Raw genomic sequence first — 902,522 nt, 5'->3', positions numbered from 1 at the left:
CCGGAGCCGCCGCTCGATTGCGCTGTCCCGGCCGAGTTGGTCCCGGGCGCCGACGACGTGCTCCCGGCCGCCCCGCCACCGGCGCTTCCTCCCCCGCCGCCACCACCTCCCTGCCCGAATGCCGCTCCGGCGGAGGCGGTCGCCAGCACGGCGAGCAGCACCAGACCTGTCCTGCTCATCGACTGTCTCTTGGTGCATCTGTTGAGGTCGAGCATCATCGATCCTGCTGGTAACCCTGGTTGGTCGTGTTCTGCTTGATGTTGCCGTGGCGGCCCTGGGTATCGAAATTCTCGCGGCCCGGCTCCCGTTCTGTCGGCTCGACGGCCGGATCGGAACCAGGTCCCTTGTTGCTCCGCTGTTCTTCGGGAACTGGAGGCATCTTTGACATGTCTGCTCCTGTGTCGATGGTTCGCAATGTCGAAATAGAACAATGAGTTGTCGCAGGGGTCGTTCCTGCGCCGATCGCCGCAGCGCGAGACAGGGAACACCGCGCCACGTGCCGGGTTGATCAGAGGGTGCTGCCGCAGCCCATCCTGCGAGCTCGACAGGGAAACTCTCGACGGGGAAACACATGCCAAAGGCGACTGAACCTGAAACCGATCCGCGAGAGACACCGCTCGACGATCCGCGCCGGAAGACCGATATGCCGACGCACCGGCAGACGGATAAGCCTTGGCAAGGCAATCCCGAGAAGGAACAGATCGATCCGGAACGGCCGCCGCTGGATCTGGAGCGGTGGCAGAAATCGAAGACGCACTAGGCGGCGGTCGCCGGCCTAGCGTCAGACCCTGTCGAGATCATGAATGACGGGCCGCAGCGGCCTGCCGGAATCGAGCTCCAGCGTTGCCAGCGTAATCGGCAGCTTGAAGCGTCGCTTCCCTGCGCTGCCTGGATTCAGATAAAGCACGCCGTTGACGGTGTCGATCCGCGCGCGGTGGGAATGCCCTGAGACCACGACATCGATCCCGAGCTCGGCAGGATCGATCGTCAGCTCGTTGAGGTCGTGCAGGACGTGGAAGCTGCGGCCGCCGAGGCGCAGCGTTTGTGTTTCGGGAAAGCGTTCAGCCCACGTGCCCCGGTCGACATTTCCCCTGATCGCGGTGACGGGTGCGATGCGGCAAAGCCCGTCCATCACCGCCTGGGCGCCGATGTCGCCGGCGTGGATGATGTGCGAGACGCCGGCGAGGCAGCGCTCCGCCTCGGGCCTCAGCAGTCCATGCGTGTCGGCGATCACCCCAATCATGAACGTCATGTCAGATCACCGCTTCAGTGCACTACATCCAGCGGCATCCGGCCGATTTCCTCACCATCCTCGTTCGTGACGAGGATCGAGAGGTGGCGGCCCTTAAGCTCGGGACGCTCCTCGAGCAGGCGCCGCGCAATCTGTTCGGCGACATCCAGAGCCTTGATGTCGTCCGGCAAATCGGCACCTCCCTCGTCGGCTACGGTTTCAGAATCCACCAAATCAAAATGATAGCGCGGCAACGTCTGATCCTCGGGTGTTCCCGCAGGAACGCGCGGTCTCGGGGCTTCGTTCCGGCGTCGGAGCCATCTGCGGTCCGGCGGGCGGGCATCCCCGTCGGTCCTCGGCGCGAGATTGCCGCCGACTCACGCGCGGCGCCGCCGCGTCCTCGCGCGGGGTCTGTAACGCCCCGCCCTCGATGCCGCGAATGCCAGGCCGGCAGCGATCCCGAGCACCACGAGCCCCTTGCTGAGCACAGCGGCCGGCGGAACCTGCTTCCGCACCAGCCAGCCGCCGTCGACGGACGTGCCCTGCGGACCCGCTTCGAGCAAGGTGCCTTCGTTCCTTGCTGCTGGACGCGCGCGCGACAGCAGCCAGCGGAATGCGGCTCCGATGACATTCTCGGTGATCTCAGGGGCAATCGCATAGGCCAGTTGCCCGGCGCGCGCCGGCCACCCCACGGCCACCTCGTCACGCGGCGCGCGGACGAGGCTCAGGAGGGTCTGGGCTACATCTTCGGATTGATAAAGCAGCGGGCCAGGATCGAGCCTTCGTCCGGAAACGTTGGCGCCGTGGACGAAGCCCGGCGTATCGATAATGGACGGAAAGACGCCACAGACGTGAATGTCGGGATGAGCCCGGAGCTCCTGACGCAAGCTTGCGGTGAAGCCGCGCAGGCCGAACTTGCTGGCGGTGTAGGCTGCGGCAAAGGGCGTCGGCGCCCAGCCGCCGAGCGAGATGTTGTTGATCAGGACACCGCGGTTCTGGCGAAGGAAGATCGGAAGCACCGCGAACGCACCATGCATGGTGCCGAGCAGATTGACCTCGATGGTCCGGCGATGAAGCGCGATGTCTGCATCCTGATAGGCCCCGAACACGCCCGTGCCGACGTTGTTGATCCAGACGTCGATGCCGCCGAAGGCCTCATCCGCCTCACCGGCCAGACGCTGCACCGCCTCCGCGTCAGTGACGTCGGTCGGCACGGCCAGGGCCCGGCCTCCGAGCGCCTCACAATCCGCAGCAAGCCGCATCAAGACCTCGCCGCGGCGTGCGGCGAGGACCACGCTTGCGCCCTCGCGGGCAAAGGCCAGCGCCGCGGCGCGGCCGATTCCACTGGAGGCGCCGGTGATGACGACGCGCGTGCCGACCATCTGCCCGTGCTCGCGTCCCGAGACGTCCGCGGGAAGCAGCCAGCGCAGGGATCGCCGCAGGCGTGCCGTTCCCTGTGTTTCGAACCAGTCGCCATGCGCAAAGATCACCCGCTCCGGAGCCAGCTTCACGAGCCGCTCGCCCGCAGCCCGCGCCGAACGGCCGCCGAGGCGGAGCAGCAGCCGCAGATAGACCGGGGCCTTCCCGTCCGGCTTGGCAATGCCGAGCAGGCTCGCCGCGGCTGTATTCGAGGCGCTGAGGTGGTGGGGATCGAGGTTCTGCACGATATCCGTCAGAACCAGCGTCCGGCTCCGCCTGTCGAACAGCTCGACCTCCGAGAACATCGGAGCATTCACCGACACCGTTTCGAGGTCGGCGGCCCATTCCTCCGGCGTCGTGTCTCCAAGCTCGCGATCGACGCGGAGGCCGGCCGCCCGCACCTGCCTGCGCGCCGCAAGGCCGCGCGCAGCAAAGATCGCGGCCTGCGGCAGCTGCCTTTGCCATTCTGGCAGGAACATCCAGTGCGCAATATTCGGCGCCAGCAGGTATCTGATCGTGCCCAGCCGCTCCAGCTCTTCGCGCAAAGCCGGCGAATATCTCACCGGCGAATGCAGCACGAGGTCGCCGTTCGACAGGCGGATGACAGTCATCCGCACGGGCAGTTGCAGGCCGGCGGCGTTGATCGGCTTGTCGTTCACGATCCAGATATCGTCGGTCACCTGCGACAGGCTGGCAGTCGACACACCGGCGTCGGAACTTTGCATGAGCGTCTTTCCATTGCGAGGGCGTTGCACCAAAGCGCGTGGGCGGCGCTCGTTCCTCATCAATGTCTTGGAAAGAACGTCTGGAAATCACATCGCCGCGGTCGTTCGACCTCCTTCGAGCCGCACCCGTAGCGCGTTGCGGGCGTCGGCGATGACATCGACCCAATCGCCCGGCCGTGTTTGATGAAACAGCCGCAGGCTCGGGTACCAGAACGAACGCGCACCGGATTGGGGCCAGCGCCAGTCGCAATCGGCATGCAGCAAGACCCAGGCCTCGCATCCCAGCGCGCCCGCAAGGTGTGCCACCATGGTGTCGACACATACGACGAGATCGAGCTGCCGCAGGCGATGGCCGAGAGCGACGATATCAGACGTGCTGATGTCCCGTGCCCCGATCGTCGCGAGCTCTTCGGTGCTCGTCCCGCGCTGAAGCGAATGGAGCGTCACGCCGGATCCAGCGAGATTGCGCAGCAAGACGGCCGGAACCTCCCGCCGCTTGTCCCACTCACCGACTTTCCAGACCAGGCCGACGGCCAGACTTTGCAGCCGAAGCGGTTGTACGGCAACAGGAGGGAGCATCAGGTAGGGAACGCGCATCTCGACCTGATCACGGCGCGCTCTGATAGCGTGCGGCACCTCCATGATCTCGATGTCGACCTCGAAAGCGCTCTCGGGTGCACCATCATGCAGCGGGATGGCGCGATCGACGCCCGCTACGCCCTCGACCATCGGCAGCAGCTCGGGTTGACACCACAGGGTGACGCTGCGCGCAATCGCGCGAAGCGGCTTCATGAAGCGCAGGAACTGGATGGTGTCGCCGAGCCCGTGATAGCAGCGCACCAGCACGTGCTTATCTTTCAGGTCCTCGCCGCGCCAGATCCGCTGGAGATGGCGCGGGCCAGTGTGCTTGGGCGGATGCGCGATCTCCAGCAAATCTCGATCGTTGATCCGCCAGGCGCGCCCAAAATCGCCCGCCCTGATCGCTTCCGTCCAGCCGCCCGCCATCTCGCGCGGTCGCTAATGTCGCACGAACTTGTGGAATCGACTGAGCTTGCCGTCCTTGGTTCGATCCTGATGCAGGAACGCGATGCCGGCTTCATCGAACTTCTCGAAGAACGCATCCCAGCTGATGCGATCCAACGCTTCATCCGGCGGATCGAAATCAATACGCAGGATTCCGGCGTGGCCACCCTCCTCCGTCGCCTTCACGGTCGCCGGCTTCCCGCCGCGTTCTTCGGCCCATTTCTGGATGACGTTGTGATCGGTGGTCTCGTGGGCTTCGCTGTTCTGTGCCTTGGATGTCATGTCACACCTCGTTCACTAGGCGGGCGATGAACGCCGCACCGCATCGAACCATTGGCCGACAAACGCGGGCCGCAGTGATTGGTTCTTCGCGGCAGATACGAAACGGTCCGCGTGAGGCGAGCATCATCTTCTTCATCTTCATCATGAAAGTCGTTCGTTCCGAGCTGGCGGTACGGGACTTTATCCCATGTTAAGCGCGTCGCATTTTGTCGCGATGAATCGGCCCACGGCGTGCCGCTCGCATCTCCTTCCCAGGAACGAACATACCTTCCACACGTTCGCCGACGTACTTACACCGACTCTTGCACCGACGCCGCATGCTTCCGGAGGGCTTCATTCCATGCATTCTCGTCTCCAACACAGGCGCCGCGTGCGCGTCGGACTCGTCGGCGTCGGCAATTGCGCGAGCTCCTTCGTCCAGGGCCTCACCTACTACCGGAACGCCAAGTCGAACGAGCCGGTCCCGGGACTGATGAATGCAGACCTCGGCGGTTACCATATCAGCGATATCCAGATCGCTTCGGCGTTCGACGTCAACGCCAACAAGGTCGGCCGCGACGTCGCCGATGCGATCTTCGCCCCGCCCAACAACACGCACCGTTTCTCCGACGTCGCGCCGACAGGCGTGATCGTGCAGCGCGGACCGGTCCTGGACGGCATCGGGCATTATCTCACCGACGACGTTCCGATTGCGGAGGTGCCGGAGGCCGACGTGTCCGAAGTGCTGGCGATGTCCCGCACCGACGTTCTGGTCTCCTATCTTCCGGTCGGCTCGCAGCGCGCCAGCGAATGGTATGCGGCGCGCGCCATCGAGGCCGGCTGCGGCTACGTCAATTGCATTCCGGTCTTCATCGCCTCCAATCCGGAGTGGCAGCGCCGCTTCGAGGAGGCGGGCCTGCCGATCGTCGGCGACGACATCAAGAGCCAGGTCGGTGCCACCATCCTGCATCGCGTGCTCGCCAATCTGTTCCGCGAGCGCGGGGTGCGGCTCGACCGCACTTACCAGCTCAATGTCGGCGGCAACACCGATTTCAAGAACATGCTCGAACGGGAGCGGCTGGCGTCGAAGAAGATCTCCAAGACCCAGGCCGTGACCAGCCAGTTCGACGTCCCCATGGACCCCGACAACATCCATGTCGGACCGAGCGACCACGTGCCGTGGCTCACCGATCGAAAGCTCGCCTTCATCCGCCTGGAGGGAACGACGTTCGGCGGCGTTCCCCTGAGCGCCGAGGTCAAGCTCGAGGTCTGGGACTCCCCGAATTCGGCGGGCGTCGTGATCGACGCGGTGCGCTGTGCCAAGCTCGCCATGGACCGCGGCCAGGCCGGAGCGCTCACCGGACCTTCCAGCTATTTCATGAAATCGCCGCCGCAGCAGTTCACCGACGAGGAGGCCGGACGGCGGACGCGCGCCTTCATCGACGACAAGGCGTTTGCGTGATGGCTGGGATCATCCATCTCGTCCGGCACGGGCATCATGCCCTGCTCGGCCGCATCCTGTGCGGCCGGATGAAAGGCGTCGCGCTCGACGATCTCGGCTGTGAGGAAATGGCGCGCTGTGCCGGCACCATCGCGGCGCGGCCATCGCTCATTCAGTCCAGCCCGCAACGGCGCTGTATGCAGTCGGCATGCATCCTCGCGGCGCATTTCAGGCTGCCGGTCGAGATCGTTCCTGCCCTCGACGAACTCGATTATGGCGAATGGACCGGACGATCGTTCGACGAGCTGGCGCCGGATCCCCGATGGTCGCGCTGGAATGGGCGACGCGGCACGAGCCGCCCGCCCGGCGGCGAGAGCATGCGGTCGCTTCAGAATCGGATGGTCGCTCATCTGGAGCAGCTGCGTGGCGATCGCAATCTCGACGCCGTGGTCCTCGTCAGCCACGCCGAGCCGATCCGCGCCGCGCTGCTGCACTATTCGCGCATGCCGCTCGATCAGTTTCTTTCGATCGAAATCGATCCTGCCAGCATCAGCACGCTCCGCGCCGACAGAAGCGGCATGAAGATCACCGGGATCAACCAGCGGGTGCCGGCGTGAAGATCGTCATCTTCGGCCTGACAATCTCCTCGTCCTGGGGCAATGGTCACGCCACCTTGTGGCGCGGCCTCTGCAAGCATCTCGCGCGTTCGGGGCACGGCGTCGTCTTCTTCGAGCGCGACGTGCCCTATTATGCCGGTGCCCGGGACCTCTACGAACTGCCGGGCGGCACGCTGCGGCTGTTCGCGAACTGGGACGATGTGCGGCAGGCGGCAAGCGCCGAAATCCGTGATGCCGACGTCGCGATCGTGACCTCCTATTGCCCCGATGCGATCGCCGCGACCGAGCTGATCCTCGCTGAGGGTCGTGGTGTTCCCGTGTTCTACGACCTCGATACTCCGGTCACGCTGGCAAGGCTCATCGCCGGCGAGGCTGTCCCCTATATCGGCCCGCGCGGCCTGCGGGACTTCGCGCTGGTGCTCAGCTTTACCGGAGGGCCTCACGTTGCGGACGAATTCCGCAACAGGCTCGGCGCGCGCGACACTCGGCCGCTTTATGGGCATGTCGACACAGACATCCACCATCCGGTTACGCCGCAGCCGCATTATCGCGCCGATTTGTCCTATCTCGGCACCTACTCCGAAGACCGCCAGCGCACGCTCGAGGCGCTTTTCGTCGCGCCTGCGCGGGCGCGCCAGGATCTCCGCTTCCTGATCGGCGGCGCGCAGTACCCGGACGATTTCCCATGGTCGCCCAACATTTATTTCGTGCGGCACCTGCCGCCGTCCGAGCACGCGCCGTTCTTTGCCTCATCGCGGCTGACCCTCAACGTCACCCGCCGGGCCATGGCGGAGATGGGCTGGTGCCCGTCCGGCCGACTGTTCGAGGCCGCGGCCTGCGGTGCCCCGCTGCTGAGCGACGACTGGCCCGGAATAGCGGACTTCTTCGCGCCCGGAGAAGAGATCCTGATCGCACGCGACGAGCACGACGCGCTTGCCGCACTCGCGATGCCGGATGCCGAGCTCAGGCGCATGGCCCTGCGCGCCTATGAGCGCACCATGGACCAGCACACATCCGACAAGCGGGCGCGTGAACTGATCTCGATGCTCGAGCAGATTGCGTCGAGCCGGGTCAGCCGGCAACAAATCGAGGAGGCCTGATCATGTGGGGCATCGTTCCGGCCGCGGGCCGCGGCAGCCGTATTCAGCCGCTCGCCTTCTCGAAGGAATTGCTGCCGGTCGGCAGCCGGCGCGACGACGGTACCGATCGTCCCTGCGCCGTCTCCGAATATCTGCTGGAGCGCCTCATCCTCGGCGGCGCCGACAAGATCTGCTTCGTGATCTCGCCCGGCAAGTCCGACATCCTCGAATATTTCGGCGACCATTACGGCAGCGCCGAGCTCGCCTATGTGGTGCAGCCCGAAGCCTCCGGCCTGTGCGACGCGGTGTTCAGGGCAAGCACCGTCGTCGGGCGGCACGAAGACGTCATCGTCGGCTTGCCCGACACGGTGTGGTTTCCCAAGGCGGCCCTGCAATCCCTGCCCGAGGCAGACCTCTCGTTCCTGCTGTTCCCGGTCGAGCACCCCGAATTCTTCGATGCGGTGGTGCTGGACGGCGAGCAGGTGACGGAGATCCAGGTCAAGCAGCCGAATGCAGCCTCGCGCTGGATCTGGGGTGCTTTCAAGATGTCGGCCCACGGCTTCCGCCAGCTCCAGGCGCTGTGGCACGCACGCGAACGCCGTGACGAATATTTCGGGACGCTGGTCAATGCCTATCTTTCGGCCGGCGGCAACGGCATCGGGGTCAAGGCCGGCGAATCCTACGTCGATGTCGGCACCATCGACGGCTATCGCACGGCAATGGCCCTGCTCGCCGAGGGCGTCGAGGGCCGTTCCAAGTCGCGGACCCGCGCCTCATCGGACGGGGCCCGGCCGGTCTCAATGAATAACGGAGCGATTGCATGACCAGAGGCGCCCTCTCCCGCGAGGAAATCCGCCAGCGCGTCGATGCGCTGGGGCCATGGTTTCACAATCTCGACCTCAAGGGCGTGCCGACAGCGCCGTCGCACTTTCTCGGCGACTACCCCAATGTGAAGTGGCAGCGCTTCTCCGGCATCATTCCGGACCGGCTCGAAGGCAAGACCGTGCTCGATATCGGCTGCAATGCCGGCTTCTACGCCATGGAGATGAAGCGGCGCGGCGCCGAACGCGTGCTCGGCCTCGACACCGACGAAGAATATCTGGCCCAGGCCCGCTTCGCGGCCGAGGTGAACGGGCTCAGGATCGAATTCCGCAAGATGTCGGCCTATGATGTCGGGCAGCTGCGCGAAAAGTTCGACCTCGTGATCTTCATGGGCGTGCTCTATCATCTGCGACACCCGCTGCTGGCTCTGGACCTGATCCATGAGCACGTCGCCGGCGATCTCCTCCTGTTTCAGTCGATGCTGCGCGGCGACAGCCGGGTCGATGCGATCGAGAAGAATTACGACTTCTGGACTACCGATCAGTTCGATTCCTCCGGCTACCCGAAGCTGCACTTCATCGAGCACAAATATGCCGACGACCCCACCAATTGGTGGGTGCCCAATCGCGCCTGCGTCGAGGCCATGCTGCGCAGCGCCGGCTTTGCCATCGCGGCCCATCCGGAAGAGGAGGTCTATCTGTGCAAGCGCACGACTCGGCCGCAGGTCGACGGGCCGGTTTATCCGTCACGGGAGGCGAGCCGATGATCGAGGCGGCCAAGATCTGGAACGAGCCCAACAACAAGTCGCATTGGGACCTCCTGATCGACCCGGACTGGGCGATGTTTGCCAACCTGGCGCTCGCGGCCGGCAAGGCCATCCGCGGCGCGCATCCGACCTTGCCGCGCGTGCTCGGCGGCATTTCGCCGATCGACCCGTCCTTCATGCGCAGCATGCAGGCGCGTGGCGTGCTCGATCACGTCGACGCCGTCGCCGTGCACGGCTTTCCGCTCGACTGGAATTTATGGCAGATCGGAGAATGGCCGGCCAAGATCGAGGAGATCAAGGCTGTTACCTCGCTCCCGGTCTGGGTGACCGAGGTCGGCGTCTCCTCGTTCGGCGCCGAGGAGGTGCAAGCCTGGGGCCTGTCGCGCACCGCCGACCTTCTGATCGGCCGCGCGCCGCGCATCCACTGGTACAGCCTCTATGATCTCCCTTCGGCCTGGGAGGCGACCACGCGGCACAAGGAGGCCGAGGGGTCCTCCTATTACCGGCATTTCCACATGGGCCTGCTGCGCGAGGATGGAACGCCGAAAGCCGCAGCGGAGCTGTTCGGCCAATACGCCGCCGACATGGGCCTCTGCCAGTGGTTTCATTTCGAGGACCATCGTCTTGATAACGCCGTGCGCTGGATGCGCCGCTTCGGCGTGAGGCACTTGCGGACCGGCCTGTCATGGGCCGACAGCTTCCGTCCCAACGCGCTGGACTGGTTCGACCGCCAGATGGATGCACTGGCCGAGTTCGATGTCACCGTGACGTTCTGCTTCACGCCGGAACACCGCGGTCTCGAACCGCATCATACCAGCCCGCCGCTCGACGTGAACGAGTTCGCCGATTTCTGCGCGCAGATGGTCGAGCGCTACTGCACGAAGACCGGTCTCGCCTCCTCTAGTGGCATCTCCCCGCCGATCAGGGAGCCGACATGCGTGCCCTGATCCTGGTGATGGATTCCGTCGGAATCGGCGCCGCGCCCGACGCCGCCAATTACGGCGACGAAGGTGCCGACACCATCGGCCACATTGCGGATGCATGCATGGCCGGGCGTGCCAATAGTCCGCAGCGGGAGGGGCCGCTGTGCCTGCCAAATCTCGTGGTGCTCGGCCTCGGCGAGGCCTGCCGCCTTGCGACGGGGCGCGTCCCGCCCGGGCTCGACGGCCGGGTTCAGGGTGCGCGCCATGGATGCGCCAGCGAGATATCGAGGGGCAAGGACACGCCATCCGGCCATTGGGAGATCGCCGGCGTGCCTGTCGCGTTCGACTGGGGCTATTTTCCAAAGATCCAGCCCTGCTTCCCGCGCGATCTCGTAACAAAGCTGTGCGAACAAGCCGGACTGCCCGGCATCCTCGGCAACTGCCACGCCTCCGGCACCGACATCATCGCCGAATTCGGCGAGCGCCACATGCGCAGCGGCGAGCCGATCTGCTACACCTCGGCCGACAGCGTGTTCCAGATCGCGGCGCACGAGGAGACGTTCGGGCTTGAGCGGCTTTACGACGTTTGCACGATCGCGAGACGGCTGGTCGATCCCCTAAACATCGGCCGCGTCATCGCGCGTCCGTTCGTCGGAACGGACGCAGGCAATTTCAAGCGCAGCTCGCACCGGCGCGATTTCTCGGTTCCGCCGCCCGAGCGAACCATCCTCGACCTTGCAGAAACTGCCGGCCGCGACATCGTCACGATCGGCAAGATCGACGACATCTTCGCTCATCGCGGCACCGGGAGAAACCTGCGCGGCGACGGCAATGCAGCGCTGTTCGATGCCACGCTCGATGGGCTTGGAGGCCTTGCAGAAGGCGGGCTTTTGTTCGCCAACTTCATCGATTTCGACACGCTCTACGGCCACCGCCGCGACGTCGCCGGCTACGCAGCGGCGCTCGAAGCTTTCGACGCCCGCCTCCCCGAGCTGCTGAGCCGGCTGCGAAGCGACGATCTCCTCATCATCACCGCCGATCATGGCTGCGATCCGACCTGGAGCGGCACCGATCATACGCGCGAGCAGGTCCCGATCCTGGCGTGGACCGCGCAGTCAACGGCTCCGATCGGCCGACGCGCCGGCTTTGCCGATATCGGCGCGACGGTTGCAAGACATCTCGACCTGCCGGCGCCACTTCATGGCGCGCATTTCTAGCCGGGATTCTAGCTGGGATTCACTTGGGTTATTGATCCAGGTTAGAGAAATTTTCGTTTGTAGGTTTCGCAGGAACGAACATTCCTTGCACCGCTTCTAACTCCCAGACGTGACTGGCGCGCAGGTCGCCCGACCAAGCAAAGGCGCGCTTCAACTCTCATCATCGGCTGGTCCGAACGGATCGGTCCCATGCGGCACGGAGCGGTGAATGACGCGAGTATTGATTACCGGAGGCGCGGGATTCATCGGTTCGCATACGGCCGACGTGCTGCTTGCGGCTGGCTATGAGGTCCGCCTTCTCGACAATCTCTCTCCGCAGGTCCATGGCGGCAACCGTCAGCGGCCCGCTTATCTCGCGGACGATGCCGAGCTCGTGGTCGGCGACGTCACGGACAGCGTCGCCGTCGAACAGGCCTTGCGCGGCGCCGACATGGTCCTGCATCTCGCCTCCGCCGTCGGCGTCGGCCAGAGCATGTACGACATCGAGCCCTATGTCAGGACGAACGAGCTCGGCACCGCCGTGCTGCTGCAGGCGCTGGCGAAGCGACCGGTCGCACGGCTGGTGGTGGCGTCCTCGATGAGCATCTACGGCGAGGGCCTGTATCGTGATGCCGTCGGCAACGTCGTGGCTTGCGACGAACGACCGATCGGGCAGCTTCGCCAAGGAGAGTGGGAACTGCGGGATCATGCAGGCCATGCGCTCGATCCCGTGCCTACGCCTGAGACCAAGCAGCCGTCTTTGAGCTCGATCTACGCGCTGAACAAATATGCGCAGGAGCGGATGTGCCTGATCACGGGCAAGGCCTACGGCATTCCGACGGTCGGCTTGCGCTTCTTCAACGTGTTCGGTCCGCGGCAAGCGCTGTCGAATCCCTATACCGGGGTGCTGGCCATCTTCGCCGCGCGGCTGCTCAATGGCCGGCCGCCGCTCGTCTTCGAAGACGGCCTGCAGCGGCGCGACTTCGTCCACGTGCACGATGTCGCCCGCGCCTGCCGCATGGCGCTCGAATCCGACCACGCCCAGGACGTCTTCAACGTCGGCTCGGGCCAGAGCCGCACCATTCTGTCGGTAGCCGAGGATCTTGCCCAGGTGATGGGACGGTGCGAGATCGCTGCCGAGATCACACGGAAATACCGTGCTGGCGACATCCGGCACTGCTTCGCCGACATCGGCAAATCACGCGACCTGCTCGGCTTCGAGCCGCATGTCGCGTTCAAGGACGGGCTCGAAGAGCTCGCCGGGTACCTCGCCGACCAGATCGCCGACGATCAGGCGGAGCGGGCGACCCGTGAGCTGCTGCAACGAGGGTTGGTCGCGTGATGAGTGAACAAGACAACAGACCCGTCCTGGTCACCGGCGGCTGCGGCTTCATCGGCTGCAATCTCGCCGACCGTCTCGCCGAACGCGGCGACCGCGTGCTGGTGCTGGACAATCTCGCCCGCGCCGGCGTGCGCGAGAACGCGCAATGGCTGAAATCCCGGCATGGCGAGCGCGTCGCGATCACGGTGGCGGATATCCGCGACCCCATTTCGGTGATCGACGCCGTGCGCGAGGCACGCGCCGTGCTGCACCTCGCGGCCCAGGTCGCCGTCACCGACAGCGTCAGCGATCCCTCGGCCGATTTCGAGATCAACGCCCGTGGCACGCTGAACGTGCTCGAAGCCGTCCGCCTGCACAACGCCTCGGCCCCGGTGATCTTCGCCTCGACCAACAAGGTCTACGGGCGCCTGATCGAGGACAGCGAGATCGCGCTCACCGGCCGTCGCTACACGCCGGTCAACGATCTGCTCGCCGGCGGCATTTCGGAGAACGCCCCGCTCGATTTCTACAGCCCCTATGGTTGCTCCAAGGGCACCGCCGATCAATACGTCCACGATTATGCCCGGGTGTTCGGGCTGCAGACCGTGGTGATGCGCATGAGCTGCATCTACGGGCCGCGGCAGTTCGGCACCGAGGACCAGGGCTGGATCGCACACTTCCTGCTCAGCGCCATAAGCGGCAATCCGCTGACGATCTATGGCGACGGCAAGCAGGTCCGCGACGCGCTGCACGTGTCGGACGCGGTGAGCGCCTGGCTCGCGGCGCTCGACCACATCGCGCTGGCGCGCGGGCGCGTCTTCAATCTCGGCGGCGGTCCGGCGAATGCGATCAGCCTGCTCGAGTTGATCGACCGCATCACCGAGCTGACGGGCCGCAAGGTCAGCTATCGCTTTGCAGACTGGCGACCGGGCGATCAGCCCTGGTACGTGACCGACACGCGGGCGCTCGCCACCGCGCTCGGCTGGACGCCGCAAATGCCTCTCGCCGATGGCCTGCGCTCGCTCCACACCTGGCTCGACAGCCGCTTCGGATCACAGGACAGAAGCGAGGCTCTGGCATGACGCGGGTCGCCCTCATCAATCCGAACTGGGACTTTTCGGGCAGCATCTATTTCGGCTGCCGCTCGCCTCACCTGGCGCTCGAGCTCGGCATCTCCCAGCACTACCTAAAGGCGGCCGGCCACGACACGTTGCTGCTCGATGCGCATATGTTCGATCTCTCCCTCCGCGACATCGAGGCCGAGCTGCGCGCCTTTCGTCCCGGCCAGATCGTCTTCACCACCGCACCGACCTATCTGTTCTGGCGCTGCGCGCCGCCCGAGCTGCGCGTGCCGCAGCAACTCGCCATCGCGGTGCGGGATCTTGCGCCGACCCTGATCGCGGTCGGCCCGCATGGTTCGAGTACGCCGAAGACCGCCCTGAGGAAGCTTGGCGTCGATATCGTCGTGATGGGCGAGTGCGAGGCGTCCCTGCTGCGTCTCGCCAATGGCGAACGAGACTTCCCCGGCCTGTGCTTCGCCGACGGTGCTTCGCTCCGGGTCAATGGCGGACCCCAGGCGGTCGCGTTCAGCGATCAGCCCGCGCTCGACTGGCCGGAGGATATGATCCGGCGTCACCATCACCATCATCACCGCTTCGAGGCCGCGCCGACCGCACCGGGCGCCGAGGTGGAGGCCTCGCGCGGCTGCCCCTACAACTGCACGTTCTGCGCCAAGGAGAATTTCCGCAACGCCTATCGCAAGCGGCCGCCCGCCGTCATTCTCGACGAGATCGATCGTCTGCGCCGCCATGGCATCGAGTACGTCTACTTCATCGACGAGATCTTTCTTCCCAATCGCGAACTTTTGGAAGGCTTGACGACGCGCGGGCTGAAGTTCGGCGTGCAGACGCGGATCGACCTCTGGAAGCCCGACATGCTCGCCCTGCTCGGGCGCGCCGGCTGCGTCTCGATCGAAGCCGGCATCGAGAGCCTCACCGTGGAAGGGCGCGCGGCCCTCGCCAAGAATTGCAAGATGACGACGGATCAGCTCGCCGACCGGCTGGTCGAAGCTCGCCGCCACGTCCCCTTCGTGCAGGCCAATTTGATCGAGGTGCCCGAGGACGACGATCCCGTGGTGCAGCGCTGGCGCCGCAGCATGCAGGATGCCGGCGTCTGGGCCAACGATCCCGTGCCGCTCTACCCCTATCCCGGCTCTCCCGACTACCGCAAGCTCTGGGGCGAGCCCGACGATGTCGCCTGGGAGCGCGCACACCGGCACTATCTCGCGATGTTCGACCAGTTCAGCGACGTGCAGAACGGTCGCCCGGTGCCACTCGACAGCCTCGAACTCCAGGTGGCCTCATGAACCGTGGCGCCGACATCAGGATCATGATGACGACCGACACGGTTGGCGGCGTGTGGACCTATTCCTGCGCCCTCGCCACAAGTCTCGCTGCGTCCGGGGCCGACGTCACGCTGGTGACGCTGGGCCCGCGGGCGCGCGTCGATCAGCGTCAGATGCTGCACGAGACCAGCGTTCACCTGATCGAGACGGATCTCGCACTCGAATGGCAGGACCCGGAGGGCCAAAACGTTTCCGACGCAAGGCGCGTGCTTGCGAAGCTCGAAGCCAGATTGATGCCCGACGTTGTGCATCTCAACAGCTTTCGCGAGGCGACCTTTGCATGGCAGGCCCCGACCGTGCTGGTGGCGCATTCGTGCGTGAACTCCTGGGCCTTGGCCTGCCGCGATACGGCCTGGCTTGGCGAGCCCAGATGGCGCCGCTACAGCGAGCGGGTCGCCGCTGCGCTCGACGCGGCGCAGGCCTGGGTCTGTCCGAGCCGGGCCTTCCACGACGACATCACGGCGATCTACCAGCCGCAATCGCGCGGCGCGGTGATCTGGAACGGAATTTCGCCACGCGCCCCGTCTGGGCGAAAGCAGGACCTGATTTTCGCGGCAGGACGGCTGTGGGACCGAGCCAAGAACATCGAAGCGCTCGCCGCCGCCGCGCCTGGGCTGGATTGGCCGGTCGATGTGGCCGGTCCTATCGAAGCACGCCTGCCAGCGGGTATCACCTGGCTCGGAGAGCTGCCGCACGCGGCGCTGGAGACGCGCCTGCAGCATGCAGCGATCTTCGTCAGCCCCGCACTCTATGAACCGTTCGGTCTCTCGGTGCTGGAAGCCGCCGCCGCCGGCTGCGCGCTGGTCCTCTCTGACATCCCGACCTTCAGGGAATTGTGGCGCGGCGCCGCCTTGTTCGTCGATCCCGCCGACAGCGAGGCGCTGCACCGGGCTCTGGCAGATCTTTGCGCTGACGAGATGGGCCGCGCAAAGCTGCAGCGGGCCGCCTATGAGCAATCCCTGACCTATTCGCTGACGCGCATGACGAGCGCCTATCTCGGTCTCTACCAGGATCTGATCGCATCGCGCCGGACGAGCGCCGCGGCCAGCCAAATCGAGGTGCGCGCATGAAATGCGTCCTGTTCTATCATGCCTTCACCTCCTGCTGGAACAACGGCAACGCGCATTTCCTGCGTGGCTATGCGCGCGAGCTCCATGCGCTCGGGCACGAGGTGGTCGTGTTCGAGCCCATCGACGGCTGGAGCCGCCTGAACGCCATCCGCGAAGGAGGGAGTCATGCGATGGAGGACATTCCAGCCCTCTTCCCCGGCATCGACATCCGCCGCTACGACACCAGCCTCGATCTCGAGCGGGCGCTTGATGGCGCGGATCTCGTCATCGTGCATGAATGGAATTCGCCCGATCTCATCGCGCAGATCGGGCGCAGGCGGGTGCAAGGCGGGTCCTTCACCCTGCTCTTTCACGATACCCATCACCGTGCGGTCAGCGCGCCCGACGAGCTTGCGCAATTCGATCTCGACGGATTCGACGGCGTGCTCGCCTTCGGCGAGGTGCTTCGGCAGATCTATCTGAAGCTCGGCTGGGCAGACCGGGTCTTCACATGGCACGAGGCAGCGGACGTTGCGCTGTATCACCCGTTGCCCCAGGTCGAGCGGACCGACGATCTGGTCTGGATCGGCAATTGGGGCGACGGCGAGCGCAGCGCCGAGCTGAACGAGTTCCTGGTCGAGCCCGTGGCGGAGATGAAGCTCCGCGCCAGCGTCCATGGCGTGCGCTATTCGGATGATGCGCTCCGCACCATCAGGAGCGCAGGCATCCGCTATGGCGGCTGGCTGCCGGCGCACTGGGCCCCCGTCGCCTTCGCGGGCGCGCGCGCGACCATCCATGTGCCGCGCGGGCCTTACGTCGCCCTGCTTCCGGGCATCCCGACCATCCGCGTCTTCGAGGCGCTGGCCTGCGGCATTCCCCTGGTCTCGGCACCCTGGTCGGATGAGGAAGGCCTGTTCCCCGAGGGCGCTTATCTCAGCGTTGGCGATGGCCAACAGATGAAGCATGCGCTTCGGTCCGTCATCGACGATCCGGAATTCTCTGCCGCGATGGTGGAGACCGGCCTGAAGGTCATCAGGGATCGTCATACCTGCCGCCACCGCGCCGAGCAGCTCATCGACATCGTCACCGACCTCAGGGATTCCAGCCGTTCGGCACGGCCTCAGCACGACATCGGAGCCGTCGCATGAAGATCTGCTTCTTCGGATCCAGCCTCGTCTCGTCCTACTGGAACGGCGCCGCCACCTACTATCGCGGCATGCTGAAGGAGATCGCGGCGCTCGGCCACGAGGTCACCTTCTACGAGCCCGACGCGTTCGACCGCCAGTCGCATCGCGACATCGACGAGCCGGATTGGGCCAAAGTGGTCGTGTATCCCGCGACCGCGGACGGCTGGCGCCGCTCGCTCGACACAGCCGCACAATCGGCCGACATGCTGGTCAAGGCCAGCGGCGTCGGCGTCTTTGATCTCGAGCTGGAGAACGCCGTCGCCGCGCTGCCCTCACGGCTGACGCGGATCTATTGGGACGTCGATGCTCCCGCCACGCTCGAGGCGATGGAAAGCGATCCGCAGCATCATCTGCGCCGCGCGATCCCGTGCTACGATATGGTCCTGACCTATGGCGGCGGCGAGCCCGTCGTATCCGCGTATCGATCGGTGGGCGCGCGGGACTGCGTGCCGATCTACAACGCACTCGATCCCTCCACGCATTTTCCGTCACCGCCCAATCCGCGCTTTGCCTGCGATCTCAGCCTGCTGGCGAACCGCCTGCCCGACCGCGAGACGCGCGTCGAGCATTTCTTCCTCGACGTTGCACGCCATCTGCCCGAAAAGTCCTTCGTGCTCGGCGGCTCCGGCTGGGACGACAAGGACGCCTCCGCCAATCTGCGCAAGGTCGGCCATGTCGGCACCGCCGATCACAACGCGTTCTTCGGCTCCGCGCTCGCCACGCTCAACGTCAATCGCGACAGCATGGCGCGCTATGGCTTCTCACCGCCGACGCGGGTGTTCGAAGCGATCGGCGCCGGCGCCTGCCTGATCACCGACGAGTGGGCCGGCATCGATCATTTCCTCGAACCCGGCCGCGAGGTGCTGGTGGCCGCCGACGGAGCCGAGGTGGCCGAGCACCTCACCGCGCTCGATCCCGAGCGGGCCCGGTCTATCGCCCGCCGCGCCCGCGCACGCATCCTCAGCCAGCACACTTACCGGCAGCGCGCCCGCCAGTTCAACGATCTCTTCGTCGCCCACAGCTCCCGAATCGAGGCAGCAGAATGAACCTCTCCATCGTCGTCATCGGTCTTTCGGTCACTTCGTCCTGGGGCAACGGTCATGCCACGACCTACCGCGCCCTGATCGAAGCGCTGGCGCGACGAGGTCACCGCGTCACGTTCCTGGAGCGGGACGTGCCCTGGTATCGGGATCACCGCGACCTGACCAAGCCCTCTGCCTGGACTGTCGAATTGTACCATTCTTCGAAAGATGTTCCGCGCCAGTTCGGCAAGCTGATCCGCGATGCCGATCTGGTGATCATCGGCTCTTATGTTCCTGACGGGATCGCGCTCGCCGAATGGACCACGACGCACGCGAGGGGCATCACCGCGTTCTACGACATCGACACGCCAGTCACTCTGGCGCGGCTCGAGCAAGGCCTCGACTATCTCTCGGCGGCCATGATCCCGCGCTTCGATCTCTATCTGTCGTTCACCGGCGGACCGGTGCCCGGCCTGATCGAGCAGAGCTACGGCAGTCCGCTCGCGCGTGTGCTTTACTGCAGCGCAGACGCGGAGATCTACGCGCCGAAGCAGGCGCCGCCGAAATGGGCGCTCGGCTATCTCGGGACCTACAGCGAGGACCGGCAGCCCGTTCTCGAGGAGCTGCTGCTGGCACCGGCGCGCACGCTGCCGAGCGATCAATTCGTCGTCGCCGGCGCGCAATATCCGGACAATATCGCCTGGCCCGCCAACGTTACGCGGATCGAGCACCTCTCGCCGAAGCAGCACCCGGAGTTCTACGCGGCGCAGCGTTTCACGCTGAACGCCACCCGCGCCGACATGAAGGCGCTGGGCTTCTCCCCGAGCGTCCGGCTGTTCGAGGCCGCCGCCTGCGGCACGCCCGTGATCTCGGACCGCTGGCCGGGGATCGAGACGATCTTCGCGCCCTCGAAGGAAATCCTGCTGGCAGCCAGCCCGCGCGAGGTCGTCGAGATCCTGCGCGACATGCCGGAAGAGCAACGGCGCACGATCGCCCACAACGCGCGGCGGCGGGTTCTCGCCGATCACACGCCCGACCATCGCGCACGGCAACTGGAGACCTATTACGCCGAGGCAGCCGCGCGGCGCCGCCGCAAGACGGCGCCACTCCCTGTCGTTCGTCCCATGCAGGTCGCCCAACTTTGAAAGGCCACGTCATGACGCTCCAGACCCGCATCCACGCATCCCGCCGCTCGCCGACGGTCCTGGTCGCCGGCGGCGCCGGCTTCATCGGATCGCATCTCTGCGACGCGCTCCTGCAACGCGGCAGCATGGTGATCTGCCTGGACAATTTGTTCACGGGAACCACCGACAACATCCGGCCCCTGCTCAACCATCCGAACTTCCGCTTCATCGAGCATGACGTACGCGATTCCATCGAGATCGAGGGCGGGATCGACCGGATCTACAGCCTCGCCTGCCCGGCCTCGCCCCGCCATTATCAAGTCGATCCGGTCGGAACGATGAAGACTTGCGTGCTCGGCTCGATCAACCTGCTCGAACTGGCGCGGCAGAAGGGTTCCCGGATTCTTCAGGCCTCCACCAGCGAGGTCTACGGCGACCCGGAGGTGCATCCGCAGCCGGAATCCTATCTCGGCAACGTCAATCCCGTCGGGCCGCGGGCCTGTTACGACGAAGGCAAGCGGGCCGCGGAGACGCTGATGTTCGACTATCGGCGGATGCACGGGACGGAGATCAAGGTCGCGCGCATCTTCAACACCTACGGGCCGCGCATGCTCGAGAATGACGGCCGCGTCGTGTCCAACTTCATCGTGCAGGCGCTGCGTGGCGAGCCGATCACGATCTACGGCCAGGGCACGCAAACCCGCAGCTTCTGCTTCGTCGACGATCTTGTGCGGGGGCTTCAGCTCCTGATGGAGAGCCCCGCCTCGGTCACAGGTCCCTGCAATCTCGGCAATCCGCACGAGGTCACGATCGAGGCCATCGCCCGTGAGGTGCTGGCATGCACCGAATCTGCGTCCCCGCTGCGCTTCGAGCCCCTGCCAAAGGACGATCCGAAGCGGCGCAAGCCCGTGATCGACGCCGCCGAGAAGATCCTGGGATGGCGTCCGAAGGTGGCATTGAAGGACGGGCTTCAAGCGACCATTGCCTATTTCGCGCTCCGCCTCGCCGGGGAAACGCCAACGCTCGTGCCGGCCATCGCCGCGCGCAGGACGCGCCACCCAGCACGTGGCCGCCTGACGATGTCCGAGCAGCCGTGAAGGCCTTGGCGGATCGGCCGGTGTGCTCGCGCAATAGACCTAAAACGTTCCGGCCACAGTGACCCGAAACACCATCGGCTCGACCGGGTGCAGCACATAGTCCATCACGCCGTTCCCGCAGACCGCGGCCGGTGCGGCATTGGCGGCGCAGAGATTGTAGAGCGTATCGGTCTTCAACAGCGAGCCATAGGCATAGGTGATCTGGTTCGCCTTGCTGTTGAAGAGGTTGAGCACGTCGAGCTGGATTCGCCAGCCGTTCTCGCTGCGGTAGCCGAGCCGCGCGTTGACGATGCCGGTCGGGCGCGAGCGGAACGCATTGTCCTCGGTCAACGGGCTCGCGCCGATGTAGCGCCAGCGCGCGCTGCCGAACCACCCGGTCTTCTCGCCAAGTGTTATTCCGGCCGATGCCACCACCACCGGAGCATTGGGAATGTAGTTGCCGGGCGCATTGCCGGTCTGCGCCTCGGGATAGCCGGCAAGCGAGGCATAGACCGCGGCCTGCTCGCTGTCATAGCCCCGGAAGCGCGCATGCGTCATTGCGAGATCCGCGTCGATGTCGATCCAGGACCGTGGCCGGTAGTGGTTGGTCCACTCGAAGCCGTAGCGGCGGCTGGCGCGCGTTGCCGAGGTGTCGCCGGCATCGCCAGCGAACAGGATCTCGGAATCCTGGTCCAGGATGAAGAGGCTGAGAGAGCTGTCGAGGCCGGGAATGATCCTGCTGCGAACCCCGGCCTCCGCGCCTCTGGTGCGCACCAGGAGCGGCGACGGCGTGAGCCTTGTCGCGGGATCGGTGGGATCCTCCGTCGTGGTCGCACCGCGGGCATCGTTCGAGTGCATGCCGTAGCCGGCGCCGAGGAAGAATTCCGTATGATTGAACGGACCAAGCACCATCCTGAATTTCGGGCTGCCGAGCGCGGCATCGGCGCGACCGGAATTTGCGGCGTTGAACAGAGAGGTGACGTCGGCGGCGTAATAATCGCCCCGCCAGCCCAACGTCGTCCTGAGCCAGTCGGTCCAGCGCACCGTGTTCTCGGCATAGACCCCGACGCTGCCCTCGCCGACCTTGTCGCTGCGGATATTGCCGATGAAGCCGCGACGGAACGTATTGGTGAGCGCGAGGTCGATCGCATCATAACGCGATTGCAGACCGACGGTGGTCTGCATCGGCAGGCCGGCCAAGGAGCCGTCCAGCGTGCGCGAGACATTGGCGCCCGCCATCAAGCGGTCGTCGTGCTGGTGGAACTGGTCGCCGAGCACGGGATCGTCAAGGAAGTAAGTGAAATTATTGAAGAGGTCGAGTTGGCTCTTCACCAGATAGGCGTTGGCCTTCCATGAACCGATGTCGTCGGTCTGCGCGATGCGCCCGGACAGCGCAAAGCGGTTGGCATGACCACCGTCGCTCGGATCTTCCGAACCATAACGGCCGAGCAAGCCGCTGGTGATGGCGCGCTGCGGCACCTGGTCGGTCGAATTCCATTTGTTGACGTAGGCCATGCCGGTGATCGACATACCGTCGGTCGCGGTGCCCTGGCTGTAGCGTACGAGGCCGTTGAGCTTTCGCACGTTGTCCGGATTGTCCCACGGGCCGTCGTAGGTACCGATCTCGCCGGCCACCAGCAGCGAACCGTCGCCAACCTTCGCGGAATCCATGCCGAGCAGACGGCGGTAACCGAAGCTGCCGGCGCTCACCTGCGCCAGCCGCCTTGTGCTGTCGATCAGGCCGATGTGAACGCTTCCGACCGAGGCGAAGTCGCCTTCGTCGGCGAAGTAAGGTCCCTTGCGCACGTCCATTGCGGCGATGGTTTCCGGGATCAGCCAATTGAGATCGGCATAGCCCTGGCCATGCGCGTGGGTGCGCATGTTGACGGGGACGCCGTCGACGATGATCGCCAGATCGGTGCCGTGGTCGAGATTGTACCCGCGCAGGAAATACTGGTTGGCTTTGCCCTCGCCGGAATGCTGCGTCACGATCAGACCGGGCACGGCTTCGAGCGCCTCGCCCGGCCGTGTGAAAGGGCGCGCGTTGATCTCGTCGCCGGAGACAGTGATCTCGCTGGCCATGCCGGCTGCGGCCCTTGCACCCGAGCCGGCACTGCGCGGATCCGACGCCTGCGCCGTCGCGGAAGACACGAAGATCCGGCGGCCGGCCGCGGGCGATCTGGCGGCACGGCGCGATGCGGCCGTCATCTTGCGCCCGGGCGCGGCGCCACCACTGACCTCGACCGGCGGCAGTTCGCGTGAGGCGTCATTGCTCTGTGCAAAGGCGCGGCCGTCATCCGCGAGCAGCGCCAGGACCGAGAGTGCCGTCAAAGCGCCGCCGTGACGACCGTGCTCAGGCCGCCTCGGTCGCATCGGTGCATTCCAAAACTTTCGTGCCGGCGCGGCGAGGCTCGTTCCCGAACATGCGGCGATAGAGCACGACCGAGACGAGCCATGCGACCGCAAACAGCGCGATCACGACAAAGCCGACATTGGCAAGCGACTCGTTGAGGTCCTCGACCAGCACCCATGCGCCGCCGGAGAGACCGAGCCGCTCGCCGATCAGGCCGAGCGCTTCGATCCCGCCGATGAACAGTGCAACCGCGACGGAGGCGCCGGTGATCGTGAGATTGTACCAGAGCTTGCGCAAGGGATCGACGAAGGCCCAGCGATAGGCGCTCACCATCAGCGCGGAATCGGCAGCGTCGACCAGCGCCATGCCTGCAGCGAACAGCGCGGGGAAAACCAGCACATCGGCGAGCGAGGCGCCGCGCGCGGCTTCGCTGGCGGAGATGCTGAGCAGGCTGATCTCCGTTGCGGTGTCGAAGCCGAGGCCAAACAGGAAGCCGAGCGGGTACATGTGCCAGGGCTTCGTCACCAGGCGGAACATCGGGCCGAGCAGCCGGGCCAGAATACCGCGGCTGGCAAGCAGCGCATCGAGTTGCGCAGCATCGTGAACGCCCTGCTCCCGCGCCGCGCGAAACGTCCGCCACAGGCCGACGAAAATGACGAGGTTGATCGCGGCAACCGCAAGCAGGAACAGCGCCGAGACTGAGGTGCCGATGAGACCGCCGATCTCCTTGAGCAGGCTGTCGCCGCCGAGGCTCACGACGCCCAGTGCCAGCAGCATGGTCGCCACCACGACGACGGTGGAATGGCCGAGCGCGAAATAGAGGCCGACGCTGCGCGGCGTCTCGGCGCCTTGCATCAGCTTGCGCACGACGTTGTCGATCGCGGCAATGTGATCGGCATCGACGGCATGACGCAGGCCGAACACCCAGGCCAGCAAGGCCGTCGCCATCACCGTCGGCCGGTCGCCGAACAGCGTGAAGGCCCAGGCCCATGCGGCGATGTTGGCGGCGACGAGCCCGCCAAGCAGCGCCACCGTTCCGGGCTCGACCGCCCGCAAAGTCCGCATCGCTGCTCGTTCCATTCGCTCGCCCTTACAGTATGACGTTTATCAAAATTTCTCATACTGGCAAGAGCAAGAGCCGGACCAGTTTCGGTCTGCCCCCTGACGAGCCGACGGAATGCGAGCCAAATGGCGGGCCTGATGGAGGAATTCCGCGTCAGCGGGATCACCGCGCCGATGCGGGATGGGCGCTCGCATTGGCAAGCAGATATCCAGTTTGACGCCGAAGTTGACGGTCGTCAGGGGGAGCTCGACCCACGCAACTGGAACCCGTTGCTGTGAAACCGCTCACATCCGATTCGACGATCCCGATGTATTCATCGTGCCGGGTGGAGATGGCAGACGGAGACGCGCATGAAATTCCTCATGCTCTCGCTAATCGCAGCCATGCTTCTCGCCGGTGCGGCCAATAGCGTGTTCAGGCCGCATGCAGTACCTCACTTCGGTCAGCCCGGCATGGCGTCCATTCAAGACATGCAGACGGGCCAAGCCGACAAGCTTCCCGAGCAGGAGCTGCAGGACCGCTCCGTCTTGTTTGCGAATGAGCTGCGGTAGGCCGGCAGGCTCGCTTTATTCGGCCGCTGCGGTCGCAGGTTGCCGCTGCCCATCGTTCGGTCCCGTTCGCGCCATCTGCTCGTCGAGCCAGAGGCTGTGGTGCTCGCGCGCCCAGTTGACGTCGACTTCGCCCGAGCCCATGGCGGCGAACGCACCTTCCATGCCGATAGTGCCGATATAGATGTGCCCGATCATCGCCGCGACGAACAGGACCGCCACAATGGAGTGGACGATCTGGGCCATCTGCATGCTTTCGATACCCGTGCCGTAGAACGGGAACATCAGCGCATAGCCGCTCGCCGCGACGAGCCCACCACCGATCACGACGATCCAGTAGATCATCTTCTGGCCGCCATTGAAGCGATTGGCCGGTGGATGGTCATGCCCGATCAGGCCGCCACCCCGCTTGGCCCATTCGATATCCACCTTATTGGGGATATTGCCGCCGATCCACATCAGGAAGATCAGCACGACCCCCAGCGTGAACGGGAAGCTCAGATAATTGTGGGCGTATTTGGCCCATTGCGACCATTCGGAAAAGGCCTCGAAACCGATCAGCGGCAATAGCAGTTGCCGGCCAAAGGTGACGTTGAGGCCGGAGATCGCCAGGATGATGAAGCAGGTTGCCGTCATCCAGTGCACGAAACGTTCGAAACCGTTGAAGCGCACGATGGTGCGGCCCGAGTGGCCGCTTTCCAGCCGAACCATGCCGCGGGTGAGATAGAAGATCATGATCAGGGCGATCATGCCGATGATGGCAACGCCGCCGATCCAGGGCAGCGTCACCATGCGGAATTCCCGCCATTCCCGCCCCTGCGGCTGCTCGAGAACGCCGGACCGCTGATCCGGAATGCTGACACGCCCTTGAATCCGGTTCAGCTCCTGCAGAAGCTGCTGCTCCTTGACCGAGCTTGCAGTCGGATTGACCTGCTGAGCACTCGCAGGCGCCGCCATCGCCAAGAGAAGCAGCGTGCAAACGCCGAACGCCAGGCGAATGAACCTTCCAAATGACGCCATCACGTCCTCCCCGGTATTTGCGCGCCCTTCTGTTGCCACCTCAGGACTCGATCGCCTCGCGATAAGCGGTCTTCCAGCCCCATGCACCCGAGCCGTAGCCGCGCTTCATGACGCGCTCCTTGTAGATCTGTGCGATGATCTCGCCGTCGCCCGCAAGCAACGACTTGGTCGAGCACATCTCAGCGCACAGCGGCAGCTTGCCTTCGGCCAGCCGGTTCGCACCGTACTTCGCATATTCCTCCTTGCTGCCGTCGGCCTCAGGGCCGCCGGCGCAATAGGTGCACTTGTCCATCTTGCCCCGCGAGCCGAAGTTTCCGACCTTTGGATATTGCGGCGCGCCGAACGGACAGGCGTAGAAGCAATAGCCGCAGCCGATGCAGAGGTCCTTGGAGTGCAGCACCACGGCATCGGCCGTGGTGTAGAAGCAGTTCACCGGACAGACCGCCGCGCAGGGCGCGTCCGTGCAGTGCATGCAGGCCATCGAGATCGAGCGCTCGCCCGGCTTGCCGTCGTTGATGGTGACGACACGCCGCCGGTTGATGCCCCAGGGCACCTCGTGCTCGTTCTTGCAGGCGGTGACGCAGGCGTTGCACTCGATGCAGCGATCAGCGTCGCAGAGAAATTTCATCCGAGCCATGTGCGTGCTCCTCTCAGGCTGCGACGATCTGACAAAGCGTGACCTTCGGCTCCTGCATGCCGGTTGCAGGATCGTAGCCGTAGCTCGTGATCGTGTTGGCGCTCTCGCCCAGCACGATCGGATCGGTGCCGGCAGGATAGTTCTTGCGCAGGTCGTTACCGCCGAGCCAGCCGCCGAAATGGAACGGCATCCAGGCGACGCCCTTGCCGACGCGTTCGGTCACCATCGCCTTCATCTTGGCCCGCGAGTTGTTCTCAGCGCCGCTCACCCAGACCCAGCCGCCGTCCTTGATGCCGCGATCGGCGGCATCAGCCGGGCTGATCTCGATGAACATGTCCTGTTGCAATTCGGCGAGCCACGGATTGGTGCGGGTTTCCTCGCCGCCGCCTTCGTATTCGACGAGACGTCCGGAGGAGAGGATCAGCGGGAACTGCTTGGCGATCCCCTTCTCCACCGCCGCCTTCTGCACCGAGAAGCCGATGTTGGGCAGACGGAACTGCTTGGCATCGGGCAAGGTCGGATACTTCTCGACGAGGTCGACGCGCGGCGTGTAGATCGGCTCGCGGTGCACCGGGATTGGATCCGGCAGACCGAACGCATTCATGCGCGCCTTGCCGTTGCCGAAGGGCACGCAGCCATGCTTCAGCGCGACGCGCTGGATGCCGCCGGAGAGGTCGAGCGCCCAGGACACCGCATCCGGATTGGCCGGGTTGACCCGCTGGATCGTCGCCATCTCGGCCTCGGTGAGATCCTTGTCCCAACCGAGCTTCTTCAGGCTCGCCAGCGTGAACTCGGGATAGCCGTCCTCGATCTCCGAGCCCTTGGAGAAGGACTTGTCGGCGAGCAGGCTGACCTTGCGCGTCGTGCCGTCGGGCAGCTTCTCCTCGCGCTCGATGCCGAAGCGCGGACGGAATGCGCCGCCGCCGTCCATGACGTGCAGATTGTTGTTGTAGAGCAGCGGCGAGCCGGGATGCTTCACCTCGGGCGAGCCCCAGCACGGCCAAGGCAGGCCGTAATAATCGCCGCCGACTTCCGGATCGTCCTTGGGGGCGCGCATCGTCACCAGGTCGAACTTGTGCTGGTTCTTCATGTGCGCCTTGATGCGCTCCGGCGACTGGCCGCAATAACCGGTCGACCAGCTTCCACGGTTGATCTCGCGCAGCACGTCCTCGGGGACCGGAAGGTTGTTCTCGACCTTGATATTCTTGAACATCTTGTCGGCGAAGCCGAACTTCTTCGCCAGCAGATAGATGATCTCGAGGTCGTCCTTGGATTCGAAGATCGGCTTGACGATCTGCTCGCCCCATTGCATCGAGCGGTTGGAGGCGACGCGCGATCCCGCGCATTCGAACTGCGTCGCCACGGGCAGGATATAGACGCCGTCCTTGCGTCCGGCCTCGACCGCCAGAGACGCCCAGGTGGTCGGGTGCGGATCGGCGATCACCAGCAGCTCCAGCGCCTTCAGGCCCTTCAGCGATTCGGGAATGCGCGTGATGCTGTTGCTGGCGTGGCCTTGCACGAACACGGCCTTGACGTTGTCCTTCTGTGCGACGTCGGCCTTCGGCAACAGCGCCGCATCGAACCAGCGCGTCAGCGGGATGCCTGGCGTCTCCATCTGCTTCTTCTCGTCGAAGCGCGAGACGAGATAGTCGTAGTCGACCTCCCAGACCCGGGACCAGTGCTTCCAGGCGCCCTCCGCGAGGCCGTAATAGAACGGCAACGTCACGATATCGAGGCCGACGTCGGTCGCGCCCTGCACGTTGTCATGGCCGCGCAGGATGTTGGCGCCGGCCCCGGCCTTGCCGACGTTGCCCGTCATCAGCAGCGCGATGCAGCTCGCCCGCACGTTGGCGGTGCCGACCGTGTGCTGGGTCTGGCCCATGCACCAGATGATGGTCGCGGGCTTGACCGTCGCGAATGTCTTGGCGACGCGCTCGAGCTGCGCCGCGGGCACACCGGTGACGCGCTCGACCTCCTGCGGATTCCATTTCTCGACCTCCTTGCGCAGGTCGTCGAAGCCGTAGACGCGCTGGGCGATGAATTCCTTGTCCTCCCAGCCGTTCTTCAGGATGTGCCACATCATGCCGTAGAGCACGGGAATGTCGGTGCCGGGACGGATGCGGACATATTCGGTGGCATGTGCCGCGGTGCGGGTCAGGCGCGGATCGAAGACGATGAAATTCGCCTTGTTGAGCTCCTTGGATTCGAGCAGGTGCTGCATGCTGACCGGATGCGCTTCCGCCGCGTTGCTGCCGATGAACAGCATCGTCTTGGAGTTGCGCATGTCGTTGATGCTGTTCGTCATCGCGCCGTAGCCCCAGGTATTGGCGACGCCGGTGACGGTGGTGGAGTGGCAGATCCGCGCCTGGTGATCGGTGTTGTTGGTGCCCCAGAACGCGCCCAACTTGCGGAACAGGTAGGCTCCTTCGTTGGTCATCTTGGCCGAGCCGAGCCAATAGACCGAATCGCTGCCCGACTTCTCGCGAACCTGCAGCAGCTTGTCGCCGATCTCGTTCACCGCCGTGTCCCACGACACGCGCGTCCACTGCCCGTTCACCAGCTTCATCGGATAGCGCAGGCGGCGATCGCTGTGCACGAGCTCGCGCACCGAGGCGCCCTTGGCGCAATGCGAGCCACGGTTGATCGGCGAATCCCAGCTCGGTTCCTGCCCGATCCAGACTCCGTTGAGGACTTCCGCCGTCACCGTGCAGCCCACGGCACAATGCGTGCAGATGCTCTTCTTGACGGTGGCGCCGGCTGCGAGCGGGCCGGCGGCGGCCGCCTCCGCCTTTCGCACGTTGCCCACCGGCATGGCCCCGAGCGCGGCGAGCGCGCCGCCGGCCAAACCGGATTTGCGCAGGAATGTGCGGCGATCAAGTCCCCCGCCCTGCCCCGCAAGGGATTCGGCGACGGAACCGCGGCGATCGGAACGCTGGTGTGTTCGCTTGATAAGCACGGGCAGCCTCCCTCTCAGGCCGGATAACGATTGACGCGGTAGAACGTCTTCACGTGATCGGATTCCTTGTAGCGCGCCTTGCGCTTCTCATCGTTGGTTTCACTGTCGGCCTGGGCGGACCCGACCAACGGTGTTGCAAGCGCCGCGCCGGCACCGGCGGTACCCAAGCCGACCTTGCGCAGGAAATCGCGGCGTCCGACCTTTGATTTCGTCTCGTCACTCATCGCATCTCTCCCGGACCGAAGCGCCTCGGTCAGCTGGCGAATGTAAATGCTTCCGTCTCGATTTCGATGAAAGTGCGGCCGAGCGCGCCGACTGCGCGATAGAAACGGGCAGTCCCCGCGTTCTCGATGTCGGCGAACAACCGCCCCATCCATGGCGACACGTGCTTTTCGAAGAAGGCGCGCTGCGCCTCGTGTGAGGCATCGAAGCGGCCATCGGCAAGGCCCGACATGATCTCGCACAGGATGGCAGCGTGATCTTCGGGTTCGGAATCGTTGGCGATACGCTCGATGCCGAGCGTCATCAGGTCGCCGCGCAGGCGCGACAAAGGCCGTTCGTTGAGAAAGCCCGTGAGATAATAGGAAGCATAGGGCAGCAATTCACCGCGGCCGAGCCCGACAAACAAATCGAAATACTCCCGCTCGACTTTCGACGGGACGGCGCTCGAGGCCGCGTCGGCGAGCGCCGCATGCGCACGACCGAGCGGCGTCGCGTCTCCGCTGAGCGCGGCGAGCTGATCGAGCAGGCGCTTCGACGGAGGCGCAGACAGCAGCGCCGCGAGCAAGACGTATTCCCGCGCGCGCGCCGCATCGATGGGATCGACGAGCTCGGCGGAGCCGGCTTGCTCACCGTAAAGATCGGGCCGCAGATCGTTTCGGGAGACGCCGGTCGCCGTTTCGACTGCAACCACCCGTTGTGCGGGCACACGGGTCCAATTCGAGACGGAGGGCTGGCTGATGCCTATTTTGCGTGCAAGCTGAGCGATGCCGCCTGCGGCATCGATCGCTCGATCAAGTCCGTCATCGCGCACGTGGACCTCCCATCCCAGTCCCGTCTGCTTGATTATCGCTTTTGTTACAAAGCAGTAGGTAGCGTAATCCGGGTTCCAGCAACGGTCAATCGCCTGCCATAGCCTGTACCTATAGTCTTTGGTCGTGGTTCAGCGCGGCAGTGCACCACCATGCGTGCGGGACCTCACAGGCTCTGCAGAATCCGCAGGTCTTTCACCCACTGTCGGTTGCACTGCAGCAGGGATTGCCAGGTGCTGCGTCTCATCGGGCGGCTCGACGACATTGGAAACAAGTGCCACATCGGCTTGATGCGATTCCGCCGGAGAATCCGCCGTTTCGATCGACGCCTCGGCAAGAGACTGGGCCGCAGACTTGGCCGCCTCGCGCACGCCGCCGACAATGCGATCGACCAGTGCGGCCAGCTCCTCCGAGGAACAATCCAGCGGGCCAAATCCCGGCATCGCCGTCGGGTCGTTGAAGTCCCATGCATTCTCCGCGAGCCCGACGAAGTCGCGAATCGCGGGATCGGTCGCCCAAGCGCGGCGAAGAGCCGCAAGGCTCAACTCGCGAGGAATCCCCTTGCCGAGGAAGGCCGTGATGTCGGTGGCAGCATTGATCTCGTCGATCGACGGCAGGCTCGACAGATCGAACTCCGTCTCGTCCTCTTTGTCCTCGGACGGCGGCGTCGGCTGCGCCGGGGCAGGTTTCGCCGGCTCCGCTCGCGACTGCTGTTTGCGGCGGGACCAACGCGCAAGGAAGTCCTCCTCACTCATTCCTTTCCGCCTTCATGTTCGCGCCGCGCCAGCGCCTCCGGATCGGCACGGCGCCGCTTGCGTTTGACGAATTCGCGCTCGACATGGTGCTCGGCCACGAAGCTTTCAATCGCCTCGCGCAGCACTTCCGGCATCGGCACGGCCTCGACGAGATTGTCGGCGGCTTCGGTAAAGCCTTCGCCCTCGGCGGGGTCGGCGGTCACCGCGGTGACTGCATAGGGCCAGACGCCTTCCGCAGGCGACAACACGACCCAGATGCTCGGACCGCCGGAGGCGAGATTGTCGCGATAGCGCGCCGTCTCCGACGGATAGAGATCGATGGTCGCACTTCCGGCATAGAACAGGGTCGTGCCGTCCTGCTCGCGAAGCACGGTCCATGGCTCGGTCGACGGCTCGTCCGGCAGGACAGCAATTCCGCGCCAGATGAAATCGACCCAAGGCGAGTCGGCCTTGCGCCGCTCGACTACGACGCCGACGGCAATCGAGAGGGACGGCAATGCCGCGGGGCTCACGTCGCCATCTCCAGCCGCTTCACCGGCAACCCGGTCAGCAGATTCTGTGGCTTCATCCGCAGCTTCTGATCCGCCGTCATCGACAGGATCAGGTAGACCGGCTCATCCCCGACATCGTCGAGGGCACGGCTGGAATCCGCAAACGTCAGCCGGAACAGCGCCAGCACGCGATCGGCGTCGCGCTCGCCGAGCTCTTCGCCGTGCCACAGACGGTCGCCGAGCCTCGTGGCATCGGCATCGAGCCCGACATACCAGCTCAGCTTCGCCTCGTGCAGCGCCCGTAGCGGCTCGATCACGACATCGATGCCGAGCAGATGGGAGACCCAACGCGTCATCGCCTGCGCCAGCGCTACAGGTCCGCGGCCGTCGGCGGTCAGGTCGAGGGCCATGTCGAACTGGTCGCTGCGGTGCCAATAGGCCTCGGCATTCTCCTCGCCCAACACCTCGACCACCGCATCGGTGGTGGCGCCGAGCATCGACATCAGCGAGAGCACCGGGGTCGGGCTCCGGCCGCCGACGACCTCCTCGTCTCCCAGCAACAAAGCGTGCTCATGTGGGAGAACGCGCTGGATCCGGAAGAACAATTCGGCCGCGCGCAGCACGAACGGGTCATCACAGCCGTCGAGCGCGTTGCGCAGGATGACGTGCACGAGCTGGTTGACGAACAGCGGCGGCAGATCGTTCGCCCCTGATCGCACCCAGGCAAGATAGGCCGCTTCGAGCGTCGGATGCCGCAGCAGAAGATCGCGGAACGCCAGCACGAACTGCCAATTCTCCCTGGCATCAGCATCGGCAATCGCGGCGATCTCGCCGGCGCCGACGGCCTGGCGCGGGTCGGCGAGCAGATCGCGATGCAGCCGGCGTTCGACCGGGCACGCGTCGTCCGGCGGCATCAGCTCGGGACGGGCAAAATAGGCTTTGAGAAATTCGTCCGTGACACGCAGGCCGCCGCCCTCGTCGCGATCGAGCAGGTGGTGACCACAGGAGATCCAGAAATCGTTCATCGGACGGTCGGCTCCCGGCCAAGATCCGCAAGCCTGAGATCGCCGTCCGGCTCGACGTCGTCCTCCATCTCGATGAACGAGAACGCCTTGCCATGCCCCTGGCCTTCCCGAAGCTGCAGCCGGCGGAACGACTCGCGGACCTCCCCGTCGCTCGAGGTGCGGTGCACTGCAATAAGCGAGCTGATGGGATGGCTGCAGAGCGACTGGGCAAAAGCGACCTCCTCTTCGGCCGCCGTTTTCGCCGCCGCCATATCCGGCGCGCCGAAACGATCGACCAATTGCCTCGCCAGCAGATCGACCAGGCCGTGGTAATCGTCCGCGGTCGCCGGAACGATCTGCGCCAGCGTCGACCAGCCCCAGGATTGCACCCCGAGGAACCCACCGCGAAACGCCGCGCGGGCCTTGCCCTCGAGCTTCGCGCCATCGCAATCCCAGAAGCGGAAGGCGCCGGAAACGGCCCATTCGCCCGGCTCTGCCGCCACGTCGAACACGAAAGTGTCCGAGGGATCGAGCGCGATCGTGCGCAGGAGTTTCACAGGCGCGGTCCTCCGAGGGCCGGATCGAGCCAGGACGGCACCGCGAGCGCCCGGATCAGGTCGCTTCGTTCGATCGTCTCCGTCCCGATGCGGCGCGTCAGGAGGTCGCCGCAATCATCTATGCGCTGTATCGTCTGCCTTTCACGTGGCATCCGCGTGAGATAGTCGCGCGCGACGCTGTCGAAGCCATCGACCCGCCAGCCGTCCAGCGCCAGCATCAGATGCCGGGCGAAGCTTTCCGTGATCTGCGCCGCGCCCGCCTCGCCAAAGCCTTCCTGGTCAAGCGCCGAGGCCAGCGGGTGGACGCCTGGATCGTCATCATTCATGGCAACCGTCCGTATCATCGCGCCGAAGACCAGCCAGGGCGGCGGCGCGTCCTCGTCAGCTCCGGAACACCAACCCATCCGTCCGCCGCCGACCAGCCCCCCGTCGATCCTGACCGCATCCGGCCAGCCGATCGTGATCGGCTTGCTCGGCGGTGCATAGGCGCGAAGCGCGTCGGTGAGCGCGACCATGCCTGCGTAGAACGCACGCCGCGCGCTGCGCAACGGCTCGGCCGGCTCGAGCACCACGGCGAACTCGGCGAGGTCGAAGCGGCCGACATAGACGAGCGTTCCGGCGCCGCTCTCCGGTGCGATGCGGCATGCATGGGCAAAAGCGTCGCCGCTCTCGCGCAATCGCACCAATGTGAACGGCGGCGGCAGGTGGATCGGTTCCGCCGTGGAAACATGGCTCACTGGGATCGACGGCAGACCGTCCTCCGCTTTCCTTTTCTTCCCGATGGATAATGTCTATACGAGGCGAAGGGCCGGCGCGAGTCCGTCGTCGTCGTCCGAAGGGCGGAGGAGTTAACCTGGAGCAGCCGTCGAAGACCATCCTGATCTGCTCGTGCGAAGACACGATGCGCCTCGACGTGGCTGCAATCCGGCGCGCATGTCCGAACAGCGAGGTCAAGAGCTTCCGCCACCTCTGCGGGGCGGAGCTCGATCATTTCCGCAACATGGCCGCGACAGAAGGCGTGTTGACGGTCGCCTGCACGCAGCAGGCGGCGCAGTTTTCGGACGAGGCCGGCGAGCGGCCTGACGCGATCGGCTTCGTCAATATCCGCGAGACGGCTGGCTGGTCCCGCGACGGCGCGCACGCCGGCGCAAAAATGGCCGCCCTGCTCGCATCCGCCTCCATCCCCGCCCCGGACTATCCGCTCGTCACCTTGTCGAGCGAGGGCGTCATCCTGATCTACGGGCGCGATGAGGCCGCGATCGAGGCCGGCCGCCTGCTTGCCGATCACCTCGACGTCACCGTGATGCTGAAGCAGCTCGATGACACGGTGCCGCCGGTTGCCACGGTGTTCCCGATCGTGAAGGGCACGATCCGCTCCGCGAAGGGACATTTCGGCGCGTTCGAGCTGGTCATCGACGATTATGCGCGTCCCCGCCCCTCCTCGCGCGATCACTTCGTGCTCGACTCGCCGCGAAGCGGGGTCACCTCGCGCTGCGATATCGTGCTCGATCTTTCCGGCGGTCTGCCAATGTTTCCCGCCCACGACCTGCGCGACGGCTATCTCCGCGCCGACACGAAAGATCCCGCCGCGGTGCTGCGCGCGGTGCTGACCGCGCGCGATCTCGTCGGCAGCTTCGACAAGCCCAGATATGTCGAGGTTGCGCCGGCGCTTTGCGCCCATTCGCGCTCGAAGCGTACGGGCTGCCATCGCTGTCTCGATCTTTGCCCGACCGGGGCAATCACGCCCGTCGGCGATCATATCGCAATCGATCCGAATATCTGCGCGGGCTGCGGCCAATGCGCGGCGGCCTGCCCGACCAGCGCGGTCTCCTACGCGCTGCCGCCCGCCGATACGCAGCTCCATAAACTTCGCGCCATGCTGCTCGCCTATCGCGAGGCCGGCGGCGCGAATGCGGTGCTGCTCTTTCACGACAGCCCGCACGGCACGCCGTTGATCGACGCCCTCGCGCGGCATGGCGACGGCCTGCCGGCGAACGTGCTTCCCTTTGCCGTCAACGAGCTCACGCAGGTCGGGCTGGAGGCGATCGTCGGCGCCTTCGCCTATGGCGTCTCTGCCGTGCGCTTCCTGCTCCGTGGCAAGCCGCGCCACGACGTGACCGGATTGACGCAGACGATCGCGATGGCTGAGGCGATCCTCGGCGGCCTTGGATTTGCGGGCCGTCGCCTCGCTACGATCGAAACCGACGATCCCGACGCGCTCGGCGCGCATTTGACTGATATCGGCACGCTCGCCGCGGTCCCGACGCCGGCAACTTTCAAGACTGTCGGCAAGCGGCGCGACCTCTTGCGGTTCGCCCTCAGCGAGTTGCATCGGCTGGCGCCGCAGCCGGTGGACGTCATCGCGCTGCCGCAAGGTGCGCCGGTCGGCGCAATCAGCGTCGAGGCCGATGGCTGCACGCTGTGCCTATCCTGCGTCTCGGCCTGCCCGACCGGCGCGCTGCGCGACGATCCCGAGCGGCCGGTGCTGAAATTCATCGAGGATGCCTGCGTCCAGTGCGGCCTGTGCCAGAGCACCTGTCCGGAGAAGGTGATCAGCCTCAAGCCGCAGATCGATTTCCGCGCTGCGCGAGCGCCCGCCCTTGTCATTAAGGAAGAGGAGCCCGCGCTCTGCGTCCGCTGCGGCACGCCCTTCGGCGTCAAGAGCACGATCGACCGCATCGCCGCCAAGCTCGAAGGCCGGCACTGGATGTATCCGGCCGGCGACAAGCGAATCGAGGCGCTCAGGATGTGCGCGGACTGCCGCGTCGTGGTCATGAGCGAACAGCAATTCGATCCGTTCAAGGGCGTTCCGGAACGAACGCCGCCGCGAACGACGGATGATTACATCCGCGAACGCAACGGCAAGGACTAAAGCGGACGCCGTCGAATCGGCGCAAGGCAATCATCTCGACGTCGCGCGGGCCAGAAATTCGGTCAGCGCGCGCCGGTCCTCGGCCGAGCCGATGCGCTGCTCCGGCATCTTGGTGCCGGGGGTGTAGGCATTCGGCCCGATTTCGAACAATCGTGCGACGGTTTCCGGCGTCCAGACGATGTCCATCGTCTTCAGTGCATCAGAGAAGCGATATCCCGGCACCGAAGCGATCTTGCGGCCGTAGAGTCCCGCAAGTGTAGGACCCGCGCGCTGCACCTCCTTGTCCGAGAGCGTGTGGCAGGCAACACAGGCCCGAAACACATCGGCGCCGTGATCGCCGGCATAGGCCGCAAGCGGGTCGGCCGGTGTGCCGACCAGGCTTGAACCGATGGGATTGCCGGTGCGGGCATTCCAGCGCCTGATCCTGCCGTCCGCACCACCCGTCATCAGTGTCTCGCGATCGGCAAGGAAGGCGACCGCCCACACCGGCAGCCCGGGCCCAACCAGGGTGCGCAGCAGGTTGCGCGACTTGCGATCGATGATCGCCACCGTGCCGCCGATCCCGGCCGCAGCGACCAGCGCACCGTCCGCCGACATGGCCAAGGCCACCACCGGCGTCGGACTGGCCGCGACCTCGCCGCTGACCTTGCCGTCCGTTGTCAGCATGCGCAGCCTGCCATCGACCGCGCCCGTGACGATTTCACCATCCGGCGCGACAGCCACCGCGTTCAGCGGCGCCGGCAAAGTCACGATGTCAGGTTGGCCATCCGGCAAACGCCAGATGCGCAGCGCAAGATCGTAGCCGACACTGACGAGCCTGCCGTCCGGCAGGAAAGCGACCCCATTGACGTTCTGCGTATGTCCTTCGAGCACGCGGGATGTGCCGTCCGACAGCGACCAGAGCCGCACTGTCTGGTCCCATGACGCCGATGCGAGAAGCGTCCCATCGGACGACACAGCAAGCGCCGCGATCGGAGCGACATGTCCCTCCAGCACCCGGTCCGGCTCCGGCCGGCCCGCCGTCCACACCGCAATGCGCGCATCGGCGCCGGCCGTGATCATGCGGCCGTCTTTGAGAAAGGCGACGGCGTTGACCCCATCGGCATGATACCGCAGCACGTGCTCTGCTGTATCTGTCCTGAGCGACCAGCGGATGACGGCGGTGTCGAAGCTGCCGGAGAGAAGGCTGTCGTCATCGGGCGAAATGGCGAGAGCCCGTATCGGGCCGCCGTGTCCGACCATGTCGGCATGCACGGACGATGCGGCAAAGATGGTCCACAGCAATGCGGCCACCTTCGTGCACAGAGCCGATCTGTTCATTCCTGGCCGCCTGCTGACATTCACCCGCTCGAGATTGCCAGAAGAGGCAACGGAAATGAATATCCTGGAACGGTCTACTTGAAACAGTCTACTTGGCCGGTGCCGTCGTGGTCTTGGACGACCCCTCCGGCGCGGGCTGCATTCCGGGCGGACTCTGGCCCTGGGGGCTTTCGGGCGGCGCACCACCCGAGCCGGTATTGATCGGACCCGTCCAACCTTGCGGCTGGAGCTGGCCCTTGTCCTCGGGAGGCGTTTGCCCCGTCGGCGAGTTGGTTTGCGCCGGCTGGGCCAGGGCGCCCTCGACAATGCAAAGTGCTGCGAAGCACAGGATCGTTCTCGGTAATTTCACGCCAAGCCTCCGATGCGCTCACCAGGCCTGCAGAAAACTTGCAAGACCCGCATCCGTTCCGGATCGTGCAGCGCAGCAGCGCCGAGCTCCGGTCCCTTGGCTCGATGGGCGATGCGTCTTTCCGCCGATCCCGTGTTCAAAAGCCCATAGCGGGCGGATGGCTGATGCGATCGACGAGCTTGCTCGCCGCAGGCCCTGTCGTATAGATGGCGTGGTCCAATCGAGGGAGGCTGAGGATGAAGGCTTTTTTGCTTGGCTGCGTCGCGGCCGTGGTGATCGCGGTTGGTGGCATGGTGATCCTCGATCGCGTGCAGGAGCCCGCCGCGCACGCGTTTGCCACCACCGGGGTGCGTCTCTGAGAAGGCTCACTCGCGCTTGAGCCCGATCGGCCCGAGGATCGGAGCGGAGGGAACGAGCTCGACCTTGCGAACCATAGCTTTCCTGCAGCCGAGGATCGTAGATCATTGCCTGCGCCATGCAGACGATGGCGCCGCGCAAGGTGCGCTCCATGCGCCATTTCCGCCTCCGGCTTCAGAATTTGGTAACCATACGAGCATGGTTGAACGCATTGGCGCAAATCGCGCGGCGGCAGTGTCTGACCTGTAACGGCCTTGGTATAAGCGCAGCTACGGTTCGAACGACGTTCGCGGATGATCCGGTTTCCTTGTGCGCATGAATAAGCCCAGCAACACGTTCGACATCGCCATCGAGCCGTCGTTCGACTTTCTGTCTCCGGAATATGCAGAGCTGTTCGATCGTTCGGCTGCCACTGCCTTCCAGCATCCGGTCTGGTTGCATAGCCTCTACACCAGGCTCGCGCCGGAAACGGATGCAACGGCTCTGGTCGTCGTGGTGCGCTACCGCGACACCGGCGCCCTTGCCATGGTGCTGCCGCTGCTCCGGATCCGGCGCGGTCCGATACGGACCGTCGAGTTCGCCGACTTGCGCGTTTCCGACTATCTGGCACCGGTCTGCAGCCCGGACGTGTTCTCGCAATTGCTCCATGATGCGGCTGCATGCGCGCAGATTCGGCGCCTTGTCCGCCCCTTCGATCTGCTGCGAATGGCCAAGCTGCCTGACGGACGGCTTCCGATCGAGGACCTCCTCGCCACGTCCCGCCGTGTCTCGATGAACACCAATGCTTATGCCACGGTTCTGGTCGCGCCGTACGAGCAATGGCGGGCCAGTGCGATGGATCGCTCCTACCAGAAGGAGCTCGCCAAGAAATATCGCCAGCTGCAGAAGAAGGGCGCGCTGAGCTTCTCATGCTGCAGCGACAGCGCCGCCGTGCTCGAGACGATGGAGGTGATGAGGAAGTTTCGCGGCCCGCGCTTTCACGCACAAGGCGACGGAGACCTGCTGCAGCGGCCCGAATATTACGGCTTCTATTCCGACGTCGCCCTTCGGGGCCTCGGCTCCTTCGTTCGCCTCTATGCCATGAAGATGGACGGCGAAGTGATCGCCGCCGTGCTCGGATTGTGCCACCGCGACAGCTTCCTCGTCATCATGAGCGCCTTCGACATCGCCGGCTACAAGAGCCAGTCCATCGGCGCGCTGATGTTCGAACAAGTGGCGCGGGATTGTATCGAGCGCGGAGATCAGATGCTCGACTTCACCATCGGCGACGAGCCATACAAGAAATCGTTCGGCGCACAGGCTTCACCGATGTGGGAGATCACGCAGGTCGGCAGCGCCGTAGGCGCAATCGCCCTCTTCGCGCTGAAGCAGGCGCCCTGGCTCAAGCTGGCGGCCAAGCGGCTCTCCGATTTGAAGGTTCAGCCCGCCCACACCGCGAGGCCCACGCGCTGACCGGCGGGGGGTCGCAGAGATCAGGCGCGCAATACGCCGCGGACGCGGCCAAGCCAGCCCGGATGCATCTGATCGACGCGGTGTGCAAGACTGCGCCGCAGGAAGTGCAACCGTCGCCGCACGTCCCAGCCGATATCGTTGCGCGAGGTCAGCGCCTGGCGGAAGCGTGCCATCTTCAGCGATTGCTGATCCGCCGCGATCTTGTCGCGATCGGCATAGAATTGCGAGATCTTCTCCAGGCCCATGCCTGCAGTCATGAGCCATCGCGGCACATATTCGGTGCAGAGACGGTCGACGTCCACGAGCAGGCGGGCGACGCCCGTTCCGGCCGCAGGACAATTGGTCTGGAACGCATCGCCGATGAGCACGATTCCGGGCCGGAGATGCCCCTCGACGACGGTCAGATCCATCACCCAGTTCTGGACGCGATCGGTCACACGGAAATCGCCGAGGTAGCTCCGCAATCCCGGCAGCAGGCGCAAAACTGTCGCCTCCGGTTCGCGGCGCAACTCGCGCATAACAGGATCGGTCGGATCGCGGAACATGAAGAGATTGGCACGCATTCCGGCGTGGACGGGAAACAGGCTGAGATAGTCGATGCCATCGGCGGTGCGTTCGCCGTAACAGGTCAACGCCTCGAAATCGAACGGGGTCCCATCCTTGCGCGCGATCGTGAAACCGAACGACACCGAATGGCGCTCGGCAAGCACGCGCCGCCTGATGCCGAGCTTGTAGCCCAGGGCTCCCGCCATGCCGGTGGCCAGAACGACGAGGCGCGCCGTCACGCGCCGCCCGGAGGCGAGCTCGAGATGCTGGACATCGCCGCTGCTGCCAATCGCTGTGACCTCGTCGACGATCAGGTTGGAAGGATCCGGAAGCTGGCGACGCGCCATTGCGACGAGATCGGCATAGGCAAATCCGTAAGCCCTGCCGACGCTGACATCGACCACCTTGCCCTCACGGATGTTGAGCACTTGATCATATCGGCACGCGACATCTTCGAGCGCATCGAGAAAGCCGAGCTTACCGAACAGCTCCAGCTGATGGCCGCCGATCTTCTCGACCCGAAACTCATCCGGATGGACTGCCCGCTTGTCGATCAGAGCGACGCGACGCCCTGCCCGCGCCAGCACGGCCGCCGCAAGCGATCCCGCAAGACCGCCACCGACGATGGCGACGTCCGAGTCGATGGTTGCGGTCTCGTCCCCGTCGACCGGCTCGGTCACGGTTCTCGTCATGGCTCCGGCTCCCACGGTTAACAGCGTCTGCAGTGCAATTCTCTCGCCTGATGTCGCATCGCAGGGCCGGGTGCGAACATTTCCTGAGATTGAGGTTAATGACCGCAGGTGCCCAGTTCGCCGACTCGCCGCGGCACGCGTCTTGCTGTCCCGAAACCATTCTGCACGCGAGCCCCGGATCTCGCCTTCTCAGTCGTCGATGCGGCGTTATGCCGTCCGTCGCGCGAGTTGAAACTCGCAGATGTTGGACAATGGAGACAGCGATGTTCCAGAACGAAGCAACCCGTATCACCGCGATCGCCGAAATCCTCCAACTCGTCCATTAACACTCGCGATTGCTCGACATGCTAGGTTCTCGCCGGTATCGGAACATGTCTCGTCAGGGGAGCGCGGCTCCCTTAACCCTTCCATGATCGCATCCATTCTCCAGTTCATGCGGCGCGACGTCACGCGCGGCGTTGCCGGGACCATCCTGCTCAAGGTCGGCAGCGGCGTGCTCGCGTTCGCGTTGTTCTCGCTGGCTGCGCGGACGATGTCACCTGACGGCTTCGGCATCTTTGCGACCTGGCTGTCGGTCGCGCAGATCGCAGCCGTCGTGGGACTGGTCGGCCAGGAATCCCTGCTGGTGCGATTCCTGAACGAATATCAGGTCGGCGAAAGGCCGGACCTTACCAAAGGCGTGCTGCAATCGAGCTTGAAGATCGCCTCGGTCGCAATGCTGATCGTGATCGGCGGGATCGCGATCGTCGCGAGCATGAGAGGCGACTGGTGGCTGCTGATCCTTGCGGTGTCGGCCTACACGGCCGTCAATGCCGGATTGATGCTCGGCAGCCAGATCGCGCGCTCGCTGGTCAGCATTATCATGGGCGAAGGAAACCGCGAGTTCCTTTGGCGGGCCCTCGTCGTCGTGTTCCTGCTCGTCATGCTGCTCGCCCATCGCCAACTCGATCCGGCCGAGCTGTTCGCGGCGATGACGGTCGCCATGTCGGTTGGCCTTGTTGCGCAGATCGTATCCGTCGCGCGCGTGCTGCCGGATCTGCGCAGTACGCCGGCGCGCTCGGAGACGTCACGCTGGCGATCAAGTGCCCTGCACTTCTGGCTCGCATCGATCCTCGAAGTCGCCAACCAATATCTCGACGTCATTCTGGTCTACTGGATGCTGGATCCGACGACCGCGGGAATCTACTTTGCCGCCTCGCGCCTCGCCAACATTTTCGCCATGGTGTCCGCGGCGCTTTACACGTTCGGTGCGCGCCGGCTCCCGTCGCTCTATTTCAGCAAGAACCACGGGGAGTTCGAGCGGACCTCGCGCTTGATGGCGGAAGTGACTGCGCTCTGCGTCGTCGCCGGTCTCGCCACGATCTGGATCGGCGGCCCCTATCTCCTCAACCTGTTCGGACCTCATTTCGCCGAACAGCATTCGGTCCTGATCGTGCTCGCAATCGGAACCGCCATCCAGGCGGCGGGCGGCCCCGCTGCTGCGATCCTGCAACTGACCGGTCATGAACGAATCTATGTGCCGGTGGTCGCCGCCAACGTCGGGCTGCGGCTCGTCGGATTTCTCGTCCTGGTCCCCTTCCTCGGCGTGCTTGGCGCGGCGATTTCGACGACCGTGTCGCTCGCGCTCGCGACCATCGCCCTGAACGTCCTCTGCCGCCGGCGCAGCGGGGTGGATCCTTCCGTTCTCGTGCTCTTGCGCTTCCCTGCATCGAGGCGCGGCAACTATGCCGTTCGCAGCGCGGACTCGCGTGACTAGATGTCATCACGTGCCGCTGGGCTCAACGCACAGGACCGTTTGGTTAACGCGCCAGCCGGGAACCAGCTGAAATGCAGCGCCAACGACACCGTCGCCATGGCGCCGCATTAACTCCGTTTGTTGCTAGCCGGTGTCCGCGGGATGCCCGCATGATAGGTACGGAGTTAAGAAGGTGAAGATTTCGTTGCTTTAGCGGGTCGGGATCCGTGCTCCACTATCAGCCGAACAAGGACCTGGACGAGACGAGCGCGACGGCACCTGCGCGGAACGGCGGTGGGCGAAAACTCCACGTGCTTCTTGCGCAAACCCAGGCCGAGAACGCCGGTGCACAGGAGATCTCCCGGCTGCTCGGCGCCGGGCTGACCGCGCGCGGTTACCGGGTCACCAACCTGTTCTTCTTCCGCAAATCGGACTCCTTTGACGAGCCGCCCGAGACGCTCTATTGCGCGCCGAGCCGACCGGGCAATCCGCTGGCGCTGCTGCGGATGCTGTGGACGCTCGGCCGCCACATCAGGGCCACCAGGCCCGACGCCGTCCTGACCTTCCAGCATTTCGGCAACGTCATCGGCGCCGGCGTCACGCGCCTCGTCAGCCGTGCACCCGTCGTCGCCAATCAGGTTTCATCCGCGCTGGCGATGAGCTGGCCGGTCCGCACCGCCGACATCGCCATGGGCAGCCTCGGCTTCTTCGACTGCATCACGCTCAATTCGCAGGACATGGAGCGCGAATATTCGCGCTACCCCGCGGCCTACCGGTCGCGCATGGTGCATGTGCCGCACGGCTTCGACGACAAGGCCCTTACCCTGTCGAAGGAGGCGGCACGAGGTCAATTCAACCTGCCACCGGACCGCGTCCTGCTCGGTTGCGCGGCACGGCTGCATCCGCATAAGCGGCTCGATCTGGCGATCGGTCTGCTGCCGGATCAACCGTCCTGGCATCTTGCGCTGGCCGGCCAGGGAGCCGACGAGGCCCGGCTGAGGCAGCTCGCGAACGACTTGAACGTCGCGGACCGTCTGCATTTGCTGGGAGAGATTCCTCCTGGCCGGATGGCGGACTTCCTTGCTTGTCTCGACGTGTTCGTCTTTCCGACCCAGGCCGAGACCTTCGGTCTGGCCGCGGTCGAGGCCGCCAACGCCGGTGTTCCCTCCGTCGTGACCGATCTTCCCGTCCTGCGCGAGGTATTGTCCTACGAGGGCAGACCGACGGCGCTCTTCGTCGATGCCTCCGATCATGCGAAGCTCTCCGCGGCGGTCTCCAGGCTGGTAACCGACAAGCAATTACGTGACGAGCTGCGACAAAACGCCAAAGGCCTGCGGCTGCGCTATTCGGTAGATGCCATGGTCGAGGAATACGTCCGGATTCTCGACCGGGTCGTTTGACCTGATACGTCGGAACAGATTGGCTCGACATGATCATCGAGTTTCGCTGTGAACGTGACTATGCGCGGCGCTGGATGGACCGCAGGACGCTGTCGGTCGACGGCCGGGACATGTCGGTGCAAGTTGCATGGACGGCAACGGCGGAGCCGCGGCCGGCAGGTCTCGATGCGCTGTTCGAGCTCGAACGCATCGTGTTGCACAAGGGCAAGCACAGCGCCGCCGACAGGCTGACGATCAGCTCCGAACCAGCACGGGTCAGCATCGGCACCGGCGACGTAATCGTCGATTTCACGAATGCCCCGCGCGATCCGGCGAGCCCGGCCCGGCTGTATCTGCGGCCGCTGTTCAACGGCGTCGCAGGCGAAAATGCCGCGCTCGCCGCCATCCTCGCCGGCGACCTGCCCGTGATCGAGATCGTCAACGAGATCGACGGTTCGGTCCTCGACCGCGGCCATCCGTCCGGTGAGATTGCTGCGGGCCTCAGTGGTGCGCTCGAAACGATCATGGCGCGGACCCTGACCATGCTGGCGGCGATCCTGTCGGGAAGGCCGCGCATCGTGCCGCACCTGCCGCGCCCCGCTTCAACTGTCCCGCACCGCGGACCCGTTGGCTACGTGGCGCGCGGCCTTGCCGTATCGATCGCCAAGGAGATCTATCGCCTCTGCTGCTATGCCCCGCATTGGCATATCGGATGGCGCTTCAACGACGGCCCGGGCGTCTGGCAGACCGGAGACCTGTCAGGTCCAAGCTGGAACGTTCTGGGAGATCCTGGAAACCACTTCTACGCCGATCCGTTTCCCGTCACGTGGCAGGGACGGACCTTCGCCTTCTTCGAGGATCTCGATCACCGTGTCGGAAAAGGTATCATTTCCGCGATCGCGTTCAACGACGCGGGGCCGATCGGCGAGGTGATGCCGGTGCTGGAGGAGCCCTGTCACCTCTCCTATCCGTTCCTGATCGAGGACGATGGCGAGCTGTGGATGATCCCGGAGAGCTCGACCCGCGGGGACGTCGCCCTCTACAAATGCACTCGGTTTCCGGACAAATGGGAGCGATACGCAACGCTCCTTTCCGGCCTCGAGCTGGCCGACGTCACGATCACGCGCCACAACGGCCTGTATTATCTGTTTGGCGCCTGGCGCGACGGAACGGGTGGCTATTCGGATTCGCTGGCGATCTATTACGCCGATCGGCTCTTGGGGCCTTGGCTTCCCCACGCCAGCAATCCCGTCTTGATCGACCGCGCCAGCACGCGGCCGGCAGGAAACTTCGTCACGCTCGATGACAGACTGTGGCGACCGGTCCAGGATTGCACCGACGGATACGGCGCAGCGCTTGCCCTGGCGGAAGTGGTCGAGCTGTCGCCGACGGTATTCAAGCAGGTCGTCCGCCACACTCTGAAACCCGGACCGGCATGGCCGGGCAGGAAGCTGCACACCTTGAATCGCTGCGGGCGGCTCGAGCTGATCGACGGATCGCGCGTCCAGCCCAAGACCAATCTCTTTACGAGCGCAATTCCATCGGCCGTGTCACCTGCGCGAACCAATCCCTCCACCGCCGGCTAGCAGCCGCGCGTCTTCGCGCCCGAGTACGCGGCTAAGAACGTGTGCGATCGTTCCGGCCTGCGATGCGTTGCCGCGCCAAGCCACGATCTGGTCGGGACGTATCAGGGCGAGATCCGCCTCATAGAGATCGCGCAACGATCTGGGTAGCGTGACGAGCTTTACGTCGGCCCCGATCGCGCGAATGGTGTCAGCGAATGACGCATGGGCCGACATGACGTCCCCAAACTGAAGCAAGGTCCATTCGAATCCGAACTGGTCGTATAGCGACATGCCGTCCTCCAGCCACGCATGCGGTGGGCGGCCACCGGGAGAGGCGGTGGGAACGTAGACGTTGGCAGCATCCGGCGGCGGCTCGCTACCATCGGGGACGATGATTGGGGAGCCGTCGTAGCGTCCGCCGAAGGTGACGCCGGGGATGTTGAACTCGGCACGGGCGTGCTGATTGAGATAGGCACCCGCGATTCGCCGCGCCTTGTGGCCGGCCTCCGTGGCATCCTCGATCTCCGGCGCCGGCGCGAAGAGGCCAAGCGAATCGGCGAAGCGGCGCGCATGATCGGTGTTGCGGAGCGCCACCGGACGCCGCTCGACCTCGTAACTATTGAGCAGTGCCGCCGGGCTCACGCCCTTGACGACGCTTGCGAGCTTCCAGCCGAGATTGACCGCATCCTCGATGGCGGTGTTGTAGCCGAGCCCGCCGGTCGGCGTGAACAGATGCGCCGCGTCGCCGCCGAGGAAGACCCTGCCCCGCTGCATCCCGCTTGCCACCAATGCGTGACCGGCGGTCCAGGTCAGGAAGGACAGAACTTCGCAATCGATCGGCGCACCGCAGGCGCGCTGGAACGCGGCTTTGGCCTGGTTGATCGTGATCGCAGTTTCGTCCTCGCCCGGTCGCAACTGGGTGTGGAATGCAAACTCATCACGACCGTTCACCGAGGCCATGAAGGCGCGGCGGTCGCCGTTGAAGCAATTGTACATCCACGCTTTCGCGTGGGGAACGCGCGCGTAGAAATCGGGCGAGCGGAGATAGACCGCCAGCATGCGGCCGCCCATGAAGTCGCGCTGCGTCCCGCTCTCGCCGCCATAGACGATCCCGAGCGATTGCCGGACCATCGAGCGCGGCCCGTCGGCCCCGACCAGGAAGTCGGCGCGGACCCGAAAGCGGCTGCCATCGTCGAGACATTCGATATTGCCGGCGATACCGTCATCACTTTCCGTGTAGCCGATCAGCCGGTGACTGTAGTTGAGCTGGATTCCGGGCAGCCGTTCGGCGTGGCGGCGCAGCACCGCCTCGACATATTTCTGCGAGACCCGATGCGGCAGCTCCGCCGCGCTCCAGGAGCCTGACATGCCCTTGATCAGCTCACCCGCCCGCGACGCTGACGGCAGCGCGAACCGCGCCAGCTCGTATCCGGTATAGCGCGTGAAATATGCGACATCGGTCGGGTAGTCCGCGGGCAGACCTTCGCGCCTGATCTCGTCGGCAAAGCCCAGCCGCCGATAATGCTCCATCGAGCGCGCCTGCGTCGCATTGGCTTGCGGGTTGAAGGCCGTGCCCGGCTTTTCGTCGACCAGGATCGCGGACACGCCGCGGCGGCCGAGCTCGTTGGCCAGCATCAGCCCGCAAGGGCCCCCGCCAACGATGAGCGCCGCGGCCGTCAGACGAATTTCCAAGATGCTTCTCCCTACCAACACCAACCTGCATGGTAAGGACACCTGACTATTTCGTCAAGCTGCCTGACTAATCCGGGTCATCGAGCGTGTCGAATTCCGTGCCATACACCGCGAGCCCCTTCAGGATTGCATCCATCGTGGCCTTGCCGAGCTCGACGCGCATCTCCCGCTCGGCGATGTCGACGGCATCACGGAACGCATCGAGCCATTTGCGTCCGGCCGGCGTGAACACGACGATGCGCGCGCGCCGGTCGGTCGGATCGGCGATGCGATCGACGAGGCCGAGCGCGGCGCATTGGTCGACCAGCTCGCCCATCGCCTGCTTGCTCATGGAGGCGCGGCGGGCGAGCTCGGTGAGCCGCGTCCCCTCCACGTCCAGATTGCGCGTGAGGCTGACATGGGCGATGCGCGTCTCGTCGTGGCCCCGCTCGGTCATCAATTCGAGCACACGGCCTTCGAAGCGCCGCACCGCGTTATTGAGCAGGCGGCCGATATTGGCATGCCGCCACGCGGTGCCTGACGTCGTGGATTTCACCGGATCTGCTTTCCGAATCGACCGAACGAGATCGTGGAAAGCTAGCACAGGCATTGCTGCGTGCTACTGGTGAGCACGCGAGGTATCGGCGGCGGGCGGCGCGATCGAACCGCCACCCGCCATCTCTCGTGCTTCGAACGCCCCGATGCCTTACTGCGAGCGATCCGAGGTCCAGCCCTTGTACGCGGCAACGTTGTCCCTGGTCACCAGCTTGGACGGCAGCAGCTCGACGGTCGAAGCCGGCTTCTGGCCGTTGAGAATGCCGACGCCGACCTGCACGGCCCGCCGTGCCATGAAGAACGGGTCCTGCGACGCCGATGCCTGGATCTGCGGCGACTGCGGATCTTTCAGCGCGGCCTCGATATCGGGCGCGCCGTCGACGGCGGTGATGATCATGCCGGTTCGGTTCTGCTGGCGTGCCGCAAGGTCGGTGCCGATCGCCTGCGGATCGTTGATGGCGAATATGGCGTCGATCTTGGGGAAGCGGGTCAGATAGCCCTGCGCGACGGTGAGGCCGCCCTCGCGCGAGCCCTTGCCGTCCTGGTCGCTCGACAACACCTTGATGCCGGGATTCTTCGCGAACACGTTCTTGCAGCCGACCACACGGTCGATCACGGCGGAGACCTGCGGCCCGTTCTCGATGATGACGTCACCCTTGCCGCCCAATTTGTCGACGATGTACTGGCAGGAGATCTCGCCGGCCTGCACGTTGTTCGTGGTCACGGTGGCATCGGCGCCTTCGGCCGCGGTGTCGACAGCGACGACGACGATGCCTGCGGCTTGCGCCTTCTTGATGGCCGGCCCGATCGCCTTGGGATCGCCGGGATTGAGCAGGATCAGGTCGACGCCAGCGGCGATGAAATTGTCGATCTGGGTGACCTGCTTGCCGAGGTCGTATTCGAAGCCGACCGTCGTGATCTTCACGTTGGGATTGGTCTTCTTGGCCTCGAACTCGGCGCCCTTCGACAGCGCGACGAAGAACGGATTGCCCATCGATCCCAGCGAGACGCCGATCGACTTGAGCTCCTTGGCGAAGGATGGTGCGGTGGTGAGGGCAAGCGCCATGGCGGCGCCGGCGAGCATGATCGTCTTCAACATGGACTTCCTCCCTGGTCTGTCTTCGTCCCCGGCGCGGCAGACCAGTTGCCGCAACGGAATCTCGTCTCAAGCCATGCGCACGCCGTTGCGCGCCAGACCTTTCACGTTCTCGCGGAGCCTTGCAGCCGGTAGCGGTCCAGCGCCACGGCACCGATGATCACCAGGCCCTTGATCACATATTGCCAGATGTCGGAGACACCGATCAGGATGAGCCCGTTCGAGAGCACGGCGATGATGAGCGCACCGACCAGCGTGCCCCAGATCGAGCCGATGCCGCCGACGAACGAGGTACCGCCGAGGATCACCGCGGTGATTGCATCGAGCTCATAGGACTGGCCGAGCTGGAGTCCGTTGGCTGCGTAGAGCCGCGCCGCCTGCATGGCGCCGCCGAGCCCGGCGAAAAGTCCGGAGATGCCGTAGACGAAGATCAGGACGGCCCAGACCTTGATGCCGGCAAGCCGCGCTGCGCTCTCGTTTCCGCCCACGGCATAGATATGCACGCCGAGCACGGTCCGGCGCAGCACCAGCCAGGAGACGAGAATGACGAGCAAGGCGATTACTGAGAGCCATGGGATCGACGCGACTCCGGGAATGAGCGTCAACGAGCCGTTGCCGATGAAGGCATAGGGAATGGAGGGATTGAACACGGTGGTGTCGGCCCCGAGCAGCCGCGCCAGGCCGCGCACCGCGGTGAGCGAGCCGAGCGTGACGATGAAGGGCGGCAGGCGCAGCAGCGCAATCAGCGCGCCGTTGACGATGCCGAAGACGAGGCCGGTGAGCAGTGCGGCCGGCAGCCACAGCATTCCGAGCTCCGGCATCTTGGAGAGCGTCAAACCCGCCATCGCGGAGGCCGCCAGGATCGAGCCGACCGACAGGTCGATGCCGCCGGTGAGGATGACGAAGGTCATGCCGGCGGCGAGCACGGTGTTCACAGCGGCCTGCTGCAATACGATGCCGAGATTTTGTCCTGTGAAGAAGCGGCCTTCGGACAGCACGTTGAAGCCGATGCAGAGGATCAGCAGCACCGGCAACATGCCGAGCGCGCTGATCAGCATCCTCATCCGCTGGCGTCTTGTTTCCGCGGCAGCGCCATTGGTCGTCGTCGATGCCGGCTTTGCCTCCGCAGCACCATTGTCAGGCATCGAGATGCTCCATCCCCGTGGCAAGCCCCATGATGTCTTCCTGCGCCAGCGGCGAATTCGGACCGCGGCTGACCTCGCCGGCAATGTGCCCGGCACGCATCACGATGACGCGGTCGCAGATGCCGATGATCTCGGGCAGATCGGACGAGATGACGAGGATCGCGGTGCCGGCCTTGGCGAGATTGTCGATGATCGAATAGATTTCCGACTTGGCGCCGACATCGACGCCGCGCGTCGGCTCGTCGAGAATCAGGACCTTCGGCGCGATGGCGAGCAGCCGCGACAGCAGCACCTTCTGCTGGTTGCCCCCTGACAGGCCGCCGGCGGGAACGCCGGCATTGGCGGCGCGGATGCTGAGGCCTGCAAACGCGCGGTCGGCGCGCTCGCGTGCCTTGTCGCGGTCGAGAAACCAACCGAGCTTCGCGTCGCGGCCGAGCACGGCGAGGTTGATGTTGTCCAGGCACGACATGTCGAGAAACAGGCCGAGCGCCTTCCTGTCTTCGGTCAGATAGGCAATGCCGGCCTCGAGCGCCTCGCCCGGCGTGCGGATCTCGACCGGACGCCCCTCCAGCTCGAGCCGGCCGGAGGTTTTTGGCGACGCGCCGATGATGAGATGCGCAAGCTCGGTGCGACCGGCGCCGATCAGGCCGGCGAGGCCGACCACCTCACCCGCATGCACGGTGAGAGAGCAGCCCTTGACGCGCCCGCCATCGGCCATGTCGATCGCCGCGAGAACGGGATGCCCCCGCCCCGCCTCCGGATCATGGTCCTTCTTGTAGAACGAGGAGACGTCGCGACCGACCATCAAGCGCACGATGGTGTCGGCGCGGATCTCGGGCTTGTCGAGCGAGCCGACCAGGCGGCCGTCGCGCAGCACGGTGACGCGATCGCCGAGCGCATAGACCTCGTCCATGCGATGCGAGATGTAGATGATGGCAAGGCCCTCGGCGCGAAGCTGGCGGATCAACGCGAACAGCCGCTCACTTTCGGCGGCCGACAACGAGGTGGTCGGCTCGTCCATGATGAGGATTTTCGATCTGACGTGCAGCGCACGGGCGATCTCGACCAGCTGCCGCTGCCCCATGGACAGATGCGCCACCAGCGTCGAGGGCAGGAAGTCCGCGCCCAGGCGCTTCAGGATCGGGCCGACGCCCTCGCGCATTGTGCCGCGCGCCAGCAAGCCTGACCGCGATATCTCCCGTCCCAGATAGATGTTCTCGGCAACGCTGAGATTGGGAGCGAGCGACAGCTCCTGGTAGATGATGGAGATGCCCGCCGCGCGGCCGCCGAGCGGGCCTTCGATCCGCACCGCCCTGCCCTCGATGCGGATCTCGCCGCCCGGGTCGGGCCGGTAGGCGCCGGACAGGATCTTCATCAGCGTCGACTTGCCGGCGCCGTTCTCACCCATCAGGGCGTGAATTTCGCCGGGATAGACGGTGAGATCGACGGCCCGCAGCGCCTTGATGCCGAAGAAGGTCTTCGAGACCCCGCGCATCTCGAGGATCGGATCGTTCATCGTGCCTCCCGGCGCACAATGCGTTTCCCACCCGCGTCTCGTTTCTCGGCAACGCGGTTTGGTCATTAAACAAAAGCGGGTGACGCAGGGCAATACCGAAGGCGAATATACCGAAGTATGCAAACCAGATTGGGCCAGCTAGTGGCGCGGCCGATACAGGTCGCGCCAGGCGGGAAGCCGTTCAGCGTAGGCATCGACCAGTGCAGCGTCGGGCTCGAATGTTTCGATGCGCTGCGGCTGCATGCATACGTCACCGATTGCCTCACCCGTGACAGCAAGCCGCCCCAATCTCGCCGCACCGAACGCGGCGCCGGTTTCACCTCCGGCAAAGCGATGGATCGGAATGCTCAGCACGTTCGCCAGCACCGAGAGCCAGAAGGTAGAGCGTGAACCGCCGCCAATCACGTCGGCCTCCGCAATCCCGATGCCGGCATCCGCGAGCGCATCGCGGCAATCGGCTAGCGCGAAGGCAACGCCTTCGAGCACCGCCTGCACGATCGCCGCGCGATCGGTGCCATGGCTCAGGCCATCCAGCATGCCGCGCACAACGGGATCGTCGTGCGGCGTCCGCTCACCGGCGAGATAAGGCAGGAAGCTCACGGGCGACGGCGCCTGCGGTCGTGCTCCAAGCGGCGCCAGCAGCTCGGCCTCGGCGGCGCCGAACAGGCGCGCGAGCCAGGCAAGGCAGGAAGCGGCCGAGAGGATCGCGCCGGCCTGAATCCACATCCCTGGAATGGCGTGGCAGAACGTGTGCACGACACGGTCGGGATTGGCGGCGATCCGGTCGGTGGGGACCATGAGCGCACCCGAGGTTCCCAGCGACACGAAAGCGGCTCCCGGCCGGATTGCGCCGATGCCGATGGCGCCCGCGGGATTGTCGCCGGCCCCACCCGCGATCACCGGCTGCCTGATCATCCCCCAGCGCCGCGCGAGTTCGCTGCGCAGCGTGGTTGCGGGCGCGCATCCCTCGACCAGGCGCGGCATGTGCTCGCGCGACAAGCCGCTCGCTGCCAGCGCTGCGTCCGACCAGTCGCGGCGCGCGACGTCGAGCCACAGGGATCCCGAGGCATCCGAGACATCCTCGACGGCCTCGCCCGATAGCACCAGTCGCAGATAGGCCTTTGGCAGAAGAACGAGTTTCGTCGCCGCGAAGATCTCGGGCTCGTGCGTGGCGATCCAGAGCAGTTTTGGCGCGGTGAAGCCCGGCATCGCCTTGTTGCCCGTCACTTCGCGCAAGGCGGGCCAGCGTTGCTCCAGGATATGGCACTCGCTGGCCGATCGTCCGTCGTTCCAGAGAATGCAAGGCCGCAGCGGCCTCAAGCTTGCATCAAGCAGCGTGGCGCCATGCATCTGGCCGGACAGCCCGATGCCTGCGACCGCTGCCAACGCATCGGCATGCGACGCCTTGAGAGCATCCAGCGTGGCGAAGGTCGCACCGATCCACTGCGCCGGATCCTGCTCGGAATAGCCCGGTTGCGGCGAGACGGTCGCGAGCGACCGGCTCTCGCTTGCGATCACGCGCTGGGCATCATCGACGAGAACCGTCTTGACCGCCGACGTGCCGAGATCGATGCCGAGATACATGGCTGCTTCCCGCTCACTTCGCCGCGTCGATCCAGATCCCCGGCTCTGAATGCTCCCGGATGTAGCTGACGAGGAAGTCGGAGAACACCCTGATCTTGGCAGGCAGCCTGACGCGGTTCTGATAGGCGATGTTCATGGTGAGCAACGGCAGCTGCCAATCGCTCAGGACAGGCACCAGCCGCCCAGCCGCGATATCGCCCTGCACGATATAGAGCGGCTGGATCAGGATGCCGAGCCCCGCGCGCGCCGCACCACAGATGATCTGGCCGTCGTTGCTGTCGAGCGTCGGCGCGATCCGGATCGTCTGCGTCGTGCTGCCCTGGCTCAGCCGTAGCGAATAGGGATCATTGGCGAGATTGTAGATCAGCATGTTGTGCCGGGCGAGATCGGCGGGATGCTCGGGCCGGCCGTGCTTCTCCAGATAGGACGGAGCGGCCGCGAGCACGCGGTGCATTTGCCCGATGCGCCGGACGATGATGTTGGAATCCGGTTCGTGCTCGCGGGTACGGATCGCAACGTCAATGCCGGCTTCGATGAAGTCGAGGTAGCGGTTCGCGCTGATGATCTGCACGCTGAGATCAGGATAGAGCGCACGGAAGGCGGGCAGCATCGGCGCGAGGTAGATCATCGCAAAGGACAGCGAAGACGTGACGCGCAGCATGCCCTTCGGCGACAGCGCGCGATCGGAGACGGCGTCCTCGGCTTCGGCGAGCTCGTTCAGAAGCGTGCTGCACCGCTGCAGCAGTTCCTGTCCCGCTTCGGTCAGCCATTGCCGGCGCGTGTTGCGCTCGATCAGCCGGACCGCAAGCCGCTCCTCCAGCGCACTGAGATGGCGGCTCGCAGCGGCGTTCGACATCCGCAGGATTTCGGCGGCCTTGGAAAGGCTGCCGAGCTCAGCGGTTTTGGAGAACACCTCGAGTTGAAGCAGCCGGTCCATTTTTGCATAAAGAGGAAAAGAGACTTACAAATTTTGACCTTTATTTCCGTTTTCTGCAAGGCAAAATGGCGCCAACAAAGCACCATTGCAGGCGAGGAAATCAGGAAATGTCGGGCCCGATCAGGCACATCGTGATGTGGCGACTGCGCGGGGAGAGCCCTGAGGAGCGCTCGGCCGCCCGGCTCAAGGTCAAGACCCTGTTCGAGGGCCTCAAGGGCCGGATCGACGGCCTCACCCATATCGAAGTCGGCATGGACGTCAGCGCGGTCGATTATGCTTGCGACGTGGTGCTGTTCTCCGAATTCACCGACCCGGCGGCGCTCGCCGCCTATGCCAACCACCCGGAGCATCTGCGCGTGCGCGAGGCGCTGGGCGACTTGCGGATCGGGCGCTTCCAGGTCGATTATCCCATCAAAGAGACCGGCGCATGATCGGCTCGTTCACCTTCGAAAACCTGCCCTGCCGCGTCGTGTTCGGCAGCGGCACGCTTGCCTCAGCCAAGGCCGAGGTCGAGCGGCTCGGCGGCAAGCGTGCGCTGGTGCTGACGACGCCGCAGCAGGAGGCACAAGGCAAGAGCTTGGGAGCCGCGCTCGGCCCGCTCTATGCCGGCATCTTTTCCGGCGCCACCATGCACACGCCGGTCGAGGTCACGGACCGCGCGCTCGCGGCAATGAAGGCATGCGAGGCCGATTGCGTCGTCTCGCTCGGCGGCGGCTCGACCACCGGGCTAGGCAAGGCGCTGGCCCTGCGCACCGGCGTCAACCAGCTCTGCATCCCCACCACCTATGCCGGCTCGGAGATGACGCCGATCGTCGGCCAGACCGAGAACGGACTAAAGACGACGGTGCGCGATGCAGCCGTGCTGCCGGAGACGGTGATCTACGACGTCGACCTGACCCTGACGCTGCCGGCGAGCCTCGCCGCGACCTCGGGAATCAATGCGGTCGCCCATGCGGTCGAGGCGCTTTACGCGCGCGACGCCAACCCTGTCACCTCGCTGATGGCCGAAGAAGGCATCCGCGCGCTGGCGCGCGCCCTGCCCGCCATTGTCGCCAGGAGCGACGATCGGGAGGCCCGCATTGAGGCGCTCTATGGCGCCTGGCTGTGCGGTGTCTGCCTCGGCACTGTCGGCATGGCGCTGCATCACAAGCTCTGCCATACGCTCGGCGGCACTTTCGACCTGCCGCACGCCGAAACGCACACCATCGTGCTGCCGCATGCGCTGGCCTACAACGCGCCGGCCGTGCCCGACGCGATGGTGCGGATCGCGCGCGCGATCGGGGCAGCCGATGCAGCTCGGGGGCTTTTCGAACTTGCGAAGCGGCTGGGTGCGAAGGTCGCGCTACGCGATGTCGGCATGCCCGAGGGCGGGATCGACAAGGCGGCTGACCTCGCAGTCACGAATGCCTACTGGAATCCGCGCCCGCTCGAGCGTGGCGCCATTCGCGACTTGATCGCACGCGCCTGGGCCGGCGAACCACCCGGCGCCATCAAAGCGGCAGCTTGAAGCGATGCGGCGCACCCTGATCAGATCCGCCACCGTCATCAGCATGGATGACGCGATCGGCGATCTCTCGACCGGCGATGTGCTGGTCGAGGGCGGCCGGATCGCCGACGTGCGCCCGTCGATCGACGCTGCGGCCGACACGGAGGTCGTCGACGGCACGGGCCGCATCGTCATTCCCGGCCTGATCAACGCACATATGCACACTTGGCAGACCGGCTTGCGCGGCTTTGCCGCGAACTGGACGCTGCTGGAATATTTCCGCCGCATGCATGCGGGCCTCGCCACCGTGTTCCGGCCCGACGATATCTACATCGCAACCCTCGTCGGCGCGCTGAACCAGATCAATCACGGCGTCACCACGCTGGTCGATTGGTGCCACAACAACCCGACGCCGGATCATACCGACGCCGCCGTGCGCGGCCTGATCGAAAGCGGCGTCCGCGCCGCGTTCTTCCACGGCTCGCCGAAGCCCGAGCCGAAGCCGGGCGAGCCGCATTTCTCGGAAGTGCCGCATCCGCGCCGTGAGGTCGAGCGGCTGCTGGCCGGGCCCCTCGCCGACCGCGACGGCCTCGTCACGCTCGGGCTCGCCATCCTCGGTCCGCATTATTCGACGCTCGACGTCGCCATGCACGATTTCCGCCTGGCGCGGGAGCTGAAGCTGATCGCATCGATGCATCAGGGCGGCGGTCCGGCCAAGACGCCCGGCGGCTGGGAGAAGCTGCTCGAGGCCGGCCTCGTCGGCCCCGGCATTAACATCGTCCACGGCAACGATCTGCCGGATGATCTGCTCGATCGTCTCGTCGATCTCGGCGTATCGTTCTCGGTGACGCCCGAGAACGAGATGATCCAGGGCCATGGCTTTCCGATCACCGGCCGCCTTCTGAAGCGCGGCGTGCGGCCGACGGTCGGGATTGATCTCGAATCCGTGCTGGCCGGCGATCTCCTCTCCGTCGCGCGCGTTGCGCTCTCGATGCAGCGGGCGCTCGACAATGCGGAATCGCGCAAAGCAAGTGGCGCCATTCCGGCGACGACCACGATTCCCGTGCGCGAAGCGCTGCGCTGGATCACGACGGAAGGCGCCCGCATGCTCGGCCGCGAGCACCAGATCGGCTCGCTGACGCCGGGCAAGCTCGCCGACCTCGTCATCATCAACGCCTCCGACCTCAATCTCCATCCAGTGCATGATCCCGTCGCAACCGTCGTGATGCAGACGAGCCTCGCCAACATCGAGGCCGTCATGATCGGCGGTGCCTGGAAGAAGCAGAACGGGCGGCTATTGGTCGAGGGACTCGAGACGAAGAAGGAGCTGCTGGCGCAATCCGGCCGGCGGCTGGTGCAGGATATTGAACGACAGGGACGTGCCGCCTGAGGCGCCAATGGACAAGAACAATGACTGACGCTCTGAAAACAGTTGGTTTCATCGGGATCGGCAAGATGGGCCTGCCGATGTCGGTGCTCGTCGCCAAGGCGGGCTTTGCCGTTACCGCGTTCGACCAGAGCCCGGCGCGCATCGACGACGCACGCGCGCAGCGCATTGCGATTGCCGCCTCGCCGGCCGAGGCCGTGAGCGGCAAGGCCGCTGTGATCACGTCCCTGCCCGACGACGCCGCTTTGCGCGGCGCATTGCTCGGCTCCGCCGGCCTGATCGCCGCGATGGCACAAGGTGCCGTCTTGATCGAAACCAGCACCGTGAGTGTCGACGCCTCGGCTGAGGTTGCGGCCGCCGCGCAGGCGCGTGGCATTGCCTATTTGCGCGCGCCGGTCTCCGGCAATGCCAGCATCGTGCACACAGGCGCGCTGACCTGCTTCGTCTCGGGGCCGAAGGACGCCTTCGAGAGCGTCAAGCCGCTGTTCACCGCATTCACCCGCGCTCAGACCTATCTCGGCCCCGCCGAAGAAGCGCGCTACGCAAAACTCTCGGTCAACCTGATGATCGCGGTGTCGGCGGCGATGATGGCCGAGAGCCTGGCGCTGGCGCGCAAGGGCGGCATTGCCTGGCAGGACATTTTGAAGGTGCTCGACGACAGCGCGGTTGCCTCCCCCATGGTGAAGTACAAGACCGCGCCGCTGCGGACGCGCGATTTCGAGTCCACCTTTTCCTGCAGGCAGATGGCCAAGGATCTCGACCTGATCCTGGGCGCCGGCCATGCCGTCGGCGTGCCGCTGCAGCTCGCCGCGCAAGTGCGCGAGACCTATGGCGCGCTGGTCGCGCAGGGCGACGGCGACACGGACTTCATTGCGACCGTCAAGCATCTCGAACGGCTGTCCGGCCTCGGCGAACCAAAACTCTGATCGCGGAGATCCACATGCGTAACTTCAACGAGAACACGATCACGGACGCCGTGCTGGAGCGGATCGCGGGCGCGACCGATCCACGCATCAAGCAGGTGAGCGAGGCGCTGGTGCGGCATCTGCATGCCTTCGTCCGCGAGGTGCGGCCGACCCAGAAGGAGTGGGAGTACGGCATCGACTTCCTGACCCGCACCGGGCATATGTGCAACGACAAGCGCCAGGAGTTCATCCTGCTGTCGGACACGCTCGGCGTCTCCATGCTGGTCGATGCCATCAACCATCCTGTGCCCGAAGGCGCGACCGAGACCACGGTGCTCGGCCCGTTCTTCGTCCAGGCCGCGCCCGAGAAGGACAGCGGCGCTGACATCTCCGGGCCGATGGACGGCGATCCCATGCTGGTCACCGGCTCGGTCTCGACCGTGGACGGGAAGCCGCTCGCCGGTGCCATCGTGGACGTCTGGCACTCCGACGACGACGGCTATTACGACGTACAGCAGCTCGACAAGATCGGCGATCTCGCGATGCGCGCCCGCTTCCACACTAACGCCAACGGCCGCTTCCATTTCTGGTCGATCAAGCCGGCCGCCTACCCGATTCCGCATGATGGGCCGGTCGGCGAGATGCTCGAAGTGCAGGGACGCCATCCCTGGCGCCCGGCGCACGTGCACTTCATGATCTCAGCGCCAGGTTTCGAGCAGCTGGTGACGCACGTCTTCGTTGCCGGCGACCAATATCTCGACAGCGACGTGGTGTTCGGCGTCAAGGACAGCCTGATCCGCGACTTCGTCCGTCATCCCGCCGGCCGTGCGCCGGATGGTCGCATGGTGGAGCACGACTATTTTCATCTCAACTATGATTTCGGCCTGAAGCAGGTTGCGAGCAACGCAAGAGCCGCCTAAGCCGGACGGCAACGCAGCGGACCGGCAAGAGTCCGCGATCGGGGAGACAGGGAGCTGAGGATGGGACCGCGGGTCTCCACGGGCATTTTGGCCGAGCGCCTCACCGGCATGATCGGTCCGCGTGCGAGCGTCGCGCGCGGCGTGCTCGATCAGCACGGGCAGAGCGAGTCGCACTATCACAACCTGCCACCCGACATCGTGGTCTTTCCAGAGACCACGCAGGAGGTCGCCGAGATCGTCAAACTCTGCGCCGGCGCAGGCATGCCGATCGTCCCGTTCGGCGCCGGCACCTCGCTCGAAGGCAATGCGGCTGCGGTCGCCGGCGGCGTCTGCTTCGACTTCGCGCGCATGAACAAGGTTCTCGCAGTGCACGACAGCGACATGGACGTCGTGGTGCAGCCCGGCATTACGCGCAAGCAGCTCAATGCGGAGCTGCGCAATACCGGCCTGTTCTTCCCGATCGATCCCGGCGCCGACGCCTCGATCGGCGGCATGACCTCGACGCGCGCCTCCGGCACGATGGCGGTGCGCTATGGCACGATGAAGGACAACGTCATGGCACTCGAGGTGGTGCTGGCCGACGGGCGCATCATCCGCACCGCCCGCCGCGCGCGCAAATCGGCGGCCGGCTATGATTTGACGCGCATGTTCGTCGGCGCGGAAGGCACGCTCGGTGTCATCACGGAGATCACGCTGAAGGTGCACCCGGTGCCGCAGGCGATCTCGGCCGCGGTCTGCAGCTTCGACACCCTGCACGATGCCGTGGACACCGCGATCTCCATAATCCAGTCCGCGATCCCCGTAGCTCGAATCGAGCTGCTCGACGACGTCATGATGCGCGGCATCAACGCCTACGCCAAGCTCGGCTATCGCGAGGCCCCCACCCTGTTCTTCGAATTCCACGGCTCGGAGACTTCCGTCGCCGAGCAGGCCGAAGCCGCGCAGGCGATCGCCGCCGACCATGGCGGCCATGGCTTTGCCTGGGCGAAGGCGCAGGAAGACCGCAGCCGGCTCTGGCACGCCCGCGACAACACGCTCTACGCCGGCCTCGGCCTGCGGCCCGGCGCGCGCGCCGTCATCACCGACGTCTGCGTGCCGATCTCGCGTCTCGCCGAATGCCTGACCGAGACACGACGCGATGCGGATGCGCACGGCTTCACCGCGCCGATCGTTGGTCATGTCGGCGACGGCAATTTCCACATGCTGATCCTGATCGACCCGGCAAAACCGGAGGAGGCCGAAGCCGCCAAGGCGCTGCAGGCCCGCATGGTCGCGCGCGCCATCGCCATGGACGGCACCTGCACCGGCGAGCATGGCATCGGGCTCGGCAAGATCGACTATCTCACCGATGAGCTCGGCGAGGCCGTGGATCTGATGCGATCGATCAAGACGGCGCTCGATCCCGACGGCTTGATGAACCCCGGAAAGATCTTTGCTGGCGGAGCCAAAACATGAGCAACAAGCCATGAGCGACGCGCTCCCGATCGAGGTCACCTCGCCCACGCCGCTCCTGGAGCTGCGCGGCATCAGCAAGGAGTTTCCCGGCGTCAAGGCGCTGGACGACGTTTCCTTTGCCGTCTACCCCAGCGAAGTCCATATGCTGCTGGGCGAGAACGGCGCCGGCAAGTCGAGCCTGATGAAGGTGCTGTGCGGCGCCTACCGCGCTGACGCCGGCGAGTTCTATTACAACGGCGAACGGGTCGCGATCTCCACGACCGCCGATGCGCAGAAGCTCGGCATCGCCGTGATCTTCCAGGAATTCTCTCTCGTCCCCTATCTCGACATCGCCCAGAACATCTTCTTGGGACGCGAGCCGAAGGGCCGCATTCCCGGCACCATCGACCGCCGCAGGATATTGGCGGACGCCAAGCGCGTGCTCGACACGATCGGCTTCGACATCGATCCCGCCACCACCGTCGACAAGCTCGGCGTCGCGCAGCAGCAGATGGTCGAGATCGCCAAGGCGATCAGCCAGAACGCCCGCATCCTGGTCATGGACGAGCCGACCGCGGCGCTGTCCGACCGCGAGACCGAGCTGCTGTTTGCACTGATCGCGCGGCTGAAGGCCGACGGTGTCTCGATCGTCTATATCTCGCACCGCATGGCCGAGGTGTTTGCGCTCGGCGACCGCATCACCGTGCTGCGCGACGGCCGACGCATCGATGGCGTCCGGCCTGCCGACGTCACGCCGGACCAGCTGGTGCGCATGATGGTCGGCCGCAACGTCGACATGACCTATCCGCGGAATTTCGCCGATAAGCCGGGCGAGGTGCTGCTCGAGGTCAAGGGCCTCTCCGCGCCCACCGGCATCTCCGACATCAACATCGAGGTGCGCCGCGGCGAGATCGTCGGTCTATGCGGCCTGGTCGGCTCCGGCCGCAGCGAGGTTGCCCGCGCCATTTTCGGCGCCGATCCCGTGACGTCAGGCGAGATCATCTTCGACGGCAAGAGCATTTCCGGCGAGCCGGATCTCGCCGCCCGCCGCGGCATCGCGCTGATCCCGGAGAGCCGCAAGAGCGAAGGCCTCGCGCTGCTGCGATCCGTCAGCGACAATCTGGTGGTGTCGGCGCTGAAAAAGCTGTTCCCGAGGGGCCTATTCGACCAACGCTCGGCCCAGCGGACCGCCGACGGTCTGATCCGGCAGCTTCGCATCGCGACACCGAGCGCACGCCAGACCGTCGGACTGCTCTCGGGCGGCAACCAGCAGAAGGTCGTGATCGGCAAATGGCTGGCGGCCGGCTCGAAGCTCTTCATCTTCGACGAGCCGACGCGCGGCATCGACATCGGCGCCAAGTCGGAGATTTTCGCGCTGATCGACCGCCTCGTTGCGGAAGGCGCGGCGGCGCTGATGATCTCGTCCGAGCAGGTCGAGATCTGCCATGTCTGCGACCGCGCCTATGTGATGCGCGAGGGGCGCATCGCCGGACATTTGACACGCAACGAATTGACCGAGGAGAACATCGTGCGATTGGGGATGCATCATGCGTGAGGTCGCAGTCGCTTCGGAGCCCAATCCGCTGCAGCGCATTCCCGGCGTCGCCATGGTGCTGGTGCTGCTGATCGCGCTGTTCAGCGCGATCGCGCCCGGCTTCCTCTCGGTCGCCAACCTCTCCAACGTGCTGGTGCAGTCGACCATCCTGACCATGCTCGCGCTGCCGATGACGCTGATCATCATGACGGAGGGGCTGGACCTGTCGATGGGCGCGGTGCTGACGCTGACCTCGCTCTGCGTCGCGATCGTATCACTCGCGACCAAGTCGATGCTGCTGGGCCTCGGTGCCGGCCTTCTGGTCGGCACGGCCTTTGGTGTCGCCAACGGCTGGCTGGTCGCCATTCTCGGGATACCGCCCTTCGTCGCGACGCTCGGCACGCTCGGCATGGCGCAGGGCCTGTCGTTGATCGTGAGCGACGGCCAGAGCGTGGTCGGCATTCCCCACAGCGTGCGCGACATCTACTCGGCGACGCTGCTCGGCATTCCCGTGCCGATCGTGATGGCGCTGGTGACTTATGCGGCCTTTCACGGCCTGCTCTATCACACCCGCTTCGGCACCTACATCTTCGCGCTCGGTGGCAACCGCGAGGCACTGCGCTACGCCGGCCTCTCGCCCAACAGGCTGCTGATCGCGGTCTACGCGATCGGCGGCGCCATGGCCGGCATCGCCGGCCTGTTGATGACCGCACGCATGAACTCCGGCCATCCCACCGCCGGCCTCGGTCTCGAATTCGATGCCATCGCGGCCGTCGCCGTCGGCGGCACCTCGTTCGAGCGCGGCAATGGCTGGCTGCTCGGCACGCTGCTCGGGGTTCTCTCCGTCGGCGTGTTGCGCAACGGGCTGAACCTGATCTCGCTGCCCTCCTCGGTGCAGGTCGCCAGCGTCGGCGTGCTCGTCATTGTTGCCCTGTTCCTCGACGGCCTCAGGAGCCGCACATGACCGACATCACCAAGGGCGCCATCGCGCCGCCCCGCTCCTTCCTGTCGCAGGACGCGGTCCAGCTGTTCTATCGCCTGCTCGCGGCGTTCCTGATCTGCGCGGTGCTCGCCGTGCTCAGCGATTCCTTCCTGACCCTCGGCAACATCCTCAACGTGCTGAGGCAGGCGAGCCTGACCTTCTTCATCGCCTCCGGCCTGACGCTGGTGGTGCTCACGGCCGGCCTCGATCTCTCCGTCGGCGCCAATGTCGCGCTGTCCGCCTGCCTCGCCGGCACCGTGATCCACCAGACCGGCTCGCCGGCGCTCGGCATCCTCACCGGGCTAGCCTGCGGCGGCATCGTCGGCCTGATCAACGGCATCATGGTCACGGCGCTCCGCATTCCCTCCTTCATCGCCACCTACGGCATGCTCTGGGTGCTGAACGGCCTCACCTATTGGTACATGGCGGGCGAGACCCTGCACGGCTTCCCCGCCGGCTTCCGCCAGATCGGCAGCGGCTATCTGTTCGGCCTGCCCATTCCGGTCTATCTGCTCCTGGTGTTCCTCGGGATCGGGACGTTCTTCGCGCAACGCACGGTCTGGGGCCAGGAGATCTATGCGATCGGCGCCAATCCGGTCGCCGCAAGGCTCTCCGGCATCCCGGTCGCGCGGCGCCTGCTGCTGGTTTACGCGGTCTCAGGCACCATGGCGGGACTTGCCTCGATCATCTTTCTGTCGCGGCTCAATTCGGCCGAGGCCGACATCGGCGAGAGCCTGACGCTGCCGGCGATCGCGGCCGTTCTGATCGGGGGCACCTCGCTGTTCGGCGGCGTCGGCACCGTGTTCGGCACCTTCATCGGCGCGCTGATCCTGACCCTGGTGCTGAACGGCATGAACCTGCTCGCGGTCAGCGCCAATTGGCAGCCGCTCGTCACCGGCGTCATCGTCATTCTCGCGGTCTGGCTCGACATGAAGACCCGCCGCCGCGCGCAATGAGTTCCAGCAATCCAACAAGCAAAATGAGGGATGGAGGCAATATGAGAAAGACAATTGGCTATGTGGCGCTGCCGCTGCTGATGGCGACTGCGCTCACCACTGCGGCGCGTGCCGACGGCGAGACCATCGCCGTCTTCACCAAGAACCAGACCAATCCGTTCTTCCAGACGGTGCGGGTCGGCGCCGACAACATGGCGAAGGTGCTGAACGCGAAGACGCTGCAATACATCCCGACCAAGCCGGACTCGATTCCCGAGCAGCTCAGTCAGATCGAGGACGTCGTGGTGAAGAAGCCGAGCGCGATCGTGTTCACGCCGGTCGACTACAAGGCGATGGTGCCGGGCGTCGAGAAGATCAACGAAGCCAAGATCCCGGTCGTCAACATCACCGACCGTTCGGCCGGCGGCAAGTTCCTGTCCTTCGTCGGCGCCGACGATTACAGCCTTGGGCTGGAGACCGCGCGCTTCCTGCTGAAGACGCTCGGCGGCAAGGGCAACATCGTCATCATCGAAGGCGTCAAGGGCTCGCTAACCAATGTCGACCGCGTCCGCGGCTTCAACGACGCGCTGAAGGAAGCCCCCGGCGCCAAGCTTTTGGCTTCGCAGCCCGGCAATTATCAGCGGCTGCAGGCGCTCCAGGTCATGGAAAACCTGATGCAGTCGAATTCGCAGATCGACGGCGTGCTCGCCGCCAACGATGCCATGGCGGTCGGCGCGATCGAGGCGCTCGACGGTGCCAACCGCAAGGCGCAGGTGATCGGCATCAACGGCACCAAGGAGGCGATCGACGCGATCAAGTCCGGCAAGCTGCTGGCGAGCGGCGACTACAACGGCTTTGCGCAAGGCTGCCTCGGCACCATGATGGCGATCCGCTCCTTGCGGGGCCAGCCTGTCATCAGCGAGATCGTGCTGAAGCCGACGGTGATCACCAAGGACAATTACGGGCCGTTCGACGTGCCGCTGGAGCAGCGGACCTGCCCCACCTTCGAGGACGCCGGCAAGCTCAGCGCGAAGTAGGCCATCCCCCCACATCAAGACCGGACGGCCGCAGCCCGCGGCCGTCCCAAGAATGAAGCCAAGAAACGGAGACAGCATGCTGTTCGCCATTCACGCCCTCGACCGCACCGGCGCGTTGCCGACCCGGCTCGCCAATTACGATGCCCACAAGGCTTTCCTCAGCGACACCTCGCGCTTCGGCGTCAAGATCGTGATGTCCGGTCCGCTCGTCTCCGACGACGGCCAGACCATGATCGGCAGCCTGTTCCTGATCGAGGCCCCTAGCCGTAGCGAGGTCGAGGCCTTCAATCGCGCCGATCCGTTTGCCGCGGCCGGCATCTGGGACAAGGTGACGATCACCGGCTTCTCGCGCCGGCAGGGTTGAGGGTCCGCCACGACAAAGTGCGAAAACAACCCCATGCACAGTAGAACGGAGCTTGTTTTCGCTTACGAATTTCCGATGCACCGCGCGACCTCGCATCCGAGGCCAATGCCGACCCGGATCGGCGGTGGATTTTGACTCGCCGGGCAAAACAGGGGCATAATGTAATCATCACCCGATGTCAGTTGCGCCCGCCATCCAGGCACCTGCCCAGCGTCGGCGCGGTGTGCGACGCGGACTGGCGTCAGGTCCCTAACCGCTGACTGCCGGCGCAGCCTCTTCCAGGTGACACGCCACCCACTGCTCGGGTCCCGTCGCGCGCAGCGTCGGCTCCTCGGTCCGGCAACGATCGAACACGAACGGGCAACGGGTGTGAAAGCGGCATCCCTTCGGCGGATTGATCGGGCTCGGCACGTCGCCCTTGAGGATGATGGGATTGCGCTGGGCTCCGGGCTCCGGCAGCGGCACGGCCGAAAGCAGCGCCTTGGTGTAGGGATGCCTTGGCGCGGCAAAGATCTCGCGGCGCGGAGCCACCTCGACGATCTTGCCGAGATACATCACGGCGACGCGATGGGTCATGTGCTCGACGATGGCAAGATCGTGGCTGATGAAGAGCAGCGCGAGCCCGAACTCGCGCTGCAGATCCTGCAGTAGATTGACGATCTGCGCCTTGACCGAAACGTCCAGCGCGGAGACCGCCTCGTCGCAGACGATCAGCTCGGGCTCGGCAGCCAGCGCCCGCGCAATGCCAATGCGCTGACGCTGGCCGCCGGAGAATTCGTGCGGCCTGCGGTTCAGCGCCTCGCGCGGCAGGCGCACCGTGTCCATCAGTGATGTGACACGGACCTCGAGATCCTCTGCGGACTTGGCGAGGCCGAAATTGCGGATCGGCTCGGCGAGAATGTCGCGCACGCGCATGCGCGGATTGAGGCTGGAGAACGGATCCTGGAACACGACCTGCACGCGGCGGCGCATCTGGCGCATCGTGCCCGGTGCGGCGTCATCGATCCTCTGGCCATCGAGGATGACCTGGCCCGAGGTGATCTCGAACAGCCGCAGGATGGCGCGGCCGACCGTCGATTTTCCGCAGCCGGACTCGCCGACCAGGGACAGCGTCTCGCCGCGCGCGATCTCGAAGGAGACGCCGTCCACCGCGTAGACGAATTCGGTTTGCCGTCCGAAGAGGCCCTTGTTGATCGGAAAGTGCTTCTTGAGGTCGTTGACCTGGAGCAGCGGAACACTCATGCCGCGATCGCTCCCTTGGCGGCGTAATGGCACGCAGCGATGTGGCGGGGGCCCTTCTCTTCCAGCCCCGGCGCATACTGGCGGCACAGATCGGTCGCGAGCGCACAGCGCCCGGCAAAGACGCAGCCCGTGATCGGCTTGCGCAGATCAGGCACCTGTCCCGGGATTTCGGCAAGGCGGGTCGCGGTGCCCGCGAGCGAAGAGCCGAGCTTCGGCACCGCGCCTAACAGGCCCTGCGTATAGGGATGGCGCGGGGAACGGAACAGCTCGGCCACCGGCGCCTCCTCGACCTTGCGGCCGGCATACATCACCATGACACGCTCGGCGATCTCGGCGACGACGCCGAGATCGTGGGTGATCAGGATGATGGCGGCGCCGACCCGGCGCTTCAGGTCCAGCATCAGCTTGAGGATCTGCGCCTGGATCGTCACGTCGAGCGCGGTGGTCGGCTCGTCCGCAATGAGAAGCTTCGGATTGCAGGCCAGCGCCACCGCGATCATCACGCGCTGGCGCATGCCGCCGGACAGCTGGTGCGGATATTCGCCGACGCGCCGTTTCGGCTCGGGAATGCCGACCAGCGTCAGCATCTCCACCGCGTGCGCTTCCGCCGCCTGCTTGTCGAGGCCCTGATGGATCATCAAGGTCTCGCGGATCTGGCGGCCGACGGTGAGCACCGGGTTCAGGCTCGTCATCGGTTCCTGAAAGATCATCGAGATGTCGTTGCCGCGGATCGCGCGCATCTCGCGATCGGACAGTTTCAGCAGATTCCTGCCCGCGAAGCGGATGCTGCCTGCGATCCGGCCCGGCGGCTCCGGAATCAGCCGCATCAAGGACATCGACGTCACCGACTTGCCGCAACCGGACTCGCCGACGATGGCGAGCGTCTCACCCTCGTTGACATGGAAGGATACCCCGTCGACCGCGCGGTTGATGCCGCCGGGCGTGCGGAAATGGGTCTGGAGGTTCTCGACTTCGAGCAAAGCCATCGCAATCAGCCTCGATCCATCACAGACAACATCACAGGCTTTTGGCCATGCGCGGGTCGAGCGCATCGCGAAGGCCGTCGCCGAGCAGATTCACTGCGAGCACGGTGACGGACAGGAACGCCGCCGGGAAGAACACGATGTAGGGCTTCACCTGCCAAAGCGCGCGGCCCTCGGCCATGATGTTGCCCCAGGACGGGATGGTCGGCGGCGTGCCGGCGCCGATGAAGGACAGGATCGCCTCCGTGATCATGGCGCTGGCGCAGATGTAGGTCGCCTGGACCAGCATCGGCGCAACCGTGTTGGGCAGGATGTGGCGCAGGATGATCATCGGCGTGCGCGTGCCGCAGGCCACGGCCGCGTCCACATAGGGCTGCTCGCGCAAGGACAGCACGACGCTGCGGACGAGGCGCGAGACGCGCGGAATCTCGGCGATGGTGATCGCCAGGATGACGTTGCCGACGCTGCCGCGCGTCAGGGCCATGAGCGCGATCGCCAGCAGGATCGGCGGAATCGACATCAGCCCGTCCATGAACCGCATCAGGATGCCGTCGGCCCAGCGGATGAAGCCGGAGACCATGCCGATGGCAAGGCCGATCGCCGAGGCGCAGATCGCGACCGACAGGCCGACCGTGAGCGAGACGCGCGCGCCGAACAGCACGCGCGAATAGATGTCGCGGCCGAGCACGTCGGTGCCGAACCAGAAATCGGCCGACGGCGCGCGGGTGCGCTTGGCGGGCGCAAGCGCGGTCGGATCGACCGTGCCGAGGTACGGCGCAAAGACCGCGATCAGCACCAGCATCAGCAGCAGCGCGCCGCCGATCGCGACCGTCGGATGGCCGCGCAGGAGGCCGACGAAGCCGCGCCGTATCCTGACCGGCCGCAGGATCTCGGGCAGCTGCGGTGCAAGGACGAGGCCGGCCGGAAGCGAATGCGGATTAACGGTGGTGTCGGTCAATAGCGGATCCTCGGGTCAACGAGCGTGTAGACGACGTCGATCATCAGATTGACGAGGACGTAGACGAAGCTGAACAGCAGCACGATGCCCTGAATCACCGGATAGTCACGGCGCAGGATGGCATCGATGGTGAGGCGGCCGAGGCCGGGAATCGCGAACACGCTCTCGGTCACGACCGCGCCGCCGATCAGGAGCGCGATGCCGATCCCGATCACGGTGACGATCGGCACCGCCGCGTTCTTCAGCGCGTGAATGAACAGGATGCCGCCCTGCCCGAGGCCCTTAGCCTTGGCCGTGCGGATATAGTCCTGCTGCAGCACTTCGAGCATGGCTGCCCGCGTGATGCGGGCGACCAACGCGATATAGACGCAGCCGAGCGCGATCGCCGGCAGGATGAGATTCTCGAGCCACGGCCAGAAGCCGGAGCTGAGCGGCGTGTAGCCCTGCACCGGCAGCCATTCCAGCTCCAGCGCGAAGATGTAGGCGAGCATGTAGCCGACCACGAAGACCGGCAGCGAGAATCCGAACACGGCAAAGCCCATGATGACGCGATCGATCAGGCTGCCGGCCTTCCATGCCGCCACCACGCCGAGCGGCACCGCCACCACGATCGTCAGCAGCAGCGTGACGATCATCAGCGACAGCGTCGGTCCGAGACGCTGCCCGATCATCGCCGAGACCGGCAGGTTGGTGAAGATCGAGGTGCCGAGATCGCCGTGCAGGATGCGCCAGACCCAGCCTCCGAACTGGACCAGGAAGGGCCGGTCCAGCCCGAGGCTCTGGCGGATGCGCTCCACATCCTCCGGGCTTGCCTGATCGCCCGCGATCACCACGGCCGGATCGCCGGGCGCGATATAAAGCAGGCTGAACACGAACAGCGCGACGATCGCCATGACTGGCAAGGTCGCAACGATGCGACGGAGGATGTAGGAGAGCATCTGGCCTCAGCGCACGATCATGCGGACTTCGACACGCCCCAGAAGAACGGCAGCGGTCCCTTGGCAACGCCGGAGACGTTCTTGCGCCAGGCGGTGTAGCTCAGGAAGAAGCCCGTGGGCGCGTAAACCACGTCATCGAGCGCCGCCTTGTTGAGGCGGCCGATGGCAGCCTTCTCCTCGTCGACGTTCTTGGCCTCGAACCACGAGGCGACCTCCTTTTCGGTGGCCGCGCTGGTGGGCCAGCCGAACCAGGCCTTGTCGCCGTTGGCACGAATGGCGGTGTAGGGAGCCGGATTGACGCAATCCGCGCCGGCGTGCCAGGTGTGGAACATGTTCCAGCCGCCCTGTCCCGGAGGTGTCTTCTGCGCGCGGCGGGAGCCGACCGTGCCCCAATCGGTTGCGACGAAGTCGACATTCATGCCGAGCTTCTTGAGAAGATCGGCGGTGACGTCGCCCATCGCCTTGGTGATTGGCTGGTCCTGCGCGACGAGGCACGTCACCGGCTGGCCGGAATAGCCGCTCTCGGCGAGCAGCTTCTTGGCGGCGTCCAGATCGCGCTTGCCCTTCAGGATCTCGCCGCCCACTTCGGTGTAGAGCGGCGTATCCGGCGTGAAGAAGCCGGGCAGCGGCTTCCACAGCGAATTGTCGTCGCCGACGATCGCGCGCATGTAGTCTTCCTGGCTGAGCGCCATCAGCACCGCACGCCGCGCCTTGACGTCGTTGAACGGCGGATACAGGAAGTTCATGCGGAACGAGCCGATATTGCCGAGGGGATCGCCGATATCGACGCTGATATTCTTGTTCTTCTTCAGAACCGGAACGAGATCCGCGATCGGGTTCTCCCACCAGTCGATCTCACCGTTCTGCAACGCGGCCGCCGCGGTTGCCGGATCCGGCATGATCACCCACTCGACGCGGTCGACCATCACCTGCTTGCCGCCAGCAAGCCAGGACGCCTTCTCCTGCCGCGGTGAATAGTCGGCGAATTTCTCGAACACGGCTTTCGCACCGGGGACCCACTCGCTCTTGGCGAATTTCAGCGGACCTGAGCCGATATATTCGGAAATCTGCTTGAACGGATCGGTCTGCGCGATGCGCTCCGGCATGATGAAGCTGCAAGGCGAATTGTTCTTGCCGAGCGCGTAGAGCAATTTCGGGAAGGGCTGCTTCAGCACCCATTTGAAGGTGCGGTCGTCGACGGCCGTGAGCTCCTGCTGGAGCGCCTTGATCATCAGGCCCATCGGATCGCGCGCCGACCAGCGCGTCAGGCTTGCCACGACGTCCTTGCTGAGCACCGGCTCGCCATCGTGGAATTTGAGGCCGGGCCGCAGCTTGAACGTCCAGGTGGTGCCGTCGTCGGTCACTTCCTCGGACTCGACCATCTGCCGCTGCGGCCGGAACGAGGAATCGATGCCGTAGAGCGTGTCCCAGACCATCGCGGCGGCATTGCGCACGACATATTGCGTGCCCCAGATCGGGTCGAAATTGGCGAGATTGGCCTGGGGCACGAATCGCAGGGTGCGCGCCGCCGCACCCTGGGCGATCGCCGGAGCCGACAGGCCACCCGTCAACGCCAGACTGCCCGCGCCAGCCAGTCCCTTCAATACCGTCCTGCGATCCATGAAGTCCTCCCAGAGATGCCGTGATGCCAGCTATTCATTGGCAAAGGGCAAGTGAAACCGAACCCATTTGCAAGCAAATGGTATGCCACTAAATGCGGCTTCGCCAGCGGGATCTCGCCATTTGGCGGCCCAGGAATACGAGTTCGGGGTTCACAGAGCGGCCGCCAGCGTCGGCCCGGTCTCGATATGCGGGATCGCCTCGACCAGTTTGCGCGTGTAGTCGGTCTTTGGATTGTCAAACAGCGCCCGGCTCTCGCCCTGCTCCACGATGCCGCCGTTGCGCAGCACGATGGTGCGGTCGCACAGCATGCGCACGACGTTGAGATCGTGGCTGACGAACAGCAGCGCAATGTCGTTCTCGCGCCTGAGGCGATCGAGCAGTTGCAGCACAACCGCCTGCACCGAGACGTCGAGTGCGGCGGTCGGCTCGTCCAGCACCAGCAGCCGCGGCCGGCAGGCGATGGCGCGGGCAATGCCGACGCGGGCCTTCTGCCCGCCGGAGAGCTGATGCGGAAACCGCGGCAACAGATCGAGCGGCAGTCCGACCCGCTCGGCGCATTCTTCCACCCGTTTGCGCAAGCCTTCGCCCGCGCGCATGCCGTCGAGCCGCATCAAGGGATGGGCAATGCAATCGAACGCCGTAAAGCGCGGGTTGAGGCTCTCGTTGGGGTCCTGAAAGACCATCTGGATGTCTTTGCGCAACGGCGAGCGGTGGAAATCGCGCGCCGCCACGTGCCCGATCGACTGCCCGTCGAACACGATGTCGCCCTCGCTCGGATCGATCAGGCGGCAGATCATGCGCGAGGTCGTGCTCTTGCCCGAGCCGGACTCGCCGACTAGCCCGACACTCTCGCCGCCCGCCATCGTCATCGAGAAGTCGGCAACCGCAGCGGAGCCCTGATCGAAACGCTTGGCGAGCTTGCGCACTTCCAGGAGCGGCGGCGTGCCGTGCGCTCGCTCCTGCCTGGGTCTGGTGACGACGTTGGCGTAACGCTCTCTGTCCTCCTCCGTCACGAGATCTTCGATCCGTGACGTCGCCGTCGGCGACGCCGCAACCAGGCGCCTCGTATAGGCGTGCTGCGGGGCACTGAAGAGAATGCCGGGGCTCGCCTCCTCGACGATGCGGCCGCGCTCCATCACGGCGATGCGGCGGCAATAGCGCGCCGCAAGGCCGAGGTCGTGCGTGATCAGGATCGTGGCCATGCCTCGCGCGGCGGCAATGTCTGCCAGCAGATCCATCACCACCTTCTGCGTGGTGACGTCGAGGCCGGTGGTCGGCTCGTCCGCGATGAGCAGTGCAGGATTGCAGGAGATCGCGATCGCGATCATGACGCGCTGGCACATGCCGCCGGAGAGCTCGTGCGGATAGGCGTTCATCCGCGCCTCGGGATCGCGGATCTGAACGGCGCGCAGCAGGTCCAGCGCCTCGGCACGCGCGGCCTCTTTCGAGATACGCTTGTGGGTGAGGATCGCGTCCGCGATCTGCAGGCCGATCGCGCGGATCGGGTTGAGCGCCGCCCGCGGATTCTGGAAGATCATCGACATCGCCGCGCCCTGCAGCTGTCGCAGATCATCGCCGCGGAGCTTGGTGACGTCCTGCCCGCGGAACAGGATCTTGCCGCCGGTGACGCGGCCGGCTGCATCGAGCAGCCGCGTCGTCGCAAAGCCAGTGACCGACTTGCCCGAGCCGCTCTCGCCGACGAGGCCGAGCATCTCGCCGGCCTTGACGGTGAGCGTGACGCCGCGCACGGCCTCGACCATGCCCCGCCGCGTCGAGAACGCGACGTGGAGGTCGTCGATCCTGAGCAGGTCCTCGCTCATGTGCGCATCCGGGGATCGAGAATGTCCCGCATGCCGTCGCCGAGGAGGTTGAAGCACAGCACGGCCAGCATCAGTGCGAGGCCGGGAAAGGCCACCAGCCACCAGCGTCCGGTGGAGATGAAGCGCGCGCCTTCCGCGACCATGATGCCCCATTCCGGCGTCGGCGGCTTGACGCCGAGACCGATGAAGGACAGGCCGGCGGCATTGAGAATGGCCCAGCCGAGATTGAGCGAGATCTGCACCGCCATCGCCGGCAGGATGTTCGGCAGCAGGAAGCGCAGCACCACCGAGAAATGGCTCTCGCCGCAGGCGCGCGCAGCCTCGACCCAGCCGACATTGCGGCGGACGTTGACCTCGGCGCGCGCGAAGCGGATGTAGAACGGAAGATTGATGATCGCGGTCGCGATCACGATGTTCTCGATCCGGTTGCCGAGCGCGGCGACCATCGCCATCGCTAGCACGAACAGCGGAAACGCCATCATCACGTCGACGAAGCGGCCGACGGCGCGATCAAGCCGTCCGCCGGCATAGCCGCAGAACGCGCCGACCACGGCCCCGATCACGAAGGAGATTCCGACCGCGGAGACTGCGATGGCAAGGTCGAGCCGTGCGGCGATGATGAGACGGCTGAACACGTCGCGGCCGAGCTGGTCCGTGCCGGCAATGTGCGCCGCACTCGGCGGCAGCAGGGCCTCCGACACGTTCGAGGCCACGGGGTCGTAAGGCACGATCCACGGTCCGAAGATCGCGACCAAGACGAACAGCGTCACCCCGGCCGCGGCCACCGCCGTGAGCGGATTGCCGCGCAGGATCCAGACCGAATGGCGAAGTGTGGCGCTGGTCATTCGATCGACACCCTGGGATCGGCGATGCCGTAGCAGATGTCCACGACGAGATTGACCAGCACGAACAGGCTGGCCATCAGCAGCACGAAACCCTGCACCGGCGCATAGTCGGAGGACAGCAACGCGTCGAGCGCATAAGAGGCCACGCCCGGCCAGGAGAACACTTTCTCCACCAGCACGTTGGCGCCCAGCATGGTCGAGAACACGATGCCGGCGATGGTGATGACGGGCAGGATCGCATTGCGGAGCGCATAGGTGACGACCACCTTGCGCCAGGACAATCCGACCGAGCGCGCAGTGCGCACGAAATCGCTGCCGAGCGAGACCAGCATCGAGGCCCGCGTGATCCGCGCCAGCGGCGCGATCACGAACAGCGCCATGCTCACCGCCGGCAGGATCAACTGCCTGCAGGCCGCCCACCAGCCCTCGACGTCGCCGGCGAGCAGGAAATCGATCGAGAGGAAGCCGGTGCGCTGCGGCGGCAGCGAGGTGAAGACGTCGATCCGACCGGTCGGATCAGGGGCCAGCCCGAACAGATAATAGAAGACATAGATCAAGAGCAGGCCCGAGACGAAGGTCGGCACGCAGACGCCGAGTGCGCAGAACAGCCGCACGCCGTGATCGATGATTGATCCCGGCCGCAGCGCCGCCAGCACCCCCAGCGGCACGGCCGCGATGAGCGCGATCAACAGTGCGGCGAAGGTGAGCTCGAGCGAGGCCGGCAATCGCTCGCGCAGGTCCTTCAGCACCGGCTGTCCCGTCATCATCGAGCGGCCGAGATTGCCGTGGCCGATGTCGGAGAGATAGAACACGAGCTGCTCCGGCACGGATTTGTCGAGCCCCATCTGCTTGCGGATCTGCTCGATCTCCTCCTTGCCGGCATTGGGCCCCGAGGCGAAGAACACCGCGGGGTCGCCGGGCAGGACGCGCATCAACAGGAAGGTGAAGACCAGCACACCGAACAGTGCCGGCAGCGACGACAAGAGCCGCCTGCCCGCCCGCACCATCGTTGCACCAAGACCGGTCGTCACCATTCAGCGTCCCTGCTCGCCGCGGATGTCACTTGCGGCTGACATCGCGATAATCCACCTGGCGGTGGAACTCATAGGTGTAGCCTTCGATCGACGGCGCCATCACCGCGTCCTGATTGGGCTGCCACAGCATGATCTGCGGCATCAGGTCGACATGCATCGCGTTGAGCTTGCGGCCGGCTTCCTCGTACTTGGCCTTATCGGGCTCGAAGCGGGCCTCCTGCGCAATCGCGGCAAGGTCCGGATTGTTGATCGAAGAGTAATTCCAGCGCTGAGTGCCGGTGTAGAAGTTGCGGTAGAAATAGTCGGTCGACGGCAGCCAGGCGACGATGCCTTCGGTGAAGAACGGCAGCTTCTTCTCGTTGATCTGCGTCGACATCTGCGCGTCCGGCAGTTTCTGGATGTCGACCTTGATGCCGATCTTGCCAAGAGACTCCTTGACGAGGGCGGCCATCGGCTCGGCCGTCGAGGCCTGGCCGACATTGAAGCTGAAGGTGGTCGAGAAGCCTTCGGGCAGACCTGCAGCCTTGAGGTATTCCCTGGCCTTGTCGAGATCCATCTTCACCGGCTGTTGGAACGGATAGATGCCGTTCGCCGGCTTGCCGTCCGGCCAGGTCGCGCCGAACAGCGGCGCGCCGCGGCCGAACAGGGCCGCCTTGAACATGTCCTCATAGGGCAGCGCGGAAGCGATGGCGCGGCGGACATTGACGTTGTCGAAGGGCGGGATCTGGTTGTTCATCGAGACGTAGGTGACCGCATTGTATTGCGGCGTCGAGATTACCTTGAGCTTGCCCTTGGCCTCCAGCGACTGCACGTCGCTGGCCTGCAGGTCGAGCACGAGATCGGCATCGCCGCGCTCGACGAGGTTGGCGCGGGTCGCCGGCTCCGGCACCGATTGCACGATGACGCGCTTGAAGTACGCCGGCTTGCCGGGCGATCCCCGGTTCCAGGCCTCGTTGCGCTTGATGATCACCTGCTCGCCCGGCTTGAAGCTCTCGACCGCATAGGCGCCGCTGCCGGCGGTGTGCTCCTTCAGCCAGGCCGTGGCCCAGGGATCGTCAGCCGTCGCGTGCTCTTTCGCCACTTTCGAGCTGATGATCATCGGGTACACGGTGGCAAGATTAGGCAGCGCAAGCTTGTCGGGTTTGGGAAGCGTCACCTCGATGGTGAGGGGATCGATCACCTTGAACTGATCGGCCGACGTCAGCGAGCCCGTGAGCAACTGCGCCTTGCCGAGGATCGGCGCGGTGACGCAGCGGTCGAGCGACCACTTGACATCCTCGGCCGTAACAGGCGAGCCGTCCTGGAACTTTGCATCCTTGCGCAGGCGGAAGGTGATCTTCAGTCCGTCGGGACTGACGTCATAGGATTCGGCGAGCTCGCCGGTGATCGTGTCGAGGTCGAACACCCATTTGCCGTGGAGCTGCTTGCGGCCGAATGCCACCAGCCGGTCATAGGTGCTCATGCTCAACGCGAAGGATTCGCGGGTCGAGCCGGGGATGTTGGGATCGAGCGTGTTGACGGAGGCGCCGGTGACGTAGCGCAAGGTCTCTGCCCTGGTTTGCGCTTGCGACGGCGCAGTGGCGATGAGCAGCAGCGCAGTGGTGGCGAGAACTGAGGTCGCCAGTCTGAAAGACACAAAACGCATTGGTTTTTCCCTGAATTTCGAACGAGAACGCCAGCAAGGCAGGTTCAGAAGGAAGCAAGTTGCGCGCCAGTCCGATCGGACATTTCGGGGGACGCGAGGTCGTGACGGCGCATGGGTGATCACAGCGATTCCCCCATTTCTCGCGCCTGACGCGTCACCACCGCCTGCGGCACGTCATAGGCGCTGAGCGAATCCCAGTGCCGTTCGACATCGGCGCGAAACAGGCCGCGCGTCAGGCCGTGGACCAGCTTTGGAACGGCCGTCGTCATCGCATTGATCGACGATCCCGACGGACCGAAGCTCATGGTCGAGGCGATGGCGAACAGATGGATGTCGGCGATCCACGGCGTCATTCCCTGCTCGCGCTCGGTGAAGGCATAGTCGTCGGCGAGATAGGGAAAGCGGCCGAGCCGTTCGTTGCGTTCGTCTTCCGGCGGCTGGTAGCGGTCGGCCCAGGTCGCGATGTTGCCGGCACATTGGGCGAGCTCGCCGCGGCCGGCAAAGTCCATGTCGATGCCGGTGCCGCAGATGACGAAATCGGCGGTGATGGCGCCGCGCGGCGTCTGGAGTTCAACGCCGTTATCGGTCTTGCGCGCGGCTTCGACCGGCGCGGCCTCGTGCAGTGTGAAGTTGGCGTGACGCGCACAGCGGTCATAGGTCGGCTGCGGAAATCCTTCCCGCATCCCGAGGATCTTGCGCATGAAGCGCCAGCGCCAGGCATCGTCGAGATCGCTGAGATGACGCAGGAAGCCACGAAAGGTCAGCCAGCGATAGGGCTGGATCACCTGGATCTGCGCACGCCGGCACAGCAAGTGCACTTCAGCGGCACCGGCCTCCAGCGCAGTCGCCGCATTGTCGAAAGCGGAGGCGCCGGCACCGACCACGGCGACGCGCTTGCCGCGCAGGCTTTCGAAATCGATGTCGTCGGCGACGGTTGCAACAGAGCTCGCCGGCAGATGCACCAGCTGCTCCGGAATCATCCAACCGCCCATGCCCTCCTGCCCTGTCGCAAGCACGATCTTCCGCGCATAGAGCGTTTCGACCTCTCCTGCCCGTTTCACGCGCGCAGCGAGCAGGCCGTCAGCCGCCGGCGCGATCTCCTTGAGCTCGCAAGCGTTGCGCACCGGCAAGCCGACCGTGCGCCGCAGCCAGAGCAGATACTCCGCCCAATGCTCGCGCGCGATCAGGCCGAGCTCCTTCCAGCTCGCCTTGCCGAAGCGGGCCTCGTGCCAGGACTGGTAGGTCAGGCCGGGGATGTCGAGGTCGGGCCCGGTGTAGTCCTTCGGGCTGCGGAGCGTCGGCATCCGGGCGTAGGTGAGCCACGGGCCCTCCTTGCCCTCTTCGGCCTTGTCGATCAGCAGGATGTTGCTGACGCGCGAGCGCAGCAGGCCGAAGCCGATGGCGATGCCGGACTGGCCGGCGCCGACGATGAGAACATCCAGCGCCGGCTTGCCGTCTGGCCCCGCTTTCGGTTCGAGCCACGCCGCGCCGGGATGCGCGATCCGAGCGAGATCGGCGTGAATGTCGGCTTCGAGCTGGGTCAGCGTCTCACTCATGCGGCGAGCCAGCCTCCGTCGACCACCATCACGGTGCCGGTCGTGAACGACGAGGCATCGCTCGCGAGATGCAGTGCGGTTTGCGCGATCTCCTCAGGCACGCCGAAGCGCTTCATGGCGTGGCGGTTGCGCGAGGCCTCGCGCACTTGCTCGGAATTGGCGTGCCGGGCAAAGCTGCGGCGAAGCATCGGCGTGTCGATTGCGCCGGGCGCGATCGCGTTGACACGGATGCCATCCGTTGCGAAATCCACCGCCATGGTCCGCGTCAGGCTGATGATCGCGCCCTTGGCCGCGATATAGGCGCTGTTGCCCTTGCCGCCGGCAATGGCGAGCTGCGATGCCAGCGTGATGATCGAGCCGCTGTTCTGCCGCTGCATCTGCGGCACCGCAGCCCGCGCCCACAGCCAGGTGCCGCCGACATTGGCGCGGAACACCGCATCCCAGTCGTCCAGGCTCGTGGTCAGCACCGTGCCACCACAGGAGAAGCCAGCCGCGGTCATGAGGATATCGAGCCGACCATGCCGGGCCACGACGTCGCCGACGACGGTTTCGGCGAATGCGCCATCGCCGACGTCGCCGATATGCGTCGTCGCTTCGCCGATAAGGCTCAGCGTTTCCTCGAGGCCCGCGGCGTCACGATCGACCAAAGCAAGGCGCGCGCCCTCCTCCGCGAACAGTTTTGCGCTGGCGCGGCCGATGCCCGAGCCTGCGCCGGTGATGATGGCCGTGCGCCCCTGCAGCCGCATGTCAGATCCCCTCCCTGTGCTGCATCCACCAGGCGCTCATCGCGGCAGCGGAATCCGCACAGCCGAACCGCGCGCGCCAGCCGAATTCGTCGGCCATTCGCGTCACTGAGAGCGGCGCGCGATCGCCCCCATGAAGCTTGATGAAGGTCTTCTCGCCCGGCTCCGCCAGCCGACACTCCAGCCCGGGATGCAGGGCCGCAAAAGCCTCGCCCCATTGCAGCGCCGACCAGGCCGCGCCGCTGGAGATATTGTAGAGCCGATGGCGCGGCCGCTCGGCTTCGATCAGCACAGCCACGGCCTCGGCAGCGTCCAGCGCGTAGGTCCAATCCTTGATGCCTGGCGCCGGCAGCAGCGCCGGTTCGCCGCGAGCGAATGCAGCAAGGATCTGGAACTGGAGGCTGGGCGTATCGCGCACCGAACCTGGCCGCTCCCACGGACCAAATACGGCACTTAAGCGCACACTCAGAAAATCGCCGCCAAACAGCTCGGCATGCCGCGCCGCCGACCGCTCGGAAGTGAACTTGCTGATGGCGTAGAACGAGACGGGATCGCAGGGCGTTTCCTCGTCGAGGATCTGATGACGCTTACCCGCAGCGCCATAGGCTGAGGCCGACGAGAGATTGACAACGCGGCGAACACCATGGTGGATCGCGGCTTGCAGGATCGGGATCTGGGCCATGACGTTGATCTCGAGAACGCGCGCGGGCGATGCCCGTTCGAGGTCATCGCCGGCGGTGACCGCGGCACCCAGTACGATCGCATCGCAGCCCTTTGCAATCAGGGCGTCGATGGTGTCTGTGTCGCTAATATCGCCCTGCACGGCATTTATCCGCGCGCCGTAGTCAGCCAGAGATCTTTGTGCACTCGCCGGCAACGCCGCACGATCATGCAGCGTCACCTCGTGCCCGCGCGCGAGCAGCACCTCGGCGAGATTGAGGCCGACAAACCCGGTGCCGCCGAAGATGACGATCCTCATCGCGCGCGATCCACCGTCACAGCAGCTTTGCTCCGAAATTCCGTTCGGGATCCATGTCGGCGACGAGCCGGCCGGTCGGCCTGGCCGCCTCGCCGCCGCTGCGCGCGAGGAACTTTCCGCTGCCGGCGCTCGCGAGGCACTTGTCGCCCTCGATGATCACGCGGCCGCGCGAAAGCACCGACACCGGCCAACCCTTGAGCTTGCGACCCGCGAACGGCGTGTAGCCGGCAAGGTCGTGCATCATCTCGTCGACGATGGTGACCTCGCGGTTGGGATCCCAGATCGCGATATCGGCGTCGGCGCCGACGGCGATCGAGCCCTTGCGCGGATGCAGGTTGTAGATCTTTGCAGGCGCCGTTGCGGTCAGCTCGACGAATTTCTCCAGGCCCAGCCGACCCTTCGATACCATCGCGTCGAACAACAGCGGCAGCCGCAGCTCCAGGCCCGGCAGGCCGTTGGCGACCTGCTTGAAATTCGGATTGGGGCCGGCGCGCAGCTTGCCGGTCTCGTCATAGCGATACGGCGCGTGGTCCGACGAGATGGTCTGGAGATCGCCGAGCGAGAGCGCCTGCCACAGCGCCTCCTGGTCGGCATGCGAGCGCGGCGGCGGGCTGCACATCCATTTGGCGCCTTCCGCGCCGGGCTTGTCGAGATCAGCGGCGGTCAGGAACAGGTATTGCGGACAGGTCTCGGCAAAGACCTTGAGCCCCTGCCCGCGCGAGTCGCGGATTACCTTGGCGCCTTCGGCTGTCGAGACATGGAAGATCATGATCGGCTGGTCGATCAACGCCGCCATGCCGATCAGCCGGGTGAAGGCCTCGGCTTCCGACACGCGGGCGTGGCTGACGGCGTGGTATTTCGGCATGGTGTAGCCGCGCGACAGCAGCCGCTTCACCATCCAGGCGATGATGCCGTGGTTCTCGGCATGGGCGCATAACATCGCGCCGGACTGGCGCGCCGCGAGCAGGATGTCGAGCAGCGGCTCGTCATCGACCTTGAGGCGGTCATAGGTCATGAAGATCTTGATCGAGGCATGGCCCTGCTTCACCAGCGCGGGAATGTGTTCCTCGACCGTCTCCTTGGTCGCGTCCGCAATGATCATGTGAAAGGCGTAGTCGATCACCGCACCCTTCTTCGCCAGGGCGTGATAGTCCGCGACGACCTCAGGCAGCTTCATGCCGACATGTTGAGCCGCGAACGGAATCACCGTGGTGGTGCCGCCGAAAGCGGCAGAGACGGTCGCGCTCTCGAACGTGTCGGCGTTCATGATGCCGGCGGCCGACAGCTGCTCGATATGGGCGTGGCTGTCGACGCCGCCGGGCAGCACCAGCTTGCCGCGCGCGTCGATCTCGCGCTTTGCGGGCGGAAGCCCGCGGCCGATGGCCGCAATGGTCTCGCCGGAGATGGCGACGTCGGCCTCGAAGACGTCGGTCGTGGTGGCGACGCGGCCGCCGCGGATGATCATGTCGTAAGCGGGTTCAGTCATGAGGCACTCCGTGATAGGCTTGAGGCACGTTCGCTAGATCTCGCAGGAAGTCCATCATGTCCCGGCCACGCATTCTCGTCATCAACCCGAACTCCAACCACAAGGTCACGCAGGGGCTGGAGGACGCGTTGAAGCCGCTCGATTTCGAGGGCGGGCCGGAAGTGGTCTGCCAGACGCTGGCCGAGGGTCCGTTCGGCATTGAAAGCCAGGCGGACGCCGATAGCGTTGCGATCCCGCTGCGAAAGCTGGTCGAAAGCGACAACAGCTCGGCCGCCTTCGTCATCGCCTGCTACAGCGATCCCGGGCTGCAGGTTTGCCGCGAAGGCACCGACCGGCCCGTGTTCGGCATCGCCGAGTGCGGCGTGCTGACGGCGCTTTCCCGCGCGGAGACTTTTGGCGTCATCGCGATCGCCCAGCGCTCGATCCCGCGGCACATGCGCTATCTCAGGCAGATGGGCCTGACCGACCGCTTTTCCGGCGAGCGGCCGCTGAACATGAGCGTCGCCGAAACCGCCTCCGGCGAAGGCACGCTCGCCAAGATGATCGAGGTCGGCCGCGCGCTGCGCGACGAGGACGGCGCCCGTGCCATCGTGATGGGCTGCGCCGGCATGGCCCGCCACCGCCGTGCGCTGGAAGACGCGCTGCGGATTCCCGTCATCGACCCGACACAGGCGGCCGTCAGCATGGCGCTGGGTACGGTGCAGTTCTCGGCTCACTAGGCGTCCTTCAGCTCGTTGGTGTCCTGGCGCGCGAGCCATTGCGCATGGCTCTCGCGGACAAGGGCAAACGTATCCCGCTGCGTGGTGTAGAGATTGCCGAACATGCGGCCAATCGGCCGGTAAGCGTCGAGATCGACATACATGTTGGCGGTGTCGACTAGCCCCTCGCGGGCGTGAACCCGCAAGACCTCGCCGACCAGGAGCTCGCGATCGGGCGAGAAGGTCATCACGACATGGCGCCGGCATTCCAGCGCAAAGGGCGCCGCGGCGAGACGCGGCGCCTTCACGTCGACGGAGGGAAGCGTCGCCAGGCCCGTCGCGGCGACCTCGCTGTCTCCGGAGGGGAAATCGACCGCGCAGTCGTTCATCGCGACCGACAGCGCCTCGTCCACCATGTGCACCACGAACTCGCCGTCGCGATGGATGTTGCGGGTGGTGTCCTTCGGCGAGTGATCCGGCTTGTGCTGCAGGCCGAGCACGATCAGCGCGGGACTTTCGGAGAACACGTTGAAGAAGCTGAAGGGGGCGGCATTCACCGTGCCGTTCTCATCCAGCGTGGTCACCAGCGCGATCGGCCGCGGCACCACCACGCCGCACAGCAGCTTGTAGCGATCGCGCGGATCGAGCTCACGCAAGGAAATGCCTTTGTCGGCCATCGGCGTCACTTCTCCGGCGGCGGCACCGCGCCGGTCTGGCTGGTGATCAGACCGTAATGCTCGATGCGGCGATGCCGGGCGAAATCGAAGATGGTGGTCTTTCCGAAGGAGGTGGCATCGAGGTCACAGGCGTGGACCAGCACCTCGTCGTCCTCGCTCTTGGCTTCGGCGACGATCTCGCCATTGGGATCGACGATCAGGCTGCCGCCGAACAGGGGATGACCGTCCTCGACGCCGGCCTTGGCGACCGCGACCACCCAGGTCGCGTTCTGATAGGCGCCGGCCTGCACCGAGAGGCGGTTGTGGAACAGGCGCTTCTCGATGCCCTCCTCGCTCTTCTCGGCATTCACGGACGGCGTGTTGTAGCCGATCAGAACCATCTCGACGCCCTGCAGGCCCATGACGCGATAGGTCTCGGGCCAGCGGCGGTCGTTGCAGATCGCCATGCCGATGATGCCGCCAAGTTCGCGCCAGACCTTGAAGCCGAGATCGCCCGGCTCGAAGTAACGCTTCTCCAGGTGCTGATGCGAGCGCTTGCTGTCGTATTCCACATGGCCAGGCAGATGCACCTTGCGGTATTTGCCGACGATCCTGCCGGTTTTGTCGGTCAGGATCGCGGTGTTGAAGTGGTGGCCATCGGGCGTCAGCTCGGCATAGCCGAAATTCATCGCCATTCCGTGCTGCGCCGCGCGCTCGAACAGCGGCCTGGTCGCCGCGTTCGGCATTTCGCGCTCGAACCAGATGTCGAACTCGGCGCGGTCCTCGACGTACCAGCGCGGGAAGAACGTCGTCAGCGCCAGCTCGGGATAGACGATCAGGTCGGCACCCTTGCTCTTGGCTTCGTCCATCAGCGCGATCATGCGCTTGACCACCGCCTCGCGGCTGTCGGCTTTCTGAATCGGGCCCATCTGGGCGGCGGCGACATTGACGATGCGCATCAGCGAGTTCCTGGTGATGTCTGGGGGGAAGCGTCGGCTTGCAGGATCTTCCGCGGCGCCGAGCATAACGCGGCTCCGTGCCGATATTCCAGCCAAGCAGCTTTCATGCCGTCCGCCCCCATTCGGCATCCTGCAACAGCCGCCAGTTGATCTTGTTGCTGGCGGTGCGCGGCAGGGACTCGACGAAGACGACGGCGCGCGGCGCCTTGTAGCTCGCCATCGCGCTGCGCGCCCAGCCGACGATGTCGCCCTCCGACGTCGTCGCGCGCGCGGCGTCATCGAGCACCACTAGCGCCTTGACGGTCTCACCGCGATAGCCGTCCGGCGCGGAAACGATGCAGCATTCCCGGATGGCGCGGTTCTGGTACATCGCCGCCTCGACCTCGGCCGGCCACACCTTGAAGCCGCTGACATTGATCATGCGCTTGAGGCGGTCGACGGCGAAGAAATAGCCGTCGGCATCGCGATAGCCGAGATCGCCCGTGCGCAGGAACCGCTTGCCGTCGCGTTCGATGAAGGCTTCGGCATCCGCCTCCGGCCTGTTCCAGTAACCCTGCAGCACCTGCGGCCCGTGCACGATGATCTCGCCGACGACATTGTCGTCGAGCTCGATCAGGCTCTCGGGATCGATCACCCTGGCGTCGGTCTCGTGCACGGCGATGCCGAGGCACTGCCGCTTCGGCGCCGCCATCGGATTGAGGTGCGTCGGAGACATCGTCTCGGTCATGCCGTAGCCCTCGACGAAATCGAGCCCAAACCGCCCCTTCAGCCGTTCCGCGACGGCGGTCGGCATCGCCGCGCCGCCGCCGGTCAGCACCTTGAGCTTCGCAAAACATTTGTCGCGGAAGCTGGCGCTGGCGAGCACATCCACGATCATGGTCGGCGCAGCGTTCCAGAACGTGACGCCATAGGTCTCGAACAAATCCGGCAGCAGATCCTTGTCCCAACGCGCCATCAGCAGCAGCGTGGCGCCGGCGACGATGGCGGCATTCATTGAGCCCTGCATGCCCGCGACATGGAACAGCGGCATGAAGCCGGTCATCACGTCGCTGCCATTGAGCCCATACCAGCGCGCTTGCAACACGGCGGTGAACAGCGCGCTGCGATGGGTGTGCATGCACGCCTTCGGCTTACCCGTCGTGCCGGACGTGTAGGGCAGGATCATGAGATCGTCCGGCCCCGCCTCCATCGCACCCGGCTGCAGGCCCTGCACTATCGCGGGCGACCACGAATACCAGCCCGGCGATGACGGCGGCTCCAACGGTGCCTCGGTCACGCATGATGGCAGCGTGTAGGGCGTCGCTGGAACTTCGTCGCGGTACTGCGCGACAATCGCATGCGTAATCGCCTTCCCCACCAGCGGTGCAAACACATCGCTTAGCTCGCTGCCGATGATCGCAACCCTGGCGCCGCTATCCGCGGCGAGATACGCGATCTCGGCGGTCTTGTTCATGGGATTGACCGGCACGATCACGGCATCCGCCCGCATCGTAGCATAGTAAGCGATGACGTATTGCGGCGAATTCTGCAGCGCGATCATGACGCGGTCGCCGCGCTTCACTCCGCAAACGCCTTGCAGAAAGCCGGCCATGGCATCGACCCGGTCGCGCAGCTCGGCGTAGCTCAGGCTCGCCCCGTAGAACATTGTCGCCGGATGCGTTGGCCGTTCACCTGCAGCGCGCGCCAGCGCGTCGTAGAGCGTCCCCTCCGGCATCGCGAGATGCCAGGGCTCGTCCGCCGGCCAGGCCGGTGACCTCAGGGACTTTGTGTGATTCACCCGCGCTCCTCGTCGGCGATATCAAGACCGTGGTCGAGCGCGTCCAGAAGCTGGTTAGCCTCCCACTCGGAAATCACCAGTGGCGGCGCCAGGAAGAGCGAGGTCTGCTCGCCGCTGGTGCCGATCACGGCGCCGGCTTCCAGCGCGCGCTCCGCGACCCGCGAGGCGATCGGCACCTCGGTGGTGTCGGCGTGCCAGGCCCGCCAGTCCGGGCCGTGCAGCTCCACCGTCCAGTGCAGCCCCTGCCCAGCCACGCGCTGCACGCTCGGATGCTTTTGCGCGATTGCGAGGAGGCGGCGGGTGAACAGCTTCTCCAGACTTTGCACGTGGTCCAGAATCTTGTCCTCACTGACGACCTTCAGATAGGCGCTGACGGCCGCCATGCTGATCGGATGGCCACGCAGCGTGCCGTAGTTCTGCCAGCTCGTGCCCTTCAGCCGCTCGACGATGTCTTTGGACACCACGACAGCGGCCACGGCCGCCGCGCCGCCGCCGAGCGACTTTCCGAGCGTCACGATATCGGGCCGGCTCTGCGCGCCCTGGAACACGAACCAGCGCCCCGCGCGGCCCGCGCCGGTGACGACCTCGTCCGCGATCCAGTAAGAGCCGGCCTGCCGCGCGCAGCGCGCGACCTCGTCCTGATAGGCCCCGTCGTAATAGATGCCGCCTTGGGTGTAGTCGATGATCGTCGCGGCCGTATCCGAGAGCAGGCGCGGGGCGTCCGCGAGATATTCGGTGGGCGGGGTGTTGTTGGCCGGCGCGCCATAGATCGCCCCATCCGGCGCCGGCAGGATCCGCACCGGCGCCATGGGTGCCGGTAGTTTCGAGCCGCCGGCGTGCACCGCAAGGCCACCGTGCCATTGCGGCTGCACCGTCATGCTGCGCGACAGCCCAGTGATGCCGTGATAGGCGCGCTCGCGCGTTGCCAGCGCCGAGCGCTGCGTCAGCGCCTGGCAGAGCGACAGCGCCATGTCGTTGGCCTCGCTACCACTGATGCAGAAGCGCACCGCGCCGACCCAGTCCTCTTCGCCCTTGAAGGCGGTGGTCATCAGATCGTCGGCGGCCTGCTCGCGGCCAACCCAGGTCCACCCTTCATTGACGACGGGCGTATCGGCCGCGCGGCGGATCGCCTCCACCATTGCAGGATGGCGATGGCCGAGGCCGCCGCCGGTGTTGCTGCCGTCGATCAGCTTGCGGCCGTCCGCAAGGTGAAAGTAGACGCCCTCGCCGCCGACCACGGCCATCGGCGCAGCCTCGCCCGCATTCAGCCCGGTTCGCAACAATCTGCTCATCGCCACTGCCTCACTCCGCCGGAACGGCGCCGTAGCCACCGCCACCGCACATCTCGATCGTGACGAGATCGCCTTGCTGCAACACCAGGTTCGACTTGCCGTCGATGGGGACGTTGGCGCCCTGCCGGACCAGCGAGATGCGGCAGGCCTTGCCCGATTCGCCGCCCTGCATGCCCCACGGCGCCATCACCATGCGTTCGACGCAGGCGGTCAGGTGCATCGAGGGCGCCAGGATGCGGTAGGTGCGGACCGAGCCGTCACCGCCGCGATGCGCGCCCGCGCCGCCGGAATTCCGGCGGATGGCCTGCTGCTCGAGCCGGATCGCGTAGTTCGCCTCGATCACCTCGACCGGCGTGTTCGAGGTGTTGGACAGATGCACGCGGGTCGCGGACGTGCCGGCCCGATCGTGCCGCGCGCCTTCGCCACCGCCATGGACTTCATAGAGCATCTTCCACGACCCGTTCGGCCGCGGCTCGGCGAAGAACAGCACACCCGCGGTGGTTGCCCCGCCCGCGGACAGGCGCTCGGGAATGGTGTCCTGCATGGCACGGAAAATCGCATCGACGATGCGCATGGAGGTCTCGTGATTGCCGGCGGCAACGGAGGCGGTCCAGCCGGGCTCGAGGATCGAGCCCGGGCGCGTGATGATGGTCAGCGGCCGCAGCGCGCCGGCATTCTGCTGCATGTCGCGCCCACTCATGATGCGCGCGGCATAGGCGACAGCCGAGCGCGCCATGAAGGGAGTCGTGTTGCAGAAATTTGAGACGCGATCGCAGCTTCCGGAGAGATCGAAGGTCGCCTCATCCCCGCGAATGGTGATCTTCACATGGATGCGCGCCGGCGCGTTGTTTGCGCTGCCGTCGTCGAGATAATCCTCGCCCTCATAGATGCCATCCGGCAGATCGCGCAGCGCTTCCCGCATCTCGATTTCGGAGAGATCGTGCAGACGCGACTGCGCCGCCATGAAGACCGCCTTGCCATGCTCGCGGCAGAGCTCGACGATGCGCTTCTCGCCGGCCTTGGTCGCCGCGATCTGGGCAAGAAGGTCGCCCTCGCAGGATTCGGCATCGCGGACATTGGCCTTGAGCAGCTGCACGATCGGCGTGTTGAGGCCGGCTGCGGTTGCGATCAGTACCGGCGGAATCCGCATCGCCTCCTGGAACGTATCGACCGCCTTGGCGAAATAGCTGCCAGGCCAGGTGCCGCCGATGTCTGGCCAATGCGCGAGGCTGACTGCAAAGGCGACGATCTCGCCGTCGAAGAAGACGGGACGCACGACCTTGACGTCGTTGAGATGATTGCCGCCGAGCGCGCCGACATTGTAGATGACGACGTCGCCGTCGTTCAGGCCATCGCGCGGCATCACCTTCAAGAGTTCGGGGATGGTGTAGGCCATCGCGCCGAGATGAATCGGAATGTCGCGGCCCTGTCCGACCAGGCCGCCGTGGCCGTCGGTGATCGCCGACGAGAGGTCGCCGGCCTCGCGCAAGAGCGGCGAGCGCGCCGAGCGCGTCATGACGAGGCTCATCTCCTCGGCCGCGGCGGAGAGCCCGTGCCTGATGACCTCGACGACGAACGGATCGAGCTTCATGCCGCCCTCCGCGTCAGGAACAAATTGCCTGATGTATCGGGCTTTGCCTGCCAGCCCGGCGGCACCACCACTGTCGACCAGGCGTCTTCGATGATGGCGGGACCATTGATGGTCTCGGTGAGCGAGGCGCGGTCGACGATCTCGGTTGCGATATCGTGGAAGCCGTCGAACGAGCAGGTGCGCGTGCTCATAGACACTGCCCTCGCCGCAGTCGCCGGCCGGCTGACAATTGTCGTCGACGGGCGACGCGCCTGCACCCGCACCGATTCGATGACGCAGGGCTCGCCGGTCGCATAGCCGAACAGCTCATGATGCCGCGTCAGGAAGTCCTGCTTCAGCCTGGCGACGTCGAGCGGCAGCGTGAAGGATACCGGAATGGCGTCGTTCTGCGCCGCGTAGCGCATCAAGGCCACCGGCTCGACCTGGATCTCGGCCTTCGCAACATTGTTGGCGAGAAGCGGCGCCGAGGCATCGGCAATCAGGGCCTCGATCCGTTCCGAGACGCGCGCGAGATCGATGCCGTCAAGGGCGGCGCGAAGGGTCTGCTGCTGCAGGAAGCTGAAATCGGCGGTGAGGCAGCCCAGCGCCGAGAATGCGCTCGAGGCACTGGGCACGACCACCTCCGCAATGCCGTAGAGATCGGCAAGGCCCGCGGCATGCATCGGGCCGCCGCCGCCGAAGGCCAGCAGCGTGCAATCGCGCCCGTCGATCCCGCGCTCGACCGTGACGCGGCGGAGCGCGCGGGCCATGGTCGCGTTCGCGACCTTGATGATGCCGAGCGCCGTCTCCGTCAGGCTCAGCCCGAGCGCGCGGGCAATCGGCGCGATGACGCGCTTTGCGGCCGCGATGTCGATGCCGATGCGGTCGCCAAGCTTGGTCTCAGGATTGAGATAGCCGAGCACCGCATTGGCATCGGTGATGGTCGGCTCCGTGCCGCCGCGGCCATAGCAGGCCGGGCCCGGCTCGGAGCCGGCGCTCTCCGGCCCGACCGTCAGCCCGCCGGGACCGTTGCGCACGATCGATCCACCGCCGGCGCCGATCGAATGCACCGCGAGCATCGGCTGGCGCAGCGGCTTGTCGCCGAGCATGCGGCCGTCGGTCATCTCGGCCTGGCCGTCGACGATCAGGCACACATCCGTCGTGGTGCCGCCCATGTCGAAGGTCAGCATCCGCGCGCAGCCGAGCTGGCGCGCAATGCTGACCGACGCCGAGACGCCGGCCGCCGGGCCCGACATCGCCATCACCAGCGGACGCTGCTTCACCGCCGAAATCGGCACCATGGCGCCGGCGGAGTGAAACACCTGCAGGCCGGGCCCGATCGGCAGCCGCTGCTCCAGCTCGCTGAGATATTCCACCGCGATCGGCATCGCGGCCGCGTTGAACACGGTCGCCGAGGTTCGCTCATATTCGCGCGCCTCGGGATTGACCTCGTGTGAGAGCGAGACGTGAGCGACCACATCCTTGAGCCGCTCGCCCAGCATCTTTTCATGCACCGGATTGGCATAAGCGTGAAGGAGCGCGACTGCGACGCTCTGCACGCCGGTCCCCTTCAGCCACGCCACCAGGCGTTCGACCTCCGCTTCCTCGAGCGCCTTCAGCACCCGCCCCTCATGATCGAGGCGCTCGGCGAGCCCAAAGCAGCGTTCAGGCGGCACCAAAGGCGGTGATTTCGGCGGAATGTCGAGCCGGTAGAGGTCTCGGCGGCGATAGCGAGCGATCTCGAGCACGTCGGCAAAGCCTTCGGTCGCGACCAGCGCCACCTTCGGCAGCCGGTTCTCGACGATCGCGTTGGTCACGCGCGTGGTGCCGTGGACGAAGCGCTTCACCTCGCTCTTGCGCAGGCCGACCGCCTCGATCGCCTCCAGCATCGCTTGCACCGGTGCGTCGGGGCGCGACGGCACCTTCGCAATCCGCGCTTCCGCGGAATCGCGTCGGATCGCGATGATGTCGGTGAAGGTGCCACCGATATCGGTGCCGACCTCCCAATGATTGCCGGGATCGCTCATCTGCACAATCAGCTACGCGTGACGTTCATCATCATTCCCTGTCATGCCATCACGTGCGAGCGTGCGACAGAGCGATGGCCGCGGGATAGGGTCAGAGTTGTCGCAAACCAAAGCGCTAGCAAGCCACCGGCCTTGCGCGGCGCAGCATCGGCTGCACGTTTCCGTGCAGCGCTGCTCGCGCAGAGAGCAGAAGGCCGCGAAGTCAAAATGTGCAGCGCACCCTTGGATTCTCCGAGGCAAATAGAAGCGCCCGTTGCACTGCAATCGGATCGCACAAGGCCGTTTGTCTAATTTGCAGGCGATCGGTCGGCGGTGCGGGAGATAGCACTGACCAAGAGCTATGCACGCAGGTCGGCTCAGCCTCTCTTTATTGTACGGTCGGTAAGCGAGGACATCACCGGCCGCTGGTGGATAACCCGGCGCGCCGAACGGGTCGCGCCGGGTACGGAGATTTCGCGACTGGCTATGCGCTCGCCAGCCATGCCCGCAAGCGCCGCCAACCGATGACGATGCCGGTGATGGAGAACATCAGCCCGAGCGTACAGAGCCCGACAATGAGAGCGTCACGCAGCCGCGCATGAGCCAGCAGAATCGGGAAATCAAGCGTGTGCAGCGCACTGTAAAGCCAGCGATAGGCGCGGCGCGACGGGTCCAGCCTTTGCAGCAGCTTGCCATCGGCGGCATCGACATCGAACCAGAGATCGCCGCAGGTCGTCCGGTAGACAGGAGCCCCCGGAAGTGCGGATTGCGCCGGATAGCCGTCGTTGCCGGCGAGCAGGAACGGTGCGGCACAGCCGGTGCCAAGGCGCGCCGTCAGGTCGCCGATGTCCTGCCTATCCAGGTATGACGCCGGTCCATCGCGCGGCGCGTCCCCTGCCCTGATCAACGCCTGACGGCCGAGACCAACCCGGTCGCGCCGATAGACATGGCCGTTGAAGGCGAACCATTCGACCTCGCGGGCCAACGGCGATATTGGCTGCGGATCGAGCGACGACGCGTCTCGCCAATCCGGGGCGGCATCGACCACGCCGGCCTCTGTCGGAGTCAGTTGCCCGCGCGAGAACAGGCGGCCGTGATCCATCGACAGCCAGCCGCTGAAGATCCAGGTCAGCACAAACACGGTCGCGACGAGACCGATGATGTGATGCAGGGCGTGCCAGCCACGATAGGGCGACGAGAGCTGGCGTCCCCGTATCTTCACACGCACGATTCCGAGCACCGCACCAAGCAATGCCGCGATTAGGGCCAGCAGCGACAGCGTCCAGACCACGCCATCCCACAGCGCCCAGCTGCTGCGCAGAATTGTCGGATAGATCCAGTGCAGCACGCTGCCGGCCCAGTTCCACGCGCGCTCGCTGCGCGTCGTATCCAGGACGACTTCGCCGGTCAGCGACGAAACGTAGACCTCCGTTCCAGGGGCATCGCCGAGAGCGGCGCGAGACAAGGGGCGATGCCGATCAAAACCGTTCGGCACGCTCCACTGATCGTAGTCCGACTGCGCGACGATCGCGGCGCGCGGCGCGTCGAGCTCGCGCTGACGTGAATAAGCTTGCACGATGGTGAGCGCGACATCGGCTGATGTCACCGACGCGTCTCCTCCATCGGAGGCGCGAACCGCTCGCGAACCTGTGGAGCCCGAGACGACGTAGACCGGTCCATCGCTCCGCTGGATCAGCCGAACACGCGTGGCATCGGCAATCCCGCTCGCCGCAACGGCGTCCGCGACCGAGATCCTCGTCCCGTCGCGATCGACCGGCACAAGTCCGGCAAATCGCTCCGCTTCCGTCAGCGACGGAAACGGGACGAAGTGCATGACGATCCCGCTCGCGAACCACATCGCGAACAGCAGGCAGAACGCGATGCCGAGCCAGCGATGCGTGAGGACGATCGCGCCCATCATGCGCTCAGGGCCTCACCATTTGAACGCGGCCGAGATCTCGTAGGTGCGCGGCGCGCCCAGGAGGATCTGGTCCGGATAGAACGGATCGCCCCAGATCGCATAGCGCTTATCAGTGATGTTGCGGACGCGGAAGGTCAGGCGGGCCTGGTCGACCGCATTGAACGCCGTCTTGGGGATGTCGACGAAGGCGTAGACGTCGGCCACGGTGTAAGCCTTCATCGTCACGACGTTGGCGTCGGTGTTGTAGCGGTCGCCGACATGACGGCCGGTGATGCCAAGCTCCACCGGCCATGGTGTGAAGAAGCGATACGACGCGCCGGCATTGGCGACGATACGCGGCACGTTTGGCGGCGTGTTGCCGGAGAACGAGCCGCCGGCAAAATTGTAGTCGGCATAGCGCGCATCGACATAGGCGATGTTGCCCCACAGCCGCAGCGGCTCGATCGGGCGTATCGAGGCGGCAAGCTCGACGCCTTTCGACTCCTGACGTCCGGCGATGTTGAGTTGCATGCCGCCGGCGGCCGCATAGACGTTCTTGCGCAGGATGTCATAGGCCGAGAACGACCACTCCGCCCGATTGTCCCAGAACAGGTGCTTGACACCGGTCTCATAGGTGCGCGCGGTGGTCAGATCGAGCGGCTGGGTGGGCGAGAGCAGGAAGATGTTGTTGGCTGCGACGTCGGCGCCGGTGGCGTATTGGCTGAAGAAGGTGAGGCCGGGAACGGCCTCCCAGGTGTAGCCGATGCGGCCCGTCACCGGCGCCCAGTCTTTCCTGAATGGAAAGCCCGTCTTCACGATCCCGTTCTTGTCGGTCGAATTGCGGTCGAGCCCGATGTGCTCGACACGAAGACCGCCGATCAGCGCGAAGCTGCGCGTCAGCTTGAGCCTGTCCTCGAATGACAGCGCCTCGTTGTCGATGCGCGCGGTCTGCTGCTGTGTCGTGAGCAAGCCGTAGAAACCGCGGTTGGGGTCGACCAGCGAAACGGAATCGCCGGGAAAGTTTGCCGCACCGGGCCTGACGAAATCGAGATAGCTCGACGACAGCGTCGTCACGAGCCGATTGTCGAAGCCCGCAATATTTGTATCCCAGATCAGGTCTGTGATGTTGCCGACCAGCCGCTGGCTGTGGGCGACATAGAAACGCTCGCGATCGACCAGGTTCGTGGTGGAATTGAACGCCTCGATCTCGTTGTTGAACCAGGTTCGTTCCGCGCCATAGCCATAGGCCTGACTTTTCAACGTGAGGTCAGGCGCGAGCTTCAGCTCGAAGCCGCCACGCAGCCACACTTCCTGCGCCACGTTGCGGTTGTCGAGAACGTTGTAATTGGTGTTGAAGGTGCGGTCGTCGATGGTGACGGCACCGAGATTCGTTCCGTTGTAATTCGAGACGTAATTGCCGGAGACGATCCCCGTCGTCGCGTGCGAGCCGCTGAAGGCGACCGGCACCAGCGGCGCGCCCCAATAGGCCTTCGAGCGGTCTTCACGATATTCGACCGCACCCCAGATCCTGAGGCTGTCGGAAACACGGTAGTTGAGCTGGCCGGACGTGCCGAACGTCTTGACGTTGGTGTCATCGGCAAAGCCATTGAGGGCGGAACGGCTGATGTCGAAGCGATAGTCCAGGCCTTGCACATTGGTGCTGCCGCCGGAGCCGTAATGGGCACGGAACGAGTTCAGCGAGTCCCAGGAGAAATCGGCTTCGTTGCTGACAGCTCCGGTGTGCGGCTGCTTGGTGACGAAGTTGATCGCACCGCCCGCGGCGCCCTCGCCCGAAATCAGCGAGGCCGGGCCCTTGAGGAATTCCACAGCCTCCAGATTGGCGGTATCCACGATCCGCGAGGTCATGTTCTGCGGACCGATCTTGATGCCGTTGTAGAGCGTGTTGATCTGGCTGTTGGTGAAGCCGCGCATGGAGAAGGCCGAAGGTTCGGCCGGGTTGTCGCCGGAGGTGACGCCGACGGCGCCCTGCGCCACCTCGGACACGGTGCGATAGCCCTGCTCGCGCATGGTTTCGGCGGAGATCACCTCCACCGTTGCGGGCGTTTGCCGCACGGTCAGCCCGAGTCGCGAGGCGCTTTCGGCAACTGCATTGGTGTTGAGGGGCGTTTGCGCCGTCGCAGCCGGCACGACGGGCTTTGGCGCTGCGGGTGCAGCCGCCGGTCTGCGCGCTGCCGCGCGACGCGGGCCTTGCGCTGCTCCTGCCGGTTCGGCCGGCCTGCGCGCTTGGGCGGGCGACACCTCGACCGGTGGCAGGGACTCTCGGACCTGCTGCGCCAGAGCGGCAGGCAGATCAAGAACGGCAAAGGTCGTGAACGCGGCGGAAGCCAGCAGGACGCTACCCGGTGGTGCGATACGGATGGAAGACACGGCAAAAACCTCGGTATGACGTCAGTGGCACGTCACAGCGAACGAGGTCCCATCTCTGGCCTTGCGGCCGTCCGATGAAGCCGAATGTCTGTACTCCCCGACCGACATCTTCGCGTGTGACCACGGCTGACGGCAGGTCTCCTGGCTCGCGGGTCGATCACCGCTTCGTCGCCTTCCCGGGACCGAGGACCCAGTGGCTTGTGACGAAGGATTATCCGCTCACAGTTGCGGGGGCAGCCACGGCATTGGGGGCAAGACCCCGCACCGCATTCCCTTTTCATTCCCTCTCGGGAAAACCGTCGCGAGCATCTAGGATTACCATCAAGACAGAGTCAATGTGCCAGTTGCGGCGTTGTGGCCACATTGGCCAACTTCCTTGGAGATGAGCATGGAAGGCGAGACCTTCCTTTGGCTGATACGGCATGCGCCCGTCCGCGGCATCGCGGGGACGATCCATGCCGCCGATGCGGCGGCCGATCTCGGCGATCACACGGCGTTGGCGGCTCTGCGGACGCGCTTGCCGCCGGATGCCGCCGGCTATGCCAGTCCGTCGCGCCGCACGGTCGAGACGGCGCGTGCGCTGGGGCTCGAGCCGGAGCTGGTGAGCGAATTCCGCGAGCAGGATTTCGGCGACTGGACCGGCCACCGCCACGACGAGCTCGCCGCGACCGGTGGCGAGGCTTATGCGCAATTCTGGCGCGATCCCGCGCGCGGACGGCCGCCGAACGGCGAGAGCTTTGCGGATCAGGTCGCGCGCGTTCGGCAAGGCCTGTCGCAGATTGGCGCAGGCTCCGCAGCGCTGATCGTGCATTCCGGCACCATCCGCGCAGCGCTCTGCATCGCGCTCGATCTCACACCGGAAGCCGCGCTGCGTTTCGTGATCGATCCGCTGTCGCTGACCCGGATCGACCGCCTCGCGAGCGGCTGGCGCGTCGTGTCGGTCAACCAGAGCGTGGCTTGAGCCGCGTCAAGAAGACCGATCCGGCACATTGGCCTGCGCGAACGTCGCCATGCCGTTGTGGAGGCTGCATGCGAGGCGCACCAGCGGCAGCGCGATGGCGGCGCCCGATCCCTCGCCGAGCCTGAGATCGAGGCTGATCAGCGGCTGCACGTTCAGCGCGCGCAGCACCAGCCGATGTCCCTGCTCTGCCGATTGATGCGAGGGCAGCAGGAACGGCTGGCAGGAGGGATTGAGGCGCGTTGCCGCCAAGGCCGCCACCGACACGATGAAGCCGTCGATCAGCACGGGGATGCGGCGCTGCGCGGCCGCAATGATCGCGCCCGAGATCGCAGCGATCTCGAGACCGCCGACCGCGCACAGGATCTTTTCCGGCGAAGCGCCCGCGATGCCGTGTTGCGCGATCGCCGCGTCGATCACACGCGCCTTGTGCGCGCGGCCGGCTGCATCGACGCCGGTGCCGCTGCCCGCGATCTCCTCGGCGCTCACGCCGAGCAGGCTCGCGGCGATCGCCGCCGATGCCGTGGTGTTGCCGATGCCCATCTCGCCGAAGATCAGGAGATCGGGCTGGTCGTTCGCCGCGCGCGCGACCGCGCGCTGGCCGGCCTCGAAGGCGAACGCCAGCTCCGCGGGCGTGAGCGCAGCCTCGACGCTGAAATCGCGCGTGCCGCAGCGCGGCTTATCGGTGACGATTCCCGCGATCTGCGCCTCGGCCAGCGTGCCGGCGTCGACCACCTCGAGGCTCGAACCCAGCTCGCGCGCCAGCACCGAGATCGCGGCGCCACCGGCGGCAAAATTCGCCATCATCGCGATGGTGACGGCTTGCGGATAGGCCGACACGCCCTGCGCGACGATGCCGTGGTCGCCGGCGAAGATGATGATCGGCACCCGCGCGGCGCGCGGCTGCTCGGTGGCCTGCAAGCCCGCAAGCTCGATTGCGAGCTGCTCGAGCCGGCCGAGCGCACCGGTCGGCTTCGTCAGTTGCGCCTGCCGCGCAATGGCCGCCTCACGATGAACAGCGGAGACCTCTGGGCAGTTCTGGGTAACCCATTCGGGAAGCATGCTGCTCAACGCCTGCGTTTGATGATGTAGCTGTCCATGATCCAGCCGTGCCGCTCGCGTGCGTCCTGCCGCACGGCGGCAATGCGCGCGCCCAGTTCAGCCAGCGCGCCGGACATGATGATCTGATCGGGCATGCCGAGATAGGCACCCCACCAGATCTGCAGGCCTTCTGGATCCAGCGATTGGAACGCCGTGCCGCCATCGAGCATCACGACGACGGTGTCGACGCCCTGCGGCCAGCCGCCTTCGCGCAAGCGCCGCCCTGTCGTGACCAGGAACGGCTCGCCGATGTCGTTGAGCGGCAGCGCATGCGCCGCGCACAGCGCCTGGATCGAGGTGATCCCCGGCACGACCTCGATTGTCGGCAATGGATCGAGCCGCCGCGCAATGCGCAGCGAAGAATCATAGAGCGAAGGATCGCCCCAGATCAGCAGCGCGACCTTGCCCTCATCTTCGAGATGCCCAGCGATCGTCTGCGACCAAATCGCGGCCACCGCATCGTGCCAATCGTCGACGCCCTTGCGGTAGTCCGCCTCGGTCGCATCGCGCACGGGAAGATCGAATTCGGCGATGCGCGTCGTTTTGTTGGTGAGCACACCGGCGCAGATCGTTCGCCTGAGATCTGCGAGATCGGATTTCGCCGTTCCCTTGCGCGGGATCAGGATGAGATCGGCGGCGTTGATGGCGTCAACGGCGGCGCGCGTGAGCTGCGCAGAATCGCCGCAACCGATGCCGATCAGGGAGAGCGTTAGCATCGCGAGCGCGATGGGCGGCCACACCGGCGGCCCATCGCTGATCTCTTACGCCGCGTTGTGCAGGCGCGGGGTGACGAGGCCGGGCGCGGTGACGCCGCGCAGTGACTTCGCCAGCGCCAGCACCGCGAGATCGGCGAGCGGTTCGATCACGATCACCAGCGCATAAGCGGCAGCGAACGTCCCGACGCTGGCGAGATTGCTCATCGCAAAGCCGGAGCCATAGAGCGCCCAGAACGCCACCCATGCGATCACGCCGGCCTGGTAGGTCGTCGAAAGCGCCAGCGCCTGACCGTATTTCAAATCGACATAGGCGGTGTTGCGAGGGATGATCCGCGTGGCGATCGCCTGGATCGCGAACAGCGGCACCAGCAGCGTGGTGACGTTCATGCCGTATTGCGGCAGATCGACTGGCTCCAGCAGCATGCCCTGAAGCAGCAGGCCAAATGCAAGGCCGAAGGCGGCGGGCGCAGCACCAAAGAGCAGGAACAAGGTCGAGCCGAGGATGAAGTGCACCTCTGATACCCCAACCGGAAAGTGCGGCAGGATCTCGAAGAAGACGAAGACGAGAGCGGTGGTGGCCAGTGTCCGCGCCGCGAACGAGCCGGCGCCCTGCTCGCGCACGGTTTCGACCGCGAGCTTCAAGGCAACGCCGCCTGCCGCGATGCCGGTTGCGTAACTCAACACGAGCTTGGCGCCCGTCACGATCCCGGGTTCGATATGCATGGCTCAATTCCTTTCCGCCGTCACACCCGACGGCCTTGGCCTCAATACGTGCACGGCCGGTCTCCTGGCTCGCGGTTCACTGGGTTCTCCGGCCTTCCCGGACCTTGCGGTCCAGTGGCGGTTCGGAGGCCCTCACCGCTTACAGTCGCGGGGGCGGCTGGGGTTTTGGGCGCCGCAACTGGGTCCGCCCATCCCCATTCCCGATTATGCTCCGGCGCTTTGCGCCGCGTCGAGCACCATGCCGCTCTTGTGTGCCCCTTTCGTATCGCGGGCGTCAAGGGGCGAACCGCTGCCGGAGCCGTCATGCCGGATATTCTCCCGCCAGCGCGCCGAACAGGATGACGGCCGCAGTGGAAGCGGCGCCGCCGCGCCCAAGCTGCTCGGCGAGCTCGGCAATCGTGGTGCGGACCAGCCGTTCGTCGGGACGCCCGAGAGATTCGGCGAACAGCGCCGGAGTGCTGGGAGCGAGGCCGTGCGCGATCAATTTTGCGGCAAGCGCCGGAAAGGTGCGCCGGCCCATATAGACCACGGTCGTGGCCTCGGGGTCGGCCAGTGCCGCCCAATTCAGATTGGGCGGCAGCTCGCCCGTGACGTCAGCGCCGGTGATGAACTGCACCCGGCGGGAGGTATACCGGCGGGTCAGGGGAATGCCGGCCTGGGCGGCGGCGACACAGGCGGAGGTGACGCCGGGAACGATCTCGTAGCCGATGCCGGCCTCGCGCAGCGTCTCGATCTCCTCCTCCAGCCGGCCGAAAATGCCGGCATCGCCGGACTTGAGCCGCACCACGCGCGCACCGGTTGCGGCATAGTCGACCAGGAGACGGTTGACGTGGTGCTGCTTGGTCGAAGGACGCCCGGCCCGCTTTCCCACCGCGACGAGATTGGCGCCGGGCCGGGCGAGATCGAGGATCGCGCCGGAGGCAAGATCGTCATAAAGCACGACGTCGGCCTCGCGCAGCCGCGTGGCGCCCTTCACCGTGAGGAGCTCGGGATCGCCCGGACCGGCGGAAACGAAAGAGACAAAACCGCTCACCGGTCCTCCGCGATCAGATGGAAGAACGTGCCGGTGGCATGGCCACGGCGCGAGCCGGTTTCGGCAATGACCGCGCCGGTGGCGTCGTGCACGACCGCAAGCGGCGTATCGGGTTGGGCGAGGATGGTCGAATAGTGGAACTCGTGGCCGCGCAGGCGCGCGCCAGGCTGATGCCCCGGCATCGGCGCAGCCAGTTCAGCAAGACGATAGCCGAGATGCATGCGGCGCTTGGCAAAGCTGGTCTCGAGGCCAAGCAGCCCCGCCATCTCATGGCTGATACCGTCGGCGTCGGTGAGGCCTGTGCCCAGCACCATATAGCCTCCGCATTCGCCATGCACCGGCCGCGTCTCGGCGAAAGCGCGCAAGCCGCTGCGAAAGCGCGCATTGGCCGCGATCTTTCCCGCATGCAGCTCAGGATAGCCGCCCGGCAGCCAGCACACGTCGGCGCTCGCGTCGGGCGCTTCGTCGGCCAGCGGCGAGAACGGCGCGATCTCGGCGCCCGCGGCGCGCCAGGCTTCCAGCATATGCGGATAGACGAACGAGAACGCCGCATCGCGCGCCAGCGCGATGCGCTGGCCGGGCGGCCTCACGTTCAAGCCGTTCGCCGCAGCTTGCGGCGACCATTGGCCTGCCGAGTGGAGCACCGCATCGAGATCGACGTGCTCGGCGACAAAGCGCGCGGCCTCGTCGATCAGCTTGCCGATCTCGGCCTGCTCCTCGGCCTGCACGAGACCGAGATGCCGCTTCGGCAGGCTGATCTCGGCATGGCGCGGCAGCGCGCCGAACACTTTGATGCCGGCCTCGTTCAGCGCGCGCCGCACCAGATCCTCGTGGCGGGGGCTGGCGACGCGATTGAGCACGACGCCCGCAAGGCGCACGCCGGCGCGGTAATCGCGAAGGCCGGCGGCGATCGCTGCCGCAGTCTGCGCCTGGCCGGAGGGATCGATCACCAAAACCACCGGCCAACCCAGCATCTCCGCGATATCAGCGGTCGCTCCCGTGCCGGAGACACCGCGCGCAGCGACACCGTCGAACAGGCCCATCGATCCCTCGGCGAGCACGACATCTGCATCGCCGCCACGGCTGACGAGATGCGCGATGGTGCTGCGATCCATCGCCCAGCTGTCGACGTTGACCGAGGCGCGTTCCGTGGCCGCGGCGTGGAAGGCGGGATCGATATAGTCGGGGCCGCTCTTGAAGCACTGCACGTTCAAGCCGCGCTTGCGCCAGGCGCGGGCGAGCGCCAGCGTCAGCGTCGTCTTGCCGACGCCGGAGGCCGGCGCGGAGATGACAAGGCTCGCCGGCATCACGACGCCTCCGGAAAGCGCGGCTCGGCACCGACCGGCCGGTAGCGGCGGTCGTAGTCGGCGGCATAGAGGCGGCTCTCGTCAAAATCGGCAGCGCCAAGCGTCTTGCCGACCAGGATCAGCGCCGTGCGCTCCATCTCGCCACCCACGAACGCATCGAGCGTTGCGAGCGTCGCACGCACGATGCGCTGCTCCGGCCAGCTCGCGCGCCAGACGATCGCGACCGGGCAATCCGCGCCGTAATGCGGCGTCAGCTCGGCGACGACCTGGTCGAGCAGATGGATCGACAGGTGGATCGCGAGCACCGCGCCGGTCGCAGCGAACGCGGCGAGCTTCTCGCCCTCGGGCATCGCGCTGGCGCGCCCCGGCGTGCGCGTCAGCACGACCGTCTGAGCAAGACCGGGCAGCGTCAGCTCGGCCTCGAGCGCGGCCGCGGCAGCCGAGAACGAGGGAACGCCGGGTGTCACCGAGTAGGAAATCCCGAGCGCACGCAAACGGCGGAGCTGCTCGCCCATCGCCGACCAGATTGAGAGATCGCCGGAATGCAGCCGCGCGACATCCAGGCCTGCCGCATGCGCGGCTGCGATCTCGGCGATGATCTGGTCGAGCGACATTGGCGCGGTGTTGACGATACGTGCGCCGGGTGGGCAATGCGCCAGCACGCCCTCCGGCACCAGCGAGCCGGCATAGAGACAAACCGGACTGGCCGCGATCAGATCGCGGCCGCGCAACGTCAGCAGATCGGGTGCGCCCGGCCCTGCGCCGATGAAATGCACCGTCATGTGCCGTCTCCTTCGGCGATCGCCGCGGTCGCACTGCGATCCTGCGAGACGACCCGTGTTGCAATCAACCGCGCGCGCGGACCGGCGACCGCGAGCGCCGCAGCCTCGGCTACAGATCCGGTGCCAAATTTCTCCGCGACGAGCTTCGATTGCGTGGGCGTGTCGATGCCGGCCAGTGTCGCGGCCGGAACGGCCCTGATCGGCACGCCGCATTCACGTGCGAGCTGCTTCAGCGCCTCGATGTCGGCCCTGTCGCTGACGGTTGCCATCGCCGCAAGCCCTTCCGCACCGCCCGCAGCGAGCAGCGCTTCACGCAGCGAAGCCAGCGTCACATCGCGCTTGAAGCCGAGTCCGGCGACCTTCATCGCACCACACTCCACTGCACCACGGGGCGTGCTGCCTCCCACGACCGATAGCGGCCGAGCGGGGCGGCATGCGAAATTTCGGCCCGCATCAGTTCGCCGCCGTGACGCCGATGCAGCTCGCCGAGCAGAGCTTCCGTCTCCAGCGTCACAGCATGCGCCACGAGCCGCGCACCCGGCGAGAACCGCGGCCAGATCGCATCAAATAACACTTCGTCGAGACCACCGCCAATGAAGACGGCATCCGCCGCTTCCAACCCGGCAAGAGCTTCCGGTGCCCTGCCCGTGACGACTGTGATCCGATGTGCCAAACCGAAGGCGGCCGCATTCTTGCGGATGTTCGCGGCGCGATCCTCGCGCGCTTCGACTGCACTCGCCGTCCCACCACACAGCGCCCACTCCACGGAGATCGAGCCTGAACCTGCGCCGATATCCCACAACCGTTCGCCGGGCCGCGGCGCCAACGCCGAGAGCGCGAGCGCACGTACCGGCCGCTTGGTGATCTGGCCGTCATGCATGAAGAGGTCGTCCGATAATCCCGAACTGCGGGGCATCCCCTGTCCGCCCTTCGCCTCGACGGCGACGGTGACCAGGTTTCCGGCGAGATCACCGGCAAGACTATCGGCGCGATATTCTGTGACGCTTTCGCGCGGGCCACCGAGGGCGGCGAGCATCCAGAAGGCCGAGGCGCCCCACCCGCGCTCGCTCAACCACCTAGCCAGATCGCCAGCCGCTTTCCCATCGCGCACGAGACAGATGATGCGCGCCCCTCGCGCCAGATGCGGACCGAGACGCTCGAACGGTGCGGCGTGAAGCCCGAGGCAGACGGTGGATTCGAGTCGCCAGCCCAGCCGCGCGGCCGCAAGCGAGAAGGTCGAAGGTGCGGGATGCGCGATCCATTCGCCGCTATCGAGCTTCTCGGCGAGGCTTGCGCCAGCGCCATGCCAGAACGGATCGCCGGAGGCGAGCACCACCGTCGGCCTGCCGCGGCAGCTCAGCACGACATCCGCATCGAACGGCACCGGCCATGGACGACCGCGGCTGCCAATTTCGGCAAGCGCAAGATGGCGCTCGCCGCCGAACACGGTTTCGGCCTTGGCAAGCGCCTTTCGGCTTGCCTCCGACAGCCCGGCAAGGCCATCTTCGCCGATACCGATGATGGTCAGCCAGGGATCAGACATGATTCGCGCCCTCATTCTGGGCGGAACGGCCGATGCGAGCCTGCTCGCCGCGGAGATCGCGCGCGCCGGCATCGATGCCGTCTATTCCTATGGCGGCCGCACCCGCGCGCCCGCCGATCAGCCGCTGCCGACGCGCATCGGCGGGTTTGGCGGCGTGAGCGGGCTGGCCGACTACATCCGCCGCGAAGGCATCACGCATGTCATCGACGCGACGCATCCGTTCGCTGCCGAAATGAGCCGTCATGCGGTCGAGGCCTGCGCGGACACCAATGCGCCGCTGATCGCGCTGGAGCGCGCGCCCTGGACCAGGGTGTCCGGCGACAACTGGATCGAGGTCGCCGACGTCAACGCCGCCGTTGCGGCCCTGCCCGAGGTGCCGACAAACGTGTTCCTCGCCATCGGCCGCCAGCACATTGCGCCATTCGCGACGAAGCCGCAGCACGCCTACACGCTGCGCTTCGTCGACCCGCTCGACGCGCCCCTGCCCTTCGCGGCCGATGTGATCGTGTCGCGCGGACCGTTCACGCTTCATAGTGAGCTGGCGATGATGCACACGCGCGGCATCGCCTGGATCGTCGCCCGCAATTCCGGCGGCGACGGCGCGCGCGCCAAGATCGACGCGGCGCGCATGCTCGGCCTTCCCGTAATCATGATCTCGCGACCAGAGCTGCCCGAGCGCCAAAGGGTCGAGAGTGTCACTGACGTGATGCAATGGCTCGGTCATTCTGCGCGCCTCGGCGCATAGACCCAGCGGCCGATGCGGCGCGTCTGCGAATTGCCGACGATGACAAGCGTGCGCATGTCGGCCATCTCGGGCGTCGCCTGGTTCAGCGTCACGATCTCGATCTTTTCATCAGCCGCGCTGATCGCGCGCGCGAAGATCATGAGACGCTCGCCGCAGCTGGCCTCGCGAAGCAGCGCCAGCGCACGGCCGAATCCTTCCGGGCGGCTGGCCGAGCGCGGGTTGTACATCGCGATGGCAAAATCGGCTTCCGCCGCGAGGCGCAGGCGCTTCTCGATCACCGCCCACGGCTTGAGATTGTCGGAGAGGTTGATCGCACAGAAATCATGGCCGAGCGGCGCGCCGGCACGCGCGGCGGCCGCCAGCATCGCGGTGACGCCGGGCAGCACACGGATCGAAAGTTCACGAAATTCCGGCGCCTGCTCGAGCGTCTCGAACACGGCGGATGCCATCGCGAACACGCCGGGATCGCCGGAAGAGACGACGACGACCTGACCGCCTTCGGCGGCAAGCCGCAGGGCTTCGCTCGCGCGTTGCAGCTCTTCGCGATTGTCGGATGGATGCAGAGTGAGCCCAGGCCGCGGCGGCACGCGCGCGACATAGGGCGCATAGCCCAGAATGTCGGTCGCCGTCGCAAGCGCGGCGGAAACTTCCGGCGTCACCAGCGCGTCGCTGCCCGGCCCGAGGCCCGCGATGGTCAGTGTGCCTGTCATTCGGCGGCATCCAGATGCCGGCCCTTGCCGTGCACGAGCACGATCGCGAAATAGGGACAGTCGGCCGCATCGATCTCGGCGAGCCGCACCACGCGCTCGCCTGGCATGGTGCCACGCTCAACCAGCCAGGCATCGGCGAGCCGCCCGGCGGAGCTGAGCGCGCGGCGCACTTTTGCGAGATTGCGGCCGGTCTTCATGACGACCAGTGCATCGGAATCGCGCATGCGGCGTTCGAGCTCGGCCTCGGGCAGCGTGCCCATCAGCACCGTCGTCACGTCGTCGCCGAGCGCGATCGGCCGGCCGACGCCGTTCCAGCAGCCGACCATGCCGGGAATGCCGGCGATCACCTCGATCTCGACGCGGCCCTGCAGGCGCGTGTGCAGATGCATGAACGATCCGTAAAAGTAAGGATCGCCCTCGCAGAGCACGACGACGTCGACGGCGCGCGAAAGCCGCGCCAGGCGCTCGGCCCATTCGTCGTAGAAGCCGGCGAGCAGCTGGACGTATTCCGCGCTGTCGAAAGCAATCTCGGTCGTAACCGGATATTCCATTGGATATTCGGTAACGCCGCTCGCGAGCATGCCCTCGACGATGCGGCGCGCCTGACCGGGCCTGCCCTTCTTGCGAAAATAGGCGACGTGACTAGCGCCCCGCACCGTACGATCGGCACGCACGCTCATCAGATCAGGATCACCGGGGCCGAGACCGCAGCAGATGATGCGTCCCATGGCTATTCGCTCCGGCTTGCCAGCGCGTTCACGGCAGCAACCGTGATGGCGGAGCCGCCGAGGCGGCCTTCGACGGTGAGCGCCGGTGCCGGCGGATCGGCCATCAGCGCGGCCTTGGATTCGGCCGCGCCGACGAAGCCGACCGGACAGCCGATGATCGCAGCCGGCCGCGGGCAGTCGCGATCCTCCAGCATGTTGAGCAGATGAAACAGCGCGGTCGGTGCATTGCCGATCGCGATGATCGCGCCATCAAGATGCGGCCGCCACAGCTCCAGGGCCGCGGCCGAGCGCGTGTTGCGCATGGACTGCGCCAGCGCGGGCACGGCGGGATCGCCGAGCGTGCAGATCACGGCATTGGCCGCGGGCAGTCTTGCCCGCGTAATGCCTTCGGACACCATGCGCGCGTCGCACAGGATCGGCGCGCCCTTCTGCAAGGCCGCGCGCGCGGCAATCGCCATATCAGGGGTGAAACGGATATGCGCCTCGAGGCCGACCATGCCGGCGGCATGGATCATCCGCACCACCACCTGCTCCTCGTCCGACGTGAAGCGCGCGAGATCGGCCTCGGCCCGGATGGTGGCAAAGGATTGCCGGTAGATCACAGCGCCGTCGGTCTCGTAGGTGTGCGGCATCAGTTCCCTCCGACCAGGATGGAGGGATCGCTGACGATGTCGGCGCCGTTCAGCCCGCGCAGGACCGGCGCGTCGCGGGTCGAGCCGTCGCGGACGAGATCGAACCCGGCGCGCGTCGCAATCAGGGTAACCGCAGCCGCGCCGGAATGGGCGCAGCCCTTGCCGCAGCCGGAGACGTGGAGTCGCGCGTCGGCGGGGATGCGCGGCGCCAGCGCCGCGGCCAGCGCGCGCGTATCGGCATGGGCCTCGCGGCAGCGCGGCGCGCCGCTGCAGGCGATGACGCGCAGCGCCGGATCATGGGGCCTGGTGATGAGCCCCGCCGCGCTCGGCATCTCGCGCTTGCCCTCGCTCAGCACCATCCGCCAGGGCGTCATGCGCAGCGCATGGCCGCAAGCAGAGAATTGATGCAGCGTCGCGTGCAGCATCTGCCCGAACGCCACCCCGACCATTGCGCCTTGCGGATAGTGCCCGGGACGCACCGCGGCCATCACCGGCGCAGGCTCGGTCTCGCCGCGCAAGGATTGAGGCAACACGGCGCCGGATGCGATGTGGGCTGCCATGCGCGCTCGCCCGCCGTTTGCACCGCCGGAGATGATGAACCAGCTTGCGAGCGCCAGCGCCGCGCTCACGGCCTGTCCGCGTTCAACGGAACGACCGAGCTTGGCGCCGTCGGCCCGCACCAGGAGACCGCCCGAGCGGTCGCGCTCGATGCGGATGTCGGCGGAATCGCCGGCGAGAACACGCGACCGCCCGTCATCGATGGCGAAGCCGAACTTGGTGGGAAGCGCCAGGCCGGAATTGGCAAGCGCCTCCTCGAGCTCGGCGGCGAGCGACTGCGTTTCGTCGCCGCTGCCCCAGAACGGCGTCACCAGGATGTTGCGCCTGGCTTCGATGTCGGCGTCGGGATCGAGCAGCTGGAGCTGCGCAAGACCATCGAGCAGCGGCCGATGGCCGTCCTCCTGGACGCCCCTGATCTGCAGATTGGCCCGGCTCGTGACGTCGATCAGACCGTTGCCGAAGCGCTCGGCGAGTTCCGCAAGCCCGGAGATTTGTGGTGCTTCAAGGCGTCCCCCGAACGGACGCACGCGCACCACGAGCCCGTCGCCCGATTGCATCGGGCGCAGCGCGCCGGGACACCAACCCTTGACCGTGGTCGCGCTCATGAGGCCTCCCGCAGCGCTGCCGCAATCGAATTGCGACGTGTTCGCCAGAGCGAGGCCTCGTGCAGGCGCGTGAAGCAGGTTTCCATTGCGGCGAGTGCGGACGGATTTTCGCGCGCCATGAAGGCGCGGACGTCGTCGTTGCCGAGTGTCGCGTCGTAATAGAGGTCGAACAGATGCGGCGGCACGGCGCCGGCGAGATACGCAAAGGCGGCCATGTGCTCCAGCGTCGCGGTGATCTCGGCGGCGCCGCGGAAACCGTGGCGCATCATGCCGGCGATCCAGGCCGGATTGGCCGCGCGGGCACGAACGACGCGCGAGATCTCTTCCGTCAGCGTGCGCGCATGCGGCTCGCCGGGCCGCGTCGCATCGAGGTGATAGAGCGACGGCACGCCTGCCCCGAGGTGCGCGGCTGCCGCGGCGATGCCTGCCTCATGCGCGGCATAGTCGGCGGCGAGCAGCAGATCGGTTTCGGGCAAGTCCTGGACGTGGACAAAAGCGTCGGCGGACGCGAGACGCTGTTCGATACCTGCGCGATCCGGCTGCATCGCGCCATCGGCAGAGAACGCCCAGGACGATGCCGACAGCCACGCTTCGCCTGCGGCCTCGCGCGTCTCCGGCGTGAAGGCATCCGGGATCGCCGAGAGCCCGACGCCGTATTGTCCGGGCCGCGGCGCGAACACGCGGGACGCACGCTGGCGATAGGGATTCTCATCGCCCTCGTCCTCGCGCGCGGCGAGCGCCTCGGCGGCGGCTTCGAACAATTGCGCCAGCCCTGCGAAGACATCGCGGAACAGGCCGGATACGCGCAGCGTGACGTCGATGCGCGGACGGCCGAGCTCGGCCGGGGCGATGATGTCGTAACCGGTGACACGGCCGGAAGCGTGATCCCAGCGCGGCGCGAGGCCGGCCAGATGCAACGCCATCGCGAACTCTTCGCCTGCGGTGCGCATCGTCGCCGAGCCCCAGAGATCCACCACGAGGCCCTTCGGCCAGTCGCCGTGATTCTGCAGATGACGGCGCAACAGCTCTTCGGCGAGTTTTATCCCCTGCGCATGCGCCGACGGCGTCGGCACCGCACGCGGGTCGACGGCGAAGAGGTTGCGCCCTGTCGGCAGCACATCCTGACGCCCGCGATACGGGGAGCCCGACGGCCCGGGGGCAACGCGTTTTCCGGCGAGCACGGAACGCAATGCATCGCGCTCCGCTTCGCCGCAGGCACCGCGGCCGAACACGTGCAGGCCATCGCCGAACTGGCTCTCCTTGAGGTCGCAGACGAAGCGGTCGATCCGCGGGATGGCTTCGGCCGGTGCGGCCATTGCATCGAGGCCGAGATCGTCTTCGAGACCCGCCGCCCGCGCCTCGTCACGGATCGCCGCGATCAGCCGCTGGCGGCGCGCGGGATCGAGACCATCGGCGGTCGAATATTCGTCGAGCAGGCGTTCGAGCCGGCGCAGGCCCTCCGGCACCGCGGATGTCTCAAGCGGCGGCGGCAGATGGCCGATCGTGACCGCGCCGATGCGCCGCTTGGCCTGCGCGGCCTCGCCGGGATCGTTGACGATGAAGGGATAGATGACGGGCAGGTCGCCGATCAGCGCTTCCGGCCAGCACACTTGCGACAGCGCCACGGATTTTCCGGGCAGCCATTCCAGCGTGCCGTGCGCGCCCATATGCACGACGGCATCGCAGCCTTGCTGCCGGAGCCAGAGATAGAACGCGACATAGGCGTGGCGCGGCGTGCGGGCGAGATCGTGATAATCGGCATCGCGCGAGGCCGCATCGCCGCGCTCGGGCTGAACCGCGATGACCGACCGGCCGCACGCGATGGCGGCGAAGTGGAACGCACCATCGCGGCAGCTCGGGTCGTTTTCCACCGCGCCCCAGGCGCGCGCGAGATCGTCCTGCAAGGATTGCGGCAGGCGCGACAGCCCCGCTCGATAATCGGCGACGCCCCAAGTCAAACTCTGCTTCAACAGTGTCTCGCCGAGCGCATCAACCGGCGCAACGTCGAAGCCGACCTCAGCGACATCGGAAATCAAAGCCTCGACCGACGCCAATGCATCAAGACCAACGGCGTGCGCGATCTGATGCGGACGGCCCGGATAATTCGAGAGCACGATTGCCAACCGCTTCTCGCCGGCGGGCTTCTCCGCGAGGCGACGCCAAGCCGCGACGCGCATGGCAACGGCGTTGACGCGCTCTTCGTCGGGCCTGTGCGCTAGATGCGCGAATTGCAGATCGGGATCGCGCTGACCGGCCGATTTGAAACTCACCACGCCTGCGAACAGGCGGCCGTCGACCTCCGGCAGCACGACATGCATCGCGAGATCGCCGGGCGACAGGCCACGCAGTGATTCCGCCCAATCTTCGCGCCGCGCCGTCGAGAGCGCAACCTGGAACACCGGACAGAATGCGGCATGGAACGGCGTCGTGCCGTCATCGCCAAGGGCCGAGAACGCCGTCGCATTGACGATCGCCGCCGCAGGATGTTGCGCCAGATGCGCGCGCAGCCAGTCGGCAACGCCCGGCGCCTTCAGCGAGGTGACGAACACGCCGTAGGCGTCAAATCCCTTCTCGCGCAGCGCCGCAATCAAGGCGTCGACGGGCCCCGTATCGGCGGCGGTGAGATAGGAGCGATAGAACGTCACGAGTGCGCGCGGCTTGCCCTCGCCAACTGGCGCGGCAATGACACCGCGCGCGGGATCATAGAATCCCATCTCGGACACGGTCATCTCGCCGATGACCGGGCCGGCATAAAGGCCTGAGGCCAGCGCGAGCTGCGCGATCGCGGCTTGCGCGGCGACCGGGCCACCGGAGTCGCAGAGCACCTTGAGCCGCCGCAGCGTCGAGACCGGCAGGGTCGAGTACGCATCCAGCCGCGCGTCGTCGCGGCCGTCCGCCGGCAGCACGGCGAGCACGATGTTGCGCTCTTGCGCGAGTTGCTGGAGCGCCGCGAGCCCGTATGCCCAATAGGACTCCCCGCCGATCAGGCGCACCAATATGCCCCGCGCCTGCGACAGCGTCCGTTCGATATAGGTGTCGACCGACAGCGGATGACGCAGCTCCGCGAGATTGGCCAGCCGCAGCGACGGCAGGCTGCCCCGACCGCGGCGCCAGCCGGCCGCAAAGGCGGCAAGGTCGGAATCCGAATACGAGAGCACCACGAGATCGGCCGGGTCCTGGCCGATGTCTCTTGGCGTCGCGGTCTCCTCGAGACCGCGGCTCTCGCGGAAGACGACGTGCATCAGATGCCAGATCCTGAAAGACCAAGTCCTGCCTTGATGGCGGCCTCGTCGATATCGCCATGCTCGCCGATCACGACGAGCTTCGACTGTCTGAGACCCGCGCCCCATGGCTTGTCGAACTGATGGCGCACGCGCTCACCGACCGCCTGCAACAACAGGCGCATCGGCTTGCCCGCAACCGCGATGTAGCCCTTGGCCCGCAGCACGTTCTGCTCGCGCGCCAGTTTCTGGACGGAGGCGATCAGTGCCTCGATATCCGCCACCTCCGGAAGGTCGATCACGACCGAGGCAAAATCATCATGCTCATGCTCTTCCTCGCCGTCGTGATGCGAGGGCCGCGCGGCGAGATCATTCTCGGCGGCCGCACCGAGGCCGAGGATGACGCGCGCGTCGATCGCGCCATCGGTGACCGGCAGCATCGGCACGCGGCGCGGCATCTCGGCTGTGATCGCCGCCTTTGCGGCTTCGATTCCGGCTGCGCCCGCAAGGTCGGCCTTGGTCAGCAGCACGATGTCGGCGCAGGCGATCTGGTCCTCGAACACTTCTGACAGCGGCGTCTCGTGATCGAGATTGTCGTCCGCCGCGCGCTGCGCTTCCACCGCAGCCGGATCCGGCGCGAAGCGGCCGGCCGCGACGGCCTCGGCGTCGGCCAGCGCGATCACGCCGTCGACCGTGATGCGCGAGCGGATCTCCGGCCAGTCGAACGCCTTCAGCAGCGGCTTTGGCAGCGCCAGGCCCGAGGTCTCGATCAGGATGTGATCGGGCCGCACCGGGCGCGCCAAGAGTTGCTCCATGGTCGGAATGAAATCGTCGGCGACGGTGCAGCAGATGCAGCCATTGGCGAGCTCGACGATGTTCTCCTCCGGGCAGTTCGCATCGGCGCAGGACTTCAGGATCTCGCCGTCGACGCCTTCGCTGCCGAACTCGTTGACGAGCACGGCGAGCTTCTTGCCGCCGGCATTGCTGAGCAGATGCTGGATCAGCGTCGTCTTGCCGGAGCCCAGGAAACCCGTGACGACCGTAACCGGGACTTTTGCGAGCGAGTTCATTCAGCGGCCTCCGGCACGACGGTAACAGGGGGAATACGGGCAAGCGACTGCTTGCGGAAGATTTCGGGACGGCTGCGCCAGGGCACGATTCCGTCGGGCGCCGCCGCGTAGGCCGCAGCACCTGCGACCACGTCCTGCGCATTCGCATCGGAGAGGCGGCCATAGACATAGGACCAGCGGCCGGGCGCGCTGAGCGCGACCGAGCAGCCCTGGCTGCACGCCGACAGGCATTCGACGGGAACCACGCTGACGCCCTCGGGCACGCCGGCCTCGAGGATCGCGCCATGCAGGCGCTTGCCGGGCGTCGTCTCGCCCTCGCCGAGCGTCTGGCCGGCGCGGCAGGTGATGCAGACATGAAGTGTGACGGTCATCGCCTCTTCCAGATAACAGCGGGAGGCGATGAGGCGCACGGACCATTCTCCAGAAAGGCCCGCTCCCCGTCGCGGAACACCCCGTCCGCCGGTCCAAAACTCGTCGCGCTGGCAGGTCTCCCGGCTTGCGGAGCAGGGTTTTGGCCCTTCGATCCCCGCCTTCCCGATTCCAAAAGGAATCAGTGGCTTCGGGCATCTCTCCGGTCACGGTCGCGGGGGCGGCTGCAGTTTGGACCCAAATCTTTGCGGATTCGGACCCTATCGCATTCCCTCTTCGCCTGTCATAGGACAGGAACCAACGCCAGGCCACCATTTGCCGGTGGCCGCCACTTGTCAAGCCGAAGGACCGGGACCGATGACGCCTGAACCGGAAACCCACACGACCGAGGAAACCGACGCCCGCCACGCCGCCAAAATGGCGAAGAAGAAGGCCGCTCGCGACAAGATCATGGCGACCAAGAGCGGCGAAAAAGGCCTGATCATCGTCCACACCGGCGCGGGCAAGGGAAAATCCTCCTCGGCCTTCGGCATGATCGTCCGCTGCGTCGCGCATGGCTTTCCTTGTGCGGTGGTGCAATTCATCAAGGGCGCCTGGGATACCGGCGAACGGCGCCTACTCACCGGCCATTTCGGCGAACTCTGTCAGTTCCACGCGATGGGCGAAGGCTTCACCTGGGAGACCCAAGACCGCACCCGCGACATCGCTGCCGCGCGCGCCGGCTGGGAGAAAGCCAAGGAGCTGATCCTCGACGAGCGGCTGCGCATGGTCGTGCTCGACGAGATCAACATCGCGCTGCGCTACGACTATCTCGACATCGCCGAAGTCGTCGATTTCCTGACGACGCAAAAGCCTGCGATGACGCATGTCGTGCTCACCGGGCGCAACGCCAAGGACGAGCTGATCGAGATCGCCGATCTCGTCACCGAGATGACGCTCGTGAAGCATCCGTTCCGCTCCGGCATCAAGGCGCAGGCCGGCGTCGAGTTCTGAAGTCATCATGGCACGCGCGCTGATGATCCAGGGAGCCGGCTCGGACGTGGGCAAGTCGCTCATCGTCGCCGGCCTCGCGCGCGCCTTCGCGCGCCACGGTCTGCGGGTGCTGCCGTTCAAGCCGCAGAACATGTCGAACAATGCCGCGGTCACGGTCGACGGCGGCGAGATCGGCCGCGCCCAGGCGCTGCAGGCGCTCGCCGCCGGCGTCGAGCCGCACACCGACATGAACCCGGTGCTGCTCAAGCCCGAGACCGATGTCGGCGCGCAGGTCGTCGTGCACGGCAAGCGCATCGCGACGGCGCGTGCGCGCGACTACGCCGCGATGAAGCCGTCATTGATGGGCGCGGTGCTGGAGAGTTTCGAACGCTTGAAGGCGCGGGCCGATCTGGTGCTGGTCGAGGGCGCCGGGAGCCCGGCCGAGGTGAATTTGCGCAAGTCCGACATCGCCAATATGGGCTTTGCCCGCAAGGCGAATGTGCCGGTCGTGCTGGTCGGCGACATCGACCGTGGCGGTGTCATCGCCCAGCTGGTCGGCATCAAGACGGTGATCGACCCCGACGATGCCGCGATGATCTCTGGCTTTGTCATCAACAAGTTCCGCGGCGATCCCACGCTGTTCGACGACGGCTACAGGCTGATCGAGCAGAAAACGTCGTGGCGCGGCTTCGGCGTGCTGCCCTGGTTTCCGCGTGCCGGCGAGCTACCGGCCGAGGATGCGCTCGGCCTGCGCGATGCGCGCAAGCCGGGCCAATGCAAGATCGCCTGCCTCGCACTGTCGCGGATCGCCAATTTCGACGATCTCGATCCGCTCAAGCTCGAGCCGGGTGTCGATCTCGTGATGGTGCGTCCGGGCGAAGCCATTCCCGGCGATGCCAGGCTCGTGATCATCCCTGGCTCAAAATCCACCCGCGGCGACCTCGCCTTCCTGCGCGCGCAGGGCTGGGACGTCGACCTGTTCGCGCATTACCGCAGGGGCGGCCATGTGCTCGGCCTCTGCGGCGGCTATCAGATGCTGGGACGCAGCGTCACCGACCCCGAAGGCATCGAAGGACCTGCGGGCGACACGCCGGGCCTCGGGCTTCTCGATGTCGAGACGGTGATGAGCCCGCAAAAGACCCTCACGCGCGTTACGGCCGTGCATGCCGCGACGGATCAGCCGATCCAGGCCTACGAGATCCACATCGGCCGCACCGACGGCCCGGATCGCGCCCGCCCCTTCGCCAAGCTGGACGGCGAGGCGGAAGGCGCGATCTCGCGCGACGGCCGTGTGCAGGGCAGCTATCTGCACGGCCTGTTCACGTCAGATGATTTCCGCAAGGCCTACCTCGCCAAGCTCGACATTCCCGCGGGCGACGAGCCCTATCACGCCAGCGTCGAGAGCGCGCTCGAGGCGCTGGCCGATCACATGGAAAAGCATCTCGACGTCGAAGGCCTGCTCGCGCTAGCGCGCTAGGGCCTCGGCAAGGCGCGTCCATTCGGCTTCGCTGCCGGGGAGCCCGAGGCGCAGCCATGTCAGCTGTTGCGCGAACACGCGGGACCAGATGTGGCTGCGCGCGAGCCTCTCCTGCGCAGCCACCGCGTCAGCCGTTTCGTACAAGCGAAACAGCGGTGTGCCGCCGATGAGCCGCCAGCTTCGCGAATGCGCCATCGCATCGAGGCGAACACAGTCGCGCGCGAGCCGCGCCGACGTCGCCTCCGCCCAAGCCTGATCGCGCAAGGCACGACAGCCGATTTCGATCGCCGCGCCCGAAACAGGCCATGGACCCGACACGGCGGCAAGCTTGTCGATGTCGGCGGCATGACCGATGGCGAAGCCGAGCCGCAGGCCGGCCAAGCCATAAAACTTTCCGAACGACCGCAGGATCAACAGTCCCGGTCGATCCGCGTCGGGTGCAAGCGACGATTGCGGATCGGCATCGGAAAAGCTCTCGTCGACGACGAGACGGCCGACGCGGGGCAGCAGCGCGAGCAGATCCTGTGGCGCAGAACGCCGGCCATCGGGATTGTTGGGATTGACGACGATGGCGAGATCCGCGCCCGGCAGCGCGCCAAGCTCTCCGACTTCCTGCACCTCCCAGCCTGCGGCAGACAGCACGCCGGCATATTCATTGTAGGTCGGCGCGAGAATACGCGCGCGACCGGGCCGCGCAAGTTGGGGCAGCAATTGGATCGCAGCCTGCGCGCCGCCAAGCGCAACGATGGGCGCGCCGGTGCGGTACGCGTGCCCTGCGGCCCGATGCAGGGCCTCGATCTCGGCGCGTGATGGCAGCGCGCTCCACGCGCGCGCGCTCACCTCGCCCACGGGATACGGCAGCCGGTTGATCCCGGTCGACAGATCGATCCAGTCCTCCGCGCGTCCGCCAAAACGCTGCTGGGCCTGGTCCAGATTTCCACCGTGCTCGCGCATGCCCCGTTGTTTCACGCGAAAGCCAGGATCGCAAGCACGCCTGCGACCAGCAGCATGGCGCGCCGATAGACCGTCAGCGCCTCGACGATGTCGGCGGCGCGCGGATCGCGCGCGCCTTCGTTCAGCCAGGGCTCTTCGGTCGTGCTGCCGTGATAGATGCGGGGACCGCTGAGCCGCACACCGAGTCCGCCGGCCATGGCCGCTTCCGGCCAACCGGCATTGGGCGAGCGATGCCGGCGCGCATCGCGCGTCATGCAGGCCAATGATTCCGACCGCTGCGGTGCCAGCAGCACGAACAGGAATCCGGTCAGCCGCGCCGGGACGAAATTGGCGACGTCGTCGATGCGCGCTGCCGCCCAGCCGAAGGCTTCGTGGCGTTCGCTGCGATGGCCGATCATGGAGTCCAGCGTGTTGATCGCCTTGTAGCCGAGGATGCCGGGCAAGCCCAACAGTGCGCCCCAGAACACCGGCGCCACGATGCCGTCGGAGGCGTTTTCGGCAAGGCTCTCGATCGCCGCGCGCGCGATGCCGGCTTGATCGAGGCTTGCGGGATCGCGGCCGACGATGCGCGAGACCGCTTCGCGCGCGGCGGCGACGTCGCCGGCCAGCAAGGGCGTGGCCACGGCAGCGACATGATCGTGCAGCGAGCGCAGCGCGACCAATGGCCAGGCCAGGATGCCAATCAGCACGATCTGGATCCAGCCCGAAGGAAGCAGTGATTGCAGCGCCCAGCCGAGCGCCGCGGAGAGCGCGATCACCGCAAGCGCGCCGGCGACGCCCGCGGCTCGGCGCAACGCCGGCGGATCGGACGCGCGATTCAAGGCGGTGTCGATGCCGGCAATCAGCCCGCCCAGCCAGGTGACGGGATGCCCGATCCGCGCGAACAGCCACGCCGGCCAGCCCAGAAGGGCATCCACCGCCATCGCCACCAACATCGCGCCCGCAAAGTCCACATCCAGCTCCTGTCCCGCCCCTGTTGCGCAAGACGGCGGCCGAGCGCAAGCCCCTCGCTGCCTGATTTCGGCTTTGTCTTTGGCCGCGTTTGATGATTAGTGCTGCGGCAGGAGACCTTTATGGCCATCATCTTGATCACCGGCGGGGCGCGATCGGGCAAGAGCACCCGGGCGGAGGCGCGCGCGCGCAGCTTTGCCGGCCAGCCCGTCTACGTCGCGACGGCCGAGGCGCTCGACGGCGAAATGCAGGAACGCATCGCAAGACATCGCGCGCGGCGCGGAGCCGATTGGATCGAGCGCGAGGTGCCGCTCGATCTCGTGCCCGCGCTGCTCTCGACCGAAGGTGGCGGCGCGAGGCTGGTGGACTGCCTGACGCTGTGGCTCTCCAACCTGATGCATGCGGCGCGCGATTGGGAGCGAGAGGTGAGAGAGCTCGCCGACACGCTGCCCCGCCTCAACAGCCCCGTCGTGCTCGTCACCAACGAGGTCGGCCTCGGTATCGTGCCCGACAACGCGCTGGCGCGCAGCTTCCGCGATGCCGCCGGAATCATGAACCAGATCATTGCCGGTGTCGCCGACGAGGTCGAGTTCGTCGTCGCCGGCCTGCCGTTGAAGCTGAAATGATCCCGCGCGCCGAGCACCTCAAGGACATCCTCGCCGATCTCAAGATGGCGACATCGTTCGTGACGATCCTGCCGGTGGCATCCTCGAAGCCTGCGGGCGACGGCGCCGTTGCGCGGGCAATGTGGGCGCTGCCGGTCGCGGGACTGCTGGTCGGCCTCGCCGGCGCCCTCACTTACAAGATCGCCATTCGCTTCGGACTGACGCCGAGCCTTGCCGCCCTCCTCGTGCTAGCCACGACCGCCCTCATCACCGGCGCGCTGCACGAGGACGGACTTGCCGACACCGCGGACGGCCTCGGCGGCGGCCGCACGCGCGAGCGCAAGCTCGAGATCATGCGCGACAGCCGGATCGGGACCTATGGCGTCTGCGCCCTGATCCTATCGTTCGGCCTGCGCTGGAGCGCGCTTGCGACGATCGCAAATCCATGGGCCGTCATGCTCGCGCTGTGCGCGGCGCACGTTGCTGCCCGTGCCGGCCTGCCGGCCTTCATGTCGCTAGTCCCGTCGGCGCGGCCTGATGGCCTCTCTGCCGGCGCCGGGGCGCCGCCCGGGCGCAGCGTGGCCATCGCCTTCGCGCTTGGAACGCTTGCGCTTGCCCTGACGTTGGGGCCGGGCAAGGCGCTGGTCGGCCTGATCCTGCTGTCACTGGCCGGCCTGCTGCTGGCGCGGCTTGCCATCCGCCAAATCGGGGGGCAGACCGGCGACATCCTCGGCGCGTTCGAGCAGACGGGCGAGATCCTGATCCTGCTGGTGGCGGCGTCCTTCCAAATGGGGCGATGACCTCATGGTCGAGTTCGACGATAGCTTCCGCCAGCACTTACGCGAGCTGTTCGTGTGGCGCCGCGACGTGCGCCGCTTCCGCAGCGATCCGCTGCCGGAGGGGGCGATCGATCGCCTGATCGAGACCGCCTGCCTCTCGCCTTCGGTCGGCCTCAGCCAGCCCTGGCGCTTCGTGATCGTCAATGATGCTGCAACGCGCCGCGCCGTGGTCGAAGATTTCAGGACGTGCAATGCCGACGCGCTGAGCTGCTACTCCGGCGACCGCGCCGCCCGCTATGCCACCTTGAAACTGTCCGGCCTCGAGCAGGCGCCCGGCCATCTTGCCGTGTTCGCCGACAAGGGCAGCAACATCGGCCACGGCCTCGGCCGCGCGACCATGCCTGAAACGACGGAATATTCCGTGGTCGCCGCCATCACCGCGATGTGGCTCGCCGCCCGCGCCGAGGGCATCGGCCTCGGCTGGGTGTCGATACTGAACCCTGCGCGCATGCACGCTGTTCTCGACGTGCCTGACAGCTGGAAGTTCATCGCCTATCTCTGCATCGGCTATCCCGAGATCGAGTGCGACCGGCCCGAGCTGGAGCAGGCGAAATGGGAGCAACGGCGCAGCGCGGACGCGTTCACGCTGCGGCGCTAGGCCGCCGGGCACCAGATCGAAAGCCTGCGAACGAACATTCACATGCGCCTTTCGTCGATTGTGGGCACCCCGCTTTCGCGCTAAGCATCGAGCAAAGCAAGGCGATCGTGCAACGTAGTCCATGACGGGGCGATCTTTCGTTTCCTCGGCGGTCAATCGCCGCGGCTTCATTCGCCTCGCGACTGCATCGGTCGCGGGATGGATCGCGCTCGGCGCAACGCCGGATCGTATGCGGATCGTCGCCTCGCTCACCGCATTGCCGCTCGACGACGAGCTGACCAGACGCGGCATGATCGACAGCGCGAGCTCTCGCCTGGGCAACCTCGTCGCCGGCTTGCGGCAGCGCGGCTGGGTCGAAGGCGTCAACTTCCGCCTCGAGCTCCGTTCACCTTCGGCGCGCCGGACCGGCTGAAGATGGCCGTCCGGGAATTGCTCGACCTCAAGCCGGACGTGATCCTGACGGGGTCGACGATCGAGACCGCCGCCGTCCTTGCCGCCACCAAGACCATCCCGGTCGTGTTTGCGACCGCGAACGATCCGGTCGGCAACGGCTTTGTCGAAAGCCTCGCGCATCCCCGCGGCAACGCCACCGGCTTCACCAACAGCAGCGCCGAGATGGGCGGCAAATGGCTCCAGCTGATCCGCGAGGCCGTGCCCGACGTCGCGCGCGTCGGCATCCTGTTCAACCCAGCGACCACGCCGCGCGGCGGACGCTTCTTCCTCGAATCGATCGAGCAGGAGGCTGCCGCATCCGGCGTCTCCGTGATCCCCGCGCCCGTCAACGCGCCCGCGGAGATCGACGACGCCGTCAAGCGCTTTTCCGAACTGCCCAAGGCGGCGATGGTGGCGCTGGTCGACAGCTTCCTCGTGGTCAACCGCAAGGCGGTGGTCGCGGCCGCCGCCAAATACCGCGTGCCCACGATCTATCCGTTCCATTACTTCATCGATGCCGGCGGGCTGATGAGCTACGGCCCAACGCTCGACGTGCGCTCGGCCGATTACGTCGACCTGATCCTGCGCGGCACCAAGCCCGGCGACCTTCCAGTGCAATCGCCGCGCAAATACGAGCTGTTGATCAACCGCACGGTCGCCCGCTCGTTCGGCTTGACGATCCCGTTCACGCTGCTCGCGCGCGCCGACGAGATCCGCGAGTGAACGATCCCGGCGACCAGGAACCTTCGCGCACGCCTTCCGGCCGGCTGTTCAGGAAATATCTCTACTCGATCGTCGCCCTCGCCTTCGCCGCGCTCGCCATCAACACCAGCTTCGACGTCTGGTTCTCCTATCGCGAGCAGAAGCAGCTGCTGGCGGCGACCCAGCGCGAACAGGCCGCCTCCGCAGCGATTCAGATCGGCCAGTTCATCGGCCAGATCGAGAACCAGATCAGGTGGCTCGCGCGCCTGCCGCCGGAGCTGTCGACCCACGAGGACGAGCGGCTGAACGCCATCCGCCTCCTGCGCCTCTCGCCTGCGATCGCGGAGATCGCCCAGCTCAATTCGGAAGGCCGCGAGCAGCTGCGCGTATCGCGCCGGATCGCCGACAAGGTCGGCAGCAACGCCGATCTCTCCGCTTCAGCCGCCTTCCGCGGTGCCAATGACAGCCGGGCCTATTACGGTCCCGTCTATTTCTTCGGCGACACCGAGCCCTTCATGACGCTCGCCACGCGCGGCACCGGGCGCGCTCCCGATGTGATCGTCGCCGAGGTCAATCTGCGCTTCATCTGGGACCTCGTCACGGGAATCAGGGTCGGCAACACCGGCAAGGCCTATGTCGTCGACCGCATGGGCGTGTTGATCGCGCATCCCGATTTATGGCGGGCGCTCCAGCGCAGCGATCTCTCCGGCCATGCCGACGTCCGCGCCGCGCTCGACGGCATCGGGCCGCCTTCGGGCGGCCTCGTCAAGGAGGATCTCTCCGGCCAGCGCGTGCTGTCGACCTATGCGACCGTGCCCTCGCTCGGCTGGCTGGTGTTCGTCGAGCTGCCGCTTACCGAAGCCTACGCGCCGATCTATGCCTCGATCGGCCGCTCGACCTTCCTGCTCGTGATCCTGCTCGCGTGCGCGGTGCTGGTCTCGCTCATTCTCAGCCGGCGCATGACCGTGCCGATCCAGCTGCTGACCCAAGGAGCCAGGCGGATCGGCAGCGGCGACCTCAACTCGCGGCTCGCGATCAAGACCGGCGACGAGCTTGAGGCGCTCGGCGAGCAGTTCAACCGCATGGCGGCGCATTTGCGCGATTCCTACGCCACGCTCGAGCGCAAGGTGATCGAGCGCACCTCCGAGCTGGAGAAGGCCCGCGACCACGCGCTCGCCGAGCACGACGCCGCCGAGCGCGCGCGCCGCGCGGCGGTCGCGGCCAATGAGACCAAGTCGCGCTTCCTCGCCGTCGTCAGCCATGAGTTGCGCACGCCGCTCAACGGCGTCATGGGCGTGCTGCAACTCTTGGACGACGGCAGCCTCAGCGAGGCCCAGCGCCGCCATCTTGCCACCGCGGCGGCGTCGGGCGAAACGCTGATCGCGCTGGTCGATGCGGTGCTGGAATATGCGCGCCTCGAGGCCAGCACGGAAATGCTGGAGACGCGCGACTTCCGTCTCGACCAGCTCATCGAAGCCGCCGGCGACCTGATGCGTCCGCAAGCCCTCGACAAGGGCCTGAGCTTCGATCTCGCCTGCGATGACACGGTCGACACCGCCGCGCATGGCGATCCCGTCAGGCTCAACCGCATCCTGCTCAACCTGATCGGCAATGCGATCAAGTTCACCCCGAGCGGCGGCATCGGCGTGAGCGCGGCAACCGAGCGGCGCGGCGATCACCTCCTGCTGTGCATCATCGTGCGCGACACCGGCATCGGCATCGCGCCCGAGCTGCACGAGCGGATTTTCGAGGATTTCGTCCAGGCCGACGACAGTATCGCGCGCCGCTTCGGCGGCACCGGCCTCGGCCTTGCGATCGCGCGCCGCCTCACCCGCCTGATGCGCGGCGAGCTCAAGGTCGAGAGCGCGCCCGGCGCGGGCAGCACGTTCACGCTCGAAGTGCCGCTCGGGCTTGCCGGAAGCAGCGTGGCGCAAGGCGCGCTTGCGCCGCCGTCGCGGCAGCTCCGCGTGCTCCTGGTCGACGATGACCCCGTCAATTGCGAGGTCGGCGCAGCGATCCTGCACCGGCTCGGCCACCACACGACGATCGCCAGGAACGGCGCCGCAGCCGTCGAGCTCGCCCGCGATCAGGCCTTCGACGTCATCCTGATGGATCTGCACATGCCCGACATGGACGGCGTGGAGGCGGCCTTCCGGATCGGCGAGCTCGGACTTGCCAAGATGCCGCGCCTCATCGCCGTGACCGCCGACGTCTCCGGCCGCGCCCGCGATCGGCTTGCCGGCGCCGGCATCGCCAAGGTCGTCAGCAAGCCGATCCTGGTCAACGCGCTGCGCGAGGCGATCGAGGATGATCTGGTGGCCGAGCCGGCAGCCGCGCAACGCCCGGCGACCGAACTGATCGATCGGCCTTTCCTCGACGACCAGCGGGAGCTGCTGGGCGCCGCGCAAATCGACAAGCTCCACCATCTGCTCCAGCAGACAGGAGAACGATTGATCCACGACATCGCCGACGCCGTGGCGGCGGGCGATCACAAGCACCTCGCACGATCCGCGCATCAACTTGGCAGCGCCGCAAGTGCGCTCGGCCTCGTCCGCCTGTTCGAGCGCAGCCGCGACGTCGAGCTGGCGGCACCCGCGATGTCACCTGCCGAACTCGACAGTGCCGCACGCGAACTCGCCGAGATTCGACAGGCGTCGATGCAAGCGCTGAATGATCTGCTTGAACCTGCCGGACAGCAATCTGTCAGCTAGATTTGCGCAGGTCGGAGCTCCCAAGCGTTCTCTCCTGCGGCACCAGCGGCTGGCCAAGCGGAAAGATCAATCCCACGACTCCAGCCGGTTCTTCAGCAGGTCGCCCGGCCGGCGCTGTGTTTCCGGCCGGGCCAGCGCGCCCCCCAAGAGATCAACTACCTTCGTGCGGGACCTGTTAGCATTCGCTATCACGAGCCCGAAGTTTTAACGACCAGCTTTATGTTGAGCAGGTTGACACCCTTGAATGGGTTCGGCGCGCTTTCGATGGTTCCCGTACCCGTTGCATTCGCGTAGGCACCAGTGCCCGACAGAATCGTGTATTCGCCCGTCGATTTGCCGTCTTTGGCCGATCCGGTGTAGCGCGCCGTAATCGAGCCTTCCTCGAACGTGTAAGTGCTATAGCCGAAGAAGGGGCCAGACCCTTTGAGCTGGTCCGAACTATTGACGAACTCTTTCACGCCGATACGGCCATCGCTGAAGACGGCCACTCCGAAGAATTTCCCGGACACGACCGTCTGTCCTTCAACGTTTGCGGCCTCTATGACCTTGAGGTCGAGCGGCTTGGTGACGAGCTTGAACTCGAGCACCCGCTCACCGGCTACGGCGGTTGACGCCGCGACAGCCAATGCCACACCAGAAAGGAAAAAGGTGAGAGACTTCCGCATAGCTTCCTCCTGCGCTTGTTGAAACCAAGTCGAAAAGTGCGGGCGACTCATCGAGCCAGGCTCTTCGCGGTGGCACGGAAGAGAGCCCTCGGCAACGCCCGACAGCGGCTGAACTCTCTCTGTCCTGAGGCGAAGTCGGGACGCGAATATGAGTCCCAAGCCACGGGAAGAAAGTTCAAGTCTCCGTTGCGATATAATCTTATCCAGCCACTGCGCGGGACTCTCAGCAGAGGCACAATCATCATGGCCTCTGCTGGTTGCCGGACTTCATCTTATCATTCGCGCAAGAGTAATTCCGAGGAATCACTGTCAACAACGCTGACAATGGGAGAACCCATGCCACTCACAATTTCAGCGGCAGAGTCCCTAGACTGGCGCTGCGAGCCGTTGCCCCGGCAGATTCGTGGCTTCACGACCCAGCCTCCGCACGTCTGCGCCCGCCAACTTCCTCATCCTCCCGCCCGAACCGCTCGACCAGGAAGTCGATGAACAACCGCACCTTCACGGACAGGTGCCGCGTCGGCGGATAGACCGCATAGAGCGCCAGCGGCGGCGCGGAATAATCATCCAGCACTGTCCGCAACTCGCCTTTCCGCAACGCATCGGCCGCAATGAACTCCGGCAGCAGCGCCAGTCCCCTGCCCTTGATGGCGACATCGCGCAGCACCTCGGCATTGTTGACGCAGAGCGACCAGGCCGGCTGGATCCAGTGGTCGCCGTCGCGGCCGGTGAGCTTCCACTGATTACCCGTGAGCAGGAAGCCGTAGGTCAGCGAAGCATGCTCGCGCAGATCCTGCGGATGCTTCGGCGTGCCGTGCCGGGCGAGATAATCCGGCGACGCGCAGATCATGCGCGCCACCGGCATGATTCTGCGCGCGATCAGGCTCGACGATTCCAGCTCCGCGATCCGCAACGTCACGTCAAAGCCGTCCTGCACGGGATCGAGCAGATCGTCGCTGAGCACGATCTGGAGCTGCAGCTCCGGGAAGCGCGTCATGAAATCGGCGAGGACCGGCCCGAGCCGCATCGTGCCGAACGACATCGGCGCGTTGACGCGGAGCAGTCCCCGCGGCGCCGATTGCGCCTGCGTCACCGCCTGGTCCGCCGCTTCGATCTCCGAGAGGATCACGACCGCGCGCTCGAAATAGCGCTGGCCGTTCTCGGTCGGGCTGGCGTGCCTTGTGGTGCGGTTCAGAAGCTGGACCCCGAGGCTCTCCTCGAGGTCGGCGATGTATTTGCTGATCGCCGAGCGCGACAGCCGCAGCTGCCGGCCGGCCTCGGCAAAGCTGCCGCTTTCCACCACCTTCACGAAGGCCCGGAGGCTGCCGAGCTTATCCAAGGGATCGCCCCGTCGACTGTTTCCAAATCGTAGACATAGCCGTCATATTTGCATGGATTGTCTCCAATCCAAAGCGGAACGATATTTCCGGCCAGAGCAAGACCGCTCCCCGAATTTGGAGGACGACAATGTCTGGACTGCACCATGTCACCGCGATTGCTGGCGATCCCATCCGCAATTTCGGCTTCTACACGCGGGATCTTGGCCTGCGCTTCGTCAAGAAGACGGTCAATTTCGACGATCCCGGCACCTACCACTTCTATTATGGCGACGAGACCGGCCGCCCCGGCACCATCTTGACCTTCTTTCCGTGGGCCGGCGTCTCGGCCGGCCGCCGCGGCGTCGGCGAGACCCATCAGACCGCCTTCCGCGTTCCGCAGCGCTCGCTCGGCTACTGGACGCAGCGCTTCACCGAGAAGGGCATTCGGTACGAGGCGCTGGAGAAGCGCTTCGGCGAGTCCGTCCTGCCGTTCACCGATCCTGATGGCATGGCGCTCGCGCTGGTCGGCATTCCCGGTGCCGAAAACGAGCCGGGCTGGAGCAATGGCGACGTGCCGGCCGAGCATGCGATCCGCGGCTTCCACGGCGTGACCCTGCTGCTCGACAGCGCGGCGAAGACGGCGGCCATCCTCACCGACGTGTTCGGCTTCAAGGAGAGCGGGCGTGAGGGCTCGGTGATCCGCTTCAAGGCACCCGGCGATGCAGAGGGCAGCGTCGTCGACATCTACGAGGCCAAGGGCTTCTTGCGCGGGCACCAGGGCGGCGGTTCGGTGCACCACATCGCCTTCCGCGCGGCCGACGATGCCGAGCAGGGCCAGATGGCCGAGAGGCTCGTGAGCAATCACGGCCTGCACCCGACCGAGCAGCGCGACCGCAACTACTTCCGCTCGATCTACTTCCGCGAGCCTGGCGGCGTGCTGTTCGAGATCGCGACCGACATCCCCGGCTTCGCGGTCGACGAGCCCGTGGCGAGCCTCGGGCGCGAGCTGAAGCTGCCTGCTTTCCTCGAACCGCACCGTAAGCAGATCGAGGGCGTTCTGCCGAATCTGGAAGAGACCGCGTCATGACGGAGACTGCATTCATCCATCGTTTCGAGCCCGCAGGCGACGCGGGCTCTCCACCTCTGCTGCTGCTGCATGGCACCGGCGGCGACGAGAACGACCTGCTCGGCCTCGGCAAGATGATCTCGCCGGGCTCCGCCCTGCTTTCACCCCGCGGCCGCGTGCTCGAGCACGGCATGCCGCGCTTCTTCCGCCGTCTCGCCGAAGGCGTGTTCGACGAGGAGGACGTGCGCCGTCGCGCGCACGAGCTGGGCGAGTTCGTCACAGAGGCGCGGCAACGCTACGGCCTCGCCGCGCCGATCGCAGTCGGATTCTCCAACGGCGCCAACATCGCGGCCGCGCTGTTGCTGCTGCAGCCGGACGTGCTGGCCGGCGCGATCCTGCTGCGCGTGATGGTGCCGTTGTCGGATCCGCCCAAGGCTGCGCTCGGCGGCAAGCCGGTGCTGCTGCTCTCCGGGCAGGCTGATCCAATCGTGCCGGCGAGCAATTCGGCACGGCTCGCCGCACTGCTGTCGCAGGCAGGTGCGAGCGTCACCCACAAGGTGCTGCCGGCAGGCCATCAATTGTCGCAAGCTGACGTGACGCTCGCCCGCGACTGGATCAGCAAGGCGGACGCCAAGGCCGCATGATCGAGCAGCGGCGCATCGTTTGAACGATGCGCCGCTGCCATCACTCGAACCAGCCGCGCCGCTTGAACCAGATCAGCGGCAACAGGCCGCTGGCGATGATTGCGAGCCAGGCCAGCGGATAGCCGAAGCTCCAGTCCAATTCGGGCATGTGCTTGAAGTTCATGCCCCAGACGCCGACCATGATGGTTGGCGGCACGCCGACGACTGAGACGATCGTCAGGATCTTGAACAGCTCGTTCTGCTGGATGTTGATGAAGCCGAGCACGGCATCGAGCAGCAGCTGGATCTTGTCCGACAATCGCGTCTCGTAATCGCTGAGCGAGACGACGTCCTTGGACACGGCTTCCAGACGCTTCTTCGAGGATGCCGTGATCCACTCGCTGCCGACGTCGCCGGCAAACGCGGCAACGCGGCCCACCCCGAGCAGGACATCGCGCGCCTTGGCGAGCCGGTCGGCCAGCTCGCCGACAGTCTCCAGGGCCTCCCGCATCCTGCGGCTGGAGCGCACCGGGCGCTGGGTGCGCACCAGCCCGCCCCTAAAGACACCGCGCGAGAGCTGGTCGACCTTGCCGCCGAGATGCTCCAGGACATCGGCGCCGCGATCGATCATGGCCTCGAGCAGGCTGACGAACACGCACATGCCGTTCTCCAGGCTGTCATCGGAGCCGATGCGCTTGCCGATGTCGTCGAAGATCGGCAGCTCTGCAAAGCGCACCGTCACCAGCACATGCGGGCCGATGACGAAGCCCACCGGCGTGATCTCGGCCTCGTCGGCCTCGGTGACCCGGACCGCGGGCGAACTGAGATAGAGCGTGCCGTGGTCGAAGATCAGGCGGCTCGACGCCTCGATCTCGCTGAGCGAGTCTTCCGAGGGAATGCGGATGCCGAGCAGCCGCTCGACGAACTGCTTTTCCTCGTCGGTACCGTTTAGAAGATCGGCCCAGATGACCTCCGTGGGCATTTCCGCGCCGATGCCGTGCCAGTCGTCGGACGGCCATCTGTAAAGTCTAAGCAAGAACCGAACTCCGTGGCCGCATCATCATGCCGGATGGCGCCGCCGACTAACGCATGAGAGTTCCAGACGTTCAAGACCTCCAAGTGACAGCGGTATTCCAGGGGACATCGGAGATACCGACCGGAACACGGTCGAGCGAGGCACGTTGACGGACGCGCGGGTGATCCATGGATACGCGTAGTGCATCCCGACATGACGACATTCCTGGGTGTTAAGGCCTGCGACTTGACCGCCCCACTGCCGGCGGTTGACGCGATCCTGTTCGGCGCGTCGGATGCCACCCCGTACCTCGCAGGTCAGACCAGCCATGCCGCAAGAGCGCCCGACGTCATCCGTCGCGCGCTGCGTCACTATGAGAGCGATCTCACCCGCTGGGATTTCGATCAGGACGCCGAGCTGCTCGATCCGAGCAAAATGAGGGTCTTGGACGGTGGAAACGTCCCGACCGACCCAATGACGCCGGAGAGCAACCGTGATGCCATCAGAGCAGCCACGCAGGCCGTCCTTTCGGTCGGCGCCGTTCCGATCCTCCTGGGCGGTGATGATTCCGTCCCCATTCCTTTCTTCGAGGCGTTCCAGGACTGCAAGGGACTGACAGTCGTGCAGATCGACGCCCACCTTGATTGGCGGGATCAGCGAAACGGATCGGGCTATACCTTCTCCAGCACGATGCGGCGCGCCAGCGAATTGCCCTGGGTCAAGCGCATCGTGCAGGTCGGCTTGCGCGGCATCGGCGGCTCCGGTCGCGCCGAATTCGACGATGCAAAGGCGTGGGGCGCGAAGATCTTCACGGCAAGACATGTCCAGCATCACGGGATCGCAAGCGTGCTCGACGCGATCGAGGATGACGGCGAGTGCCTGATGACCATCGATTGCGACGGTCTCGATCCATCGGTCATCCCCGGCGTGCTCGTCCCACAGCCCGGCGGCCTGTCCTATTTCGACGTTGTCGATCTCATACGGGGTGTCGCGGCAAAGTCCAGAATAGTCGGCCTGGACATCGTCGAATTCGTTCCCGAGCGCGATGTGCAGAATCTTGGAGCGATTGCGATCGCGCGGATCATATGCAATGCGCTGGGTTGCATTGGGAGACGGAAGGTATAGTGGTTCACCCTTCCGAGCACAGTCGTCTCAGGTCCACCATCCGTCACCGGGATAGGAAACACGATCCGCGGAAGAGATTTCCATCCCGACGCCCGTTCGAAGACGGCTGGCGTAGAATGCGAGAGGCGTTCCCTCATTGTGCCGGCACCAGCGCACCTCGCCGATGAAGAGCGTGTGGTCGGCGATATCGATCGATTGGACCACCTCGCAGGCGAACTGCGCGATCGCCTGCGGGAGCACGAAAAATCCTTGGCGAGCGACGAGCGGCGGAGCGTCGCGCAACAAGGGCCTTCCGGCAAAGTGCGCGCAGATCGCGGCGTCTTCCGCATGCAGGACATTGACCGAATAGACGCCGGACCTGGCCACAGCCTGCCACGTCCGCCCGTGCATGAGAGAGACAAGCACCGTCGGCGGGTTTGCCGAAACGGTCGTGAAGCTGTTGGCGGTCATGCCGAGCGGCGCGCCATCCTCATCGACGGTCGCGACGACGGTAATGCCCGTCGCGAACCGCGATGCGGCTGCTCGAAAACCGGCCGGTTCGGCATGATGGCCCATTACGCGCCTTCGATCTTGAAATGGCAGAGTGTCGCCCCCTTGGGCGAATAGTTTGGCACGTCGGCTGCGACCTTCCGGCCGATCTCCGAACCGAGCGCCGCGTCCATCGCAGCCGCATCGGAGAAGAATGCCTGGAAGATGCAGAACGGCGCCTCCCCCGGTCCGAGTCGTTGGGGGAAAGCGTAATGATGACGCACCAGACCAGGGAGCGTCGCTGCCAGGGGGGCATGCTTGTCGACGTAGTAGGCCCTGAAGGCCGATGGATCGTCGGGCGTCGGGTAAAGAACGGTCAGGCAATGCATTGGTGTTCCTCTCAGACATGGTTCAGCATCCGCCCAGGAGCGGAACTGAGTCCGTACGGCGGTTCGTCGTCAGGCGGCGATCCTGCCGCTTCTATCGATCCAGGCGTGGATGCGTTTGTCGCTCGCCAGACGATCCCACTGGCGCTCCGGATAATTGAAGTTCTCGGTGAACTCGTCGCAAAGCTCCCGGTCCTGCGACATGGCGAAGATCAGCCGGCCCATGGCTTCCGATGGCGGCTGCAGCATCATGTTGGTCCAGCGGGCAGCGGCAAGCACGCGGTTCTCGCGCGCACGGTCGACGTCCTCGACGAAGCGCGCATCGAATGCCACCGCATCGGCGATCGCCTTGCCGAGCTCGAAGGCCGCATATGAGGCCATGTTGGCGCCCTGGCCCATCAAGGGATCGACGACGGAGTGAACGTCGCCCAAGGCAATGGCGAGCTTGTCGCCGTCGAAAGCTACCCAGGACTGCCGCACCGTCGGCACCACCGCGCCTTGCAGCAGGTCGAGCGGCTGGGCCAGCCCGAAGCGGTGCGTGTCGATCCGGTTGTAGGTGTGCGGATGATGCTTTTCCAGCTTGTCCAGAAGAGTCTGGCGGAATGCTGCCGGGTTGGCGTCATAGCTGAGCGAGACCAGGTCGGCCATGTCGCCGCCGGGAATGTTTTCCATCAACAGCGCCGTTTTCATGCCGCCGAAGCTCAGCGTGGGAATGACGATCATCTCGCCATGGCCGGGCGAGACGGACAGGGTGACGCCGCGCGGATCGTCGCCATCCGGGCTGCCGTGATCAACGCCGTCGTACAGGCCGACGCAAAGCAGGCGCTGCGGCCGAGTGTACGGAGAGAGTTCGGGCCGGTGAGCGAACATGCGCCCGAGGGCGCCTTTGCCGGTGGAGACGACGAGAAGGTCGAAGCGCGAGACCAGCGCGGGGATGTCGTCATCCTGAATGCTGGCATATTCGATCAGGCCGCCACGATCCTCGAAGTCCTTCATCAGTGCCGGCAGGTAGATCCGATAATCCACCGCGCGGCTTGGCCGCTGAAAAGCACCGCGGAACAGGAGCCCGCCGTTCGGGAAATTGAAGTAATGATCGTGGTGGTGATAGACTACTCCGGGATCGTCCCAGTGGTTCACGCCGAGCTCGTTCTCGCGCGCGATGGTGACGCTGTGATGCGCGACGGTGTTCATCAGCCGTGTCGCCGCATATTGCTCCGGCGCGCGATCCGTCAGCACGGTTGCCGTAATCCCCTGCTTCTGCAGGTAGAGCGCCAGATGCAGGCCGCCGATGCCGGCCCCGAGAATGCCGATCGATTTGCTCATTCGCGTTCCTCCCCTGAACGGAGGAAGGCTAGACCGGACCCGCCATGACCGTATATGGAATGGTCAGAATAATATAAATTCCGGCGAGGAATGAATGGACCGGATCGAGGCGCTGCAGACCTTCATCCGGGTGATGGAGGCAGGGAGTTTCACCCAGGCCGCCGACGACCTCGGTTTGGGGCAGCCCGCGATCAGCAAGCGCATCGCGCTGCTGGAAGCCGAGTTTCGCTGCCGGCTATTCGTGCGCACCACGCGCAAGCTGCGGCCGACGCCCGAAGCCGACCGCGTCTTGAAATACGCCAAGGACATCGTCGCGCTGCTCGAGAGCGCCGGCGCGCCGACGCAGAGCCGGGTCGGCACTCCGTCAGGGACGTTGCGGATGACGGTGCCGACGTCGTTCGGCCGCTTCTTCTTCCGTGAGATCTTCGCCGAATATACCCGCCGCTATCCTGATGTCCGGCTGGACGTCAGTTTTACGGAACAGTTCGTCGACCTCATCGAAACCGGGACCGAGCTTGCGATACGGATCGGCAGCCTCAATTCGAGTTCGTTGGTAGCGCGGCGGGTGGGCACCATTAAGCGGTTGCTGGTGGCGTCGCCCGCGCTGCTTGCGCGTCATCAGGTGCCCTCGCTGCCGGATCATCTGCGCCGCATGCCCTGCGTCACCTACTCACGCCTGTCGCAGAAGAATCAATGGACGTTCGAATCCGAAACCGGCCGTTACGTCGTGGACATCGCGCCGGCGATGACCTGCGACGATGCGGACGTGATGACGCTGGCTGCATTGGAGGGGATAGGCGTCGCCGTGCTGCCGAACTGGTGCACCGCCGAGCACATCGCGGCCGGCCGTCTCGTCCATGTGCTGCCCGACTTCGTCGTGCCGCCGCTGCCCATGCACATTGTCTATCCCGACCCGCAATGGATGTCACACCGGGCGCGACTGTTCCGCGATCTGATCATCGAGCGTGCGGACGTCTTTGCGCTCGCTGATCGCTTTCGAAACGCCGATCTCGCCCCTTCGGCAACCACGGAAACTGGCTCGTTCCGTTGAGTGTTCGGCGTCTGGAAAGGGGCCACAAGCAGCAGTCGAGGTACGCACGGCTCCGCCGCCGCTCTGAGAGCCAACATTGATGGCCTCAGCATTGTTCGGCTCAGGGCCAGAAGCGGACAAACGTCGCTTCCAATTGTTAGCCACAGAGTGGTGTTTCCTTAATTTCCTGTGTGACAAAATCCGAGGATCGCAGGGATATTGCTTTGAACGATGCGGCTTTCACTAACGACCCGCGCTGACAATCTCGCTAAGCGTCGTAGCAAGATTCCTGAATGGATCGCTGCTGCATCGTCCGGCGACGTGGACGCTCAGTTGGCCCTCGCGTGGGAGTATGCCCGAGGTGATGCCGTTGCGCCCGATCTCGTGACGGCATGGAACTGGTTTGATCGTGCCGCCTCATCTGGTCAGGAGAACGGCGTCTTACATCGAGCCCGCTTCCTTCAGCTTCGCGGTGTCCCGGAGGGGGTTCGAGAACTTCGCAAGCTCGCTGTCAAAGGTAATTGGAACGCACAGTTTTGGCTCGCGACGCACTATCAGTCCCGAGACGGGCGTTTGAACCAGTTGAGAGCCGCCGTGTGGTACGACCGATCCTACAAAAACGGCTTGCTCGGCGGCAAGCTCGCCAAGCTGGCGCAACTGAGAAGAACCGCGCATCAACCCTACAAGACTGTGTTTGCCGTCAGGCTCCTCATTGAAGCCTTTTCGTTTTTCTTGCAAATTTTTCGTCAAGAGCAGAAGATCGAACTCCACGAGGTGCTTCTGTATCGCTTAAAGAGCAGACCTCGTGAGAGCAGCTAATCGGCGGTTGAAGTCTGCATCGGGTCAAAAGCTTGCGCTAATCGCGAGGTTTCTTGACTATGAAATCAAATGTTGAAGTAGGACCCTGCTGCCTCTTCCAATCCGCAAGCCTCTCCTCTTGCTCGTGCAACTCACGATACAGCTCAGACATCCGGGCAAATATCGACCGGATAGTTTCATCATTCGCGGCCTTCGAAATCTGAGCACATCGCTCGGCCGTGTCGAGATTTTCGCTGATGAACGCTGTCTCTACGCTACCACTAGGCCCTTACCTTGGCCTTCCGGCCAGACGTCTCGGATGCCTCAACGCATGCTTGTACTCGGATCGGGAAATGAACGGCCAAGCATTGTAATCTCCAGCCGCAAGAAAGCCGGAGGCACGATCGTGAGAAATCGGATTGTGCCAACTCACCACATCGGGCGGGCGCGTCGCATCGGGTGGAGGCCGGGCAATGAAATCTTCCGCCAACGGTACTCAAAGTCGCCGTCGAGAAACAATATCCAGCGCAGCACTTCGCGTTTCCAGACCGGATCGAGGCTGTGACGTCCGACCAAGCGATGCTCCTTCATATCGCTGTAGAGGAGCCACGACATGTCTGTAATCGCCCAGATCGCTGGGTCCCCGTCGTTCACCGGCATAGTTCGTTCAAACTGATCGTTGGTAATCGAGTTGGCAATCAGGTGTCTAAGGTTTCGTGAAAGCTGGTCGCGTGCTGCGCGATCTATCATCCTGCTACTCATCCGATCCGGCCGGTGGATCATTCACCCGGCAAACCTTCCGTTGAGTTAGCAGCTTTGCTCGCAGTTTAGAGAAATCTAGCGAGGTCCGCTTCGGGTCAAAAGCCGCCGGTTTGCCCAGCAGTCGGGGCGCTTCCGGTTTACCCCGCTCGGGACAACTCGTCGCTACGCCCTAACGGAAGATGGGCCAACAGCGGAAGTCGCGCTCGTTCGATCAGCTCGTTGCGCAGATAAGTCCTTGGCTCAGACTTCATTTCGGCAGCCCGGGGCAATGTGCCGCACGCCGGTTGATGGAAACGCGGTTCGGGGATGAGAAAAAAGGAGCTTCCGATTTCGGCGCAGCGGAGTTGATACCGCACGGGATCACCACAGTGGTGCCCTGACCTTCCGCCGCCACTGTGGAGCCAAGTCGCTCGGGCGGGGGTCGCATGGTGGTCGGCACGAGACGGAAAGTTCCACTCCGGCGGCCTGCCTGTGACTGCGTCCGTATAGGCAAATCGCGGAGCGACGCTCCGACGTCGGCTTTCGGGGAGCACACGGGTCATGGATGAAATCCTGCGTTGGGTGGCGACAGTCGGCACGATCGGGGCCGGGCTGATCCTAGCTGCGCGGGCGCGGCCACTCGTTACCGGCTGGGCCTTCGTCGTACTGAGCGGTGCATCGGTGATCTGGATCGTCGTCGGCTATCTAACAGCGGAATATGCGCTGATGGTTCAAAACGTGGTGGTGACACTTATCAACGTGTTCGGCGTCTACCGATGGCTGATCTGGAAAGGAAATGTATGAAATCGATCTGCCTGCGCGCTCTGCCGTCCGCGCGCGCACAGGTCAAGCTTAGGCTCGGCGAGCTCTGTCCGGTCTTACGTCACGTCCATTGGGAGATTTGCGGGTTAGCGAACAGGTAAGATCGGCTCCCCTACCCCGGTAAGCCCAGTCCATCGGATATACAAATTGAGAACGGCAGTAAGTCCGATATGGATCATGAGCGCCAATTGTCGGCACGCAGGTTACTTCCGATTTCCCCGATGAGCCGACAACAGAACGCTGCCTGGACCTGCACCTCTGGGCCACATTCGGACATGTGCGTCGTTAGGCTGACGAAGGTCCTTCAATAATCTTCCAATACGAGTCCTTGCGGATCACTTCGTCCGCGCGAAAAGTGTAAAAGTCACATCCTCGGACCTCGATCTTTTTTCCTTCGCCGGTAGTGCCCGTTAGCGTCCATTTTGAAATGCCCGTGTTTGCCATCGTATCCACAAAATGCTCGGCGTCGCCGTAGTGAACATCCGGTAAGCCTTCAAAGCGCGTCGCGAGCCCGTCTCGTACGTTGCGCTTGCCCTCGAAGCGGGAGCCCCACGGCTTGCTTCCCCTCGGCATCTCCAAGACACAATCGTCAGCAAAGAACTCCATGATGGAATCCAAGTCGTGCGCGTTGAACGCTTCACACAGCGCCGTCAATTTCGATCGAATGTCCATCCTTCCCTCCATCGAGTTCCCGGAAGGGATACAATAACACAAGGGCACGCAGGTGAGTTGAAGGGCCGATTAGACGTCCGATCGATGTCGCCTTCGGGTCACAAAGCGCCCTCCGCAGGGCAGGACGGCACGTCCGCCATATCGGTGAGAACAGACAACGGATTTGTCAGCGCATGCCACCGGCACCAACCGGCGCACGCACAGTGCACTCTAAGGCGCCGGCAAGCCGGGCAGCGGCTTGCGCTTGGCGGAGGCCTGCTCATACGCGTAGGCCAGGCGTAGCAGCTTGTGCTCGCTCCAGGCGCGGCCTGCGAAGGTAATGCCGAACGGATAATCGGGCGTGTCCTTGCCGTCGTCTGTGCCCGAAACGAGCCCGCCCGGCACCATGACGCTGGGATAGCCCGCCCTGGCGGCGATTGCGGCGCCGTATGCGCCGGGGAACAGGACGGCGTCGAGCTTGTGTCGGCTCATATAGGCATCCATGCCGCGCGTCTTGGCCGAGAGCAGGTCCATGGCGCGCGCCGATTTGTACTCGCGCTCGCTGAGATCGCCCCTGGTCATCTCCGCGGCGAGAAAGTGGTCCTGGCCGAAACGCAGCGCCCTGCCCGCATTCGCCTCGTTGAAGGCGACGATGTCGGCCATGGTCTTGATGTCCGTATTGGTCGCCCAATCCTTCAGATACAGATTGAGGTCGTGCTTCATTTCGTAGAGGAAGACGACCGGCGGTCGGGTGATCGTGCCTTTGTGGGCGCTCAGCGGATTGCGGTTGAGCACGGCCATGGTCGTGCCCGGCCCGCCGATCCAGCCAAGCGTCGGCATGCTGGCACGCACGATGACGGCTCCGAGATCCTCCAGCACCTGGATCGCCTCAGTCATCAGCTTGGCCGACTTCGGTGGCAGCTTGCCGTAATAGCAGTCGTTCAGTGGGTCGGCATGGTCGCTCGGCACGCCGATGCGCGCCCCCTTCATCGCATCGCGGGTCAGACCGGCGGTGTAATCGGCCGGCCGCCGCTGCTTTTGCGTCGCTGGGTCGAGCGGGTCCTTGGCCGCCAGCACGTTGAGCAGCAGCGCTGCGTCGCGCACGGTCCGCGTCATCGGCCCTGCGGTGTCCTGGCTGTGCGCGATCGGCACGATACCGGCACGACTGATCAGCCCGACGGTCGGCTTCACGGTGACGAGGCCGTTCTGGCTGGCGGGAAACAGTAGCGAGCCCGAAGTCTCCGTGCCGATCGAGGCCGCACACAGACCGGCCGCCACCGCGACCGCCGGGCCCGCGCTTGAGCCCCCCGGGGACACGACGGGGATGCCGTGATCGTCGGCCAGCGCCGGCGCATAGGGGTTCTTGACCTGGCCGCCCAGCGACGAAAAGCCGTGGGACATGTCGATTGCGAGCATGTTGGAAAATTCGGTCAGGTTCGCCTTGCCGAGGATCACCGCGCCGGCCTCGCGCAGCAGCTTGACGAGCGTCGCATCGTCGCGTGCGCGTGCGCCTTCCAGCGCCAGCGAGCCCGCCGTGGTCGGCTGCGCGTCGCCGGTTGCGATGTTGTCCTTCACCAGGATCGGGATGCCGGCCAGCGGCCGCTCGGCCGACGGCTCGGCGCCGTCGAGCCTGCCCGCGATCGCGAGCGCGTCGGGATTGAGCGCGCGGACCGCGTTGAGCTTGGGCCCGTCGCGGTCGTAGGCTTCGATGCGCGCGAGATAGGCTTCGACCAGCGCCGTGGCCGTGACATGCCCACTGGCCAAGGCATGAGTGATATCGCTCATCGGCGCATGATCGAGCTTCAAGGAGATCGGCGCCTCGGCGCTGATGGCCGCCGCGGCAATGCCTGCATCGCGGCGGGATGATTTCTGCACTTCTGCCTCGCCCGACGGCGCATCTCCACCACGAGACGCGAGCATGCCATCATGCCAGTGTTTTGCCCGACGGGTCAACTTCTAGGCGAATCGCGTCGATCGTACAGGCGCGACGTGTAAACCATTGAAACGATTGACCCCCGCTACTGTGCATGGGGTTGTTTTCAGGTTTTTGTTTTGAGTTGTCCTCTCCAATGCGTGGAGAGGACACAGCAACGGACGTCGCCTACTCCCAATACCACGTGGAGAAGTCGTTCTCGTATTGCGGCACGTCCTTCCAGACGCCCTTCAGCTTCTTGGCTGTGATGGTGATGAGCTGCGGCTGGAACAGGTAGGCGGAGACCGCGTCGGTGGCGAGCATGCGCTGGGCGTCGCCGAGCAGCTTGGCGCGGCCGGCTTCGTCCGGCGTCGAGACGATCTGCTTATAGAGCGCGTTGAACTTCTCGTTGTTGTAACCGAGGTAGTAGTCCGGCTCGGTGATCTTGACGAGGTCGAACGGCTCGACATGGCTTACGATGGTGAGATCGAAATTGTGCGGACCATTGCCGGCGAACACCTGCGACAGCCACTGCGCCCATTCGACGTTCTCGATCTTGGCGATGATGCCGACCTTGGCGAGCTGGGCCGCGGCGATCTCGCCGCCCTGCCGCGCATAGGACGGCGGCGGCAGCTTGAGCGACAATTCGAGCGGCGTGGTGACGCCGGCCTCCGCGAGCAGCTTCTTGGCCTTCTCGGGGTCATAGGGGTTGATGCCGGTGGTGTCGACATAGCCGAGCGCGCCCGGCACGTAGAAGCTGCCGATCGGCGTGCCGAAGCCGTCGACGGCGCCGTCGATCATGGCCTTGCGGTCGATCGCGGCAAGGATGGCGCGGCGGACGCGGACGTCGTCCAGCGGCTTCTTGCGGTGGTTGATGGCGACGATGGTCTTGGCCCGGGAGCCGCCGACCAGCACCGTGAAGCGCGGATCCGCCTTGAACTGTGCCAAGGCGCGCGCCGCGGCGACGCGCGGGAATGCATCGACGTCACCCGACAGCAGCGCCGCCACCTGCGCCGCCGGATCCGAGATGAAGCGAATCGTCACCTTGGACAGCTTGATCGCGGAGGCGTTGCGGTAGTCGGCCCATTTGGTCAGCGTGAGCGAAGAGCCCTTAGCCCAGCCGCCAAGCTGGTACGGTCCGGTCCCGACCGGCTGCGTGACATTGGTGCCCGCGCTCTTCGGCTCGACGATCGAGCCGCCCGCCTGCCCGAGCAGGAACGGCAGGTTCGGCTCGGAATATTTCACGGTGATCACGACGGTGTCGGCGTCAGGCGTCTCGACCTTCTCGAAGGCCTGGTACAGGCTCTTGTCCTTGTTGGTGCTGGTCGGCGCCGCGTTGCGCTCGAACGAGAACTTCACCGCAGCGGAATCGAACGCTTCGCCATTGTGGAATTTGACGCCCTTGCGCAGCTTGAACGTATAGGTCTTCAGATCGGGCGAAGCGGTCCAGCTCTCGGCCAGCAGCGGCGAGACCGAGCCGTCCTCGTTGATCTTGGTCAGCGTCTCATAGATGTTGTAGAGCGTGACCTCGGCGATCGCGGCGGCGGCCGCATTGGTCGGGTCGAGCCCCGGCGGCTCCAGCGCCATCGCCATGACGACGCTGTCCTTCTTGCTCTGCGCCAGCACCGGCAAGGGCGCCGCGACGAGCGCAGCGGCAAAGGCGACGATCGATAGTTTCCTGAACATGCGCAAACTCCCCTGCCAATCCTGTTTCCAGCTTAACGCCAATCCTGCCCCGGACACTAACCTTCCATGGCCGCCTGCGGCAACGCCATCACAGCCTCGGCCTTGTGGCAGGCGGCAAGGTGCCCCTCGCCCACCTTGCGTAACGCAGGCGGAACCTCGCGGCAATGCTGGTCGGCAAGCGGGCAGCGCGATGCATAGGGGCATCCGGTCGTCACCGCCGAGTGCGAGGCGATCGCCTGGGCCCCGCGCCGGCGGCGGCCACCCCCGGCGCGAGCCCGCGGCACCGCCTCCAGCAGCGCCCGCGTATAGGGATGGGCGCAGCGCTCGAACAAATCCTCTGGCCGCCCCTGCTCGACGATGCGGCCGAGATACATCACCGCGACCTCGTCGCAGAGATAGTCGACCACGGCGAGGTCATGGCTGATCAGGATGTAGCTCAGGCCGAACTGCTCCTGGAGGTCCTGCATCAGGTTCAGCACCTGGGCCTGCACGGAGACGTCGAGCGCCGAGACCGGCTCGTCGGCAACGATCAGCTTCGGCTGGGTGATCAGCGCACGCGCAATCGCGATGCGCTGGCGCTGGCCGCCGGAGAATTCGTGCGGATATTTTTCCATGTCCGCATCGCGCAAGCCGACCTGGCGCAGCACCGCGGCGACGCGGTCGCGGAACGTGGTGCGGTCGGCACCTTCCAGCACGGTCAGCGGCTCGGCGACGATCCGCGCGATGGTCTGCCGCGGATCGAGCGAGCCGTAGGGATCCTGGAACACCATCTGGAAATCACGCCGGGCGCGGCGCAGCTCGTCGGCCGGCAAGCGGTTGAGATCGCGCCCGAGCAGCGCGACCTGTCCTGCGGTCGGCCGCTCCAGCGCCATCACGACGCGCGCGAAGGTGGACTTGCCGGAGCCGGACTCGCCGACGATGCCGAGGCTCTTGCCGGCTCGGACCTGCACACTGACGCCGTTGAGCGCGCGCACCTGCCCCGGCGGACGGAACAGGCTCTCGCGCGGGAGCGTGTAGCGCTGTTCGAGATCCCTGACGTCGAGAAGCGGCGCGGTGCTCATGCGGTCAGCGCTCCGACGCGTTCGGCCATCGACACGTCCGTTCTTATGCAGCGCGCAAAATGGCCGGGCCCGACGTCCACCATCGGCGGCAGCGCGACGCGGCATTGGTCGATCACCAGCGGGCAGCGATCGGAGAAGGTGCAGCCGGACGGCAGATCGGCGAGCTCCGGCACCGTGCCCGCGATCGTCTTCAGCCGCGTCCCCTTACGCGCGCCGAGCTTGGGCCGGGCACGGAACAGGCCCTGCGTGTAGGGATGGCCCATGCGACGGAACACCTCGTCGGTCGGGCCGCTCTCGACGACGGTGCCGCCATACATCACCATCATGCGCTGGACGTTCTCTGCAATGACGCCGAGATCGTGCGAGATCAGGATCATGGACATGCCGCGCTCCTCGACGAGATCGGCGATGAGGTCGAGGATCTGGCCCTGGATGGTGACGTCGAGCGCGGTGGTCGGCTCGTCCGCGATCAACAGGTCCGGCTCGCACGCGAGCGCCATCGCGATGGTGACGCGCTGGCGCTGGCCGCCGGAGAACTGATGCGGATAGGCATCGACACGACGCGCGGGGTCGGGCAGCCCGACGCGGTCGAGCAAGGCGATTGCTTCCCGACGAGCCTGCGCCGCCGAATAATTCTTGTGACGGCGCAGCGGCTCGGCGACCTGGGTGCCGATCGTGTGCATCGGATTGAGCGCTGTCATCGGCTCCTGGAAGATCATGCTGATGCGGTTGCCGCGCAGGCGGCAATAGTCGGAATCCGCAAGTCCGACGAGTTCGTCGCCGTCCAGCTTGACGCTGCCGGTCACGACGGCACTGTCCGGCAGCAACCCCATCAACGACAACGCCGTGACCGACTTGCCGCAGCCGGACTCGCCGACGAGCCCGAGCGTCTCGCCGCGCGTCAGCGCAAAGCTGACACCGCGCACGGCCTGCGCTGGCCCGCGGCTGGTGTTGAGGCGAACGCCGAGATTGTCGACCACGATTAGCGGCATGTTGGAGCACTCGGCCATCGTCATCGCTCCCGCGCCAGCCGGGGATCGAGCAGGTCGCGCAATCCGTCACCGAGCAGGTTGAGGCCGAGCACCGAGATTGCGATCGCAACGCCCGGATAGACCGCGAGCATCGGCGACTGGAACAGCAACGTCTGCGCATCGTTCAGCATCCGTCCCCAGGACGGCTGCGGCGGCTGCGTGCCGAGGCCGAGATAGGACAGCGCGGCCTCGGCGAGAATGGCGAGCGCGAACTGGATGGTGACCTGCACGATCAGGATCGACAGGATGTTCGGCAGCACATGCTCGATGGTGATGCGGAAGCGCCCCTTGCCTGCCGCCCGTGCCGCCAGCACGAATTCACGCGCCCAGATCGCATTGGCCGAGCCGCGCGTCAGCCGGGTCAAGGTCGGGATCTGGAAGATGCCGATCGCGACGATCGAGGTCACCATGCCTGGCCCCACCACGGCGGCGAGCATGATCGCGGACAGCACGGCCGGAAAGGCGAAGGTGAAATCGGAAAAGCGCATGATGATCTCCTCCGTCCAGCCGCGCCGGGCCGAGGCGATCAGGCCCAGCGTGACGCCGAAGGTGAGGCCAATGCTGACGGCGATGACACCGACCATGATGGTGGATCGGGCGCCCGCAAGCAGCAGCGAGACGATGTCGCGGCCGAAGGAATCGGTGCCGAGCCAATGCGCCGCCGAGGGCGGGCGGAGCTTTGCGGCGATGTCGATTTCGTAAGGCGACCACGGCGTCCATACCAGCGACAACAGTGCCGAAGCCAGCACCAGAAGGCTCAGCGTGCCACCGAGGACGAAGCTGCGGTGGCGCAGCGCGCGGCGCCAGAACGTGCGCGCCGGCAGCGGACGCGTTGCGACGGGCGCGTCGATGGTGATGGGCGCGCTCACAGGTCGTGCACCTTGATGCGGGGATCGATGAAGGCATAGAGCACATCGACCACGAAATTGACGATCACCACCATCGCGGCGAGCAACATCACGCAATTGCGCACCACGATCAGGTCGCGGTTGGCGATCGACTGGAAGATCAGGCGGCCGAGGCCCGGCAGGTAGAACACGTTCTCGATCACGATGGTGCCGGCGAGCAGATTGGCGAATTGCAGGCCCATCACGGTCATCACGGGGATCATGGCATTCCGCAGCACGTGGCTCCACAGCACCTCGCGCTTGCCGAGGCCCTTTGCGCGGGCGGTGCGGACGAAATCCTCGCGCAGCACTTCGAGCACGGCCGAACGCGTGACGCGCGCGAGGATCGCGGCCTGCACCACCGCGAGCGAGATCGCGGGCAACAGCAGCGACCTGATCCCCGGCCAGATGCCGTCCTCCCAGCCGGCAAAGCCACCGGCCGAAAGCCATTGCAGCCGCACCGAGAACAGCAGCACGAGGAGAATCGCGAACCAGAAATTCGGCAGCGCGATGCCCACTTGCGTCAACGACATCACGCCGACATCGCCGAGCTTGTTGTGGTTGGCGGCGGTGTAGATGCCGGCCGAGAGCGCAAGCGTCACCGTGATCGTCATGGCCATGATCGCGAGCGGAATGGTCAGCACCAGCCGCTCGGCGATCAGGCTGCCGACCGGGGTGCCGTAGACGTAGGAATTGCCGAGATCGCCGACGAGAAGGCCCTTGATCCACTGCAAATAGCGAACCGCCAGCGGCTGGTCGAGCCCGAGCTTGACGGTGAGCGCGCGCACCGCGTCGGGCGAAGCATCGGCGCCCATCAGCATCTGCGCTGCGTTGCCGGGCAGCGCGTCCAGCACCAGGAAGATGATCAGCGATGCGCCGACCAGCGTCGCCAGCAGAGTCAACAGACGTCGGAGGACAAAGACGCTCATGCGCGCTCGGCTTCAGGGCTCACCCAGGCCACGATCAACATGTCCGGACGCCTTAAGCAAGCTCTTTGCTGCATCTCCATCTCCTCAAGACGGCCAGCGGGACAGAAGGTCGCTTGACGCCTCGAACAGAGCGCTCACGCGCAGCAATTCCGCGTCGGCCCGGAAACGGCCGACCAGTTGGAGCCCGATCGGCAGCCCGTCGCGGGCAAAGCCCGAGGGAAGGCTGATCGCGGGGTGACCGGTCATGTTGAACGGCATTGTCCAGGGGAACCAATGCGGCCGGACGCTGTCGTAATGCCTGCCGTCGATCTCGATATTGCCGAACAGGTCCTGCTTGATCGGCAGCGCGGTGCGCGTCAGCGTCGGCATCGCCAGCAGGTGACCGCGCGCAAGCAGCGATTGCACGCGGCGGAACAACGCGGTGCGCGCGAACATCGCCTCCTGATAGTCGATGCCGCTGACTTCGCTGGCGAGCGCGAGCTGCTTGAGGAAGGCCTCGCTCAGTTCGTCCCGATGCTCGGCCGCAAGCTTGGCAAAGCGCGTGCGCCAGACGGTGTGGTTGATGGCGCGCCAGATCGGCTCGATGTCGAACCCCTCGCCGGAGAATTCCTCGAGCTCGGCCCCTAACCCGGCCAGCCGGTCGAGGCTCACCTTGAAATTGGCGGCGACTTCGGCCGATACCGGACGGCCCGGCGGCGTCAGGCAGTACAGGATCCTCAGCCCGCGCAAATCACCATGCGGGGCGGCGGTGCCGATGAAGTCGGGCACGGGCACGGCGATCGACCAGGGATCGATAGGATCTTCGCCCGCCATCGCCTGCATCATCAGCGCGGTGTCCGCGACGGTGCGGGTGGTCGGCGTGACATAGGTCTGGTTGCCGAACACGTCGAGCGCCTGGCTGTGCGGGATCACGCCGTTGCTCTGCTTCAGGCCCACCACGCCGTTGCAGGCGGCCGGAATTCGTGTCGAGCCGCCGCCGTCGGTCGCAATAGCGAGCGGCGCGATGCCGCTCGCCACAGCGACCGCCGCGCCGCCGCTGGAGCCGCCGGAGGATCGGCAGGCGTCCCACGCATTGCGGGTCCGACCGAACAAAGGTGAATCGGTGAGGCACTTGCTGCCGAACTCCGGCGTCGTGGTCTTGCCGATCAGGATCGCGCCTTCGCTGCGCAACCGCGCGACGGCGACGGCATCCTCGGCCGGCACATTATCCTTGTAGGGAACGGCGCCGAAGGTGGTCTTGACCCCCTTGGTATTGACGATGTCCTTGACGGTTGCGGGGATGCCGTGCAGCAGGCCGAGCGGTTCGCCCGCCATCACCTTGCGCTCGGCTTCGCGCGCCGCTGCGATCGCCTCGTCGCCGCACAACGTGACGAAGCAGTTCAATTCGGGCTGGAGGGCCTCGGCGCGGGCAAGCACAGCGCGGGTGAGCTCGACTGGCGAAATCCGCTTTGCCGCGACGAGACCGCGCAGCTCGGTCGCGGACAACAGACAGGGATCGCCGTTCATCGTCACATCACGCTCCGAAGCGGGCCGCCATTGGCCCGAAGACATTGACAGCGAGAATGACAGTTTTGTTAACTCGCCGTCCAATACGATTTTTATCGCCAACCCATACGCTCTCGGTATGCCAATGGATCTTCGCCGGCTCCGCTATTTTGTCGCCGTCGCCGAGGCGCGCAGCATCGGCAAGGCGGCCGAGCAGCTCCGGATGGCGCAGCCGCCCCTCTCGGTCCAGATCCGCAAGCTCGAGGCCGAGATCGGCGCGCCGCTGTTCCGCCGCGGCACCCGTGGCATGGATCTGACCGAGGCCGGCCAGGCATTGCTGGCGCGCGCCAGCGAAGCGCTGGCGTTGGCAGCCGACGGCGCCGAAGCCGCACGCGCGGTTGCTTCGGGACGGCGCGGCCGGCTGTCAGTCGGTTACATGTTCGTGCTGGCGAATGCGATGTTGCCGCGACTCATCCCCGAACTGCGCCGCGCAGTTCCCGGCGTCGATCTCAGCTTCGTTGAGCTGAGCGCCTCGACGCGCGAGGCCCGCGTGCTCGACCGCAGCGTCACAGTCGCGCTGTGTATGCCCGCAATCAATCATCCCGAGATACAGGTGGCAAAGATCGGTGCACAGCCTTTCATGCTGGCCATGCCGATCCGCTCGCCACTCGCCCGCTTGAGCTCGGTGCCGATGGCCCGGCTGCAGGGCCGCCCGCTGATCGCACTCCCGCATCCGGACCATGGGCCCGCCTCCTCCGCGGTCGTCCCTTTATTGCGTCGGCACCAGGTGGTGATGCCGATCGCCAGCCGGGTGGAGACGGTGCATTCGGCGATGAGCCTGGTCCTGGCCGGCGAAGGTCTCGCCATCCTGCCGGCCTGCGCACAGCTCGGCGCGCCACGCGGAGTCGTGTTCAGACCCCTGCGTGACGTCACTGACTCCCTCGACATCGCAGTCTGTTGGCGGCGGGACTCCCACAGTCCGTTGATCGGAACCTTCCTCAAATGTGCCGAGAAGGCCGTCGCGCGGATGTGACGTGGGCTACCAGTCCCAATTGATCTCGTGGCTCCAAGGCGGATCGGCGCCCGGACGGGTGCAGGTCAGGCCGGCACAATTGGCGGCGAAGGAAAGCGCACGGCGGAGCTCGTCCGCGCCGATGTCCTTCAATCTCGGCCGGGCGATGCGATCCTGCTTGTAAAGTGCCAACAGCAGCGCCGCCTGAAAGCTGTCGCCGGCGCCAATAGTGTCCGCCACCTCGACCTTCGGTGCTTGCACTTCGATCTGCCCTGCTTGCGCATGCCAGGCTATGGCACCGTTATTGCCGCGGGTGATGACGACGAGGCTCGCCCCCTGCCCCAGCAATGTGCTCGCGCGCTGCTGATACGGCTCCTCGCCGAAGAGATAGGCGAAATCGACGTCCGACATCTTGATGAGATCGGCGCTTCCGGCGAACTCGGCCATTCGGCCGAGATAGGTTGGCTTGTCCTTGACGAGGTTCGGTCGGCAGTTCGGATCGAAGGAGATCGTGGACGACGCCCGCGCGTCTGCGATCAGCACCTTGGTCTCGGCCGCACCCTGGTCGTTGACCAGCGTGGTCGAGCCGACATGGACGGCCTCGACAGTATCGAACGGAATGGACCCATGCCGGTAAGTCCAGTTCCGCGTCGCGGTCTCGGCATCGTAGAAGGCGTAGTGCGACTCGCCCGCGACAATGCGGACAAAGGCGAGCGTGGTCTGGTGGTCGCTGCGGGTGGCGAGATCGAGTGCAACCTTCGATGCGGAGGCATGATCGGCGATCATGCGCCCGAACAGGTCGGTCGAGATGCCGCCGACGAAACCAGTCGGCGCGCCCAGCCGCGCCATGCCGATCGCGACGTTGAGGCAGGAGCCGCCGACCGCGGGCATCACCGCTTCGCGCCCTTCGACGTTTCGCGTCGGCACGAAATCGATCAGCGCGTCGCCGCAGGCAATCAGCATGTCCTTCAACCTCTCGCGACGCTGCGCATCGCGGCACGGCTGCCGCGATCGAGCTCGCGCAGCAGCTTGTAGACCTCGCGCTTGCGGGCGTGAAACGCGGCCATATCAGGCGCGGTCGGCTCGCTCTTGCGCCCCAGCGCCGACATCTTGGCCATGGTCTCACCGATCGAGGCATAGGCGCCACCGGCGACCGCCCCTAACATCGCGGCGCCCAGCAGCACCGGCTCCTTCGTCTGCGGCAACGCGACCGTGAGACCGGTGGTATCCGCCATGATCTGCCGCACCAAAGGACTGCGGCTGGCACCGCCACCCATGACCATGATGCTGGAGCGGACCCCATGCGCGGCAAAAGCCTCGATGACCTCCGCAAGCCCGTAGGCAAGACCGCAGAGGCCGGCGACGAACAGCCGTTCCATCGCGGCAATGTCGGTGTCGAGATCAAGGCCCGCGATCACCGCGCGCGTGTCGGGATCGGCATAGGGCGAGCGGTTGCCAATGAATTCCGGCAGCACGTGGACGTCGCGCGCCAGCAGCGCGGCGCGGCTGGCACCGCCGGCGCGCGCGATGATGCGGCGCTCGAGGAAATCGATGAGATCGAGGCCTTCGCTGCGTGCCGCCGCGCTCGCCTCGCCATGGCCGGGATGCGACTTGAGGAGATGATCGATCGCAGCGCCCGCGGCGGACTGCCCGCCTTCATTGAGCCAGAACTCCGGCACCATGCCGGAATAATAGGGACCCCACACGCCCGGCACGAAGCACGGCTCCTTCGTCGTCGCCATGATGCAGGCCGACGTTCCCATGATGTAGGCGAGACGATCGCCGACATCGCTCGGGCCGCCTGCCCCGTCACGGCCGCCGATCGCACCGATGCCGCCGGCATGGGCGTCGATCAGGGAGGCGCCGACCGGGGTGCCGGGAGGAAGGCCGAGCTCGACTGCTGCTGCCGGCGTGAGCCCGACGCCGAGGCGCGTACCGGGCGCAACGATTTCGGTGCCGATGCGCGCGTATTTTTCGGCGACGAAGTCGGACAGGCCGATGCGCTTGAAGAACGGCGCGCTCCAGCCGCCGCCGTCATGGGCGAGATAGTTCCACTTGCAGGTGACGGTGCAGGTCGAGCGCTGCAGCGCGCCGGTCGCCCGCCAGGTCAGATAATCGGCCAGGTCGAAGAAGTGACCGGCGGCATCGAAACTCGCGCGCAGATGCCGCTTCAGCCAGAGCAGCTTCGGCATCTCCATCTCCGGCGAGATCGAGCCGCCGACATAACGCAGCACGGCATCCTCGGTCTCGTTGATCAGCCGCGCTTCGGCCGTGGCGCGATGGTCCATCCAGACGATGACGTTGCGTTGCGCCTCGCCGGAGGTGCTGACGGTGAGCGGCTCGCCTTGCGGATCGAGCACCACGAGGGAACAGGTGGCGTCGAAACCGATGCCGCCGATGCTGCCCGGCGCAATCGCTGCTTCCGCCATCGCCGCGCGCACCGATTTGGCGCAGGCCTGCCAGATGTCCTCCGACGACTGCTCGACGATGTCGCCGGCCTCGTGCCAGATCCTGATCGGATGCCGGGCCGTCGCGAGCAGCGTGCCGGCCTCGTCAAACACCCCTGCCCGCGTGCTCGTGGTCCCCACGTCGACGCCGATATACGCTCGCGGCATGGTCTCTCCCGGTCCGTCCGTTTTGACGGTGAGCCTACCAGCAAGTGTAGCCGCCATCCACCAGCACGATGCTGCCAGTCATCAGGCTCGCGGCCTCGGACGAGAGGAACAGCACGACGGAGGCGATCTCCTCGACCTGCCCCATGCGCGCCATCGGAGTTCCACCGATCCAGGCGTCATACATTTTCGGATTGCTCTTTACGAAGGCGTTGAGCGGCGTCTCGATATAGGTCGGCGCCACCGCGTTGACGCGGATGCCGCGCGCGCCCCATTCGGCGGCCAGCGACTTGGTCAGATGGTGCACGGCGGCCTTGGAGGCGTTGTAGAAGCACTGCTCCTGCGGCTTGTTGACGATGAAGCCGCTCATCGAGCCGACATTGACGATGGCGCCGCTTCCAGCCTTCAACATGTGCTTGCCGAACTCGCGGCAGCACCAGAAGGTGCCGTTGAGATTGACGTCGATGACGTTGAGCCAGTGCTCGTCGGTAACGGTCTCGGCCGGCGTCTCGCTCCGCGCGATGCCGGCATTGTTGACGAGGATGTCGACCTTGCCATGGCGGGCGACGAGATCATTTGCCACCTCCGCCACGCGTGTGGTGTTGGTGACGTCCATGATTGCGGTCTCGATGTCGTAGCCCTTCGCCCTCAGGCTGGCTTTGGCGCCGTCGGCGACCTTGCCGTCGCGGTCGCCGATGATGACCTTCGCGCCGGCCTCGGCCAGCGCCTCCGCGCAGGCGAGGCCGATGCCCTGGCCGCCGCCGGTGATGAACGCGGTCTTGCCGCTCAGCCTGAATTTTTCCAGATACATGGTCGTCTTTCCGTCTTCTTGCCGTTTCTTGTCAGCCCCGAAGAGCGTTGCCGCTCTCGTCGAAGCGGTGAATGCGTGCAGGGTCGGGCATCAGCGACACCCGGTCGCCGGCATGCAGGCTCAATTCGCCGATGTAGCGCGCCGTCAGCATGCCGAGCGCACCGGCGTCGACGTAGAGGAAGGTGTCACTGCCGAGATGCTCGGCCACCGCAATGGTGCCCTGCCAGCCGCCACCGCCGTCACGCTCGATCTTCAGATGCTCCGGCCGGACGCCGATCGTCGCTGCCCCCTTCTGCAAAGCGGGCTCGCCGGTGACGAAATTCATCTTGGGCGAGCCGATGAAGCCGGCGACGAAGAGATTGGCGGGTCGCTCGTAAAGTTCCAGCGGCGAGCCATATTGCTCGATCTTGCCGCCGTTGAGCACGACGATCTTGTCGGCCATGGTCATGGCCTCGACCTGGTCGTGGGTGACGTAGATCGCGGTGGTGCCGAGCTGCTTCTGAAGTCGCGTCACCTCGATGCGCATCTGCACGCGCAGCGCGGCGTCGAGGTTGGAGAGCGGCTCGTCGAACAGGAATGCCTTGGGCTCGCGGACGATGGCGCGGCCGATCGCGACGCGCTGGCGCTGGCCGCCGGAGAGCTCGCGCGGCTTGCGGTCGAGGTAGGGCGTGAGATTCAGCGTCGCGGCGGCCGCCTCGACCTTGCGGTTGATCTCGTCCTTCGGCAAGCCCGCCATCTTGAGGCCGAAGCCGATATTGCCGCGCACGCTCATATGCGGATAGAGCGCGTAGGACTGGAACACCATCGACAGCCCGCGCTTGGCAGGCGGCGTATCGACGACGTTCTTGCCGTCGATCAGGATCTTGCCGCCGCTGACGTCCTCGAGCCCCGCGATCAGCCGCAGCAGCGTGGTCTTGCCGCAGCCGGAGGGACCGACGAACACCACGAAGGAGCCATCGGCGATCTCGAGGTCGGCGCCCTTGATGATGTGCACGGGGCCGAAGGATTTCTGCACGCCCTGAAGTGTGATCTGACCCATGATCCGGCAGCCCCTATTTCACCGCGCCAAAGGTGAGCCCGCGCACGAGCTGCTTCTGGCTGAACCAACCCAGGACGAGAATGGGCGCGATCGCCAGCGTGGACGCCGCCGACAGTTTTGCCCAGAACAGCCCTTCGGGGCTCGAATAGGAGGCGATGAACGTGGTGAGCGGCGCAGCGCTCGAGGTGGACAGGTTCAGCGTCCAGAACGCCTCGTTCCAGGCCAGGATCAGATTGAGCAACAGCGTGGACGCCAGTCCCGGGATCGCCATCGGCGTCAGCACATAGACCAGCTCGCGGCCGATCGTGGCGCCGTCCATGCGCGCGGCCTCTAAGATGTCGCGCGGGATCTCCTTGAAATATGTGAAGAGCATCCAGATGACGATCGGCAGATTCCCGAGGCAGAGGATGAAGACGAGGCCGATGCGGGAATCGAGCAGCCCGAGGCTCTTGTAGATCAGGTAGATCGGCACCAACACGCCGACAGGCGGCATCATCTTGGTCGAGAGCATCCAGAGCAGGATGTCCTTGGTGCGCTTGGTCGGCGAGAACGCCATCGACCAGGCCGCCGGAATGGCGATCAGCAGCGCAATGAGCGTCGAGCCGCCGGCGATGATGATCGAGTTCATCGCGTGGTGCAGATAATCGCTGCGTTCCTGCACGGTGGCGTAGTTTTCCGTGGTCCAGTGGAAGAACAGGAAGGATGGCGGGATTGCGAAGGCCTCGAGCTCGGTCTTGAAGCTCGCCAGCCCCATCCACAGGATGGGAAAGAAGATCAGGAAGCCGAACAGCCAGGCCGCCGCCGTCGATATCATCACCCGCCGCGTCGTCGCCATCCGTGCCATGTCAGGCCTCCAGGTTGCGGCCGACGATGCGGACCAAGAAGAAGGCGACGATGTTGGCGATGACCACCGCGACGAGCCCGCCCGCCGAGGCGCTGCCGACGTCGAACTGGATCAGCGCCTGCGAATAGATCAGGAAGGCGATGTTGGTGGTTTGCAGGCCCGGCCCGCCGCCGGTGGTGACGAAGATCTCGGCGAACACCGTGAGCAGGAAGATGGTCTCGATCAGGATCACCACCGTGATGGGACGCGCGAGGTGCGGCAGCGTGATGTAGATGAAGGTCGAAACGGCGCTGGCGCCGTCCATCTCGGCGGCTTCCTTCTGCTCTTCGTCGAGCGATTGCAGCGCGGTGAGCAGGATCAGGGTCGCGAACGGCAGCCATTGCCAGGTCACGATCAAAATCACCGCAAACAGCGGCACGTCGTTGAACCAATCGATCGGCGTCAGGCCGAACAGCGAGGCGAGCCAGGCGAACAATCCCGACACCGGATGCATCAACAGGTTCTTCCAGACCAGCGCGCTCACCGTCGGCATCACGAAGAACGGGGCGATCACCATCAACCGCACGATATTGCGGCCGATCACGGGTTGGTCCATCAGCAGCGCCAGGGGAATGCCGAGCAGGATGGTCAGCGCCAGCACCGAGCCGACCAGCACCAGCGTGTTCTGAAGCGAGGCGAGGAAGGCAGGATCGGTGAGGAAGTAGCGGAAGTTTTCAAGGCCGACGAACGATTCCGAGCCGGGATCGAGCAGGCTGTAATGCAGCGTCGAGAAGTAGATCGTCAGCGCCAGCGGGACGATCATCCAGATGAACAGCAGTCCGACGGCCGGGGTCAGGAGCGACCGCGCAAGAAGCTGCGTCTGCCGGGTTGCCATTCTTGGCGCTCCGCTCGGAGGAAGAAGGGCGGCCATCCAGCAAGGATGGATGGCCGCAAGTTTGAGCTCAGGGAGAGCCCGGGTTCACTTGATGTAGCCGGCGCGCTTCATCTCGCGCTCGGTAGCGGACTGCGCAGCCGTGAGCGCCGCATCGACCGTCATCGATCCCGCAAGCGCCGCCGAGAACTGCTGGCCCACCTGCGTGCCGATGCCCTGGAATTCAGGGATGGCGGCGTATTGCACGCCGACGTAGGGAACGGGCTTCACCGTCGGCTTGTTGGGATCGGCGGCGTCGATCGAGGCCAGCGTCAGTTTCGCAAACGGCGCGACCTTCAGGTACTCATCGTTCTGGTAGAGCGAGGTACGCGTGCCCGGCGGCACGTTGGCCCAGCCCTCCTTCGAGGCCACCAGCTTGGTGTAGTCCTTGCTGGTGGCCCAGGCGATGAACTTCTCGGCGGCTTCCGTCTTCTTGGAGCCGGCAGGGATTGCGAGATTCCAGGCCCACAGCCAGTTGGCGTTCTTGCCGAGCCCGGTGTTGGGCGCGAGCGCGAAGCCGACCTTGTCGGCGACCTTAGACTCTTTAGGGTTGGTGACGAAGGACGCCGCGACCGTGGCGTCGATCCACATCGCGCATTTGCCGGCGTTGAACAGCGCCAGATTCTCGTTGAAGCCGTTGGAGCTGGCGCCGGGAGGCCCGGCTTCCTTCATCAGGTTGACGTAGGTCGTGAGTGTCGTCTTCCATTCCGGCGTGTTGAACTGCGGCTGCCACTTTTCGTCGAACCAGCGCGCGCCATAGGAATTGGCCATCGCCGAGAGGAACGCCATGTTCTCGCCCCAGCCTGCCTTGCCGCGCAGGCAGATGCCGTAGGTGCCGGCGCTCTTGTCGGTCAGCTTCTTGGCCGCATCGATCACGAAATCCCAGCTCGGCTTTTCCGGCATCTTCAGGCCGGCCTTCTCGAACAGATCGGTGCGGTACATCACCATCGAACTCTCGCCGTAGAACGGCGCGGCGTAGAGCTTGCCGTCGGCGGAGACCGCGTCCTTGATCTTGGGCAGGAGGTCGGCGACGTCGTAATCGGCGCCGAGGTTGGCGAGCGGTACCAGCCAGCCCTTCTTGGCCCAGATCGGCACCTCGTAGGTGCCGATGGTGAGGACATCGAACTGGCCACCCTTGGTGGCGATATCGGTGGTGACGCGCTGGCGCAGCACGTTCTCCTCCAGCGTCACCCATTTCACGGTGATGTCAGGGTTCTTCTTGGTGAACTCACCCGTCAGCCCCTGCATGCGGATCATGTCGCCATTGTTGACGGTGGCGATCGTCAGGGTCGTTTCGGCCATCGCCGGGACGGCCAGTAGCAGGCAAGACGCGCCGCAGACGGCGCCCAGGACATGTTTCACGGTGACCTCCCCTCAATTCGCGTTTTGGGCATATGCCCACGCGTTGGGCGTATGTTCAGCGCAAGGGCGGCACGTTGTCAAGCAGGCGCGTGGGCATTCCAGCAACTTGTGAGTGCTGCGGTGCGGGAAGGATGGGGAGGTTTTGCTTCACCCACGGCTGTCGTGCTCCGCGAACGCGGAGCATCCAGTGTGGTAGGCACGCGAAGCGTGAGCGCTTTACCGCTCCAGAATCGCTCTTGCCGTCGCCTCGTCCGTGATCAATCCGTTGATCAGCCCGCCGCTCAGCGCGGCTGCAATCGCCGCCACCTTGGCTGCGCCCACCGCCGCACCGATGGTCGTGGTCTTCGCCGGCACTTCCGGCGGAATGCTGGTGAGGCGCTTGTTGGTGCCGGCCTTGAGCAGGCGCCCCTTGGCGTCATAGGCCCAGCCGGTGATCTCGCCGATGGCGCCAAGCCGCATCATCTCGAACAATTCGTCGCGGGTGACGAAGCCGTCGACGTGCACCTGCGCCTTCTGATCCATCTGGCCGATGCCGACGAGGCGCAAGTCAGCCCTTGCCGCGACCGCCTTCACCTTCGCGATCGGCTCGATGCGCACCATCCTGTTGCGCTCGTCTTCCGACGACATCAGGAACGGCAGCGGCATCGGATAGTGCCGCGCGCCGGTGCGGTCGGCGAGCCGGCCGACGGTGTCGTAGAAGCTCGCCGAGCCGTCGGCGGAGATATTGCCGACCAGCGAGACGATCTGGTGATTGGGCCGCTCGATCGGCGTGACGCGCTCGACGGCGGCACGCACCGCCCGGCCCGTGCCGAGCGCGACGATCACGGGCGTCTCCGAACGCAGCGTGGAATCGAGCAAATTGGCGCAGCGCTCGGCGATTCCAGCCACCGCCTGCGGCGCGGCCGGATCGGCCGGCACCACCTCGCAATGAACGAGGTCGAACCGTTGCTTCAAGCGCGCCGCCAGCTCCATGCAGGCTGCGATGGGGTGCTCGAGCCGGAAGGTGATGAGCCGCTCGGCGAGGCACAACGAGACCAGCCGCTGCGCCGAAGCCCGCGACACCTGAAGCATCTTTGCGATCTCGTCCTGTGTGTGACCGGCAATGAAATAGAGCCAGCCGGCGCGCGCGGCGTCGTCGAGTCTCGACTTGTCGTTCTCGGCGGCCATGCGCGCTCACACCTCCCAGAGATCGCTCATATGTGTAAAGACCCGATCGGCCCCGGCGGCCGATAATATAGCCCGGCCATCGCGGCTGCGATAATGGCCGCCGCCGACAAATCCCCAGACGGTCATGCCGGCCGCCTTACCCGCCTGCACGCCGCTGACGCTATCCTCGATCACCAGCGTGCGCGATGGCGGCGTGCGCATGCTCTCGGCCGCATGAAGAAAGAGATCAGGCGCCGGCTTGCCGTGCCTGACCATCTGCGCGGTGTAGATCCGATCGCCGAAATATGCCCGAAGACTGGTGACGTCGAGCGAGAGCGAGACGCGGTCGAGATCGCTCGACGAGGCCACGCAGAACGGCACGGTCAGTCCGGAGATCGCCGCCTCCACCCCGGGAATCGGCGCGAGCGAGGCGGCAAAATTCTCCAGCACACGCGACTTCAGTCGGGGCGGGAAGGCGTCCGTCAGCGAGTGCCCGAGATCGCGATAATGCTGCTCGACGGCCTTGGTGCTGCGTCCGAGAAACAGCTCGAGCGCCTGCTCCTCGCTGAGCACGAGACCGAATTCCGCCAGGACCTCGGACAGGCAGCGGCAGCTCAAGAGTTCGCTGTCGACGAGCACACCATCACAGTCGAAGATGATCAGATCGGGATTTGGCCGGCCCTGCTCCATCCGGCCATTCGATCATATACCCAAGCCTTGAGCAATAGCCCAACGCCCAGTTGCATGAACCGCATCAGTGTGCCACCTGCCGGTAGATCGCCGGCAGTGCCGCGGGCAATCGTTTGATGTTGCCGACGATCGCATAGCCGCTGCGCCCGAACAGGGCCGGAAAATAGGATTGCGCCCCCGCGTCGATCGTTACGCCGAACACCGTGATCCCGAGCCGGCGCGCTTCCTGCACGGACTTTCTGGTGTCTTCGACCGCAAAGCGCCCTTCATAGTGGTCGACGTCGTTCGGTTTGCCGTCGGTGAGGACGAGCAGCAGCTTCTTGCGCTGCGGCTGGCGTGCAAGCTCGGCGGCGGCATGCCGTACCGCCGCACCGATCCGCGTGTAATAGCCGGGCTTGAGCGCGCCAATGCAGCGCTCGACCACGTCACTCATCGGCTCGCCGAACGCCTTAACCGTCTCGAGCCGCACCCAGGAGCGCCGGCGCGAGGTGAAGGTCAGGATGTTGTGGTGATCGCCGCAGGCGGATAGGCCGTGGGCAAGCACGAGCAGCGCCTCCTTCTCGACGTCGAGCACGCGGTAGCCATTGGCCCAGGCGTCCGTGGAGAGCGAGACGTCGACCAGCAGCGTGACAGCGAGATCGTGACCTTGCGGGCGCATCGCCAAATGGACGCGATCAAGACCGCTGCTGCTGCCGGCGCGGAGATCGCACCGCGCACGCACCAGCGCGTCTAGATCCAGATCATGCCCGTCGGCCTGAGCCCGCATCAACTCATGGCGCGGCCGCAGGACCTCGAAGCGGCGGCGCACCTGGCGGATGTGCCGGCGCATGGTCTCGTTGGGCGTCCAGCTTTCCCCATTCTCGGGGGCGGCAGATGCGAGTACGCGGCAATGATCCGGCAAATAGGAGCCGCTGCGATAATCCCACTCCGGATAGGTCAGGTCCGCAGTCAAGCGCGAGGCACCGAGGGCCTCCGGCGGGAGGTCGAGATCAAACTTGAACCGGCCCGCCGGCTTGCCGCTGCGGCGGCTGAGCGTTATCTCCTCGAGATCGTCCGCCGCCTTCTGCGCATCCTCCTCCTCACTGTCATCGGTGGGGCGGTCGACATTGACCATCTCGGCCATCGCGAGAATTTTCTCGAAGCGGTTGAGTACGAAGGGATCGCGGCGATTGGCGCCGTCCTCGCGCTCGCGCACGGCAAAGTGCTTGCGATTGTCCTCGCTCGCGGCCTCCGCACCATCGGCGCATTCATCCACGCCCGCATGCGCAGGCGACAGCTCGCGGGTCCAGCAATCGCCCCACAGCGGGCACGGAAGCATCGAGCGATAGCCAGGCGGCGCCTTGACCAGCAGCGGCTCCGTTCCTATCATCGCGGGCCACAGCTTGCCCGCAGGCGCCTTTCCGGTTCCGAGTAGCCCCAGCACGATCTGCTCGACCTCCTGCTCGATGCGCGGCAAGGGGCGACGCGGCCTGGCTTCGGCAGTTGCTGCGGCGAGTTGCGCATAGTCGTCGACGAGGCCGGGAAATTGCGCGAGCACGAAGACCGCCGTCTCGCTGGCCCGGCGCAACACCAGAAGATCCCGCCGCAGCGGATCGGATTCGGTGATGGTTTCGATCGGCGCGGCTGCGAACCATGTCGCGAGCCAGCGATAGAGCGCTGCATTCAGCGCGTTGTCGGGAAAGATCGCGATGCTTTCAGGAAGGAAGATGGAGGTGGCATCGCGGCCCGGCTGCTCCAGGCGCTCGTCACCGAGACCGATGCGTTGCCGCCAGCCGAGCCGATGCCCGGACTTGCGCGCGCCGGCACCGGCGATCTGCACACCCGCCTCACCGCCCAGCGCGCGGAACATCACCGCGAGCCTGTTTCTCATTTCCGCAAGCGAGACCGCATGCTCGGCATGAACCGGATAGCTGGCAGTGCCACCGACCATGCGGTGCCAGGCGCGGCCGACGGTCTCTTCCAGTTCGAGGAAATCGAGCATCGGAGCCGCCTCAGCCGATCACGGCACGCGCGACGTCCAGCAGCGCCGCCTTGACATCGGCATCGTCGGTCAGCGGCTCGATCATGCCAGCGAGCACGGCATCGGCCGTCGGCATGCCGGCCGCAATCAGGGTCGCGCAATAGACGACGAGCCGGGTCGAGACACCCTCCTCCAGGTCGTGGCCCTTCAGCGCGCGCAGCCGGCCAGCCAGCCCGACCAGCGGCCGCACGCGCTCCGGCGATAGTCCGCTCTCGGCGGCGACCACCGCAATCTCCTGCTCCGGCGGCAGGAAGCCGAACTCGATCGCGACAAAGCGCTGCCGCGTCGACGGCTTGAGCGCCTTGAGCAGCGTCTGATAGCCTGGATTGTAGGAGACGACGAGCATGAAGCTGTTCGGCGCAGCAAGCTGCTCGCCGGTACGCTCCAGAGGCAGGATGCGGCGATCGTCGGTCAGGGGATGCAGCACCACCGTTACGTCCTTGCGCGCCTCCACGACCTCGTCGAGATAGCAGATGCCGCCCTCGCGCACCGCCCGCGTCAACGGGCCATCGCTCCACACGGTATCGCCGCCCCTGAGCAGATAGCGGCCGGTGAGATCGGCCGCGGTGAGATCGTCGTGGCAGGCGACGGTGTGCAGCGGCAATCCCAGCCGCGCCGCCATATGCGTGACGAAGCGCGTCTTGCCGCAGCCGGTCGGCCCCTTCAGCAGCACCGGCAGCTGATTGCGCCAAGCGTGCTCGAACAGCGCGCATTCGTTGCCACTGGCAATATAGGCGGGCGGCTGAGGTTCGGGCTTCGCCACGGCGAGAAGTGCTGCATTCATGGTCTTTCTCCGGAATTCACATAGTGACGGCGGCCGCAGCGAGCCACGGCCGCCTTTGGGCGCTCACTCGGCCGGCTGCAACGCGCCGGGGATGACCGGCTGACGGGCGCGACCGGGCACAAGCACGGCCCACACGAACATCAGCGCGGAGATCGCGACGAACACGCCGGACCCCAGCCGGACCCAGTAAAACATCGCGAGTTGGTCCTGCACGTCCATGTAGCCCTGGCCGAGCACGCGCTGGAGATGGACCTGGACCACGCCGGCGAAGGTCAGCGCGAAGGTCATCACCATCATGGCGGTGCACATGATCCAGAAGCTCGCCATGGAGAGCCATTGATTGTAGGGCGCACGCCCTCTGATCTGTGGGATCGCATAGGCCATCACGGACAGGTTCAGCATCACATAGGCGCCGAAGAAGGCGAGATGGCCGTGCGCGGCGGTAACCTGGGTGCCGTGGGTGTAGTAGTTGACCGAGGACAGGGTGTGCAGGAAACCCCAGACACCGGCGCCGAGGAACGCCATGACCGAGCAGCCGACCGACCACAACAATGCAGCGCGGTTCGGGTGCTTGCGGCCGGCCTTCCAGGTCATCTGCACCGTGAAGATCACCATGGTGAAGAACGGCGCGACCTCGAGCGTGGAGAACAGCGAGCCGATCCACTGCCAGTAACCGGGCGCGCCGATCCAGTAGAAATGATGGCCGGTGCCGAGGATGCCGGAGAACAGCGCCAGCCCGATGATGACGTAGAGCCACTTCTCGACCACTTCGCGGTCGATGCCGTTGAGCTTGATCATGAGATAAGCGAGCACGGAGGCCATGATCAGCTCCCAGACGCCCTCGACCCAGAGATGAACAACATACCACCAGTACATCTTGTCGACCGCGAGATTTACCGGGTTGTAAAAGGCGAACAGGAAGAAGATCGCAACGCCCCACAGCCCGAATAGCAGGATGTTAGTGATCGTGGTCTTACGGCCCTTCAGCGCCGTCATGGTGACGTTGAACAGGAACATCAGGCAGACGACGACGATGCCGACCTTGATGATGAAGGGCTGTTCGAGGAATTCGCGGCCCTCGTGGTATTGGAAGAGATAACCGACCACAGCTACACCCGCAGCACCGAAAAACATCCAGAACTGGATCTTGGCCAGCAGCGGGCTGTAGAGCTCTGTCTCGGTTTCCTCGGGCAGCAGGAAGTAGGTCGCGCCCATGAAGCCGATCAACGACCACACGATCAGCGCGTTGGTGTGGATCATCCTGACGACGTTGAACGGCAGCAGGGTCGACAGCGTGTTGGGCAGGACGTAGATCGTTCCAGCGACGAGGCCGAATAGGACCTGCGCCACGAACAGGGTCAGCGCGCCGTAGAAATACAGCATCGCGACTTTCTGGGTCTGATATTTCATCTCAGGCTCTCTGTCTTGAGGGATTTCAGGAAGCGATGCGCTCAGCCCGCCTTGTTCGGCGGCCACTCTTGGCGCTTGATCTTGCTGGTCCATTGCAGGAAGTCGGCGAGATCATCGAGCTCCTGGTCGGTGAGGTTGAATTGAGGCATCTGCCGGCGGCCCGGTGCGCCCGAAGGCTGCGACTGCATCCAGGCCTTCAATGTCTCGCGCGCGGCGGCCGGATCCTCGTTGCCACCCCAGCGATCCCAGACATTGCCGACTTCAGGCGCAAAGTAGGCGCCCTCGCCCAGCAGGGTATGACAGTTGATGCAAGAATTCTTCTCCCAGACGTGCTTGCCGCGGGCAACCGAAGACGTCAGCGTGGCTGCGTCGGTCGATGTCGTGGCCATGTAGTAATGGCTGTGCGCCGTTAGCCCTATGAAGATGGCGAAGAAAAAGGCCGAGCCGCCGTAGAAGACGTTTCGAGCGGCCGACTTGGTCAGGCGTTCAGCCATTGCCAATCCTTTCCGGTTGATTCCTGCGAAATTGCGATGGTGTGATTTATTGCCGCTTTGCCCGGCCCGTTCTTTGTCAGGGCGCAATGAGCGCGTCAGATCAGGGCGACGAGCGCCGAGGCGAGCCAGGCAAGCAGCAGCACGATGAGGATCCAGCTCGCGACGAGACCGCGCCAGAGTGCGAGGACGGCGCGAAGATCCATGAAGTCGAGCGCGATGCGATGCCCCTTGAGCGCGGCGAAGGCAAGCAGCAGAGCGTTGCCGAGCAGCGCCCGTGGTATCAGCGGCGGCAGCAGGACGGTCGCAAGCGCAAGGCCGATCAAGGCGATCCAGGTGACGTCGACACGATCTGGCATCGTCATTTCACCAGATACAGGATCGGGAACATCACGATCCAGACCAGATCGACCATGTGCCAGAAGGCCGTTCCCGTCTCGACGCCTGATATCCCGGCTCGGCGGCAGACCACGGCGAGAATGATGATGCCGAGGCCAACGTGCAGGAGATGAAAGCCGGTCAGCAGGAAGTAGAGCGTGAAGAAGGGATTGGTCTCAAGCCCGACCCCGCGCCCGGTTTCTTCGGCGTACTCTGCGAGCTTGATCGCGATGAAAAGGCAGCCGAGCGCCATGGCGCCGAGAAGCCAGTATCGTGTCGTTGCCCGTTGTCCATTCCGCACGGCCTTGGTCGCCCGGGCCGCCGCCCAGCCGCTGGTCACCAGCACGACGGTATTGAGGCCGGCGAGATGCGAATCGAGCGTGGCCTGCCCGGCCGCGAACATCGCGGGGTGAATCGCGCGGGCGACAGAGAAGGCGCCGAGGAGCAGGCCGAAGGCGACGAGTTCGCTGAAGATCAGCACCCAGATCATGGGATCGCCGGGGAGATCCTGCAGGATTCCCCAGCCTGTTTCCTGCTGTTCGCACTCGGCCGTCGACATCGTCTTTCCGGATCAGGACACCGGTCAGACTTAGCTCGGCCACCCGGTTCCGAATTTGTTGCCGGACAAACTGGAGGACTGCAGGGCTCCTGTTTGCGCCGACACAACGTTCAGCCAGCCGTTTCGCGGTACGAACCGGCTCAGAGCTTCACGGAGCGCCGGACGATCCCATGAGCGATGCACAGATCGGGCTGATGACCGCAACACCCATCATCATTGCCTTCGCCATCGCGCTCAGGCGCATGGGCGTGCTGTCGACGGTGGGAACCGTATCGGCGGTGGGGCTCTCGATCGGGATCGCGACCGTGCTGTTCACGACGCAATCACCGCTGCCGTAGTGCTTAGGACCGTAGCCCGGATGCAGCGCAGCGCAATCCGGGAAATCTCACCAAGCGCAGAGACCCGGATTACGCTGCGCTGCATCCGGGCTACGAAGCGCTACCGCCGCTGATTGTACACGTCGATGCACACCGCGCCCAGCAGCACCAGGCCCTTGATGACCTGCTGATAGTCGATGCCGATGCCGAGGATGGACATGCCGTTGTTCATCACGCCCATGATCATGGCGCCGACCACGGCACCGCCGACTCGCCCGACACCGCCATAGGCCGAGGCGCCGCCGATGAAGCAGGCGGCAATGACGTCGAGCTCGAAGCCGAGGCCGGCCTTCGGAGTCGCCGTGTTGAGCCGCGCGGCGAAGACGAGGCCGGCAAGCGCGGCGAGCACGCCCATGTTGACGAAGGTGAGGAAGGTCAGGCGCTCCGTCTTGATGCCCGACAGGCTCGCCGCCTTGGCGTTGCCGCCGACGGCGTAGATCTGCCGGCCAATCACGGTGCGGCGGGTGACGAAGCCGTAGAGCGCGATCAGCGCGGTCATGATCACCAGCACGTTCGGCAGGCCGCGATGCGAGGCGATCAGATAGGTGAAATACAGCACGGCGCAGGCGAGCAAGATGCTCTTGCCGAGGAAGAACGCATAGGGTTCGACCTCGATGCCGTGCGACTGCTCGCGCGACCTTCCCTTGGCGCTGGCATAGACGAGCCCGAGCGCGAGAACGGCGCCGATCAGCATCGAGGTCGGATGCAGCGTGCCGGCCTCGGGCAGCAGTTCCGGAATGAAACCCGAGGACAGCTTCTGGAAGGTGGCCGGGAACGGCCCGAGCGACTGGCCCTGCAACACCGCGAGCGCTAGGCCCTTGAACACCAGCATGCCCGCCAACGTCACGATGAAGGAGGGGATCTTGAAATAGGCCACCCAATAGCCCTGCGCCGCACCGATCGCGCCACCGAGCGCGAGGCAAGCGATGAAGGCGAGCGTATAATCGACCTTGTAGGTCACCATCAGCAAGGCCGCCACGGCGCCGATGAAGCCTGCGACCGAGCCGACCGAAAGGTCGATATGGCCAGTGACGATGACCAGCAGCATGCCCAGCGCCATGATGACGATGTAGCTGTTCTGCAGCACCAAGTTGGTGAGGTTGAGCGGCTGCAGCAGCGTGCCGCCGGTCACGACCTGGAAGAACAGCATAATTGCAACCAGCGACATCAACATGCCGTAATTGCGCAAATTGTTCTTGATGAAGCTGCCGTGCCGGCGCTCCTCGGGCAGCGAAACCGTCTTGTCGGTCATAGCTGCGATCCTCCCATCTCCGCGGCCGCGGGCGCGGCGTTCCCAATGCTTCGTTCGTTGCGCATGATGGCGCGCATGATCTTTTCCTGTGTCGCCTCTGAGCCCTTGAACTCGCCGACGAAGGCGCCGTCGTTCATGACGCAGATGCGATCGCAGATGCCGAGCAGCTCGGGCATCTCCGAGGAGATCACCACGACGCCGCGGCCGGCTTCCGCAAGCTCGTTGATGATACAGTAAATCTCATATTTGGCACCGACGTCGATACCCCTGGTCGGCTCGTCCAGGATCAGGACCTTCGGGTCGGTCATCAGCCATTTCGACAGCACGACCTTTTGCTGGTTGCCGCCGGAGAGCTGGCCGGTCTCCTGGTAGACGTCGGAGCAGCGGATGCGCATGCGGTTGCGGTAGTCGCTGGCGACCTTGAGCTCGGCGATGTCGTCGATCACCCTGCCAGGTGCAACCTGGTCGAGGCTCGCCAGCGTAATGTTCTTGCGGACGTCGTCGGCAAGGATCAGGCCGAGCTGCTTGCGGTCCTCGGTGACGTAGGCTAGGCCGGCGTCGATCGCGGCGGCGACGCTCGGCAGCGCGATCTCACGGCCTTCGAGCCGGATAGTGCCGCTGATATTGGTGCCCCAGGAGCGGCCGAACAGGCTCATGGCGAACTCGGTGCGCCCTGCCCCCATAAGCCCGGCAATGCCCACGACCTCGCCGCGCTTGACACCGAAACTGACGTTCTTGATCACCTGCCGCTCGGGATGGATGGGGTGATAGACCGACCAGTTCTCGACGTCGAGCACGGGCTCGCCGATCTTCACGTTGCGCTCCGGGAAGCGGTGCGCCATATCGCGGTTGACCATGCTGCGGATGATGCGGTCTTCCTGGATCGGCTCGGCATGGCAGTCGATGCTGTCCACCGTGCGGCCATCGCGCAGCACGGTGATGTGGTCGGCGACCTTGGCGACCTCGTTCAGCTTGTGTGAGATCAGGATCGAGCCGATGCCCTGCTCGCGGAAGGTCATCAGGCGTTCGAGCAGCGCGGCGCTGTCGGCCTCGTTAAGGCTCGCGGTCGGCTCGTCCAGGATCAGCATCCGCACCCGCTTGGACAGCGCCTTGGCGATCTCGACGAGCTGCTGCTTGCCGACGCCGAGATCGGTGATCAGCGTATCCGGCGATTCCTTCAGGCCGACCTGCGCCAGCAGCTCGCGCGTGCGCCGGTAGACCTCGTCGCGGTCGATCACCCCCAACTTCGACGGCGGATGCGACAGGAAGATGTTCTCCGCGATCGACATCAGCGGGATCAGCGCCAGCTCCTGATGGATGATGATGATGCCCAGCGCCTCGGAATCATTGATGTCGCGGAAGCGGCGCTCCTCGCCCTCGAAGACGATGGTGCCCTCGTAGCTGCCGTGCGGATAGACCCCGCTCAGCACCTTCATCAGCGTCGACTTGCCGGCGCCGTTCTCGCCGACGAGCGCATGGATCTGCCCGGCGCGAACCGAGAAGTTGACGTCGCGCAATGCCTGCACGCCGGCAAAGCTCTTGCTGACGTTGCGCATCTCCAGCATGGCGGTCATGGCTTTGGTGTCCCTTGCGTTACTTCGTCTCTCCCCGCGTGCGGGGAGAGGTTGACTGATATCGCTGCATCCACATCGTCATTGCGAGCGCAGCGAAGCAATCCAGACAATTTCCGCGGTGGCAGACTGGATTGCTTCGCTGCGCTCGCAATGACGGAGTGCATACCAACCACTGCCCGTATGGAAAGAGGCCCCTCACCCTAACCCTCTCCCCGCAAGCGTGGAGAGGGGAAAAAGAGAGAGTCTTACTGGAACTGCGACTTCTTGTAGTAGCCGCTGTCGACCAGGGTCTTCTCCCAATTGTCCTTGTAGACCACAACCGGCTTCAGCAGATAGGACGGCACGGTCTTGACACCGTTCTCGTAGGTCTTGGTGTCGTTGACGGTGACCTGCTTGCCGGCGAGCGCGGCGTCGACCATGTCAGCGGTCACCTTGGCGAGGTCGCGGGTGTCCTTGAAGATGGTCGAGTACTGGTCGCCGCGCAGCATGGCCTTGATCGAGGGCACTTCGGCATCCTGGCCCGAGATGATGGGCATCGGCTGGCCGGCACTCCCGTAGCCGACGCCCTTCAGCGAGGAGATGATGCCGATCGAGAGGCCGTCATAGGGCGACAGCACGGCGTTGACCTTCTTGTTGCCGTAGTAGGCGCTGAGCAGGTTGTCCATGCGGGCCTGCGCAGTGGCGCCGTCCCAGCGCAGGGTCGCGACCTTATCCATGCCCATCTGGCCGGACACGACGACGAGCTTGCCGCTGTCGATATATGGCTTCAGCACGCTCATGGCGCCGTTGTAGAAGAAGTAGGCATTGTTGTCGTCGGGCGAGCCGCCGAACAGCTCGATGTTGAAGGGGCCCTTCCCGTCCTTCAGGCCGAGACCTTGCACGATCGACTCCGCCTGGAGCACGCCGACCTGGAAGTTGTCGAAGGTCGCGTAATAGTCGACGTTCGGCGTGCCGCGGATCAGGCGGTCATAGGCGATCACGGTGATGCCTTTTGCTTTCGCCTGCTTGAGCACGTCGGACAAGGTGGTACCGTCGATCGCGGCGATCACCAGCGCCTTGGCGCCCTTGGTCACCATGTTCTCGACCTGGGAGAGCTGGTTCGGGATGTCGTCCTCGGCATATTGCAGGTCGGTGTTGTAGCCGCGCTCCTTCAGCACCTTGACCATGTTGTTGCCGTCGTCGATCCAGCGCGCCGAGGACTTCGTCGGCATGGCGATGCCGACCGTCGCCTTCTGGGCGAAGGCAGCGACGCCTGTGGCCATCGTGGCGGCACTGGCCAACGCCAGCGCGAGAAATGTTGTCTTCAGTTTCAGCATGTTTCACTCCCTTTGGGTGTCAGACTTTCTTCGTGATGTCGAGAACGACGGTCGTGTACGGCTTGGGCCTCCTATGCGAGCTTGACGTCGGGTTCCGCGCGTCCGCGCGCGGTTGCTTCGAGCAGAAAGGTGCAGCCGGCTTGCGGATCGGCAGCGCGTGCCGCCGTGTCCATATCCTGCCAGGCCGACGTGACGAGCAGGCGCGACAGGTCGGGGCCGACGAAGGCGGGGCAGCTCGCCTGCTTCGCCGGCACGCTAAGCGAACGCAGGCGCTCGCCTTGCGGCGAGTAGACGTCGATCCGGCTCGCGCCCCAGCACGCATTCCAGATCTGCCCGTCGGCGTCGCATACCGAACCGTCGAGACCGCCGATGCCGCTGTGGCGCAACAGCACCTCCGGCTCGCCGCGCGGCAGGCCGGTCGCGGGGTTGAGCGGCACGGCATAGAGCACCGCACGCGGCGTGTCGGTGAAGTAGCCGGTGGCGCCGTCGGGCGAGAAGCAGATCGAATTGGGAATGCTGATGCCGGGAAACAGCGTCGAGATCTTGCCGCGATGAAGCGCGTAGATCGCGCCCGCCTTCGGCTCGGCTTTCTTGCCCATAGTGCCGATCCAGAACGTACCCGATTGATGCACGCGGCAATCGTTTGAGCGCGTCATCGGATTGTCCGCTTCGAGCGGACAGAACAGCGTCATCGAACCATCAGCGAGCTTGCGAATGTAGAGGCCATCTTCGGCGACGATCAGCTGCCGCTCGGCGTCGATACGCCCCAGCGCGCTCGCCATCCGCCCGAGCGCGTGGCTGCGGACAGTGCCGGTGCCGAGTTGCGCCTCGAACAGCTTGCCTTCGCGAATGTCGAACCACCACGCCATATCCGTGGTCACGTCATAGGTCGGACCTTCGCCGAGATGGCAAGGATGATCCGAGAGGACAGTCGTCGGCACCTGCTTCATCATGGCGACCTCACTGAAAAGCGATAGACCGTGTGATGGCGATAGACCGCGCCGGGATCGAGGCGCGGGCTCGGGAAATCCGGCCGGTTCGGCGCGTCGGGCCAGATGTGCGGCTCCAGGCACATGGCGTCCGATTGCCGGATCAGCTTGCCGCCCTTGCCGGACATCGTACCGTCGAGATAATTGCCCGAATAGACCTGAAGTCCGGGCTGATCGGTGAACAGCTCCATGATGCGCCCGGAGCGCGGCGCCTCCAGCCGCGCCGCGAGCGCAAGCTTGCCGTCGCGCCCGAGGCAGTAGGTGTGGTCGTAGCCCCTGCCGTTGCGCAATTGCGGGTCACCTTCGCGGATGCGCTCACCCACCGGCCACGGTTTGCGGAAATCGAACGGCGTGCCGGCCACGCTGCGCGGCGGCTCCGGCAGCGGAATGGCGGTGGGATCGATGGCGAGGAACTGCTCGGCGGCGACCATCAGGCGGTGGTCGAGAATGGACGTCTCTGACGTCGCACCCTCGAGGTTGAAGAAGCTGTGGTTGGTCAAATTGACGATGGTCGGCCGGTCGGTCCTCGCTTCCATCAGCAGCGACAGCTCGGTCGGGCCTGTGATGCGATAGGTCAGGCGGACGTCGAGCCTGCCCGGATAATTCTCCTCGCCGTGTGGGCTGACATAGGTGAGCGTCACCGCGGGCTCGGCGCCTTCGTCGATCTCCGCGATCTCCCAGAGCTTGCGATCAAAACCCTCGAGCCCGCCGTGCAACGCATTCGGACCGTTGTTGACCGCTAGCTGCACCGTCTCGCCTTGAAGCGAAAACTGTCCCTTGGCGATGCGGTTGGCATAGCGGCCGACGGTGGCGCCCAGAAACTTCCGTTCGGCGAGATAGCCGGCGAAGGCATCATGGCCAAGCACGACGTCGTCATATCCGCCGTTGGCATCCGGCGCGATCAACGCCTGCAGCACCGCGCCGTAGCTGATGATGCGCGCCTCGAAGCCGCCCTCCCCGCGCAGCACGACGCGCTCGACCTCGCGGCCGTCGGGCAGCGTCCCGAACACGTCTCTTGTGATTGTTGATGCGGCCATGCTCAATCCACAAACGGTTCGACGATCGTGCGCTTGCCGAGCAGGAAGGCGTCGGCGACGAGACGGAGCGGCGTCAGATCGACGTCACTTGCGCCGGTTGCTGCGAGCGCGACGAAGCGTCGGTAGAGCCCGCGATATTCCTCATCGGGCCCTTCGGCAAGCACCTTGCCGTCGACGGCCATGCGCGCGCCACCGCTGGACAGCGTCAGCCGGCCCTGATCGGTTTCGACGAGGATATCCCAGCTCTGCGGCCCGGTCTGGCGGAAGTCGAACTCGGCGGTCACGGGCAGGCCGCTGATATCCGTCAGGTTCACGTTCGCCGCGATCGGCGCCTGGCAATTGGCTGGAAAGGCCAGCTCGGCCGCGGTGACGAACACGGGCTTCGGCAGAATCCTGGTCAGGATCGACAGCGCATTGATGCCCGGATCGAACACGCCGAGGCCGCCGGGCTCCCAGATCCAGCCCTGCCCGGGATGCCAGACACGCACGTCTTCCTTCCAGCTGATGTGAACAGATTTGATGTGCCGATCAGTGAGCCATTGCCGGGCCGGCTCCACCGCCGGCGCATAGCGCGAATGCCAGGTCGCAAACAATGTCCGCTTCGTACCCGCCGCCATCGCGATCAACGGATCAAGCTCGGCAACGCCGGTGCCCGGCGGCTTCTCCAGCATGACGTGCTTGCCGGCGGCGAGCGCCGCCGCGGCCTGGGCCCGTCGCACCTGCGGCGGCGTGCAGAGCGAGACCGCGTCGATCGGCGGCCCCTTCTGAAGCAATTCCTCGATGGTCGTAAAATGCGGCACCCCCTGCAGCGAGGCGTTGCGGCTCGCCACGGCGGCAAGCGTTGCGCCCGGTGTGGCGGCGATCGCCGCCACATGCTGGTCCCGCGCGATCTTGCCGAAGCCGACGATGGCGATGCGAAGGTCTGTCACGCTTGTTCTCCAGTGTCGGCCGACGGTGGCGGCTCGGCCGGGGCGGTTTCGATCGCCGTACTGTCATGGCGGCGCATGCCGTTGTGAATGACATAGACCATGGCCTCGGATGCGGCATGGGCATCGCCCGCGACGATGGCATCGACGATCTTCTGATGCCAGAGCAGCACGGTATCGCGATCCTCCGGCTCGACCGGAGCGCTGAGCAGGAAAGAGGCGCGCAGCGCTGCTTCAATGACATGCCCAATCGAGCGCATGAACAGATTGCCCGAGGCACGCGCCACGGCAACATGAAGCGCGAGATCTGCATCTGCAAAACCGACCGAGTCGGACGCTTCATGCCGCATCCGATCCATGCTGCGGCGCAGCTCGCTGATGTCTTGCTCGGATCGCTGTGTTGCCGCCAGCATCGCCGCGCGCGGCTCCACGGCGAGACGGATCTCGGCGAGGTCGTCAAGGAAGCGCTTGTCGATGCCGGCATCGAGGTGCCAGGCCAGCACGTCTGCGTCGAACATGTTCCAGGCACCTCGCTCGCGCACGACGGTGCCGACCCGCGCCTTGGTGGTGAGCAGGCCCTTGGCGACCAGCGTCTTGACGCTCTCGCGCAGCACCGGCCGCGACACGCCGAACATTGCGATCATCTCGGCATCCCCCGGCAGGCGCGTGCCTTCCGCATAGCGGCCGGCGATGATGTCGACGCCGATCGAACGCGCCACCTCCGCATGGTTGGAATGGGCCCGCCGGGTCGGGATGACGACGATCCGCGAGGTCATGACGCCGCTCCCGCATGCTTCGCCGCCGGCCGGCGCGCAAGCGCGACCAGCCCCTGCAGCAGGGCGATGAAGGCGAATAGAAGCACGCCCGAGGTGCGGGGGATCAGCAAGAGCTTTGGCGCGGTGCAGGAGGTCGACTTCATGCTGAGACGGACGTTTCGGCCGCGCGCCAGCCGGATTCCGATCCAATCTGCGAGAAGCCGATCGTGAGCTGGGCGCTGGCCGGCGTCGCGAGCAACAAGGCGGCCATGGCGCTGGCCGCACAGAGAGCTTTAGGGGGCATCAGGCGCGTCTCCCAAGATGTTTTATCCGGGGGCGCCGATTGGTAGCATGGCACCCACAGGCCGGCCTTCGCGCCAGCGGCGGGCACTATTTCACGGAAGTTGAGTTCCGACTAGTCATATTATTTGACTATTTGGAGCAAACGCAGCCGAGGTGGAGCGAGCTGAGTTATGACACGTTCAGCGGGATTTTGCTCCCTTCATGCAACGGAGGGATGAAAAAATTAGGCGGCGCGATGGAGCCTCAGCTGTCAGCGGGGCGAAGGTGCGCCCCCGCTTGCGGGAGGCGAAGGGCAGCAGCGCTAGATCAGCTTCCGCTGCGCCAGGTTCTTCATCAGTGCGCCGATGCCGAACGTCCAGGGCTCGCACTCGTCGCTGGTGCGCATGCGGTTGACGAGCTTGCCGAGCTGAGGCGCTGCGATAGTGACAATGTCGTCGCGCTTGTGGGTGAATCCCTGCCCCGGCGCATCGCGATCCTTCACGGGTGCGAACATGGTGCCGAGGAACAGCACGAAGCCGTCAGGATATTGATGCACCTTGCCGATGGTCTGCGCGACGAGATCGGTCGGATCGCGGCTGATCTTGCTGATCGAGGAATGGCCGTCGAGAACGAAGCCGTCCGTCCCCATGACGTTCAGGCTGATGTCCAGCCTGCGCGCGTCGTCGAGCGTGAAGGTGTCGTCGAACAGGCGCAGCAGCGGGCCGATCGAGCAGGACGCGTTGTTGTCCTTGGCCTTCGACAACAGCAGCGCCGAGCGGCCCTCGAAGTCGCGCAGGTTCACGTCGTTGCCGAGCGCGCCGCCAACGATCTTGCCGCGGCTCGACACGAACAGCACGAGCTCGGGCTCGGGATTGTTCCAGGTCGATTTCGGATGCAGGCCGGCATCCATGCCGGTGCCGACCGACGACAAGGTGGGCGCCTTGGTGAAAACCTCGGCATCCGGACCGATGCCGACCTCAAGATATTGGCTCCAGGCATTCTGATCGATCAGCACTTGCTTCAGGTGCATCGCCTGATCCGAGCCCGGCTTGAGCTTTGACAGATCGTCGCCGATCAGGCGCGTCACTTCTTTCCGGATCGCTTCGGCCGAGGCCGGATTGCCCTTGGCGCGCTCTTCGATGACACGTTCGAGCATCGAGATCGCAAAGGTGACCCCGGCGGCTTTCAGCGTCTGGAGATCGACGGGCGCGAGCAGCCAGGCCTTTTGGGGATCGCGCCCGTCCGGCGGGGTGTTGGCCACGATCGCCTCGAGATCACCGATGCGCTCGCCCTTGGTGGCGGCAAGCGCCTTGGCGGGATCGTCCGTCTCGCAGAGCGCGCTGATGGTCGGATATTTTGCTGTGACGTCATACACGCCGTCACCGCGCACGGCGACGATGGCCGGACCGTTGACCTGCGGCAGCCAGACGCGGCCGACCAGCGTTCCCTTCGTGCCGTCCTCGGGGAGAAGGTCCTTTACAGTCAATGTCGTCATGGCCGCGTCCTCGCTGTTCTAAGGAATGGCCGCATTCGCAGCGGCCGTTCCCGTGAGCGAAGACCAATAAACGTCTGGCGCTGGAAGTCCAGAGCGGCGACGCGCCGTGCAATTATGCCCCTGCCCGCGCCTTTCGCGCCGCAATCTGGTGCAGTGCCCAGCGCGCATTCTTGCGGACATCAGGATCAGGATCGTCGGCGATCACGGCCAGGAATGCCTCGCCGTCGGGATGGCCGATCTCGCCTAGCGCGGCCGCGGCCTCTTTGCGCAAATTCGCCTGGTCGTGATTGACGCAATTGCCGATCGGCCGCACCGCGCGTTCGATCTTCATCTTGCCAAGGCTGCGGATCGCCTTCAGCCGCACCTGCCAGAAATCATCCGCGAGGCAAGCGACGAGCTGATCAGCCGCGATTGCACCATTCACGTTCAGACCCAGCGTCTCCGCTGCCATCTCGCGGACCATCCAGTCGGCATCCTTCAGCGCGCGGGTGATGGTCTCCGCCGCCGGCTTCATCTGCGAAAAGGCCAATGCGCTCACGGCGGCGCGGCGCACATGGGCATCGGGATCGTTGATCAGCGCGGTTAGCGCCGGAATGGATTCTTCCAGCTTGAGAAAGCCGATCACGCCGATCGCCTGCACACGGACGGCGGCGTCAGGGTCCTGGAGCGCTTCCAGCGCGGGCTTGAGTGTATCCCTGCGGCGCAGTTCCTTCAGCGCGCGCAGAGCGCCCATGCGGACGAAAGCGTGGGTATGCCTGACCAGCGGCAGGATCGCGTCGGCGCAGGCGGGATCCTTGAATTCAGCCATGCTGTCGGCCGCAGCCGCCGCGACGATCCTCTCGGGATCGACGAGCAGCTTCACCAGCGCGCTTGCTGCCTCCGGTCCGTCGAACTCGCCGAGCGCCATCGCGACCTGCTGGCGCACACCGGCATCGGGATCGGTGACCATTTTGGCGAGATGTGCGACCGCGGCGGGATCGCCGGAATGACCGAGTGCAATGATGGCGACGCGGCGTTCGGCGGGATCGGCCGCCTGCAGCCGCTCGTCGGCGTCCTCGAGATCGTCATAGGATTCGAACGGGCTCGACATGATCACCTCAACAGATAGGGAATGTTGACGGTGACGGCGCCGGTCGGACAATCCGCTTCGCAGGGCATGCAATACCAGCACTCGTCATAGGCCATGTAGGCCTTGTTGGTCATGTCGCTGATGCGCAGCACGTCGAGCGGGCAGACATCGACGCACACCGTGCAGCCCTTGTCCGCGATGCATTTGGCGTCGTCGACCACCACCGGAACCGATGTCTGATAGGACGCGAGAGGCATGTGATGTCTCCTGTTGGCTATGTTCTGGTGGATCAGGCCGAGGCGCGAATGCGCTGCTTGTCGTAGAGGTCCTTCTCGTCGTCCGCGATCGGCACGACATAGGGCTCGACTGCGCGCTTCTCGCTGGTCATCCTGCCGTCCTGCTTGGACAGCAGCGTGTGGCAGAACCAGTTCTCGTTGTCCTTCTCCGGGAAATCCGTCCGCCAGTGATAGAGACCCCAGCGGCTCTCTTCGCGGTAGAGCGAGGCGTGTGCGGCCATATCGGCACAGTCCATGATCGACTGCACTTCGAGCGCGCGCAGCAATTCGTGCGCGTTGCGCGCGATCATGCGCTCCTGCATATCCTCACGCGCTTCGGCGAGCCGCCGCATGCCGAGCTCATATTTGCGCGTGACCTTCGGCGGCTGGAGATAGTCGTTGACCAGACGGCGGGTCTTGTACTCGATCTGGTTCGGCGGAATGCCGTCCTCGCGCTTGGTCGGCGCCATCACGCGCTCGCGTTCCATGGCGACGTCGGCCGCGTCGAATTCCGCGAAATCATGGTTGTCGGCGAACTCCATCGCGTCGATGCCTGCGACCGAGCCGTTGGTGAAGGCGCCGAGCATGTAATTGTGCGGGACGCTCGCCATGTCGCCGGCGGCGTAGAGGCCGGGTACGGTGGTGCGGGCATTGTCGTCGACGAACACGCCTGACGCGCTGTGGCCGGAGCAGAAGCCGATCTCGGAGATATGCATCTCGATGGACTCACTGCGGTAGTCGACCCCGCGCCCCTGCTGGAACAGGCCGCGCGTCGGACGCTCGACCTTGTGCAGCGTGGATTCGATCTCGGAAATGGTGTCGGGGTGGAGATGCTTGAGCTGGAGGAACACGGGACCCTTGCCGGAGAGGAGCTCGTTGTAGAACTCCAGCATCATCTGGCCGGACCAGTAGTCGCATTCGATGAAGCGCGAGCCTTCGTTGTTTGCCGTATATGCGCCGAACGGGCCGGCGACATAGGCGCAGGCCGGGCCGTTATAGTCCTTGATCAGCGGGTTGATCTGGAAGCATTCGAGGTTCGCGAGCGCTGCGCCGGCGTGATAGGCCATGGCGTAACCGTCGCCGGAATTGGCGGCGTTCTCGTAGGTGCCGAACATGTAGCCGGACGTCGGCAGACCGAGGCGACCGGCGGCGCCCATGCAGAGGATCACGGCCTTGGCCTTGATCACCAGCATCTCGGCGGTACGCGTATTGACGCTGATGGCGCCGGCAATGCGGCCGTCGCCCGATTTGACCAGGCGCGTCGCCATGTAGCGGTTGGAAATGAGGATGCGGGCGCGGCGGAGCTGGCGATACAGCGCCTTCTTCACGGTCTCGCCGTTCGGCATGGGCAGAACGTAAGTGCCGATGTGGTGCACCTTCTTGACGGCATAGTCGCCGTTCTCGTTCTTCAGGAAGCGGATGCCGAAACTGTCGAGCTCCTCGATGATGCTGTAGCAGTTCTGCGCGTATTTATAGACCGCCTTCTGGTCGACGATGCCGTCATTGGCGATGGTGATTTCCTTGGTGTACTGCTCGGGCGTCGCGTAACCGGGGATGACGGCGTTGTTGAGCCCATCCATACCCATCGAGATCGCGCCGGAGCGCTTGACGTTCGCCTTCTCGAGCAGGACGACATTGGCCTTCGGGTTCTTCAGCTTCGCCTTCAGTGCCGCCATCGGGCCGGCTGTGCCGCCGCCGATCACCAGCACATCGCAGGAAACTTCCGAAAGTCCATCGACGATCTGATCTAGTGCCATCGCTTGCTCCTGGTTCGCCGATCCCGGCGCCTTTGCGTCAGATTTGTTCAGGGGGCGTCGCCGCGATAGCAATTAGTTGTCGCTGGGACGCGATTTGTAGCTCAGCGCTCGACGAAGGCTTTTTCGATGACGAAATGGCCGGGCTGGCTATGGTTGCCCTCGACGAAGCCGCGCCCCGCGAACATCGCGTGGAGTTCCTCGAGCATCGCCGGGCTGCCGCACAGCATGATGCGGTCCGTTTCGATGTCGAGGCTCGCTTGTCCGATATCCTCGAAGAGCTGATTCGAGACGATCAGGTCGGTGATGCGACCGCGATTCCGGAACGGCTCGCGGGTGACGGTCGGGTAGTAGACGAGCTTGTCGCCGATCAATGGGCCGAAGAATTCGTGATTGCGCAGGCCCTCGACGAGGTGCTCGCCATAGGCGAGTTCCGAGACCTGGCGGCAGCCATGGGCCAGCACGATGGTCTCGTAATTCTCATAGACGTCGGGGTCCTTGATCAGGCTGGCGAAGGGCGCCAGGCCCGTTCCGGTCGAGAGCAGCAGCAGGCGTTTTCCCGGAATGAGGTTGCCGGTAATCAGCGTGCCCGTCGCCTTGCGCCCGACCAGGATGATGTCACCTTCCCTGATCTTCTGAAGGCGCGAGGTGAGCGGGCCGTCCTGCACCTTGATCGAGAAGAATTCGAGCGCCTCCTCGTGATTGGCGCTGGCCATGCTGTAGGCCCGCATCAACGGCTTGCCCCCGACCTCCAGACCAATCATTGCGAACTGGCCGTTCTGGAAGCGGAAGCCGGGATCGCGCGTCGCGGTGAAGCTGAACAGGGAATCGGTCCAGTGCCTGACCGACAGAACCGTCTCCTTCTGAAATGCACTCATCGTCTCTCCTTGGTCATCGATGACGCGCAAGGTTTCGGAGAGAGGAGAGTCCGGCAATTCGGAAGTGAAATTCCCGGTCGATTAGTTTCACATTTCGCGTGGGTTGCTCGAAGAGCAGGCTCGCGATCCCGCCCGCACCGGCAATTAGTTGCTATTCGTGCGTTCCCGCCTCGACGTAGAATGAAGTCAGAGGTTCGTCATGACAATGACATTGGTGGTACCGACCGTGGCCGGCTACGAAGCCAGCGCCGATCTCGCTTCGCTCCTGGTCCGCACGGCGCAGGACGACGCGCTCAGCGTTTCTGCCGAAACACTCCGCCTCTCCTGCAAATGCGCCCATTGCACCCGCGCCCGCTTCGACGGCCGCTTCCCCAAAGCGTTTCCGGGGATTGCGATCACCGACATCGGCGATCTCGGCTATGGGCTGAACATCTCGTTTTCGGATGGGCACAACCGGGGGATATATCCGAAGTCGTATCTGCTGAACTTGGCGGGGCAGTGACCCGGTCTTCGGTGTCGTTTCCCCGCGCGAGGCGTCTGCCCCCATCTGGCACGGACATTGCTCCTCTTTAGAACGATTTGAACGTTCGGGAGGCAGGCGATGTTGCAGGCGGCGAATGCGGTGCGCGGGGCTGTTCCCGCAGCGATACGGCCTGCCGGCAGCTCCTCGCTACTGCTCACCGAGAACCAGCAATGGATCGGGGGTCCACCACCGTTGATGGACAAGCTCTCACCTCGCGAGCGGGAGTTGGTGCTGAAGCAGGGCCGCCGCAAGGTCCTCAACCGCGGCCAGACGCTGTTCAGCCAGGGCGGCAAGCATGACGGCATCTGGCTGATCGAGAGCGGCCGCATCCGCGTGTTCTACACCTCGCCACTCGGACGCGAAATCACGCTGGCCTATTGGCATGTTGGCAATTTCGTCGGCGGCCCCGAAGTGTTCGAAGGCACCGTGCATCAATGGTCCGGCGTTGCCTCCAGTAATTGCAGCGTCGTGCACCTGCCCGGAAAGGAACTGCGGTCCCTTGCTACAGAGATCCCGAACCTCGCGATTGGCCTGATCGAAGGCCTGACGTTCAAGGGCAAATGCTATTCGGCGCTGGCCCAGATGCTGGGGACGCGCTCGATCACGCAGCGTCTCGCCCATCTCTTGCTGCATCTCGTCGAGCTCTACGGCGTCGCGGATGCCGACGGCACGGTGATCGCCGCGGCCTTCACCCACGCCGACATCGCCCACATGGTCGGCGCCACCAGGCAATGGGTCACGATCAGCCTGAAGCGGATGCAGGAGAAGGGAATCGTGCTGACCAAACGGTCGCAGATCGTGGTCTGCCGGACCGACATTCTCGAGGAGATGCGCGGCCAGGCGACGGATTGAAGGGGGCCCGCGACCATGGCCGATGCACAGGCAAGCGGCTTTATAGTGCAGGACTGCCCAAGGAGTATGCAATCAGCTTTTCCCGGCAACTAATCGACTGCGGCGGCCACTCCGGATTTGCCCTGCTTGCGCCCTCCCCCAATCATGGCACCCACAGCACATCCAACCGAATGAGGATGAGAATGGTCCGCCATCTTCCCACGCTCTCGATCGCGATGTCGGTGACGTCGCTGGCGCTGCTCGTCGCGCAGCCGGCTTCTGCGGAAACCGTCAAGCTCGGCATCGGAACGCAGGATACCACGACCAACACGGTCACCGCAGGCGTCGTCATCCGCCAATTGCAACTGCTCGAGAAGTACCTGCCGAAGGACGGCAAATACGCCAACATCAAGTTCGAGCTCGAATGGCAGAACTTCACCTCCGGTCCGCCCGTCACCAACGCGATGATGGCGAACAAGCTGCAGATCGGGATGATGGGCGACTATCCGCTCATCGTGAACGGATTCACCTTCGAGAGCAATCCGGAAAGCAAGAGCCGCCTCGTCGGCATCGCCGCCTACAGCCTGTCCGGCTCGGGCAACGGCCTCGTCGTCCACAAGGACTCACCCTATTACGACCTCGCCGATCTCAAGGGTAAGCTCGTCAGCGTGCCTTTCGGCTCCGCCGCGCACGGCATGGTGCTGAAAGCGATGCAGGATCGCGGCTATGCGTCCGATTTCTTCCAGCTCGTCAGCCAGAGCCCGGAGGTCGGCTCGACCAATCTGCAGGAGAAGAAGATCGACGGGCACGCCGATTTCGTCCCCTTCGCCGAGCTGTTGCCGTTCCGCGGCTTCGCGCGGAAGATCTTCGACGGCGTCGAAACGAACTTGCCGACCTTCCACGGCATCGTGGTTCGCACCGACTTCGCCGAAAAATATCCCGAGGTCGTCGTCGCCTATTTCAAGGCGCTAATCGCCGCCAATCAGTGGCTGCGCGCGGATCCCAAGCTGGCCGCCGAGAAGATCCAGGAATGGACCGGCATCAACAAGGAGGTCGTCTACATCTTCTTAGGGCCCAGCGGCAATATGACGACCGATCCGACTATCAAGCCGGCGCTGATCGATGCGGCCACGACCGACGTCAAGGTGCTGCAGAATCTCGGCCGCATGAAGGAGTTCGATCCGAAAAAATGGGTCGACGACAAATACATCCGCAAGGCCTATGCTGAAATGAAGCTCGACTACGACGCCCAGCTCGCGAGCACCAACAACTATGAGATCTCGGGCGAGGACAGCTTCTGCAAGAAGCCCATCACCGATCCGCGCAAGGCGGGCGAAGTTTGGGTCGACGGTGCCGGCATCATGCCCTTCTCGTCCGCCAGCTGCACGCTCGGCGCCTATGCCGACTACAAGGCCAAGGGCAAGAAGATCAACGTCGCCTACGTCTTCGACACCACGCGCGGCATCAAGCTGTTCGCCGATCAGGCCTTCTTCGCGGTCGGCAATAGCGAGGTCGCCCCGTTCCTGCTGAAGAAGGACGCCGAAGCCTACGCTGCCAAGATCAGCGGCAAGGTGCTCGGCTTCGATGAAGCGATGAAGGCCGCCGTCGGCGGAGGCAAGACGTGAGCAGCCCCGCCCTCGTCAGACAGCCCGAGGACAGCATGCCGGCAACAGCACTTGCTGAGGCGGGCTCCGCGCCCGCCGCCATCATCCGGCCTTCGACGCCGCCTTCCTTGGGTACATTCGCCTTGCGCTGGTACCGGCTCAATCGGGCAGGTCTGCGCGCGGCGGCAATCGGCGTGATTTCGCTGCTCGCCTTTCTGCTGGTCTGGCATCTGCTCACGACCTATCGGGTCGTGTTCTTCGTGCGCTTCACCAACGTGCCCTCGCCGCTCGCGGTCTATGACAGCTTCATAAAGGCGATTCACGATCCTAAATTCCTGATGCACATCCTGCTCAGTTGCCGGCGCATCTTCATCGGATTCTCGCTCGCGGCGATCGTCGGCGTGCCGCTCGGCCTGATCATGGGGCGCTTCAAGCTGGTGCATGAGGTGATTTTCCCGGTCGCCGAAGTGCTGCGGCCGATCCCGGCAATCGCCTGGGTGCCGATGGCGATCATGCTGTGGCCGACCAACGAGCAGAGCATCGTCTACATCACCTTCCTCGGTTCGTTCTTCCCGATTCTCGTCAACACCCTGCACGGCATGTCGCTGGTCGACCCCGTGCTGGTACGCGCCGCACAATGTCTCGGCGCGCGCGAACGCTCGATCTTTCGGGAGGTCTATTTCCCAGCCTCGCTGCCGCACATCTTCACCGGCCTCACCGTCGGCATGGGCGTCGCCTGGGTGTCGCTGATCGCGGCCGAGATGATCTCCGGTCAGTACGGCATCGGTTACTTCACCTGGGAAGCTTATTCGCTGGTCCAATATGCCGACATCGCGCTCGGCATGATCGCGATCGGGGTGCTCGGCCTCGGATCGAGCCTGCTGATCCGGGGCGCGGGGCAATTGGTGATGCCGTGGAGATCGACATGAGCGAGGTGCTAGCGAACAGTTCAAAAGGCCACATCGAAGTCAAGAACTTCTCCCTCGCCTACGAGACCATCGAGGGCGCGGTGCAGGCTGTCACCGACACGCAGATCCATGTGCGGCCCGGCGAGTTCGTGTCGATCGTCGGCCCGTCCGGCTGCGGAAAGTCGACGCTGCTCAATGCGGTCGCAGGCTTCCTCAAGCCGACGACCGGTGTAGTTACCGTCGACGGCGAGCGGGTAAACGGTCCGAGCGCCGAACGCGGCATGGTGTTTCAGCAATATTCTCTTTTTCCGTGGAAAACCGTGCGCGAGAACGTCGAGTTCGGCCTGAAGATGCGCGGCATGCCGCGCTCGCAGCGCGAACGCGCCGCGCGCACGCTGTTGGGGCTTGCGGGACTCGAAGCGTTCGAAAAGCATTATCCGGAAAAGCTCTCCGGCGGCATGAAGCAGCGCGTCGGCATCGTCCGCGCGCTCGCGACGGGACCGAAAGTGCTGTTGCTGGACGAGCCCTTCGGCGCGCTCGACGCGCAGACGCGCGTCATCATGCAGCAGATCCTCACCAATATGTGGCAGCGGCTGAAGATCTCGGTGCTGTTTGTCACCCACGACATTGACGAAGCCATCTTCCTGTCCGACCGCGTCTATTGCATGACCGCGCGGCCGGGCTCGATCAAGGCGGAGATCCCGATCCCGCTGGAGCGGCCGCGGCAGCAATCGATGATGATGTCGTCGGAATTCTTGGCGCTCCGCCGCGGGCTGATGTCGCTGATCCGCGAAGAGAGCCTGAAGGCGATGGGCGGCGAGATCAACGACTTGGGCATGCAGGGGCTGAACATCGAGCTGCACGGCCACTCGCTCGCGGACGTGATTTAGCTTACCGCTCGCAGCAATGACGGTCTCGTAGGGTGGGCAAAGCGAAAGCGTGCCCACGGTTCTCCGTCTCTTAAGAACGGTCGGCACGGCGCTTGCGCCCCTTTGCCCACCCTACTGCAGCTTTGCCCTGATCACTTGAACCAGTGCACCAGCGCGATGCTGATCCCCAGCAGCAGCAGCAGCGACAGCGTCACGGCCGCCGTCACCCGGCCGCCGACATTGGCGAGCACGCGCACGTCGACGCCAAGGCCGAGGGCGGCCATCGAGACCACCGTGAGAAAGCTCGTGATCGTCGTCACGGGGCCAACCACCGTCGCCGGCACGATCTCCAGCGAGCGCAGGGTCGCAAGCGCAAGGAAGCCGAGGATGAACCAGGGGACCAGGCGGAAGAAGCCGACGCTGGTTTTCTTGGCATCGCTCTGCCAGCGCGAAGCGACCAGCGACAGGCCGACGACGACCGGGCCGAGCATCAGGACACGCATCAGCTTCACCAGCGTGCCGATCTGGGTTGAGACGAGACCTGCCGGCACCGTCGCGGCGAGCACCTGCGGCACTGCGTAAACGGTGAGCCCGGCGAGAATGCCGTACTGCGTTGCGGACAATTGCAGCAGCGGGATCAGCAGCGGCAGGCCCAGCACCATCATCACGCCAAGGATCGCCGTAAAGGAGATCGAGGATGCAATCTCGTCGTTGCTGGCGCCGATGATGGGCGCCACTGCGGCGATGGCGGAATTGCCGCAGATCGAGTTGCCGCAGGCGATCAGGATCGACAGCCGCGTCGACAGGCCGAGTAGCCGGCTGAGGCCGAAGGAGACGCAGAGCGCGACCACGACGACCGCGGCGATGGAGGCGAGCAGCGCAATGCCGGAAGCCGCGATCGCGGCAAAGCTGATGGAGGCCCCGAGCAGCATCACCGCGACTTCCAGCAGTTGCTTGGCGCTGAAGGCGATGCCGGCCTGCCACCGCGGGGCCGGCTTCCAGAAGCTGCGCACCGCCATGCCGAGCAGGATCGCCATGACCAGCGCCTCGACATAGGGGTGCTCGAACATGCCCAGTTCGGCCCGCTCGAGCAGGGCCGACACACCGGCCACGAGAACGCAGAGGAGGATGCCCGGAATCAGCGCCGCAATACGGCCCGCGGCGGTGACCGGCTTGGAATCGGCCGGGCTGGATGCTTGATTCTGCGACACAAATCTCTCCCGAAGGAGAAAGATTTATACGCACCACGACCCGATTGGGAAATATGTTTTCGACATATCAGGGCCGAGAGAAGTTCTGTCCTCGGACCGGAATAAACGGCCTCAGAAGATCAGGTTCTTGGCCAGCGAGGCGACGCGGCTGAAACCGTCATAGATGCCGGGCTCGAAGAAGGCTGCACGGGCCAGCACGATGCCCGCGACCAGCGACCAGAACAGGGTGGTGCCGGCCCGCAGCAGGAGCTTCGAGGCGCGCGACTTCGGCTGTGTGTCCGTTGCGGACACCAGTTGCTCGCCGAAGGGCTCAAATCCAGTGCGTTCCATGGCTGCCGATCCACCAATGTCTGGCGGAAATGTCGTCGTTTCGGCTGCAAACAGCAATGGAAGCGATTGGCGTTTTTGCCCTCGTAAGGGGAAACTCCTTCCTCCTGACAGGACCGCGGCAATAGTTTTCTTCTTTCCGCCTATTTGGACACCACCGCTCCGGTCACAACGCCTTCACCGCGTCGGGATTCCCCGGGGGCTCGGGAGCACGGCGGCAGCGCCATCTTCCAGTCGGTTGATGGCGCCGCACCGACGATGGCCCATCTCGCTACGCCGCCAGCCCGCTCTCCACCGGCGCAAACTCCAGCCCCAGACTCTCCGCCACCGCCTTGTTCGTCACCCGGCCGCGATGCACGTTGAGCCCATTGCGCAGATGCGGATTCTCCAAGACCGCCGCAAAGCCCTTGTTCGCCAGCATCAGGCCGAACGGCAGCGTCGCGTTGTTCAGGGCCTGGCTCGAGGTCACGGGCACCGCTCCCGGCATGTTGGCGACGCAATAGTGAACGACGCCGTCGACCTCGTAGGTCGGCTCCGCGTGCGTGGTCGGGTGCGAGGTCTCAAAGCAACCGCCCTGGTCGATCGCGACGTCGACCAGCACGGCTCCCGGCCGCATCGATTTCAGCATCGCACGGGTGACGAGCTTCGGCGCGCTGGCGCCGGGCACCAGCACTGCACCGATCACGACGTCGGCGGCGAACACCTCGTCCTCGACCGCCTCGATGGTGGAGAAACGGGTGCGTACGCGTCCAACAAACAGATCGTCTAGTTCGCGCAGGCGCGGGATCGAGCGGTCGATCACGGTGACTTCGGCACCTAAGCCGGCGGCCATGCGTGCCGCCTGCGTTCCGACCACGCCGCCGCCGAGCACGACGACGCGTGCCGGCTGCACGCCGGGCACGCCGCCGAGCAGCAGGCCGGGGCCGCCGCTGGAACGCTTGAGCGCGGCGCCGGCGGCCTCGATGGCGAGGCGGCCGGCGACTTCGCTCATCGGGGCGAGCAGCGGGAGGTGACCGCTCGCGTCCGTGACGGTTTCATAGGCGATTGCGGTGCAGCCGGAAGCAAGCAGGCCCTTGGCCTGGTCGGGATCCGGCGCAAGATGAAGGTAAGTAAAAAGGATCTGGCCTTCGCGAAGCTGAGCCCATTCGCTCTTCTGCGGCTCCTTCACCTTCACGATCATGTCGGACTTTGCAAAGATCTCGCGAGCGGTCTCGGCAATGGACGCCCCTGCCCGCCGGTACACCTCGTCGGACGCACCGATGCCGCTGCCGGCGCCGCTCTCGACCGTCACCTGGTGCCCGGCGGCAACGTATTCGCGGACCGCACCTGGGGTGAGCCCGACCCGATATTCCTGCACCTTGATCTCCTTCGGGACTCCGACGCGCATCTTGATCTCCCTCGCCAATGCTTTGATTCCATTGTTGATCGTAGCGAGAGGGTCGGTTTGGTTTCGTGCAAATATCCGCTACCTTGGCAGCGCCCGCGCCGGTTTCCGGCGCGAAATGGTCCTTTGACGCTGGAAACGAAACCTTGGCCCTCGACCGGAAAGACCTCGCCATCCTCGCGGAACTCACGACCAATGCGCGAGCCAGCCACACCGAGCTTGCCAACAAGATCGGCTTGTCGAGCACGGCGCTGGCGCGGCGGCAGAAGGCGCTGGAGGATGACGGCTACATCCAGGCCTACCAGGCCGCGCTCGACCTGGCCCAGTTCGGCCTCACCACCACGGTGCTGGTTCGCATCGCGCTGGAGAGCCAGAGCGACGAGGCACTGAAGGCGTTCGAGGCAGAGGTGACGAAATGCCCCTCTGTCGTGCGCTGCTTCCTGATGTCGGGGACGGACGACTACATCCTGATCGTGCTCGCCCGCGACATCCAGGATTTCGAGCGCATCCATCGCACCGAGCTGTCCCGCCTGCCCCGCGTCGCGCGGGTGCAATCGAGCTTCGCGCTGCGCGAGATCGTCAACCGCGCGGTGCCGACCGTGGTGTTCGGCGAGACCAAGCGCTGATCTCGTAAATCCAATCGGGAGAACCGATTGGGAACCAAGCAACTCGTCATCCGTTGGGCGCTATCGGCCAGCGGCGGCAACGCAGTCTCGCGTCATTTGCACAATTTGCCCGGCTCGGCCTTTCCGCAGGGAAATACACCATGGCCGACCTTACGATCCCCGAACGCATTCCGATCAACCTCGTCGTCAATGGCGAAAGCCGCGCGCTCGAGGTCATGCCATGGACCACGCTTCTGGATGCGCTACGTGACCGTCTGCAACTGACCGGCACCAAAAAAGGCTGCGATCACGGCCAATGCGGTGCCTGTACCGTGCTGATCGACGGAAGACGGGTCAATTCGTGCCTGACCCTGGCCGTCATGAAGGATGGCGCCGAGATCACGACCATCGAAGGCTTGGCCAGGGACGGCGCGCTGCATCCTCTGCAACAGGCCTTCATCGACCACGATGCCTTTCAGTGCGGTTATTGCACGCCGGGGCAGATTTGCTCTGCCGCGGGCCTGTTGGCCGAAGGCCGTGCGCGCGATGCGGATGAGATCCGGGAGCTGATGAGCGGAAACCTCTGTCGCTGCGGTGCCTACCTCAACATCGTGGCTGCGATCGAGCAGGCAATGAGCCGGTCATGAACAACTTCCAATATTCCCGCGCAAGCGATGTTGCCGACGCCATCCGCCTGCTCGCCGCCGATCCCGGTGCGAAGTTGATCGCCGGCGGCACCAACCTGATCGATCTGATGAAGGAGAACGTCGAACGGCCCTCCCGGCTGATCGACATCTCCCGCCTGCCGCTCCGCGACGTCGAGGAGACGGCGGACGGCGGTCTGCGCATCGGCGCCTTGGTGCCGAATTCGGACCTCGCCTACCACCCGTTGATCGAGCAGCGCTATCCCCTCCTTGCCAGCGCCATCCTGGCCGGCGCCTCCGCGCAACTGCGCAACATGGCCTCGGTCGGCGGCAATCTGATGCAACGTACGCGCTGCCCCTACTTCTATGACACCACGACACCCTGCAACAAGCGAAGCCCCGGCACGGGCTGCTCGGCCCTCGATGGCCTCAACCGCAACCATGCCATCCTCGGCACCAGCAACTCCTGCATCGCGACCAATCCATCCGACATGAGCGTGGCGCTGGCCGCGCTCGGCGCGCTCGTGCATATCGCACGCCCCTCGGGGCAGCGCACCATCGCGCTGACGGATTTCCATCGGCTTCCCGAGGACAAGCCTCATCTCGATACCAATCTCGGCAGCTGCGAGATCATTATCGCCATCGAGCTGCCGCCGCACGGCTTTGCCCGGAACTACAGCTATCTGAAGATCCGCGACCGGCTGTCCTACGCCTTTGCTCTGGTCTCGGTCGCGGCCGCGGTCGACCTGGAGGGCAACGCGATCAGCGAAGCGCGCCTTGCGCTCGGTGGCGTGGCCCACAAGCCCTGGCGAAGCCTCGAGGCCGAAGCCGCATTGCGCGGTCAGGCGGCAACACCGGATCATTTCGGGCGCGCCGCCGACCTGCTGCTGCAGGGAGCGACGGCACGCTCCCACAACGGGTTCAAGATCGACCTGGCGCGCCGAGCCGTCGTGCGTGCGCTGATGCAGGCCGCAAGCGCCACGCCGCAATCACAAGCTCACAAGAAGATCGCATGAGGACCCGATGAACGCCTATGTCGGAACACCAACGTCGCGCGTCGACGGCCGCGCCAAGGTCACCGGGGCCGCCAAATATGCCGGCGAATTCGCAGCAGACGGTCTCCTGCACGGCTTCGTCGTCGAGGCCAGCATCGCGCGTGGGCGCGTCGCTCGTCTCGATACCAGCGAGGCGCTGAAGGTGAAGGGCGTGGTCGACGTGCTCACGCATGAACATCGGCCGCCCCTCGCCGACAAGGACGAAGCCTGGAAGGATGAGGTGGCGCCGGAGAAGGGCTCGCCGTTCCGGCCGCTCTATGATGAGAGGGTCAAGTTCAACGGCCAGCCGATCGCACTGGTCGTCGCGGAGGACTGGGAGATCGCCAAGTTCGCCGCAACCCGCGTTCGCGTCGAATATGAGCAGGAGGCGTTTTCGACCGATCTTGAATCCGAACGCGGCAAGGCCGAAAAAGTGGATCAACCGCACAAGCCGCGTGGTGATGCCGCAGCAGCCCTGACGCGCGCGGCCGTGCGCCACGAGGCGGATTACGTCATTCCGACCGAGCACCACAACCCCATGGAGCTCTTCGCGACGACAGCCGTCTGGAACGGCAGTGGCGGGCTCACGGTCTACGACAAGACGCAGGGCGTCCAGAACGTCCAGAAGTTTCTCTGCAGTGTTTTCGGCAAGGAACCGGACGACATCCGCGTGATCTCGCCTTATGTCGGCGGCGCCTTCGGCTCGGGCCTGCGGCCGCAGCACCAGGTGGTGCTGGCAACCCTTGCCGCGCTCGCACTGAAGCGGTCCGTCCGCGTCGTGCTGACGAGGCAACAGATGTATGGCCTGGGCTATCGTCCCATGACCATCGAGCGCGTTGCGCTCGGTGCAAAGCCGGACGGCACCCTCGATGCGATCACCCACGAAGCCATCGCCGTGACCTCACGCTATGAGGATTTTTCGCGCAACGATACGGGCTGGGCCGAGCAGCTTTACAAGAGTCCTAACAGCAACTTTTCCCATAAGCTGGTCGACCTCGACGTTTCGACGCCCTGCGACATGCGCGCGCCGGGTGCGGCAACGGGCGTCTGCGCGCTCGAATGCGCCATGGACGAACTGGCCGTCGCGCTGAAGCTCGATCCGGTCGAGCTGCGCCTGAGGTGCTACTCGGATCGCGACCAGAGCCAAGGCCTGCCTTACACCAGCAAGCAGCTGCGCGAGTGCTACGCCCGCGGCGCCGAAGCGTTCGGCTGGAGCCGGCGTAATCCGGCGCCGCGTTCCATGCGAGACGGCAAGGAACTGGTCGGCTGGGGCATGGCGACTGGGGTGTGGGAGGCGCTGCAGATGCCGGTCGCCGTCCGCATCGTGCTGACGGCCAACGGCCATGCCGAGGTCTCCTGCGCCGCGTCCGATATCGGCACCGGCACGTACACCATCGTGGCGCAGGTCGCGGCCGATGCCCTCGGGCTGCCGATCGAGAATATCAGCGTCCGGCTCGCCGATTCGACCTTGCCGCAAGCCCCCGTCGAGGGCGGCTCCTGGATGGCGGCATCAAGCGCGCATGCGGTCTTAGGAGCGGCCGAAGAAATTCGCTGGGAACTCGCACGTCTTGCCAAGGCCATGCCGGGCTCACCGCTCGCTGACCTCGACGCCGCCGACGTCACCCTGACTGACGGCATGATCGCCAGCAGCGACGGTCGCGGGGCCGCTGTCTCGATTGCGGATGTCATGCGCCACAGCAAGCTCGAGCGGATCGAAAAGGAGAAGCTCAACCAATTCGCGGAGGATAAATCGCATGCCCGCAACACACATTCGGCGGTCTTCGCGGAGGTGAAGATCGACGAGGAGCTGGGAATTATCCGCGTCACCCGGATCGTGAATGCGGTCGCGGCCGGGCGCATCCTGAACACCAAGACCGGCCGCAGCCAGATCATGGGCGGGGTGGTCTGGGGTATTGGAATGGCGCTGCACGAGGAAACGGTGATGGATCACCGCTTCGGCCGCATCATGAACGCGAACATTGCCGAATACCACATTCCCGTGAACGCCGACGTCCACGACATTGACGTCATTTTCGTCGACGAGCCCGACGACCGCATCAACCGGTTGGGAATCAAGGGGCTCGGCGAGATCGGCATCGTCGGCGTCCCGGCCGCAATTGCGAACGCCGTCTATCATGCCACCGGCAAGCGCATCCGGCGCTTCCCGATCACACTGGACAAGCTGCTGGAGTGAAGCCTCAGGCTAACCTTGCCGCAGCACTCGGGCATGTCATCCAGATGTCATCGAATGTGCAGAGAGCTGTATCTTCCTGCACATTCGGGACCTGCCATGGACTATTTCAAGCGCTTCAACTTCCTGTTCGCCGCCCCTGTGTTCGATGCCGACGATCTCGAAGGCGTCCGCTTCAACCAGATCATCGAGGAGATCCAGCGCTCCGGCTTCGAGGTGGTCCGGGCCCGCAAGCTGGAGGATGCCGAGATGGCGGTGCAGACCGATGCCGCGATCGGCTGCATGGTGGTGGACTGGGGCAAGAAGGGCCTGGAAGGCAAGACCTCGGCGCTGATCAATCTGATGCGCCGCCGAGGCCTCGACTTCCCGATCATCCTGCTGATCCGTCGCAAGCGGTTCGAGGATTTGCCGGTCGAGGTGCTCGATTTCATCGACGGCTATGTCTTCCTGTCCGAGGAGACGCCAACCTTCATCGCCAAGAACCTGATCAGCCGTCTGAAGCAATATGCCGAGACGCTGAAGACGCCGTTCTTCGGCGCGCTGGTCGACTATGCCGAGGAAGGCAACCAGCTCTGGACCTGCCCGGGCCACAATGGCGGCGTGTTCTACAACCGCAGCCCGATCGGGCGCGTGTTCGTCGAGCATCTCGGCGAATCCGTGTTCCGCGACGACCTTGACAATTCCGTGCTCGACCTCGGCGACCTCCTCACCCATGAGGGCCCGGCGCTGAGGGCGCAGAAGGAAGCGGCGGCGATCTTCGGTGCGGAAAAGACCTATTTCGTGCTCAACGGCACCTCGACCTCGAACAAGGTCGCGCTGGGCGCCCTCGTCACCGACGGCGATCTCGTGCTGTTCGACCGCAACAACCACAAGGCCGCCCATCACGGCGCGCTGATGATCAATGGCGGCATCCCGGTCTATGTGCCGACCGTTCGCAACGCCTGGGGACTGATCGGCCCGATGCGCTGGGACCGGCTCGAAGAGAAGAGCTTGCGCGAGGCGATCCGCAACCATCCCCTGGTGAACGATCGCGACGCTTGGCGCAAGGAGCGGCCGTTCCGTGTCGCCGTGGTCGAGCAGTGCACATATGACGGCTCGATCCACAGCGCCGAGATGATCATCAAGCGTATCGGCCATCTCTGCGACTACATCCTGTTCGACGAGGCTTGGGCCGGCTTCATGAAATTCCACCCCCTTTATGCCGGCCGCTTCGCCATGGGGCTGGTAAATCTCTCGCCCGACGCCCCCGGCATCATCGCGACGCAGTCGACCCACAAGCAGCTGGCAAGCTTCTCGCAGGCCTCGCAGATCCACATCAAGGACCGCCATATCCGCGGCCAGAAGCGTCGCGTCGAGCACCGCCGCTTCAACGAGAGCTTCATGCAGCACGCCTCGACCTCGCCGTTTTACCCGCTGTTCGCCTCGCTCGACGTCGGCGCACAGATGATGAAGGGCCGCTCCGGCGAAGTGCTGTGGGACGACACGATCCGGCTCGGCATCGAGCTGCGCAAGAAGATCCGCGCGATGCGCCAGGAGTTCGAGGAGAAGGAGCAGAACCCGGATCGCCGCTGGTTCTTCGAGCCCTTCGTTCCCGATCGCGTCGCAATTGCCGATGTCAGCCGTCCCGGCGCGGCGCATAACGTCGCCTGGGAGACCCTCTCGACCGACGAGCTCGCCACCAACCCCGCGCTGTGGCAGCTCTCCCCGGATACCAACTGGCACGGCTTTCCCGATCTCGCGGAAGGCTTTGCCATGACCGATCCGAACAAGCTGACGCTGCTCACGCCCGGGTTCGATCGTGCGACGGGAGCTTATGCCGAGCACGGCATTCCCGCGCCGGTCGTCGCGCAATATCTGCGCGAGAACCGCATCGTCCCCGAGAAGAACGACCTCAACTCCCTGCTCTTCCTGCTCACGCCCGGCGTCGAGGCGAGCAAGGCGGGCACGCTGATCTCCGGCCTCGTCGCGTTCAAGCGACTGCACGACGACAATGCGCTGCTCGCCGACGTCATCCCCGAATTCTATCAGAGGCGGCAGGCGCGCTACGCCGGTGCACGGCTGCGTGACCTCTGCGGCGAGATGCACCGTTTCTTCCGCACCGCCGATGTCAGCGCGCTCCAGGCGCGGCAGTTCATGCCCGAGCATATGCCCGAGATCGCGATGTCGCCCCGCGATGCCGCGCGCTATCTGTTCAAGAACGACGTCGACTACCTCCCGATCGAGGCGATCGCGGGCCGAATCGCGACCACGCCGTTCGTGGTCTACCCGCCCGGCATCGCCACCATCGTGCCCGGCGAGCGGCTGACGGAACGAGCCAAGCCCATGATCGATTATCTCAAGATGTTCGAGACCTGCTTCAACACATTTCCGGGCTTCGACGTCGAGATCCAGGGCGTCTACAAGGAGGTCGATGCGAATGGGCGCATCGGGCTCTACACTTATGTCGTGACCGAGTAGGTGCCGATGAACGAAGCAGCTGCGCGCGCGAGCGATGAACCCGTCCTGGTTCGGCCATCACGCGAAAGCGACATCGAGGCGATGCTGGCGATCTACCGCCATCACGTCCGCAGCGGCGTGCCGCGCGATGTCGAAGGAACCGGTGCGCCGGAGCCGGACGATCTGCGCGACCGGCGCAAGAACCTGAAGCAGACCCGCCTGCCGCATCTGGTGGCGACCTGGCGCGGCGAGGTCGTCGGCTATGCCTATGCCGTGCTGTTCCGCAAAAGGCCGGCCTATCGCTACACCGCCAAGCACTCGATCTACGTCCACCACGCCCATCTCGGCCGCGGCGTCGGACGGCTGTTGCTGCAGGAATTGATCGACGCCTGCGCGGCGGCCGGCTTCCGCCAGATGATCGGCTATATCGATGCCGATAACGCGCCCTCGCTGGCGCTGCACGAGCGTTTCGGTTTCGCACGCGCCGGCCTGCTCAGCGGCGTTGCCTACCGCCACGGCCGCTGGTCCGACACCGTCATGGTGCAACGCTCGCTCGGCGCGGGGACGACGACGCCCCCGCCCGTCACGGCAGCCGGGCGCTAGTCGCTACGACGGGAAGTCGGCGGGTCTGACATGGATGCGGTCGGCATGCAGTGACCAGTGATGCAACGCCTGGTCCTTGCAGAACCTCGCTTTCGCCCGTTCCCTGGCCTCGTCCTCGTCGGCGGCGTCGATCTCGAGCGTGCCTTGGCAGACCTCGCATTGCCGGCCGTATTCGCCGAGCACGTCCTTCATGAACCTGACGACATAAGTTGACATGGGACCTCCCTGCCTGCCCGCCGGCACTCTAGTCCCATTTAGGCCGGACGGGGAAAGGAGATTTTGACGCGGATCAAGGCTTGTCCAGTCCCGGCGGAAGATTCGTTGCGGAACCTGCCGCGCGGGTTTATGGGCAAATGCCGGTCGCCAATGAGGAACTTGCCTTGCACTTTGTCTCCGATACCGAAGTCACGAAGGCTCTGACCTTTCCGATCCTGATTGAGGCCCTCGAAGAAGCGCATCGCCGGCCGAAGATGGAGGTGCTGGACGCCTTCCTTGGAGACGAGAGGGGGCAATACGTCATCCGCAGCGCCGTCGATCCCGGCCGATACATGGCCAGCAAGATGTTCACCAGCTTTCCAGCCAATCTGGCCGAAGGCAGGATGCCGGCGGTGCAGGCCGTGTGCGTGCTGTTCGACGGCACCAACGGCCGGCCGCTGGCGGCGATGGACGGGACCGAGATCACGCATTGGCGCACCGCAGCCGACTCCGCGTTGGCCACGAAACTGCTCGCCCCGCCCAATCCCGAGACGCTGCTCTGCGTCGGGGCCGGCAAGATGTCCGAATGGCTGATCCGGGGTCATCGCACCGTGCGGCCGTCACTGGAGCGCGTGCTGATCTGGAATCGCAGCCCGGACCGGGGCGTGGATCTCGCTCAGCGCTTGGCGAAGGCCGGCATCAAGGCGGAAGCAATCACGGATCTCGACGCCGCGACGCGCGAGGCCGATGTCATTACCACCTGCACCCGCGCGCATCAGCCGCTGATCAAGGGCCTCAATCTGCGGCCGGGCACGCATCTGGACCTCGTCGGCGGCTACACACCGCAAACCCGGGAGGCTGATGACGAGGCGGCCAAGCGCTCCCGCGTCTTCGTGGACCGGCGGGAATCCGCCTTCCACGGCGTCGGCGACATCCTGCAGCCGATCGCGAGCGGCGCGATCAGCCAGGCGGACGTCCTCGGCGACCTCTACGACCTCGTCGGCGGCCTTGTGCAGGGGCGAACGTCACCGTCCGACATCACGTTCTTCAAGAACGCGGGCGGCGGCCATCTCGACCTCATGACCTGCGAGGCCGTGTTCCAGCAGCTCGGCGCAAAGCTGGGGTAGTGGCCCAGGCTGGCGAGACACGGCCGACGTCAGCCCTCACGCCTTGATGTCGAGGAGCGTGTCTTGCGTCTCGGCGTAGGCCTGAATGACCTTCGCATTGGCAAAGAAGCTGTATTTTGCGGTCACCAGCTGAGCGAATTCGCTAGCAAGATCGACATTCGGCGCTGCCACCAGGCCGTCCTGGTTTGCGAAGGGAGCGCTCGGGTCGGATTGCGCGGTATAGCTCGGCGATACCGTCGATTCGGTCGCAACCGTACCGCCCGGCGTCGAACCGCTCGACTGGGAGACCTGATCGACCCGCAAGGGCACGTAGGCTGCAGGAAACGTTGGAGCAATGCCCGCACCGGCCGATGCGCTCGACCCGCCTGACGCGGGTAGTGGGCCGGTCGTGCTGATGTTGGCGATATTGCTCGCCGCCACGTTCACGCGCAAACTCGCCGCAGAAAGTCCGGATGTCGCAATCGAAAGTATGCTCATGCTCCCTGATCTACAGGAGAGGTCATACGCGTTCATTCACGCCATCAGTAAAATCCACCGCGCTCCGTTTTCATCCTGATAACCAAGGATCGGCGCTCGACTGGGCTTCGCGCGCCCTACCCCGGCGTCACGCCAAAAGCCTGCTTGAAGCGCTCGGCATAGCGCGGCCAGGCTTCGGGATTGATGATGCGCGGCGGGCGCTTCCCGTCGAGCACATCCAGCACCTGCTCGGCGGCGATCCGGCCCATGTTCTGGCGCGCCTCGATGGTGACGCCTGCCGTGTGCGGGCTCGCCAGCACGTTGTCGAACTGGAGCAGCGGATGCTCCGGCGGCGGCGGCTCCTTGGACCAGACGTCGAGGCCGGCACCGGCGATGCGCTTGTCGCGCAGCGCCTGCAGCAGCGCGTCCTCGTCGTGAATGAAGCCGCGTGCGGTGGTGATGAAATAGGCATGCGGCTGCATCAGCGCGAATTCGCGTGTGCTGATCAAGTTGCGGCTGCCCTTGTTGAGCGGGCATGAGATCGAGACGAAATCGGCGCGGCGCAACAGCTCGTCGAGCTCGACCTTCTCCCCGCCCCGCTCGGCCATCACCTCAGCCGACAAATACGGATCGTAGGCAAGCACTGTCATGCCGAGCAGGCCCTTGCACAAGGCGGCGATGCGCCGGCCGACATTGCCGAGGCCGATGACGCCGACGGTCTTGCCCTCGACCTCGTTGCCGACGAGATCGTTGCGGTTGACGTCGCGCTCGCGGCGCAGCCGGCGATCCGACTGGATGATGCGCTTGGACAGCGTCAGCATCATCGCCAGCGCGTGCTCGGCGACCGAATGGGCGTTGCCGCCGGACTGGTTGACGACTACGACGCCTGCCTCCGTGCAGGCCTCGACGTCGACGGGATCGAAGCCGGCACCGTTGCTGGAGACCAGCAGCAAATTCGGCGTCCGCTTCAGGAAGGCGGCATCGACATGGAAATGCGGGGCGAGTTCATCGCGGGCGGCGCCGACCTGGTAGACGTGGGCAGCGCCGAGGAGCGGGCCATAAACATCCTCAGGGCTTCCATTTTCGATGCGATCGAGCCGGACGTCGGGCCGGGCCTTCAGGATATCGATATAGATCGGATTGGCCAAATAATTGGAGTAGACGACGCGCTTGTTGTTGACGGACATTAGGACCCTTCCGGCTCGTTCGCGGGAGATCCGCAAGGTCGGCGCGATGCGCGCCCTCCTATGCCCCTCCCGTGTTCTGGTTGTCGCCGCTTATGCCATGGCGGTGCCGGCCACGGCAGGCCTGCTGGCGCAGATCACGGTGACGGGGCGGACATGTTGACAATCCCGCTGCCCGCGTCAAGTTCGGCAGACCGCCGCGACGGCAAGAACCAAGAAGCATGCGCGGCCCCAGGGAGAGCGCGATGGCGATTGCGGAACAGCAGCCGCAGGGGAGCAGCGACGGAAGCTGGCACGGCATCGTCCTGCAAACCTTGAAGCGGAACGAGATCAACCTGATCCCTTACGTGCCGGACCGCGTGCTGACGCCGCTGATCAAGAACCTGCACGCCGATCCCTTCTTCACCACTTTCGCGACCGCCCGTGAGGAAGAGGCCGTCGGCATCGTCGCCGGCGCCTGGATGGGCGGTCGGCGCGGCGCGGTGCTGATGCAGACCTCCGGCTTTGCGACGCTCGCAAACGTGCTGGCCTCGCTCGCAGTGCCCTACCAGATTCCGCTGATCATGCTCGTCTCTGAGCGCGGCACGCTCGGCGAATTCAACTACGGCCAGTCCCTGGTCTGCCGCACCATGCGACCGGTGCTGGATTCGCTGGCGCTGGAGCATCACACCATCACCCGGCTCGACGAGCTCGAATTCATCGCCGACCGCTCGATCAAGCAGGCCGTCACCACGCAGGCGCCGGTGGCGTTGATCCTCAGCCCGCTGCTGACGGGCGGCAAGGTCTTCGACAAGTGAGGCCGACGATGAACACTGGCAACACCAAGGTGATGAACCGCTTCGACGTCACCTCGCGGCTGATCGCGAAGCTGAAGCACGAGGAAGCCGTGATCGGCGGCATCGGCAACACCAATTTCGATCTGTGGGCCGCCGGCCACCGCCCGCAGAACTTCTACATGCTGGGCAGCATGGGACTCGCCTTTCCGATCGCGCTCGGCGTGGCGCTGGCGCAGCCCGACCGCCGCGTCTTCGCGCTCGAAGGCGACGGCTCGCTCCTGATGCAGCTCGGTGCGCTCTCGACGATTGCAGCCTTGAAGCCGAAGAACCTCACGATGATCGTGATGGACAACGGCATCTACCAAATCACCGGGGCGCAGCCGACGCCGGCAGCGAACGTTGCCGACATCGTCGCCATTGCCATTGGCTCTGGTCTTGCGAGCAGCGCCTGGGCCGCGGACGAGGAAGATTTCGAGCGGTTGGTCGACGGCGCCATGGCCGCTTCCGAGCCGAGCCTGATCGCGGTCAGGATCGACGACAAGCCCGGCGTGGGCACCACCCGGCGCGACCCCGTGCAGATCCGGGAACGCTTCATGCATGGCCTCGGCGTGCGCGATCCGCTTTAACATTTTTGTCATTAACTACACGGCGATCTGATACGAGCCTCGCGACAACCCGACCAAATTCGTGCTAAGCGACCCGGATGTTCATTCGTACCTTTGCCTGGCTGCTCGCCGCTGCCGTTACGTTCGCCACCCTCGGTCCTCCCGGCCTTCGCCCCCATTCCGACCTCGGTCAGGACGGCGAACATGCGCTTGCCTTCGTCATGGTGGGATTGGCCTTCGGCCTCGCCTATCCACGCCGGCGCCTACTGAGCGCAGCGGCCGCGGTCGTCCTGATCGGCGTTCTCGAGCTGATGCAATTTTGGGCACCCGGCCGTCACGCGCGGCTGGTGGATTTTTTGGTCGATGCTGCCACCGCGTGCCTCGGCTTTGCACTCGCCGCCGCCGCAGACCGGCTACTCTCGCGCTTTCGCACCAGCTCCGCCATGACAAGCGAAGGCCCCGCGGAGTGATGCTCCGCAGGGCCCTGCTCAGCACAAAGAATTGCGTCGATCAGTCGATGATCTTGACCACGCGGCGTGTGCGCGGCTCGACGATCACACGGCGATCGTTCACGACCGCATAGCGATATTCGGTGTAGTTCGGCACGGGCCGCAGCACCACGGTCGGAGGCAGCGGCTCGCCGACCACGACGCGCTCCTGGACCACGACGGAGTCGCTGCGAGGAATTCCGCCGAGGACCGCATTCGGAATTTCGAGACCGGCGCCGACGGCTGCACCCACGGTGCCGCCAACCATTGCACCGATCGGGCCGCCGATGTCGCCACCTGCACGCGCGCCGTCCCTGGCGCCCTGTTCGGTCGTCGACTGAGCAAAGGCTGCGCTCGACGCCAGCAGCGACGCTGCAGCCAACGTAATCGCAAGACGGGTTTTCATGGTGTTTTGTCTCCAGTGATTGTCCTGCGCCTTCAACCCGCGGGGCCGGAGCATTGTTCCGGTTCCCCTGCGACGAAAGATGCATCACTGGACAGTGTTACCGCGTAACAGTTCAGGCCCTGGCGATCTCATGCCCCGCCATCAGTTCCAGCGCCCGCACCATGGCGGAGTGATCCCAGGCCTTGCCGCCATGTGCAGTGCAGGACGAGAACAATTGCTGCGCCACCGCCGTGCTCGGCAGCGACAGGCCGAGTGCACGCGCAGCTTCGAGCGCGAGATTGAGATCCTTCTGGTGCAGCTCGATGCGGAAGCCAGGATCGAAATTGCGCTTCACCATGCGCTCGCCATGCACCTCCAGAATTCGCGAGGACGCGAAGCCGCCCATCAGCGCCTTGCGCACCAGCGCGGGATTCGCACCGGCCTTGGATGCGAACAACAGGGCCTCGCTCACGGCTTCGATGGTGAGCGCGACGATGATCTGGTTGGCAACCTTTGTCGTCTGCCCGTCGCCGTTGGCGCCGACATGCGTGACGTTCTTGCCCATCTTGTCGAAGATCGGCTTCATGGTGCCAAAGGCCCGCTCGGGCCCGCCGACCATGATGGTGAGGCTCGCCGCCTTGGCGCCGACCTCCCCGCCCGACACCGGCGCATCGAGATAATCGGCGCCGAGCGCCTCGATCTTCCTCGCAAACTCCTTCGTCGCCAGCGGCGAGATCGAGCTCATGTCGACGACGATCTTGCCCTTGGAGATGCCGCTAGCGACGCCCTCCTTGCCGAACAGCACGGCCTCCACATGCGGCGTATCCGGCACCATGATGATGACCGCGTCCGCCTGCTCCGCGACCTCCCTGGCCGATGTGCAGGCGATGCCGCCCGCGGACATCAGCTCCGGCGCGATCGGAGCAACGTCACGCAGAAGCACCCGATGGCCCGCAGCCAGCAGATGGCCGGCCATCGGCCGTCCCATGGTGCCAAGTCCGATGAAGCCGATGTTGGTCATGTCTGATTTCTCACAGTTGGAGTAGCAAAACTCATCCGCGCACTCGGTGCACCTCTCCCGCTAGCGGGAGAGGGAGCGCACCGCCGACGTGGCAATATTCTCAGGTCTCAAACGTCTGTGCCGCATGCCACGACAGGCCCTCCAGCGTCGTGGTGCGCGGCTTGTATTCGCAGCCGATCCAGCCGCGATAGCCGATCGCGTCGAGGTGGCGGAACAGGAAGGGATAGTTGATCTCGCCGGTGCCGGGCTCGTGACGGCCGGGATTGTCGGCAAGTTGGACGTGAGCAATCTGAGGCAGATATTCCTGCATGGTGCGGGCGAGATCGCCTTCCATGATCTGCATGTGGTAGATGTCGTACTGGATGAAGAGGTTGTTCGATCTCACCTCGGAGATCAGCTGCACCGCCTGCTCGGTGCCGTTGAGGAAGAAGCCGGGAATGTCGAGCGTGTTGATGGGCTCGACCAATAGCTTGATGTTCTCTCGCGCCAGCGACGAAGCTGCAAAACGCAGATTCCCGACCAGCGTCTCCCGAAGCTCGTGCGGATCGGCGTCGACAGGGGCGATGCCGACGAGGCAGTTGAGCTGCTCGCAATCGAGCGCCCTGGCATAATCGATCGCGCGGAACACGCCGTCGCGGAATTCGGCGATGCGGTCGGGCAGGATCGCAATGCCGCGCTCGCCCCCCGCCCAGTTGCCGGCGGGGAGATTGTGCAGCACCTGCGTCAAGCCATGCGCCTCGAGCTGCTCGCGCAGCTGCGCCTTGTCGAAATCATAGGGGAAGAGATATTCGACCCCGGCAAAGCCCGCCGCCTTCGCCGCCGCAAAGCGGTCGAGGAACGGCATCTCGTTGAAGAGCATGGTGAGATTGGCGGCAAATTTCGGCATGGTGCTTCTTCCCCTATTCCGCCGGCTGCAGCACGCGCGTGGTCTCGACTTCGTCGAGCGGAAGGTCCAGCACCTCCTCGAACTCGACGATGTTGTCGATCTCCGCGCCCATCGCGATGTTGGTGACCCGTTCGAGGATGAACTCGACCACCACAGGCAGGCGGTGCTTGGCCATCAATTCGCGGGCGGTCGCAAACGCTGCCTGCGTGTCCTTCGGGTCGGTGACGCGGATGGCCTTGCAGCCGAGGCCTTCGGCGACCGCGACATGGTCGACGCCGTAGACGCCGATCTCGGGCGCGTTGATGTTCTCGAAGGAGAGCTGGACGTGATAGTCCATGTCGAAGCCGCGCTGGGCCTGTCGGATCAGGCCGAGATAGGAATTGTTCACGACGACGTGGATGTAGGGCAGATTGAACTGCGCGCCGACCGCGAGCTCCTCGATCAGGAACTGGAAATCGTAGTCGCCGGAGAGCGCGACGATCTCGCGCTCCGGGCACGCCGCGCGCACGCCGAGCGCGGCCGGCAGCGTCCAGCCGAGCGGCCCCGCCTGCCCGGCATTGATCCAGTTGCGGGGCTTGTAGACGCCGAGGAACTGCGCGCCGGCGATCTGCGACAGGCCGATCACGGTGACATAGGTGGTGTCGCGGCCGAACGCCTTGTTCATTTCCTCGTAGACGCGCTGCGGCTTGATCGGGACGTTGTCGAAATGGCTCTTGCGCAGCATCGTCTTCTTGCGGTCGCGGCAGGCCGCAGGCCACGCCTGGCGCTCGCGGAGCCTGCCTGACCGCCGCCACTCCCTGGCGACGGCGACGAACAGTTCGAGCGCGGCCTTTGCGTCCGAGACGATGCCGAGATCGGGATTGAACACGCGCCCGATCTGCGTCGGCTCGATGTCCACGTGAACGAATTTGCGACCCTTGGTGTAGGTCTCGACCGAGCCGGTGTGGCGGTTGGCCCAGCGATTGCCGATGCCGAGCACGAAGTCGGACTCCAGCAGCGTGGCATTACCATAGCGGTGGCTGGTCTGGAGACCCACCATGCCGGCCATCAGCACGTGATCATCGGGGATCGCGCCCCATCCCATCAGCGTCGGCACGACGGGTATGTTGGCGATTTCGGCGAACTCGACCAGCAGATCCGAGGCGTCGGCGTTGATGATGCCGCCGCCCGCGACGATCAGCGGCCGTTCGGCGGCGTTGAGCATCTCCAGCGCCTTCTCGACCTGCTTGCGCGTCGCGGCGGGCTTATAGACCGGCAGCGGCTCGTAGGTCTCGTCATCGAACTCGATCTCGGCGAGCTGCACGTCGAGGGGCATGTCGATCAGCACCGGCCCCGGCCTGCCTGAGCGCATCACGTGAAAGGCTTGGCTGAACACACGCGGCACCAGCGCCGGCTCACGTACCGTCAGTGCCCACTTCGTGACAGGCTTTGCAATCGACTCGATGTCGACCGCCTGGAAATCCTCCTTGTAGAGCCGCGCGCGCGGCGCCTGCCCCGTAATGCAGAGGATCGGGATGGAATCGGCGATCGCGGAGTAAAGACCGGTGATCATGTCGGTGCCAGCCGGCCCGGAGGTGCCGATACAGACCCCGATATTGCCGGCCTTGGCGCGTGTATAGCCTTCGGCCATGTGCGAAGCGCCCTCGACATGGCGCGCCAGGATGTGGCGGATCGAGCCGCGCTTCTTCAGCGCCGAGTAAAGTGGATTGATTGCAGCGCCGGGAACACCGAAGGCCGTCGATATACCTTCCTTCTCCAGGATACGCACGGCCGCATCGACAGCTCGCATCTTCGCCATATCGGACCTCGCTCAAATTGCGTCAGCGAGCGAGATCATCAGATACGCAGAAGCCGATCTCAACGAGACCGATTTTATTTTCCACGATGCGGCAACCACGAGAAAATCGTGGACGTGTCAATCGGTTAGATCAACAGATGCGTGAAAGCAGCTCACTCGAACAGCGGCACCAGCTGCATGTGCGGCACCAGCACGAGTCCCTTATCGGTGATGCGAATTTCCGGAATGACCGATAGCGGAATCAAATTGAAGCCCATGTACGGGATGGTGCAGCCGGCCTCGGCCCATTCCTTCTTCAGCACCTTCACCTCTTCCGCCACTTCGGTGACACGCTTGTCGGACAGGAGTCCTGCGATCGGCAGCGGAACCAGCGCCCTCACCTCGCCGTCGGCGACGACGCAGACGCCGCCCTGCCGCTCCTTGATGGCGGCGATGGCGACCTGCATGTCGCCCTCGTTGGTGCCGGCGACGATGAGATTGTGGCTGTCGTGCCCGACGCTGGACGCGACCGCACCGCGCTTCAGGCCGAAATCCTTCAAGAGGCCATGGGCGACGTTGCCCGCGGATTGGCCATGACGCTCGACCACCGCGACGAAGCAGAGGCCATAGCGCGCGAACAGCGACGGCCAGTCTTTTGCGGGTTCGATCGCGACCTTCTCGTGGATCAGCGTGATGCCAGGCAGCGCGGTCTTGATGGCGTTGACGGCGCAGGCCTTGGCCGGCAATTCGGGCGTCAGCTTCATGGTCTGCGGCAGCTTGACGGTCGCATAGGCTCCCTTGGGATATTGGTAGCGATGCGACAGCGCCTGATCGAGACGCGGGGTGATCTTGCCGTGCTCGACCACGAGCTCGCCACCATACCAGGTGCATTGTGGCTCGAGCTGATCGTCCATCAGCACGAGATCGGCGCGGCGGCCGCCGCCAAGCCCGCCGATATCGCCTTCCATCCCGAAGCGGGTCGCGCCATGCAGAGAGCCCATTGACCAGGCCTGCTCGGGCGACATCCCCGCCTTCACGGCCTCGCGCACCACCCAGTCGAGACCGAACAGCAGGAGATCGTCGGCATCGCGATCGTCGGTGCAAACGGTGGTGCGCTTGTGCGAGGCCCCGAGCTCGGTGATCGTTCGGATCGCTTGCGGCAGCGAATGCCAGGGCGTGGTCGGCGGTCCCCCGCGCAAAAACACCCAAACGCCGGCATCGAGCAGGTCATCGGCGATGTCGCGGTCGATCGCCTCATGGGTGTCGGTGACGCCGGATGCCGCATAGGCCGCAACGAATTCGCGGCCGTAGACATGCCCGGAAACGGGACGCCCCCGCTTTAAGGCTGCGGAGAGGATGGCATGGCTGCGCTCGTCGCCCATCGTGACAGGCACGAAATCCATCTTCTCGCCAAGCGCCACCGCTTCGGGCCAGCGATCGAACAGACCGGCGATCTTGTCCGGCGTGAGGTCGCCGCCCGCCGTCTCCAGTTCAGCCGAGGTCGCGGGAACCGTGCTCGGCACGGTCAAGAAGATCGACAGCGGCGCCTCGCGCGCATCTTCCAGCATCGCCTCCACACCGGCGACGTCCATGACGTTGCCGATCTCGTGGCTGTCGCAGAAGATCGTGGTGGTGCCGTTCAGCAACGCAGCCTCGGCATAGGCGCAGGCCGTCACCATCGAGGATTCGATGTGGATGTGCGGATCGACGAGGCCGGGCGCGATGATGCCACCGGCGGCGTCATACAGCGGAACATCGCTCCAGGCTTTCTTGGCTGTGCCTGCCGGTTTCACCGCCGCGATGCGGCCGCCTGTGATCCAGACTTCCCGCCCCTGATGAATGCGCTCCGAATAGGTCGAGAGCACCCGCGCCCCCGTGACGACGAGATCCGGCGCGACGCGGGCCGACGCAACATCGGCCAAGCGCCGCGTCATGCTGTGCAGGGGAGCAACGGTGAAGCGGGTGAGTTTGGTCATCGGGGCTCTCACGGATATTGGACAGCCCAGCGATGGTTGCCCCCGACGGCGGCAGGGGCAACTCAAATAAAACGGCACCTTTGCTTACGCATTGGGCAAACTGGCCGTTGATGAGTTCCGCTAGTCCTCATTCGCCTTGAACCGCCCGAGCCCCTTCAAGACGAAGGGTGCCACCAGCGCGATCAGCGCGACGCCGAGGAGCGTCGCCGAGATCGGGCTCTGCAGCAGCGTCATGGGATCGCCGAGGCTGATCGCGAGCGCGCGGCGCAGCTGGCTTTCGGCAATCGGGCCCAGGATCAGGCCGACCACGACGGGCGCGATCGGGAAATCGAACCGGCGCATCAGGAAGCCGAGCACGCCGAAACCGGCGAGCATCGACAATTCCACCACCGACGGCTTTGCCGCGATGGTGCCCATGGTCGCGAACACCAGGATGCCGGCATAGAGCCAGGGCTGCGGGATCGCGAGCAGCCGCACCCACAGGCCGACCAGCGGCAGATTGAGCACCAATAGCATCATGTTGGCGATGAACAGGCTGGCGATCAGGCCCCACACGAGGTCGGGCCGCTCGGCGAACAGCAGCGGGCCCGGATTGAGACCATATTGCTGGAAGCCCGCCAGCATCATCGCGGCGGTCGCCGAAGTCGGCAGGCCCAGCGTCAAGAGCGGCACCAGCGTGCCTGCGGCGGAGGCGTTGTTGGCGGCTTCGGGCCCGGCGACCCCTTCGATCGCGCCCTTGCCGAACTCTTCGGGGTGCTTCGTCAGCCGCTTCTCGGTCGAATAGGACAGGAAGGTCGGGATCTCCGCACCGCCGGCCGGCAGCGCACCGATCGGAAAGCCGAACATGGTGCCGCGCAGCCAGGGCTTCCAAGACCGCTTCCAGTCCTCCTTGGTCATCCACAGCGAGCCGCGCACCGGCTCCAGCTTCTCCTCGGTGTGGTGGCGGCGCGATGCGACGTAGAGTGCCTCGCCCACCGCGAACAGGCCGACCGCGAGCGTTGTGACTTCAACGCCGTCGAGCAATTCAGGAACGCCGAACGCAAGCCGCGCCTGACCGGTCAACTTGTCGATGCCGACGAGACCGAGCGTCAGACCGATGAACAGGCTGGTCAGGCCGCGGATTGGGGAATCGCCGAAGGTCGCCGACACCGTGACGAAGGCAACGCACATCAGCGCGAAATAATCCTCCGGACCGAAGCGCACGGCGACATCGACCAGCCATGGCGCAAGGAAAGCCAAGCCAATGGTGGCGATGGTGCCGGCGACGAAGGAACCGATTGCGGAGGTCGCAAGCGCCGGCCCGCCGCGGCCGGCCTTGGCCATCTTGTTGCCTTCGAGCGCGGTCGCCATCGAGGCGCTTTCACCCGGCGTGTTGATGAGGATCGCTGTGGTCGATCCGCCGTACATGCCGCCATAATAGATGCCGGCGAACATGATCAGCGAACCGCCGGGGTCGAGCTTGTAGGTCACTGGCAGCAGCAGCGCGACCGTCAATGCCGGGCCGATGCCGGGCAGAACGCCCACGGCCGTGCCGAGGAACACGCCGATCAGCGCGTAAAGCAGGTTCATCGGCTGGACGGCGACCGCCATGCCGTGAGCCAGCGCGGCAAAGGTATCCATCACAGCAGTCGCTCCAGCGGGCCGGCAGGCAGGCTCAGCGTCAACAACCGGTCGAACGCGAGATAGATGAGGGTCGACATCACGAGAGCGATGATGGCGTCGATGAGGATGGCACGGCGCCCGAAGGCCGCCGAGGTCGTCACGAACAGGGCCGAAGTCGCCAGGATGAAGCCGCCGCCAAAGCCGATGATGGCGATCAGCAGCGCCAGACCGACGAGGATCAGAACCACAGGCACGGGATCGGCGCTTTCGCGTGCCGGCAGATTGCCGCGCAGTGCGTCGATGAAATTGCCGATCGCAAGCAGCGCAAGGCCGCAGGCGACCACAACCGGCATCGCCTCCGGCCCCATCCCATACATCGCGGCGGATTGCAGGCCGCGCGCGTCCCAGACCAGCACGACCGCGAGCACCGCAAGCGATGCCGCGATGACGAGACCGGCGCGGTCGACGCGCCCCGGCGGCTGGACGGGATCGCCCGAGGTCATGATTTGACCAAGCCGACCGATTTCAGCACGTCGGTGACACGGGCCGTTTCCTTCTTCAGGAAGTCGGCAAAAGCATCGCCGCCGAGATAGGCATCCTCCCAGCCCTTCTGCTTGAGGATCTCTTTCCAGGCGTCAGACTTCACCATCTTCTCGACCGCATCGCTCAAGGTCTTGCGCTGCTCCGGCGTGATGCCGGGAGGCGCGACCACCGAACGCCAATTGGCGATCACGAGGTCGATGCCCTGCTCCTTGAACGTGGGGATGTCGCTGCCTGCGATGCGCTTCTCCGAGGTCACGCCGATCGCGCGCAGCTTGCCGGACTTGATCTGCCCTTCATATTCGCTGAGCCCCGAAATGCCCGCGGTGACCTTGCCGCCGAGGATCGCCGCCAGCGACTCGCCGCCGCCGGAGAACGGGATGTAATTGATCTTCTTGGCGTCGGCACCGACGGCGCCGGCGAACAAGGCCGCCATCACATGGTCGACGCCGCCGGCCGAACCGCCGGCAAAGGTGACCTTGGCGATATCGGCCTTCACCGCGGCGGCCAGATCCTGCGCAGTCTTGATCGGTGAGTTCGCGGGAACCACGATCACCTGGATTTCCTCGGTCAGGCGCGCGATCGGAGTCACCTGCTCCAGCGTCACTGGCGACTTGTTCATGGCGAGCGCGCCGACCATGACGAAGCCGTTGACCATCATCTGGTTGCCGTCGCCCTTGGCGCCGTTGACGAACTGCGCGATGCCGACGCTGCCACCTGCACCGGGAACATTGGTGACCTGCACGCTGCGGGCGACGCCCGCAGCCACCAGCGCCTGCTGCATCGAGCGCGCGGTCTGGTCCCAGCCTCCGCCCGGAGCCGCCGGCGCCATCAGCTTGAGCTCGAGCTGCTGGGCAAAGCCCGGATTGGCTGCCGCCAGAGTCAACGCGACGGCTGCGCCGACAAGGCGCACGGGAAATCGGAACATGTGGGCATCTCCAGGCTCATGCGGACGTTTGCCGCATTGTGTCGTTTGGTCGCATATCAACCAAAACGGCCGATGCTGTCCAGTGACATGCCTCAGGGTTTTTGGTCAGCGGGGCGCCGGGATCACCCCGCCGAGCGCGGCAGTCAGTTCCGCCGCGACGTCCCGGACGATCTGGCCGATCTCCGGCAACCGTTCGTCGGTGACGCGGCTCGTCAGGCCGGAAACAGAGATCGCCGCAAGCGGTTCGGCCAGCGCGTTGTATACCACCGCCGCGACGCAGCGCAGGCCGATCTGCGCCTCCTCATCGTCGACGGCAAAGCCCTGTTTGCGGATTTTCTCGAGCTCCCTGAACAGGTCGCTCGGGCGCACGATCGACTTCTCGGTCAGGCGGGGCATGCCGTGATGGCGGATGACGGCGCCGACGTCCTCGTCTGAGTAGGTTGCGAGCACCGCCTTGCCGACGCCGGAGGTCACCATGGGGACGCGGCCACCGACCTTGGTCAGCGAGCGCATGATCTCGCGGCTTTCCATGCGGGTTAGCACGATGATGAATTCATCGTCGACCACGGCGAGATTGGCCGTCTCGCGGGTGAGATCGCGCAGCTTACGCAAATATGGAATTGCCTGTGCGGAGAAATTGCGTCGCCGCGCAAAGCTGGCGCCGACCGTGAAGCTGCGCACGCCGACGTGCCATTTGGATTCGCCACGGTCGAACTGCACGAAACGGCGGCTTTCGAGCGTTGCGAGCAGCCGGTGCACGGTGGACGCCGACAGGCCGGTGCGGATCGCGAGATCGCTCAGACGATAGCCTTCGTCGTCCTCGGCCAGCGTCTCGATGATCGACAGCGCGCGGTCGACCGATTGCACGCCACCGTCGCGGCTCTCGTGATCGGCCTCCGAGGCCGATTTGGGCTCGAGCGATTTGCGCCGGATCACGTTCTTGCTCATCGCGAACTGACCGTTCTCCCTCGCCCCGCTCGCGGGGAGAGGGTCGGGGTGAGGGGAGTCTCCGCAAAGACGGTGAGAGATGGATTCGTGGAGAGTCCCCTCACCCGAATTGCTTCGCAATTCGGCCTCTCCCTGCAAGCGGGGAGAGGTGAAGTCGCAGCTCAGAGCAGCCCTGCCCCGCGTGCCCACTTGTACTTGGCGCCAAGCACCTCGACCGGCAGCTCGGTCGAATAGGCGTAAGCCGGGATGCCGTTCTGATAGAGATATTCGGCGGCCTCCTCGACCTCGACGTCGCCAGCGAGCGAGGCGACCATCGGCTTCACGAAGCCCTTGGCCTCCATCTCCTTTTTCACCTCGACCATGTTGCGGGCGAACACCATCGGCGGCGTGACGATGGTGTGCCAATAGCCGAGGATCAGCGCGTGGATGCGCTCATCCGACAGGCCGAGCTTCACGGTGTTGACGTAGGTGATCGGCGGCTCGCCGCCGGTGATATCCACGGGATTGCCGGCCGCTCCAAACGGCGGGATGAACTTGCGGAAGGCCGCATCGAGATCCGGCGGCATCGACATCAGCGACAGGCCGTTATCGACGCAGGAGTCCGACAGCAGCACGCCCGAGCCGCCGGCACCGGTGATGATGAGAACGTTCTCGCCCTTCGGCGTCGGCAGCACCGGTACGCCGCGGGCGAATTCAAGCAACTGGCGAAGTGAGCGGGCACGGATCACGCCGGACTGCTTGAACACGTCCTCATAGATGCGATCGTTGCCGGCGAGCGCGCCGGTGTGGGACGACGCCGCCTTCGCGCCGGCCGAGGTCCGGCCGGCCTTGAGCACCACCACCGGCTTCTTCTTGGACACGCGCTTTGCGGCTTCCGCGAAGGCGCGGCCGTCCTTGAGGTCTTCGCAGTGCTGGGCGATCAGATTGGTGTTCGGGTCCTGCTCGAAGAAGGCGAGCAGATCGTCCTCGTCGATATCGGACTTGTTGCCGAGGCCGACGATCGCGGACACGCCCATCTTGGCCGAGCGCGAGAAGCCGATGATGGCCATGCCGATGCCGCCCGACTGCGACGACAGCGCCGCATGGCCCTTGACGTCATAGGCGGTGCAGAAGGTCGCGCAGAGATTGGCGGGCGTATAATAGAAGCCGTAGATGTTCGGCCCCATCAGACGGATGTCGTACTTCTTGCCGACCTCGACGATCTCGGCCTGCAGCTCCGGCGCACCGGCTTCAGCGAAGCCCGACGGGATCAGCACCGCGCCCGGGATCTTCTTCTCGCCGCATTCGGTCAGCGCGGCCGCGACGAATTTCGCGGGGATTGCGAACACCGCGACGTCGATCACACCAGGCACGTCCTTGACGCTCTTGTAGGCCTTGTAGCCGAGGATCTCGGCGGCCTTGGGATGGATCGGATAGATCTCACCCTTGTAGCCGCCGTTGATGAGGTTCTTCATCACGGAATTGCCGATCTTGCCGTCCTCTGCGGAGGCGCCGACCACGGCGACCGCCTTCGGCTGCATGATGCGGTTCATCGCCGCGACGATCTCATCGGTCGGACGCGGCTTCGGCTTGGGCTTGTAGGCGAAGTCGACCACGATGCGGACGTCTGCGGCCGTGGCATCCTTCGGCGTCGCGAACACCGGGTTGAGGTCGAGCTCGACGATCTCAGGGAAATCGGTGACGAGCTGCGAGACCTTGACGATGACGTCGGCGAGCGCGTTGCGGTTCACCGGCTCGCCGCCGCGCACGCCTTTCAGGATCTCGTGCGCCTGGATGCCGTCGAGCATCGAGAGCGCGTCTTCCTTGGTCGCCGGCGCGAGGCGGAAGGTGATGTCCTTGAGCACCTCGACAAGCACGCCGCCGAGGCCGAAGGCGACCAGCTTGCCGAACGAGCCGTCGGTGATCGAGCCGACGATGACCTCGGTTCCGCCGGCCAACATCTGCTGCACCTGCACACCTTCGATCTTGGCATCGGACTTATATTTCTTTGCGTTGCCGAGGATGGTCTCGTAGGCCTTCTCGGCCTCCTCGGTCGTCTTGAGGCCGACGATGACGCCGCCAGCTTCGGTTTTGTGGAGAATGTCCGGCGAGACGATCTTCATCACGACGGGGAAGCCCATGGACGAAGCCATCTTGCCGGCCTCGCCCGCCGACTTGGCCAAGCCCTCCTTCGGCACCGGAATGCCGTAGGCGTCGCAGACCAGCTTGCCTTCCGGGGCCGTCAGGCTGGTGCGATTGTCCGCCTTGACCTGGTCAAGCACCTTGCGGACGGCATCTTTGGAATTGGACATGTGGCTTCTCCCTTGACCTCAGTTCGTTCTGTTCAAAGCGCGCGCGTGTTTGCGGCTGCCCATGATGCTTGCCATTCGCCGCGCTCTGTTCCATGCGGCGGTACGGAGTGGCATAAGCCTCAAGACTACTCCGCCGGCATGGATCAAAAATGGCTGGCGATGGCATTTGGTATGCCAGAAGCCAACTTGTCAAGCTGGTGCATGGCCTAGAAGGCCGCAAAAAATAGGCAGCTTGACATTCTGGCATGTGGTATGCCAAAAACTTTCCAGTTAATATTCCTGTAAAAGACGACTCCCCACTGGAGGAGATTCGTCGTGTCACTACGGAAACCAACCAAGGCGTTGCCGAACATGGCCGAGGCAGACATCGCAATCGTTCGTATTGCCCCGGAGAGCAGCTTCAAGAACAAGGCGTATGACGCCTTGAAGGAAGCCATCCTCAAGATGGACATCTACTCGACGCCCGAGCCGGTGATGCTCGACGAGCGCGCGCTGTCCGAACGGCTCGGCGTCAGCCGCACGCCGATCCGCGAGGCCATCGCGATGCTGGAGCAGGACGGTTTCGTGAAGACCGTGCCCCGCCGCGGCATCATGGTGGTGCGCAGGACCAAGAGCGAGATCGTCGACATGATCCGCGCCTGGGCGGCGCTGGAGAGCATGGCCGCCCGCCTCATCACCACCACCGCGCGCAAGAAGGACATCACGGCGCTGCGCGACTATTTCAAGGATTTCGGCAAGGACCGACTGCCCGAGGATCACGTCGAGGAATATTCGCGCGCCAACATCGCCTTCCACCAGGCGCTGATCTCGCTGTCGGAATCGCCGGTGCTGGTCGATCTCACCAACGACCTGCTCTTGCACGTGCGCGGCTATCGCCAGTTGACCATCGGACGCAAGGACCGCACCGCGACGTCACTGCCCGAGCATCTCGGCATCATCGAAGCGCTCGAAGCGCGCGACACCGAGCTTGCCGAGAAGCGCGCCCGCGATCACACCCTCGGCCTTGCCGCTTACGTCGAAGCGCACGGCCAAGAACTGTTTACGTAACTGTTCACTTAAGCAACGGTTCACCAGAAGGGCGAACAATTCGCCCCAACGACCTTGAGACCAGGGAGACAAGGCCCATGCTGAATACCGCGACCAAGTCCGAAGCACCGGGCACCGAGCAGGAACTGACGGATGGCTTCCATCTCGTCATCGACGCGCTCAAGCTGAACGGCATCAACACCATCTATAATGTGCCGGGCATCCCGATCACGGATTTGGGCCGCATGGCGCAGGCCGCGGGTATTCGCGTGATCTCGTTCCGTCACGAGCAGAACGCCGGCTACGCCGCCGGCATCGCCGGCTATCTCACCAAGAAGCCCGGCGTCTGCCTCACGGTGTCGGCGCCCGGCTTCCTCAATGGTCTCACCGCCCTCGCCCACGCCACCACCAATTGCTATCCGATGATCCTGGTCTCCGGCTCTTCCGAGCGCGAGATCGTCGACCTCCAGCAGGGCGACTACGAGGAGATGGACCAGCTTGCGATCGCAAAGCCGCTGTGCAAGGCGGCCTATCGCGTGCTGCACGCCCAGGACATCGGCATCGGCTTCGCCCGCGCCATCCGCGCTGCGGTCTCAGGCCGTCCGGGCGGCGTCTATCTCGACCTGCCGGCAAAACTGTTCGGCCAAGTCATGAACGCCGAGGCCGGCCAGAAGTCGCTGGTCAAGGTGATCGACGCGGCGCCCGCGCAGATCCCCTCGCCCGCATCCGTGAAGCGCGCACTCGACGTGCTCAAGAGCGCCAAGCGCCCCCTCATCATCCTCGGCAAGGGCGCGGCCTACGCGCAGGCCGATGAGGAGATCAAGAGCTTCGTCGAGAAGAGCGGCGTTCCGTTCCTGCCCATGAGCATGGCCAAGGGCCTGCTGCCCGACACCCATCCGCAATGCGCCGGCGCCGCCCGCTCGACGGTGCTGAAGGACTCCGATGTCGTCATGCTGATCGGCGCGCGGCTGAACTGGCTGCTGTCGCACGGCAAGGGCAAGAGCTGGGGCGAGGCGCCGAAGAAGTTCATCCAGGTCGACATCGAGCCGAAGGAGATGGATTCCAACGTCGAGATCGTCGCGCCCGTCGTCGGCGACATCGGCTCGGTGGTCTCCGCCTTCAACCAGGCGATGGGATCATCCTGGACCGCCCCGCCGGCCGAATGGACCAATGCCGTTTCGACCAAGCGCGAAGAGAACGTCGCCAAGATGGCGCCGAAGCTCATGAACAACAAATCGCCGATGGATTATCACGGCGCGCTCGGTGTGCTGAAGAACGTCATCAAGGAGTATCCCGAGGCGATCCTCGTCAACGAAGGCGCCAACACACTCGACCTCGCCCGCGGCGTCATCGACATGTACAAGCCCCGCAAGCGTCTCGACGTCGGCACCTGGGGCGTGATGGGCATCGGCATGGGCCAGGCGATCGCGGCCGCGCTCGAGACCGGCCACCCCGTGCTGGCGGTGGAAGGCGACTCGGCGTTCGGCTTCTCCGGCATGGAGGTCGAGACCATCTGCCGCTACAATTTGCCGATCTGCGTCGTCATCTTCAACAATGACGGCATCTATCGCGGCACCGACGTCAACGGCGCCAACTCCGATCCGGCAACGACCGTGTTCGTCAAGGGCGCGCGCTACGACAAGATGATGGAAGCCTTCGGCGGCGTCGGCGTCAACGCGACCTCGCCGGACGAGCTGAAGCGTGCCGTCAACGACGCCATGAAGTCCGGTAAGCCGACGCTCATCAACGCCGTGATCGATCCGGCCGCCGGCTCGGAGAGCGGCCGCATCGGCAACCTCAATCCACAGAGCGTTCTGCAGAAGAAGAAGTAAGTCCACCCCTCAACCCTTATTCCCTGCCGGGTGCAGGGGCAGACAGAGTACGGAGCAATACGATGACCAAAGCGCTCGAGGGCGTTCGCATTCTCGACTTCACCCACGTCCAGTCAGGACCGACCTGCACGCAGCTGCTGGCCTGGTTCGGCGCCGACGTGATCAAGGTGGAACGCCCGGGCGTGGGTGACATCACCCGCGGCCAGCTGCAGGACATCCCGAACGTGGACAGCCTGTATTTCACCATGCTCAACCACAACAAGCGCTCGATCACGCTCGACACCAAAAACCCCAAGGGCAAGGAAATCCTCACCGAGTTGATCAAGAAGTGCGACGTGCTGGTGGAGAATTTCGGCCCCGGCGTGCTCGACCGCATGGGCTTTCCTTGGGAGAAGATCCAGGCGATCAACCCGAAGATGATCGTCGCCTCGATCAAGGGTTTTGGCCCCGGACCGTATGAAGACTGCAAGGTCTATGAGAACGTCGCCCAGTGCACCGGCGGCGCCGCCTCCACCACCGGCTTCCGCGACGGCGTCCCGCTCGTCACCGGCGCGCAGATCGGCGATAGCGGCACCGGCCTGCACCTCGCGCTCGGCATCGTCACCGCGCTCTACCAGCGCACCCACAGCGGCAAGGGCCAGCGCGTCACTGCCGCGATGCAGGACGGCGTGCTCAACCTCTGCCGCGTCAAGCTGCGCGACCAGCAGCGCCTCGCCCACGGCCCGCTGAAGGAATACAGCCAGTTCGGCGAAGGCGTGCCGTTCGGCGACGCCGTGCCGCGCGCCGGCAACGATTCCGGCGGCGGCCAGCCCGGCCGCATTCTGAAGTGCAAGGGCTGGGAGACCGATCCCAACGCCTACATCTACTTCATCACCCAGGCCCCGGTCTGGGAGAAGATCTGCGATGTGATCGGCGAACCCACCTGGAAGACCGATCCGAACTACGCCAAGCCGGCGGCGCGCCTGCCGCGCCTCAACGAGATCTTCGCCCGCATCGAGCAGTGGACGATGACGAAGACAAAGTTCGAGGCGATGGAGATCCTCAACAAGGACGACATCCCCTGCGGCCCGATCCTGTCGATGAAGGAGATCGCGGAAGACCAGTCGCTGCGCGCCACCGGCACCGTGGTCGAGGTCGACCACCCCACCCGCGGCAAGTACGTCTCGGTCGGCAACCCGATCAAGCTGTCGGATAGCCCGGCAGACGTGACGCGATCGCCGCTGCTCGGCGAGCACACCGACGAGATCCTGCGCTCGGTGCTCGGCTTCAGCGATCACCAGGTCGCCGAGATCCACAAGTCCGGCGCGCTCGACCCGCCGCAGAAGCAGGCCGCGGAGTAAGCGGACCACATTTCACGAGACCAAAGGGGCCGTCCGAAGGGGCGGCCCCTTTTGCTTGTGAAGGCGTGCAATCGCAGGCTCAAAATCAAAACTGGAAAACAACCCCATGCACAGTAGCCATCCCATTGGCACACAACGATATTTCTGATTCGATGAAAAAATTCTGACCCGTCGGGCAAAACAGGGGTATTATGCCATCGTGGCTATCATGCCGGGAGCGCACATCAGGCGCTGGCTGCTGCACATCGGAGCGGATCCCGACCACACGCTGTTCGCGGAAGGGGCTGCAGAGATCTGGAGTCCAAGGGCGCTTATCGGACGTCAGCCCGAGGGACGTCAGCATGGGCCACAACTGGACGGATCGCGGCGCGATCCAACGTGCCCGCCCAGCCGGAGCCAGTCGGTGCTAGCGAAGACCGGGAAGATCACCCTTCAGCCGCGCTTGCCGACCGTCGCAGACCCGGCGGTAACCTCGTCCTTGTGCGCGGCAAACGCAGCCAGCACCTCGGCTTTCTCGCGCTTAGGGACCTTGGCAAAGTCGAGGCTCCGCCCGAGTTCCGCCGCGACCTCATCGAACTCTGCCGGAGATATTCTGAGATTGCGGTGCGCTTCCTCAAGTCCGAGCGGCGTCGCGCCAGGCTTGGTGGCCGCGAACTTAAGGGGCCCGCCCGAAACGTCGCAGACCCACAGCGTCCGCATGAACTTGAGGCCCGGCAACCTTGTCAGGTTCTTGGTGTGCCATTCTCGTAGTTGCGGATTCTTGGACTTCTGGCCCACGACGGGATTCTTCACGACAGCGTCGCTGAAGTGATCCACCACGGCCGCAATAGCAAAAACGCCGCCCAGCCGCTCATACAGACTTTTCTCAGGCGAGGTTTGCTGGGCCTGCGCGTATGCCTTACTCGCTCCCTGCAATGCAGTCGTCGGGGCGGCGGTCAGCGCCATTCCTGCGACCATGCTTCGTCGTGTGATGGAAGTCGGAATAAATTGTACCATGGTCACCTCCTCTGGTGAGGCAACAGGATAATCCGTTGGGAGCATGCAGCCGGTCGGATTTCGTCACTTTCTTCCGGCATTAAATTTTAGGTCGATGGATTAAGATGGAAGCGTCGGGGTTACACGCTAAGAACGATTCACCGCACATTCGCTTGTGTGGCCGCCCGGGACGTCTGCGATGGGCCACAAGCGGAAGTCGGCTCTCTATTCGATAACTTCATCGGCGCGGGCTAGGAGGCTTTCAGGTAATTCCAAGCCGAGCACCCTCGCGGTCTTGCGGTTGATGATGAATTCGAATTCGGTCGGAGCTTGCACTGGCAGGTCTGCCGGATTGGCGCCGCGCAAAATTCGATCAACGTAGGATGCCGCGCCTGCATATATTTTATTGAGGTTTACTCCATACGAAACAAGACCCCCTACATCGCAGAATAGTCGTAGGAAGTAGATCGCGGGCAACCTGCACTTAGCAACAAGCGCGGTCATTTCCTTCCGTCGTGCGGCAGTCAGTGCGTCAGGTAGAAAAACAAGACCAGCTTTCCGCGTGTCTTGGAGAGATACGATTAGCCGTTCGATGCTGGAGCTATCGCCGTGGGGCGTCTCCACCGAAACCACTCCGGAGGTTTGTGCGACGGCCTTTATCGAAGCGAGAAACGCAGCAGAGTTATTCCCTGGTTCTGGGTTGTAGACAACGCCGATCCGCTCAATCTGCGGCGCGATTTCCTTCAGCAGGGAGACCCACTTACCCCCGAGAGATGGTACAAAGGCAGTGAACCCGGTAACATTACGACCGGGCCGCGCGAAAGTCTCGACATAGCGCATTCCAATCGGATCGCTGACCATCGCGAATACGGTCGGGATATTAGACCCCTCAGCTTGCAGTGACGCCATCGACGTGTTGGTAACCGCGAACAAGACATCAGGCTTCAACGAGATCAATTCGCGCGCGCACTTGCGGCTCTCCTCAGTATCGCCATCGCTTATGCAATAGTCTATGAGCAGGTTCTGACCCAACAGCCATCCTTTCTCCTTCAATACTCTTTCGAGAATCGGCCTGCTTAGAGGGCTAGCTAGGAGCGCACCCACGCGGCGGACTTGGGCCTGAGCCCCCGCAGTATATGGGAGGATTGCTACGGCACCGCTGAAGGCTATGAATTCCCGCCGTCGCATGCGTCGCTCCCTCTAGGGATCACGCCTGTGGGAAGATCAGCTTAGCACTTTTTTCGTGAGACCGGGTGCAATGACTGCTTCGGGTCAAAAGCTGCTGTCGAACACGAAGCCGCAATAGGTCTGCCAAGGGCCAGAAGCGGAAGAAGTACAGCCGAACTAATCAGGTATTCCCCAGGTGGCACGCACAAATAAACGGGCCGGCGGCAGCACGGAGGCGAGGTCAACTGGGGCGCGGTCCGGCTTAATTGCAATCAGATCGTAGCTCGCACCATGGTCGCTCGTCGTGTCCCTTAGCATTACACCGTCCGCGGTGTCCCGCGTCAGGGTCGCCGGTGCGGGATCAACGATGACGGCGGCGCGAATGCGCGCGTCCTGTATCGGCTCGGGCGGCGTCTCGCCGTTGTGAGGCTGTGCGCACATGCCGGTCGTCTCCTTGCAGAGGCTGGCGACCCTGGCGAAATCCGGCTTGATCCCCATCAGCACGAGGCCGGTCGCCCCGCCGAGCGAGAACCGACGAAGCCGACCCTCGCAGGATCGATCACCGCCCCGTCCTTCGCATTGACTGGTGGCGGCCTGCGCGCACGCCTCGTCCTTCGAGACGGCGCTCACGCGCCTCCTCAGGATGAGGCTCATCGGCGTCAGTGCTCGTTGGCTATCTCGAGCGGCTCAATGCGCCGACATCGTAGTCGACGAAGATGATGCCGCATCATCTCGGCATGGTGCACAGCCAGTGCCGGATCGCCAGAGCTTTGGCGGCGGTATCGCAGTCTCGCGAGGCGCAAGGACGTCAGCGACAAGCCAATGCGCGACTTTCACTGACTGTCATTCCTCTCAGGGGTGCCCACGCAAAAGGACCACGAACAGCGTCGCAGAAAGCACGCTAGCCAGAGCAGCGTCACGACAACAGTGGCGAAGTGCCAATCTATGTCGCGGCGTCTGGCGCGCATTTGTGTTTCCAGCGGGTGGTCAGAGGTCCGGGCGAACGCGACGTATGCACAGCGCAGGCGAGTCGCTCCGCCTCTTCGACCTTGAGGCGGAGTTCTTCTAGTTCTGCAAGTTGGGAAGAGAGTTCGTTCAGCCGTTCGACAAACACAATCGTGCGGTGGTTCTGCATCGACGCCCTCGCCACAAGACTTGAACGGTCTAAGAGTAGAGAAGAGGAAGTGCGCAGCTCATTAAGATAAGTGAATCGGGGGTTGCGCCAAAAGACCTCTAGCCCGATTCAGGCTCAAACCCGTCCACTCCCTCAGGAACTCTCAGAGAGCGGAAAAAAGCGACACAACAACTGCTAGATTCAATATAGGCGGATCACGCGAGCAAATGCATTCTCAAGCGGCTTCGGGTCTGCTCCGATTTTTACATAGACTGGGGCGTAGCTTCTTTTTTCGGAATTTCCATCTTTGTAGACCTGAGACACGCAGTCGCTTAGCAGGCAATATAATCTGAGATGTGGAAGCCCCGGAGCGTGCGTTACAAATTCCGGTTCTGGTTTGAGATCGCCGAGGCGAGCCCAATAAGCCGAAGATCTGTTGAATATCTCAATTTTGTCGTCATTGATGCTAACCCCGTACGTCAAAGGGGGACCAATCTGCTCTCCATACGCGTGCCTTGCAATCTTTCTGAATGCAGTATGAAGGTCTGCAAGAGCTAAACGCTTTTCATCGCGTGTACCTGATTTCTTGTTCGGGAAAAGCTCTTCGAAGATTCGGTCGATATAGGGCTTTAGGCAATCGAGCTGTCGCTCAGAGAGTTTGACTCCGCTGTCAGTTACTTCTTTTTTGCAGTGCAGCCACCAGCCCGTGGGCTTCCTCCTTCGTGAAGTTGACACTGGCGCCGGCGTCGGCGGATGCGTCAGCAGGTCCCAACAGTGTAATGCGACCGGTCGCATTTCCCTTCACTTCTGTTTTCTGCGTTGCCGAGCCGGTAGGGCATCCTACTTTAATAAGCCTCATGCCCAGCTCGATGCGTCTGACTAAGTCGTCGGATTGGGCATGAGCCAATCCGATACCGATCGATTGAAGCGCGACAAGCCCAACGAATAGCAGCCGTTTCATCTCCTCCTCCACACTTTTAAGTGCTCAAAGCGACTAGGACAGGCCGGTTCGCGAGCTACGCCGCGGTTCGGTTGACAACTTCAAGTAGCTTATCTCTATTTCGACTACTTGAGCTTGGAAAAATGATGGGTGTGCGGCGCATCAAACCTCTGTCGAAACAGGCATTGAAGTCACTCGCTCCGAGGCGCCGCGCGCCTGTCCACTCCCTCAGGGTGCCGGTTCGCTCTCCTCAAGAGGGCCCCAGCGGCATCGAAAGGATCGTGAGAAGACCGATGGCGGCTATTGCCCAAGCAAGTAAATGCATCGTTCGCGTAGGGCGATTAATGAACATTCCCTGCTCCCTCCGGTGCAGCTCAACGTGGGCAATTACGTGGGTCGAGAGGCTGTTTGATCTAGATCGAAGTCCATGTGTCCCGGCAAACCCGGTCCGTTTACTCCTCTCAGGGGAGCTGATGCATTCCCTTCAGGCTGACGTTCACTGCTCTCCGGTTCCGCGGCGCTCCCCCTCGGTGACGTCCCGTTTCGATTTCGGAAATGATCTATGCCATAGGCGATCATCACTCCGACAATCCACCCGATAAAGATGCCCAGGTTGGTCCAGTGGCCGAACAGCTTCTTCTCAATCCAGCCGACACCCCAGACTGCGATGAGCCCTAACATCACCTTCAACAGCGTAGTACTCGTCTTTTCCTCTGAGAGCACTTCTCGCCTCCCTTGCAGCGCTCAGTGCTAAGCCTATTGACGCCGACGGACCAACTCCGAGCGAAACCGATCTTCTAGCTTCGCGCGGCAGCTGCGCCCTCGGCTTTCGCGCCCCTTAAGCAGCGCAGATCAATTTCAGATCAGCTTCGAACCTGATGCTGCGCTTGCCCGCAAGCGCCGTGCCCTCGAGGAAACCGCCCTTGGCATCGCACGTCCCGGAAAAACCAATTCCAATCTCGTGTCCGCCGAATACCGGGTCTTCCCCTCGCGCCGGCGTATGCTCTTGATTGACCATCTGCCCTCTCCATCGACCGCTGGAGGAGGAATATGACCCCAGATAGTAGAAGAAGGCATCGCCACCCAGGATACGGCCGTTGTTCAATAGCATCACTCCAGTCAGGCCGCCGGGGACGCCGTCCAAGATTTTGAGATGGATGGAGTACAATCCGTTGGAAATGCCACCTTCACCAATCATCCCGGGCGCCGGAAGGTCGCTTTCATCCAGCGGGGTCATGATGGATCGAAAGACGGCACCCGGCACCTGCGGGGAACTGCCCTCGAAGTGAAACGCCTTGCCAACGGCTCTTCCAACGACGGAAATTGACGAGACGTCGGAACCGAGCAAAGACTGATGATCGGCGCCAAAATTGTGTCGTCGGCTGGTCACATCGACACGGATTGAGTCCCCCTCGACATGGTAATTCCCTATATGAGCAAACCCTGAATTGCCGCCCAGCAACTTGCCCCGGCGCACGTACGTGACGCTCCGGCCAACCATTTGATTGATCGAGAATTCACTTTTGAAGAGGCCGTCGAAAGTGCTTGATAACTCGTTCATCCGGCACCACCGATTGACTCGGACTCCTCTTTTGCTCAGCGGCTAGTCTCGGAAGACCGAGAGTACCGTTCGATTATTTCGACATCGGGGTCGATGACGCCCTCGCGATAGCCGAACAAGTTGACGTCTGAGTTCGGGGCAGAGCAGACTTGCTCTGCCCTGCCCGTGGTTCGCTACTGGCCGCGCCTACGTTACCACCACTAAGCACCACAAAATCCATTCAGTCAAAACCGATAATTGATGCCGCCCTTGGCCGTATGAAGCTGAACCTCGGTGTCCGTGAAGGACGCGCCGGGGAATGCAAGAGCATTGCCGTTCGACTTTCCGAGATTGATGTAGATGTACTCGGCCTTGAACGTCCAGCGCGGATCGAATGCCCATTCAAGACCGCCACCCGCGGAGAAACCCACCTGGACCTCCGACGAGGAAGCGCTTCGCGTCAGGGCCGGGAAGAAACCGTTGAAATTGGCGATATTCGGCGTGGCGAGGTTGGAGGTGAAGATGCTGTTCTTGACGTGGCCCCAGGCGAAGCCACCGGTACCGTAGATCAGCACATTGTTCGCCGCGTATCCGAGACGTCCGCGGATCGTGCCGAAGACGTCGATTTCCTGCTTGAGATTGAATACGCCGGTGAAGGCGCCATTGTCGCCGCCGATCGTTCCGGTGACGCTGAAGGGGCGGCTCGCCGTCTCTCTGATGGCAGCGCCGCTGACATCCGCTTCCAGGCCGTACACGAACGTGCCGGACTGCCAGTTATAGCCGATTTGGCCGCCGCCGAATCCGCCCTTGGGGCTCACATCCAGGGTGAACGGCCCAGTCCCGCCCGTGACGACATAGCCGGGCACCGTCCCGGTTGCGAGCGCGCCGGGATCGAAGGTCGCGGTCGGATCGCTCCAGCCATAACCGCCATGCACGCCGGCGTAAAAACCGGTCCAGCTGAATGCGACCGGCGCGGGCGGCGCCTTGGTGTAGGCCCTGGCAAGATCGGCCGCGAAGGAGGCGTGGGAGAGACAGAGAGCCGAGAGCAGGAGAGTACCAGAGACAATGGATTTCATGACTTCCCTCAAATTGCGCCGAGAGGCGGCGCACCCATGGAACGATTCAGTAGCGGCTTTTCGCCTGCCTATTTCACAGAGGTGATCGCAACCACCATCTGCATGCGCGTTTGCCACCGTGCACCTAGTCGCAATAGCAGAAGCCATAGACGGCACCGATCTTCGCAATGTGAATATCCGCACTGGTCTTTCGCGACGTGGTGTCTGCGTTCGACCTGAAAATGGTCGTGGTGCCCAGGGTCTGCGTGCTCGAGCTGGTCCGTGTCTCGTTGCGGTCGATGTCGAAGTGCATGTAGCGATATTCGCCGCGCAATGACCATCGCTGCGTCAGCTTGAACTCGCCGCCCGCGCCGGCCGTATAACCCGCCACCCACTTGCCGTTGGGCCCTTCGAAATTGCCGGGATCGGGAAAAGTGAAATGGCCCAGCGCCAGGCCGCCGAGACCGTAAAGCATCAAGTTCGGGGTCACGAGATAGCCGGCCCGGCCGATCACGCCGACGTTCGAGCGCAATTGCTCGCTGGCCTGCATCGCCACCTGATTGACACCTGTCGTCACGACACCGTTGGAAACTTGCCGGGTATTCCTCGTTTGCTCGCCGACCGTCTTGAACGCGACATCGGAGAACAGCGTGCCTTCGATCTGACCGCCGGCCACGACATTGCCGGCTCGCCAATTGTAGCCTGCGAACAGGTCGACCATCGAGCCCATCGTGTCGCCGACGGCATTGCCGCGGGTCGTCGTGCTGACGACGCCATTCGTCGTTAGCACGGCGCCATTGAAATTCTGCTGCGCGGAGTCGGCCGTCGAGGCGAGGTTCTGTCGGGCGCGGCCTGCGCCGGCAGCGAAATAGGCGCCGAGATAGGGGCCCGCCCAGTGGTCGCTGGGCGCGCCAGGCATCGCGGCCATGGCCGAACGCGGTCCGCCTTCACCGAACCGGTAGACCATGCCGATCTTCCCGGTGTGGAAATCGGCATTGATCTGACGATGGGTGCTGTCGGTGGACACAGAGGTCCTGGAGGATCCGGTCGATTGCGAGTTCGATGCGAATTTGCTGGATTCGTCGCGGTCGAAGCCGTAATGCGCATAGCGATACTCGCCACGCAGCGACCAATTGCCTGTCAGCTTCACTTCGCCGCCGGCGCCCAATGTGTAGCCGGCCACCCACTTGCCGCTGGAATCGCCGCGGCTGAAGTCCCCGTCTGCGTTAGTGAAATGCCCCAGCGCCAGACCCCCGAGGCCGTAGAGCAGCACGTTCGGTGTCAACAGATAACCGGCCCGGCCGATCACGCCGACATTCGAACGCAGCTGCTGCTGAGCCTGGCTCGCAGCGGTTTGCGAGCCCGAGAACCGCGAGGTGACAGCTCCGTTCGAGGTGTCGACTGAGGTGAATGTCTGAGGACCGATGGTGTTGAACGTAACGTCGGAGAACACCGAGCCTTCGATCTGCCCGCCGGCCACGACATTGCCGGCGCGCCAATTGTAGCCCGCGAAAAGATCGACCATCGAGCCCGTCACGTCCCCGACGGGACGGCCGCGCGCCGATTCAGTGCTGGTGGAGGTCGTGGTCCCGACGCTGGTGGTCGTGCTGGTCCTGCTGTTGTTCGTTGCGATGGTTTCCGCCGCACGTCCGGCACCGGCACCAAAATAGGCACCGATATAGGGTCCCGCCCAGCCGTCGCTCCAGGCCGGGCCCGGCGGTGCCGCCATCGCCGACCGCGCGCCTGACGCGCCGAATTGGTAAACCAGTCCAACCTTGCCGACGTGGAAATCGGCATCGATATGCCGCCGGTGGACGGTGCTGTTGGTGGACGTGTTGGTGCCGCCGCCCGATACGGACGTCGACGAGTTGCCTGACGGCTCGTTACGGTCATATCCGAAATGCATGTAGCGGTATTCGCCGCGCAGCGACCAGCTGTCCGTCAGCTTGACCTCGCCGCCCGCGCCCGCGACATAACCGGCCACCCATTTGCCGTTCTTGTCGCTGACCTGCGCTTCCGGGTCGGGATAATTGTCGGGATAGGTCAGGTGCCCCAGCGCCAGGCCTCCGAGGCCGTACAGCAGCACATTCGGTGTCACCAGATAACCGGCCCGGCCGATCACGCCGACGTTCGAGCGCAATTGCTGCCGGTCCTCGATGCTGTTCGTCCCCGATTCTGTCGAGGTGACGACGCCGTTGTCGCTCGACACCGAGCTGTATGCCTCGTTGCCGACCATCCTTGTGGTGACGTCGCTGAACAGGGTGCCTTCGATCTGCCCGCCGACCACGACATTGCCGGTTCGCCAATTGTAGCCCGCGAACAGATCGACCATCGAACCGGTCATGTCGCCGGCGAGATTGCCGAATCCTGATCGCGTGAACGCCGACGACCCGCCGAGACTGCTGGCATTGCCTTCGTCGTCGATTCTCGTGGAGGTCTGCCTTGCCCGCCCGGCGCCGGCGCTGACGTAAGCACCGATATAGGGGCCGGCCCAGCTGTCACCCCAGGCGCCTGCGAATGAAGACCCGCGTGCTGCCGAAGGTATCGCCGCCATTGCGGACAGCGGCCCGGAATCACCGAATTGGTAGACCAGACCGATCTTGGCCAGGTGGAAATCAGCATTTATGCGTGACGAAAAGGATTGACTGCTAGTCGAGACGGACGTGGTTGCGCCCGTCGCCGAGCTGGCCGTTGAGCTGGCGGCTGCGCTCCGGTTGAAGCCAAAGTTCAGATACCGATACTCGCCGCGCAGCGACCAATTGCCGGTCAGCTTCAGCTCGCCGCCGGCGCCGACCGTGTAGCCGGCAACCCATTTGTTGTTGTCACCGCCGAAAGGATCGGCGCCGTCGGCAAAGGTAAAGTGACCGAGCTCGAGGCCGCCGAGGCCATACAGCAGCAGATCCGGACGCGCGAGAAAACCGACCCGGCCGATCAGCCCGACCCGCGAACGCAGCTGCTGGTTGCTCTGCACGATCGCCGTGCGGGCACCCGTCGAGGTCACCGCCCCGAGCAGCACGTTGGTGCTGACGCTGTTGAGCGTCTCGTTGCCGAACGGCTTCAACGCGACATCGGAAAAGACCGTGCCTTCGACCTGTCCGCCCGCCACGATACTCCCGGCCTGCCAATTATACCCCGCGAACAGGTCGACCATCGAACCGTTCACATCGCCCGCAAGATTGCTCGCGGTTGTTCCGGCCAGGGTCGAGCTCGACGTCACAACGCCGGCGTTTGTCGAGACAGAACTGTTACCGAAACGGCCCGTCGAGGATTCCGTCACACGTCCGGCACCCGCGCCGAAATAGGCGCCGATATAAGGCCCGGCCCAGCTATCCACCCAAGCGGGTCGGGGTGGCGCCTTCACAGAGAGGTCGGCGGCCAGAGCTCCTGCAGAAACCATGATCGAGGCGCCAGCCAATGAAGCGCCCGTCAGTGATGTCAGCTTTTTCACTCCACCCCCCAATTCCAATTCCAAAGCAGGCGCTCCAAAACCACAGGAACGCGCCCCGTCAAAAGGCGTAGCGCACCACGCCCTTGCCGCCGTCGTTTGATGGCTAAGTTACTGACACGTCATGGCCATCGGCTTCTTGTCCTGGCCTGCACCCGAGTTGAACGATTCCGCATCGTCTGCCCTTTTCGGAATCCATGTTGCTCGGTGGATACATTCGCCCGTTCAAAGCATGACGAAGTTTGACAGCGACGCGCTCGACTTAGCCTGGCGCGCGCAGCCAATTGGTTCTCGCAGAGAATGCGGCGCTTTACCGCACACGTAGCGCTTGCGCCGCGATAAACTCTGCGGCGGTATCAAGTTACACCTGAACTTTGCCGTGCAACGATGTCCAAGGTCGTATTCGCTTCGGATCAGCTTCCCGCGCATCTTGACGAAGGTGCGCGCCAGCGGCTGTGGCTCGACCTGTTCACCGACCATTTGTGCGCGGCGGACATTTCGTTCTTTCCCGATGCGCCGTTTTACTCGCGGTCCGAATTCCTGAAACTCGGCGATATCGCGGTCACCCAGCTTGAGGCTAATATTCAGACGGCAGTTCGTACCCAGCGTCACGTCGAAGCCGATACCCGCGGCGACTACATCATCGGCACCACGTTCAACGGTGTGAGTACGCTGATCAGGCAGGAAGGCCGCGAAGCCATTCGCGGCGCGGGGGAGGCGATGCTCTATACCAACGCCGCGCCGATCGCGTCGCAACTTGATGGGCCGATCGCCTTTCGCGGCATCACGGTGCCGCGCGCGCTGCTGGCCGAGCGGCTGCCGAATTTCGAGGACCTTGCCTTGACGCCGTTGGCTGCATCGCCGGCCTTGCGTCACCTGGAGCGCTATCTCGCCATCGTCATCGACTCCGACATCGATGCCGACCTCGTGCTGAAGGAGAACATCGGCACGCATCTCATCGATCTGGTCGCGCTGGCCCTCGGCGCCCGCGGCGATTCAGCCGAGCTTGCGACGCGGCGCGGGTTGCGTGCCGCGCGGCTGCAGGACGTGATCGCAGATATCAGGGGGCGTTTCGCTGATCCGTCGTTTTCGCCGAGCGAACTTGCACGCAAGTTAGGGCTTTCGCCGCGTTACGTCCAGGAACTGCTGCAGGAGACCGGATCGAGCTTTACCGAACGTGTCACCGAGCTGCGGTTGCAGAAGGCACGGAAGATGCTGCTCGATTCCCGCTACAACCGATCGAAGATCAGCGATATCGCCTATGCCTGCGGATTCAACGAGGTGTCCTACTTCAACCGCTGTTTCCGCCGCCGCTTCGGAACTTCGCCGAGGCATTATCGGCGCGATGTCGGCGAGCCGATGTGATCGGACGCGCAGTCCGGCGCTCCGCTGGGCTCGCGTCCACCACGCACCATGATCGCCTCCGATCGCGTCGTGGCTGCGGCTTGCCAGGCGGAGACACCTTGCCGCCCCTGTTGGTGTTGAGGCAAAATGTCCGCAAGAAAGTCAGGGCTATCGCATATGACTAGTGGCGGCCTGCGCGCACTCCGCCCTCATCCTGAGAGCCCGCCTAAAGCGGGCGTCTCGAAGGATGGCAGCAAGGAGAAGCTTTCAAATGCGATAGCCCCGCGCAAGGCAGGGAGGTCAGCATGTCACTGCTCGGCAAGGCCGCCGTCGCGATGTGGTGGAGTGTCCGCCCGGAGCAGCGCAGCGAGTTCGGTGACTGGCATTCGCACGAGCACTTTCCCGAGCGGATGAGCATTCCCGGCTTTCGCCGGGGTTCGCGCTGGACCAGCGCGACGGATGCCGAGGGCTTCTTCGTGCTCTACGAGCTCGAGCACTACGGCGTTCTCACGTCGAAGGGATATCTCGACCGGCTCAATGCGCCGACGCCGTGGTCGACGAAGATGATGCCGCATCATCTCGGCATGGTGCGCAGCCAGTGCCGGATCGCCGCGAGCTTTGGCGGCGGCATCGCAGGCGCGCTCGCCACCATCAGGCTGTCGCCGCTCAACGGACGGGCCGCCGAGCTGCAGGCCCACCTTCTCGATACGCTTGGCGCTCTCGCCTCCAAGCCGGGGCTGACGGGCGCCCACCTCCTCCTGACCGATACGCCCAAGACGAGTTCGCCCACCACTGAACAGCAAATCCGCGGCAATGACGGTGCCGCCGACTGGATCATTCTGTTGTCAGGTTACGATGTCGATGCGGTTGACGCTGTCATCGCCGGACAGCTCTCGCCGCCATCGCTTCAAAGAGCGGGCGCGCAGGATGGTCCGACGCCAGGTCGTTACAGATTGGCGTTCACAATGACACCGAATGACGTTGGGGCCTAGGCCGAGCCGATCAAAGAGCGCGCCGCTGCTCCGCAAAGAACTTCCTTGCCGCGGCTTGAAGTTTGCGCCCATCGTTTGGTCGTAGACCGACAATGAGCGCCTCCTGAACTCATTTGGGCGTCGAGCTCTTCTTGGAGGATTGTCCGCCAGGGGTGCTGCTGCCCGAGCCGTCCGTGGTGCCGGTCGACGAGGTCCCGGTCGTCATGCCGCCTTTGGTTTTGTCATTGTTCTTCGTGGTGTCGCTTGTTCCGCCCACCCCGGATTGCGCGCCTCCCTGTTGCTGACTGGGTTGCGCCATTGCGGTGGATCCCATCATCGAGGCGATCACTGCGCCCAGCATGAGCTTCTTGATCATCTGACCTGTCTCCTGTTCTGACTGCCAACAACAAGCCGATACGCTCCGTGTTCCTCACGTGCGCGGTTAAACCAGGAGAGAGCTTCTGCGCTCTGCGGTCCCTGCGCAGGCAGGGTTCTCGCATATGAGGGTTCGCGGTCCCGGCACCCGCGACAAAAAATCCGCAAAGTCCTGTCGGATCAGCGACGTCCCGGTCGTCCTCGTGACATGAATGGGCCATAGAGGCCAGCTCGGGCCCATCAACACTGAGGATAACAACCATGCCCAATACCGTCCGCCTGCACCGCGTTCTCGCCACCAGCCCGGAGAAAGTCTATCGCGCCTTCCTGGAAGCCGACGCGATGGCGAAATGGCTTCCGCCGAACGGCTTTACCTGCACCGTGCATCATTTCGAGCCCAAGGTCGGCGGCACGTTCAAGATGTCGTTCCGGAACTTCACGACGGGCAACAGCCATTCGTTCGGCGGCGAATATCTCGAGCTCGTGCCGCGCGAACGTCTCCGCTACACCGACAGATTCGACGACCCCAACCTGCCCGGCGAAATCCAGGTGACCGTGATCCTGAAGAAAGTCTCGGTCGGCACCGAGATCGACATCACGCAGGCCGGTATCCCCGACGTCATTCCACCGGAGGCGTGCTATCTCGGCTGGCAGGAATCGCTGCGTAATCTGGCCAAGCTCGTCGAGCCGGAGATCAATGAATAGCGGTCAGTATCTTAGGGTGGGCAAAGCGACTTGTCCGCCGTAGCTCGACGAGCGAAGGCGGAAGCGTGCCCACCAACGGTCTCTCAACCTCGCAAAGATGGTGGGCACGGCGCGCGAAGAGCGCGTCTTTGCCCACCCAACGGCACTTGCCAGATGGCGCGCACGGCGGAGCGCGCCTTTGCCCACGCGGCGGCACTGGTGTGCGGTCTTGATATGCATCAAGCCGTCAAGACGGCGAAGCGGCTAGGAGCAGAAGTCTTCCCTGCGCGCGTCGGAGGCGAAATGATGCGATCTGCTGTCGAATGGTTGATCATTGCCGGTGTTGCCGCCGGTTTCGTCACCGCGGCCAAGGGCGAAGACGTCGATATCGGCAAGGCGGAATTTCAGTCTTCGTGCGCGAGCTGTCATGGCGCCGATGCAAGGGGCAGCGGACCCGTCAGCAGTCAGCTCAAGACCCGGCCTTCCGACTTGACCGTGTTGACCAAGAACAACAACGGGGTGTTTCCCACCAACGCCGTTTACGAAACCATATACGGGTCGAAATCGGTTCCGGCGCACGGCACCCGTGAAATGCCGATCTGGGGCGAGCGGTTCAACCCCATCGTCAACCTGCCTCACGCCGTCGATTCCTATTATTGGCAAAAGGCAGGGCCGCAGCAGAACCCGGAGGTCGTCGTGCGGACTCGCATTCTCGCGGTGATCGACTACCTGAACCGAATTCAGCAGAAATAGCGATCGAACAGCGTCGCCGCACAGACGCCGAACGCCGCCTGCTATGCCTTCGCGGCAGGCCCTCCGCCTGCCGTCCAGCGCTCGGGATCCGGACTGTGCCCGATCAGCGCCAGGCCATAGGCGATCGACTCGAACTGGTCGCCGGACATCAGGCGCTCGTTGCCGAAGCGGTCAGCGAACAATTTTCGGACCGCAGGCACAAACGAGGTGCCGCCGGTCAGAAACACCTTCTCCACCTCGCGTGAGGCGATGCGGGCCTCGGCCAGCACCTTGTCGACGGTGGCACCCAGCCGGGCGATGTCGTCGGCAATCCAGGCTTCGAATTTCTTCCGCGTGATGGCCGCGCCGATGTCGACGCCGCCGCCCCTAAAGCGGAAGTCCACCTCGTCCTGCGCCGAGAGCGCCACCTTGGCGTCGGACACCGCGCGGTAAAGCGCAAAGCCGAGGTCGAGATCGACGATAGTGATGAAGTCCTCGAGCAGCTCGGGCTTCAGCGCGGTGCGCGCGAGCTCGCGGAGCTCGCGCAGATCGCCGTTGCTCTTCATCATCGCGAGCTGATGCCAGCGCGCCAGGTTCGTGTAGTGCCCGGTCGGGACCGGCAGCACCTTGTCGAACGAGCGGAAGCTGGAGCCCTTGCCGAGCCGCGGCGACACGATGTGGTCGACGATGCGATAGTCGAAGGTGTCGCCGGCAACGCCGATGCCGGCATGGCCGAGCGGCTCGGCGCGAAGAACGCCGCCCGTACGCGAGAAACGCATCACGGAGAAATCGCTGGTGCCGCCGCCGAAATCGGCCACCAGCACGGTGGCATCGCGCTCCAGCCTGCGCGCGAAGGAGAACGCCGCGCCGACGGGCTCATAGACATAGCGCGCGTGGCCGGCGCCCAAGCGCTCGAACGCGGCGCGGTAGCGCTGCATCGCCAGCGCCTCGTCGGGATTGCCGCCGGCAAAGCGCACCGGGCGGCCGACCGTGATGTTCGCCGCCTCGAAGCCGAACTTGTCCCCGCCATGGCGCGCCAGCGTGCGCAGGAACGCCGCCAGGATGTCCTCGAATTTGTAGCGCTGCCGGAAGACTTGCGTGGTGTTGAAGCTCGAGCTCGCTGCGAAGGTCTTGAACGATTGCAGGAAGCGGTAGACGTGGCGTCCTTCGAGAAACTGCTCGATCGCCCATGGCCCGCCCTCGGCCTGGGCACCGGCGCCCGGCCGGTCCTCCCAGAAGCACAGGGCCGACACGTAGACGCTGTGGCGCTGCCCGCCATGGTCGAAGCGAATGGCTTCGACCCGGCGGTCGTCCGCCGCCAGCGCAACGACCGTGTTGCTCGTGCCAAAATCGATGCCGATCGAGACGGCGGGCGAGGCGCTCGACATGAACCACTCTGAATGATGCTTGGAAAGGGGGCAGAGCACTAACGGCTTTGCCGTCCCCTTGCAAGACCTGGTCCGAGATGGTCGAGCCCGGACCTCACGCCGCGTGGCTGGCAGGCACGTCGATCAGTTGGACTGATCGCCTCGACGCCAGGCCGGAAACGGATCGGCGAGAGCGGACCATGCGGCGATGTCCATGGTGGACGTATCAGGGACAAGGCATGCGTCCAGCCTGCCACGGATCTCGGCTTCGTCCATGCCGGTGCCGATGAACACGATCTCCTGGCGACGATCGCCGTACAGCTTGTCCCAATACTGGCCGAGCCGCTTGCGCCAGGCCTCATCGTTCGGCCACCGCTCCTTTGGAACGCTCGCCCACCAGAACCCCAGCGCTTCGGTCCTCACGATCGCTCCCGCCTGGCTGATCTCGCCGAGCCATTGCGGCCTCGTCGCCAGCCAGAAATGACCCTTCGCCCGGATCACGCCTGGCCAGGATGCCTTGACGAACTTGTCGAACTTCGCCGGATCGAACGGCCGGCGGGCGCGGTAGACGAAGTTCTTCACGCCATATTCCTGCGTTTCAGGCACGTGGTCGGCGAAACCATAGAGCTCCTTGTACCAGAGCGGATGCTGCTGGGCCTTCTCGAAGTCGAACCGGCCGGTGTTGAGCACGCGGTCGAACGGCACGCGGCTGTGATTGGCTTCGATGATGTCGGCTTCGGGATTCAACGAGCGGATGATCTGCCGTGCCGCCTCGCGCTGTTGCGGCGAGGCATCGTCCACCTTGTTGAGGACGATCACGTCGGCGAACTCGATCTGCTCCACGAGGAGATCGACCAGCGTCCGCTTGTCGCCGTCCAGCGCCTCGCCGCGCTCGCCGAGGAACTCGGTCGAGGAATAGTCCTTCAGCAGGTTGGCGGCGTCGACCACCGTCACCATCGTGTCCAGGTGAGCGATGTCGGAGAGGCTTTCGCCCTCTTCCGAGCGGAAATCGAACGTCGCTGCGACCGGGAGCGGCTCCGAAATGCCCGTCGATTCGATCAGCAGATAATCGAAGCGCCCGCTTTCGGCGAGCGCACGTACTTCCCTCAGGAGATCGTCGCGCAGGGTGCAGCAGATGCAACCGTTGGTCATCTCCACCAGTTTCTCATCAGTCCGCGAGAGGTTGGCACCACCATCGCGGACCAGGTCCGCATCGATGTTCACCTCGCTCATGTCGTTCACGATTACCGCCACTTTCAAGCCGTGCCGATTGTTCAGGACGTGATTCAGCAAAGTGGTCTTTCCAGCCCCGAGGAAGCCGGACAAGACGGTGACGGGGAGTTTGGGCATGGAGATCGAACAGCCTCTTGAGGGGGATGGGCCGAGGACAACGAGACACGGCATCTCACTATGTAATGTTATAACATTACATTCTCTATTCGACCTGACCCTGTCAAGGCGCTCGGCCCGCCCAGGGTTCACCGCCTATGCCGCAATGCGGAAGAAAGAATGCTGCTATGCAAACAAGAGCATGGACGCTGGCATCTGGCATACATAGATTGTTCCCAGAAATGAGACAGCAAGACTGACTGTTCTCAAGAAAGGGATTTCCGATGTCCAAGACCGCTTCCGTCGCTCTTGCGCCCTCCTCCTCGCTGTTCGCCCGCCTGATGGCCGCGATCGACGGCTTGCTGCTGGCGAGCGCCGAAATCTCCAATCGCAACGGGGACTTGCCGCGTTTCGGCCTGTAAGAAGGCCTTCGCTCCCGCACCGAACGGGCGACGGCACAGAAGCCAAAAACACGTTGTTTGACCAAATGGCCCCGCTTGTCGGGGCCATTTCTGTTTGGTAGCGCCCTCCCTCGCAGGCGAGCGGAACTGCGACGATTAGTCCGCCGAGGCCAACCGACGATTCCGGTTGTTTGTCTACTGGCATTTCGCATACCATCCATTCAAACAAGAATGGTTGCACGATTCAAAAGTGTAAGGACGGGGAAGCGTAACGCAGGACGGAAGGCCGAGTGGCCATGTTTGCCGCGCCTTGGCGAAGCCTTAGCCGAAAGATGCGGATGCCGCGCGTTATCCCTGCTCATACAGTTTCTATCGGGACTGCCATGGGTGCTAGACCGCAAGGGTAAACCCGGGGCATGTGACTCGGGATGGGCTGACGCAAGCCGACAAAGAGCGGCTGCGTTGAGGGTTCGACAGGGAGTGAACAAGATGAAGCCATTCGTTCTGAATGTCGCGTTGGCGGCAATGGTGATGTCGTGCGCGAGCAGCACCGCAAGCCGTGCCGCCTGGGAGCCGGTCCGTCCGGTCGAGTTCATCGTGCCCGCGGGTACCGGAGGCGGCGCCGACCAGATGGCGCGCACCATCCAGGGCATCGTCACCAAGCACAATCTGATGAAGCAGCCGCTGGTCGTCATCAACAAGGCCGGCGGCGCAGGCGGTGAAGGCTTCCTCGATGTGAAGACGTCGGCGAACAATCCGCACAAGATCATCATCACGCTGTCGAACCTGTTCACGACGCCGCTGGCGACGGGCATCCCCTTCAACTGGAAGGATTTGACTCCGGTCGCGATGCTCGCGCTCGACGAGTTCGTGCTCTGGGTCAATGCCGAGAAGCCGTACAGCTCCGTCAAGGACTATGTTGAGGCCGCGAAGAAGGCACCAAGCGGCACGTTCAAGATGGGCGGCACCGGGTCCAAGCAGGAAGACCAGATCATCACGGTCGGGATCGAGAAGGCCATCGACGCCAAGTTCACCTACATTCCCTACAAGGGCGGCGGCGAAGTCGCGGTGCAGCTGGTCGGCAACCACGTCGATTCGACCGTCAACAACCCGATCGAGGCGGTCGCGCAATGGCGCGGCGGCAAGCTCCGTCCGCTCTGCGTGTTCGACGCCCAGCCGATGGCCTATGACGAGCCGATCGCCGACGGCAAGGCCTGGAAGGATATTCCGACCTGCAAGTCGCAGGGCCTTGCGATGGAATATCTCATGCTGCGCGGCATCTTCATGTCGCCCAAGGCCACGAAGGACCAGGTCGAATATTACGTCGAGCTGTTCAAGAAGGTGCGCGCCACGCCGGAATGGCAGGAGTTCATGAAGAGCGGCGCCTTCAACACGACCTTCCTGACCGGCGCCGATTACGCCAAGTGGATCGAGGCGGAGGAGAAGCGGCACGAAAGCCTGATGAAGGAAGCCGGCTTCCTCGCATCGAATTGAGCCTGGCATCGATGACGGCCGAGGATGCTGCGCGTCCTCGCGCCGGCAGCGACTGCGAAAGACTGCATTTCCGCCTGGAGGCCTCATGACTGAACGATCCCGAGCCGAATCCGGCCCCGCCCACAAGACGCTGGAAATCGGCATGGGGCTGCTGATCGGCGTGTTCGGCCTCATCGTGATCTTCGGCAGCCTCAAGGCCGGCATCAATTGGGGCCCGGAGGGGCCGCGCGCCGGATTTTTCCCGTTCTATATCGGCGCGGCCATCGTCGCGGCGAGTGCGATCAACGTCTGGAACGCGCAGCGCGACGACGACGGACGGTTGTTCGCCGAATGGGGGCAGCTGCGCCAGGTCATGAGCGTCGTGGTGCCGACCGCCATCTACGTCGGCACAATGCCGTTCATCGGCCTTTACGTCGGCTCGATGCTCTTCATCGCCTGGTTCATGCGCTGGCTCGGCGGCTATCGCTGGCTGACCGTCGCAGCGGTGGCGGTCGGCATGCCGGTCGTGACTTACCTCGTTTTCGAGCGCTGGTTCCTCGTCCCTCTGCCCAAGGGGCCGCTCGAGGAATGGCTCGGCCTGTGAGACCCATCCACCCATTCAATTGCTGCTGCAGGACGTTTTGACATGGAAGAGTTGGCCAATCTGTTTCACGGCTTCGCGGTCGCCCTGCAGCCCTACAACATCATGCTGATGGTGATCGGCATCACGCTCGGCGTCCTCATCGGCGTGCTGCCGGGGCTCGGGGGCGCCAACGGCGTCGCGATCCTGCTTCCGCTGACCTTCAGCATGCCGCCGACATCGGCCATCATCATGCTGTCCTGCATCTATTGGGGCGCATTGTTCGGGGGAGCCATCACCTCGATCCTGTTCAACATCCCTGGCGAGCCATGGTCGGTGGCGACCACCTTCGACGGCTATCCGATGGCCCAGCAGGGCAAGCCCGGCGAGGCCCTGACGGCGGCCTTTACCTCCTCCTTCGTCGGCGCGCTGTTTGCCGTCGTCATGATCACGCTGGTTGCGCCGCTCGTCGCGGGCTTTGCGCTTCGATTTGGGCCGGCGGAGAAGTTCGCGGTGTATTTCCTCGCCTTCTGCTCCTTCGTCGGCCTCAGCAAGGAGCCGCCGTTCAAGACCATCGCCGCAATGATGATCGGCTTTGCGCTCGCGGCCGTCGGACTGGACTCGATCACCGGACAATTGCGGCTGACCTTCGGCATCACCGAACTGCTCAACGGCTTCGACTTCCTGATCGCCGTGATCGGCCTGTTCGGCATCGGCGAAATCCTGCTGACCATGGAGGAAGGGCTCGCCTTCCGCGGCGGCAAAGCCAGCATCAACCTTCGTGTCGTGCTCCAGACCTGGCGCGAGTTGCCCGCCTATTGGATGACATCGCTGCGGTCCTGCCTGATCGGCTGCTGGATGGGCGTCACCCCGGCCGGCGCGACGCCTGCTTCCTTCATGAGCTACGGCATCGCCAAGCGGCTGGCGCGACGCGGCAACAATTTCGGCAAGGGCGAGATCGAGGGCGTGATCGCGCCGGAGACGGCCGCACATGCCGCCGGCACCGCGGCGCTGCTGCCGATGCTGTCGCTCGGCGTGCCGGGCTCGCCGACCGCCGCCGTGCTGCTCGGCGGCCTCTTGATCTGGGGCCTGCAGCCTGGCCCGATGCTGTTCGTCGAGCAGAAGGAATTCGTCTGGGGCCTGATCGCCTCGATGTATCTCGGCAATCTCGTCGGGCTCATCGTCGTACTCACCTGCGTGCCGATCTTCGCCGCGATCCTGCGCGTACCCTTCGGCATCATCGCGCCGTTGATCCTGGTGCTCTGCGCGATCGGCGCCTATTCGGTGCACAACAGCACCTTCGACGTGATGCTGATGTTGGTGTTCGGCGTGATCGGCTATCTCCTGAAGAAGTGCAATTACCCGCTCGCGCCGCTGGTGCTCGCCATCGTGCTCGGCGACAAGGCCGAGGAAGCCTTCCGACAATCGCTGCTGGGCTCGCAAGGATCGCTCGGGGTGTTCTTCTCCAACGGCCTCGTCAGCACCATCATGGCGCTCGGCTTGGTCGCCCTGTTCTGGTCCGCGATCCAGGAAGGCTACAGCCGGCTGCGCACGTCGATGGCGTGAGGCGGGATCTGCGCAATCCGCATCGGTACCGACGCCAAATTGCCGCACTCCAGACTTCTGGAATATAGAATTCCAGAGATTGCGCCGTCCCCCCGCCGACGGCGCCTCGGCGCACGCGACCAATGCAGGCCTGCAAGAACGCCAAGTGCATAGGCTTTCAACAACGCCCCGCGACGTCGCCGATCTGAGATAAAGCGCTGTAAAAACAGCCTCTTAGCTTTAATCAACTGCAATCGCCGCCATCACGCCGACGCGATCGGGCTTTACATTTCCGCGCTCATAGCGCATGTGAACAAGCCCGCGCTATTTCGCCGCACCCTCCCGTCCTCGCTTGAATCTTGGCATATTGCATACCAGAGTGCGCGCCAGCGCATGCATAAAAATGATGGGCGCGTTTGGGAGGGTTTTTGATGACGGACATGGTGCAGTCGGCAGCAGCGGCCCCGAGTGCCGCGCGCGTAAGCGATGCCTATCGCTGGGCGCAATTGGCGATCGGTGTGGCGGCGATGGTGATGATCGCCAACTACCAATATGGCTGGACGTTCTTCGTCCCCGACATCCAGAAGACGTTCGGCTGGGATCGTGCCTCGATCCAATGGGCCTTCACGCTCTTCGTGTTGTTCGAGACCTGGCTGGTGCCGGTTGAAGGATGGTTCGTCGACAAATACGGCCCGCGCATCGTGGTGCTGGTCGGCGGCGTGCTCTGCGCTATCGGCTGGGCGATCAACGCGCAGGCGACCTCGCTGAACGGCTACTATCTCGGCATGATCATCGCAGGCATCGGCGCCGGCGGCGTCTACGGCACCTGCGTCGGCAACGCGCTGAAATGGTTTCCGGACAAGCGCGGTCTTGCGGCCGGCATCACGGCGGCCGGCTTCGGGGCAGGCTCCGCGCTGACCGTGGCGCCGATCCAGGCCATGATCAAGGACAGCGGATTCCAGACCACCTTCCTCTATTTCGGCCTCGGGCAAGGCATCATCATCTGCCTCCTCGCCTTCTTCCTGCTCGCGCCGAAAGCGGGCCAGGTGCCGCACGTGGTGGCGAATGCCAATATCATCCAGACCCGGCGCAACTATCAGCCGACCGAAGTGCTGCGCCAGCCGATCTTCTGGCTGATGTACTTCATGTTCGTGATCGTCGGCGCGGGTGGACTGATGGTCACCGCGAACCTGAAGCCGATCGCGGTTGACTGGAAGGTCGACAGCGTCCCTGTGACGCTGATGGCGGTGACGATGACGGCGGTGACCTTCGCCGCCACGATCGACCGCGTGCTCAACGGCCTGACGCGTCCGTTCTTCGGCTGGATCTCCGACATGATCGGCCGCGAGAACACGATGTTCATCGCCTTCGGCATGGAAGGGTTCGGCATCTGGATGCTCTACCTCTGGGGTCACGATCCGGTCTGGTTCGTGCTGCTCTCGGGCTTCGTGTTCTTCGCCTGGGGTGAGATCTACTCGCTATTCCCCTCGACCTGCACCGACACGTTCGGCACCAAGTTCGCGACCACCAATGCCGGCCTGCTCTACACCGCGAAGGGCACCGCCGCGCTGCTGGTGCCGATCGCCAACTACATGCAGCAGACATCGGGGACCTGGGACAGCGTGTTCATCATCGCGGCCGGCGCCAACATCCTGGCTTCGGTGCTGGCGATCGCGGTGCTCAAGCCCTGGCGCAAGATCGTGGTCGCGAAATCGACGATCTGACCGGCGATACAATTCAGCAAGCACGACGCCCGGCCTCACGGCCGGGCGTTTTTCTTTGGCGATCGTCGCATCGCCTCGCCGGGGCGCGGGCGGAGCCACCAAGAAGTGACAAGTTAGGGCTTGCAATCTGGAATATCGTATACCAATCTCCGCGTCGCGCCTGCGACGATAAGCCACAATACTCGCGACACCAGGTCGTCTTGCGATCCTGTGTCACGGACAATCAGGCGCTGGGAGGTTCTCGATGATTTCCAGCCCGGACGGCGCCGTCACCGCCGCGCCGCTTCGCACCGGTTTCCGCTGGCTCCAGCTCGGCATGGGCATCGTCTGCATGGCGATGATCGCCAATCTGCAATATGGCTGGACGCTGTTCGTCGATCCAATCGATGCCGCCCACCACTGGGGGCGCACCGCGATCCAGCTCGCCTTCACCATCTTCGTCGTCACCGAGACCTGGCTGGTGCCGGTCGAGGCCTGGTTCGTCGACAAATACGGCCCGCGCATCGTCATCATGTTCGGCGGCGTGATGATCGCACTGTCCTGGATCCTCGACGCCTCCGCTGACAGCCTCACCCTGCTCTATGCGGCGGCGATCGTCGGCGGCATGGGCGCGGGTGCCGTGTACGGCACCTGCGTCGGCAACGCGCTGAAATGGTTTCCCGACCGCCGCGGCCTCGCGGCGGGCGCGACCGCCGCCGGCTTCGGCGCAGGGGCCGCGATCACCATCGTGCCGATCGCGAGCATGATCGCCTCGAGCGGCTATCAGCACGCCTTCCTCACCTTCGGCATCGCCCAGGGCCTCGTCGTGTTCGTGCTCGCCTTCTTCATCCAGCCGCCGCGCCTCTCCATTCCGCCGAAGAAGAAGCAGATCAACCTGCCGCAGACCAGGATCGATTTCACCCCGCCGCAAGTGCTGCGCAGCCCTGTTTTCTGGGCGATGTATCTCGTCTTCGTCATGGTCGCTTCCGGCGGACTGATGACTGCGGCGCAGATCGCCCCGATCGCACACGACTTCAAGATCGCCGACAAGCCGGTGACGCTCGCCGGCTTCCAGATGGCGGCGCTGACCTTCGCGATCTCGCTCGACCGCATCTTCGACGGATTCGGGCGACCCTTCTTCGGCTGGGTCTCCGACACGATCGGCCGCGAGCCCACCATGTTCATCGCCTTCGGCACCGCGGCCTTGATGCTGCTGACGCTCTCGGCCTATGGCCAGGTGCCTGTCGTCTTCGTGCTGGCCACCGCGGTTTATTTCGGCGTGTTCGGCGAGATCTATTCGCTGTTCCCCGCGACCTGCGGCGACACCTTCGGTGCGAAGTTCGCAACCACCAACAACGGCATGCTCTACACCGCGAAGGGCACGGCCTCCCTGCTCGTCCCGCTCGCGAGCGTGATCTCGACCGCCTATGGCTGGAAGGCCGTATTCGTGGTGGCGGTGGCGCTGAACGCCACGGCGGCGCTGATGGCGCTGCTCGTGATCAAGCCGCTGCGCCGCGCCTTCATCCTCGGCCAGGAAGCCGAGCGCACGGAGACCGCAAGCGGAACCGCCAAGACCGAGACGGCGTAAGGCGCCGCACCTTGCCGGCTTGCGAAGGGGCGCAGCGATGCGCCCCTTTCTTTTTGGGGCACGGCGATAATGTCAGTACGCCTGTCGCAAGATTTTTCGGATCCGCCAAATCCAGCGCTTGACGATTGGCATTATGTATACCACACTTCCTCACCACTCACCCAGGGAGGTTGCAATGCTGGTCGGAGACATTCTGCGCAAGAAGACGCCGCGCGTTGTCACGGTGCGTATGAACGAAACGGTGGGGATCGCGGCCAAGCTGATGCGCGCCAACAATATCAGCGCGCTGGTGGTCAAGGATGTGGTCCGCTCCGAGGGCAACACCGCGGTCGGCATGTTCACCGAGCGCGACGTGGTGCGCGCCGTCGCCGAGCACGGCGCGGGCGCCGTCAACGTCAAAGTCTCCCAGCTGGTCTCGGTGCAGCAGCTGGTGTCCTGCACCTCCACCGACACGATCGAGCACGTCCGGCATCTGATGAACCGTCATCATATCCGCCATCTGCCCGTGATCGACGATTACAGCCTCGTCTCCGTCATCAGCATGCGCGACATCGCCGCGGCGATGGACGAGGCGCTCAACGGCACGCCGCAAGCGGCGGCTTAAAGCATGATCCGGAAAAGCGCGCAGCGGTTTTCCGACAAGATCATGCTCAAACAATAGACTAAAGCGCATCGCGCTTTAGAGCGGCAAAACTTCCCCCTGCGACTGCCGGCCCCGGCTCGGATCCTTCCGAGCCGGACCGGATCTTTCGTCCCAAAATCCGTCTCTGCTCGCGAGGATTTCATGAAGATCTGCATCTACGGCGCCGGCGCGATCGGCGGATATCTCGGGGTTCAGCTCGCGCGCGCGGGCGCCGACGTCAGCCTGATCGCACGCGGCGCGCACCTTGCCGCCATGCGCGAGCGCGGCCTGACACTGCTCGCGGGCGAGGAAAAGCACACCGTTCATCCGCGCTGCACCGATGACCCCACCGAGCTCGGCGTGCAGGACTTCATCATCATCACGCTGAAGGCCCATTCGATCACCGGCGTAATTGAAAAGATGCAGCCGCTGCTCGGGCCTCACACCCGCATCGTCACCGCCGTCAACGGCATTCCCTATTGGTACTTCTACAAGCACGGCGGCCAATACGAGAACTCGACGCTGGAGAGCATCGATCCCGGCGGCCGGCAGTGGGGTGAGCTGGGGGCCGAGCGCGCCATCGGCTGCATCGTCTATCCCGCCACCGAGATCGAGGCGCCCGGCGTGATCCGCCACGTCTACGGCAACAACTTTCCGCTCGGCGAGCCCTCGGGCGAGATCACCTCCGACGTGCAGCGCCTCGCCGATCTCTTCGCCGCCGCCGGCCTGAAGGCTCCCGTGCTCGACCGCATCCGCGACGAGATCTGGTTGAAGCTTTGGGGCAATGTCTGCTTCAACCCGATCAGCGCGCTGACCCACGCCACGCTCGACGTGATCTGCACCGATCCCGCCACGCGCGCGCTGTCGCGCGCGATCATGGTGGAGACGCAAGCCATCGCCGAGACCTTCGGCGTCAAGTTCCGCGTCGACGTCGAGCGCCGCATCGAGGGGGCGCGCAAGGTTGGCGCGCACAAGACCTCGATGCTGCAGGATCTCGAGCGCGGCCGCCCGATGGAGATCGATCCGCTCGTCACCGTGGTGCAGGAGATGGGCCGGCTCACCGGCATCGCCACGCCCGCGCTCGATTCGGTGCTGGCCATGGTGACGCAGCGCGCCCGCATCGCCGGCCTCTATGACGGCGTCTCGACACCGGCTGATTCGCGCGCACTGGCGGTTGCGTGATGACGAGCGTGACCAAATGGCTGCGCTTCCGCCATGCCGGGACGACGGGCTTCGGCACGCTGACGTCCTCCGGCATCACCGTGCACGAGGGCGACATGTTCGGTCGCAACGCCGCAACGGGCAAGATTTTGGCGCTCTCGGAGGTCGAGCTGCTTGCGCCCTGCGTGCCCAGCAAGATCGTCGCGCTCTGGAATAATTTCCACGCGCTCGCGGCCAAGCTGAACCAGCCTGAACCGCCGGAGCCGCTGTACCTGCTCAAGGCCACCACCAGCATCGCCGCACCCGGCGCCGTGATCCGCCGCCCCTCTTATTACGACGGCAAGACCACCTATGAGGGCGAGCTCGGCATTGTCATCGGCAGGACCTGCGCCCGTGTCTCGCCAGATGAGGCCGACGGCTTCATCTTCGGCTACACCTGCGTCAACGACATTACCGCCAACGACATCCTGACGCGCGACCCCACCTTCGCCCAATGGGCCCGCGCCAAGGGCATCGACGATTACGGCCCGTTCGGCCCCGTGATCGCGACCGGTCTCGATCCGGCAAAACTCACGGTTCGCACCATCCTCAACGGCGCGGAGCGGCAGAACTACCCGATCTCGGACATGATCTTCAGCGCGCAGGAGCTGGTGAGCAGGATCTCGCACGACATGACCCTCTCGCCCGGCGACCTCATCGCGGTCGGCACCTCGATCGGCGTCGGCGTGATGAAGGAGCCCGTGAACACGGTGACCGTCGCGATCGACGGCATCGGCGAGCTCACCAACGAATTTCGGCTGTAGACTTTTTCGCCGCCGCAGAGCAGCAAAATTGATCTGGCGCAAACCCGCCGTCGCGGCCAAGGCTACCCTCCCGGCAAGAGATTGATTTCTGATGCAAGGGAGGACGCACATGTCGAATGCCGGCAACGCACTGCTGTGGACCGTGCTGTACTTCGCTCTCTCGTTCGCCGCGATCTTCGTGGTCTGGTTCGCCGATAGGATTCGGTCGAACTTGCTCGGGAAGCGATAGCCCCAGGGCACGTTGCTTCGTCCTAGCGCTGGCGGCTGGCCTGGGTGCAAGCGGGCCGGCACAGGGACGTGGGCGCCACCTCGCATCTTCCCGCAGCGCCTGGCGTTGACGGAATCCCGGTGCTGCGCGCTCCCGGCAAGCCCAGCGGGCCCCCGTCGGCACCAAGGGTCGGTCGCGCTCCGAAACATCCAGACACATCACATCTTCGCGCGCCCGAGCAATGCCGCCAACATGTCCCGTGCGCGCCGCAACTTGGACGCATTCGGCCGCCCTTTTGGGAGGCGTGTCTGGGGGCACGGCATGACCGTGTTTGGACCAAACCTTCTAGGGGTATCACTGTGAAGAAGATTGTATTTGCTCTGGGTGCCACGCTTGCTTTTGCGACGGCTGCAAACGCTGCGGATCTGCCGCGCCGGCAGCCGGTGCCAGCCTATCCGGGCGAGCAGGCGCCAATCGGCAAGATGCCGATCGGCAAGAGCCCGATTGGAAAGGCCCCGATCGGCAAGGCGCCGGGCCCGGTCGCCGCGCGCTACTGACGCGCAGCGAAATACGCGTCAGACATTTGCGCTCGATGGTCGAGGGGGAATAGCGTGACGAACAAAGCTGGTCGATCGGGATCCTGCATCCTCGCGGGCTTCGCTCTTGCAGCTATGCTCTCATGCACGACGCCCTCGGCCTCGGCCCATGAGACCGACAAGCAGACCGACAAGCAGACCAACAGGCGCGTTGCCGATGCGAACGCGCTTGCTACGACCGACACTGCCTCGCGGCCACAGCCGCAATCGACGCGGCGCTCGGTCGCGCGGGCGGAGAAAGGCCCCTATTACGTCGACTTCCGCGCCCGCACGGCTGCGAGCTGGGGCCATGCCTTCGTCTGGTACGGCAAGACCAGCGAGAAGGCCGTCGAGGTTGCGGGCCTGACGCCGGCGGGCGATACGCTCGCTTACGTGCTCGGTCACATCACCTTTGTGCCATCCGAGACCGGCGCCAGCTACGGCGATCTCGATCCGGAATATCTGACCGCGAGCTATCGGGTCTATCTCAACGAAGCCGACGCCAAGCGCGTGTTCGCCTACATCAAGGAGTTGCAGGCCAGCTCTCCAGTCTGGAATGCCGAGACCATAAACTGTACCGGCTTCATCGGCGACATCGCGGAGTTCATGGGATTGAAGGTCCCCCATCGCTGGCAGCGCCCGGAAAACTTCGTCAACAGCCTCAAGGAAATGAACGGCGGGCGCCAGATGGTGCGGCTGTCGGCGAAGTAGCTCTTCGCCCCATACTCGGTGTCATTGCCCGCGGAGGCGGGCAATCCAGTATTCCAGAGACTGCGAGGGTAGAGCCGAGAGGTCGCGGCGTACTGGATACCCCGCCTTCGCGGGGTATGACGGCCGAGTTTGAGGAAAGAGCTTGCCCTCATCAGGCAGCAGCGCACCCCAATTATCCGCCCCGCGGAATCTCCTCGCCTTCCGCATGGTCGCCCCGCCGGGCGGCGCAATAGACTTTTCCCACCCCCAGCGGCATCCTGCCGCCATCAACCGAGAACAAAGCGCCACGCGGGGCGCGGGGGAAACAGATCATGTTGCAGACACGGTTCACTAAGCTCTTCGGCGTCCAGCACCCGATCGTTCAGGGCGGCATGCAATGGGTCGGACGCGCCGAGCTGGTCGCCGCGGTCGCCAATGCCGGCGCGCTCGGCTTCATCACCGCGCTGACCCAGCCGACGCCGGAGGACCTGACCAAGGAGATCGCGCGCTGCCGCGACCTCACGGACAAGCCGTTCGGCGTCAACCTCACCATCCTGCCGGCGATCAAGCCGCCGCCCTATGCCGAGTACCGCGCCGCGATCATCGAGAGCGGCATCAAGGTGGTCGAGACCGCCGGCAACAAGCCGCAGGAGCATGTCGACGAGTTCAAAAAGCACGGCGTCAAGGTCGTGCACAAATGCACCAGCGTCCGCCACGCGCTCTCGGCCGAGCGGATGGGCGTCGACGCCATCTCGATCGACGGCTTCGAATGCGCCGGCCATCCCGGCGAGGACGACACGCCCGGCCTGATCCTGATCCCGGCCGCCGCCGACAAGATCAAGATTCCGATGATCGCCTCGGGCGGCTTTGCCGATGGCCGCGGCCTGGTCGCGGCGCTGGCGCTGGGAGCCGAGGGCATCAACATGGGCACCCGTTTCATGGCCACCAAGGAGAGCCCGATCCATCAGCTCATCAAGGAGAAGATCGTCGCCAATGACGAGCGCGAGACCGAGCTGATCTTCCGCACCATGCGCAACACCTCGCGCGTGGCCAAGAACGCGGTCTCGACCAAGGTCGTCGCGATGGAGAAGGAAGGCGCCAAGTTCGAGGACATCCGCGAGCTCGTCGCCGGTGCCCGCGGCAAGATGGTCTATGCCACCGGCAATTCCGACGAAGGCATCTGGTCGGCCGGCCAGGTGCAGGGCCTGATCCAGGACATCCCGAGCTGTGCCGAGCTCGTCTCCCGCATCGTGCGCGAGGCGGAGGCGATCATTCGCAGCCGGCTCGAGGGGATGATCGTTCAGTCACAACGCGAAGCGGCGGAATAATCACTGCAAGACGTGAGAGTATTGCATGAAAGCCTACGTCTACGGCCCTGAAGGCGCGGGGATTTCCGACGTCGCTCAACCAAAGCCCAAAGGCACGCAGGTGCTCGTCCGCGTTCGCGCCTGCGGCCTCAATCGCGCCGACACCGGCATGCGCAAGGGCCACGCCCATGGCGCGGCCGGCGGCGTCGGCACCGTGCTGGGCATGGAATGGGCCGGTGAGGTCGCCGAGCTCGGGCCCGATGCGAAGGGCGTGAAGATCGGCGACCGCATCATGGGATCGGGCGGCGCGGCGTTCGCCGAATATACGCTGGCCGATCACGGCCGGCTGCTCCACACGCCGTCGAACATGAATTTCGAGGAGGCCGCCACCCTCCCCGTCGCGCTCGCGACCATGCACAACGCCGTCGTCACGATCGGCGGGGTGCAGGCTGGCCAGAGCGTGCTGGTCCAGGGTGCGAGCTCCGGCGTCGGGCTGATGGCAATGCAGATCGCCCGGCTCAAGGGCGCGAAGCTGGTGATCGGCTCGTCCACCGACGCGTATCGCCGCGGCCGGCTGAAGGAGTATGGCGCCGACCTCGCCGTCGACAGCTCCGATCCGAAATGGGTCGACGAGGCGCTGAAGGCGACGAACGGCGAAGGCGTCGACCTCGTCGTCGACCAGGTCTCGGGCAAGGTCGCCAACCAGAACCTCGCCGCGACGAAGATCAAGGGCCGCATCGTCAATGTCGGCCGCCTCGGCGGCACCCATGCCGACTTCAATTTCGACCTGCACGCGGCCCGCCGCATCGACTATGTCGGCGTCACCTTCCGTACCCGTACCATCGAGGAGGTCCGCGAGATCTTTGCCCAGGTCCGCAGGGACATCTGGGGCGCGGTGGAATCGCGCAAGCTGCAACTGCCGATCGACAAGGTGTTCGCGTTCGACGACATCGACAAGGCGTTCGAGCACATGGAAGCGAACAAGCATCTGGGGAAGATCGTGGTGACGGTGCCGTAGGGCGCCGGCAGCGGCCCGGTAGGGTGGGCAAAGCGAAGCGTGCCCACGATCTGCATCCATCGCGGACGAATGGTGGGCACGGCGCTAACGCGCCTTTGCCCACCCTACGGGGCCGGAGCAAGGCGTAGACCGCTCCTGCAACTCACTAGCGACTACATCCTGTGGATCATCGCTTGATGTCCCACACGGGGCTGCTAAATCCCCGCCCATGACCTCCCAGCATGACAAAACCTCGGTCGCGGCCATCTCGATCTTCGCCAGCGGCGGCATGGCGGCGGCCAAGTTCGCGGTCGGGATCGCGATCGGCTCGCTGGCGCTGATCTCGGAAGCTCTGCATTCCCTGATCGACCTGGTTGCGACCATCATCACCTGGGCGGTGGTGCGGGTGTCCGACAAGCCCGCCGACGAGGAGCACCATTACGGCCACGGCAAGCTGGAAAGCATCTCCGCGCTCGGCGTCACCGCCCTGCTCTACGTGCTGGCTGGGGGCATCCTGGTTGAGGCCTATAGCCGGCTGCGCGAGGGAACCCCGCCGCCGACCATCTCGGCCGTGCCGTTCGTGGTGCTGGTGATCGATATCGCCGTCAATCTCTGGCGCGCCCGCGCCCTGCACCATGCCGCGCGGGAGACCAGAAGCCAGGCCTTGGCGGCCGACGCGCTGCATTTCGCCTCGGACGTGATGGGCTCCTGCGCCGTGATCGTGGGCCTGATCCTGGCCGGGCTCGGCTTCTGGTGGGGCGACACCGCGGCGGCCGCAGCGGTTGCCGTGATGATCGCAGCGCTCGGCCTGCGCATGGCCGGCTCGACCGTGCAGACGCTGGTCGATCGCGCTCCCGAAGGCGCGCAGGAGAAGGCCAAAGCGGCGATCCGCAGCGTGCCCGGCGTGATCGACGTCGAACGCTTGCGCGTGCGCATGGTCGGAGCGACCACGTTCATCGACACTATCGCGAAGGTGCCGCGGACCTATCCGATCGACCGGGTCGAGGACATCAAGCGCAACGCGCAGGCCGCCGTCGCCAAGGCTTTCGGCGATGCCGACCTTACCTTCGCCGCAGTGCCCGTCGCGCGCGACAACGAGACCGTGCGCGACCGCATCATGGTGATCGCGCGCAATTCCGCCCTCGCCGTCCACCACGTCACGGTGCACGATCTCGGCGTCAAGCTGATCGTCAGCATCGACCTCGAGGTCGATGCCAACATGCAGCTCGAGGCCGCGCACGACATCGCCAACACGCTGGAGCGCAACATCCAGGAGGAGTTCGGCGAGGACGTCGAGGTCGACGTTCACATCGAGCCGCTGGAACCGGAACTTCCGTTCGGGGTCGATGCCACGCCGGACCGGGTGCGGACCATCGCCGCCGCGCTGACGGAATATGCCGCCGGCAGCGAGATCCACGACATCCACAATGTGCGGGTCCGCAACACCGACGCCGGCGAGATCGTCAACTTCCACTGCCGCGCAACACCGTCGATGAGCGTGATCAAGGTGCACGAGCATGTCGACGCGATCGAGCGTGCGTTGCGGCGCGCGTTCCCGAGCGTGAAGCGCGTCATCAGCCACGCCGAGCCGCCGCGGGCGTGATGAAGAATGCGCGACGAGTCACACGTTCTCGTTTCGGACTCGCTGCACCCGTGCCTTTGCGGACGCGCGACGCACAAACTGCGTGTTGGATAAGAATAATTTCGCGTTAACGATTCGTTGACTCTCGACAGCCCGCGAAAACTGGATTCAAATCGCTGTGATTCGGAAGTGACGTGGGGCTGCTTCCGGAACTCGTTTTTCAGGGGGCCGAAGGCATGTCGCGTGCAGACGCCGCGAACGCGTGCGTCCAATCCGATTCGATCAAGGGATTGGCGCAATCGATCGCGAAACCTGCCTATCATCGGCTGTTGATCGCGGAGCCGGCGCTGCGTCGCGCCGTGCCGACGCTCATCATCGCCTTCCTGATCACGATCTGCCTCGGTGCCTTCGTGCAGGTGGTCGATCAGACGCGCCAGAAGCGGCTGGTGATCCGCCACGACATATCGGCCCTCGCCGACCTGCTCGCCGAGCGCATCGATCGCCTCTCCTCGGTTCGGCAGGAGCGGCTCAAGAACATCGAGAGCCTGCCGACGCTGCTGCCCGATCTCATTCCGTCCTGGGCCACGGCTTCGGGCCGCCACGTCATCGTTACCTCCGCCGGCATCGACCGCCGCATCCTTGCCCGCATCCCGGCCGACAGCGACCCCTCGGGCAACGATCGCCTGCTGGATGCGATCACGACCGCGCAGCTGATCGCGGCGCCGCCACGCGATGCCAGCGTCTCCGACATGACGCTGCCGAGCGGCAATGCGGCGATGGCGACCTCCCGACAGATCAAGTCACTGCCAGGCTTCGTCACCGTGATCCAGGAGCGCAACGAGCCGATCTGGGGCTCGGACGCCGCGCTCTCGGTGACGCTGTCGGCGACCACGGGCTTCGTCGTCCTGATCCTGGGCTTCGCCTTCCACTGGCAGTCCACCCGCGCCCGCGAAGGCGATCTCATCAACGACGCGGTGCGCGGCCGGATCGACACCGCGCTCAACCGCGGCCGCTGCGGGCTGTGGGACTGGGACCTGTCGCGCGGCCGGATCTTCTGGTCGCAATCGATGTTCTCGATGCTCGGCCTCGACGGCCGCCACGAGCTCCTCACCTTCGGCGAGGTCAATGCGCTGGTGAAGTCCGACGACATCGACCTGTTCGAGATCGCCGACCAGCTCATCTCCGAGAAGATCGACCACATCGACCAGACCTTCCGCATGCAGCATGTCGACGGCCACTGGATCTGGCTTCGCGTCCGCTGCGAGAAGACGCGCGGGGCGACCGATTCCAGCGTGCACCTGATCGGGATCGCGGTCGACATCACCGAGCAGAAGAGCCTCGCCGAAAAGACCGTGGAAGCCGACCTCCGCCTGCGCGACGCGATCGAGACCATTCCGGAGGCCTTCGTGCTGTGGGATGCGAGCGACCGCCTGGTGCTCTGCAACTCGCACTTCCAGCGCCTGCACAAGCTGCCCGACAGCGCCGTCATCCCCGGCACCTCCTACGAGACCGTGCTCGAAGTCGGCCGCATGCCGGAGGTGCGCACCCGCCACAACGAGACCGCGGCCCAGGGCCCGGGGGCGCGCACCTTCGAGGCGCAGCTCGACGACGGCAGCTGGCTGCACATCAGCGAGCGCCGCACCAAGGACGGCGGCTACGTCTCGGTCGGCACCGACATCACCCGCATCAAGGAGCACGAGCAGAAGCTGGTCGACAACGATCTGCGCCTGCGCGCCACCGTCATCGACCTCAAGCGCTCGCAGGCCGCGCTGGAGCGCCAGGCGGTCGAGCTCGCCGACCTCGCCGAGAAGTACCAGCGCGAGAAGACCCGCGCCGAGGAAGCCAACCAGACCAAGTCGAAATTCCTCGCCAATATGAGCCACGAGCTGCGCACGCCGCTCAATGCCATCATTGGCTTCTCCGAGATCATGGGGTCGGGCATGTTCGGCGAGCTCGGCAGCGAGAAGTACCAGGAATATTGCCAGGACATCCTGACCAGCGGCCATTATCTGCTCGAGGTCATCAACGACATCCTCGACATGTCCAAGATCGAGGCCGGCCGCATGAAGCTCGACATGGAAGAGCTCGACCTCGCGCAGACACTCGCCGAATCCTTGCGGGTCGTCACCGGCCGCGCACAGGACAAGCACCTGACGCTCGATGCCGACATCGCAAAATCCATCTCGGTCGTCGCCGACCGCCGCGCCACCAAGCAGATCATCGTCAACCTGCTCTCCAACGCCGTGAAGTTCACGCCGGACGGCGGACGCGTCGTGGTGCGCAGCCGGCAGCTCGACGACAGGATCGTGCTGATGATCGCCGACACCGGCATCGGCATCGCACCGCATTCGCTGGCGCGGCTCGGGCGCCCCTTCGAGCAGGTCGAGAGCCAGCTCACCAAGACCTATCACGGCTCGGGCCTCGGCCTTGCCATCGCCCGCTCACTGGCGCAGCTCCACGGCGGCTCGATGCGCCTGCGCTCGAAGATCGACGTCGGCACCGTCGTGCGCGTGACCCTGCCGCGGGATGCGGTGAAGGCGGGATCGGGGATATCGGCTGCGGCTTAAAACCGCGAGCAACGATCGAGTCAGTTTCGATCTGGGATGCCCTTCTCCCCTTGTGGGAGAAGGTGGCGCGAAGCGCCGGATGAGGGGTGTCTATCCACGCGCAATACTTTCGGGAGGAGAGATACCCCTCACCCGTCTCGCCGCTACGCGGCGAGCCACCCTCTCCCACAAGGGGAGAGGGGAAGAAGAGCTCTCGGTTCACTCGGCTCAGCCAAAAGACCTTCCGCTTACGATTGCAGCGTCGGCGCGACTTCGCGCGCGACGTTGACCAGAGCCGCGATCAGTGGCGTCATGGGATCGCGCTGCGGGATCACCAGGCCGATGCTGTAATTGACTTCGGGGTCGACGATCGGGATCGACCGCACGGTGTCGGACAGGCCGAGTGTCTCGGCGAGCTTGGCCGGCATCACGCTCGCCCAGCGTCCGGTCTTGACGTGCGTGAACAGCACCAGCAGCGAGTTCGACGTCAACGTCGGTGTCGCCTCCGCGCCGACCGATCGCAATGCGCGGTCGATGATGCGGCGGTTCTGCATGTCTGGCGTCAAGAGGCACAGCGGCACCTGGCCGACCTCGGTCCAGGTCACCGTCTCGCGATCGCCGAACATCGCGTCCGGCGCGGTGAGCAGGCGATAGCTCTCGTTGTAGAGCGGGATGGTGCGCACCTTGCCGATCGGCTCGTTCTCGATATAGGTCAGCCCCGCATCGACCTCGAGATTTTCGAGCAGCCCCAGCACCTCGGACGAGGTGGTGGACTGGATGCGGAAGCGCACCTCCGGATGCTTGGCACGGAACGGCGTCGTCAGCGCGGCGACCATGCCGAGCACGGTCGGGACCGCCGCGATGCGGATCTCGCCGGAGAGCTGATGCTTCAGCCCGTTGATCTCGTCGCGCATCGCCCGGGCATCGCCCACGATCCGCCGCGCCCAGTCGAGCGCCCGCTCGCCTTCCGGCGTAAATCCCTGAAAGCGCGAGCCGCGTTGGACCAGCATCACGCCGAGAATTTCCTCGAGCTGCTTGAGCCCGGTCGACATCGTCGGTTGCGTCACGCCGCAGGCCTCGGCCGCGCGTCCGAAATGCCGCTCCTTCGCCAGCGCCAGCAATAGTTCAAGCTTGTCGATCAACCGGTCGTCCCCTCGGATTCCATCTTGGCATGCAAGTTAGCACGCCGGACCTGCACCAACACGTAAAAACCCGCAGCCGGTCCAACTTTCATGACCAATCCGTATCGCTCGATTGCGGTTGCAAATCGGTCCGAATCCGCAATCGCAGCTTCTGAGCGATGAGCTCGGTCACCGCGCTGAAGCAGGCTATGACCCTTCCAGCAGCGCCCTGAACACGCGCCGCACCTCGCTCTGCGTCTCCTTGACCCGCGCCTCCAGCGAGGAGAAATCCGGCGCGTCGCCGGCCCGCGCCATGACGCGTTGCAGGTCGGTGCCGGCGGTTTCAGGCTTGAAGCGCTCGCTGACGCAGAGCCGCAGGATCTGGGTGAGGTCGTGATAGAGCCGCGCCGCGGCCCGCAGGATCTCCGTCTCCGATTGTGCGAGCACGCCGATCCTGCAGGCGTTCTCCAGCACCTGCATGGTGCTGACGTCGAGAATCTCGGGCTTGTCGTGCGCGTGCACGAGCTGGAGATACTGCGCGAGGAAGTCGATATCGACCATGCCGCCGGCGGCATGCTTGAGATCCCAGCAATCGGCCTCGCCCTTCTCCTGCGCGATCGCGCGCCGCATGTCGGCGACGTCGTTGGCGGTGATGGCGGGATCGCGGCGGCGGGTCAGGACATCGCGGATGACGCGCTCGATCCGTTCCCGGAATTCGGGCGAAGCCGAGACCACGCGCGCACGCGTCAATGCCATGTGCTCCCAGGTCCAGGCTTCGTTCGCCTGGTAGTCCGCGAACGAGACGAGGCTCGAAGCCACCGGACCTGCGCGTCCCGAGGGCCGCAGCCGCATGTCGATCTCGTAGAGCACGCCGTAATTGGTGCGGGTCGTGAAGGCGCTGATCAGGCGCTGGGTGAAACGGGCGAAATAGTGTGCGCCGTGAAGCGATTTCACCCCGTCGGAGTCCGGATGGTCGCCGTCGAAATCATAGAGCAGGATCAGGTCGAGATCGGACGAGGCCGTCATCTCGCGGCTGCCGAGCCGGCCCATCGCGACGATCGCGGTCTCCTGACCCTTGATGCGGCCGTGCTGGGCGGCGAAGCGATCGGCGACGAGACCGTGCACGGTGTGGACGATTCCCTCCGCGACGTCGGCGAAGGCCGTGCTCGCCTGCTGCGCCGAGACGGTGCCGGAGAGGATGCGTGTGCCGATCAGGAACAGGCTCTCCTGCCCGAACAGGCGCAGGCGATCGAGGAACTCCTCGTATGAGCCGGCGTCCTGCACGGTGGTCGCGAGCCGCCCCGACAATTCCTGCCTGTCGGGCATGGCGCCGAAGAAGCGCGGATCGATCAGGCCGTCCATCAGCTGAGGCTGCCGCGCCAGCATGTCGCCGAGCCGCGGCGCGGCTCCCAGCACCAGCGCCACCAGCGCGACGAGATCGCGGTTCTGGCCGAGCAGCGTGATCAGCCGGCCGCCGCGCTGCAGCGCGCCGAGGAAATGATCGAACGAAACGACGGCGCGATCCGGCTCTTCGGCATGGGCAAGGCCGTCGATCAAGGCCGGCACGAACTCGACGAAGGCGCTTCGCGTCGCCTCAACGCGGAAGACGCGATAGTCGCCGGTGATCCAGTCGCGCACCGTCTGCGCGACCGCGGCGGGCTTCTTGAAGCCGAGCGTCGCGAGGTGCTGCAGCAGGCGCGGATCATCGGGGCCCGCACCGTAGTCGAGCGCCGGCAGCCTCGCCGTGCCGGTGGGGTCATCGCCCTCGAACAGTTTTTCGTAATGGCCCTGGACGATCTGGAGCTGGCGCAAGAGGTCGCGCGCAAAGGCCTCCCGAGTCCGATAGCCGAAGAACCACGCAAAGCGCTCGACCGCTTGCTTGTCCTCCGGCAGCGTGTGGGTTTGCTCGTCGGCGATCATCTGCAGGCGATGCTCGACACGGCGCAGGAATTCGTAGGCGGTCGCCAGCTCGTCACGCGCCGCCACAGTGATCCAGTTGCTGGCGGCGAGCACGTCAAGCGCCCGCAGTGTCGGCCGCACCCGCAATTCCGGATGGCGGCCGCCGGCAATCAATTGCTGGGTCTGCGCGAAGAATTCGATCTCGCGAATGCCGCCGCGTCCGACCTTGACGTTGTGGCCCTCGACCGCAACCTCGCTCTGGCCGCGATAGGTCTGCATCTGCCGCTTCATGTCGTGTACGTCGGCAAGTGCGGCAAAGTCGAGATGCTTGCGCCAGACGAACGGCCCGATCTCGGCGAGCAATGCCTCGCCCGCTTTTGAATCGCCGGCACAGGTCCGCGCCTTGATCATCGCGGCGCGCTCCCAGGTCCGCCCTTCCCGCTCGTAATAGTTCAGCGCGGCGTCCCGCGAGATCGCCACCTGCGTCGAGGACGGGTCGGGCCGCAGCCGCAAATCGACGCGGAAGACGTAACCATCATAGGTGCGCTGCTGCAGGATGCGCGCCATGCCTTGCGTCACGCGGACGAAGAACGGCTGCGGCTCGATATCGGGTGCGAGGGTCGTCGCATCGGGATCGAAGAACACGATGAGATCGATATCGCTGGAATAGTTCAGCTCGCCCGCACCCATCTTGCCCATCGCGAGCACGATCAGCCCGCAGCCCTCTTCGGGTGCCTCGGGATTGGGCGGTGAGAGCTTGCCGCGTGCGGCTTCCTGCCGCAGCAGATATTGCAGTGCCGCCTGCACCGAGGACACCGCGACATCGGTCAGCGCCGCCGTCACCCGCATCACCGGCCAGACACCGCCGATATCGCACAGCGCGATCAGGAGCGCAGCCTCAGCCTTCATGCGGCGGAGCAGCCGCATCACCTCGGCCTCCTCCGAAGCCGCGAGCACCGCGCTGCGCGCCTCCGCGATCAGCGCCGTCAGATGCGCATCCGGATCGCATTCGAGCAGCCGGATCAGGCGCAAGGCATCGGCGCGCACCAGTTCGAACAGATAGGGCGAGAATTCCGCAATCCCGGTCAGGATCTCGCGGGCGAAGGGATGGCCGAGATGCGTTTCGAGACGGGCCGATTGCGCCGGCTCGAGCTCGGCCAGCCAGCTTTCGAAACGGCGTTCGTCGGTTGCGGAAGCGGCAATATGGGGAGCCTCCGCGAAGCGTGCGGCCAGCCTCTCACCATGCTTGTCCGCGTTTCCCGGCGCGGAGTGGTTCATGCCACCTTCTGTGGCACATCCGGTGTTGGCGGAGCAACCCTGTCGCCGGCGCCCGCGCGCGCCGGCAGCACGAGCGTGGCGACGAGGCCGGGATGGGCATCGCCCAAGCGCAATTCGCCGCCGTGCAACGTCGCCACCGCCGAGGCGAGGCTGAGGCCGAGGCCCGAGCCCGGCAGCGTGCGACTGGCCTCCAGCCGCACGAATCGCTCGATGACGTGCTTGCGGTCGGCTTCGGGGATGCCGGGGCCGCGATCGGTGACGCTGAGCAGCACCTGGTCGCCCTCGCGCCTCGCCTCGATCGTGATTTGCCTCGCGTCCATGCTGACCACGGTTCCCGCCGGCTGTGCCGCGGGCTGGCCGTATTTGATCGCGTTCTCGACAAGATTGGCGAGCGCCTGGCTGATCAGCTCGCGATTGGCATGAACCGGCGTCGGCTCGCACTTGACCTTCAGGGTCATGCCGTCGTCCTCGGCGAGCGGCTCGTAGAGCTCGTGGATGCCCTCCGCGACCTCTGCGGCGTCGAAGTCGTCCATGTTGCCGCGCGCCTGTCCGGATTCCGCGCGCGCGATCATCAGCAGCGCGTTGAAGGTCCGGATCAGCCCGTCGGACTCCTCGATGGTCCGCTCCAGCGCGGCGCGATAATCCGCCTCGCAGCCTGATCTCGCCAGCGCCTCCTCGGCGCGATTGCGCAGCCGTGTCAGCGGCGTCTTGAGGTCGTGGGCGATGTTGTCGGAAACCTCCTTCAGTCCCGCCATCAGCGCCTCGATCCGCTCCAGCATGGCGTTGAGGTTCTCGGCGAGGCGATCGATCTCGTCGCCGCTGCGCCCCACCGGCAGGCGCTCGCTGAGATCGCCGGTCATGATCCGCTGCGCCGTGCCGGTCATCGCGTCGATGCGCCTCAGCACCCGCCGCGCGACGAAGATGCCGCCGCCGAGGCCGAGCACGACGACGATCAGGACCGAAAATTGCGCCGCCTTGGCGACGATGCCGAACAGGCGCCGCCGCTCGGCGAGGTCGCGGCCGATCAGAAGCCGGAAGCCGTTCTCCAATTCGGTGACGCGAACGAGCGCGCGATGATCGCGGTCATCGCTGTCCTCGATCCGCCGGTAGGCTGTCTCCGACCAGCCGCGCGTCGCCATAACGCCCGGCGCCAGCGAGCCGACATTGCCGGCGATCGCCTGGCCCGTCGGCGTGGTCACGAGATAGAGATTGGCGCCTGGCCGCAGCGCCCGATACTCGATCGTGCGCACGAGACCGACTAGGCCGCGGCGGTCGTAGATCTCGTTGATCTCCGAGGTCTCGGCATTGACGGTCTGCGTGATCTCCTCGGTGATCAGCCGCCGCGTATTCCAGGCGAAATAGGCCAGCAGCGAGGCCGCGAACATCGCGAACAGCAGCAGATAGACCAGCGTCAGCCGGAACGCCGTGGTGCGGACGAGTTTACCGAATGCCGTCACGGATCATGTACCCAGTTTCAACCACGCGCCTGCATCACGAGCATCGACACTCACGTATTTCGCTTTGTTTACAATAACATAGCCTTATAGATTGTCGCACCTGCGCCTAGGTCCCTTGTGGAACGAGCAACGCGAAAGGCATTCGTGACCACACGTGATAGGCGCACGCGGAACGTTAAAGGGGCACTCGATCGGAACCAAGTTAAATCCCCGCAAGCTCGGGCCATGCGGACACCGGACGGAGCCTGCGGGAGCAGTGATCCGCTGTGGGCCTCCCCTTCCGACCACGCTGAGGAACATCAGCCGTTACGGGCGGACGTCCTTGTCGAGGGCATCGCGCCATTGCGGTCAAACCCGCCGGCTTCCCTCACACTTCCAGCCATTGCGCGCGAACGTCGCTGTTTGATTTCAGTTGCTCGGGCGTACCTTCGAAGACCACACGACCGTGCCCCATGACGTAGACGCGGTTGGAGATCTTCATCGCAATCGACAGCTTCTGCTCGACGAGCAAAATTGCGACGCCGGCCTGCGCAATGCGGGCGATGAGATCGCCGACCTGCTGCACGATCAAGGGCGCAAGACCTTCGGTCGGCTCGTCGATCATGATGAGATCGGGGTCGCCCATCAGGGTCCGGCACGTCGTGAGCATCTGCTTCTCGCCGCCTGACAGCACCCCCGCAGGCGTATCTGCCCGCGCGGCAAGATTCGGAAACATGTCGAGCATGTCCTGAAGCTGCCATTTGCCGGGACGCCGCGTATCCTTGATGCCGAGGAGCAGATTCTGGCGGACCGTCAGCCCCGGAAAGATGTCCCGATGCTCCGGCACATAGCCGAGACCGAGGCGCGCGATCCTGTAGCTCGGCAGCCCCGCGATGTCCTTGCCTTTGAAGCGGATCGTGCCTTGCGGCGCAACCTCGCCCATGATCGCCTTGACAGTGGTCGAACGTCCGACGCCGTTGCGGCCGAGCAGGCTGACGACCTCGCCTGCCGCAACGTCGAGATCGACGCCCTGGAGAATGTGGCTCTTGCCGTAATAGGCGTGCAGGTCCCTGACCTCCAGCATCAGTGCGCCTCCTCGCCGAGATAGGCTTCCTTAACTTTCGGGTCCCGCCTGATCTCCTCCGGCGTGCCGGAAGCAATGATGTGGCCGTAGACCAGCACGGAAATGCGGTCGGCCAGGCCGAACACAACGCTCATGTCGTGTTCGACGATGACCAGGGTCTTGCCCTCGGTCAGGCGCCGGATCAGCGACACCGCGCGGTCGGTCTCGGCGTGGCTCATGCCCGCCGTCGGTTCGTCCAGCAGCACGACGGTCGCGCCGCTGGCGATGGTGATGCCGATCTCGAGTTCGCGCTGCTCCGCGTAGGTCAACAAGCCGGCCGGAACATCGCGCCGATGCGTCAGATGGATGTCGTCGAGGATTTGCGCCGTGCGCTCGCGCACCTCCGGCAGGCTATCGACGTTCTTCCAGAAGGCGTAACGGTGCCCCGTCGCCCACAGCACGGCACAGCGGACGTTCTCCCAGACCGACATGCGCGCGAATACGTTGGTGACCTGGAACGACCGCGACAGGCCGCGCCGGTTGATCTCGAACGGCCTGAGGCCGGAGATCACATCGCCGTTCAGTCTCACCTCGCCCGAGGTCGGCTTGATGTGGCCACTGATGAGATTGAACGTCGTCGATTTCCCGGCACCGTTCGGACCGATGATGGCGTGACGCTCACCTTGCGCGACGCTGAGATTGAGATCGCGGATGATGCCGACATTGCCAAAGCGCTTCTCAACGGCGCGGACTTCGATCGCTGCCGTCATGCCAAGTACCCCCGATCGCGCGCGACCGTCGCCGCGCGGTCCCATGCCTCGGCGACGCGCCGCCAGCTCAGGCGCGCGACGAAGAAGCCGCCGATGAGGAGGACCGCCGCGCTCGCCCACGTCAGCGGCGACGCCGGACTGAAGGCAACGCCGAACAGGTTGATCGGATTGCCCTGACCGCTATGCGTGCGCGCGATCGATTCGATCGTCAGGATCACACCGCAAGCCAGTGCCAAGGTCGGCACCGCCGCGATCAGATAGGAAGGGATCACCGTCGGCAGAGTTCCGGCGCGAACCAGCGGCCGGTGCATCATGACCAGCCCGGCGATGCCGCCGGGGGACAGCATCACGATGCCGATGAAGATAATGCCGAAATAGAGCTGCCACACGCCGGTGACGCTGGTCAGCCCGAGCTGAAGATAGGTCACGAGGATTGCACCCAGGATGGGTCCGAAGAAGTACGCGACGCCGCCAATGAAGGTCGAGAACAGCACGAGGCCGGATTGGATCGCGCCGAGATAGGCGGCGTTGGCGATCTCGAAGTTGATCGCGGCCAGGCCCCCTGCCACGCCAGCGAAGAAGCCGGCAAAACAGAAGGCGATGTAGCGCACCACGTGCGGATCATAACCGATGAACTGGACGCGCTCGGGGTTGTCCCGCACCGCATTGCTGATTCGCCCCAGCGGGGTCCGCGTCAGCGCATACATCGCGACGGCCGAGATCACCAGCCAGAACGCGATGAGGTAATAGACCTGAAGCTGCGGGCCGAAACTCAAGCCGAAGATCTTCGGCAAAGCCGTGCGGTCGGTCGATATTCCGGACTCGCCGCCGAACACCGAACGCAGGATCAGCGAGGACGACGCCACCAGTTCGGCAATGCCGAGCGAGATCATCGAGAACACGGTACCAGCCCGCTTGGTCATCAGCCAGCCGATGATGATCGCGAAAACGAGGCCGCCGAGTCCACCGAACAGCGGTATGAACGGCAGCGGGATTGGCCAGCCGTGCGAGACCACTGCATTCATCATGTGGCACGCTGCGAAGCCGCCGAGGCCGTAATGCACCGCATGGCCGAACGACAAGAGGCCGGTCTGGCCGAGCAGGATGTTGTAGGACAGCGCGAACACGATCGCGATGCCGATCAGGCTGAAGGACGTCAGCGAGCCGCCGGAGGAGAAGATCAGCGGCAGCACGATCAGCACGGCGATGCCGGCAAGCCATATGCCGTAGAAGCGCAGGCCGTCGCCGGCCGGCTTCCCTGCGATTGTCGATGTCGGCGTCGATGTCGTTTTGGCGTTCATGTCTCGCGCGTCCCCATCAGGCCCATGGGGCGTACGATCAGAATGATCACCAGCAGCAGGTAGGGTACGATCGGCGCCACCTGGGCAATGGTGACGTTCCAGATGTCGGTGAGCACGGACGGCCCTGCCGACGGATCGAGCGGACCGAAGGCGCTCGCCAACGAACCGTTCAGCGCCACCGCGAAGGTCTGTATCAGGCCGATCACCAGCGAGGCGATGAAGGCGCCCGGCAAGGAGCCGAGGCCGCCAAACACGATGACGACGAACAGGATCGGTCCCAGCGCCGCGGCCATGTCGGACTGCGTCACCAGCGCCGGACCGGCGATCACGCCGGCAATTCCCGCCAACGCGCTGCCGACGCCGAACACCAGCATGAATATGCGTCCGACATTGTGACCGAGATGCCCCACCATATGGGGATGCGTCAGCGCGGCCTGAACGATCAGGCCCACCCTCGTGCGCTTGAGCACCATCAGCAACACGATGAATATCAGGATCGACACAGCCAGCATGAAAATCTTGTAGGCGGGATAATTCGTCGAGAAGATCGTGAAGGCCGGAAAGTCGAGCAGCGCCGGCACGCGGTAATCGACGGGGCTCCTGCCCCACATCATCGCCACGATTTCTTCGATCGCGAACGCAAGACCGAAGGTCAGGAGCAACTCCGCCACATGGCCGTGCTTGTGCGTATTGCGCAGGCCGTAGCGCTCGACCGCCATGCCGATCGCGCCGACCAGCAGCGGAGCCAGCAGCAGGGCCGGCCAGAAGCCAATCCATTTGGTGAGCTGGAAACCGAAGAAGGCGCCGAGCATGTAAAAGCTGGCATGGGCGAAGTTGAGCACGCCCATCATGCTGAAGATGACGGTCAGGCCGCTCGACAGCAGGAACAGCAGCATGCCGAACAGCAGACCGTTCAGCGTCGATATAACGATCAGTTCAAGCACAGTAATCACACCTCTGGCCGGGACAGAAACGGCCCCGGCGAAGTCGGTCCGGATGCGAGCAGCAACCTTCCCGCGAGCCGCTGTCGGCTGCGGGAAGGCAAAGCTATTCCAGGCTTACGGCCGGGTCATCTTGCAGGTTGTGGGAACCATCGTCTTGGATGTGTCGATCTTGGAAACCAGATGCCATCCCCAGCCGGTGCCTTCCTCGTCGAACGGCTCGTCTGCAGCGAGCTTGCCGAAGGAGGAGATGTAGATCGGCTGGAAGAACTGGTGATCGTCCTTGCGCATGACGCCCTCACCGCCATCCAGCACCTCGAACTTGAGATCCTCGAGGGCAGCCGCGACCTTCACCGGGTCGAGCGAGTTGGCCTTCTCGGCCGCGGCCTTGAACATGCGCATCTCGTTGACGGCGCGCGGATACCAAAGCGACATGTTGACCTTGGCACGGAAGGTCTTTTCGAAGTCCATCGCCGGCTGGTGGCCGGAATTGGCAAAGCCCTCGGTGATCTGGAAGACCTGATGGTCGAGACCGGTCTGCTTGATTGCGGTCGGACCACCAGCGCCGCCGGCATAGTAGGTGTACCAATTGACCTTCAGGCCGGCGTCCGCCGCGGCTTTGAGCAGCAGTGCGATGTCCTGGCCCCAGTTGCCGGTCACGACGCTATCGGCGCCCGAAGCCTTGATCTTGGCGATATAAGGCGAGAAGTCGGTGATCTTCAACAGCGGATGCAGTTCGTCACCGACGATTTGGATGTCGGGCCGCTTGGCGCCCAGCATCTTGCGCGCATCCGCACGCACCGACTGGCCGAAGGAGTAGTCCTGGTTGATCAGGTACACCTTCTTGATCGCGGGGACATCCTTCATGTAGCTGGTGAGCGCTTCCATCTTGATGTCGGAGCTCGCATCCCAGCGAAAATGCCAGTAGCTGCACTTTTCGTTGGTCAGGCTCGGATCTACGGCGGCATAGTTGAAGTAGAGCACTTCCTTGCCGGGATTGCGCGTGTTGTTCTTGGTAACGAAGTCGGACAGCGCTGCGGCGACCGACGAGCCGTTGCCTTGCGTGATGAAGCGGGCGCCGACATCGATGGCCTTCTGCGCCTGCACCAGGCTTTCCTGCGGGTTGGTCTTGTTGTCGAGAGGCAGAATCTCGATCTTGCGGCCCAATATGCCGCCCTTGGCGTTGATCTCGTCAGCCAGATACTGGAACGTCTTCAAGCCGCCTTCACCGATGCTGGCGCCACCGCCGGACAGCGGATCGATGTAGCCGAACTTGATTGTTTCCTGCGCGAATGCCGCTCCTCCGAGCATCGTCAGCGCTGCCGCCGCAGCAATTGCGAGCTTGTGCATCCTGGCCTTCTCCCTTTTGTATGTTCTTGTCCTTGGCGATCGAAGCTGACTCACAACGTCGGTCGCGCCCACTCTTCGCTACTCCAATATTGAATACTGTGTAAAGTTTTGGTGCAAGAAGTAATTGCGGCCTTCTCGTGAAGATTGCCGCGCGCCGTCCGGAATATTGAATTCACAGGCAACTTTTGGGATCAAAGCCGCGCTCAATCTGCGGCTGACATCAAGTCCGAACGGAAAAGGATGAAGAGCGCGATCAGGGTCTCAGATTGGTTGCTTTATACCACTCCCCGACGGGGCTTGAGCCCCAAAAGGAACAGCCGCGAAAAATAATCGGCAATCTGCATCGGAGACCAGCTCCGCTCGTCCCTGAACCAGATCGGGTACCAGTGGCCCATTCCAGTCAGAACGCGTTCGGCGAAGTAAGTGTCGACGCTGCGGAAGTATCCCTCGTCGATCCAACACTGGTGGTTTCTCTGGTCCTGCTGGATCGTTGCGAGCACCTGCCTGACATAGTGCTTGCGGTCAACGTCGTTGAGATAGTTGATGTTGTGGTAGGTCGCCTTCGGGCCGCAAGGGGTATCGTGCAGCATCAACAACAGGCGGACTCTCTGGACGACGTAATCGAACGCCCCGAGCCTCAGGTCCTGCAAATATCCTCGAATCCCGATCTCACCGGCCAGACCTCTTCGCAGGCAAGCCAGCAAGAGGCGCTCCTTCTCGCTGAAATGATAATAGATGCCGGCGCGGGTCATGCCTGCCTCCGCCGCGATGCTCTCGAGCGACGTACCGGACGCGCCCCTTCGATTGAAACTGTCCGAAGCAATCGAGAGCATCCTGTCCAGCTTCGCGGCGCGCTTGTTCAATTTCGAGCGGGACTGGAGAAATGGTGCCAGGCTCGGCGCTTCAGGCATGTCCGGTAAGGCAATCTCACGCCGATACACCCCATGCGTGATGATGTCGTCAATGGCATCAATCGCCTGCTGGCGCGAATAATAGTCGCGCTCGGAGAACCAGAACGGAACCCAATCCAGGATGGAGATGAGGGCGACGGCCGTAAGGAGCGGCTCCTCGCAGGCAATCGAGCCGTCGGCAATGCCACGCTTCAGAAAGTCGGCGAGCAGCGCGGCATTCTGCCAGCGCCTGGCATGCACGTCTTTGCTGTAAGACGCAGCCAGTGCATCGATGTCGGAGAACAGGATCATGCGCTGGCCTTCAGGCCGCAGCCGGGCTCTTATGAAGCGCCTGACGATTTCGAGCCCGTCTATCCCGGGTTCGGCCGCCGTCTCGATTTCGTGCCTGTAGATCGCAAGACCGCGCAGGTAGCAGTGAAAGATCAGGTCTTCCTTGTCGCGGAAGTAGTGGTACAGCGCTCCCGGCACCGATCGAACCGATGCTGCGACCTGCTCCATCGTCACATTCGCATAGCTATGGCGGGCAAACAGCTTGGAAGCCGACACGAGGATCTCTTCAGCTCGGTCGGACGGGAAGGCGGCGACTTGCAAGCTTGAATATCCTTCCTGATCGTGGACGGATTCACCCCGGTGAAACGTCCACTACCACACGTCGGATATTCTTGCCATCGGACGAGGCGTTAGGCCAGTATCGCCCGCAACCCTCGGACGGCGGTGCAAATGAAGACGCAGCCGATGATTGCAGGCGCGCCGTAGATCGACGCCGAACGCCCTATCTCATGCCGTCACGGATCATGTATCCGGCGCCGCGGATCGTGTGCAGCAGCGGGCGCTCGAAGCCCTTGTCGATCTTGGAGCGCAGCCGCGAGATGTGCACGTCGATGACGTTGGTCTGCGGATCGAAATGATAGTCCCAGACATTCTCCAGCAGCATGGTCCGCGTCACCACCTGGCCGGCGTGCTTCATGAGGTATTCGAGCAAGCGAAATTCGCGCGGCTGCAGCGTCAGCTCGTCCTTGCCGCGGGCGACGCGATGCGAGAGCCGGTCGAGCTCGAGATCGCCGACGCGATAAAGCGTCTCCTCGGCGGGACCGCCGCGGCGGCGCGACAGCACTTCGACGCGGGCCAGCAGCTCGGCGAAGGAATAGGGCTTCGGCAGATAATCGTCGCCGCCCGCGCGCAGACCCTTGATGCGGTCATCGACCTGCCCGAGCGCGGAGAGAATCAGCACCGGCGTCGTATTGCCCTTGTCGCGCAATGCGCCGATCAGCGACAGCCCGTCGCGCTTGGGCAGCATGCGGTCGACCACCAGCACGTCGTATTCGCCGTTCTCTGCCATGGCGAGGCCTTCCTCGCCGTCGGCGGCGTGGTCGGCGATGTGTCCGACTTCGCGAAACGCCTTGGCGAGGTAATCGGCGGATTCACGGTCGTCTTCGATGATGAGGAGGCGCATCGTGCGTTCGGCGGCGGTCAAGGAGGTCAACCTTCTCTAAACATGGCGCGAGCGGCGACCGCATGCAAGCCGAGCAGGAGAGGCTCGAAGCGGGGAAAAAGGCGGGCGGTGAAGCTGGGGGGACCTCACCGCCCTAGGCCTTCCGACGGAGGGGGGCGTAATTCCACCGGAAGGTAGATGAGGGAAGCCAGCGTTGCGCTGCTTCCCCGAAGGGCACCGGCGGCGGGGGCGACTGATGCCGGCGGCACCCTTCATCTCGTGGGCCTCCTGAAGGCCTCAGCCCTTGGCGATGGGCACCGCGACGAAGCGCGACTGGCCGCCGCTCTTCACGCGCATCAGGACGCTGTTCTTGTTGTCGGTCCGCGCCGCATTGATGGCGTCGCGGACTTCGCCGGCGGTCGCCACGCTCTTGCCACCGACCTCGAGGATCACGTCGCCTTCCTTGAAGCCGCGTTCGGCCGCCGCGCTCTTCGGATCGACCTCGGTGACCACGACGCCTTCCTTGCCGGCACCGGCCACGGAATTGGCCGGCGCAACGGTCATGCCGAGCTTCGGCACGTCGGTGCCCTTGCTGGCGCCCTTGCCGCTGTCCTTGTCGGTGTCGGCCTTGGCCTCGACCGTGTTCGGCAGCTGGCCGAGGGTGAGGTTGACGACCTTGTCCTGGCCCTTGTGCAGCACGTTGAGCTTCACGGACGCGCCGGGCGCCATGCCGCCGATCGTGCGGGCGAGCTCGCGGGCATCCTTGACGGGGTCGCCGTTGACCGCGGTAATCACGTCGCCGGACTCGATACCGGCCTTTGCCGCCGGACCGTTGGCCTGCGGTTCCGCCACCAGCGCGCCTTCGGCCTTCTTCATGCCGAGGCTGTCGGCGATGTCGGAGGTGACGGGCTGGATCTGGACGCCGATCCAGCCGCGGCTGACCGAGCCCTTGTCCTTGAGCTGCGCAACCACGCTCTTGACGGTGTTGGCCGGGATCGAGAACGCGATGCCGACGCTGCCGCCGGAGGGCGAGTAGATCGCGGTGTTGACGCCCATCACCTCGCCGTTGGTGTCGAAGGCCGGACCGCCGGAATTACCCTTGTTCACGGGCGCGTCGATCTGGATGAAATCGTCATACGGGCCGTTGCCGATGTCGCGGCCGCTCGCCGAGACGATGCCCGCGGTCACGGTGCCGCCGAGACCGAAGGGATTGCCGACCGCGAGCACCCAGTCGCCGATCCGCGGTTTGCTGTCGGCGAGCTTGGCGAACGGGAAGTTCGTGCTGCCTTCGACCTTGATCAGCGCGAGGTCGGTGCGCTGGTCGGTGCCGATCACCTTGGCGGTGTAGGTCTTGCCGTCGTCGGTGGTAACCTCGACCTTGTCGGCGCCATCGACCACGTGGTTGTTGGTCACGGCATAGCCGTCAGCCGAGATGAAGAAGCCGGAGCCCTGCCCCTGCACGACGCGGCCACGGCCGCCCTTCAGGCCGGGGGGCAAACCATCCGGACCACCGAAGCGGCGGAAGAAGCGCTCCATCGGCGAGCCCGGCTGGAACGGCGAGGAGGAATCGTCGCCGTCGTCATTGCTCGCGGTCTTCTCCTTCATGTTGACCTTGACCGAGATCACCGAAGGCTTCACGCGCTCGACGACGTCGGCGAATCCGACCGGACGCTCGACCTTGCGGACCTCGTTGTTGACCTGCGCATGCGCCGGGCTGGAGAACAGGTCGGCCGGCGAGGACGACGGGCTGAAGCCATAGACGGCCGCGCCGAGACCGGCGACGACGGAAGCCATCAACGCGAGCTTGCGCGCGGAAAACACCGACCGGCGCGGCTGCCGGTAGGACGGGAGGTTCGAAAGGTCGATACGATCGTTCATGCGGAAATCTCCAGAGCCCTGAATTCCTGTTGGTGCCAGATGCCGGCACCTTGCGGACCTGAAGATGGGGACTCCCGCCTTACCGCGCGCTGGCGGCGGGGTTAAACTTTCGTAATGATGTGTCGAGGCGGATGCGGCAGTTCAGCACAGGCCAAAAATCGTGGCCTTACAGGAACTTAATCGAGTCCCCCGACCACGCGGCAAGCGCGAATTCTGGCCCCTCAGCTCGCCCTGACACTGACGATGAACTCGTCGACTTCGCGCTTCAAGGTCTCGGCCTGCCGCGACAGATCGACGGCCGAATCCCTGGCTTCGGCCGCCATGCGGCCGGTCTCGGCCGAGGTGGAGGTGATCTGGACGATATGGTTGGAGACGTCGAGGGTTCCGCGCGCGGCGTCCTGGGCGCTGCGCGTGATCTCCTGTGTGGCGTTGCGCTGCTGGGCGGTGTCGACCTCGATGCCCGACATGATCGACGAGATCTCCGACAGCGTCCTGGAAATGCCGTCGATCGCGCCGCGGGTCTCCGCGGTGATGCCCTGAATGCTGGCGACCTGCGAGGTTATCTCCTCGGTCGCCTTGCTGGTCTGATGCGCCAGGTTCTTCACTTCCGAGGCGACCACCGCAAACCCCTTGCCCGCTTCGCCGGCCCGTGCCGCCTCGATGGTGGCGTTGAGCGCCAGGAGATTGGTCTGCGATGCGATCGCCTGGACGAGCTGGACGACCTCGCCGATCTTTTCGGCGGCATCCGACAGCGTGTGAATGGTATCGCGGCTCTTCTCCGCCTGGCTTGCAGCGCCTTCGGCGCGCTGGGTCGCGTCCGTGACGCGGCGGCTGATCGTGCCGATCGAGTTCGTCATCGCCTCGGCAGACCCTGCAACCGTCTGCACGCTCGCGCTGGCCTGGCTCGCCGCGCTCGCGACCGCATTGGCCTTGGTGCTGGTGTCGTTGGCGGTCCGCGACAGCGTCTCCGCGTTGGTCTTCAGGTGCACGGCCGATGACGCCACGCTGGCGACGACACTGGCGACGAGATCGTTGAAGCGCTTGATCCTGTTATCGAGGAATTTCGACCGCTCGGCCTGATGCTGCGCTTCATGCAGCTGCTGCTCGGAGAGGCGGCGCCGCTCGAGGCCGTTGGTCTTGAACACCTCCAGCGCACCGGCGAGCAGGCCGATCTCGTTGGTGCGGCCGAGCCCCGGAACTGATGTCTCGAACTTCTGGTCGGCAACCTCGCGCATGGCATGCACGATGGCCGCGAGGGGACTGAGGATGCCGTTGCGCACGGCGAACCAGGTGGTGAAGCAGATCGCGAAAGCGACGACGGCGATCACGCCGCAGGCGACCAGGAAATAAGAAAACGCGGTCTGCGCCTGCTGGTAGATCTGCATGGCATGGTCGCGCGCCGGGCCGCTCAGCGCGGCGAAGTTCGAGGACAGGCTGGTGATCTCGTTGTTGAGATAGAGGACCGCGATGAAGCCGGTGCCGCCGCCGATGCCAAGCAGGAACAATAACGCAGCGACGACGGCGCCGACCAGGAAGCGGATCGTCAGATTGCTGTTCGCGAACATCGGGGGACTCAGGAGCTGGAATCAAATCTCGCGACAAGCTTCCAGACAAAGGTCAATTTAGCATGAACCACGCAGCCGTTGCCGCGCACTGCGTGGCACGACGTAGACGGCTTCAGGGCGATTTGGGTTCGTCCGACATCAAGGCCGCGAGCCGTGCCTTCTCGTCGGGCGTGAGCGGCGGTGCCGGTACGTCCACACCAGTTCGCGAGCGGCGGCGGATTTGCAGCCACAGCGCCAGGCCGCCGCCGATCAGCAGCACCGGCCCGAGCAGCCACAGCAGCAGGGTCTGCAGCTCGAAGCGCGGCTTGAGCAGCACGAACTCGCCGTACCGCGCCACCAGGAAATCGAGCACCTGCGAATTGCTGTCGCCGGCCGCGATGCGCTCGCGCACCAGCAGTCTGAGATCGCGTGCCAGCGGCGCATCGGAATCGTCGATCGACTGATTCTGGCAAACCATGCAGCGAAGCTCGCGCGACAATTCGCGCGCGCGCGATTCCTTCACCGGATCCGGCATGATCTCGTCGGGCTGCACGGCGTGGGCCGCCGGCAAAGCCAGCAACACCAACGCGATGAACGCGGCCATCATCCGGCGCATCGGGTCATTCCGCGGGCTGGAGGCGCTGCTTGGCGCGCGCCGGCTTCGGCGCGCCGACCCGCAGGCGGCGGTCGGAGAGCGAGAGCACGCCGCCGAACGCCATCAGCACCGGCCCCCACCAGATCAGGAGAACCAGCGGCTTGTGATAGATGCGCACGGCGATGGCGCCTTCGGCGGTGGCGTCGCCGAGCGAGACGTAGAGCTGGCTCGCGCCGCTGGTCAACAGCGCCGCCTCCGTCGTCGAGGAGCCGCGGGTGGTGAAGCTGCGCTTGGACGGCGTCATCACCGTGACCGCCTCGCCATCGCGGCTGATCTTGAACTCTGCGATCATCTCGCGGTAGTTCGGGCCCTGGCGTTGAAACAGCCCGTCGAGCTTCAGATCGTAGCCGGCGACATGGGCAGTCTCGTTCGGCTTCATGGTCGCGATGTATTCGCTGTTCCAGGTGGTCTCGCAGACGATCCCGATCAGCGCAACGCCGAGGCCGGCATGCGCGAACGCGGTGCCCCAGGCCGAGCGCGGCAGGCCGCGCGCCCGGTGCAGCACCGTTGCGAACGGCAGGCGCACCAGGCCCGTCCGTTCGACGAGGTCGGTGACCGCGCCGGCGATGACGAAGACGCCGAGCCCGATCGCGAGCGGTGCCAGCGCGCTGCCGCCCCGCACCCAGGCCCAGACGATGGCGACCACGACCAGCCCGGCAACGCCGGCCGCGAGCAGGCGCTGCATCACGCCGAGCAGGTCGCCGCGCTTCCACGCCAGCATCGGCCCGAACGGCACCGCGAGCAGCAGCAGCGCGAACAGCGGCGCGAAGCTGAGATTGTAGAAGGGTGCGCCGACCGACATCTTGAAATCGGCGAGCATCTCCATCGCGAGCGGATAAAGCGTGCCGAACAGCACCACGGCGCAAGCCACCGTGAGCAGCAGATTGTTCAGCACCAGCGCGCCCTCGCGCGAGATCGGTGCGAACAGGCCGCCCTGCTTCAGCGAGGTGGCGCGGCCCGCGAACAGCGAGAGGCTGCCGCCGATGAACAGGCAGAGGATCAGCAAAATGAACACGCCGCGGGTCGGATCGGTGGCGAAGGCGTGCACCGAGGTGATGACGCCCGAGCGCACCAGGAAGGTGCCGAGCAGCGACAGCGAGAAGGTCAGGATCGAGAGCAGGATGGTCCAGACCTTCAGCGCGTTGCGCTTCTCCATCACCAGCGCCGAATGCAAGAGCGCGGTGCCGGCGAGCCACGGCATCAGCGAAGCGTTCTCCACCGGATCCCAGAACCACCAGCCGCCCCAGCCGAGCTCGTAATAGGCCCAATACGAGCCCATGGCGATGCCGAGGGTCAGGAAGATCCAGGCGACCAGCGTCCAGGGCCGCACCCAGCGCGCCCAGGCCGCATCGATCCGTCCCTCCATCAGCGCCGCGATCGCGAAGGAGAACGAGATCGAGAAGCCGACATAGCCGAGATAGAGCATCGGGGGATGCACGGCGAGACCGATGTCCTGAAGCACGGGATTGAGATCGCGTCCTTCGATCGGCGGGCTGGCGATGCGCAGGAAAGGGTTCGATGTCATCAGGATGAAGAGGTAGAACGCGCTGGCGACCCAGGCCTGCACAGCCAGCACATGCGCGCGCAGCGAGAGCGGCAGATTATTGCCGAAGCTGGCGACCAAGCCGCCGAACAGCGCGAGGATCAACACCCACAGCAGCATCGAGCCTTCATGGTTTCCCCACACGCCGGTAATCTTGTAGAGCAGCGGCTTCATCGAGTGGGAATTCTCGTAGACGTTGGCGACGGAGAAATCCGAGTTCACGTGCAGCATCACCAGCGCCGTGAACGAGGCGCCGACGAACAGCAGCTGAGCCAGTGCGGTCGAGCGCGCCACGTTCATCAGGGCGGCGTCGCCAAGGCGCGCGCCGATCAGCGGCACGACGGACTGGATCAGTGCGAGGGCGAGCGCCAGCACCAGCGCGTAATGTCCTGATTCCGCGATCACCGCACCGCTCCCTGCGGATTGCCCTGCGCGGTCGTCGCCGCGGGGGTGGCAGCGCCAGAAGCTTGGGTGCCGGAACCTTGGGGACCGTAATCGTCCTTCCAGTGCCCCTGCTTCTTCAGGGCATCGGCGACGTCCTTGGGCATGTAGGTCTCGTCGTGCTTGGCAAGGACGGTATCGGCCTTGAACACGCCGTTGGCATCGAGTGCGCCTTCCGCGACGACGCCCTGCCCTTCGCGGAACAGATCGGGCAGAATGCCTTTGAAGGCGACCGGCAGCTTGGCGTTGCCGTCGGCGACCTCGAACGTCACCGCAAGATTGTCGCCGCGCTGGAGCGAGCCGGGCTGCACCAGGCCGCCGAGGCGAAACCGCTTGCCGGGCTCGACATGCTTCTCGGCGACCATGGTCGGGGTCGAGAAGAACACGATGGAGTCGCGCAGCGCGTTGAGCACCAGCGCGGCCGCGAGCGCGAGCACGGCGAGCGATCCGCCGATGATGGTCATACGTCGCTGCTTGCGCGTCATGGCGTATCCGTTCTCCGCATCTGTCGTCCCGAAATCATCCGCCGATCCCGAGAGTCTTCAGGCCTTCGTTGAGCTGGCGCAGCCGCTCGGCGTTGCTGGCAACCGCCTGCCGGGCATCGGCCGAAGCGCCCATTGCCTTGTCCCGCTCGCCCATCACCAGATAGGCGCGCACCAGACGCAGCCAGCCCTCGACATCGTCGCCGTTCTGTTTCAGCCGCGTCGCCAGACGATCGACCATGCCGCGCACCATGGCGTTGCGATCGGTTTCGGCCATGTCCTTGGAGGCAGCAATCGTCTCGTCGGACAGCGCCGGCAGCGTGCCGCCCCCACCGACCCGCGCCAGCGAGGACTGCACCAGGGCACGCCACGGCGCATCCGCAGGCGCTTTCGCAAGCAGCGCGCGCCAGATATTGGCCGCGTCGTCCTTGCGGCCGTCCTGCTCGGCGGCAAGGCCCAGAAAGTAATTCGCCTTGGGATCGTCGGCGTTCAAGGCGTGTGCGCGCTCGAATTCGGCCTTGGCCTCGGCGGTCACCACGCCGCCGGCGGCAGCCGAGATCGCTTCGCCGAGATCGGACCTGCGCTCCGCGCTTTCGCCATTGTAGGTGAGCGAGTTGCGATAGGCGCGCACCGCGTCGTCGAAGCGGCCGAGCCGCTCCAGAACCGGCGCGAGCACGTTCCAGCCGCGCCCGTCCGTCGGATTCTTCTCAAGATGCTGCTCGACCTGCACGACGAGGTTCTCGAGCGACTGCGCCATGCCACCCCCGCGCTCCCGCTGCGCAAGGGGAAAGTCCTGCAGCCGGGGCGAGCCGAGTGGCATGTAGACGCCGGCCGCGATGAGCGGCAGTCCGGCAAGCGCCAGCACGGCCGCCGCACGGCGCCATATGAGGTTCGACTTCGGCGCCGTTGCCGGCTCGCTGGCCGCCGCCGCGAGCAGCCTGCGGCTGACCTCGACGCGCGCAGCCTCCGCCTCCGGCGCCAAGATCAACCCTGCGGCGAGATCACGCTCAATTTCGGCGAGCTGGTCCTTGTAGACCGCGACCTCGCTGCCCTGATCTTGTGCGCGGCTGGTGCGGCCAAGCGGCAAGAGCACGGCGAAAATGGCCGCGACCGTCATCAGCGCGAACACGAACCATAGCGTCATCTGGCAAGCTTCCGGCGGCGCCCGAACCGCGCCTGTAGGTGCCTTTACACCACGGCCGGACGATGCGGCAATTGACAATTGTCAAGGCGGCGCAACCGCATGTAGTGCCGAAAAGGTGAAAATCCAACGGCTTAGCCGATCTCGAAGTCGATACTTTGCGCGGCCTGCTCGCCGTGCCCGTCGAAGGCCTTCAGGAAGTATGTTCCGGGCTTGATTGCATCCGGCAATCTGATGCGCAGCGCTCCGACCGGAACCCGAGATGCAACCCTGGTGGCGGTCTCGGGCAGCTGCCGATCGCTGACCTTCTCGACCAGCACCACCTTGGCTCCAACCATCAGCCGTTGATACTTGGCAACGATGACGCGGTTCTCAATTTCAATCGAGCTGATGACCGGTTTCATGCGCCTACAGATGGAAATTTTCAGACTTGCACCCGCGAAAGTACGGTGCGCCATCAGTGTCGTCAACTTCAAATTGTGATCAGGAAAAATGCGCGCCGATCAGCCTGCGCGCGACGATTTGCGCTCGCCCGTGAGTGCATTTTCGGCGGCCCGGCTCATCAATGAGGCGTAATCGTCGCCGAACAGCACCTGGCAGAAGCGGATCGCGGCCTGCACCTGCTGCTGCCGATAGGTGCGGACCTTGTGATCGGCGGCACGCAGCGACTGCACCAGCTGCTCGGTCGACCGTTCCACATATTGCTGGAGATCGGAGAAGGTACGCAGCGTCACCTCGTTGATCGCAAGCTCGCTCGCATAGTTGCGGCACGTCGCGACGAAGTCGATCAGTGCCACCGTTTCCTCGACTTCGGTGCTGTCGATCCGCGCGCCCGGCGGAATGTCCTTTTCGGGGCGCTGGCGCAGGATGCGACGGACGCGGCCGGGAACGCTGTCGATCTCGGACTGCAGCGCATTGGAGATGTCGGCCCGGATCGACGTCAGTTGCTTGCCCCAGGTCGAATCGTTGCGCAGGTCGAGCTCGGTGCGCAGTCCGCGCACGCCGTCGTGCAGCGTCTTGAGGTTGCCGGCAACATTGTCGAAATGGCCGCGCTTGATGTCCATGCGCAGGACCGCGGCGACGCAGGACAAATCGTGCAGGGCCATCGTGACGGCCATACCGTAGGGCGTCGCCGCGACGCGGATCTCGTCATCGGACGCCGCTATCTTGACCGCAAGGCGGATGATCTGCCAGGGCGCGGTCATCCGCTGCACGACGATCGACAAGGCGAAAGGCAGCATCTGCGGCGTCTGAAGTGCCGGAATGTTGAGCGCCGACGTCACCGAGGCGATCTGGGAATCCCCGAAGGCCCGCAAGGTGCGCGGTAATTTCTCGTTCAATGTCGCAATGGCGTCCCGGACCTGGAGCACCGCACCGATCGAATAGAGATCCTCGATCACGTTGGGCGGTCCGACCCGGGCCAGCGCTCGCGACTTGTCGCCGCCGCCCGGCCCCGTCAGCTCGAAGATGGCGTCCGCGGCCACCGCCTGAAGCTTCTGCGCCAGGGCTTCGACCTGCCCAGCACTGTCCGCCGGCATGCGCGCCAGCGCCGCCTCGAATTCGTTCACCTTGTCCGGTGCGCCGTCACGGCCAAGCCACTGCCAGATCGGCTGCAGCGAGGAGCGGCGAATCTGGCCGGCCCTGACAGGAGTGCCCGCTTCGATGAGGAACGGTTCCAACACCTGGAATAGGAGCCGCGACAGATCGTCCGTGCGCGGCGGCAAAGCCTCGTCGGCCTCGCTCTTGCGGACGATCTTGCGCAGCTGCTCGAGCACGAGGGTGGCCACCGCCGTGTCCTGGCCGCGCTCCAGCGCACGCTCGAACTCCCGCATCAGCAGTGCCTGCGACTGCGGCGGGAGCTGCGCGAGATATTCCCTCAGCCGCTCGATCGATGTCTGGCTCATGCGCCCGGGTAATGCACGGTAAAATGGCGGACATGGGATGGGTTCGGCGCGATCATAGGGGGTCCCCACTTAAGAAGCCGTTTAGGAAGCTGCCTCGAATGCCTCCCATGCTTCGCTCGAGGAGCCTCAGCTGCGCCGGAAATTGTCGTCGAAACAAGGGATTATAGCCCGGGAAGAACCAGCTCGGCGCGCAGACCCCCAGTCGGGGCGCTGCCGAGCGAAAGGCTGCCACCATAGAGGGCCGCGAGGTCGGTCACGATCGACAGCCCCAGTCCCGACCCGGGCTTGGACTCGTCGAGGCGCTTGCCGCGCCGGGCGACCTGGGCGCGCTCGGCTTCCGACAGGCCACGGCCGTCGTCGTCGACGATGACCCGCAAACGCGGGCCGGCGCCGGCCCGCTGTGGCGGCTCGACGAGGACATCAATGAGGACGCGCGAGGCCGCCCATTTGCAGGCATTGTCGACGAGATTGCCGACCATCTCCTCGAGATCCTGCCGCTCGCCCCGGAACTTGGCGGATGGATCGGCCTTGGCCTCGACCACGATGCCGCGGTCGCGATGGATCTTCTCCATGGTCCGCCGCAGTCCCTCGATGGCAGGCGCCACCTCCGTCACGGTCGCGACCACCGAGACCCGTGCCGCGATGCGGGCGCGCTCCAGATGATGGGCGACCTGATCACGCATCACATCCGCCTGCTCCATCACCTTCTCCGCGAACGGATCGGCGGCATGCGCGCTGGCTTCGTTGACGATGACCGAAAGCGGCGTCTTGATCGCATGAGCGAGATTGCCGACATGGGTGCGCGCCCGCTCGACGATCTCGCGATTGGCGTCGATCAGCGCGTTGGTCTCGCGCGCCAGCGGCGCGATCTCGACCGGGAATTCACCCTCGAGCCGTTCCGCCCGCCCGGAGCGGATGTCGGCGATCGCGTCCGAGATGCGCTTGAGCGGTGCAAGGCCGAAACGGACCTGGAACACGGTCGTCAGCAGCAGCACGATGCCGAGCGCCGTGAAGGTGCCGCCGAGATAGTAGTCGAAGCTGCGTGTCTCGTCGAAAATCTCGGTATCGTCCCCGGCGACGCTGACCAGAAATTTGCCGTCGGCACCGAGATCGACCGGCCGTTCCACCATGCGCAGATTCTGCCCTTCCGGCCCGTCGACATAGGCGAGGCGGATGCCGGCGGCGGTGAGCTCGGCACCCTGCTCTTCGAGCTTCGGTAGCTTCTTGTCCCAAAGCGAGCGCGAGGAGCGCACTTCCGGCTTTTCGGTGTCGGTCCGCGTGATCTGCCAGTACCAGCCGGACAGCGGCAGGTCGAACAGGGGCTCGCCAAGCGACTGGAACTGGCGGTCCGGCGGCTCGTCGGGCGTTGCGACCTCGGCGATGAGGGTGCGCAGATAGAGATTGAGCCGGCGGTCGAAGGCGCGCTCGGTGGCGTTCTTGTAGACCGACGACAGCACCACGCCTGTGATGGCCAGGATCACCACGAGCCAGGCGGTCGCCGACAGGAACAGTCGGTTCGCAAGCGAGCTAGCGGCCATCGGAATGATCCCGGGCGGCGCAGGATGGCAGGTGGTCGGACGTCATGACCGGACCAAGGGCCCTGTTCGGCCTCCCGTCAAGCCAAGATACTTCAAAGGCCGGAACGCCTCAGGCGCCCGGGGCCGGCGGCGGGGTCAGGAGATAGCCCAGGCCGCGGACGGTCTGGATGATGTCGACGTCGAGCTTCTTGCGGATGCGGCCGACGAAGACCTCGATGGTGTTGGAGTCGCGGTCGAAATCCTGGTCGTAGAGATGCTCGACCAGCTCGGTGCGCGAGACCACCCGCCCGGAATGGTGCATCAAGTAGGCCAGAAGCCGATATTCGTGCGAGGTCATCTTGATGGGATTGCCCGACACGCTGACCCGGCCGGTTCGGGTGTCGAGCGTAACCGGGCCGCAGGTCAATTCGCTCTGGGCATGGCCGGTGGAGCGGCGCAGCAGGGCGCGGATGCGCGCCAGCACCTCCTCGAGGTGGAACGGCTTTGCGACGTAGTCGTCGGCGCCGGCATCGAAGCCCTGCACCTTGTCGCTCCAGCGGTCGCGTGCAGTGAGGATCAGGACCGGCATGGTGCGGCCGTTGCGGCGCCAGGCTTCCAGCACCGAGATGCCGTCCTTCTTCGGCAGGCCGATATCGAGCACCACGGCGTCATACGGCTCGTTGTCGCCGAGATAGTGCCCCTCCTCCCCGTCGAAAGCCCGATCGACGACATAGCCGGCGTCGGTCAGCGCCTTGGTGAGCTGGCGATTGAGATCGGGGTCGTCCTCAACAACGAGCAGGCGCACGCTTCTCTCCAAGGATAGGCTGCAAGAACAGGCGACATGAACACCGCCACAGATGAGCAATTCCGGCGTGAACTGAATATGAACGCAGGGAACCGGGCTACGTTACTTTTTGGTCATATACGACCCGGCGCGCGCAAATGCGACTGCGCCCACCATGCCGCCGGAGGAGCCGATGGCATGGTGGGCGCAACGTGCCGCATCGCGCGGCGAGCCGGAAGGTGCCGGCGTGCTGATCCGGCCGTCAGGTCCGGAAGAACACGAACCAGACGACGGCGAGGATCAGGATCGCAAGCCCGGTCGAGATGGCGAGCAGCGCCGCCACCGATGGTCCGGGCTCGCCCTGGCGTGCCTCGGTCGGAGTTTCGACGATCCGGTTCTGCTCTCGCCTGGTTGCCATGGTGACCTCGATCTGTGGCTGTCGCGTCGGATGGCCGCGACCTCCTCGGCGATGAATTGCCGGGGCAACGCGTCATCTCGGGCGATGTTCCGGTCCAGCAAACACGGCGCAGGCGGCGATTAACGCCGTTGCAAGATTCCGCGCCGGCGGTTGCTATGATTCGCAACTGGGCGATGGTATCCTCAAAGCTTGTCCGCTGTTGCGTCTGGAGTAGCCCATGGCCCCCCGCGCCAATTGGAAGGGTTTTCTGCGTCTGTCGCTCGTGACCTGCCCGGTCGCGCTCTATCCGGCCACTTCGGATACGGAGAAGGTTTCGTTCAACCAGATCAACCGCAAGACCGGCCACCGCATCAAGTATCTCAAGGTCGATGCCGAGACCGGCGACGAGGTGACGTCCGAGGACATCGTCAAGGGCTACAAGGTCGACACCGACACTTATATCGAGGTCACCAAGGACGAGCTGGACGACATCGCGCTCGATTCCACCCACACGATCGAGATCGACGAGTTCGTGCCCAAGGCCGACATCGACAACCGCTATCTGATCCGCCCCTACTACCTCGTGCCGGACGGCAAGGTCGGCCACGACGCCTATGCGGTGATCCGCGAGACCATCCGCAGCATGGACAAGGTCGCGATCGGCCGCGTGGTGCTGACGAACCGCGAGCACATCATCGCGCTGGAGCCGCTCGAGAACGGGCTGATGGGCACGCTGCTGCGCTACCCCTACGAGGTCCGCAGCGAGAAGGAATATTTCGACGACATCCAGGACGTGAAGCTGACGAGGGACATGCTCGACCTCGCCAAGCACATCGTCGAGAAGAAGTCCGGCGCGTTCGAGCCCGAGCTGTTCGAGGATCATTACGAGACCGCTCTGATCGATCTCATCAACAAGAAGCGCAGCGGCATGCCGATCACCGCCAAGGCCGCACCGAAGACCGGCGGCAACGTCATCAGCTTGATGGACGCGCTGAAGAAGAGCATCGCGAACGAGAAGGACGCGGCCCCCGTGGCGAAGGTCGCCAGGGACACGGACAAGGAGACCGCCAAGGACACCAAGGCCAAGAAGCCGAAGAAGCGCGTCGAGGGCCAGCGCGAGATGCTGCTGCCGATATCAGGCAAGGGCGGCAAGGACGCTGCGGCGAAGGCTGCGACCACGCCGAAGAAGGCCGCCGACAAGCCGGTGCGCGCGCCGGCGCGGGCAAAGAAGGCCGGCTGACAGCACCACGCCCCGCGATCACGCCGTGATGTCTCTCCTCGCCGATCGGCCGGCCTGACATGCCCTGGTCGACGACGTTCGACGATCCCGTCCGCGTGAGCAACAAGCGCAAGCTGCTCACGCTTCAAGAAGCCGCCGACTACATCATGGAGCTGCCCGAGGACGCCCAGCACGAGGCGCATTGGCAGACCGCGATCGAGACCTTGATCAATGCGGCCGAGACCGGCGGCGGCTGGGTGATGTTCGCCCGCATCGCGATGTTGCGGGCGCTGAATACGGACGGCCGGCGCGGATGAGCGCGATCGAGACATCCTTGCCTATTCGTTGACGAACAGGCTCAACAATCGGTTAAGCGGTCAAGCCAATGGGGGCAATGCACCGGGCTGTCGGTTTGACTTCATTTGAACGGATCGACGGAACCCTAATTTAATGAATGCCGTCGTACGAGGTAAGGTGCGATCGCCGTGTTTTGGCGCGCTCGAAGATTTATTCGATCGATTTGCAAGTCCGATAACGACGCGACCATCCATCGGATCGGATGAACAGGAGTTGGCAATGCGTCTGCTTAGGTCCTTCCTTGCCGATGAGAATGGCGCAACCGCAATCGAGTACGGCCTGATCGCCGCAGGGATCGCTCTGGCAATCGTGACCATCGTCAACAGCACGGGCGCTGCGCTGCTCAACAACAAGTTCAACTCGGTCAGCACGGCGATGAAGTAACCGCCGGCCAACGGCCTGCGCAGCGGCTGCCCGCCGGAGCGGCGGGCCATGATCTGGGTCAACAGCATCGGGACGGCGACGTCTAAGCATGGAGGTCCGACTCCCTGCTGCCGGCCCGTCCATGCATCCAGACCTTCCGCATTCCCAACTGAAGATCCGCCGCGTCCGCCTCGACACCGGCCGTGAGAACGTCGTCGTCGTCTCGAGGCGCTCCAAGGCGCTGCGCGCGGAGATCTTCCGCGGTTTCAGCCGCGTCGAGCTTCGTCAGGGCGGCAAGGTTCTGCTGGCGACCCTGCTGATCACGGACGACGATACGCTCGCGGCTCCCGACGAGATCGGCCTCTCCGAGCCTGCGTTCCGGCGCTTCGCCGAAGCGGTCGGATCGGAGGTCACGGTCAGGCCCGCCTCGCCTCCGGAGAGCCTGGAAGCGGTGCGTGCGAAGATCCGCGGACGAACTCTGAGCCAGGCCGAGATCGGCGCGATCATCAGCGACCTTGCCCATTATCGCTACTCCGACATGGAGATCGCCGCCTTCCTGATAGGGTCGGCGAGCTTCATCACCAGCGACGAGCTGCTCGCCCTCACGGGGGCCATGGCGCAGGCCGGCACGCAATTGGTCTGGCCGACCCCTGTCGTCGTCGACAAGCATTGCATCGGCGGCATCCCCGGCAACCGCACCTCGATGGTGGTGGTGCCGATCGTCGCCGCGCATGGCCTGCCGATCCCGAAGACCTCCTCGCGCGCGATCACCTCGCCGGCCGGCACCGCCGACACGATGGAGGTGCTGGCGCGGGTGAATATCTCCGTCGAGGAGATGAAGGCGATCGTCTCCTCCTGCAACGGCTGCCTGATCTGGGGCGGGCACGTGAACCTGTCGCCGGCCGACGACGTCCTGATCTCGGTCGAGCGCCCGCTGAGCCTGGATACTCGCGAGCAGATGGTCGCGTCCATCATGTCCAAGAAGATCGCGGCAGGCTCGACCCATCTGCTGATCGACATTCCGGTCGGGCCGACCGCGAAGGTCACCGGCGGCGTCGAGGCCATGCGGCTGCGAAAGCTGTTCGAATTCGTCGGCGACCGCTTCGGCCGGACGGTCGAGGTGATCACGACCGACGGCAGCCAGCCGATCGGCAACGGCATCGGGCCGGTGCTGGAGGCCAACGACGTCATGGCGGTGCTCGGCAACGACAAGGATGCGCCGCGCGATTTGCGCGAGAAGTCGCTCCGGCTCGCCGCCCATCTCTTGGAATACGATCCCAAGCTGCGCGGCGGGGCCGGCTATGCCCGGGCGCGCGAACTGCTGGATAGCGGCGCGGCACTGAAGCAAATGCAGAAGATCATCGACGCACAGGGCCCCTCGACATGCAGCAACGAGCTCGGACCGCTCAGCTTCGACGTCGAGGCGAGGCATGATGGCATCGTGTCCGCGATCGACTGCCTGCGTCTGAACCGCCTCGCCCGCACCGCCGGCGCGCCGCTCGACAAGGGCGCAGGCATCCGCCTGTTCAAGAAGATCGGCGACCGCGTCGAGCAGGGCGAGCCACTCTATCGCGTCTACACGTTCGGCCGGTCGGAGCACGATTTGGCGGCCAGCGCGACTGCGGCCGACAACGGCTATGCGATCAACGGCAAGTCCCTCGGAGAATGACAGATGAGCATCACCGTTCGATTTTGCGGTGCCACCCGCACCGTGACCGGCTCGAGCTATCTGTTCCAGACCGCAAGCGGCTGTTTCCTGGTCGATTGTGGATTGTTCCAGGGCCAGAAAACGCTGAAGGAGCTCAATTACCGCGCCTTTCCGTTTCGCCCCGCCGACATCGACGCGGTGCTGCTCACGCATGCTCACATCGACCATAGCGGTCTGTTGCCGAAGCTCGTGCGCGCGGGCTTCGAGGGGCCGATCCTGGCGACGCGCGGCACGATCGACCTCTGCTCCTACATGCTGCCCGATGCCGGCAACATCCAGGAATCGGAGGTCAAGCAGCTCAACCGGCGCAATGCTTCGCGCGGGCGCAAGGAGGTCGAGCCGATCTACACGCAGGCCGATGCGATCGCATCGCTGCGATCGTTCCGCGCCGTCGACTACGAACGCTGGACCGACGTGATCCCCGGCGTCCGCGCACGCTACTGGAACGCCGGCCATTTGCTCGGCTCCGCCTCGATCGAGCTCGAAATCGCCGAGCAAGGCGCGGCGCGGCCGCTGCGCGTGCTCGTCTCCGGCGATGTCGGGCCGGAGGCCAAGCTGCTCCAGCCCGATCCCGAAGCGCCGAGCGATTTCGACTACGTCATCTCGGAATCGACCTATGGCGACCGCGTGCGCGAGGCCACGACACCTGCGCTTCGCCGCAAGCACCTCGCGGCCGAGGTGCGCGATGCCGCGGCGGCCGGCGGCGCGCTGCTGCTGCCCGCCTTCGCGGTCGAGCGCACCCAGGAGCTGATCGTCGATCTCGTCGACCTGATGGAGCACCGCGAGATTCCGACGGCGCCGATTTTCCTTGATTCACCGCTCGCGATCCGCGCGACCGAAGTGTTCCGCCGCCATTCCGAGAGCCTCGATCCGTCGGTCGACGCCACGCGCCTGCTCAACTCGCCGCATCTGAAATTCACCGAGACCGCGGACGAGAGCAAGGCGATCATGCGTCTGTCCGGATTTCACATCATCATCGCCGCGAGCGGCATGTGCGATGCGGGCCGGATCCGCCATCATCTGAAGCGCTGGCTGTGGAACGAGCGCGCGACCGTGCTTCTGGCCGGCTTCCAGGCCAACGGCACGCTCGGCCGCTTCCTTCAGAACGGGGCCAAGGCCGTCCGCATCCAGGGCGACGAGATCAAGGTCGCTGCCCGCATCCGCATGATCGACGAATATTCGGGCCATGCCGACGGAGCCGGCATGGCCAGCTGGATCGCGGCGCGTCGTCCCATCGCGCGCGGGCTGTTCCTGGTCCACGGCGAGGAAGCGGCGGTTGCGGGCCTGGCCGAGCGCGTCGCCGAGCGCATTATTCCCGCGGCCAGGATCTACCAGCCGATGCTGGACGACACTTTCGAGCTCGCGGCACCCGAACCGCGCGTGCTCAACGCCGATCGTCGCCGGCGACTGTCGCCGGAGGCCGTGACGCGTCTCGACTGGCACAACGAGATGTCCGAGCTGATGCTCGACATCAACGATCGCGTCGCAGCCGCCGCCGACGACCGCGCCCGCGGCGTCATCATCCGAAGGCTGCGGCGGGCGCTGCAGGAAACGGCGTAGCGCCGGCGGAAACAATAATCCGGATTGCGCCTCGCTTCATCCAGGCTACGGCGCTTTGACGGCCCTCTGGGTGCTGATATTCTCCGGCGGAACGGGCTCGACGAGCCATGCTGTCAATCGATCAACCAGCGCTGCCGAGAGAATGCGGATGAGACGCGTGATGCTCCTGACGATCGGCCTCATGCTTGTCGGCGCCTGGTCGCACGACAGCGCCAGAGGCCAGACTTCGGTCCCGCCGCCGGTTTCGCTTGCTCGGCCCGATGCAGCGCCGCCACGCCCGGGTGCCACCAAGCCCGCCCGGGTAACGACGAACGGAACTCCAGCAGCGACGTCCAGCAGGGAGCCTTCCGTGATTGGCCGGCCTCAACCGAATCCGGCCGCCGACTACGATGGCTTCAGCGTCGGCACCGTCGATGACCTTGGCACGCCGAGCCGCGTGACGCCGGCCGTGCGTTCACGCGCAGCAAGGGACGCCAGGTCCAATCCGGATGGTCTCGATCAAGAAGATGAGGCGTTGAAGCGAAAGCTGATGATCTGCCAGAGCTGCAAATAGCAGAGCAATCGGATATGACTTGTGGCGGCGGCCTGCGCGCACGCCTCGTCCTTCGAGACGGCGCTGACGCGCCTCCTCAGGATGAGGCTAGTCAGCATCAGTGCTCGTTGAAATGGCTGCCGCGCACTCCGCCCTCATCCTGAGGAGCCCGCCCATAGCGGGCGTCTCGAAGGATGGCCGCCGGGGAAACTCCCAAATGCGATAGCCCTGCTGCAAAGAGGGATGTAAGCACAGCTTCAGATGCCGCGCCCATCCCGCTCGAATTCGTCCTTGCGAATCTTCAGGTTTTCGCGCCGCTGCTCCTATCCTTGAGGGCGGCCAGCAACTCTTTTCCGAGCGCTCCGGCAGAGGCGGGGTTCTGGCCCGTGATGAGCCGGCCATCGACGACGACGTGAGGTTGCCAATTGGCCGCGGACGAGTACTCGGCACCCTCTGCCCTCAACGCATCCTCGAGCTCGTAAGGTACGTCATCGCGCGCATAGTCGTACTCTTCCTTCTTCGAAAAGGATGTCAGCTTCTTGCCGCGCACGAACGGGACGCCATCGCCGAGGTCGACGCCAAGCAGCGCGCACGGCCCGTGACAGACAGCGGCGACGAGCTTGCCGGTGCTCCAGGCTCGCACAACGGCACTTTGGACCGCCGCATTGCGCTGGATGTCCACCATGGGACCAAGACCGCCGGGTATCAGGATGGCGTCGTAGTCGGCGGCATCCACCTCGGATAATTTACGGCTGTGATTCAGGCGGCGAAAGGCTTTGCTGGCGAGGAAATCCTTCTGAGCAGGATCTTTCTCGTCATATGCATCGTAAGGCGTCCACCCCCCGGCCGGCGACGCGAACTCCACCGCGATCCCAGCCTTGTCGAGCACCTCGAAAGGATGGGCAACCTCGGCGAAAAAGAAGCCGGTCTTGCGACTATGCGGTCCGATCACGGCTGCGTTGGTGACAATGAAGAGGACGTGTTGGGTCATGGTTTTCTCCTTTCGATAATGCTATCTGGGATCGCCTTGCCGCGGTGCGGAGACCGCCTCAATTCGGACAGGGCTGTCCGGCCGCGCCCCACATCGCCATGTCCTTGACGTGATCCTCGAAGGTGCCGGGCGGCGTTGAGCGGCCGGCTCCGGGCGCCCAGCCGCGCGGGATGAAGCCGCTCAGCGAGGCATCGTGCCGCAAATGCCCGACGAGACCAGCGGCGTCGCGACCGCCGTTGCGCTTGGGATCTTTCATCTGCGCGCAGATCTCGGCGCCGCTCTTGCCGAACCAGATGAAAGCCACCGGGGCGAGCTGCCAATCGATGCCGGCGCGCGGCGGCGACGGCGCCGGCTCGTTCGCCTGGGTCGAGGTCATGTGGCAGGTCGAGCACGGGATCGCTTCCGCTCCGATGCGGCTCTCGCCGCCATGGATGTTCATGCCATGCGGGCGAGGCTTGGTTTCGCCGGCCGGCGTCCAGATCGGTATCGCCTTGGCATCGACATGGCAGTTGGCACACCGTGGATGGGTCACGACGGCTTCGATCCGCTTCCACGCCTCCAGCCCCTCGGCGCGGCTGACGCTACCGGGCGGCAGCAGGTCCTTGGCGGCCTCGTCCTTCGCGGCGACGATCCCGGTCAGGGCGGCGACGGCCGACGCTGCCAAGACCAACGCGATCAGAGATCTCTGCATGGCGTGTCTCACACGAAATCGATGAACTTGTTGAAGGGCATTTCGCGGATGCGCTTTCCGGTCGCCGCGAAGATCGCATTGGCAAGCGCAGGCGCGGCGGGTGGCACCGGCGGCTCTCCGAGGCCCCTCACCTTCGGATCGTTCTCGAGCCCGCGAACTTCGATGACCGGGCATTGGTGGATCCGCATCGCCTCATGGTGATTGTAATTGGTCTGCTGCGCCGCGCCTTTTGAGTAGGTGATTTCGCAATTGATCGCGTGGCCTAGGCCCCAGACGACGCCGCCCTGGACCTGGTTCTCGAAATTGACGGGATCGATCACCTTGCCGACGTCGACCGCGACCCAGACCTTGTCGATCCGGATGCCACGGTCCGTCGCCGTCACCTCGACGACCTCGGCAACCGGTGTCCCGAACGACTCGACGAAGGCGACGCCGCGGCCCCTGCCGTTGCCGAGCGGCCCCTTCCAGGTCGACATCTCCGCGACCGTCTCCAGCAGCTTGCGATAATGCGGCACATTGCACATCGCGATGCGCGCCTTCATGGGATCGAGGCCGGCTGCGTGGATCAATTCGTCAATGAAGCTTTCGGTGAAGAAGCCGGCCGTGGACGCTCCCACGGAGCGCCAGGTGGTGCACGGCGACAGCCCTTGCGCCTCGTAGCTGATGGCGCGGAAGTTGGGGATGTCGTAATAGACGTTCCACGTGCCGGCGGCCAATTGAGGATCGGGATCCTTCGAGGGTGCACCCATGCGCTCGAGCAGTCCCTTGAACGGCGCCGTCGATGCCAATTGCAGGTCGGTCGCAACGATCTTGCCGTTGGCGACGCTTCCCCTGTGACGCGCGATCGCAATCTGCCGCGGAATATCCTGAAGGAAATCCTCCTCGCGCGAGAAGACGAGCTTGATCGGCGTCCCGCGCATCTGATTGGCGATCTCGGCGAGCACGCGGACGTTCTCGAATTCGAGACGATGGCCGAAGCTTCCGCCGGTCCATTGATTGTGGAAGGTGACCTGCTCCGGCTTGAGGCCGATAGCGTTCGCCGCGATGGCTTGCACCGCCTGCGGGCTCTGATGGCCAACCCAGATTTCCATGCCCTTGTCGGTGACGAGGCCGATCCCGTTCAGCGGCTCGAGCGGCTGATGCGCCACGTAAGGGGCGCGATATTCGGCTTCGACGAGCTTGCCCGTCTTCAGGCCGGCTCCGACGTCGCCGATCGTCCGCCACTCCTTGCCGAGGAATTCGGGCTTGAACGATGATTCCAGCACTTTCCAATGATCGGCCTGCTCGGCGGGATAGGCCGAAGGCGCCCACTCGCAAGCGATGGCGTCGACGGCTTTCATCGCGTACCAGCTGTTGGTGGCGATCACCGCAACGCCGTTCTTGATCTCGAGGATCTTCTTCACGCCCGGCATCGCGCGCGCCTTGCTGGCGTCGTAGGATTTCAGCGGCTGTCCCTTGCCGGGGTTCAGTTTGACGGAGGCGTAGAGCATGCCCTCCATCTTCAGGTCGATGCCGAATTGCAGTTCGCCCATCACTTTGGCGCGCACGTCGAGGCGCGTCATCGGCTTGCCCAGCATGCGCCATGTCGAGGGATCGCGCGGCTGCGCATCGAGCACCGGCGGAATTCTTGCGGCCTCGGCCGCCAGTGAGACGTACGGAATTTTGCTTCCGTCAGGCAGGATCACGTGGCCGGATTGCGTGCGGATGTCGGCGACGGCGACGCCCGAACGTTTGGCCGCAGCTGCCTTCAACGTCTCACGCGCAACTGCCCCTGCCACGCGCAGCTTGTCATAGGTGTCCGGGATCGTGCTCGAGCCGCCCGTCATCTGCAGGCCGGATTTTCGAAGACTTTCCAGCGCAGCAGCGCGTGCCGCTTCGGCCTCAGGACTCTGGTCCGCGGCCAGGAACGGCGCCAGTTCCTCCTTGAATCCGGTGTTGAAGTAAGCGGGACTCGGGCCGGCGAAGCGGACTTCGAACTGGCCGGGGTCGAGGTCCATCTCTTCGGCGATCATGATCGGCTGCACCGACCCGACGCCCTGGCCGATGTCGGCGTGTTGCGCGATCAGCGTGATCTTGTCGGGGCTGATCTCGACCCATGGATTGAAGGTGACGGAATTCGGGCCGAGTCCGGCGGCCAGCGGATTGCCATCGGCACTCGGCGCGGCCGCTTCGGCCGGACCATAGGCACCGAAAACGATGCCACCGGCGACCGCGGCAGAACCGAACACGAAAGCCCGACGCGAAAGGGTTTGCATGTCGCCCATCTCACTTCTCCGCCATCTTGTTTGCGGCGGCCGCATGGATCGCCGCACGAATGCGCGGATAGGTGCCGCAGCGGCAGAGATTGCCGGACATCACCTGGTTGATCTGCTCGTCAGTCGGTTTTGGGATCGATGCAAGAAGCGAGATGGCCTGCATGATCTGACCGGTCTGGCAGTAGCCGCATTGCGGCACCTGATGCGCGATCCAGGCCTGCAAGACCGGATTTTGGTCCTTGTTGTGCAAGCCTTCGAGCGTGACGACCGATTTGCCCGCGACCTCGCCGATATGGGCCTGGCAGGACCGCACCGCCTTGCCGTCGATGTGAACGGTGCAGGCCCCGCATTGCGCGACCCCGCAGCCGTATTTGGCGCTGGTGATGCCCAGTTCGTCACGCAGCACCCACAACAGGGGCATCTCGGGCACGACGTCGACCTGGCGCTTGATCCCGTTCACCTTGAGCTCGATCATGCCGATATGTCCTCTCGCCTACCTGGTCGCTGCAACAGCAATGCTCGACGCCCATTGCGCCGTATTTCCGAATCCTGCTGGATCATGCGCAATCCCTGCGGAATGGCTTTCGAGCCAATCGGCTTTCACCTCGGCCTGGCCACAGCACAATTCGCGATACTGCCCCGGGGTGAGATTTGCGGCCTTGCGGAATACGCGCGTGAAATTGGCCTGCGAGCCGAAACCGAACTCCAGGGCAATCTCGACCAGCGACAGGTGGTCGCGCGCGAGCTCCTCTCGCGCGGCGTGGACGCGGCGATCGGTGACATAACGGTGCGGTGACAGTCCGGTCGCCTCGCGAAACAGCCGGGAAAAATGATAGGGGCTGAGGCAGGCTTGGGTCGCCAGATCCTCCAACCTGATATCGCTGCCGAGAGACGCCTCGATATAGTCCAGCACGCGCTGCAGGCGTCGCGCGTCGAGCGCCGGCGACTTGTCGGGCGCGCGCCAGCGGTCGATCGTGTAATTGCCCAGGAGATGCGCCGCGAGGGTGACCTGGATCCCCTCCACGAACAGCGCGTCGGTCGGGTGGCGCGGGCGATGGAGCAGATCGCGAAGCGGCGAGCAGATGTGGAAGAGCACCTGGTCCGCCAGGCCGTGAGCATAGGCGATCTCGACCTTGGCCGGATCGATGCCGAAATCCGCAAGCGCGCTGTGGTCAAGCAGTGTCGACGGCAGATAGAGATGAAGACATTCCATCCGGTCCGAAAGCTCGAGATGGCTCTCCTGCGTCCCCACGGGCACGAGATAAGTCATGCCCGGACGCGCGAGACTTTTCTGGATTTCGCCGTTGCCGGCACGGCACACCATGCCCCCGCCCGACAGCAGCATGACGAGCTCGGTGCAGATGGGAACGGGCGTTGCCTGACAGCCTGCCTCGAACTTGCGATGCTCGATGCTCAGCCCCGGCCAATCATTGACCCCCGCGAGCTTCTCGCTGTTCTTGTACTTGTGATCTCCATGCGTCACGAGCGCCATTACGACCTCCGCTTCGTTGCGGCGATTCCCGGCCCCGTATCGCGCGAGCGATCATTCCATCCGGTGGTGAGTTGCAGCCCCGGTCACTGCCACGCCGATCGCGAATTACTCACAAGCTGCGCCAGCGAAGTCCAGAGGCGGCACGGTTAAAAGAGGTAAAAGCCAGCCAAGGCAAAGGCTTGGCGCCAGACGTGTTCGGCTTCGCAAGCTTGATCTCCTCGCACCTCAGCAAGATGCGTGCGTCATCGCGCAGGAATCGGAAATATCGCAATGCGGGCGTGCGCTAGTGAAGGCGCACCAACGGTGATGTCGCCGTATAGAGGACAGGAGCCTGACATGAAGCCGCTTACCTCCGCGCTTGCCGCGTTGTCGATCGCAACCGCCGCCCCCGCGGCCGCGGCCGACAGGAATGTTTCGATTGTTCTCGTGCACGGCGCCTTCGTCGATGGCTCGGGCTGGAAGGACACCTACGGCATCCTCTCGGAGGCGGGCTATGAGGTGCTCGTCGTTCAGCAGCCGACGATCACGCTTCGCGACGATGTCGCCGAGACCGAGCGCGTGATCGCCAAGGCGCGGCATCCCGTCATTCTGGTCGGGCATTCCTATGGTGGGATGGTCATCACGGAAGCCGGCGACAATCCCAAGGTTCGCAGCCTGGTCTATCTCGCTGCCTTTGCTCCTGACGCCGGAGAGTCCGTCAGCACGCTGGCGGAAGCCCCGGTGCCCGCCGGCGAGCACAAAGCTCCGCTGGTCACCGAGGGCAATTATCTGCTCGTCGACCGCGCAAAATTCCCCACCTCTTTCGCGGCCGATGTCGACCCGGCCACGACCCGCTTCATGGGCGCCGCGCAGCTGCCCTGGGGATTGCAGGCGGTGCAGACCAAGGTCGATCGCGTGGCGTGGAAGACGAAGCCGACCTATTACATGGTGACGAGCGAGGATCGCATGATCCCGCCGACGGCACAGCGCACCATGGCCAAGCGTTCCGGCGCGAAGGTGACGGAGATGAAGAGCAGCCACGCCGTCATGCTGTCGCATCCGCGCGAGGTCGCGGCGTTCATCAGAAGCGCAGACACGTCAGCGACCGACTGAGATCGGCTGCGCCGCACACCGACGGACTTGGCCCTCGCAGACAAGGACTAGCAACATGGCCCTCAAGGATATTCTGCCGGGACGACTAGGGTTCGGCGCGGCGCCGCTCGGCAACATGTTCCGCGACATCCCGGAGCGGGAAGCGCTCGCGACGGTGAACGCAGCCTGGGACGACGGCATTCGCTATTTCGACACCGCGCCGTTCTACGGCGCGGGGCTTGCGGAGATCCGCATCGGCGCCGCACTCGCCGGCCGGCCGCGGAACGACTACGTGCTCAGCACCAAGGTGGGCCGCCTGATCCTGGACGAGATCGAGGACGTCGATGCCCGCGACCTCGGCGAGAAGGGCGGCGTATTCAGGTACGGCCGCCCGAACCGGATCGTGAACGATTATTCCCGGGACGGAACGTTGCGCTCGATCGAGGACAGCCTGAAGCGGCTCGCGACCTCCCACATCGACGTCGCTTTCGTGCACGACGTTGCGCAGGATTTCTACGGCGACGAGTGGCTCTCGGTGTTCGAAAGCGCCCGCAAGGGCGCCTTCAGGGCGCTCGACCGGCTGCGCGACGAAGGCGTGGTCAAGGCGTGGGGACTAGGTGTCAACCGGGTCGAGCCGATCGAGCTGCTGCTCGCGCTCGAAGAGCCGCGCCCCGACGGCTTCCTGCTCGCGGGCCGATACACGCTGCTCGACCATGCAAGGGCGCTGCAGCGGGTGATGCCGATGGCCGCCGAGCACGAGCTCGCGATCGTGGTCGGCGGCCCCTACAGTTCCGGCGCGCTCGTCGGCGGCCCGAACTTCGAATATGCGCCGGCGCCTCCCGAAATCTTCAAGAAGGTGGCGCGGATCAAGGCGATCGCAGACCGCTATCGGATCAGCATGAAGGCGGCCGGCCTGCAGTTCGCGCTCGCCAATCCCGTGGTTGCCGCCGTCATTCCCGGTGCGAGCCGCCCAAGCCGCATCGCCGAGGATCGCGCGGCGCTCGAGGAAGCCATCCCGGCGGAGTTCTGGCGCGAGCTGCGCTCCGAGGGGCTGGTCAGCCCCGCAGCTCCGCTTCCCGCCGCTGATTAACCAATCCACCGAACGACCAAGGAGAGCAACATGACAGATGAAACCGACAACACCACCGAGATGGGTCGCCGCGCCCTGCTCCAAACCGCCGGCGCCGCCGTCGTCACCGGCATCATAGCCGGCACGGCAATCGACGCACGGGCCGCGACACAGGATGGCGAGCGCGACGAGGCGCCGCTCGGGGCGCGGCTCCAGGGCGTCCAGCATTTCGGGCTGACGGTCCAGAACATGGAGCGGGCCTACCAGTTCTACACGGAGGTGCTTGGCGGCACCGAGGTGTTCCGGCACGGCGACTTCCAGGGCGACGGGGTGCAGAACACGCTGTTGGCCGACCAGGAAATCGAGGCGAATGCACGTGGGGTCAATCCGCGAACCATCGGCGTGCCCGACTTGCGAAGCGGGGCACAGCGGCTCGATGTCCGCTTCATCCAGTTCGACAACATGGTGCTGGAGCTGCTGCAATATCGCGAGGCTGATCAGCCCGTCGGCAGCGCCAAGAGCTTCGCCGAACCGCTGGAGCACATGAGTCCTGCTTTCCCGCGCATGATGCACATCTGCTTCTATGTTCGCGACGATGTGGACTTCAACAAGTTCATTGCCGATCTCGAAGCGGAATCGGCGCGCCGCGGCATGACGCAGGTGAGAGCGAACCGCACCATCCGTCTCATGACGGAAGCGGATCGCAAGGCCGCGCCCCGCAGCACCAACACGAACCGGGTGACCGCCGAACCTTCGAACGGTTGGGAGCTGATCTACTGCAAGGGGCCCGAAGGCGAGCAGCTCGAGTTCGTCAAGGCGCTCGGCCCCGTCAAGAAGCGCTTCAGCGAGGCCTTGGCAAAACGGCAACAGAAGATCCTGCGCTAGATTCTCGTGCGGGGCGGCTGTCAGGTGTCCTGGCTGGTCACTCTGCGATCCAATCACATGTCGAGGACTTCACCATGCAAACTCTCGTCCGCAACTCGCTTGCCGCCCTGCTGATCGCCTCCGTGGCGCCGGCGACGCTTCCGGCCATGGCTCAGGAGGCGCCGCGCATGCACTATGGGGAGATCCCGGAGGGGGCATATTCCGTGGTGGCCCAGGTGCGCGCCAAGCCTGGAAAGGAAGACATGCTGCGTGCCGCCACCTTGCCGCTGATCGACTTGGTCCGCGGCGATCCCAAGAACCTGATCTATTTCCTTCAGGAAGACCGCGCCAAGCCGGGCCACTTCATCTTCTACGAAGTGTTCGCCAGCCAGGCCGATTTCGACGCACACAACGCGATGCCTTATGTGAAGGATTGGTTCGCCAAGCTTCCGGAACTTGCCGACGGCGGCGTCGAAGTCATGCGCATGGCCGTTCTTGGCAAGCCCAAAAAATAGCCGAGCCGTCCGGCGCGCGCGTGTGTCAATTGTCCTGCGGCAAATCGTACGACCCGGAAGGGTTCCCTTCAAAAATATTGCAGTGCATGATAATACCAGTCGATCTATTCGATCGATTGGCAATGATCAATGCGGGCTGCCACGGAGACACGACAACGGGGCACAGGCCGCCGGGAGCTAACCTACAGCTTCGGCTCCTTTCGACTGATACCCAGCCGCCAGTTGCTCCTTCTCAAAGGGCGCCCCGTCAAGCTGGGCGGACGCGCATTCGAGCTTTTGCAGCTGCTGGTGCAGCGCTGCGGCGAGCTGGTCAGCAAGAACGACCTGATGGCGGCCGCCTGGCCCGGCACCTTCCTCCACGACAGCAATCTCAAGGTCAACATGTGGAGCTTGCGGCGTTCGCTGGGAGACACCCAGATCGAGCCCCTCTACATCGCGACCGTGGCGCGCCGTGGATACAAGTTCATCGCGCAGGTGCAGATCAGCATCGGCGAGATCGACGACGATCTTGCGCTCGCCGAACCGCTCCCCTCGTCCAGTCCGCCATTGCTGCGCGGCATCGTTGGTCGTGAAGCGGAAATCGACGAAATTACCGGTCTGTTGACCGGCAACAGGCACGTGACCCTGGCGGGCGCGGGAGGAATCGGCAAGACGACGGTTGCCTTGGCTGTAGCCCAGGCGTTTGCGCCACAGTGCCGCGACGGCGTGTGCTTCGTCGATCTCGCAACGATCTCCGACCCGACGCTGTTCGGCGCCGCACTGGTGACGGCATTGGGCATCAGGGGCAATCCGGACAACAGCCTGGCTGCGGCCATCGACTATCTGAAACCGCGGCAGATGCTGGTCATTCTGGACAATTGCGAGCACGTCCTGCCAGCCGCAACGATCTTCGCCGGCAGGTTCATGGCGGAGGCATCGCCGTCCAAGCTGCTTGCGACGAGCCGCGAACCGCTCGGCACCGCCACCGAGCACGTCGTCCGGCTCGGCTCCCTGGTCTCACCCAAACCCGGCCACGCCCTGACCCCAGATCAAGCCGTCAGGTTTCCGGCAGTGCAATTGTTCGTCAGCCGCGCCGCCGAATGGGCGGACTACCAATTCGTCGATGATGATTGCGAGGCCGTTGCCGCAATCTGCCACTCGCTCGACGGCCTCCCGCTGGCCATCGAATTGGCGGCAGCCCAGATCGGCAGGTTCAATCCTCACCAATTGGTGGAGTTGCTCGACCAGAATTTGGGTTTTCGTGCCCCCGCCGCCGATGGCGCGCCGCCGCGTCATGAAACGCTGATGGCGACGATCGACTGGAGCTTCAGACTGCTGTCGCAGCGGGAAGCCAGACTGTTCGGCCTGCTCTCGGTGTTCAGCGACGCATTCGAGGTCGAGGACGCGGTCTTCGTCGCCGAAGCGGCAGGGCTCACGCCGGTCGACGTCGTCACCGGCCTCGGCAGTCTCGTTGCCAAATCGCTCCTGAGCGCGCAGGCACATGGCGCGAGCCTGCGCTATCGCCTGCTCGACAGCACATGCCGCTATGCGAGCGAGCGGCGCCGGGCCGATCCTGCCTGCGACCAGGCGCTGAGCCGTCATGCGCAACGTGTCCTCACGCTGTTCGAGCAGTCCGAGGAGGAGTGGAACTGGCGCGAGCCGGCCGATTGGACCCAGCGTTACCTTGGCCGCATCGCCGACTTGCGCGCCGCTCTTTCATGGGCGTTCGGCGAGCACGGCGATGCCGTACTCGGGATCAGGCTCACGGTTGCGGCGATCACCTTGTGGTCGGAGACGTCGATCCTGTCGGAAGCGCAGGCGCGGTATGCGGACGCGCTCGCATTGGCCAAGACCGTCCCGTGCGACGATCTGTCGAAGACAAAACTCGCCTGCGCCCTTGGGTGGAGCCTCTTCTACGCCCGCAAGATGTCGAATGAGAACGAGATTGCCTGGCTCGATGCCATCCTCTTTGCAAAGCGGGCCGGCAACATCGAATATCAGCAGCGGGCGCTGGTCGGGTTCAGCTTCTACCTGCTGCAGATCGGCCAGGTCGAGCGCGCCATATCTTATCTTGAAGAGGCCACTGAGCTCGCCGACCGCGATCGCGATCTGACGGCGACGTCCGAAGCCGATCGCGCGCTGGCCTGGGCTCGCGCTTTTGCCGGCGAATTGAGCAGGAGCCGCCCTGTTCTCGACCGTCTTGCAGCGACCTACTCGCTGGCCGAAGGGCGTTCGCGCAAGGACGCGAACGAAGTCTATCGGTTCATCACCGTCCGCTTCAATCTGCCCTTCGTCGCGTGGATGCAAGGGCAAGCGGACTACGCGGCGAGGCTCGCCAAGGACGCCATCGATGCCGCGGACCGCAGCGGCCATTGGGTGTCACAGTCGAACGCATTTGGGCTCGCCGCCCTTCCCGTTGCGCTCGAAACCGGCAATCTTGACGCGCTCGCGAGCTACACTGAGCGATTGCGTCGCAACCTTGAACGCGAGCGCATCTCACGCTGGGTTCCGGTCGAGCGCTATTTCTCCGCATGCCTTCGCGACCTGCGGGGCGATCCACGCGCGGTGGAGGATATTCGAGCCGCGATCGACGAACTGACAGAATGCCGGTTCTTGATGCGGATCGGCAGCTATCTCGCGGTCCTCGCCCGCGCCTATCTGAGGCAAGGGCGGATCGCGGAGGCGCAAGAAGCCATCACGCGGGCGATCGAGCATCAGGAACGCCAAGGCGAGCGCTGGTGCCGTCCGGAGCTCCAGAGAGTTGACGCCGCGATCCTTCTCCACACCGGCGAGCCGCTGCGCGCCGAAAAGCGGTTTCAGCAAGCGCTCGCGGAAGCGCGCAGGATAGGCGCGCTGACGTTCCAATTGCGGATCGCGACCGATCTCGCGGCACATTGGATCGCCACCGACCGCAGATCCAAGGCTGTCCGGCTGCTCTCGCCGATCTATCACGAGTTCACCGAGGGGTTCGGGACACCGGATCTGCTTGCGGCCCAGCGCCTGCTGCAGCCGACCGCGAGCGGCTGCAGCGACCATCGCAGGATGGAGCCGGTGCACGCTCGCGACGCATAGCTGGCCTACCGCCGCGCTCGCCGCCCGCGCTTTACGCTTCCGGAAATTCCTGATCCTCTCCTCCCAACAAGCCGGATCAACCGGCCTTGCCAGGGAGAGAGACGCCATGAAGCTCGGCACCGCCATTGCGGAAATCATGAGGCGCGAGGGGATCGAGATCCTCTGCGGCTATCCGGTCAACCATCTCATCGAGCACGCGGCCAAGGCCGAGATCCGGCCGGTGATGGTGCGGCAGGAGCGCGTCGGCATCCACATGGCGGACGCCATCTCGCGGGTGACGTCGGGGCGCAGCATCGGCGCCTTCTGCATGCAGCACGGGCCGGGCGCGGAGAATGCGATGGGCGGCGTGGCGCAGTGCTTCGGCGAATCCGTTCCCGTGCTGGTGCTGCCGATGGGCTATCAGCGCAGGCTGGCGCATATCGAGCCGAACTTCAATTCCAGCGAGGCGATGAAGCCGTTCGCGAAATCGTCCGAGCCGATTATCCTCGCGAGCGAAGTCGTCAACATCTTCCGCCGCGCCTTCACCAAGCTGAAGAACGGCCGCGGCGGGCCCGTCATCGTCGAGATCCCCTCGGACATGTGGAACGAGGAGGTGTCGGAGCCGCTGAACTATACGCCGGTGTTGCGCACCCGCTACGGCGCCGACCCCGTTCACGTCAAGGAAGCCGCCAGCCTGCTGGTGAACGCAAAACGGCCGGTGATCTATGCCGGCCAGGGCGTGCATTACGCGCAGGCTTGGCCGCAGCTGAAACGGCTCGCCGAGCGATTGGCGATCCCCGTCACCACCAGCTTGGGTGGCAAATCATCGTTTCCGGAGACGCATCCGCTGTCGCTTGGCTCCGGCGGCCTTGCAGTGCCGCGCGCGGTGCCGAAATTTCTGGCCGAGGCCGACGTCATTTTCGGCATCGGCTGCTCCTTCACCGAGACCAATTTCGGCATTGCGATGCCGAAGGGCAAGACCATCATTCATTCGACGCTCGATCCCAATCATCTCAACAAGGATGTGGAAGCGAAGATCGGCCTGGTCGGCGATGCCGGCCTCGTGCTCGACGCGCTGCTGGAGGAGATCGGCAAGACCGTCACCGCGGATCGCGATGCATCCGCCGTCGCGGCCGAGATCGCAGCCTCGCACAAGGAATGGCTGGCGAAATGGATGCCGAAGCTGACCAGCAATGACGCGCCCTTGAGCCCCTATCGCGTGCTGTGGGATCTCCAGCACACCGTGGACATCGCGAATACGATCATCACCCACGATGCCGGCAGCCCGCGCGACCAGCTCTCGCCGTTCTGGCAATCGGTCGAGCCCCTCACCTATCTCGGCTGGGGCAAAACTACGCAGCTTGGTTACGGCCTCGGTCTTGCGATGGGCGCCAAGCTGGCAAAGCCCGACAAGCTCTGCATCAACGTCTGGGGCGATGCTGCGATCGGCTTCACCGGCATGGATTTCGAGACCGCGGTGCGCGAGCGCATCCCGATCATGTCGATCCTGCTCAACAATTTCTCGATGGCGATCGAGCTGAAGGTGATGCCGATCTCGACCGAAAAATATCGCTCGACCGACATTTCCGGCGACTACGCCGCGATGGCCCGCGCCTTCGGCGGCTACGGAGAGCGGGTGACGCGGCCGGAGGACATCGTGCCCGCGATCAAGCGCGGCATCGCGAAGACGAGGGAAGGCGTGCCGGTGCTGCTGGAGTTCATCACAGCCAAGGAGACCGAGGTGTCGCGGCCCGGCACGTGAGCGGAGCCGGTGCGGGCACGGCTGCGAGCCGCTGGCTCCGGCCGCAGAAGTTGTGATAATCCGGCCCGGTGCCGCGCACGCCGCGGCATCAAGCTGGACCGGGAATGACGACCGTTTTGCAGGAAATCGAGGAACTCGAGCGCCGATTGCGGTCGGCCACCGCCGAGATTGCGCAGCTGCGGGCCGAGCTTGCGACGGCTCGGGATCGCCAGAGCGCCAGCGCCGAGATCCTGCGTACCATCGCGGCCTCGCCGTCCGATGCGCGGCCGGTCTTTACGGCGGTCGCCGCCAGCGCAAAGCGCCTGCTCGGCGGCTTCTCCGCCACCGTGCTTCAGTTCATCGGCGACGAGCTTCACCTCGTGGCGTTCACGCCGACCAATCCGGAGGCGGACGCGGGGCTCAAGGCGTCGTTCCCGCGCAAGATCGCGGACTTCCCGACTTTTGGCCTGGTGCGGGAGGGCCAGACGATCCAGTTTCCCGACAGCGAGGCGGCCGACGTCCCTGAACTGAACCGGGAGCTGGCGCGGCTGCGCGGCTTCCGCAGTGTGCTATTCATGCCGCTGATGAACCGGGGCGCGCCGGTCGGCATGATCAGCGTCACCCGCGCCGAGCCAGGATCATTCGCGCCCGACCTCGTCCAGTTGCTGCAGACCTTCGCCGACCAAGCCGTGATCGCGATTGAGAACGCGCGCCTGTTCAACGAGACGAAGGAGGCGCTGGAGCGCCAGACCGCGACGGCCGACATCCTGAAGGTGATGGCGGCATCCCCGTCCGACGTGCAGCCGGTATTCGCGGCCATCGCCACCAACGCCAACCGGCTGATCGGCGGCTTCTCCACCGCGGTGCTCCGCTATATCGACGGTGCCGCGCACCTTGCGGCATTCACGCCGACCGATCCGGCCGGCGATCGCGTGCTCCAAGCGTCCTTTCCGGTGCCGTTCGCACAATTTCCGCCCTACCAGCTGGTGGCCAATGGTGCCGCCGCTCAACTGCCCGACACCGAGCTCGAGCCGGCCGCGCGCGACATCGCGCGGGCCCGCGGCTATCGCAGCATGCTGTTCGCGCCGCTGATGAGCGAAGGCGAAGCCATCGGCATCATCATCGCGACGCGCCGCGCGACCGGCAACTTCGCCGAGCATCATGTGCGCCTGCTGCAGACCTTCGCCGACCAGGCCGTGATCGCGATCAAGAATGTCAGCCTGTTCAACGCGACCAAGGAAGCACTGGAACGTCAGACTGCGACTGCCGACATTCTCAAGGTGATCGCGGCTTCACCGTCCGATGTCACGCCGGTGTTCCAGGCCATTTCCGACAGCGCCAAGGCGCTGATCGGGGCGCACTCCTCCACCGTCACCCGCGTCGTCGACGGGACGCTGCATCTGGCCGCCTTCACGACCGACAATGAGGCCGGCAATGCGGATCTGCTGAGCTCGTTTCCGACGCCGCTGTCCTCGTCGGGCATTCACAGCCGGGTGGCGAGCAGCGGCGAGTATGCCTTCCGCAGCGACATGCAGAACGAGCCTGATCTTACCGAGGCCATGAAGGAGCTGGCGCGAACACGCGGTTATCGCAGCATCCTCGTGGTGCCGATGCTGCGCGATGGCCTTGCGATCGGCACCATCGCCGTCACGCGGCGGGAGCCCGCTCATTTTCCGGACAAAGCCATCAACCTGCTCAAGACCTTTGCCGACCAGGCCGTGATCGCGGTCGAGAACACGCGCCTGTTCAACGAGGTTCAGGACCGCACCAGCGAGCTCGCCAAATCGCTCGATGATCTCCGCGCCGCGCAGGACCGCCTGATCCAGACCGAGAAGCTGGCGTCACTGGGCCAGCTCACGGCCGGCATCGCGCACGAGATCAAGAACCCGCTCAACTTCGTCAACAATTTCGCCTCGCTGTCTGCCGAGCTGACCGAGGAGCTGAACGGGGTGCTCGCGCCGGTCCCGCTCCCCGAGAACGTCCGCAGCGAGGTCGACGAGCTGACGGGGCTTCTGCAGGACAACCTCGGCAAGATCGTGCAGCACGGCCGCCGCGCCGATTCCATCGTCAAGAACATGCTGCTGCATTCGCGCGAAGGCGGCGGCGAGCATGGGCTGAGCGACATCAATGCATTGGTCGAGGAGAGCCTGAATCTCGCCTATCACGGCGCACGCGCCGAGAAGCCCGGATTCCACGTGACGCTGAAGCGCGCGCTCGATCCAGCGGCCGGACAGGCCGAAGTGTTTCCGCAAGAAATCACCCGCGTGCTCCTGAACCTGATCTCGAACGGCTTCCACGCGGTCATCAGGCGCAAGGCCGACGGTGCCGCCGGTTACGAGCCGATTGTGACCGCCGCGACGCGCGATCGCGGCGATGACGTCGAGATCACGATCCGCGACAACGGCACCGGCATTGCCGACGATGTGAAGGAGAAAATGTTCAATCCGTTCTTCACCACCAAGCCAGCCGGCGAAGGCACCGGCCTCGGGCTGTCGATGACCCACGACATCGTCGTGAAGCAGCACGGCGGCACGATCGACGTCGCGACCGAGCCGGGCAAGTTTACTGAATTCACGATCGTGCTGCCGCGCAAGAGTGGTCTGTCAGGCAATAGCTGAGGTTGAATCGCGCGGTGGGTGCTTTCGGCAAACTGGCGTGGCTCATTCGGCGGCAATTGCTGTCGTTCTCCGGCGTCGGCCTCATGCTCGGTGCCCTGTTCTTCGCAGCCGCGCTGACGCCGACACTGATCCCGCGGAGCTATCTCACGCAGGGCGCCATCGCCGGCGCCTGCTTCGGGATCGGCTATCTCGCCGGCAACGTCTGGCGCTGGCTGTGGCACTATCTGGAATTGCCCGAGCCGCCGGCGCGCCTGAGATCGACCGCAAACGCGCTGGTGGCGGCCGCCTGCCTGCTCGTCGTCATTGTTTTTCTGTGGCGGGCGGCCGGATGGCAGAACTCGATCCGCACAGTGATGAAGATGGCGCCAGTCGAGACCGCCCATCCGCTCAAGGTCTGCGCCATCGCCGTGATGACGTTCGTCGTGCTGCTGGTGCTGGCGCGGCTGTTCGCGCTTGCCGTGCGCCTCATCGCCGCGCGTGCGAGGCGCGTCATTCCGCGGAGGATCGCGAACGTCATCGGCGTGCTCGCCGCGGGCCTGTTGTTTTGGTCAATCGCCAGCAATGTCCTGATCCGCACGGCGTTCAACGCGCTCGATGTGTCCTTTCGCGAAGTCGACGCCTTGCTCGAGCCCGAGCGGCCGCAGCCGACCGCGCCCGAACGAACGGGAAGTGCCGCCTCGCTGGTGAAGTGGACGCAGCTTGGACGCATGGGGCGCAGATTTATTGCCTCGGGGCCGACCGCAACGGAGATCAGCGCCGTTACAGGAAGGCCCGCGCTGGAGCCCGTGCGGGTCTATGTCGGCCTTGGCGGCGCCGAGACGGCACAAGCGCGCGCCAGGCTTGCGCTCGACGAGCTCAAGCGGCAGCACGGGTTTGAACGCGACACACTCATCGTCGTTACGCCGACCGGAACCGGCTGGATCGACCCTGCCGCGATGGACACCGTCGAATATCTCCACCATGGCGACGTCGCCAGTGTCGCGATGCAGTATTCCTATCTCAACAGTCCGCTGACGCTGCTGTTTCAGCCCGAATCCGGTGCAGAAGCGGCGCGCGCCCTGTTTTCGGAAATTTACGGCTACTGGACGACGCTGCCGAAGAACCGGCGGCCGAAGCTGTACCTGCACGGACTGAGCCTCGGCGCGATGAACTCGGAAAAATCCGCAGAGCTGTTTGAGATGATCGGCGATCCGATTGCGGGCGCACTTTTGAGCGGCGCGCCGTTCGAAAGTCGCATCTGGCGCTCGATCACGGCAAACCGCAATCCGGGCACGCCGGCCTGGCTGCCGGAATTCCGCGACGGCCGCTTCGTGCGCTTCATGAACCAGAATGGACCGTCGGTGCCGGCAGATGCGCCCTGGGGTCCGATGCGCGTCGTCTATCTGCAATATGCGAGCGACGCGATCACCTTCTTCGCCTATCACGACGCCTATCGGGCCCCTGACTGGATGACGGCGCCGCGCGGGCCGGATGTGTCACCGGAGCTGCGATGGTATCCAGTCGTGACGATGCTGCAGCTCGCCCTCGACATGGCGGTCGCGACCAATACGCCGATGGGCTTTGGCCATGTCTATGCGCCCGAACATTACGTCGATGCCTGGGTCGCCGTCACCGATGTCCATGATTGGTCCCCCGACGCGCTGGCGCAGCTCAAGACCCATCTTGCAGCGGCGGCGCGAAAGGCCGCCGAGGGCAATGTCGCAAACGAGCCTTACGCCGATCGAGGCGGCTAGCCTACTCGGCCATCTCCACGGGCTGCTTGGCCGACGGTCCGGCCAGCGGCCGCTCCTCCATCGCGATCAGGCACAGCGCAGCGATCGTCATCAGCGCGGTGGCGGCGCCGAACACGTAGCGGAAGGCGTGCCGCATGTCGTCGGCGGGTATCGCGACGGCGCCCGCGGCGTGATGCTCGCCGGCGAGCGGGACGTCGGTGCCGAGCGCGATGAGCAGGATCGCGGCGAAGGCCGCCACCGTGAACGAGGACATCAGCGAGCGGAAGAAGTTCATCGCGCCGGTGATGGTGCCGACTTGCGGACGCGCCACCGAATTCTGCAGCGAGACCACGCACACCGGAAAAGTCGTGCCGAGTCCCAGCGCGAACGCGGCCATCAGCAGCAGCAGGCCCCAGAGCGGCAAGGTGGTGACCGTGAGAACGAGACCGCACAGCGCGGCCCATGACGTGCCAATGATGGCGACGCGCTTGTAGTGCTTGGCCCGAGCCATGGTGCGGCCGGCGACGGCCGCGCCGACGGTCGAGACCGCCGCGAGCGGGATCAGCGCAAGCCCCGCCTCGCTGGCGGTGAGATGATAGACCTGCTCGTAATAGAGCGGCAGCTGCACGGTCAGGCCGGTGATCGCCCCGAGGCCGCAGCCGCCCGCGGTCAGCGCGAACGGCGCCACCGATCCCGTCAACAAGGGCAGCGGCAAGAACGGCTCGTCGGCCCGCCGGGCGTGCCACACGAAGGTCACCGCGAGCGCGACGGCACCGCCCACCATCGCCAGCACCGTCGGCGAAAGCCAAGCATAGCGCGTCCCGCCCCAGGTCAGCACCAGCATGAAGACCACGGCGGACGCCATCAGCAAGAGGCCGCCGAGCCAGTCGACCTTGCGCTTGCGGTGGAACACCGGGATCTTCTTCATCTTCGGCAGCAGCAATGCGAGCGCTGCGGCCGCAAGCGGCAGGTTGATCCAGAAGATCATCGACCAGTGCAGATGCTCGGCGAACACGCCGCCGATGACCGGGCCTAGGATGCCGCCGACCATCCAGACGCTCGAGAAATAGGCCTGGTACTGCCCGCGCTCGCGCGGGCTCACCACGTCGGAGATCACGGTCTGCACCACCGGCATGATGCCGCCGCCGCCGAGGCCCTGAAGCCCGCGTGCCAGGATCAGCATCGGCATGTTCGGCGCGATCGCGCACAGCACCGAGCCCGCGACGAACAGGCTGAGCGAGATGATGATCATGACGCGGCGGCCGTAGATGTCGCTGAGCGTGCCGAACACCGGCGCGACCGCTGTCGAGGCGAGCAGATAGGCGGTGATCACCCAGGAGAGATTGGAGACGTCCTGGAACTGGCGTCCGATGGTCGGCAGCGCCGTCGCCACGATGGTCTGGTCGAGCGCGGCCAGGAACATCGTCACCATCAGGCTGATGACGATGGTGCGGACCTCGTCGGAGCTCAGCGGCACCGGCGGGGCGATCGAGGGCGCGTCGTCGACGCTGATGACCTCGCTCGGCAGGCGGGACAGCTCTTCGGCAATGTCGTCGGGCAAGGCCTGGATGTCGGCAGAATCGCTCTGCCGGTCGAACTTGTTCATCTCGATCGGGCGTCGTGACGCGGTGCAACACCGCGAAGGATTCGTACTATGCAGCCCAATGTAGAGGGGAAATTTCTTCCCAGGCAGGCACCGCGACGCATGGGTGCATCCCGCCGACGCATCCTCGCGGCTCCGTGATCGACAGGCGGAGCGGCGCAGTATTGAGGTACTACTTGGGGCCTGAGCGCCCCCAAGCCCACTAAAGCTCAATGGGGTCCAGCAAGTTGATCAGATGCGGTTTGCCGGGATCAACGATGACCACTTTCTTGCCGAACTTGGGATTGCTCCGGAACAGAGCGCCGAGGCTGTGCTTTTCCGGCGACCAATTTTCTCGAACCGGCTTCTTGGTTGCCGGATTCTTCTTCTTGCGCGCCTTTTCCTTCGCCTGCTCCTTTTCCCAGTCGGCTTGGCGCTCGATATCGATCTCGTCAATCGGGTAGGTCAGGTGGATTGTGTATTCGGCGTCGACGCCCCGTGCTTTCAGCAGCATTTCCAGGGTCGCTCGTTCGGGGTTACCGTGCTCGCCATCGCCTGAGAAGACGTAGTGATCGGCAGGCAGACGTTCGAAGAAGATCGTCTCCATATTGTTGTCGCTGCCGTGGTGAGGAACTTTCAGGACGTGGACATGCCTCGTGCCGCCCTCCTCCAGGAGGTCCGCCAATTTCATTCCCTCCAGAATCTTGTCACCGCGCGCATCACCGGTCAGCAAAATGCTCTTTCCTTCCAGTTCGACGAAGACCACGATGCTCGACAGATTTGGAATGGACTTGTCCACGAAGGCCGCAAGCGCGGATTCGGGTGATTTCTTTTTCTTCTCCTTCTGCGCGCGCAGCCATTTGTCATGTTCAGCTTGCAGCGCCTGCAATTCCGGTTGCATCGGCCCCACTACCGTCACTTTCAGGTCGCCGAGCGTCACGGGCTTCGCCGCTTTCGTGGCCAGGATCAGTTTGCCCTTGAACTTGTGGTTCGGCTTCCAGTGCAGGGCCGCGGCGTCGTCACGCAAGGTACGACCCTGCGGGATGCTGGACAGCACCTCGACCGTCTGATGGAGGTCCTCGTCCTCGATGTCGTCGTTGGCAAGCATCTTGGCCCCGAGCCCCGCCAGCACGCTCCCGGAGTCGAAGTCCGCTTCGCCGCCTGCGCCCGCGCCTCCGACGGATGCCGTGCCGAACCCCGCGACCAGTTCGTCGGGCTTGGTCTTGAGCAGATCGTCGAAGCTGTTGTGCCACAGGCTCGTCACGTCGAGGCGCAAATCCGGATTCTTGCCGCGCTGTTCCTTGGTCAAGTCGAGAATACCCTTGATATGATCGTCATCGACGTGGCTCACCATGACGACGTCGACCGGCAAGGGGGCTTCTTCATCGAGCTCGCGCGCCTCATGAACGAGTTCCAGCCGCCGCTTGAGAAAAGGCTTGTAGACATTAGACGGACCGCCGTCGATCAGAATGAGGTGCGGGTCATCCTTCGATCCGAAATGCAGCATCAGGCAGTCGCCCTTACGTGCGCGCAAAACATCGAGACTGAGGATCATCCTTCCCTCCCTAGATTGATTGGAAAGCCCGCAGCACGTCCAACATGCCGTGGCCCTGGAAAGTGCGTTCACGACCAAGGTCCGTGGCGCTGTCGCACAGGATCTGCTTGACGCGGCGCGGCTGGCCAATGAGTTCCTCGTAGCGCGCCAGCAGCATCGCGGCCGCGCCGCTCACATGCGGCGCCGCCATGCTGGTTCCGGATTCGGGCCCCCATTCCCGATGGCTGTCGCCGGTAATGCACGACTGGACGCGCTCGCCGGGCGCCACGAGATCCGGCTTCAGGCGCCCGTCACCGGTCGGGCCGCGGCTGGAGAAGAAGCTCACGCCATAAGTGTGGGGCCAGTTTCCATGCGTGGAGCCGACCGTGATGACGCTCTCACCGTTGCCGGGGTCGGTGATGCTGAAAGCCGCGTAACTTTCAAACACGCCGCCATCCGTCGTAGTGAGCTTCTGAAAACCGCGATTCCCGGCGGCGGCAACCACCACGACGCCGCTCTCGATCAGCCGTTCACATTCGTTGCACACCGGCGTGCGTCCGCAAGCGTAGTTGCGGACGTTGTGCGGGATGGACAGGCTCACGTTAGCGCCGTGGATCGTGATGTAGCTGTGCCTCTCGTTCACGTAACGGATGTACTGCAAGGCAGCGATGACGGCGAATTCCGTATCTTCAAGCGTTCGGCCGAGCACACGGAAGTCATAAAGCCGGATGTCCGGGCACATGCCGTCAGCACCGTCAGAGCCATCCCCCTTGCTGGCGCCAATGATCCCGGCGACGTGCGTGCCATGCGGGCTTGATGGCTGCGGCGGGTTCTTCTGGGTGATCAGCTTTTCGACGATCTCCCAGTCGATGGGGCGCTTTAATCTGGCATCCTTGGCGATCGTCTTCAGGTGGTCGACCGCCTCTTGCGGCCCGATGCCGGCGGCGGCCGCGATGTTCACGATTTCCGCCGGATCGAGGTCGTTCTCGTCGTTGCTGACGATCTGGCGGATACGGGTGAAGTCGAAGGTTTTCCTGACGCGCGACCTTCCCGCCCTCTCCGGATCGGCCAGGGCTTTGTGACTGCCGTCGATGCCGGAATCGAGCACGGCCCACACGATGTTCTTGCAGCTCACGTTGAACAGCGACTGCGCCGCATCGGCCTTCACGGCGGGCACGGAGCGGTCGAGCGCTGTGGACGCCCGCCGGTTCAGTGAGACCTGAAAGATATAGCCGGCGGGATGGGGATCGACGCCATCGGCCGTGTCGCCGGCCGCTAACGCCATCAACGCGGCGGCGTTGTCCACGACCCTGGGATAAGCCGCAAGAATGCCGTCGATGATCTCATCGACGAACGGCTGATATTTATCGAAGGCCTCTTGGAAGCTCAGTGGCGGAAGCGGCGGAAGTGGCGGAAGCGGCGGGCGCCGCGGAAGCTCCGGAAGCTCCGGATGCGGCAGAAGCTCTACGCTCCCTTGCGGAAGAGACGGGCGCTGGAATTCCGCCGGACGTTCCAGCTTGCTGACCCAGAAAATCAATCCCGCGAGCACAATATATCGCTCGAGTGAGGTAAAATCATCGGCGCCTGGCGGCAAGGTCGTTTGCTTGCGTGCACCGCGCCGGAGCAATTTCTCCAGCCTCGCTTTATTTTCACCAGTCTTGACAATCCTGTCGGCGACGCGCGGCTGATGCCACCATTGCGTCAAGGGGACGAGAATGCACAGCACTTCGTCGAAGAACAGACGGGCCCCGACCAATCCCTGCAAATATGCGACCTCGGGCTTCTCCTTTTCGCGCAATGCCGGCGTGGGATTGGTTTCTCGTGAACGCTGAGCGGTTCTGAGCTCGATTCCCTTCGGAATAATGCTCGCAACGCTCGCGGCCGTAGCCACGCGATGCGGCGTGATCAAGACGTCCTGAACATTGCCGGGATCGAGGGCATAGGCCGCCCAGACGTCTCCGAGCAGCGGAGAATCCTGCAGCACGCGGCGATCGTCGGCGGGACCGAGCAGAATGTGCTCGACCAGTTCGGCCGGAATTGAAAATTGCTTCGGCCGCGACTCTCCGGTCGATGGCGGTCCTACGGGCACCGGGGGCTCCGGAGTTGCGCTCGATGCCGCGGTTGCGGGCGTTGGCGCCGCTGGCGTCGAGTCGCCCGAGGCCGCTGCCTCGGTCTTTGTCCCGGTCACGTCATCGGCCGCTTTCGACTTCTTCCGCGAAGCCTTCTTCTGTTTACGTTCCTTCGCCACGCCCCCGCCCCTCTCCTTCGTGTCAGATTCCCGATCGGGGATAGGGGAATGCAGGTTTCGGCTGCACTGCCGGGTCCACATGCTTGCGCAAAGCCGCATCGCAGACAGCATAACCCCAGTTGATCAGCCGATCCTGTGTCAGATCGTCGAGCCGCTTCAGCCGTGTCGGCAATTCAGCAAGCCGGCATGTGCGCTCTGGCGGACAGTCGAGCGCATCGGGCAATTGATAGTCGGCGATGTCGGTGCGGATGCCCCAATAGGCGCCCTTGCGCGTTCCCGATTTGAAGGAGGCGATGACCTGGCGCTTGCGCAGCGAACGCACCTGATTGTCGATCAGATTGAGGATCCGGTAGGAATGCCGCGGCCAATCCGTCTCCGGCTCCTCCTCAGCCTCGATCTTGCCGCCGGCGTCGCTGACCAGAACGGTCTGGTGGCGCTTCCATGCGGTCTCGAGGCCGAGATTGTCGTAGACGCCGCCATCGCTGAGAACGACGCGCGTTGTAAATGGAGGCCGCTGCAGGTCGAGCCCGGTACCGGGCACGAAATCGCTGTCCTTGAGGCGCAATTCGAAGGGAGAGAGGACCGGAGGAAAAGCGGAGGACGCCGCCACGGCTTGCGCCAGCAGAATTTCTGGATTCTTCACCTCGCCGACGCGGTAGTCGCGCATATAGGGCTTCATGAAGCGCCAGAGCGCGCCTGACTGCACGTTCGTCGCATTGATCACGAAGCGCGGCTCGTCAGGCATATCCTGCAGAGTCTTGCCGCGAAACAGGTGATCGTCATACGCCTCGGCAATCCGGTCGCCGATGCTGCCTGGTAACAGCGCGCCCAGGATGACCGACTCGGCATCGATTGTGATGCCGGCGAAGGCGCGCAACGGCGCGACGAATTTCGGAATGAAATCGCTGTCGACGCTGTCGGGTGTGAAGCTGAGGCCCGGCCACGCCAGCGCCAACATGCCGGCAGTGATCGACCCGCCGGAAACGCTCGATATGCGCCTGACGTTCTTCAGCAGTCCTGTTTCATATAGGCGCCACAGGACGCCGACATGAAACACCATCGCGCGATATCCTCCGCCGGAAAGGCAGAGCGCAGTGGTTGGTTTCAGCGGCTTGTTCTCGTCGTCGGTCGGTATCGGGTGAACCGGATCGGTAATCATGGGGCCCCCAAAAATCCTAGGGTACCTTCAGCAATTCAAAACAACCTGAATATAGCCATAGCAGAATCTACAACCAGCTTAGCACCTCAACCCCTGAATGTGAAGCGCATCTGCATGCGACCGCTGCGCACAGCTGTTCAAGGTCGCTTCTTCAGACGCGCCCGCTTCGGCAAGGTCGCCGGCCATTGCACGATGTGGTCCTCGAGCTCCTCGTCCGGGACCTCCTCCTCGCTGCCCTCCACGCGGCCGCGCACGGAGACGCCGGCTTCGTGCACGGTGTTGGGGTCACCCGAAACCAGCGGATGCCACCAATAGAGGTCGCGCCCTTCGGCGACGAGCTTGTAGCCGCAGCTCGGCGGCAGCCAGTTCAGGGTGCGGACATTGGCCGGGGTCAGGCGGACGCAGTCCGGAACTTTGTCGGAACGATTCGGATAGTCCTTGCAGGCGCAGCTCGTCCCGTCGAGCAGCTTGCAGCCGATATGGGTGAAGTAGATCTGCCCGGTATCCTCGTCTTCGAGCTTGTTCAGGCAGCAGCGGCCGCAGCCATCGCACAGGCTTTCCCACTCGCGCTCCGACATCTGTTCCAACGTCTTGGTTTTCCAGAAGAATCCTTCCTGGCCTTGAGATCGTTTGGGAGCTGCGGTCATGCGCCTCAACAACAGTTCGAAAGAGCTACGGCAACGCCATCTAGGGCGCGCGGCGGCAATGGTGCAAGCGAGGCCCCTTTGAGGCCCGTAATGAACCGGGGGTCAATTAGGCCTGTTGTTCAAAATGGCGAGCGTGGCCATTGGTTTATGAGCCCCGCTCGGCTAGAAGGAACAGCAAGTCCCTCGGATGCTGGCCGGGCGCCTTGGGTTTGCCGCAACATACCCGCAAGACGTCTCGATGCCGCCCCGGCCGGGTGCTTGAACGCTTTCGAAGCAAGCCGCAAGGGTTCTAGGTGCGCCAGATCATACCACCGCATTGGAAGCAGAGGATCCGGAATTTCTTCCTGGATCTCGATGCGCGCATCGACTCCTCGCTGTTCTCCTCGGCCAAGGGCATCCGCGAGCTCTACGAGCGCTACTCGACCTTCATGGACCGCTTCTATGTCGGGCGGTGGAAGCGCTGGGTGTTCATCGAGCCGTTCTCGGAGGCCGCAACCCTCGGGCTCGGCGGCCTCGTCGTGATGCTCGCCCTCGCCATCCCGGCCTTCCGCGAGACCGCGGACGAGGACTGGCTGAAGAAGTCCGACCTCGCGGTGAGCTTCCTCGACCGCTACGGCAACCCGATCGGCAGCCGCGGCATCAAGCACAACGACTCCATTCCGCTGGAAGACTTTCCGGACGTGCTGATCAAGGCGACGCTGGCGACCGAGGACCGCCGCTTCTACGAGCATTTCGGCATCGACATCGCCGGCACCGCGCGCGCGCTCGTCACCAACGCGCAAGCCGGCGGCGTGCGCCAGGGCGGCTCCTCGATCACCCAGCAGCTCGCCAAGAACCTGTTCCTGAGCAACGAGCGCACCATCGAGCGCAAGGTCAACGAGGCCTTCCTCGCGATCTGGCTGGAATGGCGCCTGACCAAGAACGAGATCCTCAAGCTCTATCTCGACCGCGCCTATATGGGCGGCGGCACCTTCGGCGTCGACGGCGCGGCGCATTTCTACTTCAACAAGTCCGCGCGCGACGTGACGCTGGCGGAAGCGGCGATGCTCGCCGGCCTGTTCAAGGCGCCGACCAAGTACGCCCCGCACATCAACCTGCCCGCCGCCCGCGCGCGCGCCAACGTCGTGCTGGACAACCTCGTCGATGCCGGCTTCATGACCGAGGGCCAGGTGTTCGGCGCCCGCCGCAACCCGGCCTTCGCGGTCGACCGCCGCGACGAGGCCTCGCCGAACTATTATCTCGACTACGCCTTCGACGAGATGCGCAAGCTGGTCGATACCTTCCCGAAGTCCTACACCGAGCGCGTCTTCGTGGTGCGCACCGCCATCGATGCCAACGTGCAGAAGGCGGCCGAAGACGCTGTCGAGAACCAGCTGCGCCAGTTCGGCCGCGACTATCACGCGACGCAGGCCGCGACCGTCGTCGCCGATCTCGACGGCGGCATCCGCGCCATGGTCGGCGGCCGCGACTACGGCGCCAGCCAGTTCAACCGCGCCACCGACGCCTATCGCCAGCCCGGCTCCTCGTTCAAGCCCTACGTCTACACCACCGCGCTGCTGAACGGCTACACGCCCAACTCGATCGTGGTCGACGGCCCGGTCTGCATCGGCAATTGGTGCCCGCAGAATTATGGCCATTCCTATTCCGGCTCGGTGACGCTGACGCAGGCGATCACGCGTTCGATCAACGTCGTGCCGGTGAAGCTGTCGATCGAGATCGGCCGGAAGAACGAGCCCAAGACGCAGAACCCCGCCAAGGTCGGCCGCGCCAAGATCGTCGAGGTCGCGCGCCGCTTCGGCATCAAGGCGCCGCTGCCCGACACGCCGTCGCTGCCGATCGGCTCGGACGAGGTCAACGTGCTCGAGCACGCTGTCGCATACGCGACCTTCCCCAATCGCGGCAAGGCGGTGACGCCGCATGCGGTGCTGGAAGTGCGCACCGGCGCGGGCGACCTGGTCTGGCGCTGGGACCGCGACGGCCCGAAGCCGCGGCAGGCGATCCCGGCTTCCGTCGCCGCCGACATGTCCGGCATGATGAGCCACGTCGTCAGCGAAGGCACCGCACGGCGCGCCGCGCTGGACGGCATTCCGACCGCGGGCAAGACCGGCACGACCAATGCCTATCGCGACGCCTGGTTCGTCGGCTTCACCGGCAATTTCACCTGCGCGGTGTGGTACGGCAACGACGATTACTCGCCGACCAACCGCATGACCGGCGGCTCGCTGCCGGCGCAGACCTGGCACGACATCATGCTCGTGGCGCATCAGGGCGTGGAGGTCCGGGAGATTCCCGGCATCGGCATGGGCCAGAAGCTGCCGCCGCAGCATGTGAGCAACGCGCAGGCCAACGCAGCGCCGAAGGTGCTGGAGACCAAGCCCGGTCCGCCGCCGGTGCTGACCAAGCGCGGCGCGGACATCCTGGTGCGGGTCGAGAAGCTGCTGGATGATGCGGCAAAGGCCGCGAACAAATCGACGGCGAATGACAGCAAGCCGGCCAGGCCGTCCTCGTCGACGAGCGCGCTCGCCTTCCCGCAGAACTATGCGGAAGACAACGCCAACGCCTCTGCCCCGCGCAAGAACTGATCGAAAGCAAGTGCGGCTGATCCTGACCACATTGACGGCGCTTCTTCTCGCGACGATCGTCGGCGTCGGCGCGACGTGGATGACCACGACGCGCGGCACCGAGATCGGCGCGCTGACCATCGGCCCCTGGACGGCACGGCCGCGCACCGGCACCGCCGACGTCGATCCCTATTCGCGCGCCACCATCGTCCGCAACGGCGAGCTGCCGATCGGCACCGGCGACGGTGTCGCCTTCACCGCCACCACCGACGACAGGAAGAAGGCGCTCGACGGCCGCTGCGACGTGGTCGTCTCCGGCGTGACGCCGCCGGCGCGGTTCTGGACGCTGACGCTCTACGACCGCAAGGGCCATCTCGTCGCCAATTCGCTGCAGCGCTACGGCTTCACCAGCCAGGAGATCGTGCGCTCCTCCGACGGCTCGTTCGAGATCCGGATCGCCTCGCGCTCGCGCGCCGGCAATTGGCTGCCGACCGGCGGCATCGAGCGCTACGCCTTGATGCTGCGTCTCTACGACACGCCGGTCGGCGTTGGAACGCGCACCCAGCGCGATGCGCCGATGCCGAGCATCACCACGGTGGGCTGCTCATGATCCGGCTCGTCTTCACCGTCGTTGCCGGCGTGGTGCTGGGCCTCGTGGTCCATCTCGTCAGCGTGCTGGCGCTGCCGCGGATTGCCACGCAGGATGCCTATTCGCGGCTGACGCCGATGACCAGGGTGAACGCCGTCACCCAGCTTCCCCTCGCCGATCCCAACAATTCGCCGATGCCGTTCATGGATCCGGCCTTCGCGCTGGCGATCTGTCGTTATGATCTGTCTGGCGGGCCGATCAAGCTCACCGTGCCGGTGAGCCAGGCCTACACCTCGGTGTCGTTCTACACCCGCAACGAGATCGCCTATTACGCCATCAACGACCGCTCCGCGGGCCGCAAGGTGATCGAGCTCGACCTGATGACGGAAGCGCAGCATAGCGAGCTGCCGGAGGACGAAGAGGTCACCGCGGCCGACCGCCTGATCATCGATTCCCCGACCACGACCGGCCTGATCCTGATGAAGGCGCTCGCGCCCGAGCCCGGCTTGATGCAGCAGGCGCAAGGCTCGCTCCAGGCTGCGACCTGCGCCCCGCAGACCGAGCCGCCGGCCAAGGCCGAGGCACCGCGCAGCCGGCGGTGAGCGCGGCCGCCAACAAAAAGTGCGAAAACAACCCCATGCACAGTAGCTGGGCGTTGAAATCATTACGCTCTTCCGCCGACCGCAACGATACCGCCGGGGACGCCTGCGTACCTTTGACTCGTCGGGCAAAACAGGGGCATACTGGCATCATCGAGAGTTGATCACACCCGCACGGAGCCGTCCGTCGCGGGTGTTGTCTTTGGCGCATCTTTCCGTGTCCATGCGAAACAATCCTGCCGCGTTCGGCTCGGGCACAATCATCGGCACTCTGGGCGGCTTGATCGGTCTCGGCGGTGCAGAATTTCGGCTGCCCCTGCTCATCAGCCTGTTCGGATTTCGCGGCCTCGAGGCCGTGATTCTGAACAAGGCGACGAGCCTGATCGTGGTGGCGAGCGCACTGCCGTTTCGCGGACGCGCCGTTCCGTTCGCGGAGATACATGCCCATTGGCCGATCATCCTGAACCTGCTGGCGGGCAGCCTCGTCGGCGCCTATGCGGGGGCATCCTGGGCGACGCGTCTGGAGTCCGGGACGCTCTACAGGATCATTGCCGTCCTGCTGCTCCTGATCGCCGGCATGCTTCTGTTCGCACATGGCAACGAGGCGGCAACCCCACCGGCGCTGACAGGCGTGAGCCTGATCGTCGCGGGCATAGCAGCGGGCTTTGCGATCGGGATCGTGGCATCGTTGCTCGGCGTTGCCGGAGGGGAATTCCTGATCCCCACCCTGATCTTGTTGTTCGGCGCGGACGTGAAGCTCGCGGGCAGCCTCTCGCTCGCGGTGAGCCTGCCGACCATGCTGGTGGGATTTGCGCGCTATAGTCGCGACCAGAGCTTTTCGGTGCTCCGCGCGAATTGGCAGTTCATGCTTGCAATGGCCATCGGGTCGGTCGTCGGGACATTCATAGGCGGCCTGCTTCTCGGCGTCGTCCCGAATTCGATTCTTCTGCCGGGATTGGCCGTGATCCTGGTCATTTCGGCGGTGAGAATCTGGCGGCATGAGTAGGCTGGTTCGAAACAATGCCGCAACCGGCGATGCGCTCTCGATCGGTTCGCAGATCGAGACGGATCGCTAGAGCATGATCCGGAAAAGTGTGAAGCGGTTTTCCGAAAAGATCATGCTTCAAACAATAACCTAATGCGCGATGACGATTCATCCTAATCGCCTCGCGCTTTAATGGATGATCTGGCCGAGGAAATCCCTCGCCCGCTCCGTCCTCGGCGCGCGGAAGAAGGTTTCGGGATCGGCTTCCTCGACGATCGAGCCGCGATCCATGAACACCACCCGGTCCGCGATCTCGCGGGCAAAGCCCATCTCGTGCGTGACGCAGACCATGGTCATGCCGTCTTTCGCGAGCTCCACCATGGTGTCGAGCACCTCCTTGACCATCTCCGGGTCGAGCGCCGAGGTCGGCTCGTCGAACAGCATGATCTTCGGCTGCATGCACAGCGCCCGCGCGATGGCGACGCGCTGCTGCTGGCCGCCGGAGAGCTGCCCCGGATATTTGTTCGCCTGGTCGTGGATGCGCACCTTGCGGAGCAGACCGATCGCGCGCTCATGCGCATCAGTGCGGGACAGGCCCCGCACCTTCATCGGCGCCAGCATGCAATTCTCGACGACCGAGAGGTGCGGAAACAGGTTGAAGCTCTGGAACACCATGCCGACCTCGCGACGAACGCCGTTGACGTCGGTCATCCGGTCCGACAGCTCGATGCCGTCGACGACGATGCGCCCCGCATCGTGCTTTTCGATGTGGTTGATGCAGCGGATCAAGGTCGACTTGCCCGAGCCGGAGGGGCCGCACAGCACGATCTTCTCGCCGACCGCGACCGTGAGATTGACGTCGTTCAGGGCCGTGAAATGGCCGAACCGCTTCACCAAATTTTCAACGGTGACGATGGACGCCCGATTGCCGGCAGCGAGCTCAAGCATTTTTCCTCTCCAAAGACTGGGATGATCGTGCCCAGCGCTAGCGGCGTAGTCCCGCGATCGCATATCGCTTGCGCAAGGACGCTACGCATTGCGATGCCGCCGAACTGATCGCGAGGTAGACCACCGCAATCACCAGATACATCTCGACCAGACGGCCATTGAGCTGCGCCAGCTTCGAGGCTGCGCCAAGCAGATCGGTGAGCGAGAGCACGTAGACCAGCGAGGTATCCTGGAACAGGATGATGGTCTGGCTCAGGATGATCGGGCTGGCGACGCGAAGCACCTGCGGCAGGATCACGGCGCGATAGGTATCGAAGGTCGACAATGCGAGGGCCTGACAGGCCTCGAACTGACCCCGGTTCACGGCGCGCAATCCGACGCGGATGATCTCCGAGTAATAGGCCGCCTCGAAAAGGCCGAAGGTGATGAAGGCGGTCCAGGTGGCGCCGATCGGGACCGGTCGCCCGCTTCCGCCGAGATGACCGAGCACGATCGGCACCAGGAAGAAGAACCAGAACAGGACCAGGATCAGCGGGATCGAGCGCATCAGGGCGACATAGCCGCGCACGAGCTTGCCGAGCACGGGCACTTCGAAGTGCTGCACGAGGGCCAGGCAGGTGCCGAGGACCAGGCCGACCACGAAAGCAACGGCGGTCAGCGCCAGGGAAAACAGCAGGCCCGACCAGAGGTAAGGCCACGCCTGAAGCACAACGGAGAAATCGAGGCTGGTCACTTCACGACCTCCATCGAGTCAGGCAGGGAATCAAGCGGTTGGATGGCGTGCGTCGCGCCCGGCTTGACTGCATCGTCCGCAGGGCTCGTCCCCGGAATGCGCACGGCCCTGTCGATCAACGCCATCCCCTGATAGGCGATGAGCGCCAGCGCGAGGTAGACAAGCGTCGCGGCGCCGAAAGCGGTGAAGGTCTGGAATGTCGCTTCGCTGATCTGGCGGGCCTGCGCCGTCAGCTCCATCAGCCCGATCGTGAGCGCGACCGAGGTGTTCTTGTAGATGCCCATCACCTCGCTGGTCAGGCTCGGAATGATCAGGCGCAGCGCCTGCGGCACGATGACGTAGCGATAGGTCGGATACCCGCTGAGCCCGAGCGCGCTTGCCGCTTCGACCTGACCTTTCGGCAGGGCCTCGATCCCGGCACGCACCTGTTCGGCGATCCGGGCGGCGGTGTAGAGACCGAGGCACACCAGTGCCGGAAAGAACGATCCCCAGGGCGGCGGAATCTGCTTGATGGCGTTCCCGAGCGAGGCGGGAAGAATCTCCGGCAGGACGAAGTACCAGAGAAACATCTGCACCAGCACGGGGATGTTGCGGAAGATCTCCACATAGAGGCGGGCAAGTGCCGCGACGGCTCGGTTCTGCACAGTGCGGCCGATGCCGACGACGATCCCGACCGCGAAGGCAATCCACCAGCCGAAGAACGCCAGCGCGAGGGTCCAGCCGAGGCCCGACACGAGCCAGTCGATATAGCGCTGGCCGTCTGCGGTCTGTTCAAGAAGCACTGCAAACATGGCGAACCTCAGGGCTCGGTTTGCGGGACACTCTCCGCCGACGTCGCAATTAGTCCACCGCGTCGCTGGGACGCGCGATCCGTTCCGTGAGCTCGACCGTCAGCGGAAACGCCAGGTTCTCGTTCTTGGGCGGAATTGGCCTGGTGAACCATTTGGCGTAGGTCTTTTCGAACTGGCCCGATGCCATCTGCTTCGACAGAACGTCGTCGACCAGCGCCTTGAAGCCGGTATCGCCCTTCGTGAACATCAGGCCATAATAGATCTTGGCGTAACCCTCGGGGAGAAATATCAGCGCATCCGGCTTCGGAGCTGCGGCCTTGAGGCCGGCGAGCAGAATGTCGTCCTCCATGAACGCGGCCGCGCGGCCGGTGTTCAGCATCAGGAAGGATTCGGCATGGTCCTTTGCCTGGACGATGTTGAAGCCGAGCTGCTCCTTCGCATTCACGCCTTGCGCGAAGCCGACGGCATTCGAGCCCTGGGTGACGACGATGGTTTTGCCCTTGAGATCGCCGGCCGTCTTCAGGCCGCTGTCCGCTTTGACCAGCCAGCGCGGCTGACTGACGAAGGTGGCGACGGAAAACGAGACCTGCTCCTGCCGCTTCCTGTCGTTGGCCGTGCCGCCGCACTCGATGTCGACGGTGCCGCTCTGGATCAGCGGGATGCGATTGGACGAGTTCACCGGAACGTAATTGACTTTGAGATTGGGTAAGGCGGTCTCCGCCTTGATGCGCTCGACGATGGCCGCGCAGAGGTCGAGCGAGAACCCGATCGGCTTCTGGTCGGGACCGAGATAGGAGAACGGGATCGAGGCCTCGCGATGACCGATGGTGATGGCGCCGTTCGACTTGATCCTGGCCAGCGTGGGGCTGTCGGCGGCAGAAGCGGCGCTGCCGAGGCCGCCAATGACCGACAGAATGCTCAAGACACATGCAAACTTCGTCATGTACGTCTCCTTGCTGGACAGCCTATGCGGCTCTCGATGATGGCTTCACGCCGCGCCGCTGGATGACCTCGATCAGGCGGTCTACGTCGGCAATCGTGTTGAACATCCCGAACGACACGCGAATGCCGTCCCGCTCCGGCGACACGCGGACGTTATTCTCCTCGAAATGGCCGAGCCATTCGGCCGCGGGCAGCGCAATGACGTAGATGTGCGGCGCGCGATGCTGCCGCGCGCGAGGGCCGACCAGGCGAACGCCCAGCACATCGAGCCGGGCGATGAGATGATCGCCGAGATCGAAACAATGGTTCTGGATGTTCTCGACGCCCAGCGCTTCGATCATGTCGAGCGAGGCATCGAGGGCATGGATCGCCGGAAGATTGAAATTGCCGAGCTCGAAGCGGCGCGCGCTCGGGGCCGGATCGAGCCTGTCAGGCCGGGCGATCAGATCGACCGGGACTTCAGCGAGGCTCGCAGCCGCAAGATAGGTCGGCTCGAGCTCAGCCCTCGACTTGTCCCAATAGAGCAGGCCCAGCCCTTGCGGCACGAGCAGCCCCTTATGGCTGCCCGAACCGATGAAGGTCGCGCGCATGGCTTTCGCATCGATTGGCACGACACCGATCGCCTGCATCACGTCGACGACGAAATGGAGCCCCTTCTCCGCGCAGAGGGCGCCGATGCTTTCGATGTCGAAACGATGGCCGGCATGGAATGTCACCTGCGAGATCGAGATCGCCCTCGTGCTCGCATCGATGTAGGGACGAAGACTGTCGGCGTTCACGATCTCCGTCATCGGCACGAATGCGACGGTCACACCCTTGCGCCGCAGATTGAGGAACGCGTAGGCGTTGTTCGGATGATCGCCGTGGATCATCAGGACCTTGTCACCGGCGCGCAGCGGCAGCGCATTCGCGGCGATGTTCATGCTTTCCGAGGTGTTCTTGGTGAAGGCGATCCCGTCGCCCGATACGCCGAGAAACCGCGCCAGCTTTTCGCGCGTCTGCTCGACGCGATCGAGCCAGACGCTCTTCGGGCCGGCGGTCTCGAGACCTTCGCTCAGAAAACGATCGATCGCCGCTTTGACGGGGCGCGCAAGGGGCGTCTGGAAGCCGGAATCGAGATAGGTGATCCGCTCGGCAGCCGGAAACTCCCTCCGCACGGCATCGACGTCGTAATGGCCTGACATCCCGATCTCCTGAAGCACTTCCCCGGTGGCTCGCACTGCACAAATCCTGTTCACCACCGAGCAGCGCCAACGATATGGGCACGACACAAAAGTGCCTATACAAATTTTCATATTCCAGTATATTTCATTCCGAAAAATGATAATTTGTACTTCGAGTGGAGACTGGCGAAATGCAGCAGCCGAGTACCGACGGGCCATTGGACCGCGCCTTCGCGATCATTGGCTATGTCGCCAGCCAGACCAGAGCAGCCTCGGTCGCGGACATCGCCGCTGCGCTGTCCCTGCCGCTGCCGACTGCGCATCGGCTCATCGGAAATCTGGAGCAGCGCGGGCTGCTTCAGAAAGCCGTGGGAACGAAGCGGTACGTGGTCGGCAATCAAATGGTCACGCTGTCGGCCCGCGTCATCGGCGCAGCTTTCCGTACCGCCCGCCGGCACGCGGTGCTCCGCGCCGTCGCCGCCGAAATCGGCGAGCAATGCGAGATCGGCGTCGTGCGGGACAACGTCGTTGCTTACGTCGACAGCGTCCGCGTATCGCAACCTCAAGGCCTGCAATTCAATCCCGGCGAAGCGGCCCCGCTCCACTGCACGTCGACCGGCAAGATCTACATGAGCCGGCTGCCGGAACGCGCGCGCGAGAAGCTGTGCCACGCGCTCACGCTGACGCGATACACCGAAACCACGATCGTGGACGTCGAGCACCTGATGAAGGTGCTCGATCAGACCCGCAAGCGCGGCTGGGCCAAGACCAATGAAGAATATGTGCGAGGCGTGGTCGGCTGTGCCGTTCCCATCCTCTCACCGGATCGCGAGCTGATCGCGTGCCTGGGTGTGTCTGTTCCCGTGGCACGGGTGAGCTTCACCGAGCTGGATCGGTTCATAGCTCCCCTGCAGAAGGCCGCTGCGCTGCTATCGGAGACGATCCTCGCGGACAATGAGGACGGCGTAAGCGAAGCCGTGTCGGCAAGCTGATGCTGCTCGAACGTCGTCCACAGTCACCGAGATTGTCCTCGCCCTGCAAGCCGGATCAGGCCTTGGTCAATATCTCGGGCGGTGCGACTTCGCCCACTCGCGGGCATGTGCGATGGGCTCTTGCGGCGGCAGGATGGCGCGCAGCTTCTGTATCGCCGGCTGGCTCTCCATGGGTCCCGCCATCGACAGAAGGCCGGAAATTTCGGACCCTGCCGGCGCTGTTCCTGCAGGAGCGTCGTCAAAATTCAGGCTCTCGGCCATGGCGTTTCCTCCCTTCAGCACAGCCAGCATAGGCGGCCAGGACGAGACCGGCCCGTGCCGACGCCCGCGACGCAAAGGCCAAAGCGGCGCGCATTGTCGGCTGCCCAACACGTCAGACATTCAATCATTGAAACGCCTCACGGTGCATTTTCTGTGCCTTGGATCAGCTCTTGGTGCTGGCGGTCTTGTCGATCGCCGCGCGAAAGCCTTCAGCAAGCTTGATCGCGTCGTCATTGGCCCAGAAGTGCATGAAGAAGAGTCGCGGCTGTTCGTTCAGCATATGGCTGTGCAGCGCCGTCACCTCGATGCCATGCGTCCGCAGCGCCGCGATGACTGGATTCACCTCGTGGCTGGTCAGCACGAAATCGCCGGTGATGGCGGCCTTGCCGCCGCCGGTCGGCTGGAAATTGATGGCGGTCGCGACGCCCATTGGACCGACGGGGGTTAGCAGCATGCCGTTCTCCGTGATCGGGTCGCGCCGTTTCACATTGAACTGGTAGACGCCGCCATTGCCCTGCCCCTTGACGCCGATGATCTGATCGAGCTTTGCGGTGTCGAGATCGATAGAGGGCGGATTCCCGGCTGCGGCGACCGTCAGGGGCGTCTTGCTTTCGGCGAGCGCATCACGGATTGCCGACGCCAGCTTGATAGGGTCGCCGTGTCCGGCGACGTGCATGTAGAATGTCGCCGGGCTTGCGCGCAGCAGATGGTTGTGCACGGCAGTAATCTCGAGACCGCTCGTAATCATCTTCGCCATCACTGGATTGATCTCGGTCTCAAGCAGCACGAGGTCACCCATGACCATGGTTCCGCCATGCGCAGGCTTGAACGCCAGCCAGCCGCCAAGCGCCAGCGCCGGTTTGATCGTGACGCCATCCAACGTCACGGTGAGATCGGTGCGCGGGAAGCCGTAGCGATGGACATCGTCCGCAACGGTGGGCTTGCGGCCCAGCGTCTCATCGACCTTTTGCCAGTCGATGCTCTGCGCGTGAGCGTTCGTGATGAAGCAGGCAGCGACGCCGATCAGTGCCGAAACAGTCCTATGCATGGATCAGCTCCCTTGAGCTCTGGGTGTGTCCCGGCCCCAGGTGACGTCGGATATGTGAGGCCGCTCTGGCTGTTCCGCCACACACAGCGGACTCGCCGCGGAGGCGCATGCCATGGTGGTTCGGATGCCGGGAGGGTCGTGGAATGGAGTTGCGATGTGTGATGACATGCTGCGCCCTTGGTGATCAGGACGCGATGCTTGGGCATGTCGCCTCACGGGGAGATCGCACATCCCCGTCGCGCTGACTAAAAACCCGCAGGACAGAACTGTCAACCGGCGCACGGCCGCGCCACGTCACGAAGAGTTCACCCTTTGAAGGAACCTGCCAGCCGCCATCTTGAAACGACGAGGCGGTTTCACATACATTGTCGGCGTGGGGACGATGCAGACTCCCCGTGAGACCCAGGTCCAAGCTCTGCGCAGCACGCAACTACGTGGAGCTTGCGCATGGACACCGACCGTCACCCCTCTCCCCTCCGAACCATCGCCATCCTTTCGCGCGGCGACGTTGCCGCGCGGCGCGAGGCAACGGCGCAGAACAGCCGCTTCGTCCGCGTCTTCGAAGCGCTCGCCGCCGCGGGCATCGACGCCTTCCCAGTGATCTATGACGAGAGCTTTGCGGGCGCGGTCCGCGACCAATTGCTTGCAGCCGACGGCGTGCTGGTCTGGGTCGATCCGATCCACCAGGGCAAGACCCGCGCCGAGCTCGACGCCCTGCTGCGCGACGTCGCGGCGCAAGGGCCATGGGTGAGCGCGCATCCGGACATCATTCTGAAGATGGGCGTCAAGGAGGTGCTCTACCGGACACGGCATCTGGGCTGGGGCGCCGACACGCACCGCTATGACACCGCCACAAGCTTCCGCAGCCAGTTTCCGGCGCGCCTTCGTGCCAGCGGCCCGCGCGTGCTGAAGCAGAACCGCGGCAATGGCGGCCAGGGGGTCTGGAAGGTTGAGGCCCTGCCCGATACCGAAGGCATGGTTCGTGTGCTGCATGCGCAGCGCGGCAGCACGCCTGAGGACATGCCGATCGATGCGCTGCTCGCACGGTGCGAGCCCTATTTTGGTTGGGGCGGCTGCATCATCGACCAGGCGTTTCAACCGCGCCTGCCCGACGGCATGATCCGCTGCTACATGAGCGGCGCCAAAGTCGCAGGCTTCGGACACCAGAAGATCAAGGCGCTGATCCCGCCGCCGCCGGAGGGACCGGAGGCGCCTGAGGCGCAGCCCGGGCCGCGGATCATGCACGGGCCTGATGCTCCGCCATTCCAGGCGCTGCGAGGAGCGATGGAGGACGAATGGACGCCGCAGATGATGGCAACGCTCGGCCTCGATGAGTCGTCATTGCCGGTGATCTGGGATGCGGACTTCCTGTACGGGCCGAAAGATGCGGCCGGCGCAGACACCTACGTGCTCTGCGAGATCAACGCGAGCTCGTGCTTTGCGATCCCCGAGGAGGCGCCGGCTGCGATCGCCCGGACGGTGAAGCAACGGCTGATGCGGACCGAACGCACACGGGCGCGAACTTAGCCTGGTCGCGCTCGTCGGAAATGGCAGCAGCTGTCAGGCGACAGTACGACGCAATCCCGATTTGGTTGCGTTGTTGAAGCCAAAAGGCGCGAGGGCTATCGATCTGAAACGTCATCTTCGATCGGAGGAACGCATGAGCACCATCACCGGCGGCTGTCATTGTGGCGCAATCCGTTACGAGGTCGAAGGCGAGCCGATCGTACACGCGCTTTGCCACTGCCGCGATTGCCGGCTACACGCCGGCGCTCCTGTCGTCGGCTGGACGATGTACCCGGAGGGCGCGGTTAAGGTGACGAAGGGCGAGCCGAAGGTTTACCGCTCCTCGGAACACGGGCGGCGGCACTTTTGCAGCGCGTGCGGAACCGGACTGTTCTACGTCAATGCCAGCATCCTGCCGGGGATCATCGACATCCAGAGCGCGACCTACGACGATCCCGAGGCCGTGCCTGCCACGATACAGATCCAGGTCGCCGAGCGCCTGCGCTGGATGGAGCATGCGCACGAACTGCCGGCATTCGAGCGCTATCCGCCGCAGCCGTAGTGGTGGCTAGGCGGAATGAGTAGTTTGATTGCTACAACGTAAGTGCGCCCCCTCCCCCGCTTGCGGGAGAGGGCTGGGGAGAGGGTGCTTCCGCAATGGGATAGTCCCCAAGAGGAGAAAGCCCTTACCCGCGCCTTCGGCGCGACCTCTCCCGCAAGCGGGAGAGGTTGCACCGAGCCCGCGGCTATAGATTCGAGCTAAAGCCATTCCGCTTTAGGCATCGCGCAGCACCGTCCGCTCCTTTATCAATCAATTTCCTGCGCGCCGATGAAGCGCATGAACGGCTTCTGACCGTCGGCACCGAACAGCACGACCTCGTAACGCTGCGGCTTGCCGCCTTCCATGCCCGGCGATCCGACCGGCATGCCCGGCACGGCTATTCCCTTCGCGTTTGGACGCTCCGCGAGGAGGCGTCGCACGGCCGCGGCCGGCACGTGCCCCTCGACGACATAGCCAGCGACCTCTGCCGTGTGACACGCGACCAGGTTCGAGGGGACGCCGAGACGCGCCCGGATCGGCTCGAGGTCGGGAGTCTCCTCCACCTGGGCGGTAAATCCTGCGTCCCGCAGATGCTGCACCCAGCCGGCGCAGCAGCCGCAGCTCGGATCCCGGTGCACCGTGAGCGCGGCTGCGTCGGATGCTGCCGCGGCGGGCCTTGCAAAAGCTGCCGCGGCCATCAGCCCGACAAGGGACCGGCGGGTCATCAGGTATGCGCGTTGCTTCATCTTCGGCTTCATCTTCGGCTTCCTCTTCTGTCACTCCGTCGCCCTGACATATGATCGTGCGTCACGGCTCGCCTCATCCGGCCGGCTCCACGACGCGCAATCTGGCGCCGATCGGCTTGGGCATCTCAGCCGGTTGTTCTCTGTCCTCGCGCGTGGGCGGCAGGCGGACACCCTTCACCAACCCGAAGATCGCCGGGATCACGATCAGCGTCAGCAGCGTCGACGATATCATGCCGCCAATCATCGGCACCGCGATTCGTTGCATGATCTCCGACCCGGTTCCGGTGCTCCACATGATCGGCAGCAGGCCCGCCATGATGGCGACGACCGTCATCATCTTGGGACGGACGCGCTCGACCGCGCCCACCATGATCGCCTCGTGGAGATCCTGCCGGGTGAGGCCCCTGCACTCGGCGCTGCACGTCGCCTTGATCTCGGCCAGGGCATGCTCGAGATAGATCAGCATCACGACGCCGGTCTCGGCGGCGACGCCGGCGAGCGCGATGAAGCCGACGGCGACGGCAACCGACATGTTGAAGCCGAGCCACCACATCATCCAGATGCCGCCGACCAGCGCGAAGGGCAGCGACAGCATCACGATCAAGGTTTCGGTCATGGCCCTGAAATTCAGGTACAGCAGCAGGAAGATGATCGTCAGCGTCACCGGCACCACGATCTTCAGGCGCGCCGCGGCGCGCTGGAGATATTCGTACTGACCGCTCCAGACCACGTAATATCCGGATGGGAACTGGATGCTGTCAGTCACGGCGCGTTGCGCATCGGCGACGTAGCTGCCGATGTCGCGATCGCGGATGTCGACGTAGACGTAGGTCGCGAGCTGGCCGTTCTCGGTCCGGATCGAGGTCGGCCCCCGCGCCGGCTCGACCTTGGCGACCTCGCCGAGCGGCACCGCGCCGCCTGCGGGCATCGGCACCAGGATGTCGCTGGCGATCGCCTTGGGATTGTCGCGCAGGTCGCGCGGATAGCGCATGTTCACCGTGAACCGCTGCCGCCCCTCCACCGTCGTCGTGACGGTCTGGCCGCCGAGCGCCGCCGCGATGGTGTCCTGAACATCCTGGATCAGGATGCCATAGCGGGCGAGCGCCTCGCGATCCGGGACGATCTCGAGATAGTAGCCGCCGATGCCGCGCTCGGCATAGGCCGAGGAGGTGCCCGGCACCGTCTTGATCACCCGTTCGACCTGCTTCGCCAGCCGGTCGATCTCGACGAGGTCGGTGCCCATCACCTTGACGCCAACGGGGGTGCGGATGCCGGTGGACAGCATGTCAATGCGCGCCTTGATCGGCATGGTCCAGGCGTTGGAGACGCCCGGAAACTGCAGCGCCTTGTCCATTTCCGCGATCAGGCTGTCGATGGTGACGCCTTCCCGCCAAAGCTCCTTCGGCTTCAGACTGACCACCGTCTCGAACATCTCGGTCGGCGCCGGATCGGTCGCGGTCGCCGCCCGCCCCGCCTTGCCGTAGACCGATTCAACCTCCGGGAACGACTTGATGATGCGGTCCTGCGTCTGCATCAGCTCGGCCGCCTTGGTCACGGAGATACCGGGCAGCGTCGTCGGCATGTAGAGCAGCGTGCCCTCGTTCAGCGTCGGCATGAACTCGGTGCCGAGCTGCCGCGCCGGCCAGATCGTAAGAGCGAGCACGACCAGCGAAGCCAGGATCACCGGCGTCTTGGCGCGCAGCACGCCCTTGATGACCGGGCGGTAGATCCAGATCAGGAAGCGGTTGATGACGTTTTTCCTCTCCGGCACGATCCTGCCGCGGACGAAGATCACCATCAGCGCCGGCACCAGCGTGACGGACAACAGGGCCGCGGCCGCCATCGCGAAGGTCTTCGTGAACGCCAGCGGGCTGAACAGCCGCCCCTCCTGCGATTCCAGCGTGAAGATCGGCATGAACGAGACAGTGATGATGAGCAGGCTGAAGAACAGTGCCGGGCCGACCTCGGATGCCGCGTCGATCAGGATCTGGACACGCGACTGACCGGGCTCGGCGCGCTCGAGATGCTTGTGCGCGTTCTCGATCATGACGATCGCGGCATCCACCATGGCGCCGATCGCGATCGCGATACCGCCGAGGCTCATGATGTTGGATCCCAGGCCCAGCAGCTTCATGGCGCCGAACGCCATCAGCACGCCGACCGGCAGCATCAAGATCGCGACCAGCGCGCTGCGGACATGGAGCAGGAACACGATGCAGACGAGCGCGACGACGATACTCTCCTCGAACAGCGTGTGCTTGAGCGTGTCGATCGCCGAATAGATCAGGCCCGAGCGGTCGTAGACCGGGACGATCTCGACCGATTTCGGCAGGCTGCTCGCAATCTCCTTGAAACGCTTCCTGACGTTTTCGATGACGTCGAGCGCGTTGACGCCGAAGCGCTGCACCACGATGCCGCTTGCGACCTCGCCCTCGCCGTTCAGCTCCGCAATGCCGCGCCGCTCGTCGGGTCCGAGCTCGACATTGGCGACGTCCCGCAGCAGCACCGGCGTGCCGTTGCTGGTCTTCAGGACGATGTTGCCGAGATCGTTGATGCTCTTGATGTAGCCCTTGCCGCGAATGACGTATTCGAACTCCGACAGCTCGACCGTGCGGCCGCCGACGTCGGCATTGCTGGCACGGATCGCCTCCCGGATCTTCTGCATGCTGATGCCGCGGTCGCGCATGCGCTGCGGGTCGAGCACCACGTTGTACTGCTTGACGAAGCCGCCGATGCTGGCGACCTCGGCCACGCCTTCGGCCTTGGCGAGCGCGAATTTCAGATTCCAGTCCTGGATCGTGCGCGTGTCGGCGAGGTTCAATTCTTTCGACATCACGGCGTATTGATAGACCCAGCCGACGCCGGTCGCATCGGGCCCGATGGTCGGGGTGACGCCGACGGGAAGCCGCGACGTGGCGCCGTTCAGGAACTCCATCACGCGCGAGCGCGCCCAATAGATGTCGGTGCCGTCCTCGAAGATCACGTAGACGAACGACACGCCGAAGAAGGAGAAGCCGCGCACCACCTTCGATTTCGGCACGGTCAGCATCGCCGTCGTCAAGGGATAGGTGACCTGGTCCTCGATCACCTGCGGCGCCTGGCCAGGATATTCGGTGTAGACGATGACCTGGGTGTCCGAGAGGTCGGGGATCGCATCCAGCGGCAGATGCAGCAGCGCGTAGAAGCCGGCGGCCGCCGCAAAGCCGGTGCCGAACAGCACCAGCAGCAGGTTGCGCGCCGACCAGGCGATGATGCGGGCGATCATTTGTGCTCTCCCGTCGCATGGCCGGCGTCGGAGGCTTGAGGCGCAGCCTCGGCAAAGCCTTTGAGCGCGGCCTTCAAATTGCTTTCCGCATCGATCAGGAAGTTGGCTGATGTGACCACCGCTTCGCCTTCGGCAAGGCCGTCGCGCACCTCGATAAAGCCGCCGCCGCGCCGGCCGAGCTTCACTTCCCGCGGCTCGAAGCGCCCGTCCCCCTTGTCGACGAGGACGGCCTGCCGCGTGCCGGTGTCGAGCACCGCGCTGTCCTGGATCGTCAGGACAAGCGCGCTATCGGCCGTGTCGACGTCGGCATCGACATACATGTCCGGCAGCAGCAACGCTTCGGGATTGGCGAGCTCGATGCGGACGCGAACCGTCCGGGTTTCGCGGTTCACCTGCGGATAGATCACCGCGATCTTGCCGGTGAAGCTTCGGCCGAGGAAGCTGCGCGCGCGCACCGCGACAGACTGCCCGACCGCGATGTTGCCGAGATCGCGCTCGGCGACGTCGACCAGCGCCCAGACCAGCGAGGTGTCGGCGATGCGGAACAGCACGTCGCCGGGATTGGCGCGCATGCCTTCGATCGCGTTGCGCTCGAGCACGATCCCGTCGCGCGGCGCCGACCAATGGATGGTGACGGGCGCGACACGCGTTCTCTCCATCTCGGCGATCACCCGCTCGGGGACGTCGAGATTGATCAGCCGTTGCCGCGAGCCGCGGCCGTAGATCTCGACCCCGCCGACGGTCTTGGAGGTGATGGTCGCAAGATAGTCGGCCGCCGCGGAGGCGACCGCCGAGCTGTAGATCTCCATCAGCGGCTGGCCCGCCTTGACGCGGGAGCCGGTGGTGACGTCCGCGATCTTCTGCACGAAGCTCTCGGCCCGCATCGCGATCACCGAGACGCGGCGCTCGTCCAATTGGATCGTACCGGGCGCCTTGACCAGGACCTGGACCGATCGCCGCGCCACCGGCTCGGACTTCACGCCGCTGCGCTGGATCTTGCCGGGCGACAGTTTCACCGTGCCGTCATCGGCGTCGTCGCCTTCGTAGACGGGGATATAGTTCATCCCCATCGGGTCCTTCTTCGGCACCGGCGAGGTGTCGGGCAACCCCATCGGATTGCGGTAGTAGAGGATTTTTCGCGATGAAGCCGCCTGCGGTGGCTTCGGCTCTGCCTGGGCGGCCTTGTCGTCATCGTAGACCGGCAGATAGTCCCGCCCGCGGTCGTCCTTCTTTGGCCCGGCGGACCAAAGCGGCGCGCCGCTCGGATCGCGATAGTAGAGCGGAGTCCGGTCCGCTGGCGCCGCAGCCGGGGTCACCTCGGCATGGACCGACCAGCGCCCCTCGTTCGAGAACCAGTACGCGCCAAGGGCGAGACCACTGCCGAGCGCGAGAGTCGTCAAGAGACGCAACGTCTTCATGGTTGTTTCGCGCGCTCGGAGCGCGCGTCCATGTGAATGGGAAAGAGAAGTTCGGGCGCCGTCCGACGGCGCCAGAAAGCTCACTTGGTCGCCTTGACGATGACCTTGCCGGTGACCGTCTCAGGCTCGCCCTGCACCTTCGCCGAGAGCGTGACCTGATAGCGGCCGGCCATCGGCAGGTCCGTCCTGAAGGCGTAGACGCCCGGCTCCTTGGAGGGCAGTGGCGCGACCGCCGATTCCATCTCGGCCATGCCGTCCGGAGCCATGTCGACGCGCGTCTTGAAGATGACGGCGTCGGGCACCGGCTTGCCGGTCTGCTTGTTGGTCAGGCGAACGGCGAGCGTGACGTCGTCGCCCTTCTTCATCTCGGGATTGACCGGCTCGAAAGCGTAATCGCCGGCACCCGCCAAGGCGACTGAAGCGGCGAGCGAAAGGGTGGCGGCAACAGCCGCGGTGCTGAACTTGGAAAGCATTGTCCTGTCCTCATGAATTGATCTCGACCGCGACGCATGAATGCGCACATCAGTCATCGCCGCGCGGGGCGTGCCCGCGCGCGTCTTGAGAGATCAGATTCGAGGAGGCCGGAAGGGAGGACTGCCGCCGCGCGAGTCGACGACCTGATCGGCAGGAATAGCGGTTTCCGCTGCCGCGACGGCAAGGAATTCGAACGCCAGGGGACGAATGTCTGCCAGTGCGACGGTGCCGCCGACACAGCAGAAGCCCATCCCGCATTGGTAGCCGGTGTCGGAGCCCGTTCCCTTCATGTCGGGACAACAATCGTGCACCGACATATCGTCGTCGCCGCCGACCTGCATGGCCGCCTTCATGTCACCCGACGACATCGCGACGCCGGAAGCGGACGCGCCAGCCGGCAGCATCGCCAGGGAGATGGCGATGGCGAATGCCAGGATGGTCCGAACGATCCGCATGAAACGTGCTTTTAACCTTTTGGAACCGCAACGCAGCCTCAGTACCATAGTCTGCGGCCGAATGCATTCTTTGATCAAAGTCAAGCATTCGTGACCGAGGCTCCGAGGCCTGTCAGGCCGACCGCCCGCATCCTGCCTCGCCTATCGCGACTTCGATACCAGCTCGTCGGACCGCGCCGTCCGCGACCATAGCAGCGCGAGCGGGCCGAGCGCGATCCCGGCCGCGAGCACGATGAAGGCCAGCAGCCAGCCCTCTGCACTCTGGGGGCCGCCAGCGGCATCGAGGGCAACCCCGGTTCCCCAGGCTCCGATCGCCGATAGGCCGAACCCGGCGGTCGAATGCAGGGCCAGAGTCGCCCCGCGATGCTCGGAGACAGCCGCAGCCGACATGCCGGCCGTCAACGCACCGGAATCCGCCGGCACCGTCAGGCCATAGATCATCAGCAGCAGCGCCAGCACCCATGCCGGAGCCGTCGCATTCAGGCCGATGACGAGGGCAACGCAAGCCGAGGCGATCATCACCACTGTGATCGCCCGATGTCGCCCGAATTTCAGTGCGGCCTCGTTGCCGAGGATGCTGGCCGGCATGGAGATCACTGCAAAGCAGAAGCTCATCAGGACCGGGCTCAGCCATGAGGGCGCACCCTGATGCGCGACGACGTAGGTCCAGAACCCGACCAGCCAGGTGCGAATGCCGTAGAGCTCGAAGCAGTGCGCGCCGTAGCCGATGATGTAACCGAGCGCCTCCCGGTTGGCGAAGACGGGCGCAAAGTTCAAAAGGCGTCCTGATCTTGGAGCGGGACTGCGGCTCTCGATCAAGAGACACGCGACCACCATCGCGATGGGACCGATGCCGGTCACGTAGAACGCGGTCCGCCATCCCCAGCCGTCGGCGAGGACTTGGGCGATCAGGAACGACAGGCCGACGCCCACCGAGAAGCTCGACGTGTAGAGCGTGACCGCCCGCGAGGTGTCGCCGGCGGGCAACCGGTCGGTCAGTGCCTTGAGCCCCGGCATGTAGGCACCGGCAAAACCAAGGCCGGCCAGCGACCAGATGATGGTCCCCGACCAGAAGCCTTGCGCGAAGATGCCAAAGGCGACGGTCGCAAGTCCGCTGACGACAGAGCCGCCGAGGAGCACGAGCCGTGCGTCGATGCGATCGGTCAGTGTCGTCAGCACGGGCACCGCCAGCATGTAGCCAAACGCGTAGCCGCTCGCCATCATCCCGCCCTCGGCGGCGGACAATCCCCACACCGGCATCAGATGCTGGGCCAAATTCGCGGACAAGGTCACGTGCGGCAGCAGATTGCCGAGCTGGCCGATACACATCACCGCAATCAGCGGCCAGCCGCGCAAGCTACGAATGTTCTCCTCCCATCAGACAGCGACTCATGCCGCCTGGTCCCCACGAAGCAGCAGAAGCGCGAAGAACGCAGAGACCGAGGCCAGCGCGCCGATCCAGAGCGCGCTGCTGCCGAGATGCTCCACCATCAGTCCCAGCGCAAGCGGCGCGAAGGCGCCCGTTGCCCTCGAAGGCAGCGAAATCATCCCGACCCGTCTGCCGAACCCGACCGGCCCAAACAGCGCCAACGGCAGCGTACCACGGGCAATGGTGATGATGCCGTTGCCCGCGCCATACAGCACCGTGAAGAGCGGTGCGAGCAAAGGGCCGCCTGCAACCAGCGCAAGCACCCCGATCGGATTCATGAGCATGGCGAGCCGCGCCGACAGCAGCGGATGAAACCGGCCAAGCCATCCTGCTTCCAGAAGGCGGGCGCCGACCTGCGCCGGTCCGACCAGTGCTCCCGCCAGCAACGCCTGTGCCGGCGTGGCGCCGAACGCAACCAGCATGGTTGGCAGGATGGCCGAGACTCCGGAGCTGACAAAACTTGCGGCCGCAAACATGTACGCCAGCAATATCATTGCGAAGGTTTCGCTCTGACCGCCGGATTGCTGGCTTGCGCCCGTGCTCGGTCCAGCCTCCTGATGCAACGGAGCGGCACGGGGCAGCGCAAGGTTGAGCGGCAAGGCAAGGCTGATGTGGATCACCGCCCAAAGCTGGCAGGCCGCGCGCCAGCCGTACTCCGTGGCGAGCCATGTCGTGAGAGGCCAGCCGAGTGTGCTGGCGAAACCGGCGATCAGGGTGATGCCGGTGATCGTTCGTCGCGCATTGGCGCCGTAAATGCGCGCAAGCGTCGCGAACGCGGCTTCATAGAGGCCCATGCCCATGCCGATGCCGAGCAGGATCCAGGCTGCGATCAGCACCGCTACGCCATAGGCCGCGGAAAGCAGCAGCAAGCCAGCCGCGAAAACGAGGTTCGAGACGGCAAGCATGCTGCGCCCACCGAACGTATCGATGGCATGCCCAACCCTCGGACCAAGCAGGCCGGAGATGACGAGCGCTCCCGACAACGCGCCGAACACGTAAGTCGGCGCAAGACCGAGATCGCCCGCGATCGGCGCGGCCAGGATCGCAGGAAGATAGTAGCTCGACGCCCACGCGATGGTCTGCGCGGTGCCGAGCGCGATGACGACGGTGAGCGGGCCCGCAGTGCCTCGGCTCATGAGCAGCCGCACCCCGCACCGCCTGCCTTCTTGGCGGATTCATCGGCGGCACAGCAGGCCGAAGGTTCGGCCTTGGCCGGGCCGCCGCAACATCCCGCTGCGGCGGCGGACTCCACGCCGGCGCGTGTGCAGACGCCGGTCTCCGGGAGCACGAGCTCGACCCGTGCCGCGGCCTTCTTGTCGCCGGCGATGTCGGCGGCGATCGATCGGACCTGCTCGTATCCCGTCATCATCAAGAAGGTCGGCGCACGTCCGTAGGATTTCATGCCGGCGAGATAAAAGCCCGGCTCATCATGCGCCAGCTCGCGCGCGCCGTGAGGCCGCACCGTTCCGCAGCTATGCTCGTTGGGGTCGATGAGCGGCGCGAGCGCGAGGGGCGCCTCGATCGCCGGATCGAGCCGCAGCCGCAGCTCGGACAGAAACGAGAGATCAGGCCGGAAGCCGGTCGACACCACCAGCTCATCCGCAATCACACTCCGCGCAGCCGAGCCGGCGCCTGCCGAAATCCTGAGGCGGCCTTCGATCTCCGAAATGTGAGTGACAGCGAAGCCGGTCTCGACCGCGATCTTTCCGGCAGTCACGAGCGCGGCGAAGGCTGAGCCCAGCTCGCCGCGCGCGGCAAGCTTGTCGTTGCGGCCGCCGCCAAAGGCCTTTGCCGGATCGTCCCCGCGCAACAGCCAAACGGGCCTGGTGCCGGGCGCCCACTCGGCGAGCTGCGCGAGATCAATCAGCGTGCCCAGCGCGGAATGGCCCGCACCGAGCACGGCGACGGTCTTACCGGCGTATCTGCTGCGAGCGGAGCCGCGCACAGCCGGCATGCCATAGGCGATGCGGCCGGCGCATTCGCGTTCGCCGAGCGCCGGCAGACCGTTGCTGCCGGCGGGATTGGGCGAGAACCACGTGCCGGAGACGTCGATGACGGCATCGGCGCGCAGCACTTCGTCGCCTTTGCCGTTCTGGTAGCGGATTTCGAACGGCGCCTGGTCCCGCCCCTTCGTCTTCGCCTTGTCGAAGCCGGCGCGGCTGATCGCCGTGACGCGGCTCGAGGTCCGGATCGTCTCGCGCAGCGGCGTTCGCGTGGCCAGCGGCGCGAGATAGCGCTCGATCAGCTCGCCGCCGGTGGGATAGGAGCTTGGGTCCGGCGAATTCCATCCCGTCGGCGCAAGCAGGCGCGCTGCGGCCTTGTCGACATTGTATTCCCACGGCGAGAAGAGCTGGACGTGCTGCCATTGCCGCACGGCATGCCCGGCCTCGGGCCCGGCTTCGAGCACGACAGGGGACATGCCGCGTTCGCGCACATGAGCGGCGGCCGCGAGGCCGACTGGCCCCGCCCCGATGATGGCTACCGTCTTGTCCATTCCGAATCCTCCATCTTTCTAGAATTATGGAATAACTGGCCAAATCAATCAGGCTGCGGTCTGCGCAGCCTTGCATCCCGCTTCTTCCGCACAGCACTCCGCGGCCAGGAAATCGACCAGCCCGCGCATGGCGTCGAAATTGGCGCGGCAGATCAGGGTGGTCGATTCCCTGCTCTGACTGACCAATCCGACCGAGACCAGCGTCTTGATGTGGTGCGACAACGTCGAGGCCGGAATCTTCAGCTTGTCCTGCAGGCGACCGACCGGCATGCCCGCGTGCCCGGCCCGGACCAGCGCGCGATAAATCTGCAGGCGGGTCCGATTTCCGAGGGCTTCCAGGCGTGCTGCTGCGTCGTCGATCTTCATGCGCGACATGATGCGCCCGTGCGCATCAATCGTCAAACCATATTTCTAGAATATTGGAAATTACCGCTCACTCCATGGACCGGAGGTTTCCAGATTGACTTGACCCCTATAATTCCATAAATCTGGATATATGGAAACAGAGCAAGCCGTCCTGGCGCTCGCCGCGCTGTCTCAACCGACCCGTCTGGAGGCGTTCCGGACGCTGGTCAGGCACGAGCCTGACGGTCTTGCGGCCGGCGATCTCGCCCGCCTGTTGGAAGTCCCGCAAAACACGCTGTCGGCGCATCTGTCGATTCTGAGCCGCGCCCGCCTCGTGTCCTCCGAGCGGCACAGTCGCTCGATCGTCTACCGCGCCAATCTCGGCGAATTCCGCGACGTCGCGCTCTTCCTGCTGCGCGATTGCTGCGGCGGACGGCCGGAGGTTTGCGAGCCCGTCGTCGAGACCTTGCAATCGTGCTGCTCGCCAAAACGAAAGGAGCGAGCCGGCTGATGGACAGTTTCGATCTCCCGCGGCGCCTCGCGGCTGAAGCGCTCGGCACGGGTATTCTCGTCGCCACCGTGGTCGGCTCCGGCATCATGGCGGAAACGCTGACCAAGGACGTCGCCCTTGCGCTGCTCTGCAACACCTTGCCGACCGGGGCCATCCTGGTTGTCCTGATCACGGTGCTCGGTCCGATCTCCGGCGCACATTTCAATCCCGCAGTGACGCTCGTCTTCACCGGCAAGCGCGAGCTGCCGGTCAACGAGGCCGCGCTTTACGTGATCGCGCAGATCGCTGGCGGCATCGCGGGAACGCTGGCGGCGCATCTGATGTTCGGCCTGCCGCTGCTCGACCTCTCGACGAAGGTCCGAACCGGAGGGCCGCAATGGTTCGCCGAAGCGGTCGCTGCGTTCGGGCTGGTCGCGACGATCCTGGCCGGCATCCGGTTTCAGCGGACGGCTATCCCCTGGCTGGTCGGCCTTTACATCACGGCCGCCTATTGGTTCACGGCTTCCACGTCGTTTGCCAACCCTGCGGTGGCCATCGCAAGGTCGCTGACGAACACGTTCGCCGGCATTCGCCCCGCTGACCTGCCCGGATTCATCCTCGCGGAACTCTGCGGCGCCTTCGCGGGCATGCTGCTGATGAACTGGTTGCTCGGCCGCTCACGCGCGTCCGCCTCGGTCGCAATCACGGAGACAGTTCGATGACCGTCACGATCTATCACAATCCCGCCTGTGGCACCTCGCGCAACACGCTGGCGATGATCCGGCAGAGCGGCGTCGAGCCTGATGTCATCGAATATCTGAAGACTCCACCCTCGCGGGACAAGCTCAAGGAACTGATCGCGAGCATGGGCATTCCGGTCCGCGCGCTGCTGCGCGAGAAGGGAACGCCTTACAAGGAGCTCGGCCTGGACGACCCCAAATGGAGCGATGAGCAGCTCCTCGATGTCATGATCGCCCACCCTATCCTCATCAACCGGCCGATCGTGGTGACGCCAAAGGGCACGCGCTTGTGCCGGCCGTCGGAAGCCGTGGTCGATCTCCTGGACAATCCGGTTGGCCGGTTCGTGAAAGAGGACGGCGAGGTGGTGGAAGCGCGCTAGGCCTGAAGGCGCGCCGTGAGACAGATGCAGTCGAGCTAGCCCAGCAAGCCCTTCAATCCCGCATAGATCGAGCCGACGCCGGTCGCGGCAACGCCGGCCAGCGGCCCCGCGGTCTGCATGAGGTCCTGTATCAAGCGGGCACGACGGCGCAGCTGTTCCTCGCCGACATGCTGCCCGAGCAGCCGCGCCACCCTGAATGCGAAAGCGTTCGGCTTGCCTCCCTGCGTCAGCACACGCGGCAGGATCTGGAAGATCACGACGCTGAGAATGTTGCCGGAGACGAAGGCGAGCAGGATGCTCGCGCCATATTCGAACACTTCACGCCATTCGATCCAGATCGTCGGAAGGATCGGAACATGGTCATGGATCCCCGTAACCGTCAGCATTGACAGGACGCTGACGGCCGCTGCCAGGAACGCCAGCACGAACGCCGTCAGGGCGGATACCCGGTGCAACGGATAAGCCACGAAGCCGAACAGCAGCGGTATGGCGATCGATGCAATCCGGAGCGGGATCGGGGACACGTTGAAGGTGATGGTCACGAGCACGTGCGCGATCACCAGCAGCAGGGCTGGAATGACCACATAGAGCACCGCATGCGTTCCGTAATAGCGCAGCGGATTGTTGTAGCGCTCGAGACGGACGTTGACACGATCGAGATCCCGCCTGAGCTTGTCCAGCTCGGCAACGATCTCGTCGATCTCGAGGAGCGTCGGTCGCGCGACGCGCAAGTCGCGCGAACAATGCTTGCACGCGATGGCTTCGTCCTTGATCGTCTCGGCGCAGAACGGACATTCCATCGCTAGCGCGACTTCCCTCGCCTCATAATGGCTTCGATCTCGCCTCTGGCCCGCTTCAGTTCATCGCGCAGATCCTCGCGCTTGCGCAAGAGATCGTCGCGCTCGGCAAGCAACGTGGCGGGAACGGCGATGTCGCGCCCGCACGAGGCGCAGACCAGCGCACCCTCGGCATTTTCCGACCGGCAGTAGAGGCACGCCACTTGCGAGTTCACCTGCGAGCTCACTTGGGCGCAACCTTCAGGGTGAAGACGGTCGTGCCCGGCCGGCCATCGCTGTCCTTGATGTCGACACGCATCGTGTACTCGCCCGGCGGCAACTCCGCATCCTGCATGTTGATGCCATCTGGCTGCACGAAGGGCCTGACCCGAGGCGTCAGGTCGACGTTCGGCGTTCGGAGGAAGATCACCTTGACCGATTCCGGATCGATCTTGGCCCCGCCATAGGACTGGAATTTCAACACCAGCCGCAGAGGAGAATTCGCGGGAGCGCCCGGCGAGACGAACTCGATCTTCGGGCCGCGCATGATGCCGCGCTGATCGACGGCGACCGCGCCCTTGGGAGGCGGCAGCTTGGCCTCCTCTTCCGTGATCAATGGCGCAGCGCGCGAGGATCCCGCGGCCAACAGACCTGCAACCACCAGAGCCAGTAGAGCATTCCGCTTCATTTTCCTTGCCCCCTTTCCCATTCGTCAACGCAAGCCGCCATCGCCGATGATCGTGTAAGGCGCCCAGAACAGCGGATGCGCATAGGCAAACTCGGTCTTGCCCTCGCTGTTGAGATAGCCGGGACCATCGACAAGAGCCATCGTCGCCTGGCGCAGCGCTTCGCTGCGCGACAGCTTGGGATCGTCGGCCTGTCGCTTGAACAGGTCCGTCACCAATTGCCGCGCCGACTGGGAGTGCACCGACCAGTTCGTCACCAGCAGGGCGCGCGTGCCGGCGTAGAAGAACGCGCGGCCCAGCCCGGAGGCCGCCTCGGCCCCTGCGCCTGCGCCGGCGCCGGTATTGCAGGCCGACAGGACGACCCAGTCCGCATCGAGCTTGAGACCGAGAATCTCTTCCATCGTCAGCAGTCCGTCGCCGCCCTCGCCCGTCACCACCGGCGACGACAGAGCGAGCGCCGGCTGCGTCAGCCCATTCAGCTCGCCCGGGACGAGGCCATGGGTCGCAAAGGCCAGGATCCTGAAGCCGGAGAGATTCATCGTCTTCACCGCGCTCTCGGTCGCGCTCTTGCCGAGGAACAGCACCTTCGAGGGATCCGCCTGCAAGGCCAGCGCGATCGACTTCAACTCGTCCGCGGTGTCGGGCAAACGGGGCAACAGACCGAGTTCGGCGCTATCGACGCCGTCGAGCTTGGGACTGTTGCGCCGCTTCAGCGGCCCGCCGCGCGTGATGTTGCCGCCGGCATCGGCCAGCTGAATCTTCTCACCCGTGCCTTCCGCCTCGGCGTGCTGATCGCTGTTGAAATAGGGATCGCCGAACGCTACGAGGTCGCCGCGGCCGGGCTTGCCGGGCGGCAACTGCCGCAGCGTGCGCAGCGCCGCCGCCGACGGCACCGTCGACACGGCATGGGTTCGCGCCAGCCACGGCACGTTGCGATAACCGACGAAGAGCGGGTCTTCGTCGGCGGCCACCTCCGCCGGTGCCGTCGGCAACAAGGCGAGCGGCAGCAGGCCCAGCGCACCGTTGGTGACAACGATCAGGTTCTTGGCCGGCTTCCAGCCGCTCTCGACCGGCTTGAGCAGCAGCTCGTACAACTCATGGCCGAGCTTGAGATCGAACGGTGGAATGTCCGAGATCATCGCCGCCTGCGGCTCGAGCGCCTCGCGCAGCTTGCGGATCTTGCTCTCGATGTCGCCGATCCTGGCCTGGACGGCGGCGAATGCCACCGGCCCCGACTTCGGCACGGCCCAGACGAAGCTGCCGTTCTGGCCGAAATAGAACGACAGCATGGCCTCGCCGTCGGTCAGCGTCGCGCGGATCTCGGCGACGCTCGGCGGCCTGGGCGAGACGAGATCGGCATAGATCGGGAATTTCTGCTTGATCTCCTGGCGCGCCTTGTCGCGCTGGCCGCGCAACGCCGCGATCGAGGCCTGTATCTGCTGCACGCCTTTCTCGTCGCGTTCCGCTGCGGGAAGCGCGAGCACGTTGTTAAGCGTACCGAGCTGGGCGTTGACCTGCTTGCTCAGATCCTGCTCCTTGCGCACGAGCTCGGCGAGCGCGGGATCCTTTGCCGCCGCACGCGCACTCGAGGCAGCCAGCGCCTGCTGCACCGAGCGGCCGCGGACGGCATCGGCCAGGCTGAATGTCTCTTCGCCGACATTGGTGCCGCCTCCTTCCACCCTGCCGAGCAGCAGCAGATAGCTCTCGACGATGGTCTGCAGCCGCTGGCTGCGCGCGGCCACCACGGTCGTGTTCTCGTCGTCGGCGTTATCGTTGGCGCTCGCCATCATCACCGGAATGGCGGCCTTGAACTCCCTGATCGCGTCGGCATCGCGGCGGGCGCGCATCAATCCGACCGCCAGCGTGCCGCGTGCCGAGGCGGCGTCGAAATGATTCTCCCCCACCCGCGCGATCTGCCTCTTCACGAGCTGCTCCGCGGCGGCAATGCCGGCGTCCAGCTGCCCGGAATCATAGAGGGACAGGATGCGAGAGGGATTGAGCTCGAACACCTGGCGGCGCTGCGGGTCCCAGCCGGCGACGGCCTTTTCTATCCTCGCAAACATTTCGCCCGCTTCGGCGTTCTGGCGGCGAAGCGTCAGGATGCCCGCAAGCTGCGACAGCAACTGCACCGTCGCCTGCGAATCCTCGGGCACACCCACCGTCTTGTTGATGTCGAGGGCGACACGGCCGAGCTTCTCGGCCTCTTCGTAGCGGCCCTGGTCGACCAAAATGCCCGCCAGCCCCATGACGAAGCGCGGCGTGACCGGATTGTACTTGCCGGTATCCTTCAGGCGCGACAGCAGCGCGCGGCGCGCATCCACCTCGGCCTCGGCCAGCTTGCCCTGCTTCGCCTTCATGCGCGCCTGGCTCAACACGGTGCCATCGATCGCCTGCAGCAGAAGGGTCTCGGCCGGCGCACTGTCCGACGCCATGATGGCCTTCGTGCTTGCGCGCTTGCGCAGCTCGGCGGTGCGATAGGCGGCCTCGGCATCGGCGAACTGTCCGCGTGCCTCGAGGATCGCGGCGCGAGTGAGCTCCAGCTCGCCTTCCCAGCTCTGGCCGAACTTCGCATAGGCCGCACGCCAATTGGGATGGCCGCTGGTGCGGGCCTCCTGGATCGCGGTCTGGGTGCGGCGGAGATAGGCTTCGGCCTGTGCGAGGTCGCCCATCTGGATGAGAACGACCGCGATCCCACGGTTCGTCACGAACTGAAATCCCTTGGCGCCGGGCATGCTGGCCGATTCGCGCAAAAGTCTTTGCATGATCTCGAGCGCGCGCTTCGGATCGCCCGCGAGCGAGTGTTGCAGGGACTGGAGCTGCAACATGCGCCCCAGCAAATTCGGGCCGACTGCGCCGCGCCCGACCTCCACGGCCTTGTCGGCGTCAGCCATCGCTTCGGCGAGCCGGCCGAGCTGCGCGCGTGCATTGGCGCGATCGAAATAGAGCTGCGCGAGGTCCTGGCGGGACTCCTTGCCCGTGGGCACGGCGTCGGCCTCCGACTTCAATTCCGCGATCATCTTCTCGTTGGGCTTGTCGCCGTCGAGGATCGCCGTGATGTCGGAGATGCTGCGCGGCGGGGCGACGAAATCCTTGGGCAGTGCCGTGCCTGCATCGAGCTTGGGCGCCGTTTCCTTGGGAAGCTCGACGGCGACATTGGCGCGGCCATTGGCGGCATTGAGCGCCGCCATGACACAGGCCCTGACCTGCGGCGTTGCTTTTGCCCGGCAGGCTTCGAGATTTGCGCCTCCGGCAGGTCCGCCGCCGGCGCGCATGCAGGCCTGCACGATCGGCTTGCCGACCCTCATCCGGCAATTATCGAGCGCCGCATCCTTGGTCAGCGCGACTGCGGAGCCGGTCGATCCGAGCAGAATGGCAACTGCCAACAGGCGGCGCGAGGAAATGTCCCGACGGCACTTGCGCAGACGCGCGGCGTCTAAGCTCATCTCGAAGGACCTTTGGACAAAATGAATTCGAAAGAAACGTGGTGATCCTATCCGGCCTGCGCGGAAGGACAAGGGCAATCAATGCGGTTCCCGGAGGACCTCAACTGGTGGGCGGCGACAGGCGGCGCACTCCCGTGGAACCGGTCAGGCGGCCCGGGGAATCGGGCCGATCGGCCGCGGGGCGGCCGCGCTCAAAGGGTTGACGACTCGTGCTTAGCCCTTCGAGACCACCGCGCGACCATAGGGCGGGTGCCCCTGGACCGGCGGATTGGCGGTCTGGGCGGCGAGCTCGCCGATCAGGCGATCGGCATCGGCGGCCATGCCGTCGGGGGCCTGGATCACCAGGCGCTCCAGCGCCCAGCGATAGGACGAGATGCGCTGCTCCAGGCATTGCTGCACCCACTGGATGATCAGCGAGTTCTCCTGCATGCGCGCGACCGCGTCGTCCCTCTCCCTCGGGGACAGCGCGGAGACCCGCGCCATGCTGGCATCGCGCTTCCTGTCGAGATCGATGACGCGGATCGCGGATGCGAAGAACGGCTCGAAGCGGGTGATGTCGTTGCGCACGTCCTCGATCAGCTGCGCATAGCGCGAGGAATGCGAGCGGTGCGGCTCGTCGATCAGGGTGCGCCCGTACATGGTGCGGTCGAACACGACCTTCTGCCGCCACGGCGAGGGCAGCGCCTTGTAGTCGCCGAACACGCTCTTCCATGCGGGGCGCGACAGCGGCGGCTCGATCATGGGATAGGCGAGATCGCGAAGCTGGCGCTCTTCGTCGGTGAGCTGGAATTGCGATGGTCTCAGGCCGACGCTGGAGGTGACCTCCGCACCGAGCCAGCGATGCATGTCGTCGCTGCGCATGCTCTCGCGGGTGCGGCCGAAGTCGCCGCCGCTACACGCCGCGAGCAAGGCGCCCAGCAGCGCGAGCAGGACGGCCGATAGGACAGGCCGGATCTGGTGGATGACGTCCGGCATTGCATGAAGCCGGATGTCAGCGGCGGCGACGACGGCGCCCCGGCGCTGTGCCCTGCTCCGGCCCGCGATCGCCGCTGGTTTCGTCCGCCTCGCGCTCGATTCGAATCACGGGAAGGATCAGAACCGTTCCCATGTCCGCGCGCGGAGCGACATCCCCGGACGAGCCCACCCGGCGACCGGCCGGAAATTCGATGATGGTCCCCATGTCAGCTCTCTTCAATTGCCGCGCGACCGAACGCGCCCCAGCAACATGCATTCATTAAGATCAGCTCATGGTTAACGGGGTGTAAACGGGCCGCTTCAACCGTAGCCGCACGGACCGCGCCGCGCCGTCCCGTTGCGGCACGACAACGCCTCAAATTGCAGGGCCGGCTTCACGCCTCGTTTTCCTTAACGAGGCTTTAAACGAAGCTGCGCTAGGCTCGCCCCCAAGTATCTTTCCCGAGTTGCGTACGCCTCCATGACCAAGTCGCTGTTTCCCGGATTCGACGGGCTGATGACCCTGTCCCGTCGCGAAGGTGTCGATGTCCGTCCGACGCTGCTGCGCGTGCTGACCGACCTCTATGTCCAGACGAGCACCCACAGCGACGACGAGCAGCGGCAATTCGTCGAGCTCGCCACGCGGCTGATCGACCAAGTCGACGATGCGACGCGCGCGGCCGTCAAGGCCCGCCTCGCGGTCTATCCGCAGACGCCCGTCCCGATCCTGCAGAAGCTCGGCCTGGTCGCCACCCAGGAAGGCCGCAGGGTTCCACTGGCCCGGGAGATCCCCGCCCCGCCGCGCGGGTCTGCTCCGGCGCGCGTGCCGACCGAGGCCGAGCAACGCATGGCCGCCAACTTGGCGATGCAGCCGAAAGAGGCGGCCGAGATCCACGACATGTTCTTCCGCGCCGGCGCCTCCGAGCGCGCGCTGATCCTGCATAATCTGGCGCAGACCCCGCTGAAAGCCGCCCCCCGTATTCCGACCGTGCGCGCCAAGCGCGCGATCCAGATCCTGGAGATGGCGGCGATCGCGGGCGATATCGAAAGCTTCACCTTCGAGCTCGGCGACAGCCTGATCCTGCCCTCGCGCGTCGCAGCCCAGATCGTCGACGATGCCGGCGGCGAGGCGCTTGCCGTTGCCGCACGCGCGCTCGACATGCCGAGCCCGGTGTTCCAGCGCATTCTCTTGTTCTTCAAGCCGGAGATCGGAACGTCCGTGAACGCCGTGTACCGCCTGTCGCGGCTGTATGACCGTCTCGCCGAGCGATCGGCGCTGGTGATGCTGGCGGCCTGGCGCGGCTCGACGCTCGCGGTCACCCGCGCGAAGTATCAGTCCTCGCTGCATGACGGGGAGCGCCAGCGCGCACGCGCCGGCGCGAGCCAGACGCGGCCGGGCGTGCAGCCCGGCTCGAGCCCGGCGGTGCGGACGGGGACTAATCCGTCGGATCGCTGATTTGCTTACGCCGCCTCAGCGAGCGGCAGCGGTGAGGCACGCAACGAACTCCAACCCCGTCATTGCGAGCAATGACGGTTGAAGCTACGCCTTGGCCAATTCCAGAAAATGCCGGCCCGCGCGATCCTCGGTCTCGACGATCCAGGCATCCGGATCGAAGCGGATTTCCTTGATCAGCCGCTCCTCGATCGTGTGATCCGGCAGAGGCTGCGGCGCGACAGGGACGAAGAAGCGATCGACCGGCCGGCCGTCGTCATAGACGGTCTGCGGCGCCGGCGCATACAGCATCGCATGGCCGTCGAGCAGCGACACCTTCACGAACACCGCGCCCGCCTCCTCGGCACCGCGACGCCGCACGGCGCCGAACACGCCCTCGGTCTGGCACCGGCGCAAGTAAGCCGCCACCCAAATATTGGATTTCAAACGCATGAATTCGACGATAGGCCAGTGCGAGGCCTCACGCCAGCTTTACGTCTCACGCCTTGCGCGTGCCGTCCTGACCACCGCGAATCTGCGTTGCGATGAAGTATGACAGCGGCATAGCGAGTGCAAATCCTACCGCCACGGCATAGGGGATGTTCCTGATGGCGTCGGCGGCAAAACTCGGGACCATGAGCACCACGATGAGGCTGATGCCCGCCAGCGTCGTGCCGAGCATGATCCAGACGAGAATCGAGACCTTGAACATGACGACCTCTCTTCCTTGATGAGATGAGCCATCTTGTTCCTGCGGCCGCCGGCCGTCATTGATCCCACTCAAATCGCGATCGTATCGGATCCGGTCCATCGTGCCGGCGCCGGCAATTGACCTGCGTCAACGACACTCGACGTGCGGCTATTCGACCGGGCGGCCGATCGCAGCGGCGAGCTCGCGCAGCAGCCGGTCCGAGACCTGGCCGGTGACCTGCATCTTGTGCTCGCGCTCGAACTTCTGGATCGCGGCCTGGGTCTCGCCGCTCATGGTGCCCGTGATCTTCAGATTGCCGTAGCCGTATTCGGACAGCGCGCGCTGCACGCCGGCGATGCGGCGTGCGGCCGGGCTTTGCGCCGGGATCGGCGCCGGCGGACGCAGGGCCGCGGGCGGCGTCGAGGTGGTCGCCTTGACCAGATTGGTCATCGGATCATTCGAGCGCGTCGAGGCGGTCGCCTCGACCGGCTTTTCGGCAGCACGCTCGGCGGGCTTGGGCTCGGCAGGCTTAGGCTCGACACGGAACTCGGTCGCGCGCGGCTCGAGCGGCGAGGTATCGGCGCCGACGGGGCGCGGACGCGGCATGGGATTCGACAGCGGCACGGACGACGGCGCGGGAAGATTGATCACCGTGCCGAACATCGGCGCGGGATGCCGGCCGGTCTGGAGGAACAGCGCATTGGCAACGATCGCGGCGATCGCGGCGACGGCGACGAGGCCGGCCAGCGTGTCCTTGGGGCTGTGCAGCAGCACGCGCATCACGAGGTTGCGCTCGGTCTCGACGTCGACAACCGCAGCTTTGGCGCCACGGCGGCGCGGAGCGGCTTCGTCCTTGGCAGACTTCTTAGGCACTTTTCTTCACCAGAGCGGGTTGGTCCTGAGACTGGTCGTGAGCTTGGTCTTGAAGATCCTGACCTTGAAGTTCTTGGCGCAGCACAGGCGTCAGCGTCGCAATCTTGCGCTCGGCCGGCTTGGCTTGCGGCGGCGTGTAGACGAGCGGCAGCTTGACGGTGACCGCCGTGCCCTCGCCCAACCTGCTTTGTACCGTCAATTCGCCGAGATGCAACGCCACGAGACTCTTCACGATCGAAAGTCCAAGGCCGGTGCCCTCGTGACGGCGCTGATAGGTCGTGCCGGCCTGGAAGAACGGCGCGCCGATGCGCTTGAGATCGTCGGGCGCGATGCCGACGCCGGTGTCGCTGATGCGCAGCGTCAGCTGCGAGCCGGACACCGCGGCCGATACGCAGACCTGACCGCCGCGCTCTGTGAACTTGATGGCGTTGGCGACGAGGTTGAGCACGATCTGCTTGAAGGCCCTGGGATCGCCGGTCATGACGGGCAGGTCCTGCGGCGCGTCGGTGATCAGGTCGATGCCGTTCTCCCGCGCCTTCAGCGCCAGCAGATTGCAGCAATGCAATAGCGAAGCGCGCGGCGCGAACGGCTCGGACGCGATCTCGAAATTGCCCGATTCCATCTTCGACATGTCCAGGATGCCGTTGACGACCGACAGCAGGTGCTGGCCGGAATCGTTGATCAGCTGGGCGTATTCCTTGCGCTGCGCAGCACCCAGCATCAAGGCCTGCTCCTGCGCGATCATCTCGGAGAAGCCGATGATGGCGTTGAGCGGCGTGCGCAGCTCGTGGCTCATGGTGGCGAGGAAGCGCGTCTTGGCGGCATCGGCCGCCTCGGCGGCGCTGCGCGCCTGGTCCAGCGCCTGCTCGAAAAGCTTGCGGTCGGTGACGTCGCGCATCACCGCGACGACTTCGGCTTCGCACGTGACGTCACGCCCGCTGTCCTGATCGAGCGGACGGCAGCGCATCTCGACCCAGATGAAATCGACCTGGCCGCGCTCGGCGGCGGGCTCGCGCCGCAGCCTGAACTCGACGCTGCGCACCTCGCCGCGCGCCGCGTCGGACAGTGCCGTGAGATAGGCCGGCCGATCGGCGACATGGACACGGTCGAACAGGCCGTGGCCGAGCAGTTGCGCCACCTGCGCTCCGAGCATGGCCTCCACCGCCGGCGAGATGAATTGCACCGCACCGTTGCGCTGATGCCGCGAGATGACATCGCTCATGTTACGCGCCAGCAGGCGGTAACGCTCCTCCTCGCGCGACAACAGCGCAACGCTGGTGCGCGCGAGCGATTCCGCGCCGAAGGCGAGGCCGGCGGCATAAAGAGTGGCAGACGTGACCCCGAAAGCCATCAGCACGCCGCGCTCGGCGGCACTCGGCTCAACCACCGGCAGCCAGCCGAGCTGGCTGACCAGAATCAGCATTCCGGCGCAGGACAGCGCCAGCAGCGAGGCAAACGCCGCGACGCGGCGCGAGGCCGATAGCGCAGCTTCGAGCGGAACCACGATCAGCCAGACCGCGGCGAAGGATTCGATGCCGCCCGTCGTGATCGCGACAGCCATGATCAGGCCGGCGAGCGCCAGCGACGACAGCACGTGCGCGCCCTCGTAACGGCCGGTGCGCGACAGGAACCAGGACAACATGATCGGCGCGATCAGCCAGGCAAAGGCCGCGACCTCGATCGCGCTCGGCGCGCCGCGCATGGCGAGATAGACCGGAAATGCAGCGAAGGCGGCAAGGCTGCCGAGCAGCCGCGGTGCCATGAAGGCGCGATGGCGCGCGCGCATCAGCGCATCGTAGCGCGCGGAGGGATGCAGCAGTGCATCGAGACAATCGCGGATGATACTCAAAACTGTCACGGGTCTCGCGCTTCGGCTCAATCGTCTCTTGGAAGACGCGCCGGAACGCCTCCTTGTCGTTGAGCCACCGTGTCAGAGCGACCTTAAACGAGTGCTAAGGCGGCACAGCGTGTGGCCGGACACCGCGTTATCGCGGAGCTTTTTAGACGATTTGGCGACGTCTTCGCTGCGAATGGTGAACGCGGGGTTTCACCCTGCTCCGCATGGTTTCGAATTGGTGGATGCGGGGCGGCCGGCAGAACCATGGGTACGGGCGTCAATCGAAAATTTACCGGAACGTCGCTCCCGAAGAATCTTGCGTCAATTTTCCGCGAATTAAGCTCAAGGCAATCACTTGCGATTTATCGAGGATCGCTAGGTCCGACATCCGCGGGGAGATCGCCGCGGGCGGAGTCTAACGGACAGGTCGATAAGATGCGCTTTCTGCTCCGCATCACATTCTGGCTCGGGCTGGTGCTGGTGCTCCTGCCGCGGGACAAGACGCCCGAATCGGACAAGCTGCCGCAGATCGGCGCCGCCGATGCGGTGCAGGCCGCGACCGCGGCCGTTTCCGACGTGACCCAGTTCTGCAAGCGCCAGCCGGCGGCCTGCGAGGTCGGCGGCCAGGCCGCGACCATCATCGGCCAGCGCGCCCAGGACGGCGCGAAGAAGCTCTATCAGATCATCAACGACAAGAAGGAGCAGATCACCAACGACAAGAACGACGGCGGCAGGAACGACGGCAGCAAGACCGACAGCAAGAAGGCGCCCGACCATACCGGCTCGATCGCGCTGGCCGGCGAAGGCGATCTTGCAGCGAGCGAGGCGCCGCGCGATACCCTGACCCAGGACGACCTTGCGCTCGAATGGCGCGGACCGGGGCCGGCGAATTAAGCGTCCAGGCCCTATCGATTTCAGGGCTTCGCGTCTCTATATTGGCGGTAGGCGGGAACTGCGGGCCGATATGACGACGATTGACGACATCAGGGACAATTTCGAGCTTCTGGACGAGTGGGACGACCGCTACCGGTACGTCATCGAGCTCGGCCGCACTCTGGAACCGCTGCCGGAGGCGGAACACTCGGCCGAGAACAAGGTGCAGGGCTGCGTCAGCCAGGTCTGGCTGCAGAAGACGGTCGATCGCAGCAATGGCGAGCCGGTCCTGAAATATCGCGGCGACAGTGACGCCCATATCGTGCGCGGGCTGGTCGCGATCGTGCTCGCGCTGTATTCGGGCCGCACGCCGCGGGAGATCCTCAATACCGACGCGATCGCCGTGTTCAACGAGTTCGGCTTTCGCGATCATCTGACGCCGCAGCGCTCCAATGGCCTGCGCTCGATGGTCGAGCGCATCAAGACCGATGCGAGAGAGGCGCTCGCGGAAGCGTCGTAAGATGCTCTCGTAGGGTGGGCAAAGCGGAGCGTGCCCACCTTCTGTGTGCAATCAACGTAAACGCGTGGGCACGGCGCTTTGCGCCTTTGCCCACCCTACAAGACCCCAACTACTTCCGCTTCCGCTGCTGCTGCCCGAGGCCCATCTGCTTGGCCAGTTGCGAGCGCGCCACCGCATAGTTCGGGGCGACCATGGGATAGTCGGCCGGCAAGCCCCACTTCTCGCGGTACTGCTCCGGCGTCATGTTGTACTGCGTGCGCAGATGGCGCTTCAGCGACTTGAAGCGCTTGCCGTCTTCGAGGCACACGAGATAATCGGGCGCGATCGACTTCTTGAGCGAGACGGCGGGCTTGGCCGGCTCCAGCGGCGCAGTCTCGGTGCGGCCTGACGAAACCCGCACCAAGGCGCCATGCACCTGACTGATCAGGTTCGGAATCTCGGCCGCCGGCGTCGGATTGTTGCTGAGATAGGCCGACACGATGCTCGCGGTCAGCTCGATGAAATTCTTCGCCCCCGCATCCGACATGCGCCCTCCCTTGTCCGCTTGTGGCTTACAGGATTGACGACACCGAAGTATTCCCTGTCAAGAATACATTCGGCTGAAACACGATGACTGACGGCGAGGCACTGATTACTGGTGAAAAGCGCCCGTCTACTTGAGCGCGCGGTCGCTTCAACCGCGCTGGTCGAGATGGGCACGGAGCTCGTCGATCGAGGCAAAGCGCATCATGCCCTCCGGCATCTGCGCCTCGATGGAGCCATCGGAATAGAGCGAATACGCCATGCCATCGACGACGCCGGACTTGAGCACCGTCACCGGCGGGGGCTCCACGAGCGGCGGCGGCTCGGGCGCCGGCTCAGGAGCGGTCTCCGCCAAGGTCGACGGCGAGCGCGGCGGCGGCGGACGGCGTTGGGCGGCCGGCGGCTCCGGCGGGCGCGCACGGTCCGGCTTCGGCCAGGCGACGTCGAAGCTCGCAGGGGGCGAAAGGTTCGGGGCCTCGCTGGGCTCCGCGGGCGGCGGGGGAGTTTCAGTGGATTTTGCCTCCGCGCGCTCGCGCTCCTTGCGCGAGGTCGAGGCGAACAGCAGGTTGCGCCGGCGCGACGCTTCCGGAGCGGGAGGCGGTGTCGGGGCTTCCGGCTCCTGCTGCGGTGCCTCGGCACGCGGCCGCTCGCGCGCTGCAGCTTCGCTCTGCCACGGCGGCGGACTTGCGGGCGGTGGCGGCGGCGCCGGCTCGGCTCTCACCGCCGCAGCGGGCACCGGCTCGGGCGCGACTACGCCAGGCACAGCGAGGCCCGGCAGCGCGGGCCTGACCCGAACCTCGGATGGCGCGACCGCACCGGCCAGCCGGCGTGCGATGCCCCTGAGCTCGAGCAGCACCAGATGCAGGCCGACCAGTAACATTCCGGAGCAGACGCCAATGGTGCCGGAGACTATGAGAGTCCCACCGAGGCTGAATTCCCTGATCGTCATGCCGAAAATCACCGCGAGGAGACCCGCCAGCACGGCGCAAATCCCCACGATCAGCAATGCCAAATTCATCGAACTCACCCCCGGCCGCGCATCACGCGCGAGAACCGCTACGCCACGATACCGTCATACGCTGTTCCACGCCAACGGCCAATTCTGGGCAGTGTTCCTAAAGGGAAGGAAATCAGGGACTTATTCACATTCCCTTCAGCCGGGGCTCGCTACTGCTAAAGCTGCTCGCAAAGTCAGCTGAATGGGTGCCAACCGGAATTGCTGCGTCGCATCAGGAATTTAGCCATAATGCCCAATTACTTGGTAATGGAACTGCGCTATAGGGAGTCCGGGGTTGAGGCCCGCGCGCGCCAGCAGGGCCAAAAGGGGATTCCGGGGCACCGATAGCCATGACATCCATCACGACTTCGGCGATCGACACGCCTCAGCGGCGCTCGATCGAACGGACTTGCGACGATCTCGCCATGCTGGTGCTGGCCGCGGTCGCCGTCATTGCAGGCTTGACCTTCCGCGACTACGGGCTCGGCTGGGACGACTACACCCACGCCGAATATGCCGACCTGCTGCTGCGCATGTTCGGTTCCGGCTTCAAGGACACCGCGGCGCTCTCCTTCGCCAATCTCTACATGTATGGCGGCGGCTTCGACATGGTCGCGGCCCTGCTGCACAAGGTCATTCCGCTCGAGCTGTTCGAGACCCGCCGTCTGGTCGGCGCCATCGTCGGCGTAATCGGGCTTGCCGTGACATGGCGGCTCGGCCGCCGCATCGGCGGACCGCTTGCCGGTCTGGCTTCCCTCCTCCTGCTTGCGCTCTGCCCGACCTTTTACGGCCACATGTTCATGAACCCGAAGGATGCACCCTTCGCGGTCGCCATGGTCGTCCTGATGCTCGGCCTCGTCCGGCTCGCCGAGGAATATCCGCAGCCATCGCCGCGCACGATCCTGATCGTCGGCTTGGGGGCCGGCCTTTCGCTCGGCTGCCGTGTTCTCGGCGGACTCGCGCTGGTCTACGCCGTGGTCGGCTTCGTGCCGCTGTTCCTGGAGGAATTGCGCACCGAAGGTCCGCGCGAATCCGTTCGCCGCTTCGCCCATGTCGTCTATGTGTTGCTGCCAGGCCTCGTGCTCGGCTACCTCGTGATGGGCCTGATCTGGCCGTGGTCGATCATGGAGCCAGGCAATCCCTTGGCGGCGCTGACCTACTTCTCGCATTTCTTCGAGAAGCCGTGGAAGGAGATGTTCGACGGTGCGATCGTATCGGTGCCCGACATGCCCTGGTCGTATCTGCCGACGCTGTTCGCCCTGCAGCTGCCCGAGGTGATGCTGGTTCTGATGGGCGGTGCGATCGTCAGCACCTTCGCCATGCTGCCGCGGCGCGAGGTTCCGGCACGCCGCAAGACCATCCTCCTGATGCTGACGCTGGCTGCTACCCTGCCGCTCGCGATCGCGATGGTGAAGCGCCCGGCGCTCTACAACGGCATCCGCCATTTCGTCTTCGTGATCCCGCCGATGGCGGTGCTCGGCGGCGTCGCCTTCGCCTGGACCATGGAGCGCCTGCGGGCCAATCACCGCACCTGGCAGCCGGTCGTGCTCGCCACCTTCTGCTTCGGCCTTGCGCTGTCGCTCGCCGAGATGATCCGGCTGCACCCCTATCAATACACGCACTTCAACCACATTGCCGGCACCGTGCGCGGCGCCGACGACCGCTTCATGCTGGACTATTGGGGCCTCGCCTTGAAGCAGGCCTCCGACGGATTGCGCGAGCAGCTCGTCGAGCGCCAGGAAGTGCCGCCCGGCAACCGCAAATGGAAGGTGGCGGTGTGCGGTCCGCAGCGCCCGGCCCAGGTGGCGCTCGGGCCCGACTTCACCATCGGCTGGGATTCCAACGCGGCCGATTTCGCCATGACGCTCGGCGAGTTCTACTGCAAGGGCCTCACCGCCCCGGTCATGGTCGAGATCAAGCGCGACGACGTGGTGTTCGCCCGCGTCTACGACATCCGGGGGCGCGGCATTTCCAGCCTGCTGTCGATCCCGGCACCGTAGGATTTCTCCGTATCCGTAGCCCGGATGGAGCGAAGCGTAATCCGGGACCTGTGGCATCGTGCGAGCTGCCCCGCATTCCGCTTCGCTCCATGCGGGCTACGCGCTCCATGCGGGCCACGCTTGACAGCCACGCTCCTCGCGCCTTGCCGCAAGCCTCTCCCGCGACTACGCTCCTCCTCCGCAACAACGAGGTTCGGAGAGATCAGCCATGTCGCCAGCAGAAGCCCGCCTGAGGGAAGTCCCCTCCAACATGACGGAGGCGGAGTGGCAGCAACGGGTCAATCTCGCCGCATGCTATCGCCTGGTCGCGCTGTACGGCTGGGACGATCTGGTCGACACCCACATCTCCGCGCGCGTGCCCGGTCCCGACCATCACTTCCTGATCAATCCCTACGGGCTGATGTTCGAGGAAATCACGGCCTCCAGCCTCGTCAAGGTCGACCTGCACGGCAATCAGCTCTCCGAGAGCGAGTACAGCATCAATCCTGCCGGCTTCACCATCCATTCGGCGATCCACGAGGTGCGCGAGGACGCGATCTGCGTGCTGCATCTCCACACCCTCGACGGAACCGCGGTGTCGAGCAGCGCGGAAGGGCTCTTGCCCCTGAACCAGACCGCCCAGCTCGTCACCCACGACCTCGCCTATCACGACTATGAAGGCATCGCGCTCGACCACGAGGAGCGGCCACGGCTGCAGAAGGATCTCGGCGACCACAACCACATGCTCCTGCGCAATCACGGCACGCTGACGGTCGGCCGCTCGGTCGCCTCCGCGTTCGAGCGCATGTACCATCTCGAGCGCGCCTGCTCGATGCAGGTGCACACGCGCGCGCTCGGCACGCCGGTCTATCCGGTCGACGATATCGCGATCGAGAAGAACACGGAGCTGCTCGCCAACCGCGACCGCGCCGAGCTGCGCGCAAACAACCTCGTGTGGCCGCCCTTGCTGCGCAAGCTCGACCGCGTCAATCCCGGCTACCGGTCTTGAGATATTCACGAAATTGAGGTAGTGTTTCCGTCGAACTACCTCTGCACGTATTGGAATGAAACGCCGCCCAATTCCGGGCGGCGTTTTTGTTTCGTGAACTTCGTAGGGTGGATTAGCGAAGCGTAATCCACCTCTCTCTTGGTGCAGCCCGCAAGAGTTGGTGGATTACGCCTTCGGCTAATCCACCCTACCGCACCGTGCCTATTTCACCTCCGCCAGCGCGGCGAGGATCCTTGCCCAGGAGCGGATGCCCTTCTGGAAGCTCTGCAGGTCGTATTTCTCGTTCGGCGAGTGGATGTTGTCGTCGTCGAGGCCAAACCCCACCAGCAGCGAGTCGAGGCCGAGCGTGCGCTTGAAGTCGGCGACGATCGGGATCGAGGCGCCCGAGCCCATCAGCACGGTCTCCTTGCCCCATTCCTCCGCGAGCGCCTTGCTGGCGGCGGCGAGCGGCTTCATGGTCCAGTCGAGCGCGACTGCGGGCGCGGCGGAATGGTCGCCGAACTCGACCTTGCAGTCGCCGGGAATGCGCGCCGTCACGTAATCACGGAAGGCCTTGCGGATCTTTTGCGGGTCCTGGCCCTGAACCAGGCGGAACGAGACCTTGGCCGAAGCATGCGAGGGGATCACGGTCTTGGAGCCCTCGCCGATATAGCCGCCCCAGATGCCGTTGACATCGCAGGTCGGGCGCGTCGAGGCCTGCTCGACCAGCAGCCTGCCCTTCTCGCCAGCCGGGAGCGACAGCCCGACCGGCTTGAGAAAGGTCTCGGGCGTGAAATCGAGCTTCTTCCACTGCTCCAGGATATCGGGCGGCGTGTCCTTCACGCCGTCATAGAAGCCGGGGATGGTGATGCGGTTGTCGTCGTCGAACAGGCCACCCAGGATCTTCGTGAGCAGGCGGATCGGGTTCATCGCGGTGCCGCCGAACACGCCGGAATGCAGATCGCGATTGGCGGCGGTGATCTTGAGCTCTTCATAGAGCAGGCCGCGCAGCGAGGTCGTGATCGCCGGCGTGTTGCGGTCCCACATGCTGGTGTCGCACACCAGCACGTAATCGGCCTTGAACTCGTCCTTGTTGGCCTCGATGAAGGGCACGAAGTTCTTCGAGCCGACCTCCTCCTCGCCTTCGATCAGGAAGGTGACGTCGACCGGCAGCGAGCCCGTCACCTTCTTCCAGGCGCGGCAGGCCTCGACGAACGTCATCACCTGCCCTTTGTCGTCCTCGGCGCCGCGCGCGACGATGATCTTGCGGCCGTCGGCATGATCGGTGACGACGGGCTCGAACGGCGGACGGTGCCAGAGATCGAGCGGGTCGACCGGCTGCACATCGTAATGGCCGTAGAACAGCACGTGCGGCCGGCCGCCCGCGCCGGTCTTGCCGACGACGGCGGGATGACCCGCGGTCGGCCTCACCTCGGTGGCAACACCGAGGCTGGCGATGTCCCTGGCGAGATGCTCGGCGGCAGCCTTGCAATCATCGGCGAAGGCGGGATCGGCCGAGATCGACTTGATCCGCAGCAACGAGAACAGGCGCTCCAGGCAGTTATCGAAATCCTTGTCGATGTGGTCGAGCACGGATTGGAGCTGCGCGTTGGCCATGATTGCTATCCTGATTGTTGAGTCTCAAGAGGTCCGGGTTTTAGCGCCGGTGCGGCGTTAGGGCTAGCCGCAAGCGGCGGATGCCGGATGTGCCAGGCGAGACACCCTGCGAGGATGGCGGTCGCAGCGAGGTTGTTGCCCCAAGCCTGGAAGGCGAGCGGAAACCACGGCAGCGACAACACCATGAGGATGCCGGCCGCACTGAGGGCAAGCCAGGTTCCCAGGCGCACATGCGCTCGCTCGTCGAAGGCGGCCCGATGCATCAACACCGTCATCGGGAAGTACAGCCACATGAAATAGTATTGCCGGGCCAGAGGCGAGGCGACCGTCATGAGGCAGAACAAGATGCCGAGCTCCTCGGCATCCGAGCGCGCCGTCCGCCGCGCTTGCCGCGGCATGATCGCAACGAAGCCGAGCCCGAGCAGCGCCGACAGCGCGAGCACGATCCAGTTCGCCGTCCTGTAGTCGACCTCGATCAGATTCATGGTGCGAGGCGGCTTGCTGGGATCGTCCTGATTGTAGTTGATCGGCCGGACCAGCCGATGCGTGACGGCAATGAGGGACTGGTTGACCCACGACCAGTTCTGCTCGTCACGCTGGCCAAAGCCCTTTTCCGAGCTGGTCCCGATCATGCCCTGGTACCAGGTCGCCAGCTCGGCCGCGTTGCGCTCGAAGCCGCGGATCGGTGCCGGCACGACATAGAGAAGAATGCCGGTGAAGACGATCGCGCTGAGCAGGGCCGCCCATTTGCGCCGCCAGGCCAGATAGGGCAGCACGGCGATCGGGAACACCTTGATGGCGGCGGCGAGCGCGAACATGAAGCCGGCCAGCCACGATCGCTGATGCCGCAAGCTCCAGAAGCCGTAGAGCATCATCGCCAGAAGGAGGAGGTTCGGCTGGCCGAGGTCGAACATGTCGAACACGAAGGTCACGGTGGCGACGACCGGCAGCGCCTCGAGCCAACGACCCGGCGCGCGGTCCGAGCCGGTCATGACCTGGGAGAACGCCGCGGTGTACCACCACGCCACGGCGTTCAAGATCGACAGGACGACATAGAGCGGGATCTTGCCGAACCAGCTCGGGATCGCCAGCAGGATTGCCGGCAGCGGTGGATAGATGAAATCGAAATGCTCGACGGCCGTGGCAGGATACAGCGGCCCACCCTCCAGGACCTGCTGTCCGGCCCAGTACCAGAGCGAGTAGTCCTTGGTCTTGCCGCGGCCGAAAATCTCGGGGACGAGCACGTCGGCGATCAGGAGGACGCAGCAGAGCAGAAAAAGCAGATCCAGCGGCGCACCCAGCGACGGGCGTCTGGGTGCGTCAGGCTTGGCCAACGGGGCGGGCGGGGTCACGATGTGGTCCTGAGCGGCGACGACACAGGACCTAGCAGACCGGCGAAGGCTTGCAGAGCCCTTCACCTGAATTTGTGCGCCGTGGTAGCTCGGACGAGCAGATATCAGGCGACGGTCAACGTTCTAGAGCTTCACCGGATACGACGACTGCCTCAAACCGGGCGCTCTGCCTAACGCCGTAGCAATCCGCCGAGCGCGCCGCGGACCAGCGTACGGCCGATCGAGCCGCCGAGCTGGCCGCCGAGCGACTTGCCGATATTGGCGGCCATCCCGCCGATCACCTGGTTGGTGACCGATCGCGTCACGTCGCGGGCAATGACCTGGCCGGTCGACAGACGACCTCGCTTGACGTTGGTGCCGAAGATGGTGCCGACGATCGAGCCGATCTGGCCAAGGATTCCGTCGCCTGCGCCGGCTCCACCATTTTGTGCGTCGGCAGGCGCAGCCGTGCCGGCTACGCGCTTCTGCAGCATCTCATTGGCGGACTCACGATCCACCGCGGTATCGTATTTGCCCTTCACCGGGCTCCTGCTCATGATCGCCTTGCGCTCCTCGGGCGTGATCGGCCCGATCCGCGCCGTCGGCGGCCGGATCATCACCCGCTCCACCATCGAAGGCGTGCCGTTGCCCTCGAGGAAGGACACCAGCGCCTCGCCCTTGCCGAGCTCCGTGATCACCTTGGCGGTGTCGAGCTTCGGGTTGGGCCGGAAGGTCTGCGCCGCAGCGGCGACCGCCTTCTGGTCGCGCGGCGTGAAGGCGCGCAGCGCATGCTGCACGCGACCGCCCAATTGGGCCAACACCTTGTCCGGCACGTCGATCGGATTCTGGGTGACGAAATAGACGCCGACGCCCTTGGAACGGATCAGACGAACCACCTGCTCGATCTTGTCCATCAACGCCTTCGGCGCATCGTTAAACAGCAGATGCGCCTCGTCGAAAAAGAACACCAGTTTTGGCTTCGGCAGGTCGCCGGCTTCCGGCAATTCCTCAAACAACTCCGACAGCAACCACAACAGAAAGGTAGCGTAGAGCCTGGGGCTCTCCATCAGCTTGTCGGCAACCAGGATGTTGACGATGCCGCGACCGTCGCTATCGGTCTTCATGAAATCCTTCAGCTCTAGTGCAGGCTCACCGAAGAATTTCGTTCCGCCCTGGTTTTCCAGCACCAGCAGCTGGCGTTGAATGGTTCCAACCGTCGCCTTGCTCACATTGCCGAAGCTCTGCGCGGCCTTCCGGATCTCGGCTAACGGATCTTCCTCAGCATCCGGTCCCTTCTTGCCGCTGGCGGGCACGATCGCATCCAACAGCGATCGCAGATCCTTCATGTCCAACAATGGCAGGCCGTTCTCGTCCGCGACGCGGAACGCGACGTTGAGAACCCCCTCCTGCACCTCGTTCAGGTCGAGCATCCGCGCCAGCAATAGCGGCCCCATTTCGGTGACGGTGGCGCGGACCGGATGTCCCTGCTCGCCGAACACGTCCCAGAACACGGTCGAGAACTGGTCCGGCTGAAACTTGAGACCCATTTCGCTGGCGCGCTTGAGAATGAAGTCTTTGGCCTCGCCGACTTCCGAGATTCCGGAGAGGTCGCCCTTGATGTCGGCCGCGAAGACCGGAACACCGGCGCGCGCAAATCCTTCCGCCATCACTTGCAGCGACACGGTCTTGCCGGTTCCGGTTGCACCCGTGACGAGGCCGTGGCGATTGGCCAGCGCAAGCGTCAGCCAAGCCTGCTCGTCTCCCTTGCCGACGAAGATCTTGTCGTCGGTATCGCCGAGCTTGCTGTCCTGTGCGGTCATTATTCTCTCTGATCTTTCTGCCGAGTTTCGCGTCGCGAAACCCGAATGCACCAATTCCGTAGTTTAACGCATCTCGTGCGCCGATTAAATCGGTTCAGCGGCTCCTGCGCATGCGACATTGTCGGAAACAGACGGACAACATCGGCCGAAAGTCGGAATGGGGCGTTCGCATAGCGGCAATTTTTTGCCGATTCGTTCTAGCCTCTTGCACGGCGGCAACACTTTTCGCGCGTTCGCGACGGCGCCTGCGTTCATCGCTTGTATTTCACGTCACACCGGCTCAAGATCATTTTCGAAAGCAATATTCCGGCATGCAAACCGGCTGAGGGGCGGGGTCTTATGGACGAGCTGATCGGACGGCTGGCGACAAACGCCAGCATAGATGGTGCTGTCGCTGAAAAGACCGTCGGCATTATCCTGGCCTTCCTTCGCAACGAGGGCCCTTCCGACAGTGTGCAGGCCCTGATCGACCAGATCCCCGGAGCGGAAGCTGCGATCGAAGCCTCCAAGAGCGGTGGCGGCCTGTCGCGGCTGATGGGCGGCGGCTTGATGGCCGTCGGCACCCGCCTGATGGGCCTGGGGCTCGGCATGTCCGAGATTCAAAACGTCGCCCGTGAACTTTTCCGCTACGGGCGAGACAAAATCGGAGCGGATCAGATGGGCAAGATCATCGCGGGGACGCCGGGCCTCAGCCAGTTCGCCTGAGCGACGCTTTTCATATCGAGCATCATGACATATCCGATTTCCGAGATTGAGGGCCTGCCGGCCTTTGCCGCCAACAAGTTGAAGGCGCAAGGAATCCGCACCACCGACGCGCTGCTCGAGGCGGCGTCCACCGTGAAGGGCCGCAAGGCGCTTTCGGCCAAGACCGGCATCAGCGAGCAGCAATTGCTGGAATGGGCCAACGTCTCCGACTACATGCGCATCCCCGGCATGGGCAGGGCCAAGGTCGGGCTCGTCCGCGCCGCCGGCGTCACCACGGTGCGGGAGCTCGCCTATCGAAATCCGGCAAGGTTGGCGCAGAGCATGCGCGAGGCCAACGAGAAGAAGAAGCTGGTCCGCGTCCTGCCTTCCGAGAAGTCGGTCGGCGACATCATCGCCAAGGCCAAGAAGCTGCCGCCGAAGATTACGTATTAGCGCTGCGGACCAAGCTGGAGAGGTTGGGGTACCACTGCTCCCAGATCGTCATTGCGAGCGCAGCGAAGCAATCCAGAATCTTGCCGCGGTGACAGTCTGGATTGCTTCGCTGCGCTCGCAATGACGGAGGGTGAGCAAGAACATCGCATCCTCTCGGCCGTCTGCACGCATCGGAATGGCCGCGAATGGCCCCAATCCCGTCTTGACTCCCCCTGCCCGACAGCGCAATGCCACGCGCATGAATGCCTCGCCCTCCCCTTCCGTCCCGCCGGCCGGCTCGGCCGGGATCGGCGCACTGCGGACGCTCGTGGGCCGGCGGCTTCCTGCGGTGATGGGCGTGCTCAACATCACCCCGGATTCCTTCTCCGACGGCGGCGAGTTCATCGCGCCAGCGCGCGCGCTGGAGCGGGCGCGGGCGATGATCGCCGCCGGCGTCGACATCATCGATATCGGCGCCGAATCCACCCGGCCCTACAAGGGCGCCCGGCCAGTCACGGCGGCGGAAGAGCTCGCGCGGCTGAAGCCGGTGCTCTCGGACGTCGTGGCGCTCGGTGTGCCCGTCTCGATCGACAGCATGAAGGCGGAGGTGGTGGCCTTCGCGCTCGACCAGGGCGCGGGGATCGCCAACGACGTCTGGGGCCTGCAAAACGACACCGCCATGGCGCCGCTGATCGCCGCGAGGGGCGTGCCCGTCATCGTCATGCACAACCGCGACAGCGTCGATCCCGCCATCGACATCGTCGCTGATATCAAGACATTCTTCCTGCGCTCACTGGATCTTGCCGCAAAAGCCGGCATTGCGCGCGACAAGATCGTGCTCGATCCCGGGATCGGCTTCGGCAAGACGGCCGAGCAGAGCATGACCGCGCTGGCGCGCTTGCGCGAGCTCGACATGTTCGGCCTGCCGATCCTGGTCGGCGCCTCGCGCAAACGCTTCATCGCCTCTGTGTCGCCGTCGGAACCATCGGAGCGGCTCGCCGGCTCGATCGCCGCGCATCTGATCGCCGCGCAGCGCGGCGCCAAGATCATCCGGACCCACGACGTCGCCGAAACCCTGCAGGCCCTGCGGGTGGCGCAGGCCATCGAGAGCAAGCAATGACCGACACGATCTTCGTCACCGGCCTGTCGATCCATGCCCGCCACGGCGTGATGGATCACGAAACCGAGGTCGGCCAGCGTTTCGTCATCGATCTCGAGCTCTATACCGACCTGTCCGAGCCTGCGCGCAGCGACCGGCTCGCGGACACGGTGTCCTACGCCGATGTCGTGGCGACGACGACGGCGGCGTTCAAGAACACCAACTACAAACTCCTGGAGCGCGCGGCCGGCGCGGTGGCCGATGCCATCCTGTCGCACTTTCCGCGCATCCGCGCCGTGAAGGTCACCGTGCACAAGCCGCACGCGCCGATCGCCGCGATCTTCGACGATGTCGGCATCGTGCTGACGCGCTCGCGGCATCCCTAGCATGGCGAGCGTGCTGATCGCACTCGGCGGCAATGTCGGCGATGTCCGCGCGACGTTCAAGAAGGCGATCGCTCATATCTGCGGCATGGCACAGGCGGCGCTGATCGCGCGCTCGTCCGACTATACGACCCCGCCCTGGGGCGACGAGGACCAGGATCCCTTCATCAATGCCTGCATCGAGATCGAGACCAGCCTCGATCCGCATGCGCTATTGTTCGTGCTGCAGAAAGTCGAGCAGAAGTTCGGCCGCGCGCGAACCAAAGGGCGGCGCTGGGGCCCGCGCACGCTCGATCTCGACATGATCGCCTATGACGACGTCTCCTTGCAGAAGCCCGACCTGACGCTGCCGCATCCGCGCCTGTTCGAGCGCGCCTTCGTGCTGGTGCCGCTGGCCGAAATCGCACCTGACCGCGTGATCTCGGGCATTCGTGTGCGTGACGGGCTCGCCGGCGTCTCGACGCAAGGCATTGAGCGGCTTCCGGATACCGGTTAACCAAAAACAACCGTTTGCAGGAACGGTCCGCCGTGGCAATTTCGCCTGCGAATAACAAAACGTTTCGGGAGCCCCGCGCCGCATGACCTCCGTGACTGACGACCTGCCGCTGGCGGCGGATTTTCCCAAGGCCACGCCTGAGGACTGGCGCAAGCTGGTCGACGGCGTGCTGAAGGGCGCGCCGTTCGAGAAGCTGGTCGGCAAGACCTATGACGGCATCAAGATCGAACCGCTCTATCCGCGCGCGAAGGGCGTTGCGCCGGTGATGGGCCGGCCGCCGGCCGCACCGTGGCAGGTCGTGCAGCGGATCGACCATCCCGATGCGGGGATCGCGAATGCGCAGGCACTGCAGGATCTGGAGAACGGTGCGACCGGGCTCGCGCTGGTGTTCGCCGGCGCCAATGGCGCGCGCGGTTTCGGCCTGGAACCGTCGGCCGAGGCGGTGGCAAAGATCCTGAAAGACATTCACCTCGACGCCGGCATCGGCATCGAGCTCGAGATCGGACCGCAATCGCGGATGGCCGCGATCCATGTCGCGGAATATGTGAAGAGCAACGGCCTCGATCCCGGCACCTGCAACATCCGCTTCGGGCTCGATCCGCTCGCGGCGGGCGCGGTGTGGGGCCACAGCCCCTATACCTGGGACGAAATTGCTCCCGCGATTACGGGCGCCATCAAGGGCCTCGCCGGGCTCGGCTTCAAGGGGCCGTTCGCCTCCGCCGACGGCCGCGTGGTCCATGATGCCGGCGGCTCGGAGGTGCAGGAGCTCGCTTTCGTGCTCGCCTGCGGCGTCGCTTACCTGCGCGCGATCGAAGGCGCGGGCATTCCGCTGGAAGCCGCGCAGGACATGGTCTATGCGCGGCTCGCCGCCGATGCCGACCAATTCCTGACCATGGCCAAGTTCCGCGCCCTGCGGCTGCTATGGGCGCGCATCGAGACCGCTTGCGGACTGACGCCGAAACCGCTGTTCATCGCGGCCGATACCGCCTGGCGCATGCTGACGCAACGCGATCCCTACGTGAACATGCTGCGCGCGACGATGGCGGCGTTCGCCGCGGGACTGGCCGGTGCCAACGCCATCAACGTGCTGCCGCATACGCTGGCGCTCGGCCTGCCCGATCCGTTCGCGCGGCGCGTGGCGCGCAACACGCAGCTTCTGCTGCTGGAAGAATGCAACCTCGCCAAGGTCAGCGATCCCGCGGCGGGGGCTGGCGGCATCGAGACGCTGACGGCGCAGCTGTGCGATGCCGCGTGGGCCCTGTTCCAGGAGAGCGAGAGCGCCGGTGGCGCGTTCGCGGCGCTTCAGCAGGGTGTGTTCCAAAGCAAGGTCGCGGCCACGCGCAAGGCGCGCGAGGCCAATATCGCGAAGCGCCGGGACATACTGACCGGCGCCAGCGAGTTTCCGAACCTGCACGAGAGCGAAGCCACTGTCCTGAAGGCAGCGCCGATCGCGCTTCCGCCCTACGGCGGAGAGACCTACAAGTTCGAGGCGCTGCCTCCGATCCGTCTCGCGGAACCGTTCGAGGCTCTGCGCGACAAATCCGACGCGAGTTTGAAGGCTCGGGGCGCACGGCCAAAGGTGTTCCTGGCCAATCTCGGCACGCCCGCCGATTTCACCGCGCGCGCGACGTTCGCGAAGAGCTTCTTCGAGGCGGGCGGCATTGAGGCCACAGGCAGCGAGGGCTTTGCCGATCCGGCCAAGCTGGCTGCGGCCTTCAAGGCCTCCGGCGCCGAGCTGGCCTGTCTGTGTTCCAGCGACAAGGTCTATGCGGAACACGCCGAAGCCGCGGCAAAGGCCCTGCAATTGGCCGGCGGACGACATATCTACCTGGCGGGCCGGCCGGCCGAGGCCGAGGCGGCGCTGCGAGCCGCCGGCGTCACGGGCTTTGTCTTCGCCGGAGGCGATGCGCTTGCGGCACTGCAGGACGCCTACCGACGGATGGAACAGCGATGACCGACACCAGCAAACCCGTTCTCACCGGCGGCTGCCAATGCGGCGCCGTGCGATTTGCGGTCATGACGGCGCCGACCAGGATTTCGATCTGCCACTGCCGGATGTGCCAGAAGGCGAGCGGCGCGCCGTTCGCCTCTTTGGCCGACATCAACAAGACCGATTTCGCCTGGACCAAGGGCAAGCCGTCGTTCTTCCGCTCCTCCTCGATCGCCGATCGCGGCTATTGCGCCGCCTGCGGCACGCCGCTGAGCTTCGGCCGCATCGACGGCGATCGCATCGAGATCATGACCGGTACCTTCGATCGCCCTGACCGGGTCGTGCCGACGCGGCAGTTCGGCATCGAATCCCGCCTCGGCTGGGTGGTCGGCATCGCCAATCTGCCGAGCCAGACCACGCAACAGAACTACGGACCGGAGAAGATGGCGACCATCGTCAGCCATCAGCATCCGGATCATGATTGAGCGCTTATGAAATGGTTGAAGCCATGAGCCGCATTCCGAATTTCGCCGACGTCGCCTTCGAGCGGACCGCAACCGCCGCGCCCACTGGCAGCGCCGAGCCGTGGTTGACACCGGAGGGCATCCTGGTGAAGCCCGCTTATGGCGAGGCTGATCTGGCCGGGCTCGATTTCCTCGAGACCTATCCGGGCATCGCGCCGTATCTGCGCGGCCCCTACCCGACCATGTATGTCAACCAGCCCTGGACGGTCAGGCAATATGCCGGCTTCTCCACGGCCGAGGATTCCAACGCGTTCTACCGGCGCAATCTCGCGGCGGGGCAAAAGGGCCTCTCGGTCGCATTCGATCTTGCCACCCATCGCGGCTATGACTCGGATCATCCGCGCGTCGGCGGCGATGTCGGCATGGCCGGCGTTGCCATCGATTCCATCTACGACATGCGCACGCTGTTTGCAGGGATTCCGCTCGACCAGATGAGCGTGTCCATGACCATGAACGGCGCGGTGCTGCCAATCCTCGCGCTCTATGTCGCCGCCGCCGAGGAACAGGGCGTGCCGCCGGAGAAGCTGTCGGGCACCATTCAGAACGACATTCTGAAAGAGTTCATGGTGCGCAACACCTACATCTATCCGCCGGCGCCCTCGATGCGGATCATCTCGGACATCTTCGCCTACACCTCTCAAAAGATGCCGAAGTACAATTCGATCTCGATCTCCGGCTATCACATGCAGGAGGCCGGTGCGACGCAGGATCTCGAGCTCGCCTATACGCTGGCTGACGGCGTCGAATATTTGCGCGCCGGCCTTGCCGCGGGGCTCGACGTCGACCGCTTCGCGCCGCGGCTGTCGTTCTTCTGGGCGATCGGCATGAACTTCTTCATGGAGGTTGCCAAGCTGCGCGCGGCGCGCCTGCTTTGGGCGAAGCTGCTCAAGCCATTCAACCCGAAAGACTCGCGCTCGCTGTCGCTGCGCACGCACAGCCAGACCTCCGGCTGGTCGCTGACCGCGCAGGACGTCTTCAACAACGTGATGCGCACCACGGTCGAGGCGATGGCGGCCACCCAAGGCCACACCCAATCGCTCCACACCAACGCGCTCGACGAAGCGCTGGCGCTGCCGACCGATTTCTCGGCGCGCATCGCCCGCAACACCCAGCTGTTCCTGCAGCAGGAGAGCGGCACCACCCGCATCATCGATCCCTGGGGCGGCTCGTATTATGTGGAGCGGCTTACGCGCGACCTCGCCGCCAAGGCCTGGGGCCATATCCAGGAGATCGAGGAGCTCGGCGGCATGGCGAAGGCGATCGAGGCCGGCGTGCCGAAGCTGCGCATCGAGGAGGCCTCAGCCAAAACGCAGGCGCGGATCGACGCCGGCAAGCAGGCGGTGATCGGCGTCAACAAGTACAAGCCGACCGACGAGGACAAAATCGAGATCCTGAAGGTCGACAACACCAATGTGCGCCGGCTTCAGATCGACAAGCTCAAGCGACTGAAAGCCGAGCGCAACCAGCAGGAGGTCGATGCCGCCCTCGCCGCGCTGACGCGCTCGGCCGGCGAAGGCAACGGCAATCTGCTGGCGCTCGCGATCGATGCGGCCCGCGCCAAGGCGACCGTTGGCGAGATCTCTGACGCAATGGAGAAAGTGTTCGGCCGGCATCGCGCCGAGATCAAATCCATCACCGGCGTCTATAAGCGGGAGGCGTCCAGCATGGGCACCCAGGTCGAAAAGGTTCAGGCGCTGATCGACGCCTTCGAGGAGGCCGAGGGCCGCCGCCCGCGCATCCTGGTCGCCAAGATCGGCCAGGACGGCCATGACCGCGGCCAGAAGGTGATCGCCTCGGCGTTCGCCGATATCGGCTTCGACGTCGACATCGGGCCGCTGTTTGCCACCGCCGACGAAGCCGCGCGGCAGGCGGTCGAGAATGACGTGCACATTCTCGGCGTCTCCTCGCTGGCCGCCGCCCATCTGACCGCTGTGCCGGAGCTGAAAGCCGCACTGAAGAAGCAGGGCCGCGACGACATCATGATCATCGTCGGCGGCGTGGTGCCGCCGCAGGATTACGATGCGCTCTATGCCGCCGGCGCCGAGGCGATCTTCCCGCCCGGCACGGTGATCGCGGACGCCGCCGAGGAGCTGATCCGCAAGCTGAACGCCCGGCTGGGGCATAGCGAGGCGGCGGAGTAGATGATAGACTGGCCGTGTGACGGCCAGGTGTGTCCATGACGCGTGACGAAATCGTCGCTGCGATACGCAAGAACGCGGATGCCATCAGAGGCAAGGGCGTAGCAAAGCTTGCCATCTTCGGCTCGCGAGCCGGCAACGATTATCGGCCTGATAGCGATATCGACGTGCTCGTCGAGATTGAGCCGGGCACCTCGTTTTCCCTGCTCAACTTGATCGATGTCGAGCACATCATCGAGGATGCGACCGGCTTGCAAGCACAGGCAACTGTTCGCCGCTCCATCTCTCCCCGCTTTGCGGAGCGGATCGCAGACGATATTGTCGAAATATTCTGACGCTCACGCAGGAGCACTAACCTTGAAGTTCATCGCCGGTTTGAGCGTCGCCCTGGCGCTGAGCGCAACATGTGCGTTTTCCGCCCACGCCGCCGATCCCAAACCCGATGCGATCGTCAAGACCAAGAGCATCGAAGCGCGCGTCTTCCTCGGCGACAGGATCAAGGCGGATGCGGCGCTGGCGGCGGACTGCCTCGCGGAGGGCAAGACGTGGCTCGACAAGAATGCCGCGGAAGCCGCTGCCGCGCGCAAAGCGGACCCGCAGTTCTTCAAGGAGGGCGGCTGGGAGTTCGAGCGCAAATATGAAATCCGCTCCGTGGTTGCCGACCGCTATGTCAGCGTCCTGCGCAACGACTACATGAACACACGCGGCGCCCATCCTAATTCGGACGTGAACACGATCCTGTGGGACAAGGCCGCCAACAAGCGCATCTCGATCCGTCCATTCTTCACCGAGACCGCCGATGGCGGCCCCACCATGAAGGCGATGGTGAAGGCCATCATCGCTTCGCTGACGGACGAGAAGAAGAAGCGCGGCGCCGGAGAGACCGCGACCGACGAGTGGTTCAAGTCCGTGGAGCCGCGCCTCCTCAAGATCGGCGCGGTGACGCTCGCGCCCTCCACCGAGGCCGGCAGGAGTTCCGGCCTCAACTTCCACTATCCGCCCTATGCCGTCGGCCCCTACGCTGAGGGCGAGTATGTCGCCTTCGTGCCGTGGGAGACGCTGAAGCCTTACCTCACATCGGAGGGCGCCCGCATCTTCGGCGGCGCGCGGCCCAAGGGCGACGCGGACGAGCCGTGAGCTGAGGCTAACGGGATCGCAAACGGGTCCGGGCCAATGTCCGCGCGAGGGAATCCGTCCAATCGGGAATCCAGGAGGCAAACAGCGCTTTCCAGCGCTCGGCGTCCGCAGGTTCAGTTTCGAGCGCAACCGACCATTCGATGAAGGTGCGGTCGCCTTCGATGATCGGCCGCAGATGCATGGTGCCTTGGTATCGCGTCGGCGCCGGACTCGGGCTACCGTCGTCTTGCGGATAGGGTATCGCTTCGAGACCGGCATAGGTCAGGCTGTGCTGCAGGTCCGAGTGATCGACCAGGCGCTGGCGGATCCAGTTTCCGAGATAGCAGAAGCGCCTGACGGCGCCGACTTCATCGCCGCGCCTGTTGTCTTCGATCTCGCTCTCGCTCACGCCGTCGATATAAGCGGGGTAGTTGTTGAAATCGCGGATCAGGGACCAGACGTCGTCGAGCGGGTGGTCCAGCACGGCGCTGTAATAGGCTTGGGTCATCGGTGGCTTGCCTTTGGTTTCGTTGCGCGCACAGGTTGGCTAGGCGCGCGGACAAAACCCACCCGATTTCCGACCGCCCATTCGACGGGCCGTCTGCTTTCACACAACATGGCGATTCCAGTTGGTAGCGCTACCTTGCGGCGGCGACGTAAAGCCGACTAGAATGCCGGAGTTGACAAGAGCGCCTGACATCACGGGCGCCGCTGGGAGGCATTCAATGTCCAAGATTTCGCGCCGCAGCTTTGCGGCTTCCACCGCCGCTCTCGCGGCCTCCGCCGCTTTCGGCTTCAAGCCCGCGCTCGCACAAGCCTATCCGGCGCGGCCCGTCACCGTGATCGTGCCCTGGGGCGCCGGCGGCGGCACCGATGCCACCGCGCGCATCGTCGCAGCGCTGCTGGAGAAAGACCTCGGCCAGCCCTTCAACGTGGTCAACCGCACCGGCGGCTCCGGCGTGGTCGGCCATAGCGCGATCGCGACCGCGCAGCCCGACGGCTACACCATCGGCATGCTGACCGTCGAAATCTCAATGATGCACTGGCAGGGCCTCACCGACCTGACGCCGAAGAGCTACACGCCGCTGGCGCTGATGAACGAGGATCCGCCCGGCATCCAGGTCTCCTCCTCCTCGCCCTACAAGACGGTCAAGGAGCTCGCCGACGCGATCAAGGCGGCGCCTCCGGGGAAGTTCAAGGCCTCCGGCACCGGCCAGGGCGGCATCTGGCATCTCGCGCTCGTCGGCTGGATGCAGGCGATGGGCCTGCCCGCCAACCAGGTCGCCTGGGTGCCGTCGAACGGCGCGGCACCCGCAATGCAGGATCTCGCGGCCGGCGGTGTCGATCTCACCACCTGCTCGGTGCCGGAAGCGCGCGCCATCATCGAGGCCGGCAAGGCCAGGAGCCTTGCCATCATGGCGCCCGCGCGCAATCCGGTGTTCAAGGACGTGCCGACGCTGAAGGAGGCCATGGGCATCGACTACGCAACCGGCGCCTGGCGCGGCATTGCCGGGCCGAAAAATCTGCCGCCGGAGATCGCAACCAAGCTCACGGCGGCGCTGAAGAAGGTCTACGACTCCGCCGAGTTCAAGGACTTCATGAGCAATCGCGGCTTCGGCACCGTGTGGGGCGATGCGGCCCATTTCGCGGGCTTCATGGACAAGGGCGACGCCCAGATGGGCCAGGCGATGAAGGCCGCGGGCCTGAGCAAGGCGTGATCCGCACCTGCGACGCCGTGATCGGGGTGCGAGGAACTCTCCGCGAGTCCATCTCTCACCTCCCCCGCGGAGACTTCCCCTCACCCCAACCCTCTCCCCGCAAGCGGGGAGAGGGAGCGCACCTCCTGTAGGACTCCCCTATGCGTCTTCCCGACTCCGTCACGGGATCGTTTCTCGTCGCGCTCGGCGCGGCTGCCGCCTACGGCGGCTACATTCTGCCGCCGGTGCCGGGGCAGCCGGTCGGCCCCAATGTATTTCCGCTGGTGATCGGCTGCGGCCTTGCACTGTGCGGGCTCGCGATCGTGTTCGGCATCGGGCGCTCCTTCGAGGAGGAGGAAGAGCTGGTCCCGTTCGAGGACGGCCAGGCGGCTGCTCCGCCACCGCAGGGCAAGCTCTACGGCCTGCGCGCGCTGCTGCCGCCGGCGCTGCTGCTGTTCTACGTTCTTGCCGCCGACCGGCTCGGATTCGTCATCACCGCGGCGATCATGGTCTACGTGACCTCGACCGCGCTCGGGGCGAAATGGAAGCTGGCGCTGCCGCTCGCGATGCTCTCGCCGTTCGCCATTCATCTCATCTTCGGCAAGCTGCTCCGCGTGCCGCTGCCGGTTGGCCTGCTGCCGACGCCCTGGTGATCGATGTTGAAGACCCTGATTGATGCGTTCGCGCTGATCTCCACCTGGGAGGTCATCATCTCCATGTTCGCAGCCTCCGTGTACGGGCTGGTGATCGGCTCGCTGCCGGGCCTGTCGGCGACGATGGCGACCGCCCTGCTCGTCCCCGTCACCTTCTATCTGTCACCGATCGCGGCGATCGCGACCATCGTCGCGGCCTCCTCGATGGCGATCTTCTCCGGCGACATTCCCGGCGCGCTGCTGCGTATTCCGGGCACGCCCGCATCCGCGGCTTACGCGGATGAAGCCTACGCCATGACGCGCAAGGGCCAGGCCGAGCTCGCGCTAGGGGCCGGCGTCTGGTTCTCCGCGGTCGGCGGCATCGCCGGCGTGCTGTCGCTGATGATCCTGGCGCCGCCGCTGGCCGAAATCGCGCTGTCGTTCTCGACCTTCGAATATTTCTGGTTGGCGCTGCTCGGCCTGATGTGCGCCACCTTGGTGGCGCGTTCCTCGCCCGTCAAGGCGATCGCCGGCATGTTCATCGGCCTGCTCGTCGCCTGCATCGGCATCGAGAATCCCGGCGGCATCCCGCGCTTCACCTTCGGCCTGACCGATCTGTTCGGCGGCATCGAGCCGATCCCGGCCCTCGTCGGCGTGTTCGCGGTGGCGCAGGTGATGCGCGCGATGCTGACGCCCGAGCCGCCGCCGCTGCCGCGGCGCAAATTCGGAAGCATCATGGCCGGCCAGTGGAAGCTGACCAAGCTCTATCGCTGGCAGATGACGCGCGGGAACATCGTCGGCATCATCATCGGCGTGCTGCCCGGCGCCGGCGCCGACATGGCCGCCTGGGTCTCCTATGCGATGTCGAAGCGCTTCTCCAAGGAACCGGAAAAGTTCGGCACCGGCCATGTCGAGGGCCTGGTCGAGGCCGGCGCCAGCAACAATGCCAGCATCGCCTCCGGCTGGGTGCCTTCGCTGCTGTTCGGCATCCCCGGCGACACCATCGCCGCGATCGCGATCGGCGTGCTCTACATGAAGGGCCTCAATCCCGGCCCGACGCTGTTCACCGAGAAGGCGTCGAGCATGTACGCGATCTACCTGATGTTCATCATCGCGAATATCCTGATGATCCCGCTCGGCATCGCGATGATCCGCGTCGCCACCTACATCCTGCTGGCACCGCGCTCGGCGATCATGCCGATCATCATGCTGTGCTGCGCGGTTGGCTCGTTCGCGATCGGCAACAACATGTTCGGCGTCGTTACCGTCGCCGCCTTCGGCGTGATCGGCTATGTCATGGAGACGAACGGCTATCCCGTCGCCGCCATGGTGCTCGGCATCGTCATGGGCACCATGGTGGAGCAGGCCTTCGTCACCTCGCTGATCAAGTCGGACGGCAGCATCTTGCCGTTCTTCGAGCGTCCGGTCGCGGCCATCCTCGCCGCGATGGCGATCGGCGCGCTGCTCTGGCCGGTCATGGTGTGGATCTGGCGCAAGGTGAAACAGCCGCAGACCGCCGCGGCAACGACCCGGTGATATCGGGCGGGCGGCCCTCGCCTGACCCGCCCGGGCGTTGTAAAGCAGGGCATGACTGAGAAGAAGGCCTCGCTCGACATCAAGACCCTCGCCAAGGAGCTTCGCGCCGGCAGTCGTGCGGCCCTCGCCCGGGCGATCACGCTGGTGGAGAGCCGGCGCGCCGACCATCAGGCGCTGGCGCGGGAGCTGGTGCAGATGCTGCTGCCCGAGACCGGCAAGGCATATCGCGTCGGCATCACCGGCTCGCCCGGCGTCGGCAAATCCACCACGATCGATGCGTTGGGTACGTATCTCATCGAGCAGGGCCACAAGGTCGCGGTGCTCGCGGTCGATCCGTCCTCGGCGCGCAGCGGCGGCTCGATTCTCGGTGACAAAACGCGGATGGCGCGGCTGTCAGCTTCCGATGCAGCCTTCATCCGTCCCTCGCCGTCCTCGGGCACGCTCGGCGGTGTCGCGGCGAAGACGCGCGAGGCGATGCTGCTGTGCGAGGCCGCCGGCTTCGGCGTCGTGCTGGTGGAAACGGTCGGCATCGGCCAGTCCGAGACCGCCGTCTGCGACATGACCGACTTCTTCCTTGCCCTGATGCTGCCGGGCGGCGGCGACGAGCTGCAGGGCATCAAAAAGGGCCTGGTCGAGCTCGCCGACATGATCGCGATCAACAAGGCCGACGGCGACAATTTGAAGCGCGCCAAGATCACCGCGGCCGATTATCGCGGCGCGCTGCATATCTTGGCGCCGCGGTCCGAGCATTGGCATCCGCCGGTCGAGACCTATTCGGCGCTGACCGGCGACGGCATCGCAAAGATCTGGCAGAAGGTTCTGGATCACCGCAAGGCGATGAACGCCTCCGGCGATTTCGCCGCGCGGCGGCGCGAGCAGCAGGTGAAGTGGATGTGGTCGATGCTGGAGCAGCGCATGCTGGCACGGCTGCGCAGCGAGGCCTCGGTGCGGACCAAGGTTCGCAAGATCGAGGCCGAGGTCGCCGATGGCCATCTCACGCCGGCGCTCGCCGCCGAGCAGATGCTGGAGTTGCTGCAATGAGCGACAAGCTCCGCATTCTTCTCACCGGCTTCGGCCCGTTTCCCGGCGCGCCCCATAATCCGACCCAGCCGCTGGTGGCGCGGCTGGCGCAATTGCGCCGGCCCGCGCTCGACGATGTCGTGCTCTCGAGCCACATCTTCCCGGTCACTTATGCCGCGGTCGACTGCCAATTGCCCGACGTGCTCGCTAGGCAAAAGCCCGACGCGCTGCTGATGTTCGGCCTCGCCGCCCGCACGCCTTATCTGCGCATCGAGACGCGGGCGCGCAACGCCGTCACCATGCTCTGGCCCGACGCCGCCAACACCCGCTCGACCAAGCGCGGCATCGCCGGCCATGCCGACGCGATGACGTTCGGCCCGCACACCGCAAGGCTGCTGCGCGCCGCGCGACTCACCGGCATCGACGCGCGTCCCTCGCGCGACGCCGGCGCCTATCTCTGCAACTACTTAAGCTGGCGCGCGATCGAGCGCGTGAAGGCTGGCGGACCCAGGCTTGCGGCGTTCATCCACATTCCCCTGCTCGCGCGCAGCGGCGGTGCGCGCCGCAAGGGCGCAGCCGGCATCACGCTGGAAGAACTGGTGGATGCGGGGGAAGCGATGCTGATGGAGATGGTGCAGTTGGCGCGCAAGGCGCGCGCTTCGTAGGGTGGATTAGCGAAGCGTAATCCACCTCATCTCCATCAACGGTTCCGTACTCGCGGTGACATGGTGGGTTACGCCTACGGCTAACCCACCCTACGGCACCGTCCTTTGCGTAAACATTTAACCCTACCGCGAACAATCCTCACGGTCCTCGCCCTGCTGCGCTACGAAACCGCTGCGGACACCTCCCGCGTCCGCCGGAGGACGCGTCATGAACCTCAATCGCCGTCATCTCATCGGGGCTTCGACCGCGGGCATTGCCGGTGCGCTGGCCATGCCGGCCGATGCCGCGCGCGCCGCGCCGCTGACGTCGCTGCTCGGCCGCGATGCTACGCAATATGGTGTGCGGCCCGGCAGCAGCGAGGACCAGACCCGCGCGCTGCAGCGTGCCATCGACGAGGCCGCGCGGGCGCAATTGCCACTCGCCTTACCACCCGGCGTGTACCGGACCGGTCTGTTGCGGCTGCCGAACGGCGCGCAGCTGATCGGCGTGCGCGGCGCGACCAAGCTCGTCTTCACCGGCGGCGCCTCGGCGATCCAGAGCGACGGCTCCGATGCGATCGGCCTCACCGGCATCACCTTCGACGGCGGCGGCATCCCGCTGCCGACACGGCGCGGCCTGATCCACGCCCTCGGCGGGCGCGACGTGCGCATCAGCGAATGCGCTATCACGAGCTCGGGCGGCAGCGGCATCTGGCTCGAGCAGGTCGCGGGCGACATCTCCGGCAATATCTTCACCGACATCGCGGTGACAGCGGTCGTGTCGTTCGACGCCAGGGGCCTCAGCGTCTGCCGCAACACGATTCTCGGCACCAACGACAACGGGATCGAGATCCTGCGCACCGCGATCGGCGATGACGGCACGCTGGTCGCCGACAACCGCATCGAGAACATCAAGGCCGGCCCCGGCGGCTCGGGCCAGTTCGGCAATGCCATCAACGCCTTTCGCGCCAGCAACGTGATCGTGCGCGGCAACCGTATCAGGAATTGCGACTATTCGGCGGTGCGCGGCAACTCGGCCTCGAACATCCACATCAGTGGCAACAGCGTCAGCGACGTGCGCGAGGTCGCGCTCTATTCCGAGTTCGCGTTCGAGGCCGCGGTGATCGCCAACAACATCGTGGACGGCGCGGCCGTCGGCGTCTCGGTCTGCAATTTCAACGAGGGCGGCCGCATCGCGGTGGTCCAGGGCAACATCATCCGCAACCTGATCCCGAAGCGGCCGATCGGCACCGCGCCCGACGATGATGCCGGCGTCGGCATCTACATCGAGGCGGATTCTTCGGTGACCGGCAACGTGATCGAGAACGCGCCGTCCTACGGCATCGTCGCCGGCTGGGGCAGATATCTGCGCGACGTCGCGATCACGGGCAACGTGATCCGTAAGGCGCTGGCCGGCGTCGGCGTCTCCGTCGTGCCGGGCGCCGGCACCGCGCTGGTCAACAACAACATGATCTCCGAGACGCCGCGCGGCGCCGTGGTCGGCCTCGATCACGCCCGCGCGGTGACGTCGGATCTATCGGCCGAAGGCGCACAACGTTTTGCGCAGCTGGTGGTCGGCGGCAATGCGGTGCGGCGCTAGAACGCGTTCCGCAGCAGCGGGTACTTCGCTTCCAGGCCGTCGAGGCTGAAAGTGAATTCGACGACGCGCTCGGGGGCGGCGACGATTTCCTCGGCGGGCGGGGCGAACTGCGGCAGGAGCGCCGCCATCGCTGCGGGCGCGGTCTTCGGCGGCTTCGCGGCAGGCACGGGCGGCCTCACTTCCGGCGCGGCGAATGGCGCGGTGGCGGCCGGCTCCGCGAGCGGCGATCTCACGGCAGGCGCAGTGAACGGTGCCTTCGCAGCGGGTGCCCTCAGCGGTGGCATCTCGGCAGGCGCGGTGAACGACGGCCAAGCTACGGGCATAGCAAGCGGCGCGATCGAGGCTTCGGTGATCTCCGCGAGCACGTCGGGTTTCGGATCGAGCCTCACCGGCATGACGGTCTCGGGAGCGATGTGAACGGCCTTGGGCTGCATCGTTTGCGCCTGCTGCTCGCGCGGCGCCATGCGAGGCATCGTCGCCGGCGACCAACCGAATGCCGGCGTCACGCTCGCAGCCGCCTCGGCGACATCCGCGCCCGTCGCAAGGGCGCGCCAAGTCTGGACGGCGCGCTTGGCTTCCTGGATGTTTTCGAGGAAGGCGATCTCGGAATGATAGCGGCGCCAGCGGCCGGTCTCGAACATCTCGGAGAGATGTTGCAGGCGCTGCTCGGCGAGAGCGCACCAGCGCGCCGCGATTTGGCGGCTGCCGGCCGCGTCGCGAACGAACTCTTCGCGAGCAAATTCTTGGCGATGTGTCATGAACCAGCCCGTCAGGAGAAAACACGGACGCGGGGACGCAACGCACACGAATCAATTTAGACGCGACATGAATATTTTGTGGAAAAGTTTTGACTTGTCCAGCAACGACGCGGCATTCGTCGTCAAACACCGTAGTCGTGCGGTGATTTTCCGTGTTTTCGAGTCAAGCTTCGCACAAGCATGACGGAGTTGCGGCGGGACTCGCTCGCGACGGCGACCGAGGCCACGGCGACCTTCAACTGCAAGCTGAACGGATGCGAAGCTTCGAAAAATCGGACGCCAGAATCTTGTCTTGACGCGTTTTCTTCACGCGAACCGGCACCCGCTTCGCTCGAAAACGCTCTGAAAAGAAGAGACCCGTCCGGGGGGACAACCGGACGGGTCGAGCCATATGGGCGCTTGGGGTGGATGGGCGCTCGCGCCTGATATGACTGATGGGGAGGGATGACCGCTCCCACATCAGTTGGTCGGGGCAGCGGGCTGAACGTTCAATCCGGGGTTCGCTTTTTTGACGCCGTCGCGTCGCGCAGATTTGTCGCGACCGCTATCGCGCCGCCGGCCTATCTGCCTGAGAAACCGCGGATTTATCCTCCGCGCTCGACAACGAAGGCTGCTCGATCGCGCGTATGCCCGGCTCGTCGCGACGCTTCGGAGCATCTTCACGTTTTGTTGTACCGGAGGCAGCAGCGACCGGCGTCGCGCTGTCGGCAGGAACAGCCATGACGGCGGCAAACGCGTCGGCCTGGCCGTCGCCGAAGAGGTCGTCGCGCCCGGGAGAGCCGAGGTCGCGTGCGGTCTTCACCAGCGTCATGCGCAGCGCTTCCGGCTTGAGTGCGTGGTTGCGCTCGAGCAGCAGCGCAGCGACGCCTGAGACATAGGCGGCCGAGAATGAGGTTCCCGACGTCACCTGGTATTTGCCATCCGGTGCCGGCAGGAAGATGTCGACGCCGGGGGCCGCGACGGCGATGTAGTTGCCGCGGTTGGAGGCGGAGAACAGCCTGTCCTGCCGATCCGTCGCGCTGACCGCAATCACGTTGGGGTTGGCCGCCGGATAGAGCGGCGGCGATTTCGCCCCGGCATTGCCGGCGGCGGCGATCAGAATGAGACCACGCGCGGCCGTCGCCGCGATCGCGCGCTCGATCACCGCGTCCTTCGGACCGGCAAAGCTCATGTTGACGATCTGCGCGCCGTGCTCGGCGGCGTAATTCAGGGAACGCAGGATGATATAGGACGAGCTCTCCGCACCGCCATTGGCACCGCCGAAGGCGCGGATGGCGATGATACGGGCCTCGGGGGCGCTTCCCATCAGACGGGCATGGGCCGCGATCGCCCCGGCGATGCCGGTGCCATGGACGTGCGGCCCTTCGGCACTGCCGAGCGCGTCGAAATTGTCGGCGACGGAATTGGCGAGCTCGGGATGCCGGGCGTCGATGCCGGAATCGATTACCGCGATCGTGACGTTGGCCCCGTGCGCCAACGTATGCGCCTGCGGCAGGCGCAGCTTTGCCAGCGCGTATTGCGCAGGATCGCCCTCGGTGGCGGCCGACGATTTCTGGTCCTGGAGCACGTAGCGGAAGTTCGGCTGCAGCGAGCGCACGCTGCCGTCGGCCGCGAATTCGCGCCGCACGGTCTCATAGGGCCGGCCGTCGGCGATGCGGAACAGGCCGAACGTGGCTCCGATCAGCGGGAAATTCTCGGAAGCGAGGCGGGTCAGGCCGTGGCGACGCGCCAGCTCGTCGGCCTCGGCGGTCGACAGCGCGCCGTCGATCTCGGCGACGAATTCGCCTGCGAAGCTGCGCGAGGTCGCAGCGACCGGCGCGTTGTTGCCGCGCCCTTTGCCGGCGCTCTTCTTGCCGGATTTTCCGGTGCCCTCGCCGCCCGCGTTCGGCTGCGCCAGACATTCGCCGTCGGCACCGCGATGGGCCGCGGTGCAGGCCGGATAGAGGTTCGGCGAGTAACGCGCATGGGGCAGCACCGGCGTCGTCGGCCGGATGCGCGGCGTCGTGGGAATGGTTGCCATCGTCCGCGGGCCGCGGCCAACGCTCACCGCGCGCGCAGCGATGTTCGGGCTGACCCGCGGGGTGATGTTTGGAGAGACGGTCGGCGTGCGCGAGGGAACGCTGATCGTCGGCGTGCGCATGATCGCCTGCGCCTGCGCAAGCTCCACGCCGAAACAGAAGGCGACCAGAAGCGCAACGCCGACGGATGAAGCGCGGGCCCCAGTGCGCACCCTGCTCTCGGATTTGCCCGTCATCGGCTCGGCGGCGCGCCTAGGGCGCCGCGACGGCGAGGTTGACGAACTTCTCGCGCTGCATCCTGCCGAGCAGCGAAGCGAGCTCGTCCTGGCTCATCGCCTTGTCGAACTGGAGGCGGAACATGCCGCCCTTGGCATCGCCGATGATCGAAGCCTGGTAGCTGTCGAGCAGCGCGGTGATGTCGGCGACGCGCGCCTCAGGGGTGAAGCGCACCAGCGCGCGCGCCGGCGCGGCGGCGCTACCAAGCTCGCGCGTGATCGGTGCGCTGGTCGAGAGCGAAGCGGTTTGGAAGGTCGCCGGCTGGTTCTTCATCAGCACGGCGCCGATGATGCCGGCCTGCAGCACGAGCGCGACGGCACCGAGGCTCGCCGACCACGCCAGCGTGCGCGGCGACAAGCTCGCGAAGAAGGTCGAGATACGCGCCGACAGCGGCAGCGAGCCGCTCGCCCTCGCCGGCTCGGCATCGATCGCGGCGAACAGCTTCTGCATCGCGCGCGCCGACGGAGCGCCCAGGCTCTCGTTCAGATGAATGGTCTCTTCGTACTCGCCGCGGATCGCCGCATATTGCTTCGCCAGGTCCGGATCGCGCGCCAGCGCTTCCTCGACACGGCGCGCATCGCGCGCGTTCAGCGTGCCGGCAGCGTGCCAGGGCAGCAGCAGTTCAATTTCACTGGGCTCTTGCTCCAGCATCTTCTTGCTCAAAGCCATCATGGCCAGCCTCGCTCGACGCCGGCTGCCTTCAGCAGTTCGGCCAGTTTCTTGCGCGCATAGAACAAGCGCGTCTTCACAGTGTTCTCTGGTATCCCGACGATTTCGGCCACCTCTTCCACGGACTTCTCGTGGTAGTAGACGAGATCGACGATTTCCCGATGATCCGGCGAGAGGCCCGTCAGACACTCCCGCAACGCCTCACTGGTATCCTTCTTCTGCACCACCGTTTCCGGATCGTCGGACGTATCCTCGATCGCGTTGGCGGCGTCTTCGTCCAGCTCGAAATCCTTCCTGCGCCGGAGCGCAGACAGGGCCTTGAATCGGGTGATTGCCAGCAGCCAGGTGGAAACGGCAGATCGGCCCTCGAATTTGCCCGCTTGACGCCAGACGTCGAGAAACACCTCGCTGATGAGGTCTTCCGCCGCCTGCTCGTCCCGCACGAGCCTCAGCCCGAACCGGTAAACCCTGACATGGTGCCGCCCGTACAGCACCTGCATGGCGAGCCGGTCACCTTGAGCGATCCTGGCGATCAGGATCTCGTCTGAAGCCGCCTGTGTCGCGCTCAATGGCCGTCTCGCAAGGTTGGTCGGGTCGATGCGGTGGCCGGTTCGATGTGGGGGGCAAAATTGTTGAACCTACCGCAGTCATACGGGGGCTTGTGTGAGCTACCCCACATCCGGGCATTTTTCTTGTCCCACCCGTGGTGGTCAGCGTCGCTCATCCGAATCGGTACCATAATACTGCGATATTCCCTGCGGAATGCCTGCCCGGACATAGGCAGCCCGGCCTCATCCGGTTCCATAGCAGCCCCGCACCACCTTTGTCGCGCCAAGCCTCGCTTCGGCTCGACCGCAGCGCACACGATGCGTGATCATCGGTAAAATTCTCACGCTAGATGATCGCCTTGTTCCCTGCTGCACGGTTCGGATTCGATTTCAAAGGATACCAAACCTAAAGGCTTGCCACGTAGGTTTTTACGCTGACATCCACCATTGGCGGGACCATGGGTACGGCCGCGACGTCCTTTCCAGAGAGGAATGCCGCAGAGGTCGCGGATCTCGTCCTTGCGCCCGAGACGACGGCGCCCGAGGTCAGGGCGCGCCGCGTCTGGCAGCGTCGCCAGATGTATATCGGCCAGGTCGCGAGCTACTCGCTGGGCGGCGCGGTCCTGCTGCTCTACGCCTATGACGGCGCGGTCTCCATGGCCGTTCCGACGCTGTTCTGGCTCGGCGGCCTTCTGATCATCGGGACTTTCACGGTGCTGTCGGAGGCCGGTTTCGGCGACCGTTTCGACGATCATTACCTCACCGTCTATCAGATCTCGCTGCATATGGCGCTGCAACTGGTGTTCCTGCTCGCGGTGCCCACCATCGGGGTCGCGTTCCTTGCCGTATTGTTTCTGATCTTCGCGTTCGGCACGCTGCGGATGACGTCGAGCCAGGCCATGCTCACCTGGGGCCTCGCCACCTGCGGGCTCACCGTGGTTTTCCTGGGATCGGACCTGCCGATCGGACTGCCGGTCGCGACCCGGCTGCAGCGGACCGCCTCGATGCTCTGCTTCGTGCTGGTGATCGGGCAGTGCGCCTTCCTCGGCCTGTTCGGCGCCACGTTACGCAAGATCCTGTACAAGCGCAGCATCGAATTGAAGGCCGCCTATCGACGCATCGAGGAACTGGCCGAGCTCGACGAGCTCACCGGCTCCTACAACCGCCGCTGCATCATGCGGCTTCTCGACACCGAGATCGAAAAGTCGCGGCGGGCATCCACGCCCTTCGCGATCGCGCTGATCGATCTCGACTGGTTCAAGCGCATCAACGACGCTTACGGCCATCCCATTGGCGATGAGGTGCTGCGCACCTTCGCGATCACCATTTTCGCCAACATCCGCCCGGCCGACAGTTTCGGCCGCTACGGCGGCGAGGAATTCCTGCTGCTGCTGCCGGATACGTCGGGCGACGTCGCGCTCCGCACGCTCGAGCGCCTGCGCGGCATCGTCGCCGATCTCGACTGGGGCGCGTTCTCCCCCAGCATGCGGGTGACCATTTCCGCGGGCGTCGTGACGCTGCGCGACGTCGATACTGCCGACACGTTTCTCGCGCGCGCCGACAGCGCGCTCTATTCCGCCAAGGCGCGAGGGCGCAACTGCATTGCAACGAGCTGACCGATCCATTTTCCTCCGGTGCGACGGAAGCCGCTGCCGGGCCGACCGCTCCAGGACAGAGCAATGAGATCCAATTCCGCAAGACCATCCGAAAGCCTGCTCGAGGAGTTGCAGGCCGCCCTCTCGCACGGCACCGTCGCGCGCCGGTTGGAGACGCTCCGCCGCGTCACCGATCTCTTCGTGGGCAACGCGGTCGACTATTCCGACGACCATATCCGCGTGTTCGACGACGTGTTCCAGTGCCTGATCGAGCAGATCGAGACGTCGGCCAAGGCGCTGCTCGCCGAGCGGCTCGCGCCGATCGCAGCTGCGCCGCCGCAGATCATCCGCACGCTCGCGCTCGACGAGGTGATCGAGGTCTCCGGCCCCGTGCTGTCGAAGTCGGAGCGGCTGGATGAGGCAACATTGGTCGAGATTGCGCGCACCAGGAGCCAGGCGCATCTCAAGGCGATCTCGCTGCGGCGGACGCTGTCGGAAGCGCTGACCGACGTGCTGGTGGCGCGGGGCAATGAGGACGTGGTGCAGTCGACGGTCGGCAATCCGGGCGCGCGGTTCTCGGAGGAGTGTCTCGCCGACCTCGTCGTCCGCGCCGAGCGCGACGACGACCTCGCCGGCTGCATCGGCCTGCGGCCCGACCTGCCGCGCCATCACTATCTGAGGCTGGTCGCCAAGGCATCCTCGAGCGTGCGCACGAAGCTCGCGGCTGCGCATCCCAAGCTCGCGGACGAGGTGTCGAGGGCCGTCGAGGAAGCGGCCCAACGGGTTCGCGCCGTCGCCAGGACGAAACAGACGGAGATGGCTCGCGCGCTGGTGAAGTCGCTGCACGAGGACGGCCGCCTCAACGAGCTCCAGGTCGCCACCTTCGCCGAGCAGGGCAAGTTCGACGAGACGAACGCGGCGCTGGCCGCACTCGCAGGGATCGCGGTCGAGACCGCCGAGACCATGATGATCGAGAGCCGCACCGAAGGCGTGATGATCCTCGCCAAGGCCGCGGGCATGCAATGGTCGAGCGTGCGCGCCATCATCGCCTTGCGCGAGAAGCTCTCCGGCGGGTCGCAGACCGACATGCTGAAGCTGCGCGACACCTATGAGGCGCTGCGCCCATCGACCGCGCAACAGGCGCTGCGCTTCCACCGCATGCAGTTGCACGCGACGCCGGCGGCATGAAGCCGGCGCGACTAAAGCGCGATGAGATTTCGATGGATCGTCATCGCGCTTTAGGTTGTTGGTTGCGCATGATCTTTCCGGAAAACCGCTTCGCACTTTTCCGGATCATGCTTTAATACCGCAAGACCCTCGATCCGACCGCCGCGCCGATCGCCGTCACCAGCGCGGTTGCGAGCGTGTACCAGGTCGCGACGAACAGCGGGGAATCGTCGGTGCAGTGCGAGGCATAGAGGGTCGCCGCAAGTCCCGCCGACACCAGCCCTGCGAGCGCTCCGGCGAGCGCGGGACTAGACGGCGCGCCGTGGCGCAGGCCGAACAGCGCCCCCGCAAGCAGCGGCAGCGCCATTGCGGGGATCGCGACCATGCAGACCCTGGAGTTCTTACCCACCAGGCGCATCGTCATCGGCATCGCCGGCGCCATCATCGCCTCGCTGCCAATCGCCACGGCGAGCAGCCCGACGGGAAGCAGCAGCAGCCAGCCCCAGCCGCGCAGCAGGGCTTCGGGACGCGACAAATGAAGGCTGACGATGATGGCGGGGATCGCGAGCGACAACGTCACCGCGAACTTCATGTCGAAGAACGGGTTGCGCATGGCGCTCATGACGTCGGCGCGCACGCCGAAGAACGTCACAAAGATCAGGATCGACAGCGGCGCAGCCACCAGCAGCGCCATGCTCAGCACGGCGCCGACGCGGGGCGCGCGATGCGGATTGTCGGCGGCGAGCGAGCGAATGAGTTGATCGGTGTCCATGATCAATGGTCCCGCAATTTGGCGGTCAGCGCCGCAAGTCCGCGATGCAGCGCGACCCGGACCGCACCCTCGCTCATCGACAACCTTGCCGCCGTATCCTTGATCGAGGCGGCCTCGACCGCGATCGATTGCAGCACGTCGCGCTGACGCTGCGGCAGGGTTCCGAGCTGGGCGGCGACCTCGCCGGCTGAAGCGGTGTCCTGCGGCGCCTCGCCCGGCAGCGTCTCGGCGAAATCGTCGATGTTGACGAACACGCGCCTGCCGCGCCGCCGGAGCGCATCGATCAGCTTGTTGCGGCCGATCGCAAACAGCCAGGGCGCGAAGGGGGCTTCGCTGTCCCAGGTATGCCGCTTCAGATGTACCGCCAACAGAATCTCCTGCACGATATCCTCGGCCTGGTCGGGCGGCTGACCCGCCCGCGCCAAGCCACGCCTCGCGGCGGCCCGCAGCACCGGCGCGACTGCCTTCAACAGACGATGATACGCCGCATCATCGCCAGCCATGGCCGACCGCATCAGGCCGGTCCACTCGTCCTCACGTCCGCGCACGCGCGCCCCTCACCATGCAATTCGGCCGCTCTTTCAATTTGTTACGCGGGCGCCAAACATATCACGAATTCGTGATCAAGATCCGGGCCGCGCGACCGATGCGGCCGCAAACATCTGCGACGGCTCTTAACACCGATCGGTGCGTCCTGCATCGGGCGGGCGGCTGCGGGAGGGGTCTGCCGCGTTTTTGCCCGGTGTAGCCCGAAGATTCCCATTTTCTGCCCCGCTGTCGTCACGCCCCGGGGTCTCTGTTCGCTGCCGGGACGGGCGGAATTGGGGAGATCGTCGACATGATGAAAACCAGCGCGCGCGCGGCCCTGATCGTTTTGGCCGGGCTTGTCTTGCTATCCGGGGGCCTCGCACAGGCGGCGCCGAACTCGGCCGCGGGCAACAAATCGGAGAGCGCCGACAAAGGGGCCGATACGGCCAAGCACCGGCGCCAAGACTCGCGCCGCACCGACAGCAGGAAGACGGGGCAGAAATCCGAGGACAAGGCCGACAAGAAGGACACGGCGGCCAAGCCCGACGAAGCCAAGAACGACAAGGCCGACAGTCAGGTCCCGGCCTCGAGCCAGCTGGCTCCGGAGGTCGCCAACGCCAATGCGCAGCTCGCCGCCGACACGCCGACTGCCGCGGCAGCCTCCGCGATGACGAACCGCGCCAACGACAACGTCCAGGCAGCCGCCGATAATACCAGCGCCGAGAGCCCCGAAAGCCAGGTCGTCGCGCCCGATCAACTCAACGACATCGATCGGGCCTTGCAGGAGACCCGGCCGCCGCAGAAGGCGGTGATCGCCGCAACCGAGGCGCAGCCGCGGCCGGCGCCGGTGATGGCCAGCAGCCAGCAGAGCTCGGCCTGGGACCAGAGCTCCCTGATCGGCAAGATCTTCATCGGCGTCGGCACATTGCTGACCCTGGCCTCCGCCGCGCGCATGTTCATGGCCTGATGGCCGGTTCCGCCGGGACGCGACCCCGCGCGCGTCCCGCGTCCGGCCCCCTTGAAGGCATCCGCGCCAGCGGGCACATTGCCCGCTCAATCGAAAGCGTGGGTGGAGCATGAGCACGTTCGAACACATCATCGTCGAGAGCGTCGGCGCGGTCGGCATCGTCAAGCTGAACCGGCCGAAGATGCTCAACGCGCTCTCGTTCGGCGTCTTCCGCGAGATCGCAGCTGCGGTCGACGATCTCGAGGCCGATGACGCCATCGGCTGCATCGTCGTGACCGGCAACGAGAAGGCCTTTGCCGCCGGCGCCGACATCAAGGAGATGCAGCCCAAGGGCTTCATCGACATGTTCTCCGAGGATTTCGCCGCGATCGGGGGCGACCGCATCGCGCGCTGTCGCAAGCCAACCATCGCCGCGGTCGCCGGCTACGCGCTCGGCGGCGGCTGCGAGCTCGCCATGATGTGCGATTTCATCATCGCCGCCGACACCGCGAAGTTCGGCCAGCCCGAGATCACGCTCGGCACCATTCCCGGCATCGGCGGCACCCAGCGGCTGACGCGCGCGATCGGCAAGTCCAAAGCCATGGACCTCTGCCTCACCGGCCGGATGATGGACGCCGCCGAAGCCGAGCGCTCCGGCCTGGTCAGCCGTATCGTACCCGCCGACAAGCTGATGGACGAGGTCATGGCGGCCGCCGAGAAGATCGCCGCGATGTCGCGCCCTGCGGCCGCGATGGCCAAGGAAGCGGTGAACCGCGCCTTCGAGACCACGCTCTCCGAAGGCATGAGCGTCGAACGCAACCTGTTCCATTCGACCTTCGCGCTCGAGGACCGCTCGGAGGGCATGGCGGCGTTCATCGAGAAGCGCAAGCCTGTGAACAAGAACCGGTAGCGCACGAGCCGGTCAGGCCGGTGTAAGGCTCTGGCGCTTTCCCGCGCACAGCCTGTGACGCGCCTGCAACAAGCACGGAATACATGGGAGTTTTGCCCGCGGCAGTTTGCCTGCGGGACCTCGGCTGGCTAAACAGTTAAGAGGCCATCGTCGGCGGGGGCGGACAGCCGGGGTTAAGCGAGATTACATGATTGGGCGTACCGCCAGAGCTGGTCGCGGGGTGACGCGACGTCGATCGGGCGCGGGTCATGCGCTTGCGACATGGACCACGCTGGCGTTCTCGTGCGCCCTTCCCTCCGCGGCATGGGCCGAAGCACTGCCGGACGCCTTGGCAAAAGCGTATCAGACCAATCCGCAGCTCAATGCCGAGCGTGCGCGCCAGCGCGCCACCGACGAGAACGTGCCGCAGGCGCTGGCCGGCTACCGGCCGCAGATCGTGGCGAGCCTCAGCGCCGGCCTGCAATCGGTGCGCAATCTGTTGCCGGACAACACCATCCAGACCGGCAATCTGAAGCCCTGGATCATCGGCGTCACCGTGACGCAGAGCCTGTTCAACGGCTTCCGCACCGCCAACGGCGTGCGGGCCGCCGAGCTCCAGGTGCAGTCGGGCCGCGAAGCGCTCCGCAACGTCGGCCAGGGCGTGCTGCTCGATGCGGTCACCGCCTACACCAATGTTCTCGCCAACCAGTCGCTGGTCGAGGCGCAGCGCTCCAACGTCGCCTTCCTGCGCGAGACGCTCTCCGTCACCCAGCGCCGGCTCAATGCCGGCGACGTCACGCCGACCGACACCGCGCAGGCCGAGGCCCGCCTCAATCGTGGCCTTGCCGATCTCAACGCGGCCGAGGTCGCGCTTGCGGTCAGCCAGGCCACCTATGCGCAGGTGATCGGCAATGCGCCCTCGCAGCTCAGGCCTGCCGAGGCCGTCGACCGCTATCTGCCGAAGAGCCGCGAGGATGCCATGACGATGGCGATCCGCCAGCATCCGGCGGTGATGGCCGCCAGCTTCGACGTCGATGTCGCCTCCACCAACATCCGCATCGCCGAAGGCACGCTGCTGCCGAGCGCGACGATCCAGGGCAGCGCCAGCAAAAGCCGCAACAACGACCCGGCGCTCAGCACCCTCGCCGAGGACCAGGCTTCGATCGTCGCCAATGTCACCGCGCCGATCTACGACGGCGGCCAGGCCGCGGCGCAGACTCGGCAGGCCAAGGAGATCACGGCGCAGAGCCGGCTCGTGCTCGACCAGGTGCGCAATCAAGCGCGTACGGCGGCGGTCAGCGCCTGGGTTGCCAACGAAGGCGCCAAGATCACGGTCTCGGCCTCGGAGTCCGAGGTGAAGGCGGCCACCGTCGCGCTGCAGGGCGTGCAGCGCGAGGCCGCCGGCGGCCAGCGCACGACGGTGGACGTCTTGAACTCGCAGGCCGACCTGATCCAGGCCAAGGCCCGCCTGATCGGCGCGCAACGCGACCGCGTGATCGCCTCCTACACGCTGCTCAGCGCCATCGGCCATCTCGACGTCAAGACGCTTAACCTGAACACGCCGGATTATCTGCCCGAGGTGCACTATCACCAGGTCCGCGACGCTTGGCACGGCCTGCGCACGCCGTCGGGGCAGTAGCCTCAAATCTCTCTGGTGGATGCCGATGAAAAGCCGCCGCATCCATCTGATGGGAGCCTCGGGCTGCGGCGTGACCACGATCGGTCGTGCGCTCGCGGGGCAGCTTGCGCTGCCGCATCACGACAGCGACGACTATTTCTGGCTGCCCACCGTGCCGCCCTATCGGACGACCCGCCCGGCCGCCGACCGCCTGCGCCTGATGCACGAGATGTTCTTGCCGCGTCTCGACTGGGTGCTGAGCGGGTCCGTCACCGGCTGGGGCGAAGAGCTCGTTTCGTACTTCGACCTGGTCGTCTTCGTGAGCGTGCCGCGCGAGATCCGGATGATGCGACTGCGCGCCCGCGAGGCCGCCCATTTCGGCGCTGATGCCGTCGCGCCGGGCGGCTGGCGCCATGGCGAGACCGAAGACTTCGTCGAATGGGCCTCCCATTACGAAGCCGGCGATCGCGAAGGCCGCAGTCTCGCCAAGCACGAAGCGTGGCTCTCGGGCCTGCCCTGCCCGGTCGTGCGCGTGGACGGCTCACGTCCGCTTGCGGAGCTTGTCGAGCAGCTATGCAGCGAAGCGGAGCGGTTGCCCGGTTGATGTGATATTCTCCTCCCACTCGCCGATAAAAAAACAAACTGGGAGAGAAACCGTGCTCAGCCGACGCAGCGTCCTGCTTGCCTCCCTTGCGGCCGGAGTAGCCATGACCAGCAAAGCCCATGCCCGCGCGGCGCAGCCTGCGACGCCGATCAATTTCGATGTGCCGGCGCATGCCTGTGACTGCCACACCCACATTCACGGCGATGTCGAAAAATTTCCGTTCTTCACTGGCCGCGTCTATACGCCGGAGCCGGCTTCGCCGGAAGAAATGGCGGCGCTGCACAAGGCGCTGCATATCGAGCGTGTGGTGATCGTGACGCCGAGCGTCTACGGCACCGACAATTCCTCCACGCTGTTCGGCATGAAGGCGCGCGGCGCAACCGCGCGCGGCGTCGCCGTGATCGACGACAAGACGCCGGAGAGCGCGCTCGATACGATGCACCAGGACGGCTTCCGCGGCATCCGCCTCAATCTGGCGACCGGCGGCGTCAACGACCCCAATGTCGGCCGGCCGCGCTTCACCGCCGCCGTCGAGCGCATGAAGGCGCGCGGCTGGCACGTGCAGCTCTACACCACGTTGGCCATGATCTCCGCGATCAAGGACCTCGTTGAGACGGCGCCGGTGCCGGTCGTGTTCGACCATTTCGGCGGCCTTCACGCTTCGCTCGGGCTGGAGCAGCCGGGCTTCTCCGACCTCGTCGCGCTGGTGAAGTCCGGCAAGGCCTATGTGAAGATCTCGGGCGCCTATCGCTCGTCGAAGCTGGCGCCCGACTATCAGGACATGGTGCCCTATGCCCGCGCGCTGATCGCGGCCAATGTTGACCGCATCGTCTGGGGCACCGACTGGCCGCATCCGGATTCGAGCCGCGTCGAGGGCCGCAAGCCCACCGACATCGCGCCGCTCTATCAGATCGACGACGGCCGCCTGCTCAACCAGCTTCCGGTGTGGGCGCCGGATGCCGAGGTGCGCAAGAAGATCCTGGTCGACAATCCGGCGCGGCTCTACGGGTTCTGACGGTCAGCGCGCGCGGCGGGAGAAGAAGGAGATCAGCACCGGCAAGGTCACCAGAATCACGACCGGCGCCAGCATCATGCCGGTGACGACGACAACCGCGAGCGGCTTCTGCACCTGCGAGCCGATGCCTTCGGACAGCGCTGCCGGCAGGAGGCCGACGCCTGCGACGACACAGGTCATCAGCACCGGCCGGAGTTGCAGCTCGCCGGTGCGTACCACCGCGCTCATGCGGTCCATGCCCTCTTCGATCAGCTGGTTGAACTGCGACAGGATGATGATGCCGTCCATCACCGCGATGCCGAACAGCGCGATGAAGCCGATCGCCGCGGAGACGCTGAACGCGGTGCCCGAGATCAGGAGGCCGAGCACGCCGCCGAAGATCGCCATCGGGATCACGCTCATCGCGAGCAGTGTGTCGGTCATCGAGCCGAAATTAAACCAGAGCAGCACGCCGATCAGCGCCAGCGAGATCGGCACCACGATCGAGAGCCGCCGGATCGCGTCCTGGAGGTTGCCGAACTCGCCGACCCATTCCATGTGCGAGCCCGGCGGCAGCTGCACCTGCGCGGCGATTTTGTCCTGCGCCTCGCGGATCGCGCTGCCGAGATCGCGTTCGCGCACCGAGAACTTGATCGGCAGATAACGCTCCTGCTGCTCGCGATAGATGTAGGCCGCACCCGAGACGAGGCTGATGGTCGCGACCTCGCTTAAGGGGATCTGCGTGACGGAGCCGTTCGGCCCGGGCGCGCCGATCCGCAAATTCTGGATCGCCTCGGCGCTGCGGCGGTATTCCGGCGCGAGGCGCACGATAATCGGGAAGTGGCGGTCGCTGCCGGGCTCATAGAGGTCGCCGGCGGTGTCGCCGCCGATCGCGACCTTGATGGTCGCGTTGATGTCGCCCGGTGCAAGGCCGTAGCGCGCCGCCTTGGCGCGGTCGATGTCGATCTGAACGGTCGGCTGGCCCAGCGAGGTGAACACCGCAAGGTCGGTGACGCCCTGCACGGTGGCGAGCACGGACTTGATCTTGTTGGCGGTGTCGGTGAGAGCCTGGAGATCGCTTCCGAACAGCTTGATCGAGTTCTCGCCCTTCACGCCGGAGACGGCTTCGGAGACGTTGTCCTGGAGATATTGCGAGAAGTTGAACTCGACGCCGGGAAAGCGATCGTCGAGCTGCTTGAGCAGCTGCGCGGTCAGCTCTTCCTTGTCGCGGGTACCGGGCCACTGGCTCACGGGCTTCAGCGGCGCGAAGAACTCGGCGTTGAAGAAGCCGGCGGCGTCGGTACCGTCGTCGGGACGGCCGTGTTGCGAGACGACGGATTCGACCTCGGGCCGGGCGCGGATCACCTTGCGCATCTCATTGACGTAGCTGTTGCCTTCCTGAAGCGAGATGGTCGGCGGCAGCGTAGCGCGGATCCAGAGGTTGCCCTCCTCCAGCTTCGGCAGGAATTCGAGGCCGAGCAGCCGGGCGAGCGCGACCGTCATCAACACCAGACCGACCGCGGCGCCGAGGACGATGTTGCGGTTGGCGACCGCCCAATTCAGCACAGGCATGTAGAGCCGGTGCAGGATCAGCATCACCTTCGTCTCGGTCTCCTCGACATGCGCCGGCAGGATGATCGCGGACAGCGCGGGAGTCACGGTGAAGGTGGCAAGCAGGCCGCCGGCCAGTGCGTAGGCATAGGTCCGCGCCATCGGTCCGAAGATGTTGCCCTCGACGCCAGAGAGCGTGAACAGCGGCAGGAACGCCGCGATAATGATCGCCGCGGCGAAGAAGATCGATCGCGAGACGTCGGCCGCCGCGCTGAGGATGGCATGGCTCTTCATGCCGAACAGCGTCTCGGGCGACATATGCTCGGATTCCGACATCGGTGTCGTTTGCGTCAGGCGGCGGAAGATCGCCTCCACCATGATCACGGTGGCATCGACAATGAGACCGAAATCGATCGCACCGACCGACAGAAGGTTGGCCGATTCCCCGCGCAGCACCAGGATGATGACCGCAAAAAAAAGCGCGAACGGGATGGTGGCGCCGACGATCAGCGCGCTCCGGAGATCGCCGAGGAAGATCCACTGCAACAGCACGATCAGCAGGATGCCCACCACCATGTTGTGCAGCACGGTGTGGGTGGTGAGCTCGATCAGGTCGCCGCGGTCGTAGATGCGCTCGATGCGCACGCCGGGCGGCAGGATGCTGGAGTTGTTGATGGATTGAACGAGCTCGTGGACGCGCCTGATGGTCGGCGAGCTCTGCTCGCCGCGCCGCATCAGGACGATGCCCTGCACGATGTCGTCGGAATCGTCGAGGCCGGCAATGCCGAGACGTGGCTTCTGACCGACGGTGACGGTGGCGACGTCCTTCACCAGCACCGGATTGCCGCCGGTCTGCGCCACCATGGTGTTGGCGAGGTCGTCGATCGAGCGGATCAGGCCGACGCCGCGCACCACCGCCGATTGCTGGCCGATATCAACGGTGTTACCGCCGACATTGACGTTGGAATTGCCGACCGCCTGCAGCAGTTGCGGCAACGTCAACCCGTTAGCGACCAGCTTGTTGAAGTCGACCTGGATCTCGTAGGTCTTGCTCTTGCCGCCCCAGCCGGTGACGTCGATGACTCCCGGCACGGCGCGGAAGCGGCGCTGCAGGATCCAGTCCTGAATGGTCTTGAGGTCGAGCACGCTGTAGTTCGGCGGCCCGACGAGACGGTAGCGGAATATCTCGCCGATCGGGCTGAGCGGCGAGATCTGCGGCTGCACGTTGCCGGGCAGCGGCGCAAGCTGAGCCAGGCGGTTCAAGACCTGCTGCAACGCCTCGTCATAGGTGTAGGCGAAGGAGAACTGGATCTTGACGTCGGAGAGGCCGTAGAGCGAGATGGTACGGATGGTCGTGACGTTCTTCAGACCGGCAACCTGGGTCTCGATCGGGATCGTGATGTAGCGCTCGATCTCTTCCGCCGACAGGCCCGGGCTCTGCGTCACGATGTCGACCATCGGCGGAGTCGGATCGGGATAGGCTTCGATGTTGAGCCGGTTGAACGCGATCAAGCCGCCGATCAGCACGGCGACGAACATGCCGACCATCAGGAAACGCCGGTTGACGGCAAGGGCAACGAGACGATCCATTCAGGTCTTCAATTTTCTTGGGTCGTCGATCAGCTGCCGGAGGCCGCGCGGTCGATGAACAGACTGCCTTTGGTGACGATCTGCTCGCCGGGTTTCAGATTGCTGGTGACCTCGACGAGGTTGCCGTTGATGAGACCGATCTTGATCTGGCGCAGCTCGACCGACTTGTCCTCGCGCGCGACCCAGAGGCGGACCTTGTCGGCCTCGTAGATCAGCGCCTGCTTCGGCACCGCCGGCGCGGCGCGGTCGCCGGCCGAATAGATCGTGACGTTCGCGAACATTTCCGGCTTGAGCAGCCCGTCCTTGTTGTCGATCGTGGCGCGGACCTGCAGGCGGCGGGTGGCGGGGTCGATCGCGGCGGCAACGTAGTTGATCTTGGCGCTGAACGGACGGCCCGGCAGCGCCATCACGTTGACGGTGATGTCCTGCCCGATGCACACCGCGGCCGCATCGCTCTCGCGCACGAAGGCGGTGAGCCAGACCGTGGAGAGGTCGCCGACCACGAAGACCGGATCGCTAGCGCCGGAATTGACGTATTGCCCCGGGCCGATCTTGCGTTGCACGACGGTGCCGAAGATCGGCGAGTAGATCGTGATCTCCCGATCGATGACGCCCTTTTCCTGGAACGTCTTGATGGCCTCGTCGGTGAAGCCGAGGATGCGCAGCTTGTTGCGCGCGGCTTCCAGCGCCGCCACAGAGGAGCGCATGTCATTGCGCGCCTGCACCTGGGCCGCTTCCGCCTGCTGGTAATCCTTGAGCGGAATGGCATGGCCCTCGTAGAGGTCCTTGGCGCGCTTGAATTGGATGTCGGAAAGCTCGAGCGCCGACTTCGCCTTATTCTGCGAGGTCATCGCCGCGATGAAATCGTTCTGGGCCTGCACGGTGTCGGCGGCCTCGATCGTAAACAGCGGTTGACCTTGCTTCAGCGTCTCGCCGGGCTTGGCGAGCAGCTTGGTGACACGGCCTGCATAGGGCGAGAACACCGGCGTCGAACGATCCTCGTCGACCGCGACCTTGCCCTCGGTGACATACTCGGCCCGGAAGCTCCTGGCGGCGACCGGCTCGATCGTCAGCGTCGCCCATTCGGACGGTGTCGGCGTGAAGGTCTGCGCATTCCTGCGCGACTGGCTGGAGATCTCGGAGTGCTTCTTTGCCTTCGGGCCCGAAGAGAACAAGCCGTACGCTCCGACACCGGCGCCGGCGAGGGCTAGTAAAACTACGGATGCGATCACCCGTTGTTTTGCAATCACGTGCAATCGCTTGGTAATCTCAACTGCCATGGGGCCCGGTCGTGTCTGCGACGATCTCGGCAAATGATTGCCTCATCGCTCGCGCTAATAGTGCCGAATTGGGATTTCAAACAACCTAAAAAACGCGTCGGCCCTTTCCGTCTGCGTTAAAATTTTGCGACATGTCAGCTTCATGTCAGCTTCGGCCCGGCCATTGTGCCGGATGACTGCCGAGCGGCATCGCCCGACGGCTCCATTGCGCCGGCGTCTTCGACAGCCGAGCGGAATGCTGCACCGCCTTCAACGTGCCGAAGCCAAATTGCATGTGCTCTATGAACGCAGCATGTACGGCCTGTCCCGGGACATCGGGGGTATTCAATCCGCCCTCGAGCCGACCGAGATTCCTCAGCCAGAATGTCGGCGGGGCTCTGCATCGCTGCTTCTCTCCCCGCTCATTTGCTGTACTTTTCGCGACCGTGTCATGATCGCAGAAAGGATTGCAATGGCCGCCATCGATCCCCTCATCGCAGGTGCCGTGTTCATCGCGACGGCGGCCACCGACGCCGTCTATGTCATGTTCACTTCGGCCGTGATCGCGCGCAAGCGCATCCCTGCGGCGAACTGGAGCGCGGTCTGGTACCTGCTCTCCTCTTATGCCGTGATCAGCTACACCGAGAACGCCTTCTACGTTGCCTTTGCCGCAATCGGCTCCTGGGCCGGCGCCTATGCTTCGTTGACCTTCCTGCACCGCCCGCCCGGCGGCCCGCCGGTGGGAGCGGCGCCGGAGTGAAGTCTCTCTGCGTCATTGCGAGGAGCCCTTGCGACGAAGCAATCCAGGATCCTTCCGCGGATGCATTTCTGGATTGCTTCGCGGAGCCTGTCATCGGGCCGCGCTTTGCGCGGACCCGGTGGCTCGCAATGACGACGTGGAGCTCTTCTGGGCGCCTCGCGAAACAGCTACACTCGCAGCACCAACAAAAAGGAGCCAACAATGGATCTCGGTCTCAAAGGCAAGAACGCGGTCGTGCTCGGCGGCACGCGTGGCATCGGGCGGGCGATTGCGGCGACGCTGGCCGGCGAAGGCGCCAATGTCGCGGTGTGCGCGCGAAACGCCGATCAGGTTGCGGCCACCGTCGCGGAGCTGAAGGCGGGCGGCATCCGCGCCACCGGCGGCCCCGTCGACGTCACCGACGGCGCGGCGCTGAAAAGCTGGATCGAGACGGCTGCGCAAGAGCTCGGCGGCATCAACATGCTGTTCTCCAATGCCGGCGCAATGGCGCAAGGGCACGATCCCGCATCCTGGGAGCAGAACTTTCGGCTCGATGTGCTCGGCGCCGTGCACGCCTTCGACGCCGCCCGACCGTTCCTCGAGACAAGCGGCGCCGGCAGCGGCGATGCGGCCTTCGTGATCATCTCGTCGATCTCCGCGGCGCAGGCGGACACGGCCAGCTCCTACGGCCCGATCAAGGCCGCGCTGATCCACATGGCCAAGGGACTGGCGCGGCAATACGCGAAGAAGAAGATCCGCGTGAATGTCGTGTCGCCCGGCACCGTCTATTTCAAAGGCGGCGTCTGGGAGATGATCGAGAAGAACATGCCGGAGCGGTACCAGGACGCGATGAAGCGCAACCCGACCGGCCGCATGGCAACGCCGCAGGACATCGCGAGCGCGGCGGTGTTTCTGGCCAGCCCGGTGTCGGGATTCACGACGGGTTCGAATTTCGTCGTGGACGGCGCGATTTCGAACAGGGTGAATTTTTGAGGGCAGCTTGCCGAGCTCTCTCTCCTCCGTCATGGCCGGGCTTGACCGGCCATCCACGCACTGCTGCGCACTCCGAAAGACGTGGATGCCCGGGTCAAGCCCGGGCATGACGACTGAGAATGAGGCGCAATCATCGCAATAAACGTCGGCAGTAGCCCGCGCTCGCTCAATGAAAATCCCGCGACGGCGGCAGGATGCGGACGTTGCGGGGGTGGCGGATTTTTTGTGCCGGCATATCCGTGAGCGCGCGGGGGTCTTCGTTGAGCGGCTCGACCACGGTGGCGCCTGCGGGCAGCGGATGCTTGCGGCCGAGCGCATCGTTGGCGAGGCCGACCAGATCGTGCGAGCGGTCGATCATGCGCTGGGCGATGAGATGCGTCACCTTTTCGGGGCTGCTCTGGATGTAGCCTTCGACCAGGATGAGGCGCGCGCCCATCACTTCTTTCCGGTACTGCTCCATGATCTTGGGCCAGACCACGACATTGGCGATGCCGGTTTCGTCCTCCAGCGTCATGAACACGACGCCGCTGGCGCTGCCCGGCCGCTGCCGCACCAGGACCACACCGGCGCAGCGGACGCGGCGCCGCTCGTTCTCATGGCTGATCTCCTTGCAGGCCACGATGCGCTCGCGCGTAAACATCTCGCGCAGGAATTCCATCGGATGGCCCTTCAGCGACAGCCGGATGGTCTGGTAGTCCGCGACCACCTGCTCGGCGCGCGGCATCACCGGAAGCGGTTTTGCGCCTTCGTCCGGCTGCTCGCGCGCGGTCGCCGCCTCGAACAGCGGCAGCGGCACGTCGTCGGGCAGCCGCCGCACCTGCCACAGCGCTTCGCGGCGGTCGAGCCCGAGCGAGCGGAACGCATCGGCATCCGCCAAGAGGATCAGCGCGCGCTTGGGCAGACCGGTGTCGCGGGCGAAATCCTCCAGCGACGTGAAGGGACGACGGTTACGCGCGGCGACGATGCGGTCGGCCCAATCGGGTACTCTCTCCACACCGTCATTCCGGGGCGACGCGTCAGCGTCGAGCCCGGAATCCATTCCTCCGCCAGGCGTATGCGGCGCGATGGATTCCGGGTTCGCGCTACGCGCGCCCCGGAATGACAGCTGAGAGCGTTTCAGCCTCTCTTCATCCTCGTCCAGCCAGTGGAATCCATCGATCTGGCGAAAGCCGAGGCGCACGGCGCAGAATTTGCCGCTTCCCTCCTCCAGTGTGTTCTGCGCAAAGCTGTAGGACACGTCGATGTCGCGCACCTCGACGCCGTTCTTGCGGGCGTCGCTGACGATCTGCGCCGGCGCATAAAAGCCCATCGGTTGCGAATTCAACAGACCGCAGCAGAAGGCGTCGGGATGGTAGTGTTTCAGCCACGACGAAATGTAGACCAGCTGTGCAAAGCTCGCGGCATGGCTCTCCGGAAAGCCGTAGGAGCCAAATCCCTTGATCTGGTCAAAGCAGCTTTTGGCGAAGTTGGGATCGTAGCCGCGCGCCACCATGTTGCCGATCAGCTTCTCCTCATATTGGCCGATGGTGCCGACATTGCGGAAGGTCGCCATCGAGCGGCGCAGGCCGTTGGCTTCCTCGGAGGTGAAATGCGCGGCCTCGATCGCAATGCGCATCGCCTGCTCCTGGAACAGCGGGACACCGAGCGTCTTGTGCAGCACCTTGTAGAGTTCGTCCTTGTCGCCATGCTCCGGCGACGGAGACGGATAGCTCACCTTTTCCAGCCCGTTCCGCCGCCGCAAATAAGGATGCACCATGTCGCCCTGGATCGGCCCGGGGCGCACGATCGCGACCTCGATGACGAGATCGTAGAAGGTGCGCGGCTTCAGCCGCGGCAGCATGTTCATCTGGGCGCGGCTCTCGACCTGGAACACGCCGAGCGATTCCCCGCGGCACAGCATGTCGTAAACCCTGGGGTCGTCCTGCGGGACGCTCGCCAGCATAAAACGCTCGCCCTTGTGCTGGTCGATCAGATCGAAACATTTCCTGATGCAGGTCAGCATGCCCAGCGCCAGCACGTCGACCTTCATCATGCTCAGTGCATCGACGTCATCTTTGTCCCATTCGATGAAGGTGCGGTCGTCCATCGCGGCATTGCCGATCGGCACATAGGTGTCGAGCCGGTCCTGGGTCAGCACATAGCCGCCGACATGCTGGGACAGATGGCGCGGGAATTCGATCAACTCGGTCGCAAGCTCGACCGCGAGGTTGATCATGGGATTGCTGGGATCGAGCCCGGCCTGCCGGACCTGCATGTCGTTGAGGCCCTTGCCCCAGCTGCCCCAAACGGTGTCGGCGAGCGCGGCGGTGACGTCCTCGGTCAGGCCGAGCGCCTTGCCGACGTCGCGGATGGCGCTGCGCGGGCGATAATGAATGACGGTGGCGATGATCGCGGCGCGGTGGCGGCCGTAGCGGCGATAGACATATTGCATCACCTCCTCGCGGCGCGAATGCTCGAAATCGACGTCGATGTCGGGCGGCTCCAGCCGCTCCTTGGAGATGAAGCGCTCGAACAAGAGGTCCACCTTGGTCGGGTCGACCGAGGTGATACCGAGCACGTAGCACACGGCCGAGTTCGCCGCCGAGCCGCGGCCCTGGCACAAAATGTTCTGGCTGCGCGCGTAGTGGACGATATCGTGCACGGTGAGAAAGTAATGCGCGTATTTCAGCTCGGCGATCAGCGCGAGCTCCTTCTTCAGGGTCGCGCGCAGCTTGTCGTCGATCTTGCCGCCGAAATATTTGTCGACGCCCGCCCAGGTCAGGTCCTCCAGATGCCCCTGCGCGGTCTTGCCCGGCGGTACCGGCTCGTCGGGATATTGATACTTCAGCTGATCGAGCGAGAACTCGATTGCGTCCGCAAAGCGCATGGTCTGCGCAATCGCCTCGGGAAAATCGCGGAACAGCCGCGCCATTTCACGCGGCGTCTTCAGGAAGCGCTCGGCATTGGCCTCTAACTTCCGCCCAATCGCCTCGATCGTGGTCTTTTCCCGGATGCAGGTCAGCACGTCCTGGAGCGGACGGCGGCGGGGATCGTGATACAGCACCTCATTGGTTGCGAGCAGCGGCACCTTTGCCTTTGCGGCGAGATCATCGAGCCGCAAGAGGCGACGCTTGTCATCGCCGCGATAGAGCAGGCTCGCCGCCAGCCACACGCCCTCGGCACGGCTCGCCTTCAGCTTTGCGAGGACATCCAGCGCCCGCGCCAGCTCGAGACGATGCGGCAGCGTCAACACCAGGAGCTGGCCTTCCGAGAATTCCAGGAGATCGTCAAGCCTGAGATGACACTCGCCCTTTTCGATCCGCGTGATGTCATCGCCACGCTTGCCCCTCGTCAGGAGCTGGCACAGCCGGCCATAGGCCGCGCGATCGCGTGGATAGACCAGGATGTCGGGCGTGCCGTCAATGAAGACGATGCGAGCGCCGATCAACAGTTTCGGCTTGTGCAGCACCTCGTCATTGTCAAGCTCCTGGTAGGCGCGCACCACGCCGGCAAGCGTGTTGTGGTCGGCAATGCCGATCGCGGGAATCCCGAGCTTGCTCGCCTGATGCACATAGGCGCGCGGATCCGAGCCGCCGCGCAGGAAGGAGAAGTTTGTGGTGATGCCGATCTCGGCATAGCTAAGGGTATTCATGCGAAGAGACCGTGCACATACCAGCCGGGAGACGCCGGCTTGCCGTCACCGTCGAACACCTCGCCTTCATAGAGACCGTCGCGAAAGATCCAGAAGCGCAGGCCTTCGGCATCCTCGATGCGGAAATAATCCCGCGTCAGGTGCTTGCCGTCCTGCCGCCACCATTCCATCGCGATGCGCTCGGGCCCCTCGACCCGCACCACCGCATGCAGTGCCCGCCGCCAGGTGAATTGATGCGGCGGGCCATCGGGCACGGTCGCGAACGGCACCTTGATCGGCTCCGGCTTGTCGAACAGCCGCAAGGGACGCAGCGGCGGCTCGCTCGCGACGCGCGTCGGCCATTCGGCCTGCATGGCAGCAGCGAGATGATGCTGCGCCGATGCGGCCAGCACCGCGCTTTCGGGGATATGGGTATCCTGCGGCAGGTGCACGACGACACGCCTGCCGCCGATCCGCGCGGCGATGCGGTCGATCAGCGCCGCGAGTTCGTCATTGTCGTGGACATGGGCATCGAGATCGCGCTGCTCCTGCACCACGATCTCGGTGCGGCTCGCCGACAACCGCACCATGTCGAAGCCGAAACCGGGATCGAGGGGATCGGCGAGGGCATCGAGCCGCTCGCGGAACAAGCGGTCGACCACGGCGCTTCGCGTCACCGGACGCCCGGTCTCGACCGTAATCGTACGCACCACACCATCGGTGCGGAAGAACGCCGCTTCAAGCCGCCGCGCGCCTTTGCCCTGCTTCTCCATGGATGCGATCAACGTGTCGGCGAGCCGCGACAGCGTCATCGCGATCATGGTGTCGGTTGCGATCGGCTCGGCAAAGCGCTTCTCGACGATGTAATCGGGCAGCGGTTTGCGCGGGCTGATCGGCGCATCACCCTGCCCCAGCGCATGGGCGAGCAGCGTGGAGAAGCGCGCGCCGAACCGCGCCGTGATCTCGGAGGCGCTGCGCGAGGCGACGTCGCCGATGGTCTTCAGCCCGGCACGGCGCAGGCCGGTGGTGATGGCTTCACCCGCACCGAGCGCGGAGACTGGAAACGACCTGATCGCCTCCGCCTCGCCGCCATCGGCCACAATGGTGCCGGATACCTGCCGCGTCAGCGTGCGGGCGCAGACCGAGGTGCCCGCGATCGCCGCGCTGACGGCAAAGCCTTGCCGGTCGAGCGCCCGGACCAATGTCCGCAACAGCGCGGCCTCGCCGCCGAACAGATGCGCGCAACCGGTGATGTCCAGGAACAGCCCGTGCGGTGGATCGAGCGCCACCAGCGGCGTGAAGCGGTCGCACCAATCGGCGATGTCGCTGAGCGTCTTCGTATCGGCCACGGTATCGGCGTCGAACACACGCAAATCCGGGCACATCGCCCGCGCATTGGCCAGCGGTTGGCCGATATACAGGCCGAGGCGCTCGGCGGCCTCGTCCAGCGCATGGATCACCAGCGCATTGTTGTCCTTGATGACGACAATGCTCGGCTCATGGTTGGTTTTACCCAGCCCGGCGCTGCCAAGGAACCGCTGGATCCTGTCGATGGGCAGGCGCGGCAGCCACAGGCTGAGGATACGTCGACGGTTCACTGAACTGGCACTCATCACAATTCCATTCCATGATCCACCGGCCGCAGGGGCCATGACGATTGCGCAAGAGCTCGGCATCGAACACCGGCGCGCCCCAGGCACTCCACACCGAGCCCGGCGGCGAAGGCGCCGCACGCAGCATCCATCGTGTCTCCGCGGTCGAGGGCAGCGGCTGCGCGGCCATCCGCAGCAAGAGGCCGGTCACGCCCGAGCCTTGCGCGGCCAGCGTCAGCTTGCGGCTCGCCACCAGATCGAACTGCCTGGTCTCGCCCCAGAGCTCGAGCACGACGGCGCCCAGCGCATCGCAGGCGAGCGCGTCGGCCGAGGTGCGTAGCGCGCTCTCGACATCGGCGGCGCGCACCATCACCACACAGCGCGGATCGAGGCCGAGCTCGGATAGCCCGCTCATCGACAGCGCGCCGGTTTCGAGCTCCGAAAAATCCTGCCGCACCCACAATAGCGGCCGGCGTGCGCTCACGCGTCCCGCAAGGCCCATGACAAACCCCGTCGCGGCCGCGCCCTGTCGCCCCTCGCAAAACACCTCGTGGATCGCCGCGCGCGCGAGCCCGCCCTTCAGCGCGGCGTCGGCCGCGCCATGGCCGAGTACGATGCGATCGCGCGGATGCACGACTTCCGCCGTCTCGATGCGCTCGATCTGGCCGCGCAGGATCGCAAGCGCGCTCATACGTGCGCCGCTCATGCTCGCCGCTCCTCAGAGGTGATTGCCGATGGCTCTCAAAAAGAGAACCAGCGGCTGGCTCATTTGTTCATGATATGTTCTAATATAAAGCTAACGGCGCCGGCAGAGTCAATCGAATTGGCGCATCCAAAGATTCATGAGCGGAATCAAAGAGATTCAAACATGGACGTACAACGCAAGCTGGAGATTCTGGCGGATGCCGCCAAATACGACGCATCCTGCGCCTCCAGCGGCACCGAGAAGCGGGATTCCAGCGACGGCAAGGGCATGGGCTCGACCGCGCCGGGCATGGGCATCTGCCATTCCTACGCGCCGGACGGACGCTGCATCTCCCTGCTCAAGGTGCTGCTGACCAACGCCTGCAATTACGATTGCCTCTATTGCGTCAACCGCGCCTCCTCGAACGTCCCACGCGCCCGCTTCACCATCGACGAATTGGTCAAGCTCACGCTCGACTTCTACCGGCGCAATTACATCGAGGGCCTGTTCCTCTCCTCCGGCATCATCCGCAGCCCTGATTACACGATGGAGCAAGTGGTGAGCGTCGCGCGAAAACTGCGCGAGGAGCATCATTTCCGCGGCTACATCCATCTGAAGACCATTCCCGAGGCCGACGACGCGCTGATCGCCGAGGCCGGCAAATATGCCGATCGTCTTTCGATCAACATCGAGATGCCTGAGGAGACGAGCCTGCAGCAATTCGCGCCGGAGAAGGACGTGCGGGCGATCCGCCGCACCATGGGCAGGCTGCGGCTGAAGCTGGACGAGGCCGAGGAGAGCCGCAGCGCCAAGACGAAGGCCAAACCGCAGCGCTTCGCGCCCGCCGGACAAAGTACGCAGATGATCGTCGGCGCAGATAGCGCCTCCGATCACACCATTCTCCACACCAGCGCCAATCTCTACGGCGCCTACCGGCTGCGGCGCGTCTATTACTCCGCCTTCAGCCCGATCCCCGATGCCAGCCGCGCGCTGCCCCTGCGCGCGCCGCCGCTGCTGCGCGAGCACCGGCTCTACCAGGCCGACTGGCTGATGCGGTTCTACGGCTTCGATGTCGGCGAGATCGTCGACGACAGCGCGATGCTGCCGCTCGACATCGATCCCAAGCTGGCCTGGGCGCTGCGCCACCGCGACCGCTTCCCGCTCGACGTCAACCGCGCCAGCCGCGAGGAGCTGCTGCGCGTTCCGGGCTTCGGCACCAGGACGGTCGAACGCATCCTCGCAACGCGGCGCACCACCACGATCCGCCTCGCCGATCTCGCGCGGCTGCATGTGCCCCGCAACAAGGCGCTGCCGTTCATCGTCCTCAGCGATCACCGTCCCTCACCGCATCGTCTCGATGCCGCCGGGTTGATCGAACGGTTCAAGCCGAAAGCAACGCAACTGGGATTTGGCTTCTGATGCAGTACATCATGCTCGACACCGAAACCGATTTCGACGGCTGGCGCAAAGCCGCGCGCAGCCTCGTGCTCCATCACGTGCCGCCCGGCGCGGTCACCTGGACCGTGCAGGGCCGCGAAGCGGACTTGTTCGCACCGCCCGCGCCCTCTCCGATCCTCGAGATGAACGAGGGCACCTTCAACGTACCAGGCAAATTCGTCGAGCTCGCCAAGGCGGCGATCCTGCATCGCGACGGCGAGCGCTTTGCGATCCTCTATCGCCTGCTGTTCCGGCTGAAGGACAATCACGATCTCATTGAGGTCGCGACCGACCCCGATGTCGCGCTTGTCACGGCCATGGCGAAAGCGGTCTATCGCGACGAGCACAAGATGCATGCCTTCGTGCGCTTCCGCGAGATCGGCCGGGAACGCGAGGCGCATTACGTCGCCTGGTTCGAGCCGGAGCATCACGTCGTCGAGCTCGCCGCGCCCTTCTTTGCCAAGCGCTTTTCCGACATGCCCTGGTCGATCCTGACGCCGGACCTCTGCGCGCATTGGGACGGCCATGCGCTCTCGTTCACGCCGGGCGTCAGCAAGAGCGAGGCGCCGGGCGAAGACCGGCTCGAGGAAACCTGGCGGCGCTACTATGCCAGCATCTTCAATCCGGCCCGGCTCAAGGTGAAGGCGATGCAGGCCGAGATGCCGAAGAAGTATTGGAGGAACCTGCCCGAGGCTTCGATCATTAAGCCCTTGATCGAGGACGCCGAGCGCATGACCGGCGCCATGATCGCCAATGCCGCAACCGATCCGCACAAGCCTCAGAAGCGGCCGGAGGCTCCGATGAAACGCAAGTCAACTGCCGACGATCTCGAAACGCTCCGCGAGGAGGCCGCGCATTGCCGCGCCTGCCATCTCTACAAGGACGCGACACAGACCGTGTTCGGCGAAGGGCCTGAGAATGCCAACATCATGCTGGTCGGCGAGCAGCCCGGCGACAAGGAAGACCTCGCCGGCCATCCCTTCGTCGGCCCGGCCGGGCAAATGCTCGATCGCGCACTGGAGGAGGCCGGCGTCGACCGCAAGAAGGTCTATGTCACCAACGCGGTGAAGCACTTCAAATTCGTGCCGCGCGGAAAGATCCGCCTGCACCAGAAGCCGAACACACCTGAAATCCGGGCGTGCCGGCAATGGTATGAGCGGGAAGTTTCGACAATCCAACCGGATCTCATCGTGGCGATGGGCGCCACCGCCGCGCAAAGCGTGTTCGGCAAGATCACCCCCATCGGGAAGAACCGCGGCCGGTTGATCGATCTTCCCGAAGGCCGCAAAGCGCTCGTGACGGTGCATCCGTCCTATCTGCTGCGGCTGCCGGATCCCGAAGCCAAGGTTCTGGAATATCGGCGCTTCGTCGAGGATCTGAAGATCGCCGCCGGCCTGCAGAAGAAGGCCGCACGGGCTGCGTGAATACAGCGGGAAATGGCTTCACGCCGTTGTTGACGATCCGATCTCTCAAATAGACAAGTGCCTGTGGAATGCACGGGCCCTTTCATCTGTGCTTCGGACCCGGTCCTACGACGCCGCGAGCTGCTCCTCGACCAGCTTCACCCAATAGGACGTGCCGTAGACGATCGCCTCGTCGTTGAAATTGTAGGCGGGGTGATGCAGGCCGGCGCTGTCGCCGTTGCCGCAGAAGATGAAGGCCCCGGGCCGCGCTTCCAGCATGTAGGCGAAATCCTCGCCGCCCATCAGCGGCGCCATCTCGTGGACATGGGCCTCGCCCGCGACCTGCGTGGCGACGCGCCGTGCCACTTCGGTTTCCGCCGCATGATTGTTCACGACCGGGTAATTGCGCTTGTAGTGCAGGTCGATCTTGGCGCCCGTGATCTGCGCCATGCCCGCCACGACCTCATGCACGCGCTTCTCGACCAGCTTGCGCACCTCAGGCGACAGCGTGCGGATGGTGCCTCTCAGGGTCGCGGTCTGCGGAATGACGTTGCGGGCATTGCCGGCGTGGAATTCGCAAATCGATACGACCGCCGATTCCAGGGGATCGACGCTGCGCGAGACGATCGACTGCAGGGCGGTGATCACCTGCGCGCCGACCAGAACGGAATCGACGCATTTGTGCGGACGCGCGGCATGGCCGCCAACGCCCTCGATCATGATGTCGACCTCGTCGGTCGCCGCCATGATGGGGCCTGGCCTGATCGCGAACGAGCCGACCGGGATGCCCGGGCCGTTGTGCATGCCATAGACCTGCTCGATGCCGAACCGCTCCATCAAGCCGTCCTTGACCATGGCCGCGCCGCCGGCGCCACCCTCCTCGGCGGGCTGGAAGATCACCACGGCATCGCCGGCGAAATTGCGCGTCTCGGCGAGATAGCGGGCCGCGCCGAGCAGCATCGCGGTGTGGCCGTCATGGCCGCAGGCGTGCATCTTGCCGGGGATCTTGGAGGCGTAAGGCAGATTAGTCTGCTCCTCGACCGGCAGCGCGTCCATGTCGGCACGCATGCCGATCACCTTGAGCCCCTCGCCGGTGGGCTTGTTGCCCTTGATCACGCCGACGACGCCGGTCTGGCCGAGACCGGTCACGACTTCGTCGCAGCCGAACTCCCGCAACCGGTCCGCAACGAATGCTGCGGTGCGGTGGACATCATACAGCAGCTCGGGGTGCTGATGGATGTCCCGCCGCCAGGCCTGGATATCGGGTTGAAGGTCGGCGACGCGGTTCACGATGGGCATGGAAGGTCTCGAGCTGTTGGAAATGCAGGTCTGTCTACCATGCAAGCGTCGGTCCACCCAACCGCCGGCAATCGGGGTCTAGCCCTGTTCACCCGGCATGGCCGGGCTTGTCCAGGTCGGCTGCGTCTGCCTATTAACGGAAAGCAAAGAGACCATCCGGGTGGAAGCAGAATGCCGAGGCGGCTTGAAGGTGAGTTTGACTACATTGTCGTCGGAGCCGGCACCGCGGGCTGCATCGTCGCCAACCGGCTATCGGCTGCCCCAGGCAACCGCGTTCTCATCCTTGAAGCTGGTGGCGACGACAACTGGATCTGGTTCCACATTCCGGTCGGCTATCTCTTCGCGATCGGCAATCCGCGTTCGGACTGGATGTTCAAGACCGAGGCCGAACCCGGCCTGAACGGCCGCTCGCTGGCCTATCCGCGCGGCAAGGTGATCGGCGGCTGCTCGGCGATCAACGCCATGATCTCGATGCGCGGACAGGCTGCCGACTACGATCATTGGCGCCAGCTTGGCCTGACCGGCTGGGGCTATGACGACGTGCTGCCGTTGTTCAAGCGCCTCGAGGCCACTTCCTCGGCGCCAGCGAGCATCACGGCGCCGGCGGTGGCTGGCGTATCGAAGCGCCGCGGCTGTCATGGGCCATTCTCGACGCGGTCGGTGACGCCGCCGAGGAGATGGGCATCAAGCGCATCCCGGATTTCAACACCGGCGACAACGAAGGCACCAGCTATTTCCACGTCAACCAGAAGCGCGGCCGGCGCTGGTCCTCGGCGCGCGGCTTCCTCAAGCCGGCCTTGAGGCGCCCCAATCTGCGGCTCGAGAAGCACGTGCTGGTCGACCGCCTCATCATCGAGCAGGGCCGCGCCGTCGGCGTGCGCTTCATCCAGAACGGCGAGATCATCGAGGCGCGCGCAAAGCGCGAGGTGGTGCTCTCGGCAGGCTCGATCGGCTCGGTGCAGGTGCTGCATCGCTCCGGCATTGGACCGGCCGACTGGCTGTCGCCGCTCGGCATCGACATCGTCATGGACAAGCCCGGCGTCGGGCGCAATCTGCAGGATCACCTGCAGCAGCGCGCGATCTACAAGGTCGAGGGCGTGCGCACGCTGAACGAGACCTATTACAATCTGTTGCGCCGCGGCCTGATGGGGCTCGACTACGCTTTCCGCCGCCGCGGCCCACTCACCATGGCGCCGTCGCAGCTCGGCATCTTCACGCGCTCCGATGCGACGCGCGCCCGCGCCAACATCCAATTCCACGTGCAGCCGCTCTCGCTCGACAAGTTCGGCGATCCCCTGCACCGTTTCCCTGCGATCACGGTGAGCGCGTGCAATCTGCAACCGACCTCGCGCGGCACTGTGCGGTTGCGCGCGACAACGCCTGACGAGAAGCCGATCATCGCGCCAAATTACCTGTCGACCGATGACGACCGCCAGGTCGCCGCCGACGCCATTCGGACCACGCGGCGCCTGATGCAGCAGAAAGCGCTGGCCAAATATCGCCCCAGTGAATATCTGCCCGGCCCCTCCGTCGGCGACGACGATGCCTCCCTCGCGAAAGCCGCCGGCGACATCGGCACCACCATCTTCCATCCCGTCGGCACCGCGAAGATGGGCACGGCGAACGATCCAATGGCGGTGGTGGACGAGCGGTTGCGATTCTACGGCCTCGACGGCCTGCGCATTGTCGATGCCTCGATCATGCCGACGATCACCTCGGGCAACACCAATACGCCGACCGCGATGATCGCGGAGAAGGGCAGCACGATGATTCTGGAGGATGCGAAGTAGCATCGCATCGCTCATGATCGATCCGCACCGTTTCTCAATCGGTCCCGCCGACGCAGAGATCGCCATGCTGCAATGGGGCGACAGCGGCAAGCCGCCTGCCCTGCTCGTACACGGCACCGGCTTCGTCGCCGACGTCTGGCACGAGGTCGCGCGCGAGCTCGCATCGACCTACACCGTCTATGCCCTCGACCGACGCGGTCATGGCGCAAGCCACAAACCCGGCGCCTATCACTTCCTTGATTACGCCGACGACATCTGCCGGATGGTCGATACGCTCGATCTCCGCGACATCTACGGGATCGGCCACAGCGCGGGTGCGACCGATCTCCTTCTCGCGGCGAAACTCCTGCCCGGTCGCTTCGCACGCCTGTTCGTGATGGAGCCGACCGTCATGGACCCGCGCGCGGCGCGCTCCGGAGGATTGAGCGAAGAATCGCTCGCCCGCGTGCAGGGCACGCTACGCCGACGCGCCGAGTTCGACAGTCCCGACGCAGTGTTCGAACGTTACCGCGCAGCACCGGCGTTTGCGGATTGGACCGAAACCTCGCTACGGACGTATGTGCGCCACGGCTTCGCGCCCCTGGATGACGGCCGTATCCGGCTCTGCTGCACGCCCGAAATCGAAGCCGCGATCTTGCTCCCCATCTACGAGGCGATGGAGCAGGTCTACATTGGGGATGCCCGCGGCAATCCGTTTGCCTCGCTCACCAAGCTCGACTGTCCGGTGCGCGTCACGACAGCGGCGAAGTCGGGTCCAATCTACAAGGAGATGGCGCGACGCGCTGTGTCGCTGATCCCGGGCGTGACCACACGGGTTTTCGAGAATGCCGGCCACTGCGTCGCGCAGGAAGTGCCGGAGCACGTGGTGGAAGCCGTGCGCGAGTTTGCCAAATAAGGTTCGGCCGCGGACCGAGGCGGCCTGAGCGAACGTCTCTAAGCCGACCTGCGCACCGCGTTGTCCACCAGCGTCTTGCCGAGCGACCAGATCGCACCGGGGACCTTGTGGCTGCCGGCGATGACGTCGTCGAAGGCGCGCTCGATCCAGGCGCAGTCTTCCTCGGTGATCGTGAGCGGCGGCAAGAGCTTGATGGTGTGGCTGCCGTGGCCGGCGACTTGCGTGAGGATCTTGTGATCCTTGAACAGCGGCACGGTGATGAGCTGGCAGAACAAGCCCTTGTTGGCGGTCTCCAGCACGTTCCAGGAGGCCCGCAGGCGCAGCGACTTCGGGGGGCCGAATTCGATACCGATCATCAAGCCCTTGCCGCGGACTTCCTTGAGCAGCTCGTAGCCTGGCACCATGCGCGTCAGCGCGAGGCGCAGCTCGGCGCCGCGCTTGGCGGCCGCATCGATCAGCTTCTCCGATTCCATGACGTCGAGCGTGGCTATGCCCGCGGCCATCGCGAGGTCGTTCTTGGAGAAGGTGGAGCCGTGCACCACCGCGCGGTCCATCTGGTTGAAGATCTTGTCGAAGATGCTCTTGCGCGTCAGCACGGCGCCGACCGGCACGTGGCCGCCCGACAGCGACTTCGACAGCAGCACCATGTCGGGCTCGACGTTCCAGTGCTCGACCGCGAGGAAGCGGCCGGTGCGGCCCATGCCGGTCTGGATCTCGTCGGCGACGAACAGCGTGCCGTATTTCTTGCAGAGCGCGGCCGCGCCGGGCAGGAACTCGTCAGTGGGCATGTTGACGCCCTTGCCCTGGATCGGCTCGACCACGAAGGCTGCGACCTCGCGCGAGGCCAGCGCCTTTTCCAGCGCCGCCAGGTCGTTGAACGGGATCGCGGTGCAGCCCGGCAGCAGCGGCTCGAAGCCGGTGCGGAAATTGGCATCGCCGGTCAGCGACAGCGCGCCGTAGGTCAGTCCGTGATAGCCGTGCGCGCAATAGACGATGCCGGGACGCCCCGTCGCGCCGCGCGCGAACTTGATCGCGGCCTCGACGCATTCGGCGCCGGAATTGGCGAAGAACGCCTTGTCGAGATAGGGAACGTATTTCAGGAGGCGCTCGGCCAGCACACCTGCGAGCGTCGAGACGTCGAATTGGACGAGGTTGGGCAGGTCGGCCTCGAGCACGCTCTTGAGCGCCTCGCGCATGACCGGATGATTGCGCCCGATCGCAAACACGCCGAAGCCGGACAACAGGTCGAGATAGCGCGCGCCCTCACGGTCGTAGAGATACTGCCCATGCCCCTTCTGAAAGCCGACATCGTAGCCGATGGTCTTGAGAACCCGGACGAACTGCTCGTTCAGATACCGGTTATGCAGGGTGCTGCGCTGGGCCTGACGGTCCGCGAATAGCTGAGACATGTCTGGATTTGGGCTGTGCATCCGCTACATACTTCGGTTGAGGGCCGTCTCGTCAACTGAAAACGGACCGTTACTGAAAACGGTCTGTGCGGCCTTTTGCCCTTTTTCGGACCATCTTCGCAAGCACAGCTTTAGACCATGTTGCACTGCCAAGGAACACACATGCGTTTGGCCCTTTACACCGGACTAATACTGGCTGGCGGTTACGCCGGCCTGACGCCCGCGCTCGCCGCGGATCCGACCGGCGACTGGCGGGTCGCCGACGGCGTTGCCAACATTCGCGTCGCCCAATGCTATGGCAGCATGTGGGGCGCGGTTTCCTGGGAAAAACAGCCCGGCGGACGCGACGAAAACAATCCCGACGCCTCGAAAAAGAACAGGCCGACACTCGGCATGGCAACCCTGATCGACATGAAGAAGAAGCCCGGCGTCGATCAGTGGGAAGGACAGGTCTACAACGCCAAGGACGGCCAGCTCTACAGCGCGACCATCACGCCGGCCGGTCCCGACCAGCTCGAGATCAAGGGCTGCGTCATGGGCTTCCTCTGCGGCGGCGAAACCTGGACCCGGGTCGGCCCGCCGATCCCTTCGAGCCCTGCCAACGCAATGGCCAAGGGCGCAGCGAAATCCAGCGGCACTGCGCCGAAGCCCCAAGGGGGGCAAGCGGGGCAAGGGGCCCAAGCAGCCCAAGCCGGGAGCGGCACCACCACGCCTGCGCCCGCAGCTCCCAAGGCCGCCGGCGCAGCCAAGCCCGGTCAGAAGGGCGCCGCCGACCCGGTCGGCGACATCTGCCTACTCGCTGAGATTGCGGGGTTTGCCCATTAGGGCCGGCTGGAACAGCAGCACGGCGGCGAGCGTCGTCACCAGCGACAGTGCCAGCAGCTTGCCCATGCTGGACGTGCCGGGATGGCTCGACAGCCACAGGCTGCCGAACGCGGTCGCGGTCGTCAGCGCGCTGAAAAAGATCGCGCGCGTCAGGCTGGTCTGGAGCAGGTTCGTCCTGCCCGAGCGCCAGGCCACGACATAATAGATCTTGAAGGCGACGCCGACGCCGAGCAGCAGCGGAAGCGCGACGATGTTGGCGAAGTTGAGCGGCAGGCCGATCAACACGCAGATCTCGAGCGTCACCGCGCCGGCAACCAGCAGCGGCACCAGCGTCATCAGCACGTCGACGAAGCGGCGCAGCGTGATCCACAGCAGCAGCCCGATCACCAGCAGCGCATAGATGCCGGCGTGGATGAACGCCTTCACAACGGTGTCACCGGATTTCAGGATCGAGACCGGACCGCCGATCGCAGTCGGCTCGGCCTGGAGAACCGCCGCCGCGAATTTGCGCAGCGTATCGTTGTCGTTGGGATCGCCCTTGGGCAGCGCCTCGACGCGGATGATGCCGTCCTTGCTCTTCCAGGCGCTGACGAGATCGGGCGGCAGCGAGCTCAGGGTGACGGGACCTGCCTGCATCGCGTTCCTGAGCTGGTCGAACACGATCTTCAATGGCGCGACGAACACGTCCTGCGCCTTGTTGCGCGTGGCCTCGTCGCCGTTGGCGAGCTTCTCGAGCGCGTCGGCAAGACGGCGCGAGGCAACAGCGCCCGGGCCCTTCGCGTCGCCCGCGGTCCGGCGCAGATTGTCGACCGACGATTTCAGCGATTCGACATTCTCCTGGTCCGTCGGCGCCGCGTCGATCTGATCGGGGTTGAGCGCCGGATTCAGCACCTTGGCGCCCTGCGCGATGAGCTTCAGCTTCGGCGGCTGGTCCTGCGGCACGAAGCTGTCGAGCGACATCACCCTCAGCACCTCGGGCACCTTCTCCAGCTTCGCCTCGACCTGCCTTGCCTGCTCCTCGGACGTGGTCATCACGTTGATGGCATTGGCACCAGTATTGGGGTCCTTGCGCAGATCGAGGAAGGTGGCGATCGACTCGGCGTGCGGATTGCGCAGGTTCATCGGGTTGAAGTCGAACTTCATGAAGTAGAGCAGCGGCAGGCCGCCGAGCGCGAGCAGCAGCGTGCCGCCGACGATCAGCACCCGATGCTTTTCCAGGAAGTGATCGAGCGGCGCCAGGAAGGCGTACCCGACAGGCTCCGGCTCGCCGGGCGGGTTCAAAAGCTTGAGCAGCGCCGGCAGCACGGTGATCGACGAGATGAACGCCACCAGCATGCCGACGCCGGCGATCTGGCCGAGCTCTGCGATGCCCTTGTAGTCGGTCGGCATGAAGCAAAGGAAGCCCGCGGCCGTCGCCATCGCCGCCAGCGACAGCGGCACCGCGGAGCGCTTGGCTGCCAGCACCAGCGCGCCCGCGAGATCATCGTGCTTGTAGCGCTCCGAGCGGTAGCGGACGCTGTACTGGATGCCGAAGTCGACCCCTAAGCCGACGAACAGCACCGCGAACGCGATCGACAGCAGGTTGAACGATCCGACCATCATCAGGCCGGCCGCTGTCGTGATCGCCAGACCGACGAACAGATTGACGAACACCGCGAAGATGATCTTCGACGAATGCAGCGCGAGCCATAGGATGACCAGCACGACGAGAATCGTGCCGACGGCGTTGACGACCGCGCCCTCCTGAACGGTCGCGTATTCCTCGTTGGCGATCGGCACCGGACCGGTCAGCCGCACCCGCGCTTGGTATTTGCCAGCAAAATCTAGATCCGCCGCCGCTTTCCGGATCGCGTCGGTCGCATCCTTGCCGGGCTCCAGCGCGTTGTAGTCGAGAATCGGCTTGAACTCGATAAAGGTGCGCTTGTCGGAATCCTTGAGCGGCTCGTCGCTGACGAGTTCGCGCCAGGAGAAGCTGGCGTTGCCCTTGTTGAGCACGGTCTCGACTGTCTGCGCGATCAGGTTGAAGGGCCGCTCGGTGCTGTCGAGCTTGACCTGGCCCCGCTTGACGCCAGCAAGGCCGGTCTCCAGCGCCCCGGTCAGGCCGCGGATCGAGGGATCGCCGGCCATGATCTCGATCAGCGGCGCGGCGGCTTCGAACTGGCCGGTGATCTTGCCGACCTCCTCGGTCGGCAGGAACAACAGGCCGTTCCGCTCGAAGAACGCGCCGCTGCCGAGCTGCTGCATCGAGTGGAAGTTGGTCCTGTCGTCCTTCAGCCTGGCATAGAGCGCGTCTGCCGCGGCGCTCGCCATTTCCGGCGTCCTGGCCTCGACCACAGCGAGGATCATTTCGTTCTGATCGAACGCCTTGTCGAATTGCTGGTCACGCTGCCGCCAGTCCAGATTCTGGGCAATCAGCGAGTTGATATCGGTGTTGATGGCAAAGTGGCGCGCAGCGTAATAGCCCGCCCCCACCGACAGCAGGAGCCCGAGAACGACGACGAGGGAGGCAAACCGGGTGCAGGCCCTGACGATGGCAACGACGACGCTTTGCAGCACTTCTTTTCTTTCTGCGGTTAACAGCTTGCCGGAAACGCCCGCTGTTTATCGGAGTTCCCGGCCGAAACCTATTGCTGTTTTGGGTGGTTCTCGCCGCCAGAAGGTTCGAGGTAAACGGCGGGAGACCGTGGCAAAATCATGCGGGGCGGCCGGTATAGGCAGGGAGTTGAGGCGGGAACGTGACGAAGGACTATGCAGGAATGTCGCGCACGCAGGCACACCGCATCCCTACTAAAATACCTCACAGACGCCTCCCTCAGCGGTTCCACCTTCCCCTACCGCCGATTTTTTGACACAAAGTATTGCGCCTCCATGCGCCGGAGCCGTCCACAGGGGTGGGTGGCTACCGCAGGCGCGAACCAATGGTGCGGATATTGCAACTCATTGGTCAGTATCGGAGTGCCGCTTGGGGACTGCAAAGAGCGGATTGGTGCAACTTGCGTGATGGGCGTCCAATGGAAGTTTATCTGGCGCAACCGCGCGGCTTCTGCGCGGGGGTGGTGCGAGCAATCGAGATCGTGGAGCGGGCGCTGGAGAAGCACGGCCCGCCCGTCTACGTGCGCCATGAGATCGTGCACAACAAATACGTCGTCGAGAGCCTGAAGGCCAAAGGAGCCATCTTCGTCGAGGAACTCTCCGAGGTACCGCCGAAGGCGGTGACGGTGTTCAGCGCGCATGGCGTCGCCCGCAGCGTCGAGGAAGAGGCCGTCGCGCGCGACCTTCCGGTGCTCAATGCCACCTGCCCGCTGGTCACGAAAGTTCACAATCAGGGGAAGCGCTACATCGGCAAGGGCCGCACCCTGATCCTGATCGGCCACGCCGGCCATCCCGAGGTCGAGGGCACGATGGGCCAGGTCCCGGGGCCGGTGCACCTTGTCCAGAGCGTTGAAGAGGTTAAGGCGCTGACCCTGCCGGCGGATACGCCAGTGGCCTACATCACCCAGACCACCCTGTCGGTCGACGACACCAAGGACATCATCGCGGCCCTTCAGGCCCGCTTTACAGACATTCAAGGTCCGGATATCCGGGATATCTGCTATGCGACACAGAACCGCCAATCTGCGGTAAGGGACTTGAGCAAGCTGGTCGACGTGATCTTGGTGGTGGGCGCTGCCAACAGCTCGAACTCGAACCGGCTCCGCGAAATCGGCACTGAGGCCGGCGTCGCGAGTTATTTGATTGCCGACGGCAGCGAGCTCAATCCGGAGTGGTTGAAGGATGCCAGGACCGTCGGCGTCACGGCCGGCGCTTCGGCGCCCGAGGTACTCGTGGATGACGTGATCGAAGCGATGCGGCGGATCGGACCGGTAAAGGTCTCGGTGTTGCCGGGCCGCGAGGAAAACATCGAATTCCGGCTTCCGGCCCAACTGGCCGCGAGCTGACCCACCCGAATTGAAAAGCCCAGAAAGAAACCTGTAATGGCTATCCCGTTCTTCAAGGAAATGCGTATCGGCGGCTATTTGCTCAAGCAGAAACTGCTTGGCCGCAAGCGCTATCCGCTCGTGCTGATGCTGGAGCCGCTGTTCCGCTGCAACCTCGCCTGCGTCGGCTGCGGCAAGATCGATTATCCCGATGCGATCCTCAACCGCCGCATGACGGCGCAGGAGTGCTGGGACGCCGCCGACGAGTGCGGCGCGCCGATGGTCGCCATTCCCGGCGGCGAGCCGCTGATCCACAAGGAGATCGGCGAGATCGTGCGCGGCCTCGTCGCGCGCAAGAAGTTCGTCTCGCTCTGCACCAACGCGCTGCTGCTGGAGAAGAAGCTCGATCTGTTCGAGCCCTCGCCCTATCTGTTCTTCTCGGTGCATCTCGACGGCCTGCGCGACCACCACGACAAGGCCGTGTCGCAGAAGGGCGTGTTCGACCGCGCGGTGTCGGCGATCAAGGCGGCCAAGGCGCGCGGCTTCACCGTCAACGTCAACGCCACCATCTTCGACGGCCACCCGGCCGAGGAGATCGCCAAATTCCTCGACCTCACCACCGAGCTCGGCGTCGGCGTCTCGATGTCCCCGGGCTACGCCTATGAGCGCGCGCCGGACCAGGAGCACTTCCTCAACCGCACCAAGACCAAGAAGCTATTCCGCGACGTCTTTGCGATGGGCAAGGGCAAGAAGTGGAATTTCATGCATTCCGGACTGTTCCTGGACTTCCTCGCCGGCAACCAGGAATACGAATGCACCCCGTGGGGCATGCCCGCGCGCAACATCTTCGGTTGGCAGAAGCCCTGCTACCTGCTCGGTGAAGGCTACGCGAAAACCTTCAAGGAGCTGATGGAGACCACAGACTGGGATTCCTACGGCACCGGCAAGTACGAGAAGTGTGCCGACTGCATGGCCCATTGCGGCTACGAGCCCACGGCCGCGACCGCAGCGCTCAACAACCCGCTGAAGGCGATGTGGGTGGCGCTGCGCGGCGTGCGGACGAGCGGCCCGATGGCGCCGGAGATCGACCTCTCCAAGCAGCGCCCGGCGCAGTACATCTTCTCCGAGCAGGTCCAGAAGAAGCTGTCGGAGATCCGCAAGGACGAAGCCGCTGCCGCACAGGCAAAGGCCGCGCAAAAGGCTTCGACGGCGGCGTAAAGCGCAGAGCCCGTAGCCCGGATGGAGCGCAAGCGAAATCCGGGATGGTCTCTCCAAGGCCCCGGATTACGCTTCGCTCCGTCCGGGCTACGAACGTCGAAACAAAAAGGCCCGGACGCCAATGGCGACCGGGCCCTTTCTTTATTCTCAGATCGAAGCCCCCGCTCACGCCGCCTTCGACACCAAGGCCTCGCTCTCGACGAACTCCGTCCCGATCAGATAATCGCGGCAGCCGCGCAACGACCGCAGGGCGCGGTTGAAGTCGATGCCGGTCGAGACCAGGGCATGCAGCGTTGCCGGATTGCGCACGATGCCGCGCAGCACGGCTCCGAGGTCGATCTGGCCGTTCGGCTTGATCGCCGCGCGGGCGAGCGCCGGCAGCGCGCGGTGGGCGGGGTCGCTGATGACGCGGACGGCGGCGAAGGGCAGCCCGGCCTCGGCGGCGTATGCCGCGGCGATGTGGCTTTCCATGTCGACCGCGGCGGCCCCGGTCTCGGAGTGCAGGGCCGCTTTGCAGGCGCGCTTCGTGACCACTTCCTCGGCACCGGCGAGGCTGCCGCGCACCACGCGGCGGCGACCGGAGGTCAGGCGCTCGATCAGGTCGTCGCCGAGCGACAGGCCAGCGGCCCAGCGTGTGTCGCCGGAGAGCACCTCGGTCGCCAGCACGACGTCGCCGGAGCGCAAGCTTGGGTCGAGCCCGCCGGCCACGCCGAACGAGATCACGCCGCGAATCGTCTCAGGATCCACCACCGTCAGAAGCGCCCGCAACTGGGTCGGGCTGCTGGATGAACAGATGACCGCCATTCCGGGCCCGGCCGCGATGCGGGCCTCCTGAACCAATCCGGTCACGATCAGTATCGGCCGCGGGTCGATGGCCTGACCCGCGGTAACATAGTCCCCCGTCCCCAAAGTCACATTCCGACCCCTACCACCCTGCTGTTGGTGTTCCGCAAGTTCCGATACCGCGCCAACGCCCACAGCGGAAAGAACTTTGGGTAACCATGATAACGTAGATAGAACACGCGGGGGAAGCCTGTGGCGGTGTACCGCTGCTCGTCCCACAGTCCTTTTTTGTCTTGTGTTGCAATCAGGTACTCCACCCCGCGGGCAACGGCCGGGTGATCAACCTCGCCTGCCGCCATCAGGGCAAGCAAGGCCCATGCCGTTTGCGAGGCGGTCGAGGGAGCGGCCTCCCAGCCCTTGTAGTCGAGGCGGTAGCTGACGGCGTCCTCGCCCCAGCCGCCGTCGTCGTTCTGGATCGAGGTCAGCCAGGCCGCCGCCTTGCGGATCATGGGGTCCTTGTGGTCGACGCCGGCCATGTTGAGGGCGCACAGCACCGACCAGGTTCCATAGATGAAGTTCATACCCCAGCGGCCGTACCAGGACCCCTCCGGGTGCTGGGTCTTCCGCAGATAGGCGACCCCGGCGGCCACCTGCTTGCTGGTCTTGGCGGTCTCACCGAGCTGGGCCAGCATCGAGATGCATCGCGCCGTGACGTCCTCAGTCGGCGGATCGAGCAGCGCGCCATGGTCCGAGAACGGGATGTTGTTGAGGTAATATTCGAGGTTGTTGACGTCGAAGGCGGCCCAGCCACCGTCGTCGCTCTGCATGCCCTCGATCCACTCCCGGCCGCGGGCGATCGCGTCGTCATAGCCGGCCGCACCGTGCTCCCGGCGCATGCGGTCCATCGACATCACCACGACGGCGGTGTCGTCGAGATCGGGGTAATGGGCATTGTTGTATTGGAAGGCCCAGCCGCCCGGGCGCACGTCGGGCCGCTTCACCGCCCAGTCGCCCTTGACCTCGAGCTCCTGCCTCGGGATCAGCCAGTCGAGGCCCTGCTTCGCCGCAGGCACCGCCTTGTCACCGCCGGCCTCCAGCAGCGCATGGGCGGTGAGCGTCGTGTCCCACACCGGAGAGACGCAGGGCTGGCAATAAGCTTCGTCGTCCTTGATGACGAGCAACTTGTCGATGCCCCGGCGCGTGATCGCGCGTGGCGGGAAGTTCTCGTCCTTGCCGAGGGCGTCGTACATCATGACGATGTTGGCCATGGGCGGGTAGATCGCGCCCATGCCGTCCTCGCCGTTGAGCCGTTCCTCGGTGAAGGCGAGCGCGGCGTCGATCGCGCGCTTGCGCAGACTCTTCGGAAACAGCGGCTCGATCACGCGCAGGATCGCATCGAGCGAACGAAACAACAGAAACCAGGCGATGCTCTGGTGCGGCGCCTTGGCGGTCATGCCGATCGAGCGCGGATCCTGCAGGAATAATTCGTCGATGCCGACGCCCTTCGGATTCCTCGCGCGCGGCTTCAGCGCGGCGATCACCATCAGCGGCACCATCGTGGTGCGCGCCCAGTAGGAGATCTTGTTGAGGTGGAACGGCGACCAGAACGGCAGCAATACGATCTCGATCGGCAGCACCGGCACCGCGCGCCAGGTCACGACGCCGAAGGTTGCGAGCAGGAAGCGGGTGAAGACGTTGCTGTTGATCGCGCCGCCGCGGGCATGGACTGCCTCGCGCGCCCGCACCATATGCGGCGCGTCGATGGAGTCGCCGATCATCTTCAGCGCGAAGTACGCCTTCACGCTGGCGCTCATGTCGAACTCGCCGTCATGCACCAGCGGCCAGCCGCCATGGGCGCCCTGGATGCGGCGCAGATAGTTGCCGATCTTGGCCTCGAGCACGGTGTCGACGGGCTCGGCGAGATAATGGCGCAGCAGAACGTATTCGGCCGGAATCGTGCAGTCGGCCTCGAGCTCGAACACCCAATGGCCGTCGGCTTGCTGGAAGCCGAGGAGGCCCTGGGTGGCCGACGCAATGCTCGATTCCAAAGCTTCGCGGCTGGTCGCGGTCACGGAATCCATGTCGCTCGATTGCTCCGATAGTCGATTGAAAGTTGACCGGGAGAATTGCCCGTCGGGCCGCCTTTCAGGATCCTTTGGCGGCCAGAACCAGATCGGCGGCGCGGTCACCCGACCGGACCGATCCCTCGATGGTTGCTGGCAATCCCGTAGCAGTCCAGTCGCCGGCGAGGAACAGGTTTTTCAGCGCAGTGACCGGCCCGGGACGCAGGGCGTTCTGGGCCGGCGTCGCCGCAAATGTGGCGCGGCGCTCGCGCACGATCTGCCAAGGAGGCAGCTCACCGGATACACCTCCCGCCTGGCAGACCTCGTTCCAGATCGTCTGCGCCAGTTCCTCGCGCGGCATATCGACCAGGCGGTCGCCATTGCTGATGGTCACCGAGAGCCGGTTCGGGAACGCGAACAGCCATTCCACCACGCCGCCGATCACGCCGAGGATGGGCGCCGAGCCCGGCGGCGGCTCAAAGCGGAAATGCGCGTTCACAATGGCGCGGAATTCGGTCGGCGTCTTCAGCCCCGGGAGCAGGCTAGCGGCCGCGCGCGGCGGCACCGCCATCACGACGACATCGCCCGCACCGAGCTGGATCAAATCCTCGCCGCCGAAATTCAGCGCGGTCACCTTGCCGTCCGTGCTGACGAACGAGCGCAGCTCGTGGCCGAGCTGAACGCTGTGACCACGCTCCTGCAGAAACTTCACGGCGGGTTCGATCAGAACCGCGCTGAGACCGTCGCGCGCGATCAGCGGACGACAGGCCTGCCCGCCCGCAAGCAGCGTCTCCCGCACGATCGCGCCGGCGAGCCCGGCCGAGCCCTCGGGCGGATCGACGTTGAGAGCTGCCAGCAGCAGCGGCTGCACCAGGCGCTGATAGAGGATGCCCTCGGTCGGAATCGACTTGCCGACCAGCGTCTCCTCCGACGCCCAGATCAGTGGCGCCAGCTTGAGATAATCGGAAAGGCCGGTGTCGGGCACGCGGCGGCTTTCGTCGAGCACCCAGGTCGGCCACCGGCCATCGCCGAGATCGATCTGCCAGCGCTGCCCGGTCTTGACATCGACGAACGGAAATTGCGCCCGCTCGGGGCCGACCAGGCCCGCCTCGGTGCCGATCGCGCGCGCATAGGCGCGCGCATGGCTGTTGCCCGACAGCAGCAGATGATTGCCGTTGTCGATGGTGAGATTGGTGGCGCCGTCGAAATAGGACCGGCAGCGGCCGCCGGCCTGGTGCGTCGCCTCGTGCACGGCGACCTTGAAGCCGGCATTGGCGAGCCGCACGGCGGCGGAGAGGCCGGAAATTCCAGCGCCGATGATGTGAGCTGTGTTTTGCATCAGATGAAAGCGTAACGGAGCAGGATCAGGATGCGCGTGATCTTCGACACACGGACCGGCTCGCGCGGCGCGGTGAAGCCGCGCGCGATCAGGAGGTCCAGAATGGAATGGTAGTATTTCGACATGATCCGCGGCGCGCGCACGGCGCGGCGCCTGTTGCGGTTCATGATCTCGTCCGACTTCTCGAAGTGCACCTTGGCGCGCTGCGCCAGCGGCATGCAGACCTTCGGCAGCGCGCGCTCGGCGATCACGCGGTTCGGATCATCAGAGGTGATGCCGGCATGCAGCAGCGCCTCGCGCGGCAGATAGAGCCGGCCAAGGCCGGCGTCCTCGTCGATGTCGCGCAGGATGTTGGTGAGCTGCAGCGCGCGGCCGAGGTGGTGCGCGAGCAGGATGCCGTCTTCCTCGGGCATGCCGAACACGCGCACCGACAGCCGCCCCACGGCGCTGGCGACGCGGTCGCAATACAGATCCAGCGTCGCCATGTCGGGCGCACGGATGTCCTGCGGCACGTCCATCTCCATGCCGTCGACGATGGCGAGGAAATCCTCGCGCTTGAGCCCGAAGGTCTTCACCGAGGCGACGTAGTCCTTCAGCCGCGGCGGCGGATGGCCCTGATAGAGCGCGTCAATATCGTTGCGCCATTCCTGAAGTGCGGCGAGCCGCTCGTCGCGCGGGCCGTCGGAATCGGCGATGTCGTCGACCTGGCGGCAGAAGCTGTAGATCTGAAACATCGCTTCGCGCTGATCACGCGGCAGGATGCGCATCGCGGCATAGAACGAGCTGCCGGATGCGGTCGAGCCGTAATTGGCGCCGGGCGTGGTCGCCTCAAGCGTCATGGGCAGTCCCCGGTCTGGAAATGGCCTTGCGACGGATCGCACGGCGGCCAACTTCGCCGATGATCCCGGCGAGGCTGAAGGCGAGCAGCTCGAATTTGTTCAGATGCACGCGCTCCCGCAAGGGATCGCGTACCTTGAGCAAGCGCACGATGCGGTCGGCATAGGCCTGGATGACGGAGACGTCGACGCCGAGACGGAAATCCCGGATCTCGGCTGCGAGCGACCTGCCCTCTCCGAGCAGCACCTCGTTGCGTGCGGCGAGCGACTGCAGGCAGGCCAGCATCGCCGGCGGCGACTGCGCGAGACCGAGTTGCTCGACGGAGGCGCCGTGCGCTGCCAGCGCATCGCGCGGCAGATAGACGCGGTTGAGCTCGCGATAATCCTTGCCGCAATCCTGCAGGTGATTGTTGATCTGAAGGCCCGCGCAGAGCGCGTCCGAGGCGGCCCATGTCGAGGTGCTCTCGCCGTGAACGTCGAGCATGAAGCGGCCGACCGGCATCGCCGAGTAGCGGCAATAATGGATGACCTCGTCCCAGGTCTCATAGCGCAGCTTGGTCACGTCCATGCGGAAGGCGATCAGCACGTCGAGCGCATGACGTGGCGCCATGCCGCGCTCGGCCAGCGCGCGGCGCAAGCTGACGGCCTCAGGCTGGGTGTCACCCTTGCCGAGCAGTTCCGCCTCGAGCAGATCGAGATAAGCGAGCTTCTGGTCGGGGGGGAGCGTGGCGTGATCGGCGATGTCGTCCGCGGTGCGGACGAAATTGTAATAGGCCAGGATCAGGGCGCGATGACGCGGATGAATGATCCAGGACGCGACGGGAAAATTCTCGTCGCGGTCACCCTTGCCGGATCGCAATTCGCTCGCAGAGGTCATCGAGGGCTGGTTTACAATCGTTTGGACAGGAAGGGCTTTTTCGCTCGGGCGGGCTCACGCCGGCGACGCCGCCGCGGCCCCCATATAGGGGAATACGGCCGCAAAACCAATCCTGTCCGTCGATGGCTGCCCCTTCGAATTGGGCCCGGAAAAGCGGCCGAGGGCCGCCTTTCTAGGCCAATGGCCGAGTTTATTGATTGTGGTTCTTCAGCACCTGGTCGCAGGCCTGCGAGATCTTGGCCCGGTTCTCCTTGAGGCAGGCCAGGATGGTGAAATCGCCCTGGTCGATGACCGGGCGGCAGAACTTCTGCACATCGCGGGTGCAGGCCTTCTGCTCGGCGTCCGTGCCACGCCCTTGTTGGGCGAACGCTGCCGTCGAAAGGGAGGCCGACAGCAGGGTGAGAGCGACGAGAAGATTGCGCATTGTATTCCTTCATTCTGACGGCAGAATCGCACCGATCCCGGACTGCGCAGGGCGGATGGCCGGAACGGATTGGTTCTGATGGCAAGTCGCCGCTTGTAGCGGCCTCAGGGAAGGCACAAGCACTGGCAAATGCGGCCAAATTGGCGCCGCCCCCGCCGAATCAGGTCTTCCCCGCGCCTTCATTGACAGATGTAAGGGATTGATACTACATCATAATTCGGGAGCATTGCGTTTTAATGCAGACCTGTTGCCGCGCTGCATCTCTTCGCCCGTCCTCGGCTGCCGGAAACATGACGAAGCGCGGCAAATCGCGGCCCCTGGAAGCACGGCGCGGCCGCGTGAACCGCCGTCTCTGGCCGCCGGGCTTTGAACCTGCGACTTGCTCGGAGCACTAAACTTTCGATGTGGCGAGACGTTCTCGATCGAAGCGAACGTCGTTCCAAAGCGGGATATTCGAGATGACATTCTTTTGGCGATCTGGACTGGCAATCAGGGCGGCCGGCATCGGGGTGGCGCTGCTCTTCTCGGCATCGGCAAGCCACGCACAGTCGTCCGGACCGTTTGCCGGCTTCGACGGCGCGTGGACCGGAACCGGCACGGTGTCGCTGTCCGACGGCTCCACCGAGCGCATTCGCTGCAAAGCGGACTATAAGGTCGCCGGCAGCGGCCTCAACTTGAAGCAGGCGCTGAGCTGCGCCTCCGACAGCTACAAGTTCAACCTCACCAGCGACGTGACGAGCCAGGGCGACCGCATCTCCGGCAACTGGAGCGAGTCCAGCCGCAACATCTTCGGCAATCTCCAGGGCACCGCCGGCGGCGGCCAGATCGAGGTCTTCGTCGAGGCCAACGGCTTTGCCGCCAACCTGTCGCTGCGCACCAACGGCACCAAGCAGACGGTGCAGATCTCGTCCAAGGGCGAGATCCGTGGCGTCAACATCACGATGACGAAGGGCTGAAGGCCTTTCGCACGCAATGAGGAACATGCCCCCGGTTCTCGCGAGCCGGGGGCTTTTTGCTGACACGAACTGACCGGCTGGATTTGCTGAGATGGACCCGATCCGCAGACATCTGCTGAAGGCCGCCGGGCTCTTCGTGGCCAGCCGCGCCTTCGCCAGCGATCAGCAGGGAGCGAACATGCAGCCTTCGTCCGTGAAGCCGCGTCACGTACTCTGCTTCCTCGGCAAGAATGAAAGCCTGCTGCATCCGCCCAAGGCGGTGGCGAAGACGATCGCCGATTTCGGCTTCGAGATCGACCGCACCTATTCGCAAGCCAAACCCGATCCGCACATGGAGCGCTCTTTCGGTGTGTGCTGGGACCGCGTCTTTCCGAAAGCGTGGTCCGAGGCGGACGAAATGGCCGTACTCAATCACAAAGCGGTCCTCTACGTGCTGAGCCCGCCGATGGAGCAGCACAAGACGGTCGCCTATTCAGCTGCCGCCTTGCGAATTGTCGAGGAGATGATCGAGGCCGGCGCCACGGCCGTGAAAGGAGAAAGCGCGGGCGTTGCCCACGGACTCACGCGATGGCGGCAACTGGCCCGCGAGTGCAAGGCCGCCGCAAACACGAACCAGGGCCTTACCGTCACGCCAGCGATGGGCCGATCCTGTCGCCTCGCCTTCGCCAAGCGTCCGCTTGCCGGCGACACCTACAACGAAAGCGTCGGCTTCCACCTCGTCGGACTGCCGGAAATCTATGTCGCGCGATCGCGCGGCAGCGACCGTAACGCAGCGAATCTGATGGACGAAATCGCGGACGCAATGGCCGAGCGCGGCATCGAGGCAACGCTGCGCGACCGCAAGCTCGCGCTGTCGCGGGAGCAGGACTACGCCGAGGGCGACTTCAAGTTCAATCCTTACGGAATCGTTCGTATCGGCGCGTGAGGGCGGTCCGGCGCCGGCCCCTCAGATCGCCTGCTTGTCCGCGCCATGCAGCTTGGCGTGCAGATTGATTAGCCACATCGCCGTCGGCCGGAGGATGAAGAGATCAGCGACCAATGCCATCACCATCGAGAAGGCGCTGAGCCAGCCGAACAGACGCAGCGATGGCAGGTCGGAGAACACGGTGACGACAAGGCCGCAGGCGAGCACCACCGTGGTCAGGATCAGCGCAGGTCCCACCAGCACGGTGGCCCGCTCCACCGCGAGCGCCGAGCCGACACCCGGCTTGTTCTCCAGCCGCAGGCGGTTGAGGAAGTGGATGGTGGCGGAGAGGCCAAGTCCGAACGAGACGGTCAGCGCGACGACGCTGGCGAATTGCAGTCCCTCGCCCATGGCCCACAGCACCGTGCCCGACATCACCACCGGGAAGATGCCCGGCAGGATGCAGGCGAGTGTCACCACCCAGGAGCGGAAGGCGAGGCCGATGAAGATCGCGACCAGCGCGAATTCGATCGTGAGGCCGTGGTTCAGCTTCTCGATCATGTTGGCCGAGTTACGCGCGGCGATGGCGGCGAGACCCGTCACGGCGATCTCATAGCCCGGATGCTTCTTGCGAACGGCGTCGAGCTCCGAATCGAGCTTGTCGACGATCGGCAGGAGCTGGCTGGAATCCTTGTCCGGCACGCGGCCGGCTACCACGACAGCGTCCTGCTCGGCGTCGATGAAGCGGCGCACCAGGTGCTCGGGGATGACGCTGACATATTCCTTCAGCGTCGCGACGTCGGCACTGCCGGCCTTCTCCGCCAGCCAGCGGCGCAGCGTCTCCAGCGACCACACGTTACCGACCCCTGCGGACTTCTCGACTGTCGCGTGCACCTCGGCGATCGTCTGGAGCGTCTGCGGCGAATAAAGCGATTCACCCTTCGGGAACACGATCAGCACGTTGACGGGATTGGCGCCGGTCAGCTTGGCGTCTAACCGGTCGCTGGCGGCAACCGCCTGGCGCTTGTCCGGCACCTGGTCGGCGAGCCGGTAGCGCGGCTCCAGATTGGCATAGATGACGCCGAGGCCGCCGACGAACAGCACCGCCAGCAGGCTGAACAGGCCGGGCCGGCCGACCATGCGCACCGCAATCCAGTAGCAGAAATTGCGCAGCGCCTGTACGCCGGCATCAGCGCCCTGGAACTTGACTGCAAAGATCTTCTCGTTGCGCACGAACAGCACGCCGAAGACAGGCACCAGCGACAGCACCGCGACCAGCGCGATGATGGTGGCGGCAAGGCCCGCCTCGCCGAACTTGCGGATCAGGTCGGAATCGGAGAATTGCAGCGCGATGAAGGAGATGCCGGCGGTGCCATGCGTCAGCACGCAGGCCGGGCCCACCACCAGCACCGCGTTCTTGAACGCGGTGAACTTGTCCTGGCCCGCGATCAGCCTGTCGCGCGCGGCGAAGGTCAGCTGCATCGAGTCGGAGAAGCTGATCACCATGATGAGCGGCGTCATCACGTTCAGGAACATGTTGAGGTTGAAATTGGCCCAGCCGAGCGCGCCTAGCGCCAGCAGGATAGCGATCATCGGCGGGAATGCCGCCGCGATCATGAACGAGATCTTGCGGAAGAAGATGATGGCGATGATGCAGCCGGCGAGGATGCCGAGGATGTTGTAGGTCAGCCCGTCGCGCTCAACCGCGTTGCGGATCTCGAGCTGCATCACCGGGACGCCGGAGAGCTGCACGTTGAGGCCGGTGTCCCCGAGCGTCTCCTTCATCAGCGCACGGATGTCGGCGACGGTCTTGGTCAACTTGTTGGAAGCGACCACCTCCGGATCGAGCGACAGCACGACCAGCGCCAATGTGCCGTCCTCCGACAGCAGCTTGCCGCGGATGATCTCGTTGTTCTTGACGGTCTCGATGAACTTGTCATAGGCCGCGCCCTCCGGTAGCTCGGGCGGGAACAGGGCCGCCGGCAGCTTGCCGGGGGCCGGCGCCTGGCGCGCCGAGAACAGCGAGACCAGCCCGCGCGTGCCTTCGACCAGCTGCAGGTCGGTGACGAAGTCGCGCAGCTTCTCGAGGTTGCTGCGTTCCAGGAGGGTCTTGCCCTCGACCACGACGAGGACGTCGAACTCCTCCGCCGGGAATTTCTTGGTGACCTCTTCGTACTGGCGGAACTCGCGGGTGTCGGAGCGGAACAGCTGCGACAGCGAATCGTCGATCTTGATCCGGTAGATGCCGAACACCGCGCCGACGATCAGCGCGAGCAGGACGATGCAGGAGACGATCGGGGCCCGAACGGCGATCAGCCCGAGACGCTCCAGCCCGAAGGCGATGGAGGACGTAGATCCCTGCTCGACCTTGTCGACATGAACCTCACTCTCGCTGTGCTTTTCGAGCATGCCTTATCCAGTTCCTAAATCGGCTCGGCCTGTGAGCTTATCGCGCGCCGCGAACGGCTTGAAAACGCCATACCAATGGGAGGCTTGCCCTTTGAAAATGCGCGGAAAATCGCCGGCAGGGGTTTAGCAGGTCGACAGGTCTTTTCGCAAGCAGGCCCGGCGCGGCCGAATCGATCAGAAAAGTGGCGATCCGAGCCTGGAATGACCGTCATCCCGGCGAGGATGTGCCAATCTGGCGCGGCGCGCGGTCCGCACTCTCGTCCTTCAGCGCCACGCCGGTGATCTCCCGGGCCAGCCCCTCGCGGACCAGCCAGGCGATCTTGAACGCCGCCTCCTCGTGGCTCAACCCGGCGTGGTGGATGTTGGAGACGCAATTGCGCTCGGCATCGGTGCGGCCGGGCCTCGGCGCAAAGGTCAAATAGGCGCCGAGGCTGTCGGGCGCGGACAGGCCGGGCCGCTCGCCGATCAGCATCGCGACCATGCGCGCACCGAGAATGGCGCCGATCTCGTCGCCGAGCGCGACGCGCGCGCCCGAGGCGACGACGACATGGCGAACCGCGACAGCATCCCCCTGTGCAAGCGAATGCAACAGGCGCCTTGCCACGATCGCCGCATGGCTATGGACCGCCGCCGCGGACAGGCCGTCTCCGATCACGACCGCGAGCTGGCACGGCGCCGAGATGCTTCGTGCCAGACGCTGAGCCGAGCCGGGGTCGAGCTGTCGTCCCAGATCCGGCCGCCGCAGATAGTCGCCGCGATCGACCGCCCGGCTCCTGACCTCGGTCACCGCAACACCGAGTGCGTCGAGATCGGCGATGAGACGCGGCGTGTCGAAGGCCGCATGCACAGCATCGCGCGCGCGGGCATGGTCCAGCGTGAAATCGAGCAACGCTCTCGTCGGCAGGCTCGCGCCGCTGCGCCCCAGCGCGACGCGCGCAGGCGTAAACGAGCGCAAATCGAGGGTCGGACGGCGCGGCAGGGCCGGGTCAGACATGTGGCATCATTCGGCGGGCACGGCGGCCTCGCGCAGCCGGATCGAATAGTTCGAGGCGTTCTGCTTGCCGCTGGAGGCCGCGCGCGCAAAGGTGATGAGATGGTGCGCGACCAGCGTGCAGCCGATCAGGCCTTCGATGTCGCCGCGCTTGATGCGGCCCAGCGCGAACTTCCAGAACACGCGCCTATAGTCGCCGAGCACGCCGACCTTCCAGAAGATGTTGCGCAGTATGACGAGGCCGCGCCGGATGCTGCGCCAGGTCTTCATCTCGTCCGGCACCGGTACCTTGAGCCGGTTCACATAGACGTGGTCGCATTGGTGCTGATAGCGCGCGTAGACCTTGTCGGGCGCGTAAGCGACTGCCATGGCGTGCTTCCAGGACGCGACGACCTCGTCATAGGGCAGCAGGAAGTCGACGTTGGAATCGCGGCCATCGTCCTCGACCAGCCGCCCCTCGCGCTCAAGCCGGTCCCATAGCGGCGTCTTCGGCAGCGCCTGCAGCAGATTGATGGTGAGCAGCGGAATCCGGGACTCCTCGACGAAGGCGAGCAGCGCCTCCGAGGTGTTCGGCTTGTCGGTGTCGAGCCCCATGATGATGCCCGAGACCACCTCCATGCCATAGGAGTTAATGGTGCGCACGCCCTCCAGGATCGGGACCATCATGTTGTGGTCCTTCTGCATCGCCTTCAACGCGTCGGGATCCGGCGTCTCGATGCCGCAGAAGATGGTGATGAAATAGGCCTCGCGCATCTTCTCGAGGATCTCGGGGCGTTTGGCGATGTTGAGCGTGGCCTCGCAGGCGAGCCGCACCACGTAGCCGGTCCGCTTCTGCCACTCGATCAGGTGCGGCAGCAGTTCGAGCGTCGCCTTGCGGTTGCCGATGAAATTGTCGTCGACGAAATAGACCGTGTCGGTCATGCCGCATTCGCGCAGGCGGTCGAGCTCGGCGATGATCTGCTGCGGCGTCTTGATGCGCGGATTGCGGCCGTAAAGGCCGGGGATGTCGCAGAACTCGCACTGGTAGGGACAGCCGCTGGAATATTGGATGCTGCCGAGGAAGTACTTCTTCACGTCGGCGAGCTCGTAGGCCGGGATCGGAAACTCCGTCATCGGCACGCGGTCCTTGGTCGTGAGCACGACCTGCTGTTCGGGCCGCGAGGTGTCGCGCGACAGGATCTCGATCAGCTGGTTGGTGGCATCGCCGAGCTCGCCGACATGCAGATAATCGAAGGACGGGTAATAGTCGGGACAGGCGCTGACGGAAGGCCCGCCGAGCGCGACCGGCAGATCGAACTCATGGGCGCGGCGGCAGATGTCGTTCATCTGCTGGCGCTGGATGTGCATGCCGCTGACGAAGACCGCTTCCGCCCATTCGAACTCCTCCCTCGTCGTGCGGCGCAGGTTCTCGTCGACGAATTTGACCTGCCATTCCTTCGGAAGGTAGGCGGAGATCAGCAGCAGGCCCTGCGGCGGCATGAAGGCGCGGACGCCATCGGTCAGGGGATAGGAATGCTCGAACGTGCCGAAGGACGAGGTGTAGCGCGGAAACACGCAGAGAATCCGCCGGGACGTTCCGTTACTTTCAGCTCGCATCAAAGCTCCCCCGCCACACTCAACCGATGGTGCGGAAATTGCCAGCCCGACACATAGCGTAATGCTGTCGCCGGAATTTCTCAATATTGTGGCGTAAGCATAATTCCGAGAGGCGCCGATGGTTTCCCAACCGAGTTGACCTTCCGCCTCATGCGATCAGCCGCGCGGCAAAATCGGGCAGCAGGCCTGCATCGCCAGCAATCCGGAAATCGGCACCTGCAATGCCCGAGCGCGCCAGCCAGTCGTCGAATTCCGGCGCGCGGCGCAGCGCGAAGACGTCCCTGACATAGAGCGCGTCGTGAAAAGACGTCGACTGGTAGTTCAGCATGACGTCGTCGGCACCGGGAACACCCATGATGAAGGTGACGCCGGCGGCGGCGAGCAGCGTCAGGAGATTGTCCATGTCGTCCTGATCTGCCTCGGCGTGGTTGGTGTAGCAGATGTCGACCCCGAGCGGCAGGCCGAGCAGCTTGCCACAGAAATGATCCTCCAGCCCGGCGCGGATGATTTCCTTGCCGTCATAGAGATATTCCGGGCCGATGAAGCCGACCACGCTGTTGACCAGCAGCGGAGCGAAGGCGCGGGCGACCGCATAGGCGCGCGCCTCGCAGGTCTGCTGGTCGACGCCGTGATGGGCGCCCGCTGACAGCGCCGAGCCCTGGCCGGTCTCGAAATACATCAGGTTCCGCCCGACCGTGCCGCGCGACTGCGACAGCCCGGCCTCTTGCGCCTCCTTCAACAGTGCGAGGTCGATGCCGAAGCTGCGGTTGGCGGCCTCGGTGCCCGCGACCGACTGGAAGACGAGGTCGACCGGCACGCCCTGCCCGATCAGCGACAGCGTCGTCGTGACATGGGTCAGGACGCAGCCTTGCGTCGGGATCTGCAGCCGCGCGATGATCTCGTCGAGCAGCCGCAGCAATTGCGCGATGACGGCGGGGTCATCGCTGGCGGGATTGATGCCGATGCAGGCATCGCCCGCCCCCAGCAGGATGCCGTCGAGGATCGAGGCGGTGATGCCCCTTGCATCGTCGAAGGGATGGTTCGGCTGCAGGCGTGTGCTCATCCGCCCCCTCAGGCCGATAGTGTTGCGAAAGGCGGTGGTGACCTCGCATTTCCGCGCCGCCAGGATCAGATCCTGGTTGCGCATCAGCTTCGACACCGCGGCCGCCATCTCCGGCGTGATGCCGGGCGCCAGCTTGCGCAGGATCTCGGGCGTTGCGGCGTCCGACAGCAGCCAGTCGCGGAAGGCGCCGACCGTCAGCGATGCCACCGGCGCGAACGCCTTGGCGTCATGGCTGTCGATGACGAGGCGGGTGACCTCGTCGGCCTCGTAGGGAACGACGGCTTCCTGCAGGAACTGGCCGAGCGGCACATCGGCGAGCGCCATCCGCGCGGCGATCATCTGCTCGGAGCTGGCAGCGGCAATGCCGGCCAGCCGGTCGCCGGAGCGCGGGGGTGTCGCCTTGGCGAGCAGGTCGCGCAGGTCAGGGAAGCTGTAGGTCGTGGCGTCGATGCTGTGGCGGTAGACCAAGGGTCTCTCCGGGGTTGCTCGGCCAACGGCCGACTCCAAGACTATCCCAAAAGACTATCCTGAAACTAAACCTTCGGATCAAGACGCTGAAATGACTTGCCTTTCCTTCGACCAAGGACGGAGGCGGCCAGGCCGCGCGTTAACGAGGCGTCCATCTTCGTTCTGCATAGTTTTGCAACAATTTGCCTGACCCCGTTCACCGGCCGGTCAGGCCAATCCGGGCTCCTTGAACATCATGACATCCGACCGATCTGGGAATGCCGCCAAGCCGGCAGGCCGCTTCACGCTTGCCAGCAAGCTCTATGCGATCTTCGCGCTGTTCGCGCTGCTCACGGCAGCGATCGCGATCTTGTCCGACTACAACAGCCGCCGCAGCGCGGACCTCGCAGTCGCGATTGAGACGGCCAATGCCGCCGCGCTGAACGTCGAGCGGGTCAACTCCCTCGTCTATGCGGTGGTGATGGAATCGCGCGGCATCTACATGTCGACCGAGCCGGCCGTGGTGAAGAAATACGGCGACGGCCTGCTCAAGTTCAACGCCCAGATCCTCGACGTCGTGAAGCGCTGGGAGACCATCGTCAAGGCCGACGATGCCGAGCAGTTCGCGACCTTCAAGAAGCGCATCGAGCAGTTCGTCGAGTTCCGCAAGGAGCTGGTGCGGCGCGGCGTCGAGATCAACGCGGCAGCGGGCCGCGAATGGGGCGACAACGACGCCAACCGTAGCGTCCGCTCGGCGCTGAACAAGGACCTCGAGGCGCTGTCCAAGGTCTATGCCGAGCGCGGCAGGCAGATCGCGCAGCAGACCGAGACCGCCCGCACATTGTCGTTCATCCTCACCTGCCTCGGCGGCGTGGCGCTGGCCCTCGTCGTCGCTGGCATCGTCATCATTGCCCGCTCGATCGCCCGGCCGCTCGCCGCGATCACCGCCACCATCACGCAGGTCGCCGACGGCGCCGCCGATGTCGTGGTGCCGCACTCCGACCGCGCCGACGAGATCGGCGCGCTGGCCCGCGCCATCCAGGTGTTCCAGGACTCGATGGGGCGCAACCGCAATCTCGCCTCGCAAGTGTCGCAAGACGCCGCCGCGCGCGAGGAGCGCGCCCGTCACGTCGAGCGGTCCGTCGAGCAATTTCGCGAGGCGATCGGCGCGATCATGCGCGGCCTCAGCGACAACGCCTCCGTCATGCGCGAGACGGCGCAGACCATCACGCGGGTCACAGCGGATGCGAGCAGCCGCGCCGGCACCGCGGCGAACGCCACCGAGCAGGCCTCGCACAACGTCACCGCGGTGGCGGGCGCAGCCGAGGAGCTTTCGGCCTCGGTGGTGGAGATCGGCCGCCAGGTGCGACAGAGCGCCGGCGCGGTCGAGCAGACCGGCCAGCGCACCGAGAAGTCGATCTCCGAGATCGAGAGCCTCGCTGCAGCCACGCAACGCATCGACGGCGTGCTCAACCTGATCCAGGCGATCGCCGAGCAGACCAACCTGCTCGCGTTGAACGCCACCATCGAGGCGGCGCGCGCCGGCGATGCCGGCCGCGGCTTTGCCGTCGTCGCCCACGAGGTGAAGGCGCTCGCGGGCCAGACCGCCAAGGCCACGGCCGAGATCAGCGAGAACGTCGCGATGATCCAGGCCTCGACGCGGAACGCCGTCGACGCCGTGCGCGAGATCGGCGGGGCGGTGCGCGAGATCAACGAGGTCACGTCCGCGATTGCCGGCGCCGTCAGTCAGCAGGACCAGGCCACGCGCGAGATCTCCTCCAACGCGCAAAGCGCTGCCCAAGGCAACGAGACGCTGGTGGCGAACATCACCTCGTTGCGCGATGCCATCGGCGAGACCGATACCGCGGCGGCTTCGGTGTTCACCGCAGCCAGCAGCCTGACCGAGACGGCGCAGACGCTGTCGCGGGAGGTGGAGACGTTCTTCCAGAATCTGCGCGCGGGGTCGGCGGACGGTCGCATCGCCAAGGCGGGGTAGCGGCCCGCCTGGCGCCGCGAAAACGGTCGCTCCAGCAAAAACGGAAAAACAACCCCATGCACAGTAGACGGGGTCAGCTTTTTCAATGGCTTGGCGGCCCGGCGCGAAGCCCTGCTGTTTTTACGGACCGATTTTGACTCGTCGGGCAAAACAGGGGCATGATGTCAGCATGCCGAGCGTGGCGCCTGTGCCGCGGCTGGCAACCGAACGGGGTTACCGCTCCGAACCCGATCGAGCGACCAAGATCCGGACGCGGCCGCCGGCATCCTCGAGCTCGCGGTAACGACTTAGTTCGGCCTGGAGCTCCGGATCGGACCTTGCCCAGGCCAGCCAGTCGAACGGGACCGCGCTGAGCAGCCGGGTATCCACGAGGATCACATCCGGACGACCGGCGCGCAGGTCCGCGAGCAAGTGCCGCCGCTCGAAATCGATGATGCTGTCCAGTCTTGCGCGCTCGCCTTCGGCATCGGACGTTTTCTCGCGCAAAAGCGATCTGTGCTCTTTCACCTGGGTGAACCCGCCATGGCGTGCAGGGTCACTCTCGGTCAGCAGTTACTATCGTACTACACTGATCTGAGGCCATACTGCATCGCGGCCAAAAGACTTGCCCGTCGCGGCGCTTCGAAGCGCCGCCGATGCGCAATCCGGCCAAGGGCCACGGCGCTACCCCATCACCCCGCCGCGCCTGATCAGCTCCTTGCCGACGGCCGCGAGATGCACTTGGTCCGGCCCGTCGCCGATGCGGATGAAGCGGGCGTAGACGTAAGCCCGCGCGAGGAACGTGTCCTGCGAGACCCCGGCGGCGCCGTGGATCTGGATGGCGCGGTCGATGACGCGGGCGGCCATGCTGGGGACCACGATCTTGGCCGCGGCGATCAGGTCGCGCGCGGCCTTGTTGCCCTCGCGGTCCATCTTGTCGGCGGCCTGCAAGGTAAGCAGGCGGGCTTGCGCGATCTCGCAGAAGGAATGCGCGATGTCCTCGCGCACCGAGCCCTGCTCTGCGAGCGGCTTACCGAAGGCGACGCGCGAGACCGCGCGCTGGCACATCAGTTCGAGCGCACGCTGGGCGCAGCCGATCAGGCGCATGCAATGGTGGATGCGGCCGGGGCCGAGACGGCCTTGCGCGATCTCGAAGCCGCGGCCCTCGCCGAGCAAAATGTTCTCGGCGGGCACGCGGACGTTGTCATAGACGATCTCGGGATGGCCGACCGGCGCATCGTCATAGCCGTAGGTGAGCATGTCGCGGACGATGCGCACCCCACGCGTATTCTTCGGCACCAGGATCATGGATTGCTGGCGATGGCGGTCGGGATGGTCGGGCGCGGTCTTGCCCATCACGATCAGGATCTCGCAATCCTCGTTCATCGCGCCCGAGGTGAACCATTTGCGGCCGTTGATCACGTAGTCGTCGCCGTCACGCCGGATCTCGCACTGGATGTTGGTGGCGTCGCTGGAGGCGACCTGCGGCTCCGTCATCGAGAAGCCGGAGCGGATGCGCCCCTCGAGGAGCGGCTTCAGCCAGCGCTCCTGCTGCGCCTTGGTGCCGTAGTTTGCGAGCACCTCCATGTTGCCGACATCGGGCGCGGAGCAGTTGAAGACCTCGGGCGCCCAGAGGATGCGGCCCATGATCTCCTTCACCGGCGCGTATTCGAGATTGGTCAGACCCGGCCCGTGCTCGCCGGACAGGAACAGGTTCCAGAGCCCCTGCTCGCGCGCCCGCCGCTTCAGATCCTGAAGGATTTGCGGAGTCTTGTAGCGTGAAGCTTCCGGCTTGACCTGCTCGTAGTAGAGCTCCTCGACCGGCTCGAGATGGGCCTGCATGAACTGGCGAACGCGGTCCTGGAGCTCCAGCGAACGGGCGGAGTGGTGAAAGTCCATGGTGGTCTCCTGTTCGCTACATTTGAGGTCGTCATGCCGGGCTTATCCCGCCTGCGCGGCCGAAGCCGCTTCGGCGAGGCGAAGGCCCGGGCATCCACGTTCTTCGTGCCGCGGGGAAATGCGTGGATGGCCGGGACAAGCCCGGCCATGACGTGATGGAGACATCAGTCTCGTAGGCTGGGCAAAGCGAAGCGTGCCCACGCTCTTTCTCGGTCATCATTGATAGATCGTGGGCACGGCGCAAGTGCGCCTTTGCCCACCCTACGATTTCGCATCCGCCGCGAGAACCCGCCTCTCACGTCCCGCGCAACAGCTCGCTTGCCACCACCCAGTCGTTGCCGTCGAACTGGAGCATGTAGCCGTCCTTGATCGGGCGGAAATCCTGCGGCGTGGTGTTGAGGGTGATGCCGGGCATCAGGAGCGACAGCGGCACGTTCTTCAGATTCGCGGCCTGCGCCATGATGTTCTCGCGCGTCAGATTGTCCTTGCACTGCTTCAGCAGCGCCACCAGCGCCTCGGCGACGGTGTAGCCATAGAGGCCGGCGACGTTGTTGATGTCGGCATTGGGCAGGCGCTTCTTCATGAAGTCGATATAGGCCGTCATCGCCGGATCGTCCTTCGGCGCCTCGACGAACGGCTTGAGCGCGCCGAGCGACAGCACACCCTTGCCGGCCTCCAGGCCAGCGGGCGCCATCACGGTAGCCTTGTTGGCGCAGCCGGAGGCCAGAAAGCGCGTCGGCTGCCAGCCGACCTCGTGCGCCTTGCGGATCGCCTGCGCGCAGGCGCGCGGCGTCACCGAATAGATCATGAAGACGTCGGCCTTGGTATTGGCGAGCGTCAGGACCTGGGAATCGACGGTGGGATCGGCGACCTCGAAGCTCGAGGCCATCGCGATCGCCTTGTCGGCGTCGGCACCGAGCGCCTCCTTGACGCCGCGAAGATATTCCTTGCCGGCGTCGTCGTTCTGGTAGAGCACCGCAAAGCGCGCATTCGGGTTCCTGGCGCGGGCATAGGCGACGTCGATCGCAGCCTCGCTGGTGTAGTTCGGCGCCCAGGGCAGCGCGATCGACCAAGGCATGTTGGCGGGATCGTTCCACTTCGAGGCCGAGCTGATCAGGAAGATCTGCGGCACCTTGTTGCTGTTGAGATATTTTGCGATCGCCGAGCTCGGCGCCGTGCCCATGGTGGCGAAGATGAAGGCGACGCCGTCGCCTTCGACGAGGCGCCGCGCGGCTTCCATGGTCTTGGGCGGCGAGAAGGCATCGTCGAGCGAGATCAGGTTGAGCTTGCGGCCGCCAACGCCGCCCTTCTCGTTGATCTCGTCGAAATAGGCGGAAATCACCCGTCCCGTGATGCTGAGCGGCGATGCCGGGCCGCTATAGGGCATGGTGTTGCCGATCTTGATCTCGGTGTCGCTAACTCCAGGACCGTAGGATTTTTGCGCGGAGACAGGAGCGGACAAGCAGGCGGCAGCCAGCGCTGCGGCCAGGGCCAAAGCGGCTTTCATGGTTTCTCCCCAATGATTGTCGCCGCGGCGAAACGACCGCGCGGCGCGCTGCTTCCTGTCAGCGCGTCAGATCAGCGGAGTTCATCAAGATGGTCTTGCGTCGAGTTGCTGATGGCATCGCCTGAAGCGCGACGAGATTTTGATGAATCGTCATCGTGCGTCAGGTTGTTCTTGACGCATGAGCTTTCCGGAAAACCGCTTCGGCACTTTTCCGGATCATGCTTTAGCCGCGCCGCTTCAAGGCGAAGCCCAAGCTGACCCATCCGGCACCGGCCATGATCAGGTCGATGCCGAGGAACAGGCCGAGGATGTAGACGCTGTTCACCGGCCAGCGCACCAGGATCAGCAGCCCGAGCAGCAGCGTGACGACGGCCGACACCGCCACCCAGCCCCACGGGCTTTCGCGCTTCATGCTGAATGCGAGAAACAGCCTGACCGCGCCGGAGGCCAGCAGCGAGGCGCCGAGGAACAGCGTGAGCAGAACCGCGGCGAAGAGCGGGTTCGCGAAGGTGAGGAAGCCGGCAACGATGTAGAGCACACCGAGCAAGGCCCAGATCAGGAACTTTCCCCAGCTCTTCATCTGGAATGCGCCGATCACCTCGGTGACGCCGGCGACGATCATCATTGCGCCGACCACGATCACGCTCGCCACCGTTGCCATCACCATGCTGCCGAGCGCGACGAAGCCGGCAATCAGGTAGACGACGCCGAGCGCGACGATCCAGCCCCATTTGGCGTGTAGCGCAGCCATTCCCGAGCCGAGACCGGACGGATGAGACGTATCTGACGCAGTTGTCATGGGCCACTCCTGCATGCGAAGCCCCCGGGCACACGCCATGATAGCACGCACCCGACCGAGACAACACCCAGCAGAGCAGACCTCGCCTGCCGCAACCTTGACGCAAATCAAGATCGAATGCGGCGGGTCAGCGCCGAGCGCAGGTCAATCGTCCGAACTGGCGAGCCCCAGCAGTTCCTGGCGCGTCAGCGCATTGTCGCGGAACACACCCAGCATACGGCTGGTGACGAGATCGGTCCCGGGCTTGTGCGCGCCGCGCGTGGTCATGCAGTGATGCGTCGCCTTGATGATGACGCCGACGCCTTCGGGCTTGAGCACGTCGTTGATGGTGTTGGCGATCTGTGCGGTCATCTTCTCCTGGATCTGGAGCCGTTTTGCGTAGACGTCCACCACGCGTGCGAGCTTGGAGATGCCGACGACGCGCCCCTGCGGAATATAGGCGACCCAGGCGCGACCGACGATCGGCGCCATGTGGTGCTCGCAATGACTCTCGAAGCGAACGCCGCGCAGGACGATCATCTCGTCATAGCCCTCGATCTCCTCGAAGGTCTTTTGCAGGATCTCGGTCGGATCCTGCGCGTATCCGGAAAAATACTCTGCGAACGCGCGTGCAACGCGAGCAGGTGTCTCGCGCAAACCGTCGCGCGCGGGATCATCGCCGGCCCAGCGGATCATGGTCCGGATCGCCTGTTCGACCTCCGCCCTGTCAGGCCGATCGGTCGGCGTCTGCGCCACGGCGACACGTTCCAGCTTGCGCACTTGTGACTTCATCAAGCTTCTCCCCTGCAACGAGCCCGCATATGGAAGCGGGCCCACAGCTTGGACCGCCGCAATCGGAAAAGGTTCCTGAAAGTCGGGGAAATTTGGGGAACGGATGGATGGCCTAGTGCCGACCCGCCAATCCCCTCACGATGAGGTTCGCCGAGGGCGCCTCGAGGCCGCCTATGACGCAGCCGCTTTCCGCACGTCGATCACGGCCTGCGCCCATTCGGCGGGCCGCTCCTGCGGCAAATTGTGACCGGCATCGGTGAAGACGCGCCGCTCGAAAAATCCCTCGAACTTGCGCGCGTGGTGGGCGGTGCCGGAATTGACGCCGTCGCTGTCGCCGTCGATCGCGATCGTCGGGACGCGGATCGTCGGCTGCGCGGCGAGCTTTGCCTCGATCCCCGCATAGGCGGGATCGCCGGCCACCAGCGCGTAGCGATGGCGGTAGGAATGGATCACGACATCGACGAAATCAGGATTGTCGAACGACACGGCGCTCGTCTCGAACGTTGCGTCGTCGAAGACCCATTTCGGCGACCACATCGTCCAGAGCTGACGGGCAAAGCCGCGGCGGTTGCGCTGCAGCGCGCGGCGGCCGCGCTCGTTGTGGAATAAATATTGATACCAGAACGCCGCCTCCTCCGGCGGCGAAGCCGGCTCCATGGCGAGGGCGATGTTCTGGATATTGTAGGAATTGCCGGAGACGAGACCGACCACGCGCTCCGGATAGAGCGCCGAGACCACACAGGCGGCACGCCCGCCCCAATCGTAGCCGCCGACGACGGCGCGCCTGATACCGAGCGCATCCATGAAGGCCAGGAGATCGGCACCTAACGCCGCCTGCTCGCCGGAGCGCAGCGTCTCAGCGAAGCGAAACCGCGTCGGCCCGTACCCGCGCAGCCAGGGCACCAGCACGCGTGCGCCGGCCTCGGCGAGGATCGGCGCGGTCTCGGCATAGGCGTTCGCGTCATAGGGAAAGCCATGCCCCATGACGCAGGGCCAGCCGTCCGGCGCACCGTATTCGCGATAAGCGATGTCGAGGATATCAGTGGTGATGGTTTTTTGTTGCATGATTTGCTCACGGATGATCTCGTTGCGCAGAGCTCTTGTAGCCCGCATGGAGCGAAGCGCAATGCGGGGACGCCTGTATCCGCGAATCCCGGATTTCGCTTACGCTCCGTCCGGGCTACGAGGCTACAAGGCGCCTATTTCTGCGGACCGGACAGCGAGATGTCACGTTCGGCGCGGAACACGTTGCTGTAGAGGTTGGCGATCCATTGCCGGCCGATCTCGGTCTTGTTGAGATAACCGATCTCGGTCTGGATGTGCGGAGCAACGCTGTTCCAATAGAATTGCGGGTAGCGGTTCACGATGTCGGCGGGCGAGTCGTAGCCGAGCTGGCGGTTGATGCCGACCTCCTCGAACTCGTAATAGAGCGCGTTGGCCTTGCGCAGATAGTTGGGATCGCCGAGCTGGCCGATGAAGTCGGCCGCACGCAGGATCGAGGCTTCGTCGTCGTATTCCTGGCCTTCACGGGCGGGAAAGCGCGTCCCCTCGATGGCGCGGGCAACGCGCTCCGGATCGACTCCCGGGATATGGCGGAGCCGCCGCGTCACATACAGCTTCGAACGGTCGACGTGGTACATCATCAGGCTCGCGTCCGACGCGCCGCGCGGCAACGAGATCTTGGTTTCGGCCGCATCGATGACGAAACCGTCGGCGTCGTCCTCCTCGAACAGCCCGCGGACATAGCCGATGTCGTGGGCGAGGCAGGCGATCAAGACATGAACGTAATCTTCCGCCGAAAGATGGGTATGAAGGCTTCGGCCGCGGAGGATCGCCTGGGCGGCCAGGGTCACCAGCATCGTATGCTCGATATTGTGGTAGAGCGCATCGCTGTTGCCGATGCATTCCATCGCGGTACGGGTTGCGCTGGCAACGATGCTTGCGGAAGTCTCATCGTACCGGCGGCGCATGAAGTTGCCGAGGAACTGCTCCAGCGATTCAGCTGCCAATCTGGGTAAGGTTATCATGGACGCAGCCCCGTCCGCCGCTGGTATCCCATGCCATCTCCCGACGTCTCATTCTTGTCGTCGACGCAGCGGGGAGCATAGCCCATCTTGGGCCGGGTAACCAAACTTCGGGGACGGAAAATACGCAAATACCTTACCGTCCCGCTGCGCAACATCACGGTTGCCGTCACAGTTCAGCACAACCCAAAGCGGCGGGAAGGCGGCCGCCGCTCAGGGCGCGGCCAGGATATCGGCGCCGTCGGCCGGGCGCGAAAGGCTTCGGGCCAGGTAGAACAGCTCGACCAGCTTGCCGCGCTTGCCCGCCAGCGAGAAGATGTATTCGGGCGTCTCCGCCTCGATTTCCGCGATCGCCACCTTCGCGATCCGGTCGATGCGGCTCGAGCCGTGCTCCCAGACGAAGCCGACGCCAAGCCGGTTGGCCACCGCCTCCAGCATCCCCTCGCGCGTATTGACGATGATCGCCGGACTGGCGCGCAGGTTGAGGGCGCGAAACGCCCGGTCGACGGCGCGCTGGGTCGCGGAATCCCGGGTCCGGAACACCAGCGGATATTGCATGAGGCCGGCGATGGACACGCGCGACTGGCGGCTGAGGTCGTGAACGGGATGGCAGATCGCAACGACGCGTTGCTGCACGCAGGGCTCGCGCCGGAAGCGGTTGTCCTGCGGCACCTCCGGCAGTACGGCGACGTCGACGCGCTGGTCGACCACCGCGGCCATGATCGCCGACCAGCTGCCGATCTCGATGTTGATCTGGATCTTCGGATAGAGATTGCGGAACGCCGCGATCAACGCCATGCCGGGCATGGCGTTGCCGAGCCCGATGCGAAGCTCACCCCCCGTGAGCTCGTCGCGCTGCTGCAGGATGGCGAGCGCATCCGCCTCGACCGCCTGCATGCGGCTCGTTGCGGCATAGAGCCGCCGGCACAGCGACGTCGCGATCAGGGTCTGGCCGTGTCGGTCGAACAGCGCCACCCCGAACTCGGCCTCCAGATCCCGCACCAGCTGCGCAACGGCCGGCTGCGACACCCCGAGCCGCCTTGCCGCAGCGGCAAAGCTGCCGGTCTCGAACACCGCATTGACCGCCCGGACACGCGACGACGTCAACGCCACAACAAGCAACCCAAGATCGTTCTTCCCCGTCTTCCGGACCTGAAAGCAAAACTTGGGACGACCATAAGCCGGGCCATTGACCGTTATGTGAATGTCAGACGCGCTTCCTACTCCTCGTGCGCCGCAAACGGACCAGCAGGGGATCAGCGCGCATGGCGCAAATCGAACTATCCGCAATCCGCAAGTCCTTTGACGGCACCGACGTCCTGAAAGGCATCGATTTCCGCATCGCCGACGGCGAGTTCATCTCGCTGGTCGGCCCGTCCGGCTGCGGCAAGTCGACCCTGCTTCGCATCATTGCCGGGCTCGAGCCGCAAAATTCCGGCGAGGTCCACATCGACGGCCGCGCCGTGGACGGCATTCGCCCGAGCGCGCGCAACCTCGCGATGGTGTTCCAATCCTATGCGCTTTATCCGCATTTGAGCGCCTTCGACAACATCGCGGTGCCGCTGCGGATGCGGCGCCTCTCCGCGATCGAGCGACTGCCGCTACTGGGTGCGCTGCTGCCGGGCCGGCGCGCCAAGGAACGGCACATTCGCGCCGACATCGAAGGCATCGCCGAGCAGCTCGACATCACCCCATTGCTGCGGCGCAAGCCCGGACAATTGTCCGGCGGACAGCGGCAACGCGTCGCGGTCGGACGCGCCATGGTGCGAGAGCCGGTCGCCTTCCTGTTCGACGAACCGCTCTCCAATCTCGACGCCAAGCTGCGCGTCCACATGCGCGCAGAGCTCGCCGAGCTGCATCGCCGCCTCAAGGCAACGTTCGTCTACGTCACGCACGACCAGGCCGAGGCGATGACGATGTCGAGCCGGATCGCCGTCATGATGGGCGGTGAGCTGATCCAGGCCGGCACGCCGGCCGAGATCTACAACGAGCCCGGCGACGTCCGCGTTGCCGAATTCATCGGCAGCCCCAAGATCAACGTTCTCCCCGGCCGGATCCGCAAGGACGGCGGCGTCGATGTGCTGGGGACCGCCTTGAAACTTACGTGCAATGCGGCGGCCGCCGATTGCCGCATCGGGGTCCGCCCGGAGCGGGTCGAGCTCGGCACCGGGCCGTTCTCCGGAACCGTCGTCCATCTGGAGAATCTCGGCGCCGAGGCCTTCGTGCATCTCGCGGTCGAAGGCACCGGGTCGCGCCTGATCGCGCGGCTCGCGGACGTCAAGCATTTGCCGGCGATGGCAAGCTCCGTCGCCTTCGGCTTCGCACCAGACGCGGTGCGGATGTTCGATCCGGCCGGGAAACGGATCGAGCTCAGAATGGAGCAGGCCGAGCGCATCCGTGAGCCCGCCCATGTCTGACGGCTCCATCACCATCGGGGCGACTGTTGCTCCCGCGGGCACGACGAGGCGCACGCTGCCGGCCCATGGCAGCAGGCGGAGCCATGCCGCCTACGCGCTGGTGACGCCGGCCGCCGCGCTCATGCTGGTCATGCTGCTCGGTCCGCTCGCCGGCGTGATCGCCCTCTCCTTCACCGACTATCAGCTCGGCGCGCCGCATTTCTCCTGGATCGGGCTCGCCAACTACCAGGACCTGTTCGCCGACAAGGTGTTCTGGACCGCGCTGCGCAACACGCTGACTTACGTCGTGATCGTGGTGCCCGGCGCCGTGATCGCCGGCCTTGCGATCGCGCTTTTGATCCAGAGCGGCACCAGCCTGCGCAGCCTCTACCGGACGATCTATTTCCTGCCAGTCATGGCGACCCTGATCGCGATGGCCGTGGTGTGGGAATTCATGCTGCACCCGCAATTCGGCCTGGTGAACGGGTTGTTGCGCGGCGCCGGCCTGCCGGCCTTCGCCTGGCTGCAGGACCGCAACACCGCCCTCTATGCGCTGTGCGCGATCGGCATCTGGCAGGCGGTGGGCTTCAACATGGTGCTGTTCCTCGCCGGCCTCGTCTCCATTCCCAAGCAGCTCTACGAGGCGGCTGAAATCGACGGCGCTTCGAGCGGCTGGGCGCGCTTCCGCCTCGTGACCTGGCCGATGCTGGGGCCGGTGACGACATTCGTCGTCGTGATCTCCGGCATCCGCTCGTTCCAGGTGTTCGACACCGTGCACGTCTTGACCAAGGGCGGCCCGTCGAAATCCACGGAGGTGCTGATCCACGCCATATACACGGAAGGGTTCGAGTTCTTCCGCTCGGGCTACGCCGCGGCGATCACCGTCGTCTTCCTGGTGTTCGTTCTCCTGCTCACGCTGGTCAAATCGAGGCTCGCCGATCGCGGGGTGCACTACACATGAGCAACGCACATCCGATCCCGTTCCGGGCGATCCTGCGTCACGTGCTGCTGATCGCAGGCGCCGCGGTGATGCTGGCGCCCTTCATCTGGATGATCTCGACCGCGTCCAAGCCGCAGACCGAGATCTTTTCCAGCGAGCTGCATCTGATCCCGCATCAGTTCGCGCTGGCGGAGAATTTGCGCGAGGCCTTCGCCAAGGCCAATCTGCTGCGCTTCCTGCTCAACGGCGTCATCGTCACGGTCTCGATCTTCGTGCTGCAGGTGATGGTGGCGCTGCCCGCGGCCTACGCGCTCGCAAAACTTCGCTTCCTCGGCCGCGAGACGCTGTTTGCGCTCGTGCTGTTCGGGATCCTGATCCCGCCGCAGGCGACCGCGGTCCCCGTCTTCCTGCTGCTGCACAAGGCCGGGCTGCTGGACAGCTATGCCGCGCTGGTGCTGCCCTTCACCATCTCGGTGTTCGGCATCTTCCTGATGCGCCAATTTTTCAAGACGGTGCCCGACGATCTCGTCGACGCCGCCCGCATGGACGGCATCTCCGAGTTCGGCATCGTCTGGCGGGTGATGCTGCCGGCCGCGATTCCCGCCGTGACCGCCTTCGGCATCTTCTCCGTGGTCGCGCATTGGAACGACTATTTCTGGCCGCTGATCGTGCTCAACAGCGAGCACCTGCGTACGCCGCCGCTCGCGGTCGCCCATTTCCGCAACAACGAGGCCGGCACCAGCTACGGCCCGCTGATGGCGGCGGCGATGGTGATCATCGCGCCGCTCGTGATCGCTTTCCTCTTTGCCCAGCGCCGTTTCATCGAGGGCATCACCCTGACGGGGATCAAGTAACGACGTCACCTCAACCAAGGAGTCTATCCATGCTGAAGTCCATCATCGCCGCGGCGGCTCTGTCGCTCGTGGCCGGATCTGCGCTCGCGCAGGCCCAGACCGAGATCGTGATGCAGTATCCCTATCCGGAGCTGTTCACCGAGACCCACAAGCGCATCGCCGAGGAGTTCGCCAAGGTGCGCCCCGACATCAAGATCACGATGCGGGCGCCCTACGAATCCTACGAGGACGGCACCCAGAAGGTGCTGCGTGAGGCCGTGACCAACCAGATGCCTGACGTCTCCTTCCAGGGCCTAAACCGCATCCGTGTCCTGGTCGACAAGAACATCCCGGCGCCGCTCGACGGCTACATCGCGGCCGAAAAGGATTTCGACAAGCAGGGCTTTCACCAGGCGATGTTCGACATCGGCACCGCCAGCGGCAAGGTCTACGCCCTGCCCTTCGCGATCTCCCTGCCCATCGTCTACGTCAACCTCGACCTGGTCAAGCAGGCCGGCGGCGACGTGAACAATCTGCCGAAGAGCTGGGACGAGCTGATCGCGCTGGCCAAGAAGATCAAGGCGCTCGGCAACGACACCAACGGCGTCACCTATGCCTGGGACATCACCGGCAACTGGCTGTGGCAGGCGCCGGTGTTCGCGCGCGGCGGCACCATGCTCAATGCCGACGAGACCAAGGTCGCGTTCGACGGAGCGGAAGGCAAGTTCGCCATCAATACGATCGCGCGGCTCGTCAACGAGGCCGGCATGCCCAATCTCGACCAGCCGTCGATGCGCGCGGCGTTCGCGGCCGGCAAGACCGGCTTCCACGTCACCTCGACCTCGGACCTCAACAAGGTCACGCAGATGACCGGCGGCAAGTTCGCGCTGAAGACGATTCCGTTCCCGGACGTCGCCTCCACCAAGGGCAGGCTGCCGGCCGGCGGCAACGTCGTGCTGATCCTCGCCAAGGACAAGGCCAAGCGCGATGCCGCCTGGGAAGCGGTGAAATTCTGGACCGGCCCCAAGGGCGCCGCGATCATGGCGGAGACCACCGGTTACATGCCGCCGAACAAGGTCGCCAACGAGGTCTATCTGAAGGACTTCTACGTCAAGAACCCCAACAACTACACCGCGGTCAGCCAGCTCGCGCTGCTCACCAAATGGTACGCCTTCCCCGGCGACAACGGCCTGAAGATCACCGACGTGATCAAGGATCATCTCAATTCGATCATCTCGGGCGCCCGCGCAAAGGAGCCGGAGGCCGTCCTCGCCGACATGACGGCTGACGTGCAGAAGCTGCTGCCGAAGACCACAGGCGCGGCGCGCTGACCATCCTCACATCCCCCGGCACGGGACGTCCTCGGCGCCCCGTGCCGCCTCGATGACCGGAGCTGGCGATGAAACTGCTGCATCTGAGCGACATTCACCTGACGGCGCCCGGTGCGACCATCGGCGGCCGCGATCCGCGCGTCAATTTCGAGCGGGCGCTGGCGCATGCGCTGCACGATCATCACGACGCCGAATTGATGGTGATCACCGGCGACCTCTCGGATTGGGGCGATCTCGCCGATTATCAATGGCTCAAGCAGCGCCTCGACGCATATCCGCTGCCGGTGCGCCTGTGCATCGGCAACCATGATCGGCGCGCCGCCTTCCTGAGCGTGTTCCCCGACCTCGCCGACGACAACGGCTTCGTCCAGGGCATCCACGATACGGCTGCCGGCCGCTGCCTGTTCCTCGACACTGCCCATCCGGAAACGCACGCCGGCCGTTATTGCGACGATCGTCTCGGCTGGCTCGAGGCCCGGCTTACCGAGCATGACGGGCCGTTCCTGCTTTTCATGCACCATAACCCGATGCCTGTGCATCTCGTCCCGTTCGACCAGATCGGCCTGCTCGACGAGGCTCCATTCCGGCATCTCGTCAGTCGCCACCGGGCCAAGATCCGCCACGTATTCTTCGGGCATTGCCACTTGCCTCTCGCAGGCTCGATTGCAGGCGTCCCCGTCTCGTCGCTGCGCGGCACCAACCATGCGAGCTTTCCGCTGTTCTCCGAGACGAAGCTGCTGAGCGCCTGCGACCTGCCGCAATCCTACGGCGTCGCATTTTTCGGGGAGGACTATGTGACCGTGCACATGGTGGAATACGGCTACGACGGTCCGATCCGCATCCAAGGTTCGCCCGACTACAAGGCCTGGGATCGCGAGACCATGGTGCGGTGACGGCGAGCGCCGACCCTTTCCAGGGGCGCGTATTCATAAGCCCGCGCTGCACTACTTGGAGAGTCCGCTCCACCTCGATAGCAGCGCGCTGGCGTCCTCGCCCGGGTCGGAGATGGGCCAGAAGCTGACATCCGATGTGAGGCTACAAGGATCGGCGGAAATTTCGCGGCGTCGTGCCGACAATTCTGCGGAAAGTCTGGGCGAAGGCCGACGGCGTTGAATATCCGACTGCGAGCGCAACTTCACTGATCGATAGATTTGGATCATTCAGCAGGCGTTGTGCAAGCAACATGCGTTGCCGAGTTAGCCAGACATGCGGCGTCAATCCTGTCGAGAGACGGAACGCCGAGCAAAAATGATAGCGGCTGCGGCCGACCAGGGACGCTAGTTCGTCAAGGCCGATCGGCTTGTCGAGATGCGCCAGCATGTATTCGGTCACACGCCTGAGCTGCCAGCGCGCGAGCCCGCCGCGAGTATAAGCGAGACTCTGCGGCAGATGCACTATGCTGTGCGAACGCAATAGCTGGATGCAGAGTAGGTCAACCGCTCGATCGACCAGCAACTTTGCCGAAGGATCGACAATGACGTCGGGGTCGCTGAGGATTGCAAGAAGCTGTGAGGTCACAGCGTCTTCGCTGCCGACGCGTGGCGCCAGCTCTACCTTGCCTCGCCCACCGATGAGTGTTCGGCAATGCTCCAGTCGTTCGTTGGTGAGATAGACATGGGACACGTGGAGCGGTCCTTCAACTTCCCAATCTCCATCATGCCGGTCGGGAATCACAGTGATAGAATTCGGCCGCAGCGGGGCAGAGAGCCGCCGTCGCTCAACCGTCCACGCACTGTGCTGAGGCTCTCCATAGTAGGTGCCGACAAGGTGTCCGGGCATGCCTGGGGCATAGCCATAACGCGTGCCACGAACAAAACGATGAGTGAGTTGTGTGCCGCAGTTTAACTGGATGGGTGCCAAAGGCGGCGGGGCTTCCGATAGCAGCCGGACCATCGTCTGAAAAGGATTTCGATCAGGCATCGCTTTGGTTATGTCATATTTGGCCGCACCCGCGACAGGCGCTTCATCGACATACCATGTTTCACGACATGGCGGGAATGGAAGCTGCGGTCGAAATGTCGCAATGTCTGGCTGATTGCACAAATAGTGCGCATGATTGACTTCGCGGTATCGAGACAACTCCGATGGCAAGTGGCACGTGGGTTGGGCTTGATCTCATTGCGCCCGGTCTACCACTCACAGCTGGGCTGCCTTGGCCGCGATGGGCGAGAAGCAGAGTCCACAGGCGCGGGCGCCACTTCGTCGCAAGATTGCGATAGTCGCCGCAATATCGGAACGGTGCGTCCGTCGGGATCATGGCCTACTGGGCCGGATCATCCGAGGGGATCCCGACCACCATGACAAACCAAGAACCGTTCGCCGCCGGCGCTGCTGAGACCGAAAGCACGCGGGGCGGAGTATCGCGCCGTTCGCTCCTGCTGACTGTCGGCGGAGCGGCTTCCATGGCGGTGGTGCCCCAGGTTACCGCGCAACCCGCATCCGAAAGCAAGCCCGCTGCATCGACGGCACGGGTTCGTCTGAACGTGAACGGAACGAGACAGGAGCTCGACTTGGATACGCGGCAATCCCTGCTCGACCTTCTGCGCGAAGATCTCGGTCTCACCGGTACGAAGAAGGGCTGCAATCAGGGCGCCTGCGGCGCTTGCACCATCCTTCTCAACGGCAGGCGGGTCGTGTCGTGTCTGACGCTGGCTGCGATGCATGACGGGGCCATTGTCGAGACGATCGAGGGTCTCGAGAAGAATGGTGAGCTTCATCCGCTCCAGAGCGCATTCGTCGAGCACGACGGCTTGCAGTGCGGCTTCTGTACCCCCGGGCAGATCATGTCTGCCGTCGGCTGCATCGCCGAAGGCCATGCGGGCTCGCCGGAGGACATTCGGTTCTGGATGAGCGGCAATATCTGTCGCTGCGGGGCGTATCCCGGGATCGTCGCCGCCGTTGCCGACGCCGCCAAGAGGGTCTGACCATGCTCCCGTTCACGATCGAGAAGGTGACCTCCATCGAGGCCGCCGTCGCCGCCGCATCCTCCGGAGGCCGCCTCATCGCCGGCGGCACGACATTGGTCGATCTCATGCGCGACGAGGTGGAGCAGCCACAGCAGCTCGTCGACATCAACGCGCTTCCGCTGGCCGGTATTCGCGTCGACCGGTCCGACCTCGTCATCGGCGCGCTCGCGCGGATGGCCGACATCGCCGCCCATTCCGATGTTCAGCGTCTTTACCCGCTGATCTCCGAGAGCCTGATCGAGGGCGCCTCGCCGCAACTGCGCAACATGGCCTCGATCGGCGGCAACCTGCTCCAGCGCGTGCGCTGCCCCTACTTTCGGATGCTCGACGCATCCTGCAACAAGCGCAGCCCTGGCTCGGGTTGCGCCGCACGCGACGGCCTGAATGCCGGTCACGCCATTCTCGGCACCAGCGATCACTGCGTGGCGACGCACCCCTCGGACGTTGCGGTCGCGCTGGTCGCGCTCGATGCCACTATGCGGGTCAGGGGGCCGAAGGGCGAGCGCACTTTCCCGGTCGAGGAGCTGTTTCGCTTGCCCGGCGACACTCCCCATCTCGAACACACGCTGCTGCCGAGCGAGCTCATCGTTGAAGTGCGGGTCCCCGGGGGGCCTGATAGCCGCCGGGCGCGCTATCTCAAGGTGCGCGACCGCGCGTCCTACGAATTTGCGCTGGTCTCCGCGGCAGCGGCGCTCGACGTCGTGGACGGCGTGATCCGCGGCGCGCGGCTCGCGGTTGGCGGGGTCGGCACCCGACCTTGGCGCATGCGCGCGGTGGAAGCGGCGCTGATCGGCAAGGTACCGGGCCGGCAGGTGTTTGAGGCGGCCGCCCGATCGGCGTTGGGAGGGGCCCGCCCGCTGTCCGGCAATCATTACAAACTCGAACTCCTGCCGCGGACGATCGTCCGCGCCTTCGAAATGACGGGAGGAATTGCATGACCATCAGCGTCATCGGACAGCCGCTGCCCCGCGTGGATGGCCGTGCCAAGGTCACGGGCTCCGCGCGGTACGCGGCCGATTTTAATCAGCCCGGCCAGGCCTATGCCGTGATCGTCAGCGCCACAATAGGGCTTGGACGAGTGACCGGCGTGGACAGCGCGGCGGTCGAGAAGATGCCGGGCGTTCTCGCCGTCCTCTCGCATCTCAACGCGCCACGCCTGGCGTACCGCCCGCACAAGAGCTACATCGATCCGGCGACGGGCGAGCGGCTGCATGTGCTGCAGGACGACCATGTGCGCTTCCACGGACAGCCGGTGGCGCTCGTCGTTGCCGCAACCATTGCGCAGGCGGAGCGCGCCGCCGCGGCGCTGCGCCTCACCTACAAGGCCGAGCGGCCAATCATCGATTCCGCAGGTCCCGAAGCCCGTCCCATCGTGCCCGAGGCAGGCAAACAGCCGGACGCCCGGCTGCCCGCCGACAAGGCGCGCGGAAGTGCGGATAAGGCCCTGGCCGACGCGCCGGTGAAGGTCGATGAGACCTATGACATCGCGCGCGAGAACCACAATCCGATGGAGCCGCATGCGACGATCGCCAGCTGGAACGGCGACCGCCTGACGCTTTGGAGCAAGAGCCAGTTCGTCGTCAACGAGCAGGCCGAGATCGCGGCGATCTTCGGTCTGTCGCCCGAAAAAGTGACGGTCATCTGCCCGTTCATCGGCGGGGCCTTCGGGACCTCGCTCAGAACCTGGCCCCATGTGACGCTCGCGGCCATGGCCGCCCGGCACGTGGGGCGCCCGGTGAAGCTCGTCCTGACGCGTAAGCAGATGTTCTTCACCACCGGACATCGGCCGCGCACGGTGCAGAGGATCGCTCTCGGCGCCACGGCGGACGGAACGCTCATCAGCGTGGTGCACGAAGGCACGGGCGAGACCAGTCGCTACGAAGAATTCATGGAAGCTCTGACCTCGGTCACGACGTTCCTCTACTCCTCGCCCAACGTGCGGACGCGCTACCGTCTGGTCCCGCTCGATACCGGAACGCCAAACCACATGCGTGGCCCTGGCGAGGCCAGCGGCGTTTTCGCGCTCGAATGCGCCATGGACGAGTTGGCTTATAAGCTCCGCCTGGATCCCATCGATCTGCGGCGCCGGAACGAGCCGGAGATCGACGAGGGAGAAAACAAGCCCTTCTCCAGCCGATCGCTGATGAAATGCTACGATCTCGGGGCCGAACGGTTCGGCTGGTCGCGCCGTACGCCCGAACCGCGCTCGATGCGCGACGGCCGCCTGCTGATCGGGATGGGAGTAGCCTCGGCAAGCTATCCGGCCTTTCACGCGCCGGCCACTGCGCGGGCGCGGCTGCTTCGGGACGGGACAGCCGAGGTCGAGATCGCGGCCAGCGACATGGGTCCGGGCACCTATACGTCGATGACGCAGGTCGCCGCCGAGACTCTCGGGCTCCCTGTCGAAAAGGTGCGCTTCAGCCTTGGTCGCTCCGATTATCCGCCTGCCCCATCCCACGGCGGCTCTTGGACCATGGCCTCGGTGGGCTCCGCGATCCGCGCTGCCTGCATCGCCGTGCGAGAACAGGCCGCGAAGAGCCGGAACGATCGGCCGATCGAAGCCACGGCGTCGTCTCAACGGGATCCCGAGGCTGCCGCCAGGTTCTCGATGCACTCGTTCGGCGCCGTCTTCGTCGAGGTCGCCGTCGATCCCGACGTCGGCACGATCCGCGTTCGCCGCGCGGTCGGCGCCTATGGCATCGGCCGCGTCGTCAACCCGCGTCTCGCCCACAGCCAATGCACCGGCGGCATGGTCGGCGGCATCGGTATGGCGCTGATGGAGCGCACCGTTCTCGACGCGCGCGACGGCCGGCCGGTCAACGCTCACATGGCCGACTACCTGATGCCCGTCAACCTGGACATTCCCCAGATCGAAGCGCACTTCGTCGAGGAGGCTGATCCGCACGTCAATGAACTCGGGGTCAAGGGTCTCGGCGAAATCGCCCTGGTCGGTATCGCCCCCGCGATCGCAAACGCCGTCTTTCATGCGACCGGCAAGCGCGTCCGCACCCTGCCGATCCGGATCGAAGACGTGCTGACCGCTTAGCGCTGTAAAGAGGGTGGCATACGCCACTCCTGGGCATGTGGTTGTGCTGCATCGAAGAGGCTGACGTACCCACCCTACTCCACCAGCAGCACGTCGACGGCGACACCGAGCTTCTGCTTGGGCGAGCCGACGATGATGCCGTCGACCGGCGAGACGTCGGAAAAATCGCGTCCCATTGCGAGCACGATGTGATCGTTGCCGATGAGGAGATCGTTGGTCGGATCGAGATCGATCCAGCCAAGCTCGGGTCCGCACCAGAGAGACACCCAGGCATGGGTGGCGTCGGCCCCTTGCAGCCGCGGCTGGCCCGGCGGCGGAATGGTGCGCAGATAGCCGCTGACATAGGCCGCCGGCAGGCCGAGCCCGCGCAGCCCGGCAATCATGACATGGGCAAAGTCCTGGCAGACGCCGTGACGCTTGTCGAAGACTTCGTCGAGCGGCGTCGAGATCACGGTCGCCTTCGGATCGTAGCGGAATTCGCCGCGGATGCGTCGCATCAGGTCGACGGCGCCGGTGAGGATGCCCACGCCGGGCGGAAAGCTCACCCCGGCATAGGCGCTGACCGGGCGCAGCACCGGCACCAGGGGGCTGGCAAAGACATAACCGACCGGCGAGGACGGCCCGAGGCTGGTGGCTTCGAACGCGATGTCGCGGACGCTCTCCCAGGGCGGGCTGACCGCATCGCGCGCCGGCGGTCGGCGCGAGATCGAAACCCGCGAGCGCGAGTCGATGCGCAGATTGCGATGCGCGGCTTCGATCGTCACGCTCTCGGTCAGCGTGCCGAAGAAGTCGCGCCGCACATTGCGCTCGGCCGGGCGCGGTTGGATCTCGACCTCGTGCGAGATCAGATCCTGGCCGACGCCGATTCTGGGCTCCAGCCGCAGCGTGCAGCGGGCGAAGCTGACGGGATTCTCGTACTCGTAGGTGGTGACGTGACGGATGTCGTAGATCACGCCAGCCCCGTCAACTTTTCCGGCCGGCTGGCATTGGGACCGTGCGGGAAGTAGTGCTGCCCGATCGCCTCGCCGAGGCTGAGCAGATCCTGCTCCAGGGCGAACAGCGTCTTGACCTCGAGCTTCTCGGCCTCGGCGGTCGCGAGCATCGCCTGCATCGCCACGGCGAGACGCTGCGGTTTCTCGATCAGGCCATGCTCCTTCAGGCTCGGCAGCGCCGCAATGTGCTCGTTCAGCGTCGTCACCTGAAACGCCACCGAACGCGGATTGTAGCCGTCGAGCACCGCGAGGTCGCGCACCGGGGCCAGAATGGGCGCCAGCAGATAACGCGAGCGGTAGGTGATCTGGCAATCCACCAGCGTCAGCAGGATGTCGAGATCCTCGTCGCCGGCCTCGTCATAGGCGAACTGACGGGTGAAGCGCGTGGTGTTGATGGCGCGCTCGATGCGACGGCCGATGTCGAGGAAGCGCCAGCCGGCGGCGCGGTTCATGTTCTCCTGCGCGAGCCCTGCGAAGCTCGCCAGCTCCTGCAAGGTCAGCTCAGCGGCGCTCAGCACGCTGTCGTCGTCCTCCACCTCGATGGCGAGGCGCTCGGCCATCTCGGTGATCACCTGCCAGGCATCGGGCGACAGCCGCTCGCGCAAGGAGGTCGCCGTGCGCTGCGCCGCCCTCACCAACGACAGGGCCGAGCCGAAACGCTCCGCGCCCTGCAGCGCTTCGGCGACGATGCGCCCCGCGGCCGTGCGTGAGGATTGCGAGACCGCGCCCCAGGCCACCAGCAGGCGCTGGATGCGTTCGGCCGATTGCACCGAGGCCGCCGTGCCCTTGTTCGGCCCGCTCGGCGAGCCCAAGGCGCGCACCAGCCGCAGCGTCGCCTCGGCGCGCTCGAGATAGCGGCCGAGCCAGAACAGATTGTCGGCGGCGCGGCTCGGCAGCACGCCAGCGATGCGGCGGATGCGCACCTTGTCGGTCGCCGGCAGGAGCGTCGCGGTCGCGACCTGCTTGTCGGAGACGACCCAGACGTCGGCGGCGCGCGCGCCGTCGCCCATCGACACCGCGCGCGCGTCCGGCTGCTCGGCGATGCGGCAGAAGCCGCCGGGCATGATGGCCCAGCCGTCGGGCGTGGCGGCGGCGAACACGCGCAGCACGAAGGGGCGCGGCGTGAGCTGCCCGTGCTCCCACACCGGCATGGTCGAGAGCCGCACCACCTCCTGGCCGACATAGTCCATGCCGCGCGCGCTGATCGCATCGATCAGGCGCTGCCGTCCGCTGGCGTCGAGCTCGCTCGCGAGCACCGGACCATTGCTGTCGAAACCGGGAACGCCGCGCCGATAGGCGCCTTCGATCGCGACCTCGTCGAGCCGCGCCAGCACCTCGTCGCGCGCCACGCGCTGGCCGCACCACCAGGTCGCGATGTGCGGCATCTTCAGGTCTTCGCCGAGCAGGCGGCGGCTCAGGGCCGGCAGGAAGCCGAGCAGCGCCCGCGCCTCCAAAACGCCCGAGCCCGGCATGTTGGCGACGACGACGCCGTCCTTGCGCAGCACGTCGATCAGGCCGGGCACACCGAGCCGGGAGGAGGCATCGAGCTCGAGCGGGTCGAGCGAGTTGGAATCGACCCGGCGCAAGAGCACATCCAGCCGCTTCAGGCCGGCGACGGTGCGGATGTGGACGCGGTCGTCGCTGACCGCGAGATCGTCGCCCTCGACCAGCAGGAAGCCGAGATAGCGCGCCAGCGTCGCGTGCTCGAAATAGGTCTCGCTGAAGCTGCCGGGGGTGAGCACGCCGATCCTGGGCTCGTCGCGATCGGCGCGCGCGCGCAAGCTGTCGCGGAACGCCTCGAAGAACGGCGCGACGCGCGGCACGTTCATCGACTTGTAGAGATCGGAGAAGGCGCGCGACAGCACTAGGCGGTTCTCCAGCGCGTAGCCCGCACCTGATGGCGCCTGGGTGCGGTCGCCGAGCACCCACCAGCGGCCGTCGGGCCCGCGGCCGACATCGGCGGCATAGATCGAGAGATAACGTCCGCCGGGCGGCGGCACGCCGCAGACCGGACGGAGATATTCGGGACTGCCGGCGATCGCCGCGGCCGGGAGCGCGCCTTCGGCCACGAGGCGCCCCTCGCCATAAATGTCGCGCAGCACGCGCTCGAGCAGCTCGGCGCGCTGGGTGATGCCGGCGCAAAGCTGCTGCCAGTCGGCCTCGTCGATCAAAAGCGGCAGATGGCTGATCGACCAGGGCCGGTCGGCGCTATCGCCGGGCGCGCGGTAGGTGACGCCGGCCTCGCGGAGATGGCGATCGGCCATGCCGAAGCGGCGCTCGATCTCGTCGGGCGCCAGCGCGCCGAAGGCGTCGAAGAAGCGGCTCCAGACCGCGCGCGGCGCACCGTCGGGCCCCAGGAACTCGTCGGGGATACCGGGCAGGCGGCTATAGTCGCGGACCCACTGCGCAATCCGCTGCTGGGCATTTGCCCTGCCCGCCTGGTCGTTGTCTTCGGCTGCGCCCTCGCCCATGGGCCTTTCCCTCCCCCACCATCATACTCATTGCAGGAGCGGGGTCCGCAAGTCGAGGGTCAGCGGAAATTCATTTGTGCGTTCCTCAGGCGGCGGCTGCATCGGACCCGGGGTGTGGCCGTGGTCCTGGAAGCGCGCCAGCCGCCGGGCCTCGGCCTCGTAGGTATTGACCGGCTTGGTGTCGTAGTTGCGCCCGCCAGGATGGGCGACGTGGTAGACGCAGCCGCCGAGCGAGCGGCCGTTCCAGGTATCGATCAGGTCAAAGGTCAGCGGCGCGTGCACGGGGATGGTCGGGTGCAGGCCGGAGGCCGGCTGCCAGGCCTTGAAGCGGACGGCAGCCACAGCCTCGCCGGAGCGGCCGGTCGGGGTCATCGGCAGGCGGCGGCCGTTGCAGGTGACGACGTGGCGGCCCTCGACGAAGCCTTCGGCCTTGACCTGGAGCCGCTCGACCGAGCTATCGACATAGCGCACGGTGCCGCCGGCCGAGCCCTCCTCACCGAGCACGTGCCAGGGCTCCAGCGCCTGCCGCAGCTCCAGCGTCACGCCGCCATGGTGGATGCGGCCGAAAGCGGGGAAGCGGAATTCGAGCTGGGCCAGATACCATTCCGGCTCGAACGGATAGCCCGATTGCTTGAGCTCGCAGAGCACGTCGAGAAAATCTTCCCAGATGAAATGCGGCAGCATGAAGCGGTCGTGCAGCGCGGTGCCCCAGCGCACGAACTTGCCGCTCAGCGGCTCGCGCCAGAACTTTGCGATCAGCGCGCGGATCAGGAGCTGCTGCGCCAGCGACATGCGCGGATCCGGCGGCATTTCGAGCGCGCGGAATTCGACGAGGCCGAGCCGGCCCGTGGGTCCTTCCGGCGAATAGAGCTTGTCAATGCAGATCTCGGCGCGGTGGGTGTTACCGGTGATGTCGACCAATAGATGCCGGAACAGCCGGTCCACCAGCCAGAGCGGCGTCTGGTAGCTGGGCGGCGGCACGTGCGAGAGCGCGATCTCGAGCTCGTAGATGCTGTCGTGGCGCGCCTCGTCGATGCGCGGCGCCTGGCTGGTCGGGCCGATGAAAAGACCGGAGAAGAAATAGGACAGCGCCGGATGGCGCTGCCAATACAGCACCAGGCTCTTCAGAAGATCGGGCCGGCGCAGGAACGGCGAGTCCTGCGGTGAGGAGCCGCCGACCACGACGTGATTGCCGCCCCCGGTGCCGGTGTGACGGCCGTCGACCAGGAAACGGTTGGCGCCGAGGCGGACCTTGGCCGCATCCTCGTAGAGGCCGGTGGTGATCTCGACCGCATCGCGCCAGCTCTTGGCCGGCTGGATGTTGATCTCGATGACACCGGGGTCGGGCGTCACCTTGATCACCTCGATCCGCGGATCGAACGGCGGCGGATAACCCTCGACATGAACCGGAAGCTGCATCTCCTCCGCGGTGTCCTCGAGCGCCGAGATCAGCTCGAGATAATCCTCGATGCGCTCGACCGGCGGCATGAAGGCGCAGATTACGCCGTCGCGGATCTCCACGGCCATCGCCGTGCGCACGGGTATAGCGGTGTTGAGATGCTCGGGGGCCGTACGCGGCGGCGATGGCGGACGCGCCATGCGGGTGAACACCGGCAGCCTGCCCCGCGGCTCCATCGGATCCTGCTCGACGATGTAGGGATATTGGTTGGGCGGGACGTGACCGAGCGAGCCGATCGGCAGGCGCAGGCCGAGCGGTGAATCGCCCGGCGTCAGGAACAGATGATTGCGCCGCAGCGGCCAGCGTTCGCTGCGCCAGCGCGGCGGCGCATTCCAGCGCTGGATCGGCAGCACGAAGCCGCGCGGCGTATTCAGACCCTGATCGAACACCCGCGCCATCCGTGCCCGCGCTTCGGGATCGGACAGCTTGGAATCGGTGGGATCGACGTTGACCGGAAGCTCCGCTTCCTTCTGCAGCCAATAGGCGGGATCCTCATAGGCCGGCATGATGTAGCCGAGGTCGACGCCGAGCCGCGCCGCCGTGCCTTCCATGAAGGCCTCGGCATCCTTGACCTCCGGTCTCCTGGGCTTCTCGATTCTGGCAATGAGGTTGGCGTTCTTCCAGATCGGCACGCCGTCCTTGCGCCAGTACAGGCCGAAGGCCCAGCGCGGCAGGCTCTCGCCCGGATACCATTTGCCCTGGCCGTAATGCAGCAGCCCGCCCGGCGCGAAGCGCGTGCGCAGGCGGCGGATCAGATCGTCGCCGAGCGCGCGCTTGGTCGGGCCGACGGCCTCCGTATTCCACTCGCCCGCCTCGAGATCGTCGACCGAGACGAAGGTCGGCTCGCCGCCCATGGTGAGGCGCACGTCGGCGCTGGCGAGATCGCCATCGACCTGCTCGCCGAGATCGTCGAGGCGCGCCCAGGATTCGTCGGAGAACGGCTTTGTGATGCGCGGCGCCTCGCGGATGCGCCTCACGCTCATGTCGAAAGAGAACTCGACCTCGGCAAAGCCGGCCCCGCCGGAGATCGGCGCCGCCGAACGGTAGTGCGGCGTGGCTGCGACCGGGATGTGCCCCTCGCCTGCGAGCATGCCCGAGGTCGCGTCGAATCCGATCCACCCCGCGCCGGGCAGATAGACCTCGGCCCAGGCGTGCAGATCGGTAAAATCGTTCTCGACTTCCGGCGGCCCCTCGATCGGATCGATGTCGGGACGGATCTGGACCAGATAGCCCGAGACGAAGCGGGCGGCGAGCCCGAGATGGCGCAAGGTCTGGATCAAGAGCCAGGCGGAGTCGCGGCATGAGCCTGCGCCGGAGACAAGCGTCTCCTCCGGCGTCTGCACGCCCGGCTCCATGCGGATGATGTAGCGGACCTTCTTTTGGATCTCGCGATTGAGGTCGACCAGGAAATTGACCGTGTTCGGAGCTTCGTGCGGGATGGTGTCGAGGAACTTGGCGAACAGGCGATCGGGCTTGATGGTCTCGAGATAAGGCGCGAGCTCCGTCTTCAGATCCTTGGGATAGTCGAACGGAAAGCTGTCGGCATAGGGCTCGACGAAGAAGTCGAACGGGTTGACCACCGTCATCTGCGCCGTGAAGTCGACCTCGAATTTCAGCTCGGTGGTCTTCTCCGGAAAGACGTAGCGCGCCAGCCAGTTGCCCTGCGGATCCTGCTGCCAGTTCACGAAATGATTGGCCGGCGTGACCTTGAGCGAATAGCTCAGGATCGGCGTGCGCGTATGTGGCGCCGGTCGCAGCCGGATGGTCTGCGGGCCAAGGTCGATCGGGCGGTCGTATTTGTAATGCGTGACGTGGTGTAGCGCGACGTAGATCGACACGGGTTGCGGTGCTCCAGCAGCTTTTTTGAGCAGAACACCGGAGGTGAACGCGATCAAGCACTAACAACGGGCACGGGATGCCTAGGTAAGGTGCGGGGCGGGTGATGGTGGTTGTTATTGGGCCGCGCCGGCGAGGCTCTTCCCTTCTCCCCTTGTGGGAGAGGGTTTGAAAGCCCTACGCCGCCGAGGTCAGCCTTTGCAGGAATTGGGTCACTTCGCGGCGGAGCGTCTCGACTTCGCCGTGGACGCGTTCGGAGGCGTGGTTGACGCGTGCAGCGACGCGGCCGGTGTCGGCGGCGGCCTCGCTGATGCCCGTCACGTTGGAGGAGACCTGCGAGGTGCCGGCGGAGGCTTCGTGAACGTTGCGGGCGATCTCGCGCGTCGCCGCGCCCTGCTGCTCGATCGAGGCGGCAATCGAGGCGGTTATGCCGTTGATCTCGGCGATGGTCTGCGAGATCGCCTCGACGGCCGCGACCGAATTGGTGGTCGATTGCTGCATCTCGCCGACCTTGGCGCTGATCTCTTCGGTCGCCTTGGCGGTCTGGTTGGCGAGGCTCTTGACCTCGGAGGCCACCACCGCGAAGCCGCGGCCGGCGTCCCCTGCCCGCGCCGCCTCGATGGTGGCGTTGAGCGCGAGCAGGTTGGTCTGCGAGGCGATCTCGCTGATAAGCTTGACGACGTCGCCGATCTGCATCGCGGCGTCCGCAAGGCTCCGGATCTCGCTGCCGGCGCGATTGGCTTCGTTCACCGCCCGTCCCGTGCTCGCGGTCGAGCCGGCCACCTGGCGATTGATCTCGGCGATCGACGATGCGAGCTGCTCGGCGGCGCTGGCGACAGTGGCGACGTTGCGCGAGGCCTGGTCGGACGCGGAGAGCACGCCGGAGGTTTGCAGGCTGGTCTTCTCCGCCGCCGCCGCCATCTGGCCGGCATCGGATTCGAGATCGGTCGCGGCGCCCATCAGCGTGCCCGCAACCTGATCGAGATGCGTGCCGAACCGCCTGGCGAGGTCCGCGATCTCGACGACGCGGCGGCCGAGACTGTCGGTGCCGGCATTGATGACGGTCGCCGAGCGGCGGAACGAGCCGGGCAATCCGCGCGCCAGGATCTTGCGGAAATACTTGCCGCGGCTGGCATACTCCATCGACGCCGAAGCTTCCCGCTGGAACGCATCGGTAATGTCGAGCATGTCGCTGACCGATCTCTGGATGGCGCCGATGCGCCCGGCCTGCCGCTCACTGAGGATGCGCGCCTCGAGATCGCCGCCCGCCGCCTTGCGGCACACAGCGGCGACCTCGTCGACGGCAATCGCGGTGCGGTGCTGGCACCAGACGGCATAGCCGGAGAGCGCGATCGTCGCGCCGAGAGAAGCGGCACTCGCGATCCCGGTCATGCCGAGAAGCGAGAGAACGAACGCAAGGACGGCAAGACCACACGCGAGCGCGGTTGCTCCCTGCGCCTTAGAGAGAGAGCACAAATTCATCGTAACCGACACCCTGTTGCTTGAGCAGCCCGACCATCGCCTCGAAGCTCGCCTGCATGCCCTCCTTGGCGTTGGCATGCCGCGCCTCCTCAGTGCACAGCGTCTTGTAGATCGGCTTGATGCGCTCGATCTGCGCAGGATCCGGCTTGCGACGGTTGGAGTGATAGCCGACGATGTTGCCGCGCTCGTCGAATGTCGGCGTGACGTGGGCGAACACCCAATAGTGACTGCCGTCCTTCGCCAGGTTGACGACGTAGGCGAAGATCTCCTGCTTGGACTGCAGCGTGTCCCAGAGCAGCTTGAAGACGGCGCGCGGCATGTCGGGATGGCGGATCAGGCTGTGGGGCGCGCCCATCAGCTCCTTCCACGAGTACTTCGCCATGCGGATGAAGACGTCGTTGGCGTAGGTGATGCGGCCTTTGAGATCGGTCTTCGATACGATCAGCTCCTCCTCACCGAGGAGATTTTCCACCCCAGTGGGACGTATCGCTTGCATCGGCTCGATCCTCAAATCACGCCGGCCCCACCACGCTGTGAAGCCGCATCGCCTCCTGTCTACGGCAACAGTGTTAACCAGGTGTAAGCCGGGAACTTCTCACGGGAGGCGCCCACCTCCGTATCATTACTTAGCGAACGGCCGTTGCATTTCGGATCGCCACACGCGCTCCGATTCCGGTTGCGATCATCGGATACCGGCGGCGCTTGATTGGGTTGCGCGGCGATGCTCGCGCGACTACATCGTCGCGCCGAGCACCCAGGGCGCGAACTCGGCGCCGCCGAAATCGAAGCTCTCGCTCTTGGTCGGCTGGCCCGAGGCGGTCTTGAGGATGAGATCGAAGATGCGCTGGCCGCATTGTTCGACGCTCTCCTCGCCTTCGAGGATGGTGCCGCAATTGACGTCCATGTCCTCTTCCATGCGCCTGTACATGGGCGTGTTGGTGGCGAGCTTGATCGACGGCGCCGGCTTGCAGCCGAACACACTGCCGCGGCCCGTGGTGAAGCAGACGAGGTTGGCACCTCCTGCGACCTGCCCGGTCGCGGCCACGGGGTCGTAGCCGGGCGTGTCCATGAACACGAACCCCTTCTTGGTGACGGGCTCGGCGTAGCGCAGCACCTCGACGAGGTTGGTGGTGCCGGCCTTGGCCATCGCGCCGAGCGACTTCTCCAGGATGGTGGTGAGGCCGCCGGCCTTGTTGCCGGGGCTCGGATTGGCGTTCATCTCGGCGCCTTCACGTGCGGTGTACTCGTCCCACCAGCGCATCAGGTCGACCAGCTTCTCGCCGACCTCGCGGCTGACCGCGCGGCGCGTCAGCAGGTGCTCGGCGCCGTAGGTCTCCGGCGTCTCCGACAGGATCACGGTGCCACCGTGACGCACGATGAGGTCGCTGGCTGCGCCGAGCGCAGGATTGGCCGATACGCCGGAATAGCCGTCCGAGCCGCCACATTGCAGCGCCACGGTGAGCTCGCTCGCCGGCACCGTCTCGCGCTGGACCTTGTTGGCGTCAGTCAGCGCCTCGCGCACGAAGGCGATGCCGGCTTCGACCGTCTTGCGGGTGCCGCCGACCTCTTGGATATCCATCGCGCGCAGGCGGCCGGCAAGCTTCTGCTCTTCCATCAGGCCGCCGATCTGGTTCACCTCGCAGCCGAGACCGAGCACGATGACGTGGGAGAAATTGACGTGCCGGGCATAGCCGCCGAGGGTGCGGCGGAGCAATGCAAGCGGCTCGTTCTGCGTCATGCCGCAGCCGGTCTTGTGGGTCAGCGCGACCACGCCGTCGACGTTGGGGAAATCGGCGAGCGGATTGTCGCCGGTGAAGGGATTCTTCTTGAAGACGTCGGCGACGAGGCTGGCGACATGCGCGCTGCAATTCACCGAGGTGAGGATGCCGATATAGTTGCGTGTGGCGACGCGGCCGTCCGGACGGCGGATGCCTTCGAAGGTCGCCGGCAGGTCGAAGTTCGGCGTGGGCTTGACGTCGGCGCAATAGGCATAGTCCTTGGCGAAATCACCCATTCCGCAATTCTGCACGTGCACGTGCTGGCCCGGCGCAATCGCTTGCGTGGCAAAGCCGATGATCTGACCGTAGCGCCTGATCGGCTCGCCTTCGGCGATCGGCTTGATCGCGACCTTGTGGCCGGAGGGGATGCGGTCGACCGTGGTCACGCCGTCGGCCACCAATGTTCCCGGCGGCAGGCTCGCGCGCGCGATCACCACACCATCATCGGGATGCAGGCGGATGACGGGGCTGATGGTCATGGCGGGTCTCCTTTGGAGGCGAATAGCGAATGGCGAGTGGCGAATGGAAAAGGGAGTAGCCCTATTCGCTACTCCCCATTCGCCATTCGCGAGTTTCTCAGGCCTTGCCGCCCGATTCCTTGCGGGTGGCGTTCACCTGCATCTTGGCGTAGGTCGTCATCAGGCCGACTTCATTGGACAGCGTCACCAGCTTGAAGCCCATGTTGATCGCGCGCGCCGCGCCTTCGGCGCCGCTGCAATGGATGCCCGGGTTGAGGCCGCGCTTGCCGCACTCCTTGATGATCTTCTCGTAGATCGCGAGAATCTCGGGCTCGCTGCGGTCGAGCTTGGGCTCGAGGCCATAGGAGAAGCCGAGATCGGACGGGCCGATATAGACGCCGTCGATGCCTTCGACGTCGAGGATCGCTTCCATGTTCTCGACGGCGGTCCGCGTCTCCATCATCGGCAGCAGCACGATCTCGTCGTTGGCCGTCTTCTGATAGGAGCCGGCGGTGCCGTACATGCCGGCGCGGATCGGGCCGTTGGAGCGCACGCCCTTGGGCGGATATTTCGAATAGGAGACCAGGTTCCGGGCTTCCTGCGGCGTGTTGACCATCGGGCAGATCACGCCATAGGCGCCGCCGTCGAGCACCTTGCCGATGATGCCGGGCTCATTCCAGGGCACGCGGACCATCGGGGTGACCGGATGCTTGTCCATGGCCTGGAAGCACTGCACCATCGAGAGATAGTCCTGCACGCCATGCTGCATGTCGACCGTGACGCTGTCGAAGCCGCATTGCGCGATCATCTCGGCCGAGAAGCCGGAGGGAATGGCAAGCCACGCGTTGACGACCGCCTTGCCCGACTTCCAGATCTCTTTGACTTTATTGGCCACGTTGCCTTTCCTTCCCTGTTGCTCTCACTTCGCCGCGGATCGGGTTGGGCCGCACTTTGAGCGAAAAAAAGCGTCAATGTCCATGGCTCTCGCCGCGCACGCACGCATATCAGGGTTCATCCCTCCGCGAGGGTATCATCGGTGCTGCCGAGCCCCGCAAGGCTCCGTTCGAGTTCGCCGAGCATCTCCTGCAATTCGGCGAGCTTGCGGGCGCCGAAACGCCGCGTGATCTCGGCATAGATCGCCTCCGACGTCGGCGCGACCGAGGCCATCAGCTTCAGCCCCTCCTTCGAGATCGAGACCATGCTGCGGCGCTGGTCCGCTTTCGCCGTCTTGCGCTCGATCAGGCTGCGCGCCTCGAGGTCGCGCAGGATGCGCGACAGGCTCGGCCCGAGCAGGAACGCGGTGCGCGCGAGTTCCGTGACCTCGACCGCCTCGATCGCCGCCAGTGCGCGCAGGATGCGCCATTGCTGCTCGGTCAGGCCGTGCTCGCGCAGCGAGGGACGAAACTGCCGCATCACAGCTTCCCGGGCCCGCAGCAGCGACATCGGCAGCGAACGCGAGAAATCGCGCATCGGCACCTGGCGCGTAGCAGGCGGGTGACCGTTGACGGGATCGGCGGATTTCTTCGTCATGACGCCCTTTCAAGCCGCAAAACGTTTGCAGTGCAGCAAGCCGAATTTGTGTTTGACGCATTCACTTAACATGTTAAGTATCTCGCGGCACCACGATTTGTAAGATCACAAATGGCGCTTTCCAACGACGATATCCAAGCTTGTGCGAGGCGTCTGCACCAGGCGGAGAAGACCCGCACGCAGATCCGGCAGCTCTCGCAGGACTTCCCGGACATCAGCATCGCGGAGGCCTACGCGATTCAGAAGGCCTGGGTCGACGTCAAGATCGCCGAGGGGCGCATGGTCAAAGGCCACAAGATCGGCCTGACCTCGAAGGCGATGCAGAGCGCGCTTGGCATCGACGAGCCGGATTCCGGCGTGCTGCTCGACGACATGTTCTTCGCCGATGGCGGATTGGTGCCGACCGAGCGCTTCATCGCGACGCGCGTCGAGGCCGAGCTCGCCTTCGTCATGAGCAAGCGCCTTTCTGGGCCCGACTGCACGCTATTCGACGTGCTCAACGCCACCGACTTCGTGGTGCCGGCGCTGGAGATTTTGGATACACGGATCGAGCGCGTCGATCCCAAGACCAAGGCGACGCGAAAGATCTTCGACACCATCGCCGACAATGCGGCGAATGCCGGCATCGTGCTCGGGGGGCGGCCGATCCGCCCGCTGGATGCTGACCTGCGCTGGATCGGAGCGCTGTGCTTCAAGAACGGCCAGCTGGAAGAGACCGGCCTTGCCGCCGGCGTGCTCAACCATCCCGCGACTGCCGTCGCCTGGCTCGCCAACAAGATCGCCCCGCTTGGGCTGGCGCTCGAGCCGGGCCAGGTCGTGCTCGCCGGCTCGTTCATCCGTCCGATCGAGACCCGCAAGGGCGACACAATCCAGGCCGATTATGGCGCCTATGGCTCGGTCAGCTGCTACTTCGCCTGAAGACAGGGAGTGAAACCGCGATGCCGCATTTCACCATCGAATATTCGGCCAATCTCGACGGCCGCCTCGACATCGCCGCGGTGTGCGAGGTCGTGCGCAAGGCAGCTAGCGAGACCGGTATCTTCCCGCTCGGCGGCATCCGCGTTCGTGCCATCCGCTGCGAGCACTATGCGATTGCGGATGCAAAGCAGGATTACGGCTTTCTCGACATGGTGCTGCGCATCGGCGAGGGCCGCGACCTGCCTACCCGCCAGAAGGCCGGCGAGCACGTCTTCCAGGCGCTCTCAAGACATCTCGATCCCGTCTTCGCCGCCAGCAAGTTCGCCCTGTCGTTCGACATGCAGATCAACGACAAGGACACCAGCTGGAAGCGCAACAACATTCACGACGCCCTGAAAGCGGAGACCGCTCATGGATAAGCCCACGCCGAAAGCCGATCTGTTCCAGGCCAACCGTGACCGCCTCGCGCCGCTTTTGAAGACTCTGCGCGCGGACGGCATCGGTCACATGACCGACGGAAAGACCGTCGCCTCGATCTCCGGCGAGACGTTCGAGACCAGGTCGCCGGTCGATGGTGCCGTGCTCGCCAGTGTCGCGCGGGGCAAGGCCGAGGATATCGACGCGGCGGCGACTGCGGCTGCGCTCGCCTTCAAGTCCTGGCGCGACATGGGTCCGGCCATGCGGAAGAAGCTGCTGCATCGGGTGGCCGACGCGATCGAGGACAATGCGGAGGACATCGCGGTACTCGAATGCATCGATACCGGGCAGGCCTATCGCTTCATGGCCAAGACCGCGATCCGCGCCGCCGAGAATTTCCGCTTCTTCGCCGACAAATGCGCAGAAGCTCGCGACGGCCTCAACACGCCGAGCGACGAGCATTGGAACGTCTCGACGCGGGTGCCGATCGGCCCGGTCGGCGTGATCACGCCATGGAATACGCCATTCATGCTCTCGACCTGGAAAATCGCCCCGGCGCTTGCGGCCGGCTGCACGGTCGTGCACAAGCCGGCCGAATGGTCGCCGGTGACGGCCTCCATTCTCGCCAGGCTCGTCAAGGAAGCCGGCGTCCCCGACGGCGTGCTCAACACCGTGCACGGTTTCGGCGAGGAAGCGGGCAAGGCGCTGACCGAGCATCCCGCCATCAAGGCAATCGGCTTCGTCGGCGAGAGCGCGACCGGCTCGGCCATCATGATGCAGGGCGCGCCCACGCTGAAACGCGTGCATTTCGAACTCGGCGGCAAGAATCCGGTGATCGTGTTCGACGATGCCGATCTCGACCGCGCGCTCGATGCCGTCGTGTTCATGATCTACTCGCTCAACGGCGAGCGCTGCACCTCTTCCAGCCGCCTGCTGATCCAGCAGAGCATCGCGAAAGAATTCGTGGAGAAGCTGACGGCGCGGGTGAAGGCGCTCAAGGTCGGCCATCCCCTCGATCCCGCCACCGAGATCGGCCCGCTGATCCACGAGCGGCACTTGGCAAAGGTCTGCTCGTATTTCGACGTGGCGCGCCAGGACGGCGCGACGATCGCGGTCGGCGGCAAGGCCTATGACGGGCCCGGCGGCGGGCATTATGTCGAGCCGACACTGGTGACCGGGGCGCACGGCAAGATGCGGGTGGCGCAGGAGGAGGTGTTCGGGCCGTTCCTCACCGTGCTGCCGTTCCGCGACGAGGCGGACGCGGTCGAGATCGCCAACGACATCCGTTACGGTCTGACCGGCTATGTCTGGACCAATGACATGGGACGCGCGCTGCGCGTTGCCGATGCGCTGGAGGCCGGCATGATCTGGCTGAACTCGGAGAATGTCCGCCACCTGCCGACGCCGTTCGGCGGCATGAAGGCTTCAGGCATCGGGCGCGACGGCGGCGATTATTCGTTCGACTTCTACATGGAAACCAAGCACGTCTCGCTGGCGCGGGGCACGCACAAGATTCAGAAGCTGGGAATTTAGCGGCGGTGTCATTCCGGGGCGGCCCGAAGAGCCGAACCCGGAATCCATCGAGCAGCAGAGTTGGTGGATGAATGGATTCCGGGTTCGTGCTTCGCACGCCCCGGAATGACGAAGCCGAGAGAGGGGAAACGCACATGCCGGTACCGCAACACGTCTTCGAGCCGCCGTTCAACATCATTCGCTCGAGCCACGTCGTGCTCGACGTCACCGATTTGAAGCTGAGCCGCGAGTTCTACGAAAGCATGGTCGGCCTGCATGTCGAGGACGCGGACGACGAGGTCGTGTACCTGCGCGCGGCCGAGGAGCACCAGCATCACTCCCTGGTGCTACGGAAAGCCGCCGCGCCGGCTTGCGCCCGGCTCGGCTTCAAGGTCGGCAACGACAAAGATCTCGACAAGGCCGCCGCGTTCCTGTCCGAGAACGGCCTCGCCTACGCCTTCGTCGACCAGCCGTTCCAGGGCCGCACGCTGCAATTCACCGATCCCTTCGGCTTTAGAATCGAGCTCTACGCGGCGATGGAGCGGCGGCCGCATCTCTTGCGCCGCTACGACCTCTATCGGGGCTGCCACCCGCAGCGGCTCGACCATTTCAACGTCTTCGCCGCCGAAGTGCAGGACACCATGGAATTCTACGCCCGGCTCGGCTTTCGCCTCACCGAATATGCCGAGGAGGACGGGCCGGACGGGCGCATCGCCGCGGCCTGGATGCATCGCAAGGGCAATGTCCACGATTTCGCCATCACCAACGGCAAGGGTCCGCGGCTGCACCATTTCGCCTATTGGACGCCGACGGCGATGAACATCATCCATCTCTGCGACGTCATGGCTTCGCAGGGCTTCGTGAAGAACATCGAACGCGGTCCGGGACGCCACGGCATCTCGAACGCGTTCTTCCTCTATGTGCGCGATCCCGACGGACACCGCCTCGAGCTCTACACCAGCGATTATTTCACCGGGGACCACGACCACGAGCCGCTGCGCTGGTCGCTGCGCGATCCGCGCCGTCAGACGCTGTGGGGCGCCCCTGCCCCGCGTTCCTGGTTCGAGCAGGGCTCGCCGTTCACGGGGCAGGCCGTGCGCGAGCCGAAATTCGTGGCCGATGTGCTGGTGGCGGATTGATGAAGCTGCCTCGTCTCGCCACCTATTCCGTCAAGGGTGATGTCAGCTATGGCGCCGTCCTGGAGGGCGGCATCGTCAATCTCTCCGCGCGTCACGCCAGAGACTATCCCACGCTGCGCGAGGTGATCGCTGCGGGCAAGCTGATCAGCTTTGCCGAAGAGGCCGCCGGCCGCAAACCGGATCACGCGCTCACTGAGATCACCTGGCTGCCGCCGGTCCCGGCGCCGGAGAAGATCATCTGCATCGGCGTCAACTATCCCGACCGCAATGCCGAGTACAAGGACGGCCAGGAGGCGCCGAAATATCCGAGCATGTTCATGCGCTCGCCCCGCTCCTTCGTCGGCCACGACACGCCGCTGGTGCGCCCGCGCGCCTCCGCGCAGCTCGATTATGAGGGCGAGATCGTGCTGGTGATCGGCAAGCCAGGCCGGCATATCCCCGAAAGCACAGCGCTCGATCACATCGCGGCTCTGACACTGTGCAACGAGGGCTCGGTGCGCGACTGGCTGCGCCACGCCAAGTTCAACGTGACGCAAGGCAAGAACTTCGATTCCAGCGGCAGCCTCGGCCCGTGGCTCGTGCCCTACACGCGGGAATCGCAGGTCGCCGACATCAGGCTCACCACGCATGTCAACGGCGAGCTCAGACAGGATGATCGCACCAGCCGGCTGATGTTTTCGTTCCGCTATCTCCTGAACTATATCTCGACCTTCGCAACCCTCGTCCCCGGCGATATCATCGTCACGGGCACGCCGACCGGCGCGGGTGCGCGGTTCGATCCGCCGCGATATCTGAAGCCCGGCGACATCGTCGAGGTCGAGGCCGAGGGGATCGGACGCTTGCGCAACGGCGTGGTCGACGAAGCCTGAACAACAAGCGAAATGGAATAGCCAAATGACCAGCCTCACCGGCGGCGAAGCGATCGTAAGCGGGCTTGTCGCCCACGGCGTCGACACCGTGTTCGGCCTGCCCGGCGCGCAGGTCTACGGCCTGTTCGACGCCTTCCACCAGGCCCAGCTCAAGGTGATCGGCGCGCGGCACGAGCAGGCCTGCGGCTACATGGCATTCGGCTATGCGCGCTCCAGCGGCCGGCCCGGCGTGTTCAGCGTGGTACCCGGCCCGGGCGTGCTCAATGCCAGCGCGGCGCTGCTCACCGCGTTCGGCTGCAACGAGCCGGTGCTGTGCGTCACCGGCCAGGTGCCGACTTCGTTCCTGGGCAAGGGTCGCGGCCATCTGCATGAGATGCCGGACCAGCTCGCAACCTTGCGCACCTATGTGAAATGGGCCGAGCGCATCGAATATCCCGGCAATGCGCCGACGATCGTGGCACGCGCGTTCCAGGAGATGATGTCGGGACGGCGCGGCCCCGCCTCGGTCGAGATGCCCTGGGACGTCTTCACGCAGCGCGCGGCAACAGTGCCTGCGCAGGTGCTGGAGCCGCTGCCGGCGCCGCAGCCCGATCCTGATATGATCAAGCAGGCCGCCGCGCTCATCAGGACCAGCAAGGCGCCGATGATCTTCGTCGGCAGCGGCGCGATCGAAGCGGGTGAGGAGATCCTCGAACTCGCCGAGATGATCGATGCGCCCGTGGTCGCCTTCCGTAGCGGCCGCGGCATCGTCTCCAATGCGCACGAGCTCGGGCTCACCATGGCCGCGGCCTACAGGCTGTGGCCGAACACCGATCTCATGATCGGCATCGGCACGCGGCTGGAGCTGCCGACCATGTCGCGCTGGCCGTATCGGCCCGCTGGCCTGAAGTGCATCCGCATCGACATCGATCCGGTCGAGATGCGGCGGTTCTCGTCCGACACTGCGATCGTCGCCGACGCCAGGGCCGCGACCCGCGATCTCGCTGCCGCCGTGGGCAAGGCCGGCTACAGCAAGACCTCCGGACGGCGCGCCACGATCCGCGAGGCCACCGCGGCCGCGCAAGCCGAGATCCAGCGGGTCCAGCCGCAGATGGCCTATCTCAACATCCTGCGCGAGGTACTGCCGGCGAACGCGATCGTCACCGACGAACTATCGCAGGTCGGCTTCGCTTCCTGGTACGGCTTTCCGGTGTACCAGCCGCGCACCTTCATCACCTCGGGCTACCAGGGCACGCTCGGCTCGGGCTTTCCGACCGCGCTCGGCGCCAAGGTCGCCAATCCCGACAAGCCGGTGGTGGCCATCACCGGGGACGGCGGCTTCATGTTCGGCGTGCAGGAGCTCGCCACCGCCGTGCAGTTCAACATCGGTGTGGTGACGCTGGTGTTCAACAACAACGCCTATGGCAATGTCCGCCGCGACCAGCGCCAGCATTTCGATGGCCGCGTGGTGGCGTCCGACCTCGTCAATCCGGATTTCGTCAAGCTCGCGGAGTCCTTTGGCGTCGCCGCGGCGCGCGTTACCGCGCCGGAGCAGTTCAAGGCGGCGATGGAGAAGGCGCTCGGCCACGGCGGGCCGGTGCTGATTTCAGTCGAGGTGCCCAGGGATTCCGAAGTCAGCCCGTGGGCTTTCATTCACCCGCCGAAGCCTTGAGGCCGGACGCTCCCTGCAGCCGCGCGGCTGCAATCACCAGCAGACCGGTGCCTGCGACCGACCAGCAGGCGACCGGCGCCCAGTGCAGCAGCGGCGCGTATTCCGGCATCTTCTGCAGGCCGCCCGCAACCGCCGCCATCCGCGCGAAGGTGCCGAGGGCGAGCGCGGAGAAGACGAGGCCCGTGACCTTGCCTTCAGCGCCGGTCGAGCCGATCGCGAGCGCAGCCGAGACCGCGCTCATCAGCATGCAACCCCACGCGGCTCCGGCGAGAAATTGCGCGGCGATCAGCATGTTGAGATTGCCGGCGAACTCGGCCGCCGCAATCGCCACCGCACCGAACAAGCCCGCGGCGCCCATCACGACGAGGCCGCCGCGATGCTTGACGACGAGGCTTGCCGGAAACATCGCGATGTTGAAGCCGATCCAGAACACCGGCATCAGCCATTGCAGGTCGCCGGGAGCTGCAAAGCGCAGATAGAACGGCGCGCTGTTCATGGCAAAGTGCAGCTGGTAGCCGAGTGCGAGCGCGACCATCGCGACGATGAAGGCGATCGGGACGAGACCGAGCGGCTCTGCCGCTTCGTCCGGTGTGGGCGGAACGGTGTCGCGCGCCACGTCATGCTCGATCCTGGACAGCCCGAGCGCGGTCAGGAGCAGCACCACGCTGGAGATCACGAACGGCAACCGCGCATCGTGCTCGCGCAGCACCACGCCGAGATAGGGCGAGAGCGCGCCGGCGACGCCGTAGCCGAGCATGGCGAGCGCTGCCAGGAACGGCACCTGCGGCTTGGCGCGGTACTTGCCGAGCAAGGTCAGCGGCGGCGCCCGCAGCGCAGAGGACGTGATCGACCAGATCACGATCAGCGCGATGAACCAGCCCTGTGCCGCCGCGCCGGCTCCGGCCACGAAGGGCAGCGCGACGAAGGCGCCGCAGGAGATCGCAGCCACGACACCGACGAACAGGCCGAGCCTGCCGACATAGGGCGCGAGCTTGTCGGCGGCGATTCCCATCGCGGTGTCGGCAATGGTGAAGATCGCCTGGTCCAGCATCAGGATGAGGATCACGGCGGACGGCGCGATGCCGACCTCGGCGGCGAGCTTTGGCAGGTAGACGACGTAGGTCGTCCAGCCCAGCGTGAACACCAATTGCAGGCCTGCGAGATAAAGCCCCGTGCGGTTCGCAATGCCCATGCCAGCCGAGCTCTGTGTGGTCGTCATGTCGCCGCCTCCCCGCCCCGAGCTTAGACGAGCCAAGCTTAGACGAGCCAAGCTTAGACGAGCCAAGGCTGCGAGGAAACGCGTCAGCGCGTTCTGCGGAAGGTCAGATTGATCCGCTTCCGCCCCAGCAGCGGATGCTCGCCGTCGGCGAGCGGCGCGACGCCGTGATAGGCGAGCCTGCTGGTCCCGCCCCAGACCACGACGTCGCCATGGACGAGCCGGAAGCGGCGCGGCTTGTCGCTGCGTGCGAGGCCGCCGAACAGGAAGGTCGCGGGCAGGCCGAGCGAGACCGAGACGATCGGCGCGGAATAATCCAGCTCGTCCTTGTCCTGATGCAGCGACAGCCGCGTGCCTGGCTCGTAGCAATTGACGAGGCAGGCATCGGGGGCAAAGCCTCCAAAGCCGACCTGCTCCGCGGCGCGGCGGGCGAGATCACGGAGCAGCGGCGGCATCGCCGGCCATGGCGCACCGGTGCGCGGATCGATGGGGTCGTAGCGATAGCCGGTGTGATCGGTGATCCAGCCGCGCTCGCCGCAATTGGTCATCGCCACCGACATCAGATGGCCGCCCGGCGTCGTCATCCGCCGGAACGGCGATTGCGCCACGATGGCGCGCACGGCGTCGATCAGCCCGCTCTCGATCGGCTTGACGAAGCCGCGCAGCAGCACGGCCCCATCGGCGATGTTTTCGCGCGACGGTTGGGCTTCTGCGACGCTATCGAACAAATCAGCCGTCAACGGCTCCGCTCATTTGGCATCGTGAAAAATCACACCCAGCGTGTGGCGCTGGCCGGACCTGATCCGGCTGACGCCGTGGCGGAGATTAACGCGGTAGGTGCCGCGTGTCCCCTGCACCGGACGATGATGCACAGCGAAGGCGACCGCATCGCCCTGTGCCAGCGGCACCACCTCGGCGCGGGACTGCATGCGCGGGCGCTGCTCGGTCAGCACGAACTCGCCACCGGTGAAGTCGCGTCCGGGCTCGGAGAGCAGGATCGCGACCTGGAGCGGGAACACGTGCTCGCCATAGAGGTCCTGGTGCAGGCAATTGTAATCACCGGCCTCATATTGCAGCAGCAGGGGCGTCGGCCGCGCCTGCCCGGCATCGTGGCAGCGCTTCAGGAACGCCGCGTGTGCGGCGGGATAGCGGATGTCGATCCCCATCGCCTCGTTCCAGCGATTGGCGACGGCTTGAAGATGCGCGTAGAGCGCCGGGCGCAGCTGCGCGATCAGATCGGGCAGCGGATAGGCGAAGTACTTGTACTCGCCGCGGCCGAAGCCGTGGCGGCCCATCACGATGCGGCTGCGGAAGTGCGCATCGTCCGGGTAGAGCGCGGCGATGGCGCGGCATTGGTCAGGCGTCAGCAGGTTCTTCAGGACGGCGCAGCCCTGGGTGTCGAGCTCGGCGGTGATCTGCGGCCAGTCGAGGGCGTCGACATGGTCGGCGAGGTTGGGAACGGAGTCTGGTGCGGAAACGCGTTTCGCGATGGCCATAGCAATCATCCCATTCACATCCGTCATTCCGGGGCGCGACGAAGTCGCGAGCCCGGAATCCATAACCACGATCGGGAGTATGGATTCCGGGCTCGCGCCCAAGTGGGCGCGCCCCGGAATGACGGGAGTGGGTGTCGCAGATCCCGGGCGCCACAACCACCCGATTTCCGATGATCGTCTCCACCGTCATTGCGAGGAGCCCTTGCGACGAAGCAATCCAGACTGGTTCCGCGGAGACCCTGGATTGCTTCGCTTCGCTCGCCGACGCGGAGAGAGATCAGCCCCTCACCGGCAGTTTCGTAGGGTGGGCAAAGGCGCTCTTGCGCCGTGCCCACGTCTTCGCAATACGTGGGCACGCTTCGCTTTGCCCACCCTACAAGGCCGTCGCTTGTGGCGCGAGTTACCCCCTCACCGGCAACGTCGCCACGTCGTAGCCGTGCCTGATCGTTCGCTTCAGCACGGGGTCTTCCAGCTCGAAGTCGAAGCGGTCGGCCGGGCGGATGCCGCCCTTGGCGGCGAACGTGCCGCCGAACATGGCGCAGCCGTCGGGAAACTTGCCACCGTCAAAGCCGCGCGCGATGAGGTCGGCGACCGGCAGCATCGCATCCAACGTGCCCTCCTGGTAGAGCACGCGCTCGCCTTTGATGGTGGCGTAGGAGCGCAGGATCATCTTGTCCCAATGACCGATGACGTCCTCGAACTCCCACAGCGTCGAGGCGATCGGCTTGTCGCACATCTGCTTGGAGACCGTGACGCTGTAGGCCTCGACCTTGCGGTCGGTGTGATCGGAGCCGCAGCCGACGAAGATGCGGCCCTGCCAGCCGATGAGCACGAATTCGACCTCGCCGGAGGAATCGCCACCGGTGCATTCGATGCTGTCCTCCTGGGTCAGTCGCCGCGCCGAGGCGCGATAATAGATCGGCGTCGAGGCCGGGCGGGCGATGCCCATCTCCTCCAGCTCTTTGATGTGCTTGTCGCGCGCGACCGTATCGCGGCCGGTCCAGCCGGCAATGACCAGCTGGTCGATCGGCAGCGTCAGCGGCGTGGTGGTGTCCTTGGCGTCGATGGTGAAAGTCAGGTCAAACACGAATGACGGCCTCCATGCCGGCAGCAAGCTCGAAGATGCGATGGTCGGAGCCGCCTGCGCCCGCCAGCATCAGGCCGACGGGAACGTCGCCCGCGCGATGACAGGGCAGCGAGATGGCGCAACCGTCGATCAGGTTGATCAGGCTGCAATTGCGCAACGCGCGGATGTTCTCGCGGGCGAACGCCTGATCGTCGGCGAGGTCTGCGATCTTCGGCGGTGTGTTGGGCGTGGTCGGCAGCACCAGGGCGTCATAGGGCGCGATGCGCGCATTGACGCGCGCGATCAGCGAGCGGCGTTCGTTGAGCAGGTCGATGTAATCGGCCGCGCTCTGCGCCTCGCCGCGCATGATGCGAACGAAGACGCGGGGATCGTAGACGTCGCCCTTGGCCGTGATGAGATAGCGGTGCCAGGCATAGCTTTCGGACGCGGCAAAGCCGCCCTTGGCATTCATCGGGCCGACGTCGTGGAACTCCGCCATCTCGATACGCTCGATGATGGCGCCGTGATCGGACAGCGTCTTCAGCGCGCGCTCGAAGGTGTTGGCCACCTCTGCGTCGAGGTCGTCGAGCGCGATCGCGGTGGGCACCGCGAGGCGCATGCCCTGGATCGGCCGCGGCCTCAAGGCGATGATCGGCTCGCCCGCGAGCACGGCATCGAGTATGGCACAGCAGCTGACCGATCGTGCCAGCGGCCCGATGCTGTCGAGCGAGAACGACAGCGGCACCGAGCCGTCGAGCGGCACGCGGCGCTGCGTCGGCTTGTAGCCGACGATGCCGTTGAAGGCGGCCGGAATCCGGCAGGAGCCGCCGGTGTCGGTGCCGAGCGCGCCATGCGCCATGCCGTCGAGCACGGACACCGCCGCGCCGGCGGACGAGCCGCCGGGCACGTGGCCTTCGGATCGGTTCCAGGCCCCCTTCGGCGTGCCATAATGCGGATTGATGCCGATGCCGGAATAGGCGAACTCGGTCATGTTGGTGCGGCCGATCACGACGAAGCCTGCCTTGCGCAGCCGCGCCACCGTCGCGGCATCGTGCTCGGCCGGGGCTGAGTCATCGAGCGCGCGCGAGCCGGCGCGCGTCACCTGGCCCTTGATGTCGAACAGATCCTTGATCGAGATCGGGATGCCGGCATAGCGCGACGGCGCCGCCTTGGCCTTGCGCAAGCCATCCATCGCATCGGCGGCCGCGAGCGCGGCGTCCTTGTCGACATGGATGAAGGCGCGCTGGCCCTCGCCGGCGGGGTCGGCGATCCTGGCGAGGCAGGCCTCGACCAACTTGCGGGAGGTGGTGCGGCCGCTTTCGAGGTCTTCGGCGAGCTGCGCCAGTGTCGGAAAATCGGGCATGTCTGTCTCACGGAATATTTCGCGCGCAATCTATAGCGCTGGCTCAGCTCGACACAAGCATTGTGCGCATGATGGCATGCATGCGCATTGCTGGACCGTTGACGCGCCATGGTCGATTGTCGCATCAAGTTTGAACCGGCGGGCGCGAGGCCTGTCTCTTGGGAGGAGCCGCCCACATGGCCGAACCGCAGCGCGCGCGACCGAAACCGACGCCGGAGACCCAGCATTTCTGGGACGGCACCAAGGCCGGCGAATTGCGCCTGCAGCGCTGCGATGCCTGCGCCCATGTCTACTTCCCGCCGCGCCCGTTCTGCCCGTCCTGCGCCTCGCGCAAGGTCAGCATCTTCAAGGCGAGCGGCAAGGGCTTCCTCTACAGCTACGTGATCAACCATCGTCCCGCCGCGCCGGGCTTCACGCCGCCTTACGCCATCGCGGTGGTCGAGCTGGACGAGGGCCCGCGGATGATGAGCAACATCATCGACTGCCCGCAGACCCCCGAGGCGCTCGAACTCGACATGAAGCTCGAGGTCGCCTTCCAGGAGCTCGACGACAAGATCACCCTCCCCGTCTTCCGCCCGGCGAAGGGGTAGACCATGCGCAAGAACCAGGTTGCCGTCGTCGGCGCAGCCGAGACCACCGAGCTCGGTGTCATCCCCAATGCCTCGCAGCTCCAGCTGCACGCGGATGCCGCGCTCAACGCCATTGCCGACGCCGGGCTGAAGCTGTCCGACATCGACGGCTTTGCCACCGCGGTCGAAACGCCGCAGCAGGTCTGCCACTATCTCGGCATCAAGCCGACCTGGGTGGACGGCACCTCGGTCGGCGGCTGTTCCTTCATGCTGCATGTCCGCCACGCGGCGGCGGCGATCGAGGCGGGTCTCTGCAAGACGGTGCTGATCACCCATGCCGAGAGCGGCAAGTCGATGATCGGCAAATTGCCGCGCTCGACACCGGCCGACAGCCTCAACGGCCAGTTCGAGGCGCCTTTCGGCGTCTACGGCCCGCCCAGCATGTTCCCGATCCCCGTGCTGCGCTTCATGAAGACCTACGGCATCACCCACGAGCAGCTCGCTTCAGTGGCGGTGGTGCAGCGGGAATGGGCGACGAAGAATCCGCGCGCGATGATGAAGGAGCCGATCACGGTCGCCGACGTCCTCAACTCGCGCATGATCGCCTATCCGTTCCGGCTTCTGCAGTGTTGCCTCGTCACTGACGGCGGCGGCGCGCTGATCCTGACCTCGGCCGACCGCGCCAGGGATTTTCCGCGCAAGCCGGTCTACATCATGGGCACCGGCGAGAGCGTCGAGACGCCGATGGTCAGCCAGATGGAGACGTTCAACTCCTCGCGTGCGTTCAAGACCGCCGGGCCGCTGGCGTTCAAGGAAGCCGGCATCGCCCACGGCGACGTCGACCATCTCATGATCTACGACGCGTTCGCGCATCTGCCGCTGTTCGGCCTCGGCGATCTCGGCTTCATGCCCTATGAGGAGACCGGCCAGTTCATCGCCGACGGCAACACGCGTCCCGGCGGGAAACTGCCGCTCAACACCAATGGCGGCGGCCTGTCCTACATGCATTCGGGCATGTACGGCATGTACGCGCTGCAGGAGAGCGTGCGCCAGATGCGCGGCATCGCGCCGGCACAGGTGCCGAACGCGAAGATTTCGGTGTGCCATGGTGTCGGCGGCATGTTCGCCGCGAGTGGCACGATCGTGTTTACGAACGAGAGGTAATGCGCCGCTCGCCTCTCCCTCTCCCCGTTCTTACGGGGAGAGGGTTGGGGTGAGGGGCCTCTCTCCACGGATGAGATGGCCGCGAGACCTGTACCCCCTCACCCGGATCGCATCTTCGATGCGATCCGACCTCTCCCCGCAAGCGGGGCGAGGTAAGAAACGCCGGAACGCATAGCGGAGAACCCACATGAGCAAATCACTGCAAGACAAGGTCATCATCGTCACCGGCGCAGGCCGTGGCATCGGGCGCGAGATTGCGCTTCTGTGCGCCGCCGAGGGCGCCAAGGTCGTCGTCAACGATCCCGGCGGAGCCGCCGACGGCGCCGGCGCGAACGCGGCGCCCGCCGAGGAGGTGGTCGAGGAGATCAAGAAGCGCGGCGGCACGGCGGTCGCCAATTTCGAGAGCGTCGCGGAAGCGATCCCCGCCAGCAAGATCGTGAAGACCGCGACCGATCATTTCGGCCGGCTCGACGGCGTCGTCAACAATGCCGGCATCCTGCGCGACATGATCTTCCACAAGATGAGCGTGGAAGCGTTCGAAGCCGTCATCAAGGTGCATCTGATGGGCTCGTTCTACGTCAGCCACGCCGCGGCGCGCATCTTCCGCGAGCAGGAGTCGGGCTCGTTCGTGCACTTCACCTCGACCTCCGGCCTGATCGGCAATTTCGGACAAGCCAATTACGCGGCGGCCAAGCTCGGCATCGTCGGGCTGTCGAAGTCGATCGCGCTCGACATGGGCCGCTTCAACGTCCGCTCCAACTGCGTCTCGCCGTTCGCCTGGACCCGCATGATCGGCACCATCCCGACCGAGACCGACGCCGAGAAGGCGCGCGTCGAGAAGATCAAGCAGATGGGCCCGGAGAAGATCGCGCCGCTCTGCGGCTACCTGCTCGGCGATTCCGCCAAGGACGTCACCGGCCAGATCTTTGGCGTGCGCATGAACGAGATCTTCCTGTTCAGCCAGAACCGTCCGATCCGCTCGGTGCAGCGGAGCGAAGGCTGGACTCCGCAGTCGATCGCGGAACACGGCATGCCGGCGCTGAAGGGCTCGTTCTACAAGCTCGATCGTTCGGCCGACATCTTCACCTGGGATCCGGTGTGAGATTGCGCGAATAGGGAGTGGCGAATGGCGAATAGGGTTTCTATTCGCTACTCGCCATTCGCAATTCGCCCTACCCCGTATTCCGCAAGCCCGCCGAAATCCCGTTGATCGTCAGCTGGATCCCGCGCAGCACCTGCTCGTCGGGGTTCTGCGCGCGGTGCTCTCTCAAGAGCTCGACCTGCACGTGGTTGAGCGGATCGAGATAGGGGAAGCGGTGGCGCACGGAGCGCTCCAGCAGCGGGTTGCCCTGGAGCAGCCGGTCCTGGCCCATGATGTCGAGCAGCGTCTCGATGCAGGAATGCCATTCGCGGCGGATGCGGCCAAAGATTTTTTCGCGCAAGGCTTCGTCCGGCACCAGTTCGGCATAGCGCGAGGCGATCGCGATCGAGCTCTTGGCCAGCACCATGTCCATGTTCGACAGCAGCATGCGGAAGAACGGCCATTCCTGGTAGAGCTCTTTCAGGAACGGCATGCCCTGCTCTGGATGCTCCGCGATCCACTGCTCGACCGCGCTGCCGAAGCCGTACCAGCCCGGCAGCATCAGGCGACATTGCGCCCACGAGAACACCCAGGGAATCGCGCGCAGATCCTCGATCGCGCGGGTCTTCTTGCGCGAAGCCGGACGGCTGCCGATGTTGAGCGTGGCGATCTCGTTGATGACGGTGGACGACCAGAAGTACTCGACGAAGCCTTCGGTCTCGTAGACGAGGCCGCGATAGGCCTTGAAGGCGAGGTTCGAGAGTTCGTCCATCGCGGTCAGATATTCGCGGCGCGGCGCGCTCTGGCGCGGATGCAGCAGACTTGCCTCCAGCGTCGCCGCGGCGAGGATTTCCAGATTGTTGCGGCCGACCTCGGTGTTGGAATATTTCGACGAGATGATCTCGCCCTGCTCGGTGATGCGGATCTGGCCGTTCACCGCGCCGCCGGGCTGCGCGATGATGGCGTCATAGCTCGGCCCGCCGCCGCGCCCCACGGAGCCGCCGCGGCCGTGGAACAGACGTAAGCGCACGTGGTGCCGCTCGAACACTTCGACGAGGCCGATCTCGGCCTTGTAGAGCTCCCAGCCCGAGGTGACGAAGCCGCCGTCCTTGTTGCTGTCGGAGTACCCAAGCATGACCTCCTGCACGCTGCCGCGGCTGTCGACGAGCCGGCGGTAATCGTGCAACGACAGCATGCGGTCCATGATGCTGCTCGAAGCCTGCAAATCCTCGATGGTCTCGAACAGCGGCACGATGTTGATGGCGCTGCGGCCGGAGGGATGGACGAGGCCGACCTCCTTCAGGAGCACGGCGACCTCGAGCATGTCCGACATGCCCTTGCACATCGAGATGATGCATTGAGGAATGGCGTCCGAGCCGAATTTCGCATGCGCTTCCGCGGCGGCATGGAACACGTTGAGCTCGCCCATCGTCTCGTCGCTGTATTTGACGAAGGGCGAGACCAGCGCGCGCGTCGAGCGCAATTCGTTGGTCAGCAGCGAGATGCGAGCGTCCTCGCCAAGCGCGAGATAGGACATGCCGGGATTGGCGGCGTCGATCAACTCGGCGATGGTGCGCTCGTGGACGGCCGAGTTCTGGCGAATGTCGAGCCGGGCCAGGTGAAAGCCGAAGCAATCCACCGCGCGGCGCAAGAGCCGCAGCCGGCCGCGCGCGATGACGCGGGCGTTGTTGGAGATCAGCGAGCGATGCAGCACGTCGAGATCGGCCAGCAGCTCCCTGACGCTCTCGTAAGGCGCCGCTTTGCCGACAGGCCGGCGCGTGATCTCGACTTCGAGCTTTTCAGCCGTCGCGGTGAGACGGGCATAGATGCCTGATACCGCGAGGCGATAGGGCTCGCCGCTCCGGTGCGGCGAGGTGTCCGGCGAACGCTCCGCAAGCGTGCGCAGCTCCTCGGAGACGTCGGCGAGATGGGCTGCGATCGACAGCTCCGCGCCGAGCACGTGCAGCTCGTTGAGATAGAACTGCATCACCCGGCTCGACTGCAGCCGCAGCGTGCCGCGCATCACGTCGGCGGTGACGAAGGGATTGCCGTCGCGGTCGCCGCCGATCCAGCTGCCCATGCGCAGGAACGAGGCAAGCTCGCCGGCCGCCTGCTCGCCGCTCTCCTCCAGCCGATCCTCCAGCGCGTTGATGAGCCGCGGCACCTCGCGCAGGAAGGTGTAGTCGTAGAACGACAGGCCGTTGGCGACCTCATCCAGCACGGTGAGCTTGGTCCGGCGCAAGAGGTTGGTCTGCCACAGCGTCAGCACCTCGCGACGGAGCTGCTCGTCGCTGGCAGCCGCCTCCTCCGCGGTCAGTGCAACCCGCTCGCGGCGATCGAGCAGGGCTGCAATCTCCATCTCGCGGTCCATGGTGCTCTTGCGGCGGACCTCGGTCGGATGCGCGGTCAGCACCGGGCTGACCAGCGCGGTCTTGAAGAAGGTGCGGAGCTGGTCGGGACCAATGCCCGCCGCCTTGGCGTGCGCCAGTGTCTCCGCCAGCACGCCGGAGCCGCCATTCTTGGCCGCCGCGCGCGCGCGCATCTGACGGATGTTGTTCTGGTCCTCGGCGATGTTGGCAAGGTGCGAGAAATAGCTGAAGGCGCGGACGATGCGCACCGTCTCGGAGGTCGACATGCTGTCGAGGATCTGCTCGAGCTCGCGGCGGGCGAGTCGGTCCTCGTCGCGGTGGAACCGGATCGAGGTCTGCCTGATACGCTCGACCAGGTCGAACACATCAGGACCCTCCTGATCGCGCACGGTGTCGCCGAGAATGCGCCCGAGCAGGCGGATGTCGTCCCGCAACCGCGCATCGGCCTCCATCGCCTGGACATCCTCAGGGCGGTTGGGACGATGCTCAGTGGCGTCGGATGATACGGTCTGGAGGGACATGGCTCGCTCCCCTGCTCGCGCCTTTGGCGGCCCGGTCCGGAGGAGTGTGCGATATTTTTCTACCGCAGTGCAAGATGAACTTGATGGCGGCGCGGCAGGGCCGGGGTGATGATCGCGTGTCCCGGACAAGCAGCAACGCCGCAAGCGTTGTTGCGCCGAGCCGGGATCCAAGAGCCGCAGGGCACATTGCTGCAATATGGGCCCCGGCTCTGCAGCGCATCGCTGAAGAAGCGCTGCGCTGCGTCCGGGGCACGAGATGAGCTAGTTCTGGAAATAAAAACGCCTCCGCGGTCTCGCGGCGTGGTCCGCCCGAAGTTTTGCTGTCCGTTTCGCCCTCAGCGAGAAGCAAGGGCGCAGGGAAGGCCGGGCGCCGGCTGGCACCCAGGTCCGCACGCGAAAAACGCACGCGGGGTGACCACAGGTGATGCCGGACATCCCGGCCTTCCCTGCGCAATGGTTTTACGGCTTATGGCGCGCTCTCCCCGGGGAGCGATGCACTATTGCCCCCGTCGCCTTGCGGATAATCGATGCGCGCACCCGGTCGGGCCGCTTCACCACCGCAAGCCTTGACGCACAGACCCCGGGCGTCAGGACCACACGCTTTTGCCGTCCGCGGACGTCCCTCCCCAGACAGTCGGAAGCTCGCGCGTGCTCGCCCCAATGCCGAAAAGAAACGCTGTGACCGCGCCGTGTCGTACCGCGGATCGCGACGGCTCACGGGCCTCAGCCCGCCCTGCCACCCCGTCACGCGCCGGCGCTGCCGCGTCCATCGCATCCCGGCCTACGTATCGTGACGATCGCGAAACGTCCCTTTGACGGGCTGGGATGCGCTACGGTTTAACCGAAACAACGAATTCGGTCAATCAGAATATTTTGCGCTCCCGCCCCTTGACCTGCATTTGGCGTGTTTTGCCCGACGGGCAGCGCGAGGGATTGGGGCGCAGACAACGAGCCATGGCGCTGAAAAATAGGCTCCGCTATCTCGAAATGCGTAGGATGGGTAGAGCGCTGCGAAACCCATCACGTTGCGTCATCGGCGGACAGGTTGATGGGTTTCGCTGACGCTCTACCCATTCCACGAGCTTGCTCGGGCTACAAGCGGACGCCGCGCACTTGGCTGAATGGCACCAGAACTGTAGATTGAACTGCCGCGAAACAAGCAAAACGGCAAGGTCGTTCATATTCGGAGCAGTTCGACTAAATGGCGCGCCCCTTCTTGATCGTCTTCGATTGGATTTGGCTCGCCCCCATTTTCGTGACAATGGTGGGCGGAGTATCTGCTCTGCGGACGCAAGGCCCACCATGGATCATCCACCTGTGCGTCTTTGGATGTTTGCTCGCAGCGTTGCCAGCGTTCATTGGTCTATGGAGCACAATAGATTCGGACGCCGCGGGTGAGCCGACAAACGCATTCACGGCGCTGCATTACCTCATTGTGATGGTGGGGTGTGGCCTTGCATACTCAATCTTTGCCTTGATGCTTTTCTTGAAGAGAAGGCGAATAGCCTGAGCATGGCAATCGGCGAACAGATGATGGGTTTCGCTGCGCTCTACCCATCCTACGAGCTACCGCAGTGCAAGATGAACTTGGTGGCGGCGCGGCAGGGCCGGGCTCATGATCGCGTGTCCCCAAGCAGCAACGCCGCAAGCGTTGCTGCGCCGAGCCGGGATCCAGAAGCCGCAGAGCACAACGCCCGCAATATGGGCCCCGGCTCAGCAGCGCACCACGCCGCGAAGACGCGTCGCGCTGCGCTGCGTCCGGGGCACGGAAGCTTTCTCTTTGTCTTTCATAGAACATGCCTCCGCGGTCTCGCGGCGTGGTCCGCCCGAAGTTTTGCTGTCCGTTTCGCCCTCAGCGAGAAGCAAGGGCGCAGGGAAGACCGGGCGCCGGCTGGCACCCAGGGTCCGCACGCGAAAAACGCAGGCGGGGTGACCACAGGTGATGCCGGACATCCCGGCCTTCCCTGCGCAATGGTGTTACGGCTTATGGCGCGCTCTCCCCGGGGAGCGATGCACTATTGCCCCCGTCGCCTCGCGGCTGATCGATACGCGCACCCGGTCGGGCCGCTGCACCACCGCAAGCCTTGACGCACAGACCCCGGGCGTCAGGACCACACGCTTTTGCCGTCCGCGGACGTCCCTCCCCGGACAGTCGGAAGCTCGCGCGTGCTCGCCCCCGATGCCGAAAAGAAACGCTGTGACCGCACCGTGTCGTGCCGCGGATCGTGATGGCTCACGGGCCTCAGCCCGCCCTGCCACCCCGTCCCGCGCCGGCGCTGCCGCGTCCATCGCATCCCGGCCTACGTATCGTGACGATCGCGAAACGTCCCTTTGACGAGCCGGGATGTGCTGCGGTTTACCCGAAACAGCGAATTCGGTCAATCAGAATATTTGCACTCCCGCCACTTGACCTGCATTGGCGTGTTTTGCCCGTCGGGCAACGCGAGGCATGGTGTGCGCCGCATCGCCTGGCCGCGTCCCGCCGCAGCCAAAGGCGCCCCCGGCGTCTGCTTTGCCACCGACAGCCAGCGTAACAAACGAATGGAGGTTCGTCGCCGAAGGGTCAAAGAGCTGACGTCTCGACCATGTCCAATTCCAGCGCTTGCTACCGCCAGAAAGCAAGATGACAACTTGCGGCGATGGTGGCAGAATGATGACAGACGTGGTTTGAAGACTTGGCGACCAAGAACAACGAAGAGAATAGTTCGCCGCGGTCACGTTGTCCAAGGGAGGAGATGGCTCATGAAACGCATGTTTCTGGGACTGGTCGCCGTTGCCCTGATCGCTTCGGCGTTTGTCGTATCCACCACAACAGTCATGGCGCAGACGAAGGTGTTGAAGATGCAGGCCACATGGCCGGCGTCGCTCACGCTCTATGACAACTTCACCTATTTCGTCGATCGAGTGAACAAGCTGTCAGCCGGCGCGCTGAAGATCGAGGCGATGCCCGCCGGCCAGGTCGTGCCGGCGTTCGAGGTGCTGGACGCAACCAACAAGAAGGTGCTCGACGGAGCGCATGCGTGGGCCGGCTACTGGACCGGCAAGAACAAGACCGCGATCCTGTTCACCGGCGGTCCCGGCGGCACCTTCGGCATGGACTTCATGGACGTGATGGGTTGGCTCTATCACGGCGGCGGCCTCGAGCTTTACAACGAGTTTTATCAGAAGGAGCTCAAGCTCAACCTCGTCGTGTTTCCAATCCTGCCTGCAGGGCCGCAGGCGTTCGGCTGGTTCAAGAAGCCGATCCAGACGGTCGAGGACATGAAGGGCATGAAATGCCGCCAGACCGGCATGGCCGGCGAAGTGTGGCAGGCGCTCGGCTTCACGGTGGTCAACATGCCGGGCGGAGAAATCATTCCCTCCGCGCAACGCGGCGTGATCGATTGCGCCGAATGGGTCGGCGGCATCGAGGACATGCAGCTCGGCTTCCACAATGTCTGGAAGTATCACTATTCACCCGGCTTGCATGAGAACGTGACGGTTGGCGAGCTCGTCATCAACGGCGATGTGTGGAAGGAGCTCAGCCCGCAACATCAGGAGATCATCAAGTCGGCGGCCAACGAGACATTCCTCGTCTGGTGGACCAAGTGGCAGCGCCAGAACGCCGATGCGCTGATTGAGATGCAGCAGAAGCACGGCGTACAGATCCTCCGCACGCCGACGGAGATCCTGCTGGCCTTCATCAAGAAGTGGGACGAGATCGCGGCGGCCGAGGGTGCCAGGAACCCGTTCTTCAAGAAGGTGCACGACTCGCAGAAGGCGTATGCCAGCGCTGTGGTGCCGTACAAGAGGTCTTACTTCCCGCCATACTCCTTCATGGCGAACTACTATTTCCCAACCGAGAAATAGGACTCCTCCGAGGGCGGCCGATTTGACCGCCCTCAATTCGCACGCAGGCGGCCTGCTTTGCGCCGCACGAATGATCGGCGAAAGGGGCGAGGCATGGCTGAGATAACAGGCGGGCAGCCACCGGCGCTTCTGGCTATCATCAGGATGATCGACGGCTTCACCGACCGGACCGGCACGATCATCTCGTGGCTCTCGGTGCCGCTGGTTCTCGCCGTCGCCTATGAGGTTGGAGCGCGTTACCTGTTCAACGCGCCGACCATATGGGCCTACGACGCAACCTACATGCTGTACGGCTCGCTCTTCATGCTTGGCGCCGCTTACGCGCTGCACAAGGGTGCTCATATCCGTACCGACTTCTTCTGGGAGAAGTTCTCGATCCGTAGGAAGGGCTGGATCGATACGATCTCCTATGTCGTCTTCTTCTTCCCGAGCCTGATCATGCTGTTCCTGATCAGCTGGAACGAATTTCACTACGCCTGGCTGATCAACGAGACTTCGGACCAGACTCCCTGGCGGCCCGTGCTGTGGCCGTTCAAATTCGTCGTGCCGCTCGCCTGCCTCCTGCTGCTGGTCCAGGGCGTGTCCGAGTTGATCAAGAGCATCTACATGGCGCGCACCGGCGTCGAGCTGGAGCATAAGGAGAAAGTCGAGATATGACCGCAGAAGCGCTCATCGGCCTCATCATGCTGCTGGTGCTGCTGGGCGCGATCTTCATCGGTGTGCCGATCTCGTTCACGTTGCTGTTTCTCGCCTTCTCGTTCGGCTACTGGGGCATGGGCGGGACGGTCTTCGAGCTTGGTTACTTCCAGACCATCGGCATGATGAAGGAAGAACTTCTCGCCGCCGTACCGCTGTTCATCTTCATGGGCTTCATCACCGAGCAGGCGGGACTGATGGAGCGCCTTTTTACGGCGTTCCGCATGCTGCTTGCGCCGGTGCGCGGCGCACTCTTCCTCGTCGTCATCCTGACCTCGACCGTGTTCGCGATGGCGACAGGCATCGTCGGCGCAGCCGTCACCGTTCTTGGCATCATGGCATCGCCAATCATGACGAAGGCGGGCTATGATGCCAAGCTTTCAGCGGGCACCATCACGGCGGGCGGCACGCTCGGTATTCTCATTCCCCCGTCGGTCATGCTGATCGTGATGGGGCCGGTGCTCGGGGTTTCGGTCGCCGATCTCTATGCTGCAGCCTTCGGACCGGGCTTTCTGCTGGCCGGCGTCTACATCATCTATCTGATGGGCCGCTCCTTCATCAATCCCAAGCTCGGGCCGCCAGTGCCAAAGGATGAGCGGATCTACTCCGCTGGATACATTGCACGCGAGGTGGCCGTCGGAACGCTGCCGCTGCTCGGGCTCATCACGGCGACGCTCGGCTCGATCATCGGGGGGCTTGCGACGCCGACGGAGGCCGCCGGCATCGGCAGCGTCGGCGCGCTGATCCTGGCCATCGCATATCGCAGGTTCTCGCTCAGCGGACTGCAACGGGCGCTGATCTCGACGATGGCGACGTCGAGCATGGTCCTCCTGCTGGCGGTCACGTCGAACATTTTCGGTGCGGTGTTCGCCCGCCTTGGCTCAGCGAACTGGATCACCGAGACGATGCTCGGCCTGCAGTTGCCGCCGAGCCTCATGCTGATTGTCGTGCTCCTTCTCATTTTCCTGCTGGGGTGGCCGTTTGAGTGGCCGGCCATCATCCTGGTGTTTCTGCCGATCTTCTATCCTGTCGTGAAAGGCATGGGCATCGACCTCATATGGTTCGGAGCGTTGGTTGCGGTGGTGCTGCAGACCGCCTTCCTGTCGCCGCCCGTCGCCATGTCAGCGTACTATCTCAAGCAGGTGGTCAAGGGCTGGAGTCTCGGAACGATCTACGCTGGCATGTTCCAGTTCATGGTGCTGCAGGTGATCTGCGTTGGCCTGATGATTGCCTTCCCCGGCATTGCGACCTGGTTCCCGCACACGCTGCATGAAGCATCTCGCAGCCAGGTGATCCCGGAGGAGTACAGAAAAATCCTGGAACAGCAGAAACAAGCACCGTCCCTGGAAGACGAGGACTGGTTGACACCAAAAAAGAAGTAGCCCGCGCGATTGAGTCCGCGACGGCGCCACACGGCTCCGCTCTGCCGCCGAACGCCGACGTTGAGGCGACGTCCTAAGCCGGCACGATCACCTTGCCGATCGGCCAGAGCGCGATGCCGGCGAGCTTCAGATGGGCCCAGGCGAACGGGATGCCGATGATGGTGACGGCGAGGACGAGCGCGGTCAGGAGGTGACCGAGTGCGAGCCACCAGCCGGCGAGCACGAACCAGATGATATTGCCGATCACCCCGAGCGGGCCGGTGCCGATATCCTCGACGCCGGTGACATCGTAGCGGTTGACCGCCCGGGAGCCGAACGGCAGCAGCGTGTAGACGGCGATGTTGAACGCCGCCCGCGCCCAGGGCAGGCCGATGATGGTGATCGCCATGACAACGGCCGCGATCAGCCAGCCGAACGCCATCCAGGCGCCGCCGATGAGGATCCAGAGGATGTTGAGCAGGATGGAAACGGGGGCCATGGGACGATCCGGAGGTGGATGATCCCATTCATATAGGCTCGGAATTTGTTCGTGCCAGGACGCTTCCAGCGCGCGGGGCGTAGCCCGGATGGAGCGAAGCGTAATCCGGGATGATCTTTCCACGGCGAGAGATCCCGGATTACGCTTCGCTCCATCCGGGCTACGAAGTAGCTAGATCTTCCGGCCCGCCTGCTCCCAATAGGGATCGCGCAGGCGTCGTTTGAAGATTTTTCCGGAATCTTCGCGCGGCAGGCCGGTGCGGATCTCGATGTGCTTGGGCACCTTGTAGTCCGCCAGATGCGCCTTCAGCGCGGCGCGGACATCGGAAGCAGCGAGCGTGACCCCGGGTTGCGGCTCCACCACCGCCATCAGCGCCTCGCCGAACTCGGCGTCGGGGATGCCGAACACGGCGCAATCATGCACGCCGGGCACCGCATGCAGCACGGATTCGATCTCGGCCGGGTAGATGTTGACGCCGCCTGATATCACCATGTCGCGCTTGCGGTCGCAGATGAAGACGTAGCCGTCTTCATCGATATAGCCGACGTCGCCGGAGGTGATGAAGCCGTCGCGGTCGATCTCGGCGCGCTTCTCCGGCTTGTTGTGATAGGTGAAATCGGCCATCTCGGCCATGCGCGAATAGATCTCGCCGATCTCGCCGACGCCGAGCACGCGTCCGTCGTCGCCGATGAAGCGCAGCTCGGCGCCGGGCGAGATCCTGCCGACGGTGCCGGGCTTCTTCAGCGCGTCCTCCGACGTCGCGAAGGTCACGGCGCTGGATTCGGTCGAGCCGTAGAACTCGTAGATCACCGGCCCCCACCATTCGATCATGGCGCGCTTGACGTCGGCCGGGCACGGCGCGGCGGCGTGGATGACGTGGCGGAGCGAGGAGACGTCGTACGTCCTGCGCACCTCCTCGGGCAGCTTCATCAGGCGGATGAACATGGTCGGCACCATGAAGATGGTGTCGATCTTGTAGTGCTCGATCGCCTGCAGGAATTCCTCCGCCTCGAAGCGCGGCATCAGCACCAGCACCCCGCCGAGCTTGCCGGCGCGGATGCCGAACGAGTTCGGCGCGGAATGATAGAGCGGCCCCGGCAGCAATGCGCGGGCGCCGGGCTTGAGCCCATAGATCATCGCACGCATGCGCTCACCGGCAGCCTGCTGCTCCGGCGTCGGCGCGTTGCGGCGGACGCCCTTGGGATGGCCTGTCGTGCCCGACGTGTAGATCATGTTCATGGGCTGCGGCACGATCGGGCCGTCATAGGGCGGGTGTTGCGCGAGCCAGGCTTCGAAATCGATCGCGAAGTCCGGCGTCTTCAGATGATCGGGATCGATCTTGTAGTTGGAGCGGATTTCCGGCGGCGTCGGCACGCTGAGCACGGTGACTCCCTCAGGAATCGCATCGCGCAAACCGTGCAGCATGTCGGCATGAGCGATCAGCACGGCGGCGCCGGAATCCTTCAGGATGTAGGTGATCTCCTCCGGTTTGAAGTGCCAGTTGATCGGCACGCCATAGGCGCCCAGCCGCATCGCGGCGTAGGCGGCTTCCAGGAAGGCGATGTCGTTGCGCATCAGCATGCAGACGCAATCGCCCTGGCGGACGCCGATCTTGGCGAGGCCGGAGGCGATGCGGTCGGCGCGCTCAGTGACCTCGGCGTGAGAGCGGCGGCGCTCGCCGGAGACGATGCCGAGGAAGGGGGGCGTTTGGCTCATTGTTGTTTTTCTTTGTTGTTGTTTGTGCCGTCATTCCGGGTCGATGCGCAGCATCGAACCCGGAATCCATTTCACAGCGAACGATGCGGCTCGATGGATTCCGGGCCTGCGCCTACGGCGCATCCCGGAATGACCCAAAGCTAATCCGCAAAATTCGGCGCGCGCTTCTCCAGGTTGGCGCGCACGGCCTCGGTCTGGTTGGGGCTGCCAATCAGCTTCTGCTGCTCGACGGATTCGGCGAGCAGCGCCGGGCCCGGATCGACCGAGAGATTGTTCAGCATCCGCTTCGCCGCGCGGATCGCATCGGGGCTTTTTCCTGCGATCTCGCGCGCGACATCAAGCGCCGCAGCGCGCGGATCGTCGCAGATGCGCGTGGCGAGGCCGTAGGTCATCGCCTCTTGCGCCGAGAAGATGCGCCCGGTGTAGGTGAGATCGCGCAGGATGTCGTCGCGTACCAGCGAGGCCAGGATCGGCGTGCCCGCCATGTCGGGCACGAGGCCCCATTTGATCTCCATGATCGACATGCGCGCATCCGAGCTGAGAAAGCGCATGTCGGCGCCGAGCGAGAGCTGGAAGCCGCCGCCGAAGGCGACGCCGTGCACGGCCGCGATCACAGGCATCGGTAGCTGGCGCCAGCCCCACACTGCTTGTTGCGCGAAGTTGGCCTTGCCATATGTGCGCACCGTGAGATCCCGATTTTCGCCACCCGGAATTCCGTTGCCCCCCTTCTCCTTCATGGCGGCAAAACGCCCCATGTCCAGCCCGGCGCAGAAGGCGCGGCCTTCGCCCGAGAGCACGACGGCGCGCACGCCCTTCTCCTTCGACAGCCGGTCGGTTGCGGCGACGAGGGCCTCGAACATGGGCTGATCCAGCGCGTTCATCTTGTCGGCGCGCACCAGGCGCACGTCGGCAACGCCTTCCGAGATCGAGATCGAGACGCGATCGTCCATGGACGAATTCTCCCCTAGTTCTTGCCTGTTCTTGTTCAGTGCCGCTTTACAGGCCGCCGGCGGCCGGATTTAGTCAATCGACCAATTAACTGACAATCGCGACAGAGGAAACAGCCATGTTCAAGGAAAATCTTCTGGCGGGCCGACGCATTCTCGTGACCGGCGGCGGCACCGGTCTCGGCAAATCGATGGCGGCGCGCTTTCTCCAGCTCGGCGCCGAGGTGCACATTTGCGGTCGGCGCAAGATCGTGTGCGACGAGACCGCAACCGAGCTGATGGATCTCTACGGCGGCCGCGTCACCAGCCACGGCGTCGACATCCGCAACGCGCTCGCAGTCGAGGAGATGATCGAGAGCATCTTCCGCGATGGCCCCCTCACCGATCTCATCAACAATGCGGCCGGCAATTTCATCTCGCGGACCGAGGAGCTCTCGCCGCGCGGCTTCGATGCGGTCGCCAACATCGTCATGCATGGCACGTTCTACGTGACACATGCGGTCGGCAAGCGCTGGATCGCCTTGAAGCAGCCCGGCAACGTCGTCTCGATCACCACGACCTGGGTGCGCAACGGCTCGCCTTACGTGGTGCCCTCGGCGATGAGCAAGTCGGCGATCCACGCCATGACGATGTCGCTTGCCACCGAATGGGGACGACACGGCATCCGCCTCAACACCATCGCCCCGGGCGAGATCCCGACCGAGGGCATGAGCAAGCGCATCAAGCCCGGTGACGAAGCCGGCGCGCGCACCAAGGCGATGAACCCGATGGGCCGCGTCGGCACCATGGAGGAACTGCAGAACGTGGCCGTGTTCCTGATCTCCGGCGGCTGCGACTGGATCAACGGCGAGACCATCGCCATGGACGGCGCCCAGGCGCTCGCCATGGGCGGCAACTTCTACCAGCTCCGCGACTGGAGCGACGACGACTGGAAGACCGCGCGCGAGAGCATCATGGCTCAGAACGAGAAGGACCGCGCGAAGCGGGGGTGACGGCGCATTGCAAATGCGCGGACGTGTAAGGGGCTGACGTTTTCACCACGCCCCCAGTTGTCGTCCCCGCCTAGTGCGCAAAGCGCAAGGGGGCGGGGACCCATAACTACAGGGAGCAGTCGTGGCGCGAGACAGGTAACTGCGTGTCTTCGCCAAACAACTTCCTGTGGCTATGGGTCCGGATCTGCGCGCGCTTGAGGCGCGCGCTTGTCCGGGACGACAGCGGAGCCCATCTTGTCTTCACCGGCGGATGACGCCACACTCCCGGGCATAAAAACAAACGCCTCCGGGAGAAACATGTCCACACAGAAACTGGCGAACCTCGCCGACATGGTGCGCGAGCGTGCGAAGAGCCGCGACAGCGCCATCGCCTATGAATTCGAGGGCCGCACCACGAGCTTCGCCGAGTTCGACATCAAGACCAACAAGGTCGCGAACGCGCTCCTCGCAATGGGCGTGAAGAAGGGCGACCGCATCGCCTATCTCGGCAAGAACAGCGACATCTATTTCGAGCTCCTGATGGGTGCGATGAAGGCTGGCGTCGTGATGGCGCCGGTGAACTGGCGGCTGGCAGGGCCCGAGGTCGCCTTCATCGTCTCGGATTGCAGGGCGCCGGTGCTGTTCGTCGGGCCGGAGTTCATCACTCAAGTGCGCCAGATCCGGGAGCAGATACCAAGCGTGCGCACCGTCATCACCACCGAGGGCGGCGCGCCGGAATGGCCGGATTTTACGGAATGGCGCGATGCGCAGAGCGGCGATGATCCGAAGGTGCCGATCGACACCACGGACATCGCGATCCAGCTCTACACGTCGGGCACGACGGGCAAGCCGAAGGGCGCGATGTTGTCGCATGCCAACTTCCTCAACCTGGTGCAATCCGGCAATGCCGAGGACAAGCCGGAGTGGAACCGGTGGTCGACCGACGATGTCTCGCTGGTGGCGATGCCGATCTTTCACATCGGCGGTTCGGGGTGGGGCGTCATGGGGCTCTATCACGGCGCCCGCGGGGTGATCGCACGCGAGTTCGACCCGACCAAGGTTTTGGATTTCTTCGAGCAGTCCGCCATCACAAAACTGTTCATGGTGCCGGCGGCGATGCAGTTCGTGGTGCGGCAGCCACGCGCCAGGACGGTCGACTTCTCGCGGCTGAAATACATGCTGTACGGCGCCTCGCCGATTCCCGCAGCGCTGCTGAAGGAATGCATCGAGGTCTTCAAATGCGGCTTCGTGCAGCTCTACGGCATGACCGAGACCACCGGCACCATCGTCGCGCTGCCGCCGGAGGATCACGTCGAGGGGCTGGAGCGGATGCGCTCGGCCGGCAAGGCGCTGCCGGGCGTCGAGATCGCGATCCTGGATCCGGACGGCAAGCCGCTGCCGCCGCGGCAGGTCGGCGAAATCGCAACGCGCTCGGGCTCCAACATGGCCGGCTACTGGAACCTGCCGGAGGCGACCGCATCCACGCTGCGCAGCGACGGCTGGCTGCGCACCGGCGATGCCGGCTACATGGACGAGGACGGCTATCTCTACATCCACGACCGCATCAAGGACATGATCATCTCGGGCGGCGAGAACATCTATCCGGCCGAGGTCGAGAGCGCTCTGTGCGACCACCCCGATGTCGCGGAAGCCGCCGTGATCGGCGTGCCTGACGACAAATGGGGCGAAGCCGTGAAGGCGATCGTGGTGATGAAGCCGGGCAAGCAGGCGACTGCCACCGAGATCATCAACTTCACCCGGACGCGCATCGCCGGCTACAAGACGCCGAAGAGCGTGGAATTCCTGCCTGCGCTGCCGAGGAATCCGTCAGGCAAGATCCTGCGGCGGCAGCTGCGCGAGCCGTATTGGGCGGGGAAGGATCGGCGGGTGAATTGATCCGCGGTGCCGTAGGGTGGGTTAGCCGTAGGCGTAACCCACCTCTTTGCAATCCACGCGGATGGCGCTGGTGGGTTACGCCCTGCGATCGCGCTTCGCGCAATCGCAGCGCTAACCCACCCTACGATAGCGGTGCGAGCGTCTAATGCTTCCCCGGCCCCATATACCCGAACAGGAATCCCGCCACTTTCCGCATCTGGATCTCCTCGCTGCCTTCGGTGATGCGATATCTCCGGTGGTGGCGGTAGATGTGCTCGAACGGCTTGTGGCGTGAATAGCCCATGCCGCCATGGACCTGCATGGCGCGGTCGGCGGCCTCGCAGCAGAGGCGGTTTGCCCAGTAGTTGCACATCGAGACCCGGTCGGACAGGGTGCGCTCGATTTGCTCCTCATTGAGCTGGTCCATCTCCCAGGCGGTCTTGCGGATCAAGAGGCGCAGCATCTCGGCTTGGGTCGCAAGCTCGACCAGCGGGAACTGGATCGCCTGGTTCTCGGCCAGCGCCTTGCCGAACGGTTTGCGCTCACGCGCGTATTTCACACTCTCGTTGATGCAGTAGACCGCGGCGCCGAGCGAGCTTGCCGCCTGGCGAATGCGGTTCTGGTGGACGAAGCATTGCGCCAGCGACAGGCCGCGGCCGACCTCGCCAAACAGCGCATCCTCCGGCACGAACACGTCGGTGAAGCTGACGCGCGGATGGTCGGTCGGCATGTTGAAGGTCCACATGTACTCCTCGACCTTCACACCATGGGTCTTCGCCGGCACCAGGAAGCAGGTGATGCCGCGGGCGTCGCCATCGTTGCCGCTGGTGCGCGCGAACAGCGCGCAGTGCGTGGCGACGTGCATGCCGGTCGTCCACATCTTCTCGCCGTTGATGATCCAGCCCTTGACGTTGTCGCGGGTGGCTGCCACCGCGCGCGTCTCCATGTGGGTGGCATCCGAACCGTGATGCGGCTCGGTCAGGCCAAAGGTGATGCGGTACTTGCCCTTAATGGAGCCGTCGATCATCGCCTTCTGGTCGTCGCGGCCGTAGCGGTCGAGCATGGTGACGACGGGGAAGTTGCCGACGATCGAATGCTCGTTCTGGAGGTCGTTGTGCAGGCCGAGACCCCTTGCGGCAAAATGCTCGCGGATCACGGCCATCCAGAGGTTGGAGCCGTCCTTGCCGCCGTATTGCTTCGGCACAGGAAAGCGCAAATGCCCGGCGGCATCCGCGAGGTCCTTGGCCTTGCGCAACAGCGCCTCCCATTCGTGGCGCGGCAGGCCGCCATTCTCGAAATCGGTCCGCGCCCATTCGCGGCGATGGTCGAAGAAGCGGATGTTGTCGTCGGCCCGTTCCAGCGGCTTGATCTCGCGTTCGATGAAACGGTCGAGCTCTCCGAGATAGGCGACGAGATCGGCAGGCAATGAGAAATCCACAGGTTCTCTCCCGGATTGATTTTATCGTTTTGCGTTAAGGCGCTGGGCGCATTCTTGCTTGGTGCGATTAAGGTGAGAAGAGCGCGTGCAAGTCAAGCAAGCCGAGATGTGAGGAGCGCAAGGCGCGCCCGCGCAATTCGATGGTGCTCTGGCGCACCCGCACGGTAGTATGGGGCCAATATTCCTTCGAAAGAAAATCCGGGAGCGCGCGATGGAGCTGAAATTCTCAAAGGTGGAACGCAAGGGGCCGATCACGATCGTGACGCTGTCGCGGCCCGAGGTCTACAACGCGCTGCACACCGATGCGCACTTCGAGCTTCAGAAGGTGTTTGACGATTTCTCCGCCGATCCCGAGCAGTGGATCGCGATCGTCACGGGCAGCGGCGATAAGGCGTTCTGCGCCGGCAACGATCTGAAGTGGCAGGCAGCGGGGGGAAAACGCGGCTGGGACAAGGGCGGCTTCGCCGGCCTCACCTCACGCTTCGACTGCGACAAGCCGATCATCGCCGCGGTGAACGGCGTTGCCATGGGCGGCGGCTTCGAGATCGCGCTCGCCTGCGACCTCATCATCGCCGCGGAGAACGCGACCTTCGCCCTGCCCGAACCGCGCGTCGGCCTTGCCGCGCTCGCCGGCGGCTTGCACCGGCTGCCGCGCCAGATCGGGCTGAAGCGCGCCATGGGCATGATCCTCACCGCGCGCCATGTCAGCGCCAAGGAAGGGCTCGAGCTCGGTTTCGTCAACGAGGTGGTGCCGCAGGGCGAGGCGCTCGCGGCCGCGCTGCGCTGGGCCGAGATGATCGCCAAGAATTCGCCGATGTCGATCCGGGCCTCGAAGCAGGCGATTCAGAAGGGGCTTGGCGTGTCGCTGGAGCAGGCGATCGCGGAGCAACGGGACTATCCGGCCGTGCAGGCGATGGTCGCCTCGCAGGATTATATCGAGGGCCCGAAGGCATTTTCCGAGAAGCGGCCGCCGAAATGGGTGGGGAAGTAGGAAACGGGTCTCCCCACTCGTCATTCCGGAGCGCGCCGACAGGCGCGAGCCCGGAATCCATTGAGCGACAGAACGTGCGGATGAATGGATTCCGGGTTCGTCGCTTCGCGACGCCCCGGAATGACGGCGGAGAGAGGAGCGCCCCCTCTCTCAACACTGTCATTGCGAGCGTAGCGAAGCAATCCAGGCTGCCCAGCAGAGACAGTCTGGATTGCTTCGTCGCAAGGGCTCCTCGCAATGACGGGGAGAGACCTACCCGCTTCGTCCTAGTTCGCGCTTGTACGAGGCATAATTCGGCTGATCGACCGCCAGCTTGTCCATCGTGGTTGCCCACAGGTGCTCGGCGAGGCCTGGGGTCGCGAGATCCATCTCCCCGCTCGCGATGCGATGTGCGAGAACACGGTTGAGCTCCATGACCGAGCCGTCGATGCCGAGCAGCGCGCGCAGGCGCTCCACCTCCTTCGCATCGCTTCCCTCCTCCCGCGTCAGCTGCCGCGTGACGAGGTCGAGGATGTTGATGGCGACGCGCAGCTTGAAGGCTTGGTGGCCGGAGATCAGCGGCGTGATGTCGCTGCGGAGGAAATCGGCGACTGCCTTGGTCAGCTCGATCGGGGTCGGCTCGTCCTGCATGTGTCAGCTCCCGCGCGGCGCCAGAAGCCGCAACAGATCGATCTCGGTCTCGCTGGCGCGGCGGCCGATCATGGCGCGCTCCATGGAATGGTCGGGCCCCTCGCGAAAGCGCTGCATCATGCCGCCGCACATGATGCCCCAGCGCAGCGTGCCCATCACTTCCCAGAACTTGACGCGCTCAGGGTCGACCTTGCGGCCCGAAGCCTCGTAACCGGCGAACAATTCCTCGCGCGAGCCAAAGCCGCCGACGGGCTTGTCGATCTCGCCGAAGCGCCAGGAGTTCACGCAGACCCAGCCGAGGTCCTCCATGGGATCGCCGAGATGGGCGAGCTCCCAGTCCAGTACCGCGCGAACGCCGTCGGCGCCGATGATGAGATTGCCGTTGCGGAAATCGCCGTGCACCAGCGTGGTCTCGGCCGCGGGACCGGGATCGTGATCGTGCAGCCAGCGCAGCGCCAGCTCGAATACCGGCTTGGGCCAGTTCAGACTGCGATAGTCGCGCTCGAACTCGGCGATCTCCTGGGTTGCGCCGCGGCTGCGCAGCTCGGGCAGTCTGTCCAGCGGCAGCCTGTGCAGGCCCGCGAGGATGCCACCGATCTGCCACGCCAGATGCGGCCGCGCCGCCGCATACTCTTGATCGCGAAGAATCTTGCGCGCGATGGTCTCGCCCTCGACGCGCTGCATGATGAAGCCGGTGCCGAGATCGTCCTCCGGCACCAGCACATGCAGGACGCGGGGCGACGGCACGCCGGCCTCATAGGCGAGCTGCATCAACTGCGCTTCCGCGGCAAGACCGGCCGCGCGGGTCGGCGCGGCGCCATAGCCCTTTGGTGAGCGCCGCAGGATCGCGCCGATCGGCCCGTCGGGATGGGAGATGTCGAAGCGCCAGGTTTCCTGGCTGGCGCCGCCGGAGAGCTTTGCCGCACAGGTCGCGCCGGTCGCCCCTTTGCACCAGCGCTGGACGCTGCGTGAAAGCGCCGCCTCGATCATTTGCCCTTGAACTGCGCGGGCCGCTTCTCGAGGAAGGCGCCGACGCCCTCGCGGAAATCCTCGGTGTCGCCGGCGCGGAGCTGGCACTGGAATTCCAGATTGAGCTGATCCTCGAAGGAATTTTCCGGGCTGTCCCAATAGAGCTTGCGGATCAGCGACAGCGCCACGGTCGGCCCGCTGGCGAGATCGCGCGCCAGCTTCATCGCTTCCTCCATCAAGACGCCGTCATCATAGACGCGGTTGACAAGGCCCCATTCCAGCGCCTTCTCGGCCGGCAGGCGCTCGCCCATCAACGACAATTCGATCGAGCGCGCGCGGCCGACGAGGCGCGGCAACAGCCAGGTCGAGCCGCAATCCGGCACGAGGCCGATGCGGCGGAAGGCCTGCAGGAAATAGGACGAGCGCGCGCATAGGATCATGTCGCCGAGCAGCGCGAAGCTCATGCCGGCGCCGGCGGCCGGGCCATTGACCGCGGTGACGATCGGGCAGTGCAGGTTGCGGATGCGGCGCAGGAAGGGATGAAAGCCGGTCTCCAGCGTAAGGCCGGCCTTGGTCTTCTTCGCCTGGTTGTTGCGGCCTTGCAGATTGGCGCCCGTGCAGAACGCCCGCCCCGCACCGGTCAGCACCACGCAGCGCACCTCGTCCTTCTTCTCCTCGATCGCATCGAGCGCCTCGGAAAGACCGCCCAGCATGTCGACGGAGACCGCGTTCATCACCTCCTGATGGTCGAGCTTGAGGATCGCGACCGAGCCATCGAAGTCGAGCGTGACGTGTTTGAACTGCATGGTTTCCTCATCAGTTGCGGCCCGCACCAGTTTCGCAGGCCGGAATTCGTTTTGCCGGGGCGCATATTTGATTTTTGGCGCGGTCTTGTCCATGGTGATCGGAGCATAGCAAGCAATCTTGTGCGCAGCGGCTGATGCGCCGCAGTCAAAAAACAGGAAACGCGCCATGAACCTCTTCGACCTTTCCGGCCGCGTGGCCGTGATCACCGGTGGCAATGGCGGCATCGGGCTCGGTATCGCGCAGGCGCTCGCGGGCCAGGGCTGCAACGTCTCGATCTGGGGCCGCAATGCTGACAAGAACAAGGCCGCTGCCGCGAGCATGGAGGGCCTGTCCGGCAAGGTCGACAGCCGCGTCTGCGACGTCACCGATCCGGCCTCTGTCGCTTCAGCGATGAAGGCGACGCTCGACACCTTCGGCCGGGTCGATGGCTGCTTCGCCAATGCGGGCATCGGCGGCGGTGGCCGGCGCGCCTTCATCGAGCGCACCGAGGAGGAATGGCGCACGATGTTCGCGACCAATCTCGACGGCGTGTTCCACGCGTTCCAGGCCGCCGCCAAGCACATGACGGATCGCGCCAATGCCGGCGATCCCTTTGGCCGGCTGGTCGCGACCTCGAGCCTCGCCTCGATCTTCGGCACCGCGCGCAACGAGCATTATGCCGCGACCAAGGCCGCCATCAACGCGCTGGTGCGCGCGCTCGGCGTCGAGCTGGCACGTCACGGCGTCACCGCCAATGCGATCCTGCCGGGCTGGATCAAGAGCGACATGACCGCAGGGCTCATGGCGAACGACAAGTTCGTAGCCAACGTGATGCCGCGGATTCCGATGCGGCGCTTCGGCGAAGCCTCCGATTTCGGCGGCATCGCGGTGTATCTGATGAGCAAGGCGTCGTCGTATCACACCGCGGATACTTTCGTGATCGACGGCGGCTATACCGCGTTTTGATTCTCGTAGCCCGGATGGAGCGCAGCGAATCCGGGACGGCCAAAAGCAAGCAAGACCCGGATTTCGCTCTGCTCCATCCGGGCTACAACACTGAGGGAACGGGCAAATGTTTTCACACGTCATGATCGGTACCAACGACCTGGACAAGGCCAAGGCGTTCTACGACCAACTGCTCGGCACGCTCGAGGTGCGGCCGGCCAGGGTCGACGGCCACCGCATCTTCTACATCACCAAGACCGGAGTGTTCTCGGTATCGAAGCCGATCAACGGCGAGCCGGCGACCTGCGCCAACGGCGGCACGATCGGCTTTGCCGCCAATTCGCCGGAACAGGTCGATGCGTGGCACGCGGCGGGCCTTGCAGCCGGCGCAAAATCGATCGAGGATCCGCCCGGCATTCGCCAGGGCCCCGGCGGCAAGCTCTATCTGGCCTACCTGCGCGATCTCGATGGCAACAAGATCTGCGCGATGCATCGGATGGCGAACTAGCCACATCCACTGCTGTCATTCCCCGCGACCCGGCTACGCCAAAGCTTCGCCAGGGTTGAGGTCCAGGGGGCGCCGAAGCTTTAGCGTAGGCGGCAGGCGGGGAATCCAGTACGCCGCAGCTACTCTGTTCAATCACTGCCGTCTCGGAGTACTGGATCGCCGCCCCAGTGCGCAAGTGCGCACAAGGCGGGCGATGACGGCGGAGAGCGTGGCGCGGGCGTGCCCAGTGCGCCGCGCCCATTCAAACAACATTTCAAACGGCCTTGCGATATTCCATCGCATGGCATGGCCTCACGCGTGAAAATGCGCCCTCGCACTTTGCCGGCGCTGCGACTATTCTTGCGCACAACACATTCTAGCGATCCCGGGAGGACCAATGACAAAACACACCTACATTCCCCGCACCACCAACTACACGCTCAATCCCGGCGACGAGCTCAACGACTTGCGGATGTCGGACCAGGTCCGGCCGCTTTACGATCACGTCAAGAAGTTCATCCGCGATACCGTCGAGCCGATGTCGATCGAGTTCGCCAAGGCCGGCGAGGGCAAGGAAGATCGCTGGAGTTTTACGCCGAAGCAGCTCGAGGTGCTGGAGAAGGCCAAGAACAAGGCCAAGCAGGAAGGCCTCTGGAACTTCTTCCTGCCCGATTACGAGACCGGCCAGGGCCTGAAAAATCTCGACTACGCCTATATCGCGGCAGAGCTCGGCAAGAGTCCGCTGGCCTCGGAGACCATGAACTGCTCGGCGCCCGACACCGGCAACATGGAAGTGCTGGAACGGGTCGGCACCAAGGAGCAGAAGGAGAAATGGCTGAAGCCGCTGCTCAACGGCGAGATCCGTTCGGCCTATGTCATGACCGAGCCGAACGTCGCCTCCTCCGACGCCAAGAACATCTCGACCACCGCAAAGCTCGTCGGCGACGAATGGGTGATCAACGGCGAGAAGTACTACATCTCGGGCCTCGGCGATCCCCGCTGCAAGATCCTCATCGTGATGGTGAAGACCAACCCGGACGCGGCGCCGAGCAAGCAGCAGTCGCAGATCCTGGTGCCGCGCGACACGCCCGGCGTCGAGGTGCTCGGTCCCATGTACGTGTTCGGCCAGGACCACGCCCCGCGCGGCCACATGCACATGCGCTTCAACAATGTGCGCGTGCCGAAGGAGAACATCCTGCTCGGCGAAGGCCGTGGCTTCGAGATCTCGCAGCTCCGCCTCGGCCCCGGCCGTATCCATCACTGCATGCGCACCATCGGCAAGGCCGAGAAGGCGCTCGACCTGATGGTGCAGCGTGGCCTCACCCGTGAGGCCTTTGGCAAGAAGATCGCCCATCTCGGCGGCAACATGCAGATCATCGCGCAGGCGCGCTGCGAGATCGAGGCGATGCGGCTGATGGTGCTGAAAGCGGCGAAGGCAATGGACGTGCTCGGCAACAAGGAGGCCCGCGTCTGGGTCTCCATGGTCAAGGCCATGGTGCCCGAGCGCGCCTGCAAGATCATCGATCAGGCCATCCAGATGCACGGCGCCACCGGCATCTCGCACTGGACCCCGCTCGCCGAGATGTATCAGGACGTGCGGCACCTGCGCTTCGCCGACGGTCCGGACGAGGTGCACTGGATGGTGGTGGGCCGCCACGAGCTGAGCATGGCGTGAGCCGCTCTCCTGGCGCGCGTCGGCCTCTCCCCGCCCACGGGGAGAGGCGCAGAAAGAAACGGAGCCACCATGGACTACGCCGCCAGCGAGCTGACGCCACGCGAGCGCTACAAGGTGCTGACGTCCTTCATTCTGCCGCGGCCGATCGCGTGGGTGACCACGCTCGGGCCGACCGGCGTGGTCAACGCCGCCCCGTTCAGCTTCTTCAACGCCTTCTGCGAGGATCCGCCGCTCTGCATGTTCGCGGCCAACCGCAAGCCGAACGGCGAGGACAAGGACACGTTTCTCAACATCCAGCGCACCGGTGAATTCGTGGTCAATCTCACGGACGAGCCGCTGGCGCGGGCGATGCACGAGTCCAGCGGCGATTTTCCGCCTGAGATCAGCGAACCCGACTATCTCGGGCTAAAGCTCGCGCCCTCGGCGAAGATCGCCGTGCCCCGGCTGGCCGACACGCCCTGGGCCATGGAGTGCAAGCTCTGGAAGCTGATCGACGTCAACGACGATCGTCGCCTGATCATGGGCGAAGGCCTCCACTTCCACATCCGCGACGAGCTCTGGGACGACAAGGCGATGCGGGTGCACATGGACCGCTATCACCCAATCGGCCGCATGTTCGCCGACCGTTACTGCCGCACCGATGACCGCGTGGTGTTTCCGGCGGCGGAGGGCATGAAGAAATAGGCCGCAGCAACGGTGCGCTCCCTCGCCCCATGGGGCCGCGACGAGCTTGGCTCGCGCTGAGAGGGTTGGAGTGAGGGGCTTTCTCCACGCGCGAGACTGTCGAGGGACCTGTACCCCCTCACCCGAATTCGATCTGCGATCGAATTCGACTTCTCCCCACTTGCGGGGAGAGGTGATGAACCCGTTAGCTACGTCGCGGGCACGAGCTTGTCCTGGGTCTTGGTCTCGAAGTCGCTCGCGTCGTGGCGCTCGTGGAGCTGGCTGGCGGGATCGCCGGAGACCCGGTTGACCATGCGGCCGCGCTTCACGGCGGGGCGCTGCGCAATCTGGTCGGTCCAGCGCTGCACGTTCTTGTAGTCCTGCACCGACAGAAATTCGCCGGCGCCATAGACGAGCCCCTTGGCGAGCGCGCCATACCAGGGCCACACCGCCATGTCGGCGATGGTGTAGTCCTTGCCCGCGAGATATTCGTTGTCAGCGAGACGCCGGTCGAGCACGTCGAGCTGGCGCTTGGTCTCCATTGCGAAACGGTCGATGGCGTATTCGATCTTGGTCGGCGCATAGGCGTAGAAGTGGCCGAAGCCGCCGCCGAGATAGGGCGCACTGCCCATTTGCCAGAACAGCCAGGACATCGCCTCGGTGCGGGCCTTGACGTCCTTCGGCAGGAAGGCGCCGAACTTCTCGGCGAGGTAGAACAGGATCGAGCCTGACTCGAACACCCGGACAGGCTCGGGGCCGGAGCGATCCATCAGCGCCGGGATCTTGGAATTTGGATTGATGTCGACGAAGCCGCTGCCGAACTGATCGCCATTGCCAATCTTGATCAGCCAGGCGTCATATTCGGCGCCCTTGTGGCCGAGCGCCAGGAGCTCCTCCAGCATCACGGTGACCTTGACCCCGTTCGGCGTCGCCAGCGAGTAGAGCTGAAGCGGATGCTTGCCGACTGGCAGCTCCTTGTCGTGGGTGGGCCCGGCAATCGGGCGGTTGATGTTGGCGAATTGCCCGCCGTTCTCCTTGTTCCAGGTCCAGACTTTGGGCGGCACGTAAGGGGCGTCGGTCATGCGGGGCTCCGGGCAAAAAGGATGCGTCTGCATTAATTAGCCCGCAAACGGCCGATGACAAGGGCGCCGCAATGCATTGCCGGATGGGACAACTCTGCGTTTTGTCATGGCAGCCCCTCCCCTCCGTCATTCCCGGGTGCCCGCAGGGCCTGCGGCCCGCGGATAGCGCGCGACGTCTGCACACAAGATGCCTCGCCAGATCCGGCATGTCATCGATCGGCTAGCGTCACTTTGCTTTGCCAGCGAAAGCAACGAGAATGCGAAGCCTGCCGCCGGGAGAGAGCCATGAAATCGCCGATCTGCGACATGCTGGGGATCGAATTCCCGCTGCTCGCCTTCAGCCATTGTCGCGACGTCGTTGCCGCCGTCAGCCGCGCCGGCGGCTTCGGCGTGCTGGGCGCGACCGTGCATACGCCGGACACGCTCGAGCGTGAGCTGACGTGGATCGATGATCACGTCGATGGCAAGCCTTACGGCATCGACGTGCTCATCCCGGAAAACATCTCGACGGCCGGCGAGAAGGACGTCACCTGGAAGAGCCTGGAAGCGCGCGTGCCGCAGGAGCACCGCAACTACACGCGCGATCTCCTGAAGAAGTACGACATCGAGCTGACCACCACCGAGGTCGCGGACAACCAGCCGCAGCCGTTCGACGGCAAGACCGCGCTTCAGCTGCTCGAGGTCTCCTTCAATCATCCGATCCGCCTGATCGCCAATGCGCTGGGCGTGCCGCCGAAGGCGATGATCGAGATGGGCAAGAAGCACGGCGTGCCGGTTGCAGCGCTGGTCGGCGCCAAGGAGCACGCGCTGCGCCAGGTCGCGGCCGGCGTCGATATTCTCGTCGTGCAGGGCACCGAGGCCGGCGGCCATTGCGGCGAGGTCTCGACCATGGTGCTGGTGCCGGAGGTGATCAAGGCGATCAAGCCGATCCGAGACGTGCCGGTGCTGGCAGCCGGCGGCATCATGACGGGACGGCAGATGGCGGCCTGCATGGCGATGGGCGCGGCCGGCGTCTGGACCGGCTCGGTGTGGCTGGCCACGGTCGAGTCCGAGACAAGCGAGATCTTTCGCGAGAAGATGATCGCGGCATCCTCGCGCGATGCGGTGCGCTCGAAGGGCCGCACCGGCAAGCCGGCCCGGCAGCTCCGCTCAGTCTGGACCGACGCCTGGGACCGCGCGCCGGATAGCCCGGGCGCGCTGCCGATGCCGTTGCAAAGCATCATTAGCCGCGACGCCTTCCATTCGATCGACCGAGCCGCCGCAAGCGGCAACGCCAAGGCGCGCGATCTCGTCAGCTATTTCGTCGGCCAGGGCGTCGGCCTGATCGACAGCGTCAAGTCGGCGGGTGCGGTGGTACAGGAGTTCAAGCAGGATTTCGCCGAAGCCGTCGAGCACATGAATGCGCTGGTGGCGGAGTGACGATCCCACTTGTCATTGCGAGCGCAGCGAAGCAATCCAGACTGCCTCCGCGGAAAGATCCTGGATTGCTTCGCTGCGCTCGCAATGACGAACAACTGACATCGTGAACTGAAGCAAGAAGAAATGACCAATATCCCCGAAGACCGCATCCCCGTCATCGTCGGCATCGGCGAGATCGTCGATCGCCCCAAGGAGATCGCCGAGGGTCTCGAACCGCTCGACCTGCTCGAACAGGCGCTGCGGCGCGCCGAACAAGACGCCGGCGCAAAACTGCTGGGCGAGGTGCAATCGCTCGACGTCGTCAATTTCCTGAGCTGGCGCTATCGCGATCCGGAGCAGCTTTTGGCTCAGCGCCTCGGCATCTCGCCCGCGCATTGCTATTACGGCCCAGTCGGCGGCGAGAGCCCGATCCGCTACATCCACGAGGCGGCCAAGCGCATCGCGCGCGGCGAGTGCAGCGTGGCGGCGGTGTGCGGCGCGGAAGCGCAATCGAGCGCTACCAAGGCGGAGCGCGCCGGCGTCAAGCTGCCGTGGACGCCGTTCGCCCATGACGTCGAGGAACCCAAGCGCGGCGCGGCGTTCCAGAAGCCCTTAGCGGTGAAGCTCGGCGTGTTTCGACCTGTGACCGTCTATCCATTCTATGAAGCGGCCTCCTCCGCGCATTGGGGTCAGACGCCACGCGAAGCCATGGCGGAGTCAGGCACGCTGTGGTCGCGCTATTCGGAAGCCGCCGCGGAGAACCCGAACGCCTGGCTGAAGCGGCGCTACACGCCGGAGGAGATTACGACGCCGACCGCGGACAATCGCCTGATCGCCTGGCCCTACAACAAGCTGATGGTGGCGAACCCCAGCGTCAACATGGGCGGTGCGCTGCTGCTCACCAGTCTCGCCAAGGCACGCGCAGCCGGGATCGCCGAAGACAAACTGGTCTACCCGCTCGGCGGCGCCTCCGCGGAAGAGCCGCGTGACTATCTGCTGCGCGACCAGTTTTACGAGAGCCACCCGCAGAACGCCGTGCTGAAAGCGGCGATGGACCTCGCCGGCGGCGACCGCAAGTCCTTCGACGCGATCGAGCTCTACAGTTGCTTCCCCTGCGTGCCCAAAATGGCGCGGCGGACACTGGGCTTAGGTGCCGACGTGCAGCCGACCGTGACGGGCGGCCTCACCTTCTTCGGCGCGCCGCTCAACACCTACATGACGCATGCCGCCTGCGCTATGGTGCGGCGGCTGCGCGACGGCGCCAAGCTCGGCCTGCTCTATGGCCAGGGCGGCTTCGTCACCAAGCACCACGCGCTGGTGGTGTCGAAGACGGCGCCGCGCGAGGCGCTGGTGCAGGAAACGAGCGTGCAGGCCGATGCGGACCGCAACAAGCGCGCGGTGCCGGAGTTCGTCGCGGAGGCCACTGGCAAGGGCACGGTCGAGAGCTTCACCGTGCTTTACGGCCGCGGCGGCAATATCGAGCATGGCGTCGTGATGCTGCGGACAGAGGACGATCGCCGCACGCTGGCGCGGGTCCCGGCGAGCGACGGCGCGACGCTGGCGCAGCTGCTCGCCATGGATCGCACCCCGGTCGGCTCGTTCGGCGAAATCGCTATGGCAGAAGATAACGTGCCCGAGTGGCGGGTGGCGTGATCTCGTAGGGTGGGCAAAGCGAAGCGTGCCCACGGCCTTCGTGTGATCCGGAAAGAATGGTGGGCACGGCGCAAGAGCGCCTTTGCCCACCCTACGAGATCTCAGCCCTTCGGCGCCTGTTTTTTCCGACGCGGTCGAGAGTCAGGCGGCGCGAACCGAGTTCAGGAACTTGCCGACCTCGAGCTTGAGGCGGTTGGAATCGCGGGACAGCATCTGGGCCGCCGACAGCACCTGCGTGGACGCTGATCCCGTCTCCGAGGCGCCGCGCTGCACGTCGCCGACGTTGGACGAGACCTGCTGGGTGCCCAGGGCGGCCTGCTGCACGTTGCGGGCGATCTCCTGGGTCGCTGCGCCCTGCTGCTGCACGGCCGTCGCGATGGCCGAAGCGATCTCCGACAGACGCGCGATGGTGCCGCTGATCTCCCCGATGGCGCTGACCGAATCCTGCGTCGCCGCCTGGATGCCGCCGACCTGCTGGCCGATCTCGCCGGTGGCCTTGGCCGTCTGCTCGGCGAGCGCCTTGACCTCGGAGGCCACCACCGCGAAGCCGCGGCCGGCTTCGCCAGCCCGCGCCGCCTCGATGGTAGCGTTGAGTGCCAGGAGGTTGGTCTGGCCGGCAATCGCATTGATGAGCTCGACGACATCGCCGATCCGCGCCGCAGCCCGCGACAGCTCGCTAACACGCTCGGTGGTGGCATGCGCCTGGCTGACCGCCTCGCTCGCGATCCGGGAGGAATCCTGCACCTGCCGCCCGATCTCGCGCACCGAGGACGACATCTCCTCGGCAGCCGAAGCCACCGAATGGACATTGCTGGAGGCGGCCTCCGAGCCGGACGCAACTACCGTGGCCAGCTCCTGCGCCCGGCCCGCGGTCGAGGACAGGGTCGAGGCCGATGCCTCAAGCTCAGTCGCGGCGGCCGATACGGTCTCGACGATTTCCCCGATCGCCGCCTCGAAACCGTCGGCAAGCTCGGTCATGTCGGCCTTGCGCTGCGCCTCGGCGCGGCGCTGCACCGCCTGCACCTCGTCGCGGCTGAAACGGACGATGGTCTGCACGGTCTGAAGGTTGCGCAGCGCCTCGCCGATCTCGTCGTCGCGCTCGATCACGATGCGATTGTCAAGCTTGTCCTGCACGAGGTTGACCAGCGTGTCGTTGAGCTGCCGCATCGGTCCCTGAATAGCACGCATGGTCGCAAGGCCTGCGAAGCCGACGATAGCCGCACCGGCGACAGCCAGCAGCGACAGGATCAGGCTGGTCGAACCGCCGGTGGCGACCGCGCCACCGATGCCGAGCGCGAGCATGAACAGCGACTGCAGCACCATCATCGTGATCAGGCGCGCCTTCAGCGTCCCGGTAAAGATGCTGAAGTGGTCGAGCCAGGAGCGGCGGCGGATGATGCCGGCGTCGATGCGATAGCCATGCGGCTTCTTCTCGCGGATGGCGGCATAGACCTCTTCGGCGAGCTTGCGCTGGTCGGCCGGCAGCTTGGTGCGGATCGACGTATAGCCCTTGACCTCGCCGTTCTCGCGGATCGGAGAAGCCGTCGCCAGCACCCAATAGAAGTCGCCGTTCTTGCGGCGGTTCTTGACTGCGCCGAGCCAGGGCTTGCCGGCCTTCAGCGTGTCCCAGAGATTGTCGAATGCCTCCGGCGGCATGTCCGGGTGACGAACGATATTGTGCGGCTGGCCCATCAGTTCCGCGGACGTGAAGCCGGCGGCCGCGAGGAAGTCCTCGTTGAAGTACGTGAGCTTGCCCTTCAGATCGGTCCGCGAAACGATCAACGTCTCATCACTGACCGGATATTCAACGGTGGTGACGGGAAGATTCTTGCGCATCAGAGCCCCCAAACAATGCGATATGCGTTCATTCCAGACAGGACGGCCGCTGTTCGAGGCGTCTTCCCTCAATTCTCGTAAGGCGAATTTAACTATCCATGAAATGGGCGCCCCGTATGTTTACGGTCGGCTCCCCATGATCCTACCGCCAGACGACATCACGCTACCGCAGAAAAAAAGAGCGGCGCATTTGGCACCGCTCCTGGTTTGATCAATCCACGGCCGCGCCTTACGCGGCGCGGACGTTGGTCAGGAACTTGCTGACCTCACTCTTCAGCCGGCCGGAATCGTTCGACAGCATCTGCGCCGCCGACAGCACCTGCGAGGAGGCCGTGCCGGTCTCGGTCGCGCCGCGCTGCACGTCGGTGATGTTGGACGACACCTGCTGGGTGCCATGCGCCGCCTGCTGAACGTTGCGGGCGATCTCCTGCGTCGCGGCGCCCTGCTCTTCCACCGCAGCGGCGATGGCCGACGAGATCTCCGACAGGCGCTCGATGGTCGAGGAGATCTCCTTGATGGCGCCGACGGAATCGTTGGTCGCCGCCTGGATACCGGAGATCTGCTGGCCGATCTCGCCGGTCGCCTTCGCGGTCTGCTCGGCGAGCGCCTTCACCTCGGAGGCGACGACGGCAAAACCGCGGCCGGCTTCGCCGGCGCGCGCCGCCTCGATGGTCGCGTTGAGCGCCAGGAGATTGGTCTGGCCGGCGATGGTGTTGATCAGCTCGACGACGTCGCCGATGCGCGCGGCCGCCTTGGACAATTCGCTGACGCGCTCGGTGGTGGCACGGGCCTGACCGACTGCATCGCCCGCCATCCGCGCCGATTCCTGCACCTGGCGGCTGATCTCGCCGACCGACGAGGCCATCTCCTCGGTCGCCGAGGCCACCGACTGCACGTTGGTGGAGGCTTCCTCCGAAGCGCCGGCCACCGTGGTCGCGAGCTTCTGGGACCGCTCGGCCGTACCTGTGAGGGTGGTGGCCGATGCTTCCAGCTGGGTCGATGCCGACGACACTGTTCCGATGATCTGGCCGACGGCGCTCTCGAAGTCGTCGGCGAGCCTGACCATGTCGCGTTTGCGCTGCTCGGCATTGCGACGCTCGGTTTCAGCCTGTTCCGCCTTCAGCCGCTCAACCTCGATGGCATTGGTCTTGAACACCTGGACCGCCTGAGCCATCTCACCGATCTCGTCCTTGCGTTCGATACCCGATACGATCACCGAGGTGTCCCCATTCGCGAGAACACCCATATCGGTCGTGATGCGCTGGATCGGGCGGGTGACCGCGAAGGCGACGCCGAAGGCGCCCACGAGCGAGAGCAGCAGGGTGACGAGGCCTCCGATCAGCATGGCCATGGTGGCGCTGGACGAGGCGGCGTCGGAGGCAGCCGCCCGCACTGACAACAGCGACCGCTCTTCCCTGTCCATTTCCTGGACGACGGCGCGGAGGCCATCCATCGACTTCTTGCCGGCTCCGGAAGCCTCGAGCTCACGCGCCTTCGCCTGGGTTGCCGGATCCTTCATCAGCGCGATTTCGCGCTGCGCGACGTTGGTTGCCCAGTCGTTGGCAAGCGCCTTGACCTGCTCGAGTCGCTTCTGCTGCGTGGCGTTGTCCGAGGTCAGGCTGCCGACTTTGGCCGCCGCAGTCTGAAATTGTTTCAGCCCGGCTTCGTAAGGAGCGAGAAAGCCGGCATCGCCAGACACGAGATAGCCGCGAACGCCGGTTTCCTGATTGACCATCGCACCGACAAGCTCGGAAAGCTGCTCCAGCACCTGATAGGTATGCACTGTCATCTTCGCCGTGGAATTCATTACGCTCAGCGAGTTGTAGATGGCTGCGGTGCTGCCGGCGACGACGAGACAGATCGCCGCGAATACGGCAGAAACCTTAATGGAAATACGAAGGTTGTTGATCCAAGACATTAAATCCTCCCCAATGCTGACGGTCGGGAGTTGCTGGTCCGGACCGGCTCCGATCGTGCTACGACTTCCGCCACGATCTTACCGTCGCTCAGGATTGTTAGGTTTAACGACGCTACGCAGTAGTACGGAGCTTTCGCTGAAGAGTACGTCGCAATTCTACGGGCATATCGACAGCGCAACGCGCGCAGGAAAAACTATGAGCGGCGCCGATGGCGCCGCCCTTGCTTGTGGAACCCACGTCTGTCTACGCGGCGCGGACGTTGGTCAGGAACTTGCTGACCTCGTTCTTCAGCCGGCCCGAATCATTCGACAGCATCTGCGCCGCGGACAGCACCTGCGAGGAGGCCGTGCCGGTCTCGGTCGCGCCGCGCTGCACGTCCGTGATGTTGGACGACACCTGCTGGGTGCCCTGCGCCGCCTGCTGCACGTTGCGGGCAATCTCCTGCGTCGCGGCGCCCTGCTCTTCCACCGCAGCCGCGATGGCCGACGAGATCTCCGACAAGCGCTCGATGGTCGAGGAGATCTCCTTGATGGCGCCGACGGAGTCGTTGGTCGCCGCCTGGATGCCGGAGATCTGCTGGCCGATCTCGCCGGTCGCCTTCGCGGTCTGCTCGGCGAGCGCCTTCACCTCGGAGGCGACGACGGCAAAACCGCGGCCGGCTTCGCCGGCGCGCGCCGCCTCGATGGTGGCGTTCAGCGCCAGCAGGTTGGTCTGGCCGGCGATGGTGTTGATCAACTCGACGACGTCGCCGATGCGCGCGGCGGCCTTGGACAATTCGCTGACGCGCTCGGTGGTGGCACGGGCCTGACCGACTGCATCGCCCGCCATCCGCGCCGATTCCTGCACCTGGCGGCTGATCTCGCCGACCGACGAGGCCATCTCCTCGGTCGCCGAGGCCACCGACTGCACGTTGGTGGAGGCTTCCTCCGAAGCGTCGGCCACCGTGGTCGCCAGCCGCTGCGAGCGGTCGGCGGTCGCGGTCAAGGTCGAGGCGGAGGCCTCTAACTGGGTCGAGGCCGATGACACGGTCTGGACGATCTCGCCGATCATCGTTTCGAATTCGCGGGTGATGTCGTCGACGCGGCGGCCGCGCTCGATCTTGGCTTCGGCGTCGGCCGCGGCGGCTTCGTCGGCGGCCTTCTTGGCGATCAACGCCTCCTTGAAGATCTGGAGCACGTCGGCCATGGCGCCGATCTCGGTCTTCTCGCCGCGATGCGGGACTTCGGCGGAGAGGTCGCCTCGGCCCAGGGCCTGCATCGGCAGGGTGATCGAGTTGATGCCGCTAGAGACGTCGCGGACGAGATAGAAGCTGACGGCGATGCCGATGACGATAGCAGCGCCGAGAATGGCCGAGACCAGCATGAAGGCGTAGGCGTAACTGTCGGCGGCGTCCTGGGCGGCCTGTTCTCCGCCTTTGGTGTTGAGCTCGATGTCCTTGGTCAGGACCTCGTCTGCCTGAAGACCGAGCTTGTTGACGGTCTTCGTATTCAGCTCCCGGGCCTCGTGTGGGATCTTGCCGGCTTCCTTGCGCGAGAGCGCCATCACCTCTTCGGTGCCCCTCTTGTAATCGTCCCAGAGCTTTGCCCATTGGGTGTAGAGCGCCCTCTCCTCCGGCGAGGTGATCATCGGCTCGTAGCGGCTGCGGTATTTGGCAAGCGCCTCGAGTACCGTCATGGCCGTCTTTTCGTTGGCGAGCTTCTCGTCCAGCGTGTCGGAAAGCATGTGCTGGCGGACCACGTTGCGATAGGTGATGACGCTCGCCCGAAGCTCGCCCAGCACCCGCACGCTGGGCATCCAATTCATCGTGATGTCGACCGTGTTGGCGTTCATCGACCGCATTTTCATGATGGCGAGCAGGCCCATGCCGGCCATCGCGACGAGCAGGAACGCGACGACACTGATGATCTTGGCGCGGATGGAAATGTTGGCGAACATAATCGGATCTCGTTGTGCTGGCGCGGATGCGCGTCGAAGCTCTAAGAATCAACCAAAGAGGAGCTGCGGCGACATCTGAGCGCAGAGCACCTGCGCAAATGTTAACTGCGGCTCCGTACGAGTACCGAAGCCGAAAGAAATGAACGATGGACTAAGGAGGCTCTGCGCTCAGCGCATGAGCCTAAGCGCGTCGGAGAAGAAGTCCGGACCGCCAAAGTTTCCAGATTTCAAAGCGAGCAACATCTCGCCGGAGCTTGCACCGACCGCGCGCAGCACCGGGACTCCCGCCGCGATTTCTACTCCTACGAGAAATCCCGGAATCTTCAACCGATCGACCACGGCGCCGGATGTCTCGCCACCGGCGACGATCAAGCGACGGACGCCGGCCTGCACCAGACCCTCGGCGATGCCGGCCATGGCCTGCTCGATCGCGTGGCCTGCGGCATCGCGGCCATGGCGTGCCTGCACGGCCGCAACGGCGTCCGGCGTCGCGCTCGAAGCGATCAGCACCGGACCTTCCGCAAGCCGCGGCCTCGCCCAGTCCAGCGCACGCTGCGCTTCAGCGGCGCCCGCGACGATCCGCTCCGGATCGAGATGAAGCACCGGCATGATGCGTTCGGCGCTGGCGATCTGCTGAAGCGTCGCCTGCGAGCAGCTGCCGGCAAGGCATGCCGCCAGGCCGCCGACGGCCGCGCCGGTTTCGCTGCTCGGTGCCGACTTCACCTTGCCCGTCGACACCAGCGCGCGCGCAAGCCCGAGGCCCATGCCGGACGCGCCGACCGACAGAAGATGTTCAGCGGCGACGAGACCGATGGTCTCGAGGTCGCGGTCGAACACGGCGTCGATGATCGCAGCACCGATGCCCCTGGCGGCGAGCTCGGCCAGCCGTGCCCGCACGGCCTCCGCGCCGCGCGCGACGGTGGCGAGATCGACGAGGCCGATCTGCGTGCTGCTCTGGCGCGCCAGCACGCGCACCAAGTTGGAATCATGCATCGGGTTGAGCGGATGGTCCTTTAGCGGGCTCTCGCTGAGCGGCACGGCGCCGACGAACAGATTGCCCTGATAGACGGTGCGCCCGGTCTCCGGAAAGGCAGGCGTCACCAGCACGGCTCCCTCGCCGCAATCGGCGCGCAGCGCATCCATGACCGGACCGATATTGCCGGCGTCGGTGGAATCGAAGGTCGAGCAGATCTTGAACAGCACGTGGCCCACGCCGCGGCCGCGCAGCCATGTTTCAGCGGCGCGCGAGCGCGACACCGCGAGGCCGGCCTCGATCGAGCGGCTCTTCAGTGACACCACGACGGCATCGACCTCGGGCAGCGCGAGATCGTCGGCGGGCACGCCGATGGTCTGCACGGTGCGCAGGCCCGCGCGCGTCAGCGTGTTGGCGAGATCGGAGGCGCCGGTGTAGTCGTCGGCGATGCAGCCCAACGCAAGTGTCACGACTTCACTCCCGCATAAGGCTTGAACCAGGCAAGCCCATCGGTGGTCTTGCCGCGGGGATTGTATTCGCAGCCGACGAAGCCGGCATAGCCGAGCCGGTCGAGCTCATCGAACAGGAAGGGATAGTTCAGCTCCTCGCCATCGGGCTCGTTGCGCGAGGGAATGCTGGCGATCTGGATGTGGCCGATGATCGGCATCATCTCGCGCAGCCGCATGGTGACGTCGCCATGGATGATCTGGCAGTGATAGATGTCGAACTGGAGCTTCAGGTTCGCAAGCCTCAGCTCCTGGATCAGATCCCGCGCAAAGCCGAAATCGTTGAGGAAGTAGCCGGGCACGTTGCGCGCATTGATCGGCTCGATCACGATGTCGATGCCGTGCGGCGCGAAGAACTCGGCGGCCCAGGCCACCGATTTGTAGAAGGCCTCGATCGCGACGCGCTCGCCGCGATTGGCGATGCCGGCCATCAGGTGCAGGCGCTTGACGCCCGTCGCCTTGGCATAAGGCAGCGCCGTCTCCAGGCTCGCCTTGAGATCGGAAAAGCGCGATGGCAGCGCCGCAAAGCCCTTCTCGCCGGCGTTCCAGTCGCCCGGCGGCAGGTTGAACAGCGCCTGGGTCAGGCCGTTGCGCTTGAGCCGTTCGCCGACGGCCTCGGCGGGATGCTCGTACGGAAACAGGAATTCCACCGCGGTGAAGCCCGCTTGCGCGGCGGCATCGAAGCGGTCGAGGAACGGCACCTCGGTGAACATCATCGAGAGATTGGCGGCGAAACGGGGCATTGGAGATCCTCTGTTACTTGTCGCCGGGCAGCTTGACGCCGGTGACCTGCGCATACATGCGCGCGACCGATGCGTCGTCGTCGCGGCCCATGCCGGCGGCCGATGTCATCAGGAACATCTGGAGCGCGGCGGCGGAGACCGGCACGGGGAATCGGGCCGTGCGCGCCATGTCCTGGATGATGCCGAGGTCCTTGACGAAGATCTCCACCGCGCTTCGCGGCGTGTAGTCGCCGTCGAGCACATGCGGCATGCGGTTCTCGAACATCCAGGAATTACCGGCCGAGGCCGTGATCACCTCGTAGACCTTGCGGATGTCGAGGCCCTGCTTGGCTGCGAACGCCATGGCTTCGCTGGCGGCGGCGATGTGAACGCCGGCGAGCAGCTGATTGATCATCTTGAACGCAGCGCCCTGCCCGGCGGCATCGCCGAGCTCGTAGAGCTTTGCAGCCATGGCATCGAGCGCCGGCCGCGCCTTGGCAAAGGCGGCCGAGCTGCCGGAGGCAAGAATCGTCAATTCGCCTTGCGCGGCGCGCTGCGCCCCGCCGGAGATCGGCGCATCCAGATAGTGCCGGCCGGTCGCCTCCAGCTGCTTGGCAAGACGGCGCGCCACGTCGGGATCCATCGTCGCCGAGGAGACGAACACGCTGTCCTTGGGCATGGTCTCGGCGGCGCCATCCTTGCCGAACAGGATGGTTTCGGTCTGCGCGGCATTGACCACCACGCTGACGACGATGTCTGTGTCCTTGGCCGCTTCGGCCGGCGTCTTGGCCCCCGCGCCGCCATCCTTCACGAAACGCGCGACGGCATCCGCCGAGACGTCGCAGCCGGTCACGACATGGCCGGCTCGATTGAGCGAGGTCGCCATGCCAAATCCCATCGAGCCGAGCCCGACGACGGCAATACGCTGATTTTGTGAGGTGGAGGCGGACATATGCAACTGACCCTTGCGAGCGTTTCCCGGATGGCCGCCCTTTGCGGCAGCTTGGCAACCGAATAACACGGCTTGGCCGCGCTGCCAAAGCGTGAGACAAGCAAGCATGACGGCCATGAGCAATGAAACACGGCTGCGCGAGGACATCTGCCGCTTCGGACGATCCCTGTTCGAGCGTGGGCTGACGCCGGGCTCCTCCGGCAATATCAGCGTCAAGCTGGACGATGGCGGCTGGCTGGTGACGCCGACCAACGCCTCGCTCGGCTTCCTCGATCCCGCAAGACTATCACGGCTGGACCAGCAGGGCCGGCTGGTTTCGGGCGATGCCCCGACCAAGGAAGTTCCGCTGCACAATGCGCTCTACGACACGCGCGGCAGCGCGCGGGCCATCGTGCATCTGCACTCCACGCATTCGGTGGCGCTGTCGATGCTGCCCGAGATCGATCCGCGCGCCGCGCTGCCGCCGATGACGGCCTATTACCTGATGAAATGCGGCGCCACCGCGCTCGTGCCCTATTACCGCCCCGGCGACCCCGCGGTTGCAGATGCGATCAAGGGGCTGGCCGGGAAATATTCATCCGTTCTGCTCGCCAATCACGGCCCGGTCGTCGCCAGCAACACGCTGGAAGCTGCGGTGTTCGCGACGGAGGAGCTGGAGGAGACGGCCAAGTTGTACCTGCTGCTGCGCGGGATGAACCCGCGGTATTTGTCGCCGGCGCAGGTGACGGATCTGGTGAAGGTGTTCGGGGTGACGCTGCCGGAGCACGGGCACGAGCATTAGCGACTTGCGGTAAGGGGTGGACGAGCGTCGCCTCACCACCGCTGTCATTCCCCGCGAAAGAGGGGAATCCAGTACGCCGCGGCTTCTCCGCATATCTCTGACGTCTCGGAGTACTGGATCGCCCGATCAAGTCGGGCGATGACACCGGGTATGTTGCGCGGGCGTGCCCGATACTATTCGGCTACAGCCCCAGATATGCCTTCCGCACATCCGGATTGCCCTTGATCTCGCTGGCTGCGCCCTGCATCAGCACACGGCCGGTCTGCAGGATGTAGGCGCGGTCGGCGATCTCCAGGCATTCGGCCATGCGCTGCTCGACGATGAGGACGGTCATGCCGGAGTCACGGATGAGCTTCACCGCCTGGAAAATTTCGTCGACCAGCTTCGGCATGATGCCCTGCGAGGGCTCGTCCAGCATCAACAGCCGCGGACGCGTCATCAGCGCGCGGCCGATCGCGAGCATCTGCTGCTCGCCGCCAGAGAGCGTCTCGGCGCGCTGCTCCAGACGTTCCTGGAGGCGCGGGAACAGCTTGAACACGAGATCGAGCGGCTCTTCGCGGTTCGCTTCGCCCCGGTAGAGATAGCTGCCGAGGCGAAGGTTGTCGCGCACCGACAGGCGCGGAAACAAACGGCGGTTTTCCGGCACATAGGCGATGCCGGTGGCCGTGATGTGATGCTGCGCCATGCCGTTGAGGCGTTTGCCGTCGAACGTCACCGTGCCCGAACGCGGACGCTCGGCGCCGGCGATGGATTTCAGCAGCGTCGACTTGCCCGCGCCGTTGGCGCCGGCAACGCAGACGATCTCGCCCTTCTGGACCTCGATCGAGACCGCGGAGATGGCGACCAGCCCCTGATAGGCGGTGGTGACTTCACGCACCGACAGCATGACGATCTCCCAGATATGCCTTGATCACCTTGGGATCGCGCACGACGTCGGCGGGCTTGCCCTCGACCAGCACCTTGCCGAGGTCGAGCACGATGGCTCGGTCCACCAGCGGCATCACGATCTCCATGACGTGCTCCACCATCAGCACGGTGATACCGGCATCGCGCACCTTGCGCACCAGGGCAACGCCGGTCTGCGCCTCGGTCGGCGTCAGGCCGGTGAGGACTTCGTCGAGCAGCAGCAGCTTCGGCTCGGTCGCAAGCGCCCGCGCGACTTCGAGGCGGCGCTTCTCGGCCGGAACGAGGTCGCTCGCGAGCACGTCGGCGCGCGCTGCGAGCCCGGTGAATTCCAGCACTTCATGCGCCTTGCGGCGCGCCTCGCGCATCACGGTGGTACGCACGAGCGCACCGACAATGACGTTGTCGATGACAGTCATGGTCTCGAAGCTCTTCACGACCTGGAAGGTGCGCCCGATGCCGCGCTGGCAGCGCGCGGCCGCGGGCATGCGGGTGACGTCCTCACCGTCGAATAGAATCGAGCCTTGCGTCGGCGGCAAGACGCCGGCGATGAGATTGAACAGCGTCGACTTGCCGGCGCCGTTGGGACCGATCAGGCCGACGATCTCGCCGCGGCCGACCGAGATCGAGACGTCGCTGTTGGCGACGAGGCCGCCGAAGCGCTGCCAGACGCCGCGGGTTTCGAGCAGCGCGCTCATCGGGCAGCTCCTGTCTTCTTCGGGCGTGAAAACAGGCTCAGCAGGCCGCGCGGCAGGGCCAGCGAGATCAGAACGATCAGCGTGCCGTAGACGATGAGGTCGACACCCCGCCCCGAGCCGCCGAACTTGAAGCGCGTCAGCTCAGTCAGCGGGATCAGGATGGCCGCCCCTAACACCGGCCCCCACAGGGTGCCGATACCGCCGAGCACGGCCGGCAGCGCCATCAGCAGCGAAAACTGAAAGCCCATGACGCTTTCCGGATCGATGTAGGAGACGAACTGGGCGTAGAAGCTGCCGCCCACCGCGACAAGGAAGGCGGAGACCGCGGCCGCACCCATCTTGGAATTGAACACGTCGACACCGAGGCTCTCGGCCGCCTCCGGGTTGTCCTTGACGGCGCGCCACCAAAATCCCCACTTGGAGTTTTCCAGCCACCATGTCACGAACCAGGCGAGGCAGCACAGCGCCAGCGCGAAATAGAAGTACGGCAGCTTGGTGCGCAGGAACTGGAATTTCAGCCAGCTGTCGCCGCGGATCGGAATGGTGATACCCATCGCGGCACCGGCCCATTCCCAGTTGTGGAACAAAAGCAAGCCGATCTCGGCGATGACGATGGTGGCAATCACGAAGTAATGGCCGCGCAGGCGGAAGAAGGGATAGCCGAGCCCCATCGCGATCAGCGCCGACACCACCCCGCCCGCCAGCATGCCGAACCAGGGCAGCACGCCGAACTTCGTGAACAGCAGCTCGGTGGTATAGGCCCCGAGGCCGAAATACAGCGCGTGGCCGAGCGAGATCTGCCCGCAATAGCCGGACAGGATATTCCAGCTCTGCGACAATCCCGCATACATCAGTGTCAGGATCAGAATGTTCTGGACGACGACGTCCTTCACGAACAACGGCGTCAGCGCGGCAATGGTAGCGAGCGCTGCGGCGATGATGAGGTCGCGGCGGCGCCGCGCTGCAAAATCCTTGTCCATCACATCGATCCGAACAGGCCGCGCGGCCGGATGAAGACGACCAGCAGATAGACCGAGTAAATGCCGACCGATTTCAGCGACGGCGGCAGCACCAGCGCGGTGACCGCTTCGACGAGACCGACGATGATGCCACCGGCGAAGGCGCCGAACACGCTGCCGAAGCCGCCGAGCGCCACCGTGACATAGGCGATCAGCGCAAAGGACGCGCCGACGTCGGGATAGATGTAGAAGAACACCGCCATGATCGCGCCGGCGAGACCAACCAGCGCGGCGCCGAGCCCCCAGCCGAATGCAAACACGCGGTTCTTGTCGATGCCGACAAGCGCGACTGCACCGGGATCCTCGCGGGTCGCTTCGATCGCGCGGCCGAAATCGGTTCGGTGGATGAAGAAGTAGAGACCTGCAAAAGCGGCGATCGAGACCAGCGCGCCGACCAGTTGCGGCTCCGGCAGAAAGATTCCGCCGACCGAGATGGTTTTGCCGCCGAGCCAGGATTGTGGGATGCTGCGATAGTCCGGCGTGAAGAAATACTGCGCAAGGCCGCGCATGACGATGGCGAGGCCGAAGGTGGTGAAGATCTGCACCATGCCGGCGTTGGCCTTGGCCCGCATGGCGAAACGTACAAGGAGCAGGTAGACGACCGCTCCGAATATGAAGAGTGCCGCGGCGACCAACGGGGCCGACAACAGCGGATCGATGGCGAAGAACGCGAACAGGAAGAAAGACAGATACATCGCGATCATCAGGAATTCGCCATGGGCGAAGTTCGTGACGTCCATCAGGCCGAAGATCAGCGCGAGGCCGACCGCGATCAATCCGTAGAGCAGGCCCATCAGGAGGCCGCTCGCGAGACTCTGGATAATGGCTTGGGCTGTCAACTCTGGTCCCCCGTTCGAAACGTCACGACAGGCTTCGTCATTGCGAGCGAAGCGAAGCAATCCAGGAATGTTTCGAAGGAAGCAGTCTGGATTGCTTCGTCGCTTCGCTCCTCGCAATGACGGTGGGAGCAGTTTGCTCCCACCCCGCCTGCTCCGCTGCCCTCCGCAGCTCTTACTTCATCGGCCAGATCGCCTCGGCGATCGCGGCCTGCGGCGGGAAGATGGTGACGAACTTGCCGCCGACATATTGCAGCAGCACCGGATCGGCGTCGTTGTTCTGGCCCATCTCGTCGAACTTGACGCGCTTCCAGGGCATGATGGTCTTTTCGCCCGGGATGTCGGTCGCGGCAAGCGCGTCGCGGATCTTCTCGCCGTCGGTCGACTTGGCGCGGCTGATGGCGTCGGCGAGGATGATCAGGCCCATGAACTGCCGCGAGGTGAGGTCGTTGAAATCCTTGCCGGACCTGGCCTTGAACATCTCGTTGATCTTGCCGACCATCGGCCGCTTCTGCGCGAGGTCGAGCGAGAAGGTGCCGCGCGAGATCACGCCTTCGAGCTTGTCGCCGACGGCATCGTAGAGCGCCTTCTCGGAGAAGCCGGCGTCCTGCGCCACGATCGCATTCGGCTTGTAGCCGAGCTCGGCCATGGTCTTGACCAGGAGGATGCCGTCGGTGGTGTAGCTCGACGGCATCAGCACGTCGGCATTGGCGGTCTTGAGCTGCTGCACCTCGGCAGAGAGCGAGGGCGAGTTGGCGCGATACTTGATGTCGGTGACGATCTTATAGGCGCGCTCGCCGGCGATCTTGGTCTGGGCATTGCCGGAATCGGTGCCGAAGATGGTGTCCTCGTGGAACAGCGACAGCGTCTCGATCTTGGTGCCCTTCTTCTTCATGGCGTCGAAGAAGTCGAACATCGCAGCCGAGTACATCTCGTCGTGCGGCGAGGCGCGGAAGTAATATTTCAGGCCGCGGCGGTGCAGGCTCGGCGAGGAATTGTCGGCGGACAGGAACGGGACCTGATAGCGCTCGCAGATCTGGCTGACGGTGACGGCCACCGCGCTCTGGTAAGTGCCGACGACGGCGCAGACCTTCTCCTGCGTGATCAGGCGCTCGGCCTCGGCGCGGCCCTTCTGCGGATCGGCCTGGTGGTCGGCGAACACGAGGCGGATCTTGGCGCCACCGAGGCCCGGCAGGCCTTCGCCCTTCGCCAGCGGCAGGTCGAAATCGCTGTCCTTGTTGATGACTTCGAGCGCGGTCTCATAGGCCTTCTGCGCGTCGACGCCCTGCTGCGCGCTGCCGCCGGAGAACGGATAGATCACGCCGATCACGACTTCCGAACTCTGTGCGCGCGCCGCCAGCGGCACGAGGGCGGCAGTGGCGGTGGCCCCCAACAACACGTCGCGGCGAGTGATCGTCATGGCAAAGTCCCCTGTTACTGAATTTCGGCTGATCGAATGAAGCGATTGGTGGATGCGGTAAAGCCTGAAGAAGCAGCAGATGCTGCCCACTAAATCACGGCCATGTTTCTGTTCTTGAGATCGGTCACCAGCATCAGGCCGGGCGAATGCGTGATTGCAAACGGCAGCTTCGCGGCGTTGATGACCGATTGCGGCGTCACCCCGCAGGCCCAGAACACCGGAATCTCGTCGTCGGCGACCGGCACCGGATCGCCGTAGTCGGGCTTGGCGATATCCTTGATGCCGATCAGATGCGGATGGCCGAGATGCACGGGCGCGCCGTGCACGGCCGGATAGCGCGAGGTGATCTGCACCGCGCGGATCGCATCGGCCGGCTTGAACGGACGCATCGACACCACCATGGGACCGGCGAACGGACCTGATACACCGCAGGCGATGTTGGTGCGGTACATCGGCACGCGCACGTTCTTCTCGATGTGGCGGATCGGCATGCCCTCCTCGAGCAACGCCTCCTCGAACGAGAACGAGCAGCCGAGCACGAAGGTGACGAGATCGTCGCGCCAATAGCTCTTCACGTCGGTCGGCTCGTCCACGACCTCGCCGTCGCGCCAGACGCGGTAGCGCGGAACGTCGGTGCGGATGTCGAGATCGGCGCCGAGCGAGGGGATGTAAGGGCTGCCGACATCGGACATGCCGATGATCGGGCACGGCTTGGGATTGAGCTGGCAGAAGCGGTGGAAGGCACCGGCATACTCCGCCGGCAGGATCGCCAGATTGCCCTGGACATATCCGGGAGCGACGCCGGCGGTGGAGGCGACCAGCCCCTCGCGGTAGGCGAGCCGGGCCTTGCGGCTCGGGAGGGCGTCGGGTGTTTCAGTTTGCTGCGCTGCCACCAAAACAGTCATGTGATCGACCTGCCTATAAACTCGACAAAGACAAGCCAACACCAAGCGTGCTATAAAGTCTAATCTTCGTTTCTAATCAATCTCGATAAATCTGATTTATCGATTGGGAAAATCCTTCCAATGCTGGACTTCAGGTCGATCGAGACGTTCCTATGGGTCGTGAAGCTCGGCAGCTTCCGCGGCGCCGCGCAACGCCTCAACACCACCCAGCCGGCGATCTCCCAGCGCATCGCCCAGCTCGAGCGCGAGATGGGCGTGAAGCTCCTGAACCGCGACCATCGCATCGCCTCCCCGACCCCGAGCGGCCGGCAGATGATGGTCTACGCGGAGAAGCTGATCGGCCTGCGCGCTGCGATGATGGCGGAGATCGGCGATGCTTCGGCGATGCGCGGCGTGATGCGGCTCGGCGTCGCCGAGACCATCGTGCACACCTGGCTGCCGCGGCTCGTCAAGAGCGTCAACGAGGTCTATCCGAACCTGTCGCTGGAGATCGAGGTCGACATCACGCCGAACCTCACCGCGCGCCTGCTCGCACAGGAGATCGAGCTCGCCTTCGTGGTCGGACCGCTGTCCGCCTCCGGCGTGCACAACCGCGTGCTCGCCGATTATCCGATCGGCTTCCTCGCGAGTCCCTCGCTCGGGCTCGGCAAGGGCCCGGTGACGCCGGCGGACCTCGCGCGGTTTCCGATCATCACCTTCCCGCGCAAGACCAAGCCCTACGAGGTCGTGCGCGAGGTGTTCGACCGGCCGGAGCTGCCGCCGATCCGCCTGCATGCGTCCGCTTCGCTGGCGACCGTCATCCACATGGCGGTCGAGGGCCTTGGCATCGCCGTGATCCCCGACGCCATCGTCGAGAACGAGCTCGCCGACGGACGGCTGCAGCTGCTCGACACCGATCTTTCCATCGCGCCGCTGACCTTCACCGCGAGCTGGCTGGCCTCGCCCGATGTCGTCGCCGTGGAGCGCGTCGCCGAGCTTGCACGGCAAATTGCGCAGAGCAGCCTCGCGGTTGACGCGCCCGCACAGGCGCGTCATTGAAAAAGGCGCCGGACAAAAGAGAGAACGACCGCATGAGCCGAGCCGCGACCAACCTGCAAATCGATTCCGCCCGCCTGTGGGGCTCCATCCACGAGACCGCGCAATTCGGCGCGACGGCCAAAGGCGGCGTGCGGCGGCTGACGTTGAGCCAGGAAGACAAGCAGGTGCGCGATTGGTTCCGCAAGGCCTGCGAGGATGCCGGACTGGAAGTCCACGTCGACGCGCTCGGATCACAGTTCGGCCTGCGCAAGGGCCGCGACATGTCGAAGCTGCCCGTCGGCATCGGCTCGCACCTCGACACCCAGCCGACCGGCGGCAAGTATGACGGCATCCTGGGAACGCTCGGCGCGCTGGAGGTGATCCGCACGCTGAACGATGCCGGCATCGAGACCGAGGCGCCAATCTGCGTCGTGAACTGGACCAACGAGGAAGGCTCGCGCTTCGCACCGGCGATGATGGCTTCCGCCGCCTATGTCGGCGACTTCACCACAGACGACATTTTGTCGCGCAAGGACGCCGAGGGCACCACCGTCGGCCAGGCGCTCGACGGCATCGGCTATCGCGGCGACAAGCCGGTCGGCTTCCAGAAGCTCGGCTGCTTCGTCGAGCTGCACATCGAGCAGGGGCCGATCCTGGAAGCCGAAGGCAAGACCATCGGCGTGGTCGATTCCGGCCAGGGCGTGCTCTGGTACGACGGCAAGATCTCCGGCTTCGAGAGCCATGCGGGCTCCACGCCGATGCCGCTGCGGCGCGATGCGCTGGCGACCTTGTCCGAAATCGTGCTGGCGATGGAGTCGATTGCGAGGAAGCACGGACCGAACGCCGTCGGTACCATCGGCGAGGCCGTCATCGCCAATCCCTCGCGTAACGTCATTCCCGGCGAGATCGCCTTCACCATGGACTGCCGCAGTGCCGATGGCGCCATCATGGATGCGCTCGACCGCGATCTGCGGGCGGCAATCGCCGAGATCGCCGCGCGCCGCAAGGTCGAGGTCAAGATCGATCTGGTATGGCGCAAGCCGCCGACGCATTTCGATCCGAAGCTGATTGCTGCCGTCGAGAACGCCGCTAAGACGCTCGGCTATTCCTCGCGCCGCATCACCTCCGGCGCCGGCCACGACGCCTGCAACCTCAACACGATCATGCCGGCGGCGATGGTGTTCGTGCCCTGCAAGGACGGCATCAGCCACAACGAGCTGGAGGATGCGACGCAGGGCGACTGCGCCGCGGGCACCAACGTCCTCATGCATACCGTGCTGGCAGTCGCCGGCGTCGCATCCTGAGCGGAGAGAACCATGCGCGGAGTTTTCGTCGACGCCAATGAATCGCTGGCCGTGATCATGGAGCGGCTGGGGAAGCCTGGTGATCCCAAGGTGCGGATCAACAGGAATCCCGACATCACGCCCGAGCAATATCCTGATATTCTCGACGGCGCCGAGATCGCGATCGTCGACCACACCGCACTGCCGACCGAAGTCGCGAAGAAATGCACCGGGCTGAAGCACGTCGTGTTCCTCGGTACCGGCGCGCGCAGCTACATGAATCCGGAAGAGCTCGCCGAGCTCGGCATCTCCGTGCATCTGATCAAGGGCTACGGCGACACGGCGGTTGCGGAATCCGCGATCGCGCTGATGTGGGCGTCGGCCCGCGTCATTGCGATGATGGACCGCGAGATGCGCGCCGGGAACTGGCTGCGGGAGGACGGCATGCAGCTCACCGGCAAGACGCTCGGCCTGATCGGCTTCGGCGGCATCGCCGCGGAGGTCGCGCGCATCGCGTCCGGCAGCGGCATGAAGGTGATCGCCTGGAACCGTTCGCCGAAGAGCTATCCGGGGGTCGAATTTACCGATCTCGACAGCGTGCTGGCGAGAAGCGACGTGGTGTCGCTGCACCTGCTGCTCAACGACGAGACGCGCGGCATGATCACGCGCGAGAAGATCCTTGCTATGAAACGCGGCGTCATTCTCATCAACACCGCCCGCGCCGCTGTTGTCGACGAGGCCGCCATGATCGAGGCGCTGAAGTCCGGCCATATCCGCCACGCCGGCCTTGATGTCTTCAACATCGAGCCGCTGCCCGGCGATCATCCGCTGACGAAGCTGCCGAACGTGACGTTGTCGGCGCATTCGGCCTTCCGCACACCGGAGGCGAGCGAGAACCTGATTGAAGCGGCGTTGGTCCATTGCCGCCGGATCGTGAAGGGATAAGAGCAACAACAATGGCCGACTATCGCATCATCAAGGCAGAGTCGCTCACCAAGGCCATCCATGCCATCGTCAGGGCCGGCGGCTCCTCGGACCGCGAGGCCGAGCTCGTGGCCACCAATCTCGTCGAAGCCAATCTGAAGGGACACGACTCGCACGGCGTCGGCATGATTCCGCGCTACGTCCAGAGCGTCACCAATGGCGGCCTCGCCGTGAACTCGCACGTCAAGATCGTGCTCGACACCGGCCCGCTTCTCACCCTCGACGGCCTCACCGGCTACGGCCAGGTGATCGGCCATGAAGCGATGGAGCTCGCGGCCGAGCGCGCAAAGAAGAACGGTGTTTGCCTTGTCGGCCTCTCAAATTCGCATCACATCGGCCGCATCGGCCACTGGGCCGAGCAGTGCATCGACCACGGGCTGGTCTCGATCCACTTCGTCAACGTGATCTCGCGCCCGATCGTGGCGCCCTGGGGCGGCAGCGACGCACGCCACGGCACCAATCCGTTCTGCGTCGGCATCCCGCGCGCCGGCAAGGATCCGATCGTGCTCGACTTCGCCACCAGCAGGATCGCGCAGGGCAAGACCCGTGTTGCCCATAACAAGGGCGTCGAGCTCGAGGTCGGCACCATCATTGATCACGAGGGCAAGCCCACGATCAATCCGCGCTACACCGTGATCCCGCCCTACGGTGCCATCCTCCCGTTCGGCGAGCACAAGGGCTCGGGCCTTGCGCTGGTGTGCGAGATCCTCGGCGGCGCGCTCTCCGGCGGCCAGGTGGTCAAGGGCTCGTCCGACGGCAAGTACAACGTCCTTAACGGCATGCTCTCGATCGTCATCGATCCGGGCAAGCTCGGCACCGGCGAGAACCTTGCACGCGAAGTTGAGAGCTTCGTGAGCTGGCACACCGGCTCGCCGCCTGCCCCCGGCGTCGACAAGGTCAGAATCGCGGGCGAGCCGGAGCGCGAGATCAAGAAGAAACGTCTCGCCGAGGGCATCCCGGTCGACCCAACCACCTGGCAGGAGATCCTGGATGCCGGGAAGAAGTTCGGGCTGGAACAGACGGCGATCGAGAAGATCGCGAGCTGATCGGAGCGAGGCGCGCTCCTCGGCGTCGCCTCGCGCCTCATGACCAATCGCGCAAGAGAGACTGGACGGCGGCGAAATGTCGACGTGCGCACGGCACGGGTTTGAACCGCCCCGCATGACCTTGCGACAATGCGGATATCCGATTGCATCCGCCCGAGGTTCGCATGCTCTCCCGTCTCGCAAAATTCGTGTCCGGCTCAAACCTTCCGTCGCCCGGATCCGATCTCTACCGGCAACGGCTCGCCATCTACGAGAGCGAGCTTGGCGAGCCCGAGCGCACATTCACTGATAACGCAGAGCGCCGCATCGACATCCACGCCTTCGGCCGCGATTTCGTCCCGGTCTGCCAGGAGGGCTCCGACGAAGGCTATGTCCTTCTCACCAACGGCATGAGCGAGCAACGGATGCACGGCGTCCCCGGGGACGCAAAGCCCCGGGCCGAGCTGATGTGGTATGTCCGCGAGCCAACGCAGGACGTTTGCGCCAATCTGCGCTGGCTGGCCAATCTGCCGTTCATCGACACGACCTGGTTCGGCTTCGGCCATCGCGTCGCGCTTCCGTGGCCGCCGGTTGCAGGAACGGACTTCCAGACGTTCCTGTTGCTCACACCGATCATCGGCCCCGACAAGGAGATCGCCGAGGCGCTGGAGATTGCGAGCGATCCGGTGGAGATCCTGACCGTGAACCTGATCTCGCATCAGGAGCTCGGGCTGATCAAGTCCAGGGGGCTCGATCCGTTTCTCGATCTGCTCGACGAGAACGACTATCCGCCGATCTTCGATCCGGCGCGGAGGTCGTATGTGTAGTCGTAGGCCAAAGCACTGCTGCCGTTCCCTTCTCCCCTTGTGGGAGAAGGTGGCATAGGCGGCCTTGGGCCGCCGTTCCTAAGAACGCCGAAGCGAAGCTTCGGCTATGGCGCCGGATGAGGGGTTCTCTCGGCGAACAATTCTACGGCTGATAGGTCTGCCTCTGCGGAAACAGACCCCTCACCCGTCTTCGATGCTTCGCATCGAAGCCACCCTCTCCCACAAGGGGAGAGGGTGAAGCGGCGAACTAATCCACCATATCCGCAACCGCCTTGCCGCACGCCGTCGTGTCGGCATTGCCGCCGAGATCCTTGGTGCGCAGCGTGCGTTCGGCGAGCGTGCGCTCGATCGCCTCGACAATCGACTTGCCGGCTTCCTTCTCGCCGAGATGCTCGAACATCATCGCGCCGGACCAGATCATGCCGATCGGGTTGGCGATGCCCTGGCCTGCGATGTCGGGCGCCGAGCCGTGCACCGGCTCGAACACGGATGGGAAATCGCCCTCGGGATTGATGTTGCCGGACGGAGCGATGCCGATGGTGCCGGTGCAGGCCGGGCCAAGGTCGGAGAGGATGTCGCCGAACAGGTTGGAGCCGACCACGACGTCGAACCAGTCCGGATGCAGCACGAAGTTCGCGGTGAGAATGTCGATGTGGTACTTGTCCCACTTCACGCCTGGAAACTTCTTGGCCATCGCCTCCACGCGCTCGTCCCAATAGGGCATGGTGATCGAGATGCCGTTGGACTTGGTCGCCGAGGTCAGGTGCTTCTTGGGCCGCGACTGCGCGAGCTCGAAGGCGAATTTCAGGATGCGGTCGACGCCGGTACGGGTCATCACCGTCTGCTGCGTCACGAACTCGCGGTCGGTGTCCGGGAACATGCGGCCGCCGACCGAGGAATATTCGCCTTCGGTGTTCTCGCGCACCACCCAGAAATCGATATCGCCGGGCTTGCGCCCCGCCAGCGGCGACGGCACGCCGGGCATCAACCGCACCGGGCGCAGGTTGACGTACTGGTCGAACTCGCGGCGGAACTTGATCAGCGAGCCCCACAGCGAGACGTGGTCCGGGATCTTGGCCGGCCAGCCGACCGCACCGAAATAGATCGCATCGTGCTTGCCGATCTTCTCCTTCCAGTCGTCGGGCATCATCTGGCCGTGCTTCTCGTAATAGTCGTAAGAGGAGAAGTCGAAATGGTCGAAATGCAGCGAGACGTTGTGCTTCTTCGCCGCCGCCTCCAAAACGCGCAGGCCCTCCGGCATCACCTCCTTGCCGATGCCATCGCCGGGAATGACCGCGATCCGGTATTGTTTCTTGCTCATCGAGAACGTCCTTGGTTGGTCCGGCAGTCGCCGCCTTCTGACTGCACTGCAATGGACCAAACGCGGCGGCAGTGCAACGCTGCACTGCAATGTTGACCATGGCGCGGCCAAGCGCCTACTGATTTGATCCTGTTCCCACGAACGAGTACCCCATGGATCTGCATCTGCGCGGCAAGCGCGTCCTGATCACCGGCGCGTCCAAGGGCATTGGCGCAGCCGCCGCCGAGGCCTTCGCCGAGGAAGGCGCGCATCTCCTCCTCGCGGCGCGTAGCGGCGATCAGCTCAAGGCGCTGGCCGACCGCTTGCGCGCCGCGCACCAGATCGACGCCACAACGAGCATCGTCGATCTGCGCAAGGAGGACGACGTGGCCCGGCTGGCGAAGGAAGCCGCCGACATCGACGTGCTCGTCAACAATGCCGGCGACATCCCGGGCGGCTCGATCGACAAGATCGACGAGGCGACCTGGCGGCACGCCTGGGAACTGAAGGTGTTCGGCTATATCAACCTGACGCGCTACGTCTACGCTCAGATGAAAGCCAGGGGGGGCGGCGTCATCGTCAACGACATCGGCGCGGCCGGCGAGAAGTTCGATGCCAACTACATCTGCGGCAGCGCCGGCAATGCCGCGCTGATGGCGTTCACACGGGCGCTCGGCGGCAAGAGCCTGGCCGACAACATCCGCGTGGTCGGCATCAATCCCGGCCCCGTCGGCACCGACCGCCACGTCACCCTGCTCAAGACGCGGGCCAAGCACCAGTTCGGCGACGAGAGCCGCTACAAGGAATTCCAGAAGAGCCTGCCGCTCGGCCGTCCCGCGCATGCGCGCGAGATCGGCGACCTCATGGCGTTCCTGGCCTCGGATCGCGCCGGCTATACGTCGGGCGTGATCTACACCGTCGACGGCGGCATCAGCGCCGGGTGGGGTTAACTCTATTCTCGTCATTGCGAGCGCAGCGAAGCAATCCAGGAATGCCTCTGCAGCAACCAGTCTGGATTGCTTCGTCGCTTCGCTCCTCGCAATGACGAGCCTCGAATAAGCACAGGAGTAAACTAATTGTCTCAGGATCTGATCCGCGAAACCGCCTGCACCGTCGTCGACAAGCTGCGCTCGGGCGACGTCTCGCCGCTCGAGCTCCTGGACGTAGTGGAGAAGCGCATCAAGGAGGTCGACGGCAAGGTCAACGCGCTGCCGACGCTGTGCTTCGATCGCGCGCGGGAGAGTGCGAAGACACTGATGCAGAAGCCGGCGGGCGCGCGCGGGCTGCTCGCCGGGCTGCCGGTGCCAATCAAGGATCTGACCGACGTTGCAGGCGTGTTGAACACGCAGGGCTCGCCGATCTTCAAGGATAACATCCCCGCGAAGTCTGACCTCATGGTCGAGAACCTCGAGGCCAACGGCGCGGTCGTCTACGCCAAGTCGAACACGCCGGAGTTCGGGGCCGGTGCCAACACGTTCAACGAGGTGTTCGGCGCGACGCTCAATCCCTGGGACACGACGAAATCGGCCGCGGGCTCCTCCGGCGGCGCGGCGGTGGCACTTGCGACCGGCATGGCCTGGCTCGCCCAGGGCTCCGACATGGGCGGGTCGTTGCGCAGCCCCGCGGCCTTCTGCGGCGTCGTCGGCATGCGGCCGAGCATCGGCCGCGTCGCGCATACCCCGAAGTCCGGCATCGATCGCAATCTCGGCGTGGTCGGTCCGATGGCGCGCAACGTCGAGGATCTCGCGCTGCTGCTGGACGCCATGAGCGGCGACTATGCCGACGATCCGCTGTCGCTGCCGGCTCCCTCAACCTCGTTCCTGTCGGCGGCCCAGGCGGGCAAGCGGCCGAAGCGCATCGCCTATTCGCCCGATCTCGGCATCACCCCGGTCGATCCCGAAGTGAAGGCGATCACCCGCAAGGCGGCGGAACGTTTCGCCGAAGCCGGCGCCATCGTCGAGGAGGCGCATCCGGATTGGCGCGAGGCGCATGAATGCTTTCACGTGCTGCGCGCCTTCGATTTCGCGATCACCAAGGCCAATCTGCTGCGCACCAAACGCGACCTGCTCAAGCCCGAGGTGATCTGGAACATCGAGGAAGGCCTCAAGCTCACGGTCGAGCAACTCGCGCGCGCCGAGGCGCAGCGCGTCGGCATGACGGCGCGGGCGGTCGAGTTCTTCAAGAGTTACGATCTGTTGCTGACCCCGACCACGATCGTTCCGCCCTTCCCGATCGAGCATCGCTATGTCGCCGAATGCGCCGGCAAGAGGTTCGACAACTACATCGAATGGCTCGGCATCGTCTACGCCATCACGCTGGCCTGCTGCCCGTCTCTCTCGCTGCCCTGCGGCTTCACGGCCTCGGGCCTTCCGGTCGGCGTGCAGGTGGTCGGCGCGCCGCGCGCCGACGCGCAGGTGATTGCCGGGGCAAAAGTGCTGGAGGATATTCTCGGCCTGCGCGGCACGACGCCGATCGATCCGAAGGGACATGGGTGAGCGCAGCACGACTTCCCGTCGCACCCTCCAGTCATCGCGCGGCACGCAGAACGGTTGCTCGGTTCGCTATTTGGCGATCGGGCAGGAGCCAGGATTATCGCAGCGAGGAGGCGTCGACCGCGTGGTGCCGGTCGCCTCGTCGGAGCTCGGGCCCACCGCCCCGTTCAGAATGACCGAGACACGCCATCGATATGTTGTTTGCGGCGCCAGACCGGAATCCCCAAAGCTAGCGCCTGTCACGTCGCCAACCGCCTGGAACGCACCATCTGGCCCCGCACGCGAAACCCGGTAGGTCGCTCCGTCGGCTCCTGGAGACCAGGCCAGGTCAGCGCCGCTATCCGACGTATCGATCACCGTGAGCGATTGCGGTGCAGATAGCGAGGGCGCGGTCGCGCCGGCGGGCGCCGCGGCAGCGGCGGTGAGCGCATCCAGCATCGCCTTGATCGCCTTGATTTGCGATCCGGACTTCGTCACGTAGCTATCCTGATGGTTGACGTAGCTCCACCAATCCCAACAGGCCTGCGGATTGCTTGGCCAGTATGGGCTGGTCTTGGTCTGCGGATAGAGAATGATCATGCGGTTCGTGTCCGCCCACTCATTGTAGCCGGCCTCATCCACGAATTTGCGTCCGATATCGGCGACGTCCTGCTTGCATCCGTGGAGCGCGACGTGGACGCGACACGGACTGCCCTGCTCGCAATCCCTGGGCACGAACACATAGCCGGTATCGCCCATGCTCAACGCGTCGGGCAGATGCGGCGTGGTATAGATCGATTGATCAAAGCTCTTCACCGAACCTGCAAGCTGCGCGGGGTTGGGCGGATTCAGGCGGCCGTAAATATGCTGCAGGATGACGCCGGCCTGGTCATAGCCGCATTGGTCGATATAGGGCGCCGTGTTGGCCTTGCAGTCGTTGAGCCCGGGTGCGCCCTGTTTCGCCACGACGAACGAGTGGCCCGCGCCGAGCGTGGCCTGATAGAACAAGTTGCCGCGATTGGCATCCCCGAGATAATGGCGATAGAAATCGGCGGCCGCATCGGTCGCCGCCTTGTCGACGACCGCGTCATTGTAGCCGTGAAAGAGATAGATCTTCTGCCTGCCGACATTGCTGAGAGGGTCGATCTCGCCCGCTGCGGCCTTCGCGTCGGCCTTTGCCGTAAAATCCTTCGGATTCAGATCCGACGCCGGCCCTTTCATGCATGCACCCGTGGCCCGCCGGATCGGCCCCCAGTACCAGGTGACGGCGTCGAACGCGTCCGCCTTTGCGCACCAGTAAGGGCCGCCTGCGACCACGCCGACGCCCTTGATCACCGACGACCACGCCGTGCCGAACTGAACGGCCATGAACGCGCCCGACGAAATTCCCGAAATCGAACTCTCACCGATCGGCGCGCGATAGCGCCGTAACCCCTCGGCGGCGCACGATGACACGCCAAGAGTGGTCGTGAAGATCAGGACGCAGATCTGGGCGGCGGTGAACTGCCGCAAAACGGCCACGCGCATGACAGCCTCGCCAAGTCGACCGCAGGAGCAACCTCCGGTATTAGAGAGCAAGACCGGCAATCGGTGCAAGCGCAAACAAGCGGCACCAAACCAGGAACGTCACTTCGGTGCTGTCGGCGCCTCCAGGCTCCGGCTGTAGCGCGACATCGCGAAACAGAAGACAAAGTAGATCGCGGCCACGAAGATGTAGACCTCGACCGAATACTGCTGCCAGGCCGGATCGATGATCGCGGTCTTCGCCGTCGTCAGCAGATCGAAGATGCCGATGATCAGCACCAGGCTGGTGTCCTTGAAGAAGGCGATGAAGGTGTTGACCAGCGGCGGGATGACGTGGCGGATCGCCTGCGGCAGGATGATCAAGCGGTGCTTGCGCCAGTAGGACAGGCCGAGCGCGTCGGCGGCCTCATATTGCCCGCGCGGCACGGCCTGAAGCCCGCCGCGGATCACTTCAGCCAGGTAGGCGCCGGCGAACAGGATGATCGCGATCTGAGCGCGCAACAGCTTGTCGATGTTGAATCCGGCCGGCATGAACAGCGGAAACATCACGCTGGCCATGAACAGCAGGCTCACCAGCGGCACGCCGCGGATCAGCTCGACGTAGAGCACGCTGAGCGAGCGGATCGCCGGCAGCTTCGAGCGCCGGCCGAGCGCGACCAGGATACCGAGCGGAAAGCCGACGGCGAGACCGAACGTCGCCAGGATCAGCGTCACGGGCAAGCCGCCCCAGCGGTCCTGCGAGACGAAGGATAGGCCGAGCACGCCGCCCCACATCAGCACGCTGATCAGCGCCAGTGCGCCGATCCAGAGATAGACCAGCTCGCGCCGCCACAGCGCGCGGCGGGTCGAGAGATAGTACAGCGCGATGAACAGCACGACCGACAGCGCCGGCCGCCACTGCTCGTCGAACGGATAAGTGCCGAACAGGATGAAGCGGTACTTCTCGGGGATGATGGCCCAGCAGGCGCCGACGCCGCGCGCGGCGCGACAGGCGCTGGAATCGCTCGTGGGCGTCAGCCAGACCGCATTGGCGATGCCCCATTGCACGAAGCTGAAAATGCCCTTGGCGAGCAGCACCAGCAGCAGGATCGTGATGATCCCATTCGGGATCGAGGAGAACAGGTTCTTACGCAGCCAGTGCAGCACCGGATTGCGCAGCTGCGGTCGGCGAGCGGCGCGGGGTGCATCGGGGATGTCCGTGATCGCGGTCATGATCAGCGCTCCACCAGCGCGATGCGCGCATTGTACCAGTTCATGAAGAAGCTGATCGAAAGGCTGATGGTCAGGAACACCGCCATGATCAGCGCGATCGCTTCGATCGCCTGCCCGGTCTGGTTCAACGTGGTGTTGGCGATCGAGACCACGTCCTGGTAGCCGATCGCGACCGCGAGCGAGGAGTTCTTGGTCAGGTTGAGGTACTGGCTCGTCATCGGCGGCACGATCACGCGCAACGCCTGCGGCAAGATGATCTGCCGCAGCAGGAAGCTGCGCCGCAGGCCGAGTGCGTTGGCGGCATCCCATTGCCCGCGCGGCACCGATTGGATGCCGCTGCGCACGATTTCGGCGATGAAGGCGGAGGTGTAGGTCACCAGTGCGATCAGCAGCGCGAAATATTCCGGCGCGAGCGTCAGCCCGCCGACGAAATTGAAGCCGCGCAGCTGCGGCCACTCGATCGTCCAGGACACGCCGAGCACCAGCGAGACCGCCACCGGCACCACGACGATGAGGCCGAGCGCAGACGGCCAGGCCGGCCGCGGCTTGCCGTCGCGCATCTGCTGCGCGACCAGCCAGCGACGGAAGAGGAAGAACACCGCACAGCCCAGCACCGCTGTGCCGAGCACCGTGAGCTGCGGCGGCCCGAACGGGATCGCCGGCAGGATCAGGCCGCGATTAGAGAGGAACACGCCCTCGACCGGCCGCCACGCGGCGCGCGCCGCCGGCAGCGCCTGCATCAGCACGTACCAGAACAGCAGCTGGAGCAGCAGCGGGATGTCGCGGAGCGTTTCGACATAGACCGCGGCAAGCCGCGACAGCAACCAGTTGGACGACAGGCGCGAGATTCCGATCAGCGTGCCCAGGATCGTCGCGAGCACGATGCCGATCACGGCGACGCGCAAGGTGTTGGCGACGCCGACGACGAAGGCCCAGAGATAGGTATCCCCGGGATTGTAGTCGAGCAGACTGTCGGCAATCGGCATGCCGGCCTCACGGCCGAGAAAGGCGAAGCCGGTCGTGATGCGACGAGCCGACAGATTGGTGACGGTGTTGGACCAGAGGAAGGCGATCACGGCGACCGCGATGCCGACCACCAGGACCTGCCAGAACAGGCCCTTCAATTCGTTGCGGCCGAGCACGAAACGGCGGCGCGGCGGCGGCCTGGGATGATCGGCGGTCACAGCACAAAATCCTTCTTCAAATGCAGCGATTTCCGGCGACGCACGTCAACTGTTGCACCGAACTCAACTTCATGCAACAAATGTTGCATGGCCGAGCCCGCGAAATCCTCGCCCCTGAGCGACCTGCGCATCGCATTGCCATCGCTCCCCCTGCGCCTGCAGGAGGTCGGCCGTTTCGTTGCCGCCAACGACTACGATGCCACCACCCGCTCGATGCGCGATCTCGCGGCGGAAGCCGGCGCCGATCCCGCCGCGTTCACGCGGCTTGCGAAAGCGATCGGCTATTCCGGATGGGACGAGCTGCGTGCGGCGCTGACCGAGGCGCGGCGGCCGTCGCAGACCGCGCCCTTCTCCGGCCGCACAAGAGGCCGCCGTCACGGGCCGAACGCCGATGTTACGCTCGTCCTTGACAAGCTCGAGGCCGAGGCCGCCGGCCTTCCGCGCATCCCGGCCCAGCCGATCGCGGAAGCGGCGCGCGCGCTGCACGAGGCCAAGCGGATCTGGATCGCGGGCTACCGCAGCTGCCGCAGCGTCGCGGAGCTCCTGAACTACGAACTGCGCCTGTTCCGGCCCGAACAGGTGCAGCTCGTCGGCACGTCCGGGCCCGACGACCTCGATCTCGGCGCGTTCCGTCCCGGCGAAGCCGTCATCGTCATCGGCTTCCTGCCTTACACGCATGCGAGCGTCCGCGTCGCGCAGGCCGCTCATCGCAGTGGCGCGGCGCTGATCTCGATTGCGGACAGCCTGACGGCACCGATGGCCGAGGGCGCCGACCATGTGCTGCTGTTCGAGGCCGCGTCCTCGCCCGGCTTCTTCCCCAGTCTCACCGGCGCGATCGCGATCGCGCAGTCGCTCGCGGCGGTCACGTTCTCGCTCGGCGGCGCCGCCGCGAAGAAGCGTCTGGAAAACACCGAGGCGCGGCTCAGTGCTGCCTCCACCTACGTCCAGGAGAAAGGTTGACACATGAGCACTCGCACCAGCCGCGTGCTGCATCGCTCGCTGCGCGAAACGCCGCCCAAGGCGATCGGCGGCGAAGGCGTTTATCTCTTCGCCGAGGACGGACGGCGCATCATCGATGCCTCCGGCGGCGCGGCGGTCTCCTGCCTCGGTCACCAGCATCCGCGCGTGATCGCGGCGATGGCCAAGCAGGCGTCCACGCTCGCCTATGCGCATACGGCTTTCTTCTCCTCCGAGCCGGCGGAAGCTCTTGCTGAAATACTGGTCGGACAGGAGCCCGGCGGGCTCGCCTACGCCTATTTCGTCAGCGGCGGATCGGAGGCAATCGAAGCCAGCATCAAGCTGGCGCGGCAATATTTCATCGAGCGCGGCGAGCCGCAGCGGCAGCACTTCATCGCGCGGCGGCAGAGCTATCACGGCAACACCCTCGGCGCGCTCGCCGCCGGCGGCAATGCCTGGCGTCGCGCGCCATATGCGCCGCTGCTCTCGACCGCTTTCAGCCACGTCACGCCGGCCTTCGCCTATCGCGAGAAGCGCGAGGCCGAGTCGGATGCGCAGTTCGTCGCGCGTCTCGCCGCCGAGCTCGAAGCCGAGTTCCAGCGGCTCGGCCCCGACACCGTCGCCGCCTTCCTCGCCGAGCCCGTCGTCGGCGCCACCGCCGGCGCCGTGGCCGCCCCGGACGGCTACTTCAAAGCGATGCGCGAGATCTGCGACCGTCACGGTGCGCTGCTCATTCTCGACGAGGTCATGTGCGGCATGGGCCGCACCGGCACGATGCATGCGTGGGAGCAAGAAGGTGTCGCCCCCGACATCCAGGCGATCGCAAAGGGGCTCGGCGGCGGCTATCAGCCGATCGGTGCGATGCTGGCAAGCGGCAAGATCATCGACACGATCCGCTCGGGTTCGGGCGCGTTCCAGCACGGCCACACTTATCTGGCGCATCCCCTCGCCTGCGCTGCGGCGCTCGCGGTGCAGGATGTGATCCGCGAGGATGGCCTGCTCGACCGCGTGAAGGAGCGCGGCAAGCAGCTCGAGCAGCGCCTGACCCAACGCTTCGGCAATCATCGCCATGTCGGCGACATCAGGGGCCGCGGCCTGTTCTGGGCGATCGAGCTGGTTGCCGATCGCGCTAGCCGCACCTCGTTCGATCCGGCCCTCAAGCTGCACCAGAAGATCAAGGCGGAGGCCTTTGCCGGTGGCCTCGGCTGCTATCCCAGCGGCGGTACCGTCGATGGCGTGCGCGGCGACCACGTGCTGCTGGCACCGCCCTATATCGCCTCGGCGGACGAAATCGACCTGATCGTCGACAAGCTGGGCACGGCCGTCGACAGCGTGTTGCGTAGTGTCAATCAGTGAGGGGAGAGTAGTATGAGGAAAGTGGTTATCGCAGCGGGCCTGCTCGCGGCATCGACGGTGATCGCAGCGGCGGCGACGCTCGATACGGTGAAGAGCCGCGGCACGCTGGTGTGTGGCGTCAGTGCCGGTTTTGCCGGCTTCTCGGCGCCGGACTCGCAAGGCAATTACAGGGGTCTCGACGTCGATTATTGCCGCGCGCTGGCGGCCGGCGTGCTCGGCGATCCTACCAAGGTGCGCTACGTCTCGCTGACGGCTCAGAACCGCTTCACCGCCCTGCAATCGGGCGAGATCGACGTGCTCTATCGCAACTCGACGCAGACCTATTTGCGCGGCGCGACGCTGGGCCTGCGGCAGGGTCCGATCAACTTCTACGACGGCCAGGGTTTTGTCGTGAAGAAGGACCTCGGCGTCAAGGAGCTGAAGGACCTCAAGGGCGCCACCGTCTGCGTCGCGCAGGGCACCACGCACGAGGTCACGCTCGGCGATTACGGCCGCGCCAACGGCATCGACTGGAAGCCCCTGGTGTTCGACCGCGTCGACACCATGTACCAGACCTTCTTCGGCGGCCGCTGCGATGCGATGACCCAGGACGCTTCGGCCCTCGCCGGCGCGGTGACCACGGCCGCGCCGAACGCAGCCGACTACATTGTGCTGCCGCAGACCATCAGCAAGGAGCCGCTCGGACCCTTCACCCGCAATGGCGACGAGGTCTGGAGCGACATCATCGCCTGGCTGCATTACGGCCTGATCGAGGCCGAGGAGCTCGGCGTCACGCAAGCCAATGTCGAGGAGATGACGAAGTCGCAAACGCCTGCGATCCAGCGGCTGCTAGGGGCCAGCGGCGACCTCGGCTCGCGGCTCGGGCTCGACAACAAATGGCTGGTCAAGGCGATCAAGGCCGGCGGCAATTACGGCGAGATTTTCGAGCGCAATGTCGGCAAGGCCAGCCCGCTCAAGCTCGATCGCGGCCTCAACGGCCTCTGGAGCAAAGGCGGCTTGATGTACGCCATTCCGTTCAAGTAAGGGAGTTCACCTCTCCCCGCTTGCGGGGAGAGGTCGGATTGCGCAGCAATCCGGGGGAGGGGGAGTTTCCGCGCGTCCAGCTCTCACCTTTTTGCGCCGAGAGAGCCCCTCACCCCCGACCCTCTCCCCGTAAGAACGGGGAGAGGGAGAAGAAGCATCGAGCCCCCCATGCGCATCGCCCTTATCCACGCCCTCAAGCATTCCATCGCCCCGATCGAGGCAGCGTTTGCGCAGGCGTGGCCCGAGGCGCGGCTGATGAACCTGCTTGACGACAGTCTCTCGGCGGATCTCGCCCGCGACGGGCAACTCAACGATGCCATGACGGAACGGTTCCTCGCGCTCGGCGACTATGCAGCGGCGACGGGAGCGGATGGAATCCTGTTCACCTGCTCCGCCTTCGGCCCGTGCATCGAGGCCGTCGCGCGCGCGCATGCGCCGATGCCGGTGCTGAAGCCGAACGAGGCCATGATCGACAGGGCGGTGACCATGGGCCGGCGCATCGGCCTGCTCTCGACCTTTCCGCCGACGCTGGCGTCGATGCCGCCCGAGTTTCCCGCCTCCGTCGAGGTGGTGCCGAAGCTCGCCGACGGCGCGCTGGCCGCGCTCGACCGCGGCGACCGCGCCACGCATGACCGGCTGATCGCGGAGGCCTCACGGAGCTTGCGCGATTGCGACGTCATCGCGCTGGCGCAATTCAGCATCGCCGCGACGGCGCCGCTGGTCGCGGAGGCCGCCGGCCGCCCCGTCGTGACCACGCCGGACAGCGCGGTCGAAAAGCTGATGAAGCTGCTGAAGGCGAAGGGTTAAGCGCCGGCCTTGGTCCGACGTCGCGCATCCTTGATCGCGACCGCAAGCGCAGCCTTCGTCTCGTTGACGAAATCCTCGACCAGCTCCTCGCGCGTGGCATGCGCCGCCTCGCCCGTGAACAGGCCCTGCTCGGCCAGCATCACCACGCCGTGTAGCGCCGCCCAGATCTTGAGCGCCTGCCGTTCGCGCAAATAGCCCACGGCGGGCGCTTCCAGAGCTTCGATGACGAGCGCAAAGGTCTCCCGCGTTGCCTCGTGCAGCTCGCTGCCCTTGGCCGCGCAGGACACCGTGCGCGAGGCGAACATCAGGCGGTAGATGCCATTCCGGCGCAAGCCGAAATCGAGCGTCGCCTGTGCGAGCCGCGAGAGCTTCGATTGCTGCGACGGCTTTGCCATCGCATCACGCAAGAGCGCTGAGAGCTGCCGGAATGCTTGCGCGGTGACGGCGGCGAGCAGCGCCTCGCGGTCGGCAAAATGCCGGTATGGCGCCGGCTGCGAGACCCCGAGCTTCTTGGCAAGCGCCTTGATGCTGATCGCCTCCGCGCCGCCCCGCTCCGCCTCTTGCAGCGCGGCCTCGATCAGCGCATCGCGAAGATCGCCATGGTGGTAGGTCTTCGCGGGCTTGCGGGCTGGTCGTGAACGCATGTCGGGGCGAAGCCTACAAGTTCCCGCTTGACAAGGGAAGCCCGCCGCGAATGTAATAGTATATAACTTAAATAGAACCGAGATGAGGAAACGCGCCGCCTTCGGGCCCTCGCGCGCACACGACCAAGGAAGCCGAGAATGGCAGAGCGACTGAAGGTTCACGTCGATCCCGACAAATGCCAGGGCCATGCCCGCTGCAAGGCGCTCGCGCCGGAGCTTTTCGAGCTCGACGAATACGGCAACGCGCACGAAGCTGGTGACGGCACCGTCCCTCCGGGACTTGAGGACAAGGCCTGGCTTGCGAAATCCAACTGCCCGGAAATCGCAATCGATGTGATCGAGGAATAGTGCGGCCGTTGCCGCCCCGCTGCGTTCAGCGAATACGAGCCAAGGGATTCCCTGCCATGTCCGACGTCGACCAGCCTGTCGCCCATCCGCCCGTCACCGACTGGGTTCATGATTTCGACCACACCGATCCGCAATGGACCGAGGACCCGTTCCCGATCTGGGACGAGCTGCGAGCCGTAAGCCCCGTGGTGCACACGAAACGCTTCCTCGGCTGCTATTTGCCGACGACCTATGAGGCCGTGCGCGAGATCGCCAACGACACCGAGCACTTCTCCTCCCGCCGCATCATCGTCCGCGACGTACGGCCGGAAATCACCAGCAGGAACGCAGCCCCGCCGATCACCTCCGATCCGCCCGAGCACAAGCCGGCCAAGCAATTGCTGCTGCCGCCGTTCACCCCGGACGCGATGAAGAAGCTCGAGCCGCGCGTCCGCGCCATCTGCAACGAGCTGATCGACGACTTCATCGCCGAGCAGAGGGTGGACGCTGCGGCGCGCTACACCAAGCACATCCCGGTTCGGGCGATCGCGCACATGCTCGGTATTCCCGAGAGCGACAGCGACCTTTTCATTAATTGGATCCACATGATCCTCGAGCTCGGCATCAAGGACGAGAGCAAGCTGCTCCAGGCCGTGCAGGAGATGACGGCCTATTTCGGCGGCCACATCGAAGCGCGCAAGAGCAAGCCCACCGACGACCTGATCTCCTACCTGATGAACGCCAGGGACAAGAACGGCAATCCGCTCGAGGACACCCATGTGATGGGCTCGCTGCGCCTGCTGCTGATCGCCGGCATCGACACCACCTGGAGCGCGATCGGCTCCTCGCTCTGGCATCTTGCGAAGACGCCGGCCGACCGCGAGCGGCTAATCGCCGAGCCCGGACTGATTCCAACCGCCGTGGAGGAGCTGCTGCGCGCCTATTCGCCGGTGACGATGGCGCGCGAGGTGGTCAAGGAGACCACGGTGTCCGGCTGTCCGGTCAAGCCGGGCAACATGGTGCTGCTGTCGTTCCCGGCAGCCAACCGCGACCCCACGATGTTTCCGGACGCTGACAAAGTCGTGATCGACCGGCGCGAGAATCGTCACGCGGCCTTCGGCCTCGGCATCCACCGCTGCGTCGGTTCCAACCTCGCGCGCATGGAAATGCAGGTGGCGCTGGAGGAATGGCTGAAGCGGATTCCCGACTTCCGGCTCGATCCGGCAGGCACTGTGACTTGGTCGCAAGGAACGGTGCGCGGCCCCCGCCAGTTGCCATTTTTGCTCGGAAAGGCGATGTAAGGCCTTCCCAAAGGAAGCGGACAGGCCTTTCATGGCGGGCGCGACACCAAGCACGCCTCCGCCATGCATCGCCACGAGCACAGGCCATGACCGACGAGACGCCATCCGACAGCAAGCTGACGCGCACCAAGGAGAAGTGGGCGCGCGAGGGCCGCTTTCTCACCGGCAAGATGACACGCCCGGAGGATCAAAGGCTTCCGCCCGGGCAGCACCTCACCAAGGACTGGCCGGTACTCGATCTCGGGGTCACGCCGCCGGTCTCGCGCGAGCGCTGGCGGCTCGACGTCTATGGCGCGGTCGAGACCCCCGTTTTCTGGACCTTTGCCGAATTCGCCGCGCAGAAGCAGTCCCGGTTCACCTCGGACATCCATTGCGTCACGACCTGGTCGCGCTATGACAACGAATGGGAAGGGCTCGCCACGCGTGAGCTGCTGGTGGCCTGCCAGCCGCGCGAGGATGCTCGCTTCGTCGTGCTGCATTCCTATGACGGTTACACCACCAATCTCGCGCTGGAGGATTTTGCCGCCGAGGACGCGCTGCTCGCCCACAGCTGGTCCGGCCAGCCGCTGACGGAGGAGCATGGCGGCCCGGTGCGGCTGGTCGTGCCGCGCCTCTATTTCTGGAAGAGCACGAAATGGCTCCAGGCCATCGAATTCCTGACCGAGGACGCGCCGGGCTTCTGGGAAGTCCGCGGCTATCATAACCGCGGTGATCCCTGGGCCGAGCAGCGCTATTCGGGCGATTAGGTTCGAGCAAGACGGGGGGAAGCCCATGCCGACGGAACGCTTTCAATTCACCGGCGAAGGCGGCCATCAGCTCGCGGCCGCGCTGGAGCTGCCTGACGGCGAGCCCGCGGCTTTCGCGCTGTTCGCGCATTGCTTCACCTGCGGCAAGGACACGCTGGCGGCCAAGCGCATCTCGGTCGCGCTCGCCGCCAAGGGCATCGCGGTGCTGCGCTTCGACTTCACCGGGCTCGGCTCCAGCGGCGGTGATTTCGCCAACTCGACGTTCTCCTCCAACGTTGCCGATCTCGTGCGCGCGGCCGATCATCTGCGCGAGACCCGCAAGGCGCCCTCGATCCTGATCGGCCATAGCCTGGGTGGCGCCGCGATCCTCGCCGCTGCCGGACGGATTCCCGAGGCGAGAGCGGTGGCCACCATCGCGGCGCCCTCGGATCCCGCCCACGTCACCGGCCTGTTCAGGGAGCATCTCGACAACATCCGCGCGCAAGGCGAGGTCGAAGTCTCGCTTGCGGGACGCCCGTTCCGGATCAAGCGCGAATTCCTCGACGATATCGCCGAGCACGAGCTGATGAAGGACGTCACCGGCCTGCACAAGGCGCTGCTGGTGATGCATTCGCCCCTCGACGACACCGTCGGCATCGACAACGCAACGAAGCTCTTCGTCGCGGCAAGACACCCCAAGAGCTTCGTCTCGCTCGACCATGCCGATCATCTTCTGACCAAGCCTGCTGACGCGCTCTACGCCGCCGACGTGATCGTGGCCTGGGCCAGCCGTTACGTCGATGCAGCGACGCCCGCGAAGGCGATGGATCTGCCGGAGGAGCCGCGTAAGGTCGTGGTGCAGGAGACCCGCAAGAGCAAGTTCAACCAGACCATCACCGTCGGCCCGCATCATCTGGTGGCGGACGAGCCCATTGCAGCCGGCGGCGCGGATGCCGGGCCCGGCCCGTACGATTTCCTGCTCGCCGGCTTAGGTGCCTGCACCTCGATAACCATGCGTCTCTATGCCGACCGCAAGTCGCTGCCGCTCGACCGCGTCACGGTCACGCTGAAGCATTCCAAGATCTACGCCAAGGATTGTGCGGAGTGCGAGACCCGCGAGGGCATGCTCGACCAGATCGAGCGCGACATCGCGATCGACGGCGCCCTCGATGCCGAGCAGCGCAAGAAGCTGATGGAGATCGCCGACAAGTGCCCGGTGCACCGGACGCTGACATCGGAGATCCGGATCGTGACGAAAGCGGTGGAGTAGCGATGCCCCGCTAGAAGCACGACGCCATCGTGCGCACGGCCGCGCTGATCTCGTTTTCGCGCCACGCCGCAAAGCCGAGCAGCAGGCCGTGATCGCGCGGCTTGCCGAGCGCTAGGCTGGACAAGGCGCGCGTTTCGACGCCCGCCTCGACCAGCCGCTTCACCGCCGCCCGATCAGTGCGGCCGCGCTCGAGACGGGCGACGAGCTGGATACCGCCGGGGGGCACCTCGACCAAGAGCATGCCACCGAGATGCCGCTGCAGCTCCTCGACAAGATGATCGCGGCGCGCGTGATAGAGCCGGCGCATGCGGCGCAGATGCGCGAGGAAGTGCCCATCGGCGATGAATTCGGCCAGCGCCTCCTGAATGTGGCTGGCGGCGATCAGTCCCATGTGCTGCTGCGCGATCTCCAAGGTGCTGACCAGCGCCGCCGGCGCGACCAGATAGCCGAGCCGGATGTCCGACCTCATCGCCTTCGAGAATGTGCCGACATAGAACACACGGCCATGGGCATCTAACCCCTGCAAGGCCGGCACCGGCCGGCTGTCGTAGTGGAATTCGCCGTCGTAATCGTCCTCGACGATCCAGGTCCTGCCGGGCCGGCTTGCCGCGAGAAACTCGGTTCGACGGGCTAGCGACATCAACCGGCCGGTTGGGTGCTGATGCGACGGCGTCATGAAGATCAGCCTGGGAGCTCCAAGGCCTGGCATTCGCTGCATGCCCTGTTCATCCAGGCTGATGCCGGTCAGGCGCGCGCCGGATGCGTGAAAGGCAGCCGCCGCGCCGGGATAGCCGGGGTCTTCAACCCATACATGATCGCCCGGTGAAATGAGTGTGGCAGCAATCAAGGTCAGCGCGGCCTGCGCGCTCGGCAGGATCATGATCTGCTCCGCCGTGGCGCGGACGTCCCGGTTCGTCGCCAGATAATGCGTCAGCGCCTCCCGCAGGCGCAGCCGGTTGACCGGTCCCAGCTCGCGCCTGCCTGCATGCACGGCACTGCGGCGCAGGCAGCGTGCCCAGACCTCGTTCGGAAACTCCCTGAAATCGCCCAGCCCCGGGCGCAGCGGTTTGAGCTCCCCCCGATAAGACATCGGCCAGTCGGCCTGCTGGAGCTTCGTAGCCCAAGGCGAGAGCCGCAGTTTGCCGACGCATTCGCCCGCTGCGACGGCGCCCCGTTCGATGCGTTCGTGGCCGTCGATCATGACCACGTGACGGCGGCCATGAGACGCTGCGACATATCCCTCGGCCGCGAGCTGCTCGAACGCGTATGTGACGGTGTTGCGCGAGACGCCGAGATCGCTCGCAAGCCGTCGGCTCGACGGCAGAACGCGGCCTTTGCCGAGGCGGCCGGTCGCGATCAGGCCTCGCAGCTGGCTCGTCAGTTGCGCCACCAGCCCCTCGCCATCGGTCCGCTTCAGCTCGATCAACGCGGAGATCGTCGTGTCGGATACTGGCACTCTCTTCTTCTCCAATCTGGCACTTTTTCAAATGCCAGTCGGGATGCTATCCGGCGGCTCGGACTGCTTCAAGGACCTGCGACATGAACACCCTGTCACCCCGTGCGGCCATCGGCCTGTTCCTCATCGTGGTGCTGGCCTGGGGCGTGAATTGGTCGGTGACCAAGCAGCTCGTGCAGTTCGTCCCGCCGTTGTGGAGCGCGGCAATCCGGAGTTGGATCGCGCTGGTTGGATTGTTCGTGCTGCTCGGACTGAGCAACAATCTCGTGATCCCGGAGCGACGCGACTTTCCCGTGATCCTGAGCGTGGCGCTGCTGCATATGACGCTGTTCTCGATCCTGGTTGCCAGCGGCCTTCGCTTCCTGCCCGCAAGCAAGGGCATCGTGCTCGGCTACACCACGCCGCTCTGGGTCGCACTCGCCGCGCCCCTTTTCGGCAAGGACACGCTGACGGCGCCGAAGCTCGCCGGCGCTCTGCTCGGGCTGATCGGCCTTGCCGTCATCCTGAATCCATCCTCGATCGACTGGACCAACCCAAACGTGCTGCTCGGCGCCGGCATGGTCATCCTGGCCGCGATCTCTTGGGCTGCGAACATCATCTATATCCGCGCGCATCGCTGGATCGGATCTCCGCTTCAGCTTTTGCTTTGGCAGGTGCTCGTGGCAACGATCGTGCTGTCGGTCGGCGCGACAGCTGTGGATGGCCTCCCGCATGTGGAGTGGTCGTGGAGGCTCGTATTGTTGTTTCTCTATTCGGGCCTGGTCGGAACGGTCCTGGCTTATTGGGCGATGTCGATGGTCAACAAGAGCATCTCAGCCCTGACGACGTCGCTCGGCACCACCGGGACACCGCTGGTCGGCATCGCCAGCGCTGCGATCCTTCTGGGTGAACCCATCGACGCGAGCCTTGCCGTCGCGGCCGCACTGATCGTCTCCGGCATCGGCCTTGCGACGCTGGGCGATCGGTTGTTGCGCAGTCAGGCCACCGCGAGAGGCTGAACCCGCAGAACCCCGCGCAGGCCCGCCGCGGTGCCGAGCAGGATGCCGGCAGCCGCGACGAACGATCCCAGCGCGAGCGTAGACACGCCGGTGAGCCCCTGCCCGATCGAGCAGCCGAACGCCATCACGCCGCCGATCCCCATCAGCGCGGCACCGGTCCCTGAGCGGAGCATGTGGCGCGGCGAGGAATAGCCTTCGAGCTTGAAGCGGCCAGTTGCGAGTGCCGTCACCAGACTGCCGGCGAAGACGCCGGCCACCGTCGCGATGCCGAAGTTGAGCGTCAGTCCAGTCGAGAGCATGGCATATTGCAGGCTATCGGCGATCGGCGCGACGAACGTAAGGGAGGTCACGGGGACCGGATTGAAGTCGTCGGCACCGAGATAGCCGGTGGCCAGCCAGCCGCCGGCGACGAGGAGGCCCACAATGATGCCCGCTACGACCTGACCGGGCGAGCGACGGAACGCAGGATGCGCGAAAGCGAACAGGCTCAGCGCGACGGTTGTCGCGGCCGCGGCGAGCGCGCGTGAAAGCGATTCCGTGAAGCCGAGCGTCGCCAGCAACGACGGCAGCGAATTGGCAGGAGCCGTGGCTTGCGTTGCCTGGACCAGCGCAACGCGCGCCGGTGCGATGAGGCCCTTCAGCGTCATCTGCGCGGCAATCGCGAGCACGATCACGACCACGAAGGAGCGGAGATTGCCGCGGCCGAGCAGCACCAGCGCCCGCGAGCCGCAGCCGTTCGAAAGCACCATGCCGTAGCCGAACAGCAGGCCGCCGAGGAACAGCACCGCCGGCGAAAACGATTGCTGCAGATAGATCGACTTGCCGAGATCGACCGTGCCGCTGCCGGCGAGGAACTGGCTCGCGGCGATCGCAACAGCGATTGCGAGCGCGTAGGTCCGCACCAGCCGCCCGTCGCCCTCAGCCAGTAACCCGCGCATGCTGCTCATCAGGCAGAAACCGCTGAGCAGGCCAACGGCACCGTAGACGAGACCGATGGCCAGGCCGGCGAGGATAACGAGTTGCGTGGATTCCATGGTTACGGCTTCAGGATCACCCGGTCACGCGAGGAGCCGGCGACCGCAACATACGCTTCCTTCGCGCGCTCCAGCGGATAGATCGCATTCGCCCTGATCGGAAACGGCTTCAGATGGCCGCTCGCAAAACCCGGCCCGATGTCGCGCAGCACCGCACCCGTCGCGGCCGAGGATAGACCCAGCGTGTCGATGCCGACATAAGTGTGCTGGCCCCGATAGAATTCGAGGATGTTGAACTGCACGATGCGGTCGATCGCGGCGATCAGGATTTGGCGGCCGCGAAGCGCGAGCGATTTGTGCGCGGCCTGGAAATAGGGATCGCCGACCGTGTTGAAGACGACGTCGGCGCCCTTGCCGCCGGTCAATTCGTGCACGCGCGCGGCGATTTCGGTGGCGGAGGCGTCGATCACCTCGATGGGCGCGTTGGTGTGGCCTTCATAGGCTTCCGCCCTGCGCACCACACCGATCACGCGCGCGCCCTGCCAGGTCGCGATCTGCACCGCGGCCTGACCGACCTTGCCATTCACCCCGAAAACCAGAACGGTCTCGCCGCGCTTCGGCACGCCCGCCCTGCGAAAGCCTTCCATCGCGGTCACGAAGGGCACGCCGATGCCGGCGGCCTCCTCCCAGGACACAGTCTTCGGCTTCTCCACGACCGCATCTGCTTCGACCACGAGATGGCTCGCATGAGTGCCGTCACGACGAATGCCGAGGTCCCCGGACGAGCCGAACACTTCGTTCCCAATGGTGCCGGCGGGCCCGTCAATCACCACGCCGGCATAGTCGCGGCCGGGGGTCCGGGGGAACACGGCATAGGGCATCAGCCCGGTCGCAGCCTTGACGTCGGAGGGATTGACCGCGGCAGCCTTCACCTCGATCAGAAGATCGTTCGGCCCGCGCGCAAGCATCTGCCGCTCAATTGTCGGCGCAAGCGCAGCGGCATTTTCAGCTTTGGCGCTGAGGCGCACACAGCGCGCTTCGACGGTTTTGGCATCGGCTGACATGAAAAGACCCGCGATTTCTCGCGGGCCTTGTCGCCTCTGGCGCCGGTCGAGTCAATCCGTCCGGTCAGTCCTTTGGCCGCTTGTCGAAGAGCCGCTTGGCCTTGCCGAGCGAGCGCTCCAGCGTGGCCGGCGCAACTACCTGCACCCTGGAGCTGACGCCGATCGTATTCTTGATGTGGGTCGAAATTCGATCCGCATGGTCGACGAGGCCGCGGCCGTCCCAGCTCTCGGGCCGCGCCTCGGCGATGATGGTGAGCTCGTCCATGCGGCCTTCCCGGGTGAGCTCGAGGATGAAATGGCCGCCGCACCAGTCGGTCGCGAGCAGCACCTCCTCGATCTGGGTCGGGAACAGATTGACGCCGCGCAGGATGATCATGTCGTCCGAGCGCCCGGTCACCTTCTCCATCCGCCGCATGCCCGGCCGTGCCGTTCCCGGCAGCAGCCGCGTCAGGTCGCGGGTTCGATAGCGGATCACCGGAAAGGCTTCCTTGGTGAGCGACGTGAAGACCAGCTCGCCCTTCTCGCCGTCGGGCAGCACCGCGCCGGTCTCGGGGTCGATCACTTCCGGGTAGAAATGATCCTCCCAGATGTGCAGGCCATCCTTGGTCTCGATGCATTCCTGAGCGACGCCCGGGCCGATCACCTCGGACAGGCCATAGATGTCGGTCGCGTCCATGTCGAAGGCGTCCTCGATCTCGGCGCGCATCGCGTTGGTCCAGGGTTCCGCGCCGAAGATGCCGATCTTGAGCGAACACTGGCGCGGATCAAGCTTCTGGCGCTTGAACTCGTCGAGGATCGCCAGCATGTAGCTCGGCGTCACCGTGATGATGTCGGGCCGGAAATCATTGATGAGCTGCACCTGCCGCTCGGTCATGCCCCCGGAAATGGGGACAACCGTGCAGCCAAGCTTCTCGGCGCCGTAGTGCACGCCGAGACCGCCGGTGAAGAGTCCATAGCCATACGCATTGTGGATGATCATGCCGGTGCGGCCGCCGGCGGCCCGGATCGAGCGCGCCATCACCTCGGACCAGGTGTCGATGTCGCGCTGCGTATAGCCGACCACGATCGGCTTTCCGGTCGTGCCGGATGAGGCATGCACCCGCACCAGCTTTTCGCGCGGCACGGCGAACATGTCGAAGGGATAATTGTCGCGCAGGTCCGTCTTGACCGTGAACGGGAATTTGGCGAGATCAGAGAGCTCGCGAAAGTCGGACGGATGCACGCCCGCTTTGTCGAACGCCTTGCGGTAATGCGCGACGTTGTCGTAGGCGTGCTTCAGCGACCACGCCAACCGCTGCTTCTGCAGCGCCATGATCTCGCCGCGCGAGGCGCGCTCATGCGCATCCATCTCGGCGCTATAGGCGTTGCCACCTTCCTTGAGCCTCGTCAGAGCCATCCTCGTTTCCCCACATTGCCTGTTCTTTTTTGTTTGGTTTTATTGATCTTGCGCCGGCAGCCATTTGCCGGGAATGACGCGGGAATGTCCGCGGAATTCCGCGATGACGACCTCGCCCGCCGTGACACGCACGTCGTAGATGCCGGAGCGGCCGCCGCGGGTGATCTCCCGCGCTCTTGCGATGAGACGATCGCCAAGCTTGCCCGGCTTGATGAACGTGATCTGGCCCTGTGCCGCCACGACGCGCTCATTGTGCGAGTTGCAGGCGAACGCGAAGGCGGAATCGGCGAGCGTGAAGATGAAGCCGCCATGAGCAATACGCTGGCCGTTGACCATATCAGGCCGCACCGTCATGGCGAGCGTCGCAAAGCCCGGGCCGATCTCGACGATCTCCATGCCGAGACCTTTGGAGGCATCGTCCTCGGCCCACATCGCATCGGCGCAGGCGCGGGCGATATCCTCAGACGACAGGGCGGCTTTCACGTTCACGCGCTTCTCCCGGCCAGACGTTTGCTCATGATGTTGTTCTGGTTGGCTCACGCTGTCAAATCATGCGACGCATTTGCATTGCGGAGCCGCAGAACGCCCGATCAGACATGATCATAGTCGACTACGACCCGCTCCGTGGACGGCTTGGCCTGGCAGGTGAGAACAAAACCGGCCTCGAGCTCCCACGGTTCCAGCGAATAGTTGATGTCCATCGGCGCCTCGCCCTCGACCAGTTTTGCGCGGCAGGTCGAGCACATGCCGCCCTTGCAGGCAAAGGGCAGATCGACACCGGCGCGCAGGGCGGCATCGAGGATCGCCTCGTCCTCGGCAACCGGCACGTCGCGGCGCTTGCCGTCGATGATCAGCGAGGCGATCGCCTTCGGCGGCGCGTCGGGCGCAACCGCCTTTTTTGGCCGCGGCTTGCCGCCGAACTCGGAGACGAAGCGCTCGACATGGATGCGCTCGTCCGCGATGCCGAGATCGCGGCAGGTCGCCTCGATCTCCTCGCTCATGCCAAGAGGACCGCAGATGAAGACGTGATCGACGCTGGCCGCCGGCACCAATGCGCGGAGCAGCACCCTCACCTTGTCGCCGTCGAGTCGGCCATGCAGCATCGGGATGTCCTGCTCCTCGCCGGAGAGCACGTAGAAGATCGAGAGACGATCGATGAAGCGGTCCTTCAGCTCCTCGAGCGCTTCGAGGAACATGATGTTGTCGGTGGTGCGGTTGCCGTAGAAAAGGAAGAAGCGGCTGCCCGGCTCGCGCGCGAGTACGCCCTTCACGATCGACAGGATCGGCGTGATGCCGGAGCCGGCGGCGAAGCCGACATGAACGCGCGCACGATCTGCCGGCGGGACCACACCGAAACGGCCGGTCGGCGTCATCACGTCGAGCTCGTCGCCGCATTTGAGATCTTCGGCGGCCCAGTTCGAGAACGCGCCACCATCGACCTTCTTCACGGCGATACGGATCTCGCCATCGTCGGGGCCGGAGCAGATCGAATAGGAGCGACGCACCTCTTCCCCGTCAAGCATGGCGCGCAACGTCAGATACTGGCCGGGCGTAAAGGCGTAATCGCCGGCGAGTTCATTGGGGATGGCGAAGGTCATCGACACGGCGTCCGTAGCCTCGCGACGGAGGTCCCTGACGGCGAGGCGATGGAAGCGCGGTGCGGCTGCGGACATGGTCAATGGCACTTGAAGTAGTCGAAGGGTTCGCGGCAGGCCTTGCAGCGCCAGAGCGCCTTGCAGGAGGTCGAGCCGAATTCGGACAGCAGCTCGGTCTTGTCCGAGCCGCATTGCGGGCACGCCACCGTCTGCGCGCCGAACAGCGCGCGGCGCGAGCTCGCGGCTTGCGGGGGCGCGATGCCGTAGGCGCGCAGCTTCTTGCGGCCTTCCTCGCTCATCCAGTCCGTGGTCCAGGCCGGCGACAGCACGGTTCGTACCTTCGGTTGATGGAAACCGGCGCGCTCCAGCGCGAGCTCAATTTCGAGCGCGATCATGTTCATGGCTGGGCAGCCCGAATAGGTCGGCGTGATCGCGACTTCGACATGATCGCCGTCGAGAACGACGTCGCGCAGCACGCCGAGATCGGCGATACTCAGCACCGGAATTTCCGGATCGACCACGCTTGCGGCGGCGTCCCAGGCGCGCTGGCGCAGCGCGGCGTCATCGGTCACCGTCACCATATCAGCCCCGGGAAAGTTCGCTGCATCGATTGCAGCTCCGACAGGAGGTGGCCGAGATGCTCGCTGTGACGACCGGAGCGGCCGCCCTGCTGCATCCAGTCGTTCTGCGGCAGCGCGAGCGTTGCTTCACGCGTGACCTCCGAGAGCGTCGCCAGCCAGCGCCCGCGCAAGCTTGCGGGATCGACGGCAATGCCACCATGGATCAGCGCGCGTTCGCCGTCGTCCACGGCAAACATCTCGCCGGTAAAGGCCCAGAGATTGTCGATCGCAGCCTGCGCCCGGCGATGACTCTCCTCCGTGCCGTCGCCGAGCCGGATGATCCATTCCGAGGCATGGCGCAGATGGTAGGCACTCTCCTTCTCCGATTTCGCAGCAATCGCCGCCAGCGTCGCATCGCGCGAATTCATCATCGCGCGCCAGTAGTGATCGGCGAAGGCGGAATAGAAGAATTGCCGCACCAAGGTCTGGGCAAAATCGCCGTTGGGCTGCTCGACTAGGAGAAGATTGCGGTACTGCCGCACGTCACGCAAGTAAGCGAGCTTGTCCTCGTCGTTGTCCCTGCCTTCGACCTTGGCGGCAAAGGTGTAGAGCTCCCGCGCCTGGCCGATCAGGTCGAGCGCGATGTTGGAGAGCGCCATGTCCTCTTCCAGCATCGGCGCGTGCCCGCACCATTCCGACAGCCTATGACCGAGGATCAGCGCATCGTCGGCGCGGCGCAGCGCGTAGATCACCAGCGGGGTTTCGGAGACCTGGATGTTGGCGACCACCATTACATGTGCCCCACTTCATCCGGCACCTCGTAGAACGTCGGGTGCCGGTAGATCTTGGATTCCGCCGGCTCGAACATCATGCCCTTCTCGGCGGGATCGCTCGCGGTGATCGCGCTCGAGGGCACGACCCAGATCGACAGGCCCTCGCCGCGCCGGGTGTAGATGTCGCGGGCGGCCTGCAGCGCCATGGTCGCATCGCTCGCATGCAGCGAGCCGACATGCTTGTGTGCGAGCCCGTTGCGGCTGCGAATGAAGACTTCCCACAGCGGCGTGTTCGGCGTGGCCATATCGGTCTCCTATTCGGCAGCCTGGGCGGTCTGACGCTGGGCGCGCTTGGCGGCATAGCTAGCTGCCGCCTCGCGCACCCAGGCGCCCTCCTCGTGCGCCTTGCGGCGCGCGGCCATGCGGTCGCGATTGCAGGGGCCGTTGCCGGCCAGCACCTGCTTGAATTCGGTCCAGTCGATCTCGCTGTAGCGCCAGTGGCCGTCAGCGTCCTGCGTCATGCCGGGATCGGGAATGGTGAGGCCGAGATATTGCGCCTGCGGCACGGTGGCATCGACGAACTTCTGGCGCAGCTCGTCATTGGAGAAGCGCTTGATCTTCCACTTCGTCGAGGTGTCGCTGTGCTGGCTCGTCGCGTCGGGCGGACCGAACATCATCAGCACCGGCCACCACCAGCGGTTCAGCGCGTCCTGCGCCATCGCCTTCTGCTCCTCCGAGCCGCGGCACAGCGTCACCATGATCTCGTAACCCTGGCGCTGGTGGAAGGACTCTTCCTTGCAGACGCGGATCATCGCGCGCGCATAAGGCCCGTAGGAGCAGCGGCACAGCGGGATCTGGTTCATGATCGCGGCGCCGTCGACCAGCCAGCCGATCGTGCCGATGTCCGCCCAGGTCAGCGTCGGATAGTTGAAGATCGATGAATATTTGGCCTTGCCGGCGAGCATGGCGTCGACCAGCTCCTCGCGCGAGGAGCCGAGCGTCTCGGCGGCGGCATAGAGATAGAGCCCGTGGCCGCATTCATCCTGCACCTTGGCGAGCAGCGCGGCCTTGCGGCGCAAGGTCGGCGCGCGCGTGATCCAGTTGCCTTCGGGCAGCATGCCGACGATTTCGGAATGCGCGTGCTGGGAGATCTGGCGGGTGAGCGTCTTGCGATAGGCCGCCGGCATCCAATCGTTCGGCTCGATGCGCTCCTCGGCATCGATGCGGGCCTGGAATTGCGCAGCTTTGCCTGCGTCCTCGAGATCGCGATCAGCGGTCTCGGCCGTGTTCAGCGCCTGGGTGTACATGCGCATCCTCCCGTTTATTGGGAGAGAATATATAACAAGATTTACATCATGCAAGTTATTTCTGTAACATAATGGTCAAGCGCCGAACCTTCGTTCCAGCAGCTTTCGCGCGGGCGGCAACGGCCCTTTTTCATTGGTTCCATGGCTGTCGAGCCATTGTTCGGACGGAGCAAGCAGCGCGCGATAGATCTCGCCGCAGAGTTCGCGGGCGGCCCTGCCCGGCCAATCCGGCGGCAGCAGGCTCTCGGGCAGCAATGGATCGCGCAGCACGACGCGGCGGTAATGGTGGATCAAGAGGATCCGCGCGGTGAAGGCGTCGGCCTCGGACAGATCCGTGCCGCGCGCGATCGCGGCGCGCAGCGGCTCGAACGTCTTCATGAATTTCAGATAGGCATCGGCGGTCCGATCGAGCGGCCAGCTCGCGCTGAGCAGACGGCGGCCGCTGTCGTCCTCCGCCGAGACTTCGAGCCGGATCGCGCCCGCGGCCTCATCCGGCACCGGAACGCCCGATGGCGCGACCCACACGCCGGGCAGCGGGCTGCCGAAGCCGGCATTGCGGAGCGCTTCGCGCGAAGCGTCGCGATCCTCGCCATTGCCGATCAGCAGCAGCTCGAAGCGCCCGGTCCAGTCGGACGGCGGCGGATCGTAGATGTGGCGCGTCGCGGCCTCGAAGGTCTGGCGGCCCTTGTCGGCCAGGCGATAGAAACTGTTGCGGCCGACCTTCTCGCGCGTCAGCCAGCCGTCGGCGGCAAGCCGCGACATTGCGGTGCGCACCACGCCGCTGTCGATGTCGAGGCTTTCGAAGAATTCCAGAAGCGTGCCGAGCCACACCGAGCCACCACGCGGCACGATGGCATCACCAAACACTGTGATGACGATGGAGCCGGTGCGCGAGGGCTCGCGCTTGAGCTGGTCGATGATACGAGAGAGCGGATGCGCCATGCGGCAGCCTTAGCGCGTTTGGTGCAGGCGCGACAGTGGAGCGGGACGACGGCTCTTCTCCTTCTCCCCGCTATCGCATCTCCGATGCAATCCGACCTCGCCCAGCTTGCAGGGAGAGGTGAAGAGGAGCGCTACCGATGCGGATCGGGATACACCACGCTGCGCCAGCCGCTGCGATCGAACGGGCGCCACTGGCCTTCCTTCTGCGCGAGGCGATCGGCTACGGCATAGACGGCGGCCGGATGATGACCCATGCCGCAATGGCTGCTCTCGACCTCGATGCTCTCGGTCTGTGCGCCCGACTTCTCCATGCAGCCCTGCCAGGCACAGACGCCGTCGGTGCGGCTGAAGATGGCGGTGGTCGGCACCGGCGGCGGAGCGGCAAGCTCGCCGCCGAAACGCGGATCAACCTCGTCGGCCTTGCGGCCGCTCGCCCATTCATAGACGCGCCAGGCGTTGGTTGAGCGTGGATCGCCGGCAAAGGGGCTACCAAGCGTAATCACCTGGCGCACGCTGTCAGGCACCATCTTGGCAAGCTGGCGCGCATAGATGCCACCGAGGCTCCAACCGACCAAGCTGATCTTGCGGCCGTGGGTGTCGTTGAGCTCTCGGATCTGATCGAGCATCGCATCCTGCACGCCGGGCCGCAGGCCGTAGTTGCGGCCTTGGCGCCAACCAGCCACTGCATAGCCCTTGCTGCTCAGAAACGTGCGCAGCGCGCCAGTGGAGGTGTCGGAGGCCACGAGGCCTGGCAGCACCAGCACCGGATGCCCATCACCGCGCGGCGCAAGGCTCAACAGCGGCAGCGCGCCGAGGAATGCGCCGAACTCGTGGATCGCGCGCCCCTCCAGAAACATCAAGGTGCGGGACGGCGGGCGCAGCGTCTGGGCAGTTGCGGTCATCAATATTTCCCCTGGGAAGAATTCCTGGAAAGGCCGCCGGCAGCGAGACCGGCAAATCGGCATGAATTCCAATGCACCGGCTTCTTGATCGTTCCGCAGCGCAACATGAATCAGCTAGGCGGCCGGTTCCCGACATTCAAGCGGGAGAGACGCGGGGCGACAATAGGTCCGCGCGTTAATGCTAACGGCCGTGACGCAAAAGTCACAACAATCGGAGCAGGAATTCTACGGTGTAGAGCGCGAGCCCGGCGAGCCCGCCGATCAACGAGCCGTTGAAGCGGATGTATTGCAGGTCGCGGCCGATGTTGATTTCGATCAGCGAAATCAGCTGCGTCATATTCCACGCCTTGACCTGATCGGAGATGAAGGTGGAGACGCCGCTCTTCTGGTCCGCGACGAAGCTGCGCAGCACGGTCACGAGACCCTTGTTGATCTCGCCGCGCAGCTCGGCATCGCCGGCGAGCGCCTCGCCAGCCGAGACGAACATCCCGGCGAGATGATGTTGCAGCACCTGCGTCTCGCCGCTCGCGCTGCGCTCGATGAAGGAGCGCGTGTTGGCCCAGACGGTGCGGGCGAGATCGGCAAGCTCCGGCCGCGCCAGGAGATCGCGTTTCAGGCCGTCGATGCGGTCGATATAGGCCTGATCGGTGCCGAGCCTGTCGACGAAGTTCAGCACCATGCGGTCGAACTCGCCGCGGAACGGATGCTTGGGATCGCTGCGCACTTCGTTGAAGAAGGCGGTGGCGGAGGCCACGATCTTGTTCACCAGAAACTTGTCGGCGCGATAGAGCTTGAGCAGGGTCGGCAATTCCGCGCGCACCTTCTCGCGGATCATCGCCATCGTCTCCGTCTGGTTCAAGGTCTCGTGCATCACGCGCAGGAGATCGTCGAACAGGATCTGGTGCCGTCCCTCCGCGACGAAGCCGCGCAGCGTGCCGGCCGCGAGCGGCGCGAGGTCGATCGCCTGGAGCTGCGAGGACATGCGGCGGATGATGAAGGTCATCAGGCCGGAGCTTTCGGTTGCGGATACGGCCTCCGGCAACAGCCGCAGCGCAAAGCGCGCAAGGTCGTCGCTGCGCTTGCGGTCGCGCAACCAGTCGGCGACGAAGGAGCCGAAGTCGATCTCCTTCAGCTTGGCTTCGACTGGACCCGCCTCGAGGAAATGCACCTGGATGAATTCGCCGAGCTTGTCGGCGATGCGGGCCTGGTTGCTCTGGATGATCGCGGTGTGCGGGATCGGCAGGCCGAGCGGCCGCTTGAACAGCGCCACCACGGCATACCAGTCGGCGAGCCCGCCGATGGTCGCGGCCTCGGCGAAGGCGGCAATGAAGCCGAACACGGGATGCACGGGCAGAAGCCATTTCGCGACGACGAACAGTGCCAGCGTCGCGGCCAGCACCAAAGTCGCCAGCGCCTTGACGCGGCGCAGCTCGGCCGCTCGTTCGGCATCGCCGGGGGCGTCGAAGGAAAAGGTGACAGATGAGTCCATGACTGCATCACAGTACTCGTCATTGCGAGCGAAGCGATCCAGAATCGTTCAAAGACTTTGGATTGTTCGTCGCATCAGCGCAAAATTGCTACGCAATTTTGTCGCGAGCTCCTCGCAATGACGGCGGCGCAAAAACAAAGGCCCGCCGAAGCGGGCCTTAAATTCAGTTTGTGCTCAGGCGCCAGATCAGGCGGTCTTGCTGTAGACCTTGGCGAAATTGTCCTGAGCGGACTTCGCACCGTTGGCGGCGAGCTTGCCGAGATAGTCGGCGGTCGCCTTGGCGCGCGAGACGAACACTTCGCCGCGGGAGCGGAGCAGGCTCGACTGGATCTCGACGGCTTCGCTGACCGACTTGGCGGACGCGAGCTTGTCGATGCCCGAGAAGAACGCCTCGGCGTCCTCGTAGATCGCCTGCTGGATGTTGCGGCTGATCTTGCCGGCCTCGGTGATGGACTCGGTCACCGCGTTCTCGACGGCGGCGGTCACGCGCTCGGAGCCAGCGAACACCTCGGCAGCACGGTCCTTGGCAGTGTTGGCAGTCTTCTTGACGAATTCGCGGGCGGCCTCGGGAACTTCCAGGTTCTGGATGTTCTTGAAAGCGTCCTTGAAGCCCTCGAAAGCGGTGTTGGTTTCAGTGGTCATGGGGTTCTCTCCATCCTCAATGGTTTGAGCTATGGGCTCACCCCGTCCGCATTGGCCCGGGGCACGACCTATATGGCACGGTTAATTGTGCATTGCAATATTGATATTGCAGTGCGATATCACGAAATAGTGAACAGCCCTCGCGAGAGGCATCCTGATGCTTCCGTAGCCATGGGGGCACGTGAATGGGTCCGATCCGGACCCAATGTCGGACGCCCCCTGTTTAGTGCTGCACGGCGCCAGGCAGGCCGTAGGCCTCCATCTGAGCCTGGACCTGCGCGATGTTGTGGCCGAGCACGACGATGTCGTGGGTCTTGCCGTCGACGTCCCGGACATGGTCCCGCAGCAGGGCCTCGGCCTTGAAGCCGAGGCTCTCGAACAGGGCGATCGCCGCCTGCTGATCCACCGTCATCTGGACCGAGAGCTTTTCCAGGCCCGCTCCGAGCGCCAGCGCAAAAGTCTCCTGCGACAGCGCCTTGCCCACGCCCTTGCCGCGGACCTCAGGCGAAACCACCATCCGGATCTCACCGACATGAGGCGACCAGGAATGGGGATCGCGCACCAGCGTGCCGCAACCAACGACCCTGCCCTCTCTCACCGCGAGCAGGCTCTGAATAGCTCCGCGCTCGATTTCCTTGACCCAGGCCGACAGCACCTTCGGCTCGCTGATGTTGCGTGGCAGGAACAACAGGTCATGGGTCGGCAGGCCCTTGCCAAAAGCCAGCACCGCGGCCTCGTCCGCGGGCGACATCAGGCGGATCTCGATAGTGCCGGCGTCGGTCTTGACATGGCGCGGATAGGAACGCTGCTCGCTCATATCGATCTCTTTCCCAGCCAGGAATCCAGTTTCGGCCACAGCCGCTTCACCGCGTTGGCGCCGGCAACGAGCGAAACGTGACCGCCCTTCAGGATCACCTCTTCCTTGTCGGTCGAGCCGACCTTGGCGATCAGGTGCTTGGCCGCCTCATAGGGCACGATATGATCGTGCTCGGCGACGGCATGCAGGATCGGCACCGTGATGTTCTCGAGCCTGGCCGCACGGCCGCCGACCGACATGGTGCCGTCGAACAGCTTGTTGTCCCACATCAGGTCCTTGGTGATGGTGCGGAAATATTCGCCGGCGAGCGGCAGCGTGTCGGTCGCCCAGCGGTCGAACATGCGGTACGACTTCACGAACTCGTCGTTCCAGATGTTTTCCCAGAGCTGGATCTGGCTCACCGTGCGCGAGGCCGGCCGCAGCATCTCGAACGAGGACAGGATCATCTCCGGCGGCACGTTGCCGACGCTGTCGACGAGGTGGTCGACGTCGAAATAGCGGCGGTCGGAGAAGTTCGAGAACAGCTTCATCTCCCGGAAGTCGATCGGCGTGGTGAAGCAGATCAGGTTCTTCATTGGCCCGTCCTTGTGGATCGAGCCGTAGAGCAGCGACAGCACGCCGCCAAAGCAATAGCCGATGACGGAGACGTCCTGCTCGCCGGAATCGGCTTGCACGCGGCGGACGCAGTCCGGAATGAAGTCGAGGACATAGTCCTCCATGCGCAGGCTCTTCTCCTCCGGCCTCGGCGCGCTCCAGTCCAGCATGTAGACGTCGTAGCCGCGTTTCAGCAGGAACTCGATGAAGCTCTGGCCGGGCACGAGGTCGAGGATGTAGCCGCGATTGGTGGTTGCCATTACGATCAGCACCGGCACGCGGTAGATCTCGTCCGACATCGGCCGGTAGTGATAGAGGCTCATGGTGCCGCGCGAGTGCAGCACGTCCTTTGGCGTCGAGCCGAGCGAGGGGCCCGAGGTCGAGAAATATTCGACGCCCTTGATGCTGCGCTGAATCGCGCGCTGCACCTCGGACTGGATGCGCTCCGGGATCGAGGCAAGATCAAGTCCCGCCGGCGCGTTCATTTTTGGTCTCCGCCTTCGGACGGCGGACGCTTGGTTCGCGGTGGCCGCGGCGCGGCGCCGGGTTGCGGCGCGCCCGAAGTGGCCGACATCTGGCTCAGCATCGACTTGATCTCGCCGAGCTGGCCTTCGATCGACTGGAGCCGTTCCGCGATGCCGGTCATCTGCTCGCGGCTCGGCAGGTTCATCGAGATCAGGTACCTCTCCATGAGATCGCCGAATTGCTTCTGAGCACCTGCAGCAACGCCGCCGGCGCGGTTCATGGCCTGCGAGAATTCGGGCGTCTCCATCGCCTTGGTCGCGAAGGAGTTGAAACCCTTCTCCATTTCGCCAACCATCTTCTGCCACAAGGCGACCGGATCGGTGATCTTGTCGGTCATCGGCGTCCTCCCAATGCGGAGGGCTTTGCACCCTTCTTGTCCCGCCATACCACACCGTTGCGCGGTGCCGGTCAACCGGCAAGCAACCGACGCAACGTCGGAGACGCGGCTTCTTCGTGAAATGAAACCGTGCGATACAGCATCGGTCAGCAGGAGGAACCCGTGACCGCCCATCAACCACCCCAGACCGTCCGCGCCAACGGCATCGACATCTGCTACGAGATCTTCGGCAACGACAATGCCGAGCCGCTGCTGCTGATCATGGGCCTCGGGGCGCAGATGATCCATTGGGACGATGCATTCTGCGAGCAGCTCGCCGCACGCGGCTTCCGCGTGATCCGCTTCGACAATCGCGACATCGGCAAGTCGAGCCATCTCACCGGCGGCAAGCGGCTGACGCCGTTCGAGCTGCTGAAGCTGCGCTTCTTGCGCATCCCGGTGGCCGCGACCTACAAGCTGATCGACATGGCAAAGGACACGGTCGGGCTGATGGATGCGCTCGGCATCAAGTCGGCGCATCTCGTCGGGGCGTCCATGGGCGGCATGATCGCGCAGGAGGTGACGCTGTCGTTTCCGCACCGCGTGCGCTCGCTGACCTCGATCATGTCGACGACGGGCAATCCGCGCGTGCCGCCGCCGACGCGCGAGGCCGCCGCGGTGCTGATGGCACCGCCGCCGCGCAGCAAGGAGGAGTTCATCGTCCGCTATGGCCAGACCTGGAAGGTGCTGCGCGCCGGGCATTTCCCGGAAGAGGAAGCGCTCGACCCTGGCCGCGCCGAGCGGGTGTTTGCACGCGGGCTCAATCCGGCCGGCGTCGGCCGCCAGCTCCGCGCCGTGCTTGCCTCCGGCAGCCGCAAGGAGCGGCTGCACGCCGTGAAGGTTCCGACCCTCGTGATTCACGGCACCGTCGATCCGTTGGTTCGCCCTGAAGGCGGCAAGGATACGGCCGCGTCGATCCCGAACGCAAAGCTGCTGATGATCGAGGGCATGGGCCACGCGCTGCCCATGCGCTTCTGGCCGGAGATCATCGACGCGATCGACAAGCATGCGCATGGCGCGGCGGCGCAGGCGGCCTAGCCCTTCCGCGCGATCCAGATCACGTGGCGCGCGCCGCCGCCTCTGCCGGTGGCGCGAACGTTGACTTCGTTGACGTCGAAGCCGGCGCGCTTGAGGCGCCCTGTGAATGCCGCATTGGGTCCAGACGACCAGACGGCCAGCACGCCTCCCGCCCGCAGCGCCGTCTTCGCAACCTGCAGCCCGCGCGCATCGTAGAGCGCGTCATTGCCTTTCCGGGTCAGCCCCTCGGGACCGTTGTCGACGTCGAGCAGGATGGCGTCGAAGGCCGAACGCTTCGCCCGGATGACTTCGCCAACATCGATCTCGCGAATGCTCACCCTGGCATCATCGAGGCTATCTCCGAAGACCTCCGCCATCGGGCCTCGTGCCCAGGCGACCACCGACGGCACCAACTCGGAGACCACGATCTTCGCCTGGGCTCCGAGCACGGCCAGCGCCGCGCGTAGCGTAAAACCCATGCCGAGACCGCCGATGAGAACGACGGGCTTTGCGACTTTCTCGATCTGCTTCGCGGCAAGGGTTGCCAGCGCTGCTTCCGACCCCGACAGGCGGCTGTTCATCAGCTCGTTGGTGCCGAGCTTGATGGAGAACTCCTTGCCCCGGCGCATCAGGCGAAGCTCCTCGTCGGAACCGGGAATTTTGGCGGTGTCAATCTTTTCCCAGGGAATCATGGGAATGCTTTAGCACGAACAGGATCGTAGGGTGGGTTAGCCGAAGGCGTAACCCGCCGCTCGGACAGAATTGGTGGGTTACGCCTAGTGGTTTGCGCTTCGCGCAATCCGCGGGGCTAACCCACCCCACGATCTGCGGCTACCCGCCCGCCCAGACGTCCAGCACATAGCGGTTGTTCGCGCCCATCTCCTCGATCCAGCGCGCGCCTGCCGCGGCATCACTGCCGCTCTTGTCGCGGTGGATCGCGACGAGCGCCGCCTTCACGTCGGGCTCCATCTTGCCGCCATCGCCGCACACATAGATGATCGCGCCCCGCTCGATCAGCGGCCAGACCTTGTCCTTCTGCGCCGCGATCACGTGCTGCACATAGGTCTTCGGCCCGTCCGCGCGCGAGAATGCCGTGAACAGCTCGGTGATGCCGCTCGCCGCCAGCGCCTTCAGCTCCTCCGCGTAAAGAAAATCCTGGTCGGGATGGCGGCAGCCGAAGAACAACATGGCCGGGCCGAGCGCGGCCCCTTTCGCCTTGCGCGCCGCGCGCTCCTGGAGGAAGCCGCGGAACGGCGCAAGTCCCGTGCCCGGACCGATCATGATAACAGGCACGGAAGGATCGTCCGGCAGGCAGAAGCCCGCCTTGGTCTCGCGCACGGTGGCATAGATCGTATCGCCCTCCCGCCGATTGGCGAGATAGTTCGAGCAGATGCCCTTGTAGGTGCCGCGGCCCGAGGCAGCCGGACCTTCGACCACGCCGACCGTGACGCTGCAACGCGCGGGGTCGACCGACGGCGAGGAGGAGATCGAGTAATAGCGCGGCGCCAGCAGCGACAGCATTTCGAGATAGACGTGGAACGGTAGTTCGCAAGCCGGATATTCGAGCAGCAGGTCGAACACCGATTTGCGCTTGGCGAGGATCTCGGAGCGATAGCGCTCGAGCGGTTCCGCCTCCTCGCCGACGAAGGCCAGCAGCTTCGGCTTGGTGACGGGGCAGCGGGTGTGCTCGGCCATGATCTGGATCTGCTTGCGCGTCGCGACCTGCTGCAGCTCGACGAACTCGCTGAGCAGGCGGCCAACCGACACGGCCGCGCCGACCGGCAATTGCGCGCGCCGGCCTTCGGCCACCTGAAGCCTGATCTGATCGGCCGGCAAAAAGCCGAAGCGGCGGGCAACTGAATCAACCAGCGTAGGATCGTTGCGCGGAACGACGCTGAGGTGATCGCCGACGCGGTAGCTGAGGTTGGCCGGCAACTGCACCTCGATGTGGCGCGTCGAGCGCTCGGAAGCATTCGCGCCGGACTTGTTCTGGAGCTCGTCATTGACCAGAACCTTCATCGCCACTGCGCCGCCCTGGGCGACGATGGTGTTGACGGCGGTCACCGCGACCGGCTCGATTGCATAGAGCGGATCGTCCTCGGCGGTGCGGGTGAAATTCCAGTCGATGCCGAACTCCTTGGTCGCGACTTGCGCGGCGGCGGGGAACCATTTCTGGAACTGGCCGTCGAGATCGCTGCGGGCATCGCCCTCGCCGCGCGGATAGACCGCGCGCGCACCATGCTTCGACAATTGCTCGTCGATGAAGCGCGGCACCGATTGATAGGTCGCGGCCCAGTCGCTGTTGCCGCAGCCGAACACGGCGTAGCGCACACCGGCGAAGACATCCTTCGGCAGATCCTCACCGAGCCATTTGACGAACTGCGTCGCATTGTCCGGCGGCGCGCCGTTATAGGAGGCGCAGATGATCAGCACCCCGCCCTCCTGCGGCAGCTTGCCGACATAGTCGTCGAGCGGGCCGAGATGCACGGCAAAACCGTTGATCTCGGCAAGATCGGCCATGCGCGTTGCGAGCTCCTCGGCGGTACCGAGATTGGAGCCGTAGAGCACCAGCATCGGCGTGTTGTGGCCGGGCCGCGTGGTGGGCTGACGCTGCGCCTTTGGCGCCGAGGACGCAGCGGCAACGGGCCCGCCATAGGCGCCGCGCTCGCGATCGGCGCGCGGCCGCACCTTGATCTTGAAGCCTTCCGGCTTGATGGTCAGCGTCTCCTTCAGGTGCATCTGGTAGCGCTGGTGGTCGATCAGCTTGAAGCGCTGCAGGATCATGCCGAGCGCGAGCGCTGCCTCGTGCATGGCGAAGCCGCGGCCGATGCAGGCGCGCTGGCCGTTGCCGAACGGCTTCCAGGCATTGATCGGCCGTTTTGCCTCCGCCTCGCGGCTGAAATTCTCGGGGTCGAACGCGTCGGGATTGGGACCCCACACGCTTGGATCACGATGCAGCGCCGTCACCAGAATGGTGACGAACGTTCCTTTCCTGAGCTTGTACTTGCCGCCGCCGATGGTCTCGTCGTTCAGCGGCGAGATGCCGTAGGCCGGCGCCGGCGGCCACAACCGCAACGACTCCTTGAGGATCTGCGTGATATAGGTGAGCTGCGTCACCTGCTGATAGGTCGGCTTGGCGTTGACGTCGGGGCCGAAGACCCGGTCGACCTCGTCATAGGCCTTCTTGAGAATCTCCGGGTGCTTGAGCAGCGCGTACAGCGTGTAGGACAACAGGCCGCTGGTGGTCTCGTGCCCTGCGATCAGGAAGGTGTTGATCTGGTAGCGGATATTGACGTCGTCGAGCTGCTCGCCGGTGGAACGGTCGACGCCGGTCATCATCGCGGCGAGCATGTCCTTCTTGTCGTCGATGCCTTCCGCGCTCTTGCGCCGCTCGGCGATGATCTCGTCGACCATCTTGTTCATGAAGGCGACGTCTTGGGCCAGCGTCTTGCGCCGCTTCTGCATCCAGAGCTGCTCGAACGGCAGGCCGCGCGTCATCATGATGGTTTCGAGCGATCGTACCAGTGACTCGACGAAAGGATGGTAGTCGCGCCGGTAGAACGAGTTGAAGCGGTACTCGAAGCCGCACAGGCCGATCGTATCCAGCGTCAGCGCGGTCATGTCGTGGACGACGTCGATCTCGTCGTCGGCGTTGAGCCGCTCCCATTTCTGGACGAGCTGCTCGGCGATGTCGACCATGCTCGGGTGATAGGACTGCATGGCGCGGTTGCCGAAAGGCTGCAGCAGGATGTTGTGCGCCTTGCTCCAGTTCGGCTCACGGGTGTCGGCGGTGAAGAGGCCGTCGCCGCCGACCGCACGCACGCGCCGCAGCGCGCCGCGCACCGTCTTGTCGAACCGCTTCTCGTCGGAGAGCTCGTCGACGAGATCGTGGCCGGAGACGACGACGATCGGCGAGCCCATCATGTCAAGCCAGAAGATCGGACCGAGCTCCTTGGCAAGCCGCGTCAGGTGCTGCACGGGAGCGGCCGCGTCCAGCGACAGCATATTGCCGACCACTGGCTTGGTCGGCGGCTGCGGAATCGGGTCCAGACGGTTCTTGGATGACATCGAAATGTAGTCCCCCTGCCTCAATGTCGTCGTTGCGAGCGAAGCGAAGCAATCCAGAAATGTATCCGTGGAGGCAGTCTGGATTGCTTCGTCGCCAGCGCAAATTGCTTGGCAATTTGTCGCGGGCTCCTCGCAATGACGCGTTCCCAATGACGACCGCTAGCCAAACCGCCTTCTCCGCCACTCGATCAGCTTGGCGCTGACCTCCTCCGGCTTCTCCTGTTGCGTCCAATGGCCGCTGTCCTTCACCAGATACTTCTCGAGATCATCGATCAGTTTCTCCATGCCGTCGGCCGCCGAGGGCGGCAGCACGGCATCATTCTCCGCCATGATCATCAACGAGGGCACGTGGATGTGGTGGTCCAGCCCCTCGGCGCGCTCCCAGTTGCGGGTGAAGTTGCGGTACCAGTTGATGCCGCCGGTGAAGCCGGTCTTCGTGAAGGTGTCGACGAACACCTTCTTCTCATCAGCCGACAGGATCGGCGTGCGCGGATCGACCTTGGCGTCGTACGCCGCAATCATCTGCGGGAAAGCCAGGTTGGTTTTCGACGAGGCGCCGACACCCGCGATCGGCGGCTCGTCCGGTTTCGCTGCCGGCTTTGCCAGCGGCTTGCGCATGAAGGCGTCGAAGGTCTGCTCGACGCGGCTGCCGAAGATCTTGTCCGGCTCGCGCGCGGGATCCTGGAACTGGACGATGTACATCTGGTCGCCGTAACGCTGGCGGAACAGCGCGATCGGGTCGATCGGCATGCGGTCCCAATGCGGGGTGTTGACGCCGACGACTCCGGCGACGCGCGTGGGATGCCGCAGCGGCATCTGCCAGACGACGAAGCCGCCCCAGTCGTGGCCGACGAAGATCGCCTTGTCGATCCCGAGATGATCGAGCAGACCGACGAGATCGCCGGTCAGGTGCTCCATGTCATAGGCTTCGACCGGCTCGGGCCGGTCGGTCGCGCCGTAGCCACGCTGGTCGGGCGCGACTACGCGGATGCCGGCCTCGCTTAGTGCCTTGATCTGGTGACGCCAGGAGAATGCGAGCTCCGGCCAGCCGTGGCACAGCACGACCGGCGGTTTGTCATCGGACGGGCCCGCCTCGTAATAGCCCATGCGGATTCCGTTCGTCGTCGCGAACTTGAGCGGCGGCATTTCAATCATTGCAAAGTCCTTACTCGGCGGCGCCCTTGATATCAGCGGCCGGCGGCGTGTACGCCGCCTCCAGCGCGGCGAATTCCTCAGGCAGCATGTCGCACATCACCTGCACATGCGGAATGATGTTGGCACCGACGATAAAGCCGAAATCGAGCTGGTCGCGATAGCTCTGCACGGTGATGTTGAGTGCCTGCCCGTGGGTCGAGATAGACACCGGGAAGATGTGCAAGAGCTCGGCACCGGCGGCATAGAGCGTCTGCCGTGGCCCGGGCACGTTGGACACGGTGATGTTGGCCGCGGGCGGCAGCACGTCGGAGAGGTTCGAGCGGCTATAGAGTAGCGCCAGAATCTGCACCATGATCGGCGCGCCCAGCATCGAGATGTTGGAGACCTGCGGCATCAAAGCCCGCAAAGGATGCGACATCTCCTTGGACTTGGTTGATTGCGCGATGATCGCTTCCAGCCGCGCCTTGGGATCCTCGATGTTGGTGGCGATCGAGCAGATCATGCCGAACACCTGGTTGTTGGCCTCGGTGTTGCCCTCCTCCCGCAGCGAGATCGGCACCGCTGCGGTCAGGGATTTCGCCGGCAGCGTGCCGTATCGCAGGAGATAGCGGCGGACGACGCCGGAGGCGAGCGCCAGCACCACGTCGTTGAGCTTGCCGCCGGCCTGCTTGGCCAGCGCCTTCGCCCGCGACAGCGGGATCGATACGCCGGCAAAGCTCCGCTCCGAGGAGATCGTCTTGTTGAGCATGGTCGGCGGCGACACCATGCTGGCAAGGCTCTCGCGCGACTTCGGATCGGCGATCTTGCCGAGCACGTCGGAGACGCTCTTGAGCACGGTCGGGATGTTGCCGGCGAAGCGCACCGCGCTCTCGATCTGGTACATAGCGTTGTCGAACAGGATCGAGCCGATATCGCTCTTGCCGGTGCGGGGCAGCTGCAGGTTCTTCGCCGCTTGCGAAGCCTCCAGCGGCTGGCTGAACAGCTGCTGATAGGAGTCGAGCAGGTTGGCGGCGATGTCGCGCGGCTCCTGCCCGGGCTTGCTGCCCGCGGTCGGCGGATCGACCTTCCGCGGGATCGGCGAGATGTCGTAGATCATGTTGGTCAGCGCCGCACCGGCGCCGCCATCGATCGCGGCATGGTGCATCTTGGAATAGAGCCCGACCTCGTTGTCCTTCATGCCCTCGAACACGTAGAACTCCCAGAGCGGACGGGCGCGGTTGAGCAGCTTGGCATGCATCCAGCCGACGATGCGCTCGAGCGTGGCGCGGTCGCGCGGCTGCGGCAGGCTTGCCCGGAAGATGTGGCGGTCGATGTCGAACTGGTCGTCCTCGACCCAGGAGGGATGATCGATGTCGAGCGGCGCCTTCTCCAGCCGCGCCTTGAGAATCGGCGCGATGTGCAGGCGCGAGACGATCATCGCCTTGAACTCTTCGAAGAAATCGCCCTTGTAGTCGTCAGGCAGGCGGAAGATCGCCATGCTGCCGACATGCATCGGCATCTCCGGTGTTTCCAGATAGAGAAACGACGCGTCAAGCGACGACAGCTTCTTACCGTCAGCCATGGTTCCCTCCCGAGTATTCGACGGGCGCCTTGGCGGCGCTTCTCGTCAGGCCGATACTGCCCGGTCCGGCGGGGCATATGCAATGGCAAACGGCCCCGCCCGGTCAAATGGCCGGAAGTCTCCCTCCGGTTGCGCCAGGCGATCCGCCACGGCCCACAGCACCGCCGGGTTCACGCCAAGCCCAATATGGCTCGCCAGGTGCACCTCGATGTTCTCGGCACGGTCGGAGGGGCGCAGCAGACAGGTCCGCCAGTTCACGACGCCGTCGGCGCGCGAATAGATCGACGTTGCCGGCACCGGCAGATCGCCGGCAATCGCCTCGCGTGCTTCCGCATAGTCCTCCACCTTCTCGCCGGATAACGTCTCATAGAGCCGCGTCGCGTGGGTCGCCCGCACATCGTTGGCGAAAGGGCTGCCGAGCGTGACGACGTAGCGGACCTTGTCCGGCGCCCAAAGCGCGAGATCGCGGGCATAGACGCCGCCGAGACTCCAACCGACCAGGCTGACCTTGCGTCCCGTGGCGGCATGGATTTCGGCCAAGCGCATGCGCAGCGAATCCCGCATTCGCCCGAGCCCGCCGAGATTGCGGCCCATCCGCCAGGCATGCGCCGCATAACCGAGCTCGCTGAGGTAGCGCCGTATCGGCACCATCGAGAGGTCGCTGGCGAGAAAGCCCGGCAGCGCCAGCACCGGATGGCCATCGCCCCGCGGCGCCCGGATCAGGAGCGGCGACAGCAAGAGGCTCGCATTCAACTCGAATAGCCCACGGGCCTCGGCGAGCAGCAGGCCGAGACCCGGCGGACGAAGCCGGCCTTCTTGCAGCGCCCCGTCCGGCCCGGGCGACACTATTTTTTCTTGTCGCCGCTGCGCGTGCCGCCGAGGCCTGCCATCGCGACGAACATGTCCTGAAACCGCTCGGCGATCTTGGGATCGAAGGTGAACCAGCTCTGGATCAGCGATTCCGGCGAGACCTTCTCGATGTTGCTGAGAACCTGCTGCTGCAGCTTGTCCATCACGGCCGTCTGCATCGGCCCCACATCGGGCAGACCGAAGAACTGGCGGGCCTCAAGGGGGGTGCAGTCGATTTCGATGTTAACCTTCATGTCCCCTCCAGATGAGATTCGAGCGGCCCGTCGGAGTATCACCGCGAGAAGGTCTGCAAGGCAAGCGACCTGAGGGGAAGCCGCTGGGATCGGCTTCCCCAATCGGCTCGTATGGTCAATCAATCAAATTGGCTGGCCCGCGACCCGCGCAGAAGCTCGCCGGCCGGCCGCGGGGGACGCCGGGCAGCATTGCTGCACAGCGGTGCAACTTGGCGCGTTCCTTGCTGGAATGACGCTTGCACGGGTCGAGAACTCTGGGCAACATGGATCGGTCAGCCCCGCCGAACAATCAAAAATCACCGGCGCGGCAGTGTGGAGAGGGTCAAGAATGTCAATCGGTCAAAGTCTGTTTGCGGCGACGCTCGCAGGTACGCTTGCGTTGGCGGTCTCGCCAGCGACCAGCCAGACGCTACGTTATGCCAACCAGGGTGACCTGAAGTCGCTCGACCCCTATACCCTGAACGAGAGCACCACCCACGCCCATCTCGGCCACGTCTATCAGGGCCTCACCGCGCGCGACAAGGACCTCAAGATCATTCCGGCACTGGCGGAAAGCTGGGAAACCCCGGAGCCGACCCGCTGGCGCTTCCATTTGCGCAAGGGCGTGAAATTCCACAACGGCAACCCATTCACCGCCGACGACGTGGTGTTCTCGGCCGATCGCGTCCGCAAGAAGGGGTCGAACATGCAGACCCGCCTTGCGCCCGACGTCAAGGTAGTGAAGGTCGACGACTACACGGTCGACTTCGTCCTGCCCTCGCCCAATCCCATCCTGCACAACGCGTGGGATGTCTGGTACATCATGAACAAGAAATGGGCCGAGGAGAACAACGTCGTCGATCCGACGCCGGTGGCGGCGACCACGCCGAGCTATGCCTCACTGAACGAGAACGGCACCGGTCCCTTCATCATCGAAAGCCATCAGCCCGGCGTGAAGACGGTGTTCAAGGCCAATCCCAATTACTGGGGCAAGGTCGAAGGCAATCTCAAGGAGATCATCTTCACCCCGATCGCTTCCGACGCCACCCGCGTCGCCGCCCTGCTCTCGGGCGAAGTCGACGTCATCGAGCCGGTTCCGATCCAGGACATCTCCCGCGTCGATTCCAGCCCGAACGCCCAGGTGCTGAAGGGACCGGAGCTGCGCACCATCTTCCTCGGCTTTGACCAGATGCGTGACGAGCTGCTCTACTCCAACATCAAGGGCAAGAACCCGTTCAAGGACGTCCGCGTCCGCGAGGCCTTCTACAAGGCGATCGACATCGAGCTGATCAAGACGCGCGTGATGCGCGGGCTGTCGACGCCGTCGGCGCTGATGATCGCACCGGAACTGTTCGTGCTGTCCAAGGAGTTCACGCGGCCGAAATTCGATCCTGACGGCGCCAAGAAGCTCCTGACCGAAGCCGGTTACCCCGACGGCTTCGAGGTCACCATGGACTGCCCGAACGATCGCTACGTCAACGACGCCGCGATCTGCCAGGCCGTGGTCGGCATGCTCGCCCGCATCGGCGTCAAGATCAATCTCCTGGCGCAACCGAAGGCGCAGTACTTCGCCAAGGTGCTGAAGCAGGGCGGCTACCAGACCTCGTTCTACCTTTTGGGCTGGACTCCGAGCACGATGGATTCCCACAACGTGCTCTACGACATCATGGGCTGCCGCGACGATGCGAAATCCTCGCGCGGCGAGGCCAATCTCGGCGGCTATTGCAACAAGGAGTTCGACGCCATCACCGACAAGGTGCTGGTCGAAGCCGACACCACCAAGCGCAACCAGTTGATCAAGCAGGCCTACGAAATCGGCATGAAGGACTGGTCCTACATCCCGCTGCACCAGCAGGCGCTGGCCTGGGGCGTTTCGAAGAAGGTGAACCTGCCGCAGCGCGCCGACAATCTCGTCATGTTCCACTGGGCAACCAAGAAGGAATAGGATCGGTTGAACACGAGGTCCCGGCGGCATCCGCCTTCCGGGACCTTTTCTTTTCCGGCCGCCAAGGACGTCGGCCGTACGCTCACCCAAGGACAGTGGAAGGCATGCTCGCTTTCACGCTTCGCCGCGCCGTTCAGGCCATCGGCGTCATGTTCGCCGTCGGCATCATCGCGTTCTCGATGTTCCGCTTCGCCGGCGACCCCGTCAACCAGATCGTCTCGATCGACACCTCGGCCGCCGAACGCGCGATCGTGCGCAAGTCGCTCGGCCTCGATGACCCCGTGCCGGTGCAGTTCGTGCGCTATTTCGCCGATGCGGCGCAGTTCAAGTTCGGCGTCTCCTACCAGTTCCGCCAGCCGGTCGCGACGCTGTTGATGGAGCGCATGCCCGCGACGCTGGAACTTGCGATCTGTGCGACCGTGTTTGCAATGGTGTTCGGCATCCTGATGGGCGTCTATTCGGCGCTCAAGCGCGATACCGTGCTGGCCAAACTATTCCAGGCGGTCTCGCTGATCGGCATCTCGCTGCCGACCTTCCTGATCGGCATTCTCCTGATCTACCTGTTCGCTGTGACATTGGGCTGGTTGCCCTCGTTCGGCCGCGGCGAGGTGGTCAAGCTCGGCTGGTGGACGACCGGCCTGCTCACGGTGTCGGGACTGAAGGCACTGATCATGCCTTCGATCACGCTCGGCCTGTTCCAGATGACCCTGATCATGCGGCTGGTGCGCGCGGAGATGCTGGAAGTGTTGCGGACCGACTATATCCGCTTCGCCCGCGCGAGGGGGCTGACCACGCGTGCGATCCATTTCGGCCACGCGCTGAAGAACACGCTGATTCCGGTGATCACCGTGGCCGGGCTTCAGTTTGGCTCGGTTATTGCATTTTCGATCATCACCGAAACCGTGTTCCAATGGCCGGGCATGGGGCTTCTGTTCGTCCAGGCCGTGCAAAACGTCGACATTCCGATCATGGCCGCCTACCTGCTGATGGTTTCACTGATCTTCGTCACCATCAATCTGGTGGTCGACATTCTCTACACGGTGGTCGATCCGCGCCTGCGCTCGACCGTCGGTCGCGCCGCATAGGGCAGCCTGCAATGTCCGACGCAGTCGTCTCCAATTCCGACAAGCAGAGCGCGCAGCCGGTGCAGGCCGCCCATGGCTGGTTCAGCCGCACGCTCGACAGCGACTTGTTCTATTCGTTCCGCCGCTCCAAGCTCACCATGGTGGCTGCGGCTATCACGGTCCTGTTCTTCCTGCTTGCGATCTTTGCATCCGTGCTCGCGGTGCAGAACCCGTTCGATCCGGCACAGCTGCAATTGATGAATTCGCGGATTTCACCGCTGTGGACTGCGGACGGCCAGAGCCCGTTCCTGCTTGGCACCGACGAGCAGGGCCGCGACGTGTTCTCCGCGATTCTCTATGGCATGCGCATCTCGCTCGCCGTGGGTGTCGCCGGCGTGATCTTCGCCGGCGCGCTCGGCATCGCCCTCGGCCTGATCGCCGGCTATTTCGGCGGCGCAGTGGACGGCGTGATCATGCGGATCGCCGACGTGCAGCTGACATTCCCTGCAATCCTGATCGCGCTGCTGGTCAACGGCATCGCGAAATCAATCCTCGGCAACCGGCTGGACGCCACCAGCATGCTGGTGGTGCTGGTGATCTCGATCGGCCTGAGCTTCTGGGTCGGCTATGCCCGGACGGTGCGCAGCTCCGTGATGGTCGAGAAGAACAAGGACTACGTCGCCGCCGCACAGCTGATCGGCCTGCCGGCGCCGAAGATCATGCTGCGGCACGTGCTGCCGAACACGATGGGCCCGATTCTGGTCATCGCCACCATCAACCTTGCGCTCGCCATCATCACCGAGGCGACGCTGTCCTTCCTCGGCGTCGGCCTGCCCGATACCATGCCCTCGCTCGGCACGCTGATCCGCATCGGCAACAATTATCTGTTCGCCGGCGAATGGTGGATCGTCGCCTTCCCGGGGCTCGCGCTCGCAACGCTGATCCTATCGATCAATCTGCTCGGCGACTGGCTGCGCGACGCGCTCAATCCGAAGCTTCGATGAATACGCCTCGTCCATGACCGAACCCGTCCTTTCCGTGCGCGATCTTCACGTGGAGTTTGCCTCCCGCCGCGGCACGCTGCGCGCCATCGACGGCGTCTCCTTCGACATTGCCAAGGGCGAGGTGCTCGGCGTCGTCGGCGAGTCCGGAGCCGGCAAGTCCGTCACCGGCCTCGCGGTGATCGGCCTGATCGATCCGCCCGGCCGCATTGCCGGCGGCGAGATTCATCTCGCGGGCCTGCGCATCGACAATCTGCCGCCGGAGGAGATGCGCCGTATCAGGGGCAAGCGCATCGGCATGATCTTCCAGGATCCGCTGACATCGCTCAATCCGCTGTACAAGGTCGGCGACCAGATCGTGGAGACGATCCGCACCCACCTCAATCTGTCCGAGTCGGCCGCCCGCCGCCGCGCCATCGACCTCCTGGCCGAAGTCGGCATTCCCGCGCCGGAAAAGCGTATCGACGGCTATCCCCACGAGTTTTCCGGTGGCATGCGCCAGCGCGTCGTGATCGCGCTCGCGATCTGTGCCGAGCCCGAGCTGATCATCGCGGACGAGCCGACCACCGCGCTCGATGTCTCCGTGCAGGCCCAGATCATCTCGCTGATCAAGCGGCTCGGACGCGACCACGGCACCGCGGTGATGCTGGTGACGCACGACATGGGCGTGATCGCCGAAACCTCCGACTGCGTCGCGGTGATGTATGCCGGCCGCGTCGCCGAGATCGGCCCGGTGCAGGACCTCGTGAAGAATCCGCTGCATCCTTATGCCAAGGGCCTGATGGGCGCGATCCCGACGCTTGCGGGCGAGGACAAGCGCCTGGTGCAGATCCCGGGCTCGATGCCGCGCCTGTCGGCGATCCCGCGCGGCTGCTCGTTCAATCCGCGCTGCGCCTTCGCCTTCGATCGTTGCCGTGTCGATCGGCCGGAGCCGCTGCCGCGCGGCGCGCAATCGGTGGCCTGCCACCTCTATGACGACGTGCCGGCGGAGAGCGTGGCATGAGTGCTCCCTTCGTCCAGGCCACAAACCTGCGCCGCGTCTTCGACGTCTCGAAACCCTGGCTCAACCGCGTGCTTGAAGGCGGACATCTCGAATATCTCAAGGCAGTCGATCACGTTACCTTCGACATCAGGAAGGGCGAGACGTTTGCCCTGGTCGGCGAGTCCGGCTCCGGCAAGACCACGGTGGCACGCATGGTCGTCGGCCTGCTGCCGCCAAGCGCCGGCGACGTGCTGATCGACGGCGTCTCCATGACCGACCCGCGGCAGGCGCCAGCGCGGCGGAAGCTGCGCCGGCGCATCCAGATGATCTTCCAGGATCCCTATGCGAGCCTGAACCCGCGCTTCCGGGTCGATGCCATCATCTCCGAGCCGATCCGTGCCTTCGACCTGATCCAGGGCGAGCGCGACATCCAGGCTCGCGTCGGCGAGCTGCTCAGCCTCGTCGGCCTGCATCCGGACGACCGGCTGAAATATCCGCACGAATTCTCCGGCGGCCAACGCCAACGCATCGCGATCGCGCGCGCGCTCGCGTCCGACGCCGAATTCATCGTCTGCGACGAGCCGACCTCAGCGCTCGACGTCTCCGTGCAGGCGCAGATCCTGAACCTGATGCGCGACCTCCAGGACAAGTTCGGCCTGACCTACATGTTCATCAGCCACAACCTCGCCGTGGTGCGCCACATGGCGAGCCGCGTCGGCGTGATGTATCTCGGCCGCATCGTCGAGATCGCGGACGGACGCGAGCTGTTCGCAAATCCGCGCATGCCCTACACCAAGATGCTGCTGGGCGCCGTGCCTGATCTTGCCATGAGCGGCCGCCAGCGCATTCCGGTCAAGGGCGAGATCCCCAACCCGATCAATCCGCCCTCCGGCTGCGCCTTCAATCCGCGCTGTCCGCTGGCGTTCGATCTCTGCCGCAAGGAGACCCCGGAACTGATCGACGGCGTCGCCTGCCATGCGGTCAACACCGCGCCGGTCCCGGCGTGACGCGCGCGTGCCATGCAGCCTGCGCATTTGGAAGCGGCGTGGCCCTGTGATCAATTGCACGCGCCGGAAATAAGGTGGTGAAGTCCCATGGGCAGTAATATCAATCCCGATCCGTTCACGACGAGGCCCGAGATCGAGGGCACGTTCGGGGTCGTCGCCTCGACGCACTGGATTGCGACTGCCGTGGGCATGGCCATCCTGGAAAAGGGCGGCAATGCCTTCGATGCCGGCGTTGCCACCGCCTTCACGCTCCAGGTGGTCGAGCCGCATCTGAACGGTCCCGGCGGCGACGTGCCCATCATCGTGCATGACGTCAAGCGCGGCCGCACCGAGGTAATCTGCGGCCAGGGCCCGGCGCCGGCGCGGGCCACCATCGCGCATTACAGAAGCGAAGGCCTCGACATGGTGCCGGGCACGGGTCTACTCGCCGCCTGCGTTCCCGGCACCTTCGAATCCTGGATGATGCTGCTGCGCGACTACGGAACGATGCGCGTGCGCGACGTGCTGGAGCCGGCGATCTCCTACGCCCGCGACGGCTATCCGCTGGTCGAGCGCGCCTGCGCCACGATCCAGACCGTCGAGCAGCTGTTCCGCAAGCACTGGCCGACGTCCGCCGCGGTCTACCTCCCGAACAGTGAAGTGCCGAAGCCAGGCGCGCTGTTCACCAACAAGACACTGGCTGCGACCTACGCCCGGATCCTGAGCGAGGCGGAAAGCGGCGGCGGTGGCCGCGATGCGGAGATCGAGCGCGCGCGCAAAGCTTGGTCGCAAGGCTTCGTCGCGGAAGCCGTCGACAAGTTCTGCCGAACCCAGGAGGTGATGGACGTCAGCGGCTCGCCACATCGCGGCGTGCTCTCCGCCGACGACATGGCGCGCTGGCAGCCGACCGTCGAAGCGCCACTCACCTACGACTATGGCCGCTACACCGTCTGCAAGGCCGGCGTCTGGAGCCAGGGTCCGGTCACCTTGCAGCAGCTCGCGCTGCTGAAGGGCTTTGCACTCGACGGCCTCGATCCGACCGGGCCGGAGTTCATCCATCTCCAGATCGAATGCGCCAAGCTCGCCTTCGCCGACCGTGAAAAATTTTACGGCGATCCCAAGTTCAACGAGATCCCGATCGCAACGCTGCTGTCGGATACCTACAACGACGAGCGCCGCAAGCTCGTCACCGACAAGGCTTCGCTGGATTTCATTCCGGGCTCGGTCGAAGGCTTCGGCGGTGTCGTCAAGCTGCGCCGCGCGGAGGGCCAGCGCGAGGCGGTCGGCGCGCTCGGCGCCGGCGAGCCGACCGTGGGCCGCTTCGGCGAGGTGCGCGGCGACACCGTGCATTTCGACATCATCGATAGGGACGGCAATATGGTGTCGTCGACGCCGTCGGGCGGCTGGCTGCAATCCTCGCCGATCATTCCCGAGCTCGGCTTTTGCCTCGGCAGCCGCGCCCAGATGTTCTGGCTGGAGGAAGGCCATCCCGCCGCGCTCGCGCCGGGCAAGCGGCCGCGCACGACGCTCTCTCCGACCATGGCGCTGCGCGACGGCGAGCCTTACCTCGCCTGGGGCTCGCCGGGCGGCGATCAGCAGGACCAGTGGATCACGCAATTCTTCCTGCGCCACGTCCATTGCAACCTCAATCTCCAGGAAGCGATCGACGCGCCGGCCTGGCATTCCGAGCATTTCCCGATCTCGTTCTGGCCTCGCACCGCACGTCCCGGGGTGCTCGTGGTCGAGAACCGCGTGCCGAAGGCAACCATCGAGAACCTGCGCGAGCGCGGACATATCGTCGAGGTCGGCCCCGACTGGTCCGAAGGCCGCCTCACCGCGGCCTCACGCGTGGGCCCGCGCCGGCGCGCCGCCGCCAATCCGCGCGGCATGCAGGGCTACGCGGCGGGACGCTGAAGGCAGCACATGACCTGGTCGATCATCGCGCGCGATCCTGCCACCGGCCAGTTCGGAATCGCGGTCGCGACCCGCTTCTTCGCCGTCGGCGCGCGCGTGCCGTATATTGCCGCCGGCCTCGGCGCGATCGCAACACAAGCCTTCGTCAATCCCTATTACGGCATCGACGGCATCAAGTTGTTGCGCGAGGGCCTCAACGCCCACGACGTGCTCGCCACGCTGCTGGCGACCGATGGCGGCCGCGAGAGCCGCCAGGTCCATATCATGGATGCCAGCGGCGCAATCGCCGCGCATACCGGGCGCGACTGCGTTGATTGGTGCGGCCACGTCGCGGGCAGCGGCTTCTCGATCGCCGGCAACATGCTCACCGAGGCCGACGTGCTCGACGAGACCGCGAAGACATATATCGCAAATGACAGCCTGCCCTTCCCTCGTCGACTAATCGCGGCGATGCGCGCCGGCGAAGCCGCCGGCGGCGACAAGCGCGGCAAACAGTCGGCCGCGCTCGTGATCCACGGCGAGGAGGAATGGCCAGCGCTGGACATTCGCGCCGACGACCATCCCGATCCGCTCGGTGAGCTCGAACGCCTCGAGCGCGTCAGCCACGAACTCTGGGTGCACTTCCGCGCCTCCATGCCGACGCGGCAGAACCCGGCCGGCAACACCGATCGCAGCGTCATCGACGCCAGCATCGAAGCGGCGCGCGCGAGACGATCATGAGCGCCAGCCCCCTCATCGAGATCAAGGATCTGCGTATCCGCTTTCATGGCGACGACGGCCGTATCACCCACGCGGTCGACAGCGTCGATCTCAGCGTCGCCAATGGCGCGACGCTCGGTCTCGTCGGGGAATCCGGCTGCGGCAAGAGCGTGACGTCGCTGGCGATCATGGGCCTGCTGCCGAAGCAGAGCGCGGAAATAAGTGGCGCGATCCGCTTCGACGGCTTCGACCTGCTGACGACGCCGGACCAGACCCTGCGCGATCTGCGCGGCAATCGGTTGGCGATGATCTTCCAGGAGCCGATGACCTCGCTCAATCCGAGCTTTACGATCGGCGACCAGATCATCGAGACGATCCTGCGTCACCGGGGCGGCTCGCGGAGGAGCGCGCGCGACCGCGCGATCGAGCTGCTGCGCCGCGTCCATATCCCTTCGCCTGAGCGTCGCATTGACGACTACCCACACAAGCTCTCCGGCGGCATGCGCCAGCGCGTCATGATCGCGATGGCACTCGCCTGCGACCCGCGGCTGCTGATCGCGGACGAGCCGACCACCGCACTCGACGTCACCCTGCAGGCCCAGATCCTGGAGCTGATGCGCGAGCTGAAAGCCGCGAGCGGCGCCGCGATCATCTTGATCACCCACGATCTCGGCGTCGTCGCCGAGGTCTGCGACGAGGTCGCGGTGATGTACGCCGGCGAGATCATCGAGCGGGCGCCGGTCGATGAATTGTTCTCCGCGCCGCAGCATCCCTACACCGTCGGCCTGCTCGGCTCGATCCCGCGGCTCGACCACCGCGCCGAGCAGCTTGCGACAATCGAAGGCATGGTGCCGAACATGGCGCGGCCGCCCGGCGGTTGCCGCTTCGCCGCGCGTTGCCCCTTCGTGCTCGACGCCTGCACCAAGGTGCCGCCGCCACTGGTCGAACTCAGCGACGGCCACCTCTCGCGCTGCATCCGCGCGCCGCTCGAATTGCTGGTATCGTGATGGCGCTCCTCGAAGTCGAAGGCCTGGTCAAGCATTTCGTCGCCCAGCGCTCGCTGCTCGGCCGCGCGCTGGCGCACGTCAAGGCGGTCGACGGCGTGTCCTTCTCGCTGGAGGCCGGCAAGACGCTGGCCCTGGTCGGCGAATCCGGTTGCGGCAAGTCCACCGTCAGCCGCCTGGTGCTGCGGCTGATCGAGCCGGACGCTGGTATGATTCGCTTCGACGGCCGCGACCTGCTGGCGCTCGACGCCGGGACCTTGCGCGCCTTCCGCCGCGAGGCGCAAATCATCTTCCAGGATCCCTACGCCTCGCTCAATCCGCGCATGACGGTCGGCCAGATTCTGACCGAGCCGCTGGCGTTGCACGATCTGGTGCCGCCGGTGCGGCGGGCCGAGCGCGTTGCCGAACTGCTGCGGCTGGTCGGGCTGGAGCCGCGCCTCGGTCGGCGCTATCCGCATGAATTCTCCGGCGGCCAGCGCCAACGCATCGCGATCGCCCGCGCGCTCGCGGTCGAGCCGAAGCTCATCATCTGCGATGAGCCGGTCTCGGCGCTCGACGTCTCGATCCGCTCGCAGATCCTCAATCTGCTGCGCGAGCTCCAGGACCGGCTTGGCCTCGCCTACATCTTCGTCTCGCACGACCTTGCCGTGGTCAAGCACATCGCCGACCACGTCGCGGTGATGAATCTCGGCCAAATCGTCGAGACGGCGGAAGCCGACGCGCTGTTCGCCGCGCCGCGCCACCCCTACAGCCGGGCGCTGCTGTCGGCGATCCCGCTGCCGCAGCCGAAGGCAAAACGAACGACGGTGCTGCTGGAGGGCGAAATCCCGAGCGCCCTCAATCCGCCCGCCGGCTGCCGCTTTCACACCCGCTGCCCGTTCGTGATCGAGCGCTGCCGCAATGAGGCGCCTGCGCTTCTAGCTGACCGCACCGGCCATGCCACCGCCTGTCACCGCACCGCGGAGCTGCCGTCCGCCGACGCCATTCTACCCACCGCCGGCGGGTTTTCGCCGGTGCTTGCAAAGCTGGTCGCGGCCTTCAGCCAAAAGACGGAAGGCAGCAGCCCCGCCGGGGTTGGTATACAGTGCGCCGCGTCCGCAACGAAATAGCCGAAGCAATGGGGATCGACCGATGAAGATGTTTCGCCTGGCCGCAACAGCCGCCGCTGTGCTGGTGTCGATCGGGGCCGCGCAAGCCCAGACCACGTTGCGCATCGGTCTAGCCGAGGACCCCGATGTCCTCGACCCCACGATGGCGCGCACCTATGTCGGCCGCATTGTGTTCTCCTCCTTCTGCGACAAGCTGTTCGACATCGACGAGAAGCTCAACATCGTGCCGCAGCTGGCGCTCTCGAGCGAAACCGCCGACGACGGCAAGGCGCTTGTCATCAAGCTGCGGCCCGGCGTGAAATTCCACGACGGTGAGCCGTTCGATGCCGAGGCCGCAAAATTCTCGCTGGAACGGCATCTGACGTTCCCCGGCTCGTTCCGCAAGCCGGAGCTCGCCTCGGTCGATCGCGTCGAAATCGTCGATCCCCTCACGGTCAAGCTGGTGCTGAAGTCGCCGTTCTCGCCGCTGCTCGCTCAGCTCACCGACCGCGCCGGCATGATGATGTCGCCGAAGGCTGCCAAGGAGGCCGGCGACAAGTTCGGCCTCCGCCCGGTCTGCGCCGGCCCTTACAAGTTCGTCGAGCGCGTGCAGCAGGACCGCATTGTGTTCGAGAGATTCGCCGACTACTGGAACAAGGACAACGTCTTCATCGACAAGATCGTGTTTCAGCCGATCGTCGATGCCACCGTGCGGCTCGCAAACCTGAAATCCGGCGGCCTCGATCTGATCGAGCGCGTACTCGCCACCGACCTCAAGGAGGTGCGCGCCGACTCCCGGCTGAAGGTCGCGACCGCCATCGAGCTCGGCTATCAGGGCATCACGCTCAACATCGGCAAGGACAAGGCCAAGGGCCCGCTCAGCCAATCCGCCAAGGTGCGGCAGGCACTCGACTGGTCGATCGACCGCGAGGCGATCAACCAAGTGGTGTTCAACGGCGAATTCAAGCCGGGCAACCAATGGGTCAATCCCGATCACCCCTATTATCAGGGCGCATTTCCGATCCACGGCCGCGACATCGCCAAAGCCAAGGCCCTCCTGAAGGAAGCCGGCGTCACTGGGCCAGTCAGCGTTGACTTCCTGGTACCAAAGGGTGCCGAGACCGAAGCGGTGGCTCAAGTGGTGCAATCCATGGCGAGCGAGGCGGGCTTCGATATGAAGATCCGCGTCACCGAGTTTGCGACGTCGCTGAAGCAGGCCGAGTCCGGCGAATACCAGGCCTTCATGCTGGCATGGAGCGGACGCATCGATCCCGATGGCAATTCCTACGTGTTCCTGCGCAAGGATGCGCCGCAGAACTACAGTGCCTGGACCAACGCCGACGCGGACAAGGCGCTCGACGATGCCCGCCGTACGTCGGACATGGCTCAGCGCAAGGCCGCCTACGAGAGACTTGCGAAGCTGGAGCTGGAAGATCACGCCATCCTCTACCTCTATCACCGCCGGATCATCATCGCGCACACGACCAAGCTCGAAGGCTATAGGCAAATGCCGGACGGCCTCGTCCGCGTTGTCGGCCTCAAGCTGAAGTGACGCTGCGAGGATGCTGAACTTCCTCGCCCGCCGACTTGTGCAGATCGTGCCGACGCTGTTCTTCGTCTCGGTGCTGATCTTCTCGCTGCAGCAATTGCTGCCGGGTGACCCCGCGCTGGTGATGGCGGGCGAGGAGCGCGATCCCGCCGTGATCGAGCAGATCCGCCGCCAATACCGGCTCGATCAGCCCGTCCCGGTGCAGTACGCCTACTGGATCAAGGGCGTGCTCTCTGGCGATTTCGGCGAGTCGCTGCGCAACAAGATGCCGGTGCGCGAGTTGATCGCACAGAAGCTGCCGGTGACGCTGCAGCTCGGCTCGATGGCGATCCTGATCGCGTTGCTGATCGGCATTCCCGCGGGCATCGTCGCGGCCGTGAAGAAAGGTTCGGCCTGGGACTACGGCGCGAACCTGTTTGCGCTGTGGGGCATCTCGACGCCGAACTTCTGGCTCGGGATCATGCTGATCTTCCTGTTTTCGATCGAGCTTGGATGGCTGCCGGCTTCCGGCTACGTGCCGCTCACCGAGAACTGGCGCGCAAGCCTGGCCGTCACCATCATGCCGGCCTTCGTGCTCGGCAATGCGATCGCCGCGATCCTGATGCGGCATACGCGCAGCGCCATGCTTCAGGTGCTGGAAAGCGACTACGTGCGCACCGCGCGCGCCAAAGGACTGTTGGAGCGCACGGTGATCCTCAAGCATGCCATGCGCAATGCGCTGACCCCCGTCATCACGCTCGGCGCGCTCGAGCTCGGTACGCTGCTCTCCGGCGCGGTCCTGACCGAGCAGATCTTCTCCATTCCCGGCTTCGGCAAGCTGATCGTGGATGCCGTATTCAACCGCGATTATGCCGTGGTGCAGGGCGTCGTCCTGGTGACGGCCACGGTCTACATCACGCTGAATCTGGTGGCCGACATCGCCTACATCCTCGTCAATCCGCGGCTCCGGGGCTGATCCATGACCGACGCCGCGCTGCCGAGCCCTCTCACGCGAGCCGACGAGCTGGATAGCCCGGCCCGCCGCGCGCGTCGGCGGCTGTTCAAGCGCAAGGCAGCGGTGTTCGGGCTCGTCGTGCTCACGATGTTCATCGCCCTTGCCGTGCTCGCTCCGCTCATCGTGCCCTATGATCCCATCGCGACGAGCTGGAGCCTAGTGCGCAAACCGCCGACCTCGGCCCACTGGTTCGGCACCGACGAGCTCGGCCGCGACATCCTCAGCCGCGTCGTCTACGGCGCGCGCGCCTCGCTGCTCGCAGGCCTGATCTCGGTCGCGATCGCGCTCGGCATCGGCGTGCCGCTCGGTCTCCTCGCCGGCTACCGCGGCGGCTTCACCGACGCGCTGATCAGCCGCATCACCGATGCGATGCTGGCCTGCCCGTTCCTGATCCTGGCGATCGCGCTCGCCGCGTTCCTCGGCCCGAGCCTCGGCAATGCCATGATTGCGATCGGCATCTCGGCGACGCCGATCTTCATCCGCCTGACCCGCGGCCAGGTGCTCGTCGTCAAAGCCGAAGACTATGTCGAGGCCGCGCGCGCACTCGGCAATCCGCCGTGGCGGATCGCGCTCTCGCACATCCTGCCGAACATCCTCCCCTCGCTTCTGGTGCAGGCGACGCTCTCGATCGCTGCCGCCATCATCGCCGAGGCCGCCCTCTCCTTCCTCGGCCTCGGCCAGCAGCCGCCGGCGCCGTCCTGGGGCAGCATGCTCAACGCGGCACAACGCTTCCTGACCCAGGCGCCCTGGATGGCAATCTGGCCGGGCCTTGCGATCTTCCTCGTCGTGCTGTCGCTGAACCTGCTCGGCGACGGGCTGCGCGACGCACTCGACCCAAGGCAGCGCTGATTATTCCTCTTGGTGAGGAGCTCAGACCACCACCTCCCGCAGCACGCGGCGGCAATCCATCTCGAATTCCAGATCGACCACCGGCGGACGGGCGAAATGCCAGGTCAGCCCGGAGCGGAGCGCGCCGCGACGGACCAACTCGTCCACCAGCGCATGGTGAAAGTCGTGCACGGAATAGGCCTGCACCCCGGTTGTATCCTTCCAGCCGAAGCCGAAGGCTGCCATCCGGTTTTCCATCTGCGACGTGGTGGTGAAGCGCACCTTCTCGCGCAGCCCCTCCGGGCTGAGATCGCGGTAGCGCACCGTGCGCTCGACATAGGAGCCGCTGCCCTCGCGCGCCTCGGCGCCGCCGGCGATGACGAAGCTCGGCAAATCTGACCGCGTCGGACGCGTGAAGGAGAACGCATAGAACGACGGTTCGGACGGCGGATCGATCTCGGGGCAGACATTGCTGCGCGCCACCGGATTGGTGCTGCCGTCGAAGATGCCCCATTCGGACAGCGTCTTCACATAGTGCAGATTGAACGCGCGAAAGCCTTCTTCGCTGAAGGCCGCTGGCGAGCGCAGCTCGCAGGCGCAGAACGCCGTCAGCGGGCGGCCCGCCTCCTGGATGAACTTTGCCGCCAGCGCAAATCCTTCGGCGAGCGGCACCAGGCGGTCGAACCGGACCCGCTCGATCTCGTAGCCCTCATCCGCGGCAGCACCGGCGGAATATTGGAACACGGACGGAATGAAACGATAGTTGCCGGCCGAGAATTCGCGCGTCATGACGGACTCCTATTCCAGTTGCATGCGAGTGCCCTTGGCGCCGTTGAGCAGGCGCTTCAGGTGAAATCCGGCCAGCGGATCGTCGGCGTGCATGCCGACCAGCGCGGCGAAGGACGGCATGGCCGCGGCATCGCCGGCCTCCATCTTGGCAAACGCTTCGGCATATTGCGCCGTCGCTGGCGCCTCGAACCTCGCCTGCGGCAGCGGCTCGAATGCGCGCAGCGGCTCGCTGCGTCCGCGCAGCATCAGGTCGCCCACGGGACGGCCACGAAAGTTTTCGGCCCCATTCGCAACGCTGGCACTAACGCAAATGCGCGTTCCCAGGTGCTTGTTCGCCGCCTCAAGCCGGGCCGCAATATTGATGGTGTCGCCATAGGCCGTGTAGTCGAAGAAGCGGTTGCCGCCGAAATTGCCAACCAGCGCCGGACCGGCATGAGCGCCGATGCGGGTAGCTCCGAAATTCACGCCTCTTGCCTTCCAGCGCGCCGAAAAATCCTCCGCCCAAGCGTCGAGAGCATGGGCACAGGCGACCGCGCGCGTTGCATAGTCCGGCTGGTCGCCGGGGGCGTTGAACAGCACCTGGATCGCATCGCCGATGATCTTGGCGACCGTCCCCTCATGGGCGAAGACGATCTCGGTCATGCCGCCGACATATTCGTTGAGGAGCTCGCCCAGGGTCTGCGGAGGCGCGGTCTCGACCAGCGAGGTGAAGCCTGTAATATCGGTGAACAGGGTGGCGACATCGCGCCACTGCACCTCAATGCCGTCGCCATCGACGTTCGCGGCCAGCCGCCTTGCAATCTCCGGCGAGAAGAAGCGCGACAGCGAGGCATGGGCGCGCTCGGCTTCCATCTGGCGCCGCCGCACCTCGCGCAGCATCTCCACATGGCGGACGGTCTTCTCGATCGTAGCTTCGAGGTCGGCGAAGTCGATCGGCTTGGTCAGGAAGTCGAACGCACCGCGGTTCATGGCGGTGCGGATGTTGCTCATGTCGCCGTAGGCCGAGACGATGATGGTCGACTTCTTCTCCTGGGCCTCCTGGAGCTTCGCGAGTAGCGACAGGCCGTCCATTCGCGGCATGTTGATATCGGAGACCACCATGTCGACATGCGGATTCTGCTCCAGCGCTTCCAGCGCCTCCAGGCCGTCGCGCGCGAAGATCAGCGCGAGCTGCCCATCGCGGATCTGCCTGCGGAATTTCTGCAGGATCAGCGCCTCGAGATCCGGCTCGTCGTCGACGAAGAGGATGGTCGCAGTCATGCGGCTTGCTCGAGCCTCGTGTCGATCTCCTGCCGCAGCAGCGCAAAGTCGATCGGCTTGGTGAGGAGCCCGACGGCGCCCCGTTCGATCGCCTTGCGGCGCGTCTCCGCATCGCCATAGGCCGTGATCATGATGACGGGAACATCGGGATGCGCGGCACGCACCTTCGGCAGCATGTCGAGCCCGCTCATGCCGGGCATGTTGATGTCCGACAGGATCAGGATCAGCGAGGGATCACGGACTTCGGCGGCGCGCTCGAGCGCCTCGGGGGCCGAGAGCGCAAACTCCATCTGAAACCGGCCGGCGCGCAGGTCGCGCCGGAACTGCTGCCGAAACAGTGCCTCGACGTCGGGCTCGTCATCGACGACCAGGATGTAAACGTTCAAGACTTTCCTCCGGAAGTGTCGCCCGCTGCCATCGTCCGCGGCAGCGTGATGATGAACTCGGTGAATACACCTTGTGTGGTGTCCACGTCGATCGTGCCGCCGTGTTGTTTCACCACGATGTCGTGGCTCATTGAAAGGCCGAGTCCCGTGCCCTCGCCGGCCGGCTTGGTGGTGAAGAAGGGATTGAACATCTTTTCCTTCACCTCGGCTGGAATCCCGGTGCCGTTGTCGCGAATCCGGATCTGGACCCTGTCGCCGAGATTCTTCGTTGCCGCGCGCAAAGTGGGCTCGAATGCATCGCCCTCGCTCTCCTTGCGCTTGGCCGCGGCATAGAAGCCGTTCGAGATCAGGTTCAGCAAGACGCGCGTGATCTCCTGCGGATACACCTCGATCATGCCGGCATCCGGGTCGAAATCGCGCTGGAGCGTGACGTTGAAGGCGGGCCTTTCGGCGCGCGCGCCGTGATAGGCGAGATTGAGGCTCTCCTCGACCACCGCATTGATGTCGACGGCGCGATGCTCGCCGGAACCCTGACGCGAATGCAGCAGCATGTTCCTGACGATGGAATCGGCGCGCTTGCCGTGCTGCACCACCTTCTCGAGATTGGCCCTGAGCATGCCGGTCAGCTCGTCGACCTCCTTCTTCGTCTTGCCGTCGAGCGCGGCCGATTGCAGGATCTCGTTGAGCTCGTCGATCAGCTCGGTCGAGACCGCGGAGAAGTTGTTGACGAAGTTGAGCGGATTCTTGATCTCGTGGGCGATGCCGGCGGTGAGCTGGCCGAGGGAAGCGAGCTTTTCGGTCTGAATCAGGCGGTCCTGCGCGGTGCGCAGATTGTCGAGCGATTGCGATAGCTCGGTCGTACGCTCGCGCAATTGCTTCAGCAGGCGCGTATTCTCGATCGCGATGACGGCTTGCTTGGTAAAGTTCTCCACCAACGCGACTTGTTTGTCCGTGAAGCCGCGAATCTCTTGTCGAAAAATCGTCATCGCGCCGATCAGATCATCCTCTTTCAGCATGGGTACGGAGAGAAGGGTTCGGGCGCCGGCAACGTCGGCCATTCCGACGACAAAGGGAACACCGGCCTTGTACCCAGGACTTTCCCTCAAGTCATTGATCTGCGCGGGCTGATGCGTCGCGATGATTGCAGCCAGCGTCGTTCCTGGATGTGGGAAGATCGGAGTCCGCTTACGGAAGGCGGAGAAATCGGGCGGAATGTTGTAGTCGGTGACGATGTTGAATTTCTGGCCGTCCCACAGATTCATCGTGCCGAAATTCGCACCGCAGACGCGGGTAGCATTCTCCAACATCTTCTGAAACACCGGCTCTAACTCTCCCGGAGAGGAGCTAATGACTTCGAGCACCTCCGACGTCGCCGTTTGTTGCTCGAGCGACTCCCGCAATTCGGCGGTCCGCTTCTCGACCTTGTTCTCGAGGTCCGCATAGGATTCCTGCAGGCGCGCGCCCATGTCGTTGAATTGGTCGGCGAGTCCTTCGAGCTCGTCGCCGGTCTTGATCGAGATGCGCTGGGAGAAATCACCACCGCCCATTCGTTCCGCGCCGCTCCGCAGCGCCTGGATCGGCCCGACCATGCGGCGCGCCAGGAAGATCCCGGCCAGCACCGCGAAGATGGATGCCGCGAGCAGCACGATTGCAAGGCGCTGCAGCGAAGCATAAAGCGCGGCATAGGCTTCCTCGACCGGCAGCTCGACGAACATGGTCCAGCGCAGCGGCTCGATCGGGGCCGATGCGGTCAGCACCTTCTGCCCCTGGATGTTGTGGGCCTCGGAAAGCACGTCTGGCATGGCGCCGCCGGCTTGCACGGCGCGTACCTGCGCAAGGCCGGACATGTCGGTGTTGCGCAGCACGAGACTGATGTCGGGATGCGCGATCAAGCGGCCCTCCGGGCCGACCACGTAGGCGTTGCCGTGCTCGCCGACCTTGATCTGGGACACGACGTCCCAGATCAGCTTGAGATTGACCTCGGCGATGCTGACGCCGGCATCCTTGCGTGCGCCCGCCAGCGCCAGCGTCATGTAGGGCTCGGACTCCCGGCGAAAATAGACCGGCCCGTAATAGACCTTGCGCGCGACCGCCTCGGTGAACTTCGGATCGCTCGACAGGTCGATCCCGCTGTCGAGCACGTCCATCGCCAGCCGCGAGACCCGCAGCCGCTCCTTGCCAGTCGAATCCACCTGGGCCAGCTCGGTGATCGCAGGGACCTGGCGCAACAGGCGCAGCGCGTCGAACCGGCGCTGCTCGATCGAGCCGCCCGACCAGGGCAGCTGCGTGGTCCAGCCGAGCTGGCTCTCGATCTCCTTGACGAACCGGCCGATCTTGGCAGCGGCCGCCTCGGCCTGCTCGTGCTGGACCCGAATCAGAGAGGCCTTGTGCTCGCGATAGTAGAAGTAGACCTCGAACAGGCCATTGGCGAGCAGCGCAATGGCGACGACCGCCACGAAAAGCGCGACGTATTTGGCGAAGAGCCGGGTCCGGATTCCGCGCCCCGCAGTGTCGCCGGAGGCGACCTCGCCTGGGGCCGCGCTCGGCAATGTCCCGGCTCGAGGTGTATCGGGGTGGAGGGACAGGCTCATTCCACGGAACCTAGCAAGAAGACCGGACCTTGTCTCTCGCAAGCGCGGCAAGGAGCTCGCCCGAGCCCCAACGAAAAGGGCGGCAGCGGATCACCGCTGCCGCCCTTTCGGGACTAGCCTGCCGGCGGCCTCAGGTCGGCCGTAGCGCCTTTGAATCGAGGTCCAGCTCGCCGATCTGCTTGTTCCGCTCCGAATCGGCCGCCGCGCGATGGTCGGTCGCCAGCACCACATAGACTGCCGGCAGCACGAACAGCGTGAACAGCGTGCCGATCGACATGCCGGCGACGACAACGAGACCGATCGAGAAGCGGCTGGCCGCGCCCGCGCCGGTCGCGGTCAGGAGCGGGATCAGGCCGGTCACCATCGCGGCCGTGGTCATCAGGATCGGCCGCAGACGGATGCGGGCCGACATCTCGATGGCCGAGCGGCGGTCGAGCCGCTCGTTAACCTGGAGCTCGTTGGCGAACTCCACCATCAGGATGCCGTGCTTGGTGATCAGGCCGACCAGGGTGAGCAGACCGACCTGGGTGTAGATGTTTATGGTCGCCATGCCGAAGAACAGCGGGATCAGCGCACCGACGATCGCCATCGGCACCGAGATCATGATGACCAGCGGGTCGCGCAAGCTCTCGAACTGGGCCGCCAGCACCAGGAAGATGATGATCAGCGCGAAGCCGAAGGTGATGGCAAGCTGATTGCCTTCCTGCACGTATTGCCGGGAGTCAGCCAGATAGTCGTGGCTGAAGCCTTGCGGCAGCTTCTTGGCCTCGCCTTCGAGGAAGTCGACCGCAGCGCCGACGGTCACGCCGGGCATCGGCACGGCGGAGAACGTCGCCGAATTGAGCTGGTTGTAGTGCGTCAGCGAATTCGGATCGGTCTTGGTCCTGATCGAGACCACGGTCGACAACGGAAGCTGCTGCCCGGTGTTGGTCGTCACATAGTAGCCACCGAGCGATTCCGGGGACAGCCGCTTGCCGCGCGGCACCTGCGGAATCACCTGATAGGAGCGGCCCTCGAGGTTGAACCGGTTGATGTAATTGCCGCCGAGCAGCACCGCGAGCGTCGAGCCGAGGTTCTGCATGTTGACGCCGAGGTCCTGAGCCTTGGTGCGGTCGATCGTCACCTCGACGTTCGGCTGGTTGTAGGCGAGGTCGCTATCGGAGACGATGAACATGCCGCTCTTGCGTGCAGCCTCCTTCAGCTTCTCCATCTGCTCATAGACGGTCTGGAAGCTGGCCGTGGAATTGATCACCATCTGGATCGGCAGACCGCCGGGTCCGCCCGGCAATGGCGGCAGGTTGAACGCGAACGCCTGCACGCCCTCGATCTTGGAGAGCTCGGCCTGCACCAGCGGCTTCAAGGCGATCGACGAGCGTGTGCGCTCGTCCCAGGGCTTCAAGAGCATGCCGGCAATGCCGCCTTGCGGGCCATTGATGCCGTTCAGCACGAAACGCAGATCGGTCTCGGGGAATTTCTGGAATTCCTTGTCGAGCTTCTCGCCGTAGAAATCGACATAGTCGATGTTGGCGTATTTCGGCGCCTTGGTCACCGCGAACACGATGCCCTGATCTTCCTCGGGCGCCAGCTCCTTCGAAGTGTTCATGTAGAGGAAGCCGACGAGTCCCAGGATCGTCACGGCGAACAGGCCGGTGATGGCCTTGTAGTCGAGCGAGCGGTCGAGCTTGCGGCCATACCACCGCGTCATGGCGCCGAACACCCGGTTCACCAACTTGGCGAAGCGGCCCTCTTCGGTGTTCTTCAGCAGCACCGAGCACATCATGGGCGACAGCGTCAGCGCGATCACGCCTGATACGATGACCGAGCCTGCGAGGGTAAAGGCAAATTCGCGGAACAGCGACCCGGTGAGGCCACCGAGGAACCCGATCGGCGCGTACACGGCGGCGAGCGTGATGGTCATGGAGATGACCGGCCCGACGATTTCGCGCGCGCCTTGTAGCGAAGCCTGGACCGGCGTCTTGCCCTCCTCCAGATGGCGATGGATGTTCTCCACCACGACGATGGCATCGTCGACGACGAGGCCGATCGCCAGGACCATCGCGAGCAGGGTCAGCAGGTTGAAGCTGAAGCCCAGCGCCAGCATCATCGTGCAGACGCCGATCATCGACAACGGAATGGTGACGACGGGAATGATGACGGAGCGCAGCGAGGCGAGGAACAGGAAAATGACCACGATCACGATGATGACGGCTTCGCCCAATGTATTCCGCACCTCGTCGATCGAAGATTGGATGAACTTGGTCGAGTCGTAGGCGACCTTCATCTTCATCGAGGGCGGGAGGTTGCGTTCGAGCTCGGGGAACAGCGCGCGCACACCCTTGACCAGCGTCAGCGGATTACCCTGTGGCGTCGCCTGCACGCCAATGAAGATCGCGCGCTCGCCGTTAAAGGCGACGCTGGCATCCGTGCTCTGGGCTGCAAGCTCGACGGTGGCGATGTCCTCCATCCGCACGAAGCCGCCGTCCTTGGCCTTGACGATCATCTTCTTGAACTGATCGACGTTGGTCAGGCCCGTGTTGGTCGAGACGTTCGAGACGATCAGATAGCCCTTGGTCTGGCCGGCCGCGGACTGGAAGTTGTTGGCCTGGATCGCCGCCGCAACGTCAGCCGGCGATACGTTGCGGCCCGCCATCTTCACGGGATCGAGCCACAGCCGCATCGCAAAGGTCTGGCCGCCCAAAATGTCGGCCGAGGCGACGCCGTCGACGGTCGACAGCACCGGCTGCACCACACGCGTCAGATAGTCGGAGATGGCCGAGCCGGACAGCTCGTCCGAGGAGAATCCGAGATACATCACGGCCGTGGTCTGGCCGGTGGTCTTGGTGACGATCGGGTCGTTGGATTCCTTCGGAATCAGGTACTTCACTGAATTGGTCTTCGCCAACACCTCGGTGAGCGCCTGGTTCGGATCGAAATTCAGCTTGATGTAGACCTGGATCGTCGAGGTGCCGAGCACCGAGGACGAGGTGATGTAGTCGACGCCTTCGGCGGACGCGACCGCCTGCTCGATCGGCGTGGTGATGAAGCCCTGGATCAGGTCTGCGGACGCGCCGGGATAGACGGTCGTGATGTTGATGACCGTATTCGACAGCTTCGGATATTGCCGGATCGGCAGCACCATTGCCGCGCGCAGGCCGATCAGCAGGATCAGCAGGCTGACGACGACCGACAGGACCGGTCGTTTGATGAAAATGTCGGTAAAAGCCATCGCGGGCGATCTCGATTTCTTTTTTTCAAGACGCGTGATCCGGCCGGGCCGGATCACGCGAGGATATTGTCAATAGCGCGGCGGCTGCGCCGGGATCTGCGGGGCCGGATCGGTCGAGATCGATACCGGCGCGCCTGATTGCAGCTTGAGCTGGCCGAGAGCGACGACCTTGTCGCCTACCTTCAGGCCCTTGACGATTTCGACGCGACCCTCGACCCGGTTGCCGGTCTGCACGAAGGTGCGCACCGCCGACAGGCTGGTCTTGCCGTCTTCTTCCTTCTTCTCGGTGATCACGAACACCGAGTCGCCGTACAGCGTGTAATCGACTGCCGTTTCAGGCACCGTGATCACGGCCGGCTTTTCCGGCAGCACCACGGTCGTGGTGACAAACATGCCGGGCTTCAGGATCTTCTCCGGATTGGCAATCGTGGCCTGCACGCGGATGTTGCGAGTATCGGTCGAGATCTGGGGCTCGATCGTGGTGATCTTGCCCTCGAAGGTGCGGCCCGGATAGGCGTCGACCTTCAACCGCACGACCTGGCCGACCTTGAGGCTGCCGGAATCCTTTTCCGTCACCGTGAAGTTGGCCCACAGCTCGGACAGATCGGTCAGCGACACGATCGCCGTGCCGGCGGTCAGATACTGGCCGACCTCGACCTTGCGCATGCCGAGATCGCCGGCGAACGGCGCGCGCACCAGCTTCTGCGAGATCAACGCCTCGGTCTTGGCGATGCCCGCCTGGGCCTGGTCATAGGCAGCCTGCGCGGTATCGACGGTCGCCTGCGGACCGAACTGGCGCGAGGCCAGCTGCTTGGCGCGTTCAAGCGACAGCTGCGCGACGGTCGCTTGCGCCTTGTAATTGGCGAGATCGCCCTGCTCGGGCGCGTCGAACAGTTGCACCAGCGGCGTGCCGGCCTCGACGCGCGTGCCCGGCTCGAACTTGATCGCGGTGACACGGCCGTTGACGTCGGCGCTGACGTCGACCTGATGCACGGCGACGAGGCTGCCGACCGCGGTGAGCAGGTTCGGCACCACCTCGGACTTCGCCTCGGCCGCGCTGACAGCGGTCGGCGGCGGCTTGTTGTTGGCGAAGAATTGCTTGATCATCTGGCCGCGGAAGTAATTGAACCAGACGAGCCCTCCGACGAGCACGGCCAGAAGCGTGCCAACGATGATGAACCAGCGCACTGGCCGGACCGGACGCTTGGGAGCCTTGTTGTCGATCGGTTGCCCCGAAATCTTGTTTTCGGCCACGATGTTCATGTCATGCACTTTCTGCAATCGCCGCCCGGTTCGCATCCGCGGCCTGATTGCGGCCCAGATGCGAAGCAATTGCGGCGTCGTTAAGTCCGATACCCCTCAGGAGAAACTCACAGAGCTGCCGCTCCAGGTCGGTCGCCCTGCCGTAAGCAAGACAGGGCGTGGCCGGCAGCCTGGTCAGCGCCGCGGTCATCACCGCATGATGCGCGAACCAGAACAGGTTGAGCGGATCGCCAGCGCAGGGCCGCGCGTCACCGCTCGCAACCGCACGCTCGAGCGAGGCGACGAAGACAGCGCCGATCAGCGTCTCGATCTTGGCATACAGCAATCGGGCGAATTCGCCGTCATCCAAATGGCTCGTGGCCATTAGCCGCAGGCGCTGCGCCTCTTCCTGATCGGGACCGTCAGCGATCTGGAGGAAGTGCTCGACCATGCCGCGGATCACCTCGACCAGCGTAGCCGTCGACGGCTCGCGCTCGAGCAGCTCCATCAGAGCGGGATCCGCCTCGCATTCGTCGCTGAGGATCTCGGCGTAGAGCGCCGCCTTGGACGGGAAATGCTTGAACAGCAGCGCTTCAGAAATGGCAGCGGCGGCCGCCACGCTCTTGGTCGTGGTGCCGTTATAGCCGTGTCGGGCAAAGCAGCGCTTTGCGGCGCCGAGGATCAATTGACGCCTCAGGTCGCTCGTCATACGCAATGAGCTCATGCTCGGTGAGTAAGCACTCACCCACGCAGGAGTCAAGCACTATGTTGCATCGCAACCTGCGTGCGACCTAGAATCAATGGAAATTGGTCGAGCCTGCACGGCCCGCGTGCAGGCGTTCGGGGATGGACGGACCGCCTAGATCGGCTGGAAGCCGAGGTCAGCACGGATCCGGTTGACGATGTAGGTCCCGTCCCGCGTCGGCAGAATCCGCTCCAGGCCGGCGCTGTCGATCTTCACATTGGCAAAGCGCGGACCCGCGGAGAGGTCATGGACGGCTTTGGCGAAGGCCTCGACCTCGGCCATGGTCGTGACGGCCCGGCTGTCGATAATGCCGCAAGCCCTGGCGATGCCGACGAGGTCGGCGGCGGCGGAGGTGTGGCTGGTCTGGCCGCCGGTCTCGCCATAGGCCTCGTTGTCGAGCACTGCGATCGAGAGGTTGGCCGGCTTCTGCAGGCCGATGGTGGCAAGGCTGCCCATGCCCATCAGCATCTCGCCGTCGCCGGTGATAACCAATACCGGCAGCTTCGGCTGCGCCAGCGCCAGACCCAGCCCGATCATCGCGGCGCCGCCCATGCCGCCCCAGAGGTAGAAGTTGCGGGCGTGGTCGCCGGCGGCGCACATGTCGTTGGTGGAAGCGCCAAGGCCGCCGATCGCGACGACGTTCTTGCGGTTCGCCAGCAACGTGGACACCACCTGCCGGCGGTCGAGGAGATTGGCCTTGCTCATTTGGTGAAAACCTTGGCGCCGATCAGGCGCTGCGACAGAAGGACGGCGGTTGGCGTCAGCGCGTTGTAGGCCTGCGCCGCGGCCGCTTCCAAGACGGCAGGCACCTCGGCAGCGTGCGAGGCGCGCAGCACCTTGACGCCGGAGAGCTCGAACACGCCTTGCGTGGTCGAGCCCATCGGCACCTGCCACGGATTGAACTCGCCCCACTCGCCGCGCATCGTCACGAGCGTGAGGAACGGAAAGCGCAGGATCGGGATCAGCGACAGCATGTTGATGCAATTGCCGACGCCGCTCGACTGCATCAGCAGCACGCCGCGCTGTCCGCCGGCCCAGGCGCCGGCGAGCAGCGCCACGCCCTCCTCCTCCGTCGTCAGCGCAATGCCGCGCATGGTGGAGGAGGCCAATACGCGCTGGATCAGCTTGGAATGACCGGCGTCCGGAACGTAAGGCACCTGCCGGACGTCGAAGCGCTGGAGGGTCGCGAAAATATCGTCGGGCCAGTTCGGCGCCGTGTCGGCAGCGTCAGCGCGTGCGTGCATTTTCCTGTCCGGTCGGCTAGCAAGGTAGAAAGACTGTAGACGCATGCATGCGCCGACCAGAACAACAAAAACGGCATATCGGCTTTAACCGGCGAGTATAACGGGATGAACGCAGATGCGAAGGCGCTGGCCGCAAGCTTCGACCTCGAGAAGCTGACGCCGGAGTTCTACGACAACCCCTATCCGACCTATCGTGCACTGCGGGAGAACGAGCCGGTCAAGCGCCTGCGCAACGGCACCGTGTTCCTGACTCGCTACGATGATCTCGTCACCACCTACAAGAACACCAAGTCGTTCAGCTCGGACAAGAAGCGCGAGTTCGCGCCGAAATACGGCGACACCCCGCTCTACGAACACCACACCACGAGCCTCGTGTTCAACGATCCGCCGTCCCATACCCGCGTCCGCCGCCTGATCATGGGCGCGCTGTCGCCGCGCGCGATCGCCAGCATGGAGGGGGACCTGATCAAGCTGGTCGACGGCCTGCTCGATGCCATCGAAACCAAGGGCGCTTGCGAACTGATCGAGGATTTTGCCGCTTCGATTCCCATCGAGGTGATCGGCAACCTGCTCGACGTGCCTCACGAGGAGCGCGGGCCGCTGCGCGACTGGTCGCTGGCGATCCTGGGTGCTCTCGAACCCGTAGTGTCGCCCGAAGTAGCTGCGCGCGGCAACAAGGCGGTGGCGGACTTCCTCGCCTATCTGCAGACGCTGGTGTCGCGGCGGCGCGCGAAGCCGGGCAATCCCGAGCGCGACGTGCTGACGCGTTTGATCCAGGGGGAAGAGAACGGCGAGCGGCTGACCGAGAAGGAGCTGCTGCACAATTGCATCTTCCTGCTCAATGCCGGCCACGAGACCACCACCAACCTGATCGGCAACGGCCTCGTGGCGCTCGACCGCCATCCCGACCAGAAGCAGCGCCTGATCGAGAACCCGGACATGATCAAGACTGCGGTCGAGGAGATGTTGCGCTACGAGAGCTCCAACCAGCTCGGCAACCGCATGACCACCGAGAAGGTCGAGCTCGGCGGCGTCATGCTCGATGCCGGCACGTCGGTGACGCTGTGCATCGGGGCTGCCAATCGCGACCCCGCGCAGTTTCCCGACCCCGAACGTTTCGATATCGCGCGCACGCCGAACCGGCACCTCGCCTTCGCCACCGGCGCGCATCAATGCGCAGGCATGGCGCTGGCGCGGCTGGAGGGGGCGATTGCGATCTCGCGCTTCCTGGCGCGCTTTCCGAACTATGCCGTCAGCGGCCCGCCAGTGCGCGGCGGACGGGTCCGGTTCCGCGGCTTTTTGAGCGTGCCCTGCGCGCTTGGCTGAGGGGCCGGCAACCAAACTGCGAAAACAACCCCATGCACAGTAGAGCCTGGGTCGCGGAACGGTGCCCTGTGGCCCGGCAGAACCACCTGACATTTCGGGACTATCAGGCCGCGCCGCGCCATCGGCGCATCAAGGCTTCCGAGCTGACAAACCGATACCCACATTCATTTGGGCGCGACCCGCTGGTGCAGTCGATTGACGCCCCCGCGCGCAGCAATGGAGTGACGGCAGATGAGCTCGTCGGTCATTGATTTCATCGCGACAGAAGCGCGCTTCGGGGCCCGTAATTACGAGCCGATCGGGGTCGTCCTGTCGCGCGGCGAAGGTGTCTGGGTCTGGGACACCGAAGGCAACCGGTACCTTGATTGCCTATCGGCCTATTCGGCGGTCAGCCAGGGCCACTGCCACCCCAAGATCCTGGCGGCGATGGTCGAACAGGCGCACAGGTTGACGCTCACCTCGAGGGCCTTCCACAACGACCAGCTCGCCTTGTTCTACGAGGAGATCGCCGCGCTCACCGGTTCCCACAAGGTGCTGCCGATGAACAGCGGCGCCGAGGCGGTGGAAAGCGCGATCAAGTCGGTCCGCAAATGGGGCTACGAGGTGAAGGGCGTGCCGGACGGCCAAGCCGAGATCATCGTCTGTGCCAACAATTTCCACGGACGCACGCTGGGCGTCGTCGGCTTTTCAACGGACCCCGAGACACGCGGACACTTCGGGCCGTTCGCGCCGGGCTTCAAGGTCATCCCGTTCGGCGACGCCGCGGCGCTTGCGGGAGCAATCACCCCAAATACGGTCGCCTTTCTGGTCGAGCCGATCCAGGGCGAAGCCGGTGTCGTCATTCCTCCGGCCGGCTATTTCACTGAGGTCCGGGAGCTCTGCACCGCCAAAAACGTGATGCTGGTGCTCGACGAGATCCAGACCGGGCTCGGTCGCACCGGCAAGCTGCTCGCCGAACAGCACGAGGGAATTGAGGCGGACGTGACGCTGCTCGGCAAGGCCCTGTCCGGCGGCTTCTATCCGGTCTCGGCCGTGCTCTCGAACAACGACGTGCTCGGGACATTGCGACCCGGGCAGCACGGCTCCACCTTCGGCGGCAACCCGCTTGCCTGCGCCGTGGCCCGCGCGGCGATGCGCGTGCTGGTCGAGGAAGGCATGATTGAGAACGCGGCGAGGCAAGGCGCGCGCTTTCTGGAGGGCTTGAAGGACATTCGCGCCAATACGATCCGCGACGTGCGCGGGCGCGGCCTGATGCTGGCGGTCGAGCTGCATCCCGAGGCCGGACGGGCACGCCGCTATTGCGAGGCGCTTCAGAGCAAGGGCATCCTCGCCAAGGATACCCATGAGCATACCATCCGCATCGCCCCGCCGCTCGTGATCACAAGCGACCAGGTCGACTGGGCGCTGGAGCGGTTCGCCGCGATCCTGACGCAGGATTTCTCTTGAGACTGGCTGCGTCGGAAGATCGCAATGCCGGCCGTGGCCAAGGACGAACGATTCCACGGTCTGTGCGTTGAAAGTCGTGGGCGATTACGAGTTGGGAGCTAGGATCATGCTTCCGCGTGGCGTTTGCCTGACGGCTGTTTTGGTTAGCGTCTCGATGCTGACGACGAGTGCGTCGGCTCAGGGACCTCACGGACACGGACGGGGTGGAGGACCACCAGGACCAGCCGCAGCGCCGCCATCAGCACCACCGGCCATGGCACGCCCGGCAGCACCACCACCGGCTATGGCTCGTCCAGCCGCACCGCCAGCAGCACCGCCAGCCATGGCACGTCCGGCGGCTCCGCCAGCCATGGCGCGTCCCGCCGCGCCGCCAGCCATGCCGCAGCGACCGGCGATGGCGCCACGTCCGGCGCCGCACATCGCCTCACCGCCACCGCGTCCGACCCCACAAATCAGTGCCCCCCGAGCCGCCCCGCAGGTGGCAGCGCCCCGCCGCGAATTCCAGCGCCCGCCGGCAGCGCCGCAACGTCCGGCGATGGCGCCGCGGCCGGCGCCGCAGATCGCCGCCCCTTCGCGCCCAAGTGCCCCCCCGGCCGTGAGCGAGCGATCGGGACCGCCGCGTGAGATGCTTTCGCGCCAATCCGCGGAACGCCAAGACCGCATCGACCGCTTGCAGCAGCGCGTGCAGCAATTGCAATCGCAGAAACCGGAAGGCGCAAGGGCGCAGCAACAGCAGCAACGGCTGCTGCAGTCGCAGAGCCGTCTTCTTGAGCGCGAGCAACGCGTGCAACAGCGCTCGCAGCACGTCGAGCAGCGGCAGCGCGACATGCTGTCGCGCCAGACGACGGAGCGCCAGGCCCGCATCGAACGCCTGCAGCAGCGGGTGCAGCAATTGCAGTCGCAAAAGCCCGAAGGCGTGCAAGCGCAACGGGCGCAGCAGCGAATGCTCCAGGCGCAAAACCGCTTGCTTGGCCGAGAGCAGCGCGCGCAGCAAATTGACCTGGCGCGCCAGCAGCGGCTTGGGCTGCAGGCTCCGGCGGAGCGCGCTCCGGCACTTGCAGCCGCTGCGCAGGCCGCCGAGCGCGGACGGTTTGCGGAACGCTTCCGCGCGCAGTCCACTGCGCTGACCCAAGCGGCTCTCGTCACGCGCCAAAGCGGCTGGGCACCCCGGCAGGCCTGGCGTCACCGTCATCCCGCGGTGTTCGTGGCTTGGCTTGGGCCCGTGTTCTGGCCTTACGCCTATTCCGACATCTTCAACTACACATTCTGGTCCTATGGCTACGAGCCCGGATATTGGGCGTACGCCTATGACGACTTCGTCGACACCGTGTTCTGGGGCGGTGACGGCCCCTACTCCGCTTATGCCAGCACCAACTCGTCTGACTACCCTCAAGCCGGCGGCGGCTACCGCGCGCGCCAGCGTGCCAGCGTGAGCCCGCAGACGCTTCAGCAATTGTGTGCCACGCCGGACAAGGGCGTGACCGCCTGGCCGCTTGCCGATATCGCACAGGCGGTGCGGCCGACGCCGGAGCAACGCGCATTGCTGGACGAGCTCAAGACCGCGGCGGCCAACGCTGCCGGTGTGTTCAAGGATTCCTGCGCGGAGACTTATGCACTGACTCCCCCTGGCCGCTTGCGCGCGATGATGAACCGCATCAGCGCGACGCTTGAAGCCGTCAAGATCGTTCGACCGGCACTGGAGAATTTCTACAACTCGCTCAGTGACGAGCAGCAGGCCCGCTTCAACGCGCTTGGCCCCAATGTCGGCGAGCGCTCGCCGCAGCAGCAGGAGGCGAGTAGCGAGGGCTGTGGCGATCCGAAGTCCGGGCTGACGCAGTTGCCGATCCAGAGGATCGAGGCTGTGCTCCACCCAGCCGGCAAGCAGAAGGAGGCGCTCGACCGCCTCAGCGAAGCGACGGCGAAGGGCGTTGAGGGCCTACAGGCGGCCTGTCCGAACGATGCGCCGCTGACACCTGTCGGACGGCTGGAGACGATGCAGCATCGGCTCGAGGCCATGCTGACGGCCGCCAAGCTGGTCGAACCCGCCCTGGACGAGTTCTATGCCACGCTGAGCAGCGAGCAGAAGGCGCGCTTCAACAGGCTGCAACAGTTCGCAGCCCAATGAGGGCGTCGCGTTCCCTCGTTGCAATTTGCAGCGGTCGAACGACGTCAGGTGACGTAATCGTTCTCCAACGAAAGCAAGCCCGCGATTGAGGGAGGGATCATGACAGCCTTAGCTTCCTCCATAAAACACGACATTGCTGCGGCGTACGCCGCGTGGGATTCAGCATTCAACAAAGCAGATGCCAGGGCTATCGCGGCGACTTACGTGCCAGACGCCAAATTGTTGCCGCCGACGCATCAAGTGATATCCGGTCCGACAGAGATCGAGAGCTTCTTTGCTGGGCTGTTTTCAAGCGGATTCACCGATCACAGGTTGGTCGTCATCGACACCGGTGGAGATGAGAAGATCGTCTACGGCACGGCCCATTGGAGCGCCAACGGTAAGACACCGGATGGCACCCGCCAACCTGCAGGCGGCATCGCAACCCACGTGTTTGAGCGACAGGAAGATGGTTCGCTGAAGCTGAAGTTGCATACTTTCAATTGAGCTGACCGTCGCCTGATCCGGCACGAGGAGGCTTCTCGTGGATATCGCGCAATGGCTTCGCGGTCTCGGGCTGGAGCGCTACATAAAGACCTTTTGTGACGCTGAAATCACGTCCGAGGTTTTGCCAGAACTGACCGAAGCCGACCTGCGGGAGCTTGGCTTGCCACTCGGCCCGCGCAAGGCTGTGCTAAGAGCAATCCATGCACTCGCTCCACCGATCACCCCGGTGGCGGTCGAGGCCAATCGCCCTACCGGCTACGTGAAGCCATCGATCCCTTCGGACGCGGAGCGTCGACAGCTCACGGTCATGTTCGTCGACCTGGTCGGCTCGACTGCACTTGCTTCAGGGCGCGATCCCGAGGAGCTGCGTGACCTCTTGCAGGCCTACCACAACACCGTGGTCGGCGAGATCGACCGATTCGAAGGCCACATAGCCAAGTTCTTGGGCGATGGCGTACTCGCTTATTTCGGCTGGCCGCGGGCGCACGAAGATGAGGCGGAGCGCGCCGTTCGCGCTGGGCTTCGGGTGACCAAGGCGGTCGCATCGCTTACCGAACCCAGTGGTGCAGCGCTCGCCGCTCGCGTCGGCATCGCAACGGGTCTCGTCGTCGTCGGCGAGTTGATTGGCGAGGGAGAGGCTCGCGAGCGCGCAGTCATCGGCGAAACACCAAACTTAGCAGCCCGACTGCAGGGTTTGGCCGAGCCCAGTGACGTGGTGATTGCCGAGTCAACGCGCCGCCTACTCGGAGAAGCTTTCACATACCACGACCTCGGCAGAGTGCCTCTCAAGGGTTTCCCGGAATTGGTGCAGGCGTGGCTGGTCATTGGTGAAGGCGCAGCAGAGAGCAGGTTCGAGGCCCAGCACGGCATGGCAACGACCGCACTGGTCGGACGGAATGAAGAACTTGCATTGCTCCTGGATCGCTGGGAGCGGGCGAAAGAGCGGGAAGGACAGATCGTCCTGCTCGGCGGCGAAGCCGGCATTGGCAAGTCGCGGCTCGTGCGAGCCTTACGCGACCAGGTCGCCCGTGTGCCGCACACGCCGCTGAGTCATTTCTGTTCACCATTTCATACCAACACCGCTCTATATCCCGTCGTTGGCCTCCTTGAACGGGCAGCGGCAATACGGCGGGAGGACGCTTCCGACGAACAGCTCGATAAACTCGAGGCCATGCTCGCGCTTGGTGCGGACGATGTGCATGAGAGCGCGCCGGTTCTCGCGGATCTCTTGGCAATCCCGACCGGGGAGAGATACCCGCCTCTCGCACTCAGTCCGCACCAGAAGAAGGAGCGAACCTTCCAGGCCCTTCTGGAACAGATACAAGGCTTGGCGGCAAGACAGCCAGTGCTTGCCGTCTACGAGGACGTCCATTGGGCGGACCCTACTATGCTCGAATTCCTCGATCGGCTCGTCGACGAGGTGCAGCGACTTCCAATTTTGATGATCGTTACCTTCCGGCCCGAGTTCATTCCGCGCTGGACGGGTCATGGACATGTGACAGCGCTCTTTCTAAGCCGGCTGGGACGTCGGCAAGGGGCGGCAGTCGTTGACCGGATCACGGGCGGCAAAACACTCCCTCAGGAGGTGCTTGAGCAGATTCTGGCCAAGACCGACGGCGTGCCGTTGTTCGTCGAGGAGCTCACCAAAGCCGTCGTCGAATCCGGGCTGCTCAAAGACCACGGCAGCCGTTATGAGCTGATCGGCCCATTACCGCCGCTGGCGATCCCGACGACGCTGCAGGACTCCTTGATGGCCCGGCTTGATCGATTGGCGCCGGTCAAGGAAGTTGCCCAGATTGCAGCTTGCATCGGACGCGAATTCGGACACGATCTTCTCCGCTCCGTAACGGCGCTCGACGAACACGCGCTCCAGCATGCTCTCAATGATCTATTGGCGGCGGAACTGATATTCCGTCGTGGCGTGCCTCCGAATGTTGGCTACAGCTTCAAACATGCGCTGGTGCAGGACATCGCGCACGAGAGTCTTCTAAAGAGCAAGCGGCAGCAGATCCATGCCCGCATAGCTGCAGCTCTCGAACAACATTACCCTGCCCGTGCTGAGGCGGAGCCGGAGACGATCGCTCTGCATCTCACCGAGGGTGGACTGGCAGGAAAGGCGGTGGACTATTGGCTGCGGGCCGGCCGCATTGCGGCTGGGCGTTCCGCAAATCTCGAAGCGATCACTCATCTCACAAGGGGGCTGGAGGCGCTCAAGTCAAATCCACCAGGCCCGGAGCGCGATCGTCAGGAACTCGCTCTGCAAACAGCAATCGGAGGTCCACTAATTGCCATTCACGGATACACGGCTCCGCAGCTTGGCACAGCCTTCAGCAGGGCTCATGCGCTCTGCTATGAACTCGACGACACGGGCGCCTTGTTTTCCACCCTTAGCGGCAAATTCATCTTCCACTTCGTGCGCGGCGACTTTGCTGCCATGCAGAGCCTCGTTGCCGAAACGCAGCGCGCCGCCGAGCGCACCAGTGACACAGCACTGGAACTAGCTGCGCATCGTCTGGCTGCGCTCACCGCCATGCATGCCGGTGATTTTCTAACCGCACGCTCGGAGTTCGAAACGATCTTGAGGCGCTATCAACCAGGGGCGCATCGGCCGCCGCCTGTGCACTACGTACATGACCCGAAGGCCTCGGCGCTACCCTACTTGGCGATTGTGCTTTGGATTCTGGGTTACCCCGAACAGGCTCAGCGGACTAGCCGTGCCGCATCTCAATACGCTATTGAGTTGAATCAGACGAACCTTACCGCGCATGTGCAGGTCTATGGCGGGGCGGCCACTGCGGAGCTAATGGGTGACGTGGCGGCCGTCAAAGCGCACGCCGAGGCCATCATCGATCTCGCCGATCAGAACAGCTTGAACTATTGGCGCGAGAGCGGCCTCATCCTGCGGGGCTGGGCCATGGCCCAAGAGGGCAACGTGGAGGGCGGCCTGGCGCTCATGCGCCTCAGTCTGAACGAGCGGAACAGGCTCGGAGCCAGTTGGTACCAGGTTCGGTACTTATGGATGCTCGCGGCCACCTACCTCCACTTAGGTGACCACGACAACGGCGTCGCTGCCCTTGCCGAAGCAAAGGTCCTTGCCGCGCGCAGCGACGAGCATATGTGGGAGGCAGAACTTGCATGCATCGATGGCGAGCTGCACCGGATTCGTGGTGCTCCAGCTGACGAGGTCGAGGGGTGTTTGCAAACTGCACTCAAGGTCGCCCAAAGCCAGAGCGCAAAGTCCTTTGAATTACGTGCCGCAATGAGTTTGGCTCGGCTTTGGCACGACCAGGGTAGGATAGCCGACGCGCGGTGCCTTCTTGGCTCGGTTTACGGCTGGTTTACGGAAGGCTTCGAAACGCCGGACCTTCGTTCCGCCAAGGCGCTCATGGAGGAGCTTTCCCGATCATGATCGCGCGCCTTTTCAAGCTTCAGACGTTGCCATCCAACGAGCACACGGGCGATACGGCAACCCTGTACTTGCGTTATTGGATCTGAACATGAGGCAATTCCGCTGTGGGTCACAAGCAGTGCTGCTCTGGACGATCAGCCCAACCTTCCTTTTATGAGTACACGGCCTTTCTGTCCTCACGCGGCGGAAATCGTCTTCCGCTCAGCACTTCGCATCTGTGATCGCTTGAGGCTGCTCTACCTCATTCAAGCCAATGGCGTTGCATTGTTGGAAATGGGAAGATAGCTCGAGGTCAGCCAGATGATCCCAGTATTCTGCCTCTGCGAGCAGCTTCCATTTGTTCATGCTGTTGTACGCGGCCTGTTGACGGCACAGTGAGCTCATCGCACGCAAGCGTCGCACTTTCTCCACTGCGAACCTCCCTCCGCGCCTGCTTGGTCGCAAGCGCATTTGTGTCGGCAGAGCTTCGCAGATCGAATTGACGAGTGATAGTCCGGGATTCGACGGTAAAATCAATGATAGCGCAATCGTCTGACTTTTCACGAGACACTCGAGGCAACTACACCACCGTCCGATGTCGCTGGATGCAGGTCTTCAGCACCTCGTCCATCGGCTTGCCCCACCATTCGTTGGAGAAGATCTCGATCTCGGAATAGCCGGCAAAGCCCTGCGCTTCGACCGCTGCACGCACCGATTTGATGTCGATGACGCCGTCGCCCATCATGCCGCGGTCGTTGAGGATGTCCCTGGTCGGCACCAGCCAGTCGCAGACATGGAACGCCAGCAGGCGGTCCCGGCCGGCGCGTGCGATCTGGTCCATCAGCTCCGGGTCCCACCAGATGTGATAGACGTCGAGCGCGACGCCGAGCATGCCGGTGCGGCCGGGGTCGAGCCGGTCGCAGATATCGAGCGCCTGCTTGGTTGTGTTCACGCAGGCGCGGTCGGCCGCATAGGCCGGATGCAACGGCTCGATCGCCAACGGCAGCTTGGCTTGCCTCGCGTAGTCGAGCATGTCAGCGAGCGCTTCCTCGACCTGCCCGCGCGCTGCCACCAGATCCTTCGAAGCTTCACTGCCCAACCGCGAATATTGCGGCAGGCCGCCGACGACGAGGACGATGCAGGGCGCGCCCAGTGCCTTGGCTTCATCGACACAGCGCCTGTTATCGTCGCGCACTTCGCCCCGGCGCGAGACATCCGAGGTGAACATGCCGCCGCGGCAATAGCCTGAGAGATCAAGGCCAGCCTCGCGCACCGCGCGCGCGACGCGGTCGAGACCGACGTTCGCGACCTGGTCGCGCCAGGGATCGATGGCTCGGATGCCGTGCTTCGCGCAGGCCTCGATGATGGCGACGAGGTCACCCTGCTTGCGGACGGTCGCCGTGTTCAGCGACAGCCAGCGGTGGTCGGACGAAAAATCGCGCATCAGGATTCGATACCGTGGGTGGCGAGCACGGTTTTCATCCGTTGCGTCGCGAGTTCAGGGTTGGCGAGCAGGCCGGCCTTGTCAGCGAGACGGAACAGTTCGGCCAAATGCAGCGTGGACCGCGTGCTCTCCTGTCCGCCGACCATGGTGAAGTGATCCTGGTGTCCGTTGAGATAGGCCATGAACACGACGCCGGTCTTGTAGAACCGCGTCGGCGCCTTGAAGATGTGACGCGACAGCGGGACCGTCGGGCCAAGCACGTCGTGGAAGCCGGCCTCGTCGCCTGCCGCCAGCCGCGACAGCGCGTAGGACGCCGCCGGCGCGATGGCATCGAAGATGCCGAGCAACGCGTGTGAAAAACCTTCGCTATCGCCGGCGATCAGCTCCGCGTAGTTGAAATCGTCGCCGGTATACATCTTGATCCGCTTGTCCAGACGCCGGCGCATGTCGATCTCGCGCTGCTTGTCGAGCAGCGAGACCTTGACGCCGTCGACCTTGGCGGCATTGCCGTTGATGATGGCGACGGCAATGTCCATGGCCTTGTCGAGATCCCTCGTGCCCCAATAGCCCGCCAGCGCCGGATCGAACATGTCGCCGAGCCAGTGGATGATGACGGGCTCACGGACTTGCGAGAGCACGCGGTCATAGACTTTGGCGTAATCGTCGGCATTGCGACCGAGTTTTGCGAGGGCCCGCGAGGCCATCAGGATGATGCGGCCGCCGACTTTCTCCACCGCCGAGATCTGCTCTTCATAGGCGCGGATCACGTCGTCGAGGCTCCCAGCGTCCTCGACCGCGAGATGATCGGTGCCTGCACCGGAGAACACCAGCGCATTGCGCCGCTTGGCGGCGGCGACCGAGCGCGTGATCAGCTCCAGCGAGGTCGGCCAGTCCAGCCCCATGCCGCGCTGCGCGGTGTCCATGGCTTCGGCAACGCCGAGGCCGAGGTCCCAGACGTGCTCGCGGAAGGCGATGGTCTTGTCCCAGTCGACGGCGGCCGACAGCCAGGGATCGTTGTCGGCAAAGGGATCAGCCACCGTGTGCACGGCCGAGAAGGCGATGCGGTTCAGCGGCCCCTCGAGCTTTGCGGGGAACGTGCGCGAGGCCGCGAGCCGATAGGTCTCGATCGAGCGATCGGCTTTGGGCAGCTTCAGCGACAAAGACGACATCGGTTGGACTGGCTTGTTCATGATTTCGAACCTCTCCCCGTCATTGCGAGCGAAGCGAAGCAATCCAGACTGCCTCTGCGGAAAGATTCTGGATTGCTTCGCTTCGCTCGCAATGACGGCTCAGTAGACATCGGGATTATCCGACTGACCTCAAACCTTGATGGGCGCGACGTCGATCCAGCGCCGCTCCTTCCAGCTCTTCAGCGCGCATTCGGCGAGCTGAACGCCCTTGGCGCCTTCGAGCAGTGTGAACTTGTAAGGGGCGTCCTCGTAGACGTGGCGGATGAACATCTCCCATTGCTCCCTAAAGCCGTTGTCGTAGGTGACGTTGTCGGGCAGCTTCTGCCAGTCGCCGTAGAAGTCGTGCAGCCGCTTCTCGTCGGGATTCCACACCGGGCGCGGTGTCGCCTGCCGCGCCTGGATCATGCAATCGGTGAGGCCCGCGACCGCCGAGCCGAGCGTGCCGTCGACCTGAAAGGTGACGAGGTCGTCGCGATAGACCCGCGTCACCCAGGACATGTTGATGTGGGCGATGATGCCACCCTCCAGCTGGAACGTGGCGTAGGCGGAATCGTCCGCGGTTGCCTTGTACTTCTGGCCCTGCTCGTCATAGCGCTCGGGGATGTCGGTGTTGCCGATGCAGCTGACGCTCTGGACGTTGCCGAAGAGGTTGTCGAGCACGTAGCGCCAGTGGCAGACCATGTCGAGGATGATGCCGCCGCCATCCTCATCGCGATAGTTCCAGGACGGCCGCTGCGCCTCCTGCCAGCCGCCCTCGAATACCCAATAGCCGAACTCGCCGCGCACCGAGAGGATGCGCCCGAAGAAGCCGGAATCGCGCAGGAAAGCGATCTTCTTCAGCCCCGGCAGGAACAGCTTGTCCTGCACCGTGCCGTGCTTGACGCCCTTGGCATTGGCGAGCTTGACGACCTCGACGGCCTCCTCGAAATTCGTCGCGATCGGCTTCTCGCAATAGACGTGCTTGCCGGCGTTGATGGCCTGGGTCAGCAGGCCGGGCCGCGCCTGCGTCGTCGCGGCGTCGAAGAACATGGTGTCGTTCTTGTCGGCGAGCGCGGCATCGAGATCGGTGGTCCAGCGGGTAATGTTGTAGCGCTTGGCCAGCGCCTCGACCTTGTCGGCGCTGCGGCCGACCAGGATCGGGTCGGGCATGACACGGTCACCGTTCTTCAGGCGCACGCCGCCCTGGTCGCGGATCGCGACGATCGAGCGGATCAGATGCTGGTTGAGCCCCATCCGGCCGGTGACGCCGTTCATGATGAGGCCGAGGCGTTGGGTGGTCATGCCAATTGCTCCTGAGATCTTGGCTGGGCGAGCGGGCGCAATGCCAACCAGTCCGGATGGACCGACGAGGCGAAGCCCGCGCAATGAAGCGATCCCGTCAGGAGATCGCCGTCGTGAATGGAGAGCCGGATGCCCCGCCTGGCATCGGCATAGAGATCGGGATGCGCGGCGGCGAAGGCCTGAGCTTCTGCTATGGGCGTTTCACCGAAGCCATCGACGTAGTGGTGGCCGTTCCGCTCGGCGTGGGTGACGCCGATGAAGGCACCGAGCGCAAGATCCTGCTGCACGGCAAGGCCGGCCTGGCAGGTGAGGTCCTCACCAGTGATGAAGAAGGCTTCGCCTTGCGCGCTCCATTTCGCCACACGCGTGGCGTTGATGATGGACTTGTAAAGTCCCTTGCAAGATTTCGAGGAGATGCCGCGATAGCCGAGCGCCCGTGCTGCCGGGAACGCGTCGTAGGAATCGTCGGCTTCGTCGATGATGAAGCCGCGTGTGCCCAGCGCGCCGAGCGGCGTTCGCCGCGTAATGTCGCGCGGCATCGGCTGCTCGACATAGAGCAGGCGCGCGGCAATCGGGCGCAGCGCGGCGTCGCGATTGAGCCCGTCCATCAGCGCCTGTAACGCGGCGAGATCGGCATACTGCTCGTTGGCATCGAGCGTCACCTTGTAGTCGCGTCCAAGCGTGTCGAGCTGCTTGCCGATCCGGGCGAGCCGCGCCGCATCGGCAGCCGGATCGCCGGACAGCTTGAGCTTGAAAAAGCGCGCGCCGGTATTCTCGCGCGGATCGGCAATGCCGCCCTCACCCTCGACGACATCATCAAGGCCGACGGTATGCCTGATGGCAACACGCGCCAGCGGCACCCGGCCGGCGAGAAACGTCCTGATGTCCCGCTCGCTCAGGTCAGGAGAAAGCCGCGCATCGATGCCGGCGATGTTCGCGGCCATTCCTTCAAAGAAGCTGGTCCCTATCGCGCGCAGCAGCGCATCGAGGATGGCCTTGTCGATCTCCGCCGGGCCATAGGCCGCAGCCAGCCCCGGAATGTTCTCTTTCGCGCAGGTCGCGATCTGGGCACCGATGCAGGAGGCATGCAGATCGAACGCCGTCTGGAAGCCGGTCCGTGCCAGATAGAGTCCGCGCGCGATCTCCAGCGAGCGACGCAACTCGTCCACCGTCTGCGCTGGCGACAGCTCCGGCCGCTTGTCGAACCACTTTGGTACCAGCAGCTCGGCGCTGACACCGACGGCGGTGCCCCGGCCCTCGACCTCGATCTCGGCCCGCACGAACAGCTGCGGCGTCGCGTTGATCGTGATCGCACCGAAGCGGAACGGCCGCGCGAACTGCACGGGACGTTCGAAGAAGGCGATGTCTCGCAGCTTCAGGCGGGGGGACATGGTTTCAGTCCAACGCCCCTTGCGAGAAGAAATGCTTGCGGATGCGCTGCACCAGCTCCGTAAACACCGGGTCGGCCATCGCGTCGAGCGAGCGCGGGCGCGGCAGCGGCACGTCGTAGATCGCGGCGATCGCGCCGGGGCGCTCGGTCATGACCAGCACGCGGTCGGCGAGGAACACGGCTTCCGGAATCGAATGCGTGATCAAGAGCACGGTCTTCTTCGTCTCGCGCTGGATCCGCATCAATTCGACATTCATGCGCTCGCGTGTCAGCGCGTCGAGCGCGCCGAACGGCTCGTCCATCAGCATGATTTTCGGGTCGTGCACCAGCGCGCGGCAGATCGAGGCGCGCTGCTGCATGCCGCCGGAGAGCTGCCAGGGCAACTTCTTCTCGAAGCCTTCGAGGCCGACCAGCTTCAGCAGCGACTTGGCGCGGTCGAGATATTCCTGGCGCGGCAGGCGCTTCATGTCGATCGGCAGCATCACGTTGGAGAGGATGTTGCGCCAGGGCAAGAGCAGCGCGTTCTGGAACACGATGCCGACATTGCCGTGCGGCGTCGTCACCTTCTGGCCCTCGACCAGGATCTCGCCCGTGGTCGGCGCCAGCAGACCCGAGATCAATTTGAGCAGCGTCGACTTGCCGCAACCGGATGGGCCGACCACGACGAAGAACTCGCCGTCATTGATGTGGAAGTCGAGCGGCCGCAGCGACGGCACGTCGCCGTCGCGCGTCCGGTAGGTCTTCGACACGCCCGACAGCTTGATGCCCGACGCATCGCCGGCAGCCCGGTCGCTCACCAGTCTCAGATGAGCGGCCGACTGCGCGGTTTCACTCATGACAGTCGCAGGTTTCACGAGCCGCTCTTCGGCAGGTAATCGCTGGTGTAGAAAGCCTTCGGGTTCTCCTTGGCCTTGGCGTCGAGGCCGCCATATTCGACCAGCAGGTTGACGGTCTCGGTCATGTTCTGGTCGGTGACCTGGAACGGCCGCTTGCCCTTGGTCTCCGCGGTCCGGTAGAGCGGGATGGTCAGCTCAAAACCCTGCGTCAGCGTGTCGATCTTGCCGCCCTTGGGGTTGGCATCGAGGATCGATTGCGCCGCCGCCTTCGGCTCCTTCTCGGCAGCTTCGACCGCCTTGGTCGTCGCCGACATGAAGCGGCGGACGAGGTCCGCATTGGCCTTCACATAGTCGGTGTTGGCGATGACGCCCGAGGAGACCATGTTGATGCCGTAGTCGGCGAACTTGATCGGATAGACATCCTTGCCGGTGGCGTCCTTGATCTTCATCGACTGGTCCATGACGTAGCCGAGCAGGAGATCGGCCTGGCCGTTGATGACGGCGTTGAGCTTGGTCTGGCCGTCGCCGGCGACGGTCTTGAAGTCGCTTTCCTTCAGGCCGGTCTTCTTCAGGAACAGCGGCCAGATCTGCGTCATGGAATCGGCCGGCGTGATCGCCACCGTCTTGCCCTTGATGTCTTCAGGCTTCCTGATGTTCTTGTCGGCGAAGCCCATCGCGGACATCGGGCTCGTTTGCAGCAGCACGCCGGTTGCGACCACGGGCGCGCCCTTGATCGCGGCGCGCATCATGGTGGGGACGTCGACATAGCCGAAGTCCGCGGTCTTGGCGGCAACCGCCTGCGTGGTCGCAGCCGAGCCGCGGCCTTCCTGGATCTCGAGCTCGATGCCTTCGGCGGCGTAGATGCCCTTGGCCTTGCCGTAATAGAACGGCGCGTGCTCGCCATAGACGTACCAGTTCAGCATCAGCACGACCTTGTCGGCTGCCTGCGCCGGCATGGCTGCGAACGCCATCAGTGCTACGGATGCAGCTCCAATCAACCGCTTCATCGTTTCTCTCCCTTGCCGTTGGTTGCGTCGGCCGTTGTTGGCCGCTCGTTGCTTTAGTCAGGATGCAAAGATCATGTCCTCGCGCTGGCTGACATGCCAGGGAATGACCAGCTTCTCGACCCGGTCGACGATCCAGAACAGGACCACGCCGAGCAGCGCCAGGATCACCAGCGCCGCGAACATCGTCGGCAGGTCGAAAGTGCCGATCGAGCGCTGCATCACGTAGCCGATGCCGGAATTGGAGCCGACGAACTCGCCGACCACCGCGCCGACCACGGCCAGCGTCACCGACACTTTGAGACCGGAGAAGATCGCCGGCAGCGCATGCGGCAGGTTCACCGCGCGGAACACCTGCAGGCGGCTGCCCTGCATGGCACGGGCGAGATCGACCATATCGGGATCGACCGATTTGAAGCCTTGCACCGCGGAGACCACCACTGGGAAAAAGCCGAGCAGGAACGCCGAGATCACCTTGGGAATGATGCCGAAGCCGAACCACACCACAAACAGCGGGGCGATCGCGATCTTCGGCACGGATTGCGAGAACACCAGCAGCGGATAGACGTAGCTTTCCACCGTCTTCGAACCCGCGATCAGCATCGCGACGGGAATGCCGAACAGTGCCGACAGCAGGAAGCCGCAGACGGTCGCATAGGTGGTCGGCCAGGACTGGCGCAGCAGCTCCGGCCATTCGGTGCGCAGCACGGCGACGACGTCGAGCGGCGCCGGGATTTGGTACGCGGGGATTCTGAACAGCCGGATCGCGAGATCCCAGGCGACGACGATGAAGACCAGGAACAAGAACGGCCGAACCCAGGCTGCATTCAGCAGCTTGGAAACAGCGTTTTGCGGCTTCGGCTCGGCCAATTTTCACTCCCGGCAGTCTTCTTCATTATGGGGAGAAATTAACCCGTTGGATAAATACTGTCCAGAGCTTTCCCTGTGACGTTTTGTGCTCGGGGTTCCGGGAGCTTTTGGGGACGGGACTATCGCCTTCCGTGTCCCGGACGCGCTGCAATGTAAGCGTTGCTGCGCTGCGTCGGGGCACGGGGGCGGAGTGAGGTGCACGCGCCTCCACGTGGTCATTGCGAGCGCAGCGAAGCAATCCAGAATCTTTCCGCGGAGACAGTCTGGATTGCTTCGCTGCGCTCGCAATGACGGAGCAAGGCGCCCCATCATGGCTACGGGCTACACCGCCTGCACGACCGCGGCGCGCGACTTCGGCGTCTTCGCGATCTCGAACAGCGCCGCGGATTGCCCCGTCAGCGCGGCCAGCACCAGGCCCACCATATGCGCCAACCGCTCGTCCTTGGCCTTCTTGTCCAGGAGATCGCGGCCGAAGATCACGCTCAGCGTTGCCGAATTGGAGAGATAGAAGAAGCTGAGCGCTGCGATCGAGATGTAGAGCTGCACGGGGTCGACCGCGACCTGGAAATCGCCGTTCTCGACGCCGCGGCGCACCACGGTGCGGATCATCTCGACGAAGGGCGAGTGCATGGACTTGACCTTGGTCGATTTCTTCAGGTGCTTGGCGCGCGCGAGGTTCTCGGTCTGCAGCAGCGACAGGAATTCGGGATTGCGCAGGAAGTAGTTCCAGGTGAACTCGATCAGGCGGCGGATCGCCTCGGGCGGATCGAGATGTTCGAGGTCCAGCCCGCGCTCCTCGCTGCGGATCTTGTCATAGGCGCCTTCGAGCACGGCGAGATAGAGCTCGTCCTTGTTGCCGACGTGATAGTACAGCATGCGCTTGTTGGCGCCGGCCTTGGCGGCGATGCGGTCGACGCGCGCGCCGGCAAGGCCATGGGCGGAAAACTCCTGCTTGGCGGCTTCGAGAATGCGCAGCCGCATCCCCTCGGGGTCACGCTGCCATTTCAGAGTTCGCTTTGCCTTCGCCAAACCGGGTGCTCGCTGGGTGCCGACAAGACGCGTGTAGCACGCGAGCGTGAGTTTGAGAATGTTCGTCATTCCGGGGCGCGCCTCTTGGCGCGAGCCCGGAATCCATTGGGCGGCAGAGTCAGCCGCGAAATGGATTCCGGGTTCGATGCTACGCATCGCCCCGGAATGACAGAATCACTCCACCGGCCTCGGCGAACGCTCCAGCAGCACGGTCTGGATTCCGCAGGTGCCGTTGCGCACGGTCATGATGCGCGTCCCCGGCTTGCGGCCGGTGCGGACCTCCGAGACGTCGAGTCCGCTCGCGATCAGGCGGGCGCGGGTGGCGTCGATGTCGCCGACCCGCCAGCTCAGGCCCCAGAGCCGGTCATGCGCGGCATCGCCGCCCGCGACCGGGCGGCGCACCACCTCGACGATGACGTCGCCGCAGCGGAAGAACATCAGCTGGCCCCAGTCCTGGTGCGAGCGGTCGAGCGCGAGATCAAGGCCGAGCCGGGCGCCGTAGAGCGCGGCGGCGCGCTCGGAATCCTCCGTGGTGACGACGACGTGGTCGAGCCCCTCGATCGGCGCGATGTCGGTCACGGCGGACTTCGGACGCTCGTCGGCCAGCTCCAGGAAGAACATGCGCACGCCGCGCGTCAGCTCGGTGGCGGCCCGCGTGCGCTTCCAGTGCAGCACGGCGTCGGTGGCGGTGTCGCTGCTCTCGACCTCGGCGACCGTATCAGGCCTCAGGGCCACCCGCTCCAGCCGCCGGTGCATCTTGCCGATGTCGGCGACACGAAAGCACAGGCTGGCGAGCATGCCTTCCTGGTCGCCGAGCAGTGCGCGCATGCGGTCGGCGGTGACGCTGAAGCCGTGAGGGGCCATCAGCTCGATGGTCATGTTGTCGAGGGTGAACAGCACCCGGTCGGCGCCCTCGCCCGAGTTCTGCCAGGCCGGCGCGCGGGCGAGCAGCGTCTGATAGGCCGCCTTGGCCGCACCGATATCGCCTACGAGAACGACGATGTGATCGAGGCCGGTGATCATTCTGCACCCTTTTTGTGGACGGGGAACCCCGGGAGCGAAAGACGGCGTTTGTCCGGGCTTGGCATAGGCCAGCGATGGTCGTATTCCCGGACCATGCTGACCTCAAGCGCTTCGGGCGGCAGTTTTGCGAATAATTTCAGCGTCCCTCCGGAGCGGAACCGGTGCTAGAGTAATCTCGCCGGCCGGGACCACAAGCGCATCACGGACAAGCAATGCAGGCTCTCTTCATCGGACAGACCTATATCGACGTCGTCTTCATCACCGACCACATGCCGACCGGCGACGAGAAGCACGTGGCGCGTGACTACGCGGTCTCCTTCGGCGGCAATGCGGTGACGGCGGCGTTCTGCTGCGCCAAGCTCGGCATCGTGCCGGACCTGATCGCGACCGCAGCCAATGACTGGCTGGGGCGCATGTTCCAGGACATGTGCGCGAAGTACGGCATCTCGCTGCATGGGCGCAAGGTCAACCAGTCCTCGCTCTCCTTCATCATGCCCAAGGACGGCAAGCGCGCCATCGTCCGCTGCCGCGACGACGAGCACATCCATCCCTTTCCGATGCTCAATCTCGGCGGCTGCCGCGCGCTGCATGTCGACGGCCACCAGCCGGATGCCGCCATCCACTACGCCAAGGTGTGCCGCGAGGCCGGCATCCTGACCTCGCTCGACGGCGGCGGCCTGCGCACCAACACCCATGAGCTGCTCGAATTCATCGACGTCGCCATCGTCGCCGAGCGCCTGTGCGAGCAGATGGATCTGACGCCGGAGAAGATGCTCGACTATCTCAAGAGCCGCGGCTGCAAGATCGGCGGCGTCACCATGGGCGAGAAGGGCCTGTTCTGGTACGACGAAACCGGCACGGTGCAGGTGATGCCGGCGATGCCGATCCCGCGCGAGCGCGTGATCGACACCAACGGCGCTGGCGACGTCTTCCACGGCGCCTATGTCTATTCCTACCTCGCCCATCCCGGCAAAAGCTGGCGCGAGCATTTCGACTTTGCCCGCGCCGCCTCGACCTACAAGATCCAGCGCCTCGGCAACGAGGCCGGCTTGCCGACGCTGGTCGATATCGCCAAGGTCAGGCACGAGTTCGAGGTCAGGGTCTAGAAAGAGATGGGGCGGGTCTTCGTTGCCGGCAGCATCAACATGGATGTGGTGGTCACAGCCGATCGCCATCCGCGCGTCGGCGAGACCGTCGCCGGCCGCCAGGTCCTGTATTTCCCAGGCGGCAAGGGCGCGAACCAGGCGGTCGCGGCCTCGCGGTTAGGGGCGCGGACCACGCTGATCGGGCGGCTGGGCAGGGATTCGTTGGGCGCTGAGCTGAAGGCCTTTCTCGGCGACCAGGGCATCGACCTCGGCTATGTCGTGGAGACGGCCGAGGCGCACACCGGGACGGCCATCATCACGGTGGCCGAGGCCGACAACACCATCGTCGTCGTTCCCGGAGCGAACGGGCTGGTCGGCGCTGATGACGTCAAGGTCGTGCCGCTGCTGAAGGGCGACGTCGCCGTCAGCCAGTTCGAGATTCCGCTGCCGACGATCGCTGCCTTCTTCCACCGCGCCCGCGCGGCGGGGGCAGTGACCGTGCTGAACCCGGCGCCGGCGCAGAAGATGCCGGGCGAGCTGCTGGCGCTGGTCGACATCCTCGTGCTGAACGAAACCGAGCTCGGCTTCCTCGCCGGCGTTGAGCTCTCCGAGAGCGACGCGGCCGGCCGCATCATCGATGTCGCGCGAAAACTTCAGGCGCGCGAGGACCAGACCATCTGCGTCACGCTCGGCAAGCGCGGCGTGCTCGCGCTCGCCGGGCACGAGGAGATCTCGGTGGCGGGCCGTGTGGTGAAGGCACTCGACACCACCGGCGCCGGCGACTGCTTCGTCGGCGCGCTCGCCGCGCAACTGGCCGAGGGCGCAGCCTTGCGCACGGCCCTCGTCTTCGCTAACGCCGCAGCCTCGATCAGCGTGCAGCGCATGGGCGCCGGCCCGTCGATGCCGACGGGGGCGGAAGTGGCGGCGATACTGTAGAGGCCTATCCCAGCGCGCTCTTGAGGTCGAAGCTCTCGTCCGCGGCCTGCTCCGGCGTGATGGAGCGGTCCATAGCCTGCAATCTCCGGCCGAACATGTGATCGCCGGCGCGGTTGATGGATTCGATTCCGAGCAGCTTGTCGCCGTGATAGCAGAACGCCGAGAATGCCTTCTTGGCGGGATCGCCGCGCAGCACGACGCGGTCGTAGCCGGTCGTCAGCCCCGCGATCTGGAGCTTGTCGTCGCCCTGATCGCTCCAGAACCAGGGATGGCTGTCGTACGGTTTCTTATCCCCGGTCAGCTTTGCTGCGAGGCAGCGGGCCTGATCGGTGGCGTTCTGCACCGATTCCAGCCGCAGCGATCCGCCGAAGCGCGGGCTTGCGAACAGCGCGCAATCGCCAATGGCCGAAATGTTGGGATCAGCCGTCGACAGATATTCATCGACGATGATGCCGGCGGCGACCGGCAGCCCTGCCTCGGCCGCGAGTTCGATGTTCGGCAGCACGCCGACGCCGACCACGACGAGGTCGGCCGGCAGATGCCGCCCGTCGCTCAAGGACACGCCGGTGACCTTGCCGGCCTCGGCTTCGATCGAGGTCGCCTGCACACCGAGATGGATACGGATGCCGGCCTCGCGGTGGCGCGCCTGAAAATATTCGGAGACCTCCGCCGTCACCGCCCGCGCCATCACACGCGGGGCGAGCTCGAGCACGTCGACCTCGAGGCCCTTGATGCGGGCGGTCGCGGCGAATTCGAGGCCGATGAAGCCGGCGCCGATGATCACGGCGCGCGTCTTCGACGGCATGATCGCGCGCAGCGCCTCGCTGTCATCGAGAATGCGCAGATATTTCACGTCGGGCAGATTGGCATTGGGCAAATCGAGCAGGCGATTGCGCGCGCCGGTCGCCAGCACGAGGTGCCAATAGTCCAGCGTCTCGCCGGATGCGAGATGCACCTTACGCGCGGCGCGGTCGATCGAGGCGGCGCGGCCGGCGATCAGTTCGATGCTCTGGTCCTGGTAAAACTTCTCAGGCCTGAACATCAGGCTCTCCGGGCCCGCGGAGCCCTTGATGTAGGCCTTGGACAGCGGCGGCCGCTGATAGGGCAGATGCGGCTCGTCATTGATCAGGCAGATGCGCTCGGCAAAGCCGGCCTGGCGCAGCGATGCCGCGATCTGGTAGCCGCCATGGCCGGCACCGACGATGATCACCGGGCCAGTCATCGGACAGCCCATTTCCGGAAGACACGAGCGTGACCCATGCCGCCTCCTCTCTCGCTGATTTTGCTTGCTGGCCTTGCGAGGAGCCGGCGCTCGTGTCCGTCCCTTGGCGAAAGCGGCTCCATTTGAGCCTATCGTTCCGCCCGGCGCAAGAGCGGTGGTTCGGGGATTGTCACCCCTGCCCTTCTGCGATTTAGTTCGAGCCTCGACCTCCTGCCGGAGAATCCAGATGACCGCTCCCGTCTCAAAGCCCGACGATCCCGCCCTGCTCAAGGTCGACGGCCCGATCGCGACCATCACGCTGAACCGCCCTGCCGCATTCAACGCGATCGATCTTGCGATTGCCCAGAAGCTCGAGCAGCTCGCAACCTGTATCGAAGGCGCCGACGACATCCGCGTCGTGGTGCTCGAAGGCGAAGGCCGCGCGTTCTGCGCCGGCGGCGACCTGCAGACGATCGGGGCCGCCGCCGAAGCCGGCACGGTGACTTCAGTCGTCGGCGAGCTATTGAAGCACTATCACGCCTTCATCGAGATCATCAGGCGCATGCCGAAGATCTCGCTGTCGAGCGTGCACGGCTCGGCCGCCGGCGCCGGCATGGGCCTCGCCTTCGTCACCGATCTCTGCATCGCCGCTGACGATGCCAAGTTCACGCCGGCCTATGCCAAGATCGGGGTGTCGCCGGACGGCGGCTCGACCGTCGGCATCGTCGGCACGGTCGGCTCCCGCCGGGCGCTGCAGATCTTTCTCGCCGAGGATAATTTTACCGCGCAGCAGGCCTATGAATGGGGCTTGGTTGCCAAGACCGTCCCCGCGGCCGAGTTGAAGACCGCGACGCGAAAACTTGCCGAGCGTCTCGCGCAGAACCCGCCGGCTTCGATCGCCGGCACCAAGCAGCTGGTCTATCAGGCGGCGACCACGCCGGTGAAGCAGCAGCTCGATGCCGAGGAGCACAAGATCATCATGGCGATGAACACGGAAGCGTTCCGCACCGCCGTGAAGAAGTTCACGAGCAAGGGGAAGTAGCGAGGCGGTGGCTCAGCCCTTCGCGGGGCCATTCCTCTGCATGAAGTCGAAATCGCAGCCCTCGTCGGCCTGCAGGATGGTCTCGTTGAACAGCCAGGCGTAGCCGCGCCGCGCCTCTTCCGGCGCGGCCACCGGCTTCAACGCAGCGCGGCGCCGCTCCAGCTCGGCGGCGTCAACCAAGAGCTCGATGCTGCGCTTGGCCACATCAAGGCGGATCATGTCGCCGTTCTCAACCAGCGCCAGCGGCCCGCCGACGGCGGATTCCGGGGTGATGTGCAGCACGATGGTGCCGAACGCGGTGCCGCTCATGCGCGCATCCGAGATGCGCACCATGTCCTTGATGCCGCCGCGCGCGAGCTTCTTCGGGATCGGCAGATAACCGGCTTCCGGCATGCCCGGCGCGCCCTTCGGGCCGGCGTTGCGCAGCACCAGCACGTCGTCGGCGTTGACGTCGAGATCGGGATCGTCGACCCGCAAGGTCATGTCCTGGACGGATTCGAACACGACGGCGCGCCCGGTGTGCTGCAGCAGCTTCGGGCTGGCGGCGGATTGCTTGATGACCGCGCCGCGCGGGGCGAGATTGCCGTGCAGGATGGCGAGGCCGCCCTCCTTCTTGATCGGATTATCACGCGGACGAATCGCATCCTGGCCTGGCACGTCCTCCGCATTCGCCGCGATCTCCCGCAACGTCTGGCCGCTGATGGTCTTGGCATCGAGGTCGACGAGATCGCCGAGCTGCGCCAGCAGCTTCGGCACGCCACCAGCGTGGTGGAAGTGCTCCATATAATGCTCGCCGGACGGCTTGAGATCGACCAGCACCGGCACCTCGCGACCGATCTGGTCGAACGCTGCGAGATCGAGCCGGTGCGGCGAGCGATGCGCCATCGCGGTCAGATGGATCAAGCCGTTGGTCGAGCCGCCGATCGCCTGCAGCACGACTTGCGCGTTCTTGAACGAGGCCGGCGTCAACACGTCGCTCGGCTTCGGGCCCTTGGCCTTGGCCATCTCCGCGGCAACCTTGCCGCTGGCCTCGGCGAGACGGAAACGCTCGGCATGCGGCGCGGGAATCGTCGCGCTCATCGGCAGCGACAGGCCCATCGCCTCGATCATGCAGGCCATGGTCGAGGCCGTGCCCATCACCATGCAGGTGCCGACCGATGGCGCCAGCCGGCCGTTCACCGCCTCGATCTCGGCATCGTCCATGTCGCCGGCGCGATATTTCGCCCAGAGGCGGCGGCAATCGGTGCAGGCCCCCAGCACCTCGCCCTTGTGATGACCGACCACCATCGGCCCGACGGGGATGACCACGGTCGGCAGATCGGCGCTGATCGCGGCCATCACCTGCGCCGGCAGCGTCTTGTCGCAGCCGCCGATCACGATCACCGCATCCATCGGCTGGGCGCGGATCATCTCCTCGGTGTCCATCGCCATCAGATTGCGCAGGTACATCGAGGTCGGATGCGCAAAGCTCTCCGCGATCGAGATGGTCGGGAACACGAAGGGCATCGCGCCCGACAGCATCACGCCGCGCTTGGCGGCTTCGATGATGTCAGGGACGTTGCCGTGGCAGGGATTGTAGTCGCTATAGGTGTTGGTGATGCCGACGATCGGGCGCTCCAGCGCGTCGTCAGAATAGCCCATGGCCTTGATGAACGCCTTGCGCAGGAACAGCGAGAAACCGGCATCGCCATAGCTCGTCAGACCCTTGCGCAAGCCACTCGTCATCAGGCGCTCCCTTCAGCTTTTGTCGTGGTGGTAAGGCCAGCGCCCTGATTGTCAATAACTCGACTTGCAGGCCTGACGCTTGGTTTCTGGCACTCCTGAGCACCGCGCGGCATTGCCGCACGGGACGGCGCCGAAGGCGCAGGGAATCTCCCGTTTCCAGCCTCTCCAGCGTGGATCGGACCCGACCCGCCGCCCAGCCGAAGTGAATTCCATTGAACGCAACTAAGAATGATTAGCAAGTAGTTGCACGGCCGGCCATTCTGTGGAATTGTTCTTGCGAATGACTTGCAATCGCAGGGGCTTCGCGTGAACCAAGCTCCTTGCGTCGATCAGTGTCCTTGGTTCGCGCGGGTTGGTGGATGTCGTGCTGAGAAAGTTGAGCTTGCGGGGCGCAATAACGGCCGCAATTGTCGTCGCCGGTCATCTGGCGAGTTGCGTCTCCGCCTCTGCCGACGACGGTCCACGCGGCCTCGCCTATGCCTGGCCCGGCTCAGCACCGGCCCCCGGCGTCAGCAAGCTGACGGGAGGTTTGCCGTCGGCTCATTCGGACATCGACACCGAGCACATCTTCGGTTTCAGCATGGGCTCCGACATCGGCAAGCCCGGCGAAATGGAGATCGAGTTCGAGAATGTCGGCGCATTCGGCAAGCGCTCCGGCACTTACGCAGCCTGGGCCAATCTCAATCAGGTCAAATACACGGTCTCGGACAACTTCCGGATCGCGCCAGGATTTGCACTGACCGGACATCACATCAATGGCGTTCCGGGACTTGCCGATCATCGCGACCTCGCTTTCGGCGGGGTGGCGCTCGAACTGCGCTACAAGCTGCTCGATCGTGCCGTCGCGCCCTTTGGGCTGACTCTCCATGCGCAGCCCGGCTGGAGCCGGATCGACGACGGCAGCGGCATGCACATCGCGCAATATGGCGCAGAATTTGCCGCCCTGTTCGATCGCGAGCTGGTCAAGGACAGGCTGTTCGCCGCCTTCAACGTCTGGTACGGGACCGGCGGAACCCGCGAGACCCTAACCAATCTTTGGCGACACGATTCCGAGATGCAGCTCCAGGCCGCGATCTCGTACGCAGTGCATCCCGACCTCGTGCTCGGCCTCGGCGTACGCTACGCGCGGGCCTATGACGGCGGCGGCCTCGACCGCTTTTTGGGAGACGCAGTCTTTGCTGGCCCAACCTTCTCCTACAACATCTCGAAGGAGGTCGGCATCTCCGGCACCTGGCAGATGCAGGTTGCCGGCCAGGCGATCGGCGACGTTCGCAGCCTCAACCTCGATCAGTTCGAGCGGCACCAGGCGCTGTTGCGGCTCAACCTGCATTTCTGATGTGCGGGCCCGCAGTTACGCCCGCGGCCTCCGCGGCGCAACTCTTTCCGGGACTGTCGGCCAAGCGCGCCCTCAGGCGCGGCCCTGCGAAGTCGAGAAACGCTCGCAGCTTCGCCGGCATGAAGCGGTTGGGCGAGTAGACGAAGCTGACCGGCTGCGGCGGCGGTTGAAAGTCCTGCAGGACCGCAACGAGCTCTCCAGACCTCAGCGCATCCGACGCCAGATAGGAGAACACGACGGTGATCCCGATGCCTGCGCGCGCGGCATCGATGGCCGATTCCAGATTGCTTGCAATGAAGCGCGACCGCACCGGCACTGCATACTCGGTCTGCCCTCGTTTGAATCTCCACGTGCCCGGCGATTGAAGCGGAGGATAGCTGATGCAGTCGTGGGCGGAGACATCATCGGGAGCCTTCGGCGTTCCCCGCAGCTTCAGATAGGACGGGCTGGCGCAGGCGACGCGGTGAATTTCCCCCACGCGCACGGCGATCAGGCCGCTGTCGGCGAGATCGCCGACGCGAAGCGCGACGTCAATGTTCTCGTCCAGAAGGTTAAGCGTCCGGTCCTGCAAGATGAGCTGAACATCCACCTCCGGAAATGCCGCAAGAAACTCGGCAAGGATCGGCTGCAAGCATAGCCGACCGAGCGCGACCAGCGTCGTGATGCTGAGATCGCCACGCGGCGTGGTGTATTCGCCGGAGGCAACGCGCTCGGCTTCGGTGAGGTCGGCGAGAATTCGCTTGGCCGCGGCGATGTAGGAGCGACCGGCGTCCGTTGGGACGAGCGCGCGGCTCGAGCGATGAAACAGCTTGGTCTGGAGGTGCTCCTCGAGCTCCGAAACCTTCCGGCTCACCGTTGCCAACGGCATTTTTTGACGGCGCGCGGCGGCAGACAGGCTGCCCGCCTCCGCCACCGCCAGGACCACCGACATGCTTTCGAGACGATCCATGGGACACTTCCATATTCTGGAAGGAAAGATCCCGATTTTGCCAGATACCCACCATTTCCGGAAGTGCCTATTCCTCTCCGCACCCAATCCGAAGGAGAGACGAAAATGACCCAGACCAGAACAGGCACTGCCCTCATCACCGGAGCTTCGACCGGAATCGGCGCGATCTACGCCGATCGCCTGGCGAAGCGCGGCCACGACCTCATCCTCGTTGCGCGCAACAGGCAGCGGCTCGCATCGCTCGCGCGCAGGCTCGGCAACGAAACTGGCCGCAAGGTGGAAACGGTGGAAGCCGATCTCACATCCCCTGCCGACCTCCGCCGCGTCGAGCAACTCATCAGAACCAACGGCGACATTTCGGTGCTGGTCAACAACGCCGGCGTCGGCGCCTCGGCCCCGCTGATCGATTCCGACATCGACAAGATGGAAGACATGATCCGTCTCAACGTCGGTGCACTGACGCGCCTGACCTACGCAGCGGTGCCCGGATTCATCGCCCGCGGCCACGGCACGATCATCAACATCGCTTCCATCGTCGCGATCGCGCCGGAGCTGCTCAACGGCGTCTACGGCGGCTCGAAAGCTTTCGTGCTCGCATTCACCCAGTCACTCGTTCACGAGCTCGCCGGGAAGGGCATCCGCATTCAGGCCGTGCTGCCGGGCGCCACTGCGACGGAGTTTTGGGACATCGCGGGCACGCCGGTTCACCAGCTTCCGGCAGAGATCGTCATGTCGGCCGACGACCTGGTCGACGCCGCTCTCGCCGGTCTCGATCTCGGCGAAATCGTGACGATCCCGGCGCTGGCCGACAAGTCGGAGTGGGATCGCCACGAGAGCGCGCGGCTTGCCATGACGAACAAGCTCTCGAGCACCATTCCCGCCCCCCGCTACAACCTGCACACGCACGTGAATGCGTGAGCGAACAACCGGCATCAAACGGAGATCACCATGTCACGCATCATCAGCCAATCGTCCACCTTATCCATCGCCCTGCGCCGCACGATCAGTTGGCGCGAACAGTCTGAACGCCTGCTCGCTTACGCCGAACCGATCAGCCGGATCGGTCTCTACGCCTCGCTCGCAATCATTTACGCCTGGTTCGGCGGGATGAAATTCACCGACTACGAAGCACAGGGACTGGTGCCCCTGGTCGAGAACAGCCCGCTGCTGCGGTGGTTCTACACGCTGTTCTCGGTGCGCGGCTTCTCGACCTTTCTCGGCTTCGTCGAACTCAGCATCGGGGTTCTGATCGCGCTCCGCCTGTCCAGTCCGATCTACTCCGCGGCCGGCGGCCTGTTGTCGGCCGGGCTGTTCGTCACCACGCTGAGCTTCATGATCTCGACGCCCGGCGTCGTCGTGCCGGAGCTCGGGGTCCCCGCGATCACGGTCGCTCCGGGTCAGTTCCTGCTGAAGGACGTCGGCCTGCTCGCCGCTTCCTTCTGGGTGTTCACGGACTCGCTGAAGGCTGTCATCCGCAGGTGAGAGCTCAGCCACAGCGCAATAGCCGAACTCGAACAGGAGCCCCGCCATGAAAATACGATTCAACCTCGGCGGGGCTCACGCTGCTCACAATGTTCGTCGTGACAGCAGCGAGAAGGATCTGACCACCGCCGTCCAGCAGAATCATCGTCAAGGAGAGAAACATGAGTAAGCGTCTCGACTATAACCAGATCGCCCCGGCAGGGATCAAGGCGCTCGGCGGCGTCTACGGCTACGTCCTGCAGAGCCGGCTTTCCGCCACGCTGATCGAGCTGGTTTATCTGCGGATCTCTCAGATCAACAATTGCGCCTACTGCCTGGACATGCACACCCGCGACCTGCTCAAGAAGGGAGAAAAGGTCGAGAAGATTGCGCTGCTGCAGGCATGGCGCGAGGCCGGAAATCTCTTTGACGAACGCGAACAGGCTGCCCTGGCCTGGGCGGAGACGGTGACGCGGGTTGCCGAGACCGGCGTGCCCGACGAGGCATACCAGGCCGCACGCGTCGTGTTCGAAGAGCGTGAGCTCGTGGACCTCACGATCGCGATCAGCCTGATGAACGCCTACAACCGCATGGCCATCAGCTTTCGCGCAACCCCGGCGGCTGCCGCCGGCTGATGCTTCCCCCACAACATCCTGCACAACCCGAAAGGACATTCACATGACGAAACGTGGGATCGTGGTTGCGGCGGCGCTGATCGCCGCAATCAGCCTGGCTTCACTCTCGGCACGATCCGAAGAGCCACGACTGGGCGACATCAAGCGCACACATCTCATGAAGGAAGCGCTGAGTGCGCCCGGGCGTGAGGTCATCCAGGTTCGCGTCGACTTTCCTCCGGGCGTCGTTGCCGTCAGGCACAGTCACCCGGGCGAAGAGCTCGTCTATCTGATCGAAGGCGAGCTGGAATATCTGCTCGATGGCAGGCCGCCCGTGATCCTGAAGGCCGGCGACGTGCTGCTCATTCCTCACGGCGTGCATCATGCGGTGAAGAATGTCGGCAGCGGCAACGCCGCGGAGCTTGCGACCTACATTGTCGAGACCGGCAAGCCGCTGTTGACGCTCGGCCGGTGAACGATCTCTACCGCTTATTCCAGTCGATCACACGATCCGGATCAGCGTCGAACTCCATGCTGCAGAACGTGCCGCCCTGGAAATAGTCGCCGACCGGGTCCGGCTTCAGCTTGGCCTGCTCGGCCATGGCGTGCTCACGGAAATCTTCGGCGCGGCCGGTGGGGCGATAGCCGAATTGGTAGGCGCGGTGGTTGTCCCACCAGGCGCGCTCGTTGAAAGAGGCGCCGTAGAAGATCTCGAAATGGATGTCGGGATGCTCGAGCCCGATGCGGCAGAGCTGCACGAGATCGTCCGGCTTGAGCCAGATCGAGAGCCGGCGCTTGTCCAGCGGCATGTCGCCGAAATTGCCGATGCGCAGGCACGTCACCTTCATCCCATGCTTGTCGGCGTAGAGCGCGCCGACGGCCTCGCCGAACACCTTGCTGACGCCATAGCGGCCGTCGGGGCGCGGGGTAACGTCGGTGCCGATCTTGTGATGGCGCGGATAGAAGCCGACGGCGTGGTTCGACGAGGCGAACACCACGCGCTTAACGCCCTTACGGTAGGCCGCCTCGAACAGATTGTAGCCGCCGATGATGTTGGACTGGAGGATCTGATCCCAGGTGCCTTCGACCGAATAGCCGCCGAAATGCAGGATGCCGTCGACGCCCTCACAGATCGCCTCGCATTGCGCGAGATCGGCAAGGTCCGCGGCCTTAAATTTTTCATCGGGGCCGAGATCGGCCGGCGGCTTGATATCGGACAGTAGGAGATCCGGGTAGATCGGCGGCAACAGCTTCCGCAGGCTCGTGCCGATTCCGCCCGAAGCTCCCGTCATCAAAATACGCGGCATGTCGTCCCTCGCCGTTGGTGACCGAATTTGCGATCACGTGTCTCTAATGATAGCAGGATTGTCCAGAGGGAACGAAACGAGAGAACCGGCATGAATGAGGCATCGTCCCACACGGAGGAACGGCCTGGTTGGCGGCCGGCGACCTATTATCCCGATCCCGCGATCAAAGCGCTCGATCCCCGCTTCGAAAAATACTGGCTGAAACTGTCGGCGGTGGAGCGGCTGGCGACCGGCCTGCGCTGGGCCGAGGGGCCGGTGTGGTTCGGCGACGGACGTTATCTGCTGTGCAGCGACATCCCGAACCAGCGCATCCTCAAGTGGGAGGAAGAGACCGGTGCGGTCAGCGTGTTCCGCAAGCCCTCGAATTTTGCCAACGGCAACACGCGAGACCGGCAGGGCCGGCTGATCACCTGCGAGCACGGCGGCCGGCGCGTGGTGCGCACCGAGTATGACGGCAGCATCACCGTGCTGATCGATCAATTCAACGGCAAGCGGTTGAACTCGCCGAACGATGTCGTTGTCAAATCGGACGGCTCGATCTGGTTCACCGACCCGACCTTCGGCCTGCTCGGCAATTACGAGGGCTACAAGGCCGAGCCCGAGATCGATCCCAACGTCTATCGACTTGATCCCGATACCGGCAAGGCGACCATCGTCGCCGAAGGCGTGCTCGGACCGAACGGCCTGTGCTTCTCACCGGACGAGAAGATCCTCTATGTCGTGGAATCGCGAGGCGTGCCCAACCGCAAGATCCTCGCTTACGACGTTTCGCCCGAGGGCACCACGATCTCGAACAAGCGCGTCCATATCGATGCCGGGCCGGGCACGCCCGACGGCATGCGCTGCGACATCGACGGCAATCTCTGGTGCGGCTGGGGCATGGGCGGTCCCGAGCTCGACGGCGTCGTGGTGTTCGCGCCCGACGGCGTCATGATCGGCCGCATCGCCCTGCCCGAGCGCTGCGCCAACGTCTGCTTCGGCGGCGTCAAGCGCAACCGCCTGTTCATGGCCGCGAGCCAGTCGATCTACGCGCTGTACGTGAACACGCAGGGCGCGGCGGGCGGATAGGCTCCACAGCGCGCCCAACCACCGACCGCCTCTACCCCTTCTTCTCCTGTGCCGCCGCGGTTTGCTTGACGAGCGCCTCTTCGAACGCCTTCTCCAGCGATGCCGCATAGACCTTGAACTCGCCGGGATCGACGAACGGATTGGGTCCGCCGCCGGCGAGCTTGGCGCGCTTGTCGGCCATCTTGTACATCTCGGGATGGGGAGCCAGCAGGATGTCGACCTTCATGTCCTTGGCGCGTGCAAAGGTCTTGCGGTAGTCCTCGACGATACCGGAATAGGTCGGGCTGCCGACAAGCCGGTTCAGCGCGACGGTGCCGCTACAGAAGATCAGCACCGAACGTGTTGCATCGCCGTCCTTCACCGAAAATGCCCAGCTGGTGCAGCCCGGCGAATGGCCCGGCGTCTCGTGCGCCGTCAGCGTGACGCTACCGACCGCGACGGTGTCGCCCTCGCGCACCGTGCGGTCCACTTTCACCGGCGGAAAGTCGAGCGCCTTCTCCTCCTGCGCACCCGGATAATAGCCGCCCTCGAGCAACGGCTTGTCGGCCTCGCCCGCGACCATCTGCGCGCCGCTCGCCTGCTTCAACTCGGCGAAGCCGCCGGTGTGGTCGATATGGGCGTGGGTGTTGAGGAGATACTTGATGTCGCTGATCTTGAAGCCGAGCTTCTCGATGCTCGTCCTGATCTGCGACGTCGATTCCGGCATCACGGTATCGACCAGAATATGTCCCTGTGGCGATGTGATCAGGTAGGACGCGAGGCCGTTGGTGCCGACATAGTAGACGTTGTCGATGATCTTGAACGGCTCGGTCGGTTCGTTCCATTTCGCCCTGAGCGTGTTGAGCAGATCCTTCACCGTCTGGGCCTGCGCAGCGCCTGACAGCGCCAGCAGCGCAACGAATGCGATGATCAGTTTTCTCACGTTCCGTCCCTTTGCTTTTCTTGATTTGACGGGCTGTTGTCGCCGTAAAGCGGCTGGTCTCACAGCAAAGATGCCGGCTTCCCTGGAAGCCGGCATCCCCTCGCGGCGCAAGCGCCGTATCAACTACGCCGCGTTGAAGCCGGCGACGGCCTTCACTTCGAGGAAGTCCTCGAGGCCGAACTTGCCCCATTCGCGGCCGTTACCGGACTGCTTGTAGCCGCCGAACGGCGCGGTGCGGTCGTTGGGTACGCCCTGCAGGTTGACGTTGCCGGCGCGGATCTGGCGGCCGACGCGCTTGGCGTCCTCGACCGTCGGGCCGGTGACGTAACCGGCGAGGCCATAGGGCGTATCATTGGCGATCTTGACCGCGTCGGCCTCGTCCTTGGCGCCGATGATGGTCAGCACCGGCCCGAAGATCTCTTCGCGCGCGATCGTCATGTCAGGCGTGACGTCGGCGAAGATGGTCGGGCGGACATAGAAGCCCTTGTTGACGCCTTCGGGCAGGCCAGGACCGCCGGCAACGAGCGTTGCGCCCTCGTCGATGCCCTTCTTGATCAGGCCCTGGATCTTGTCCCACTGGCCGCGATTGACGACCGGGCCGATGGTGGTGCCTTCGGCGCGGGGATCACCGGCCTTGGTCTTGTCGGCGACGGCCTTGGCGATCGCGGCGACTTCCTTCATCTTCGACAGCGGCACGATCATGCGCGAGGGCGCGTTGCAGGACTGGCCGGAATTGTTGAACATGTGCATCACGCCGCCGGTCACCGCCTTCGTGAGGTCGGCGCCTTCGAGGATGACGTTCGGCGACTTGCCGCCGAGCTCCTGGCTGACGCGCTTCACCGTGGGCGCTGCGCGCTTCGCAACGTCGATGCCGGCGCGGGTCGAGCCGGTGAAGGAGATCATGTCGATATCAGGGTGCTCGCTCATGGCGGCGCCGACCTCGGGGCCGAGGCCGTTGACGAGGTTGAACACGCCCTTGGGCACGCCGGCTTCATGGAGGATCTCCGCGAAGATCAGCGCCGAGGTCGGCGTGAACTCGCTGGGCTTCAGGATCATGGTGCAGCCGGCGGCGAGCGCGGGCGCGACCTTGCAGGCGATCTGGTTCAGCGGCCAGTTCCAGGGCGTGATCATGCCGACCACGCCGATCGGCTCGCGCAGCACCATGGCGGTGCCGACCGGCTCCTCGAAATGATAGTTCTTGAGCACGTCGAGCGTGGTCATGAGATGGCCGAGGCCGGCGCCGGCCTGCAGCTTCTCCGCCATCGGCAGCGGTGCGCCCATCTCGTCGGAGACGGCGGCGCCGATCTCCTTGAGGCGGCCCTTGTAGACCTCGATGACCTTGCTGAGCAGCGCGACGCGCTCTTCGCGGCTGGTCTGGGAGAAGGTCTCGAAAGCGCGCTTGGCGGCGGCAACCGCCTTGTCGACGTCGGCCTTGGAGCCTAGCGCAACCTCGTACATCGCCTCTTCCGTCGCCGGATTGATCACGGCGGTGGACTTCTTGACGGCGGGGTCGACCCAGGCGCCGTCGATGTAGAATTGCATGCGATTGACCATCGTTAACCTCTTCTTGGGGGCTTGGAGGGGGCGTTTCGGCAGGCATCCTTGCACGAAAGCGCCGGCAATTGAACCCGCCATATGCGGGGCCAGCGTTGCGGCGAGCGGAGGTTATATGAGCCGATGGCGGGAACGAGGCAAGGTGGACGACGGCGTCATTCCGGGGCGCGCATTAGCGCGAACCCGGAATCTCCAGATTCCGGGCTCGACGCTTCGCGTCGCCCCGGAATGACGAGGCAGTTACCTCCGCTACACCGCCATCTTCCGATGCAGCACCGGCGCGCCGGTGGTGAGGCTTTCGGCCGCATCGATGATGGCGTTGGCGTCGATGCCATAGTGCCGATAAAGGTCCGCGATGCTGCCGGTCTGGCCGAACTGCTCGACACCGAGCGCCTCGACGCGATGGCCACGGACGCTGCCGAGCCAGCCGAGCGCAGACGGATGGCCGTCAATCACGGTCACGATGCCGCAGTCGCGCGGCAGCGGCGCGAGCAGCTTTTCGATGTGGCTGAGATGCTGCACGCCGCGGCGGTCGCGCCGCAATTTCCGCGCCGCGGTCCACCCCGAATGCAGACGGTCGGCCGAAGTGATCGCGAGCAGGCCGACGTCGCGGCGGCTCTCGCCGATGAAGCCGGTCGCCTCGATCGCCTCGGGCGCGACTGCGCCGGTATAGGCGATCACGACCTCGGCATTCGGCCCCGGCTTGCGCAGCCAATAGGCGCCATCGGTGATGCCCTGTCGCAGCTCCGGTGTCATGATCCGCTGCGCCTGCTCGATTGAGCGCGTCGAGAGCCGCAGATAGACCGAGCCGCCCTCGCCCGGCTCGCGCTGCATGTGCTCGAAGCCGAAGGCCATGATCACGGCGAGCTCGTCGACGAAGGCCGGCTCGAACGAGGCCAGGCCGTCCTGCGCCATGCCGATCAAGGGCGTTGCGATCGACTGATGCGCGCCGCCTTCGGGCGCGAGCGTGATGCCGGACGGCGTCGCCGCCACCATGAAGCGCGCGTCCTGGTAGCAGGCGTAGTTCAGCGCATCGAGGCCGCGCTCGATGAAGGGATCGTAGAGCGTGCCGACCGGCAAGAGCCGCTCGCCGTTGATCTGGTGCGACAGGCCGAGCGCCGAGAGCATGATGAACAGGTTCATCTCGGCGATGCCGAGCTCCAGATGCTGGCCCTTTGGCGAAGCGTCCCAATTGTAGGTCGAAGGAATTTTCTCGCTGCGGAACAAGTCCGCCTTCTCGGCCCGCGCGAACAGGCCGCGGCGATTGACCCAGGGGCCGAGATTGGTGGAGACGGTGACGTCCGGCGAGGTCGTGACGATGCGCCTGGCGAGCTCGCTGTCGCTGCGCGCGATCTCGTTCAGCACGAGGCCAAAGCCTTGCTGGGTCGACATCTGCGGCGACGGCTTGAAGGCGAGCTGTTGCGGCACCTCGACGACGGGCGCCGTGAGCCGGCGGCCATCCTGATTGAACGGCACCCGCGCGAGGAAGGCCTCGAGCTCGGCCGCATCCTGCGGCAGCCCTTCGAACTTGTCCCATTCGTGGCCCGGCCGGATGTTCTGGCTGTCGCGATATTTCTCCATCTGCGCGACCGTCATCAGGCCGGCGTGATTGTCCTTGTGGCCCTGGAAAGGCAAGCCGACGCCCTTGATCGTGTAGGCGATGAAGCAGACGGGGCGGTCGTGGTCGATGGAATCGAACGCCTCCAGCACGCTCGCCATGTCGTGGCCGCCAAGGTTCGACATCAGCGCCAGCAGCTCCTCGTCGCTGCGCTTGTCGATCAGTTTTGTGATCGGGCCCTGGTCGCCGATTTCGTCATGGAGGTGCTTGCGGAAGGCCGCGCCGCCCTGGAAGCACAGCGCCGCGTAGAGCGCATTCGGGCAATTGTCGATCCAGCGCTTGAGCGCCTCGCCGCCGGGCTCGGCGAAGGCCTCGCGCATCAGGCGGCCGTATTTCACGATGACGACGTCCCAGCCGAAATTGCGGAACATGGTCTCGAACTTTTCCCAGAGCCCCTCGCGCACGACGGCATCGAGCGACTGCCTGTTATAGTCGACCACCCACCAGGTGTTGCGCAGGCCGTGCTTCCAGCCCTCCGCGAGTGCCTCGAAGATGTTGCCCTCGTCCATCTCGGCATCGCCGACGAGGGCGATCATCCGCCCCTCGCGGCGGTCCTTCATCCAGCCATGCGCCTTGACGTAGTCCTGCACAAGCGATGAGAACAGCGTCTGCGCGACGCCGAGGCCGACCGAGCCGGTGGAGAAATCGACGTCGTCGACGTCCTTGGTGCGCGAGGGATAGGACTGCGCGCCCTTGAAGCCGCGAAAATTCTCCAGCTTCTCGCGGCTCTGCCGGCCGAACAGATACTGGATGGCGTGGAACACCGGGCTCGCATGCGGCTTCACCGCGACGCGATCCTCAGGGCGCAGCACGTGGAAGTACAGCGCGGACATGATGGTGGCGAGCGAGGCGGACGAGGCCTGGTGGCCGCCGACCTTGAGTCCGTCGGCATTGGAGCGGATGTGGTTGGCGTGGTGGATGGTCCAGGACGACAGCCACAGCGCCTTGCGGCTGAGGGCGGTCAGGATGTCGAGACGGGCGGGGTCAACGGGCATGGCGATGCTCCGGAAAATATGCACCGATCATACGCCTGCGCGGTGCGTCAAACTTCTCAATTTTTCGCGCCATACCCGCCGATATTGGGATACTTTACCAACGTAGCGGACAAAATGCAGGTTTCATCCCAATGCCCGAGCTCGACGCCATCGACCGCAAGATCCTCAGCCACCTTCAGAACGACAGCCGCCTGACCATGCAGGAGCTCGCCGACAAGGTCGGCCTCTCGGTCTCGCCCTGCCATCGCCGGGTCAAGCTCCTGGAGGAGCGCGGCGTCATCTCGCGCTATGTCGCGACCGTCGACCAGAAGGCGCTGGGACTGCATGTCAGCGTGTTCATCTCGATCAAGCTGGCACGGCAGAAGGAGGAGGATCTCAACCGCTTTGCCCGCGCCATCTCGAAATGGGACGAGGTGCTGGAATGCTATCTGATGACCGGGAACCGCGATTATCTGCTCCGCGTCGTCGCCGCCGACCTCGCCTCCTACGAGGCGTTCCTGAAGACCAAGCTGACCCGGCTCGACGGCATTGCCTCGATCGAATCGAGCTTTGCGCTGAGCCAAGTGAAATATTCGATCGCGCTGCCGGTGTAACCAAGCGTCCGCCGGATTGCATGTTGTCACATGGGCGCAACAAACCCCGCCGATGGTCGTTGTGCTGGTATCCGAGCCGAGAGAAGAACCCATGACCGCAGCCGATCGCAAATCCGAGATCTCCAAGCGCGAGCGCATCATCCAGGAAATGGCCGACGATCTCGACGAGGAACTGGAGATGGAGATGGATGATACCCGTCTCGACGAGCTCCTCGACGAGACCGGAACCCTGAGGCCGATGGTCGATCGCAGGCTCTATTTCCGGGAACTGCTCCGCCTCCAGGGCGAGTTGATCAAGCTCCAGGACTGGGTGCAGAGCGAGAGGAAGAAGGTCGTGGTGCTGTTCGAGGGCCGCGACGCCGCCGGCAAGGGCGGCGTGATCAAGCGCATCACGCAGCGCCTCAATCCCCGCATCTGCCGCGTCGCGGCGCTTCCGGCGCCGAACGAGCGCGAGCGCACGCAATGGTATTTCCAGCGCTACGTCGCGCACCTGCCGGCCGGCGGCGAGATCGTGCTGTTCGATCGCAGCTGGTACAACCGCGCCGGCGTCGAGCGCGTGATGGGCTTCTGCTCGGAGGAGGAGTACCAGGAGTTCTTCAAGACCGTGCCGGAATTCGAGCGCATGCTGATCCGATCCGGCATCATCCTCGTCAAGTACTGGTTTTCGATTACCGACGACGAGCAGCAATTCCGCTTCACCATGCGCATCAAGGATCCCCTGAAGCAGTGGAAGCTGAGCCCGATGGACGTCGAGTCCCGCAGTCGCTGGGAGGCGTACACCAAGGCCAAGGAGACGATGCTGGAGCACACGCATCTGCCGGATAGCCCGTGGTGGATCGTCGATGCCGTGGACAAGAAGCGCGCCCGGCTCAACTGCATCGCACACCTATTGACTCAGATCCCGTACCAGGAGGTCGTGCGGGCTCCGGTGACGCTGCCGCCGCGCGTGCGACATCCCGACTATCAGCGAGGCCCGGTCCCGCCGGAGATGTACGTGCCGGCGAAATATTGACACTCCTACCGCCACGGCTGCACGATGATCTTGGTGTGGGCTTCGGGGTTGGCGAGATCGGCGAAGGCCTTTGCGACGCCGTCGAGGCCGACTTCGGCGGTGACCATCGCGGCCGCGTCCACCTGCCCTTCGGCGATCAGGCGCAGCGACGCAGCAAACTCCTCCGGGGTGTAGCCGAGCACGTATTGGACGTTGAGCTCCTTCATGATGCCGAGCATGGGCTCGCTTCTGTCGCTCTCCATGCAGACGCCGACCACGACGATGCGTGCATCGCGCGGGGCACCCTCGAACACCTGTTGCAACAGGCCGGGCACGCCGACGCATTCGAAGATGATCGCGGGCTTCAGCGCGGGCAGCATGGCCTGGAACGGCGGCCGCGCCGCCTTCTCAGCCTCCGACATCTGCGCGTGCTCAGCCCAGGTCGCGTAAGGCTGCGACGTGCGGGGATCGACGACGATGTCGGCACCGAGCTTTGCGGCGAGCGCGCGCCGCGCCGGCGAATAGTCGGCCGCGACGATCGGATGCAGCCGTTTGAGCTTCAGCGCGGCGATCACCGCGAGTCCGACCGGGCCGCAGCCGATCACGAGCGGCACCTCGCCGCCACGGATATTGGCTTTGGCGACGGCATGAACGCCGACGGCGAGCGGCTCGGTCAGCGCGGCATGCTCCGGCGCGGGGCCGTTGGGCACTTCGAGCAGCAGCGCTTCGCTCAGCAGCATCGCCTCGGCATAGCCACCGACATTGTCGTTGGAATAGCCGATCCCTTCGATGCCCTGCGGCGTCACCAGCACCGGCAGCGAGCAGACCTGGGTTCCCGGCTTCAGCTTGCGTGATGTGCCGGGGCCGTAATCGACGATCTCGCAGCAGAACTCGTGGCCGAACACGACGTCGCGGCTGAGGTCCATCGGCTTGCGCCCGGTCTTCCGCGCCATCTCCACCATACGATGGGCGTGCTGGCGCGCGTGCAGATCGGAGCCGCAGATGCCGCAGGCGAGCGTCTTGACCAGAACCTGGCCGGGGCCCGGCGTCGGCTCGGCCATCCGACCTACGACGATTTCACCGTTCCTGAAAATCGCGGCGCGCATCCGGCTCCTCCCCTTTGGAGCGAGTGATAGCACGAAGCAGGACGTGCAAACTTGCGTCAGGGGTTCGGGGACCGCTCTTCCAGCACCAGCAGCTGGGCGCGGCGCACCCGCTCGCGATGGGCGATATAAAGACCGCTGGCGACGATGAAGGCGGCGCCGACGACCGTCCAGATATCCGGGACCTCGCCGAAGATGAAGAAGCCCAGAATGCTGACCCAGAGCAACTGCGTATAGGAGAACGGCGCCAGCACCGAGGCATCGCCGTAGCGATAGGCCAGCACGATGATCCACTGGCCCACGGTCGAGGCGACGCCGATCACGATGCCCAGCCCGATCGCGGTCCAGCTCGGCGTGACCCAGACGAACGGCACCATGACGCTGAGGATCGCAACGCCGGTCAGCGCGGAATAGGCCATAGTGGTGAGCACCGCTTCGCGACCGCTCATCATCCGCGTCAGGATCAGCGCGGCGGCCCAGCAGAACGCCGAGATGATCGGGAAGAATGCGGCGGCATGGAACGCGCTCGTGCCGGGCCTCAGGATGATCAGAACGCCCGTCAAGCCGATCGCGGTCGCGATCCAGCGCCGCATGCCGACCTTCTCGCTCAGGAAGATGATCGACAGTGCGGTGACGAATAGCGGCGAGACGAAGCCGGTGGCGGAGGCTTCGGCGATGGGCAGAAATGCAAGGCCGGTGATGAAGAACAGCGACGAGCCGAGCAGTGCGGCGCCGCGCATCAATTGCAGACCGAGCCGCTCGGTGCGCATCGCATGCAGTGGCGAGCCCGGCAGCATCACGGGCGTGAATAGCAGCGCGAACGTGACGAAGCGGATCCAGGTGATCTCGATTGAAGGCAGGCTGGTCGACAGATATTTCGCGGTGACGTCGGAGCAGCCGAGGAAGATCGTCGAGAGCAACACCAGCGCAATGCCCTTGAAGGGATGATCGACGCGCGCAGGCGCGCGGCGAGCCTGCTGCTTCTTCTCCGGAACGGGCATGGGAATACTGTCGAGCCTTGCGGCTGCGGCGGGCGGCGGTGTCACGGCTGGAACCCGGGCAAAATGCGAATCGAGAACAGCCGTAAAAAACGACATCTGCTCCGCATTCACAACTTCCGAAAACAGGATGCCGATATGCGCGAGCCGCCGCGCGCGTCAATGCTCCGTTAATCTCGCCCGTTGTGCACTACAGCATGGGCAGGCCGCGCGGCTTCGGCCCGCGCGGAAACACCGCGTCGAGCGCCGCAATCTCGTCCTTCGTCAGCACGAGGTCGCCTGCTGCCGCATTCTCGCCGGCATGTTCCGCAGACGAGGCCTTCGGAATGGCGAACACCGTAGTCGCACGGGTGAGAAAGCTCAGCGCAACCTGACGCGGCGTCGCACGTCGCGCCTCCGCGATGCGCGCCAGCACGGCGCCGCCCTTGCTGCTGCCTGCGGGGAAATCGTCGTGGCCGAAAGGGGAGTAGGCAACGACGGCAACATTATGCCGTTCACACCACGGGATCACCGCATGCTCGATCGCGCGTTCTTTCAGGGGGTAGAGCACCTGGTTGCAGGCGATCCGCCCCTCGCCGGAGACGTCGAGAATCTCATCGAGATCGTCGGCATCGAAATTGGAGACGCCCCAGGACTTGATCTTGCCTGATTGCACCAGCTCCTCGAACGCAGCGACGGTGTCCTCCAGCGGATAGGAGCCGCGCCAGTGCAACAGATAACAGTCGAGCCGGTCGGTCTTCAGCCGCTTCAGCGAGCGCTCGCAGGCGGTGATGGTGCCGCGGCGCGAGGCGTTGCTGGGCAGCACTTTCGAAACGAGGAACACTTCATCGCGCCGGCCTGCGATCGCATCCGCAATGACGAGCTCGGCATCGCCGTACATCTCGGCGGTGTCGATGTGGGTCATGCCAAGATCGAGCCCGCGCTGCAGCGCCGCGATCGCGCGCTTGCGGTCGCCGTGGTCGAGATACCAGGTGCCCTGCCCGATGACGGAGACGCTGGCGCCGATCTTGCCGAAGGGTTTCTTGTTCATGGTCGCTCCGATCTCCGCTGTTATTTTTCCCTCTCCCCGTTCTTACGGGGCCGCGACGAGCTTCGCTCGCGCTGAAAGGGTCGGGGTGAGGGGCTGCTTCCGCAAACTCGATAACAAAGAGACTCGCGGAGGCCCCCCTCACCCGCCGCGCTTTGCGCGTCGGCCTCTCCCCGCAAGCGGGGAGAGGCGAAGAGTCCGCGCTACAATCCCCCGATATCCGCCACCAGCACGCTGCCGGTCGCGGACTCCGTGATATAGAGCCGATCCTTGTTTTCGCCACCGATCGCGACATTGGTGCAGTTCGGTCCCGCGCACGATTTGATGCGCGCGATCAGTTCCCCGTTCGGCGCGAACACGAAGGCGTGGCCGAGCGAGGGGTGGCCGACGAACAGGCGGCCCTTGGCATCCATGGTCAAGCCGTCGGGGCCGCTGGTGCCGAACAGCGAGCAGAAGCGGCCGACCTTGGACACGCTGCCGTCCTTCATGAACGGCAGCCGCCACACCGCGTTGTCGCGCGTCATCGCAACGAACAGCACGGTTTCGGTTGGGTCGAGCACCAGGCCGTTCGGACTGATGCCGGTGTCGAGCAGGCAGTCGAGCCGGCCGGTCGATGCCAGCCGATAAACCCGCCCGCTCGGATCATGCAGCCCGGTCTGGCCCTGATCGGTGAAGTAGATATCGCCGTTGGAGGCGAGATGCAGATCGTTGCAGCCGCGGAACGATTCCGAATTGCGCCCGGTCAGGACCGGCTTGACGCGGCCGGCTGCGGCATCGAGCTCCATGATGCCATGCCTGTAGTCGGCGACCAGGATGCGTCCGTCGGCTGCGATCTTCAGCCCGTTCGGCCAGCCCTCATATTCGATCACGAGCGACCATTCGCCGTCGGGCGCAATCCGGAAGATGCGGCCGAACGGAATGTCGACGATATAGAGATTACCGTCCTTGTCGAATGACGGCCCCTCGATGAAGCTCTCGGTCGGTATGTTCGGCCGGTTGGCGTCGGCCCAATCGGTTCGCACGCCCTTGCGGCGAAACTTGTCGGGCATGGCGGTGAACAGCCTGGTCTCGATCAGGCGCGGCGGCGTTTCCAGGTACATCATGGTTGTTGTGGATGTTGAAAGGAGCGCGGCACCATACGGCACATTAGCCGGCGCGTCGATTGGGGTGGTCCACATTGCAATGGTGCGGGCGCTGCGTAGGGTGGGTTAGCCCCGGGGGCTGCGCGAAGCGCAGTCCCTTGGCGTAACCCACCTCTTTCGCTTCCGCATTGACGAAGAGTGGTGGGTTACGCTGCGCTAACCCACCCTACGAGACCTATCCCGCCGCGCTCGCGACCTCCGCCTGCTGTGCAGGCACTTCCGTCATCGCAATCAAGCGTTTCAGCTCGGGAATGCAGGAGCCGCAATTGGTGCCGGCCTTGAGCTTGGCGCCGATGTCGGCGGTCGTGCGCGCGCCGCCAGCGATGCTGTCGCAGATGGTGCCGCGGCCGACGCCGAAGCAGGCGCAGACGATCGGGCCGGTCGAGGCCGCGCCTTCACAGGATTTGCCCGACAGCAGCATGCGGCGCTGTTCGTCCGTGACCTGATCGGCCACGAACAGGCTCTTCACCACCTCCCAGTCGCCGGCATCATGCGCGGGGCCGACGAACAGGCAGGTCTCGATGCGATCGCCTACGAACGAAGCTGCGCGAAAAACCCCGCCGCCGAAATCGCGATATTCGGCAACGTCCTCGCCGGCGACGCTCTCGAGCCAGGCGGGCCAGCGGGCGAGATCGGCATTGTCGGCGAAGAGATAGCCGAAGCCGCCGCTGACGGTCACGCGCGTCCACAACAGGTTCTGCGGCAGATCGAGCGGCTTGCGCGACAATGCAAAGCCGCGGAAGACGAATTCGTAAGGCGCGATCGCGGCCGGCGTCGCCTTGGCTTCCGGCTGTCCCGAGAACGGATCGGTGAACGGTGCTACCATCGCCCCGACGCGGCCGTGCGAGGCGTTCATCGCGCTCCAGTGGATCGGCACGAACAGCGTGCCGCGCTGCTGCCGCTCGCTGACGACGACTTTCAGGATGCACTGGCCGTAATCGGTGGTGATGCGGGCATAGCCGTCATGGACGATGCCGTATTTGCCGGCGTCGTCGGGATGGATCTCGACGAAAGGCTCGGGCAGATGCGCGCCCAGGCGCTGGCTCAGGCCGGTGCGCGTCATGGTGTGCCACTGGTCGCGGATGCGCCCGGTGTTCAGCCTTAAGGGGCGCGACGGACCGGTCTCGCCGCGCAGCGCCGGCACCTCCGGCGCAACGAAGCGGCCCTTGCCGTCATTGGTGAAGAAGCCGCCAGCAGCGAAGAAGCGCTCGCCGGGCGTCCCGCCCTCGCGCACCGGCCATTGCACCGGCTTCAAACCATCGAAGGCATCGTCCGACAGCGAGGTCAGCGCGCCGATGTCGAAATCGCGGCTGCCATTGTTCTCGAACGCCGAGAGCGCGGCATGCTCGCGGAAGATATCGGCGGCCGATTTGTAATTGAAGCTGTCGCCGAAGCCGAGGCGCTTTGCGGTCTCGCTCAGGATCCACCAGTCAGGACGCGCTTCGCCCGGCGCCGGCAGGAACGCGCGCTGGCGCGAGATGCGCCGCTCCGAATTGGTCACCGTGCCCGACTTCTCGCCCCAGGCCAGCGCCGGCAGCAGCACGTGCGGGCCGGCCGCGACGGTGTCGTTGGCGAGTACGTTCTCGGACACCACGAACAGCTCGAGCTTCTTCAGGGCATCGCGCACCATGTCTGCATCGGGCAGCGACACCGCGGGGTTGGTGCCCATCACCCAGAGCGCCTTGACCTCGCCGCGGTTGATCGCCTCGAACAGCTGCACCGCTTTCAGCCCCTCATGGGTGGCGATGCGCGGCGCCTTCCAGAACCGTCTGACGCGGTCGATGTCGGGCGGCGTGAAGCCCATATGGGCGGCGAGCATGTTGGCGAGGCCGCCGACCTCGCGGCCGCCCATCGCGTTGGGCTGGCCGGTCAGCGAGAACGGCGAGGCGCCCGGCTTGCCGATGCGCCCCGTGGCGAGATGGCAGTTCAGGATGGCGTTGACCTTGTCGGTGCCCTGCGCCGACTGGTTGACCCCTTGCGAATAGAGCGTGACGACCTTCTCGGTGTCGCGGAACATCCTGAAGAAGGCGGCGACGTCCTGCTCGGAGAGGCCCGTGGCGAGCGCGGTCGCAGTGACGCTGCCGGCGATGCTGCGCGCGCGCGCCAGCGCTTCGTCGAAGCCAGACGTGTTCTGCGCGATGTAATCCTGGTCCAGCACGCTATTGTCGGCGAGATGCACGAACAGGCCGGAGAACAGCGCGGTGTCGGTGCCGGGCTTGAGGCCGAGGAACAGGTCGACATCGCTGGCGGTATCGGTGCGGCGCGGATCGATCACGATCATGCGGGCGCCGCGCTCCTGCCTGTTCTTCAGCATGCGCTGGAACAGCACCGGATGACACCAGGCCGCGTTCGAGCCGACGAAGACGAGCAGATCGGCCTGGTCGAGATCCTCATAGCAGCCAGGCACCGTGTCGGCGCCGAAAGCGCGGCGATGGCCTGCAACCGAGGACGACATGCAGAGCCGGGAATTGGTGTCGACATTGGCGGTGCCGACAAACCCCTTCATCAGCTTGTTGGCGACGTAATAGTCTTCGGTGAGGAGCTGGCCGGAGAGATAGAACGCGACCGCGTCGGCACCATCGCGCGCCACGATGTGCTGCATGCGGTGGGCGACGTGGTCCAGCGCATCGCTCCAGGCAACGCGCTCCAGCACGCCCTTGCAGCGGATCATGGGATAGAGCAGCCGCCCTTCCAGGCCGACGGTCTCGCCCAGCGCCGAGCCCTTCGAGCACAGCCGGCCGAAATTGGCGGGATGATCGGGGTCGCTCGCGATTGCTGCACCACCCTTGCCGTCGGGCGTTGCGAGCACGCCGCAGCCGACGCCGCAATAGGGACAGGTGGTCTTGGTGGTGCGGAGATTTGGATCGATCGCCGTCATATCACGCCGCTTTCGAAGGCTGCGCCAGCGCGCGGCCGAACATCATGTCGGTGCGGATCGAAGCGACCTTGTCGCGATTGCGGATCAGCTCGAGGTACCAGAGCGCATCGATCGTATCGCCGATCAGCACCGCCCCGGTGAGCCGACCGTCGGCGATGACGAGCTTCTTGTAAGTGCCGCGCCTGCGATCCGACAGCACGAGGCTCTCGCTGCCCTCCCCGCCCATGAAGTCGCCAGCGGAGAACACGCTGACGCCGGAGACCTTCAGATTGGTCGAGACCACGCTGCCCTGATAGGCGGCGGGCCGGCCGGCCAGATGCCGCGCCAGCACGCGCGCCTGCTCGTAGGCGGGCTCGACCAAGCCATAGCAGGTGCCGCGATGCTCGGCGCATTCGCCAAGCGCAAAGATGTCGGACGCGGAGGTCTGCATCACGTCGTTGACGACGACGCCGCGGTTGACCGCGATCCCCGCCTCCTGCGCCAGCGCGACGTTCGGCTTGATGCCGGCGGCGAAGATCACCGCATCGGCCTCGATGCGGCTGCCATCGGCGAGTTCGACGGCCTGGACGTGGCCCTTGCCGTGGATGCGGGCCGTCGCGGCATTGAGCATGACGCGGATACCCTTGCGCTCGACCAGCGTCTTGAGCAGGTCGGCCGCGGGCGCGTCGAGCTGACGCTCCATCAGCCGATCCATCAGATGCAGCAGCGTCACGGGCGCGCCGGCCTTGGCGAGACCGTAGGCCGCTTCCAGCCCGAGCAGGCCGCCGCCGACCACGACGACGCGCTTCCTAGCCGCGGCCAGTGTCAGCAGCAGGTCGACGTCGCGGGTGTCGCGAAACGTGTGCACGCCGGCAAGATCGGCGCCTGGCACGTTGAGCCGCAGCGGCGTCGATCCGGTGGCGAGCACGAGCTTGGAATATTCCATGCTCTCCTCGCCCGCGATCTTGAGCTCACGACGGCCGACATCGATCTCGCTGACGCGATAGCCGTAGCGCACCGTGACGCCGCGGTCTCGCCACCAACCGGCCGGCCGCAGCTCGATCTCGTGCGAGCCGGTCTCGCCCGCCAGCACGGAGGAGAGGAGCACGCGATTGTAAGCGAGCCGCGGCTCTTCGCCGATCACGGCGACCGCATAGCGGCCGAGCGCGGTCTTGGCGAGCTCGTCGACCAGACGCGCGGCCGCCATACCGTTGCCGACGATGACCAGCGGTTCACTCACAACGCATCTCCTATTCGGCGGCCTGCGCTTGCGCGCCGTAGGCCTCGGACATCATGTAGCCGGACAGCACGCCATAGGCGTCGGTCCAGGCTGCGGCGAGTTCGGGCGTCCAGGCTTCGCCAAGGCCCTTCTCGAGGGTCCACAGCAAGGTCGCGCCGACCACGGGGTAGTGCTCGGCCTTGGCGCCATAGTCGACGTGACGCTTGGCGAGCGCGGAGGCCGCGGGAAGAATCGATTCCAGGTTCGACAGGCCGCCGACCACGGCGGCGAGCATGCCCATCAGCTTCTTGCGCTGCTCGGTCATGTCCTCGGGAAACATCGCGCGCACGGACGGCGCCACCTCAAACAGGCGGTCGTAGAACAGCACCGCGGCGGCTTCCGAAATCGGGGCGACCTTGGCGAAGCTCTGCTGAATGAGAGTAATCTGCTCGGGCGTCATAATGTTCTCCTGTCTGTTTCGGTCTGCCTTCGTCCGCGCCATTGCGGACAAAGTTCATGGATCAAACGTCATCAGAGAGACTTCTCCCCGCGTACGGGGAGAAGCGACATTCGTGCCAGTTTGTCGTGCTCACACACGCGCCTCGGCGAGGCTTGGCGCGCCTTCGCCCTGCGGGCTGCGACGCAGGTAGAACCACCAGGTCAGAGCGAGGCAGGAGGCGTAGAAGGCGAGATAGACCACGAGCGCGAGCTGCGGCCCGCCGGTCATGGCGATCGACTTGCCGAAGCCGCTCGGGATCAGATAGCCGCCGACGGCACCGACCGCGCCGATGAAGCCGACCGCCGCGCCGCTCTCGATGCTCGCGGTCTTCAGGGCAGCGCTGCGTGCCGCATCGCCCTTGCCGCGCACCTTGAACAGGTTCTCCTCGCGGAAGATCGAGGGGATCATGCGGTAGGTCGAGCCGTTGCCGATGCCCGTCGTCACGAACAGGATCAGGAACATCGACAGGAAGCCGATGAAATCCTTGTGTCCCACGAAGTAGAGCGCGCCGACCGTGGCGCCCGCCATCACAATGAAGTTCCAGAAGGTGATGATGGAGCCGCCGACCCGGTCTGCGAGCCAGCCGCCGAGCGGACGCGACAGCGAGCCGACCAGCGGGCCGAGGAAGGCGATCGAGATCGTCACGGTGGGGAATTGCGTCTTCAGCAGCAGCGGAAACGCCGCCGAATAGCCGATGAAGGACCCGAACGTGCCGATATAGAGATACGCCATGATCCAGGTGTGCTTGCGCTTGACGATCGCGAGCTGGTTCTTCACCGACGATTTCGCCGTGGTGAGATTGTTCATGAAGAACACCGCGCCGAACACCGCGATTGCGATCGGCAGCACCCACATCAGGCCGGCATTCTGCAGGAAGATGCCGTCGACGGGCGTCGCCTGATATAGGTTGAAGACGGCGAGCGTCATCAGGATCGGGGTCAGGAGCTGCACGCTGGAGACACCGATATTGCCGCCGGCCGCGTTGAGGCCGAGCGCCCATCCCTTCATCCGGTCGGGAAAGAAGAAGGAGATGTTGGTCATGCTGGAGGCGAAATTGCCGCCGCCGAGACCCGCGGTCGAGGCGACCAGCAGCATGAGCCAGAACGGCGTGTCGGGCTGGCTGACGAAATAGGCGAGCGACAAGGTCGGGATGAACAGGATCGCCGCGCTGATGATGGTCCAGTTGCGGCCGCCGAACGTCGTCACCGCGAAAGTATAGGGAAAGCGCATGAAGGCGCCGATCAGGCCCGGCACGGCGACGAGCTGGAACAGCTGGTCGGTGGTGTAGTGGAAGCCGGCCTGCGGCAGCTTGGTGGTGACGATGCTCCAGATCAGCCAGACCGAGAAGCCGATATGTTCGGCGACGATGGACCAGATCAGATTGCGCCGCGCGATCGACTTGCCGGTATTGTTCCAGAACGCCTCATCCTCGGGGCGCCAGTCTGAAATCCAGCTGGAGTTCAGGGTCGGATTCTTCGTCATTGCGTATCCCTTCCAGGCTCACCGCTGCGTCGTTGCAGGCTCTGCCTCCGGTCACGGAGGCGCGCTCCGAGGCTTCACCCCGGTGGCGAGATCACGATGCTGATTGATGATGTTGAGGGACGTCGTCGTTGGCGTCGCGCAAAGACGTTTCAATTTCCGTGCCAGTTGCGCGCATACGGGAAACACAGGGATTTCAGGATGTTATTCGTATTGCCCGAATTGTTTGCAGGGCTTTTCCGCACGCAAAATTTGCGTTTCGCTCAATCCCTGTGCGACGCACAAGGATTGAGCTTGATGTCGATTAATTGGGCGCGGGCAGATCTCGCGTGAACGCGTGACTTACGCGGCTTCGACGAAGCGATGACGCTCGTAGAGGAATTCGAGCACGCGCTGACGACACTTCAGATATGTGGCGTTGGTCGCGAGGTCGAGCCGCTTGCGCGGCCGCGCCAGCGGCACTTCCAGCACCTCGCCGATGCGCGCGCTCGGTCCGTTGGTCATCATCACGATGCGGTCGGACAACAGCACGGCCTCATCGACGTCGTGGGTGATCATCAGGATGGTATTGCCGAGCTTCTGATGCAGCGCCATCACCGAGTCCTGCAAGTGGGCGCGGGTCAGCGCGTCGAGCGCGCCGAACGGCTCGTCGAGCAGCAGCACCTTCGGCTCCATGGCCAGCGCCCGCGCGATGCCGACGCGCTGCTTCATGCCGCCAGAGATCTCCGATGGACGCTTGTCCCTGGCATGGGCCATCTGCACGAGGTTGAGATTGTGCATCACCCAGGCGTCGCGCTCGGCACGGGACTTGGTCTTGGCGAAGACCTTGTCGACGCCGAGCCTGACGTTTTCATAGACGGTCAGCCACGGCAGCAGGCTGTGGTTCTGGAACACCACGGCGCGATCCGGCCCCGGCGAGTTCACCTCGCGGTTTTCCAGCAGCACGCCCCCCATCGTGGCGCCGGTCAGCCCTGCGATGATGTTGAGCAGGGTCGACTTGCCGCAGCCGGAATGGCCGATGATCGAGACGTATTCGCCTTTCTCGATCGTCAGATTGATGTCCTTGAGCACCTCCGTGGTGGCGGTGCCGCGGGTGAAGACCTTGTCGATGTGGTCGAGTTTCAGGTAGGCGGTCATGTCCCCTCTCCTCAGTTCTGCGCGGTGCCGCGGGTGACGACCTTGCCGAGCCCCGCGATCAGGCGGTCAAGCACGAAGCCGATGATGCCGACATAGAACAGCGCCAGGATGATCTCGCTGATATGCGAGGAGTTCCAGGCGTCCCAGATGAAGAAGCCGATGCCGACGCCGCCGATCAGCATTTCGGCGGCGACGATCGCGAGCCACGACAGGCCGATGCCGATGCGCAGGCCCGTGAAGATGTAGGGCGCCGCCGCCGGGATCATGATCTTGGCGAAGAATTCCAGCGGATTGAGCTGCACCACCGCGGCGACGTTGCGATAGTCCTGCGGGATGTTGCGGATGCCGACCGCGGTGTTGATGATGATCGGCCAGATCGAGGTGATGAAGATGACGAAGATCGCGCTAGGCTGGCCGTCGCGGAAGGCCGCGAGCGAGAGCGGCAGCCAAGCCAGCGGCGGAATCGTGCGCAGCACCTGGAACAGCGGATCGAGCCCGCGCATCGCCCAGACCGACTGCCCGACCAGCACGCCGAGCGCGATGCCGGCGATGGCCGAGAGCGAATAGCCGAAGGCGACGCGCTGGAGACTGGCGGACAGATGCCAGAACAGGCCCTTGTCGATGCCGCCACGGTCGAAGAACGGATCGAAGATCAGCTCCTTCGTATCCGCAAACACTTTTGAGGGCGGCGGCAGCGCCGAGCCGGCTCTGCGGCAGACCAGCTCCCACACCAGCGTCAGCAGAGCGATCACGACCAGCGGCGGGATCACGCGCACGGCGGTCTCGCGTGCCATGCGTGCGTAAGCCTCAGTACGCGGGGGACGCTTCGGCGTCAGCGTGACGACCGGCGCAATCGTTGCAGCAGGCGTTGCGGTCTCAACCTCGATCTTCGTGGCAGTCATGTTCATCGCTATCTCTCTCCGGCGTGGCAGGGACGATGCGGCCGCCCCTAAAGGCGGCCGCAGGGCTCCATCAGACTTCGACGCGCTTGATCGCGAGCGACTTCAGATAGGCGGCCGGATTTTCGGGGTCGAACACCTTGCCGTCGAAGAAGGTCTCCTTTCCGCGCGAGGTGGTGGCCGGAATGTCGGCGGCGGCGACGCCGAGGGTCTTGGCCGCATCGCGCCACATGTCCTCGCGGTTGACCTTGGCAATCAGCGCCTTGGTATCGAAGTTCGGCTCATACTTGCCCCAGCGGATGTCCTCGGTGAGGAACCAGAGATCGTGGCTCTGGAACGGATAGGAGGCATGATCGCGCCAGTACTTCATGACGTGCGGCGAGTTCTCGACCACCTTGCCGGGGATGCCATAGTCGAACTTGCCGGCGGTGCGATCGTAGACGTCCTCGACCGGGCAGTTGATCCACTGCCGCTTGGCCATGATGGCGGCCAGCTCCTGCTTGTTTTCCGCCTTGTCGGCCCATTGCTGGGCTTCCAGCACGGCCATCAGGATCGCCTTGCTGGCCTTCGGGTATTTGTCGACGAAGGCCGCGCGCATGCCGAAGGACTTCTCCGGATGCTTATTCCAGATCTCGCCGGTGTTGACGGCGGTGTAGCCGATGCCCTGGTGGATGAGCTGGAGATTCCAGGGCTCGCCGACGCAGAAGCAGTCCATGGTGCCGACCTTCATATTCGCCACCATCTGCGGCGGCGGCACCACGATGGTCTCGATGTCCTTGTCGGGATCGATGCCGCCGGCGGCGAGCCAGTAGCGGATCCACAGATCGTGGGTACCGCCGGGGAAGGTCATCGCAGCCTTCACGGCCTTGCCGGACGCCTTCTTCTTCTCAAGCGCCGCCTTGAACGGCGCCGCATCGGTGCCGAGCTTGAGGTCGGCATATTCCTTGGCGACCGAGATGCACTGCGCATCGAGATTGAGCCGCGCCAGGATGTACATCGGCGTCGGCTGGTTGTTCTGCGTCACCTTGCCGGCCGAGATCAGGTACGGCATCGGGGTGAGGATGTGCGCGCCGTCAATGCCGTTGCCTTCGGAGCCGAGCACGAGGTTGTCGCGCGTGGTGCCCCAGGACGCCTGCTTCTGCACGTCGGTGTCAGGCACGCCGTGCTTGGCGAACAGGCCCTTGTCCTTGGCGACGAACAGCGGGCCGGCATCGGAGAGCGCAATGAAACCGAGCTTGGCTCCCTTGACCTCGGGGCCTGCGTCCTGCGCGAAGGCGCCGGCGGGGAAATTCAGCTTGGCGGCGGCGAGCAGTGCGGCGGTCGAGCCGGTGGCTTTCAACAATTGACGGCGGCTGAGGCCAGTCTCGGAGGGCCGGCGAATGCGCTTGGTCATAGGTCGTGTCGTCCTTTTGCGTCGTTGCGGAATGATTGCGTCAGTGCGCACGAGCAGCCCGTCCGTCCGTGACGCCAGAAAAAGGCGCATGCGAACGCGCGACGGGGAGACCCCGTTCGGGTGCGTCAGCAATTCGGATGAGAAGTCTCGCGGGACGGCTTCAATGGCGTCGACCTGGAACTATTCAAGCTTCATGCCAAGCCTGCCACCGCCAAAAATGATGGATAATCAGATGCTTGGTAATTCCGCGCCTGACTAACACAGCCCTGTTCCGCACGCGAAATTTGCGGTCTGCTCAATCCTTGTGCGCCGCACAAACGTTGTGCAGTCGCTCAAGCAAGAGGCGGCGCAGTTCTGCCAATCGTCCCCCTGCAGCTGACATCTAGCTGAATTTGCTAGCTTTTTCGATCGACGCGCCACGGCACACAAATTGCTTCTAAGGTTGCGTCAACGACGACTGCGGCTTGGCCGCATTGATGCAGCCTCTGGCGGCTGCATCCCGGAAGCTCACCTGCTTCGCGGTCTCCGGCTTCAGAGTCCTCGTGACGCGATTCCCAAGGCTTCCAAACTTTCCATAGCCCTCGTGCGCGGCAGGCTGCCCGCACGGCCGATGACGTTCAGCCGCGCCCTCGTCGGGGGCGTGTCGATCTCACTTACGAAGCAAAGGAACCATTGATGTCGTATCTCGCGCCTTCGGAATTCGTCACCAAGATGGTGGATGCGGGCGAGTCCAAGATCTTCATGTCCACCCGGGATACCATTATCCGCGCCTACATGGCCGGCGCGATCCTGGCCCTCGCAGCCTGGTTTGCCGTCACGATCACCGTGAACACCGGCCAACCGCTGGTCGGCGCGCTCCTGTTCCCGGTCGGCTTCGTCATGCTCTATCTCCTGGGCTTCGACCTCCTGACCGGCGTGTTCGTGCTCTCGCCGCTCGCGCTGATCGACAAGCGCCCGGGCGTTACGCTCAACGGCGTGCTGCGCAATTGGGGTCTCGTCTTCGTCGGCAATTTCGCCGGCGCCTTCACCGTCGCCTTCATGATGGCCTTCGTCACGACCTTCGGCTTCACGCAGGCGCCCGACAAGGTCGGCGCCGCCATCGGCAATATTGGCGAGGGCCGAACCCTTGGCTATGCCGCGCACGGTGCGGCCGGCATGGCGACGCTGTTCCTGCGCGGCATGCTCTGCAACTGGATGGTCTCGACCGGCGTCGTCGGCGCCATGATCTCGACTTCCGTCCCCGGCAAGGTCATCGCGATGTGGATGCCGATCCTGGTGTTCTTCTACATGGTGTTCGAGCATTCCGTCGTGAACATGTTCCTGTTCCCGTCGGGCCTGCTGCTCGGCGCGAAGTTCTCGATCATGGATTATCTGATCTGGAACGAGATCCCGACCGTGCTCGGCAACCTCGTCGGCGGCCTCGCCTTCACCGGCATGACCCTCTATGCCACCCACGTCATGACCCTGCCGAAGCGACAGGCGGAGAAGCCCGCGAAGCCCCGCGTCGCGGCCTGATCGAATAGGTATCGACAGGGGAGCCTCGCCCAAGCACGGTGAGGCTCCCTTCTCCCGGTGATGACGATGCCCCGCGGACTCCAGATCTCGGTCGGCCAGCATTCCGACAAGGGTCGCAAGCCCATCAACCAGGACTTTCACGGCGTCCTGATTCCGGAAGAGCCGCTGCTCAGCCTGAAGGGCATCGCGGCCGTTCTCGCCGACGGAATTTCCTCGAGCACGGTAAGCCAGATCGCCAGCGAGTCGGCGGTCAAGAGCTTCCTGATGGACTATTACTGCACGTCGGAATCGTGGACGGTGAAGACCTCCGCCCGCCGCGTGCTGGAGGCGACCAATTCCTGGCTGCATGCGCAGACGCGCAAGAGCCAATATGCCTATGACCGCGACAAGGGCTATGTCTGCACGCTCAGCGCCATGGTCATCAAGGCAACCACCGCGCACATCTTCCATGTCGGCGATTGCCGCGTCTATCGCGTCGCCGGCAAGGCGCTGGAGCAACTGACCGACGATCACCGCATCATCGTCTCGTCCGAGCAGACCTATCTCGGCCGCGCGCTCGGCATCAATCCGCAGCTCGAGATCGACTATCAGGCGATCGAAATCGAGGCCGGCGACACCTTCCTGCTGGCGACCGATGGCGCCTATGAATTCGTCGACGCCCGTTTCATCACGAGCGCGCTAAGCGAGCACGCAGCCGAGCTGGACGGGGCGGCGAAGGCGATCGTGGAGGAAGCCTATCGGCGCGGCAGCGACGACAACATCACCGTGCAGATCCTGCGGATCGATGCGGTGCCGCAGCGCGATCCGGCCGGCATCTTCAATCAGAGCTCGGAATTGCCGCTGCCGACGCTGCCGGAGCCGCGGGCGATCTTCGACGGCTACCGGATCGTCCGCGAGATCCACGGCAGCAGCCGCAGCCATATCTACCTCGCCGTCGACACCGAGACCGAGCAGCCGGTCGCGCTCAAGCTGCCGTCGGTCGACCTACGCGACAACGCCGCCTATCTCAAGCGCTTCTTGATGGAAGAATGGATCGCACGCCGGATCGACAGCCCGCATGTGCTCAAGCCGCTGTCGCAGTCGCGGCGACGCGGCTATCTCTACGTCGCGACCGAGTTCGTCGAGGGGCAGACCTTGAAGCAGTGGATGACCGACAATCCGCGGCCCGATCTCGAAACCGTGCGCGGCCTCATCGAGCAGATCGCCGCAGGCCTGCGCGCCTTCCATCGCATGGAGATGCTGCATCAAGACCTCAGGCCCGACAACATCCTGATCGACAAGACCGGCACCGCCAAGATCATCGACTTCGGATCGGTCAGGGTCGCCGGCGTGGCCGAGGCGGCGCCGCCAGGGGAGGCCGACGAAATCCTGGGCACCGTCCAGTACACGGCGCCGGAATATTTCCTGGGGCAAGGCGGCTCGCCGCGCTCCGACATGTTTTCGCTGGCCGTGATCTGCTACCAGATGCTGACGGGAAAGCTGCCCTACGGCACCCAAATCGCCAAAATCCGGCGCAAGGCGGATGTGCGAAAGCTTAAATATCGCGCCGCCGACGATGACCGCAACGTTCCTGCCTGGGTCGACGGCGCGCTCCGGCGCGCGCTCCATCCCGATCCCTACAAGCGGCACGAGGATCTCTCGGAATTCATCTTCGAGCTTCGCACGCCCAACCCGGCCTATCTCGACACGCGCATCACACCGCTCCTGGAGCGCAGCCCGCTGATGTTCTGGAAGCTGACAACGGCGGCGCTCGCCTGCGCCGTCGTCGTGCTGCTGGCCTTGCTGCATGCGCGCTGATCGAGATTGCCGCTCGCCACATGATTAATAGCGAGCGGCGCAGCCAGCCCGCCTGCGCTTCTGCTCTGGCAAGCCTCAAACGGGGGCCGCGATCTCGGCGACGAAGTCGCGATAGGAGCGCAAGGGACGGCCCAGCATGCCGGTCAGACGCTCGACGTCGCCGGGCTCAGGGATCATTCCCTCGGTGAGGAAACGCTCGCCCATCACCCGCATGTCGAAAGCCATCCAGGGCGGCATGAACTGCCTGAGGTTCTTCTCGAACCCCGCGGTGTCGTCTCCGCCGTAGGCGATCGCGCGGCCGAGCACCTCCGACCAGATCGCGGCGGCCTTCGCGCCAGTGAGTGTCTCAGGGCCAACAAGATTGATGCGTTCGAGCGGAAGCGGCGCTGCGGATGTCTCGCGGCGGATCAGTTCGATCGCAGCAATCTCGCCGATGTCGCGCGCGTCGATCATCGCAAGGCCCTTGCTGCCGATCGGCATCGGGTAGACGCCATATCCGGTCACGGCATCCTTGATCATGAGTTCGTTGTTCATGAAATAGGCGGGCCGCAGGATGGTCGCCTTGAAGCCCATCTGCTCGATCATGCGCTCGACCCCGAACTTGCCGGCGAAGTGCGGCACATTCACGTAGAGGTCGCTGTGAATGACCGACAGATAGACGAACCGCTCGATGCCGGCTTCGCGGGCAAGGTTGAGCGCAGTCAGCGCCTGAGTGAATTCGTCCGGCACCACGGCGTTGAGCAGGAACAACGTCGAGACGCCCGAAAACGCAGTGCGCACGGAATCGACGTCCAGCAAGTCGCCCTGGGCGACGGCAACACCTGCCGGAAGGTTGGCCTTCTCGGGATTTCGGACGAGTGCGCGCACATCGGCGCCGCGCTTGACGAGTTGCTCGACGACGTTGCGGCCGATGGTGCCGGTGGCGCCGGTAACGAGGATGGTCATGGGATCACTCCGGTTGGGTTTTGGAAGACACCCGGAAACTAATGATCCACACGCGAGCCGATAGACGCTATATTTGGACAGACCGTCTCACTGGTGGAACAGATGGATTTGCTTGCGCTTGCCGATTTCAATCTCGTCGCCCGTCACGGAGGGTTCGGAAAGGCCGCGCGGGCAGCGGGACGTCCGAAAGCGACCTTGTCTCGACGTGTGTCCGAACTGGAGAGCAGTCTTGATCTGCGTCTGTTTGAGCGCGGCGGGCGCACGCTCAAGCTCACCCAGGAAGGGCGCGCGCTCTATGAACGGACGGGCGCACTTCTCACCGAGCTCGACGAAACCGCGGCCGCGATCGCCTCGGGCGGAGACAAGCCAAAGGGCAGGCTGCGGATCAGCGCACCCCTGCTCTTCTCGCAAACCGCGATGGGCCGTCTCGCGGCCGGCTTCGCCCTTCGACATCCGCAAGTCCGGCTCGAAGTTACGACCGATGACCGCTACGTCGACATGATCGAGGAAGGCTTTGATCTCGTGATCCGGGTCAATCCCGATCCGGATGAAAGCCTGGTCGGCCGCATCTTCTTGCGCGACCGAATGCTGGTCGTCGCCAGCCCCGCTCTGAAGCACCCGAGAGGAAACCTCGCCGTTCCGGCCATCGTGCGCGGCGATGACAAAGCTGCGGTTTGGGACATCAGACGGCCAAGCGGCCCATCGCACATCGCGATCGATCCCGTGCTTCGACTGTCATCCCTGATGATGGTTCGCGATGCCGTGAGAGCCGGTATCGGTGCCGCAAGGCTGCCGCTGTCGCTCGTCAGCCACGATCTTGCCGCCGGCACGCTCGTTCGATGGGGCGACGTCGAGGGAGCCGACATCGCCCTATGGACGCTCTATCCCTCGCGGCGATTGCTCAGTGCGCGCGTCTCCGCTTTCCTCGATTATCTGAGAGACGCCTTTCCAAAGGGAACGCCCGACGAGTTGGCAGCCTATATCGGGGGATGACTGAGATTTCGCATCCTCACGCCGGCTCGGTCGCCTTCATCCCGAGCGGCTTCGGCGCCATGCCGCCGCCCGGCTTGAGGTGGAATTCGTAAGTCATCAAATGCCACCGCCCGTTCGCCGTGGTGCCGTCGGGCATCTCAAGGTCGTTGCGCGGCTCGACCTTGGCGACGAGGTCGTCCTTCACGCCGAACACCACGTCGGAGTCGAGATATTTGTCACCGTCCATGAAGACGTGCGTGATCAGCGGCTCATAGCCTCTGGCATTGACCAGGAAGTGCACATGCGCCGGGCGCATCGGGTGGCGGCCGGTCTGCACGATCATTTCGCCGACCGGACCATCGGTCGGGATCGGATAGCTGCACGGCAGGATGGTGCGGAAGAAGAAGCGGCCATCGTCATCGGTGATGAAGCGCGCCCGCGCCGAGGCGCCGACCTCATCGTAGTTCGGCTTCTGGGAATCGTAGAAGCCGTCGTCATCGGCGTGCCAGACGTCGACGGGAACGCCGGCGAGCGGCTTGCCCTCGAGGTCGGTGACGCGGCTCTGCACGAACATCCGCTCGCCGGTCTGGTTGTTCGGCGAGATGTCGGTGCCGTGCGCAGTCACCTTGTGCTCGCCGACATAGAACGGGCCGAGCACCGTGGTCTCCGTGGCACCGTCGCGATCCCTGTGATTGACGGCGTCGACGAGCATGGAGACGCCGAGCACGTCGGACAAGAGGATGAATTCCTGGCGGGTGTCGGTACATTTCTGCCCGGTCCGGGTCAGGAAATCGATGGCATATTCCCATTCCGCGAAGGTGAGACCGGTCTTGCTCACGTAATCGTGCAGCGAGCTCACCAATTCCTGCAGCAGAAATTTCGCGCGCGTGTCGGGCGTGTGGTCGAAGCTCCTGACGACGGCTTCGGTGAGTTCGGTCTCGGTGAACTGAGTCATGGTGCGTTTGCCCTCGCGTTCTTCTCGTTGGCCCCGGCGGGCTCCTTGCGTTCCGAGCCCGAGTCTACACCAGCCGGGCCGGCCTCGTTAAGCGCAACCGGCTTGGAATGCGGCCGTCATTTCGGTATCAACTTTCCGACAAAACGCCCCGGAGGAACTGATGCTCGCCCCCACCCCCGCTTCGCCCGAATCCGTCGGCATGTCCAAGGCCGCGCTCGACCGCGTCGATGCGCATCTCAAGCGCCGGTACATCGATGCCGGGCGTTTCCCGGGCACGCATCTCCTGGTCTACCGCCGCGGCAAGGTCGCGCACAGCTCGGTGCAGGGCTTTGCCGATGTCGAGCGCAAGGTGCCGGTGAAGGACGATACGATCTATCGCATCTATTCCATGACCAAGCCGCTCACCAGCGTCGCCTTCATGATGCTGGTCGAGGAAGGCCTCGTCGCCATCGACGAGCCCGTCGCGAAATATATTCCGGAGTGGAAGGACCTCGGCGTGTTCGTCGCCGGCACCTACCCGGCCTTCCTGACCCGGCCGCCGTCGCGGCCGATGCTGATCGTCGACCTCTTGCGCCACACCTCCGGCCTAACCTATGGCTTCCAGCAACGCTCCAACGTCGATGCCGCCTACCGCAGTGAAAAGATCGGCGAGGTCGAAAAATCAGGCACACTCCAGACCATGGTCGAGGGCCTGGCCAAGATCCCGCTGGAGTTTTCGCCGGGCGAGTCCTGGAATTACTCCGTTGCGACCGACGTGATCGGCTATCTCATTGGCAAGATCTCCGGCATGCCGTTCGAGCAGTTCCTGAAACAGCGCATCCTCGATCCACTTGGCATGACCGACACCGACTTCCACGTCCCGGCTTCGAAGGCGCATCGCTTCGCCGCCTGCTATTCCGCCGATCCCGGCGGCGGCATGACCTTCCATGCGGGCCAGCGCCGCGAGGGGCTGACGCTCCAGGACGACCCGGCAACGAGCTCGTTCCTGTCGCCGCCCTCGTTCATCTCCGGCGGCGGCGGGCTGTGCTCGACCGTTGCCGACTATCTGACCTTCTGCCGTGCGCTGCTCAATGGCGGCGAGCTCGGCGGCGTCAGGCTGATCGGGCCGAAGACGCTGGCGCTGATGACGACCAACCACATTCCGGGCGGCCGTGCGCTGCCGGACGTCTCGCGCTCGCTGTTCTCGGAAGCGACCTATAACGGCATCGGCTTCGGTCTCGGCTTCGCCGTGACCATGCGCCCGGCCGAGACATTGATCGCCGGCAGCCCCGGCGAATACAATTGGGGCGGCGCCGCCACGACCTCGTTCTGGATCGATCCGGCCGAGGACCTGATCGCGATCTTCATGACGCAAGTGCTGCCGTCGAGCGCCTATCCGATCCGCCGCGAGCTGCGCAGCATGGTCTACGCCGCGATCACCGAAAGCAATCTGTAGTCCACCGCGACGACCCCGCGACGCCGGCCGCGGGATCACGCCATCGCCCCTCACTTGAGCATTTCCGGCACGATCAGGCGCGGCAGGAACAGCGACACGCTGGGCCAAATGATCACCGCCGCCAGCACGAGTAGCATCGGGATCAGCATGATGACCGTGTCCTTCAGGGCATAGCGCAGCCGCACGCCCGCGATCGAACAGGCGATCATCAGACAGAGGCCGTAGGGCGGCGTCACCAATCCGAAGGCCAGCGAGACGATGGAGATGATCGCGAACTGGACCGGATGCAGATCGACGGACCTGGCGAGCGGCTCCAGCACGGTGCCGACGATGATGATCGCGGGGATGGCGTCGAGAAAGCAGCCCACCACCAGAAAGCAGAAGGCGATGAAGAAGCCGGCCGCGACGGGACCCATGCCCCATGTCGAAACGTTCGCCAGCAGTTCTTGCGGGATCTTGTAATAGGCCAGCAGCCAGCCGAACGCACTGGCGGTGCCGACGCAGAACAGCGCCACGCCGGCGAGGCGCCCAGTGTCGAGCAAGGCTCTGTACAATTCACGGATTCCCGTCTCGCGGTAGAAGAACGCCGAGAGCACGACGGAATAGAGCACGGCAACGCAGGCGGACTCGGTCGCGGTGAACCAGCCGAGCAGAATGCCGCCGACGATGATGAACGGCGTTATTAACGCGGGTATCGACCGCCAGATGGCGCATCGCATGTCGACCCAGGTCGACTTCGGATAGGTCGGGTAGCCGCGGCGCACCGCATAGACGTGCACCGTCGCCATCTGCGCGCCCGCGATCAGCAGCCCGGGCACGATACCGGCCAGATACATCGCCGCTATCGAGGTCGAGATCAGACCGCCCCACACGATCATCAGGATCGAGGGCGGAATGACGACCGCAAGAACCGCGGAGGCCGCCGTGATGGCAATGGAAAACGAGAGATCGTAGCCCTCCTTGGTCTGCGCATCGATGAAGATCTTCGATTGGCTCGCCGCATCCGCAGTGGAGGAGCCGGAGATGCCGGCAAAGAACACCGACAGCACGACGTTGATCTGCGCCAGCGACCCCGGCCAGTGCCCGACCATCGAGCGCGACAGCGCCACCAGGCGATCCGTGATACCGCCGATACTCATCAGGTTCGCCGTCAACAGAAAGAACGGCACCGCGAGCAGGATGAACGAGTTGTACGCGTTGAAAGTCTCCTGCGCGAGCGTCATCAGCGACAGGCGCGGCTCGATCAGAAGGATCGGCACGCAGGCAAGGCCCAGCGCGAAGGCGACCGGCACGCGCACGATCAGCAGGCCGACGAAGACCCCGAACAGCACCATGGCGGCCTGTCCGGCAGAAAGTACAGTGCCGTTCATTGCTGTGCCCCGACCAGAACGCGCAGTTCATCGAGTATCTGTTCGCCCGCAAACACGATCCAGGTCACGCCGGCCACCGGCCAGGCAACGTGGATCAGCCAGAGCGGCAGATCGGCCAGCTCCGACGTCCTGTTCCAGGCGAAGCGTGTGAATTCGATGCCGGCCGACACGAACACGAGGGCCAGTGCCAGCACGCCGATCCGCGCGATGATCCGCACTGCGGCCTCCGACCGCCGCGACAAATCGGGCCACACGTCGACCTCGAAATGCTGAGCCTCGCGGATGCCGACCATGGCGCCGATCATGATCGTCCAGATGAACAGGAATCGCGCCATCTCCTCGGTCCAGATGTAGGAGGGAATGAACGGCGTGTAGCGCGAGACGATCTGCAATGTGACGGGGATGACCAGGATGCCGACGCAGGCGGCAAGCAGGAATTCCAACAATTTCGCATAGGCCGCGGTGACGCGACGCCACAGCGACGGTGTGGACGGGACGTGCATTTCGGACATTGGAGCTCCGTACGGCGCTCATCCGCCATGTCCGGGCAGGAAGCGGGGCCTGCCCGGAATGCTGTCGGCGGACAGGGCGGCCTCAGACGACGTTGATCTTCTCGAAAATGCCCTCCGCGCCGATCTCCTTGGCGTAGGTGGCCATCACGGGGTCGGCGAGCTTCTTCATGGCGTCCCGCTCCTCGAACGGAACGCGCTTGAGCTTGCCGGCCTTCTCCAGCGTGTCGAGCTTGACGACCTCCTCGCTCGACTCGAGCTGGCGGCCGTAATCGCCGGCCTCCTTGCCCGCTTTCATGATCGCGTCCTGCAGATCCTTCGGCAGGGTCTTCAGCGTCTTGACGGAAAAGCAGATCGGCCGGATCGACACGGCGTGCTGGGTCAGGTTGAGATGCGGCGCCACTTCATAGAACTTCATCGCCTCGACGCCGGCCGCTTCGTTCTCGCCGGCTGATATCACCCCGTTCTGGATCGCGTTGTAGACTTCGTTATAGGCGATCACCGTGGGGCTCATGCCAACGGCCGCAAAGGTCTTCGACCAGATCGGCGCGCCCTGCACGCGCACCTTGAGGCCCTTGAGGTCGGCGAGGTTCTTGAGCGGCTTGTTGGCGAAGATGTTGCGGATGCCGCCGCCGGCATAACCGATCAGAACCACGTCCGCCTTGGCCGCGACCTCGTCGGCGACTGGCGCCAGGATATTGGCTTCGACCACCTTGTTCATGTGCTCGATGCCCTTGAACACGAAGGGCGCATCGATGAACGGGGCGGCCTTGGCGAAGGTCGACATGTGAGCCGGCGAGACGATGCCGTAATCGACTGCCTTGCCTTGCGACATGTACTCGAAATACTGCTTCTCGAGGCCGAGCGAGGAGTTCCTGTGCAGGGTGAAGTTGACGGGCTTGCCGTAATATTTCTTCACCAGCTCCTCGAACCGCAGCAGGGCCCGATTGAAGGCATGGTCGTCATTGAACTGCACGGCACCGTTCAGTGTGATCGGGGCTTGCGCCCTCAGGATCGACGGCATGCCGATGGCAGCTGCCGCAGTGGTTGCACCGATCCCAGCGAGAAATGACCTTCGCTTCATCGTCTCCCCTCCCTTTGATGCTCCGGCCCTGTCGCCGGGCCGTGAGCGCAGCCGTTATGCGGCTTGCGAGAGGCAAGCGTATGAAAAACCTCGGCGGGACGGAAGTCATTTCGCGTGGGCTGGAGCTACCCCTTCGTCGCAGGACTGCACGTAAACGCCTGCTGCACTGCAACTCGCCGCTTCGGTATGCGGCGGAGGCGCGAGGTCTCCGGCGATCAGGAGCGCGCTGGACGGACGGCGAAAATTCGTGGCGCAGCACAATTCCTGCGCCTATGGTCTCTTCAAAATCATTGTCCGGTGCTGCCGCGCTGGAACCGGGACGCCTGCGTTCGCCAAAGCTTACCCTGCCCGTTCGGCTCGCCTCCTTGTCGCCGGAACGACGCTACCGCTGATCGTTTTCGCGGTGGGCCTTGCCTATTACAACTACCATCAGGATCGCAGCGAGGCTGCGCGCCGTTTGCTGGAAACGGTGCGTAGCATGCGCATGGTGCTCGATGCCGAGGTGCAGCGGATCACGGGGGCTTGCCCCTGCCGCGCGGCGTCGTCTGCACTGTGACCTGCACGCTGGAGGAGACGCTTTGATCCGCGGTCCACGCGCATATCGCAACGCAACACGGGGTGTGCTGCGACAATTGCGCTTGCGCTCATCCATTCATCCGATGTTAAACATCCGATGATTGCAGCTGCCGTGGCGTGGCAGCCAAATACAAACGAACCAGCCGCGACAGGCCGGACGGGAGAAACGTACGAGTGGCAAGAGCGCGCCCGAGCCCCGTCGACAAGCCGATCAAGCCCGGCCGCATTCGCGCCGTGCTGACGACGCTCGGCCGGGAGATCGCGCAGGATCTCATTCCGGTCGGGACAGCCCTGCCGCCGGAACCTGAGCTCGAAGCCCGCTTCGGAGTCGGGCGCGGCGTGGTGCGCGAAGCCATCAAGACGCTCGCCGCCAAAGGTCTGGTCAGCGTGCGGCCGCGCCACGGCACGCACGTGCTGCCGCGCCACGAATGGAGCCTGCTCGACCGCGACGTGCTAAGCTGGCTGGTCGGTCAGGACGAGCCGGATCGGGACCTTCTGCTGGCAATCCAGGAGGTGCGCTCGATCATCGAGCCCGCTGCCGCAGCGCTTGCGGCCGAGCGTGCAACAAGGAACGACCGCTGGCGGATCGACACGGCCCTGGCGGCGATGCAGACTGCAAAGGACCAGGCCAGCGCCCTCGCTGCCGACAAGGCTTTCCATCTCGCCATCCTGGACGCGACCCACAATCCGGTCCTCCAGGGCTTTCGCGGGGCGATCGATACCATTCTGGGTACCGTCTTCACCGTTGCCGTCGGCGGCCCCGGCGGCTGGTTCAAGGACAATCTGCCGAACCACGTCACGGCGGCGCGGGCCATCGAGAGCGGCAACCCGGAGAAGGCGCGCGCCGCGATGGAACGGCTGCTGGGCTACACCCGATCGAAGCTGTCGAACCGAAAGACCATTATCGCCGCGGCGGCTCGCAAAGCGGATGGATCGACCCTGCGCGCCGTCAGGAAGCCGAGCCTCAACCGCAAGAGAAAGCGCCATGCACCGTGACATGAGGGGCTCGGCCCGGATCCCCGCTCCGCGCGGATCGCGAGGAGGGTCGCAACCGATACAGATATGCGATTGCGCGAGACGCGGCTACGATACCAGCAATGATCAGTGGGAAATGCCGGTACAGGCATAGCTGAGCGTCAGGGAGGTCGAATGCAGCTGACGGGCAGTCTGAAAGGCCGATCGTCGCGGCTGATGCGCAGCGTCAACTCGCTGGCCGGCGCTGCAATGTTCGTCGCGCCGCTGCTTGCGCTGGTCGCGGTCTGGGCCGCCGTGATCCCGCTGTTCAACGTCAATCCGCGCGTGTTTCCCTCGGTCGGCGCGGTCGGCACCGCCGCGCTTGACTCGATCCGGGACGGCACGTTGTTCGCGCATGTCGGCGCCAGCCTTTTGCGCGTCGGCCTGGGGACACTGATCGGCATCGCCACGGCGGTGCCGCTCGGCATCGCCATGGGCGTCAGCCCGACGGTCGCGGCCTTTTTCACGCCGCTGTTCCGGTTCTTCTCGGTGCTCGCCGGCATTGCCTGGATCCCGATCGCGACGTTGTGGTTCGGCTACGGTTTCGGCGCGATCGTCTTCGTGATCTTCAACGCCGTATTCTTCGTCGTCGCCTACAACACGCTTCTCGGCGTCAGGACCATCCCGCACACGCTGCGCAACGCTGCCGCCTCGCTCGGCGCCGGCCGCTGGGCGCTGCTGACCGAAGTACTGCTGCCGGGCGCGCTGCCCAATATCGTCACCGGCATTCGCACCGGCCTGGGCTTTGCCTGGCGCGGCCTGATCGCCGCGGAGATGATCGCGACCAATGTCGGGCTCGGCTACATGCTGTTCGTCGCGCGCGATTTCTACCGCACCGAGGTGATCGTGTTCGGCATGATCGTGATCGGCGTGCTCTGGCTTCTGATCGACCGTCTGTTGCTCGTCCCGTTGGAACGCGCGACCATCGAGCGCTGGGGCATGGTGAGGCGCGCATGAACGTCCTGCTGCAAATCTGGGCCGGCTATGCCCGCCTGACCCGGCGCTGGCCGGGCATCGCCGCGATCATTCCCTTCATCCCGGTGCTGGCGCTGTGGACCGCGGTCAGCGAGGCCGGGCTGTTTCCACGCGCGTTCTTCCCCGGCCCGGCCGACGTCATCCGCGCATTCTTCACGCTGACCTACAAGGGCATCCTGCCGGACTATCTCCAGGACAGCCTGATCCGGCTCGCGACCGGCGCCGCGGTCGGCATGGCGCTCGGCATACCCTTGGGCATCCTGATCGGCACCAGCCGCTGGGCGCATCGCATCTGCTGGCCGGTGCTGCTGTTCTTCCAGGCCATCGGCGACATCGCCTGGCTGCCGATCCTTCTGATCTGGTTCGGCTTCGGTCTGACGACGATGACCTTCGTCATCGTCTACACCGTGCTGTTCCCCGTCGTGCTCAACACCGTGCTCGGCGTCGAATCGGTACCGCGCGATCTGTCACGCGCCGCCTTGAGCCTCGGGGCTTCGCGGGCGCGCGTGCTCTGGGAGGTGACGCTGCCGGGCGCCCTGCCCAACATCATCACCGGCCTGCGCAACGGACTCGGCTACGGCTGGCGCGCGCTGATCGCGGTCGAGATGATCGTCGGCACGTCGGGCATCGGCTTCATGATGTTCGATGCGCGCCGCGCCGGGTCGACCGTCGAGATCATCCTCGGCATGATCATTCTCGGACTGCTCTGGTACATCGTGGACGCCTGGATTCTCGCCCCGCTCGAGCGTGCGACCGGCCAGCGTTGGGGATTAGTGACATCATGAAGACGCTCTCGCTGCGCAATCTCGGCAAGACCTATTTCGACCCTTATGCAGGCGCGCATGTCACCGCCGTCCACGACGTCTCACTCGACGTCGAGCCCGGCGAGTTCATCTCGGTGGTCGGCCCCTCCGGCTGCGGCAAGACGACGATCCTGAACATGATCGCCGGCTTCATTCCCTATTCGAAGGGGGACATCCTGCTCGACGGCAAGCCGGTGCACGGGCCCGGCCCCGAGCGCGGCGTCGTGTTCCAGTCGTTCGCGCTGTTTCCCTGGAAGACCGTGCTCGACAATGTCGGCTTCGGGCCGAAGATGCGCGGCGTGCCGAAGGCCGAGCGCGACCGCATCGCGCATGAATATCTCGCGCTTGCCGGGCTCTCGCATGCGGCGCACCGCTATCCCAACGAGCTCTCCGGGGGCATGCAACAGCGCGTCGGCGTGGTGCGCGCACTCGCCAACAACCCCGACGTCCTCTTGATGGACGAGCCGTTCGCCAGCGTCGACGCGCAGACGCGCATGACGCTCCAGGAGGAACTGACCCGCATCTGGCAGGAGCGCAAGCCGACGGTGATCTTCATCACCCATGACGTGTCGGAAGCGGTGTTTCTCGCCAATCGCGTGGTCGTGCTGTCGAAGGGACGCGTGCTCGACGAGATCGCGGTCGACCTGCCGCGTCCTCGCATCTGGGACGATCTCGTCCGGGACGACCAGTTCAAGCAGCTTTCGGCGCGCGTGCTGCAGATGGTGCGCGCAGCATGAGCATCGCCGCCGACGTTCTTCGCTCGCCCAAGAGCCGTGTCGTTCTCGGCGCGGTGGCCGCATGGGCACTGTTTCAGCTCTGGCTGACCATCGCGGCGCCCGGAAAGATCTCGCCGCAGCTCACGGGCACGTCGGAAAAGGTGAACGTGCAGATCGAGCTGCCGTTCACGCCGGAGCGTTTCCACGTGCTCGCCTTCCAGCAATACGGACGCGTCTCGGGCACGGACGAGCATTCGATCGAGCTGCGCGGTGTCAAAAGAACGGACCTCAATGCCGTGGCCCGGCCTTATTGGGTGACGGCGGTGGGGCCGATAAAAGAGGGAGGCTGAGACTATGAAACGACTCTTGCTGCTTGGATTGGCGCTTCTGGCCGGCATGATGCCGGCAAGCGCCCAAACCCTGACGAAACTCAAGGCCGGCATGGTCACTGGCATCGACCAGATTGGCCTGCCCATCGCGCTCGAGCGCGGCTTCTTCGAGAAGTACGGGCTCGACGTCACGATCGCACGCCCCTACGCCACCGGTGTCGACGCGCTGAACGCGTTGCAGGCCGGCGAGAGCGAGATCGTGCAGGTCGGCGTACCCATGATCGGCGCGGTGCTGCGCGGCATGGACCTCGTCGCGCTGGGCAATTACAGCGGCAACGCCACCAAGGCCGGCTCCGATGCCACGATGGCGATCATCGCGCGCGAAGGCTCGGGCATCGTCAAGGGCGACCTGTCGACGTTGAAGGGCAAGAAGATCGCGGCGTCGTTCGGCACGATCAACCATCTCTACATCCTGGCGACGCTGGAGAAGGCCGGACTGAAACCCGACGACGTAACATTGGTCAACACCCCGCCCCCGGACATGACCGTCGCCCTGCTCGCCAAGGGCATCGACGCGTTCTCGGGCTGGGACCCCTGGCCGATCGTCGCGGGCAAGGACGTGCCGGGCGCCGTCGAGATCATTCGGGGCGGCGACGTGATCTCCTATATCGGCTTCAACGTCGCGCTGCGCCCATGGGTGCAGGCCAACGGCGAGACGATCGAGAAATTCCTCGCCGCCGTCTCTGAGGCCGACCAATGGATGCGCAAGAACCCGAAGCTGGCGGCACAAGTCGCGACGCGCTGGATTCCAGGCCTGAAGCAGGAGGTCGCGGAGGCCGCGATGCAGTTCAACATCCAGCAGGCGGACCGCCGGCTGTCAGCGAACAACTACCGCGCGCTGTGGAGCGCCCAGGACCGGCTCACCCGGCTCGGCATCCTCAAATCGACCTTCGATGTCAATGCGCATATTGAGCCGAAGCACATTCTCAAGGTCATGAAAGACCGTCCTGAGCTGTTCGCCGACCTGCCGCCGATCCCGCAGACGGCGGCGATCACGCCGGGCTACGTGTTCAAGCCCTGAGCATTGTTGCAAACGTCCAGACCGGCGCGCCATGCACGCCGGTCCGGCCCATCGTCTGCAACGCTGGCGGGCGTCTGGTCTAGACCGTCGAGATGCCGTCGATCGGGCTGATATCCCCGACGAAACGCAGCAGGTCGGCCATCGTGAATTCGCCCGGCACTTGCGACGGCAGCGTCGGTTTCCAGCTCTTGCCCTTGAGCCAGAGATACGACTGGTGGTCGCCGTGGACGAGGCCGACGAAGACCTCGGCAAGCAGGGTCGCGCCGACCGGGCCGAGCCTTTCGCCGCCGCCACGCTGCTCCGCCTCCTTGAGGATGTAGTACCAGAGCGGGGTGTGCTGGTGCAGGCCATGCTTCTTCGCCACGGCGCCGTCGCTCCCCTTCGAGATTTCCTCCGGCGTCAGCGGATTCTTGATCTTCATGGCCTTGGCGACGTCCTGCCCGGACGGCAATCCGAGCAACACGCCGCGCTTGAGGTTGCGGAACGGCAGGCTGCCGCCGTCACCAGGCAGGGTATGGAGTTGCGGCACGATGAACGGGTCGATCTTGCGGGAGGGATTGAAGCCCACGCCCGCAGGATTGTTCGGCAACAGCTTATAGTAGCGCCGCCAGTCGATGATCCAGTTGCTCGAAAGCACCGGAAGCGGGAGCGGCGGCTGAATCGGGTTTGGTGCCAGATCGCCGATGATGCCGCCCGACAGCCCGGTGAACCTGAACAGCAGGTCCAGGGTCGCCGGCGCGAGGCCACCGGGCGTGAAGATCCGGTTGTGGCTATAGACCTGGCGCACCATGCTGTGGCCGAGACGATAGACGGCGCCCGAAAACTCGACGGGCATGTAGGGGATCTTCTTGAAGCGGTAGAAGCGCCGCCCCTGCTCGAGGATCTTCGCGACGATCCCTTTCTCGGTGATCCGCTCCACGAAATCGTGCAGGACCATCCATTGGTAGTGCCAGGTCACGATCCGGCGCGCTTCCTCGAAGATCTCGCCCGCCGGCTTGCCGGACGCCGCGAGCTGATCGCAGACCTTGTTGTGAAACTTCAGCATCGCAAGGTGGGTTTGCGCGACGACCAGGTTCTCGTCGTTGCGGTGATCGCCGATCAGGGCAAACCCCTCGGGATTGCGCGGCAGGTCGTTGCGATGATCGCCGGTGATGTCATCGACGTTGACGGTCTTGCCGATCAGCAGCTTGGGGCCCGGTGTCTTGCCGCTGTCGCTGGCCGAATTGCGCGCGTAGAGATGACGGCTGCCGTCGGGGCCGAGACCATAGACGCTGTCGAGATCGAGTGCGGGCGTGCGGAAATTCGTGACCGCCGTCGGATCGGCTTCCTTCTCGCCGAAGGAGGTCAGATCGAGCGTGATGTCGTGATCCACGAATTGGCCGAGATAGGTGAAACCCGCCGGGACGTTGAGGTTGTTGCCCGCGGCGTCGCCGGGGGCGGGATCCTTCATCGCGTCGGCGAGCTCGCGCAGCGGACCGTCGTCGACAGCCAGCGGCTCCAGGGTCGGAAACATCCGGCCAAACATGCCCGGATCGTCGTGTCCGGAAAGCGTATCCAGAAATTGTCGCGTCGGTTGACGTCCGGCCTTGCCGTGACCGGGATGAACATTCACGTCGGTTCCCATCGCTTGCTCCTGCTCAAATGCTTTAGGGGAGAGGGGCGCCGAAGATGTCGCTTCCAAAATTCTCGTTTCAGTATACGTTCAGAAGAATTGCCCCTCAGGGTGTAGTACGATGAAATATTACTACAGATTGCATTCTCTGGGCGGCTCCTACCGCGAGGCTTTTTGCCCCACCAGCCACACAGGCTTTTGATCGTCCGAAGCTCGAGCAGGAAAGACTAAGGCGCGATCGACGCGTCGGCTGAATCTCTCAGCGCGTCAGCGCTTGGCAGCGAACCGCGACCAGATCTCAGCGTCCGTGTAGAAGTCCACGCCGCCATCGAGATCTCTCACCAGCCACTCGCCGAGATAGACGATCTGGGTGCCGCTGCGCCGCTCGTGCCGAAGCTCGAATTTTCCGTCGGCATCCTTCTGCAGCGAGCAATTCGACTGAACCCAGCTCGGCCACTCCTGCAACGGCTGCCCCAAAAATTGCCAGGCAACCAACGCCGCGTTGTCCGACAGGGGTTCTAAGCGCAGTGTCTTGGTCACGTGATCTCCACCATGCGAATTGTCCCCCGATGCAACGCCTCGGGACCGGAAAGGTTTGGAATCGTCGTTCCGTGGCAGCATGCCTGACCGTTTTCAACGGTTCCTCTACTTTTTCGTCCGTGAAAACCCGGTCCCCGCGCGCCCTAACCGATCGTCTGCAGCACCGGAAACGTCTCCAGCAGCCAGATGCTCACATTCGAGACCGCGCCGGTGAGAAAGCCGATGCCGGTGAGCACCATCAGGACGCCCATGGCGCGCTCGACGTTGACGAGGTGGCCCTTCATGCGCGCGAACAGCGCGGAGAACTGTTCGATCATCAGCGCGGCGATCAGGAATGGGATGCCGAGGCCCGCGGAATAGACCGCGAGCAGGCCGGCGCCCCTCGTCACCGTGGCTTCCGCCGCGGCGACCGAGAGGATCGCGGCGAGGATCGGGCCGATGCAGGGTGTCCAGCCGAACGCGAATGCGAGGCCCATGATATAGGCGCCCCACAGGCCGACCGGTTTGGGGATCGGCAGGCGTCCTTCCCGCATCAGAAAGCCGATCCGCGTCAGGCCGAGGAAGTGCAGGCCCATGATGATGATGACGATGCCGGCGAGGATCGACAGCTCCGCCGACCAGGCACGGATCAGCCCGCCGATCAGCGAAGCGCTGGCGCCGAGCGCCACGAAGATGGTGGAGAAGCCGAGCACGAACAGGAGCGCCGACATCATGATCGCGCGCTTGGAGGCCGCGACCGGCTCGTCGCTCTCGACATGCTCGATCGTGGCGCCCGTGAGGTAAACCAGATAGGGCGGAACCAGAGGCAGGACGCAAGGCGAGAGGAAGCTGACGAGGCCGGCAATCAGTGCGGCCGGAATCGAAACATTTTGCATGATGCAATCGGAGCCATCTCAGGCCCCGTCAGGGCGCGCAGGGAACGCGCCCGGCCCGGAGCCGAACCGGCTCTGGTGTAGCCCATGCCGGAGAATGCGCAACAGAGGCGCACAAAGCCAGGGCTCCGCCCGATGCCCTCCGTGATCACAGATGCGGCATCGGGACGCGCACAAACCTCGCCGGAAAGCGAGATTGGGCGGCGCGGCTACTTCACCACGCGGAGCAGCGGACGCCGGGGCTGGTCCTGCGTCTGCTTGGAAGGGGGCGGCGGCTCGCTGGCAGCGCTCCGCAGCATTTCGTCGCACAGCGCCTTGAGATCGGCACTGTCGATTCCTTTCAGTTTCATCCTGACGTCGAGGATGACGATGGACAGCATCTCGGCCGACTCGCGGCTGTTGCAGGCATTGAGAACCCTGCGGCACTCCTCGAGCGTTTCCAGCACCGACTGCAACTGTTCGTCTGAATGCGACACCGGCGTTCTTTCCGTTAATTCGGCCTGCGAGACGTATCTGTCACGCCCCCTTCGGCCCCCATGGAAGACGATAGATAGCACGAGGCGACTGCGCCTTCGAACCTGATTTCAGTGTGTTTCTGCTGTGGAACCGGGTTCCCGCTCGCATCGCCATGCGGCGCCTTTGGCGACCGCCGCAATGCTCCGGGAGCGAACGCCTGACGCGGTGCGATTGATCCAGCAACGGCGAAGAGCACCGACTCCTGCGCAAGACCGTTCATTGCAGTCAGCGCCGGCACTCCCGCAGCCATCTCGCGGCTCGCAACGGAACTCACGTCATACCCCTCACTCGAGCCGATTAGCCTCGCCCGAATTCCCAGCCCATGGGAGCATCCAAATACCGCCCTAAGGTAGTAAGGATGACGTTCAAAACTCGTCGTTCCCCAACCCGTCGTGGTTGTGGTTTGCGCCAGATTCTGCCAGTTTAGCGTTCCAAAGGGAATTGTATGCACTCCTTGGCGGAAAGGGGCGTTCCTCTGGAGGAACGCCCAAAGACAAATATCAGCGGCCTCTCCGACTGGGACGCCGCCCGCATATTTTTGGAAGTCGTCCGATGCGGAAGCTTTCGCTCGGCGGCCGAGCGCCTGTCTCTGTCGATCAACGCCGTGCGGCGCCGAATCGACGATTTCGAACGCCAGACCGGCACCACGTTATTCACGCGCGACGTCCACGGCACCCATCTGACCGATGAGGGCGCCTTGGTAGTCTCCGCTGTCGAACGCATGGAGGCGGCCACCTTCGACGTGCTGCGCGCCAGCGATTCGATGGCCAACGCGCTGTCGGGCGAGGTCCGCGTGGCCGTCACCGAAGGGCTCGGCACATTCTGGCTTGCCCCCCGCCTGGTCGAATTCCAGCAGGCCTATCCGAAGATCCTGGTGGACCTGCATTGCGCGATGCGCTCGGCCGACGTCTCGCGCCACGAGGCCGACGTCGCCATTCATCTGTCCCGTCCCTCGGCGCTGGACATCAAGCTGGTGCGGCTCGGCCGCATGCATCTGATGTTCTGGGCCTCGGAGAAATACATCGCAAAGCATGGCGCGCCGCGCTCGGCGGCGGAATTGATCAAGCATCGTCTGGTGCTGCAATTCGCCGACCAGCTCGCCGCCAAGGAATCCTTCGAAAGCTTCTTCCCGGGCGTGTCCGAACGTGACCTTCTGGTCATGAAGACCAACGTCTCCAGCGCCAACTATTGGGCGGTCGCGAATGGCGCCGGCATCGGCGTCTTCCCGAGCTACGCCATTGCGCTCGGCGGGAAATTAATTCCACTGGAGGTCGAGCTGAACCGACCGCTGGATATCTGGCTGTCCTACCACCCTGGTAGCGGCCGTATCCCGCGCGTGCGGCACATGATTGACTGGCTGATCGAGGCTTTCAATCCGGCCCGCTTCCCGTGGTTTAAGGAAGAGTTCGTGCACCCGCATGAATTCAAGGACTCGTATATGGGCGAACCCCTGACCCAGCTCTTCGGGGGATTTTCAACCGAAGAACAAAGGTGAAAACAGAGATGAAAGCAGCGGCCAAAAGAATGAAGCAGCGCAGCGCGGGCAAGCCGGACATCGAGCTTGGCAAGCGGATCCGTCTGCGGCGCGTCGAAATGAAGATCTCGCAGGCCGAGCTCGGCGAGAAGCTCGGCGTCAGCTTCCAGCAGGTGCAGAAATACGAGAAGGGCGTCAATCGCGTCGGCGCGGCCCGGCTTCAGCAGATCGCCTCCGCCCTCGATGTGCCCGTGACCTTCTTCTACGACGGCGACAACAAGGCCCGCGAAGTCGAGAGCCTGCTCTTTCTCGATTCGGCCTTCAGCCTCCGCCTGCTGCGCGCCTACAGCAAGATCAAGGATCAGACGGTGCAGCGTCAGCTCGTCTCGCTGATGGAATCGATCGCGGCGAACGAGAGCTGAGGCCGGTCGACGGTCCGGCCTTCACGGCCGACGTTCAATCCGCCGCGTCACGGGGGCGCGGCCGGATTGCACGAGATCGGCCGAAAGATGTCTGCGCGCAACCGCGCGCGGCCGGTCTCGGGGCGGCATGGCCGCCCCTTTTTGTTGGCGGTCTTCCCCCGACCTTTCCGCCTCCGTCGAACGCCGCGCGCCATGCAATCGCAGCACGGGCGGATGCAGGCTCTCCTCTCCCGCGCCGGTTGACCGCGGCGGTGCCTGCGCCGCACATTGCGCCTCGCCACCGAGCAGCGAGCGCGCGATGCCAGACGTTATCAGCACGACCGGAACACCTTACGCCTACGGCAAGATTCTGACGCACACGGCCGATGGCGTCGGCGTGATCACCTTCAACAATCCCGACAAGCGCAACGCGATGTCGCTGGAGATGTGGGAGGGATTTGGCGAGGCGCTGACGGTCTTGCGCGACGACGACACGGTGCGCGTCGTGATCCTGCGCGGCGCCGGCGGCAAGGCGTTCGTCTCGGGTGCCGACATCAGCCAGTTCGAGAAGGTCAGGCACAATGCGGCGGCGTCCGAGGAATACGCCAAGCGCAGCGCGGCCCAGCGCGCGCTGCTCGCCGACTATCCCAAGCCGACCATCGCCTGCATCGACGGTTTTTGCCTCGGCGGCGGCATGCAAGTCGCAATGCTCGCCGACATCCGCCTCGCCTCGCAGGACAGCCAGTTCGGCATTCCCGCGGCAAAACTCGGGATCGCCTATGGCTATGACGGCTTGAAGCATCTGGTGTCGCTGGTCGGGCCGTCCTGGGCGCGGCTGCTGATGTATACGGGCATGCGCATCGATTCCGCCGAGGCGCTGCGCATCGGCCTCGTCGAGCGCGTGTTTCCGCAAGGCGAGCTCTGGGGCGAGACCATGGCGATGGCCGAGACGATCGCGCAGAACGCCCCGCTCGCGATCAAGGCGGCCAAGATCACAATCGCGCAGGTGCTGAAGGACGAGAGCCGGCGCGACATGGAGGCGATCAAGGTGATCGGCAATGCCTGCATGGACAGCGCGGATTTCCGCGAGGGCCGGCAGGCCTTCATGGAAAAGCGGAAGCCGCAGTTTAGGGGGAAGTAATTTCGTCGTGGAGAGAGGCCAGGAGCACAGCCCCTACAGCGCTCCCAGCACCGCTTTCGTGATGTCAGCCGTGCCATTGCCGCCGCCGAATTCCATCGGCTTGATGCCGCCGGCATAGACCTGGTCCACCGCACGCTCGATCGTCTCGCCGGCTTCCGCAGCGCTCTCGATGCCGTGCTTGTCGGCGAGCCAATCCAGCATCATCGCGGCGGACAGGATCATGCCGGTGGGGTTGGCCTTGCCCTGCCCCATGATGTCAGGCGCCGTGCCGTGGCACGGCTGGAACACCGCGTACTTGTCGCCGATGTCGGCGGACGGCGCCATGCCGAGGCCGCCGATCAGGCTCGCGGTGATGTCGGAGACGATGTCGCCGAACATGTTCTCCATCACCATCACGTCGAAATCCCAGGGACGCTTGACCAGCATCGCCGAGCAGGCATCGACATAGAGCCGGTCGGTCTTCACGTCAGGATGCTTCTTCTCGATCTCGTCGAAGATGCCGCGGAAGAACGCGAACGCCTTGAATACGTTCGCCTTATCGACGCAGGTGAGCGCGCCCGGCTTGCCGCGCGCCTTGCGCCGCTCGGCAAGGCGAAACGAGAACTCGAACAAACGCTCGGAGGTTTTGCGCGTGATCACCATGGTCTCGCGCGCGTCCTCGTGGGTGACGACGCCCTTGCCCATCGAGGCGAACAGGCCTTCGGTGGACTCGCGGATCACGACGAGATCGATGCCGCGCTGGTCCGCGCCGACGATCGGGCTCGGTACGCCCGGAATGAGGCGCGCCGGACGCACGCCGGCATAGAGATCGAAGATGAAGCGCAGCTCGATCTGCGGCGCGATCTCGGTGTTGTCGGGGTAGCGCACCGACGGCAGGCCGCAGGCTCCGAGCAGGATCGCGTCCGCCTCCTCGCAGAGCTTGATGGTGCTATCCGGCATCGACTTGCCGGTCGCGAGATAATGGTTGGCGCCGGCCGGCGCCTCGGTGAAGCGGAAGCCGAGGCCGGACTTCTCGCCGACCTTGCGCAGCACCTCCAGCGCCGGCGCCATGACTTCAGGACCGATGCCGTCACCGGCGAGCACGGCAATGTGGAAGGCGTTGTTTGCGGACATTTAAGGCCTCAAGGAAGGTGTCAACCAGGTCGTCATTGCGAGCGAAGCGAAGCAATCCAGAATTGCATCCACGGAGACACTCTGGATTGCTTCGTCGCTTCGCTCCTCGCAATGACGAGGGAGAGAGCGTTCGTTACGGCGTCAGCACCGTACGCCCGACCACCGCGCCCTGCTGCAATTGCAGCAGCGCGTCGTTGGCCTTGGCGAGCGGTTGCGGCGTCACCGGGATCGGCGGCACCTTCTTCGACCGCACCAGGTCGAGCAGCTCCTGCGTCTCGCGCAAGTTTCCGACATAGCTGCCCTGGATCGTCACCGCCTTGATCGGAATCAGCGGCAACGCCCAGGTCGCGCCGCCGCCGAACAGGCCGACAAGGACGAGCTTACCGCCCTTGGTCAGGCAGTCGAAGCCGAGCTGCGTCGTAGCAGCGTTGCCGACGAGGTCGATCACGGCGCGGATAGGGCCGCCCGCCTTCTTGGCAAGCTGCTCCAGCGCGTCAGGCGCCTTGGGATCGACGGTCGCAAGCGCACCGGCCTTCTCCGCCGCCTCGCGCTTCCTCGCGTCGATATCCACCATGATCGCGCCCTTGCCGCCCATCGCCTTGAGCAGCGACAACGCCATCAGGCCGAGGCCGCCGGCGCCGAACATCACGATCGGCGTGTCGAAATGCTGCTCGACCTTCTTCAGCGCGCTGTAGGTGGTGACGCCCGAGCAGGCATAGGGCGCCGTCGTCGCGGGATCGAGGCCCTTCAGATTGAGCAGGTAGCGCGGATGCGGCACCAGCATGTGATCGGAATAGCCGCCGTCGCAATAGACCCCGAGCGAGCGCGGCGTCAGGCACATGTTCTCGTCACCGGCGAGGCACGTTGCACATTTGCCGCAGCCGATCCAGGGATAGACCAGCCCGACATCGCCGACCTTCAGGTCGCCCTGGTCGGTCGGCTTCACGTCGGGGCCGAAGGCGAGGACTTCGCCGACCGTCTCGTGGCCCATGGTCAGCGGCAGGTTGATGCCGCGGTCCTTCAACGAGAGCGGCTTGCGGCCATGGCCGAGATCGTAGCCGCCTTCCCAGATGTGGAGGTCGCTGTGGCAGACGCCGGCGGCCTTCACCTTGATCAGCACCTGCGTGCCCGAGGGCTGCGGCGTCGCCTCGTCGACCTCCTGCAGCGGTGCCTTGAAATCGGCAACCTTGAAACTCTTCATCGGCGTCCTCCCGCATGCTTCTTGTTGTCGCCGCCACCATGCCATGGTCGGCGCGACCAGACAAACCGGTCTTAGTTCAGGCCAGCGGATGGTGGCAAGCCGCGAACTGGCCGGGTGCGACCTGGCGCAACTCCGGTATCTCCGCGCTGCAACGCTGATCTGCGCGCGGGCAGCGGGTGCGGAAGCGGCAGCCGGATGGCGGTGCAATCGGCGATGGCGGCTCGCCGGCCGCCACACTTTCGGCGGGTCGCACGTCCGGATCCGGCACCGGGATCGCCTGCAACAGCAGCGCGGTGTAGGGATGCGCAGGCCGCGCGAACAATTGCTCGGAGGGGGCGACCTCGCAGAGCCGGCCGAGATACATCACTGCGACGCGGTCGCTGACCGCTTTGACCACCGCGAGGTCGTGCGCGATGAACAGCAGCGTCAGACCGAAGCGCGCCTTCATCTCCTCCAGCAGGTTGAGGATCTGCGCGCGAATGGAGACGTCGAGGGCCGACACCGGCTCGTCGCAGACGATGAACTCCGGGTTGAGCACCAGCGAGCGCGCGATACAGATGCGCTGGCACTGGCCGCCGGAGAATTCGTGCGGCAGGCGGGTCGCCACGAGATCGGGGTCGAGCCCGACCGCGGAGAGCACCTCGTGAACGCGCCGTTTGCGCTCGGCGGCATCCTTGATCCCGGCGATGATCAGCGGCTCGGCGACGATGTCGCCGATGCGCCGGCGCGGATTGAGCGAAGCAATCGGATCCTGGAAGATCAGCTGCACGCGGCGGCGCATCCGGCGCAGCGCCTCGCCCTCCATAGCGGTGAGGTCCTCGCCGTCGAACATCACGCGGCCGGACTGGGCGCGGCGCAGTTGCAGCACCGCGCGCCCGAGCGTCGACTTGCCGCAGCCGGATTCGCCGACCAGCCCAAGCGTCTCGCCGCGCGCGACCTGGAGGCTGACACCGGAAACGGCATGAACAATCTTATTGCCGAGGCCGTATTCGACCACGAGATTGTCGACGTTGAGAAGCGGCGCGGGGCGCGCGGCAAACTGCATCATGCCTCGATCCCCTCCGTCATCCGGATCGGATGGAAGCAGGCATAGAGATGTCCCGACACCTCTGCGCTGGTCAGGACCGGTTTGGCCTCATGACAGCGCCCGCCGGCATAACTGCAGCGCGGCGCGAAGGAGCAGCCCTTCAGCGGGCGCGTCGGATCGGGTGGACGGCCCGAGATCGCCGGCAGCGGCGTATGCGGCGCGGTATCGAGCTTCGGGATCGCCGCCAGCAGTGCCTCGGTGTAGGGCATGTGCATGCGCTTGAACAAGGCTTGCGTCGGCGCGCGCTCCACCACCCGGCCGGCATACATCACCGCGACCTCGTCGGCGCGGCCGGCTACCACGCCGAGATCGTGGGTGATGATGATCATCGCCATGTGGCGGCGGCGCTGCTCGCGCGCGAGCAGATCGAGGATCTGCGCCTGGATGGTGACGTCGAGCGCGGTGGTCGGCTCGTCCGCGATCAGGAGCTTCGGCTCGCAGGACAGTGCGATCGCAATCGCGATGCGCTGGCGCATGCCGCCGGAGCATTGATGCGGATATTGCGCGAGCCGCTGCTCCGGGGCGGGAATGCCGACGGCGGCGAGCAGCTCGATGCTGCGGGCCTTCGCGGCGGGAGCGTCAAGCTCGAGGTGCTCCTGGATCGTCTCCATCAGCTGCGTGCCGATGGTGAGCACAGGGTTGAGCGAGGTCATGGGGTCCTGGAATACGACGGCGAGGTCGCGCCCGCGCAGCCGCCGCAGGCTTTCAGCCTCGAGCCGCACCAGATCCTCGCCGTCGAACATCACCCGGCCCGTCAGCTTCGCCTTCTTCGGCAGCAGTTGCAGCACGGCGCGCGAGAGCATGGTCTTGCCGCAGCCGGATTCACCGACGATCCCGAGCGTGCGGCCGGCCTGCAGCGAAAGGTCGACGTGATCGACCGCGCGCAGGTTTCCGCGCGGGGTCGGCAGCTCGACCGCGACATCCTCGATGGCCAGGAGCGGCGCGGTCACAGTGCCCCCTGACGTGGGTCGGTGAGAGCCCGCAAGGTGTCGCCGACGAGGTTGAACGCCAGCACGGTCGCAAACAGTGCTGCCGCCGGCAGAAAGGCGAGGCGCGGCGCGACGTCCAGACTGTCACGTCCCTCCCCGATCATGCTGCCCCAGCTCGGCATCGGCGGCGGCACGCCGAGGCCGAGGAAGGACAGCGCGCCCTCGACCACGATGGTGACCGCGACGCCGAGCAGGAAGAAGGCGAGCAGCGGCAGGATGACGTTCGGCAGCAGCTCGCGCAGCAGGATGCGCGCATGGCTAGCCCCTAACGCCTCGGCGGCGATCACGAACTCGCGCCGCGCCAGCGTCAGCGTCGCCGCGCGCGCCACGCGCATGAAGGCGGGAATGCCGAGCACGCCGAGGATAATAGTGAGGTTGGGGACCGACTGCCCGAGATAGGCGACCACCGCGAGCGCGAAGATCAGCGGCGGAAAGGCGAGCAACACATCCATGCTGCCGACCACCAGCGTCTCGAACCGGCCGCGGAAATAGCCGGCCAGCAGGCCGAGCGCGCCGCCGATGACGAGGCCGATCATGGGCGCGATCAGCCCGACCGTCAGCGACACCCGCGCACCAAAGATCAGCCGGGCGAGCTCGTCGCGGCCGAGCCCGTCGGTGCCGAGCCAATGTTCCCCGGAGAAGGCGGCGCGCCGTTCCAGCATGTCCATATCGGTCGGGTTCTGCAGCGGCAGCACCGGCGCCAGGATCGCTAGCGAAAGGATGATCGCAACCCAGGCGCTTGCGATCCAGAACAACAGGCCGAGCTTGGGCTTGCGGCCGACCGGCGCAGCTACCTCCTCGTCCTGGATCGACAGCTCAAGCGTGGCCATGGCGGATCCTGGGGTCGAGCACGGCATAGAGCATGTCGACGATGAAGTTGACGATGACGAAGCCGCAGGCGACCAGCAGCACCACGCCCTGGAGAATGACGAGGTCCCGGGTGTAGATCGCCCCGACCAGCAGCCGGCCGATGCCGGGCAGCGCGAAGATCGTTTCCACGATCAGCGTGCCGCCGAGCAGGCGACCGATATTGATGCCCGTCACCGTCACCAGGGTCAGCGAAGAAGGCTTCAGCGCATGCACCAACAGGATGCGCGATGGCTTGAGACCCTTTGCTTTCGCCAGCGCGATATAGTCCTCCTGCAACGTCGCGATCATGTCGGAGCGCAGCACCCGCATGATGCCCGGCCATTCCGCCAGCGCCAGCGTCAGCGCCGGCAGCACGAAGAAGCGCAAATTGGCCAGCGGCGCCTCGGTGAACGGCACATAGCCGGTCGCCGGCAGCCAGCGCAGCTCGACCGCGAACAGATAGATCAGCAGGATCGCAGTCAGGAACGACGGCATCGACAGCATCGCGAAAGCGCTGCCGGTCATGAAGCGGTCGAACGCACCGCCGGCGCGCGCGGCACAGGCGATCGCAACGGGAACACCGATCAGGAGCCCGATGAACTCGGCCATCAGCATCAGCTGCAGCGAGACCGGGATGCGCTCGGCCACCGCCTGCAGCACCGTCTGCCCGGTGCGAAACGAGCGGCCGAGATCGCCCTGCACCACGTGGCCGAGCCAGCTCAGGTAACGCCACCACAGCGGCTGGTCGAGTCCCATGTCGCGGCGCAGCGCCGCGACGTTCTCCGGCGTTGCCTGATCGCCCAGGATGACGAGCGCGAGATCGCCCGGCAGCAGCGAGGCGATCAGGAACGTCAGCAACGAGACGGCGAGCAGGACCGGCAGCATGGCAAGCAGCCGCCGCGCGACGAAGTTCAGCATCGCGCGGTCATTCCAGCCAGGTGGTCGAGACGTCGATCACGCCGTTGTAGATCTTCGGAAAGCCCTTCAGCTTGGCGCTGGACAGCGCGTAATAGGTATTCTGGAAGGTCCAGAACCAGATCGCCTCCTTGTTGATGAGGCGGCTGATGGCGCAATAATCCTCGGTGCGCTGGCCGATGTCGGCGGTGACGCGCGCATGGTCCAGAAGCTTGTCGAGCTCGGGGTTCGCGTATCCGGCGAGCGCCAGCGGGCTGCCGCTGCGGAAATTCGCGTACATCTGCGGATCGGGATCGGCGAGATCGACGATGCGCCACGGCGTCAGCTGGAACTGCCGGGTGAAGGCGCGCGTCGGAATCGTGGCCTGGTCGACCTGCTCGATCTCCATGTTGGCGCCGACGCGCTTCCAGAATTGCTGCAGCACTTGGCCGACCATGCGGCCGCGCGGCGTCGCCGTCACCAGCATCTTGAACTCGACCGGCTTGCCGTACTCCTTGATCAGCGCCTTGGCCTTCTCAACGTCGAACGGCAGCGCCCCGTCGTCCTTGCACTTGACCCAGGAGCCGTCGCCGTAAGGATTGCTCGCGGGCCGGCTCAGGCCGTTGCTGATCGCTTGCGACATCTTGGGACGGTCGATCGCCATCACCAGGGCCTGCCGCACCCTCACGTCATCGAACGGCGCCACCTTGGTGTTGAAGGCGTAGACCTGCGCGCCCGAGCCCTTGTAGGTGTGCACGGTGAGCTTGGGGTCCTTCTGCGCCCTCATGATGTTGTCGGCGTCGTTCTCGTCATCCCAGATGATGTCGGCCTCGCCCGATTGCAGCGAGGCAAAGCGCGACTGCGCGTCGGGCAGCGGCTTCAGGACGATGCGGTCGAGATACGGGCGACCCTTGTCCCAGTAGTTCGGGTTCTTCTCCAGCACCATGCGGTCGCCGGCGGTCCATGATTTCAGGATGTACGGGCCGGTGCCGACGGGATTGCGGTTGTAATCGTCGCCCTTGGTCTTCCAGGCGGTCGGCGAATGGATGACGTTGTTCTGGCTCTGGATGGTGATCGTCGCCGGCAGGTTCACGGAAGGATCGGTGAGATTATAGACGATTGTGTATTCGTCCGGCGCCAGCACCTCCTTGACGTTGGTGATGTAGAAGGCGCAACGGCACTTGTTGGCGGGGTCCTTCTGCCGGTCGAAATTCTCCTTGAAGGCCTGCGCATTGAACGGCGTGCCGTCGTGGAATTTGACGCCTTCGCGGAGCTTGAAGGTCCAGGTCTTGTAGTCCTCGGAATGGCTCCAGGACACCGCGAGCTTCGGCGCGGCCTCGCCCTTGTCATTCAGCGTCGTCAGCGTGTCGAAGATCGCGGCGGCAGCGGTGAAGGTCGAGGTGTCGTAGACGCCGACCTTGAGCGGATCGAAGCCTGCGATCTCCAGCTCCTGACCGACGGTGATGCTGCCGCCTGATTTCTGCGCCTGCGCTGGCGTAGCCAGTGCAAATGCCGCAACGAGGAAAATAGGCACGCGCCTGCGTGCCAAGGCCGCCGCGTTCGTCATGGTTCCTCCCGGGATCCCTCGTCCGATGTTTCGGATCGTGAATGACTCGGAGGCGAGCTTGGCGACAAATGCCCGCCTCGGCAAGAGGAACGAACGAGAGTTCGAACGCCGCATGTGGCGGCGATGAGACTCAGGATGTCGCGGCCGTTTTGCCTGGCGGAATTGCCGTACCGTCCGCAAGGCCGATCTCCTGGCGCAACGCGTCGGTGTGCTCCCCGAGCACGGACACGGTCCTGGCCGGCGCCGTGTCAGCCCCCGACATCCGAAACGGCAGGTTGAGCACCTGGAACGAGCCACCCTCGTCCCGCACCTCGGAGAGTGCCTGGCGGTGCGCAAGCTGCGGATCGGCCAAGGCCTCGGACACGCTGCGATAGGCCGAGGCCGGCACGCCGGCAGCGCCAAGCACGCGCAAGCACGCATCGGTCGAAAGCTGCCGCGACCAGATTTCGACGCCGTCCATCAGCTCGGCCCAGTTCTCGCGGCGCGCGGCATAGGTGGCGAAACGCGGATCGGAGACCCAGTCCGGGCGGCCGATCACCCCCATCAGGGCCTGGAACGTCTTCTCGCTGGCGATCGTGATCATGACGTAGCCGCTTGCCGTCTCGGTCGGTCCGAACATCGGGCGTGGCGGCGGCGGCACCGCGAATTGCGAGCTCTGCAGCTCGGTCAGCGTCAGCGACAGCATGGTTTCCAGCATGGAGACGTCGATGTGCTGGCCGGCGCCCGTCACGCTGCGTTGATAGAGCGCCGACGCGATCGCGCCAAAACCATAGGTCCCGGTGACGACGTCGGCGTGGTAGATACCGCAATAGTCGGGACGGTTGCGGCCCGGCTGGTAGGCGAGATGGGCCATGTCGTAGCCCGAGGCCGCGTGGATCACCGGGGCGTAGGCCGGCAGCTCGGCCGAAGGGCCGGTCTGGCCATAGCCCGAGATCGAGCAGTAGATCAGCCTCGGGTTGACCTGACGCAGGCTGTCGTAGTCGAGCCGAAGGCGGCGCATCACGCCGGGACGGAAGTTCTCGACCAGAATGTCCGACGTCGCGGCCAGCCGGCGCACCGCCTCCTTGCCGTCCTCGGACTTGAGGTCGAGTACCACGCTCTTCTTGCCGACATTGAGCTGGCCGAACGCGGTGCTGCAGCCGTTGCGGAGGGGGGGCCGGGTCCGCATCGTCTCGCCGCCATCGGTCTCGATCTTGATGACCTCGGCACCCATGTCGGCGAGCATCCGTGTGCAATGGGGCCCGGCGATGGTGGTCGAAAAATCCAGCACCCGCAGGCCCGCGAAGGCCTTTGTCGTCGTCCCCTCATGCTTATCTGCTAGCTGCATGCCTGCCTGCGCCCTTGAACTCGTGGAACCATCGAAGATCTTTGTTGTTGATGCGGCGACCCTAGAGGGCGGCGGCTGAGTAGGAAAGTGTTTACCGAACAGACGTGCCGCGTGGGCGGGCTTTGGATTTCCAGCACAACTGGACCCGTTCTTGCATAGCAGCAAGCGGGGTCGAAAGAGGGCGGTTGTTCTTGAGGGTCTTGTTCGTCACCACGGAGATGGACGACTTCGTCCGCGTCGGCGGACTGGGCGCCGTTTCCGCCGCCCTCCCCCGCGCACTTCGCTCCTTCGCCGATATCCGGATCATGCTGCCCGGCTATCGCGACATCATCGAGCAACTCACGCATATTCAGATCGTTGGCCGCTGTCCCGCATTCGCGGAGATGCCGGCCTGCTCGCTCGGCCGTGCCGCGACCAAGGACGGCCTGCCGGTCTATGTGCTGTTGTGCTCGCAGCTCTACGACCGACCGGGCAACCCCTATGGCGACGAACTCGGGCGCGATTGGCCCGACAACGACATCCGCTTCGCGCGCTTGGCCTCGGCCGCGGCTGAGCTCGCCATGGGCAAGCTGGACAAGAATTGGGCAGCAGACCTGATCCATGCCAACGACTGGCAGGCCTCGCTGGTGCCGGCCTATCTCGCCTGGCAGGGCGCCAAGCTGCCGTCCATCCTGACCATCCATAACCTCGCCTATCAGGGCCTCTTCCCGAAGGACTCGTTGCGGCGGATCGGCGCACCGGAGAGCTCCTTCCACATCGACGGCGTCGAGTTCTACGATCAGGTCTCCTTCCTCAAGGCGGGCCTCGTCTACGCCTCGCACCTCACCACGGTCAGCGGCACCTATGCGCGGGAGATCACCACGGCCGAATTCGGCTGTGGCCTCGAGGGCCTGCTCCGCCTGCGCTCGGACGCCGCCGAGCTCACCGGCATCCTCAACGGCATCGACGAGAGCTGGGACCCGCGCTCCTGCGCCCAGCTCGCCCAGCAATTCGGCGCCGGCGACTGGGTCGGCAAGAAGGCGAATGCGGATTACGTCCGCAAGCAGTTCGGGCTGGCGGTCTCGCGCGGGCCGATGTTCGGCATCGTCGCGCGCCTCGTGCACCAGAAGGGGATCGACCTCGTGCTCTCGGCGGCGGACGAGATCGTCGATGCCGGCGGGCAGATCGTGGTCACCGGCTCCGGCGAGCCGGCGCTCGAGCAGGCCTTGATCGACGCGCACCGCCGCCGCCCCGACTCCATCGGAGTTGCGATCGGCTTCAACGACGCCCAGGCGCGGCGCATCTTCGCCGGCAGCGACTTCACCTTGATGCCGTCGCGGTTCGAGCCGTGCGGGCTCAGCCAGATGTACGCCCAGCGCTTCGGCTCGCTGCCGATCGGTCACCAGACCGGCGGCCTCGCCGAGACCATCAGCGACGGCGAGACCGGCTTCCTGTTCTCGAGGCCGTCGCGCGAGTCCTTCCTCGGCGGCGTGCGACGGGCCTTCTCGGCCTTCATGGCCCACGATCAGCTCGACACCATGCGCCGCAGCGCCATGGGGCGCTCGTTCTCCTGGAGCATCTCGGCCGGCAGCTACAGCGCGCTGTACCGCAAGCTGGCGTCGGTGTGAGGCACCGCTGTCATTCCGGGGCGCGCCGTTTGGCGCGAGCCCGGAATCCATCGTGCGGCCGGAACGCTCGGAGAAATGGATTCCGGGTTCGCGCTCCGCGCGCCCCGGAATGACAAGCTGCAACGAGCTTGCCTCGAGTCCCTATTTCCCGCGCACATCCATCTGCGAACGGCCGATCCAGGCGCGATTAAGACACCGTGTCATCCAGTCAGGCTGCGCTTCGCCCCGCAGCCGCGCCTGCGCTTCCTGGTAGGGACCGACATAGCGCAGCCGGCCAGGCAATTTCGGATAGACGCGCCGGATCCACCGCAGCGCGTGATCGGCGGATCGGATCGCACGCGCGTCGAGCTCGAAGCCGAAGCCCGCGCGCAAGCGCTCGGGCAGCATGCTCGCGGTGAGCGCGCAATACCAGCGCGGCGGCCGCAGCCACGGGCGCGCGCCGCTGAATATCTGCGCGGCGATCTCGCGCGCCGCAGGGCCAACGGTCAGCGTCTCCGACTGCGCCATTGCCTTGGTGTAGGCGACGAAGCCGGACCAGTCCGCCGGCAAATCATCCCCCTTCAATCCGAAGAGGGCGCCGTACAGCCTGGCCTCGCTCCAATAGCGATCGCGCTCCTCCGCCGAGAGTGGCGGCAGCACCAGATCATGTACCATAAGCGCGGTCTCGACCAGCGTGGCATGGACCCAGCGCAGCGCGGGGATGTCGTTGGCGCAGTAGCGCGAGCCGGCTGCGAACGGCCCCACGGTCTCGGGCATCTCGCCGACGATCATGCTGTGACGCCGATGTAGCTGCCGGGACGACAGCAGCGCCCGGTCCAGCGAACCGAACACCATCGTAAAGACGATGTCGAAGGTGCGATGGAAGCGGCCGATCGGATCGGCAAGGGTGCGCGAATGCTCGGCGATCGCCGCCGCCACCCAGGGATGGGCCAGTTGCAGCAGCAGCGCACGGCCGGCGCCGAGAAAGAGCACGGCCTCCCGGTCGATCTGCCAGGTCAGTGAGGCCGGACCGAATACGCCCGCGACCGGTCCCGCCGCGTTGGCACGCAGCGTCTCGAGCGACTCCTCCAGATCTTTCTCAGCGACCAATTGCAAGCCTCGCGACGAAGATACGGCGACCATACTCCGGACCGCGCGCCTGCAAAATCGTCGTCGTGCGAGGCTATGACGAACAGAGCCTCACTCCGCCGCCATCGGCATCTCGTCCATATGCTCGTGCAGCACGACGCCGGCGAGCGGATCGAATTCGCCGACCCAGGGCTTGCGCGCCAGCACCGATTTCGTGTGCGCATAGCCGGCGTGCCAGCGCCGCGTGATCCCGGACGGACTGAAGTCGATATCCTTGGTATGGGTCTCGTGCTCGAGCTGCGGCGCCAGCAGACGCACCACGTGCATGCGGGTCGGGCAGCCGTAGCTCGTCAGTTCCCTCACCGCGGGATCGTTGCGCTCGCTCTCGGGCAGCCGCGCCGCGAGCTGGTTAATGACGTGGCGCAGACGATGGGCCTGCTGCTGTCGCACGATCTGGCTGGCGATGCGGCTGGAATATTGCACGTCCTTGTGCCGGTTCAGCACCTCCGCCATCGTGGTCGGCTCCGGCCCGACCGGATTCCACAGATGCACGGAGAAGATCAGCGAGTTCCTGCGTGGATTGTCGTCGAACACGGCTTCGGTCGGCGTGTTCGACAGGATGCCGCCGTCCCAATAGAGCTCGCCGTCGATGCGCACGGCGGGGAAAGCCGGCGGCAGCGCGCCCGAAGCCATCACATGCTTCACCGTCAGCTCGCCGTCGCGGCTGTCGAAATAGCGCATTTCGCTGGTGCCGACATGAGCCGCACCGACCGTCAGACGCGGTGCGCAGCGGTTGGCGAGATCAAAATCGACGAGCTCGCTCAGCGTCTTCTCCAGCGGCGCGGTCGAATAATAGCCGGCGTAATCGGCGCCCAGCGGATAGGAATCGCCGGCATGGGCCAGCGGATTGGGCCGGAAGAAACCGGCAATGCCGTGGGTCACGGTCGACCAATAGGCCAGCTTCTCGTTGAAGCCGGGAAACGCGGCTCGCCAGTCCCAGACCGGCTTCTGCTCCATCCGCTTCCAGAACTCCCGCAAGCGCGCGAGCCGGTGCTCGGGCGCGTTGCCGGCGATGAGGCTCGCATTGATCGCACCGATCGAGGTGCCGATGATCCAGTCCGGCTCGATGCCGGCTTCGTGCAAGGCCTGGTAGACCCCGGCCTGGTACGAGCCGAGCGCGCCGCCGCCCTGAAGCACGAGCACGACCTGACCCGGCAGGTCGTGCTGCTTATGCTGAGAATTGTCCTGCGTGCCCATGTCTCGCTCCTGGTGAGCTTGCACTGTTCGAGTATTCGACTTGCTGCGCCGGCCCATGTCAATGCGCGGTCCAACCGCCGTCGACCGGCAGCGCAACGCCGGTGATCGAGGCCGCCGCGTCCGTCGACAGGAACACCGCGAGTGCGCCGAGCTCCTCGACCGCAACAAAGCGCTTGTTCGGCTGTTGCGCCAGCAGCACGTCGCGGATCACCTGATCGCGGGAGATGCCATGGGCCTTGGCCTGGCCGTCGATCTGCGCCTCGACCAGCGGCGTATGGACATAACCAGGGCAGATTGCGTTGCAGGTGATGCCCTGCTCCGCCGTCTCCAGCGCCGTCACCTTGGTGAGGCCGACGATGCCATGCTTGGCGGTGACATAGGCTGCCTTGAACGGCGAACCGACCAGGCCGTGCGTGGAGGCAATGTTGATGATCCGGCCGAAACCGTTCTGCCGCATTGCCGGCAACGCGAGCCGCGTGGTGTGGAAGGCCGAGGACAGGTTGATTGCGAGGATCTGGTCCCACTTCTCGACCGCAAACTGGTCGAGCGGCGCGACATGCTGGATGCCGGCGTTGTTGACCAGGATGTCCAGCCGGCCGGATTGGGCCACCGTTGCCGCGATCATCTCGGCGATCGATTTCGGCCTCGTCATGTCCGCCGGCGAATAGCTGGCCTTGACGCCGAACTCGGCGGCGATCTGCTCGCGCGTTCGGCCGATCTCGCTGGCGACACCAAGGCCATTGAGCACGATGTCGGCGCCCGAGGCGGCGAGGGCCCGCGCGATACCGAGACCGATGCCGCTGGTCGACCCGGTGACAAGCGCCACCTTGCCGGCAAGCACGCGTGATGAAGCGGACGTCTGCGTCTTGATGGGAATATTCATGATCCAGACCTCTTCTCAGCGCGACACCGCGCCAGGCTGGAGCGAAATGTGCGGGATCTCCGGGATTTGCGGAAATGCCGGTTGGCTTCCGAGTCGATACGTCCGCGCTATCGCAGGCGGGATGTCATTTTTCGCCCTGATCGGCTAGATTTCCGGTCGATATTTGCTGGGAGCCGATCCATGGAAATGCACCAGGTCCGCTATTTCCTCGCGGTGGCGCAGCTCTTGAACTTCACGCGCGCGGCCGAGGAATGCAACGTCACGCAGCCCTCGCTGACGCGCGCGATCAAGCAGCTCGAGGCCGAGCTGGGCGGCGACCTGTTCCGCCGCGAACGCCCCGCCGCGCAATTGACTGAGCTCGGCCAGCGCATGCATCCACTCCTGAAGCAGTGCTATGACGCGGCCATCGGCGCGCGCTCGCTCGCCTCCTCGTTCAGGAGCGGAGAGATCGGTGCGCTCCGCATTGCGCTGACGCATTCGATCGACCTCGCTTTGCTGATTCCGCATCTCAGCGAGATCAAGCGGCAGTTCAACCGGCTCGAATTCCGCTTTCTGCGCGGCTCGGGCCGGGAGGTCGGCGACTTCCTGAAGAAGGGCGAAGCCGAGCTCGGCATTGCTGCCGAGATCGACGAGGCCTGGGACCGGCTGGATGTCTGGCCGCTGTTCACCGAGAGCTTCGAGCTCGTCGTCGGCGACGGGCACCGGCTGGCCGGCCGCAGCTCGGTCGAACTGGACGATCTGCGATCGGAGCTGCTGCTGAACCGAACTTTCTGCGAGCACGCGCGCCGCATCTCCGCGAGCCTGCGCGAGCACGGCATCGACATCGAACAGGGTCATGAGGTCTCGAACGAGCGCGACTTGATCGAGCTGGTCGAGGCCGAGATGGGCGTCGCCATGGTGCCGCACACCTCGCCCGTGCCGGAGCGGCTGACCCGCGCCGCGGTCACGGGGCTGGACGCCCGCCGCACCGTCAATCTCTATGGGGTCGCCGGCCGGCAACGCACCGCCGTGGGCAACGCCGTGATGCGCATGCTGCGCGGCGCCGACTGGCGCGAGATCGCGGGGTAGTCTTTACAGTGTCGACCGCCCTTCCCCTCTCCCCCTGTGGGAGAGGGTGGCTCGCCGCATAGCGGCGAGACGGGTGAGGGGTATCTCTCCGCGACTCCAATCCTCATTTGTGATTGCGGAGGCAACCCCTCATCCGGCGCTTCGTGCCACCTTCTCCCACAAGGGGAGAAGGAAGAAAGCGTAGCTCAATTCTCCTGGCTCGCGCGCTCCAGCGCTTCGATCAGATCCTCGATCTCCATGCGCTTGCGGAAATCCGGATCGACAAAGCGGGCTTTCACGATGCCGTCGCGTCCGACCAGGAACACGGCCGGGATCGGCAGCATCCAGCCGTCATTGCCGTGGAATTTCGCCATGTCCTGATAGGATAGCAATTGCTGGATCTCGGCACCTAACCAGATCGCGAGGTTGAGCGACAGCGCATAGCCGTTGTCGAGATCCGTCAGGATGGGAAACGGCGCGCCGGATTCGGCCTTGAGCTGCCCGGTATATTCCTGCGTCTCCGGCACGATCGCGATGACCTGCGCCCCCATCGCCTTGATGCGGTCCAACGCCTGGACCACGGCGCGGACATTGAGCCGGCAATAGGGACACCAATGGCCGCGGAAGAACATCACCGCGACGGGGCCGCCCTCCAGCAGCGAGGGCAGCGACACGAGACGCCCACCCTCGCCGGGCAGCATGAACGGCGGCATCGGATCGCCCGGCCGCGGCGCCGTCTCGCCGCCGCCGTTGTCGCTCAATCGCGCGACCAGACGATCGACCGCCTCGCCATAGGCCGGAAAGACCTCGCGGCTGGCATCTGCATAGGCGCGGAGCTGTTCGTTCAGCGTGCTGTCCATGTCGCGGCAGCGCTGGAACGCGAGCCTGAGCTGTTCGGCATCGGCTGGCGAGAGAGACGTCATCTTCCTGCTCCGGCTTCCTTGCGGGCGAATATTAGTTTCCCGGTTCGCCCGCCCGCAAGGGGCGACCGCAATCGGGCGTGCTGGCATCGGACGCCGGATGCTGCGAAAGCGGAAATGCCGATGCCCAATCGGTTCGATAGCTGCCGCCTATCGGCATAGCGCGGGGCTATCGCATCGAAAGCAAGCCGGCATTTCAACATGGAAAAGGTCTCGACGAAGCTCCTGCCATAGCCCGCGGCCATCAGGGCTCGCGGCCAACAGAGGAGACTTTCCATGTCTAGCCATCTCACAATGTCGCGCGTGGTTTGGACAGGCGTTGCCGTTCTCGGCGCGCTGACATTTGCGACGCCGGTTTTCGCCGGCGAATGTCCGGCCGGCAAGACCAAGCCGAATGCGCAGCCGATGGTCGACTACAAGCCTGTCGGCGTTACCGACGTGACGCTCGGCGCGATCGATCTCGGCAAGCAGCCCGCCCGTATTGAGGGCCGCGAGCTGCGCTTCCGCAAGCTGACCATCGAGCCCGGCGGCATCGTGCCCTGGCACAGCCATGACGACCGTCCGGCCCTGATCTTCGTGCAGCAGGGCGAGATCGTCGAATACGCCTCCAACTGCGTCGACCCGATCGTGCACAAGGCCGGCGACATCCGCCCCGAAGTCCACGGCACCTCGCACTGGTGGAAGAACCTCGGCAAGGAGACCGTCATTCTCTATGTCGGCGACGTCCGCAAGGATCCCAACGACCGCCATATGTAATTCCGTGCGGCCATCCTTCGAGACGCCCGCTTCAGGCGGGCTCCTCAGGATGAGGACGGAGTGTGCGGCAGCAGCCTCGGCGGCCACGATGTCGCTTAGCCTCATCCTGAGGAGACCGCCACCGGGTCCGCGCAGAGCGCGGCCCGATGACAGGCTCCGCGGTCGTCTCGAAGGACGAGGCGCGCGCTCGGGGCATGCCAGGGCATGAGGGAGCGCAACGACATGACCGATCTTTCCGCATCGATCAAACCGATCGCGACGACGATGAATGCGCATTCCCCTGGCTTCGCGTTTCGCTCGCTCGTGATCGGCCTCACCGCATTCCTGACGGTCGTCGATCTCTTCGCGACGCAGGCGATCCTGCCCTCGCTGACACGGCACTACGGCGTCACACCCGCGGCAATGGGCTTTGCCGTCAATGCCAGCACCTTCGGCATGGCCGCAGCCAGCCTCGTCGTCGGCTTCTTCAGCCCGCGCATCGACCGGCGAACGGGCATCCTGCTCAGCCTGGCCCTGCTTGCGGTCCCCACCAGCCTGCTTGCTGTCGCGCCCAATCTTGCCGTCTTCGCCGCGTTGCGGGTCGCGCAGGGCCTGTGCATGGCGTCCGCCTTCGCGCTCACCCTCGCCTATCTCGGCGAGCAATGCAGCGCCATGGACGCCGGCGGCGCCTTTGCCGCCTACATCACCGGCAATGTCGCCAGCAATCTCGTCGGCCGGCTGATCTCGGCCGCATTGGCCGATGGCCTCGGCCTCGCCTGGAACTTCTACTTCTTCGCGGCGCTCAATCTTGCCGGCGCCGCGCTGGTCTATTTCACCGTCAACCGCGTGCCGCCGATGCATGCGATGACGCCGGCGGCTTCGCCGCTCGCCGCCACCATCGCGCATTGGCGCAATCCGCAGCTGCGCGCCTCTTTCGGCATCGGCTTCTGCATCCTGTTCGCCTTCATCGGCACCTTCACCTACGTCAATTTCGTGCTGGTGCGGCCGCCGCTGTCGCTCGGCATGATGGATCTCGGCCTCGTCTATTTCGTCTTCTTGCCGTCGATCGTCACGACGCTTCTGGCCGGCAGGGTGGCGGCGCGGCTGGGAACGCGGCCCACGATCTGGGGCGCGCTCGCTGTTGCCGGGCTCGGCCTGCCCTTGATGCTGTCGCCGCGTCTGGGCGAAGTGCTCGCCGGCATGGTCCTGGTCGGGGTCGGCACATTCTTCGCACAGGCCGCCGCGACGGGTTTCGTCGGACAGGCCGCAGCCGACAATCGCGGCATCGCCAGCGGGATCTATCTTACGTGTTACTTCTGCGGCGGACTGGTCGGCACCGCCGTGCTCGGGCGCCTGTTCGACGCTTTCGGATGGCAGGCGTGCGTATTCGGCGTGGGCGCGGCGCTCGCTGCCGCAGCCCTGCTTACATTCGCCCTGAAACGCTAGCGCTTGGCCGGCGCTTCCTGCGGCGGCTCGTCGTCGGCGATCGCGCGCCAGGCGGCGCCGTCGAGATCGTCGTACTGGCCGCTCCTGAGCGACCACAGGAAAGCGACGAGACCGGCACCTCCGAGCATCAATGCTAGCGGGACCAGGATGACCAATATCTCCATTACACGATCTCCCGCGAGGCGCTGCGGGCGCGCAGCGAGTTCAGCATCACCAGGATCGACGATCCGCTCATGGCGGCAGCGGCGATCAGGGGCGTCACGACGCCGCTGATCGCAACCGGCACCGCGAGCACATTGTAGCCGATCGCAAGCCAGAGGTTCTGCCGCATCAAATGCAGCGCCTTGCGCGAGGCGTCGATGGCGGCGACGACGGGAGCCAGCGGCCGGCCGAGGAAGACGAGATCGGCGGTGGCCTGGCTGAGATGCGCGGCCGAGATCGGCGACATCGAGACATGGGCCGACGCGAGCGATGGCGCATCGTTCATGCCGTCGCCGACCATCAGCACTTTCGCACCGCGCCGTTTCAGCTCCTCGATCCGCGCGATCTTGTCGGCCGGGGTGACGCTGGCGCGCCACTCGGGGATGTCGAGCGATTGGGCCGCGGCCTTCACGGCCGGCTCGCGATCGCCGGACAGGATCTCGATGCCGATGTTGCGCGCCTTCAGAGCCGCGATCACCGCCTTGGCATCGGGTCGCAGGCCCTGGCGAACCGAGAGGATGAATTTTTCGCTGCCCTTGCTGAACGCGACGATGGAAGCTTCGGGATCGACCAAGGCGCTGCCGACCAGCGCCTCGGCACCGCAGAAGGAGGGACGGCCGAGGCGAAGCTCGAGGCCGTCGACGGTCGCACGGACACCCTGCCCGGCCTCCTCCACCGCACTGAGGATCGGAGACTTCGCACCGGCAGCTTGCGCGACGGCGGCAGCCACCGGGTGATGGCTCGACAGTGCGAGCCGGCCGGCGAGTTCGAAGACATCGGCGGGAATGTCGGCGGCATTCATCACTTCGAGCTCGGGCAGCGTCAGCGTGCCGGTCTTGTCGAAGATCACATGGTCGGCTTCAGCCAGCCGCTCGATCGCATCGCCCGCATTGAGCAGCACACCGGCCTTGAACATCGCGCCCGAGGCCACCGTCTGCACCGTCGGGATCGCAAGCCCTAGGGCGCAGGGACAGGTGATGATCAGCACGGCGACGCCGGTCACGATCGCATCGTGCCAGCTCGCACCGGCGAGGACCCATCCGAGAATGGTCAGGAGCGCGGTCGCATGCACCACCGGCGCATAGAGCCGCGAGGCCCGGTCGGCAAGGCGCATGTAGCGCGAGCGCGCCTGGAGCGCGTTGTCGAGCAGCCGCGTGATCTCGGCGAGCAGCGTCGCCTCGGAGGCAGCCGAGACCCGCACCCGCAAGCTGCCGGAGATGTTCATCGATCCCGCATAGACCGGCGTGCCCTGCTCGGCCGTGACATAGAGCGTCTCGCCGGTGATCAGGCTCTGGTCGATCTCGGAACGCCCTTCGATCACGGTGCCGTCGACCGCGCAGCGCTCGCCGGGCCGGAGCAGCACGATGTCGCCCGGATTGATCGCCGCCACCGGCACCTGCGAGATCTCGTCGGGCCCGATGAACTTCGCGGCCGTCTCAGCCTTCAGCGCGGCGAGATTGCCGGCGACCGCGCGGGTCCGCCGCCGCATGTTCTGGTCGAGGAAGCGGCCGACCAGGAGGAAGGTCAGCAGCATGATCGCGGCGTCGAAATAGGCATGCTCGGCGTGGTGGATGGTCTCGACCACGGACATGCCGAGCGCCAGGATCACGCCGATCGAAATCGGCACGTCCATGTTGGTGGTCTTGGCCGACAGAGCGCGCCAGGCCGAGCGGAAGAACGGCTGGCCGGCATAGGCTGCCGCCGGCAGCGCGATCAGCGCCGACAGCCAGTGGAAGAAATCGCGCTGCTCCGGCAGCATGTCCGAGACGTTGCCCGACCACACCGGGATCGACAGCATCATCACGTTCATGGTGGCGAAGGCCGCAACGCCAAGGCAGCGCAGCAGGAAGCGGGATTCGGCGACCTCCGCCGCTTCCGCGCTCTCGGTCTCGAACGGATAGGCCTTGTAGCCGAGCTCCTCGAGCCGATCGATGAAGCGGCCGGGGTCGAGCGTGCCCGCCTTCCATTCCAGCGCAACGCGGCGGTCGGTGAGGTTGACGCGGGCCAGCGTGACGTCGGGGATGGCCGAGAGCCCACGCTCGATCTTGGCCATGCAGCCGGCGCAGTGGACGCCCTCGACGGCGAGATCGATGTGACGGAGGCCCTCGCCCGCATCGCGGACGTAGTGAGAGAAATCGCGCGTGATCTGCATGACGGAATCCTTCAGTTCAGGATCACGCGGTTGCGCGACATGAACACGCGCGTCCCCCGCGCCTCACCCTCGATCACCAGGTCCCATTGGCCCGGCGCGACGGACACCGCATTGCCGCGATAGAGGCCGATGCCGGATTCGCTGAGCTCGACGGTGAGGTCGGCGCGCTTGTCGGTCGGCCGCTCCAGCCGGCCGCCGAACTTCAGCCCGGAGATCGGCTGGCCGCCGGCATCGCGGGCCTCGACCTGGACCGAGGCGCCGCCGTCGTTGCGGCGCTCGACATGGGCGTTGACCTTCCACTTCCGCGCGGCTTGGTCCTGCGCCGCGGAGATCTCGCGCTCGTAAGTCAGGCCCGCGGCATAGGGGCTGTCGACGTCGGTGCCGGGCAGCGTTGCGATGGCGAGCTTCATCATGGTGGCGTTGACGCCGATAACGAGGCCGAAGAAAGCGACCAGCATCAGGAAGACCTTGGTTCCGGTCAGCGGCTTGGATGACATGGTGGTCTCCTGATCTTACGGCGCGACAAAATTGTCGGTGGCACTCGCGGCGACGCCGAGCCCGATGTCCATGACGTGGAAGCGGACCGGAATCGATTTCTCCGGATTGTTTTCGGCCGGCGCGGTGACCAGCAGCCGCAGCTCGCTGGTCGCATCGCGCGGGATCACGATGATCGGACGGTCCGGCGTGACCGAATCGATGCCGACGACGTGCATCGTGGGGTTCACGGGCCCCTCGACGTCGATCGCGATGACGCGGTCGTAGCCGCTCTTGTTCAGCAGCCGCACCGTATAGGCGTTGCGGATCGAGCCGTCGCTCAGCTTGACCGCGACCGGGTTGCGGTCGTGCAGCACGTTGACGTCGAGCAGGCTGCGGGTCGCCAGCGTATAGATCATGAAGCCGCCGACGGCCGCGATAATGGCACTATAGACGACGGTGCGAGGCCGGACGATCCGGTAGATCGGCGCCTTGCCTTCCAGGCGGCGATGGATGTTGATGTCGTTGTCGTAGCCGATCAGCCGCTTCGGCCGGCCGATCTTTGTCATCACGTTGTCGCATGCGTCGATGCAGAGGCCGCACTGGATGCATTCCATCTGCGGCCCGTTGCGGATGTCGATGCCGGTCGGGCAGACCGCGACGCATTGGTAGCAGTCGACGCAATCGCCGACCTGCTGGCCGAGGGCGCGCAGCTCGACGGCCTTTTTCACCGAGGTGCGCTTCTCGCCGCGGTCATAGCGATAGGTGACATTGAGCGCCCATTCGTCGGTGAGTGCTGCCTGAATGCGCGGCCACGGACACATATAGGTGCAGACCTGCTCGCGCATGAAGCCGGCGAGCAGATAGGTCGTCGCGGTGAGGATGCCGATCCAGATATAGGCGAGCATCGGCCCCTGGAAGGTGACGAGCTCCTTCACCAGGGTCGGCGCGTCGTTGAAATAGAGCACCCAGGCGCCGCCGGTCCACCAGGCGATCATGAGCCAGATCGAATGCTTGAGCACGATCTCGGAGATGCGCTCCAGCTTCATCGGATCGGACGATTTGTCCTTCTTCATCCGCTCGCGCCGGTCGCCCTCGATCAGGCGTTCGACCGCGTAGAACAGGTCGGTCCACACCGTCTGCGGACAGAGATAGCCGCACCAGATCCGCCCGCCGATGGAGTTCATCAGGAACAGCGCCACCGCGGCGACGATCAATAGGCCCGTGAAGTAATAGACCTCCTGCGGCCACAGCTCGATGAAGAAGAAATAGAAGCGGCTGTTGGGAAGATCGATCAGCACCGCCTGGCTCGGCGCACCGAGACCGCGATTCCAGCGCACGAAGGGCAGGAAGTAGTAGACGCCGAGGCAGAATGCCATCAGGCCCCATTTGATCCGGCGGAAAGTACCGGAGACGCTCTGGGGATAGACCTTCTTGCGGGCCGCATAGAGCGGCCCGACGTCGTCCGCGGGCTTCAGTTCGTTCGGATTGACGGTCTTGTTCATCGCCTCGAGCTTCTTCAAAGGTGCGATTGAACCTAGACCCGGCACCGCCGCGCGGGTTGATCCAACGCAAACGGGGGCGCTTTTCTTCGCCCCCGCCGGAAGTCGTCGGTCGCCGATCGGCCTATTTGCCGCCGCCCAGCGAGTGGACGTAGACCGCCATCGCCTTGATGGTGGCGGGATCGAGCCGGCCTTCCCAGGCCGGCATCACGCCGGCGCGGCCCTGGCCGATGGTCTCGATCAGGCTCGCCTCGTCGGAGCCGTAGAGCCAGATCTTGTCGGTCAGATCAGGTGCGCCCATCTCCTGGTTGCCCTTGCCGGCGTCGCCGTGGCAGGCGACGCAATTCTCCGCGAAGATCTTCTGGCCCTTGGCGGCGTCATAGCCGTTGCGGGTCGACAGGCCCGACAGCGACCGCACGTAATTGGCGGCGGTGACGATCTCGTCGCCCTTCAGCACGCCATCCTTGCCGAAGGCGAGCATCTGCCCCTCATGGGTCTTGGCATGGCCCGACCGCACGCCGAACTGGATGGTCTGCATGATCTGGTCGAGCGAGCCGCCCCACAGCCATTCGTCATCGTTCAGGTTGGGATAGCCCTTGGACCCCGTCGCACCCGTGCCGTGGCACGGCGCGCAATTGTCGCCGAACACCGTCTTGCCCTTGGCGCGCGCAAGCGCGAGCAGAGCCGGATCCTTCTGGATGTCGGCGAGCGAGGCCGTGCCCAGCGCCGCCATCTTGTCACCCCGGATCTTCTCGAGGTTGGCGAGCTCGACCGCGACGTCGGCGCGCGAGGAGTAGCCGAACAGGCCGGCGGTGTTGCTTTGGATCAGCGGCCAGGCCGGATAGACGATCCAGTAGCCGATCGACCAGACGATGGTGAGATAGAAGGTGATCACCCACCACCGCGGCAGCGGCGTGTTGAGCTCCTTGATGCCGTCCCACTCGTGTCCGGTCGTGGACTTGCCGGAGACGGAATCGATGTCGCTAGAATGATCGGTCATTGTTTCTCACTCCTCCCGCAAGGGCAGGTGCGCTGCCTTGTCGAACGCAGCCTTGTTACGGGGCCAAAATGCGTAGGCGATGATCGCGAGAAAGATCGCGACGAACACCGGTGTCCAGATCGTCGTCACGAGATCGGACGCAAGATTATGGACGGTCAGGATGGCTTTCATCGTTCATGCCTTCTCAGCGAAGATTGGCTTTCTCGTTGTAGATCTTGAAGTCGACCAGCGTGCCGAGCATCTGCAGGTACGCGACCAGCGCGTCCATCTCGGTCGGCGTGCCGGTCTTGCCGTCGAAATTGCGTACGACGGCCTTGGCGTAGCGCTTGGTGAAGGCGTCGGTGCCGGCATTGTCCGGATCGGCCTGGGCCTTCAGGTCGGCGGCGGCATTGGCGAGCTGCTCGTCGCTATAGGGCACGCCGACGGTCCTGAGGGTGCGCATGTCGCCGGCGATCGCATCCGGGTCGATCTCGGCCTTGCTGAGGAACGGATAGCCGGGCATCACGGACTGCGGCACGATCGCGCGCGGGTTGGCCAGATGGGTGACGTGCCACTCGTCGGAATATTTGGCGCCGACACGGGCGAGATCCGGGCCGGTGCGCTTGGAGCCCCACTGGAACGGGTGATCGTACATGCTCTCGGCGGCGAGCGAGAAATGGCCGTAGCGCTCGACCTCGTCGCGCAAGGGCCGAACCATCTGCGAGTGGCAGAGATAGCAGCCCTCGCGGACATAGACGTTGCGCCCCGCCAGCTCCAGCGGCGTGTAGGGCCTGACCCCATCGACCTTCTCGATCGTGCTCTTGAGGTAGAACAGCGGGGTGATCTCGACGAGACCGCCGATCGCAACCACGAGGAGGATACCGACGACCAGGATGATCGAGTTCTTTTCGAAGACTTGGTGACGTGTCCAGAACGACATTGCTTGAGCTCCTCATTCCGCCGGCTGAAGAGCGACGGGCATCTGGACTTCCTGTTCGCCGACGCGAACCGTCATCCAGAGATTGTAGGCCATGATCAGCGAGCCGATCAGGAACAGGCCGCCGCCTGCGGCGCGGATGATGTAGAAGGGATGCATCGCCTCGACGGTCTCGATGAAGGAATATTCGAGGAAGCCGAGCGAGGTGTAGGCGCGCCACATCAGGCCTTGCAGGATGCCGGAGACCCACATCGCCGAGATGTAGAGGACGATGCCAAGGGTGGCGACCCAGAAGTGCCAGTTGACGAGCTTGAGGCTGTAGAGGCCCTTGCGATTCCAGGCCCACGGCACCAGGCAGTACAGCGCGCCGAAGGAGACGAAGCCGACCCAGCCGAGCGCGCCGGAATGCACGTGGCCGATGGTCCAGTCGGTGTAGTGGCTGAGCGAGTTGACCACCTTGATCGACATCATCGGGCCTTCGAAGGTCGACATGCCGTAGAAGGCGACGGAGACCACGAGCATGCGCAGCACGGGATCGGTGCGCAGCTTGTCCCAGGCACCCGACAGCGTCATCAGGCCGTTGATCATGCCGCCCCAGGAGGGCATCCACAGCATGATCGAGAAGGTCATGCCGAGCGTCTGCGTCCAGTCCGGCAGCGCCGTGTAGTGCAGATGGTGGGGACCTGCCCAGATGTAGAGGAAGATCAGCGCCCAGAAGTGGATGATCGAGAGCCGGTAGGAATAGATCGGCCGCTCGGCACGCTTCGGGATGAAGTAGTACATGATGGCGAGGAAGCCGGCGGTCAGGAAGAAGCCGACCGCGTTGTGGCCGTACCACCACTGGAACATGGCGTCCTGGATGCCGCCCCAGGCGACGTAGGACTTCGAGCCGAACACCGAAACGGGCAGCGCCGGGTTGTTGCCGAGATGCAGCACCGCGATCGTCACGATGAAGGCGAGATAGAACCAGTTCGCAACGAAGATGTGCGGCTCCTTGCGCTTGAAGATGGTGGCAAGGAAGACGAGCAGATAGACGACCCAGACGATCGTCAGCCACAGATCGGCGTACCATTCCGGCTCAGCATATTCCTTTGACTGGGTGACGCCGAGCAGATAGCCGGTGCCGGCGATCAGGATGAAGAAGTTGTAGCCGAGCACGACGAACCACGGCGCGAGGTCACCGGCAAGGCGCGCGCGGCAGGACTTCTGCACCACGTAGAACGAGGTCGCGATCAACACGTTGCCGCCGAAGGCGAAGATCACGGCGGAGGTATGCAGCGGACGCAGGCGGCCGAAGCTGATCCAGGGCAGATCGAAGTTCAGCGCGGGCCAGGCCAGCTGCGAGGCGATGATGAGGCCGACGAGGAATCCGGCAATGCCCCAGAACATCGCCATGAAGGCCGAGAACTTGATCGGCCCCATGCTGTAGTTCGGGCGGCCGTTGATCTCCTGGGCCGGCAGCGCCGCCGGCCGCTCGAAGTAGCGGTTGACGATGAAGAACACCGCAGCGAGGCTCGCCGCCGCGCTGAGCGCAGCGTGGAACGCGAAGGGCGCATCGAGCGCCTTGGCCGAGGCGATCACGCAGAGGAAAGCGGTGACTGCGAATACGACAGCCAAGCCGCTTTCACCGATGGTCATGGATTTTGAGATGGAGGGCTGGCTCATGCGGATTCTCTCTGAAAGAACACGCTGCCAGAAACCACATCCACCTTCGCGGCGAATTGATTGAAATCAAGATAGATGGATTTCTGTTAATGTGAGCCGATGCAGTGCCGGTTGAAATGCCCTCTCCCCTTGTGGGAGAGGGGAGCGAGAAAGGTGCGGCAAACTCACTTGGGTGAGGGGTTGGTTCCGCACGAAAAGTTTTTTCGTTGAAGCGGACCCCTCATCCGGCGCTTCGCGCCACCTTCTCCGCAAGGGGAGAAGGGAAGAAAGATAGATAACCTCCGTGAAATCACGGAGGTTGGAACAGAAGGATCCAGACCTCACTCCCGCGCCGTCGCCTTGAGCGCCGCGATGACGTCCTCGCGCGCGATGATGCCGACCAGCTTCTGTGTGCCGTCCAGCACGATGATGCTCCTGATGCGGTGCTCGACCATGATCTGGAGCACGCGCGTCAGCCGCGTGTCGGGGCTGACATAGATGAACTCGGGCGTCATGACGTCGCCGATCTTGCGGCTCATCAGGTCGTCGTAGCGCGGCAACATCTGGCTCGGCGTAAAGGCGAAGCACTTCAGGATGTCGAACTTGGTCACGATGCCGACCACCTGCCCGTCGTCTTCGACCGGATAGGAATTGAAATCGTCGGCCTCGAACATCTCGCTGAGCTGGAACAAATCGAGGCCGCGCTGCACCGTCTTGACGTTGCGCGTCATGTAGCCGTCGACGGTCTGTTCAAGAAATTGGTACACGGCGCGTCCTCCTCGATTCCTCCAACTGGCCAGCCGATGGTCAGTGCGACAGCAGCACGCTGCGGACGGTTTGCGTCACCAGATATTGCGTGACGCCTCCGAGGATCAGTTCGCGAAATCTCGAATGACCATAGGCGCCCGCGACGATCAGGCCCGCGCCGGTGTCGCCGGCGACTTTCTCCAACCGCGCAGCAGGGGTTTCGTTTCCTGCGGCCTCGAGGACCCGCGCAGTCGCGGTGACGCCGTGACGGCCGAGCCAGGCGGCAACGTCGCTGACACCGGCCATCACGGCCGAACGGTCGTCGCCCCGCTCCGGGATTTCAACGATGGTGACGTCCTTCGCCTTGTGCAGCATCGGCAGCGCGCCCGCCACCGCCCGCCGCGCTTCCGGCGTGTCCTTCCACGCCACCAGCACGCTGCGCAGGTCGAGCCAGTTGGCCCGGTCGGGAACGACGAGCAGCGGGCGGCCGGTCTGCATCACCAGGTCCTTGGGGCTCGCCAGCGAGAAAGCATCGGAGAAGGCCGGGCTCTGCCCGCCGCTGACGACGATGTCGGCGCAACGCGCCTGCGCCGTGACGAAGCGGGCCGGATAATCCATCGCGCTGCGCCACTCCGCATGCCCACCGCGATTCTTCACGGCCGCCCGGAATTGCGCTTCGAGCCCGGCCAGCCGCCGCTTGATCGAAGCTTCGCCCTCGTCGATCAGCGCTTGCGCCTCTGCGCCGTCGGTGAAATAGAGCGGCGGGACGAACTGCGCCGCAGCGACCCCGACGATGGCCGCCTCGAAACGTTCGGCGAGCTCGCCTGCGACCTGAAGACGCGCTTCGTTGGGCTGATCGAGCGCCAGGCTGACCATGACGGTCGCGTATGTCATCGGGAATCTCCAGCATTACAGAATTTTTTGAATCCTAGACCCGCTACCGCGCAACAAGGCTGAGCTAGATCAAATCCGACGCCTCTGGTGGTCCGCTCTCCCGGCGATGGGGAATCCGCCAGTGGATTCAACGTCCGCGCTTGCCTCCGGCCAAGCCTTGGGCGACATTGCCGGAGCGGTAAAGGCATCCTGCCGACCCGCCGAGAAGAGGAGCAGAGCTTGGCGCCGACCCACGTGACCCATCCGGCAGACGATGGTCGGGGCGAGCATTTCCGAGTCCGCATCGAGGGATTCGGGGTCGGCACCTGGGACCTCGACCTGCAGACTCGCGAACTCGACTGGTCGGACACGGCCAGGCGGCTGTTCGGCCTGCAGCCGGACCAGGCCGTCAGCTACGATCTCTTTCTTTCGCTGTTGGAGCCGGGCGATCGGGACCACCTCCTGAAGGCGATCGGGCGCACGTCGGAAGGTGGCGGGGGCCTCGACTTGTCCTTCAAGGTCAGCGGCGCGTCCGGAAACGGCCAATGGATCCGGGCCAGGGCCGGCGTGATCCGGGACGATGCGGGCATGCCGCGCCATCTCAGCGGGATATTCCTGGACATCAACGAGGAGAAGCAGCTCGAAGAGGCCCTGCGGTCCCAGGAGAATCATCTTCGCTCGATTCTCGAAACGGTGCCCGATGCCATGATCGTCATCGATTCACGCGGCATCATGCAGCTCTTCAGCAGCGCGGCGGAGCGGCTGTTCGGCTACAGCAAGCAGGAAGCGATCGGCCGGAACGTGAGTATTCTCATGCCGGAGCCCGATCAGTCGCGTCACGACAGCTATCTCACGCGCTATCTCAGGACCAATGATCCGCACATCATCGGCATCGGCCGAATCGTGACGGGCAAACGCCGCGACGGCACGACCTTCCCGATGCACCTGTCCGTCGGGAAGACGCAACGCGCGGGCGAGCCCCATTTCACCGGCTTCGTGCGCGATCTCACCGAGCACCAGCAGACCCAGGCGCGGCTCCAGGAGCTGCAATCCGAGCTCGTGCACGTGTCGCGGCTGACCGCGATGGGCGAGATGGCTTCCGCGCTCGCCCACGAGCTCAACCAGCCGCTGGCGGCGATCAGCAATTACATGAAGGGATCGCGGCGCCTCCTCGCCGGCAGCACCGATCCCAACATGCCGAAGGTCGAAAGCGCGCTGGACCGCGCGGCGGAACAGGCGTTGCGCGCCGGCCAGATCATCCGCCGCCTGCGCGACTTCGTCTCCCGCGGCGAATCCGAGAAGCGGGTCGAGAGCCTGTCCAAGCTGATCGAGGAAGCCGGCGCGCTCGGGCTCGCCGGCGCGCGCGAGCAGAACGTGCAGCTGCGCTTCAGCCTCGATCCCGACGCCGACCTCGTTCTCGCCGACCGGGTGCAGATTCAGCAGGTGCTGGTCAACCTGTTCCGCAACGCGCTCGAGGCGATGGCGCAGTCGCAGCGGCGCGAGCTCGTTGTCGCCAACACCCGTGTCGCCGACGGCATGATCGAGGTGGAGGTCTCCGACACCGGCATCGGCTTCCGGGAAGACATCATTCCAAACCTGTTCCAGACCTTCTTCACCACCAAGGACACCGGCATGGGCGTGGGACTCTCCATCAGCCGCTCGATCATCGAGGCCCATGGCGGCCGCATGTGGGCCGAGAGCAACGCAGCGGGCGGAGCGACCTTCCGCTTCACCCTGCCGGCAACCGACGAGAGCTGATCCATGACGACCAAGGGACATGTTTACGTCATCGACGACGACGCGGCGATGCGGGACTCGCTGAACTTCCTGCTGGATTCCGCCGGCTTCGCCGTCACTTTGTTCGACGACGCGCTCGCCTTTCTCGAAGCCCTGCCCGGCCTCGATTTCGGCTGCGTCGTCTCCGACGTGCGCATGCCCGGCCTCGACGGCATCGAGCTCTTGAAGCGAATGAAGGCGCAGCAAAGCCCGTTCCCGATCGTGATCATGACCGGTCACGGCGACGTGCCGCTGGCGGTCGAGGCGATGAAGCTCGGGGCGGTCGACTTCCTGGAAAAGCCATTCGATGACGACCGTCTCACCGCCATGATCGAGTCGGCGCTCCGCCAGGCCGAGCCCGCCGCCAAGAACGAGGCCGTCGCGCAGGATATCGCTGCCCGCGTCGCATCCTTGAGCCCGCGGGAGCGCCAGGTCATGGAGGGGCTGGTCGCGGGCCTCTCCAACAAGCTGATCGCCCGCGAATACGACATCAGCCCGCGGACCATCGAGGTCTACCGGGCCAACGTCATGACCAAGATGCAAGCGAGCAGCCTTTCGGAACTGGTTCGCCTCGCGATGCGCGCCGGCATGCTCAACGATTGAGGCAGGTCAAGGCGACTTCACGGCGCAGTGCTAGCCAGACAGCATGGTTGAGGTCAGCCCACATCGTGCGCGGCCGTCGTCCTCCCCACAACCCACCGTCTTTGTGGTCGACGATGATGCCGCAGTTCTCGGATCCCTGCGGTTCCTGCTGGAGACCGACGGCTTCGCCGTGCGGACCTTCAGGAGTGGCACGGCGCTGCTCAATCTCGGCGCCGCGCCCGGGCCGGACTGCTACGTCATCGACTACAAGATGCCCGACATCAACGGCATCGATTTGACCGGCCGGCTTCGCAAATCCCACCGCGACGCGCCCGTGATCCTGATCACCGGCTATCCCGACGAGAACATCTCGGCCCGGGCCGCGATGGCGGGCATCAAGGACGTGGTTTTGAAGCCGCTTCTCGACGAAAACCTGGTCAAGTGCATCCGCCACGCCATCCAGGACCGCCCCGGAGCGTGACCTAGGGACTCTACGTAGGTAAACATCCCTAAGATAACGCGCGAAATTTCCGGATTGCGTGTTTCATCGTAGCAGTGCTCCATCACAACGGAGATGGCGCAGATGCTGACCCAGACGCTCAACACCCAGGCGATCAACACCCAAATCGGTGGCAAGATTGCTCCTGCCCACCCCGTTACCGACCAGTTCGGCGCGATCGCGGGCCATGTCGGCCTGGTCGCCACCGAGTTCTCCTACGGCAAGGACGAGGAGATCTATGGCGAGGAGGAGGCGGCCGAATATGTCTATCAGGTCGTCACCGGCGCGGTGCGCAGCTACAAGCTTCTCTCCGACGGCCGCCGCCAGATCGGCGCCTTCCATCTTCCCGGCGACGTGTTCGGCCTCGAATCCGGTCCCACTCACCGCCTCGCCGCTGAAGCCATCATCGACACCACCGTTCGCCTCGTGAAGCGCGCCAGCCTGGAAAAGGCCGCCGGCACCGACGTGCAGGTCGCCCGCAAGCTCTGGGCCATGACCGCCGGCGAGCTGCGCCATGCCGAGGACCACATGCTGCTGCTGGGCCGCAAGACTGCGATGGAGCGCGTCGCGACCTTCCTGCTCGAAATGGACCGCCGCCTCGCCGTCGCCGGCATGATGGCACTGCCGATGTGCCGCCGCGACATCGGCGACTATCTCGGCCTCACCTTGGAGACCGTGTCGCGCGCGCTGTCGCAGCTTCACGCTCAGGGCATTCTCGGTTTCTCCGGTGCCCGCCAGATCGTGCTGCGCAACCGCCAGCGTCTGCACAATCTCGACGCCTGATCCTCAATCTTCCTCCCGACCCACTTTGGCCGGCTGAATACGTTCAGCCGGCCATTTCTTTGGTGGCGGTCAGACCCGTGCGCCGCGTCTCCGGCATCACAAAGAAGATCAGCAGGAGCCCCGCTGCGGCAACGCCGGACAGCCCGATGAATGCGGTGGCATTGCCGAACTTGTCGCTGACATAGCCGCCAAGCACCGTGCTCAGCGACGCGCCGATGCCCGTTGCGGTGCCGACGATCCCCTGCGCCAGGTTGAAATGCCCGCTGCCGAACGCGACGTCGGCGACGATCAGCGGGATCATCACCGCGAAGACCGCCGCGGTGATGCCGTCGAACACCTGCACCAGCACCAACAGATACGGATCGCGCACGGTCGCAAACAACAGGCCGCGAATCGCCAGAGCACCGAATCCGATCAGCAGCAGCGGGCGCCGGCCCCACGCTTGCGCCTTGCGCCCGACCGTCGGCGACAGCAGCGCCACGATCGCTTGCGGAACGACGATGCAAAAGGCGACGAGCACGGTCGCCCATTGGCTCGATCGCGCCGTCACCGCGCTCGCCATCAGCGGCATCATCGCGGCGTTCGCGAGCTGCAGCAGCAGCACGCTGAGCGCGAACACGATGAGCGGGCGCTGCCGGATCAGGTGCCAGATATTGGGATCGCCGCGGTCGGCGGCTTCAGGCGGCAGCTCGCCGTGACAGCGCCTGATGTCGACCTCGTTCTCGCGGATGCGCGACAGAGCGATCAGGGTTGGAATCACGAGCAGGAAGGTGACCAGGAAGACCGAGCGGCTCGATAACAGGTAGCCCGCGGTGCCCATCACCGCCGCCGCGACGCCGTTGCCGAGCGAGGCGAAGCGCGCGTTGCGCCCGAGCCGCTCGCCGATCGCGAGCGGGCCGACGAGGCCGAGGCTGATCGCGGCGATCGCCGGCCCGAGCACGCAGCTCGCCATCGCATGCAGCGTGGCGGCGGTCACCACGACGGCGAAGATCGGCATCGCCGCATAGGCCAGCGCGCAGGCGCCGATGGTCGCGATCGCGAGGGCAGCGACGAGGCGCTCCGATTTCGCGGCATCGATGATCGCGCCGCCCGGCATCTGGCCGATCAGGGCGACGATGCCGCCGATCGACAGCACGAACCCGATCTCGACCTGGGTCCATTTCTGCGTCGTCAGATAGACCGCGATGAAGGGACCGAATCCGGTCTGCACGTCGGCGAGGAAGAAGATGAACCAGTCGAGGCCGCGCAGGCTCTGGCGCGACGGCGCCGGAATGCCCGCAGCCGCCGGCTCCGCGACGTTGTCCTGCTCGACGACGCCGCCGCGATCTGCATGATTCGGCTTCCTCGACAACAGCACGGGCGGTCAGCCCTCCCTGCACCTCACTGAATCGCTTGCAGCGGCTGAAGGCTGCCGGACGCGCCGAGCACGACGATCGGCGTGTCCTCCTTGTATTCCGGTGCGGCCGCGACCTGCGCCTTGGTCAATTCCAGCGTGATGCTGTCCTTCTTGTTGGCGATCTTGCCGAAGCGCAGCGCGTTCCAGTCGACGACGATCTTGCGGCTGCCGACGCCGAGGAAGCCGCCGAAATCGATCGCCGCAGCGCGGACATGGCCGGTGCGATCGACGATGACGTCGACGATGCGACCCATGTCCTCGCCGGCGGCGCTGCGAACGTCGCGGCCGAGAACGCCGTGGGCCTCGCTCGCGCCGATGATGGTCACCGATGGCGGCGGCGCGGCGTCCTTGGGCGTGACGGGCACCGTGGAAGCCGGCGGTTGCACATTTGCCGGTGCCTTTGCCTCGCTCGGGGATGCAGGCGGCTCCTCGGCCGCGCGCGATTCGGCGACCGTCAAGCCCGCGACGATCGCCACGCCCAAGATCAACCTTCCGATCGCACGCATGACCTCCTCCTCGCGCCTCTAGCGCGCCAGCACGATCGAGACCTGGATCTGACCACGCGTGCGCAACACTTCCAGCGCCACGTCGTCGCCGTGACGGCTGACGCGAAGATCGACGCTGGATTCGCCAAGGCGCAGATCGCGCAGGATCACCTCGTTGAGGAACGCCGGCAGATGCGGGTTGCGCAGGCGAATCTCGCCGCGCGCGACGTCGAACTCGAGGCCGAGCGCCGCCTCCAGCAACGTGAACGGCGTCGCGCTGGCCCAAGCCTGCGGCGCGCAGGCGACCGGGTACAGCGTCGGCCCGCGCCGCTTCTCGCGCCGGAAGCCGCAGAACAATTCGGGCAGCCGGCGCAAATCCATGTAGGTCGCGGCGTCGAACAGCCCCTTGAAGACATGCGCCACCGAATGCTTGAGGCCGTAGCGCGCCAGCCCCAGCGCGATCAGCGCGTTGTCGTGCGGCCAGATCGATCCGTCATGGTAGGACATCGGGTTGTAGCGCACCTCGCCTTGCGCGACGGTGCGGATGCCCCAGCCCGAGAAGAAATGCGGCCGCATCAGATCGGCGGCGACGAGACGCGCGCGGTCCTCGCGGACCATGCCGCTGAACAGGATCTGCCCGGCATTCGAGGTCCTCACCTTGCAGGGCCGCTTCTTGCCGTCGAGCGCGAGCGCATAGGTGCCGAGCTCCTCGCACCAGAACGCCTGCTCGAAGCGCTCGGCGAGCGCCCTGGCTTCGGCCTCGAGCTTGCGCACGCGGTCCGGCTTGCCGAGCCGCAGCGCGCAACGCGCCGCGAGCTGCTTGGCGGCAAAGACGTAGCCCTGGACCTCCGCGAGCGCGATATTGCCCTCGGCAAGCCGGCCGTCGGCATGGAAGATCGCGTCATAGGAATCCTTCCAGCCCTGGTTCGCCAGCCCTTTCTCGGTCGCGCGCTGGTACTCGACGAAGCCGTCCTGATCGGGATCGCCCGGACCGTCGATCCAGGCGAGCCCCGCCTCGATCGCGGGCCACAGCTCGATCAACGTGGCCTCGTCGCCGGTGCGCTCGAAATAGCTGCCTGCGAGCAGCACGAACAGCGCGGTCGAATCGACGCTGCCGTAGTAATGCGCGAACGGGACTTCCCCGAGCGCCGCCATCTCGCCGCCGCGCATCTCGTGCAGGATCTTGCCGGGCGCGGCGTCCGCGAGCGGATCGACCGCCGCGGCCTGGAAATGCGCGAGCCGGCGCAGGACGCCCTTGGCAATGCGCGGATCGACCCAGAGCATCTGCAGCGCGGTGATGAGGCCGTCGCGCCCGAACGTCGTCGAGTACCAGGGAATGCCGGCATAGGGATAGCGTCCCTGCGGCGTCTCGGTCATCAGCATGTTGAGGTCGGCCATGGCCTGGCACAGCACCTCGTTGAAGATGTTGTTGGAGGTCTCGATGCTGGCCGCGCCCATGGTCGACTGCCGCATCTCGCGGCGGTGCGCCAGCAGACCCGGGAAGAACCGCACCGGCTTCTCCGTCAGCGGCCGGTTGCAGGACACGGCCACGAACAGCGATTTGGCCTGGTGCGGCTCAAGGTCGAGTTCCCAGGTCGCAGCGTTGACCGAGAGCCGCGTCGGACGCGGATCGAAATGCAGGCCGGTGGTCCGCTCGGCGTCGTCAAGGCCGCGATACTCGAACAGGACGTCGGTCGGCCCGAGCAGCCGGCCGGTTCCGACGCCGCGGCGCGGCCGCCGCTCGCCGCGAACCTCGAACAGATCGGCGAAGTCGTTGCCGAACAGCAGCGTCAGCTCGAAGCTGGTGCGCCGGTCGCCATGGTTCTGCACGCCGATGCGCTGGTAGGCGGTGCCGCGCCACAGGAAGATGGTGCGCACGACGTGCAACAGGTCCTTTTGCAGAACGAGGTTGCCCTGCCGGTAGATGTCCGGATTGGTGAGATCGACGGTCAACGCCGAATTGTCGTCGCGCAGATTCGAGCCGAGCAGCAGCGGCTGGAGATCGTCGAGCACGAGCTCCAGCCGCGCAAGATAGCGCGTGTCATGATGGAACAGTCCGTCCGGCCCGCCAGCGGACGCGCCGATGTCGCCGTGGCTGTCGAGCACGATGAAGGTGTCGTCGTGCTTGAGCGAACGCCGCGGCCGGGCCGAGGGCCCGGTCATCGGAATGTAGAAGGGCTGTTCCGCGACCTGTTCCGGGGTCCGCGTCACGGAGACGAACTGGGTTACGGCTTCTGCCGACATGAGCTGCTCCCCTGCGCTTGATTCGAAACGCGACCGACTCGAGAACGCGACTGTTGGTTTACGCGGCGGCTTGCGCGAGCCGGCTCATTTCCTGCGTGACCAGCTCACGATACGGCCCGTGACCCTGCATCAGGCGCTCGGGCGAGCCGTCCTCGATGATCTTACCATTCCTCAACACCACGACACGATCGAAATTGCGCAGCGTCGCAAGGCGATGAGCGATCGCGATCACGGTGCGGCCGCGCATCAGGCGGGACAGCGCCTCGCGGATCGCCTCCTCGGATTCGCTGTCGAGCGCGGCGGTCGCCTCGTCCAGCAGCAGGATCGGCGCGTCCTTCAGGAAGGCGCGCGCGATCGCGATGCGCTGGCGCTGGCCGCCCGACATCTTGACGCCGCGGTCGCCGACCATGGTGTCGAGGCCCTCGGGCAGGGTCTCGACGAAGTCGCAGCGCGCTGCGATCGCCGCGCGCAGCACCTCGTCGTCGGTCGCGTTCGGCCGGCCATAGCGGATGTTCTCGCGAATGGAGCGATGAAACAAGGAAATGTCCTGCGGCACGACGGAAATCGCCTCGCGCAGGCTCAGCTGCGTCACCTTCGAGATGTCCTGGCCGTCAATGGTGATATTGCCCTCGTCGACGTCGTAGAAGCGCTGCAGCAGCGTGAACAGCGTCGACTTGCCGCCGCCGGACTGGCCGACCAGTCCGACGCGCTGGCCGGGCTGGAGGCGCAGGCTGAAGCGCTCGAAGATCTTGTCGCTGCCGGGATAGCCGAAGGTGACGTTGTTGTACGCGATGGCCGCGCCGCTTTTGACCAGGGGCTCGGCCTCGGGATGATCGCGGAGCTCGTGCGGCACCAGCAGCGTGGCGATCGCCTCTGTCAGACGCGCGACGTGCTGGGTGACGTCGACCAGCGCCACCGCGAGATCGCGCGTCGCGCTCAGGATCGAGATGCCGAGCGTACAGACCAGCACGACGTCGCCGGTCGTCGCTTGGCCCTTCTGCCAGAGCGAGATCGCCCAGGCCATCAGCGCAATGGTCAGAAGCACGGTGATGACGGCATGCAACAGCCGCAGCTTCTCCAGATAACGCAGGCTGCGGCTGCGCGCGGTCAGCTCCTGGTTCACGGTCGCGTCGAACCGCTCATGCTCGTGGCTGATGCCGCAGAAGGCGCGCACCAGCGGCATGTTGCTGATGACGTCGATCATCTCGCCGTCGACCAATGCGGCCTTGTCGGCGAAATCGTCATGCAGCGGCTTGCCGGCCGCGGCCAGACGAAACATCGCAACCACCATGCCGCCCGCGATCGCGATCAGGCCGAGCGCCATGTAGGGACTGACGGTTCCAATCAGGATGATTGCCGCAATTGTGGCAATGCACGGCGGCAACACATTCCAGACGAACATGTTCTCGACGGTGAACACCGCGTTCGAGGTCGCGGTGATGCGGCTCGTCAGCATGCCAGGCATCCGGTCCGAGAAGTAGCTCGGGGCGTGCCCGGTCAGATGACGAAATATGTCACGCCGTAAATCGCCCGTGACCCGGACGAAGGTGAAGCTCGCCGTCCAGCTTGCGATCCGCCACAGGAAGTTGTCGGCGGCAATCAGTGACATGAGCAGAATGAATGCCAGCCATACGCCACCGCCATACGAGGGACCGGCCGACAAGGCGTCGACCAGAGCTTTGACGCCATACTGGGTGCCTACGGAGCAGGCAACGGCCCCCACGACCGCGGTCAGGATCACCAAATGCGACGCGAGACGACGCCGGAGATAGCGCAGGACAAAGGCAAATGGCCTACGCGCGTACCCAGAAAGCTGATCCATATGGCTGTCGCCCCGTTATGCTGATTTTTCGTTTCGTTACTGGTCGAGTGAACATCGACCGCTTCGCCTCGGTTCCCGGGCAATCCCATCACGACATGCGGATGCGGACGATGTGCGAAGATGTAGTGGCAGCATCGCGACGCTCCGCCGACGTGTCGAATATGTAACGTTCGGGGGAAGGAACTTCGCAGGTGCGGGAACGTTCCCTCGTCTGGCATTGCCGGTGCCGTTAAGGCGGGGGTTTCAACTTCATGATCGCAGAGGAGATGGTGAGATGCGCATCGCGCAGGTAGCTCCGTTGACGGAGGCTGTTCCACCCAAGCTGTATGGCGGCACCGAGCGGGTGGTGCATTGGTTGACGGAAGAGCTGGTGGCCCTGGGCCATGACGTGACGCTTTTCGCCAGCGGCGACTCGCGGACATCGGCCAAGCTCGATGCATTATGGCCGCGGGCACTTCGGCTCGACGGTTCCGTGCGCGATCCCAACGCGCTGCACATGGTGCTACTGGAGCGGGTGCGGCAAAAATGTGACGACGAGGAGTTCGATTTCCTCCACTTCCATCTCGACTATTATCCCTGGTCGTTGTTCCACCGCCAGCCGACCCCGTTCGTGACGACGTTGCACGGCCGGCTCGATCTTCCCGAGCATCAGCCGGTCTTCAACACCTTCACCAATATGCCGGTCATCTCGATCTCCAATGCGCAGCGGCGGCCGGTGCCGCAGGCGAACTGGGTGACGACGATCCACCACGGCCTGCCGGAGAAGCTACTGACGCCGAAGCCGGCGAAACAGGAATACCTCGCGGTGCTCGGCCGCATCGCGCCCGAGAAGGGCGTCGATCGCGCCATCAAGATCGCGACCCATTGCGGCATTCCGCTCAAGATCGCGGCCAAGGTCGACCGTGCCGACCAGGATTATTACGACGAGCTGATCCGGCCGATGATCGAGAACAATCCGTTGGTCGATTTCATCGGCGAGATCAGCGATCACGAGAAGTCGGATTTCCTCAGCGGCGCGCTCGGCCTCTTGCTGCCGATCGACTGGCCGGAGCCGTTCGGCCTCGTCATGATCGAGGCCATGGCGTGCGGAACGCCGGTCGTCGCCTTCAACCGCGGCTCGGTGCCGGAGATCATCGACGAGGGCCTCACCGGCTTCATCGTCGAGGACGTCATCAGCGCCGCGGGCGTGGTGAACCGGCTTCCGCAACTCGACCGCGCCGCGATCCGCAAGCAGTTCGAAACGCGCTTCACCGCGCGGCGCATGGCCCTGGACTACCTCGCCGCATATCGCAGCCTGACCGAGGCGCAGGCACCGCGGATCAAGCTGGTGAGCAGCGCAGAGTAGACTTTCTACATCGCTGCCGGTCTCTTCCCTTCTCCCCTTGTGGGAGAGGTGGCGCGAAGCGCCGGATGAGGGGTATGTCTCCGCTCGCAGAACTGTTCGTGAGGAGAGAAACCCCTCACCCGGCTTCGCTTCGCGAAGCCACCCTCTCCCACAAGGGGAGAGGGTACACCTGTCGCACCGCTACATCCCCAATAGCCGCGGCAGCCACAGCGACAGGCCCGGCCAATAGGTCACCACTACGAGGAAGCCCAGCATCGTCAGCAGCCACGGCCACACTGCGACCGTGAGCTCGGTGATCCCCATCTTGGCGATGCCCGAGGCGACGTAGAGATTGAGGCCGACCGGCGGATGGCACAGGCCGACCTCCATGTTGACCGTCATCAGGATGCCGAAATGGATCGGGTCGATGCCGAGCTTGACCGCGACCGGAAACAGGATCGGGGCCATGATCAGGATGATCGAGGACGGCTCCATCACATTGCCTGCGAGCAGCAGCAGGATGTTGACGAGCAGCAGGAAACCGATCCAGCCCAGGCCCTGGTCGATCATCCATTGCGCCAGCGCCTGCGGCACGTTCTCGTAGGTCATCAGGAACGAGAACAGCACGGCATTGGTGATGATGTAGAGCAGCATCGCCGAAAGGTTGGCCGACGACAGCAGCACGCGCGGCACGTCGCGCAGCTTCAGGTCCTTGTAGATGAACACCGCGACGATGAAGGCGTAGACCGCGCTGACGGCGGCAGCTTCAGTCGGCGTGAACAGGCCGCTGTAGATGCCGCCGATCACGATCACGATCAGGAGGATGCCCCAGATCGACTTGCGGAACGCATCGAGACGCTCCATGAAGGTCGCCTTCGGCATCCGCGGATAGTCGTTGCGCCAGGCGCGATAGAACGTCGTCATGCCGAGCAGCGTGGCGAGCGCAAGCCCCGGCACGATGCCGGCGATGAAGAGCTTGCCCACCGAACTGTTGGTCGAGACGGCGTAGAGCACCATCGGGATCGATGGCGGAATCAGAATGCCGAGCGAGCCCGACGTCGTGATCACGCCGGCGCCGAACCGTTTCGGAAAGCCTTGCGCGACCATCGCGGGCAGGATCACTGAGCCGATCGCCACCACGGTCGCCGGCGAGGAGCCGGAGATCGCGGCGAACAGCGCGCAGGCGACCACGCCCGACAGCGCGAGCCCGCCATACCAATGGCCGACCAGCGAGGTTGCGAAGGTGATCATACGCCGCGCCACGCCGCCATGAGTCAGGAAGTTGCCGGCCAGAATGAAGAACGGGATCGCCATGATCTCGAAATTCTCGATGCCGGTGAACAGCTTCAGCGCCACCGATTCGGTTCGCACGTCAGTCAGCGTGAACATGAAGCTGAGCACGGTCAGACCCAGCGCAATCGAGATCGGCATGCCGGTCAGCATCAGCGAGATCAGCAGCGCGAACACGATGAAGACGCGCAGGCCCTGCGGCAAGGTGATGACATGGGCCGCATGCGCGAAGCACAGCGCGACGATCAGGACCGGCAGCAGCATCAGGATCCAGCCGAGCGGGCTGCGCTCGTCCCGGACCACCTGGGTGGGCGTGACCGGCGCCGGATGCACCGGATCCGCCTCGACGCCCTCGACGCCCGCCATATCGTGATGCGGCAGCTCGCCGGTGCGGTAGAACGACCAGGCGACCTGCAGGAAGCGGAAGCACATCAGGCCGGAGCCGATCGGAATGGTGAGATACACCACCCACATCGGCGCCTCGAGGTCGTTGGACTGTTGGCCGCTGTGCCACATGTGGCTGACGAAGGCGGCTCCGAAATAGCCCACGATGGCGGTGAACAGCGCGCCGCACAGGAGGCCGAAGGTGATGATGCGGCGGCGCGAGCCGCCCGGCAGGATGTTGACCAGCACGTCGACGCCGACATGGATGCCGGTCCGCACGCCGTAGGCGGCGCCGAACTTCGCCATCCAGATGAACATGTAGATGCAGAGCTCCTGCGCCCATGACAAATCGAGCGCGGCAAGCCAGGCGAACGTCGCGCGCGCGGGCACGGCGAGGACAGTGAGGTTGCGGGCTTCCGCCCATTTGGCGAGGTCGATCGACAGCCCGGCGCCGTAACGGTGCACCACCGCGACGAAGATGAGCGACGTCGCAGCCGCGATCATCGTCGCGATCAGCCATTCCTCGAGATGATCGAGAAAGCGATTCAGCACACGCAGCAACTTGGTCCCCCCGGATTGGATCATTCAAGCGCAACGGCCGGGAGCGCAATTGCCCCCGACCGTTGGTATTGTTGTTATTGGGCCGCAGCCGTCGGTAACAACGAGAGCTAAGCGCTGCCAAGCTAACGTGATGACCGCCGGATGCGCAAGCCGGCATCCGCGCGTGTCCAAGGCAACGCGTGCTATGCCGCGTTGCGGCAGCGCCATCAGCCTTTCCGTTGCGCGACCATGAAGAGGCGCCGGAACGGGAACAGCGTCTGCCCCGCCGCATTCTTCGGATAGGCGCTCGCGACGCGCATCCCGTAGGCGGCTTCGAATGCGGCCTTCTCCTCGCCTTGGAGCACGTCGAGATAGCGCGTCAGCCAGGTGCCCTTGGTCCATTCCTTCACGGGATTGTCGCCTTCGAGCACTTGCAGATATTCGGTCTCCCAGATGTCGATGTTGGCCGACATCGGCGCGAGCAGATCGTGATAGAAGCCCGGCCCTTCCACCGGCGGCGGGGTGACGAGATGCTCCACCTTGGAGCGCCATGGGCCGTCGAGCGCAGTCTCGCCGATCAGCACATGCGAAGGCGCGAGGAAATTGCGCGGCATCTGCACCGCGAGCATGCCCCCGGGCGTCACCTTCTCCATCAACGACGGAAACAGTGCCGCATGATTGGGCAGCCAATGCAGTGCGGCATTGGAATAGATCAAGTCGTACTGCCCAGCGGGACTCCAATGGCCGAGATCCTCATGTGACCATTCCACGTCAGGCGCGGCCTTGCGTCCTGCCGCGACCATCTCCGCCGAGCCCTCGACCCCGGTCACGCGTGCCTCCGGCCAGCGCTCCGTGATCAATTTGGTGACGTTGCCGGCGCCGGCGCCGAGATCGGCGATCGCGCGCGGGGCAAAATCGGGAATCCGCATCAACAGGTCGACGGCGGGCCGGAGCCGATGGCCGGAGAACTTCAGATATTGCTGCGGATCCCAGACCATCCTTCGACGCCTTTTGTTTTTCGTATTTCCTTCGCCAAGGCTTTTGTCCTTAAACAAGGCTCTTGTCCTTCGGCAAGCCTCTTGGTTACCACTGCTCGTCCCGGTCGGGCAATTCGCAAGCCCGCGGGACAGAGCGGCAAACGAACAACAAAAAGCAGGCAGGACCAAGGGAGCGTGCGACCATGGACCTCGGGCTCAAATCGAAAACCGCCGTCGTCACCGGCGCGAGCATCGGCATCGGCCGCGCCATCGCCAGGGGCCGCGCCGCCGAAGGTGTGCGCGTCGTCGGTGTGGCGCGCCGCGCCGACCTGCTCGCCGAGCTGGTGAAGGAGATTGCTACAAGGCAAGTGCACTCCCTCTCCCGCTTGCGGGAGAGGGCTGGGGAATGTTTCCGCAATGGGATAGCCCCGAGAGGAGAAAGCCCTGACCCGCGCCGGAGCCTGTCGTCGGGCGCGCCGTGGGCGCGAGCCGGTGGCGTGACCTCTCCCGCATCCGCCTTCGCCAAGGCTTCGGCGGACAAGAGCGGGAGAGGTTGCACCGAGCCCGTGGCAATCGATTCAACCTAAAGCCATTCCGCTCTAACTGCGCATCCGACAGCCTCATTGTCGCCGGACCTCACGGTTTGACGTAGCTCCAGCCCTGTTCCTGCAGCTCCATGACGCGGACGACACCCGATTTGACCACCGTCGCCTGCGGAATCAGATTGATGTCCTTGTTCTCCGCCTTCCGCATATTTTCCTGGGTGTTGCCGCAGGCTTTGAAGGAGATTTCGGGATTGCTCATCGCGAGCACCTCGATGCGTGGCTTTACCGGCGAGGTATCATCGCGCAGCATATGAAGACCGGGACCAAAGGTGACAATCTCGATTGAGACTGGTTCACCGAGATCGCGGTAATATTGCGCGACATTGGTGGCATTGTTGAGCGTGAGGTTCATCATCGCAGGTTCGTTGGAATTGACCTGCAATATCAGCTGGTGCGGCTTTTTGACGATCTCGGGTTTTGTCGCCTGAGCCATCGCCGCCCGTGTCGCAGCGGTTTGCTTGCTCGTGTGAGTCTGCCCCGGCTTGCTCACGTGCATCCGTCTAGTCGGTTGCTTCGGATCGCGTGCCTGATTCTTCTCGCTCATCTGCGGGATCAACTGGTTGTCCTGTTGCGCCTGCGCGCTTGGTTCGACCAGAAGCACCATCGCCAGGCCGCCGATGATTGCTATCGTCAACTTCGGATTGATCATCTCGTGTCTCCCGTTCCTTGACCATCACCTTCCCGGTCTGGCGACGCTATGTGGCCATTTGCATGCAGCCGCCATTCTCTTGCGCACGTTCTCGAATCCGCTGAGCAGGAACTGTCCGTCTTGCACCTGACCAGTGCGGGCGAAAAGGCGCACGACGATGTGACCCTCGTCGGGTAGCGCGTTCAGCAACTTTACGACGTCGCCCCCGAAAGCGACGCCGGAGCCGAATGACGGCGACGCTGCCGCGAGTTGCATCGGCGTGTCCGCATTCAACCGAAAGGAGATGACGTATTCGTTGGCGCTCCGTGACAGCGCCGGTCCGGCGACCGTGACTTCCGTTCGGCCTTTGCGGCAGTGGATTGCGAGTTGCATCGTGGCTCCATCCGAGCCGCCAACCGAAAAGGTGGTGGCGGTGACGACGGGTGAATAGTCGACCGGCGAGGTGGTCTCGCTGATCAGCCAGCCGCCGTCTGACGCCCGCCGCCCGGGCGGCGGAATCTTACGTGACAGTTCTTGCAGGCATTCCAGCCGGCCCCGCCCTTCCATCGCCGAACAAGCCCGAAGTGACTCGACGGCATCGCCCGTGTCTTGCGCGTAAGCGATTCCGCAGGCTACGTTCAAGGCGACGGCGAACGGAGGAACGGCACTCTTCATGGCCTCGCCTGTACGCTGCGTGCCTTGCGATCCAGCCATTCCTGCGCAGCCGGGAAGCGGGTGAGCCCGGGGACGGACGCCGCGAGATTGATGGACTGCCATTTCGGATCGAAGCCTGGTGCCTGCAGGCGGTCAATCCGCGAGAACAGGTACTCGACGAGGCGCGCCACGCGTTGATAGCGGTTTGAGCGTGGCGGCCAGTTGAATGCAACGAGAGCCGTCGGCACGGCAAGAGTCGCAACCCGCTCACCCTGTTTGATCAGATTGGGATACTCGTTGGCGTTCAAGGTCGCCGGCAGATAATAGTCCTCGAACTTCCTGTCGTAATGGACCGGCAGGAACTTGAATCCAGCTTCCCAGCGGCCTCGCACGAAGGCGTCCACGGGCTTCGACGTGATGAACACGACGGCCGACATCTCCCCCTTGCGCATCTGTTCCAGGGCAAGCTGATGCGGAATGAACGTCTTGTCGACGTCGATGCCGAGGCGGCTGAAGATCAGCGGACCGGAATAGGCGGCTGCGGTGCCCTGAGTATTGAAGTTCACCTTCTTGCCGGCAAGGTCCTGCAGGCTCGTGATCTCCGGCCGCACGAAGATGTGCAACTCGGACGGAAACAGATTGAGCAGATAAGTGATGCGGCTTTGGATCTGCGGAACCTGAAGCTTGTACTCCTCGAGCGCGTCGGAATTGATGATCGCGGTATCGACACCACGCAGATAGAGCAGCGCATTCAGATTGTCGGTGGCGCCCCGGGTGACGATCGGCAGGAGATGCAGCTCTGCTCCGTCGTCGACGACACGGGCCATTTCTGCCGCGAGGCGGATCGGCGCGCCCTCGAGCAGGCCGCCGGCGAGCCCGACGGTCCAGGCGTTCATCCGGCCCTTTTCGCTCTCCTGAGGGAGCGGCCGTCGGAGCATTTGTGCATCGGCCTTGGCGGATCTTGCGGTTTGTGCTTCCAGGCAAGTCGTTTGAAGCAGCACGGCAATCGGCACCAGCGCGGCGAGCACGAGCGACGAGAGCGACCTTGGCAGCTTGTTCATGTCGTTCCTTTCCGGATTGCCCACCGTCACCACTCTTCCCGGCATGAATGCAAAGCCCACTCTCAGTGATGCAATGCATCCAGTCGTTCCTTGGCTCCGCGAATGCCGCTCCTCTGTGCCTTCGCGTAGAGCTCGCGCGCCTTGGCCGCCTCGCCGCGCGTTCCATAGGCACCCCAAGCCGACAGAACCGCCGGATCATATGTCTCCGCGAGCATGAAGGTCGCCTGCGCACTGTTCTTCTCAGCCGCAAGCTCGAGCACAATCCGCGCTGCACCGATATTGCCCTGATCGAGCAACGCTCTGGCACGCGGGATCAATCGGGCCTCCACCTCGTCCTGGCCTGGATTCGTCGGCGGCTCCGTTGCGGTCACGTTCTGCGCCGTCGACAAGGTCGGGCCGCCGTTTCTTTGCGCCGCCGGGGCGTGCTGATCGATAAGGCGCGATACCGAGGCGATCTCGCTCTCCCTGGCTTCAGTCCTGCTCCGCTCCCGCTCCAGCGACTGTCGCAGTTCGGCGATCTCCCGGTTCGCTGCCTGTCTCTGCTGCGAGGCTGCATCGTTCGCCTCGCGCAGATGCCCGTTCAGCGATTCGATGACGCCGCGCGTTTGCGCAAGCTTGCTCTCCAGCGCGGCAGCATGAGCCTGGGCCTCTTCGAGGGCACGGCGTTGTTGCTCGGCGTTCGCCGTTGCCGACCGCGCGGCGTCCTCTTGTTGCGCGAGGGCTGCGTTCCTTTCGCGCTCCTGCTGCAAGGACTGCCGCAATTCCGCGATCTCCCCGCCCACCGCCTCGCTTTGCTCCGCCGTGGCACCGTCGGCCGTAGCCGATCCGCCAGTCATGCCGGCAAGCTCGCTCGCGAGGGCGGCGGCGCGTGACTGCGCCTCGTAGCGTTCTTGCTCAGCGCTTGCCGCTATCGCCTGCGCGGCGCTCACTCGCTTCGCCAGGACGGCGCTCTTTTCCCGCTCCTGCTGCAGGGACTGCCGCAGTTCAGCGATCTCCCACGCCGCCGCATCCCTCTGCTGTGCGGCCACCTCGTCCGCCTCGCGCGCCTGCGCGATACGAGCCTCTACTTCGCGGCGGGTTCCGGCAAGTTCGTCCGCGAAGGCGGCGCTGCGGGCTCGCTCAATTTGAAGAGACTGCCGCAGCTCCTCCGTGGCAGTTTCCGCTGCATGCGTGCGCTGGACCGCCTCTTCGAGCTCCCTGCGCGCGCCGGCCAGTTCACCGGAGAGCGCGTCACTGCGCCCGTCGGCGTCGAGCCGTGGTGGCGGGCCCGCCGCGCTTGCGGAGACCGCCTGAATCGGGGCCTCGGACATTTCGCTCTGAAGGAGTGCTGGCGATCCGGTCGCGAAGTCAGGCCGCTGGTCGAGGCCGGCGGCGCTTCCGCCGTCGATTCGAGTTGTTTCGGCAGTCGGTTGTGCGTTGAACGGGTCGAAAGCACCGAGCAGGGTCACCCCAGCGAAGATAAGGGCGACCAGAACGACAGCTGCAATGAGCGAACTACCCGTCTCCTCCGGATCGATATCCTCGGTCTCACCCCACCAATGGGTCCGTGAAGAGCGGAGCGCTGAGCCGTCCTTTGCGCCCCATCTGCCCGTCTCGGGCGACCCGTGACCGAGCTCCTCCGCCGCATCTTCTATTCGGGTGCTTTCTCGGTCCCTGGGTGCAGTATCGATTGATTGGCGCATGCATCACGCCTCTCTCAAGAGCAACTCCAATGGAGCGATCGCCCAGCCTGTTCGCATGGTTTCGGCACCCGATCAGAACACGCGTAGATAATGTGTTGCGGCGCGGCGACACGCCCAAATTAAATATAGCAATTAACTCAAATACATATAATTTTGACCATATTCAAAAGTCAAATTAAATATGCTCGTCGGATGCCGTTAAACAACCTCATACATCGCATGGAATATAGGGCTGGCGCCCCGAATCTGCGTATCTGACCATGTTCTCGTCGCGTCTAGGCATGGAGGAATGACCATGCGCATTGCGTTGCCGTATTTGGGAATTGGCGTCTGTTTGTCTGTTGCCAGCTGGTTGGTGCTCGGGCTTGTGCTCTAGCAGCGGTTTTCCGTAAGAACTCGGAATCGAACTGGGGTGGTCGCGCAAAATCACCGATCCAACGGCGCTTTGATCTTTGGCATGTTCCGATCGCGGTCGGCGACGTCCCTGCCGCGCGTGTCAATCAAATTTCATGAACCTTTGCTATGGTCATCAACACCCATAGGTTTAAGTCCATTCTGTTTCTTGGCCCAGCTGTTCATTTCCTGACAGTCATAGTTTAGGGCGCGTCATGAGTACTCGTGGTCAGTGCGACCGTATTGCGATTCTGCGTCAACGTGTTTTGTCGCTCAGCTCTCAACTGACGGAGCTTCAGAACCTTCGTACCCGCCTGGAAAAGGCTGAGGAACGACGAATGCGCAAACGTTCAAAAGTTACTGGTAGCTTGGCGATGCGGCGCCGATCTTGGCAGTAGGCGAGTCGACAGCCCAAGCCCGCGTTGGGAGCGCCTCAAATTTCGAGGATCGTAACTCCCGGATGCGGGTCCTTCACTTGCCTCATCGCGCCCATGCCCGTTACACACCCAGGCGTGTCCCTTCAGTTGTTCTCGTGCCACCACAGCTGGCTCGAGATCGCCGAAACGGACCGGCTTGACCGCATGAGTGCGCTCGTAGTGTTTTGGGCCTCGCGGGTGCGATACATCACGGGAGCGGTGATCCCGGTGGATAGGGGGTTTGCGGTATCAGTTCTAGGAATTCATGCGATGCGTTCGACATTGAAGAGCGTGAGGGTTGGGGTCGGTCTCTTGATGCTCCTCGCCGCAGTTCACTTGACCTCCGCCGCGTTCGGCGAGGACAAGCAGAGCGCCGGCAGTCGAGATGAGACTGCCGCCTTCGATCCCATCCCGTTTGGAGGCAGAACGGATTTCCAGGTCTCAGCCCTCGCCGAGGTCCCAAGGCAGGTGGCGCGCGCAGCACAACGCGAGAACTGCGACGTCGAAAAAGGCATGAAAGAGATTCCGCTTCGCTTCTTGGTCGAGAGAGAGCGCCGTTTCGTCCTCGTATATTGTCAGTGGATCGTGGGAAGTCATCTCGTCTTCGACCTTAAGGACGCGCGCCATCCGAAGCTCGTCGCGTTTCCATTCTTCGCACAGAACACCGGGTTCGGCACCACGCCGCGGCCGGGCCTCATCACCTGGCGAAAGGAGGCCGGCGTGTTCGAGGCTGAGACCGGAACAGACATGTGTCCGAGCTCTCGCCTTCGTCACGTCTACCGCCTGGGAACGACCGAAGGCTATACCAGTGGCACCAGCAGCTTCGTGCTCGTCCGCGTGGATGTCACGGCGCGCGGCTGTGGGGGTGACCAGCCGTGGTCGACGGTGTGGCAAGCACCGAACTGGCCGGAGTCGATGATCGTCCGGTGAGGACGAACGTGAGGGATGGCCAGGGTTATCGCACATGACTTGGCCGGTGCGCACGCCTCGTCCTTCGAGACGGCGCTTACGCGCCTCCTCAGGATGAGGCTAATCGGCGTCAGTGTCTTCCGAGACTGCAGCCACACACTCCCTGCTCAGGAGCCCGCCTGAGCGGCCGTCGCGAAGGATGGCACAGAAAAAGGCTCTCGGCCCTTCGGTGGATGGCGGGTTGCGGTATCAGGTCTAGGAGCGAAGGCTCTCGTCCCAAGGATTGCTGCGCCGCGGAATAGTCGGGGTAACGGCAACGTTGATTTGCGTCAAGCGAGTGGTCGAGTCGTTGCGAGATCGTCGCGCGCTATCGGCGAGCCGACACGTGACTGCAGATATCCGTGTTGATCGTCTGTTGACCGGCGATCGCTTCGCATGGCGACCGGCCTTTGGAGTGCGCGCGGTGAACGTTTGGACGCGTTGGGTGCCCGGGATCGATACGCTTCGGTACTACGAAGCGGCCTGGCTTCGGCATGATGTCTTCGCAGGTCTCGTGCTGGCGACCATGCTTGTCCCGGTCGGAATTGCCTATGCCGTGGCGTCCGGTCTGCCGGGCATCCACGGCCTCTACGCGACCATCGTCCCGCTTCTGGCCTACGCGATGTTCGGTCCGAGCCGCATCATCGTGCTCGGACCGGACTCGGCGCTGGCAGCTGTCATCCTCGGCGTCATCGTCCCCCTGTCCGGCGGCGATCCGGTCCGCGCCGCAATGCTTGCCGCCATGATGGCGCTCGTTTCGGGAACGGTGCTCATTGTGGCCGGCATCGCACGGTTAGGGTTCGTGACGGAGCTGCTGTCCAAGCCGATACGATACGGCTACATGAACGGGATCGCGCTGACCGTTTTGATCAGCCAGTTGCCAAAGCTGCTCGGCTTCTCGATCGAAAGCGAAGGACCGCTGAGAGACCTATGGGCGATCGCCGTTGGGATCGGTGATGGCAAGATCAATTGGGCCGCATTCGCAGTCGGACTTGGTACGTTGATCGTCATCCTGCTGCTCAAGGACAGCAAGCGACTGCCGGGAATCCTGATTGCCGTCGTCGGAGCGACCCTTGTCGTCTCACTCCTTGATCTGGGAACTGGTTATGGTGTGAAAGTCTTGGGGCCACTTCCACAAGGTCTGCCGGCCTTCTCCATTCCCAGGATCGGCTATGGCGATCTGATCCCCGTGCTGGCCGGCGGCTGCGCCATCGCTCTGGTCTCGTTCGCCGATACCAGCGTGTTGTCGCGAACCTATGCTGCTCGTCTGGGCGACAAGGTCGATCCGAACCAGGAGATGGTGGGCCTCGGCGCGGCCAATTTGGCGACCGGCTTTTTCCAGGGCTTCCCGATCAGCAGCAGTTCCTCGCGCACGCCCGTTGCCGAAGCCGCCGGCGCCCGCACCCAGCTCACATGTGTCGTCGGCGCGTTTGCGATCGCGTTCCTTCTGTTGGCTGCGCCAAACCTGTTGCAGCACCTGCCGAATGCCGCATTGGCCGCCGTGGTGATCGCAGCCGCAATCGGCCTGATCGAGATCAGTGATCTCAAACGAATCTACCGGATCCAGCGCTGGGAATTCTGGTTGACCGTGCTGTGCTTCGTGGGCGTAGCCGTGCTCGGCGCAATTCCCGGAATCGGCCTCGCCATCGCGGTCGCCATTGCCGAGTTTCTGTGGGACGGCTGGCGTCCGCACTCCGCAATTCTTGGGCGGGCGCAGGGCGTCAAGGGCTATCACGACATCACGAGATATCCCGATGCCCGCCTGATACCCGGACTGGTGCTGTTCCGCTGGGACGCGCCGCTGTTCTTCGCCAATGCCGAGTTCTTCAAGGAACGTATTCTGGCCGCGGTCGAGCAATCGCCGACACCCGTGCGCTGGCTGGTCGTCGCCGCCGAACCGGTCACGAGCGTCGACGTCACCGCCTGCGACACAATTGCCGAACTGGACGAGGCGCTCCACGTCAGGGGCATCGAACTTTGCTTTGCCGAGCTGAAGGATCCCGTGAAGGACAAGCTGAAGCGGTTCGGGTTGTATGCGCAGGTCGGCGAAGCTCAGTTCTTTCCGACCATCGGCTCGGCCGTCTCGAGCTACCTCCACATCAACAATGTCGAATGGGAGGACTGGGAGGATCAGGTCGAGGTCGGTCGTCGCGTCGGGTCGTGACGAGCCGGCCAGCGCGACAACCAGCGCAAGGCCGCACCTGCGGCATTTCGGCGAGCATGACGGCCCAACCGTCAGACCGCCGCCGGCAATAAGCGAGTCATTGCTGAACCGCGGGCGCGCACTTCGTGCCCGGCTTCGGGGAACATGGGCCCAATCCAATCGTTGCCTCCGCTCCACTGGAGGAAAGTTCATGCCCAAGAAATCGCTCGCCGAAATCTCAAAGGAAATGGCCGGCATCGACATCGCCATTCTCTCGACGCACACCGAGAACGGCGAGATTGCCAACCGTCCGATGAGCAACAACGGCGACGTCGCCTACGACGGCACCTCGTACTACTTCACCTACGAACAGGCGCGAACGGTATCGGACATCCAACGAAATCCCAAGGTAGCGCTCGGATTCTCATCGGAGGCGGGCCTATTCTCGAAGGGAATCTACCTCGCGGTCGAAGGGACTGCCGAGCTGATCCGCGACAAGGCCGCCTTCCAACAGCATTGGACCAGCGACCTCGACAAGTGGTTCGACAACGGAATCGATACGCCGGGCATCGTCCTGATCAAGGTCAAAGCCAAGCGCATCACTTATTGGACGGGCCGCGAAGAGGGTGAGGTCGTGATCTGACCGACGCGGTGATCGTGCGCCGATTCCTCGATTGGTTCTTCAAGAGCCGCGAAACCGGTGCCATCACCATCGCGCAATGGCCCAACCTCATCCTATGGATCGTGATCGTCGCGGGCCTTCTGCTTTGGATCTGGCCTTCCGCGGGAAGAGCCAGCGTCGCCCTGACAATCGTCTTGAAAGGCGGACTGATGATTTGGGGCGCCGACGAGATCATCCGCGGCGTGAATCCTTGGCGGCGCTGTCTCGGCGCTGCGGTCGTCGTCTACGAGCTCATCACGCTTGTGCCGTAAGGTGGGTTCGACGAAGCACGCCTAACCTTCGTGGTTTGCTGCTCCCTGCGCATCGCGCCGCCATGCACCCGGGCTGACGCCGACGATCGCTGCCTGGAGCCGGCATTTTCTCGTACGACAATAGCCTACCGGAGCGAGATCGAAGGGCACCGAACTTCACCCCTGCCCCGCCGGCGGGACCACGTAGAGCGTCAGCGCGAACACCGCATAGATGAAGATCAGCAGGGCGCCGACGAACCAGGCCGAGCGCCCGCTGGCCGTGATGAAGGCCGACGTCACCGTCGCGATCATCATCATGGTGACGGCGCCCGGCCAGAACTGCAGGTCCATCGGCTTCGGCCCCACGACATAGCTGAGCAGCACCAAAGCGGGTGCGACGAACAGCGCGATCTGCGAGGCACTCCCAAGCGCGATGCTGACGGCCATGTCGAGCCGGTCCTTGCGCGCCGCGGCGAAGGCCACCGCGAATTCCGCGGCGGCGCCGACCAGCGAGACGACGATGAAGCCGACGAAGGCCGGGCTCATTCCGAAGGTTTCCGCCGCCTTCTGCACCGATTCCACGAAGATCTCGCTGACCAGCGCGACCAGCACGGTGACGACCAGCAGCGTGCCGACGGCCGTTCCGATCGGCCAGTGCGCCTCCTTGTCGTCGTCGCCGTGACCGGCGCTTGCGAACAATTCCTTGTGCGTTCGAAGCGAGAACAACAGGCCGAGCCCGTAAGCTGCGATGAGCAGGACCGAAATGCCGAGGCTGAGCTTGTTGAGGATGCCCCCGCCCTGGGGCAGGTGGTCGAGATCGGCGACCGCCGAAGGCGCAAGCAGCGCGACGGTCGCCATCAGCAACAGGCCGGACGAGAGCCGCGCACCGGCGCGGTTATATTCCTGCACATGATAGCGCAGGCCGCCCAGCAACAGGCAGGCGCCCAGCATGAACACCGCGTTGGTGACGATCGCGCCCGCAATCGAGGCCTTCACCAGCATGTACTGGCCGGCGCGCAGCGCCGTGATGGCGATGATCAGCTCGGTCAGATTGCCGAGCGTTGCATTGAGCAACCCGCCCACGGCATCGCCAGTCTTGGCGGCGACCGCCTCGGTGGCGTGGCTGAGCAGCGCCGCCAGCGGAACGATGGCCAGCACCGCGAGCACGAATAGCAGCGTATGGGAATGTGGCGCCACCGCCTCTGCCACCAGCACGATGGGCACGAAGGCCAGCATCCAGAGCAAAGGGGTATTCCGGATTTCCCTGAGCAGAATCTGCATGTAGCCGCCCTTCCATCGATGCGCTGATGGAAAGGTCGGGCGGCCGCGCAGGTCGAGTGTTGATCTGTCTCAACGCCGGCGTGGTGGAGAAGGCGCGCGCAGGACGCGCATGCGGCCTGCTCCCGGCCGATCGCCGGCACGCTGGCATCCTGCCAGTGTTTTGCCCGACGGGTCAACTTGATTGCGGCTGCGACCGCCGTTTTCGACACGGCAGGAAAATGCCTTGTCGATCAAAGGGCCTCCTACTGTGCATGGGGTTGTTTTTCGACTCTTTTCATTTGGCCCTGCGCTCGCAGCGCAGCCGCATCGCCTGACCTTCGCGCATACACAGCATGCAAGCTTGCGCCTGTGGAAGCCGGCGCCTCCGTAGTACATGCCGAACGTCCCCCATGGCTACGCCGCCGGAGCAGCGCGCCAACAAAAATGACGATCACGTTACCTACCGCCGCGCGCGAGCCCGACCATCCCACCGCCGACGGTCTTCCGTCGACGCAGCGGCGCTGGGCGGTTGCCGCGATCTTCACTGCGCTCGCGATGGCCTCGCTCGACACTGCCATTGCCAACATCGCCCTGCCGGCCATCGCCGCCGACCTGCACGTCACGCCGGAGCAGTCGGTCTGGGTCGTCAACGTCTACCAGATCGCGCTGGTGGCGACGCTCTTGCCGCTGGGAGCGCTCGGCGAGATCGTCGGGCACCAGCGCATCTATCTCGGCGGACTGATCCTGTTCACCATTGCCTCGCTGTTCTGCGCGGTGGCATGGTCGCTCGACAGCCTGCTGCTGGCGCGCACGCTGCAAGGGCTGGGCGCGAGCGGCATCATGAGCGTCAACACGGCGCTGGTGCGCTTCGTCTATCCCGGCCGCATGCTCGGCCGCGGCTTCGGTCACAACGCACTCGTGGTCGCGACCGCCTTCACCTTCGGGCCCTCGATCGCCTCCGCCATCCTCGCCTTCGGCCCGTGGCCGTGGCTGTTCGCCGTCAACATCCCCTTCGGCCTCATCGCCATCGGCATCGGCTTTGCCATGCTGCCGAAGACCCCGCGCGCCGATCACGGCTTCGACTTGCTCGGCGCGATCCTGGCCACCGCCTGCCTCGGCCTGTTCATCACCGGTATCGGCAGCGCCGCGCACAATCTGTCGCCATTCGTGGTCGGCATCGAGCTGGTCACAGCCCTCGTGCTCGGCGTGATCCTGACCCGCCGCCACGCCGATCATCCCGCGCCGATGCTGCCGATCGACCTGTTCGCCAGGCCGATGTTCGCGCTGTCGGCGGCAACGGCGGTGTGCTCCTTCGCCGTCCAGGGCCTCGCCTTCGTCTCGCTGCCGTTCTATTTCGAGGATGTGCTCGGCCGCTCGCAGGTCGAGACCGGCTTCTTCATGACGCCCTGGCCGCTGGTGGTCGGCATCATGGCGCCGATCGCAGGCCGCCTCTCCGACCGGCACGCGGTCGGCCTGCTCGGCGGCATTGGGCTCGTGCTGCTCGGTCTCGGCATGGCGCTGCTCGCGACACTGCCGCCCAATCCCGCCATTGCCGACATCATCTGGCGAATGGTGATCTGCGGCATGGGCTTCGGCTTCTTCCAGGCGCCGAACATGAAGGCGGTGATGGCAAGCGCGCCGCCGCACCGCAGCGGCAGCGCCTCCGGCATCGTCGCGACCGCGCGCCTAACTGGGCAGACCACTGGCGCGGCGCTCGCCGCCGCCTGCTTCGCACTCGCTGGCCACGAGGGCGCGACGCTGGCGCTGGCGCTCGGCGCGGGCTTTGCCGCGCTCGGCAGCGTGATGAGCTTCCTGCGGCTCGCGGTGAAGTAAGCTGTCAGGCCGCCGTCACGCCGACAGCCACAGGAGAGACGGCCTCGTTGTCCAGCGCGGCCAGGCGCTGGTCGATCGCCGCGATGACCTTGCGGGAGTACGGTCCGAGATGCGCATAGGCCGCGATCATCTGCACGGCGATGCGCGCGGACGACGTGTCGCGCTTGGCGCAGTTCATGAAGGTCTGCCAGAGCGGCCCCCGCGCCTCAGGAAGCGCGGACACCACCTTGTGCACGGTCTCCATGGCTCCGAGCTTGGAGCGGATATCGCCTTCGGCAAGCTCGGAACGCTGCCTCGACCGGTCGAGCAGCGTCATCAGGCGGTCGACACGTGCTGCATAGGCCGCCGGGCTGTAGATGTGTTCCAGCACCCGCTTGTAGTCCGTCAGAATGTCGCGCAACGGGCGGACCGGATCGAAATTGATGCCCGCCGTGCACTGATCGGCGCCAATCGTCGGCGCCACGTCGTGCCCGGAATGCAGCCGGCCTTCGCGCTCCAGCCGGCGCGTGAGCTGCGTGTTGGGCAAGGCATAGAGCAGGCCGACCATGGCGACGGGGATTGCCGCCTCCTCGATGAAGTCGATCATCGCCTCCGCCATCGAGACCTTCTCGTTGTCGAAGCCAACGATGAAGCCCGCGGTGACGAGCATGCCGGCGGCGTAGATCTTGTGGATGCTCTCGGCGATGTTGCGCCGCGTGTTCTGCTTCTTGCGCATCGCGACCAGCGTCGCCGGGTCCGGACTTTCGATGCCGACGAAGATGCCGAAGAAATTGGCCGCACCCATCAGCTCCAACAGCTCCGGGTCGTCGGCGAGATTGACCGAGGCTTCCGTGGAGAATTCGAACGGATAGCCGTGCGTGCGCTGCCATTCGGCGAGCTTCGGCAGGAACTGCCGTAGCGACTTCTTGTTGCCGATGAAATTGTCGTCGACGAAGTCGAGATGACCGCGATAGCCCATCTTGTAGAGCGTCTCGAGTTCGACGAACATCTGCTCGATCGTCTTGGTCCGCGGCACGCGCCCGTAGAGCTCGATGATGTCGCAGAATTCGCAGGTGAACGGACAGCCGCGCGAATATTGCACACCGAGATAGAGATAGTCCTCGAACTTGAGCAGGTCGAAACGCGGCACCGGCGTCTTGGTGACGTCAGCCTGGAACTTCGGTGCGGTGAAGAGGCCGGATCGCGCGCCGCTCTCCCAGGCCGCGATGAATTCGTTCATGACGCTCTCGGCCTCGCCGAGCACCCGGAAATCGGCCCGTTCATAGATATGGGGGCTCGAGGTGGGGTCGGGTCCGCCGACCACGACCGGCTTGCCGGCAGCGCGGCAGAGCTCGATCAGACGCAAGGTGTCGGCCTGCTGAGGCAACATTCCGCCGGTGAACACGACGTCGGCCCAAGCGAGATCCTCCTCCCCGAACGGCGCGGTGTTGCAATCGATCAGCCGGACGGTCCAGCTCTCGGGCAACATCGCGGCAACGGTGATCAGGCCCAAGGGGGCGGCCGGGCGCTTGACGCCCAGCACTTTGCAGGATTCGCCGAAGGTCCAGAAGGACTCTGCCGAGAACAGCGGGTAGAGCATCAGTACGTTGCAGGGACTCGGCACGTTCATGGAACTCCTTTTGCGTCGGCGCAGTGTACCAAAGCGCCCGCGACTTGCACCCCGGCAATAGGGACAAACTGTCGCCGCAGCGCAAGCCGCGCGGGGCCCTGGAACCGGCATTCACAGCCGGACGTCGCCTCAAGCCGCGGATTGGCGCCCTCGGAACAAGGCCTCAACCCGAATCGATTGCGAAGGGATGAGCCAAAACGGCGTCCCGGTCCATACCCCAGAGCGAGGGCCATGCGCCCTGGCCGCGCTCGGTTTGTTGATTTGAACCTCGGACTATTGATTTGAACCGTTCCAGTTTGCCGCACACATTGCGCCCCTGAGTTCAATCGGTGGATTGGGCCAATCAGGGGACTTGCGATGGCAAACCTAACAATCAACGGAAAACCCTTCACGCTCGACGTCGAGCCGGATACGCCGCTGCTTTGGGCGATCCGCGAGAATGCCGGCCTGACCGGCACCAAATACGGTTGCGGCATTGCACAATGCGGTGCCTGCACGGTTCACCTCGACGGCGTTGCGATGCGCTCCTGCGGCATCTCGGTCAGCGAGGCCGAGGGCAAGCAGATCACCACCATCGAGGGGCTCGCCTCGGGCAATACGCTGCACAAGGTGCAGGAGGCCTGGATCGCCCAGGACGTGCCGCAATGCGGCTATTGCCAGAGCGGCATGATCATGGCGGTGGCCGCGCTCTTGAACGAGAAGCCGAAGCCGACCGACGCCGACATCGACGAGGCCATCACGAATATCTGCCGCTGCGGCACCTTCCAGCAGGTGCGCGAGGCGATCCACACGATCGCGAGCGCGTAAGGAAATCCCCACATGAACAAGCATATATCGCCGCGGCTCAACCGCCGCGCCTTCGTCATCGGCACCGCTGCGGTCGGTGCCGGCCTTGCCATCGGCCTCGACCTGCCCTTCGGCGGCCCCGCCGTGGTCCGTGCTGCCGACGGTTCGCCCGAGATCGGCGCCTGGGTCGTGGTCAGGCCCGACGACACCGTGGTGATCCGCATCGCCCGCTCGGAGATGGGCCAGGGCTCGCTGACCGGCCTCGCCCAGCTGGTTGCCGAGGAACTCGAATGCGACTGGACCAAGGTCACGACCGAATATCCGACCCCCGGCCAGAGCGTCGCCCGCAAGCGGGTCTGGGGTGATTTCTCGACCGGCGGCAGCCGCGGCATCCGCTCCTCGCAGGACTACGTCCGCAAGGGCGGCGCCACCGCGCGCGTGATGCTGATCCAGGCCGCAGCCGACGCATGGAAAGTGCCGGCCTCCGAATGCAGGGCCGCGAACAGCGTCATCACCCATACGCCCTCGGGCCGGACCACGACCTACGGCAAGGTCGCCGAGGCCGCGGCGAAACTGACGCCGCCGGCGGACGTCAAGCTGAAGGATCCGAAGGACTGGAAGCTGATCGGCAAGGGCGTCAATCGGCTCGACACCGTAGACAAGACCACCGGCGCGATGATCTACGGCGCCGACGTCAAGCTGCCGGGCATGCTGAACGCTGCGATCAAGGACTGTCCGGTGTTCGGCGGCAAGCTGAAGAGCTTTGACGAAGCCAAGATCGCCAACATGAAAGGCGTCAAGAAGGTCGTCAGGGTCGGCGACACCGCCGTCGCGGTCGTCGCCGACACCTGGTGGCACGCCAAGACCGCGCTGGAAGCACTGCCGATCGTCTGGGACGAAGGCGACAACGCAAAAGTCTCCAGCGAGTCGATTGCGAAATGGCTGGCCGAGGGCCTCGACAATGCGCAGCCGGCCTATGTCGGCAACAAGAACGGCGACGCGAAGGCCGCGATTGCCAGTGCGGCCAAGAAGGTCGAAGCCGTCTACTCCTATCCCTACCAGAACCACGCCACGATGGAGCCGATGAACGCCACCGCGCTCTACACGGCCGACAGATGCGAGGTCTGGTGCGGGACGCAGAACGGCGAGGCGGCGTTTGCAGCGGTGCTGGAAGCGTCCGGCCTGCCGGCCGAGAAGTGCGACGTGCACAAGGTGATGTTAGGGGGCGGCTTCGGCCGGCGCGGCCAGACCGACTATGTCCGCCAGGCCGTCATGATCGCCAAGCAGATGCCGGGCACGCCGATCAAGCTGCTGTGGTCGCGCGAAGAGGACATGGCGCACGGTAGGTATCACCCGATCACCCAGTGCAAGATGACCGGCGCGTTCGATGCCAACAACAACCTGATCGCGCTGCACTACCGCCTGTCCGGGCAATCGATCCTGTTCTCGCTCCGCCCCGAAGCGTTGCAGAACGGCATGGATCCCGCGGCATTCCAGGGCGTCGCCCAATCCGGCGAAGCCGCATTCGGCTATTCGGTGCCGAACCTTCTGGTCGAGCATGCGATGCGCAACCCGCACGTCCCGCCCGGCTTCTGGCGCGGCGTCAACGTCAACCACAACGCGATCTACATGGAATGCTTCATGGACGAGCTCGCCCATGCCGCAGGCCAGGACCCCCTCGAATTCCGTCGCAAGCTGATGGGCAACCACCCCAAGCACCTCGCGGTGCTCAATGCGGTGGCCGAGAAGATCGGCTGGACCACGCCGGCGCCGCAAGGCGTCTATCGCGGCATCGCGCAGGTGATGGGCTATGGCAGCTATGTCGCCGGCGCCGCCGAGATCTCGGTGACCGACGCCAACAAGATCAAGGTGCATCGCATCGTCGCCTCCACCGATCCCGGCTACGTCGTCAATCCGGCGCAGGTGGAGCGACAGGTCGCCGGCTCCTTCGTCTATGGCCTCTCCGCGCTGTTCTACGGCGGCTGCACGGTGAAGGACGGCAAGATCGAGCAGACCAACTTCGACACCTACAACTCGATGCGCATCAACGAGATGCCGAAGGTGGAGGCGGTGATGGTGCCGAGCGGCGGGTTCTGGGGTGGCGTCGGCGAGCCGACCATCGGCATCGCGGCGCCGGCGGTGCTGAACGCGTATTTCGCCGCGACCGGCAAGCGCATCCGCCATGTGCCGCTGCGCGACCAGAACATCACCTTCGCGTAAAGCATGATCCGGAGAAGTGTGGAGCGGTTGTCCGAAAAGATCATGCTCAAAGGACAAATCGCGGCGGCCGTATCGGCCGCCGCAGCATTTTCCGGACAGGTCTCATGAATGCGCCGGTGACGCGGCGGAATGCCGTCCTCGGCATCGCCGTCGCGGCTACATCGCTCGCCGCCCCTTCGATCCTGCGCGCGCAATCGGCGGGCCGCGTCGTCGTGGTCGGCGGCGGCTTCGGCGGCGCGGCTTGCGCCCGCGCGCTCGCGCGCGCCGATGCTAAATTGCAGGTCACCCTGATCGAGCCGAACCAGACCTACATCTCCTGTCCATTCAGCAACGAGGTGATCGCGGGCCTGCGCGAGATCGAGGCGCAGCAGTTCGGCTATGACAAGCTTGCCGCCGGGGGCATCAGCATCGTCATCCAGGCTGCGGCGGGCATCGACACGCAAACGCGTCGTGTGACGACGGGGGATGGCACCACGTTCGGCTATGACCGCCTCGTGCTCTCGCCCGGCATCGACTTCCATCTCGAAGCCCTGCCCGGCTACGACGGTGCCGCGCCGGAGACGATGCCGCACGGCTGGAAGGCCGGCGCGCAAACGCTTTTGCTGCGCCGGCAATTGGAAGCGATGGCGGACGGCGGCACGATCGCCATTGCAATCCCGGCCAATCCTTCCCGGTGCCCGCCAGCGCCCTACGAGCGCGCGAGCCTGATCGCGCATTACCTGAAGTCGAGAAAGCCGCGGTCGAAAGTTCTGATCCTCGATGCCAAGGACGCGTTCTCTCAGCAGCGGCTGTTCGAGAAAGCGTGGAAGGAGCTCTATGGCGACATGATCGAGCGCGTCGCACTGTCGCAAGGCGGCCGCGTCACCTCGGTCGATCCGACGATGCGAACCATCGTCACGGAGTTCGGCAACTACACCCCTGACGTCGCCAACGTCATCCCGCCGCAGCGCGCGGGGCGCATCGCCGCCATCGCGGGCGCTGCGGACGCGACGGGCTGGTGCCCGATCGATCCCGTCACGTTCGAGTCGAAACTCGTTTCGAACGTCCACGTCATCGGCGATGCCTGCCTCGGCGGGGGCATTCCCAAATCAGCATCCGCTGCGAGCGCGCAAGGCAAGGCTTGCGCCAGCGCGATCGTCAATCTGCTCGCGGGCCGCGCGCCGGAGACGCCGCGGCTCACAGGCGTCTGCTACAACGTCGTCGCGCCCGGTTACGGCTTTTCGCTGGCCGGCAATTACGAGCCCAGGGGCGACATCTTCGCCGAGGTCGAGGGCGGCGCCACCAGCCCGGTCGACGCGCCGAGCGAATTGCGCGCCCGCGAGGCGGACGAGGCCGAGCGCTGGTTTGAAACCATCACGGCGGACACCTTTGGCTAGGCAATGATGGAACGAGCCCGCCGCCACGACCACAGTGCGCCCCCTCCCCCGCCTGCGGGGGAGGGTTGGGGAGAGGGTGTCTCCACTGGCGAGAACCCCCAAGAGGAGAGAGCCCTCTCCCGGCGCTTCGCGCCGACCTCTCCCGCAAGCGGGAGAGGTAAGTGGAGCTGGCGGCGGCATCGGTTATCGTCCTCGACTTTTGTGACTGCCGCATTCATCGTCATCGGCCTTGCCCTCGGCCGCGCTGCGCACGCGGACGAGCTCGTGCCCTACACAATCGTCGGCGACGGCATTCCCGCCTCGCTCACCGGCTCACCCAGCGATGCCACGCGTGGGCGCGCGCTGGTGCTCGCACGCACGACGACCTGCATCCTCTGCCATTCCGGCCCATTTCCGGAAACGCGGTTCCAGGGCGACCTCGCGCCTGATCTTGCCGGTGCCGGGAACCGGTGGTCCGCGAGCCAGTTGCGGCTTCGACTGGTCGATGCCTCGCGCTTCAATCCGGACACCATCATGCCGTCCTATTACCGCAACGACGGCCTCGTCCGCGTCGGACGCAACTTCGCCGGCAAGCCGATCCTGTCGGCTGCGGAGATCGAGGACATCGTGGCTTTTCTTGCAACGCTTCGGGACTAGGTTTCATGCCAACCACGCGACGACAATTCTTGAACCTCGCCGGAGGCGTGACAGTCGCCGGCACGGTCCCGATCGTGACGCTGCGGCCGCTTCAAGCGACGCCGGCGATGCTCAACGCTGCGATCCGTAACCTCGTCGGCGAAGCCCAGCTTCGCAGCGGCAGGATCAGGCTCGACATTCCGCCGCTGGTCGAGAACGGCAATACGGTGCCGATGACGGTCAGCGTTGCAAGCCCGATGACGGCGGACGACCACGTCAAGAGCATCCACGTCTTCAACGAGAAGAACCCGCAGCCGAACATCGGCAATTTCTATCTTGGTCCTTCCTCCGGCCGCGCCCAGGTCTCGACCCGGATCCGGCTCGCCGACACCCAGAAGGTGGTCGCGATCGCGCGCCTGTCCGACGACACGTTCTGGCAGGTTGCCGCCGATGTCGTCGTGACGCTGGCGGCCTGCACCGAGGAGATGAACTGATGGCCGCCCTCATCAACGTTCCCTCGAAAGCCAAACGCGGCGAGATCATCGAGATCCGCACGCTGACCTCGCACATCATGGAAACAGGATTCCGCCACACCGCGGACGGCAAGCTCGTGCCGCGCGACATCATCACGAGCTTCATCTGCCGCTACAACGGGGCCGAGGTCTTTCGCGCCGACCTGTTTCCGGCGATCGCGGCGAACCCATATTTATCGTTCTTCACGGTGGCCAAGGAGAGCGGCGAGTTCGAGTTCGAGTGGATCGGCGACAACGGCTATTCGTCCACCGCATCGGCATCGATCACGGTCGAATGATTGTTTGGCGCGCGATAGCGGCGGCGATATTCCTCGTCACAGGCCCAGCCCTGCTCGCCGCAGAGATCCCGCCCGATGCGCGCCGCTCCGGCTATGCCTTCATGGGCCCGGACACCCGGGCGATGCAGGACGACGACACCGCCAATCCCGGCATGCTGTTCGTGCTCGACGGCGAGCAGCTGTGGAAGAAGAAGACCGGCAGCGCCGACAGGGCATGCGCCGATTGTCATGGCGATGCGCGCACGAGCATGAAGGGCGTCGCGGCGCGTTATCCTGCCTTCGACAAGGCCCTCGGCCGTCCCGTCACGCTCGACCAGCGCATCAATCTCTGCCGGGCCAATCATCAGCAGGCGACGCCGCTACCTTACGAGACCCGCGACCTGCTCGCATTGTCCGCCTTCGTCGCCCACCAGTCGCGTGGCAATCCGATCACGGCCGGCGACGATCCGCAACTCAAGCCGTTTGTCGACCAGGGCCGCGACCTCTTCATGCAGCGCGAAGGCCAGCTCAACCTTGCCTGCACCAACTGCCATGACGACAATTTCGACAAGCGCCTCGCGGGCGCTCCGATCACGCAAGGACAGCCGACCGGCTATCCGCTGTATCGACTGGAATGGCAGTCGCTGGGCTCGCTGGAGCGACGGCTGCGCAGCTGCATGAGCGGTGTCCGCGCCCAGGCCTATGATTACGGCTCGCCCGAGCTGGTCGCGCTCGAGCTCTATCTGATGTCGCGCGCGCGCGGCCTGCCGATGGAAACGCCGGCGGTGCGGCCCTGAAACAGCAACGGCCGGACCATCCGCCCGGCCGTTCCGCAACAATGAAGCCGGGCCTACTCCGCCGGTGCGGCCGACATCTCCGGATGCGCGGCATAGTGTTCGCTGGCGCCGAGCTTGCTGGCCGCGAACAGGCCGGCGGCCATCACGGCGTAGGCCAGCGCGACCGCGGGGGTCACGCCAAAGCCGCCTCCGATGCCGACGGCCTCGCCATGCATGAAGCCGAAATAGGTCAGGATCGCCCCGACCAGCGCAAAGGCGGAGGCCTTCTCGAAATCGCGCTCGATGATGAAGACACCGATAGCGCCGAGGATGAGGCCGCCGAGGATGGAGCCGCCGCCCATGACTTCGAGGCCGTGATAGAACACGCCCTGCTGCGGCAGCGCCGCCACCGCTGCGGTCTTGACCGCGTCGGCCTTGTCGGCCGCCATCCCGCCGACGGTTGCTGCCGCAGTCATGGTGGAGGCCAGCATCGTATCGATCTGGAGCTTGGCCCAGGCGGCAAGGTGCGGGGTCAGTGCCAGCACGATCGCAGGCGCGTGCTTGACCGGTGTGGTCTGGAACGCCTGCGCGCCGATCAGCATGCCGATGTAGAGCAGGATCGGAGAGATCGCGACCACGGGCACCAGCGCCAGCAGCACCGAGATGATGCCGAACCAGGACAGCACCACCACCATGATGCCGGTCGCAGCCGAATAGCCGATTCGGCCGCCCATCGCCTTCCAGCCGGGATGGCCGATATAGACCGCGTTGATGAAAGGATTGCCCATCAGGCAGCCGATCAGGCTGACGACGCCGTCGGCGGTGAGCACGCGCGTGGTCGGATAGTCGTCGCCGGCCGCTTCCGCGCTCTCGACATTGTCCATGGCCTCGACGAGGTCGTAGATGCCGAACGGAATGGCCGTGACCAGGATGATGCCGAGGAATTCGAAGCCGGAGAAGACGTAGCCAAACGCCGGGATCGGCACCGAGAAGCCGAAATTGGCGAAGGCCGCACCGACGCCCGCGATGCTCAGGCCGCCGAGGCCGAGCCCGAACAGGTTCGAGCCCCAGGCGATGATCATGCCGGCTGCGATTGCGACGAGGCCCGCGGGAATGCCGCGCCAATACTTCACGCCGCCGAACCAGCTCACCAGGATGATGGCGAAGCAGACGAGACCGATCTGCGGCGTCATGTACATCTCTAACGCTGGCCGCATCGAGATGAAGGTGACGGAGACCCCTGCGAGCGTGCCGAGCAGCGCCGCGCGCGGCGTGATCTTGCGGATGAACGGCGCGATGAAGCCGCCGATCATCAGGATGAAGCTCTGGAAGAATACCCAGACGAGGCCCGCCGACCACCCCTTGAGCGGATCGCCGGTCTTGAGCGTGATCGGCAGCATGATCACGAAGGTCACGATGAACATGTGCGGCACGCTGACGCCCGACGGCAGCGCGCAGACGTCGTTGCGGCCGGTCTTCTGGGCGAGGCGGTAGGCGAGATAGGCGTAGTAGAAAGTGGAGAGACACATCATCAGCCCCAGCGCGGGCAGGATGCGGCCGAACACGAGGCTATCGGGCATCTTCAGCACGAAGCGCAACAGGCCCGTGAGCACCAGCATGTTGACGAGGATGTTGGTGCCGAAGCCGAACAACGCGTTCCAGTCGCCCGATGTCCATAGCGCCGGCTTGAAGTCGGACTTGTTCAGATCAGAACTGCCGGCCGCCCCCGTCAATGTCCTCATGATATACCCCTATGTGGTCGAAACCTTCATTGCCTCCAGAACTGCGGCTGAATCCGCGACCCAACCGAAGATGCCGCCCTGGGCCTTGATCATCTTCAGGCCCATCTCGTGAAACTCGGGGAAGTAGGACGCGCAGCCGTCGGCGATGACGACGCAGCGATAGCCGCGGTCGTTGGCCTCGCGCACCGTGGTGTTGACGCACACTTCGGTGGTGACGCCGCACACGAGCAAATTCTCGATGCCGTATTTCTCCAAGACCTCGCCGAGCTCGGTCGCGTAGAACGCCCCCTTGCCGGGCTTGTCGATGACGATTTCGCTGTCGAGCGGATAGAGCTCGGGAATGATGTCGTGGCCGGCCTCGCCGCGAATGAGGATGCGGCCCATCGGACCGGGATCGCCGATGCGAAGGCTCGGCGCGCCGCGCTCGACCTTGGCCGGCGGCGCATCGGAGAGATCGGGCAGATGCCCCTCCCGCGTGTGGATGACCAGCATGCCGGTGTCGCGCGCGGCCGTCAGCACCGCGCCGATCGGCTTCACCGCGCGCGCGAGCTGGCTGACGTCGTTGCCCAGCGTCTCGCCGAAACCGCCGGGCTCCATGAAGTCGCGCTGCATGTCGATGATGAGGAGTGCGGTGGCGGGCCAGTCGAGCGTGATCGGCTCAGGCTCGGCGCTGACGACGCCCCTTGTCGGCTTGGCTGAGTTCAACATGACGGCCCCGCGAGAACTCTCCTGAGCGGGAGTTCTGCAAGCGCCGTGCCATTGTGTACAATTGCGGTTGAGCGCGGGTAGCGAGGGAATTTGTCGTCTGGTCAGAAGGTTACGCCGGCGATCGGCGTCTGCTTATTCCCTGTGCGACGGCTTCGCGCCGTGCATTTGCCTAAGAGATAAGCGGCTTCCTCCGTCATTCCGGGGCGACGCGCCAGCGTCGAGCCCGGAATCCATCGGGCCGCGGTACGCGAGGTGAAATGGATTCCGGGTTCGCGCTACGCGCGCCCCGGAATGACGAGCAGAGGCTACCGCCCCGCCCCATACAACTGCCGATGCTCTTCCTCATACGGGGCGTAAGACTCCTTCAGCGCCGCGATGTTCAGCAGCATGGTTGCGACCATCGTGCCCGCCTTGTCGAACACGCGCGTCTTGACCCAGGCGCTTTCGGTGCGGCGGCTGCCGGAGAGCGCGACGACTTCGCGCTCGACCTCGTATTCCTCGCCCTCGAGGAGCGGACCCTTCAGCAGGCGGATCTCCTGGTCGGCGAACAGGCCGACGGCCGGGCCCTTGGCCGGCAGCGGATCGTCCTTGGAGCGGTACTGGAACAGCACGCTCAGCATCTCCATCGGGATGATGGGCTTGCCCCACGGATTACCCGCGCCCGAATAGTACGGCGAGCTTTCGGTGATGACGGCGAGCTTCTGCCTCAGCGAGAACGGATAGAGGTCGCCCATGTTCTGGTCGAACGCCATGCGCACCGACTGCCGCTTGCTGGTCTGCGCCACCTTCACATCGCGCAAGATCACGGGATCAGTGAGCGGCTTGAGCTCGCCAAGGCGCGCCTCGAGCGCCGTTGCAACCGGCAAATCGCCGACTGATGCCGTGCCGCGCAGCACCTCAGTGCCGTCGCGCTTGACCATCTGGATCTGGCACTGGCGGGTGCCGGGCAATGGCTTCGCCAGGATCGCCTGCACCTCTTCGCCCTCATAGCAGACGCTGCGGTAATGTGCTGAAAGGCAGCCTATCTCGAACCAAGCCTGCCCCCACAGCCGCTCGCCGAGCGGAGCGAACTGGCTGAAATGCGTCGGGCCCTCGATCGTGCCGCCCTTGAAGCCGAGCTTCTGCGCGGTGGCGTCGTCATGGATCGAGGCGTGCGCGTCATAGGTCTGCGCCTGCAGCATCTGGCGTGGCTGACGCCACGGCCCGATCAGGGCCTCGGCCGTCTCCGTGATCTCGGTGTCGAATGCGTTTGCAGTCATGGCGCTCTCCGCGTGCAAGCCATGACTAGCAGGAGCGCCACGGATGCGGCCAGCGATATTGACTTCGCTGGCCCATCCTTTTGACTGTCACAATTCGCATCGCGCAGCCGCGATTCCTCCCGCAGCGCAAACCTCCCGCCGAACGAAAGACGAGGACTTCCGAATGACGCTGTTGCAGGTCGAGCTGGACGACAAATACCGGCTCGAATCGAAGCGGATCTTCCTGTCCGGCACGCAGGCCCTGGTCCGCCTGCCCATGTTGCAGCGCGAACGCGACCGGCTTCAGGGCCTCAACACCGGCGGCTTCATCTCGGGCTATCGTGGCTCTCCGCTCGGTATGTACGACCATGCGTTGTGGCGGGCGAAGGCGCACCTTCAGCACCACGACATCGCCTTCGTGCCCGGCCTCAACGAGGATCTGGCGGCGACCGCGGTCTGGGGCAGCCAACAGCTCGGCCTGTTTCCCGGAGCCAAGGTCGATGGCGTGTTCGGAATCTGGTACGGCAAGGGCCCGGGCGTCGACCGCTCGGTCGATGCGCTCAAGCACGCCAATGCCGCCGGCACCTCGCGCAACGGCGGCGTGCTGGCGCTCGCTGGCGACGACCACGGCTGCCAGTCCTCGACGCTGGCGCATCAGAGCGAGCAGGTGTTCGCGGCGGCGCTGATTCCCGTGATCAATCCTGCCACGCTCCAGGACTATCTCGACCTCGGCCTCTACGGTTTTGCACTGTCGCGCTTCTCGGGCTGCTGGGTCGGCTTCAAGGCGATCAGCGAGACCGTGGAGAGCTCCGCGTCGATCTATAGCGACCCTGAACGCATCCAGATCGTGGTGCCCGACGATTTCGAGATGCCGCCCGGCGGCCTCAACATCCGCTGGCCCGATCCGCCGCTCGAGGCTGAGAAGCGCCTGTTCGGCCCCAAGATGGCCGCGGTGCAGGCCTTCGCCCGCGCCAACCAGCTCGACCGCATGGTGCTAGATTCCAAGCCTGCGCGGCTCGGCATCGTCGCGACTGGAAAAGCCTATCTCGACCTGCGCCAGGCGCTCGTTGATCTCGGCATCACCGACAAGGACGCGCAGGACCTGGGCCTTCGCATCTACAAGGTTGCCTTGACCTGGCCGCTGGAGGAAAGCGGCGCGAAACGTTTCGCTGAAGGTCTTCAGGACGTGCTGGTGGTCGAGGAGAAGCGCGGCTTCATCGAAGACCAGCTGATGCGCATCCTCTACAACGTCGATGCCTCAAAGCGTCCGACCGTTACGGGCAAGCGCGATGAGCGCGGCGCACCGCTGTTGCCGAGCGAGGGCGAGCTGACGCCGACCATCGTCGCCAGCGCGCTGGTGGCGCGCTTGCGCAAGCTCGGCCATCACAGCCCGGTGCTGGAGCAGCGCCTCGCGCGGCTCGAGGCCTTCGACAACCCGGTGACGACCAGCACGCCGATCAAGCTCGCGCGCACGCCGTTCTTCTGCTCGGGCTGCCCGCACAACACCTCGACGCGGGTGCCCGAGGGCAGCCGCGCCATGGCCGGCATCGGCTGCCACGGCATGGCGCTGAGCATGCCGACCCGCCGCACGGATTTGATCTCGCATATGGGCGCCGAGGGCGTAAACTGGATCGGCCAGTCGCCCTTCACCACCGAGAATCATATCTTCCAGAATCTCGGCGACGGCACCTACACGCATTCCGGCCTGCTCGCCCTTCGCGCCGCCTCCGCCGCCGGCATCAACATCACTTACAAGATCCTCTACAACGACGCCGTGGCGATGACCGGCGGCCAGCCCGCCGAAGGCGCCTTCAACGTCGCGCAGATCGCCCATCAAGTCTGGGCCGAAGGCGTCAAGCGGCTTGCGATCGTCTCCGACGATCCCACAAAGTATCCGCAAGGCGGATACTTCCCGCAAGGCGCGACCATCCACCACCGCCGCGAGCTCGATGCCGTGCAGCGCGAGCTGCGCGATATCAAGGGCCTAACGGTCATCATCTACGACCAGACCTGCGCCGCCGAGAAGCGCCGCCGCCGTAAGCGCGGGCTCTATCCCGATCCCGCCAAGCGCGCCTTCATCAACGAGCTCGTTTGCGAAGGTTGCGGCGATTGCTCGCAGGCCTCGAACTGCGTCTCGGTGCAGCCGCTGGAGACCGAATTCGGCCGCAAGCGCCAGATCGACCAGTCGAACTGCAACAAGGACTTTTCCTGCGTCGAGGGCTTTTGCCCGAGCTTCGTCACCGTCCATGGCGGCTCGCTGAAGCGGATGAAGACCTCGGCTGTGGATTCCGGCCAGCTGTTCGCGGATCTGCCGCTGCCGCCGGCGCGTGAGCTGGACGGGCCCTACAACATCCTCGTCACCGGCATCGGCGGCACCGGCGTCATCACCATCGGTGCCCTGCTCGGCATGGCTGCCCATATCGACGGCCGCGGCTGCTCGGCGCTCGACTTCACCGGCCTGTCGCAGAAGAACGGCGCGGTGATGAGCCATGTCCGCATCGCCCCAAAGCCGGAGGACATCTCCGCCGTCCGCATCACCACCGGCGGCGCCGATGTCATCCTCGGCTGCGACATGATCGTCTCCGCGGGCCCGACGGCGCTGAGCCGCGCCGAGCGCGGCGTGACCAAGGCCTACATCAACGCTGATCTGCAGCCGACCGCGAGCTTCGTGCAAAACCCCGATCTCGATTTCGAGATGGGCGCGATGCAGACCGTGCTCCGCGACGCTATCGGCGACAACAACCTCGATATCATCGACGCGACAGGCATTGCCGCGGCACTGATGGGCGATTCCATCGCGACCAACCCCTTCATGCTCGGCTTTGCGTTCCAGAAGGGCGCGATCCCGCTGTCGCTCGAAGCCCTGCTTCGCGCCATCGAGATCAACGGCGCCGCGATCGAGATGAACAAGCTCGCCTTCACCTGGGGCCGGCTCGCTGCCCACGACATGTCGCGCGTGCGCAGCGTGCTCCAGTTCAAGGCAAGAGCGTCCGCGCCTGCGAAATCGCTCGACGATATCATCGCGACGCGCGCCGAATTCCTGACCTTCTATCAGGACAAGGCCTATGCCGACCGCTACCTCGCAGCCGTCGCCAAGGTGCGCAAGGCGGAGAGCACGGCTTCGGCGGGGTCAACCGAGCTCACCGAAGCGATCGCAAAGAACCTGTTCAAGCTGATGTCCTACAAGGACGAATATGAAGTCGCCCGGCTCTACACCGACGGCAGCTTCGCCAAGAAAGTCTCGGAGAAGTTCGACGGCGACTTCACGCTGAAGTATCACCTCGCACCGCCGATCTTCGCCAAGCGCGACAAGGCAACCGGACATCTGCAGAAGCAGGAGTTCGGCAGCTGGATGACCCACGCCTTCCGCGTGCTCGCCAGGCTGAAATTCCTGCGCGGCACCGCGTTCGATCCGTTCGGCCGCACCGAGGAGCGCCGGACCGAGCGCAAGCTAATCGCGGATTATCTGGCGATGATCGACCAGCGGATCACAGGGCTGAAGCCGGATCAAATCCCGCTGCTGGCAAGGCTTGCGCGCGTGCCGGAGACCATCCGCGGCTTCGGCTACGTCAAGGAGGCCAACATCAGGCTGGCGGCGGCCGAGACGGCGCGGCTGGAAGCGGAGCTGGAGAACAGCCGCTTTGCCGCCGCGGCGGAGTAGAGGCTAGGCGCCAGCCCCTCTCCGCGTCAGCCACACACTCGCTGTCATCGCCCGGTTCAGCGCGCCGGCTTGCGCTCGATCGGGTCGATATCGATCGCCCGGAGGCGACCGAGGCGCAGCACGTCCATGGGTAGCCGGCGGCCGATCCGGTCGCGGTCGAGCACGCGGATCAGATCGTCGACGCCGTTGATCTCGACGCCGTCGAGCCTGATCACGACGTCGCCGGGCAACAGGCCTGCCTTCGCCGCTGGTCCATCCGGCTCGATCTGCATCAGAAGCGCGCCCATCTTGTTCTCGACGCCGGCCAGCACCGCGTGCCGCCGCGGGACCGGCGCGGTCTGCCCGGCGACACCGATATAGGCGCGGCGGACATAGCCGTGGCGGATGATCTCCGACAGCACGAATTGCGCGGTGTTGCTGGCGACCGCAAAACAGATTCCTTACGCGCCATTGATGATCGCGGTGTTGATGCCGATCACCTCGGCATGCGACGACACCAGCGGCCCGCCGGAATTGCCGGGATTGAGGGCGGCATCGGTCTGGATCACGTCCTCGATGGTGCGCCCGCTCACCGAGCGGATCGAGCGGCCGAGCGCCGAGACCACGCCGGCCGTCACGGTCGATTCGAAGCCGAGCGGATTGCCGATCGCGATCACGAGCTGGCCGCGCCGCAGGCTCTTGGAATTGCCGAGCGCGGCATAGGGCAAGTGCCGCACGCCATTGGCACGCAGGAGCGCCAGATCCGTGTCGGGATCGGCGCCGAGCACCTGGGCGTCGCCGACATGGCCTTCGACGTCGCGCAGCCGGATCTCCTTCGACGTGCCGACGACATGGCTGTTGGTGAGCACGAGCCCATCCGGCGAGATCACGATGCCAGAGCCGAGCCCGCCGCGCTCGCGACCGTTCGGCACCTTGGGGCCGGTCTCGACGCGCACGACCGCAGGGCCGACGCGATCGGTGACGTCGATCACAGCATTGGAATAGGCGTCCAGCAGCGCCCGGTCATCGGCCGGGCCAGGCGCCGTCGTCCGCGATGACGGTGCGTCATCGGCGATATCTGAGGTGAAGTCCAACATGGCAAGAGTCCTCGAAGGCTCACACAGATGGTGGCCTGCTCCCGGAGGCGCAAGTGGCCCGCCTGGAGCGCAGGGCCGGACTGCCCAGATGGCTAGGGCGGGCGCCTCAGCGAGCCACCTCTCGCCTTGACCGGATCGAGCAGCGACCAGTCCCCCTCTGGGAGCACATGGCCCTTGGGGAATGGCGCGCGCAGCTCGAGCCCCAGCGAGCCCAGCACGCGGTCGTCGCGGTAATAGCATTGCAGCACGACACGGACGAGCGTTGCGGCGGCGGCGCCGCCGCTCTTCCGAAACTCATGCACCACCGCATCGCGTCTGGCGGCATCGAGCTCGGCAAGCGGGCCCCCGGCGAGCCGCGCCAGGTGATCCAGCGCCGCCGCGACCAATTTGGTATCGCGACCGAGCGTTGCCAGCATGTCGGCCTGGATCGCGGGATCATCGGCGCCCGGCACCTTGTACTCGTCACTGGCCGGGATGATCATCGCGGCGATAGCGCGGAGATCGTCGCGCTGCCTGCGTGTCAGTTGGTTGTCTGCGGACATTACAGCCTCAATCGAACAAATTGGCGAGGCGCTGCTTCATCTGGTCGGCGATGTAGAGCGCGAGGGCCTGGATGGTGGAGGTCGGGTTCACGCCGCCCGAGGTGACGAAGATGCTGCCGTCGACGATGAAGAGGTTCTTCACGTCGTGCGAGCGGCCCCATTCGTTGACGACGGAGCGCTCTGGGTCGGTGCCCATGCGCGCGGTGCCGAGCAGGTGCCAGCCGCCCCAGGGAATCGGCGAGTTGACGCAGATGTCGCTCGCGCCGGCAGTCTCGAGGAACTCGCGGCCGCGCGCCAGCGCGTGCTCCATCATCTTCCGGCTGTTCTCGCTGATGGTGTAGTCGACCTTCGGCGCGGGAATGCCGTGACTGTCCTTCAGCACCGGATCGAGCGTGACACGATTGTGCTCCTCCGGCAAATCCTCGCAGATTGCGGAGAAACCAAGCCGGTGGCCGTTCAGCTTGCGGAACACGCGGTGGTGATCCTCGCCCCACGGCAAGATGCCCTTCTGCTCGCTGACTACGGCCTCGAACACCGGCCCGGCCCCGCGCACGAACTGCACGCCATAGCCGCGCACGAAGCCGCGCGACAGGTCGGTGTCGTACCATTGCTTGCTCCACAGGCAGGTCGGCGGCGCGCGGTTCGAGTCGGTCGGCTCCTTCACATAGCCGTAGATCTGCGCATAGGGGTGGAACATCAGGTTCTTGCCGACGAGGCCCGACGAATTGGCGAGCCCGTTGGGGAAGCGGCCCGATGCCGAGTTGAGCAGCAGCCGCGGCGTGCCGACGCCGTTGCAGGCGATGACGACGACATGCGCGGGCTGAAACTGCTCGATGCCGTCCTTGTCGTAATAGACCACGCCCGAGGCCATGCCGTTCTCGTCGGTGATGATCTCCCGCACCCGGCAATGCGTGCGCAGCTCGACGCCGGCGCGGATCGCATGCGGCCAATAGGTGATGTCGGTAGAGGATTTTGCCCCTTGCGCGCAGGCCGGCGTGCAATGGCCGAGATTGATGCAGCGCGCCCGGCCCTCATAGTCCATCGTCGCGACCGTGGTGTCCGACGGCCACCAGTGCCAGCCGAGCTTGTTCATGGCCTTGCCGATGATGGCGCCGGACAGGCCCATCGGCTGCTGCGGCATCGGCGGATGCGTCAGCGGCGACAGCGGATCGCCTGACAGGCCCGACGTGCCCATCATGCGGTCGTTCTCTTCGAAGAACGGAGTCAATGCCTCGTAGTCGATCGGCCAGTCGTCGGCGACGCCGTCGAGCGTCTTCACCTTGAAATCGGAGGGATGCAGCCGCGGCCAGTGCGCGGTGTACATCACGGTCGAGCCGCCGACCGCGTTGTAGTTCACGACCTTGATCGGAGAGTTGTCGTCGTTGATCGGGTAGTCCTCGGGCCGGCCGCGAACGTTGGGGCTCGACGACCATTCGCCGTAGAACTTGGCCTCCCAGTCGCGGCCCGTGCTGGGATATTCCGCGGGGTTCATCCAGCCGCCCTGCTCCAGGCAGAGGATATGCATCTTGGTCTCGGCCAGCGACCACGCCACCGCCGCGCCCGAAGCGCCGGCGCCGATGATCAGGACATCCACCGGGTCTTTCATCGCAACCTTGTCCTCCCCCTCGCCGCTTACCGGGCGATTCGGCCTTGCGCGGTCAGCGAGGCCGGCGAAACGATACGGGCAGAGCGCCGGCGGAGTAAAGCGGCGGGGCCGGAATGTCGCACTTCGCGAGGCGCAGACCATTGGTCTCGCCACATCCGGATGCTAGGAACGGGGCGCACGAGCCATCGATAAGCGAGACCGTATGTCCTTCCAGAAATTCGTTGCCGCCACCCGCGCTTTTGCGCTCGTTTCGTTTCTCGCCTGGTCCGGATTTCTGGCCTCGTCCGGACCAGTTTCCGCGCTGACCGGCGCCGCGACGGCCCGTGACGGCAACTCGGTCCAGCTCGGCGACGTCACCTACCGGCTCGACGGCGTCGACGCGCCGGAGCTCGACCAGGTCTGCATCGACAATAAAGCCGATGCCTGGACCTGCGGCATCGAGGCCCGCGACCAGCTCGCGAAGCTCATCAACAAACGAACGGTGCGCTGCGACGATGTCGGGCCCGAGAAGAGCTTTGGCAAGCGGCACCGCGCCATCTGCACGGCCGAAGGCGACAAGGCCAGCCTGAACGAGCAGCTGATCAAGCTCGGCTTTGCCCTCGCACGCGAGCCGATGAAGGCCAACGTCAAGCCGGCAGCCACCGAGGCCAAGACGACGGCGGCGGGGATCTGGAAGGGCTGTTTTGTTGCACCGCAAGATTTCCGCAGCGGCAAGAAGGACGGCGCGCTGCTGGGCACCGCCTGCCGCCCGGACCGCGACAAGGAAATCCGCGCCGTGCTGTTTCCGGAGGAGCTGACCATGCCCCCCAACTGCAGCATCAAGGGCAAGCTCGCGGTGCGCGCCCGCGTCACCGGCAATATCGGCATCTACCATCTGCGCGGATGTCCGAGCTATCCCGCGACCACGACACCGGATCGCTGGTTCTGCTCGGAGGACGACGCCCAGGCGGCCGGCTTCCGCAAGGCCTACAATTGCCGCCGGCCAAGGTGAGCAAGCTCCCTCACGCATCCGTGAGTGGTAATCCGAGACCGTATTGATCCGGAATTGAACTTCGTCGGCGGTTGCTGCATTTGTATGCCAACGCAAGCGCCCTTGCGCGAGCGTTTCCTTGGCAGCAATCCGGCTCCGGCCGATTGTCTTTGCTTGGGCGTTTCCTCCCTAGACTTGGGCCGCTTGTCACTAGCAAGCGGCTCTCTCTTTTTGCGCGGCTGTCACTGCATCCGCATGATCTGGTCCATCGGCGGCATGTTGGCGTTGAGATTCGCCATGATCCAGACCGTGCCGCCGACCACCAGGAACACCACCAGCAGCCCGAAGGCGAGCGCCAGCACGTTGTTGGTGTTGTCGGGGCCGGTAGTGATGTGCAGGAAGAACACCAGATGCACGCCCATCTGTGCGATCGCGAGCACGATCAGCGCGACGGGAATCGAGGGCTGCCAGACCAGGTCCGTGCCAGCGATGAAGAACGACGTCGCCGTGAGCAGCAGCGCGAGCACGAGCCCGACGACGTAACCGAGGATCCTTGCGCCGACGCTATGCTCTTCTTCCTCGCCCGGCGCGAGGTCGCGTTTGACCATCCCATGCGTCTGCTCACTCATGGCGCGCTCCCGAGCAGGTAAACGACGGAGAACACTGCGACCCAGACGATGTCGAGCGCGTGCCAGAACAGCGCAAAGCACGTCATCCGGCGCAAGATGTCTGCGCGAAAGCCCTTGGCGAACACCTGGGCCATCATGGTGAGAAGCCACAGCACGCCGGCGGAGACGTGAAGGCCATGGCAGCCGACCAGCGAGAAGAACGCGGTCAGGAACGCACTGCGTGACGGGCCATAGCCGCGCGCGATGAGGTCGGCAAATTCGCGAAACTCGAGAACGAGGAATATCAGCCCGAGCACGCAGGTCACGGTCATGCTAAGATAAAACCAGAACCGGTTGCGCACGTCGGCGGCGATGCTGGCCATGCCGCAGGTGAAGCTCGACAACAGCAGGCAGACCGTCTCGATCGCCACGTTCCTCTGCTCGAAGATCTCCGCGCCCTTGGGGCCGCCGGCGGTCTGGCCTGACAGCACCGCATAGGCCGCGAAGAAGCAGGAGAACATCACGATGTCGGAGAGCAGGAAGATCCAGAAGCCGTAGGCGGTCACGATCCGCTTCGGCGCGGGGCCGGGATGCTCGATGACGAGGCCGATATGATGGGGATCGGCGTGCGCGTGGCCTGCGGTCGCGGTCATCGCCATCAGACTGCTCCCGCCATGCTGACGAGGTTGCGCCGTTCCTCGATGTTGCTGCGGTCGATGCGGGCGACCTCCTCGGCCGGGATGACGTATTCGTCATGGTCGCGCCAGGCGAACACGACGAAGGTCGCCCAAGCGCCCAAGCCGCCCAGGATCACCATCCACCAGATGTGCCAGATCAGCGCGAATCCCATGATGGTGGCGAAGAAGGCACAGACGAATCCGGTCGGGGAATTCCGGGGCATCTCGATGTCCTGATAATCCGGCGTCTCATGCGCGAGCGATTGCTGCTTCGCGCGCGCCTTCATATCCCAATAGGCGTCCTCGCCGCGCACATCGGGGTTGAACGCGAAATTGAACACCGGCGGCGGCGACGAGGTTGCCCATTCCAGCGAGCGCCCGTCCCAGGGATCGCCGGTGCGGTCGCGCAACGCCTCGCGATTGCGGATGCTGACGACGAGCTGCACGATCTGACAGATCACCCCGATCGTCAGCACCGCCACGCCGACCGCCGCAACGATCATCCAGGGCCGCCAGGCCGCGACGTCGTAGTGCTGCATGCGCCGGGTCATGCCGAGCATGCCGGCAATGTAGAGCGGCATGAAGGTTATGAAGAAACCGATGAAGGTGAACCAGAACGCGGCCTTGCCCCAGCGTTCGTCGAGACGGAAGCCGAACGCCTTCGGGAACCAGTACTCGAAGCCGGCAAAAACGCCGAACAGCACGCCGCCGATGATCACGTTGTGGAAGTGCGCCACCAGGAACATGCTGTTGTGGAGGATGAAGTCGGCTGGCGGCACCGCGAGCAGCACGCCGGTCAGTCCGCCGATGAGAAACGTCACCATGAAGCCGACCGACCACAACATTGGTGTCGCAAAACGGATGCGGCCGCCATACATCGTGAACAGCCAATTGTAGATCTTCACGCCGGTCGGTATCGCAATGATCATGCTGGCGATGCCGAAGATGGCATTGACGTTGGGACCTGCGCCCATCGTGAAGAAGTGGTGCAGCCAGACCATGAAGGAGACGACACAGATCGCCATGGTCGCGAGCACCATGGAGCGGTAGCCGAATAGCGCCTTGCCGGAGAAGGTCGAGACCACCTCGGAGAAGATGCCGAAGGCGGGCAGCACCAGGATGTAGACCTCGGGATGGCCCCAGGCCCAGATCAGGTTCATGAACATCATGACGTTGCCGCCGGCCTCGTTGGTGAAGAAGTGGAAGCCGAGATAGCGGTCGAGCAGCAGCATCGCCAGCGTCGCGGTAAGGATCGGGAACGCCGCGACGATGAGGAGGTTCGAGGCCAGCGTGGTCCAGCAGAACATCGGCATGCGCAGGTAGTTCATGCCCTTGGTGCGCAGCTTCAGCACGGTGGTGACGAGATTGATGCCGGCCACCAGCGTGCCGACGCCGGAGATCTGCAGCGACCAGGCGTAATAGTCGACGCCGACGCCGGGCGAATAGGACAGTTCCGACAGCGGCGGAAAGGCGAGCCAGCCGGTGCGCGCGAATTCGCCGACCACGAGCGAGATATTGACCAAGAGCGCGCCGGTCGCCGTCAGCCAGAAGCCGACCGAATTGAGCGTCGGGAAGGCGACGTCGCGCACGCCGAGCTGGAGCGGTACGATGAGGTTCATCAGCCCGATCACGAACGGCATCGCCACGAAGAAGATCATGATGGTGCCGTGCGCGGAGAAGATCTGGTTGTAGTGCTCCGGCGGCAGATAGCCCTGCGACTGATACGCCACAGCCTGCTGGATCCGCATCATGATGGCGTCGCTGCCGCCGCGCAGCAGCATGACCGAGGCGAGCAGGATGTACATGACACCGATGCGCTTGTGGTCGACGCTGGTGATCCATTCGCGCCAGAGATAGGGCAGATGTCCCTTCACCACGACCCAGCCCAGCACGCCGAGGATCGCGACCAGCACCACCGCGCCGGCCACGAGCGGAATCGGCTGGTCGAGCGGGATGGCCGTCCAATCGAGCTTACCGAGCATCATGGCCTCCACTGTGCGACCGGCCTGCTTCGGACGCGAGGGCCGGCCCGGGCCCCGGCGGAATATGCTGGGTCGCGATCAAATCGAACAGGCGCGGATCGTCGAGGCGGTAGACCGGCCTGCCCTTCTCAATGCCCTGCTGCATCAGCTTCTTGTAGCTGTCCTCGTTCAGCACCGCGTCCGTCTTAGCCGTGTTCGCCACCCAGTCCGGGAAGGCGAGCGGCGAGATCACGTTGACGTCGAACATCATGTCCGGGAAACCGTCGCCGGAGAAATGCGCGGACAGACCCTGAAGCTTGCCTTCGTTGTCGGCGCGCAGGTTCAGCTTCGTCACCATGCCGTTCATGGTGTAGATCATGCTGCCGAGCTGCGGGATGAAGAACGTGTTCATCACGCTCGATGACGTCAGCTGGAAATTCAGCTCGGCGCCGGCCGGCACCGTCAGCGTGTTGACGGTGGCGATGCGCTGGTCCGGATAGATGAACAGCCATTTCCAGTCGAGCGAGACCGCCTGGATCCGCACTGGGCTGCCGGTGCCCGGCACGGGCGCGGCGGGATCGAGCTGGTGCGAGCCGATCCAGGCGACGCCGCCGAGCAGGATCACGGTGAGCGCCGGAATCGACCACACCACCATCTCGACGCGGCCGGAATAGACGAACTCCGGCTGGTAGCGCGCCCTCGGATTCGAGGCGCGAAACCAGAACGCAAAAGCCAGAATCGCGAAAATGGTCGGCACCACGATCACGAGCATGATGAAGACCGAATCGACCAAAATAGTTCTATTGGCCGCAGCCACGGGCCCTTGCGGATCGAGCAGATTCATCGGCAAGCCACTGGTGGTTGGGAAGCCCCGGGACTGAGCCTAGCGCGGGAAAGGCTCCGCGACAAACGCTGCGAGGCCGGAACGGTTCCTGGACCGCAACGGCCAGCCATGCGCGATGGACCGGCCGCCACATGCAATTCCGTGCGATGTCAATGACATGAACGCGGAAAGCGAGCTCTTCTCTCCCAGGAGCGCGATTGCTAGTCTGCACGAAAATAATGACAAGGACGGGAGTGAACCGAGATGCGCTTGAAGGACATGGTCGCGATCGTCGTCGGAGCCGGGCAAAGCCCCGGCGAAGGCATGGGCAACGGCCGCGCCACCGCGCTCACCTTCGCGCGCGAGGGCGCCAAGGTCTTGTGTGTCGACCACCATCTGGAATCGGCGCAGGAGACGGTCACGATGATCACCGCGAAAGGCGGCACGGCGGCGGCCTTCAAGGCGGACGTGACCAAGGCTGCGGATATCAAGGCGATGGTTGCGGACGCGCAATCGCGCTGGGAACGTATCGACGTGCTGCACAACAATGTCGGCGTCAGCCTCGCCGGTGGCGATGCCGAGCTGCTGCAATTGACCGAGGAGGCATTCGATCGCGTCGTCGCCATCAATCTGAAGAGCTGCATCCTCGCCGCGAAGGAAGTGATCCCGATCATGCGCGCGCAGAGAAGCGGCGCCATCATCAACATCTCGTCGATGGCCGCGATCACCACCTATCCTTACGTCGCCTACAAGGCGACGAAGTCGGCGATGATCGCCTTCACCGAACAGCTCGCCTACCAGAACGCCGAATACGGCATCCGCGCCAACGTCATCCTGCCCGGCCTGATGAACACGCCGATGGCCGTCGACACCCGCGCCCGCGAATGGCACAAGACCCGCGCCGAAGTCGAAGCCGAACGCGACAGCAAGGTGCCGCTGCGCAGAAAGATGGGTACGGGCTGGGACGTCGCCAACGCCGCGCTGTTCCTGGCGAGCGATGAGGCGAATTTCATCACGGGCGTGACGCTGCCGGTGGATGGCGGTGCGAGCGTGAGGCGAGGATGAGGTGCTCTTCTTCCTTCTCCCCTTCTGGGAGAAGGTGGCGCAAAGCGCCGGATGAGGGGTTCTCTCTACACCTGAGACTGCTCGTGACGATAGATACCCCTCACCCGGCTTCGCGTTCGCGAAGCCACCCTCTCCCACAAGGGGAGAGGGTGCAGCGTCACCGCGGCGCGCTTGTCACCCGCCAGATCGTGCCGTTGCCATCTTCCGAGATCAGCAGCGATCCATCCTTCGCCACCGCCACTCCCACCGGCCTGCCCCACACTTCCGTATCGTTCACGACGAACCCCGTCACGAAATCCTCGTACTCGCCGGTCGGCTTGCCGTCCTTCATGCGGATGCGGATCACCTTGTAGCCGGTGCGTTTCGACCTGTTCCAGGAGCCGTGCTGGGCGGCGAAGGCGTCGCCCTGGTATTCGGGCGGAAACTGCGCGCCCTGGTAGAAGGTCATGCCGAGTGAGGCCGAGTGCGGCTGGATCAGCACATCGGGCACCGTCACCTTGTCCTTGAGATCCGGCCGCGCGCCGGCATGGCGCGGGTCTTCATTGCCACCGATATAGAACCACGGCCAGCCGTAGAACGCGCCTTCCTTCACGCTCGTGACGTAATCGGGCACGAGGTCGTCGCCGAGACCGTCGCGCTCATTGGTCGAGCACCAGGGCAGACCGGTCTGCGGCTGGATCGCGAGGCCGACGCAGTTGCGGATACCGGTGGCATGGATCTTTCGCTCCTTGCCGTCAGGGTTGAAGGCCAGCACCGCGCCGCGCTCGAGCTCGCTGGCCCATGTGGCGCCGAGCGGCTGCGTCTTCGCCCACGCCTCCATCCCGCCGGGCGGCGTGCCCATGCCTTCGGCGACGTTGCTGAGCGAACCCACCGACACCAGCATACGCTTGTTGTCGGGCGTGAAGACGATATCGCGGGTGGAATGGCCCCCATCCGGCAGGCTTGCGACAACCGTCTCCGCTTTGCCGCGCGCCTTCACATCGCCGGCCTTGTAGGGAAAGCGAACGACGCTGTCGGTGTTGGCGACATAGACCCATTGCGGATTGTCGCCGTTCGGAAAGAAAGCGATGCCGAACGGCTGCCGCAGGCTGCTGGCGAAGATCTCGTTGGTCGCGACCTTGCCGCCCTCGCCCGCGCGCAGCACCCGAACGGTGCCGGCGCGTGTTTCCGCGACGAACACATCGCCATTCGGCGCCGCGCGGATGATGCGCGGCGCACGCAGGCCTTCGGCGAACAGCTCGATCTTGAAGCCGGCCGGCACCTGGAGCTGGGCTTCCGGCGGACGCGGCACCACGCGCGACGAGCTCGCAACCGATCGCGTGGCGCCGGGCCTGACCAGATCCTGCGGCCGGATCAGCCTGACCGTGCCGGGCTTGTCGGCGCGCCAATCGCCATAGGCGTCCTTGCCCTGCAACACGGGCTCGGCGTGTGCGCCGGCCGCCGCAGCAGCAGCCAGCAGCGCTGCGAGCATCGCCACGAACGTTATCCTGTCGCTCAATTCGTCGTCCTCCGCCTTGGGCGTGTCGTGCGTCAACGCCGATCACCCGCAAAAGGTCTCTCGGCGAGTTTGGCGCCTGCCGAATCCCACGTCAGTTCATGCCCGCACGATGTGCATCAGCCGCAGTCCATCATACTGGAAAATGCGGTTGAACGGTGCGACACATTGTGAGGGCGGCGATCGCCGGTTACGGTCATGGAGGCTGCGGCATCCAGATCGCGCCGGATGAGGAGATCATGTGGGGATCCGTCATATCAGAATGGGCGAGCCTGCTGCTGCGCTGGCTGCACGTGGTGGCCGCAATCGCCTGGATCGGCAGTTCCTTCTATTTCATCGCCCTCGATCTCAGCCTGAAGCCGAAGGCCGACCTGCCGGGCGGCGTGCAGGGCGAGGCCTGGCAGGTCCATGGCGGCGGCTTCTACCGGATCATGAAATACCTGGTCGCGCCCAGCCAGATGCCGGACGAGCTGACCTGGTTCAAATGGGAGGCCTACACCACCTGGCTGTCCGGCTTCGCGCTGATGGTGGTGGTGTATTATCTCGAGGCCGACCTGTTCCTGATCGACAAGTCGATCCTCGACCTCACATCATTCCAGGCCGGACTGTTCAGCTTCTGCAGCCTGGCGCTGGCGTGGCTGCTCTATGAGGCCGCCTGCCGCACCGGGCTCGCCCAGCGCGAACTGCCCTTCGCCATCGGCGGCTATCTGTTCCTGGTCGCGCTCACTTACGCCTTCACCCATGTGCTGAGCGGACGCGGCGCCTTCAACCAGATCGGCGCGATCATCGGCACCATCATGGTGGCCAACGTCTTCACGCTGATCATCCCGAACCAGAAGAAGATCGTGGCCAGCCTGATCGCCGGACAGGCGCCTGACCCCAAGCTCGGCAAGGCCAGCAAGGAACGCTCGGTCCACAACAATTACCTGACGCTTCCCGTCGTCGTGCTGATGATCAGCAACCACTATCCCCTGCTCTACGCCACGCGCTTCAACTGGATCATCGTCGCGATCGTCCTGGCGCTCGGGCCGGTGATCCGCCACTTCTTCAACGAGCGTCATGCCGGGCGCAAATCGCCCTGGTGGGTGTGGGGCGTGGCCGCGGCCGGCGTGATTGCGATTCTCCTCCTCTCCGCCGCCGGACCGCGCGAGGTGAAGACGGGCGCATTGTCGGCGCCGGTCACGGCCGCCAATGTCGAGGAGATCGTGATGTCCCGCTGCAGCATGTGCCACGCGGCCGAGCCGGTCTGGGCCGGCATCGTCACCGCACCGAAGGGCATTGTGCTCGACACGCCCGAGCACATCCATCGCAACATTCGCCTGATCGGGCGGGTTGCAGCCTGGTCCAATTCCATGCCGCCCGGCAACATCACCGAGATGACCGGCGAGGAGCGCGCCGTCCTCGCGGCTTACCTCGAGCAGGCGCGCTGAAGCGCGTCGGAGGATGCATCGCGCGGAATGAAATTCCGCATCTCTCGCCGAATTGAAAATGACTTGACGGCCCATCCGGCGTAGACATGGCCGACAGCCGCCGGCGCGGCGCAAAATCAGCTTGCAATCGGGGAATAGCAACAGTGGCCCTCAAGAACGTCATCGGTATCGACCACGCCGTCGTCATGGTGAAGGACCTCGACAAGGCCGCCGAGAATTATCGGCAACTCGGCTTCACGGTCTCGCCGCGCGGCACCCACAGCGCGCATATGGGCACCGGCAATTACACCATCATGTTCGACCCCGATTACATGGAGCTGCTCGGCGTGCTCGTGGCAACCGAGCACAATGCGCCGGCCCGCGCCTTCGTCGAGCGCCATGGCGAGGGCATCGAGCGCATCGCTTTCACCGCAGTCGATAGCACCGCCGGCGCCGAGGAGATCCGTGCACGGGGCCTGGAGCCGATCGGCCCGACCGATTTCGAACGCCCCGTCACGCTGCCAGACGGCACGATCTCGGCGGCGAAATTCCGCACCTTCATGTGGCCGACGGCTGAAGCGCCGGGCGGCGTGCGCATCTTCGCCTGCCAGCACAAGACCCGCGAGACTGTGTGGATCCCCGAGCTGATGACCCACGCCAATGCGGCCAAGCGGATCAAGCAGACGCTGATCGCAACGCCGGAGCCCGCCAAGGAGGCCGCGCATCTCGCCCGCCTGATCGACCGCGAGGCGAAGACCGACGCGGACGGCGTCGTCATCGTGCCTTCCGGCGGCGATCGCGCCGACTTCGTCTATTTGACGCTGGACCAGCTCGCCAAGCGCTATCCCGGCGTGTCGCTGAATGGCCTCTCAGAGCGCGGTGGCGCCGCGCTGGTGCTGGTCAGCGGCGACCTCGCGGCGACCGAGAAGGCGCTGGGGCCAGCCGCGGTGCGGAGCGGAGCTGTGATCTGCGTGCCGCCGGCCAAGGCCAACGGCACCCTGCTCGCCTTCATTGCCGGCTGATTTGAACCAATTCTTTAACGGGCGTTTACCCGGCGGCTGTAGACTTCCCGGCCATCAAGCCACCGGGGCCAAACGCATGTTCAAAGAGGGATCGCCGATCGCCTATGACGCGCCGGCCGAGCTGAAGAAATGGCCGTCGCTGAAGGGCGAGCGGCTGAAGGATCGGGGTCCGCCCTATCTCGTCTACAACGGCACGCTCGCCGAATGCGTCCGCGAGCTCATGGGCAAGCCGATCAAGGGCATCTCGCTCTACGACATCATGACGACGCCGCAGGCCGCCTTCGATCAAAACGTGCTGTCGCCCGGCGACGCCGCGGAGATCGCGATGCGGAAGGATTTTCCGAAAGACTAGTTCGCGGCACGCTTCGCAGCGGGCGTGCCCTGCCGCTTCGATGAGGATTCCGTCGGCGCATCGAGGAAGACGACGGGCATGCCGCGCTTCACGTTCTCGCCGAGCACACGCGCGTCCCAATTGGTGAGCCGAACGCAGCCGTGCGACGCCGACTTGCTGACCTTGTCGGGCTCTGCCGTTCCGTGGATGCCGTAGCCCTGCGCCGACAGGCCGATCCAGTATGCGCCCACAGGATTGTTCGGACCCGACTTGATGTCGAACGGTCTCTTGGACTTGACGCTCTTGAACTTGTACTCGGGATTGTAGCGGTAGGTCGGCAGCTCGTGGCTGGCGGTGACCTTCAGCGTTCCCGTTGGCGTCGGGCGATCCGGACTGCCGACTGACGCCGGATAGAACGCCAGCAGAGCGCCGCTTGCGTCGAACGCTTTCAAGGTCCCGTTGGTCTTATCGACTTCGAGCCGGGCAATGCGCGGCAGCTCGCGCCGCGCCGGAACATTGGCAACCACGATCGTCTCTCCGGCCTTGTCGAACGCCTTGCCCGGATTGAGCGCCTTCAGCAGATCCGCGCTCATGTGGAATTTCTCGGCAAGCCCTTCGAGAGGACTGGTGTAGCTCAGCGCCTTCAGCGATTTCATCTCCTCGAGCTTGCTCGGCAACTCCTTCAGGAACGGCCCTTTCACATCGGCGTCCGTGATCTTGTAGTCGACGAGAACGGGGCCCTCGCTCGCCGCGGTCAGCTTGTCCCAGAGCTCCGGTGCGAGAGCCTTGTCGGATGCGATGCCGTTCTGCTCCGCGAACGCCTTGAGCGCCTTCTGCGCGTTCTCGCCGAGCTTGCCGTCAATCTCGCCGGGCGAATAATGCGCGCGATCGAGCAGCACCTGAAGCTTCACCACGGCTGCATTCAGCTTGTCGGTGGCCGGTGGCTTCGCAGGACGCGCAGCGTCATTCACCGCAGCAGGCTCGAGATTGCCTGCGAGCGCCGGAGCGACGAGCCACAGCGACATCACCGCGCCTAGTATCCATCGCATCGTCATCGCGCATCCCACTCGCAAACGGCCCGCAAAAACCGCGGATGGTTTCGCTTCGGGAACACCGTAGTAACACCGAAGGAACCGACGAGATCGCAGCTTTGCCGCAATCGGACGGTTAAGAACTTCCTATCGCCGGCGCATCGCTGGCCGTTCATCCCACAGTTCGAGGTTCTCCCAGCAAATGCGATTTGTCGTCGCGGCTTGCGCCGCGTTTCTGCTTCTGATGTGCGATCTCGATCCGTCGGCATCCCGCCAAGCATCACGTTTCGACACCACTGTTCTCAAGAACAATCATGCCTCGTCACTTGTTCCGGTGGTCGAGCTCTTCGTCGCCAGCGTGCAAGCGATCGAGCTTGCCAACGCGCACGCGGCTTACGAGCAGGTGATCGAGCCACCGCGCGCGGTCGAGCCGTTGGTGCAGGCGGAGCCCTCGCCAACCGAACGATTTTGTCACGCGCTGCGCGAGGCCGCCGAATCCAGCGGCATTCCGGTGCCGTTCTTCGCGCGCCTGATCTGGCAGGAGAGCCGCTTCAAGTCCAACGAGGTCAGCCATGCTGGCGCGCAGGGCGTCGCGCAGTTCATGCCGGGGACGGCCGCCGAGGTCGGGCTCGACGATCCCTTCGATCCGATGAAGGCGCTGCCGGCGTCGGCAAAATTCCTGCGCAAGCTGCGCACGATTTCGGCAATCTCGGCCTTGCTGCCGCGGCCTACAATGCCGGTCCCGGCCGCATCCAGAAATGGCTTGCCAGGCAGAGCGAGCTGCCGCGCGAAACGCGTGACTATGTCCGGATCATCACCGGCACCAAGGCCGAAGACTGGACCGAACGGTCGGAGGCACTCGCGATCCGCATCGACCTGCCGCGCGAAGCGCCATGCGAAGGCATCGGCAGTCTTTCGAAGGCCAAGGACGTCGCCTGGGTTCCGGTGAACCTGACGCCTTCGGTTGCGAACATCATTCGCAAGGCGGAGCAAGTCGCGGCACGCGTGACGACGAAGGGCGCCCGCAAGCGGCTCGCCACACTGTTGCGGAAGAATGTCACGGCTCCCGGCAAGGCCCGCAGCATGATCGCGGCACGCGCGGCCGGAAAGAGCGCGAAGGCTCGCGCCGTTCGTCTCGCATCGCGCGAACGGACGTCAGGCTAACGATCGGAGCCGCTCGCTTGCGGCGGCTCCGACCTAAATCGACCTAGTCGATCTCCTCGATCACCCGCCGCTCGCGCGGCTCGATGACATAGGTCCGGGTGTCGCGGTGGATGTAGCGATATTCACGCAAGCCCGGCGCATCGCGATAGACCGTGGTCGGGAATTCCTCGACCTCGACGCTCTCGGGAAGACGGTCACCGACGCGGATCTCACTGCGCGCCGTGCTGCCGGTGGTCCGCACTTCCTTGCGCCCCTCGGTACGGGTTTTCGCATGCTTGCGGATCACCTCGCGATCGCGATCCGAGAACTTGCTGGCGCTGCGCTCGCGCGTGGTCGTTGTCGCCGTGGACTGGCCTGAGTATGGCAGCACCGTCACGATCTTGTAGGTCGCCGGATCGACCACGACGATCTGATCTTTCACCAGCGCAAAGCTGTAGCCGCGATATTGCGGCACGATCTCGACGACGTCGGGCGGCAGCGTCGAGAGGTGCACGTCGCGCGGCACCACCGTGCCGACGTTCAGCGCGAAATTGACGTTGGTCAGCGGCCGCACGTTGAGGTGCGAGATCGACGCGCTGATCTTGGTCTCCTGCTGCTTGTTGAGGTTGACGTCGGCCTGGGCGGCCGCCTGGTTGCTCGTCGGCGCAGACGGTGCCTGCTGGGCCTGGTTGGTTCCAGATGCGGCCGGTGCCTGCTGGGCTTGATTGCTGGCCGGCGGCGGATTGGACCGGTCCTGCGCCTGGTTGGTGTTCGCAGCTGGCGGGTTGGCACTCTGCTGCGTTGCAGGCTGGTTACCGGCTGCATTGGAATTCGCCGTCCCGCTCTGCGACTGCGCAGTCGAGCCCGTATCGGCGGTGCCGGAGCCGGACGATGGTGGATTGGCCTGCGTGGTCTGGGCCGGCGTTCCCGACGACGGGGATTGCTGCGGTTGCGATGTGGTCTGCTGCTTGTCGGTCGCGCTCGACGGCGAGGTCGTGGATGGCGCGGTGGAGTTCGACTGGGACTGCGGCGTCTGCTGAGACGGCGGATTCGTGCTGGGCGATTGCGCAAACGCGGCGCTCGCCAGCACCACCCCCAATGCGGTGGTTGCCAACAGGCGGATCATGGTTCACTCCCTTTCATCAAATGAACATTGGCTACTAACCTGCGCTAGGACGCGCAGTTCCACTTTTTCCCGAGGGAAGGCCGCGGCTCTTTTTGCGGAACCTGCAATGCCATCGAAGAGTGCCGGGATCATCGCTTATCGCAAGCGTGGGAACATCGAGGTGCTCCTGGTCCATCCCGGAGGGCCGTTCTGGCGCAACAAGGATCTCGGCGCATGGTCGATCCCGAAAGGCGAGTACGCGGACGGAGATGACGCAGAGGCCGCTGCGCGACGGGAGTTCGCCGAGGAGCTGGGACAGGAGCTTTCCATGCCGTTCACCCCGCTCGGCCAGGTCAGGCAGCGCGGGGGCAAGCTCGTCACTACCTTCGCGGCCGAGCTCGATCTCGACGTGCGCAGCATTCGCAGCAACACGTTCGAGATGGAATGGCCGCCGCGCAGCGGTAAGCGGCGGGCCTTTCCGGAAGTCGACCGCGCCGAATGGTTCACGCTCGACGCGGCGCAGGAGAAGATCAATGCAGGACAGCGTCCGCTGCTCGACCGGCTTAAGCTGCTGATCGGCAGATAGCGCGTCGCGCCCTATTCCGCCTTGATGTTCGCGGCCGCAACCACCTCCGCGAGCTCCTTGGTCTCCTTGGCGATCTTCGCGGCGTAGTCGGCCGGGCTGAGCACGCTGACGACGCCTTGCGCGCCGAGCTTCTCCTCGGCCGAGGGATCCTTGGCGGCGGCGACGATCTCCCGATGCAGGGTTTCCAGGATCGGCGCGGGCGTTGCCTTCGGCATGAAGAAGCCGACCCAGAACGAGATGTCGAATCCGGGATAGCCGGCTTCCGCCACGGTCGGCACGTCGGGCAGCGCCGGCAGCCGCTCGGCCGAGGACACCGCCAGCGCGCGCAGCTTGCCGGCCTTGACCAGCGGCACGGCGGAGAGCGGATCGAACACTGCCAGCACCTCCTGCGCGAGAATGCCGACCTCGGCGGCCGAGCCGCCGCGATAGGGCACATGGATCAGCTTGATGCCGGCCTTCTGGCTGAGCAGCTCCATGGCGAGATGGGCGAGATTGCCGTTGCCGCCCGAGCCGTAGGCGAGCGCGCCGGGCGCGGCCTTCGCCGCAGCGACGAGATCGGCCACCGACTTGACGTTCGCCGTCTTGGGATTCTCGGGATTGACGACGAGGACGAGCGGCGCCGAGACCACCGTGGTGAGCGGCGCAAAATCGACTTGCGGATCGTAGCGGATGTCCTTGAACAGCGTCTTGTTCAGCGTGATCGTCGACGAGTTGCAGGCGAGCATGGTGTAGCCGTCCGCATCGGCGCGCGCGACGCCTTCGGCCGCGATCATGCCGTTGGCGCCGGCGCGGTTCTCGACGACGAAGGGCTGGCCGAGCTTGTTGCTGAGCCGATCGCCAATGATGCGCGCGACGACGTCGACCGGGCCGCCCGCACTGAAGCCGACCATGATCTTGACCGGCCGCGACGGATATTTCTGCGCGAGAGCCTCTGTCGCCGGCGCCAAGGCGCATAGAGCTGCGATGACTGCCAGCAGGCGGGCGGTTCGTTGCATTCGTTCTCTCCCAGACCTCTTGGCGTCGCTTGTGCATGCTTGTTGGTGCGACGCCGTAGAAGTCATGAATAGCGGCCGTGCCGGATTTCGCAATCGCGTTTGAGCGCCGGCATTCCGCCGCACGGCACGTGCGTGCCGCTTCCAATACAAAAGTGCGAAAACAACCCCATGCACAGTAGACCGCCCCTTTCAGAACAAAGGCTTGCGCAGGGCCGAGGAAATTTTTCGGATTTACGAAATAAATTCTGTCGCGTCGGGCAAAACAGTGCCATAATGCCATCATCGCAACAGTCGCGAGCGTCACGGCCTGCCGGTCCGGACCCGTGCCGACGCGGTTGCGCCTAAACCCTTCATCGACATTCCGAAATCCGCATTCGCGCGCAGCGGCGAACGGCCGTTCGCGCGTGCGCGCTCAAAGGACACATGCCCTTGACGACAGCTCTCGAACGCCACATCCCCTCGCCGCTCGCGGCATCCGATCGCAGCGTCCCCGCCGCGACCCCGCGCGTAAAACTCTACAAGCGGCGCATTGCGATCCGCCATCCCGACCCGCACACCGGCGAGCGGCTGCTGGCCGAGGCGCTCGGCGCCGCCGACCGCGACGCGATGCACGGCATATTGAGGCAATTGGTCAAGGCCAGCGTGGTCGGGCAGAAGCCGGATGAGGCCAATCTCGCCTTCATGATCTCGACCATCAGGAGCATCGCGCCGAAGGATTCCATCGAGGCCTTGCTGGTCTCCCAGATGGTGTCGGTGCACATGGCGGCGATGCGCTGTGCCTGCCGGCTCGCCTGCACCGACGATCTCACGCAGCAGGAGGGCATCGCCCGCGCGATGACCCGGCTCTCCCGCACCTTCGCCGCCCAGGTCGAAGCGCTGAACCGCCACCGCAACAGCGACGAGCGCGCGATCACGGTGCAGAATTTGTCGGTGCAGGACGGCGGACGGGCGATCGTGGGCAACGTCACGCAGCATGCCAGCATGATCATTGCGGAGGCTGGCGCAATGGAGACGACTTCGAATGCAGAAACGGGCGCAGGCCGCGAGGTCCATACGAGTGGCGCCTGCGTATGACCGGCGATCACATCCGTCATACCGATGCAATGCAGTCGAGCCCGCGCTGCGGGGCGCAGACGCGCCGCGGTCTCGCGTGCCGCGCGCCAGCCGTGCACGGCAAGCGCCGCTGCCGCATGCATGGCGGCGCGCCGAGATCGGGCGCTCCGAAGGGCAACCGGAATGCATATCAACATGGAATGTGCACACCGGACGCCCGCGCCGAGCGACACCGGATGAAGGCCTTGCTGGAGGACGCTTGGAAGCTGCTGATCGAGTTGAAATAGATTGCGGCCCAGGAGCGACGCGGATGACGCCATTCCGGCGCGAGACATGACCTCAAGAAAACGAAGCTCTGATGGAGCCTTAAGCCAAAAAGCTCGGTGCCGCAGCCATAGAACTAGGGCCGTGTATTTGCCGGAGCCACAGGGACAATCTGCAGCCCAGCTGCGTTCAGCGCTTCAGTGATTTGCTTGGCCAGCAGCTTGGCTTCCTCAGTGCCGATTTGAGCGTCGGGAAGCCGCTCGAAGAACGCACAAAGCGTCGTCGCTATGATGGTATTGACCTGGTGCGCATCAACCATTTGCTGCACGCGACATTAAGAATGACTTCACCGGCGCGGCGGTCGCCTGCCGGGCCGTGGCGGGTCATCGCAAGCCGAAGAACGAAAGAATGACGGCGATCACAACGATGAGCCCTATGAGGTAGATCAGACTGTTCATCGCAATTCTCCTTTCCCACGTGATGGGTTGGATTCATTCGAGGGTCGTCGCTGCGTCCCTGGCACTACCTTGCTGAACGGCCAGCTTTTCGAGCTCCACTTCCTTCTCGATGGCCGCCAGAGAGTTGCCGATCTTGTCGACGATCCTGACCAGATCGGCATTGGAGATGCGAAGCCGCCTGCGGACCGACTTGACCTGCTCAGCGTTCGCAAGATCGAGCGTCGTGCGAATGGGCCGTGGCGGTCTCGAGGACAGCATGATCAGGTCTCCCTAACCTAGGTAAGAGAGACGATGTCTCCTTTGTTCCTACGTTCGCCAACGGAAGCTCCCAAGAGCGAAGATGATGCAACCGTCGCGCGCACCGCGGAGACGCCCACAACACTTTATCCCCGCGGCGCAACGCCATGACTCCCTACCAGGCTGAGTGCCGTCTCGAAGGTGGTGCGTTGCAATGCGGCTAACCTCTCGGCAATGGCATTGCTCGAGAGGTCGAGTACCAGTCCGAGGTCACATTCCGGCATGAGGGGGGCGCGCTGCCGCCATTGGCACCCGCCCCCTCAATCCTGTAACCCACCCTAAAACCTTCTCGGGACGGGACGCTCATGACCAATGCCGACGACGACGCGGGCACCGCCACCCGCGCGCTGATCTTCGCGCTGGTCGCGCTCGCCTGCGGCCACATGCTGTCGACCCTGCTGCGCACCATTCCGGCGGTGAGCCTCGACCTGATGGCGGCGGATTTCCACATCGAGCCGCAGGCGCTGGCGAGCCTCACGTCGGTCTACCACTTTGCCTTTGCAGCCTCGCAGATCCCGGTCGGCGCGGCGATGGACCGGTTCGGCGTGCGGCCGGTGTCGCTCGCCCTGCTGGCGGGAACCGTGTTCGGCGCGATGGCCTCGGGGTTTGCGACGGGGCCCGAGAGCTTCGCCGTCGGGCAACTGCTGCTCGGCGTCGCCACCTCGGGCATGCTGATGTGCCCGATGACGCTCGCAGCCAAGCAATTGTCGGCGGCGCGATTCGGATTGTGGTCGGGCGCCATCCTCTCGATCGGCAATATCGGCATGCTGCTGTCGGCGAGCCCGCTCGCTTTCGTGATCGATACTTACGGCTGGCGCGCCGGGTTCTGGATCTCCGCAATCGGCGGCATCCTCGTCGCGCTGGCGGTGTTCGTACTGGTGCCGCACCAGCCGGCCGAGCACAAGGACGAGTCCTCGCCGCTGTCGCAGATGATCGATGTGGTCAGGCTCGGCCTGTCACGGCCGCTGCGCGGCGTGATCGCGCTGGCGATGGTGTCGCTGGCGAGCACGCTGGTGCTGCGCGGCCTGTGGGGAGGACCCTGGCTGATGGAGATCAAGGGCCTGACGCGGATCGAGGCCGGCAACCAGCTCGGCGCGTTCACGCTGGCGATGATCGCAGGCCCGCTGCTCGTCGGCATGATCGACCGCAGGCTCGGCCGCCGCCGCGAGCTGGTCGCCGGCACGCATGCGATCGCGGCGCTACTGCTCGCGCTGATGGCGCTGGGAGCGCCGCACTTTGCCGTTGCATGGCTGTTCGGCGTGAACGTCATGCCGCCCTCCTACGATCTGGCATTGTTCGTGCTCATCGGGCTCTTCACCTCGGCGCAGCCGCTGCTGTTCGGCATGTCCAGGCAACTCGTCGATGCGCAGGTCGCCGGCAAGGCGCTTGCGGCCGTCAATCTCGCCTTCTTTCTCGGCACTGCGCTGATGCAATCCGTCACCGGCGCGGTGGCCGCGCTCGCGGGGCTGCCGGCGGTGCTGCTGTTCATGGCGGCGGCACTGGCGGTAGGCGTGCTGATTTTCTTGATCTACACGCAGCGCGTCTGAGCCCCTTGCGAAATGCGGAAGCGCAGGAGATGCTGCGCCGCCATCCGCATCAAGGGAATTCGAGTCCATGCCTGTCGACACCAAAGCCGCCACCGATCGTCTCATGCGCTTCCTCGCCGTGGAGGGCGTCACCGGGCAGGAGGCGGCGATCGGGCGGGAGCTCACGGCTGCGCTGAAGGAGAGCGGTGTGCCGGCGAAGGCGATCCGGCTCGATGACGCCAACACGCGCATTCCGGTGCCGACCGAGACCGGCAACCTCATCGTCGACCTGCCCGGCCGCGGCGCGCTGCACAACCATCCACGCATCATGTTCATGACCCACATGGACACGGTGCCGCTGTGCGCCGGTGCCAAGCCAAAGTTGACGGGGCGCAAGATCGTCAACGACGCCAAGACCGCGCTCGGCGGCGACAATCGCTGCGGCTGCGGCGTGCTGGTGACGCTGGCCGCCGAGCTCCAAAAGCAGAAGCTCGATCATCCGCCGATCACGCTGTTGTTCTGCGTGCGCGAGGAGAGCGGGCTCTATGGCGCGCGGCACGTCAAGCTCGACGAGCTCGGCAAGCCCGTGATGGCGTTCAACTATGACGGCGGCTCGGCCTCCAACGTCGTGATCGGGGCCGTCGGCGCCGACCGTTGGACCGTCGAGATTTTCGGCCGCGCCTCGCATGCCGGCGTCGCACCCGAGCGCGGCATCTCCTCGACCATGATCATGGCGCTGGCGCTTGCGGACGTGAAGGCCGGCGGCTGGTTCGGCAAGGTCGTGAAGGGCAAGAGGCAGGGCACCAGCAATGTCGGCCCGGTCACCGGCGGCGAAGGCCGCCCCGCGGGCGATGCCACCAATGTCGTCACCGATTACGTGCATGTGCGCGGCGAGAGCCGCAGCCACGACGGAAAATTCTTCAAGGAGATCACCAAGGCCTACAAGGCCGCGTTCGAGAAGGCGGCCAAGAAGGTGACGAACGCGCAAGGCAAGTCCGGCAAGGTCAAGTTCAAGGCCGAGACAGACTATTATCCGTTCCGCATGAAGGAGAATCTGCCGGTGGTCAAACGCGCGATCGAGGCGGTGTCTGCGGTGGGGGGAAGCCCGAACGTGCGCGCCGCCAATGGCGGCCTGGATGCCAACTGGATGGTCCGCCACGGCGTTCCGACCGTCACCTTCGGTGCCGGCCAGAACGAGGCACACACGGTCGACGAATGGATCAATCTCGACGAATACGACCGCGCCTGCGCGCTGGCGGTGCAGCTGGCGACGATGCGGTGAGATGGCAAACGGCACGTCATCGCGCTTCAACACGGCTCTGATCTAACGGGTCGATCGCGGCTTCCGTGAAGTCCGCGCCTGTCCCGTGCTGCCATCGATGGCGAGCACCGTCACGCGGTTCCTCGGCCGCAATCAAACCGAGTCAGGAGCAAACCTCCGCCATCAACTCCAAGTAGATTCAGATCCAAGCGTGACCGCAGTGCGTCTCGCCGAGACCTCCGCTGTTTTCAGAGTCACGTGACTGACATGAAATGGGAGTGATGCGCCATGCGCACGATGCCGAACGACACCCTGATTCTCACCTTTCCGGACTTCAGCCAAACCGCGACCATCGTCGGGGATCCCAACTTCCCGATCGATGGCTGGGGCGGGAACGACACGGTGACGGCAACCATCCTCAACGCGGACGTGTTCGTTACGCTGATCGGCGAAGACACGGTCATGCAGGGCAATTCCCACGGCGGCAACGACACGCTCACGGCGAACGTGGATTATCCCTTCAGCGGCGCCACCATTATGGGCGACGCCGAGACCATGTTGGGCAATGCTGCAGGCGGCAGCGACACGCTCACCGCCGACGCCGGCGGCAATTTCCGCTCCAACATCTCCATTTACGGAGATGCCGGAGGCGACATGTCGGGCAACACGCAAGGCGGCAATGACACGCTGACAGGCGTGACCGGTGGGCGGGCCTTCGAGAACGTGTTCAGTGGCGATGCCGGGGGATCCATGAGCGACAACGCGCATGGCGGCAACGACACGCTGAACGTATTCGAATATGCATACGAAAGCACGGCGACCCTCAGTGGGGATGCCATCGGTGCCATGACCGGCAATACAATCGGTGGCAACGACGACCTCACGCTCGGCATCAGCAGCGGCATGGCGATCGGAGGTGGAACGCTGGCCGGCGATTCGCTCACGTCATTGACCGACAATGCCCAGGGTGGCAACGATACCCTGACCTTCGTGACGAATGGCGGCGAGCCGCCGCCGGCCGTCTACGGCTCCCAGCTGATTGGCGACGCCATGAACATGTCCGGCAGTGCGCGTGGCGGCAATGACATCCTCAATGGCGGAGAGTTCACTGATCATCTCTACGGCGATGCGCGGACTTATGCGCCATCTACCCCTGGCTCCATTACCGGCGGCACGGACACGCTCAACGGCGGCGCGGGTAATGATCAGCTGTGGGGCGGGCCGAACAACGATGTCTTCGTCTTCACGGCCGGCTCCGGCAACGACGTCATCAACGACTTCAATCAAGGCAACATGGCGGTCGGCAGCGCCGCGGGGGAACTCGACGTGATCAACCTGCACGACTACGGTTTTGCCGACTGGGCGACCCTGTCCGGCCTCATCAGCGATGACAGCTCGGGCAATGCGGTGATTCAGCTCACTGCCAATGACACCATCACCCTGAGCGGAGTGCATGCGGCCTCGCTGGAGGCGACTGACTTCATAGTCTAGCGTAAGGTGGGTTAGCCCCGCGGATTGCGCGAAGCGCAAACCGCGGGGCGTAACCCACCATCTTCGTATCCGCGGAGACAGAAGAGGTGGGTTACGCCGAGCATATGCGCTTTGCGCATCCGCTCGGCTAACCCACCCTACGAAGAACAAAAATCAGGGAGGCACCATGCCACGCATCGCAAACATCGAGACCGGGCTCTACCGGATCCCCCTCCCCATCACCCTGTCGGACTCCACGCATGGCGACATGACGGCGTTCGAGCTGATCACCTGCCGCATCCGCGATGCCGATGGCGCCGAGGGCGTCGGCTACACCTATACGGTCGGGCGCAACGGCGGGGCTGTGGCCGACATTCTCAAGCGCGAGATCCCGCCGCTGGTCGAAGGACGCGAGGCCGACGATACCGAGGCGATCTGGCATCATGTCTGGTGGGGGCTGCATTATGGCGGGCGCGGCGGGCCGGCGGTGCTGGCGCTCTCGGCACTCGACATCGCGCTGTGGGATCTGAAGGCGCGGCGCGCCAAGCTGCCGCTGTACCGCCTGCTCGGCGGCTTCGATGCGCACGTGCCGTGCTACGCCGGCGGCATCGACCTCGATCTCTCCGTCGATGCGCTGCTCAAGCAGACCGATGGCAACCTCGCCAAGGGTTTTCGCGCCATCAAGATGAAGGTCGGCCGGCCCGACCTCAAGTCCGATGTCGCGCGCATCTCCGCGATGCGGCAGCATCTCGGCGACGGCTTTCCGCTAATGGCGGATGCCAACATGAAATGGACGGTCGAGGAGGCGATCCGGGCCGCGCGCGCTTTCGTTCCTTTCGACCTCACCTGGCTGGAGGAGCCGATCATCCCCGACGACGTCGCCGGCCATCTGCGTATCATGCAGGCGGGCGGCGTGCCGATCGCGGCGGGCGAGAATCTGCGCTCGCTGTGGGAGTTCAAGAACTACATCGCCAGTGGCGCGGTGTCCTATCCCGAGCCCGACGTCACCAATTGCGGCGGCGTTTCCGCCTTCATGAAGATCGCGCGGCTGGCGGAGGCGTTCAACCTGCCCGTCACCAGCCATGGCGCGCATGACATCACCGTGCACCTGCTCGCGGCCTGCCCGAACCGATCCTATCTGGAGGCGCACGGCTTCGGGCTCGACAAGTATATCGAGCATCCGCTGGTGCTGAAGGACGGGCTGGCGCTGGCGCCCGATCGGCCGGGTCATGGGATTGGGTTCGATTGGAAGGGGCTGGCGAAGCTGGCGTAACACCCATTGCTCGTCATTCCGGGGCGCGACGAAGTCGCGAACCCGGAATCCATTGGGCCTCGGAGCGAGCTGGACGATGGATTCCGGGTTCGCGCCAAGAGGCGCGCCCCGGAATGACGGGGAAAGCGGCGCGCGTTGCTGCACGCGAGGCATTCCAAGGCGCGGGGTGCATGGCGGTGATAATCCTTTATGGTGACGGCAACGGACACCTTGCGAAAGATCACCTGCCTTGTCCCCCGAACTGCACCAGAAACTGACCGCGTGGCGCCGGCATCTGCATGCCCACCCGGAGCTGTCGCTCCAGGAGAAAGAGACCTCTGCCTTCGTGCAGGACAAGCTCACCGAGCTCGGCATTCCCTTCGAGGCTGGCATCGGCGGCCACGGCATCGTCGCGACCTTGAGGCGCGGCCATGCGCAAAGGCGGGTCGGCCTGCGCGCCGACATGGATGCGCTGCCGATCACCGAGGATACCGGACTGCCCTACGCTTCGACGACATCCGGCGTGATGCATGCGTGCGGCCATGACGGCCATACCGCCGCGCTGCTGGGCGCCGCAGCGCTGCTCGCCACTGATACCGATTGGAGCGGCACGGTCGATTTCATCTTCCAGCCGGCCGAGGAAGGCTTTGGCGGCTCGCGGGCGATGGTCGCGGCCGGGCTGTTCGACCGCTTTCCGATGGAGCGGATATTCGGCTTCCACAACTGGCCGGGCCTTGCCGCCGGCACCATCGCCGTGCACGACGGCGTCGTGATGGCCTCCGGCGGGCGCATCACCATCACGATCGAGGGCCACGCCGGGCACGCCGGCATGCCGCATCTGACGCGCGATCCCGTGGTGGCGGCCGGGCACCTCATCGTCGCGCTGCAATCGATCGCCTCGCGCGGCGTCGACCCGCTCGACACCGCCGTGCTGTCGCTCTGCACGATCGAAGGCGGCACCGCGCCGAACCAGATCGCCGGACGCGTCACCATCCGCGGCACGCTGCGCTACCACCGCGAGGCGGTCAAGGACACCATCCTCGACGGCATCACGCGTACCTGCGCCGGGATCGCGACCAGCTTCGGCGTCAAGGTCACGCCCGAGATCGTCTGGGGTGTCGGCGTGGTGATCAACACGCCTGATGAGGCTGACCTCGCGCGCATCGCCGCGGAGAAGGTCCAGGCGCCGGTGCGACGCGATCTCGCGCCCAGCATGGCCGGCGAGGATTTTGCCCATTATCTGCAGCAGCGGCCCGGCGCCTTCGTCTGGATCGGCAATGGCGAGTTGCGCGACGGCGCCGAGCTGCACGGCCCGCGCTACGATTTCAACGATGCGATCCTGCCCGTGGCATCAAGCTGGATGGCGGAAGTGGCCAAGGCGGCGCTGGCGACGAACTGACTTAGGAGATCTCGCGCGGCAGCTTCCAGTCCGGCCGCGGCGCGAACGTCTCCTCCGTCTCTTCGATGCGCTCGACGTGATAGCCGGCCGGCAGAATGTGGCCGCCCTCCTCGTCCGCAATGGGGACGTCCGTGACGAGGCCCTCGATCAAGGCAGCTTCCCACACTTCCTTCTCGGTCGGAAAGGGATTGCCGATCTGCTTGTTGCCTTCGAACAGCGCGTACATCGGTTCCGGTCCTCGCGTTCACGCTCACGAGAAACGTATCGGCCGCACGGACGTTCCCTCCGGCAAATGGCAACGGATGGTACGTAAAACATGGCGCGCGTTCTGATCGGAACTTCGGGCTGGCACTACGCTTCCTGGCGCGGCCCGTTCTTCCCCGAGGGCGTGACGCTGAAGCAGCAGCTCAGCTACTATGCCGGGCAGTTCGACACCACGGAGCTGAACGGGGTGTTCTACCGCACGCCAACGCCGGAGGCGGTGACGGGATGGCGGGAGCAGACCGGCCGCGATTTCGTGTTCGCCTGGAAGGCGTCGAAATTCATCACGCACTGGAAGCGCCTGTCGGAGCGCTCCGTCAACAGCCTCGAGCTGCTGGAGGACCGCATCTCCAGGCTCGGCGGCAAGGCCGGCCCGATCCTGTTCCAGCTGCCGCCGCAATTCGAGGCGAATGCGGACCGGCTCGCCTCGTTCTTCAAGCTGCTGTCGCGAAAGCGGCGTTACAGTTTCGAATTCCGCCATCCGAGCTGGTATCAGCCGCGCATCCTGCGGATGCTGGCTGAGGAGAACATCTCGCTGTGCCTGTCCGATCATCACGACGCGCCGGCGCCGTGGAAGCGCACGGCGGATTTCGTCTATGTGCGCGGACACGGGCCAAGCGGGCGCTATCACGGGCACTATACCCAGGCCACGCTGGCGCAATGGGCCAAGCGCATCAAGTCGTGGAAGCGGCAGGGCTGCGACGTCTACGTCTATTTCGACAACGACCAGAAGAGCGCAGCACCGGCCGATGCCAAGGCGCTGAAGCAGCTGCTGTGACGCTAGATGACACCGCTCTGCCGAAGCGCCGCGATCTCGTCCGCATCATAGCCGAGCTCGGCGAGAACGCGGTCGGTGTGCTCGCCGAGTGTCGGCGGGCGGCTTGCGATCTCGCCCGGCGTTTCCGACAGCCGCACCGCGGCGCGGGCAACCGGTGCCTGTTTCGGCAGGCCCGGATAGTCGACGTCCTGCATGAAACCGGCGGCGCGGATGTGCGGATGATCCAGCGCCTGTTGCGGCGAGAGCACGGGACCGGTCGGAATCATCGCGTCGCCTAGCGTGTCGACGGCCTCCTGCGTGGTGCGCTCGGCGCACCAGCGCGCCATCCGCTCGCTGACGATGCGGCCGTTATTGCCGCGGCTGATGTCGTCGGCAAAGCGCGGATCATTCAGCCACACATCCTCCTCGCCCATCAGCCGCGCCCAGCGCTTGAACAGCGGATGGCCGGTGACCTGGCACAGCACCCAGCCGTCTTTGGTGCGGTAGATGTCGGCGGGCGCGGCGGTCTGGCCGAGATTGCCGGTCGGCACGCGGTTGACGTCGATGACGGCCTGCTCGATCAGCGTGGCATTGGTGAAGGACAAAGCGGTTGCGAGCAGCGCACCCTCGACGATCTGCCCCCGCCCGGACTTGCCGCGCTCGATCAGCGCCGCGAGCGTGCCGAACGCGCAGTGCAGCGCAGTGCCGAAATCGACCCAGTTCACCGCGGCGCGGTACGGCGGATCCCCGCTGCCGGTCATGTAGACCGAGCCCGACATCACCTGGCCGACGCCGTCGAAGCCGACGCGGTCGGACCACGGGCCCGGCCCGCCGAACGCGGTCGCCGTGGTCAGGATGATGTCCGGCTTGATCGCCTTCAGCGATTCGTAGTCGAGCTTCATCGCGCGCAGGGTCTGCGGCGGCAGATTGGCGACCACGACGTCCGCGGTCGCGATCAGGCGGCGCATCACCTCCTGGCCTTCCGCCTTCATTGGATCGAGTGTGATGCCCTTCTTGTTGCGGTTGATCTGGAGGAACAGCGCGCCCTCGCCGCCTTCGCCCACCGGCGCGACGAACCGATCCTCGCTGCCGTCGCGCTTCTCGACCCGGATGACCTCGGCCCCGAACTCGGCCAGCAAGGTCGCGCAATAGGGCCCGGCGATATAGCGCCCGAAATCGAGCACGCGCACGCCCTCCAAGACTCCTCCCATCGGCTTCTTCCCTGTTGTTCCAAGGAGATTACAGGGACTGGCTGCCACGGCAAGATCAAGACAGGCATGGGCCGGCCCTCATGTATGACGGCGCGGATTCAGGTCTTGCGACAAAGGAGCAGGCGCCAGGAACGATTCGAGCATCGGAGGCTTGGTTTTTTTAGTCCAAACAAGGAGAACCCGATGAAAAAACTAGCGACGATTGCGACTGCTGCTGCGTTGGCTGTGACTTCCACGATTGCTTTGGCCCAAGGTGGCGGCGGCGCCGGGAGCGCGGGCGTTGATCGGACCAATAACAGCATGGCGAATGACGCTGGCAAGGGCGGCCCCAAGACGACGACCGGCGCCGGCAAGACGTCCGGCAGCAAAGTCAAAAGCTCCACCGATCACGGAGAAAAGACCGGGGAAAAACTGCGGGGCCAATAACGGGCAATCCGCAGAAGAAGAGACCGCTCCAGGGCGGCCTCCTCCGATGTGCTTCCGATCACGGTTAGGTGACGACGCGGGAGGAGTATCCCTCCAAAGAACTAGCCGCCGAAAGGCGGCTAGTTCTTGACCTTGTATTTTTCTTATTTCTTCAGGGCGTCAGCCGCACCTCGCATCGCATGGCACGAGGCCGGCGAAAGCATTCGACGGCCGGAATCTATGCTTTAACATGCACGCGTTTATCCCCCAGCGAGAAGCGCACAACGATGCCGCAGCAATTCGATCGATCCACAGAAGATCTCGGCAACGCCATCCATTTCGAGCACGTCAACATCCAGGTCCCGGACCAGCGCCTCGCCACGCTGTTCTACGTCGCCGGGCTCGGGCTCACCCGCGATCCCTATCTGATGGTGTCCGACACCAACATGTGGATCAATGCCGGGCGGAGCCAGTTTCATCTGCCGAGCGGCCGGCCGCAGGTGCTGCGCGGACATATTGGCCTCGTCATCGAAGGCCGCGAGGCGCTGCTGGCGCGGCTTGCAACGGTCGCGAAGAAACTCGAGGGCACCGCGTTCGCATTCACCGAGCATAACCACCATGTCGAGGCGGTCTGCCCCTGGGGTAACCGTTTGCGCTGCTACGAGCCCGACGCCGCGCGGTTCGGCCGGATCGCGCTCGGCATTCCCTATGTCGAGTTCGACGTGCCTATGGGATCGGCAGCCGGCATCTGCGCCTTCTACCCTGAAGTCATGGGCATGCCCGCGAGCTTGCGGAACGGCGATGGCACTGTGGCCGCCGTGAAGACGGGCCGCAACCAGCATCTGCTGTTTCGCGAGACCGACCGGCCGCAAGCCGACTATGACGGTCACCACGTGCAGATGTACATCACGGACTTCTCCGGCCCCTACCGCAAGCTGCTTGCGCGCAAGCTGATCTCGCGCGAGGACAATCAATACCAGTACCGGTTCTGCGACATCGTCGACCTCGACAGCGGCAAGAAGCTGTTCACGGTCGAGCACGAGGTTCGCTCAGTGACCCATCCGATGTTCATGCGTCCGATGGTCAATCGCAATCCGGCGCTCAAACAACCGCAACTACGCCTTCGGCCACGACGAGTCGGCTTGGGCGATGGGGCCGGATCAGTACGAGGGGTAGTCCTCGCGCGGCGCTTCCGTGCGCTTCACGCTACGGCAAATTATCCCGCAGGAAGATGTCGATGCGGATGCGCTCCTGGTCGGGGCTGATCGGCTCGCCCGAACAATGCGCGAGCAGGACTCGCGCCGCAGACCGCGCCTCATGGCCGGCATCCTGGTTGATGACGGCGTCGAGCGTGCCGCGCACCAGGAACCGCCTGGTGTGCTCGGTCAGCTCATGGGTGATCCAGACCACCTCGCGCGCGCGGCCCGAGGCCTCGAGCGCATCGGCGATGCCGCGGTTTCCGGCGCCGCAACAATAGATGCCGCGGAGATCGGCGTGGCGGGCGAGCAGCGCGGCCGTGAGGTCCCGGGTGCGGTCACTGTCGTCGCGCCCCTCGATGACAGGCAGTGCGGACAGGCTCGCATACTCGCTCGACAGGATCTGGTGGAAGCCGAACTGCCGTTCGGTGTGATCGCGCAGCGACAACGATCCCGCAATCACGGCGACGGTGCCCTCGCGCCCGGCAAGGAAGCGGCCCATCAGCGTGGCGGCGGTGCGGCCCGCGGCCGGATTGTCGATCCCGACATAATGCGCCCGGGACGAACTCGGCGCGTCCGACACCAGGGTCACCACGGCAACCCCGCGCGCGACGAGCTCGTCGATCGCGGCGCGAACCCGGGGGTGATCGAGCGCGATGACGGCGACGCCCTGATAGGCCGGCGAGAGGTTCTCCAGCGCACCGGCAAGGATGTCGGGGTCGAACACGTCGACATGGTGGATGTCGATGAAGCCGCGATGGCCGGCGAGCCAGTCCGCGGTGCGCGCGACCTGCTCGCTGAGGTTGGTCATGAAGCTGTTGCTGCCGGTCGGCAGCACGAACGCGAAGCGGAAGGTCTGCCCGCGGGCGAGCCGCGCGGCGGCAACATCGGCGCGATAGCCGAGCTTTGCGACCGCGGCCTCGACGCGCGCGACGGTCTTGGCGCGGACACCCTCGCGCCGGTTGACGACGCGATCGACGGTGGCGAGCGAAACGCCCGCCGCGCGCGCAACGTCCTCGAGCGTGGCCCGAAGCACCGGCTGGGTCGCGCCTTCAGTCATTCGCGCGCGGCCCATAGCATGCCGCGGGTCATCAACGTCCGGATCTCCGGCACGTCGAGCTCGTAGGCGCGGTGGCCCAGCGAGGAATAGAATACCCTCCCGGCGCCATAGCGCTTCTTCCATACGACGGGCATCACCACGCCCTCGATCCAGGGCGCGTGCTCACCGGTGAAGGTCGTCGTTGCCAGGACCTCGATGGCGGGATCGACATGCATGTAATATTGCTCGGACCGATGCTCGAAGCTTTTCAGACCCGTCATGATCGGATCATCCGGCTTCGTCAAGTCGACCTTGTAGTCGATGATGTTGCCGGGATGGGCGACCCACTGCCCGCCGCACAGGAACTGGTAATCGACCGATTCGCGGAAGGCATCGCACATGCCGCCATGATGGCCGGCTAGCCCGACGCCGCTGCGCACCGCGTCGCAGAGGTTGAGCGCTTCCGCCTTCTCGATCTTGGACATCGTGTAGATCGGTATGATCAGCGACAGATCGTGGATCGCGGGATCGGCAAAGGCTGCCGTCGTGGTTTCGATCCGCACCTCGAAGCCTTCCGCCTTCAGCCAGCCGCGGATCATCGACGCGCAGAGATCGGGATCGTGTCCCGGCCAGCCGCCCCATACAATCATTGCCTTGCGCATGGTCATACCCTCAATCGATCTGTCCGGTTTCGCGTCCCGCCGGCAGCATCGCCGGCCGCTCGACGCGGCTCTCGATCTTGACGCGGCGGCCCTCGTCGGCGGAAGTCTGGAACGCCTCCATCACCTCCAGCACGTGGAGGGCGAGCGCGCCGCTGGCGCGATGCGGCCGGTCGTTCAGGATCGCGCCAGCCATGTCGGCGACGCCGATCGAGCGGAACTCGCCCTCGACGTGACCGTGCGTCAGCGGCATCGCTTCCCATTCGCCGCCGGTTTTGGCCACCTGAACCTCGCCGCCGAAGCGATTTGGATCCGGCACCAGCATGCTGCCCTTGTCGCCGTAGATCTCGATCGGCGCATGCCGATGTTTCGGCACGTCGAAGCTCATCGTGATCGACACGACCGCCCCGCTTTCGAACTCCAGCGTCCCCGCGACATGGGTCGGGACCTCGACCGGAATCAGCGCGCCGTTCATCGGCTGGCTGGTGACGAGGCGCTCGGTTTTGGGGCGCGCGGTCGAGCCCATCACGCTGGCGACCGGGCCGAGCAATTGCACGAGTTCGGTGATGTAGTACGGCCCCATGTCGAGCATCGGCCCGCCGCCGCGCAGGTAATAGAAGCCGGGCGCCGGGTGCCAGCGCTCGTGGCCGGGGCAGCCGAAGAAAACGCTGCCCGCGACTGGCGTGCCGATCGCGCCGTCGTCGATCAGCTTGCGCGCGGTCTGATGGCCGCCGCCAAGGAACGTGTCGGGCGCGCAGCCGACGCGCAGGTTCTTCTGCGCGGCAAGCTCCATGACCTTGCGCGCCTCAGCGACATTGATGCCGAGCGGCTTCTCCGAGTGGACGTGCTTGCCGGCATTCAGCACCGCGAGGCTGACATCGGTGTGGGCGAGCGGCACCGTGAGATTGACGATTATTTCGACATCGTCGCGCTTCAACAATTGGTCGACCCGCATTCCCGGCAAGCCGAAGGCCGCGCCCTGGCGTTCCGCAATCTCGCTGCGCATGTCGGCGAGCGCCCTGACCTCCATGACCGGAAAGCGCTGGGCCGCCTTGAGATAGGCGGTGCTGATCACCCCGCAGCCGATGATTCCGATGCCGACTTTTCTCATGTTATCTCCTCAGAATACGGCTCATCCCTTGACCGCGCCCGCGGTGAGGCCGGCCACGATGTGCTTCTGCGCCAGCAGGAACAGAATGATCGTGGGCAGGATGGTGAGTGTGATGAAGGCCAGGATCAGGTGCCATTCGGACGAATATTCGCCCTGGTAGACCATGATGCCGAGCGGCCAGGGATACAGCGCGTCGGTGTTCAGCATCACCAGTGGCAGCAGGTAGGCGTTCCAGCTGTTGACGAAGGTGATGGTGCCGACCGTCGCCAGGATCGGACGCGACAAGGGCAGCGTCACATAGCGGAAGAACTTGATGTAGCTGCAGCCGTCGACCAGCGCGGCCTCGAGCAGCTCATAGGGAATGTCCTTGAAGAAGCGGCGTAGCAGCAGCACGCTCATGGCGAGGCTGAACGCCACCTGCGGCAGCGCGACCCCGAAATAGGTATCGAGCAGGCCGAGATCGCGCACCTTGATGAACAGAGGCAGCACGGCGGTCGCGGCGGGAAACAGCAGGCCCAGCGTCAGATAGCTGAGCAGCATCGATGAGCCGAAGAACCTGACATGGGCGAAGGTGAACGCGGCCATCGAAGCCGTGATCAGGGTCAGCGCCACCGCCAGCGTCGAGATGACAAGCGAATTGCGCAGCAGCTGCCAGTAGCGGGCCGAGAACAGGATGTCGGCGTAGTTCTGCCACTCCCATTGTGCGGGCAGGCCGAATGGATTGACACGGAGCTCGCCGAGCGACTTGAAGCCGCCGAGCAAGGTCGCGAGCAGCGGCACCAGGACGAAGATCGCGACCATGCCGAGGAACAGCGCCTTGAACAGCGCTGCGGGATCGAATGTGTGTCTAGCCCCGACACTATTCATCGCGCATGAACCATCGCTTGTAAGTGAAGGCAAAGGTCACGCAGATCGCGAACAGGATGACGCCGATGGCGCTGCCATAGCCGACGCGCATGCGCGAGATGCCATTGTTGTAGAGAAAGCTCACCAACGTGTTGGAGGAATCGGCCGGTCCGCCGCGCGTCAGCGGCATGACGAGATCGAACAGCTGCAGCGATCCGATGATGGCGAAGAACACCGACAGGCGGATCGTCGGATAGAGCAAGGGGATCACGACGTGGCGCAGCGTCTGCGTCCGCGTCGCGCCGTCGATACGGGCGGCCTCGACCAGGTTTTTGTCGAGGCTCTGGAGCGCGGCGATGAACAGCATCATGTGGAAGCCGAAATATTTCCAGACCACCACGATCAGCACCGCCAGCATCGCCGTGTCGGTCGAGGCCAACAGATGCGGAGGCTCGGCGCCGAAGGTGCGCCAGATCGAGGCGACGAGGCCGTAGTCGCCGTCATAGACGAAGCTGAAGATCAGCCCGGTTGCGATCTCGGCGAGGATATAGGGCATGAAGAACAGCATGCGCAGCGCCACGGCGCCACGAAAGCGTTCGGCCAGCATGAGGGCGAGCGTGAGCGCAAGCGGCAGCTGGACGGCGAGCGAAACGGCGATGATCAGCCCGTTGTTGCGCAGCGCGAGCCAGAAGGCCCGCGTCTCCAGCACGAAGCGGTAATTGTCGAAGCCGATCCAGTTCGTCGGCCTGCCGAACCCGTTCCAGTTGAAGGCGGAGTACCAGGCGGCTTCGCCGATCGGCAGCACCACGAACAGCGTGAACAGCAGCAGCGCGGGCGGCAGGAACAGGATCAGGACCGTGAAGCGGCCATCCCAGCCTGGGCCACGAATCCCGACCTGGGGGGCCGCCTCACCGGCAACGCCGATCGGCGACGACATCGCGATCCGTCGCGCCACCGGTCAGTTACCCTGCTTGTACGCCGCTTCGATGGCTTTCGCTGCGTTCTGCGGGCTCATGCTGCCGCCGGCGATCTCAGCCGTGACGTCGTTGACGACGCGGCCGACCGACGGGCCAAGGCTCTGGTCATAGAAGTTCTGGTGATAGTTGGACTTCGCCAGATTGGCCGCGATCTGCTTCATGAAAGCGCTGTTGAGACCGGCCTCGCCGCCCTTGACGACGGGAACGATGAAGTTGCCGGCAGCAAGCCGCGCCTGCACGTCCTTGGAGATAAAGAATTTCAGGAAGTCGGTGGCTTCCTTGGGCGCCCCCTTGGTGATCAACCAGCCGGTGATGCCACCGAGCGTGTCTGACGGCTCACCCTTGCCGCCGGGTACGACCGGAAAATCGAACCAGCCAAGCTTGTCGTCGCTGAGACCAACCTTGTCGGCGGCAAGCGCGCGCTGGGTGTGATAGAAGGACGAGATGGCCAGGATCATCGCGGCCTTGCCGTCGCCGAAATAGCCGACGGCCTGCGGATTCTTGAAGCCGAGGAAGCCGTTCTGGAAGGGCTGCAGATCGACCAGCTGCTTGAACAGCTCACCTGATTTCTGGAAGGTCTCGCCGGCGAACCCGCCATTCTCGCCCTTCAGTGCTGCATCGAAGCCCGGCTTGCCGCCGATGCGCACTGCGAGATGCGTCCAGTAAAAATGCAGCGGCCATTTATCGGCACCGCCAACCACAATCGGCGTCACGCCCGCGGCCCTCAGCGTTTTCACTGCGCCGAGCAGATCGTCCCATGTCTTGATCTTGCTCGCGTCGACATTACCCTTGGCCATCAAGTCCTTGTTGTAGAGGAAGCCGACCTGCGAGAGCGCGGTCGGCAGGCCATAGACCTTGCCGTTGCTGGTGAAAGCCGCGAGCGCTGCCGGTGCGATCGTGTCGCTGTAGCCGCCGCTCTTCACGGAATCGGTGATGTCTGCCAGGACGCCGGCCTCGATCTGGGTCTTCAGCACTCCGCCTGCCCAGCTATAGATGATGTGCGGCCGGTCCTTGGATTGCAGGATGGTCGGCAGCTTGGCCTTGTAGGCCTCGTTCTCGAGGAACTGCATCTCGACCTTCACACCGGGGTGCGACGCCTCATAGCTGCGTGCGACCTCCTCCCAGATCTTCACCTGGGCCGGGTTGACCTCGATGTGCAGCCATTTGACCGTGGTGTCGGCTGACGCGGAACTGGCCCAAAGCAGGCATGCGGCAGCGGCGAGTCCCAGTTTCCCGAGCAATCTCATCACATCCTCCCGACCGTCTTATTCTTTGACGCAATCCTGCCCTCAATTTTTGAGGTGCGCAACACAAATTCTGATCTATGCACCTCACCAATGGAATGGCTATGGTTTGCGAAAGAGTCGACGCGGCCTGCCGCGCCGGCCGCAACAAACGAGGTGCCCATGGCTGCGATCTATTCCGACCTCGCCGGCAAGGTCGTGCTCGTCACCGGCGGCGCAGCCGGAATCGGCGCTGCGATCGTGCGGCGCTTTGCGGAGCAGAAATCCAAGGTGGTGTTCTTCGACATCAAGGTCGAGGAGGGACAGCGCCTGGCGCGCGAGCTATCCGAGCAGGGATTGGCTGCGCATTTCCAGCATGTCGATCTCACCGACATCCCTGCGCTGCGTGCCGGCGTCGTCGCGGCACGCAAGGCTCATGGCCCGATCAACATCCTGATCAACAATGCCGCGCATGACGAGCGGCACAACACCGAGGAGATGACGCCGGACTATTGGGACGACCGCATCGCGGTGAACCTGAAGCACCAGTTCTTCGCATCTCAGGCCGTGTTGCCGGACATGAAGGCGGCCAATGCCGGCGCCATCATCAATTTCGGCTCGGTATCGTGGATCGCAGGACAAGGCGGCATGGCCGCCTACACCGCCAGCAAGTCAGGCGTGATCGGGCTGACGCGCTCGCTGGCGCGCGACTACGGCCCCTACAACATCCGAGTCAATGCGATCGCGCCAGGCTGGATCATGACCGAGCGGCAGCTCGAGAAATGGATGACGCCGGCCGGCGAGATCGAGTTGCAGCAGCGACAATGCCTGAAGCGCCGGCTCATGCCGGACGAGGTTGCAAAGTTCACCGTCTTCCTCGCCTCCGACGAGGCGTCCGCCTGCACCGCCCAGCACTACATCGTCGATGGCGGCTGGGTCTGAGACGCCTTGAGGATCCAGTCGGAAATCTGATCCGGGCGCGGCTGCGCGAAGCTCACGAAGTCAAGGACGCGATGGATCAGGCTGGTTGTGACCGGCTGGCGCCGTGGTCGCGCGTGGCCGACCGATGCCCTCGCTCAAGGTCTTGCCGCTGGCGACATTGACGAAGTGCAGCGAAGCGCAAGCGGGACACCGGACCGGGACGTGCGTGTCCGCGGCGTCGGAGGCTGTGCCGGGAATCCAGTGCTGCACGTTCATGCCCGTGCGGGGGCATTTGAAGATGACGTTGCGCTCCATGCTGGAGATATGCGCCCGGCGCGGCGACCTGGAAATTGCGGGCCAATACTTACGCAGATGTCCTGAACGGATTGACGCGAGCAGCGGTGAAGACGTCGCGCAGCGCTTGTAAGCGGGTTGCCGATCGAGAAGCGTTCGGTCGAATACCGCCGCCTCCTTTGAGCTGGATCAAGACATATTTGCGACGCCGACCATAGTCTTGTGTCGGCATCGGGAACGCTTTTTCGAGGTCCCCTTTGCCGGAGCGAGCGACGTTTGGATTTCGAGGCCTTCCCGGCGCCGCTTTCACGGAGAGTGCAGAAGACCGCGAACATGGAGCAGGCCGGAGAGCGGCTCCGCCGGAGAGTTCGATGGAACGAAGATCGGCAGCGCGGGTTTGCTGGACGAGTTCAGACCCTGGATGGAAGAGCCACGCGAACAATCGGCCTCGGCGCTCCCATCGAGCCCGAGGCCGATTTTCGTCGAAGCCAGTGCATGGTCTGGACAAGGGAGGATGCCGATCAGGAGAACCGACATGCTTGCCGACATTGACACCGACGATCTCACCGAGGTCGTGCGCTACGCCCTGGAGACGACCCGCGCGACGACGGCCTGCCCGTTCCATCGGGACGTGATCGTCCGCATCGGCGATGACGCCGCCGAGAGTCACGCCTTCGAGCGCGCCAAGCGAATCGTCAGATGCGACGGCGCCGAATGGAACAAGGAGGCTCTCAGGGCCGAGCTCGGCCGCCAGCTCGGCGCAGCCGCCGACGGCCGCTGCCCGAAGTGCGATCCGACCGCCTCGTGCACCTAGCGCGCCGCGATTTGCAAAATGTTGCGGCGCCATGCGTCGGCGACGAGCCATGCAGATCGACCCGCTCCGGCGACTTAACTTGTGTGAAGGCCGCAGATGGAATTGGCACCTAGCCTGAACGACGCGCGTCGTGCATCAGAGGTCAGACTTCCCGTGAAAGTGACAAAGCCGATCGCCTCGATCATGCGCGGGAGTTCCAAGACGGATCCTCCGTCGCCGGACGGGAACGACGAATGTCAGCTGCCGCCATCGGCCGAGAGGCGTCAGGTCGTCGATGAGTACGCCGAAAACTTGCGGAAGATCATCCGAAGACTGCTTGGAAGGCTGAACTGACAGCGCTTGCGGTCGTCCTTGAGCGCTTTGCGGCAAGGGATCAACTTGTCCGGCCCTTTGGCGTGCGATCGTGCTGCCGGTTCGCCTTTCCGGGCGAGCGCTACGGCCAAACCCCGCCGCCCGAAGGGGCAAGGGTGATACGAGCTTGCCCATCGTCTCAATGACAAGGACGTCGCATGCCTCAGTGCACCCCAACACCGAGCAGGCGCTCGACCATCTTGGGGTCGTCGCGCAAGTGCGCGCATTCCCCACTCCAGACCGCTTTGCCGCGTTCAACCACCATGACATGATCGGCAAAGCGCAGCGCTCGTTCGATCTGCTGCTCGACCAAAACGATGGTCATCTCACCAGAACTCGCCAGCGCGGTGATGATTTCCATGATCTGATCGCAGATCACCGGCGCGAGCCCCTCGAGCGGCTCATCCAAGAGGAGAACTGAAGGCCTTCCCAGCAGCGTCCTGGCGAGCGAGAGCATCTGCTGCTCGCCGCCCGATAATTGCGTCCCGAAATGGCGTCGACGTTCGGCCAACCTCGGAAACATCACGTAGACCTCTTCAAGTGCCTCTCGACCTCGATCCTTGAGACCCGCGACCAGGTTTTCTTCCACCGTCAGCGACCGAAATATGTCGCGTGTCTGCGGTACGTAACCGAGACCTCGTTGAGCGCGTGTCGATGCCTTGATATCCGTGAGATCAGCCTCGCCCAGGAATACTTTTCCCCCATGATGGGTCGTCAGACCCATCAGCGATGCGAGCAAGGTCGTCTTGCCGACTCCGTTTCGACCAAGGATGCTGAGACGGCCTCCGGGCAAGACCTCGAACGACATGTGATCGATGATACGGGTGGGGCCATACCCGGCACTGAGACCTTTGACTTCAAGACGCGTGGCGGGCATCTGCGTAGCTACCTAGATAAGCTCGACGGACTTCCTGATGGTGCGTGACTTCTGCCGGATCGCCCTGGAAGATCAGCTTTCCGTTGGCGAGAACGAGCACACGGCGGGCAAATTTGAACACCAGGTCCATGTCATGCTCGATCATCAAGACCGCGATATCAGATGGCAATCTGTCGATCGCCTCGATGATCTTGGAGGACTCCTCCGACGGAACCCCTGCCGCGGGCTCGTCCAGGAGCAGGACCTTCGGCTCGAGAGCAAGCCCGATTGCCAGGTCAAGAAGGCGCTGCTGACCGTACGCCAGTTGCGAGACCTGCCTGTCGGCCAGATGGGCGATCCCGAGCGTTCCAAGGGCCCGCTCCCACTCCCGACGAACGTCCGGCCGATCCATCGGGGAGGAAAACATGCTTCTCGTGAGCCCCTTTCGTTGCATCACGGCGAGCGCGACGTTTTGTGCGACCGTCAGGCTCTTGAAGAGCCTCGTAATCTGAAATGTCCGGATCAAGCCGGCGTCGACGCGATCGGAAATCGGCAGCGCGGTGACATCAACCCCAGCGAGGTGGACGGCACCCTGTGAAGGGGTCAAGTCACCGGAGATGACGTTGACGAGCGTGGTTTTGCCCGCGCCGTTCGGGCCAATCAACGCGACCCTTTCTCCCTTCCCGATACTGAAGGAAATATCATCGTTGACCCGCATCCCGCCGAAGGACATCGAAACGTTTCGCAGTTCGAGCAGCGGCCGGCTCACGGGCGCCTCCTCATCACCGAGGCGGTGCGACCAGCAAGCAAGCCTCCAAGGGACACCAGGCCTTTCGGGGCGAACAAAACGACCCCGATCAGCAACGCACCGACCATGGTCATCCAATGGAATGGATTCGCAGCCGAGACGTAGTGCTCGAACACTTGGAAGACGATGGATCCGATCAGCGCGCCCCAGAGACTGCCTGCGCCACCCAGGACCAGCATGACGAGAGCTTCAGCCGACCGCTCAAATCCGATGCTATCCAGTCCCACGACGCCCGTATTGATGGCATTGAGAGCACCACCAATTCCGCCAACAACCCCCGACACGCCATACATCAGCACGAGCCGGGGATACACGCGGGCACCGATCATCCGAGCTCGCAGGCTGTCATCCTTGATTGCCTGACAAAGCAGGCCGAACGGAGAGTGCACGATTCGAAGCAGCACCACGAACACGACCATAAGCACCGCAACGGAGAACACATAGCCGGTGCGACCATACATGTCGAACGCATAGACCCCAAAGATTCGTCCAGGCGAAATGCCGGACAATCCGTCGCTTCCGCCCGTCAGGCTGGACAGTTTGTTGGCCAGCGCCGCGACGAGCTGTCCGACGGCAATGGATAGCACGAGCTGGGGGAGACCCTTGAACCTCGTGACAAGGACGCCTGAGACCAGCCCCATCACGGCACCGGCCACCGCCCCCACGAGCAACAACAGCAGGGGGTCGGAATGTCCGGCAAGGCAGGCGTTACCCACGACGTAGGCGCTCACACCATAGATCGCCGCATGCCCCAGGGTGGCGACACCGCAATACCCCGTGACCAGATCGAGCGACAGCACCAGAAGCGTGATGCTGATCAGTCGCGTCAGAAACGCGAGGTCCTCCGGAAAAAGCGTGTAGCCGAGCACTCCGAGCGCCAGCGTGATTGCGACAGCGCGCAGCTCAAGCGGCACGGAAAAACGCGGCGGGCTCACGCCATCGACCATGGCTCGATCCGTCACGTCAGTGCCTCCTGCCCAAAAGGCCGTTCGGGAACAGAAACACGACCAGAATGACCGCAAGATAGAAGAAGAACTCACCATATTCGGGTGCAAGATACTTGCCGGTCGTGTCCGCGAGGCCAAGCAATATCGATGCCGCCACGGCGCCCGGGATCGATCCTGCCCCGCCGACCGAGACGACGACAAGGAACGTCACCATATATCTGAGCGCGTAAAAAGGTTCGACGGGCAACAGTTCGGCGCCCACCACGCCCCCGAACGCCGCCAGGCCGACCGCAAGCGCGAAGGTCGCGGAAAAAAGGATCTGCGTCTTGATTCCGAGCGACTCGGCCATGTCACCGTTGTCGACCGCGGCACGCAGCCGGATCCCGAACTCGGTGCGGTCGATCAGTAGCCAGAGCAAGCCCGCGGTGCACACTCCGCAAATCGTCACGAAAATCCGATGAGCCGGGATCATTCGGAAGCCGAGATCGACGGGACCGCTCAGCAGCGGAGGCAGCGGAATGGATTTGGTCGTCGGGCCAAGAATGTAGTTGGCAACGCCGATGATGACGAACGCAATGCCGATCGTGAGCAATATCTGGGTCAGCTCATCGGACTTGCGATAAATCCGGCGGTAGAGAAGAAATTCGAGCGGAAAGGCGATCGCAATGGTGCCGAGGACCGCCAGGACAATCGCGAGTGGATATCCAACTCCCGCGTTCTTGAGCGCAAACGACGCGAGATATCCCCCGATCATCGCAAATGCGCCATGAGCAAGGTTCACGACCCTCATCAGGCCCATCATGATGGACAGCCCGATGGAGATGATGAAGAGCACCATGCCGTACGAGAGGGCATCTAGCCCGATGCTGAGACCCGTCCACGCCATTAGTTGAATGCTTCCGCGGCTTTTCGGATCTGGAGCCGCTCGGCAGCCAGCCCGAACAGGTGGATGTGCGCGTCCGTCAAGCCGGGTATCATCCGGTCGCTGGCATCGCGATAGATGCGACCGTTGACGAAGCGAATAGACTGCGACCGACCACTCATTCCGGGCCCTTATCCGACACGATGAAGAGATTGCTCGCGAGATTTACATCGCGAGCGATCCGCCCTAGTTCTTCGCCAGGCCCCAGTCCGGCTGCGCATCGAACGTTTGCAGTTCCTTGTTGAGGAGCTTGCCGTCCTGCTTCACGACTTCGCGCAGATAAACGTTCTGACGAATATGCCGGGTATCCGGGTCGATCGACACGGGGCCGCGCGGACTGACCCATTTCATGCCCTTCACGGCCGCAAGGGCTTTGTCCGGATCCTTTTGACCGTTCGTGGCCTCAACCATCTTGTAGATGAGCCGAGCACCGTCATAGGCCGCGACCGACGCCATGGTGATGTCGTCAGCCTTGGCGCCAGCCTTGATCAGATCGGCCAGGAAGGCTTTGTTCTCTGAAGAGTCATGCGAGACCGCGTAGTGGTAAGTCGACAGGATGCCTACGCCGCTGTCACCGATAGTCGGAAGATCGGGCTCGGTCACGACATCACCCGTGGACAACAACTTCACGCCAGACGCTTTCAGCCCGTTGTCGATATAGGCCTTGACGAACCCCAGGGTTGGTGGACCGGCCGGCAAGAATGTGAAGATCATGTCTGCGCCGGAATCCTTGATCCTTTGCATGATCGGGCCGAAGTCGGTCGTATTGAGCGGCATCCTGATCGATTGGACGATGGTGCCTCCATCTGCCTCGAACGTCTTTTTGAAGGCCGATTCGGCATCGATGCCGGGGCCGTAATCGCTGACGGCGATCGCCACCTTCTTGGCCGCTCTGGCCTTCGCCACCTTCGCCGCGGGGACCGTGTTCTGCCACATCGTAAAGGACGTCCGCACGATGTAGGGGCTCTTCTCGACGATCGCGGACGTCGCGGCGTTCATGACGATCATAGGCACCTTCGCTTCCTCGAGAAGCGGAGCGACGGCCAGGGCGTCCGGAGTGAAGTACAGTCCCGCGATGTACTGAACCTTCTCCTTGACGATCAACTCCTGAGCCAATGATTTCGACTTGGCGGGGTTCGGCGATTCTTCGTCGCGATAGACAAACTCGATCTGATGATCGCCCACTTTCGATCCATGCTTGGCCACCCAGGCGTCAATGCCGTACTTGAAGTTCTGGCCGAACAAGGCATACGGACCGGACATGGTGCCGATGATCCCCACCTTGATGGTGTCGCACTGCGCCGGCGACATCCAGGCAGTGGCAATCGCGACGGCCCCAACAAGTCCAAACCTCAAGCTCATATCTCTCTTCTCCCGCTTCGGTGATGCTGTTTCAGAACATTTCGAAATATTCTCGCTGCTCCCACTCGGTGACCGTCGATTGGAAGCGCTCGATTTCCGCGTTCTTGATGAAAACGTAGTAGTCGACGAATTTCTCTCCCAGAGCCTCGCGGAAGAAGGGGTCATCGCGCAATGCGAACACCGCCTCGCGCAAGGAGGTCGGCAGGAGGTTCGCCTTGGTCTCGTAGGGGGTGTCCGCCGACGGACCGGGATCGAGCTGGCGATCAATGCCGTTGAGGCCGGCCAGAATCTGCGACGCCATGTAAAGATAGGGGTTTGCGGCCGGCTCGCCGATCCTGTTTTCGAGCCGGGTGGCTTTATCGTCGGGACCGCCCAGCACGCGGATCATGACGCCCCTGTTGTCGCGTCCCCAGATCGCCCGATCCGGAGCCAGCGAGTAGGAACGGTAGCGTTTGTAGCCATTGATCGTCGGCGTCGAGAAGACCGCGGATGCCCTGGCATGCTCCAGCAGCCCGGCCATATAGTGCTTGCCAAGGTTCGACAGGCCGGCCGGTTCGCTGGTCATGAACGCGTTGACGCCGTCTGTTCGGGAGACCAGCGATTGGTGAAGGTGCCACCCCGATGACATCACGTTCGGTATCCGCGGCCGGCACATGAAGGTCGCGTGATAGCCGTGGCGGTTGCAGATCTGCTTCACTGCCGTACGAAACAGCACCATGGTGTCCGCCGGCTCAATGCCGACGGTGGGCTGGAACACGAACTCGCACTGGCTCGGCCCGTACTCCAACTCGATCGACCGAAGCGGCAAGCCCAGCGCCACGATGTTTTGCCTGATCAGCTCGAGCGCAGGCTCCATCTGGTCGTAACGTTGCTCCGTCAGGTACTGATAGCCCTGCGAAAGCAGGCTGACCTCCGGAGGCTCACCCGGTTGGCCGGGACTGCCGGCGTCCCAAGGCGCCAGGCGGGGATTCTCGACTCTGAAGATGTGGCATTCGACCTCGAGGCCCGCTTTGAAATCATAGCCCCGGTCCTTGAGCTGCCCCAGCACGGATTGGTACAGGCCCCTGGAGGCGAAGGGCACGGGTCGTCCGTCGGAGAAGTAGAGGTCGCAAAGCACCCACCCGGTTTTTGGTGCCCAGGGGAGAAGCTTGAAGGTGGTGGGATCGGCGACCATCAAGATGTCGCCTCCCCCCTGCATCTCGTGCATCCCGAACCCGCCGCCAGCGGTGAAGACGGGAAACACCGTGCGGTGAGAGGTATCTTTCGCGAGCAATGTCGTCGTTATCGAGCAGCCGCTCTCGATCGACGAGAGCGCCTCGGAAGCGACCAGCGCCTTGCCGCGCAAGATGCCGTGCTGGTCCGGAAAGGAGAGCCGGATCGTATGCAACTCCTGCTCCTCCGCCATCCGCCGCATGCGGATGGCAGCCTCCTTCTGTTCGGCCGACCAGAGACCGTGCTTTTCGACGAAACTCAACGACATCTCCTTTGCTGAGCTGGGCGGCCTGGCTTATTCGGCGGCGGTCAGGTGAGGCACCTTCTTGGCGAGCTCGGCGGGCACCGGCGCGGCCCAGGGAGCGCCCCGACGACGCTTGACGTCCACTTCCATCCAGTAGGTTTCCCAGCCCTTCGTCGGACCGATGCCGTCCATTGTGGCCGGCCCCTGGATGCTGCGCGCGCTGGCAGCGTCGAGGAACAACAGCGGCTTGCCCCCGGAGGCCACCTTCTCGATCTCCTGGCGAAGCAGCCGGCGGTACTGAATGATCGCCTTGTCGGATTGCCCGAGATGCTCACGCGTCCGGTCCTGAATAGCGCCCATCGACTCGACGGCCCACTGGTCGTGGACGTTGATGTCCGCGCCCATGCCGGTGTAAGTCTCGGTCGCCTGCTCGTGCGGGTCGAAGCCGTAGTCGTTCGACTTGTTCTTCCGCGAGCGGTATTCCGGCAATTCGTAAAGCTCGAGGCGCTGCGCGCGCATTTTCGCCTTGTCGACGGGCGCGGCGTAGCTGGTGAAAATCGCATACCAATAGCAATTCACGTCGTCGACGGGCACATGCCACTGGGTAATCGTCATCTCCGTGCTCATCGGAATGACGAACGCATGCGGGAATAGCTGGTTGGTGACGCGAACGTGGGTGCGCTGCTCGTCGATTTCTCGCAAGGCGATGAGCCGCAGGCCGTATTCGGTGTGCTCGACGTTGATGATCGGCCGGTCGTACTCGCGCAGGACCTTCGTCATGGGCATTTCCGAGTCGGCCGACGCACCGCGAAACTGCTTGCCATAGGCCGCCGATGTATCCTCATCCTCGAAGAACCGGTGAAGGAACGATGCGTGAGCCGGGTCGATGCCGACTTCCAGCGCTTGCAGCCAATTGCATTCGATCAGGCCCTTGAAGGCGAAGGTGTATTCGTCCGGCGCCGCGAAGCAGTCGATCTCCGGAAGCGCGGGCGGCTCGCCTTCACCCAAATACGCCCACAGGATTCCACCCTTCTCCACGACGGGGTAGGACCGCTGCTTGATATTTTTGCAGAGCGAGGAGTTTGCAGGCTCGGCGGGCGTCTCGAGACACTGTCCCGTGACGTCGAACAGCCACCCGTGGAAGGCGCAGCGCAGGCCACCGTTCTCGAGCCGGCCGAAGGCAAGGTCGGCGCCCCGATGCGGGCAGTCGCGATCGAGCAGGCCATAGCGCCCCGTTTCGTCCTTGAACAGAACGAAGTTCTCGCCGAGAAGCTTGACGGCCTTGATGGGGCGCCCCTCCGCGAGTTCGTCGACGAGCGCAGCAGGCTGCCAATACATCCGCATCAGCTTTCCCGCAGGCGCCTTCGGTCCGACGCGGGTAATGAGGTCGTTCTGCTCTTGGCTCATCATGACGTGGATCTCCTCTCTCGGCTTCGAGATGCGTCCTCATGCTATCGGGACGCAGACTAACGCTGAAACACGATCTTGCCGCCGACGATCGTCAGGTCGGCTTTGATGTCTTTGATCTGCTCCTCGGGGACCGTCATGAGGTCCGCCGACAACACGGTCAGGTCCGCGAGTTTTCCGGCCTCGATCGTCCCCTTCTCGTTCTCTTCGAACATATAGTGCGATGCCGCGCTGGTGTAGAGGCGCAGCGCCTGCTCGCGGCTGACGGCTTCGTTCGCTCCATAAACGCGTCCGGCGAGATCCTTGCGGGTTACCATGACGTAGATGTTGATGAAGGGATTGATCGTGTTCACCGGGAAGTCGGTGCCTGCGCCGAGGCTGTTCAGCCCCACCTTCTCGATGAGAGTTTTCGTGGGCACGGCCCGATTGGCGACCGCCGCACCCAGGAAGCGCTCGACGGTGGCCGCCTTGTCCCACATGAAAACGTTCTGGAGGTCGACTCTGACACCGAGGCGTTTCGCGCGCTCCATTTGCTCGGGCACTATCAAGCTTCCATGGATCAGGACGAAACGCCGATCCTTGATCGATTTCTCCTTGTCGGCCGCTTCGAATGCATCAAGGACGTGGTCGATGCCCTTGTCGCCGACGGCATGGACACCCACGCGCCAATTGTGGCGATTGCAAATGGACACCAGATCCTTGAGGCGTTGCGGCGATTGCTGGGCAATGCCGTGGTAGCCATCATGCGAGTCTGGATAGGCCTCGCGCATGAGCGCCGTCTTGAGCGTCATGCCGCCATCGTAAAGGATCTTGATTCCGGCGAACTTCAGCCAGTCATCGCCAAAGCCGGAGGAGGCGCCGTTGCCTCGCATGATGGCCTCCCAGGCCGCGTTCTCGGCGGGGGGTTCCGGGCGCCACATGAGACCGACCCGTAGCGTTGCTTCACCGGCCTGCGCCACGCGCTGCAGGGCCGCGATGTCCCTGGGCGAGGTGGCCCCTTCTACGGCGCTGGTGATCCCGAACGAGTTCAGCACACCTTCCGCGAGCTTGAATTGGCGAAACTCGTCGTCCGCCGTCCACTCCGGAACGGTCTTTTCGACCTGATCGATCGCCGTCTCGACCAGAACGCCGGTCAGGTCACCGGCACTGTCGCGCTCAAACGATCCGCCGCTTGGGTTTGGCGTGGCCTTGGTTACGCCGGCCTTCTCGAGCGCCATCGAATTGGCCATCGAGAAGTGGCCAACGGTCCGGAGATAGACCGGATTGTTCGGCGCGACGCCGTCGATTTCCTGGCGTGTCAGGTAACGCTTTTCCGCGAGCTGTGACGGGGGATGCCAGGCGCTTCCGATGATCCACTCGCCGGGCTTTTTCTTCGCCACGAACTGCTTGATGCTTGCGAGGGCATCCGCAACAGTCTTGGCGCCGCTCATGTTGACGACGTAGTCGGACAGACCGGCAGCCTTGAAATGCGCGTGCGTGTCGATCAGCCCGGGAACGACAGTCTTGCCCTGCAAGTCGATCGTGCGGGTGCGATTTCCGGCCAACGCCTTGATCGTCGCCGCGTCTCCTACGGCCAAGATTCTTCCGTCGCGAACGGCAAGCGCTTCCGCAACCTTTGACTGACCGTCCATGGTGAGAATCTTGCCGTTGAACAAGGCAAGCGAGGGAGCATTGGCCTCCTGCTGCTGGGCAAACGCCGCGCCTGATGTCAGCACCACTCCCACGATCGCTGTCGTCAGCTTCATTGCATCCTGCCCTGTCGTTCGGTAGTCGAACATTAGTTCGATATCGTTCAGAATGACTCCAATGTGACGCGCAAGCAAGCAAAATATTTCCGCATAACTTGCCTAATGGAACCGCAGCGGCGGCCAACAAGTCGGGATTGAGGGCCCGCCAGAACTGCTGTAGCCATCTAACGAACTTATGTTCTTAGATCGAACAGCTTGGGAAACGGAGGTCGGATGCCGCGAGTGAGATTTGTCCAGCAGGACGGCAGCGGAAAATCCATCGAGGTCGGACGCGACGTGAGCGTGATGCTCGCGGCCGTCCGCAACGGTATTCACGGCATCGACGGCGAATGCGGCGGCTGCCTCGATTGCGCGACCTGTCACGTCTACGTCGATGAAGAACAAGCAAGCTCTCTCCCTCAGCCGAGCGAAGAAGAGCTCGAGTTGCTGTCCGCCGTCTCGGGAGAGCGAAAGCCGAACAGTCGGCTGAGTTGCCAGCTGAAGGTGCCCGCCCCTCTCGACGAGCTGGTGGTCCATGTGCCGGCGAGGCAATCATGACAGGGCTGGTCATCATCGGCGCATCATATGCCGGGGTTCAAGCCGCTCTCACGGCTCGTGACGCCGGCTATTCTCAGCCCATCACCATTGTGTGCGACGAAGAGTGGCTGCCCTATCAGAGGCCGCCGCTATCCAAGGACTTCCTTCTCGGGCGCATCAGCGAGCAAAATCTGACCTTGCGCGACGAGACTTTCTTCGAAGGCAAGCAGATCAATCTCGTTCTTGGGCAGCGCGCCACGCTGCTCGATTTGCACGCGCGACAGGTCACTCTGGCCGGCGGCAACGCTTTGAAGTTTGAAAAACTCCTCTTCGCCACGGGCTCGCGCGCGCGGCGCATCGCGGTTGAAGGCGCGGACTTCGATGGAATTTTCTATCTGCGTTCGGTGACCGATGCGATCGACCTGAAGGCAGGTCTGGCCAATGCTGCGGAGATTGTCATCATCGGGGGCGGCTTCATAGGGCTGGAAGTTGCGGCCTCCGCGGCAAAGCTGGGCAAGAAGGTCACCGTCGTGGAAGCGAGCAGCCGCCTGCTTGAACGTGCCGTCTCGCCGGTCTTGTCGACCTTTCTTCTTGATACGCATTTGCGGGCTGGCGTCGACGTGATGCTCGACGAAACGGTTGCTTCCTTCAAAGGAAACGATCGAAAAGTTTCCGCTGTCGTGCTGGGCAACGGTGCCGTTGTCCACGCCGACCTGGTGCTGGTGGGGATTGGTGGTGTCGCCAATGACGAGATCGCGCGCTCGGCGGGGCTTAGATGCACGAATGGAATTGTCGTTGACGCGCACGGACAATGCGAAACATCGGACATTTTCGCGGCCGGTGACTGCGCCAACCACTTCAACCGCTTTTGCGAAAGCTGGGTGAGATTGGAATCGGTGCAAAACGCCCAGGATCAAGCGAAGGCCGCTGGACTGGCGATCGCCGGCGCTCGAGCGCCCTATGAGAATGTGCCGAGGTTCTGGTCCGACCAATATGACGTCAAGCTGCAGATCGTCGGGCTGGCCGGACGATATGATCGGCAGGCGGTCCGAGGTTCGGTCGACGACGGAAGATTCTCGGTCTTCTACTATCGCCAGGGCCGATTGGTCGCGGTGGACAGCGTCAACCGGCCAGGCGAGCAAATGGCAGCCCGACGCCTGATTGCGGCGGGAATCTCCCCTGCACCGGAGCAAGCCGCAGACTCTTCCTTTGACCTCAAATCCCTGGTGACAGCCGGAGACAGGGCTGGCGCCTAGCGCGCGGATTTGTGATGGTTCTCGCTTTCGAGAGGCCACTGAGAGGGACCGCCCAATAGAATGCCGAGGCTGAAGCGTACGGAAGAAGAGGAAAAGGCGCGGGAGGGCAGCGAGTTCATCGAGACCCTGGATCGGGGTCTTCGCGTGATACAGTCGTTCGGTATCGATCGCCGTCCAATGACCCTCAGCGACCTCTCCAAGAGCGCGAATCTTCCGCGGGCGACGGTGCGCCGGATTCTGATGACCCTCGTAAAATCCGGATTCGTCGCGGGCAACGAGCGGTTGTTTTCGCTAACGCCCAGAGTGCTGCGTTTGGCTTCGGCCTATTTGACGTCGAACCAAATCAGCACCGTGATGCAGCCGTTGATGGACGAGGTCGCCGGCAAGGCCAGGGAGGTCTGCTCCCTTGCGGTCCTGGATGGCGAAGAGGTCGTTTTCATCGCCCGCTCGAGTCCGGCGCGGGTATTTTCGACCGGACTGGACATAGGATATCGGCTGCCGGCTTTCTGCACGTCGGTGGGACGCGTTCTGCTGGGCAGATTGGCAAACGACGAGCTGACGAGAACGGTCGACAGCATGAAGCTGGCGGCTCTGACCCAGTCGACGCTGGTCGACAAATCGGCAGTGATTGCGACGATCATTGCCGACCGCACCAAAGGGTATAGCCTTGTCGATCAGGAAGCCGAAGAGGGCTTTCGGTCGATATCGGTGCCAATTCGCCGCTACGATGGCGCCGTCATCGCGGCCGCAAATATCGGCGCTCATGTCGATCGCATCACGACCGGTGAGATGATCGATCGCTTCCTGCCTCTCCTCAAGGAGATGTCCCTCGCCGCGCAGCCCCTGCTCGTCTGAGAAGCTGCCGTCTTTTGGCGAGCACCCGTCATTTTAGCCGTTTCTTGTAGGCGACCGGGTCCATGTCACGGACATCCACGCTTATGCTGGCCACATCCGGGCATCGCTCTGTCATCGTCCGTCGAAGGCTCGTACTCAGCTCGACCTTCTGGTCGGGCGATCGACCTTCGAGCAAATAGACAGACAGATGCACGAAGCTGTCACGCTTCCCGGCAACCAGGAAATCGTTGTAGACGCACGCCCGCACCTTGACGTCCTCCGCCTTCATGATGCCCGTTCGCCAAGCGGCTTCAAAGAGCGCTTCCATCAAGCCTGTTACGTCGTCGCGAGCGAGCGCCCCTTCCGAATATTCGATCACCAAGTGCGGCATGACGTTGTTCTCGTTTTAGGTGGCGTTCATGAGATGACCTCACCGTCGTAGACCGTTCGCCCCTCAACGTCGCCATCTTTGTCGCGGCGGGTCATGGTTCGCATGGGAAGGCCCGGTCGGCGGAATCTTTGCCGAGAAACGCCCTGTGCAGCGCAGAGCTGTGCAGCAGCTTCCCAGCCAGGCCGGTTTCGTGAGTGATTTCAGGCGGAGCGGGCAATCTGGCTGGGGCGGGAGGGATCGAACCTCCGAATGGCGGAATCAAAATCAGTTTGATTATTCAATGATTTCAATGCGCATTTGGAAAAAAGCCGAAAAATGGCCTCCAATGATATCAATAGCTTGTCAGCCGTTTCCAAATGAAAGGGCTCGCCACTCGTCCCGGCATGGCGTTTTGCGACCGCCCGTCGCTCTGCGGGCAGATTGACACGCGTAAGTTCGCGCAAAGCGCTCCGCCAGTCTCCACGATAGTGCCGCGTTCGGTGCAGGCGAAGGGCGAGGAATCCGAACGGAGACGAAGCGTTTCAAACGCCGTTAAGCGCCGATGTGTCAAGCCAAGCGCCGCTACCAGGACTGCAACTTTTCCCGCTGCGCGCGTATAACGTGCGAAACCACCCAGCACAAGATCAGGACCAGGAATGCGCAATCTCGAACACCCGGAGGGCACGAGGCTCCCAGCGCTGGAGCGCAACATACTGAAGTTTCGCGCCTTCGAAATGGTGCTGTCTCTCTTCTATGCGGAAGAGATCAAGCAGCTTCTGGCTTCGACCTTGCGGATCAGCGAGCACTGGCGGCCGGATTCCAAGAAGCGTTTCAAGAAAGGCACGAAATTCAACTACGCCATGGCCGCCGATGTATTCTTGAAAGAAGGCTATCTGTCGGCCGATGAACGGGCCGAGTTGAAGGACCTGATTGAGTTTCGCAACGACATCGCGCACGAACTACACATGCTCACCTTTGATGTCGGACGCTCTGGTTTCGCCCGCCGCATGTTGCGCGTGCAAAAGCCGAAGTACGACTACCAAAAGCTGGAGCGGTTGAAGCACTATCGCAAAGTCCTACCCGATCGATTGGCCCGGGATTTTGGCATCGAGCTCAGCTTCGACGACCTCTATTTCGAGGCAGCGGAAAAGACCTATGAATCCGAGCTCGGCGTCTTGGCGCGGAAGATCCGGCGGCAAACTGCCATGCGCAAGGGGAGGAGCGAGACGTTAAAAAACGAATCGGAGCTTGGCCCTCTTGCCGAGCTTTCACCCAGCGACCCCGCGCATTTCAAGGACAATGGCACGCTGTCGGATCGGGGGCTTGAAGTTTGTTACCGTCTCTTCGACGCTGGAAAAACGCCGCTCGCGGCTGCCTATATCATGCACATGTCAAAACGGACGACGCTCGTGCGTCACAAGGAATGGCTGAAGCTGGGCGGCATCCATCGGCCGAAGGTGATTCTTCCGCCACGATACCCGAAACAGAAGCCAAGGCGCCGGCGTGGCCACAGGTGATCCATGCGATTTGAGAAGGCACGCGGATTGACGGCTTCCGAGCAAGTCCTTGCTGACCTCTGCGAAAGATCATTCCTGTCGCTCTGGAGCTATCCCAACCTCTACCGCAAGCCCGGCAAGGAACTGACTGATTTGCTGGTCGTGTTCGGCGATGATGTGATCCTATTTTCCGACAAATCCTGCGCCTTCCCTGACAGCGGCGATGCGGATCTCGACTGGAAGCGCTGGTTTCGGCGCTCCATCTTCAAATCCGCCGAGCAGATCACGCAAGCCGAAGACTGGATTAAGCGTCAGCCTTCCCGGGTCTTCCTCGACGCAAAGGCAACGCAGCTCCTACCGGTGCCGTTGCCACCCGCCGACCGAATGCGGGTCACCCGCGTTTGCATTGCGCTTGGCGGCGCCCACCGGTGCAAAGCCGCGACAGGATACGAGACTCTGGAGCTTTCCCCGCCAACGCTGGACGATGAGAAAGCCTTTGCGGTTGGACGTCTCAGCAATACCCACGGCTGGGTTCATGTCTTCGATGACACGACGCTTCCGGTCATCCTGGCCGAGCTTTCGACTATCGCCGATTTTCTCGACTACCTGCGGAAGAAGGAAGCGCTCTACGACGAAGGGAAATATGTCCGCAGCTTCTCCGAACTCGATCTGCTGGGTTATTTCCTGTGGAACAATCGGACCTTCCCGAAGGTCGGATATGATCCTTATGGGACCGATCCCGATCTCTGGGCCAAAGTCGAAGCCGACGCTCAATTCCTCGCGGCCCGTGAGGAGAACAAAGTCAGCGCCTTCTGGGACGGCCTCATCGAATATCTGACTGATCTCTACATGAGGGAAGAGCTAGAGCACGGCAACGATCATGAATTGACCGATCACGAGCGCGTCGTTCGGGTCATGGCGGCTGAAACCCGCTTCATGCGGCGCGTGCTCAGCAAGTGGATTCTAGAGCGGGCCGAGCTGGCAAAGGAAGGCTATGTGGGAAGCCTCGTAGAATCGCCGCAAGATGGCGTTCTGTATGTGCTAGTGGCGGGACCGGGCGATGGCGGTAAAGATCATCAGACATACCGCGAAGAGCGGAAGAAAGAGCTTGTCGCGCGGTGCTTTGCCGCGAAAGCGGCGCGCCCGGAGCGGAAAACGATTCTCGGCGTCGCGCTCGATGCCCGGGGCGTGAAGGGAAGCTCAGAGGATTTTATCCTGATGGATACGTCCGAATGGACCGCCGCAGATCTGGCCAAGGCAGAAGAAATCCGAAAAGAGGGCCAATACTTCGTCGGGCAGCATGCGCGGCTGGATGAGAAGGAATATCCGGACGCGGCAAAGCCCAGCGCTTTGGGTGAACGCTAAGGCGAGCGCTTATTCCTTGGACTTCTTACGCGCCTCAAGCTGTTCCATCATCCACAAGGCCGCAAGCTCGTCGTCGCTCGTGACGATTGTCTGGCCGGAAGGCATGAATGCCGTGATCAGATCGCCTTGCGTCATAACGCGTACGTGGTGTTTATCGACCCAGGCCAGCAGGCGGTCGGCGACAAGTTTTGCGATGGCATCATCGGGGTCGAAGTTTTCTTCTTGCGCCCACTCGCGAAAATAGCGGTCCCGAATATCAAGCTCCCCCTTGTTCGCCACTTGCTGCATGATCACCCACTCGTTCTCATCCACCTCGCGCGGGGCCCACTGGGTGGATTCTATCGACGCCAGTTCTTTTTTGTCGAGTTCATGGTGTTGAAGCTGCCATGCGGTCGCCTGTCCGGCCTGAACAATGCGCGCCAGAAAGAAAGGAGCCAGCCGCTCAAGCTGCAACGTGTCGTCCATGGGAATGTATTGCTGAAACTGATTGGACAGTCGTGTCCAAATCAGCTCAAGGAGGATGCGGATCGGATTCTCGTGATTGGACACGACCGCGACCCACCGCCCGTCTGCAAGAGGCGAGATATAGGGCTGGCCGTTCATCTTGAGCAGGCTGTTATTTCGGCAGATGATAAGGCTCGGATAGGAGCCCAAGCCAAAGCCGCGTACCGCATTGTTCTGTTCGAGATAATCTGCAAAGCCACGGCGAAGTCCGGCCTCGTCAACATAACCTTCATACCCCAGGATCACACGAATGGGGCCGACCTGTTCCGTGACGAGCAGACTGAAGAAGAACTGCCATTCCTCGGGCAGCTGCGCGATCTCCGCTCGGCTCCTAGGATAACGTCCGGTGAGCCGCGCGAATGCATTGAAGGCCGGATTGATATCAAACGAGGGATGCTCGCTCTGCACATACGCATCAAACATGTCGTTGATCGTGCGAAGCTTCTGGAAAGCATCGTCCAGATCTGCGCCATACAGGTTCTTCTTCACCTCGAACACAGCAAGGATATTTTGGATCGGCCAGACAAAGTCACCGGTATAGGGAACGGGCCTGCCCTCGCCGGTGACAAGCATGGCATCGGTCTGCGGCCCCAATTGCCCGTCATGCCCTTCGACAAAGCCGCTCACGACGCGCACGTCGAGCGCAGCGGGAATGGCGCGATCCAGCAAGTCCCGTGTCAGTCCCTCATACATAGCCCCGATAGTCGGCGCATGCGTGATGTTCTCCTGAGCGAGCTTCGCCGCCTCGACTTGCTGGAGTTTCTGAAGAATGGTCGCAAGGCTGGTAAGCATGACCGATTTGTTCGCCTTAGTACGCTATTCTACGCTGAGAACGTCGCGGCGCTGCGCCGACTGATGTCCACGGTATATCGTTGGGATAGAAACCATGGAGATGCGATCACAGTTGGAGTGGTGGACGACGCACGGTAGGTTCGACTTTCAAATGAGCTCCAGAATCTCTATTTCCAAACGCAGCCAATAAGTTCGACGGGAATGGAGCCACTTATATAGCGAACTCAGCAGCTTAGGCTCTGGCTGGGGCGGGAGGGATCGAACCTCCGAATGGCGGAATCAAAATCCGCTGCCTTACCGCTTGGCTACGCCCCAACAGACGACGAACGGAACGGGCAGAACCGGCACCCGCAGATTCCCGTCGGTCGCAGCCGGTCTATAGGGAGCGGCGCGGCATTTCAACCGCCTGGAGGGGCAAAAAGGGCCCGGCGGCCGACACTCTATTCTGGGCCCCAACGGCCCTGCCCGTTCCGGCCAGGCCATCCGGCGTCCCGGCAGTTGAGACCGCTCCCGTTTCATGGGAATACGGCGCCAATATCTGTTCTCGGGGAGTGAGCCATGACCTACCGCGCGCCGATTTCTGACATGCTGCTGTCGCTCAACCATGGCGCGGGCCTCAAGGCCGCCCTGGAGGCCGGCCATTACGGCGATTTCGACGCCGACATTGCCGCGGCCGTGCTGGAGGAAGCCGGCAAGTTCGCATCCGACGTGCTGGCGCCGCTCAACAAGATCGGCGACGAGCACGGCATCAAGCTCGAGGATGGCAAGGTCACGACCGCGCCGGGCTGGCCTGACGCCTACAAGCGCTGGACCGAGGGCGGCTGGAACGCGGTGTCCGGCCCGGAAGATTTCGGCGGCCAGGGCCTGCCGCTCGCGATCAATGCCGCCTGCACAGAGATCTGGAGCGCGGCCAACGTCGCCTTCGGCCTCTGCCCGCTGCTGACGGCATCGGCGATCGAGGCGCTGGACGCGCATGGTAGCGACGAGCTGAAGACAATCTATCTCGAAAAGCTCGTCTCCGGCGAATGGACCGGAACGATGCAGCTGACCGAGCCGCAGGCCGGCTCAGACGTCGGCGCGCTGCGCACCCGCGCCGAAAAGCAGGCGGACGGCACCTATCGCATCAAGGGGACGAAGATCTTCATCACCTATGGCGAGCACGACATGACCGACAACATCGTGCATTTCGTGCTCGCGCGTCTGCCCGATGCGCCCGCCGGCACCAAGGGGATCTCGCTGTTCCTGGTGCCGAAGTTCATGGTCAACGCGGACGGCTCGCTGGGGCCGCGCAACGACATCTATGCGAGCGGCGTCGAGCACAAGCTCGGCATGCATGCCTCGCCGACCTGCACCATGACCATGGGCGATCATGGCGGCGCGATCGGCTATTTGATCGGCGAAGAGAACCAGGGCATGCGCTGCATGTTCACGATGATGAACCAGGCCCGCCTCGGCGTCGGCCTGGAGGGCGTCGGCGTTGCCGACCGGGCCTACCAGCAGGCCCTGTCGTATGCGCAGGAGCGCCGCCAAGGCCGCGCGGTAGGCAAGAAAGGCGACGGCTCGGATGCGATCTTCGTGCATCCCGACGTCAAGCGCATGCTGATGCGGATGCGGGCGCAGACCGCGGCCGCGCGCACCATCTGCTATGCGACGGCGGTCGCGATCGACGTCTCGACCCGCGCCAAGGATCCGAAGGTGCGCGCTGAAGCGGCCGCGCGCGCGGCGCTGCTGACGCCAATGGCCAAGGCCTATTCCACCGATATTGGCAACGAGGTCGCCTATCTCGGCGTGCAGGTGCATGGCGGCATGGGCTTCATCGAGGAGACCGGCGCGGCCCAGCACTACCGCGATGCCCGCATCACCGCGATCTACGAGGGCACCAACGGCATCCAGGCGATCGATCTCGTCACGCGCAAGTTAGCTGCCAATGGCGGCGCGTCGGTGTGGGCGCTGCTCGACGAGCTCTCGGCGACCGTCAAGCAGGTGGAGGCCTCCAACGATCCGGCCTTCGGCACCACCGGCACCAAGCTGCGCGAGGCGCTGGAGGCGCTCACGCGCACCAGCAAATGGCTGCTGGAGCGCGTTGCCTCCGCGCCGAACGACGCGCTCGCGGGCGCGACGCCCTATCTGCAGCAATTCGGCGCGACGCTCGGCGGCTGCCTGCTCGCCTCCCAGGCGCTCGCCGCCAAGGCCGAAGGCCTTGGCGATGCGCCACGCTACGTCGCGCTGGCGCGCTTCTTCGCCGAGAACATCGCGGTGCAGGCCGGCGCACTCGAGCGCACCGTGACGGAGAGCGCGGAGTCGGTCGCCGCGGCGGATGCGGCGTTGCTGGGGTAAGGTGAGCGCCGCAAACGCGACATCGTAGCCCGGATGGAGCGTAGCGAAATCCGGGAAAGTCTCACCGCGGATACAGCGGTCCCGGATTGCGCTGCGCTCCATCCGGGCTACAAAGCTGCGACCTGAGCCCTTCTCCCCGGCCGCCACAGCACCACGCCCGCCGCGGCGAGATCGAGCACCACGCAGATCGCAAACGCCGTCGTGTAATTGCCCGTAACGCTCCGCACGAGACCGACGACACCGGGGCCGAAGGCGCTGACGATGCCGCTGATCGAGGTGCCCAAGCCCACCGCGGTCGCGAAGGCCGAAGCACCGATCTCCCGCTGGATGATCAAGGGCGGGAACGTGATCATGTTCCCCATCGAGAAGCCGTAGACGGCGCAGCAGGCCAGCAGCACGGTCAGGCTCGTGCTTTGCAGAGCCACGAACAGCGCAGCCGCCTGGCTCGTCATCGAAACCGCACAGGCGAGCCGGGCATCGAGCCGGTCGACGAACAGGCCGAGCGAGAGGCGCCCGACGATCGCCATCGCCGCCATGATCGTGACGGCAAGCCCTGCGTCGGAGCGGCCGATCAGCGGCTCGAGAAACGTCACCTGGTGGACGATGAAACCCATCTGCGCCAGCAGCGCGAACGCGATCGGCAGCACCATGGTCCAGAACGCCGCGTTGGCGAGCACCGCCTTGCGCGAGCGAACCGGCGCTGAGGAGCCGGAGGAACGTCCGCCCGCTGCAGGCGCCATGCCTGCGGGCCAGCCGATGAAGGTCACGACCGCCGGCAGCACCAGCACCATCATCGCGAGGGTCGCCGCCAGCATCGCGGAACGGAAGCCGATGCTGCCGGTCAGCGACAGCAGCAGCGGGACGAGAATGATGCCGCCGCAAGTCGCGCCGTTGAAGGCAAGGCTGAGCGCAAGCCCGCGCCGCTGCTCGAACCAGGAATTCAGCACGGTCGCGATCACCACCGTGCCCATGCCGGTCCAGCCGACCGACATCAGCGCATAGGCGAGATAAAGCTGCCAGGGCGTCTGCACCAGCGCCAGCAGCACGGTCGAAGCGCCGAGCGCCGACACGCCGCACAGGATCAGCGCGCGCAGCCCGATGCGCTCGAGCAGGTCATCGGTGAAGATGACGAGCACGGAGGTCAGGAGAAACGAGAAGGTGCTGGCCGCGGAGATCAGCGTGCCCGGCCAGCCGTGAGCGCGCTGCAACTCGGCGAGATAGACGCCTTGGCCGTAGAGGCCGAAGCCGAACATGAAGAAGGCCATCAGGAAGCACGCCAGCACGACCCGCCAGCCGCGATAATACGGTGAGGATTCGTCGATCCGGGGGGCGGCAATCATGAATCTGACGGTCTGTCTGAAGCGAACGGGGCCGGATCGTGCCCCACAACCAGCGGTTTTTCAAATGAAACATTGTAGCTAATTGTTGCGGCACGTAGCGGACCTGGCATTCATCGAGCGGCATGGCTCGTGCGATGATGGGATTGTCGGGGGAACGACGCTGCGCGTGCCTGAAAAATGACGACAACAACCTTCGTGAAATCTTCGCGCCGAACGAATAGTCTAACTCCATGCGACATCTTCTCCGCCTGGCTTGCTTCGTCCTCGCTCTCACCGGCACCCTCCCTGCTGCGGCCCAGAGCGCAGCCCCCGTCGAGCTGCGCATTCTCGCGATCAACGATTTCCATGGCCATCTGCGGCCGCCGCCGGGCGGCATCCGCATCAACGACCCCGAGGACAAGTCCAAGAAGGTGACGGTGGCGGCCGGCGGCGCCGAGTACATGGCGACGCTGCTGAAGCAGCTGCGCGAAGGACACAAGAACGCCATCTTCGTCGCCGCAGGCGACCTGATCGGCGCGAGCCCGTTTCTGTCGGCGATGTTTCACGACGAGCCCTCGATCGAGGCGCTCTCGATGATGGGCCTTGCGATCAGCTCGGTCGGCAATCACGAATTCGACGAGGGCAACACCGAGCTTCTGCGCATGCAGAACGGCGGCTGTCATCCCGTCGACGGCTGCCAGGGGCCGCATCCCTTCACGGGCGCCAAATTCCGTTATCTCGCGGCCTCCACCGTCGAGACCGCGACCGGCAAGAGCGTGCTGCCGCCCTACGAGATCAGGGAGTTCGACGGCATCCCCGTCGGCTTCATCGGCCTGACGTTGAAGGAGACCGCCGGCATCGTCTCGCCCGCGGGCATCGCCGGGCTCGAATTCCGCGACGAGGCCGAGACGGTGAACGCGCTGGTGCCGCAGCTGAAGTCGCGCGGCGTCGAAGCGATCGTGGTGCTGATCCACCAGGGCGGCGAGCCCGCCGGCGACTACAATGAATGCCCTGCCATCACGGGACCGATCGTCGACATAGTCAGGAAGTTCGATCCTGCCGTCGACGTCGTCGTCAGCGGCCACACCCACCGCGCCTACATCTGCGATATCGACGGGCGGCTCGTCACCAGCGGCGACAAATACGGCACACTCGTCACCGCGATCGACCTCAAGCTCGATCCTGTGACTCGCGATATCGTCGCCGCCAAGGCCGAGAACGTCATCGTCGCCAATGCTTCGCTGGCCAGGGATCCCGAGCAGACCGCGTTGATCGACGCCTACGACAAGCTCTCCGCGCCGATCGCCAACCGGCCCGCCGGCTCAGTGACGCAGACATTGTCGCGCGTGCCGAACGAGGCCGGCGAAAGCGCGCTCGGCGATATCATCGCCGACGCGCAATTGCTCGCAACGCGCGATGCGAAGGATGGCAGCGCTGTCATCGCGCTCACCAATCCCGGCGGCATCCGCACCGACATCGTTCCGAAGGAGAATGGCGCGATCACGTTCGGCGACGTCTTCGCCAGCCAGCCGTTCCGCAATCGTCTTGTCACCATGACGCTGACGGGCAGCCAGCTCAAGGACTTGCTCGAGCAGCAATGGCTGGACCCGAAGCGGCCGCGGATTCTCCAGGTGTCGAACGGCTTCAGCTATACCTGGGATGCTTCAAAACCGTTCGGCGAGCGCGTCAGCCTGGAGAAGATGACACTCAACGGCAGGCCGATCGAGCCAGGAAGCGGCTACCGCGTCACGCTCAACGATTACCTCGCCGTCGGCGGAGACGGGTTTACCGTCGCCAAACAGGGCACCGCGCCACAATACGGCGGTTACGATGCGGACGCGCTGTTCGCGTTCTTCCGGGCGCACGGGCCGGTCGGTCCGCTGCCGCCCCGGCGCATCCTGCGGGTGAATTGATCCGGATCAAGCGGGCAGCCCTTTGCCATTCCCGGCCAAGCGCTTAGATTGGGTTTTGCATTGCGTTTTGGCGCCGGATGCGCCAACGACGGCAAAAGCCCGTTTTTCCGTGAGGCCGACCTGATGAGCACGCTTCTCCTTTCCCACAAGGCCTGCCTCGACCATGTCACGCCGCCGGGACACCCTGAAAGGCCAGATCGCCTACGCGCGGTGGAAGAAGCCTTGTCGCATGAGCGCTTCCAGTTCCTGGCGCGCGAGGAGGCGCCGGAGGGCGATCTCGATCTCGTCACGCTCTGCCACAACGAGCATTACGTCACCGAGCTGCGCCACATCGCGCCCACCAGCGGTCAGGTCTACATCGACGGCGACACCTCGATGTCCCCGGGCACATGGGAGGCGGTGATGCGCGGCGTCGGCGGTGCGGTTGCGGCGACCGAAGCGGTGATGGCCGGCGAGCATCGCAACGCCTTCGTCGCGGTCCGCCCGCCCGGACATCACGCCGAGATCGGCAAGCCGATGGGCTTCTGCTTCTTCGACAACGTCGCGATCGCCGCGCGCCACGCCCAGCGCAAATACGGCATCAAGCGCGCGGCCATCGTCGACTTCGACGTGCATCACGGCAACGGCACGCAGGACATCTTCTGGTCGGACCCGACCGTGATGTACTGCTCGACGCACCAGATGCCGCTGTTTCCGGGCACCGGCGCCAAAAGCGAGCGCGGCGATCACGACACCATCGTCAATGCGCCGCTCGCCTCCGAGGACGGCGGCCCGGAATTCCGCGTCGCGTTCGAGAATCTGATCCTGCCGCAGCTCGAGAAATTCAGCCCGGAGCTCTTGATCATCTCGGCCGGCTTCGACGCGCATTATCGCGATCCCCTGGCTTCGCTCAACCTGCGCGCGGAGGACTATGCCTGGGTGACGCGCAAGCTGATGGACCTCGCCGACAAGACCGCCGGCGGCCGCGTTGTTTCGGTGCTCGAGGGCGGCTATGACCTGCAGGGACTGAAAGAATCTGTTACGGCGCATGTCGGCGCCCTGATGGGCGCTTGACCCACCCGCCACATTACGCCCGTAAAACTCTGCTTTCTCAAAGGTGAAGCGAATCGGGCAATCGGAAACGGATATGGCCGAAAACACTCAAGTCGACGTCTCCAGGCTCACCTTCGAGCGCGCGATCGAGGAACTCGAAACGATCGTGAAGCGGCTCGAGGACGGCAAGGTGCCGCTCGAGGAATCCGTGACGATCTACGAGCGCGGCGAGGCCCTGAAGCGGCGCTGCGAGGAATTGTTGCGCCAGGCCGAGGCGCGCGTCGACAAGATCACCACCGATGCCAGCGGCCAGGCCACCGGCACGGCCCCGCTCGACGTCCAGTAATAAGAGTGCTCTCCCGCTCAGTCTTCTGACCCCCGCAGGGCCGTGCAAGACCGCGACGCAGGTCCGCGTAGAATGTCTTCGCGGTGAGCGTGGCCGCTGCGTCCTTATCGCAGTGCGCAGCTCCCGGCCGGCATGCGGTTCCCTGGCGGTGGATACGTCCCTGCCTTCGAATCGGGTCGTTGAGAGCTAGAAAAGCCCATACTCGGGCCAAAAAGCCTGCCAAGAACCGAGCAAGGCCGGAACCCCTTACCGCGCCCCGAGGTTAACCACTTCTGGTCCGCGAGTTGCACCTGCATACCCCTAATCGGCCCAGCGGGTTGGCTTTGGCCTAAGCTTTGGTGTAAAGCTGCGCGGAGTGTGGCTTTTTGTAAGCCTTGCGTGGGCACCGATTACCGACGACAAGTGCTTCAAACTGCTGATGAAATTGGCTTGGGACGGACGAAGCCGATCTAAGTGACAGGGATCACAGAGACTGAACCGGAGCACACTTAAGCTTACCTAAGCTTGAAGGCGGGGCCTTGCCCCGTGCAGGTGGCTCCGACGGTTATAGGACTCGCGCTGCGCCGATATTGTGCAAACCCATCGCGCACCGGAATGACCTTCCGGTGCTGACAAATTGGAAATCGCCGTGAACGCATACAGTAAGACGCCGCTTCTCGACACCATCCGGACGCCGGAAGATCTGCGCAAGCTCAAGGTCGAGCAGGTTCGCCAGGTTGCCGACGAGCTGCGGCAGGAGACCATCGATGCCGTCTCGGTGACCGGCGGTCACTTCGGCGCGGGCCTCGGCGTGGTCGAGCTCACCACCGCGATCCATTACGTCTTCGATACGCCGCGCGACCGGCTGATCTGGGACGTCGGCCACCAGGCCTATCCGCACAAGATCCTCACCGGCCGGCGCGACCGCATCCGCACGCTGCGCACCGGCGGCGGCCTGTCCGGCTTCACCAAGCGCAGCGAGAGCGACTACGATCCGTTCGGCGCGGCGCATTCCTCGACCTCGATCTCCGCCGGCCTCGGCATGGCCGTGGCGCGCGACCTCTCCGGCGGCAAGAACAACGTTATCGCCGTGATCGGTGACGGCGCGATGTCGGCCGGCATGGCCTATGAGGCCATGAACAATGCGGGGGCGATGAACTCGCGCCTGATCGTCATTCTCAACGACAACGACATGTCGATCGCGCCGCCGGTCGGCGCCATGAGCGCTTATCTGTCGCGCCTCTATTCCGGCAAGACCTATCGCACGCTGCGCGATGCGGCCAAGCAGATCAACAAGCGCCTGCCCAAGATCCTCGCCAACCGCGCCAATCGCGTCGAGGAATATTCCCGCGGCTTCATGATGGACGGCGGCACGCTGTTCGAGGAGCTCGGCTTCTACTATGTCGGCCCGATCGACGGCCACAACCTCGACCATCTCCTGCCCGTGCTGAAGAACGTCCGCGACATGGAGACCGGTCCGATCCTGGTCCACGTCGTGACGCAGAAGGGCAAGGGCTACGGCCCGGCGGAAGCCTCCGCCGACAAGTATCACGCCGTCGTCAAGTTCGACGTCGCGACCGGCACGCAGGCCAAGGCCAAGCCGAACGCGCCGGCTTATCAGAACGTGTTCGGCCAGAGCCTCGTCAAGGAAGCGCAGAAGGACGACAAGATCGTCGCCATCACCGCGGCGATGCCGTCGGGCACCGGTGTCGACATCTTCAACAAGGCCTTCCCCGACCGCACCTTCGACGTCGGCATCGCCGAGCAGCACGCGGTGACCTTTGCCGCGGGCCTTGCGACCGAAGGCTACAAGCCGTTCTGCGCGATCTACTCGACCTTCCTGCAGCGCGGCTACGACCAGATCGTCCACGACGTCGCGATCCAGAGCCTGCCCGTCCGCTTCGCCATCGATCGCGCCGGCCTCGTCGGCGCCGACGGTGCGACCCATGCCGGCTCGTTCGACAACGCCTATCTCGGCTGCCTGCCCAACATGGTGATCATGGCGGCGGCGGATGAAGCCGAGCTGGTGCACATGGTGGCGACCCAGGTTGCGATCGACGACCGTCCGAGCTCGCTGCGCTATCCGCGCGGCGAAGGCCGCGGCATCGAGATGCCCGAGGTCGGCATTCCGCTCGAGATCGGCAAGGGCCGCGTGATCCGCCAGGGCAGCAAGATCGCGCTGCTCTCCTTCGGCACCCGTCTCGCCGAATGCGAGAAGGCCGCCGACGAGCTCGCCGCCCACGGCCTGTCGACCACGATCGCCGATGCGCGCTTCATGAAGCCGCTCGACACCGAGCTGGTCCTCAAGCTCGCGCGCGACCACGAGATCCTGATCACGATCGAGGAAGGCTCGATCGGCGGCTTCGGCTCGCATGTCGCGCAATACCTGACCGATCAGGGCGTGCTCGACACCGGCATGGTCAAGTTCCGCTCGATGGTGCTGCCCGACGTGTTCCAGGATCACGACACCCCGGCCGCCATGTACGCCCGCGCCGGCCTCGACGCCAAGGGCATCGTGGCCAAGGTGTTCGAGGCGCTCGGCAAGGATGTGAAGACCGAGACGGTCAAGCTGGCTTGATTGTCGCGGCAGACGCTGAACCCCACCTCTCCCGTAGGGAGAGGTGGGGTTGCTCCTGGCGATGCGAAGCATCGTCCAGTGCAATCCGGGTGAGGGGCTCAGATCCCACGTGAGAACGTAACCCCTCACCCGCGCCTTTGGCGCGACCTCTCCCCTTGGGAGAGGTTTTGCACCGCCAACGTCGCGGCAACTCCGATGCCTTCTCAATCGGTCGTGCGATGAAAATCTATCTGGCAGGCCCCGACGTGTTCCTGCCGGATGCCGTCGAGATCGGCCGGCGCAAGGTCGAAATCTGCGCCGCGCACGGGCTTACCGGGCTCTACCCCCTCGACAACGCGATCGACCTCACCGCGCGCGACGCTTCGCGGCAGATTTTCTGCGGCAACGAGGCGATGATGGACGCGGCCGATGCCATCATCGCCAACCTCACGCCGTTCCGCGGCGCCGGCGCCGATCCCGGCACCGTCTACGAGCTCGGCTACATGGCCGGCCGCCGCAAATTCTGCCTGGCTTATTCCAACGATGGCGCCGCCTATGCCGACCGCCTCAGTCGCTTCATGGAGGTCACCTCCGAGAACGGGCGGCTGGTCGATGCCCAAGGGCTGGCGGTCGAAGATTTCGGCCTCGTCGACAACCTCATGATGATCCATGCGCTGGAGCTGCACGGCTGCCCGCTGGTGACGCCGGCCACTATGCCGACCGACGTCTGGCACGATCTCACCGCGTTCGAGACTTGCGTCCGGATGGCGGCCGCGCGATTGATCGCTACATAAGCTTTTTAGTCGTCCGTCGGAGATCCGATGCCCCCTGCCCGCAAGCGCGCGGATGTATTGCTGGTCGAGCGCGGCCTGTTCGAGAGCCGGGCGCGGGCCCGCGCGGCGATCGAGGCCGGCCTCGTCACGGCCGACGACAAGCAGGTCGCAAAGCCGTCGGAGACGATTGCCGAGGACGCGGTGATCCAGGCCGAGCCGGCGCACCCTTACGTCTCCCGCGGCGGCGTCAAGCTCGCCGGGGCGCTGGAGCGGTACCCGATCGAGATCGAGGACCATGTCTGCCTCGACGTCGGCGCCTCCACCGGCGGCTTCAGCGAGGTGCTGCTGGCGAACGGCGCGAGCCTGGTGTTCGCGATTGATGTCGGCACAAGCCAGCTGCATCCCTCGCTGCGCGATCATCCCAAGATCGTGTCGATCGAGGAGACCGACATCCGCAGCTATGAGGGCAAGCGCCTGCCGGCGCGCCCCGATGTCGTCGTCATCGACGTCAGCTTCATCTCGCTGAAATCAGTGCTGCCGGTAGCTCTGTCGCTGGCAGCCGCGCCGATGAGCCTGCTGGCGCTGATCAAGCCCCAATTCGAGGCTGATAGGAAGCACAACAAGAAGGGCATCATCCGCGATGCTGCCGTGCACCGGGAGATCTGCGACGACATCACAGCCTTTGCGGCATCGCTCGGCTGCACCGAGATCGACATATTCCCCTCGCCGATCACGGGCGGCGACGGCAATATCGAATTCTTCCTGGGCGCGCGCCGTGGTTGAGCGCATCAAGATCGATCATGTCGGCCATCGCGGCGACGGCGTCTGCCTCGACGCCGGCGAAGCAATCTATGTGCCCTATACGCTCGGCGGCGAGACCGTCGAGGTCGATCACGTCGCAGGCCATCATCCCGACCGGCGCAAGCTGCTGGCGGTGGAGGTCGCAAGCCCGGAACGCGTCGAACCATTCTGTCCGCATTTCGGCGTGTGTGGCGGCTGCGCGATCCAGCATTGGGCGAACGAGCCGTATCGGGCCTGGAAGCGCAACATGGTGATCGAAACGCTGGCGCAGGCCGGCATCGATTGCGAGGTGGCGCCGCTGGTCGACGCCCACGGCGCCGGGCGCCGGCGCATCACGCTGCACGGCCGGTTCGGCACGCACGACATCCTCAAGGTCGGCTTTTCGGCTGCGAGCTCGCACGACGTCATCCCGATCCATCGTTGTCCGATCCTCGATCCCGCGCTCGAGGGCGCACTCGACGCCGCCTGGGCACTCGCCGAGCCGCTGACGTCCAAGATGGCAGTGACCAAGCCATTGGACATCCAGGTCACCGCGACTGCCAACGGGCTCGATGTCGACGTGCGCGGCTCGGGCCCGCTGCCGACGGCGCTGGTCACGGCGCTGTCGCGCGTCGCCGAACAGCACCGCCTGGCGCGGCTGACACGGCATGGCGAGCTGGTGCTGCAACGCCTGCCGCCGACGGTGAGGATGGGCCGCGCCGAGGTGACGCTGCCGCCGGGCTCGTTCCTGCAGGCGACGGTGGCGGGCGAAGAGACGCTTGCGGCACTCGTCGCAGAGCGCATCGGCAAGGCCAAGGAGGTGCTCGACCTCTTCTGCGGCGTCGGTCCGTTTGCGCTCAGGCTCGCGGAGAAGGCGCGCGTTGCAGCCTATGACAGCGACGCCGGCGCCATCGCGGCGCTGGCGAAAGCTGCGCGAACACCTGGCCTGAAGCCGATCAAGTGCGAGCCCCGCGATCTGTTCCGCCGCCCGCTGGTGCCGCAGGAGCTGCGGGACTTCGACGCCGTGGTATTCGACCCGCCGCGCCAGGGCGCGCAGGCGCAGGCGCTGAAGCTTGCGGCGAGCAAGGTGCCGGTCGTGATCGCCGTGTCCTGCAACGCCGCGACCTTTGCCCGCGACGCACGGCTCTTGATCGACGGCGGCTATCGGCTGGAGTCCGTGGTACCGGTCGACCAGTTCCGCCACACGCCGCATGTCGAGCTGGTGGCGCGGTTCAGCCGCTGAGCGGGCTACGCCGAAGCCTCGAATTGCGGCTGCCATCGCAAGAGGTAGGACTGCAGCGAACGCACCGCGATCGCCAGCAGGATGCCGACGAACATCATGACGAAGATGGCCACCATCATCTCGCTGGCATTGGCCCGCGCCTCGGCTTCGATGATGAGCTTGCCGAGACCGCGTTCGGCGCCGATGAACTCGCCGACGATGACGCCGATCAGCGCGAAAGAAACGGCCGGCAGGAGCGAGGCAAACACCCAGGCGAGCGCGGACGGGATCACGACCGTGCGCAGCACCGTGAATTCGCTGGCGCCGAGCAGGCGGGCGGCAGCGATCTGGTCACGGTCGACCGCACGCGTTCCTTCGAAGGTGTTGAAAAACACCACGAAGAACACGACGAGCCAGGCGGTCGCGATCTTGGAGAGGTCACCGAGACCGAAAATCAGGATGACGAGCGGGACCAGCGCAATGCGCGGTATGGAGTTGAGCGCCACGATGTAGGGGCTGAACACGCGAGAGAGGAAATCGGAACGGCCGAGCACCAGGCCGGCCGCGATCCCGCTCGCCGAGCCGAACAGAAAGCCCCACCAGGTGTTCTTCAACGTGACGAGTGTGGCAAGCCATAGATTGTTGTCGCTGCCCTTGATACAGGCGGTAAAGCCGGTCGCGTCTGCGAAGCAGCCAAGCCGCAAGAAACTCTGCCAGATCAGCGACGGCTTGGCGACGAAATAGGGATCGAGGATTTTCGGCACGTAGGCCTTCGGCAGCAGCGTCTTGCTCCATTCGAAGCCCCATTGCCAGACGACGAGAACCACTGCGAGAATGGCCAATTGCCAGAACAGGATGACGGTGCGGCTGTTGGACATGATCAGTCGGCCCTGGTGCGGCGGAATTCTTCGCCGAGGGAATGCCAGATGTGGGAATAGAGCCGGGCGAACTCGGCCGTCTCGCGCACGGCCACGGGATCGCGCGGACGCGGAATGGCGACGTCGAAGTCTTCCTTGAGACGCCCGGGGCGCGCCGAGAGCAGGATGATGCGGCTCGCCAGCGTCAAGGCTTCGCCGAGATCGTGCGTCACGAACAGAACGGTCTGCCGCTCGCGTTCCCAGATCTCCAGCAGCGTCTTGTGCATCTCGAGCTTGGTGTGGGTGTCGAGCGCGCCGAACGGCTCGTCCATCAGCAGGATCTCGGGCTCCAGGATCAGCGTGCGCATTAAGGCGACACGCTGGCGCATGCCGCCGGACAGCATGCGCGGGAAGCTCTGCGCAAAGCCTGCAAGGCCGGCCTTCTCGATGGCGGTGGCAACGCGCGCGGCGCGCTCGCTCTTTGGCACTCCCGCGATCTCCAGCCCATAGCCGATGTTCTGCTCCACGGTCCGCCACGGAAACAGCGTATCGCGCTGGAAGACATAGCCGACCCTGGGGTTGACCTCGCCGGTCTCGACCGTGTCCTGGTCGATCAGGATGCGTCCGCCGGAGCGCGGCAACAGCCCCGCGACCATATTGAGAATGGTGCTTTTGCCGCAGCCGGATGGACCGAGCAGCGCGACGAACTCGCCCTGCTTGACCTCGAAGGAAACGTCATCCACCGCCACGAACTCGCGGCCGGACGCGTTGAAGCGTTTGGACAGCCCCTGCACGGCAATGCGCGTGCGCGCAACGGCTGCTCGATCCTGATCGCGCGCGAGCGCGAGGCCTTGGCTTGGCGCGGCGATCATTTGTATTTCGCCCTGGCCGCCTGAAGGAAGCTCATGTCGACCGCATCCTCGTACCTGGTTTCGGGAATATCGGTTCCTTTGCGGTACCAGGGCTTGGCGCCGCGTTCGAACGACGCCTCGTCAATGACGCCGTCATAGGCCCAGGTCGACTTGTCGAAGCCGAGCTCGGCGCTGACCGCATCGGGATCTATCCCTGAAAAATACTTCGGCGTGACCAGCGCCTGCACCTCCGCGAGCGGCGTCGCCTTCACAAAAGCCATCGCCCGGTAGATCGCGTTGACGTAGGCCTGCACCATCGCCTTGTCCTGCTGGACCGTGTCCTGGAGCGTATAGATCACCAGCACGGGCAACGTCCCGCCGAAATCCTTCTCGAACACGCCAGGCTTCGACGTGTCGTAGATCGTCCGGCCAAAACCCTTCTTCTCGACCTCGACGATCCAGCTCGGCGGCGCCACGATGGCGTCGAACTGCTTGGTCTGCAGCGATGGGAACATCGTGTTGGGCCCGCCGCCCGCAACCCAGTTCACCTTGTTGCCGAGCCCACGCGCTTCGAACACATAGGTGCCGTACACCCAGGTGCCTGACCCGATGGCGGTCGCGGCAACGATCGGCTTGGCGTCGTCGGGGCGCTTGTAATCCGCGAGCTTCTCGACCGAATTGATGCCGCTCTCGTAGAGGTCCTGCCGGACCACGATGTTGGCGTAGGAGCATACCATCTCGGTCGCGAGCAGCATCTTGCAGGGCTTGCCGCGCGCACCGAGCTGGAGCGGATGGCTGGCATCGCCATGCGCGAACAGCGCCTGCCCCGCCGCCAATGTCTGCCGGCCGAACGTACCGGCATTGCCGGTAACGAGCTTGGAATCGAGTCCTTCGTCCTTGAAGTACCCCTTCAGCTCCGCGATCATGCCGATGGCGTAAACCGGCGACACCGGCCCGAAAGCGAGCGAGACCTGCTTGGCCTCCGCACGCAATGGCCCCGGCAGCAGTGACGCGCCGGCCCATGCAGACCCCGCGAACAGCGCCTGGCGTCTAGAAATGCTCATGTGATCCTCCTCCCTTGGTTCTTGTTCAATCGCGCGGTCCGTCAGGACGGCGGGACCTTGATTGTCCCTGCTTGTCGCAGCTGTTCGATCTCATCCGGCGACATCCCGATCTCGCGCAGGATCTCGCCGCTGTGCTCGCCGATACCGGGTGGATCGTAGCGGTTGGACAGCCGCTTTCCGTCCATGGCAATCGGCAACAGCGGTGTCTTGACCTCATTACCGTCAGGCAAACGGATGTCAGTCAGGCCGCCGGATTGGTTGAGATGCGGATCATCGAAGAGATCGCCGGGCTTGTTCACCGGTGCGTAGGGCAGATCGAGCTGCTCGAGCCGCGCGGCGAGATCGGCCTTGTCCCATTGCTTGAAGATATTTGCGATTTCCGGGATCAACCAGCCGCGATGATCGACCCGGTCATTGCTGGTCGCAAAGCGTGGATCGGAGAGCCAGGCTTCGCGATCGAAGGCGCGGCAGAACGCTTCCCATTGCTCTTCACCGACGATGGTGACGAACAGTTTCGAACCATCCCTGGTGTCGAAGAGGTCGTAGACGGGCCACGGGCTGTCCTTGATCGAATAGGGGATCGATGGCTGCCCGCTGACCACCTCGCACATCATCGCCTGGGCCATCAGGAACACGTTGTTCTCATACAGCGCACTCTGGATGTAGCGGCCCCGGCCGGTACGCTGCCGCTCGGCGAGCGCGGCCTGGATCGCGATCACACCGAACATGCCGCCCATGACGTCATTGATCGAGGCGCCGGCGCGCATCGGCCTGTCGGGCAAACCGGTCATGTAGGCGAGGCCGCCCATCATCTGAACAACTTCGTCGAGCGCCAGGCGGTTCTCGTAAGGACCAGGCAGATAGCCCTTCAGCGAGCAATAGATCAGGCGAGGTGCGAAAGCCGCGACGCTCTCGTAGTCGAGACCGATCCGCTTCAACAGGCCCGGCCGGAAGTTCTCGATCAGCACGTCGCTGTGCTCGATCAGTCTGCGTGCGATGTCCTGGCCCTGTGCTGTCGAGGTGTCCAATGCGATGCTGCGTTTGTTGCGGCTGTAGGTCGCAAAGAAGCCGGCGGCAGGTCCCTTGAAGGCGCGGGTACGGTCGCCCTTGGGCGGCTCGACCTTGATCACGTCGGCACCGAGATCGGCCAGGATCAAGCCGCAGCTCGGCCCCATCACCATCTGGCTGAACTCGATGACCCGAAGGCCCGCCAACGGACGAAGCTCAGATCCCGTCTCACACACAGCCATGGTCATGCCGCGCTCCGCAGGAGCTTTGGAATGCCGGCCTCATGCAGATGCCCGGTCAGATGGTCTGCGGGGATGTGGCGGGCGAGAATCTCGCGGGTCTGCATCAGGCGGTCGAGGTCGATGCCGGTGGAGAGCCCCATGCGCTCCAGCATGAACACCAGATCCTCGGTGACGATGTTGCCGCGTGCGCCCGGAGCGAAGGGACAGCCGCCGAGGCCGGATACGGCGGCATCGAAACGGCGGATGCCCGCTTCGAGGCCGGCGACGGCATTGGCCAGGCCGGCGCCGAGCGTATCGTGCAAATGCAGCCGCAACGTCATTTGCGACCCGAGCTCGCGCTGCACCGCCCCGACGATCTGGCGGATCGATTTCGGCGTCGCATAACCGACCGTATCGGCAAGCCCGATCTCGTCGGCACGCGCTTCGGCAAAAGCGCGCGCAACCCGGCACACCGCCGCTTCGCTCACCTCCCCTTCCAGCGAGCAGCCGAAGGAGGTGGAGATCGCCCCCATCAATCGCGGCCGCTGCCCCAACGGCAGGGCGTCAATCGCAGCGCGGACTGCGCGAAATCCCTCGACCTGCTCGTCGACCGAGCGGCGCACGTTCGCGCGGTTGTGCGTCTCGCTGGCCGAGATAACGAAATAGACGGCATCGACGCCCGCGCCGATGGCGCGCTCGGCGCCCTTCGGGTTCGGCACCAGCGCGCCGATGAGAGTCGATTTGTGCATGAGCGCATGCGCCATCACCGCATCAACGTCGGCGAATTGCGGCACGACCTTCGGCGGGACGAACGACCCGGCATCGATCTCGCGTATGCCCGCGGCGGCGATCATGTCGATCAACGCGCATTTGGCCTCGGTCGGAACGAAGATGTCCAGGTTCTGAAGACCATCGCGGGGCGCGACCTCGCAAATGTGGACATCGGGCTCGCGGGCCATGTGGGTCTCCCTGGGGACGATTGTATATTGTTGCATAAAAGAACAATCCATGAGACAGTCTGTCAAGCCCTAAAACTTGCGTGCACTGCAATGAGCGCCACCGACAGTTCCCGACCGCGCAGCGACAAGAACGGTTCCGAGCGGGCCGAGCAGCTCGCCGGCCTGATCATGGCGCTAGCCCGCCGCGAAGGCATGAAGGCCGGAGACCGCTTGGTCGAACAAAGGCTTGCGGATGCGCTGGATCTTTCACGCGCGCCGATCCGGCTCGGCCTGAAGGCCCTGGAAGCGGCGGGGCTGGCGCGCGGCGAGCCGCATCGCGGCTTCGTGCTGGCGAAGAATCCGACCAGCGGCGCCGCCCAACCGGCGCTCGCGGCCGTCAGGCGCGGCGAGCAGGTTTATACGGCCATCGCAGGGGACGTGCTCGCGAGCCGACTCCCAGCCGACGTCACGGAGGCGGAGCTCTTGCGCCGCTATGATCTGAGCCGCGCGGAGTTGCAGCGGCTGCTGGACCGTATCGCCGCCGAGGGCTGGATCGCACGCCTGCCCGGCTATGGCTGGCGTTTCGCGGAGACGGTCTCGAGCCCCGAAGCGCAGGCGCAGGCCAAGGCGTTTCGCGCAGTGATCGAGCCGGCGGCGATCGCACAGCCCGGCTTTGCGCTGCCCCAGGAGGTGATCACACGCCTGCGCGAGCGCCAACAGCGGGTCTTCGACGGCGAAATCGAGAAGATGACGATTGGCGAGATCTTTCACTCCGGCTGCGAATTCCACGAGGAGATCATCCGCGGAACAGGCAATCCATTCTTCCTCGAAGCGCTCAAGCGCGTGAACTCGATCAGGCGCCTGTTCGCCTATCGCAGCTTCGCCGATCGTGACGGCATGAGGCGGCACGTGCGCGAGCATCTGCGCCTGCTCGACGTTCTGGAAGCGCGGCGCTACAGCGAAGCCGCCGACCTGATGGCCCGGCACCTGCAGCGTCCGCTGGTCGCCGGCGTATCGTGATCCTGCCGACCTTGATTCCGGTCAATCTTCTCGGCGCCGCCTGGCGCTAAGAATGCCTCATCATGGGGTGTGGAGCGGAAGTCCGTGGCCAACCGGCGACAATTCATCACGACCGCGCTCGGGCTTTCTGCGGCAGCGATCGGCAGCCCTTCCGCCGCGCTGGCGGCGATGACCTATGACGAGGCCATCAACGCGTCACGGGCTCCGCTGCGAGCAGCGCCCAGGGATCGCGAGCTCGTCCGGTTTGCGACGCTTGCGGCCAACAGCCACAACACCCAGCCGTGGATCTTCGCCGTCCGCGGCAATGTCATCACGATTGCGCCTGACGTCGCGCGGCGCTGTCCGGCCGTCGATCCCGACGATCATCATCTCTTCGTCAGTCTCGGCTGTGCCGCCGAAAACCTCATCCTCGCCGCGGCCACGCTGGGCTGGCGCGCCGATCCGGTCGTCGACGGCGATCGCATCGTGATCACGCTCGACGAGGCCGCTCCTGCCGCATCGGCCCTGGCCGATGCAATTCCCGTCAGGCAATGCACCCGCGCGGCCTTCGCCGGCTAGCAAGCCGCGCCCGAGATCCTGCGCCAGCTCGAGAACGCCTGCCGGCAACCCGGCGCCGCTGCGATCCTGATCACCGAGCGTGCCGGAATGGCTGAGGTCGCCGACTATGTGCTCGAAGGCAATTCGGCGCAGATGCGCGACAAGGCCTTCATGCGCGAGCTCGTCGACTGGATCCGCTTCAACGAGGCAGAGGCGGTCGCGACCATGGACGGGTTGTTCGCGCCCGCATCGGGAAATCCTGCGCTGCCGTCCTGGATAGCCCGGCCGCTTCTGAAGCTGTTCTTCACCGAAAGCGGAGAAAACAAGAAATATCGCGAGCAGCTCGACAGCTCGGCCGGTGTCGTCGTGCTTGCTGCCGATCGCAGCGACACCTCGCACTGGATCGCGGTCGGCCGCGCCTGCCAGCGCTTCGGCTTGCAGGCGACCGCACTGGGACTGAAATATTCCTTCGTCAACCAGCCGGTCGAGGTCGCAGCACTGAGGCAGCAATTCGCGACCCGGCTCGGCCTCGGCGAACGACGCCCCGACATCGTGATGCGCTTCGGCATCGGCCCAAGCCTGCCGAAATCGCTGCGGCGTCCACCGGAGCTGGTGATGCGATCTTAGCGCCGAAGGCCGCTCAGCGCCGGCGATTCGCCGGGCAGCATGTTCGATCTGATATCGCTGTCCATGCGGCCCGAATCCTGCTGGGTGTAGCCGACGCCGAACGACAGGCTGAGATTTGAGGTCGGCTTGAATTCGACACCCGCAAACCCGCCATAGCCGGGCGCGGCGGTGGAGGTGAGCGGCGCCAGCGAGCTGCCGATGCCGTTGCCGTATTTCAGCGTGTCGAAGCCGGCGAAAAAGGTGACGGGCATGCCGCCGCCGGTCTTCATCTGATAGCCGAATTGCGTGCTGTCATAAGAAAGCGCGCTGAAATTGCCGAGCGAGCCCGCCTGGTTAAAGCCGCTCAATCCGAGATTGCCGCGTTCGCGACCGATGAAGAAGCCGTTCGCAGAGCTCGTACGCCAATCGGCCTCTCCGGCGTTGAAGCCCGCAAAGTTGCCATAGCTGTCGGAGCTCAGGCCGGCAGCGCCGCCAAGGCCGAAAGGCCCGCCGGGAATCCAATATCGCAGCGGCGCCACTTGCGCGTGAACCGGCGCTCCGCCGAGGCAGAACACGGCGAGAGCTGCAAGAGCGCATGAGCGTGCAAGGTCGAACATTCTGGCTACCGTCTAAAAGCCCCTAAAACTATACTCCTCGACCATCATCAATGCCAGCGGAGTGACCGCGCCGGCCCTCGCGGCCACAGGTCTTTCGGGGAACCGCACCTGATGCCGGACGATCCGCTGCTCACCCGCCTGACATCCGTTCTTGCCGATGTACCTGGCGTTCAAGCTGTCGTGCTCGGCGGCTCTCGCGCGCGGGGCCGCGCGCACGCGGCCTCGGACTACGATATCGGACTCTATTTCAAGTCAGCGCTGGACACCGGACGGTTGCTGGCCGCCGCGAAGACGATCGCGGACGATCCCGCCGCCACGACGGTGACACCCGTCGGTGAATGGGGCCCGTGGGTCGTCGGCGGCGCCTGGCTTTCGGTGGAAGGCCGCAAGGTCGACCTGCTCTACCGCGACGCCGACGCGGTCGAGGCCGTCATGGAATCCTGCGGCGCCGGCGCGGTCACCATGGACTACCAGCCCGGCCATCCGCACGGCTTCTGCTCAACCATCTGGATGGGCGAGATCGCATATTGTCAGCCGCTGCACGATCCGCACGGAATGATCGCCCGGCTCAAGTCGATCGCGCTTCCCTATCCGGAGCCACTGCGCAGCGCCCTGATCCGGCGCTTCCAATGGGAAGTCCTGTTCAGCATCGAAAATGCCGAGCTCGCGGCCGCACGCAACGAAAGGACCCATGTCGCGGGATGCCTCTACAGGTCGCTCGCCTGCGTCGCGCAGGTACTCTTCGCGCTGAACGAACGCTATCTGATCAACGAGAAGGGGGCGCTGCAGGAGGCAGCCGGCCTGCCGCTGACGATTCCACACCTGGTGGAGCAGGCCGACGAAATCTGGCTACTTGTCGCTGATGGCGGTTTCGCGCAGGCCTGCGCAATGCTGCGGCAGGTCGACCGAGAATTGAAGGCGCTGGCTCACCCCGGCGGAACAGCGCCGTAAAGGGTTATGCGGTCTTGTCGACCGAAGACGACGAATCCGCCGGCGGATATTTCGTCACCGGCACCATGAAGGATTTGGTGCCGACCTGGTAGATGATCTTGCCGTTCTGCCCGTCGTCGGTCGCGATCTGCGTCTGTCCGAACATGATGACGTTCTTGTAGACCAAGCCGGTGCCCTTGCGGGTGACGCCGTCGGTGGTGACGCTGACCTCGGCCTCCTTGCCATTGACCGACAGCACCTTGAAGCTCGCGCTCTTGCCGTTCTCGCTGGAATAGCCGCCCCAGCTTCCCATCAGGCGGCTGTCGGACGCCGGCGGGTCCTGCTTTTGCAGATTTGCGGTCTGCTTGCCGACGCCCCCGAACGAGAACAGCATCACCATGTTCTTGCCGTCCTTGGTGCCGACCGTAACCCCGCCGAAGGTGATGAGCGTGCCCTGAACCTCGCCGAAGCCGCGCTCGGTGCGTCCGTTGTAGGTGTACTCGACCTGCGCCCGGGCGCCGCGGATGTTGACGACCTTGAAGCCGACGGGCTGGTTGTTGCCCACCCAATTGCCCTTCCAGTCACCGAGCAGAGCGCTCTGGCGATACAGCCGCTCGTTGGCGGGCGAAATCTGGCTGGTGCTCGATGTGACGATGGCCATTGGATTGCTCGGACGGGCCTGACAAACCCGCTTTCGCTCGCTTGGGCAGGTCAGGATGCCGGCGGGAACGAACAGTAACGATGCGATTAGGGCCACGCACCCGTTAACGAGCCGTTAAGCGCGCGCGTTGGCCGGGCGGGCAAAAGGTCTCAGCCGGAACTGGCGGGCGTGATGCCGCCGGAAAAAACCGCCCCCTCACCGCCCCCAGCGATCGGACCAGATCTTCTCGCCGATGAGGCAATTGACGCGCGGCTCCTTGTCGGCAACCGGCATCACGGGCCGCTCCGGGGTGCGGCCGGCGACTTCCATCAGCAGCTTGGTGCGGATCGCTTCCTTGAACTTGTCGCGCTCCTTGATCGTGATGACGAAGGACCCCGGCCCTCCGATGACGCAGTCCTCGTAATAAAGATCGAGATTGTCGATATCCATGGTCGAATAGGACGGCTCCTTGACCATGATCGGCAGGCCGTTGATGACGATGCCTTTCTCCAGCGCGGCGTCACGCGCCATCGTGACCGGGCCGCCATTGTTGTTCGGACCGTCGCCGGAAATGTCGATGACACGGCGCAGGCCGCGATAGGGATCCTCGTCGAACAGCGGCATCGCGAAGTTGATCGCGCCTGAAATCGAGGTGCGCGAAGCGCGCCGGATCGGCGTCTTCATGATCTCGGCGGCAACCGCGTCCGCCGTCTCCGGACCATCGATCAGCCGCCAGGGAATGATGATCTTCTGGTCGCTGGAGGCGGCCCACTCGAAATAGGTCACTGCGATGCGGCCGTTCGGGCCGAGCTTCAGCGCCTGCAGGAACTCCTTCGACTGGATCGCCTGTGCATAGCCCTCGCGCTGGATCGCGAGCTCGTCCATGTCCATCGAGTAGGACACGTCGACCGCGAGGATCAGCTCGACATCGACGCTCTGCGCGTCCTTGTCGGCCGCAAGCCGCTGCGGTTGAGTTCTGGGCGATTCGAATTTGGGTCCTGGTGCCGCGATGCCCGCGACGTCCCCTCCGGCGAACATGCCGGCCACCAGCACAGCCCCGATCGAGAACAGCAAACGCATCGCAGTCTCCCGTCGTATGACGCGATGGTGACATGCAATCGGCTTGCCGCAAAGGCCGAAGATCGCTTGTGCTTCACATTCGAGTTAGGAATTCACACGTTACGCAAGTCTGCCGCCATGTTGCCGCGCTTGCGTCGGGAACAGGGGCGATCTCAAGAGCCGTCGTTCCGGGACTCGCGAAGCGAGGGCCCGGAATCCAGCTGCCGGCGGAGGCACGCGACCCCGCCCACTTGTCCGGCACGATTTCCATGCTAGGTTGGTCGCAGATGGGGATGGAGTCCCCCGACAACCGCCCGGCGATCGATGACCTCATGGGCTGATGACTCCTGCTCGAGGAGAGGCAATCTTGGGCCTCTGCCTTTGGCGGGAGCATGGACACACCCGCCGATGGCGGGTTTTTTGTTGCCTGCTGGCGGCCGGCAGGCGAATGCGAGGGGACCACGAAGACGTGACGATGACGACACCGAATGCCGTACGTACCACACTGCCCAGAGGGATCTGGGTGCTCGGCTTTGTCTCGATGTTCATGGACATCTCCTCCGAGATGATCCACGCGCTGCTGCCGGTCTATCTCGTCACCGTGCTCGGCGCCTCCACCCTCACCGTCGGCTTCATCGAGGGCATTGCCGAGGCGACCGCCTCGATCACCAAGATCTTCTCCGGTGCGCTGTCGGACTGGCTCGGCCGCCGCAAACTGCTCGCCGCGCTCGGCTATGGGCTGGCCGCCTTCACCAAGCCGCTGTTCCCGCTCGCGCCCAGCGTGGGATGGCTGGTAGCGGCGCGCTTCATCGATCGAGTCGGCAAGGGCATTCGCGGCGCGCCGCGCGATGCGCTGATCGCCGATATCGCCCCGGTCGGCCTGCGCGGCGCGAGCTTTGGCCTGCGGCAATCGCTCGACACGATCGGCGCCTTCGTCGGGCCGCTCGTGGCCATCGGCCTGATGTGGTGGACGGCCGACAATTTTACCCTCGTGTTCTGGGTGGCGGTGCTGCCGGCCTTCCTGTCCTTCGGGCTGATCGCGTTCGCGGTGAAGGAGCCGGAGCCCGATCCGAGCCGGAAACGTGCGGAAAATCCGCTCAATCTCGCCGCAATGCGCCAGCTCGGAGCGGTCTATTGGCGCGTCGTCGCCGTGGGCGTCGTGTTCACGCTCGCGCGCTTCAGCGAGGCCTTCCTAATCTTGCGCGCACAGAACATCGGGCTCGACGTGATGTGGGTGCCGGCTGTACTGGTGCTGATGAACGTCGCCTATGCACTGTCGGCCTATCCGGCCGGCGTGCTGTCGGACCGGATCAACCGGACCGGCCTGCTCGCGCTCGGCCTGGTCTTCCTCGCCGCGGCCGACCTCGCGCTGGCGCTGCTCCCGAGCCTTGCGGGCCTCGCGCTCGGAGTCGTGCTGTGGGGACTCCATATGGGACTGACGCAGGGCCTGCTCTCGGCCATGGTCGCCGATGCCGCCCCGCCAAGCCTGCGCGGCACCGCCTTCGGCTATTTCAACCTGTTCACCGGGATTGCCTTGCTGGCTGCGAGCGTGATCGCGGGTGCGCTGTGGGACGCCTATGGACCGGCGGGAACGTTTCTTGCCGGGCTTGGATTCGCGCTGGTTTCGCTGGTGGGGCTGCTCGCCGTCGGCAAAGGTCTGGCCACGGAGGGCAAGTGAAGCAAATGGCGAAGTGGGGAACGAGACATTGAACATTCAATACATCCTCGCCGTCGCCGGCGGCGGAGCGCTCGGCGCGGTCATACGCTATCTCGTTGCGATCGGGTCGGGCCGCGCGTTCGGTACGGATTTTCCGTGGGGCACGCTGATCGTCAACGTCACCGGATCGTTCCTGATCGGCATTTTTACCGCACTGTTCGCGACCAAATGGAACCTGCCGCAGGCCGCGCGGATCTTTCTGACGGTCGGAATTTGTGGCGGGTACACGACGTTCTCGACGTTCTCGCTGGATGCCTGGTATCTGATCGAGCGCGGCCAGACATGGGCATCTGCCGCCTACATGATTGCATCGGTCGTGCTGTCGGTGGGCGCTCTGATCGCCGCATTACAGCTCGTTCGCGCACTTCCGTAACTCACGCAGGCGCAAGTCGTGCATTCCTGCCCAGCCGCGACGGCATAGTGGCGAGCGGCCGCATATCTTGGAGCGCTCCCCGCTCCTGCGGTATGATGTGTTGGCTGGTGGCTCATTCGAGCCAGGGCGTTTCGGGACACGATGAACGACACCGTCACCAAACCGAAAACCAGGACCAGGACCAAGGTCGAGCGGCCGAAGCTCCACAAGGTCATCCTGATCAACGACGACTACACGCCGCGTGAATTCGTCACCATCGTGCTGAAGGCCGAATTCCGCATGACCGAGGATCAGGCCTACAAGGTGATGATCACCGCGCACAAGCTGGGCGCCTGCGTGGTGGCCGTATTCACCAAGGACGTCGCCGAAACCAAGGCAACGCGCGCCACCGACGCCGGCCGCGCCAAGGGCTATCCGCTATTGTTCACGACAGAGCCGGAGGAATAGGCTTCATCCTGCGACGATGAATGTCCTTCAGCTCAGTGCACATCACGCCATCACCACCGTCGTCTCCTCCGCCAGCCCGTAGACGCGCTGCGCCTTGGAAAATCCTGCGATCGGAAACTCGCCGAGCTGGTGCCAATCATGGCGGCAGACATTGGCAAAACCTTCCGAGGCGACGACGGTCCGCCCCAGGCGCCCCGTGATCTTCTCCAGCCTTGCCGCGAGATTGACCGCCGGGCCGATGCAGGTGAAGTCGAGGCGGTTGCCGCCGCCGATATTGCCGTAAAGGATGTTTCCGACATGCAGCGCGACGCCGAAGCGGAAGCGCTCGACGGCCTCGCCCACCGGAAAGGCGAGCGCCTCGACGCTGGCGCGCGAGTCGCGCGCCGCCTCCAGCACCTGCGCGCAGACATGAGCGGCATCGCCGACATATTCGTCGATCGGGAACACGGCGAGCAGGCCGTCGCCCATGAACTTCAGCACCTCGCCGCCATGGTCTCGGATCGCCGTGACTTGGCAGTCGAAATAATGATTGAGGATCTGGACAACCGTCTCGGGCGGCAGCCGGTCCGACAGCGCGGTGAAGCCGCGCAGGTCCGACAGCCAGATCGCCGCCTGCATGGTGTCGTTGTGACCGCGGCGGATCTGGCCGCCGAGGATGCGCGCGCCGGCGCGATTACCGACATAGGTGTCGAGCAGCATCTCGGCGGTGCGGCGCATAGTGATGATCTCGCTGATGCGTGCGAGAGGCGCTATGAGAGCTCGGATGGCTGCGATGTCGTCGTCGCTGAAGCCGCCGGGCTGCCGCGTGATCCAGCTCGTCGCGTGAATGGAGCCGTCGAGAAAAGGCACCGGCACCGCGATATAATCGGTCGCGCCTTCGGCGTGCATGTCCTCGAGGAACGGAAATCGCTTGCTGTCGGGGTCGCCTGCGCGGCCCCTGACCTCGATGCCCTGCTCGAAAACCACGCGAAGCGGGCTGTGGGCGAATTGGGGCGTGTCCAGGATCTCAAAATCGACGCTGCCGATTTCTACTCCCTCGCCCTGCCGCCAGATGAAGTTGCGGCCGAAAACTTCGGGATGCAGCGTGCGGATGAAGATGCCGAACCGCCACAGCGGCAGGCCGGCCGCGACCAGACGATCACAGAAATCGGCAATCCCTACGGCCGGCTCCTGAGCCGCCCAAGTGCCATCGATCAGCCAGTTGGTGATGCGCTGAAGCTCGGAGCTGTTCATGGCCGCATTTGCGGACGAAGTTGCGGGGCCGTCAAGCTGCGCGGTGGACTAGTACCGCGAGTTCAACGCCCGACCTGTCCGCGATCGCGCAGGAAGTGATCGGCCAGCACGCAGGCCATCATGGCCTCGCCGACGGGGACGGCGCGGATGCCGACGCAGGGATCGTGGCGGCCCTTGGTGAAGATCTCGGTCTCGGTGCCTTGCCGATCGACGGTGAGACGCGGCTGCAGGATCGACGAGGTCGGCTTCACCGCGAAACGCACCACCACCGGCTGCCCGGTGGAGATACCGCCCAGCACGCCGCCGGCGTGGTTGGAGAGGAAGCGCGTGCCGTCATTGCCGGAGCGCATCTCGTCGGCGTTCTGTTCGCCCGTCAGTTCCGCCGCGCCAAAACCGGCGCCGATCTCGACGCCCTTCACCGCGTTGATGGTCATCATCGCGCCCGCCAGATCGGAATCGAGCTTGGCGTAGATCGGCGCGCCGAGACCTGCCGGCACGCCCTCGGCGACGACCTCGATCACGGCGCCGATCGAGGAGCCGCTTTTGCGGATGCCATCGAGATAGGTCTCGAAGAACGCGGCCTTGTCCTTGTCGGGACAGAAGAACGGATTCTTGGCGACCTCGTCCCAGTCCCACTTGTCGCGATCGATCTTGTGCGGGCCGATCTGCACCAGGGCGCCTCGCACCTTCACATCCGGCAGCACTTTCCGCGCGATGGCGCCTGCGGCAACGCGCATCGCGGTCTCGCGCGCCGAGGAGCGCCCGCCGCCGCGATAATCGCGCAGGCCGTACTTCGCCTCATAGGTGAAGTCGGCATGACCGGGACGAAACTTGTCCTTGATCTCGGAATAATCCTTCGAGCGCTGGTCGGTGTTCTCGATCAGAAGGCCGATCGGCGTGCCCGTCGTCACCTGAACGCCGGTCTCGGGATGGGCCATCACGCCGGACAGGATCTTCACCTGGTCCGGCTCCTGGCGCTGGGTGGTGAAGCGCGACTGGCCGGGACGGCGCCGGTCGAGATCCCGCTGGATGTCGGCCTCGGTGAGCGGGATCATCGGCGGGCAGCCGTCAACCACGCAGCCGATCGCCACCCCATGGCTCTCGCCGAAGGTGGTGACGCGGAACATGTGGCCGAAAGTGTTGAAGGACATCGCTGCTCGCGGGTTCGTAAGTCAATGCTGACTTAACTCGCCCTGAAATAGGGGTCAAATATCGGCGAAGCCTTCATGGCCGGGCTTGTCCCGGCCATCCACGTTCTTGGTGGCTGCGAGCACGAAAGTCCGTGGATGCCCGGGACAAGCCCGGGCATGACGGCGGGGGCGAGGCAGCGCTCCGGGCTAACTAAACTTCTCCAACCGCCCGTCGCGGAACACGTAGACGGCGCCCTGCTCGATATAGAGCTCGGCGGCGCTGGCGGGCGTCTCGAGGCCCAAGGCCACCATCAGAGCTCGGCAGGTCCCGCCATGGGCCACTGCGACGGTGTCGGACAGGAGCTGGTCGTACCAGGTGCGCACGCGGATCTGCACGTCGGCGTAGGTCTCCCCGCCCGCAGGCCCCACGGTCCATTTGTCGGCGAGGCGCCTTGCATAGATGTCCGGATCCCTCGCCTCACTCTCGGCCAGCGTCAGCCCCTCCCAGGTGCCGTAGCCGATCTCGCGCAGACGATCGTCGAGCGCGTAATCGGCAGGCGGCAATTCGAGCTTGCCGCGCGCGAGCTCCATGGTCTGGCGCGCACGGCCGAGCGGGCTCGACACGTAAGCCAGCGCGGCCTTGTCGCGTCCGTCGCGCTTGAACAGTTCGGCGAGAATGCCGCCGGCCTGCACGGCCTGGCTGCAGCCGCGCGCGTTCAGCGGAATGTCCCTGGTGCCCTGAAGCCTGCCGAGCGCATTCCACTCAGTCTCGCCGTGGCGAAGATAGTAGATCGTAGGCTTGGGCATTTCAGTTAGAGGCTAGTCCTTCCCGCCAAGCGAGATATCAGGCGCATCCGGCCGCTTCATGCCGAGCACGTGATAGCCGGAATCGACGTGGTGCACCTCGCCGGTGACGCCGCGCGAGAGGTCGGAAAGGAAATACAGCGCGCTGCCGCCGACGTCTTCGGTGGACACGTTGCGCCGCATCGGCGCGTTGGTCTCGTTCCACTTCAGGATATAGCGGAAGTCGCCGATGCCGGACGCCGCCAGCGTCTTGATGGGACCTGCCGAGATCGCGTTGACGCGAATGTTCTTCTCGCCGAGATCGGCAGCGAGATAGCGCACGCTGGCTTCCAGCGCCGCCTTGGCCACGCCCATGACGTTGTAGTGCGGCATCCACTTCTCGGCGCCGTAATAGGAGAGCGTGATCAGCGAGCCGCCATCCGTCATCAGCTTCTCGGCGCGCTGCGCCACCGCCGTGAACGAATAGCAGGAGATCAGCATCGACTTCGAAAAATTCTCCTGCGTGGTGTCGACGTAGCGGCCGTCGAGCTGCTCGCCATAGGCGATCGCATGCACGAGGAAGTCGATCTTGCCCCATTTCTCCTTCAGCACAGCGAAGACGGCATCGATGGTCGCGGCATCGGTGACGTCGCAATGGCCGAGCACGAGGCCGCCGATCTCGGCGGCGAGCGGCTCGACGCGCTTCTTCAGCGCATCGCCCTGATAGGTGAAGGCGAGCTCGGCGCCAGCGGCGTGGCATGCCTTGGCGATTCCCCAGGCGATCGAGCGGTTGTTGGCGACGCCGAGGATGACCCCGCGCTTTCCTTGCATCAGACCCGAATTCTGCGCCATTTTTGCACGTCCCGTCGAACTCTCGTTGAGGTCTGGAGGTACACCAGCCCTCCCTCGCGGTACAGCCCTAATCCGCAGCATTAACGCTGTTTCGAGTGCCGGAATAGCCGTTCCGCTTGGGTGTTATGATCGCTATAGGCGCGCGTCGAACGCCAGGGATGTCAGGACCGCAATGAGTGCGTTTCGCCAGAGTGTGGAAGCCATGATCCCGGCGTTGCGCCGCTACGCCCGCGCGCTCACACGCGATGCGGATGCGGCCGACGATCTGGTCCAGGATACGTTGGTACGCGCGCTGCGTTCGGAGCGGCTGTTTCTCGGAGGCGACGTCAGGAGCTGGCTCTATACGATCCTGACCAACCTCAACAAGAACCGGCGGCGCTCGCTGGCAAGGCGGCCGCAATTCATGCCGCTGACGGACAACAACCCCGATGCCAGCGGGACCGAGGCCGAAGGACGCGACATCGAGAAGGCGCTGACCACCCTCGTCGAGGAGCAACGTTCGGTGCTGCTGCTGGTGATGCTGGAAGGCATGAGCTACCGCGAGGTTGCCGACATCCAGGGCGTGCCGATCGGCACCGTAATGTCGCGCCTGGCGCGCGCAAGAGCCCACGTCAAAGCCTCGCTGGAGGGCGAGCGTACGACGCTCAGGCGGGTGAAATGATGGCCGGGTCGATGCATCGAACGATCTCCGCCCGCAGCCGGATAGTGAGCTGCGCGAAGCTAACTCGCAGAAGACATTTTGGGCCGCAGAGCCAGAGACGACCGATATGAACGACCGCAAGATTCCAGTAACCGAGGACGAACTGCACGCCTATGTCGACGGCGAGTTGCCGGCCGAGCGACGCGCCGACGTCGAGGCCTTTCTTGCCGCCCACCCCGAGGACGCCGAGCGGGTGCAGTCGTGGCGGACCATGGCCGAGATGCTGCACGCGCGTTACGATTCGATTGCCCATGAACGGGTGCCCGCACGGCTCGAGCTCGAGAGGCTGGAGCGCCGCCCGCGGCAATGGTTTTACGGCGCCGCCGCGGCCGTGCTGGTCGCCTTCGTCGCCGGCGGCACCGCCGGCTGGGTGGCGCATGGCGCCGCCAACGCGCCCTCGACCTTCCGGAGCTTTACGGCGGACGCACTCGACGCCCACCGCCTCTATGTCGTCGAGGTCCGCCACCCCGTTGAGGTCGGCGGCAACGAGCGCGATCACTTGCAGGCCTGGCTGACCCGGCGCTGCGGCTGGACCGTGTTCGCGCCGAACCTGGAGGCGAGCGGGCTGAAGCTGGTCGGCGGCCGGCTGCTACCGGGACCGAACGGTCCGGCGTCGTTCCTGATGTACGAGGGCGCCTCGGGCGAGCGGTACACGATCTACAGCGCCAAGACCGAGAATGGTGCAACGCAAATGCGCTACGCCAAGACGGACAAGGACGGCGCGTTATTCTGGTCCGAGCGCGGCGTCGGCTACGTCGTCAGCGGCAGCAGCGATCGCGAGCGGCTGACCAAGGTGGCGCAGGCCGTCTACGACCAAGCAGAGAAAAACGGCACCTAGACAACCGCGCAAGGCCAGTGCCCAGATTCCGTCATCGAAAATTTGGAATCAGGACATCGACACGTCTCATTATCGCACCGGGTGCTCACGCGATTATGAGTGGCGTTCGATCCGCCGATCGACGCGGGCGGCCTCGATTGGGGTTTTTGGTACCGCGCTGGTCCCCCTCTCGAGGCCGCACCTTTTTATCGGCTGCCCCGCCGGACAGCCGACACGTCGAGACCATGAAGCGCTACCACGCCTCAGGCGTATGATGGGCATCATCTCCAGGACGATGCCGTGGTCCTTTAGGAGAACCCCTTCAGTTCGCTCTCGCCCTAACCGACACCGCTACGTGGATTGTAGGGGTGTTGGTCCCGCCACTTCTCCATCAATGCTTCAAGCTCGGCGTCGTTCCCGTCCGGTAGCATAATCCTGATGATGACGAAGAGATCCCCGGTTCCGCCGGCTTTCGGCAGGCCCTTGCCCTTGAGGCGGAAGGTCCGGCCGCTGGACGTGTTCTTGGGGACCGAGAGCTCCACGGCATTGCCGAGGGTCGGCACGCGGACCCTGCCGCCGAGCACCGCCTCGTAGAGCGTGACCGGCAGGTCGATCCTGAGGTCTGCGCCCTCGACCTTGAAGAACGGGTGCGGTGCAATGTTGATGGTGATCAGGAGATCGCCGGGCGGATGGCCCTGCGCACTTTCTCCCTGCCCCCGCAGCCTGATCTGCTGGCCCTCGGTGACCCCGGCCGGAATCTTGACGTTGAGCTCCTTGCCAGTCGGCAGCCGCACACGCTTCTCGCCGCCCTTGACCGCCTCTTCCAGCGAGACGCTCATGGCGACGTTGACGTCGAGATCGAGCCCGATGCCGCCAGTGTCGAACTCGAACTGGGCGCCGCCGCCGGCTCCGGGCCGTGCGCCGCGCATCCCGCCGCCGAACATGCTGTTGAGGATGTCCTCGAACGCACCGCCGCCCGGGCCGCCCGCACCGCCGCTTCGGAACGTATAGCTTTCGAACCCGCCTGGGCCCGCGCGGCCGCGAGGACCGCCGCCGCCCGGAAAACCCTGGAAGCGCGGCTTGCCCTCGGCGTCGATCTCGCCCCGGTCAAACTGCTTGCGCTTGTCCTCGTCGCCGAGGATCTCGTTGGCCGAGTTGATCTCGGCGAAGCGTTCGGCAGCCTTCGGATCACCCTTGTTGCTGTCAGGATGGTGCTTCTTGGCCAGCTTGCGATAGGCGCTTTTGATCGCGGCAGCGCTGGCGCTCCGCGGCACCCCCAAGACCTCATAGGGGTCGCGCATTCGTCACGTCTCCTTCAAGAAATCGAATTGTTCAAAGGGCTCCCCGCCCCACCTGCGGGTGATGTGGGAAGAGAGTGGCATTTTTGCAACTAGGAACGCGAGCTGAAGCTCTATCTTTGGAGCATGGTCTGATCGGAAAACCGGTTCCCACGTTTCCGGATCATGCTCAGCTCCGCCACGGCTTTAGCGTATGAATCTTCCAACGGCCACGACCGCTTTGGCAGCCGGCGCCCTGGAGCCAGCTTTCGGTATTGCCGTTGACGTAGCTCGCCAGGAAGTCGCGGCATTTGCGCCCGTCCTCGGCGGCATAGGACTGGGCGATGGGCGTCACCGAGCCGCGCGCCCCTGTCTCCGGATTCTCCCAATGCTGGCTGGAATCCTTGTCGCCCTTGCTGAGGACGTCAGAGGCGGCGTTGCGGGTGAAGGCGAGATCGGTCTCGGTCGGGGGAGCGTCCTTCGCCGGCCGCGCGATCGAGCCGGTGAGGTCGCTGTCCTCGGCCTTGGCATAGGCGCTGCCGTCGTTGCGGGAAAAGCTGCAGCCGCCGGCACCAAGCCCGATCAGAATCATCGTCACGACGAAGCCGGACGGCCGGATCGCCGATAGGCCAACGCGTCCCCATGCCCTATATAGGGCGGTAGCGGACAACAACGCGTTTTGGGCCGCGGGACGCAACTCGGACTCCGGACATGACCGACACGACCTCGATGAAACACCAGACACCCTTAACATCCGGTGATTTCACCGCCGCCGACGAGCCATTTGCGTTGTTCGAGGCCTGGCTGAACGAAGCGGTCAAGAGCGAGCCGAACGATCCGAACGCCATGGCGCTCGCAACGGTCGATCCCGACGGGCTGCCTGATGTGCGCATGGTGCTGATGAAGGGCTTCGATACCGAGGGTTTCGTCTTCTACAGCCACATCGCCAGCCAGAAGGGCCGCGAACTCGCCGCAAATCCTAAGGCAGCGTTACTTTTTCACTGGAAGTCGCTGCGCCGTCAGGTGCGCATCCGCGGCAACGTGACGCCGGTGACCGACGCGGAGGCCGACGCCTATTTCGCGACGCGGCCGAAGCAGGCCCAGATCGGCGCCTGGGCGAGCAAGCAATCGCAAGAGCTGGAGAGCCGGTTCGCGTTCGAGCAGGCCATCGCCAAGGTCGCGGCCAAATACGTCATCGGCGAAGTGCCGCGGCCGCCGGGCTGGAGCGGCTGGCGCATCACGCCGGTGCGGATCGAGTTCTGGCACGACCGCCCGTTCCGCCTGCACGACCGCATTGAATTTCGCCGTGACGCGGCCGGCCAACCGTGGTCCAAGACGCGAATGTATCCGTAAGCTTTGGGCCGACCTGAAAGATGTCCATGCCGCATTCGTCCAATGCGCCGCGCCGTACGCTGCTCCTGACCGGAGCCAGCCGCGGCATCGGCCACGCCACCGTGATCCGTTTCTCCTCGGCGGGCTGGCGCGTCATCACCTGCTCGCGGCATCCTTTCCCGGAGGACTGCCCCTGGGACGCAGGGCCGGAGGACCACATCCAGGTCGACCTCGGCGATCCCAAGGACACCGCGCGCGCGATCTCGGAGATCCGCAACCGGCTCGAGGGCGGCACGCTGCATGCGCTGGTCAACAACGCCGCGATCTCGCCGAAGGGCGCCGGCGGCTCGCGGTTGGGCTCGGTCGACACCGACCTCGATACCTGGACCCACGTCTTCCATGTCAACTTTTTCGCGCCGATCATGATGGCGCGGGGGCTGATCGAGGAATTGAAGGCCGCCAAGGGGTCGGTCGTGAACGTCACATCGATCGCGGGCTCGCGCGTGCACCCCTTCGCAGGCGCAGCCTACGCCACCTCGAAGGCCGCGCTCGCAGCGCTGACACGCGAGATGGCCTCCGACTTCGGCCGCATCGGCGTCCGCGTCAACGCGATCGCCCCGGGCGAGATCGACACCTCGATCCTGTCGCCGGGCACCGAGAAGATCGTCGAGCAGCAGATCCCGATGCACCGCCTCGGCACGCCCGACGAAGTGGCAAAGATCATCTACGTGCTGTGCACGGACACCAGCTCCTACGTCAACGGCGCCGAGATCCACATCAACGGCGGCCAGCACGTGTAGGCGGGCACTGTCATTGCGAGCGAAAGCGAAGCAATCCAGACTGTCTCCGCAAAGACAGTCTGGATTGCTTCGTCGCGGAGCCTGTCATCCGGCCCGCCGGAGGCGGGACCGGGTGGCTCCTCGCAATGACGGAAGTGGAAATGGCCGCTCAGGGAAGCAAGGCGATCCAGACAACGCCGCCGCAAGACCTGGATCGCCCTTACCTTCCGTTCCTCAATCGAGTCGAATCCGACGTGACCGCTCGCGCGGCCGCGGAGCGGCCGTGCTGAATGCAGTCGAGCAGTCGTCGTCGTTCTCACCATCGAGCAGCGGAGCACCACAGTGCCGGCACATGCGTGCCGACATCGACGGCGCCTTGCCGCTCGCCAGAACCTGACGGTAGTTCGCCAGATCGATGACGTTGCGGGGCGACGTTATGTGTTTCTCAACCATGGCTGTTCCTCGCGGCTACGCCCTGCTTATCGCAGACAAGTTTCGCGCAAACGTTCAGCCCACCGCTCAAATTTTACCGGAGGAATTGCGGCATGACACACGCGTCACCGCGTCGCCGCAATCCCGATCGATTCTGCGACACGATTCATCGTGTCTATGCGAGCGGCGTAAGGTCTCGGTAGGTATCTTTGCTCGCGCACGATCCTACAGCCACTTCTTCCACTTGAAGATCCAGTAGGGGACGATGGCGGCGATCAGCATCATCACCAGCGCCATCGGATAGCCGTGCACCCATTCGAGTTCCGGCATCACCTTGAAGTTCATGCCGTAGATCGAGGCGATCAGGGTCGGCGGCATCAGGACAACGGCCATGACCGAAAACAGCTTGATGATGTTGTTCTGCTCGAGATTGACGACGCCGAGCATGGCGTCGAGCACGAAGGTGATCTTGCTGGAGAGATAGGAGGCGTGATCGGTCAGCGAGGCGACGTCGCGCTGCATGGTCTTGAGCTGCTCGCGCATGTCCTTCGACCACTTCACGCCCTCGACCACGGCGGACAGGAACGTCACGACGCGGCCGATCGACACCAGGCTCTCGCGAACCTTCGAGGTCAAGTCGCCCTTGCGGCCGATCGAGATCAGAATCTGGGAATATCGCTTGGCGTGGCCGTGGCGCTCGCTCTCCGGCTCGAAGATCTCGTGGGAGACCTGGTCGATCTCCGCGCCGCAGCGCTCCAGAATGTCGGCGCAGCGGTCGATCACGGCGTCCAGGAGCTCCATCAGCACCATCTCGCCGGTGATCGAGGGCGTGCAGGAGCGGGCGAGCTTGGCCTCGACCAGCGCAAAGGGCTTGGGCAGGTCGTAGCGGACCGTCACCAGGCGGTGGTCGCCAAGGATGAAGGTCACCGCGGTGGTCCGGGGCATGTCGGTATCGGAGTGGCACATCAGCGTCGCGGTCATGTAGCGCGCGCCGTTCTCCATATAGAGGCGACTGGAGATCTCGATCTCCTGCATGTCTTCCCGGGTCGGGATGGCGATGCCCGCCAGCCGCTCGACCGCCTTGTCCTCGGCAGCCGAGGGGTTGACGAGGTCGATCCAGACTGCGTTCTCCGGCAGCGCTGTGAGATCCTCGACAACCGCCTTCTTGAGGGAGGTCTCGGAGAGAACGAACACCGAAAACATCAAAAGCTCCAGAGATCCTGCGACAGAACGACAGCCCTTAGCGCGATTCTGACAGGTTCACGATGACAACAACATTAACGGAGCGTTTGCATCTGCGGCGGCCCTAGGGCTCAACTGTGGCGCCGGAGGAACAGTCTGGCGCGTCTTACCAAAAAAACCCGCACGACACCCCCAAATTTGCGGCAGAAAAGCCACAGCTGGGGTCTTACAGCCCTGGAAAACGGCTTCAGCGCTGGAATTGTGGCAGATTTCAACCATAATGGGCTTAACGGAGTCGAGGAACTTGGGCGCTACGCTCAGGTCACTTCCGCACGGTATTGTTTTGATTGGAACCAAACCATGTCGTCGCTGAAAATTATGTTTGGGATTTTGGCCGCTGGCCTGATGCTGTCGGGCTGCATGCAGGCCACGACGCGTTACGAGGCGACGGACACCAAGGCGTTCAAGCCCAAGGACAAAGAACTCCTTGCCAAGGTGAAATACGAGAATACCGCGGTCGCAGAACCGTTCCGCCGCGCGATTGTCGAATTCCACCGCAAGGAAGCGCCGGGCTCGATCGTGGTCGATTCCGACAACCATTACCTCTATTACGTGCTGGAGGGCGGCAAAGCGATCCGCTATGGCATCACTGTCGGCGAAGAGGCCATGGCCTGGTCGGGCATCGCCAAGGTGGCCAGCAAGACCGAGTGGCCAGCCTGGCACCCCACCCCCGGCGAAATCTCGCGCTTGGGCGTGCCGACCTATGTCGCACCCGGACCGGACAATCCGATGGGCTCCCGCGCGCTGTACCTCCATTCTGGGGGCAAGGACACGCTGTTCCGCATCCACGGCACCAACCAGCCGGAATATATCGGCGCCTCGATCTCGTCAGGCTGCATCCGCCTGACCAACGAGGACGCGATCGATCTCTATGATCGCGTCAAACTCGGCACCCTCGTCGTGGTGCTCGAGCCGAAGCACGGCGATTCGCCCTACAAGCCGCGCCTCGCGCTCCAGGGTGGTTCCAGCTCACCCTACTAAGCAGGCCTTGCCCGAGGCTTTTCAAAAGCGCCGGTTTCACCGGCGCTTTTTTGTTGCCGGCTGGTGCGATCGGGCTTTGTTGCCATCCGCCGCCGGCTTGTCCGTAGGTGCAGCAGGCTTTTCCGTCTCACCGCCGTCGGCGCCCTCCTTTGCCTCGGGCTTGGCCGCGACCTCGCGCGGCGGTGCCTCCTCGGGACGCTCCGCCGGCAGCAGCGGTGCGACCTGAGGCAGCGGATCCCACACGTTCCATTGGCAAATCCGGTAGTCGTTGCGTCGCTGCGCGAGATCGAGATGGATGTGGTCCTCGTGGTACCAGTCCGAACCCGGGCCTAGCACGGTGGAAAAGCGAGTGCAGACCGAGTGCAGCACGCGCTCGCGCACCTCGCGCGAGGTGGTGCGGTCGGTCAGGCCGATCGACTGCCCATTGGCGAGCTTGACGGCGCGGATGTCGATGGCATTGGCCTTGCCGTGCTCGGACAGCATCGCGCCGGCCACGCGGTTGCGGCCGCGGCACTCGAAGCTGTCGAAATTGTCGAGCTCGCTGACGGCGGAGCCGAGGCTGGTCGCCAGCGGCGTCATGTCCTTGCGCACCCAATCGGCGAGCGCGGACGCCATGGTGCAGCGGAGGATCGCCGCCGGCTTGACCGTCACCTTGCGCTTGTCCGGCAGCACGATGGCCTCCAGCCGCACCAGATCCTCGCCGCCGCAGGCACCCGGACCGCGGATATCCGGAATGGACGGCGCGATCGCGATCTCCTCGGTCAGCGCCAGCCGACAGGCCGAGGCCTGCTTCTCGGGCGGCGGCGCGGCCTCGGCGGGCTTGTCCGCACTTGGCTTGTCGGGGGACGGCTTGCCGTCTGCCTGCGCCGCCCCCTCATCCGACGCTTTGGGGGCCTCCTCGGGACGCGGCTTCGGCAGCGGAATCCTGGCGGCGCGAACGGTTGCGCGGGGCTTCGGTGCTCCAAGGTTGAAGATATCGAGCGGCGCAGGATATTTCCGCGCCTCTGCCCTTTCGGCGATCAGCAACAGCCCCGCCGCAGCGGTAACCATTGCCGCCCCGGCGGACATATAGCCGCGACAAGACCATTTGCGACGAAAGTCCGGCAGGCTAAAACTCATGGCAATTCTTTGGCCCAACGCTGAGAGCGATAACGCGCCCAGCGACTTCTCGGAGGAACGTCGGAATGCTTGGTTTGATGCAAGATTGGCCCCTGCTCTGCCACCGGATCATCGAACACGCCGCCAGGATTCATGGCAAGCAGGAGGTGGTCACACGCTCGGTCGAGGGACCGATCCATCGCACCAACTACGCCGAGATCCACAAGCGCGCGCTCAAGGTCTCGCAGATGCTGGAGCGCGACGGCATCAAGCTCGGCGATCGCGTCGCAACGATCGCCTGGAACACCTGGCGCCATCTGGAGGTCTGGTACGGCATCATGGGGATCGGCGCCATCTGCCATACCGTCAATCCGCGCCTTTTCCCCGAACAGATCGCCTGGATCATCAATCATGCGCAGGATCGCGTCGTGATGACCGATCTCACCTTCATTCCGATCCTGGAGAAGATCGCGGACAAGCTGCCCAGCGTGGAGCGCTACATCGTGCTCACCGACAAGGCTCACATGCCGGAGACCACGCTGAAGAACGCGGTCGCCTACGAGGACTGGATTGCGCAGGCCGACGGCAAATTCAAATGGAAGGACTTTGACGAGAACACGGCGGCGGCGATGTGCTACACCTCCGGCACGACCGGCGATCCCAAAGGTGTGCTGTATTCGCATCGCTCCAACGTGCTGCACGCGCTGATGGCCAATAACGTCGACGCGCTCGGCACCAGTGCGTCCGAGACAATGCTGCCGGTCGTTCCGCTGTTCCATGCCAACAGCTGGGGCATCGCCTTCTCCGCGCCCTCGCAGGGCACCAAGCTGGTGATGCCGGGCGCCAAGCTCGACGGCGCCTCGGTCTACGAACTGCTCTCGACCGAGAAGGTGACGCACACCGCCGGCGTGCCGACGGTGTGGCTGATGCTGCTCCAGCACATGACGGCCAACAATCTCAAACTGCCGGATCTGAAGATGGTGATCTGCGGCGGCTCGGCAATGCCGCGCTCGATGATCAAGGCCTTCCTCGACATGGGCTCGAACGTCCGCCACGCCTGGGGCATGACCGAGATGAGCCCGATCGGAACCGTCGCGGCGCTGAAGCCGCCGTTCCAAAATGCGACCGGCGATGCCAGGCTCGACGTGCTGCAGATGCAGGGTTATGCGCCGTTCGCCGTGCAGATGAAGATCACCGACGATGCCGGCAAGGAGCTGCCCTGGGACGGCAAGACCTTTGGCCGCCTCAAGGTCTCCGGGCCCGCCGTCGCCAAGGCCTATTACCGCGTCGATAGCAACATCCTCGACGAGGACGGCTTCTTCGACACCGGCGACGTCTCGACCATCGACGAGGACGGCTATATGCGGATCACCGACCGCTCCAAGGACGTGATCAAGTCCGGCGGCGAGTGGATCTCCTCGATCGACCTCGAAAACCTCGCGGTCGGCCACCCCGCCGTGGCGGAAGCCGCCGTGATCGGCGTGTTCCACCCGAAATGGGACGAGCGGCCGCTGCTGATCGTGCAGCTCAAGCAGGGCCAGCAGGCCACGCGCGAGGACATCCTGAAGTTCATGGAGGGCAAGATCGCCAAATGGTGGATGCCCGACGACGTCGCTTTCGTCGACGGCATTCCGCACACCGCCACCGGCAAGATCCTGAAGACGGCGCTGCGCGACCAGTTTAAGGATTACCGGTTCCCGAACGCGGCGGCGTGACGGGCTGGGTGCGCCCCTCCTTGGAGGGGCGTCAGCGTCCGACTTGTTGAAGCCTCCACGACGTCATGGCCGGGCTTGTCCCGGCCATCCACGCCTTGCCCCACGGTGCAGTGAACGTGGATGGCCGGGACAAGCCCGGGCATGACGGCTTGGGCGTAGCCGGAACCCTTGAATTTGCTCCCGCGCCGTGGTCTCAACGGCGCATCGTCGCGCCAAATCGGCCGGCATCGCCAACCCCGGCAGAGCTCACCCGATGGCCCGCAGGTTTTCCGCTCCCTACCAGTCGGAGCCCGTGTCCAGCCTCGCGAGCTGGGCGCGCAATCTGGCCGTGTTCGCGGTTCTGGCGGTGGTGGTGTCGATCATCGTCGTCCGTTTCGATTTCCTGGAGCCCAAGCCGGCGCTGGCGACGTTCATCGGCGGGCTCGCGATCGCCGGCCTCTCGATCCTGTTCGGGCTCGCCGGCTTTGCCGCAATCTGGCAGAACGGCTCGCGCGGCATGGCGCGCATCCTGCTCGCCTTCCTGATCGACGGGGCGATCCTCGCCTATCCCGCCTATCTGGCCTTTCAATATCGCAAGCTGCCGTCGATCTACGACATCACCACCAATCCGATCGATCCGCCGCGCTTCGATGCGCTGGCGCGCCTGCGCACTGGCGAGGGCACCAACACCGCGGTCTATGCCGGCCTCTATTCGGCGGAGCAGCAGCGCCATTTCTATCCCGAGATCGAGCCCGTCGAGCTCGAGATCTCGGCCGACCGCGCCTATGCGATCGCGCTTCAGCTCGTCCACAAGCGCAAATGGATCGTGATCGACGAGCGCGCACCGCAGCCGCCGCGCCGCATCGGCCGCATCGAGGCGGTGGCGCGCACGCCGATCATGGGTTTCCGCGAGGACGTTTCGATCAGGGTCGTGCCGGATGGCGATGATTCCCGCGTCGATATCCGCTCTGCGTCGCGCAATTTCGACAGCGATCTCGGCAGCAATGCCGCACGCGTCAAGACGTTCATCGACGACCTCAACACCGCCGCCGATGCCGATGCACTCAAGCCGGTGAAGAAGACGCCGGTGACGCCGCCCAAGGCGCCGGCGAAGACGGTGAAGAAGTGACTTGGCGAATGGGGAGTAGCGAATAGCGAATGGAGCCGCCCATTCGCTATTCCCCATTCGCTATTCGCCCCCTAGGCCATCCGATAGGTCCCGCCGATCACGGGATCGCCATCCGTCGCCACCACGCCGCGGGCGACCAGATCTTCCAAATGCGCCAGCACGGAATAGCCGGCAGCTGTCGTCAGGCGCGGATCGATACCGATATAGATCGCGCGGACCATGGTCGGGATGTCGGTCTCGCCCTTGGCGAGGCGGTGCAGGATCGAGGCCTCGCGTGCCTTGCGGTGGCGGATCAGGAAGCGCACGAAGCGCTGGCCCTCGGGAATCTCGGGGCCATGGCCCGAGAAATAGAGATCCTCCTCGCGGGTGGCGAGCCGGTCGAGCGAATCCATGTAGTCGATCATCGAGCCGTCCGGCGGCGCCACGATCGAGGTCGACCAGCCCATCACGTGATCGCCGACGAAGTTGAACTTCCGCTCCGGCCAGGCGAATGCCAGATGGTTGGCCGTGTGGCCGGGCGTCGCGACGGCTTCGAGCCGCCAGCCGTCACCTTCCACGACGTTGCCGTGCGCGAGATTGACGTCCGGGGCAAAATCGCGGTCGGCGCCGGATTCCGGATTGTGCTTCTCGCTCTCGAATCGCGGCCGCGAGGCGCGATGCGGGCCTTCGGCATAGACCGGCGCAGCCGTCGCCTGCTTGATCCGCGCGGTGTTCGGCGAATGGTCGCGATGGGTGTGGGTGACGAAGATGTGCGTCACGGTCTCGCCGCGCACGGCATCGAGCAGCGCCGCCGCATGCGCCGCATCGTCTGGACCGGGATCGATGATCGCGACATTGCCCTTGCCGACGATGTAGCTGACCGTGCCCGTGAAGGTGAACGGGCTCGGATTGTTGCAGAGCACGCGCCGCACGCCGGGGCGGACCTCCTCGACGATGCCGGGCTTCAGCGGAAAGTTGCGGTTGAACGGGACGTCGTCGTTGTCGGACATGGGACTTCCTGTGCCACACTCTCTGCCGTCATACCCCGCGAAGGCGGGGTATCCAGTACGCCGCAGCGCCAGTGACAAAAGCGAAGTCTCTGGGATACTGGATCGCCCGCCTGCGCGATCGATGACAGTTGAGCAAGCTAGCCGCGGCGGAAAAACACAGTGACTAGAAAAACGCCTGAATGCCCGTGATCGCGCGGCCCAGGATCAGGGCGTGGACGTCGTGGGTGCCCTCGTAGGTGTTGACCGTCTCGAGGTTATGGACGTGGCGCATCACGTGATACTCGATCGAGATGCCGTTGCCGCCGTGCATGTCGCGGGCGGTGCGGGCGATGTCGAGGGCCTTGCCGCAATTGTTGCGCTTCATGATCGAGATCATCTCGGGCGCGAACTTGCCCTCGTCCATCAGGCGGCCGACGCGAAGCGAGCCCTGCAGGCCGAGCGCGATCTCGGTCTCCATGTCGGCGAGCTTCTTCTGCACCAGCTGGGTCGCGGCGAGCGGCTTGCCGAACTGCTTGCGGTCGAGCGTGTATTGACGGGCGCGGTGCATGCAGTCCTCGGCGGCGCCAAGCGCACCCCAGGAGATGCCGTAGCGGGCGCGGTTGAGGCAGCCGAACGGGCCCTTGAGGCCGGACACGTTGGGCAGCAGGGCGTCCTCCGGGACCACGACGCCGTCCATCACGACCTCGCCGGTGATGGAGGCGCGCAGCGAGAGCTTGCCGCCGATCTTCGGCGCGGACAGGCCCTTCATGCCCTTCTCCAGCACGAAGCCGCGGATCTGGTTGTCGTGCGCGGCCGACTTGGCCCAGACCACGAAGACGTCGGCGATCGGCGCGTTCGAGATCCACATCTTGCTGCCGGTAAGGCGATAGCCGTCCGACACCTTCTCGGCGCGGGTCTTCATGCCGGCCGGATCGGAGCCGGCATCGGGCTCGGTCAGGCCGAAGCAGCCGACCCACTCGCCGCTGGCGAGCTTGGGCAGGTACTTCTTGCGCTGGTTCTCGTCGCCATAGGCGTAGATCGGGTACATCACCAGCGAGGACTGCACCGAGTTCATCGAGCGATAGCCGGAATCGACCCGCTCGATCTCGCGCGCGACGAGGCCATAGGCGACGTAGCTCGCATTGGCGCAGCCATATTCTTCCGGCAGCGTGATGCCGATCAGGCCGAGCTCGCCCATCTCGTTGAAGATCTCGCGGTCGGTCTTCTCCTCGAGATAGGCCTTGGAGACGCGCGGCAGCAGCTTGTCCTGCGCATAGGCGCGGGCGGTGTCGCGAACCATGCGCTCGTCTTCGGTGAGCTGCTCGTCGAGCAGGAACGGATCGTCCCACTGGAAAGAAGCCGCAGCCGGCTTGTCCTTGGCCTGAGGGCGCACGCTCATGAAACGTCCTTTCGCGTCTGGTTCCGTCGATAATTGCCCGACAAAGTAAAGCGCCGCGGCAACAAGTTCAATTGCATCCTGGCTTGGTCGTTCCGGGGTGGCGCTTTCAGCGCGACCGGGAGAAAGACAATGCGTGTCAGCTTTCGAGCTGCTCGTTGGCGACGATCTCGATGCCGAAGCCCGATAGGCCCTTGTAGTCGTGCACCGACGAGGTGAGATGCCGGATCGAAGTCACGCCGAGGTCGCGCAGGATCTGCGCGCCGACGCCGACCTCGCGCCACTGGCGGTTGCGGTCGGCCTCCGTCGACGTCTCGTCCGGCAGCGGCGAAACGGGCACGCCGGCCGCGCCGTCGCGCAGGTAGACCAGCACGCCGCGGCCGGTCTTCTTGAAATGCTCGAGCACGGCGGCCATGCGCTTGTGGCCGGTGAAGGTGTCCTTGACGATGTTCGGCTTGTGAAAGCGCGTCAGCACGTTCTTGCCGTCGCCGACCCCGTTATAGACGAAGGCGACGTGGGCGATGGAATCGAACGGCGAGCGGTAGGCATAGCCCTGCAAGGGACCGATCGGGCTGTCGGTGACGAAGGTCGAGACCCGCTCGATCAGCTTCTCGCGCGCCTGGCGGTAGGCGATCATGTCCGCGATGGTGACGTGCTTGAGCTTGTGCCTGACCGCGAATTGCGCGACCTGCTCGCCCTTCATCACGCTGCCGTCGTCGTTCATGAGCTCGCTGATGACGCCGACCGGCGGCAGGCCGGAAAGCTTGCAGAGGTCGACCGCGGCCTCGGTGTGGCCGGAGCGAAGCAGCACGCCGCCGTCCTTGGCGATCAGCGGGAAGATGTGGCCGGGCCGGGCGAAGTCGTTGGCTCCGACATTGGGATTGGCGAGCGCGCGGCAGCACGAGGCGCGCTCCTCGGCGGAGATGCCGGTGCCGCCGTCGGGCTTGTAGTCGATCGAGACCGTGAACGCGGTGGTGTGCGCGGAATCGTTGTGGGCGACCATCGGATCGAGCCGCAGCCGGCGCGCGTCCTCGGTCGTCACGGGCGCACAGACGATGCCGGAGGTATGGCGGATGATGAAGGCCATCTTCTCGGCGGTGCACAGCGAGGCGGCGACGATCAGATCGCCCTCGCCCTCGCGGTCCTCGTCGTCGGTGACGACCACGAGCTCACCCCGAGCAAAGGCCTGCAAGACTTCCTGAACGCTATCGGGCATTTCCCAATCTCTATCGGTTATGGCCGGGAGGCTTAGCCGGACTTGGGTCGGGGCGCTAGTCTCCCCAGCGCAACCACATATGTCCGAGGGCGGGCCTGCCGATGGGTTTCAGGCTTGCACCGGGCATACCAGCGATATAGGCGCAGATTGCCCGCAAGGAAGGCGGGCAAGGAAGGCGGCCCGACGCCGTCAGGGCAGCACCTCGCGGCGCTCGCCGAGGCGCTGATCGAGCTCGGCGCGCTTGTCCGCGAGCAGGCCGGCCTGGGCGGCTTCGATCACGGTAAACAGCTCATGTGCATCGCTGAGCCGGGTCACGGTGACATAGCTGGCGCCGGCCTCGTAGAGCGCGCCGACGTCGGCCAACAGGTCGGCCGTGGCGACGATCAGGGCGGTCGGATTGAGCGCGCGGACGTGACGGACCAGCTTCTCGTTGGTGGCGCCCTTCAGCAGCGAATCCGGCACGCTGAGGATGATCATCTCGGACTTGCCGACGCCGGCATGGAGCAGCGTGTCGGCGCTGCTGATGTCGCCATAGATCACGTGCAGACCACGTGAAAGCAGGGTCTGGTACACATTGGGGTTGAAATCGACCACGGTGATCTGCTCCAGCAGCACCGGTGCCTGCCGTTCGATCTCGGCCAGCAGCGCACTCGCCGCACGGAAAAAGCCGAGGATGACGATGCGGCGGGCCTCGCCATGGCCGCCCCCGTGGCCCTCCTCGGCATGGCCGTTGCCATGGTCGAGATCGCGCAGGCCGATCCGCTTCAAGGGGCCGATCGCCCAGCGGGTGATCTCGTCGCTGCGGGTCATCACGAAGGTCGAGAGCACCGCCAGCACCACGAAGGCGAACGAAGCCGCATTCGCCGTCTCGGCTGCGATGTGGCGGTCCGCGACGCCGGTCTGGATCACGACCAGCGAGAACTCGGAGATTTGCGCGAGGTTGAGCGCCGGCAACAGGCTGGCGCGCAGGCCCTGCTTCATCAGATAGAGCGGGGTGAAGGTGGTGACGAGGCGGCTCACCACCGTGAACGCCGCGATCATCAAGGCGAGGCTGATCACCGAGAGGCCGGGCACGGGAATGGTCATGCCGAGCGCGACGAAGAACAGCGTGATGAAGAAGTCGCGCAGCGTGGTGACCTTGGCGGTGACATCGAGCGCATAGGGGAAGGTCGAGAGCGAGACGCCGGCGATCAGCGCACCCATCTCGCGCGACAGCGACAGTTGATAGGCGGTCTCGGCGACGAGAAAGCACCAGGCGAGCGCACCGAGCAGGATCAGCTCGGGCCGCCGGGCGATCTGGTGGAACACGCGCGGCAGCACGTAGCGGCTGACCAGAAGCGCGGCCGTGACCAGCACCGCGACGCGGCCGATCGAGAGCAGGATGACGCTGACCTGCAGATTGGCGAGACTCGGCTGCACCGCCAGGAACAGGATGGCGAAAATGTCCTGGAGCACCAGCACGCCGAGCGTGATGCGGCCCGGCAGCGTGTCGAGCTCGCGCTTCTCGTAGAGCACCTTGACGATGATGACCGTGCTCGACAGCGCGCAGGCGACGCAGAGATAGACCGCATCGAAATGCCCACCGCCGAGCGACAGGCCGATGCCGACGAAGAACAGAAGCCCGAGCAGACAGCCGCCCAGCAGCTGGCTGCCCGCCGCGAACAGGATCACCCGCCCGGCCCGAACGATCTTCTTCAGGTCGATCTCGAGTCCGATCATGAACAGCATGAAGATCAGGCCAAGCTCGGAGATGACGCTGATCGATTCCTGCGAATGGACCCAGCCGGCGCCGAATGGACCTATGCAGAAGCCGGCGATAAGGTAGGCCAGGATCAGCGGTTGCCGGGAGAAATGGGCGAGAAGCCCCAGCATCCAGGCGAACAGAATAGAGAGTGTGATATCGCGAATGAGCTCATGCATGCCAAATTGGTCCGTTTTGCCGCACCCTAGAGGTGGGTTGCGGTGCGGCAAGCGAGCAATTCGTCACATGCGGAATGGGCTCTTCGCAGCCATGCTGCTCGCTCCCCTCGCCTTTGCCGTGCCCGCCGCCGCGCAATCCACGGTCAGTATCGAACAAAACTTTGCCGATTCGCTCACCACGCCGCTGAAGGAGGACCTCGCCGTATCCGGCGGTTTCTACGTGCCCGCCTATTCCAGCGTCGCGATGAGCCAGGGCAAGCTGCGTGTCGACTTCTCGGTGACGCTGAGCGTACACAACGCCTCCGAGACCCAGCCGCTGGTCATCAAACGCATCGCCTATTTCGACACCGCAGGCAAGCAGGTCGAGAGCTATCTGAAGACGCCGGTGGCGTTGAGGCCGCTCGCCACCGTCTCGATCTTCATTCCGACCGACGACGTGCGCGGCGGGACCGGCGCCAATTTTCTGGTCGACTGGGCCGCCACGGGCGAGATCGCAGAACCCGTGGTCGAAGCCTTAATGGTTGGCGGCATCGCCAACACGCATTACGCTTTCATCAGTCAGGGCCGTCCGACCAGGACGGCCGGCAAGAAGTAAGGCGGCCGGTGCAAAGCCGAGCTCAACAAGAACAAAACGAGGAACGCTCCCATGACGTCCAGCTTCGATTTCGCGCCCCTGTTTCCAGCAGGGCTGCCGGCCCCGTCTGCGCGTTGGACGGGCCTTGCCAAATACAGCTTCGTCGGCGGCAACAACGATTCCGAACAGGTGCCGCTCGACGAGCTGATCGAAGCGGCCGACACGGTGCTGCGGCGCGAGGGCCGCTCGCTCGCCACCTACGGTCTGGCGCATGGTCCGCAGGGCTACCTGCCGTTGCGCGAATTCCTGGTGACGAAACTCAAGCGCGACGCCGGCATCAGCTGCACGGTCGACGACCTCCTGATCGTCTCCGGCTCGCTGCAGGCGCTCGACCTCGTCAACGCCACCCTACTGACGCGCGGCGACACCGTGATTTTCGAGCAGGAGAGCTATCAGGGCTCCCTGACACGGCTGGCGCGGCTCGGCGTCAACGTCGTCGGCATTCCCCTCGACCAGGACGGCATGCGCATGGATCTGCTGGCCTCCGCGCTGGCCGACCTGAAGCGCCGCGGCATCCGGCCGAAATACATCTACACGATCCCGACGGTGCAGAATCCGACCGGCAGTATCATGCCCGAGAGCCGCCGCACCGAGCTGGTGCGGCTCGCGACCGAATATGGCGTGCCGATCTTCGAGGACGATTGTTATGCCGACCTCATCTGGTCGGGGCAGCGGCCGCCCGCGATCTACGCGATGAGCGAGAGCGGCGGCGTGATCCATATCGGCTCGTTCTCCAAGTCGATCGCGCCGGCGCTGCGCGTCGGCTTCGTCGTGGCGCCCTGGGAGGTGATGTCGCGGATGCTGGCGCTGAAGACGGATGCTGGCTCCGGTGCGCTGGAGCAGATGGTGCTCGCCACCTATTGCAAGCCGCATTTTTCAACTCACGTGCCGGCCCTGACCAAGGCGCTGCGCACCAAGCTCGACACGCTCATGGAAGCGCTCAACGAGCAGTTCGGGACCGCCGCTGAGTTCGAGGAGCCCAAGGGCGGCATCTTCCTCTGGGTGAAGCTGCCCGACCAGGTCGATACGCTGAAGCTGTATCAGGCCGCGCTCGCCACCGGCGTCTCGATCAATCCGGGGCCGGAATGGTCGACCAGCAAGGGCCATTCCGCCTCGCGGCTGCGGCTGTGCTTTGCCAGCCCCACGCACCAGCAGATCCGCGATGGCGTCGCCGTGCTAGCCGAAGTCTGCCGCAAGGAGTTTGGCGTGCCCGCCCGCAGCGCCAATGTGGAGAAGCGAGCCTGAGGCCCAGTCCGGACGTCTCCTCACGCCGCCTGTGGCTGACTGCCGTGAATCGCGGAAGCCAGCCGCAGCAACAGGACGATGGAGACGTTGCCTTTGCCGGCCTCGATCTGGGCGATGTAGCGCTCGGAAATCCCCGAGCGCCGGGCGAGCTCCCGGCGCGACAGATCGCAGCGCATGCGTGAGGACCGCAACCGATCGCCCAGCTCGCTCAGAAACGCGGCCTCGGAATAAGGCGGTACGGCACAGCTCCCCGGCAGTACTTCGCCCGCAAAATCCATGACTTGATTCAGCATTGCTCTATCCACGTTCGCCTTCGGGAAACGCCATCTTATCTTCGAACCGCCCCGCCTCATTGACGCGGATCAAATTCGCGGGCGATCGGCAGCCGCCGTGGCAGGGCCGCGCGCGGGATGCTAAACTTTGGAATTGTTCGAGGCGGGGTTTTTCAGGACATGATGCGTTGTTCGGGCCGCTGGATCGCGGCTGCGGTGCTGTGGGTCGCGTTCACCCCCACGGCTGGTGCCGAGACGCTGGCCGTGACCGTGGAGCAATGGGGCCTGCTCGGCTCCTGGGCGGTCGATTGCTCGGGTAGGCCCGACCGCGACCAGGGCGCGCGCTTGACTTACGAAATCCGGAAAGACGGCCGTGTGATGTACCGGCGCGATTTCGGCGAGGCCAGGGACGAGAACGAGGTGGTGTCCGCCACGGTCAATGCCGAGGGCCTGCTCAATGTCATGGTGTACTTCCCCTCGCTGCATCAGGCCCGCGAGTTCGGGTTGCTGTTGCAGAAGGACGGCAGCCTGCGCGCGATCTACAATCGCGGCGAGCGCGGCGAGTACACGATCAGCAACGGCAAATACGTCGCCAGCGGTGCGCCGACGCCCGCGCAGCAGCGCTGCGATTAGCACGCCTTCGTCTGAACATCCGTTCAGAATTCTCTCCCCGCTCCTCCGGAACGTTCGCGCAAATCTGCGGTTTAGATGTGCATTCGTTTGGAGGAGGACATCATGACGAAGCTTGGTTATGTGTTTGCGGCTCTCGGTGCGCTCGTGATCGCGGCGCCGACGCTCGCAAGTGCGGAGACGGTGGTGATCAAGCGCAGCGGCGGCTATCATCATCATCACCACGGCCCGTACGGCGCCCGCGCCGAATTCCGCGGACATCGTCATCATGGCTGGCATCGCCACCATCGCGGCGACAAGGTCGTCGTGATCAAGCGCAGCCATCGCCATCACCACTGGGACTAATGCGCAACGCGACAAGGAAATGGCCCCTCACGGGGCCATTTCTATTGCCCGATCACTGCAGCTAATCCCACGCCGGCGCGAAGCCTGGATTGACGCAGCGTCTGTCCTTCGCCAGCGCGGCGATCTTCTCGCGGTCGGCATCGTCGAGCGTGATCTTCAGCGCGTCGAGATTGGCCTGCTGGCTCTCGCGCCGCGAGGCCTTCGGGATCGCGGCGACGCCGTCCTGGTCGAGCAGCCATTTCAAAGCGACCTGCGCGGCGGTGGCATCGTGCCGGGCGCCGATGTCGGCCAGCACCGGATCGGCCACGAAACGCCCTTGCGCCAGCGGACAATAGGCAACCAGCGGGATCGACCTCGGCTGGAGATAGGCAAGCACCTTCGATTGATCGAGCATGGCGTGATATTCGACCTGGTTGCAGGCGATCGGCGCCTTGATCTCCTCGACCGCGACCTTGAGCAGCGCGGTGGTGAAATTGGCAACGCCGATGGCGCGCGTGCGCCCCTCCTCCTTGAGCGTCATCAGCGTTTCGAACACCGCCCCCCAGTTCGCGGCCTTCGACGGCCAATGCGCGAGATAGAGGTCGACATGGTCGAGCCGGAGCTTCTTGAGGCTGGCGTCGAAAGCGCGGCGGATCGCATCGGAGCTGAGGTTCTCGTGCCAGACTTTCGTGGTGACGTGCAACTCGCCACGCGACACGCCGGACGCGGCGATGGCCGCGCCGATCGCCTCCTCGTTGGCGTACATCTCGGCGGTATCGATGTGGCGATAGCCGATCGAAAGCGCGCTCTCGACCGCGGCACGGCAGGCATCGCCCTGCATGCGGAAGGTGCCGAGGCCGAGCTTGGGCATGCTGATGCCCTGTGTTTTCAGATGATCCGTGCAACAGGCTCCTGAGCAATTCAGCCCACCGGATCGCGCGGCGATGCCGCGTGAGCAGACTTTTCGGTGATGGAAAAGAAGTGGCGGGACCCCTCACCCTAGCGCGGGAGGAGCAAAGCGGCCAATCAAGATCGGGTTAGCAACCTCACCAATGCTGCGCCACCAGCGACGGATGCACCTGCGGCTGCGGCACGATGTCGACCGACCAGAGGTCGCGATTGTCGACGTCCTTCAGGGTCACGGTCATCACGCCGCTGTGGCCATCGATGTCGACCCGCCCGAAGAACTGCAAGCCGAAGCAGGGCGCGAGATTCTCGCCTTGCGCAGCGCTGCAGCCATGCTGGTATATCGCGACCGGGCCGAAGGTGTCGTCGAGCTCGCCCGGTCCCCAGCTGCCGGCATGCAGCGGGCCGGAGACGAACTCCCAGAACGGCTCGAAATCCTTAAATTGCGCCTTCTTCGGATCGTAGTAGTGCGCGGCGGTGTAATGCATGTCGGCGGTGAGCCAGACGATGTTGCGGATACCGGCGCGCGTGATGAATGCGAGCAGATCGGCGATCTCGTGCTCACGCCGGTCGGGCGGCCCATCGCCGAGCGCAACGGCATCCAGGCTGATCAGGCCAATCGGCAAGTCGGCCGCGATCACCTTCCAGGTCGCGCGCGAAGCGGCGAGCTCGCGCTTGAGCCAGGCGAGCTGCTCGGCGCCCAGGATCCAGCCGCGGTGATCATCGCCCTTGTTCCAGCTCTCGTCGCGGTAGCTGCGCATGTCGATCATGAAGACGTCGAGCAGCGGGCCATAGGCGATCTTGCGATAGACGCGGCCGTGCCGCGCGCCGATGTCGCGGATTGGCATGAAGTCGAAGAAGGCCCGGCGGGCTCGCGCGACCAGGCGCGGGGTGCCGTCGTCCTCGTGTCCGGACTCGTCATAGGTCCCGATCGGCGACCAGTCGTTGGTCACCTCGTGATCGTCCCATTGCGCGAACATCGGCACCTCTGCATGGAAGGCGCGAAAGTGTTCGTCGAGATGGTTGTATTTGTAATTGCCGCGGAACTGCGCCAGGGTGTGCGCCACCTCCGACTTCTCTTCGGTGACGAGGTTGCGCCAGGTCTCGCCGTTCGGCAGCTTCTGTTCGGAAGGGATCGTGCAGTCCGCGTAGATGTGATCGCCACAGTGGATGAAGAAATCTGGATTGTTATCGAGCATGGTGCGATAGCTGCGATAGCCGCCGCGGGAGACGTCGATGCCCCAGCCCTGGCCCGCGGTGTCACCGGACCACAGAAACGAGATCGACTGGCGCGCTGCCGGCGCGGTGCGGAAATGGCCGACGCGGCTTTCGCCGACGAGTCCGGTGGCGATGTCGTCGAAGCCGACGCGGTAGAAGATGTCTTGCCCAGGCGGCAGATCCGCCAGCAGGAGTTTTGCAGTGAGATCGGCAGCGGGCAGCGCATCGCCGGAGGCCGAGGCGATGATGGTCTTGAAGCTCTCGACCGTGGAGCATTCCACCTGCATCCGCGCGGGCCGATTGGCGCGCGCCCAGATCACCGCGGAGCCGCCGGAGACGTCCCCGGACTGGATGCCGCCTGTGATCTGCGGTCGATCGGCGGCGCGGCTCACATGAGGCTTCGCGAGCGAGGCGATGGCGAGACTGGAAGCGGAGCGGACCAGGAACTGCCGCCGGGTCCAGGCGCGCGAGGCGCGGAGCGTTGCCATTCAGGAGACCTTCGTCGAATCGCGACGGAAGGTGCCTGCGCTCCTTGACTGCCGGCTTACGGTTTCTTGACTCCGCGCCTACGGTTTTGCGACGCGGGGATGACGGCTGTGATCACCGCTTCCAGTTGCAAATGCCGCCAGAGCGGCATGGCCAGGTCTGGATGCGGGTGTCCATCGCCTGCGCATCGAGCGGGTTGCCGCGGCGTGCTAGCTTGGCGCGGGCCGCCCCGCGCGACGGTGCGCTTCTGGCATGCGCGCTCTTCGGCTCGGCCACACGAACACGTTCGGCGGCAACCTTCTTCGGCACATCGACCGGCTCAGCACGCGCCTGCGCTTCGTTCGCGCCACGCGCTTCGAGCGCGACCGGCGCGAAGTGCGTCTCCGGCCCGAGACGTTTCGGCGACAGCACCGCCTCGGAGAGATCGAGACCGAGATATTCGCCGGGCTTGTAGTCGTCGGCGCGCGCAACACCGGCCCCTGCGACCAGGAGGGCGAGGGCAATTGCGAAGGGAACGCTTTTCAGGACCACGGACGCCTCCTGAAATCGATTTATGAAAGGGGCAATTTACCCCTATCTAAGAGGCGCCGCGCGTAATTCCAGCGGTCAGATGCCGCCGTGGTTAAGAAGTTTGACGGTGTCAGGCGACCTTTCGCGCAGCGTCCGTCCCGTCCAGGAACCCCAGCAGGCGGCTGCGGATGATGGTTTCAGCCTCGCCCATGATGCGATCGATGAGCTCCTTGCAGGACGGGATGTCGTGGATCAGGCCCGCGACCATGCCGCAGCTCCAGGCGCCGGCATCCATCTGGCCGTCCAGCATGATCTTGGGATAGACGCCCGCGACCTGGTCGTGGATGTCGTCGATCGTGAGCTTGGCGCCCTTTTCGCGCTCGATCTCGAGCAGGCGGTCGACATTGGCGTTCTTCAGGACGCGCTCGGTATTGCGCAACGCCCGCATGATCAGGCGGGTATCGAGCTCGGTGGCTGCGACGAGAGCATTCTTGACGTTCTGGTGCACCGGCGCTTCCTTGGTGGCGATGAAGCGCGTGCCCATGTTCATGCCCGCCGCGCCCAGCGAGAGCGCCGCGACCAGGCTGCGATCATCGGCCATGCCGCCGGAGGCGACGAACGGGATCTTCAGCTCTTCCGCCGCACGCGGCAGCAGGATCATGTTGGGAATGTCGTCCTCGCCGGGATGGCCGCCGCACTCAAAGCCGTCGACGCTGACGGCGTCGCAGCCGATGCGCTCGGCCTTGAGCGAGTGACGCACCGATGTGCATTTGTGGATGACCTTGATGCCGGCGGCCTTCAGCGCCGGCATGTAGGCTTCCGGGCTGCGGCCCGCGGTCTCCACCGCCTTGATGCCGCCCTCGACGATGGCCGCGATATATTCCGGATAAGGCGGCGCCGAGAAGGCCGGCAGGAAGGTGAGGTTGACGCCGAACGGCTTGTCCGTCATGTCGCGGCAGCGCGCGATCTCCTTGGCGAGCAGCTCGGGTGTCTTCTGCGTGAGACCGGTGATGATGCCGAGCCCGCCGGCATTGGAGACGGCAGCGGCCAGCTCGGCGAAGCCGACGAAATGCATGCCGCCCTGGATGATCGGGTGCTCGATGCCGAACAGTTCGGTGATCGCGGTCTTCACTGAAGGTCCTCCCGGTTTTGCTTGATGTTGAGCTCAGTCTAGCCGGACTTTCTCGCGGCGGTCACCATTTCTCTCCGAAGGGGCGGATCTCCATCTCGAAGGTCCAGGCGCTCTTCGGCTGCTGGTAGAGCTGCCAATAGGCGCTCGCGACCGATGACGGCGGCATCAGGAGATCGGGATTATCGAGCGCATTCGGCCCGAGCGCCTCGAGCCGACGCTGGCGCACCCATTCGGTATCGACGCCGGAATCGATGATGAGATGGGCGACGTGGATGTTCTTCGGCCCGAGCTCGCGCGCCATCGCCTGCGCGACCGCGCGCAGGCCGAACTTGGCGCTGGCGAAGGCGGCATACCCGCTGCCGCCGCGCAAGCTCGCGGTCGCACCCGTGAAGAAGATGTTGCCGCCGCCGCGCGGCAGCATCAGCCGCGCCGCCTCACGGCCCGCGAGGAAGCCGGAATAGCAGGCCATCTCCCACACTTTCCGAAACACGCGCTCGGTGGTGTCGAGGATCGGGAAATTGACGTTGGCGCCGACGTTGAAGATGCAGACTTCGAGCGGTGCATGCTTGTCGGCGTCGTTGAGGAAGGCGATGACCTCATCTTCCTTCCGCGCGTCGAGCGAGCGCGCGTGGATGTCACCACCGGCAGCTTCGATCTCTTGCACCAGCGGCGCCAGCTTATCGCCATTGCGGCGGCCGGCGAAAATCGAGAACCCTTCGGCGGCAAACTTCTTGGCGATCTCGGCGCCGATGAAATCGCCGGCTCCGATGACGGCCGCAGTGGCGTTTCGCTTGGACAAGACCGCCTCCTCCCATGGGCCGCGCTGCGAGCGCGCGGCATTTATGTGCCGGAGGCTATAGTTCAAAAATAGAACTGTCAAACTGAGCGGCTGAATGTTAGCTTCTAGTGAAAATCTCTCTGATCGATCAACTTAGTTCCTTTTTCAGACTGAGGACTTGCAGGAACCGCATCATGAAATGGGACACGCTGGAGGAAGAGCCCTGCTCGCTCGCGCGCACCGTCGCCGCGATTGGCGACCGCTGGACGCTGCTGATCCTGCGCGAGTGCTTCCTGCGGGTACGGCGGTTCGAGGCGTTTCAGTCCTCGCTGCAGATCACACGCCATCTGCTCTCGGAGCGGCTGAAGAAGCTGGTCCGCTTCGGCATCCTGCGCCGCGTCCCCTATTCCGAAGCACCGAAGCGTTACGAATACATCCTGACCCAGAAGGGGCTCGACCTCTACCCGATCATCATGGCGATGGTGCATTGGGGCGACGCCCATATGGGCGACGAGCGCGGCCGCCCGCTGCTGCACGAGCACAAGAGCTGCGGCAAGCTGTTCGATCCCGTAATGGTGTGCTCGGAATGCGGCGAGGTGCTGCATGCCAAGCAGGTGCATGTGCATGCGGGCCCGGGGCGGAGAGAAGCGGCGGAGTGAGTGAGGCGCCGCGCCTCTCAAAGCTCAAGCGAAGGGAACACCGTAATAGGAGTTGATGCCGCGCACGGCGGCGTCGTCGCTCCAGTTCCAGTCGGTCTTCTCACCGTATTTCGGCGCGCCTTCGAGATCCTTGGCGGTGATCGCAGTCACGTAACCGCCGAGCTCGGTGTCGTACTTCAGAGATTGCCAGGGCAACGGATAGTGATCATTGCCGAGGCCGAGAAAGCCGCCGAAACCAAGCACCGCATATGAGACCTTGCCGCTGATCTTGTCGATCATGACCCGTTCGATTGAACCGATCTTGTTGCGATCGGCACCGTAGACCGCGGTTCCCTCGACCTTGTCGCTTCCGATCAGCCGGCCCATCTCGTTACGGTCCAGTTCGCTCTGATTGAGCATCGTTATTCTCCACTCGGCTATTTGTGAATCAACCGAAAGCGGTGCGCGATCGTTCCGGCGCGTGTTCCGGAAATGCTTGGGAACATCGCCACAAAGAACCGGTTCTCTGAGGCTATCGAGGCCGCAACAGAGAAAGCCGCCCGCAATGTCCCAGACCGTCTCCGACTTCATCATTCAGCGCCTGCACCAATGGGGCGTGCGCCACATCTTTGGCTATCCGGGCGACGGCATCAACGGCGTGTTCGGTGCGATGAACCGGGCCGACGGCAAGATCGGCTTCGTGCAGGCGCGGCACGAGGAGATGGCGGCATTCATGGCCACCGCTTACGCAAAATTCTCAGGTCAGCTCGGCGTCTGCATTGCGACCTCCGGTCCCGGCGCCTCGCATCTCCTCACCGGGCTGTACGATGCGCTGCTCGATCACCAGCCGGTGCTGGCGATCGTCGGCCAGCAGTCGCGCAACGCCCTCGGCGGTCAATATCAGCAGGAACTCGACCTCCTCTCGATGTTCAAGGACGTCGCGGGCGCCTATGTCATGCAGGCCTCCTCGCCTGCGCAGGTGCGGCACCTGATTGATCGGTCGGTGCGGATCGCACTGGCGCGGCGGACTCCCACCGTCATCATCTTGCCCAACGACTTGCAGGAGGAGGCTTACGAGGACCCGCCCCGCGCCCACGGCACGCTGCACTCGGGCGTTGGATATAGCGCGCCTAAAGTCATTCCTCGTGATGCCGATCTCGACCGCGCCGCGGAGATCCTCAATGCCGGCAAAAAGGTCGCAATGCTCGTCGGCGCCGGAGCGCTCGGCGCCACCGACGACGTCATCGCGGTCGCCGACCGGCTGTCGGCCGGCTGCGCCAAGGCGATGCTGGGCAAGGCGGCGCTGCCCGACGACCTGCCATGGGTCACCGGCTCGATCGGCCTGCTCGGCACCGAGCCCAGCTACAACATGATGATGGAATGCGACACGCTGCTGATGGTGGGCTCGGCCTTTCCTTACGCCGAATTCCTGCCGAAGGAAGGCAGCGCGCGTGGCGTGCAGATCGACATCGATGCCAGCATGATGTCGATCCGCTTTCCCATGGAAGTCGGCCTCATCGGAGATGCCGCCGAGACGCTGCGCGCATTGCTGCCGCGGCTGAAGCCCAAGAGCGACGGCGCCTGGCGCCAGGGCATTCAGGACGACGTTACGACGTGGTGGAAGACTTTGGATGGCCGCGCGCATCAGCCCGCCGCACCAGTCAATCCGCAGCTCGTCGCCTGGGAATTGTCGCCGCGCCTGCCCGACCGCGCCATCATCACCAGCGATTCCGGCTCCTGCGCCAACTGGTTCGCCCGCGACCTGAAGATGCGGCGCGGCATGACGGCCTCGCTCTCCGGCGGGCTCGCCTCGATGGGCGCTGCGGTGCCTTACGCGCTCGCGGCCAAATACGCCCATCCAGACCGCCCCGTGATTGCACTCGTCGGGGACGGCGCCATGCAGATGAACAACATGGCCGAGCTGATCACCGCGGCGAAGTATTGGCGCGACTGGAACGACCCGCGTTTTATCGTCTGCGTCTTCAACAACGAGGACCTCAACCAAGTCACCTGGGAGCAACGCATCATCAACGGTGATCCCAAGTTCGAGGCGTCACAGCGCATTCCCGACGTCTCCTATTCGCGCTTCGCCGAACTGATCGGCCTGCGCGGCATCTTCGTCGACAGCCCACAGCTGCTCGGCTCGGCCTGGGAACAGGCGCTAACAAGCGAGATGCCCGTCGTGCTGGAAGTGAAAACCGATCCCGAGGTGCCGCCGCTGCCGCCACACATCACCTTGCAGCAGGCGAAGAACTTCTCGCTCGCCCTGATGAAGGGCGACCCGAACGAGAGCGGGATGATCAAGGGAGCAGCGCGGCAGGTGCTGGAATCGATCCTGCCAGGAAAGCAATGAGGCCAGCCATGAGTGATTTCCGCGACATCCGGCACGGCGTCAACGATCCGGTCGACGGTCTCGACGTCAAGCGCCGGATCAGTGACAACCCCACCTCCCACGAGCAGGCGCAGCACCACGCGGACGTACGGGCCGACGCGACCGCCACGGCGGCCGAACCGTTCCTGCCCGAACGGCTTCGACGCAAGCCGACAGATCCCATCAATCCGCGCACCGGACGGAATCGCGCGGATTAGCCGTTAGGAACCTCGGCCCCGGCGGCGTGTTGGTCGCCGCACGTCGCCGGCAAGCGGCCACGCGACCTTTTCGGAAGGATTTGACCATGAAACGCACAATCATCGCTCTTGCCTGCATGATTCTCGCAGGCCCCGCTCTCGCCCAGTCGCTGGGCGAAAAGACCGGCGTGAGTTCGGCGCTCGGCGTTGCGCCTGCGACCGCGGACTTCGTGACGCAGGTCGCGATCAGCGACATGTTTGAGATCGAATCGAGCAAGCTCGCCCAGCAGAAGGGCAACGCGGAAGAGAAAGCCTTCGCGCAGCAGATGATCACCGATCACACCAAGACGAGCAACGAGCTCAAGGGACTGGTCGGCAATGGCAAGGTGCAGGCCAAGCTGCCGACGGCGCTCGACAGCTCGCATCAGAGCAAGATCGACAAGCTCAAGAATGCGAGCGGCAAGGATTTCAGCTCGGACTACAATTCCTATCAGGTCAGCGCGCATGAAGATGCCGTGTCGCTGTTCGAGCGCTACGCCAAGGGCGGCGACAATGCCGAGCTCAAGGATTGGGCCGGCAAGACGCTCCCGGCGTTGAAGCACCACCTCGAGATGGCCAAGAACCTCGGCCGGGCGCCGAGCGTCGGCCAATCCAGCAAGTAACGCATTGCTGAGGGATGCCGGCCCTGCCGGCGTCCCTTCTCGCGCGCGATGAGAACGTCATCGCGCTGCCGCTGGGCGGTGCCTGCCGGTTGAGCCAGGAACCTTCTTTGTTTCCAGGCTTTACAAACTGTCACGGAGGAACAGTCGCCGACGGACCGATGGCCCTTGTAATAGTCAAACCCACCCGGATCGACACGGCGATCGCCAACGAGATCGCGCACAATACCAACTCGGGGCTCGAGCATGCCGCCCAGGCCATGACCTGGGGCGCCGACGAGCATGTCCTGGTTGCGCTCGCGGCAGCAGGATGGCTCTACACCCGCTTCCGGCACCCGCAGCAGCGCCCCGTTGCCGATCACGTCCTGATCGTGTCGCTGGCGACGGCCGTGTTACCACATGTCTTGAAATCCGTGTTCGATCAGACGAGGCCCGACCGGCTGACGGTGAGCGGCCATGGGCGCGGTGTTCCCTTTTCGGGGCGCGCGCACGATGCATTTCCCTCAGGTCACGCCGTGCATATGGGCGCCCTTGCCTCGGCCGCAGGCCTGTTGCCGCCGGCCCCGGGCAACCTGGCGCGCTCCTTTGCGGTAGCGCTGTCCCTGACGCGCGTCGCGCTGCTCGCGCACTGGGCCAGCGATGTCGTGGCAGGTTTCATGCTGGGCATCGTTGTCGAGCGCCTGTTCCGGCCGTTCACGATGGCGAAGTCACGGCAGCGGCAGCGCAGGGGCTCGGGGGGACAGCCATGACTGAATATCTCGTGCGCTTCGTCGCCGGCGGCCTGATCGTATCCGTCTTCGCGATCCTCGGTGACATGCTGCGGCCGAAGAGCTTTGCCGGGCTGCTCGGCGCCGCACCGTCGGTGGCGCTTGCCACCCTCGCCATCGCAGTGGTCCAGCACGGCCCGCAATATGCTGCGGCCCAGAGCTGGACGATGATCTATGGCGCCGTCGCGCTCGCCTGCTACAGCGTCGTCGTCTGCCACCTCCTGATGAGGTTCCGTTTCGGCGCGCTTCCAGCCACGATCCTCGCCTTTGCCGCATGGCTCGTTGTCGCCTTCGGCCTGCTCGCCGGCCTGGGAGGTGCCGCCTGATGCTGGTGAAGCTATCGACATCGGCGCTGAAACAGACGCGGTGGTACGAGTACGCCATTCGCTTCGTGCTCGGCGGCGGTGCGACGGTGCTCGCGGGCGTTATCGGCTCGAAGTCCGGCCCGTCCGTCGGCGGGCTCTTTCTTGCTCTTCCGGCCATCTTCTGCGCCAGCGCGACGCTGATCGAAAGCCACGAGCGTCACGCCAAGGAGAAGGCCGGCCTGAGCGGGCGGCGTCGCGGACAGAAGGCCGCGGCGCTCGATGCTGCCGGCGCCGCGCTCGGTAGCATCGGCCTCGCCGCGTTCGCCGCTATCTTCCATTTGATCGTCGGGTCAAGCGTCGCGCTCGCTTTTTTCGCCGCGCTGACGGTCTGGGCCATCGTGTCCGTGTCGGCCTGGTGGCTCAGGCGCAAGCTTCGCAATGTCTCCCACAAATCGCGCCGATCAGGCCATTCGCCGTCGGCAACGGGCTCTCGCTTCGCAAAGCCTTAAAGCGCGATGAGATGAATCGTCATCGCGCTTTAGATTGTTGTTTACGCATGATCTTTGCGGAAAACCGCTTCGCACTTTTTCGGATCATGCCCTAGCTCGCTTTCGCTCCCGTCGAAGGCTGCGATTGCGGCGGCTGAAGGCCCGGGCTGTTGGCCCAGCGCTCGACCTCATCAATGTTGCGGAAAGCTTGCGAGGTAACCTGACTTCGTCCGTCATGGTCTCTCTCCCTTCCGGAACAATGCCTTGCGGCGGCATGCGTTTCAATAAATTATTGATTTTATTTGATTTCCTACTCCCTTGCAGACTTCGTCGGCTTTCGCGGAACTCTCATCAAGTAGGTTCGTTGAGTAAGCTACTCAACCTACTCAATTTGCGTGATCGCCATGAACGACCTTCGCGCCGAGCGCCTTCAGGTCATGCTCTCGCCGGAAGAGTTGGCCGCCATTGACGATTTCCGGTTCAAGCACCGCATGCCGACGCGGGCGGCAGCAGTCCGCGAACTCCTGAAGTTCGGACTGGCCGCTGTGGGCGTCGATGCCGCTGCGGGCGTGAAGTCAAGCAGCTTCGGCGTATTCGGCCGCGGGCCTGAAGGACATACTCAGGGGGATCCGGAGAGCGGCGCCGAATGACGCACGGAAAGCCCCCACCAAAAGCAAACGACCCCGGCACGGTGGGTGCCAGGGCCGTCCTTGGAGATTGCTTCCGGCGCACCGGGGGCATGACTGCCGGAAGCAATCCGTCGACACTTCCCGCGGAAATTCGTTCCTGGTGAGAGCTAGCCCGTGGCGTCGCTCGAGCCGTCCGGCATGGCGCCGGAACCCGGCGTCTTGATGTTGTCGTTCAGCTTGGGATCGCGCGTCGCTTCACGCGAGGGGGAGCCTTTCGGATCCGCCTTGTGCACGGATTGCGCACGTTCCTTGTCGCGGGGCTGCACCTCCCCACGCTTGTCCTTGACGATGCCTTGGTCGGAATGGGCCATGATGCGCTCTCGCTTCTGCTGATGTGTCGGAGCGCTTACGCATTGCGGCGTCGAATGTTCCGCTGCCGCAATCAGCTGCGCACAGCATGGACGGCAGATGCGCTCTCGAGATGCACCTGTCGCACCGTCGTCACCGTCGCGAACGCGACGGAGACGCCAAAGGCGAGAATGAGGGAGAGAAGAGCCAGACGTGGAGCCATCGCCAAACCTCCTTCTGCAATTGGAAATCTCCGCGATCGACGTTCCCGGATGATCCCAAATCAGTTGTGCGCCTTCCGTGAGCGGTCTCACATGCAGATTTTTGAAGACGAGCTCACCCGTTCCGCTTTGGAGCTGCATGGACGGGAACGGGCGAAATTTCGCCGTCGAGCCAATCCTGCTCGTTGGCGAGTGCCGTCCAGGCGTCGGCCATGCGCGAATAGCGCTTATGGGCGGGCTGTCCGTCAGCGCGCTCGGCAAGCTGAAGACAATTGTCGGCGTTGTCTCTGAAGACGTCAGACTGTTTCATCTAGAGGACGTGGGGACGGAACTCTTGCGCCGCAACCCGCTTACCGGATCGTAATGGTCGGGGAACTTTCGCATGCGGTTCGTCATTGAAGATCGATGCGAGTTGTCGCCGCAATCATTCTGGCATTGATCAGCGCCTCGGCGCTTGCCGACAGCCTTGGCGAACGAAAGCCCGGCGCACGGGCGCCCTCCGCGATCGAGGTGATCAGCGGTGCCTACAATTTCAGCCGGTTTCAACAGGGGCTGCTCGAGAACACCGACCTCAAGGGCAACGCCGAGGTCAAGAACCTCGCCGCCCTGCGCGCCGAGGAAGCGGCTAAGCGCGACAAGAGGCTGAAAGAGGTCCAGGAGGCCATCGGCGCGGAATTGCATGTTGGCAGGGCGACATCCTCGAGCGCGAGCCTCGTCGAGCCCGAAATGTCGGATGGTCCGGCCTACGTCAGAAGTTTCTATGCCGCGCAGATTCCCGAGTATGAATCGATCATCAGCCTGCTCGAACGCTATCTGACGGCGCCCGACAATGCAGCGCTCGCAGCGTTCGCGCGCGAACAGCTTCCGCTGCTGCGCGCGCAGGTCAGGGACGCCGAGCGCACCATGGCGGACAAATAACTCTACTTGGCGTTCGGATGTTGCTGGCTCTGCGGCCGCACGGTGCGGTCGCTCTCCGGCATCTTGTCGCGACCCGCATCGCCGTTGTCGTCCTTGCCGCCGGACGAGGACGTGCCGCTTCCGCTTGGATTCGAGCGGGTGGCCGCTCCGGTGGTCGGCGTGTCCGCCTGCGGGTTGGCGGAGCTTGCGGCGGGGTCGCCCGTCACGGAGCCGCGCCCGCTTGGCGCACCGCCCTGCGCCAGAGCCGACCCCGCGGCAAGCGCCGTGAGGGCGATGGCGAAAATTGCTGCCTTCATGTCCGTTCTCCCTGTCTGCGCTGGCTAACCGTCAGGCTCGGCGCTCCGTTCCGAAGCAGGGCTGCGGACGTCGGAGGCGTTGACGACCCGCCCCTGCGGCCTTTTTCCTTTCGAGGGGTATGGAACAAACCGGTCGGTCCGTTGTTAACTCGGTCGGGCTGAGCAAAGCGGGTTCCATTTCCTTGCGCCGTACGTTGGCGCTTGATTTCGAATTTGGCTGACGCTCTTATTTCGTCGAACGCGTCTTGCCTCAGATTCGGCCGACGCCTGCGGGGGAAACAGTATGAGCGACCTCGATTCCGGAACTGCATCACGCTCCGGTCGTCGCGTCCCAAAGCCAAAAATCAACGGTACGTCCGAGTCAGATTCCCGAGCGGAACTGCTGCTCGCCCTCCAAGCGATGCGCAGCGGTGACTTTTCGGTGCGCATGAGCGGCGACTATCTCGGTATTGACGGCAAGATCGCCGACACTTTTAACGAAATTATCGCCGCGAACCAGCGCATGGCACAGCAGCTCGAGCTGGTGGGCCAGGTGGTGGGACGCGAAGGCAAGACCCGCCAGCGCGTGAAATTCGGCCTTGCGTCGGGCTCCTGGGCCGACATGGAAGGTTCGGTCAACACGCTGATCGACGACTTGTTGTGGCCGACGCGCGAGGTGACACGCGCGGTTGCCGCTGTCGCCCAGGGCGACCTGCTGCAGACCGTCAAGCTCGACGTCGACGGCCGTCCGCTCCGCGGCGAGTTCTTGCAGTCGGCGACGATCGTCAACACCATGATCAAGCAGCTCGGCGTGTTCACCTCGGAGGTGACGCGCGTGGCGCGCGAGGTCGGCACCGAAGGCAAGCTCGGCGGCCAGGCCCAGGTGCCGGAGGTGACCGGCGTCTGGAAGGACCTCACCGAGAGCGTCAACTCGATGGCGAACAACCTGACCAACCAGGTTCGCAACATCGCCGAGGTGACGATCGCGGTCGCCAACGGCGACCTCTCCAAGAAGATCACGGTCGACGTCCGCGGCGAGATCCTCCAGCTCAAGGAAGCCATCAATACGATGGTGGACCAGCTGCGCTCCTTCGCCTCCGAAGTGACGCGCGTGGCGCGCGAGGTCGGCACCGACGGCAAGCTCGGCGGCCAGGCCATCGTGCCCGGCGTCGCCGGCACCTGGAAGGACCTGACCGACTCCGTCAACGCGATGTGCGGCAACCTGACCGCACAGGTGCGCAACATCGCCAACGTCACCACCGCCGTGGCGCGCGGCGACCTCTCGCGCAAGATCACCGTGGACGTGCGCGGCGAGATCCTGGAGCTGAAGGACACCATCAACACGATGGTGGACCAGCTCAACTCGTTCGCCTCGGAAGTCACGCGCGTCGCGCGCGAGGTGGGCACCGAGGGCAAGCTCGGCGGCCAGGCCCAGGTGCCGGGCGTCGCCGGCACCTGGAAGGACCTCACCGACAACGTCAACTTCATGGCCTCCAACCTGACCGCGCAGGTCCGCAACATCGCCGACGTCGCGACCGCCATCGCGAGCGGTGACTTGTCGAAGAAGATCACGGTGAACGTCTCGGGCGAGATCCTTCAGCTGAAGGAAACGCTCAACACCATGGTCGACCAGCTCAACGCCTTCGCCGGCGAAGTCACGCGCGTCGCCCGCGAGGTCGGCACCGAGGGCCGGCTCGGCGGCCAAGCCAACGTGCTCGGCGTCGCCGGCACCTGGAAGGACCTCACCGAGAGCGTCAACTCGATGGCCTCGAACCTGACCGCGCAGGTCCGCAACATCGCCGAGGTGACCACCGCAGTCGCCGGCGGCGACCTCTCGAAGAAGATCACCGTGGACGTGCGCGGCGAGATCCTCGAGTTGAAGGACACCATCAACACGATGGTGGACCAGCTCAACGCCTTCGCCGGTGAAGTCACGCGCGTGGCGCGCGAGGTCGGCACCGAAGGCAAGCTCGGCGGTCAGGCGGTGGTGCGCGGCGTCGGCGGCACGTGGAAGGACCTCACCGACAGCGTCAACTCGATGGCCTCGAACCTCACCGGCCAGGTCCGCAACATCGCCGAGGTCGCAACCGCGGTGGCGAAGGGCGACTTGTCCAAGAAGATCACGGTGAACGTCTCGGGCGAAATCCTTCAGCTGAAGGAAACGCTCAACACCATGGTCGACCAGCTCAACGCCTTCGCCGGCGAAGTCACGCGCGTGGCGCGCGAGGTCGGCACCGACGGCAAGCTCGGCGGCCAGGCCGACGTGCCCGGCGTCGCCGGCACGTGGAAGGACCTGACCGACTCCGTGAACTCGATGGCGGGCAACCTCACCGCGCAGGTCCGCAACATCGCGGAAGTTGCCACCGCCATCGCCGGCGGCGACCTGTCGCGCAAGATCACTGTGGACGTGCGCGGCGAGATCCTTCAGCTCAAGGACACGCTGAACACCATGGTCGACCAGCTCAACCGCTTCGCGGGCGAGGTGACGCGCGTGGCGCGCGAGGTCGGCACCGAAGGCCGCCTCGGCGGTCAGGCCAACGTGCCCGGCGTCGCCGGCACCTGGAAGGATCTCACCGACAGCGTCAACTCGATGGCGGGTAACCTCACCGCCCAGGTCCGCAATATCGCCGAGGTGACGACCGCGGTGGCGCGCGGCGACCTCTCGCGCAAGATCACCGTCGACGTGAAGGGCGAAATCCTCGAGCTGAAGAACACCATCAACACCATGGTGGACCAGCTCAACGGCTTTGCCGGCGAAGTCACGCGCGTGGCGCGCGAGGTCGGCACCGAAGGCAAGCTCGGCGGCCAGGCCGAGGTGCCTGGCGTCGCCGGCACCTGGAAGGACCTCACCGACAACGTCAACTTCATGGCCTCCAACCTGACGGCGCAGGTCCGCAACATCGCCGAGGTCGCAACCGCCATCGCCGGCGGCGACCTGTCGAAGAAGATCACGGTGGACGTACGCGGCGAGATCCTTCTCCTGAAGGACACGCTGAACACCATGGTCGAGCAGCTCCGCTCCTTCGCCGCCGAAGTCACGCGCGTGGCGCGCGAGGTCGGCACCGAGGGCCGGCTCGGCGGTCAGGCCGTCGTACCCGGCGTCGGCGGCACCTGGAAGGATCTCACCGACAACGTCAACCTCTTGGCTGCGAACCTCACCACCCAGGTCCGCAACATCGCCGAAGTCACCACGGCGGTCGCGCGCGGCGACCTCTCGCGCAAGATCACCGTCGACGTGAAGGGCGAAATCCTGGAGCTGAAGAACACCATCAACACCATGGTGGACCAGCTCAACGCCTTCGCCGGCGAAGTGACGCGCGTCGCGCGCGAGGTGGGCACGGAAGGAAAGCTGGGCGGCCAGGCGCAAGTGCCCGGCGTCGCCGGCACCTGGAAGGATCTCACCGACACCGTCAACTTCATGGCGGCGAACCTGACCGAGCAGGTGCGCGGCATCGTCAAGGTGGTGACCGCGGTCGCCAACGGCGATCTGAAGCAGAACCTCACGGTGAAGTCGAAGGGCGAGGTCGCGGCGCTCGCCGACACCATCAACAACATGACCGAGACGCTCGCGACCTTCGCCGATCAGGTGACGTCGGTGGCGCGCGAGGTCGGCGTCGAAGGCCGCCTCGGGGGCCAGGCCAACGTGCCCGGCGCTGCCGGCACCTGGAAGGATCTCACCGGCAACGTCAACCTGCTCGCGGCCAACCTGACTTCGCAGGTGCGCGCGATCGCGGAAGTCGCAACTGCGGTGACCAAGGGCGACCTGACGCGGTCGATCCAGGTCGACGCCCGCGGCGAAGTGGCGGAGCTGAAGGACAACATCAACACGATGATCACCAACCTCCGTCTCACGACGGACGTGAATACCGAGCAGGACTGGCTCAAGACCAACCTCGCCAAGTTCACCAACATGCTCCAGGGACAGCGCGATCTCACCACGGTCGGCCGATTGCTGCTCACCGAATTGTCGCCGCTGGTGAACGCCCATACGGGCGTGATCTACCAGGTCGAGAACGAGAACGATCCCCAGCTCCTGCTGCTCGCCTCCTACGCCAGCGACGGCGTCTACCCCTATCAGCCGGTGCTGCAGTTCGGCGAAGGCCTGATCGGCCAATGCGCCTTCGACAAGCGGCCGCGCGTCGTCTCCGACATTCCCTCGGACGTGGTGCCGATCAACTCGGCGCTGTTCCGCGTCGCCCCGAAGAACCTCGTCGTGCTGCCGGTGCTGTTCGAGGGCCAAGTCAAGGCCGTGATCGAGCTCGCCTCGCTGGTCTCCTTCACGACCTCGCAGATGACGTTCCTGGAGCAGCTCACCGACTCCATCGGCATCGTGCTCAATTCGATCGAGGCCACGATGCAGACCGAAGGCCTGCTCAAGCAGTCGCAGCAGCTCGCCGGCGAGCTGCAGACCCAGCAGCGCGAATTGCAGCAGACCAACGACCAGCTCGAGCAGAAGGCGCAGCAGCTCGCCGAGCGCAACGTCGAGGTCGAACGCAAGAACCAGGAAATCGAGCAGGCCCGCCGCGCGCTCGAGGAGAAGGCGACCGAGCTCGCGCTGACGTCGAAGTACAAGTCCGAATTCCTCGCCAATATGAGCCACGAGCTGCGTACGCCGCTGAACTCGATCCTGATCCTCGGACAGCAGCTCAGCGACAATCCCGATGGCAACCTCTCGGCCAAGCAGGTCGAGTTCGCCCGCACCATCCATGGTGCCGGCACCGACCTGCTCAACCTCATCAGCGACATTCTCGATCTCTCCAAGATCGAGTCCGGCACCGTGACGGTCGACGCCGAGGAAATCCTGACCGCGAACCTGCTCGAGACCGTCGGCCGGCCGTTCCGGCACGAGGCGGACAACCGCAACCTGTCGTTCAAGATCGACGTCGATCCGAACCTGCCGCGCAGCATCGTGACCGACTCCAAGCGGCTGCAACAGGTTCTGAAGAATCTGCTCTCCAACGCCTTCAAGTTCACCGCCGACGGCGAAGTGCGCCTGAAAGTCGCCGGCGCAATCGGCGGCTGGGGGTCGGATCATCCGGTGCTGAACTCGGCGCCGGCCGTGATCGCCTTCGAAGTGTCCGACACCGGCATCGGCATTCCCCTGGAGAAGCAGAAGCTGATCTTCGAGGCGTTCCAGCAGGCCGATGCCGGCACCAGCCGCAAATATGGCGGCACCGGCCTCGGCCTTGCGATCAGCCGCGAGCTTGCCAGCCTGCTCGGCGGCGAGATCCACCTGCGCAGCGCGCCGGGCAAGGGCTCGACCTTCACGCTCTATCTGCCCTTGAAATATTCCGGCCCGACCCTCGCGCCGCGGGCGCCGGCGTCACAGCAATACGGCCAGCCGCCGGCGCTGCAGCCTGCCGCGCCTGACCAGCAGCGCGTTATCGAGCAGCTGCCCGACGACCGCCTCAACCTCGAGCCCGGCGACACCATTCTCCTGATCGTCGAGGACGATCCGCATTATGCCCGCGTGCTGGTCGATCTGGCCCGCGACAAGGGCTTCAAGGTCCTGGTCGCCGCGCGCGGCGCCGAGGCCCTCGAGCTCGCCAAGCAATACCAGCCGACGGCCGTCTCGCTCGACGTGTTCCTGCCCGACATGCTCGGCTGGACCGTGCTGAGCCAGCTCAAGCACAATCCGCTCACCCGCCACATCCCGGTCCAGATCATCACGCTCGACGAGGACCGCCAGCATGCGCTGGCGCGCGGCGCCTTCTCCTTCGTCAACAAGCCGACGACGACCGAGGGCGTCTCGGCCGCGCTGACGCAGATCAAGGAATATGCGCGGCCGCGGCGCAAGCGGCTCTTGATCGTCGAGGACAACGAGGCCGAGCGGCTCTCGATCCGCGAGCTGCTGCACCACGACGACATCGAGATCCTGGCCACGGATACCGGGGCAGGCGCGCTCACGACGTTGCGCGAGCAACCCTGCGATTGCGTGGTGCTCGACCTCAGGCTGCCCGACATGAGCGGCTTCGAGGTGCTCGATCAGATCCGCAACGACGAGGCGCTGTCGAACATCCCCGTCGTGGTGTTCACCGGCCGCGAGCTCTCGGCCGAGGAGGATGCGGAACTCCACACCATGGCACGCAGCATCGTGGTCAAGGGCGTGGAATCGCCCGAGCGCCTGCTCGACGAGACCGCGTTGTTCCTGCACCGCGTGATCACGGAGTTGCCGCTCGAGAAGCAGCGCATGCTGGAGAAGCTGAACAGTTCCGACGAGGACCTGATCGGCAAGACCGCCCTGCTCGTCGACGACGATGCCCGCAATATCTTCGCGCTCTCGAGCGTGCTGGAACGACGCGGCATGAAGGTGCTGACGGCCACGACCGGCAGCGAGGCGGTGACCTTGGTCGAATCCAATCCGGAGATCGCGATCGTGCTGATGGACATCATGATGCCGCAGATGGATGGCTACCAGACCATCGGCGTGATCCGCGAGAACCCGGCCTTCGCCCGTCTGCCGATCATCGCGTTGACCGCCAAGGCGATGAAGGGCGACCGGGAGAAATGCCTCGAAGCCGGCGCGTCCGACTACCTCGCCAAACCGGTCAACACCGACCAATTGCTGCTTGCGATCCGCATGTGGCTGCATCGCTGAGTTGGACATGCGTATGGACCAGGAAAAGGTCAACATCCTGCTCGTCGACGACCAGCCGGCCAAGCTGCTCGCCTATGAGGTGATCCTGAAGGATCTCGGCGAGAACCTCGTCATCGCCTCCTCGGGCCGCGAGGCGTTGGAGGTGCTGCTCAAGACCGAGATCGCGGTGATCCTGGTCGACGTCTGCATGCCCGAGCTCGACGGCTTCGAGCTCGCCGCGATGATCCGCGAGCATCCGCGTTTCCAGAAGACCGCCATGATCTTCATCTCGGCGATCCAGGTCAGCGACATCGACCGGCTGCGCGGCTACGAGATGGGCGCGGTCGATTACGTGCCGGTTCCGGTCGTGCCGGAGGTACTGCGCGCCAAGATCAAGGTGTTTGCCGAGCTCTACCGCAAGACGCGCGAGCTCGAACGGCTGAACCACGAGCTCGAGGATCGCGTCCGCGCCCGCACCGCGGAACTGGAGGCTTCCACCGCGAAGCTGCGCGAGAGCGAGCAGCGGCGCAGCATGGCGATCGCGGCAGGCAAGATGGGGTCCTGGGACTGGGACTGGATCAGCGGCGATTGGATGTGGGACGAGGGGCAATACAATATCTTCGGCGTCAGCCCCGACAATTTCGAGATCAATCCGGCCAACGTTCAGGCCCTGCTGCACCCCGACGACGTCGACCAGTTGCGCAAGGCGATCGCCGAGTTCAACAAGGGCACACGCGCCTATGAGACGGAGTTCCGCATCATCCGGCCCGACGGCGAGGTGCGCTGGTGCGTCGGCACGGCGGCCGCAACCACGGACGAGAGCGGGCGCGTGGTGCGCGTCAGCGGCGTGACCGTCGACATCACCGAGCGCAAGCGCGCCGAGGAGCGGCAGAACCTGCTGGCGCGGGAAGTCGATCATCGCGCGAAGAACGCGCTGGCGCTGGCGCAGTCGATCGTGCGCCTCACCCGGGCCGACGAGGTCAAGGCCTATGTCAACGCCGTCGAGGGGCGCATCAATGCGCTGGCGCGCGTGCACACCATCCTGTCGCTGTCGAGCTGGCAAGGCGCCGAGCTCTCCAGGCTGATCGACGAGGAGCTTGCGCCCTACTCGCTGGGCGACCAGATCAAATTGGCAGGGCCCGAAGTTCAGTTGCTGCCGGCGACGGCCCAGACGCTGGCGCTCGCACTGCACGAGCTCTTCACCAACTCGGCAAAGTACGGCGCGCTATCCACGCGAGCGGGGCGGCTCGCGATCGATTGGCAGGTCGACGAGGAGCTGCTCACGCTGAGCTGGGAGGAATCCGGCGGTCCCCTGGTCAAGACCCCGAAATCGCGCGGCTTCGGCACGCGAAGCCTGCTTGCGAGCATCGAGTCCCAGCTTGGCGGACAGGCGCAGTTCGATTGGCGCGCCGAGGGCCTGCTGTGCCGTCTTGAGGTGCCGTTGACACGCAAGACCGCGGCGGCTGCACCAAGCAAGTTCGACACCGCCGGCGCTGCCGAATTGCAACGCGCATCCGGTTAACCTGACGCTGCCCTGCTCATGCGCTGCGCCGTGCGTGGTTCGCGCGCGACGCGCCCTTCGAGCCAAGCTTCCGTTCGGGCGAGATCGCGCAGCGCCCTCGCGTAGCGGCGGGCCGCGCTTCGCTCCGCGCCAAGCGGAAGCTTGCGCGCCTTGCGCAGGATGTCCGCGGCCGCGTTGCGATAGGCCAGCGAGCGGTAAAGAAAGACGACCTTACCCATATCGATGTTCCCGTCAATGTTCCCGTTTTGCTGGCGCCCATCTTGGCAAGCCCGGCATGAACGCCGGATGAAACGGGCGGTAACAATTCCTTCAGCGGAACGGAACCCGGCGATCACATGCGCGTTGGCGTGGCAGTTCGGGATGCCGTCCCATGCGCACCAAGAAGTCGTCTGAGCTGATCTCTGCCAGCGGCCTTATCAAGCTGATGACGCATGCAATGATGGGCGCAGCGCTCGGCCTCATTTTCAGCCTCACGCTCGTCCTGTCCAATCCAGCCGTCGCCAACCTGCTGAACAATGGCGGAAGCCAGGCCGCGATGGTCTTCGCCCTCACCTTGGTGACGACCTTCGCGATCGGCGCGACGCTCACCGGCGCCGTGTTCATCCTGGCCGAGGACAAGCAAACTTGAAGCGTGGGTGACGCACGGAAGATACTTCGCCGGGAACTCCCTGCCGCGACGCGCGGTTTGTGCCTGCGTCAATTTAACTCAGGGAGTTTCCCCGCGTGAAGACGACCAAGCTCGCTCTCGCCGTAATATTGGCAACCGGCCTTGCCGCCGCGCCGTTTGCCGCCCAGGCCAAATCGCACAAGACTAAGCATGGATCCTCGATGTCGTCGGCACAGACCACCGGCGCCAACACCAAGTCCTCCAAGGGCGCTGATCCGTCCGGCCAAGGCGGCGCCGGTCCCGGCTCTGATCAGGGCGGCACCATGACCAACAAGGGCGGCATGACCGACACCAAATAGGCGCTCCCTGGAATCATGAAGGGCTCCGCATTGCGGAACCCTTTGTCTTCTATCTTTGGTTCGGCACTCGGCCTTCTCAGCGGCGCTCGGCTGCGCGCGCGGAGTTGCCGCCTGTCTTCACGGCACGAAGCCGCACCCGGTCGCGGACGTTCGGCAGTACGTCGCTGCCGCCGGCAGCCTTCCATTCGGCGATCAAGAGATTGATCTTCCGGCGCAAGTCCATCTGCGCCAGGGCTCTTTCCGTGCAGTCGTGATCGCGCTCGACGAGGTCGCGCACCGACGCCTCGACGTCGGCCATCTCAAGCCTCAAGGCTCTGATTTTACGTCGAATTTCATTAATTCTGTTGTCCATGCCTTGTTAGAACAAAATAAGAACATATAGTCAAGTCACGATTTCAGGACGGAGACGCCAGATGCAGGTTCAAGGTAAATACGACGCCAGATTTTTCCTGGGCGAGCAGATGACGCGGGCGCAGGGCCTCAAGCTGAAGCGGCTCAGCGAAGAGGCCTATCAGCCCGGCCAATATGCGCGGGATCTGTCCTTCACCGAGGCCGCCCGGCGCATCCAGGTGCTGGAAGCGGAGATCGAGCTGGCAAACTCCTTCTAGAGCATCGCATCGCGCTTTAGGCCTGCGCCGTTCCACGCTCCCGGAACCATGGCTGTGCAGAATGGTTCTCCCCGCCGAGGGAGAATATGCATGGCACGCAAGGCAAAAAAGCGCCGCTACTCGCGCAGCTCGGGCAGCGATGTCGCCACCGAGATGCGGCGTTACAAGAAGGGCACCGCGAAGAGCGGCCGTGGCGGGCGCGGCGGCCGCGTCAAGAACCGCAAGCAGGCCATCGCGATCGGACTGTCGAAGGCACGCAAGAAGGGCAAGAAGGTCCCGAAGAAGGCTTCGAAGCGCAAGAGCGCCAAAAAGACGTCCAAGAAGACGTCCAAGAAAGCATCCAAGAAAACGTCCGGGACGTCGTCCAAGAAATCGTCGAACAAGAAATCATCGAAGCGCAAATCCAAGCGGTCGCGCTGACCCGCCTCAGATCATGCTCCCCGGCATGAAGCAGCGGATCGAAATCCCGAACGCAGTCTTGACCGGCCACACCATCGTGCGGCCGGCCCGGTTGGGCTCGGTGATGACGGCCTCATCCGGCACATCGATCCACTGTCCGTCGATGCGGACACGGTAGCGCCCGTTGTGCGACTCCCAGTCGAGATCGGCAAGGGCGAAACCGTCCGCGTCCGAGCAGCACGGACCGAGATGGCTGCGCAAACTGTCGAACCATGGCTTCAGAGGAGAATTCGCGTAGCGGCCGTCGTCGCGCCCGAGCGCGTTTCCCCCCGAGAGCACCAATGGCGCCACGAGCAGCGCACTCCTGAGCGAGAGCTTCAATCGATCCATGTCGGCACCGATCACTTGTGAACCACCGGCGAGTTCCGCAAAGCGCCGGGAGGCTCGAAGTTCCACGCTTGCAACCCCTCTCAGCGGCCACGTTGGCGCAGAGGACCGAGGCGCCCTGCGAGTGTGATCAGCGAACACGGCTTTTTCGGACGCACCAGGTCATCATCCCTGCCGTTAACGAGAATGTGACCGGCCTGGTGCGGACGTGACGTGTGTGCAAAAGGCGGCCCGAAGGCCGCCTTCCTGGATTGGTAAGGGTCGAGTTGACGTTATGCGAGTGGCACCGCAACGAAGCGGGTGGCCTCCGCGCTTCTGACCTGAAGCAGCACGCTGCGCTTGCCCGACGATTTGGCCTGCGCCAGCTCGGAGCGCACCTCGCCGACATTGCTGACAGCCTTGCCGCCGACATTGAGGATGACGTCGCCGGTCCGGATGCCGCGTTGCGCGGCCGGGCCTTGCGGATCAACCTCGGTGACGACGACGCCGTTCTGGCCTGCGCCCTGGACGTCACCGGCGGGCGCCAGGCTGAGGCCGAGGCGCGGCGTGCCGGCACCCGGCTGTCCGCTGCCCTCGTCGGCATTGCCACTGCCATTGCCCTTGGCCTGCCGCTCGTTCGGCAACTCGCCGAGCGCCAGCGTCACCGTCTTGCTGTCGCCCTTGCGGAAGACATCGAGCTTCACGGACGTGCCCGGCGTCAAGCCGGCGATGGTGCGGGCGAGGTCGCGGGAGTCCTTGATCGTGGTGCCGTTGACGGCGGTGATGACATCGCCCGCCTGGATGCCGGCCTTCGCCGCCGGGCTGCCATCCTGCGGATTGTCGACGATCGCGCCGCGCGCCTCCTTGAGCCCGAGGCTGTCGGCGATATCCGACGTCACCGGCTGCACCTGCACGCCGAGCCAGCCCCGGGTGACCGCGCCCTTGTCCTTCAATTGCGCGACGACGAGCTTGGCGGTCGAAGCCGGGATATCGAAGCCGATGCCGACCGAGCCGCCCGAGGGCGAGAAGATCGCAGTGTTCACGCCGATCACGTTGCCGTTCATGTCGAAGGCCGGACCGCCGGAATTACCCTTGTTGATCGGCGCGTCGATCTGGATGAAGTCGTCATAGGGACCGTTGCCGATGTCGCGGCCGCTGGCCGAGACGATGCCGGCGGTCACGGTGCCGCCAAGACCGAAGGGATTGCCGACCGCGACCACCCAGTCGCCAATGCGCGGCTTCTGGTCGGAGAACTTGACGAACGGAAAGTCCTTCTTGCCGTCGACCTTGATCAGCGCGAGATCTGTCTTCGGATCGGTGCCGACCACTTTCGCGGTGTAGGTCGTGCCGTCGTCCATCGTCACCTGCACGGACTCGGCGCGATCGACGACGTGATTGTTGGTCACGGCATAGCCGTCGGCGGAGATGAAAAAGCCGGAGCCTTCGCCCGTGATCATCTGGTGGCGCTGGCGCGGCATGCCGTTCGCGCCGCCCGGAAAGCGGAAACCGAACTGTCGCGAGAACTGGTCGAACGGCGTGTCCTCGTCCGAATCCATCCGGTTCTGCTGCAGCATCGCGCTCTTGTCGTTGTCCTGATCGATTTTGACCCGCACCGAGATCACAGCGGGTTTGACCCTGCTGACGAGATCGCCGAAGCCGGGCGGCGTCGCGGCGGCTTCGGCCGCCTGAGCCGGCGCAATCAAGGAGTTGATGCCGTACGGCGAGGCGCCTGGCGCAACTGCCAGGGCGGCCACGCCCAGCGCGGCCACGGTGCCGAGCAGCGCGAGCCGCCGCGGCCGCAAGATCTTGCGAGACGTGGTGATGTCGGAATTGACGCGATCGTTCATGTCGAAATGTCCATGTTGAGCAGGTGTCGCCTTGCCCGCAACATGGTCGCTGCCACCTTACGGCGTCCCGTCCGTCCGATTAAATCTCGGCAAAGAATGGATGAGCGGTCGCAGCAGGCAATCCGGACGTTTGATACAGCTCAACGCGCCGCCTTCGCGCAGTGAAAAACTGCGACCATCGGATGATGCTCAGCGGAGGCGCGCCATGTACAAAGACATTCTCGTCCACATTCCCACCGAACGTCCCATGCGTCCCGCGATCGAGGGCTCGGTCTCGCTCGCGGCGAAGCTCAACGCGCATCTCGACGCGGTCGCGGTCGGCTATGTCGCCACCAGTACGGCTTACGTCATGGAAGGCGGCGCGGCGGTGGCGGCCGTGTTCGAGCTGGAGCGCGAGCGCGCCGTGGAGCGGGCCGAGGCGGCGCTCGCGGTATTCAAGAGCGAGGCGGCGAACGCCGGCATCGCCTATACCTGCCACGCACTCGGCGCGATCCCGGCAGATGCCGCCGGCTCGCTCGGCGAGATGGCACGGCTGCACGACCTCAGCGTCGTGCTCCAGCCCGATCCGGCGCAAGGCTCGTTCGACGACATGCCGAGCGAGATCCTGTTCCGCGCGGGCGGCCCGGTGCTGTTCCTGCCCTACACTTTCCGCGGAGCCTTCAAGGCGAACCGGATCGGCATCTGCTGGGATGGTAGCCGCCTCGCTGCCCGCGCCGTGCGCGACGCAACGACGTTCCTGGCGCGCGCCGCCGAGATCGTGATCATCACGGTGAACGAGACCGAGGCGGTCTCCGGCGAAGCCTCAGCGAGCGGTCTGGCCAGACATCTGGGCCGGCGCGGATTATCGACCCGCACAGTCAGCCTGACCGCCACGCGCGCCGACATTCAGCCGACGATCCTGTCGCTGGCGGCCGACGAGAGTCTCGATCTCCTGGTGATGGGCGGCTACGGCCATTCGCGGTTGCAGGAACGCTTTCTCGGGGGCGTCACCCGCGCCATGCTGGAAGCCATGACGGTCCCGACGCTGATGTCGCATTGATGAGCCGGCTTGGCGCCGTCACGCCGCGACGGGAGCTTCCCATGTCGTGGGCGCGGCGGCGTCCTTGTCGCGATGCACATTGCACGCGTCGAAGTGCGCCTTGAGCTCGATTTCGGCAAGATGTTCGAAATGTTCGGCCTGGCCGAGGAGTTCCCAGTTCTGGAGCGGCCGGTAGGCCGCCTGCTGACGGCAGAGGGACGCCAGCGCCCGGTAGCGACGTACGTTCTCCATGAGACCCTCCCTCGCGTTCACCGGCTTATTGCCCTGATTTGCGTCAGGCCGATGGCGTTTATGCAAAACATTTGCTGCGCGCTCAACGCGCCTGAACCAAGTTAATTTTCGAGAAGTGCCGGTAAGGATTTTAGTTCCAAACGTCCGCTCGGAACTTTGTGCCCAGTGCTAGGCGTAGAGGCGGCGCTCCACGGCGACGCCCACCAGGTCGAGATAGCGCTCGATCAAGTCGGGACGGCCGACGAGATAGCCTTGCATCTCCTCGCAGGCCTCGCGGGCCAAGAAGGCACGTTGGGCTTCCGTCTCCACCCCCTCGGCAATGACCGGGATCTTCAGCGCGTGCGCCAGGCTCAGGACGGCGCGGACAATCTCGGCCGATTGCGGCGTCGCCTCCAGGTTGGAGATGAAACTGCGGTCGATCTTGATCTTGTCGAACGGGAACGACTGCAGATACGACAGCGAGGAATAGCCGGTGCCGAAATCATCCATGGCGATGCGGATGCCGAGCGCCTTCAGCCGCCGCAGCAGGTTGAGCGCGCGGGTGAAATCGCCGATCAGCACGCCCTCCGTGATCTCGACCTCGAGCCGCGTCGGCGTCAATCCCGTCTCCAACAGGATCTGATGGATCGAGCGCTCGAGATCGCCCGCCTGAAACTGGACCGGCGACAGATTGACCGCGACCTGCAACGGCCGCGGCCAGGATGCCGCCTCACGGCACGCCTCGCGCAGCACCCATTCACCGATCTCGACGATCAGCCCGTTCTCCTCGGCGAGCGGAATGAACTGGTCCGGCGGCACGAAGCCCCGCGTCGGGTGATTCCATCGCAGCAGCGCCTCGAAGCCGATGACCTCGCCATCCACCCGCGCCTGCGGCTGGAAATAGACGAGGAGCTGGTTCTGCTCCAGCGCCTGCCGCAGGTCGTGCTGCAACAGCCTGCGATCGCGCAGCTCCTGGTCCATCTCGGATTCGAAGCAGCGGACTCGGCTCCTGCCCTCGCGCTTGGCGCGGTAGAGAGCCGAGTCGGCGTTGGCGAGCAGCGTCGCCGCGTTCACGCCATCGTCGGGATAGAACGCGATGCCGACGCTGAGGCCCACGTGGGAGAGATAGTCGTCGACCTCGAGCTCCTTGCCGATCGTCTCGACCAGGCGTTCGGCCAGCGCCAGAACGTCCTCACGGTTGGCGTTGTCGGGCATCAGGATCATGAACTCGTCGCCGCCGATGCGGGCGACGAAGGCGCCTTCGGCTTCCGCGGCAAGCCGGTCGGCGGCCGCCCGCATCAGCATGTCGCCGACGGGGTGACCGAACACGTCGTTGACCTCCTTGAAGCGGTCGAGATCGAGGCTCAGCACAGCGAAACTGGTCGATGCCTCCTGCGCCCGCTCCAGCCGTTCGTCGAGCGCCGCGTTGAAGGCGTTGCGGTTCGGCAGGTCCGTGAGCGCATCATGATGCGCAAGATGGCTGATCCGCTGCCGGGTGGTGACACGCTCCGTGACATCCTCGATTACGCCGACCAGATATTGCGGATCCCCGTTGCCATCCGTGATCAGCATCTTGCGTGAATTGACTACCCGGTCGCGGCCCTTGACGCCGACTTCGAGCAGATGCTCCTCCAGAACCATCGGCATGCCGCTGGCCGCGACGCGTCTATCCTGCTCGTTGACCACGCGGGCCACGTCAGCCGGGAAGATCTGCTCGGGCGTTCGGCCCAGCATCTGTTCGCGCGGCATGCCGTAATAGTCTTCTCCGGCGCGGTTGAGCAGGATGTAGCGCGAACTCTCCGCACATTTCGCGAAGACGGCGATCGGAATGTTTTCGATGATTGTGTCGAGGAACTCGCGAGTCCTCAGCAGATCCTGCTCGACCTCGTCGCGCGTTTGCGCGCGTACTTCGATCATCCGCTGACGCTCGCGATCACCGGCCTCGTAAGCCGCACTGACGAACTTGCCCAGCTTGACGACATCGACCTGTCCGGTGGCATCGGTGGCGCAGCGGAGCTGCTCGGCGAACAGGCGATGCATGCTCATGCCATCACGTTGCGCCGCGTGCGGGCTTCATGCCGCAGTTTCCGTCGTTACGCATCCGCGCTCTCATAACGTCCCTAAACCACAGATTGAGACGCTAGGCATTGCGCGGTCGTTAATAGATTGTCCTTCTCCGGTGCGTTGGTTACCCCGGACTGAATGAGCCGATCGATTTTGGACGGCATGCTCCGTAGAGATCCGGAGAAAGTGGCGCGCCTTGACACACCGGAGCCACGGCGGCGGGCTGATCCGTAATCTACCGGATGAGCGCACTTTCTTCGGCCCGCTTCGCGGGCGGGGAACTATCTTGCAGCTTCGGAACCCGGCCGGTCTCCGCGGCGATGCGAATAGCCGCGATATTGGCGGCATATTCGCCAGCGCTCTTGCCGCGAAACACGGCGGAGCCCGCGACCAGCGTGTCGGCACCCGCTGCAGCCACGGCCGCGGCATTGTCGCACGTGACACCGCCGTCGACCTCGAGCCGGATCGGCCGCCCGCCGATCATGGTCCTGATCCGCCTGATCTTGTCGATCTGCGATGCGATGAAGGATTGGCCGCCAAAGCCCGGATTGACCGTCATCACCAGCACGAGATCGATACGATCGAGCACATACTCGATCACCGCTTCCGGGGTCGACGGACAAAGGCTGACGCCAGCCTTGCTGCCGAGCGAGCGGATCGCCTGGAGCGAGCGGTCGAGATGCGCCCCCGCTTCGGCGTGCACCGTGATGATGTCCGCTCCGGCCTTTGCGAACGCCTCGAGATAGGGATCTGTCGGCGCGATCATCAAATGCACGTCGAACGGCTTCTTCGAATAGGGACGGACCGCCTTGATGACGTCGGCACCGAAACTGATGTTCGGCACGAAGTGTCCGTCCATGACGTCGCAATGGATCCAGTCGGCCCCAGCGGCGTCGATCGCGGCGACCTCCTCGCCGAGACGCGCGAAATCCGCGGCGAGGATCGATGGAGCGATCATGATCTCCTTCGTCATGGCACTGCACTCCGCGCATCCGCACCGCCGCTGAAGACTCGGCTCGCCAAGACGTCCATGGCATCGATGGTTTCGAGGTCGGCGACATCGAGCATGCGATCGAGATCGGACACCAGCCGATCGGCCTGCCGCAGGCGGATGCGGTCGACGGCGTTGCGGATCGAGCGCGCATTGGAGAAGAACGGCTGGATCCGGCGCAGCGCGATGTATTTCTCGAACGCCTCGCGCGCCGCAGCCGAGAAGCGGTAGCCGCGCTCCTTCAGCATCAGCTCGGCGATAACGAGCAGCTCGGCCTCTGCATAGTCAGGGAATTCGATGTGGTGGGCGATCCGCGACCGGAAGCCGGGATTGGAGGCGAAGAATTTCGTCATCCGCTCGCCATAGCCGGCGAGGATCACGACGAGGTCCTCGCGCTGGTTCTCCATCACCTGGAGCAGGATCTCGATCGATTCCTGACCATAGTCGCGCTCGTTGTCGGGACGATGCAGATAATAGGCCTCGTCGATGAACAGCACGCCGCCCATCGCCTTTTTCAGGATCTCCTTGGTCTTCGGCGCGGTGTGGCCGATATACTGGCCGACGAGATCGTCGCGCGTCACCGAGATCACCTGCCCGCGCCGCACGAAGCCGAGCCCGTGCAGGATCCTGGCCATGCGCAGCGCCACGGTGGTCTTGCCTGTTCCAGGATTGCCGGTGAACGACATGTGCAGCGTCGGCGGCGCGGAGGCGAGGCCGGCACGCTGCCGGATGCGCTCGATCAGCAACAGCGAGGCGATCTGGCGCACGCGATTCTTGACCGGCTTGAGTCCGATCAGCTCCTGATCGAGCTGTAGCAGCGTCTCGGTGATTCCGGCGGCTTCAGCCTCCTTGCGGAGATCGAAATGGGTCTCGCTGTGTTCGGTCGTGGTTGCGTGGGGGACATCGAGCATGGCTACCCTCGAAGAAAAGAGCTTCGCCGCGAGCGAGGCGGCGAAGCAGTGGTCCGCCAGGATGCGGAGCAGGGAGAGCTCCGCGCGGAAGCGGATGACTCAAGCTGGCGCGTGCGCGGCCGGCTTTCGAACCGTGGTGTAGCGGACCGCACGGCCGCCGACCTCCTGCCGCACCAGCTCGAACTCCGTTTCTTGCTTCGGCCGGTTGACCAGGAAGGAGATCCGCACCGATTCCCAGCCGTGGCTGGCATCGAAGCCGCTGATGCGGATGTAGCTGTTACCATAGACCCTGCGGCACTCGGCGAGCTCCATCATCACGCCGGCAGCGTCCTGGAGATCGAACATCGGCAGGCCCCACATCTCCCAATAGGTGTTTCGGGGATGCGGATCGTCGGTGAACTCGATGTTCACCGCCCAGCCATTGGCGAGGCAATACTGCACCTGGCTGGTGATCTGCTCGTCGGTCAGATCCGGCAGGTACGAGAAGCAGCCCTGGGTGATCTTCATCTCAAATCTCCTCAGACGGTTTCCAGCGCGGTCGGCACGAAGTCCGGCGTGTCGGTGGATTGATAGTTGAAAGTGACATCCTTCCAGACCTCGAGCGCGGCCTTCAGCGGCGTGCAGGTCTGGGCCGCCTTGGCCAAAATCTCCGGGCCCTCGTGGACATAGTCGCGGCCCTCGTTGCGGGCGAGGATCATCGCTTCCAGCGCCACGCGGTTGGCGGTCGCGCCGGCCGCAATGCCCATGGGATGACCGATCGTGCCGCCGCCGAACTGCAGCACGACGTCCTCGCCTAACAGGTCGAGCAGCTGGTGCATCTGCCCGGCATGGATGCCGCCGGAGGCTACCGGCATCATCTTGTTGAGGCTCGCCCAGGACTGGTCGAAGAACAGGCCATGCTCGAGCTTGGTCGGATTGAAGTCCTCGCGACAGACGTCGTAATAGCCGCGCGTGGTGTTGGGATCGCCTTCGAGCTTGCCGACCACAGTACCGGCGTGGATGTGGTCTACGCCGGCGAGCCGCATCCATTTGGCGATGACGCGGAACGACACGCCATGGCTCTTCTGCCGCGTATAGGTGGAGTGGCCGGCGCGATGCAGATGCAGGATCATGTCGTTGCGCCGCGCCCATTTGGCCATGGACTGGATCGCAGTGTAACCGATCACGAGGTCGATCATCACGATCACCGAGCCGAGCTCCTTTGCGAACTCGGCGCGCTCGTACATGTCCTCCATGGTGGCCGCGGTGACGTTCAGGTAGGTGCCCTTCACCTCGCCGGAAGCGGCCTGCGCGCGGTTCACCGCCTCCATGCAATAGAGGAATCGATCGCGCCAATGCATGAAGGGCTGCGAGTTGATGTTCTCGTCGTCCTTGGTGAAGTCGAGCCCGCCCTTCAGCGCCTCATAGACCACACGGCCGTAATTGCGGCCGGACAGACCGAGCTTCGGCTTCACCGTCGCGCCGAGCAGCGGCCGGCCGAACTTGTCGAGCCGCTCGCGCTCCACCACGATGCCGGTCGCCGGTCCCTGGAACGTCTTCACATAGGCGACGGGAAAGCGCATGTCCTCGAGTCGCAGCGCCTTCAGCGGCTTGAAGCCGAACACGTTGCCGATGATCGAGGCCGAGAGGTTGGCGATCGAGCCCGGCTCGAACAGGTCGAGATCATAGGCGATGTAGGCGAAATACGAGCCGGGTGAGCCCGGAACGGGATCGACGCGATAGCACTTGGCGCGATACTTCTCGGCCGCCGTCAGGCGATCGGTCCACACCACCGTCCAGGTCGCGGTCGAGGATTCGCCGGCAACCGCAGCAGAGGCCTCGATCGGGTCGACGCCCTCCTGCGGCGTCACGCGGAACAGCGCGATGACGTCGGTGTCCTTCGGCGTGTAATCGGGCTCCCAATAGCCCATGCGCTTGTATTCCATCACGCCGGAGCGATAGCGCTCTTTGCCGCGGACCGTGCCTGCATGTGCGTTCATGTCTCTCTCCTGCTCTTTTCTCTGCTCTTTCTGATTGGCTAAGCGGCAACCGGCTCGCGGGCGTCGATGCGCGGATCGAGCTCGCCGGCGCGATAGCGCCGCGCCATCTCGCTCATTGGAATGACCTTGATCTTGCTGGCGTGGCCTGCGGTACCGAACTGCTCGAACCGCTCGCGGCACAATTCGCGCATTGCGTCCATCGCCGGCTTCAGGAACTTGCGCGGATCGAATTCGGAGCGCGCTTCCGCCGCCACCTTCCGGAACACCGCGGTCATCGCCAGCCGGCAATCGGTGTCGATATTGACCTTGCGCACGCCGCTTCGGATGCCGCGAACGATCTCCTCGACCGGCACGCCCCAGGTCTGCGGCATCTCGCCGCCGAACTGGTTGAACATGTCCTGGAGCGGCTGCGGCACCGAGGACGAGCCGTGCATGACCAGATGCGTGTTCGGCAGCCGGCGGTGGATCTCCTCGACCACCCGCATCGCCAGGATATCGCCGTCGGGCTTGCGGCTGAACTTGTAGGCGCCGTGCGAGGTGCCCATCGCGATCGCGAGCGCATCGACCTTGGTTGCACGGACGAAGTCGACGGCCTGGTCCGGATCGGTCAAGAGCTGATCGTGGCCGACCTTGCCCTCGACGCCGTGACCATCCTCCTGCTCGCCGCCGCCGTGCTCGAGCGAACCGAGCACGCCGAGCTCGCCTTCGACGGACGCGCCGACCCAATGAGCGAGATCGACGACGCGGCGCGTGATCGCGACGTTATAGTCATAGTCGGCCGCCGTCTTGGCGTCGGCTTTGAGCGAGCCATCCATCATGACGGAGGTGAAGCCATGGGCGATGGCCGAGGCGCAGGTCGCTTCGTCATTGCCGTGGTCCTGGTGCATGCAGAGCGGAATGTCGGGATAGGTCCGCTCCAGCGCGTCGATCATGTGCGAAAGCATGAGATCGCCGGCATAGCTGCGCGCGCCGCGCGAGGCCTGGATGATGACCGGCGCATCGACCGCGGCCGCCGCCTGCATGATCGCGATGCCCTGCTCCATGTTGTTGATGTTGAACGCCGGCACGGCGTAGCCGTGGCTGGCAGCGTGATCGAGCAATTGGCGGAGAGTAATACGGGCCAAGATTCGTCCTCCTTATTGGCTCTTGCGGGCCATCGCCCGGCGAGCCGCTTCCGCAATGCTTTGCGGTGTGATGCCGAATTCACGGTACAGCACCGGCGCTGGCGCCGAGGCGCCGAAACCGCGCATGCCGACGAATTCACCGTCGGCGCCGATCCAGCGATGCCAGTCGCCGGCGACAGCGGCCTCGACACCGACACGCGGCGCGGTGCCGAGCACCGAGGCGCGGTAATCCTCCGGCTGCTCCTCGAACAGTGCGAAACACGGCGCCGAGACCACGGCGGCGCGAACGTGCTCGGTCGCGAGCAGGCGGGCCGCTTCCAGCGCGATCGAGACTTCCGAGCCGGTTGCGATGAGCGTCACGTCACGGCCGCCGTCCGGCGAGACGACGAGATAGGCACCGTTCGCGACGCGGTTTCTGCCGCGCCCATCGCTGCGGAATGTCGGCAAGGCCTGCCGCGACAGGCATAGCACTGAGGGGCGATGCTCCGCCGCAAGCGCGCAATCCCAGGCCTCCAGCGTCTCCACGGCATCGGCGGGGCGGAACACGAGCAGGTTCGGAATGACGCGGAGCGCGGCCAGATGCTCGACCGGCTGGTGCGTCGGACCATCCTCGCCAAGGCCGATGGAATCGTGCGTCATCACGTGGATGACGCGCAGCCGCATCAAGGCTGCAAGTCGGATCGCCGGCCGGCTGTAGTCGGAGAACGCCAGGAACGTGCCGCCATAGGGGATGAAGCCGCCATGCAGCGCCAGGCCGTTCATCGCTGCGGCCATGCCGTGCTCGCGGATGCCATAGTGGATGTAGTCGCCGGCGAACGCACCGCTCTTGACCGGCGCCTGCGCCTTGGCATGCGTCAGGTTCGAATGGGTGAGGTCCGCGGAGCCGCCGACCAGGCCGGGAATTGTTCCTGCGATTCCCTCGAGCACCTGTTGCGAGGCCTGCCGCGTCGCCAGCTTCGGCCGCTCGGATGCAAAGTGCTCACGCAATTTCGCCGCGGCCAGCGCATAGGCGGCGGGCAGAGCCGCGGCTTTGCCCTCGACGAACAGGTCGCGCTGCTCCGGCGTCGCACCTTCGTAACGATCGAGCCAGGCGAGGCGGTCGACCTGCCCGCGCTGCCCGATCATCCGCCAAGCCTTGAGCACCGGGATCGGCACCACGAAAGGCTGATAGTCCCAACCCAGCGTCCGCCGCGCCGCTGCCGTCTGCTCGGTGCCGAGCGGCGCGCCATGCACTTTCTCGGTGCCCTGTCTATCAGGCGCGCCATAGCCGATGATTGTGCGACAGGCGATCAGCGACGGCTTCGCGGTCTCCCGCTCCTCCGCTATCGCCTGCGCCACCGCTTCGGGATCATGTCCGTCGACGCGGCGCACCGACCAGCCGGAGGCAGCGAAGCGCGCGAGCTGGTCGTCCGATGTCGCCAACGAGGTCGGACCGTCGATGGAGATGCCGTTGTCGTCGAACAGCACGATCAGCCGGCCGAGCCCGAGATGACCGGCCAGCGAGATCGCCTCATGGCTGAGGCCTTCCATCAGGCAGCCATCGCCCGCGATAACATAGGTGAAGTGATCGACGAGCCCATCGCCATGCCGCGCATTCGCCATCCGCTCGGCGAGCGCCATGCCGACCGCGGTCGCAATGCCCTGGCCCAGCGGTCCCGTCGTGGTCTCGACACCAGCCGTGTGGCCATATTCGGGGTGGCCCGGCGTCTTCGAGCCCCACTGGCGAAAGGCCTTGATGTCGTCGAGGCTGATATCGCCGCCGGTGAGATGCAGCAGCGCATAGAGCAGCATCGAGCCGTGCCCTGCCGACAGCACGAAGCGGTCGCGGTCGGGCCAGTTCGGATGCGCCGAGTCGAACTTCAGGAAGCGCGAGAACAGCACAGTCGCGACGTCGGCCATGCCCATGGGCAGCCCGGGATGGCCTGACTGCGCTGCCTCGATGGCGTCGACCGCGAGGAAGCGGACGGCATTGGCGAGATCGTTGTGCGTGACCGCATTGAGGTCGGCTTCGGCATGGACGGAGATGTTCATCGGAGTCTCTCCCTGTTCACTTCAGGCTGCGCTTGCGCTCGATCAGCTGCATGATCAGCGGCGTCAGGATCAGCTGCATGGCCAGGTCCAGCTTCGCGCCCGGGCACACGATCGAATTGGCGCGCGACATCCAGCTCTGCGGCAGCATCGAGAGCAGATAGGGGAAGTCGATACCGCGCGGATTCTTGAAGCGGATCACCACCATCGATTCGTCCGGCGTCGGGATCCAGCGCGCGATGAATGGATTGGAGGTGTCCACGGTCGGGACGCGCTGGAAGTTGATGTCGGTCTCGGTGAATTGCGGGCAGATGTAGTGGATGTAGTCGGGCATCCGCCGCAGGATGGTGTCGGTGACCGCCTCGGTCGAATAGCCGCGTGCGCTGCGGTCGCGGTGCAGCTTCTGGATCCATTCGAGGTTGATGACGGGCACGACGCCGATCTTGAGGTCGGCATAGCGCGCGACGTTCACCTTATCGGTGACTACGGCGCCGTGCAGGCCCTCGTAGAACAGAAGGTCCGAATCCTCCGGCAGCTGCTTCCAGTCGGTGAAGGTGCCTGGTGCCGCGCCATGCAGCGCCGATTCCTCGGCGTCGTGGACGTAGTGCCGCGTCACCGCGGTGCCGGTCTCGCCGTAGTCGCGGAAGGCGCGTTCCAGCTCCTCGAACAAATTGGTCTCGGGGCTGAAATGGCTGAAGTGCTTGTTGCCGCGCTCGGCCTCCTTCGCCATCTGCGCACGCATCTCGGCACGGTCGTAGCGGTGGAAGGCGTCGCCCTCGATGTAGACGGCGTTGACCTTCTCGCGGAAAAAGATCTGCTCGAAGGTCTTCTTGACGGAGGTGGTGCCGGCGCCGGAGGAGCCGGTGATGGAGATGATCGGATGCTTCCTGGACATCGGACGCCTCGCTCAGAGCCGGAAGAATCCGCGCCGCGCGAACAGCGGCGCCGAGACGCTGGCAACCAGCAGCGGATCGCAATGCAGCTCCTCGACGCGCCGCACCTCGTTGCTCGAGCCCATGATCAGCGGCACGCGCTGGTGCAGGCTCTGCGCCGATAGATCGAGGATGCGCTCGCGCCCGGTCGAGGCCGAGCCGCCGGCCTGCTCGATGATCATCGCCATCGGGTGTGCTTCGTAGGTCAGGCGTAGGCGGCCGTCGCCGTAGCCGGGCCGCGCATCGGAAGGGTAGAGAAACACGCCGCCACGGGTGAGGATGCGATAGGCCTCCGCGACCAGCGACCCGATCCAGCGCATGTTGAAATCGTGGTTGGCGGGCCCGTCGACGCCGGCGAGGCATTCGTCGATGAAGGCGCGCACCGGCGGATCCCAATGCCGGCGGTTCGAGGCGTTGATCGCGAACTCCTCGCAGGCTTCGGCGATCTGCACGCCGCTGCGCGCGAAGCGGAAGCAGCCCGCCTTGCGATCGAGCGTGAAGATGTCGACGCCGTCGCCGAGCGTCAGCACCAGCGAGGTCTGCGGGCCGTAGGTGACGAAGCCCGCCGCGAGCTGCGCCGAGCCGCGCTGCTGAAAGGCGAGTGAGAGATCATCGGGGGCCGGCAGGATCGAGAAGATCGTGCCGACGGTCATGTTGATGTCGATGTTGGAGGAGCCGTCGAGCGGATCGATCGCGATGCAGATTCGCCCCTGACGATCGACGATCTGGGCCTCACGCATCTCCTCCGACGCCAGCGCCGCGATCGGCAGCCGGCCGAGGCAGCGGCGCAGGATCGCGTCCGCCTGGACGTCGAGGTCGCGTTGGAGATCGCCGTCGCTGTTGCGCCCGGTGGTCAGGCCCGAGGCGTCGGCGAGATCGCCGCTGGCGATGAGATCGGCAATCTCGATCGCTGCGGCCGCGATGGCATCGACCGCGGCTGCCACGGCTAACGCATGCGGCGCGGTCTCGGAATACCGTTGAAGGTGGTCGTCCAGCCTGAGTTGCCCGGTCATCTGCGTCCATCCCCTTGCCGGTGCCGCAACCATTCCCTCCTGGTGGAGGCAGGTCACGGTCAGTGCCGGCATTCAGGAGATTGACAGGAGCGGCTTAATAAGGAAAATTTCTAATCATAATGAGCCTCAAAGAATTTTCTTATAATGGCGCCGGCCATGCAGCGGCCCAGCTCCGGCATCTGACGATCCGGCAGCTGCGCTCGCTTGCGGCGCTCTCGGCCAAAGGCAGCGTGACGGCGGCGTCGAGCCATCTCGGGCTGACCCAGCCGGCCGTGACCCAGCAGCTGCGGCAGCTGCAGGACCTGGCCGGCCTGCCCCTGGTGCAGCGAACCGGCGACGGCATGCTGCTGACGGAAGCCGGCAGGGAGGTGCTGGCGCTGGCCGAACGGGTCGAAGCCGCGATCACCGATTGCCAGGGCGCGCTCGACCTGCTCGCGGGGCGGACCGGCGGCACCGTGCATCTCGGCGCGGTCTCGACCGCGAAATATTTCGTGCCGCACGCGATCGCGGCGTTCTCCAAGCGCTACCCCAAGATCGAGATCAAGCTGACCATCGGCAATCGCGAGGAGATCCGCGAGGCCATGCACGGCTACGACCTCGACTTCGCGGTAATGGGTCGGCCACCGGCCGACGTCACCGTCGACGTCCGCCAGCTCGGGCGCAACCCGCACATCATCGTCGCGCGCAAGGGCCATTGGCTGGAGAAGGATTCCGGCCTCAGCCTGACCGATCTCGTGCACGAGACCTTCCTCACCCGCGAGCCCGGCTCGGGCACGCGGACGCTGATGGAGGGCATGTTCCAGAAATCGGATCTCGAGCCGATCATCGGCATGGAGATGAGCAGCAACGAGACCATCAAGCAGGCGGTCATCGCCGGGCTCGGCATCGCCTTCATCTCGGCTCACACCGTGGCGCATGAGCTCGCCGAGGGCCGGCTCGTCGTGCTCGACGTCGCGGGCCTGCCGATCGTGCGGCAATGGTACGTGATCCGCCGCAGCGACAAGGTGCTGCTGCCGCCCGCGCAGGCGATGTTCGATTTCCTCGGCTCGGAAGGCTCGAATTATCTGCCTGATTTGCCCGAGCTAGGCGGACGATAGCTGCCTTCGCTCAGCTCATCAGCTTCATGGCGAGCGTCGCCGCCAGCACCACGATGATCTGGAGCAGGCGCTCCGTCGTGAAGATGCGGTTGAAGGTGGTCATCGCGTGCCCCGGCCGACGTGAAGAAGAATCTCTCGGCCGTTGCTAGCATAGAAGGATGCGGAGACAACTCCGTATTTGCCCGTGGCGGTCGCGCCTTCGGCGAGCCGGTTCAGGGCGCGCCGATGGCCGGCGATCAGGCCGCGAGCGGGGCGGCGTGGTCCGTGCGCGAGGCGAAATAGGCTTCCAGCTCCGACAGCGCCCGCGCCTCCCACTCGCTCGCCTGCTCCAGCAGCGACCAGCTCTGGCCCGGGCGGAACGCTGCGGTCTGGCGATAGAGCGATGCGATGCCGCGGTAGCGGCGCACGTTCTCCAGGATGGCGTGACCGTTCATGTCCGAAAACTCCCTCGTCATTCCCGCGGGAGAAACTGCGGCCAAATCTTTTTCGAAAAGTTAGCGGCGCGCGGCAAGTTCGCGGATGGTTGCCGGACTGTTGCTCGGGCGCAACGCGCGCGGCGCGATCTATTGCGGATTCGTTGCCGCGCTCTCGCCCGAAGGCTTCAGCCCGCCGCTTCTGACGATTGTCATCGTCGCGCGGCAGAGATCGGCAAGGCCGATCAGGAGGACGGCAAGAAGACAGAACAGGTTGATGGAATCGGCATGCGCGCTGGTCAGCGCATTGAGCTCGAAGAACGGCGGTATGAACGCCCACCACACCAGCGGCACGGTGAGCAGCGCGGCGAATGCCGCCGCCGGTGCACCCGCCATCAGCGCAAGCACGAACAGGCCGGGCAGGAACGCTGCGAAATAGAACTTTGCGCCGAGCAGGACGCAGATGCCCTGAACCACGGCCGAGACCGCGACGACGGCGAGCCCGAGCAGAAACGCCCCCCACGACCATGGCCGTACCCGCCGTGCGCCAAACAGCCCCGCACGTTTCATCAGCATCCCCCTGCCGCCCGTTAACCAGGTGCGTTGCGACGAAAGTACTACAACCGCAACCAATCCGCGAGATGGAAATTGCGTCATCGCGAGGTCGGTCGCACCGTTCGGGCGACGGCCGCTACTCGGTCAGCGCGTAGAGCAACCCCGCGACGGGCAAAGCAAGGCCAATGGCCGATGCGAGCGTCCAGCCTCCCTGTGCGAATGCCCATGCTCCGACCGCCGAGCCGACCGCGCCGGCGGCGAAGAACGTCGCCATGTAGAGACCATTGAGGCGACTGCGGTGCTCGTGCCCGAGCGCGAAGATGGCGCGGAAGCCCAGCACCACATTGCCCTGGACGCCGATATCGATCGCAATCGCGGCCACCACCAGACAGGCGAGGTTCAGCATCGAGCCGGACGCGCCGATGGAGGTCACCAGGAAGCCGGCGGCCGTGAGCAGCATCGCGACCAGCGTCGCGATGCTGCTATGGCCGCGGTCCGCGAGGCGCCCGGCGATCGGTGCTGCGAACACGCCGGCGACGCCGGCCAGCGCGAACAGCGCGATGCCGCGCTGGGAGAAGCCGAACTCGCCGGCGAGCTGGAGTGGCGCCACCGTCCAGAACAGGGTGAAGGCGCCGAACAGGCTCGCCTGGTACAGCGCGCGGCGCCGCAACAGCGGCGTGGCCCGCACCAGGTCCGGCATCGACAGCAGCAATTGGCCGTAATGCATCCGCGTGACCGGCTTGCGCTTCGGCAGCGTCATCCAGAGCACGGCTGCGAGCACGATCATCAGCGCGGCGGAGGCGAAGAACACTGCGTGCCACGACAGCAAGGCGGTGACGAAGCTCGACACCGGACGCGCCAGCATGATGCCGAGCATCAGGCCGGTCGAGACGTTGCCGACGACGCGGCCGCGGATGGCTTCGGGCGCCAGATGCGCTGCATAGGGGATGATGATCTGCACCGCGACCGAGCCGAGGCCGATGAACAGTGCGGCGAGCAGGAACGGCAGCGCATGGGTTGCGAACGCCGCGGCGAGCAGCGCCGCGGCGCCAAGCATGATCACCGAGCAGATCAGCGCGCGGTTCTCGACGAGATCGCCGAGCGGCACGATCAGCAGCAGCCCGGTGCCGTAGCCGATCTGCGTCATCGTCACGATCAGCCCGCTAGCTGCATGCGACAGGCCGAGCGCGGCGCTGATTGGGGCGATCAGCGGCTGCGCATAATAGATGTTGGCGGCGACCATGCCACAAGCCGCGGCAAGCACGAAGGTCAGGCGCTGCGACACCGCATCCGGCCCCGGCGCGGTCTCGATCGTGGCATTCATCGTCATTCGCATGGTCTCCAGGTAAGGCGCAGGGAATGGCCGTTAGGTAAGGTATAGGGAATGGTCATTCCCTATTCTGACAAAGAATTCAGGCGAGCAGCTTCATTGCGGCGCCGACGAGACGCTCTGCGTCGAGCGGCAGACGCGCCTTGCCGACGACGCGCATTCCCTGCGTGATGCAGAGCATCAGCCGCGCGGTGTCGTCGGCTACGACATGGCGGGGGATCGAGCCATCGGCCTGTCCGGCGCGTATGAGGCCGGCGATGAAGCTCTCGTTGCTCGCGAGCTGTGTGCTGACGCGGGCACCCACGACCGGATCGAGCGCGGACAGTTCGACCGCGCTGCCGACCACGAGGCAGCCGCGCCGCCCCTCGCTGCCCCGGGAATGCTCGACATAGGACAGCAGCACGTTGCGGATTTGCTCGCGGCCGTTTGCACCACGCGCCGCCGCGCTGCGGGTCTGCTGCTGGCGCAGGGCCGTGTAGCGCTCGAAGGCGGCGAGAAACACCGCATGCTTGTCGCGAAACGCCTTGTAGATGCTTCCCGTCGCGAGCCGCATCGCCGCAGTGAGGTCCCCGATCGAGGTGGCATGATAGCCGCGCTCACGAAACACGCGCACGGCGCGGTCGAGCGCGGTGTCCATGTCGAATTCCCGGGGACGGCCGGGCAGACGGGCGGCAGGTCGGGAGCGGCGGGCGGCCTTTTGCATTGCGGGATAATAGGGAATGAACGTTTCCGAATAAACACACGTGGTCGTGAAGAGAATCAATGACGAAGGAGAGAGCGTCACCCCCTCCGCGGCACCGGCGTCCCATCCGCCATGATCGTCACGCCCTTCCGCTCGACGATCATGCCGTAGGCGCGCGGCTGGCGGTGCACGTCGAAATTGAAGGTGGTGCGCTTGTAGGAACTGCAGAGATCGAGATCGCAGCGCGCCAGCGCGATCTCGTCGCCCTTTGTCGTGCAGGCCGCAATGATCTCGCCCGAGGGCGCGATGATGCAGCTGCCTCCGATGTGGTCGACGCCCTCCTCCACACCGGCCTTGGCGACCCCGACCACGAATGTGCCGTTCTGATAGGCGCCGGCCTGCATCACCAGATGATTGTGGAACAGCGAGAGATCGTCATGCTCCGGCGCGGGCGGATTGTGCACGGGCGTGTTGTAGCCGATCAGCACCATCTCGACGCCCTGCAGGCCCATCACGCGATAGGTCTCGCTCCAGCGGCGGTCGTTGCAGATCGCCATGCCGATCACGCCGCCGAAGGCACCGACCACGCCGAAGCCGCTGCCGGGCTCGAAATAGCGCTTCTCCAGATGCTGGAATTCGCGCCACGGTTCGTGCTCGGCATGGCCGGGCAGATGCACCTTGCGATATTTCAGGACGATCGCGCCGCTCTTGTCGACGAGGATGGACGTGTTGTAGCGCCTGACAATCCCGACCTCGAGCGTCAGTTCGGCATAGCCGAGGCAGAAGCCGATGCCGAGCTGGCGGGCGAGATCGAACAGCGCCTGTGTCTCGGCACCCGGCATCTCGCGCTCGAAGAAGCTGTCGATCTCGGCCTGGTCCTCGAAGTACCAGCGCGGAAAGAACGTGGTCAGCGCCAGCTCGGGATAGACGATCAGGTCGCAGCCGCAGGCCCGCGCCTCGCGCATCAACGCCATCAGTCGCGCCACCACCGCGGACCTCGACTCGCTCCTCGCGATCGGTCCGAGCTGGCCGGCTGCAATGGTCACAGTTCTCGTCACGCGTCGTTCCTCATCTTTTTCGAGTGCGCCCGGCCAGAGCCTATCACCCGCGCACAGGCCGCCTCGGCGCCCCGTACTGAGGGCACAATCAAATTCCGGGCCTGCGGGTATCATCGTGCGGCGCTGGGTGAGCACCAAACAGGAACTTCGTTGCCGATCTGCAACGGTTCCCCGCCGTCTGAAGCCGGACAAAACAAACTCCCATTCCGGCCATGAACCGCTCTCACAAGGCCGTGAGACTATCAGGGGAACGACGATGCGCGCACAACGCGTTTGGAAAGTGAATGGGGCCGCCAGCATCGGGCAGCTTCAATCGAGATTAGACGATCTGAACAAGCGTCTCGGTCAGCTCGAAAACCAGCATCCGGACAGCTGGAAGCTCGAGGAGCTGAGATCGAGCGCGCTCAGCCTGTCGCGGGAGATCGACGACATCCGCTGCGCCGAAGCGACGGCGGCCTTGAGCGAGCTGCTGCGGAAATAGTCGGCCTGCCGATTCGCGCCGGCGCAGGGAACCAAGCGCGGCGGCGGCCATTTCCATGCAAAGCATGGAGCAAGACCATGAGCAGGCAGCTGACGCGCGCCGATCTCGCGCGCGACGTGGCCGGGCCCACGCTGGTTCTGTGCACGGCGGCGGCCTTCACCATCGCGCGCCATTTCTCATTGTGAAGAATTTGACGCTGTGAGGGATTTTGCATGACGTCCGATCCCGAGGAGCAGGTCAGGCTGCAAGGCTACGGCGAGATGACGCTGCGCACCGCGGTCGAGACCTTGATGCTGCTCGCACCGCGTGAGCGGTCCGAGGCCGCGATCTATCGCGTCCGCGACGGCGTGCGCCTCGCGCAAAGCGAGGTCGCCGAGCTCGCATCACACTGGGGTATCCAGCCCGCACCCAACGTGCGATCGCCGAGACTGGTGCCGGAGCAGCACTGGCAAGACGTCGTCCGCGGCATGGTGCGCGACGCCCCGCTGCCGTCGCTGCTGGTGGCCTTTCTGGTCGGTGTGCTGGTCGCTCGCAGATAATGCGCGCTCGCGATGACGCGCTCATGTCAATGGAAATCGCGGCGTTCCGTGAAACCCGAGGAAACCTTTTTTGCTCGCGAAAACGCGACCGTTCCGCGCGGAACGTCTCGCGGCAGGAGGGATTGGGCCCCCGTTAAGCCTCGAACATGGAGACAACCATGATACGTACGAAACTCGTGAGCGTCGCCGCAACTCTGGCCGCGATTTTGCCGCTCGCAACTGTAAGCCCCAGCCTCGCTGCGGGCCGCGGTCCCGGCCCGTGCACCCCACCGGCTGGAGAAGCAGTCGGCGCCGCCGGGCCCGCCATGAGCGGCGGCCAGTTGATGGCCGGCATCGGCCAATGCCAGCGCATCGGCAGTTGGCACCCTGCCAACACCTACGGTTATTGGAGCCCGGGATACGGCTATGACGGGCCTCGCTGGGGCGCATCAGCCTACGCCCCCTACGAAGACTAGGCCCTTCACATAACAGCGTCACAACGGCGCGGCCGATCACGGCCGCGCCGTTTGCGTTGGCGGGGCGCACCAGCAGGGATTGCTTCGCAGCACCAAGGCGAGCTGCAGAAGTAGGTTGTCAGCTAATCTCCGCTAAAATTCGGAGCGCGAATCGAGAGCGAGGAGTCGTGAAAGTCACGACTTGCGACGATATCCACACTAGGGTGGCTTCGTCCTCTGATTTTGAGAGCCGGCCCAATGCCGTTTCTGCTGGGCGTGCTGGTGGCGCGGCGGTAGTCTCCCAACAACCGCCGGCTACGGAAGGATCGATCACTTCTGCCCGTCTGCTCGCATCTGCTCGGCGTAAGGACGTAAAGCTGCGGACATATCGTCGAGGTGTTTCTGCCACTCCGCGCCAGGCATGAAGGCGATCACCGGCTCATCCCCGGGCGAACCCGTCAGGTACTCTGGACTACGCAGGCCCTCGGCGATCCCGGCTTCCAGCTTCTTGACGATGTCGTCTGGAACGCCCTTGGGGACCGCAAAGCCGCGTTCCGACGTCGTCATGACCGGAAAGCCCGCCTCCTCTGCCGTCGGAACGCCCGGCAGCGATGGAAAGCGCTTCTTCGACAGGATCGCGATGACACGAAATGGCCCCTTGTTGGTGCCATGCAATTCGGGGATCTCGCTGAGGGTGACCATGCCGACGTCCAGATGCCCGCCCAGGAGATCGGTCCGCTGTGCGGCCGTTCCTCTGTAGGAGATCTCGTTGGGCTCGACTTTCGCGGCTGCCGCAAGCATGCGAATGGCCAGATGACCGTTCGTGCCGGCACCATTGTGACCGAAGGTCACCGAGCCCGGCTTGCTGCGCAGTGCGGCAACGACATCCGGCAGATTGCTGAATCTGCTATCGGCAGGCACCACCATGACATTCGGATCTTCGACGACGCGAGCGACCAGCCGGATTTCATCCGTGGTGTATTGGGTTTTGCGGGTCATTGGCAGGAAGTTGTAGCCTGGCACGTTGACGACACCGATCGAATAGCCCTCGGGCGCCGCGCGCGCGATCGACGCAAACGCGATCTCTCCGCCGGCGCCGGGCTTGTTCAGGACGACGAACTTCGCCTTGCCGCCCAGCGCGCGCTCGACAAAGGGGAGAAGCTTGCGCGCCATGACATCGGTGCCGCCGCCGGGCGCAAAGCCGACGACGACTTCGATCGGCTTGTCGTCGGGCCACGCGGCCCATGCCGACCCGCAGGCCGCGAATCCAAAAGCCGTAGCGAGCGCGATGATTTTATTGTTCATGATTTCCAGCCCTGTTTTTGTTATTGGCCGATCGCGCCTCGGGCGCGCGATCAGCTTGGGACTCATCTAGCCGTCGGGATGACTGGAGGGCAACCGGCGAGGCACCACGGCCCGGCGCTGATGGTGGCGTTTTTGGTGGGTGTGCTGATGGCGCGGCGGTAGGCCCCTGACCTAGCTCCGCAAGTCGGAACCGCCGGCGCTCGCTTCTGGCAAGCCATGCTACCGCGACAGGCCACCCTGCCCCGCCAAATCGGCCGTGGACCCAATCCCGAAATCGTTGCAAAAGGCGTCCTGAGGCGCCGGCAGCCGGGCTGCCAAGACTCTGGAAAACGTCGACTTTTGGAAGAATGGTCGGAGTGGCAGGATTCGAACCTGCGACCCCTGCGTCCCGAACGCAGTGCTCTACCGGGCTGAGCCACACTCCGACAAGAAGGCGGCTTATAGCGTCGGGCTTGACGCACTGCAAGCGGCCGAGATGAGGAATTTTATCCCTGTGAAGACGGGTGTCGAAACGCTGATATTGCCGGCCGGCGAAGCCGGCGCGGAAGCCGCCGCCCGGCGACTTGCGGCCGGCGGGCTGGTCGCGTTTCCGACCGAGACGGTCTACGGGCTCGGGGCGGATGCTGCCAATGCGGTCGCGATCGCCCATCTCTACGCCGCCAAGGGCCGGCCGGCGTTCAATCCGCTGATCGCGCATGTCGCGGACCTCAAGGCCGCGCGGCGGATCGGGCGGTTCGATGCGCGGGCGCTGGCGCTTGCGGAGGCGTTCTGGCCGGGGCCGCTGACGCTCGTGGTGCCGAAGGCCGAGGACTGCACGGTGGCGGATCTCGCCACCGCTGGCCTCGACACGGTGGCGATCCGCATCCCCGCCCATCCCGTCGCGCAGGCGATCCTGCGCGCCTTCGGCGGCGCCGTGGTGGCGCCCTCGGCCAACATCTCCGGCCACGTCTCGCCGACGCTGGCCGCGCATGTCGAGAGCGACCTTGCCGGGCGGATCGACCTGATCATCGACGGCGGGCCTGTTACGGTCGGCGTTGAATCCACGATTGTCGGCTGCTTCGACGCGCCGATGCTGCTTCGTCCCGGTGGGCTCTCGCGCGAGCGGATCGAGGCGGTGCTGGGCGCGAAGCTGACGCGGCCGCCGGCGGAGGCTGGCAGCGACGACAGCCAGCCGCTGGCCCCGGGCATGCTGGCCTCGCACTACGCACCGCGCGCCCATGTGCGGCTCAATGCACGTGAGGTCGCGCCGGGCGACGCGCTGCTGGCGTTCGGCCCGGAGCGCCTGCCCGGCCTTGACGCCGCCTCGGCCGTCATGAATTTGTCGCCCACCGCCGATCTCGATGAAGCCGCGGCCAATCTGTTCGGCTATCTTCGCAGCCTCGATGCGAAAGCGCCGCGGGCGATTGCGGTGATGCCGATTCCCGAAGATGGTCTGGGCGAGGCGATCAACGACCGGCTGCGCCGCGCCGCGGTGGCGCGTTGAAGCAAGAGACGAGGACATGAACATCAACAAGCCTGCCACCCCGCCGCTTGCGCCCGAATTGATCGAGCAATTCCGCAAGATCGTCGGCGACCGCCACGCCATCACCGACCCGACTGACATCGAGCCTTACGTCACCGAGGAGCGCAATCTGTTCCACGGCCGCTCGCCGCTGGTGCTGCGCCCGGGCTCGACGGCGGAGGTTTCCGCGATCTGCAAGCTCGCCTCCGCGCACAACATCGCGCTGGTGCCGCAGGGCGGCAACACCGGGCTCGTCGGCGGCCAGACGCCGCACAATGGCGAGGTGGTGGTGTCGCTGCGCCGGCTCGACAAGATCCGCGAGGTCGACACCGCGTCCAACACCATGACGGTGGAAGCCGGTGTGGTGCTGCAGATCGCGCAAGCCAAGGCCTCCGAGGTCGATCGGCTGTTTCCGCTGTCGCTCGGCGCGGAAGGCAGCTGCACCATCGGCGGCAATCTCTCGACCAATGCCGGCGGCACCGCGGCGCTCGCCTATGGCGTCGCGCGCGAGATGGCGCTGGGCCTCGAAGTGGTGCTCGCCGATGGGCGCGTGCTCAATTCGCTGTCAAAGCTGAAGAAGGACAACACCGGCTACAATCTACACAACCTCTTCATCGGCGCCGAAGGCACGCTCGGCATCATCACCGCGGCGACGCTGAAACTGTTTCCGAAGCCGCGGGCGATCGAGACCGCCTTCGTCGGGCTGAAATCGCCGGCGGCGGCGCTGAGGCTGCTCACCATCGCGCAAGGCGAAGCCGCCAATGCGCTGACGAGCTTCGAGCTGCTGTCGGAGCTGGCGGTGGATTTCTCGGTCCGCCACGGCATCGACGTGCGCGATCCGCTCGCAGAGAAGCATCCCTGGTACGTGCTGATGGAATTGTCATCGCCGAGCGAGGATGCCCGCACGCTGGAGACGATCCTCGGCCGTGCCATGGAGGAGGAGATCGTCGACGACGCCGTGATCGCGGCGAGCCTCGCCCAGCGCGGCGCGTTCTGGAAGCTGCGCGACGAGATGTCGGCGGCGCAGAAGCCGGAAGGCGGCTCGATCAAGCACGACATCTCCGTCCCGGTTGCGGCCGTGCCCGAATTCATCGCGGAAGCCGATGCGGCCGTGGTGAAGCTGATCCCCGGCGCCCGGCCGGTGCCGTTCGGCCATCTCGGCGACGGCAATCTGCATTACAACGTCAGCCAGCCGATCGGCGCCGACACCGCCGATTTCCTCGCGCGCTGGCATGATGTGAACGCGGTGGTGTTCGAGATCGTGCTGCGCATGGGCGGCTCGATCTCGGCCGAGCACGGCATCGGCGTGCTCAAGCGCGACGAGCTCCCCGAGGTGAAGGACAAAACCGCGATCGAGCTGATGCGCTCCATCAAGACGATGCTCGATCCGCTCGGCATCATGAATCCGGGGAAGGTGCTGTGAGCGCTTCCCTTGCGATCGATGCGATCACCGATGCCGACGTCGAGGGCGTGGTCGCGCTGTGGCAGCGCTGCGGCCTGACGCGCCCCTGGAACGACCCGCATGCCGACATCGCACTAGCGCGGCGGCGCGACAATTCCACCGTGCTGGTCGGCCGCGACAATGGCGCGATCGTCGCCACCGTGATGGTCGGCCATGACGGCCATCGCGGCTGGGTCTATTACGTCGCCGTCGATCCCAGCTGTCAGAAGCGCGGCTATGGCCGCATCATCATGGCGGCGGCCGAGGACTGGCTGCGAAGCGCCGGGATTTTGAAGCTGCAGCTCCTGGTCCGTCGCGAGAACGCGCAGGCCAACGCGTTCTATGGCTCGCTCGGCTTCGAGCTATCGACATCCCTGATGTTCCAGAAGTGGCTCGACGGCCGTGCGACCACGCCAAGCAATTGAGATCCAGCCATGACCCTTTCCGACCGCGTCCGCATCAAGGACGTCCGCGTGCTCTCGGACGGTTGGACCACGCTGAAGACCACGACCTTCGAATATCGGCGCGCGAGTGGCGAGTGGCAGACCCAGCATCGCGAGACCTATGAGCGCGACAACGCCGCCGCCGTGCTGCCATATAATCTCGCGCGGCGGACCGTGATCCTGGTGCGCCAGTTCCGCCTTCCGGCCTTCATCCGCGGTTACGACGACCTCTTGATCGAGGCCGCCGCCGGCGTGCTCGACAACGCCGAGCCCGAGGAGCGCATCCGCGCCGAGGCGGAGGAAGAGACCGGCTATCGCCTGCACCATGTCCACAAGGTGTTCGAGGCCTTCATGAGCCCCGGCGCCATCACCGAGAAGCTGCATTTCTTCGTCGCCGAATACGAGCCCGAGATGCGCGTCAGCGACGGCGGCGGCCTGGAGCACGAGGGCGAGGACATCGAGGTGCTGGAGCTCTCCATTGACGAAGCTCTCGCGATGATCGCCGACGGCCGCATCATCGACGCCAAGGCGATCATGCTGCTGCAGTATGTGGCGCTGCATGTGTTCAGGTGACCTTGCGGCTGTCCTTCCTTCTCCCCTTGTGGGAGAAGGTGGCGCGAAGCGCCGGATGAGGGGTTCTCTCCACTTGTGAGATCGTTCGTGAGGATGGATACCCCTCACCCGTCTCGCCGCTATGCGGCGATCCACCCTCTCCCACAAGGGGAGAGGGGAGGAGCGCAGCTCGCTCTATCAAGCCTGCAATTCAGACCTGCGCCGCCGCTCCCCCCCGGTTGAGCAACCGCAAAACTATCTCTAGTCTGTCGTCAACCAACAACCAGGAGACGCGCCATGTCCGCTCCGCGCGACGATGAATTCGGCTTTGCGCCCGACTACGATTCCCCCGTCCCCTACATGCAGCGCACCCGGGATTATTACGCGGCGATCGGCTACACCACGCCGTACCGCTGGGCGCATTACACCGAGGCACCGTTCCAGCCGCTGAAAAAAACGCTGGCCCAATCGCGCGTCACCATCATCACCACCGCGGCGCCCTACGATCCGGCCAAGGGCGACCAGGGGCCGGGCGCGGCGTATAATGGCAGCGCGAAGTTTTATCAGGTCTATGACGGCGACACGTCGAAAAAGCACGATCTGCGCATCTCGCACATCGGCTACGACCGTAAGCACACCTCAGCCACCGACAGCGGCACCTGGTTTCCGCTGCCGCAGTTATTGAAGGCATCCGCGGCCGGCCGCATCGGCGAGGTCGCGCCGCGCTTCTTCGGCGCGCCGACCAACCGCAGCCATCGCGTCACGCTCGACACCGACGCGCCGGAGATCCTGGCACGCTGCCTCGCGGACAAGGTCGACGTCGCGGTGCTGGTGCCGAACTGCCCGGTCTGCCACCAGACCACCGCGCTGGTGGCGCGGCACCTGGAGCGCAACGGCATCCCGACCGTGGTCATGGGTTGCGCCAAGGACATCATCGAGCACGCGGCCGTGCCGCGCTTCCTGTTCTCCGACTTCCCGCTCGGCAATTCCGCCGGCAAGCCGCACGACATCGCGTCGCAGGCCCAGACGCTCGAGCTCGCGCTCCGGCTGCTGGAGAGCGCGAGCGGTCCGCAGACCACGATGCAATCGCCGCTGCGCTGGAGCGAGGACGCCTCCTGGAAGCTCGACTACAACAACGTTGCGCAGCTCTCGCCCGAAGAGCTGGCTCGCCGCCGCGCCGAGTTCGACAAGCAGAAGGAGATCGCGCGCGGCAACCGCGCCGCCTGACGTCCTCCAACAACAATAAGCCGAGGGAGAGCGAGGTGACGCGACCGTTCGAGGGCGTGAAGATCCTGGATTTTACGCAAGTGCTGGCCGGCCCCTATGCGAGTTATCAGCTCGCGCTGCTCGGCGCCGACGTCATCAAGATCGAGCGGCGCGAGGGCGAGGACATGCGCCGCACGCCGCTCAGCCGCGAATGGGCCGAGCGCGGTCTGGCGCCGGCATTCCAGGCGGTCAACGGCAACAAGCGCAGCCTGACGCTCGATCTGCAGAACCCGGAGGCGATCGCGATCGTGAAGAAGCTCGCAGGCCGCGTCGACGTGGTCATGGAGAATTTCCGCCCCGGCGTGATGGACAAGCTCGGCATCGGCTATGAGGCGCTGTCCGCGATCAACCCAAAGCTGATCTATTGCGCGGTGTCGGGTTTCGGCCAGACCGGGCCGGATCGCCTGCGGCCCGGCTATGACGGCAAGATGCAGGCGCTGTCGGGGATCATGGCGATCACCGGCCACCCCGAGACGGGGCCGACGCGCGCGGGCTTTGCCGTGTGCGACGTGCTCTCGGGCGCCACCGCTGCGTTCGGCGTGTCCAGCGCGCTCTACCAGCGCGACCGCACCGGCAAGGGGCAGCTGATCGACGTCTCCATGCTGGAGGCGACGCTGGCGTTTCTCTCGGGCCAGATCGCCGACTGGTCGGTCGCCGGACATCGACAGCAGCTATCGGGCAATCAGGCGGTGAGCCGCCGGACCACGGCGAATTTGTTCAAGTGCGGCGACGGCCATATCCTGCTCGCCGTCAACAACGAGAAGCAGTACCGCGCGCTGATGGCTGCGCTCGGCCGCGAGGATACGCTGTCAGATCCGCGCTTTGCCGACTGGTTCTCGCGCAACGAGAACGAGGGCGCGCTGCGCGCCATCATCGAGCAGGCGCTAGCGAAACGGCCGGCACGCGAATGGGAGACGATCTTGGAGGACGCCGGCGCGCCCTGCGCCAGCATCTGGAAGGTCGAGGAGGTCATCGACCATCCCCAAATCAAGGCGCGCGGCGCGATCCAGGAGCTGGACACGGAATACGGCCGCCTGCGCTTTGCCGGCAGCGGCTTCAAGCTGGCCCATGGCGGCGGCAGGCTGGATCGCATGGCGCCGGAGCTGGGCGCGGATACGGACGCGGTGCTGGGCGAGCTGGGATTCGATGCGGCGGAGATCGCGGGCTTGAGGGCGCGGGAGATTGTGTGACGGCAGCGCCTCACACTCAGTCGTCGTCCCGGGGCGCGCGTAGCGCGAACCCGGGACCCATAACCACAGGATCGCGTTTGACGAGACTCGTGGTGAACAGTTTGCGCCATAACCTCATCCTGTGGCTATGGGTCCCGGATCGGCGCGCGCTTTGGGCGCGCTTGTCCGGGACGACAGCGGAGTGAGTGGCGGCACCGCACCTAGAACAACGACCCCTGCCCGTCATCTGATGACGCTGCCGCAGTCTTCCGCACCGCCTTCTTCGGCTTCGCCGCCTCGGCTTCCGCCTCGATCTCCTCCGCACTGATCGGCAGCACGAGCTGCTCGTCGTCATTGGCGACGCGGTTGACGCGGGTGGAGACCGGGTGCCAGGCGAATTCTCCGACGCGCGGGGCCCTCATCAGCGGCAGGATTGCATCGATCTCGTCGCCGTTGCTGTCGAGCCAGCGCTCGAAGTCGCGCGGGCTGATGGTGACGGGCACACGGTCATGCAGCGCGGCGAGATCCTCGCCTGCCCCGGCGGTGACGATCGCGACCGTGTCGAGTTCCTCGCCGTTCGGCCCGACCCAGGTCTCGAACACAGCGGCAAAACCGAGCGGCTCACCGTCGGCGCGGTGGATGAAGAAGGGCTGCTTGCGGCCGGCTTCCGTCTTCCATTCGTAATAACCATCGGCCGGGATCAGGCCGCGCCGGCGGCGAATCGCATTCTTGAAGGCGGGCTTCTCCAGCACCGTCTCGGAACGGGCATTGATCAGGAGCGTGAACCCGCGGGGGTCCTTGACCCAGCCGGGCAACAGGCCCCAGCGCATCAGACGGAAATGGCGCGCGCCGTTCTCGAGCAGCACCACCGGAATCGGTTGTGTCGGCGCGACATTGTACCGGGGCGGGAAATTCGGCTGCTCGACATAGCCGAACAGTTGCCGCAAAGCCGCGGGGGCCGAAGTTATGACGAAGCGTCCACACATCCTTGGAGGCCTATATAGGGTCCGTTCAGGTCCTTTTAACCCCGAACGTTAACACTGCGGCAGATGAGCTCAACGGCCTCCCAACCCGCGCGGACGCATGTACAGACGGGCCCTGAGGCGACCGCCTGGGCCGAACGGCTGCGCGTGGCCAACATCAATCCGCGCACCGGGCTTGCCACCGACTATCTCAACCATTTCAATGAAGCCGTGATGCTGCTCGAAATGGTGCCAGATATGCCGGAATGCGCCGAGGACTTCCTGACCTGGACGCCGCTGTCCTATGCCGAGCATTTCACGGCGTCGAATTTCAAGGCGCGGGATTTGGCGATCGAAGCCTATGAGAAAGCCGATCCCAACGTGCGTGCCCAGTTCGACCACTTGACGGATACCATGACCTCGATTCTGACCGCGGTCGGCTCGGCTATGCGCGAGGTCGAGAAGGACACGACGCGGGTCCGCCTCGCCGAGCAGGCCACGCTTTGGGTCAAGCCCCTGATCGCAGCCTGCGGCGGCATCATCAATGGCGGGGCGGAAGCCGACGTCGACACCATCATGGCGAACTCATCCGGATAGGTGACGCGATTGGCCGCAATCGTCCATCCTGCCCATCCCCAGCTTGCGGTCAGCGCGGCGATCTTCCGCGACGGCAAGGTGCTACTGGTCCGCCGCGCCCGCTCGCCGGCCAAGGGCTTCTATTCGCTGCCGGGTGGCCGGGTCGAGTTCGGCGAATCGCTGCATCAGGCCCTGAGCCGCGAGGTCGACGAGGAAACCGGCCTTTGCATCGAGATCATTGGCCTCGCCGGCTGGCGCGAGGTGCTGCCGGCCGCGGCCGGCGCCGGCCATTACCTGATCATGTCCTTTGCCGCGCGCTGGACGGCCCGGGAGCCGGCGCTGAACGACGAGCTCGACGATCACCGCTGGATCGCCCCTGGCGCCCTGGCAAGCCTCGGCGACCTCAAGCTGACCGGGGGGCTCGAGGAGGTCATCCTGTCCGCTCACCGGCTGCTTGGAGCCTGACCGCCCGCCTTGCGCCAGCCGTCCCGAGGGGGCATACAGCCGCCGATGTCGTCGCGATTTCTGGCCATTTTTGTCCTGATTCTCGCCTGCGCCTCCGTGCCTGCGAGGGCCCAGGACGTGGCGGCGCCGTTTGACGGCGAACTGCAGCGGCTGGCCGAGATCCTCGGCGGCCTGCACTATCTGCGCGGCATCTGCGGGGCCAACGAGGGTAACAAATGGCGCAATGAGATGCAGGCGCTGATCGATGCCGAGACCCCCTCCGGCGAGCGCCGCACCCGCATGATCGCCGGCTTCAACCGCGGCTATAACGGTTTTCAGCAGACCTATCGCAGCTGCACGCCGGCCGCGATGGTGGCGATCCGCCGCTACATCGAGGAAGGCTCGAAGATCTCGCGCGATCTCACGGCGCGCTACGCGAACTAGCTACCCCGTCATTCCGGGGCTCGCGCGCGAGAGCCCGGAATCCATTCATCCACCGTCTCTGATGCCCGATGGATTCCGGGCTCGCGCGAGGCGCGCCCCGGAATGACGGCGCGGTCGACGCATGTGCGGGCCGGGAACCCTGTCATCGACTTTGTTCACAGCCGTTAACCGTTCTTAAAGATGTGGCCTAGCGGTCGTTAACGCCCGTGCTACACCTCTCGCACAGCGCATCGCCGTGGATCGCGCCTCAGCCTGACCGAGTTTCATGAGCCAGCCGATTTCCTACGCCCCCGCCCGCGCGCCGCTGCCCGATCACGAGCAGAAACAGGCCGCACTGAGCTATCTCAACGAGGCCTGGGCCGAGGCGCGTCATGACGGCGTCGACGGCGACTGCCTGGCGCAGGCGAGCCTGTTCGCGGCCCTCGCCGAGCTCGTCGGCACCTATGGCGAGGACGCAGTGGCAAAGTTCGTCGAGGGCTTTCCCGGCCGCATTCGCAACGGCGAATTCTCGGTCGGCATCTGCAGGCAGTAAGCCGTCCTGAAGCAGTAAGCCGTCCTGAAAATGACCCCGCCACGCGGGCGGGGCCAGTTGACGGATGAATGACTCTGCGAAAGGCGTCGCGAAGTCTGCCGCTCTTATCGCACGGAAGCCGTTGCCGGCGGACAAGCATTAATCTCGCGATGACCGGGAGATGTTCCCGACAGAGCCGGGAACGCGCGCCTCAGTCCGTCTCGATCGGCAGCGCCGGATCCCTCGCCCATTCGCCCATCGAAGCGTCGTAGAGCGTCAGCTTGTCGTAGCCGAGCTGCGTCAGCAGCAGGAGGTCGATCGTCGCCGAGATGCCGCCGCCGCAATAAAGAATCACATTCTTGTCGCGCGTGACGCCCTGGGCGGCGAACTTCGCTTGCGCATCCGCAAGATCCGCCAGCGTCTTGTCGGCATTCACGAGTGTGGCTGCGGGAACGTTGACGCTGCCGGGAACGCGGCCCGGCCGGCCATAGCGGCTCGGCTCGAGGCCGCGGTGAAACTGCGGCCCGAGCGCGTTGACGATGATGGTCGCGGGATCGCCGATCCGCGCCAGCACGGCTTCCTTGTCGACGAAGCAGCCTGGGCGCGGCGCCGCCTTGAAGGCCGTCACCGGATAGCCTTTCGGTGCGCCCGTCTCGGTCGGCCGTCCCTCCTGCTGCCATTTGTCGAAGCCGCCGTCGAGCACGTGGGCATCGACGCCGAGCGCGCGCAACATCCACCAGAACCGCGTCGCCCACATTATCGTCCCTATGCTGTAGAGCACGATGGTCTTGCCAGCATCGAGGCCGTGGCGGCCGAAGGCGGCCTCCAGCTGGGCGACATCGTGCATCATGAAGAAGTGTTGCGACGAGGCGTCGGAGAACTCGCCTTGCAGGTCGAGGAAATCGGCGCCGGGGATGTGGCCGGCGGCGAACGTCTTGTCGCCGGGCACGGCGCGATAAGGCACGGCGCTGCCTTCCGGCGCGGGCTCAAGATAGGTCGTGCAGTCGTAGAGGCGAAGGTTGGGATCGCCGAGCATGGCGGCGAGCTGCTCGGTGGTGATGAGGGCGGCGGGTTGGGACATCAGGCTGCACTCCCGTTCGAGAGAAAGTGTAGACCGCCCCTCCCGTCATTGCGAGAGCAGCGAAGCAATCCAGAGTCTTTCCGCGGCGACAGACTGAATTGCTTCGCTGCGCTCGCAATGACGAATGGGGAAGCCCCGTGCGTCCCCCACATCACCCTACTGCTTCAGCGTCTCCAGGAACCGCACCGGCTCGCCCTGCGCGGCCGTCACCAGCTCGCCCTGCCACATCACGCGACGGCCGCGGATAAAGGTGCCGACCGGCCAGCCGGTGACGCGAACGCCGTCATAGGGCGTCCAGCCGGCCTTGGACGCCACCCATTTGTTGGTGATGGTCTCGCTGCGCTTGAGATCGACGATGGTGAAGTCGGCATCGTAGCCGGCGGCGATGCGGCCCTTGCAGGCCATGTTGTAGAGGCGCGCAGGGCCGGCGCTGGTGAGGTCGACGAAGCGCGCCAGCGAAAGCCGACCCGCATTAACGTGATCGAGCATAACAGGCACCAGCGTCTGCACGCCGGTCATGCCGGAAGGCGAAGCGGGATAGGTCTTCTGCTTCTCCTCCAGCGTATGCGGGGCGTGGTCGGAGCCGAGCACGTCGATGATGCCCTGTTCGATGCCGCGCCAAATGCCGGCACGATGATCGGCGCCGCGCACCGGCGGGTTCATCTGCGCCAGCGTGCCGAGCCGCTCGTAGCATTCCGGCGCGACCAGGGTGAGATGGTGCGGCGTCGCCTCGCAGGAGGCGACATCCTTGTGGTCGCGCAGGAACTCGATCTCCTCCTTGGTCGAGATGTGCAGCACGTGAATACGCTTGCCGGTCTCGTGCGCGAGCTTGACGAGGCGCTGCGTCGCCATCAGCGCCGCGGTTTCGTCGCGCCAGACCGGATGCGAGCGCGCATCGCCTTCGATGCGCAGCGATTTGCGCTCGTTGAGGCGGTATTCGTCCTCGGCGTGGAAGGCGGCGCGGCGGCGGATCACCTGGAAAATGCGGCGCAGGCTCTCGTCGTCCTCCACCAAGAGCGCGCCGGTGGACGAGCCGATAAACACCTTGACGCCGGCGCAGCCGGGTGCGCGCTCCAGCACAGGCAGGTCCTGCACGTTCTCGCGGGTGCCGCCGATGAAGAAGGCGAAATCGCAATGCATGCGGTGATGGGCGCGCTTCACCTTGTCGGTGAATTCGGCCTCCGTCACGGTCAGCGGCGAGGTGTTCGGCATCTCGAACACGGCGGTGACGCCGCCCATCACGGCGCTGCGCGAGCCGGTCTCGAGGTCTTCCTTGTGCGTCAGCCCGGGCTCGCGGAAATGCACCTGCGTGTCCATCACGCCGGGCAGGATGTGCAGGCCCTTGCAGTCGATCACCTCGGCGGCTGAGTCTTGCGATAGCGGACCGAGCTCGGCGATGCGACCGCCCGTGATGCCGATATCCCGCACGCCCTCGCCGTCCTGGTTGAAGACGGTGCCACCCTTCAGGATCACATCGAAACGCTGGGTCATTGGGCCTCTCTCATCCTCAGGGCGCAGGGCTCGAGGTCTTGTCGTTTATGCGTTGCGGGCTTACGTTCCGGAGCAACATGTCGCAAGAGATTTTCGCATGAAATCGGCGTTTCTTCCCGACCGGGGCGTAATCAAAGTCGCGGGTGAGGATGCGCGCAACTTCCTCAATGGCCTCGTCACCACCGACGTGGACAGGCTGAAACCTGGTCTGGGGCGATTCGGCGCATTGCTGACGCCGCAGGGCAAGATCATCGTGGATTTCCTGATCACGGAAGCGTCCGCGGGCCACGGCGGCGGGTTCCTGATCGACTGCCCCAAGGCGCTGGCGGACACCCTCGCCACCAAGCTGAAATTCTACAAGCTGCGCGCCAAGGTCACCGTGGACAAGCTCGACCTCGGCGTGCTCGCCGCCTGGGACGGCGAGCCGGCGGCGCAGCCCGACCTTGCCTTTGCCGATCCGCGGGCTGAGGGGCTCGGCTACCGCATCCTGGTCCCGGAAGATCTCAAGCAGAAACTGTCCGATCTCATCGGCGCCGAGCTGGTCGATGCAGCCGAGTACGAGGCGCACCGCATTGCGCTCGGCGTGCCGCGCGGCGGGCTCGATTTCATGTACAGCGATGCGTTCCCGCATGAGACCAACATGGATCGCCTCGCCGGCGTCGATTTCGACAAGGGCTGCTATGTCGGCCAGGAGGTCGTCTCGCGCATGCAGCATCGCGGCACCGCGCGCACGCGCAGCGTGAAGGTGCTGCTCGAGGACGCCTCGCCCGAGCCGGGCACGACCATTCTTGCCGGCGACAAGCCGGTCGGCACCATCGGCTCGACGGCTGGCGGCAAGGGAATCGCGCTGGTGCGCATCGACCGTGTCGCAGACGCGCTCGATGCGGGCCAGCCGCTCACCGCTGGGGGGCTGGCTTTGACACTCGCTGAACCAGACGTCGTTCGCATTCCAGCCAAGCAGCCGACCGCATGAGCCGCGCTGCCCGCTTGCATCCCGATGGTCTGACCCGCTGCCCCTGGCCGGGCGAAGATCCGCTTTATGTCGCCTATCACGACACCGAATGGGGCGTGCCGGAATACGACGACCGCGCGCTGTACGAGAAGCTGATGCTGGACGGCTTCCAGGCCGGCCTGTCCTGGATCACGATCCTGCGCAAGCGCGACAATTTCCGCAAAGCCTTCGACGATTTCCAGCCGGAGAAGATCGCGCGTTACACGCCCAAGAAGGTTCACGCGCTGATGAACGATGCGGGTATCGTGCGCAACAAGGCCAAGATCGAAGGCGCGATCCTGAGTGCAAAGTCATATCTCGACATCATGGAGAAGGGCCCGGGCTTCTCGAAGCTGCTGTGGGACTTCATGGACGGACGGCCCAAGGTCAACCAGTTCAAGACCACGGGAAGCGTGCCGGCTTCGACGCCGCTCTCGGTGCAGATCTCCAAGGAGCTGTCCTCGCGCGGCTTCAAATTCGTCGGCCCGACCATCGTCTATGCCTTCATGCAGGCGACCGGCATGGTCAACGACCACCTGGTCGACTGCCACTGTCATGCGACCTGCAGCAAGACCCAGCGCAAGCTGCGCCTCAAGGCCAAATGACGGCGAAGAAGGCAGCGCGCAACGAAGAGGTCCGCGCCTGGCAGCGCATGCTGTCGGGCCGGCGGCTCGACCTGCTCGATCCTTCCCCGCTCGACATCGAAATCGGCGACATCGCGCACGGGCTGGCGCGGGTGGCGCGCTGGAACGGACAGACCCTCGGCGCGCACATCTTTTCGGTCGCGCAGCATACGCTGCTGGTAGAGACCGTGCTGCGGCATGAGATACCCCGCGTCGACCAGCGCGTGCGGCTCGCGGCCCTGCTGCATGATGCGCCGGAATATGTGATCGGCGACATGATCTCGCCGTTCAAGGCCGTGCTCGACGGTCATTACAAGGCCGTCGAGAAGCGGCTGCTCGGTGCCATCCATATCCGCTTCGGTTTGCCGCCGGTATTGCCAGATGACATCACGCAGGCCATCAAGGCCGCCGATCGCGGCGCGGCCTATCTCGAGGCGACCGAGCTCGCCGGCTTCAGCGCAAGCGAAGCGCGGCGCCTGTTCGGCAAGGATCCGGGTCTCTCCGACAGCGTCCGACGCGACTATCTGACGCCCTGGACCGCGGCGCGGGCCGAGAAGCAGTTTCTGGAGCGGTTTGGCGCCGTGTTTGCGTAGCATTATTCCTTCGTAGGGTGGGCAAAGCGAAGCGTGCCCACCGAACCAAGCGACATGCGCGCAATTGCGAAATGGTGGGCACGGCGCGATGCGCCTTTGCCCACCTACGAGCGCTCGCTATAATCGGGCGCAAAAAGGTTCGCCATGATCCACGTCTGTTCCCTCGCCGCGCTTCCCGAGACCGTCCGCCTCACCAAGGCCAGTCACGTGCTAACCGTGATGGCCAATGTCGAGCAGGTGGCGCGTCCGGTCTCGGTGCTCCCGGCCAACCACCTCAAGGTGTCGATGGACGACATCACCGAGGAAATGGACGGCTTCGTCGCGCCGTCGGAGACGCATATCGAGCAGGTGCTCAACTTCGTGCGCGGCTGGGACCGCAGCGCCCCGCTGGTGGTGCATTGCTACGCCGGGATCAGCCGCTCCACCGCCAGCGCGTTCGCGGCCGTTTGCGCGCTTAATCCAAATCGCGACGAGATCGAGATCGCCAGGAAGATTCGCGCGGCCTCGCCGATCGCCTCGCCCAATCGGCGCATCGTCGGCCTCGCCGATCGTGCACTCGGACGCAACGGCCGCATGCTGCGCGCGCTCGACGAAATGGGCCCGGGCGCGATGATGGTGGAAGGCCGCCCCTTCGCGATCGAGCTCGAATGACAGCTGGTTGTCACGATGGAGGTGCGCCCCCTCTCCCGCCGGCGGGAGAGGGTTGGGGAGAGGGTATCTCGGCGACGAAGACTCCCCCAGAGGATAGAGCCCTCTCCCGCCTCGCATCTGTCGATGCGACGCGACCTCTCCCGCAAGCGGGAGAGGTGCACCGAGTCCGCGGATGGGCCGTCTTAACCAAGCGGCATTCTGTTCAATTCAACGACACGGCAGCCGCATGAGCGAGACGCTGCTGACGCCAATCGAAATCGGCCTCACCGCCGCTATCGTCGCGATCGAGAACCACGAGCCGTTGATCCTCACTGCGCATAGCAGCGACGGGCTTGCCGGCCTGCCGTTCGGCCCGTTCGACGCGGTGAGCCATCGCACGTTCGAGATCGGCCTGCGCGCTTGGGTCGAGCAACAGGCGGGGCTGCGGCTCGGCTACGTCGAGCAGCTTTACACGTTCGGCGACCGTGGCCGTCATGCCGAGGCCGGCGACACCGGCGCCCACATCGTTTCGATCGGCTATCTCGCGCTGACGCGCCCGGCGGGCGGCGAGCTCGCGACAAACGCGGCGAGCTTCGCGCCCTGGTATCGCTTCTTCCCCTGGGAAGACTGGCGCGACCAGCCGCCGGCGATCATCGCCCGCGACATCATCCCTGCACTGACCGAATGGGCCGAGGAGGAGACGGCGGAGACGATTCGCGCACTGCCGCGGAAGGATCGCGTGCGGTTCTATTTCGGTCTCGACGGCGCACCCTGGGACGAGGAGCGCGTGCTCGACCGCTACGAGCTGCTCTACGAGGCCGGGCTGATCGAGGAGGCCCGCCGCGATGGCCGTCCTGCGGCATTGGCGCGCAAGACGCTTCCCCCGCTCGGGACCTCGATGCGGTTCGACCACCGCCGGATTCTCGCCACGGCAATCGCGCGGCTGCGCGCAAAGCTGAAGTATCGTCCTGTAGTCTTTGAACTTTTGCCGACCGAATTCACACTCACTGAACTGCAGCACACGGTGGAAGCGATCTCCGGCCGGCACCTGCACAAGCAGAATTTCCGCCGCCTGGTCGAGATGGAAGCCCTGGTCGAACCGACCGGGGTGATGTCGACACAGACGGGCGGACGGCCGGCAGCGCTCTACCGCTTCCGCCGCGAGGTGCTCCAGGAGCGGCCCGCGCCGGGCTTGCGCGTTCGCTCCCGGCGCTAGAGCATGATCCGGAAAAGTGCGTTGCGGTTTTCCGGTAAGATCATGCTCAAGAAATTAAGATCCTGATATCAGTGGTATCGGCCCCTGCCCGCCGATTGCCTGGAGGCTTCATGTTCGACGGCCCGTTTGACGTCTTTGCGCTGATCATTGCGATCATTGCCTTCCTGATCGCGATCAAGGCGTCCAGCCAGGCGACCGAGTTGCGCCGCCGGATCAGTTCGCTCGAAGATATGCTTTACGCGCAGCGGACGGTGCAGCCGCCCCCGCTGATGCCGGCGCAGGCCGAAGCCCCCGCGACGACTGCAGCCGCAGAGCCGCCGCCGCTGGCCCCGGAAGCCGAAACGACGCCGCCTCCGCTCGTCACCGAAGAGATTTCGCCGCCCCCGCTCGAGCCGAGCACGGGCGCCGCTGCGCCCCCTCCGGTGCCGGAGGCAGCACCCGGCTTCGAGGAGCGGCTCGGCACCCGCTGGGTGGTGTGGATCGGCGGGCTTGCGCTCGCGCTCGGCGGCTTCTTCATGGTGCGCTATTCGATCGAGGCCGGTCTGCTCGGCCCCGGCGTGCGCGTGTTCCTCGGCGGCCTGTTCGCCGCTGCGCTGCTTGGCGCCGGCGAATGGACGCGGCGCAAGGAGAGCATCTCGAGCATCGCGGCGCTGCCGATCGCCAACATTCCCGCGATCCTCACCGCGGCCGGCACGGCGGTGGCGTTCGCGACCATCTACGCGGCGTACGCGCTCTACGACTTCCTCGTGCCTGCGACAGCCTTCGTGCTGCTCGGCATCGTTGCGATGGCCACGCTGGCCGCAGCGCTCCTGCACGGCCCCGCGCTCGCCGGGCTCGGCGTCGTCGGCGCCTTCGTGACGCCGATCCTCGTCTCCTCCGGCAAGCCGGATTATTGGGCGCTCTACATCTATCTTGCGGTCGTGACGGCCGCGAGTTTCGGGCTCGCCCGCATCAGGCTATGGCGTTGGCTTGCGGTCACGACCATTGCCTTCGCGGTGCTCTGGATCTTCCCGGGTCTCGATACCGAACAGGTGCAGGTCGCGCCGCACGCCTTCCATGCCATCGCCGGCTTCGTGCTCGCCGCACTGCTCGTCGTCTGCGGCTTCATGTTCGGACCCAGCATGGAGAACGGCGAGATCGAGCCGGTCTCATCGGGCGCGCTCGGCGCCTATTTGTTCGGCGCGATGCTGGTCGTGCTGTCGAGCGCGCATGCGGATCTCGCGCTGATCGCCTTCACGCTCCTCGTCGGCGGCACGCTGTTCGTCGCCTGGCGCGCACCGGCGGCGACCGGCGCGCTGGGCGCGGCCGCGGCGGCCGTGTTCATCGTGTTCGCCGAATGGGCGGTGCGCGCCAACCCTGATATGCTGGTGCTGCCGGGCGGCCCGATGCCCGGCGTCGGCCCGGTCGCGATTGATAGCGCGGTGACGCTGCATCTGGTGACGGCCGCGATCTTCGCCGCCGGTTTCGGCGTCACGGGCTTTTTCGCGCAAGGCCGCTCGAACTCGGTGATCATTCCCGTGGTGTGGTCGGCGGCGGGCGTCGCGACGCCGATCGCCATCCTGGTTGCGCTCTATGCGCGCATTGCCCATCTCGACCGCTCGATCCCGTTTGCGATCCTCGCCGTGCTGCTCGCTGCGGCCTTTGGCGCTGCGACCGAAGCGCTGATGCGCCGCGAAGAACGGCCCGGCGTTGCAACCTCGGTCGCGCTGTTCGCGACCGGTACGCTCGGCGCGCTGGCGCTGGCGCTGACCTTCGCCCTGGAGAAGGGCTGGCTCACCATTGCGCTCGCGCTGATGTCACTCGGCACCGCCTGGATCTCGTTGCAGCGGCCGATTCCGGTGCTGCGCCGGCTGGCTGCGGTCTTCGCTGCGATCGTCACCGCGCGCATCGTCTATGATCCGAGCATCGTCGGCGATGCCGTCGGGACCATGCCGATCTTCAACTGGCTGTTGTGGGGCTATGGCCTGCCGGCCGCCTCGTTCTGGGGCGCGAGCATCTTCCTGCGCCGCCGCGCCGACGATCCGCCGCTGCGCGTGGTCGAGACGGCGGCGATCCTGTTCACCGCGCTGCTCGCCTTCATGGAGATCCGGCACTTTGCGACCGGCGGCCGCATGACCTCGCCGCCCTCGCTGCTCGAGTTCGCGCTGCAAGTCTGTGTCATGCTAGCCATGGCAATCGGCCTGGAGCGCCTGCGGCTGCGCAGCCACAGCATCGTGCACAATGTCGGCGCGGTCGTGCTGACGGCGATCGCCGGCCTCATCAGCGTGTTTGGCCTCCTGATCCTGGAGAACCCGATGCTGCTCTCCAGCGTCAATGTCGGCAGCCTCGTGTTCAATCTGCTGCTGCTCGGCTATGCGTTGCCGGCCGTGCTGATGCTGCTGCTCTCCTACGCAGTGGCGGGACACCGCAGTGTCGCATATGCAAACACGATTGCGGGTGGCGCCCTGGTGTTCGCGCTCACCTATGTGACGCTGGAGATCCGCCGCTTCTATCACGGCCCGGTCCTGCTCTACGGTGGCACCACGAGCGCCGAGCAATATACCTATTCGATCGGCTGGCTCGCTTTTGGCGTGGCGCTGCTCGGCGTCGGCATCCTGGTCAATTCGGAGCGTGCGCGGCTGGCGTCCGCCGCCGTCATCGCGCTGACGATCTTCAAGGCCTTTGCCGTCGACGTGTGGACGCTGACCGGCGTCTATCGGGCGCTCTCGTTCATGTGCCTTGGCGTCGTGCTGGTCGCGATCGGCTGGCTCTACCAGCGCATCCTGTTCCGGCGGCAGATCGCACCGCCGCCGGCCGCGCCGCAGACGGGCAGCTAGACTGGATCGTCGGGCGGGCACTCCACCTCTCCCCAGCGGGGAGAGGTAACAACGATCGAGCGGGTGCCTCTACGCCGCGCGGACCGATTCCAGGAACTGCGCGACCTCGACCTTCAGGCGGGTGCTGTCGGTCGCCAGCGACTTCGCCGCCGACAGCACTTCACTCGAGGCCGAGCCGGTCTCGATCGCACCGCGCTGCACGTTGGTGATGTTGGACGACACTTCCTGCGTGCCGAGCGAGGCCTGCTGAACGTTGCGCGAGATCTCCTGCGTGGCCGCGCCCTGCTCCTCGACGGCAGCGGCGATCGCCGCGGACACCTCCGACAGCCGCTCGATGGTGCCGCCGATCTCCTGGATGGCGTTGACGGATTCTTGCGTCGCCGCCTGGATGCCCGAGACCTGCGCCCCGATTTCGCCGGTCGCTTTCGCGGTCTGCTCGGCCAGTGCCTTGACCTCGGAGGCGACGACGGCAAAGCCGCGGCCGGCTTCGCCCGCGCGCGCCGCCTCGATGGTCGCGTTCAGCGCGAGCAGATTGGTCTGGCCCGCGATGGTGTTGATGAGCTCGACGACGTCGCCGATGCGGGCGGCCGCCTGCGACAGCGCGTTGACGCGCTCGTTGGTCCGCGCCGCCTGCTCGACCGCTTCCGATGCCATCCGCGCCGAATCCTGCACGCGGCGGCTGATCTCGGTGATAGAGGACGACAGCTCCTCGGAGGCCGAGGCCACCGCCTGGACGTTGGTGGAAGCTTCTTCCGACGCCGCCGCAACGACGGTTGCGAGCTCCTGGCCGCGCTGCGCGGTGCCGCTCAGCGTCGCCGCGGAGGCCTCGAGCTCGGTCGAGGCCGACGACACGGTCTCGACGACCTCCCCAATCATGACCTCGAAATTGCGGGTGATGGCATCGACACGTCGGCCGCGTTCGATCTTGGCCTCGGCGTCGCGCGCCGCCGCAGCGTCGGCCGCCTTCTTGGCGATCAGCGCCTCCTTGAAGATCTGGAGCGCATCCGCCATCGAGCCGATCTCGGTCTTCTCGCCGCGATGCGGCACCTCCACCGCAAGGTCGCCCTCGCCGAGCGACTGCATCGGGCGGATGATCGAAGCGATGCCACGCGAGACGTCGCGCACGAGATAGTAGGCGGCGCCGATCGCGATCACGACGGAGGCCACGATGATCCCGACCAGCACACGGAAGATCGTAGCGTAGCTGTCGGCGGCCTGCTTCGTCTCCAGCTCGGCGCCCTGATTGTTCATTTCGATGCCCTTCTGGAGCAGCGGATCGGCGGCCTGAGCCATCTTCGCGACCTTGGTCTGCAACATCTCGTTGGCATCGGTCGGGAACCGGCCGACACTCTTGCGCGACAGCGCCATTACATCCTGCACGCCGTTCAGGTACTCGGCCCAGGCCTTGGTCCATTGCTCGTAGAGCGAGCGCTCCTCTGCGCGCGTGATCAGCGGCTCGTAGATCTTGCGGGTCTTCTCGATCCGTTCGCGCAAACCTGCCAGGCGCTTCTCGGCAGCCTCCTTGCCTTCGGCAGTATCCTGCATCAGGTGCAGACGCAGCGCGACGCGGAGCTCGTTGATGTCAGCACGCATCGAGCCGAGCGCACGCACGCTCGGCAACCAGCCCTGCGCGATCTCGACCGTATGGGCATTGATGTTCTGCATCGTGCCGATCGCCATCACGCCGACGCCGGCGAGCGAGAGCACGAGGACCGACAGCACGGTCAGCAGCTTGAAGACGATCGACAATTTCGACATCACGACAATCCCGATGATTACCCGGCAACGCGCACATCATCTGCGCCGCAGACGTCACGACGGACGACCCGGGCGAAGGTCAGTTCAACAATGCTGGCTGGTTCTTTTCCCGAAGGATTGCGCGCATAATCGCAAACAGGCGTTAACAGGAGGCTACGTAAAAATACGGCTCGTGCGCAGCGATCGTGGTTCGCTGCAACTCTCTGTTGCAGCCGCACCGGCATCTCCCGTTACGATGCGGACGCAAAGGCACGTGTCAGGCCGCGCGGACGGTATCGAGGAACTTTCCGACTTCGAGCTTCAGCCGGTTGCTGTCGCCGGACAGCGATTGCGCGGCGCCCAACACCTGCGAGGATGCCGAACCGGTCTCACTCGCGCCGCGCTGCACGTCGGTGATGTTGGACGACACCTGATGGGTGCCCGTCGCCGCCTGCTGCACGTTGCGGGAGATCTCCTGCGTTGCGGCCCCCTGCTCTTCCACCGCGGCTGCGATGGTCGAGGAGATCTCCGACAGCTTCTCGATGGTGTGGCTGATGTCCTTGATCGCGCCGACCGAATGCTCGGTGGCGGTCTGGATGCTGGCGATCTGCTGGCCGATCTCGCCGGTCGCCTTCGCCGTCTGCTCGGCAAGCGCCTTGACCTCCGAAGCGACGACGGCAAAGCCGCGGCCTGCCTCGCCGGCGCGCGCGGCCTCGATGGTTGCATTGAGCGCCAGGAGGTTGGTCTGGCCGGCGATGGTGTTGATCAGCTCGACCACGTCGCCGATCCGCGCCGCAGCAGCGGAGAGCTCCCCGACGCGATCGGTCGTGGTGCGAGCCTGGTTCACCGCATCGCCGGCGACGCGGGCGGATTCCTGCACCTGCCGGCTGATCTCGGTGATCGACGACGACAGCTCTTCGGTCGCCGACGCGACCGACTGCACGTTGGTGGACGCTTCCTCGGAAGCGGCAGCAACCATGGTCGTGAGCTCCTGGCCGCGCGCCGCGGTCGCGGTCAGCGTCGAGGCGGAAGCTTCCAGCTCGGTCGCGGCCGAGGACACGGTATCGACGATCTCACCGATCGCGGCTTCGAAGCTGTCAGCCAGCTTGTGCATCTCGGCCTTGCGCTGCGCGGCCGCAATCTGGTCCTGCCTGATCTTGGCTTCGGCGTCCTCGCGCGCCTTCTGCTCCGACACGACCTTGAACTTTTCAACGGCCGCCGCGACGCCGCCGACCTCGTCCTTGCGGCCGAGACCGGGCAGAACCACGGAGAAATCGCCGCCGGCGAGCTTGTCCATGGCGACCGTGAGCGCACGGATCGGCCGCGCGATGGTCAGGAACGACATCAGCCAGGAGCCGACGAGGACGAGCATGGCGAGTGCGCCGACCAGGATCGCAAGCTGCTCGCTCGATCTCATTTGGGCCGCGGCCGCGGAATTCTTCTCCTCGGATTTGTGCCTTGCGTAGTCGGCGATCTGGCCGATCAGCACGTCGAGCTCGCCGGCAATCGGCAGGGTCACCTCGCGTGCGATGCGAACGACGTCTTCATTGAGCTTCGCAGCGCGGGCCGCTCCGTCTGCACCGCTGGCGGCCAGGGCTTCGCCGCGCACGCCGGCGATCTGCTGCGCGGCCTTTTCGTAATTCGCAGCCAGCGATCTCAGTTTCTCCATCCGAGCGCGGTTCTCCGCCTCGTGAGAAAGCTTCAGCATTTCATCGACCAGCGCATTCGTCGATTTTTGCCGGTCGCCCAGGTTCTGGACGGCCTTCTGAATGTCAGCCGGGCTATTGGCAAGACGAAGGTCTCGTACCGCGAGCTGCATGCCGCGAACCGCAGCCTCGGCCTTGACTGCGTCGCGCGCGATCTGCTGCTGCGCAAGCGCGCTCTGGCTGCTCTCGCGAATGCCCGCATTGCCGAGCATCTGGCTTGCAATCATGGCCCCAACCAGGAGCACACCGAGCGCCGACGCAATCGCCAGCTTGGTCCCGATCCTCAGATTCTGAACTAGGCTCAACATGGGCATGCTTCCCCCGAAGGAACGCGCAGCCGAGTCATTGTCGGCTTCCCCTGACTGCGCCATTGCCCAAAAAATGAGCTTCTCACATTCCGATTTGGTTAACGAAATCCCTCGCAGAAATACTGACTTTGCACGCTAAATGATTGAGCGCGAAAGGAAACGATCCCGTCATAGTTGTAAATTGCAGCTTCAAGTCGGAGCTAGGACGCTTTACATCCGATGGCCTCGCCGACGAGGCTGATTCGAAAGACCGGCTGCTTGTCCTCATCGAGCAGCTCCATGCACCACTCGGCGTTCGGCTTCAGGCCGCGCGCGATGCCGCTGAGCAGATTGGCGCACACCTCGGTCATCTCGGTCCAGGCGGCTGCGCGATCCTCGAACTCGTACGGCAGGTCGGCGGCGCCGGAATAACGGCCGGTGCTGATGCGGAAGAAATAGAGCGACATGGTTGAACCCTTGCGTGGGACCGCCCCCCGGCGCGCGCAAACTGCGGCCCGAACAGCTACCAAGGCATGAAAGCCGCCGTCCGTATGACTACGGCGCAGGCGGCTTGATGTTCGATGATGCCTTCGACGATCAATGGCGCGGGTTGTCTCGCGCAGGCGAGCTCACTGCGTGGAGCGGCGCAGCTCCAGCGGTCCCTCGTTCTTCGCCGGCTCGGACTTCACCGGCTCGAGCCGGCTGCCCTCGACACGCGGCGTCTCGACGCGCGCGGCTACCTCGGTGGTCGAGGCGGCAACCGTGCCGGTGTGCTCCGGCTTGTGCAGCGAGCGCGGCCGCGCCGCAGCGCGCGCCATCAGCATTTGGTTGCCGCCCTGGTGACGGAAGTCGCAATAGGCGAAGCCCATGCCCGACACCGAGCCGCGGAAGCTGCGATCGTCGGTCTTTTCGAGGTTGAAACAGGGCTCGAACGGAATGCCCTTGATCGAGGCGCAGACGTTCTGGCCGCGGATCTGGAGCGTATTGCCGGGAAGTCGGAGGTGCTTGACCGGGCCTGCGCCCGAGAATTGCACCGCACCGGCGGCACCGAGATCGTCGAGGATGCGGCCTGCCCCGCGGGTGCCGTCGAAACAGGTGAAGGCGAACACCTTGCCGGCCACGAAGCGGCGCGCCTCGTCGGCGTTCATGCTTCCAGCGATGGCCGGCGCAAACGTCGCTGCCGCCGTGACAGCCCCCAACACAATACGCGCAAGCATGCTCAACTCCGAACCAACCCCCGCAGCGGGCGATGCCTTTATCTCTTTACCCGCTGCTTACCATACGAACCATGGCGAGATTGAAGCAGCTTGGTTGGTAAAGTCTGAACGCCGTCAGACAATTTTTACCACGACGCGGCCGCGAACCTGGCCGGCGAGGATTTTCGCGCCCCAGCCCTGAACCTCGTCGAGCGAAATTTCCTCAGTAATTTCAGAGAGTTTTGTTCGGTCCAGGTCGGAGGCCAAGCGCTGCCAGGCGGCCTTCCTGGGCTCGATCGGGCACATCACCGAATCGATGCCGAGAAGGCACACTCCGCGCAAAATAAACGGCGCCACCGAGGACGGCAGGTCCATGCCGGCGGCCAGGCCGCAGGCCGCGATCGCGCCGCCATATTTCGTCATCGAGAGCAGGTTGGCGAGGGTGGTCGAGCCGACGCTGTCGACGCCGCCGGCCCAGCGCTCCTTGGCGAGGGGTTTTGCCGGGGCCGACAATTCATTGCGATCGATGATCTCGGCAGCCCCCAGCTGCTTCAGGTAGTCGGCCTCGGAGGCCCGGCCGGTCGAAGCGATGACGTGGTAGCCGAGCTTCGAGAGCACGGCGATCGCGACCGAGCCGACGCCGCCGGCAGCGCCCGTCACCACGACCGGGCCGCTCTTCGGCGAGATGCCGTGCTTCTCCAGCGCCAGCACCGAGAGCATCGCGGTGAAGCCGGCGGTGCCGATCGCCATGGCGTCGCGCGCCGATAGCCCTTGCGGAAGAGCGACCAGCCAGTCGCCCTTCACCCGCGCCTTCTCGGCATAGGCGCCGAGATGGGTCTCGCCCATGCCCCAGCCGGTGCAGACGACCTTGTCGCCCGCCTTCCACTGCGGATGCGAGGAGGCTTCAACCGTGCCGGCGAAATCGATACCGGCGATCATGGGGAAGCGGCGCACCACCGGCGCCTTGCCGGTGAGCGCAAGGCCGTCCTTGTAGTTCAGCGTCGACCATTCGACGCGGACGGTGACGTCGCCCTCCATCAGCTCGGTTTCGTCGAACTGCGCGAGCTGCGCGGTGGTGCCCTTGTCCGCCTTGTCGATCCTGACAGCCTTGAATGTGGCCACGACTGAACTCCCTGACTTTGTTTGTCGGGGATGTTTAGCTGATCAGGCCGGCTGCGCAACCACCCGCTGGACCGGTTTCTCGACGATTGGAAGATTGATCAGCGCCGAGAGCACGCCGAACAGGATCGAGAGCCACCAGATCGGCGTGTAGGACCCGAACTTTTCGAACACGATGCCCCCGAGCCACACGCCGAGGAAGCCACCTACCTGATGGCTGACGAAGGCAAAGCCGTAGAGCGTCGCAAGCCAGCGCGTTCCGAACATAAGCGCCACCAGCGCCGAGGTCGGCGGCACCGTCGACAGCCAGGTCAGGCCGGAGATTGCACCGAACGCGATCGCCGAGAACGGCGTGATCGGGAACGAGATGAAAGCGAAGATCGCCAGCGCGCGCGTGAAGTAGATGGCCGAGAGGATGTAGCGCTTAGGAAGGTAGTTCTGGAGATACCCCACGCTCAGCGATCCGATGATGTTGAACAGGCCGATCGCCGCGATCACCCAGCCGCCGGTTTGTGCGGTGATGCCGCGATCGACCAGGAACGCCGGCAGATGCACGGTGATGAAAGCGAGCTGGAAGCCGCAGGTGAAGAAGCCGAGCACCAGGAGCACGTAGGAGCGATGACCGAAAGCTTCGGCAAGCGCCTTGGTGATGGTCTGGTCATCCGCGGGCGTTGCGCTGTTCACGGTTGTCACCGCCGGCGTCGAGAGCGCCAGCGAGAGCGGGATGATCAGCAGCATCAGGAAACCGAACACGGAGAGCGCCTGCTGCCAGCCGAAATTGTCGATCAAGGCGACGCCGATCGGTGCGAACAGGAACTGTCCGAACGAACCCGCGGCCGTGCCGGCGCCGAGCGCGATGCCGCGCTTCTCCGCGGGCAAGAGCTTGGTGAAGGCCGACAGCACCAGGTTGAACGAGCAGCCAGCCAGACCAAAGCCGATCATCACCCCGGCGCCGATGTTGAGCGACAGCGGCGTCGAGGAATAGCGCATCAAGAGCAGGCCGCCAGCATAGAGCAGCGCGCCGACGCACATCACCCGGAACAGGCCGAAGCGATCCGCGACCGCACCGGCGAACGGCTGGCCCAGTCCCCACAACAGATTCTGCACGGCGATGGCGAGGCCGAACACGTCACGGCCCCAGCTGAATTCGCTGCTCATCGGCTGCACGAAGAAGCCGAGCGCCGAGCGCGGACCGAAACCGAGCATGCCGATGGCACAACCGCAGAGGATGATGACGGCCGGGGTACGCCAGTTGGAGGAACGCGAGGCCGGAGCGAGCTCGCCGATCTGTGTCGACATGGTTCTCCTCGTCTGTCCTTGGCGGAGCCGCAAATCAGCAGCCGCGGGACAGCCCGTTTAATGCATATGCATGAAAATCCCAAGGCAAAAACGATTGCATTCCACGAAGAGCTGACGCGGGAGCATTGCGTTTCGATCTGGCCTCGCCTGGCAGGGGCGCAGTGACGGGAATGTGTGCGGGGAGGCCCTAGCGGCAAGCAGCGATGCGTGTTACGTTTGATCTACTCAGATTGAGCATATGCTGACTACAACGACGTTCGTCCGGCCCCCTAGGCCGGATTTCTCGGGCCCCACATATTCTCAGAATGAGCATAAATGCCACGCCACTTCGGAGGCTTCGATGCCGATCACTGCAATTTACGGTCCCGACGACTTTGCCAAGCGGCCGCAAGGCCAATCCACCGCCTCCCCGCGCGCCGCGCCGGTCGCCCCGGGACCGACATGGCCGATGCCGTTCCTGGAATGGTCGCCGGCGGTCGAACGCGCCACCGCGCCGCTCTATGACCGCGTCAAGCACGTGATCCCGTCGATCGAATGGCCGCTGATGGCGCCGACGATTCTCGCGATCAAAGAGCTCAAGCGCGCGCGGGGCGCGGTCATCCTCGCCCACAACTACCAGACCCCGGAGATCTTCCACTGCGTCGCCGATATCGGCGGCGACTCGCTCCAGCTCGCGGTCGAAGCCACCAAGGTGAAGGCCGACATCATCGTCCAATGCGGCGTGCACTTCATGGCGGAGACCTCGAAGCTGCTCAATCCGGACAAGACCGTCTTGATCCCGGATTCGCGCGCGGGCTGCTCGCTCGCGGCCAGCATCACCGGTGCGGACGTGCGGCTGCTGAGGGAGAAATTCCCCGGCGTGCCTGTTGTCGCCTATGTCAACACCTCGGCGGAGGTGAAGGCCGAGGTCGACATCTGCTGCACGTCCTCGAACGCGGTGCAGGTGGTCGAGAGCCTGAACGCCCCGACCGTGATCTTCCTGCCCGACCGATACCTCGCCACTTACGTGGCGTCGAAGACCGACGTGAAGATCATCGCCTGGAAAGGCGCCTGCGAGGTGCATGAGCGCTTCACCGGCGAAGAGCTGCGGAGCTTTCGCGAGGCCGATCCGTCCGTGCAGATCATCGCGCATCCGGAATGCCCGCCGGACGTGCTGGCGGAAGCCGACTTCACCGGTTCGACCGCGCACATGATCAACTGGGTACGCGCGAAGCGGCCGCGGCGGCTCGTCATGATCACGGAATGCTCGATGGCCGACAATGTCCGGGCCGAGCTGCCCGACGTGGAGATGCTTCGCCCCTGCAATCTCTGCCCGCACATGAAGCGCATCACGCTCGCCAACATCCTGGAAAGCCTGCTGACGCTTCGCGAGGAGGTGACGATCGACCCCGCGCTTGCGGAACGCGCGCGGCGCTCGGTCGAGCGCATGATCAATCTGAGAAATTGAGGGCGAGTAACATGCAACACGACATCCACGACCTCGCCAGCACCGACAACGTCGTCATCGTCGGCGGCGGCCTTGCCGGACTGTTCTGCGCGCTGAAGCTCGCGCCGCGGCCGGTGGCCTTGATCTCGGCGGCACCGCTCGGGCGCGGCGCGTCCTCGGCGTGGGCGCAAGGCGGCATCGCCGCAGCAATGGCCGAAGGCGATACGCCGGAGGCACACGCTGCCGATACCGTCGCGGTCGGCGGCGGCCTCGTCGATGCAGCCGTCGCGCTCGGGATCGCGCGCGAAGCGGCGCCGCGCATCCACGATCTTCTCGCCTATGGCGTTCCGTTCGATCGCGATCTCGACGGCAGGCTTGCGGTCGGTCGCGAGGCTGCGCATTCCGCGCGTCGCATCGTGCATGTGCGCGGCGACGGCGCCGGCGCCGCGATCATCGCGGCCTTGAGCGAGGCGGT

At 64.8% G+C, this 902,522-nt stretch carries 820 protein-coding genes, 2 tRNA genes, 9 pseudogenes and 4 riboswitches (1 of these 835 cut by a window edge); of the genes and pseudogenes, 356 read left to right on the top strand and 475 right to left on the bottom strand.

Going from position 1 to position 902,522, the window contains the following annotated elements; genetic code table 11:
- Nucleotides 1-214 precede the first annotated feature (214 nt).
- On the bottom strand, nt 215-388 hold the full coding sequence (locus tag I6F12_RS05980) for a hypothetical protein (protein WP_192893250.1): 174 nt from the start codon (nt 386-388) through the stop codon (nt 215-217).
- Nucleotides 389-571: 183 nt separating this feature from the next.
- Between I6F12_RS05980 and I6F12_RS05975 the strand changes: the two genes are divergently transcribed.
- A complete protein-coding gene (locus I6F12_RS05975; protein WP_036005037.1) occupies nt 572-760 on the top strand; it encodes a hypothetical protein in 189 nt (62 codons plus the stop codon).
- Nucleotides 761-781: 21 nt separating this feature from the next.
- Here the strand turns inward: I6F12_RS05975 and I6F12_RS05970 are convergent, their stop codons facing one another.
- The 5 genes from I6F12_RS05970 to I6F12_RS05950 form a co-directional block, all read right to left on the bottom strand.
- Nucleotides 782-1,252, bottom strand: a complete 471-nt coding sequence (locus I6F12_RS05970) for a metallophosphoesterase family protein (protein ID WP_225155723.1) — start codon at nt 1,250-1,252, stop codon at nt 782-784.
- A 14-nt stretch (nt 1,253-1,266) separates the two neighbouring features.
- Nucleotides 1,267-1,485, bottom strand: coding sequence for a hypothetical protein (locus I6F12_RS05965; protein WP_225155722.1), 219 nt, complete (start codon nt 1,483-1,485; stop codon nt 1,267-1,269).
- Between the two features lie 123 nt (nt 1,486-1,608).
- Nucleotides 1,609-3,375: an SDR family oxidoreductase gene (locus tag I6F12_RS05960; RefSeq protein WP_225155721.1), complete on the bottom strand. Its 1,767-nt coding sequence runs from the start codon at nt 3,373-3,375 to the stop codon at nt 1,609-1,611.
- Nucleotides 3,376-3,462: 87 nt separating this feature from the next.
- Nucleotides 3,463-4,308, bottom strand: coding sequence for a hypothetical protein (locus tag I6F12_RS05955; protein ID WP_225155720.1), 846 nt, complete (start codon nt 4,306-4,308; stop codon nt 3,463-3,465).
- An 84-nt stretch (nt 4,309-4,392) separates the two neighbouring features.
- Complete coding sequence (locus I6F12_RS05950; protein ID WP_057029924.1) at nt 4,393-4,680, bottom strand: hypothetical protein; 288 nt, start codon at nt 4,678-4,680, stop codon at nt 4,393-4,395.
- 340 nt (nt 4,681-5,020) lie between these two features.
- Between I6F12_RS05950 and I6F12_RS05945 the strand changes: the two genes are divergently transcribed.
- The 15 genes from I6F12_RS05945 (at nt 5,021) to I6F12_RS05875 (ending at nt 20,707) form a co-directional block, all read left to right on the top strand.
- Entirely contained in the window at nt 5,021-6,121 is a 1,101-nt protein-coding gene (locus tag I6F12_RS05945; RefSeq protein WP_225145873.1) for an inositol-3-phosphate synthase, read from the top strand.
- Complete coding sequence (locus tag I6F12_RS05940) at nt 6,121-6,717, top strand: histidine phosphatase family protein (RefSeq protein ID WP_225155719.1); 597 nt, start codon at nt 6,121-6,123, stop codon at nt 6,715-6,717. The genes I6F12_RS05945 and I6F12_RS05940 overlap by 1 nt, the downstream gene beginning before the upstream one ends.
- Entirely contained in the window at nt 6,714-7,817 is a 1,104-nt protein-coding gene (locus I6F12_RS05935; protein ID WP_225155718.1) for a glycosyltransferase, read from the top strand. The genes I6F12_RS05940 and I6F12_RS05935 overlap by 4 nt, the downstream gene beginning before the upstream one ends.
- A gap of 2 nt (nt 7,818-7,819) precedes the next feature.
- Nucleotides 7,820-8,620 carry a sugar phosphate nucleotidyltransferase gene (locus I6F12_RS05930; protein WP_225155717.1) on the top strand — a complete coding sequence of 267 codons (801 nt, stop codon included), beginning with the start codon at nt 7,820-7,822 and terminating at the stop codon, nt 8,618-8,620.
- Nucleotides 8,617-9,384 carry a TIGR04290 family methyltransferase gene (locus tag I6F12_RS05925; protein WP_074448197.1) on the top strand — a complete coding sequence of 256 codons (768 nt, stop codon included), beginning with the start codon at nt 8,617-8,619 and terminating at the stop codon, nt 9,382-9,384. Before I6F12_RS05930 ends, I6F12_RS05925 begins: the two co-directional genes overlap by 4 nt.
- Nucleotides 9,381-10,331 carry a beta-xylosidase gene (locus tag I6F12_RS05920; RefSeq protein ID WP_225155716.1) on the top strand — a complete coding sequence of 317 codons (951 nt, stop codon included), beginning with the start codon at nt 9,381-9,383 and terminating at the stop codon, nt 10,329-10,331. Before I6F12_RS05925 ends, I6F12_RS05920 begins: the two co-directional genes overlap by 4 nt.
- Nucleotides 10,319-11,524, top strand: coding sequence for a phosphopentomutase (locus I6F12_RS05915; RefSeq protein WP_225128989.1), 1,206 nt, complete (start codon nt 10,319-10,321; stop codon nt 11,522-11,524). The genes I6F12_RS05920 and I6F12_RS05915 overlap by 13 nt, the downstream gene beginning before the upstream one ends.
- Before the next feature lie 208 nt (nt 11,525-11,732).
- The gene (locus tag I6F12_RS05910; protein WP_036023669.1) at nt 11,733-12,845 is read left to right on the top strand and encodes an NAD-dependent epimerase/dehydratase family protein; all 1,113 of its coding nucleotides are present in this window, start codon (nt 11,733-11,735) and stop codon (nt 12,843-12,845) included.
- Entirely contained in the window at nt 12,845-13,906 is a 1,062-nt protein-coding gene (locus I6F12_RS05905; protein ID WP_225155715.1) for an SDR family NAD(P)-dependent oxidoreductase, read from the top strand. The genes I6F12_RS05910 and I6F12_RS05905 overlap by 1 nt, the downstream gene beginning before the upstream one ends.
- Nucleotides 13,903-15,189 carry a TIGR04295 family B12-binding domain-containing radical SAM protein gene (locus I6F12_RS05900; protein WP_225155714.1) on the top strand — a complete coding sequence of 429 codons (1,287 nt, stop codon included), beginning with the start codon at nt 13,903-13,905 and terminating at the stop codon, nt 15,187-15,189. The genes I6F12_RS05905 and I6F12_RS05900 overlap by 4 nt, the downstream gene beginning before the upstream one ends.
- A complete protein-coding gene (locus I6F12_RS05895) occupies nt 15,186-16,298 on the top strand; it encodes a glycosyltransferase family 4 protein (protein WP_225155713.1) in 1,113 nt (370 codons plus the stop codon). The genes I6F12_RS05900 and I6F12_RS05895 overlap by 4 nt, the downstream gene beginning before the upstream one ends.
- Complete coding sequence (locus tag I6F12_RS05890; protein ID WP_225149763.1) at nt 16,295-17,425, top strand: glycosyltransferase; 1,131 nt, start codon at nt 16,295-16,297, stop codon at nt 17,423-17,425. Before I6F12_RS05895 ends, I6F12_RS05890 begins: the two co-directional genes overlap by 4 nt.
- Nucleotides 17,422-18,510, top strand: coding sequence for a glycosyltransferase (locus I6F12_RS05885; RefSeq protein WP_225155712.1), 1,089 nt, complete (start codon nt 17,422-17,424; stop codon nt 18,508-18,510). Before I6F12_RS05890 ends, I6F12_RS05885 begins: the two co-directional genes overlap by 4 nt.
- Nucleotides 18,507-19,631: a glycosyltransferase gene (locus tag I6F12_RS05880; protein WP_057029936.1), complete on the top strand. Its 1,125-nt coding sequence runs from the start codon at nt 18,507-18,509 to the stop codon at nt 19,629-19,631. Before I6F12_RS05885 ends, I6F12_RS05880 begins: the two co-directional genes overlap by 4 nt.
- Before the next feature lie 11 nt (nt 19,632-19,642).
- On the top strand, nt 19,643-20,707 hold the full coding sequence (locus I6F12_RS05875) for a UDP-glucuronic acid decarboxylase family protein (RefSeq protein ID WP_225155711.1): 1,065 nt from the start codon (nt 19,643-19,645) through the stop codon (nt 20,705-20,707).
- Nucleotides 20,708-20,746: 39 nt separating this feature from the next.
- On the opposite strand, the gene I6F12_RS05870 is transcribed toward I6F12_RS05875, so the two are convergent.
- Both I6F12_RS05870 and I6F12_RS05865 read right to left on the bottom strand, forming a co-directional pair.
- Complete coding sequence (locus I6F12_RS05870; protein WP_225155710.1) at nt 20,747-23,059, bottom strand: TonB-dependent receptor; 2,313 nt, start codon at nt 23,057-23,059, stop codon at nt 20,747-20,749.
- Nucleotides 23,040-24,119, bottom strand: coding sequence for a HoxN/HupN/NixA family nickel/cobalt transporter (locus tag I6F12_RS05865; protein WP_225155709.1), 1,080 nt, complete (start codon nt 24,117-24,119; stop codon nt 23,040-23,042). Before I6F12_RS05865 ends, I6F12_RS05870 begins: the two co-directional genes overlap by 20 nt.
- Nucleotides 24,120-24,227: 108 nt before the next feature.
- Here I6F12_RS05865 and I6F12_RS05860 point away from each other — a divergent pair, with 108 nt between their 5' ends.
- Nucleotides 24,228-24,380 (top strand): hypothetical protein, encoded by a 153-nt coding sequence (locus I6F12_RS05860; protein ID WP_156447252.1) that lies wholly within the window; start codon nt 24,228-24,230, stop codon nt 24,378-24,380.
- Between the two features lie 72 nt (nt 24,381-24,452).
- Nucleotides 24,453-24,653 carry a hypothetical protein gene (locus I6F12_RS05855; RefSeq protein ID WP_225155708.1) on the top strand — a complete coding sequence of 67 codons (201 nt, stop codon included), beginning with the start codon at nt 24,453-24,455 and terminating at the stop codon, nt 24,651-24,653.
- Between the two features lie 15 nt (nt 24,654-24,668).
- On the opposite strand, the gene I6F12_RS05850 is transcribed toward I6F12_RS05855, so the two are convergent.
- From I6F12_RS05850 to I6F12_RS05805, 10 genes are all read right to left on the bottom strand, one after another.
- Nucleotides 24,669-25,670: a formate dehydrogenase subunit gamma gene (locus I6F12_RS05850; RefSeq protein WP_036023646.1), complete on the bottom strand. Its 1,002-nt coding sequence runs from the start codon at nt 25,668-25,670 to the stop codon at nt 24,669-24,671.
- Nucleotides 25,671-25,710: 40 nt separating this feature from the next.
- Entirely contained in the window at nt 25,711-26,307 is a 597-nt protein-coding gene (gene fdh3B / locus I6F12_RS05845) for a formate dehydrogenase FDH3 subunit beta (RefSeq protein WP_036005105.1), read from the bottom strand.
- A 13-nt stretch (nt 26,308-26,320) separates the two neighbouring features.
- On the bottom strand, nt 26,321-29,263 hold the full coding sequence (locus I6F12_RS05840; RefSeq protein ID WP_158284415.1) for a formate dehydrogenase subunit alpha: 2,943 nt from the start codon (nt 29,261-29,263) through the stop codon (nt 26,321-26,323).
- A gap of 14 nt (nt 29,264-29,277) precedes the next feature.
- Entirely contained in the window at nt 29,278-29,487 is a 210-nt protein-coding gene (locus tag I6F12_RS05835; protein WP_036023641.1) for a twin-arginine translocation signal domain-containing protein, read from the bottom strand.
- Nucleotides 29,488-29,516: 29 nt separating this feature from the next.
- Nucleotides 29,517-30,296 (bottom strand): molecular chaperone TorD family protein, encoded by a 780-nt coding sequence (locus tag I6F12_RS05830; protein WP_225149766.1) that lies wholly within the window; start codon nt 30,294-30,296, stop codon nt 29,517-29,519.
- Nucleotides 30,297-30,425: 129 nt separating this feature from the next.
- Nucleotides 30,426-31,049, bottom strand: a complete 624-nt coding sequence (locus I6F12_RS05825) for a DUF3306 domain-containing protein (protein WP_225111857.1) — start codon at nt 31,047-31,049, stop codon at nt 30,426-30,428.
- Nucleotides 31,046-31,561 (bottom strand): DUF3305 domain-containing protein, encoded by a 516-nt coding sequence (locus tag I6F12_RS05820; protein WP_036005120.1) that lies wholly within the window; start codon nt 31,559-31,561, stop codon nt 31,046-31,048. Before I6F12_RS05820 ends, I6F12_RS05825 begins: the two co-directional genes overlap by 4 nt.
- Nucleotides 31,558-32,565: a DUF6352 family protein gene (locus I6F12_RS05815; protein ID WP_225111855.1), complete on the bottom strand. Its 1,008-nt coding sequence runs from the start codon at nt 32,563-32,565 to the stop codon at nt 31,558-31,560. The genes I6F12_RS05820 and I6F12_RS05815 overlap by 4 nt, the downstream gene beginning before the upstream one ends.
- A complete protein-coding gene (locus I6F12_RS05810; RefSeq protein WP_036005125.1) occupies nt 32,562-33,101 on the bottom strand; it encodes a DUF6505 family protein in 540 nt (179 codons plus the stop codon). Before I6F12_RS05810 ends, I6F12_RS05815 begins: the two co-directional genes overlap by 4 nt.
- Nucleotides 33,098-33,838, bottom strand: coding sequence for a biotin/lipoate--protein ligase family protein (locus I6F12_RS05805; protein ID WP_225155707.1), 741 nt, complete (start codon nt 33,836-33,838; stop codon nt 33,098-33,100). The genes I6F12_RS05810 and I6F12_RS05805 overlap by 4 nt, the downstream gene beginning before the upstream one ends.
- A 164-nt stretch (nt 33,839-34,002) precedes the next feature.
- Between I6F12_RS05805 and I6F12_RS05800 the strand changes: the two genes are divergently transcribed.
- Nucleotides 34,003-35,973 (top strand): 4Fe-4S binding protein, encoded by a 1,971-nt coding sequence (locus I6F12_RS05800; protein ID WP_225155706.1) that lies wholly within the window; start codon nt 34,003-34,005, stop codon nt 35,971-35,973.
- 30 nt (nt 35,974-36,003) lie between these two features.
- On the opposite strand, the gene I6F12_RS05795 is transcribed toward I6F12_RS05800, so the two are convergent.
- Nucleotides 36,004-37,293, bottom strand: a complete 1,290-nt coding sequence (locus I6F12_RS05795) for a c-type cytochrome (protein WP_036005133.1) — start codon at nt 37,291-37,293, stop codon at nt 36,004-36,006.
- Nucleotides 37,294-37,381: 88 nt separating this feature from the next.
- Complete coding sequence (locus tag I6F12_RS05790) at nt 37,382-37,642, bottom strand: hypothetical protein (RefSeq protein WP_128262436.1); 261 nt, start codon at nt 37,640-37,642, stop codon at nt 37,382-37,384.
- A gap of 236 nt (nt 37,643-37,878) precedes the next feature.
- Between I6F12_RS05790 and I6F12_RS37280 the strand changes: the two genes are divergently transcribed.
- The gene (locus tag I6F12_RS37280) at nt 37,879-38,001 is read left to right on the top strand and encodes a hypothetical protein (RefSeq protein WP_260346694.1); all 123 of its coding nucleotides are present in this window, start codon (nt 37,879-37,881) and stop codon (nt 37,999-38,001) included.
- Between the two features lie 313 nt (nt 38,002-38,314).
- On the top strand, nt 38,315-39,451 hold the full coding sequence (locus tag I6F12_RS05785) for a GNAT family N-acetyltransferase (protein WP_225155705.1): 1,137 nt from the start codon (nt 38,315-38,317) through the stop codon (nt 39,449-39,451).
- 20 nt (nt 39,452-39,471) lie between these two features.
- On the opposite strand, the gene I6F12_RS05780 is transcribed toward I6F12_RS05785, so the two are convergent.
- The gene (locus tag I6F12_RS05780) at nt 39,472-40,689 is read right to left on the bottom strand and encodes an NAD(P)/FAD-dependent oxidoreductase (protein WP_225155704.1); all 1,218 of its coding nucleotides are present in this window, start codon (nt 40,687-40,689) and stop codon (nt 39,472-39,474) included.
- Nucleotides 40,690-41,098: 409 nt separating this feature from the next.
- Between I6F12_RS05780 and I6F12_RS05775 the strand changes: the two genes are divergently transcribed.
- From I6F12_RS05775 to I6F12_RS05765, 3 genes are all read left to right on the top strand, one after another.
- The gene (locus I6F12_RS05775; RefSeq protein WP_225155703.1) at nt 41,099-42,445 is read left to right on the top strand and encodes a polysaccharide biosynthesis C-terminal domain-containing protein; all 1,347 of its coding nucleotides are present in this window, start codon (nt 41,099-41,101) and stop codon (nt 42,443-42,445) included.
- Between the two features lie 206 nt (nt 42,446-42,651).
- A complete protein-coding gene (locus I6F12_RS05770) occupies nt 42,652-43,824 on the top strand; it encodes a glycosyltransferase family 4 protein (protein ID WP_225155702.1) in 1,173 nt (390 codons plus the stop codon).
- 29 nt (nt 43,825-43,853) lie between these two features.
- Nucleotides 43,854-45,389: a hypothetical protein gene (locus I6F12_RS05765; RefSeq protein WP_225155701.1), complete on the top strand. Its 1,536-nt coding sequence runs from the start codon at nt 43,854-43,856 to the stop codon at nt 45,387-45,389.
- Here I6F12_RS05765 and I6F12_RS05760 read toward each other — a convergent pair.
- From I6F12_RS05760 to I6F12_RS05730, 7 genes are all read right to left on the bottom strand, one after another.
- On the bottom strand, nt 45,354-47,060 hold the full coding sequence (locus tag I6F12_RS05760; RefSeq protein WP_225155700.1) for an FAD-dependent oxidoreductase: 1,707 nt from the start codon (nt 47,058-47,060) through the stop codon (nt 45,354-45,356). The two genes, I6F12_RS05765 and I6F12_RS05760, sit on opposite strands and share 36 nt — an antisense overlap.
- Nucleotides 47,061-47,127: 67 nt before the next feature.
- A complete protein-coding gene (locus I6F12_RS05755; protein ID WP_192893253.1) occupies nt 47,128-47,595 on the bottom strand; it encodes a MarR family transcriptional regulator in 468 nt (155 codons plus the stop codon).
- Between the two features lie 150 nt (nt 47,596-47,745).
- Complete coding sequence (locus I6F12_RS05750; RefSeq protein ID WP_036023609.1) at nt 47,746-48,693, bottom strand: ABC transporter substrate-binding protein; 948 nt, start codon at nt 48,691-48,693, stop codon at nt 47,746-47,748.
- A gap of 101 nt (nt 48,694-48,794) precedes the next feature.
- A complete protein-coding gene (locus I6F12_RS05745; protein WP_225128960.1) occupies nt 48,795-49,835 on the bottom strand; it encodes a ribose ABC transporter permease in 1,041 nt (346 codons plus the stop codon).
- Nucleotides 49,828-51,351: a sugar ABC transporter ATP-binding protein gene (locus I6F12_RS05740; protein WP_057029954.1), complete on the bottom strand. Its 1,524-nt coding sequence runs from the start codon at nt 51,349-51,351 to the stop codon at nt 49,828-49,830. Before I6F12_RS05740 ends, I6F12_RS05745 begins: the two co-directional genes overlap by 8 nt.
- Before the next feature lie 138 nt (nt 51,352-51,489).
- Nucleotides 51,490-52,935 (bottom strand): xylulokinase, encoded by a 1,446-nt coding sequence (gene xylB, locus I6F12_RS05735; protein WP_225128958.1) that lies wholly within the window; start codon nt 52,933-52,935, stop codon nt 51,490-51,492.
- 13 nt (nt 52,936-52,948) lie between these two features.
- Entirely contained in the window at nt 52,949-53,872 is a 924-nt protein-coding gene (locus I6F12_RS05730) for a LysR family transcriptional regulator (protein ID WP_036023604.1), read from the bottom strand.
- A gap of 107 nt (nt 53,873-53,979) precedes the next feature.
- Between I6F12_RS05730 and I6F12_RS05725 the strand changes: the two genes are divergently transcribed.
- The 11 genes from I6F12_RS05725 (at nt 53,980) to I6F12_RS05675 (ending at nt 64,856) form a co-directional block, all read left to right on the top strand.
- On the top strand, nt 53,980-54,303 hold the full coding sequence (locus I6F12_RS05725; protein ID WP_225128953.1) for a Dabb family protein: 324 nt from the start codon (nt 53,980-53,982) through the stop codon (nt 54,301-54,303).
- Nucleotides 54,300-55,379: a maleylacetate reductase gene (locus tag I6F12_RS05720; RefSeq protein ID WP_225155699.1), complete on the top strand. Its 1,080-nt coding sequence runs from the start codon at nt 54,300-54,302 to the stop codon at nt 55,377-55,379. The genes I6F12_RS05725 and I6F12_RS05720 overlap by 4 nt, the downstream gene beginning before the upstream one ends.
- 4 nt (nt 55,380-55,383) lie before the next feature.
- A complete protein-coding gene (locus tag I6F12_RS05715) occupies nt 55,384-56,748 on the top strand; it encodes an amidohydrolase family protein (RefSeq protein ID WP_225155698.1) in 1,365 nt (454 codons plus the stop codon).
- A 20-nt stretch (nt 56,749-56,768) separates the two neighbouring features.
- Nucleotides 56,769-57,671 carry an NAD(P)-dependent oxidoreductase gene (locus tag I6F12_RS05710; RefSeq protein ID WP_225155697.1) on the top strand — a complete coding sequence of 301 codons (903 nt, stop codon included), beginning with the start codon at nt 56,769-56,771 and terminating at the stop codon, nt 57,669-57,671.
- Nucleotides 57,672-57,685: 14 nt separating this feature from the next.
- Nucleotides 57,686-58,570: an intradiol ring-cleavage dioxygenase gene (locus I6F12_RS05705; protein ID WP_225155696.1), complete on the top strand. Its 885-nt coding sequence runs from the start codon at nt 57,686-57,688 to the stop codon at nt 58,568-58,570.
- A 60-nt stretch (nt 58,571-58,630) separates the two neighbouring features.
- Nucleotides 58,631-60,025 carry an FAD-linked oxidase C-terminal domain-containing protein gene (locus I6F12_RS05700; RefSeq protein ID WP_225155695.1) on the top strand — a complete coding sequence of 465 codons (1,395 nt, stop codon included), beginning with the start codon at nt 58,631-58,633 and terminating at the stop codon, nt 60,023-60,025.
- A 10-nt stretch (nt 60,026-60,035) separates the two neighbouring features.
- Nucleotides 60,036-61,559, top strand: a complete 1,524-nt coding sequence (locus tag I6F12_RS05695) for a sugar ABC transporter ATP-binding protein (RefSeq protein WP_225155694.1) — start codon at nt 60,036-60,038, stop codon at nt 61,557-61,559.
- Nucleotides 61,552-62,502: an ABC transporter permease gene (locus I6F12_RS05690; protein WP_225155693.1), complete on the top strand. Its 951-nt coding sequence runs from the start codon at nt 61,552-61,554 to the stop codon at nt 62,500-62,502. The genes I6F12_RS05695 and I6F12_RS05690 overlap by 8 nt, the downstream gene beginning before the upstream one ends.
- Entirely contained in the window at nt 62,499-63,476 is a 978-nt protein-coding gene (locus I6F12_RS05685; protein ID WP_225155692.1) for an ABC transporter permease, read from the top strand. Before I6F12_RS05690 ends, I6F12_RS05685 begins: the two co-directional genes overlap by 4 nt.
- Before the next feature lie 41 nt (nt 63,477-63,517).
- On the top strand, nt 63,518-64,492 hold the full coding sequence (locus I6F12_RS05680; protein WP_036005202.1) for a sugar ABC transporter substrate-binding protein: 975 nt from the start codon (nt 63,518-63,520) through the stop codon (nt 64,490-64,492).
- 76 nt (nt 64,493-64,568) lie between these two features.
- Complete coding sequence (locus I6F12_RS05675) at nt 64,569-64,856, top strand: YciI family protein (protein ID WP_225155691.1); 288 nt, start codon at nt 64,569-64,571, stop codon at nt 64,854-64,856.
- Between the two features lie 249 nt (nt 64,857-65,105).
- On the opposite strand, the gene I6F12_RS05670 is transcribed toward I6F12_RS05675, so the two are convergent.
- From I6F12_RS05670 to hydA, 13 genes are all read right to left on the bottom strand, one after another.
- Nucleotides 65,106-66,098, bottom strand: coding sequence for an oligopeptide/dipeptide ABC transporter ATP-binding protein (locus I6F12_RS05670; RefSeq protein ID WP_225155690.1), 993 nt, complete (start codon nt 66,096-66,098; stop codon nt 65,106-65,108).
- Nucleotides 66,095-67,084 (bottom strand): ABC transporter ATP-binding protein, encoded by a 990-nt coding sequence (locus tag I6F12_RS05665; RefSeq protein ID WP_057029968.1) that lies wholly within the window; start codon nt 67,082-67,084, stop codon nt 66,095-66,097. The genes I6F12_RS05670 and I6F12_RS05665 overlap by 4 nt, the downstream gene beginning before the upstream one ends.
- 31 nt (nt 67,085-67,115) lie before the next feature.
- The gene (locus tag I6F12_RS05660; RefSeq protein ID WP_036005259.1) at nt 67,116-68,039 is read right to left on the bottom strand and encodes an ABC transporter permease; all 924 of its coding nucleotides are present in this window, start codon (nt 68,037-68,039) and stop codon (nt 67,116-67,118) included.
- A complete protein-coding gene (locus I6F12_RS05655) occupies nt 68,036-68,977 on the bottom strand; it encodes an ABC transporter permease (protein WP_225128937.1) in 942 nt (313 codons plus the stop codon). The genes I6F12_RS05660 and I6F12_RS05655 overlap by 4 nt, the downstream gene beginning before the upstream one ends.
- Nucleotides 68,978-68,994: 17 nt before the next feature.
- A complete protein-coding gene (locus I6F12_RS05650; RefSeq protein WP_225155689.1) occupies nt 68,995-70,599 on the bottom strand; it encodes an ABC transporter substrate-binding protein in 1,605 nt (534 codons plus the stop codon).
- Between the two features lie 150 nt (nt 70,600-70,749).
- Nucleotides 70,750-72,420 (bottom strand): ABC transporter ATP-binding protein, encoded by a 1,671-nt coding sequence (locus I6F12_RS05645; protein ID WP_057029970.1) that lies wholly within the window; start codon nt 72,418-72,420, stop codon nt 70,750-70,752.
- The gene (locus tag I6F12_RS05640; RefSeq protein WP_036005271.1) at nt 72,417-73,265 is read right to left on the bottom strand and encodes an ABC transporter permease; all 849 of its coding nucleotides are present in this window, start codon (nt 73,263-73,265) and stop codon (nt 72,417-72,419) included. Before I6F12_RS05640 ends, I6F12_RS05645 begins: the two co-directional genes overlap by 4 nt.
- Nucleotides 73,262-74,296: an ABC transporter permease gene (locus tag I6F12_RS05635; RefSeq protein WP_225155753.1), complete on the bottom strand. Its 1,035-nt coding sequence runs from the start codon at nt 74,294-74,296 to the stop codon at nt 73,262-73,264. The genes I6F12_RS05640 and I6F12_RS05635 overlap by 4 nt, the downstream gene beginning before the upstream one ends.
- A 28-nt stretch (nt 74,297-74,324) precedes the next feature.
- Entirely contained in the window at nt 74,325-75,944 is a 1,620-nt protein-coding gene (locus I6F12_RS05630) for an ABC transporter substrate-binding protein (RefSeq protein ID WP_225155688.1), read from the bottom strand.
- Nucleotides 75,945-76,063: 119 nt separating this feature from the next.
- On the bottom strand, nt 76,064-77,500 hold the full coding sequence (locus I6F12_RS05625) for an NAD(P)/FAD-dependent oxidoreductase (RefSeq protein ID WP_225155687.1): 1,437 nt from the start codon (nt 77,498-77,500) through the stop codon (nt 76,064-76,066).
- Nucleotides 77,497-78,246, bottom strand: a complete 750-nt coding sequence (locus I6F12_RS05620; protein WP_036023565.1) for an SDR family oxidoreductase — start codon at nt 78,244-78,246, stop codon at nt 77,497-77,499. Before I6F12_RS05620 ends, I6F12_RS05625 begins: the two co-directional genes overlap by 4 nt.
- A 1-nt stretch (nt 78,247) precedes the next feature.
- A complete protein-coding gene (locus I6F12_RS05615; RefSeq protein WP_109144275.1) occupies nt 78,248-79,222 on the bottom strand; it encodes an NAD(P)-dependent oxidoreductase in 975 nt (324 codons plus the stop codon).
- 16 nt (nt 79,223-79,238) lie between these two features.
- On the bottom strand, nt 79,239-80,708 hold the full coding sequence (hydA, locus tag I6F12_RS05610) for a dihydropyrimidinase (RefSeq protein WP_225155686.1): 1,470 nt from the start codon (nt 80,706-80,708) through the stop codon (nt 79,239-79,241).
- A 56-nt stretch (nt 80,709-80,764) separates the two neighbouring features.
- On the opposite strand from hydA, the gene I6F12_RS05605 reads away from it, so the two are divergent.
- Nucleotides 80,765-81,427, top strand: coding sequence for an aspartate/glutamate racemase family protein (locus I6F12_RS05605; protein WP_036023560.1), 663 nt, complete (start codon nt 80,765-80,767; stop codon nt 81,425-81,427).
- On the opposite strand, the gene I6F12_RS05600 is transcribed toward I6F12_RS05605, so the two are convergent.
- The 8 genes from I6F12_RS05600 to I6F12_RS05565 all read right to left on the bottom strand — a co-directional run bounded on the left by I6F12_RS05600 (nt 81,424) and on the right by I6F12_RS05565 (nt 93,954).
- Nucleotides 81,424-82,083 (bottom strand): flavin reductase family protein, encoded by a 660-nt coding sequence (locus tag I6F12_RS05600; protein WP_225155685.1) that lies wholly within the window; start codon nt 82,081-82,083, stop codon nt 81,424-81,426. The two genes, I6F12_RS05605 and I6F12_RS05600, sit on opposite strands and share 4 nt — an antisense overlap.
- A gap of 5 nt (nt 82,084-82,088) precedes the next feature.
- A complete protein-coding gene (locus tag I6F12_RS05595) occupies nt 82,089-83,021 on the bottom strand; it encodes an N-carbamoyl-D-amino-acid hydrolase (protein WP_225155684.1) in 933 nt (310 codons plus the stop codon).
- A gap of 103 nt (nt 83,022-83,124) precedes the next feature.
- Nucleotides 83,125-84,798, bottom strand: coding sequence for a long-chain-fatty-acid--CoA ligase (locus I6F12_RS05590; RefSeq protein WP_225155683.1), 1,674 nt, complete (start codon nt 84,796-84,798; stop codon nt 83,125-83,127).
- Nucleotides 84,795-86,090, bottom strand: a complete 1,296-nt coding sequence (locus I6F12_RS05585) for an aminotransferase class III-fold pyridoxal phosphate-dependent enzyme (protein WP_225155682.1) — start codon at nt 86,088-86,090, stop codon at nt 84,795-84,797. The genes I6F12_RS05590 and I6F12_RS05585 overlap by 4 nt, the downstream gene beginning before the upstream one ends.
- A gap of 10 nt (nt 86,091-86,100) precedes the next feature.
- Nucleotides 86,101-87,681, bottom strand: coding sequence for a hydantoinase B/oxoprolinase family protein (locus I6F12_RS05580; protein ID WP_225155681.1), 1,581 nt, complete (start codon nt 87,679-87,681; stop codon nt 86,101-86,103).
- Nucleotides 87,678-89,687 (bottom strand): hydantoinase/oxoprolinase family protein, encoded by a 2,010-nt coding sequence (locus I6F12_RS05575; protein ID WP_225155680.1) that lies wholly within the window; start codon nt 89,685-89,687, stop codon nt 87,678-87,680. The genes I6F12_RS05580 and I6F12_RS05575 overlap by 4 nt, the downstream gene beginning before the upstream one ends.
- A 463-nt stretch (nt 89,688-90,150) precedes the next feature.
- A complete protein-coding gene (locus tag I6F12_RS05570) occupies nt 90,151-91,587 on the bottom strand; it encodes a PepSY domain-containing protein (protein ID WP_225155679.1) in 1,437 nt (478 codons plus the stop codon).
- A gap of 12 nt (nt 91,588-91,599) precedes the next feature.
- A complete protein-coding gene (locus I6F12_RS05565) occupies nt 91,600-93,954 on the bottom strand; it encodes a TonB-dependent receptor (RefSeq protein WP_225155678.1) in 2,355 nt (784 codons plus the stop codon).
- Nucleotides 93,955-94,067: 113 nt separating this feature from the next.
- A riboswitch (cobalamin riboswitch) is annotated at nt 94,068-94,270 on the bottom strand.
- A 72-nt stretch (nt 94,271-94,342) separates the two neighbouring features.
- Here I6F12_RS05565 and I6F12_RS05560 point away from each other — a divergent pair.
- A complete protein-coding gene (locus I6F12_RS05560) occupies nt 94,343-94,915 on the top strand; it encodes a histidine phosphatase family protein (RefSeq protein ID WP_057030095.1) in 573 nt (190 codons plus the stop codon).
- 6 nt (nt 94,916-94,921) lie between these two features.
- Here the strand turns inward: I6F12_RS05560 and cobT are convergent, their stop codons facing one another.
- The 8 genes from cobT to cbiE all read right to left on the bottom strand — a co-directional run bounded on the left by cobT (nt 94,922) and on the right by cbiE (nt 102,117).
- Nucleotides 94,922-95,974, bottom strand: a complete 1,053-nt coding sequence (gene cobT / locus I6F12_RS05555) for a nicotinate-nucleotide--dimethylbenzimidazole phosphoribosyltransferase (RefSeq protein WP_225155677.1) — start codon at nt 95,972-95,974, stop codon at nt 94,922-94,924.
- 5 nt (nt 95,975-95,979) lie between these two features.
- Nucleotides 95,980-96,729 (bottom strand): precorrin-6A synthase (deacetylating), encoded by a 750-nt coding sequence (cobF, locus tag I6F12_RS05550; protein WP_225155676.1) that lies wholly within the window; start codon nt 96,727-96,729, stop codon nt 95,980-95,982.
- Between the two features lie 45 nt (nt 96,730-96,774).
- Nucleotides 96,775-97,452, bottom strand: coding sequence for an energy-coupling factor ABC transporter permease (locus tag I6F12_RS05545; RefSeq protein WP_225111828.1), 678 nt, complete (start codon nt 97,450-97,452; stop codon nt 96,775-96,777).
- A gap of 36 nt (nt 97,453-97,488) precedes the next feature.
- Nucleotides 97,489-97,708: riboswitch (cobalamin riboswitch) on the bottom strand.
- A 45-nt stretch (nt 97,709-97,753) separates the two neighbouring features.
- Nucleotides 97,754-98,485, bottom strand: coding sequence for a uroporphyrinogen-III C-methyltransferase (gene cobA / locus I6F12_RS05540; protein ID WP_036005341.1), 732 nt, complete (start codon nt 98,483-98,485; stop codon nt 97,754-97,756).
- Entirely contained in the window at nt 98,482-99,792 is a 1,311-nt protein-coding gene (locus tag I6F12_RS05535; protein WP_225155675.1) for a cobyrinate a,c-diamide synthase, read from the bottom strand. Before I6F12_RS05535 ends, cobA begins: the two co-directional genes overlap by 4 nt.
- Nucleotides 99,792-100,574, bottom strand: a complete 783-nt coding sequence (cobM, locus tag I6F12_RS05530) for a precorrin-4 C(11)-methyltransferase (RefSeq protein ID WP_225155674.1) — start codon at nt 100,572-100,574, stop codon at nt 99,792-99,794. Before cobM ends, I6F12_RS05535 begins: the two co-directional genes overlap by 1 nt.
- Entirely contained in the window at nt 100,571-100,939 is a 369-nt protein-coding gene (locus I6F12_RS05525) for a cobalamin biosynthesis protein (protein ID WP_225155673.1), read from the bottom strand. Before I6F12_RS05525 ends, cobM begins: the two co-directional genes overlap by 4 nt.
- Nucleotides 100,936-102,117 carry a precorrin-6y C5,15-methyltransferase (decarboxylating) subunit CbiE gene (gene cbiE, locus I6F12_RS05520; protein WP_225155672.1) on the bottom strand — a complete coding sequence of 394 codons (1,182 nt, stop codon included), beginning with the start codon at nt 102,115-102,117 and terminating at the stop codon, nt 100,936-100,938. Before cbiE ends, I6F12_RS05525 begins: the two co-directional genes overlap by 4 nt.
- On the opposite strand from cbiE, the gene I6F12_RS05515 reads away from it, so the two are divergent.
- Nucleotides 102,116-102,862: a cobalt-precorrin-6A reductase gene (locus I6F12_RS05515; protein ID WP_225155671.1), complete on the top strand. Its 747-nt coding sequence runs from the start codon at nt 102,116-102,118 to the stop codon at nt 102,860-102,862. The genes cbiE and I6F12_RS05515 overlap by 2 nt on opposite strands.
- On the opposite strand, the gene cobJ is transcribed toward I6F12_RS05515, so the two are convergent.
- The 7 genes from cobJ to I6F12_RS05480 are packed head-to-tail and all read right to left on the bottom strand — an operon-like array spanning nt 102,838 to nt 110,757.
- Nucleotides 102,838-103,572 (bottom strand): precorrin-3B C(17)-methyltransferase, encoded by a 735-nt coding sequence (gene cobJ / locus I6F12_RS05510; protein WP_225155670.1) that lies wholly within the window; start codon nt 103,570-103,572, stop codon nt 102,838-102,840. The genes I6F12_RS05515 and cobJ overlap by 25 nt on opposite strands.
- Nucleotides 103,569-104,300: a precorrin-2 C(20)-methyltransferase gene (locus tag I6F12_RS05505; protein ID WP_225155669.1), complete on the bottom strand. Its 732-nt coding sequence runs from the start codon at nt 104,298-104,300 to the stop codon at nt 103,569-103,571. Before I6F12_RS05505 ends, cobJ begins: the two co-directional genes overlap by 4 nt.
- 2 nt (nt 104,301-104,302) lie before the next feature.
- A complete protein-coding gene (locus I6F12_RS05500; protein WP_036005374.1) occupies nt 104,303-104,932 on the bottom strand; it encodes a precorrin-8X methylmutase in 630 nt (209 codons plus the stop codon).
- Nucleotides 104,932-106,095, bottom strand: coding sequence for a precorrin-3B synthase (gene cobG, locus I6F12_RS05495; RefSeq protein WP_225155668.1), 1,164 nt, complete (start codon nt 106,093-106,095; stop codon nt 104,932-104,934). Before cobG ends, I6F12_RS05500 begins: the two co-directional genes overlap by 1 nt.
- Entirely contained in the window at nt 106,092-109,337 is a 3,246-nt protein-coding gene (gene cobN / locus I6F12_RS05490) for a cobaltochelatase subunit CobN (RefSeq protein ID WP_225155667.1), read from the bottom strand. Before cobN ends, cobG begins: the two co-directional genes overlap by 4 nt.
- Nucleotides 109,337-110,386, bottom strand: a complete 1,050-nt coding sequence (cobW, locus tag I6F12_RS05485) for a cobalamin biosynthesis protein CobW (protein WP_225155666.1) — start codon at nt 110,384-110,386, stop codon at nt 109,337-109,339. Before cobW ends, cobN begins: the two co-directional genes overlap by 1 nt.
- A complete protein-coding gene (locus I6F12_RS05480; protein WP_036005458.1) occupies nt 110,383-110,757 on the bottom strand; it encodes a DUF1636 domain-containing protein in 375 nt (124 codons plus the stop codon). Before I6F12_RS05480 ends, cobW begins: the two co-directional genes overlap by 4 nt.
- Nucleotides 110,758-110,849: 92 nt before the next feature.
- Nucleotides 110,850-111,072, bottom strand: a riboswitch (cobalamin riboswitch).
- A gap of 40 nt (nt 111,073-111,112) precedes the next feature.
- Here I6F12_RS05480 and cobO point away from each other — a divergent pair.
- A complete protein-coding gene (gene cobO / locus I6F12_RS05475) occupies nt 111,113-111,748 on the top strand; it encodes a cob(I)yrinic acid a,c-diamide adenosyltransferase (protein WP_057029997.1) in 636 nt (211 codons plus the stop codon).
- A gap of 7 nt (nt 111,749-111,755) precedes the next feature.
- Entirely contained in the window at nt 111,756-113,204 is a 1,449-nt protein-coding gene (locus tag I6F12_RS05470; RefSeq protein ID WP_225155665.1) for a cobyric acid synthase, read from the top strand.
- On the opposite strand, the gene cobD is transcribed toward I6F12_RS05470, so the two are convergent.
- Together cobD and cbiB are read right to left on the bottom strand one after the other, a co-directional pair.
- Nucleotides 113,193-114,158 (bottom strand): threonine-phosphate decarboxylase CobD, encoded by a 966-nt coding sequence (cobD, locus tag I6F12_RS05465; RefSeq protein WP_225155664.1) that lies wholly within the window; start codon nt 114,156-114,158, stop codon nt 113,193-113,195. The two genes, I6F12_RS05470 and cobD, sit on opposite strands and share 12 nt — an antisense overlap.
- An 11-nt stretch (nt 114,159-114,169) precedes the next feature.
- On the bottom strand, nt 114,170-115,111 hold the full coding sequence (gene cbiB / locus I6F12_RS05460; RefSeq protein ID WP_225155663.1) for an adenosylcobinamide-phosphate synthase CbiB: 942 nt from the start codon (nt 115,109-115,111) through the stop codon (nt 114,170-114,172).
- A 120-nt stretch (nt 115,112-115,231) separates the two neighbouring features.
- On the opposite strand from cbiB, the gene cobU reads away from it, so the two are divergent.
- The 6 genes from cobU (at nt 115,232) to I6F12_RS05430 (ending at nt 120,996) form a co-directional block, all read left to right on the top strand.
- Nucleotides 115,232-115,735, top strand: coding sequence for a bifunctional adenosylcobinamide kinase/adenosylcobinamide-phosphate guanylyltransferase (gene cobU / locus I6F12_RS05455; RefSeq protein ID WP_036023498.1), 504 nt, complete (start codon nt 115,232-115,234; stop codon nt 115,733-115,735).
- Nucleotides 115,732-116,514: an adenosylcobinamide-GDP ribazoletransferase gene (gene cobS, locus I6F12_RS05450; RefSeq protein WP_036005415.1), complete on the top strand. Its 783-nt coding sequence runs from the start codon at nt 115,732-115,734 to the stop codon at nt 116,512-116,514. The genes cobU and cobS overlap by 4 nt, the downstream gene beginning before the upstream one ends.
- A 4-nt stretch (nt 116,515-116,518) precedes the next feature.
- Complete coding sequence (gene bluB / locus I6F12_RS05445) at nt 116,519-117,151, top strand: 5,6-dimethylbenzimidazole synthase (protein WP_036005418.1); 633 nt, start codon at nt 116,519-116,521, stop codon at nt 117,149-117,151.
- Between the two features lie 121 nt (nt 117,152-117,272).
- Nucleotides 117,273-117,563, top strand: coding sequence for a hypothetical protein (locus tag I6F12_RS05440; protein WP_225155662.1), 291 nt, complete (start codon nt 117,273-117,275; stop codon nt 117,561-117,563).
- A gap of 2 nt (nt 117,564-117,565) precedes the next feature.
- The gene (locus I6F12_RS05435; RefSeq protein ID WP_225155661.1) at nt 117,566-118,306 is read left to right on the top strand and encodes an ABC transporter substrate-binding protein; all 741 of its coding nucleotides are present in this window, start codon (nt 117,566-117,568) and stop codon (nt 118,304-118,306) included.
- Nucleotides 118,303-120,996, top strand: coding sequence for a hybrid sensor histidine kinase/response regulator (locus tag I6F12_RS05430; protein ID WP_225155660.1), 2,694 nt, complete (start codon nt 118,303-118,305; stop codon nt 120,994-120,996). The genes I6F12_RS05435 and I6F12_RS05430 overlap by 4 nt, the downstream gene beginning before the upstream one ends.
- Nucleotides 120,997-121,184: 188 nt before the next feature.
- Here the strand turns inward: I6F12_RS05430 and I6F12_RS05425 are convergent, their stop codons facing one another.
- Entirely contained in the window at nt 121,185-121,661 is a 477-nt protein-coding gene (locus tag I6F12_RS05425) for a hypothetical protein (protein ID WP_036005431.1), read from the bottom strand.
- A 409-nt stretch (nt 121,662-122,070) separates the two neighbouring features.
- Nucleotides 122,071-123,000, bottom strand: a complete 930-nt coding sequence (locus I6F12_RS05420) for a LysR family transcriptional regulator (protein WP_225155659.1) — start codon at nt 122,998-123,000, stop codon at nt 122,071-122,073.
- Nucleotides 123,001-123,128: 128 nt separating this feature from the next.
- Here I6F12_RS05420 and I6F12_RS05415 point away from each other — a divergent pair, with 128 nt between their 5' ends.
- Together I6F12_RS05415 and I6F12_RS05410 are read left to right on the top strand one after the other, a co-directional pair.
- Nucleotides 123,129-124,067, top strand: a complete 939-nt coding sequence (locus I6F12_RS05415) for a ring-cleaving dioxygenase (protein ID WP_057030006.1) — start codon at nt 123,129-123,131, stop codon at nt 124,065-124,067.
- Nucleotides 124,064-124,690, top strand: coding sequence for an alpha/beta hydrolase (locus I6F12_RS05410; protein WP_225155658.1), 627 nt, complete (start codon nt 124,064-124,066; stop codon nt 124,688-124,690). The genes I6F12_RS05415 and I6F12_RS05410 overlap by 4 nt, the downstream gene beginning before the upstream one ends.
- A 40-nt stretch (nt 124,691-124,730) precedes the next feature.
- Here the strand turns inward: I6F12_RS05410 and I6F12_RS05405 are convergent, their stop codons facing one another.
- Entirely contained in the window at nt 124,731-125,705 is a 975-nt protein-coding gene (locus I6F12_RS05405) for a magnesium transporter CorA family protein (protein ID WP_036005440.1), read from the bottom strand.
- A gap of 192 nt (nt 125,706-125,897) precedes the next feature.
- Between I6F12_RS05405 and I6F12_RS05400 the strand changes: the two genes are divergently transcribed.
- Complete coding sequence (locus tag I6F12_RS05400) at nt 125,898-126,809, top strand: arginase family protein (RefSeq protein WP_225155657.1); 912 nt, start codon at nt 125,898-125,900, stop codon at nt 126,807-126,809.
- A gap of 27 nt (nt 126,810-126,836) precedes the next feature.
- Here I6F12_RS05400 and I6F12_RS05395 read toward each other — a convergent pair whose 3' ends face one another.
- From I6F12_RS05395 to styA, 3 genes are all read right to left on the bottom strand, one after another.
- Nucleotides 126,837-127,364: a flavin reductase family protein gene (locus I6F12_RS05395; protein ID WP_225155656.1), complete on the bottom strand. Its 528-nt coding sequence runs from the start codon at nt 127,362-127,364 to the stop codon at nt 126,837-126,839.
- Nucleotides 127,364-127,666, bottom strand: coding sequence for an EthD family reductase (locus tag I6F12_RS05390; protein WP_057030019.1), 303 nt, complete (start codon nt 127,664-127,666; stop codon nt 127,364-127,366). Before I6F12_RS05390 ends, I6F12_RS05395 begins: the two co-directional genes overlap by 1 nt.
- Before the next feature lie 69 nt (nt 127,667-127,735).
- Nucleotides 127,736-128,986, bottom strand: a complete 1,251-nt coding sequence (styA, locus tag I6F12_RS05385; RefSeq protein ID WP_225128891.1) for a styrene monooxygenase subunit StyA — start codon at nt 128,984-128,986, stop codon at nt 127,736-127,738.
- Between the two features lie 94 nt (nt 128,987-129,080).
- Between styA and I6F12_RS05380 the strand changes: the two genes are divergently transcribed.
- Nucleotides 129,081-130,037, top strand: coding sequence for a LysR family transcriptional regulator (locus tag I6F12_RS05380; protein ID WP_225128889.1), 957 nt, complete (start codon nt 129,081-129,083; stop codon nt 130,035-130,037).
- Nucleotides 130,038-130,247: 210 nt separating this feature from the next.
- Nucleotides 130,248-130,835 carry a hypothetical protein gene (locus tag I6F12_RS05375; protein ID WP_225128887.1) on the top strand — a complete coding sequence of 196 codons (588 nt, stop codon included), beginning with the start codon at nt 130,248-130,250 and terminating at the stop codon, nt 130,833-130,835.
- 408 nt (nt 130,836-131,243) lie between these two features.
- Here I6F12_RS05375 and I6F12_RS05370 read toward each other — a convergent pair whose 3' ends face one another.
- Nucleotides 131,244-131,564, bottom strand: a complete 321-nt coding sequence (locus I6F12_RS05370; RefSeq protein ID WP_225128885.1) for a hypothetical protein — start codon at nt 131,562-131,564, stop codon at nt 131,244-131,246.
- Between the two features lie 552 nt (nt 131,565-132,116).
- On the opposite strand from I6F12_RS05370, the gene I6F12_RS05365 reads away from it, so the two are divergent.
- Complete coding sequence (locus I6F12_RS05365; RefSeq protein WP_225128883.1) at nt 132,117-132,359, top strand: hypothetical protein; 243 nt, start codon at nt 132,117-132,119, stop codon at nt 132,357-132,359.
- Between the two features lie 303 nt (nt 132,360-132,662).
- Here I6F12_RS05365 and I6F12_RS05360 read toward each other — a convergent pair whose 3' ends face one another.
- From I6F12_RS05360 to I6F12_RS05325, 8 genes are all read right to left on the bottom strand, one after another.
- Nucleotides 132,663-133,049 (bottom strand): nuclear transport factor 2 family protein, encoded by a 387-nt coding sequence (locus I6F12_RS05360; RefSeq protein ID WP_225128881.1) that lies wholly within the window; start codon nt 133,047-133,049, stop codon nt 132,663-132,665.
- Nucleotides 133,050-133,259: 210 nt separating this feature from the next.
- The gene (locus I6F12_RS05355) at nt 133,260-134,903 is read right to left on the bottom strand and encodes an amidase family protein (RefSeq protein ID WP_225145944.1); all 1,644 of its coding nucleotides are present in this window, start codon (nt 134,901-134,903) and stop codon (nt 133,260-133,262) included.
- Between the two features lie 226 nt (nt 134,904-135,129).
- Entirely contained in the window at nt 135,130-136,626 is a 1,497-nt protein-coding gene (locus I6F12_RS05350; RefSeq protein ID WP_225128877.1) for an ABC transporter substrate-binding protein, read from the bottom strand.
- 56 nt (nt 136,627-136,682) lie between these two features.
- The gene (locus I6F12_RS05345; RefSeq protein ID WP_225128876.1) at nt 136,683-137,687 is read right to left on the bottom strand and encodes an oligopeptide/dipeptide ABC transporter ATP-binding protein; all 1,005 of its coding nucleotides are present in this window, start codon (nt 137,685-137,687) and stop codon (nt 136,683-136,685) included.
- The gene (locus I6F12_RS05340; RefSeq protein WP_225128875.1) at nt 137,684-138,697 is read right to left on the bottom strand and encodes an ABC transporter ATP-binding protein; all 1,014 of its coding nucleotides are present in this window, start codon (nt 138,695-138,697) and stop codon (nt 137,684-137,686) included. Before I6F12_RS05340 ends, I6F12_RS05345 begins: the two co-directional genes overlap by 4 nt.
- A 2-nt stretch (nt 138,698-138,699) precedes the next feature.
- On the bottom strand, nt 138,700-139,587 hold the full coding sequence (locus I6F12_RS05335; protein ID WP_036005488.1) for an ABC transporter permease: 888 nt from the start codon (nt 139,585-139,587) through the stop codon (nt 138,700-138,702).
- Nucleotides 139,584-140,534, bottom strand: a complete 951-nt coding sequence (locus I6F12_RS05330; RefSeq protein ID WP_036005490.1) for an ABC transporter permease — start codon at nt 140,532-140,534, stop codon at nt 139,584-139,586. The genes I6F12_RS05335 and I6F12_RS05330 overlap by 4 nt, the downstream gene beginning before the upstream one ends.
- A gap of 84 nt (nt 140,535-140,618) precedes the next feature.
- The gene (locus tag I6F12_RS05325; RefSeq protein ID WP_225155655.1) at nt 140,619-142,040 is read right to left on the bottom strand and encodes an amidase family protein; all 1,422 of its coding nucleotides are present in this window, start codon (nt 142,038-142,040) and stop codon (nt 140,619-140,621) included.
- Nucleotides 142,041-142,164: 124 nt separating this feature from the next.
- Here I6F12_RS05325 and I6F12_RS05320 point away from each other — a divergent pair, with 124 nt between their 5' ends.
- Nucleotides 142,165-143,052: a LysR substrate-binding domain-containing protein gene (locus tag I6F12_RS05320; protein WP_036005494.1), complete on the top strand. Its 888-nt coding sequence runs from the start codon at nt 142,165-142,167 to the stop codon at nt 143,050-143,052.
- A 6-nt stretch (nt 143,053-143,058) separates the two neighbouring features.
- On the opposite strand, the gene I6F12_RS05315 is transcribed toward I6F12_RS05320, so the two are convergent.
- The 15 genes from I6F12_RS05315 to I6F12_RS05245 all read right to left on the bottom strand — a co-directional run bounded on the left by I6F12_RS05315 (nt 143,059) and on the right by I6F12_RS05245 (nt 158,087).
- Nucleotides 143,059-143,994 carry a carbohydrate kinase gene (locus tag I6F12_RS05315; RefSeq protein WP_225155654.1) on the bottom strand — a complete coding sequence of 312 codons (936 nt, stop codon included), beginning with the start codon at nt 143,992-143,994 and terminating at the stop codon, nt 143,059-143,061.
- A 5-nt stretch (nt 143,995-143,999) separates the two neighbouring features.
- A complete protein-coding gene (locus tag I6F12_RS05310; protein ID WP_225155653.1) occupies nt 144,000-145,646 on the bottom strand; it encodes an FGGY-family carbohydrate kinase in 1,647 nt (548 codons plus the stop codon).
- Nucleotides 145,647-145,680: 34 nt separating this feature from the next.
- Nucleotides 145,681-146,454 carry an SDR family oxidoreductase gene (locus I6F12_RS05305; protein ID WP_036023419.1) on the bottom strand — a complete coding sequence of 258 codons (774 nt, stop codon included), beginning with the start codon at nt 146,452-146,454 and terminating at the stop codon, nt 145,681-145,683.
- 31 nt (nt 146,455-146,485) lie between these two features.
- Complete coding sequence (locus I6F12_RS05300) at nt 146,486-147,493, bottom strand: ABC transporter ATP-binding protein (RefSeq protein ID WP_036005503.1); 1,008 nt, start codon at nt 147,491-147,493, stop codon at nt 146,486-146,488.
- Between the two features lie 13 nt (nt 147,494-147,506).
- A complete protein-coding gene (locus tag I6F12_RS05295) occupies nt 147,507-148,337 on the bottom strand; it encodes a carbohydrate ABC transporter permease (RefSeq protein ID WP_036005504.1) in 831 nt (276 codons plus the stop codon).
- A 1-nt stretch (nt 148,338) separates the two neighbouring features.
- Entirely contained in the window at nt 148,339-149,211 is an 873-nt protein-coding gene (locus I6F12_RS05290; RefSeq protein ID WP_057030030.1) for a sugar ABC transporter permease, read from the bottom strand.
- Between the two features lie 84 nt (nt 149,212-149,295).
- Complete coding sequence (locus I6F12_RS05285; protein ID WP_225155652.1) at nt 149,296-150,609, bottom strand: sugar ABC transporter substrate-binding protein; 1,314 nt, start codon at nt 150,607-150,609, stop codon at nt 149,296-149,298.
- 216 nt (nt 150,610-150,825) lie between these two features.
- Nucleotides 150,826-151,776, bottom strand: a complete 951-nt coding sequence (locus I6F12_RS05280) for a sugar-binding domain-containing protein (RefSeq protein WP_057030032.1) — start codon at nt 151,774-151,776, stop codon at nt 150,826-150,828.
- A 6-nt stretch (nt 151,777-151,782) separates the two neighbouring features.
- The gene (locus I6F12_RS05275; RefSeq protein ID WP_225111795.1) at nt 151,783-152,445 is read right to left on the bottom strand and encodes an HAD family hydrolase; all 663 of its coding nucleotides are present in this window, start codon (nt 152,443-152,445) and stop codon (nt 151,783-151,785) included.
- Nucleotides 152,446-152,509: 64 nt separating this feature from the next.
- Nucleotides 152,510-154,426 (bottom strand): VWA domain-containing protein, encoded by a 1,917-nt coding sequence (locus tag I6F12_RS05270; RefSeq protein WP_225155651.1) that lies wholly within the window; start codon nt 154,424-154,426, stop codon nt 152,510-152,512.
- A 10-nt stretch (nt 154,427-154,436) separates the two neighbouring features.
- Nucleotides 154,437-155,249, bottom strand: coding sequence for a CbbQ/NirQ/NorQ/GpvN family protein (locus I6F12_RS05265; protein WP_225133530.1), 813 nt, complete (start codon nt 155,247-155,249; stop codon nt 154,437-154,439).
- Between the two features lie 63 nt (nt 155,250-155,312).
- Nucleotides 155,313-156,659 (bottom strand): cbb3-type cytochrome c oxidase subunit I, encoded by a 1,347-nt coding sequence (locus I6F12_RS05260; RefSeq protein ID WP_036023400.1) that lies wholly within the window; start codon nt 156,657-156,659, stop codon nt 155,313-155,315.
- 41 nt (nt 156,660-156,700) lie between these two features.
- The gene (locus tag I6F12_RS05255; protein ID WP_036005521.1) at nt 156,701-157,153 is read right to left on the bottom strand and encodes a cytochrome c; all 453 of its coding nucleotides are present in this window, start codon (nt 157,151-157,153) and stop codon (nt 156,701-156,703) included.
- A 95-nt stretch (nt 157,154-157,248) separates the two neighbouring features.
- Complete coding sequence (locus I6F12_RS05250) at nt 157,249-157,509, bottom strand: cytochrome C oxidase subunit IV family protein (RefSeq protein WP_225155650.1); 261 nt, start codon at nt 157,507-157,509, stop codon at nt 157,249-157,251.
- A gap of 2 nt (nt 157,510-157,511) precedes the next feature.
- Nucleotides 157,512-158,087 carry a cytochrome c oxidase subunit 3 family protein gene (locus I6F12_RS05245; protein WP_225111792.1) on the bottom strand — a complete coding sequence of 192 codons (576 nt, stop codon included), beginning with the start codon at nt 158,085-158,087 and terminating at the stop codon, nt 157,512-157,514.
- 170 nt (nt 158,088-158,257) lie between these two features.
- Between I6F12_RS05245 and I6F12_RS05240 the strand changes: the two genes are divergently transcribed.
- Nucleotides 158,258-158,425: a hypothetical protein gene (locus I6F12_RS05240; RefSeq protein ID WP_085974376.1), complete on the top strand. Its 168-nt coding sequence runs from the start codon at nt 158,258-158,260 to the stop codon at nt 158,423-158,425.
- Nucleotides 158,426-158,525: 100 nt separating this feature from the next.
- On the opposite strand, the gene mmsB is transcribed toward I6F12_RS05240, so the two are convergent.
- From mmsB to I6F12_RS05170, 14 genes and pseudogenes are all read right to left on the bottom strand, one after another.
- Nucleotides 158,526-159,716, bottom strand: a complete 1,191-nt coding sequence (mmsB, locus tag I6F12_RS05235) for a multiple monosaccharide ABC transporter permease (protein WP_036005525.1) — start codon at nt 159,714-159,716, stop codon at nt 158,526-158,528.
- Nucleotides 159,713-161,290: a multiple monosaccharide ABC transporter ATP-binding protein gene (gene mmsA / locus I6F12_RS05230; protein ID WP_225141340.1), complete on the bottom strand. Its 1,578-nt coding sequence runs from the start codon at nt 161,288-161,290 to the stop codon at nt 159,713-159,715. Before mmsA ends, mmsB begins: the two co-directional genes overlap by 4 nt.
- 245 nt (nt 161,291-161,535) lie before the next feature.
- Nucleotides 161,536-162,606, bottom strand: coding sequence for a multiple monosaccharide ABC transporter substrate-binding protein (chvE, locus tag I6F12_RS05225; protein WP_036005529.1), 1,071 nt, complete (start codon nt 162,604-162,606; stop codon nt 161,536-161,538).
- Nucleotides 162,607-162,677: 71 nt separating this feature from the next.
- Complete coding sequence (locus I6F12_RS05220; RefSeq protein WP_225155752.1) at nt 162,678-163,556, bottom strand: SMP-30/gluconolactonase/LRE family protein; 879 nt, start codon at nt 163,554-163,556, stop codon at nt 162,678-162,680.
- Entirely contained in the window at nt 163,556-164,632 is a 1,077-nt protein-coding gene (locus I6F12_RS05215; protein WP_225155649.1) for an aldose epimerase family protein, read from the bottom strand. Before I6F12_RS05215 ends, I6F12_RS05220 begins: the two co-directional genes overlap by 1 nt.
- Nucleotides 164,633-164,634: 2 nt before the next feature.
- Nucleotides 164,635-165,561 (bottom strand): Gfo/Idh/MocA family oxidoreductase, encoded by a 927-nt coding sequence (locus I6F12_RS05210; RefSeq protein WP_225155648.1) that lies wholly within the window; start codon nt 165,559-165,561, stop codon nt 164,635-164,637.
- Nucleotides 165,558-166,334 carry a FadR/GntR family transcriptional regulator gene (locus I6F12_RS05205; RefSeq protein ID WP_036005559.1) on the bottom strand — a complete coding sequence of 259 codons (777 nt, stop codon included), beginning with the start codon at nt 166,332-166,334 and terminating at the stop codon, nt 165,558-165,560. Before I6F12_RS05205 ends, I6F12_RS05210 begins: the two co-directional genes overlap by 4 nt.
- Nucleotides 166,331-166,477 carry a hypothetical protein gene (locus tag I6F12_RS05200; protein ID WP_157784002.1) on the bottom strand — a complete coding sequence of 49 codons (147 nt, stop codon included), beginning with the start codon at nt 166,475-166,477 and terminating at the stop codon, nt 166,331-166,333. The genes I6F12_RS05205 and I6F12_RS05200 overlap by 4 nt, the downstream gene beginning before the upstream one ends.
- Before the next feature lie 5 nt (nt 166,478-166,482).
- Nucleotides 166,483-166,617, bottom strand: a pseudogene (locus tag I6F12_RS05195) (sugar ABC transporter substrate-binding protein); the annotation flags it as partial.
- Between the two features lie 300 nt (nt 166,618-166,917).
- Entirely contained in the window at nt 166,918-168,090 is a 1,173-nt protein-coding gene (locus I6F12_RS05190) for a fumarylacetoacetate hydrolase family protein (RefSeq protein WP_225155647.1), read from the bottom strand.
- A gap of 112 nt (nt 168,091-168,202) precedes the next feature.
- A complete protein-coding gene (locus I6F12_RS05185; RefSeq protein WP_225155646.1) occupies nt 168,203-169,180 on the bottom strand; it encodes a HEAT repeat domain-containing protein in 978 nt (325 codons plus the stop codon).
- Nucleotides 169,181-169,182: 2 nt separating this feature from the next.
- The gene (locus I6F12_RS05180) at nt 169,183-169,416 is read right to left on the bottom strand and encodes a ferredoxin family protein (RefSeq protein ID WP_007593252.1); all 234 of its coding nucleotides are present in this window, start codon (nt 169,414-169,416) and stop codon (nt 169,183-169,185) included.
- A gap of 32 nt (nt 169,417-169,448) precedes the next feature.
- Nucleotides 169,449-171,191: a fumarate reductase/succinate dehydrogenase flavoprotein subunit gene (locus I6F12_RS05175; RefSeq protein ID WP_036023365.1), complete on the bottom strand. Its 1,743-nt coding sequence runs from the start codon at nt 171,189-171,191 to the stop codon at nt 169,449-169,451.
- Between the two features lie 101 nt (nt 171,192-171,292).
- Entirely contained in the window at nt 171,293-172,066 is a 774-nt protein-coding gene (locus tag I6F12_RS05170) for a ferredoxin--NADP reductase (protein ID WP_225155645.1), read from the bottom strand.
- 205 nt (nt 172,067-172,271) lie between these two features.
- Between I6F12_RS05170 and I6F12_RS05165 the strand changes: the two genes are divergently transcribed.
- From I6F12_RS05165 to I6F12_RS05145, 5 genes are all read left to right on the top strand, one after another.
- Nucleotides 172,272-172,568, top strand: coding sequence for a gamma-butyrobetaine hydroxylase-like domain-containing protein (locus I6F12_RS05165; RefSeq protein WP_193760229.1), 297 nt, complete (start codon nt 172,272-172,274; stop codon nt 172,566-172,568).
- Between the two features lie 99 nt (nt 172,569-172,667).
- Complete coding sequence (locus tag I6F12_RS05160) at nt 172,668-173,441, top strand: Crp/Fnr family transcriptional regulator (RefSeq protein WP_225155644.1); 774 nt, start codon at nt 172,668-172,670, stop codon at nt 173,439-173,441.
- A 182-nt stretch (nt 173,442-173,623) separates the two neighbouring features.
- Complete coding sequence (locus I6F12_RS05155) at nt 173,624-175,045, top strand: ABC transporter substrate-binding protein (RefSeq protein ID WP_036023356.1); 1,422 nt, start codon at nt 173,624-173,626, stop codon at nt 175,043-175,045.
- Nucleotides 175,042-175,953 carry an ABC transporter permease gene (locus I6F12_RS05150; RefSeq protein WP_225155643.1) on the top strand — a complete coding sequence of 304 codons (912 nt, stop codon included), beginning with the start codon at nt 175,042-175,044 and terminating at the stop codon, nt 175,951-175,953. The genes I6F12_RS05155 and I6F12_RS05150 overlap by 4 nt, the downstream gene beginning before the upstream one ends.
- Nucleotides 175,950-176,822, top strand: coding sequence for an ABC transporter ATP-binding protein (locus I6F12_RS05145; protein WP_225145956.1), 873 nt, complete (start codon nt 175,950-175,952; stop codon nt 176,820-176,822). Before I6F12_RS05150 ends, I6F12_RS05145 begins: the two co-directional genes overlap by 4 nt.
- 131 nt (nt 176,823-176,953) lie before the next feature.
- Here I6F12_RS05145 and I6F12_RS05140 read toward each other — a convergent pair whose 3' ends face one another.
- The 3 genes from I6F12_RS05140 to ald all read right to left on the bottom strand — a co-directional run bounded on the left by I6F12_RS05140 (nt 176,954) and on the right by ald (nt 179,726).
- On the bottom strand, nt 176,954-178,012 hold the full coding sequence (locus I6F12_RS05140) for a putative sulfate exporter family transporter (protein WP_036005585.1): 1,059 nt from the start codon (nt 178,010-178,012) through the stop codon (nt 176,954-176,956).
- A 111-nt stretch (nt 178,013-178,123) separates the two neighbouring features.
- Complete coding sequence (locus I6F12_RS05135; RefSeq protein WP_027546306.1) at nt 178,124-178,342, bottom strand: hypothetical protein; 219 nt, start codon at nt 178,340-178,342, stop codon at nt 178,124-178,126.
- A gap of 268 nt (nt 178,343-178,610) precedes the next feature.
- Nucleotides 178,611-179,726: an alanine dehydrogenase gene (ald, locus tag I6F12_RS05130; RefSeq protein ID WP_225155642.1), complete on the bottom strand. Its 1,116-nt coding sequence runs from the start codon at nt 179,724-179,726 to the stop codon at nt 178,611-178,613.
- A 143-nt stretch (nt 179,727-179,869) separates the two neighbouring features.
- Between ald and I6F12_RS05125 the strand changes: the two genes are divergently transcribed.
- From I6F12_RS05125 to I6F12_RS05100, 6 genes are all read left to right on the top strand, one after another.
- Nucleotides 179,870-180,349: an Lrp/AsnC family transcriptional regulator gene (locus tag I6F12_RS05125; RefSeq protein ID WP_025035213.1), complete on the top strand. Its 480-nt coding sequence runs from the start codon at nt 179,870-179,872 to the stop codon at nt 180,347-180,349.
- Nucleotides 180,350-180,489: 140 nt separating this feature from the next.
- Nucleotides 180,490-180,975, top strand: a complete 486-nt coding sequence (locus I6F12_RS05120) for a (2Fe-2S)-binding protein (RefSeq protein WP_225128850.1) — start codon at nt 180,490-180,492, stop codon at nt 180,973-180,975.
- Nucleotides 180,972-181,988 (top strand): xanthine dehydrogenase family protein subunit M, encoded by a 1,017-nt coding sequence (locus I6F12_RS05115; RefSeq protein ID WP_225155641.1) that lies wholly within the window; start codon nt 180,972-180,974, stop codon nt 181,986-181,988. The genes I6F12_RS05120 and I6F12_RS05115 overlap by 4 nt, the downstream gene beginning before the upstream one ends.
- A 7-nt stretch (nt 181,989-181,995) precedes the next feature.
- A complete protein-coding gene (locus tag I6F12_RS05110; protein ID WP_225155640.1) occupies nt 181,996-184,200 on the top strand; it encodes a xanthine dehydrogenase family protein molybdopterin-binding subunit in 2,205 nt (734 codons plus the stop codon).
- A gap of 96 nt (nt 184,201-184,296) precedes the next feature.
- Nucleotides 184,297-186,654 carry an Orn/Lys/Arg decarboxylase N-terminal domain-containing protein gene (locus I6F12_RS05105; protein WP_036023350.1) on the top strand — a complete coding sequence of 786 codons (2,358 nt, stop codon included), beginning with the start codon at nt 184,297-184,299 and terminating at the stop codon, nt 186,652-186,654.
- Nucleotides 186,655-186,660: 6 nt separating this feature from the next.
- On the top strand, nt 186,661-187,236 hold the full coding sequence (locus I6F12_RS05100) for a GNAT family N-acetyltransferase (RefSeq protein ID WP_225155639.1): 576 nt from the start codon (nt 186,661-186,663) through the stop codon (nt 187,234-187,236).
- A gap of 3 nt (nt 187,237-187,239) precedes the next feature.
- Here I6F12_RS05100 and I6F12_RS05095 read toward each other — a convergent pair whose 3' ends face one another.
- Nucleotides 187,240-187,452, bottom strand: a complete 213-nt coding sequence (locus tag I6F12_RS05095; RefSeq protein ID WP_036005605.1) for a hypothetical protein — start codon at nt 187,450-187,452, stop codon at nt 187,240-187,242.
- Between the two features lie 164 nt (nt 187,453-187,616).
- On the opposite strand from I6F12_RS05095, the gene I6F12_RS05090 reads away from it, so the two are divergent.
- Nucleotides 187,617-188,558: a dehydrogenase gene (locus I6F12_RS05090; protein ID WP_225155638.1), complete on the top strand. Its 942-nt coding sequence runs from the start codon at nt 187,617-187,619 to the stop codon at nt 188,556-188,558.
- A 36-nt stretch (nt 188,559-188,594) separates the two neighbouring features.
- Here I6F12_RS05090 and I6F12_RS05085 read toward each other — a convergent pair whose 3' ends face one another.
- Nucleotides 188,595-189,035: a flagellar basal body protein gene (locus I6F12_RS05085; RefSeq protein ID WP_225155637.1), complete on the bottom strand. Its 441-nt coding sequence runs from the start codon at nt 189,033-189,035 to the stop codon at nt 188,595-188,597.
- 116 nt (nt 189,036-189,151) lie between these two features.
- Nucleotides 189,152-190,201: a hydroxyacid dehydrogenase gene (locus I6F12_RS05080; protein ID WP_225111781.1), complete on the bottom strand. Its 1,050-nt coding sequence runs from the start codon at nt 190,199-190,201 to the stop codon at nt 189,152-189,154.
- A 242-nt stretch (nt 190,202-190,443) separates the two neighbouring features.
- On the opposite strand from I6F12_RS05080, the gene I6F12_RS05075 reads away from it, so the two are divergent.
- The 3 genes from I6F12_RS05075 (at nt 190,444) to I6F12_RS05065 (ending at nt 192,049) form a co-directional block, all read left to right on the top strand.
- Nucleotides 190,444-190,995, top strand: a complete 552-nt coding sequence (locus tag I6F12_RS05075) for a thiamine pyrophosphate-binding protein (protein WP_036023346.1) — start codon at nt 190,444-190,446, stop codon at nt 190,993-190,995.
- A gap of 8 nt (nt 190,996-191,003) precedes the next feature.
- Complete coding sequence (locus I6F12_RS05070) at nt 191,004-191,600, top strand: thiamine pyrophosphate-dependent enzyme (RefSeq protein ID WP_036005616.1); 597 nt, start codon at nt 191,004-191,006, stop codon at nt 191,598-191,600.
- Nucleotides 191,601-191,677: 77 nt separating this feature from the next.
- The gene (locus I6F12_RS05065; RefSeq protein ID WP_036005619.1) at nt 191,678-192,049 is read left to right on the top strand and encodes an antibiotic resistance protein VanZ; all 372 of its coding nucleotides are present in this window, start codon (nt 191,678-191,680) and stop codon (nt 192,047-192,049) included.
- A gap of 40 nt (nt 192,050-192,089) precedes the next feature.
- Here I6F12_RS05065 and I6F12_RS05060 read toward each other — a convergent pair whose 3' ends face one another.
- From I6F12_RS05060 to I6F12_RS05015, 10 genes are all read right to left on the bottom strand, one after another.
- A complete protein-coding gene (locus I6F12_RS05060) occupies nt 192,090-192,473 on the bottom strand; it encodes a DUF1236 domain-containing protein (protein WP_036005622.1) in 384 nt (127 codons plus the stop codon).
- Between the two features lie 112 nt (nt 192,474-192,585).
- Nucleotides 192,586-193,473, bottom strand: a complete 888-nt coding sequence (locus tag I6F12_RS05055; RefSeq protein ID WP_225145963.1) for a 2-hydroxy-3-oxopropionate reductase — start codon at nt 193,471-193,473, stop codon at nt 192,586-192,588.
- 100 nt (nt 193,474-193,573) lie between these two features.
- A complete protein-coding gene (gene hyi / locus I6F12_RS05050) occupies nt 193,574-194,359 on the bottom strand; it encodes a hydroxypyruvate isomerase (protein ID WP_036005630.1) in 786 nt (261 codons plus the stop codon).
- Between the two features lie 13 nt (nt 194,360-194,372).
- Nucleotides 194,373-196,157 carry a glyoxylate carboligase gene (gcl, locus tag I6F12_RS05045; protein WP_225155636.1) on the bottom strand — a complete coding sequence of 595 codons (1,785 nt, stop codon included), beginning with the start codon at nt 196,155-196,157 and terminating at the stop codon, nt 194,373-194,375.
- Nucleotides 196,158-196,309: 152 nt separating this feature from the next.
- Nucleotides 196,310-198,112 carry an adenine deaminase C-terminal domain-containing protein gene (locus I6F12_RS05040; protein ID WP_225155635.1) on the bottom strand — a complete coding sequence of 601 codons (1,803 nt, stop codon included), beginning with the start codon at nt 198,110-198,112 and terminating at the stop codon, nt 196,310-196,312.
- 120 nt (nt 198,113-198,232) lie between these two features.
- Nucleotides 198,233-199,732 (bottom strand): tripartite tricarboxylate transporter permease, encoded by a 1,500-nt coding sequence (locus I6F12_RS05035; protein ID WP_036023341.1) that lies wholly within the window; start codon nt 199,730-199,732, stop codon nt 198,233-198,235.
- On the bottom strand, nt 199,732-200,217 hold the full coding sequence (locus I6F12_RS05030; protein ID WP_225155634.1) for a tripartite tricarboxylate transporter TctB family protein: 486 nt from the start codon (nt 200,215-200,217) through the stop codon (nt 199,732-199,734). The genes I6F12_RS05035 and I6F12_RS05030 overlap by 1 nt, the downstream gene beginning before the upstream one ends.
- Nucleotides 200,214-201,182, bottom strand: coding sequence for a tripartite tricarboxylate transporter substrate binding protein (locus I6F12_RS05025; protein WP_036023339.1), 969 nt, complete (start codon nt 201,180-201,182; stop codon nt 200,214-200,216). The genes I6F12_RS05030 and I6F12_RS05025 overlap by 4 nt, the downstream gene beginning before the upstream one ends.
- Before the next feature lie 105 nt (nt 201,183-201,287).
- The gene (locus I6F12_RS05020; protein ID WP_036023338.1) at nt 201,288-202,130 is read right to left on the bottom strand and encodes an IclR family transcriptional regulator; all 843 of its coding nucleotides are present in this window, start codon (nt 202,128-202,130) and stop codon (nt 201,288-201,290) included.
- A 161-nt stretch (nt 202,131-202,291) separates the two neighbouring features.
- Nucleotides 202,292-204,421 carry an acetate--CoA ligase family protein gene (locus I6F12_RS05015; protein WP_225155633.1) on the bottom strand — a complete coding sequence of 710 codons (2,130 nt, stop codon included), beginning with the start codon at nt 204,419-204,421 and terminating at the stop codon, nt 202,292-202,294.
- A 351-nt stretch (nt 204,422-204,772) separates the two neighbouring features.
- On the opposite strand from I6F12_RS05015, the gene I6F12_RS05010 reads away from it, so the two are divergent.
- The 3 genes from I6F12_RS05010 (at nt 204,773) to frc (ending at nt 208,619) form a co-directional block, all read left to right on the top strand.
- The gene (locus I6F12_RS05010) at nt 204,773-205,468 is read left to right on the top strand and encodes a GntR family transcriptional regulator (protein ID WP_157282741.1); all 696 of its coding nucleotides are present in this window, start codon (nt 204,773-204,775) and stop codon (nt 205,466-205,468) included.
- 77 nt (nt 205,469-205,545) lie between these two features.
- On the top strand, nt 205,546-207,279 hold the full coding sequence (gene oxc / locus I6F12_RS05005; RefSeq protein WP_225155632.1) for an oxalyl-CoA decarboxylase: 1,734 nt from the start codon (nt 205,546-205,548) through the stop codon (nt 207,277-207,279).
- A 62-nt stretch (nt 207,280-207,341) separates the two neighbouring features.
- On the top strand, nt 207,342-208,619 hold the full coding sequence (frc, locus tag I6F12_RS05000) for a formyl-CoA transferase (RefSeq protein WP_225155631.1): 1,278 nt from the start codon (nt 207,342-207,344) through the stop codon (nt 208,617-208,619).
- A gap of 432 nt (nt 208,620-209,051) precedes the next feature.
- Here the strand turns inward: frc and I6F12_RS04995 are convergent, their stop codons facing one another.
- From I6F12_RS04995 to I6F12_RS04965, 7 genes are all read right to left on the bottom strand, one after another.
- Entirely contained in the window at nt 209,052-209,615 is a 564-nt protein-coding gene (locus tag I6F12_RS04995; RefSeq protein WP_036023379.1) for a group 1 truncated hemoglobin, read from the bottom strand.
- A gap of 204 nt (nt 209,616-209,819) precedes the next feature.
- On the bottom strand, nt 209,820-210,782 hold the full coding sequence (locus tag I6F12_RS04990; protein ID WP_225155630.1) for an ABC transporter substrate-binding protein: 963 nt from the start codon (nt 210,780-210,782) through the stop codon (nt 209,820-209,822).
- A 156-nt stretch (nt 210,783-210,938) separates the two neighbouring features.
- Nucleotides 210,939-211,415 carry a hypothetical protein gene (locus I6F12_RS04985; protein ID WP_225155629.1) on the bottom strand — a complete coding sequence of 159 codons (477 nt, stop codon included), beginning with the start codon at nt 211,413-211,415 and terminating at the stop codon, nt 210,939-210,941.
- A gap of 1,130 nt (nt 211,416-212,545) precedes the next feature.
- Nucleotides 212,546-212,836: a hypothetical protein gene (locus I6F12_RS04980; RefSeq protein ID WP_225155628.1), complete on the bottom strand. Its 291-nt coding sequence runs from the start codon at nt 212,834-212,836 to the stop codon at nt 212,546-212,548.
- An 817-nt stretch (nt 212,837-213,653) separates the two neighbouring features.
- On the bottom strand, nt 213,654-214,376 hold the full coding sequence (locus tag I6F12_RS04975; protein WP_109144347.1) for a GrlR family regulatory protein: 723 nt from the start codon (nt 214,374-214,376) through the stop codon (nt 213,654-213,656).
- A gap of 224 nt (nt 214,377-214,600) precedes the next feature.
- Complete coding sequence (locus I6F12_RS04970) at nt 214,601-215,431, bottom strand: outer membrane beta-barrel protein (RefSeq protein ID WP_225155627.1); 831 nt, start codon at nt 215,429-215,431, stop codon at nt 214,601-214,603.
- 124 nt (nt 215,432-215,555) lie between these two features.
- Nucleotides 215,556-218,858: an outer membrane beta-barrel protein gene (locus tag I6F12_RS04965; RefSeq protein ID WP_225155626.1), complete on the bottom strand. Its 3,303-nt coding sequence runs from the start codon at nt 218,856-218,858 to the stop codon at nt 215,556-215,558.
- Nucleotides 218,859-219,242: 384 nt separating this feature from the next.
- Here I6F12_RS04965 and I6F12_RS04960 point away from each other — a divergent pair, with 384 nt between their 5' ends.
- Nucleotides 219,243-220,220, top strand: a complete 978-nt coding sequence (locus I6F12_RS04960; RefSeq protein ID WP_109144350.1) for an AraC family transcriptional regulator — start codon at nt 219,243-219,245, stop codon at nt 220,218-220,220.
- Between the two features lie 284 nt (nt 220,221-220,504).
- On the top strand, nt 220,505-221,191 hold the full coding sequence (locus tag I6F12_RS04955; RefSeq protein WP_225155625.1) for a hypothetical protein: 687 nt from the start codon (nt 220,505-220,507) through the stop codon (nt 221,189-221,191).
- 109 nt (nt 221,192-221,300) lie between these two features.
- Here I6F12_RS04955 and I6F12_RS04950 read toward each other — a convergent pair whose 3' ends face one another.
- On the bottom strand, nt 221,301-221,546 hold the full coding sequence (locus I6F12_RS04950; RefSeq protein WP_036005707.1) for a hypothetical protein: 246 nt from the start codon (nt 221,544-221,546) through the stop codon (nt 221,301-221,303).
- Between the two features lie 260 nt (nt 221,547-221,806).
- Between I6F12_RS04950 and I6F12_RS04945 the strand changes: the two genes are divergently transcribed.
- Both I6F12_RS04945 and I6F12_RS04940 read left to right on the top strand, forming a co-directional pair.
- On the top strand, nt 221,807-222,250 hold the full coding sequence (locus I6F12_RS04945) for an SRPBCC family protein (protein WP_225155624.1): 444 nt from the start codon (nt 221,807-221,809) through the stop codon (nt 222,248-222,250).
- A 153-nt stretch (nt 222,251-222,403) separates the two neighbouring features.
- A complete protein-coding gene (locus I6F12_RS04940) occupies nt 222,404-222,982 on the top strand; it encodes a c-type cytochrome (protein WP_225155623.1) in 579 nt (192 codons plus the stop codon).
- Nucleotides 222,983-223,023: 41 nt separating this feature from the next.
- Here the strand turns inward: I6F12_RS04940 and I6F12_RS04935 are convergent, their stop codons facing one another.
- Both I6F12_RS04935 and zigA read right to left on the bottom strand, forming a co-directional pair.
- Nucleotides 223,024-224,349 carry an Hsp70 family protein gene (locus I6F12_RS04935; RefSeq protein WP_036023319.1) on the bottom strand — a complete coding sequence of 442 codons (1,326 nt, stop codon included), beginning with the start codon at nt 224,347-224,349 and terminating at the stop codon, nt 223,024-223,026.
- Between the two features lie 123 nt (nt 224,350-224,472).
- Nucleotides 224,473-225,678, bottom strand: coding sequence for a zinc metallochaperone GTPase ZigA (gene zigA / locus I6F12_RS04930; protein WP_057030072.1), 1,206 nt, complete (start codon nt 225,676-225,678; stop codon nt 224,473-224,475).
- A gap of 263 nt (nt 225,679-225,941) precedes the next feature.
- On the opposite strand from zigA, the gene I6F12_RS04925 reads away from it, so the two are divergent.
- The 15 genes from I6F12_RS04925 to I6F12_RS04855 all read left to right on the top strand — a co-directional run bounded on the left by I6F12_RS04925 (nt 225,942) and on the right by I6F12_RS04855 (nt 243,459).
- Complete coding sequence (locus tag I6F12_RS04925) at nt 225,942-226,079, top strand: hypothetical protein (RefSeq protein WP_167361641.1); 138 nt, start codon at nt 225,942-225,944, stop codon at nt 226,077-226,079.
- Between the two features lie 468 nt (nt 226,080-226,547).
- Nucleotides 226,548-227,552 carry a tripartite tricarboxylate transporter substrate-binding protein gene (locus I6F12_RS04920; protein WP_036023325.1) on the top strand — a complete coding sequence of 335 codons (1,005 nt, stop codon included), beginning with the start codon at nt 226,548-226,550 and terminating at the stop codon, nt 227,550-227,552.
- An 85-nt stretch (nt 227,553-227,637) separates the two neighbouring features.
- Nucleotides 227,638-228,135, top strand: coding sequence for a tripartite tricarboxylate transporter TctB family protein (locus I6F12_RS04915; protein WP_036005718.1), 498 nt, complete (start codon nt 227,638-227,640; stop codon nt 228,133-228,135).
- A 42-nt stretch (nt 228,136-228,177) separates the two neighbouring features.
- Nucleotides 228,178-229,677 carry a tripartite tricarboxylate transporter permease gene (locus tag I6F12_RS04910; RefSeq protein ID WP_036005721.1) on the top strand — a complete coding sequence of 500 codons (1,500 nt, stop codon included), beginning with the start codon at nt 228,178-228,180 and terminating at the stop codon, nt 229,675-229,677.
- A 410-nt stretch (nt 229,678-230,087) separates the two neighbouring features.
- Nucleotides 230,088-231,380 (top strand): oxalate/formate MFS antiporter, encoded by a 1,293-nt coding sequence (oxlT, locus tag I6F12_RS04905; protein WP_057030074.1) that lies wholly within the window; start codon nt 230,088-230,090, stop codon nt 231,378-231,380.
- A gap of 244 nt (nt 231,381-231,624) precedes the next feature.
- On the top strand, nt 231,625-232,947 hold the full coding sequence (oxlT, locus tag I6F12_RS04900) for an oxalate/formate MFS antiporter (RefSeq protein WP_225155622.1): 1,323 nt from the start codon (nt 231,625-231,627) through the stop codon (nt 232,945-232,947).
- 175 nt (nt 232,948-233,122) lie between these two features.
- On the top strand, nt 233,123-233,551 hold the full coding sequence (locus I6F12_RS04895; protein ID WP_036005729.1) for a CBS domain-containing protein: 429 nt from the start codon (nt 233,123-233,125) through the stop codon (nt 233,549-233,551).
- A gap of 180 nt (nt 233,552-233,731) precedes the next feature.
- The gene (locus tag I6F12_RS04890; protein WP_225155621.1) at nt 233,732-234,751 is read left to right on the top strand and encodes a 2-dehydropantoate 2-reductase; all 1,020 of its coding nucleotides are present in this window, start codon (nt 233,732-233,734) and stop codon (nt 234,749-234,751) included.
- Nucleotides 234,751-235,533 (top strand): fumarylacetoacetate hydrolase family protein, encoded by a 783-nt coding sequence (locus I6F12_RS04885; protein ID WP_225144019.1) that lies wholly within the window; start codon nt 234,751-234,753, stop codon nt 235,531-235,533. The genes I6F12_RS04890 and I6F12_RS04885 overlap by 1 nt, the downstream gene beginning before the upstream one ends.
- A 561-nt stretch (nt 235,534-236,094) precedes the next feature.
- Nucleotides 236,095-236,298 (top strand): hypothetical protein, encoded by a 204-nt coding sequence (locus I6F12_RS04880; protein WP_109145865.1) that lies wholly within the window; start codon nt 236,095-236,097, stop codon nt 236,296-236,298.
- A 54-nt stretch (nt 236,299-236,352) separates the two neighbouring features.
- Nucleotides 236,353-237,027 carry a hypothetical protein gene (locus I6F12_RS04875; protein ID WP_225155620.1) on the top strand — a complete coding sequence of 225 codons (675 nt, stop codon included), beginning with the start codon at nt 236,353-236,355 and terminating at the stop codon, nt 237,025-237,027.
- 311 nt (nt 237,028-237,338) lie between these two features.
- Entirely contained in the window at nt 237,339-238,334 is a 996-nt protein-coding gene (locus I6F12_RS04870; RefSeq protein ID WP_225155619.1) for a nitronate monooxygenase family protein, read from the top strand.
- Nucleotides 238,335-238,359: 25 nt separating this feature from the next.
- Nucleotides 238,360-239,331: a zinc-binding dehydrogenase gene (locus I6F12_RS04865; protein WP_036005742.1), complete on the top strand. Its 972-nt coding sequence runs from the start codon at nt 238,360-238,362 to the stop codon at nt 239,329-239,331.
- A 208-nt stretch (nt 239,332-239,539) separates the two neighbouring features.
- Nucleotides 239,540-240,913: a cation-efflux pump gene (locus I6F12_RS04860; protein ID WP_036005745.1), complete on the top strand. Its 1,374-nt coding sequence runs from the start codon at nt 239,540-239,542 to the stop codon at nt 240,911-240,913.
- Nucleotides 240,914-241,128: 215 nt separating this feature from the next.
- Nucleotides 241,129-243,459, top strand: coding sequence for a PAS domain-containing sensor histidine kinase (locus I6F12_RS04855; RefSeq protein WP_225155618.1), 2,331 nt, complete (start codon nt 241,129-241,131; stop codon nt 243,457-243,459).
- A gap of 227 nt (nt 243,460-243,686) precedes the next feature.
- Here the strand turns inward: I6F12_RS04855 and I6F12_RS04850 are convergent, their stop codons facing one another.
- From I6F12_RS04850 to I6F12_RS04750, 21 genes are all read right to left on the bottom strand, one after another.
- Nucleotides 243,687-244,580 carry a LysR family transcriptional regulator gene (locus I6F12_RS04850; protein WP_036005748.1) on the bottom strand — a complete coding sequence of 298 codons (894 nt, stop codon included), beginning with the start codon at nt 244,578-244,580 and terminating at the stop codon, nt 243,687-243,689.
- Between the two features lie 186 nt (nt 244,581-244,766).
- Complete coding sequence (locus I6F12_RS04845; protein ID WP_225155617.1) at nt 244,767-247,736, bottom strand: bifunctional [glutamine synthetase] adenylyltransferase/[glutamine synthetase]-adenylyl-L-tyrosine phosphorylase; 2,970 nt, start codon at nt 247,734-247,736, stop codon at nt 244,767-244,769.
- A complete protein-coding gene (locus tag I6F12_RS04840; protein WP_036023279.1) occupies nt 247,733-249,193 on the bottom strand; it encodes an ATP-binding protein in 1,461 nt (486 codons plus the stop codon). The genes I6F12_RS04845 and I6F12_RS04840 overlap by 4 nt, the downstream gene beginning before the upstream one ends.
- A gap of 367 nt (nt 249,194-249,560) precedes the next feature.
- Nucleotides 249,561-250,256, bottom strand: coding sequence for an ABC transporter ATP-binding protein (locus I6F12_RS04835; RefSeq protein WP_036005758.1), 696 nt, complete (start codon nt 250,254-250,256; stop codon nt 249,561-249,563).
- Nucleotides 250,256-251,005 (bottom strand): ABC transporter ATP-binding protein, encoded by a 750-nt coding sequence (locus tag I6F12_RS04830; RefSeq protein WP_036005761.1) that lies wholly within the window; start codon nt 251,003-251,005, stop codon nt 250,256-250,258. Before I6F12_RS04830 ends, I6F12_RS04835 begins: the two co-directional genes overlap by 1 nt.
- Nucleotides 251,002-252,306 (bottom strand): branched-chain amino acid ABC transporter permease, encoded by a 1,305-nt coding sequence (locus I6F12_RS04825; protein ID WP_225111756.1) that lies wholly within the window; start codon nt 252,304-252,306, stop codon nt 251,002-251,004. Before I6F12_RS04825 ends, I6F12_RS04830 begins: the two co-directional genes overlap by 4 nt.
- A complete protein-coding gene (locus I6F12_RS04820) occupies nt 252,303-253,250 on the bottom strand; it encodes a branched-chain amino acid ABC transporter permease (protein WP_036005767.1) in 948 nt (315 codons plus the stop codon). Before I6F12_RS04820 ends, I6F12_RS04825 begins: the two co-directional genes overlap by 4 nt.
- Before the next feature lie 114 nt (nt 253,251-253,364).
- Nucleotides 253,365-254,597, bottom strand: coding sequence for a branched-chain amino acid ABC transporter substrate-binding protein (locus I6F12_RS04815; protein ID WP_225155616.1), 1,233 nt, complete (start codon nt 254,595-254,597; stop codon nt 253,365-253,367).
- A gap of 275 nt (nt 254,598-254,872) precedes the next feature.
- The gene (locus I6F12_RS04810) at nt 254,873-256,099 is read right to left on the bottom strand and encodes a TetR family transcriptional regulator (protein ID WP_225155615.1); all 1,227 of its coding nucleotides are present in this window, start codon (nt 256,097-256,099) and stop codon (nt 254,873-254,875) included.
- A gap of 181 nt (nt 256,100-256,280) precedes the next feature.
- Nucleotides 256,281-256,961 carry a response regulator transcription factor gene (locus I6F12_RS04805; RefSeq protein ID WP_036023302.1) on the bottom strand — a complete coding sequence of 227 codons (681 nt, stop codon included), beginning with the start codon at nt 256,959-256,961 and terminating at the stop codon, nt 256,281-256,283.
- A 276-nt stretch (nt 256,962-257,237) separates the two neighbouring features.
- Nucleotides 257,238-258,818 carry a Do family serine endopeptidase gene (locus I6F12_RS04800; RefSeq protein WP_225155614.1) on the bottom strand — a complete coding sequence of 527 codons (1,581 nt, stop codon included), beginning with the start codon at nt 258,816-258,818 and terminating at the stop codon, nt 257,238-257,240.
- A 221-nt stretch (nt 258,819-259,039) separates the two neighbouring features.
- Nucleotides 259,040-260,383 (bottom strand): HAMP domain-containing methyl-accepting chemotaxis protein, encoded by a 1,344-nt coding sequence (locus I6F12_RS04795; RefSeq protein ID WP_225155613.1) that lies wholly within the window; start codon nt 260,381-260,383, stop codon nt 259,040-259,042.
- A 112-nt stretch (nt 260,384-260,495) separates the two neighbouring features.
- Nucleotides 260,496-260,978 carry a cytochrome c-type biogenesis protein gene (locus tag I6F12_RS04790; RefSeq protein WP_036005780.1) on the bottom strand — a complete coding sequence of 161 codons (483 nt, stop codon included), beginning with the start codon at nt 260,976-260,978 and terminating at the stop codon, nt 260,496-260,498.
- Nucleotides 260,979-260,982: 4 nt separating this feature from the next.
- Entirely contained in the window at nt 260,983-262,965 is a 1,983-nt protein-coding gene (locus I6F12_RS04785; protein WP_225152792.1) for a heme lyase CcmF/NrfE family subunit, read from the bottom strand.
- Nucleotides 262,962-263,486 (bottom strand): cytochrome c maturation protein CcmE, encoded by a 525-nt coding sequence (gene ccmE / locus I6F12_RS04780; RefSeq protein ID WP_225127177.1) that lies wholly within the window; start codon nt 263,484-263,486, stop codon nt 262,962-262,964. Before ccmE ends, I6F12_RS04785 begins: the two co-directional genes overlap by 4 nt.
- Nucleotides 263,487-263,520: 34 nt before the next feature.
- A complete protein-coding gene (ccmI, locus tag I6F12_RS04775) occupies nt 263,521-264,627 on the bottom strand; it encodes a c-type cytochrome biogenesis protein CcmI (protein WP_225155612.1) in 1,107 nt (368 codons plus the stop codon).
- 131 nt (nt 264,628-264,758) lie between these two features.
- Nucleotides 264,759-265,028, bottom strand: coding sequence for a hypothetical protein (locus I6F12_RS04770; RefSeq protein WP_225155751.1), 270 nt, complete (start codon nt 265,026-265,028; stop codon nt 264,759-264,761).
- Between the two features lie 99 nt (nt 265,029-265,127).
- Entirely contained in the window at nt 265,128-266,528 is a 1,401-nt protein-coding gene (locus tag I6F12_RS04765; RefSeq protein ID WP_036005795.1) for a hypothetical protein, read from the bottom strand.
- A 161-nt stretch (nt 266,529-266,689) separates the two neighbouring features.
- Nucleotides 266,690-268,066 (bottom strand): sensor histidine kinase, encoded by a 1,377-nt coding sequence (locus tag I6F12_RS04760; protein WP_225155611.1) that lies wholly within the window; start codon nt 268,064-268,066, stop codon nt 266,690-266,692.
- 109 nt (nt 268,067-268,175) lie between these two features.
- Nucleotides 268,176-268,850: a response regulator transcription factor gene (locus tag I6F12_RS04755; RefSeq protein WP_036005801.1), complete on the bottom strand. Its 675-nt coding sequence runs from the start codon at nt 268,848-268,850 to the stop codon at nt 268,176-268,178.
- Nucleotides 268,851-269,091: 241 nt separating this feature from the next.
- A complete protein-coding gene (locus I6F12_RS04750; RefSeq protein WP_167361642.1) occupies nt 269,092-269,247 on the bottom strand; it encodes a hypothetical protein in 156 nt (51 codons plus the stop codon).
- A 217-nt stretch (nt 269,248-269,464) separates the two neighbouring features.
- Between I6F12_RS04750 and I6F12_RS04745 the strand changes: the two genes are divergently transcribed.
- From I6F12_RS04745 to I6F12_RS04720, 6 genes are all read left to right on the top strand, one after another.
- Nucleotides 269,465-270,466: a Ku protein gene (locus I6F12_RS04745; protein ID WP_225155610.1), complete on the top strand. Its 1,002-nt coding sequence runs from the start codon at nt 269,465-269,467 to the stop codon at nt 270,464-270,466.
- A 59-nt stretch (nt 270,467-270,525) separates the two neighbouring features.
- Nucleotides 270,526-270,762 (top strand): hypothetical protein, encoded by a 237-nt coding sequence (locus tag I6F12_RS04740; protein WP_225155609.1) that lies wholly within the window; start codon nt 270,526-270,528, stop codon nt 270,760-270,762.
- A 259-nt stretch (nt 270,763-271,021) separates the two neighbouring features.
- Complete coding sequence (locus I6F12_RS04735) at nt 271,022-271,186, top strand: Flp family type IVb pilin (protein ID WP_036005811.1); 165 nt, start codon at nt 271,022-271,024, stop codon at nt 271,184-271,186.
- Nucleotides 271,187-271,307: 121 nt separating this feature from the next.
- Entirely contained in the window at nt 271,308-272,834 is a 1,527-nt protein-coding gene (locus I6F12_RS04730) for a thymidine phosphorylase family protein (RefSeq protein WP_225155608.1), read from the top strand.
- Between the two features lie 3 nt (nt 272,835-272,837).
- Nucleotides 272,838-274,433: an MBL fold metallo-hydrolase gene (locus tag I6F12_RS04725; RefSeq protein ID WP_225155607.1), complete on the top strand. Its 1,596-nt coding sequence runs from the start codon at nt 272,838-272,840 to the stop codon at nt 274,431-274,433.
- Nucleotides 274,434-274,581: 148 nt separating this feature from the next.
- The gene (locus I6F12_RS04720; protein WP_225155606.1) at nt 274,582-274,986 is read left to right on the top strand and encodes a hypothetical protein; all 405 of its coding nucleotides are present in this window, start codon (nt 274,582-274,584) and stop codon (nt 274,984-274,986) included.
- Between the two features lie 280 nt (nt 274,987-275,266).
- Here I6F12_RS04720 and I6F12_RS04715 read toward each other — a convergent pair whose 3' ends face one another.
- From I6F12_RS04715 to I6F12_RS04695, 5 genes are read right to left on the bottom strand one after another with little or no spacing between them, the layout of a single operon-like run.
- Nucleotides 275,267-275,956, bottom strand: a complete 690-nt coding sequence (locus tag I6F12_RS04715; protein ID WP_036005815.1) for a type 1 glutamine amidotransferase domain-containing protein — start codon at nt 275,954-275,956, stop codon at nt 275,267-275,269.
- A 58-nt stretch (nt 275,957-276,014) separates the two neighbouring features.
- Nucleotides 276,015-276,647 carry a hypothetical protein gene (locus I6F12_RS04710; RefSeq protein WP_036023264.1) on the bottom strand — a complete coding sequence of 211 codons (633 nt, stop codon included), beginning with the start codon at nt 276,645-276,647 and terminating at the stop codon, nt 276,015-276,017.
- 8 nt (nt 276,648-276,655) lie between these two features.
- Nucleotides 276,656-278,911, bottom strand: coding sequence for a molybdopterin cofactor-binding domain-containing protein (locus tag I6F12_RS04705; RefSeq protein WP_225155605.1), 2,256 nt, complete (start codon nt 278,909-278,911; stop codon nt 276,656-276,658).
- Between the two features lies 1 nt (nt 278,912).
- Complete coding sequence (locus I6F12_RS04700) at nt 278,913-279,377, bottom strand: (2Fe-2S)-binding protein (protein ID WP_036023261.1); 465 nt, start codon at nt 279,375-279,377, stop codon at nt 278,913-278,915.
- A gap of 18 nt (nt 279,378-279,395) precedes the next feature.
- Entirely contained in the window at nt 279,396-280,394 is a 999-nt protein-coding gene (locus tag I6F12_RS04695; protein WP_225152788.1) for an AraC family transcriptional regulator, read from the bottom strand.
- Nucleotides 280,395-280,730: 336 nt separating this feature from the next.
- Here I6F12_RS04695 and I6F12_RS04690 point away from each other — a divergent pair, with 336 nt between their 5' ends.
- The 8 genes from I6F12_RS04690 to I6F12_RS04655 all read left to right on the top strand — a co-directional run bounded on the left by I6F12_RS04690 (nt 280,731) and on the right by I6F12_RS04655 (nt 293,035).
- Nucleotides 280,731-281,486, top strand: coding sequence for an alpha/beta hydrolase (locus I6F12_RS04690; protein WP_036005822.1), 756 nt, complete (start codon nt 280,731-280,733; stop codon nt 281,484-281,486).
- Nucleotides 281,487-281,541: 55 nt separating this feature from the next.
- Nucleotides 281,542-282,555, top strand: coding sequence for an aldo/keto reductase (locus I6F12_RS04685; protein ID WP_225155604.1), 1,014 nt, complete (start codon nt 281,542-281,544; stop codon nt 282,553-282,555).
- 30 nt (nt 282,556-282,585) lie between these two features.
- Nucleotides 282,586-283,419 carry a VOC family protein gene (locus I6F12_RS04680; RefSeq protein WP_225155603.1) on the top strand — a complete coding sequence of 278 codons (834 nt, stop codon included), beginning with the start codon at nt 282,586-282,588 and terminating at the stop codon, nt 283,417-283,419.
- Between the two features lie 74 nt (nt 283,420-283,493).
- A complete protein-coding gene (locus I6F12_RS04675; RefSeq protein ID WP_036023255.1) occupies nt 283,494-283,913 on the top strand; it encodes a putative quinol monooxygenase in 420 nt (139 codons plus the stop codon).
- A 222-nt stretch (nt 283,914-284,135) separates the two neighbouring features.
- The gene (locus I6F12_RS04670) at nt 284,136-286,964 is read left to right on the top strand and encodes a winged helix-turn-helix domain-containing protein (protein ID WP_225155602.1); all 2,829 of its coding nucleotides are present in this window, start codon (nt 284,136-284,138) and stop codon (nt 286,962-286,964) included.
- A 52-nt stretch (nt 286,965-287,016) separates the two neighbouring features.
- A complete protein-coding gene (locus tag I6F12_RS04665; protein WP_225155750.1) occupies nt 287,017-288,705 on the top strand; it encodes a thiamine pyrophosphate-requiring protein in 1,689 nt (562 codons plus the stop codon).
- A 104-nt stretch (nt 288,706-288,809) separates the two neighbouring features.
- The gene (locus tag I6F12_RS04660) at nt 288,810-291,302 is read left to right on the top strand and encodes a GAF domain-containing protein (RefSeq protein ID WP_225155601.1); all 2,493 of its coding nucleotides are present in this window, start codon (nt 288,810-288,812) and stop codon (nt 291,300-291,302) included.
- An 83-nt stretch (nt 291,303-291,385) separates the two neighbouring features.
- Entirely contained in the window at nt 291,386-293,035 is a 1,650-nt protein-coding gene (locus I6F12_RS04655) for an alpha/beta-hydrolase family protein (RefSeq protein WP_051056893.1), read from the top strand.
- 1 nt (nt 293,036) lies between these two features.
- Here the strand turns inward: I6F12_RS04655 and I6F12_RS04650 are convergent, their stop codons facing one another.
- From I6F12_RS04650 to I6F12_RS04630, 5 genes are all read right to left on the bottom strand, one after another.
- Nucleotides 293,037-294,620, bottom strand: coding sequence for an MDR family MFS transporter (locus I6F12_RS04650; RefSeq protein ID WP_036005834.1), 1,584 nt, complete (start codon nt 294,618-294,620; stop codon nt 293,037-293,039).
- Nucleotides 294,621-294,819: 199 nt separating this feature from the next.
- Nucleotides 294,820-296,151, bottom strand: coding sequence for a hypothetical protein (locus I6F12_RS04645; RefSeq protein ID WP_036005836.1), 1,332 nt, complete (start codon nt 296,149-296,151; stop codon nt 294,820-294,822).
- Nucleotides 296,152-296,161: 10 nt separating this feature from the next.
- Nucleotides 296,162-298,378 carry a S8 family peptidase gene (locus I6F12_RS04640; RefSeq protein WP_225155600.1) on the bottom strand — a complete coding sequence of 739 codons (2,217 nt, stop codon included), beginning with the start codon at nt 298,376-298,378 and terminating at the stop codon, nt 296,162-296,164.
- 22 nt (nt 298,379-298,400) lie between these two features.
- Nucleotides 298,401-299,537, bottom strand: coding sequence for a patatin-like phospholipase family protein (locus tag I6F12_RS04635; protein ID WP_225155599.1), 1,137 nt, complete (start codon nt 299,535-299,537; stop codon nt 298,401-298,403).
- A gap of 137 nt (nt 299,538-299,674) precedes the next feature.
- Nucleotides 299,675-300,184: a YcgN family cysteine cluster protein gene (locus I6F12_RS04630; RefSeq protein ID WP_036042979.1), complete on the bottom strand. Its 510-nt coding sequence runs from the start codon at nt 300,182-300,184 to the stop codon at nt 299,675-299,677.
- A 293-nt stretch (nt 300,185-300,477) separates the two neighbouring features.
- On the opposite strand from I6F12_RS04630, the gene I6F12_RS04625 reads away from it, so the two are divergent.
- The 4 genes from I6F12_RS04625 (at nt 300,478) to I6F12_RS04610 (ending at nt 304,939) form a co-directional block, all read left to right on the top strand.
- Nucleotides 300,478-302,766 carry a PBP1A family penicillin-binding protein gene (locus tag I6F12_RS04625; RefSeq protein ID WP_057027197.1) on the top strand — a complete coding sequence of 763 codons (2,289 nt, stop codon included), beginning with the start codon at nt 300,478-300,480 and terminating at the stop codon, nt 302,764-302,766.
- 10 nt (nt 302,767-302,776) lie between these two features.
- Nucleotides 302,777-303,355, top strand: a complete 579-nt coding sequence (locus I6F12_RS04620) for a DUF1214 domain-containing protein (protein ID WP_225155598.1) — start codon at nt 302,777-302,779, stop codon at nt 303,353-303,355.
- Entirely contained in the window at nt 303,352-303,936 is a 585-nt protein-coding gene (locus I6F12_RS04615) for a DUF1254 domain-containing protein (protein ID WP_036005846.1), read from the top strand. Before I6F12_RS04620 ends, I6F12_RS04615 begins: the two co-directional genes overlap by 4 nt.
- A 220-nt stretch (nt 303,937-304,156) precedes the next feature.
- Complete coding sequence (locus tag I6F12_RS04610) at nt 304,157-304,939, top strand: sulfite exporter TauE/SafE family protein (RefSeq protein WP_225155749.1); 783 nt, start codon at nt 304,157-304,159, stop codon at nt 304,937-304,939.
- Between the two features lie 168 nt (nt 304,940-305,107).
- Here the strand turns inward: I6F12_RS04610 and I6F12_RS04605 are convergent, their stop codons facing one another.
- From I6F12_RS04605 to I6F12_RS04585, 5 genes are read right to left on the bottom strand one after another with little or no spacing between them, the layout of a single operon-like run.
- Nucleotides 305,108-305,866 (bottom strand): amino acid ABC transporter ATP-binding protein, encoded by a 759-nt coding sequence (locus I6F12_RS04605; protein ID WP_249786853.1) that lies wholly within the window; start codon nt 305,864-305,866, stop codon nt 305,108-305,110.
- Nucleotides 305,867-305,903: 37 nt separating this feature from the next.
- Nucleotides 305,904-306,599, bottom strand: coding sequence for an amino acid ABC transporter permease (locus I6F12_RS04600; protein ID WP_036005852.1), 696 nt, complete (start codon nt 306,597-306,599; stop codon nt 305,904-305,906).
- A complete protein-coding gene (locus I6F12_RS04595; RefSeq protein ID WP_225155597.1) occupies nt 306,596-307,390 on the bottom strand; it encodes an amino acid ABC transporter permease in 795 nt (264 codons plus the stop codon). The genes I6F12_RS04600 and I6F12_RS04595 overlap by 4 nt, the downstream gene beginning before the upstream one ends.
- Nucleotides 307,391-307,439: 49 nt before the next feature.
- A complete protein-coding gene (locus tag I6F12_RS04590) occupies nt 307,440-308,333 on the bottom strand; it encodes an amino acid ABC transporter substrate-binding protein (RefSeq protein ID WP_036023221.1) in 894 nt (297 codons plus the stop codon).
- Nucleotides 308,334-308,355: 22 nt separating this feature from the next.
- The gene (locus I6F12_RS04585; protein ID WP_225155748.1) at nt 308,356-309,516 is read right to left on the bottom strand and encodes an aminotransferase class V-fold PLP-dependent enzyme; all 1,161 of its coding nucleotides are present in this window, start codon (nt 309,514-309,516) and stop codon (nt 308,356-308,358) included.
- Nucleotides 309,517-309,686: 170 nt separating this feature from the next.
- Here I6F12_RS04585 and I6F12_RS04580 point away from each other — a divergent pair, with 170 nt between their 5' ends.
- A complete protein-coding gene (locus I6F12_RS04580) occupies nt 309,687-310,487 on the top strand; it encodes an IclR family transcriptional regulator (RefSeq protein WP_225155596.1) in 801 nt (266 codons plus the stop codon).
- A 66-nt stretch (nt 310,488-310,553) separates the two neighbouring features.
- Here I6F12_RS04580 and I6F12_RS04575 read toward each other — a convergent pair whose 3' ends face one another.
- Together I6F12_RS04575 and I6F12_RS04570 are read right to left on the bottom strand one after the other, a co-directional pair.
- A complete protein-coding gene (locus I6F12_RS04575; protein WP_225111727.1) occupies nt 310,554-310,748 on the bottom strand; it encodes a hypothetical protein in 195 nt (64 codons plus the stop codon).
- Between the two features lie 163 nt (nt 310,749-310,911).
- Nucleotides 310,912-311,796 carry a DUF1259 domain-containing protein gene (locus I6F12_RS04570; protein ID WP_225155595.1) on the bottom strand — a complete coding sequence of 295 codons (885 nt, stop codon included), beginning with the start codon at nt 311,794-311,796 and terminating at the stop codon, nt 310,912-310,914.
- Between the two features lie 447 nt (nt 311,797-312,243).
- Between I6F12_RS04570 and I6F12_RS04565 the strand changes: the two genes are divergently transcribed.
- Nucleotides 312,244-313,323, top strand: coding sequence for a Cj0069 family protein (locus I6F12_RS04565; RefSeq protein WP_225155594.1), 1,080 nt, complete (start codon nt 312,244-312,246; stop codon nt 313,321-313,323).
- Nucleotides 313,324-313,456: 133 nt separating this feature from the next.
- Nucleotides 313,457-313,864 (top strand): GFA family protein, encoded by a 408-nt coding sequence (locus tag I6F12_RS04560; RefSeq protein ID WP_036005868.1) that lies wholly within the window; start codon nt 313,457-313,459, stop codon nt 313,862-313,864.
- A gap of 245 nt (nt 313,865-314,109) precedes the next feature.
- Here I6F12_RS04560 and I6F12_RS04555 read toward each other — a convergent pair whose 3' ends face one another.
- The 9 genes from I6F12_RS04555 to I6F12_RS04515 form a co-directional block, all read right to left on the bottom strand.
- Nucleotides 314,110-314,589, bottom strand: a complete 480-nt coding sequence (locus I6F12_RS04555; RefSeq protein WP_036005872.1) for a DUF411 domain-containing protein — start codon at nt 314,587-314,589, stop codon at nt 314,110-314,112.
- Between the two features lie 73 nt (nt 314,590-314,662).
- Entirely contained in the window at nt 314,663-317,854 is a 3,192-nt protein-coding gene (locus I6F12_RS04550) for an efflux RND transporter permease subunit (RefSeq protein WP_225155593.1), read from the bottom strand.
- Nucleotides 317,851-319,272: an efflux RND transporter periplasmic adaptor subunit gene (locus tag I6F12_RS04545; RefSeq protein WP_225155592.1), complete on the bottom strand. Its 1,422-nt coding sequence runs from the start codon at nt 319,270-319,272 to the stop codon at nt 317,851-317,853. The genes I6F12_RS04550 and I6F12_RS04545 overlap by 4 nt, the downstream gene beginning before the upstream one ends.
- 80 nt (nt 319,273-319,352) lie before the next feature.
- A complete protein-coding gene (locus I6F12_RS04540; protein WP_036023200.1) occupies nt 319,353-319,745 on the bottom strand; it encodes a FixH family protein in 393 nt (130 codons plus the stop codon).
- Between the two features lie 93 nt (nt 319,746-319,838).
- Nucleotides 319,839-320,201 (bottom strand): hypothetical protein, encoded by a 363-nt coding sequence (locus I6F12_RS04535; protein WP_036005883.1) that lies wholly within the window; start codon nt 320,199-320,201, stop codon nt 319,839-319,841.
- Nucleotides 320,202-320,342: 141 nt separating this feature from the next.
- The gene (locus I6F12_RS04530; RefSeq protein WP_225155747.1) at nt 320,343-321,530 is read right to left on the bottom strand and encodes an MFS transporter; all 1,188 of its coding nucleotides are present in this window, start codon (nt 321,528-321,530) and stop codon (nt 320,343-320,345) included.
- Nucleotides 321,531-321,590: 60 nt separating this feature from the next.
- Nucleotides 321,591-322,766 (bottom strand): MFS transporter, encoded by a 1,176-nt coding sequence (locus tag I6F12_RS04525; RefSeq protein ID WP_225155591.1) that lies wholly within the window; start codon nt 322,764-322,766, stop codon nt 321,591-321,593.
- A complete protein-coding gene (locus tag I6F12_RS04520; protein WP_225155590.1) occupies nt 322,763-324,124 on the bottom strand; it encodes an NAD(P)-binding domain-containing protein in 1,362 nt (453 codons plus the stop codon). The genes I6F12_RS04525 and I6F12_RS04520 overlap by 4 nt, the downstream gene beginning before the upstream one ends.
- 48 nt (nt 324,125-324,172) lie before the next feature.
- A complete protein-coding gene (locus I6F12_RS04515) occupies nt 324,173-324,490 on the bottom strand; it encodes a metalloregulator ArsR/SmtB family transcription factor (protein WP_225155746.1) in 318 nt (105 codons plus the stop codon).
- Nucleotides 324,491-324,620: 130 nt separating this feature from the next.
- Between I6F12_RS04515 and I6F12_RS04510 the strand changes: the two genes are divergently transcribed.
- The 3 genes from I6F12_RS04510 to arsC are packed head-to-tail and all read left to right on the top strand — an operon-like array spanning nt 324,621 to nt 326,079.
- Nucleotides 324,621-324,980: a metalloregulator ArsR/SmtB family transcription factor gene (locus I6F12_RS04510; protein WP_036005887.1), complete on the top strand. Its 360-nt coding sequence runs from the start codon at nt 324,621-324,623 to the stop codon at nt 324,978-324,980.
- The gene (locus tag I6F12_RS04505; protein WP_036005890.1) at nt 324,980-325,681 is read left to right on the top strand and encodes an MIP/aquaporin family protein; all 702 of its coding nucleotides are present in this window, start codon (nt 324,980-324,982) and stop codon (nt 325,679-325,681) included. Before I6F12_RS04510 ends, I6F12_RS04505 begins: the two co-directional genes overlap by 1 nt.
- Entirely contained in the window at nt 325,678-326,079 is a 402-nt protein-coding gene (gene arsC, locus I6F12_RS04500) for an arsenate reductase (glutaredoxin) (protein WP_036005892.1), read from the top strand. Before I6F12_RS04505 ends, arsC begins: the two co-directional genes overlap by 4 nt.
- A 35-nt stretch (nt 326,080-326,114) precedes the next feature.
- Here the strand turns inward: arsC and I6F12_RS04495 are convergent, their stop codons facing one another.
- The 6 genes from I6F12_RS04495 to I6F12_RS04470 form a co-directional block, all read right to left on the bottom strand.
- Nucleotides 326,115-326,879, bottom strand: a complete 765-nt coding sequence (locus I6F12_RS04495) for a hypothetical protein (RefSeq protein ID WP_225155589.1) — start codon at nt 326,877-326,879, stop codon at nt 326,115-326,117.
- Between the two features lie 2 nt (nt 326,880-326,881).
- Nucleotides 326,882-327,091 (bottom strand): hypothetical protein, encoded by a 210-nt coding sequence (locus tag I6F12_RS04490; protein ID WP_036005954.1) that lies wholly within the window; start codon nt 327,089-327,091, stop codon nt 326,882-326,884.
- 8 nt (nt 327,092-327,099) lie between these two features.
- A complete protein-coding gene (locus I6F12_RS04485; protein WP_057027189.1) occupies nt 327,100-327,543 on the bottom strand; it encodes a hypothetical protein in 444 nt (147 codons plus the stop codon).
- Between the two features lie 24 nt (nt 327,544-327,567).
- Nucleotides 327,568-330,924 carry a CHAT domain-containing protein gene (locus I6F12_RS04480; RefSeq protein ID WP_225155588.1) on the bottom strand — a complete coding sequence of 1,119 codons (3,357 nt, stop codon included), beginning with the start codon at nt 330,922-330,924 and terminating at the stop codon, nt 327,568-327,570.
- A 273-nt stretch (nt 330,925-331,197) separates the two neighbouring features.
- Nucleotides 331,198-331,959, bottom strand: coding sequence for a hypothetical protein (locus I6F12_RS04475; protein WP_225155587.1), 762 nt, complete (start codon nt 331,957-331,959; stop codon nt 331,198-331,200).
- Between the two features lie 16 nt (nt 331,960-331,975).
- Complete coding sequence (locus I6F12_RS04470) at nt 331,976-332,164, bottom strand: hypothetical protein (protein WP_036005903.1); 189 nt, start codon at nt 332,162-332,164, stop codon at nt 331,976-331,978.
- Between the two features lie 255 nt (nt 332,165-332,419).
- On the opposite strand from I6F12_RS04470, the gene I6F12_RS04465 reads away from it, so the two are divergent.
- On the top strand, nt 332,420-333,394 hold the full coding sequence (locus tag I6F12_RS04465) for a DUF2336 domain-containing protein (protein WP_225155586.1): 975 nt from the start codon (nt 332,420-332,422) through the stop codon (nt 333,392-333,394).
- An 84-nt stretch (nt 333,395-333,478) separates the two neighbouring features.
- On the opposite strand, the gene I6F12_RS04460 is transcribed toward I6F12_RS04465, so the two are convergent.
- From I6F12_RS04460 to I6F12_RS04445, 4 genes are all read right to left on the bottom strand, one after another.
- On the bottom strand, nt 333,479-333,823 hold the full coding sequence (locus tag I6F12_RS04460; RefSeq protein ID WP_225144051.1) for a DUF1491 family protein: 345 nt from the start codon (nt 333,821-333,823) through the stop codon (nt 333,479-333,481).
- A 46-nt stretch (nt 333,824-333,869) separates the two neighbouring features.
- Nucleotides 333,870-334,082, bottom strand: a complete 213-nt coding sequence (locus I6F12_RS04455; RefSeq protein WP_024339804.1) for a hypothetical protein — start codon at nt 334,080-334,082, stop codon at nt 333,870-333,872.
- Nucleotides 334,083-334,229: 147 nt separating this feature from the next.
- On the bottom strand, nt 334,230-334,934 hold the full coding sequence (locus I6F12_RS04450; protein WP_036005910.1) for a peptidoglycan-binding domain-containing protein: 705 nt from the start codon (nt 334,932-334,934) through the stop codon (nt 334,230-334,232).
- Nucleotides 334,927-336,792 (bottom strand): ATP-binding protein, encoded by a 1,866-nt coding sequence (locus I6F12_RS04445; RefSeq protein ID WP_225155585.1) that lies wholly within the window; start codon nt 336,790-336,792, stop codon nt 334,927-334,929. Before I6F12_RS04445 ends, I6F12_RS04450 begins: the two co-directional genes overlap by 8 nt.
- 414 nt (nt 336,793-337,206) lie before the next feature.
- On the opposite strand from I6F12_RS04445, the gene I6F12_RS04440 reads away from it, so the two are divergent.
- Together I6F12_RS04440 and I6F12_RS04435 are read left to right on the top strand one after the other, a co-directional pair.
- A complete protein-coding gene (locus tag I6F12_RS04440; protein WP_036042942.1) occupies nt 337,207-337,665 on the top strand; it encodes a DUF5330 domain-containing protein in 459 nt (152 codons plus the stop codon).
- Nucleotides 337,666-337,735: 70 nt separating this feature from the next.
- Nucleotides 337,736-338,164 carry a SufE family protein gene (locus I6F12_RS04435; protein WP_036005915.1) on the top strand — a complete coding sequence of 143 codons (429 nt, stop codon included), beginning with the start codon at nt 337,736-337,738 and terminating at the stop codon, nt 338,162-338,164.
- A 109-nt stretch (nt 338,165-338,273) separates the two neighbouring features.
- Here I6F12_RS04435 and I6F12_RS04430 read toward each other — a convergent pair whose 3' ends face one another.
- Both I6F12_RS04430 and I6F12_RS04425 read right to left on the bottom strand, forming a co-directional pair.
- The gene (locus tag I6F12_RS04430; RefSeq protein ID WP_036005917.1) at nt 338,274-338,690 is read right to left on the bottom strand and encodes a MucR family transcriptional regulator; all 417 of its coding nucleotides are present in this window, start codon (nt 338,688-338,690) and stop codon (nt 338,274-338,276) included.
- A 147-nt stretch (nt 338,691-338,837) separates the two neighbouring features.
- Complete coding sequence (locus I6F12_RS04425; RefSeq protein ID WP_225149872.1) at nt 338,838-339,704, bottom strand: DUF308 domain-containing protein; 867 nt, start codon at nt 339,702-339,704, stop codon at nt 338,838-338,840.
- Between the two features lie 329 nt (nt 339,705-340,033).
- Between I6F12_RS04425 and I6F12_RS04420 the strand changes: the two genes are divergently transcribed.
- Together I6F12_RS04420 and I6F12_RS04415 are read left to right on the top strand one after the other, a co-directional pair.
- The gene (locus I6F12_RS04420; RefSeq protein WP_074447486.1) at nt 340,034-341,683 is read left to right on the top strand and encodes a glycosyltransferase family 39 protein; all 1,650 of its coding nucleotides are present in this window, start codon (nt 340,034-340,036) and stop codon (nt 341,681-341,683) included.
- A gap of 208 nt (nt 341,684-341,891) precedes the next feature.
- Nucleotides 341,892-342,671 carry a class II aldolase/adducin family protein gene (locus I6F12_RS04415; RefSeq protein WP_225155584.1) on the top strand — a complete coding sequence of 260 codons (780 nt, stop codon included), beginning with the start codon at nt 341,892-341,894 and terminating at the stop codon, nt 342,669-342,671.
- A gap of 201 nt (nt 342,672-342,872) precedes the next feature.
- Here the strand turns inward: I6F12_RS04415 and I6F12_RS04410 are convergent, their stop codons facing one another.
- From I6F12_RS04410 to I6F12_RS04400, 3 genes are all read right to left on the bottom strand, one after another.
- A complete protein-coding gene (locus I6F12_RS04410) occupies nt 342,873-344,267 on the bottom strand; it encodes a M20/M25/M40 family metallo-hydrolase (protein WP_225155583.1) in 1,395 nt (464 codons plus the stop codon).
- Nucleotides 344,268-344,272: 5 nt separating this feature from the next.
- On the bottom strand, nt 344,273-345,619 hold the full coding sequence (locus I6F12_RS04405) for a glycosyltransferase family 87 protein (RefSeq protein ID WP_225155582.1): 1,347 nt from the start codon (nt 345,617-345,619) through the stop codon (nt 344,273-344,275).
- Nucleotides 345,620-345,789: 170 nt separating this feature from the next.
- Nucleotides 345,790-347,418: a helicase HerA-like domain-containing protein gene (locus I6F12_RS04400; RefSeq protein WP_225155581.1), complete on the bottom strand. Its 1,629-nt coding sequence runs from the start codon at nt 347,416-347,418 to the stop codon at nt 345,790-345,792.
- 339 nt (nt 347,419-347,757) lie between these two features.
- Here I6F12_RS04400 and I6F12_RS04395 point away from each other — a divergent pair, with 339 nt between their 5' ends.
- The 10 genes from I6F12_RS04395 (at nt 347,758) to I6F12_RS04350 (ending at nt 356,241) form a co-directional block, all read left to right on the top strand.
- On the top strand, nt 347,758-348,123 hold the full coding sequence (locus I6F12_RS04395; protein WP_057027235.1) for a hypothetical protein: 366 nt from the start codon (nt 347,758-347,760) through the stop codon (nt 348,121-348,123).
- Between the two features lie 24 nt (nt 348,124-348,147).
- Complete coding sequence (locus I6F12_RS04390) at nt 348,148-348,555, top strand: DUF4332 domain-containing protein (RefSeq protein ID WP_036005985.1); 408 nt, start codon at nt 348,148-348,150, stop codon at nt 348,553-348,555.
- A gap of 238 nt (nt 348,556-348,793) precedes the next feature.
- Nucleotides 348,794-349,654 carry a dihydropteroate synthase gene (gene folP, locus I6F12_RS04385; RefSeq protein ID WP_036005987.1) on the top strand — a complete coding sequence of 287 codons (861 nt, stop codon included), beginning with the start codon at nt 348,794-348,796 and terminating at the stop codon, nt 349,652-349,654.
- Entirely contained in the window at nt 349,651-350,019 is a 369-nt protein-coding gene (folB, locus tag I6F12_RS04380; protein WP_036005989.1) for a dihydroneopterin aldolase, read from the top strand. Before folP ends, folB begins: the two co-directional genes overlap by 4 nt.
- Before the next feature lies 1 nt (nt 350,020).
- Nucleotides 350,021-350,512 (top strand): 2-amino-4-hydroxy-6-hydroxymethyldihydropteridine diphosphokinase, encoded by a 492-nt coding sequence (gene folK, locus I6F12_RS04375; protein ID WP_225155580.1) that lies wholly within the window; start codon nt 350,021-350,023, stop codon nt 350,510-350,512.
- 82 nt (nt 350,513-350,594) lie between these two features.
- The gene (locus tag I6F12_RS04370) at nt 350,595-352,466 is read left to right on the top strand and encodes a methylmalonyl-CoA mutase family protein (RefSeq protein WP_225155579.1); all 1,872 of its coding nucleotides are present in this window, start codon (nt 350,595-350,597) and stop codon (nt 352,464-352,466) included.
- The gene (locus I6F12_RS04365) at nt 352,463-352,927 is read left to right on the top strand and encodes a GFA family protein (RefSeq protein ID WP_057027174.1); all 465 of its coding nucleotides are present in this window, start codon (nt 352,463-352,465) and stop codon (nt 352,925-352,927) included. Before I6F12_RS04370 ends, I6F12_RS04365 begins: the two co-directional genes overlap by 4 nt.
- Before the next feature lie 23 nt (nt 352,928-352,950).
- Nucleotides 352,951-355,107 carry a methylmalonyl-CoA mutase gene (scpA, locus tag I6F12_RS04360; RefSeq protein WP_036023153.1) on the top strand — a complete coding sequence of 719 codons (2,157 nt, stop codon included), beginning with the start codon at nt 352,951-352,953 and terminating at the stop codon, nt 355,105-355,107.
- 35 nt (nt 355,108-355,142) lie between these two features.
- Nucleotides 355,143-355,439 carry a nucleotidyltransferase domain-containing protein gene (locus I6F12_RS04355; RefSeq protein ID WP_036006001.1) on the top strand — a complete coding sequence of 99 codons (297 nt, stop codon included), beginning with the start codon at nt 355,143-355,145 and terminating at the stop codon, nt 355,437-355,439.
- A gap of 22 nt (nt 355,440-355,461) precedes the next feature.
- Entirely contained in the window at nt 355,462-356,241 is a 780-nt protein-coding gene (locus tag I6F12_RS04350) for an RsiV family protein (protein ID WP_225155578.1), read from the top strand.
- Nucleotides 356,242-356,248: 7 nt separating this feature from the next.
- Here the strand turns inward: I6F12_RS04350 and I6F12_RS04345 are convergent, their stop codons facing one another.
- Nucleotides 356,249-356,728, bottom strand: a complete 480-nt coding sequence (locus I6F12_RS04345; protein WP_225155577.1) for an SRPBCC family protein — start codon at nt 356,726-356,728, stop codon at nt 356,249-356,251.
- A 217-nt stretch (nt 356,729-356,945) separates the two neighbouring features.
- On the opposite strand from I6F12_RS04345, the gene I6F12_RS04340 reads away from it, so the two are divergent.
- The 6 genes from I6F12_RS04340 (at nt 356,946) to I6F12_RS04315 (ending at nt 363,349) form a co-directional block, all read left to right on the top strand.
- A complete protein-coding gene (locus I6F12_RS04340) occupies nt 356,946-357,938 on the top strand; it encodes a tripartite tricarboxylate transporter substrate binding protein (protein ID WP_225155576.1) in 993 nt (330 codons plus the stop codon).
- Nucleotides 357,939-358,078: 140 nt separating this feature from the next.
- Nucleotides 358,079-358,570: a tripartite tricarboxylate transporter TctB family protein gene (locus tag I6F12_RS04335; RefSeq protein WP_225155575.1), complete on the top strand. Its 492-nt coding sequence runs from the start codon at nt 358,079-358,081 to the stop codon at nt 358,568-358,570.
- 3 nt (nt 358,571-358,573) lie between these two features.
- On the top strand, nt 358,574-360,085 hold the full coding sequence (locus I6F12_RS04330) for a tripartite tricarboxylate transporter permease (RefSeq protein ID WP_036023147.1): 1,512 nt from the start codon (nt 358,574-358,576) through the stop codon (nt 360,083-360,085).
- Nucleotides 360,086-360,136: 51 nt separating this feature from the next.
- Nucleotides 360,137-361,126, top strand: a complete 990-nt coding sequence (meaB, locus tag I6F12_RS04325; RefSeq protein ID WP_225155574.1) for a methylmalonyl Co-A mutase-associated GTPase MeaB — start codon at nt 360,137-360,139, stop codon at nt 361,124-361,126.
- Complete coding sequence (locus I6F12_RS04320) at nt 361,123-361,770, top strand: pyroglutamyl-peptidase I (protein ID WP_225155573.1); 648 nt, start codon at nt 361,123-361,125, stop codon at nt 361,768-361,770. The genes meaB and I6F12_RS04320 overlap by 4 nt, the downstream gene beginning before the upstream one ends.
- A 208-nt stretch (nt 361,771-361,978) precedes the next feature.
- Nucleotides 361,979-363,349, top strand: coding sequence for a TIGR03808 family TAT-translocated repetitive protein (locus I6F12_RS04315; protein WP_225155572.1), 1,371 nt, complete (start codon nt 361,979-361,981; stop codon nt 363,347-363,349).
- On the opposite strand, the gene I6F12_RS04310 is transcribed toward I6F12_RS04315, so the two are convergent.
- The 4 genes from I6F12_RS04310 to I6F12_RS04295 all read right to left on the bottom strand — a co-directional run bounded on the left by I6F12_RS04310 (nt 363,346) and on the right by I6F12_RS04295 (nt 367,639).
- Nucleotides 363,346-364,107: a TIGR03809 family protein gene (locus I6F12_RS04310; RefSeq protein ID WP_225127242.1), complete on the bottom strand. Its 762-nt coding sequence runs from the start codon at nt 364,105-364,107 to the stop codon at nt 363,346-363,348. The two genes, I6F12_RS04315 and I6F12_RS04310, sit on opposite strands and share 4 nt — an antisense overlap.
- A 544-nt stretch (nt 364,108-364,651) precedes the next feature.
- Nucleotides 364,652-366,361 carry a S8 family serine peptidase gene (locus I6F12_RS04305; RefSeq protein WP_225155571.1) on the bottom strand — a complete coding sequence of 570 codons (1,710 nt, stop codon included), beginning with the start codon at nt 366,359-366,361 and terminating at the stop codon, nt 364,652-364,654.
- Between the two features lie 16 nt (nt 366,362-366,377).
- Nucleotides 366,378-367,073, bottom strand: a complete 696-nt coding sequence (locus I6F12_RS04300) for a hypothetical protein (protein WP_036006022.1) — start codon at nt 367,071-367,073, stop codon at nt 366,378-366,380.
- Entirely contained in the window at nt 367,070-367,639 is a 570-nt protein-coding gene (locus I6F12_RS04295; protein ID WP_036006024.1) for a sigma-70 family RNA polymerase sigma factor, read from the bottom strand. The genes I6F12_RS04300 and I6F12_RS04295 overlap by 4 nt, the downstream gene beginning before the upstream one ends.
- A 437-nt stretch (nt 367,640-368,076) precedes the next feature.
- On the opposite strand from I6F12_RS04295, the gene I6F12_RS04290 reads away from it, so the two are divergent.
- Complete coding sequence (locus I6F12_RS04290) at nt 368,077-369,234, top strand: GGDEF domain-containing protein (protein ID WP_225127245.1); 1,158 nt, start codon at nt 368,077-368,079, stop codon at nt 369,232-369,234.
- 63 nt (nt 369,235-369,297) lie between these two features.
- Nucleotides 369,298-370,401 carry a DUF2336 domain-containing protein gene (locus tag I6F12_RS04285; RefSeq protein WP_036023133.1) on the top strand — a complete coding sequence of 368 codons (1,104 nt, stop codon included), beginning with the start codon at nt 369,298-369,300 and terminating at the stop codon, nt 370,399-370,401.
- A gap of 112 nt (nt 370,402-370,513) precedes the next feature.
- Here the strand turns inward: I6F12_RS04285 and I6F12_RS04280 are convergent, their stop codons facing one another.
- Together I6F12_RS04280 and I6F12_RS04275 are read right to left on the bottom strand one after the other, a co-directional pair.
- Nucleotides 370,514-371,152, bottom strand: coding sequence for a DUF1109 domain-containing protein (locus tag I6F12_RS04280; RefSeq protein WP_036023131.1), 639 nt, complete (start codon nt 371,150-371,152; stop codon nt 370,514-370,516).
- A gap of 2 nt (nt 371,153-371,154) precedes the next feature.
- Nucleotides 371,155-371,700 (bottom strand): sigma-70 family RNA polymerase sigma factor, encoded by a 546-nt coding sequence (locus I6F12_RS04275; protein ID WP_036006032.1) that lies wholly within the window; start codon nt 371,698-371,700, stop codon nt 371,155-371,157.
- Nucleotides 371,701-371,990: 290 nt separating this feature from the next.
- Between I6F12_RS04275 and I6F12_RS04270 the strand changes: the two genes are divergently transcribed.
- From I6F12_RS04270 to I6F12_RS04250, 5 genes are all read left to right on the top strand, one after another.
- Nucleotides 371,991-372,647, top strand: coding sequence for a hypothetical protein (locus I6F12_RS04270; protein WP_109144412.1), 657 nt, complete (start codon nt 371,991-371,993; stop codon nt 372,645-372,647).
- 109 nt (nt 372,648-372,756) lie between these two features.
- On the top strand, nt 372,757-373,536 hold the full coding sequence (locus I6F12_RS04265) for an enoyl-CoA hydratase (protein WP_036006037.1): 780 nt from the start codon (nt 372,757-372,759) through the stop codon (nt 373,534-373,536).
- A 187-nt stretch (nt 373,537-373,723) separates the two neighbouring features.
- Nucleotides 373,724-375,154 carry a TolC family outer membrane protein gene (locus I6F12_RS04260; RefSeq protein ID WP_109144413.1) on the top strand — a complete coding sequence of 477 codons (1,431 nt, stop codon included), beginning with the start codon at nt 373,724-373,726 and terminating at the stop codon, nt 375,152-375,154.
- Nucleotides 375,155-375,179: 25 nt separating this feature from the next.
- Nucleotides 375,180-375,737 (top strand): hypothetical protein, encoded by a 558-nt coding sequence (locus tag I6F12_RS04255; protein WP_225133441.1) that lies wholly within the window; start codon nt 375,180-375,182, stop codon nt 375,735-375,737.
- Nucleotides 375,738-375,789: 52 nt separating this feature from the next.
- Complete coding sequence (locus I6F12_RS04250; protein WP_036006044.1) at nt 375,790-376,752, top strand: amidohydrolase family protein; 963 nt, start codon at nt 375,790-375,792, stop codon at nt 376,750-376,752.
- Nucleotides 376,753-376,755: 3 nt separating this feature from the next.
- Here I6F12_RS04250 and I6F12_RS04245 read toward each other — a convergent pair whose 3' ends face one another.
- From I6F12_RS04245 to I6F12_RS04235, 3 genes and pseudogenes are all read right to left on the bottom strand, one after another.
- A complete protein-coding gene (locus I6F12_RS04245) occupies nt 376,756-379,872 on the bottom strand; it encodes a CusA/CzcA family heavy metal efflux RND transporter (protein WP_225155570.1) in 3,117 nt (1,038 codons plus the stop codon).
- A 29-nt stretch (nt 379,873-379,901) separates the two neighbouring features.
- A complete protein-coding gene (locus I6F12_RS04240) occupies nt 379,902-381,152 on the bottom strand; it encodes an efflux RND transporter periplasmic adaptor subunit (protein WP_225155569.1) in 1,251 nt (416 codons plus the stop codon).
- A gap of 145 nt (nt 381,153-381,297) precedes the next feature.
- Nucleotides 381,298-381,513 (bottom strand): annotated as a pseudogene (locus I6F12_RS04235) (CoA transferase); the annotation flags it as partial.
- A gap of 90 nt (nt 381,514-381,603) precedes the next feature.
- On the opposite strand from I6F12_RS04235, the gene I6F12_RS04230 reads away from it, so the two are divergent.
- Both I6F12_RS04230 and I6F12_RS04225 read left to right on the top strand, forming a co-directional pair.
- On the top strand, nt 381,604-381,891 hold the full coding sequence (locus I6F12_RS04230; RefSeq protein ID WP_057027154.1) for a hypothetical protein: 288 nt from the start codon (nt 381,604-381,606) through the stop codon (nt 381,889-381,891).
- A gap of 201 nt (nt 381,892-382,092) precedes the next feature.
- On the top strand, nt 382,093-382,863 hold the full coding sequence (locus I6F12_RS04225; RefSeq protein ID WP_057027153.1) for an SDR family oxidoreductase: 771 nt from the start codon (nt 382,093-382,095) through the stop codon (nt 382,861-382,863).
- 166 nt (nt 382,864-383,029) lie between these two features.
- Here the strand turns inward: I6F12_RS04225 and I6F12_RS04220 are convergent, their stop codons facing one another.
- From I6F12_RS04220 to I6F12_RS04210, 3 genes are read right to left on the bottom strand one after another with little or no spacing between them, the layout of a single operon-like run.
- Nucleotides 383,030-386,494, bottom strand: a complete 3,465-nt coding sequence (locus I6F12_RS04220) for an error-prone DNA polymerase (RefSeq protein ID WP_225155568.1) — start codon at nt 386,492-386,494, stop codon at nt 383,030-383,032.
- The gene (locus I6F12_RS04215; protein ID WP_225155567.1) at nt 386,491-388,086 is read right to left on the bottom strand and encodes a DNA polymerase Y family protein; all 1,596 of its coding nucleotides are present in this window, start codon (nt 388,084-388,086) and stop codon (nt 386,491-386,493) included. The genes I6F12_RS04220 and I6F12_RS04215 overlap by 4 nt, the downstream gene beginning before the upstream one ends.
- The gene (locus I6F12_RS04210; RefSeq protein WP_225149889.1) at nt 387,983-388,771 is read right to left on the bottom strand and encodes a DNA repair protein; all 789 of its coding nucleotides are present in this window, start codon (nt 388,769-388,771) and stop codon (nt 387,983-387,985) included. Before I6F12_RS04210 ends, I6F12_RS04215 begins: the two co-directional genes overlap by 104 nt.
- Nucleotides 388,772-388,933: 162 nt before the next feature.
- Between I6F12_RS04210 and I6F12_RS04205 the strand changes: the two genes are divergently transcribed.
- Both I6F12_RS04205 and I6F12_RS04200 read left to right on the top strand, forming a co-directional pair.
- On the top strand, nt 388,934-390,169 hold the full coding sequence (locus I6F12_RS04205; protein ID WP_225113504.1) for a putative DNA modification/repair radical SAM protein: 1,236 nt from the start codon (nt 388,934-388,936) through the stop codon (nt 390,167-390,169).
- Nucleotides 390,169-391,611 (top strand): UdgX family uracil-DNA binding protein, encoded by a 1,443-nt coding sequence (locus I6F12_RS04200; protein ID WP_225155566.1) that lies wholly within the window; start codon nt 390,169-390,171, stop codon nt 391,609-391,611. Before I6F12_RS04205 ends, I6F12_RS04200 begins: the two co-directional genes overlap by 1 nt.
- Before the next feature lie 105 nt (nt 391,612-391,716).
- On the opposite strand, the gene I6F12_RS04195 is transcribed toward I6F12_RS04200, so the two are convergent.
- A complete protein-coding gene (locus I6F12_RS04195) occupies nt 391,717-392,889 on the bottom strand; it encodes a M20 aminoacylase family protein (protein ID WP_225155565.1) in 1,173 nt (390 codons plus the stop codon).
- A 171-nt stretch (nt 392,890-393,060) separates the two neighbouring features.
- On the opposite strand from I6F12_RS04195, the pseudogene I6F12_RS37275 reads away from it, so the two are divergent.
- Together I6F12_RS37275 and I6F12_RS04185 are read left to right on the top strand one after the other, a co-directional pair.
- A pseudogene (locus I6F12_RS37275) lies at nt 393,061-394,679 on the top strand (GMC family oxidoreductase N-terminal domain-containing protein).
- A 13-nt stretch (nt 394,680-394,692) separates the two neighbouring features.
- A complete protein-coding gene (locus tag I6F12_RS04185) occupies nt 394,693-395,574 on the top strand; it encodes an alpha/beta hydrolase (protein ID WP_225155745.1) in 882 nt (293 codons plus the stop codon).
- A 38-nt stretch (nt 395,575-395,612) separates the two neighbouring features.
- Here I6F12_RS04185 and hpnO read toward each other — a convergent pair whose 3' ends face one another.
- A complete protein-coding gene (hpnO, locus tag I6F12_RS04180; RefSeq protein WP_225155564.1) occupies nt 395,613-397,004 on the bottom strand; it encodes an aminobacteriohopanetriol synthase HpnO in 1,392 nt (463 codons plus the stop codon).
- Nucleotides 397,005-397,145: 141 nt separating this feature from the next.
- Between hpnO and I6F12_RS04175 the strand changes: the two genes are divergently transcribed.
- Nucleotides 397,146-397,808, top strand: coding sequence for a DUF2147 domain-containing protein (locus I6F12_RS04175; RefSeq protein WP_036006080.1), 663 nt, complete (start codon nt 397,146-397,148; stop codon nt 397,806-397,808).
- Here I6F12_RS04175 and I6F12_RS04170 read toward each other — a convergent pair.
- A complete protein-coding gene (locus tag I6F12_RS04170) occupies nt 397,776-400,364 on the bottom strand; it encodes an MMPL family transporter (protein ID WP_109144425.1) in 2,589 nt (862 codons plus the stop codon). The genes I6F12_RS04175 and I6F12_RS04170 overlap by 33 nt on opposite strands.
- 455 nt (nt 400,365-400,819) lie before the next feature.
- Here I6F12_RS04170 and ispH point away from each other — a divergent pair, with 455 nt between their 5' ends.
- Together ispH and hpnH are read left to right on the top strand one after the other, a co-directional pair.
- Complete coding sequence (ispH, locus tag I6F12_RS04165) at nt 400,820-401,746, top strand: 4-hydroxy-3-methylbut-2-enyl diphosphate reductase (protein ID WP_225155563.1); 927 nt, start codon at nt 400,820-400,822, stop codon at nt 401,744-401,746.
- A gap of 36 nt (nt 401,747-401,782) precedes the next feature.
- On the top strand, nt 401,783-402,943 hold the full coding sequence (gene hpnH, locus I6F12_RS04160) for an adenosyl-hopene transferase HpnH (protein WP_036006086.1): 1,161 nt from the start codon (nt 401,783-401,785) through the stop codon (nt 402,941-402,943).
- A gap of 165 nt (nt 402,944-403,108) precedes the next feature.
- Here hpnH and I6F12_RS04155 read toward each other — a convergent pair whose 3' ends face one another.
- The 6 genes from I6F12_RS04155 to I6F12_RS04130 all read right to left on the bottom strand — a co-directional run bounded on the left by I6F12_RS04155 (nt 403,109) and on the right by I6F12_RS04130 (nt 409,265).
- Nucleotides 403,109-403,858: a phosphorylase gene (locus tag I6F12_RS04155; RefSeq protein ID WP_057027145.1), complete on the bottom strand. Its 750-nt coding sequence runs from the start codon at nt 403,856-403,858 to the stop codon at nt 403,109-403,111.
- Entirely contained in the window at nt 403,855-405,807 is a 1,953-nt protein-coding gene (shc, locus tag I6F12_RS04150; protein ID WP_225155562.1) for a squalene--hopene cyclase, read from the bottom strand. Before shc ends, I6F12_RS04155 begins: the two co-directional genes overlap by 4 nt.
- Nucleotides 405,808-405,871: 64 nt before the next feature.
- Nucleotides 405,872-407,128, bottom strand: coding sequence for a hydroxysqualene dehydroxylase HpnE (hpnE, locus tag I6F12_RS04145; RefSeq protein WP_109144428.1), 1,257 nt, complete (start codon nt 407,126-407,128; stop codon nt 405,872-405,874).
- A complete protein-coding gene (gene hpnD, locus I6F12_RS04140; protein ID WP_057027142.1) occupies nt 407,128-407,967 on the bottom strand; it encodes a presqualene diphosphate synthase HpnD in 840 nt (279 codons plus the stop codon). The genes hpnE and hpnD overlap by 1 nt, the downstream gene beginning before the upstream one ends.
- Complete coding sequence (hpnC, locus tag I6F12_RS04135) at nt 407,957-408,841, bottom strand: squalene synthase HpnC (RefSeq protein WP_109144429.1); 885 nt, start codon at nt 408,839-408,841, stop codon at nt 407,957-407,959. The genes hpnD and hpnC overlap by 11 nt, the downstream gene beginning before the upstream one ends.
- A gap of 190 nt (nt 408,842-409,031) precedes the next feature.
- Entirely contained in the window at nt 409,032-409,265 is a 234-nt protein-coding gene (locus tag I6F12_RS04130; protein ID WP_025035011.1) for a hypothetical protein, read from the bottom strand.
- Nucleotides 409,266-409,723: 458 nt separating this feature from the next.
- Here I6F12_RS04130 and I6F12_RS04125 point away from each other — a divergent pair, with 458 nt between their 5' ends.
- Together I6F12_RS04125 and I6F12_RS04120 are read left to right on the top strand one after the other, a co-directional pair.
- Nucleotides 409,724-410,221 (top strand): hypothetical protein, encoded by a 498-nt coding sequence (locus I6F12_RS04125; RefSeq protein ID WP_036006098.1) that lies wholly within the window; start codon nt 409,724-409,726, stop codon nt 410,219-410,221.
- Between the two features lie 91 nt (nt 410,222-410,312).
- Nucleotides 410,313-411,146, top strand: a complete 834-nt coding sequence (locus tag I6F12_RS04120; protein WP_036006100.1) for a hypothetical protein — start codon at nt 410,313-410,315, stop codon at nt 411,144-411,146.
- Nucleotides 411,147-411,167: 21 nt separating this feature from the next.
- Here the strand turns inward: I6F12_RS04120 and I6F12_RS04115 are convergent, their stop codons facing one another.
- The 4 genes from I6F12_RS04115 to I6F12_RS04100 all read right to left on the bottom strand — a co-directional run bounded on the left by I6F12_RS04115 (nt 411,168) and on the right by I6F12_RS04100 (nt 417,652).
- Nucleotides 411,168-413,534 carry an MMPL family transporter gene (locus tag I6F12_RS04115; protein WP_225113511.1) on the bottom strand — a complete coding sequence of 789 codons (2,367 nt, stop codon included), beginning with the start codon at nt 413,532-413,534 and terminating at the stop codon, nt 411,168-411,170.
- Nucleotides 413,535-413,742: 208 nt separating this feature from the next.
- Nucleotides 413,743-414,528: an ethanolamine ammonia-lyase subunit EutC gene (gene eutC, locus I6F12_RS04110; RefSeq protein ID WP_225152741.1), complete on the bottom strand. Its 786-nt coding sequence runs from the start codon at nt 414,526-414,528 to the stop codon at nt 413,743-413,745.
- A gap of 6 nt (nt 414,529-414,534) precedes the next feature.
- A complete protein-coding gene (locus tag I6F12_RS04105; RefSeq protein ID WP_225155561.1) occupies nt 414,535-416,121 on the bottom strand; it encodes a B12-binding domain-containing radical SAM protein in 1,587 nt (528 codons plus the stop codon).
- Between the two features lie 148 nt (nt 416,122-416,269).
- Nucleotides 416,270-417,652 (bottom strand): ethanolamine ammonia-lyase subunit EutB, encoded by a 1,383-nt coding sequence (locus tag I6F12_RS04100; RefSeq protein WP_225133428.1) that lies wholly within the window; start codon nt 417,650-417,652, stop codon nt 416,270-416,272.
- Nucleotides 417,653-417,887: 235 nt separating this feature from the next.
- On the opposite strand from I6F12_RS04100, the gene I6F12_RS04095 reads away from it, so the two are divergent.
- Nucleotides 417,888-419,627, top strand: a complete 1,740-nt coding sequence (locus I6F12_RS04095) for a methyl-accepting chemotaxis protein (RefSeq protein WP_225155560.1) — start codon at nt 417,888-417,890, stop codon at nt 419,625-419,627.
- 213 nt (nt 419,628-419,840) lie between these two features.
- Here the strand turns inward: I6F12_RS04095 and I6F12_RS04090 are convergent, their stop codons facing one another.
- From I6F12_RS04090 to I6F12_RS04055, 8 genes are all read right to left on the bottom strand, one after another.
- Nucleotides 419,841-420,134 carry a hypothetical protein gene (locus I6F12_RS04090; RefSeq protein ID WP_225127281.1) on the bottom strand — a complete coding sequence of 98 codons (294 nt, stop codon included), beginning with the start codon at nt 420,132-420,134 and terminating at the stop codon, nt 419,841-419,843.
- A 156-nt stretch (nt 420,135-420,290) separates the two neighbouring features.
- Nucleotides 420,291-421,505 carry an acyl-CoA dehydrogenase family protein gene (locus I6F12_RS04085; RefSeq protein WP_225155559.1) on the bottom strand — a complete coding sequence of 405 codons (1,215 nt, stop codon included), beginning with the start codon at nt 421,503-421,505 and terminating at the stop codon, nt 420,291-420,293.
- A 295-nt stretch (nt 421,506-421,800) separates the two neighbouring features.
- Nucleotides 421,801-423,012 (bottom strand): ABC transporter substrate-binding protein, encoded by a 1,212-nt coding sequence (locus I6F12_RS04080; RefSeq protein WP_036006122.1) that lies wholly within the window; start codon nt 423,010-423,012, stop codon nt 421,801-421,803.
- A 223-nt stretch (nt 423,013-423,235) separates the two neighbouring features.
- A complete protein-coding gene (locus I6F12_RS04075) occupies nt 423,236-423,811 on the bottom strand; it encodes an HdeD family acid-resistance protein (protein ID WP_036006124.1) in 576 nt (191 codons plus the stop codon).
- A 144-nt stretch (nt 423,812-423,955) separates the two neighbouring features.
- Nucleotides 423,956-424,582 (bottom strand): GTP cyclohydrolase I FolE, encoded by a 627-nt coding sequence (gene folE, locus I6F12_RS04070; RefSeq protein WP_057027130.1) that lies wholly within the window; start codon nt 424,580-424,582, stop codon nt 423,956-423,958.
- A gap of 171 nt (nt 424,583-424,753) precedes the next feature.
- Entirely contained in the window at nt 424,754-425,647 is an 894-nt protein-coding gene (locus tag I6F12_RS04065; RefSeq protein WP_225155558.1) for an alpha/beta hydrolase, read from the bottom strand.
- Between the two features lie 134 nt (nt 425,648-425,781).
- Complete coding sequence (locus I6F12_RS04060; RefSeq protein WP_036006127.1) at nt 425,782-426,609, bottom strand: HD domain-containing protein; 828 nt, start codon at nt 426,607-426,609, stop codon at nt 425,782-425,784.
- 210 nt (nt 426,610-426,819) lie between these two features.
- Nucleotides 426,820-427,719, bottom strand: coding sequence for a LysR family transcriptional regulator (locus tag I6F12_RS04055; RefSeq protein WP_225152737.1), 900 nt, complete (start codon nt 427,717-427,719; stop codon nt 426,820-426,822).
- A 152-nt stretch (nt 427,720-427,871) separates the two neighbouring features.
- On the opposite strand from I6F12_RS04055, the gene I6F12_RS04050 reads away from it, so the two are divergent.
- The 5 genes from I6F12_RS04050 to I6F12_RS04030 all read left to right on the top strand — a co-directional run bounded on the left by I6F12_RS04050 (nt 427,872) and on the right by I6F12_RS04030 (nt 432,999).
- Complete coding sequence (locus I6F12_RS04050) at nt 427,872-429,023, top strand: ABC transporter ATP-binding protein (RefSeq protein WP_225155557.1); 1,152 nt, start codon at nt 427,872-427,874, stop codon at nt 429,021-429,023.
- Nucleotides 429,016-429,963, top strand: coding sequence for a sugar ABC transporter permease (locus I6F12_RS04045; protein WP_225155556.1), 948 nt, complete (start codon nt 429,016-429,018; stop codon nt 429,961-429,963). The genes I6F12_RS04050 and I6F12_RS04045 overlap by 8 nt, the downstream gene beginning before the upstream one ends.
- Complete coding sequence (locus I6F12_RS04040) at nt 429,960-430,796, top strand: carbohydrate ABC transporter permease (protein WP_225155555.1); 837 nt, start codon at nt 429,960-429,962, stop codon at nt 430,794-430,796. The genes I6F12_RS04045 and I6F12_RS04040 overlap by 4 nt, the downstream gene beginning before the upstream one ends.
- A gap of 29 nt (nt 430,797-430,825) precedes the next feature.
- On the top strand, nt 430,826-432,106 hold the full coding sequence (locus I6F12_RS04035) for an ABC transporter substrate-binding protein (RefSeq protein WP_225155554.1): 1,281 nt from the start codon (nt 430,826-430,828) through the stop codon (nt 432,104-432,106).
- Nucleotides 432,107-432,174: 68 nt separating this feature from the next.
- A complete protein-coding gene (locus I6F12_RS04030; RefSeq protein WP_225155553.1) occupies nt 432,175-432,999 on the top strand; it encodes a phosphodiesterase in 825 nt (274 codons plus the stop codon).
- Nucleotides 433,000-433,141: 142 nt separating this feature from the next.
- On the opposite strand, the gene I6F12_RS37460 is transcribed toward I6F12_RS04030, so the two are convergent.
- A complete protein-coding gene (locus I6F12_RS37460; RefSeq protein WP_225155552.1) occupies nt 433,142-433,729 on the bottom strand; it encodes an AraC family transcriptional regulator in 588 nt (195 codons plus the stop codon).
- 674 nt (nt 433,730-434,403) lie between these two features.
- Here I6F12_RS37460 and I6F12_RS04020 point away from each other — a divergent pair.
- From I6F12_RS04020 to I6F12_RS04010, 3 genes are read left to right on the top strand one after another with little or no spacing between them, the layout of a single operon-like run.
- The gene (locus tag I6F12_RS04020; protein WP_036006185.1) at nt 434,404-435,030 is read left to right on the top strand and encodes a (2Fe-2S)-binding protein; all 627 of its coding nucleotides are present in this window, start codon (nt 434,404-434,406) and stop codon (nt 435,028-435,030) included.
- A gap of 2 nt (nt 435,031-435,032) precedes the next feature.
- Nucleotides 435,033-436,010 (top strand): xanthine dehydrogenase family protein subunit M, encoded by a 978-nt coding sequence (locus I6F12_RS04015; protein ID WP_225155551.1) that lies wholly within the window; start codon nt 435,033-435,035, stop codon nt 436,008-436,010.
- The gene (locus I6F12_RS04010; RefSeq protein ID WP_036006150.1) at nt 436,007-438,118 is read left to right on the top strand and encodes a xanthine dehydrogenase family protein molybdopterin-binding subunit; all 2,112 of its coding nucleotides are present in this window, start codon (nt 436,007-436,009) and stop codon (nt 438,116-438,118) included. The genes I6F12_RS04015 and I6F12_RS04010 overlap by 4 nt, the downstream gene beginning before the upstream one ends.
- Before the next feature lie 74 nt (nt 438,119-438,192).
- On the opposite strand, the gene I6F12_RS04005 is transcribed toward I6F12_RS04010, so the two are convergent.
- The 8 genes from I6F12_RS04005 to hpaR form a co-directional block, all read right to left on the bottom strand.
- Nucleotides 438,193-439,071 carry a transglutaminase family protein gene (locus I6F12_RS04005; RefSeq protein WP_225155550.1) on the bottom strand — a complete coding sequence of 293 codons (879 nt, stop codon included), beginning with the start codon at nt 439,069-439,071 and terminating at the stop codon, nt 438,193-438,195.
- A complete protein-coding gene (locus I6F12_RS04000) occupies nt 439,068-441,581 on the bottom strand; it encodes a circularly permuted type 2 ATP-grasp protein (protein WP_109144443.1) in 2,514 nt (837 codons plus the stop codon). The genes I6F12_RS04005 and I6F12_RS04000 overlap by 4 nt, the downstream gene beginning before the upstream one ends.
- A gap of 27 nt (nt 441,582-441,608) precedes the next feature.
- On the bottom strand, nt 441,609-444,878 hold the full coding sequence (locus I6F12_RS03995; RefSeq protein WP_225155549.1) for a transglutaminase family protein: 3,270 nt from the start codon (nt 444,876-444,878) through the stop codon (nt 441,609-441,611).
- Between the two features lie 175 nt (nt 444,879-445,053).
- Nucleotides 445,054-446,358: a methyl-accepting chemotaxis protein gene (locus tag I6F12_RS03990; RefSeq protein ID WP_225155548.1), complete on the bottom strand. Its 1,305-nt coding sequence runs from the start codon at nt 446,356-446,358 to the stop codon at nt 445,054-445,056.
- Nucleotides 446,336-446,854, bottom strand: coding sequence for a PAS domain-containing protein (locus tag I6F12_RS03985; RefSeq protein WP_036006163.1), 519 nt, complete (start codon nt 446,852-446,854; stop codon nt 446,336-446,338). Before I6F12_RS03985 ends, I6F12_RS03990 begins: the two co-directional genes overlap by 23 nt.
- Before the next feature lie 237 nt (nt 446,855-447,091).
- Nucleotides 447,092-448,615 (bottom strand): altronate dehydratase family protein, encoded by a 1,524-nt coding sequence (locus I6F12_RS03980; protein WP_225155547.1) that lies wholly within the window; start codon nt 448,613-448,615, stop codon nt 447,092-447,094.
- A 97-nt stretch (nt 448,616-448,712) separates the two neighbouring features.
- A complete protein-coding gene (locus I6F12_RS03975; protein ID WP_100230151.1) occupies nt 448,713-449,489 on the bottom strand; it encodes an aldolase/citrate lyase family protein in 777 nt (258 codons plus the stop codon).
- A 116-nt stretch (nt 449,490-449,605) separates the two neighbouring features.
- Complete coding sequence (gene hpaR, locus I6F12_RS03970) at nt 449,606-450,124, bottom strand: homoprotocatechuate degradation operon regulator HpaR (protein ID WP_057027114.1); 519 nt, start codon at nt 450,122-450,124, stop codon at nt 449,606-449,608.
- A gap of 111 nt (nt 450,125-450,235) precedes the next feature.
- Between hpaR and hpaH the strand changes: the two genes are divergently transcribed.
- The 6 genes from hpaH to I6F12_RS03940 all read left to right on the top strand — a co-directional run bounded on the left by hpaH (nt 450,236) and on the right by I6F12_RS03940 (nt 456,630).
- Nucleotides 450,236-451,042: a 2-oxo-hept-4-ene-1,7-dioate hydratase gene (gene hpaH / locus I6F12_RS03965; protein WP_225139533.1), complete on the top strand. Its 807-nt coding sequence runs from the start codon at nt 450,236-450,238 to the stop codon at nt 451,040-451,042.
- Between the two features lie 20 nt (nt 451,043-451,062).
- Nucleotides 451,063-451,461 (top strand): 5-carboxymethyl-2-hydroxymuconate Delta-isomerase, encoded by a 399-nt coding sequence (locus tag I6F12_RS03960; protein ID WP_225139534.1) that lies wholly within the window; start codon nt 451,063-451,065, stop codon nt 451,459-451,461.
- On the top strand, nt 451,454-452,992 hold the full coding sequence (gene hpaE / locus I6F12_RS03955) for a 5-carboxymethyl-2-hydroxymuconate semialdehyde dehydrogenase (protein WP_225155546.1): 1,539 nt from the start codon (nt 451,454-451,456) through the stop codon (nt 452,990-452,992). Before I6F12_RS03960 ends, hpaE begins: the two co-directional genes overlap by 8 nt.
- A gap of 134 nt (nt 452,993-453,126) precedes the next feature.
- The gene (gene hpaD / locus I6F12_RS03950; protein ID WP_109144450.1) at nt 453,127-454,110 is read left to right on the top strand and encodes a 3,4-dihydroxyphenylacetate 2,3-dioxygenase; all 984 of its coding nucleotides are present in this window, start codon (nt 453,127-453,129) and stop codon (nt 454,108-454,110) included.
- On the top strand, nt 454,110-454,979 hold the full coding sequence (locus I6F12_RS03945) for a fumarylacetoacetate hydrolase family protein (protein WP_225155545.1): 870 nt from the start codon (nt 454,110-454,112) through the stop codon (nt 454,977-454,979). Before hpaD ends, I6F12_RS03945 begins: the two co-directional genes overlap by 1 nt.
- A 25-nt stretch (nt 454,980-455,004) precedes the next feature.
- Complete coding sequence (locus I6F12_RS03940; RefSeq protein ID WP_225155544.1) at nt 455,005-456,630, top strand: thiamine pyrophosphate-dependent enzyme; 1,626 nt, start codon at nt 455,005-455,007, stop codon at nt 456,628-456,630.
- Here the strand turns inward: I6F12_RS03940 and I6F12_RS03935 are convergent.
- From I6F12_RS03935 to I6F12_RS03915, 5 genes are all read right to left on the bottom strand, one after another.
- The gene (locus tag I6F12_RS03935; RefSeq protein ID WP_225155543.1) at nt 456,608-457,849 is read right to left on the bottom strand and encodes an MFS transporter; all 1,242 of its coding nucleotides are present in this window, start codon (nt 457,847-457,849) and stop codon (nt 456,608-456,610) included. The two genes, I6F12_RS03940 and I6F12_RS03935, sit on opposite strands and share 23 nt — an antisense overlap.
- Nucleotides 457,850-457,932: 83 nt before the next feature.
- Entirely contained in the window at nt 457,933-458,586 is a 654-nt protein-coding gene (gene alkB, locus I6F12_RS03930; protein ID WP_225155542.1) for a DNA oxidative demethylase AlkB, read from the bottom strand.
- Between the two features lie 9 nt (nt 458,587-458,595).
- Complete coding sequence (locus I6F12_RS03925; protein WP_036023029.1) at nt 458,596-459,342, bottom strand: 2OG-Fe(II) oxygenase; 747 nt, start codon at nt 459,340-459,342, stop codon at nt 458,596-458,598.
- A 400-nt stretch (nt 459,343-459,742) separates the two neighbouring features.
- A complete protein-coding gene (locus tag I6F12_RS03920; RefSeq protein ID WP_225155541.1) occupies nt 459,743-460,429 on the bottom strand; it encodes a DUF2848 domain-containing protein in 687 nt (228 codons plus the stop codon).
- A complete protein-coding gene (locus I6F12_RS03915) occupies nt 460,422-461,771 on the bottom strand; it encodes an amidase (protein ID WP_225155540.1) in 1,350 nt (449 codons plus the stop codon). The genes I6F12_RS03920 and I6F12_RS03915 overlap by 8 nt, the downstream gene beginning before the upstream one ends.
- 176 nt (nt 461,772-461,947) lie before the next feature.
- Between I6F12_RS03915 and I6F12_RS03910 the strand changes: the two genes are divergently transcribed.
- The 3 genes from I6F12_RS03910 to I6F12_RS03900 all read left to right on the top strand — a co-directional run bounded on the left by I6F12_RS03910 (nt 461,948) and on the right by I6F12_RS03900 (nt 464,606).
- Nucleotides 461,948-462,361, top strand: a complete 414-nt coding sequence (locus tag I6F12_RS03910; RefSeq protein ID WP_027558650.1) for a Zn-ribbon domain-containing OB-fold protein — start codon at nt 461,948-461,950, stop codon at nt 462,359-462,361.
- A 3-nt stretch (nt 462,362-462,364) separates the two neighbouring features.
- Entirely contained in the window at nt 462,365-463,504 is a 1,140-nt protein-coding gene (locus tag I6F12_RS03905) for a thiolase (protein WP_225155539.1), read from the top strand.
- Between the two features lie 187 nt (nt 463,505-463,691).
- A complete protein-coding gene (locus I6F12_RS03900) occupies nt 463,692-464,606 on the top strand; it encodes an SDR family NAD(P)-dependent oxidoreductase (RefSeq protein ID WP_109144458.1) in 915 nt (304 codons plus the stop codon).
- A gap of 70 nt (nt 464,607-464,676) precedes the next feature.
- On the opposite strand, the gene ppc is transcribed toward I6F12_RS03900, so the two are convergent.
- The gene (gene ppc / locus I6F12_RS03895; protein WP_225155538.1) at nt 464,677-467,475 is read right to left on the bottom strand and encodes a phosphoenolpyruvate carboxylase; all 2,799 of its coding nucleotides are present in this window, start codon (nt 467,473-467,475) and stop codon (nt 464,677-464,679) included.
- Nucleotides 467,476-470,217: 2,742 nt separating this feature from the next.
- Here ppc and I6F12_RS03890 point away from each other — a divergent pair.
- From I6F12_RS03890 to I6F12_RS03880, 3 genes are all read left to right on the top strand, one after another.
- Nucleotides 470,218-471,324 (top strand): TRAP transporter substrate-binding protein, encoded by a 1,107-nt coding sequence (locus I6F12_RS03890; RefSeq protein ID WP_036006206.1) that lies wholly within the window; start codon nt 470,218-470,220, stop codon nt 471,322-471,324.
- A 93-nt stretch (nt 471,325-471,417) separates the two neighbouring features.
- Nucleotides 471,418-471,981 carry a TRAP transporter small permease subunit gene (locus tag I6F12_RS03885; protein ID WP_085968941.1) on the top strand — a complete coding sequence of 188 codons (564 nt, stop codon included), beginning with the start codon at nt 471,418-471,420 and terminating at the stop codon, nt 471,979-471,981.
- Nucleotides 471,978-473,402, top strand: a complete 1,425-nt coding sequence (locus I6F12_RS03880) for a TRAP transporter large permease subunit (RefSeq protein WP_063710704.1) — start codon at nt 471,978-471,980, stop codon at nt 473,400-473,402. The genes I6F12_RS03885 and I6F12_RS03880 overlap by 4 nt, the downstream gene beginning before the upstream one ends.
- A gap of 73 nt (nt 473,403-473,475) precedes the next feature.
- On the opposite strand, the gene I6F12_RS03875 is transcribed toward I6F12_RS03880, so the two are convergent.
- From I6F12_RS03875 to I6F12_RS03865, 3 genes are all read right to left on the bottom strand, one after another.
- A complete protein-coding gene (locus I6F12_RS03875) occupies nt 473,476-473,880 on the bottom strand; it encodes a YccF domain-containing protein (protein ID WP_036023017.1) in 405 nt (134 codons plus the stop codon).
- A 171-nt stretch (nt 473,881-474,051) separates the two neighbouring features.
- The gene (locus I6F12_RS03870; RefSeq protein ID WP_225155537.1) at nt 474,052-475,596 is read right to left on the bottom strand and encodes an acyl-CoA synthetase; all 1,545 of its coding nucleotides are present in this window, start codon (nt 475,594-475,596) and stop codon (nt 474,052-474,054) included.
- Nucleotides 475,597-475,736: 140 nt separating this feature from the next.
- Nucleotides 475,737-476,546 (bottom strand): crotonase/enoyl-CoA hydratase family protein, encoded by an 810-nt coding sequence (locus I6F12_RS03865; protein ID WP_225113542.1) that lies wholly within the window; start codon nt 476,544-476,546, stop codon nt 475,737-475,739.
- A 116-nt stretch (nt 476,547-476,662) separates the two neighbouring features.
- Between I6F12_RS03865 and I6F12_RS03860 the strand changes: the two genes are divergently transcribed.
- Both I6F12_RS03860 and I6F12_RS03855 read left to right on the top strand, forming a co-directional pair.
- Nucleotides 476,663-477,535: an SDR family oxidoreductase gene (locus I6F12_RS03860; RefSeq protein WP_109144463.1), complete on the top strand. Its 873-nt coding sequence runs from the start codon at nt 476,663-476,665 to the stop codon at nt 477,533-477,535.
- A 297-nt stretch (nt 477,536-477,832) separates the two neighbouring features.
- Complete coding sequence (locus tag I6F12_RS03855; RefSeq protein ID WP_225127325.1) at nt 477,833-479,410, top strand: fatty acid--CoA ligase; 1,578 nt, start codon at nt 477,833-477,835, stop codon at nt 479,408-479,410.
- Nucleotides 479,411-479,552: 142 nt separating this feature from the next.
- Here the strand turns inward: I6F12_RS03855 and I6F12_RS03850 are convergent, their stop codons facing one another.
- Nucleotides 479,553-480,827: an acyl-CoA dehydrogenase family protein gene (locus I6F12_RS03850; protein WP_225127326.1), complete on the bottom strand. Its 1,275-nt coding sequence runs from the start codon at nt 480,825-480,827 to the stop codon at nt 479,553-479,555.
- 211 nt (nt 480,828-481,038) lie between these two features.
- Between I6F12_RS03850 and I6F12_RS03845 the strand changes: the two genes are divergently transcribed.
- Entirely contained in the window at nt 481,039-481,818 is a 780-nt protein-coding gene (locus I6F12_RS03845; RefSeq protein WP_036016254.1) for an enoyl-CoA hydratase-related protein, read from the top strand.
- 252 nt (nt 481,819-482,070) lie between these two features.
- On the opposite strand, the gene I6F12_RS03840 is transcribed toward I6F12_RS03845, so the two are convergent.
- Genes I6F12_RS03840 through I6F12_RS03830 form a run of 3 tightly spaced genes read right to left on the bottom strand, consistent with a single transcriptional unit; the run spans nt 482,071 to nt 484,223 of the window.
- Nucleotides 482,071-482,448, bottom strand: coding sequence for a DUF6285 domain-containing protein (locus tag I6F12_RS03840; RefSeq protein ID WP_036016253.1), 378 nt, complete (start codon nt 482,446-482,448; stop codon nt 482,071-482,073).
- 3 nt (nt 482,449-482,451) lie between these two features.
- On the bottom strand, nt 482,452-483,438 hold the full coding sequence (locus I6F12_RS03835; RefSeq protein ID WP_225127327.1) for a phosphotransferase family protein: 987 nt from the start codon (nt 483,436-483,438) through the stop codon (nt 482,452-482,454).
- Nucleotides 483,435-484,223, bottom strand: coding sequence for an enoyl-CoA hydratase/isomerase (locus I6F12_RS03830; RefSeq protein WP_036044702.1), 789 nt, complete (start codon nt 484,221-484,223; stop codon nt 483,435-483,437). The genes I6F12_RS03835 and I6F12_RS03830 overlap by 4 nt, the downstream gene beginning before the upstream one ends.
- A gap of 166 nt (nt 484,224-484,389) precedes the next feature.
- Here I6F12_RS03830 and I6F12_RS03825 point away from each other — a divergent pair, with 166 nt between their 5' ends.
- From I6F12_RS03825 to I6F12_RS03810, 4 genes are all read left to right on the top strand, one after another.
- Nucleotides 484,390-485,169, top strand: coding sequence for an SDR family oxidoreductase (locus I6F12_RS03825; RefSeq protein ID WP_036044683.1), 780 nt, complete (start codon nt 484,390-484,392; stop codon nt 485,167-485,169).
- Between the two features lie 106 nt (nt 485,170-485,275).
- Nucleotides 485,276-485,656, top strand: coding sequence for a VOC family protein (locus tag I6F12_RS03820; protein WP_225155536.1), 381 nt, complete (start codon nt 485,276-485,278; stop codon nt 485,654-485,656).
- A 376-nt stretch (nt 485,657-486,032) separates the two neighbouring features.
- The gene (locus tag I6F12_RS03815; protein WP_225155535.1) at nt 486,033-487,310 is read left to right on the top strand and encodes an acyl-CoA dehydrogenase family protein; all 1,278 of its coding nucleotides are present in this window, start codon (nt 486,033-486,035) and stop codon (nt 487,308-487,310) included.
- Between the two features lie 69 nt (nt 487,311-487,379).
- The gene (locus I6F12_RS03810) at nt 487,380-487,994 is read left to right on the top strand and encodes a flavin reductase family protein (RefSeq protein ID WP_036023002.1); all 615 of its coding nucleotides are present in this window, start codon (nt 487,380-487,382) and stop codon (nt 487,992-487,994) included.
- A gap of 188 nt (nt 487,995-488,182) precedes the next feature.
- On the opposite strand, the gene yghU is transcribed toward I6F12_RS03810, so the two are convergent.
- Entirely contained in the window at nt 488,183-489,055 is an 873-nt protein-coding gene (gene yghU / locus I6F12_RS03805) for a glutathione-dependent disulfide-bond oxidoreductase (protein ID WP_036023001.1), read from the bottom strand.
- A gap of 285 nt (nt 489,056-489,340) precedes the next feature.
- Here yghU and I6F12_RS03800 point away from each other — a divergent pair, with 285 nt between their 5' ends.
- Together I6F12_RS03800 and I6F12_RS03795 are read left to right on the top strand one after the other, a co-directional pair.
- Nucleotides 489,341-490,474, top strand: coding sequence for a nitronate monooxygenase (locus tag I6F12_RS03800; protein ID WP_225155534.1), 1,134 nt, complete (start codon nt 489,341-489,343; stop codon nt 490,472-490,474).
- A 123-nt stretch (nt 490,475-490,597) separates the two neighbouring features.
- The gene (locus I6F12_RS03795; RefSeq protein WP_225155533.1) at nt 490,598-492,106 is read left to right on the top strand and encodes an acetyl-CoA acetyltransferase; all 1,509 of its coding nucleotides are present in this window, start codon (nt 490,598-490,600) and stop codon (nt 492,104-492,106) included.
- A gap of 141 nt (nt 492,107-492,247) precedes the next feature.
- On the opposite strand, the gene I6F12_RS03790 is transcribed toward I6F12_RS03795, so the two are convergent.
- The 6 genes from I6F12_RS03790 to ltnD form a co-directional block, all read right to left on the bottom strand.
- A complete protein-coding gene (locus I6F12_RS03790) occupies nt 492,248-493,942 on the bottom strand; it encodes a methyl-accepting chemotaxis protein (RefSeq protein WP_225155532.1) in 1,695 nt (564 codons plus the stop codon).
- A 229-nt stretch (nt 493,943-494,171) separates the two neighbouring features.
- Nucleotides 494,172-495,860: a CHASE3 domain-containing protein gene (locus I6F12_RS03785; RefSeq protein ID WP_225155531.1), complete on the bottom strand. Its 1,689-nt coding sequence runs from the start codon at nt 495,858-495,860 to the stop codon at nt 494,172-494,174.
- A 244-nt stretch (nt 495,861-496,104) separates the two neighbouring features.
- The gene (locus I6F12_RS03780; protein WP_225155530.1) at nt 496,105-497,796 is read right to left on the bottom strand and encodes a methyl-accepting chemotaxis protein; all 1,692 of its coding nucleotides are present in this window, start codon (nt 497,794-497,796) and stop codon (nt 496,105-496,107) included.
- 168 nt (nt 497,797-497,964) lie between these two features.
- On the bottom strand, nt 497,965-499,239 hold the full coding sequence (gene otnK / locus I6F12_RS03775; protein ID WP_109144475.1) for a 3-oxo-tetronate kinase: 1,275 nt from the start codon (nt 499,237-499,239) through the stop codon (nt 497,965-497,967).
- Nucleotides 499,236-500,018 carry a 2-oxo-tetronate isomerase gene (otnI, locus tag I6F12_RS03770; protein ID WP_109144476.1) on the bottom strand — a complete coding sequence of 261 codons (783 nt, stop codon included), beginning with the start codon at nt 500,016-500,018 and terminating at the stop codon, nt 499,236-499,238. Before otnI ends, otnK begins: the two co-directional genes overlap by 4 nt.
- A 13-nt stretch (nt 500,019-500,031) precedes the next feature.
- A complete protein-coding gene (gene ltnD / locus I6F12_RS03765; RefSeq protein ID WP_225155529.1) occupies nt 500,032-500,949 on the bottom strand; it encodes an L-threonate dehydrogenase in 918 nt (305 codons plus the stop codon).
- 106 nt (nt 500,950-501,055) lie between these two features.
- Between ltnD and I6F12_RS03760 the strand changes: the two genes are divergently transcribed.
- Complete coding sequence (locus I6F12_RS03760; protein WP_225155528.1) at nt 501,056-501,730, top strand: aldolase; 675 nt, start codon at nt 501,056-501,058, stop codon at nt 501,728-501,730.
- Nucleotides 501,731-501,911: 181 nt separating this feature from the next.
- On the opposite strand, the gene I6F12_RS03755 is transcribed toward I6F12_RS03760, so the two are convergent.
- The 6 genes from I6F12_RS03755 to I6F12_RS03730 form a co-directional block, all read right to left on the bottom strand.
- Nucleotides 501,912-502,616: an ABC transporter ATP-binding protein gene (locus tag I6F12_RS03755; protein ID WP_225155527.1), complete on the bottom strand. Its 705-nt coding sequence runs from the start codon at nt 502,614-502,616 to the stop codon at nt 501,912-501,914.
- Nucleotides 502,600-503,331, bottom strand: coding sequence for an ABC transporter ATP-binding protein (locus I6F12_RS03750; protein ID WP_225155526.1), 732 nt, complete (start codon nt 503,329-503,331; stop codon nt 502,600-502,602). The genes I6F12_RS03755 and I6F12_RS03750 overlap by 17 nt, the downstream gene beginning before the upstream one ends.
- Nucleotides 503,328-504,311, bottom strand: a complete 984-nt coding sequence (locus I6F12_RS03745; RefSeq protein ID WP_036004933.1) for a branched-chain amino acid ABC transporter permease — start codon at nt 504,309-504,311, stop codon at nt 503,328-503,330. The genes I6F12_RS03750 and I6F12_RS03745 overlap by 4 nt, the downstream gene beginning before the upstream one ends.
- Nucleotides 504,311-505,189: a branched-chain amino acid ABC transporter permease gene (locus tag I6F12_RS03740; protein WP_036004931.1), complete on the bottom strand. Its 879-nt coding sequence runs from the start codon at nt 505,187-505,189 to the stop codon at nt 504,311-504,313. The genes I6F12_RS03745 and I6F12_RS03740 overlap by 1 nt, the downstream gene beginning before the upstream one ends.
- 172 nt (nt 505,190-505,361) lie before the next feature.
- Nucleotides 505,362-506,606: an ABC transporter substrate-binding protein gene (locus I6F12_RS03735; RefSeq protein WP_192893276.1), complete on the bottom strand. Its 1,245-nt coding sequence runs from the start codon at nt 506,604-506,606 to the stop codon at nt 505,362-505,364.
- Between the two features lie 89 nt (nt 506,607-506,695).
- Nucleotides 506,696-507,511 carry a putative hydro-lyase gene (locus I6F12_RS03730; protein WP_036004926.1) on the bottom strand — a complete coding sequence of 272 codons (816 nt, stop codon included), beginning with the start codon at nt 507,509-507,511 and terminating at the stop codon, nt 506,696-506,698.
- 120 nt (nt 507,512-507,631) lie between these two features.
- Here I6F12_RS03730 and I6F12_RS03725 point away from each other — a divergent pair, with 120 nt between their 5' ends.
- From I6F12_RS03725 to I6F12_RS03705, 5 genes are all read left to right on the top strand, one after another.
- On the top strand, nt 507,632-508,549 hold the full coding sequence (locus I6F12_RS03725; RefSeq protein WP_036004923.1) for a LysR family transcriptional regulator: 918 nt from the start codon (nt 507,632-507,634) through the stop codon (nt 508,547-508,549).
- A gap of 32 nt (nt 508,550-508,581) precedes the next feature.
- Nucleotides 508,582-509,832 carry a Zn-dependent hydrolase gene (locus I6F12_RS03720; RefSeq protein ID WP_109144482.1) on the top strand — a complete coding sequence of 417 codons (1,251 nt, stop codon included), beginning with the start codon at nt 508,582-508,584 and terminating at the stop codon, nt 509,830-509,832.
- Nucleotides 509,833-509,844: 12 nt separating this feature from the next.
- Nucleotides 509,845-510,756 (top strand): NAD(P)-dependent oxidoreductase, encoded by a 912-nt coding sequence (locus tag I6F12_RS03715; protein WP_036004881.1) that lies wholly within the window; start codon nt 509,845-509,847, stop codon nt 510,754-510,756.
- Nucleotides 510,757-510,767: 11 nt separating this feature from the next.
- Nucleotides 510,768-511,841 carry a malate/lactate/ureidoglycolate dehydrogenase gene (locus I6F12_RS03710; protein WP_036004878.1) on the top strand — a complete coding sequence of 358 codons (1,074 nt, stop codon included), beginning with the start codon at nt 510,768-510,770 and terminating at the stop codon, nt 511,839-511,841.
- Nucleotides 511,842-512,005: 164 nt separating this feature from the next.
- Nucleotides 512,006-512,647 (top strand): suppressor of fused domain protein, encoded by a 642-nt coding sequence (locus I6F12_RS03705; protein ID WP_225155525.1) that lies wholly within the window; start codon nt 512,006-512,008, stop codon nt 512,645-512,647.
- A gap of 247 nt (nt 512,648-512,894) precedes the next feature.
- On the opposite strand, the gene I6F12_RS03700 is transcribed toward I6F12_RS03705, so the two are convergent.
- Nucleotides 512,895-513,968 carry a tartrate dehydrogenase gene (locus tag I6F12_RS03700; protein ID WP_036004872.1) on the bottom strand — a complete coding sequence of 358 codons (1,074 nt, stop codon included), beginning with the start codon at nt 513,966-513,968 and terminating at the stop codon, nt 512,895-512,897.
- Nucleotides 513,969-514,120: 152 nt separating this feature from the next.
- On the opposite strand from I6F12_RS03700, the gene I6F12_RS03695 reads away from it, so the two are divergent.
- Together I6F12_RS03695 and I6F12_RS03690 are read left to right on the top strand one after the other, a co-directional pair.
- Nucleotides 514,121-514,897, top strand: a complete 777-nt coding sequence (locus tag I6F12_RS03695) for an SDR family oxidoreductase (protein ID WP_225155524.1) — start codon at nt 514,121-514,123, stop codon at nt 514,895-514,897.
- Between the two features lie 126 nt (nt 514,898-515,023).
- Nucleotides 515,024-516,442, top strand: a complete 1,419-nt coding sequence (locus I6F12_RS03690) for an amidase family protein (RefSeq protein WP_225155523.1) — start codon at nt 515,024-515,026, stop codon at nt 516,440-516,442.
- Nucleotides 516,443-516,508: 66 nt separating this feature from the next.
- On the opposite strand, the gene I6F12_RS03685 is transcribed toward I6F12_RS03690, so the two are convergent.
- From I6F12_RS03685 to I6F12_RS03675, 3 genes are read right to left on the bottom strand one after another with little or no spacing between them, the layout of a single operon-like run.
- A complete protein-coding gene (locus tag I6F12_RS03685; protein ID WP_225155522.1) occupies nt 516,509-518,005 on the bottom strand; it encodes a hypothetical protein in 1,497 nt (498 codons plus the stop codon).
- Between the two features lie 39 nt (nt 518,006-518,044).
- Complete coding sequence (locus tag I6F12_RS03680) at nt 518,045-519,154, bottom strand: amino acid ABC transporter permease (protein WP_225155521.1); 1,110 nt, start codon at nt 519,152-519,154, stop codon at nt 518,045-518,047.
- 2 nt (nt 519,155-519,156) lie between these two features.
- Nucleotides 519,157-520,338 carry an ABC transporter permease subunit gene (locus I6F12_RS03675; protein ID WP_225155520.1) on the bottom strand — a complete coding sequence of 394 codons (1,182 nt, stop codon included), beginning with the start codon at nt 520,336-520,338 and terminating at the stop codon, nt 519,157-519,159.
- 87 nt (nt 520,339-520,425) lie between these two features.
- Between I6F12_RS03675 and I6F12_RS03670 the strand changes: the two genes are divergently transcribed.
- The 4 genes from I6F12_RS03670 to I6F12_RS03655 all read left to right on the top strand — a co-directional run bounded on the left by I6F12_RS03670 (nt 520,426) and on the right by I6F12_RS03655 (nt 524,481).
- Nucleotides 520,426-521,298 carry a MurR/RpiR family transcriptional regulator gene (locus I6F12_RS03670; RefSeq protein ID WP_225155519.1) on the top strand — a complete coding sequence of 291 codons (873 nt, stop codon included), beginning with the start codon at nt 520,426-520,428 and terminating at the stop codon, nt 521,296-521,298.
- A 3-nt stretch (nt 521,299-521,301) separates the two neighbouring features.
- Nucleotides 521,302-522,651: an aspartate aminotransferase family protein gene (locus I6F12_RS03665; RefSeq protein WP_225155518.1), complete on the top strand. Its 1,350-nt coding sequence runs from the start codon at nt 521,302-521,304 to the stop codon at nt 522,649-522,651.
- 12 nt (nt 522,652-522,663) lie between these two features.
- Nucleotides 522,664-523,674, top strand: a complete 1,011-nt coding sequence (locus I6F12_RS03660) for an amino acid ABC transporter substrate-binding protein (protein ID WP_036025729.1) — start codon at nt 522,664-522,666, stop codon at nt 523,672-523,674.
- Nucleotides 523,675-523,842: 168 nt separating this feature from the next.
- Nucleotides 523,843-524,481: an aspartate/glutamate racemase family protein gene (locus I6F12_RS03655; RefSeq protein WP_225134095.1), complete on the top strand. Its 639-nt coding sequence runs from the start codon at nt 523,843-523,845 to the stop codon at nt 524,479-524,481.
- On the opposite strand, the gene I6F12_RS03650 is transcribed toward I6F12_RS03655, so the two are convergent.
- The gene (locus I6F12_RS03650; RefSeq protein WP_036025733.1) at nt 524,478-525,125 is read right to left on the bottom strand and encodes a TetR/AcrR family transcriptional regulator; all 648 of its coding nucleotides are present in this window, start codon (nt 525,123-525,125) and stop codon (nt 524,478-524,480) included. The two genes, I6F12_RS03655 and I6F12_RS03650, sit on opposite strands and share 4 nt — an antisense overlap.
- Nucleotides 525,126-525,263: 138 nt before the next feature.
- Here I6F12_RS03650 and I6F12_RS03645 point away from each other — a divergent pair, with 138 nt between their 5' ends.
- The 4 genes from I6F12_RS03645 to I6F12_RS03630 all read left to right on the top strand — a co-directional run bounded on the left by I6F12_RS03645 (nt 525,264) and on the right by I6F12_RS03630 (nt 528,748).
- The gene (locus tag I6F12_RS03645) at nt 525,264-525,473 is read left to right on the top strand and encodes a ferredoxin (protein WP_018648108.1); all 210 of its coding nucleotides are present in this window, start codon (nt 525,264-525,266) and stop codon (nt 525,471-525,473) included.
- 56 nt (nt 525,474-525,529) lie between these two features.
- On the top strand, nt 525,530-526,753 hold the full coding sequence (locus I6F12_RS03640; RefSeq protein ID WP_036025735.1) for a cytochrome P450: 1,224 nt from the start codon (nt 525,530-525,532) through the stop codon (nt 526,751-526,753).
- 86 nt (nt 526,754-526,839) lie between these two features.
- The gene (locus I6F12_RS03635; RefSeq protein ID WP_225155517.1) at nt 526,840-527,499 is read left to right on the top strand and encodes a sulfite oxidase-like oxidoreductase; all 660 of its coding nucleotides are present in this window, start codon (nt 526,840-526,842) and stop codon (nt 527,497-527,499) included.
- A gap of 25 nt (nt 527,500-527,524) precedes the next feature.
- On the top strand, nt 527,525-528,748 hold the full coding sequence (locus tag I6F12_RS03630; RefSeq protein WP_225155516.1) for an alpha/beta fold hydrolase: 1,224 nt from the start codon (nt 527,525-527,527) through the stop codon (nt 528,746-528,748).
- A gap of 10 nt (nt 528,749-528,758) precedes the next feature.
- Here the strand turns inward: I6F12_RS03630 and I6F12_RS03625 are convergent, their stop codons facing one another.
- A complete protein-coding gene (locus tag I6F12_RS03625) occupies nt 528,759-530,204 on the bottom strand; it encodes a PLP-dependent aminotransferase family protein (RefSeq protein WP_225155515.1) in 1,446 nt (481 codons plus the stop codon).
- Between the two features lie 83 nt (nt 530,205-530,287).
- Here I6F12_RS03625 and I6F12_RS03620 point away from each other — a divergent pair, with 83 nt between their 5' ends.
- On the top strand, nt 530,288-531,202 hold the full coding sequence (locus I6F12_RS03620) for a DMT family transporter (protein ID WP_225127355.1): 915 nt from the start codon (nt 530,288-530,290) through the stop codon (nt 531,200-531,202).
- Here I6F12_RS03620 and I6F12_RS03615 read toward each other — a convergent pair.
- From I6F12_RS03615 to I6F12_RS03540, 16 genes are all read right to left on the bottom strand, one after another.
- Nucleotides 531,181-532,236, bottom strand: a complete 1,056-nt coding sequence (locus tag I6F12_RS03615) for a YeeE/YedE family protein (RefSeq protein ID WP_225155514.1) — start codon at nt 532,234-532,236, stop codon at nt 531,181-531,183. The genes I6F12_RS03620 and I6F12_RS03615 overlap by 22 nt on opposite strands.
- Nucleotides 532,237-532,238: 2 nt before the next feature.
- A complete protein-coding gene (locus I6F12_RS03610; protein WP_036025741.1) occupies nt 532,239-533,240 on the bottom strand; it encodes a zinc-binding alcohol dehydrogenase family protein in 1,002 nt (333 codons plus the stop codon).
- Between the two features lie 64 nt (nt 533,241-533,304).
- Nucleotides 533,305-534,636 (bottom strand): phenylacetate--CoA ligase PaaK, encoded by a 1,332-nt coding sequence (gene paaK / locus I6F12_RS03605; protein WP_036025742.1) that lies wholly within the window; start codon nt 534,634-534,636, stop codon nt 533,305-533,307.
- 39 nt (nt 534,637-534,675) lie between these two features.
- On the bottom strand, nt 534,676-535,125 hold the full coding sequence (gene paaI / locus I6F12_RS03600; protein ID WP_225127359.1) for a hydroxyphenylacetyl-CoA thioesterase PaaI: 450 nt from the start codon (nt 535,123-535,125) through the stop codon (nt 534,676-534,678).
- 101 nt (nt 535,126-535,226) lie between these two features.
- A complete protein-coding gene (paaE, locus tag I6F12_RS03595) occupies nt 535,227-536,309 on the bottom strand; it encodes a 1,2-phenylacetyl-CoA epoxidase subunit PaaE (RefSeq protein WP_225155513.1) in 1,083 nt (360 codons plus the stop codon).
- Nucleotides 536,310-536,311: 2 nt separating this feature from the next.
- Nucleotides 536,312-536,812, bottom strand: coding sequence for a 1,2-phenylacetyl-CoA epoxidase subunit PaaD (gene paaD, locus I6F12_RS03590; RefSeq protein WP_225155512.1), 501 nt, complete (start codon nt 536,810-536,812; stop codon nt 536,312-536,314).
- Nucleotides 536,806-537,582 carry a 1,2-phenylacetyl-CoA epoxidase subunit PaaC gene (gene paaC / locus I6F12_RS03585; protein ID WP_225155511.1) on the bottom strand — a complete coding sequence of 259 codons (777 nt, stop codon included), beginning with the start codon at nt 537,580-537,582 and terminating at the stop codon, nt 536,806-536,808. Before paaC ends, paaD begins: the two co-directional genes overlap by 7 nt.
- Nucleotides 537,582-537,869, bottom strand: a complete 288-nt coding sequence (gene paaB / locus I6F12_RS03580) for a 1,2-phenylacetyl-CoA epoxidase subunit PaaB (protein WP_109144501.1) — start codon at nt 537,867-537,869, stop codon at nt 537,582-537,584. The genes paaC and paaB overlap by 1 nt, the downstream gene beginning before the upstream one ends.
- Before the next feature lie 9 nt (nt 537,870-537,878).
- Complete coding sequence (paaA, locus tag I6F12_RS03575; RefSeq protein ID WP_057027226.1) at nt 537,879-538,871, bottom strand: 1,2-phenylacetyl-CoA epoxidase subunit PaaA; 993 nt, start codon at nt 538,869-538,871, stop codon at nt 537,879-537,881.
- A gap of 75 nt (nt 538,872-538,946) precedes the next feature.
- Nucleotides 538,947-539,813, bottom strand: a complete 867-nt coding sequence (gene paaX / locus I6F12_RS03570; protein WP_225155510.1) for a phenylacetic acid degradation operon negative regulatory protein PaaX — start codon at nt 539,811-539,813, stop codon at nt 538,947-538,949.
- Between the two features lie 131 nt (nt 539,814-539,944).
- A complete protein-coding gene (locus tag I6F12_RS03565; RefSeq protein ID WP_109144503.1) occupies nt 539,945-540,715 on the bottom strand; it encodes an alpha/beta hydrolase in 771 nt (256 codons plus the stop codon).
- A gap of 202 nt (nt 540,716-540,917) precedes the next feature.
- The gene (locus tag I6F12_RS03560; RefSeq protein ID WP_109144504.1) at nt 540,918-542,204 is read right to left on the bottom strand and encodes a DUF445 domain-containing protein; all 1,287 of its coding nucleotides are present in this window, start codon (nt 542,202-542,204) and stop codon (nt 540,918-540,920) included.
- 186 nt (nt 542,205-542,390) lie between these two features.
- Nucleotides 542,391-542,846 carry a phasin gene (locus tag I6F12_RS03555; RefSeq protein ID WP_036004804.1) on the bottom strand — a complete coding sequence of 152 codons (456 nt, stop codon included), beginning with the start codon at nt 542,844-542,846 and terminating at the stop codon, nt 542,391-542,393.
- A gap of 223 nt (nt 542,847-543,069) precedes the next feature.
- Nucleotides 543,070-543,663, bottom strand: coding sequence for a GNAT family N-acetyltransferase (locus I6F12_RS03550; RefSeq protein ID WP_225127366.1), 594 nt, complete (start codon nt 543,661-543,663; stop codon nt 543,070-543,072).
- The gene (locus I6F12_RS03545) at nt 543,660-544,742 is read right to left on the bottom strand and encodes an alpha/beta fold hydrolase (protein WP_225155509.1); all 1,083 of its coding nucleotides are present in this window, start codon (nt 544,740-544,742) and stop codon (nt 543,660-543,662) included. The genes I6F12_RS03550 and I6F12_RS03545 overlap by 4 nt, the downstream gene beginning before the upstream one ends.
- Nucleotides 544,739-545,119, bottom strand: coding sequence for a hypothetical protein (locus I6F12_RS03540; protein WP_036004795.1), 381 nt, complete (start codon nt 545,117-545,119; stop codon nt 544,739-544,741). Before I6F12_RS03540 ends, I6F12_RS03545 begins: the two co-directional genes overlap by 4 nt.
- A 162-nt stretch (nt 545,120-545,281) precedes the next feature.
- On the opposite strand from I6F12_RS03540, the gene I6F12_RS03535 reads away from it, so the two are divergent.
- On the top strand, nt 545,282-546,196 hold the full coding sequence (locus tag I6F12_RS03535; RefSeq protein WP_225146098.1) for an alpha/beta hydrolase: 915 nt from the start codon (nt 545,282-545,284) through the stop codon (nt 546,194-546,196).
- Here I6F12_RS03535 and I6F12_RS03530 read toward each other — a convergent pair.
- From I6F12_RS03530 to I6F12_RS03505, 6 genes are all read right to left on the bottom strand, one after another.
- Nucleotides 546,193-546,867 (bottom strand): spermidine synthase, encoded by a 675-nt coding sequence (locus tag I6F12_RS03530; protein WP_036025757.1) that lies wholly within the window; start codon nt 546,865-546,867, stop codon nt 546,193-546,195. The genes I6F12_RS03535 and I6F12_RS03530 overlap by 4 nt on opposite strands.
- Before the next feature lie 139 nt (nt 546,868-547,006).
- Nucleotides 547,007-550,243 carry a cytochrome P450 gene (locus tag I6F12_RS03525; RefSeq protein ID WP_225146099.1) on the bottom strand — a complete coding sequence of 1,079 codons (3,237 nt, stop codon included), beginning with the start codon at nt 550,241-550,243 and terminating at the stop codon, nt 547,007-547,009.
- Between the two features lie 159 nt (nt 550,244-550,402).
- Nucleotides 550,403-551,398, bottom strand: a complete 996-nt coding sequence (locus tag I6F12_RS03520) for an alpha/beta hydrolase (protein WP_036004787.1) — start codon at nt 551,396-551,398, stop codon at nt 550,403-550,405.
- A gap of 10 nt (nt 551,399-551,408) precedes the next feature.
- Entirely contained in the window at nt 551,409-552,959 is a 1,551-nt protein-coding gene (locus I6F12_RS03515) for a wax ester/triacylglycerol synthase family O-acyltransferase (protein ID WP_036025769.1), read from the bottom strand.
- A gap of 45 nt (nt 552,960-553,004) precedes the next feature.
- Nucleotides 553,005-553,805 carry an alpha/beta hydrolase gene (locus I6F12_RS03510; protein WP_225146100.1) on the bottom strand — a complete coding sequence of 267 codons (801 nt, stop codon included), beginning with the start codon at nt 553,803-553,805 and terminating at the stop codon, nt 553,005-553,007.
- Nucleotides 553,805-554,062 carry a DUF6489 family protein gene (locus I6F12_RS03505; protein WP_036004778.1) on the bottom strand — a complete coding sequence of 86 codons (258 nt, stop codon included), beginning with the start codon at nt 554,060-554,062 and terminating at the stop codon, nt 553,805-553,807. The genes I6F12_RS03510 and I6F12_RS03505 overlap by 1 nt, the downstream gene beginning before the upstream one ends.
- Nucleotides 554,063-554,390: 328 nt before the next feature.
- On the opposite strand from I6F12_RS03505, the gene I6F12_RS03500 reads away from it, so the two are divergent.
- From I6F12_RS03500 to I6F12_RS03445, 12 genes are all read left to right on the top strand, one after another.
- Nucleotides 554,391-555,986, top strand: coding sequence for an ABC transporter substrate-binding protein (locus I6F12_RS03500; RefSeq protein WP_225139583.1), 1,596 nt, complete (start codon nt 554,391-554,393; stop codon nt 555,984-555,986).
- 104 nt (nt 555,987-556,090) lie between these two features.
- Nucleotides 556,091-557,071 (top strand): ABC transporter permease, encoded by a 981-nt coding sequence (locus tag I6F12_RS03495; protein WP_036025775.1) that lies wholly within the window; start codon nt 556,091-556,093, stop codon nt 557,069-557,071.
- A gap of 11 nt (nt 557,072-557,082) precedes the next feature.
- Nucleotides 557,083-558,054, top strand: a complete 972-nt coding sequence (locus I6F12_RS03490; RefSeq protein ID WP_225146101.1) for an ABC transporter permease — start codon at nt 557,083-557,085, stop codon at nt 558,052-558,054.
- Between the two features lie 13 nt (nt 558,055-558,067).
- Nucleotides 558,068-559,054: an ABC transporter ATP-binding protein gene (locus I6F12_RS03485; protein ID WP_225146102.1), complete on the top strand. Its 987-nt coding sequence runs from the start codon at nt 558,068-558,070 to the stop codon at nt 559,052-559,054.
- A complete protein-coding gene (locus I6F12_RS03480; RefSeq protein ID WP_036025780.1) occupies nt 559,051-560,040 on the top strand; it encodes an oligopeptide/dipeptide ABC transporter ATP-binding protein in 990 nt (329 codons plus the stop codon). Before I6F12_RS03485 ends, I6F12_RS03480 begins: the two co-directional genes overlap by 4 nt.
- A gap of 87 nt (nt 560,041-560,127) precedes the next feature.
- Complete coding sequence (locus tag I6F12_RS03475; RefSeq protein ID WP_225155508.1) at nt 560,128-561,933, top strand: gamma-glutamyltransferase family protein; 1,806 nt, start codon at nt 560,128-560,130, stop codon at nt 561,931-561,933.
- Between the two features lie 9 nt (nt 561,934-561,942).
- Entirely contained in the window at nt 561,943-562,653 is a 711-nt protein-coding gene (locus tag I6F12_RS03470) for a DUF1028 domain-containing protein (protein ID WP_225155507.1), read from the top strand.
- Complete coding sequence (locus I6F12_RS03465) at nt 562,650-563,639, top strand: ABC transporter ATP-binding protein (RefSeq protein WP_225155506.1); 990 nt, start codon at nt 562,650-562,652, stop codon at nt 563,637-563,639. The genes I6F12_RS03470 and I6F12_RS03465 overlap by 4 nt, the downstream gene beginning before the upstream one ends.
- Nucleotides 563,639-564,745, top strand: coding sequence for a dipeptide ABC transporter ATP-binding protein (locus I6F12_RS03460; protein WP_225155505.1), 1,107 nt, complete (start codon nt 563,639-563,641; stop codon nt 564,743-564,745). The genes I6F12_RS03465 and I6F12_RS03460 overlap by 1 nt, the downstream gene beginning before the upstream one ends.
- Before the next feature lie 22 nt (nt 564,746-564,767).
- Complete coding sequence (locus I6F12_RS03455) at nt 564,768-566,276, top strand: ABC transporter substrate-binding protein (RefSeq protein ID WP_225155504.1); 1,509 nt, start codon at nt 564,768-564,770, stop codon at nt 566,274-566,276.
- Between the two features lie 10 nt (nt 566,277-566,286).
- Entirely contained in the window at nt 566,287-567,228 is a 942-nt protein-coding gene (locus tag I6F12_RS03450) for an ABC transporter permease (RefSeq protein WP_025034874.1), read from the top strand.
- 3 nt (nt 567,229-567,231) lie between these two features.
- A complete protein-coding gene (locus tag I6F12_RS03445; protein WP_057027046.1) occupies nt 567,232-568,116 on the top strand; it encodes an ABC transporter permease in 885 nt (294 codons plus the stop codon).
- A 21-nt stretch (nt 568,117-568,137) separates the two neighbouring features.
- Here the strand turns inward: I6F12_RS03445 and I6F12_RS03440 are convergent, their stop codons facing one another.
- The 9 genes from I6F12_RS03440 to I6F12_RS03400 all read right to left on the bottom strand — a co-directional run bounded on the left by I6F12_RS03440 (nt 568,138) and on the right by I6F12_RS03400 (nt 579,578).
- Nucleotides 568,138-568,884 carry a hypothetical protein gene (locus I6F12_RS03440; protein WP_225127385.1) on the bottom strand — a complete coding sequence of 249 codons (747 nt, stop codon included), beginning with the start codon at nt 568,882-568,884 and terminating at the stop codon, nt 568,138-568,140.
- Between the two features lie 9 nt (nt 568,885-568,893).
- Nucleotides 568,894-570,144 carry an adenylate/guanylate cyclase domain-containing protein gene (locus I6F12_RS03435; RefSeq protein WP_036004735.1) on the bottom strand — a complete coding sequence of 417 codons (1,251 nt, stop codon included), beginning with the start codon at nt 570,142-570,144 and terminating at the stop codon, nt 568,894-568,896.
- The gene (locus I6F12_RS03430) at nt 570,141-570,530 is read right to left on the bottom strand and encodes a response regulator (RefSeq protein ID WP_025034870.1); all 390 of its coding nucleotides are present in this window, start codon (nt 570,528-570,530) and stop codon (nt 570,141-570,143) included. The genes I6F12_RS03435 and I6F12_RS03430 overlap by 4 nt, the downstream gene beginning before the upstream one ends.
- Nucleotides 570,527-573,121 carry an ATP-binding protein gene (locus tag I6F12_RS03425; RefSeq protein WP_225155503.1) on the bottom strand — a complete coding sequence of 865 codons (2,595 nt, stop codon included), beginning with the start codon at nt 573,119-573,121 and terminating at the stop codon, nt 570,527-570,529. Before I6F12_RS03425 ends, I6F12_RS03430 begins: the two co-directional genes overlap by 4 nt.
- 130 nt (nt 573,122-573,251) lie before the next feature.
- The gene (locus I6F12_RS03420) at nt 573,252-576,347 is read right to left on the bottom strand and encodes a MexW/MexI family multidrug efflux RND transporter permease subunit (RefSeq protein ID WP_036025801.1); all 3,096 of its coding nucleotides are present in this window, start codon (nt 576,345-576,347) and stop codon (nt 573,252-573,254) included.
- A gap of 69 nt (nt 576,348-576,416) precedes the next feature.
- Nucleotides 576,417-577,610, bottom strand: a complete 1,194-nt coding sequence (locus I6F12_RS03415; RefSeq protein WP_036004727.1) for an efflux RND transporter periplasmic adaptor subunit — start codon at nt 577,608-577,610, stop codon at nt 576,417-576,419.
- Nucleotide 577,611: 1 nt separating this feature from the next.
- Nucleotides 577,612-578,313, bottom strand: a complete 702-nt coding sequence (locus I6F12_RS03410; RefSeq protein ID WP_063822469.1) for a TetR/AcrR family transcriptional regulator — start codon at nt 578,311-578,313, stop codon at nt 577,612-577,614.
- A gap of 135 nt (nt 578,314-578,448) precedes the next feature.
- On the bottom strand, nt 578,449-579,039 hold the full coding sequence (locus I6F12_RS03405; RefSeq protein ID WP_225155502.1) for a thiamine pyrophosphate-dependent enzyme: 591 nt from the start codon (nt 579,037-579,039) through the stop codon (nt 578,449-578,451).
- Nucleotides 579,036-579,578 carry a phosphonopyruvate decarboxylase gene (locus I6F12_RS03400; RefSeq protein ID WP_036004713.1) on the bottom strand — a complete coding sequence of 181 codons (543 nt, stop codon included), beginning with the start codon at nt 579,576-579,578 and terminating at the stop codon, nt 579,036-579,038. The genes I6F12_RS03405 and I6F12_RS03400 overlap by 4 nt, the downstream gene beginning before the upstream one ends.
- Nucleotides 579,579-579,683: 105 nt before the next feature.
- Here I6F12_RS03400 and I6F12_RS03395 point away from each other — a divergent pair, with 105 nt between their 5' ends.
- The 5 genes from I6F12_RS03395 to I6F12_RS03375 all read left to right on the top strand — a co-directional run bounded on the left by I6F12_RS03395 (nt 579,684) and on the right by I6F12_RS03375 (nt 588,370).
- Complete coding sequence (locus I6F12_RS03395; RefSeq protein WP_036004710.1) at nt 579,684-580,904, top strand: cytochrome P450; 1,221 nt, start codon at nt 579,684-579,686, stop codon at nt 580,902-580,904.
- A gap of 231 nt (nt 580,905-581,135) precedes the next feature.
- Entirely contained in the window at nt 581,136-582,350 is a 1,215-nt protein-coding gene (gene rocD, locus I6F12_RS03390) for an ornithine--oxo-acid transaminase (protein WP_225155501.1), read from the top strand.
- Between the two features lie 349 nt (nt 582,351-582,699).
- Nucleotides 582,700-584,475, top strand: a complete 1,776-nt coding sequence (locus I6F12_RS03385; protein ID WP_276573404.1) for a Spy/CpxP family protein refolding chaperone — start codon at nt 582,700-582,702, stop codon at nt 584,473-584,475.
- A gap of 99 nt (nt 584,476-584,574) precedes the next feature.
- The gene (locus tag I6F12_RS03380) at nt 584,575-584,961 is read left to right on the top strand and encodes a nuclear transport factor 2 family protein (RefSeq protein ID WP_050995959.1); all 387 of its coding nucleotides are present in this window, start codon (nt 584,575-584,577) and stop codon (nt 584,959-584,961) included.
- A gap of 37 nt (nt 584,962-584,998) precedes the next feature.
- Nucleotides 584,999-588,370, top strand: a complete 3,372-nt coding sequence (locus I6F12_RS03375) for an adenylate/guanylate cyclase domain-containing protein (protein WP_225155500.1) — start codon at nt 584,999-585,001, stop codon at nt 588,368-588,370.
- A 201-nt stretch (nt 588,371-588,571) separates the two neighbouring features.
- On the opposite strand, the gene I6F12_RS03370 is transcribed toward I6F12_RS03375, so the two are convergent.
- From I6F12_RS03370 to I6F12_RS03325, 10 genes are all read right to left on the bottom strand, one after another.
- Complete coding sequence (locus tag I6F12_RS03370; protein WP_225123842.1) at nt 588,572-588,781, bottom strand: hypothetical protein; 210 nt, start codon at nt 588,779-588,781, stop codon at nt 588,572-588,574.
- 148 nt (nt 588,782-588,929) lie between these two features.
- A complete protein-coding gene (locus I6F12_RS03365) occupies nt 588,930-589,793 on the bottom strand; it encodes a sugar phosphate isomerase/epimerase family protein (protein WP_225127391.1) in 864 nt (287 codons plus the stop codon).
- On the bottom strand, nt 589,793-590,983 hold the full coding sequence (locus I6F12_RS03360) for a dihydrodipicolinate synthase family protein (protein ID WP_225127392.1): 1,191 nt from the start codon (nt 590,981-590,983) through the stop codon (nt 589,793-589,795). The genes I6F12_RS03365 and I6F12_RS03360 overlap by 1 nt, the downstream gene beginning before the upstream one ends.
- A gap of 129 nt (nt 590,984-591,112) precedes the next feature.
- Nucleotides 591,113-592,264, bottom strand: coding sequence for a Gfo/Idh/MocA family oxidoreductase (locus tag I6F12_RS03355; protein ID WP_225127393.1), 1,152 nt, complete (start codon nt 592,262-592,264; stop codon nt 591,113-591,115).
- On the bottom strand, nt 592,261-593,655 hold the full coding sequence (locus I6F12_RS03350) for a hypothetical protein (RefSeq protein ID WP_225127394.1): 1,395 nt from the start codon (nt 593,653-593,655) through the stop codon (nt 592,261-592,263). The genes I6F12_RS03355 and I6F12_RS03350 overlap by 4 nt, the downstream gene beginning before the upstream one ends.
- Nucleotides 593,656-593,659: 4 nt before the next feature.
- Nucleotides 593,660-594,490 carry an ABC transporter ATP-binding protein gene (locus I6F12_RS03345; protein WP_192893460.1) on the bottom strand — a complete coding sequence of 277 codons (831 nt, stop codon included), beginning with the start codon at nt 594,488-594,490 and terminating at the stop codon, nt 593,660-593,662.
- Nucleotides 594,491-594,504: 14 nt separating this feature from the next.
- Nucleotides 594,505-595,497, bottom strand: a complete 993-nt coding sequence (locus tag I6F12_RS03340; protein WP_036025832.1) for an ABC transporter substrate-binding protein — start codon at nt 595,495-595,497, stop codon at nt 594,505-594,507.
- Between the two features lie 57 nt (nt 595,498-595,554).
- Nucleotides 595,555-596,364: an ABC transporter permease gene (locus tag I6F12_RS03335; RefSeq protein WP_225127396.1), complete on the bottom strand. Its 810-nt coding sequence runs from the start codon at nt 596,362-596,364 to the stop codon at nt 595,555-595,557.
- Between the two features lie 321 nt (nt 596,365-596,685).
- On the bottom strand, nt 596,686-597,393 hold the full coding sequence (locus I6F12_RS03330) for a TetR/AcrR family transcriptional regulator (RefSeq protein WP_225155743.1): 708 nt from the start codon (nt 597,391-597,393) through the stop codon (nt 596,686-596,688).
- Nucleotides 597,394-597,567: 174 nt separating this feature from the next.
- Nucleotides 597,568-598,416: a VOC family protein gene (locus tag I6F12_RS03325; protein WP_225155499.1), complete on the bottom strand. Its 849-nt coding sequence runs from the start codon at nt 598,414-598,416 to the stop codon at nt 597,568-597,570.
- A gap of 212 nt (nt 598,417-598,628) precedes the next feature.
- On the opposite strand from I6F12_RS03325, the gene I6F12_RS03320 reads away from it, so the two are divergent.
- Both I6F12_RS03320 and I6F12_RS03315 read left to right on the top strand, forming a co-directional pair.
- Complete coding sequence (locus I6F12_RS03320) at nt 598,629-599,522, top strand: sugar kinase (RefSeq protein WP_057027031.1); 894 nt, start codon at nt 598,629-598,631, stop codon at nt 599,520-599,522.
- A 6-nt stretch (nt 599,523-599,528) separates the two neighbouring features.
- Entirely contained in the window at nt 599,529-600,437 is a 909-nt protein-coding gene (locus I6F12_RS03315) for a ribokinase (RefSeq protein WP_225155498.1), read from the top strand.
- Nucleotides 600,438-600,441: 4 nt separating this feature from the next.
- Here I6F12_RS03315 and I6F12_RS03310 read toward each other — a convergent pair whose 3' ends face one another.
- Nucleotides 600,442-601,659, bottom strand: a complete 1,218-nt coding sequence (locus I6F12_RS03310; protein WP_225143724.1) for an FAD-dependent oxidoreductase — start codon at nt 601,657-601,659, stop codon at nt 600,442-600,444.
- Nucleotides 601,660-601,885: 226 nt separating this feature from the next.
- Between I6F12_RS03310 and I6F12_RS03305 the strand changes: the two genes are divergently transcribed.
- Complete coding sequence (locus I6F12_RS03305) at nt 601,886-602,680, top strand: enoyl-CoA hydratase-related protein (protein WP_225155497.1); 795 nt, start codon at nt 601,886-601,888, stop codon at nt 602,678-602,680.
- A 12-nt stretch (nt 602,681-602,692) separates the two neighbouring features.
- On the opposite strand, the gene I6F12_RS03300 is transcribed toward I6F12_RS03305, so the two are convergent.
- Nucleotides 602,693-604,405, bottom strand: a complete 1,713-nt coding sequence (locus I6F12_RS03300) for an IlvD/Edd family dehydratase (protein WP_225155496.1) — start codon at nt 604,403-604,405, stop codon at nt 602,693-602,695.
- 364 nt (nt 604,406-604,769) lie between these two features.
- On the opposite strand from I6F12_RS03300, the gene I6F12_RS03295 reads away from it, so the two are divergent.
- The gene (locus tag I6F12_RS03295) at nt 604,770-605,741 is read left to right on the top strand and encodes a hypothetical protein (protein WP_225155495.1); all 972 of its coding nucleotides are present in this window, start codon (nt 604,770-604,772) and stop codon (nt 605,739-605,741) included.
- On the opposite strand, the gene I6F12_RS03290 is transcribed toward I6F12_RS03295, so the two are convergent.
- Nucleotides 605,725-606,888: a LysR family transcriptional regulator gene (locus tag I6F12_RS03290; protein ID WP_345944152.1), complete on the bottom strand. Its 1,164-nt coding sequence runs from the start codon at nt 606,886-606,888 to the stop codon at nt 605,725-605,727. The genes I6F12_RS03295 and I6F12_RS03290 overlap by 17 nt on opposite strands.
- Here I6F12_RS03290 and I6F12_RS03285 point away from each other — a divergent pair.
- The 4 genes from I6F12_RS03285 (at nt 606,796) to I6F12_RS03270 (ending at nt 609,240) form a co-directional block, all read left to right on the top strand.
- On the top strand, nt 606,796-607,608 hold the full coding sequence (locus tag I6F12_RS03285) for an SDR family oxidoreductase (RefSeq protein WP_036025849.1): 813 nt from the start codon (nt 606,796-606,798) through the stop codon (nt 607,606-607,608). The two genes, I6F12_RS03290 and I6F12_RS03285, sit on opposite strands and share 93 nt — an antisense overlap.
- 30 nt (nt 607,609-607,638) lie before the next feature.
- On the top strand, nt 607,639-608,172 hold the full coding sequence (locus tag I6F12_RS03280) for a DUF417 family protein (RefSeq protein ID WP_225155494.1): 534 nt from the start codon (nt 607,639-607,641) through the stop codon (nt 608,170-608,172).
- Nucleotides 608,173-608,333: 161 nt separating this feature from the next.
- Nucleotides 608,334-608,786, top strand: a complete 453-nt coding sequence (locus tag I6F12_RS03275; RefSeq protein WP_225155493.1) for a carboxymuconolactone decarboxylase family protein — start codon at nt 608,334-608,336, stop codon at nt 608,784-608,786.
- A 43-nt stretch (nt 608,787-608,829) separates the two neighbouring features.
- Complete coding sequence (locus I6F12_RS03270) at nt 608,830-609,240, top strand: cupin domain-containing protein (protein ID WP_225149938.1); 411 nt, start codon at nt 608,830-608,832, stop codon at nt 609,238-609,240.
- Between the two features lie 7 nt (nt 609,241-609,247).
- On the opposite strand, the gene I6F12_RS03265 is transcribed toward I6F12_RS03270, so the two are convergent.
- A complete protein-coding gene (locus tag I6F12_RS03265) occupies nt 609,248-610,072 on the bottom strand; it encodes an NAD(P)-dependent oxidoreductase (protein ID WP_225155492.1) in 825 nt (274 codons plus the stop codon).
- 90 nt (nt 610,073-610,162) lie between these two features.
- On the opposite strand from I6F12_RS03265, the gene I6F12_RS03260 reads away from it, so the two are divergent.
- On the top strand, nt 610,163-611,140 hold the full coding sequence (locus I6F12_RS03260; protein ID WP_225155491.1) for an SMP-30/gluconolactonase/LRE family protein: 978 nt from the start codon (nt 610,163-610,165) through the stop codon (nt 611,138-611,140).
- Nucleotides 611,141-611,171: 31 nt separating this feature from the next.
- On the opposite strand, the gene bla is transcribed toward I6F12_RS03260, so the two are convergent.
- The 3 genes from bla to I6F12_RS03245 all read right to left on the bottom strand — a co-directional run bounded on the left by bla (nt 611,172) and on the right by I6F12_RS03245 (nt 616,229).
- Complete coding sequence (gene bla, locus I6F12_RS03255; protein ID WP_225155490.1) at nt 611,172-612,062, bottom strand: subclass B3 metallo-beta-lactamase; 891 nt, start codon at nt 612,060-612,062, stop codon at nt 611,172-611,174.
- A gap of 123 nt (nt 612,063-612,185) precedes the next feature.
- Complete coding sequence (locus tag I6F12_RS03250) at nt 612,186-613,616, bottom strand: aldehyde dehydrogenase family protein (protein ID WP_128263508.1); 1,431 nt, start codon at nt 613,614-613,616, stop codon at nt 612,186-612,188.
- A 249-nt stretch (nt 613,617-613,865) separates the two neighbouring features.
- Nucleotides 613,866-616,229 carry a transketolase gene (locus tag I6F12_RS03245; RefSeq protein WP_225155489.1) on the bottom strand — a complete coding sequence of 788 codons (2,364 nt, stop codon included), beginning with the start codon at nt 616,227-616,229 and terminating at the stop codon, nt 613,866-613,868.
- Nucleotides 616,230-616,360: 131 nt separating this feature from the next.
- Here I6F12_RS03245 and I6F12_RS03240 point away from each other — a divergent pair, with 131 nt between their 5' ends.
- Both I6F12_RS03240 and ppk2 read left to right on the top strand, forming a co-directional pair.
- The gene (locus I6F12_RS03240) at nt 616,361-616,822 is read left to right on the top strand and encodes an Lrp/AsnC family transcriptional regulator (RefSeq protein ID WP_036004597.1); all 462 of its coding nucleotides are present in this window, start codon (nt 616,361-616,363) and stop codon (nt 616,820-616,822) included.
- A 91-nt stretch (nt 616,823-616,913) separates the two neighbouring features.
- Nucleotides 616,914-617,834, top strand: coding sequence for a polyphosphate kinase 2 (gene ppk2, locus I6F12_RS03235; RefSeq protein ID WP_036004675.1), 921 nt, complete (start codon nt 616,914-616,916; stop codon nt 617,832-617,834).
- Between the two features lie 5 nt (nt 617,835-617,839).
- Here the strand turns inward: ppk2 and I6F12_RS03230 are convergent, their stop codons facing one another.
- The 8 genes from I6F12_RS03230 to I6F12_RS03195 form a co-directional block, all read right to left on the bottom strand.
- Nucleotides 617,840-618,919, bottom strand: coding sequence for a zinc-binding dehydrogenase (locus tag I6F12_RS03230; protein WP_225155488.1), 1,080 nt, complete (start codon nt 618,917-618,919; stop codon nt 617,840-617,842).
- Between the two features lie 56 nt (nt 618,920-618,975).
- The gene (locus I6F12_RS03225) at nt 618,976-619,917 is read right to left on the bottom strand and encodes a DMT family transporter (RefSeq protein WP_057027221.1); all 942 of its coding nucleotides are present in this window, start codon (nt 619,915-619,917) and stop codon (nt 618,976-618,978) included.
- Between the two features lie 187 nt (nt 619,918-620,104).
- Entirely contained in the window at nt 620,105-620,944 is an 840-nt protein-coding gene (locus tag I6F12_RS03220; protein WP_225155487.1) for an aldo/keto reductase, read from the bottom strand.
- Between the two features lie 200 nt (nt 620,945-621,144).
- Nucleotides 621,145-622,041 carry an SMP-30/gluconolactonase/LRE family protein gene (locus I6F12_RS03215; RefSeq protein WP_225155741.1) on the bottom strand — a complete coding sequence of 299 codons (897 nt, stop codon included), beginning with the start codon at nt 622,039-622,041 and terminating at the stop codon, nt 621,145-621,147.
- 217 nt (nt 622,042-622,258) lie between these two features.
- Nucleotides 622,259-624,961 (bottom strand): nitrate reductase, encoded by a 2,703-nt coding sequence (locus tag I6F12_RS03210; protein WP_225155486.1) that lies wholly within the window; start codon nt 624,959-624,961, stop codon nt 622,259-622,261.
- Between the two features lies 1 nt (nt 624,962).
- On the bottom strand, nt 624,963-626,180 hold the full coding sequence (locus tag I6F12_RS03205; RefSeq protein ID WP_225155485.1) for an FAD-dependent oxidoreductase: 1,218 nt from the start codon (nt 626,178-626,180) through the stop codon (nt 624,963-624,965).
- A 10-nt stretch (nt 626,181-626,190) separates the two neighbouring features.
- Nucleotides 626,191-626,619 (bottom strand): globin family protein, encoded by a 429-nt coding sequence (locus tag I6F12_RS03200; protein ID WP_036004577.1) that lies wholly within the window; start codon nt 626,617-626,619, stop codon nt 626,191-626,193.
- Nucleotides 626,620-626,748: 129 nt separating this feature from the next.
- The gene (locus I6F12_RS03195; protein WP_225155484.1) at nt 626,749-628,140 is read right to left on the bottom strand and encodes an MFS transporter; all 1,392 of its coding nucleotides are present in this window, start codon (nt 628,138-628,140) and stop codon (nt 626,749-626,751) included.
- Between the two features lie 96 nt (nt 628,141-628,236).
- Here I6F12_RS03195 and I6F12_RS03190 point away from each other — a divergent pair, with 96 nt between their 5' ends.
- Nucleotides 628,237-628,470, top strand: coding sequence for a hypothetical protein (locus I6F12_RS03190; RefSeq protein WP_141697547.1), 234 nt, complete (start codon nt 628,237-628,239; stop codon nt 628,468-628,470).
- Nucleotides 628,471-628,479: 9 nt separating this feature from the next.
- On the opposite strand, the gene I6F12_RS03185 is transcribed toward I6F12_RS03190, so the two are convergent.
- From I6F12_RS03185 to I6F12_RS03175, 3 genes are all read right to left on the bottom strand, one after another.
- Entirely contained in the window at nt 628,480-629,274 is a 795-nt protein-coding gene (locus tag I6F12_RS03185; RefSeq protein ID WP_036004558.1) for an ABC transporter ATP-binding protein, read from the bottom strand.
- An 11-nt stretch (nt 629,275-629,285) separates the two neighbouring features.
- A complete protein-coding gene (ntrB, locus tag I6F12_RS03180) occupies nt 629,286-630,182 on the bottom strand; it encodes a nitrate ABC transporter permease (protein ID WP_074447510.1) in 897 nt (298 codons plus the stop codon).
- A gap of 64 nt (nt 630,183-630,246) precedes the next feature.
- A complete protein-coding gene (locus I6F12_RS03175) occupies nt 630,247-631,566 on the bottom strand; it encodes a CmpA/NrtA family ABC transporter substrate-binding protein (protein ID WP_036004553.1) in 1,320 nt (439 codons plus the stop codon).
- Between the two features lie 675 nt (nt 631,567-632,241).
- Here I6F12_RS03175 and I6F12_RS03170 point away from each other — a divergent pair.
- Together I6F12_RS03170 and I6F12_RS03165 are read left to right on the top strand one after the other, a co-directional pair.
- Nucleotides 632,242-633,081, top strand: a complete 840-nt coding sequence (locus tag I6F12_RS03170; RefSeq protein WP_036004575.1) for a formate/nitrite transporter family protein — start codon at nt 632,242-632,244, stop codon at nt 633,079-633,081.
- 60 nt (nt 633,082-633,141) lie between these two features.
- Complete coding sequence (locus tag I6F12_RS03165; protein WP_192893280.1) at nt 633,142-634,878, top strand: bifunctional protein-serine/threonine kinase/phosphatase; 1,737 nt, start codon at nt 633,142-633,144, stop codon at nt 634,876-634,878.
- Between the two features lie 75 nt (nt 634,879-634,953).
- On the opposite strand, the gene I6F12_RS03160 is transcribed toward I6F12_RS03165, so the two are convergent.
- Nucleotides 634,954-635,823 carry an NmrA/HSCARG family protein gene (locus I6F12_RS03160; protein ID WP_057026771.1) on the bottom strand — a complete coding sequence of 290 codons (870 nt, stop codon included), beginning with the start codon at nt 635,821-635,823 and terminating at the stop codon, nt 634,954-634,956.
- 102 nt (nt 635,824-635,925) lie between these two features.
- Here I6F12_RS03160 and I6F12_RS03155 point away from each other — a divergent pair, with 102 nt between their 5' ends.
- Nucleotides 635,926-636,816: a LysR family transcriptional regulator gene (locus I6F12_RS03155; protein ID WP_225139620.1), complete on the top strand. Its 891-nt coding sequence runs from the start codon at nt 635,926-635,928 to the stop codon at nt 636,814-636,816.
- A 16-nt stretch (nt 636,817-636,832) separates the two neighbouring features.
- On the opposite strand, the gene I6F12_RS03150 is transcribed toward I6F12_RS03155, so the two are convergent.
- Nucleotides 636,833-637,750 carry a dioxygenase gene (locus I6F12_RS03150; protein ID WP_225155483.1) on the bottom strand — a complete coding sequence of 306 codons (918 nt, stop codon included), beginning with the start codon at nt 637,748-637,750 and terminating at the stop codon, nt 636,833-636,835.
- Between the two features lie 160 nt (nt 637,751-637,910).
- On the opposite strand from I6F12_RS03150, the gene I6F12_RS03145 reads away from it, so the two are divergent.
- Complete coding sequence (locus I6F12_RS03145; protein WP_036004538.1) at nt 637,911-639,185, top strand: serine hydrolase domain-containing protein; 1,275 nt, start codon at nt 637,911-637,913, stop codon at nt 639,183-639,185.
- A gap of 50 nt (nt 639,186-639,235) precedes the next feature.
- Here I6F12_RS03145 and I6F12_RS03140 read toward each other — a convergent pair whose 3' ends face one another.
- The 3 genes from I6F12_RS03140 to I6F12_RS03130 all read right to left on the bottom strand — a co-directional run bounded on the left by I6F12_RS03140 (nt 639,236) and on the right by I6F12_RS03130 (nt 642,148).
- On the bottom strand, nt 639,236-640,555 hold the full coding sequence (locus I6F12_RS03140; protein ID WP_036025880.1) for a TRAP transporter large permease: 1,320 nt from the start codon (nt 640,553-640,555) through the stop codon (nt 639,236-639,238).
- The gene (locus I6F12_RS03135; RefSeq protein WP_036025883.1) at nt 640,552-641,067 is read right to left on the bottom strand and encodes a TRAP transporter small permease; all 516 of its coding nucleotides are present in this window, start codon (nt 641,065-641,067) and stop codon (nt 640,552-640,554) included. Before I6F12_RS03135 ends, I6F12_RS03140 begins: the two co-directional genes overlap by 4 nt.
- A gap of 82 nt (nt 641,068-641,149) precedes the next feature.
- On the bottom strand, nt 641,150-642,148 hold the full coding sequence (locus I6F12_RS03130) for a TRAP transporter substrate-binding protein (protein ID WP_036004529.1): 999 nt from the start codon (nt 642,146-642,148) through the stop codon (nt 641,150-641,152).
- A 272-nt stretch (nt 642,149-642,420) separates the two neighbouring features.
- Here I6F12_RS03130 and I6F12_RS03125 point away from each other — a divergent pair.
- The 7 genes and pseudogenes from I6F12_RS03125 to I6F12_RS03095 form a co-directional block, all read left to right on the top strand.
- Nucleotides 642,421-642,668: pseudogene (locus I6F12_RS03125) on the top strand (hypothetical protein); the annotation flags it as partial.
- 230 nt (nt 642,669-642,898) lie between these two features.
- Entirely contained in the window at nt 642,899-643,720 is an 822-nt protein-coding gene (locus tag I6F12_RS03120; protein ID WP_036004523.1) for a FadR/GntR family transcriptional regulator, read from the top strand.
- A gap of 153 nt (nt 643,721-643,873) precedes the next feature.
- The gene (locus I6F12_RS03115; RefSeq protein WP_225155482.1) at nt 643,874-644,695 is read left to right on the top strand and encodes an ABC transporter permease; all 822 of its coding nucleotides are present in this window, start codon (nt 643,874-643,876) and stop codon (nt 644,693-644,695) included.
- A complete protein-coding gene (locus tag I6F12_RS03110) occupies nt 644,692-645,498 on the top strand; it encodes an ABC transporter permease (protein WP_036004520.1) in 807 nt (268 codons plus the stop codon). Before I6F12_RS03115 ends, I6F12_RS03110 begins: the two co-directional genes overlap by 4 nt.
- Entirely contained in the window at nt 645,495-646,253 is a 759-nt protein-coding gene (locus I6F12_RS03105; protein ID WP_225155481.1) for an ABC transporter ATP-binding protein, read from the top strand. Before I6F12_RS03110 ends, I6F12_RS03105 begins: the two co-directional genes overlap by 4 nt.
- The gene (locus I6F12_RS03100) at nt 646,250-646,582 is read left to right on the top strand and encodes a hypothetical protein (protein ID WP_225146128.1); all 333 of its coding nucleotides are present in this window, start codon (nt 646,250-646,252) and stop codon (nt 646,580-646,582) included. Before I6F12_RS03105 ends, I6F12_RS03100 begins: the two co-directional genes overlap by 4 nt.
- A 4-nt stretch (nt 646,583-646,586) precedes the next feature.
- Nucleotides 646,587-647,642 (top strand): ABC transporter substrate-binding protein, encoded by a 1,056-nt coding sequence (locus I6F12_RS03095; protein WP_225155480.1) that lies wholly within the window; start codon nt 646,587-646,589, stop codon nt 647,640-647,642.
- A 79-nt stretch (nt 647,643-647,721) separates the two neighbouring features.
- On the opposite strand, the gene I6F12_RS03090 is transcribed toward I6F12_RS03095, so the two are convergent.
- From I6F12_RS03090 to I6F12_RS03075, 4 genes are all read right to left on the bottom strand, one after another.
- Nucleotides 647,722-649,266, bottom strand: a complete 1,545-nt coding sequence (locus I6F12_RS03090) for a heme peroxidase family protein (RefSeq protein WP_225155479.1) — start codon at nt 649,264-649,266, stop codon at nt 647,722-647,724.
- 255 nt (nt 649,267-649,521) lie between these two features.
- Nucleotides 649,522-649,794 carry a hypothetical protein gene (locus I6F12_RS03085; RefSeq protein WP_036025895.1) on the bottom strand — a complete coding sequence of 91 codons (273 nt, stop codon included), beginning with the start codon at nt 649,792-649,794 and terminating at the stop codon, nt 649,522-649,524.
- Between the two features lie 143 nt (nt 649,795-649,937).
- Nucleotides 649,938-650,669 (bottom strand): cytochrome c biogenesis protein CcdA, encoded by a 732-nt coding sequence (locus I6F12_RS03080; RefSeq protein ID WP_036004503.1) that lies wholly within the window; start codon nt 650,667-650,669, stop codon nt 649,938-649,940.
- A gap of 206 nt (nt 650,670-650,875) precedes the next feature.
- The gene (locus I6F12_RS03075; RefSeq protein WP_225112735.1) at nt 650,876-651,112 is read right to left on the bottom strand and encodes a hypothetical protein; all 237 of its coding nucleotides are present in this window, start codon (nt 651,110-651,112) and stop codon (nt 650,876-650,878) included.
- Nucleotides 651,113-651,627: 515 nt separating this feature from the next.
- Between I6F12_RS03075 and I6F12_RS03070 the strand changes: the two genes are divergently transcribed.
- The 3 genes from I6F12_RS03070 to I6F12_RS03060 all read left to right on the top strand — a co-directional run bounded on the left by I6F12_RS03070 (nt 651,628) and on the right by I6F12_RS03060 (nt 654,198).
- The gene (locus I6F12_RS03070) at nt 651,628-652,677 is read left to right on the top strand and encodes a LysR family transcriptional regulator (RefSeq protein WP_036025896.1); all 1,050 of its coding nucleotides are present in this window, start codon (nt 651,628-651,630) and stop codon (nt 652,675-652,677) included.
- Between the two features lie 29 nt (nt 652,678-652,706).
- Entirely contained in the window at nt 652,707-653,078 is a 372-nt protein-coding gene (locus I6F12_RS03065; RefSeq protein ID WP_020608151.1) for a helix-turn-helix transcriptional regulator, read from the top strand.
- A 298-nt stretch (nt 653,079-653,376) separates the two neighbouring features.
- The gene (locus I6F12_RS03060) at nt 653,377-654,198 is read left to right on the top strand and encodes an enoyl-CoA hydratase (RefSeq protein WP_225155478.1); all 822 of its coding nucleotides are present in this window, start codon (nt 653,377-653,379) and stop codon (nt 654,196-654,198) included.
- 33 nt (nt 654,199-654,231) lie between these two features.
- On the opposite strand, the gene I6F12_RS03055 is transcribed toward I6F12_RS03060, so the two are convergent.
- The 8 genes from I6F12_RS03055 to I6F12_RS03020 all read right to left on the bottom strand — a co-directional run bounded on the left by I6F12_RS03055 (nt 654,232) and on the right by I6F12_RS03020 (nt 663,225).
- A complete protein-coding gene (locus tag I6F12_RS03055) occupies nt 654,232-655,311 on the bottom strand; it encodes an isocitrate/isopropylmalate dehydrogenase family protein (protein ID WP_057026781.1) in 1,080 nt (359 codons plus the stop codon).
- Nucleotides 655,312-655,444: 133 nt separating this feature from the next.
- Entirely contained in the window at nt 655,445-656,512 is a 1,068-nt protein-coding gene (locus I6F12_RS03050; RefSeq protein WP_036025902.1) for an alcohol dehydrogenase, read from the bottom strand.
- 76 nt (nt 656,513-656,588) lie between these two features.
- On the bottom strand, nt 656,589-657,560 hold the full coding sequence (locus I6F12_RS03045) for an oligopeptide/dipeptide ABC transporter ATP-binding protein (RefSeq protein ID WP_225155477.1): 972 nt from the start codon (nt 657,558-657,560) through the stop codon (nt 656,589-656,591).
- Nucleotides 657,557-658,549, bottom strand: a complete 993-nt coding sequence (locus I6F12_RS03040) for an ABC transporter ATP-binding protein (protein WP_225155476.1) — start codon at nt 658,547-658,549, stop codon at nt 657,557-657,559. Before I6F12_RS03040 ends, I6F12_RS03045 begins: the two co-directional genes overlap by 4 nt.
- Nucleotides 658,546-659,418 carry an ABC transporter permease gene (locus I6F12_RS03035; protein ID WP_225155475.1) on the bottom strand — a complete coding sequence of 291 codons (873 nt, stop codon included), beginning with the start codon at nt 659,416-659,418 and terminating at the stop codon, nt 658,546-658,548. The genes I6F12_RS03040 and I6F12_RS03035 overlap by 4 nt, the downstream gene beginning before the upstream one ends.
- Nucleotides 659,405-660,355, bottom strand: a complete 951-nt coding sequence (locus tag I6F12_RS03030) for an ABC transporter permease (protein ID WP_036025925.1) — start codon at nt 660,353-660,355, stop codon at nt 659,405-659,407. The genes I6F12_RS03035 and I6F12_RS03030 overlap by 14 nt, the downstream gene beginning before the upstream one ends.
- A gap of 7 nt (nt 660,356-660,362) precedes the next feature.
- Entirely contained in the window at nt 660,363-661,898 is a 1,536-nt protein-coding gene (locus I6F12_RS03025; protein WP_109144553.1) for an ABC transporter substrate-binding protein, read from the bottom strand.
- Between the two features lie 130 nt (nt 661,899-662,028).
- Nucleotides 662,029-663,225, bottom strand: a complete 1,197-nt coding sequence (locus tag I6F12_RS03020; protein ID WP_109144554.1) for a CoA transferase — start codon at nt 663,223-663,225, stop codon at nt 662,029-662,031.
- A gap of 191 nt (nt 663,226-663,416) precedes the next feature.
- On the opposite strand from I6F12_RS03020, the gene glgA reads away from it, so the two are divergent.
- A complete protein-coding gene (glgA, locus tag I6F12_RS03015) occupies nt 663,417-664,832 on the top strand; it encodes a glycogen synthase GlgA (RefSeq protein WP_225134160.1) in 1,416 nt (471 codons plus the stop codon).
- 141 nt (nt 664,833-664,973) lie between these two features.
- On the opposite strand, the gene I6F12_RS03010 is transcribed toward glgA, so the two are convergent.
- From I6F12_RS03010 to I6F12_RS03000, 3 genes are all read right to left on the bottom strand, one after another.
- Nucleotides 664,974-665,921, bottom strand: a complete 948-nt coding sequence (locus tag I6F12_RS03010) for an oxygenase MpaB family protein (RefSeq protein ID WP_225155474.1) — start codon at nt 665,919-665,921, stop codon at nt 664,974-664,976.
- A gap of 90 nt (nt 665,922-666,011) precedes the next feature.
- A complete protein-coding gene (locus tag I6F12_RS03005) occupies nt 666,012-667,157 on the bottom strand; it encodes a patatin-like phospholipase family protein (protein WP_225146133.1) in 1,146 nt (381 codons plus the stop codon).
- 58 nt (nt 667,158-667,215) lie between these two features.
- Complete coding sequence (locus I6F12_RS03000; protein WP_225139632.1) at nt 667,216-668,040, bottom strand: 3-hydroxybutyrate dehydrogenase; 825 nt, start codon at nt 668,038-668,040, stop codon at nt 667,216-667,218.
- Nucleotides 668,041-668,220: 180 nt separating this feature from the next.
- On the opposite strand from I6F12_RS03000, the gene I6F12_RS02995 reads away from it, so the two are divergent.
- The gene (locus tag I6F12_RS02995) at nt 668,221-669,108 is read left to right on the top strand and encodes a LysR family transcriptional regulator (RefSeq protein ID WP_225155473.1); all 888 of its coding nucleotides are present in this window, start codon (nt 668,221-668,223) and stop codon (nt 669,106-669,108) included.
- 185 nt (nt 669,109-669,293) lie between these two features.
- On the opposite strand, the gene I6F12_RS02990 is transcribed toward I6F12_RS02995, so the two are convergent.
- Nucleotides 669,294-670,010, bottom strand: coding sequence for a peroxiredoxin-like family protein (locus I6F12_RS02990; RefSeq protein WP_225155472.1), 717 nt, complete (start codon nt 670,008-670,010; stop codon nt 669,294-669,296).
- Between the two features lie 273 nt (nt 670,011-670,283).
- Here I6F12_RS02990 and I6F12_RS02985 point away from each other — a divergent pair, with 273 nt between their 5' ends.
- Together I6F12_RS02985 and I6F12_RS02980 are read left to right on the top strand one after the other, a co-directional pair.
- Nucleotides 670,284-670,763, top strand: a complete 480-nt coding sequence (locus I6F12_RS02985; protein ID WP_225112673.1) for a cupin domain-containing protein — start codon at nt 670,284-670,286, stop codon at nt 670,761-670,763.
- 222 nt (nt 670,764-670,985) lie between these two features.
- Nucleotides 670,986-672,188: an MFS transporter gene (locus I6F12_RS02980; protein ID WP_225155471.1), complete on the top strand. Its 1,203-nt coding sequence runs from the start codon at nt 670,986-670,988 to the stop codon at nt 672,186-672,188.
- On the opposite strand, the gene ccoS is transcribed toward I6F12_RS02980, so the two are convergent.
- The 10 genes from ccoS to I6F12_RS02930 form a co-directional block, all read right to left on the bottom strand.
- Complete coding sequence (ccoS, locus tag I6F12_RS02975; RefSeq protein WP_008550618.1) at nt 672,185-672,352, bottom strand: cbb3-type cytochrome oxidase assembly protein CcoS; 168 nt, start codon at nt 672,350-672,352, stop codon at nt 672,185-672,187. The two genes, I6F12_RS02980 and ccoS, sit on opposite strands and share 4 nt — an antisense overlap.
- On the bottom strand, nt 672,352-674,541 hold the full coding sequence (locus I6F12_RS02970) for a cation-translocating P-type ATPase (RefSeq protein ID WP_225155470.1): 2,190 nt from the start codon (nt 674,539-674,541) through the stop codon (nt 672,352-672,354). The genes ccoS and I6F12_RS02970 overlap by 1 nt, the downstream gene beginning before the upstream one ends.
- A gap of 11 nt (nt 674,542-674,552) precedes the next feature.
- A complete protein-coding gene (locus I6F12_RS02965) occupies nt 674,553-675,038 on the bottom strand; it encodes a FixH family protein (protein WP_225127459.1) in 486 nt (161 codons plus the stop codon).
- Nucleotides 675,039-675,053: 15 nt separating this feature from the next.
- Nucleotides 675,054-676,520: a cytochrome c oxidase accessory protein CcoG gene (gene ccoG / locus I6F12_RS02960; RefSeq protein ID WP_225155469.1), complete on the bottom strand. Its 1,467-nt coding sequence runs from the start codon at nt 676,518-676,520 to the stop codon at nt 675,054-675,056.
- Between the two features lie 121 nt (nt 676,521-676,641).
- Nucleotides 676,642-677,517: a cytochrome-c oxidase, cbb3-type subunit III gene (gene ccoP, locus I6F12_RS02955; protein ID WP_225155468.1), complete on the bottom strand. Its 876-nt coding sequence runs from the start codon at nt 677,515-677,517 to the stop codon at nt 676,642-676,644.
- Nucleotides 677,518-677,523: 6 nt separating this feature from the next.
- Nucleotides 677,524-677,688 carry a cbb3-type cytochrome c oxidase subunit 3 gene (locus tag I6F12_RS02950; RefSeq protein WP_025034779.1) on the bottom strand — a complete coding sequence of 55 codons (165 nt, stop codon included), beginning with the start codon at nt 677,686-677,688 and terminating at the stop codon, nt 677,524-677,526.
- A 13-nt stretch (nt 677,689-677,701) separates the two neighbouring features.
- Entirely contained in the window at nt 677,702-678,436 is a 735-nt protein-coding gene (ccoO, locus tag I6F12_RS02945) for a cytochrome-c oxidase, cbb3-type subunit II (RefSeq protein ID WP_225155467.1), read from the bottom strand.
- Nucleotides 678,437-678,448: 12 nt separating this feature from the next.
- On the bottom strand, nt 678,449-680,098 hold the full coding sequence (gene ccoN, locus I6F12_RS02940; RefSeq protein WP_036004408.1) for a cytochrome-c oxidase, cbb3-type subunit I: 1,650 nt from the start codon (nt 680,096-680,098) through the stop codon (nt 678,449-678,451).
- Nucleotides 680,099-680,418: 320 nt separating this feature from the next.
- On the bottom strand, nt 680,419-680,844 hold the full coding sequence (locus I6F12_RS02935; RefSeq protein ID WP_225155466.1) for a CBS domain-containing protein: 426 nt from the start codon (nt 680,842-680,844) through the stop codon (nt 680,419-680,421).
- A 40-nt stretch (nt 680,845-680,884) separates the two neighbouring features.
- Nucleotides 680,885-681,718 carry a universal stress protein gene (locus tag I6F12_RS02930; RefSeq protein WP_225155465.1) on the bottom strand — a complete coding sequence of 278 codons (834 nt, stop codon included), beginning with the start codon at nt 681,716-681,718 and terminating at the stop codon, nt 680,885-680,887.
- 219 nt (nt 681,719-681,937) lie between these two features.
- Here I6F12_RS02930 and fixL point away from each other — a divergent pair, with 219 nt between their 5' ends.
- From fixL to I6F12_RS02910, 4 genes are all read left to right on the top strand, one after another.
- Nucleotides 681,938-683,455 carry a sensor protein FixL gene (gene fixL / locus I6F12_RS02925; protein ID WP_225155464.1) on the top strand — a complete coding sequence of 506 codons (1,518 nt, stop codon included), beginning with the start codon at nt 681,938-681,940 and terminating at the stop codon, nt 683,453-683,455.
- Between the two features lie 3 nt (nt 683,456-683,458).
- On the top strand, nt 683,459-684,076 hold the full coding sequence (fixJ, locus tag I6F12_RS02920; protein ID WP_225127467.1) for a response regulator FixJ: 618 nt from the start codon (nt 683,459-683,461) through the stop codon (nt 684,074-684,076).
- Between the two features lie 43 nt (nt 684,077-684,119).
- Nucleotides 684,120-684,536, top strand: a complete 417-nt coding sequence (locus I6F12_RS02915) for a response regulator (RefSeq protein ID WP_225127469.1) — start codon at nt 684,120-684,122, stop codon at nt 684,534-684,536.
- A gap of 102 nt (nt 684,537-684,638) precedes the next feature.
- Entirely contained in the window at nt 684,639-685,337 is a 699-nt protein-coding gene (locus I6F12_RS02910; RefSeq protein WP_036004466.1) for a helix-turn-helix domain-containing protein, read from the top strand.
- 43 nt (nt 685,338-685,380) lie between these two features.
- Here the strand turns inward: I6F12_RS02910 and I6F12_RS02905 are convergent, their stop codons facing one another.
- From I6F12_RS02905 to I6F12_RS02890, 4 genes are read right to left on the bottom strand one after another with little or no spacing between them, the layout of a single operon-like run.
- Nucleotides 685,381-686,694 carry an MFS transporter gene (locus I6F12_RS02905; RefSeq protein WP_036004390.1) on the bottom strand — a complete coding sequence of 438 codons (1,314 nt, stop codon included), beginning with the start codon at nt 686,692-686,694 and terminating at the stop codon, nt 685,381-685,383.
- A gap of 23 nt (nt 686,695-686,717) precedes the next feature.
- Nucleotides 686,718-687,239, bottom strand: a complete 522-nt coding sequence (locus I6F12_RS02900; protein WP_057026798.1) for a PRC-barrel domain-containing protein — start codon at nt 687,237-687,239, stop codon at nt 686,718-686,720.
- 18 nt (nt 687,240-687,257) lie between these two features.
- Entirely contained in the window at nt 687,258-689,462 is a 2,205-nt protein-coding gene (locus tag I6F12_RS02895) for an amylo-alpha-1,6-glucosidase (RefSeq protein WP_036004384.1), read from the bottom strand.
- 58 nt (nt 689,463-689,520) lie between these two features.
- On the bottom strand, nt 689,521-691,284 hold the full coding sequence (locus tag I6F12_RS02890) for an ABC transporter ATP-binding protein (RefSeq protein WP_036025953.1): 1,764 nt from the start codon (nt 691,282-691,284) through the stop codon (nt 689,521-689,523).
- A 274-nt stretch (nt 691,285-691,558) separates the two neighbouring features.
- On the opposite strand from I6F12_RS02890, the gene I6F12_RS02885 reads away from it, so the two are divergent.
- Nucleotides 691,559-692,629 (top strand): glycosyltransferase family 4 protein, encoded by a 1,071-nt coding sequence (locus tag I6F12_RS02885; RefSeq protein ID WP_225155463.1) that lies wholly within the window; start codon nt 691,559-691,561, stop codon nt 692,627-692,629.
- 180 nt (nt 692,630-692,809) lie between these two features.
- On the opposite strand, the gene I6F12_RS37455 is transcribed toward I6F12_RS02885, so the two are convergent.
- The 3 genes and pseudogenes from I6F12_RS37455 to I6F12_RS02870 all read right to left on the bottom strand — a co-directional run bounded on the left by I6F12_RS37455 (nt 692,810) and on the right by I6F12_RS02870 (nt 695,820).
- The gene (locus I6F12_RS37455; RefSeq protein WP_036004463.1) at nt 692,810-694,090 is read right to left on the bottom strand and encodes a TRAP transporter large permease subunit; all 1,281 of its coding nucleotides are present in this window, start codon (nt 694,088-694,090) and stop codon (nt 692,810-692,812) included.
- 219 nt (nt 694,091-694,309) lie between these two features.
- A pseudogene (locus I6F12_RS37450) lies at nt 694,310-694,786 on the bottom strand (TRAP transporter small permease subunit); the annotation flags it as partial.
- Between the two features lie 263 nt (nt 694,787-695,049).
- Nucleotides 695,050-695,820: a methyltransferase domain-containing protein gene (locus tag I6F12_RS02870; protein WP_225155462.1), complete on the bottom strand. Its 771-nt coding sequence runs from the start codon at nt 695,818-695,820 to the stop codon at nt 695,050-695,052.
- Nucleotides 695,821-696,002: 182 nt separating this feature from the next.
- On the opposite strand from I6F12_RS02870, the pseudogene I6F12_RS02865 reads away from it, so the two are divergent.
- Nucleotides 696,003-696,155, top strand: a pseudogene (locus I6F12_RS02865) (SDR family NAD(P)-dependent oxidoreductase); the annotation flags it as partial.
- Between the two features lie 280 nt (nt 696,156-696,435).
- On the opposite strand, the gene I6F12_RS02860 reads toward I6F12_RS02865, so the two are convergent.
- The 4 genes from I6F12_RS02860 to I6F12_RS02845 form a co-directional block, all read right to left on the bottom strand.
- Complete coding sequence (locus I6F12_RS02860; RefSeq protein WP_081494513.1) at nt 696,436-697,053, bottom strand: hypothetical protein; 618 nt, start codon at nt 697,051-697,053, stop codon at nt 696,436-696,438.
- Nucleotides 697,054-697,077: 24 nt separating this feature from the next.
- The gene (locus I6F12_RS02855; RefSeq protein WP_074447514.1) at nt 697,078-697,707 is read right to left on the bottom strand and encodes a hypothetical protein; all 630 of its coding nucleotides are present in this window, start codon (nt 697,705-697,707) and stop codon (nt 697,078-697,080) included.
- Entirely contained in the window at nt 697,704-698,747 is a 1,044-nt protein-coding gene (locus I6F12_RS02850) for a TAXI family TRAP transporter solute-binding subunit (protein WP_157783996.1), read from the bottom strand. Before I6F12_RS02850 ends, I6F12_RS02855 begins: the two co-directional genes overlap by 4 nt.
- 62 nt (nt 698,748-698,809) lie before the next feature.
- Nucleotides 698,810-700,429 carry a hypothetical protein gene (locus I6F12_RS02845; RefSeq protein WP_225155461.1) on the bottom strand — a complete coding sequence of 540 codons (1,620 nt, stop codon included), beginning with the start codon at nt 700,427-700,429 and terminating at the stop codon, nt 698,810-698,812.
- Nucleotides 700,430-701,508: 1,079 nt separating this feature from the next.
- On the opposite strand from I6F12_RS02845, the gene I6F12_RS02840 reads away from it, so the two are divergent.
- The 4 genes from I6F12_RS02840 to I6F12_RS02825 all read left to right on the top strand — a co-directional run bounded on the left by I6F12_RS02840 (nt 701,509) and on the right by I6F12_RS02825 (nt 705,262).
- Nucleotides 701,509-702,168: a hypothetical protein gene (locus I6F12_RS02840; protein WP_225155460.1), complete on the top strand. Its 660-nt coding sequence runs from the start codon at nt 701,509-701,511 to the stop codon at nt 702,166-702,168.
- Nucleotides 702,169-702,610: 442 nt separating this feature from the next.
- Nucleotides 702,611-704,350: a sulfate permease gene (gene sulP / locus I6F12_RS02835; RefSeq protein ID WP_225155459.1), complete on the top strand. Its 1,740-nt coding sequence runs from the start codon at nt 702,611-702,613 to the stop codon at nt 704,348-704,350.
- Between the two features lie 190 nt (nt 704,351-704,540).
- Nucleotides 704,541-704,972, top strand: coding sequence for a pyridoxamine 5'-phosphate oxidase family protein (locus I6F12_RS02830; RefSeq protein ID WP_036004340.1), 432 nt, complete (start codon nt 704,541-704,543; stop codon nt 704,970-704,972).
- A 14-nt stretch (nt 704,973-704,986) separates the two neighbouring features.
- Complete coding sequence (locus I6F12_RS02825; RefSeq protein ID WP_225155458.1) at nt 704,987-705,262, top strand: hypothetical protein; 276 nt, start codon at nt 704,987-704,989, stop codon at nt 705,260-705,262.
- 156 nt (nt 705,263-705,418) lie between these two features.
- Here the strand turns inward: I6F12_RS02825 and cax are convergent, their stop codons facing one another.
- Nucleotides 705,419-706,522 carry a calcium/proton exchanger gene (gene cax / locus I6F12_RS02820; protein WP_109144575.1) on the bottom strand — a complete coding sequence of 368 codons (1,104 nt, stop codon included), beginning with the start codon at nt 706,520-706,522 and terminating at the stop codon, nt 705,419-705,421.
- 423 nt (nt 706,523-706,945) lie between these two features.
- Here cax and I6F12_RS02815 point away from each other — a divergent pair, with 423 nt between their 5' ends.
- A complete protein-coding gene (locus I6F12_RS02815) occupies nt 706,946-708,334 on the top strand; it encodes an MFS transporter (RefSeq protein ID WP_225155457.1) in 1,389 nt (462 codons plus the stop codon).
- A gap of 4 nt (nt 708,335-708,338) precedes the next feature.
- On the opposite strand, the gene I6F12_RS02810 is transcribed toward I6F12_RS02815, so the two are convergent.
- Nucleotides 708,339-709,943 carry a B12-binding domain-containing radical SAM protein gene (locus I6F12_RS02810; protein ID WP_036004332.1) on the bottom strand — a complete coding sequence of 535 codons (1,605 nt, stop codon included), beginning with the start codon at nt 709,941-709,943 and terminating at the stop codon, nt 708,339-708,341.
- 357 nt (nt 709,944-710,300) lie between these two features.
- Between I6F12_RS02810 and I6F12_RS02805 the strand changes: the two genes are divergently transcribed.
- From I6F12_RS02805 to soxA, 7 genes are all read left to right on the top strand, one after another.
- Entirely contained in the window at nt 710,301-710,750 is a 450-nt protein-coding gene (locus tag I6F12_RS02805; protein ID WP_036004329.1) for a (2Fe-2S)-binding protein, read from the top strand.
- A 12-nt stretch (nt 710,751-710,762) separates the two neighbouring features.
- A complete protein-coding gene (locus I6F12_RS02800; RefSeq protein WP_225155456.1) occupies nt 710,763-712,949 on the top strand; it encodes a molybdopterin cofactor-binding domain-containing protein in 2,187 nt (728 codons plus the stop codon).
- A gap of 104 nt (nt 712,950-713,053) precedes the next feature.
- Nucleotides 713,054-714,325 (top strand): NAD(P)/FAD-dependent oxidoreductase, encoded by a 1,272-nt coding sequence (locus tag I6F12_RS02795; RefSeq protein ID WP_225155455.1) that lies wholly within the window; start codon nt 713,054-713,056, stop codon nt 714,323-714,325.
- A 201-nt stretch (nt 714,326-714,526) separates the two neighbouring features.
- Nucleotides 714,527-714,961, top strand: coding sequence for a sulfur oxidation c-type cytochrome SoxX (soxX, locus tag I6F12_RS02790; protein WP_225155454.1), 435 nt, complete (start codon nt 714,527-714,529; stop codon nt 714,959-714,961).
- 5 nt (nt 714,962-714,966) lie between these two features.
- The gene (locus I6F12_RS02785) at nt 714,967-715,434 is read left to right on the top strand and encodes a SoxY-related AACIE arm protein (RefSeq protein WP_036037871.1); all 468 of its coding nucleotides are present in this window, start codon (nt 714,967-714,969) and stop codon (nt 715,432-715,434) included.
- On the top strand, nt 715,434-715,751 hold the full coding sequence (soxZ, locus tag I6F12_RS02780) for a thiosulfate oxidation carrier complex protein SoxZ (protein WP_225155453.1): 318 nt from the start codon (nt 715,434-715,436) through the stop codon (nt 715,749-715,751). Before I6F12_RS02785 ends, soxZ begins: the two co-directional genes overlap by 1 nt.
- The gene (soxA, locus tag I6F12_RS02775; RefSeq protein ID WP_225155452.1) at nt 715,748-716,527 is read left to right on the top strand and encodes a sulfur oxidation c-type cytochrome SoxA; all 780 of its coding nucleotides are present in this window, start codon (nt 715,748-715,750) and stop codon (nt 716,525-716,527) included. Before soxZ ends, soxA begins: the two co-directional genes overlap by 4 nt.
- Before the next feature lie 53 nt (nt 716,528-716,580).
- Here soxA and I6F12_RS02770 read toward each other — a convergent pair whose 3' ends face one another.
- From I6F12_RS02770 to I6F12_RS02760, 3 genes are all read right to left on the bottom strand, one after another.
- Entirely contained in the window at nt 716,581-718,248 is a 1,668-nt protein-coding gene (locus tag I6F12_RS02770) for a regulator (RefSeq protein WP_225155451.1), read from the bottom strand.
- Nucleotides 718,249-718,257: 9 nt separating this feature from the next.
- Complete coding sequence (locus I6F12_RS02765) at nt 718,258-718,956, bottom strand: isochorismatase family cysteine hydrolase (protein WP_225139651.1); 699 nt, start codon at nt 718,954-718,956, stop codon at nt 718,258-718,260.
- A 305-nt stretch (nt 718,957-719,261) separates the two neighbouring features.
- Nucleotides 719,262-720,215: a hypothetical protein gene (locus I6F12_RS02760; protein WP_225155450.1), complete on the bottom strand. Its 954-nt coding sequence runs from the start codon at nt 720,213-720,215 to the stop codon at nt 719,262-719,264.
- A gap of 163 nt (nt 720,216-720,378) precedes the next feature.
- Between I6F12_RS02760 and I6F12_RS02755 the strand changes: the two genes are divergently transcribed.
- Nucleotides 720,379-723,855: an indolepyruvate ferredoxin oxidoreductase family protein gene (locus tag I6F12_RS02755; protein WP_225155449.1), complete on the top strand. Its 3,477-nt coding sequence runs from the start codon at nt 720,379-720,381 to the stop codon at nt 723,853-723,855.
- A gap of 56 nt (nt 723,856-723,911) precedes the next feature.
- On the opposite strand, the pseudogene I6F12_RS02750 reads toward I6F12_RS02755, so the two are convergent.
- The 3 genes and pseudogenes from I6F12_RS02750 to I6F12_RS02740 all read right to left on the bottom strand — a co-directional run bounded on the left by I6F12_RS02750 (nt 723,912) and on the right by I6F12_RS02740 (nt 727,079).
- Nucleotides 723,912-724,931, bottom strand: a pseudogene (locus I6F12_RS02750) (trypsin-like peptidase domain-containing protein).
- 92 nt (nt 724,932-725,023) lie between these two features.
- Complete coding sequence (locus I6F12_RS02745) at nt 725,024-725,473, bottom strand: gluconate 2-dehydrogenase subunit 3 family protein (protein WP_225155448.1); 450 nt, start codon at nt 725,471-725,473, stop codon at nt 725,024-725,026.
- Between the two features lie 7 nt (nt 725,474-725,480).
- A complete protein-coding gene (locus I6F12_RS02740; RefSeq protein WP_225155447.1) occupies nt 725,481-727,079 on the bottom strand; it encodes a GMC family oxidoreductase in 1,599 nt (532 codons plus the stop codon).
- 202 nt (nt 727,080-727,281) lie between these two features.
- On the opposite strand from I6F12_RS02740, the gene I6F12_RS02735 reads away from it, so the two are divergent.
- A complete protein-coding gene (locus tag I6F12_RS02735) occupies nt 727,282-728,070 on the top strand; it encodes a thermonuclease family protein (RefSeq protein ID WP_036004291.1) in 789 nt (262 codons plus the stop codon).
- 221 nt (nt 728,071-728,291) lie between these two features.
- On the opposite strand, the gene cyoD is transcribed toward I6F12_RS02735, so the two are convergent.
- The 4 genes from cyoD to I6F12_RS02715 are packed head-to-tail and all read right to left on the bottom strand — an operon-like array spanning nt 728,292 to nt 732,139.
- Nucleotides 728,292-728,678: a cytochrome o ubiquinol oxidase subunit IV gene (gene cyoD, locus I6F12_RS02730; RefSeq protein ID WP_036026014.1), complete on the bottom strand. Its 387-nt coding sequence runs from the start codon at nt 728,676-728,678 to the stop codon at nt 728,292-728,294.
- A complete protein-coding gene (locus I6F12_RS02725) occupies nt 728,675-729,316 on the bottom strand; it encodes a cytochrome (ubi)quinol oxidase subunit III (RefSeq protein ID WP_036026017.1) in 642 nt (213 codons plus the stop codon). Before I6F12_RS02725 ends, cyoD begins: the two co-directional genes overlap by 4 nt.
- The gene (cyoB, locus tag I6F12_RS02720; RefSeq protein ID WP_225155740.1) at nt 729,316-731,316 is read right to left on the bottom strand and encodes a cytochrome o ubiquinol oxidase subunit I; all 2,001 of its coding nucleotides are present in this window, start codon (nt 731,314-731,316) and stop codon (nt 729,316-729,318) included. Before cyoB ends, I6F12_RS02725 begins: the two co-directional genes overlap by 1 nt.
- On the bottom strand, nt 731,306-732,139 hold the full coding sequence (locus tag I6F12_RS02715) for a ubiquinol oxidase subunit II (RefSeq protein ID WP_036026020.1): 834 nt from the start codon (nt 732,137-732,139) through the stop codon (nt 731,306-731,308). Before I6F12_RS02715 ends, cyoB begins: the two co-directional genes overlap by 11 nt.
- A 243-nt stretch (nt 732,140-732,382) precedes the next feature.
- Between I6F12_RS02715 and I6F12_RS02710 the strand changes: the two genes are divergently transcribed.
- A complete protein-coding gene (locus I6F12_RS02710) occupies nt 732,383-733,183 on the top strand; it encodes an SDR family NAD(P)-dependent oxidoreductase (protein ID WP_225155446.1) in 801 nt (266 codons plus the stop codon).
- A 157-nt stretch (nt 733,184-733,340) separates the two neighbouring features.
- Here I6F12_RS02710 and I6F12_RS02705 read toward each other — a convergent pair whose 3' ends face one another.
- Nucleotides 733,341-734,681 carry a sorbosone dehydrogenase family protein gene (locus I6F12_RS02705; protein ID WP_225155739.1) on the bottom strand — a complete coding sequence of 447 codons (1,341 nt, stop codon included), beginning with the start codon at nt 734,679-734,681 and terminating at the stop codon, nt 733,341-733,343.
- A gap of 236 nt (nt 734,682-734,917) precedes the next feature.
- Between I6F12_RS02705 and I6F12_RS02700 the strand changes: the two genes are divergently transcribed.
- From I6F12_RS02700 to I6F12_RS02690, 3 genes are all read left to right on the top strand, one after another.
- Nucleotides 734,918-736,108, top strand: coding sequence for a urate hydroxylase PuuD (locus I6F12_RS02700; RefSeq protein WP_225155738.1), 1,191 nt, complete (start codon nt 734,918-734,920; stop codon nt 736,106-736,108).
- A gap of 143 nt (nt 736,109-736,251) precedes the next feature.
- Nucleotides 736,252-737,109 carry a VOC family protein gene (locus I6F12_RS02695; protein WP_225155445.1) on the top strand — a complete coding sequence of 286 codons (858 nt, stop codon included), beginning with the start codon at nt 736,252-736,254 and terminating at the stop codon, nt 737,107-737,109.
- Between the two features lie 76 nt (nt 737,110-737,185).
- On the top strand, nt 737,186-737,461 hold the full coding sequence (locus tag I6F12_RS02690) for a hypothetical protein (RefSeq protein ID WP_225155444.1): 276 nt from the start codon (nt 737,186-737,188) through the stop codon (nt 737,459-737,461).
- On the opposite strand, the gene I6F12_RS02685 is transcribed toward I6F12_RS02690, so the two are convergent.
- Nucleotides 737,458-738,489 carry a L,D-transpeptidase family protein gene (locus tag I6F12_RS02685; RefSeq protein ID WP_225155737.1) on the bottom strand — a complete coding sequence of 344 codons (1,032 nt, stop codon included), beginning with the start codon at nt 738,487-738,489 and terminating at the stop codon, nt 737,458-737,460. The genes I6F12_RS02690 and I6F12_RS02685 overlap by 4 nt on opposite strands.
- Before the next feature lie 184 nt (nt 738,490-738,673).
- On the opposite strand from I6F12_RS02685, the pseudogene I6F12_RS02680 reads away from it, so the two are divergent.
- Nucleotides 738,674-739,635 (top strand): annotated as a pseudogene (locus I6F12_RS02680) (lytic transglycosylase domain-containing protein).
- A gap of 43 nt (nt 739,636-739,678) precedes the next feature.
- Here the strand turns inward: I6F12_RS02680 and I6F12_RS02675 are convergent.
- Complete coding sequence (locus I6F12_RS02675; RefSeq protein ID WP_225155443.1) at nt 739,679-740,740, bottom strand: DUF1236 domain-containing protein; 1,062 nt, start codon at nt 740,738-740,740, stop codon at nt 739,679-739,681.
- 106 nt (nt 740,741-740,846) lie between these two features.
- Between I6F12_RS02675 and I6F12_RS02670 the strand changes: the two genes are divergently transcribed.
- On the top strand, nt 740,847-741,305 hold the full coding sequence (locus I6F12_RS02670; protein WP_225155442.1) for an NUDIX domain-containing protein: 459 nt from the start codon (nt 740,847-740,849) through the stop codon (nt 741,303-741,305).
- Nucleotides 741,306-741,316: 11 nt separating this feature from the next.
- Here the strand turns inward: I6F12_RS02670 and I6F12_RS02665 are convergent, their stop codons facing one another.
- Nucleotides 741,317-742,300: a tripartite tricarboxylate transporter substrate binding protein gene (locus I6F12_RS02665; RefSeq protein ID WP_225139660.1), complete on the bottom strand. Its 984-nt coding sequence runs from the start codon at nt 742,298-742,300 to the stop codon at nt 741,317-741,319.
- Nucleotides 742,301-742,729: 429 nt separating this feature from the next.
- Between I6F12_RS02665 and I6F12_RS02660 the strand changes: the two genes are divergently transcribed.
- The gene (locus I6F12_RS02660) at nt 742,730-743,374 is read left to right on the top strand and encodes a hypothetical protein (protein WP_225155441.1); all 645 of its coding nucleotides are present in this window, start codon (nt 742,730-742,732) and stop codon (nt 743,372-743,374) included.
- A complete protein-coding gene (locus I6F12_RS02655; RefSeq protein WP_036026046.1) occupies nt 743,371-743,640 on the top strand; it encodes an HGGxSTG domain-containing protein in 270 nt (89 codons plus the stop codon). The genes I6F12_RS02660 and I6F12_RS02655 overlap by 4 nt, the downstream gene beginning before the upstream one ends.
- A gap of 113 nt (nt 743,641-743,753) precedes the next feature.
- Here I6F12_RS02655 and I6F12_RS02650 read toward each other — a convergent pair whose 3' ends face one another.
- On the bottom strand, nt 743,754-743,936 hold the full coding sequence (locus I6F12_RS02650) for a hypothetical protein (protein WP_036037914.1): 183 nt from the start codon (nt 743,934-743,936) through the stop codon (nt 743,754-743,756).
- Nucleotides 743,937-744,108: 172 nt separating this feature from the next.
- Complete coding sequence (locus I6F12_RS02645) at nt 744,109-744,333, bottom strand: DUF3606 domain-containing protein (RefSeq protein ID WP_036026050.1); 225 nt, start codon at nt 744,331-744,333, stop codon at nt 744,109-744,111.
- A gap of 344 nt (nt 744,334-744,677) precedes the next feature.
- Between I6F12_RS02645 and I6F12_RS02640 the strand changes: the two genes are divergently transcribed.
- From I6F12_RS02640 to I6F12_RS02620, 5 genes are all read left to right on the top strand, one after another.
- Nucleotides 744,678-745,919: an MFS transporter gene (locus tag I6F12_RS02640; RefSeq protein WP_036026052.1), complete on the top strand. Its 1,242-nt coding sequence runs from the start codon at nt 744,678-744,680 to the stop codon at nt 745,917-745,919.
- A 67-nt stretch (nt 745,920-745,986) separates the two neighbouring features.
- Nucleotides 745,987-747,180 (top strand): M20/M25/M40 family metallo-hydrolase, encoded by a 1,194-nt coding sequence (locus tag I6F12_RS02635; RefSeq protein ID WP_057026830.1) that lies wholly within the window; start codon nt 745,987-745,989, stop codon nt 747,178-747,180.
- Nucleotides 747,181-747,447: 267 nt separating this feature from the next.
- Nucleotides 747,448-748,650 (top strand): hypothetical protein, encoded by a 1,203-nt coding sequence (locus tag I6F12_RS02630; RefSeq protein ID WP_225139663.1) that lies wholly within the window; start codon nt 747,448-747,450, stop codon nt 748,648-748,650.
- A 166-nt stretch (nt 748,651-748,816) separates the two neighbouring features.
- Complete coding sequence (locus I6F12_RS02625) at nt 748,817-749,902, top strand: mandelate racemase/muconate lactonizing enzyme family protein (RefSeq protein ID WP_225155440.1); 1,086 nt, start codon at nt 748,817-748,819, stop codon at nt 749,900-749,902.
- A 229-nt stretch (nt 749,903-750,131) separates the two neighbouring features.
- Nucleotides 750,132-751,280: an amidohydrolase gene (locus I6F12_RS02620; protein ID WP_225155439.1), complete on the top strand. Its 1,149-nt coding sequence runs from the start codon at nt 750,132-750,134 to the stop codon at nt 751,278-751,280.
- A 1-nt stretch (nt 751,281) separates the two neighbouring features.
- On the opposite strand, the gene I6F12_RS02615 is transcribed toward I6F12_RS02620, so the two are convergent.
- Entirely contained in the window at nt 751,282-751,506 is a 225-nt protein-coding gene (locus I6F12_RS02615) for a hypothetical protein (RefSeq protein ID WP_036026065.1), read from the bottom strand.
- Nucleotides 751,507-751,596: 90 nt separating this feature from the next.
- Between I6F12_RS02615 and I6F12_RS02610 the strand changes: the two genes are divergently transcribed.
- A complete protein-coding gene (locus tag I6F12_RS02610) occupies nt 751,597-752,319 on the top strand; it encodes a DUF72 domain-containing protein (protein ID WP_225155438.1) in 723 nt (240 codons plus the stop codon).
- 2 nt (nt 752,320-752,321) lie between these two features.
- On the opposite strand, the gene I6F12_RS02605 is transcribed toward I6F12_RS02610, so the two are convergent.
- A complete protein-coding gene (locus tag I6F12_RS02605; RefSeq protein ID WP_225155437.1) occupies nt 752,322-753,509 on the bottom strand; it encodes a CoA transferase in 1,188 nt (395 codons plus the stop codon).
- A 183-nt stretch (nt 753,510-753,692) separates the two neighbouring features.
- On the opposite strand from I6F12_RS02605, the gene I6F12_RS02600 reads away from it, so the two are divergent.
- Complete coding sequence (locus tag I6F12_RS02600; protein ID WP_156446846.1) at nt 753,693-753,935, top strand: hypothetical protein; 243 nt, start codon at nt 753,693-753,695, stop codon at nt 753,933-753,935.
- Between the two features lie 266 nt (nt 753,936-754,201).
- Nucleotides 754,202-755,090, top strand: a pseudogene (locus I6F12_RS02595) (hypothetical protein).
- 30 nt (nt 755,091-755,120) lie between these two features.
- On the opposite strand, the gene I6F12_RS02590 reads toward I6F12_RS02595, so the two are convergent.
- The 6 genes from I6F12_RS02590 to I6F12_RS02565 are packed head-to-tail and all read right to left on the bottom strand — an operon-like array spanning nt 755,121 to nt 760,989.
- Entirely contained in the window at nt 755,121-756,170 is a 1,050-nt protein-coding gene (locus I6F12_RS02590) for a LacI family DNA-binding transcriptional regulator (protein ID WP_225155435.1), read from the bottom strand.
- The gene (locus tag I6F12_RS02585) at nt 756,167-756,811 is read right to left on the bottom strand and encodes a ThuA domain-containing protein (protein ID WP_036004213.1); all 645 of its coding nucleotides are present in this window, start codon (nt 756,809-756,811) and stop codon (nt 756,167-756,169) included. Before I6F12_RS02585 ends, I6F12_RS02590 begins: the two co-directional genes overlap by 4 nt.
- 10 nt (nt 756,812-756,821) lie before the next feature.
- Nucleotides 756,822-757,919, bottom strand: a complete 1,098-nt coding sequence (locus I6F12_RS02580) for a Gfo/Idh/MocA family oxidoreductase (protein ID WP_225155434.1) — start codon at nt 757,917-757,919, stop codon at nt 756,822-756,824.
- A gap of 21 nt (nt 757,920-757,940) precedes the next feature.
- Entirely contained in the window at nt 757,941-758,786 is an 846-nt protein-coding gene (locus I6F12_RS02575; protein ID WP_225112726.1) for a carbohydrate ABC transporter permease, read from the bottom strand.
- Nucleotides 758,779-759,720, bottom strand: a complete 942-nt coding sequence (locus I6F12_RS02570; RefSeq protein ID WP_225155433.1) for a sugar ABC transporter permease — start codon at nt 759,718-759,720, stop codon at nt 758,779-758,781. The genes I6F12_RS02575 and I6F12_RS02570 overlap by 8 nt, the downstream gene beginning before the upstream one ends.
- Nucleotides 759,721-759,723: 3 nt before the next feature.
- Complete coding sequence (locus I6F12_RS02565) at nt 759,724-760,989, bottom strand: extracellular solute-binding protein (RefSeq protein ID WP_225155432.1); 1,266 nt, start codon at nt 760,987-760,989, stop codon at nt 759,724-759,726.
- A gap of 159 nt (nt 760,990-761,148) precedes the next feature.
- Between I6F12_RS02565 and I6F12_RS02560 the strand changes: the two genes are divergently transcribed.
- Nucleotides 761,149-761,907 carry an SDR family NAD(P)-dependent oxidoreductase gene (locus tag I6F12_RS02560; RefSeq protein ID WP_036026107.1) on the top strand — a complete coding sequence of 253 codons (759 nt, stop codon included), beginning with the start codon at nt 761,149-761,151 and terminating at the stop codon, nt 761,905-761,907.
- An 808-nt stretch (nt 761,908-762,715) separates the two neighbouring features.
- Complete coding sequence (locus I6F12_RS02555) at nt 762,716-762,994, top strand: hypothetical protein (protein ID WP_036026108.1); 279 nt, start codon at nt 762,716-762,718, stop codon at nt 762,992-762,994.
- A gap of 514 nt (nt 762,995-763,508) precedes the next feature.
- Here I6F12_RS02555 and I6F12_RS02550 read toward each other — a convergent pair.
- From I6F12_RS02550 to I6F12_RS02510, 9 genes are all read right to left on the bottom strand, one after another.
- On the bottom strand, nt 763,509-764,222 hold the full coding sequence (locus I6F12_RS02550; protein ID WP_225155431.1) for an ABC transporter ATP-binding protein: 714 nt from the start codon (nt 764,220-764,222) through the stop codon (nt 763,509-763,511).
- Nucleotides 764,203-764,934 (bottom strand): ABC transporter ATP-binding protein, encoded by a 732-nt coding sequence (locus tag I6F12_RS02545; protein ID WP_225112739.1) that lies wholly within the window; start codon nt 764,932-764,934, stop codon nt 764,203-764,205. Before I6F12_RS02545 ends, I6F12_RS02550 begins: the two co-directional genes overlap by 20 nt.
- A 32-nt stretch (nt 764,935-764,966) precedes the next feature.
- Nucleotides 764,967-765,956, bottom strand: a complete 990-nt coding sequence (locus tag I6F12_RS02540) for a branched-chain amino acid ABC transporter permease (RefSeq protein WP_225155736.1) — start codon at nt 765,954-765,956, stop codon at nt 764,967-764,969.
- Between the two features lie 16 nt (nt 765,957-765,972).
- Entirely contained in the window at nt 765,973-766,842 is an 870-nt protein-coding gene (locus I6F12_RS02535) for a branched-chain amino acid ABC transporter permease (RefSeq protein WP_036004151.1), read from the bottom strand.
- Entirely contained in the window at nt 766,842-767,000 is a 159-nt protein-coding gene (locus tag I6F12_RS02530; protein ID WP_157783994.1) for a hypothetical protein, read from the bottom strand. The genes I6F12_RS02535 and I6F12_RS02530 overlap by 1 nt, the downstream gene beginning before the upstream one ends.
- A 64-nt stretch (nt 767,001-767,064) precedes the next feature.
- The gene (locus I6F12_RS02525; RefSeq protein WP_225134249.1) at nt 767,065-768,189 is read right to left on the bottom strand and encodes an ABC transporter substrate-binding protein; all 1,125 of its coding nucleotides are present in this window, start codon (nt 768,187-768,189) and stop codon (nt 767,065-767,067) included.
- Nucleotides 768,190-768,271: 82 nt separating this feature from the next.
- Nucleotides 768,272-769,714: a glutamine synthetase family protein gene (locus I6F12_RS02520; RefSeq protein ID WP_225134209.1), complete on the bottom strand. Its 1,443-nt coding sequence runs from the start codon at nt 769,712-769,714 to the stop codon at nt 768,272-768,274.
- A 33-nt stretch (nt 769,715-769,747) separates the two neighbouring features.
- Nucleotides 769,748-771,106, bottom strand: a complete 1,359-nt coding sequence (locus I6F12_RS02515; protein WP_225155430.1) for an aromatic ring-hydroxylating dioxygenase subunit alpha — start codon at nt 771,104-771,106, stop codon at nt 769,748-769,750.
- Between the two features lie 56 nt (nt 771,107-771,162).
- Nucleotides 771,163-772,881 (bottom strand): amidohydrolase, encoded by a 1,719-nt coding sequence (locus tag I6F12_RS02510; RefSeq protein WP_225155429.1) that lies wholly within the window; start codon nt 772,879-772,881, stop codon nt 771,163-771,165.
- Nucleotides 772,882-773,064: 183 nt separating this feature from the next.
- Here I6F12_RS02510 and I6F12_RS02505 point away from each other — a divergent pair, with 183 nt between their 5' ends.
- Genes I6F12_RS02505 through I6F12_RS02495 form a run of 3 tightly spaced genes read left to right on the top strand, consistent with a single transcriptional unit; the run spans nt 773,065 to nt 775,478 of the window.
- A complete protein-coding gene (locus I6F12_RS02505; RefSeq protein WP_081494511.1) occupies nt 773,065-773,388 on the top strand; it encodes a 2Fe-2S iron-sulfur cluster-binding protein in 324 nt (107 codons plus the stop codon).
- Entirely contained in the window at nt 773,385-774,623 is a 1,239-nt protein-coding gene (locus I6F12_RS02500) for an FAD-dependent oxidoreductase (protein WP_225155428.1), read from the top strand. The genes I6F12_RS02505 and I6F12_RS02500 overlap by 4 nt, the downstream gene beginning before the upstream one ends.
- 60 nt (nt 774,624-774,683) lie before the next feature.
- Nucleotides 774,684-775,478, top strand: coding sequence for an IclR family transcriptional regulator C-terminal domain-containing protein (locus tag I6F12_RS02495; protein WP_225155427.1), 795 nt, complete (start codon nt 774,684-774,686; stop codon nt 775,476-775,478).
- 28 nt (nt 775,479-775,506) lie between these two features.
- On the opposite strand, the gene I6F12_RS02490 is transcribed toward I6F12_RS02495, so the two are convergent.
- Complete coding sequence (locus I6F12_RS02490; protein ID WP_036004140.1) at nt 775,507-775,848, bottom strand: 5-carboxymethyl-2-hydroxymuconate Delta-isomerase; 342 nt, start codon at nt 775,846-775,848, stop codon at nt 775,507-775,509.
- 635 nt (nt 775,849-776,483) lie between these two features.
- Here I6F12_RS02490 and I6F12_RS02485 point away from each other — a divergent pair.
- Together I6F12_RS02485 and I6F12_RS02480 are read left to right on the top strand one after the other, a co-directional pair.
- Complete coding sequence (locus I6F12_RS02485; protein WP_225155426.1) at nt 776,484-777,344, top strand: hypothetical protein; 861 nt, start codon at nt 776,484-776,486, stop codon at nt 777,342-777,344.
- Between the two features lie 3 nt (nt 777,345-777,347).
- Complete coding sequence (locus I6F12_RS02480; protein ID WP_225155425.1) at nt 777,348-778,688, top strand: hypothetical protein; 1,341 nt, start codon at nt 777,348-777,350, stop codon at nt 778,686-778,688.
- Between the two features lie 9 nt (nt 778,689-778,697).
- Here the strand turns inward: I6F12_RS02480 and I6F12_RS02475 are convergent, their stop codons facing one another.
- Nucleotides 778,698-779,984: a DUF6602 domain-containing protein gene (locus I6F12_RS02475; protein ID WP_225155424.1), complete on the bottom strand. Its 1,287-nt coding sequence runs from the start codon at nt 779,982-779,984 to the stop codon at nt 778,698-778,700.
- Nucleotides 779,985-780,224: 240 nt separating this feature from the next.
- Nucleotides 780,225-780,299, bottom strand: a tRNA-Gln gene (locus I6F12_RS02470).
- A gap of 243 nt (nt 780,300-780,542) precedes the next feature.
- On the opposite strand from I6F12_RS02470, the gene I6F12_RS02465 reads away from it, so the two are divergent.
- Nucleotides 780,543-782,321 carry an acyl-CoA dehydrogenase gene (locus tag I6F12_RS02465; RefSeq protein ID WP_225155423.1) on the top strand — a complete coding sequence of 593 codons (1,779 nt, stop codon included), beginning with the start codon at nt 780,543-780,545 and terminating at the stop codon, nt 782,319-782,321.
- Nucleotides 782,322-782,428: 107 nt separating this feature from the next.
- Here the strand turns inward: I6F12_RS02465 and I6F12_RS02460 are convergent, their stop codons facing one another.
- Complete coding sequence (locus I6F12_RS02460) at nt 782,429-783,661, bottom strand: MFS transporter (RefSeq protein WP_225155422.1); 1,233 nt, start codon at nt 783,659-783,661, stop codon at nt 782,429-782,431.
- 230 nt (nt 783,662-783,891) lie between these two features.
- On the opposite strand from I6F12_RS02460, the gene I6F12_RS02455 reads away from it, so the two are divergent.
- From I6F12_RS02455 to I6F12_RS02425, 7 genes are all read left to right on the top strand, one after another.
- Nucleotides 783,892-785,553: a bifunctional metallophosphatase/5'-nucleotidase gene (locus tag I6F12_RS02455; RefSeq protein ID WP_225127534.1), complete on the top strand. Its 1,662-nt coding sequence runs from the start codon at nt 783,892-783,894 to the stop codon at nt 785,551-785,553.
- A 123-nt stretch (nt 785,554-785,676) separates the two neighbouring features.
- Entirely contained in the window at nt 785,677-786,606 is a 930-nt protein-coding gene (locus I6F12_RS02450) for a histone deacetylase family protein (protein WP_036004131.1), read from the top strand.
- A gap of 73 nt (nt 786,607-786,679) precedes the next feature.
- Entirely contained in the window at nt 786,680-786,931 is a 252-nt protein-coding gene (locus I6F12_RS02445) for an exodeoxyribonuclease VII small subunit (RefSeq protein ID WP_008132970.1), read from the top strand.
- Between the two features lie 628 nt (nt 786,932-787,559).
- On the top strand, nt 787,560-789,488 hold the full coding sequence (gene dxs / locus I6F12_RS02440) for a 1-deoxy-D-xylulose-5-phosphate synthase (protein WP_036004129.1): 1,929 nt from the start codon (nt 787,560-787,562) through the stop codon (nt 789,486-789,488).
- Between the two features lie 218 nt (nt 789,489-789,706).
- On the top strand, nt 789,707-790,261 hold the full coding sequence (locus tag I6F12_RS02435; protein WP_225146182.1) for a nucleoside 2-deoxyribosyltransferase: 555 nt from the start codon (nt 789,707-789,709) through the stop codon (nt 790,259-790,261).
- A 27-nt stretch (nt 790,262-790,288) separates the two neighbouring features.
- On the top strand, nt 790,289-791,023 hold the full coding sequence (locus I6F12_RS02430) for a TlyA family RNA methyltransferase (RefSeq protein WP_225155421.1): 735 nt from the start codon (nt 790,289-790,291) through the stop codon (nt 791,021-791,023).
- Entirely contained in the window at nt 791,016-792,263 is a 1,248-nt protein-coding gene (locus tag I6F12_RS02425; RefSeq protein ID WP_225155420.1) for a methyltransferase, read from the top strand. Before I6F12_RS02430 ends, I6F12_RS02425 begins: the two co-directional genes overlap by 8 nt.
- Nucleotides 792,264-792,268: 5 nt before the next feature.
- Here the strand turns inward: I6F12_RS02425 and I6F12_RS02420 are convergent, their stop codons facing one another.
- The 5 genes from I6F12_RS02420 to I6F12_RS02400 are packed head-to-tail and all read right to left on the bottom strand — an operon-like array spanning nt 792,269 to nt 797,202.
- On the bottom strand, nt 792,269-793,120 hold the full coding sequence (locus tag I6F12_RS02420) for an ABC transporter permease (protein ID WP_036004112.1): 852 nt from the start codon (nt 793,118-793,120) through the stop codon (nt 792,269-792,271).
- A 2-nt stretch (nt 793,121-793,122) separates the two neighbouring features.
- Complete coding sequence (locus tag I6F12_RS02415; RefSeq protein ID WP_036004108.1) at nt 793,123-793,971, bottom strand: ABC transporter ATP-binding protein; 849 nt, start codon at nt 793,969-793,971, stop codon at nt 793,123-793,125.
- Nucleotides 793,968-795,014: an ABC transporter substrate-binding protein gene (locus tag I6F12_RS02410; protein WP_225155419.1), complete on the bottom strand. Its 1,047-nt coding sequence runs from the start codon at nt 795,012-795,014 to the stop codon at nt 793,968-793,970. The genes I6F12_RS02415 and I6F12_RS02410 overlap by 4 nt, the downstream gene beginning before the upstream one ends.
- 41 nt (nt 795,015-795,055) lie before the next feature.
- The gene (locus tag I6F12_RS02405) at nt 795,056-796,270 is read right to left on the bottom strand and encodes a CaiB/BaiF CoA-transferase family protein (protein WP_225155418.1); all 1,215 of its coding nucleotides are present in this window, start codon (nt 796,268-796,270) and stop codon (nt 795,056-795,058) included.
- Nucleotides 796,267-797,202, bottom strand: a complete 936-nt coding sequence (locus I6F12_RS02400) for a hydroxymethylglutaryl-CoA lyase (protein ID WP_225155417.1) — start codon at nt 797,200-797,202, stop codon at nt 796,267-796,269. Before I6F12_RS02400 ends, I6F12_RS02405 begins: the two co-directional genes overlap by 4 nt.
- Here I6F12_RS02400 and I6F12_RS02395 point away from each other — a divergent pair.
- From I6F12_RS02395 to I6F12_RS37440, 3 genes are all read left to right on the top strand, one after another.
- On the top strand, nt 797,179-798,201 hold the full coding sequence (locus I6F12_RS02395; RefSeq protein ID WP_225143588.1) for a GntR family transcriptional regulator: 1,023 nt from the start codon (nt 797,179-797,181) through the stop codon (nt 798,199-798,201). The genes I6F12_RS02400 and I6F12_RS02395 overlap by 24 nt on opposite strands.
- A gap of 84 nt (nt 798,202-798,285) precedes the next feature.
- On the top strand, nt 798,286-798,759 hold the full coding sequence (locus I6F12_RS37445; RefSeq protein ID WP_345944154.1) for a hypothetical protein: 474 nt from the start codon (nt 798,286-798,288) through the stop codon (nt 798,757-798,759).
- A gap of 87 nt (nt 798,760-798,846) precedes the next feature.
- A complete protein-coding gene (locus I6F12_RS37440; RefSeq protein WP_345944155.1) occupies nt 798,847-799,365 on the top strand; it encodes a hypothetical protein in 519 nt (172 codons plus the stop codon).
- On the opposite strand, the gene I6F12_RS02385 is transcribed toward I6F12_RS37440, so the two are convergent.
- Nucleotides 799,362-799,961 carry a hypothetical protein gene (locus I6F12_RS02385; protein ID WP_036004093.1) on the bottom strand — a complete coding sequence of 200 codons (600 nt, stop codon included), beginning with the start codon at nt 799,959-799,961 and terminating at the stop codon, nt 799,362-799,364. The genes I6F12_RS37440 and I6F12_RS02385 overlap by 4 nt on opposite strands.
- A 111-nt stretch (nt 799,962-800,072) precedes the next feature.
- On the opposite strand from I6F12_RS02385, the gene I6F12_RS02380 reads away from it, so the two are divergent.
- The gene (locus I6F12_RS02380) at nt 800,073-800,912 is read left to right on the top strand and encodes a nucleotidyltransferase domain-containing protein (protein ID WP_225155416.1); all 840 of its coding nucleotides are present in this window, start codon (nt 800,073-800,075) and stop codon (nt 800,910-800,912) included.
- Nucleotides 800,913-800,916: 4 nt separating this feature from the next.
- On the opposite strand, the gene I6F12_RS02375 is transcribed toward I6F12_RS02380, so the two are convergent.
- The gene (locus I6F12_RS02375) at nt 800,917-801,552 is read right to left on the bottom strand and encodes a hypothetical protein (protein ID WP_225155415.1); all 636 of its coding nucleotides are present in this window, start codon (nt 801,550-801,552) and stop codon (nt 800,917-800,919) included.
- A gap of 195 nt (nt 801,553-801,747) precedes the next feature.
- A complete protein-coding gene (locus tag I6F12_RS02370) occupies nt 801,748-802,611 on the bottom strand; it encodes a DUF1194 domain-containing protein (protein WP_109144622.1) in 864 nt (287 codons plus the stop codon).
- A 259-nt stretch (nt 802,612-802,870) separates the two neighbouring features.
- Nucleotides 802,871-802,947, top strand: a riboswitch (Fluoride riboswitch).
- A gap of 118 nt (nt 802,948-803,065) precedes the next feature.
- Between I6F12_RS02370 and I6F12_RS02365 the strand changes: the two genes are divergently transcribed.
- The 3 genes from I6F12_RS02365 (at nt 803,066) to clpS (ending at nt 805,127) form a co-directional block, all read left to right on the top strand.
- Nucleotides 803,066-804,268 (top strand): MFS transporter, encoded by a 1,203-nt coding sequence (locus tag I6F12_RS02365; RefSeq protein WP_225112632.1) that lies wholly within the window; start codon nt 803,066-803,068, stop codon nt 804,266-804,268.
- Between the two features lie 28 nt (nt 804,269-804,296).
- On the top strand, nt 804,297-804,680 hold the full coding sequence (gene crcB / locus I6F12_RS02360; RefSeq protein WP_036004076.1) for a fluoride efflux transporter CrcB: 384 nt from the start codon (nt 804,297-804,299) through the stop codon (nt 804,678-804,680).
- Nucleotides 804,681-804,821: 141 nt separating this feature from the next.
- Complete coding sequence (gene clpS, locus I6F12_RS02355) at nt 804,822-805,127, top strand: ATP-dependent Clp protease adapter ClpS (RefSeq protein ID WP_225155414.1); 306 nt, start codon at nt 804,822-804,824, stop codon at nt 805,125-805,127.
- Between the two features lie 42 nt (nt 805,128-805,169).
- Here clpS and I6F12_RS02350 read toward each other — a convergent pair whose 3' ends face one another.
- The 4 genes from I6F12_RS02350 to fabI all read right to left on the bottom strand — a co-directional run bounded on the left by I6F12_RS02350 (nt 805,170) and on the right by fabI (nt 809,125).
- Entirely contained in the window at nt 805,170-806,360 is a 1,191-nt protein-coding gene (locus tag I6F12_RS02350) for an adenylate/guanylate cyclase domain-containing protein (protein ID WP_225155413.1), read from the bottom strand.
- 62 nt (nt 806,361-806,422) lie between these two features.
- Nucleotides 806,423-807,511, bottom strand: a complete 1,089-nt coding sequence (gene aroC, locus I6F12_RS02345) for a chorismate synthase (protein ID WP_225127554.1) — start codon at nt 807,509-807,511, stop codon at nt 806,423-806,425.
- Nucleotides 807,512-807,697: 186 nt separating this feature from the next.
- Complete coding sequence (locus I6F12_RS02340; protein WP_225139687.1) at nt 807,698-808,297, bottom strand: histidine phosphatase family protein; 600 nt, start codon at nt 808,295-808,297, stop codon at nt 807,698-807,700.
- Nucleotides 808,298-808,309: 12 nt separating this feature from the next.
- Nucleotides 808,310-809,125: an enoyl-ACP reductase FabI gene (gene fabI / locus I6F12_RS02335; RefSeq protein ID WP_018648668.1), complete on the bottom strand. Its 816-nt coding sequence runs from the start codon at nt 809,123-809,125 to the stop codon at nt 808,310-808,312.
- A gap of 172 nt (nt 809,126-809,297) precedes the next feature.
- Here fabI and I6F12_RS02330 point away from each other — a divergent pair, with 172 nt between their 5' ends.
- Complete coding sequence (locus I6F12_RS02330; RefSeq protein WP_225155412.1) at nt 809,298-809,786, top strand: RNA polymerase sigma factor; 489 nt, start codon at nt 809,298-809,300, stop codon at nt 809,784-809,786.
- A gap of 106 nt (nt 809,787-809,892) precedes the next feature.
- Nucleotides 809,893-810,663, top strand: coding sequence for an anti-sigma factor (locus tag I6F12_RS02325; RefSeq protein WP_036004055.1), 771 nt, complete (start codon nt 809,893-809,895; stop codon nt 810,661-810,663).
- A gap of 317 nt (nt 810,664-810,980) precedes the next feature.
- Here I6F12_RS02325 and I6F12_RS02320 read toward each other — a convergent pair whose 3' ends face one another.
- Both I6F12_RS02320 and I6F12_RS02315 read right to left on the bottom strand, forming a co-directional pair.
- Complete coding sequence (locus I6F12_RS02320) at nt 810,981-811,943, bottom strand: J domain-containing protein (protein WP_225112631.1); 963 nt, start codon at nt 811,941-811,943, stop codon at nt 810,981-810,983.
- Nucleotides 811,944-812,109: 166 nt separating this feature from the next.
- Complete coding sequence (locus tag I6F12_RS02315) at nt 812,110-812,511, bottom strand: RT0821/Lpp0805 family surface protein (protein WP_345944158.1); 402 nt, start codon at nt 812,509-812,511, stop codon at nt 812,110-812,112.
- Between the two features lie 119 nt (nt 812,512-812,630).
- Between I6F12_RS02315 and pdxH the strand changes: the two genes are divergently transcribed.
- Both pdxH and I6F12_RS02305 read left to right on the top strand, forming a co-directional pair.
- Entirely contained in the window at nt 812,631-813,272 is a 642-nt protein-coding gene (pdxH, locus tag I6F12_RS02310; RefSeq protein ID WP_036004041.1) for a pyridoxamine 5'-phosphate oxidase, read from the top strand.
- 26 nt (nt 813,273-813,298) lie between these two features.
- The gene (locus tag I6F12_RS02305; protein WP_036004050.1) at nt 813,299-814,051 is read left to right on the top strand and encodes an SDR family oxidoreductase; all 753 of its coding nucleotides are present in this window, start codon (nt 813,299-813,301) and stop codon (nt 814,049-814,051) included.
- Nucleotides 814,052-814,264: 213 nt separating this feature from the next.
- Here the strand turns inward: I6F12_RS02305 and I6F12_RS02300 are convergent, their stop codons facing one another.
- Together I6F12_RS02300 and I6F12_RS02295 are read right to left on the bottom strand one after the other, a co-directional pair.
- Nucleotides 814,265-814,483 carry a hypothetical protein gene (locus I6F12_RS02300; protein ID WP_035696491.1) on the bottom strand — a complete coding sequence of 73 codons (219 nt, stop codon included), beginning with the start codon at nt 814,481-814,483 and terminating at the stop codon, nt 814,265-814,267.
- Between the two features lie 204 nt (nt 814,484-814,687).
- Complete coding sequence (locus tag I6F12_RS02295; RefSeq protein WP_036004038.1) at nt 814,688-815,665, bottom strand: magnesium transporter CorA family protein; 978 nt, start codon at nt 815,663-815,665, stop codon at nt 814,688-814,690.
- Between the two features lie 339 nt (nt 815,666-816,004).
- Between I6F12_RS02295 and I6F12_RS02290 the strand changes: the two genes are divergently transcribed.
- Nucleotides 816,005-816,685: a L,D-transpeptidase gene (locus I6F12_RS02290; protein ID WP_036031037.1), complete on the top strand. Its 681-nt coding sequence runs from the start codon at nt 816,005-816,007 to the stop codon at nt 816,683-816,685.
- A 36-nt stretch (nt 816,686-816,721) separates the two neighbouring features.
- Here I6F12_RS02290 and I6F12_RS02285 read toward each other — a convergent pair whose 3' ends face one another.
- Complete coding sequence (locus I6F12_RS02285) at nt 816,722-817,804, bottom strand: extensin family protein (RefSeq protein ID WP_036031034.1); 1,083 nt, start codon at nt 817,802-817,804, stop codon at nt 816,722-816,724.
- Nucleotides 817,805-817,869: 65 nt separating this feature from the next.
- Here I6F12_RS02285 and I6F12_RS02280 point away from each other — a divergent pair, with 65 nt between their 5' ends.
- Complete coding sequence (locus tag I6F12_RS02280; RefSeq protein ID WP_036004029.1) at nt 817,870-819,498, top strand: fatty-acid--CoA ligase; 1,629 nt, start codon at nt 817,870-817,872, stop codon at nt 819,496-819,498.
- 253 nt (nt 819,499-819,751) lie between these two features.
- Nucleotides 819,752-820,606 carry a DUF1499 domain-containing protein gene (locus I6F12_RS02275; protein WP_036004020.1) on the top strand — a complete coding sequence of 285 codons (855 nt, stop codon included), beginning with the start codon at nt 819,752-819,754 and terminating at the stop codon, nt 820,604-820,606.
- 71 nt (nt 820,607-820,677) lie between these two features.
- Here the strand turns inward: I6F12_RS02275 and I6F12_RS02270 are convergent, their stop codons facing one another.
- The 4 genes from I6F12_RS02270 to I6F12_RS02255 form a co-directional block, all read right to left on the bottom strand.
- Nucleotides 820,678-821,595, bottom strand: coding sequence for an MBL fold metallo-hydrolase (locus tag I6F12_RS02270; RefSeq protein WP_225155410.1), 918 nt, complete (start codon nt 821,593-821,595; stop codon nt 820,678-820,680).
- Nucleotides 821,596-821,758: 163 nt separating this feature from the next.
- Entirely contained in the window at nt 821,759-822,973 is a 1,215-nt protein-coding gene (locus tag I6F12_RS02265; RefSeq protein ID WP_036004014.1) for an acyl-CoA dehydrogenase, read from the bottom strand.
- Between the two features lie 136 nt (nt 822,974-823,109).
- Nucleotides 823,110-824,186: a 3,4-dihydroxy-2-butanone-4-phosphate synthase gene (ribB, locus tag I6F12_RS02260; protein WP_036004011.1), complete on the bottom strand. Its 1,077-nt coding sequence runs from the start codon at nt 824,184-824,186 to the stop codon at nt 823,110-823,112.
- Between the two features lie 189 nt (nt 824,187-824,375).
- Nucleotides 824,376-826,106, bottom strand: a complete 1,731-nt coding sequence (locus I6F12_RS02255) for a cation:proton antiporter (protein WP_036004008.1) — start codon at nt 826,104-826,106, stop codon at nt 824,376-824,378.
- A 67-nt stretch (nt 826,107-826,173) separates the two neighbouring features.
- Between I6F12_RS02255 and I6F12_RS02250 the strand changes: the two genes are divergently transcribed.
- The gene (locus I6F12_RS02250; protein ID WP_225155409.1) at nt 826,174-826,701 is read left to right on the top strand and encodes a DUF3124 domain-containing protein; all 528 of its coding nucleotides are present in this window, start codon (nt 826,174-826,176) and stop codon (nt 826,699-826,701) included.
- Nucleotides 826,702-826,752: 51 nt separating this feature from the next.
- Entirely contained in the window at nt 826,753-827,985 is a 1,233-nt protein-coding gene (locus I6F12_RS02245) for a PLP-dependent aminotransferase family protein (protein ID WP_225155408.1), read from the top strand.
- A 20-nt stretch (nt 827,986-828,005) separates the two neighbouring features.
- Here I6F12_RS02245 and I6F12_RS02240 read toward each other — a convergent pair whose 3' ends face one another.
- On the bottom strand, nt 828,006-828,278 hold the full coding sequence (locus tag I6F12_RS02240) for a helix-turn-helix domain-containing protein (protein WP_036031024.1): 273 nt from the start codon (nt 828,276-828,278) through the stop codon (nt 828,006-828,008).
- 159 nt (nt 828,279-828,437) lie between these two features.
- Here I6F12_RS02240 and I6F12_RS02235 point away from each other — a divergent pair, with 159 nt between their 5' ends.
- Both I6F12_RS02235 and I6F12_RS02230 read left to right on the top strand, forming a co-directional pair.
- Entirely contained in the window at nt 828,438-828,890 is a 453-nt protein-coding gene (locus I6F12_RS02235) for a hypothetical protein (protein ID WP_192893286.1), read from the top strand.
- A 102-nt stretch (nt 828,891-828,992) separates the two neighbouring features.
- Nucleotides 828,993-829,232 (top strand): hypothetical protein, encoded by a 240-nt coding sequence (locus tag I6F12_RS02230; RefSeq protein WP_109145899.1) that lies wholly within the window; start codon nt 828,993-828,995, stop codon nt 829,230-829,232.
- 61 nt (nt 829,233-829,293) lie between these two features.
- On the opposite strand, the gene I6F12_RS02225 is transcribed toward I6F12_RS02230, so the two are convergent.
- The 5 genes from I6F12_RS02225 to I6F12_RS02205 all read right to left on the bottom strand — a co-directional run bounded on the left by I6F12_RS02225 (nt 829,294) and on the right by I6F12_RS02205 (nt 834,262).
- Nucleotides 829,294-830,082, bottom strand: coding sequence for an aldo/keto reductase (locus tag I6F12_RS02225; protein ID WP_225155407.1), 789 nt, complete (start codon nt 830,080-830,082; stop codon nt 829,294-829,296).
- A gap of 175 nt (nt 830,083-830,257) precedes the next feature.
- The gene (locus I6F12_RS02220; protein ID WP_225155406.1) at nt 830,258-831,823 is read right to left on the bottom strand and encodes an alkaline phosphatase D family protein; all 1,566 of its coding nucleotides are present in this window, start codon (nt 831,821-831,823) and stop codon (nt 830,258-830,260) included.
- A 112-nt stretch (nt 831,824-831,935) separates the two neighbouring features.
- Entirely contained in the window at nt 831,936-832,352 is a 417-nt protein-coding gene (locus I6F12_RS02215) for a hypothetical protein (protein WP_225155405.1), read from the bottom strand.
- Between the two features lie 109 nt (nt 832,353-832,461).
- The gene (locus I6F12_RS02210; protein WP_225155404.1) at nt 832,462-833,463 is read right to left on the bottom strand and encodes a nitronate monooxygenase family protein; all 1,002 of its coding nucleotides are present in this window, start codon (nt 833,461-833,463) and stop codon (nt 832,462-832,464) included.
- A gap of 61 nt (nt 833,464-833,524) precedes the next feature.
- Nucleotides 833,525-834,262: an SDR family oxidoreductase gene (locus I6F12_RS02205; RefSeq protein WP_036031046.1), complete on the bottom strand. Its 738-nt coding sequence runs from the start codon at nt 834,260-834,262 to the stop codon at nt 833,525-833,527.
- Between the two features lie 173 nt (nt 834,263-834,435).
- On the opposite strand from I6F12_RS02205, the gene I6F12_RS02200 reads away from it, so the two are divergent.
- Nucleotides 834,436-834,900 (top strand): helix-turn-helix domain-containing protein, encoded by a 465-nt coding sequence (locus I6F12_RS02200; RefSeq protein WP_036031008.1) that lies wholly within the window; start codon nt 834,436-834,438, stop codon nt 834,898-834,900.
- Between the two features lie 24 nt (nt 834,901-834,924).
- On the opposite strand, the gene I6F12_RS02195 is transcribed toward I6F12_RS02200, so the two are convergent.
- Entirely contained in the window at nt 834,925-835,299 is a 375-nt protein-coding gene (locus tag I6F12_RS02195; protein ID WP_036003959.1) for a PRC-barrel domain-containing protein, read from the bottom strand.
- Nucleotides 835,300-835,444: 145 nt separating this feature from the next.
- Here I6F12_RS02195 and I6F12_RS02190 point away from each other — a divergent pair, with 145 nt between their 5' ends.
- From I6F12_RS02190 to I6F12_RS02160, 7 genes are all read left to right on the top strand, one after another.
- Nucleotides 835,445-837,232: a thiamine pyrophosphate-requiring protein gene (locus I6F12_RS02190; protein WP_225155403.1), complete on the top strand. Its 1,788-nt coding sequence runs from the start codon at nt 835,445-835,447 to the stop codon at nt 837,230-837,232.
- 8 nt (nt 837,233-837,240) lie between these two features.
- Entirely contained in the window at nt 837,241-837,468 is a 228-nt protein-coding gene (locus I6F12_RS02185) for a hypothetical protein (RefSeq protein WP_036003954.1), read from the top strand.
- An 86-nt stretch (nt 837,469-837,554) separates the two neighbouring features.
- The gene (locus tag I6F12_RS02180) at nt 837,555-838,109 is read left to right on the top strand and encodes a DUF4142 domain-containing protein (RefSeq protein ID WP_225155402.1); all 555 of its coding nucleotides are present in this window, start codon (nt 837,555-837,557) and stop codon (nt 838,107-838,109) included.
- 158 nt (nt 838,110-838,267) lie between these two features.
- Nucleotides 838,268-838,855: a phosphatase PAP2 family protein gene (locus I6F12_RS02175; RefSeq protein ID WP_225155401.1), complete on the top strand. Its 588-nt coding sequence runs from the start codon at nt 838,268-838,270 to the stop codon at nt 838,853-838,855.
- Nucleotides 838,852-839,199 carry a DUF3147 family protein gene (locus I6F12_RS02170; protein WP_036030998.1) on the top strand — a complete coding sequence of 116 codons (348 nt, stop codon included), beginning with the start codon at nt 838,852-838,854 and terminating at the stop codon, nt 839,197-839,199. Before I6F12_RS02175 ends, I6F12_RS02170 begins: the two co-directional genes overlap by 4 nt.
- Entirely contained in the window at nt 839,199-839,687 is a 489-nt protein-coding gene (locus tag I6F12_RS02165; protein WP_225155400.1) for a DUF3147 family protein, read from the top strand. The genes I6F12_RS02170 and I6F12_RS02165 overlap by 1 nt, the downstream gene beginning before the upstream one ends.
- Nucleotides 839,688-840,070: 383 nt before the next feature.
- Nucleotides 840,071-840,316, top strand: a complete 246-nt coding sequence (locus I6F12_RS02160; RefSeq protein ID WP_036003940.1) for a hypothetical protein — start codon at nt 840,071-840,073, stop codon at nt 840,314-840,316.
- 146 nt (nt 840,317-840,462) lie between these two features.
- Here I6F12_RS02160 and I6F12_RS02155 read toward each other — a convergent pair whose 3' ends face one another.
- The 3 genes from I6F12_RS02155 to I6F12_RS02150 form a co-directional block, all read right to left on the bottom strand.
- The gene (locus I6F12_RS02155; protein WP_036003938.1) at nt 840,463-840,666 is read right to left on the bottom strand and encodes a hypothetical protein; all 204 of its coding nucleotides are present in this window, start codon (nt 840,664-840,666) and stop codon (nt 840,463-840,465) included.
- Between the two features lie 71 nt (nt 840,667-840,737).
- On the bottom strand, nt 840,738-840,866 hold the full coding sequence (locus I6F12_RS37260) for a hypothetical protein (protein ID WP_271542554.1): 129 nt from the start codon (nt 840,864-840,866) through the stop codon (nt 840,738-840,740).
- A gap of 113 nt (nt 840,867-840,979) precedes the next feature.
- Nucleotides 840,980-841,174 (bottom strand): hypothetical protein, encoded by a 195-nt coding sequence (locus I6F12_RS02150; protein ID WP_074447527.1) that lies wholly within the window; start codon nt 841,172-841,174, stop codon nt 840,980-840,982.
- Nucleotides 841,175-841,269: 95 nt separating this feature from the next.
- Here I6F12_RS02150 and I6F12_RS02145 point away from each other — a divergent pair, with 95 nt between their 5' ends.
- Nucleotides 841,270-841,782: a DUF4142 domain-containing protein gene (locus tag I6F12_RS02145; RefSeq protein WP_225155399.1), complete on the top strand. Its 513-nt coding sequence runs from the start codon at nt 841,270-841,272 to the stop codon at nt 841,780-841,782.
- A 2-nt stretch (nt 841,783-841,784) separates the two neighbouring features.
- On the opposite strand, the gene I6F12_RS02140 is transcribed toward I6F12_RS02145, so the two are convergent.
- The gene (locus I6F12_RS02140; RefSeq protein ID WP_225155398.1) at nt 841,785-842,078 is read right to left on the bottom strand and encodes a hypothetical protein; all 294 of its coding nucleotides are present in this window, start codon (nt 842,076-842,078) and stop codon (nt 841,785-841,787) included.
- 283 nt (nt 842,079-842,361) lie between these two features.
- Here I6F12_RS02140 and I6F12_RS02135 point away from each other — a divergent pair, with 283 nt between their 5' ends.
- Together I6F12_RS02135 and I6F12_RS02130 are read left to right on the top strand one after the other, a co-directional pair.
- Nucleotides 842,362-848,655, top strand: coding sequence for a HAMP domain-containing protein (locus tag I6F12_RS02135; RefSeq protein ID WP_074447528.1), 6,294 nt, complete (start codon nt 842,362-842,364; stop codon nt 848,653-848,655).
- Between the two features lie 13 nt (nt 848,656-848,668).
- Nucleotides 848,669-850,156 carry an HWE histidine kinase domain-containing protein gene (locus tag I6F12_RS02130; RefSeq protein WP_036003924.1) on the top strand — a complete coding sequence of 496 codons (1,488 nt, stop codon included), beginning with the start codon at nt 848,669-848,671 and terminating at the stop codon, nt 850,154-850,156.
- Here I6F12_RS02130 and I6F12_RS02125 read toward each other — a convergent pair.
- Entirely contained in the window at nt 850,153-850,374 is a 222-nt protein-coding gene (locus I6F12_RS02125; RefSeq protein ID WP_225155397.1) for a hypothetical protein, read from the bottom strand. The genes I6F12_RS02130 and I6F12_RS02125 overlap by 4 nt on opposite strands.
- Nucleotides 850,375-850,526: 152 nt before the next feature.
- Here I6F12_RS02125 and I6F12_RS02120 point away from each other — a divergent pair, with 152 nt between their 5' ends.
- Together I6F12_RS02120 and I6F12_RS02115 are read left to right on the top strand one after the other, a co-directional pair.
- Nucleotides 850,527-850,784 (top strand): hypothetical protein, encoded by a 258-nt coding sequence (locus tag I6F12_RS02120; RefSeq protein WP_036029986.1) that lies wholly within the window; start codon nt 850,527-850,529, stop codon nt 850,782-850,784.
- A 95-nt stretch (nt 850,785-850,879) separates the two neighbouring features.
- Entirely contained in the window at nt 850,880-851,122 is a 243-nt protein-coding gene (locus tag I6F12_RS02115) for a hypothetical protein (protein ID WP_036003915.1), read from the top strand.
- Nucleotides 851,123-851,198: 76 nt separating this feature from the next.
- On the opposite strand, the gene I6F12_RS02110 is transcribed toward I6F12_RS02115, so the two are convergent.
- Nucleotides 851,199-851,420 carry a hypothetical protein gene (locus tag I6F12_RS02110; protein WP_036003912.1) on the bottom strand — a complete coding sequence of 74 codons (222 nt, stop codon included), beginning with the start codon at nt 851,418-851,420 and terminating at the stop codon, nt 851,199-851,201.
- A 115-nt stretch (nt 851,421-851,535) separates the two neighbouring features.
- Between I6F12_RS02110 and I6F12_RS02105 the strand changes: the two genes are divergently transcribed.
- Complete coding sequence (locus I6F12_RS02105) at nt 851,536-851,730, top strand: DUF3072 domain-containing protein (protein WP_036003909.1); 195 nt, start codon at nt 851,536-851,538, stop codon at nt 851,728-851,730.
- Nucleotides 851,731-851,820: 90 nt separating this feature from the next.
- Nucleotides 851,821-852,150: a DUF6496 domain-containing protein gene (locus I6F12_RS02100; protein ID WP_225155396.1), complete on the top strand. Its 330-nt coding sequence runs from the start codon at nt 851,821-851,823 to the stop codon at nt 852,148-852,150.
- A gap of 6 nt (nt 852,151-852,156) precedes the next feature.
- Here the strand turns inward: I6F12_RS02100 and I6F12_RS02095 are convergent, their stop codons facing one another.
- The gene (locus I6F12_RS02095; RefSeq protein ID WP_036003965.1) at nt 852,157-852,519 is read right to left on the bottom strand and encodes a hypothetical protein; all 363 of its coding nucleotides are present in this window, start codon (nt 852,517-852,519) and stop codon (nt 852,157-852,159) included.
- A 269-nt stretch (nt 852,520-852,788) separates the two neighbouring features.
- Complete coding sequence (locus I6F12_RS02090) at nt 852,789-854,342, bottom strand: Do family serine endopeptidase (protein WP_225112616.1); 1,554 nt, start codon at nt 854,340-854,342, stop codon at nt 852,789-852,791.
- 205 nt (nt 854,343-854,547) lie between these two features.
- On the opposite strand from I6F12_RS02090, the gene I6F12_RS02085 reads away from it, so the two are divergent.
- Nucleotides 854,548-855,381 (top strand): universal stress protein, encoded by an 834-nt coding sequence (locus tag I6F12_RS02085; protein ID WP_225155395.1) that lies wholly within the window; start codon nt 854,548-854,550, stop codon nt 855,379-855,381.
- An 18-nt stretch (nt 855,382-855,399) separates the two neighbouring features.
- On the opposite strand, the gene I6F12_RS02080 is transcribed toward I6F12_RS02085, so the two are convergent.
- The 10 genes from I6F12_RS02080 to I6F12_RS02035 form a co-directional block, all read right to left on the bottom strand.
- A complete protein-coding gene (locus tag I6F12_RS02080) occupies nt 855,400-855,612 on the bottom strand; it encodes a hypothetical protein (RefSeq protein WP_036003891.1) in 213 nt (70 codons plus the stop codon).
- 168 nt (nt 855,613-855,780) lie between these two features.
- On the bottom strand, nt 855,781-857,637 hold the full coding sequence (locus I6F12_RS02075; protein ID WP_225155394.1) for an EAL domain-containing protein: 1,857 nt from the start codon (nt 857,635-857,637) through the stop codon (nt 855,781-855,783).
- 253 nt (nt 857,638-857,890) lie between these two features.
- Nucleotides 857,891-858,628, bottom strand: a complete 738-nt coding sequence (gene rpe / locus I6F12_RS02070; protein WP_225155393.1) for a ribulose-phosphate 3-epimerase — start codon at nt 858,626-858,628, stop codon at nt 857,891-857,893.
- Nucleotides 858,625-859,557: a CbbX protein gene (cbbX, locus tag I6F12_RS02065; protein WP_036038198.1), complete on the bottom strand. Its 933-nt coding sequence runs from the start codon at nt 859,555-859,557 to the stop codon at nt 858,625-858,627. Before cbbX ends, rpe begins: the two co-directional genes overlap by 4 nt.
- 99 nt (nt 859,558-859,656) lie before the next feature.
- Nucleotides 859,657-860,064, bottom strand: a complete 408-nt coding sequence (locus I6F12_RS02060) for a ribulose bisphosphate carboxylase small subunit (RefSeq protein WP_036030009.1) — start codon at nt 860,062-860,064, stop codon at nt 859,657-859,659.
- A gap of 11 nt (nt 860,065-860,075) precedes the next feature.
- The gene (locus I6F12_RS02055; RefSeq protein ID WP_036003865.1) at nt 860,076-861,536 is read right to left on the bottom strand and encodes a form I ribulose bisphosphate carboxylase large subunit; all 1,461 of its coding nucleotides are present in this window, start codon (nt 861,534-861,536) and stop codon (nt 860,076-860,078) included.
- 38 nt (nt 861,537-861,574) lie between these two features.
- On the bottom strand, nt 861,575-862,660 hold the full coding sequence (gene fba, locus I6F12_RS02050) for a class II fructose-bisphosphate aldolase (RefSeq protein ID WP_036030012.1): 1,086 nt from the start codon (nt 862,658-862,660) through the stop codon (nt 861,575-861,577).
- Between the two features lie 12 nt (nt 862,661-862,672).
- A complete protein-coding gene (gene tkt, locus I6F12_RS02045) occupies nt 862,673-864,691 on the bottom strand; it encodes a transketolase (protein ID WP_225127586.1) in 2,019 nt (672 codons plus the stop codon).
- 16 nt (nt 864,692-864,707) lie between these two features.
- On the bottom strand, nt 864,708-865,583 hold the full coding sequence (locus I6F12_RS02040) for a phosphoribulokinase (protein ID WP_036003856.1): 876 nt from the start codon (nt 865,581-865,583) through the stop codon (nt 864,708-864,710).
- Between the two features lie 12 nt (nt 865,584-865,595).
- Entirely contained in the window at nt 865,596-866,633 is a 1,038-nt protein-coding gene (locus I6F12_RS02035) for a class 1 fructose-bisphosphatase (protein WP_057027006.1), read from the bottom strand.
- 119 nt (nt 866,634-866,752) lie between these two features.
- Between I6F12_RS02035 and I6F12_RS02030 the strand changes: the two genes are divergently transcribed.
- Complete coding sequence (locus I6F12_RS02030) at nt 866,753-867,730, top strand: LysR family transcriptional regulator (protein WP_036038207.1); 978 nt, start codon at nt 866,753-866,755, stop codon at nt 867,728-867,730.
- Between the two features lie 236 nt (nt 867,731-867,966).
- On the opposite strand, the gene I6F12_RS02025 is transcribed toward I6F12_RS02030, so the two are convergent.
- From I6F12_RS02025 to I6F12_RS02005, 5 genes are all read right to left on the bottom strand, one after another.
- On the bottom strand, nt 867,967-868,164 hold the full coding sequence (locus I6F12_RS02025; protein WP_157286986.1) for a hypothetical protein: 198 nt from the start codon (nt 868,162-868,164) through the stop codon (nt 867,967-867,969).
- Nucleotides 868,165-868,293: 129 nt separating this feature from the next.
- Complete coding sequence (locus I6F12_RS02020) at nt 868,294-868,713, bottom strand: hypothetical protein (RefSeq protein WP_036003874.1); 420 nt, start codon at nt 868,711-868,713, stop codon at nt 868,294-868,296.
- Nucleotides 868,714-868,834: 121 nt separating this feature from the next.
- Nucleotides 868,835-870,028 carry an MFS transporter gene (locus I6F12_RS02015; RefSeq protein ID WP_225155392.1) on the bottom strand — a complete coding sequence of 398 codons (1,194 nt, stop codon included), beginning with the start codon at nt 870,026-870,028 and terminating at the stop codon, nt 868,835-868,837.
- Between the two features lie 82 nt (nt 870,029-870,110).
- Nucleotides 870,111-870,731: a TetR/AcrR family transcriptional regulator gene (locus I6F12_RS02010; RefSeq protein WP_345944157.1), complete on the bottom strand. Its 621-nt coding sequence runs from the start codon at nt 870,729-870,731 to the stop codon at nt 870,111-870,113.
- Between the two features lie 77 nt (nt 870,732-870,808).
- Nucleotides 870,809-871,768: an N-carbamoyl-D-amino-acid hydrolase gene (locus I6F12_RS02005; protein ID WP_225112606.1), complete on the bottom strand. Its 960-nt coding sequence runs from the start codon at nt 871,766-871,768 to the stop codon at nt 870,809-870,811.
- A gap of 127 nt (nt 871,769-871,895) precedes the next feature.
- Between I6F12_RS02005 and I6F12_RS02000 the strand changes: the two genes are divergently transcribed.
- The 3 genes from I6F12_RS02000 (at nt 871,896) to I6F12_RS01990 (ending at nt 873,243) form a co-directional block, all read left to right on the top strand.
- Nucleotides 871,896-872,249 (top strand): hypothetical protein, encoded by a 354-nt coding sequence (locus I6F12_RS02000; RefSeq protein ID WP_225112605.1) that lies wholly within the window; start codon nt 871,896-871,898, stop codon nt 872,247-872,249.
- 212 nt (nt 872,250-872,461) lie between these two features.
- Nucleotides 872,462-872,788: a hypothetical protein gene (locus I6F12_RS01995; RefSeq protein WP_036003836.1), complete on the top strand. Its 327-nt coding sequence runs from the start codon at nt 872,462-872,464 to the stop codon at nt 872,786-872,788.
- A 158-nt stretch (nt 872,789-872,946) separates the two neighbouring features.
- A complete protein-coding gene (locus tag I6F12_RS01990; RefSeq protein ID WP_225155391.1) occupies nt 872,947-873,243 on the top strand; it encodes a hypothetical protein in 297 nt (98 codons plus the stop codon).
- Between the two features lie 309 nt (nt 873,244-873,552).
- Here I6F12_RS01990 and I6F12_RS01985 read toward each other — a convergent pair whose 3' ends face one another.
- On the bottom strand, nt 873,553-874,593 hold the full coding sequence (locus tag I6F12_RS01985; RefSeq protein ID WP_225155390.1) for a tripartite tricarboxylate transporter substrate binding protein: 1,041 nt from the start codon (nt 874,591-874,593) through the stop codon (nt 873,553-873,555).
- 282 nt (nt 874,594-874,875) lie between these two features.
- Nucleotides 874,876-874,952: transfer RNA gene (locus I6F12_RS01980), tRNA-Pro, on the bottom strand.
- Between the two features lie 50 nt (nt 874,953-875,002).
- Here I6F12_RS01980 and I6F12_RS01975 point away from each other — a divergent pair.
- From I6F12_RS01975 to I6F12_RS01950, 6 genes are all read left to right on the top strand, one after another.
- Nucleotides 875,003-876,010, top strand: coding sequence for an L-threonylcarbamoyladenylate synthase (locus tag I6F12_RS01975; RefSeq protein ID WP_225155389.1), 1,008 nt, complete (start codon nt 875,003-875,005; stop codon nt 876,008-876,010).
- A gap of 16 nt (nt 876,011-876,026) precedes the next feature.
- The gene (locus I6F12_RS01970; protein WP_225155388.1) at nt 876,027-877,451 is read left to right on the top strand and encodes an FAD-binding oxidoreductase; all 1,425 of its coding nucleotides are present in this window, start codon (nt 876,027-876,029) and stop codon (nt 877,449-877,451) included.
- The gene (locus tag I6F12_RS01965; RefSeq protein WP_225155387.1) at nt 877,448-877,894 is read left to right on the top strand and encodes a GNAT family acetyltransferase; all 447 of its coding nucleotides are present in this window, start codon (nt 877,448-877,450) and stop codon (nt 877,892-877,894) included. The genes I6F12_RS01970 and I6F12_RS01965 overlap by 4 nt, the downstream gene beginning before the upstream one ends.
- A gap of 9 nt (nt 877,895-877,903) precedes the next feature.
- Nucleotides 877,904-878,485 (top strand): NUDIX domain-containing protein, encoded by a 582-nt coding sequence (locus tag I6F12_RS01960; protein ID WP_036028286.1) that lies wholly within the window; start codon nt 877,904-877,906, stop codon nt 878,483-878,485.
- 276 nt (nt 878,486-878,761) lie between these two features.
- Nucleotides 878,762-879,691, top strand: coding sequence for a glycine/sarcosine/betaine reductase selenoprotein B family protein (locus tag I6F12_RS01955; protein WP_225155386.1), 930 nt, complete (start codon nt 878,762-878,764; stop codon nt 879,689-879,691).
- Between the two features lie 35 nt (nt 879,692-879,726).
- The gene (locus tag I6F12_RS01950) at nt 879,727-880,920 is read left to right on the top strand and encodes a CoA transferase (protein ID WP_225155385.1); all 1,194 of its coding nucleotides are present in this window, start codon (nt 879,727-879,729) and stop codon (nt 880,918-880,920) included.
- Between the two features lie 200 nt (nt 880,921-881,120).
- Here I6F12_RS01950 and I6F12_RS01945 read toward each other — a convergent pair whose 3' ends face one another.
- Nucleotides 881,121-881,885, bottom strand: a complete 765-nt coding sequence (locus I6F12_RS01945) for an SOS response-associated peptidase (RefSeq protein ID WP_225155384.1) — start codon at nt 881,883-881,885, stop codon at nt 881,121-881,123.
- 63 nt (nt 881,886-881,948) lie between these two features.
- Here I6F12_RS01945 and I6F12_RS01940 point away from each other — a divergent pair, with 63 nt between their 5' ends.
- The 4 genes from I6F12_RS01940 (at nt 881,949) to I6F12_RS01925 (ending at nt 883,857) form a co-directional block, all read left to right on the top strand.
- Nucleotides 881,949-882,458 carry a hypothetical protein gene (locus tag I6F12_RS01940; RefSeq protein ID WP_036003651.1) on the top strand — a complete coding sequence of 170 codons (510 nt, stop codon included), beginning with the start codon at nt 881,949-881,951 and terminating at the stop codon, nt 882,456-882,458.
- A 9-nt stretch (nt 882,459-882,467) separates the two neighbouring features.
- A complete protein-coding gene (locus tag I6F12_RS01935; protein WP_036003648.1) occupies nt 882,468-882,902 on the top strand; it encodes an NUDIX domain-containing protein in 435 nt (144 codons plus the stop codon).
- Nucleotides 882,903-882,947: 45 nt separating this feature from the next.
- Entirely contained in the window at nt 882,948-883,325 is a 378-nt protein-coding gene (locus I6F12_RS01930; protein ID WP_036003646.1) for a TIGR02301 family protein, read from the top strand.
- A 265-nt stretch (nt 883,326-883,590) separates the two neighbouring features.
- Entirely contained in the window at nt 883,591-883,857 is a 267-nt protein-coding gene (locus I6F12_RS01925; RefSeq protein WP_036003643.1) for a hypothetical protein, read from the top strand.
- Nucleotides 883,858-884,047: 190 nt separating this feature from the next.
- Here I6F12_RS01925 and I6F12_RS01920 read toward each other — a convergent pair whose 3' ends face one another.
- Together I6F12_RS01920 and I6F12_RS01915 are read right to left on the bottom strand one after the other, a co-directional pair.
- The gene (locus I6F12_RS01920; RefSeq protein ID WP_225146952.1) at nt 884,048-884,917 is read right to left on the bottom strand and encodes a sulfurtransferase; all 870 of its coding nucleotides are present in this window, start codon (nt 884,915-884,917) and stop codon (nt 884,048-884,050) included.
- A gap of 156 nt (nt 884,918-885,073) precedes the next feature.
- A complete protein-coding gene (locus I6F12_RS01915; RefSeq protein ID WP_036003638.1) occupies nt 885,074-886,408 on the bottom strand; it encodes a dihydroorotase in 1,335 nt (444 codons plus the stop codon).
- Nucleotides 886,409-886,505: 97 nt separating this feature from the next.
- Here I6F12_RS01915 and I6F12_RS01910 point away from each other — a divergent pair, with 97 nt between their 5' ends.
- From I6F12_RS01910 to I6F12_RS01885, 6 genes are all read left to right on the top strand, one after another.
- Nucleotides 886,506-887,381: a folate-binding protein gene (locus I6F12_RS01910; RefSeq protein WP_225155383.1), complete on the top strand. Its 876-nt coding sequence runs from the start codon at nt 886,506-886,508 to the stop codon at nt 887,379-887,381.
- A complete protein-coding gene (locus tag I6F12_RS01905; protein WP_225112592.1) occupies nt 887,378-888,004 on the top strand; it encodes a DNA-3-methyladenine glycosylase I in 627 nt (208 codons plus the stop codon). Before I6F12_RS01910 ends, I6F12_RS01905 begins: the two co-directional genes overlap by 4 nt.
- Nucleotides 888,001-888,615 (top strand): HD family hydrolase, encoded by a 615-nt coding sequence (locus I6F12_RS01900; protein WP_036028303.1) that lies wholly within the window; start codon nt 888,001-888,003, stop codon nt 888,613-888,615. The genes I6F12_RS01905 and I6F12_RS01900 overlap by 4 nt, the downstream gene beginning before the upstream one ends.
- 144 nt (nt 888,616-888,759) lie before the next feature.
- The gene (locus tag I6F12_RS01895; RefSeq protein WP_036028306.1) at nt 888,760-889,266 is read left to right on the top strand and encodes a protein-tyrosine phosphatase family protein; all 507 of its coding nucleotides are present in this window, start codon (nt 888,760-888,762) and stop codon (nt 889,264-889,266) included.
- 226 nt (nt 889,267-889,492) lie between these two features.
- On the top strand, nt 889,493-890,461 hold the full coding sequence (locus I6F12_RS01890) for an NAD regulator (protein WP_036028309.1): 969 nt from the start codon (nt 889,493-889,495) through the stop codon (nt 890,459-890,461).
- 110 nt (nt 890,462-890,571) lie between these two features.
- Nucleotides 890,572-893,277, top strand: a complete 2,706-nt coding sequence (locus I6F12_RS01885; RefSeq protein WP_225155382.1) for a DUF2339 domain-containing protein — start codon at nt 890,572-890,574, stop codon at nt 893,275-893,277.
- Nucleotides 893,278-893,346: 69 nt separating this feature from the next.
- Here I6F12_RS01885 and I6F12_RS01880 read toward each other — a convergent pair whose 3' ends face one another.
- The 6 genes from I6F12_RS01880 to I6F12_RS01855 all read right to left on the bottom strand — a co-directional run bounded on the left by I6F12_RS01880 (nt 893,347) and on the right by I6F12_RS01855 (nt 900,621).
- Complete coding sequence (locus tag I6F12_RS01880; protein ID WP_225155381.1) at nt 893,347-895,035, bottom strand: methyl-accepting chemotaxis protein; 1,689 nt, start codon at nt 895,033-895,035, stop codon at nt 893,347-893,349.
- A gap of 256 nt (nt 895,036-895,291) precedes the next feature.
- On the bottom strand, nt 895,292-897,028 hold the full coding sequence (locus I6F12_RS01875; protein WP_050996044.1) for a methyl-accepting chemotaxis protein: 1,737 nt from the start codon (nt 897,026-897,028) through the stop codon (nt 895,292-895,294).
- Nucleotides 897,029-897,228: 200 nt separating this feature from the next.
- Nucleotides 897,229-897,474, bottom strand: a complete 246-nt coding sequence (locus I6F12_RS01870; protein WP_036003604.1) for a hypothetical protein — start codon at nt 897,472-897,474, stop codon at nt 897,229-897,231.
- A 162-nt stretch (nt 897,475-897,636) separates the two neighbouring features.
- On the bottom strand, nt 897,637-898,224 hold the full coding sequence (locus tag I6F12_RS01865; RefSeq protein ID WP_225136883.1) for a hypothetical protein: 588 nt from the start codon (nt 898,222-898,224) through the stop codon (nt 897,637-897,639).
- A 114-nt stretch (nt 898,225-898,338) separates the two neighbouring features.
- Nucleotides 898,339-899,325 carry an MDR family oxidoreductase gene (locus I6F12_RS01860; protein WP_128263697.1) on the bottom strand — a complete coding sequence of 329 codons (987 nt, stop codon included), beginning with the start codon at nt 899,323-899,325 and terminating at the stop codon, nt 898,339-898,341.
- A gap of 42 nt (nt 899,326-899,367) precedes the next feature.
- A complete protein-coding gene (locus I6F12_RS01855; RefSeq protein ID WP_225155380.1) occupies nt 899,368-900,621 on the bottom strand; it encodes an MFS transporter in 1,254 nt (417 codons plus the stop codon).
- 340 nt (nt 900,622-900,961) lie between these two features.
- On the opposite strand from I6F12_RS01855, the gene nadA reads away from it, so the two are divergent.
- The gene (gene nadA, locus I6F12_RS01850; RefSeq protein ID WP_225155379.1) at nt 900,962-902,068 is read left to right on the top strand and encodes a quinolinate synthase NadA; all 1,107 of its coding nucleotides are present in this window, start codon (nt 900,962-900,964) and stop codon (nt 902,066-902,068) included.
- Between the two features lie 11 nt (nt 902,069-902,079).
- Nucleotides 902,080-902,522, top strand: the 5' portion of a protein-coding gene (locus I6F12_RS01845; protein WP_225155378.1) for an L-aspartate oxidase. The gene runs 1,162 nt beyond the window's last position; the window shows 443 of its 1,605 coding nt (coding positions 1-443); the start codon lies at nt 902,080-902,082; the stop codon falls past the right edge of the window.

The organism is Bradyrhizobium sp. IC4059 (assembly GCF_020193615.1).
Classification (GTDB): Bacteria; Pseudomonadota; Alphaproteobacteria; order Rhizobiales; family Xanthobacteraceae; genus Bradyrhizobium; species Bradyrhizobium yuanmingense.
The sequence above is the reverse complement of the archived record's forward strand: the minus strand, read 5'-3'. Positions and strand labels throughout refer to the sequence as shown.

What these genes read in the sequence shown, in the direction of transcription:
- I6F12_RS05980 (WP_192893250.1), bottom strand. Translation starts at nt 388, where the DNA reads ATGTCAAAGATGCCTCCAGTTCCCGAAGAACAGCGGAGCAACAAGGGA.
- I6F12_RS05975 (WP_036005037.1), top strand. Translation starts at nt 572, where the DNA reads ATGCCAAAGGCGACTGAACCTGAAACCGATCCGCGAGAGACACCGCTC.
- I6F12_RS05970 (WP_225155723.1), bottom strand. Translation starts at nt 1,252, where the DNA reads ATGACGTTCATGATTGGGGTGATCGCCGACACGCATGGACTGCTGAGG.
- I6F12_RS05960 (WP_225155721.1), bottom strand. Translation starts at nt 3,375, where the DNA reads ATGCAAAGTTCCGACGCCGGTGTGTCGACTGCCAGCCTGTCGCAGGTG.
- I6F12_RS05950 (WP_057029924.1), bottom strand. Translation starts at nt 4,680, where the DNA reads ATGACATCCAAGGCACAGAACAGCGAAGCCCACGAGACCACCGATCAC.
- I6F12_RS05945 (WP_225145873.1), top strand. Translation starts at nt 5,021, where the DNA reads ATGCATTCTCGTCTCCAACACAGGCGCCGCGTGCGCGTCGGACTCGTC.
- I6F12_RS05940 (WP_225155719.1), top strand. Translation starts at nt 6,121, where the DNA reads ATGGCTGGGATCATCCATCTCGTCCGGCACGGGCATCATGCCCTGCTC.
- I6F12_RS05930 (WP_225155717.1), top strand. Translation starts at nt 7,820, where the DNA reads ATGTGGGGCATCGTTCCGGCCGCGGGCCGCGGCAGCCGTATTCAGCCG.
- I6F12_RS05925 (WP_074448197.1), top strand. Translation starts at nt 8,617, where the DNA reads ATGACCAGAGGCGCCCTCTCCCGCGAGGAAATCCGCCAGCGCGTCGAT.
- I6F12_RS05920 (WP_225155716.1), top strand. Translation starts at nt 9,381, where the DNA reads ATGATCGAGGCGGCCAAGATCTGGAACGAGCCCAACAACAAGTCGCAT.
- I6F12_RS05915 (WP_225128989.1), top strand. Translation starts at nt 10,319, where the DNA reads ATGCGTGCCCTGATCCTGGTGATGGATTCCGTCGGAATCGGCGCCGCG.
- I6F12_RS05910 (WP_036023669.1), top strand. Translation starts at nt 11,733, where the DNA reads ATGACGCGAGTATTGATTACCGGAGGCGCGGGATTCATCGGTTCGCAT.
- I6F12_RS05905 (WP_225155715.1), top strand. Translation starts at nt 12,845, where the DNA reads ATGAGTGAACAAGACAACAGACCCGTCCTGGTCACCGGCGGCTGCGGC.
- I6F12_RS05900 (WP_225155714.1), top strand. Translation starts at nt 13,903, where the DNA reads ATGACGCGGGTCGCCCTCATCAATCCGAACTGGGACTTTTCGGGCAGC.
- I6F12_RS05895 (WP_225155713.1), top strand. Translation starts at nt 15,186, where the DNA reads ATGAACCGTGGCGCCGACATCAGGATCATGATGACGACCGACACGGTT.
- I6F12_RS05890 (WP_225149763.1), top strand. Translation starts at nt 16,295, where the DNA reads ATGAAATGCGTCCTGTTCTATCATGCCTTCACCTCCTGCTGGAACAAC.
- I6F12_RS05885 (WP_225155712.1), top strand. Translation starts at nt 17,422, where the DNA reads ATGAAGATCTGCTTCTTCGGATCCAGCCTCGTCTCGTCCTACTGGAAC.
- I6F12_RS05880 (WP_057029936.1), top strand. Translation starts at nt 18,507, where the DNA reads ATGAACCTCTCCATCGTCGTCATCGGTCTTTCGGTCACTTCGTCCTGG.
- I6F12_RS05875 (WP_225155711.1), top strand. Translation starts at nt 19,643, where the DNA reads ATGACGCTCCAGACCCGCATCCACGCATCCCGCCGCTCGCCGACGGTC.
- I6F12_RS05870 (WP_225155710.1), bottom strand. Translation starts at nt 23,059, where the DNA reads ATGCGACCGAGGCGGCCTGAGCACGGTCGTCACGGCGGCGCTTTGACG.
- I6F12_RS05865 (WP_225155709.1), bottom strand. Translation starts at nt 24,119, where the DNA reads ATGGAACGAGCAGCGATGCGGACTTTGCGGGCGGTCGAGCCCGGAACG.
- I6F12_RS05860 (WP_156447252.1), top strand. Translation starts at nt 24,228, where the DNA reads ATGGCGGGCCTGATGGAGGAATTCCGCGTCAGCGGGATCACCGCGCCG.
- I6F12_RS05855 (WP_225155708.1), top strand. Translation starts at nt 24,453, where the DNA reads ATGAAATTCCTCATGCTCTCGCTAATCGCAGCCATGCTTCTCGCCGGT.
- I6F12_RS05850 (WP_036023646.1), bottom strand. Translation starts at nt 25,670, where the DNA reads ATGGCGTCATTTGGAAGGTTCATTCGCCTGGCGTTCGGCGTTTGCACG.
- fdh3B (WP_036005105.1), bottom strand. Translation starts at nt 26,307, where the DNA reads ATGGCTCGGATGAAATTTCTCTGCGACGCTGATCGCTGCATCGAGTGC.
- I6F12_RS05835 (WP_036023641.1), bottom strand. Translation starts at nt 29,487, where the DNA reads ATGAGTGACGAGACGAAATCAAAGGTCGGACGCCGCGATTTCCTGCGC.
- I6F12_RS05825 (WP_225111857.1), bottom strand. Translation starts at nt 31,049, where the DNA reads ATGAGTGAGGAGGACTTCCTTGCGCGTTGGTCCCGCCGCAAACAGCAG.
- I6F12_RS05815 (WP_225111855.1), bottom strand. Translation starts at nt 32,565, where the DNA reads ATGAACGATTTCTGGATCTCCTGTGGTCACCACCTGCTCGATCGCGAC.
- I6F12_RS05800 (WP_225155706.1), top strand. Translation starts at nt 34,003, where the DNA reads ATGCGCCTCGACGTGGCTGCAATCCGGCGCGCATGTCCGAACAGCGAG.
- I6F12_RS05795 (WP_036005133.1), bottom strand. Translation starts at nt 37,293, where the DNA reads ATGAACAGATCGGCTCTGTGCACGAAGGTGGCCGCATTGCTGTGGACC.
- I6F12_RS37280 (WP_260346694.1), top strand. Translation starts at nt 37,879, where the DNA reads ATGAAGGCTTTTTTGCTTGGCTGCGTCGCGGCCGTGGTGATCGCGGTT.
- I6F12_RS05785 (WP_225155705.1), top strand. Translation starts at nt 38,315, where the DNA reads ATGAATAAGCCCAGCAACACGTTCGACATCGCCATCGAGCCGTCGTTC.
- I6F12_RS05780 (WP_225155704.1), bottom strand. Translation starts at nt 40,689, where the DNA reads ATGACGAGAACCGTGACCGAGCCGGTCGACGGGGACGAGACCGCAACC.
- I6F12_RS05775 (WP_225155703.1), top strand. Translation starts at nt 41,099, where the DNA reads ATGATCGCATCCATTCTCCAGTTCATGCGGCGCGACGTCACGCGCGGC.
- I6F12_RS05765 (WP_225155701.1), top strand. Translation starts at nt 43,854, where the DNA reads ATGATCATCGAGTTTCGCTGTGAACGTGACTATGCGCGGCGCTGGATG.
- I6F12_RS05750 (WP_036023609.1), bottom strand. Translation starts at nt 48,693, where the DNA reads ATGTTGAAGACGATCATGCTCGCCGGCGCCGCCATGGCGCTTGCCCTC.
- I6F12_RS05745 (WP_225128960.1), bottom strand. Translation starts at nt 49,835, where the DNA reads ATGCCTGACAATGGTGCTGCGGAGGCAAAGCCGGCATCGACGACGACC.
- I6F12_RS05740 (WP_057029954.1), bottom strand. Translation starts at nt 51,351, where the DNA reads ATGAACGATCCGATCCTCGAGATGCGCGGGGTCTCGAAGACCTTCTTC.
- xylB (WP_225128958.1), bottom strand. Translation starts at nt 52,935, where the DNA reads ATGTATCTCGGCATCGATCTCGGCACGTCGGCGGTCAAGACGGTTCTC.
- I6F12_RS05730 (WP_036023604.1), bottom strand. Translation starts at nt 53,872, where the DNA reads ATGGACCGGCTGCTTCAACTCGAGGTGTTCTCCAAAACCGCTGAGCTC.
- I6F12_RS05725 (WP_225128953.1), top strand. Translation starts at nt 53,980, where the DNA reads ATGTCGGGCCCGATCAGGCACATCGTGATGTGGCGACTGCGCGGGGAG.
- I6F12_RS05720 (WP_225155699.1), top strand. Translation starts at nt 54,300, where the DNA reads ATGATCGGCTCGTTCACCTTCGAAAACCTGCCCTGCCGCGTCGTGTTC.
- I6F12_RS05715 (WP_225155698.1), top strand. Translation starts at nt 55,384, where the DNA reads ATGCGGCGCACCCTGATCAGATCCGCCACCGTCATCAGCATGGATGAC.
- I6F12_RS05710 (WP_225155697.1), top strand. Translation starts at nt 56,769, where the DNA reads ATGACTGACGCTCTGAAAACAGTTGGTTTCATCGGGATCGGCAAGATG.
- I6F12_RS05705 (WP_225155696.1), top strand. Translation starts at nt 57,686, where the DNA reads ATGCGTAACTTCAACGAGAACACGATCACGGACGCCGTGCTGGAGCGG.
- I6F12_RS05700 (WP_225155695.1), top strand. Translation starts at nt 58,631, where the DNA reads ATGGGACCGCGGGTCTCCACGGGCATTTTGGCCGAGCGCCTCACCGGC.
- I6F12_RS05695 (WP_225155694.1), top strand. Translation starts at nt 60,036, where the DNA reads ATGAGCGACGCGCTCCCGATCGAGGTCACCTCGCCCACGCCGCTCCTG.
- I6F12_RS05690 (WP_225155693.1), top strand. Translation starts at nt 61,552, where the DNA reads ATGCGTGAGGTCGCAGTCGCTTCGGAGCCCAATCCGCTGCAGCGCATT.
- I6F12_RS05685 (WP_225155692.1), top strand. Translation starts at nt 62,499, where the DNA reads ATGACCGACATCACCAAGGGCGCCATCGCGCCGCCCCGCTCCTTCCTG.
- I6F12_RS05680 (WP_036005202.1), top strand. Translation starts at nt 63,518, where the DNA reads ATGAGAAAGACAATTGGCTATGTGGCGCTGCCGCTGCTGATGGCGACT.
- I6F12_RS05675 (WP_225155691.1), top strand. Translation starts at nt 64,569, where the DNA reads ATGCTGTTCGCCATTCACGCCCTCGACCGCACCGGCGCGTTGCCGACC.
- I6F12_RS05670 (WP_225155690.1), bottom strand. Translation starts at nt 66,098, where the DNA reads ATGAGTGTTCCGCTGCTCCAGGTCAACGACCTCAAGAAGCACTTTCCG.
- I6F12_RS05665 (WP_057029968.1), bottom strand. Translation starts at nt 67,084, where the DNA reads ATGGCTTTGCTCGAAGTCGAGAACCTCCAGACCCATTTCCGCACGCCC.
- I6F12_RS05655 (WP_225128937.1), bottom strand. Translation starts at nt 68,977, where the DNA reads ATGCTCTCCTACATCCTCCGTCGCATCGTTGCGACCTTGCCAGTCATG.
- I6F12_RS05650 (WP_225155689.1), bottom strand. Translation starts at nt 70,599, where the DNA reads ATGGATCGCAGGACGGTATTGAAGGGACTGGCTGGCGCGGGCAGTCTG.
- I6F12_RS05645 (WP_057029970.1), bottom strand. Translation starts at nt 72,420, where the DNA reads ATGAGCGAGGACCTGCTCAGGATCGACGACCTCCACGTCGCGTTCTCG.
- I6F12_RS05640 (WP_036005271.1), bottom strand. Translation starts at nt 73,265, where the DNA reads ATGACCAGCGCCACACTTCGCCATTCGGTCTGGATCCTGCGCGGCAAT.
- I6F12_RS05630 (WP_225155688.1), bottom strand. Translation starts at nt 75,944, where the DNA reads ATGCGTTTTGTGTCTTTCAGACTGGCGACCTCAGTTCTCGCCACCACT.
- I6F12_RS05625 (WP_225155687.1), bottom strand. Translation starts at nt 77,500, where the DNA reads ATGAGTGAGACGCTGACCCAGCTCGAAGCCGACATTCACGCCGATCTC.
- I6F12_RS05620 (WP_036023565.1), bottom strand. Translation starts at nt 78,246, where the DNA reads ATGCGGCTGCAGGGGCGCACGGCCATCATCACCGGCGCAGGCTCGGGC.
- I6F12_RS05615 (WP_109144275.1), bottom strand. Translation starts at nt 79,222, where the DNA reads ATGAGGATCGTCATCTTCGGCGGCACCGGGTTTGTCGGCCTCAATCTC.
- hydA (WP_225155686.1), bottom strand. Translation starts at nt 80,708, where the DNA reads ATGACTGAACCCGCTTACGACATGATCATCCGCGGCGGCCGCGTCGCC.
- I6F12_RS05605 (WP_036023560.1), top strand. Translation starts at nt 80,765, where the DNA reads ATGTCCCGGCCACGCATTCTCGTCATCAACCCGAACTCCAACCACAAG.
- I6F12_RS05600 (WP_225155685.1), bottom strand. Translation starts at nt 82,083, where the DNA reads ATGGCCGACAAAGGCATTTCCTTGCGTGAGCTCGATCCGCGCGATCGC.
- I6F12_RS05595 (WP_225155684.1), bottom strand. Translation starts at nt 83,021, where the DNA reads ATGCGCATCGTCAATGTCGCCGCCGCCCAGATGGGCCCGATTCAGAAA.
- I6F12_RS05585 (WP_225155682.1), bottom strand. Translation starts at nt 86,090, where the DNA reads ATGAGCAGATTGTTGCGAACCGGGCTGAATGCGGGCGAGGCTGCGCCG.
- I6F12_RS05580 (WP_225155681.1), bottom strand. Translation starts at nt 87,681, where the DNA reads ATGAAGCTCGATCCGTTCGTCGTCGAGGTCATCAGGCACGGGCTCTCC.
- I6F12_RS05575 (WP_225155680.1), bottom strand. Translation starts at nt 89,687, where the DNA reads ATGAGCGATCCCGGCAATCATTGGGAGGTCGGCACCGATATCGGTGGC.
- I6F12_RS05570 (WP_225155679.1), bottom strand. Translation starts at nt 91,587, where the DNA reads ATGATGGGCGCGATCGTCCTCACGCATCGCTGGCTCGGCATCGCGTTC.
- I6F12_RS05560 (WP_057030095.1), top strand. Translation starts at nt 94,343, where the DNA reads ATGGAAGGCGAGACCTTCCTTTGGCTGATACGGCATGCGCCCGTCCGC.
- cobT (WP_225155677.1), bottom strand. Translation starts at nt 95,974, where the DNA reads ATGCTTCCCGAATGGGTTACCCAGAACTGCCCAGAGGTCTCCGCTGTT.
- cobF (WP_225155676.1), bottom strand. Translation starts at nt 96,729, where the DNA reads ATGCTAACGCTCTCCCTGATCGGCATCGGTTGCGGCGATTCTGCGCAG.
- I6F12_RS05545 (WP_225111828.1), bottom strand. Translation starts at nt 97,452, where the DNA reads ATGCATATCGAACCCGGGATCGTGACGGGCGCCAAGCTCGTGTTGAGT.
- I6F12_RS05535 (WP_225155675.1), bottom strand. Translation starts at nt 99,792, where the DNA reads ATGCCGGCGAGCCTTGTCATCTCCGCGCCGGCCTCCGGCGTCGGCAAG.
- cobM (WP_225155674.1), bottom strand. Translation starts at nt 100,574, where the DNA reads ATGACGGTGCATTTCATCGGCGCAGGGCCGGGCGCACCCGATCTGCTG.
- I6F12_RS05525 (WP_225155673.1), bottom strand. Translation starts at nt 100,939, where the DNA reads ATGAAGGTCGCCGGACTCGGCTTCAAGCGCGATGTGACGCTGGCTTCG.
- I6F12_RS05515 (WP_225155671.1), top strand. Translation starts at nt 102,116, where the DNA reads ATGATTCGCGCCCTCATTCTGGGCGGAACGGCCGATGCGAGCCTGCTC.
- cbiE (WP_225155672.1), bottom strand. Translation starts at nt 102,117, where the DNA reads ATGTCTGATCCCTGGCTGACCATCATCGGTATCGGCGAAGATGGCCTT.
- cobJ (WP_225155670.1), bottom strand. Translation starts at nt 103,572, where the DNA reads ATGACAGGCACACTGACCATCGCGGGCCTCGGGCCGGGCAGCGACGCG.
- I6F12_RS05505 (WP_225155669.1), bottom strand. Translation starts at nt 104,300, where the DNA reads ATGGGACGCATCATCTGCTGCGGTCTCGGCCCCGGTGATCCTGATCTG.
- I6F12_RS05500 (WP_036005374.1), bottom strand. Translation starts at nt 104,932, where the DNA reads ATGCCGCACACCTACGAGACCGACGGCGCTGTGATCTACCGGCAATCC.
- cobG (WP_225155668.1), bottom strand. Translation starts at nt 106,095, where the DNA reads ATGAGCGCGACCACGGTCAAGGGTTGGTGTCCCGGCGCGCTGCGCCCG.
- cobN (WP_225155667.1), bottom strand. Translation starts at nt 109,337, where the DNA reads ATGCACGTCGTCTTCCGCGAGAGCCGCGGTCTCGAGGAGACCGCGACG.
- cobW (WP_225155666.1), bottom strand. Translation starts at nt 110,386, where the DNA reads ATGAACTCGCTCGCAAAAGTCCCGGTTACGGTCGTCACGGGTTTCCTG.
- I6F12_RS05480 (WP_036005458.1), bottom strand. Translation starts at nt 110,757, where the DNA reads ATGACCGTCACACTTCATGTCTGCATCACCTGCCGCGCCGGCCAGACG.
- cobO (WP_057029997.1), top strand. Translation starts at nt 111,113, where the DNA reads ATGACGCCTGAACCGGAAACCCACACGACCGAGGAAACCGACGCCCGC.
- I6F12_RS05470 (WP_225155665.1), top strand. Translation starts at nt 111,756, where the DNA reads ATGGCACGCGCGCTGATGATCCAGGGAGCCGGCTCGGACGTGGGCAAG.
- cobD (WP_225155664.1), bottom strand. Translation starts at nt 114,158, where the DNA reads ATGCGCGAGCACGGTGGAAATCTGGACCAGGCCCAGCAGCGTTTTGGC.
- cobU (WP_036023498.1), top strand. Translation starts at nt 115,232, where the DNA reads ATGGCCATCATCTTGATCACCGGCGGGGCGCGATCGGGCAAGAGCACC.
- cobS (WP_036005415.1), top strand. Translation starts at nt 115,732, where the DNA reads ATGATCCCGCGCGCCGAGCACCTCAAGGACATCCTCGCCGATCTCAAG.
- bluB (WP_036005418.1), top strand. Translation starts at nt 116,519, where the DNA reads ATGGTCGAGTTCGACGATAGCTTCCGCCAGCACTTACGCGAGCTGTTC.
- I6F12_RS05440 (WP_225155662.1), top strand. Translation starts at nt 117,273, where the DNA reads ATGACGGGGCGATCTTTCGTTTCCTCGGCGGTCAATCGCCGCGGCTTC.
- I6F12_RS05435 (WP_225155661.1), top strand. Translation starts at nt 117,566, where the DNA reads ATGGCCGTCCGGGAATTGCTCGACCTCAAGCCGGACGTGATCCTGACG.
- I6F12_RS05425 (WP_036005431.1), bottom strand. Translation starts at nt 121,661, where the DNA reads ATGCGGAAGTCTCTCACCTTTTTCCTTTCTGGTGTGGCATTGGCTGTC.
- I6F12_RS05415 (WP_057030006.1), top strand. Translation starts at nt 123,129, where the DNA reads ATGTCTGGACTGCACCATGTCACCGCGATTGCTGGCGATCCCATCCGC.
- I6F12_RS05410 (WP_225155658.1), top strand. Translation starts at nt 124,064, where the DNA reads ATGACGGAGACTGCATTCATCCATCGTTTCGAGCCCGCAGGCGACGCG.
- I6F12_RS05400 (WP_225155657.1), top strand. Translation starts at nt 125,898, where the DNA reads ATGACGACATTCCTGGGTGTTAAGGCCTGCGACTTGACCGCCCCACTG.
- I6F12_RS05395 (WP_225155656.1), bottom strand. Translation starts at nt 127,364, where the DNA reads ATGGGCCATCATGCCGAACCGGCCGGTTTTCGAGCAGCCGCATCGCGG.
- I6F12_RS05390 (WP_057030019.1), bottom strand. Translation starts at nt 127,666, where the DNA reads ATGCATTGCCTGACCGTTCTTTACCCGACGCCCGACGATCCATCGGCC.
- styA (WP_225128891.1), bottom strand. Translation starts at nt 128,986, where the DNA reads ATGAGCAAATCGATCGGCATTCTCGGGGCCGGCATCGGCGGCCTGCAT.
- I6F12_RS05380 (WP_225128889.1), top strand. Translation starts at nt 129,081, where the DNA reads ATGGACCGGATCGAGGCGCTGCAGACCTTCATCCGGGTGATGGAGGCA.
- I6F12_RS05375 (WP_225128887.1), top strand. Translation starts at nt 130,248, where the DNA reads ATGCGGCTTTCACTAACGACCCGCGCTGACAATCTCGCTAAGCGTCGT.
- I6F12_RS05370 (WP_225128885.1), bottom strand. Translation starts at nt 131,564, where the DNA reads ATGATAGATCGCGCAGCACGCGACCAGCTTTCACGAAACCTTAGACAC.
- I6F12_RS05365 (WP_225128883.1), top strand. Translation starts at nt 132,117, where the DNA reads ATGGATGAAATCCTGCGTTGGGTGGCGACAGTCGGCACGATCGGGGCC.
- I6F12_RS05360 (WP_225128881.1), bottom strand. Translation starts at nt 133,049, where the DNA reads ATGGACATTCGATCGAAATTGACGGCGCTGTGTGAAGCGTTCAACGCG.
- I6F12_RS05350 (WP_225128877.1), bottom strand. Translation starts at nt 136,626, where the DNA reads ATGTTCAGGAAACTATCGATCGTCGCCTTTGCCGCTGCGCTCGTCGCG.
- I6F12_RS05345 (WP_225128876.1), bottom strand. Translation starts at nt 137,687, where the DNA reads ATGAGCACCGCGCCGCTTCTCGACGTCAGGGATCTCGAACAGCGCTAC.
- I6F12_RS05340 (WP_225128875.1), bottom strand. Translation starts at nt 138,697, where the DNA reads ATGGCCGAGTGCTCCAACATGCCGCTAATCGTGGTCGACAATCTCGGC.
- I6F12_RS05330 (WP_036005490.1), bottom strand. Translation starts at nt 140,534, where the DNA reads ATGAGCGTCTTTGTCCTCCGACGTCTGTTGACTCTGCTGGCGACGCTG.
- I6F12_RS05325 (WP_225155655.1), bottom strand. Translation starts at nt 142,040, where the DNA reads ATGAACGGCGATCCCTGTCTGTTGTCCGCGACCGAGCTGCGCGGTCTC.
- I6F12_RS05320 (WP_036005494.1), top strand. Translation starts at nt 142,165, where the DNA reads ATGGATCTTCGCCGGCTCCGCTATTTTGTCGCCGTCGCCGAGGCGCGC.
- I6F12_RS05315 (WP_225155654.1), bottom strand. Translation starts at nt 143,994, where the DNA reads ATGCTGATTGCCTGCGGCGACGCGCTGATCGATTTCGTGCCGACGCGA.
- I6F12_RS05310 (WP_225155653.1), bottom strand. Translation starts at nt 145,646, where the DNA reads ATGCCGCGAGCGTATATCGGCGTCGACGTGGGGACCACGAGCACGCGG.
- I6F12_RS05305 (WP_036023419.1), bottom strand. Translation starts at nt 146,454, where the DNA reads ATGTATCTGGAAAAATTCAGGCTGAGCGGCAAGACCGCGTTCATCACC.
- I6F12_RS05300 (WP_036005503.1), bottom strand. Translation starts at nt 147,493, where the DNA reads ATGGGTCAGATCACACTTCAGGGCGTGCAGAAATCCTTCGGCCCCGTG.
- I6F12_RS05295 (WP_036005504.1), bottom strand. Translation starts at nt 148,337, where the DNA reads ATGGCACGGATGGCGACGACGCGGCGGGTGATGATATCGACGGCGGCG.
- I6F12_RS05290 (WP_057030030.1), bottom strand. Translation starts at nt 149,211, where the DNA reads ATGGCAACCCGGCAGACGCAGCTTCTTGCGCGGTCGCTCCTGACCCCG.
- I6F12_RS05280 (WP_057030032.1), bottom strand. Translation starts at nt 151,776, where the DNA reads ATGGCCGCCGAGAACGACAAGTCGAGACTCGACGACGCCGCGCGCGCC.
- I6F12_RS05275 (WP_225111795.1), bottom strand. Translation starts at nt 152,445, where the DNA reads ATGGAGCAGGGCCGGCCAAATCCCGATCTGATCATCTTCGACTGTGAT.
- I6F12_RS05270 (WP_225155651.1), bottom strand. Translation starts at nt 154,426, where the DNA reads ATGCTCGATTTCCTCGAACTGGAAGAGACCGTCGGCCGCGCCTGGCAC.
- I6F12_RS05265 (WP_225133530.1), bottom strand. Translation starts at nt 155,249, where the DNA reads ATGAATGCAGCACTTCTCGCCGTGGCGAAGCCCGAACCTCAGCCGCCC.
- I6F12_RS05260 (WP_036023400.1), bottom strand. Translation starts at nt 156,659, where the DNA reads ATGAAATATCAGACCCAGAAAGTCGCGATGCTGTATTTCTACGGCGCG.
- I6F12_RS05255 (WP_036005521.1), bottom strand. Translation starts at nt 157,153, where the DNA reads ATGGCTGAACGCCTGACCAAGTCGGCCGCTCGAAACGTCTTCTACGGC.
- I6F12_RS05250 (WP_225155650.1), bottom strand. Translation starts at nt 157,509, where the DNA reads ATGCCAGATCGTGTCGACGTCACCTGGATCGCCTTGATCGGCCTTGCG.
- I6F12_RS05245 (WP_225111792.1), bottom strand. Translation starts at nt 158,087, where the DNA reads ATGTCGACGGCCGAGTGCGAACAGCAGGAAACAGGCTGGGGAATCCTG.
- I6F12_RS05240 (WP_085974376.1), top strand. Translation starts at nt 158,258, where the DNA reads ATGAGCGATGCACAGATCGGGCTGATGACCGCAACACCCATCATCATT.
- mmsB (WP_036005525.1), bottom strand. Translation starts at nt 159,716, where the DNA reads ATGACCGACAAGACGGTTTCGCTGCCCGAGGAGCGCCGGCACGGCAGC.
- mmsA (WP_225141340.1), bottom strand. Translation starts at nt 161,290, where the DNA reads ATGACCGCCATGCTGGAGATGCGCAACGTCAGCAAGAGCTTTGCCGGC.
- chvE (WP_036005529.1), bottom strand. Translation starts at nt 162,606, where the DNA reads ATGCTGAAACTGAAGACAACATTTCTCGCGCTGGCGTTGGCCAGTGCC.
- I6F12_RS05220 (WP_225155752.1), bottom strand. Translation starts at nt 163,556, where the DNA reads ATGAAGCAGGTGCCGACGACTGTCCTCTCGGATCATCCTTGCCATCTC.
- I6F12_RS05215 (WP_225155649.1), bottom strand. Translation starts at nt 164,632, where the DNA reads ATGGCCGCATCAACAATCACAAGAGACGTGTTCGGGACGCTGCCCGAC.
- I6F12_RS05205 (WP_036005559.1), bottom strand. Translation starts at nt 166,334, where the DNA reads ATGACCTCGCGGATCGTCGTCATCCCGACCCGGCGGGCCCATTCCAAC.
- I6F12_RS05200 (WP_157784002.1), bottom strand. Translation starts at nt 166,477, where the DNA reads ATGAAGTCGACCTCCTGCACCGCGCCAAAGCTCTTGCTGATCCCCCGC.
- I6F12_RS05190 (WP_225155647.1), bottom strand. Translation starts at nt 168,090, where the DNA reads ATGACGACATTGACTGTAAAGGACCTTCTCCCCGAGGACGGCACGAAG.
- I6F12_RS05185 (WP_225155646.1), bottom strand. Translation starts at nt 169,180, where the DNA reads ATGTCGAGCCCGTTCGAATCCTATGACGATCTCGAGGACGCCGACGAG.
- I6F12_RS05180 (WP_007593252.1), bottom strand. Translation starts at nt 169,416, where the DNA reads ATGCCTCTCGCGTCCTATCAGACATCGGTTCCGGTGGTGGTCGACGAC.
- I6F12_RS05175 (WP_036023365.1), bottom strand. Translation starts at nt 171,191, where the DNA reads ATGGCACTAGATCAGATCGTCGATGGACTTTCGGAAGTTTCCTGCGAT.
- I6F12_RS05170 (WP_225155645.1), bottom strand. Translation starts at nt 172,066, where the DNA reads ATGAGTGCATTTCAGAAGGAGACGGTTCTGTCGGTCAGGCACTGGACC.
- I6F12_RS05165 (WP_193760229.1), top strand. Translation starts at nt 172,272, where the DNA reads ATGACATTGGTGGTACCGACCGTGGCCGGCTACGAAGCCAGCGCCGAT.
- I6F12_RS05160 (WP_225155644.1), top strand. Translation starts at nt 172,668, where the DNA reads ATGTTGCAGGCGGCGAATGCGGTGCGCGGGGCTGTTCCCGCAGCGATA.
- I6F12_RS05155 (WP_036023356.1), top strand. Translation starts at nt 173,624, where the DNA reads ATGGTCCGCCATCTTCCCACGCTCTCGATCGCGATGTCGGTGACGTCG.
- I6F12_RS05145 (WP_225145956.1), top strand. Translation starts at nt 175,950, where the DNA reads ATGAGCGAGGTGCTAGCGAACAGTTCAAAAGGCCACATCGAAGTCAAG.
- I6F12_RS05135 (WP_027546306.1), bottom strand. Translation starts at nt 178,342, where the DNA reads ATGGAACGCACTGGATTTGAGCCCTTCGGCGAGCAACTGGTGTCCGCA.
- ald (WP_225155642.1), bottom strand. Translation starts at nt 179,726, where the DNA reads ATGCGCGTCGGAGTCCCGAAGGAGATCAAGGTGCAGGAATATCGGGTC.
- I6F12_RS05120 (WP_225128850.1), top strand. Translation starts at nt 180,490, where the DNA reads ATGGCCGACCTTACGATCCCCGAACGCATTCCGATCAACCTCGTCGTC.
- I6F12_RS05115 (WP_225155641.1), top strand. Translation starts at nt 180,972, where the DNA reads ATGAACAACTTCCAATATTCCCGCGCAAGCGATGTTGCCGACGCCATC.
- I6F12_RS05110 (WP_225155640.1), top strand. Translation starts at nt 181,996, where the DNA reads ATGAACGCCTATGTCGGAACACCAACGTCGCGCGTCGACGGCCGCGCC.
- I6F12_RS05105 (WP_036023350.1), top strand. Translation starts at nt 184,297, where the DNA reads ATGGACTATTTCAAGCGCTTCAACTTCCTGTTCGCCGCCCCTGTGTTC.
- I6F12_RS05100 (WP_225155639.1), top strand. Translation starts at nt 186,661, where the DNA reads ATGAACGAAGCAGCTGCGCGCGCGAGCGATGAACCCGTCCTGGTTCGG.
- I6F12_RS05095 (WP_036005605.1), bottom strand. Translation starts at nt 187,452, where the DNA reads ATGTCAACTTATGTCGTCAGGTTCATGAAGGACGTGCTCGGCGAATAC.
- I6F12_RS05085 (WP_225155637.1), bottom strand. Translation starts at nt 189,035, where the DNA reads ATGAGCATACTTTCGATTGCGACATCCGGACTTTCTGCGGCGAGTTTG.
- I6F12_RS05080 (WP_225111781.1), bottom strand. Translation starts at nt 190,201, where the DNA reads ATGTCCGTCAACAACAAGCGCGTCGTCTACTCCAATTATTTGGCCAAT.
- I6F12_RS05075 (WP_036023346.1), top strand. Translation starts at nt 190,444, where the DNA reads ATGGCGATTGCGGAACAGCAGCCGCAGGGGAGCAGCGACGGAAGCTGG.
- I6F12_RS05070 (WP_036005616.1), top strand. Translation starts at nt 191,004, where the DNA reads ATGAACACTGGCAACACCAAGGTGATGAACCGCTTCGACGTCACCTCG.
- I6F12_RS05065 (WP_036005619.1), top strand. Translation starts at nt 191,678, where the DNA reads ATGTTCATTCGTACCTTTGCCTGGCTGCTCGCCGCTGCCGTTACGTTC.
- I6F12_RS05060 (WP_036005622.1), bottom strand. Translation starts at nt 192,473, where the DNA reads ATGAAAACCCGTCTTGCGATTACGTTGGCTGCAGCGTCGCTGCTGGCG.
- I6F12_RS05055 (WP_225145963.1), bottom strand. Translation starts at nt 193,473, where the DNA reads ATGACCAACATCGGCTTCATCGGACTTGGCACCATGGGACGGCCGATG.
- hyi (WP_036005630.1), bottom strand. Translation starts at nt 194,359, where the DNA reads ATGCCGAAATTTGCCGCCAATCTCACCATGCTCTTCAACGAGATGCCG.
- gcl (WP_225155636.1), bottom strand. Translation starts at nt 196,157, where the DNA reads ATGGCGAAGATGCGAGCTGTCGATGCGGCCGTGCGTATCCTGGAGAAG.
- I6F12_RS05040 (WP_225155635.1), bottom strand. Translation starts at nt 198,112, where the DNA reads ATGACCAAACTCACCCGCTTCACCGTTGCTCCCCTGCACAGCATGACG.
- I6F12_RS05035 (WP_036023341.1), bottom strand. Translation starts at nt 199,732, where the DNA reads ATGGATACCTTTGCCGCGCTGGCTCACGGCATGGCGGTCGCCGTCCAG.
- I6F12_RS05030 (WP_225155634.1), bottom strand. Translation starts at nt 200,217, where the DNA reads ATGACCTCGGGCGATCCCGTCCAGCCGCCGGGGCGCGTCGACCGCGCC.
- I6F12_RS05025 (WP_036023339.1), bottom strand. Translation starts at nt 201,182, where the DNA reads ATGTTCCGATTTCCCGTGCGCCTTGTCGGCGCAGCCGTCGCGTTGACT.
- I6F12_RS05020 (WP_036023338.1), bottom strand. Translation starts at nt 202,130, where the DNA reads ATGAGCAAGAACGTGATCCGGCGCAAATCGCTCGAGCCCAAATCGGCC.
- I6F12_RS05015 (WP_225155633.1), bottom strand. Translation starts at nt 204,421, where the DNA reads ATGTCCAATTCCAAAGATGCCGTCCGCAAGGTGCTTGACCAGGTCAAG.
- I6F12_RS05010 (WP_157282741.1), top strand. Translation starts at nt 204,773, where the DNA reads ATGGCCGAGGCAGACATCGCAATCGTTCGTATTGCCCCGGAGAGCAGC.
- oxc (WP_225155632.1), top strand. Translation starts at nt 205,546, where the DNA reads ATGCTGAATACCGCGACCAAGTCCGAAGCACCGGGCACCGAGCAGGAA.
- frc (WP_225155631.1), top strand. Translation starts at nt 207,342, where the DNA reads ATGACCAAAGCGCTCGAGGGCGTTCGCATTCTCGACTTCACCCACGTC.
- I6F12_RS04995 (WP_036023379.1), bottom strand. Translation starts at nt 209,615, where the DNA reads ATGGTACAATTTATTCCGACTTCCATCACACGACGAAGCATGGTCGCA.
- I6F12_RS04990 (WP_225155630.1), bottom strand. Translation starts at nt 210,782, where the DNA reads ATGCGACGGCGGGAATTCATAGCCTTCAGCGGTGCCGTAGCAATCCTC.
- I6F12_RS04985 (WP_225155629.1), bottom strand. Translation starts at nt 211,415, where the DNA reads ATGAGCCTCATCCTGAGGAGGCGCGTGAGCGCCGTCTCGAAGGACGAG.
- I6F12_RS04980 (WP_225155628.1), bottom strand. Translation starts at nt 212,836, where the DNA reads ATGAAACGGCTGCTATTCGTTGGGCTTGTCGCGCTTCAATCGATCGGT.
- I6F12_RS04975 (WP_109144347.1), bottom strand. Translation starts at nt 214,376, where the DNA reads ATGAACGAGTTATCAAGCACTTTCGACGGCCTCTTCAAAAGTGAATTC.
- I6F12_RS04970 (WP_225155627.1), bottom strand. Translation starts at nt 215,431, where the DNA reads ATGAAATCCATTGTCTCTGGTACTCTCCTGCTCTCGGCTCTCTGTCTC.
- I6F12_RS04960 (WP_109144350.1), top strand. Translation starts at nt 219,243, where the DNA reads ATGTCCAAGGTCGTATTCGCTTCGGATCAGCTTCCCGCGCATCTTGAC.
- I6F12_RS04955 (WP_225155625.1), top strand. Translation starts at nt 220,505, where the DNA reads ATGTCACTGCTCGGCAAGGCCGCCGTCGCGATGTGGTGGAGTGTCCGC.
- I6F12_RS04950 (WP_036005707.1), bottom strand. Translation starts at nt 221,546, where the DNA reads ATGATCAAGAAGCTCATGCTGGGCGCAGTGATCGCCTCGATGATGGGA.
- I6F12_RS04945 (WP_225155624.1), top strand. Translation starts at nt 221,807, where the DNA reads ATGCCCAATACCGTCCGCCTGCACCGCGTTCTCGCCACCAGCCCGGAG.
- I6F12_RS04940 (WP_225155623.1), top strand. Translation starts at nt 222,404, where the DNA reads ATGGCGCGCACGGCGGAGCGCGCCTTTGCCCACGCGGCGGCACTGGTG.
- I6F12_RS04935 (WP_036023319.1), bottom strand. Translation starts at nt 224,349, where the DNA reads ATGTCGAGCGCCTCGCCCGCCGTCTCGATCGGCATCGATTTTGGCACG.
- zigA (WP_057030072.1), bottom strand. Translation starts at nt 225,678, where the DNA reads ATGCCCAAACTCCCCGTCACCGTCTTGTCCGGCTTCCTCGGGGCTGGA.
- I6F12_RS04925 (WP_167361641.1), top strand. Translation starts at nt 225,942, where the DNA reads ATGTCCAAGACCGCTTCCGTCGCTCTTGCGCCCTCCTCCTCGCTGTTC.
- I6F12_RS04920 (WP_036023325.1), top strand. Translation starts at nt 226,548, where the DNA reads ATGAAGCCATTCGTTCTGAATGTCGCGTTGGCGGCAATGGTGATGTCG.
- I6F12_RS04915 (WP_036005718.1), top strand. Translation starts at nt 227,638, where the DNA reads ATGACTGAACGATCCCGAGCCGAATCCGGCCCCGCCCACAAGACGCTG.
- I6F12_RS04910 (WP_036005721.1), top strand. Translation starts at nt 228,178, where the DNA reads ATGGAAGAGTTGGCCAATCTGTTTCACGGCTTCGCGGTCGCCCTGCAG.
- oxlT (WP_057030074.1), top strand. Translation starts at nt 230,088, where the DNA reads ATGACGGACATGGTGCAGTCGGCAGCAGCGGCCCCGAGTGCCGCGCGC.
- oxlT (WP_225155622.1), top strand. Translation starts at nt 231,625, where the DNA reads ATGATTTCCAGCCCGGACGGCGCCGTCACCGCCGCGCCGCTTCGCACC.
- I6F12_RS04895 (WP_036005729.1), top strand. Translation starts at nt 233,123, where the DNA reads ATGCTGGTCGGAGACATTCTGCGCAAGAAGACGCCGCGCGTTGTCACG.
- I6F12_RS04890 (WP_225155621.1), top strand. Translation starts at nt 233,732, where the DNA reads ATGAAGATCTGCATCTACGGCGCCGGCGCGATCGGCGGATATCTCGGG.
- I6F12_RS04885 (WP_225144019.1), top strand. Translation starts at nt 234,751, where the DNA reads ATGACGAGCGTGACCAAATGGCTGCGCTTCCGCCATGCCGGGACGACG.
- I6F12_RS04870 (WP_225155619.1), top strand. Translation starts at nt 237,339, where the DNA reads ATGTTGCAGACACGGTTCACTAAGCTCTTCGGCGTCCAGCACCCGATC.
- I6F12_RS04865 (WP_036005742.1), top strand. Translation starts at nt 238,360, where the DNA reads ATGAAAGCCTACGTCTACGGCCCTGAAGGCGCGGGGATTTCCGACGTC.
- I6F12_RS04860 (WP_036005745.1), top strand. Translation starts at nt 239,540, where the DNA reads ATGACCTCCCAGCATGACAAAACCTCGGTCGCGGCCATCTCGATCTTC.
- I6F12_RS04855 (WP_225155618.1), top strand. Translation starts at nt 241,129, where the DNA reads ATGTCGCGTGCAGACGCCGCGAACGCGTGCGTCCAATCCGATTCGATC.
- I6F12_RS04845 (WP_225155617.1), bottom strand. Translation starts at nt 247,736, where the DNA reads ATGAACCACTCCGCGCCGGGAAACGCGGACAAGCATGGTGAGAGGCTG.
- I6F12_RS04835 (WP_036005758.1), bottom strand. Translation starts at nt 250,256, where the DNA reads ATGCTGGAGGTCAGGGACCTGCACGCCTATTACGGCAAGAGCCACATT.
- I6F12_RS04830 (WP_036005761.1), bottom strand. Translation starts at nt 251,005, where the DNA reads ATGACGGCAGCGATCGAAGTCCGCGCCGTTGAGAAGCGCTTTGGCAAT.
- I6F12_RS04825 (WP_225111756.1), bottom strand. Translation starts at nt 252,306, where the DNA reads ATGAACGCCAAAACGACATCGACGCCGACATCGACAATCGCAGGGAAG.
- I6F12_RS04815 (WP_225155616.1), bottom strand. Translation starts at nt 254,597, where the DNA reads ATGCACAAGCTCGCAATTGCTGCGGCGGCAGCGCTGACGATGCTCGGA.
- I6F12_RS04805 (WP_036023302.1), bottom strand. Translation starts at nt 256,961, where the DNA reads ATGCGCCTCCTCATCATCGAAGACGACCGTGAATCCGCCGATTACCTC.
- I6F12_RS04800 (WP_225155614.1), bottom strand. Translation starts at nt 258,818, where the DNA reads ATGAACGATCGTATCGACCTTTCGAACCTCCCGTCCTACCGGCAGCCG.
- I6F12_RS04795 (WP_225155613.1), bottom strand. Translation starts at nt 260,383, where the DNA reads ATGTTCGCGAACAGCAATCTGACGATCCGCTTCCTGGTCGGCGCCGTC.
- I6F12_RS04790 (WP_036005780.1), bottom strand. Translation starts at nt 260,978, where the DNA reads ATGCGCCGGATGATGGCCGCGTTCATCGCGTTGGTGTTGCTGGCTTTG.
- ccmE (WP_225127177.1), bottom strand. Translation starts at nt 263,486, where the DNA reads ATGACGCGCAAGCAGCGACGTATGACCATCATCGGCGGATCGCTCGCC.
- ccmI (WP_225155612.1), bottom strand. Translation starts at nt 264,627, where the DNA reads ATGACGCTATGGTTCGTGTTCGCGCTGATGACGGTCGCGGCCATTTTC.
- I6F12_RS04770 (WP_225155751.1), bottom strand. Translation starts at nt 265,028, where the DNA reads ATGAAACCGGTCATCAGCTCGATTGAAATTGAGAACCGCGTCATCGTT.
- I6F12_RS04765 (WP_036005795.1), bottom strand. Translation starts at nt 266,528, where the DNA reads ATGAGCCAGACATCGATCGAGCGGCTGAGGGAATATCTCGCGCAGCTC.
- I6F12_RS04760 (WP_225155611.1), bottom strand. Translation starts at nt 268,066, where the DNA reads ATGGCCGCTAGCTCGCTTGCGAACCGACTGTTCCTGTCGGCGACCGCC.
- I6F12_RS04750 (WP_167361642.1), bottom strand. Translation starts at nt 269,247, where the DNA reads ATGGCAACCAGGCGAGAGCAGAACCGGATCGTCGAAACTCCGACCGAG.
- I6F12_RS04745 (WP_225155610.1), top strand. Translation starts at nt 269,465, where the DNA reads ATGGCCCCCCGCGCCAATTGGAAGGGTTTTCTGCGTCTGTCGCTCGTG.
- I6F12_RS04740 (WP_225155609.1), top strand. Translation starts at nt 270,526, where the DNA reads ATGCCCTGGTCGACGACGTTCGACGATCCCGTCCGCGTGAGCAACAAG.
- I6F12_RS04735 (WP_036005811.1), top strand. Translation starts at nt 271,022, where the DNA reads ATGCGTCTGCTTAGGTCCTTCCTTGCCGATGAGAATGGCGCAACCGCA.
- I6F12_RS04730 (WP_225155608.1), top strand. Translation starts at nt 271,308, where the DNA reads ATGCATCCAGACCTTCCGCATTCCCAACTGAAGATCCGCCGCGTCCGC.
- I6F12_RS04725 (WP_225155607.1), top strand. Translation starts at nt 272,838, where the DNA reads ATGAGCATCACCGTTCGATTTTGCGGTGCCACCCGCACCGTGACCGGC.
- I6F12_RS04720 (WP_225155606.1), top strand. Translation starts at nt 274,582, where the DNA reads ATGAGACGCGTGATGCTCCTGACGATCGGCCTCATGCTTGTCGGCGCC.
- I6F12_RS04715 (WP_036005815.1), bottom strand. Translation starts at nt 275,956, where the DNA reads ATGACCCAACACGTCCTCTTCATTGTCACCAACGCAGCCGTGATCGGA.
- I6F12_RS04710 (WP_036023264.1), bottom strand. Translation starts at nt 276,647, where the DNA reads ATGCAGAGATCTCTGATCGCGTTGGTCTTGGCAGCGTCGGCCGTCGCC.
- I6F12_RS04705 (WP_225155605.1), bottom strand. Translation starts at nt 278,911, where the DNA reads ATGGGCGACATGCAAACCCTTTCGCGTCGGGCTTTCGTGTTCGGTTCT.
- I6F12_RS04700 (WP_036023261.1), bottom strand. Translation starts at nt 279,377, where the DNA reads ATGATCGAGCTCAAGGTGAACGGGATCAAGCGCCAGGTCGACGTCGTG.
- I6F12_RS04695 (WP_225152788.1), bottom strand. Translation starts at nt 280,394, where the DNA reads ATGGCGCTCGTGACGCATGGAGATCACAAGTACAAGAACAGCGAGAAG.
- I6F12_RS04690 (WP_036005822.1), top strand. Translation starts at nt 280,731, where the DNA reads ATGAAGCCGCTTACCTCCGCGCTTGCCGCGTTGTCGATCGCAACCGCC.
- I6F12_RS04685 (WP_225155604.1), top strand. Translation starts at nt 281,542, where the DNA reads ATGGCCCTCAAGGATATTCTGCCGGGACGACTAGGGTTCGGCGCGGCG.
- I6F12_RS04680 (WP_225155603.1), top strand. Translation starts at nt 282,586, where the DNA reads ATGACAGATGAAACCGACAACACCACCGAGATGGGTCGCCGCGCCCTG.
- I6F12_RS04675 (WP_036023255.1), top strand. Translation starts at nt 283,494, where the DNA reads ATGCAAACTCTCGTCCGCAACTCGCTTGCCGCCCTGCTGATCGCCTCC.
- I6F12_RS04660 (WP_225155601.1), top strand. Translation starts at nt 288,810, where the DNA reads ATGACGACCGTTTTGCAGGAAATCGAGGAACTCGAGCGCCGATTGCGG.
- I6F12_RS04655 (WP_051056893.1), top strand. Translation starts at nt 291,386, where the DNA reads ATGCTCGGTGCCCTGTTCTTCGCAGCCGCGCTGACGCCGACACTGATC.
- I6F12_RS04650 (WP_036005834.1), bottom strand. Translation starts at nt 294,620, where the DNA reads ATGAACAAGTTCGACCGGCAGAGCGATTCTGCCGACATCCAGGCCTTG.
- I6F12_RS04645 (WP_036005836.1), bottom strand. Translation starts at nt 296,151, where the DNA reads ATGATCCTCAGTCTCGATGTTTTGCGCGCACGTAAGGGCGACTGCCTG.
- I6F12_RS04635 (WP_225155599.1), bottom strand. Translation starts at nt 299,537, where the DNA reads ATGATTACCGATCCGGTTCACCCGATACCGACCGACGACGAGAACAAG.
- I6F12_RS04630 (WP_036042979.1), bottom strand. Translation starts at nt 300,184, where the DNA reads ATGACCGCAGCTCCCAAACGATCTCAAGGCCAGGAAGGATTCTTCTGG.
- I6F12_RS04615 (WP_036005846.1), top strand. Translation starts at nt 303,352, where the DNA reads ATGATCCGGCTCGTCTTCACCGTCGTTGCCGGCGTGGTGCTGGGCCTC.
- I6F12_RS04610 (WP_225155749.1), top strand. Translation starts at nt 304,157, where the DNA reads ATGCGAAACAATCCTGCCGCGTTCGGCTCGGGCACAATCATCGGCACT.
- I6F12_RS04605 (WP_249786853.1), bottom strand. Translation starts at nt 305,866, where the DNA reads ATGCTTGAGCTCGCTGCCGGCAATCGGGCGTCCATCGTCACCGTTGAA.
- I6F12_RS04595 (WP_225155597.1), bottom strand. Translation starts at nt 307,390, where the DNA reads ATGTTTGCAGTGCTTCTTGAACAGACCGCAGACGGCCAGCGCTATATC.
- I6F12_RS04590 (WP_036023221.1), bottom strand. Translation starts at nt 308,333, where the DNA reads ATGACGAAGTTTGCATGTGTCTTGAGCATTCTGTCGGTCATTGGCGGC.
- I6F12_RS04585 (WP_225155748.1), bottom strand. Translation starts at nt 309,516, where the DNA reads ATGTCAGGCCATTACGACGTCGATGCCGTGCGGAGGGAGTTTCCGGCT.
- I6F12_RS04580 (WP_225155596.1), top strand. Translation starts at nt 309,687, where the DNA reads ATGCAGCAGCCGAGTACCGACGGGCCATTGGACCGCGCCTTCGCGATC.
- I6F12_RS04575 (WP_225111727.1), bottom strand. Translation starts at nt 310,748, where the DNA reads ATGGCCGAGAGCCTGAATTTTGACGACGCTCCTGCAGGAACAGCGCCG.
- I6F12_RS04570 (WP_225155595.1), bottom strand. Translation starts at nt 311,796, where the DNA reads ATGCATAGGACTGTTTCGGCACTGATCGGCGTCGCTGCCTGCTTCATC.
- I6F12_RS04565 (WP_225155594.1), top strand. Translation starts at nt 312,244, where the DNA reads ATGGACACCGACCGTCACCCCTCTCCCCTCCGAACCATCGCCATCCTT.
- I6F12_RS04560 (WP_036005868.1), top strand. Translation starts at nt 313,457, where the DNA reads ATGAGCACCATCACCGGCGGCTGTCATTGTGGCGCAATCCGTTACGAG.
- I6F12_RS04555 (WP_036005872.1), bottom strand. Translation starts at nt 314,589, where the DNA reads ATGAAGCAACGCGCATACCTGATGACCCGCCGGTCCCTTGTCGGGCTG.
- I6F12_RS04550 (WP_225155593.1), bottom strand. Translation starts at nt 317,854, where the DNA reads ATGATCGCCCGCATCATCGCCTGGTCGGCGCGCAACCTGCTGCTGGTG.
- I6F12_RS04545 (WP_225155592.1), bottom strand. Translation starts at nt 319,272, where the DNA reads ATGAAGACGTTGCGTCTCTTGACGACTCTCGCGCTCGGCAGTGGTCTC.
- I6F12_RS04540 (WP_036023200.1), bottom strand. Translation starts at nt 319,745, where the DNA reads ATGCTTTCCAAGTTCAGCACCGCGGCTGTTGCCGCCACCCTTTCGCTC.
- I6F12_RS04535 (WP_036005883.1), bottom strand. Translation starts at nt 320,201, where the DNA reads ATGCGGATCGTTCGGACCATCCTGGCATTCGCCATCGCCATCTCCCTG.
- I6F12_RS04530 (WP_225155747.1), bottom strand. Translation starts at nt 321,530, where the DNA reads ATGTGTATCGGCCAGCTCGGCAATCTGCTGCCGCACGTGACCTTGTCC.
- I6F12_RS04525 (WP_225155591.1), bottom strand. Translation starts at nt 322,766, where the DNA reads ATGAGCCGAGGCACTGCGGGCCCGCTCACCGTCGTCATCGCGCTCGGC.
- I6F12_RS04520 (WP_225155590.1), bottom strand. Translation starts at nt 324,124, where the DNA reads ATGGACAAGACGGTAGCCATCATCGGGGCGGGGCCAGTCGGCCTCGCG.
- I6F12_RS04515 (WP_225155746.1), bottom strand. Translation starts at nt 324,490, where the DNA reads ATGAAGATCGACGACGCAGCAGCACGCCTGGAAGCCCTCGGAAATCGG.
- I6F12_RS04510 (WP_036005887.1), top strand. Translation starts at nt 324,621, where the DNA reads ATGGAAACAGAGCAAGCCGTCCTGGCGCTCGCCGCGCTGTCTCAACCG.
- I6F12_RS04505 (WP_036005890.1), top strand. Translation starts at nt 324,980, where the DNA reads ATGGACAGTTTCGATCTCCCGCGGCGCCTCGCGGCTGAAGCGCTCGGC.
- arsC (WP_036005892.1), top strand. Translation starts at nt 325,678, where the DNA reads ATGACCGTCACGATCTATCACAATCCCGCCTGTGGCACCTCGCGCAAC.
- I6F12_RS04495 (WP_225155589.1), bottom strand. Translation starts at nt 326,879, where the DNA reads ATGGAATGTCCGTTCTGCGCCGAGACGATCAAGGACGAAGCCATCGCG.
- I6F12_RS04485 (WP_057027189.1), bottom strand. Translation starts at nt 327,543, where the DNA reads ATGAAGCGGAATGCTCTACTGGCTCTGGTGGTTGCAGGTCTGTTGGCC.
- I6F12_RS04475 (WP_225155587.1), bottom strand. Translation starts at nt 331,959, where the DNA reads ATGCCGGACGTCATCCACCAGATCCGGCCTGTCCTATCGGCCGTCCTG.
- I6F12_RS04470 (WP_036005903.1), bottom strand. Translation starts at nt 332,164, where the DNA reads ATGGGGACCATCATCGAATTTCCGGCCGGTCGCCGGGTGGGCTCGTCC.
- I6F12_RS04465 (WP_225155586.1), top strand. Translation starts at nt 332,420, where the DNA reads ATGACCAAGTCGCTGTTTCCCGGATTCGACGGGCTGATGACCCTGTCC.
- I6F12_RS04460 (WP_225144051.1), bottom strand. Translation starts at nt 333,823, where the DNA reads ATGCGTTTGAAATCCAATATTTGGGTGGCGGCTTACTTGCGCCGGTGC.
- I6F12_RS04455 (WP_024339804.1), bottom strand. Translation starts at nt 334,082, where the DNA reads ATGTTCAAGGTCTCGATTCTCGTCTGGATCATGCTCGGCACGACGCTG.
- I6F12_RS04440 (WP_036042942.1), top strand. Translation starts at nt 337,207, where the DNA reads ATGCGCTTTCTGCTCCGCATCACATTCTGGCTCGGGCTGGTGCTGGTG.
- I6F12_RS04435 (WP_036005915.1), top strand. Translation starts at nt 337,736, where the DNA reads ATGACGACGATTGACGACATCAGGGACAATTTCGAGCTTCTGGACGAG.
- I6F12_RS04430 (WP_036005917.1), bottom strand. Translation starts at nt 338,690, where the DNA reads ATGTCGGATGCGGGGGCGAAGAATTTCATCGAGCTGACCGCGAGCATC.
- I6F12_RS04425 (WP_225149872.1), bottom strand. Translation starts at nt 339,704, where the DNA reads ATGAATTTGGCATTGCTGATCGTGGGGATTTGCGCCGTGCTGGCGGGT.
- I6F12_RS04420 (WP_074447486.1), top strand. Translation starts at nt 340,034, where the DNA reads ATGACATCCATCACGACTTCGGCGATCGACACGCCTCAGCGGCGCTCG.
- I6F12_RS04415 (WP_225155584.1), top strand. Translation starts at nt 341,892, where the DNA reads ATGTCGCCAGCAGAAGCCCGCCTGAGGGAAGTCCCCTCCAACATGACG.
- I6F12_RS04410 (WP_225155583.1), bottom strand. Translation starts at nt 344,267, where the DNA reads ATGGCCAACGCGCAGCTCCAATCCGTGCTCGACCACATCGACAAGGAT.
- I6F12_RS04400 (WP_225155581.1), bottom strand. Translation starts at nt 347,418, where the DNA reads ATGACCGCACAGGACAGCAAGCTCGGCGATACCGACGACAAGATCTTC.
- I6F12_RS04395 (WP_057027235.1), top strand. Translation starts at nt 347,758, where the DNA reads ATGGACGAGCTGATCGGACGGCTGGCGACAAACGCCAGCATAGATGGT.
- I6F12_RS04390 (WP_036005985.1), top strand. Translation starts at nt 348,148, where the DNA reads ATGACATATCCGATTTCCGAGATTGAGGGCCTGCCGGCCTTTGCCGCC.
- folP (WP_036005987.1), top strand. Translation starts at nt 348,794, where the DNA reads ATGAATGCCTCGCCCTCCCCTTCCGTCCCGCCGGCCGGCTCGGCCGGG.
- folB (WP_036005989.1), top strand. Translation starts at nt 349,651, where the DNA reads ATGACCGACACGATCTTCGTCACCGGCCTGTCGATCCATGCCCGCCAC.
- folK (WP_225155580.1), top strand. Translation starts at nt 350,021, where the DNA reads ATGGCGAGCGTGCTGATCGCACTCGGCGGCAATGTCGGCGATGTCCGC.
- I6F12_RS04370 (WP_225155579.1), top strand. Translation starts at nt 350,595, where the DNA reads ATGACCTCCGTGACTGACGACCTGCCGCTGGCGGCGGATTTTCCCAAG.
- I6F12_RS04365 (WP_057027174.1), top strand. Translation starts at nt 352,463, where the DNA reads ATGACCGACACCAGCAAACCCGTTCTCACCGGCGGCTGCCAATGCGGC.
- scpA (WP_036023153.1), top strand. Translation starts at nt 352,951, where the DNA reads ATGAGCCGCATTCCGAATTTCGCCGACGTCGCCTTCGAGCGGACCGCA.
- I6F12_RS04355 (WP_036006001.1), top strand. Translation starts at nt 355,143, where the DNA reads ATGACGCGTGACGAAATCGTCGCTGCGATACGCAAGAACGCGGATGCC.
- I6F12_RS04345 (WP_225155577.1), bottom strand. Translation starts at nt 356,728, where the DNA reads ATGACCCAAGCCTATTACAGCGCCGTGCTGGACCACCCGCTCGACGAC.
- I6F12_RS04340 (WP_225155576.1), top strand. Translation starts at nt 356,946, where the DNA reads ATGTCCAAGATTTCGCGCCGCAGCTTTGCGGCTTCCACCGCCGCTCTC.
- I6F12_RS04335 (WP_225155575.1), top strand. Translation starts at nt 358,079, where the DNA reads ATGCGTCTTCCCGACTCCGTCACGGGATCGTTTCTCGTCGCGCTCGGC.
- I6F12_RS04330 (WP_036023147.1), top strand. Translation starts at nt 358,574, where the DNA reads ATGTTGAAGACCCTGATTGATGCGTTCGCGCTGATCTCCACCTGGGAG.
- meaB (WP_225155574.1), top strand. Translation starts at nt 360,137, where the DNA reads ATGACTGAGAAGAAGGCCTCGCTCGACATCAAGACCCTCGCCAAGGAG.
- I6F12_RS04320 (WP_225155573.1), top strand. Translation starts at nt 361,123, where the DNA reads ATGAGCGACAAGCTCCGCATTCTTCTCACCGGCTTCGGCCCGTTTCCC.
- I6F12_RS04315 (WP_225155572.1), top strand. Translation starts at nt 361,979, where the DNA reads ATGAACCTCAATCGCCGTCATCTCATCGGGGCTTCGACCGCGGGCATT.
- I6F12_RS04310 (WP_225127242.1), bottom strand. Translation starts at nt 364,107, where the DNA reads ATGACACATCGCCAAGAATTTGCTCGCGAAGAGTTCGTTCGCGACGCG.
- I6F12_RS04305 (WP_225155571.1), bottom strand. Translation starts at nt 366,361, where the DNA reads ATGACGGGCAAATCCGAGAGCAGGGTGCGCACTGGGGCCCGCGCTTCA.
- I6F12_RS04300 (WP_036006022.1), bottom strand. Translation starts at nt 367,073, where the DNA reads ATGATGGCTTTGAGCAAGAAGATGCTGGAGCAAGAGCCCAGTGAAATT.
- I6F12_RS04290 (WP_225127245.1), top strand. Translation starts at nt 368,077, where the DNA reads ATGGGTACGGCCGCGACGTCCTTTCCAGAGAGGAATGCCGCAGAGGTC.
- I6F12_RS04285 (WP_036023133.1), top strand. Translation starts at nt 369,298, where the DNA reads ATGAGATCCAATTCCGCAAGACCATCCGAAAGCCTGCTCGAGGAGTTG.
- I6F12_RS04280 (WP_036023131.1), bottom strand. Translation starts at nt 371,152, where the DNA reads ATGGACACCGATCAACTCATTCGCTCGCTCGCCGCCGACAATCCGCAT.
- I6F12_RS04270 (WP_109144412.1), top strand. Translation starts at nt 371,991, where the DNA reads ATGATGAAAACCAGCGCGCGCGCGGCCCTGATCGTTTTGGCCGGGCTT.
- I6F12_RS04265 (WP_036006037.1), top strand. Translation starts at nt 372,757, where the DNA reads ATGAGCACGTTCGAACACATCATCGTCGAGAGCGTCGGCGCGGTCGGC.
- I6F12_RS04260 (WP_109144413.1), top strand. Translation starts at nt 373,724, where the DNA reads ATGATTGGGCGTACCGCCAGAGCTGGTCGCGGGGTGACGCGACGTCGA.
- I6F12_RS04255 (WP_225133441.1), top strand. Translation starts at nt 375,180, where the DNA reads ATGAAAAGCCGCCGCATCCATCTGATGGGAGCCTCGGGCTGCGGCGTG.
- I6F12_RS04245 (WP_225155570.1), bottom strand. Translation starts at nt 379,872, where the DNA reads ATGGATCGTCTCGTTGCCCTTGCCGTCAACCGGCGTTTCCTGATGGTC.
- I6F12_RS04240 (WP_225155569.1), bottom strand. Translation starts at nt 381,152, where the DNA reads ATGGCAGTTGAGATTACCAAGCGATTGCACGTGATTGCAAAACAACGG.
- I6F12_RS04230 (WP_057027154.1), top strand. Translation starts at nt 381,604, where the DNA reads ATGGCCGCCATCGATCCCCTCATCGCAGGTGCCGTGTTCATCGCGACG.
- I6F12_RS04225 (WP_057027153.1), top strand. Translation starts at nt 382,093, where the DNA reads ATGGATCTCGGTCTCAAAGGCAAGAACGCGGTCGTGCTCGGCGGCACG.
- I6F12_RS04220 (WP_225155568.1), bottom strand. Translation starts at nt 386,494, where the DNA reads ATGAATACCCTTAGCTATGCCGAGATCGGCATCACCACAAACTTCTCC.
- I6F12_RS04215 (WP_225155567.1), bottom strand. Translation starts at nt 388,086, where the DNA reads ATGAGTGCCAGTTCAGTGAACCGTCGACGTATCCTCAGCCTGTGGCTG.
- I6F12_RS04210 (WP_225149889.1), bottom strand. Translation starts at nt 388,771, where the DNA reads ATGAGCGGCGCACGTATGAGCGCGCTTGCGATCCTGCGCGGCCAGATC.
- I6F12_RS04205 (WP_225113504.1), top strand. Translation starts at nt 388,934, where the DNA reads ATGGACGTACAACGCAAGCTGGAGATTCTGGCGGATGCCGCCAAATAC.
- I6F12_RS04200 (WP_225155566.1), top strand. Translation starts at nt 390,169, where the DNA reads ATGCAGTACATCATGCTCGACACCGAAACCGATTTCGACGGCTGGCGC.
- I6F12_RS04195 (WP_225155565.1), bottom strand. Translation starts at nt 392,889, where the DNA reads ATGCCCATCGTGAACCGCGTCGCCGACCTTCAACCCGATATCCAGGCC.
- I6F12_RS04185 (WP_225155745.1), top strand. Translation starts at nt 394,693, where the DNA reads ATGATCGATCCGCACCGTTTCTCAATCGGTCCCGCCGACGCAGAGATC.
- hpnO (WP_225155564.1), bottom strand. Translation starts at nt 397,004, where the DNA reads ATGCACAGCCCAAATCCAGACATGTCTCAGCTATTCGCGGACCGTCAG.
- I6F12_RS04175 (WP_036006080.1), top strand. Translation starts at nt 397,146, where the DNA reads ATGCGTTTGGCCCTTTACACCGGACTAATACTGGCTGGCGGTTACGCC.
- ispH (WP_225155563.1), top strand. Translation starts at nt 400,820, where the DNA reads ATGGAAGTTTATCTGGCGCAACCGCGCGGCTTCTGCGCGGGGGTGGTG.
- hpnH (WP_036006086.1), top strand. Translation starts at nt 401,783, where the DNA reads ATGGCTATCCCGTTCTTCAAGGAAATGCGTATCGGCGGCTATTTGCTC.
- shc (WP_225155562.1), bottom strand. Translation starts at nt 405,807, where the DNA reads ATGGATTCCGTGACCGCGACCAGCCGCGAAGCTTTGGAATCGAGCATT.
- hpnE (WP_109144428.1), bottom strand. Translation starts at nt 407,128, where the DNA reads ATGCAAAACACAGCTCACATCATCGGCGCTGGAATTTCCGGCCTCTCC.
- hpnD (WP_057027142.1), bottom strand. Translation starts at nt 407,967, where the DNA reads ATGACGCTTGAGGCGACCACGCCCGGCGCCAATTACGGCTCGACCGCA.
- hpnC (WP_109144429.1), bottom strand. Translation starts at nt 408,841, where the DNA reads ATGACCTCTGCGAGCGAATTGCGATCCGGCAAGGGTGACCGCGACGAG.
- I6F12_RS04130 (WP_025035011.1), bottom strand. Translation starts at nt 409,265, where the DNA reads ATGCGCAATCTTCTCGTCGCTCTCACCCTGCTGTCGGCCTCCCTTTCG.
- I6F12_RS04125 (WP_036006098.1), top strand. Translation starts at nt 409,724, where the DNA reads ATGACATTCTTTTGGCGATCTGGACTGGCAATCAGGGCGGCCGGCATC.
- I6F12_RS04120 (WP_036006100.1), top strand. Translation starts at nt 410,313, where the DNA reads ATGGACCCGATCCGCAGACATCTGCTGAAGGCCGCCGGGCTCTTCGTG.
- I6F12_RS04115 (WP_225113511.1), bottom strand. Translation starts at nt 413,534, where the DNA reads ATGCTCGAAAAGCACAGCGAGAGTGAGGTTCATGTCGACAAGGTCGAG.
- eutC (WP_225152741.1), bottom strand. Translation starts at nt 414,528, where the DNA reads ATGTCTGACCCGGCCCTGCCGCGCCGTCCGACCCTCGATTTGCGCTCG.
- I6F12_RS04105 (WP_225155561.1), bottom strand. Translation starts at nt 416,121, where the DNA reads ATGCGAGCTGAAAGTAACGGAACGTCCCGGCGGATTCTCTGCGTGTTT.
- I6F12_RS04095 (WP_225155560.1), top strand. Translation starts at nt 417,888, where the DNA reads ATGACATCCGACCGATCTGGGAATGCCGCCAAGCCGGCAGGCCGCTTC.
- I6F12_RS04085 (WP_225155559.1), bottom strand. Translation starts at nt 421,505, where the DNA reads ATGGACTTTCACCACTCCGCCCGTTCGCTGGAGCTCCAGGACCGCGTT.
- I6F12_RS04080 (WP_036006122.1), bottom strand. Translation starts at nt 423,012, where the DNA reads ATGAAAGCCGCTTTGGCCCTGGCCGCAGCGCTGGCTGCCGCCTGCTTG.
- I6F12_RS04075 (WP_036006124.1), bottom strand. Translation starts at nt 423,811, where the DNA reads ATGACAACTGCGTCAGATACGTCTCATCCGTCCGGTCTCGGCTCGGGA.
- folE (WP_057027130.1), bottom strand. Translation starts at nt 424,582, where the DNA reads ATGAAGTCACAAGTGCGCAAGCTGGAACGTGTCGCCGTGGCGCAGACG.
- I6F12_RS04065 (WP_225155558.1), bottom strand. Translation starts at nt 425,647, where the DNA reads ATGCAACAAAAAACCATCACCACTGATATCCTCGACATCGCTTATCGC.
- I6F12_RS04060 (WP_036006127.1), bottom strand. Translation starts at nt 426,609, where the DNA reads ATGATAACCTTACCCAGATTGGCAGCTGAATCGCTGGAGCAGTTCCTC.
- I6F12_RS04050 (WP_225155557.1), top strand. Translation starts at nt 427,872, where the DNA reads ATGGCGCAAATCGAACTATCCGCAATCCGCAAGTCCTTTGACGGCACC.
- I6F12_RS04045 (WP_225155556.1), top strand. Translation starts at nt 429,016, where the DNA reads ATGTCTGACGGCTCCATCACCATCGGGGCGACTGTTGCTCCCGCGGGC.
- I6F12_RS04040 (WP_225155555.1), top strand. Translation starts at nt 429,960, where the DNA reads ATGAGCAACGCACATCCGATCCCGTTCCGGGCGATCCTGCGTCACGTG.
- I6F12_RS04035 (WP_225155554.1), top strand. Translation starts at nt 430,826, where the DNA reads ATGCTGAAGTCCATCATCGCCGCGGCGGCTCTGTCGCTCGTGGCCGGA.
- I6F12_RS04030 (WP_225155553.1), top strand. Translation starts at nt 432,175, where the DNA reads ATGAAACTGCTGCATCTGAGCGACATTCACCTGACGGCGCCCGGTGCG.
- I6F12_RS04020 (WP_036006185.1), top strand. Translation starts at nt 434,404, where the DNA reads ATGACAAACCAAGAACCGTTCGCCGCCGGCGCTGCTGAGACCGAAAGC.
- I6F12_RS04015 (WP_225155551.1), top strand. Translation starts at nt 435,033, where the DNA reads ATGCTCCCGTTCACGATCGAGAAGGTGACCTCCATCGAGGCCGCCGTC.
- I6F12_RS04010 (WP_036006150.1), top strand. Translation starts at nt 436,007, where the DNA reads ATGACCATCAGCGTCATCGGACAGCCGCTGCCCCGCGTGGATGGCCGT.
- I6F12_RS04000 (WP_109144443.1), bottom strand. Translation starts at nt 441,581, where the DNA reads ATGGGCGAGGGCGCAGCCGAAGACAACGACCAGGCGGGCAGGGCAAAT.
- I6F12_RS03990 (WP_225155548.1), bottom strand. Translation starts at nt 446,358, where the DNA reads ATGAATTTGTGCTCTCTCTCTAAGGCGCAGGGAGCAACCGCGCTCGCG.
- I6F12_RS03985 (WP_036006163.1), bottom strand. Translation starts at nt 446,854, where the DNA reads ATGCAAGCGATACGTCCCACTGGGGTGGAAAATCTCCTCGGTGAGGAG.
- I6F12_RS03980 (WP_225155547.1), bottom strand. Translation starts at nt 448,615, where the DNA reads ATGACCATCAGCCCCGTCATCCGCCTGCATCCCGATGATGGTGTGGTG.
- hpaR (WP_057027114.1), bottom strand. Translation starts at nt 450,124, where the DNA reads ATGACGAAGAAATCCGCCGATCCCGTCAACGGTCACCCGCCTGCTACG.
- hpaH (WP_225139533.1), top strand. Translation starts at nt 450,236, where the DNA reads ATGGCGCTTTCCAACGACGATATCCAAGCTTGTGCGAGGCGTCTGCAC.
- I6F12_RS03960 (WP_225139534.1), top strand. Translation starts at nt 451,063, where the DNA reads ATGCCGCATTTCACCATCGAATATTCGGCCAATCTCGACGGCCGCCTC.
- hpaE (WP_225155546.1), top strand. Translation starts at nt 451,454, where the DNA reads ATGGATAAGCCCACGCCGAAAGCCGATCTGTTCCAGGCCAACCGTGAC.
- hpaD (WP_109144450.1), top strand. Translation starts at nt 453,127, where the DNA reads ATGCCGGTACCGCAACACGTCTTCGAGCCGCCGTTCAACATCATTCGC.
- I6F12_RS03945 (WP_225155545.1), top strand. Translation starts at nt 454,110, where the DNA reads ATGAAGCTGCCTCGTCTCGCCACCTATTCCGTCAAGGGTGATGTCAGC.
- I6F12_RS03940 (WP_225155544.1), top strand. Translation starts at nt 455,005, where the DNA reads ATGACCAGCCTCACCGGCGGCGAAGCGATCGTAAGCGGGCTTGTCGCC.
- I6F12_RS03935 (WP_225155543.1), bottom strand. Translation starts at nt 457,849, where the DNA reads ATGACGACCACACAGAGCTCGGCTGGCATGGGCATTGCGAACCGCACG.
- I6F12_RS03925 (WP_036023029.1), bottom strand. Translation starts at nt 459,342, where the DNA reads ATGGCCATCGCGAAACGCGTTTCCGCACCAGACTCCGTTCCCAACCTC.
- I6F12_RS03915 (WP_225155540.1), bottom strand. Translation starts at nt 461,771, where the DNA reads ATGCCCGATTTTCCGACACTGGCGCAGCTCGCCGAAGACCTCGAAAGC.
- I6F12_RS03910 (WP_027558650.1), top strand. Translation starts at nt 461,948, where the DNA reads ATGGCCGAACCGCAGCGCGCGCGACCGAAACCGACGCCGGAGACCCAG.
- I6F12_RS03905 (WP_225155539.1), top strand. Translation starts at nt 462,365, where the DNA reads ATGCGCAAGAACCAGGTTGCCGTCGTCGGCGCAGCCGAGACCACCGAG.
- I6F12_RS03900 (WP_109144458.1), top strand. Translation starts at nt 463,692, where the DNA reads ATGAGCAAATCACTGCAAGACAAGGTCATCATCGTCACCGGCGCAGGC.
- ppc (WP_225155538.1), bottom strand. Translation starts at nt 467,475, where the DNA reads ATGTCCCTCCAGACCGTATCATCCGACGCCACTGAGCATCGTCCCAAC.
- I6F12_RS03890 (WP_036006206.1), top strand. Translation starts at nt 470,218, where the DNA reads ATGAAACGCATGTTTCTGGGACTGGTCGCCGTTGCCCTGATCGCTTCG.
- I6F12_RS03885 (WP_085968941.1), top strand. Translation starts at nt 471,418, where the DNA reads ATGGCTGAGATAACAGGCGGGCAGCCACCGGCGCTTCTGGCTATCATC.
- I6F12_RS03880 (WP_063710704.1), top strand. Translation starts at nt 471,978, where the DNA reads ATGACCGCAGAAGCGCTCATCGGCCTCATCATGCTGCTGGTGCTGCTG.
- I6F12_RS03875 (WP_036023017.1), bottom strand. Translation starts at nt 473,880, where the DNA reads ATGGCCCCCGTTTCCATCCTGCTCAACATCCTCTGGATCCTCATCGGC.
- I6F12_RS03870 (WP_225155537.1), bottom strand. Translation starts at nt 475,596, where the DNA reads ATGAGCCAAACGCCCCCCTTCCTCGGCATCGTCTCCGGCGAGCGCCGC.
- I6F12_RS03865 (WP_225113542.1), bottom strand. Translation starts at nt 476,546, where the DNA reads ATGGACGATCGCGTCTCGATCTCGATCTCGGAAGGCGTTGCCGACGTG.
- I6F12_RS03860 (WP_109144463.1), top strand. Translation starts at nt 476,663, where the DNA reads ATGTTCAAGGAAAATCTTCTGGCGGGCCGACGCATTCTCGTGACCGGC.
- I6F12_RS03855 (WP_225127325.1), top strand. Translation starts at nt 477,833, where the DNA reads ATGTCCACACAGAAACTGGCGAACCTCGCCGACATGGTGCGCGAGCGT.
- I6F12_RS03845 (WP_036016254.1), top strand. Translation starts at nt 481,039, where the DNA reads ATGGAGCTGAAATTCTCAAAGGTGGAACGCAAGGGGCCGATCACGATC.
- I6F12_RS03840 (WP_036016253.1), bottom strand. Translation starts at nt 482,448, where the DNA reads ATGCAGGACGAGCCGACCCCGATCGAGCTGACCAAGGCAGTCGCCGAT.
- I6F12_RS03835 (WP_225127327.1), bottom strand. Translation starts at nt 483,438, where the DNA reads ATGATCGAGGCGGCGCTTTCACGCAGCGTCCAGCGCTGGTGCAAAGGG.
- I6F12_RS03830 (WP_036044702.1), bottom strand. Translation starts at nt 484,223, where the DNA reads ATGCAGTTCAAACACGTCACGCTCGACTTCGATGGCTCGGTCGCGATC.
- I6F12_RS03825 (WP_036044683.1), top strand. Translation starts at nt 484,390, where the DNA reads ATGAACCTCTTCGACCTTTCCGGCCGCGTGGCCGTGATCACCGGTGGC.
- I6F12_RS03820 (WP_225155536.1), top strand. Translation starts at nt 485,276, where the DNA reads ATGTTTTCACACGTCATGATCGGTACCAACGACCTGGACAAGGCCAAG.
- I6F12_RS03815 (WP_225155535.1), top strand. Translation starts at nt 486,033, where the DNA reads ATGACAAAACACACCTACATTCCCCGCACCACCAACTACACGCTCAAT.
- I6F12_RS03810 (WP_036023002.1), top strand. Translation starts at nt 487,380, where the DNA reads ATGGACTACGCCGCCAGCGAGCTGACGCCACGCGAGCGCTACAAGGTG.
- yghU (WP_036023001.1), bottom strand. Translation starts at nt 489,055, where the DNA reads ATGACCGACGCCCCTTACGTGCCGCCCAAAGTCTGGACCTGGAACAAG.
- I6F12_RS03800 (WP_225155534.1), top strand. Translation starts at nt 489,341, where the DNA reads ATGAAATCGCCGATCTGCGACATGCTGGGGATCGAATTCCCGCTGCTC.
- I6F12_RS03795 (WP_225155533.1), top strand. Translation starts at nt 490,598, where the DNA reads ATGACCAATATCCCCGAAGACCGCATCCCCGTCATCGTCGGCATCGGC.
- I6F12_RS03790 (WP_225155532.1), bottom strand. Translation starts at nt 493,942, where the DNA reads ATGCGCAAGAATCTTCCCGTCACCACCGTTGAATATCCGGTCAGTGAT.
- I6F12_RS03785 (WP_225155531.1), bottom strand. Translation starts at nt 495,860, where the DNA reads ATGTCTTGGATCAACAACCTTCGTATTTCCATTAAGGTTTCTGCCGTA.
- I6F12_RS03780 (WP_225155530.1), bottom strand. Translation starts at nt 497,796, where the DNA reads ATGTTCGCCAACATTTCCATCCGCGCCAAGATCATCAGTGTCGTCGCG.
- otnI (WP_109144476.1), bottom strand. Translation starts at nt 500,018, where the DNA reads ATGCCCCGTTTCGCCGCCAATCTCTCGATGATGTTCACCGAGGTGCCG.
- ltnD (WP_225155529.1), bottom strand. Translation starts at nt 500,949, where the DNA reads ATGTCCGCCTCCACCTCACAAAATCAGCGTATTGCCGTCGTCGGGCTC.
- I6F12_RS03760 (WP_225155528.1), top strand. Translation starts at nt 501,056, where the DNA reads ATGACGGCCATGAGCAATGAAACACGGCTGCGCGAGGACATCTGCCGC.
- I6F12_RS03755 (WP_225155527.1), bottom strand. Translation starts at nt 502,616, where the DNA reads ATGCTGTCGGTGCGTGAAGTCACCACCGCCTATCAGGGGCTGGTCGCC.
- I6F12_RS03750 (WP_225155526.1), bottom strand. Translation starts at nt 503,331, where the DNA reads ATGAGCGCGCTGCTCGAAACCCGCGGCGTCTGGCAGCGCTTCGGCGGC.
- I6F12_RS03745 (WP_036004933.1), bottom strand. Translation starts at nt 504,311, where the DNA reads ATGGACAAGGATTTTGCAGCGCGGCGCCGCCGCGACCTCATCATCGCC.
- I6F12_RS03735 (WP_192893276.1), bottom strand. Translation starts at nt 506,606, where the DNA reads ATGACGATCACTCGCCGCGACGTGTTGTTGGGGGCCACCGCCACTGCC.
- I6F12_RS03730 (WP_036004926.1), bottom strand. Translation starts at nt 507,511, where the DNA reads ATGACTGTTTTGGTGGCAGCGCAGCAAACTGAAACACCCGACGCCCTC.
- I6F12_RS03725 (WP_036004923.1), top strand. Translation starts at nt 507,632, where the DNA reads ATGCTGGACTTCAGGTCGATCGAGACGTTCCTATGGGTCGTGAAGCTC.
- I6F12_RS03720 (WP_109144482.1), top strand. Translation starts at nt 508,582, where the DNA reads ATGAGCCGAGCCGCGACCAACCTGCAAATCGATTCCGCCCGCCTGTGG.
- I6F12_RS03715 (WP_036004881.1), top strand. Translation starts at nt 509,845, where the DNA reads ATGCGCGGAGTTTTCGTCGACGCCAATGAATCGCTGGCCGTGATCATG.
- I6F12_RS03710 (WP_036004878.1), top strand. Translation starts at nt 510,768, where the DNA reads ATGGCCGACTATCGCATCATCAAGGCAGAGTCGCTCACCAAGGCCATC.
- I6F12_RS03705 (WP_225155525.1), top strand. Translation starts at nt 512,006, where the DNA reads ATGCTCTCCCGTCTCGCAAAATTCGTGTCCGGCTCAAACCTTCCGTCG.
- I6F12_RS03700 (WP_036004872.1), bottom strand. Translation starts at nt 513,968, where the DNA reads ATGAGCAAGAAACAATACCGGATCGCGGTCATTCCCGGCGATGGCATC.
- I6F12_RS03695 (WP_225155524.1), top strand. Translation starts at nt 514,121, where the DNA reads ATGGATCTGCATCTGCGCGGCAAGCGCGTCCTGATCACCGGCGCGTCC.
- I6F12_RS03680 (WP_225155521.1), bottom strand. Translation starts at nt 519,154, where the DNA reads ATGACCGCGATCACGGACATCCCCGATGCACCCCGCGCCGCTCGCCGA.
- I6F12_RS03670 (WP_225155519.1), top strand. Translation starts at nt 520,426, where the DNA reads ATGGCCGAGCCCGCGAAATCCTCGCCCCTGAGCGACCTGCGCATCGCA.
- I6F12_RS03665 (WP_225155518.1), top strand. Translation starts at nt 521,302, where the DNA reads ATGAGCACTCGCACCAGCCGCGTGCTGCATCGCTCGCTGCGCGAAACG.
- I6F12_RS03660 (WP_036025729.1), top strand. Translation starts at nt 522,664, where the DNA reads ATGAGGAAAGTGGTTATCGCAGCGGGCCTGCTCGCGGCATCGACGGTG.
- I6F12_RS03655 (WP_225134095.1), top strand. Translation starts at nt 523,843, where the DNA reads ATGCGCATCGCCCTTATCCACGCCCTCAAGCATTCCATCGCCCCGATC.
- I6F12_RS03650 (WP_036025733.1), bottom strand. Translation starts at nt 525,125, where the DNA reads ATGCGTTCACGACCAGCCCGCAAGCCCGCGAAGACCTACCACCATGGC.
- I6F12_RS03645 (WP_018648108.1), top strand. Translation starts at nt 525,264, where the DNA reads ATGGCAGAGCGACTGAAGGTTCACGTCGATCCCGACAAATGCCAGGGC.
- I6F12_RS03640 (WP_036025735.1), top strand. Translation starts at nt 525,530, where the DNA reads ATGTCCGACGTCGACCAGCCTGTCGCCCATCCGCCCGTCACCGACTGG.
- I6F12_RS03635 (WP_225155517.1), top strand. Translation starts at nt 526,840, where the DNA reads ATGACCGACGAGACGCCATCCGACAGCAAGCTGACGCGCACCAAGGAG.
- I6F12_RS03630 (WP_225155516.1), top strand. Translation starts at nt 527,525, where the DNA reads ATGCCGACGGAACGCTTTCAATTCACCGGCGAAGGCGGCCATCAGCTC.
- I6F12_RS03620 (WP_225127355.1), top strand. Translation starts at nt 530,288, where the DNA reads ATGAACACCCTGTCACCCCGTGCGGCCATCGGCCTGTTCCTCATCGTG.
- I6F12_RS03615 (WP_225155514.1), bottom strand. Translation starts at nt 532,236, where the DNA reads ATGGAATCCACGCAACTCGTTATCCTCGCCGGCCTGGCCATCGGTCTC.
- I6F12_RS03610 (WP_036025741.1), bottom strand. Translation starts at nt 533,240, where the DNA reads ATGTCAGCCGATGCCAAAACCGTCGAAGCGCGCTGTGTGCGCCTCAGC.
- paaK (WP_036025742.1), bottom strand. Translation starts at nt 534,636, where the DNA reads ATGGCTCTGACGAGGCTCAAGGAAGGTGGCAACGCCTATAGCGCCGAG.
- paaE (WP_225155513.1), bottom strand. Translation starts at nt 536,309, where the DNA reads ATGTCCGCAGCCGCACCGCGCTTCCATCGCCTCGCCGTCAGGGACCTC.
- paaD (WP_225155512.1), bottom strand. Translation starts at nt 536,812, where the DNA reads ATGGTGACGGTGACCGATGACGCCGCGCTGCGCCAGCGCGCCTGGGAC.
- paaC (WP_225155511.1), bottom strand. Translation starts at nt 537,582, where the DNA reads ATGGTGGTCGCCAACATCCAGGTCTCCGAAACCCCGCTGGTGATCTAC.
- paaB (WP_109144501.1), bottom strand. Translation starts at nt 537,869, where the DNA reads ATGGCCACGCCGAACACGCCGCTGTGGGAAGTCTTCATTCGCAGCCGC.
- paaA (WP_057027226.1), bottom strand. Translation starts at nt 538,871, where the DNA reads ATGTACACCCAGGCGCTGAACACGGCCGAGACCGCTGATCGCGATCTC.
- paaX (WP_225155510.1), bottom strand. Translation starts at nt 539,813, where the DNA reads ATGGCGCATCCGCTCTCTCGTATCATCGACCAGCTCAAGCGCGAGCCC.
- I6F12_RS03565 (WP_109144503.1), bottom strand. Translation starts at nt 540,715, where the DNA reads ATGACCGCAACTGCCCAGACGCTGCGCCCGCCGTCCCGCACCTTGATG.
- I6F12_RS03560 (WP_109144504.1), bottom strand. Translation starts at nt 542,204, where the DNA reads ATGGACTCATCTGTCACCTTTTCCTTCGACGCCCCCGGCGATGCCGAA.
- I6F12_RS03555 (WP_036004804.1), bottom strand. Translation starts at nt 542,846, where the DNA reads ATGACCACTGAAACCAACACCGCTTTCGAGGGCTTCAAGGACGCTTTC.
- I6F12_RS03550 (WP_225127366.1), bottom strand. Translation starts at nt 543,663, where the DNA reads ATGAGCGAGCAGCGTTCCTATCCGCGCCATGTCAAGACCGACGCCGGC.
- I6F12_RS03545 (WP_225155509.1), bottom strand. Translation starts at nt 544,742, where the DNA reads ATGAACGCGCCGGCGGGACTTGATCTTGCCTCGATCCCGGAGCGCATC.
- I6F12_RS03540 (WP_036004795.1), bottom strand. Translation starts at nt 545,119, where the DNA reads ATGACCGACAAGATCACCGATCCGGTCGCCTTGTGGCAGAAGATGGTT.
- I6F12_RS03530 (WP_036025757.1), bottom strand. Translation starts at nt 546,867, where the DNA reads ATGATTCCCTGGGAAAAGATTGACACCGCCAAAATTCCCGGTTCCGAC.
- I6F12_RS03525 (WP_225146099.1), bottom strand. Translation starts at nt 550,243, where the DNA reads ATGTCATCCAAGAACCGTCTGGACCCGATTCCGCAGCCGCCGACCAAG.
- I6F12_RS03520 (WP_036004787.1), bottom strand. Translation starts at nt 551,398, where the DNA reads ATGATTGAAATGCCGCCGCTCAAGTTCGCGACGACGAACGGAATCCGC.
- I6F12_RS03515 (WP_036025769.1), bottom strand. Translation starts at nt 552,959, where the DNA reads ATGGCTGACGGTAAGAAGCTGTCGTCGCTTGACGCGTCGTTTCTCTAT.
- I6F12_RS03505 (WP_036004778.1), bottom strand. Translation starts at nt 554,062, where the DNA reads ATGAAGGTTAACATCGAAATCGACTGCACCCCCCTTGAGGCCCGCCAG.
- I6F12_RS03500 (WP_225139583.1), top strand. Translation starts at nt 554,391, where the DNA reads ATGTCAATCGGTCAAAGTCTGTTTGCGGCGACGCTCGCAGGTACGCTT.
- I6F12_RS03495 (WP_036025775.1), top strand. Translation starts at nt 556,091, where the DNA reads ATGCTCGCTTTCACGCTTCGCCGCGCCGTTCAGGCCATCGGCGTCATG.
- I6F12_RS03490 (WP_225146101.1), top strand. Translation starts at nt 557,083, where the DNA reads ATGTCCGACGCAGTCGTCTCCAATTCCGACAAGCAGAGCGCGCAGCCG.
- I6F12_RS03485 (WP_225146102.1), top strand. Translation starts at nt 558,068, where the DNA reads ATGACCGAACCCGTCCTTTCCGTGCGCGATCTTCACGTGGAGTTTGCC.
- I6F12_RS03480 (WP_036025780.1), top strand. Translation starts at nt 559,051, where the DNA reads ATGAGTGCTCCCTTCGTCCAGGCCACAAACCTGCGCCGCGTCTTCGAC.
- I6F12_RS03475 (WP_225155508.1), top strand. Translation starts at nt 560,128, where the DNA reads ATGGGCAGTAATATCAATCCCGATCCGTTCACGACGAGGCCCGAGATC.
- I6F12_RS03470 (WP_225155507.1), top strand. Translation starts at nt 561,943, where the DNA reads ATGACCTGGTCGATCATCGCGCGCGATCCTGCCACCGGCCAGTTCGGA.
- I6F12_RS03465 (WP_225155506.1), top strand. Translation starts at nt 562,650, where the DNA reads ATGAGCGCCAGCCCCCTCATCGAGATCAAGGATCTGCGTATCCGCTTT.
- I6F12_RS03460 (WP_225155505.1), top strand. Translation starts at nt 563,639, where the DNA reads ATGGCGCTCCTCGAAGTCGAAGGCCTGGTCAAGCATTTCGTCGCCCAG.
- I6F12_RS03455 (WP_225155504.1), top strand. Translation starts at nt 564,768, where the DNA reads ATGAAGATGTTTCGCCTGGCCGCAACAGCCGCCGCTGTGCTGGTGTCG.
- I6F12_RS03450 (WP_025034874.1), top strand. Translation starts at nt 566,287, where the DNA reads ATGCTGAACTTCCTCGCCCGCCGACTTGTGCAGATCGTGCCGACGCTG.
- I6F12_RS03445 (WP_057027046.1), top strand. Translation starts at nt 567,232, where the DNA reads ATGACCGACGCCGCGCTGCCGAGCCCTCTCACGCGAGCCGACGAGCTG.
- I6F12_RS03440 (WP_225127385.1), bottom strand. Translation starts at nt 568,884, where the DNA reads ATGACGCGCGAATTCTCGGCCGGCAACTATCGTTTCATTCCGTCCGTG.
- I6F12_RS03435 (WP_036004735.1), bottom strand. Translation starts at nt 570,144, where the DNA reads ATGACTGCGACCATCCTCTTCGTCGACGACGAGCCGGATCTCGAGGCG.
- I6F12_RS03425 (WP_225155503.1), bottom strand. Translation starts at nt 573,121, where the DNA reads ATGAGCCTGTCCCTCCACCCCGATACACCTCGAGCCGGGACATTGCCG.
- I6F12_RS03420 (WP_036025801.1), bottom strand. Translation starts at nt 576,347, where the DNA reads ATGGCTTTTACCGACATTTTCATCAAACGACCGGTCCTGTCGGTCGTC.
- I6F12_RS03415 (WP_036004727.1), bottom strand. Translation starts at nt 577,610, where the DNA reads ATGAACATCGTGGCCGAAAACAAGATTTCGGGGCAACCGATCGACAAC.
- I6F12_RS03410 (WP_063822469.1), bottom strand. Translation starts at nt 578,313, where the DNA reads ATGAGCTCATTGCGTATGACGAGCGACCTGAGGCGTCAATTGATCCTC.
- I6F12_RS03405 (WP_225155502.1), bottom strand. Translation starts at nt 579,039, where the DNA reads ATGAGCAAGGCCAATCTCCTCGACCGCCGGCAGGTGGTGTCCACGTTG.
- I6F12_RS03400 (WP_036004713.1), bottom strand. Translation starts at nt 579,578, where the DNA reads ATGCACGCACGCGCTGACGCTGCCGACACGGCGCCGAACTGGCCCGAC.
- I6F12_RS03395 (WP_036004710.1), top strand. Translation starts at nt 579,684, where the DNA reads ATGAACGCAGATGCGAAGGCGCTGGCCGCAAGCTTCGACCTCGAGAAG.
- rocD (WP_225155501.1), top strand. Translation starts at nt 581,136, where the DNA reads ATGAGCTCGTCGGTCATTGATTTCATCGCGACAGAAGCGCGCTTCGGG.
- I6F12_RS03385 (WP_276573404.1), top strand. Translation starts at nt 582,700, where the DNA reads ATGGCGCGTCCCGCCGCGCCGCCAGCCATGCCGCAGCGACCGGCGATG.
- I6F12_RS03380 (WP_050995959.1), top strand. Translation starts at nt 584,575, where the DNA reads ATGACAGCCTTAGCTTCCTCCATAAAACACGACATTGCTGCGGCGTAC.
- I6F12_RS03365 (WP_225127391.1), bottom strand. Translation starts at nt 589,793, where the DNA reads ATGCGCGATTTTTCGTCCGACCACCGCTGGCTGTCGCTGAACACGGCG.
- I6F12_RS03360 (WP_225127392.1), bottom strand. Translation starts at nt 590,983, where the DNA reads ATGAACAAGCCAGTCCAACCGATGTCGTCTTTGTCGCTGAAGCTGCCC.
- I6F12_RS03355 (WP_225127393.1), bottom strand. Translation starts at nt 592,264, where the DNA reads ATGACCACCCAACGCCTCGGCCTCATCATGAACGGCGTCACCGGCCGG.
- I6F12_RS03350 (WP_225127394.1), bottom strand. Translation starts at nt 593,655, where the DNA reads ATGTCCCCCCGCCTGAAGCTGCGAGACATCGCCTTCTTCGAACGTCCC.
- I6F12_RS03345 (WP_192893460.1), bottom strand. Translation starts at nt 594,490, where the DNA reads ATGAGTGAAACCGCGCAGTCGGCCGCTCATCTGAGACTGGTGAGCGAC.
- I6F12_RS03340 (WP_036025832.1), bottom strand. Translation starts at nt 595,497, where the DNA reads ATGAAGCGGTTGATTGGAGCTGCATCCGTAGCACTGATGGCGTTCGCA.
- I6F12_RS03325 (WP_225155499.1), bottom strand. Translation starts at nt 598,416, where the DNA reads ATGATCACCGGCCTCGATCACATCGTCGTTCTCGTAGGCGATATCGGT.
- I6F12_RS03320 (WP_057027031.1), top strand. Translation starts at nt 598,629, where the DNA reads ATGCAGGCTCTCTTCATCGGACAGACCTATATCGACGTCGTCTTCATC.
- I6F12_RS03315 (WP_225155498.1), top strand. Translation starts at nt 599,529, where the DNA reads ATGGGGCGGGTCTTCGTTGCCGGCAGCATCAACATGGATGTGGTGGTC.
- I6F12_RS03310 (WP_225143724.1), bottom strand. Translation starts at nt 601,659, where the DNA reads ATGACTGGCCCGGTGATCATCGTCGGTGCCGGCCATGGCGGCTACCAG.
- I6F12_RS03305 (WP_225155497.1), top strand. Translation starts at nt 601,886, where the DNA reads ATGACCGCTCCCGTCTCAAAGCCCGACGATCCCGCCCTGCTCAAGGTC.
- I6F12_RS03300 (WP_225155496.1), bottom strand. Translation starts at nt 604,405, where the DNA reads ATGACGAGTGGCTTGCGCAAGGGTCTGACGAGCTATGGCGATGCCGGT.
- I6F12_RS03285 (WP_036025849.1), top strand. Translation starts at nt 606,796, where the DNA reads ATGACCCAGACCAGAACAGGCACTGCCCTCATCACCGGAGCTTCGACC.
- I6F12_RS03280 (WP_225155494.1), top strand. Translation starts at nt 607,639, where the DNA reads ATGTCACGCATCATCAGCCAATCGTCCACCTTATCCATCGCCCTGCGC.
- I6F12_RS03275 (WP_225155493.1), top strand. Translation starts at nt 608,334, where the DNA reads ATGAGTAAGCGTCTCGACTATAACCAGATCGCCCCGGCAGGGATCAAG.
- I6F12_RS03270 (WP_225149938.1), top strand. Translation starts at nt 608,830, where the DNA reads ATGACGAAACGTGGGATCGTGGTTGCGGCGGCGCTGATCGCCGCAATC.
- I6F12_RS03265 (WP_225155492.1), bottom strand. Translation starts at nt 610,072, where the DNA reads ATGCCGCGTATTTTGATGACGGGAGCTTCGGGCGGAATCGGCACGAGC.
- I6F12_RS03260 (WP_225155491.1), top strand. Translation starts at nt 610,163, where the DNA reads ATGAATGAGGCATCGTCCCACACGGAGGAACGGCCTGGTTGGCGGCCG.
- I6F12_RS03250 (WP_128263508.1), bottom strand. Translation starts at nt 613,616, where the DNA reads ATGGTCAATCGCATGCAATTCTACATCGACGGCGCCTGGGTCGACCCC.
- I6F12_RS03245 (WP_225155489.1), bottom strand. Translation starts at nt 616,229, where the DNA reads ATGCCCGTTGACCCCGCCCGTCTCGACATCCTGACCGCCCTCAGCCGC.
- I6F12_RS03240 (WP_036004597.1), top strand. Translation starts at nt 616,361, where the DNA reads ATGCCCGAGCTCGACGCCATCGACCGCAAGATCCTCAGCCACCTTCAG.
- ppk2 (WP_036004675.1), top strand. Translation starts at nt 616,914, where the DNA reads ATGACCGCAGCCGATCGCAAATCCGAGATCTCCAAGCGCGAGCGCATC.
- I6F12_RS03230 (WP_225155488.1), bottom strand. Translation starts at nt 618,919, where the DNA reads ATGCGCGCCGCGATTTTCAGGAACGGTGAAATCGTCGTAGGTCGGATG.
- I6F12_RS03225 (WP_057027221.1), bottom strand. Translation starts at nt 619,917, where the DNA reads ATGCCCGTTCCGGAGAAGAAGCAGCAGGCTCGCCGCGCGCCTGCGCGC.
- I6F12_RS03220 (WP_225155487.1), bottom strand. Translation starts at nt 620,944, where the DNA reads ATGAACAAGAAACCCTTCGGCAAGATCGGCGCCAGCGTCTCCGTCATC.
- I6F12_RS03215 (WP_225155741.1), bottom strand. Translation starts at nt 622,041, where the DNA reads ATGTACCTGGAAACGCCGCCGCGCCTGATCGAGACCAGGCTGTTCACC.
- I6F12_RS03210 (WP_225155486.1), bottom strand. Translation starts at nt 624,961, where the DNA reads ATGACGGCGATCGATCCAAATCTCCGCACCACCAAGACCACCTGTCCC.
- I6F12_RS03200 (WP_036004577.1), bottom strand. Translation starts at nt 626,619, where the DNA reads ATGACGCCCGAGCAGATTACTCTCATTCAGCAGAGCTTCGCCAAGGTC.
- I6F12_RS03195 (WP_225155484.1), bottom strand. Translation starts at nt 628,140, where the DNA reads ATGACGAAGAATCCGACCCTGAACTCCAGCTGGATTTCAGACTGGCGC.
- I6F12_RS03190 (WP_141697547.1), top strand. Translation starts at nt 628,237, where the DNA reads ATGCTGATTGATGATGTTGAGGGACGTCGTCGTTGGCGTCGCGCAAAG.
- I6F12_RS03185 (WP_036004558.1), bottom strand. Translation starts at nt 629,274, where the DNA reads ATGACCGCCTACCTGAAACTCGACCACATCGACAAGGTCTTCACCCGC.
- ntrB (WP_074447510.1), bottom strand. Translation starts at nt 630,182, where the DNA reads ATGAACATGACTGCCACGAAGATCGAGGTTGAGACCGCAACGCCTGCT.
- I6F12_RS03175 (WP_036004553.1), bottom strand. Translation starts at nt 631,566, where the DNA reads ATGACCAAGCGCATTCGCCGGCCCTCCGAGACTGGCCTCAGCCGCCGT.
- I6F12_RS03170 (WP_036004575.1), top strand. Translation starts at nt 632,242, where the DNA reads ATGTCGTATCTCGCGCCTTCGGAATTCGTCACCAAGATGGTGGATGCG.
- I6F12_RS03165 (WP_192893280.1), top strand. Translation starts at nt 633,142, where the DNA reads ATGACGATGCCCCGCGGACTCCAGATCTCGGTCGGCCAGCATTCCGAC.
- I6F12_RS03160 (WP_057026771.1), bottom strand. Translation starts at nt 635,823, where the DNA reads ATGACCATCCTCGTTACCGGCGCCACCGGCACCATCGGCCGCAACGTC.
- I6F12_RS03155 (WP_225139620.1), top strand. Translation starts at nt 635,926, where the DNA reads ATGGATTTGCTTGCGCTTGCCGATTTCAATCTCGTCGCCCGTCACGGA.
- I6F12_RS03150 (WP_225155483.1), bottom strand. Translation starts at nt 637,750, where the DNA reads ATGACTCAGTTCACCGAGACCGAACTCACCGAAGCCGTCGTCAGGAGC.
- I6F12_RS03145 (WP_036004538.1), top strand. Translation starts at nt 637,911, where the DNA reads ATGCTCGCCCCCACCCCCGCTTCGCCCGAATCCGTCGGCATGTCCAAG.
- I6F12_RS03140 (WP_036025880.1), bottom strand. Translation starts at nt 640,555, where the DNA reads ATGAACGGCACTGTACTTTCTGCCGGACAGGCCGCCATGGTGCTGTTC.
- I6F12_RS03135 (WP_036025883.1), bottom strand. Translation starts at nt 641,067, where the DNA reads ATGTCCGAAATGCACGTCCCGTCCACACCGTCGCTGTGGCGTCGCGTC.
- I6F12_RS03130 (WP_036004529.1), bottom strand. Translation starts at nt 642,148, where the DNA reads ATGAAGCGAAGGTCATTTCTCGCTGGGATCGGTGCAACCACTGCGGCA.
- I6F12_RS03115 (WP_225155482.1), top strand. Translation starts at nt 643,874, where the DNA reads ATGCAGCTGACGGGCAGTCTGAAAGGCCGATCGTCGCGGCTGATGCGC.
- I6F12_RS03110 (WP_036004520.1), top strand. Translation starts at nt 644,692, where the DNA reads ATGAACGTCCTGCTGCAAATCTGGGCCGGCTATGCCCGCCTGACCCGG.
- I6F12_RS03105 (WP_225155481.1), top strand. Translation starts at nt 645,495, where the DNA reads ATGAAGACGCTCTCGCTGCGCAATCTCGGCAAGACCTATTTCGACCCT.
- I6F12_RS03100 (WP_225146128.1), top strand. Translation starts at nt 646,250, where the DNA reads ATGAGCATCGCCGCCGACGTTCTTCGCTCGCCCAAGAGCCGTGTCGTT.
- I6F12_RS03095 (WP_225155480.1), top strand. Translation starts at nt 646,587, where the DNA reads ATGAAACGACTCTTGCTGCTTGGATTGGCGCTTCTGGCCGGCATGATG.
- I6F12_RS03090 (WP_225155479.1), bottom strand. Translation starts at nt 649,266, where the DNA reads ATGGGAACCGACGTGAATGTTCATCCCGGTCACGGCAAGGCCGGACGT.
- I6F12_RS03080 (WP_036004503.1), bottom strand. Translation starts at nt 650,669, where the DNA reads ATGCAAAATGTTTCGATTCCGGCCGCACTGATTGCCGGCCTCGTCAGC.
- I6F12_RS03070 (WP_036025896.1), top strand. Translation starts at nt 651,628, where the DNA reads ATGCACTCCTTGGCGGAAAGGGGCGTTCCTCTGGAGGAACGCCCAAAG.
- I6F12_RS03065 (WP_020608151.1), top strand. Translation starts at nt 652,707, where the DNA reads ATGAAGCAGCGCAGCGCGGGCAAGCCGGACATCGAGCTTGGCAAGCGG.
- I6F12_RS03060 (WP_225155478.1), top strand. Translation starts at nt 653,377, where the DNA reads ATGCCAGACGTTATCAGCACGACCGGAACACCTTACGCCTACGGCAAG.
- I6F12_RS03055 (WP_057026781.1), bottom strand. Translation starts at nt 655,311, where the DNA reads ATGTCCGCAAACAACGCCTTCCACATTGCCGTGCTCGCCGGTGACGGC.
- I6F12_RS03050 (WP_036025902.1), bottom strand. Translation starts at nt 656,512, where the DNA reads ATGAAGAGTTTCAAGGTTGCCGATTTCAAGGCACCGCTGCAGGAGGTC.
- I6F12_RS03045 (WP_225155477.1), bottom strand. Translation starts at nt 657,560, where the DNA reads ATGATGCAGTTTGCCGCGCGCCCCGCGCCGCTTCTCAACGTCGACAAT.
- I6F12_RS03035 (WP_225155475.1), bottom strand. Translation starts at nt 659,418, where the DNA reads ATGGCCACGCTTGAGCTGTCGATCCAGGACGAGGAGGTAGCTGCGCCG.
- I6F12_RS03030 (WP_036025925.1), bottom strand. Translation starts at nt 660,355, where the DNA reads ATGCTGAACTTCGTCGCGCGGCGGCTGCTTGCCATGCTGCCGGTCCTG.
- I6F12_RS03025 (WP_109144553.1), bottom strand. Translation starts at nt 661,898, where the DNA reads ATGACGAACGCGGCGGCCTTGGCACGCAGGCGCGTGCCTATTTTCCTC.
- I6F12_RS03020 (WP_109144554.1), bottom strand. Translation starts at nt 663,225, where the DNA reads ATGCAGCTAGCAGATAAGCATGAGGGGACGACGACAAAGGCCTTCGCG.
- I6F12_RS03005 (WP_225146133.1), bottom strand. Translation starts at nt 667,157, where the DNA reads ATGGGCACGCAGGACAATTCTCAGCATAAGCAGCACGACCTGCCGGGT.
- I6F12_RS03000 (WP_225139632.1), bottom strand. Translation starts at nt 668,040, where the DNA reads ATGAATATTCCCATCAAGACGCAGACGTCCGCTTCATCACGCGTGCTT.
- I6F12_RS02995 (WP_225155473.1), top strand. Translation starts at nt 668,221, where the DNA reads ATGGAAATGCACCAGGTCCGCTATTTCCTCGCGGTGGCGCAGCTCTTG.
- I6F12_RS02990 (WP_225155472.1), bottom strand. Translation starts at nt 670,010, where the DNA reads ATGACGTCTCTCTCGCCAGCCGATGCCGAACAGCTCAGGCTCGCGTTC.
- I6F12_RS02985 (WP_225112673.1), top strand. Translation starts at nt 670,284, where the DNA reads ATGTCTAGCCATCTCACAATGTCGCGCGTGGTTTGGACAGGCGTTGCC.
- I6F12_RS02980 (WP_225155471.1), top strand. Translation starts at nt 670,986, where the DNA reads ATGACCGATCTTTCCGCATCGATCAAACCGATCGCGACGACGATGAAT.
- ccoS (WP_008550618.1), bottom strand. Translation starts at nt 672,352, where the DNA reads ATGGAGATATTGGTCATCCTGGTCCCGCTAGCATTGATGCTCGGAGGT.
- I6F12_RS02970 (WP_225155470.1), bottom strand. Translation starts at nt 674,541, where the DNA reads ATGCAGATCACGCGCGATTTCTCTCACTACGTCCGCGATGCGGGCGAG.
- I6F12_RS02965 (WP_225127459.1), bottom strand. Translation starts at nt 675,038, where the DNA reads ATGTCATCCAAGCCGCTGACCGGAACCAAGGTCTTCCTGATGCTGGTC.
- ccoG (WP_225155469.1), bottom strand. Translation starts at nt 676,520, where the DNA reads ATGAACAAGACCGTCAATCCGAACGAACTGAAGCCCGCGGACGACGTC.
- ccoP (WP_225155468.1), bottom strand. Translation starts at nt 677,517, where the DNA reads ATGACCGATCATTCTAGCGACATCGATTCCGTCTCCGGCAAGTCCACG.
- I6F12_RS02950 (WP_025034779.1), bottom strand. Translation starts at nt 677,688, where the DNA reads ATGAAAGCCATCCTGACCGTCCATAATCTTGCGTCCGATCTCGTGACG.
- ccoO (WP_225155467.1), bottom strand. Translation starts at nt 678,436, where the DNA reads ATGTCGTTCTGGACACGTCACCAAGTCTTCGAAAAGAACTCGATCATC.
- ccoN (WP_036004408.1), bottom strand. Translation starts at nt 680,098, where the DNA reads ATGAGCCAGCCCTCCATCTCAAAATCCATGACCATCGGTGAAAGCGGC.
- I6F12_RS02930 (WP_225155465.1), bottom strand. Translation starts at nt 681,718, where the DNA reads ATGACATACGCGACCGTCATGGTCAGCCTGGCGCTCGATCAGCCCAAC.
- fixJ (WP_225127467.1), top strand. Translation starts at nt 683,459, where the DNA reads ATGACGACCAAGGGACATGTTTACGTCATCGACGACGACGCGGCGATG.
- I6F12_RS02915 (WP_225127469.1), top strand. Translation starts at nt 684,120, where the DNA reads ATGGTTGAGGTCAGCCCACATCGTGCGCGGCCGTCGTCCTCCCCACAA.
- I6F12_RS02910 (WP_036004466.1), top strand. Translation starts at nt 684,639, where the DNA reads ATGCTGACCCAGACGCTCAACACCCAGGCGATCAACACCCAAATCGGT.
- I6F12_RS02900 (WP_057026798.1), bottom strand. Translation starts at nt 687,239, where the DNA reads ATGCGTGCGATCGGAAGGTTGATCTTGGGCGTGGCGATCGTCGCGGGC.
- I6F12_RS02895 (WP_036004384.1), bottom strand. Translation starts at nt 689,462, where the DNA reads ATGTCGGCAGAAGCCGTAACCCAGTTCGTCTCCGTGACGCGGACCCCG.
- I6F12_RS02890 (WP_036025953.1), bottom strand. Translation starts at nt 691,284, where the DNA reads ATGGATCAGCTTTCTGGGTACGCGCGTAGGCCATTTGCCTTTGTCCTG.
- I6F12_RS02885 (WP_225155463.1), top strand. Translation starts at nt 691,559, where the DNA reads ATGCGCATCGCGCAGGTAGCTCCGTTGACGGAGGCTGTTCCACCCAAG.
- I6F12_RS02870 (WP_225155462.1), bottom strand. Translation starts at nt 695,820, where the DNA reads ATGGTCTGGGATCCGCAGCAATATCTGAAGTTCTCCGGCCATCGGCTC.
- I6F12_RS02860 (WP_081494513.1), bottom strand. Translation starts at nt 697,053, where the DNA reads ATGATCAATCCGAAGTTGACGATAGCAATCATCGGCGGCCTGGCGATG.
- I6F12_RS02855 (WP_074447514.1), bottom strand. Translation starts at nt 697,707, where the DNA reads ATGAAGAGTGCCGTTCCTCCGTTCGCCGTCGCCTTGAACGTAGCCTGC.
- I6F12_RS02850 (WP_157783996.1), bottom strand. Translation starts at nt 698,747, where the DNA reads ATGAACAAGCTGCCAAGGTCGCTCTCGTCGCTCGTGCTCGCCGCGCTG.
- I6F12_RS02845 (WP_225155461.1), bottom strand. Translation starts at nt 700,429, where the DNA reads ATGCGCCAATCAATCGATACTGCACCCAGGGACCGAGAAAGCACCCGA.
- I6F12_RS02840 (WP_225155460.1), top strand. Translation starts at nt 701,509, where the DNA reads ATGCGTTCGACATTGAAGAGCGTGAGGGTTGGGGTCGGTCTCTTGATG.
- I6F12_RS02830 (WP_036004340.1), top strand. Translation starts at nt 704,541, where the DNA reads ATGCCCAAGAAATCGCTCGCCGAAATCTCAAAGGAAATGGCCGGCATC.
- cax (WP_109144575.1), bottom strand. Translation starts at nt 706,522, where the DNA reads ATGCAGATTCTGCTCAGGGAAATCCGGAATACCCCTTTGCTCTGGATG.
- I6F12_RS02815 (WP_225155457.1), top strand. Translation starts at nt 706,946, where the DNA reads ATGACGATCACGTTACCTACCGCCGCGCGCGAGCCCGACCATCCCACC.
- I6F12_RS02810 (WP_036004332.1), bottom strand. Translation starts at nt 709,943, where the DNA reads ATGAACGTGCCGAGTCCCTGCAACGTACTGATGCTCTACCCGCTGTTC.
- I6F12_RS02805 (WP_036004329.1), top strand. Translation starts at nt 710,301, where the DNA reads ATGGCAAACCTAACAATCAACGGAAAACCCTTCACGCTCGACGTCGAG.
- I6F12_RS02800 (WP_225155456.1), top strand. Translation starts at nt 710,763, where the DNA reads ATGAACAAGCATATATCGCCGCGGCTCAACCGCCGCGCCTTCGTCATC.
- I6F12_RS02795 (WP_225155455.1), top strand. Translation starts at nt 713,054, where the DNA reads ATGAATGCGCCGGTGACGCGGCGGAATGCCGTCCTCGGCATCGCCGTC.
- I6F12_RS02785 (WP_036037871.1), top strand. Translation starts at nt 714,967, where the DNA reads ATGCCAACCACGCGACGACAATTCTTGAACCTCGCCGGAGGCGTGACA.
- soxZ (WP_225155453.1), top strand. Translation starts at nt 715,434, where the DNA reads ATGGCCGCCCTCATCAACGTTCCCTCGAAAGCCAAACGCGGCGAGATC.
- soxA (WP_225155452.1), top strand. Translation starts at nt 715,748, where the DNA reads ATGATTGTTTGGCGCGCGATAGCGGCGGCGATATTCCTCGTCACAGGC.
- I6F12_RS02770 (WP_225155451.1), bottom strand. Translation starts at nt 718,248, where the DNA reads ATGAGGACATTGACGGGGGCGGCCGGCAGTTCTGATCTGAACAAGTCC.
- I6F12_RS02765 (WP_225139651.1), bottom strand. Translation starts at nt 718,956, where the DNA reads ATGTTGAACTCAGCCAAGCCGACAAGGGGCGTCGTCAGCGCCGAGCCT.
- I6F12_RS02760 (WP_225155450.1), bottom strand. Translation starts at nt 720,215, where the DNA reads ATGACTGCAAACGCATTCGACACCGAGATCACGGAGACGGCCGAGGCC.
- I6F12_RS02755 (WP_225155449.1), top strand. Translation starts at nt 720,379, where the DNA reads ATGACGCTGTTGCAGGTCGAGCTGGACGACAAATACCGGCTCGAATCG.
- I6F12_RS02745 (WP_225155448.1), bottom strand. Translation starts at nt 725,473, where the DNA reads ATGTCCGCAGACAACCAACTGACACGCAGGCAGCGCGACGATCTCCGC.
- I6F12_RS02740 (WP_225155447.1), bottom strand. Translation starts at nt 727,079, where the DNA reads ATGAAAGACCCGGTGGATGTCCTGATCATCGGCGCCGGCGCTTCGGGC.
- I6F12_RS02735 (WP_036004291.1), top strand. Translation starts at nt 727,282, where the DNA reads ATGTCCTTCCAGAAATTCGTTGCCGCCACCCGCGCTTTTGCGCTCGTT.
- cyoD (WP_036026014.1), bottom strand. Translation starts at nt 728,678, where the DNA reads ATGAGTGAGCAGACGCATGGGATGGTCAAACGCGACCTCGCGCCGGGC.
- I6F12_RS02725 (WP_036026017.1), bottom strand. Translation starts at nt 729,316, where the DNA reads ATGGCGATGACCGCGACCGCAGGCCACGCGCACGCCGATCCCCATCAT.
- cyoB (WP_225155740.1), bottom strand. Translation starts at nt 731,316, where the DNA reads ATGCTCGGTAAGCTCGATTGGACGGCCATCCCGCTCGACCAGCCGATT.
- I6F12_RS02715 (WP_036026020.1), bottom strand. Translation starts at nt 732,139, where the DNA reads ATGAATCTGCTCGATCCGCAAGGGCCCGTGGCTGCGGCCAATAGAACT.
- I6F12_RS02710 (WP_225155446.1), top strand. Translation starts at nt 732,383, where the DNA reads ATGCGCTTGAAGGACATGGTCGCGATCGTCGTCGGAGCCGGGCAAAGC.
- I6F12_RS02700 (WP_225155738.1), top strand. Translation starts at nt 734,918, where the DNA reads ATGTGGGGATCCGTCATATCAGAATGGGCGAGCCTGCTGCTGCGCTGG.
- I6F12_RS02690 (WP_225155444.1), top strand. Translation starts at nt 737,186, where the DNA reads ATGTTCAAAGAGGGATCGCCGATCGCCTATGACGCGCCGGCCGAGCTG.
- I6F12_RS02685 (WP_225155737.1), bottom strand. Translation starts at nt 738,489, where the DNA reads ATGCGATGGATACTAGGCGCGGTGATGTCGCTGTGGCTCGTCGCTCCG.
- I6F12_RS02675 (WP_225155443.1), bottom strand. Translation starts at nt 740,740, where the DNA reads ATGATCCGCCTGTTGGCAACCACCGCATTGGGGGTGGTGCTGGCGAGC.
- I6F12_RS02670 (WP_225155442.1), top strand. Translation starts at nt 740,847, where the DNA reads ATGCCATCGAAGAGTGCCGGGATCATCGCTTATCGCAAGCGTGGGAAC.
- I6F12_RS02665 (WP_225139660.1), bottom strand. Translation starts at nt 742,300, where the DNA reads ATGCAACGAACCGCCCGCCTGCTGGCAGTCATCGCAGCTCTATGCGCC.
- I6F12_RS02655 (WP_036026046.1), top strand. Translation starts at nt 743,371, where the DNA reads ATGACCGGCGATCACATCCGTCATACCGATGCAATGCAGTCGAGCCCG.
- I6F12_RS02650 (WP_036037914.1), bottom strand. Translation starts at nt 743,936, where the DNA reads ATGGTTGATGCGCACCAGGTCAATACCATCATAGCGACGACGCTTTGT.
- I6F12_RS02645 (WP_036026050.1), bottom strand. Translation starts at nt 744,333, where the DNA reads ATGCTGTCCTCGAGACCGCCACGGCCCATTCGCACGACGCTCGATCTT.
- I6F12_RS02640 (WP_036026052.1), top strand. Translation starts at nt 744,678, where the DNA reads ATGACCAATGCCGACGACGACGCGGGCACCGCCACCCGCGCGCTGATC.
- I6F12_RS02635 (WP_057026830.1), top strand. Translation starts at nt 745,987, where the DNA reads ATGCCTGTCGACACCAAAGCCGCCACCGATCGTCTCATGCGCTTCCTC.
- I6F12_RS02630 (WP_225139663.1), top strand. Translation starts at nt 747,448, where the DNA reads ATGCGCACGATGCCGAACGACACCCTGATTCTCACCTTTCCGGACTTC.
- I6F12_RS02625 (WP_225155440.1), top strand. Translation starts at nt 748,817, where the DNA reads ATGCCACGCATCGCAAACATCGAGACCGGGCTCTACCGGATCCCCCTC.
- I6F12_RS02615 (WP_036026065.1), bottom strand. Translation starts at nt 751,506, where the DNA reads ATGTACGCGCTGTTCGAAGGCAACAAGCAGATCGGCAATCCCTTTCCG.
- I6F12_RS02610 (WP_225155438.1), top strand. Translation starts at nt 751,597, where the DNA reads ATGGCGCGCGTTCTGATCGGAACTTCGGGCTGGCACTACGCTTCCTGG.
- I6F12_RS02605 (WP_225155437.1), bottom strand. Translation starts at nt 753,509, where the DNA reads ATGGGAGGAGTCTTGGAGGGCGTGCGCGTGCTCGATTTCGGGCGCTAT.
- I6F12_RS02600 (WP_156446846.1), top strand. Translation starts at nt 753,693, where the DNA reads ATGAAAAAACTAGCGACGATTGCGACTGCTGCTGCGTTGGCTGTGACT.
- I6F12_RS02590 (WP_225155435.1), bottom strand. Translation starts at nt 756,170, where the DNA reads ATGACTGAAGGCGCGACCCAGCCGGTGCTTCGGGCCACGCTCGAGGAC.
- I6F12_RS02585 (WP_036004213.1), bottom strand. Translation starts at nt 756,811, where the DNA reads ATGCGCAAGGCAATGATTGTATGGGGCGGCTGGCCGGGACACGATCCC.
- I6F12_RS02580 (WP_225155434.1), bottom strand. Translation starts at nt 757,919, where the DNA reads ATGAGAAAAGTCGGCATCGGAATCATCGGCTGCGGGGTGATCAGCACC.
- I6F12_RS02575 (WP_225112726.1), bottom strand. Translation starts at nt 758,786, where the DNA reads ATGAATAGTGTCGGGGCTAGACACACATTCGATCCCGCAGCGCTGTTC.
- I6F12_RS02565 (WP_225155432.1), bottom strand. Translation starts at nt 760,989, where the DNA reads ATGAGATTGCTCGGGAAACTGGGACTCGCCGCTGCCGCATGCCTGCTT.
- I6F12_RS02560 (WP_036026107.1), top strand. Translation starts at nt 761,149, where the DNA reads ATGGCTGCGATCTATTCCGACCTCGCCGGCAAGGTCGTGCTCGTCACC.
- I6F12_RS02555 (WP_036026108.1), top strand. Translation starts at nt 762,716, where the DNA reads ATGCTTGCCGACATTGACACCGACGATCTCACCGAGGTCGTGCGCTAC.
- I6F12_RS02550 (WP_225155431.1), bottom strand. Translation starts at nt 764,222, where the DNA reads ATGCCCGCCACGCGTCTTGAAGTCAAAGGTCTCAGTGCCGGGTATGGC.
- I6F12_RS02545 (WP_225112739.1), bottom strand. Translation starts at nt 764,934, where the DNA reads ATGTCCTTCGGCGGGATGCGGGTCAACGATGATATTTCCTTCAGTATC.
- I6F12_RS02540 (WP_225155736.1), bottom strand. Translation starts at nt 765,956, where the DNA reads ATGGTCGATGGCGTGAGCCCGCCGCGTTTTTCCGTGCCGCTTGAGCTG.
- I6F12_RS02535 (WP_036004151.1), bottom strand. Translation starts at nt 766,842, where the DNA reads ATGGCGTGGACGGGTCTCAGCATCGGGCTAGATGCCCTCTCGTACGGC.
- I6F12_RS02530 (WP_157783994.1), bottom strand. Translation starts at nt 767,000, where the DNA reads ATGAGTGGTCGGTCGCAGTCTATTCGCTTCGTCAACGGTCGCATCTAT.
- I6F12_RS02525 (WP_225134249.1), bottom strand. Translation starts at nt 768,189, where the DNA reads ATGTCGCCGGCGCAGTGCGACACCATCAAGGTGGGGATCATCGGCACC.
- I6F12_RS02515 (WP_225155430.1), bottom strand. Translation starts at nt 771,106, where the DNA reads ATGATGAGCCAAGAGCAGAACGACCTCATTACCCGCGTCGGACCGAAG.
- I6F12_RS02510 (WP_225155429.1), bottom strand. Translation starts at nt 772,881, where the DNA reads ATGTTCGACTACCGAACGACAGGGCAGGATGCAATGAAGCTGACGACA.
- I6F12_RS02505 (WP_081494511.1), top strand. Translation starts at nt 773,065, where the DNA reads ATGCCGCGAGTGAGATTTGTCCAGCAGGACGGCAGCGGAAAATCCATC.
- I6F12_RS02500 (WP_225155428.1), top strand. Translation starts at nt 773,385, where the DNA reads ATGACAGGGCTGGTCATCATCGGCGCATCATATGCCGGGGTTCAAGCC.
- I6F12_RS02495 (WP_225155427.1), top strand. Translation starts at nt 774,684, where the DNA reads ATGCCGAGGCTGAAGCGTACGGAAGAAGAGGAAAAGGCGCGGGAGGGC.
- I6F12_RS02490 (WP_036004140.1), bottom strand. Translation starts at nt 775,848, where the DNA reads ATGCCGCACTTGGTGATCGAATATTCGGAAGGGGCGCTCGCTCGCGAC.
- I6F12_RS02485 (WP_225155426.1), top strand. Translation starts at nt 776,484, where the DNA reads ATGCGCAATCTCGAACACCCGGAGGGCACGAGGCTCCCAGCGCTGGAG.
- I6F12_RS02480 (WP_225155425.1), top strand. Translation starts at nt 777,348, where the DNA reads ATGCGATTTGAGAAGGCACGCGGATTGACGGCTTCCGAGCAAGTCCTT.
- I6F12_RS02475 (WP_225155424.1), bottom strand. Translation starts at nt 779,984, where the DNA reads ATGCTTACCAGCCTTGCGACCATTCTTCAGAAACTCCAGCAAGTCGAG.
- I6F12_RS02465 (WP_225155423.1), top strand. Translation starts at nt 780,543, where the DNA reads ATGACCTACCGCGCGCCGATTTCTGACATGCTGCTGTCGCTCAACCAT.
- I6F12_RS02460 (WP_225155422.1), bottom strand. Translation starts at nt 783,661, where the DNA reads ATGATTGCCGCCCCCCGGATCGACGAATCCTCACCGTATTATCGCGGC.
- I6F12_RS02455 (WP_225127534.1), top strand. Translation starts at nt 783,892, where the DNA reads ATGCGACATCTTCTCCGCCTGGCTTGCTTCGTCCTCGCTCTCACCGGC.
- I6F12_RS02450 (WP_036004131.1), top strand. Translation starts at nt 785,677, where the DNA reads ATGAGCACGCTTCTCCTTTCCCACAAGGCCTGCCTCGACCATGTCACG.
- I6F12_RS02445 (WP_008132970.1), top strand. Translation starts at nt 786,680, where the DNA reads ATGGCCGAAAACACTCAAGTCGACGTCTCCAGGCTCACCTTCGAGCGC.
- I6F12_RS02435 (WP_225146182.1), top strand. Translation starts at nt 789,707, where the DNA reads ATGAAAATCTATCTGGCAGGCCCCGACGTGTTCCTGCCGGATGCCGTC.
- I6F12_RS02430 (WP_225155421.1), top strand. Translation starts at nt 790,289, where the DNA reads ATGCCCCCTGCCCGCAAGCGCGCGGATGTATTGCTGGTCGAGCGCGGC.
- I6F12_RS02420 (WP_036004112.1), bottom strand. Translation starts at nt 793,120, where the DNA reads ATGTCCAACAGCCGCACCGTCATCCTGTTCTGGCAATTGGCCATTCTC.
- I6F12_RS02415 (WP_036004108.1), bottom strand. Translation starts at nt 793,971, where the DNA reads ATGATCGCCGCGCCAAGCCAAGGCCTCGCGCTCGCGCGCGATCAGGAT.
- I6F12_RS02410 (WP_225155419.1), bottom strand. Translation starts at nt 795,014, where the DNA reads ATGAGCATTTCTAGACGCCAGGCGCTGTTCGCGGGGTCTGCATGGGCC.
- I6F12_RS02405 (WP_225155418.1), bottom strand. Translation starts at nt 796,270, where the DNA reads ATGACCATGGCTGTGTGTGAGACGGGATCTGAGCTTCGTCCGTTGGCG.
- I6F12_RS02400 (WP_225155417.1), bottom strand. Translation starts at nt 797,202, where the DNA reads ATGGCCCGCGAGCCCGATGTCCACATTTGCGAGGTCGCGCCCCGCGAT.
- I6F12_RS37440 (WP_345944155.1), top strand. Translation starts at nt 798,847, where the DNA reads ATGGCTGAGGTCGCCGACTATGTGCTCGAAGGCAATTCGGCGCAGATG.
- I6F12_RS02385 (WP_036004093.1), bottom strand. Translation starts at nt 799,961, where the DNA reads ATGTTCGACCTTGCACGCTCATGCGCTCTTGCAGCTCTCGCCGTGTTC.
- I6F12_RS02380 (WP_225155416.1), top strand. Translation starts at nt 800,073, where the DNA reads ATGCCGGACGATCCGCTGCTCACCCGCCTGACATCCGTTCTTGCCGAT.
- I6F12_RS02375 (WP_225155415.1), bottom strand. Translation starts at nt 801,552, where the DNA reads ATGGCCATCGTCACATCGAGCACCAGCCAGATTTCGCCCGCCAACGAG.
- I6F12_RS02370 (WP_109144622.1), bottom strand. Translation starts at nt 802,611, where the DNA reads ATGCGTTTGCTGTTCTCGATCGGGGCTGTGCTGGTGGCCGGCATGTTC.
- I6F12_RS02365 (WP_225112632.1), top strand. Translation starts at nt 803,066, where the DNA reads ATGACGACACCGAATGCCGTACGTACCACACTGCCCAGAGGGATCTGG.
- clpS (WP_225155414.1), top strand. Translation starts at nt 804,822, where the DNA reads ATGAACGACACCGTCACCAAACCGAAAACCAGGACCAGGACCAAGGTC.
- I6F12_RS02350 (WP_225155413.1), bottom strand. Translation starts at nt 806,360, where the DNA reads ATGAACAGCTCCGAGCTTCAGCGCATCACCAACTGGCTGATCGATGGC.
- aroC (WP_225127554.1), bottom strand. Translation starts at nt 807,511, where the DNA reads ATGTCCTTCAACACTTTCGGCCACATGTTCCGCGTCACCACCTTCGGC.
- I6F12_RS02340 (WP_225139687.1), bottom strand. Translation starts at nt 808,297, where the DNA reads ATGCCCAAGCCTACGATCTACTATCTTCGCCACGGCGAGACTGAGTGG.
- fabI (WP_018648668.1), bottom strand. Translation starts at nt 809,125, where the DNA reads ATGGCGCAGAATTCGGGTCTGATGCAAGGAAAGCGCGGGGTCATCCTC.
- I6F12_RS02330 (WP_225155412.1), top strand. Translation starts at nt 809,298, where the DNA reads ATGAGTGCGTTTCGCCAGAGTGTGGAAGCCATGATCCCGGCGTTGCGC.
- I6F12_RS02325 (WP_036004055.1), top strand. Translation starts at nt 809,893, where the DNA reads ATGAACGACCGCAAGATTCCAGTAACCGAGGACGAACTGCACGCCTAT.
- I6F12_RS02320 (WP_225112631.1), bottom strand. Translation starts at nt 811,943, where the DNA reads ATGCGCGACCCCTATGAGGTCTTGGGGGTGCCGCGGAGCGCCAGCGCT.
- I6F12_RS02315 (WP_345944158.1), bottom strand. Translation starts at nt 812,511, where the DNA reads ATGATTCTGATCGGGCTTGGTGCCGGCGGCTGCAGCTTTTCCCGCAAC.
- pdxH (WP_036004041.1), top strand. Translation starts at nt 812,631, where the DNA reads ATGACCGACACGACCTCGATGAAACACCAGACACCCTTAACATCCGGT.
- I6F12_RS02305 (WP_036004050.1), top strand. Translation starts at nt 813,299, where the DNA reads ATGCCGCATTCGTCCAATGCGCCGCGCCGTACGCTGCTCCTGACCGGA.
- I6F12_RS02300 (WP_035696491.1), bottom strand. Translation starts at nt 814,483, where the DNA reads ATGGTTGAGAAACACATAACGTCGCCCCGCAACGTCATCGATCTGGCG.
- I6F12_RS02295 (WP_036004038.1), bottom strand. Translation starts at nt 815,665, where the DNA reads ATGTTTTCGGTGTTCGTTCTCTCCGAGACCTCCCTCAAGAAGGCGGTT.
- I6F12_RS02290 (WP_036031037.1), top strand. Translation starts at nt 816,005, where the DNA reads ATGTCGTCGCTGAAAATTATGTTTGGGATTTTGGCCGCTGGCCTGATG.
- I6F12_RS02285 (WP_036031034.1), bottom strand. Translation starts at nt 817,804, where the DNA reads ATGAGTTTTAGCCTGCCGGACTTTCGTCGCAAATGGTCTTGTCGCGGC.
- I6F12_RS02280 (WP_036004029.1), top strand. Translation starts at nt 817,870, where the DNA reads ATGCTTGGTTTGATGCAAGATTGGCCCCTGCTCTGCCACCGGATCATC.
- I6F12_RS02275 (WP_036004020.1), top strand. Translation starts at nt 819,752, where the DNA reads ATGGCCCGCAGGTTTTCCGCTCCCTACCAGTCGGAGCCCGTGTCCAGC.
- I6F12_RS02270 (WP_225155410.1), bottom strand. Translation starts at nt 821,595, where the DNA reads ATGTCCGACAACGACGACGTCCCGTTCAACCGCAACTTTCCGCTGAAG.
- I6F12_RS02265 (WP_036004014.1), bottom strand. Translation starts at nt 822,973, where the DNA reads ATGAGCGTGCGCCCTCAGGCCAAGGACAAGCCGGCTGCGGCTTCTTTC.
- ribB (WP_036004011.1), bottom strand. Translation starts at nt 824,186, where the DNA reads ATGCCCGATAGCGTTCAGGAAGTCTTGCAGGCCTTTGCTCGGGGTGAG.
- I6F12_RS02255 (WP_036004008.1), bottom strand. Translation starts at nt 826,106, where the DNA reads ATGCATGAGCTCATTCGCGATATCACACTCTCTATTCTGTTCGCCTGG.
- I6F12_RS02250 (WP_225155409.1), top strand. Translation starts at nt 826,174, where the DNA reads ATGCGGAATGGGCTCTTCGCAGCCATGCTGCTCGCTCCCCTCGCCTTT.
- I6F12_RS02245 (WP_225155408.1), top strand. Translation starts at nt 826,753, where the DNA reads ATGACGTCCAGCTTCGATTTCGCGCCCCTGTTTCCAGCAGGGCTGCCG.
- I6F12_RS02240 (WP_036031024.1), bottom strand. Translation starts at nt 828,278, where the DNA reads ATGCTGAATCAAGTCATGGATTTTGCGGGCGAAGTACTGCCGGGGAGC.
- I6F12_RS02235 (WP_192893286.1), top strand. Translation starts at nt 828,438, where the DNA reads ATGATGCGTTGTTCGGGCCGCTGGATCGCGGCTGCGGTGCTGTGGGTC.
- I6F12_RS02230 (WP_109145899.1), top strand. Translation starts at nt 828,993, where the DNA reads ATGACGAAGCTTGGTTATGTGTTTGCGGCTCTCGGTGCGCTCGTGATC.
- I6F12_RS02225 (WP_225155407.1), bottom strand. Translation starts at nt 830,082, where the DNA reads ATGCCCAAGCTCGGCCTCGGCACCTTCCGCATGCAGGGCGATGCCTGC.
- I6F12_RS02220 (WP_225155406.1), bottom strand. Translation starts at nt 831,823, where the DNA reads ATGGCAACGCTCCGCGCCTCGCGCGCCTGGACCCGGCGGCAGTTCCTG.
- I6F12_RS02200 (WP_036031008.1), top strand. Translation starts at nt 834,436, where the DNA reads ATGAAATGGGACACGCTGGAGGAAGAGCCCTGCTCGCTCGCGCGCACC.
- I6F12_RS02195 (WP_036003959.1), bottom strand. Translation starts at nt 835,299, where the DNA reads ATGCTCAATCAGAGCGAACTGGACCGTAACGAGATGGGCCGGCTGATC.
- I6F12_RS02190 (WP_225155403.1), top strand. Translation starts at nt 835,445, where the DNA reads ATGTCCCAGACCGTCTCCGACTTCATCATTCAGCGCCTGCACCAATGG.
- I6F12_RS02185 (WP_036003954.1), top strand. Translation starts at nt 837,241, where the DNA reads ATGAGTGATTTCCGCGACATCCGGCACGGCGTCAACGATCCGGTCGAC.
- I6F12_RS02180 (WP_225155402.1), top strand. Translation starts at nt 837,555, where the DNA reads ATGAAACGCACAATCATCGCTCTTGCCTGCATGATTCTCGCAGGCCCC.
- I6F12_RS02175 (WP_225155401.1), top strand. Translation starts at nt 838,268, where the DNA reads ATGGCCCTTGTAATAGTCAAACCCACCCGGATCGACACGGCGATCGCC.
- I6F12_RS02170 (WP_036030998.1), top strand. Translation starts at nt 838,852, where the DNA reads ATGACTGAATATCTCGTGCGCTTCGTCGCCGGCGGCCTGATCGTATCC.
- I6F12_RS02165 (WP_225155400.1), top strand. Translation starts at nt 839,199, where the DNA reads ATGCTGGTGAAGCTATCGACATCGGCGCTGAAACAGACGCGGTGGTAC.
- I6F12_RS02160 (WP_036003940.1), top strand. Translation starts at nt 840,071, where the DNA reads ATGAACGACCTTCGCGCCGAGCGCCTTCAGGTCATGCTCTCGCCGGAA.
- I6F12_RS02155 (WP_036003938.1), bottom strand. Translation starts at nt 840,666, where the DNA reads ATGGCCCATTCCGACCAAGGCATCGTCAAGGACAAGCGTGGGGAGGTG.
- I6F12_RS37260 (WP_271542554.1), bottom strand. Translation starts at nt 840,866, where the DNA reads ATGGCTCCACGTCTGGCTCTTCTCTCCCTCATTCTCGCCTTTGGCGTC.
- I6F12_RS02150 (WP_074447527.1), bottom strand. Translation starts at nt 841,174, where the DNA reads ATGAAACAGTCTGACGTCTTCAGAGACAACGCCGACAATTGTCTTCAG.
- I6F12_RS02145 (WP_225155399.1), top strand. Translation starts at nt 841,270, where the DNA reads ATGCGAGTTGTCGCCGCAATCATTCTGGCATTGATCAGCGCCTCGGCG.
- I6F12_RS02140 (WP_225155398.1), bottom strand. Translation starts at nt 842,078, where the DNA reads ATGAAGGCAGCAATTTTCGCCATCGCCCTCACGGCGCTTGCCGCGGGG.
- I6F12_RS02135 (WP_074447528.1), top strand. Translation starts at nt 842,362, where the DNA reads ATGAGCGACCTCGATTCCGGAACTGCATCACGCTCCGGTCGTCGCGTC.
- I6F12_RS02130 (WP_036003924.1), top strand. Translation starts at nt 848,669, where the DNA reads ATGGACCAGGAAAAGGTCAACATCCTGCTCGTCGACGACCAGCCGGCC.
- I6F12_RS02125 (WP_225155397.1), bottom strand. Translation starts at nt 850,374, where the DNA reads ATGGGTAAGGTCGTCTTTCTTTACCGCTCGCTGGCCTATCGCAACGCG.
- I6F12_RS02120 (WP_036029986.1), top strand. Translation starts at nt 850,527, where the DNA reads ATGCGCACCAAGAAGTCGTCTGAGCTGATCTCTGCCAGCGGCCTTATC.
- I6F12_RS02110 (WP_036003912.1), bottom strand. Translation starts at nt 851,420, where the DNA reads ATGGCCGACGTCGAGGCGTCGGTGCGCGACCTCGTCGAGCGCGATCAC.
- I6F12_RS02105 (WP_036003909.1), top strand. Translation starts at nt 851,536, where the DNA reads ATGCAGGTTCAAGGTAAATACGACGCCAGATTTTTCCTGGGCGAGCAG.
- I6F12_RS02100 (WP_225155396.1), top strand. Translation starts at nt 851,821, where the DNA reads ATGGCACGCAAGGCAAAAAAGCGCCGCTACTCGCGCAGCTCGGGCAGC.
- I6F12_RS02095 (WP_036003965.1), bottom strand. Translation starts at nt 852,519, where the DNA reads ATGGATCGATTGAAGCTCTCGCTCAGGAGTGCGCTGCTCGTGGCGCCA.
- I6F12_RS02090 (WP_225112616.1), bottom strand. Translation starts at nt 854,342, where the DNA reads ATGAACGATCGCGTCAATTCCGACATCACCACGTCTCGCAAGATCTTG.
- I6F12_RS02085 (WP_225155395.1), top strand. Translation starts at nt 854,548, where the DNA reads ATGTACAAAGACATTCTCGTCCACATTCCCACCGAACGTCCCATGCGT.
- I6F12_RS02080 (WP_036003891.1), bottom strand. Translation starts at nt 855,612, where the DNA reads ATGGAGAACGTACGTCGCTACCGGGCGCTGGCGTCCCTCTGCCGTCAG.
- I6F12_RS02075 (WP_225155394.1), bottom strand. Translation starts at nt 857,637, where the DNA reads ATGAGCATGCATCGCCTGTTCGCCGAGCAGCTCCGCTGCGCCACCGAT.
- rpe (WP_225155393.1), bottom strand. Translation starts at nt 858,628, where the DNA reads ATGACGAAGGAGATCATGATCGCTCCATCGATCCTCGCCGCGGATTTC.
- cbbX (WP_036038198.1), bottom strand. Translation starts at nt 859,557, where the DNA reads ATGCTCGATGTCCCCCACGCAACCACGACCGAACACAGCGAGACCCAT.
- I6F12_RS02060 (WP_036030009.1), bottom strand. Translation starts at nt 860,064, where the DNA reads ATGAAGATCACCCAGGGCTGCTTCTCGTACCTGCCGGATCTGACCGAC.
- I6F12_RS02055 (WP_036003865.1), bottom strand. Translation starts at nt 861,536, where the DNA reads ATGAACGCACATGCAGGCACGGTCCGCGGCAAAGAGCGCTATCGCTCC.
- tkt (WP_225127586.1), bottom strand. Translation starts at nt 864,691, where the DNA reads ATGAACATCTCCGTCCATGCCGAAGCCGACCTCAATGCGGTCACGCAC.
- I6F12_RS02040 (WP_036003856.1), bottom strand. Translation starts at nt 865,583, where the DNA reads ATGTCCAGGAAGCATCCGATCATCTCCATCACCGGCTCCTCCGGCGCC.
- I6F12_RS02035 (WP_057027006.1), bottom strand. Translation starts at nt 866,633, where the DNA reads ATGACCGGGCAACTCAGGCTGGACGACCACCTTCAACGGTATTCCGAG.
- I6F12_RS02030 (WP_036038207.1), top strand. Translation starts at nt 866,753, where the DNA reads ATGAGCCTCAAAGAATTTTCTTATAATGGCGCCGGCCATGCAGCGGCC.
- I6F12_RS02025 (WP_157286986.1), bottom strand. Translation starts at nt 868,164, where the DNA reads ATGAACGGTCACGCCATCCTGGAGAACGTGCGCCGCTACCGCGGCATC.
- I6F12_RS02020 (WP_036003874.1), bottom strand. Translation starts at nt 868,713, where the DNA reads ATGAAACGTGCGGGGCTGTTTGGCGCACGGCGGGTACGGCCATGGTCG.
- I6F12_RS02015 (WP_225155392.1), bottom strand. Translation starts at nt 870,028, where the DNA reads ATGACGATGAATGCCACGATCGAGACCGCGCCGGGGCCGGATGCGGTG.
- I6F12_RS02010 (WP_345944157.1), bottom strand. Translation starts at nt 870,731, where the DNA reads ATGCAAAAGGCCGCCCGCCGCTCCCGACCTGCCGCCCGTCTGCCCGGC.
- I6F12_RS01995 (WP_036003836.1), top strand. Translation starts at nt 872,462, where the DNA reads ATGACGTCCGATCCCGAGGAGCAGGTCAGGCTGCAAGGCTACGGCGAG.
- I6F12_RS01990 (WP_225155391.1), top strand. Translation starts at nt 872,947, where the DNA reads ATGATACGTACGAAACTCGTGAGCGTCGCCGCAACTCTGGCCGCGATT.
- I6F12_RS01985 (WP_225155390.1), bottom strand. Translation starts at nt 874,593, where the DNA reads ATGAGTCCCAAGCTGATCGCGCGCCCGAGGCGCGATCGGCCAATAACA.
- I6F12_RS01975 (WP_225155389.1), top strand. Translation starts at nt 875,003, where the DNA reads ATGAGGAATTTTATCCCTGTGAAGACGGGTGTCGAAACGCTGATATTG.
- I6F12_RS01970 (WP_225155388.1), top strand. Translation starts at nt 876,027, where the DNA reads ATGAACATCAACAAGCCTGCCACCCCGCCGCTTGCGCCCGAATTGATC.
- I6F12_RS01960 (WP_036028286.1), top strand. Translation starts at nt 877,904, where the DNA reads ATGACCCTTTCCGACCGCGTCCGCATCAAGGACGTCCGCGTGCTCTCG.
- I6F12_RS01955 (WP_225155386.1), top strand. Translation starts at nt 878,762, where the DNA reads ATGTCCGCTCCGCGCGACGATGAATTCGGCTTTGCGCCCGACTACGAT.
- I6F12_RS01945 (WP_225155384.1), bottom strand. Translation starts at nt 881,885, where the DNA reads ATGTGTGGACGCTTCGTCATAACTTCGGCCCCCGCGGCTTTGCGGCAA.
- I6F12_RS01940 (WP_036003651.1), top strand. Translation starts at nt 881,949, where the DNA reads ATGAGCTCAACGGCCTCCCAACCCGCGCGGACGCATGTACAGACGGGC.
- I6F12_RS01930 (WP_036003646.1), top strand. Translation starts at nt 882,948, where the DNA reads ATGTCGTCGCGATTTCTGGCCATTTTTGTCCTGATTCTCGCCTGCGCC.
- I6F12_RS01925 (WP_036003643.1), top strand. Translation starts at nt 883,591, where the DNA reads ATGAGCCAGCCGATTTCCTACGCCCCCGCCCGCGCGCCGCTGCCCGAT.
- I6F12_RS01920 (WP_225146952.1), bottom strand. Translation starts at nt 884,917, where the DNA reads ATGTCCCAACCCGCCGCCCTCATCACCACCGAGCAGCTCGCCGCCATG.
- I6F12_RS01915 (WP_036003638.1), bottom strand. Translation starts at nt 886,408, where the DNA reads ATGACCCAGCGTTTCGATGTGATCCTGAAGGGTGGCACCGTCTTCAAC.
- I6F12_RS01910 (WP_225155383.1), top strand. Translation starts at nt 886,506, where the DNA reads ATGAAATCGGCGTTTCTTCCCGACCGGGGCGTAATCAAAGTCGCGGGT.
- I6F12_RS01905 (WP_225112592.1), top strand. Translation starts at nt 887,378, where the DNA reads ATGAGCCGCGCTGCCCGCTTGCATCCCGATGGTCTGACCCGCTGCCCC.
- I6F12_RS01900 (WP_036028303.1), top strand. Translation starts at nt 888,001, where the DNA reads ATGACGGCGAAGAAGGCAGCGCGCAACGAAGAGGTCCGCGCCTGGCAG.
- I6F12_RS01895 (WP_036028306.1), top strand. Translation starts at nt 888,760, where the DNA reads ATGATCCACGTCTGTTCCCTCGCCGCGCTTCCCGAGACCGTCCGCCTC.
- I6F12_RS01890 (WP_036028309.1), top strand. Translation starts at nt 889,493, where the DNA reads ATGAGCGAGACGCTGCTGACGCCAATCGAAATCGGCCTCACCGCCGCT.
- I6F12_RS01885 (WP_225155382.1), top strand. Translation starts at nt 890,572, where the DNA reads ATGTTCGACGGCCCGTTTGACGTCTTTGCGCTGATCATTGCGATCATT.
- I6F12_RS01880 (WP_225155381.1), bottom strand. Translation starts at nt 895,035, where the DNA reads ATGTCGAAATTGTCGATCGTCTTCAAGCTGCTGACCGTGCTGTCGGTC.
- I6F12_RS01875 (WP_050996044.1), bottom strand. Translation starts at nt 897,028, where the DNA reads ATGTTGAGCCTAGTTCAGAATCTGAGGATCGGGACCAAGCTGGCGATT.
- I6F12_RS01870 (WP_036003604.1), bottom strand. Translation starts at nt 897,474, where the DNA reads ATGTCGCTCTATTTCTTCCGCATCAGCACCGGCCGTTATTCCGGCGCC.
- I6F12_RS01865 (WP_225136883.1), bottom strand. Translation starts at nt 898,224, where the DNA reads ATGCTTGCGCGTATTGTGTTGGGGGCTGTCACGGCGGCAGCGACGTTT.
- I6F12_RS01855 (WP_225155380.1), bottom strand. Translation starts at nt 900,621, where the DNA reads ATGTCGACACAGATCGGCGAGCTCGCTCCGGCCTCGCGTTCCTCCAAC.
- nadA (WP_225155379.1), top strand. Translation starts at nt 900,962, where the DNA reads ATGCCGATCACTGCAATTTACGGTCCCGACGACTTTGCCAAGCGGCCG.